At 73.1% G+C, this 922,746-nt stretch carries 776 protein-coding genes, 11 tRNA genes, 6 rRNA genes, 1 other RNA gene, 16 pseudogenes and 4 riboswitches (2 of these 814 cut by a window edge); of the genes and pseudogenes, 335 read left to right on the top strand and 475 right to left on the bottom strand.

The window, feature by feature from the left end; translation table 11 throughout:
* The 3 genes and pseudogenes from OG689_RS30675 to OG689_RS30665 form a co-directional block, all read right to left on the bottom strand.
* Window positions 1–346, bottom strand: a pseudogene (locus tag OG689_RS30675) (4-hydroxybenzoate 3-monooxygenase) (its annotated part extends 20 nt beyond the left edge of the window); the annotation flags it as partial.
* Between the two features lie 114 nt (window positions 347–460).
* Window positions 461–1,051 carry a dephospho-CoA kinase gene (gene coaE, locus OG689_RS30670; protein WP_266324097.1) on the bottom strand — a complete coding sequence of 197 codons (591 nt, stop codon included), beginning with the start codon at window positions 1,049–1,051 and terminating at the stop codon, window positions 461–463.
* 132 nt (window positions 1,052–1,183) lie between these two features.
* Window positions 1,184–1,825, bottom strand: a complete 642-nt coding sequence (locus OG689_RS30665) for an MBL fold metallo-hydrolase (protein ID WP_266324096.1) — start codon at window positions 1,823–1,825, stop codon at window positions 1,184–1,186.
* 62 nt (window positions 1,826–1,887) lie between these two features.
* Here OG689_RS30665 and OG689_RS30660 point away from each other — a divergent pair, with 62 nt between their 5' ends.
* Entirely contained in the window at window positions 1,888–2,316 is a 429-nt protein-coding gene (locus OG689_RS30660) for a MarR family transcriptional regulator (protein ID WP_266324095.1), read from the top strand.
* Between the two features lie 66 nt (window positions 2,317–2,382).
* Here OG689_RS30660 and OG689_RS30655 read toward each other — a convergent pair whose 3' ends face one another.
* Together OG689_RS30655 and rpsA are read right to left on the bottom strand one after the other, a co-directional pair.
* Window positions 2,383–4,770, bottom strand: coding sequence for an MMPL family transporter (locus OG689_RS30655; protein ID WP_266324094.1), 2,388 nt, complete (start codon window positions 4,768–4,770; stop codon window positions 2,383–2,385).
* A gap of 318 nt (window positions 4,771–5,088) precedes the next feature.
* Window positions 5,089–6,579: a 30S ribosomal protein S1 gene (gene rpsA, locus OG689_RS30650; protein ID WP_266324093.1), complete on the bottom strand. Its 1,491-nt coding sequence runs from the start codon at window positions 6,577–6,579 to the stop codon at window positions 5,089–5,091.
* 501 nt (window positions 6,580–7,080) lie between these two features.
* Here rpsA and OG689_RS30645 point away from each other — a divergent pair.
* Complete coding sequence (locus tag OG689_RS30645) at window positions 7,081–7,899, top strand: class I SAM-dependent methyltransferase (RefSeq protein ID WP_266327540.1); 819 nt, start codon at window positions 7,081–7,083, stop codon at window positions 7,897–7,899.
* Between the two features lie 76 nt (window positions 7,900–7,975).
* Entirely contained in the window at window positions 7,976–10,522 is a 2,547-nt protein-coding gene (hrpB, locus tag OG689_RS30640; RefSeq protein ID WP_266327538.1) for an ATP-dependent helicase HrpB, read from the top strand.
* A gap of 33 nt (window positions 10,523–10,555) precedes the next feature.
* On the opposite strand, the gene OG689_RS30635 is transcribed toward hrpB, so the two are convergent.
* The 3 genes from OG689_RS30635 to polA form a co-directional block, all read right to left on the bottom strand.
* Window positions 10,556–11,170 (bottom strand): hypothetical protein, encoded by a 615-nt coding sequence (locus OG689_RS30635; RefSeq protein ID WP_266324092.1) that lies wholly within the window; start codon window positions 11,168–11,170, stop codon window positions 10,556–10,558.
* A gap of 175 nt (window positions 11,171–11,345) precedes the next feature.
* The gene (locus OG689_RS30630) at window positions 11,346–11,951 is read right to left on the bottom strand and encodes a DinB family protein (protein WP_266324091.1); all 606 of its coding nucleotides are present in this window, start codon (window positions 11,949–11,951) and stop codon (window positions 11,346–11,348) included.
* Between the two features lie 305 nt (window positions 11,952–12,256).
* On the bottom strand, window positions 12,257–14,944 hold the full coding sequence (polA, locus tag OG689_RS30625) for a DNA polymerase I (protein WP_266327536.1): 2,688 nt from the start codon (window positions 14,942–14,944) through the stop codon (window positions 12,257–12,259).
* Between the two features lie 254 nt (window positions 14,945–15,198).
* Here polA and OG689_RS30620 point away from each other — a divergent pair, with 254 nt between their 5' ends.
* The 6 genes from OG689_RS30620 to OG689_RS30595 all read left to right on the top strand — a co-directional run bounded on the left by OG689_RS30620 (window position 15,199) and on the right by OG689_RS30595 (window position 22,335).
* Window positions 15,199–15,666 carry a hotdog fold thioesterase gene (locus tag OG689_RS30620; protein ID WP_266324090.1) on the top strand — a complete coding sequence of 156 codons (468 nt, stop codon included), beginning with the start codon at window positions 15,199–15,201 and terminating at the stop codon, window positions 15,664–15,666.
* 1,022 nt (window positions 15,667–16,688) lie between these two features.
* Window positions 16,689–17,918, top strand: a complete 1,230-nt coding sequence (locus tag OG689_RS30615; protein ID WP_266324089.1) for a branched-chain amino acid ABC transporter substrate-binding protein — start codon at window positions 16,689–16,691, stop codon at window positions 17,916–17,918.
* A 112-nt stretch (window positions 17,919–18,030) separates the two neighbouring features.
* Window positions 18,031–18,960 carry a branched-chain amino acid ABC transporter permease gene (locus OG689_RS30610; protein ID WP_266324088.1) on the top strand — a complete coding sequence of 310 codons (930 nt, stop codon included), beginning with the start codon at window positions 18,031–18,033 and terminating at the stop codon, window positions 18,958–18,960.
* A 5-nt stretch (window positions 18,961–18,965) separates the two neighbouring features.
* Window positions 18,966–20,783, top strand: a complete 1,818-nt coding sequence (locus OG689_RS30605; RefSeq protein WP_266324087.1) for a branched-chain amino acid ABC transporter permease — start codon at window positions 18,966–18,968, stop codon at window positions 20,781–20,783.
* An 8-nt stretch (window positions 20,784–20,791) separates the two neighbouring features.
* A complete protein-coding gene (locus OG689_RS30600) occupies window positions 20,792–21,622 on the top strand; it encodes an ABC transporter ATP-binding protein (RefSeq protein ID WP_266327534.1) in 831 nt (276 codons plus the stop codon).
* Window positions 21,619–22,335, top strand: coding sequence for an ABC transporter ATP-binding protein (locus OG689_RS30595; protein ID WP_266324086.1), 717 nt, complete (start codon window positions 21,619–21,621; stop codon window positions 22,333–22,335). Before OG689_RS30600 ends, OG689_RS30595 begins: the two co-directional genes overlap by 4 nt.
* A 65-nt stretch (window positions 22,336–22,400) precedes the next feature.
* Here the strand turns inward: OG689_RS30595 and OG689_RS30590 are convergent, their stop codons facing one another.
* Complete coding sequence (locus OG689_RS30590; RefSeq protein ID WP_073921958.1) at window positions 22,401–23,060, bottom strand: ANTAR domain-containing response regulator; 660 nt, start codon at window positions 23,058–23,060, stop codon at window positions 22,401–22,403.
* Between the two features lie 92 nt (window positions 23,061–23,152).
* Here OG689_RS30590 and OG689_RS30585 point away from each other — a divergent pair.
* Window positions 23,153–23,235: transfer RNA gene (locus OG689_RS30585), tRNA-Leu, on the top strand.
* 114 nt (window positions 23,236–23,349) lie between these two features.
* A complete protein-coding gene (locus OG689_RS30580) occupies window positions 23,350–24,135 on the top strand; it encodes a helix-turn-helix domain-containing protein (protein ID WP_266324085.1) in 786 nt (261 codons plus the stop codon).
* A 59-nt stretch (window positions 24,136–24,194) separates the two neighbouring features.
* Here OG689_RS30580 and pyk read toward each other — a convergent pair whose 3' ends face one another.
* Entirely contained in the window at window positions 24,195–25,622 is a 1,428-nt protein-coding gene (pyk, locus tag OG689_RS30575; protein ID WP_266324084.1) for a pyruvate kinase, read from the bottom strand.
* A gap of 293 nt (window positions 25,623–25,915) precedes the next feature.
* On the opposite strand from pyk, the gene OG689_RS30570 reads away from it, so the two are divergent.
* From OG689_RS30570 to OG689_RS30480, 19 genes are all read left to right on the top strand, one after another.
* Window positions 25,916–26,980, top strand: a complete 1,065-nt coding sequence (locus tag OG689_RS30570) for a hypothetical protein (protein WP_266324083.1) — start codon at window positions 25,916–25,918, stop codon at window positions 26,978–26,980.
* 11 nt (window positions 26,981–26,991) lie between these two features.
* The gene (locus tag OG689_RS30565; protein ID WP_266324082.1) at window positions 26,992–28,623 is read left to right on the top strand and encodes an extracellular solute-binding protein; all 1,632 of its coding nucleotides are present in this window, start codon (window positions 26,992–26,994) and stop codon (window positions 28,621–28,623) included.
* Window positions 28,610–29,299, top strand: coding sequence for a hypothetical protein (locus tag OG689_RS30560; RefSeq protein ID WP_266324081.1), 690 nt, complete (start codon window positions 28,610–28,612; stop codon window positions 29,297–29,299). The genes OG689_RS30565 and OG689_RS30560 overlap by 14 nt, the downstream gene beginning before the upstream one ends.
* Window positions 29,300–29,569: 270 nt before the next feature.
* Complete coding sequence (locus tag OG689_RS30555) at window positions 29,570–30,292, top strand: GntR family transcriptional regulator (RefSeq protein WP_266324080.1); 723 nt, start codon at window positions 29,570–29,572, stop codon at window positions 30,290–30,292.
* A 382-nt stretch (window positions 30,293–30,674) separates the two neighbouring features.
* Complete coding sequence (locus OG689_RS30550; RefSeq protein WP_266324079.1) at window positions 30,675–31,961, top strand: zinc ribbon domain-containing protein; 1,287 nt, start codon at window positions 30,675–30,677, stop codon at window positions 31,959–31,961.
* Entirely contained in the window at window positions 31,958–32,677 is a 720-nt protein-coding gene (locus OG689_RS30545) for a DUF4255 domain-containing protein (RefSeq protein WP_266324078.1), read from the top strand. Before OG689_RS30550 ends, OG689_RS30545 begins: the two co-directional genes overlap by 4 nt.
* A complete protein-coding gene (locus OG689_RS30540; protein WP_266324077.1) occupies window positions 32,674–34,854 on the top strand; it encodes an ATP-binding protein in 2,181 nt (726 codons plus the stop codon). The genes OG689_RS30545 and OG689_RS30540 overlap by 4 nt, the downstream gene beginning before the upstream one ends.
* 302 nt (window positions 34,855–35,156) lie before the next feature.
* Window positions 35,157–36,734 (top strand): phage tail sheath subtilisin-like domain-containing protein, encoded by a 1,578-nt coding sequence (locus tag OG689_RS30535; RefSeq protein WP_266324076.1) that lies wholly within the window; start codon window positions 35,157–35,159, stop codon window positions 36,732–36,734.
* 92 nt (window positions 36,735–36,826) lie between these two features.
* Complete coding sequence (locus OG689_RS30530) at window positions 36,827–37,273, top strand: phage tail protein (protein ID WP_266324075.1); 447 nt, start codon at window positions 36,827–36,829, stop codon at window positions 37,271–37,273.
* Window positions 37,274–37,284: 11 nt separating this feature from the next.
* Window positions 37,285–37,764, top strand: coding sequence for a hypothetical protein (locus OG689_RS30525; RefSeq protein ID WP_266324074.1), 480 nt, complete (start codon window positions 37,285–37,287; stop codon window positions 37,762–37,764).
* The gene (locus OG689_RS30520; protein WP_266324073.1) at window positions 37,761–37,916 is read left to right on the top strand and encodes a DUF6760 family protein; all 156 of its coding nucleotides are present in this window, start codon (window positions 37,761–37,763) and stop codon (window positions 37,914–37,916) included. The genes OG689_RS30525 and OG689_RS30520 overlap by 4 nt, the downstream gene beginning before the upstream one ends.
* A 3,018-nt stretch (window positions 37,917–40,934) precedes the next feature.
* A complete protein-coding gene (locus OG689_RS30515; protein WP_266324072.1) occupies window positions 40,935–41,510 on the top strand; it encodes a hypothetical protein in 576 nt (191 codons plus the stop codon).
* A gap of 149 nt (window positions 41,511–41,659) precedes the next feature.
* A complete protein-coding gene (locus OG689_RS30510) occupies window positions 41,660–42,088 on the top strand; it encodes a phage tail protein (RefSeq protein ID WP_266324071.1) in 429 nt (142 codons plus the stop codon).
* 87 nt (window positions 42,089–42,175) lie between these two features.
* A complete protein-coding gene (locus OG689_RS30505; protein WP_266324070.1) occupies window positions 42,176–42,880 on the top strand; it encodes a LysM peptidoglycan-binding domain-containing protein in 705 nt (234 codons plus the stop codon).
* Window positions 42,881–42,886: 6 nt separating this feature from the next.
* Window positions 42,887–44,662, top strand: coding sequence for a VgrG-related protein (locus OG689_RS30500; RefSeq protein ID WP_266324069.1), 1,776 nt, complete (start codon window positions 42,887–42,889; stop codon window positions 44,660–44,662).
* A gap of 12 nt (window positions 44,663–44,674) precedes the next feature.
* Entirely contained in the window at window positions 44,675–45,094 is a 420-nt protein-coding gene (locus tag OG689_RS30495; RefSeq protein WP_266324068.1) for a PAAR domain-containing protein, read from the top strand.
* A 1-nt stretch (window position 45,095) separates the two neighbouring features.
* Window positions 45,096–45,539, top strand: a complete 444-nt coding sequence (locus OG689_RS30490; RefSeq protein WP_266324067.1) for a GPW/gp25 family protein — start codon at window positions 45,096–45,098, stop codon at window positions 45,537–45,539.
* Window positions 45,539–47,488, top strand: a complete 1,950-nt coding sequence (locus tag OG689_RS30485) for a putative baseplate assembly protein (RefSeq protein WP_266324066.1) — start codon at window positions 45,539–45,541, stop codon at window positions 47,486–47,488. The genes OG689_RS30490 and OG689_RS30485 overlap by 1 nt, the downstream gene beginning before the upstream one ends.
* Before the next feature lie 14 nt (window positions 47,489–47,502).
* Window positions 47,503–48,105, top strand: coding sequence for a phage tail protein (locus tag OG689_RS30480; RefSeq protein WP_266324065.1), 603 nt, complete (start codon window positions 47,503–47,505; stop codon window positions 48,103–48,105).
* 142 nt (window positions 48,106–48,247) lie between these two features.
* Here OG689_RS30480 and OG689_RS30475 read toward each other — a convergent pair whose 3' ends face one another.
* Both OG689_RS30475 and OG689_RS30470 read right to left on the bottom strand, forming a co-directional pair.
* Window positions 48,248–49,888: a peptidoglycan-binding protein gene (locus tag OG689_RS30475; protein WP_266324064.1), complete on the bottom strand. Its 1,641-nt coding sequence runs from the start codon at window positions 49,886–49,888 to the stop codon at window positions 48,248–48,250.
* A 167-nt stretch (window positions 49,889–50,055) separates the two neighbouring features.
* A complete protein-coding gene (locus tag OG689_RS30470) occupies window positions 50,056–53,388 on the bottom strand; it encodes a LuxR family transcriptional regulator (RefSeq protein ID WP_266324063.1) in 3,333 nt (1,110 codons plus the stop codon).
* 332 nt (window positions 53,389–53,720) lie between these two features.
* Between OG689_RS30470 and OG689_RS30465 the strand changes: the two genes are divergently transcribed.
* The 6 genes from OG689_RS30465 (at window position 53,721) to OG689_RS30440 (ending at window position 60,389) form a co-directional block, all read left to right on the top strand.
* Window positions 53,721–54,404 (top strand): LuxR C-terminal-related transcriptional regulator, encoded by a 684-nt coding sequence (locus tag OG689_RS30465; protein WP_266324062.1) that lies wholly within the window; start codon window positions 53,721–53,723, stop codon window positions 54,402–54,404.
* Between the two features lie 295 nt (window positions 54,405–54,699).
* Entirely contained in the window at window positions 54,700–56,523 is a 1,824-nt protein-coding gene (locus OG689_RS30460; protein ID WP_266324061.1) for a 5'-nucleotidase C-terminal domain-containing protein, read from the top strand.
* A gap of 158 nt (window positions 56,524–56,681) precedes the next feature.
* On the top strand, window positions 56,682–56,966 hold the full coding sequence (locus tag OG689_RS30455) for a hypothetical protein (RefSeq protein WP_266324060.1): 285 nt from the start codon (window positions 56,682–56,684) through the stop codon (window positions 56,964–56,966).
* Entirely contained in the window at window positions 56,963–57,808 is an 846-nt protein-coding gene (locus tag OG689_RS30450; protein ID WP_266324059.1) for a PIG-L family deacetylase, read from the top strand. Before OG689_RS30455 ends, OG689_RS30450 begins: the two co-directional genes overlap by 4 nt.
* Complete coding sequence (locus OG689_RS30445) at window positions 57,805–59,157, top strand: MFS transporter (RefSeq protein WP_266324058.1); 1,353 nt, start codon at window positions 57,805–57,807, stop codon at window positions 59,155–59,157. The genes OG689_RS30450 and OG689_RS30445 overlap by 4 nt, the downstream gene beginning before the upstream one ends.
* Window positions 59,158–59,393: 236 nt before the next feature.
* Window positions 59,394–60,389 carry a phosphotransferase gene (locus OG689_RS30440; protein WP_266324057.1) on the top strand — a complete coding sequence of 332 codons (996 nt, stop codon included), beginning with the start codon at window positions 59,394–59,396 and terminating at the stop codon, window positions 60,387–60,389.
* Here OG689_RS30440 and OG689_RS30435 read toward each other — a convergent pair.
* Entirely contained in the window at window positions 60,346–61,623 is a 1,278-nt protein-coding gene (locus OG689_RS30435; RefSeq protein ID WP_266324056.1) for an MFS transporter, read from the bottom strand. The two genes, OG689_RS30440 and OG689_RS30435, sit on opposite strands and share 44 nt — an antisense overlap.
* Before the next feature lie 72 nt (window positions 61,624–61,695).
* Between OG689_RS30435 and OG689_RS30430 the strand changes: the two genes are divergently transcribed.
* Window positions 61,696–62,676: a helix-turn-helix domain-containing protein gene (locus tag OG689_RS30430; RefSeq protein WP_266324055.1), complete on the top strand. Its 981-nt coding sequence runs from the start codon at window positions 61,696–61,698 to the stop codon at window positions 62,674–62,676.
* Between the two features lie 54 nt (window positions 62,677–62,730).
* On the opposite strand, the gene OG689_RS30425 is transcribed toward OG689_RS30430, so the two are convergent.
* From OG689_RS30425 to OG689_RS30330, 20 genes are all read right to left on the bottom strand, one after another.
* Window positions 62,731–64,188: an aldehyde dehydrogenase family protein gene (locus OG689_RS30425; RefSeq protein ID WP_266324054.1), complete on the bottom strand. Its 1,458-nt coding sequence runs from the start codon at window positions 64,186–64,188 to the stop codon at window positions 62,731–62,733.
* 67 nt (window positions 64,189–64,255) lie between these two features.
* The gene (locus OG689_RS30420) at window positions 64,256–65,122 is read right to left on the bottom strand and encodes a helix-turn-helix transcriptional regulator (protein ID WP_266324053.1); all 867 of its coding nucleotides are present in this window, start codon (window positions 65,120–65,122) and stop codon (window positions 64,256–64,258) included.
* Between the two features lie 628 nt (window positions 65,123–65,750).
* Window positions 65,751–67,211, bottom strand: a complete 1,461-nt coding sequence (locus OG689_RS30415; RefSeq protein WP_266324052.1) for a glutamate synthase subunit beta — start codon at window positions 67,209–67,211, stop codon at window positions 65,751–65,753.
* Window positions 67,204–71,832 (bottom strand): glutamate synthase large subunit, encoded by a 4,629-nt coding sequence (gene gltB, locus OG689_RS30410; protein ID WP_266324051.1) that lies wholly within the window; start codon window positions 71,830–71,832, stop codon window positions 67,204–67,206. Before gltB ends, OG689_RS30415 begins: the two co-directional genes overlap by 8 nt.
* 708 nt (window positions 71,833–72,540) lie before the next feature.
* Window positions 72,541–73,287, bottom strand: a complete 747-nt coding sequence (locus OG689_RS30405; RefSeq protein WP_266324050.1) for a VIT1/CCC1 transporter family protein — start codon at window positions 73,285–73,287, stop codon at window positions 72,541–72,543.
* A 205-nt stretch (window positions 73,288–73,492) separates the two neighbouring features.
* Window positions 73,493–74,542 carry a prolipoprotein diacylglyceryl transferase gene (lgt, locus tag OG689_RS30400; protein ID WP_266324049.1) on the bottom strand — a complete coding sequence of 350 codons (1,050 nt, stop codon included), beginning with the start codon at window positions 74,540–74,542 and terminating at the stop codon, window positions 73,493–73,495.
* Between the two features lie 191 nt (window positions 74,543–74,733).
* The gene (locus OG689_RS30395; protein WP_266324048.1) at window positions 74,734–75,600 is read right to left on the bottom strand and encodes a thioredoxin domain-containing protein; all 867 of its coding nucleotides are present in this window, start codon (window positions 75,598–75,600) and stop codon (window positions 74,734–74,736) included.
* Window positions 75,601–75,694: 94 nt separating this feature from the next.
* Window positions 75,695–76,306, bottom strand: a complete 612-nt coding sequence (locus OG689_RS30390) for a MauE/DoxX family redox-associated membrane protein (protein WP_266324047.1) — start codon at window positions 76,304–76,306, stop codon at window positions 75,695–75,697.
* A gap of 96 nt (window positions 76,307–76,402) precedes the next feature.
* Window positions 76,403–76,660 carry a hypothetical protein gene (locus tag OG689_RS30385; protein WP_266324046.1) on the bottom strand — a complete coding sequence of 86 codons (258 nt, stop codon included), beginning with the start codon at window positions 76,658–76,660 and terminating at the stop codon, window positions 76,403–76,405.
* 490 nt (window positions 76,661–77,150) lie between these two features.
* Window positions 77,151–77,963, bottom strand: a complete 813-nt coding sequence (gene trpA, locus OG689_RS30380) for a tryptophan synthase subunit alpha (protein ID WP_266324045.1) — start codon at window positions 77,961–77,963, stop codon at window positions 77,151–77,153.
* Entirely contained in the window at window positions 77,960–79,192 is a 1,233-nt protein-coding gene (gene trpB / locus OG689_RS30375) for a tryptophan synthase subunit beta (protein ID WP_266324044.1), read from the bottom strand. The genes trpA and trpB overlap by 4 nt, the downstream gene beginning before the upstream one ends.
* A 49-nt stretch (window positions 79,193–79,241) precedes the next feature.
* Window positions 79,242–79,421 (bottom strand): tryptophan biosynthesis modulator TrpM, encoded by a 180-nt coding sequence (gene trpM, locus OG689_RS30370; protein ID WP_266324043.1) that lies wholly within the window; start codon window positions 79,419–79,421, stop codon window positions 79,242–79,244.
* A gap of 87 nt (window positions 79,422–79,508) precedes the next feature.
* Complete coding sequence (trpC, locus tag OG689_RS30365) at window positions 79,509–80,321, bottom strand: indole-3-glycerol phosphate synthase TrpC (protein ID WP_266324042.1); 813 nt, start codon at window positions 80,319–80,321, stop codon at window positions 79,509–79,511.
* 255 nt (window positions 80,322–80,576) lie between these two features.
* Window positions 80,577–81,020 (bottom strand): DUF2752 domain-containing protein, encoded by a 444-nt coding sequence (locus OG689_RS30360; RefSeq protein ID WP_266324041.1) that lies wholly within the window; start codon window positions 81,018–81,020, stop codon window positions 80,577–80,579.
* 93 nt (window positions 81,021–81,113) lie between these two features.
* On the bottom strand, window positions 81,114–81,371 hold the full coding sequence (locus OG689_RS30355; RefSeq protein WP_266324040.1) for an HGxxPAAW family protein: 258 nt from the start codon (window positions 81,369–81,371) through the stop codon (window positions 81,114–81,116).
* 197 nt (window positions 81,372–81,568) lie between these two features.
* Window positions 81,569–82,297, bottom strand: coding sequence for a TIGR02234 family membrane protein (locus tag OG689_RS30350; RefSeq protein ID WP_266324039.1), 729 nt, complete (start codon window positions 82,295–82,297; stop codon window positions 81,569–81,571).
* A gap of 29 nt (window positions 82,298–82,326) precedes the next feature.
* On the bottom strand, window positions 82,327–82,842 hold the full coding sequence (locus OG689_RS30345) for a Uma2 family endonuclease (RefSeq protein WP_266324038.1): 516 nt from the start codon (window positions 82,840–82,842) through the stop codon (window positions 82,327–82,329).
* A gap of 109 nt (window positions 82,843–82,951) precedes the next feature.
* A complete protein-coding gene (locus tag OG689_RS30340; RefSeq protein WP_266327532.1) occupies window positions 82,952–84,463 on the bottom strand; it encodes an anthranilate synthase component I in 1,512 nt (503 codons plus the stop codon).
* A 141-nt stretch (window positions 84,464–84,604) separates the two neighbouring features.
* Window positions 84,605–84,979: a phosphoribosyl-AMP cyclohydrolase gene (gene hisI, locus OG689_RS30335; RefSeq protein ID WP_266324037.1), complete on the bottom strand. Its 375-nt coding sequence runs from the start codon at window positions 84,977–84,979 to the stop codon at window positions 84,605–84,607.
* A gap of 71 nt (window positions 84,980–85,050) precedes the next feature.
* Complete coding sequence (locus OG689_RS30330) at window positions 85,051–85,521, bottom strand: hypothetical protein (RefSeq protein ID WP_266324036.1); 471 nt, start codon at window positions 85,519–85,521, stop codon at window positions 85,051–85,053.
* Between the two features lie 155 nt (window positions 85,522–85,676).
* Between OG689_RS30330 and OG689_RS30325 the strand changes: the two genes are divergently transcribed.
* The 3 genes from OG689_RS30325 (at window position 85,677) to OG689_RS30315 (ending at window position 87,584) form a co-directional block, all read left to right on the top strand.
* Complete coding sequence (locus tag OG689_RS30325) at window positions 85,677–86,243, top strand: hypothetical protein (protein WP_266324035.1); 567 nt, start codon at window positions 85,677–85,679, stop codon at window positions 86,241–86,243.
* 85 nt (window positions 86,244–86,328) lie between these two features.
* Window positions 86,329–86,988 (top strand): TIGR03085 family metal-binding protein, encoded by a 660-nt coding sequence (locus tag OG689_RS30320; protein WP_266324034.1) that lies wholly within the window; start codon window positions 86,329–86,331, stop codon window positions 86,986–86,988.
* A gap of 122 nt (window positions 86,989–87,110) precedes the next feature.
* On the top strand, window positions 87,111–87,584 hold the full coding sequence (locus OG689_RS30315; RefSeq protein ID WP_266324033.1) for a YfbM family protein: 474 nt from the start codon (window positions 87,111–87,113) through the stop codon (window positions 87,582–87,584).
* A gap of 135 nt (window positions 87,585–87,719) precedes the next feature.
* Here OG689_RS30315 and OG689_RS30310 read toward each other — a convergent pair whose 3' ends face one another.
* From OG689_RS30310 to hisD, 10 genes are all read right to left on the bottom strand, one after another.
* The gene (locus tag OG689_RS30310) at window positions 87,720–88,637 is read right to left on the bottom strand and encodes an RNA polymerase sigma-70 factor (protein ID WP_266324032.1); all 918 of its coding nucleotides are present in this window, start codon (window positions 88,635–88,637) and stop codon (window positions 87,720–87,722) included.
* Window positions 88,634–89,824 carry an FAD-dependent oxidoreductase gene (locus OG689_RS30305; RefSeq protein ID WP_266324031.1) on the bottom strand — a complete coding sequence of 397 codons (1,191 nt, stop codon included), beginning with the start codon at window positions 89,822–89,824 and terminating at the stop codon, window positions 88,634–88,636. The genes OG689_RS30310 and OG689_RS30305 overlap by 4 nt, the downstream gene beginning before the upstream one ends.
* Before the next feature lie 404 nt (window positions 89,825–90,228).
* Window positions 90,229–91,008: an imidazole glycerol phosphate synthase subunit HisF gene (gene hisF, locus OG689_RS30300; protein ID WP_266324030.1), complete on the bottom strand. Its 780-nt coding sequence runs from the start codon at window positions 91,006–91,008 to the stop codon at window positions 90,229–90,231.
* Entirely contained in the window at window positions 91,005–91,436 is a 432-nt protein-coding gene (locus OG689_RS30295) for a RidA family protein (protein WP_266324029.1), read from the bottom strand. Before OG689_RS30295 ends, hisF begins: the two co-directional genes overlap by 4 nt.
* Entirely contained in the window at window positions 91,433–92,158 is a 726-nt protein-coding gene (gene priA, locus OG689_RS30290) for a bifunctional 1-(5-phosphoribosyl)-5-((5-phosphoribosylamino)methylideneamino)imidazole-4-carboxamide isomerase/phosphoribosylanthranilate isomerase PriA (RefSeq protein WP_266324028.1), read from the bottom strand. The genes OG689_RS30295 and priA overlap by 4 nt, the downstream gene beginning before the upstream one ends.
* 21 nt (window positions 92,159–92,179) lie before the next feature.
* On the bottom strand, window positions 92,180–92,815 hold the full coding sequence (hisH, locus tag OG689_RS30285; protein ID WP_266324027.1) for an imidazole glycerol phosphate synthase subunit HisH: 636 nt from the start codon (window positions 92,813–92,815) through the stop codon (window positions 92,180–92,182).
* Between the two features lie 21 nt (window positions 92,816–92,836).
* Window positions 92,837–92,989, bottom strand: a complete 153-nt coding sequence (locus OG689_RS30280) for a hypothetical protein (protein WP_190209161.1) — start codon at window positions 92,987–92,989, stop codon at window positions 92,837–92,839.
* Entirely contained in the window at window positions 92,986–93,597 is a 612-nt protein-coding gene (hisB, locus tag OG689_RS30275) for an imidazoleglycerol-phosphate dehydratase HisB (RefSeq protein WP_266324026.1), read from the bottom strand. The genes OG689_RS30280 and hisB overlap by 4 nt, the downstream gene beginning before the upstream one ends.
* Window positions 93,598–93,601: 4 nt before the next feature.
* Window positions 93,602–94,699 (bottom strand): histidinol-phosphate transaminase, encoded by a 1,098-nt coding sequence (locus OG689_RS30270; protein WP_266324025.1) that lies wholly within the window; start codon window positions 94,697–94,699, stop codon window positions 93,602–93,604.
* Window positions 94,696–96,003, bottom strand: coding sequence for a histidinol dehydrogenase (gene hisD / locus OG689_RS30265; RefSeq protein WP_266324024.1), 1,308 nt, complete (start codon window positions 96,001–96,003; stop codon window positions 94,696–94,698). The genes OG689_RS30270 and hisD overlap by 4 nt, the downstream gene beginning before the upstream one ends.
* A gap of 95 nt (window positions 96,004–96,098) precedes the next feature.
* Between hisD and OG689_RS30260 the strand changes: the two genes are divergently transcribed.
* The 3 genes from OG689_RS30260 to ybaK all read left to right on the top strand — a co-directional run bounded on the left by OG689_RS30260 (window position 96,099) and on the right by ybaK (window position 99,149).
* Window positions 96,099–97,721, top strand: a complete 1,623-nt coding sequence (locus OG689_RS30260; RefSeq protein WP_266324023.1) for an oxidoreductase — start codon at window positions 96,099–96,101, stop codon at window positions 97,719–97,721.
* 72 nt (window positions 97,722–97,793) lie between these two features.
* Window positions 97,794–98,522, top strand: coding sequence for an LON peptidase substrate-binding domain-containing protein (locus tag OG689_RS30255; protein WP_266324022.1), 729 nt, complete (start codon window positions 97,794–97,796; stop codon window positions 98,520–98,522).
* Window positions 98,523–98,654: 132 nt separating this feature from the next.
* Window positions 98,655–99,149 (top strand): Cys-tRNA(Pro) deacylase, encoded by a 495-nt coding sequence (gene ybaK, locus OG689_RS30250; RefSeq protein ID WP_266324021.1) that lies wholly within the window; start codon window positions 98,655–98,657, stop codon window positions 99,147–99,149.
* 88 nt (window positions 99,150–99,237) lie between these two features.
* Here ybaK and OG689_RS30245 read toward each other — a convergent pair whose 3' ends face one another.
* The 10 genes from OG689_RS30245 to OG689_RS30200 all read right to left on the bottom strand — a co-directional run bounded on the left by OG689_RS30245 (window position 99,238) and on the right by OG689_RS30200 (window position 109,477).
* The gene (locus OG689_RS30245) at window positions 99,238–100,182 is read right to left on the bottom strand and encodes an AAA family ATPase (RefSeq protein ID WP_266324020.1); all 945 of its coding nucleotides are present in this window, start codon (window positions 100,180–100,182) and stop codon (window positions 99,238–99,240) included.
* A gap of 100 nt (window positions 100,183–100,282) precedes the next feature.
* Entirely contained in the window at window positions 100,283–101,347 is a 1,065-nt protein-coding gene (locus tag OG689_RS30240) for a Gfo/Idh/MocA family protein (protein WP_266324019.1), read from the bottom strand.
* 413 nt (window positions 101,348–101,760) lie between these two features.
* Window positions 101,761–102,756: a LacI family DNA-binding transcriptional regulator gene (locus OG689_RS30235; protein ID WP_266324018.1), complete on the bottom strand. Its 996-nt coding sequence runs from the start codon at window positions 102,754–102,756 to the stop codon at window positions 101,761–101,763.
* A gap of 67 nt (window positions 102,757–102,823) precedes the next feature.
* Entirely contained in the window at window positions 102,824–103,711 is an 888-nt protein-coding gene (locus OG689_RS30230; RefSeq protein WP_266324017.1) for an alpha/beta fold hydrolase, read from the bottom strand.
* A gap of 159 nt (window positions 103,712–103,870) precedes the next feature.
* Window positions 103,871–104,677 carry an ABC transporter permease gene (locus tag OG689_RS30225; RefSeq protein ID WP_266327530.1) on the bottom strand — a complete coding sequence of 269 codons (807 nt, stop codon included), beginning with the start codon at window positions 104,675–104,677 and terminating at the stop codon, window positions 103,871–103,873.
* Window positions 104,678–104,682: 5 nt separating this feature from the next.
* Window positions 104,683–105,630 (bottom strand): ABC transporter ATP-binding protein, encoded by a 948-nt coding sequence (locus tag OG689_RS30220; RefSeq protein ID WP_266327528.1) that lies wholly within the window; start codon window positions 105,628–105,630, stop codon window positions 104,683–104,685.
* A gap of 273 nt (window positions 105,631–105,903) precedes the next feature.
* A complete protein-coding gene (locus OG689_RS30215) occupies window positions 105,904–107,172 on the bottom strand; it encodes an NYN domain-containing protein (RefSeq protein ID WP_266324016.1) in 1,269 nt (422 codons plus the stop codon).
* Window positions 107,173–107,482: 310 nt separating this feature from the next.
* Complete coding sequence (locus tag OG689_RS30210) at window positions 107,483–107,884, bottom strand: hypothetical protein (protein ID WP_266324015.1); 402 nt, start codon at window positions 107,882–107,884, stop codon at window positions 107,483–107,485.
* Between the two features lie 55 nt (window positions 107,885–107,939).
* A complete protein-coding gene (locus OG689_RS30205; protein WP_266324014.1) occupies window positions 107,940–108,488 on the bottom strand; it encodes a GNAT family N-acetyltransferase in 549 nt (182 codons plus the stop codon).
* Window positions 108,485–109,477, bottom strand: coding sequence for a hypothetical protein (locus tag OG689_RS30200; RefSeq protein ID WP_266324013.1), 993 nt, complete (start codon window positions 109,475–109,477; stop codon window positions 108,485–108,487). Before OG689_RS30200 ends, OG689_RS30205 begins: the two co-directional genes overlap by 4 nt.
* 541 nt (window positions 109,478–110,018) lie before the next feature.
* Between OG689_RS30200 and OG689_RS30195 the strand changes: the two genes are divergently transcribed.
* Together OG689_RS30195 and OG689_RS30190 are read left to right on the top strand one after the other, a co-directional pair.
* Window positions 110,019–110,393 (top strand): hypothetical protein, encoded by a 375-nt coding sequence (locus tag OG689_RS30195; protein WP_266324012.1) that lies wholly within the window; start codon window positions 110,019–110,021, stop codon window positions 110,391–110,393.
* The gene (locus OG689_RS30190; protein ID WP_266324011.1) at window positions 110,390–110,866 is read left to right on the top strand and encodes an ATP-binding protein; all 477 of its coding nucleotides are present in this window, start codon (window positions 110,390–110,392) and stop codon (window positions 110,864–110,866) included. Before OG689_RS30195 ends, OG689_RS30190 begins: the two co-directional genes overlap by 4 nt.
* A gap of 88 nt (window positions 110,867–110,954) precedes the next feature.
* Here OG689_RS30190 and OG689_RS30185 read toward each other — a convergent pair whose 3' ends face one another.
* Together OG689_RS30185 and OG689_RS30180 are read right to left on the bottom strand one after the other, a co-directional pair.
* Complete coding sequence (locus tag OG689_RS30185; protein ID WP_266324010.1) at window positions 110,955–111,980, bottom strand: aspartate-semialdehyde dehydrogenase; 1,026 nt, start codon at window positions 111,978–111,980, stop codon at window positions 110,955–110,957.
* A 116-nt stretch (window positions 111,981–112,096) separates the two neighbouring features.
* Window positions 112,097–112,999, bottom strand: a complete 903-nt coding sequence (locus OG689_RS30180; RefSeq protein ID WP_266324009.1) for a dihydrodipicolinate synthase family protein — start codon at window positions 112,997–112,999, stop codon at window positions 112,097–112,099.
* 72 nt (window positions 113,000–113,071) lie between these two features.
* On the opposite strand from OG689_RS30180, the gene OG689_RS30175 reads away from it, so the two are divergent.
* From OG689_RS30175 to dnaE, 4 genes are all read left to right on the top strand, one after another.
* Window positions 113,072–114,007, top strand: a complete 936-nt coding sequence (locus OG689_RS30175; RefSeq protein WP_266324008.1) for a LysR family transcriptional regulator — start codon at window positions 113,072–113,074, stop codon at window positions 114,005–114,007.
* An 88-nt stretch (window positions 114,008–114,095) separates the two neighbouring features.
* Entirely contained in the window at window positions 114,096–114,548 is a 453-nt protein-coding gene (locus OG689_RS30170) for a type II toxin-antitoxin system PemK/MazF family toxin (protein ID WP_266324007.1), read from the top strand.
* A 204-nt stretch (window positions 114,549–114,752) separates the two neighbouring features.
* On the top strand, window positions 114,753–115,589 hold the full coding sequence (locus OG689_RS30165) for an RDD family protein (protein WP_266324006.1): 837 nt from the start codon (window positions 114,753–114,755) through the stop codon (window positions 115,587–115,589).
* Between the two features lie 278 nt (window positions 115,590–115,867).
* On the top strand, window positions 115,868–119,422 hold the full coding sequence (gene dnaE, locus OG689_RS30160) for a DNA polymerase III subunit alpha (protein WP_266324005.1): 3,555 nt from the start codon (window positions 115,868–115,870) through the stop codon (window positions 119,420–119,422).
* Between the two features lie 135 nt (window positions 119,423–119,557).
* On the opposite strand, the gene OG689_RS30155 is transcribed toward dnaE, so the two are convergent.
* Window positions 119,558–120,709, bottom strand: coding sequence for a S1 family peptidase (locus OG689_RS30155; protein WP_266327526.1), 1,152 nt, complete (start codon window positions 120,707–120,709; stop codon window positions 119,558–119,560).
* Between the two features lie 377 nt (window positions 120,710–121,086).
* Between OG689_RS30155 and OG689_RS30150 the strand changes: the two genes are divergently transcribed.
* The gene (locus OG689_RS30150; protein ID WP_266324004.1) at window positions 121,087–122,424 is read left to right on the top strand and encodes a DUF2252 domain-containing protein; all 1,338 of its coding nucleotides are present in this window, start codon (window positions 121,087–121,089) and stop codon (window positions 122,422–122,424) included.
* A 17-nt stretch (window positions 122,425–122,441) separates the two neighbouring features.
* Here the strand turns inward: OG689_RS30150 and OG689_RS30145 are convergent, their stop codons facing one another.
* A complete protein-coding gene (locus tag OG689_RS30145; protein WP_266324003.1) occupies window positions 122,442–123,704 on the bottom strand; it encodes a hypothetical protein in 1,263 nt (420 codons plus the stop codon).
* A 3-nt stretch (window positions 123,705–123,707) separates the two neighbouring features.
* Window positions 123,708–124,379: an N-acetyltransferase gene (locus OG689_RS30140; protein ID WP_323189336.1), complete on the bottom strand. Its 672-nt coding sequence runs from the start codon at window positions 124,377–124,379 to the stop codon at window positions 123,708–123,710.
* A 171-nt stretch (window positions 124,380–124,550) separates the two neighbouring features.
* Here OG689_RS30140 and OG689_RS30135 point away from each other — a divergent pair, with 171 nt between their 5' ends.
* Window positions 124,551–125,312 carry a hypothetical protein gene (locus OG689_RS30135; RefSeq protein WP_266324002.1) on the top strand — a complete coding sequence of 254 codons (762 nt, stop codon included), beginning with the start codon at window positions 124,551–124,553 and terminating at the stop codon, window positions 125,310–125,312.
* Window positions 125,313–125,364: 52 nt separating this feature from the next.
* Here the strand turns inward: OG689_RS30135 and OG689_RS30130 are convergent, their stop codons facing one another.
* The 3 genes from OG689_RS30130 to OG689_RS30120 all read right to left on the bottom strand — a co-directional run bounded on the left by OG689_RS30130 (window position 125,365) and on the right by OG689_RS30120 (window position 126,984).
* On the bottom strand, window positions 125,365–125,775 hold the full coding sequence (locus OG689_RS30130) for a VOC family protein (RefSeq protein WP_266324001.1): 411 nt from the start codon (window positions 125,773–125,775) through the stop codon (window positions 125,365–125,367).
* A 102-nt stretch (window positions 125,776–125,877) separates the two neighbouring features.
* Entirely contained in the window at window positions 125,878–126,270 is a 393-nt protein-coding gene (locus tag OG689_RS30125; RefSeq protein ID WP_266324000.1) for an AraC family transcriptional regulator, read from the bottom strand.
* Window positions 126,271–126,381: 111 nt separating this feature from the next.
* Window positions 126,382–126,984, bottom strand: a complete 603-nt coding sequence (locus OG689_RS30120; RefSeq protein WP_266323999.1) for a dienelactone hydrolase family protein — start codon at window positions 126,982–126,984, stop codon at window positions 126,382–126,384.
* 308 nt (window positions 126,985–127,292) lie between these two features.
* Here OG689_RS30120 and OG689_RS30115 point away from each other — a divergent pair, with 308 nt between their 5' ends.
* Complete coding sequence (locus OG689_RS30115; protein ID WP_266323998.1) at window positions 127,293–128,972, top strand: alkaline phosphatase D family protein; 1,680 nt, start codon at window positions 127,293–127,295, stop codon at window positions 128,970–128,972.
* 100 nt (window positions 128,973–129,072) lie between these two features.
* On the opposite strand, the gene OG689_RS30110 is transcribed toward OG689_RS30115, so the two are convergent.
* Both OG689_RS30110 and OG689_RS30105 read right to left on the bottom strand, forming a co-directional pair.
* Window positions 129,073–129,810, bottom strand: coding sequence for a hypothetical protein (locus OG689_RS30110; protein WP_266323997.1), 738 nt, complete (start codon window positions 129,808–129,810; stop codon window positions 129,073–129,075).
* Window positions 129,807–130,118, bottom strand: a complete 312-nt coding sequence (locus OG689_RS30105) for a hypothetical protein (protein WP_266323996.1) — start codon at window positions 130,116–130,118, stop codon at window positions 129,807–129,809. The genes OG689_RS30110 and OG689_RS30105 overlap by 4 nt, the downstream gene beginning before the upstream one ends.
* 1,006 nt (window positions 130,119–131,124) lie before the next feature.
* On the opposite strand from OG689_RS30105, the gene OG689_RS30100 reads away from it, so the two are divergent.
* The 5 genes from OG689_RS30100 to OG689_RS30080 all read left to right on the top strand — a co-directional run bounded on the left by OG689_RS30100 (window position 131,125) and on the right by OG689_RS30080 (window position 136,917).
* Window positions 131,125–132,327: a type III PLP-dependent enzyme gene (locus OG689_RS30100; protein ID WP_266323995.1), complete on the top strand. Its 1,203-nt coding sequence runs from the start codon at window positions 131,125–131,127 to the stop codon at window positions 132,325–132,327.
* Window positions 132,328–132,741: 414 nt separating this feature from the next.
* Window positions 132,742–133,773 carry a phytanoyl-CoA dioxygenase family protein gene (locus tag OG689_RS30095; protein ID WP_266323994.1) on the top strand — a complete coding sequence of 344 codons (1,032 nt, stop codon included), beginning with the start codon at window positions 132,742–132,744 and terminating at the stop codon, window positions 133,771–133,773.
* A complete protein-coding gene (locus tag OG689_RS30090; protein ID WP_266323993.1) occupies window positions 133,770–135,122 on the top strand; it encodes a DUF6271 family protein in 1,353 nt (450 codons plus the stop codon). Before OG689_RS30095 ends, OG689_RS30090 begins: the two co-directional genes overlap by 4 nt.
* Window positions 135,112–135,609, top strand: a complete 498-nt coding sequence (locus OG689_RS30085; RefSeq protein WP_266323992.1) for a GNAT family N-acetyltransferase — start codon at window positions 135,112–135,114, stop codon at window positions 135,607–135,609. The genes OG689_RS30090 and OG689_RS30085 overlap by 11 nt, the downstream gene beginning before the upstream one ends.
* Before the next feature lie 81 nt (window positions 135,610–135,690).
* A complete protein-coding gene (locus OG689_RS30080) occupies window positions 135,691–136,917 on the top strand; it encodes an MFS transporter (RefSeq protein ID WP_266323991.1) in 1,227 nt (408 codons plus the stop codon).
* 31 nt (window positions 136,918–136,948) lie between these two features.
* Here OG689_RS30080 and OG689_RS30075 read toward each other — a convergent pair whose 3' ends face one another.
* Window positions 136,949–138,037: a Scr1 family TA system antitoxin-like transcriptional regulator gene (locus tag OG689_RS30075; protein ID WP_266323990.1), complete on the bottom strand. Its 1,089-nt coding sequence runs from the start codon at window positions 138,035–138,037 to the stop codon at window positions 136,949–136,951.
* Between the two features lie 103 nt (window positions 138,038–138,140).
* The gene (locus tag OG689_RS30070) at window positions 138,141–139,451 is read right to left on the bottom strand and encodes an MFS transporter (protein WP_266323989.1); all 1,311 of its coding nucleotides are present in this window, start codon (window positions 139,449–139,451) and stop codon (window positions 138,141–138,143) included.
* Between the two features lie 71 nt (window positions 139,452–139,522).
* On the opposite strand from OG689_RS30070, the gene OG689_RS30065 reads away from it, so the two are divergent.
* On the top strand, window positions 139,523–140,512 hold the full coding sequence (locus OG689_RS30065; RefSeq protein WP_266323988.1) for a helix-turn-helix domain-containing protein: 990 nt from the start codon (window positions 139,523–139,525) through the stop codon (window positions 140,510–140,512).
* 83 nt (window positions 140,513–140,595) lie between these two features.
* Window positions 140,596–140,790 (top strand): annotated as a pseudogene (locus OG689_RS30060) (EamA family transporter); the annotation flags it as partial.
* 82 nt (window positions 140,791–140,872) lie between these two features.
* Here OG689_RS30060 and OG689_RS30055 read toward each other — a convergent pair.
* Window positions 140,873–141,325 carry an Lrp/AsnC family transcriptional regulator gene (locus tag OG689_RS30055; protein WP_266323987.1) on the bottom strand — a complete coding sequence of 151 codons (453 nt, stop codon included), beginning with the start codon at window positions 141,323–141,325 and terminating at the stop codon, window positions 140,873–140,875.
* A gap of 155 nt (window positions 141,326–141,480) precedes the next feature.
* Between OG689_RS30055 and OG689_RS30050 the strand changes: the two genes are divergently transcribed.
* On the top strand, window positions 141,481–142,419 hold the full coding sequence (locus OG689_RS30050; protein WP_266323986.1) for a DMT family transporter: 939 nt from the start codon (window positions 141,481–141,483) through the stop codon (window positions 142,417–142,419).
* A 277-nt stretch (window positions 142,420–142,696) separates the two neighbouring features.
* Here OG689_RS30050 and OG689_RS30045 read toward each other — a convergent pair whose 3' ends face one another.
* The 3 genes from OG689_RS30045 to OG689_RS30035 form a co-directional block, all read right to left on the bottom strand.
* Window positions 142,697–143,125 (bottom strand): nuclear transport factor 2 family protein, encoded by a 429-nt coding sequence (locus tag OG689_RS30045; protein ID WP_266323985.1) that lies wholly within the window; start codon window positions 143,123–143,125, stop codon window positions 142,697–142,699.
* 78 nt (window positions 143,126–143,203) lie between these two features.
* Complete coding sequence (locus OG689_RS30040; protein ID WP_266323984.1) at window positions 143,204–144,073, bottom strand: ABC transporter permease; 870 nt, start codon at window positions 144,071–144,073, stop codon at window positions 143,204–143,206.
* A complete protein-coding gene (locus OG689_RS30035; RefSeq protein WP_266323983.1) occupies window positions 144,070–146,871 on the bottom strand; it encodes an alpha/beta fold hydrolase in 2,802 nt (933 codons plus the stop codon). The genes OG689_RS30040 and OG689_RS30035 overlap by 4 nt, the downstream gene beginning before the upstream one ends.
* A 286-nt stretch (window positions 146,872–147,157) precedes the next feature.
* Between OG689_RS30035 and OG689_RS30030 the strand changes: the two genes are divergently transcribed.
* Window positions 147,158–148,180, top strand: a complete 1,023-nt coding sequence (locus tag OG689_RS30030) for a mechanosensitive ion channel domain-containing protein (RefSeq protein ID WP_266323982.1) — start codon at window positions 147,158–147,160, stop codon at window positions 148,178–148,180.
* Between the two features lie 78 nt (window positions 148,181–148,258).
* On the opposite strand, the gene OG689_RS30025 is transcribed toward OG689_RS30030, so the two are convergent.
* The 8 genes and pseudogenes from OG689_RS30025 to OG689_RS29990 all read right to left on the bottom strand — a co-directional run bounded on the left by OG689_RS30025 (window position 148,259) and on the right by OG689_RS29990 (window position 158,816).
* Complete coding sequence (locus tag OG689_RS30025; protein ID WP_266323981.1) at window positions 148,259–152,179, bottom strand: hypothetical protein; 3,921 nt, start codon at window positions 152,177–152,179, stop codon at window positions 148,259–148,261.
* A gap of 1 nt (window position 152,180) precedes the next feature.
* Window positions 152,181–152,909: a hypothetical protein gene (locus OG689_RS30020; RefSeq protein ID WP_266323980.1), complete on the bottom strand. Its 729-nt coding sequence runs from the start codon at window positions 152,907–152,909 to the stop codon at window positions 152,181–152,183.
* Between the two features lie 115 nt (window positions 152,910–153,024).
* Complete coding sequence (locus OG689_RS30015; RefSeq protein ID WP_266323979.1) at window positions 153,025–154,935, bottom strand: hypothetical protein; 1,911 nt, start codon at window positions 154,933–154,935, stop codon at window positions 153,025–153,027.
* A gap of 139 nt (window positions 154,936–155,074) precedes the next feature.
* Window positions 155,075–155,449 (bottom strand): hypothetical protein, encoded by a 375-nt coding sequence (locus tag OG689_RS30010; RefSeq protein ID WP_266323978.1) that lies wholly within the window; start codon window positions 155,447–155,449, stop codon window positions 155,075–155,077.
* A 381-nt stretch (window positions 155,450–155,830) separates the two neighbouring features.
* Complete coding sequence (locus OG689_RS30005; protein WP_266323977.1) at window positions 155,831–156,289, bottom strand: GNAT family N-acetyltransferase; 459 nt, start codon at window positions 156,287–156,289, stop codon at window positions 155,831–155,833.
* 31 nt (window positions 156,290–156,320) lie between these two features.
* A complete protein-coding gene (locus OG689_RS30000; RefSeq protein WP_266323976.1) occupies window positions 156,321–157,259 on the bottom strand; it encodes an RluA family pseudouridine synthase in 939 nt (312 codons plus the stop codon).
* Window positions 157,260–157,523: 264 nt separating this feature from the next.
* Window positions 157,524–158,075, bottom strand: a pseudogene (gene lspA, locus OG689_RS29995) (signal peptidase II); the annotation flags it as partial.
* 225 nt (window positions 158,076–158,300) lie between these two features.
* A complete protein-coding gene (locus OG689_RS29990; RefSeq protein ID WP_266323975.1) occupies window positions 158,301–158,816 on the bottom strand; it encodes a TraR/DksA family transcriptional regulator in 516 nt (171 codons plus the stop codon).
* A 697-nt stretch (window positions 158,817–159,513) separates the two neighbouring features.
* On the opposite strand from OG689_RS29990, the gene ileS reads away from it, so the two are divergent.
* Window positions 159,514–162,642, top strand: a complete 3,129-nt coding sequence (gene ileS, locus OG689_RS29985; protein WP_266323974.1) for an isoleucine--tRNA ligase — start codon at window positions 159,514–159,516, stop codon at window positions 162,640–162,642.
* A gap of 598 nt (window positions 162,643–163,240) precedes the next feature.
* Here the strand turns inward: ileS and OG689_RS29980 are convergent.
* The 16 genes from OG689_RS29980 to rsmH form a co-directional block, all read right to left on the bottom strand.
* Window positions 163,241–164,593: a DivIVA domain-containing protein gene (locus OG689_RS29980; protein ID WP_266323973.1), complete on the bottom strand. Its 1,353-nt coding sequence runs from the start codon at window positions 164,591–164,593 to the stop codon at window positions 163,241–163,243.
* A gap of 53 nt (window positions 164,594–164,646) precedes the next feature.
* Entirely contained in the window at window positions 164,647–164,934 is a 288-nt protein-coding gene (locus OG689_RS29975) for a YggT family protein (protein WP_073923337.1), read from the bottom strand.
* 117 nt (window positions 164,935–165,051) lie between these two features.
* Window positions 165,052–165,654 (bottom strand): cell division protein SepF, encoded by a 603-nt coding sequence (locus OG689_RS29970; RefSeq protein WP_073923336.1) that lies wholly within the window; start codon window positions 165,652–165,654, stop codon window positions 165,052–165,054.
* Between the two features lie 211 nt (window positions 165,655–165,865).
* A complete protein-coding gene (locus OG689_RS29965) occupies window positions 165,866–166,699 on the bottom strand; it encodes a YggS family pyridoxal phosphate-dependent enzyme (protein WP_266323972.1) in 834 nt (277 codons plus the stop codon).
* On the bottom strand, window positions 166,696–167,430 hold the full coding sequence (gene pgeF, locus OG689_RS29960; RefSeq protein ID WP_266323971.1) for a peptidoglycan editing factor PgeF: 735 nt from the start codon (window positions 167,428–167,430) through the stop codon (window positions 166,696–166,698). Before pgeF ends, OG689_RS29965 begins: the two co-directional genes overlap by 4 nt.
* 11 nt (window positions 167,431–167,441) lie before the next feature.
* Window positions 167,442–168,650, bottom strand: coding sequence for a cell division protein FtsZ (gene ftsZ / locus OG689_RS29955; protein ID WP_266323970.1), 1,209 nt, complete (start codon window positions 168,648–168,650; stop codon window positions 167,442–167,444).
* Window positions 168,651–168,984: 334 nt separating this feature from the next.
* Entirely contained in the window at window positions 168,985–169,764 is a 780-nt protein-coding gene (locus OG689_RS29950; protein ID WP_266323969.1) for an FtsQ-type POTRA domain-containing protein, read from the bottom strand.
* Window positions 169,757–170,863, bottom strand: a complete 1,107-nt coding sequence (murG, locus tag OG689_RS29945) for an undecaprenyldiphospho-muramoylpentapeptide beta-N-acetylglucosaminyltransferase (protein ID WP_266323968.1) — start codon at window positions 170,861–170,863, stop codon at window positions 169,757–169,759. Before murG ends, OG689_RS29950 begins: the two co-directional genes overlap by 8 nt.
* A 6-nt stretch (window positions 170,864–170,869) precedes the next feature.
* Window positions 170,870–172,243 (bottom strand): putative lipid II flippase FtsW, encoded by a 1,374-nt coding sequence (ftsW, locus tag OG689_RS29940; protein ID WP_266323967.1) that lies wholly within the window; start codon window positions 172,241–172,243, stop codon window positions 170,870–170,872.
* 284 nt (window positions 172,244–172,527) lie between these two features.
* Window positions 172,528–173,964, bottom strand: coding sequence for a UDP-N-acetylmuramoyl-L-alanine--D-glutamate ligase (gene murD / locus OG689_RS29935; RefSeq protein ID WP_266323966.1), 1,437 nt, complete (start codon window positions 173,962–173,964; stop codon window positions 172,528–172,530).
* The gene (gene mraY / locus OG689_RS29930) at window positions 173,961–175,022 is read right to left on the bottom strand and encodes a phospho-N-acetylmuramoyl-pentapeptide-transferase (RefSeq protein WP_266323965.1); all 1,062 of its coding nucleotides are present in this window, start codon (window positions 175,020–175,022) and stop codon (window positions 173,961–173,963) included. The genes murD and mraY overlap by 4 nt, the downstream gene beginning before the upstream one ends.
* Complete coding sequence (gene murF / locus OG689_RS29925) at window positions 175,022–176,446, bottom strand: UDP-N-acetylmuramoyl-tripeptide--D-alanyl-D-alanine ligase (RefSeq protein WP_266323964.1); 1,425 nt, start codon at window positions 176,444–176,446, stop codon at window positions 175,022–175,024. The genes mraY and murF overlap by 1 nt, the downstream gene beginning before the upstream one ends.
* Window positions 176,443–177,990 carry a UDP-N-acetylmuramoyl-L-alanyl-D-glutamate--2,6-diaminopimelate ligase gene (locus OG689_RS29920; protein ID WP_266327522.1) on the bottom strand — a complete coding sequence of 516 codons (1,548 nt, stop codon included), beginning with the start codon at window positions 177,988–177,990 and terminating at the stop codon, window positions 176,443–176,445. Before OG689_RS29920 ends, murF begins: the two co-directional genes overlap by 4 nt.
* A 177-nt stretch (window positions 177,991–178,167) precedes the next feature.
* Window positions 178,168–180,435 (bottom strand): penicillin-binding protein 2, encoded by a 2,268-nt coding sequence (locus OG689_RS29915; RefSeq protein WP_266323963.1) that lies wholly within the window; start codon window positions 180,433–180,435, stop codon window positions 178,168–178,170.
* Complete coding sequence (locus OG689_RS29910; RefSeq protein WP_266323962.1) at window positions 180,432–181,028, bottom strand: cell division protein FtsL; 597 nt, start codon at window positions 181,026–181,028, stop codon at window positions 180,432–180,434. The genes OG689_RS29915 and OG689_RS29910 overlap by 4 nt, the downstream gene beginning before the upstream one ends.
* A gap of 116 nt (window positions 181,029–181,144) precedes the next feature.
* Entirely contained in the window at window positions 181,145–182,119 is a 975-nt protein-coding gene (gene rsmH, locus OG689_RS29905; protein WP_266323961.1) for a 16S rRNA (cytosine(1402)-N(4))-methyltransferase RsmH, read from the bottom strand.
* Window positions 182,120–182,782: 663 nt separating this feature from the next.
* On the opposite strand from rsmH, the gene OG689_RS29900 reads away from it, so the two are divergent.
* From OG689_RS29900 to OG689_RS29885, 4 genes are all read left to right on the top strand, one after another.
* Window positions 182,783–183,364, top strand: a complete 582-nt coding sequence (locus OG689_RS29900; protein ID WP_266327520.1) for a carbonic anhydrase — start codon at window positions 182,783–182,785, stop codon at window positions 183,362–183,364.
* Between the two features lie 483 nt (window positions 183,365–183,847).
* Window positions 183,848–184,810, top strand: coding sequence for a MoxR family ATPase (locus tag OG689_RS29895; protein WP_073923363.1), 963 nt, complete (start codon window positions 183,848–183,850; stop codon window positions 184,808–184,810).
* A 1-nt stretch (window position 184,811) separates the two neighbouring features.
* Entirely contained in the window at window positions 184,812–186,134 is a 1,323-nt protein-coding gene (locus tag OG689_RS29890; protein WP_266323960.1) for a DUF58 domain-containing protein, read from the top strand.
* On the top strand, window positions 186,131–188,584 hold the full coding sequence (locus OG689_RS29885; protein ID WP_266323959.1) for a DUF3488 and transglutaminase-like domain-containing protein: 2,454 nt from the start codon (window positions 186,131–186,133) through the stop codon (window positions 188,582–188,584). Before OG689_RS29890 ends, OG689_RS29885 begins: the two co-directional genes overlap by 4 nt.
* Window positions 188,585–188,773: 189 nt before the next feature.
* Here OG689_RS29885 and OG689_RS29880 read toward each other — a convergent pair whose 3' ends face one another.
* The 3 genes from OG689_RS29880 to OG689_RS29870 form a co-directional block, all read right to left on the bottom strand.
* Window positions 188,774–189,157, bottom strand: coding sequence for a DUF3040 domain-containing protein (locus OG689_RS29880; protein ID WP_073923322.1), 384 nt, complete (start codon window positions 189,155–189,157; stop codon window positions 188,774–188,776).
* Window positions 189,158–189,577: 420 nt separating this feature from the next.
* On the bottom strand, window positions 189,578–190,330 hold the full coding sequence (locus OG689_RS29875; protein ID WP_266323958.1) for a methyltransferase domain-containing protein: 753 nt from the start codon (window positions 190,328–190,330) through the stop codon (window positions 189,578–189,580).
* Window positions 190,331–190,552: 222 nt separating this feature from the next.
* The gene (locus OG689_RS29870; protein WP_266327518.1) at window positions 190,553–191,068 is read right to left on the bottom strand and encodes an SAV_6107 family HEPN domain-containing protein; all 516 of its coding nucleotides are present in this window, start codon (window positions 191,066–191,068) and stop codon (window positions 190,553–190,555) included.
* 960 nt (window positions 191,069–192,028) lie between these two features.
* On the opposite strand from OG689_RS29870, the gene OG689_RS29865 reads away from it, so the two are divergent.
* The 3 genes from OG689_RS29865 to OG689_RS29855 all read left to right on the top strand — a co-directional run bounded on the left by OG689_RS29865 (window position 192,029) and on the right by OG689_RS29855 (window position 195,785).
* On the top strand, window positions 192,029–192,679 hold the full coding sequence (locus OG689_RS29865; RefSeq protein WP_266323957.1) for a DUF4126 domain-containing protein: 651 nt from the start codon (window positions 192,029–192,031) through the stop codon (window positions 192,677–192,679).
* A 31-nt stretch (window positions 192,680–192,710) separates the two neighbouring features.
* Entirely contained in the window at window positions 192,711–194,228 is a 1,518-nt protein-coding gene (locus OG689_RS29860; RefSeq protein ID WP_266323956.1) for an FAD-dependent oxidoreductase, read from the top strand.
* 198 nt (window positions 194,229–194,426) lie between these two features.
* Window positions 194,427–195,785 carry a glycosyltransferase 87 family protein gene (locus OG689_RS29855; protein ID WP_266323955.1) on the top strand — a complete coding sequence of 453 codons (1,359 nt, stop codon included), beginning with the start codon at window positions 194,427–194,429 and terminating at the stop codon, window positions 195,783–195,785.
* Window positions 195,786–195,847: 62 nt separating this feature from the next.
* Here OG689_RS29855 and OG689_RS29850 read toward each other — a convergent pair whose 3' ends face one another.
* Together OG689_RS29850 and metF are read right to left on the bottom strand one after the other, a co-directional pair.
* A complete protein-coding gene (locus tag OG689_RS29850; RefSeq protein ID WP_266323954.1) occupies window positions 195,848–196,780 on the bottom strand; it encodes a hypothetical protein in 933 nt (310 codons plus the stop codon).
* Between the two features lie 106 nt (window positions 196,781–196,886).
* The gene (gene metF / locus OG689_RS29845) at window positions 196,887–197,801 is read right to left on the bottom strand and encodes a methylenetetrahydrofolate reductase [NAD(P)H] (RefSeq protein ID WP_266323953.1); all 915 of its coding nucleotides are present in this window, start codon (window positions 197,799–197,801) and stop codon (window positions 196,887–196,889) included.
* Between the two features lie 161 nt (window positions 197,802–197,962).
* Here metF and OG689_RS29840 point away from each other — a divergent pair, with 161 nt between their 5' ends.
* Window positions 197,963–199,069 (top strand): polyprenyl synthetase family protein, encoded by a 1,107-nt coding sequence (locus OG689_RS29840; RefSeq protein WP_266323952.1) that lies wholly within the window; start codon window positions 197,963–197,965, stop codon window positions 199,067–199,069.
* Window positions 199,070–199,138: 69 nt separating this feature from the next.
* On the opposite strand, the gene thiE is transcribed toward OG689_RS29840, so the two are convergent.
* The 3 genes from thiE to OG689_RS29825 all read right to left on the bottom strand — a co-directional run bounded on the left by thiE (window position 199,139) and on the right by OG689_RS29825 (window position 201,462).
* On the bottom strand, window positions 199,139–199,804 hold the full coding sequence (gene thiE, locus OG689_RS29835; protein ID WP_266323951.1) for a thiamine phosphate synthase: 666 nt from the start codon (window positions 199,802–199,804) through the stop codon (window positions 199,139–199,141).
* Window positions 199,804–200,169 carry an Rv2175c family DNA-binding protein gene (locus OG689_RS29830; RefSeq protein WP_266323950.1) on the bottom strand — a complete coding sequence of 122 codons (366 nt, stop codon included), beginning with the start codon at window positions 200,167–200,169 and terminating at the stop codon, window positions 199,804–199,806. Before OG689_RS29830 ends, thiE begins: the two co-directional genes overlap by 1 nt.
* Before the next feature lie 90 nt (window positions 200,170–200,259).
* Complete coding sequence (locus tag OG689_RS29825) at window positions 200,260–201,462, bottom strand: FAD-dependent oxidoreductase (protein WP_266323949.1); 1,203 nt, start codon at window positions 201,460–201,462, stop codon at window positions 200,260–200,262.
* A gap of 108 nt (window positions 201,463–201,570) precedes the next feature.
* Window positions 201,571–201,684: riboswitch (TPP riboswitch) on the top strand.
* Here OG689_RS29825 and thiO point away from each other — a divergent pair.
* The 5 genes from thiO to OG689_RS29800 all read left to right on the top strand — a co-directional run bounded on the left by thiO (window position 201,678) and on the right by OG689_RS29800 (window position 207,348).
* Entirely contained in the window at window positions 201,678–202,904 is a 1,227-nt protein-coding gene (thiO, locus tag OG689_RS29820; RefSeq protein ID WP_266323948.1) for a glycine oxidase ThiO, read from the top strand. It overlaps the preceding riboswitch by 7 nt.
* Complete coding sequence (gene thiS / locus OG689_RS29815; protein WP_266323947.1) at window positions 202,901–203,110, top strand: sulfur carrier protein ThiS; 210 nt, start codon at window positions 202,901–202,903, stop codon at window positions 203,108–203,110. The genes thiO and thiS overlap by 4 nt, the downstream gene beginning before the upstream one ends.
* A 92-nt stretch (window positions 203,111–203,202) precedes the next feature.
* Window positions 203,203–203,946: a thiazole synthase gene (locus OG689_RS29810; RefSeq protein ID WP_229912977.1), complete on the top strand. Its 744-nt coding sequence runs from the start codon at window positions 203,203–203,205 to the stop codon at window positions 203,944–203,946.
* A gap of 103 nt (window positions 203,947–204,049) precedes the next feature.
* A complete protein-coding gene (gene pknB, locus OG689_RS29805; RefSeq protein ID WP_266327515.1) occupies window positions 204,050–205,801 on the top strand; it encodes a Stk1 family PASTA domain-containing Ser/Thr kinase in 1,752 nt (583 codons plus the stop codon).
* A gap of 167 nt (window positions 205,802–205,968) precedes the next feature.
* On the top strand, window positions 205,969–207,348 hold the full coding sequence (locus OG689_RS29800; protein ID WP_266323946.1) for an FAD-binding oxidoreductase: 1,380 nt from the start codon (window positions 205,969–205,971) through the stop codon (window positions 207,346–207,348).
* 101 nt (window positions 207,349–207,449) lie between these two features.
* Here the strand turns inward: OG689_RS29800 and OG689_RS29795 are convergent, their stop codons facing one another.
* Complete coding sequence (locus tag OG689_RS29795) at window positions 207,450–208,079, bottom strand: sulfite oxidase-like oxidoreductase (RefSeq protein ID WP_266323945.1); 630 nt, start codon at window positions 208,077–208,079, stop codon at window positions 207,450–207,452.
* 204 nt (window positions 208,080–208,283) lie between these two features.
* Between OG689_RS29795 and bfr the strand changes: the two genes are divergently transcribed.
* A complete protein-coding gene (bfr, locus tag OG689_RS29790) occupies window positions 208,284–208,763 on the top strand; it encodes a bacterioferritin (protein WP_266323944.1) in 480 nt (159 codons plus the stop codon).
* A 143-nt stretch (window positions 208,764–208,906) separates the two neighbouring features.
* On the opposite strand, the gene OG689_RS29785 is transcribed toward bfr, so the two are convergent.
* On the bottom strand, window positions 208,907–209,221 hold the full coding sequence (locus OG689_RS29785) for a (2Fe-2S)-binding protein (protein WP_266323943.1): 315 nt from the start codon (window positions 209,219–209,221) through the stop codon (window positions 208,907–208,909).
* 237 nt (window positions 209,222–209,458) lie between these two features.
* Window positions 209,459–210,796: a class II 3-deoxy-7-phosphoheptulonate synthase gene (locus OG689_RS29780; protein ID WP_266323942.1), complete on the bottom strand. Its 1,338-nt coding sequence runs from the start codon at window positions 210,794–210,796 to the stop codon at window positions 209,459–209,461.
* 304 nt (window positions 210,797–211,100) lie between these two features.
* Between OG689_RS29780 and OG689_RS29775 the strand changes: the two genes are divergently transcribed.
* Entirely contained in the window at window positions 211,101–213,059 is a 1,959-nt protein-coding gene (locus OG689_RS29775; protein ID WP_266323941.1) for an anthranilate synthase family protein, read from the top strand.
* A gap of 169 nt (window positions 213,060–213,228) precedes the next feature.
* Here OG689_RS29775 and OG689_RS29770 read toward each other — a convergent pair whose 3' ends face one another.
* The 3 genes from OG689_RS29770 to OG689_RS29760 all read right to left on the bottom strand — a co-directional run bounded on the left by OG689_RS29770 (window position 213,229) and on the right by OG689_RS29760 (window position 216,071).
* Window positions 213,229–213,900 (bottom strand): response regulator transcription factor, encoded by a 672-nt coding sequence (locus OG689_RS29770; RefSeq protein WP_073923301.1) that lies wholly within the window; start codon window positions 213,898–213,900, stop codon window positions 213,229–213,231.
* Entirely contained in the window at window positions 213,897–215,024 is a 1,128-nt protein-coding gene (locus OG689_RS29765; RefSeq protein ID WP_266327513.1) for a MacS family sensor histidine kinase, read from the bottom strand. Before OG689_RS29765 ends, OG689_RS29770 begins: the two co-directional genes overlap by 4 nt.
* Window positions 215,025–215,198: 174 nt before the next feature.
* Window positions 215,199–216,071: a lysophospholipid acyltransferase family protein gene (locus OG689_RS29760; RefSeq protein ID WP_266327511.1), complete on the bottom strand. Its 873-nt coding sequence runs from the start codon at window positions 216,069–216,071 to the stop codon at window positions 215,199–215,201.
* Window positions 216,072–216,293: 222 nt separating this feature from the next.
* On the opposite strand from OG689_RS29760, the gene OG689_RS29755 reads away from it, so the two are divergent.
* The 3 genes from OG689_RS29755 to OG689_RS29745 all read left to right on the top strand — a co-directional run bounded on the left by OG689_RS29755 (window position 216,294) and on the right by OG689_RS29745 (window position 219,046).
* Window positions 216,294–217,088, top strand: a complete 795-nt coding sequence (locus OG689_RS29755; protein ID WP_266323940.1) for an alpha/beta fold hydrolase — start codon at window positions 216,294–216,296, stop codon at window positions 217,086–217,088.
* A gap of 10 nt (window positions 217,089–217,098) precedes the next feature.
* Window positions 217,099–217,863, top strand: coding sequence for a hypothetical protein (locus OG689_RS29750; protein ID WP_266323939.1), 765 nt, complete (start codon window positions 217,099–217,101; stop codon window positions 217,861–217,863).
* A 160-nt stretch (window positions 217,864–218,023) separates the two neighbouring features.
* Window positions 218,024–219,046: a DUF4352 domain-containing protein gene (locus OG689_RS29745; RefSeq protein ID WP_266323938.1), complete on the top strand. Its 1,023-nt coding sequence runs from the start codon at window positions 218,024–218,026 to the stop codon at window positions 219,044–219,046.
* Between the two features lie 52 nt (window positions 219,047–219,098).
* Here OG689_RS29745 and OG689_RS29740 read toward each other — a convergent pair whose 3' ends face one another.
* The 5 genes from OG689_RS29740 to OG689_RS29720 form a co-directional block, all read right to left on the bottom strand.
* Entirely contained in the window at window positions 219,099–219,848 is a 750-nt protein-coding gene (locus OG689_RS29740; RefSeq protein ID WP_266327509.1) for an endonuclease/exonuclease/phosphatase family protein, read from the bottom strand.
* A 364-nt stretch (window positions 219,849–220,212) separates the two neighbouring features.
* Window positions 220,213–221,157: an ROK family glucokinase gene (locus OG689_RS29735; protein WP_266323937.1), complete on the bottom strand. Its 945-nt coding sequence runs from the start codon at window positions 221,155–221,157 to the stop codon at window positions 220,213–220,215.
* Window positions 221,158–221,350: 193 nt separating this feature from the next.
* On the bottom strand, window positions 221,351–221,836 hold the full coding sequence (locus tag OG689_RS29730) for a DUF5304 family protein (RefSeq protein WP_266323936.1): 486 nt from the start codon (window positions 221,834–221,836) through the stop codon (window positions 221,351–221,353).
* Window positions 221,837–221,903: 67 nt separating this feature from the next.
* The gene (locus OG689_RS29725; protein WP_266323935.1) at window positions 221,904–223,121 is read right to left on the bottom strand and encodes an ArsA-related P-loop ATPase; all 1,218 of its coding nucleotides are present in this window, start codon (window positions 223,119–223,121) and stop codon (window positions 221,904–221,906) included.
* 16 nt (window positions 223,122–223,137) lie between these two features.
* A complete protein-coding gene (locus tag OG689_RS29720; RefSeq protein ID WP_191291657.1) occupies window positions 223,138–223,572 on the bottom strand; it encodes an SRPBCC family protein in 435 nt (144 codons plus the stop codon).
* A gap of 287 nt (window positions 223,573–223,859) precedes the next feature.
* Here OG689_RS29720 and OG689_RS29715 point away from each other — a divergent pair, with 287 nt between their 5' ends.
* Window positions 223,860–225,653, top strand: a complete 1,794-nt coding sequence (locus OG689_RS29715) for a long-chain fatty acid--CoA ligase (protein ID WP_266323934.1) — start codon at window positions 223,860–223,862, stop codon at window positions 225,651–225,653.
* A 164-nt stretch (window positions 225,654–225,817) separates the two neighbouring features.
* Here OG689_RS29715 and OG689_RS29710 read toward each other — a convergent pair whose 3' ends face one another.
* A complete protein-coding gene (locus tag OG689_RS29710; protein WP_266323933.1) occupies window positions 225,818–226,954 on the bottom strand; it encodes a glycosyltransferase family 4 protein in 1,137 nt (378 codons plus the stop codon).
* A gap of 241 nt (window positions 226,955–227,195) precedes the next feature.
* Here OG689_RS29710 and OG689_RS29705 point away from each other — a divergent pair, with 241 nt between their 5' ends.
* The gene (locus OG689_RS29705; RefSeq protein ID WP_266323932.1) at window positions 227,196–228,605 is read left to right on the top strand and encodes a glycosyltransferase 87 family protein; all 1,410 of its coding nucleotides are present in this window, start codon (window positions 227,196–227,198) and stop codon (window positions 228,603–228,605) included.
* A gap of 67 nt (window positions 228,606–228,672) precedes the next feature.
* Here OG689_RS29705 and OG689_RS29700 read toward each other — a convergent pair whose 3' ends face one another.
* The 6 genes from OG689_RS29700 to OG689_RS29675 all read right to left on the bottom strand — a co-directional run bounded on the left by OG689_RS29700 (window position 228,673) and on the right by OG689_RS29675 (window position 236,499).
* Entirely contained in the window at window positions 228,673–229,899 is a 1,227-nt protein-coding gene (locus tag OG689_RS29700; protein ID WP_266323931.1) for a hypothetical protein, read from the bottom strand.
* 83 nt (window positions 229,900–229,982) lie between these two features.
* Window positions 229,983–231,047 (bottom strand): NlpC/P60 family protein, encoded by a 1,065-nt coding sequence (locus OG689_RS29695; RefSeq protein ID WP_266323930.1) that lies wholly within the window; start codon window positions 231,045–231,047, stop codon window positions 229,983–229,985.
* A 243-nt stretch (window positions 231,048–231,290) separates the two neighbouring features.
* Window positions 231,291–232,364: an NlpC/P60 family protein gene (locus OG689_RS29690; protein ID WP_323189335.1), complete on the bottom strand. Its 1,074-nt coding sequence runs from the start codon at window positions 232,362–232,364 to the stop codon at window positions 231,291–231,293.
* 61 nt (window positions 232,365–232,425) lie between these two features.
* Window positions 232,426–232,602, bottom strand: a riboswitch (cyclic di-AMP (ydaO/yuaA leader).
* A gap of 517 nt (window positions 232,603–233,119) precedes the next feature.
* Window positions 233,120–234,154 carry an NlpC/P60 family protein gene (locus OG689_RS29685; RefSeq protein ID WP_266323928.1) on the bottom strand — a complete coding sequence of 345 codons (1,035 nt, stop codon included), beginning with the start codon at window positions 234,152–234,154 and terminating at the stop codon, window positions 233,120–233,122.
* A gap of 294 nt (window positions 234,155–234,448) precedes the next feature.
* On the bottom strand, window positions 234,449–235,810 hold the full coding sequence (locus OG689_RS29680; RefSeq protein WP_266327507.1) for an NYN domain-containing protein: 1,362 nt from the start codon (window positions 235,808–235,810) through the stop codon (window positions 234,449–234,451).
* Window positions 235,811–236,241: 431 nt separating this feature from the next.
* Window positions 236,242–236,499, bottom strand: a complete 258-nt coding sequence (locus tag OG689_RS29675; RefSeq protein ID WP_266323927.1) for a hypothetical protein — start codon at window positions 236,497–236,499, stop codon at window positions 236,242–236,244.
* 203 nt (window positions 236,500–236,702) lie between these two features.
* On the opposite strand from OG689_RS29675, the gene OG689_RS29670 reads away from it, so the two are divergent.
* Window positions 236,703–237,521 carry a rhomboid family intramembrane serine protease gene (locus OG689_RS29670; protein WP_266323926.1) on the top strand — a complete coding sequence of 273 codons (819 nt, stop codon included), beginning with the start codon at window positions 236,703–236,705 and terminating at the stop codon, window positions 237,519–237,521.
* Window positions 237,522–237,640: 119 nt separating this feature from the next.
* Window positions 237,641–237,922: an Lrp/AsnC ligand binding domain-containing protein gene (locus OG689_RS29665; RefSeq protein ID WP_266323925.1), complete on the top strand. Its 282-nt coding sequence runs from the start codon at window positions 237,641–237,643 to the stop codon at window positions 237,920–237,922.
* A gap of 111 nt (window positions 237,923–238,033) precedes the next feature.
* Here the strand turns inward: OG689_RS29665 and OG689_RS29660 are convergent, their stop codons facing one another.
* The 3 genes from OG689_RS29660 to OG689_RS29650 form a co-directional block, all read right to left on the bottom strand.
* A complete protein-coding gene (locus OG689_RS29660; protein ID WP_266323924.1) occupies window positions 238,034–239,398 on the bottom strand; it encodes an aminotransferase class V-fold PLP-dependent enzyme in 1,365 nt (454 codons plus the stop codon).
* Between the two features lie 52 nt (window positions 239,399–239,450).
* Window positions 239,451–239,568: riboswitch (SAM riboswitch) on the bottom strand.
* A gap of 257 nt (window positions 239,569–239,825) precedes the next feature.
* Window positions 239,826–240,902 (bottom strand): anthranilate phosphoribosyltransferase, encoded by a 1,077-nt coding sequence (gene trpD, locus OG689_RS29655; protein WP_266323923.1) that lies wholly within the window; start codon window positions 240,900–240,902, stop codon window positions 239,826–239,828.
* 308 nt (window positions 240,903–241,210) lie between these two features.
* Complete coding sequence (locus OG689_RS29650; protein WP_266323922.1) at window positions 241,211–241,636, bottom strand: hypothetical protein; 426 nt, start codon at window positions 241,634–241,636, stop codon at window positions 241,211–241,213.
* Window positions 241,637–242,072: 436 nt separating this feature from the next.
* Between OG689_RS29650 and OG689_RS29645 the strand changes: the two genes are divergently transcribed.
* The 5 genes from OG689_RS29645 (at window position 242,073) to OG689_RS29625 (ending at window position 246,898) form a co-directional block, all read left to right on the top strand.
* Complete coding sequence (locus OG689_RS29645) at window positions 242,073–242,693, top strand: heme-copper oxidase subunit III (RefSeq protein ID WP_266323921.1); 621 nt, start codon at window positions 242,073–242,075, stop codon at window positions 242,691–242,693.
* Window positions 242,694–242,879: 186 nt separating this feature from the next.
* On the top strand, window positions 242,880–243,686 hold the full coding sequence (locus OG689_RS29640; protein ID WP_266323920.1) for a c-type cytochrome: 807 nt from the start codon (window positions 242,880–242,882) through the stop codon (window positions 243,684–243,686).
* An 8-nt stretch (window positions 243,687–243,694) separates the two neighbouring features.
* The gene (locus OG689_RS29635; RefSeq protein ID WP_266323919.1) at window positions 243,695–244,750 is read left to right on the top strand and encodes a Rieske 2Fe-2S domain-containing protein; all 1,056 of its coding nucleotides are present in this window, start codon (window positions 243,695–243,697) and stop codon (window positions 244,748–244,750) included.
* On the top strand, window positions 244,747–246,405 hold the full coding sequence (locus OG689_RS29630) for a ubiquinol-cytochrome c reductase cytochrome b subunit (RefSeq protein WP_266323918.1): 1,659 nt from the start codon (window positions 244,747–244,749) through the stop codon (window positions 246,403–246,405). Before OG689_RS29635 ends, OG689_RS29630 begins: the two co-directional genes overlap by 4 nt.
* Window positions 246,406–246,526: 121 nt before the next feature.
* A complete protein-coding gene (locus tag OG689_RS29625; protein WP_266323917.1) occupies window positions 246,527–246,898 on the top strand; it encodes a GntR family transcriptional regulator in 372 nt (123 codons plus the stop codon).
* A 418-nt stretch (window positions 246,899–247,316) separates the two neighbouring features.
* On the opposite strand, the gene OG689_RS29620 is transcribed toward OG689_RS29625, so the two are convergent.
* The 4 genes from OG689_RS29620 to coxB all read right to left on the bottom strand — a co-directional run bounded on the left by OG689_RS29620 (window position 247,317) and on the right by coxB (window position 251,798).
* Complete coding sequence (locus OG689_RS29620) at window positions 247,317–248,582, bottom strand: Ig-like domain-containing protein (protein ID WP_266323916.1); 1,266 nt, start codon at window positions 248,580–248,582, stop codon at window positions 247,317–247,319.
* Between the two features lie 170 nt (window positions 248,583–248,752).
* Window positions 248,753–249,169: a cytochrome c oxidase subunit 4 gene (locus OG689_RS29615; protein WP_266323915.1), complete on the bottom strand. Its 417-nt coding sequence runs from the start codon at window positions 249,167–249,169 to the stop codon at window positions 248,753–248,755.
* Entirely contained in the window at window positions 249,169–250,854 is a 1,686-nt protein-coding gene (ctaD, locus tag OG689_RS29610) for a cytochrome c oxidase subunit I (protein ID WP_266327505.1), read from the bottom strand. Before ctaD ends, OG689_RS29615 begins: the two co-directional genes overlap by 1 nt.
* A gap of 92 nt (window positions 250,855–250,946) precedes the next feature.
* Window positions 250,947–251,798, bottom strand: coding sequence for a cytochrome c oxidase subunit II (coxB, locus tag OG689_RS29605; RefSeq protein WP_266323914.1), 852 nt, complete (start codon window positions 251,796–251,798; stop codon window positions 250,947–250,949).
* Window positions 251,799–252,156: 358 nt separating this feature from the next.
* Between coxB and OG689_RS29600 the strand changes: the two genes are divergently transcribed.
* A complete protein-coding gene (locus OG689_RS29600; protein WP_266323913.1) occupies window positions 252,157–253,692 on the top strand; it encodes a cysteine desulfurase/sulfurtransferase TusA family protein in 1,536 nt (511 codons plus the stop codon).
* A 55-nt stretch (window positions 253,693–253,747) separates the two neighbouring features.
* On the opposite strand, the gene OG689_RS29595 is transcribed toward OG689_RS29600, so the two are convergent.
* Window positions 253,748–254,725, bottom strand: coding sequence for a carbohydrate kinase family protein (locus OG689_RS29595; protein WP_266323912.1), 978 nt, complete (start codon window positions 254,723–254,725; stop codon window positions 253,748–253,750).
* A 237-nt stretch (window positions 254,726–254,962) separates the two neighbouring features.
* Between OG689_RS29595 and OG689_RS29590 the strand changes: the two genes are divergently transcribed.
* Both OG689_RS29590 and OG689_RS29585 read left to right on the top strand, forming a co-directional pair.
* A complete protein-coding gene (locus OG689_RS29590; protein WP_266323911.1) occupies window positions 254,963–255,181 on the top strand; it encodes a hypothetical protein in 219 nt (72 codons plus the stop codon).
* A 128-nt stretch (window positions 255,182–255,309) separates the two neighbouring features.
* Entirely contained in the window at window positions 255,310–255,999 is a 690-nt protein-coding gene (locus OG689_RS29585) for a hypothetical protein (protein WP_266323910.1), read from the top strand.
* Between the two features lie 84 nt (window positions 256,000–256,083).
* Here the strand turns inward: OG689_RS29585 and erpA are convergent, their stop codons facing one another.
* The gene (gene erpA, locus OG689_RS29580; protein WP_266323909.1) at window positions 256,084–256,437 is read right to left on the bottom strand and encodes an iron-sulfur cluster insertion protein ErpA; all 354 of its coding nucleotides are present in this window, start codon (window positions 256,435–256,437) and stop codon (window positions 256,084–256,086) included.
* Window positions 256,438–256,648: 211 nt separating this feature from the next.
* Between erpA and OG689_RS29575 the strand changes: the two genes are divergently transcribed.
* Window positions 256,649–257,536, top strand: coding sequence for a GNAT family N-acetyltransferase (locus OG689_RS29575; RefSeq protein WP_266323908.1), 888 nt, complete (start codon window positions 256,649–256,651; stop codon window positions 257,534–257,536).
* Between the two features lie 80 nt (window positions 257,537–257,616).
* On the opposite strand, the gene OG689_RS29570 is transcribed toward OG689_RS29575, so the two are convergent.
* From OG689_RS29570 to OG689_RS29560, 3 genes are all read right to left on the bottom strand, one after another.
* A complete protein-coding gene (locus tag OG689_RS29570; protein WP_266323907.1) occupies window positions 257,617–258,984 on the bottom strand; it encodes a pyridoxal-dependent decarboxylase in 1,368 nt (455 codons plus the stop codon).
* A gap of 275 nt (window positions 258,985–259,259) precedes the next feature.
* Complete coding sequence (locus tag OG689_RS29565) at window positions 259,260–259,724, bottom strand: Lrp/AsnC family transcriptional regulator (protein ID WP_073923264.1); 465 nt, start codon at window positions 259,722–259,724, stop codon at window positions 259,260–259,262.
* Between the two features lie 83 nt (window positions 259,725–259,807).
* The gene (locus OG689_RS29560) at window positions 259,808–260,734 is read right to left on the bottom strand and encodes an NADP-dependent oxidoreductase (protein ID WP_266323906.1); all 927 of its coding nucleotides are present in this window, start codon (window positions 260,732–260,734) and stop codon (window positions 259,808–259,810) included.
* Between the two features lie 196 nt (window positions 260,735–260,930).
* Here OG689_RS29560 and nadA point away from each other — a divergent pair, with 196 nt between their 5' ends.
* On the top strand, window positions 260,931–262,112 hold the full coding sequence (gene nadA / locus OG689_RS29555; RefSeq protein ID WP_266323905.1) for a quinolinate synthase NadA: 1,182 nt from the start codon (window positions 260,931–260,933) through the stop codon (window positions 262,110–262,112).
* Window positions 262,113–262,238: 126 nt separating this feature from the next.
* On the opposite strand, the gene OG689_RS29550 is transcribed toward nadA, so the two are convergent.
* Together OG689_RS29550 and OG689_RS29545 are read right to left on the bottom strand one after the other, a co-directional pair.
* A complete protein-coding gene (locus tag OG689_RS29550) occupies window positions 262,239–262,538 on the bottom strand; it encodes a hypothetical protein (RefSeq protein ID WP_266323904.1) in 300 nt (99 codons plus the stop codon).
* Between the two features lie 46 nt (window positions 262,539–262,584).
* On the bottom strand, window positions 262,585–263,385 hold the full coding sequence (locus OG689_RS29545; RefSeq protein ID WP_190214897.1) for a PspA/IM30 family protein: 801 nt from the start codon (window positions 263,383–263,385) through the stop codon (window positions 262,585–262,587).
* A 311-nt stretch (window positions 263,386–263,696) separates the two neighbouring features.
* Here OG689_RS29545 and OG689_RS29540 point away from each other — a divergent pair, with 311 nt between their 5' ends.
* Window positions 263,697–264,296: a DUF3043 domain-containing protein gene (locus OG689_RS29540; protein ID WP_266323903.1), complete on the top strand. Its 600-nt coding sequence runs from the start codon at window positions 263,697–263,699 to the stop codon at window positions 264,294–264,296.
* A 179-nt stretch (window positions 264,297–264,475) separates the two neighbouring features.
* Window positions 264,476–265,174 carry a methyltransferase domain-containing protein gene (locus OG689_RS29535; protein ID WP_266327503.1) on the top strand — a complete coding sequence of 233 codons (699 nt, stop codon included), beginning with the start codon at window positions 264,476–264,478 and terminating at the stop codon, window positions 265,172–265,174.
* 174 nt (window positions 265,175–265,348) lie between these two features.
* Here the strand turns inward: OG689_RS29535 and OG689_RS29530 are convergent, their stop codons facing one another.
* On the bottom strand, window positions 265,349–265,549 hold the full coding sequence (locus OG689_RS29530; RefSeq protein WP_266323901.1) for a hypothetical protein: 201 nt from the start codon (window positions 265,547–265,549) through the stop codon (window positions 265,349–265,351).
* 144 nt (window positions 265,550–265,693) lie between these two features.
* Here OG689_RS29530 and cobU point away from each other — a divergent pair.
* From cobU to OG689_RS29490, 8 genes and pseudogenes are all read left to right on the top strand, one after another.
* Window positions 265,694–266,245 (top strand): annotated as a pseudogene (gene cobU / locus OG689_RS29525) (bifunctional adenosylcobinamide kinase/adenosylcobinamide-phosphate guanylyltransferase); the annotation flags it as partial.
* Between the two features lie 47 nt (window positions 266,246–266,292).
* Entirely contained in the window at window positions 266,293–267,417 is a 1,125-nt protein-coding gene (locus OG689_RS29520; protein WP_266323900.1) for a nicotinate-nucleotide--dimethylbenzimidazole phosphoribosyltransferase, read from the top strand.
* A 166-nt stretch (window positions 267,418–267,583) separates the two neighbouring features.
* Window positions 267,584–268,351 carry an adenosylcobinamide-GDP ribazoletransferase gene (locus OG689_RS29515; protein WP_266327501.1) on the top strand — a complete coding sequence of 256 codons (768 nt, stop codon included), beginning with the start codon at window positions 267,584–267,586 and terminating at the stop codon, window positions 268,349–268,351.
* Between the two features lie 64 nt (window positions 268,352–268,415).
* The gene (locus OG689_RS29510; protein ID WP_266323899.1) at window positions 268,416–268,814 is read left to right on the top strand and encodes a hypothetical protein; all 399 of its coding nucleotides are present in this window, start codon (window positions 268,416–268,418) and stop codon (window positions 268,812–268,814) included.
* 809 nt (window positions 268,815–269,623) lie between these two features.
* Window positions 269,624–271,126 (top strand): leucyl aminopeptidase, encoded by a 1,503-nt coding sequence (locus tag OG689_RS29505; RefSeq protein WP_266323898.1) that lies wholly within the window; start codon window positions 269,624–269,626, stop codon window positions 271,124–271,126.
* A 438-nt stretch (window positions 271,127–271,564) separates the two neighbouring features.
* Window positions 271,565–272,953 carry a dihydrolipoyl dehydrogenase gene (gene lpdA, locus OG689_RS29500; protein ID WP_191293676.1) on the top strand — a complete coding sequence of 463 codons (1,389 nt, stop codon included), beginning with the start codon at window positions 271,565–271,567 and terminating at the stop codon, window positions 272,951–272,953.
* A 61-nt stretch (window positions 272,954–273,014) separates the two neighbouring features.
* Window positions 273,015–274,793, top strand: coding sequence for a 2-oxoglutarate dehydrogenase, E2 component, dihydrolipoamide succinyltransferase (gene sucB / locus OG689_RS29495; RefSeq protein WP_266323897.1), 1,779 nt, complete (start codon window positions 273,015–273,017; stop codon window positions 274,791–274,793).
* 124 nt (window positions 274,794–274,917) lie between these two features.
* Window positions 274,918–275,433 carry a DUF4240 domain-containing protein gene (locus OG689_RS29490; protein WP_266327499.1) on the top strand — a complete coding sequence of 172 codons (516 nt, stop codon included), beginning with the start codon at window positions 274,918–274,920 and terminating at the stop codon, window positions 275,431–275,433.
* Between the two features lie 50 nt (window positions 275,434–275,483).
* On the opposite strand, the gene OG689_RS29485 is transcribed toward OG689_RS29490, so the two are convergent.
* Both OG689_RS29485 and OG689_RS29480 read right to left on the bottom strand, forming a co-directional pair.
* On the bottom strand, window positions 275,484–276,596 hold the full coding sequence (locus OG689_RS29485) for a DUF2510 domain-containing protein (RefSeq protein ID WP_266323896.1): 1,113 nt from the start codon (window positions 276,594–276,596) through the stop codon (window positions 275,484–275,486).
* Window positions 276,597–276,881: 285 nt separating this feature from the next.
* Window positions 276,882–277,394, bottom strand: a complete 513-nt coding sequence (locus OG689_RS29480; RefSeq protein WP_266323895.1) for a GNAT family N-acetyltransferase — start codon at window positions 277,392–277,394, stop codon at window positions 276,882–276,884.
* A 53-nt stretch (window positions 277,395–277,447) separates the two neighbouring features.
* Between OG689_RS29480 and OG689_RS29475 the strand changes: the two genes are divergently transcribed.
* A complete protein-coding gene (locus tag OG689_RS29475; RefSeq protein WP_266323894.1) occupies window positions 277,448–278,353 on the top strand; it encodes a TIGR01777 family oxidoreductase in 906 nt (301 codons plus the stop codon).
* A gap of 504 nt (window positions 278,354–278,857) precedes the next feature.
* The gene (locus OG689_RS29470) at window positions 278,858–280,189 is read left to right on the top strand and encodes an FAD-dependent oxidoreductase (protein WP_266323893.1); all 1,332 of its coding nucleotides are present in this window, start codon (window positions 278,858–278,860) and stop codon (window positions 280,187–280,189) included.
* Between the two features lie 119 nt (window positions 280,190–280,308).
* Here OG689_RS29470 and OG689_RS29465 read toward each other — a convergent pair whose 3' ends face one another.
* The gene (locus OG689_RS29465) at window positions 280,309–282,177 is read right to left on the bottom strand and encodes a regulator (protein ID WP_266323892.1); all 1,869 of its coding nucleotides are present in this window, start codon (window positions 282,175–282,177) and stop codon (window positions 280,309–280,311) included.
* A 332-nt stretch (window positions 282,178–282,509) separates the two neighbouring features.
* Here OG689_RS29465 and OG689_RS29460 point away from each other — a divergent pair, with 332 nt between their 5' ends.
* The 7 genes from OG689_RS29460 (at window position 282,510) to OG689_RS29430 (ending at window position 290,157) form a co-directional block, all read left to right on the top strand.
* A complete protein-coding gene (locus OG689_RS29460) occupies window positions 282,510–283,283 on the top strand; it encodes a 3-hydroxybutyrate dehydrogenase (protein ID WP_266323891.1) in 774 nt (257 codons plus the stop codon).
* A gap of 111 nt (window positions 283,284–283,394) precedes the next feature.
* Window positions 283,395–284,774: an MFS transporter gene (locus OG689_RS29455; protein ID WP_266323890.1), complete on the top strand. Its 1,380-nt coding sequence runs from the start codon at window positions 283,395–283,397 to the stop codon at window positions 284,772–284,774.
* 116 nt (window positions 284,775–284,890) lie between these two features.
* Window positions 284,891–286,789 (top strand): GAF domain-containing protein, encoded by a 1,899-nt coding sequence (locus OG689_RS29450; protein ID WP_266323889.1) that lies wholly within the window; start codon window positions 284,891–284,893, stop codon window positions 286,787–286,789.
* Between the two features lie 154 nt (window positions 286,790–286,943).
* Window positions 286,944–287,741 (top strand): lipoyl(octanoyl) transferase LipB, encoded by a 798-nt coding sequence (lipB, locus tag OG689_RS29445; protein ID WP_266323888.1) that lies wholly within the window; start codon window positions 286,944–286,946, stop codon window positions 287,739–287,741.
* A gap of 146 nt (window positions 287,742–287,887) precedes the next feature.
* Window positions 287,888–288,841 carry a lipoyl synthase gene (lipA, locus tag OG689_RS29440; RefSeq protein ID WP_266323887.1) on the top strand — a complete coding sequence of 318 codons (954 nt, stop codon included), beginning with the start codon at window positions 287,888–287,890 and terminating at the stop codon, window positions 288,839–288,841.
* A gap of 332 nt (window positions 288,842–289,173) precedes the next feature.
* A complete protein-coding gene (locus tag OG689_RS29435; RefSeq protein WP_266323886.1) occupies window positions 289,174–289,362 on the top strand; it encodes a hypothetical protein in 189 nt (62 codons plus the stop codon).
* A gap of 105 nt (window positions 289,363–289,467) precedes the next feature.
* Entirely contained in the window at window positions 289,468–290,157 is a 690-nt protein-coding gene (locus OG689_RS29430; protein ID WP_266323885.1) for a DUF4191 domain-containing protein, read from the top strand.
* Window positions 290,158–290,500: 343 nt separating this feature from the next.
* Here OG689_RS29430 and OG689_RS29425 read toward each other — a convergent pair whose 3' ends face one another.
* The gene (locus OG689_RS29425) at window positions 290,501–290,968 is read right to left on the bottom strand and encodes an RDD family protein (RefSeq protein WP_266323884.1); all 468 of its coding nucleotides are present in this window, start codon (window positions 290,966–290,968) and stop codon (window positions 290,501–290,503) included.
* Between the two features lie 413 nt (window positions 290,969–291,381).
* Here OG689_RS29425 and glnA (OG689_RS29420) point away from each other — a divergent pair, with 413 nt between their 5' ends.
* Window positions 291,382–292,794 carry a type I glutamate--ammonia ligase gene (glnA, locus tag OG689_RS29420; protein ID WP_266323883.1) on the top strand — a complete coding sequence of 471 codons (1,413 nt, stop codon included), beginning with the start codon at window positions 291,382–291,384 and terminating at the stop codon, window positions 292,792–292,794.
* A gap of 112 nt (window positions 292,795–292,906) precedes the next feature.
* Here the strand turns inward: glnA (OG689_RS29420) and OG689_RS29415 are convergent, their stop codons facing one another.
* The 5 genes from OG689_RS29415 to OG689_RS29395 all read right to left on the bottom strand — a co-directional run bounded on the left by OG689_RS29415 (window position 292,907) and on the right by OG689_RS29395 (window position 299,597).
* Window positions 292,907–294,499, bottom strand: coding sequence for a discoidin domain-containing protein (locus OG689_RS29415; RefSeq protein WP_266323882.1), 1,593 nt, complete (start codon window positions 294,497–294,499; stop codon window positions 292,907–292,909).
* An 80-nt stretch (window positions 294,500–294,579) separates the two neighbouring features.
* Window positions 294,580–296,880 carry a beta-N-acetylglucosaminidase domain-containing protein gene (locus tag OG689_RS29410; protein WP_266323881.1) on the bottom strand — a complete coding sequence of 767 codons (2,301 nt, stop codon included), beginning with the start codon at window positions 296,878–296,880 and terminating at the stop codon, window positions 294,580–294,582.
* Window positions 296,881–296,890: 10 nt separating this feature from the next.
* Window positions 296,891–297,709 carry an ABC transporter ATP-binding protein gene (locus OG689_RS29405; RefSeq protein ID WP_266323880.1) on the bottom strand — a complete coding sequence of 273 codons (819 nt, stop codon included), beginning with the start codon at window positions 297,707–297,709 and terminating at the stop codon, window positions 296,891–296,893.
* On the bottom strand, window positions 297,688–298,536 hold the full coding sequence (locus tag OG689_RS29400; protein WP_266317762.1) for an ABC transporter permease: 849 nt from the start codon (window positions 298,534–298,536) through the stop codon (window positions 297,688–297,690). The genes OG689_RS29405 and OG689_RS29400 overlap by 22 nt, the downstream gene beginning before the upstream one ends.
* A gap of 5 nt (window positions 298,537–298,541) precedes the next feature.
* The gene (locus OG689_RS29395; protein ID WP_266317763.1) at window positions 298,542–299,597 is read right to left on the bottom strand and encodes an ABC transporter substrate-binding protein; all 1,056 of its coding nucleotides are present in this window, start codon (window positions 299,595–299,597) and stop codon (window positions 298,542–298,544) included.
* A gap of 365 nt (window positions 299,598–299,962) precedes the next feature.
* On the opposite strand from OG689_RS29395, the gene OG689_RS29390 reads away from it, so the two are divergent.
* From OG689_RS29390 to OG689_RS29380, 3 genes are read left to right on the top strand one after another with little or no spacing between them, the layout of a single operon-like run.
* Entirely contained in the window at window positions 299,963–300,841 is an 879-nt protein-coding gene (locus OG689_RS29390) for a MurR/RpiR family transcriptional regulator (RefSeq protein WP_266317764.1), read from the top strand.
* 27 nt (window positions 300,842–300,868) lie between these two features.
* Window positions 300,869–301,804 carry an N-acetylmuramic acid 6-phosphate etherase gene (locus OG689_RS29385; RefSeq protein ID WP_266323879.1) on the top strand — a complete coding sequence of 312 codons (936 nt, stop codon included), beginning with the start codon at window positions 300,869–300,871 and terminating at the stop codon, window positions 301,802–301,804.
* The gene (locus tag OG689_RS29380) at window positions 301,801–302,751 is read left to right on the top strand and encodes a BadF/BadG/BcrA/BcrD ATPase family protein (RefSeq protein WP_266323878.1); all 951 of its coding nucleotides are present in this window, start codon (window positions 301,801–301,803) and stop codon (window positions 302,749–302,751) included. Before OG689_RS29385 ends, OG689_RS29380 begins: the two co-directional genes overlap by 4 nt.
* A 349-nt stretch (window positions 302,752–303,100) precedes the next feature.
* Here OG689_RS29380 and OG689_RS29375 read toward each other — a convergent pair whose 3' ends face one another.
* From OG689_RS29375 to OG689_RS29365, 3 genes are all read right to left on the bottom strand, one after another.
* Complete coding sequence (locus OG689_RS29375) at window positions 303,101–304,261, bottom strand: hypothetical protein (protein WP_266323877.1); 1,161 nt, start codon at window positions 304,259–304,261, stop codon at window positions 303,101–303,103.
* A gap of 89 nt (window positions 304,262–304,350) precedes the next feature.
* Window positions 304,351–304,776, bottom strand: coding sequence for a hypothetical protein (locus tag OG689_RS29370; protein WP_266323876.1), 426 nt, complete (start codon window positions 304,774–304,776; stop codon window positions 304,351–304,353).
* Window positions 304,777–305,286: 510 nt separating this feature from the next.
* Window positions 305,287–306,750 (bottom strand): MFS transporter, encoded by a 1,464-nt coding sequence (locus OG689_RS29365; protein ID WP_266323875.1) that lies wholly within the window; start codon window positions 306,748–306,750, stop codon window positions 305,287–305,289.
* Window positions 306,751–307,146: 396 nt separating this feature from the next.
* Here OG689_RS29365 and OG689_RS29360 point away from each other — a divergent pair, with 396 nt between their 5' ends.
* A complete protein-coding gene (locus OG689_RS29360) occupies window positions 307,147–307,353 on the top strand; it encodes a hypothetical protein (protein ID WP_266323874.1) in 207 nt (68 codons plus the stop codon).
* Window positions 307,354–307,479: 126 nt separating this feature from the next.
* On the opposite strand, the gene OG689_RS29355 is transcribed toward OG689_RS29360, so the two are convergent.
* The 7 genes from OG689_RS29355 to OG689_RS29325 all read right to left on the bottom strand — a co-directional run bounded on the left by OG689_RS29355 (window position 307,480) and on the right by OG689_RS29325 (window position 313,809).
* Complete coding sequence (locus OG689_RS29355; protein WP_266323873.1) at window positions 307,480–308,709, bottom strand: 3-deoxy-7-phosphoheptulonate synthase; 1,230 nt, start codon at window positions 308,707–308,709, stop codon at window positions 307,480–307,482.
* 158 nt (window positions 308,710–308,867) lie between these two features.
* Window positions 308,868–309,524, bottom strand: coding sequence for an NAD(P)H-dependent oxidoreductase (locus OG689_RS29350; protein ID WP_266323872.1), 657 nt, complete (start codon window positions 309,522–309,524; stop codon window positions 308,868–308,870).
* A 147-nt stretch (window positions 309,525–309,671) separates the two neighbouring features.
* Window positions 309,672–310,718 carry a hypothetical protein gene (locus OG689_RS29345; protein ID WP_266323871.1) on the bottom strand — a complete coding sequence of 349 codons (1,047 nt, stop codon included), beginning with the start codon at window positions 310,716–310,718 and terminating at the stop codon, window positions 309,672–309,674.
* A 170-nt stretch (window positions 310,719–310,888) separates the two neighbouring features.
* Window positions 310,889–311,413, bottom strand: coding sequence for a hypothetical protein (locus tag OG689_RS29340; protein ID WP_266323870.1), 525 nt, complete (start codon window positions 311,411–311,413; stop codon window positions 310,889–310,891).
* The gene (locus tag OG689_RS29335; protein WP_266323869.1) at window positions 311,403–311,795 is read right to left on the bottom strand and encodes a carboxymuconolactone decarboxylase family protein; all 393 of its coding nucleotides are present in this window, start codon (window positions 311,793–311,795) and stop codon (window positions 311,403–311,405) included. Before OG689_RS29335 ends, OG689_RS29340 begins: the two co-directional genes overlap by 11 nt.
* A gap of 185 nt (window positions 311,796–311,980) precedes the next feature.
* Window positions 311,981–312,493 (bottom strand): aromatic-ring-hydroxylating dioxygenase subunit beta, encoded by a 513-nt coding sequence (locus OG689_RS29330; RefSeq protein WP_266323868.1) that lies wholly within the window; start codon window positions 312,491–312,493, stop codon window positions 311,981–311,983.
* Window positions 312,490–313,809, bottom strand: coding sequence for an aromatic ring-hydroxylating dioxygenase subunit alpha (locus OG689_RS29325; RefSeq protein WP_266323867.1), 1,320 nt, complete (start codon window positions 313,807–313,809; stop codon window positions 312,490–312,492). The genes OG689_RS29330 and OG689_RS29325 overlap by 4 nt, the downstream gene beginning before the upstream one ends.
* A 1,103-nt stretch (window positions 313,810–314,912) precedes the next feature.
* Here OG689_RS29325 and OG689_RS29320 point away from each other — a divergent pair.
* Window positions 314,913–315,293 carry a response regulator transcription factor gene (locus tag OG689_RS29320; protein WP_266323866.1) on the top strand — a complete coding sequence of 127 codons (381 nt, stop codon included), beginning with the start codon at window positions 314,913–314,915 and terminating at the stop codon, window positions 315,291–315,293.
* Complete coding sequence (locus OG689_RS29315; RefSeq protein WP_266323865.1) at window positions 315,290–315,529, top strand: hypothetical protein; 240 nt, start codon at window positions 315,290–315,292, stop codon at window positions 315,527–315,529. Before OG689_RS29320 ends, OG689_RS29315 begins: the two co-directional genes overlap by 4 nt.
* A 677-nt stretch (window positions 315,530–316,206) precedes the next feature.
* On the opposite strand, the gene OG689_RS29310 is transcribed toward OG689_RS29315, so the two are convergent.
* A complete protein-coding gene (locus OG689_RS29310) occupies window positions 316,207–316,518 on the bottom strand; it encodes an EthD family reductase (protein ID WP_266323864.1) in 312 nt (103 codons plus the stop codon).
* 618 nt (window positions 316,519–317,136) lie between these two features.
* Here OG689_RS29310 and OG689_RS29305 point away from each other — a divergent pair.
* Window positions 317,137–317,583 (top strand): nuclear transport factor 2 family protein, encoded by a 447-nt coding sequence (locus tag OG689_RS29305; protein WP_266323863.1) that lies wholly within the window; start codon window positions 317,137–317,139, stop codon window positions 317,581–317,583.
* 295 nt (window positions 317,584–317,878) lie between these two features.
* Here the strand turns inward: OG689_RS29305 and OG689_RS29300 are convergent, their stop codons facing one another.
* Window positions 317,879–319,318, bottom strand: coding sequence for an MFS transporter (locus OG689_RS29300; RefSeq protein ID WP_266323862.1), 1,440 nt, complete (start codon window positions 319,316–319,318; stop codon window positions 317,879–317,881).
* Between the two features lie 246 nt (window positions 319,319–319,564).
* Here OG689_RS29300 and OG689_RS29295 point away from each other — a divergent pair, with 246 nt between their 5' ends.
* Window positions 319,565–320,023 carry a MarR family transcriptional regulator gene (locus tag OG689_RS29295; RefSeq protein ID WP_266323861.1) on the top strand — a complete coding sequence of 153 codons (459 nt, stop codon included), beginning with the start codon at window positions 319,565–319,567 and terminating at the stop codon, window positions 320,021–320,023.
* A gap of 154 nt (window positions 320,024–320,177) precedes the next feature.
* A complete protein-coding gene (locus OG689_RS29290; protein ID WP_266323860.1) occupies window positions 320,178–321,623 on the top strand; it encodes an MFS transporter in 1,446 nt (481 codons plus the stop codon).
* A 47-nt stretch (window positions 321,624–321,670) separates the two neighbouring features.
* On the opposite strand, the gene OG689_RS29285 is transcribed toward OG689_RS29290, so the two are convergent.
* From OG689_RS29285 to OG689_RS29275, 3 genes are all read right to left on the bottom strand, one after another.
* Window positions 321,671–322,633 (bottom strand): hypothetical protein, encoded by a 963-nt coding sequence (locus OG689_RS29285; protein ID WP_266323859.1) that lies wholly within the window; start codon window positions 322,631–322,633, stop codon window positions 321,671–321,673.
* A 209-nt stretch (window positions 322,634–322,842) separates the two neighbouring features.
* Complete coding sequence (locus OG689_RS29280; protein ID WP_266323858.1) at window positions 322,843–330,375, bottom strand: type I polyketide synthase; 7,533 nt, start codon at window positions 330,373–330,375, stop codon at window positions 322,843–322,845.
* 434 nt (window positions 330,376–330,809) lie between these two features.
* Window positions 330,810–332,216, bottom strand: a complete 1,407-nt coding sequence (locus OG689_RS29275; RefSeq protein WP_266323857.1) for a cytochrome P450 — start codon at window positions 332,214–332,216, stop codon at window positions 330,810–330,812.
* 518 nt (window positions 332,217–332,734) lie between these two features.
* On the opposite strand from OG689_RS29275, the gene OG689_RS29270 reads away from it, so the two are divergent.
* Window positions 332,735–334,552, top strand: a complete 1,818-nt coding sequence (locus OG689_RS29270) for a BTAD domain-containing putative transcriptional regulator (RefSeq protein ID WP_266323856.1) — start codon at window positions 332,735–332,737, stop codon at window positions 334,550–334,552.
* Between the two features lie 22 nt (window positions 334,553–334,574).
* Window positions 334,575–335,645 (top strand): Rieske 2Fe-2S domain-containing protein, encoded by a 1,071-nt coding sequence (locus OG689_RS29265; protein ID WP_266323855.1) that lies wholly within the window; start codon window positions 334,575–334,577, stop codon window positions 335,643–335,645.
* A gap of 176 nt (window positions 335,646–335,821) precedes the next feature.
* Here the strand turns inward: OG689_RS29265 and OG689_RS29260 are convergent, their stop codons facing one another.
* From OG689_RS29260 to OG689_RS29240, 5 genes are all read right to left on the bottom strand, one after another.
* The gene (locus OG689_RS29260; RefSeq protein ID WP_266323854.1) at window positions 335,822–336,007 is read right to left on the bottom strand and encodes a 2-hydroxymuconate tautomerase; all 186 of its coding nucleotides are present in this window, start codon (window positions 336,005–336,007) and stop codon (window positions 335,822–335,824) included.
* 34 nt (window positions 336,008–336,041) lie between these two features.
* Window positions 336,042–336,545 (bottom strand): hypothetical protein, encoded by a 504-nt coding sequence (locus tag OG689_RS29255; RefSeq protein WP_266323853.1) that lies wholly within the window; start codon window positions 336,543–336,545, stop codon window positions 336,042–336,044.
* Window positions 336,542–337,693, bottom strand: a complete 1,152-nt coding sequence (solA, locus tag OG689_RS29250) for an N-methyl-L-tryptophan oxidase (RefSeq protein ID WP_266323852.1) — start codon at window positions 337,691–337,693, stop codon at window positions 336,542–336,544. Before solA ends, OG689_RS29255 begins: the two co-directional genes overlap by 4 nt.
* A gap of 8 nt (window positions 337,694–337,701) precedes the next feature.
* The gene (locus tag OG689_RS29245; RefSeq protein WP_266323851.1) at window positions 337,702–338,358 is read right to left on the bottom strand and encodes an FMN-binding negative transcriptional regulator; all 657 of its coding nucleotides are present in this window, start codon (window positions 338,356–338,358) and stop codon (window positions 337,702–337,704) included.
* Between the two features lie 61 nt (window positions 338,359–338,419).
* Window positions 338,420–339,718: a SidA/IucD/PvdA family monooxygenase gene (locus OG689_RS29240; protein ID WP_266323849.1), complete on the bottom strand. Its 1,299-nt coding sequence runs from the start codon at window positions 339,716–339,718 to the stop codon at window positions 338,420–338,422.
* 587 nt (window positions 339,719–340,305) lie between these two features.
* Here OG689_RS29240 and OG689_RS29235 point away from each other — a divergent pair.
* The gene (locus tag OG689_RS29235) at window positions 340,306–341,025 is read left to right on the top strand and encodes an alpha/beta fold hydrolase (protein ID WP_266323848.1); all 720 of its coding nucleotides are present in this window, start codon (window positions 340,306–340,308) and stop codon (window positions 341,023–341,025) included.
* A gap of 291 nt (window positions 341,026–341,316) precedes the next feature.
* Window positions 341,317–343,044: a hypothetical protein gene (locus tag OG689_RS29230; protein WP_266323847.1), complete on the top strand. Its 1,728-nt coding sequence runs from the start codon at window positions 341,317–341,319 to the stop codon at window positions 343,042–343,044.
* A 30-nt stretch (window positions 343,045–343,074) separates the two neighbouring features.
* On the opposite strand, the gene OG689_RS29225 is transcribed toward OG689_RS29230, so the two are convergent.
* Together OG689_RS29225 and OG689_RS29220 are read right to left on the bottom strand one after the other, a co-directional pair.
* Window positions 343,075–344,184, bottom strand: coding sequence for a PP2C family protein-serine/threonine phosphatase (locus tag OG689_RS29225; RefSeq protein WP_266323846.1), 1,110 nt, complete (start codon window positions 344,182–344,184; stop codon window positions 343,075–343,077).
* Between the two features lie 153 nt (window positions 344,185–344,337).
* Entirely contained in the window at window positions 344,338–345,555 is a 1,218-nt protein-coding gene (locus OG689_RS29220; protein ID WP_266323845.1) for a cytochrome P450, read from the bottom strand.
* A 117-nt stretch (window positions 345,556–345,672) separates the two neighbouring features.
* Between OG689_RS29220 and OG689_RS29215 the strand changes: the two genes are divergently transcribed.
* Window positions 345,673–346,038 (top strand): ArsC/Spx/MgsR family protein, encoded by a 366-nt coding sequence (locus tag OG689_RS29215; protein WP_266323844.1) that lies wholly within the window; start codon window positions 345,673–345,675, stop codon window positions 346,036–346,038.
* 57 nt (window positions 346,039–346,095) lie between these two features.
* On the opposite strand, the gene OG689_RS29210 is transcribed toward OG689_RS29215, so the two are convergent.
* Window positions 346,096–346,566 carry a pyridoxamine 5'-phosphate oxidase family protein gene (locus OG689_RS29210; protein ID WP_266323843.1) on the bottom strand — a complete coding sequence of 157 codons (471 nt, stop codon included), beginning with the start codon at window positions 346,564–346,566 and terminating at the stop codon, window positions 346,096–346,098.
* Window positions 346,567–346,632: 66 nt separating this feature from the next.
* Between OG689_RS29210 and OG689_RS29205 the strand changes: the two genes are divergently transcribed.
* Together OG689_RS29205 and OG689_RS29200 are read left to right on the top strand one after the other, a co-directional pair.
* Complete coding sequence (locus OG689_RS29205; RefSeq protein ID WP_266323842.1) at window positions 346,633–347,184, top strand: DUF1697 domain-containing protein; 552 nt, start codon at window positions 346,633–346,635, stop codon at window positions 347,182–347,184.
* Window positions 347,185–347,284: 100 nt separating this feature from the next.
* Window positions 347,285–347,830 carry a DUF1707 and FHA domain-containing protein gene (locus OG689_RS29200; RefSeq protein ID WP_266323841.1) on the top strand — a complete coding sequence of 182 codons (546 nt, stop codon included), beginning with the start codon at window positions 347,285–347,287 and terminating at the stop codon, window positions 347,828–347,830.
* Between the two features lie 77 nt (window positions 347,831–347,907).
* Here the strand turns inward: OG689_RS29200 and OG689_RS29195 are convergent.
* Window positions 347,908–348,899 (bottom strand): annotated as a pseudogene (locus tag OG689_RS29195) (DUF1152 domain-containing protein).
* A gap of 71 nt (window positions 348,900–348,970) precedes the next feature.
* On the opposite strand from OG689_RS29195, the gene OG689_RS29190 reads away from it, so the two are divergent.
* Both OG689_RS29190 and OG689_RS29185 read left to right on the top strand, forming a co-directional pair.
* A complete protein-coding gene (locus OG689_RS29190) occupies window positions 348,971–349,543 on the top strand; it encodes a hypothetical protein (RefSeq protein ID WP_266323840.1) in 573 nt (190 codons plus the stop codon).
* 109 nt (window positions 349,544–349,652) lie between these two features.
* On the top strand, window positions 349,653–350,141 hold the full coding sequence (locus tag OG689_RS29185; protein ID WP_266323839.1) for a GNAT family N-acetyltransferase: 489 nt from the start codon (window positions 349,653–349,655) through the stop codon (window positions 350,139–350,141).
* 142 nt (window positions 350,142–350,283) lie between these two features.
* Here OG689_RS29185 and OG689_RS29180 read toward each other — a convergent pair whose 3' ends face one another.
* Window positions 350,284–350,934 (bottom strand): TetR/AcrR family transcriptional regulator C-terminal domain-containing protein, encoded by a 651-nt coding sequence (locus OG689_RS29180; RefSeq protein WP_266323837.1) that lies wholly within the window; start codon window positions 350,932–350,934, stop codon window positions 350,284–350,286.
* A gap of 101 nt (window positions 350,935–351,035) precedes the next feature.
* Between OG689_RS29180 and OG689_RS29175 the strand changes: the two genes are divergently transcribed.
* A complete protein-coding gene (locus OG689_RS29175; protein WP_266323836.1) occupies window positions 351,036–352,556 on the top strand; it encodes an FAD-dependent monooxygenase in 1,521 nt (506 codons plus the stop codon).
* A gap of 117 nt (window positions 352,557–352,673) precedes the next feature.
* Here OG689_RS29175 and OG689_RS29170 read toward each other — a convergent pair whose 3' ends face one another.
* Both OG689_RS29170 and OG689_RS29165 read right to left on the bottom strand, forming a co-directional pair.
* Window positions 352,674–353,411 (bottom strand): hemerythrin domain-containing protein, encoded by a 738-nt coding sequence (locus OG689_RS29170; RefSeq protein WP_266323835.1) that lies wholly within the window; start codon window positions 353,409–353,411, stop codon window positions 352,674–352,676.
* A 191-nt stretch (window positions 353,412–353,602) separates the two neighbouring features.
* Entirely contained in the window at window positions 353,603–354,646 is a 1,044-nt protein-coding gene (locus OG689_RS29165) for an alpha/beta hydrolase-fold protein (RefSeq protein ID WP_266323834.1), read from the bottom strand.
* Window positions 354,647–355,338: 692 nt separating this feature from the next.
* Here OG689_RS29165 and OG689_RS29160 point away from each other — a divergent pair.
* Window positions 355,339–356,085: an SDR family oxidoreductase gene (locus OG689_RS29160; RefSeq protein ID WP_266323833.1), complete on the top strand. Its 747-nt coding sequence runs from the start codon at window positions 355,339–355,341 to the stop codon at window positions 356,083–356,085.
* A 64-nt stretch (window positions 356,086–356,149) separates the two neighbouring features.
* Here OG689_RS29160 and OG689_RS29155 read toward each other — a convergent pair whose 3' ends face one another.
* Window positions 356,150–356,401 carry a hypothetical protein gene (locus tag OG689_RS29155; protein WP_266323832.1) on the bottom strand — a complete coding sequence of 84 codons (252 nt, stop codon included), beginning with the start codon at window positions 356,399–356,401 and terminating at the stop codon, window positions 356,150–356,152.
* A gap of 322 nt (window positions 356,402–356,723) precedes the next feature.
* Complete coding sequence (locus OG689_RS29150) at window positions 356,724–358,847, bottom strand: carbohydrate-binding module family 20 domain-containing protein (RefSeq protein WP_266323831.1); 2,124 nt, start codon at window positions 358,845–358,847, stop codon at window positions 356,724–356,726.
* Window positions 358,848–359,198: 351 nt separating this feature from the next.
* Here OG689_RS29150 and OG689_RS29145 point away from each other — a divergent pair, with 351 nt between their 5' ends.
* Together OG689_RS29145 and OG689_RS29140 are read left to right on the top strand one after the other, a co-directional pair.
* Entirely contained in the window at window positions 359,199–359,720 is a 522-nt protein-coding gene (locus OG689_RS29145; protein ID WP_266323830.1) for a SigE family RNA polymerase sigma factor, read from the top strand.
* A gap of 172 nt (window positions 359,721–359,892) precedes the next feature.
* Window positions 359,893–360,738, top strand: coding sequence for a hypothetical protein (locus tag OG689_RS29140; RefSeq protein ID WP_266323829.1), 846 nt, complete (start codon window positions 359,893–359,895; stop codon window positions 360,736–360,738).
* Between the two features lie 113 nt (window positions 360,739–360,851).
* Here the strand turns inward: OG689_RS29140 and OG689_RS29135 are convergent, their stop codons facing one another.
* From OG689_RS29135 to pulA, 4 genes are all read right to left on the bottom strand, one after another.
* Window positions 360,852–361,190: a P-II family nitrogen regulator gene (locus OG689_RS29135; RefSeq protein ID WP_266323828.1), complete on the bottom strand. Its 339-nt coding sequence runs from the start codon at window positions 361,188–361,190 to the stop codon at window positions 360,852–360,854.
* A 6-nt stretch (window positions 361,191–361,196) separates the two neighbouring features.
* Window positions 361,197–362,507: an ammonium transporter gene (locus tag OG689_RS29130; protein WP_266323827.1), complete on the bottom strand. Its 1,311-nt coding sequence runs from the start codon at window positions 362,505–362,507 to the stop codon at window positions 361,197–361,199.
* A 329-nt stretch (window positions 362,508–362,836) separates the two neighbouring features.
* Window positions 362,837–365,164 carry a M4 family metallopeptidase gene (locus OG689_RS29125; protein WP_266323826.1) on the bottom strand — a complete coding sequence of 776 codons (2,328 nt, stop codon included), beginning with the start codon at window positions 365,162–365,164 and terminating at the stop codon, window positions 362,837–362,839.
* A 677-nt stretch (window positions 365,165–365,841) separates the two neighbouring features.
* On the bottom strand, window positions 365,842–371,352 hold the full coding sequence (pulA, locus tag OG689_RS29120; RefSeq protein WP_266323825.1) for a pullulanase-type alpha-1,6-glucosidase: 5,511 nt from the start codon (window positions 371,350–371,352) through the stop codon (window positions 365,842–365,844).
* Between the two features lie 658 nt (window positions 371,353–372,010).
* Here pulA and OG689_RS29115 point away from each other — a divergent pair.
* Entirely contained in the window at window positions 372,011–372,976 is a 966-nt protein-coding gene (locus tag OG689_RS29115) for a phosphatase PAP2 family protein (RefSeq protein ID WP_266323824.1), read from the top strand.
* Between the two features lie 52 nt (window positions 372,977–373,028).
* Here the strand turns inward: OG689_RS29115 and OG689_RS29110 are convergent, their stop codons facing one another.
* From OG689_RS29110 to wecB, 4 genes are all read right to left on the bottom strand, one after another.
* On the bottom strand, window positions 373,029–376,073 hold the full coding sequence (locus tag OG689_RS29110) for a bifunctional [glutamine synthetase] adenylyltransferase/[glutamine synthetase]-adenylyl-L-tyrosine phosphorylase (protein ID WP_266323823.1): 3,045 nt from the start codon (window positions 376,071–376,073) through the stop codon (window positions 373,029–373,031).
* Window positions 376,074–376,289: 216 nt separating this feature from the next.
* A complete protein-coding gene (locus OG689_RS29105; protein ID WP_266323822.1) occupies window positions 376,290–377,654 on the bottom strand; it encodes a glycosyltransferase in 1,365 nt (454 codons plus the stop codon).
* A gap of 92 nt (window positions 377,655–377,746) precedes the next feature.
* A complete protein-coding gene (locus OG689_RS29100) occupies window positions 377,747–377,902 on the bottom strand; it encodes a hypothetical protein (RefSeq protein ID WP_191293368.1) in 156 nt (51 codons plus the stop codon).
* Between the two features lie 13 nt (window positions 377,903–377,915).
* Window positions 377,916–379,130, bottom strand: a complete 1,215-nt coding sequence (gene wecB / locus OG689_RS29095) for a non-hydrolyzing UDP-N-acetylglucosamine 2-epimerase (protein WP_266323821.1) — start codon at window positions 379,128–379,130, stop codon at window positions 377,916–377,918.
* A gap of 401 nt (window positions 379,131–379,531) precedes the next feature.
* On the opposite strand from wecB, the gene OG689_RS29090 reads away from it, so the two are divergent.
* Entirely contained in the window at window positions 379,532–380,320 is a 789-nt protein-coding gene (locus tag OG689_RS29090; protein ID WP_266323820.1) for a beta-glucanase, read from the top strand.
* 490 nt (window positions 380,321–380,810) lie between these two features.
* Window positions 380,811–381,104, top strand: a complete 294-nt coding sequence (locus tag OG689_RS29085; RefSeq protein ID WP_266323819.1) for a hypothetical protein — start codon at window positions 380,811–380,813, stop codon at window positions 381,102–381,104.
* Window positions 381,105–381,273: 169 nt separating this feature from the next.
* Here OG689_RS29085 and glnA (OG689_RS29080) read toward each other — a convergent pair whose 3' ends face one another.
* Window positions 381,274–382,635 (bottom strand): type I glutamate--ammonia ligase, encoded by a 1,362-nt coding sequence (glnA, locus tag OG689_RS29080; protein ID WP_266323817.1) that lies wholly within the window; start codon window positions 382,633–382,635, stop codon window positions 381,274–381,276.
* A 198-nt stretch (window positions 382,636–382,833) separates the two neighbouring features.
* Here glnA (OG689_RS29080) and OG689_RS29075 point away from each other — a divergent pair, with 198 nt between their 5' ends.
* Window positions 382,834–384,585, top strand: coding sequence for an NAD+ synthase (locus OG689_RS29075; protein ID WP_266323816.1), 1,752 nt, complete (start codon window positions 382,834–382,836; stop codon window positions 384,583–384,585).
* Window positions 384,586–384,648: 63 nt separating this feature from the next.
* On the opposite strand, the gene OG689_RS29070 is transcribed toward OG689_RS29075, so the two are convergent.
* From OG689_RS29070 to OG689_RS29060, 3 genes are all read right to left on the bottom strand, one after another.
* The gene (locus tag OG689_RS29070; protein ID WP_266323815.1) at window positions 384,649–385,704 is read right to left on the bottom strand and encodes an endonuclease/exonuclease/phosphatase family protein; all 1,056 of its coding nucleotides are present in this window, start codon (window positions 385,702–385,704) and stop codon (window positions 384,649–384,651) included.
* 169 nt (window positions 385,705–385,873) lie between these two features.
* Complete coding sequence (locus OG689_RS29065) at window positions 385,874–386,542, bottom strand: TetR/AcrR family transcriptional regulator (protein ID WP_266323814.1); 669 nt, start codon at window positions 386,540–386,542, stop codon at window positions 385,874–385,876.
* Between the two features lie 283 nt (window positions 386,543–386,825).
* Entirely contained in the window at window positions 386,826–388,424 is a 1,599-nt protein-coding gene (locus OG689_RS29060; RefSeq protein ID WP_266323813.1) for an MFS transporter, read from the bottom strand.
* Window positions 388,425–388,780: 356 nt separating this feature from the next.
* On the opposite strand from OG689_RS29060, the gene panB reads away from it, so the two are divergent.
* The 3 genes from panB to OG689_RS29045 all read left to right on the top strand — a co-directional run bounded on the left by panB (window position 388,781) and on the right by OG689_RS29045 (window position 391,700).
* Window positions 388,781–389,650, top strand: a complete 870-nt coding sequence (panB, locus tag OG689_RS29055) for a 3-methyl-2-oxobutanoate hydroxymethyltransferase (RefSeq protein ID WP_266323812.1) — start codon at window positions 388,781–388,783, stop codon at window positions 389,648–389,650.
* A gap of 203 nt (window positions 389,651–389,853) precedes the next feature.
* Window positions 389,854–390,876 (top strand): ATP-binding cassette domain-containing protein, encoded by a 1,023-nt coding sequence (locus OG689_RS29050; RefSeq protein WP_266323811.1) that lies wholly within the window; start codon window positions 389,854–389,856, stop codon window positions 390,874–390,876.
* Window positions 390,873–391,700 carry an ABC transporter permease gene (locus OG689_RS29045; protein ID WP_266323810.1) on the top strand — a complete coding sequence of 276 codons (828 nt, stop codon included), beginning with the start codon at window positions 390,873–390,875 and terminating at the stop codon, window positions 391,698–391,700. Before OG689_RS29050 ends, OG689_RS29045 begins: the two co-directional genes overlap by 4 nt.
* Window positions 391,701–391,736: 36 nt before the next feature.
* Here the strand turns inward: OG689_RS29045 and OG689_RS29040 are convergent, their stop codons facing one another.
* Window positions 391,737–395,267, bottom strand: coding sequence for a BTAD domain-containing putative transcriptional regulator (locus OG689_RS29040; RefSeq protein ID WP_266323809.1), 3,531 nt, complete (start codon window positions 395,265–395,267; stop codon window positions 391,737–391,739).
* 340 nt (window positions 395,268–395,607) lie between these two features.
* Here OG689_RS29040 and OG689_RS29035 point away from each other — a divergent pair, with 340 nt between their 5' ends.
* A complete protein-coding gene (locus tag OG689_RS29035; RefSeq protein ID WP_266323808.1) occupies window positions 395,608–396,423 on the top strand; it encodes a site-2 protease family protein in 816 nt (271 codons plus the stop codon).
* Window positions 396,424–396,472: 49 nt separating this feature from the next.
* On the opposite strand, the gene OG689_RS29030 is transcribed toward OG689_RS29035, so the two are convergent.
* Complete coding sequence (locus OG689_RS29030) at window positions 396,473–396,658, bottom strand: hypothetical protein (protein WP_266323807.1); 186 nt, start codon at window positions 396,656–396,658, stop codon at window positions 396,473–396,475.
* Window positions 396,659–396,935: 277 nt separating this feature from the next.
* Entirely contained in the window at window positions 396,936–397,628 is a 693-nt protein-coding gene (npdG, locus tag OG689_RS29025) for an NADPH-dependent F420 reductase (RefSeq protein ID WP_266323806.1), read from the bottom strand.
* A gap of 47 nt (window positions 397,629–397,675) precedes the next feature.
* Between npdG and OG689_RS29020 the strand changes: the two genes are divergently transcribed.
* Together OG689_RS29020 and OG689_RS29015 are read left to right on the top strand one after the other, a co-directional pair.
* Window positions 397,676–398,260 (top strand): hypothetical protein, encoded by a 585-nt coding sequence (locus OG689_RS29020; RefSeq protein WP_266323805.1) that lies wholly within the window; start codon window positions 397,676–397,678, stop codon window positions 398,258–398,260.
* 105 nt (window positions 398,261–398,365) lie between these two features.
* Window positions 398,366–399,682 carry an MFS transporter gene (locus OG689_RS29015; RefSeq protein ID WP_266323804.1) on the top strand — a complete coding sequence of 439 codons (1,317 nt, stop codon included), beginning with the start codon at window positions 398,366–398,368 and terminating at the stop codon, window positions 399,680–399,682.
* 33 nt (window positions 399,683–399,715) lie between these two features.
* Here OG689_RS29015 and OG689_RS29010 read toward each other — a convergent pair whose 3' ends face one another.
* Window positions 399,716–400,681, bottom strand: coding sequence for an AraC family transcriptional regulator (locus OG689_RS29010; protein ID WP_266323803.1), 966 nt, complete (start codon window positions 400,679–400,681; stop codon window positions 399,716–399,718).
* 151 nt (window positions 400,682–400,832) lie between these two features.
* Between OG689_RS29010 and OG689_RS29005 the strand changes: the two genes are divergently transcribed.
* The gene (locus OG689_RS29005; protein ID WP_266323802.1) at window positions 400,833–401,330 is read left to right on the top strand and encodes an anthrone oxygenase family protein; all 498 of its coding nucleotides are present in this window, start codon (window positions 400,833–400,835) and stop codon (window positions 401,328–401,330) included.
* A gap of 107 nt (window positions 401,331–401,437) precedes the next feature.
* On the opposite strand, the gene OG689_RS29000 is transcribed toward OG689_RS29005, so the two are convergent.
* Window positions 401,438–401,671 (bottom strand): hypothetical protein, encoded by a 234-nt coding sequence (locus OG689_RS29000; RefSeq protein WP_266323801.1) that lies wholly within the window; start codon window positions 401,669–401,671, stop codon window positions 401,438–401,440.
* A gap of 117 nt (window positions 401,672–401,788) precedes the next feature.
* On the opposite strand from OG689_RS29000, the gene map reads away from it, so the two are divergent.
* Window positions 401,789–402,634 (top strand): type I methionyl aminopeptidase, encoded by an 846-nt coding sequence (map, locus tag OG689_RS28995; RefSeq protein ID WP_266323800.1) that lies wholly within the window; start codon window positions 401,789–401,791, stop codon window positions 402,632–402,634.
* Window positions 402,635–402,716: 82 nt separating this feature from the next.
* Here the strand turns inward: map and OG689_RS28990 are convergent, their stop codons facing one another.
* The gene (locus tag OG689_RS28990; RefSeq protein ID WP_266323799.1) at window positions 402,717–403,418 is read right to left on the bottom strand and encodes a bifunctional DNA primase/polymerase; all 702 of its coding nucleotides are present in this window, start codon (window positions 403,416–403,418) and stop codon (window positions 402,717–402,719) included.
* Window positions 403,419–404,029: 611 nt separating this feature from the next.
* Here OG689_RS28990 and OG689_RS28985 point away from each other — a divergent pair.
* A complete protein-coding gene (locus OG689_RS28985) occupies window positions 404,030–404,302 on the top strand; it encodes a hypothetical protein (RefSeq protein WP_266323798.1) in 273 nt (90 codons plus the stop codon).
* A gap of 64 nt (window positions 404,303–404,366) precedes the next feature.
* Window positions 404,367–404,570: a hypothetical protein gene (locus OG689_RS28980; RefSeq protein ID WP_266327791.1), complete on the top strand. Its 204-nt coding sequence runs from the start codon at window positions 404,367–404,369 to the stop codon at window positions 404,568–404,570.
* Between the two features lie 52 nt (window positions 404,571–404,622).
* Here the strand turns inward: OG689_RS28980 and OG689_RS28975 are convergent, their stop codons facing one another.
* Together OG689_RS28975 and OG689_RS28970 are read right to left on the bottom strand one after the other, a co-directional pair.
* On the bottom strand, window positions 404,623–405,402 hold the full coding sequence (locus OG689_RS28975; RefSeq protein ID WP_266323797.1) for a PadR family transcriptional regulator: 780 nt from the start codon (window positions 405,400–405,402) through the stop codon (window positions 404,623–404,625).
* Window positions 405,403–405,576: 174 nt separating this feature from the next.
* Window positions 405,577–406,011, bottom strand: coding sequence for a beta-ketoacyl synthase N-terminal-like domain-containing protein (locus OG689_RS28970; RefSeq protein ID WP_266323796.1), 435 nt, complete (start codon window positions 406,009–406,011; stop codon window positions 405,577–405,579).
* Window positions 406,012–406,306: 295 nt separating this feature from the next.
* On the opposite strand from OG689_RS28970, the gene OG689_RS28965 reads away from it, so the two are divergent.
* The 3 genes from OG689_RS28965 to OG689_RS28955 all read left to right on the top strand — a co-directional run bounded on the left by OG689_RS28965 (window position 406,307) and on the right by OG689_RS28955 (window position 410,757).
* A complete protein-coding gene (locus tag OG689_RS28965; RefSeq protein ID WP_266323795.1) occupies window positions 406,307–407,884 on the top strand; it encodes an AMP-binding protein in 1,578 nt (525 codons plus the stop codon).
* A 16-nt stretch (window positions 407,885–407,900) separates the two neighbouring features.
* Window positions 407,901–409,115 (top strand): 5-aminolevulinate synthase, encoded by a 1,215-nt coding sequence (gene hemA / locus OG689_RS28960; protein WP_266323794.1) that lies wholly within the window; start codon window positions 407,901–407,903, stop codon window positions 409,113–409,115.
* 85 nt (window positions 409,116–409,200) lie between these two features.
* Entirely contained in the window at window positions 409,201–410,757 is a 1,557-nt protein-coding gene (locus OG689_RS28955; RefSeq protein WP_266323793.1) for a long-chain fatty acid--CoA ligase, read from the top strand.
* 28 nt (window positions 410,758–410,785) lie between these two features.
* On the opposite strand, the gene OG689_RS28950 is transcribed toward OG689_RS28955, so the two are convergent.
* Window positions 410,786–411,454 carry a response regulator transcription factor gene (locus OG689_RS28950; RefSeq protein ID WP_266323792.1) on the bottom strand — a complete coding sequence of 223 codons (669 nt, stop codon included), beginning with the start codon at window positions 411,452–411,454 and terminating at the stop codon, window positions 410,786–410,788.
* Between the two features lie 474 nt (window positions 411,455–411,928).
* Between OG689_RS28950 and OG689_RS28945 the strand changes: the two genes are divergently transcribed.
* The 3 genes from OG689_RS28945 to OG689_RS28935 all read left to right on the top strand — a co-directional run bounded on the left by OG689_RS28945 (window position 411,929) and on the right by OG689_RS28935 (window position 414,220).
* The gene (locus tag OG689_RS28945) at window positions 411,929–413,239 is read left to right on the top strand and encodes a hypothetical protein (protein WP_266323790.1); all 1,311 of its coding nucleotides are present in this window, start codon (window positions 411,929–411,931) and stop codon (window positions 413,237–413,239) included.
* A gap of 143 nt (window positions 413,240–413,382) precedes the next feature.
* A complete protein-coding gene (locus tag OG689_RS28940) occupies window positions 413,383–413,781 on the top strand; it encodes an ACT domain-containing protein (RefSeq protein ID WP_266323789.1) in 399 nt (132 codons plus the stop codon).
* A gap of 181 nt (window positions 413,782–413,962) precedes the next feature.
* Complete coding sequence (locus OG689_RS28935; RefSeq protein ID WP_073923170.1) at window positions 413,963–414,220, top strand: Prokaryotic metallothionein; 258 nt, start codon at window positions 413,963–413,965, stop codon at window positions 414,218–414,220.
* A 121-nt stretch (window positions 414,221–414,341) separates the two neighbouring features.
* On the opposite strand, the gene OG689_RS28930 is transcribed toward OG689_RS28935, so the two are convergent.
* Window positions 414,342–414,854, bottom strand: a complete 513-nt coding sequence (locus OG689_RS28930; RefSeq protein WP_266323788.1) for a DUF3761 domain-containing protein — start codon at window positions 414,852–414,854, stop codon at window positions 414,342–414,344.
* 613 nt (window positions 414,855–415,467) lie between these two features.
* Between OG689_RS28930 and OG689_RS28925 the strand changes: the two genes are divergently transcribed.
* From OG689_RS28925 to OG689_RS28915, 3 genes are all read left to right on the top strand, one after another.
* Window positions 415,468–416,742, top strand: coding sequence for an extracellular solute-binding protein (locus OG689_RS28925; protein WP_266323786.1), 1,275 nt, complete (start codon window positions 415,468–415,470; stop codon window positions 416,740–416,742).
* A gap of 104 nt (window positions 416,743–416,846) precedes the next feature.
* Window positions 416,847–417,773: a carbohydrate ABC transporter permease gene (locus tag OG689_RS28920; RefSeq protein ID WP_266323785.1), complete on the top strand. Its 927-nt coding sequence runs from the start codon at window positions 416,847–416,849 to the stop codon at window positions 417,771–417,773.
* The gene (locus OG689_RS28915; protein WP_266323784.1) at window positions 417,773–418,618 is read left to right on the top strand and encodes a carbohydrate ABC transporter permease; all 846 of its coding nucleotides are present in this window, start codon (window positions 417,773–417,775) and stop codon (window positions 418,616–418,618) included. Before OG689_RS28920 ends, OG689_RS28915 begins: the two co-directional genes overlap by 1 nt.
* Before the next feature lie 112 nt (window positions 418,619–418,730).
* Here OG689_RS28915 and OG689_RS28910 read toward each other — a convergent pair whose 3' ends face one another.
* Window positions 418,731–419,582, bottom strand: a complete 852-nt coding sequence (locus OG689_RS28910; protein WP_266323783.1) for a class II fructose-bisphosphate aldolase — start codon at window positions 419,580–419,582, stop codon at window positions 418,731–418,733.
* Entirely contained in the window at window positions 419,563–420,495 is a 933-nt protein-coding gene (locus OG689_RS28905) for a hexose kinase (RefSeq protein WP_266323782.1), read from the bottom strand. Before OG689_RS28905 ends, OG689_RS28910 begins: the two co-directional genes overlap by 20 nt.
* A 355-nt stretch (window positions 420,496–420,850) precedes the next feature.
* Between OG689_RS28905 and OG689_RS28900 the strand changes: the two genes are divergently transcribed.
* Both OG689_RS28900 and OG689_RS28895 read left to right on the top strand, forming a co-directional pair.
* Window positions 420,851–423,457: an NPCBM/NEW2 domain-containing protein gene (locus OG689_RS28900; protein WP_266323781.1), complete on the top strand. Its 2,607-nt coding sequence runs from the start codon at window positions 420,851–420,853 to the stop codon at window positions 423,455–423,457.
* A gap of 128 nt (window positions 423,458–423,585) precedes the next feature.
* A tRNA-Met gene (locus OG689_RS28895) sits at window positions 423,586–423,659 on the top strand.
* Between the two features lie 211 nt (window positions 423,660–423,870).
* Here OG689_RS28895 and OG689_RS28890 read toward each other — a convergent pair.
* Window positions 423,871–424,092, bottom strand: a complete 222-nt coding sequence (locus OG689_RS28890; protein ID WP_266323780.1) for a hypothetical protein — start codon at window positions 424,090–424,092, stop codon at window positions 423,871–423,873.
* Between the two features lie 343 nt (window positions 424,093–424,435).
* A complete protein-coding gene (locus tag OG689_RS28885; RefSeq protein WP_266323779.1) occupies window positions 424,436–425,149 on the bottom strand; it encodes an RraA family protein in 714 nt (237 codons plus the stop codon).
* Window positions 425,150–425,339: 190 nt separating this feature from the next.
* Between OG689_RS28885 and OG689_RS28880 the strand changes: the two genes are divergently transcribed.
* Window positions 425,340–427,073, top strand: coding sequence for a hypothetical protein (locus OG689_RS28880; protein ID WP_266323778.1), 1,734 nt, complete (start codon window positions 425,340–425,342; stop codon window positions 427,071–427,073).
* A gap of 472 nt (window positions 427,074–427,545) precedes the next feature.
* Here the strand turns inward: OG689_RS28880 and rnpB are convergent.
* The 3 genes from rnpB to OG689_RS28865 form a co-directional block, all read right to left on the bottom strand.
* Window positions 427,546–427,948, bottom strand: an RNA gene (rnpB, locus tag OG689_RS28875) — RNase P RNA component class A.
* Window positions 427,949–427,961: 13 nt separating this feature from the next.
* On the bottom strand, window positions 427,962–429,455 hold the full coding sequence (locus tag OG689_RS28870; protein ID WP_266323777.1) for an MFS transporter: 1,494 nt from the start codon (window positions 429,453–429,455) through the stop codon (window positions 427,962–427,964).
* Window positions 429,456–429,482: 27 nt separating this feature from the next.
* A complete protein-coding gene (locus OG689_RS28865) occupies window positions 429,483–430,934 on the bottom strand; it encodes an RNB domain-containing ribonuclease (RefSeq protein ID WP_266323776.1) in 1,452 nt (483 codons plus the stop codon).
* A 220-nt stretch (window positions 430,935–431,154) separates the two neighbouring features.
* Here OG689_RS28865 and OG689_RS28860 point away from each other — a divergent pair, with 220 nt between their 5' ends.
* Window positions 431,155–431,595, top strand: coding sequence for a DUF3995 domain-containing protein (locus tag OG689_RS28860; RefSeq protein WP_266323775.1), 441 nt, complete (start codon window positions 431,155–431,157; stop codon window positions 431,593–431,595).
* A gap of 254 nt (window positions 431,596–431,849) precedes the next feature.
* Window positions 431,850–432,647 carry a peroxide stress protein YaaA gene (gene yaaA / locus OG689_RS28855; protein WP_266323774.1) on the top strand — a complete coding sequence of 266 codons (798 nt, stop codon included), beginning with the start codon at window positions 431,850–431,852 and terminating at the stop codon, window positions 432,645–432,647.
* A 101-nt stretch (window positions 432,648–432,748) separates the two neighbouring features.
* On the opposite strand, the pseudogene OG689_RS28850 reads toward yaaA, so the two are convergent.
* The 6 genes and pseudogenes from OG689_RS28850 to OG689_RS28825 form a co-directional block, all read right to left on the bottom strand.
* Window positions 432,749–433,189 (bottom strand): annotated as a pseudogene (locus tag OG689_RS28850) (IS30 family transposase); the annotation flags it as partial.
* A gap of 73 nt (window positions 433,190–433,262) precedes the next feature.
* Window positions 433,263–435,074, bottom strand: a complete 1,812-nt coding sequence (gene ltrA / locus OG689_RS28845) for a group II intron reverse transcriptase/maturase (RefSeq protein WP_323189265.1) — start codon at window positions 435,072–435,074, stop codon at window positions 433,263–433,265.
* A gap of 671 nt (window positions 435,075–435,745) precedes the next feature.
* Window positions 435,746–436,522 (bottom strand): annotated as a pseudogene (locus OG689_RS28840) (IS30 family transposase); the annotation flags it as partial.
* A 144-nt stretch (window positions 436,523–436,666) separates the two neighbouring features.
* Window positions 436,667–437,818 (bottom strand): bifunctional RNase H/acid phosphatase, encoded by a 1,152-nt coding sequence (locus OG689_RS28835; protein WP_266323773.1) that lies wholly within the window; start codon window positions 437,816–437,818, stop codon window positions 436,667–436,669.
* Window positions 437,819–437,822: 4 nt separating this feature from the next.
* The gene (locus OG689_RS28830) at window positions 437,823–438,566 is read right to left on the bottom strand and encodes a C4-type zinc ribbon domain-containing protein (protein WP_266323772.1); all 744 of its coding nucleotides are present in this window, start codon (window positions 438,564–438,566) and stop codon (window positions 437,823–437,825) included.
* 23 nt (window positions 438,567–438,589) lie between these two features.
* Window positions 438,590–439,426, bottom strand: a complete 837-nt coding sequence (locus OG689_RS28825; protein ID WP_266323771.1) for a Nif3-like dinuclear metal center hexameric protein — start codon at window positions 439,424–439,426, stop codon at window positions 438,590–438,592.
* Between the two features lie 811 nt (window positions 439,427–440,237).
* Between OG689_RS28825 and OG689_RS28820 the strand changes: the two genes are divergently transcribed.
* The 6 genes from OG689_RS28820 to OG689_RS28795 all read left to right on the top strand — a co-directional run bounded on the left by OG689_RS28820 (window position 440,238) and on the right by OG689_RS28795 (window position 447,761).
* The gene (locus OG689_RS28820) at window positions 440,238–442,553 is read left to right on the top strand and encodes an alpha/beta fold hydrolase (RefSeq protein ID WP_266327497.1); all 2,316 of its coding nucleotides are present in this window, start codon (window positions 440,238–440,240) and stop codon (window positions 442,551–442,553) included.
* Window positions 442,554–442,842: 289 nt separating this feature from the next.
* The gene (locus tag OG689_RS28815; protein WP_266323770.1) at window positions 442,843–443,013 is read left to right on the top strand and encodes a hypothetical protein; all 171 of its coding nucleotides are present in this window, start codon (window positions 442,843–442,845) and stop codon (window positions 443,011–443,013) included.
* Window positions 443,014–443,247: 234 nt separating this feature from the next.
* Entirely contained in the window at window positions 443,248–443,910 is a 663-nt protein-coding gene (locus tag OG689_RS28810; RefSeq protein ID WP_191289080.1) for a class I SAM-dependent methyltransferase, read from the top strand.
* A gap of 345 nt (window positions 443,911–444,255) precedes the next feature.
* Window positions 444,256–445,614: a hypothetical protein gene (locus OG689_RS28805; protein WP_266323768.1), complete on the top strand. Its 1,359-nt coding sequence runs from the start codon at window positions 444,256–444,258 to the stop codon at window positions 445,612–445,614.
* A 145-nt stretch (window positions 445,615–445,759) separates the two neighbouring features.
* Window positions 445,760–446,656, top strand: coding sequence for an N-acetylmuramoyl-L-alanine amidase (locus tag OG689_RS28800; RefSeq protein WP_266327495.1), 897 nt, complete (start codon window positions 445,760–445,762; stop codon window positions 446,654–446,656).
* 172 nt (window positions 446,657–446,828) lie between these two features.
* Entirely contained in the window at window positions 446,829–447,761 is a 933-nt protein-coding gene (locus tag OG689_RS28795) for a hypothetical protein (protein WP_266323767.1), read from the top strand.
* A gap of 76 nt (window positions 447,762–447,837) precedes the next feature.
* On the opposite strand, the gene OG689_RS28790 is transcribed toward OG689_RS28795, so the two are convergent.
* From OG689_RS28790 to OG689_RS28780, 3 genes are all read right to left on the bottom strand, one after another.
* Entirely contained in the window at window positions 447,838–448,896 is a 1,059-nt protein-coding gene (locus OG689_RS28790) for a prenyltransferase (protein WP_266323766.1), read from the bottom strand.
* Window positions 448,893–449,660, bottom strand: coding sequence for a class I SAM-dependent methyltransferase (locus OG689_RS28785; protein ID WP_266323765.1), 768 nt, complete (start codon window positions 449,658–449,660; stop codon window positions 448,893–448,895). Before OG689_RS28785 ends, OG689_RS28790 begins: the two co-directional genes overlap by 4 nt.
* Window positions 449,661–449,754: 94 nt before the next feature.
* Entirely contained in the window at window positions 449,755–451,062 is a 1,308-nt protein-coding gene (locus tag OG689_RS28780; protein ID WP_266323764.1) for a glycosyltransferase family 4 protein, read from the bottom strand.
* A gap of 264 nt (window positions 451,063–451,326) precedes the next feature.
* Between OG689_RS28780 and OG689_RS28775 the strand changes: the two genes are divergently transcribed.
* From OG689_RS28775 to OG689_RS28750, 6 genes are all read left to right on the top strand, one after another.
* A complete protein-coding gene (locus OG689_RS28775; RefSeq protein WP_266323763.1) occupies window positions 451,327–451,941 on the top strand; it encodes a TetR family transcriptional regulator in 615 nt (204 codons plus the stop codon).
* 160 nt (window positions 451,942–452,101) lie between these two features.
* Window positions 452,102–452,173, top strand: a riboswitch (cobalamin riboswitch).
* Window positions 452,174–452,281: 108 nt separating this feature from the next.
* Complete coding sequence (locus tag OG689_RS28770; protein ID WP_266323762.1) at window positions 452,282–453,571, top strand: prenyltransferase/squalene oxidase repeat-containing protein; 1,290 nt, start codon at window positions 452,282–452,284, stop codon at window positions 453,569–453,571.
* Window positions 453,568–454,233, top strand: a complete 666-nt coding sequence (locus OG689_RS28765; protein ID WP_266323761.1) for an SCO2322 family protein — start codon at window positions 453,568–453,570, stop codon at window positions 454,231–454,233. Before OG689_RS28770 ends, OG689_RS28765 begins: the two co-directional genes overlap by 4 nt.
* 97 nt (window positions 454,234–454,330) lie before the next feature.
* Window positions 454,331–455,434 carry a CbiQ family ECF transporter T component gene (locus OG689_RS28760; RefSeq protein ID WP_266323760.1) on the top strand — a complete coding sequence of 368 codons (1,104 nt, stop codon included), beginning with the start codon at window positions 454,331–454,333 and terminating at the stop codon, window positions 455,432–455,434.
* Window positions 455,431–457,077 carry an ABC transporter ATP-binding protein gene (locus tag OG689_RS28755; protein ID WP_266323759.1) on the top strand — a complete coding sequence of 549 codons (1,647 nt, stop codon included), beginning with the start codon at window positions 455,431–455,433 and terminating at the stop codon, window positions 457,075–457,077. The genes OG689_RS28760 and OG689_RS28755 overlap by 4 nt, the downstream gene beginning before the upstream one ends.
* Window positions 457,074–458,030, top strand: a complete 957-nt coding sequence (locus OG689_RS28750; RefSeq protein WP_266323758.1) for an ECF transporter S component — start codon at window positions 457,074–457,076, stop codon at window positions 458,028–458,030. The genes OG689_RS28755 and OG689_RS28750 overlap by 4 nt, the downstream gene beginning before the upstream one ends.
* A 12-nt stretch (window positions 458,031–458,042) precedes the next feature.
* Here OG689_RS28750 and OG689_RS28745 read toward each other — a convergent pair whose 3' ends face one another.
* The 3 genes from OG689_RS28745 to OG689_RS28735 all read right to left on the bottom strand — a co-directional run bounded on the left by OG689_RS28745 (window position 458,043) and on the right by OG689_RS28735 (window position 461,287).
* Entirely contained in the window at window positions 458,043–458,384 is a 342-nt protein-coding gene (locus OG689_RS28745; protein WP_266327493.1) for a hypothetical protein, read from the bottom strand.
* Between the two features lie 259 nt (window positions 458,385–458,643).
* Window positions 458,644–458,979: an antibiotic biosynthesis monooxygenase gene (locus OG689_RS28740; protein ID WP_073927494.1), complete on the bottom strand. Its 336-nt coding sequence runs from the start codon at window positions 458,977–458,979 to the stop codon at window positions 458,644–458,646.
* 229 nt (window positions 458,980–459,208) lie between these two features.
* Entirely contained in the window at window positions 459,209–461,287 is a 2,079-nt protein-coding gene (locus tag OG689_RS28735; RefSeq protein WP_266323757.1) for an MFS transporter, read from the bottom strand.
* A 309-nt stretch (window positions 461,288–461,596) separates the two neighbouring features.
* Between OG689_RS28735 and OG689_RS28730 the strand changes: the two genes are divergently transcribed.
* Complete coding sequence (locus OG689_RS28730) at window positions 461,597–462,634, top strand: hypothetical protein (protein WP_266323756.1); 1,038 nt, start codon at window positions 461,597–461,599, stop codon at window positions 462,632–462,634.
* 158 nt (window positions 462,635–462,792) lie between these two features.
* On the opposite strand, the gene OG689_RS28725 is transcribed toward OG689_RS28730, so the two are convergent.
* The 4 genes from OG689_RS28725 to OG689_RS28710 form a co-directional block, all read right to left on the bottom strand.
* Complete coding sequence (locus OG689_RS28725) at window positions 462,793–463,377, bottom strand: TMEM165/GDT1 family protein (RefSeq protein ID WP_266323755.1); 585 nt, start codon at window positions 463,375–463,377, stop codon at window positions 462,793–462,795.
* A 210-nt stretch (window positions 463,378–463,587) separates the two neighbouring features.
* Entirely contained in the window at window positions 463,588–464,376 is a 789-nt protein-coding gene (locus tag OG689_RS28720) for an ABC transporter permease (protein WP_266323754.1), read from the bottom strand.
* Window positions 464,377–464,382: 6 nt separating this feature from the next.
* Window positions 464,383–465,996, bottom strand: coding sequence for a phospholipid carrier-dependent glycosyltransferase (locus tag OG689_RS28715; RefSeq protein ID WP_266323753.1), 1,614 nt, complete (start codon window positions 465,994–465,996; stop codon window positions 464,383–464,385).
* A gap of 195 nt (window positions 465,997–466,191) precedes the next feature.
* Complete coding sequence (locus OG689_RS28710) at window positions 466,192–467,481, bottom strand: MFS transporter (RefSeq protein WP_266323752.1); 1,290 nt, start codon at window positions 467,479–467,481, stop codon at window positions 466,192–466,194.
* Window positions 467,482–467,654: 173 nt separating this feature from the next.
* On the opposite strand from OG689_RS28710, the gene OG689_RS28705 reads away from it, so the two are divergent.
* Window positions 467,655–468,215 (top strand): MarR family transcriptional regulator, encoded by a 561-nt coding sequence (locus OG689_RS28705; protein WP_266323751.1) that lies wholly within the window; start codon window positions 467,655–467,657, stop codon window positions 468,213–468,215.
* A 787-nt stretch (window positions 468,216–469,002) separates the two neighbouring features.
* Here the strand turns inward: OG689_RS28705 and OG689_RS28700 are convergent.
* From OG689_RS28700 to OG689_RS28685, 4 genes and pseudogenes are all read right to left on the bottom strand, one after another.
* Entirely contained in the window at window positions 469,003–470,814 is a 1,812-nt protein-coding gene (locus tag OG689_RS28700; protein WP_266323750.1) for a glycosyl hydrolase family 18 protein, read from the bottom strand.
* A gap of 314 nt (window positions 470,815–471,128) precedes the next feature.
* Window positions 471,129–471,693 (bottom strand): annotated as a pseudogene (locus OG689_RS28695) (Uma2 family endonuclease); the annotation flags it as partial.
* A gap of 130 nt (window positions 471,694–471,823) precedes the next feature.
* Entirely contained in the window at window positions 471,824–472,456 is a 633-nt protein-coding gene (locus OG689_RS28690) for a hypothetical protein (protein WP_266323749.1), read from the bottom strand.
* A gap of 139 nt (window positions 472,457–472,595) precedes the next feature.
* Window positions 472,596–473,156: a DoxX family protein gene (locus tag OG689_RS28685; RefSeq protein WP_266323748.1), complete on the bottom strand. Its 561-nt coding sequence runs from the start codon at window positions 473,154–473,156 to the stop codon at window positions 472,596–472,598.
* A 141-nt stretch (window positions 473,157–473,297) separates the two neighbouring features.
* Between OG689_RS28685 and OG689_RS28680 the strand changes: the two genes are divergently transcribed.
* Complete coding sequence (locus OG689_RS28680; protein ID WP_266323747.1) at window positions 473,298–473,606, top strand: barstar family protein; 309 nt, start codon at window positions 473,298–473,300, stop codon at window positions 473,604–473,606.
* 42 nt (window positions 473,607–473,648) lie between these two features.
* Window positions 473,649–474,281, top strand: coding sequence for a MarC family protein (locus OG689_RS28675; protein WP_266323746.1), 633 nt, complete (start codon window positions 473,649–473,651; stop codon window positions 474,279–474,281).
* Between the two features lie 116 nt (window positions 474,282–474,397).
* Here the strand turns inward: OG689_RS28675 and OG689_RS28670 are convergent, their stop codons facing one another.
* On the bottom strand, window positions 474,398–474,931 hold the full coding sequence (locus tag OG689_RS28670; protein WP_266323745.1) for an NAD(P)H-dependent oxidoreductase: 534 nt from the start codon (window positions 474,929–474,931) through the stop codon (window positions 474,398–474,400).
* 24 nt (window positions 474,932–474,955) lie between these two features.
* Entirely contained in the window at window positions 474,956–475,390 is a 435-nt protein-coding gene (locus OG689_RS28665; protein WP_266323744.1) for an Lrp/AsnC family transcriptional regulator, read from the bottom strand.
* A 248-nt stretch (window positions 475,391–475,638) separates the two neighbouring features.
* Between OG689_RS28665 and OG689_RS28660 the strand changes: the two genes are divergently transcribed.
* The 3 genes from OG689_RS28660 to OG689_RS28650 all read left to right on the top strand — a co-directional run bounded on the left by OG689_RS28660 (window position 475,639) and on the right by OG689_RS28650 (window position 478,307).
* Window positions 475,639–476,469 (top strand): tryptophan 2,3-dioxygenase family protein, encoded by an 831-nt coding sequence (locus tag OG689_RS28660; protein WP_266323743.1) that lies wholly within the window; start codon window positions 475,639–475,641, stop codon window positions 476,467–476,469.
* Entirely contained in the window at window positions 476,466–477,743 is a 1,278-nt protein-coding gene (gene kynU, locus OG689_RS28655) for a kynureninase (protein WP_266323742.1), read from the top strand. Before OG689_RS28660 ends, kynU begins: the two co-directional genes overlap by 4 nt.
* A 78-nt stretch (window positions 477,744–477,821) precedes the next feature.
* Window positions 477,822–478,307 carry a hypothetical protein gene (locus OG689_RS28650; protein ID WP_266323741.1) on the top strand — a complete coding sequence of 162 codons (486 nt, stop codon included), beginning with the start codon at window positions 477,822–477,824 and terminating at the stop codon, window positions 478,305–478,307.
* A gap of 152 nt (window positions 478,308–478,459) precedes the next feature.
* Here OG689_RS28650 and OG689_RS28645 read toward each other — a convergent pair whose 3' ends face one another.
* Window positions 478,460–480,226, bottom strand: coding sequence for a choice-of-anchor A family protein (locus tag OG689_RS28645; RefSeq protein ID WP_266323740.1), 1,767 nt, complete (start codon window positions 480,224–480,226; stop codon window positions 478,460–478,462).
* A gap of 212 nt (window positions 480,227–480,438) precedes the next feature.
* Here OG689_RS28645 and OG689_RS28640 point away from each other — a divergent pair, with 212 nt between their 5' ends.
* The gene (locus OG689_RS28640; protein WP_266323739.1) at window positions 480,439–481,170 is read left to right on the top strand and encodes a 4'-phosphopantetheinyl transferase superfamily protein; all 732 of its coding nucleotides are present in this window, start codon (window positions 480,439–480,441) and stop codon (window positions 481,168–481,170) included.
* Window positions 481,171–481,278: 108 nt separating this feature from the next.
* Here OG689_RS28640 and OG689_RS28635 read toward each other — a convergent pair whose 3' ends face one another.
* Window positions 481,279–482,637, bottom strand: coding sequence for a hypothetical protein (locus tag OG689_RS28635; RefSeq protein ID WP_266323738.1), 1,359 nt, complete (start codon window positions 482,635–482,637; stop codon window positions 481,279–481,281).
* Between the two features lie 387 nt (window positions 482,638–483,024).
* Here OG689_RS28635 and OG689_RS28630 point away from each other — a divergent pair, with 387 nt between their 5' ends.
* From OG689_RS28630 to OG689_RS28620, 3 genes are all read left to right on the top strand, one after another.
* A complete protein-coding gene (locus tag OG689_RS28630; protein ID WP_266323737.1) occupies window positions 483,025–483,510 on the top strand; it encodes a DUF2269 family protein in 486 nt (161 codons plus the stop codon).
* Between the two features lie 343 nt (window positions 483,511–483,853).
* Window positions 483,854–486,835 carry an AfsR/SARP family transcriptional regulator gene (locus tag OG689_RS28625; RefSeq protein ID WP_266323736.1) on the top strand — a complete coding sequence of 994 codons (2,982 nt, stop codon included), beginning with the start codon at window positions 483,854–483,856 and terminating at the stop codon, window positions 486,833–486,835.
* Window positions 486,836–486,990: 155 nt separating this feature from the next.
* On the top strand, window positions 486,991–487,212 hold the full coding sequence (locus OG689_RS28620) for a hypothetical protein (RefSeq protein ID WP_266323735.1): 222 nt from the start codon (window positions 486,991–486,993) through the stop codon (window positions 487,210–487,212).
* Window positions 487,213–487,257: 45 nt separating this feature from the next.
* On the opposite strand, the gene OG689_RS28615 is transcribed toward OG689_RS28620, so the two are convergent.
* The 6 genes from OG689_RS28615 to OG689_RS28590 all read right to left on the bottom strand — a co-directional run bounded on the left by OG689_RS28615 (window position 487,258) and on the right by OG689_RS28590 (window position 493,905).
* Entirely contained in the window at window positions 487,258–488,145 is an 888-nt protein-coding gene (locus OG689_RS28615) for an amidohydrolase family protein (protein WP_266323734.1), read from the bottom strand.
* Complete coding sequence (locus tag OG689_RS28610) at window positions 488,142–489,779, bottom strand: acyl-CoA dehydrogenase family protein (RefSeq protein ID WP_266323733.1); 1,638 nt, start codon at window positions 489,777–489,779, stop codon at window positions 488,142–488,144. The genes OG689_RS28615 and OG689_RS28610 overlap by 4 nt, the downstream gene beginning before the upstream one ends.
* Window positions 489,763–490,374, bottom strand: coding sequence for a TetR/AcrR family transcriptional regulator (locus OG689_RS28605; protein WP_266323732.1), 612 nt, complete (start codon window positions 490,372–490,374; stop codon window positions 489,763–489,765). The genes OG689_RS28610 and OG689_RS28605 overlap by 17 nt, the downstream gene beginning before the upstream one ends.
* A 328-nt stretch (window positions 490,375–490,702) precedes the next feature.
* A complete protein-coding gene (locus tag OG689_RS28600) occupies window positions 490,703–492,145 on the bottom strand; it encodes a S28 family serine protease (RefSeq protein ID WP_266323731.1) in 1,443 nt (480 codons plus the stop codon).
* 139 nt (window positions 492,146–492,284) lie between these two features.
* Window positions 492,285–493,166, bottom strand: a complete 882-nt coding sequence (locus tag OG689_RS28595) for a serine protease (protein WP_266323730.1) — start codon at window positions 493,164–493,166, stop codon at window positions 492,285–492,287.
* A gap of 109 nt (window positions 493,167–493,275) precedes the next feature.
* On the bottom strand, window positions 493,276–493,905 hold the full coding sequence (locus OG689_RS28590) for a TetR family transcriptional regulator (RefSeq protein WP_266323729.1): 630 nt from the start codon (window positions 493,903–493,905) through the stop codon (window positions 493,276–493,278).
* Window positions 493,906–493,968: 63 nt separating this feature from the next.
* Here OG689_RS28590 and OG689_RS28585 point away from each other — a divergent pair, with 63 nt between their 5' ends.
* The 3 genes from OG689_RS28585 (at window position 493,969) to OG689_RS28575 (ending at window position 496,562) form a co-directional block, all read left to right on the top strand.
* Window positions 493,969–494,187, top strand: a complete 219-nt coding sequence (locus OG689_RS28585) for a hypothetical protein (RefSeq protein WP_266323728.1) — start codon at window positions 493,969–493,971, stop codon at window positions 494,185–494,187.
* Between the two features lie 161 nt (window positions 494,188–494,348).
* The gene (locus OG689_RS28580) at window positions 494,349–494,672 is read left to right on the top strand and encodes a hypothetical protein (RefSeq protein WP_266323727.1); all 324 of its coding nucleotides are present in this window, start codon (window positions 494,349–494,351) and stop codon (window positions 494,670–494,672) included.
* Window positions 494,673–494,798: 126 nt separating this feature from the next.
* Complete coding sequence (locus OG689_RS28575; protein WP_266323726.1) at window positions 494,799–496,562, top strand: hypothetical protein; 1,764 nt, start codon at window positions 494,799–494,801, stop codon at window positions 496,560–496,562.
* Window positions 496,563–496,666: 104 nt separating this feature from the next.
* On the opposite strand, the gene OG689_RS28570 is transcribed toward OG689_RS28575, so the two are convergent.
* The 6 genes from OG689_RS28570 to OG689_RS28545 form a co-directional block, all read right to left on the bottom strand.
* Window positions 496,667–499,246, bottom strand: a complete 2,580-nt coding sequence (locus tag OG689_RS28570; RefSeq protein ID WP_266323725.1) for an ABC transporter permease — start codon at window positions 499,244–499,246, stop codon at window positions 496,667–496,669.
* Entirely contained in the window at window positions 499,243–500,019 is a 777-nt protein-coding gene (locus OG689_RS28565) for an ABC transporter ATP-binding protein (protein ID WP_266323724.1), read from the bottom strand. Before OG689_RS28565 ends, OG689_RS28570 begins: the two co-directional genes overlap by 4 nt.
* On the bottom strand, window positions 500,016–500,312 hold the full coding sequence (locus OG689_RS28560) for an SHOCT domain-containing protein (RefSeq protein WP_266323723.1): 297 nt from the start codon (window positions 500,310–500,312) through the stop codon (window positions 500,016–500,018). Before OG689_RS28560 ends, OG689_RS28565 begins: the two co-directional genes overlap by 4 nt.
* Window positions 500,313–500,813: 501 nt before the next feature.
* Window positions 500,814–501,482, bottom strand: coding sequence for a response regulator transcription factor (locus OG689_RS28555; RefSeq protein WP_266323722.1), 669 nt, complete (start codon window positions 501,480–501,482; stop codon window positions 500,814–500,816).
* Window positions 501,479–502,684 carry a sensor histidine kinase gene (locus OG689_RS28550; protein ID WP_266323721.1) on the bottom strand — a complete coding sequence of 402 codons (1,206 nt, stop codon included), beginning with the start codon at window positions 502,682–502,684 and terminating at the stop codon, window positions 501,479–501,481. Before OG689_RS28550 ends, OG689_RS28555 begins: the two co-directional genes overlap by 4 nt.
* A 122-nt stretch (window positions 502,685–502,806) precedes the next feature.
* Window positions 502,807–503,571 carry a ScbR family autoregulator-binding transcription factor gene (locus tag OG689_RS28545; protein ID WP_266323720.1) on the bottom strand — a complete coding sequence of 255 codons (765 nt, stop codon included), beginning with the start codon at window positions 503,569–503,571 and terminating at the stop codon, window positions 502,807–502,809.
* Between the two features lie 360 nt (window positions 503,572–503,931).
* Here OG689_RS28545 and OG689_RS28540 point away from each other — a divergent pair, with 360 nt between their 5' ends.
* The gene (locus tag OG689_RS28540; protein WP_266323719.1) at window positions 503,932–505,023 is read left to right on the top strand and encodes a substrate-binding domain-containing protein; all 1,092 of its coding nucleotides are present in this window, start codon (window positions 503,932–503,934) and stop codon (window positions 505,021–505,023) included.
* 123 nt (window positions 505,024–505,146) lie between these two features.
* On the opposite strand, the gene OG689_RS28535 is transcribed toward OG689_RS28540, so the two are convergent.
* A complete protein-coding gene (locus OG689_RS28535; RefSeq protein ID WP_266327491.1) occupies window positions 505,147–506,295 on the bottom strand; it encodes an ROK family transcriptional regulator in 1,149 nt (382 codons plus the stop codon).
* A 701-nt stretch (window positions 506,296–506,996) separates the two neighbouring features.
* On the opposite strand from OG689_RS28535, the gene OG689_RS28530 reads away from it, so the two are divergent.
* Window positions 506,997–507,782 carry a DUF2470 domain-containing protein gene (locus OG689_RS28530; RefSeq protein ID WP_266323718.1) on the top strand — a complete coding sequence of 262 codons (786 nt, stop codon included), beginning with the start codon at window positions 506,997–506,999 and terminating at the stop codon, window positions 507,780–507,782.
* Window positions 507,783–507,880: 98 nt separating this feature from the next.
* On the top strand, window positions 507,881–508,318 hold the full coding sequence (locus OG689_RS28525) for a VOC family protein (RefSeq protein ID WP_266323717.1): 438 nt from the start codon (window positions 507,881–507,883) through the stop codon (window positions 508,316–508,318).
* A 108-nt stretch (window positions 508,319–508,426) separates the two neighbouring features.
* On the opposite strand, the gene OG689_RS28520 is transcribed toward OG689_RS28525, so the two are convergent.
* The 3 genes from OG689_RS28520 to OG689_RS28510 all read right to left on the bottom strand — a co-directional run bounded on the left by OG689_RS28520 (window position 508,427) and on the right by OG689_RS28510 (window position 511,372).
* On the bottom strand, window positions 508,427–509,050 hold the full coding sequence (locus OG689_RS28520; RefSeq protein ID WP_266323716.1) for a hypothetical protein: 624 nt from the start codon (window positions 509,048–509,050) through the stop codon (window positions 508,427–508,429).
* 115 nt (window positions 509,051–509,165) lie between these two features.
* Window positions 509,166–510,764: a PH domain-containing protein gene (locus OG689_RS28515; protein ID WP_266323715.1), complete on the bottom strand. Its 1,599-nt coding sequence runs from the start codon at window positions 510,762–510,764 to the stop codon at window positions 509,166–509,168.
* On the bottom strand, window positions 510,761–511,372 hold the full coding sequence (locus OG689_RS28510) for a PH domain-containing protein (RefSeq protein ID WP_266323714.1): 612 nt from the start codon (window positions 511,370–511,372) through the stop codon (window positions 510,761–510,763). The genes OG689_RS28515 and OG689_RS28510 overlap by 4 nt, the downstream gene beginning before the upstream one ends.
* Before the next feature lie 85 nt (window positions 511,373–511,457).
* On the opposite strand from OG689_RS28510, the gene OG689_RS28505 reads away from it, so the two are divergent.
* The 3 genes and pseudogenes from OG689_RS28505 to OG689_RS28495 form a co-directional block, all read left to right on the top strand.
* Window positions 511,458–512,075 carry a TetR/AcrR family transcriptional regulator gene (locus tag OG689_RS28505; RefSeq protein WP_266323713.1) on the top strand — a complete coding sequence of 206 codons (618 nt, stop codon included), beginning with the start codon at window positions 511,458–511,460 and terminating at the stop codon, window positions 512,073–512,075.
* 92 nt (window positions 512,076–512,167) lie between these two features.
* A pseudogene (locus OG689_RS28500) lies at window positions 512,168–512,554 on the top strand (ABC transporter ATP-binding protein); the annotation flags it as partial.
* Window positions 512,487–513,683, top strand: a pseudogene (locus OG689_RS28495) (ABC transporter permease); the annotation flags it as partial. The pseudogenes OG689_RS28500 and OG689_RS28495, both read left to right, overlap by 68 nt.
* Window positions 513,684–513,967: 284 nt before the next feature.
* Here OG689_RS28495 and OG689_RS28490 read toward each other — a convergent pair.
* The 3 genes from OG689_RS28490 to OG689_RS28480 form a co-directional block, all read right to left on the bottom strand.
* Entirely contained in the window at window positions 513,968–514,417 is a 450-nt protein-coding gene (locus OG689_RS28490; RefSeq protein WP_266323712.1) for a DUF2871 domain-containing protein, read from the bottom strand.
* Window positions 514,418–514,620: 203 nt separating this feature from the next.
* Window positions 514,621–515,421, bottom strand: coding sequence for an SDR family oxidoreductase (locus OG689_RS28485; RefSeq protein ID WP_266323711.1), 801 nt, complete (start codon window positions 515,419–515,421; stop codon window positions 514,621–514,623).
* A 571-nt stretch (window positions 515,422–515,992) separates the two neighbouring features.
* Complete coding sequence (locus OG689_RS28480) at window positions 515,993–516,976, bottom strand: GNAT family N-acetyltransferase (RefSeq protein ID WP_266323710.1); 984 nt, start codon at window positions 516,974–516,976, stop codon at window positions 515,993–515,995.
* Between the two features lie 383 nt (window positions 516,977–517,359).
* On the opposite strand from OG689_RS28480, the gene OG689_RS28475 reads away from it, so the two are divergent.
* Window positions 517,360–518,004, top strand: a complete 645-nt coding sequence (locus OG689_RS28475) for a hypothetical protein (RefSeq protein WP_266323709.1) — start codon at window positions 517,360–517,362, stop codon at window positions 518,002–518,004.
* Window positions 518,005–518,094: 90 nt separating this feature from the next.
* Here the strand turns inward: OG689_RS28475 and OG689_RS28470 are convergent, their stop codons facing one another.
* From OG689_RS28470 to OG689_RS28460, 3 genes are all read right to left on the bottom strand, one after another.
* Complete coding sequence (locus tag OG689_RS28470) at window positions 518,095–518,841, bottom strand: hypothetical protein (RefSeq protein WP_266323708.1); 747 nt, start codon at window positions 518,839–518,841, stop codon at window positions 518,095–518,097.
* Window positions 518,838–519,326, bottom strand: coding sequence for a GNAT family N-acetyltransferase (locus tag OG689_RS28465; protein ID WP_266323707.1), 489 nt, complete (start codon window positions 519,324–519,326; stop codon window positions 518,838–518,840). Before OG689_RS28465 ends, OG689_RS28470 begins: the two co-directional genes overlap by 4 nt.
* A 585-nt stretch (window positions 519,327–519,911) precedes the next feature.
* Entirely contained in the window at window positions 519,912–521,195 is a 1,284-nt protein-coding gene (locus tag OG689_RS28460; protein WP_266323706.1) for a restriction endonuclease, read from the bottom strand.
* A 608-nt stretch (window positions 521,196–521,803) separates the two neighbouring features.
* Here OG689_RS28460 and OG689_RS28455 point away from each other — a divergent pair.
* Both OG689_RS28455 and OG689_RS28450 read left to right on the top strand, forming a co-directional pair.
* Window positions 521,804–522,664: a nucleotidyltransferase gene (locus OG689_RS28455; RefSeq protein ID WP_266323705.1), complete on the top strand. Its 861-nt coding sequence runs from the start codon at window positions 521,804–521,806 to the stop codon at window positions 522,662–522,664.
* Between the two features lie 26 nt (window positions 522,665–522,690).
* Window positions 522,691–523,587, top strand: a complete 897-nt coding sequence (locus tag OG689_RS28450; RefSeq protein WP_266323704.1) for an S-4TM family putative pore-forming effector — start codon at window positions 522,691–522,693, stop codon at window positions 523,585–523,587.
* Between the two features lie 181 nt (window positions 523,588–523,768).
* On the opposite strand, the gene OG689_RS28445 is transcribed toward OG689_RS28450, so the two are convergent.
* Complete coding sequence (locus OG689_RS28445; RefSeq protein WP_266323703.1) at window positions 523,769–524,455, bottom strand: HAD-IA family hydrolase; 687 nt, start codon at window positions 524,453–524,455, stop codon at window positions 523,769–523,771.
* Window positions 524,452–525,300 (bottom strand): GntR family transcriptional regulator, encoded by an 849-nt coding sequence (locus OG689_RS28440; RefSeq protein ID WP_266323702.1) that lies wholly within the window; start codon window positions 525,298–525,300, stop codon window positions 524,452–524,454. The genes OG689_RS28445 and OG689_RS28440 overlap by 4 nt, the downstream gene beginning before the upstream one ends.
* A gap of 462 nt (window positions 525,301–525,762) precedes the next feature.
* Between OG689_RS28440 and OG689_RS28435 the strand changes: the two genes are divergently transcribed.
* The 15 genes from OG689_RS28435 to xerC all read left to right on the top strand — a co-directional run bounded on the left by OG689_RS28435 (window position 525,763) and on the right by xerC (window position 536,460).
* Entirely contained in the window at window positions 525,763–526,041 is a 279-nt protein-coding gene (locus OG689_RS28435) for a hypothetical protein (RefSeq protein WP_266323701.1), read from the top strand.
* The gene (locus tag OG689_RS28430) at window positions 526,041–526,316 is read left to right on the top strand and encodes a hypothetical protein (RefSeq protein WP_266323700.1); all 276 of its coding nucleotides are present in this window, start codon (window positions 526,041–526,043) and stop codon (window positions 526,314–526,316) included. Before OG689_RS28435 ends, OG689_RS28430 begins: the two co-directional genes overlap by 1 nt.
* Window positions 526,313–527,200 carry a DUF2637 domain-containing protein gene (locus OG689_RS28425; RefSeq protein WP_266323699.1) on the top strand — a complete coding sequence of 296 codons (888 nt, stop codon included), beginning with the start codon at window positions 526,313–526,315 and terminating at the stop codon, window positions 527,198–527,200. The genes OG689_RS28430 and OG689_RS28425 overlap by 4 nt, the downstream gene beginning before the upstream one ends.
* Window positions 527,197–527,568: an RRQRL motif-containing zinc-binding protein gene (locus tag OG689_RS28420; protein ID WP_323189334.1), complete on the top strand. Its 372-nt coding sequence runs from the start codon at window positions 527,197–527,199 to the stop codon at window positions 527,566–527,568. The genes OG689_RS28425 and OG689_RS28420 overlap by 4 nt, the downstream gene beginning before the upstream one ends.
* Before the next feature lie 22 nt (window positions 527,569–527,590).
* The gene (locus OG689_RS28415; RefSeq protein ID WP_266323698.1) at window positions 527,591–527,839 is read left to right on the top strand and encodes a hypothetical protein; all 249 of its coding nucleotides are present in this window, start codon (window positions 527,591–527,593) and stop codon (window positions 527,837–527,839) included.
* Window positions 527,840–527,871: 32 nt separating this feature from the next.
* Window positions 527,872–528,060, top strand: coding sequence for a hypothetical protein (locus OG689_RS28410; protein ID WP_266323697.1), 189 nt, complete (start codon window positions 527,872–527,874; stop codon window positions 528,058–528,060).
* A gap of 239 nt (window positions 528,061–528,299) precedes the next feature.
* Window positions 528,300–530,408 (top strand): FtsK/SpoIIIE domain-containing protein, encoded by a 2,109-nt coding sequence (locus OG689_RS28405; RefSeq protein ID WP_266327487.1) that lies wholly within the window; start codon window positions 528,300–528,302, stop codon window positions 530,406–530,408.
* A 197-nt stretch (window positions 530,409–530,605) separates the two neighbouring features.
* Entirely contained in the window at window positions 530,606–530,815 is a 210-nt protein-coding gene (locus OG689_RS28400; RefSeq protein WP_266323696.1) for a hypothetical protein, read from the top strand.
* Entirely contained in the window at window positions 530,812–531,078 is a 267-nt protein-coding gene (locus OG689_RS28395) for a hypothetical protein (protein ID WP_266323695.1), read from the top strand. Before OG689_RS28400 ends, OG689_RS28395 begins: the two co-directional genes overlap by 4 nt.
* Before the next feature lie 21 nt (window positions 531,079–531,099).
* A complete protein-coding gene (locus tag OG689_RS28390) occupies window positions 531,100–531,315 on the top strand; it encodes a hypothetical protein (protein WP_266323694.1) in 216 nt (71 codons plus the stop codon).
* A 90-nt stretch (window positions 531,316–531,405) separates the two neighbouring features.
* Entirely contained in the window at window positions 531,406–532,098 is a 693-nt protein-coding gene (locus OG689_RS28385; protein WP_266323693.1) for a DNA methylase, read from the top strand.
* Between the two features lie 229 nt (window positions 532,099–532,327).
* Complete coding sequence (locus OG689_RS28380; protein ID WP_266323692.1) at window positions 532,328–533,194, top strand: bifunctional DNA primase/polymerase; 867 nt, start codon at window positions 532,328–532,330, stop codon at window positions 533,192–533,194.
* A 2-nt stretch (window positions 533,195–533,196) separates the two neighbouring features.
* Complete coding sequence (locus tag OG689_RS28375; protein WP_266323691.1) at window positions 533,197–534,669, top strand: ATP-binding protein; 1,473 nt, start codon at window positions 533,197–533,199, stop codon at window positions 534,667–534,669.
* A 469-nt stretch (window positions 534,670–535,138) separates the two neighbouring features.
* Window positions 535,139–535,327, top strand: coding sequence for a helix-turn-helix domain-containing protein (locus tag OG689_RS28370; RefSeq protein WP_266323690.1), 189 nt, complete (start codon window positions 535,139–535,141; stop codon window positions 535,325–535,327).
* Window positions 535,327–536,460 (top strand): site-specific integrase, encoded by a 1,134-nt coding sequence (xerC, locus tag OG689_RS28365; protein ID WP_266323689.1) that lies wholly within the window; start codon window positions 535,327–535,329, stop codon window positions 536,458–536,460. The genes OG689_RS28370 and xerC overlap by 1 nt, the downstream gene beginning before the upstream one ends.
* A gap of 55 nt (window positions 536,461–536,515) precedes the next feature.
* Here xerC and OG689_RS28360 read toward each other — a convergent pair.
* Window positions 536,516–536,590: transfer RNA gene (locus OG689_RS28360), tRNA-Val, on the bottom strand.
* Between the two features lie 359 nt (window positions 536,591–536,949).
* On the opposite strand from OG689_RS28360, the gene OG689_RS28355 reads away from it, so the two are divergent.
* The 3 genes from OG689_RS28355 to OG689_RS28345 all read left to right on the top strand — a co-directional run bounded on the left by OG689_RS28355 (window position 536,950) and on the right by OG689_RS28345 (window position 539,149).
* Window positions 536,950–538,242 carry a hypothetical protein gene (locus OG689_RS28355; protein WP_266327486.1) on the top strand — a complete coding sequence of 431 codons (1,293 nt, stop codon included), beginning with the start codon at window positions 536,950–536,952 and terminating at the stop codon, window positions 538,240–538,242.
* Window positions 538,243–538,420: 178 nt separating this feature from the next.
* Window positions 538,421–538,903, top strand: a complete 483-nt coding sequence (locus tag OG689_RS28350; RefSeq protein ID WP_266323688.1) for a DUF4442 domain-containing protein — start codon at window positions 538,421–538,423, stop codon at window positions 538,901–538,903.
* Window positions 538,904–538,924: 21 nt separating this feature from the next.
* Window positions 538,925–539,149, top strand: coding sequence for a zinc ribbon domain-containing protein (locus OG689_RS28345; protein ID WP_266323687.1), 225 nt, complete (start codon window positions 538,925–538,927; stop codon window positions 539,147–539,149).
* A gap of 82 nt (window positions 539,150–539,231) precedes the next feature.
* Here OG689_RS28345 and OG689_RS28340 read toward each other — a convergent pair whose 3' ends face one another.
* The 3 genes and pseudogenes from OG689_RS28340 to OG689_RS28330 all read right to left on the bottom strand — a co-directional run bounded on the left by OG689_RS28340 (window position 539,232) and on the right by OG689_RS28330 (window position 544,322).
* Entirely contained in the window at window positions 539,232–540,101 is an 870-nt protein-coding gene (locus OG689_RS28340; RefSeq protein WP_266323686.1) for an HAD family hydrolase, read from the bottom strand.
* Window positions 540,102–540,107: 6 nt separating this feature from the next.
* Window positions 540,108–542,836, bottom strand: a pseudogene (locus OG689_RS28335) (phosphoribosyltransferase).
* A gap of 319 nt (window positions 542,837–543,155) precedes the next feature.
* Window positions 543,156–544,322, bottom strand: coding sequence for an HpcH/HpaI aldolase/citrate lyase family protein (locus OG689_RS28330; protein ID WP_266323685.1), 1,167 nt, complete (start codon window positions 544,320–544,322; stop codon window positions 543,156–543,158).
* A 434-nt stretch (window positions 544,323–544,756) separates the two neighbouring features.
* Here OG689_RS28330 and OG689_RS28325 point away from each other — a divergent pair, with 434 nt between their 5' ends.
* Entirely contained in the window at window positions 544,757–545,737 is a 981-nt protein-coding gene (locus tag OG689_RS28325; RefSeq protein ID WP_266323684.1) for a TerD family protein, read from the top strand.
* Between the two features lie 76 nt (window positions 545,738–545,813).
* On the opposite strand, the gene OG689_RS28320 is transcribed toward OG689_RS28325, so the two are convergent.
* The gene (locus OG689_RS28320) at window positions 545,814–546,557 is read right to left on the bottom strand and encodes a Tellurium resistance (RefSeq protein ID WP_266323683.1); all 744 of its coding nucleotides are present in this window, start codon (window positions 546,555–546,557) and stop codon (window positions 545,814–545,816) included.
* 345 nt (window positions 546,558–546,902) lie between these two features.
* On the opposite strand from OG689_RS28320, the gene OG689_RS28315 reads away from it, so the two are divergent.
* Window positions 546,903–548,042: a DUF2637 domain-containing protein gene (locus OG689_RS28315; protein ID WP_266323682.1), complete on the top strand. Its 1,140-nt coding sequence runs from the start codon at window positions 546,903–546,905 to the stop codon at window positions 548,040–548,042.
* Window positions 548,043–548,183: 141 nt separating this feature from the next.
* Here OG689_RS28315 and OG689_RS28310 read toward each other — a convergent pair whose 3' ends face one another.
* The 5 genes from OG689_RS28310 to OG689_RS28290 form a co-directional block, all read right to left on the bottom strand.
* The gene (locus OG689_RS28310; RefSeq protein ID WP_266323681.1) at window positions 548,184–549,290 is read right to left on the bottom strand and encodes a DUF475 domain-containing protein; all 1,107 of its coding nucleotides are present in this window, start codon (window positions 549,288–549,290) and stop codon (window positions 548,184–548,186) included.
* Between the two features lie 140 nt (window positions 549,291–549,430).
* Entirely contained in the window at window positions 549,431–550,006 is a 576-nt protein-coding gene (locus tag OG689_RS28305) for a TerD family protein (protein ID WP_073927551.1), read from the bottom strand.
* A 272-nt stretch (window positions 550,007–550,278) separates the two neighbouring features.
* Window positions 550,279–550,854: a TerD family protein gene (locus OG689_RS28300; protein ID WP_266323680.1), complete on the bottom strand. Its 576-nt coding sequence runs from the start codon at window positions 550,852–550,854 to the stop codon at window positions 550,279–550,281.
* 199 nt (window positions 550,855–551,053) lie between these two features.
* Window positions 551,054–551,512 carry a peroxiredoxin gene (locus tag OG689_RS28295; RefSeq protein WP_266323679.1) on the bottom strand — a complete coding sequence of 153 codons (459 nt, stop codon included), beginning with the start codon at window positions 551,510–551,512 and terminating at the stop codon, window positions 551,054–551,056.
* Between the two features lie 230 nt (window positions 551,513–551,742).
* Window positions 551,743–552,180 carry a DUF3052 domain-containing protein gene (locus OG689_RS28290; protein WP_073927554.1) on the bottom strand — a complete coding sequence of 146 codons (438 nt, stop codon included), beginning with the start codon at window positions 552,178–552,180 and terminating at the stop codon, window positions 551,743–551,745.
* Between the two features lie 615 nt (window positions 552,181–552,795).
* On the opposite strand from OG689_RS28290, the gene aceE reads away from it, so the two are divergent.
* Together aceE and OG689_RS28280 are read left to right on the top strand one after the other, a co-directional pair.
* Window positions 552,796–555,546, top strand: coding sequence for a pyruvate dehydrogenase (acetyl-transferring), homodimeric type (gene aceE / locus OG689_RS28285; protein WP_266323678.1), 2,751 nt, complete (start codon window positions 552,796–552,798; stop codon window positions 555,544–555,546).
* Window positions 555,547–555,715: 169 nt separating this feature from the next.
* A complete protein-coding gene (locus OG689_RS28280) occupies window positions 555,716–557,032 on the top strand; it encodes a deoxyribodipyrimidine photo-lyase (protein ID WP_266323677.1) in 1,317 nt (438 codons plus the stop codon).
* Window positions 557,033–557,202: 170 nt separating this feature from the next.
* Here OG689_RS28280 and OG689_RS28275 read toward each other — a convergent pair whose 3' ends face one another.
* Complete coding sequence (locus tag OG689_RS28275) at window positions 557,203–558,753, bottom strand: hypothetical protein (protein WP_266323676.1); 1,551 nt, start codon at window positions 558,751–558,753, stop codon at window positions 557,203–557,205.
* 157 nt (window positions 558,754–558,910) lie between these two features.
* Complete coding sequence (locus OG689_RS28270) at window positions 558,911–560,518, bottom strand: MFS transporter (protein WP_266323675.1); 1,608 nt, start codon at window positions 560,516–560,518, stop codon at window positions 558,911–558,913.
* A 220-nt stretch (window positions 560,519–560,738) separates the two neighbouring features.
* Between OG689_RS28270 and OG689_RS28265 the strand changes: the two genes are divergently transcribed.
* The 8 genes from OG689_RS28265 to OG689_RS28230 all read left to right on the top strand — a co-directional run bounded on the left by OG689_RS28265 (window position 560,739) and on the right by OG689_RS28230 (window position 572,440).
* Window positions 560,739–561,413: a TetR family transcriptional regulator gene (locus OG689_RS28265; protein ID WP_266323674.1), complete on the top strand. Its 675-nt coding sequence runs from the start codon at window positions 560,739–560,741 to the stop codon at window positions 561,411–561,413.
* Between the two features lie 143 nt (window positions 561,414–561,556).
* The gene (locus OG689_RS28260) at window positions 561,557–562,858 is read left to right on the top strand and encodes a sensor histidine kinase (protein WP_266323673.1); all 1,302 of its coding nucleotides are present in this window, start codon (window positions 561,557–561,559) and stop codon (window positions 562,856–562,858) included.
* A complete protein-coding gene (locus OG689_RS28255) occupies window positions 562,855–563,526 on the top strand; it encodes a response regulator transcription factor (RefSeq protein ID WP_266323672.1) in 672 nt (223 codons plus the stop codon). The genes OG689_RS28260 and OG689_RS28255 overlap by 4 nt, the downstream gene beginning before the upstream one ends.
* Window positions 563,527–563,645: 119 nt before the next feature.
* The gene (locus OG689_RS28250; protein ID WP_266323671.1) at window positions 563,646–564,776 is read left to right on the top strand and encodes an alpha/beta hydrolase; all 1,131 of its coding nucleotides are present in this window, start codon (window positions 563,646–563,648) and stop codon (window positions 564,774–564,776) included.
* A gap of 73 nt (window positions 564,777–564,849) precedes the next feature.
* Window positions 564,850–566,076 carry an acyltransferase gene (locus OG689_RS28245; RefSeq protein ID WP_266323670.1) on the top strand — a complete coding sequence of 409 codons (1,227 nt, stop codon included), beginning with the start codon at window positions 564,850–564,852 and terminating at the stop codon, window positions 566,074–566,076.
* Window positions 566,077–566,287: 211 nt separating this feature from the next.
* Window positions 566,288–568,180 (top strand): galactose oxidase early set domain-containing protein, encoded by a 1,893-nt coding sequence (locus OG689_RS28240; protein ID WP_266323669.1) that lies wholly within the window; start codon window positions 566,288–566,290, stop codon window positions 568,178–568,180.
* Window positions 568,181–568,415: 235 nt separating this feature from the next.
* Entirely contained in the window at window positions 568,416–570,827 is a 2,412-nt protein-coding gene (locus OG689_RS28235) for a Dyp-type peroxidase (protein WP_266323668.1), read from the top strand.
* 398 nt (window positions 570,828–571,225) lie between these two features.
* On the top strand, window positions 571,226–572,440 hold the full coding sequence (locus OG689_RS28230; protein WP_266323667.1) for an alpha/beta hydrolase: 1,215 nt from the start codon (window positions 571,226–571,228) through the stop codon (window positions 572,438–572,440).
* A 48-nt stretch (window positions 572,441–572,488) separates the two neighbouring features.
* Here the strand turns inward: OG689_RS28230 and OG689_RS28225 are convergent, their stop codons facing one another.
* Window positions 572,489–573,517 (bottom strand): WYL domain-containing protein, encoded by a 1,029-nt coding sequence (locus OG689_RS28225; protein WP_266323666.1) that lies wholly within the window; start codon window positions 573,515–573,517, stop codon window positions 572,489–572,491.
* A gap of 96 nt (window positions 573,518–573,613) precedes the next feature.
* Between OG689_RS28225 and OG689_RS28220 the strand changes: the two genes are divergently transcribed.
* Window positions 573,614–574,189 carry a TIGR03086 family metal-binding protein gene (locus tag OG689_RS28220; RefSeq protein WP_266323665.1) on the top strand — a complete coding sequence of 192 codons (576 nt, stop codon included), beginning with the start codon at window positions 573,614–573,616 and terminating at the stop codon, window positions 574,187–574,189.
* A 72-nt stretch (window positions 574,190–574,261) separates the two neighbouring features.
* Here the strand turns inward: OG689_RS28220 and OG689_RS28215 are convergent, their stop codons facing one another.
* The gene (locus tag OG689_RS28215; protein WP_266323664.1) at window positions 574,262–575,266 is read right to left on the bottom strand and encodes an aldo/keto reductase; all 1,005 of its coding nucleotides are present in this window, start codon (window positions 575,264–575,266) and stop codon (window positions 574,262–574,264) included.
* A 197-nt stretch (window positions 575,267–575,463) separates the two neighbouring features.
* Window positions 575,464–575,970: pseudogene (locus OG689_RS28210) on the bottom strand (MerR family transcriptional regulator); the annotation flags it as partial.
* A 106-nt stretch (window positions 575,971–576,076) separates the two neighbouring features.
* On the opposite strand from OG689_RS28210, the gene OG689_RS28205 reads away from it, so the two are divergent.
* The gene (locus OG689_RS28205; RefSeq protein ID WP_266323663.1) at window positions 576,077–576,910 is read left to right on the top strand and encodes a serine hydrolase domain-containing protein; all 834 of its coding nucleotides are present in this window, start codon (window positions 576,077–576,079) and stop codon (window positions 576,908–576,910) included.
* A 70-nt stretch (window positions 576,911–576,980) separates the two neighbouring features.
* Here OG689_RS28205 and OG689_RS28200 read toward each other — a convergent pair whose 3' ends face one another.
* Complete coding sequence (locus OG689_RS28200; protein ID WP_266323662.1) at window positions 576,981–577,757, bottom strand: pirin family protein; 777 nt, start codon at window positions 577,755–577,757, stop codon at window positions 576,981–576,983.
* A 304-nt stretch (window positions 577,758–578,061) separates the two neighbouring features.
* On the opposite strand from OG689_RS28200, the gene OG689_RS28195 reads away from it, so the two are divergent.
* From OG689_RS28195 to fabF, 5 genes are all read left to right on the top strand, one after another.
* Entirely contained in the window at window positions 578,062–579,237 is a 1,176-nt protein-coding gene (locus tag OG689_RS28195; RefSeq protein WP_323189389.1) for a helix-turn-helix domain-containing protein, read from the top strand.
* A gap of 90 nt (window positions 579,238–579,327) precedes the next feature.
* Window positions 579,328–580,287 (top strand): ACP S-malonyltransferase, encoded by a 960-nt coding sequence (locus OG689_RS28190; RefSeq protein ID WP_266323661.1) that lies wholly within the window; start codon window positions 579,328–579,330, stop codon window positions 580,285–580,287.
* Window positions 580,284–581,315, top strand: coding sequence for a beta-ketoacyl-ACP synthase III (locus OG689_RS28185; protein ID WP_266323660.1), 1,032 nt, complete (start codon window positions 580,284–580,286; stop codon window positions 581,313–581,315). Before OG689_RS28190 ends, OG689_RS28185 begins: the two co-directional genes overlap by 4 nt.
* Before the next feature lie 92 nt (window positions 581,316–581,407).
* Window positions 581,408–581,653 (top strand): acyl carrier protein, encoded by a 246-nt coding sequence (locus tag OG689_RS28180; protein ID WP_073927573.1) that lies wholly within the window; start codon window positions 581,408–581,410, stop codon window positions 581,651–581,653.
* 156 nt (window positions 581,654–581,809) lie between these two features.
* A complete protein-coding gene (gene fabF / locus OG689_RS28175) occupies window positions 581,810–583,075 on the top strand; it encodes a beta-ketoacyl-ACP synthase II (RefSeq protein ID WP_266323659.1) in 1,266 nt (421 codons plus the stop codon).
* A gap of 205 nt (window positions 583,076–583,280) precedes the next feature.
* Here the strand turns inward: fabF and OG689_RS28170 are convergent, their stop codons facing one another.
* Both OG689_RS28170 and OG689_RS28165 read right to left on the bottom strand, forming a co-directional pair.
* Window positions 583,281–583,775 carry a DUF3145 domain-containing protein gene (locus OG689_RS28170; RefSeq protein ID WP_266323658.1) on the bottom strand — a complete coding sequence of 165 codons (495 nt, stop codon included), beginning with the start codon at window positions 583,773–583,775 and terminating at the stop codon, window positions 583,281–583,283.
* A gap of 388 nt (window positions 583,776–584,163) precedes the next feature.
* A complete protein-coding gene (locus tag OG689_RS28165; RefSeq protein ID WP_266323657.1) occupies window positions 584,164–585,189 on the bottom strand; it encodes an NADP-dependent oxidoreductase in 1,026 nt (341 codons plus the stop codon).
* Window positions 585,190–585,340: 151 nt separating this feature from the next.
* Here OG689_RS28165 and OG689_RS28160 point away from each other — a divergent pair, with 151 nt between their 5' ends.
* Together OG689_RS28160 and OG689_RS28155 are read left to right on the top strand one after the other, a co-directional pair.
* Window positions 585,341–585,856, top strand: a complete 516-nt coding sequence (locus OG689_RS28160; RefSeq protein WP_266323656.1) for a MarR family transcriptional regulator — start codon at window positions 585,341–585,343, stop codon at window positions 585,854–585,856.
* A gap of 222 nt (window positions 585,857–586,078) precedes the next feature.
* On the top strand, window positions 586,079–587,719 hold the full coding sequence (locus tag OG689_RS28155; RefSeq protein ID WP_266323655.1) for an LCP family protein: 1,641 nt from the start codon (window positions 586,079–586,081) through the stop codon (window positions 587,717–587,719).
* A gap of 116 nt (window positions 587,720–587,835) precedes the next feature.
* Here OG689_RS28155 and OG689_RS28150 read toward each other — a convergent pair whose 3' ends face one another.
* The gene (locus OG689_RS28150) at window positions 587,836–588,828 is read right to left on the bottom strand and encodes an NADP-dependent oxidoreductase (protein ID WP_266323654.1); all 993 of its coding nucleotides are present in this window, start codon (window positions 588,826–588,828) and stop codon (window positions 587,836–587,838) included.
* Between the two features lie 113 nt (window positions 588,829–588,941).
* Between OG689_RS28150 and OG689_RS28145 the strand changes: the two genes are divergently transcribed.
* Entirely contained in the window at window positions 588,942–589,592 is a 651-nt protein-coding gene (locus OG689_RS28145; protein ID WP_266323653.1) for a TetR/AcrR family transcriptional regulator, read from the top strand.
* On the opposite strand, the gene OG689_RS28140 is transcribed toward OG689_RS28145, so the two are convergent.
* From OG689_RS28140 to OG689_RS28125, 4 genes are all read right to left on the bottom strand, one after another.
* Window positions 589,564–590,478 carry a pyridoxal-phosphate dependent enzyme gene (locus tag OG689_RS28140; protein ID WP_266323652.1) on the bottom strand — a complete coding sequence of 305 codons (915 nt, stop codon included), beginning with the start codon at window positions 590,476–590,478 and terminating at the stop codon, window positions 589,564–589,566. The two genes, OG689_RS28145 and OG689_RS28140, sit on opposite strands and share 29 nt — an antisense overlap.
* A 189-nt stretch (window positions 590,479–590,667) precedes the next feature.
* A complete protein-coding gene (locus OG689_RS28135; RefSeq protein ID WP_266323651.1) occupies window positions 590,668–591,189 on the bottom strand; it encodes an isochorismatase family protein in 522 nt (173 codons plus the stop codon).
* A 78-nt stretch (window positions 591,190–591,267) separates the two neighbouring features.
* Window positions 591,268–592,356 (bottom strand): hypothetical protein, encoded by a 1,089-nt coding sequence (locus OG689_RS28130; protein ID WP_266323649.1) that lies wholly within the window; start codon window positions 592,354–592,356, stop codon window positions 591,268–591,270.
* Window positions 592,357–592,764: 408 nt separating this feature from the next.
* Window positions 592,765–592,838, bottom strand: a tRNA-Ile gene (locus OG689_RS28125).
* Window positions 592,839–593,075: 237 nt separating this feature from the next.
* Between OG689_RS28125 and OG689_RS28120 the strand changes: the two genes are divergently transcribed.
* Together OG689_RS28120 and OG689_RS28115 are read left to right on the top strand one after the other, a co-directional pair.
* Complete coding sequence (locus OG689_RS28120) at window positions 593,076–593,963, top strand: trypsin-like serine protease (protein ID WP_266323648.1); 888 nt, start codon at window positions 593,076–593,078, stop codon at window positions 593,961–593,963.
* Between the two features lie 137 nt (window positions 593,964–594,100).
* Window positions 594,101–594,850, top strand: coding sequence for a trypsin-like peptidase domain-containing protein (locus tag OG689_RS28115; RefSeq protein ID WP_266323647.1), 750 nt, complete (start codon window positions 594,101–594,103; stop codon window positions 594,848–594,850).
* A gap of 136 nt (window positions 594,851–594,986) precedes the next feature.
* Here the strand turns inward: OG689_RS28115 and OG689_RS28110 are convergent.
* Both OG689_RS28110 and OG689_RS28105 read right to left on the bottom strand, forming a co-directional pair.
* A tRNA-Asn gene (locus OG689_RS28110) sits at window positions 594,987–595,059 on the bottom strand.
* 58 nt (window positions 595,060–595,117) lie between these two features.
* Window positions 595,118–595,193 (bottom strand) — tRNA-Asn (locus tag OG689_RS28105).
* A gap of 243 nt (window positions 595,194–595,436) precedes the next feature.
* Between OG689_RS28105 and OG689_RS28100 the strand changes: the two genes are divergently transcribed.
* The 5 genes from OG689_RS28100 (at window position 595,437) to OG689_RS28080 (ending at window position 600,481) form a co-directional block, all read left to right on the top strand.
* Window positions 595,437–595,733 carry a hypothetical protein gene (locus tag OG689_RS28100; RefSeq protein ID WP_073927582.1) on the top strand — a complete coding sequence of 99 codons (297 nt, stop codon included), beginning with the start codon at window positions 595,437–595,439 and terminating at the stop codon, window positions 595,731–595,733.
* 202 nt (window positions 595,734–595,935) lie between these two features.
* A complete protein-coding gene (locus OG689_RS28095) occupies window positions 595,936–597,369 on the top strand; it encodes an FGGY family carbohydrate kinase (protein WP_266323646.1) in 1,434 nt (477 codons plus the stop codon).
* Window positions 597,370–597,472: 103 nt separating this feature from the next.
* Window positions 597,473–598,876, top strand: a complete 1,404-nt coding sequence (locus tag OG689_RS28090) for a glutamate decarboxylase (RefSeq protein WP_266323645.1) — start codon at window positions 597,473–597,475, stop codon at window positions 598,874–598,876.
* A gap of 186 nt (window positions 598,877–599,062) precedes the next feature.
* Window positions 599,063–600,073: a DUF2690 domain-containing protein gene (locus OG689_RS28085; protein WP_266323644.1), complete on the top strand. Its 1,011-nt coding sequence runs from the start codon at window positions 599,063–599,065 to the stop codon at window positions 600,071–600,073.
* A 234-nt stretch (window positions 600,074–600,307) separates the two neighbouring features.
* Entirely contained in the window at window positions 600,308–600,481 is a 174-nt protein-coding gene (locus tag OG689_RS28080; protein ID WP_266323643.1) for a hypothetical protein, read from the top strand.
* Window positions 600,482–600,491: 10 nt separating this feature from the next.
* On the opposite strand, the gene OG689_RS28075 is transcribed toward OG689_RS28080, so the two are convergent.
* The 4 genes from OG689_RS28075 to OG689_RS28060 all read right to left on the bottom strand — a co-directional run bounded on the left by OG689_RS28075 (window position 600,492) and on the right by OG689_RS28060 (window position 606,326).
* Entirely contained in the window at window positions 600,492–601,850 is a 1,359-nt protein-coding gene (locus OG689_RS28075) for a sigma-70 family RNA polymerase sigma factor (protein WP_266323642.1), read from the bottom strand.
* A gap of 178 nt (window positions 601,851–602,028) precedes the next feature.
* Window positions 602,029–603,948 carry a DNA primase gene (gene dnaG / locus OG689_RS28070; protein WP_266323641.1) on the bottom strand — a complete coding sequence of 640 codons (1,920 nt, stop codon included), beginning with the start codon at window positions 603,946–603,948 and terminating at the stop codon, window positions 602,029–602,031.
* A 41-nt stretch (window positions 603,949–603,989) separates the two neighbouring features.
* Entirely contained in the window at window positions 603,990–605,324 is a 1,335-nt protein-coding gene (locus OG689_RS28065; protein ID WP_266323640.1) for a deoxyguanosinetriphosphate triphosphohydrolase, read from the bottom strand.
* Between the two features lie 147 nt (window positions 605,325–605,471).
* Window positions 605,472–606,326, bottom strand: coding sequence for a sirohydrochlorin chelatase (locus OG689_RS28060; protein WP_266323639.1), 855 nt, complete (start codon window positions 606,324–606,326; stop codon window positions 605,472–605,474).
* A gap of 158 nt (window positions 606,327–606,484) precedes the next feature.
* Between OG689_RS28060 and OG689_RS28055 the strand changes: the two genes are divergently transcribed.
* On the top strand, window positions 606,485–608,569 hold the full coding sequence (locus OG689_RS28055; RefSeq protein ID WP_266323638.1) for a molybdopterin oxidoreductase family protein: 2,085 nt from the start codon (window positions 606,485–606,487) through the stop codon (window positions 608,567–608,569).
* 16 nt (window positions 608,570–608,585) lie between these two features.
* Here OG689_RS28055 and OG689_RS28050 read toward each other — a convergent pair whose 3' ends face one another.
* The gene (locus OG689_RS28050) at window positions 608,586–608,768 is read right to left on the bottom strand and encodes a hypothetical protein (protein WP_266323637.1); all 183 of its coding nucleotides are present in this window, start codon (window positions 608,766–608,768) and stop codon (window positions 608,586–608,588) included.
* Between the two features lie 43 nt (window positions 608,769–608,811).
* Window positions 608,812–609,300 (bottom strand): nuclear transport factor 2 family protein, encoded by a 489-nt coding sequence (locus tag OG689_RS28045; protein ID WP_266323636.1) that lies wholly within the window; start codon window positions 609,298–609,300, stop codon window positions 608,812–608,814.
* 237 nt (window positions 609,301–609,537) lie between these two features.
* Between OG689_RS28045 and OG689_RS28040 the strand changes: the two genes are divergently transcribed.
* From OG689_RS28040 to nirD, 3 genes are read left to right on the top strand one after another with little or no spacing between them, the layout of a single operon-like run.
* Window positions 609,538–610,842, top strand: a complete 1,305-nt coding sequence (locus OG689_RS28040; RefSeq protein ID WP_266323634.1) for an FAD-dependent oxidoreductase — start codon at window positions 609,538–609,540, stop codon at window positions 610,840–610,842.
* The gene (nirB, locus tag OG689_RS28035; RefSeq protein ID WP_266323633.1) at window positions 610,839–613,448 is read left to right on the top strand and encodes a nitrite reductase large subunit NirB; all 2,610 of its coding nucleotides are present in this window, start codon (window positions 610,839–610,841) and stop codon (window positions 613,446–613,448) included. The genes OG689_RS28040 and nirB overlap by 4 nt, the downstream gene beginning before the upstream one ends.
* The gene (gene nirD, locus OG689_RS28030; RefSeq protein ID WP_266323632.1) at window positions 613,445–613,834 is read left to right on the top strand and encodes a nitrite reductase small subunit NirD; all 390 of its coding nucleotides are present in this window, start codon (window positions 613,445–613,447) and stop codon (window positions 613,832–613,834) included. Before nirB ends, nirD begins: the two co-directional genes overlap by 4 nt.
* Window positions 613,835–613,989: 155 nt before the next feature.
* On the opposite strand, the gene OG689_RS28025 is transcribed toward nirD, so the two are convergent.
* Window positions 613,990–614,976 carry an SGNH/GDSL hydrolase family protein gene (locus OG689_RS28025; RefSeq protein ID WP_266323631.1) on the bottom strand — a complete coding sequence of 329 codons (987 nt, stop codon included), beginning with the start codon at window positions 614,974–614,976 and terminating at the stop codon, window positions 613,990–613,992.
* Window positions 614,977–615,192: 216 nt separating this feature from the next.
* Complete coding sequence (locus OG689_RS28020; RefSeq protein WP_266323630.1) at window positions 615,193–616,137, bottom strand: PAC2 family protein; 945 nt, start codon at window positions 616,135–616,137, stop codon at window positions 615,193–615,195.
* Between the two features lie 811 nt (window positions 616,138–616,948).
* Here OG689_RS28020 and OG689_RS28015 point away from each other — a divergent pair.
* Window positions 616,949–617,677 (top strand): GNAT family N-acetyltransferase, encoded by a 729-nt coding sequence (locus OG689_RS28015; RefSeq protein WP_266323628.1) that lies wholly within the window; start codon window positions 616,949–616,951, stop codon window positions 617,675–617,677.
* Window positions 617,678–617,738: 61 nt separating this feature from the next.
* On the opposite strand, the gene OG689_RS28010 is transcribed toward OG689_RS28015, so the two are convergent.
* The 7 genes from OG689_RS28010 to OG689_RS27980 form a co-directional block, all read right to left on the bottom strand.
* The gene (locus OG689_RS28010) at window positions 617,739–619,007 is read right to left on the bottom strand and encodes an ADP-ribosylglycohydrolase family protein (protein ID WP_323189333.1); all 1,269 of its coding nucleotides are present in this window, start codon (window positions 619,005–619,007) and stop codon (window positions 617,739–617,741) included.
* A gap of 67 nt (window positions 619,008–619,074) precedes the next feature.
* Window positions 619,075–619,593, bottom strand: a complete 519-nt coding sequence (locus OG689_RS28005) for a ribonuclease domain-containing protein (RefSeq protein ID WP_266323627.1) — start codon at window positions 619,591–619,593, stop codon at window positions 619,075–619,077.
* A 258-nt stretch (window positions 619,594–619,851) separates the two neighbouring features.
* Entirely contained in the window at window positions 619,852–622,560 is a 2,709-nt protein-coding gene (gene ppdK, locus OG689_RS28000; protein ID WP_266323626.1) for a pyruvate, phosphate dikinase, read from the bottom strand.
* A gap of 563 nt (window positions 622,561–623,123) precedes the next feature.
* Window positions 623,124–624,308, bottom strand: a complete 1,185-nt coding sequence (dusB, locus tag OG689_RS27995) for a tRNA dihydrouridine synthase DusB (protein WP_266323624.1) — start codon at window positions 624,306–624,308, stop codon at window positions 623,124–623,126.
* 151 nt (window positions 624,309–624,459) lie between these two features.
* Complete coding sequence (locus OG689_RS27990) at window positions 624,460–625,329, bottom strand: DUF4097 family beta strand repeat-containing protein (protein WP_266323623.1); 870 nt, start codon at window positions 625,327–625,329, stop codon at window positions 624,460–624,462.
* Window positions 625,330–625,331: 2 nt separating this feature from the next.
* The gene (locus OG689_RS27985) at window positions 625,332–625,976 is read right to left on the bottom strand and encodes a response regulator transcription factor (protein WP_266323622.1); all 645 of its coding nucleotides are present in this window, start codon (window positions 625,974–625,976) and stop codon (window positions 625,332–625,334) included.
* Window positions 625,964–627,181 (bottom strand): sensor histidine kinase, encoded by a 1,218-nt coding sequence (locus OG689_RS27980; RefSeq protein WP_266323621.1) that lies wholly within the window; start codon window positions 627,179–627,181, stop codon window positions 625,964–625,966. Before OG689_RS27980 ends, OG689_RS27985 begins: the two co-directional genes overlap by 13 nt.
* A 135-nt stretch (window positions 627,182–627,316) precedes the next feature.
* On the opposite strand from OG689_RS27980, the gene OG689_RS27975 reads away from it, so the two are divergent.
* The 3 genes from OG689_RS27975 to OG689_RS27965 are packed head-to-tail and all read left to right on the top strand — an operon-like array spanning window position 627,317 to window position 628,992.
* Entirely contained in the window at window positions 627,317–627,970 is a 654-nt protein-coding gene (locus OG689_RS27975; RefSeq protein WP_266323620.1) for a hypothetical protein, read from the top strand.
* Window positions 627,967–628,734: a Scr1 family TA system antitoxin-like transcriptional regulator gene (locus OG689_RS27970; RefSeq protein WP_266323619.1), complete on the top strand. Its 768-nt coding sequence runs from the start codon at window positions 627,967–627,969 to the stop codon at window positions 628,732–628,734. The genes OG689_RS27975 and OG689_RS27970 overlap by 4 nt, the downstream gene beginning before the upstream one ends.
* Window positions 628,735–628,785: 51 nt before the next feature.
* Entirely contained in the window at window positions 628,786–628,992 is a 207-nt protein-coding gene (locus OG689_RS27965; RefSeq protein ID WP_266323617.1) for a DUF397 domain-containing protein, read from the top strand.
* Window positions 628,993–629,022: 30 nt separating this feature from the next.
* On the opposite strand, the pseudogene OG689_RS27960 reads toward OG689_RS27965, so the two are convergent.
* Window positions 629,023–629,124 (bottom strand): annotated as a pseudogene (locus OG689_RS27960) (RNA polymerase subunit sigma-24); the annotation flags it as partial.
* Window positions 629,125–629,424: 300 nt separating this feature from the next.
* Between OG689_RS27960 and OG689_RS27955 the strand changes: the two are divergent.
* The 3 genes from OG689_RS27955 to OG689_RS27945 all read left to right on the top strand — a co-directional run bounded on the left by OG689_RS27955 (window position 629,425) and on the right by OG689_RS27945 (window position 631,999).
* Complete coding sequence (locus OG689_RS27955; protein ID WP_266323616.1) at window positions 629,425–629,730, top strand: hypothetical protein; 306 nt, start codon at window positions 629,425–629,427, stop codon at window positions 629,728–629,730.
* Entirely contained in the window at window positions 629,727–631,379 is a 1,653-nt protein-coding gene (locus OG689_RS27950) for an alpha/beta hydrolase (protein ID WP_266323615.1), read from the top strand. The genes OG689_RS27955 and OG689_RS27950 overlap by 4 nt, the downstream gene beginning before the upstream one ends.
* Before the next feature lie 158 nt (window positions 631,380–631,537).
* Complete coding sequence (locus OG689_RS27945) at window positions 631,538–631,999, top strand: hypothetical protein (protein ID WP_266323614.1); 462 nt, start codon at window positions 631,538–631,540, stop codon at window positions 631,997–631,999.
* 233 nt (window positions 632,000–632,232) lie between these two features.
* On the opposite strand, the gene OG689_RS27940 is transcribed toward OG689_RS27945, so the two are convergent.
* Entirely contained in the window at window positions 632,233–632,751 is a 519-nt protein-coding gene (locus tag OG689_RS27940; protein WP_266323613.1) for a hypothetical protein, read from the bottom strand.
* Between the two features lie 23 nt (window positions 632,752–632,774).
* Complete coding sequence (locus OG689_RS27935; protein ID WP_266323611.1) at window positions 632,775–632,954, bottom strand: hypothetical protein; 180 nt, start codon at window positions 632,952–632,954, stop codon at window positions 632,775–632,777.
* Window positions 632,955–633,031: 77 nt separating this feature from the next.
* Between OG689_RS27935 and OG689_RS27930 the strand changes: the two genes are divergently transcribed.
* Window positions 633,032–633,568, top strand: coding sequence for a DUF5753 domain-containing protein (locus tag OG689_RS27930; protein ID WP_266323610.1), 537 nt, complete (start codon window positions 633,032–633,034; stop codon window positions 633,566–633,568).
* Entirely contained in the window at window positions 633,558–633,764 is a 207-nt protein-coding gene (locus tag OG689_RS27925; RefSeq protein WP_266323609.1) for a DUF397 domain-containing protein, read from the top strand. Before OG689_RS27930 ends, OG689_RS27925 begins: the two co-directional genes overlap by 11 nt.
* Window positions 633,765–633,888: 124 nt before the next feature.
* Here OG689_RS27925 and OG689_RS27920 read toward each other — a convergent pair whose 3' ends face one another.
* The 3 genes from OG689_RS27920 to OG689_RS27910 all read right to left on the bottom strand — a co-directional run bounded on the left by OG689_RS27920 (window position 633,889) and on the right by OG689_RS27910 (window position 636,599).
* Window positions 633,889–634,524, bottom strand: coding sequence for a DedA family protein (locus OG689_RS27920; protein WP_266323608.1), 636 nt, complete (start codon window positions 634,522–634,524; stop codon window positions 633,889–633,891).
* A gap of 312 nt (window positions 634,525–634,836) precedes the next feature.
* Window positions 634,837–635,499, bottom strand: coding sequence for a response regulator transcription factor (locus OG689_RS27915; protein ID WP_266323607.1), 663 nt, complete (start codon window positions 635,497–635,499; stop codon window positions 634,837–634,839).
* The gene (locus OG689_RS27910; RefSeq protein ID WP_266323606.1) at window positions 635,496–636,599 is read right to left on the bottom strand and encodes a histidine kinase; all 1,104 of its coding nucleotides are present in this window, start codon (window positions 636,597–636,599) and stop codon (window positions 635,496–635,498) included. The genes OG689_RS27915 and OG689_RS27910 overlap by 4 nt, the downstream gene beginning before the upstream one ends.
* Window positions 636,600–637,109: 510 nt before the next feature.
* Between OG689_RS27910 and OG689_RS27905 the strand changes: the two genes are divergently transcribed.
* Window positions 637,110–638,612, top strand: coding sequence for a dienelactone hydrolase family protein (locus tag OG689_RS27905; RefSeq protein WP_266323604.1), 1,503 nt, complete (start codon window positions 637,110–637,112; stop codon window positions 638,610–638,612).
* Between the two features lie 95 nt (window positions 638,613–638,707).
* Window positions 638,708–639,499: an alpha/beta fold hydrolase gene (locus tag OG689_RS27900; RefSeq protein WP_266323603.1), complete on the top strand. Its 792-nt coding sequence runs from the start codon at window positions 638,708–638,710 to the stop codon at window positions 639,497–639,499.
* 21 nt (window positions 639,500–639,520) lie between these two features.
* On the opposite strand, the gene OG689_RS27895 is transcribed toward OG689_RS27900, so the two are convergent.
* Window positions 639,521–640,477, bottom strand: a complete 957-nt coding sequence (locus OG689_RS27895) for a helix-turn-helix transcriptional regulator (protein WP_266323602.1) — start codon at window positions 640,475–640,477, stop codon at window positions 639,521–639,523.
* A 260-nt stretch (window positions 640,478–640,737) separates the two neighbouring features.
* Here OG689_RS27895 and OG689_RS27890 point away from each other — a divergent pair, with 260 nt between their 5' ends.
* Window positions 640,738–642,084, top strand: a complete 1,347-nt coding sequence (locus OG689_RS27890; RefSeq protein ID WP_266327483.1) for an MFS transporter — start codon at window positions 640,738–640,740, stop codon at window positions 642,082–642,084.
* Window positions 642,085–642,315: 231 nt separating this feature from the next.
* Here the strand turns inward: OG689_RS27890 and OG689_RS27885 are convergent, their stop codons facing one another.
* Both OG689_RS27885 and OG689_RS27880 read right to left on the bottom strand, forming a co-directional pair.
* Window positions 642,316–642,936 carry a serine hydrolase domain-containing protein gene (locus OG689_RS27885; RefSeq protein ID WP_266327481.1) on the bottom strand — a complete coding sequence of 207 codons (621 nt, stop codon included), beginning with the start codon at window positions 642,934–642,936 and terminating at the stop codon, window positions 642,316–642,318.
* On the bottom strand, window positions 642,936–644,126 hold the full coding sequence (locus OG689_RS27880) for a serine hydrolase (protein ID WP_266323601.1): 1,191 nt from the start codon (window positions 644,124–644,126) through the stop codon (window positions 642,936–642,938). Before OG689_RS27880 ends, OG689_RS27885 begins: the two co-directional genes overlap by 1 nt.
* Window positions 644,127–644,297: 171 nt before the next feature.
* Between OG689_RS27880 and OG689_RS27875 the strand changes: the two genes are divergently transcribed.
* The 3 genes from OG689_RS27875 to OG689_RS27865 all read left to right on the top strand — a co-directional run bounded on the left by OG689_RS27875 (window position 644,298) and on the right by OG689_RS27865 (window position 647,620).
* Window positions 644,298–644,876 (top strand): NADAR family protein, encoded by a 579-nt coding sequence (locus OG689_RS27875; protein ID WP_266323600.1) that lies wholly within the window; start codon window positions 644,298–644,300, stop codon window positions 644,874–644,876.
* A 7-nt stretch (window positions 644,877–644,883) separates the two neighbouring features.
* A complete protein-coding gene (locus tag OG689_RS27870; RefSeq protein WP_266323599.1) occupies window positions 644,884–646,164 on the top strand; it encodes a hypothetical protein in 1,281 nt (426 codons plus the stop codon).
* A gap of 73 nt (window positions 646,165–646,237) precedes the next feature.
* Window positions 646,238–647,620, top strand: a complete 1,383-nt coding sequence (locus tag OG689_RS27865) for a hypothetical protein (RefSeq protein WP_266323598.1) — start codon at window positions 646,238–646,240, stop codon at window positions 647,618–647,620.
* Between the two features lie 121 nt (window positions 647,621–647,741).
* Here OG689_RS27865 and OG689_RS27860 read toward each other — a convergent pair whose 3' ends face one another.
* Complete coding sequence (locus tag OG689_RS27860) at window positions 647,742–649,124, bottom strand: glycine--tRNA ligase (protein ID WP_266323597.1); 1,383 nt, start codon at window positions 649,122–649,124, stop codon at window positions 647,742–647,744.
* Between the two features lie 237 nt (window positions 649,125–649,361).
* Between OG689_RS27860 and OG689_RS27855 the strand changes: the two genes are divergently transcribed.
* Genes OG689_RS27855 through OG689_RS27840 form a run of 4 tightly spaced genes read left to right on the top strand, consistent with a single transcriptional unit; the run spans window position 649,362 to window position 652,591 of the window.
* On the top strand, window positions 649,362–650,321 hold the full coding sequence (locus OG689_RS27855; protein WP_266327479.1) for a metal ABC transporter solute-binding protein, Zn/Mn family: 960 nt from the start codon (window positions 649,362–649,364) through the stop codon (window positions 650,319–650,321).
* Window positions 650,322–650,337: 16 nt separating this feature from the next.
* Complete coding sequence (locus OG689_RS27850; RefSeq protein ID WP_266323596.1) at window positions 650,338–651,213, top strand: metal ABC transporter ATP-binding protein; 876 nt, start codon at window positions 650,338–650,340, stop codon at window positions 651,211–651,213.
* Window positions 651,214–651,218: 5 nt separating this feature from the next.
* Window positions 651,219–652,145, top strand: a complete 927-nt coding sequence (locus OG689_RS27845; RefSeq protein ID WP_266327477.1) for a metal ABC transporter permease — start codon at window positions 651,219–651,221, stop codon at window positions 652,143–652,145.
* A gap of 35 nt (window positions 652,146–652,180) precedes the next feature.
* The gene (locus OG689_RS27840; RefSeq protein ID WP_073927616.1) at window positions 652,181–652,591 is read left to right on the top strand and encodes a Fur family transcriptional regulator; all 411 of its coding nucleotides are present in this window, start codon (window positions 652,181–652,183) and stop codon (window positions 652,589–652,591) included.
* A gap of 107 nt (window positions 652,592–652,698) precedes the next feature.
* Here OG689_RS27840 and OG689_RS27835 read toward each other — a convergent pair whose 3' ends face one another.
* The 5 genes from OG689_RS27835 to leuA all read right to left on the bottom strand — a co-directional run bounded on the left by OG689_RS27835 (window position 652,699) and on the right by leuA (window position 657,512).
* Window positions 652,699–653,547, bottom strand: coding sequence for an isoprenyl transferase (locus tag OG689_RS27835; protein ID WP_266323594.1), 849 nt, complete (start codon window positions 653,545–653,547; stop codon window positions 652,699–652,701).
* 2 nt (window positions 653,548–653,549) lie between these two features.
* A complete protein-coding gene (gene recO, locus OG689_RS27830; RefSeq protein ID WP_266323593.1) occupies window positions 653,550–654,296 on the bottom strand; it encodes a DNA repair protein RecO in 747 nt (248 codons plus the stop codon).
* Window positions 654,293–654,433: a hypothetical protein gene (locus tag OG689_RS27825; RefSeq protein ID WP_266323592.1), complete on the bottom strand. Its 141-nt coding sequence runs from the start codon at window positions 654,431–654,433 to the stop codon at window positions 654,293–654,295. Before OG689_RS27825 ends, recO begins: the two co-directional genes overlap by 4 nt.
* A 194-nt stretch (window positions 654,434–654,627) precedes the next feature.
* The gene (locus tag OG689_RS27820) at window positions 654,628–655,155 is read right to left on the bottom strand and encodes a TerB family tellurite resistance protein (protein WP_323189332.1); all 528 of its coding nucleotides are present in this window, start codon (window positions 655,153–655,155) and stop codon (window positions 654,628–654,630) included.
* Between the two features lie 560 nt (window positions 655,156–655,715).
* The gene (gene leuA / locus OG689_RS27815; RefSeq protein ID WP_266323590.1) at window positions 655,716–657,512 is read right to left on the bottom strand and encodes a 2-isopropylmalate synthase; all 1,797 of its coding nucleotides are present in this window, start codon (window positions 657,510–657,512) and stop codon (window positions 655,716–655,718) included.
* Between the two features lie 312 nt (window positions 657,513–657,824).
* Between leuA and OG689_RS27810 the strand changes: the two genes are divergently transcribed.
* Both OG689_RS27810 and OG689_RS27805 read left to right on the top strand, forming a co-directional pair.
* On the top strand, window positions 657,825–658,844 hold the full coding sequence (locus OG689_RS27810) for a M4 family metallopeptidase (RefSeq protein WP_266323589.1): 1,020 nt from the start codon (window positions 657,825–657,827) through the stop codon (window positions 658,842–658,844).
* A gap of 88 nt (window positions 658,845–658,932) precedes the next feature.
* Window positions 658,933–659,199, top strand: a complete 267-nt coding sequence (locus tag OG689_RS27805) for a protealysin inhibitor emfourin (RefSeq protein WP_073927915.1) — start codon at window positions 658,933–658,935, stop codon at window positions 659,197–659,199.
* A 120-nt stretch (window positions 659,200–659,319) separates the two neighbouring features.
* Here OG689_RS27805 and era read toward each other — a convergent pair whose 3' ends face one another.
* The 15 genes from era to hrcA form a co-directional block, all read right to left on the bottom strand.
* Entirely contained in the window at window positions 659,320–660,261 is a 942-nt protein-coding gene (era, locus tag OG689_RS27800) for a GTPase Era (protein ID WP_266323588.1), read from the bottom strand.
* A gap of 62 nt (window positions 660,262–660,323) precedes the next feature.
* On the bottom strand, window positions 660,324–660,485 hold the full coding sequence (locus OG689_RS27795; RefSeq protein WP_266323587.1) for a hypothetical protein: 162 nt from the start codon (window positions 660,483–660,485) through the stop codon (window positions 660,324–660,326).
* A 117-nt stretch (window positions 660,486–660,602) separates the two neighbouring features.
* On the bottom strand, window positions 660,603–660,956 hold the full coding sequence (locus OG689_RS27790) for a cytidine deaminase (protein WP_073927916.1): 354 nt from the start codon (window positions 660,954–660,956) through the stop codon (window positions 660,603–660,605).
* A gap of 77 nt (window positions 660,957–661,033) precedes the next feature.
* On the bottom strand, window positions 661,034–661,573 hold the full coding sequence (locus OG689_RS27785; RefSeq protein WP_266323586.1) for a DUF4383 domain-containing protein: 540 nt from the start codon (window positions 661,571–661,573) through the stop codon (window positions 661,034–661,036).
* 144 nt (window positions 661,574–661,717) lie between these two features.
* Window positions 661,718–661,954 carry a hypothetical protein gene (locus tag OG689_RS27780; RefSeq protein WP_266323585.1) on the bottom strand — a complete coding sequence of 79 codons (237 nt, stop codon included), beginning with the start codon at window positions 661,952–661,954 and terminating at the stop codon, window positions 661,718–661,720.
* A gap of 98 nt (window positions 661,955–662,052) precedes the next feature.
* Window positions 662,053–663,393: a hemolysin family protein gene (locus OG689_RS27775; RefSeq protein WP_266323584.1), complete on the bottom strand. Its 1,341-nt coding sequence runs from the start codon at window positions 663,391–663,393 to the stop codon at window positions 662,053–662,055.
* Between the two features lie 19 nt (window positions 663,394–663,412).
* Window positions 663,413–663,907 (bottom strand): rRNA maturation RNase YbeY, encoded by a 495-nt coding sequence (gene ybeY, locus OG689_RS27770; protein WP_266323583.1) that lies wholly within the window; start codon window positions 663,905–663,907, stop codon window positions 663,413–663,415.
* 14 nt (window positions 663,908–663,921) lie between these two features.
* A complete protein-coding gene (locus tag OG689_RS27765; protein ID WP_266327475.1) occupies window positions 663,922–664,959 on the bottom strand; it encodes a PhoH family protein in 1,038 nt (345 codons plus the stop codon).
* Between the two features lie 370 nt (window positions 664,960–665,329).
* Window positions 665,330–666,247 carry a ribonuclease Z gene (locus tag OG689_RS27760; protein ID WP_266323582.1) on the bottom strand — a complete coding sequence of 306 codons (918 nt, stop codon included), beginning with the start codon at window positions 666,245–666,247 and terminating at the stop codon, window positions 665,330–665,332.
* A 4-nt stretch (window positions 666,248–666,251) separates the two neighbouring features.
* On the bottom strand, window positions 666,252–666,611 hold the full coding sequence (locus tag OG689_RS27755) for a histidine triad nucleotide-binding protein (protein ID WP_266323581.1): 360 nt from the start codon (window positions 666,609–666,611) through the stop codon (window positions 666,252–666,254).
* A 42-nt stretch (window positions 666,612–666,653) separates the two neighbouring features.
* Entirely contained in the window at window positions 666,654–667,322 is a 669-nt protein-coding gene (locus tag OG689_RS27750; protein ID WP_266323580.1) for an RDD family protein, read from the bottom strand.
* A 100-nt stretch (window positions 667,323–667,422) separates the two neighbouring features.
* Entirely contained in the window at window positions 667,423–670,653 is a 3,231-nt protein-coding gene (locus OG689_RS27745) for a S41 family peptidase (RefSeq protein WP_266323579.1), read from the bottom strand.
* A gap of 304 nt (window positions 670,654–670,957) precedes the next feature.
* Window positions 670,958–671,707 (bottom strand): 16S rRNA (uracil(1498)-N(3))-methyltransferase, encoded by a 750-nt coding sequence (locus OG689_RS27740; protein WP_266323578.1) that lies wholly within the window; start codon window positions 671,705–671,707, stop codon window positions 670,958–670,960.
* Window positions 671,708–672,066: 359 nt separating this feature from the next.
* Window positions 672,067–673,206, bottom strand: a complete 1,140-nt coding sequence (gene dnaJ, locus OG689_RS27735) for a molecular chaperone DnaJ (protein ID WP_073927634.1) — start codon at window positions 673,204–673,206, stop codon at window positions 672,067–672,069.
* 73 nt (window positions 673,207–673,279) lie between these two features.
* Window positions 673,280–674,302, bottom strand: coding sequence for a heat-inducible transcriptional repressor HrcA (gene hrcA, locus OG689_RS27730; protein WP_266327473.1), 1,023 nt, complete (start codon window positions 674,300–674,302; stop codon window positions 673,280–673,282).
* A 322-nt stretch (window positions 674,303–674,624) separates the two neighbouring features.
* Between hrcA and htpX the strand changes: the two genes are divergently transcribed.
* The 4 genes from htpX to OG689_RS27710 are packed head-to-tail and all read left to right on the top strand — an operon-like array spanning window position 674,625 to window position 677,926.
* Window positions 674,625–675,545 (top strand): zinc metalloprotease HtpX, encoded by a 921-nt coding sequence (gene htpX, locus OG689_RS27725; RefSeq protein ID WP_266323577.1) that lies wholly within the window; start codon window positions 674,625–674,627, stop codon window positions 675,543–675,545.
* A 52-nt stretch (window positions 675,546–675,597) separates the two neighbouring features.
* Window positions 675,598–676,182, top strand: a complete 585-nt coding sequence (locus OG689_RS27720; protein ID WP_266323576.1) for a hypothetical protein — start codon at window positions 675,598–675,600, stop codon at window positions 676,180–676,182.
* 54 nt (window positions 676,183–676,236) lie between these two features.
* A complete protein-coding gene (locus OG689_RS27715; protein WP_266323575.1) occupies window positions 676,237–677,031 on the top strand; it encodes a DUF2785 domain-containing protein in 795 nt (264 codons plus the stop codon).
* Window positions 677,032–677,089: 58 nt separating this feature from the next.
* Window positions 677,090–677,926 (top strand): DUF3097 domain-containing protein, encoded by an 837-nt coding sequence (locus OG689_RS27710; RefSeq protein WP_266323574.1) that lies wholly within the window; start codon window positions 677,090–677,092, stop codon window positions 677,924–677,926.
* Window positions 677,927–677,932: 6 nt separating this feature from the next.
* Here OG689_RS27710 and OG689_RS27705 read toward each other — a convergent pair whose 3' ends face one another.
* The 3 genes from OG689_RS27705 to OG689_RS27695 all read right to left on the bottom strand — a co-directional run bounded on the left by OG689_RS27705 (window position 677,933) and on the right by OG689_RS27695 (window position 681,569).
* Window positions 677,933–678,256 carry a hypothetical protein gene (locus OG689_RS27705; RefSeq protein ID WP_266323573.1) on the bottom strand — a complete coding sequence of 108 codons (324 nt, stop codon included), beginning with the start codon at window positions 678,254–678,256 and terminating at the stop codon, window positions 677,933–677,935.
* Window positions 678,257–678,294: 38 nt separating this feature from the next.
* Complete coding sequence (hemW, locus tag OG689_RS27700; RefSeq protein ID WP_266323572.1) at window positions 678,295–679,524, bottom strand: radical SAM family heme chaperone HemW; 1,230 nt, start codon at window positions 679,522–679,524, stop codon at window positions 678,295–678,297.
* 122 nt (window positions 679,525–679,646) lie between these two features.
* Window positions 679,647–681,569, bottom strand: coding sequence for a long-chain fatty acid--CoA ligase (locus OG689_RS27695; RefSeq protein ID WP_266323571.1), 1,923 nt, complete (start codon window positions 681,567–681,569; stop codon window positions 679,647–679,649).
* Between the two features lie 276 nt (window positions 681,570–681,845).
* Here OG689_RS27695 and OG689_RS27690 point away from each other — a divergent pair, with 276 nt between their 5' ends.
* From OG689_RS27690 to OG689_RS27680, 3 genes are all read left to right on the top strand, one after another.
* Window positions 681,846–683,579 carry an ABC transporter ATP-binding protein gene (locus OG689_RS27690; protein ID WP_266327471.1) on the top strand — a complete coding sequence of 578 codons (1,734 nt, stop codon included), beginning with the start codon at window positions 681,846–681,848 and terminating at the stop codon, window positions 683,577–683,579.
* A 191-nt stretch (window positions 683,580–683,770) separates the two neighbouring features.
* Window positions 683,771–685,672 carry an ABC transporter ATP-binding protein gene (locus OG689_RS27685; RefSeq protein ID WP_266327469.1) on the top strand — a complete coding sequence of 634 codons (1,902 nt, stop codon included), beginning with the start codon at window positions 683,771–683,773 and terminating at the stop codon, window positions 685,670–685,672.
* Window positions 685,673–685,860: 188 nt separating this feature from the next.
* Window positions 685,861–686,454 carry a hypothetical protein gene (locus OG689_RS27680; RefSeq protein WP_266323570.1) on the top strand — a complete coding sequence of 198 codons (594 nt, stop codon included), beginning with the start codon at window positions 685,861–685,863 and terminating at the stop codon, window positions 686,452–686,454.
* A gap of 125 nt (window positions 686,455–686,579) precedes the next feature.
* Here OG689_RS27680 and lepA read toward each other — a convergent pair whose 3' ends face one another.
* The gene (gene lepA, locus OG689_RS27675; protein ID WP_266323569.1) at window positions 686,580–688,448 is read right to left on the bottom strand and encodes a translation elongation factor 4; all 1,869 of its coding nucleotides are present in this window, start codon (window positions 688,446–688,448) and stop codon (window positions 686,580–686,582) included.
* Window positions 688,449–688,649: 201 nt separating this feature from the next.
* Here lepA and OG689_RS27670 point away from each other — a divergent pair, with 201 nt between their 5' ends.
* Both OG689_RS27670 and rpsT read left to right on the top strand, forming a co-directional pair.
* Window positions 688,650–688,955, top strand: coding sequence for an antibiotic biosynthesis monooxygenase (locus OG689_RS27670; RefSeq protein ID WP_266323568.1), 306 nt, complete (start codon window positions 688,650–688,652; stop codon window positions 688,953–688,955).
* 292 nt (window positions 688,956–689,247) lie between these two features.
* Entirely contained in the window at window positions 689,248–689,517 is a 270-nt protein-coding gene (gene rpsT, locus OG689_RS27665; protein ID WP_266323567.1) for a 30S ribosomal protein S20, read from the top strand.
* Between the two features lie 223 nt (window positions 689,518–689,740).
* Here rpsT and OG689_RS27660 read toward each other — a convergent pair whose 3' ends face one another.
* Both OG689_RS27660 and OG689_RS27655 read right to left on the bottom strand, forming a co-directional pair.
* On the bottom strand, window positions 689,741–690,937 hold the full coding sequence (locus tag OG689_RS27660; RefSeq protein WP_266323566.1) for a site-specific integrase: 1,197 nt from the start codon (window positions 690,935–690,937) through the stop codon (window positions 689,741–689,743).
* The gene (locus tag OG689_RS27655) at window positions 690,937–691,386 is read right to left on the bottom strand and encodes a helix-turn-helix transcriptional regulator (RefSeq protein WP_266323565.1); all 450 of its coding nucleotides are present in this window, start codon (window positions 691,384–691,386) and stop codon (window positions 690,937–690,939) included. The genes OG689_RS27660 and OG689_RS27655 overlap by 1 nt, the downstream gene beginning before the upstream one ends.
* A 127-nt stretch (window positions 691,387–691,513) precedes the next feature.
* Between OG689_RS27655 and OG689_RS27650 the strand changes: the two genes are divergently transcribed.
* The 12 genes from OG689_RS27650 (at window position 691,514) to OG689_RS27595 (ending at window position 697,754) form a co-directional block, all read left to right on the top strand.
* The gene (locus OG689_RS27650; RefSeq protein WP_266323564.1) at window positions 691,514–691,726 is read left to right on the top strand and encodes a helix-turn-helix domain-containing protein; all 213 of its coding nucleotides are present in this window, start codon (window positions 691,514–691,516) and stop codon (window positions 691,724–691,726) included.
* Window positions 691,727–691,853: 127 nt separating this feature from the next.
* Complete coding sequence (locus OG689_RS27645; protein ID WP_266323563.1) at window positions 691,854–692,534, top strand: hypothetical protein; 681 nt, start codon at window positions 691,854–691,856, stop codon at window positions 692,532–692,534.
* On the top strand, window positions 692,531–692,716 hold the full coding sequence (locus OG689_RS27640; protein ID WP_266323561.1) for a hypothetical protein: 186 nt from the start codon (window positions 692,531–692,533) through the stop codon (window positions 692,714–692,716). Before OG689_RS27645 ends, OG689_RS27640 begins: the two co-directional genes overlap by 4 nt.
* On the top strand, window positions 692,707–692,985 hold the full coding sequence (locus OG689_RS27635) for a hypothetical protein (protein WP_266323560.1): 279 nt from the start codon (window positions 692,707–692,709) through the stop codon (window positions 692,983–692,985). The genes OG689_RS27640 and OG689_RS27635 overlap by 10 nt, the downstream gene beginning before the upstream one ends.
* Window positions 692,986–693,194: 209 nt before the next feature.
* On the top strand, window positions 693,195–694,676 hold the full coding sequence (locus OG689_RS27630; RefSeq protein ID WP_266323559.1) for a YfjI family protein: 1,482 nt from the start codon (window positions 693,195–693,197) through the stop codon (window positions 694,674–694,676).
* A gap of 12 nt (window positions 694,677–694,688) precedes the next feature.
* Window positions 694,689–694,967, top strand: coding sequence for a hypothetical protein (locus OG689_RS27625; RefSeq protein WP_266323558.1), 279 nt, complete (start codon window positions 694,689–694,691; stop codon window positions 694,965–694,967).
* Complete coding sequence (locus OG689_RS27620; protein ID WP_266323557.1) at window positions 694,964–695,221, top strand: hypothetical protein; 258 nt, start codon at window positions 694,964–694,966, stop codon at window positions 695,219–695,221. The genes OG689_RS27625 and OG689_RS27620 overlap by 4 nt, the downstream gene beginning before the upstream one ends.
* Window positions 695,218–695,397, top strand: coding sequence for a hypothetical protein (locus OG689_RS27615; RefSeq protein ID WP_266323556.1), 180 nt, complete (start codon window positions 695,218–695,220; stop codon window positions 695,395–695,397). The genes OG689_RS27620 and OG689_RS27615 overlap by 4 nt, the downstream gene beginning before the upstream one ends.
* A gap of 8 nt (window positions 695,398–695,405) precedes the next feature.
* Complete coding sequence (locus OG689_RS27610; protein WP_266323555.1) at window positions 695,406–695,792, top strand: helix-turn-helix domain-containing protein; 387 nt, start codon at window positions 695,406–695,408, stop codon at window positions 695,790–695,792.
* A gap of 11 nt (window positions 695,793–695,803) precedes the next feature.
* The gene (locus OG689_RS27605; RefSeq protein ID WP_266323554.1) at window positions 695,804–696,427 is read left to right on the top strand and encodes a hypothetical protein; all 624 of its coding nucleotides are present in this window, start codon (window positions 695,804–695,806) and stop codon (window positions 696,425–696,427) included.
* A complete protein-coding gene (locus OG689_RS27600) occupies window positions 696,424–697,245 on the top strand; it encodes a hypothetical protein (protein ID WP_266323553.1) in 822 nt (273 codons plus the stop codon). The genes OG689_RS27605 and OG689_RS27600 overlap by 4 nt, the downstream gene beginning before the upstream one ends.
* A gap of 140 nt (window positions 697,246–697,385) precedes the next feature.
* Window positions 697,386–697,754, top strand: coding sequence for a hypothetical protein (locus OG689_RS27595; RefSeq protein ID WP_266323552.1), 369 nt, complete (start codon window positions 697,386–697,388; stop codon window positions 697,752–697,754).
* 740 nt (window positions 697,755–698,494) lie between these two features.
* Here the strand turns inward: OG689_RS27595 and OG689_RS27590 are convergent.
* Window positions 698,495–699,250: a GntR family transcriptional regulator gene (locus OG689_RS27590; RefSeq protein WP_266323551.1), complete on the bottom strand. Its 756-nt coding sequence runs from the start codon at window positions 699,248–699,250 to the stop codon at window positions 698,495–698,497.
* A 114-nt stretch (window positions 699,251–699,364) separates the two neighbouring features.
* Here OG689_RS27590 and OG689_RS27585 point away from each other — a divergent pair, with 114 nt between their 5' ends.
* Window positions 699,365–699,589, top strand: a complete 225-nt coding sequence (locus tag OG689_RS27585) for a hypothetical protein (protein ID WP_266323550.1) — start codon at window positions 699,365–699,367, stop codon at window positions 699,587–699,589.
* A complete protein-coding gene (locus OG689_RS27580) occupies window positions 699,586–699,813 on the top strand; it encodes a hypothetical protein (protein WP_266323549.1) in 228 nt (75 codons plus the stop codon). The genes OG689_RS27585 and OG689_RS27580 overlap by 4 nt, the downstream gene beginning before the upstream one ends.
* Before the next feature lie 212 nt (window positions 699,814–700,025).
* On the opposite strand, the gene OG689_RS27575 is transcribed toward OG689_RS27580, so the two are convergent.
* The 10 genes and pseudogenes from OG689_RS27575 to OG689_RS27530 all read right to left on the bottom strand — a co-directional run bounded on the left by OG689_RS27575 (window position 700,026) and on the right by OG689_RS27530 (window position 706,706).
* Window positions 700,026–701,039, bottom strand: a complete 1,014-nt coding sequence (locus OG689_RS27575; protein WP_266323548.1) for a hypothetical protein — start codon at window positions 701,037–701,039, stop codon at window positions 700,026–700,028.
* Window positions 701,039–701,563, bottom strand: a complete 525-nt coding sequence (locus tag OG689_RS27570) for a hypothetical protein (protein WP_266323547.1) — start codon at window positions 701,561–701,563, stop codon at window positions 701,039–701,041. The genes OG689_RS27575 and OG689_RS27570 overlap by 1 nt, the downstream gene beginning before the upstream one ends.
* Window position 701,564: 1 nt before the next feature.
* On the bottom strand, window positions 701,565–702,017 hold the full coding sequence (locus OG689_RS27565; RefSeq protein ID WP_266323545.1) for a hypothetical protein: 453 nt from the start codon (window positions 702,015–702,017) through the stop codon (window positions 701,565–701,567).
* Window positions 702,010–702,159 carry a hypothetical protein gene (locus OG689_RS27560; protein ID WP_266323544.1) on the bottom strand — a complete coding sequence of 50 codons (150 nt, stop codon included), beginning with the start codon at window positions 702,157–702,159 and terminating at the stop codon, window positions 702,010–702,012. Before OG689_RS27560 ends, OG689_RS27565 begins: the two co-directional genes overlap by 8 nt.
* Window positions 702,160–702,167: 8 nt before the next feature.
* On the bottom strand, window positions 702,168–702,320 hold the full coding sequence (locus OG689_RS27555) for a hypothetical protein (protein WP_266323543.1): 153 nt from the start codon (window positions 702,318–702,320) through the stop codon (window positions 702,168–702,170).
* Between the two features lie 1,007 nt (window positions 702,321–703,327).
* Window positions 703,328–703,729, bottom strand: a pseudogene (locus OG689_RS27550) (DUF2637 domain-containing protein); the annotation flags it as partial.
* A complete protein-coding gene (locus tag OG689_RS27545; RefSeq protein ID WP_266323542.1) occupies window positions 703,729–704,244 on the bottom strand; it encodes a hypothetical protein in 516 nt (171 codons plus the stop codon). The gene OG689_RS27545 and the pseudogene OG689_RS27550, both read right to left, overlap by 1 nt.
* Window positions 704,241–704,543 carry a hypothetical protein gene (locus OG689_RS27540; RefSeq protein ID WP_266323541.1) on the bottom strand — a complete coding sequence of 101 codons (303 nt, stop codon included), beginning with the start codon at window positions 704,541–704,543 and terminating at the stop codon, window positions 704,241–704,243. Before OG689_RS27540 ends, OG689_RS27545 begins: the two co-directional genes overlap by 4 nt.
* A 541-nt stretch (window positions 704,544–705,084) precedes the next feature.
* Window positions 705,085–706,290: a DUF6596 domain-containing protein gene (locus OG689_RS27535; protein ID WP_266327467.1), complete on the bottom strand. Its 1,206-nt coding sequence runs from the start codon at window positions 706,288–706,290 to the stop codon at window positions 705,085–705,087.
* 8 nt (window positions 706,291–706,298) lie between these two features.
* On the bottom strand, window positions 706,299–706,706 hold the full coding sequence (locus tag OG689_RS27530) for a YciI family protein (protein ID WP_073927716.1): 408 nt from the start codon (window positions 706,704–706,706) through the stop codon (window positions 706,299–706,301).
* A gap of 767 nt (window positions 706,707–707,473) precedes the next feature.
* Between OG689_RS27530 and OG689_RS27525 the strand changes: the two genes are divergently transcribed.
* Window positions 707,474–708,538, top strand: a complete 1,065-nt coding sequence (locus OG689_RS27525; RefSeq protein WP_266323540.1) for a cobalamin-independent methionine synthase II family protein — start codon at window positions 707,474–707,476, stop codon at window positions 708,536–708,538.
* A 405-nt stretch (window positions 708,539–708,943) separates the two neighbouring features.
* Window positions 708,944–709,714, top strand: a complete 771-nt coding sequence (locus OG689_RS27520; protein WP_266323538.1) for a hypothetical protein — start codon at window positions 708,944–708,946, stop codon at window positions 709,712–709,714.
* Between the two features lie 109 nt (window positions 709,715–709,823).
* On the opposite strand, the gene holA is transcribed toward OG689_RS27520, so the two are convergent.
* On the bottom strand, window positions 709,824–710,819 hold the full coding sequence (gene holA, locus OG689_RS27515) for a DNA polymerase III subunit delta (protein ID WP_266323537.1): 996 nt from the start codon (window positions 710,817–710,819) through the stop codon (window positions 709,824–709,826).
* Between the two features lie 235 nt (window positions 710,820–711,054).
* Between holA and OG689_RS27510 the strand changes: the two genes are divergently transcribed.
* Complete coding sequence (locus OG689_RS27510; RefSeq protein WP_266323535.1) at window positions 711,055–711,327, top strand: hypothetical protein; 273 nt, start codon at window positions 711,055–711,057, stop codon at window positions 711,325–711,327.
* Window positions 711,328–711,460: 133 nt separating this feature from the next.
* Here the strand turns inward: OG689_RS27510 and OG689_RS27505 are convergent, their stop codons facing one another.
* From OG689_RS27505 to OG689_RS27470, 8 genes are all read right to left on the bottom strand, one after another.
* On the bottom strand, window positions 711,461–714,073 hold the full coding sequence (locus OG689_RS27505) for a ComEC/Rec2 family competence protein (RefSeq protein ID WP_266323534.1): 2,613 nt from the start codon (window positions 714,071–714,073) through the stop codon (window positions 711,461–711,463).
* A 321-nt stretch (window positions 714,074–714,394) separates the two neighbouring features.
* The gene (locus tag OG689_RS27500; protein WP_266323533.1) at window positions 714,395–715,027 is read right to left on the bottom strand and encodes a ComEA family DNA-binding protein; all 633 of its coding nucleotides are present in this window, start codon (window positions 715,025–715,027) and stop codon (window positions 714,395–714,397) included.
* A 756-nt stretch (window positions 715,028–715,783) separates the two neighbouring features.
* A complete protein-coding gene (locus tag OG689_RS27495; protein WP_266323532.1) occupies window positions 715,784–716,629 on the bottom strand; it encodes a DegV family protein in 846 nt (281 codons plus the stop codon).
* Between the two features lie 159 nt (window positions 716,630–716,788).
* On the bottom strand, window positions 716,789–717,574 hold the full coding sequence (locus OG689_RS27490; protein ID WP_266323531.1) for a hypothetical protein: 786 nt from the start codon (window positions 717,572–717,574) through the stop codon (window positions 716,789–716,791).
* Window positions 717,575–718,031: 457 nt separating this feature from the next.
* Window positions 718,032–720,968 carry a leucine--tRNA ligase gene (gene leuS, locus OG689_RS27485; protein WP_266323530.1) on the bottom strand — a complete coding sequence of 979 codons (2,937 nt, stop codon included), beginning with the start codon at window positions 720,966–720,968 and terminating at the stop codon, window positions 718,032–718,034.
* Window positions 720,969–721,212: 244 nt separating this feature from the next.
* Complete coding sequence (locus OG689_RS27480) at window positions 721,213–722,502, bottom strand: hypothetical protein (RefSeq protein WP_266323529.1); 1,290 nt, start codon at window positions 722,500–722,502, stop codon at window positions 721,213–721,215.
* A gap of 191 nt (window positions 722,503–722,693) precedes the next feature.
* Window positions 722,694–722,766 (bottom strand) — tRNA-Ala (locus OG689_RS27475).
* Between the two features lie 210 nt (window positions 722,767–722,976).
* Window positions 722,977–724,428 carry an MFS transporter gene (locus OG689_RS27470; protein ID WP_266323528.1) on the bottom strand — a complete coding sequence of 484 codons (1,452 nt, stop codon included), beginning with the start codon at window positions 724,426–724,428 and terminating at the stop codon, window positions 722,977–722,979.
* A 101-nt stretch (window positions 724,429–724,529) separates the two neighbouring features.
* Between OG689_RS27470 and OG689_RS27465 the strand changes: the two genes are divergently transcribed.
* A complete protein-coding gene (locus OG689_RS27465; RefSeq protein ID WP_266323527.1) occupies window positions 724,530–725,444 on the top strand; it encodes a helix-turn-helix transcriptional regulator in 915 nt (304 codons plus the stop codon).
* A gap of 84 nt (window positions 725,445–725,528) precedes the next feature.
* Here the strand turns inward: OG689_RS27465 and OG689_RS27460 are convergent.
* The 8 genes from OG689_RS27460 to OG689_RS27425 form a co-directional block, all read right to left on the bottom strand.
* Window positions 725,529–725,601: transfer RNA gene (locus tag OG689_RS27460), tRNA-Ala, on the bottom strand.
* Between the two features lie 37 nt (window positions 725,602–725,638).
* Window positions 725,639–725,711, bottom strand: a tRNA-Ala gene (locus tag OG689_RS27455).
* A 116-nt stretch (window positions 725,712–725,827) separates the two neighbouring features.
* Window positions 725,828–726,475: a histidine phosphatase family protein gene (locus OG689_RS27450; RefSeq protein ID WP_266327465.1), complete on the bottom strand. Its 648-nt coding sequence runs from the start codon at window positions 726,473–726,475 to the stop codon at window positions 725,828–725,830.
* Window positions 726,472–726,948, bottom strand: a complete 477-nt coding sequence (rsfS, locus tag OG689_RS27445) for a ribosome silencing factor (protein WP_266323526.1) — start codon at window positions 726,946–726,948, stop codon at window positions 726,472–726,474. The genes OG689_RS27450 and rsfS overlap by 4 nt, the downstream gene beginning before the upstream one ends.
* Before the next feature lie 194 nt (window positions 726,949–727,142).
* Entirely contained in the window at window positions 727,143–729,071 is a 1,929-nt protein-coding gene (locus OG689_RS27440) for a LytR C-terminal domain-containing protein (RefSeq protein ID WP_266323525.1), read from the bottom strand.
* Window positions 729,072–729,087: 16 nt separating this feature from the next.
* On the bottom strand, window positions 729,088–729,720 hold the full coding sequence (gene nadD, locus OG689_RS27435; RefSeq protein WP_073927799.1) for a nicotinate-nucleotide adenylyltransferase: 633 nt from the start codon (window positions 729,718–729,720) through the stop codon (window positions 729,088–729,090).
* A 148-nt stretch (window positions 729,721–729,868) separates the two neighbouring features.
* Window positions 729,869–730,024 carry a hypothetical protein gene (locus tag OG689_RS27430; RefSeq protein WP_190210007.1) on the bottom strand — a complete coding sequence of 52 codons (156 nt, stop codon included), beginning with the start codon at window positions 730,022–730,024 and terminating at the stop codon, window positions 729,869–729,871.
* Window positions 730,025–730,174: 150 nt separating this feature from the next.
* On the bottom strand, window positions 730,175–730,321 hold the full coding sequence (locus OG689_RS27425) for a hypothetical protein (protein WP_191289263.1): 147 nt from the start codon (window positions 730,319–730,321) through the stop codon (window positions 730,175–730,177).
* A 288-nt stretch (window positions 730,322–730,609) separates the two neighbouring features.
* Between OG689_RS27425 and OG689_RS27420 the strand changes: the two genes are divergently transcribed.
* Together OG689_RS27420 and OG689_RS27415 are read left to right on the top strand one after the other, a co-directional pair.
* Window positions 730,610–731,692 carry a M48 family metallopeptidase gene (locus OG689_RS27420; protein WP_266323524.1) on the top strand — a complete coding sequence of 361 codons (1,083 nt, stop codon included), beginning with the start codon at window positions 730,610–730,612 and terminating at the stop codon, window positions 731,690–731,692.
* A gap of 61 nt (window positions 731,693–731,753) precedes the next feature.
* A pseudogene (locus OG689_RS27415) lies at window positions 731,754–732,152 on the top strand (ATP-binding protein); the annotation flags it as partial.
* Between the two features lie 98 nt (window positions 732,153–732,250).
* On the opposite strand, the gene OG689_RS27410 reads toward OG689_RS27415, so the two are convergent.
* The 20 genes from OG689_RS27410 to OG689_RS27315 form a co-directional block, all read right to left on the bottom strand.
* Complete coding sequence (locus tag OG689_RS27410; protein WP_266323523.1) at window positions 732,251–733,312, bottom strand: hypothetical protein; 1,062 nt, start codon at window positions 733,310–733,312, stop codon at window positions 732,251–732,253.
* Window positions 733,313–733,396: 84 nt separating this feature from the next.
* Complete coding sequence (locus tag OG689_RS27405) at window positions 733,397–734,008, bottom strand: hypothetical protein (protein ID WP_266323522.1); 612 nt, start codon at window positions 734,006–734,008, stop codon at window positions 733,397–733,399.
* A 78-nt stretch (window positions 734,009–734,086) separates the two neighbouring features.
* Complete coding sequence (locus tag OG689_RS27400) at window positions 734,087–735,409, bottom strand: glutamate-5-semialdehyde dehydrogenase (RefSeq protein ID WP_266323521.1); 1,323 nt, start codon at window positions 735,407–735,409, stop codon at window positions 734,087–734,089.
* 69 nt (window positions 735,410–735,478) lie between these two features.
* The gene (locus OG689_RS27395) at window positions 735,479–736,021 is read right to left on the bottom strand and encodes a hypothetical protein (protein ID WP_266323520.1); all 543 of its coding nucleotides are present in this window, start codon (window positions 736,019–736,021) and stop codon (window positions 735,479–735,481) included.
* Window positions 736,022–736,149: 128 nt separating this feature from the next.
* Window positions 736,150–737,286: a glutamate 5-kinase gene (gene proB, locus OG689_RS27390; RefSeq protein WP_266323518.1), complete on the bottom strand. Its 1,137-nt coding sequence runs from the start codon at window positions 737,284–737,286 to the stop codon at window positions 736,150–736,152.
* Window positions 737,287–737,508: 222 nt separating this feature from the next.
* Entirely contained in the window at window positions 737,509–738,990 is a 1,482-nt protein-coding gene (gene obgE / locus OG689_RS27385; RefSeq protein WP_266323517.1) for a GTPase ObgE, read from the bottom strand.
* A 143-nt stretch (window positions 738,991–739,133) separates the two neighbouring features.
* Window positions 739,134–739,391: a 50S ribosomal protein L27 gene (gene rpmA, locus OG689_RS27380; RefSeq protein WP_057238555.1), complete on the bottom strand. Its 258-nt coding sequence runs from the start codon at window positions 739,389–739,391 to the stop codon at window positions 739,134–739,136.
* Window positions 739,392–739,407: 16 nt separating this feature from the next.
* Complete coding sequence (gene rplU, locus OG689_RS27375; RefSeq protein WP_266323516.1) at window positions 739,408–739,722, bottom strand: 50S ribosomal protein L21; 315 nt, start codon at window positions 739,720–739,722, stop codon at window positions 739,408–739,410.
* Window positions 739,723–739,981: 259 nt separating this feature from the next.
* Entirely contained in the window at window positions 739,982–743,596 is a 3,615-nt protein-coding gene (locus OG689_RS27370) for an Rne/Rng family ribonuclease (RefSeq protein ID WP_266323515.1), read from the bottom strand.
* Window positions 743,597–743,990: 394 nt separating this feature from the next.
* Window positions 743,991–744,791 (bottom strand): TIGR03936 family radical SAM-associated protein, encoded by an 801-nt coding sequence (locus OG689_RS27365; RefSeq protein WP_266323514.1) that lies wholly within the window; start codon window positions 744,789–744,791, stop codon window positions 743,991–743,993.
* Window positions 744,792–744,983: 192 nt separating this feature from the next.
* A complete protein-coding gene (locus tag OG689_RS27360; RefSeq protein WP_266323513.1) occupies window positions 744,984–746,219 on the bottom strand; it encodes a hypothetical protein in 1,236 nt (411 codons plus the stop codon).
* Window positions 746,220–746,426: 207 nt separating this feature from the next.
* Window positions 746,427–748,355 (bottom strand): TIGR03960 family B12-binding radical SAM protein, encoded by a 1,929-nt coding sequence (locus OG689_RS27355; RefSeq protein WP_266323512.1) that lies wholly within the window; start codon window positions 748,353–748,355, stop codon window positions 746,427–746,429.
* A gap of 299 nt (window positions 748,356–748,654) precedes the next feature.
* Window positions 748,655–749,854, bottom strand: a complete 1,200-nt coding sequence (gene rodA, locus OG689_RS27350; RefSeq protein ID WP_266323511.1) for a rod shape-determining protein RodA — start codon at window positions 749,852–749,854, stop codon at window positions 748,655–748,657.
* Entirely contained in the window at window positions 749,854–752,094 is a 2,241-nt protein-coding gene (mrdA, locus tag OG689_RS27345; protein WP_266323510.1) for a penicillin-binding protein 2, read from the bottom strand. Before mrdA ends, rodA begins: the two co-directional genes overlap by 1 nt.
* Window positions 752,095–752,166: 72 nt before the next feature.
* Window positions 752,167–752,814 (bottom strand): rod shape-determining protein MreD, encoded by a 648-nt coding sequence (gene mreD, locus OG689_RS27340; RefSeq protein ID WP_266323509.1) that lies wholly within the window; start codon window positions 752,812–752,814, stop codon window positions 752,167–752,169.
* Window positions 752,815–752,817: 3 nt separating this feature from the next.
* Complete coding sequence (mreC, locus tag OG689_RS27335; RefSeq protein ID WP_266323508.1) at window positions 752,818–753,759, bottom strand: rod shape-determining protein MreC; 942 nt, start codon at window positions 753,757–753,759, stop codon at window positions 752,818–752,820.
* Window positions 753,760–753,884: 125 nt separating this feature from the next.
* The gene (locus OG689_RS27330) at window positions 753,885–754,910 is read right to left on the bottom strand and encodes a rod shape-determining protein (protein ID WP_073927935.1); all 1,026 of its coding nucleotides are present in this window, start codon (window positions 754,908–754,910) and stop codon (window positions 753,885–753,887) included.
* A 293-nt stretch (window positions 754,911–755,203) separates the two neighbouring features.
* Entirely contained in the window at window positions 755,204–755,617 is a 414-nt protein-coding gene (gene ndk / locus OG689_RS27325) for a nucleoside-diphosphate kinase (RefSeq protein ID WP_266323507.1), read from the bottom strand.
* A gap of 172 nt (window positions 755,618–755,789) precedes the next feature.
* Window positions 755,790–756,143 (bottom strand): DUF4233 domain-containing protein, encoded by a 354-nt coding sequence (locus tag OG689_RS27320; RefSeq protein ID WP_266323506.1) that lies wholly within the window; start codon window positions 756,141–756,143, stop codon window positions 755,790–755,792.
* 1 nt (window position 756,144) lies between these two features.
* The gene (locus OG689_RS27315) at window positions 756,145–757,503 is read right to left on the bottom strand and encodes a folylpolyglutamate synthase/dihydrofolate synthase family protein (protein ID WP_266327463.1); all 1,359 of its coding nucleotides are present in this window, start codon (window positions 757,501–757,503) and stop codon (window positions 756,145–756,147) included.
* 259 nt (window positions 757,504–757,762) lie between these two features.
* On the opposite strand from OG689_RS27315, the gene OG689_RS27310 reads away from it, so the two are divergent.
* Both OG689_RS27310 and OG689_RS27305 read left to right on the top strand, forming a co-directional pair.
* Window positions 757,763–758,026 carry a hypothetical protein gene (locus OG689_RS27310; protein WP_266323505.1) on the top strand — a complete coding sequence of 88 codons (264 nt, stop codon included), beginning with the start codon at window positions 757,763–757,765 and terminating at the stop codon, window positions 758,024–758,026.
* A gap of 120 nt (window positions 758,027–758,146) precedes the next feature.
* Window positions 758,147–759,694 (top strand): glycosyl hydrolase family 18 protein, encoded by a 1,548-nt coding sequence (locus tag OG689_RS27305; protein ID WP_266323504.1) that lies wholly within the window; start codon window positions 758,147–758,149, stop codon window positions 759,692–759,694.
* Between the two features lie 159 nt (window positions 759,695–759,853).
* Here OG689_RS27305 and OG689_RS27300 read toward each other — a convergent pair whose 3' ends face one another.
* A complete protein-coding gene (locus tag OG689_RS27300) occupies window positions 759,854–760,390 on the bottom strand; it encodes a hypothetical protein (RefSeq protein ID WP_266323503.1) in 537 nt (178 codons plus the stop codon).
* Window positions 760,391–760,879: 489 nt separating this feature from the next.
* On the opposite strand from OG689_RS27300, the pseudogene OG689_RS27295 reads away from it, so the two are divergent.
* A pseudogene (locus OG689_RS27295) lies at window positions 760,880–761,170 on the top strand (IS30 family transposase); the annotation flags it as partial.
* A gap of 121 nt (window positions 761,171–761,291) precedes the next feature.
* On the opposite strand, the gene OG689_RS27290 reads toward OG689_RS27295, so the two are convergent.
* The gene (locus OG689_RS27290) at window positions 761,292–763,952 is read right to left on the bottom strand and encodes a valine--tRNA ligase (RefSeq protein WP_266323502.1); all 2,661 of its coding nucleotides are present in this window, start codon (window positions 763,950–763,952) and stop codon (window positions 761,292–761,294) included.
* Window positions 763,953–764,163: 211 nt separating this feature from the next.
* Between OG689_RS27290 and OG689_RS27285 the strand changes: the two genes are divergently transcribed.
* The gene (locus tag OG689_RS27285) at window positions 764,164–764,904 is read left to right on the top strand and encodes a hypothetical protein (protein WP_266323501.1); all 741 of its coding nucleotides are present in this window, start codon (window positions 764,164–764,166) and stop codon (window positions 764,902–764,904) included.
* Between the two features lie 78 nt (window positions 764,905–764,982).
* Here OG689_RS27285 and clpX read toward each other — a convergent pair whose 3' ends face one another.
* The 6 genes from clpX to OG689_RS27255 all read right to left on the bottom strand — a co-directional run bounded on the left by clpX (window position 764,983) and on the right by OG689_RS27255 (window position 771,690).
* Window positions 764,983–766,272 (bottom strand): ATP-dependent Clp protease ATP-binding subunit ClpX, encoded by a 1,290-nt coding sequence (gene clpX / locus OG689_RS27280; RefSeq protein ID WP_073927834.1) that lies wholly within the window; start codon window positions 766,270–766,272, stop codon window positions 764,983–764,985.
* A gap of 294 nt (window positions 766,273–766,566) precedes the next feature.
* Window positions 766,567–767,259 (bottom strand): ATP-dependent Clp protease proteolytic subunit, encoded by a 693-nt coding sequence (locus tag OG689_RS27275; RefSeq protein ID WP_073927835.1) that lies wholly within the window; start codon window positions 767,257–767,259, stop codon window positions 766,567–766,569.
* A gap of 59 nt (window positions 767,260–767,318) precedes the next feature.
* Window positions 767,319–767,936: an ATP-dependent Clp protease proteolytic subunit gene (locus OG689_RS27270; protein WP_286158465.1), complete on the bottom strand. Its 618-nt coding sequence runs from the start codon at window positions 767,934–767,936 to the stop codon at window positions 767,319–767,321.
* A gap of 303 nt (window positions 767,937–768,239) precedes the next feature.
* The gene (gene tig / locus OG689_RS27265) at window positions 768,240–769,646 is read right to left on the bottom strand and encodes a trigger factor (protein WP_266323500.1); all 1,407 of its coding nucleotides are present in this window, start codon (window positions 769,644–769,646) and stop codon (window positions 768,240–768,242) included.
* Between the two features lie 249 nt (window positions 769,647–769,895).
* Window positions 769,896–771,386 (bottom strand): MDR family MFS transporter, encoded by a 1,491-nt coding sequence (locus OG689_RS27260; protein WP_266323499.1) that lies wholly within the window; start codon window positions 771,384–771,386, stop codon window positions 769,896–769,898.
* 230 nt (window positions 771,387–771,616) lie between these two features.
* Window positions 771,617–771,690: transfer RNA gene (locus OG689_RS27255), tRNA-Pro, on the bottom strand.
* A gap of 162 nt (window positions 771,691–771,852) precedes the next feature.
* Between OG689_RS27255 and OG689_RS27250 the strand changes: the two genes are divergently transcribed.
* A tRNA-Gly gene (locus tag OG689_RS27250) sits at window positions 771,853–771,923 on the top strand.
* 150 nt (window positions 771,924–772,073) lie between these two features.
* Here OG689_RS27250 and OG689_RS27245 read toward each other — a convergent pair.
* Entirely contained in the window at window positions 772,074–772,619 is a 546-nt protein-coding gene (locus tag OG689_RS27245) for a hypothetical protein (RefSeq protein ID WP_266323498.1), read from the bottom strand.
* A 204-nt stretch (window positions 772,620–772,823) separates the two neighbouring features.
* On the opposite strand from OG689_RS27245, the gene OG689_RS27240 reads away from it, so the two are divergent.
* A complete protein-coding gene (locus tag OG689_RS27240) occupies window positions 772,824–773,225 on the top strand; it encodes a VOC family protein (RefSeq protein WP_266323497.1) in 402 nt (133 codons plus the stop codon).
* Window positions 773,226–773,346: 121 nt separating this feature from the next.
* On the top strand, window positions 773,347–774,132 hold the full coding sequence (locus OG689_RS27235; protein WP_266323496.1) for a DUF6348 family protein: 786 nt from the start codon (window positions 773,347–773,349) through the stop codon (window positions 774,130–774,132).
* A gap of 42 nt (window positions 774,133–774,174) precedes the next feature.
* On the opposite strand, the gene OG689_RS27230 is transcribed toward OG689_RS27235, so the two are convergent.
* The 4 genes from OG689_RS27230 to OG689_RS27215 form a co-directional block, all read right to left on the bottom strand.
* Window positions 774,175–774,369, bottom strand: a complete 195-nt coding sequence (locus OG689_RS27230) for a hypothetical protein (protein WP_073927841.1) — start codon at window positions 774,367–774,369, stop codon at window positions 774,175–774,177.
* 696 nt (window positions 774,370–775,065) lie between these two features.
* Window positions 775,066–776,235 (bottom strand): PP2C family protein-serine/threonine phosphatase, encoded by a 1,170-nt coding sequence (locus OG689_RS27225; RefSeq protein ID WP_266323495.1) that lies wholly within the window; start codon window positions 776,233–776,235, stop codon window positions 775,066–775,068.
* A gap of 476 nt (window positions 776,236–776,711) precedes the next feature.
* The gene (locus tag OG689_RS27220; RefSeq protein WP_266323494.1) at window positions 776,712–777,197 is read right to left on the bottom strand and encodes a ribose-5-phosphate isomerase; all 486 of its coding nucleotides are present in this window, start codon (window positions 777,195–777,197) and stop codon (window positions 776,712–776,714) included.
* 140 nt (window positions 777,198–777,337) lie between these two features.
* Window positions 777,338–777,949 (bottom strand): biotin transporter BioY, encoded by a 612-nt coding sequence (locus OG689_RS27215; protein ID WP_266323493.1) that lies wholly within the window; start codon window positions 777,947–777,949, stop codon window positions 777,338–777,340.
* 392 nt (window positions 777,950–778,341) lie between these two features.
* On the opposite strand from OG689_RS27215, the gene OG689_RS27210 reads away from it, so the two are divergent.
* Window positions 778,342–779,661 carry an amino acid permease gene (locus OG689_RS27210; protein ID WP_266327461.1) on the top strand — a complete coding sequence of 440 codons (1,320 nt, stop codon included), beginning with the start codon at window positions 778,342–778,344 and terminating at the stop codon, window positions 779,659–779,661.
* A gap of 87 nt (window positions 779,662–779,748) precedes the next feature.
* On the opposite strand, the gene OG689_RS27205 is transcribed toward OG689_RS27210, so the two are convergent.
* A complete protein-coding gene (locus tag OG689_RS27205) occupies window positions 779,749–780,381 on the bottom strand; it encodes a DsbA family protein (protein ID WP_266323492.1) in 633 nt (210 codons plus the stop codon).
* 220 nt (window positions 780,382–780,601) lie between these two features.
* Between OG689_RS27205 and pepN the strand changes: the two genes are divergently transcribed.
* Window positions 780,602–783,166, top strand: a complete 2,565-nt coding sequence (gene pepN / locus OG689_RS27200) for an aminopeptidase N (protein WP_266323491.1) — start codon at window positions 780,602–780,604, stop codon at window positions 783,164–783,166.
* A gap of 63 nt (window positions 783,167–783,229) precedes the next feature.
* Here pepN and OG689_RS27195 read toward each other — a convergent pair whose 3' ends face one another.
* The 4 genes from OG689_RS27195 to OG689_RS27180 form a co-directional block, all read right to left on the bottom strand.
* The gene (locus OG689_RS27195; protein WP_266323490.1) at window positions 783,230–784,549 is read right to left on the bottom strand and encodes a glycoside hydrolase family 18 protein; all 1,320 of its coding nucleotides are present in this window, start codon (window positions 784,547–784,549) and stop codon (window positions 783,230–783,232) included.
* A gap of 226 nt (window positions 784,550–784,775) precedes the next feature.
* The gene (acnA, locus tag OG689_RS27190) at window positions 784,776–787,421 is read right to left on the bottom strand and encodes an aconitate hydratase AcnA (RefSeq protein ID WP_266323489.1); all 2,646 of its coding nucleotides are present in this window, start codon (window positions 787,419–787,421) and stop codon (window positions 784,776–784,778) included.
* 560 nt (window positions 787,422–787,981) lie between these two features.
* A complete protein-coding gene (locus tag OG689_RS27185; RefSeq protein ID WP_266323488.1) occupies window positions 787,982–788,116 on the bottom strand; it encodes a hypothetical protein in 135 nt (44 codons plus the stop codon).
* Window positions 788,103–789,080: a hypothetical protein gene (locus OG689_RS27180; protein ID WP_266323487.1), complete on the bottom strand. Its 978-nt coding sequence runs from the start codon at window positions 789,078–789,080 to the stop codon at window positions 788,103–788,105. Before OG689_RS27180 ends, OG689_RS27185 begins: the two co-directional genes overlap by 14 nt.
* Window positions 789,081–789,133: 53 nt before the next feature.
* On the opposite strand from OG689_RS27180, the gene OG689_RS27175 reads away from it, so the two are divergent.
* Window positions 789,134–789,487 carry a hypothetical protein gene (locus OG689_RS27175; RefSeq protein WP_266323486.1) on the top strand — a complete coding sequence of 118 codons (354 nt, stop codon included), beginning with the start codon at window positions 789,134–789,136 and terminating at the stop codon, window positions 789,485–789,487.
* A gap of 150 nt (window positions 789,488–789,637) precedes the next feature.
* Entirely contained in the window at window positions 789,638–790,045 is a 408-nt protein-coding gene (locus tag OG689_RS27170; protein ID WP_266323485.1) for a type II toxin-antitoxin system VapC family toxin, read from the top strand.
* A gap of 175 nt (window positions 790,046–790,220) precedes the next feature.
* Here OG689_RS27170 and argF read toward each other — a convergent pair whose 3' ends face one another.
* The 3 genes from argF to OG689_RS27155 all read right to left on the bottom strand — a co-directional run bounded on the left by argF (window position 790,221) and on the right by OG689_RS27155 (window position 795,794).
* The gene (argF, locus tag OG689_RS27165; RefSeq protein WP_266323484.1) at window positions 790,221–791,222 is read right to left on the bottom strand and encodes an ornithine carbamoyltransferase; all 1,002 of its coding nucleotides are present in this window, start codon (window positions 791,220–791,222) and stop codon (window positions 790,221–790,223) included.
* A gap of 247 nt (window positions 791,223–791,469) precedes the next feature.
* Entirely contained in the window at window positions 791,470–794,127 is a 2,658-nt protein-coding gene (locus OG689_RS27160) for a polynucleotide kinase-phosphatase (RefSeq protein ID WP_266323483.1), read from the bottom strand.
* On the bottom strand, window positions 794,124–795,794 hold the full coding sequence (locus OG689_RS27155; protein WP_266323482.1) for a 3' terminal RNA ribose 2'-O-methyltransferase Hen1: 1,671 nt from the start codon (window positions 795,792–795,794) through the stop codon (window positions 794,124–794,126). The genes OG689_RS27160 and OG689_RS27155 overlap by 4 nt, the downstream gene beginning before the upstream one ends.
* A 109-nt stretch (window positions 795,795–795,903) precedes the next feature.
* Between OG689_RS27155 and dapD the strand changes: the two genes are divergently transcribed.
* Window positions 795,904–796,893 carry a 2,3,4,5-tetrahydropyridine-2,6-dicarboxylate N-succinyltransferase gene (gene dapD / locus OG689_RS27150; RefSeq protein ID WP_266323481.1) on the top strand — a complete coding sequence of 330 codons (990 nt, stop codon included), beginning with the start codon at window positions 795,904–795,906 and terminating at the stop codon, window positions 796,891–796,893.
* A 495-nt stretch (window positions 796,894–797,388) separates the two neighbouring features.
* Here dapD and OG689_RS44885 read toward each other — a convergent pair whose 3' ends face one another.
* From OG689_RS44885 to OG689_RS27115, 6 genes are all read right to left on the bottom strand, one after another.
* The gene (locus OG689_RS44885) at window positions 797,389–798,546 is read right to left on the bottom strand and encodes a DUF6099 family protein (RefSeq protein ID WP_323189331.1); all 1,158 of its coding nucleotides are present in this window, start codon (window positions 798,544–798,546) and stop codon (window positions 797,389–797,391) included.
* A 164-nt stretch (window positions 798,547–798,710) separates the two neighbouring features.
* A complete protein-coding gene (locus tag OG689_RS27135; RefSeq protein WP_266323480.1) occupies window positions 798,711–799,085 on the bottom strand; it encodes a nucleotide pyrophosphohydrolase in 375 nt (124 codons plus the stop codon).
* Window positions 799,082–800,614 carry an ATP-binding protein gene (locus tag OG689_RS27130; RefSeq protein ID WP_266323479.1) on the bottom strand — a complete coding sequence of 511 codons (1,533 nt, stop codon included), beginning with the start codon at window positions 800,612–800,614 and terminating at the stop codon, window positions 799,082–799,084. The genes OG689_RS27135 and OG689_RS27130 overlap by 4 nt, the downstream gene beginning before the upstream one ends.
* An 84-nt stretch (window positions 800,615–800,698) precedes the next feature.
* Window positions 800,699–801,526, bottom strand: a complete 828-nt coding sequence (locus OG689_RS27125) for a putative RNA methyltransferase (protein ID WP_266323477.1) — start codon at window positions 801,524–801,526, stop codon at window positions 800,699–800,701.
* 97 nt (window positions 801,527–801,623) lie between these two features.
* Window positions 801,624–802,505 (bottom strand): alpha-L-glutamate ligase, encoded by an 882-nt coding sequence (locus OG689_RS27120; RefSeq protein ID WP_266323476.1) that lies wholly within the window; start codon window positions 802,503–802,505, stop codon window positions 801,624–801,626.
* Window positions 802,502–803,503, bottom strand: coding sequence for a hypothetical protein (locus OG689_RS27115; RefSeq protein WP_266323475.1), 1,002 nt, complete (start codon window positions 803,501–803,503; stop codon window positions 802,502–802,504). Before OG689_RS27115 ends, OG689_RS27120 begins: the two co-directional genes overlap by 4 nt.
* A gap of 220 nt (window positions 803,504–803,723) precedes the next feature.
* Between OG689_RS27115 and OG689_RS27110 the strand changes: the two genes are divergently transcribed.
* A complete protein-coding gene (locus OG689_RS27110) occupies window positions 803,724–804,599 on the top strand; it encodes a GNAT family N-acetyltransferase (protein ID WP_266323474.1) in 876 nt (291 codons plus the stop codon).
* A 104-nt stretch (window positions 804,600–804,703) separates the two neighbouring features.
* Here the strand turns inward: OG689_RS27110 and OG689_RS27105 are convergent, their stop codons facing one another.
* The 3 genes from OG689_RS27105 to OG689_RS27095 form a co-directional block, all read right to left on the bottom strand.
* On the bottom strand, window positions 804,704–805,126 hold the full coding sequence (locus OG689_RS27105; RefSeq protein WP_073927858.1) for a fic family toxin-antitoxin system, toxin component: 423 nt from the start codon (window positions 805,124–805,126) through the stop codon (window positions 804,704–804,706).
* Window positions 805,123–805,365: a toxin-antitoxin system HicB family antitoxin gene (locus OG689_RS27100; RefSeq protein ID WP_190210064.1), complete on the bottom strand. Its 243-nt coding sequence runs from the start codon at window positions 805,363–805,365 to the stop codon at window positions 805,123–805,125. The genes OG689_RS27105 and OG689_RS27100 overlap by 4 nt, the downstream gene beginning before the upstream one ends.
* Window positions 805,366–805,906: 541 nt before the next feature.
* Window positions 805,907–807,424: a PKD domain-containing protein gene (locus OG689_RS27095; protein ID WP_266323473.1), complete on the bottom strand. Its 1,518-nt coding sequence runs from the start codon at window positions 807,422–807,424 to the stop codon at window positions 805,907–805,909.
* A 246-nt stretch (window positions 807,425–807,670) separates the two neighbouring features.
* Between OG689_RS27095 and OG689_RS27090 the strand changes: the two genes are divergently transcribed.
* Genes OG689_RS27090 through OG689_RS27080 form a run of 3 tightly spaced genes read left to right on the top strand, consistent with a single transcriptional unit; the run spans window position 807,671 to window position 808,466 of the window.
* On the top strand, window positions 807,671–807,865 hold the full coding sequence (locus OG689_RS27090; RefSeq protein ID WP_266323472.1) for a hypothetical protein: 195 nt from the start codon (window positions 807,671–807,673) through the stop codon (window positions 807,863–807,865).
* A gap of 2 nt (window positions 807,866–807,867) precedes the next feature.
* Window positions 807,868–808,257, top strand: coding sequence for a metalloregulator ArsR/SmtB family transcription factor (locus OG689_RS27085; RefSeq protein ID WP_266323471.1), 390 nt, complete (start codon window positions 807,868–807,870; stop codon window positions 808,255–808,257).
* Complete coding sequence (locus OG689_RS27080) at window positions 808,254–808,466, top strand: DUF6126 family protein (RefSeq protein ID WP_266323470.1); 213 nt, start codon at window positions 808,254–808,256, stop codon at window positions 808,464–808,466. The genes OG689_RS27085 and OG689_RS27080 overlap by 4 nt, the downstream gene beginning before the upstream one ends.
* A 121-nt stretch (window positions 808,467–808,587) precedes the next feature.
* Here OG689_RS27080 and OG689_RS27075 read toward each other — a convergent pair whose 3' ends face one another.
* Window positions 808,588–812,220, bottom strand: a complete 3,633-nt coding sequence (locus tag OG689_RS27075; RefSeq protein ID WP_266323469.1) for an ATP-binding domain-containing protein — start codon at window positions 812,218–812,220, stop codon at window positions 808,588–808,590.
* A gap of 506 nt (window positions 812,221–812,726) precedes the next feature.
* Here OG689_RS27075 and OG689_RS27070 point away from each other — a divergent pair.
* Window positions 812,727–813,677: a hypothetical protein gene (locus tag OG689_RS27070; RefSeq protein ID WP_266323468.1), complete on the top strand. Its 951-nt coding sequence runs from the start codon at window positions 812,727–812,729 to the stop codon at window positions 813,675–813,677.
* A gap of 5 nt (window positions 813,678–813,682) precedes the next feature.
* Here OG689_RS27070 and OG689_RS27065 read toward each other — a convergent pair whose 3' ends face one another.
* From OG689_RS27065 to OG689_RS27055, 3 genes are all read right to left on the bottom strand, one after another.
* Window positions 813,683–814,225, bottom strand: coding sequence for a hypothetical protein (locus OG689_RS27065; protein WP_266323467.1), 543 nt, complete (start codon window positions 814,223–814,225; stop codon window positions 813,683–813,685).
* Complete coding sequence (locus OG689_RS27060; protein ID WP_266323466.1) at window positions 814,222–814,344, bottom strand: hypothetical protein; 123 nt, start codon at window positions 814,342–814,344, stop codon at window positions 814,222–814,224. Before OG689_RS27060 ends, OG689_RS27065 begins: the two co-directional genes overlap by 4 nt.
* Before the next feature lie 73 nt (window positions 814,345–814,417).
* Window positions 814,418–814,642, bottom strand: coding sequence for a hypothetical protein (locus OG689_RS27055; protein WP_266323465.1), 225 nt, complete (start codon window positions 814,640–814,642; stop codon window positions 814,418–814,420).
* A 148-nt stretch (window positions 814,643–814,790) separates the two neighbouring features.
* On the opposite strand from OG689_RS27055, the gene OG689_RS27050 reads away from it, so the two are divergent.
* Window positions 814,791–815,609, top strand: a complete 819-nt coding sequence (locus OG689_RS27050) for a helix-turn-helix transcriptional regulator (RefSeq protein ID WP_266323464.1) — start codon at window positions 814,791–814,793, stop codon at window positions 815,607–815,609.
* Window positions 815,606–815,821 (top strand): DUF397 domain-containing protein, encoded by a 216-nt coding sequence (locus OG689_RS27045; protein WP_266323463.1) that lies wholly within the window; start codon window positions 815,606–815,608, stop codon window positions 815,819–815,821. The genes OG689_RS27050 and OG689_RS27045 overlap by 4 nt, the downstream gene beginning before the upstream one ends.
* 65 nt (window positions 815,822–815,886) lie before the next feature.
* Here OG689_RS27045 and OG689_RS27040 read toward each other — a convergent pair whose 3' ends face one another.
* From OG689_RS27040 to OG689_RS27025, 4 genes are all read right to left on the bottom strand, one after another.
* Window positions 815,887–816,561 carry a hypothetical protein gene (locus tag OG689_RS27040; RefSeq protein ID WP_266323462.1) on the bottom strand — a complete coding sequence of 225 codons (675 nt, stop codon included), beginning with the start codon at window positions 816,559–816,561 and terminating at the stop codon, window positions 815,887–815,889.
* Window positions 816,558–817,151 (bottom strand): SigE family RNA polymerase sigma factor, encoded by a 594-nt coding sequence (locus OG689_RS27035; protein ID WP_266323461.1) that lies wholly within the window; start codon window positions 817,149–817,151, stop codon window positions 816,558–816,560. The genes OG689_RS27040 and OG689_RS27035 overlap by 4 nt, the downstream gene beginning before the upstream one ends.
* Before the next feature lie 73 nt (window positions 817,152–817,224).
* A complete protein-coding gene (locus OG689_RS27030) occupies window positions 817,225–817,836 on the bottom strand; it encodes a hypothetical protein (protein WP_266323460.1) in 612 nt (203 codons plus the stop codon).
* A gap of 250 nt (window positions 817,837–818,086) precedes the next feature.
* Window positions 818,087–818,413, bottom strand: a complete 327-nt coding sequence (locus OG689_RS27025) for a rhodanese-like domain-containing protein (RefSeq protein ID WP_266323459.1) — start codon at window positions 818,411–818,413, stop codon at window positions 818,087–818,089.
* Between the two features lie 37 nt (window positions 818,414–818,450).
* Between OG689_RS27025 and OG689_RS27020 the strand changes: the two genes are divergently transcribed.
* Complete coding sequence (locus OG689_RS27020) at window positions 818,451–819,065, top strand: TetR/AcrR family transcriptional regulator (RefSeq protein WP_266323458.1); 615 nt, start codon at window positions 818,451–818,453, stop codon at window positions 819,063–819,065.
* A 146-nt stretch (window positions 819,066–819,211) separates the two neighbouring features.
* Here the strand turns inward: OG689_RS27020 and OG689_RS27015 are convergent, their stop codons facing one another.
* On the bottom strand, window positions 819,212–820,516 hold the full coding sequence (locus OG689_RS27015; protein WP_266327457.1) for a class I SAM-dependent RNA methyltransferase: 1,305 nt from the start codon (window positions 820,514–820,516) through the stop codon (window positions 819,212–819,214).
* A 404-nt stretch (window positions 820,517–820,920) separates the two neighbouring features.
* On the bottom strand, window positions 820,921–823,026 hold the full coding sequence (locus tag OG689_RS27010) for an APC family permease (protein WP_266323457.1): 2,106 nt from the start codon (window positions 823,024–823,026) through the stop codon (window positions 820,921–820,923).
* A 230-nt stretch (window positions 823,027–823,256) separates the two neighbouring features.
* Here OG689_RS27010 and OG689_RS27005 point away from each other — a divergent pair, with 230 nt between their 5' ends.
* Window positions 823,257–823,925, top strand: coding sequence for a TrkA family potassium uptake protein (locus OG689_RS27005; RefSeq protein ID WP_073927867.1), 669 nt, complete (start codon window positions 823,257–823,259; stop codon window positions 823,923–823,925).
* Window positions 823,925–824,593: a TrkA family potassium uptake protein gene (locus OG689_RS27000; RefSeq protein WP_266323456.1), complete on the top strand. Its 669-nt coding sequence runs from the start codon at window positions 823,925–823,927 to the stop codon at window positions 824,591–824,593. The genes OG689_RS27005 and OG689_RS27000 overlap by 1 nt, the downstream gene beginning before the upstream one ends.
* Window positions 824,594–824,698: 105 nt before the next feature.
* Here the strand turns inward: OG689_RS27000 and OG689_RS26995 are convergent, their stop codons facing one another.
* The 18 genes from OG689_RS26995 to eccD all read right to left on the bottom strand — a co-directional run bounded on the left by OG689_RS26995 (window position 824,699) and on the right by eccD (window position 848,466).
* Entirely contained in the window at window positions 824,699–825,502 is an 804-nt protein-coding gene (locus OG689_RS26995; RefSeq protein ID WP_266323455.1) for a DUF3159 domain-containing protein, read from the bottom strand.
* On the bottom strand, window positions 825,499–825,906 hold the full coding sequence (locus OG689_RS26990) for an OB-fold nucleic acid binding domain-containing protein (RefSeq protein ID WP_266323454.1): 408 nt from the start codon (window positions 825,904–825,906) through the stop codon (window positions 825,499–825,501). Before OG689_RS26990 ends, OG689_RS26995 begins: the two co-directional genes overlap by 4 nt.
* Before the next feature lie 66 nt (window positions 825,907–825,972).
* Complete coding sequence (locus tag OG689_RS26985; protein ID WP_266323453.1) at window positions 825,973–826,653, bottom strand: response regulator; 681 nt, start codon at window positions 826,651–826,653, stop codon at window positions 825,973–825,975.
* A 139-nt stretch (window positions 826,654–826,792) separates the two neighbouring features.
* Complete coding sequence (locus OG689_RS26980) at window positions 826,793–829,417, bottom strand: sensor histidine kinase KdpD (RefSeq protein ID WP_266323452.1); 2,625 nt, start codon at window positions 829,415–829,417, stop codon at window positions 826,793–826,795.
* A gap of 299 nt (window positions 829,418–829,716) precedes the next feature.
* Window positions 829,717–830,826: a hypothetical protein gene (locus tag OG689_RS26975; RefSeq protein ID WP_266323451.1), complete on the bottom strand. Its 1,110-nt coding sequence runs from the start codon at window positions 830,824–830,826 to the stop codon at window positions 829,717–829,719.
* A 16-nt stretch (window positions 830,827–830,842) separates the two neighbouring features.
* Window positions 830,843–831,565 carry a SigE family RNA polymerase sigma factor gene (locus OG689_RS26970; RefSeq protein ID WP_323189330.1) on the bottom strand — a complete coding sequence of 241 codons (723 nt, stop codon included), beginning with the start codon at window positions 831,563–831,565 and terminating at the stop codon, window positions 830,843–830,845.
* A 176-nt stretch (window positions 831,566–831,741) separates the two neighbouring features.
* Window positions 831,742–831,858, bottom strand: a 5S ribosomal RNA gene (rrf, locus tag OG689_RS26965).
* Window positions 831,859–831,946: 88 nt separating this feature from the next.
* Window positions 831,947–835,068: ribosomal RNA gene (locus OG689_RS26960) — 23S ribosomal RNA — on the bottom strand.
* Between the two features lie 286 nt (window positions 835,069–835,354).
* A 16S ribosomal RNA gene (locus OG689_RS26955) occupies window positions 835,355–836,878 on the bottom strand.
* Together the 16S, 23S and 5S rRNA genes form the textbook arrangement of a ribosomal RNA operon.
* Before the next feature lie 480 nt (window positions 836,879–837,358).
* Window positions 837,359–839,044 carry a ribonuclease J gene (locus tag OG689_RS26950; RefSeq protein ID WP_266323450.1) on the bottom strand — a complete coding sequence of 562 codons (1,686 nt, stop codon included), beginning with the start codon at window positions 839,042–839,044 and terminating at the stop codon, window positions 837,359–837,361.
* Window positions 839,045–839,215: 171 nt separating this feature from the next.
* On the bottom strand, window positions 839,216–840,115 hold the full coding sequence (dapA, locus tag OG689_RS26945; RefSeq protein WP_266323449.1) for a 4-hydroxy-tetrahydrodipicolinate synthase: 900 nt from the start codon (window positions 840,113–840,115) through the stop codon (window positions 839,216–839,218).
* 239 nt (window positions 840,116–840,354) lie between these two features.
* A complete protein-coding gene (gene thyX / locus OG689_RS26940; protein WP_266323448.1) occupies window positions 840,355–841,089 on the bottom strand; it encodes an FAD-dependent thymidylate synthase in 735 nt (244 codons plus the stop codon).
* A 44-nt stretch (window positions 841,090–841,133) separates the two neighbouring features.
* A complete protein-coding gene (locus tag OG689_RS26935; protein WP_266323447.1) occupies window positions 841,134–841,595 on the bottom strand; it encodes a tetratricopeptide repeat protein in 462 nt (153 codons plus the stop codon).
* A 7-nt stretch (window positions 841,596–841,602) separates the two neighbouring features.
* Complete coding sequence (dapB, locus tag OG689_RS26930) at window positions 841,603–842,349, bottom strand: 4-hydroxy-tetrahydrodipicolinate reductase (protein WP_266323446.1); 747 nt, start codon at window positions 842,347–842,349, stop codon at window positions 841,603–841,605.
* A 64-nt stretch (window positions 842,350–842,413) separates the two neighbouring features.
* The gene (locus tag OG689_RS26925) at window positions 842,414–843,766 is read right to left on the bottom strand and encodes a pitrilysin family protein (RefSeq protein ID WP_266323445.1); all 1,353 of its coding nucleotides are present in this window, start codon (window positions 843,764–843,766) and stop codon (window positions 842,414–842,416) included.
* Window positions 843,767–843,856: 90 nt separating this feature from the next.
* Window positions 843,857–846,064: a polyribonucleotide nucleotidyltransferase gene (locus tag OG689_RS26920; protein ID WP_266323444.1), complete on the bottom strand. Its 2,208-nt coding sequence runs from the start codon at window positions 846,062–846,064 to the stop codon at window positions 843,857–843,859.
* A gap of 440 nt (window positions 846,065–846,504) precedes the next feature.
* A complete protein-coding gene (gene rpsO / locus OG689_RS26915) occupies window positions 846,505–846,795 on the bottom strand; it encodes a 30S ribosomal protein S15 (RefSeq protein ID WP_073926540.1) in 291 nt (96 codons plus the stop codon).
* A 210-nt stretch (window positions 846,796–847,005) separates the two neighbouring features.
* Window positions 847,006–848,466, bottom strand: a complete 1,461-nt coding sequence (gene eccD, locus OG689_RS26910) for a type VII secretion integral membrane protein EccD (RefSeq protein WP_266323442.1) — start codon at window positions 848,464–848,466, stop codon at window positions 847,006–847,008.
* Window positions 848,467–848,974: 508 nt separating this feature from the next.
* On the opposite strand from eccD, the gene eccCa reads away from it, so the two are divergent.
* Together eccCa and OG689_RS26900 are read left to right on the top strand one after the other, a co-directional pair.
* Window positions 848,975–852,922: a type VII secretion protein EccCa gene (gene eccCa, locus OG689_RS26905; RefSeq protein ID WP_266323441.1), complete on the top strand. Its 3,948-nt coding sequence runs from the start codon at window positions 848,975–848,977 to the stop codon at window positions 852,920–852,922.
* A gap of 485 nt (window positions 852,923–853,407) precedes the next feature.
* Window positions 853,408–854,820 carry an APC family permease gene (locus tag OG689_RS26900; protein ID WP_266323440.1) on the top strand — a complete coding sequence of 471 codons (1,413 nt, stop codon included), beginning with the start codon at window positions 853,408–853,410 and terminating at the stop codon, window positions 854,818–854,820.
* Window positions 854,821–854,969: 149 nt separating this feature from the next.
* Here OG689_RS26900 and OG689_RS26895 read toward each other — a convergent pair whose 3' ends face one another.
* From OG689_RS26895 to OG689_RS26870, 6 genes are all read right to left on the bottom strand, one after another.
* Window positions 854,970–856,292 carry a hypothetical protein gene (locus tag OG689_RS26895; protein WP_266323439.1) on the bottom strand — a complete coding sequence of 441 codons (1,323 nt, stop codon included), beginning with the start codon at window positions 856,290–856,292 and terminating at the stop codon, window positions 854,970–854,972.
* A 67-nt stretch (window positions 856,293–856,359) separates the two neighbouring features.
* On the bottom strand, window positions 856,360–856,905 hold the full coding sequence (locus tag OG689_RS26890; protein WP_266323438.1) for a SigE family RNA polymerase sigma factor: 546 nt from the start codon (window positions 856,903–856,905) through the stop codon (window positions 856,360–856,362).
* Window positions 856,906–857,021: 116 nt separating this feature from the next.
* Complete coding sequence (gene mycP / locus OG689_RS26885; RefSeq protein ID WP_266323437.1) at window positions 857,022–858,242, bottom strand: type VII secretion-associated serine protease mycosin; 1,221 nt, start codon at window positions 858,240–858,242, stop codon at window positions 857,022–857,024.
* 187 nt (window positions 858,243–858,429) lie between these two features.
* Window positions 858,430–858,720 carry a WXG100 family type VII secretion target gene (locus OG689_RS26880; RefSeq protein ID WP_266323436.1) on the bottom strand — a complete coding sequence of 97 codons (291 nt, stop codon included), beginning with the start codon at window positions 858,718–858,720 and terminating at the stop codon, window positions 858,430–858,432.
* A 79-nt stretch (window positions 858,721–858,799) separates the two neighbouring features.
* Window positions 858,800–859,108 (bottom strand): WXG100 family type VII secretion target, encoded by a 309-nt coding sequence (locus OG689_RS26875; RefSeq protein ID WP_190213632.1) that lies wholly within the window; start codon window positions 859,106–859,108, stop codon window positions 858,800–858,802.
* A 180-nt stretch (window positions 859,109–859,288) separates the two neighbouring features.
* Entirely contained in the window at window positions 859,289–860,947 is a 1,659-nt protein-coding gene (locus tag OG689_RS26870) for a type VII secretion protein EccB (protein WP_266323435.1), read from the bottom strand.
* Window positions 860,948–861,164: 217 nt separating this feature from the next.
* Between OG689_RS26870 and eccE the strand changes: the two genes are divergently transcribed.
* The 3 genes from eccE (at window position 861,165) to OG689_RS26855 (ending at window position 865,879) form a co-directional block, all read left to right on the top strand.
* Window positions 861,165–862,544, top strand: a complete 1,380-nt coding sequence (gene eccE / locus OG689_RS26865; RefSeq protein WP_266323434.1) for a type VII secretion protein EccE — start codon at window positions 861,165–861,167, stop codon at window positions 862,542–862,544.
* Window positions 862,544–863,314, top strand: coding sequence for a hypothetical protein (locus tag OG689_RS26860; RefSeq protein WP_266323433.1), 771 nt, complete (start codon window positions 862,544–862,546; stop codon window positions 863,312–863,314). Before eccE ends, OG689_RS26860 begins: the two co-directional genes overlap by 1 nt.
* A gap of 162 nt (window positions 863,315–863,476) precedes the next feature.
* Complete coding sequence (locus OG689_RS26855) at window positions 863,477–865,879, top strand: MinD/ParA family protein (RefSeq protein ID WP_266323432.1); 2,403 nt, start codon at window positions 863,477–863,479, stop codon at window positions 865,877–865,879.
* A gap of 106 nt (window positions 865,880–865,985) precedes the next feature.
* Here OG689_RS26855 and OG689_RS26850 read toward each other — a convergent pair whose 3' ends face one another.
* From OG689_RS26850 to rimP, 10 genes are all read right to left on the bottom strand, one after another.
* Window positions 865,986–866,975, bottom strand: coding sequence for a bifunctional riboflavin kinase/FAD synthetase (locus tag OG689_RS26850; RefSeq protein ID WP_266323431.1), 990 nt, complete (start codon window positions 866,973–866,975; stop codon window positions 865,986–865,988).
* A 65-nt stretch (window positions 866,976–867,040) separates the two neighbouring features.
* Window positions 867,041–871,141: a S1C family serine protease gene (locus OG689_RS26845; protein ID WP_266323430.1), complete on the bottom strand. Its 4,101-nt coding sequence runs from the start codon at window positions 871,139–871,141 to the stop codon at window positions 867,041–867,043.
* Between the two features lie 295 nt (window positions 871,142–871,436).
* Window positions 871,437–872,366 carry a tRNA pseudouridine(55) synthase TruB gene (gene truB, locus OG689_RS26840; RefSeq protein WP_190213639.1) on the bottom strand — a complete coding sequence of 310 codons (930 nt, stop codon included), beginning with the start codon at window positions 872,364–872,366 and terminating at the stop codon, window positions 871,437–871,439.
* A 93-nt stretch (window positions 872,367–872,459) separates the two neighbouring features.
* Window positions 872,460–873,596 carry a bifunctional oligoribonuclease/PAP phosphatase NrnA gene (locus OG689_RS26835; protein WP_266323429.1) on the bottom strand — a complete coding sequence of 379 codons (1,137 nt, stop codon included), beginning with the start codon at window positions 873,594–873,596 and terminating at the stop codon, window positions 872,460–872,462.
* Between the two features lie 2 nt (window positions 873,597–873,598).
* On the bottom strand, window positions 873,599–874,042 hold the full coding sequence (gene rbfA / locus OG689_RS26830; RefSeq protein ID WP_073926555.1) for a 30S ribosome-binding factor RbfA: 444 nt from the start codon (window positions 874,040–874,042) through the stop codon (window positions 873,599–873,601).
* Window positions 874,043–874,196: 154 nt separating this feature from the next.
* Window positions 874,197–874,493 carry a DUF503 domain-containing protein gene (locus OG689_RS26825; protein WP_073926556.1) on the bottom strand — a complete coding sequence of 99 codons (297 nt, stop codon included), beginning with the start codon at window positions 874,491–874,493 and terminating at the stop codon, window positions 874,197–874,199.
* 136 nt (window positions 874,494–874,629) lie between these two features.
* Window positions 874,630–877,848, bottom strand: coding sequence for a translation initiation factor IF-2 (gene infB / locus OG689_RS26820; RefSeq protein ID WP_266323428.1), 3,219 nt, complete (start codon window positions 877,846–877,848; stop codon window positions 874,630–874,632).
* A 253-nt stretch (window positions 877,849–878,101) separates the two neighbouring features.
* Window positions 878,102–878,350: a YlxR family protein gene (locus OG689_RS26815; protein ID WP_266323427.1), complete on the bottom strand. Its 249-nt coding sequence runs from the start codon at window positions 878,348–878,350 to the stop codon at window positions 878,102–878,104.
* 129 nt (window positions 878,351–878,479) lie between these two features.
* Complete coding sequence (gene nusA, locus OG689_RS26810; RefSeq protein ID WP_073926559.1) at window positions 878,480–879,505, bottom strand: transcription termination factor NusA; 1,026 nt, start codon at window positions 879,503–879,505, stop codon at window positions 878,480–878,482.
* 86 nt (window positions 879,506–879,591) lie between these two features.
* Window positions 879,592–880,173: a ribosome maturation factor RimP gene (rimP, locus tag OG689_RS26805; RefSeq protein WP_266323426.1), complete on the bottom strand. Its 582-nt coding sequence runs from the start codon at window positions 880,171–880,173 to the stop codon at window positions 879,592–879,594.
* A gap of 285 nt (window positions 880,174–880,458) precedes the next feature.
* Between rimP and OG689_RS26800 the strand changes: the two genes are divergently transcribed.
* Window positions 880,459–881,634: a DUF4439 domain-containing protein gene (locus tag OG689_RS26800; RefSeq protein WP_266323425.1), complete on the top strand. Its 1,176-nt coding sequence runs from the start codon at window positions 880,459–880,461 to the stop codon at window positions 881,632–881,634.
* Window positions 881,635–881,728: 94 nt separating this feature from the next.
* Complete coding sequence (locus tag OG689_RS26795) at window positions 881,729–882,652, top strand: aminoglycoside phosphotransferase family protein (RefSeq protein ID WP_266323424.1); 924 nt, start codon at window positions 881,729–881,731, stop codon at window positions 882,650–882,652.
* Here OG689_RS26795 and OG689_RS26790 read toward each other — a convergent pair.
* From OG689_RS26790 to OG689_RS26755, 8 genes are all read right to left on the bottom strand, one after another.
* Window positions 882,625–883,200 carry a GNAT family N-acetyltransferase gene (locus OG689_RS26790; RefSeq protein ID WP_266323423.1) on the bottom strand — a complete coding sequence of 192 codons (576 nt, stop codon included), beginning with the start codon at window positions 883,198–883,200 and terminating at the stop codon, window positions 882,625–882,627. The genes OG689_RS26795 and OG689_RS26790 overlap by 28 nt on opposite strands.
* A gap of 71 nt (window positions 883,201–883,271) precedes the next feature.
* Window positions 883,272–884,147: a GNAT family N-acetyltransferase gene (locus tag OG689_RS26785; protein WP_266327455.1), complete on the bottom strand. Its 876-nt coding sequence runs from the start codon at window positions 884,145–884,147 to the stop codon at window positions 883,272–883,274.
* A 130-nt stretch (window positions 884,148–884,277) separates the two neighbouring features.
* Complete coding sequence (ispG, locus tag OG689_RS26780) at window positions 884,278–885,438, bottom strand: flavodoxin-dependent (E)-4-hydroxy-3-methylbut-2-enyl-diphosphate synthase (protein WP_266323422.1); 1,161 nt, start codon at window positions 885,436–885,438, stop codon at window positions 884,278–884,280.
* 139 nt (window positions 885,439–885,577) lie between these two features.
* Window positions 885,578–886,882, bottom strand: a complete 1,305-nt coding sequence (locus tag OG689_RS26775; RefSeq protein ID WP_266323421.1) for a site-2 protease family protein — start codon at window positions 886,880–886,882, stop codon at window positions 885,578–885,580.
* A gap of 70 nt (window positions 886,883–886,952) precedes the next feature.
* Window positions 886,953–888,182, bottom strand: coding sequence for a 1-deoxy-D-xylulose-5-phosphate reductoisomerase (gene dxr / locus OG689_RS26770; RefSeq protein ID WP_266323420.1), 1,230 nt, complete (start codon window positions 888,180–888,182; stop codon window positions 886,953–886,955).
* 205 nt (window positions 888,183–888,387) lie between these two features.
* A complete protein-coding gene (locus tag OG689_RS26765; protein WP_266323419.1) occupies window positions 888,388–889,698 on the bottom strand; it encodes an aldehyde dehydrogenase family protein in 1,311 nt (436 codons plus the stop codon).
* Between the two features lie 25 nt (window positions 889,699–889,723).
* Window positions 889,724–890,011 carry an antibiotic biosynthesis monooxygenase family protein gene (locus OG689_RS26760; protein WP_266323418.1) on the bottom strand — a complete coding sequence of 96 codons (288 nt, stop codon included), beginning with the start codon at window positions 890,009–890,011 and terminating at the stop codon, window positions 889,724–889,726.
* Window positions 890,012–890,155: 144 nt separating this feature from the next.
* Entirely contained in the window at window positions 890,156–891,082 is a 927-nt protein-coding gene (locus OG689_RS26755) for an NADP-dependent oxidoreductase (RefSeq protein ID WP_266323417.1), read from the bottom strand.
* Window positions 891,083–891,199: 117 nt separating this feature from the next.
* Between OG689_RS26755 and OG689_RS26750 the strand changes: the two genes are divergently transcribed.
* Both OG689_RS26750 and OG689_RS26745 read left to right on the top strand, forming a co-directional pair.
* Window positions 891,200–891,655 (top strand): MarR family transcriptional regulator, encoded by a 456-nt coding sequence (locus OG689_RS26750; RefSeq protein WP_266323416.1) that lies wholly within the window; start codon window positions 891,200–891,202, stop codon window positions 891,653–891,655.
* 42 nt (window positions 891,656–891,697) lie between these two features.
* Entirely contained in the window at window positions 891,698–892,354 is a 657-nt protein-coding gene (locus OG689_RS26745; protein ID WP_266323415.1) for an NAD(P)H-binding protein, read from the top strand.
* Between the two features lie 98 nt (window positions 892,355–892,452).
* Here OG689_RS26745 and OG689_RS26740 read toward each other — a convergent pair whose 3' ends face one another.
* The 3 genes from OG689_RS26740 to OG689_RS26730 form a co-directional block, all read right to left on the bottom strand.
* Window positions 892,453–893,895, bottom strand: a complete 1,443-nt coding sequence (locus OG689_RS26740; RefSeq protein ID WP_266323414.1) for an aldehyde dehydrogenase family protein — start codon at window positions 893,893–893,895, stop codon at window positions 892,453–892,455.
* 179 nt (window positions 893,896–894,074) lie between these two features.
* Window positions 894,075–895,640, bottom strand: coding sequence for a PucR family transcriptional regulator (locus OG689_RS26735; RefSeq protein ID WP_266323413.1), 1,566 nt, complete (start codon window positions 895,638–895,640; stop codon window positions 894,075–894,077).
* 172 nt (window positions 895,641–895,812) lie between these two features.
* Complete coding sequence (locus OG689_RS26730) at window positions 895,813–897,849, bottom strand: ATP-binding protein (protein WP_266323412.1); 2,037 nt, start codon at window positions 897,847–897,849, stop codon at window positions 895,813–895,815.
* A gap of 296 nt (window positions 897,850–898,145) precedes the next feature.
* On the opposite strand from OG689_RS26730, the gene gabT reads away from it, so the two are divergent.
* Both gabT and OG689_RS26720 read left to right on the top strand, forming a co-directional pair.
* Complete coding sequence (gabT, locus tag OG689_RS26725) at window positions 898,146–899,501, top strand: 4-aminobutyrate--2-oxoglutarate transaminase (RefSeq protein WP_266323411.1); 1,356 nt, start codon at window positions 898,146–898,148, stop codon at window positions 899,499–899,501.
* A 452-nt stretch (window positions 899,502–899,953) separates the two neighbouring features.
* Window positions 899,954–900,640, top strand: a complete 687-nt coding sequence (locus OG689_RS26720; protein ID WP_266323410.1) for a phosphatase PAP2 family protein — start codon at window positions 899,954–899,956, stop codon at window positions 900,638–900,640.
* A gap of 72 nt (window positions 900,641–900,712) precedes the next feature.
* On the opposite strand, the gene OG689_RS26715 is transcribed toward OG689_RS26720, so the two are convergent.
* On the bottom strand, window positions 900,713–901,060 hold the full coding sequence (locus OG689_RS26715; protein WP_266323409.1) for a DUF2218 domain-containing protein: 348 nt from the start codon (window positions 901,058–901,060) through the stop codon (window positions 900,713–900,715).
* Window positions 901,061–901,209: 149 nt separating this feature from the next.
* On the opposite strand from OG689_RS26715, the gene OG689_RS26710 reads away from it, so the two are divergent.
* On the top strand, window positions 901,210–901,707 hold the full coding sequence (locus tag OG689_RS26710; RefSeq protein WP_266323408.1) for a MarR family transcriptional regulator: 498 nt from the start codon (window positions 901,210–901,212) through the stop codon (window positions 901,705–901,707).
* Here the strand turns inward: OG689_RS26710 and OG689_RS26705 are convergent.
* Entirely contained in the window at window positions 901,601–902,539 is a 939-nt protein-coding gene (locus tag OG689_RS26705; protein WP_266327453.1) for an EamA family transporter, read from the bottom strand. The two genes, OG689_RS26710 and OG689_RS26705, sit on opposite strands and share 107 nt — an antisense overlap.
* Before the next feature lie 94 nt (window positions 902,540–902,633).
* Between OG689_RS26705 and OG689_RS26700 the strand changes: the two genes are divergently transcribed.
* Window positions 902,634–903,557 (top strand): LysR family transcriptional regulator, encoded by a 924-nt coding sequence (locus OG689_RS26700; RefSeq protein ID WP_266323407.1) that lies wholly within the window; start codon window positions 902,634–902,636, stop codon window positions 903,555–903,557.
* A gap of 35 nt (window positions 903,558–903,592) precedes the next feature.
* On the opposite strand, the gene OG689_RS26695 is transcribed toward OG689_RS26700, so the two are convergent.
* From OG689_RS26695 to OG689_RS26625, 15 genes are all read right to left on the bottom strand, one after another.
* Window positions 903,593–904,354, bottom strand: a complete 762-nt coding sequence (locus tag OG689_RS26695; RefSeq protein WP_190213660.1) for a ZIP family metal transporter — start codon at window positions 904,352–904,354, stop codon at window positions 903,593–903,595.
* A 144-nt stretch (window positions 904,355–904,498) separates the two neighbouring features.
* Window positions 904,499–904,930: a DUF6278 family protein gene (locus tag OG689_RS26690; protein ID WP_266323406.1), complete on the bottom strand. Its 432-nt coding sequence runs from the start codon at window positions 904,928–904,930 to the stop codon at window positions 904,499–904,501.
* Between the two features lie 76 nt (window positions 904,931–905,006).
* Complete coding sequence (locus OG689_RS26685; RefSeq protein ID WP_266323405.1) at window positions 905,007–906,683, bottom strand: restriction endonuclease; 1,677 nt, start codon at window positions 906,681–906,683, stop codon at window positions 905,007–905,009.
* Window positions 906,684–906,797: 114 nt separating this feature from the next.
* Window positions 906,798–908,627, bottom strand: coding sequence for a hypothetical protein (locus OG689_RS26680; protein ID WP_266323404.1), 1,830 nt, complete (start codon window positions 908,625–908,627; stop codon window positions 906,798–906,800).
* Window positions 908,628–908,895: 268 nt separating this feature from the next.
* Window positions 908,896–909,234: a cupin domain-containing protein gene (locus OG689_RS26675; protein ID WP_266323402.1), complete on the bottom strand. Its 339-nt coding sequence runs from the start codon at window positions 909,232–909,234 to the stop codon at window positions 908,896–908,898.
* A gap of 245 nt (window positions 909,235–909,479) precedes the next feature.
* Entirely contained in the window at window positions 909,480–910,127 is a 648-nt protein-coding gene (locus OG689_RS26670) for a YigZ family protein (protein ID WP_266323401.1), read from the bottom strand.
* 120 nt (window positions 910,128–910,247) lie between these two features.
* Window positions 910,248–911,537, bottom strand: coding sequence for an aldolase/citrate lyase family protein (locus OG689_RS26665; RefSeq protein ID WP_266323400.1), 1,290 nt, complete (start codon window positions 911,535–911,537; stop codon window positions 910,248–910,250).
* Window positions 911,538–911,641: 104 nt separating this feature from the next.
* Complete coding sequence (locus OG689_RS26660) at window positions 911,642–913,234, bottom strand: DUF2637 domain-containing protein (RefSeq protein ID WP_266323399.1); 1,593 nt, start codon at window positions 913,232–913,234, stop codon at window positions 911,642–911,644.
* Between the two features lie 156 nt (window positions 913,235–913,390).
* The gene (locus tag OG689_RS26655; protein ID WP_266323397.1) at window positions 913,391–914,053 is read right to left on the bottom strand and encodes a response regulator transcription factor; all 663 of its coding nucleotides are present in this window, start codon (window positions 914,051–914,053) and stop codon (window positions 913,391–913,393) included.
* Window positions 914,005–915,429 carry a histidine kinase gene (locus OG689_RS26650; RefSeq protein WP_266323396.1) on the bottom strand — a complete coding sequence of 475 codons (1,425 nt, stop codon included), beginning with the start codon at window positions 915,427–915,429 and terminating at the stop codon, window positions 914,005–914,007. Before OG689_RS26650 ends, OG689_RS26655 begins: the two co-directional genes overlap by 49 nt.
* 224 nt (window positions 915,430–915,653) lie before the next feature.
* Window positions 915,654–915,770, bottom strand: a 5S ribosomal RNA gene (gene rrf, locus OG689_RS26645).
* Between the two features lie 88 nt (window positions 915,771–915,858).
* A 23S ribosomal RNA gene (locus tag OG689_RS26640) occupies window positions 915,859–918,980 on the bottom strand.
* Window positions 918,981–919,268: 288 nt separating this feature from the next.
* Window positions 919,269–920,792 (bottom strand): 16S ribosomal RNA (locus OG689_RS26635).
* A 601-nt stretch (window positions 920,793–921,393) separates the two neighbouring features.
* Complete coding sequence (locus OG689_RS26630) at window positions 921,394–922,146, bottom strand: nucleoside/nucleotide kinase family protein (RefSeq protein WP_266323395.1); 753 nt, start codon at window positions 922,144–922,146, stop codon at window positions 921,394–921,396.
* 90 nt (window positions 922,147–922,236) lie between these two features.
* On the bottom strand, window positions 922,237–922,746 hold the final stretch of the coding sequence (locus OG689_RS26625) for an LD-carboxypeptidase (protein ID WP_266323394.1). It continues 513 nt past the right edge of the window; only the last 510 of its 1,023 coding nucleotides appear in the window; its start codon lies beyond the right edge, outside the window; its stop codon occupies window positions 922,237–922,239.

The raw sequence follows: 922,746 nt of genomic DNA, 5'->3' as shown, positions 1-922,746 counted from the left end.
CCACGCTGCGCAGGGCCACGATCTGCTCGGAGAGGATCTCGCCGCGCGAGGGCGGGGTGCCGAAGCGGGCTTCCAGCTCGCTCCGGATGCGCTCGTCGGGCCACTGTTCGGGGGTGTCGTCGACGGCGCACCGGAGGTAGATGCGGCTGGCCCGGGGGCCTCGGGGGATCATCCCGGCCAGACCCAGTCGGTGTACGGCCGTGCCGGACGGATCGGCCGGAGCAGCGGCCAGGACGCTGAGCCACGAGTAGCCGTACTCGTGGGAGTACCCGGTCAGCGCCGAGGCGGGGATGCTGCGGCGTGAGATGCCGTGGAAACCCCGATGCGCCCTGGACAGTAGGGCCATGACCCCCGACCTTCAGCACACGCTCGCAGGGTGGTGAGCTGTGGCCCCGCGAATCCAGCGCCCGAGCCGGCGGCGGATGCTGTCGCTGACCGTTGAAGCCGGGCCGACCGGCCGTCAGCGGGCCGTCAGCTCGTCCCAGACCTCACGGACCCGGGGGGCCAGTGCCTCCAGCGGGCCGCTGTTGTCGATCACCAGGTCGGCGACCGCGAGCCGGGCCTCCCGGGTGGCCTGGGCGGCCATCCGGGCCGTCGCCTCAGCCTCGGCCATGCCGCGCAGCCGGACCAGCCGGTCGAGCCGCACGTCGTCGGCGGCGTCCACCACCACGACCAGGTCGTAGAGCGGGGCGAGGCCGTTCTCGGCGAGCAGGGGCACGTCGTGCACCACGACGGCGTCCGGCGCGGCGGCCTCCTCCAGTTCGGCGGAGCGGGCTCGGACCAGCGGGTGGACGATGGCGTTCAGTGCCTGGAGCCGGGCCGGGTCGGCGAAGACCAGGGCCCCCAGTGCGGGCCGGTCCAGCTCGCCGTCCGCGCGGAGCACCCCGGGGCCGAACTCGGCCAGGACGGCGGCCAGCCCGTCGGTCCCGGGGGCGACCACCTCACGGGCGATCAGGTCGGCGTCCACCACCACGGCCCCGTACGAGGCGAACAGTCGGGACACCTCGCTCTTGCCCGCGCCGATCCCGCCGGTCAGTCCGATCTTCAGCATGGCGTCAGGCTACCGGCAGCGACCCCGCCGGTGGGCGGCGCCCGCCCGTCCGCCCGTCCGGCCCGTCCGGCTCCGATCGGGCGGGACGGGCGGGACGGGCGGACGGGACGGGCGGGCGGCGCCGGTGGCGCCTCAGCCGAGGTCGATCTGCTCCCCCGGGGCGAGCTGGCGCAGCGGCGCACCCGTCCCCGGGCCGCCCTCGCCGAGCAACCGGCCGAAGATCTGCTGGCCGGCCTCGCTCAGCACCGCCTCGTGGATCCCGACAGCATGGGCGGGCTTGACCGCGCGGACGTAGTCGATCATCTCGGAGACCGTGCTCCACGGCCCTCCGGCCGGCACCAGCAGGGTCTCGACCGGGTGCGGCGGCACGGTCAGCGCGTCGCCGGGGTGGAACAGCCGCCCGTCGACCGTGAACCCGATGTTGGTGATCCGGGGGATGTCCGGGTGGATCACCGCGTGCCATTCGCCGTGCACGGTGACCCCCAGACCGCCCACCTCGAAGGCGTCGCCCTCGCCGACCACGGTGACCCGCTGCCGGACGCCGTCCAACTGCGCGGCCACCGAGCTGTTGGTCCAGACCCGCAGCGCGGGGTCGGCCTCCAGGGCGGCGCGCAGCTGCCCCTCCACGAAGTGGTCGAAGTGTTCATGCGTGATCAGTACGGCGTCGGCGCCGGCGAGCGCGTCGGGCTCGGTGAACATGCCCGGGTCGATGACGATCGTGGTGTCGCCCTGCTGCAGGCGGACGCAGGCGTGGCCCAGCTTGGTCAGCTTCATGACCGAAACTCTACAGCAAGACTGCGCAGTTTTGCTGAACATTTGAACGGTAGACTTGCCCCATGAGCACACCCGCCATTCCCGTGGACCCGCTGGAACTCGCCGCCGACCTGCGCCACGCCCTCGGCAACCTGGTCCGCGCCCTGCGGGTGGGCGACGAACTGCCGCAGAACCAGGCCGGCGTCCTCGGCCTGCTGGTCCGCGAGGGGCCCCACACCACCAGCGAACTGGCCGACCGCCAACGCGTGCGCCACCAGTCGATGGCCCGCACGGTGACCCTGCTCACCGAGGCCGGCCTGGTGCGCCAGGAACGCCACGCCACCGACGGCCGCAAGCTGCTGCTCGCCGCCACCGAGACCGGCACCGCCGCCCTGCACGCCCAGCGCGCCCGCCGCGAGGGCGAGATCGCGGCGGCGATCACCGAGCGGCTCTCCCCCCAGGAGCAGCTGGTCCTGCGGCAGAGCGTCGAACTGCTGCGACGCCTGAGCTGAACCGTCGACCCGGGGCCGGGCCCACGAGGTCAGGAAAGCCGGGCGGACACCGCCCGGCGGCGGCGCTCAGCGCTCGGTCACCGCTCCGACCAGGCCTTCGGCGCCCACCGGCCCGGCCGGCTCGACCCTCAGCAACGCAGCCGCGGCCGGCTCGACCCGCTCGACCGGCTGCGTCGCAGCCCCGACCGGCTCGGGCTTCGCCATCACGGTCGCGGTCGGCCCGTCCGTCGACGCGGCGGGCTCGTGCTCGGCCGGCTCCTGCGCCGGACCGCGCTGCGCGGGCAGGACGGCGGCGGCGATCGGCGGCAGCTCGGTGTGCTCGCTGAGGCCGAAGCGACGGTGCAGGCGGCGCAGCGGGGCCGGCGCCCACCAGTTGAACTCGCCGAACAGGGACATCGCGGCGGGCACCAGCAGACAGCGGACCAGGGTGGCGTCCACCGCCACCGCCACCGCGAGGGCGATGCCCATCTGCTTGACCATCAGCATGTCGCCGGCGGCGAAGCCCGCGAAGACGATCACCATCAGCAGGGCCGCCGAGGTGATGATCTTCCCGCTGCGTTGCAGCCCGAGCTCCACCGAGCGGGTGGAGCTGTACCCACGGTCCCGGAGTTCCTTGATCCGGGCGAGCAGGAAGACCTCGTAGTCCATCGAGAGACCGAAGGCGAAGGCGAAGACCAGGACGGGTATGAAGGTCTCCAGACCGCCGACCGGGCTGAAGCCGAGGAACCCGCTGAACCAGCCGTCCTGGAAGACCAGGGTCAGCGCGCCGAGCGAGGCGCCCAGCGACAGCAGGTTCATCAGCAGGGCCTTGACCGGCATCACCACCGAGCCGGTCATCAGGAAGAGCAGGATCAGCGTGCCGATCGCGACCAGGCCGAGCGCCCACGGGCCGCGGGTCAGCAGTTCGTGCTGGAAGTCGACCACCGAGGCGGCGCCGCCGGTGACGTAGGTGGTGAGGCCGCCGCGCTCGGCGCGCAGTTCCTTGACCACGTCCTTGGCGGCGGAGCCCTGCGGGTCGCCGTGCACCAGGACGTCGACGGTACTGAGCTGCTCGCCCACCGGGGTGACCGCGCGGACCCCGGCGACGCCGGGCAGCTTGGCCACCACGTCGTCGGCGTAGGCCTGGGCGACCGCCGCGCCGCCGCGCACCACCACGGTGACGGGCGCGGGCGCGACCTGCGGGAAGCGCTGGTCGACGGTCTCGGAGACCTGCCGGCCGGCGGAGGAGGCGGGCAGCACCGCGGCCCCGGAGTTGCGCATCTCGGCGCCGGCGAACGGCGCTCCGGCGGCGACCAGCAGGGCGGTGCAGGCCAGGGCGACGGGTACCGCCTTCTTGCGTACCCGGCGCACGGTGCGGCTGAAGAAGCCCTCGTCGGGGACGGGCGCCGTCGGGGTCTTGATCCGGTGGCCGGCGAAGCCGAGCAGGGCGGGCACCAGGGTCAGGGCGGCCGCGACGGCGATCACCACCACGCTCACCCCCGCCGCGGCCACGGCGGCCAGCACGGGGCTGGTGAAGATGAAGAGGCCGGAGAGCGCGACGGCCACGGTGAGCCCGGAGAAGGCGACGGTGCGGCCGGCCGTCGCGGCGGTGCGCTCCACGGCGGCGGCGATGCCCGCGCCGTGGCCGCGTTCCTCGCGGAAGCGGTTGACCATCAGCAGCGCGTAGTCGATGGAGAGCCCGAGGCCGAGCACGGTGGCGATCGGCAGCACGCTGGTGTCGATGTCCATGATCTTGCTGAAGCCGAACATGGCCAGCAGGGCGCCGCCGACCGAGGCGACCGCGCCGATCACCGGCAGGCTGGCCGCGGCCAGGCCGCCGAAGACCAGCACCATCACCACCAGGGTCAGCGGCAGGGTGACGATCTCGCCGAACCGGGTGTCCCGCTCGGTCTGCTTCTTGACCTCCTGCTGGAGCACCAGGTCGCCGCCGACGGTGACCTTGGCGCCGTCGGCGGCGATGCCGGAGAGGCGCTCGGTGACGGCGGAGAGCTGGGCGTTGCTGCTGCCGTCGGTCATCCGGACGGTCACCAGGCTCGCGTTGCCGTCGGCGGAACGCTGGGCGGGGCCGGATCCGGCCGCCGAGCCGTAGGTGTCGGTGACGGAGGCGACACCGGGCAGGGCGGTGATCTCGGCGGTGGCCCGGGTGACGGCGGTCCGTACGGCCTGGTCCTCCACGGGTACGCCGTCCACGACGGCGGTGACCGAGCCCTTGGCCGGATCGGCGGCGGTGACCACGGCTGTCCCGCGGTCGGCTTCCGAGCTGCCCGCGGCGCCGGCGACGGTACCCTCGAACACCCGCCCGCCGATCAGCACGCCGACCACCAGGACCACGGCCCACAGGCCCAGCACCCAGCGCCGGTGCCGGAAGCAGAACCGCCCGAGGGCCGCGAGCCGGCCGCCTACCTCGGGATCGCCTGACGCCGGAACGTCGGACGCAGGAACGTCGGTGGTCACTGCGGAGCTACGGCGCATATGCGGGGGGTGCCTTGCTTCAGGGGCCGGGTGAGGGCCCGATCGGGCAACTCAACCCAAGGTAGGCGCTAAGGCATAAAAGACCCATAGAGGTGCGATGAGCCCCTCATCACAAAATTCCCTCACATAATGAACCCATAAGTGAACGGCCCCACGGCCCCGGCCGGCCTCGGGAATCCCACCGGAAGGCCGCGCCCCGCACCAACGCATGAACCCCCGCCCGGTTCCCCGGGCGGGGGTTCATGTCAGCTGACGCTCAGCTCAGCGCGGGGCCGAGCCGGGACCAGTGGGGGCGAGAGCTCAGCTCTGGCCGCCCGCCAGCTTCTCACGCAGTGCGGCGAGCGCCTCGTCCGAAGCGAGAGCGCCGGAGCCCTCGTCGCTGCTGGAGGAGTACGAGCCACCGGCGGCGGCGGCAACAGCGTCGCCACCCTCGGCAGCGGCCTCGGCGTCGGCCTCACGGCTCTTGATGACCTGGGCCTGGTGCTGCTCGAAGCGGGTCTGCGCCTCGGCGTACTGGGCCTCCCACGCCTCGCGCTGCTTCTCGAAGCCGTCAAGCCAGTCGTTCGCCTCGGGGTCGAAGCCCTCCGGGTAGATGTAGTTGCCCTGGTCGTCGTACGAGGCAGCCATGCCGTACAGGGTCGGGTCGAACTCGACCGACGCCGGGTCGGCACCGAGCGACTCGTTGGCCTGCTTCAGCGAGAGGCTGATGCGACGACGCTCGAGGTCGATGTCGATGACCTTGACGAAGATCTCGTCGCCGACCTGGACGACCTGCTCCGGGATCTCCACGTGGCGCTCGGCCAGCTCGGAGATGTGGACCAGACCCTCGATGCCCTCGTCCACGCGGACGAACGCACCGAACGGAACCAGCTTGGTGACCTTACCCGGGACGACCTGGCCGATCTGGTGGGTCCGGGCGAACTGCTGCCACGGGTCCTCCTGGGTCGCCTTCAGCGACAGGGAGACGCGCTCGCGGTCCATGTCCACGTCGAGAACCTCGACGGTGACTTCCTGGCCGACCTCGACAACCTCGGACGGGTGGTCGATGTGCTTCCAGGACAGCTCGGAGACGTGGACGAGACCGTCGACGCCACCCAGGTCCACGAAGGCACCGAAGTTGACGATCGAGGAGACGACGCCGGAGCGCACCTGGCCCTTCTGCAGGGTGGTGAGGAAGGTCTGGCGGACCTCGCTCTGGGTCTGCTCCAGCCAGGCACGGCGGGACAGGACCACGTTGTTGCGGTTCTTGTCCAGCTCGATGATCTTGGCCTCGAGCTCCTTGCCCACGTAGGGCTGGAGGTCGCGGACGCGGCGCATCTCGACGAGCGAGGCCGGCAGGAAGCCACGGAGGCCGATGTCGAGGATGAGACCACCCTTGACGACCTCGATGACGGTACCGGTGACGATGCCGTCCTCTTCCTTGATCTTCTCGATCGTGCCCCAGGCGCGCTCGTACTGTGCGCGCTTCTTGGACAGGATCAGACGACCCTCCTTGTCCTCCTTCTGGAGAACCAGGGCCTCGATCTCGTCGCCGACCTTGACGACCTCGTGCGGGTCAACGTCGTGCTTGATCGAGAGCTCGCGGGACGGGATGACGCCCTCGGTCTTGTAACCGATGTCGAGGAGAACCTCGTCACGGTCGACCTTCACGATGATGCCCTCGACGATGTCGCCATCGTTGAAGTACTTGATGGTCTCGTCGATCGCCGCGAGGAAGGCCTCTGCGTCGCCGATGTCGTTGACCGCAACCTGCGGGGTGGTGCTGAGGGAGGAGTCGGTGGGGCTCGTCATTAGGAAAAGGGCTCCGGTACGGACATGAAGTCGTAGGTAATGCCACGCGGAGGGCCCGTATCGCTCCCACCGAAAGCCGGACAGCCAAAGGCACGGCGCACCGGTGTTTCCCAGAAATCCGAGAACCGGTGTCCGTCTTGCGACCGTGGGGTCTTCGACAGATGCGAGCGCGACCTGCTCCGTCCGAGGCGCGCAGGCCCGCAGCGCAACTTGTAGCATACGGGGACAGCCAGGCACGGTCAACGCCAACGAAGGCGAGACGGTGGAGGCCGGTGTGGATCAGGCCATATCCTCGCAACCGCGCCCCGAACACGCCGGCCTGAAACCGGTGTGCAGGGTGGCAGCCGCAGGGGCCCGCTCCCCGGATGCCACCACTCCCGAGCCGACCTGTTCGGAACAGTTCTGGAGAAGCGGCGCTTTCCGCAGACGACACCCTACGCGACGGGCACTACCACCTTGGCCACCACCCCTGATCCTCTGCTCGAACCGGCACCCGGAACGCTGCCGGACGAGGACGACGACGACGCCCTCCGACGGTCCGCCGAGGCCGGCGAGAGCAGCCGGGCCAGCCGCCACTGGTGGGACCGCAACGCGGACGAATACCAGGACGAGCACGGCGAGTTCCTCGGGGACGACCGGTTCACCTGGTGCCCCGAGGGTCTCGACGAGGGCGAGGCCCGGCTGCTCGGCGACCCCGTCTCCTGGCGGGGCGCCGACATCCTGGAAATCGGCGCCGGCGCGGCCCAGTGCTCGCGCTGGCTCGCCGCCCGCGGCGGCCGGCCGGTCGCCCTGGACATCTCCTACCGCCAGCTCCAGCACTCCCGGCGGATCGACCTCGGGCGCGGCGGCCCGCTCGTCCCCGTCGTGCAGGCGGACGCCGCCGTGCTGCCCTTCGCGGACGGCTCCTTCGACCTGGCCTGCTCGGCGTACGGCGCGGTGCCCTTCAGCGCCGACACCGAGGAGCTGATGCGCGAGGTGCACCGGGTGCTGCGGCCCGGCGGGCGCTGGGTCTTCTCGGTCACCCACCCGATCCGCTGGGCCTTCCCCGACGAGCCCGGCGTCGAGGGGCTGACCGCCACCGCCTCGTACTTCGACCGCACCCCGTACGTCGAGCAGGACGGCCAGGGGCGCGCCACCTACGTCGAGCACCACCGCACCCTCGGCGACCGGGTCCGGGAGCTGACCGCCGCCGGGTTCCGGCTGCTCGACCTGGTCGAGCCGGAGTGGCCCGAGGGCCTCGACCAGGAGTGGGGCGGCTGGAGCCCGCTGCGCGGCAGGCTCTTCCCCGGCACCGCGATCTTCGTCTCGCAGCGGGACTGACCCGGCCGTGAAGGACGCCCCCGCTCCCCCGGACACCGCCGGCCCGCAGCCCTCGGGCGCCGGCTCCCCGGCCCCGCTGAACCCCGCCTGGCTCGACCTGCCGGTCCGCGAGGCCGTCCCCGCACTGCAGCGCGCGCTGGCCGCCGGCGGCGCCGCCGTGCTCGCCGCGCCGCCCGGCACCGGCAAGACCACCCTGGTGCCGCTCGCGCTGGCCGGGCTGGTGGCCGGGCTGCCCGGGCCGGCCCACCGGGTGCTGGTGGCCGAGCCGCGCCGGCTGGCCGTCCGCGCCGCGGCCCGCCGGATGGCCTGGCTGCTCGGCGAGCAGCCGGGCGGCCGGGTCGGGTACACGATCCGCGGCGAGCGGCGGGCCGGTCAGGACACCGTGGTCGAGGTGGTCACCACCGGCGTGCTGCTGCAGCGGCTCCAGCGCGACCCCGAACTGGCCGGGGTGGACACGGTCGTCCTGGACGAGTGCCACGAACGGCACCTGGACGCGGACACCGCACTGGCCTTCCTGCTGGACGTCCGGGCCGCCCTGCGGCCCGAGCTGCGGGTGGTCTGCGCCTCCGCGACCTCCGACACCGACGCCTGGGCGCGGCTGCTGGGCGACGAGCGCGGGGCCGCTCCGGTGGTCGAGGCGCACGGCACCTCGCACGCCGTGCAGATCCTCCAGGCGCCCCCGCCACGCGCCGTGCGCCCCCCGCAGGGCACCCGTACGGACCCCCTGCTGCTCGAACACGTGGCCGCCACCGTCCGCCGCGCCCTCGGGGAGCGGGAGGGGGACCTGCTCTGCTTCCTGCCCGGCGTGGGCGAGATCGCCCGGGTCGCCGGACTGCTCGCCGGCGTCCCGGCCGAGGTGCTCCAGCTGCACGGGCGCGCCCCGCAGGCCGTCCAGGACGCCGCGCTCGGCGCCGGCGCCGGCCGCCGGGTCGTGCTGGCCACCTCGGTCGCCGAATCCTCGCTGACCGTCCCGGGCGTACGGATCGTGGTCGACTCCGGGCTCGCCCGCGAACCGCGCACCGACCACGCCCGCGGCCTCTCCGCGCTGGTGACCGTCCGAGCCTCGCTGGCCGCCGCCCGCCAACGGGCCGGCCGCGCCGGCCGCGAGGCCCCCGGCGTCGTCCACCGCTGCTGGCACCAGGCCGAGGACGCCCTCGCCGCGCCCTTCCCCACCCCCGAGATCGCCCTCGCCGACCTCACCACCTTCGCCCTGCAGGCCGCCTGCTGGGGCGACCCGGACGCCCACGGCCTCGCCCTGCCCGACCCGCCCCCCGCCGGGGCGATGGCCGCCGCCCGGCAGACCCTGCAGGCCCTCGGCGCCGTCGACGAACAGGGCCGGGCCACCCCCCGCGGCACCCGGATCGCCGGCACCGGCCTGCACCCGCGGCTGGCCCGGGCCCTGCTCGACGGCGCCCCGCTGGTCGGCTCCCGGCGGGCCGCCGAACTCGTCGCCCTGCTCTCCGAGGAGCCGCCGCGCGCGCTGGGGGACGACCTCGGCGCCGTCTGGCGCACCGTCCGCGGCGGCCACGACCCCTACGCCGGCCGGTGGCGCGAGGAGTCCCGCCGGCTGCGCCGGAGCCTGGACGAGACACCCGCGACCCGCCTGCCCGACGCCACCGCCGCCGGTCTGGTGGTCGCGCTGGCCTTCCCCGAACGGATCGCCCGGGCCCGGGTCGAGAAGCCCGAACCCGGCACCCGCAGCCCGTACCTGATGGCCTCGGGCACCGCCGCCGAAACCGCCCCCGGCACCGCGCTGACCGGCCTGCCCTGGCTGGCCGTCGCCGTCGCCGACCGCCCCGCCGGCGCACCCTCGGCCCGGATCCTGCACGCCGCCGCGCTGGACGAGGAGACCGCCCGGCTGGCCGGCGCGCCGCTGCTCACCGGGCGGGCCGAGGTCCGCTGGGCGACGCCGCCCGGCGGCCGGCGCGGCGATCTGACGGCCCGTCGGGTCGAGTCGCTCGGCGCCCTGGAACTCGCCTCCTCGCCGCTGTCCGCCCCGGACCCGGCGCTGGTCCGGGCCGCCCTGCTGGACGGGCTCGCCCGCGAAGGCGTCGGCGAGCTGCTCAGCTGGCCGCCCGCGGCCGTGGCGCTGCGCCAGCGGCTCGGGTTCCTGCACCGCGTCCTGGGGGCACCCTGGCCCGACGTCGGCGACCAGGCCCTGCTGGCCGCGGCCGAGGAGTGGCTGGAACCCGAACTCTCCCGGGCCCGCCGCCGCTCCGCGCTGGAGCGGATCGACACCGCCGCCGCCCTGCAGCGCCTGCTGCCCTGGGCCACCGGTGAGGCCGGGCGGCTCGACGAACTGGCCCCGGAGCGGATCACGGTGCCCTCCGGCTCCCGGATCCGGGTCGACTACACCGGGGACCGGCCCGTCCTGGCCGTCAAACTGCAGGAGCTGTTCGGCTGGGTCGCCGCCCCCGCGCTGGCCGGCGGGCGGGCCCCGCTCACCGTCCACCTGCTCTCACCGGCCGGCCGGCCGGCCGCCGTCACCGGCGACCTCGCCTCCTTCTGGCGAGAGGGGTACCGGGCCGTCCGCGCCGAGCTGCGCGGCCGCTACCCGCGCCACCCCTGGCCGGAGGACCCGACCGCCGCCGAGCCGACCCGGCGGCTCAACCCGCGCGGCTGACGCGCGGGCCGAGGCGGCCGGGCCGGCCGGTCGTCACCCGGGCACGTTGCCGGGGGTGAACGCCGGGGCCGGCGGGCGGGGCAGCGGGGTGCCGGTCTGCACCTTGTCGCAGGTCAGGATCTGGCCGGTCTCCGGGCTCCGGACGCAGTTCGGGTTGTCGACCGCGTGGCCGGTGCCGCAGGTGGTCCCGCAAGGCAGCGGGGAGACCGTGCTCGGGTCCGGCCGGCGGGTCGCGGCGTTCTTCGGGGACGGGCTCCTGGTGACGCTCGGGGCGGCTGCCGGACGGGCGGCGGCCGGGGCCGCGGCCGGGCTCGGCGACGACGGCTCGGCGGGGGGCGCCACCGCGGGAGCCGCCGCCGGGTCGGACGGTGCCGCCGACGGCGTTTCCGTCGGCGTGCCGGACGGAGTCGCCGGGAGCGAGGCCGTCGAGGCGGACGGCCGGGCGACCGCCGGCGCGGCCGGAGTCGCCGATCCCCGGCCCGCCAGGGCCCAGGCCGATCCGCCGGCCAGCAGGAGCGCCGCCACGGCGCCCGCCGCCACCCACCGGGCCCGCCGACCGAACAGCCCGGGGCTCTTCCGCCCGTCCTGCCCCGGCCCGGCCTCGCCCGGCTCGCCCGCGTCCAGCCCGTCCTCGCCCAGCCCGGCCATACCGTCCCGCCTCCGACCACGACCGCCCGCCGCACCCGGTGCGCGGACGGAACCGGCCGGAGCCTACTGCCCGCCCGCCGCCGGGTGATCACCGCCCCGGCGCGGAACCGGGCCCTTCAGGGGGTGACCGCGCTCCACCCGGCGGGGTGGCAGGGCTTCTGACGGTCCGCCGGACTCAGCCGGCGGACGCGACGGACACGGCGGACACGGCGGGCTCCCACGGCTCGAACCACGGGTCGGGCCACCGCTCGGCCGCCGCCATCAGCGGGAACAGGGTGGCGCCGTCCAGGGTCTCGCGGATGATGTCGGCGTGACCGCCGTGCCGCGCGGTCTCCTCGATCAGGTGCAGCAGCACCCACCGCACCGACCACTCCTCCGCGTCGGCGGGGAACCACGGCACGCCCCGGGGGACGGGGACGCCCCGGCCCAGGTCCGCGATGCCGGCGATGCCCTCGTCGGTCTCGGCGGTCGCCAGCTCGTAGTCGGCCAGCAGGCCGGCCAGCGTCTCGCCGGGCGCGGGCAGGAACTCGGGGGCGTCCGACTCGTCGGCCGACCGCTGCGGGGCGGTGGAGTGCCCCAGGACGAGCTTCATCCAGCCGCGCTCGCAGCGCGCGGCGTGCTTGATCAGGCCGGCGATGCTCAGCTCGCTGGCGGACGGGGTGGCCCAGCCCTGCTCCTCGGTGAGGCCGTGCGCGGTGGCGCGGAGCTGCCGGCGCTGCTGGGCGAGGAAGGCGAGCAGTGCTTCGCGCTCGTCGGCGACCGGCGGGGCGAGTCCATGCATGCGATGGCACCTTTCCGTACGTGGTGGGTGGGGGTGCCTCCGGTCTCGTACGGCCCCGGCCCGGCAGGTGCGGCGAGGGGTGCGTCGACGGTGCGGAGTGCCCGTGACGACCCTTCCGCCTGGGCCCGTCGGCGTCAACGGCGTGGTGGAATCTATTTCAGAAACTTTCTGCAAGACTTTGCAGAGATCGGACCCCGGACAGCCCGCCGCCCCGCCCCCGGCGAACCGGGGACGGGGCGGCGGCGCACAGCTGCGCGGTCATCGGTGCGCTACCGGCCGAAGCCGGAGCGGGCCGGTGGGGGCGGTCAGTGCGCGGCGCTCTCCCAGTTCGGGCCGACACCGACCGACACGTCCAGCGGGGCCCGCAGCGGGTAGGCCCCGGCCATCTGCTCGCGGACGATCGCCTCCACCCGCTCGCGCTCGCCGGGAGCCAGCTCCAGCACGATTTCGTCGTGCACCTGGAGCAGCATCCGGGAGGCCAGCCCGGCCTCCCGGAGCGCGTCGTCCACCTTCAGCATCGCGATCTTGACGATGTCGGCGGCCGAGCCCTGGATCGGGGCGTTCAGGGCCATCCGCTCCGCCATCTCGCGGCGCTGGCGGTTGTCGCTGTTCAGGTCGGGCAGGTGGCGGCGGCGGCCCAGCAGCGTCTCGGTGTAACCGGTGGCGCGCGCCTCCTCGACCACCCGGTGCAGGTAGTCCCGGACCCCGCCGAAGCGCTCGAAGTAGGTGTCCATCAGGCCCTGCGCCTCGCCGGGCTTGATCCCGAGCTGCTGGGACAGCCCGTACGCGGAGAGCCCGTACGCCAGGCCGTAGGACATCGCCTTGATCTTGCGGCGCATCTCGGCGTCCACCGCGCCCGGCTCGACGGAGAAGACCTGGGAGGCGACCGTGGTGTGCAGGTCCTCGCCGCCGGCGAAGGCCTCCAGCAGGGCCTCGTCCTCGGAGAGGTGCGCCATGATGCGCAGCTCGATCTGCGAGTAGTCGGCCGTCAGCAGCGACTCGTAGCCCTCGCCGACGACGAAGGCCCGGCGGATCGCGCGGCCCTCCTCGGTGCGGACGGGGATGTTCTGCAGGTTCGGGTCCTGCGAGGAGAGCCGGCCGGTGGCGGCCACCATCTGGTTGAAGGTGGTGTGGATCCGGCCCTGCGGGGAGACCGTCTTGAGCAGGCCCTCGACGGTGGTGCGCAGCTTGGCCTGGTCGCGGTGGCGCAGCAGGATCACCGGCAGCTCGTTGTCCGTCTGGGTGGCCAGCCAGGTGAGGGCGTCCGCGTCGGTGGTGTACCCGGTCTTGATCTTCTTGGTCTTGGGCAGCGCCAGCTCGCCGAAGAGGATCTCCTGCAGCTGCTTGGGCGACCCGAGGTTGAACTCGTGGCCGGCGGCGGCGTGCGCCTCCTCCACCACCCGCTGGATCTCGGTGGCGAACTGCGACTCCAGACCGGTCAGCCAGGCCCGGTCGGCGGCGATGCCGGTGCGCTCCATCCGGGCCAGCAGGGCGGCGATCGGCAGCTCCATGTCGCGGAGCAGCTCGGTGGCGCCGGCCGCGGCGAGGCGGGGCTCGAAGAGCGCGGCGAGATCGAGAACCGTCCGGGCCTGGACCATCAGCGCGCGGGCGCCGGCGGTGCTGTCCTCCTCCGGCGCGTCGAAGCTGAGCTGGCCGCTCTCGGCGGCGGCCGCGGGGGTCAACGAGCGGGAGAGGTACTCCTCGGCGAGCACCTCCAGGGTGAAGGTGCGCCGGCCGGGCTTCTCCAGGTAGGCGGCGAGGGCGGTGTCGGCGACCACGCCCTCGACCTGCCAGCCCTGCTCGGCGAAGGCCCGCATCACGTGCTTGGCGATGTGCAGGGCCTTGGGGCGCCGCGGGTCGGCGAGCCAGGCGGTGAAGGCGGTGTCGTCCTGCTCGTCGAGCTTGGCGGGGTCGAACCAGGCGGCGGTCTCGCCGGCGGCCAGCGCGACCTCCTGGACGCTGCCCTCGCCCTGGCCCCAGCGGTAGACGGCGGCCAGCGCGACCGGGTCGGTGGCGCCGACGGCGTGCTCGGCGAGCCAGCCGGCCAGCGCGCCGGGCTCGGTCAGCAGGTCGCCGTCGACCTCGATGCCGGGGGCGACCTCCGCCTCGACGGCCTCCTGCGCGGCGCCGGGGTCGATGCCGAAGATGCGGTCGCGGAAGTTGCTGTTGCGGAACTCCAGCGACTCCATCAGCTGGCCGACGGCCTCCCGGTCGAAGGCGGTGCGCTGCAGGTCGGCGACGGTGAGCGGGAGCTCGACGTCGCGGACCAGCTCGGTGAGGACGCGGTTGCGCTTGACCGAGTCGAGGTGCTCGCGGAGCTTCTCGCCGATCTTGCCCTTGACCTGGTCGGCGTTGGCGATCAGCTCGTCGAAGGAGCCGAACTGGTTGACCCACTTCGCGGCGGTCTTCTCACCGACGCCGGGGATGCCGGGCAGGTTGTCGGACGGGTCGCCGCGCAGGGCCGCCAGGTCGGGGTACTGGGTGGGGGTGACGCCGTACTTCTCGGCGACCTTCTCCGGGGTGTAGCGGGTCAGCTCGGAGACGCCCTTGGTGGGGTAGAGCACGGTGACCCGCTCGCTCACCAGCTGGAGGGAGTCGCGGTCGCCGGTGACGATGTCGACGTCGAAGCCCTCGGCCGCGGCGGCGGTGGCGAGGGTGGCGATGATGTCGTCGGCCTCGAAGTTCTCGACCGTCATCCGGGGGACGTTCATCGCGTCGAGCAGTTCGCCGATCAGGCCGACCTGGCCCTTGAACTCGTCCGGCGTCTTGGCGCGGTTGGCCTTGTAGTCGGGGAACTCCGCCGAGCGGAAGGTCTGCCGGGAGAGGTCGAAGGCCACCGCGAGGTGGGTCGGCTGCTCGTCGCGCACGGTGTTGGCGAGCATCGAGGCGAAGCCGTACACCGCGTTGGTGGGCTGGCCGGTGGAGGTGTTGAAGTTCTCCACGGGCAGTGCGTAGAAGGCCCGGTAGGCCATCGAATGCCCGTCGAGCAGCATCAGCCGGGGCCGCGGGCCGGCCCCGTCGCCACCCGTCGCGCCCTTACCCGTACTCTGCGTAGCCACGTCAACGTCCCGTTCCTGCCGATTCCACTGCCGGTCACCGATCCTATGGCCCGCCGCCGACAACGGACGCGAGGACGAGGGCGGGGGCGGGGCGCCGCGACACCGCCGGGCGCGGCCGCTACCGCCGGGTAGCGCGGTCGTACGATCACAGCAGCACGACGACGTGACCCCGACCGGCAGGAGCTCCCATGACCGACGCCGCCCCCACCGACCCGGCCCCCCTCCTGAACGTCCCGCAGGACGTCCTCGACCACTTCGCCAAGCTCGGCGTCGACCCCTCCACCTTCTCCGGCGGCCACCTCGGCGACCGGCTCGGCATCAAGGTCGTCGAGGCCTCCGGGGACCGCGTGGTGGGCACCATGCCGGTCGAGGGCAACCAGCAGCCGTACGGGCTGCTGCACGGCGGCGCCTCGGCCGCACTGGCCGAGACCCTGGGCTCGATCGGCGCGATGCTGCACGCCGGCCCGGGGCGCTACGCGGTCGGCGTGGACCTGAACGCCACCCACCACCGCTCGGCCACCACCGGCCTGGTCACCGGCGTGGCGACGGCGGTCTTCAAGGGGCGGACGGCGGCCACCTACGAGATCGCCATCACCGACGACACCGGCCGGCGGATCACCAGCTGCCGGCTGACCTGCATGCTGCGCGACCTGTAGCACCGCCCGGCCCCTCCAGTCGCCCTCTTGTTCGACCATGGCGTTTGACAACTGCCCCACCCGGGCAGGCCCTTGGTCCAGACAAGGGGGCGGCGGCATGTCCGGAACAGGACACGGGCAGGGTGGGCGGCCGCGCCGTGCCCCGGCGGGCCCCGCGACGACCCGGGAGCCGGGTCGGGCGACCCGCCGCCGATTCCCGATCAGGCGTCAGATCTCTTTCCCCAAAGGCCTTCCGGTCGTCGCAAGGGCGTGCGCGCCGCCCCGGGCCACGGCCGGCCGGCCGGTGCCGGCACCGACCGCGAACGACCCGCCGCCCACCGCGGCGGCCCCGTCCGCGTACGTCGGAACGGCCTCCGCCCCGGGCGCCGGTCCCGCGCCGCGGCCGCCGGCCACCACCGGCCCCCGTTCCCGTACGGGACCGCCGCCGCCGGCCGGCCCCACCCTGGACTCGTGGCCGCCACGGCCACCGGCCTGCCGCTGCGGGTGACGCCCGGTCAGGCCGTGGAGGTGGATGTCCGGCATGTGGTCACCGACTGCCTCGCGGTACCCGCGGAGGCCTGGCTTCCGTTCCTGGATGTAACGCTGCGTAACACGGGGGCAATGCGGGCCGCCCGCCGGGGCCCAGGGCCCCACCGCGCCCTCCACCTCGCCGAAAACCAGCGCGCCACCTGCCCCATGTCCGATATCCGGACATCAATGCCCGGGGCCAGCGCGCCGGACGGTGACGTCCGGTAAGCGGACACACCAGCAGTCACCTGCACTTCTGAGCCTTACATCCGATCACCACACGAGATACCCCCCGGTACCACCGGCTCAGGCGGGCGAAAACCGCCACATCCTGAGACACCGGGACGGAATGCGCATAACAAGAGAATCACAGCCTGCCCACACCCCTCCACGAGGCGCCCACGGGCATCTAGAGTCACGGCCAGTCACCGCGCCACCGATTGGGCCTGAGCCCCAGCGCGCGACCCGGCACCCGCCACCTCAGGCGCCGTGCTTCCTGACCGAAGGGGACCCTCGTGCGTCATCGTTCAGCGCTTGTCGTGAGCATCGCCGTCATCGGAGCGCTCAGCCTCTCCGCCTGCGGCTCCCGCGACGAGAAGAAGGCCGGCGACACCGCCGGCGGCGCCTCCACCACCGTGACCATCGGCGTGGACGCTCCGCTCACCGGCGACCTCTCCGCCCTCGGCCTCGGGATCAAGAACTCCGTCGACCTCGCGATCAAGCAGGCCAACGAGAAGAACGAGGTCCCCGGCGTCAAGTTCCAGATCAAGGCCCTGGACGACACCGCCAAGCCGGCCCCCGGCCAGCAGAACGCCACCCAGCTCGTCGCCGACAACTCCGTGATCGGCGTCGTCGGCCCGCTGAACTCCAGCGTCGCCCAGTCGATGCAGCAGATCTTCAACGACGCGAACCTGGTCGAGATCTCCCCCGCCAACACCGGCGTCGCCCTCACCCAGGGCGAGAAGTGGGCCACCGGCACCAAGGCCCGCCCCTTCAAGTCCTACTTCCGCACGGCCACCACCGACGCCGTGCAGGGCCCGTTCGCCGCCCAGTACCTCTTCAAGGACGCGAAGAAGGCCAAGGTCTTCCTCATCGACGACCAGAAGACCTACGGCGCCGGCCTCGCCGCCACCTTCAAGGGCGAGTACACCAAGCTCGGCGGCACCATCGTCGGCGAGGAGCACGTCAACCCCGACGACCGCGACTTCAGCGCCATCGCCACCAAGGTCAAGGCCTCCGGCGCCGAGGCCGTCTACTACGGCGGCGAGTACCCCGCCGCCGGCCCGCTCTCGCTCCAGCTGAAGGACGCCGGCGCCAACATCCCGCTGATGGGCGGCGACGGCATCCAGAGCGGCGACTTCATCAAGCTCAACCCGAAGAGCCAGGGCGACCTCGCCACCGCCGTCGGCCTGCCCGTCGAGGCGCTCCCGACCGCCGCGAAGTTCATCGCCGACTACAAGGCGGCCGGCTACAAGGACGCCTACGAGACCTACGGCGGCTACTCCTACGACAGCGCCTGGGCCATCATCCAGGGCGTCAAGGCCGTCGTCGCGGCCAACGGCGGCAAGCTCCCCGAGAAGCCCCGCGAGAAGGTCGTCGAGGCCGTCCAGAAGATCTCCTTCGACGGCGTGACCGGCAAGGTCTCCTTCGACGAGTTCGGTGACACCACCAACAAGCAGCTCACCGTCTACGCCGTCAAGGACGGCAAGTGGGCCGTGGAGAAGTCCGGCACCTTCGCCGGCTGACCCGTACCAGCCTGACGGACACACCGAACCAACCGCGCGGGGGCGCCACGAGTGCCCCCGCGCGCGCCCACATCCCCCACCCACGCGGACAACGCACAACGGAGGCCCAGCGGTGCACGATCTACCGCAACAGCTGGCCAACGGCCTGATCCTCGGCGCCCTCTACGGCCTCGTCGCGATCGGCTACACGATGGTCTACGGCATCGTCCAGCTCATCAACTTCGCCCACGGCGAGATCTTCATGGTCGGCGGCTTCGGCGCCCTCACCGCCTACCTCGCCCTGCCCGGCGGCACCACCCTCTGGCTTGCCCTGCCCCTCATGCTGATCGCCGGCATCCTGGTGTCCACCCTGGTCGCCGTCGGCGCCGAGCGCTTCGCCTACCGGCCGCTGCGCACCGCGCCCCGCCTCGCGCCGCTGATCACCGCGATCGGCCTCTCGATCGTCCTCCAGCAGCTCGTCTTCTCGTTCTACCCCGACGCCAAGAAGGCCCGGGTCTTCCCGAAGATCCCCGGCGACCCCTTCCACCTCGCGTCGATCACGATCCAGCGCAGCGACATCTTCCTGATCATCGCCGCCCCGATCTGCATGCTCATCCTCGGCTGGTTCGTCGCCCGCACCCGCTCCGGGCGCGCGATGCAGGCCACCAGCCAGGACCCCGACACCGCCAAGCTCATGGGCATCGACACCGACCGCGTGATCGTGATGGCCTTCGCCATCGGCGCCGCGTTCGCCGCCGTCGCCGCCGTCGCCTACGGCCTGCGCACCGGCCAGATCGACTTCCGGATGGGCTTCATCCTCGGCCTCAAGGCGTTCACCGCGGCCGTCCTCGGCGGCATCGGCAACATCTACGGCGCCATGCTCGGCGGCCTCGCCCTCGGCCTCGCCGAAGGCCTCGCCACCGCCTACATCCAGCACATCCCCGGCATGCACCTCTTCGGTGGCGGCGCCTGGAAGGACGTCTGGGCCTTCGTACTCCTCATCGTCGTCCTCCTCGTCAGGCCCCAAGGGCTGCTCGGCGAGCGCGTCGCGGACAGGGCGTGACCACCATGACCACAGAGATCACCCCGGTCATCCCGGTACCGGAACGCGCCGCCCGGGTCTTCACCGCCCTCGCTGCCGTCGCCACCGCCGGCACCGCCCTCACCGCCTGGACCTGGACCGCCGAATTCCCCGGCGACCTCACGTACTACGGCTCCCCCGCCGGCCTCCAGTGGCTCACCCTCGTCGGCGGCCTGATCACCGCCGTCCTCACCCTGGCCCGCTACGGCATCCCCGGCCTGCGCTGGACCAGCCCCGCCGGCGGCAACAACGGCATCCTGCTGGCCGCCCTCGGCACCGCCGCCGTCAGCTGGTTCTCCATCCTCGCCATCGCCGTCGACCTCGGCGGCCTCGCCAACCTCGAACCCGGCGGCTGGCTGGCCGGCCTCACCTCGCTGCTCGCCGTCACCGGCGCCCTCGGCCTGCCGCTCGACCGCAGGACCGCGGACAGCCTCGACAAGCCGAACTACTGGTGGCTGCTGGCCGGCGGCGTCGGCTACCCGGTGCACCACCTGGTCACCCGGACCCTGCGGCTCGCCAAGATCGAGCGCAAGCTCCCCCCGGCCCGGGAACTGCCCTCCTGGGTCGAGGTCCTGCTGATCATCGCCGCCTTCGCGATCGGCCTGTTCGCCATCACCTTCGGCATCGACACCGAGTACGGCGAGCTCTTCACCGGCTACCTCGTCCTGGCCGGCTTCACCGTCGCCGCCCTCGCCAAGACCGGCCTGCTGCAGCGCCTGCGCGCCCTCACCGTCAAGCACCGCCCGGTCGCCACCGGCGCCGCCTTCTCCGCCGCGGCCGCCTTCCCGTTCACCCAGACCAGCGACCAGTACACCTCCGTCGCGGCGAACATCCTGATCTTCGCCACCGTCGCCCTGGGCCTGAACATCGTCGTCGGCCTGGCCGGCCTGCTCGACCTCGGCTACGTCGCCTTCCTCGGCGTCGGCGCCTACGCCGCGGCCCTGGTCTCCGGCTCCCCCGCCTCGCCCATCCACGTCGCCTTCCCCTTCTGGGCGGCGGCGCTCACCGGCGCGGCAGCGGCAATGATCTTCGGCGTCCTGATCGGCGCCCCCACCCTGCGGCTGCGCGGCGACTACCTCGCCATCGTCACCCTCGGGTTCGGCGAGATCTTCCGCATCACCATGAACAACCTCAACGGGACCACCGGCCCCAACGTCACCAACGGGTCCAACGGCATCCCGCGCATCCCCGACCTGCAGATCCTCGGCTTCGACCTCGGCAAGAAGCACCTGGTCGGCGGCATCGAACTCGGCCGGTTCTCCAACTACTACCTGCTGATGCTGATCATCACCGCCGTCGTCGTGCTGGTCTTCGCCCGCGTCGGCAACTCCCGGATCGGCCGCGCCTGGGTCGCCATCCGCGAGGACGAGACCGCCGCCGAAGCCATGGGCATCAACGGCTTCCGGCTCAAGCTCCTCGCCTTCGCCCTCGGCGCCTGCCTCGCCGGCCTCGCCGGCACCGTCCAGGCCCACGTCAGCTACACCGTCACCCCCGACCAGTACACCTTCGCCGAGGCCCTGCCCCCCAACTCGGCCTTCCTGCTCGCCGCCGTCATCCTCGGCGGCATGGGCACCATCAGCGGCCCCCTGGTCGGCGCCACCCTGCTCTTCCTGATCCCGAAGAAGCTCGAGTTCCTCTCCAACTACCAGCTGCTCGCCTTCGGCGTCGCCCTCATCATCCTGATGCGCATCCGTCCCGAGGGCCTGATCGCCAACCGGCGCAACCAGCTGGAGTTCCACGAGCCGGTGATCCCCGCACAATCCGCACCCGAGGACGCCGTACCTCTCACCAAGGCAGGGGCGTGAACACCGAGATGACCACCACCACCGCCCCGGCCCCGGCCGGGAACACCCTCCTCGACGTCCGCGGCGTCACCATGCGCTTCGGCGGCCTCACCGCCGTCAACAACGTCGACCTCACCGTCTCCGAAGGCGAGATCATCGGTCTGATCGGCCCCAACGGCGCCGGCAAGACCACCTTCTTCAACTGCCTCACCGGCCTGTACGTCCCCACCGAGGGCTCCGTCAGCTACAAGGGCACCCTGCTGCCGCCCAAGCCCCACAAGGTCACCCAGGCCGGCATCGCCCGCACCTTCCAGAACATCCGGCTCTTCGCCAACATGACCGTCCTGGAGAACGTGCTCGTCGGCCGCCACAGCCGCACCAAGGAAGGCCTCTTCTCGGCGATCCTGCGCGGCCCCGGCTACCGCCGCGCCGAGTCCGAGAGCCGCGACCGGGCCATGGAACTCCTGGAGTTCACCGGCCTCGCCGCCAAGGCCGACCACCTCGCCCGCAACCTCCCCTACGGCGAGCAGCGCAAGCTGGAGATCGCCCGCGCCCTCGCCAGCGACCCCGGCCTGCTCCTCCTGGACGAGCCCACCGCCGGCATGAACCCCCAGGAGACCCGCGCCGCCGAAGAACTCGTCTTCGCCATCCGCGACCGCGGCATCGCCATCCTGGTCATCGAGCACGACATGCGGTTCATCTTCAACCTCTGCGACCGCACCGCCGTCCTCGTCCAGGGCCAGAAGATCGTCGAAGGCGACCGCGAAACCGTCCAGAACGACGAACGCGTCATCACCGCCTACCTCGGTGCCCCGCTCGAAGGCACCGGCGCAGCAGCCAGCACGGAGGCCGACCAGTGACCGCGCTCCTCGAGGTCGAGAACCTCCGCGTCTCCTACGGCAAGATCGAAGCCGTCAAGGGCATCAGCTTCACCGTCAACCAGGGTGAGGTCACCACCCTCATCGGCACCAACGGCGCCGGCAAGACCACCACGCTGCGCACCCTGTCGGGCCTGCTCCGGCCGACCGCGGGGAAGATCACCTTCGACGGGCAGCCGTTGAACACCGTCCCCGCGCACAAGATCGTGTCGCTGGGCCTGGCCCACTCCCCCGAGGGCCGGCACATCTTCCCCCGGATGACCATCGAGGAGAACCTCCTCCTCGGCGCCTTCCTCCGCAAGGACCAGGCGGGCATCACCGCCGACGTCGAGCGGGCCTACGGCCTCTTCCCGATCCTGGGCGAGCGCCGCAAGCAGGCCGCCGGCACCCTCTCCGGCGGCGAGCAGCAGATGCTCGCCATGGGGCGGGCGCTGATGTCCCAGCCGAAGCTGCTGATGCTCGACGAGCCCTCGATGGGCCTCTCCCCGCTGATGATGCAGAAGATCATGGCGACCATCGTCGAGCTCAAGGCCTCCGGCACCACCATCCTGCTCGTCGAGCAGAACGCCCAGGCGGCGCTCTCGCTCTCCGACCAGGGCTACGTGATGCAGACCGGCCACATCGTGCTCACCGGCACCGGCGCCGACCTGCTGAACGACGAATCCGTCCGCAAGTCCTACCTCGGCGAGGACTAGCACCCCGGCGGCACGCGAAGAGGCCCGGTCCACCTGGACCGGGCCTCTTCGCGTGCCGCCCTCGGTCACGCCTCGGGCGCGGCCTCCTCGGCCTTCTTCTTGTCCTGCGCGACGCCTTCCTCGATCACGGCCTCCGCGACGGCGGCCATGGTCATCCGGCGGTCCATCGAGGTCTTCTGGATCCAGCGGAACGCGGCCGGCTCGGTCAGCCCGAACTTCGTCTGCAGCACGCTCTTCGCCCGGTCCACCAGCTTCCGGGTCTCCAGGCGCTGGGTGAGGTCGGCGATCTCCTCTTCCAGCGTCCGCATCTCGGTGTAGCGGGAGACCGCCATCTCGATCGCGGGCACCAGGTCGCTCTTGCTGAACGGCTTCACGATGTACGCCATCGCGCCGGCGTCACGGGCCCGGTCGACCAGCTCGCGCTGCGAGAACGCGGTCAGCATCAGGACGGGCGCAAGGTGCGCGGCGTGGATCTGCTCGGCGGCCGACAGGCCGTCCAGGACGGGCATCTTGACGTCCAGGATCGCCAGGTCGGGCCGGAGCTCCTCGACCAGCTTCAGCGCCGTCGCACCGTCGCCGGCCTCGCCGACGACGACATAACCCTCTTCTTCGAGCATCTCCTTCAGGTCGAGGCGGATCAGGGCCTCGTCCTCGGCGATGACAATCCGGGTGATCTGGGACGAATAGGTCTCAAGCGGCTCAGGCTGCTCGTCGGCGGTGCTCACGGGGCTCCTCGTTCCGGCGGGGTACTGCATGCATGAGCCTACCTAGCTGCGCCCTCGGGCGCGCACAGGGTATCCTGCTCGGGCGCGGACCGGCCGGGTTGGTGGAATGGCATACACGGATGTCTCAAACACATCTGCCCGAAAGGGCTTGTGGGTTCGAATCCCACACTCGGCACCCAGATTGACCTTGGATTCAAAGCCGTTACAGGAATCCCGTGTGATTCGCTGGTACGAGTGACGCTTCACGAACAGGTCCACCATCCGGACCCCGGCGTCCCACCCTGGCCGCATGACAGCCAATTCTCTCCGTGATCAAGCCGTCGCCCTTCTCCGCGACGGCACATCGAACGCCGAGGTTGCCCGGCACCTCCGCGTCCCCCTGGGCACCGTCAGCTGGTGGAAGCACCGGGATCTGGAAAAGCGCGGCGAACTTCCCGGGCGAAAGCGCTCCACCTGTCCCCACTGCTACGGCGACCAGCTCGACACGGCCGCGTACAGCTACCTCCTGGGGCTCTACCTGGGAGACGGCCACATCATGTGGCCCAAGCAGCACCGGGTGCCGAATCTGGTGGTCACCTGCGACGACAAGTGGCCCGGGGTCATGGACGCGGCCGAGCAGGCCATGCGGGAGGTCTTCCCGAACAATTCCCCCTGCCGGGTCCGCCGCACCGGTTGCCACGATGTGAAGGTGTACTCCATGCACCTCCCCTGCCTCTTCCCCCAGTGCGGCCCCGGGAAGAAGCACGAACGCCTGATAGCCCTGGCGCCCTGGCAGCAGCGGATCGTCGACGAGCATCCGTGGGGGCTGATCCGGGGCCTGATCCACTCCGACGGCTGCCGCGTCACCAACTGGGCGACCCGTACCGTCAACGGCGTCGTACGGCGGCACGAATACCCCCGCTACTTCTTCACCCAGACCTCCGCCGACATCAGGGGCATCTTCACCGCCGCCCTGGACTCGGTGGGCGTCGAGTGGAAGGCCTCGATCCCTCGCCCGGAGGGTCAGGTCAACGTCTCCGTCGCCCGCAAAGCCTCCGTCGCCCTGATGGACGCGCACATCGGACCGAAGCACTGAACGGCGGCGCGACCCCCGGACATCTGGGGGCCGCGCCGCGTTCACGGCCGGTCCGGCGATCAGTTGTCGAGTTCCCCGACGTGGTGGACCCGGACGAGGTTGGTGGAGCCGGCCAGGCCGGGCGGGGAGCCGGCGGTGATGACGACGATGTCGCCCTTCTGGCAGCGGCCCAGGCCGATCAGGGCGGCGTCGACCTGCTCGACCATCTCGTCCGTGGTGGGGGCGAAGGGGCCGAGGAAGGTCTCGATGCCCCAGGTGAGGGCGAGTTGGCTGCGGACGGCCGGCTCGTAGGTGAAGGCGAGCACGGGGATCGGCGAGCGGTAGCGGGAGAGCCGGCGGGCGGTGTCGCCGCTCTGGGTGAAGGCCACCAGGTACTTGGCGTCGAGGAAGTCGCCGATCTCGGCCGCGGCGCGCGCGACGGCGCCGCCCTGGGTGCGCGGCTTGTTGCTCGCGGTCAGCGGCGGGAGGCCGGCGGCGATGCCTTCCTCCTCGGAGGCCTCGATGATGCGGGCCATCGTGCGGACGGTCTCGACGGGGTACTTGCCGACCGAGGTCTCGCCGGAGAGCATCACGGCGTCGGTGCCGTCGAGGACGGCGTTGGCGACGTCGGAGGCCTCGGCGCGGGTGGGGCGGGAGGCGTTGATCATCGAGTCGAGCATCTGGGTGGCGACGATGACCGGCTTGGCGTTGCGCTTGGCGAGCTTGACGGCGCGCTTCTGGACCAGCGGGACCTGTTCGAGGGGCATCTCCACGCCCAGGTCGCCGCGGGCCACCATGATGCCGTCGAAGGCGTCGACGATGTCGACGAGGTTCTCGACGGCCTGCGGCTTCTCGATCTTGGCGATGACGGGGAGGAAGCGGCCCTCCTCCTCCATCACGCGGTGGACCTCTTCGATGTCGCGGCCGCTGCGGACGAAGGAGAGGGCGATCAGGTCGGCACCGGTCCGCAGGGCCCAGCGCAGGTCGGCGACGTCCTTGTCGCTGAGCGCGGGCACCGAGACGGCGACGCCGGGCAGGTTGAGGCCCTTGTGGTCGGAGACCAGGCCCCCTTCGATCACGGTGCAGTGCACGCGGGGGCCGTCGACCCGGGTGACCTCCAGGCAGACCCGGCCGTCGTCGACCAGGATGCGCTCGCCGCGCGAGACGTCGGCGGCGAGGCCCTTGTAGGTGGTGCCGCAGATGTCGCGGCCGCCGGTCACGTCCTCGGTGGTGATGGTGAACTCGTCGCCGCGTTCGAGAAGTACGGGCCCCTCGGCGAAGGTGTCGAGTCGGATCTTCGGGCCTTGAAGGTCGGCGAGCACGCCGACGCTGCGGCCGGTCTCGTCGGCGGCCTTGCGGACCCGGCGGTAACGCTCCTCGTGCTCGATCTGGGAGCCGTGGCTCAGGTTGAATCGGGCGATGTCCATGCCAGCGTCGACCAGGGCTTTGATCTGGTCGTACGAGTCGGTGGCGGGCCCGAGGGTACAGACGATTTTTGCTCGGCGCATACTGCTGAGCGTAGGCATTACCGGCGCGTAACAACGACGTTCCACCGGTCGGCCTCATGACCGTTGTCGAAAGGTTCGTTGAACAATCTGACACATCGTGATCTCTGCTCCTGTGAGGGTGAGTTGTCCGCCCCGGCGGAGCGCTTCTGGTGCCGTTCCGTGAAGGCTTGTTCACCCCTGGTTCACCCCCCATTCCGCCCGCGCTTCCGGCCCGGCGGGACGCTTCGGATCCGACGGGGATCCCGTGGGACGAGGTCGAGGGGGAATCGTTCGCGATGAGACGTGTGGGCGGTGTGCTCGCCGCGCTGGTGCTGCTGGGCGGAGTGCTGTTCGCGGTGCTGCACCGGGCGCCGGCCGACGACGGGGGGATCACCGTGGTCAAGGGCGTGATCGGCTCCGAGAAGCGGGAGTTCTTCGCCGACCCCGAGGTGGTCGCGGAGCTGAAGGCGCAGCACCTGAGGGTGGACGCGATCACCACGGGGTCCTGGCAGATGGCGGACGCGGATCTGAGCGGCAACGACTTCGCGTTCCCGGCGAGCCTGTCGCCGGCGGAGGAGATCCGGGCCGCCCACAAGGTGTCGGGTGAGCCGGTGCGGCCGTTCTACTCGCCGCTGGTGGTGATCGCGCACGCGCCGGTGGCCGAGGTGCTGCGGAGCAACGGGCTGGCGGCGCGGGCCGAGTCGGGTGTCTGGACGTTCAAGATGGATCAGTATCTGGACGTCGTGCGGCGGGACCGGAACTGGTCGGACCTGAAGGATGTCGCGGGGCATGCGGAGTTGGCCGGTGCGGTGTATGTGACGACGACGGATCCGGCGACGTCGTCGTCGGGGGCGCTGCACCTGGCGGAGGTGTCGTACCTGGCGAACGAGCGCCGGGTGGTGTCGGACGACGCGGGGGTGGGCCGGGTGCGGGACCTGGTCCGCAAGGTGACCGCGATGCAGGGGGACCAGAAGACCAGCAGTGACGGTCCGTTCAAGGATTTCCTGTCGAACGTGGGGAGTCCGCTGGTGCTGGTGTACGAGTCGCAGGTGGCGGCGCTGACGGCGCAGGGGAAGCCGACCGGGGATCTGGTGGTGCTGTACCCGGACACCACCGTTTCGAGTGATCACACGATGGTCGGGTTGACGGACAACGGCAAGAAGCTGGCCGATCTTTTGCGTGACGACGCCAAGCTGCGGGCGCTGGCGGTGCGGTACGGGTTCCGTCCGCAGGGCGATCCGGGCGCGTTCGGGGCGGCGTTGAACGCGAAGGCCGGGCCGGTCTTCGCGTCGGACCTGTCGGCGGCGGGGATCCAGCAGGCGCCGGTTCCCGCGGTCAAGGTACTGAACCAGCTGGTAGCGGCGGCGAAGGGGAAGTGAGGGGGGTGACGGTGTCGAAGCGAACCGTGGCGGGGCGGGTGCTGCTGGCGGGGCTGGCGGTCCTGGTGGCGGGCTGCACCTCGGCGGGGCCCGGGCCGGTGCAGAAGTCCGGCGACCCGGTGGCGCCGACCGCCCAGGCGGGGGTGCTGCGGGTGCTGGCCGGCAGCGAGCTGCAGGACATGGCTCCGGTGCTGGAGGAGGCGAGGAAGGCCACCGGGGTGAGCGTGCAGTTCGCCTGGACGGGGTCGCTGGACGGCGCGGACGCGGTGTCCTCGGGCCGGGCGGACGGCAAGTACGACGCGGTCTGGTTCCCGTCCGACCACTACCTGCGGCTGGACGACGGCGGGAAGGCCAAACTGGCCACCGAGAGCCCGGTGATGGTCTCGCCGGTCGCGGTGGGCGTGCGTACCTCGGTGCTGGGCGAGTTGGGCTGGGGCGACGGGTCCAAGGTGACCTGGGCGCAGGTCGCCGACGCGGCTTCGGCAGGGAAGCTCTCGTACGGCATGTCGGACCCGACGCGTTCCAACTCGGGTTTCTCGGCGCTGGTGGCGGTCGCCTCCGCGTTCTCGGGTGCCAATTCGGCGCTGACCGACGCGGACGTGCAGAAGGCCACCCCCTCGCTGAAGCAGTTCTTCGCCGGGCAGAAGCTGACCTCGGGGTCGTCCGGCTGGCTGGCGCAGGCGTACGGCCGGGCCGAGCCGGGCCGGATCGGGGCACTGGTCAACTACGAGTCGGTGCTGCTGTCGATGAACCGGACGCTGCCGGCGGACGCGCAGCTCACGGTGGTGCGCCCGACGGACGGGGTGGTGTCGGCGGACTATCCGCTGGCGCTGCTGGCCTCGGCCGGGCAGCGGGAGCGGGAGTCGTTCCAGCGGCTGACCGCCTACCTGCTGAAGGAGGACGTGCAGCGGAAGATCTCCGAGACGACGCTGCGGCGGCCGGTCACGCCCGGGGTGGCGCCGGCGGCGGGGCTGCCGGCCGACCGGCGGCGCGAGCTGCCGTTCCCCGGCAGCAAGGCGGTCGCGGACGGGCTGCTGGCCTCGTACCAGAACGAGCTGCGGCGGCCGTCGCGGACGGTGTACGTGCTGGACACCTCGGGGTCGATGTCGGGCGGCCGGCTGGCCTCGCTGAAGTCGGCGATGGCGCGGCTCACCGGCTCGGACGACTCCCGGGGGACGACGCGGTTCCGGGACCGTGAGGAGGTCACGCTGATCTCCTTCGCGTCCAAGGTGAAGTCGACGAAGACGCATTCGGTGCCGGCGCAGGACTCGAAGGCGGAGCTGGCCTCCATCGACCGGGACGTGCAGGCGCTGGGTGCGGACGGCGGTACGGCGGTCTACAGCTCGCTGGAGGAGGCGTACCGGGTGATCGACCGCCAGCAGTCGACGGCGAAGGACGACCGGTTCACCTCGATCGTGCTGATGACGGACGGGGAGAGCAACGAGGGGGCGTCGGCGGACGACTTCAAGTCGTTCTACCAGGGCCTGCCGTCCTCGGGGCGGGCGGTGCCGGTGTTCCCGATCCTGTTCGGGGACGCCGCGAAGGGGCAGTTGCAGGGGATCGCGGACGTGACCGGCGGCAAGTTGTTCGACGGGACGGGGTCGCTGGAGGGCGCGTTCGAGGAGATCCGTGGCTACCAGTAACCGGGTGCTGGCCTACCTGGAGTCGGCGCGCAACCTGGCCGGGTGCGCGGGGGGCGCGCTGGGCCTGGTGCTGCACTTCACGGGGGTGGCGGGGCCGTGGTGGCCGGGGGCGGTCGCGGGGCTGTACGGCCTGGGGGCGCTGCTGGCCCCGGGTCGCCGGCCCCGTGCCGGGGCGAGTGGCGGGGCTGCGGGCGGCGCGGCGGGCGGGTCCGTCGCCGGGCGGGTCGCGGCGCCGGGCTCGGTGTTGTCGCCGGAGGTGGCGGCCGAGCCGGCGGCCGTCCTGGGCGAGGCCCCGGTGCTCGCCGGGCCGGGTACGGGCGGCGGACCGGTCGTCGTCACGCCGGTCGCGCCGGTCGTACCGGCGGCCCCGGCGGCCGCTCCCGGTACGGCGCTGCGGGCCACCCTGACGGAGCTGGAGGCGTACCTCGCCGATGCCGACCTGCCCTGGTCGGCCGGGGTCGGCGAGCTGCTGGCCGAGCTCGGCCGACGGGCCCGGACCGGCCGGGCGGCCGCCTCGCTGCGGGCCGCCGAGCGGGTGGCGGCCGAGGAACTGCCACTGGCGGTGGACGGATACCTGCGGGCGCGGGCCTGGGAACGCTGGGGCCCGGCGGGCGGGGTCGACCCGGCGCTGGCACTGGGCCGTGCGGTGGCCCGGCTGACGGCGGCGCTGGGATAGGCCCGCGCGGGTGACGGCGCCGGATCCACTACGGCCGGGGGCTGCCCGGTCGGGCGCGTCCGCCGGACGCCCGGGGCCTCGCCGGGCGTGCCGGCCCGGGCGGCCCCGAGGGTCTCCCGGCGCGCCTCGGACTCTTCGACGAGCAGGCGATCGCCTGCCGGATCGTCCGTCCGACCGACCCTCGGCGGGACGGACCGGCCGCCGATCCCCTGCTGCGCGGCGGCACTGCGACATGATTGCTGCCCGACACCTCGACAACGGGAGACCACCGTGACCAGCGGCACGACCACCGCCCCGGGCACCGACGGGGCGAGCGCCCGTCCCCTCGACCAGGTCGTGCTGGAGCGCACCAGCATCCCCGAGCGGGTGGCCGCCGTCCTCCGCTCCTGGATCGCCGAGGCCCGGCTGCCTCCGGGTGTCCGGCTGTCGGAGGAGAGGATCTGCGCGGAGCTGGCGATCTCCCGCAACACCCTGCGCGAGGCGTTCCGCCTGCTCACCCACGAGCGCCTGCTGCTGCACCGGCTCAATCGCGGGGTCTTCGTCCGGGTCCTCGGCGTCGAGGACGTCGAGGACCTGTACCGGGTGCGCAAGCTGGTGGAGCCGGCCGCCGTCCGCGAGCTGCGGGGCCGCCCGGCGGGCCTGGACCGGGTGGCCGCCGCGCTGGCCGAGGCGGACGCGGCCGGCGCCCGGCAGGACTGGTTCGGGCTGGGCACCGCCGACCTGCACTTCCACCGGGCCCTCACCGCCCTGGCGGGCAGCCCCCGGGTGGACGAGCTGATGGACCGGGTGCTCGCCGAACTGCGTCTGGTCTTCCACGTGGTGCCCGACCTGCGGAGCTTCCACCAGCGCTGCCGGGAGGAGAACCGGCGGATCCTGGCGCTGCTGGAGGCGGGCGACGGCGCGGGAGCCGCCGAGGCCCTGACCGGATGCCTGGACAGCGCCGAGCGGGAGCTGGTCACCGCGTACCGGGAGCGGCCCCGGGCCTCGCTCTGAACCCTCCGCCCCGGGGCCCGGCCGGCCTCCGGCCCGATCGGACGTCGGCCGGGTACCCGTAATGAGGTCCGGGCCTTCCTGGCGCGAAGGGGTCCGGGCCTTCCTGGCGCGAAGGGGTCCGGGCCTTCCTGGCGCGAAGGGGTCCGGGCCTTCCTGGCGCGAAGGGGTCCGGGCCGTCCTGGCGCGGCCCCTCGGATGCCGCCGCCACCGTCGCCGGGCCCCGGGACGTGCCTCCGCACCCCCGCGGAGCACGGCGGACCTGCCCGAAGGGGCAGTGCGGGCCGCCCCCGATGACGGCCGAACGTCCCTGGTGGGCGCCGGCCGGGGCGGGGATGCTGTGGCCCGGCAGCGGCTCCAGCCGCGCCGGAGAGGATCCACCCCGGTGAGTGCAAGCGAGACCCCCGCCCGTCCGGCCCGAGGCACCTGCGCGGATTGCGGCGCCGAGGCCTCGTCCGACCGCACGTTCTGCGAGGACTGCGGGGCGTTCCTGAGCTGGACGGCGCAGCCCGCACCCGCGGGCGGGCGGCCGGCGAACGCCCCGGCCGCCCCGTCGGCGGAGGCCGAGGCCCCGGCCGCCTCCCTGGTGACCGCCACCGCTCCCGCCGCAGCGGGCACGACCGGCGCGACCACCTCCCCCGCACCGGCCGCCGCCGCACCGTCCGCGACGGCGACGGGAGGCCCCGCGGTCGGCGCGCCGGAACGGGAGGCGGAGACCACCGAGTTGCCGCCGGTCCCCGTCGACGCCGCGGCCCGGGTACCCGCGCCGGCGCCGGCGACCGAGCGGGCCCGTGCGCTGCTCGTCCCGGTCGCCGAGGCGCCGGCCGCGCCGCCCGCCGACCCGGCGGTGGCCCCGGTGCTGCCCGGCCGGCCCGAGGAGGCCCGGCCGAGGGTCCGCGGCACCGCCGAGGAGCCCGAGTTCGACGGCGCCACCTGCCCGTGGTGCGCCACCTCCAACCCGCCGGAACGGCACTTCTGCCGCCGCTGCGGCGCCCAGTTCGCCACCCGTGACGAGGCCGGCGCGGCGCCGCTCCCCTGGTGGCGGCGACTGTTCGGCGGCGACGGCGGCGAGGCCCCGTGGGCGGGCCAACGGCCGCGACTGCGGCGGGGGTTCGGGCGGACGGCCCGGCTCGCCCTGCTGGCCGGCCTGGTGGTGCTGGTGCTGGTGGCCGGGCTGATCTGGGCCGGGCCGGCGGTGGACGCGGTGAACGATCATTTCGCGAAGCGGGTGCCGATCGATCCTGTGGCGGTGACCGCGTCAAGGTCGTACGAGGGACACGGACCCGAACTCACCATCGACAAGATCTCCAACTCCTGGTGGGGCACCGGCATCGAGGGCGACAGTGCCGGTGAGTGGCTGGAGGCCGGCTTCGGCCGGCCGGTGCGGCTGCTCGACCTGGTGATCACCCCGGGCGCGTCCGCCGACGCCGCGCAGCAGCTGGCGCAGGCCCGGCCGCGCCAGCTGGAGCTGCTGATCACCGATGTGGACGGCCGGACGGTGACCCGGCAGGTCGAGCTGACCGGCGACGGCGCGCAGCGGGTGAAGCTGCGGGCGGGCCGGGTGACCAAGGTGCGGCTGGTGCTGCGCAGCGCGTTCGGGGTGGCGGCGGGCAAGCAGGTGGCGGTCGCGGAGGTCGAGTTCTTCGGCCGCAAGACGTCCGGTTCGTCGTGATCCACGAGGTGGACGAGGCGCTGTCGGCCCTGCTGGGGGCGGAGATCCTGGGGACGACGGGTGTGGAGGTGCTGTTCGACGCGCCGACCCGGGAGTGGGCGGCGCGGCGCAACGGTCCGACGGTGAACGTCTTCCTGTACGACATCAAGGAGGACCCGTCCCGGCGGGAGCACGGCCGCAGACGTGAACTCGGCGCTTCGCGCGGCGAGTTGTTGGCGGAGCACGAGCCACCCCGGTGGTTCGCGCTGTCGTACCTGGTGACGGCCTGGACGAAGCGGCCGCAGGACGAGCACCGGCTGTTGTCGGTGCTGCTGTCGGGCCTGATCGGGCGGCCGGCGCTGGAGCCGGAGCGGCTGTCCGGGGCGCTCGCGCAGCTGGGGCTCCCGCTGCCGTACACGGTGGCGGCGCCGCCGGCCGGCAGCCGGGGGTTGGCGGATGTGTGGTCGGCCCTGGGCGGGGAGTTGAAGCCCTCGCTGGACCTGGTGGTGACGGCCCCGATCGCCGGTGCCCGCAGGCTGCCGGCGGCTCTGGTGACGGACGCCCTGCTGCTGGGCATCACCGACGCCGGCGGCGGGGAGGGGGCGGCGCGGGAGGTACGTCGGCCGCGTTTCGAGGACGAGCCGTCGGCGCCGGCGCGGTCGGCGGAGCCGATGGGCGCCCGCCGCGCCCGGGGGGCGGGCGCGCGGGCGGCGAAGCCCGGGGGGATCGCGCGGTGAGCGGCCCCGGGACTACGTACCTGGTCCGCAGGCTGGCGCTGGTGGAGCGGCGGGTGCGGCGGGCGGTGGCGGCCCGGCGGGACGGTGATCCGCAGCCGGACGACTCCTTCCGGGGGATGTACCTCTCGCCGGAGGCGGCGGAGCGGCTGCTGGCTCGCAGGCACCCGGACGGGGGTGCGGCGGAGCCCGCCGAGCGGGGGCCGGAGCAGCGGGGGTCGGAGGAGCTGGCTCCGGAGGAGCGGCCGGAGGAGTCGTCGGCGTGGGCCCCTGCGGAGGGGGAGTCCGCGGGGGCCGAGGCCGAGGCCTGGGCGGACGAGGCGGAGGCCTGCGGCGCCGTCCTGCCCCTGCGCGCCCTGGTGCGGAGTTTCGGCCTGTCGGCGATGGACGTGGAGTTGCTGCTGATCACGCTGTTGCCGGACGCCGATGCCCGGTTCGAGCAGCTCTACGGCTACCTGAACGACGACGTGACCCGGCGGCGGGCGTGCGCCGCGCTGGCTTTCGAACTGCTGGGGGTCCCGCCGCTGGACGCCGCCGCGCGGGCCCGGCTGGCTCCCGGCTCGCCGCTGCTGGCCGGCGGCCTGCTGCTGGTGGAGGAGGGCGAACGGCCCTTCCTCGGAAGGTCGTTGCGGGTGCCGGACCGGGTGACCGCGCATCTGCTGGGGGACGGCGCCGCCGATCCGGCGCTGCGGGGGCTGCTCAGGCCGGTCCACGTCGCGGAGGTGGCGGGTGCCGGGCGGCTCGCCGCGGCGCTGGCCGCCGGTGTGCGGCTGGCCTACCTGCGGGAGCGGCCGGGCGGTTCGGCGTCCGCGCTGGCGGTGGCGGCGCTGGCCGGGGCCGGCCGGGCCGCGCTCTGCCTCGATCTGACCGCGCTGGCCGCCGAGCCGCACCCGGAGGCGGTGCTCCCGGCGCTGTCCCGTGAAGTCCGGCTGCTGGACGGCGGGTTGGTGGCGGGGCCGGTGGAGGCCCTGGAGGGCGACGGCCGCCCTGAGCAGGCACGGCTGCTGCGGGAGCTGGCCCGACTGCCGGTACCGGTCCTGCTGACCGGCACCGGCGCCTGGGATCCGCTCCGGGCCGACGACAGCCCGCTGCTGATGACGGCCGGACAGTTCACCCCCGCGGAGCGCGCGGAGCTGTTCGAGGCGGCCCTGGACGGCGCCCCCGTCGACCCGGAGCTGGACCTCGCCCATGCCCTGGCGCCCTACCTGCTCACCCCGGACCAGGTGCGGCGGGCGGCCGCCGCCGCCCGCCGGCAGGCCCTGCTGGGCGACGGCGACGCGGACGGCCCCGGCCAGGACTCCCCCGGCGGCGCGCCGGTCGCCCTGCGGCACCTGCGGGCGGGGGTCCGGAGCCAGAACGCGGCGGGCCTGGAGCGCCTCGCCCGCCGGGTGGAGCCGGCGGTGGGCTGGGCGGACCTGGTGCTGCCGGAGGCCACCGGCCGGGAGCTGGGCGAGCTGGCGCTCCGGGCCCGGCACCGCGACCAGGTGCTGGGCCGGTGGCGGATGCGGCCGGGCGGCGGGCGCGGGCGCGGGGTGATGGCCCTGTTCGCGGGCGACTCGGGGACGGGCAAGACCATGTCGGCGGAGGTGGTCGCGGCCGATCTCGGCCTGGACCTCTACGTGGTGGACCTCTCCACGGTGGTGGACAAGTTCGTCGGCGAGACCGAGAAGAACCTGGAGCGGATCTTCACCGAGGCGGCCGGTGTCAACGGGATCCTGCTGTTCGACGAGGCCGACGCGATCTTCGGCAAGCGCTCGGAGGTGAAGGACGCCCACGACCGCTACGCCAACATGGAGAGCGCCTACCTGCTGCAGCGGATGGAGTCCTTCGACGGCATCGCCGTCCTCACCACCAACCTGCGGGCCAACCTGGACGAGGCGTTCACCCGCCGCCTGGACGTCATCGTCGACTTCCCCGTCCCCGACACGGAGCAGCGCCGGGCCTTGTGGGACCGCTGCCTGGGCCCGGACATCCCGCGCGCCGACGACATCGACCTGGCCTTCTGCGCCCGGTTCGAGCTGGCCGGGGGTTCGATCCGGGCCTGCGCGGTGACGGCCGCCTACCTGGCGGCGGAGGCGGGGCGGCCGGTGGCGATGACGGACCTGGTGGCGGCCGTCCGGCGGGAGTACCGCAAGCTCGGCCGGCTGGTCCTGCCGCACGAGTTCGGGAGGTGGGCGTGACGGCGGGCGGCCGGGCGGCCGGCTCGTGCGTGACGGCGGCGGGCGGACGTCCCGGCCCGGGACGGGATCCGGCCGGCCCGTGCGGAGCGGGCGTGACGGTGGGCGGCAGGCCCGTTCCCGTGCCTTGCCCGGGGCCCCGGGGCGCCGGCCGGCCCCGCGCCGACCTTGCCGTAGGCGCCGGCCAGCTGCCCGATCGGGCAGCTCACGCTGCCCCCGACGGGTGACGGACAGCCGTTCACCCGGGGCCCGGGACAGGACAGGCTTCGTGGTGGACCAGAGCCACCGTCGAAGGAGTACCGAGCATGCCGCAGTACCTGTCGCCCGGGGTGTACGTGGAGGAGGTCCACAGCGGGCCCCGTCCGATCGAGGGGGTCGGGACCTCCGTGGCCGCCTTCGTCGGGTTCGCCGAGAAGGGCCCGTTCCACACCCCGAGCCTGGTGACGACCTGGAGCCAGTACGTCCAGCTGTTCGGCGGCTTCGTCGAGGGTTCGTACCTGGCGCACTCGGTGTACGGGTACTTCGCGAACGGCGGCGGCATCGCGTACGTGGTGCGGGTCGGGGCCGAGGGCGCGGCCGAGGGCGGCGCGGCCCGGGCTTCGCTGGCCAAGGGCGGGCGGGGCGCCGCGAAGGAGCTGCCGACCGGGGAGCCGGTGGCCTTGGGCTCGTTCAGGATCGCCGCCCGGGCCGGTGTCGAGGGTGAGATCACCGTCGAGGTCACCGACGCGGACGGCGAGGCGCCGGCCGAGGACCGCTTCAAGCTGGTGGTGGCGCAGGCCGGCAAGCCGGTCGAGACCTTCGACGTGTCGGCGAAGAAGAGCGCCCGCAACTACGTGGTGACACAGGTGCGGGAGCGTTCCGCGCTGGTCATGGTGGAGGAGGCGGCGAGCGCGAGCGGCGCGCTGACCCGCCCGCAGAAGCAGACGCTGACCCTCGCGGTGCCGGCCGGCCCGGCCGAGGTCGTCCCGGCGGGGATCTCGGTCGCCGAGTACGTGGGCGACGCGGAGGCCCGGACGGGCTTCGCGGGCCTGGAGGCGATCGACGAGATCACCATGCTGGCGGTGCCGGACCTGATGGCCGCGCACCAGCAGGGCCAGATCGACGCCGAGGGCGTCAAGGCCGTCCAGCTGGCGATGATCACGCACTGCGAACTGATGGGCGACCGGGTCGCCGTGCTGGACCCGCTGCCCGACCTGACCCCGCGCCAGGTCCGCGAGTGGCGGCAGGAGGGCGCCGGCTACGACTCCAAGTACGCGGCGCTGTACTACCCGTGGATCAAGGTCTTCGACCCGGCGAGCGGCCAGAACCGGTACGTGCCGCCGAGCGGCCACATGCTGGGCGTCTGGGCCCGCAACGACGCCGAGCGCGGCGTGCACAAGGCGCCGGCCAACGAGGTGGTGCGCGGGGCGATCGACCTGCAGACCAACGTCACCAAGGGTGAGCAGGACCTGCTCAACCCGATCGGCGTGAACTGCATCCGGGCCTTCCCCGGGCGCGGCATCCGGGTCTGGGGCGCCCGTACCCTCGCCTCGGACCCGGCCTGGCGCTACATCAACGTGCGGCGGCTCTTCAACTACCTGGAGGAGTCGATCCTGCTGGGCACCCAGTGGACCGTCTTCGAGCCGAACGACGAGCTGCTGTGGATCAGCATCCGGCGCGACATCTCGGCCTTCCTGCTGGAGGAGTGGCGGCGCGGGGCGCTGTTCGGGGCGACCGCCGCGCAGGCGTTCTACGTGAAGTGCGACGCCGAGACCAACCCGCCGGAGTCGGTGGACCTCGGGCAGGTCGTCTGCGAGATCGGCATCTGCCCGGTGAAGCCCGCCGAGTTCGTGGTCTTCCGGCTGGCGCAGTTCTCCGACAGCACCAGCCTCGTCAACGAGTAGTACCCCCCTCCCCCGGGGCCGCGTCGCCCGAGCACGGCGCCGCGGCCCGGGGAACGATCCGAACCGAATGAGCAGAGAGGCGGTATCCGCACATGGCCGACACAGCCGGCATGGCGATCGCGACCCACATCTTCACCGTGCAGCTGGGCGCGTACGAGGTCGAGACGGTCCAGGAGGTCAGCGGGCTCTCCTTCGAGCTGGACGCCATCGACCACTTCGAGGTGACCAAGACCGGCCAGCTGGTGGTCCGCAAGCTCGCCGGTGCCCGCAAGGGCGGCGAGGTGACGATCAGCCGCGGTCTCGGCGCGAGCGACGAGTTCACCAAGTGGCTGGACGAGTCCTTCATCAAGGGCAACGTCAACGCGGCGCGGCAGTCCCTGTCGATCATCGTCAAGGACACCGAGAACAAGCCGGTGCGCACCATCAACCTGAAGAACGCCTGGGTGAAGAAGTGGGAGGGGCCGAACCTCAAGGCCGGTGAGTCCCAGGCCGCCGTGGAGAAGGTCACCGTCGTCTTCGAAGACGTCGTACTCCTGTGAGGCGCCGGTCCGTGGCCGGGGCCCCGGTCCGCCCGGACGAGGACGAGTTCTCCGAGCCCGAGCAGGAGGGGTTCGGCGCTCCGGCGCCGGCCCGCCCGGCTCCGGCGGCGCCGCCGGAGCGGTTCCGGACGGAGTTCGAGTTCGAGCTGCCGCGGGGGTACCTGGACCGCAACGGCGTGCTGCACCGCACCGGGGCGATGCGCCTGGCCACCGCCCGGGACGAACTGATGCCGCTGATCGACCTGCGGGTGAAGAACAACCCGGCGTACCTCACGGTCGTCCTGCTCGGCTCGGTGATCACCCGGATCGGCAGCCTCGTCACCCCGGGCGGCCAGGTGGTGGAGGAGCTGTTCGCCTCCGACCTGGCCTTCCTGCAGGACTTCTACCGGCGGATCAACGCGGAGGGGCACACCCGCGCGGCGGTCACCTGCCCGTCCTGCGAGTCCCCCTTCGAGGTCGACCTCGCCGGGGGGCGCCTGGGGGAATCGTGACGTACGCGACCGACCGCCTGTACGAGGAGATCGCGTACATCGCCTACCACTTCCACTGGGAGCAGGACCGGCTGCTCGACCTGACCCATCCGGACCGGATCCGCTGGGTGCAGGAGATCGCCCGGATCAACGCACTTATCAACGAAGGGTAGTGAGGGATCGTGGCACTGCGGGACCGGCTGGGGCGACGTCGCCCGACGGGCGAGCCGGCGGCTGCCACGCCCTCACCGGCGTCGTCCGGCCCGGAGAGTACGGCGGTTGCGGGCCCCGGGGGTACGGGCTCCGCGGGCTCCGGCCCGGCCGGTACGGACTCCGCGGGTCCGGGCCCCGCGGACGGGGTCGGCGGCGGGCAGCGGGCCCACGGCGCCTGGCGCCGGCTCCCCGCCGTGCAGCGGGCATCGGCGGCACCCGCCCTGATCAGCGACCCGACCGCCTTCGAGGGACGGCTCGCCACCCGCCAGAATCCCCTGTTCCACGGCCGCCTGGGCCATCTGGTCAGCCCGCAGGCACCTTCCGGCGTGCTGCACGGCCTGCTGCGACCCGTCCCCGGCCGGGCCGTCCAGCGGGCCACGGACGCCGCGCTGCCGCTGGTCCACCCGGAGGAGCCGGACCCGGCCGAGCACCCGACGGACGGCCCGCCCGGGACCGGTACGGAGTCGTGGGCCCCGACAGCCCCGACGGCCCCGACGGCCCCGACCGTGTCGGCGGGACGGGGGCCGGCGGGCGGTACCGGTGCGGGTGGTCGCGGTACGGGCAGTCCCGGTGCCGGCGGTCCCGGTGCGCAGCGGGCGGCCGACGTGCCGACGGCGGGCGCCGGGCCGCTGGTGCAGCGGTCGAGTCGGGCGGGATCGTCCGGGCCTTCGGGTCCGTCCGCATCGTCCGTACCGTCCGCGCCGGCCCACGCTGCGGCCTCCGCCCCGGCGGGGGCGACAGGGAGCGACCGGGCGGCCGGCAGGCCCGTCCCGCAGCCTGGCCGGCAGCTCGTCCAGCCGGTAGTCCCGAAGGTCGCACCGGCAGGGCCGTCGCCGGCGCAGCCGCGTCCGGCGATGCCGCTGCCCCGGCTCGCGGTGCAGCGGGCGGCCGTCAGTGCGGCCGGGCAGGCCGGTGCCGGTATGCCGCATGCCGGTGGACCCGCCACCGGTGGCCCCGGTGTGGGCCGGGCCGCGGCGGGCCGGCCTGCGGCGGCCGGCCGCTCGCTGTCCGTGGCGCACCAGGTGCCGGTCCAGCCGCGCCGGCTCAGGGCCCTGCCGAAGGCGGCGGCCGGGCCTGCCCTCCCGAACTCCGCGGGCCCCATCCCCCGGGGGCCCGCGGACCCCGTCCGCAGCACGCTCGGCGGGCCCGGTTCGGAGTCCTCGCCGGGGCCGGCGCCGACAGCCGGTCCCGGCGACACCGCTGCGACCTCCGACCCGGTCCGGTCCGGCGGGCCGGTCATCCCCGGCACTCCGGTCGGGCCCGTCGCCCCGATCGGGCCGGTCCGTCGCAGTGCCGGCCGACGGGCCGGGCTCGGCGAACCGCTCACCACACTGCCGCCCACCGCGCTGCCGGCGGCGGACGCCCCGGCGGGTGCGTCCGCCGCTCCGGCGGGCACCTCCGTCCTGCCCATCGGTCCGGACCGGGCCGGCGGCGACCAGGGGGTGCCGCCCGTACAGCGTTCGGTCCGACCGGCGGCACCGAGCCCCGACCCGCAACCTGCCCGGATCCTCCCGCCGGCGCAGGCGACCGCCGCCGATCGGCCGAACGCCGGTGCCGCCGGAGCCATCGGTGCGGCGCGCCCGGCGGCCGGCGCGGACGGCTCCCACGGCGGCCCCGACCGCCCGCTGGTCCAGCGGAAGGCCGAGGGTGCCCGGACGCCGGACGCGAGCGGCCACGCCACCGCGCCCGCGGCTCGCGGCGCGGCACCGGTGTCCGCCTCCACCCCCGCCTCCACGTCCACGTCCGCACCCCGCTCCGCCTCGGCCGGGCTCCCCGGGGCACCCGGGGGGACGACCACGGCTGCCGGCGCCGGTGGGGCTCCGGGCGGGGCCGCTCGGGCCGCGGCGCCGGCCCCGGTGGTGCAGTTGCTGGCGGACCGTCCGCTGACCTCGCTGCTCACCGGTGAGCCGGTGTCCGGCGCGAGCATCGCGCCGACCGGCCCCGCCGTCGTACCGCTCCGGTGGGTCCGGCCGACGGGCGGGTCCGGTGAGTCGGGCGGGTCCGGCGAGTCGGGTGGGTCCGGCGAGTCGGGTGGATGGGCTGGACCGGGCGCTTCGCCTGCCGGGCCTGCGGACGGGAGTCCCGCCCCGGCCGGCATCACCGGAGCAGGTGCCGCTGCCGCCGTCCCTCCCGTCCAGCGCTCGCGGTCCGGCGGCAACCCGCCGCCCGGCAGCGCGCCCGGCGGCCCCGGCGCCTGCGCATCGCGCCCGGACCGGTCCACCGCCGTCACTCCCCCGGCCGGGCCGGCGCAGGGCGGTCGACCCGGCGGCACCCGCGGGATCTCGCGCCTCGTCCAGCGTCGGGCGACCGCCGCGGAGCGGCCGTCCGGGCCGACGGGCCCGTCCGGCACCCCGGTCGGCGCAGGCACCCCGGTCGGCACCGGGGGCACGGGCAGCCCGGCCGACGCGGCTCAGCCGCCGGGCCGTTCCGCGACATCCACCGCGGCGGGCCGGCCGGCCCCCGGTTCCACCACGGGTGGGCGCACCGGCACCGGCGCCCGCACCGACACGGCCCCGGCCTCCGCCGGAGGCGGCGGACGACGCCTGGTCCAGCGGCTGCGCCGTGGAGCTGAGGCTCGCCCCGAACGCGGGGCGCAGTCGGCCGGCACGCCTCTCGTCCCCCCGTCCGCCCACGGCACGCCGCCGGTCCAACGGGCCGATCGGCGTGCTCCGGGCACCGGTGAGCCGGCGCCCGCCGCGGCGCCGCTCCGGCCCGCCGCGCCCGCCACCCTGGCGGCGGCCCCGTACGCCGCCGACCCGACGGTCCAGCGCTCGGCGGGCCCTGCGGCGCCCACCGCCCCCGGCGCGCTCCCCGTGCCGGTTCAGCCGGCTCCGCCGAAGTCGGCGGCGGGCACCGGGCACCCCGTCCTGCCGGCAGCGGCTCCGCAGCGGGGCGGCTGGTCCGGCGGGCCGCCGGTCCCGCGTTCGGCGACCCCCACCGGCGCGGTGGGAGGCCCCGGCCTCAGCACGCCCCTCGTCGTGCCGACCGGGATCGGCCCGGCACCGGCGACGGCCCTGACCCCGCTCCTCGCCGCACCCGCCACACCCGCCACACCCGCCGCACCCGCCGCACCCGCCTCGCCCGTCGCGCCCGTCGCGGCGACAACAGCACCGGCGGGCCCGGCCGTGCAGCGCCGGGCGGCCGGAGCACCACCGGCCGCCGTCGGTCCGGTGGTCGTGCAGCGGCGCCCGGACCCGGTGCCCGCAGCCGCGCCGGAACCGCCCCGGGCCACCGGGGGCCGGCCGGCAGGGGGTTCGACCACGGTGGGTCTCTTCGGCGCGCCGGTCGCCCCCACGGACGCACTCGCCGGCGGCGAGGTGGGCCCGCCCGGCCCCGGGCCGGCCACCCAGGTGGCGGCCGGCCAGGCCCTGTCCACGGCGCCGCTGCCGGACCGGACACCGCTGCCGGACCCGGCGCTGCTGCTGGAGTCGCTGGAGCGCCGCCACCTGGACGACCTGGCGCGCCGGCTCGCCGAACCGCTGGGGCGGTTGTTCCGGTCGGAGCTGCGGCTGGGCCGCGAGCGTGGCGGCCGGCTGCTGGACGGCGGACGGTGACCGGTCCGCCCGCTCGGCCGGGGGCTCCGCCGTCGTCCGACGCCCTCCCGCCCCGACCCCACCCCCGACCACCCCCGACCGCCTCCGCCCGCCCCGGCCCGCCCCGGGCGCACCCGTACGTCGTCACCGCTGACAGGAAGATCCCGACCGTGACCCTCCCCTACCCCGGTACCAGCGTCCATTTCCAGCTGCAGATCAGCGGGATCGACCTGGGCGACTTCTCGACGTGCAGCGGGCTCGGCGCCCAGGTGGAGGTCGAGCAGCGTGCCGAGGGCGGCAACAACTCCTTCGTCTGGCAGCTGCCGACCAGGATCACGTACCCGAATGTGACGCTCTCCCGGGGGCTCACCCCCGACACGGCGAAGGTCTCCCGGTTCCTGGCCACACTGCCGACCCAGGTGACCCGGGGCAGTGCGCAGATCACCGCGTTGACACCGCAGTTGACGGCCGGGCCGGTGCTGGCCAGCTGGGCCCTGCGGGAGGTGATCGTGGTCCGCTGGACGGGCCCGAGCTTCGATCCGTCCCGGTCCGAGGTCGCCACCGAGAGCATCGAACTGGCCCATCACGGCTTCCTCTGACCGGCCCGCCGGCCCCGGCCCCCACCGGGTGACGAGCCACCAGAGACCAGCAGCGACCACCAGCAGCGGACCCAGGAGAAGCAGCCGATGCAGACCACCCCTTCGAAGGCGACGCTCACCGCGTACGAGCCGCCGCCCAAGCCGGGGGCCCCGCCGGGGGGCCGGCTCGGTCCGGAGATCAGGTTCCAGTTCAATCCGAACACCCTGTCGCTGAGCAAGGGCGCGCAGTGGCGGCAGAACCTGATCCGGGGCGGCGAGGAGACCGGCGTGCCGGAGTTCATGGGAGCCCAGCCACGGCAGTTGACGGTGGAGCTGTTCCTGGACGCGACCGCGACCCGGGACGACAGTGTGGCCAAGTCGGTGGAGACGCTGCTGGGTTGGTGCGCCCCGACACCGGCGAGCATCGCCGCGAAGGCGCCGAGCGCGCCCCGGGTGATGTTCGCCTGGGGGTCCTTCGAGAGCGTGAAGTTCTTCGGGTACCTGGGGAATGTGAGCGCGACGTACTCGCTGTTCGACCCGAGCGGGCGGCCGCTGCGGGCCACCTGCCAGGTGCAGGTGACGGAGTCCGGGGAGCCGACGCCGGGGCAGAACCCGACCTCGGGGGCGCTGAACGCGCGGCGGGTGCACCGCCTGGTGGCGGGCGACAGCCTGGAGCTGCTGGCGTACCAGGAGTACGGCGACGCGACGGCGTGGCGGCGGATCGCGGAGGCCAACGGCATCGACGACCCGATGCGGCTGCGGCCGGGCGCGGAGCTGCTGGTGCCGGCGGCCGCCGAGTCGAGGGCGGGGTAGCGGGCGATGTCGCTGGGTGCGAACACCAACGCGTTCGTGATCGGCTGCCCCGGGCCGCTGCCGGCGCCGTGGCCGGGGATGCCGACGGAGGTGCAGGTCCAGGAGAGCGGGGGGCTGCCGGCGGTCGCCGTGGTGCGGTTCCTCGATCCCGGCCGCGACCTGCTGGCGCAGACCGGCATCACGGTCGGCGGGAAGTTCACCGTGCAGGTGAAGCCCGGGGACGAGACCGCGCTGCTGCCGCTGTTCACCGGTGAAGTGGTCTCGCTGGAGGCGGAGTTCGACGGGGCGGGCAGCTTCACCACGGTGCGGGCGCTGGACGTGTCGCACCGGCTGCAGCGGGGCCGGCGGATCGCCGGCTACCGCAACAGCACCGCGTCCGAGGTGGCCGCCCAGCTGGCCTCGGCGGCGGGCGTGCCGCTCGGCACGGTGGACGCGACCCGGACGGTGTACGAGTACCTGACCCAGCCGAACGTCTCGGACTGGGAGTTCCTGCGCACACTGGCGGTGGAGAACGGCCGCGAACTGGTGGTCGCGGACGGCCTGCTGCACTTCCGCGACCCGGTGCCGGCCACCTCGGCGCCGGGGCTCGCCACCCGGCCGGAGCAGAGCCCGTACGTGCTGGAGCTCGGCCGTAACGTGCTGGCCGTCCGGGCGGCGGTGTCCTCGGTCGGGCAGGTGTCCACGGTGGAGGTGCGCGGCTGGGACGTCGCCCGCAAGGTGGCGGTGGTCGCGGACACGCCCGTGACCCCCAGCACGGAACTGCAGCTGGGCCTGACCCCGCAGCAGGCGGTGGCCGCCTTCCCGCCGGCCCGGCTGCTGGTGGCGGACGTCCCGTACCGGACGGCGGCCGAGGCGACGGCGGTGTCCACCGCGCTGGCGGCCGACACCGCGGCCGCGCTCGGCGAGCTGGAGATCACCGTGCGCGGCAATCCGCACCTGCGGGTGGGCGTGCCGGTCACACTGAGCTCGGCGGGCGCGCCCTTCGACGGCAAGTACACGATCACGGCGGCCCTGCACGCGGACCTGCGCGGCCTCGGCTACGAGACCCGGCTGACGGTCAGCGGCCGCCAGGACCGCAGCTGGTACGGGCTCACCTCGGGCGCCTCGGCGGCGGCCCGCCCGGCCCGGATCCCGTCGGTGGCCACCGGCGTGGTGGTCGACATCATGAAGCCCGGCGAGACCCCGCTCTCCGGCTACCGGGGCCAGGAGAAGCAGGCCTGGGTGAAGCTGAAGTTCCCATGGCTGTCGGACAGTTCGGGCGGCGGCGAGGCGTACGTCAGCGACTGGGCCCGGACGGTGCAGCTGGGCGGGGTGCGCGGCGGCGGGCTGGTCTGCCCGGAGATCGGCGACGAGGTGCTGGTCGCCTTCGAGCAGGGGCTGCTGGACCGCCCCTACGTGCTCGGCGGCCTGTACAACGGCGCCGACCTGCCCTCCCCCGACGCCACCCCGCTGACCGACGGCCTCGGGCGGGTCAACCGGCGTTCGCTGGCCTCGCGCAGCGGGGACCGCCTGGAGCTGCTGGACAGCGCGTACGCCGAGCAGGGCGTACGGCTGCGCAGCGGCGACGACCGGCTGACCGTCCACCTGGACCGGCAGCGGACCGAGATCACCGTGCACAGCGACGGGACGGTGACGGTGACGGCCGGCAAGCAGGTCACCGTGCGGGGCGAGGGGATCACCCTGGACGCCGGCGCCGGGGAGCTGAAGCTCACCGGGCGCAGCGTCTCGGTGCGGGGCACCACCGACGTCACGGTCAAGGCCGCGACGATCCATCTGAACTGAGGACAGGCCGTTGTGACGGCCGGTCAGAGCGAGAGAACCGAGGACCGGATGCCGCAGGCGGCGAGGCTGGGAGACACCACCAGCCACACGTACACCCCCGTGGTGCCCGGGGTCCCGACCGGCACCGTGGGGCCGCCCGGCGGGCAGGCCCTGCCCGCGCTGCCGGTGGACCCGGGGCCGCTGCTGGGCATCACCTCGGTGCGGATCGGCGGGCAGCCGGCGGCCGTGGTGGGGACGGTGCACACCTGCACCCTGCACATGCCGATGACGCTGACCCTGACCAACCTGGCGCTGCCGGCCGTGCCCCCGCCGCCGCCGACGGCCGGCCGGGTGCTGATCGGCGGGTTCCCGGCGGCCCGCAAGGGTGACCGGCTGAGCTGCCAGGCGTCGGTGAGCAGCGGCGCGCCGACCGTGTTCGTCGGGGGGCGCTGAGATGCCCGAGCAGTTCGTCGGGTCGGGCTGGGCCTTCCCGCTGCGGACCGACGCCACCGGGTCGATCGCGCTGGTCGACCGGGACAAGGAGATCAGCGAGTCGATCCGGCTGGTGCTGGGGACGGCGCCGGGCGAGCGGCCGATGCGGCCGGAGTTCGGCTGCGGCATCCACGCCTACGTCTTCGCGACGGCGGACGCCGACACCGCCGGGCGGATCTCCTACGAGGTGCGCCGGGCGCTGGACCGCTGGGAGCCGCGGATCCTGGTGGACCAGGTGGAGGTGGCGCTGGACTCCTCCGACCGCGGCACCCTCTGGATCGAGATCCGCTACACCGTGCGGGGCACCAACAACCCGCGCAGCCTGGTCTTCCCGTTCTACGTGATTCCCGCGCACGAGCCGTCGCCCGCCGGCGGCGCGCAGTCTGTTCAGGAGAGTTCCCGCTGATGGCCCTGCCCTCCCCCAATCTCGACGACCGCCGGTTCCAGCAGCTGGTGGACGAGGCGAAACGGTTCATCCAGCAGCGCTGCCCGGAGTGGTCGGACCACAACGTCTCCGATCCCGGGGTGACGCTGGTCGAGGCCTTCGCCCACATGACCGACCAGCTGCTGTACCGGCTCAACCGGGTGCCGGAGAAGAGCTACCTGGCCTTCCTGGACCTGGTCGGGGTGCAGCTGTTCCCGGCGGCGGCCGCCCGGGCCGAGGTGACTTTCTGGCTGTCCGCGCCGCAACCGGTCCAGCTGCGACTGCGGGCCGGCACCGAGGTGTCCACCCTCAGCAGCGGCCACGAGGACCGGATCGTCTTCGCCACCACGGACGAGCTCGCGATCAACCCGTGCGAGTTCGGCTTCCTGCTGACCCGGCCGGCGGACGGCCGCCCGATCGACCGGACGGAGGAGCTGCAGGCCGGTCAGGACGTCGGCTGCTTCGCCGAAGTCCCGCAGGTCGGTGACCAGTTGCTGGTGGGTCTGTCGGCGGCGGTGCCGCACTGCGCGGTGCTGCTGCGGCTGGACAGTCGGGTCGAGGGCGTGGGCGTGGACCCGCGCCAGCCCCCGCTGGTCTGGGAGGCCTACGACGGGGACGGCTGGCTGCCGTGCGAGGTGGACAGCGACGGGACGGGCGGGCTGAACCGGCCCGGCGAGGTGGTGCTGCACGTGCCGGGCGGGCACGCGCTGGCCACGGTGGCCGGCCAGCGGGCCGGCTGGCTGCGCTGCCGCACGGTGCCGGCCAGGCCCGGGCAGCCGTTCTACGCCGCCTCGCCGACCGTCCGGGCGGTCACCGCCGCCACCGTCGGCGGCACCGTGCGGGCGGTCAACGCGCAGAGTGTGGACGGGGAGTTCGTCGGCGACTCGGAGGGCACACCGGGTCAGCGCTTCACCGTGGCGCACCCGCCGATGCTGGGCGGCGACGGGCCGCTGACCGTCGAGGTGTCCGCCGAGGACGGCTGGCGCGACTGGCGGGAGGTGGAGACCTTCGCCGACCGCGGACCGCGGGACCGCTGCTTCACCGTCGACCGCACGAGCGGCGAGGTGGCCTTCGGCCCGGCCGTGCGGGAGCCCGACGGCTCGCTGCGCCAGTACGGCGCGGTGCCGCCCAAGGGGGCCAGGATCCGGGTGGCGCGCTACCGCACCGGCGGCGGCCGGCAGGGCAACGTGGCACGCGGGGCGCTGTCGGTGGTGCGCAGCTCGGTGCCGTACGTGGCCCGGGTGGAGAACCGGGAGGCGGCGTCCGGCGGGGTGGACGGCGAGACGGTGCAGGGTGCGATGGAGCGCGGGCCGCTCCACCTGCGGACCCAGGACCGTGCGGTGACCGCGGCCGACTACGAACTGCTGGCCCGGCGGGCGGCGCCCTCGGCGGCCAGGATCCTGGCGCTGCCGGCGGGCCGCGGCGCGGAGGAGGGCGGGGTGCGGGTGCTGGTGGTGCCGGCGGCCGTCGCGGACAGCGGCGACCGGCTGCGCTTCGAGCAGATGGTGCCGCCGGACGACATGCTGGCGGGCATCGCCCGGTACCTGGACGAACGCCGTCCGATCGGCGCCCGGCTGGTGGTCGAGCCGCCGTTCTACCAGGGCGTCACGGTGGTCGCCCGGTTGATGGCCCGACGCGGCACCGCGACCGGCCAGGTCCGCGAACGGGCCCTGGACGCGCTCCACCGCTACCTCAACCCGCTGACCGGCGGCGCCGACGGCACGGGCTGGCCGTTCGGCCGCCCGGTCCAGGCCGGCGAGGCGTACGCGGTGCTCCAGCGCCTGCCGGGGGTGGAACTCGTGGACGACGTGAAGCTGTTCCCGGCGAACCCGTTGACGGGCGAGCGGGGCGCACCGGGCGACCGGGTCGACCTGGACCGCAACGCGCTGGTGTTCTCGTACCAGCACCAGGTCCGGGTGGAGGAGCTGTGAGCGGGATCGGAGCCGTGAGCGGAAACGGTGCGGTGAGGGGGAACACCGGGCCGCAGCGGCCCGGCGGGGACGGCGCGCGGTACGCCGTGGACGGCCTGGCCTCGCCCCGGCCGTTCGCCGCCCGGCTGCCGGAGGTGTACGCGGACGGGGAGTTCGGCGGGCGCTTCGTGGCGGCCTTCGACGACGTGCTGGCACCGGTCTTCGCCGTGCTGGACTGCCTGGACGCCTACTGGGACCCGCGCTTGGCGCCGCCGGACTTCCTGGCCTGGCTGGCCGGCTGGGTCGCCGCCGACACCGCGGCCGGGCAGCCGGTCGAGCGGCTGCGGCTCACGGTGGGCGAGGCGGTCCGGGTGCATCGGCTGCGCGGCACCCTGGCCGGGCTGACCGCGCACCTGCGGTTGTCGGACGTCGACGCGAAGGTCACGGACAACGGCGGGGCGCACTGGTCGGCGACCCCGAACGGGCCGTTGCCGGGCTCGCCGCGGCAGTCGCTGCTGGTGCGGGTGGCCGTCCCGGCGGACGAGGGCGACCCGACCGCGCTGGTGCGCCGGGTCGGGGCACTGGTGGAGGAGCACCGCCCGGCCCATGTGGGGTACCGGGTGGAGGCGGTGCAGTAGGCCCGGCACGACAGCGGCGGCCGGGGGCTCCTCCGCCCCCGGCCGCCGCTGTCGTGCTGCCGCTCCGCGCTGCGTCCTGGCTGCCGTTCCGCGCTGCCCGGTGGGGCGCCGGCGACGGACCCGCCGCCGGCACCCCCGGCCGTTACGGCTTCGGCCAGCTGGTCGGCTGCACCACACCGGGCGCGGCCTGGTCCTTCACCCAGCCGGAGATCAGCGCGAGCAGGGCGGTGCTCGCGCTGCCCGCCGCCGCCGGCTGGTCGCTCTGGTACTTCGGGATCGCGGTCGCCAGCTTGGCATCGTCGTACGAGGCCGTCGGCAGGGCCGTCTTGCTGTTCCAACTGGTCAGCAGCTTGCGGACGTTGTCCTCGTCGGCGGCCAGGTCGGCGGCGCTCAGCTCACTCTGGTCGGCCCAGCGCAGGGCGGCCCTGGTGGCGAAGACCTCCCAGGTGGTCTTGCCCGGGCCGACCTTGGAGCCGTCGCCGATGACGTCCCACATCCACAGCGCGGACATGGTCGCGCGGCCGAGGTTGCCGGACTTGTCGGTCGCGAGCAGGGTGCCCGGCGGGGTCCGCTTGTGGTCGTCGGTGGCCTTCTGGAAGCAGGCGATCTTCTCCACCGTCGCCGCGTCCATCTGACCCGCCGTGACGGGCTTGGTCAGCCGGCAGTCGTTGGTGGCGTCCAGGCGCTTCAGCCGCTCCTGGGCGAAGAACACGAAGAGGTTGGGCGTCTTGTCGCCCGCCTTGATCGGCAGCGCGGCCCGGGCCGGGGCAGGCGGCACGGCCGGCGCCGGCGCGGCCCCGCCGCCACCACCGGAGGCCGTACCGCCACCGCCGCCACCGGAGCCGGAGCCCCCGGCGCCGCCACCGGAGGAGCTGCCCGTACCGCCGCCGCCAGCGGGCTGGCCCGGGAGCGGGTCCGGCGCACCGGGCACCGCCGGGGCCGGCGCGCTGGGCTCGGGCGCGAGCGGGACGGGCTCGGGGGCGATCGGTGCGGCGGCCCCGGCCGGCTGGGCCGCCGGCGAGGCGGCGGGCTTCGCGCGGCTCGCCACCGAGGGGCTGGCGGTCAGCCAGAGCGCCAGGCAGCCGAGCAGCGCCGCCGCGAGAACGCCGAGCAGCCCGGCCGCCCAGCCGGGCAGCACGGCCCGGCCGAGGTAGCTGCCGTCCAGGGTCAGCGGCTCGGCGCCGACCCGCTGGACGGCCAGGGTGACCGGCAGGGTCTCGCTGCCGCCGCTCCAGCGGATCCGCCGCGGTTTCACCGTGACCTTGCTGAACACGGCCCGCCCGGGGGCGATCTGCACCGAGGACGGGTGCAGGTCGAAGTCGAGCTGGTCGCCGGTGTCCCGGCCGGCCAGCACGGCGGTGACCGGGGTGTTCCCCAGGTTGTCCACGGCCAGTTGGAGCCGGCCCCGGAACCGGCCCCGGCAGACCGGAGGCACCAGTTCGGCGTGCAGTTCGGTGAACGGGGCGACCGAGACGACACCTTCGACCACCGTGGTGGCCGAGCGCTGCTCGGCCGGGGTGACCTGCAGGGCGTACGGGTGCGGCCCGGCGGCGGCCTCCGGGGAGCGCGGCGGGGCGAAGACCAGCTCCACCGTGCCGGTGGTGCCCGGGTAGAGCGTCAGCGCGGCCGGTTCGATCCGCAGCCACAGCGCCGGGCCGCCCAGCGGGGCGACGCGGTACTCCTCGACGACGTCACCGGTGTTGCGGACCCGCAGGGTGACGGTGGTGGTGCCGCCCGCGTCCACGGTGGCCGATGCGGGTTCTAGGGAAGTCCAGATGCTCACCGCCGGACTCTAGGCAGCGCCCGGACGGTCTGTCAGCGGTCACCGGGGCCGTCCCGGGGGCAGCGCCGGCTGCCCTTGCGGGCAACGGGCGGGGGCGCCCGGGCGGACGACGCGGGGGGAGCCGGACCGGTCCCGGCAGCGGTCCGGCTCCCCCGCCCGGGCGCCGGCTACTCCTGGTCCGGGTCGGCCGGTTCGAACCCGGCCGCCAGCTCGGCCCGGCGCCGGATGCCCAACTTGCGGAAGCTGTTGGTCAGATGGGTCTCCACCGTGCGGATCGCCAGGTGCAGCAGGCCGGCGATCTCGGCGTTGGAGTGGCCGGCCGCGGCGAGCCGGCAGATCCGCTGCTCGCTGCTGGTCAGCGCGGGCGCGCCGGTGTGCCGCTCGGTGGTCAGCCGGGCCCCGGACTCCTGCAGCAGGCCCACGGCGACCGTCCGCAGCCGGACCGCGCCCAGGCGCTCCGCCCGGGCCGCCGCCTCCCGCAGGGTACGCCGGGCGGCGGCCCGCCGGCCGGCGCCGCCGAGCAGCTGCCCGAAGGTGATCAGGGCCGGGATCAGCTCGGTCGCCACCTCCGCCTCCGTCAGCAGTTCCACCGCCTCCCCGGCCATCGCGAGCCCCTGCCGTCCACCAGTGGCGGCGGCCAGTGCCCGCATCGCCCGCCCGACGGTCCGGGGAGTGCCCCAGACCCGGGCCAGCCGCAGCTCCTCCGCGGCCAGCTCCACGGCCTGGCCGGGCAGCCCGAGCAGCACCTGGCAGTCGGCGGCGGCCGAGCGCCACGGGGTCACGATCGGACTCTCCACCTGCCGTTCGCGCTGGCGGCGGCCGCACTCCAGCAGGTCCGCCAGGGCGGTCGCGGGCCGACCGGAGGCGAGCTGCAGCAGGCCCCGGGCGTACAGGTACTCGTTCCACTCCCAGGAGCCGTGCGCCCCGCCCGCCTCGGCCGACCGGGCCAGCTCGTGGGCCTCGTCCAGCCGGCCGGTCTCGGTCAGCGCGATGACGGCCTGCGCCACCAGGTGGGCGTTGCCCAGGGAGAGCAGGCCCTGGTGACCGACGTCGCCGTCCGGCCCGGCCGTCCCCGCCTCCCGGGCCGGCGCCCGGCACTCGTCCAGCAACTGCCGGTACTCCCCGCGCATCACCCGGCTCTCCGCGCGGACGCTGAGCAGGCACTGGTACCCGGGGTGCAGCAGCGGGCCGCGGTAGGCGGCCATGCTCTGCTCCACCAGCCGGTCGGCCACCGGGAGCAGGTCGGCCCACTGGGCCAGGGTGGCGGCCGAGGCGGTGACGTACGACTGCGAGAACGGGTCCTGCGGGGCCTCGGTCAGCTCGCGGACGCGCTCGGCCACCTCGGCGGCGGACAGCAGCCCGCTGGTCGAGTCGAACTCGGTGAGCAGCGCCCGGGCGGCCGGCGCGATCCGCCGGGGGGTCCGGGCCGCGATCCGGCGCAGGCCCTCGACCACCTGCAGCCAGCTGTGGCCGTCGTGCGAGGAGATCAGCGCGGCGGCGGCCTGGACGGCGCGGGCCAGGTCCTCCCGGTCGGCGAAGCGGTCGGCGAGCTCCTCCAGCACCTCCAGTGCGGCGGCGGTCTCGCCCCGGGCGGCGAGCGCCGCGCCGAGGGCGTTGGCGGCCGCGAAGACGCCTTCGTCGGACTGCTGCAGGTGGACGGCCTCGGCGAGGTGCCGGATCCCGGCGGCGTGCCCGGTGGCGCCCAGGGAGACTTCCAGGCAGCCGAGTTCGGTGAGGGTGGCGCCGCGGCGACGGGTGGACAGCGGCTCCGCGAGGGCGCGGCGCAGCAGGGCGGCGGCCAGCGACTGCCGCCCGCCGCGCCGGGCGGCCCCGGCGGCCCGGTGCAGCACGTCGGACGCCCACCGCTCGCCGGGGCCGGGGACGAGCAGCAGGTGCTGGGCGATCTGCTCGTCGGGGTCGCCGCGCCGGTGCAGCAGGGCGGCGGCGGCCCGGTGCACCTCGGCCCGGCGGGCGGCGTCCCAGCCGGCCAGGACGGCCTGGCGCAGCAGCGGGTGCGCGAAGCCTGGCCGGCCGCCGTCCGGTGCCGGGCGGAGCAGTCCCTGCGCCGTGAGCCCGGCCAGCCAGCCGGCCAGCCGGAGCGGGTCGGCGCCGGTGAGTTCGGCGAGTTCGGCGGCGACGGCGGCCTGGTGGTCGGGCTCGACCGGCTGCGGGCCGGCCGGGGCCGGGAGGGGCGGGACCTCCGGGAGGTCCGTACGGTCCGCGAGGTCGGGAGGCGCGGCCGGGCCGGCCGCCGGCGCGGGCCGGCCGCCGTCCAGCTGGGCCAGCGTGCGGGCGGCGGTGGCGACCTCGGGGCCGGAGCTGTGCAGCCAGTGGTCGACCGCGTCGGCGAAGGCGGCGGGCACCGGCCCCAGGCCGGCCGCGGTCTGCCGGGCCCGGTCGCGGGGCAGCGCGGCGAGGTCCGTGAGCAGGGCGTCCAGCAGCAGCGGGTTGCCGCCGGTCGCCCCCACGCAGTCGTCCACCAGGGTGTCGTCCGCCGGTGCCTCGTCCGGCGAGGCCCCGTCCACCGTCGTCCGACCCGCGACCTGGGTGCCGGCGGTGGCGCCGGGCGGGCCGCCGGGGGTGGCGCCGCGCGGCCGGGCGACGCCCAGCCGGCGGCCGGCCAGGTCGGCGACCGCGGCGCGGCCGAGCGGCGCCAGCAGGCAGGTCTGCGCCAGCGGGGCGGTCAGGGTGCGGCCGAAGCCGGCCGCCGGGGCGCCGAGCTCGGGCCGGCGCCGCTCGGTGACGACCAGCAGGACGGGCAGCCGGTCGATCCGGCGGCAGAGCTGGTGCAGCCACTGCCGCGAGGGGGCGTCGGCCAGGTGGACGTCGTCCACCGCGAGCAGCAGCGGGCGGTGCGAGGCGTGCAGGAGCAGCAGGTCCCAGAGGTCGGCCTCCGGATCGCCCGGTGGTGGCGGCCCGGCCCGTCCGGTGGCGCCCGGGGTCCGGGTGGCCAGGCCGCGGGAACGGGCGCCCGGGTTGAAGAGCTGCCGGGCGGCGGCGTACGCGCTGTGCGACTCCTCGGCCGAGCAGCGGGCCCGCAGGACGCCGAGGCCGGTCGCCGCCGGGCCGGCCGCGACCGCCGCGAGCAGGGCGGTGCGGCCGGTGCCGGCGGCGCCGGTGAGCAGCAGGACCCCGCCGGAGCCGTGCCGGGCCCGCTCCGCCATCTCGCCGGCGCGGGCGAGCGCCTCCGTGCGCTCGGCCAGCCACGGGCGGACGAGGTCCGGCCGCGGCCCGCCCGACCGGGGGGCCGGGATCCGGTCCGCCCCGGGCCGGATCCCGGCCCGGGCGGCGCCGGCGGGGTACCCGACGCCGGTGGCCGGACGGCTGGTGCCCGTGCCGCCCGTGGTCCCCGCGCCCGCCCTCGTGGTCGGGTCGCTGTTCGTCCTCGTGGTCCCCGCGCCCGTCCTCGTGGTCGGGTCGCTGTTCGTCCTCGTGGTGTTCGCACCCGTTCTCGTGGTCGCGGCGTCCGTGCCCGTACTCGTGGTGCTGCTGCTGGTCATCGTGGTCCTCTCGGCCGAGGACCCGGACGCGCCGGGCCGAACGGGTTGCTACTCCGTTCACGCAGCCGGAGGCCCTGACGCTGCATCAGCGGGACCTCGCGGGGCTGTGAGCTTCGTCGCACGACCCGCGGGCCGGCGGCCCGATCTCGTGGTGCACCACGATGGCCGGGCCGGCCCACCTGCGGGGAGCATGGGTGTACGGGGGTCGAGGCCATGCCGATCGACCCCCTTTCCACATCGTGGGCCCTCCCCGCTGTCAGGCACATGCGGACCATGCTCTCAGCGTTCACAGCGCCGGGCAGTGGCGGGCCCGGCATCCAGGAGGGGGAGCCATGACTGTCCTGCAGGCCGACGGAGCCGTTCGGTCCGGCGTACGACCGGGGGTACGGGCCGGGGTGCGGATCCCCGTGGTGGTCCACGCGGCGGACCCGATCTCACGGGCCGGCGCGCTCAGCCAGCTCAAGCAGTGCGCCGCGCTGGAGCTCGTCGAGGAGCAGCAGGCGACCACCGGGGCGGTCGCCGTGATGCTGGCCGAGACCGTGGACGCGACCGTGACGGCGGCCCTGCGCCGGATGGTGCGCGGTGGGGAGGTGCGGGTCGTCCTGGTGGTCGAGCGGATGCGCGAGGCCGAGCTGCTGGAGGCCGTCGAGTGCGGGGTGGCGGCGATCCTGTGGCGCCGGGAGGCGACCGCGCCGAGGCTGGGACAGGCGGTGCTGGCGGCCGCCCGGGGCGACGGGGACCTGCCGGCCGACCTGCTGGGCCGGCTGATCGTGCAGATGGGGCGGCTGCAGCGGAGCGTGCAGGGACTGCCCGGGTTCACCCCGCCGGGGATCTCGGAGCGTGAGTCGGACATCCTGCGGCTGGTCGCGGAGGGCTGGGACACCGCCGAGATCGCCGCCAAGCTGTCGTACTCGGAGCGGACGGTGAAGAACGTCCTGCACGGGCTGACCACGCGTCTGCACCTGCGCAACCGGGCGCACGCGGTGGCGTACGCGCTGCGCGAGGGATACATCTGACCGGGCCGGGGCGGGCCACGAACGGCCGGCCCGGGCGACCGACGGTGCAGCCGGCGGGGCAGCCGGCGGGGCAGCGGGTGTACGGGCAAGGAACGGGGCCGACGGGCGGCGGACGGGCGCGCCGGCGGGGCGCCGGACCCGGCCGCCGTCATTCCGGAGTCGCCAAGATCTCACCTGTTGGAAACGTCGGGGGGCTATCGGCGCGGGGCCGTGGCGAGGCAGACTTCTACGCGCGTTCCTCTACGCGCGTCACCACCCTTTGACGGTCCGTCCACAGCCCCACCTGGAGTCGTTGATGCCCCTGAACCGCCGTGACTTCGTCGCCCGCTCCGCCGCGACCGCCGCCGGCGCGGCCCTGGCCGGCGGCGTCTCGGTCGCCGCCGCAGCCCCCGCCGCGGCCAAGGGCGCCGAGCCGCAGGACAAGAAGGCTGCCAAGAAGCAGGCCTTCACCGTCATGGGCACCACCGACCTGCACGGCCGGGTGCTCAACTGGGACTACTTCACCGACGCGGTCTACGCCGACAAGGCGCACAACGAGGTCGGCCTCGCCAAGATCTCCACGCTGGCCAAGCAGGTCCGCGAGGAGAAGGGCTGGGACCGCACCCTGCTGATCGACGCCGGCGACACCATCCAGGGCACCCAGCTGACGTACTACTACGCCCGGGTCGACCCGATCGCCACCGACGCCGACACCGCGCCCGAGCACCCGATGGCGCTCGCCATGAACACCATGGAGTACACCGCCGCCGCGCTCGGCAACCACGAGTTCAACTACGGCATCGACACCCTGCGGGCCTACGAGGAGCAGCTGGACTTCCCGCTGCTGGGCGCCAACGCGCTGCACGCGAAGAACGACAAGCCGGCCTTCCCGCCCTACGTGATCCGCAAGATCAAGCTGCCCGGCGGTCCGACGCTCAAGGTCGGCATCCTCGGCCTGACCAACCCCGGCATCGCCATCTGGGACAAGGCGAACGTCGCCGGCAAGATGACCTTCCCCGGCATCGTGGAGACCGCGAAGATCTGGCTCCCGAAGCTGAAGGCGGCCGGCGCCGACGTCGTCGTGGTGGCCTGCCACTCCGGCATGGACGAGGCGACCTCCTACGGCGACCAGCTGCCCTGGGGGGAGAACGTCTCGGTCGCCCTGGCCGAACAGGTCGCGGGCATCGACGCCGTCCTGGTGGGCCACGCGCACAAGGAGATCCCGCAGCGGCTGGTCGTCAACAAGGAGACCGGCAGGACCGTCGTGCTCTCCGAGCCGCTCTGCTGGGGCCAGCGGCTGACCTGCTTCGACTTCGAGGTCGAGCTGGACAAGGGCGCCTGGAAGGTCACCTCGCTCTCCTCCCGTGTCCTGAACTCCAACACGGTGCCGGAGGACCCGGAGATCGTGAACCTGATGACCGCCCAGCACAAGAAGGTCGTCGAGTACGTCAACCAGGTCATCGGCACCGCGAAGATCGCCCTGTCGATCACCGAGGCGCCGTTCCAGGACACCCCGATCATCGACCTGATCGGCAAGGTGCAGGCGGACGTCGTCAAGGCGGCACTGGCCTCCACCTCGTACGCCAACCTGCCGGTGCTGGCCCAGGCCGCGCCGTTCAACCGCACCGCGGTGATCCCGGCCGGGCAGGTCAAGCTGCGCGACGCCGCCGGGTTGTACATCTACGAGAACACCCTGGAGGCGCGGATCCTGACCGGCGCCCAGATCAAGGACTACCTGGAGTTCTCCGCGAAGTACTACAACCAGCTCGCCCCGGGCGCGGCGGTCGACAAGGCGACCCTGACCAACGCGCAGAACATCCCGGACTACAACTACGACTCGGTGTACGGCGTCAGCTACGACATCGACATCGCCCAGCCGGCCGGCTCGCGGATCGTCAACCTCTCCTTCGACGGCAAGCCGATCGATCCCGCCGCCCAGTTCGTGCTGGCGGTCAACAACTACCGCGCCAACGGCGGCGGCAACTTCCCGCACGTCGCCGCCGCCCCCAAGGTGTGGGCGAACTCGGACGAGATCCGCAACGCGATGATCGGCTGGGTGAAGGAGAAGGGCGTCATCGACCCGGCCGACTTCGCCTCGGTCTCCTGGCGCCTCGTCCGGGCCGGCGTCCCGGTCTTCTAGGCCCGGACCCGCACCGGCGCACCCGCGCACCTGGGGCCCCGGCCCGGAGCGACCGCTCCGGGCCGACCGAGGCCCACCGGGAACGCACCGGCGGGCTGCCCGGACAGCCCGCCGAGTACCCCGGGCTGCGCGCTGAACTCTGGTACGCGGGCTATCTGTTGGGGATCACCGCACCCCCGGACGGTCCCGCGCCGGGCGACCCCGTGGTCCGCGCCGCCCTGCGCACCCTGGCCCTGGGCGGCACCAACAGCCTGGGCCCGGTGCGCCGCTGGGCCGACCGGCACGCCGACCGGCTGGCCGAGCTGGTCGCGGACGGCGTGGCGGCCGGCCGTACCCACCGCCGCCGGAGCGGCCCGCCGACCGCCCTCACCCCGTCCCGGACGGCCGCCCTGGCCCCGGCCGAGGAGATCTGGCAGCGCACGCCCGTCCCGGAGGCGACGTGACGGCCCGCCGACTGGTGTTCTCACCGCACGCCGACGACGCCGTGCTGTCCTGCTACGGCGCTCTCGGACCGGGGACCGAGGTGGTCACGGTGTTCGCCGGGGCCCCCGCGGACCCGGCGCTGCTCACCGACTGGGACCGCTCGCTCGGCGCCACCAGCTCACGCGAACTCGCCCTGGAGCGACGCGCGGAGGACCTCCGGTCCTTCGCCCCGTTGGGCCTGGTCCCCGAGCAGTGGGCCCACCTGGACGGGCAGTACCGGCCCGGCGAGGCTCCGCAGCGGCTCGGGGCCGACATGACGGGCCGCGTCCGGGCCGCCGCCGAAGCAGTGGCGGCGGCCGGCGGCGGCGAGTGGGAGGTCTGGCTGCCGGCCGGGCTGCTCACCCACCCGGACCACGTCATGGTCCGGGACACCGGCCTCACGGCGTGCGCGGAACTCGCGGACGAGGGGGTGCGACCCGCCCTGGTGCTGTACGGCGAGTACCCGTACCAGCTGTTCCAGATCAGCAACCACCTCCGGGCGGCCGGCACCCGGTCCGGCTTCGCCTGGACCAACGACCACCCGGAGCCGTTCGCCGCCTGGGCCGCCGAGCAGTTCCCGCTGGCCACCGCCGGGCGGCACCGCGCCCGGCAGAGCCGGCTGTCGGCGGCGGACGGTGCCGCCAAGGAGGCCGCGATCAGGGCGCACGCCAGCCAGCTCGACGTGATGGACCGCCAGGTGCACGGGCAGCTGCTGAACCGGCGGAACCTGCGGCTGGAGCACTGGTGGCCGCTGCACGGCGCACCGGCGGCGGCATCCGACCTGAGCGCGGCCGGGACGGCCGGGACCGGGGGCGAGCGGTGAGCCCGCCGTCCACCGGGGTGCGGCCCGCCGAGGCGGCGGCCGGCGCTCCGGCCACCGCGGCCGCCCGCTGGCGGGTGCGCCTCGGCCTGCCCGAACTGGCCGGTCAGGGCCGGGTGGTCGCCGCCACCGTGCTGGACGCCTTCGGCGTCGGGATGTTCGTCCCGCTGTCGTTCCTGTTCTTCGTCCTGACCACCGATCTGACGGTGGCCCAGGTGGGGCTGGGGTCCGCCGTCGCCACCGCGCTCTCGCTGCCGGTCGCCCCGGTGGCCGGCAGTATCGTCGACCGCTGGGGTCCGCGGACCTCGCTGATCGCCAACAACCTTCTGGTGGCGGCCGGTTACCTCTGCTACCTGCTGGTGGACTCGCTGCCGGCGCTGATCGGCAGCATGCTGCTGGTGCTCTGCGCCGAGCGCCTGTACTTCGCGGCCTGGCCCGCGTTCGTCGCCGATCTGGCCGAGGGCGCCGAACTGGACCGCTGGTACGCCTTCACCACGGCGGGCACCAACGCCAGCGTGGGGATCGGCGGTGCGGCGGGTGGTCTGCTGCTGGGCAGCGGCTGGTCGAGTGCGGCGGTGTCCATCGTCGTGGTGAACGCCGCGACCAGCCTGGTCGCGGCGGTCCTGCTGATGACGCCCGTCCGGGTCCGCCCGGCCGGCCCACGCCCCCTGACCCCACCGCCTCCGCAGCCTCGGTCCGCCGCGGCTCGGGAACCGACCGGGCCCGTCGACAGCGCGACCCCGGCGGGCACCTGGGCGGGATGGCGGACGCTGTTCCGGGACCGGGTCCTGCTGATCCTGATGGCGGCCCAGGCCGCGTTCGCGTTCGGCTGGCTGATCCCGACCGTGGTGCTGCCGGTCTACCTGGTCGAGGTCGACCGGATGCCCGCCTGGCTGCCGTCGACGGCCCTGACGGTGAACGCGGTCACCATCGTCCTGAGCCAGTCCCTGGTGACGGCCCGGGTGGTGGCGTACCCGCGGACCAGGGTGGTGTCCTGGGCGGCGGTCCTGATGCTGGGTTCGATCGGGCTGCTCGCGGTCGGCGCGGCCGGACGCGGCATCGGGACGGTGGTGGTGGTCTACGCGGCGGTCCTGCTGTTCACCGCCGGGCAGATCCTGGCGGGTCCGGCGACCACCGCCATCTCGGCGACCGCCGCACCGGCCGAGGCGCGCGGCCGCTACCTGTCGGTGTTCAACCTGACCTGGGCGCTGTCCGCGATCGTCGGCCCGTTGCTCGTCGGCGCGCTGATCGAGCGGCACGCCGGCGTGTTCTGGGCGATTCTGGCCGTCCTGGTGGCGCTCGGCGGTCTCGGCTACCGGCTGGCCGACCGCTGGGCGGCGGCCGACCGGTGAGCCACTTCCAGGCCGACGGTGCAGATCGGGGGCAGGTCGCGGGGCAGGCGGGGGGCCAGGTCGCGGGGGCAGGCGGGGGGCAGGTCGGGGACCGGATCCGGGACGTACGCACCGGCTGCGCACCGCCCGCGACGGCGGGCCCCCGGCGCGCCGGCGGACCACCCGGGCCGGACGCCGGGGCAGACACCCGCGAACGCCGGTGGCCGGTCACGGCGGCGGCCGGGCAGCATGGGCGGATGACCGAGACGATCACGCCCCGCCCGCCGTACGCCAGCACCGCCGTCCGCCCGCAGTGGACGGACCTGCCGCCGTGGGTGCGGGAGCTGATCGGGCACCGGCTCGGCGGGCCGGTGGCGGCGGGGCCCAGCGCGGGCGGCGGGTTCACCCCGGGCTTCGCGGCCCTGGTCCGAGGGCCGGCGGGGGCGGAGTTCGTCAAGGCGGTCGATGCCGTGGCCCACCCGTACATCGCGGACTGCTACCGCCGGGAGGCCGCGATCAACCGGGCGCTGCCGGCCGCCGTACCCGCGCCGGCGCTGCGCTGGGCCGAGGAGAGCGCCGGCTGGGTGGTGCTCGGCTTCGACCCGGTGCCGGGGGCCCGGATGCCCGCCGACCCGTGGCGGCCGGCGGAGCTGGCGGCGGCCCTGGACGCCTGCGCCGCCCTGGCCCAGGCGCTGGCGAGCCCCTCGCCGCAGCTGCTCGCGCTCGGCCTGAAGCCGCTGCGGCCCGAGCCGGGAGAGGACGACTTCGACGACTGGCGCAAGCTGGCCGGCGGCGCTCCCGGCGCCGACCTGCTGCCCGGCTGGTTCCCGCCCGCGCTGATCGAACCGCTGGCCGCCCTGGAGGCCGACTGGGTCGCGGCGACCGCCGGCGACGCCGTCCTGCACGAGGACCTGCGCCGGGACAACATCGTCCTGGACTCCGGCGGGCGGGCCTGGATCTGCGACTGGAACTGGCCCCGGCTCGGGGCGAGCTGGTTCGACCTGACGCTGCTGCTGGCCACCGCCCGCGCCGACGGCCACGACGCCGACCGGCTGTTCGCCGCGCACCCGGCCGCCCGGGGCGCGGCGCCCGAACAACTGGACTGCGCCCTCGCCGCCGTCACCGGCTACTTCCTGCGGGCCGGCGCCCAGCCAGACCCGCCGGCCGGCTCCCGGATGCTGCGCCGGCACCAGACCTGGAGCGGTGAGGTCACCCTGCGGTGGCTGGCCGGGCGGCGCGGCTGGCGGGTGTGATCAGGCGCTCCAGCAGCAGCAGGGCCGGCACCGCGGCCACCGCCAGCGCCGCGAGGAAGGCCCACGGCCAGAGCGCGCCCTGGACGAGCAGCAGGGTGAGCAGCCCGGGGGCGAGCGCCTGGCCGGTGTTCCAGGAGAGCTGGTAGACCGCGAGGTAGCGGCCGCGCAGGCCGGGGTCGGCCAGACCGACGCTGAGGTCCTCGGCGAACGGGGTGGCCATCGTCTCGGCCGCGTTGAAGAGGAACATCGCGGCGTACAGGCCGGCCAGGACGGCCCGGCCGGGCGCGGCGGCCATCAGCGCGAACAGGGTGAAGGCCACCGCGTTGACGAGTGAGGCGGCCGCCAGCACCCGGGTGGGCCGGAACCGCTCCAGGCGGCGGGCGACCACGCTCTGGGTGAGCACCACCTGGACGCCGTTCATCACCAGCAGCGAGCCGGCCACCCAGGCCTGCTGGTGCAGGCCTTCGGTGAGGTAGACGGCCAGCAGCATGCTGATGATCATCGAGCCGAAGACCGAGCAGAGGTTGATGCCGACCAGCAGGACGTAGCGGCGGTCCCGCAGCACCTGGCGGTAGCCGCCGGCAGCCGCCGGAGCACCGGGCGCCCCGGGCGCCGACGGTCGCCCGGCTGCCGCGGCCGGGCGCCAGCGGGCCAGCAGGACGGTGGCGCCCGCGTAGCTGAGGGCGTTCAGCAGCACCAGCAGCCGCAGCCCACCCGTACCGCTGCCGGCCACCACCAGGGAGCCGAGCGCCCCGCCGATCCCGAGCCCGGCGTTGCGCAGGGTCTGCACCAGCGCGAACCAGCGGGTGCGCTCACCGCCGGCGGCGGCCAGCACGACCAGGCCGGTGCTGGCCGTCCAGTAGGCGACCGCCCCGGCCTGGGCGAGCAGGCTGACCAGGACGATCTGCCAGGCCTGGTGGGCCAGCAGGAAGCCGCCGTACGCGACGGCCGACAGCGCGTTGCCGCAGGCCGCGACCTGGCGGGCGCCGTAGCGGTCGATCAGCGGGCCGGTGAGGATCGCGGTGGGCAGGGCGAGCAGTCGGGCGAGGGTGATGGCGGCCCCGACGGCGGCCACCCCGAGGCCGGTCGTGCGGGTGAAGTAGAGGACGGTGAAGGCGAGCAGGAGTCCGGTGCCGAGGCTGTCGACGAGGTGGGCGCCGACGAGCCGGCGCCGGCCGGTGGTGTCCGGGAGGCCCAGGCGGTCCTGGAAGGATACGGGGACGGTGCTGGTCATGGACCGAGCCTTGCGGCGATGATCGGTGGCGCCCAGAGATTTCGTCCTGGTCGAATCCTCGAAGGGGAAGACGTGCTCACGCTGCGGTTCTCGGCCCAGGACGTGGCGGCCACCCGGTTCGCCTGCTCGCGCCTGCTGGAGGTGGTGACGAGCGTTCAGGTGCTCAAGGACCCGGGCTCGCGGGCGGTGCACCTGCCCTGGGTCCGGCGGGCCCGGGCCGATCTCGCCCGGGCCGGGGAGGCGTACGAGTTGCTGTCCCAGCTGGTGCCGATGCCGGCCTGGCACCTGCCGGACTTCCTGACCCCGGTGCCGGCCGCCACCGCGCCCGGGATGGACGAGGAGCTGGCTGAGCTCGCCGCCACCGCACCCGACACCGTCCGGGCCGACCTCGCGCCGATCGGCCGGCCGCTGCCGCCGCTGGTGGCCGCCCTGCACGCGGACCCGGAGGCCGGGCTGGCCCGGCTGACCGAGGAGGTCCGGGCCTACTGGACGGTGGCCGTCGAGCCGTACTGGCCCCGGATCGCCCGGCTCGCCGAGGGGGAGATCCTGCACCGGGCCCGGCAGATGGCGGCCGGCGGCCCTGCCGCACTGTTCGAGGGCCTGCACCCGAAGGTCAGCTGGCAGGACGGGCGGATGACGGTGGCCCAGCGCCGGTACGACATCGAGGAGTCGCTGGACGGCGGGCGCGGGCTGGTGCTGGTGCCGTCGGTCTTCGTCTGGCCGGGGTGCGTCCTGCAGACCGGCCCGCAGGCACAGCCGGGCGTGGTGTACCCCCCGCGCGGGGTGGCCACCCTCTGGGAGGGCGGCGCGTCGACACCGGACGCGCTGGCGGGGGTGCTGGGCCGGGCCCGGGCCGGGCTGCTCGCCGAGCTGGAGTCACCGGGCTCCACCACCGTCCTGGCGCAGCGGACCGGACTGTCCGCGCCCAACGTCTCGCACCACCTGACCGCGCTGCACGCGGCCGGCCTGGTGGCGCGCCACCGGACCGGCCGCGAGGTGCTCTACCTGCTGACGGCACTCGGCCAGGCCCTGCTGGACGGCGGCGCGCCCTGAGACACCGGGGCCCCGGGAGTGGACACCCCGGGGGTCGGCGGGCAGCGGGGCGGATCAGAACGGGAAGCGGCTGCGCCCGTGCTGGATCGAGATCCACTTCACGGTGGTGAAGGCCTCGACCGTGGCCTCGCCGTTGAGGCGCCCCACGCCCGAGTTCTTCTCCCCGCCGAACGGGACGACGGGCTCGTCGTGGATGGTGCCGTCATTGATGTGGATCATGCCGGTCTCGATCCGCTGCGCCAGCCGGACCCCGCGCTCCACGTCGCCGGTGTGCACGGCGCCGCTGAGGCCGAAGGGCGTGTCGTTGGCGATCCGGACGGCCTCGTCCTCCCCGTCGAAGGGCACCACCAGGACGACCGGGCCGAAGAGTTCGCGCTGCAGGATCGGCGCGTCCGCGGGAATCCCGCCCAGCACGACCGGGTCCATCAGCGTCCCGACGGTCTGCCCGCGCAGCAGGGCGGTGGCGCCGGACTCGATCGCCCGGTCGACCTCGGCGGTCAACGACTCGGCCTGGTTGGCGTTGATCAGCGGGCCGATCTGGGTGGCCGGGTCCTTGGGGTCACCGACCTTCAACGAGGCGATCTTGGCGACGAAGCGCCGGGTGAACTCCTCGGCGACACCGCGGTCCACCAGCACCCGGTTGGCCGCCATGCAGACCTGGCCCTGGTGGGCGAAGCGACTGAACACGGCGGCGTCCACCGCGTAGTCGAGGTCGGCGTCGTCCAGCACGATCAGCGCGCTGTTGCCGCCGAGCTCCAGCACCGTCCGCTTGAAGTGGCTCGCGGCCACGGTGGCGACGTGCCGGCCGACCGTGTCGGAGCCGGTGAAGGAGATCACCTTGGGCACCGGGTGCTCGATGAAGGCGTCGCCGATCTCGGCGATGTCGGTGACCAGCACGTTGAGCAGGCCGCCGGGGAGCCCGGCCTCCTCGAAGATCCTGGCGATCAGGGTGCCGCCGACGATCGGGGTGTTCTGGTGCGGCTTGAGGACGACGCCGTTGCCCAGCGCCAGCGCCGGGGCGACCGCCTTCAGTGACAGGAACAGCGGGAAGTTGAACGGGCTGATCACCCCGACCACGCCGACCGGCAGGCGGTAGAGGCGGTTCTCCTTGCCGTCGACCGGCGAGGGCAGGATCCGGCCCTCGGCACGCAACGAGAGCTGCATCGCCTCGCGCAGCACGTCCTTGGAGAGCGAGAGCTCGAAGGCCGCCTTCAGCGCGGTGCCACCGAGTTCGGCGACGATCGCCTCGGTGATCTCCTGCTCGCGCTCCTCGAGCACCCGCAGGGCCCGCTCGAAGACCAGCCGCCGCGCGTACGGGTTGACCTGGTTCCAGGCCCGCTGGGCGCGCTCGGCGGCGCGGTAGGCGTCGTCGACCTCGGCGGCCGTGGCGACGGTGATCGCGGCGAGCTTGTCCCCGCTGTACGGGTCGATGTCGACGATGTCCCAGGAGCCGGAGCCCGTACGCCATTCACCGTCGATGTACTGACGCGACAGTTCCGAAAACCAGGACATCTGATCCCTCTCACCCACGAAGCCGGAGTCAGCAGATTATCTGACTCCCCATCATCGTGGGTGCACGTCACAGTTCCTGACGGACCGCCGCCAGCAGCTTCAGCGTCTCCTCCCGGTCCAGGCTGTCGGCCGTCAGCCGGTCCATCGCCCGGCCGTACTCGGCGACCTGGTCCGGCTTGTCCAGGTACAGCGCGCTGGTGAACTGCTCCAGGTACACCACGTCCGCCAGGTCCGGCTCGGGGAAGCCCAGCAGCGAGAAGGCCCCCGCCTCCGCCCGGACCCCGCCCACCCCCAGCGGCATCACCCGCAGGTCGACCCTCGGCAGCTCGGCGAACTCGGCCAGCCGGTCGATCTGATCCCGCATCACCTCCGGACCGCCCCAGGACCGGCGCAGCGCGGCCTCGTCGATGACCGCCAGCAGACTCGGCCCCCGCTCGGCCGTGAGCAGCCGCCGGCGCCGCGTCCGCACCTCCACCCGGCGCTCGATCTCCTCCGGCTCCGCCGCCGGGTTGCCGCGCGCGAAGACGGCCCGCGCGTAGCCGGCGGTCTGCAGCAGGCCGGGGATGAACTGCACCTCGTAGCTGCGGATCTCGGAGGCGGCCTCCTCCAGCCCCAGATAGGTCTGGAACCAGACCGGCAGCACATCGCCGTACCCGTGCCACCAGGACGGCGCGTTGGCCTCCCCCACCAGCCCGAGCACCGCCGTCCGGTCGCCGTCCGCGCGGATGCCGTACAGGGTGAGCAGGTCGGCGACGTCCCGCTCCTTGAAGCTCACCCGCCCCAGTTCCATCCGGCTGATCTTCGACTCGGACGCCCGGATCGAGTACCCCGCCTGCTCGCGCGAGACACCGCTGGCCTCCCGCAGCCGGCGCAGCTGGGACCCCAGCATCAGGCGCCGTACCGTCGTCCCGCCACCGGTCTGCGTTGTGCCCATCCCGCGAACCTCCGCCTCTCACGCGCCCGCCCAGGCCTACCGCCGCAGTCTGCCACCTAGCACCGACATTCGGCGCCCAAACCAACGGACGATACACAACTGTGGTACGCAGAAAGGCCCGTGAGACCAACCGACACCAATGCGACGCCCCGGCCCGGCCTGAACTGCACGCATCCCACACCCCGGAGAGCACACGGGTGGTCCAGGGCCGCCCCGAGCGACGACCGCCGGCGCTCCGGAGGCGACCGGGACCCCTCAAACGACGGTTGGGGCGGGAACGAGGACCCCACACCGGCCCCCACCCCACCTGCCTTGACCCCGGCCCGCACCGGCCGCGCCCCGAGCCGAAGGAGCGCGCCGGCGCCGAAAGGGTGGGCCCCTCCTGCCCGTCGACGGGCAAGGAGGGCGAGCGCGGGACGACGAAGGACCGACGAAGCGACGACCGTCGGCACCGGATCAAAGCGCCCCGGAGGCGAGCGGGCGCCCCAAAAAAGGGAACAGCACCTGCCCCCAACTTGGTCGGGGAGGGAGCAGGTGCTGTCATGACCGCATTGGCCCGGCGGCTCTGGCGGGTCGGCGGTTGGTGCAGCCCGGCGATGCGGCACCGGGCGGTATCGGGTCGATCCGGTCAGACCACCAGGGGGCGGTCGGTCGGGCGGATCGGGGCGGGCAGCGCGGTCTTGCCGCCCAGGTACTTGTCCACGGCGGCGGCGGCGGAGCGCCCCTCGGCGATGGCCCAGACGATCAGCGACTGGCCGCGGCCGGCGTCGCCGCAGACGTACACGCCGTCCACGTTGGTGGAGAAGGCGCCGTCCCGGTTGATGTTGCCGCGGGCGTCGAGGTCGACGCCCAGCTGCTCCACCAGGCCGTTGGCGGTGTCGGTGCCGGTGAAGCCCATGGCGAGGGTGACGAGCTGGGCCGGGATGGCGCGCTCGGTGCCCTCGATCGGCTGGAACCGGCCGTCCTTGAACTCGACCTCGACGAGGTGGAGCTGCTGGACGTTGCCGTCCTCGTCGCCGGTGAAGTGGGTGGTGTTCACGCTGTACACGCGCTCACCGCCCTCCTCGTGCGCGGAGGTGACCTTGTAGAGCATCGGCATGGTCGGCCACGGCTGGCCGGTGGGCCGGTCGTCGCCGGGGCGCGGCATGATCTCCAGCTGGGTGACCGAGGCCGCCCCCTGGCGCAGCGCGGTGCCGAGGCAGTCGGCGCCGGTGTCGCCGCCGCCGATGACGACGACGTGCTTGCCCTTGGCGCTGATGGGCGTCTCGACGAAGTCGCCCTCCTGCACCTTGTTGGCGAGCGGCAGGTACTCCATCGCCTGGTGGATGCCCTTGAGCTCCCGGCCGGGGACGGGCAGGTCGCGGGCGGTGGTGGCACCGGCGGCGACGACGACGGCGTCGAAGCGCTCGCGCAGCTGCTGGCCGGTGATGTCCTCGCCGACGCTGACGCCGGTACGGAAGCGGGTGCCTTCCGCGCGCATCTGCTCGACGCGGCGGTTGATGTGGCGCTTCTCCATCTTGAACTCGGGGATGCCGTAGCGCAGCAGGCCGCCGATGCGGTCGGCGCGCTCGTACACCACCACCGTGTGCCCGGCCCGGGTGAGCTGCTGGGCGACGGCGAGGCCGGCCGGGCCGGAGCCGACGACGGCCACGGTCTTGCCGGACAGGCGCTCCGGGACCTGCGGCGTGACGCCGCCGTTGTCCCAGGCCTTGTCGATGATGGTGACCTCGACGTTCTTGATGGTCACCGCGTCCTGGTTGATCCCGAGCACGCACGCCGACTCGCAGGGAGCCGGGCAGAGGCGGCCGGTGAACTCCGGGAAGTTGTTGGTCGCGTGCAGGCGCTCGATCGCGCCGGACCAGTCGTCCCGGTAGGCCAGGTCGTTCCACTCGGGGATGAGGTTCCCGAGCGGGCAGCCGTTGTGGCAGAACGGGATGCCGCAGTCCATGCAGCGGCCGGCCTGCTTGGTGATGATCGGAAGGAGGCTGCGCTCGACGTAGACCTCGTTCCAGTCCCGGATCCGGACGTCGACCGGCCGGCGCTCGGCGAGCTGCTTGGGCGTGGTCAGGAAGCCCTTGGGGTCAGCCATTTGCCGCCTCCATCATCTTGCGAGTGGTCTCGGACTCGGAGAGCCCGTCGCGCTCAGCGGCGTCCTTGGCGGCGAGCACAGCCTTGTAGTCGGTCGGCATGATCTTGGAGAAGCGGGAGACCCCGCTCGCCCAGTCGGCCAGGAGCTCGGCGGCCACGGTGGAGCCGGTCTCCTCGTAGTGCTGCTGCACGGTCTCGCGCAGCCATTCGCGGTCGGCGGCGGTCGGGGCCTCGATGCCCACCATGCCGTCGTTCACGTTGGCCGGGCGCAGGTCCAGGACGTAGGCGATACCGCCGGACATGCCCGCTGCCAGGTTGCGGCCGGTCTCGCCGAGGACGACGACCCGTCCGCCGGTCATGTACTCCAGGCCGTGGTCGCCCACGCCCTCGACGACCAGGGTGGCACCGGAGTTACGGACGGCGAAGCGCTCGCCGGCCTTGCCGCGCAGGTGGATGCGGCCGCTGGTGGCACCGTACCCGATGGTGTTGCCGGCGATCACGTGGTTCTGGGCGTCGGCGCCGATGGCGGCGGCGTCCCGGGCCGGGCGGACGATCAGCACACCGCCGGAGAGGCCCTTGCCGACGTAGTCGTTGGCGTCGCCCTCCAGGCGCAGCGTGACGCCGCGCGGCACGAAGGCGCCGAAGGACTGGCCGGCGCTACCCGTGAAGGTGACGTCGATGGTGCCCTCGGGCAGGCCCTCGCCGCGGTACCGCTTGGTCACCTCGTGGCCGAGCATGGTGCCGACCGTCCGGTTGACGTTGCGGATCGGCAGCTGGATGCGGACGGCGTCGCCGCGCTCCAGGGCGTCCTCGGCCAGCGTGATCAGCTGGTTGTCCAGGGCCTTGTCGAGCGAGTGGTCCTGGGTGGTGGTGTTGTGCAGGGCCGCGCCCTCGGGCAGCTCGGGCACGTGGAGCAGCGGCGCCAGGTCGAGGCCGGCGGCCTTCCAGTGCGTGATCGCCTCGGCCGCGTCGATGTGCTCGGCGTGGCCGACGGCTTCCTCGATGGTGCGGAAGCCCAGCTCGGCGAGGATCTCGCGGACCTCCTCCGCGATGAACTCGAAGAAGTTCACCACGAACTCGGGCTTGCCGGTGAAGCGCTCGCGCAGCACCGGGTTCTGGGTGGCGACGCCGACCGGGCAGGTGTCCAGGTGGCAGACGCGCATCATGATGCACCCGGAGACGACGAGCGGCGCGGTCGCGAAACCGAACTCCTCGGCGCCGAGCAGCGCGGCGATGACGACGTCGCGGCCGGTCTTGAGCTGGCCGTCGGTCTGCACCACGATGCGGTCGCGCAGGCCGTTGAGCAGCAGGGTCTGCTGGGTCTCGGCGAGGCCGAGCTCCCAGGGGCCGCCCGCGTGCTTGAGCGAGGTGAGCGGGGAGGCGCCGGTGCCGCCGTCGTGGCCGGAGACCAGCACGACGTCCGCGTGCGCCTTGGAGACGCCGGCCGCGACCGTGCCCACGCCGACCTCGGAGACCAGCTTCACGTGGATGCGGGCCGCCGGGTTGGCGTTCTTGAGGTCGTGGATCAGCTGAGCCAGGTCCTCGATGGAGTAGATGTCGTGGTGCGGCGGCGGGGAGATCAGGCCGACACCCGGGGTGGAGTGCCGGGTCCTGGCGACCCACGGGTAGACCTTGTGGCCGGGCAGCTGGCCGCCTTCGCCGGGCTTGGCGCCCTGGGCCATCTTGATCTGGATGTCGTCCGCGTTGACCAGGTACTCGCTGGTGACACCGAAGCGGCCGGAGGCGACCTGCTTGATGGACGAGCGGCGCGCCGGGTCGTACAGGCGCTCCGGGTCCTCGCCGCCCTCACCGGTGTTGGACTTGCCGCCCAGCTGGTTCATCGCGATGGCGAGCGTCTCGTGCGCCTCCATCGAGATGGAGCCGTAGGACATGGCGCCGGTGGAGAACCGCTTGACGATCTCGGAGACCGGCTCGACCTCGTCGATCGAGATCGGGGCGCGGCCCTTGCCGTCGAGCTTGAACAGGCCGCGCAGCGTCATCAGGCGCTCGGACTGCTCGTTCACCCGCTCGGTGTACTGCTTGAAGATGTCGTAGCGGCGCGAGCGGGTGGAGTGCTGCAGGCGGAACACCGTGTCCGGGTCGAACAGGTGCGGCTCGCCCTCGCGGCGCCACTGGTACTCGCCGCCGATGTCCAGCGCGCGGTGCGCGGCGGTGATGCCGGAGGCGGGGTAGGCCTTGGCGTGGCGCGCGGCCACCTCCTTGGCGACCTGCTCCAGGCCGATGCCGCCGAGCTTGGTGGTGGTGCCGGCGAAGTAGGTGTCCACGGTCTGCTGGTCGAGGCCGATGACCTCGAAGACCTGGGCGCCGCGGTAGGAGGCGACGGTGGAGATGCCCATCTTCGACATGACCTTCAGGACGCCCTTGCCGAGCGCCTTGATCAGGTTCTTGATGGCCTTCTCGGGCTCGATGCCCTCGATGAACACGCCCTGCGCGACGAGGTCCTCGACGGACTCCATCGCCAGGTACGGGTTGACCGCGCCGGCGCCGTAGCCGACCAGCAGGGCCACGTGGTGGACCTCGCGGACGTCACCGGCCTCCACGATCAGCGACACCTGGGTGCGCTGCTTGGTGCGGATCAGGTGGTGGTGCACGGCGGAGGTGAGCAGCAGCGACGGGATCGGCGCGTGCTCGGCGTCCGAGTGGCGGTCCGAGAGCACGATGATCCGGGCACCGTCGGCGATCGCCGCGTCGGCCTCGGCCGCGACGGCCTTCAGGCGGGCGGCGAGCGCGTCGCCACCGCCGGAGACCTTGTACAGGCCGGACAGCGTGACGGCCTTCAGGCCGGACTGGTCGCCGTCGGCGTTGATGTGGACCAGCTTGGCCAGCTCGTCGTTGTCGATCACCGGGAAGGTGATGCCGACCGAACGGCAGGCGGCGGCCTCGGCGGCCAGCAGGTTGCCCTCGGGGCCGAGGTTGCTCAGCAGCGAGGTGACGAGCTCCTCGCGGATGGCGTCCAGCGGCGGGTTGGTGACCTGCGCGAAGAGCTGGATGAAGTAGTCGAACAGCAGGCGCGGCTTCTCGGAGAGCGCCGCGATCGGGCTGTCGGTGCCCATCGAGCCCAGCGCCTCGCCGCCGGTGCGGGCCATCGGGGCGAGGATGACGCGCAGCTCTTCCTCGGTGTAGCCGAAGGTCTGCTGGCGGCGGGTGACCGAGGCGTGGGTGTGCGCGATGTGCTCGCGCTCGGGGAGCTTGGCGAGCTGGATCTGGCCGGCCGCGATCCACTCCTCGTACGGGTGCTCCGCGGCGAGGGCGGACTTGATCTCCTCGTCCTCGACGATGCGGTGCTCCGCGGTGTCGATGAGGAACATCTTGCCGGGCTGCAGACGGCCCTTCCTGACCACCGTCTCCTGCTCCAGGTCGAGCACGCCGACCTCGGAGGAGAGGACGACGAGGCCGTCCTCGGTGATCCAGTAGCGGGCGGGACGCAGGCCGTTGCGGTCGAGGACCGCGCCGATCTGGGTGCCGTCGGTGAAGGTGACGCAGGCCGGGCCGTCCCAGGGCTCCATCAGGTTGGAGTGGTACTGGTAGAAGGCGCGGCGGGCCGGCTCCATGGTGGCGTGGTTCTCCCACGCCTCCGGGATCATCATCAGCACGGAGTGCGGGAGCGAGCGGCCGCCGAGGTGGAGCAGCTCCAGGACCTCGTCGAAGGACGCGGAGTCGGAGTGGTCCGGCGTACAGATCGGGAAGATCCGCTCCAGGCCCCGGCCGTCCTTGTTGGCCGGGATCAGGTCGGTGGCGAGCTGGGACTCGCGCGCGGTCATCCAGTTCCGGTTGCCCTTGACCGTGTTGATCTCACCGTTGTGCGCGACGAAGCGGTACGGGTGGGCCAGCGGCCAGCTGGGGAACGTGTTGGTGGAGAAGCGCGAGTGGATCAGGCCGATCGCGGAGGCGTAGAGCCGGTCCGACAGGTCGGGGAAGAAGGGCTCCAGCTGACCGGTGGTCAGCATGCCCTTGTAGACGATGGTGCGGGCGGAGAGCGACGGGAAGTACACGCCGGCCTCGCGCTCGGCGCGCTTGCGCACGACGAAGGCCGCCCGGTCCAGCTCCAGGCTGGTAAGGTCACCCTTACCGGCGCCGGCGGCGAGGAAGAGCTGCCGGAAGCGCGGCATGACCGAACGGGCGGTGGCGCCCAGCAGGTCGGGGGTGACCGGGACGTCGCGCCAGCCGAGGACGACCAGGTCCTCGTCGGCGGCGATGGCCTCGATCTGCGCGACCGCGGCGGCGTCGGCGGCGTCCTCGACGGGGAGGAAGGCGATGCCGACCGCGTAGGAGCCGGCGGCGGGGAGCTCGAAGGCGACCTTGGAGCGCAGGAACGCGTCGGGGACCTGGGTCAGGATGCCCGCGCCGTCACCGGAGTCCGGCTCGGCGCCCGTGGCACCGCGGTGCTCCAGGTTGCGCAGGACGGTGAGCGCCTGCTCGACGATCTTGTGGTCGGCGATGCCGGTCAGCGTGGCGACGAAGCCGACACCACAGGCGTCGTGCTCGTTCCGCGGGTCGTACAGGCCCTGAGCAGCAGGTCGCGCATCCGGAACGAGCGCGTACGGCGAGCGCGATGCGCCGCCCCGGGGCTCGTTGTCGGAGTGCATGGATGCAGACAGCATCGGCTCTCCCGTCGTCGTCTTGGTCTTGGGGGCCCGCGTCCGGCCGAGGGCCTGGAGCGGACTCTGTGCAACAGGGACGACGTTGGCCCTCTGCGATTTCGTGCAGGTTACATGATGCCCGACATCCCGGGAAGTGGACATTGGCGTCCACATGGCGGACGCAAACCCCAGGTCAGGGCCTATTACCCACGAGTAACACCAGTCGGGGAAGGCGAACACTCGTCCGCACGCTCCCACCAGTGTGCCCGCATGCCGCAAGCCTGAAACAGAGGAGAAATGCCCCTGAACCAAGATCGCTCCGGGGTGGCCTGCGATTCTCACCCCGAGGTCGGTCCGAGGTTTGGATTCCTCGGGTGGACGGGCTCGAAGGCGATGCTAGGACAACCGAGCACCTCGGTCCCATGTGCGGAACGTCACGCAACCCGTGGCATAACCATGCATCAGTCTGTGCCATCGCACGACGGCGCGGGCGAGGTACGGGCCGACCTGCCCCGCCACCTCGCCCGCGCCGTCCGACCAGCTCGTTCGTCCGGCCTCCGGGCCCCGGTCCTTCGCCCCGACCGGGCGCCCGGCCACCTTCCCGCCCGCGCCCGGCCATGTGCACGACCGCATGCCCGGCCGCATGCCCCGGGTGCTCGGCCCGGCCGCATGCCCCGGGCGCTCGGCCCGGGCGCTCGGCCCGGGCGCTCGGCCCGGGCGCCGCCGCGATCAGCCGACCGCGCCGCCAATCAGCCGGCCCAGCAGGAACGTCACACCGGCCGCCGCCCCGCCCAGCACCAGCTGGCGCATCCCGCTGAACCACCAGCTGCGGGCGGTGACCCGGGCGACCACCGCACCGCAGGCGAACAGGCCGGCCAGCGAGAGCAGCAGGGCCGGCAGCAGCGAGGTCGCACCCAGCAGGTACGGCAGCAGCGGGAGCAGCGCGCCCACCGCGAAGCAGACGAACGAGGAGGCCGCCGCGACCACCGGCGAGGGCAGGTCGTTCGGGTCGATGCCGAGCTCCTCCCGGGCGTGGATCTCCAGCGTCCGGTCCGGGTCCACCGAGAGCTGGCGGGCCACCGCCAGCGCGAGGTCCGGATCGACCCCGCGCGAGGCGTACAGCTCGGCCAGCTCGGCCAGCTCGCCGTGCGGGTTGCGGCTCAGCTCCAGCCGCTCGGCCTCGATCTCGGCCTGCACCAGCTCACGCTGCGAGGCGACCGAGGTGTACTCCCCCGCCGCCATCGAGCAGGCGCCGGCGGCCAGGCCGGCCAGGCCGGTGAGGACGACCGTGCCGCTGGAGACCGCGCCGCCGACCACGCCGGTCATCAGCGCGAAGTTGGAGACCAGTCCGTCCATCGCGCCGAACACCGCGGGCCGCAGCCAGCCGCCGTTCACGTCGCGGTGATGGCCCTCGGCGGGGATCCGCGGCTTGGGGTGCTGGTCGTCGGTCAGGCGCTCGGTGATGGTCGCGGTCATGGCGTCGGTCCTCCGTCTGTGCACTCCCCCAGCCCGGGTGCGGGCACGGCGAAACGCCGTGAGAAAGGCTGCCCGCGGGGCTCTCACAGCACTGAACGTAGTCCGATGATCAGGTGTTTTCCAGCAAAGTAAGGCTGTCCGAACAGCACTCCGGCCGCCCGCCACCTGAGCGGTGGGAGCGGCCGGAGCAGCGGGCAATGCCAGGTCAGGGTGTTTTCTTCGGCTCCGCACGGTGCGGCTCGGCGGCCGCGTCGGCGGCCCGGGAGCCGTCCTCGGCACGGCCCGCCCCGTCCGCTTCGTCGGTCACGTCGGCCACCTCGGACGCCTCCGCCCGGGGTGTCCCGTCCGTCCCGTCCGTCCCGTCCGTCCCGTCGGTCCCGTCCGCCGAACCGGCCGCGGCAGCGGCGGCGGCAGCGCGCTCGTCCCGGGAGACCGGGTCGATCGAGTCCGGGTCCTCCCGGCCGGGCCGCTTCTTCCCCACGATCACCAGGTAGGCGACGGCGCCCAGGAAGACGACGATCGCCGTCCAGTCGTTGAGGCGCAGGCCGAAGAACCGGTGCGCCTCGTCGATCCGCAGCGCCTCGATCCAGAACCGGCCCACCGTGTAGGCGGCGACGTACAGCGCGAAGGCCCGGCCGTGGCCGAGGGTGAAGCGGCGGTCGGCCCAGATCACCAGCAGCGCCACACCGACGCACCAGAGCGACTCGTACAGGAAGGTCGGGTGGTAGATCCCCTGGACGATCTCGCCGTCCGGCAGGGTCTTGTCGATCTTCAGACCCCAGGGGAGGGTGGTCTCCTTGCCGTAGAGCTCCTGGTTGAACCAGTTGCCCCAGCGGCCGCAGGCCTGGGCGAGCGCGATGCCCGGCGCCAGGGCGTCGGCCCACGGCGGCAGCGGCACACCGCGCCGGCGGGCGCCGATCCAGGCACCGACCGCGCCGAGCGCGATCGCGCCCCAGATACCCAGGCCGCCCTCCCAGACCTTGAAGGCGTTCCAGGGGTTCCTGCCGTCCCCGAAGTACAGCTGGTGGTCGGTGATCACGTGGTAGAGGCGGCCGCCGACCAGCCCGAACGGGACGGCCCAGACGGCGATGTCACCCACCGTGTGCTTGGCGCCGCCGCGGGCGACCCAGCGCTTGCTGCCGAGCCAGACGGCCACGACGACACCGATGATGATGCAGAAGGCGTACGCGCGCAGCGGGATCGGTCCCAGTTCCAGGACGCCCCGCGACGGGCTCGGAATGTAAGCGATATTCATGGCAGGGTCGACGCTACCGTGTCGGCGGGCCCGATCGGCCACCGGTGCGGGTCACAGATCGCACTCGGTCCGCGCGGCCGGCCCGGACGAAGGCCCAGGCCCGGCCCGGACGGGCGCGGCAGGGCCGTGGCCCGGACCCGGGACGCTCCGGACCCGGGCCCTGCCGGCCGCCGGCCGTCGCGGCCGCGGTCTCAGCCGCCGGCGCCGGGGGACGGGTTGTTGCTCTCGGAGGCAGTGCTGGTCGGGGCCGCGCTCTGGCCGTTGGTGCCGGGGGTGCCGAGCGGCTTGCCCTGGTTGGCCGTGTCGACCCACTTCACCAAGTTCGCCGGGGTGATCTCGTCGGTGCCCATCTTCGGGTACACCGGCTCGCCGTTGAGCAGCACGGTCGGCGTGGACTTGAAGTTGGACTTGTCGAAGTCCTGCTGCACGGCCGACACCCAGCCGCCGAACTTGTTGTCGTTCACGCAGGCCTGGAAGGCCGGTGTGTCCAGGCCCGGGATCGGCTTGGCCAGCGCGATCAGGGTGGCCTTGTTGCCGAAGGCGTCGTTGGTCTCGTCCGGCTGGTTGCGGTACAGCACGTCGTGGTAGTCGCGGAAGTGGCCGGCGTCCTGGGCGCAGCCCAGGGCGTTGGCGCCGTACCGGGAGCCCTTGCCGGGCACGGCCCGGTCGATGAACGAGACGATGTGGTAGTTGACGAAGAGCTTGCCCTGGTCCTCCAGCTGGTCGATGGTCGGGCCGAACTCGCGCTCGAAGGCGCCGCAGGCCGGGCAGCGCGGGTCCTCGTACACGGTGAGGGTGGAGGGGGCGTTCGCCGAGCCGACCGGGATCACCAGGTTCTTGTCGCCGATGGTGCCGGCCGGGGCGGCCACCGGGGTCTCCGGCTTGGAGCGGTTGTTCTGCACCACCACGCCGACCACCGCCGCGACCGCGATCACCGCCAGCACCGCGCCGCCGACGGCGAGCTTCTTGTTGCGCCTGGCCTTGGCCTCCTGCGCGGCCCGCTCCTCCTGCATCCGCTCGCGGGCGGTGCGCTTGCCATCTCGGTTCTTCTCGCTCATGTGACTGGACATCCAGGGTCGGGGCCGGGCCGGGGCCGGCCGGTGGAGGTGGGGCCGGCCCGGACCGGGCTGACCGGGCCGGGGCGGGTGTGGCTCAGGCCGCCAGCCAGGCGTCGGCGGAGAGCTTGGTGCGGGGCCGGTAGATCAGCCAGGCGGCCAGCAGCAGGAACCCGGTGTCGCGCAGGATCTCCTGCAGGTACTCGGTCTGCGAGGCGTCGACGGTGCCGCCGCCGCCGAAGCAGCCGCAGTCGATCGAGATGCCGCGGGCCCAGGCCGAGGTGATGCCGGCGATGAAGGTGAGCAGCAGCAGGGCGGAGACCACGGCGACGATCCGCACGCCGAGCCCGATCACCAACAGGACTGCGAGCGCCAGCTCCAGGAAGGGCAGCGCGTAGCCGACCGGTTTGACCAGCGACTCGGGGAGGATCTCGTACGCCCGGACGGCCTGCGCGGCCTCCGCCGGGTCGGAGATCTTGGCCAGGCCGGCCCAGCCCCAGACCACGGCCAGGGCGAGCCGGACGACCGTGCCGATCCACTCCCCCGCCGGTCCGTCGACCACCCGTCGCAGTGCGCCGCCGACCGGCCGGACGGCGGTGTGCGGGTGCGGCGGGGCACCCTGCTGACCGGCCATCGGAACCCCCTCGGGAATCGCCTGCCGGCCCTCGGCGGGCGCGGCCTCACGCGGATCTGCCGTGGTGTCACCCACGCTTTCCTGGTGAACCGTAGGGGATGGGTGATGGTTCCTCCATATTCGGCCGTTAAGCCGAAAGAGTGAGTTTTGTACCGTTCAGCCCGGCCCGTGCTAACGTCCCGCGCCCCCGCAGCCGACCGGGCGGACGGGCCCGCCGAAGGCCGGGCGGCCCTGCGCCCCGGACCGCGCGGCCCGGGCCGACCCGCCCAGCCGGGCCGCCTCGGCGCACTCCCAGGCCTGCCGCTCGGCGCGCTCCACACCCCGCCTGGCCAGCGCGTGTCCGACCGCGGTGTCCGCCCCGACCGCGAGGCCGAGCGCCAGCGCGGCGGCGGCCGCCCGGAGCAGGACGGCTCGTTGGAGACCCGGCACCGGCAGACCCCTTCGTTCACCCGGACGGCTGAGCTGTGCACGAACGACGGACGCCGGACGGCACCGTCGAGTCGTCCCTCCACTCAACGCCGGTCAACCGCGGCTGATGCGCGGCGCCCGAACTCTTCACTCGTTCGGGTGCATGACGGCGGCCGGCCCGACCCGGGCCCAGCAGCTCACACCCAACGCCTCCCAGGAGACGGTTTGACCCGGCGCCCCGAGGGCCCGTGGTGCCGGCGTCCGCGCACCCGGCCCCGCCCGTGCGCACCGGCGGCCCGCGCGCGCCCCGGACGGCGCCCGCCCGCCCCTGCGGCCCCTCCGCCGGGGCGCGTCCACCGCGGCCACGCATCGGGCGGCGGTGGATCAGGCGGCGGTGGATCAGGCAGCGGTCGTCGCGGCAGGCCCGGGCGCGACCGGCTCGGCAGCACAGACGGCCCGTCAGCTCCCCTGCGGGAGGCCGACGGGCCGTCAATTCCTTGCGGGGTGGCGCCTACCGGCGGCGGACGCCCGCCGCGAGCTCGCCGGCCAGGGTGCGGACGGCGGCCAGGGCCACCTCTTCGTCCCCGGCGGCGTCCAGGATCCGCTGGACGAACGCGGAGCCGACGATCACGCCGTCCGCGAAGCCCGCCACCTGGGCGGCCTGGTCGGCGGTCGAGACGCCGAGGCCGACGCAGACCGGCAGGTCGGTGGTGGCCCGGGTGCGGGCGACCAGGTCCTCGGCAAGGCTGCCGACCTGGGCCCGGGAGCCGGTCACGCCCATCACCGCGGCGGCGTAGACGAAGCCGGTGCCGGCCGCGGTGACCTCGGCCAGCCGCGGGTCCTTGCTGCTCGGGGCGACCACGAAGACGGTGTCCAGGCCGTGCTCCCCGGCGGCCTTGCGCCACTCCTCGGACTCCTCGACCGGCAGGTCGGGCAGGATGCAGCCCGCGCCCCCGGCGGCCGCCAGGTCGGCGGCGAACCGGGCGGTGCCGTAGCGGTCGACCGGGTTCCAGTACGTCATCACCAGCACGGGGGCGTCGGTGGCCGTGGCCACCTCCCGCACGGTGCGCAGCACGTCCTTGATCTTCACGCCGCCGCGCAGCGCGATGTCGTCGGCGGTCTGGATGGTCGGGCCGTCCAGCACCGGGTCGGAGTGCGGCAGGCCGACCTCGACGATGTCGCAGCCGCCGTCGATCAGCGCCCGGACGGCCTTGATGCCGCCCTCGACGCTGGGGAAGCCGGCCGGGAGGTAGCCGATCAGGGCCGCCCGGCCCTCGGCCTTGGCGGCGGCCAGGGTCTCACTGAGCTTGGAAGCCACGGTCACTTACCGCCCTTGTCGTCGTAGAGGCCGAAGTACTGGGCGGCCGTGTGCATGTCCTTGTCGCCGCGCCCGGAGAGGCTGACCAGGATGGTGGCCTCCGGGCCGAGTTCGCGGCCCAGCTCCAGGGCGCCGGCCAGCGCGTGGGCGCTCTCGATGGCCGGGATGATGCCCTCGGTGCGGGACAGCAGGCGCAGCGCCTGCATGGCCTGGTCGTCGGTCACCGGGCGGTACTCGGCCCGGCCGGTGTCCTTCAGCCAGGCGTGCTCCGGGCCGATGCCGGGGTAGTCCAGGCCGGCCGAGATCGAGTGGCTCTCGATGGTCTGGCCGTCCTCGTCCTGCAGGACGTAGCTGCGGGCGCCGTGCAGCACGCCGGGCTCGCCCTTGGTGAGGGTGGCGGCGTGCCGCGGGGTCTCGACGCCCTCGCCGGCCGCCTCGCAGCCGATCAGCCGGACGCCGGCGTCCGGGATGAACTCGTGGAAGATGCCCATCGCGTTGGAGCCGCCGCCGACGCAGGCCACGACCGCGTCGGGCAGCTTGCCGGTGCGCTCGATCACCTGCTCGCGGGCCTCGACGCCGATCACCCGGTGGAAGTCGCGGACCATCATCGGGAACGGGTGCGGGCCCGCCACCGTGCCGAACAGGTAGTGGGTGTTGTCGACGTTGGCGACCCAGTCCCGGAACGCCTCGTTGATGGCGTCCTTGAGGGTGCGGCTGCCGGAGGTCACGGCGACGACCTCGGCGCCGAGCATCCGCATCCGGGCGACGTTGAGCGCCTGGCGCTCGGTGTCGACCTCGCCCATGTAGATGGTGCAGTCGAAGCCGAACAGCGCGCAGGCGGTGGCGGTGGCCACGCCGTGCTGGCCGGCGCCGGTCTCGGCGATGATCCGGGTCTTGCCCATCCGGCGGGTCAGCAGCGCCTGGCCCAGGACATTGTTGATCTTGTGCGAGCCGGTGTGGTTGAGGTCCTCGCGCTTGAGCAGGATGCGCGCCCCGCCCGCCTCGGCGGAGAAGCGGTGGACGTCGGTGAGCGGGCTGGGGCGGCCGGTGTAGTCCTTCAGCAGCGCGTCCAGCTCGGCGGTGAACGCCGGGTCGGCCTTGGCCTTCTCGTACTCCTCGGCGACCTGCTCGACGGCGGCGACCAGCGCCTCCGGGATGAAGCGGCCGCCGTACGCGCCGAAGTAGCCGCGGGCGTCGGGCACCTGGGCGCCCGGCAGGTAGTCCTTCTCGGACATGGTGGAAGTCCTTCTCGGTGATGACTGCAGTGACGTGGAAGGGCTGTGCTCAGCCGTACGTCCTGCGCCATCGGCGCCCCTGCACCTGCCCGGGCTCGCAGCCGATCACGTAGCGCACCCGCCGCCCCAGCACCCGGCGCGCGGGCGCACGGCAGCCGCGCGGGCGGCAGCCACTGCGGAGCGCGCCGCCGAGCCGCAGCGGGGGGTGCGGGTCACGACCGAGGAGCAAGGTCGTGGCACCCGGCCGCGGCGGGATCGGGGCGCTGCCCGGCCCCCGGGCGGGGGCGGGGCGGGTGGCGGGTGGCATGGCTGCGGGTCAGCCCCGGCCGGTGTTGCGCAGGGCGGGGTGGGCGCCGGCCGCGACCAGGTCGGCGACGGCCGCCTTCGGGTCCTTGCCGGTCACCAGGGACTCGCCGACCAGCACCGCGTCGGCGCCGAGGTTGGCGTACGCGATCAGGTCGTGCGGGCCGCGGACACCGGACTCGGCCACCTTGACGACGTGCGCGGGGATGCTGTCCACGACGTTGCCGAAGGTGTTGCGGTCCACCTCGAGGGTCTTGAGGTTGCGGGCGTTGACGCCGATGATCTTCGCACCGGCGTCGACCGCGCGGGCGATCTCCTCCTCGTCGTGCACCTCGACCAGCGGGGTCAGGCCGATCGACTCGGCGCGCTCGATCAGCGACACCAGGGCCGGCTGGTCGAGGGCGGCGACGATCAGCAGGGCGAGGTCGGCGCCGTGGGCGCGGGCCTCCCAGAGCTGGTACGCGGTGACGATGAAGTCCTTGCGCAGCAGCGGGGTGTCGACCGCCGCCCGGACGCTGTCCAGGTCGGCGAGCGAACCGCCGAAGCGGCGCTGCTCGGTCAGCACGCTGATCGCGGCGGCACCGCCGGCCGCGTAGTCGAGCGCCAGGGCCGCCGGGTCCGCGATCGCGGCCAGAGCGCCCTTGGAGGGGCTGGAGCGCTTGACCTCGCAGATCACCCGCACCCCGTCGCCGCGCAGGGCGGCCACGCCGTCCTTGGCGACGGGAGCCTTCGCGGCGAGCTCCTTGAGCTCGTCCAGGGAAACCCGGGCCTGCCGCTCCGCGAGGTCCGCACGGACCCCGTCGATGATCTCGTCGAGCACACTCACGCGGGCGCCCCCATCATTCTGCTAGTTCTGCGAGCTAGGAGCCGGGTGACCCGCGGGTCCTCCCGGCCTGGCAGTCCAGTCGAGCCGACGACAGCGATTCACACAGATCGGTGAGGATTCCGTGCTCGTGTGCCACCGTTGGCACTTCGATGGTATCGGCACCGGGGAGCGCGGGGGGCATCCGCCCGGTGTACGTCTCGCGGAGCGGACCCCCCGCCCGCATCGCGGGCGCCGCCGCCGGCGCCCGACGCCAGCTCAGACCCCCGGGGGCGCCAGTCCGGCCCCCACCGGGAGGTTCCGCAGGGCCATGAAAACCACCAGCAACAGCCCCAGCAGCACCGCGCGCCGTCCCCCGATCACCACTGCCGGGGCCCGGCCGCCGGTCAGCGCGGCCCACACCCAGCGGCACCAGAGCACGGCCAGCAGCGCGGCCAGCGCGACCAGCAGGATGTTGTCGTGCGCGGCGGTCAGCAGGTCGCCGTGGCTGAGCGCGTGCACGCTGCGCAGCCCGCCGCAGCCCGGGCACCACCAGCCGGTGGCCTGGAGCAGCGGGCAGGTGGGGTAGTGACCCGGGGCGTTCGGGTCCACCGAGGCCACGTACAGGGTGGGGGCGGCCAGCGCGGCCAGGGCGCCCAGCGGGCGGCCGAGGCGGCGCAGCACGGAGGGCCCCGGCGCGGGGGTGGCGGGAGCGGCGTTCACCCGGACGATTCTGCCCCCGCCGGACGTCCGACGGGGGCAAAGCGGCAGCGGGCGTGGCGCGCACGCCCCCCGCTCATGTCTGCGGTTACCGCGTCAGGCCGCGACGGCGGTGTTCTTCTTGGTGGTGACGGCCGCCGGGGCGTCCTCGTAGTGCGGGCTGGGCTGACGGCCCATGCCGGCGATCGACATCGCCTTGCCGACCACGCCGGCGAGCACGACGACCACGAGGCCGGCCCACACCAGGAGCACGTTCGGGATGATCATCGCGACGCCGCTGATCGTGAAGCCCACGAAGGCGATGGTGACGCCGGTCCAGGCGGCGGGGGTGTGGCCGTGTGCTGCTGCCGACATCTGATGCTGCTCCTTGGTTCTCCGGGGTCCGGCCGGGACTGCGGTGTCGTGGCAGGTCCGGGGGCTCCTGGCGGGTTGTCGTAGTCCATTGTGCCGGGCGGCCGCGCCCCGCCCCAAAGGGGGGCCGCTGTCTATCGGCTCACAGTCCCCGCGGGTCCGGACCGGGCGGCGCCGGAGGTCGTACGGGCGGGCTGGGCTCAGCCCGCCGTCGGGTCCTCGCCGCGGTCCAGCGCCTTCCACAGGTCGGCGGGGGTGTCCCCGGCCTTCGCGGGCGCCTTGCGGGTGGGGGCGTCGTAGCGGGTGCCCATGCCGGGCCAGTCCCGGCCGAAGCGGACGGTCAGCAGCCCGGCCAGCGCGATCAGCAGGCCGCCGGCCAGCGCGAGCCAGGGCCAGACGCTGTGGCCGACCTGCTCGGCCTGCGCGCCGGCCAGTGCCAGCTTGCGGGCCGCCTCGGTGTGCAGCGCGGAGGCGTCGCCGGCGTTCACGGCGGCGCCGGCAGCCACGCCGAGCCCGGCCAGCGTCATCAGTACGCCCACCGCGATCCGCCCGGCACCGCGTACCGCGAAGACCGCGACGGCGGCGGCCAGCGCGGCCAGCGCCAGGCCGGTCGGCAGACCCGAGACGGTGCTGCCGGTCACCGAGACGTCCAGGGTGCCGCCGGTCACGCCGGCGACCTTGCCGGTCGCCCAGACCCGGCTGACGGCGGTCAGCACCAGGACGGCGCCGAGCACGGTCAGCAGCAGCATCGGCCCGAGGGTGCGCCGGCCGCGCGCCGCCGGGCGCCCGGCGGCGGCCCCGGCCGGCTCGCCGGTGCGGGGTGCGTCGGTCCGGGGTGCGTCGGTGCTGGGCTCGGCCGTCCTGGGTTCGGCCGTCCTGGGTTCGGCCGTCCCGGTTTCAGCCGTCCTGGGTTCAGGGAGTGCGCTCACCCGTCCAGTGTCTCCCGGGCGCGAACCCGTCAGGCCTCCGGGGTCGGACCGGGCGGGCCGCCCTCGACCGGAAACCCGTCGGTCTCGATCACCAGGGTGCGGTCCGCCAGCGGCAGGTACAGGTCGTTCCCGAACGGCACCCGCTCGGCCTCCCGGTACGCCCCGGTTCGCTGCGGGTCGCTGTGCACCGTGCAAAGCGCCTCGACCGGGTCGACGACGACGTACAGCGGGATGCCGCACTCCGCATGCACCCGGAGCGTCCTGGCGAAGTCGTCGCCCTGGTCCGCCTTGGGCAGCACGTCGAGGACGGCCTCCAGGTCGCGCCCCTCGTAGCGGCCGCGCCCGTTGGGTTCGGCCCCCGGGGCCACCACGGCCAGCGCGGGGGCGAGGCCGTCGGGAGCGGACGGGAGGTCCACCGCGACGTCCGAGAGGATCTCCCCCCGGCCGGCCAGCTGCGCCTCGATCTGCGGCGCCGCCCTGAGGACCACCTTCCAGCGGCTGATGCCCTGAGGCGCCATGATGATCTTCCCGTCCGTGGTCTGCACCTGATGGCCGCACCGGAGCCGGCGCCCGCCGGCGCCTCCCGGGCACGACCCGCGGGTCAGCGCGGCCGGGCCCGACCGCTCCCGGTGCGGGGCGACGTCCCCGCGACTCTCACGATAGCGGCGCGCGCAGCGTGTTGGCGGTGGCCACGGCGCGCAGCACGGCGGCGGCCTTGTTCCGGCACTCGGTGTCCTCGCTGTGCGGGTCGGAGTCGGCGACCACGCCCGCTCCGGCCTGCACGTACGCGGTGCCGTCGCGGAGCACCGCGGTGCGGATGGCGATCGCGGTGTCGGAGTCCCCGGCGAAGTCCAGGTAACCGACGCAGCCGCCGTACAGCCCGCGGCGGGTGGGCTCCAGCTCCTCGATGATCCGCATCGCGCGGGGCTTGGGCGCGCCCGACAGGGTGCCGGCCGGGAAGCACGCGGTGAGCACGTCGAAGGCCGTCCGACCGGCGGCGACCTGCCCGGTCACGGTGGACACGATGTGCATCACGTGGCTGTAGCGCTCGACCGACATGAAGTCGACCACCTCGACGCTGCCCGGCGTGCAGACCCGGCCGAGGTCGTTGCGGCCGAGGTCGACCAGCATCAGGTGCTCGGCCCGCTCCTTGGGGTCGGCGAGCAGCTCGGCGGCCAGGTCGGCGTCCTCCTGCGGAGTGACGCCGCGGTGCCGGGTCCCGGCGATCGGGTGCACCATCGCCCGGCCCTCGGTGACCTTGACCAGCGCCTCCGGGCTGGAGCCGACCACGTCGAAGCCGCCCTCGGCGCCGCCGTCCGGGCCGGGGAACCGGAACAGGTACATGTACGGGCTGGGGTTGGTGGTGCGCAGCACCCGGTAGACGTCCAGGGCGGAGGCCGGGCAGGGCGCCTCGAAGCGCTGGGAGGGCACCACCTGGAAGGCCTCACCGGCCCGGATCCGCTCCTTGATCTCCTCCACCGCGGCCCGGTAGGGCGCCCCGCCGAACGGCGAGACGGCCTCGGCGGCGGTCGGGGTGAAGGTCGCCAGGCCCGGGTCGACCGGCTTCAGCAGCTCGGCCTCCATCGCGTCCAGGCGGGCCAGCGCGTCCGCGTAGGCCTCGTCGACGCCGCTGGCCAGGTCGTTGTGGTTGACCGCGTTGGCGATCAGCAGCACCGTGCCGTCGGAGTGGTCGAGCACCGCGAGGTCGGTGGCGAGCAGCATGGTGAGCTCGGGCAGCCCGAGGTCGTCCGGGGTGAGCTCGGGCAGCTTCTCCAGCCGGCGCACCACGTCGTAGCCGAGGTAGCCGACCAGGCCGCCGGTGAGCGGCGGCAGGCCGTCGGTGTGCCGGGGGGTGTGCAGGGCCTCGACGGCGGCGCGCAGCACCTGGAGCGGGTCGCCGGTGGTCGGGATGCCGACCGGCACCTCGCCGTGCCAGCGGGCGTTGCCGTCCGGGTCGGCGGTGAGGGTGGCGGCGCTGCGCACGCCGACGAACGAGTACCGGGACCAGCTGCCCTGCTCCGCGGACTCCAGCAGGAAGGTGCCGGGGCGCTCGCCCGCCAGGCTGCGGTAGAGCCCGATCGGGGTGAGGCCGTCCGCGAGGAGCCGGCGGGTGACCGGGATGACCCGGGTGTCTACGGCGAGCTTGCGGAAGGCGTCGAGGTCCATGGGCGGCGGCACCGGTTCCTGTGTGGCGTCCTGCGGGCGCGGACGGGGCGAGGCGGAGGTGGGGCGGGGCATGGCGGGGGCTTGCGGGCCGCCGGGTACCGGCGACCGACTGCGGACTGCGGACTGCGGACTGCGGAAAGGTTAGCGAGTGACCGGCAGCACGTCGGCGTCGAAGCAGGTCCGCTCGCCGGTGTGGCAGGCCGCGCCGACCTGGTCGACCTTGACCAGCAGGGTGTCGCCGTCGCAGTCGAGGGCGACCGACCGGACGTGCTGGACGTGTCCGGAGGTGTCGCCCTTGACCCAGTACTCGCTCCGGCTGCGGCTCCAGTAGGTGCAGCGGCCGGTGGTGAGGGTGCGGTGCAGCGCCTCGTCGTCCATCCACCCGAGCATCAGCACCTCGCCGGTGTCGTACTGCTGCGCGACGGCCGGCAGCAGGCCGTCGGCGGTGCGCTTGAGGCGGGCGGCGATGTCGGTGGCCAGGGCGGTGCTGCCGGGGGCGGCGGGTGTGGTGGACATGGGTCCCATTCTGTCAGCCCGCCTGCCGGAGCCCTCGGCAGCACCGCTCGGACGGCCGCCCGGACGGTGGGTCAGGCGGGCGGCTCGCAGCCCGCGGGCCAGATCTCGTGGACGTAGAGGCCGGCCCGCCGGGCCAGCGCCGCGACCCGCGCGGGCCCGGTCCCGGGCGCGCCGTCCCAGACCGCGATCACCTCGTCGACCATGCCGACCAGGGCGGTGGCGGTGTCGTCCCCGAGCCCGCCGTGCGCGACCGGGGCCAGCCGGTGGACGGCGTTGGCCTCGTTCATCAGCCGCAGCCGGGTGCTGCGGTGGCTGTCGCCGACCGTCGCGAAGACCGAGCCCCCGCCGGGGACGATCACCTCCAGCTTGCCGCCGTGGTCCAGCACGCACTGCGCGAACCAGCTCTCCGGCCCTTCTCCCGCACAGCTGACACCGACCAGTTCGTACGGGCCGAAGGTGGTGACCAGCTTCCAGAGGTCGCCGCGTACGAGCATTTCGGTGATGCCCGAAAGCCCTTGGTACCCGGTGATTCCGACGCGCATCCACAACTCCTGGGAACGTGCCGTGCCGCGGCCAGCCTATGCCACCGCCCGGGGCCGCCGGTACGGGCGAATCATGCTCCCGCGGCGGGCCGCCGGAACGGACGATTTGTGCGAACCGCCTGCCGGGAGGTGGTCCGGTGGGCCATTCTCGGGGCATGAGCACCGAGCCGCCGCCCGCCGCCGCCTCCCGACCGCCCCGGGGCCTGGTCCTCGCCGTCGCCGCCGTCCTGGTGCTGCTGCTCGGGGTGGTCGCCACCGTGCTGCTGTGGCCCGAGCACCGGCCGGTGGCGCTGCCGCCGCCGGCCCCCTCCCCCACGGTCGCCACGCCCACCCCGACGCCGACCCCCACTCCCACCCCGGCCAAGGTGCTGCCGTACCCGTTCTTCCCGGTCGGCACCTGCCTGGACCACCCGCAGCTGAGCAAGGTGATCACCAAGTCCGAGGCGCGGCCCTGCGAGGGATCGCACGACGCCGAGTCGATCGCCACGATCCTGCTGCCGGAGGGCCTGACCAGCGACAGCCAGATCGGCCGGGCGCTTCGGGAGGCCTGCGCGGCGGCGGTGGACGCGGCGGAGCAGCGCCAGGGCGGCGGCGGGCCGTACTACGGGTTCCCGCTGGGGCCGTACCTGGCCTACTACCAGCAGGGCATGCGGGACGGCACCTGCACGCTGGCCGCCAGCAGCAAGCAGGGCGGCACCAAACTGACGGGGCACCTGCGGTGACGGGCCGCCGGCCCTGACGGCGTCGCCGCGGGCGGACCTGGCACGGCCCCTCCGGCGCCGGCCACCCCGGCGTAGGGTGAGCGCCATGTCGAACCACGCCCGTACCGAACGCCTGCGCCTGGCCGAGCTGCTGACGTCGGCCGGCCCGGACGCGCCGACGCTGTGCGCCGGCTGGACCACCCGGGACCTCGCTGCCCACCTGGTGCTGCGCGAGCGGCGGATGGACGCGGTGGCGGGCATCCGGCTGCGGGTCCTGGCCGGCTGGACGGCCCGGGTCCAGGCGGGCCTGGCGCGGCGGCCGTACGAGGAGCTGGTGGGGGCCTTCCGGGCCGGGCCGCCGCGGCTGTCACCGTTCGCGCTGCCGGGGGCCGACGAGGCGGCCAACACCGTCGAGTACTTCGTGCACGCGGAGGACGTCCGCCGGGCCGGGTCGTGGGAGCCGCGCGAGGTCTCCCCCGCGATGTCCGCGGCGCTATGGCGCCGGCTGCCGATGGTGGCCCGGCTGGAGGCGGCCCCGCGGTCGCCGGTGCGGTTGGGGCTGCGCTCGGTCGGCCAGGGCCGGATCGAGGTCGGCCCGACCGGCGGCGACTACGTCGAAGTGATCGGCGAGCCGGGCGAGCTGGTGCTTTTCGCGGGCGGCCGCGGGGCCCGCGCCGAGGTCGAGGTGGAGGGTTCGGAGGAGGCGGTGGAGGCCCTGGCGAAGACACTTCCGCTGCCGCCCGGCGCGGTCGGCGGCTGCCGCTGACCACCTCATGCCGCCCCGCCCCGGCCCGTGAGGCACTGTCGGAGCACCGTGCCACACTCGTCCGCCGGTGCACCTCCCGGTGCGCCGGTCTCGATCGCGGGGGGCTTTCCATGGGCACGGTCATGTCGTTCACACCCTTGACGCCGGAGGAGCTGGCCCGGGCCACCGAGGACCCGGCCTGGGCCGAGGAGTTCCTCGACGCCTACTACGACCACGACGGGGACGAGGACATCGAGCCGGAGGCCTTCGACGGGTACCTGGACAAGGCCTGGGCCGGCATCCAGTTCCTGCTGGACGCGGCGGACGCGACCGTCGAGCTGGACATGGGCGGCTACCCCATCGACGACGAGAGCCTCAGCGGCTGGACCGTCGAGGACGTGCGGCGGACCGCCGAGAGGTTGCGGGAGCTGCCGTGGGAGCGCCTCGCCGAGCACTACGACCCGGCGCGGATGGCGGAGCGGGAGGTGTATCCCGACGTCTGGCAGGTCGACCCGGAGGGCGAGCTGGAGTATCTGCGGGTGCACTACGCGACGCTGGTCGCGTTCTTCGACGGCGCGGCCCGCGCGGGTTCGGCGGCGATCCTGCAGTTCGGCTGAGCGATCGACCCCGGCATTCCCCACCGGACGGCCACGGCCTGCCGCACCCCTGCCGCCCGGGCCCGGGCCGAGCTGCTGGGGCAGCGGGCCCGGGCGCTGCCGCGGATCGCGGACGGCGTCCGCAACGATCGGGGCTCAGGAGAGTTCGATCCGGGTGCCGCCGTCGACGGCGTGCAGCTTGTCCGGGTTGGCCACGTTGTGGATGGTCGAGATCCGGCCTTCCGGATCGAAGTCGAAGGTCAGCGTGGCGACCACGCGGTCCGGGCCGCGGAAGACCACGCCCGGGCCGCCGTTGATCCAGGTGAGCTCGGCCCGCATCTGCCCGGGCTCGATGCCCTGGTAGGTCACGGTGCCGAGCGCGGCGAACCAGCGGGCCACGGTCTCCAGGCCGACGACCGGCTTGAGGGCCTGGCGGACCTTGCCGCCGCCGTCGGTCCACAGCGTCACGTCCGGGGAGAGCAGCTCCATCAGGGTGTTGATGTCGCCGCCCGTCGCCGCGGCGAAGAAGCGCTCGGTGACGTCCCGCTGGCGGGTACGGTCCGCGGTGAAACGGGGCCGGCGGGCCTGGACGTGCTCGCGGGCGCGGTGCGCGGCCTGCCGGACGGCCGGCTCGGAGCGTTCCACCGCCTCCGCGATCTCCCCGTAGCTGAAGGCGAAGACCTCCTTCAGCACGAAGACCGCCCGCTCCAGGGGGCTCAGCATCTCCAGGACCACCAGCAGGGCCGTCGAGACCGAGTCCGCCGCGGCGACGCCGTCGGCGGTGTCCGGGCCGGTGAGGATCGGCTCGGGCAGCCACGGCCCGACGTACGTCTCGCGCTGGTGGCGGGTGGAGCGCAGCCGCTCCATCGCCAGGTTGGAGATGATCCGGGTCAGGTAGGCCTTCGGGTCGGCGACCTGGGCCCGGTCGGCCGACGACCACTTGAGCCAGGCGTCCTGGACCACGTCCTCGGCGTCGGCGGCGCTGCCGAGGATGCGGTAGGCGACCGAGAAGAGCAGGGTGCGGTACTGCTGGAAGGCGAGCTGGTCGGGGCCGTCCTGCTGCGGCTGGGTCACTTGGCGCTCCTGATCCGGGTGTAGCGGCCGCCGTGCGGCCAGAGGGCGCCCGAGGCGGGCATCTTCTTCATACGGGCGAAGGTCGCCCACGGCGCGGCGGAGACCGTCTCCTTGTACTTCGCGGCCCGCTTGCCGGTCAGCACGATCCGGCGCGGGCTGTCGTCGGGGCGGGTGAACTGCACGACGGCGTCGCCCCGGCCCAGGCTGACGGGCGTGTGGTAGTAGCCGAAGCGGAAGGGCCTGGGCTCCTTGCCGGCCAGGATCCGCAGGATCGACAGGGCCGCGTGCACGCCGGTGGGCATGCCGCTCTGGCAGGTCCCGTGCATCACGCCGTAGCCCTGACGGATCGCCGCCGCGTCGCCCACGGCGTGGACGTCCGGGTGGGAGACCGAGCGCAGTGTGCTGTCGGTGACCACCCGGCCGCGCTCGTCGACGGTCAGGCCGGCGGCGGCGGCCAGCGGCGAGACGCGGGTACCGCTGGTCCACAGCACCGCGGCCGCCGGGATGCCGGTGCCGTCCGCGAGCTCGACGCCGTCCGGCAGCACCTTGACCACCTCGACGCCGCTGCACACCCGCACACCGAGCCGGGCGAGCGCCGCATCCAGGTGTGCCTTGGCCTTGGGGTGCATGGTCGCGCCCGGCTCCTGCCGGCCCAGCAGCACCACCTGGAGCCGCGGGTGCCGCTCGGCGATCTCCGCGGCGGCCTCGACGCCGGTCAGTCCGCTGCCGCCGACCACGACCGTCCCGCCGTCGAGCCGGGTCAGCCGTTCGGCGAGGAGGGCGGCGTCCTCCGGGCTGTCGAGGGTGTAGGCGTGGTCCTCCACGCCGGGGACGGCGGCGGTGTCGGCGACGCTGCCCAGGCCGTAGACCAGGGTGTCGTAGCGCAGGACCTGGTCGTCGTCGATCCGGACGGTCTTCGCGTCGGCGTCCACGGCGGTGACCCAGCCGCGGACGAAGCCGGCGCCGGTGCCGTCCAGCAGCTCCGGGATGTTCATCTCGGCCGTCTCCTGGCCGGTGGCGGTCATGTGCAGGCGGAGCCGCTCGGTGAAGGTGTCGTAGGGGTTGACCAGGGTCACCCGCAGGTCTCCCCGCTTCCGGCTGCGGGCCGCGAGCTGGATCGCGGCGGAGAGCCCGGCGTACCCCGCGCCCAGGACCAGGACCTCGTGCTGCTGTGCTGTCGCGTTCATCGCTCTGCCGTCTCCTCGTACCGGTCGTTCCCGTTGTGCGGACGACCACCAGACGCAAGCTGCCCTCCCGTTCGTGACATGGAGCCGATGTGACCCGCGTCACATCATCAGGAGAGGGCGGCCGCGCGCGGCGTCGACCCCCGGGCGGCGCGACGCACAGCATTCAAACCATGATCGGCCGACTCCGCAAGGAAACTGACGGAACACCAGGAAGGCGCAGGCCAGGGGCAGGGCCTGGCGCCTGCGCACCGCCCGCGGGCACGAACGCCTCCGCAGCACCCCGGCCGGCGCCGGGCATCGCGGCGGAACACGAAGGCCTCCGGTGCGGTGCGGCGTCGAGACGCCGCACCGCACCGGAGGCCTTCGCCGTGATCAAGCCTGACGGCTGCCCACGGCGCTCGTGGTCAGTTCGCCTGGCGGACGGGGTGCCCGGCTTCCCGCAGCGCGTCCTTGACCTGGCCGATCCGCAGGTCGCCGAAGTGGAAGACGCTGGCGGCGAGCACCGCGTCGGCGCCGGCCTCCACGGCGGGGGCGAAGTCGGCGAGCTTCCCGGCGCCGCCGGAGGCGATCACCGGGATGGAGACGGTCTTGCGGACGGCCCGGATCATCTCCAGGTCGTAGCCGTCCTTGGTGCCGTCGGCGTCCATCGAGTTGAGCAGGATCTCGCCGGCGCCCAGCTCGGCGGCCCGGCCGGCCCACTCGACGGCGTCCAGGCCGGTGCCGCGGCGGCCGCCGTGGGTGGTGACCTCGTAGCCGGAGGCGGTCTCGGTGCCCTCGGGGCAGCGGCGGGCGTCCACCGACAGCACCAGCACCTGGCGGCCGAAGCGCTGCGCGATCTCGCGGATCAGCTCGGGACGGGCGATCGCGGCGGTGTTGACACCGATCTTGTCGGCGCCGGCCCGCAGCAGCTTGTCGACGTCCTCGACGGCGCGGATGCCGCCGCCGACGGTCAGCGGGATGAAGACCTGCTCGGCGGTGCGGCGCACCACGTCGTAGGTGGTCTCCCGGGAGCCGGAGGAGGCGGTGATGTCGAGGAAGGTCAGCTCGTCGGCGCCCTCGGCGTCGTAGAGCTTGGCCATCTCGACCGGGTCACCGGCGTCGCGCAGGTTCTGGAAGTTGACGCCCTTGACCACCCGGCCCGCGTCGACGTCCAGGCAGGGGATCACACGTACTGCGAGGGTCACGGCTGTTTGCCTTCCAAAGTGCTTGCGAGCCCGGCGCGGTAGGCCTCCAGCTCGATCTCGACCATCATCCGGGAGTCGATCAGGCCCTCGACCACGACCATGGTGGCGACCGGGCGGGCGGCGTCGAAGAGCTTCTTGTGGGCCCGGCCCACCTCGTCGGCGTCGCGTACGTGCGTGATGTACATCCGGGTGCGGACGACGTCGTCCGCCGTCAGACCGTACGCGGCGAGGGCGTCGAGGCCCACGCCGAAAGCGGCGAGCGTCTGGTTGTACGGGTCGCCCTCGTGCTCGATCTTCCCGTTCACCCAGGCGGTGGTGCCGGCCACCAGCACCTGGTCGCCCGCCGCCACCGCCCGCGAGTAGCCGAAGTCGTCCTCCCAGGGGGAGGCTCCGGCCAGCTTGCCGCGTACGATCTGACGATCTGTCATGACACGGCCTCCAGGGCCTCTTCGAGGGTGAACTTCTGCTCGTAGAGTGCCTTGCCCACGATCGCGCCCTCGACACCTTCGGGGACGAGGGTGGCGATGGCCCGAAGGTCGTCCAGCGAGGAGACCCCGCCGGAGGCGACCACCGGGCGGTCGGTGGCGGCGCAGACGTCGCGCAGCAGCTGGAGGTTGGGGCCGGTGAGGGTACCGTCGCGGTTGACGTCGGTGACCACGTAGCGGGCGCAGCCCTCGGCGTCCAGGCGGGCGAGCACCTCGTAGAGGTCGCCGCCGTCCTTGGTCCAGCCGCGGCCCTTGAGGGTGGTGCCGACCACGTCCAGGCCGACGGCGATCTTGTCGCCGTGCTCGGCGATCACCTTGGCGACCCACTCCGGGGTCTCCAGCGCGGCGGTGCCGAGGTTGACCCGGCGGCAACCGGTGGCCAGCGCGGCGGCGAGGGTGGCGTCGTCACGGATGCCGCCGGAGAGCTCGACCTTGATGTCGAGGCGCTCGGTGACCTCACGGACCAGGGCGCGGTTGTCGCCGGTGCCGAAGGCGGCGTCCAGGTCGACCAGGTGCAGCCACTCGGCGCCGGCGCTCTGCCAGGCCAGCGCGGCGGCGAGCGGCTCGCCGAAGGAGGTCTCGCTGCCGGAGGCGCCCTTGACCAGGCGGACGGCCTGGCCGTCGCGGACGTCGACGGCGGGGAGGAGTTCGAGGCGGTTGCTCATGGAGTTGCAACTCTCCGGATGTCAGAGGGTGTTGACCCAGTTGGTCAGCAGGGCGGCGCCGGCGTCGCCGGACTTCTCGGGGTGGAACTGGGTGGCCCAGAGCGGGCCGTTCTCGACGGCCGCGACGAACGGCTGCCCGTGGGTGGCCCAGGTGACCAGCGGGGCGGCGATGTTGTCGTTGGTGACCTGGAGCTCCCAGTTGCGCACGCCGTAGGAGTGCACGAAGTAGAAGCGGGTGTCGGCGTCCAGGCCGGCGAACAGCCGGCTGCCCTCCGGGGCGTCCACGGTGTTCCAGCCCATGTGCGGGACGATCGGCGCGTCCAGCGGCTCGACGGTGCCGGGCCACTCGTCGCAGCCGGCGCTCTCCACGCCGTGCTCGACGCCGCGCTCGAACAGGATCTGCATGCCGACGCAGATGCCGAGCACCGGGCGGCCGCCGGCCAGCCGGCGGCCGATGATCACGTCGCCGCGCACCGCCTTCAGCCCGCGCATGCAGGCCTCGAAGGCGCCGACGCCGGGGACGAGCAGGCCGTCGGCGTCCAGGGCGGTCTGAAAGTCCGAGGTCACGGTGACGTTCGCACCGGTGCGCTCGACGGCCCGCTGGGCGGAGCGCAGGTTGCCCGACCCGTAGTCGAGGACCACCACGTTCTTGGCCATGAAGGTTGTCGTCCAGTCTCTCTAGAGGCGCATGACGCCGGAAACGAGGCACAGCGCCGCACCGATCGCGAGGACCGCGACCAGGCTCTTGGACTGCTTCTGCTTCCAGAACGAGTACACGCCGCCGGACAGGAACAGCCCGGCGATGATCAGGAGGGTTGCGGCCTTGCTCACAGTGCGCCCTTGGTCGAGGGGAGGATGCCGGCCGCGCGCGGGTCGCGCTCGGAGGCGTAGCGCAGGGCACGCGCGAGGGCCTTGAACTGGCACTCGACGATGTGGTGCGCGTTGCGACCGTACGGGACGTGGATGTGCAGGGCCACCTGCGCCTGGGCCACGAAGGACTCGAAGATGTGCCGGGTCATCGTGGTGTCGTAGCTGCCGATCATCGGCGCCATCGACTCCGGCTCGGTGTGCACCAGGTACGGGCGGCCGGAGAGGTCGACGGTGACCTGGGCCAGCGACTCGTCCAGCGGGACGGTGCAGTTGCCGAAGCGGTAGATGCCGACCTTGTCGCCGAGCGCCTGCTTGAAGGCGGCGCCGAGCGCGAGGGCGGTGTCCTCGATGGTGTGGTGGGTGTCGATGTGCAGGTCGCCGGTGGTCTTCACGGTGAGGTCGAAGAGGCCGTGGCGGCCGAGCTGGTCGAGCATGTGGTCGTAGAACCCGACGCCCGTGGAGATGTCGGTCCTCCCGGTGCCGTCGAGGTTGATCTCGACCAGGACCGAGGTCTCCTTGGTGGTGCGCTCGACCCGGCCGGTGCGGACACCGTCGTTCTTCGCGGACATAGGGCTAGAGCTCCTTGGTGACGGTGCGGACGGCGTCCAGGAAGGCGTCGTTCTCGGCGGGGGTGCCCGCGGTGACGCGCAGTTGCCCGGGAACGCCGTTGTCGCGGATCAGCACGCCGAGGTCGAGGAGCGCCCGCCAGACGGCGTGCTGGTCCTCGAAGGTGCCGAACTGGATGAAGTTGGCGTCGGAGTCGGTGACGTCCAGGCCGAGGCCGCGCAGCGCGTCGACGAGGCGGTCCCGCTCGGCCTTGAGCCGCTCGACGTACCCGAGCAGGGTGTCGGTGTGCTCCAGGCAGGCCAGCGCGGTGGCCTGGGTGACGGCCGACAGGTGGTACGGCAGCCGGACCAGCTGGACGGCGTCCACCACGGCCTTGTCCGCGGCCAGGTAGCCCAGCCGCAGGCCGGCCGCGCCGAAGGCCTTGGACATGGTGCGGGTGACCACCATCAGCGGGCGGCCGGCCAGCAGCGGCAGCAGCGAGTCGCGGTGCGAGAACTCGACGTACGCCTCGTCCACGACCACCATGGTCGGCTTGACGGCCTGCGCGGCGTCGTACAGCGCGAGCACGGTGGCGGCGGCGACGGCGGTGCCGGTCGGGTTGTTCGGCGAGCAGATGAACAGCACGTCCGGGCGGTGCTCGGCGAGGGCGGCGACGGCCGCCTCCACGTCGATGGTGAAGTCGGCGCGGCGCGGGCCGGCGATCCACCGGGTGCCGGTGCCACGCGAGATCAGCTCGTGCATCTGGTACGAGGGCTCGAAGCCGAGCGCGCTGCGGCCGGGCCCGCCGAAGGTCTGCAGCAGCTGCTGGATGATCTCGTTGGAGCCGTTCGCCGCCCAGACCTGCTCCAGGGACCGCTCGAACCCGGTGGTGCGGGTCAGGTAGCGGGCCAGCTCGGTGCGCAGCTCGACGGCGTCGCGGTCCGGGTAGCGGTTGAGGTTCCGGGCCGCCTCGGCGACCCGCTCGGCGATCCGGGCCACCAGCGGCTCGGGCAGCTGGTACGGGTTCTCGTTGGTGTTCAGCTGGACGGGGACGTCGAGCTGCGGCGCGCCGTACGGGGACTGGCCGCGTAGTTCGTCCCGTACGGGCAGGTCGTCGATCTTCACGTTCCGGGAACCGTCCAGTCGAAGCGGGCGCGGATGGCGTCGCCGTGACCCGGGAGGTCCTCGGCGTTTGCGAGGTTCACCACGTGCGCGGCGACATCCGCCAGCGCCTCGCGGGAGTAGTCCACGACGTGGATGCCGCGCAGGAAGGACTGCACGGACAGGCCCGAGGAGTGGCAGGCGCAGCCGCCGGTGGGCAGCACGTGGTTGGAGCCGGCCGCGTAGTCGCCCAGCGAGACGGGCGCGTACGGGCCGATGAAGATCGCCCCGGCGTTGCGGACCCGGGCGGCGACCGCGCGGGCGTCACGGGTCTGGATCTCCAGGTGCTCGGCCGCGTAGGCGTTGACCACCGCGAGACCCTGCTCGACGTCGTCGACCAGCACGATGCCGGACTGCCGGCCGCCGAGCGCCTCGGTGACCCGCTCGCGGTGCTTGGTGGCCGCGACCTGGGCCTTCAGCTCGGTCTCGACCGCGTCGGCGAGCGCCAGGGAGTCGGTGACCAGCACCGAGGCGGCCATCGGGTCGTGCTCGGCCTGGCTGATCAGGTCCGCGGCGACGTCGCGCGGGGAGGCGCTGTCGTCGGCGAGGACGGCGATCTCGGTCGGGCCGGCCTCGGCGTCGATGCCGATCCGTCCCTTGAGCAGGCGCTTCGCGGCGGCGACGTAGATGTTGCCGGGGCCGGTCACCAGGTTCACCGGGCGGCACTCCTCGGTGCCGTACGCGAACATCGCGACCGCCTGTGCGCCGCCGACGGAGTACACCTCGGTGACGCCGAGCAGCGCGCAGGCCGCCAGGATCGTCGGGTGCACGGCGCCCCCGAAGTCCTTCTGCGGCGGGGAGGTGACGGCGATGCCCGGCACCCCCGCCTCCTGCGCGGGGACGACGTTCATCACCACGGAGGACGGGTAGACGGCCAGGCCGCCCGGCACGTACAGGCCGACCCGGTCGACCGGCACCCAGCGCTCGGAGACGGTGCCGCCGGGGACCACCTGGACGGTGTGGTCGGTGCGGCGCTGCTCGCGGTGCACCAGGCGGGCGCGGCGGATCGACTCCTCCAGCGCGGCGCGGACCTTCGGGTCCAGCGTCTCCAGCGCGGCGGTGATGTCCGCCTCGGGGACCCGGGTGGAGGCCAGCCTCACCCCGTCGAAGCGCTCGGTGATCTCGACCAGCGCCGCGACCCCGCGATGGCGTACGTCCTCGCAGATCGGCCGCACCTTCTCCAGGGCGGCCTCCACGTCGAACTCGGCACGGGGCAGCAGGTCACGCGGGTCCTCAAGGGAGCCGCGGAGGTCGATTCGAGAGATCACGCCACCCAGTGTAAGGAGTGGCCGGAACAGGCGGCCGCGCATTTCAGTCCGTGATACGAAAGCCGAGACGGCCGGGGATCTTGGGGGGACGCATCGTGGAGCAGGCGCCGGAGGACTGGACACCGGTGGAGCAGGGACTGTGGGAGGCGTTCCGGCAGGGCGTGGTCTACAACCTCGCGACCCGGACCGGGGAGCGCCTCGGCGCGCCGGGATCGAACCAGGAGCTGGACGGCCCCGCCGAACGGGACGACGTCTTCGGCGACGCTCCCTGGGGGCCGGAGCGGACGGTCCGCGCCGAGGTGATCGCCCGGCTGCTGCTGGACGGCCCGGCCCCGATACCCGGCCGGGTGGCCGCCCTGAAGCTGACCGGCGCCCAGGTCACCGGGCCGTTGGTGCTGGCCGGCGGCACCATCACCCACTACGTCGAGATGCACGACTGCCGGTTCGCGAACAAGCTGCTGATGTCCGAGGCCCGGGCCGGCACGCTGCGCTTCGTCACCTGCCTGATCCCGCGGATCGAGGCCTCCCGGCTGGCCACCGAGGGCGACCTGCACCTGGCCCGCTGCCGGATACCCGACGGCATCCGGCTCACCGACGCCCGGATCGGCACCGACCTGCTGCTGAACCAGGCCGTCGTCGGCGCCGACCGGTTCGGCCGCTCACTCTCCGCCGACGGCATGAGCATCCACCAGGACTTCGAGGCCGACCGGCTGGAGTCCACCGGCGAGCTGAGCCTGCGCACCGCCCGGATCGGCGGCCGGCTCTCGCTGCGCGGCGCCCAGCTGCGCAGCACCCCGCAGAGCTCCACCTGCCTCAACGCGGTGCGGCTGTCCGTCGGCCACACCCTCTACCTGACCAGCTCGGCGGACGGCGGCTGGAACGGCTCCCGCACCTACTACGGCTCCGGCTACGGCGAGAGCCCGCCGCCCGGGTCGCCGAGCACGCCGTTCCGGGCGTACGGCAAGGTCCGGCTCTCCGACTCCAGGTTCGAGAGCGCCTGTCTGATCTCCGGCGAGTTCCATCTGGGCCCGGGCCAGGAGCTCTCGCTGAGCCGGATCCACACGCCCGAGCTGCGCTTCGCCTGCCGGATGCCGCCGACCGGCAAGGTCTCGCTCTCCCGCGCCCGGGTCGGCAACCTGGTCGACGCCCCGGCCAGCTGGCCGGCGGGCAAGCACCTGGGCCTGACCGGCTTCACCTACGAGGTGCTGCGCCCGCTGGCGCCGTTCAGCGTCCAGCAGCGGATCGCCTGGCTGGAGAGCGCCTCCGTCGACTTCCAGCCGGAGTCGTACGAACAGCTGGCCGCCGCCCTGCGCCGGGACGGCGCCGACGACGACGCCCGCGAGGTGCTGTACGCCAAGCAGCGCCGCCGGCACGCCACCCTGCCGCTGCCCAGCCGGGTCTGGGGCCGCGTCCAGGAGGCCACCGTCGGCTACGGCTACCGGCCCGGGCGGGCCGCGCTGTGGCTGCTGCTGGCCTGGCTGCTCGGCACCCTGTTCTTCCAGCAGCACCCGCCGGAGCCGCTCAAGGCCGACGAGCGGCCGCACTGGAACGCGGCGCTCTACACCCTCGGGCAGCTGCTGCCGGTGGTCGACCTCGGGCAGAGCGGCTGGAACCCGGCCGGGGCCGGCCAGTGGGTCACCGCCGGCCTGGTGACGGTGGGCTGGGTGCTGGCGACCACGGTGGTGGCGGGTGCCACGCGGCTGCTGCAACGCGGCTGAACGGCGGTCCCGGGGGCGCGCGGCCCTTAACCTGGGCGCGCGTGGCGCCCTCGGGCAACTACGCTGAGCGCCGTGACAGAACGGCTGCCGCTCTTCCCGCTCAACTCGGTGCTCTACCCGGGCCTGGTGCTGCCCCTCAACGTCTTCGAGGAGCGCTACCGCCGTCTCGTCGCCGACCTGCTGGCGCTGCCCGAGGACCAGCCCCGCCGGTTCGGGGTGCTCGCGATCAAGGACGGCCGGGAGGTCTCCCCCGTCCGCGAGAACGACGGCCCGGCCGGTCCGCTGGACGGCCTGGGCACCGTCACCGGCGACCCGCTGGAGGCCCTGCACCACATCGGCTGCGTCGCGGACGTGGCCTCCGTCCAGCCGCAGCCCGACGGCCGGTACGAGCTGCTGGTCACCGGCACCACCCGGTTCTGGCTGCGCAGCGTCGACACCGGCGGGCCGTACCTGACCGGTGAGATCGAGACGATCGAGGAGGACCAGGGTGAGGGCGCCGGGGCCCTCGCCGCGGGTGTGGAGCGGGCCTTCCGCACGTACCAGAAGCGGCTGGCGGGCGCCCGGGAGGCCAGCATCGCCGGCGAGCAGGAGCTGCCGGCCGACCCGCAGGTGCTCTCGTACCTGGTGGCGGCGGCCTCCGTCTTCGACACCCCGGTCAAGCAGCGGCTGCTCGCCTGCCCGGACACCGCCCAGCGGCTGACCGCCGAGCTGGAGCTGCTGCGCCGCGAGGCCGCGGTACTGGCGTGGCTGCCCTCGCTGCCGGCCGTCGACCTGACCCGGCAGTCCTTCAGCCCGAACTGACCGGGCGGCCCGGGCGGCCCTGGCCGGTACCCGGGCGGCCGGGACGGTACCGCGGCCGAGCTGCCCGCTGCCCGCTGCCCGCTGCCCGCTGCCCGTAGAACGACCCGGAACGACCGCAAGGGAAGGGCCGCGATGGCCAAGAAGGCGAAGAAGGGCGGGCAGGGCACGCCCGCGACGGTGGCCCTGGAGAACGCCGGTGTGCCGTTCACCGTGCACGCCTACGAGCACGACCCGGCGGCCGCCACCTACGGCGGCGAGGCGGCCGAGCTGCTGGGCGTCCCGGCGGACCAGGTCTTCAAGACACTGGTCGCCGACGTCGACGGGACCCTCACCGTCGGTGTCGTGCCGGTCTCCGGGAAGCTCGACCTGAAGGCGCTGGCCGCCGCCGTCGGCGGCAAGCGCGCCGCGATGGCCGAGCCGGCCGCCGCCGAGCGCAGCAGCGGCTACGTGCTGGGCGGCATCTCCCCGCTGGGCCAGCGCCGCCCGCTGCGCACCGTGCTGGACGACACCGTCCTGGCCCACCCGACGGTGTACGTCTCGGCGGGCCGGCGCGGGCTGGAGGTCGAACTCGCCCCGGCCGACCTGGTGGCACTGACGAAGGCGCTGACGGCCCCGATCGGCCGTTAGGGCGGCCGGCCCCGGCCGCCGGACCGGAACCCGGACACGCCGACGGCCCCCGGCCGCCGGAGGGCGGGCAGGGGCCGTCGGGGGTGGATCAGGCCGGCGGGGCCGGACGCTCGCGCCGCTCGGTCGGCGCACGGTCGGCGACCGGCTGCCCGACGGGCTTGTCGAACGACGGGGGGGCCGGTGCGGGTGCGGGCGCCTCGAAGGGCCGGTCCGCGGGCGGCGGTGCGTCGGTCGCTGCGGGCGCGTCGAGGGGCGTGGGCCCGGGGACCGGGGTGACACCGTCCGCCGGGGGCGCGTGATCGGGCTCGGACGCGGGCCAGTAAGCCCCCTCCCAGTACGGCGGCGGGTCCTGCTCGCGCTTCCCGAAGGCCGCCGACAGCGCCAGCAGCAGCACCATCGCCGTCATCGGCCAGACCAGCAGTGCGCCCTTGGCCCCCAGCCGGAGAGCGTCGGTGAACTGGTGACCGTCACCCACCTGGCGGGCGTGCGCGATCACGTCGGCGGTCGGGCCGAGCCGGATGCCGAGCCGCCAGGCGATCAGCGAACCGGCCAGCCCGCCGACGGTCAGCCCGATCGCCACCGCGATCCCGCCGCCCCGGCGCCGGGTCAGCAGGAAGGCCCCCAGCGCGGTGACCACACCCGCACCCAGGCCGATCAGGGCGAAGACGGCGTCCGCACCGGCGCGCTGCTCGCCCTCGGGGTCGGCGTACAGGATCCGGTTGCCCTTGACGAGCAGCGGCACCTGCGGGGCCAGCCAGACCCAGAGCCCGGCCATCACGAAGCCGAGCAGGAGGCAGACGAGCACCGTCAGCCCCCCGATCCGCAGCTCCGGCAGCAGCGGTCGCCGGGGCGCCCGCTCGGCCTTCTCCAGGACCGGCAGCGCCCCGTAGGGGTACGCGGCCGGGGCGGGGGGCTGGCCGGAGGTGCCCTGGAGCGCGGGCGTCGCGGCGCTCCCGGCGGCGTCCGCGGCGGGGCTCGCGAGCTCCCCGGCGGGGACCTTGCCGGGATCCGGAGGTGTGTTCGGTACGGTCACCCGGCCATCGTTTCACGATCGGCCGCGCGGAGGGGGTGCGGCCCACGCCCCGGGCGGGCCGCCGGCGCGCGGTAGGGCCCCCGCACGCCCCCGGGGCGGGTCACTCCCCGGGGAAGGCAACGCCCAGGTCATGACGAACGCCGTCCAGGACCTGCATGATGCGCAGGGTCTCGGCGAGCGGCATCAGGTCGGACTCCAGGCGCCCGGCGCTGATGCACCGAGCCGCTTCGGCGGCCTGGTAGCACAGGCCCCCGGCACGCTGCGGGGGGACGAACGCGTCGATCAGCTCGTTGTCCCGGCCGATGAGACGGACCCCGGCCGGTCCGTAGAAGGGGCCCTCGATCTCCAGACGGGCGTGCGTCCCCGAGATCGACGCCGTGGTCGGGGTGCGGGCGAAGAGAGTCGTGTTCAGCACCCCGTGGGCCCGGGACCCGGTGGTGACCACGATCGACGCCTGGCCGTCGACACCGGTGAAGGCCTTGGTGCCGACCGCCGTGACCGAGGCGAACGGCCCCAGCACCATCGAGGCGAAGGAGACCGGGTAGATGCCGAGATCCAGGAGGGCCCCGCCCGCCAGCTCGGGTGCGAAGAGACGGGGTGTCACGTCGGGATCCATCTGCTGTCCGTGGTCGGCCGTCACGGTGTGCACCTCGCCGAGCAGGCCGGAGTCGAGCACCTGGCGGACCACGTCGATGTGCGGCAGGAACCGCGTCCACATCGCCTCCATCAGGAACACCCCCCGCTTCCGGGCGGCTTCGATCAACTGCTCGGCCTCGCGGGCGTTGCGGGTGAACGCCTTCTCCACGAGGACGTGCCGGCCCGCCTCGATCGCCTGCATGGCCTGCTCGAAGTGGCCCGAGTGCGGCGACGCGACGTAGACGATGTCCACGTCGTCGTCCTCGACGAGTTCGGCGTAGCTCCCGTAGGCCTTCGGGACGGCGAACCGGTCGGCGAAGGCGCGGGCCCGGCCGGCGTCACGCGAGCCGACCGCCACGACATTCTGCGCGGTGTGCTTCTGCAGGGCCTCCACGAACTGGGCCGCGATCCAGCCCGGTGCCACCACCCCCCAGTTCAGCGCGGGCGCCTCACGGGGGGAGGGGGTCCGCGGCGCGGGCAGCACCGTGCCCGCCGCCTCGTCTGCGATGACCGGCCAGTCCTGCGTCATGGGATTCCTCTCGGTCGACCTGGGAAGGCGATGCGCGCGGGAACAGCGGCGGAGCTCCGGGCCCGCCGCGGGGGGCCTTCGCCCCGGTCCGCGGGGCGAACACCCGGCGCCCGTTCCGTTGAAGGCTCCGCGTGAGCCTGGGCGGAAGCCGGGCCCGCCTCCCCCCAGCGGACGGCAGTCCGAGGAGGAGGCGGGTCGCCGTCGTTCCCATCGCGCAATCGATTGCGCTACGGTACGCCGAGAGCGCCGCAGCCTGTCAAGCCGTCTCCCGTCGCGGCTCGCCGCACCACCCCGTCGGATCAAGCCGAGGAGCCCGCCTTGTCGCCCTTCCTCACCCAGCCCGCCCGGCGGCGTCATGGCTGTTGACCGACGCCCACCGGTGACCTACCGACAGCGCGGACCGTCCCCGCAGGTCAGGTGGTCTCGCGCAGGACGAGCTGGGTGCGCAGGGCCACCTGCGACGTGCTGCTCCGGCCCCCGATCCGCTCCAGCAGCAGGCGCCCGCAGGTCGCTCCCACCTCGTAGGCGGGATAGCGGATCGTGGAGAGCCTGGGGCGCACCAGGGAGGCGATCTCGATGTCGTCATGACCGATCAGCGCCAGGTCGGACGGGATCGTGAGGCCCATCTGCTCCGCGGCCTCCAGTGCGCCGACGGCGGTGCGGTCGTTGACGCAGGCGATCGCCGTGGGCGGCGTCCTGCGGCTCATCAGCCTGCGCAGTCCTTCGGCGCCGGCTTCGCGGGTGTGCTTCCCGCGGACGATCCGGCCGGCCGGCAGGTCCAGCCCGTGCCGTGCGGCGGCGGCGCGGTACAGCTCAAGACGGGGGTCGCCGGCGGGTGTGCCCGCCGGCCCGGCCAGCATGCCGAGCCGCTCGTGCCCCTGCTGGGCGAGGTGGGCGACCGCCTGGTCGATGGCCTCGTGGGAGTCGGCGCGCACCAGGTCCAGACTGCCCGGGCCGACGTCGGAACTGACCACGACCGGGACACCCGCCGCCCGGACGGCGTCGAAGTCCTCCGGGACCAGCCACTGCGGCGTGATCACCACTCCGTCGAGCCGGCGCTGGACCACGTCGTCGAGGTGGAGCAGCTCCTCGGCCCGGTCCGCGTTCGTGTTGCAGACGACGACGTGGTACCGCCCCGGGCGCATCGTGTCCTGCAGGCCGCGGGCCAGCTGCGCGTAGAACGGGTTCGCGATGTCCGGAACGATCAGCGCCACGGTGCTCGACCGCTTGGTGCGCAGGCTCTGTGCCACGGTGTTCAGCCGGAACCCCAGCTCCACGACGGCCTGCTGCACCGCCTCCCGCTTGTCGGGGGCCACCGCCCGCTTGCCGCTCAGCACGTAGGAGACGGTGGTGACCGAAACCCCTGCGGCGCGAGCAACATCGCTCATCGTCACCGACTGCTGATCCATTCGGGGCCCTCCTCCCGCGACCGGGCGCTGCCGGCGCTGCCGGCCCTGCCGAAGGCATCGGCAGGCGTCACAGGTTACGACCTGGTGCAATCGATTGCACATTCTCGGCGGCCGACGTCCCGGCCCGACTCCCCTCGTGTCGACTCCCATCGTGTCGACTCCCCTCGTGTCGGCTCCCCTCGTGTCGGCTCCCCTCCTGCCGGATCACCGGCGCCGGGGCGATCCCCGCCGCCTCGGCCAGCAGGGCGGCGGCCCGGCGCCCGGCCCGCACGGCGTGGTCGGCCGTGCTGGGCAGGCAGCGGTCGCGCTCCGGGACGTACGCGGTCATCACCACGCCGGCGTGGTCGCTGTCGACCTCGTCGAGCGTCACCGGCCGGCCACGACCGGCCAGGACGGCGTGCAGTTCGCGTGAGCGCCGGACGTCCACCACCTGGTCGGCGGTGCCGTGCAGCAGCCGGATCGGTACCCACGGCACCGAGTCGGCGCGGCCGCTGTCGAGGACCTCGGTCGGAGCGGTGCCGGTGATCGGCGCGGGGGTGCCGTACGCGCCGGCGATGCCCACCACCGACCGCGGCTGCCAGCCGTCGAGCGCGGCGGGGTCGAGGGCGGCGGCCACGGCGGCCTTGGCGCCCAGCGACCATCCGGCCAGCACGATGTTCCGGTCGTCCCCGCCGAAGTCCGCGGCGCGCCGGCGGGCGAAGGCCACCGAATCCCGCAGGTGCGCACTGCCGCCGTCCGGGGCGTCGGAGCGCCAGTCAGGCACCAGGACGACCAGGCCCAGCGCGGCGGCGGCCCGGGCGAGCGGCGCGAGGACTTCCCGCTCGTCGGGTCCCCGGCCGTGCCAGAGCAGCACCACCGGCGCGGGCCCCGGCGCGACGGCCGGGCGGTACACGTCCAGCTGCTGACCGCTCCCGCCGTAGCCCAGCCCGGTCGTCACATCGATGTCCGCGGTCACGGCACCGCCCCCGTCTTCCTGGTACCGGCGCCATGCGCGCCCGGGCGCACCCCACGCCCCGGGACAGCACGCTACCCGCCGGCACCGCCGCCCCGGTCGGGGCCTCCGGGTACGGGTCCGGCTCGTACGGGGCGGACCCGGGCGGAAGCCGGCGCGGGACTAGCGGGTGGTGGCCCGGCGGTAGGCCAGGGTCGCGGCGGCCAGCGAGACCAGGCCGACGCCCGCGCAGACCGCGAGGTCCCCGGCCACCGCCGCCCAGTCCGGGCTCGCGCTGAAGGTCCGGGCGAAGGCCTCGACCCCGTACGTCGAGGGCAGCAGGTCGCGCAGCCACAGCACCGGCTGCGGCAGGCGCTCCACCGGCAGCACGCCGAGCAGCAGCGCCGCCGACATGCCGAGCTGGCCGAGCAAAGTGGCGATCTCCTGGCGCGGCGCGAGCAGCCCGCAGACCGCGCCCAGGCCGGACAGGGCCGCCCCGGCCAGCGGGACCACCAGCAGCAGCACCCACAGGTGGGCGGCCGGCAGGGCGAACATCCAGGCCCCCACGCCGGCGGTGACCAGCGCGCCCGGCAGCGTGAACGAGGCGTACGCGGCGGCGGCGCCGAGCACCACCGAGGCCGCCGGCACCGGCAGCGTCGCGTAGTGGTCCAGCCCGCCGGTGGCCCGCAGCCGTCCGAAGTACTGGGAGAGCAGGTTGAGCGCGACGAAGGCCACCACCAGCACGCTGGAGCCGGCCACCACGGTGTGCGCGGCGGCGTTGTCCCCGGGGTCGACGACGCCGCGCATCATCACCAGGATGCCGAGCGACTGGAAGGTCGCCACGAAGAGCAGCGGGATCCGCGCCACCTTGGCCCGGGCCAGCTGGGCCCGGTAGACGGCGGCCAGCGCGGGCAGCAGCCGGGCGGCCGGCGCCAGCGGGGCGGGGGCGGCGGGCGGCGGGCCCGCGGTGGTGTGCGGCGGGGCGGACAGCAGGGTCACTTGGCCAGGCCTCCGTGACGGCCGCCCAGCTTGAGGTACGCGTCCTCAAGGCTCGGGGTGGCCAGGGTGAAGTCGTCCAGGGCGGCGAAGGCCGGGCCGGTGGTGACGGCGGCGACCAGTTCGCGGGCCTGCTCGGGGCTGGTGCGGACGGTCCAGCGGCGGCCGGTGCGCTCGGCGCGCTCGGCGAGCCGGGCGACGGCCGGCACCTCCATGGGTGCCTCGGTGCGCCAGACCAGATCGAGCCGGACGTCGCCGTCGACCAGGGCCTTGAGGCCGCCGGGCGTGTCGCAGGCGATCACCCGGCCCTCGTCCACCACCGCGACGCGGTCGAGCACGGTCTCCGCCTCGATCACGTTGTGGGTGACCAGCAGGACGGTCACCCCGTGCTCGGCCCGGCGCCGGTCGACGGCGGACCAGACGGACCGCCGGGCGACCGGGTCCATGCCGGTGGTCGGCTCGTCCAGGACGAGCAGCGGCCGCTCCCCGACCAGCGCCGCCGCGAAGCAGGCCAGCCGGCGCTGGCCGCCGGAGAGCTTGGCGAGCGGCCGGCCGGCGATGCCCTCCAGGCCCAGCTCGGTGAGCACGTCGGCGGCCTGCGAGCGGGCCTGCGCGCGGCCGAGGCCGCGCAGCCGGCCGGTGGTCTCGGCGGCCAGGGAGACGGTCAGCTCGTCGAGCGCGCTGGACTCCTGGCCGAGGTAGGCGAGCAGCCGCGCGGCCCGTTCGGGATGGCGCACCACGTCGTGGCCGAGGATGTCGACGCTGCCGCTGTCCGGGCGCAGCAGCCCGGTGAGCTGGCGGACCAGGGTGGACTTGCCGGCCCCGTTGGGACCGAGCAGCCCGAACACCTCGCCCTGGCGGATGTCCAGGCTGATGCCGTCGTTGGCGCGGATCGTGCCGGCGCCGGCGCCCCGGCCCGCGGGGTACGTCTTCACCAGGTCGCGCACGGCGCAGCACTGCCCGGCACGCCGGCCCGGCGTACCGGCGGCCTCGCCCTGGGGCGCGGCGCGTGGTGCCCGCCGGTCGGTCTCGCTCACGAGCGAAGACTCTACGCGCTGGGGGGCCAGAACCGGACAAGGGGGCCCGATCCGGCTACGACCGGGCGGGCGCGGCGGGGCGGCGGCGGCCGGCGGTGGGCTCCGGCCCGACCGGCCGGGCCGGACCAGTGCCCGCCGGGCCGGATCAGTCGTCGCCGGGCCGGAGCCCATCGCCGGGCCGGATCAGTCGTCGACGACGATCAGGTCGCCGCCGGGAACGCGGGTGGCGAGCTCCTTCCAGAAGCCGGCCCGGATCGCGTACCGGTCGTGCTCGTCGATCTGGTCGTCCTTGTGGGCGAGCAGGCCGAAGCGGGCCGCGTAGCGGAGCAGTTCGCCGTCCACCCGGTGCGGGATGCGCGGGTAGTCGGGCCAGAGCACGGTGAGCCGCTCGACGTCGCCGAGGCGTTCCGTCCAGCGCCGGGCGAAGACCTGACCGACCTCGTGGGCGTCGCCGCCGATGGTGGTGATGTCCTCCTCGCGGTCGGCCCAGCGCTGCTCGGCGGTGGTCAGCTGGGCGAGGGTGGGCAGGGCGTCGCCGGGGGTGGCGCTGTCCCCGCCGGGCCGGTCGACCCAGCCCCGGTCGGAGGACCAGCGCAGCACCGGGCCGGTGTGCGGCTGGGCGGAGGGCGCCGCGGCGGCCGGCGCGCGGCCGGCCAGGTCCTTGGGGGTGGGGACGACCTTCAGCCCGTTCACGGCCATCGCCGGCCCGGCGACGGCCGGCCCGGGAACGCCGGCGCCGGCCATCCGCTGGCCCACCATCGCCGAGCCGGCCATCGCGGCGGCCGGGCGCGGGCGGGCCGGGGCGGGCGGCGCGGTGGTGGGCGGGCGGACGGCCGCGGGCGGCGCGGCGAGGATCTTGGCGATCTCCGGACGGGGCCCGGGGGCGGGGAAGGCGGGGACGTTCTCCCGGGGGCCGACCCAGCGCTCGATCCACTCGCGGTCCAGCACCCGCCGCTCGTCGGCCTCGCCGACCAGGTCCTCGGACTGGTTGAAGTCCCCGTCGGCGGCCTGCAGCGCCCACAGGTGCACCACCACGCCGTGCTCCTTGGCGGACATCATGCCCGGCAGCAGATCGCCGTCGCCGGTGATCAGCACGACGTCGGCGCAGGCCCGGTTGCGGGCCAGCTCGGAGAGCTCGGCGTGCATCGCGGCGTCCACGCCCTTCTGCACCCAGCGGCCCTCCGCCCGGGTCAGCGCCCCCAGCCGGACGGTGACCCTGGGCAGCACCCGCAGCCGGCGGTGCTCGGGCATCGGCCGGCGGTCGGGGGCGGCGTCGAACCAGTAGATGCGCAGCAGGGGCAGCCCGGTCTCCTCCTCGGCGCGTTCGCGCAGCGCGGCGATCAGGGCGGTGTGGTCCACCGTCACCCGCGAGCGGGACGGGTCCCCGGCGAGCAGGCTGGCGGCGGCGCCCAGCAGGTATCCGGCATCCACCAGGACGACACAGCGGTCCACGTCCGCACCTCTTTCCGGTCGGCCCCGGGTACGGCGCCGCCGGGCCGGCAGCACCTGGCGGGCGCGGTCCGCCCAGCGCTCGGGCAGCGGGCCCGGCGCGCGGCGTAGGGAGCAGTCTGCCCGACCGGCCCGGCCCGGGTACCCCGAACCACGCCGATCGCCCCGACCGGCCGCGCCCCTGCCCGCCCGATCGTTGGGGACTCCTTTACCCAGGCTTCGGACGGTGAACCTCCGCCGTCCACGCCCCGCCCCGCCCGCCCGCGCCCCGCGTACCGGCACGGCGCACAGCTCCGGCGCACGCCGGAGTGCCTCAGCGTCCCCACAGGTAGCCGCCCCCGGCGCCGTCCACGTGCACGATGTGCACCCCGACGCGTACGACCTGGCAGTCGCCCGCCCGCCAGGAGCCCGCCGGCCCCGCGCTGTCCGGCAGCGGGGTCCACACCTCGCGGAAGGTGCCGCCGTCCGGGTTGGTCCCGGTCTCCACCAGGTTCTCGCCGTCCCGCCGGAGCACCCCTTGGTCGTGTCCGGGCTCCCCCACCTGGTGGTGGAAGGTGACCAGCCCGCCGTCGTACGAGGTGACCCCGGCGAACCCCCGGCTGTCCGCGTAGTACTCCCCCGCCTGCAGCCAGACGACGTGCTCCCGTTCCACCAGCGGCCCGCCGTCGCGGCTGATGCCCCGGCGAAGCCAGGCGCCGTGCTCGGGGGGTCTCATCGGGTCTCCGATTCCGGCCTGGAACGGCGGGGCCGCCGGGTAGGTGCGGCCGGCCTCATCGCTGCCCTTCCTCCCGGATACGGCGGATCATCGCGGTAAGGCGTGGCGCCTCCGGTGAGGGCTGTTGGGCGTTGAAGTCCCGGTAGCCCCAGGAGCCGTACAGGGCCTGCACCTTGCCGTCCCCGGCGGACGGGTTGACCAGCAGGGTCACTCGTTCCTCCCCTCGACGGGCAAGGAGTTCGTCGTGGATGCGCCGCGCAAGTCCGGTGCCGCGCCAGGGCCCGCGGACGCCGATCTCCTTGAGCGCGGCGGTCGGGATGTCCGTGAATCCGTCAGGGAGCGGTTCCGCCATCCGCGTCCACCATCGGTCGGCCACGGCCAGGGTGTTCGCGTAGGCGTAGCCCACCGGCTCGCCGTCCGCATAGCCGATGACGACACCCCAGCCGGGCTCGCCCGCATGCCGGTCCAGTCGCTCGGCGAAGGTCGGCACGGCGTAGTTCGGCAGGTGCAGCAGCGGCGCCCGGACGTCCGCGTAGGTGTCGATCAGTGCCTGTCGGGCTGGGGCGATCTGCTGGAAGTGGCGTAGTTCGAGGCTGCCGGTCACGCGGTGGACCTCCCCTTGTCGTGGCTGTAGTCGGTCCAGATCCGGGCGGCCCGACTGTCACTACCGACAGTACGCAGACTCGCACCGAACCGGTCGAGCATCCCGGCGACCCTGGGATGGACCGAGAGGTCCGGTGGGATCTCCATCGCGGTGGCGACAGCCGGTTCGAGGTCGCCCTGACCCAGTTGGGCGCGGGCCAGCCGAGCGCTGGTGATCGCCCGGCTCCGCTGCATGTGGGGGCGGAGCAGGGCGAGACTGCGGTGGGCATGGGCCTCGGCGTCCTCGTACCGTCCCAGGGACAGACTCGCGGCGAGTGCGAGCGAGTCGAGTTCAGCCTGGTCGTAGTGGGCGGTGATCCAGAAGGGGCGGGTGACCTCCAAGTCCGCCCGGTCGAGCGCGTCCTGGGCCCGGCCCACCGAGCGCCGGACGGCGTTCGCATCGCCGGTGAGCCCGTGGATGGCGGCGTGGCGGGCATGACCGAGTGATGCGAACAGCGGGTCTCGACGGGCGATCGGAAGGTTTCGCGCCACGTCGTTGGCCGCGAGCGCGTCGGCCGGCCGGCCCAGGTGCCGGTAAAGGCTCCCGGCATGGGACCAGATGCGGAACTGGATCGCCGCGTCCCCGGACATCGCGGCGAGCCCGGCGGCGCGTTCGAGGTGCTGCTGGGCGGCGGCGAACCGGCGGCCGTCGATCGCGGCCCACATCGCGCTCGACATGAAGGACGCAGCACAGGCGTAGAGACCGGACCGGACGCGCTGGCTCGCGGTGCCGTGCCGTTGGAGCTCCATGGCCTCGTCGGCCAGAGCGGCGGCACGACTCTCGATGCTGCGGCGGCCCCCGTACTGGTGGTCACTCGCGATCACCTTGGCGAAGCGGGCGTTCAGTTGCCCGATGTCGCCCGAGCCGATCCGACGGGGCAGCCCTGCGGACGGCGCGGCCATGGCCAGAGTGGTGCCGCCCACGGCGGCGATGAATTGTCGTCGTCTCACGGCGCCCTCCGATGTTGCGGTGCCGGCCGTGCCGGGCCGGATGAATCCGAGGTCCGGACCAGTACACCCGAAGACGGCACCAAGCGCTGAGCGGATCTTGGCCGGAGGCCAACGAGTCCGGCCGGTGAGCCAGTTGTAGACCGTCCGCTCTGACACCGTGCCGGGACTCCCGGTGAGGGCGCCGATCTCGACGTTGACCAGGTGGGCCAGTTCAGACTGTGTCAGCCGCCGATCATCCATCTGACGGCGCAGAGCGAGGTTGCACCCCATGCGCCCAACGTAGCCCGGCGCTCACCGCGGATGCCTGGGGTCGCGCAATCGGAGAGTCAAGTTTTCCGGTCGGCCGTACCTGCCGAGTCGGGAGTTTTCCTGACCGGCCGACGCCGCAAGGTCGTTGACTGGATGAAGCCGACCGGGGCCGCGCACCGCACGAGCGGACCAGCGCGCAGGGCCGGGTGGCGCTGTCGTCGGCTGCCCGGGCGCCCCCTCGGCGCATGTCCCGACAGGCACCCCGATCGTGCGTACCCCAGGAGTTCCCGCCATGCCCGCAATGCCCAGCACCTCAGCGGCCCTCTACATCTGCTCCGGCGACGGTCCCGCGTCGAGAGACCTCTACACCGCCTGGTGCGAACGCCGGGTGCATTCCGACGGTTGGACTGTGGCCGCCGTGGTCACCGACCCCGATATCTCCACCCCGCTGGACCGGCGTTCCGGCTGGCGGGAGATCACCGGGCTGATCGGCGACCGCCGGATCGGCGGTGTGGTCACGTCGAGCCGGCTCATGCTGACCGATACGCCTCGGGCCTGGGCGCGGCTGACGGCCCTGCTCGCCGACCGGGGTGTGGCACTCGGCACCATCAACCAGCCGCTTCCCCGGCCGGCCGGGTCGGGCCCGGCCGTCGGAGTCGGACGGTGACCGGGCCGCGGGCGGTCCGCGCCTGGCGACTGGCGGCGGACAGCCCCACGACGGCGTGCGTCGGCGCCGCCAGGACCGCGGTCGCCGCAGCCGCGACGTCCTGGGGAGTCGGCGGCGAGGGGCTGGACGACCTGCTGTGCGTGGTGTCCGAACTGGTCGCCAACGCGGTCCGGCACGCCCCTGGCCCGCTGTCCGCCAGGGTGCGCTTCGCCCCGGACGGGACCCGGGTCCTGATCGAGGTCTCCGACACCGGCTCGTCGCTGCCCCGGCTGGTCGCGGGAGCCTCCGAGCTGTTCGCCGAGTCCGGTCGCGGGATGCTCATGGTCGCCGCCCTGGCGGAGCGTTGGGGCGCGCGACCGGACGACGGCGGCAAGACCGTCTGGTGCGAGCTGCTGCTTCCGGCCGCGCCGGCGGTACCCGGGCCGGGCCGGACGGTCCGGGCAGCCCGGGCAGCGGGCGTGGGCCGCCCGTGACAGCACGATGCCGGCCCCGGAACGGATCCCGGGGCCGGCGTCGGCCGGCGTCGGTCGGCCGCCGTACGGCGGGCGCCCGCCGGCGGACTCAGCCCAGCTCGGCCGCGACCAGCTCGGCGATCTGCACGGCGTTGAGGGCCGCGCCCTTGCGCAGGTTGTCGTTGGAGAGGAAGAGGGCGAGGCCGTTGTCGACGGTCTCGTCCACCCGGATCCGGCCCACGTAGGAGGCGTCCTTGCCGGCGGCCTGCAGCGGGGTGGGGATCTCGGAGAGCTCCACGCCGGGGGCGTCCTTCAGCAGCTCGTAGGCGCGCTCGACGCTGATCGGGCCGGCGAAGCGGGCGTTGATCTGCAGGGAGTGGCCGGAGAAGACCGGGACCCGGACGCAGGTGCCGGAGACCTTGAGCTCGGGGATGCCGAGGATCTTGCGGGACTCGTTGCGGAGCTTCTGCTCCTCGTCGGTCTCGAAGGAGCCGTCGTCCACCAGGTTGCCGGCCAGCGGCACCACGTTGAAGGCGATCGGACGCTGGTAGACGTTCGGCTCGGGGAACTCGACGGCCTCGCCGTCGTGGGTGAGGCGGTCGGCCTCGCCGACGACCTTGCTCGCCTGGGTGTGCAGCTCGGCGACGCCGGCCAGGCCGGAGCCGGAGACGGCCTGGTAGGTGGTGGCGACCAGGGCGGTCAGCCCCGCCTCCTCGTGCAGCGGGCGCAGCACGGGCATGGCGGCCATGGTGGTGCAGTTCGGGTTGGCGATGATGCCCTTGGGGCGGTTGGCGATCGCCTCCGGGTTGACCTCGGAGACCACCAGCGGGACCTCGGGGTCGCGGCGCCAGGCCGAGGAGTTGTCGATGACGACGGCGCCGGCCGCCGCCACCTTGGGGGCCAGCTCCTTGGAGGTGGAGCCGCCGGCCGAGAAGATCACGATGTCCAGGCCGCTGTAGTCGGCCGTGGCCGCGTCCTCGACGGTGATCTCGGTGTCCTGCCAGGGCAGCGTGCGCCCGGCCGAACGGGCCGATGCGAACAGCCGCAGCTGCTCCACCGGGAACGAGCGCTCTGCCAGGATGCCGCGCACCACGGCGCCTACCTGGCCGGTGGCCCCAACAATGCCGATCCTCATCCGACTACTCCTCCATCTGGATGTTCCTGCTGATCACAGCCGCACTCTGCCCATCATGCCCTGTACCCCGGCCGGGGCCGCCAGGCATTCCAAGGTGTGAACGGCGGGCGGCGTCGTCACCGGGTCAGGCGGTCCGCTCCGGCCAGGGCGACGGCGGTCTCGACCGGGCCGGCGGGCAGCAGCGGAAGCCGGACGTCCGGGGTGGGGATCCGGCCCTGGGCGTGCAGCGCGGCCTTGATCACCGTCGGGTTGGGGCCGGCGAAGGCGGCCTTGGCGAGGGCCGCGAGCTGGTGGCCGAGGACGCGGGCGCGGGCTGCTTCGCCGGCCTGCCAGGCGGCGGCGAGTTCGACGAAGCGGGTGGTGGCGAGGTGCGCCGAGGCCAGGATCCCGCCGGCGGCGCCGAGCGCGAGCAGCGGGGAGAGGAAGGCGTCGTCCCCGGCCAGGACGGCGAAGCCGGCGGGGGCGGAGCCGAGCAGTTCGACGGTGTCCTGGTCGATGCCGCCGACGGCGTACTTCACCCCGGCGATGCCGGGTACGGCGGCCAGCTCCAGCAGGGCGGCGGCGCTCAGCTGCTGCCCGGTGCGGTACGGGATGTGGTAGACGACCAGCGGGACGGGGCTGGCCTCGGCGAGGCGGCGGAAGTGCGCGATCACGCCGGCCTCGCCGGGGCGGGAGAACGCCGGGACGGTCACCATCGCGGCCGCCGCCTGCGGAGTGTCCTTGCCGAGGGCAAGCAGGGCCTCGGCGGCGCCCCGGGTGCCGGCGCCGCCGGTGCCGACGAGCAGGGTGGCGCCGCGTTCGCGGCAGACCGCGGCGACCACCTCGACGACGGTGCGCCGCTCGGTCTCGTCCAGGGCGCCCGCCTCGGCGGTGGTGCCGAGGGCGGCCAGGCCGGCGACGCCCTCGTCCAGGAGGCTGTGCGCCAGGGCCTCCAGGGCCGGCCGGGCGACCGTGCCGTCGGCGGCGAAGGGCGTGACGAGGGGGACGAAGATCCCCGTCAGCGGGATGTGCTGGTTCATGGTGATCAGCCTCGCCCGCACCTGACCGCCAGGTCCAGTTCATATTGCCGCCGACAACCGTAAGCTGAACCGATGCTCGATGTCCGGCGCCTGCGCCTGCTCAGGGAACTCGCCCACCGGGGCACCATCGCCGCGGTGGCGGAGGCGCTCGCCTTCAGTCCGTCCGCGGTCTCGCAGCAGTTGTCGGTCCTGGAGCGGGAGGCCGGGGTGCCGCTGCTGGAGCGCACCGGGCGGCGGGTCGCGCTGACGCCGGCGGGTCGGAACCTGGTCCGCCACGCCGAGGCGGTGCTGGAACGACTGGAACTGGCCGGCGCCGAACTGGCCGACGCCCGGCGGGGGTTGGCCGGATCGCTGCGGATCGGCACCTTCCCGTCGGCCGCCCGGGCGATCATCCCCGGCGCGCTGGTCGCGCTGGCCCGTGAACACCCGGGGCTGGAGCCGATGGTCGCCGAGATGGACCCGGCCCGGGTCGGCGACGCGCTGCGGGCCGGCGAGCTGGACGTGGCCCTGGTGCACGACTACGACTTCGTACCCGCGCCCCAGGAGCCGGGGCTGGCCACCGAGCCGCTGTTCAGCGAGGCGATGTACCTGGCGTCCCCGGCGGACGCCCGGCCGGCCGGGCCGGATCCGGTCGGCCGCTGGCGGGACTCGCCGTGGATCATGGGCACTCCCGGCACGCTCTGCCGGACGATGGCCGCCAGGGCCTGCGAGGCGGCCGGCTTCACGCCCCGGGTGCGCCACCAGGTCGACGAGTTCGCCACCGTGCTGGCCCTGGTGGCGGCCGGCCAGGGGGTCGCCCTGGTGCCCCGGCTGGGCGCCCCGGAGCAGCTCGCCGGCGTCACGCTCACCAGGCTGGGGATGTGCCGCCGTACCCGTACGGCGTTCCGCAGCGGCGCCGCCGCCCATCCCGCGGTGGCGGCCTTCACCGCCGCCCTGCGCACGGCGCTGCCGCCGGACCTGGACGAGGGCCCGCCGGCGCGGGCTCTCGCGCCCCTGAGCGCGCCCTGAGCGCGCCCGGCGCCCCCCCGGACCGCCCTGCACCGATCGGGCCGCCACCGCTCTTGATCACCTCGCCGCCGGTCACTAGCCTGCGCGCATGGCCGAATTGACGCAGCGATCCGAGCAGGCCCCGGGCTCCCACGGCCCCTTCGCGACCAGCGAGGTCGACCCTTCGCGGATCGGCCCGGTCCGCACCGAGTACGCGCCCGACCACGACGGCGATCCGGACCCGGGCGAAATCGTCTGGACCTGGGTCCCGTACGAGGAGAACGACGGCCGGGGCAAGGACCGCCCGGTGCTGGTGGTCGCCCGCGAGCCGGGCGGGACGCTGCTCACCGTGATGCTCTCCAGCAAGGCGCACACCGCGGACAGCGACTGGGTACCGATCGGCGCCGGGCCCTGGGACCGCACCGGACGCGACTCCTGGGTCTCGCTGGAGCGGGTGCTGCGGGTGCACGACGAGGGCATGCGCCGCGAGGCCTGCGCGCTCGACCGGGCCAGGTTCGACCTCGTCACCCACCGTCTGAAGCTCCGTTACCGCTGGAGCTGAGCCCACCCGCCCGACCGCCCGCGCGGCCCGGACCGGCCCTGGATCGGCTCGGGATCGGCTCGGGACCCCGGCCCGCCCGGGGCCGGTCCGAGCGGATCGGGACCGACCCGGACTGTTCACGCGCCGATGGACGTGATCTGCTCCGGAGGAGGCCCGACAGGACTGGAACGGGCCGGACAGTCAACGACGAACTGAGCCGGGAGCATGAGCACTCACAACCCGCCGGGATACGGCTACCCGTCCGACCCGAACAACCCCTACGGCCAGACCCCGTACGGGCCGCAACCGCCTGCCCAGGACCCGTACGGAAAGCCCGGACAGCCCGGACAGCCCTACGGCTACCCGCAGCAGCCCGCCCCGCCCGCCGGCGGGCCCGGGTACGGCGCCCCGCAGCCGCCCTACGGCGCCGAGCAGCCGCCGTACGGGGCGGACCAGCCGGCGTACGGGCAGCCGCCCTACGGCGCGGAGCAGCAGCCCTACGGCGGCCAGCCCGGGTACGGGCAGCAACCGTACGGCCAGCAGCCCTACGCCCAGCCCGGGTACGGGCAGCCGCCCGGCGCGCAGCAGGGCTGGCCGCACTGGCTCGCGCCGCCGGCCTCGTACGGCGGCCCGCCCACGCCGGGCACCCGCACGCTGGCCTCGGCCGGCGACCGCTTCCTGGCGCGGCTGATCGACTTCGCCGTCCTGCTGGTCCCCTACGTGGTGCTGGCCCTGCTGCTGGGCGGCGCCAACTCCTTCGTGATGTACCTGGTGCTGGGGGTGGCCGGTTTCGGGTACGAGATCGTCATGCTGCTCACGCAGCAGGGGCAGACCGTGGGCAAGAAGGCGATGCGGATCCGGGTGGTGGCCCTGCAGCACGGCGGGCGGCCGACCGACAACGCCCTGTGGACCCGCGCCGCGCTCTACGGGCTGCCGTCGGCCGTCTACTGCCTGGGCAGCGTGTTCGCCCTGGTGAACGTGCTGTGGCAGCTCTGGGACAAGCCGTTCCAGCAGTGCCTGCACGACAAGCCCGCCGGCACCGTGGTGGTCAAGGAGCACTGAGCCCGGCCGGTCCGGGACACGCCGGGCGGCCGGGGGCGCGACGCTCCCGGCCGTCCGGCGTGACACGTCTCACAGCCCTTGGGCCCGCCCGTGCCCACCCGCCGGAACCGGTCACCGGGCGGGCGTGAACCGCCTCGGTCGCCGCCCGGCGACGGGCAGTGACGGTCACTGTCGCACCCGTCCCGGACACCTCGTCAGGCTCAGGGTTTCGATCTTCGGACCGCGCTAGGGTGGGGGTTTCCCCGCCGGAGATCTATGTCCGAGGAGTCATTTCCACCGTGGCCGACAGCTTCGTTCACCTGCATGTCCACACCGAGTACTCGATGCTGGACGGGGCCGCGAAGAACGGCAAGCTGTTCGCGGAGGCCCAGCGGCAGAACATGCCCGCCATCGCGATGAGCGACCACGGCAACATGTTCGGCGCGTACGAGTTCTTCCAGAGCGCGAAGAAGCTCGACGGCGCCGTGAAGCCGATCATCGGCATCGAGGCGTACGTGGCGCCCGGCTCGCGCTTCCACAAGAAGCCGACCTTCTGGGCACCCGGCGGGCAGCGGCAGGTGAGCGCCGACGGCGAGGGCGGCAAGGACGTCTCCGGCGGCGGCCGCTACACCCACATGACCATGTGGGCACAGAACGTCACCGGCCTGCGGAACCTGTTCAAGCTCTCCTCGCTCGCGTCGATGGAGGGCTACTACATGAAGCCCCGGATGGACCGCGAGCTGATCGCCGCGAACGCCTCCGGGATCATCGCCACCACCGGCTGCCCCTCCGGCGAGGTGCAGACCCGGCTGCGGCTCGGGCAGTACGAGGAGGCGGTCAAGGCCGCCGGCGCCTACCAGGACATCTTCGGCAAGGAGAACTACTTCCTGGAGCTGATGGACCACGGCCTGTCCATCGAGCGGGACGTCCGCCAGGACCTGCTGCGGCTGGCCAAGGAACTGGACATCCCGCTGCTGGCCACCAACGACTCGCACTACGTGACCGCGGACCAGGCGGACGCCCACGACAGCCTGCTCTGCGTCGGCGTGGGCAAGAACAAGGACGACCCGAATCGCTTCAAGTTCAACGGCGACGGCTACTACGTGAAGACCGCCGAGGAGATGCAGGCGCTCTTCAGCGAGCTGCCGGAGGCCTGCGCCAACACGCTGGCGATCGCCGAGCGGATCGAGCCGTACGACGAGGTCTTCAACTACGTCGACCGGATGCCGCAGTTCGACGTGCCCGAGGGCGAGACCCAGGCGTCGTTCCTGCGCCAGAAGATCAAGGCCGGCCTGCAGGTCCGCTACGGCGACAACCCGAGCCAGGAGGTGCTGGACCGGGTCGAGCTGGAGATGGGCGTCATCTCCCCGATGGGCTTCGACGCGTACTTCCTCGTGGTCGCCGACATCTGCCAGTACGCCCGCGACAACGGCATCCCGGTCGGCCCGGGCCGAGGCTCCGCGGCCGGCTCGATGGTCTCCTACCTCACCCGGATCACCGAGCTGGACCCGCTGGAGCACGACCTCCTCTTCGAGCGGTTCCTGAACCCCGAGCGCATCAACCCCCCGGACGTCGACATCGACTTCGACGACCGCCAGCGCGACCAGATGGTGCGCTACGTCACCGACAAGTACGGCGCCGAGTACACCGCCCAGGTGAACACCTTCGGCACCATCAAGGCCAAGGCCGCCGTCAAGGACGCCAACCGCATCCTCGGCTACCCCTTCGCGATGGGCGACCGCATCACCAAGGCGATGCCGCCGGACGTGATGGGCAAGGGCGTGCCGCTCGCGGACCTCTTCAACGAGAAGCACCCCCGGTACAACGAGGGCACCGAGATCCGGGCGCTGTACCAGAACGAGCCCGACGTCAAGAAGATCATCGACACCGGACTGGGCATCGAGGGCCTGATCCGCGGCACCGGCGTGCACGCGGCCGCGGTCATCCTCTCCTCGACGCCGTTGCTGGAACTCGTCCCGCTGCACATGCGGGACAAGGACGGCGTGATCATCACCGGCTTCGACTACCCGTCGTGCGAAGCCATGGGCCTGATCAAGATGGACTTCCTGGGTCTGCGCAACCTGGGCATCATCGACCACTGCATCAAGATCGTGAAGGCCAACCGCGGTGTCGAGGTCGACATCGAGAAGATCGCCCTCGACGACCCCACCACGTACGAACTGCTCGCCCGCGGCGACACCCTGGGCGTCTTCCAGCTCGACGGCGGCCCCATGCGGGCCCTGCTGAAGCTGATGAAGCCCACCGAGTTCGCCGACATCTCCGCCGTCTCGGCGCTGTACCGGCCCGGCCCGATGGGCATGAACTCGCACACCAACTACGCGCTGCGCAAGAACGCCCAGCAGGAGATCATCCCGATCCACCCGGAGCTGGAGGAACCCCTCAGCGAGGTCCTCGGCCCCACCTACGGCCTGATCGTCTACCAGGAGCAGGTGCAGCGAGCCGCCCAGGTGCTGGCCGGCTACAGCCTCGGCCAGGCCGACCTGCTCCGCCGCGCGATGGGCAAGAAGAAGAAAGAGGTCCTGGAGAAGGAGTTCGTCCCCTTCCACGCGGGCTGCAAGGAGCGCGGCTACTCGGACGAGGCGATCCAGGCGGTCTGGGACGTGCTGGTCCCGTTCGCCGGCTACGCGTTCAACAAATCGCACTCCGCCGCGTACGGCCTGGTCTCGTACCAGACCGCGTACCTCAAGGCCAACTACCCGGCCGAGTACATGGCCGCCCTGCTGACCTCGGTGGCGGACGACAAGGACAAGATGGCCGTCTACCTGGCGGAGTGCCGCCAGATGGGCATCAAGATCCTCTCCCCGGACGTCAACGAGTCCGTGGTCGACTTCACCGCCGTCGGCAACGACGTCCGCTTCGGCCTCAAAGCCGTCCGCAACGTCGGCGTGCCGGTCATCGAGTCGCTGGTCAAGACCCGTGGCGAGAAGGGCAAGTACACCTCCTTCGCCGACTTCCTCGACAAGGTCGAACTGGTGGTGTGCAACAAGCGCACCGTCGACTCCCTGATCAAGGCCGGCGCCTTCGACTCGCTCGGGCACACCCGCCTCTCGCTGACCACCGTCCACGAGAACGCCATCGACGCGGTCACCGGCGTCAAGAAGCAGCAGGCCATCGGCCAGGACGACCTCTTCGGCGCGATGGACACCGGCGAGGACATCCCCACCATCGGCCTGGACTTCGAACTCACCGACCGCGAATGGCCGCGCAAGCAACTGCTCAGCCTGGAGCGGGAGATGCTCGGCCTGTACGTCTCCAGCCACCCGCTGGACGGCGCCGAGCACATCCTCTCCCGCAACCGCGACATCTCGATCGCCGAACTCCTCGGCTCCGGCCGCACCGAGGGCGAGGTCAAGCTCGCCGGCCTGATCACCTCGGTCGACCGCCGGATCAACAAGGCCGGCAACGCCTGGGCGATCATCACCCTCGCCGACCGCGACGGCTCGGTCGAGGTGCTGTTCTTCCCCGCCACCTACAACCTGATGGCCGACCAGATGGTCGAGGACAACGTCATCTCGGCCCGCGGGCGGCTCAACGAGCGCGACGGGTCCCTGAGCATCTTCGGGCAGGAGATCACCCAGCTGGACATCTCCTCCGCCGAGCACGGCGGCAAGCCGCCGATCCAGATCACCGTGCCCGAGACCAAGGTCAACCCGCACATGGTCCGCGAGCTCAAGCGCTCCCTGCGGGCGCACCCCGGTGACGTGCCGGTGCGGCTGCTGACCACCAGCCGGCAGAAGAACGTCCTGTACGAGCTGGGCTTCCTGGTCAACACCGACAACGCCTTCGCGAGCGAGGTCAAGACGCTGCTCGGGCCCTCGGCCTGGAGCATCTGACACCGGCCGCGTGCCGGCCGTACGCCGGGTGGCCCGCCGAACCGAACGGTCGGCGGGCCACCCGGCGTACGGCTCCCCCGGGCCGTGCGTCCCGGCCCCGAAGCCCCCGGGGCCGGGACGCACGGCCTCAGCGGGTCAGGCGGTGACCAGGGACAGGCCGTAGACCGAGAGGATCTCGTTCACCGGCTGGAACCAGGTCTGCCCGCCGCTGCTGCAGTTGCCCCAGCCGCCGGAGGTCACGCCCTGTGCCTGGTCCCCGGTGATGAAGGAGCCGCCGGAGTCGCCCGGTTCGGCGCAGACGCTGGTGCGGGTCACCTGGTAGACCGCGCCCTGGCTGTAGTTCACCGTCTCGTTGAGGCCCTGCACGGTGCCGCAGTGCCAATGGGTGGTGGAGCCGGAACGGCAGACCGAGGAGCCGACCGGCGCCTGCCACGACCCGCGGACCAGCACGTCACTGACGGTGCCCCAGCCGAGGACCACGGGGACGGTCCACCAGCCGTTGCCGATCCGGATGAACGAGTAGTCGTTGCCCGGGAACGACGAGCCGGCGAACGAGCCCATCGCGGACCCGTCCCAGCCGACCACGCTGCTGCCGGCACCGCCGCAGTGCCCGGCGCTGACGAAGCCGCCCTGCACCGCGAACCCGATCGAGCAGCGGGTGTTGCCGTTGATGTAGTACGGGTCCCCGCCGACCACGCCCGCCGACAGGGTGCGCGGCGTGCGGTCGGCGCTCTGCTCCTCGACCGTCACCGGGCCGGCCTGCTCGGCGGCGGCGACGAAGGCGGCCACCCGGGCGTCCTGGCGGGCGCCGGGGGCCAGTTCGACCACCACGCTGTTGCGCCGCGGATCGACCCGCCAACTGCTCACTCCCGCCGGGGCCGCGGCGGCCCGGGAGCGGGTGTCGATGGCGGCCTTGGCGGTGTCGAGCTCCTGCTGCGAGTGCCGGACGACGACCGTCTCGGCCCCCGCCGCCCGGAGCGCGCCGCTCCGCGCGGCGTCGGTGACGGCGACCACCAGGGTCTCCCGGTCGGCGTCGTACCAGGAGCCGCCGAAGGCCGGGCCGGCGAGCTGCTCGGCCCGGGGTGCCAGCCGGGCCGCGAGATCCTCCCGGGCCAGCCGGCGGGCGGCCTGACCCTCGGTGAGGCCGAGGTCGCGCCGGAGCGCGTCGGTGAGTCCCGGCGACAGCGGCCGGGCCGTGCCGGTGGCGGGGGTGCCTCCCGTACGGTCGGCGGCCACGGCGGCCGAGGCGCCGAGGCCGAGCGTGGACAGCGTCATGAGGGTGGCCATGGCCACCCGGGCAAGGGTGTTTCGCACCGCTGATCTCCTCTGATCCGGGGCGGGGTGGGGCCTGCCTTACGGGGAGAGAGCGCTCTCTGAAACTACGGGTCTAGACCGCGCTGGGTAGCTTTACATCGTTGAATGTCCGCGTCAACCACGCCAACCGAACTCCCCCGCACAGAATCTGACGCCGAATCGGCCCGATCGGGGCCGGACGCGCGGCTGTCACCGTGGCCGGGAAGCGCTCCCAGACCGCCGGTGCGAGGGCCCGCGGCGGCTCGTCCGATGCGTCCCCCGCGAGGCCGGACCGGTAGTCTCCGGATTGGCCACGGCCGCCCGCCTCGTCCCCGCGCGGGGACTGCCACGCGTCACAGAAGGACACCTCCATGCCCGACCAGCTCACCGCCGCCCACCGCGAACCCGAGCGCGCCGAGACCATCCTGCGGGTCTTCGAAGCCGCCTTCGGCGAGCTGCTCGCCCAGGACCCGGCCGCCTTCCGGGTCAAGTTCCGCAAGATGGCCGCCTCCGCCTTCGCCTTCTACCGCGGCACCGCCGGCCTCTACTACGCCGACCTCACCACCGCGCCCTACGACGGCTACGGCGCCGCCTTCCTCGACGAGCGCACCAGCCGGGTCTGGATCCACGGCGACCTGCACGCCGAGAACTTCGGCAGCTACCTCAACTCCGAGGGCCGGCTGGTGTTCAACGTCAACGACTTCGACGAGGCCTACGTCGGCGCCTTCACCTGGGACGTCCAGCGCCTGGCCGCCAGCCTCGCGCTGATCGGCTACGCCAAGGCGCTCTCCGACAGCACCATCACCGAACTCGTCCGCACCTTCGCCGCCGCCTACCGCGCGCAGATCACCGCCCTGGTCCGCGACGGCGAGAGCACCTCCGTCACCCTGGACACCGCCACCGGCCCGATCCTGGAGACGCTGCGCCGGGCCCGCCTGCAGACCCGGGTCGCCCTGCTGGACTCCGAGACCGTCGTCGACGGGTACGACCGCCGGTTCCGCAAGGGCGGCGGCGCGTTCGAACTGGACGAGGCCACCAAGGCCGAGGTGCTCGCCGCCTTCGAGGCCTACCTCACCACCCTGCCGCCGGCCACCCGCACCCGCCCGGACGCCCTGCGGGTCAAGGACGTCGTCGGCCGCCGCGGCATCGGCATCGGCAGCGCCGGCCTGCCCTCGTACAACCTGCTGCTGGAGGGGCACACCGACGCCCTGGAGAACGACGTCATCATCTACATGAAGCAGGGCCAGACCCCGGCCGTCTCCCGGCACATCACCGACCCCGAGATCCGCGGTTACTTCGAGCACGAGGGCCACCGCACGGTCATCTCCCAGCGCGCCCTGCAGGCGCACAGCGACCCGTGGCTCGGCTACGCCTCGCTGCGCGGCCAGGGCCAGCTGGTCGCCGAGGTCTCCCCGTACGCCACCGACCTCGACTGGACCGACCTCAACGAGCAGGCCGACCTCCACTCGGTGATCGACTACCTCGGCCGGGCCACCGCCACCATGCACGCCGCCGCCGACGAGTCCTCCAGCGGCCACACCCTGGTGCCGTTCTCCACCGAGCACGCCATCGACGCGGCCATCGGCAAGGACGAGGAGGGCTTCACCACCATGCTGGTCGACTTCGCCCACGCCTACGGCGCCCGGGCCCGGCAGGACCACCAGATCTTCGTCGACCTGTTCCGCAACGGCCGCATCCCCGGCCTGTAACACCCCTCACCGGTAAGTCAGTTCAGGGCCGCCACCCGCTCCGCGGCGGCGGCCCTGACCACCGGGTCCTCGATCGGGTCGGCCGCCAGCCGGGCCAGCCGCTCGCGGACCCGCGGGCCGTCCGGCGCCGAGGCGATCCCCAGCAGGCGGACGTCCGACTCGCGGTCCCAGAGCGCCCGCACGTACACCGGGTCGAGCCCGGACGGGTCGATCGCCGCCAGCGCCGTCAGGTACGAGGCCCGTTCGTAGCTGTGGGGGTTGCGCTGCAGGAGCAGGCGCAGCAGCGGCACGGCCTCGGCCGCCGCCGGGCCGAACCTGGCCAGGGCGAGCGCCAGGCTCTTGTAGCCGCACCACTCGCGGCGGGCCCGCAGCGCCTGCATCTCGGCGAGCAGCACGGGCAGGTCCTGGAGCTCGCCGTGGGCGGCCAGCACGTCCAGCGCCAGTGAGGCGAGCCAGGGCTCCGCCGAGTCGGCCCACCCGCGGGCGGCGGGCACGGCCGTGGCGCCGAGCAGTTCGAGCGCCCTGCGCAGCCCCGGGACCGGCCGCCCGTTCCCGGTCCCGAGCGAGGGGACCAGCCCGAGCAGTGGCGCGAGGACGTCGGAGGACGGCTTCGGCGAACGGCGGGCGAGGCTCCACAGAGCCTCGCTCCTGGCCCCCACGGACGCCCGGGGGTCGGCGATCAGCGTGAGCAGCCGCTCGACGTCCAGGCCGGTGAGGGCGTCGGGCCGGCGTCCGACGATGGGCGGTTCGACCAGGCCGAGCCGGCTCCCCCACCGCAGCCAGGGCTCCTGCCCCCAAAGATCCGGCTCCTCACCCGCGAGTCGGGCCCGAACCGGCTCCAGCAGGTCGTCCCAGTCCGCCACCGGCCAGCTCCCGGCGACGGACTCCAGGACGGACATCCAGCGCTCCCCGTCACGGATGTACGCCCGCAGCGCCTCCCGGGCCTCGGCCGAACCGGCCAGGGCGAGCAGCCTGAGCACCTCGGACACGCTCCCGTGCCCGACCTCGCCGCCCTCCAGCAGGGCCACGACCGGCGCCAGCGGCAGCTCCAAGTCCCGTACCAGCCGGGCCAGGTAGCGATGACGCTCGTCGCTGTTGGTGTCCCGGCGGCAGTCCCGCCGGATGCACTCGTAGACCAGCCGGGGCGCCTGCGGATCACCGGCCGCCAGGAGCGCGCCGAGGCCATGACCGCGCTGCAGCAGCCCCTCCAGGGTGCCGGCCGGCGCGTACCTCCACGCCTCCTCCCTCCCGTCGCCCTCCCCTCCGTCGCCGTCGCCCACCGGTCAGGCCTCCGGGTCGCGCAGGCCGACGCAGTCCAGCGCCCAGAAGGCCTCCGAGTACACGAAGGTGCCCGTCATCCACGGCTCATGGGCGGACAACCGGGCCACCTGGAAGGCCGGTTCGGGGATGCGCAGCGACGGGGAGCGGAAGCCGGCCGGGACGGCCGGCTCGAATCCGCGGGTGCGGTAGTAGCCGGGGTCGCCCTCCAGGAAGACCAGCGGCGCGCCCGTCTCCTCGGCCGCCGCGAGGGCGTGCCGGACCAGCCGCGTCCCGACGCCCCGGCCCTGGTGCTCCGGGAGCACGCCGAGCGGCGAGAGGCTGAGCACGTCCACGATCCGGCGCGGGGCGTCCAGCCGGCATCCGCTCAGCAGGACGTGGCCGACCACGGTGCCGTCCAGCACCGCGACGAACGACAGCGGCGCCGGCCCGGCGCCCGCCCCGCGGAGCGCCGCCACCAGCCGGGCCACCCGGCCGTCGTCGCCGAAGGCGCGGGTGTGCAGGGCGTGCACAGCGAGGTGGTCGTCGGCGCTCTCCGGCCGGATGCCGAGCCGGCCGGGGTCGGGCTGCCCGGCGGCGGTGGTCGGGGCGGTCACAGCGGTCGCGGCGGTCGGCGTGGTCACGGCGGTCGGGGCGGGGGTGGTTCCGGGGTGCCCTGGCGAGGGATCGGGGGTCATGCGCGTGAGGCTATGCCCTGACCGGCCGGCGGGGCGCGGGGATTTCCGCCCGCCGGGCGCGCCTGCGAGACCGGCGGCCCGACCCGGGTGGCCCCAGTCGTATTCCCCCGGACATCCGGGCACGCTAGCCTCGACCGACAACGTGAAAATGGGTACTTCAAGGGGGACTTCGTGACGTTCGACCCTTATCGGACACCGCCGGCCGACGGACGCCCGGTGGCACCCGTGCGGCGGGGCCCCGACGGAGCCCTGATCACCATCGGCCTCCTGTCGGTCGTGATGCTGCTGAGCGAACTGGGCATCCTCGCCTACGACATCAGCCAGCAGGGCCCGGGCTACCTGCCGACCGCGCTGGGCCTCAGCTTCGACCACTACGTCCAGGAGGCTCCGGTCGGCTTCTTCGGCTACGACTCCGCGCTGACGGTGGCGCTGGTCGTGCTGGCCGTCGCCGCGTTCACCGGCCGGCGCTGGGTGCGTCCGGCGGCCGTCGCGCTGTTCGCCGTGGACGGGTACTCGGCCGGGGCCTTCCTGATCTACGAGCTGACCAACGAGTTCACCGCCGGGCGGTTCGCCGAGCCCTTCTCCTCCCTGATGCTGAACCTGACCCGGGTGCTTGCCGTGGTGCTGGCGCTCGTCGTCGCCGTCGTGGTGCTGGCCACCCGCCCCCGCGGTCCGGTGCCCGGCGCTGCCGGGCCGCAGCAGAACCCGTACCTCGGGTACCCGCAGCCGGCGCCGTTCCCGGCCCAACCCGGTGGCCCCGGCCAGCCGTTCGGCTCCGCGCCGCCGTACACGCCGGCCCCGTCGTTCGCGGCTCCCCCGCAGTACACCGGGGCGCCGCCCTTCCCGCCCGCGCAGCCGTACACGCCCGCTCCGCCCGGTGCTCCGCCCGCCACGCCGCCGGCCGACCGGCCGGAGGACCGGCACCAGGGCTGACCGGGCGACGGGTCACGGCCGGGCGGGCCGGGCGTGACCCCTCGGGCCGCCCTCAGCCCTTCAGCTGGGTGAAGCGGATGCGGTTGCCGAACGGGTCGCGCAGGCCGCAGTCGATGCCGTACGGGCGCTCGGTGGGCTCCTCGGTGAACTCGACGCCCCGGCCCAGCAGCGTCTCGTACGTCTTGTGGCAGTCCTCCGTGGTGAAGATCAGCCAGCCGCCGGTGGCGCCCTTGGTGACCAGCTCCCGGACCTGCTGCGCCGTCTCCTCGGACATCGCCGGGGCGCCCGGCCGCTCCAGCAGGATCTGGCGCTCCGGGTGGCCCGGGACGCTGACCGCGAGCCAGCGCATGAAGCCCATGTCGACGTCGGCGGCGACCTCCAGGCCGAGCTTGCCGACGTAGAAGTCGAGGGCCTCGTCCTGGTCGAGAACGAAAATCTGCGAGTGCGTGATGGCGTTGAACATGGGCTCGACCCTAGTGGGCGGGCCCGGCGAAAACTTATCCGAAACCGCTCGACCGGCCACCGCTCGTGCTGCGGGGGCGGCCCCGGGCCCGGCGGCGCCCGGTCACGCGCTCGGGCGGGTCCAGGCCATCGTGAAGCAGGTCGGCACGAAGGTGGCCGCCGCCTCCTTCCGGTACGCCCGTGGCGAGCGCCCGACGATGTCGTGGAACGTCCGGCTGAAGGTGCCCGGGCTGCCGAAGCCGACCTCGAAGCAGATGTCCGTCACGCTGCGCCCGCTCTCCCGCAGCAGGAACATCGCCCGCTCGACCCGGCGGCGCTGCAGGTAGCGGTGCGGCGTCTCGCCGAAGGTGGCCCGGAAGGTCCGCGAGAAGTGCGCCTCGGACACATGGGCGATCCGGGCCAGCGCCGGGACGTCCAGCGGCTGCGCGTAGGCACGGTCCATCGCGTCCCGGGCCCGCAGCATCAGGCGGTTGGTCTCTTCGGCGGCTCGGCTCACGACGCCATCAGACCACGTTCCGCGCTGTCCGGGCCAAGTTCGGCGGCCTCCCGCCGGGGGGATCGCCCGCCCCCGTACGGTGCCCGCCGGGAGCCGTCCGTCGGACGTCCCTCAGGCGTCCAGTTCCGCCAGGAAGTCCAGTGCGGCCGCCCAGGTCTGCTCGGCGGCCTCGGCGTCCCAGTCGGGCAGGTCCGGGTCGGTGAAGACGTGGCCGGCGCCCCGGTAGCGGTGGACCTCGACGTCGGCGCCGGCCTTGCGCATCCGCAGGTACCAGGCGTTGAGCCAGTCCTCGGACTCGAACGGGTCGGGCTCCGCGACGTGCAACTGGACGGGGATCGAGGTCGCCGCGTCGTCCCGGATGTCGGAGGTGCCGTGCAGCAGCAACAGGCCCTTGGCCTGCTCGTCCGCGAGGGCGAGGTTCTGGGCGAGGGCGCCGCCGAGCGAGAAGCCGGCGTAGACCAGGCCCTCCGGCGGCGGGGTGGTGCCGTTCACGGGGGTGAGCAGCGGGACGACGGCGGTGATCGCCCGGCGCAGCAGTTCGTCGCTGGTGATCTCCTCCTTGTACGCCATGCCTTCCTCGACGCTGTCGAAGGTCCGGCCGTCGTAGAGGTCGGGGGTGTGCACCTGGTGGCCGGCGGCGCGCAGCCGGTCGGCGGCCGCGTGGACGGCCGGGCGCAGGCCGTAGGCGGAGTGGAGGAGGACGATCTGGGCCACGGGTGCGTTCCTTCGCGATCTCGGTCGGGTCGCCTCCCATGATCCCGCATCTTCCGGCGCGATCCTGCGGCCCGCGCCGTGCTGTGCTCCCGGGCACCCGGCGCGCACCTCGCACGCTCGCCGGCGTCCGGCCGTCCGCGCGCGCCCGGGCGGCGGGTGGCCGCGTGGCCGCGTGGCCGCGTGGCCGCGTGGCCGCCGGGTGGCGTGGCGGACGCGGGCCGGTGCCGGTGTGCACGGGTCGGTGAAGAGTCGACGAACAGTCAGTCCCACCTATGGGCGGCGGCATTACCGGGCGGTAGCCTGAGCGCGTGATTGATCCCATACATGACAAGCCCCTGGCCGATGCCGCCACCCGCCCGCGCCGCCGCCAGGTGCTCAAGGCCACCGCGATCGCCGCCGGGGCAGCGACCCTGCCGCTGGCCCTCGGCGAGCGCGCCGTCGCCGACACCGCGCCGGCCCAGGCCCCGGCCTTCGTCCACGGCGTCGCCTCCGGCGACCCGCTCCCCGACGGTGTCGTGGTGTGGACCCGGGTCACCCCGACCCCGGCCGCCGTACCCGGCTCGGGCCTCGGGCCGGACACCGAGGTCCGCTGGGAGCTGGCCACCGACCGCAGCTTCGCGACCCTCGCCGTGAGCGGCTCGGTGGCCACCTCCGCCGGCACCGACCACACCGTGAAGGTCGACGCCCGCGGCCTGCGGCCCGACACCACGTACTGGTACCGCTTCACGGCCGGCGGCGTCACCTCGCCGGTCGGCCGCACCCGGACCGCCCCCGCGAGCGACGCCGCCGTGCAGCGGCTGCGGCTGGGCGTCGCTTCCTGCGCCAACTGGGAGGCGGGCTACTTCTCCGCGTACCGGCACCTGGCCGCGCGCGGCGACCTCGACGTCTTCCTCTTCCTCGGCGACTACATCTACGAGTACAAGACGGGCGAGTTCTGCGCCGCCGGCAAGGTGGTGCGCCCGCACCAGCCGGCCCACGAGATCCTGGACCTCACCGACTACCGGACCAGGCACGGCGCCTACAAGACCGACCCGGACCTGCAGGCCCTGCACGCGACCATCCCGACCATCGCGATCTGGGACGACCACGAGTTCGCCAACGACGCCTCCTCGGTCGGCGCCGAGAACCACACGCCGGGCACCGAGGGCGACTGGGCGGCCCGGGTCGCCGCGGCGAAGCAGGCGTACTTCGAGTGGATGCCCGTCCGCCCGTCGATCGCCGGCACCACCTACCGGCGCCTGCGCTACGGAAAGCTGGCCGACCTCTCGCTGCTCGACCTGCGCTCGTTCCGCTCCGCGCAGGTGAAGGTCGGCAACGGGGACGTCGACTCGGCCGACCGTACGATCACCGGCCGGGCGCAGCTGGACTGGCTGAAGGCCGGGCTCTCCTCCTCCGACACCACCTGGCGGCTGGTCGGCAACTCGGTGATGATCTCGCCGGTCGCCTTCCTGTCCCTGCCGGACTACCTGCTGCGCCCGCTCGCCAAGCTGCTCGGCCTGCCCGGCGAGGGCCTGGCGATCAACCCGGACCAGTGGGACGGCTACACCCACGACCGCCGCGAACTGCTCGGCCACCTCAAGGCGCAGGGCATCCGCAACACGGTGTTCCTGACCGGTGACATCCACTCGGCGTGGGCGGCCGACGTGCCGAACGAGGCCGCCACCTACCCGGCCTCGGGCAGCGTCGCCACCGAGTTCGTGGTCACCTCGGTGACCTCGGACAACGTCGACGACTTCCTGAAGGTCGCCCCGCAGACCATTTCCCTGGTCGCCGCGGGGGCCCTCAAGGCCGCCAACCGCCACCTGAAGTGGATCGACCTGGACTCGCACGGCTACGGCGTCCTGGACGTCACCCCGGACCAGGTCCAGATGGACTACTACATCCTGTCCGACCGCACCAGGCGCGACGCCACCAGCACCTGGACCCGCTCCTACCGCAGCCGCTCCGGCAGCCAGGCCCTGGAGCGCGTCTGGGCGCCGGTGAAGTGACACCCGCCGGGCCGCCCGCACCCCTGCCGGGTGCGGGCGGCCCGGCCGTTCGGGCGGCCCGGCCGTTCGGGCGGCACCCGCGGCCGGCGCGGACGGGCCGTCAGCTCCGGCCGAAGATCTCCGACCAGACGATCACGTCGGCCGTGCCCCCGTTGACGAAGTCGTTGCCCACCGTCGTGATGGTCAGCAGGGCCACCCGCCCGGCCTTGGTCCCCACACACACCACGCTGCCCTCCGCCACCTGGAGGTAGGAGGCGCCGCCCTGGGCGATGCTCTCGGCGCACTGCCGGCCGGTGGGCGTGCCCCGTCCGGTCCACAGTGTGAGGTTGCCGAGGCCGGCCTGGCCGTCGGTCCCCATGATCGTGCCGTCCAGCGGGTTCAGCCGGACGTCGGACGCGTCACCGCTGCCGGCGCTCGGCGGGGTCGCGTCGAGACGCAGGCCGAAGTAGGACACCCGCGCCTTTCCCTGCCACCGGACTCCCTGGGCGGCCGCGGAGGGCGCCGCGGCGGACGGCGGCGCTCCCGCCGACCCGGAGGAGCCGTCCGGTGCGGGCGCGGCCCCGGTGGGGCCGGCGCCGGGGTTCGCACCGAAGGTCTGCGGGCCGCTCGGTGCCGCTCCGTTCGAAACCCCCGCGACCTTGCTCACGAACAGGATTCCGCCGGTGAGCATGACCAGTGAGGCGAGCACCAGCATGGCGATCACCCCGCGCCCGAGGCCGGCCGGCGCGGGAACGTTCACCTGGACGCCGTTGGGACCGTACTGCAGGCCCGCCGGGCCGTTGATCGTGTGCGGAGGCGCGTAACCCGGATTCGTCGGCCGGAATCTGGGATCCGTCATCTCGTGCGTCCGAAGTTGTTGACCTGGTAGCCGTCGGGCCCCACCTGTACCGCGACGGGGCCGTGGAAGACGTTGCCCGACACCGAGTACCCGGGGGGCGCGGCCTGCCGGGCCTCCTCCTGGACGTCCGCCAGCGCGCTCCGCAGGGCCGCGGCGAACACCGGGTCACGGCCGGCGGCGTCCCGCAGGACCAGCTCCAGCCACCTGCGTGTGTCCTGCGACGCGGCAGGTCGGCCGGCCTCGGCCTCCTCCCGCAGGCGGAGCAGCGCCGTCTCGTTCCCCAGCCTGCCGCTCACGATCTCGTGCACACGGCCCATGGCACCGCCCGGACCGCGATCACCCCCCGGGCGTGCCCCGCCCGCCGCCCAGGCGAACAGCCACCCGACCGCGGCCTCCTCGTCGGTCACCCTGCCTCCCCAGCTGTATGACGTTGCGTCAGACCGTACTACCGATCCGGGTCGGCGGGAGGCGGGAGAGCCGAATCCTCCCCTCGACGGCGCAGGCCCGCCACGGAGGGCGCGCCGGGCCCCGAGCGTCGTCACCCCGCTGCGGCCGCACCGCTCCTCGGCACGGCTTCCGCCCGCGGCCGCGGCGCACCCGGGGCCGGTGACGAATCGTCAGCACAGCACGGTTTCAGCACATCCGGAGCGTGCTGATCCGACGGCCCCCGCGCCGCCGGGGCGGGCGCAATGGCGGCACCGCCTTCAGTCGGGCGCCGTTCTTTGTTTTCGTATTACACATAATGCGCGCCGTCACGAGTTGCCATTGATTGCCCTTCCGGGCGCTCTGCGAATGACCTTCAGGGCGTCAATTCACTGTTTTGCCACACCTGGAGGCGAGTTACCGACCCGAAAGGCTTGACGCCGAAAGTTGGTCTAGTCCAATGTAGGGTCAGGACTCGTGAGGGCGACTATTCCCCGGGGGCGGAATCCAGGCGCCTCACCCTCCGACGACCACCAGCTCCGCGACGGGAATTCCCGACGCCTCCGCGGCGAGCTGCCCGCCGTCAGCCGAACCCGGCCCCACCGTGCTTGCTCCTGTTCCGCCCTGTCACCGAAGACCAGAAGCCTGGAGTGACCGCATGACCCGACCCGACCGACATCACCGCCGCTTCACCTCGAATCGGCCGCACGTCCGCACCTACCGCGAGACCCCTCCCGCCCAGGATCCCCTGGGGCCGATCCCCCCGCGGGAGTCGCCCTCCTGCGACCGTCCGGCCCGGCAGGCGCCGCCGCGCGGCCGCGCCCGCTGCGCCGACCGGAGCGACCGTAGTGACCGCACCGGCCGTGACGGCCGACCCGGACGGGTTCGCCGGTGAGCGGCCCGGGCACGGCCACCATCAGCAGGGGCCTGCACGCCGCCCTGGCCGCCGAGTCCGAGGACCGGATCATCTACGACCTCGCCGGGATCGGCGAGCGGTACGCCACCCTGGTCGAGGAACTGCCCGGCGTCGCCGTGCGGTTCGCCATGAAGGCCTGCCCGGTGGACGAGGTGCTGGCCCACCTGGTCGCGATGGGCGCCGGCTTCGACGCGGCCAGCCCCAACGAGATCACCCAGGCCGTCCGGACGGGCGTGCCCATCGGCCGGATCCACTACGGCAACACCGTGAAGTCCGACCGGAGCATCGCCGAGGCGTACCGGCTCGGCGTCAGGGACTTCGCCACCGACAGCCTGGAGGACGTCGAGGCGATCGCCGCGCACGCCCCCGGCGCCCGGGTGTTCTGCCGGCTGGCCACCAGCGGGGAGGGCGCGCTCTGGGGCCTCAGCCAGAAGTTCGGCTGCTCCGGCGCCGACGCGGTGCTCGTCCTGGAGGCCGCCCGGGCGGCGGGGCTGACCCCGGCCGGCCTGTCCGTGCACGTCGGCTCGCAGCAGATGACGACGGAGGCCTGGCAGGACGCCTTCGAGCGGATCGGCGACGTACTGGTGGACCTCCGGCGGCGCGGGATCCTGCTCGACCACGTCAACCTGGGCGGCGGCCTGCCCGCCCTCGGCTACCTCGACCGGCGGGGCAATCCGCTCGACCCGCCGCTGGACAAGATGTTCGCCGTGATCCGCGAGGGCGTCGAACGGCTGCGCGAGGTCGCCGGCTCCGAGCTGGCCTTCGTCATGGAGCCGGGCCGCTACCTGGTCGCCGACCAGGGTGCGATCAAGGCCCACGTGGCCCGGCTGTCCTCCCGCGAGCAGCTCGACGGCGAGCGCCGGCACTGGCTCTACCTCAGCTGCGGGAAGTTCAACGGGCTGTACGAGATGGACGAGTTGCAGTACCGGCTGGTCTTCCCCTCCCACCCGGACGCGGAGTACGTCCCGGCGGTGGTGGCGGGCCCGAGCTGCGACAGCGACGACGCGTACGCCCATGAGCACTGCCGGGTCCAGGTGCCCAGCACGGTCGCCTCCGGGGACCCGGTCTGGATCCTCTCCGCCGGTGCCTATGCCGGGAGTTACATGACCCAGGGATTCAACGGATTCGATCCGCTGCCGTACGGCTGGGTCCCCGGCGAGCCGGCGGCCGCCCGGTGACCCGAAAGACACGGCCGGTTACGGCGCGTCCCCGAAAACGCCCGGGGATACGGCTGCGGCGGTTTTCGTATTGACCCGGAACAATTCCCCGGAGCGTTCTCGGGAGGCCGCCGGAGAACCGCGGGGGCCCCGGTCCCGATAACCCCGGCCGAACCGTCCCTGGACGACCGGCCCGGCCGGACGGGAGAGTTCCCGACCCGCCGCCGCAGGCTCGGCGCCAAATGCGTCGGCCGGAATTCACGACCGTCCTGAGGCCCGGGCCGCACCGTTCCCCAACCACCGTCCAGCGCCGCCGGGCCGCCATCGCCGATCCACCACCCGCCGATCCACCACCCGCCCGGCAGCGCGGTCCCGCGAGCCGGCCGGCGCCCCCTCGACCCCACCGACCACCCATCTGGGCCTGGAGCTACCCGCATGCCGACCACCGACCCCTACCTCCACCGCGCCGCGACCGGCCGCCCGTACTTCAGTACGGACGGCGAGTCGTACCTCGCGCAGACACCGCTGAGGGAGATCCGCAAGACGCAGCCCCTGCGGGTGCTCTCCGAGGAGGACCTCGCCTTCTGGCAGACCTACGGCTACGTCGTGGTCAAGGAGGCGATCCCCGCCGAGGCCGCGAAGCGACTGCTCGACTTCACCTGGGAGTTCCAGGGCATCGACCCGGACCGCCCGGACACCTGGTACGAGGAGCGGCCCTACCGCGACGAGCTGGACCGGCACCTGCACGTCTACGGCTTCGTCGAGGCGTACCACCACCAGCTGCTCTGGGACAGCCGCCAGAGCCGCCGTGTCTACGACGCCTTCGTCGACGTCTGGGACTGCGAGGAGCTCTGGGTCACCCTCGACCGGCTCAACCTCAACCCGCCGAACATCAGGAACCGCGACCGCGCGCTGATCGAACCCACCGACACCGGGTTCGACATCGAACTGCACTGGGACATCGACAGCACCCTCGGCGTGGTCCCGCAGCGCGTCCAGGGCATCATCGCGCTCAACGACACGGCGCCCGACCGGGGCGGGTTCCAGTGCAACCCCGAACTGTTCCGCCGCTTCGACGAGTGGAAGCTCGGCCAGCCGGCCGACCGCGACCCGATCCGCCCGGCCGTCGACCGGGACGAATACCCGGTGGTACGGCCGGAGTTGTCCGCCGGCGACCTGCTGATCTGGAACGGCGCGCTGGCCCACGGCGTGGCCCGCAACATCTCCGACGGCGGCGTCCGGGCGGTCCAGTACCTCTCGATGATGCCCGCGCTGGAGGAGCACGAGGAGATGCGCCGCTCGCGGATCAACTCCTGGTACACCTTGAGCACCCCGGACTGGAACCGCACCCTGGTCGGCGACGCCGTCCAGCACGAGTCCCTCCGCTACGGCACCGCCGAACTCGACGACCTCGGCAAGAAGCTGCTGGGCCTCAACCCCTGGCACGGGACGGAGTCCGCCCGATGAGCCCCCACGGCGCCCCGCGCAGGATCTGCCTGACGCTGCCCACCAACCGGGCCTGCACCGGCACCATCGCCGACATCGGCGAGGAAGCCGCCTACGCCGCACGGGAGTTCGGCGTCGAGGTCCGACTGCTGATCCTCGACTCCGCCGACCCGTCGAGCTTCGCCGAGCACACCAAGGCCGTCCGCGAACTCCCCGCCGTGCCCAACGTGATCGTGCACCACCTGGACGAGGCGGCGCAGCGCGAGTTCCTCCGGGCGGCGATCGGACGCGCCGGCCTCCCCGACCCCGGGCGACTGCTCGACCTGATGCTCCCGGGCGCCGTCTCCTACGGCGCCTGCACCAACCGGGCGTTCCTGCTGGCCGCCGCCCTCGGCTGCGACTCGATCCACCGCCGGGACTCCGACAGCGGCTACCAGACGCTGGACGGCGAACCGGTCTTCCCGATCCACCACGAGCTGCTCTCGCTCGGCCGGACCGGCGCCGAGGCGGCCGCCGGCGTCACCGAGAACGCCCTGGACCAGGCGCATGGCGGCAAGCCGGTGTCCATGGTCGGCGGCTCCTTCGTGGGTGAACTGTCGGTGGACGTCAGCGAGATCAAGGAGCTGGACCCCGCCGTCTACCACGACGTGGTCAGCTTGTGGGCCCCGCCCGAGTGGTCCGCGGAGGAGATCGGGGAGCTGGTCCAGGAGTCGTTCGTCGGCGCCGGCACCGAGCCCTTCACGGCTGACCGCTCGGTGCTGGACGTCCCCGACATCTGGCGCCTCGACATGTGCAACATCGGCTTCGACCGCGAGCTGTACGAGCGGGTCCCGCTGCCGCCCGCGACCGACACCATCGGCAGCGACTACTTCCTGCTGCACGTGGTCCGGCACGCCCCGCTGCCCGCGGTGGTGCACAACCGGCACATCGTCAACTACTACACCGCGGAGCGGCGGACCGGCGCCGGCTTCGTCGCCTACCAGCTGCGGTTCGTGAAGTTCCTGCTGTCGATGCTCTACTTCCACCCCGTCTACGTCGACCTGGAGGCGGCCGGGCCGGATCTGCTGGACGAGCAGCACCACGTCCGGGCCGGCGAGATCGCCGGGTTCGCCCGGAACGTCGCCGGGGCCGACCGCGCGCAGAACGTCCGCCGGCTGGCCGTCGTCGACCAGCGGTACCGGCAACTCGGTGGAAAGTACGCGGAGTTCGCGGATCACCTGTTGCCCTTGCGGGAACGGCTGCTGGACGAGGCGCAGGCGGACATCGAGTCCTTCGCCGCGCTGATCGAGGCCTGGGCACCGCTGGTCGCCGCGAGCCGGGCCGTCGGCCCGGCCGCGTTCGAGGGGACGGGTGCCGGCCATGGCCGATGACAGCATCCGGCTGCGCCCGCTGGTGGAGGACGACTGGGACGAGGTGGTGGCGCTGGAGGAGCGCGCCTACGCCACGAGCGGCCTCTCCGAGGGGCGGGAGGTGCTGCGGTCCCGGGGCAGCGTCTCACCGTCCACCTGCTTCGTGCTGGAGCACGAGGGACGGTTCGGCGGCTACCTGCTGGCCCTGCCCTACCCGCGCGGCGAATGCCCGGAGTTGACCCTGACGGAGGCCTCCCGCTTCGAGTCGGAGAACCTGCACGCGCACGACTTCGTGATCACCGAGGAGCTGCGGGCGCGGGGGCTGTCGCCGCACTTCGTCCGGCAGATCGAGCAGGAGGCGCGGTCGCAGGGGTTCGACCGGATCTCCATGGTGGCCGTCCAGCGCAGCCACATCCTCTGGCGCCGGCTCGGGTTCGACACCCATGCCGAGGTCGCCCTCCCCGAGAGCTACGGCACGGACGCGGTCTACATGTCCAAGGCCCTGTAGACCGCCCCGGCCGGGGCACGGCAGTACCAGCGATCCGCTGCACGGGTCACCAGCGAAAGACCGAGTAGGGCTGAATCACACATGTCCAGCATCCAAGTTCCCTTCCGCAGAGCCCAGGTGGCCATCGCCGCCCTGTTCCTCTTCCTCGGCTTCCAGTACGCCACCTGGGTGTCGCGGCTGCCCGCGCTGAAGGCCCACCTGGACCTCAACGAGGCACAGGTCGGCCTGCTGCTGATGGCGGGCGGCGCAGGCGCGGTGGCGTCCTTCCCGCTGGTGCCGACCGTGATGAAGCGCCTGGGCTCCCGGCTGCTGTCGCTGGTCTCGGCAGCGGCGCTGGTCGTGGTCCTGCTGCTGCTGGCGGTGGCCCCGAACTACCCCGTCACCCTGCTGCTCATCTGCCTGGACGGCGTGGCGGTGGGCTTCCTCAACGTCGCCATGAACGCGCAGGGCGCCGCCCTGGAGGTCGCGTACGAGCGCACCGTGATGGCGAGGTTCCACGCCACCTTCAGCGCCGGCTCGCTGACCGCCGCGCTGCTCGCCTCGGGCGTCAACGCGTTCAGTTCCTCGCTGGCCCTGCACTTCGGGGTGGCCGCCGTGCTGCTGGTGCTCGCGGTCGGGCTGACCCAGGGCGGCCTGCTCACCGAGGACCGGGCGGCCGGGGCGGCGCCCGCGCAGGACGAGCCGCAGGCGGACGCTGCGCCCATCGACGACCAGCCGGCCGGCGAGCAGCCGGCGAAGGGCGGGCGCCGGCTCTCGCTGCCGTCCCGGGCCGTCCTCTGGATGGGCCTCGCCATGGTGTTCGGCACCGTGACCGAGGGCGCCATGAACGACTGGTCCACCCTCTACATGAAGGACGTCGCCGAGGCCTCGCCCGGGGTCGCACCGCTGGGCATCGCCATGGTGTCCGGGATGATGGTGCTCGCCCGGATCTTCGCCGACGGCTGGCGCGCCCGCTTCGGCGACGGCCGGATCGTGGTCGCCGGCGCCGCCCTCGCCGGGGCCGGCCTGGCCGCCGCCCTGCTGGTCGGCGGCGTGGTCCCCGCGCTGATCGGCTTCGCCTGCGTGGGCCTGGGTGTCGCGGCCGTCACGCCCTGCGTCTACGTGGCCGCCGCCCGGCAGGGCCCGGAGGCGCTCTCCCTGGTCGCCGCGATGGGGACGGTCGGCCTGCTGGCCGGCCCCGCCCTGATCGGCTTCATCGCCGGCGGCAGCAGCCTGGTCTGGGGCATGGGGGCCGTCGCCGTCTCGGCCGGGCTGGTCTCCCTGTGCGGCACCCGGATCCGCTGGACCACCCTGGTCAAGGCCGCCTGACCCCCCCCCGGGGGCGGGTGGCTTCCCGGGCTCAAGCAGCCGGGAAGCCACCCGCTTTCACGGCGTCGACGAACGACGACCAGGCCTCCGCGCGGAACACCAACGCAGGACCGTCCGGGTCCTTGGAGTCCCGGACGGGCACCAGGCCGGGGAAGTTGTCGGCGACCTCGACACAAGAGCCGCCGTTCCCGCCACTGTAGGAAGCCTTCCGCCAGGATGCGACGGACAGGTCGGTCTCCGTGGTAGCCACGTTTCGAAGTCCTCTCATTACGGACTGGATCAGGATCGCCGACTCGGGTGCCGACAGGGCATCGGCCCGCAGTTGATCGAAGGACCTCTGAAAGCGCTGGACCTCGTGCGGGTTCTCGATGAAGTGGCCGCGGTCGGCACTCTCAGAGTAGAACCGGCGCTTGCCGTCGGGGAATACGACAACGGCGGCGAAGCCGTCGAACGGGACCCGGGCGCCGAGACCGAAGGGTGCGATCTGGATCACGACGTTGGGACGCCGCCCAAGGTCAAGCAGGTGCTGCAGTTGTTCGTACATCACCTCCGGCCCGCCCACCACCTGACGTACGGTCGCCTCGGCCAGCACCATCAGGAACAGTGGCGGGTCAGCCTCGTCGAGCCGTCGCTGACGGTCCAGTCGTGCCGCCACGCGCTGTTCCACAAGTTCCGCCCCGCCGTCCGACTGACGAAACGAGAAGAGCGCACGCATGTAGCGTTCGGTCTGCAGCAGACCGGAGATCCACGCACAGTTGTATTCCTGGATCACGGTCGCCTGGGCCTCGGCCCGGACGAATCGCTGATACCAGTCCGGATGCTCCACCGGCACGTACCAGTCGATCTCCTCCCAGATCTCCAGCAGTTCGCTGCCCGTGCCGAAGATCCGGTCGCAGGCGGTCACGAAGTTGCGCTGGGGCACCCGGGTGCCGGACTCGACCCGGGTGAGGTGGGGGCGGCTGCACGGGATCAGCTTCGCCACGTCACCCTGCGACATCCCCCTCGCCTCCCGGGTGCGGCGGACCAGGCCGCCGAAGACCGATCCGGCGCTGGCCCGCAGCGGCGGCGACGGGGGCGCGGGCGGGGTGGCGGGCGGGGTGGCGGGCTTGCGACCGGTCATGGCTCACTCCGGTGGTGGCGGCAGACGCCGTGCGGTGATCGGCTGACAGATCGTCAGCGTACTGTTCGCCGAAGGTCTTCAGCAGCGGAATGTGACAACTTCATCACCTTCGGTGACTCACCGGCCCGCCGTCCTCCGCGGGAGCGGCCCGCCGCAGTCCGCGGATGGCCGGGGTCGCGAACAGTGCCACGCAGCCCGCCAGGCAGGCGCCCGCCGAGACCAGCAGCAGCCGCGCCGGGGAGGCCAGTGCGGTGGCCGGCCCGGCCAGGATCTGGCCGAGGGCGATCCCGGAGACCGAGCCGGCCAGCTCGTACGCGGTGACGCGGTTGAGCACCGCCGGCGGGGTGTGGGTCTGCACGCTGGTCGCCCACATCACCGACCAGAACGCCCAGGCGCCGCCGCCGAGGACGTGGCAGGCGAGCAGCACCGGCAGGTTCGCACCCAGCGCCACGCAGAGTGGCAGCACGGTGTACAGCGCCATCGCCGCCGTGCCGGCAGCCAGCGGCCGGGCCGGGCGCACCCGGAGGGCCAGCAGGCCGCCGAGGACCGTCCCGACGCCGAGGAAGGAGACCGCGAGGCCGTAGGCGTTCGGGCCGAGCCGGGCGCCGACCAGTGCCGAGCTGAGGGGTACCAGCGGGCCGAAGAGCAGCACGCCGTAGCCCATCCAGATCAGGATCACCGCCCACATCCAGGTGCGGGCACGGAACTCCTGCCAGCCCTGGCGCAGATCCCGGCGGAGGGAACCACCGCTGTGGGCAGCGGGGTCGGCGTCGGTCGGGGCGTCCGCGGGCGTGTCGGCGGGGGCGAACCGGATGAGCGACAGGCACAGGGCGCTGAGCAGGAAGGTGCCGCCGTCGATCGCGTACACCGTCCCGGCGCCGGTCAGCGCGATCAGCAGGCCCGCCAGGGCCGGGCCGAGCAGTTGGGCGAGGGCGTCGGCCACCTTGAGCGTGGCGTTGGCCCGGTGCGGTTCACGGGCCACCAGCGGGACCATTCCGTTCACGCCGGGCTGGAACATCGCGGTGGCGGCGCCGGCCAGTGCCGCCATGGTCACCAGCAGCCAGAACGGCGGCGCCCCGGCGAAGAACGCGGCGGCCAGGACACCTTGGGTGAGCACCCGCGCGAGGTCCGCGCCGACCATCATCCGGCGGGCCCCGATCCGGTCGGCGAGCACCCCGCCGAACAGGACCAAAACGACGACCGTCCCGGTCCAGACGCCGAGGACGGCGCCGACCCCGGAGATCCCGTAGAGCGCGCCGACGGCGAGCGCGGCGGCCACCGGCATCATCGCGTCGCCGACCAGCGAGACGGCGCGGGCGGTGAAGTAGAGGGTGAAGCGCCGGTCCCACAGTGGGGGCCGGGCGGACGGGATTCGGGCCCGGGCCTGCCGGGTCTGGCTCTGCGCGGTGGTCACGGTATCGATGGTGGTCTGGACCAATCGATCACCCCAGTGTCCGGAACGACATGATGGGGTACTTTCACGCCATGACGCCTCGTCCGCTGCCGAAGCCCCTGGCGCCGCACCGGGTCGTGGCCCTGCTGCAGCCCCCGCAGTCGACCTTCCCGCTGGCCTGCGCGACCGAGGTGTTCGGCGACCACGGCCCGGCGATCCCCGCCCGCTACGCCTTCGAGGTCTGCACCGAGCACCCCGGCCCGGTGCGCACCCGGGTCGGCTACGACCTGCTGGTCGCGGCGGGACTGGACGCGCTGGAGCGTGCGGACACCATGCTGGTGCCCGGCTGGGAGCAGCCGGCCGACGCGGAGGTGCCGCCGGCGGTGGTCGCGGCGGTCCGCCGGGCGCACCTGCGCGGCGCGCGGATCGTCGGCATCTGCTCGGGTGCCTTCGTGCTCGCCGCCGCCGGCCTGCTGGACGGCCGGCGGGCCGCGACCCACTGGGCCAGGGCCGCCGAGCTCACCGCCCGGTTCCCGCGGGTCCGGGTCGACCCCGCGGTGCTCTACGTGGACCACGGCGACGTCGCCACCAGCGCCGGATCGGCGGCCGGCGTGGACCTCTGCCTGCACCTGGTGCGCACCGACCAGGGCGCCGCGTACGCGATGCGGATCGCCCGGCAGATGGTGATGCCGCCGCACCGCGAGGGCTGCCAGCTGCAGTACGCCGAACTGCCCACCTCCGGACCGGTCGCCGATTCGCTGGCCCCGCTGCTGGACTGGCTGGGCGGGCGGCTGGACCAGCCGGTCAGCGTCGCCGAGATGGCGGTCCGCTCCCAGGTCTCGGCCCGCACGCTGACCCGGCGCTTCACCGAGCAGTTGGGCATCAGTCCCGGACGCTGGCTGCTGGACCGGCGGCTCGCCGCCACCCGGGCCCTGCTGGAGGAGACCGACCTGCCCGTGGAGACCATCGCGCGCCGGGTCGGCCTCTCCTCGGCCGTCAACCTGCGGCGGCGATTCCACGAGGCCCTGCGCACCACACCCGCCGCGTACCGGCGCGCCTTCCGCGCGGGCGAGGCCGGGTAGCGGGGGACTGCCCGATGCCCGTGCCAGGCCGTGCCCCGCGCCGCCGGCCGGGTCATCGACCCGGGTGATCTTCGGTCTCCGCCTTCGCCGGGGCGGGCGCCGTCCGAGCGGCCACGGCGTCGCTGGTGATGCTCGTCGAGCCGGTCAGCGCGGCGGTGCTCGCCGTGCTGTTCCTCGGCGGGCGGCTCACCGCGGCCACGGTCGCCGGCACGGTGCTGATGCTCGCGGCCGTCGCAGGCCTCGCGGTCGCCGAGTCACGCCTGGACGCGTCGGGCTGATCACCCACCGGTGACGCGGGACGAGTGGTGCGCCGCGGGTGACGGCGCACCACACCCGCGCCTCCGGAAGCCCGGCCCCGCCTCACAGCGGTCCGACGACCTTCTTCCGCATGTGCCCGTAGATGACCGAGGTACGGACGTCCGCCAGTTCCTTGCGCTCGGTCAGCTTGTCGAGCACCACGGCATGCAGGTGGTCGGTGTCGCGGACGGCGACGTGCAGCAGGAAGTCGTCGGTACCGGTCAGCACGAAGACGGCGATGACCTCCGGCATCCGGGCCACGAAGTCCTGGAACTGCTCGATCACCGCTCGCGAGGGCGGGCGCACCCGGACGGCAATCATGGCCTGGAGCCCCCGGCCCAGTGCCGGGAGGTCGGCCTCCGCGTGGAATCCGCGCAGCACCCCCCGCTCCCGCAACGAGCGGACCCGCTCCAGGCAGGTGGACGGCGCGATGCCGAGTTCCTGCGCCAGGTCCCGGTTGGTCCGCCGACCGTCTTCCTGGAGAAGCCGCACCAGCGCCGAATCAAGTTCGTCCACGTTCACCCCTGTCGCCCGCAGGCCGAATTTCGTTCGGAGTATAGAAGAGATCTCTGTTCTTCTTGCTACCTTCTCGGCAGATCCCTCGTTCAATATTCGCCGCATGCCGTCCTGGCCCGGCGCTCCGGGCGGGACGGCGAAGAGGAGTGGCGACGGTGCGGGACGGACGGAACGGCGAAGTCCGGGCGATCTGCGCGGTGGTGGCGGCGGCCCTCTTCTGGAGCAGCTCGTACGCGGTGACCAAACGGGTGCTGGACGAGGTGGGACCGCTGACCATCGGCGCCGTCCGCTTCACCCTGGCCGCCGGACTGCTCGGCGTGATGGCCCGGCTGCGGCGCAACCCCGGCGTACGCCCCGACGCCCGGCAGCGGCGCCTGGCCCACCTCAGCGGACTGCTCGGCATCACCGCGTACTTCGTGCTGGAGAACGTCGGTGTCGAGCTGTCGACCGCCTCCGACGCCTCGCTGATCGTCGCCACCTACCCGCTGATGACCATGCTGCTGGAGCTGCTGGCCTTCCGCTCCCGCCTGCCGGCGACCCGGGTCGCCGGGGTGCTGCTGGCGACCGCCGGAGCGGCCATGGTGGTCGGCAACGGGGCTCAGGTCGGCGGGAGTTCGCGCTGGCTCGGGGACGTCCTGCTGCTGCTCGGCGGCCTGGTCTGGGCCGGGTACAACGTGCTGGGCAAGTACGCGGGCAAGGGCCAGGACGCCGTGAGCCTCACCTACCACCAGACGGCGGCCGGGGCCGGCGGGTTCCTGCTCGCCTCACTGCTGGAGGTGCGGGACTTCCGGCTGCCGGGCCCGGGCGCCTCGGTGCTGCTCGCCTACCTGGCGGTGGCCTGCTCGGTGGGCGGCTTCCTGCTCTACAACTACGGTCTGCGCCGGATGACTTCCAGTGTCGCGGTGAACATCCTCAACCTGGTGCCGGCCTTCGGCGTACTGGGGGCGGTGCTGGTCAACGGGGAGTCCGTCCGGCCGGCCCAGCTCGCCGGCGGCGCGATCATCGTCGCCGGGGTGGCCCTGGGCATGGTCGAACGCACCCGGAGCACCGGACAGGCGGTGGCTCAGGAGCCCGCACTGTCCGGCCGGGTCTGAGGCCTGGCCCCCGGGGTGTGCGGTCCGGCGGCACCCCGGTCGCCGCCGGTCCTCACACCCCCGGGGGAGCGGTCACCAGTCCGCGGCCGTGAGCCGTTCCACCCTCGGTGGCCTCATCCACCGCGCCTGGACCACTCACCGCCGCGACACCCGCCCCTTCCACCGACCGCAGTCACATCCCTTCTCCGTGCGGGCCCTGATGCACGGCTCCGCCCGTCCTGAACCTGCACTTCCCGCGACCCGGCCGACGGCACCCCCGCCGGCTGCGCGCCTCGCCTCAGCGGTAGAAGGTCCGGCCGGCGGCGCCGGAGGAGACCGACCAGACCTCCACGATCAGGCCGTCGGCGACCCTCAGGATGTCGACGCCGCTCCTGGCGACCTTCTCCCCGTCCGCCGTGACGAAGCTGGCCAGGTAGGGCCGGGCGACGAGACCGGCCGGCGCGCCGTCGACGGTGGCGAGATCGACGACGGCAGTCCCCTCCGCCGCGAAGACCAGCCCGGTGCGGGACGTGTGCCAGGCGGCGACGATCCCGGCGAGCTGCTGCGGCGTGCGGATCTCGTCGAAGGCCTCGGTACCGGCCTGGGCGTAACGCAGCGCGAAGTCGGGCGCCATGATCTCGCCGGCGAGACCGAGGCCGCCGTTCCACAGCGCCGTCCACCGGTCGAACAGCTCGGTACCGAACGCGCGCATGTCCTGGTCGCTCACAAGACCCCCCTTGAGTACCTCACCGTCGTGACGCCACGACGGTAACAAGCACCTACGACAAGTGACCGGCCGCCGTTGCTACGACACCACGTCCTTGCGGGCGAAGCCCCGGAAGGCCAGGGCCAGCAGCACGATCGCGTACGACACGGAGAGCGAGACGCCCTGCAGCATGCCACCCCACTCCGGTTGCGGCTGCAGGGCGTCCGCCCAGGCGTACTGCCAGTGCGCGGGCAGCCACTCCCGCAGGCCGCCGAGGGCGGTGACGGCGTCCAGCACGCCGGTGATGATGGACGCGAAGACGGCGCCGCCGACCGCGCCGAGTGGCGCGTCGGTGGCCGTGGAGAGCCAGAACGCCAGGGCCGCGATGACGAGTTCGGCAAGGAAGACGAAGGCGACGGCGATCGCCAGCCGAGGCAGTGCGACGGAGGCGGGCAGGCTGATGCCGGCCGGCAGCCGGAGGTCCCCCCAGCCGTAGGCGGCGGTGCCGACGGCCAGGCCGATCAGCGGCAGCAGCACGATGGCGGCGGCCGAGAAGGCCAGTCCGACCGCGAACTTGCGGGCCAGCAGCCGGGCCCGGGGGACGGGCGCGGCCAGCAGGTAGCGCAGCGAGGACCAGCTGGCCTCGGAGGCGACGGTGTCGCCGCAGAACAGCGCGACCGGGATCACCAGCAGGAATCCGGTGCCCATGAACAGCATGGTGGTGGCGAAGTTGAGGCCGGAGGAGGTGGCCAGTTCGATGAAGGTGGTCCGGTCGGCCCGGCCGGGGGTGCCGCCGATCTGGAACGCCAGCAGGATGATGAACGGCATCGCCGCCAGCACCCCGCCGACGACCATCGTCCGGCGCCGGCGCAACTGGCGCATGGCCTCGACCCGCAGCGGCAGGGTCCGCCCGGCCCGGTAGCCGGCGGCGTGGTCGGGCGCAGGCCCGACGGCGGTGGGCGTGCTCACGCGGAGCCTCCGATCAGGGAGAGGAAGGCGTCCTCGAGGCGGCGGTGCGGTCCGGCGCGCTCGACCGGGACGCCGAGGCGGACGAGTTCGGCGATCAGCTGGCCGGCCGTCATGCCGTCCAGGTGTACCAGCAGGCCGCCCTCGGTGACCTCCGCCGAGCCGACGCCCGCCAGCGCGGCCGTCTTGTCGGCGGCGACGGCCAGCTCGTCCGGCCCGTACCCGCCGGGAGTGCCGATCAGCAGCATCTCGCCCGCGCCGACGATGTCGGCGACGGCGCCCGCGCTGACCAGCCGGCCGCGGTCCATCACCACCAGGTGGCTGCAGGACTGCTCGACCTCGGAGAGCAGGTGGCTGGAGACGATGACGGTGCGCCCGGCGGTCGCGTAGCGGATCATCACCTCGCGCATCTCGCGGATCTGCGGCGGGTCGAGCCCGTTGGTGGGCTCGTCCAGGATCAGCAGGTCGGGCAGGCCCAGCATCGCCTGGGCGATCGCCAGGCGCTGGCGCATGCCCTGGGAGTAGGTGCGCACCGCGCGGTCCAGGGCCTCGCCGAGGTCGGCGATGACCAGGGCTTCCTCCAGGTGGGCGTCCTCGGCCGGGCGGCCGGTGGCCTGCCAGTACAGCTGGAGGTTGGCGCGGCCGGTGAGGTGCGGCAGGAACCCGGCGCCCTCGACGAAGGAGCCGACCCGGGAGAGCACGGGGGCGCCGGCCCGGACGGCGTGGCCGAAGATCCGGATCTCGCCCTCGTCGGGGCGGATCAGGCCCATCAGCATCCGCAGGGTGGTGGTCTTGCCGGCGCCGTTGGGGCCGAGCAGGCCCAGCACCTGGCCCTGCTCGACCCGGAAGCCCAGGTCGCGGACGGCGTACCGGTCGGCAGCGCCCTTGTAGCGCTTGCTCAGGCCGCTGATCTGCAGCGGTACGCCGGCCAGCGCCGGGTCGGGGGCCCGCCGCTGCCCGCGCCGCCGCAGGCCGCGCCGGCCGAGCAGCAGCAGGGCGGCGACCCCGAGGGCGACCAGCGGCAGCGCCCAGGTGCGGGCCGGCAGCGGCGCCGCCTCGGTCTTCAGCGCATCGACGGTCGGCAGGATGACCGGGCCTGCGACCGCGGCCCGGTAGGTGGCGGGTTCGGCCGGCGAGGCGTACGCCAGGTCGGTGCTGGCGAGCACCAGCCGCAGCCGGTGCCCGGTGGGGAAGTCGTGGTCGACGGCGGGCAGCGCCACCTGCACGGTCCGGCCGCCGGGTACGTCCGCGCCGGTGACCCGAAGCGGGGCGACCAGCTGCTGCGGCAGGCTCTGCTTCCCGTCCGGTCCGAGGTCGTAGAGCTTGGCGAACAGCACGGCCTCGGGCCGGTCCGCGCTCACCCGGACGGGCACGGTCGGCTGCCCGGTCAGGTGCAGGGCGGTGCCCAGCGGCGCGGAGTCGAAGGTCGCGTTCTGCCCGGGGAAGTCCAGTGAGAGCCCGCCGCCGAGCGAGGCGGCCTGCGCCAGCGCGCCGATCCCTGGCAGGGTGGAGATGCTCGGCGGCGCGCCGCCCGGCGGGTTGGCGAAGGCCTGTTCCGCGCCGGCGAGTTCGACGCTGCGGGAGCCGGTGCCGGCCAGGCCGGGGTAGGCGTCGGCGGTGGCGCCGCGCAGCACGGCCTGGAACCCGGTGGAGTCGACGCCGCCGGTCCGGGTGACCCGGAAGGCGGGCGCGATGTCGTTCCCGGCGCCCTTCAGCCAGTGGTCGAACCAGCCGGTCACCCGGGCGTCGACCCGCTCGCTGCTCTCGGTGCCGCCGTCGTGGCCGCCGGCGAACCAGTCCACCGCCACCGGGGCGCCGTTCGCGGCGACCGCCTTGGCGATGGCGTCGCCCTGGTCGAGCGGGAAGAGCGAGTCCTGCTGGCCCTGGACGACCAGGGTCGGCGCCTTGAGCCGGCCCGCCACCGAGGACGGGCTGGAGCGGTCGAGCAGCGCGACGGCCTCCGGGTCGGCGTGCCCGGTGGTGGCCACCCGGTCGTACATCGCGCAGAGCTCGTCCAGGAAGCGGCCGCAGCCGACCGGCCCGGCCGGCGCCGGCTCGGGGCCGCTCTTCGTGCCCTGCGGGTCGGCGAGGTCGCCGGCCGAGCCGGTGGTGAAGAAGATCCCGGCCCAGAGCTTCTTGAAGACGCCGTCCACGGCCGCCCCGCCGGGGACGGCCTGCGGGCCCTGCTGGACGCCCTGCGGGAAGAGCGCGTCAGCCAGGTTCCACCAGGTGATCTGGCTGCCCACGGCGTCGATCCGCGGATCGGCCGCGGACCCGAGCAGGGCGACCGCCCCGCCGTAGGAGGCGCCGGTGATGCCGACCCTGGGGTCGCCCGGGCCGTCCAGCCGTACCTCGGGACGCCCGCCGAGCCAGTCGACCAGGTGCTTGACGTCCTCGACCTCCCGGTCGGGGGCGTTCAGGCCGATCCGGCCGCCGGAGCGGCCGAAGCCGCGGGCCGACCAGGTGAGGACGGCGTAGCCGGAGCGGGCGAGCTGCTCGGCGCGCGCCCGCTCGCCCTCCTTGCTGCCGCCGAAGCCGTGGGCCAGCAGGACGGCGGGGCGCGGGCTCGTCCCGGTGGTGAAGTACGAGGTGTCCAGACCCACGGTCTGCGCGCTGCCCGGGGTCTCGGGCATCTGCAGGACGTGGTCCTCCTGGTGGACGGCCGCCCCGCCGTCCGCCGCGACCGCCGTCCAGGTACCCACACCGACCACCGCCGCCACCGCCAGCGAGGCGGCCACCAGCCTTCGGGTCGTGAACGTCCCGCGCCCGCGCCAACGGCGCCATGCCCCACCGAACTCCATGAACAGCGATCCTATGGGCGTCTCGGGTAGGGAAGCCGTAAAGGCGGCCGGGACACCCGTCCGCCCGGGCACGCCCCCTCACCTGCCCCGCTGCACCGGGCCACCGGGCCTCCGGGCCACGGGCGGCGGGCGGCCGGCATGGCCGGGCACGGCCGGGCATCGGCCCGCACACCGGACCCACGGACATCCGACCCGGACATCCGACCGGGACATCGAGCGCCGGCACTCCTAGCGGGCCGGATTGTCACGATATGGTGCGAATCATCCCGGAGTCGATCCCGCCGAGGTGCCCGTGCTCTGGCCGCTCACCGTCCTGCTCGTCATCCTCGTCGTGACCCTCGCCGTCGGCCGGCTCGTGGACCAGGTACTGCAACGGGTGGCCGCCCGGCGCCCCGAGGCACCGGTCTGGCCGCTGCTCCGGCGCTGCCGGATCCCGCTTCAACTGGTGGTCCTCGCCTCGCTGCTGATGGCGACCCGGCCGCTGGAGCGGGCCTTCGGCATCGAGGGCGACGGACCGCGCCACGCCGAACTGCTCCTGCTGCTCGCCGCACTCGGCTGGCTCACCGTCCGGGTCGTCGCGGCCGGGCTGGAGGCCTTCCTCAGCCGGTACGGCACCCGCACCGGGGACCTCGCCCGGCTGCGCCGGGTGCGCACCCAGATCGGGATGCTCCGCCGGGTGGTCGGCGCGGTGATCGTGGTGGTCACCATCGCCGTGATGCTGCTGACCTTCTCGGCGATGCGCGCCGTCGGCGCCGGGCTGCTCGCCTCGGCCGGCATCCTCGGCATCGTCGTCGGCATCGCCGCCCAGTCGGCGCTCGGCAACTTCTTCGCCGGCCTGCAGATCGCCTTCGGCGACACCGTACGGATCGGCGACACCGTGGTGGTCGACGCCCAGCAGGGCGTCGTCGAGGAGATCACCCTCTCCTACCTGGTGATCCTCCTCTGGGACCAGCGCCGGCTGATCGTGCCCGTCTCGTACTTCGTCGACCGACCCTTCGAGAACTGGACCCGCGAGGACCCGGGCATGCTCGCCTCCGTCGTCCTGCACCTCGACCACACGACCCCGGTGGACGCGCTGCGCGAAGCCCTGCACCGGTGCCTGGGCGCCTCCCCGCTGTGGGACGGCACCGCCTGGGCGGTCCAGGTCATCGACAGCACCCCCAGCACGCTGGTCGTCCGGGCCACCATGACCGCCCGCACCCCCGACGACGCGGCCCTGCTCCGCTTCACCGTCCGGGAGCAGCTGATCGCCTACCTGCGGGACGAGCACCCGGGCGCGCTGCCCCGGTTGCGCACCGGCGAGGGCTGACGGGCGCCGGGGCGCACGCGGGGTCGACAGCTCCACCCCGCGCGGCCGGTCCGGCCGACGAGCGGACCGGCCACCCCGCTACCCCTGCTCCGACGGCAGCCGGGTCAGTGACAGGCCCTCCCCGGGCGTGCCCTCCGGCGCGGCCACCAGCTTGAGACCGGGCACGTCCAGCAGCTGGGCGAGCCCCGGCGCAGGCAGCCCGGAACGCATCCCGCCCTCGGGCGTCGCCCCCGGCGGCGCCTCGTGCCGGTGGACGTGCTTCTCCCCCACCACCAGGAGGAACTTCCCCTGCTCCCGGCCGACCCGGTCCCCCGCGACGGCGTCGGCGACATAGGTGTTCATCCGCGCCGCCCGCTCGTACAGGGCCCACGGTCCGGCGCCGCGACGGGCCGGGTACCCGTCGACGACCTGCACCCGCACGTTCTCCGCCTTGGCCGCCTCCAGCATCTGCCGCAGGCCGTTGTCCGGCCGCGACCCCTGCGTCCGGTCGTAGAGGCCGACCATCGTGTCCAGTTCCGGCGGCATCGGCGCCGTCCGCGGGGCCGCCAGGTAGGCGTCCAGGAACCGCTGGTAGCTGTCCCCGCGCAGGGCCTCCAGATACACGGTGTCGACGCCCTGCTCCCGTAGGGCGGCCATGTTCTGCTTCAGGAAGGGCCAGCTGTCGGAGGCCGAGTGCTTCTCGCCGAGGACGAAGCCCGGGTGCTCGGCGAGGACGCCGGCGGCGCCGGTGATCGCGTCCGGCGCCCCGTGCAGCACCGCGTCGACCCGGCCGAGCACGGCCGGTGACAGCCCGGCGGGCGCCCGCAGGGTGTCGGCCACCACCATGGCGTCCAGATCCTCGCGGCGGCGGTCCTGCCCGGCCCAGTAGTCGGCCGTCCGGTGGTCCAGGCGGCCCGCCGTCTCGATCCGCTCCTGCCCGGTCCCCGCCCACTTGTCCGGACGCAGCCGCAGGATGGTGTCCTCGGTCAGGTTCCTGATCCGGCTTGCGAGCGCCGAGGAGCGCTCGTTGAGCGTGGTCGGGTCCAACTCGGTCCGCAGAGTGTTGGTGCGCTTGTTCAGGTGGATCCCCGCGAGGGGCGCCCCGGACCCGGACGGCATCGTCCGGTACTTGCTCCAGGGGCGGTCCTGCCGGGTGAGGATCTCCTTCAGCCCGTTCACGCCCGCCGGGGTCCGCAGCAGGGCCCCCGCCTTGTCGAAGGCCTTGTGGAACACCGACTGCCGGCCCGGTTCGGCCGTCCGGATCGGGAAGAACAGCGCCGGACCGGTCGGGTGCTCGTGCAGGGTGCGCCCCCGCCGCGCCGCGCCGGGCCGCTCGGCCCGCACCGGCAGATCGGCCCCGGTGGAGGGCTCCGCCCGTCCACCGGCCGGCGACACCCGGCCGGTGGTGAACTCCCCGCCGGGCCGCACCGGCACCGGCCGGTGCGACGGACCGGCGCCCGGATCCGACCCCGGCCGGCCGAGCCGCTCCGGAACGGCCGCCCCGGCACCCTCGTGCACCTCCGGCCGCACCGGCCCCGTGATGAACGACGACCCGGCGGTGGCCACCGGTCCTGCGGCGTGCGCCGAGCCTGCGGCATGCGCCGGCACCGGACCGGCGTGCCCGCCGGCGAACCCGGCGGCCGCTCCGGGCAGGCCCGGCAGCGCGGCACCCGCCGAGGCGGACGACTGCGCCACCGGATGCCCCTCCGGGGCGGGCGCGACCGGCGCACCGGCCTCGGCCACCGCCGGCCCGGCGGCCAGCCGGGGCCCCTGCGGCAACTCCGCGCCGGGGTGCCCGGCCATGGGCCCGGACTCCGCCGGACGCCCCGTCACCGGACTCTCCGCGGAGGGCAGCCGGAGCTGCGGAACCTCCGGCGCCCGCCCGGCGCCACCCTCCGACAGCCGTCCGGGCTGACCGGGCTCGCCCGGCCGACCCGCCGCCACCGGCCCTTCGCCGGAGGGCAGGTGCAGCGCCGGCACCTCGGCCGCATGCCCCGGCCGACCGGCCGCCTGCACCGGCTCGTGCACCCCGGCCGGGCCTTCACCGCCCGCCGGATGCACCGGAGTCGGATGCGCCCCTGCCGGATCCGGCAGCAGCGGGTGGGAGATTGGTCCCTCCGGACCTCCGTGCGCCGCGCCGACCGGCCCGGCCTCGTGCGGCGACGGCGCCCCGGGAGCCACCGCACCGTCGTGCGCCGACGGCGCGAACGCGTGCACCGCCGGGCCCCCAGCCTGCTGCCCGGACGGTACGAACTCGTGCACCGGCCCCGCCCCGCCCGGCCGACCCGCGGCCCCCGCCTCGGGCCCTGCCTCGGACACCGGCAGGTGCGCGGCCTCGGACACCGGTACATGGCCCGGTACGTGGCCCGGTGGCTGCCCGGCCACGTGGCCCGATCCGGGCGCGGCCTCCCCGGGAACGGCGCCCGTGGGCCCCGCGTCGGGGTGCGGCCGCCCGGCTGCACCGCCGGTCAGGGCGTCCCCGGAGACCCGGGCGTCACCCGGGTACGCCGGGGCCGCGCCCTCGCCCGCCGCATGCGGCGAAGGCCGGCCGTCGCCCGGAGCCACCGAGCCGTGTGCCCCGCTTCCGGGCGCGGCCTCGCCGTGCCCCGGAACAGTCCCGCCGTGCCCCGGGGCAGTCCCGCCGGGCCCGGACACGGCGTCGGGGTGCCCGAAGGCCGCGCCCCCGGCAGGAGCCGCGAAGGCATGCGCCGGCGCCTGGGCCCCGCCCTCCGGTGCCGTCAGGTGCGCCGCACCCGTAGCCGCCCCCGCGCCCGCAGGCCCCGGACCGGCCTGGGCGGCAGCACCGTCGGCAGCCGTCGCGGGCCGGTGACTCCCGCCGGACGCGCCCTCCTGCCCGCTGCCGCCGGGAGCGGCGTTCGTAGCCGTGGAAGGTGCGTCGGCCGGGACGGACCGGGCCGTGGTGACCGGATCACCCGCCGGAACCCCGTCCCGGGGCGCGCCACCGGACGGCACCGGGCCACGGGACCCGTCCTCCGGCACCCCACCACGGGAACCCTCCTCCGGCACCGGACCACGGGACCCGTCCCCCGCCGGGACGTGCGTACCGGCGCCGGGCTCCGCCGCCGGGCCACCGCCCATCGGCACGCCGCCGTGCGGCGCCTCCGCGGGCGCCCGAAAGTGCGCGCCCAGCGCGGCGCCACCGGCGTGCAGGCCGGCGCCCGCGGCTCCGCTGAGCCCGGAGCCGAGCAGGCTGTGACTGTCCACCTCGCCGGTGGTCACGACCTGGGCGGCGACGTCCGCACCGACGCCGACCGCCGCGCCGGTGACCATCCGGCCGGGCACGGTGCCCATCGCCCGGCCCAGCCCGATCTTCGAACCGGCCGAGCCGAGGCCCTTGCCGAGCAGGTTCCCGGCGGCACCGGCCACCGCGCCGGCCGCGGCGCTCTGGCCGACCTCCTTCAGGTCGATGCCGCTGCGGTGGCCCTCGGCGACCTGGATGGACTGGGCGAGCAGGTTGATGGCGGCCATCTGGACCGCCTGCTTGGCGGCGAACTCCAGGGCCTCGACCACCAGCTTCTTCAGGATCTGCTGGACGACCGTACGGCTGATGCCGACGAACACCGGGATCTCGGCCAGCGAGAGGCCCGCGGTGAACGGCGCCTCGAACTCGGCGGTGGCGATCTCGAAGGCCAGGATGCCGAGTTGGGCGATGATCTGGATCTTCGCCGTCTCGGCGGAGTTGGCCATCGCCTCCAGCATCTCGCCCATGCCCTCGCAGGCGGTGACCAGCCCGGGGAAGGCTCCGGGCTCCTCCTCGCCCTTGCCGACGGTGAACTTGGCCCAGTACTCGGTCAACCGCGTGGCCGCCACACCCTGCTGGCCCTCCAGCGCGCGCCTGATGCCGGCGTCCGCGCCCTCGCCGACGTCCTTGAGGACGCTCGCCGTGCTGCGCCAGTGCTCGGCCATGCCGCGCAGGCCGTCCTCGTCCGCCTCGGGCCACCGGGTGCCCGCGAGCAACAGCAGGACCCACTGCAGGGGTTCGGGGAGTTCGACAGCCATCTCAGTGCCTCCCACCGGTGCGGCCACGACCGATGTCACGGATCACCGCGCCGGGCACCGCCGGCACCGGCGGGCCCGGCACCGCGGCGCCTGCCGAAACGGTGGAGACGGCGGAGACGTTCGGGGCGGTCGGCAGCGGCGCGGCCGCCACCAGGTCCTGGCCACGGCCGCGCAGGCGGGCGACCACGCCGGACTCGGCGTTCTCGTAGTTCTGCGCCATCGCCTTCAGGCCCTCCGCGATCCGGTGCAGGGCCGGGGCGAGCGTCTTCAGCCCCTTGAGGGTGGCCGCGCTGTACGCGAGGTAGCCCTTCTCCCCCTGGGCGAACTGCTCGCCGGCGTGGTCGCCGCCCCAGGGCTCGGTGGCATTCATGCTGGTCAGGTACTCGTCGAGGCCGAGGTACAGGCGGGAGAGCCGGTCCGAGGCGGCGAGCACCGGCGAGGCGGCCGCCCGGTACTGCTCCGGGGCCACGGTGAAGCCCGTCCCCGCGGACTTCGCCGCGGCCGGGCCGGTACTCGCGGCCGCCGCGGCGGTATCCGCACCGGCGGCCGGTGCCGCCGGTGCCGGCACGACCGCGCGTTCCACCAGCATGGTCGCCGTGCCGGCGCCCGAAGGCCCGGCGTCCGACGGGCGGGCCGCCGGGGTCGCCGTCTCCAGCCCGCTCGCAGGGACCGGCACGGGTGGGCGGGCCCCGCCGGGCTCGTGCACCTTCGTACGGAACAGATCTTCCATGACGCTTCCTCACCGACGTGTGCCGCCCGCCGGTCGGCCGACCGGTGCGCGGAATGGCTGCGGGCCTCGGCCGTCGGCCGGCAGCCCGCGCGTGACTGGTTGTTCGTGGGGCCGGTTACGGCCGGGAACCCGGCCCGGACGCCTGGTCCGTGGCCTGCTCGACGGCCTGCTCGACGGCCGGCTCGGGGATCTGCGCCGGGCCGGGGGCCGCTGCCGGCGCCGTGGGCCGGCCGGCCGAAGCCGAGGCCGGAGCCGGCTTGTCGAACTCCCCGGCGGCCGCGAGCTTCGCCAGCGCGGCACGCAGTTTCGGGCTCGGCACCCGGTAGCCGCCCTCCTCGCGAAGCCGGACGGGCTGCGCGGCGGCATCCGGCCCGGCCGGGGCTCCGCCGGGCGGGCCCCCGTCGGCCCGGCCCGCCTCGGACCGGAGGACCGGGCCGACTCCGGCACCGGCACCAGCACCAGCCCCCGCCGCCGCCGCACCCGCACCCGCACCCAGCCCGCCGCTGCCCTCGGCCCCGCCGGCCGCACCCGCCCGGGGGCCCAGCACCACCCCGGCCAGCTTCGTCACCAGGTCGTCGGCCGGCTCGGGCGCCTCCGCGTCCCGCTGCCCGCGGGCCGGCGGGGCTCCGGCCCGATCGGGCGGGCCCGCGTCGGTACGGGCCTGGTCCAGCCACCGGCGGTGCGCCCGCCGCGCCCGACGGTCGTCGGCCACCACCTCGGCGGGCCGGCCGAGCACACCGGAGTCGGCGACCGCTGCTTCGTCCTCGGGGAGGTCCTGACCGACCAGGCCTGCCCGGCGCCCGGCCCGCGATCGCTTCTTCCCGGCTCCGCGGCCGCCGCCAGGCAGCCCCGCCCCGGGCTTGGCCCCGCCCGCACCGGCGCCCCCGGCCGACGCCGGACCGGCTCCGCGCCCAGCACCGGCTCCCGCCGCCGGGACCGTCCCCGAGGCCGACAACTGCCGCCGCGTCCCCGGTGCACTCTGCCCGACCGTGCCCGTCCGGCCGGACGCCGTACCCGCCCCCGCACCGAGAGTCGCTCCAGGACCGGCACCCCGAAAGCCGGTCGGGCCCACGCCCCGGGCCCGACCCGCCATCCCACTGGACCCACTCGACGCACCCACCCCACGAACCTCAGGAGCAGCATCGACACCAGCCACACCGCCCGCCCCGACCGGACCACCGACACCACCGACGCCGCCAGCACCTCCGACTTCCCCGACAGCACCGGCGAAGCCGGCCAGGTCCAGGCCCGGCGTCGTCACGGCGCCAGGCCGACAGGGCACGCCGCCCGCCGGGCCGGGGACCTCGGCGGAGGCGAACCCCGTACGCGGTTCCCCGAGCGTGCCCGCACCGGCGAGCGCTGGCCGTACCGCACCAGCCGTACCAGCCGTACCGGCCGCCGGTCCCGCGACCGGGGCGCCGTCCGCCGCACCCGTGGCCGGGCCGCCCCGGCCGCCGGCACCGGCGAGCTCGCAGACCTGGCCGGCGTCGTCCATCCGCTCGACCACGCCGGCACTGCCCCGGAGCATCGAGGCGATGTCCGCGGACGCCTGCCGGACGTCGCGGCGGCAGGCGTCCGCCACCGGCCCGACCACCTGGGAGCGCCCGGCCGCGTCGGGCACGGCTCCGAGCGCGCCCCCGTCCAGGTGCTCCTTGACGGTCCGGAGCCGGAGCACCATCGCGCTCTTGGCCCGGGCGACGGTGTCGGACGCACCGCGCAGGCAGCGGGCCATGGCGAGCCCGATCTCCAGCGTGGTGACCGCGTGCGCGTCCTCGCGGCCCGCGTACTTCTCCAGGTACTGCTGGAAGCTGTCGGCGGCCTCCCCGGACATGTGGGCGGCGGCCTGCCGGGCGCTCGCCACGATGGCGCGCACCTGCGGGTCGGCCGCGCGGTTCCAGGCGTCCCAGGCTTCGGCGAGCTCCAGGAGCTGGTCCTCGTCGCCGTCGGGGAAGGCCGCCGTCGCGCCGGCGTCCTCGCTGCGGACGGTCTTGAGCACCTCGGCCAGGTCGGCGGGCAGCTCGATCATCGGTGATCACTCTCTCGGACGGACCGGACCGGCCGTACTCGGCGGGTCTGCTGAAACGTGGAGGGACCGGGCACCCCGGCCGCACCGGCCGGCCTCCCGAACCGGGGCCGGCCCGGGGGACCGGGGACGCACCGGACCGTCAGCCGATCGGCGCGGGCGGGGCCGGAGCGGCCCCGCGGAGGATCCCCTCCAGCTCGGCGGCGTGGCCGGCGTCGGCCTCGCGGTACTCGCGGCACATCAGCAGCAGGTTCTCGGCCATCGCGGCGGAGTTGCGGAGGTAGCGGCGGATTCCGTCGAGGGCCCGCTCCTGGTGCCCGACCAGCCCGTCGGCGCCTCGGCCGTCGCCGAGCAGCGCGACGCCGAGCGGGTCGGTGCCGTAGGCGGCCCGGGACACCCGCCCGACCGCGGTCCCGACCGTGCCGGCCGGCGGCTCCAGCTCCCGCACGGCCGCCTGGATCCTCCTGGCGGCCGCCTCGACCTCCTGGATCTCGATCCGGAACGATCCGCTGCTCATCCGATCCACCCCCGCCGTCCCACCCGTACCCACCGTCCCGCCGTACCCGGCATCAACACCGGACCCGACGATCCCGCACGCGCGTAACTGATCCGTAAGCCCGGACCGGGCCGCCCCCAGCCACCCCGGAAAACGCCGAAGGCGGTGCACCCCGCACCGGGGATGCACCGCCGTCCGACCGCCCTCACACCGTCCCACCGCACCCGACCGGACCCCGGGACCCACCGGCCCCACCGGCCCCACCGGTGACCCCGCCACGCCGACGACCCCGCCACGCAGACACGCAGGCCCCTCCCCTCCTCCCCCGGCACGCAAAAGGCGGTGCACCCCGCACCGGGGCGCACCGCCGTCACACCATCAGCCCCCGAGCGGGGGCAACCGCTACAGCACCCGGGTCATCGTCCGGTGCGGGATGCCCGCGTCCAGGTACTCGGGGCCCTCGGCGGTGTAGCCGAGGCGCTCGTAGAAGCCGAGGGCCTGGACCTGCGCGTGCAGCTCCAGCTCGGTCGCACCGCGGGCCCGGCCGGCCGCCTCGACGGCCCGGACCAGCACGGCGCCGAGGCCGGTGCCGCGGGCCGCCTTGAGTACCGCGAGCCGGCCGAGCAGGACGCGTCCCGGCAGGCCGCCGGTGATCTTCAGGGCCTGCTCGCCGTGGATCAGCCGGGCGGTGCCCAGCGCGGTGCCGTCGGCGCCGATCGCGAGCAGGTGCTCGGAGGTGGCGTCGAGCTCGTCCCACTCCTCGTCCTCGGGGATCTGCTGCTCGACGATGAAGACCTCGCGGCGCACACCGTGCACCAGCGCCAGGTCCGCCTCGCCCTCGGCCACCCGGATCACAGGCATCACAGGCGTCACAGGGGTCACAGGGGTCATCTCAGCTCTCCGAGGAGATCACGTCGAGGGCCTTCTGCAGGTCCGCCGGGTACTCGCTGCTGAACTGCACCCACTCGCCGTCGGACGGGTGCTCGAAGCCGAGCGAGACGGCGTGCAGCCACTGCCTGGTCAGGCCGAGGCGCTTGGCGAGCGTCGGGTCGGCGCCGTAGGTGAGGTCGCCGACGCAGGGGTGGCGCAGCGCGGACATGTGCACCCGGATCTGGTGGGTGCGGCCGGTCTCCAGCTTGATGTCGAGCAGCGAGGCGGCGCGGTAGGCCTCGATCAGGTCGTAGTGCGTGACGGACGGCTTGCCGGCCTGGGTGACGGCCCACTTCCAGTCCGAGCTGGGGTGGCGGCCGATCGGGGCGTCGACGGTGCCGCTCATCGGGTCGGGGTGGCCCTGGACCAGCGCGTTGTACTTCTTCTCCACCACGCGGTCGTGGAACTGCCGCTTGAGGTCGGTGTACGCGCGCTCGGACTTGGCGACCACCATCAGCCCGGAGGTGCCGACGTCGAGGCGGTGCACGACGCCCTGGCGCTCGGCGGCGCCGGAGGTGGAGATGCGGTAGCCGGCGGCGGCGAGGCCGCCGATGACCGTGGTGCCGGTCCAGCCGGGGCTGGGGTGGGCGGCGACGCCGACCGGCTTGTCGACGAGCACGATGTCGTCGTCGTCGTGGACGATCCGCATGCCCTCGACGTGCTCGGCGACGATCCGCACGGGCGCGGCGGGGGCGGGGATCTCGACCTCCAGCCAGGAGCCGGCCATCACCCGGTCGGACTTGCCGGCCGTCGCCCCGTCGATGGTCACCTTGCCGTCGGCGGCCAGCTCGGCGGCCTTCGTCCGGGAGAAACCGAACATCCGGGCGAGGGCGGCGTCGAGTCGCTCGCCCTCCAGGCCGTCGGGAACGGGGAGGCTGCGGGTCTGCGCTGCGGTACTCACCCGTACGAGTATGCCGGACCGCGGGGCCGGTCCTTACGCACCGGCCGCCGCGACCACGGAGGCAGCCGCTGCCGCGAGGCCCTGGGCAGTGCCCGGCGCGGTGCCCCCGCGCTACTCGCCGTCCTTCTGCACCGGCCCCCGGTCGCCCCGCTCCGCGGCGTCCCGGGCTCCGGACCCCGCCTCGGTGTCCGCCTCGGCGTCCGCCTCCGGGCCGGCCTTCGGCTCGGCCCGGCCGTCCTGCTCCGGGTCGGCCTTGGCGGCGGCCTGGTGGGTGCTCCCGTCCGGGTTGCTGCCGCGGAAGGAGAGCAGGACCACCAGGATGCCGCCGCAGACGATGGCGGAGTCGGCGAGGTTGAAGACGGCGAAGTGCTGGACCGAGATGAAGTCCACGACGTGGCCGCGGAACACCTCGGGCGAGCGGAACAGCCGGTCGGTGAGGTTGCCGAGCGCGCCGCCGAGCAGCATCCCGAGGGCGATCGCCCACGGCAGGCTGTAGAGGCGGCGGGCGATCCGCCAGATCACCACGATCACGGCCGTCGCGATCATGGTGAAGACGATCGTCATCGCCTGGCCCATCCCGAAGGCGGCCCCGCCGTTGCGGATCACCTGGAGGGTGACCACGTCACCGAGCACCGCGATCGGCGAGTGGCCCTCCAGGCGGGCGACCACCAGCAGCTTGCTGCCCAGGTCGACCAGGTAGGCGAGCAGCGCGACGACCAGCAGGACGCCGATCCGCCGGCGCCGGGCGATGCCGGTGGCGCCGGCGGCCGGGGCCGGATCGGGTTCGGCCGCCGACGCGGGACGCGCGCCGTGCACCGTCTGCGCGCTCTCCGCCACCCGCGCGGGATCCTGCTCCGCGCCGGTGGGGGTCTGCGCCGGAGCGGCAGTGGTCGGGACGGAATCGTCCCGTGTCTTGGGGGAACCTGGCGTACTGATGATCCGCTCCGCTGCCGCAATGAGGTCCCCCCGGCCGGAGGCTGGGGGAGGGCCGACGTTACGGGGTCGAGCGTACGGCAAGCCCGGCCCCGTCCGACGCCCTGGCTACCGCCGTTCCTGCTTCGCCTTGCACTGCACGCAGAGCGTGGCCCGCGGGAAGGCCTGCATCCGGGCCTTGCCGATGGCCTGGCCGCAGGACTCGCAGACGCCGAAGCCGACGTTCTCCAGTCGGGCCAGTGCCCGCTCGGTCTGGGCGAGGCTGTCCCTGGCGTTGTTGGCGAGGGCCAGCTCGCTCTCGCGCGAGATGTTCTTGGTGCCCGCGTCCACCTGGTCGTCGCCGGCGCCGTCGTTGGAGTCCCGCATCAGGCCGGTGATCGCGGCCTCGGAGGCGTCGATCTCGGTCTGCAGGCGCTCCAGCTCGGTGATCAGCTCGGCGTGCAGCTCGGCGACCTCCGCGGAGGTCCAGGGGTCCTCACCGGCGCGTACGGGCAGCTCGGCCGGGTCCACCGACTCGGCTCCGCCACCGGCCGCTCTGGCCCCGGTTCCGACGGGCGTGCGGGTACGGCCGGGCGCTGCCACGCGCCCGGCGCCGGTGCTGGTCTTGTGCCGTGCAGTGGTCACGGTCCCCTCCCCTGGTTCGCCTGCCACGGCCTTGCGGGCCCGCTTGGTTGCGGTGCTCGCGACGGTTGTCTTCTCAGCCATGGCTTTCGACCCCATCTACGAATGAATCGAGCCGCCGGTTCCCGGCGGCCTCCAGTGCCGGAACGATAATCCCCATCAAATCCGGTCACAACGTGACATACCGATACGCCCTGCCGATCCCACCCGGCCAGCCGCGCCCAACCGCACCTGCCCGCGCGCTGACCAAGTTGTGCCCAGATCGTCATCCGCTAATCACCCCCGCCGTCTCCGACCTGCACCGCAGACCGGGGCGCCGGTGACCGCCGGGGCGGCCGTCCGGCGCCCGCGCCGGGAGGCGGAGATCGGGCGGGGCCCGCCGAGGCCGGGCGATTCGCGGTGCCAAACCGACTTGCCGGGGCCGATACACTGGGCCTGCAAGGCGCAGATGGGACGAGTACCGACGTACGCAGCCACCAGCGACCCGGGGACGGTGCGAGCCCGGGGGTGTGCACGGCGGGAAGATCACCCCGGAGCCGCCGGAAGAACGGCCCCACCGGCCCAGTAGACCCGGCAGCAAGCCCAAACAAGAGGGCCGCAGTCACCATCGCGGCCAAGGAGGGTGGTACCGCGGGGCGGCATGCCGTCTCGTCCCTCCGTCGGATCAGGCCCACGTATCCGCCGGAGGTAGAAAACCGCGATGAGCACCTACAACCCCGTCCCCGCCCAGGTGGACCTCCCCGCCCTCGAACACCAGATCCTGAGCTTCTGGCAGGACAACAAGGTCTTCCAGCAGAGCCTGGAGCAGTCCGAGGGCCGCCCGGAGTGGGTGTTCTACGAGGGCCCGCCGACCGCCAACGGCATGCCCGGCGCCCACCACATCGAGGCCCGCGTCTTCAAGGACGTCTTCCCCCGGTACCGGACGATGAAGGGCTACCACGTCGCCCGCAAGGCCGGCTGGGACTGCCACGGCCTCCCGGTCGAGCTGGCCGTCGAGAAGGAGCTGGGCTTCTCCGGCAAGCAGGACATCGAGACGTACGGCATCGCCGAGTTCAACGCCAAGTGCCGCGACTCCGTCACCCGCCACACCGACGCCTTCGCCGAGCTGACCACCCGGATGGGCTACTGGGTCGACCTGGACGAGGCGTACCGGACGATGGACCCGTCCTACGTGCAGTCCGTCTGGTGGTCGCTGAAGCAGATCTTCGACAAGGGCCTGCTGGTCCAGGACCACCGGGTCGCGCCGTGGTGCCCGCGCTGCGGCACCGGCCTGTCCGACCACGAGCTGGCCCAGGGCTACGAGACCGTCGTCGACCCGTCCGTCTTCGTGCGCTTCCCGCTGACCTCCGGCCCGCTGGCCGGCCGGGCGGCCCTGCTGGTCTGGACGACCACGCCCTGGACCCTGGTCTCCAACACCGCCGCCGCCGTCCACCCGGACGTCACCTACGTCGTCGCGACCGACGGCACCGAGAAGCTCGTCGTCGCCGAGCCGCTGCTCGCCAAGTCGCTCGGCGAAGGCTGGGAGGCCACCGGCGAGCGCTTCACCGGCGCCGAGATGGAGCGCTGGGCCTACCGCCGCCCCTTCGACCTGGTCGAGATCGAGAACGCGCACTACGTCCTCAACGCCGACTACGTCACCACCGAGGACGGCACGGGTATCGTCCACCAGTCCCCGGCCTTCGGCGCGGACGACCTCGCGACCTGCCGCAAGTACGGCCTGCCCGTGGTCAACCCGGTCCTCGCGGACGGCACCTTCTCGCCCGAGGTCCCGCTGGTCGGCGGCATCTTCTTCAAGAAGGCCGACGAGGCCCTGGTCAAGGACCTCCAGGAGCGCGGCCTGCTGTTCCGTCACCTCCCGTACGAGCACAGCTACCCGCACTGCTGGCGCTGCCACACCGCGCTGCTGTACTACGCGCAGCCGTCCTGGTACATCCGGACCACCGCCGTCAAGGACGCGCTGATCCGCGAGAACGAGGCGACCAACTGGTTCCCCGAGAACGTCAAGCACGGCCGCTTCGGCGACTGGCTGAACAACAACATCGACTGGGCGCTCTCCCGCAACCGCTACTGGGGCACCCCGCTGCCGATCTGGCGCTGCGAGGAGAACCACCTCACCTGCGTCGGCTCGCTGGCCGAGCTGTCCGAGCTGACCGGCACCGATCAGAGTGGACTCGACCCGCACCGCCCGTACATCGACGACGTCACCTTCGACTGCCGTGAGTGCGGCGGCACCTCCACCCGGGTGCCCGAGGTGATCGACGCCTGGTACGACTCGGGCTCGATGCCCTTCGCCCAGTACGGCTACCCGTACCAGAACAAGGAGCTCTTCGAGAAGCGCTACCCGGCGCAGTTCATCTCCGAGGCGATCGACCAGACCCGTGGCTGGTTCTACACGCTGATGGCGGTCGGCACCCTGGTGTTCGACAAGAACAGCTACGAGAACGTCGTCTGCCTGGGCCACATCCTGGCCGAGGACGGCCGCAAGATGTCCAAGCACCTCGGCAACATCCTGCAGCCCATCCCGCTGATGGACCAGCACGGCGCCGACGCCGTCCGCTGGTTCATGGCAGCCGGCGGCTCCCCCTGGTCGGCCCGCCGGGTCGGCCACGGCACCATCCAGGAAGTGGTCCGCAAGACCCTCCTCACCTACTGGAACACCGTCGCCTTCCAGGCCCTGTACGCCCGGACCACCGGCTGGGCGCCGTCCGCCGCCGACCCCGCCCCCGAGATGCGCCCGCAGCTCGACCGCTGGGTGCTCTCCGAGCTGCACACCCTCGTCCGCGAGGTGGACGCCGCCCTGGAGGCCTACGACACCCAGCGGGCCGGCAAGCTGCTCTCCGGCTTCGTCGACGACCTCTCCAACTGGTACGTCCGCCGCGGCCGCCGCCGCTTCTGGCAGGGCGACAAGGCGGCCCTCGCCACCCTGCACGAGGCCCTGGAGACCGTCACCCGCCTGATGGCCCCGCTCACCCCCTTCATCACCGAGCGGGTCTGGCAGGACCTGGTCGTCCCGGTCGTCCCCGGCGCCCCGGCCTCCGTCCACCTGGCCACCTGGCCGGTCGCGGACGAGTCCCTGATCGACACCGACCTCTCGCGCCACATGGCCCTGGTCCGCCGCCTGGTCGAGCTCGGCCGCGCCACCCGCGCGGAATCCGGCGTCAAGACCCGCCAGCCCCTCTCCCGCGCCCTGATCGCGGCCCAGGGCTGGGACGAACTGCCCGCCGACCTGCGCGCGCAGATCGCCGAGGAGCTCAACGTCACCGCCCTCGAGTCGCTCGCGGCCGTCGGCGGCTCCCTCGTCGACACCACCGCCAAGGCCAACTTCCGCGCCCTCGGCAAGCGCTTCGGCAAGGGCGTCCAGGACGTCGCCAAGGCCGTCGCCGCCGCCGACGCGGCCACCCTCGCCGCCGACCTGCGCACCACCGGCACCGCCACCGTCGACCTGAACGGCGAGCCCGTCGCCCTCTCCCCCGACGAGGTCGTCATCACCGAGACCCCGCGCGAGGGCTGGGCGGTCGCCAACGAGTCCGGCGCCACCGTCGCCCTCGACCTCCACATCACCCCGGAGCTCAAGCGCCTCGGCATCGCCCGCGACGCCATCCGCCAGATCCAGGAGGCCCGCAAGAACTCCGGCCTCGACGTCGCCGACCGCATCGTCCTGCGCTGGACCGCCGCGAACGACGAGACCACCGAGGCGATCACCGAACACGGCGCCCTGGTCGCCGAAGAGGTCCTCGCCCTCGACTTCACCGCCGGCACCGCCGACTGGGAGTCCGCCCCCTTCACCGACGAATCCCTCGGCCTGACCTTCCAACTCCGCAAGGCCTGACCCACCCCCGAAGCGGCCGCCCCCTCACCCGAGCAGGCGGCCGCTTCGCCGTTCCCGTCCCCGACTCCCGTCCCCCGCTCCCGCTCTCTGCTTCTACTCCCGATCTCTGCTCCGTGCCCCCGCCCACCACCTCCCCAGCGCACCCCCCAGCACCCACCCCCCTCCCCACCTCCCCCTCCCCACCTTCCCCCACCTCCCCACCTCCCCCCACCTCCCCCCACCTCCCCACCTCCCCCTCCCCCTCCCCCTCCCCCACCCCCACCCCCACCGAGGGACGCGCTGCGGGAGGGGGTGGCGGACGGGGTGGGCGCGGAGGGGGGCGTGGTGCGCGATTATCCGACTGCCAACGGCGAGCACCCGGCACACGAGAGTCGGCAGTCGGATAATCGTGCAGCCCCCCGGAGTGCCCACCCCGGGAGCCACCCCCGCACCCACCCTCCCGAGAGCACCCCCACCCCGCGCGCCCCCGCGCCCCCGCGCCCCCGCGCCCCCGCGCCCCGCGCCCCCCGCCCCCCGCCCCCAAGCACAAAAAGGCGCCCCCTCCGCAGCCAAAGCCACAGAGGGAGCGCCCTCAAGTACTACCGCCTAGCAGGACAACCTAGTTGTCCCCGTCCTCGTCGATCAGGAAGCCCCGCATCGGCGCCGGAGCCTGCTGCATCGGCTGCGGAGGCTGCGGGCGGACCGCCGCCATCGGCTGGGTCATCCCGGCCGGGGCCATCTGCGGTGCACCCGATCCGCCGGAGGCCTGGCCGCCGAAGGAGGGCTGGCCGCTGCCGCCGCCGAAGGAGCTCTGCCCGCCGAAGGACTGGCCGCCGAAGGACTGCTGCCCACCCCCGAAGGAGGGCTGGCCGCTGCTCATCGATGAGGCGCCGGCCGAGGCCATCGACGACGCGGCCGGCGGCAGCGAAGCGGTGGCCGGGATGCGCGGCGGGGCGAGCGAGTCGTCCGCCTGCGACTCCAGCTGGCGCAGCTGGGTCTCCAGGTAGGACTTCAGGCGCGTACGGTACTCACGCTCGAAGGCACGAAGGTCCTCGACCTTGCGCTCCAGCGTGGCCCGCGCGGACTCCAGGGAGCCCATCGCGACGCGGTGCTTCTCCTGCGCGTCCCGCTCCAGGGCGTCGGCCTTGGCACGGGCGTCGCGCTCCAGGCCCTCGGCGCGGCTGCGGGCCTCGCCGACGATCTTGTTGGCCTCGGAACGGGCCTCGGAGATCGCCTGGTCGGCGGTCTGCTGGGCGAGCGCGAGCACGCGGGCCGCGCTGTCGCCGCCGGGGGCCTGCTGCTGCTGCATGGGGCCGCCCATCGGGCCGCCCATCTGCTGCGGCTGGCCCATGGGACCGCCCATCGGGCCGCCCATCGGCTGGAGCTGGCCCATCTGCTGCTGGTGCTGCTGCTGGCCCATCTGCTGGCCGGGGACCTGCTGGCCCATCGGCTGCAGCATCTGACCGCCCATCGGCTGGACCAGCTGCTGCTGGCCGCCCATGGTCTGGCCCATCTGCTGCTGGCCCATCTGCTGCTGCATCGGGCCGCCCTGGCCGGCGGGCAGCTGCGGGGCACCGGAGGGCAGGCCCAGCGGCTGGTTGCCCATCTGCTGCTGCTGGCCCATCTGCTGCTGCTGCTGCGGGCCACCCATCTGCTGCTGGCCCATCGGGCCGCCCATGGACTGGCCGGGGCCCTGCTGCCCGGGCACCGGCGGGCCGGATATGGCTGCCGGGACAGGGGCGCCGGGCCGCGAGTCCTGCTGCGGCTCCTTGCGCATGTTGGCCTGGTTCTGCGCGGCAGCACGAGTCGCGGCGGCCAGCTTGGCGCGCAGGTCCTCGTTCTCGCGGAGCAGTTTGGTCAGCTCGGCTTCGACCTCGTCGAGGAAGGCATCGACCTCGTCCTCGTCATAGCCTTCGCGCAGGCGAACGGTCGTGAACTGCTTGTTCCGAACGTCCTCGGGGGTCAATGGCATCTCTTCACCTCAACGTGATCGTCGGCACACCGGCATCCTGTCGCATCGCTCACCTACGACAGGCGCTGCACGAGCGAGATCAGGACATACACAATGATCATCAGTACGAAGAAGGACAGGTCGAGCGCCACGCCCCCGAGACGCAACGGCGGGATGAACCGCCGAAGGAGCTTGAGCGGCGGATCCGTGACAGTGTACGTGGCCTCCAGGACCAGGACCATGGCCTTGCCGGGCTGCCACGAACGTGCGAACTGGAAGACCCAGTCCATGACCAGCCGGAAGAGCAGGAACACCAGGAAGACGGTCAGTGCATAACCGAGCACTGCCCCCACGATCCCCATCGAGAATCCCTCTCCCTGGCCATTCGGCTTGTTGCTTGCTCTGCGGTCCGGCTTGTCGCTCGCTGAACTGTCGCTAACTCACTGTCGATCAGAACCACACATACAGTCGTGGCCGGGTCAGCTCTGGTTGAAGAACCCACCCTCGGCGATACGGGCCTTGTCCTCCGCCGTGACATCGACGTTAGCAGGCGACAGCAGGAACACCTTCTGTGTCACGCGCTCGATACTGCCGTGCAGACCGAAGACGAGTCCAGCGGCGAAGTCTACGAGGCGCTTCGCGTCGGTGTCGTCCATCTCGGTCAAATTCATGATCACAGGAGTCCCGCCACGGAACTGTTCCCCGATGGTACGGGCCTCGTTGTAGGTCCTGGGGTGCAACGTCGTGATGCGGTAGGGCTCTCGTTCGTTCACGACCTTGGGCATGATCACCGGGGCGCTCTTCTCCAGGTTGTGGCGGCGTTCGGGTGTGATGGACGACACTGGGGCCATCCTCGGGGTCTCCTGACGGATCGGGACCGCGGCGGGAACGGGCTGCGGTGCGATCTGGGCGACGGGGGCGGGCTGTGCGGCCGCGGGGCGGGGGATGTCCTCCGTCCGCCCGGTGCGGATCGGCTCGGGGTCCGCGTCGTAGTCGTCGTCGGGGTCGTACCCCTGGCCGTCGTACGTCTCGTCCTCCACGAGGCCGAGGTAGACCGCCATCTTGCGCATTGCGCCGGCCATTCTCCTGTCTCCTCCGCTCTGTGGTGGATCGGCTCCGTCACCGGCGGCCTTCGCCTGCGGATTCCGCGACCCCGGGGCGGGCTCGCCGGACTACAGGTCCGGGCGGGCTCGTGAGAGTCGTGAAGTTGCGATCCACGGTTCGCTAGCGCTCTGCAAAGCTGCTAGGTTCTGTCCTGTTTTGTCCTGCAGTCTGATCTACTACCCGGTGACGTTACCCGAGGGGTGACCGCACTCCGAGTACCGCCGTTCCGACGCGCACATGTGTCGCTCCGGCGGCCACGGCCTGCTCAAGGTCGCCGCTCATTCCCGCGGAAACCATGGTGGCAGCAGGATGGCTCGCCCGTACGGCGGTTGAGATTTCCGCCAGCCGCTCGAAAGCCCTGGCGGGGTCGCCGGCCAGCGGTCCGGCCAGCGGAGCCACCGTCATCACGCCGTCGAGCCGCAGCCCGGGTGCGGCGGCGATCGCGTCGGCCAGCGCGGCCACGTCGGCCGGGGCCACCCCTGCCCGGCCCTCCCCCGAGCCCGGCGAGCCGGGAACCGCCCCCACCTCGCCGGCCTCCTTGTCCAGGGCGACCTGGACCAGGCAACCCAGCTCGGGGCGCTCCGACTTGAGCACGGCCGCCGAGAGCGAGCCGACCAGCCGCAGCCGGTCCACCGAGTGCACCCGGTTCGCGTACCGGACGACCGAGCGGACCTTGTTGGTCTGCAGCTGGCCGACGAAGTGCCACTCCAGCGGAAGGTTCGCACACAACTCGGCCTTGGGGGCCGCGTCCTGGTCCCGGTTCTCCGCCACGTCCGTGACACCGAGTCCGGCCAGGAGTGCGCTGTCCTCGGCGGGGTAGGTCTTGGTGACGACGATCAGGGTGACCTCGTCGCGGGAGCGCCCGGCGGCCCGGCAGGCGGCCTCGATCCGGCGCTCGACCACGTCGAGGTTGGCCCCGAGTTCCTCGTACCGGGCCCGCTGGCCGTCCGTCAGGGCGTCCAGCAAAGTCTGGCCGAAAGCGCGCGGGCCGCCCGGGAACGGACCGTAGATGTCATTCGTCATGAGAGTTCAGAGCCCAACCAGACGTAGCTCGCGAGCCGGCCGGTGCGCTGCTCGCGGCGATAGGAGAAGTGATCGGCGGATTCGAGGGTGCAGTCAGATGATCGCACCAACTCGGTGACTCCCGCACCGGCCAGTTGGGCCGCGACTCCCGCCGGCACGTCCAGGGCCGGGGTGCCCCAGGAGGTCCGCGCGTACGCGGCCGGCACCAGGGCGCTCACCTCCGCCCGCAGTTCCTCGGGCACCTCGTAGCACCGCCCGCAGACCGCGGGGCCGGTGGCGGCCACGATCCGCTCCGGCCGGGCGCCGAGTTCCACCATCGCCCGCACCACCGCCGGCACCACCCCGGCCGCCAGGCCCGGCCGGCCGGCGTGCGCCGCACCGGCCACCCCCGCCACCGGGTCCGCCAGCAGGACGGGCGTGCAGTCCGCGGTCAGCACCGCGAGGGCGAGCGGGCGGTCGGTGACCACCGCGTCCACCGTCGGGGCCGATCCCTGCGGCTGCCGCTCCGTCACGACGGCGACGTCCGCGCCGTGCACCTGGTTCATCCAGACCACGTCCGCCGGGTCCAGGCCCAGCGAGCGGGCCGCCAGCCGCCGGTTCTCCAGCACGGCGACCGGATCGTCGCCCACCGCGCCGCCGAGGTTCAGTTCCCCGTACGGCGAAATGCTCACCCCGCCCCACCGGTCGGTGAAGGCGAAGTGAGCACCGTTTCGCGTATCGAACCGCTTCACTCGGGCTGTGCCTACTTCAGGAAGTCGGGCACATCGAGCTCCTCGGCGGGGCTCTCCACGTAGGGCTGCCGGACCGGCTGCACCTGCGGGGGCACCGGCGAGGCGGTCGTGGTGGCCGGGGAGTCGGAGTGCCGGGAGCCGGACTCGCCGTCCGAGCGCGCCGTCACCGAGCCGATGCTCCCGTACGACGGCCGGGTGGCCGGGCGCTCGGGGGCGGCTGGCGCGGGGGCCGGGGAGGCCTTGACCACCGGGTCGCGGACGATCGCCGGAGGCTGGCCGCCGTCGAAGCCGGCCGCGATCACGGTGACCCGCACCTCGTCGCCGAGCGCGTCGTCGATGACCGCACCGAAGATGATGTTGGCCTCGGGGTGCGCGGCCTCGCTGACCAGCTGGGCCGACTCGTTGATCTCGAACAGGCCGAGGTCGGAGCCGCCGGAGATGGAGAGCAGCACGCCGCGGGCGCCGTCGATGGAGGCCTCCAGCAGCGGCGAGGAGATCGCCATGATGGCGGCCGCCTTGGCACGGTCCTCGCCCCGGGCGGAGCCGATGCCCATCAGTGCCGAGCCGGCCTCGGACATGACCGACTTGACGTCGGCGAAGTCGAGGTTGATCAGGCCGGGGGTGGTGATCAGGTCGGTGATGCCCTGGACGCCGGAGAGCAGCACCTGGTCGGCGGAGCGGAACGCGTCCAGCACGCTGACCTGGCGGTCCGAGATGGACAGCAGCCGGTCGTTGGGGATCACGATGAGGGTGTCGACCTCTTCGCGCAGGCCGGCGATGCCGTCCTCGGCCTGGTTGGCGCGACGGCGGCCCTCGAAGGTGAAGGGGCGGGTGACGACGCCGATGGTGAGGGCGCCGAGCGAGCGGGCGATGTTGGCCACGACGGGCGCGCCGCCGGTGCCGGTGCCGCCGCCCTCGCCGGCGGTCACGAAGACCATGTCGGCCCCCTTGAGGACCTCCTCGATCTCCTCGCGGTGGTCCTCGGCCGCCTTGCGGCCGACCTCCGGGTTCGCGCCGGCGCCGAGGCCCCGGGTGAGTTCACGGCCCACATCGAGCTTGACGTCGGCGTCGCTCATCAGGAGGGCCTGCGCATCGGTGTTGATCGCGATGAACTCGACGCCCTTGAGACCGACCTCGATCATCCGGTTGATGGCGTTGACACCGCCGCCGCCGATGCCGACGACCTTGATGACTGCGAGGTAGTTCTGCGGTGCTGCCACGTCGAAGGCCTCTCGCCTCGAATTTCCGGGTCGGTGCGGCGCCCGGGTGCGCGCCGTACCGACGGATGTCGATGGGTGGGGAGCCTGGTTCCTGACTGAATGTCCGAAATGCCGACCGCCGACCCGAACCCTAAACTTGACCTTTAGGGTTGTTGCTGCGCCTCTGTCACATCACCGTGGGACACAGCCTGGTGACACAGGACACTAGGTCGCGGCGAGCCCGTGTTCAACGAACACGCCGAGCTTCCCTTTTTTCTTTTGAGCCTATGTGATCATCAACCGGCCTGGGAAACCGGGGTGACCGCCAAACTCATCCAGGCAGAAACCTACCGGATCATCCGGACAACGCCGGCGCCTCCGGCACACTCACGTCGTAATTCGCCGCTTTCTGGCGCATCAACGCGGTCAGCACCCTGGCTTTGCGCTCGGTCCGGTCCGGACTCCCCCAGCGCACCGTTCCACCACCGCTGAGCTGCAGTTGAATGTCGTCGTAACTGTGCACCAGCACCGCACCGGCCCGCTTCGCGACGTCCTCGGGCAGGCCCGCGGCGACCGCCACGGCGCCCTGCACGAGCTGTTGGCGCGTGATCACCTCGAGCGCATCGTTCGCCTGCTGACTCAGCTGCAGCTCCACCACCGGCACACCCGCGGGTGCGGTCGGCTCGGTGGCGAAGCTCACCCCGCCGGCGTCCACCTGGGTGAACTGCCCGTCCTCGCCCTTGACGGCGGCGACCGGCTTGCGCTGCTCCACCTTGACCCGCAGGGTGTGCGGCCAGCCGCGCCAGACCTCGGCGTCGGCCACCCGCGGGACGGCCTTCACCCGGCGCTCGACGTCCGCCAGGTCCACCTGTGCCAGCGGCCCTTCGGCGAGCCCGCCCAGCGCCTGGCGGACCTGGTCGGCCGTCAGCCGGTCGTCCCGCATGCCCTGCACCGAGACGCTTCGTACATCGAGCACCGAGGAGAAGAAAACCAGCCAGGACAGCGTGCCCAGCACGGCGGCGGTCAGCACGCCCAGCACCGTGAAGCCGCGCCGGGAGAGGCGGAGCCGGGGAGCGTACTCCTCGGCCTCCTCCTCGTCCTGATACGCACCGGCGCCGGGCGGGCCGTCAGCCACGGCGGCGACCACCCCGCGCCGCCTCGATCGCCTCGTACACCATGCCGACCAGCAGGTCGTCGGCGTCCCGGCGGCCGAACTCGGCGGCCGCCCGGCTCATGTCCCAGAGCCGCTGCGGGTCGGTGAGCACCGGCAGCACGTTGTTCAGCACCCAGTCCGGGGACAGCTCGGCGTCGTCCACCAGCAGCCCGCCGCCCGCCTTGACCATCGGCTGGGCGTTCAGCCGCTGCTCGCCGTTGCCGATCGGCAGCGGGACGAACGCGGCCGGCAGCCCGACCGCCGCGAGCTCGGCGACGGTCATCGCGCCGGCCCGGCAGAGCATCAGGTCGGCGGCGGCGTACGCGAGGTCCATCCGGTCCACGTACGGCAGCACCCGGTACGGCGGCATCCCGGGGATGTCGTCGACCACCGGCAGCTCGTTCTTGGGGCCCACCGCGTGCAGGATCTGCACGCCGTACTGCTGCAGGCGCGGCGCGATGGTCTGGATGGTCTCGTTCAGGCGCCGGGCGCCCTGCGAGCCGCCGGACACCAGCAGGGTGGGCAGCCGCTGGTCGAGGCCGAAGTACTGCCGGGCCTCGGGCCGGGCCGCGTTGCGGTCCAGGGTGGCGATGGTGCGGCGGAGCGGGATCCCGATGTAGCGGGAGTCGCGCAGCTTGCTGTCCGGCGTGGAGACCGCGACGAAGTCGCTGTACCGCGCACCGATCTTGTTGGCCAGTCCCGGGCGGGCGTTCGCCTCGTGCACCACGATCGGCACCCCGGCGCGCTTGGCGGCCAGGTAGGCGGGCATCGCGACGTAGCCGCCGAAGCCGACCACGGCGTCCGCCTTGACCCGCTCGATGATCTCCTGGGCGGCCCGTACGGTGCCGCGCAGCCGGCCCGGGACGGTGATCAGCTCGGGGGTGGGCTTGCGGGGCAGCGGCACGGCCGGGATCAGCTCCAGCTGGTAGCCGCGCTCCGGCACCAGCCGGGTCTCCAGTCCGCGTTCGGTGCCCAGGGCGGTGATCCCGATGGACGGGTCATGCCTGCGGAGGGCGTCCGCGAGGGCGAGGGCCGGCTCGATGTGACCGGCGGTCCCCCCGCCGGCGAGTACGACATGCACCGAAATTCACCGCTCCCTGCGCGCCGGCCGGGAGGCCGGGCGTGCTGTGGTTCGTCGTCGTGGCAGCACCCGGGCCAGTCGTGTCCTGAACCGGGAGTTGGTGGTCCGCGCGGCCAGGGCCGCCCGAGCCCCCGGCGTGCTGCGTGCGAAGCAGAGCAGCACACCGACGGCGCACATGGCCGACAGCATGGCGGAACCACCGTAGGAGAACAGCGGGAGCGGGACGCCCGCGATGGGCAGCAGTCCCAGTGCCGACCCCAGGTTGACCATGGCCTGCGCCATGATCCAGGTGGTGGCGGCTCCCGCGGCGTACCTGACGAAGGGGTCCTTCGCACCGATGGCCACACGGATACCCGCGTAGCCTAGTGCCGCGAAGAGTCCGATGACCGACAGCGTCCCCACCAGTCCGAGTTCCTCGCCGGTCGCGGCGAAGATGAAGTCGGTGTGGGCCTCCGGCAGCTGGCCCCATTTCTCGACGCCGGCGCCGAGTCCGGAGCCGAACGGGCCGCCCAGGGCGAACGAGTACACGCCGTGCAGGGCCTGGAAACAGGCCCCGTTCGGGTCCAGTTTGGTGACCCCGATGCAGGACAGCCGCTCGGCCCGGTGCGGCACCGTGACGACCAGCGCGGTGCAGGCCACCACCGCCACTCCCAGGGTGGCCACGAACAGCCGCATCGGGGCGCCGACCATCCAGAGCAGGCCGAACAGCATCGCGACCAGGATCATCGCGGTGCCCATGTCACCGCCGAGCATGATCAGCATCAGCAGCAGCAGCGCGCCCGGCACCAGCGGGATCAGCAGGTGCTTCCACTGGTCGAGCATGCCGGTCTTCTGCTTGCGGGCCAACAGGTCGGCGCCCCACAGGACGAGCGCGAGTTTCGCGAACTCGGAGGGCTGGACCTGGAAGAAGCCGAAGTCCAGCCAGTTCCGGTTGCCGCCGACCTCGACCCCGATGCCCGGGACGGCCACCAGCGCCAGGGCGCCGATCACCCCGAACATCAGCGGGTAGACGATCACCCGCAGCACCGCGAGCGGCACCCAGGCGAGGGTCACCAGCAGCGCGGTGCCGAGCAGGACGGCGACCAGCTGCTTGAGGAAGTAGAACAGCGCCGACCGGTGCTGGCCCAGGGCGAGGATCTGGGACGAGGAGAAGACCATCACCAGCCCCAGCACCACCAGCAGCAGGGCCGCGCCGAGGATCAGGTAGTACGGCGTCAGGGGGCGGTCCAGGGTGTACCGCAGCCGGGCCCGGAAGGCTCGCAGCCGGGCGAGGGGCCCCGCCGACTTGAAGGTCGTGGTGGTGGCCGAGATCAGCTTCAGCGGGGACTCCCCCCGCTCACCCGGCGGGGCGGTGGCCCCTGCCCTGCCCTGACCCGCCACCTCGCACGCACCCCTCTGCCCTGTTTGTGGCTCTCTCGCCTCCGGGGCGCTTCTCGTCCGGTGCCGACGGTCGGCGGGCACGGCGATCCCTCCTACGTCGGGACCTTGGCCCTTCTCCCTTTCGGCACCGGCGCGCCCCTTCGGCTCGTTCGCCGGTGCCTTCCTGCCGAACGCCCGCTGGTCCCTGCCGGGCGGAAACCGGTTCGCCGGACGTCACCGGCGCCGGTCGCCCACCGCCCCCGTGCGGCCCGCCGGCTGCCACGAGCGGCCGGCGGGCGGTGCCGTCAGCGGTCCGCGCGGGCCCGTACGGCCGCCGCGAACAGGTCGCCGCGTTCGTTGTAGTTGGTGAACATGTCCATCGAGGCGCAGGCCGGGGCCAGCAGGACGGTGTCACCCGGTTGGGCGAGCCCGGCGGCCGCGGCGACCACCTCGGCCATCGCCACCGCGCCAGTCTGGCCCTCCGCGGCCTCGATCACCGGCACATCCGGCGCGTGTCGCGCCAGCGCCTCCCGGATCAGCGCACGGTCCTGGCCGATCAGGACGGCGGCCCGCAGCCGGCCCTCGGCGCCCTGGACGAGGTCGTCGAAGGTGGCGCCCTTGGCGAGGCCGCCGGCGATCCAGACGACCGGCCGGAAGGCCGCCAGCGAGGCGGCCGCCGCGTGGGTGTTGGTGGCCTTGGAGTCGTCGATCCAGGTGACCTCGTCGACGACCGCGACCTCGGCGATCCGGTGGGCGTCCGGGTGGAAGGCCCGCAGGCCCTCCCGGACGGCCTTCGGGTCGACGCCGTAGGCCCGGGCCAGCGCCGCGGCCGCCAGGGCGTTGGCGATGTTGTGCGGGGCGGGCGGGTTGACGTCCTCGACCGAGCCGAGTTCGGCGGCGCTGGACTGCCGGTCGGGGACGAACGCGCGGTCCACCAGCAGGCCGTCCACCACGCCGAACTCGGAGAGGCCGGGGGCGCCGAGGGTGAAACCGACGGCCCGGCAGCCCTCCTCGACGTCGGCCTCGCGGACCAGCGCCTCGGTGGCCGGGTCGGCCGTGTTGTAGACGCAGGCGACGAGGTTGCCCTCGTAGATCCGGCCCTTGTCGGCGGCGTAGGCCTCCATCGAGCCGTGCCAGTCCAGGTGGTCGGGCGCCAGGTTGAGGACGGCCGCCGAGTGCGGGCGCAGCGAGGGCGCCCAGTGCAGCTGGTAGCTGGAGAGCTCGACGGCGAGCACGTCGTACGGGTCGTCGGCGAGCACGGCGTCCAGCACCGAGACGCCGACGTTGCCGACGGCGGCGGTGCGCAGGCCGGCCGCGGCGAGGATCGAGGCCAGCATCTGGACGGTGGTGGTCTTGCCGTTGGTGCCGGTGATGGCGAGCCAGGGCGCGGGCTCGCCGGTGGCGGCCAGCGGGCGGCGCAGGCGCCAGGCGAGTTCGACGTCGCCCCAGACCGGCACGCCGGCGGGGTCGGCGGCGGCGAACAGCGGGCTGCTCGGCGGCCAGCCGGGCGAGGTGACGATCAGGCGGGTGCCCTCGGGGAGGGTGTCGCCGTCGCCGAGGCGGACGGCGATGCCCTGGGCCGAGAGTTCGGCGGCGCGGGCCCGCAGGCCCTCGCTGTCGCCCCCGTCGACCACGGTGACCTCGGCGCCGAGTCCGCGCAGGACGCGGGCGGCGCTGATGCCGGACAGGCCGAGTCCGGCCACCACGACCGGCAGCCCGGTCCAGTCGGGGTTGCTGGTCATCCGGTTACCCATCCCGCGTAGAAGAGCCCGAGGCCGACGGCGACGCAGAGGCCCTGGATGATCCAGAACCGGACGACGATCAGCACCTCGCTCCAGCCCTTGAGTTCGAAGTGGTGCTGCAGCGGGGCCATCTTGAAGACGCGCTTGCCGGTCATCCGGAACGAGCCGACCTGGATGATCACCGACAGGGTGATGATCACGAAGAGGCCGCCGAGCAGGGCCAGCAGGATCTCGGTGCGCGAGCAGATCGCCAGGCCGGCCAGGGCGCCGCCGAGGGCGAGCGAGCCGGTGTCACCCATGAAGATCTTGGCGGGCGAGGTGTTCCACCACAGGAAGCCGAAGCAGGAGCCCATCAGGGCGGAGGCGACCACCGCGAGGTCCAGCGGGTCGCGTACGTCGTAGCAGTTGGCCGTCGCGGAGAGCGCGTAGGCGCAGCTCTGGCCGTACTCCCAGACGCCGATGAAGACGTAGGCGCCGAAGACCATCACCGAGGCGCCGGTGGCCAGGCCGTCCAGACCGTCCGTCAGGTTCACGCCGTTCGACATCGCGGCGATCATGAAATAGGCCCAGATGACGAACAGCACCGGACCGACGGACCAGCCGAAGTCGCGTACGAACGACAGGTGCTGGGACGCGGGAGTGAGGCCCCGGCTGTCGCTGAACTGCAGCGACAGGATGGCGAAGGCCAGGCCGACGAAGGACTGCCCGAGCAGCTTCGCCTTGGCACGCAGACCCAGCGAGCGGCGCTTGACGACCTTGATGTAGTCGTCCAGGAAGCCGACCAGGCCCAGACCCGCCGTCAGGAACAGCACCAGCAGCCCGGAGGCCGTGGGGCTCTCCCCGGCTATCACCTTGGTCGCGGCGTAGGCGATCAGCGTGGCCAGGATGAAGGCGATGCCGCCCATGGTGGGCGTACCGCGCTTGCTGTGGTGCGCCTTGGGGCCGTCGTCGCGGATGTACTGGCCGTAGCCGCGCTTCGCCAGCACCTTGATCAGCGCCGGCGTGCCGAGCAACGACAGCACCAGGCCGATCATGCCGGCGATGAGAATCTGCTTCATCACAGCGCAGCACCGTCCGTCAGCCGTGTGCCGTCCGAGAGCAGCGCCTCGGCGACCTTCTCCAGACCCACCGAACGGGAGGCCTTCACCAGGACCACGTCCCCTGGCCGCAGCTGACTGCGCAGCAGTTCGACCGCCGCGTCCGCGTCGGACACCAGCACCGACTCCTCACCCCACGAACCTTCGTTCCTCGCGCCCAGTTCCATGCAGGCCGCGTCGCGTCCGCCGACCGCCACCAACTTGGTGATGTCCAGCCGGACCACGAGCCGCCCGATGGCGTCGTGCTCGGCGAAGCTCTCCTCGCCCAGCTCCCGCATCTCGCCGAGCACCGCCCAGGTACGGCGGCGCTCCGGACCCCGGCCCCCCATCGACACGAGTGCCCGCAGCGCGGCCCGCATCGAGTCCGGGTTCGCGTTGTAGGCGTCGTTCACGACCGTGACACCGTCGGCCCGGTCGACGACCTCCATGCGCCAGCGGGACAGCGCACCCGCCTCGCCCAGGGCGGCGGCGGTGTCGTCGACGGACAGTCCGAGCTCCATCGCCACCGCAGCGGCGGCGAGGGCGTTCGAGACGTGGTGCTCACCGTACAGGCGCAGCTGTACGGGCGCGGAACCGGCCGGGGTGGTCAGCGTGAACGATGGCCGTCCGGTGGAGTCCAGGCGAACATCCTGTGCGCGTACCGCCGCGTCCCTGGCCTCGCCGAACAGCACCACCCGGGCCCTGGTCCGGGCGGACATCGCCCGCACCAGCGGGTCGTCGGCGTTCAGGATCGCGACGCCCTCGGCCGGCAGCGACTCGACCAGCTCGCCCTTGGCCTCGGCGATCGCCTCCTTGGAGCCGAACTCGCCCACGTGCGCGGTGCCGACGTTCAGCACCAGGCCGATCACCGGCGGGGTGATGGTCGTCAGGTACTCGATGTCGCCCTTGTGCCGGGCACCCATCTCCAGCACCAGGTGGCGGGTGGTCGGCTCGACCTTGAGCGCCGTCATCGGGTGCCCGATCTCGTTGTTCAGCGAGCCCGGGGTGAAGACCGTCTCGCCCTTGTGCCGCAGCAGCTGGGCGATCAGGTCCTTGGTGCTGGTCTTGCCGGCCGAGCCGGTCAGCGCGACCACGGAGGTGCCGGCGGCCCGGCCGACGACGGTCCGGGCCAGTTTGCCGAGGGCGTCCAGGACGTCCGGCACCAGCACGGCGGGCACGCCGACCGGACGGGAGGCGAGCACCGCGACGGCTCCGGAGTCGGCCGCGCGGACGGCGAAGTCGTGGCCGTCCACCCGATCACCGGCGAAGGCCACGAACAGGCCGCCGGGGCGGACCAGTCGGGAGTCGTACTCGACCGGGCCGGTCACCCGGGCGGCCGGATCGGCGCCGTCCACCAGGGTTCCTCCGACGGCGGCGGCGACCTCGGCGAGAGTCAGTGCGATCACGGCTGTTCCACTCCTCGGGTGCCCCGGGCGACCGAGGAGCGGGAGATGACGTCCCGCAGGACCTCCCGGTCGTCGAAGGGGCGGATCTCGTCTCGTACGTACTGGCCCAGCTCGTGGCCCTTGCCGGCCACCAGGACGGTGTCGCCGGCGTGCGCGCGGGCGACCGCACCGGCGATCGCCTCCGCCCGGTCGGGGACGACCAGCACGGCGCCCCGCTCCTCCTCGGGCACGCCGGCGGCGCCGCCGAGCATGGTGGCGAGGATCGCCAGCGGGTCCTCGCTGCGCGGGTTGTCGCTGGTCAGCACGGTGGTGTCGGCCAGCCGGGCGGCGATGGCGCCCATCGGGGCGCGCTTGTGAGGGTCCCGGTCCCCGCCGCAGCCGACCACCACGTGCAGCCGGCCCTTGGTGACCTCGCGCAGCGACTCCAGGACGGCCTGCAGGGCGTCCGGCTTGTGCGCGTAGTCGACCACCGCGACGAACGGCTGCCCGGCGTCGACCCGCTCCAGCCGTCCGGGCACCCCGGCGACGGCGGCCACGCCGGCCACCGCCTGCTCCAGCGGCAGCCCGGCGGTCACCAGCACGGTGATCGCGGCGAGCGCGTTGGCCACGTTGAACGGGCCGGGCAGCGGCACCGAGGCGTCGGCGGCGGCGCCGCCCGGCCCCAGCACCCGGAAGGTCGAGCCGACCGGGCCCAGCTGGACGTCCACCGCGCGCCAGTCGGCCTCGGCGGCGCCCTTGGCGGAGAAGCCGGTCACCGGGATCTGCGCCTCGGCGGCCAGCCGGCGGCCGTACGCGTCGTCCAGGTTGACCACGCCGGCCCGCGACTTGCCGGGCGCGAAGAGCCTGGCCTTGGCCTGGTAGTAGTCCTCCATGTCGGGGTGGAAGTCCAGGTGCTCCGGCGTCAGGTTGTTGAACAGTGCGACGTCGTAGGTCACCCCGTCCACCCGGCCGAAGACCAGCGCGTGGCTGGAGACCTCCATGGTCACCGCGTCGGCGCCGCGCTCGCGCATCACCGCGAGGATCGCGTGCAGGTCGGTGGCCTCGGGGGTGGTGCGCTCGCTCTTGATCCGCTCGGTGCCGACCCGCATCTCCACCGTGCCGATCACCCCGGGGGCCCGGCCGGCGCCCAGCAGGCCGCCCTCGACCAGGTACGAGGTGGTGGTCTTGCCGTTGGTTCCGGTCAGGCCGATGGTCAGCAGCTGCTCGGCCGGGTGGCCGTAGACGGCGGCGGCCAGCTCGCCCATCCGCGCCCGGGGCCGGTCGACGACCAGCAGCGGGACGCCGGCGGCGGCCGCCAGCTCGGCCCCGGCCGGGTCGGTCAGCACGGCGACGGCGCCGGCCGCGGCGGCCTGGGCGGCGAAGGCCGCACCGTGGTGGTTCGCACCGGGGAAGGCCACGTAGACGTCACCGGCGCGGACCGCGCGGGAGTCGTGGGTGACGCCGGTGACCGCACCGCCTTCGAGGGGGTCCAGGCCGAGCAGGCGGGCCACCTCGGGCAGCGGCAGCGCCGCCACCCGCTCGGGGCGGGGAGGGCTCACGGTGATTTGATCGGGTTTCGGCACGGCGGGCAGGCTATCGGCCGAAGGGCGTCCAGGGCCAAACCGCCCGCTCCCGGACACCGCCGCGGCCGGCGCGGGAGTGGGCGGGTCCGACGGAGTCCCGACGCGGGCCGGCGGGTCGGACGGGGTCCCGGCGTGGGCGGGCTCGGTGGTCATCGTTGATCACGGCTTCCAGTCGACTGGCAGGTTGGGCGCCTCGCTGCCGCTCGGCGGCACCTGGAGGGTCTTCAGGCTGAACTCCATCACCTGCTTGAACACCGGCCCGCAGAGCTGGCCGCCGAAGTGCCCGTTCACCGGGTCCTGGATGACGCAGGAGACGGTGACCCGGGGCTGGTCGGCAGGGGCGAAGCCGATGAACGAGGCGGTGTAGCCGGAGTAGCGGCCGGTCTTCGGGTCCACCCGGTTGGCCGTGCCGGTCTTGCCGGCCACCCGGTAGCCGGGCACCGCGGCCTTGCCGCCGGTGCCCTGCTCGTCGGTGACCACGGACTCCAGCATCTCGGTCAGCGTCTTCGCGGTCTGCTCGCTGACCACCCGGCTCTCCGCGCCGGGCGGGGCCGGGGTGTACCGCCCGTCCGGCGAGGTGGTGCCCTGGACGACGCCGGGTGCGACCCGCACGCCGCCGTTGGCGATGGTGGAGAACACCGAGGTGGCCTGCAGCGCGTTCACCGACAGGCCCTGGCCGAACGGGATGGTGTACTGCTGCGAGCCCTTCCAGTCCTCCGGCTTGGCCAGGATGCCCCTGGTCTCACCGGGGAAGTCCAGGCCGCTGGGCCGCCCGATGCCGAACTTCTGCAGGTAGCCGCCGAGCACCTGGTTGGCCTCGGCCTGGGTCGGGCCGAGCTGCTCGGCGGCCTCGATGGTGCCGATGTTGGAGGACTTGGCGAGCACCCCGGCCAGGGTCAGGTACCAGGTCTCGTGGTCCACGTCGTCGTGGAAGACCCGGTCCGCGCGCTGCAGGGTGTTGGGGACGGTCACATGGGTGTCCCAGGTCGCCTTGCCGGTGTCGAGCACGGCGGCCATCGTCATCAGCTTGGCGGTGCTGCCCGGCTCGTACGCGTCCTGCACGGCCGCGTTGCCGAGCTGGCCGGCCTTGGCGGAGGCCAGGTCGTTGGGGTTGAAGCCCGGCGAGGTGGCCATCGCCAGCACCTGCCCGGTCTTCACGTCCTGGACGACCACGTAGCCCTTCTCCGCCCCGGCGTTGGACACCTGGTCGGTGATGGCCCGCTGGGCGGCCCACTGGATGTCCCGGTTGACGGTCAGTCGCAGGTCGGTGCCGGGCACCGCGGCGTCCATCGAGCCGCCGGCGGTGGGCACCAGCCGCCCGCCCGCCTGGGCGTAGCTGCTGCGGCCGTCCTTGCCGGCCAGCTGCGCCTGGTACTGCTGCTCCAGGCCGCCCGCGCCGACGCCCTCGGCGTTGACGAAGCCGACCAGGTTGGCGGCCAGCCCGTCCGAGGGGTAGACCCGGCGCTGGGTCTCCCGGTTGAAGACGCCGGCCAGCGGGTTGGCGCACTCGTTGTCGACCCGGGTGCGGCCGCCCTTGTCCGCGGGGAGCTTCAGCTGCGCCTTCTGGGCCGTGCACGCCTTGCTGCCGGCCTTCTTGTCGAGGGCCGACTTGAGGTCGCTGATCTGGTTCTTGGCGTCGGGCGTCTGCTGGGTGGCGAGGCGCTTGTAGCGGGTCTTGGGGGTGTGCAGGTCGGCGGCCAGCTGCTCCTTGGGCACGCCGAGGATCGGCGCCAGCAGGGCGGCCGCCTGCTCGGGGGCGTCCGGGACGCCGGTCGACTGGGAGGTGAACATCTGCGGGTCGGCGGTGATGTCGTACGCGTCCACGGTGGTGGCCAGGGCGACGCCGTCGGAGGACGTTATCGAGCCGCGCTCCGCGGTGAGCGGGATCACCTGGTACCGGTTGGTGTTCGCGTCGGCGGCCAGCGCGTCGGAGTCGATCAGCTGGAGCTGGACGAGCCGGCCGGCGAAGACCGAGAAGACCAGGGACAGTACGACGGTGACGAAGCGCAGCCGCTTGCGCGGGTCGGCCAGCCGGATCGTCCTGGGCTGCGGCCGGGCGGCCGGGCGCGGACGGGGACGGGGAGCCGGACCGGCGGGGCCCGAGCGCAGCCTGGACTGTGCCCTGGCCGGCGGCTCGGCCACGGCCCGGGCGGCCCTGGGCCGGGCCGGCTTGGCCGCAGCGGGCTTGGCGGCGGCAGGCTTCGCGGCGGCGGGCTTCGCGGCAGGTTTCGCGGCGGGCTTCGACCCGGCCGGCTTCGGCTGGGCGGACCTGGGCTGGGCCGGCCCCGGCTGCCCGTCGGCCCGTCGGGGCCCGGGCGGCTGCGAGGTCCGGGGCGGGCGCGGCGACCGGGCCTGCGGGCGCCCCTGGGAGCCGCGGGCGGGCTTGCCGTCGCCCGATCCACGGGGTGGCTGACGGGGCGTGCTCATCGGGCCGGCCCTCCGCTCGGGCTCGGCGTCGGCTGGGTGGCCGGGCCTGCCGGGTTGATCTGGACGGTGGTGTCGCCGGTCGGGCTGCCCGAGGGAGCCGGGGCGGCGGGCGCCGCGGCGGACGGCGGCGGGGCCGGCGACAGCGCCGGTGCCGGGGCGGGGGCCGAGGCAGGGGCGGGCGCCGGGGCGCCGGGCTGGAGCTGCCAGGGCTCGGCCCCCGAGCGCTTCACCGGAGGACTGTCCTGGGCCGGCCCGGGCTTGCCGAGCACTTTGCCGTCGTCCTGCAGGAAGGCCAGGCCGCCGGCCGGCACCATGCCCAGCTCGCGGGCCCGCCGCTCCAGCGCGTCCGGGGCGGAGCCCTGGTCGATCTGGTGCTGCAGGGTCTGCTGCTGGTCGGTCAGCGTGGTGGTCTGCTTCTGCAGCCGGGACAGCTCGAAGGAGCCCTCGTTGAGCGCCGTGTTGAGCGCCAGCAGGCCCAGCAGGCCACCGGTGAGCAGCACCACCACCAGGACCGCGAAGGGCGTGCGGCCGCGGGCCGGCCGCCGGCCCGGCCGTACGGTGATCCGGGCTCCGGCCCCCTGCCCGGGGAGCACCCTGGCGCCGCTCCCCCGGACCTGCCCCGTCGGTGGGCGGGTCCCGCCGCCGGCCACTGGCACCACGCTCTCCTCGCCCCCGCGTCCGTCGCTCTGGTCTGCTCGTCCCGCGCCGGTCAGCGCCGGTTGCCCCGGTCCCTGATCCTCTCCGCCACCCGCAGTCGCACGGGCGCGGCACGCCGGTTCTCCTCGATCTCCTCCTCGGTGGCCTGCTCGGCCCCGCGGGTGATCAGCTTCAGCCAGGGCTGGTGCTCCTCCGGGATCACCGGCAGCCCGGGCGGGGCGGTGTTGGTCGCACCGGCCGCGAAGTACTGCTTGACCAGACGGTCCTCCAGCGACTGGTACGACATCACCACGATCCGCCCGCCCACCGCGAGCGCGTCGAGCGCCCCCGGCACGGCCCGGTCCAGGACCTCCAGCTCGCCGTTGACCTCGATCCGCAGGGCCTGGAAGGTCCGCTTGGCGGGGTTGCCGCCGGTGCGCCGGGTGGCGGCCGGGATGGCGTTCCTCACCAGTTCCACCAGACGCGCGCTGTTGGTGAACGGTTCCTTCTCGCGTTCGCGCAGGATCACCGAGGCGATCTTGCCGGCGAATCGCTCCTCCCCGTAGACCTTGAGGATCCGGGCGAGCTGCCCGTGGGTGTAGGTGTTCAGCACCTCGGCGGCGCTCAGGCCCCGGGTCTGGTCCATCCGCATGTCGAGCGGGGCGTCCTGGGCGTACGCGAAGCCGCGCTCCGCCTCGTCCAGCTGCATGGAGGAGACCCCGAGGTCGAACAGGACGCCCTCGACCCGAGGGATGCCCAGGCGCTCCAGCACCTCGGGGATCTCGTCGTAGACGGCGTGCACCAGGGTGGCGCGGTCCCCGAAGGGGGCGAGGCGCTCGGCGGACAGCTTGAGCGCGGCCGGGTCGCGGTCGACGGCGACCAGCCGGACCTCCGGGAACTGGGTGAGCAGCGCCTCGCTGTGCCCGCCGAGGCCGAGGGTGGCGTCCACCACGACCGCGCCGGGGGCCGAGATCGCCGGGGCCAGCGCGTCCATGCACCGCTGGAGCATGACCGGGACGTGCTTGGGTGCCGGATCGTTGGTGCTCATGTGCGCTGTGGCGCCCTTCCTCGGTGCGAAGCCCCCCTCCTTGCCCGCCCTCCCTGCCCGCTGATCGGACAGGAGGGACCCACCGGGAAAGGATGGAGCCCGGGGCGCGGGGAGACTGGGACCATTTTGGCCCACTCCGCGCCCGGCCCACCGCAGGGGGCCCGCACGCCGCCCGTGGTCCCCGCCCGCTCACTGGGGAAGACTGTGACCGCCCGGCACCGGGGAAGGTGCGCCAGGTGGCACGGAGCGGGAGGAGGCCGCGGGCTGCGTACGCCGTGCCGGCGCCGCCCGGGAAGGCCCGGTTGACGGTGCTCGGCGGTTGTGCTGCGCTGCGCCGCAACTCTATCGCGGACACCTTGGCCGTCAATGGCCCGCGACGGCGCGCCACCCGGGCGGCGGAACGCGAACCCGCAGGCCTCCGGGCCCGGACGGGCCCGGCCCGGGAGGCGGCGACGGCGGAGCGCGCGGGAGCCCGCAGCGCCTCGCGGCGGCGGTCCGCGCCGGTGGACGCGCCCGGCAGCACCCCGGACATTCCACCCAGAGCACCGCACTTCCCCACCAGTCGCCCGCCCCGGCGGTATGCCCTCGATCACAGCCGGGTGCTCGGAGGGCCGGCCCCCTCACCATCGGCGGGGGAATCGCACTAACGTCGGGGCTATGACAGTGACCCCCGACCGGCACACGCCGACCGCCGCTGCCTCCGCGCCCTCCACGGCCTCCGCCCCCGCCGACGGCGCTCCGCCGGCCGCGGACGCCCCCAACATCATCGACCGCTTCGTCACGTCCAACCGTGCGTACGCCGTCGACTTCCGCGACGGCGGCATGGACGCCCGTCCCGTCCAGAAGGTCACCGTGGTGGCCTGCATGGACGCCCGGCTCGACCTGTTCGCGGCGCTCGGCCTCGAACTCGGCGACGCCCATGTGATCCGCAACGCCGGCGGCGTCGTCACCGACGACACCATCCGCTCGCTCACCATCAGCCAGCGCGCCCTGGGCACCAGCTCGATCGCGCTGATCCACCACACCGGCTGCGGCCTGCTCGGCCTCACCGAGGACTTCCGGCACGAGCTGGAGCTCGAGGTCGGCCAGCGCCCGCAGTGGGCCGTGGAGTCCTTCGTCGACCTGGACGGCGACGTCCGCCAGTCCATGCAGCGGGTGCGCACCTCGCCGTTCCTCCTGCACACCGACGACGTCCGCGGCTTCGTCTTCGACGTCCACACCGGGCTGCTCCGCGAGATCCACTAGTACCGCCCGTCCGCCAGGGCCCGGCCAGCGCCGTCCGGGCCCTTTCCCGTGCCCGCCCGCGGGCCGCCGGCGCCGCGCCGGGTGCCTCGGCACCCGCCGCCGCCCGGCCGATCGGGCGAGGTCACGGGGGACGGACGGGCGATGTTGCGGGGACGAACCGGGACACTGCGCGCTTGTCGCCCGCCCTGTCCCTCCCGTACGGCACCGCCCGGGGGGAGAGGGTGACTTCTGGCCATCCGACAGGGAAGAATGCGACGGCAGGCCTGTTCCCGCACCACCTGGGGCGGCCTGGCCGCGGCCGCGCCCGGTGCCGCTCCGACCGGAACGCACCCGGGGCACGCCGCGTCAGTCACGGGGTGGGGGCCGTTCTCGGGGTGAGGCGGCGCAATGCCAGGGAGCGTACGGGTGACCAGCACATACGATCAGGACGGTCAGAGCGGTCGTGGGGGCGACCGGCAGCCCGAAGGCTTCCAGCGCGGCGGACTGCACGAGCTGGGCGCCGTCGTGGACCGGGTCCGTGCCTCCGTCGAGAGCGTCATCGAGGGCAAGCCGGAGGCGGTCCGGATCGCGCTGACCGTGATGCTGGCCGAGGGCCACCTGCTGCTGGAGGACGTGCCCGGGGTCGGCAAGACCATGCTGGCCAAGGCGCTCGCCAAGTCGGTGGACTGCACCGTGCGCCGGATCCAGTTCACCCCCGACCTGCTGCCCTCGGACGTCACCGGCACCAACATCTTCGACCAGCACCAGCGCGACTTCGAGTTCCGGCCCGGCGCGATCTTCGCGCAGATCGTGGTCGGCGACGAGATCAACCGCGCCTCGCCGAAGACCCAGTCCGCGCTGCTGGAGTCGATGGAGGAGCGCCAGGTCACCATCGACGGCACCAGCTACGAGCTGCCCTCGCCGTTCATGGTGATCGCCACCCAGAACCCGGTCGAGATGGAGGGCACCTACCCCCTCCCCGAGGCCCAGCGCGACCGCTTCATGGCCCGCATCTCGATCGGCTACCCGAGCCCCGAGGCCGAGTTCGCGATGCTGGACGTGCACGGCGGCGCCAACCCGCTGGACGACCTGGCCCCGGTCGCGCACGCCGCCGACATCCTCAAGCTGGTCGAGCTGGTGCGCACCGTGCACATCGCCGACCCGGTCCGCCGCTACGCCGTCGACCTGGTCGGCGCCACCCGCACCAGCCCCGAGCTGCGCCTGGGCGCCTCGCCGCGCGCCACCCTGCACCTGGTGCGGGCCGCCCGCGCCGCCGCCGCGCTGGACGGTCGCGACTACGTCACCCCCGACGACATCCAGTCGCTCGCCGTCCCGGTGCTGGCCCACCGCCTGATGCCGACCGCCGAGACCCAGCTGAGCCGGCGCACCTCCGAGCAGATCGTGCTCGACCTGGTCGCCCGGCTGCCGCTGCCGCGCCCGCAGGGCCCGGCCGTCCGGAGGGGCTGAGGTGGCCCCGACCGGCTCCCCGTCGGGTCTGCGCACCGGCCTGGCGGGCCTCACCACCCGGGGCCGTTCGTTCCTCGCGGCCGGCGTGACCGCCATCCTCTGCGCGCTGCTGCTCGGCCAGGACGCCCTGCTCCGGGTCGGCGTGCTGCTGATGGCGCTGCCGCTGGCCGCCGCCCTGCTCCTGCTGCGCACCCGCTACCGGGTGGCCAGCGGCCGCCGGCTCAGCCCGCACCGGGCGACGGCCGGCCAGGAGGCCCGGGTGCACCTGCGGGTCGACAACGTCTCCCGGGTCCCCACCGGGCTGCTCCAGCTGGAGGACAAGGTCCCGTACGTGCTCGGGCCGCGCCCGCGCTTCGTGCTGGACCGGATCGAGCCGCACGGCCACCGCGAGGTGTCCTACCGGGTCCGCTCGGACCTGCGCGGGCAGTACCCGCTGGGCCCGCTGCAGCTGCGGCTCTCCGACCCGTTCGGGATGTGCGAGCTCACCCGGGCCTTCGCGGCCTCCGACACCCTCACCGTCGTCCCCCGGGTGCAGGCCCTGCCGGAGGTCCGGCTGCGCGGCGAGTGGGCCGGGCAGGGCGAGAGCCACACCCGGACCCTCGCGCTCGCCGGGGACGACGACGTCATCCTGCGCGAGTACCGGCACGGCGACGACCTGCGCCGGGTGCACTGGAAGTCCACCGCCCGCTACGGCGAGCTGATGGTCCGCCGCGAGGAGCAGCCGCAGAAGGCCCGCGCGACCGTCCTGCTGGACACCCGCGAGATCGGCCACCGGGGCACCGGCCCGGCCTCCTCGTTCGAATGGGCGGTCAGCTGCGCCGCCTCCGTCGGCGTGCACCTGATGGAGCGCGGCTACGAGGTCCGGCTGCTGACCGACACCGGGCAGAGCGTCCCGGGCCCGGACGGCGGCGTCAACAGCGTCGCCGAGGCCTCCGGGATGCTGCTGGACGCGCTCGCCCTGGTCGACCTCTCCGAGGGCGGCTCGCTGTCCCGCGGGGAGGAGGCGCTGCGGGTCGGCGGCGAGGGGCTGCTGGTCGCCGTCCTCGGCACGTTGGACGAGGGGCAGACCGCCCGGCTCGCCCGGCTGCGGCGCCGCACCGGCACCGCCGTGGCCTTCCTGATCGACACCGAGACCTGGGCCGGCCTGCGGATGCTCGCCCCCGAGACCGGCGGCGCCGAGATCCGCGCCCGGATCCGGCAGCTGCGCGAGGCGGGCTGGACGGTGCTGCCCGCCCGGGCCGGCGACTCCGTGCCCGACCTCTGGCGGGCCGCCGACCGCGCCGGCTCGGCCTCCACCGCCTACCGAGAAGAGGCCGACGCGTGACCACCCGGGCCAAACTCACGGTCTACTCCGCGCTGGCCACCGCGCTGGCCACGCTCTGCCTGCTCCCGCTGGTCACCGCCGGCGGCTGGTACCTGCACGCCTGCCTGCTGATCGCGCTGTCCGCCGCCGCCGGCGCGGGCCTGCGCCGGCTCCCGCTGCCGCGCTGGCTGGTGCCCGCCGGGCAGCTGCTGGTGCTGGTGTGGGCGCTGATGCTGGGCTTCACGGGCTCCGCGATGACCGCCGGCGTCCTGCCCGGCCCCCGGGCGCTGGACGCCGTCGGCACCCTGCTGGACCGGGGCCTGCAGGACATCCAGGAGTACGCCATCCCGGCCCCCGCCACGCCGGGCCTGCGGCTGATCCTGGTCGGCTCGGTGGCGCTGGTCGCCGTCGTGGTGGACGCCGTCGCGGTGACCTTCCGCAAGGCGGCACTGGCCGGCCTGCCGCTGCTCGCGCTGTACTCCGTCGGCACCGGCCTGGCGGACAAGGACGGCCGGGCCTGGCTCTGGTTCCTGCTGGCCGCCTTCGGCTACCTGCTGCTGCTCCTCGCCGAGGGGCAGGACCGGCTCTCCCGCTGGGGCCGGGTCTTCCACGGCGGTGCCCGCGGCGACGGCGGCGGCCGGCTCTCGCACAGCGGCCACCGGATCGGCTTCCTGGCGCTGGCCACCGCCCTGGTGCTGCCGCTGTTCCTCGGGCAGTGGGAGTTCCACCTGTTCGGGGACCGGGCCGGCAACGGCATCGGGTCCGGCGGTAACGGCTCCGGAGTCACCACCCTGGACCCGCTGGTCACGCTGGCCGCGAAGCTGAGCCGCCCGAGCGGCGAGGAGATGCTGACCTACACCATGTCGGGCGACAACGCCGGCAGCACCTACCTGCGCACCGGCGCGCTCGACGAGTTCAACGGCACCGAGTGGAAGCTCAGCCCGAAGGACGTCGCCGGCAACCCGAGGACCCTGCCCAACCCCGAGGGGCTCGCCCCCACCGTCACGGCCGACCCGGTCGCCACCGCCTTCACCGTCACCGACCGGATGGACTCGGCCTGGCTGCCGATGCCCTACCCGGCCACCGAGGCCGACCCGCCCGGCAACTGGCGCTACGAGGCCTCCACCCGGACCCTCATCGGCGACGGCAAGCAGACCACCCGGGGCCTTCGGTACGAGGTGACCAGCCTGGACGTGCGGCCCACCGCCGCCCAGCTGCGCACGGCCGGCCCGGCGCCGGAGGCGATCGCCAAGCGCTACCTGACGCTGCCCGGTGACTTCCCGCAGGCCGTCGCGACCATCGCCACGGACGTCACCCGGGGCAGGAGCACCGGGTACGACAAGGCGGTGGCCCTGCAGACCTGGTTCACCCGTACCGGCGGCTTCACCTACAGCACCGACGTGGGCAGCGGCACCGGGAACGACGCGATCCTCACCTTCCTGGAGAACAAGAAGGGCTTCTGCGTCCACTACGCCTCCACCATGGCGGCGATGGCCCGCGCGCTGGGCATCCCCGCCCGGGTGGCGCTCGGCTTCACCCCGGGCCAGGGCCTGGGCGGCAAGAGCTTCAAGGTGACGGACCGGGAGTACCACGCCTGGCCCGAGCTGTACTTCCAGGGCACCGGCTGGCTGCGCTTCGAGCCCACCCCGACCCGGGGCAGCGCCCCGGACTACTCGGACCCGGTGACCGCGCCCAGCACCGCCCCGACCCAGCAGCCGACCAGTGCCGCGCCGAGCGCCGGTGCGGTGCCCTCGGCGAGCGCCAGCAGCAGCTGCGACAGCCGGCAGCGGCAGCTCGGCGACTGCGCCGACCAGGACAAGGGTGCCCTCAAGGCCCCCGTCCAGCGGTCCTGGTGGCTGTCCTGGCAGGCCCTGGCGACGGTGGTGGGCGGCCTCGCCCTGATCGCCCTGCTGACCGCGCCGATGCTCTGGCGGGCCTGGGTGCGGCGCCGGCGGCTCGGCGCGGCCGGCCGCCGCCGTCCGGGGGCCGACCACCGGACGGACCTCACCGACCAGCAGGTGCTGGCCGCCTGGGAGGAGCTGGTCGACTCGGCCTGGGACCTCGGCATCCCGCCGGACGACTCGCGCACCCCGCGGTCGGCGGCGCGGCGGATCGCCGAGGCGGGTGAACTGGACGCGGACGCCACGGCCGCCGCCGGACGGGTCGCGCTGGCCACCGAACGGGTGCTGTACGCCCGGGCCGGCCAGAGCGCGCCCGCGCTGGCCCCGGACGTCCGGACCGCCCGGGCCGGCCTGCAGGCCTCCGCCCGGCGCACCGGACGGGCCCGGGCGCTGCTGCTGCCGCCGTCCTCGGCGCGGCTCTGGTGGCGGGCGACCGAGCGGGTGGACGACGCCCGGGACGCCGTACGCGGGCGCCTCTCCCGGGTCGGGGCCGCGCTCACCGGTCCCTTCCGCCGGGCCCGGGCCCGGCTGCGGGGCGGCAAGGCCGGCCCGACGGGCCGCCCGGAGTAGCCGGGGGTGGGCCCGGCCCCGCGCGGGGCCGGGCCCACCCGTCGGAGCCTCGTGCCCGGGCGCCCACGGGAGCCCGGGCACGTTCCGGGCGCGGGGGAACACGACGGGTGAGGGCGGGCAGTCTGTCGACTGCCCGCCCTCACCCGTCGTTCGACACCGGGCCCGGTTCCCCGGAGCCCTCCTCTGCTGTCAGAGGCCGCTCTGCTCGTCCCTGCGGCGCTGCCAACGCTGCTCCATCCGGTCCATCACCCCGGCCTTGCGGCGCGACGCCGGGGCCGGCTTCGGCCCCGCCCCGTGCCCGCCGGGGCCGCGCCTCCAGCCTGTGACGGCGAGGACCGCGCAACCCAGCATGACCAGGAACCCGACGACGCTCACCCAGATCAGTTGGGCGACCATGCCCCCCATCAGCAGGGCGATGCCCACCACGAACCCCGCGGCGGCCTGGTAGACCCGCCGACGGGTGTAGGCGCGCAGCCCGGTTCCCTCAAGCGCTGACGCGAATTTGGGATCTTCGGCGTACAGCGCTCGCTCCATCTGCTCGAGCAGACGCTGCTCGTGCTCCGAGAGCGGCACGGAGTCCTCCTACTCGTCGGTCGCGGGGCGACCGGTCCGCCACCCCAGGCGGGGTGGCAAGTCCATTCAGCTTTCAAGACACCAGTCAGACGCTTGTGTGGAACCCACCCCGGCGCAAAACCGCCACCGCCCGGTCAGGACGGTCGTGGTGGGTTCCCCGAAGGGTCCACCGTCCCGGCCTTGTGTCGTCCATATGCCCCATGCGTCCGGCTGTCATGCTTTCCGGCTTTACCCAGATCATACGGTCCACCGGTGCATTCCGGGGTGGTCGACCGCACGTGGGTCGGCCCCGGTCGGCACGCTGGATCCGCACGGTTCCCAACGCGGGGGGGCGCGTACAAGTGCCCGAGTCGGCGGAATCACCCCGGACGTGGGCGAATGCCTGGCCGAACGGGAGGCGTACCGCGTACGAAGGACAGGTCAGGAGCGTGTGGCCAGGAGGTGAAGCTGGGTGGCGACGGCGTGGAAGGCCGGCTGCTCGGCGGCCGCCTGCTCCAACTTGAGCAGCGCCTCCATCGCCCCCGGCTCGGTGTCCACCAGAACGCCGGGCACCAGGTCGGCGAAGACCCGGACGCCGTGCACCGACTCCACCCGCAGGCCTGCGGTGGTCGCCAGCAGGCTCAGCTCCTCACCCGTGAAGCGGCGGGGCATCGGGTCGCCGGCGCCCCAGCGGCCCTCGGGGGCGCCGAGCACCGTACGGGCCTCGTTGAAGTGGCCCGCCAGGGCCCGGGCGAGCACGGCGCCGTTGCGGTTGGCAGCCAGCAGGCTGACCAGTCCGCCGGCCCGCAGGGTGCCCGCCAGGCTGCCGAGCGCCTCGGCCGGGTCGTCCACGACCTCCAGCACCCCGTGGCAGAGCACCGCGTCCACGCTCTCGGGGGTGATCAGCTCGGGCAAGGTCTGGGTGTCGCCCTGGACGGCGCGGACCAGGTCGGTGACACCGGCCTCGGCGGCCCGCCGCTCGAGCGCGAACAGCGCGTCCGGGCTCGGGTCGACCACCGTCACGCGGTGGCCGAGCCGGGCCACCGGCACGGCGAAGTTGCCCGTCCCGCCGCCGGTGTCGACGACGTCGAGGACCGGCTGGTCCAGCTCGGCGGCCCGCTTCTCCAGGGCCGCCCGCACCACCTCCCACACCACGGCGGTACGCAGGGCACTGCGGGGACGCGTCGGGTACAAGGTGAGGACTCCTTGGCACGGGAGAGGTACGGAGATACGGAGCGCTACGTCGGACGGCTCCACCTTAGGCCGTCCGGCGGCCCGCCCGCGCAAAGCCCCGCGGGGCGCCCCGATGGCGCCCGCCCCGGCGCCCCACGACGGCATACGTCGGCCGACGGCACCCTCGGTCCGCCGGCGGCGCCGCCGTTCCACCCCGGCCCGGAGGCCGTCCTCAGGCCGCTCTCAGGCCGCACCGTCCAGGGGCAGGCGCGGCGCGGGAGGGGTCGGGTGCAGGCCCAGCAGCCGCTGGACGATCCGCAGGAACAGCGCGGTGTTGCGGATCAGGTCGTCCGCGTCCCGCGCGCTGGCCGCGCCCCGGATCCCGGCCTCGGCGGCCGCCCGGCGGCGGGCGCCGGCGGCGAAGTAGACCGCCCACTCGGCGAGTTCCGGGGCGACCTCGGGCAGCACCTCCCAGGCGCTGCGGATGGCCTTGCGCCGCCTCGGGTTCTTCTCCGGACGGCCGCGCACCGCGAGCACGGCGGCCACCGTGCGCAGCGCGGCGAGGTGGGCGGAGGCGTAGCGCTGGAGCGGGTCCTCCGTCCGGCCGGCCTGGACGAGGGTGCGCTGGGCCTGCCGGAGCAGGTCGAGCGCGGCCGGCGGGGCGGCGGCCCGGCGCAGCACCGGATGCACGTCCGCCGACCGGCCGGACGCCGCCGGCGGGGAGGCCGGGGCGGGCGGGCCGGCCGGCGGGAAGGGGATCGCGGGCTGGTGCGGCGCGGGCGGGTCGGGGACCGGCTGGTCCGGCACGGGCCGCCGCGGCAGGGTCTGCGACGGCAGTGGCTGCGGCGAGGGTTGCGGCGGTGACGGTTGCTGGTGCGGCAGCGACTGCTGCGGGAACGGCTGGGGCCGGCCGGGCCGGGGCCCACCGGGTCGCGCATGGTCGTCGTCGGGGTGGCGGTGGCTGGCGGTGACGGGCTCAGGGTGGCTGATGGTCATGGTCTCCCCCGGTCCGAGGCGACTGGCCCGGGCCGGTCGACCCGTGCGCTCCCATCGTGACGGGCACCACTGACAATCGGCCGTGCGCGGACGGCGCCGCTCCCGCCCGGCCCCGGGAACGCGTGCGGGCGACACCCCGACGGCCGGCCCGACGTGTCCCCCGTCCGGGCCGGCCGCGCGGTGTCGCCCCGCACGTCCTCCGGGGCGCCGATGCGCCCCGGATCCCCCACCGCCGGTGTCCCCCGTGATCTCGCTCCGCCGCCCCGTGTCGGCGGTGCGCGGTCCCGAACCGGCTCGTGTGCACGGCACGACCTCGTCCGCCGGCACCCCCGTGACCGGCGGACCAGATCTGGTCCGCTCCCGGGGCCCCCGTGCCTCGCGGCCCGTTCTCCCGGTGCCCCAACTCTCTCGTCTTTGCAGGTGGGAGGGCTATCCGTTGCGCTACTCAACCGGTGATCTGAGTACCTGTACTCAGTTTCGGCCAGGCCCGGCCGGGGCGGAACCGCCGGGCGGCGGCGCGCGTCCTGAGAGCGCCGGGTGCGGACCGGCCGAGAACGGTAGGGCCCGGCCGAGAACGGCCCGGCTCGGCCGGTACGGTGTGGCGCGGCCGGGTCCGACGGCCCCGGCGGCGCCGACGGGGCAGGACCGGGCGGGACGCGGCCCGGCCGGGCCGCGGCAGAACGGGGACGGACCGATGCGGGGACGGACCGGAGAGGGAGCAGGATGTCGATCATTCCGTTGATCTTCACCAGCAGCTGGGCCAGCGGGATCAACGCCTACGCGGTGGTGCTGCTGCTCGGGCTGTTCGGACGCTTCGGCCCGGCCGACAGCGTGCCCGCGGTGCTGGAGCGCCCGGACGTGCTGATCGCCGCCGGCGTGCTCTTCCTGGTGGAGGCGGTGGCCGACAAGGTCCCGTACCTGGACTCGGCCTGGGACGTCGTGCACACGGTGATCCGCCCGGTCGCCGGCGCCACCGTCGCCGCGCTGCTGGCCAGCCACGACCCGGGCTCGCTGGGCACCGTGGCGGCCGGGGCGATGGGCGGCACCACCGCGCTGCTCAGCCACACCGTCAAGGCGTCCCTGCGGATGGCCGTCAACACCTCGCCCGAACCCGCCAGCAACATCGGCGTCAGCCTGGCCGAGGACCTCTCGGTGGCCGGACTGGTGACGCTGGCGATCTTCCACCCGTGGATCGCCGCGTCGATCGCCTCGGTGCTGCTGGTGGCCGGCGCCGTCCTGGTCTGGTTCGCCTTCACCCGGATCCGGCGGTTCCTGGCCCGGCGCCGTGACCGCAAGGCCGCCCGGGCCGCCCGGCGCGGACCGCTGCCGGCCCCCGCCACCGCGCCGCCCGGCCGGGGCGGGAGCGGGTACTGAGGGCCGCCGGGCGCACTTTAGGATCGGTGCCATGGCACGGATCGTCATCATCGGCGCAGGAATGAGCGGGCTCGCGGCAGCCTCCCGGCTGGCCACCCTCGGGCACCGGGTGACGGTCTGCGAGGCCTCCGGCACCTACGGCGGCATGGTCGGCCGGTACCGGCGGGACGGCTTCGCCTTCGACACCGGCCCCGGTCTGCTCACCCTGCCCGCCGTCTACCGCGATCTCGCGCTGAAGACCGGCCGGGAGCCGCTGGAGGAGCTGGTCGGGCTCGCCCCGGTGGACCCGGAGAGCCGGCACCTGCTGCCCGACGGCACCACCCTGCTGCTGCCCAACGCCTCCCGGGGCGGCGTGGCGCAGGCCCTGGACGCCGCCTTCGGGGCGGGCTCCGGCGAGCGCTGGAGCGAGGTGATGAACCACGGCCGGACGGTCTGGGAGGCCACCCGCCGCCCGCTGCTGGAGGAGCCGCTCCCCGCCGACCCGGGACGGCTGCGCACCGACCCGTACCCGGCCCCGCCGCGCCGGGGCCTCGGCCGGCTGCGGCGCGCGCCGTGGACCCTGGCCGACGTCGCCGGGCGCGAGCTCGACGGCCGTCCCGGCCTGACCGCGCTGCTGCACGAGTACGCCCTGCGATTCGGCTTCGACCCGTGGACGGCGCCCGCCGGCGCCACCGTGCTGCCGTACATGGAGCAGTCCTTCGGCGTCTGGTACGTCCGGGGCGGCATCCGGGCGCTGGCCGACGCGGTGCACCGCCGCTGCCTGGACCGCAAGGTCGAGTTCCGCTTCGACTCCGCCGTCGAGAAGGTCCTGTTCGACCCGGCGGACGGCCGGGCGACCGGCGTACGGCTGGCCGGCGGCGACCGGCTGGAGGCGGACACCGTGATCTCCTCGACGGACACCCGCGCCTTCCACCGGGACTCCGTCGGCGCCCCCGGCCAGGACGGCCCGCAGCCGGGCGCCGGACCGTCCGCCGCGGAGCCCGCCCGGCTGCCCGGCCGGTTCACCGTGCTGCTCGCCCTGCGCGGCCCGCGCCCGGCCGGCACCGCGCACCGCACCGTGGTGCACGCGGCCGACGGGGCAACCGAGCGGGAGGCACTGTTCGGCCGCGCGCCGAAGCCGTACGAGCGCCCCACCGTCCAGGTGCTGCGCCCCGACGACCCGACACTCCACCCGGAGGGCCACGAGAGCGTGTCGCTCACCGTCACCGTGCCGGCCGCGGACGCGCTGGACTGGAGCGCCCCCGGAGCGGCCGAGCGGTACGCCGACCAGGTGCTCGACCACGTGGACGCGGCCGGGCTCGGCCTGCGTGGGCGACTGCTCTGGCGGGTGGTCCGCACCCCGCTCGACACCGCGGCGGAGACCGGCGCCATTTTCGGTTCCGTCCCCCGGCCCGCGCTGGCCGGGGCCGACGGCGCTCTGCTCCAGGCGCCCAACCAGCAGCCCCGGCCCGGCCTGTTCGTGATCGGCGGCGCCGCGCACCCCGGCGGCGGCCTGGCCCGGGTGGGCATGTCCGCCTGCATCACCGCCGGTCTGATCGGCCCGGCCTGATCCCGCCCCGCCCGAACCGCACGCCCCGAACCGTCCCGGCCCGACCCGAGGCAACGACCCGTACCGTCCCGGCCCGGCCGCTGCCGCCACCCCGGTGGACGCGGCCGCGGGGCGGCGCGCGATGAATGACAGTCAGTTCCCGCACGGGCTAGCATCCAGGCGTCGCCCGGCCGTGCACGCCGTTACCGGAGGTCCGTCATGTCGAGCAATCCCGCTGCCGAGCGGCGGCCGGGCCTCCGCGACCGGGCGAGCGGTCAGATCGTCGCCGCGGTCGCGATCGTGGCGGCGGCCATGACGGTACGCAAGCTGATGTTCCCGTGGGAGTCGGACGACTACCGCTACTTCCTGCACCCCTGGTACACCCACATCGCCGACCACGGCGGCTTCCAGGCGCTCAGCGACATCGGCTTCTCCGACTACAACGTGCCGTACCTCTACGTGCTGGCCGCGCTCAGCCACCTGCCGGTGCAGGACCTGGCCGGCATCAAGGCCGTCTCGACCCTGTTCGACCTGCTGACGGCGTACTTCGCCTACCGGATCGTGGCGCTGCGCCACCCGGAGGGCTCCTGGCGGCCGCACGCCGCCGGGGCGGTGGTGCTGCTCCTGCCGACCGTGATGGCCAACAGCGGCTGGTGGGGGCAGGCCGACTCGGTCTACTCCTCGTTCGTGGTCGGCGCGCTCTGGTTCGTCCTGCGCCGCCGGCCCTGGTGGGCCTGCACCTTCCTCGGCATCGCGCTGGCCTTCAAGCTGCAGACGGTGTTCGTGTTCCCGTTCCTGCTGGTGCTGCTGCTCACCCGGCGGATCCCCTGGCGGTCGCTGCTGGCCGTCCCGGCGGTGTACCTGCTGCTGGACGTGCCCGCCCTGCTGGTCGGCGCCGACCTCGGGCAGCTGCTCACGGTCTACTCCCGGCAGACCGGCACCTATCAGAGCCTCTCGATGAACGCGCCGAGCGTCTACCTGCTGTTCCAGGCGGGGGACCACGCCGACGCCGTCCGCCGGGCGGGCATCCTGCTCACCGGCGCGGTGGTGCTGACCCTGGTCGCCCTGGTGGTGCTGCGCCCGACCGGACGCGGGCCGCTACGGCCCGGCGGGTGGGAGCGGGAGCTGACCGACACCCAGATCGTGCTGCTGGCCACCACGTCGGTGGTGCTGGTGCCGTTCCTGCTGCCGTCGATGCACGAGCGCTACTTCTTCCTGGCGGACGTGCTGAGCGTGGTCGCGGCCTTCTACCTGCCGGGCCGGCTCTGGTACCTGCCGGTGCTGGTCCAGCTCGCCTCGGCCGGCACCTACCTGCAGTACCTGGCGCACGACGCGGCCCGCTACACCAAGGTCGAGCTGTTCGGCGCGCTGATGGCCCTGGCCGCGCTGGCCGTGGTGCGGGCCACCGTCCAGGAGTTCCGGCGCACGCCGGACCGGAGCGGCGCGGGAGGTCCGGACGGCGCGGCGGGCCAGGAAGGCGCGGCGGCGGCGGACGGTACGACCGGTGCGGACGGCACGGCGGGCGGGCCGGGTCGCGGCGCCGCCGAGGGCCGGGCACTGGCCGTCGGACGGAGCTGACCGGCTCCCGAGCCAGCCAGAGCCCGGGGAGCACCCGCGCGGGGCCCTGCGGCCCGGACGGCTCAGCCCTGCTGCTGCCAGGTGCCCTGCTGCTGCCAGACCCCGTGCTGGTCGTAACCGGGCTGCTGCTGCGGCTGCGGGGGCACCCCGTCGACGGGCTGCTGCCACTGCTGCTGGCCGTCCCAGCCCGGCTGCGCCTGCTGCTGGTAGCCCTGCTGCTCGTAGCCGGGGGTCTGCTGCTGCCACTGCTGCTGACCGGTCTGCGCGGCGTACGGGTCCTGCTGGTAGCCGTAGCCCTGGTCGTAGCCGAACGCGGGCTGCTGCCGCCACTGCTGCTGGCCGTCCCAGCCCGGCTGCGCCTGCTGCTGGTAGCCCTGCTGCTCGTAGCCGGGGGTCTGCTGCTCGTACCCGGCGCCCTGCTGGTAGCCGGACTGCTGGCCGTAGTAGGCGGAGGTGTCGGCGTACACGCCGTCGACGGCCTGCGGCTCGAAACCGGCGGGCTGCGGGTCGGCCTGCGGTCGCTGTCGGACCCCGGAACCGACGCCGTCGTAGGAGTCGGAGTCGGCGTCGAACGGGACGGCCTGGTAGGCGGCCGTCTCGAAGTCCGAGATGTCGGCCTCGACCGCGCCGATCTCCCCCACCTGCTGGACGACGACCGGCTCGGCGACGTCCTCACCCCCGGTGGCCGCGCTCAGCAGCGGCACCTTGGCCAGCGGGCCGGGCAGCTCGCCGTCGGACCTGCGCAGCGACCAGCCCCCGCGGAACCCGCGCTTGACGGACAGGGTCACGAAGACCTGGCCGACCGCGAAGAGCATCGCGCCGGCCCCGATCACCGGCACCGACCGCACGGCCATCCCGGCGACCACGCCGAGGAAACCGCCCAGTGCCACGACGCGCCAGTGCAGCGGTGCGCGGTTCTGCAGCAGCAGCTCGGCGACCAGCCAGAGCGCCACCACCGCCAACGCGGCGTACAGCAGCAGGTACCCGATGCCCATCCGCCCGCTACCTCCAGTCGCGTGCCGCGCGCCCCGCGCGTGTGCCGAGACTGTACCGGGTCATCGCGCCGCGACCCACATCGTGCGTCGCGGCGCGGGCCCCGGATCAGTGCTGGTGCAGGCCGAGGTTCTGGTAGATCTCCAGCGTGGAGGTGGAGTGGTTGAGGGTGATGAAGTGCAGGCCGGGGGCGCCCTCGGCGAGCAGCCGCTCGGACATCGCGGTGGCGTGGTCGATGCCGACCGCCCGGACGGCCTGCGGGTCGTCCTCGACGGCGCGGAAGCGGCTGACCAGGTCGGCCGGGAAGTCCGAGCCGCTGAGCTGCGGGAACCGCTCCAGCTGCTTGATGTTGGTGACCGGCATGATCTCCGGGATGATCGGCACCTCGCAGCCGGCCGCCGCGACCCGGTCGCGCAGCCGCAGGTAGTCGTCGACCTCGAAGAACATCTGGGTGATCGCGTAGTCCGCGCCGGCCCGGCACTTGGCGACGAAGTGGCGGATGTCGTCGTCCCAGTTCGCCGAGCGCGGGTGCATCTGCGGGAAGGCGGCGACGCCCACGCAGAAGTCCCCGATGCCCTTGATCAGCTCGACCAGCTCGGCCGCGTAGCTGACCCCCTCGGGGTGGCGCACCCACTCGCCCATCGGGTCGCCGGGCGGGTCGCCGCGCACCGCGAGGACGTTGCGCACGCCCTGGTCCGCGTACTGGCCGATGATGTTGCGCAGCTCGGCGATCGAGTGGTCGACCGCGGTCAGGTGGGCCACCGGGGTCAGCGTGGTCTCGGTGGCGATCCGGCCGACCAGGTTCACGGTCCGCCCGCGCGAGGAGCCGCCCGCGCCGTACGTCATGCAGACGAAGTTCGGGTCGAGGGCCTCGACCCGCCGGATCGCGTCCCAGAGCCGCTTCTCGGCGGCCTCCGAGCGCGGCGGCATGAATTCGAAGGAGTAGGACCGCTTGCCCGCCGCCAGCAGTTCGCGAACGGTCAGTGCGCGGTCGGTTCTGGTGGAAGCGATGCCGAGTGCCATGCTGGCAGGTTAGCCGCCGCCCGGAGAGGCGGGACAACTGACGTCCACCGAGTGAGACACCTTTCGGTCACCCGCGACAGGGCCGTCCGGGTGCTCGTACGCCCGCCCGCGACCGCCCGGTTAGGCTGACCGGTACCCCCAGCGACTCCCGGAGCCTCATCGTGACCTCGTCCAGCAGCCGGCCGGCCAACCCGATCGACGTGGAGGCCGTGCGGATGCGCGTCAACGCCGCCCTCGGCGAATTCATGGACGGCCAGGCGGTCCTGCTCGGCAAGATCTCTCCGCAGCTCGGGCCCGCCGCCGACGCCCTGCGGGACTTCCTGCTGGACGGCGGCAAGCGGCTGCGCCCGGCCTTCTGCTACTGGGGCTGGCGCGGCGCCGGCGGCAGCGCCGCCGACCCGGGCATCGAGCACGCGGCGGCCGCCCTGGAGCTGCTGCAGGCGAGCGCGCTGGTGCACGACGACCTGATGGACCGCAGCGACACCCGGCGCGGGGTGCCCTCCGTGCACCGCCGCTTCGAGGCCCTGCACCGGGCCAGCGGCTGGCGCGGCGACCGCGAGCAGTTCGGGGCCTCCGCCGCCGTGCTGCTCGGCGACCTGCTGCTGATCTGGTGCGACGAGCTGTTCCTGCGCTCGGGGCTGCCGGCCGAGGCGGTGCTGCGGGCCAAGCCGGCCTTCGACCTGATGCGGACCGAGGTGATGGTCGGCCAGTACCTCGACGTGCTGGAGCCGGTCGCCGGCGACTCCACCGACGAGGGGGCGCTGGAGCGGGCGCAGACCGTCCTGCACTACAAGTCGGCGAAATACACCATCGAGCGGCCGCTGCAGGTGGGGGCGCTGCTCGCCGGGGCCTCCCCGGAGCTGGTCGCGGCGTACTCGTCCTTCGGCCTGCCGCTGGGCGAGGCCTTCCAGCTGCGGGACGACCTGCTGGGGGTCTTCGGCGACCCCGCGGTCACCGGCAAGCCGGCCGGCGACGACCTGCGGGAGGGCAAGCGCACCCTGCTGGTCGCGCACGCCATGCGCGCACTGCCGGCCGCCGACGCCCGGCACCTGGACGAGCGGCTCGGCGCGCCGGACCTGGCGCCCGAGGAGGTCGTCGTGCTGCGGGACCTGGTGGCGCGCAGCGGTGCGCCCGAGCGGGTGGAGAGCCGGATCGAGGAGCTGATGCGGCAGTCGCTGGCGGCGCTGGAGGCGGCCCCGCTGGTGGACCCGCGGGCCCGGGAGGTCCTGCTGTCGCTGGCCGAGGCGGCGACCGTCCGCCGCTACTGAGCGGCGGGCCGGGGGCCGGCCGGTCGTCCCGGGCCGCGAGGGACACCCCTGCGGCCCGGGACGGCGGTCTCAGACCGCGCGCACCCGGTGGGCCAGCTCGGCCGCCGCGGCGGCCGGGTCGTCGGCGGCGGTGATCGCGCGGACCACCACGACCCGGCGGGCGCCGGCGGCCAGCACCTCGTCCAGGTTGCCCAGGTCGATGCCCCCGATGGCGAACCAGGGGCGGTCCGTCACCTGCTTCGCCGCGTAGGAGACCAGGCCGAGGCCCGGCGCGTGCCAGCCGGGCTTGGTCGGCGTGGGCCAGACCGGGCCGGTGCAGAAGTAGTCCACGCCCGGCTCGGCGACGGCGGCGTCGACCTCGGCCTCCGCGTGGCAGGAGCGGCCGATGAGCACGTCCTCGCCGAGGATCGCGCGGGCGGCCCGCACCGGCAGGTCGTCCTGGCCGAGGTGCAGCACGTCCGGGCCGGCCGCGTGCGCGACGTCGGCCCGGTCGTTCACCGAGAGCAGCTTGCCGTGCCGCCGGCAGGCGTCGGCGAAGACCTCCAGGTACTCCAGCTCCTGCTTGGCCTCCAGGCCCTTGTCGCGGAGTTGGACGATGTCGACGCCGCCGCCGAGCGCGGCGTCCAGGAACTGCTCCAGGTCGCCCTGCTCGCGGCGGGCGTCGGTGCACAGGTAGAGCCGCGCGTCGGCCAGCTGCGCGCGCAGCCGGCCGCCCGCCGTCAGGTCCGCCGCCATCAGATCAGCATCGCCTGGGCGCGGCGCTTCACCTCGGTGCCGCGGTTCTCCTGCAGGGCCTGGATCGGGCTGCCCGGCAGCGACGGGTCCTCGGTGAAGAGCCACTCCAGGATCTCCGCGTCGTTGTACCCGCAGTCGCGGAGCACGGTCAGCGTGCCGGACAGGTGCTTGACCAGTCCGGGGCCGTCGATGAAGGCGGCCGGCACCTGCAGCGACTTGTTCGGGCCGCGGCGGACGGCGATCAGGCCGCCGCTCTTGACCAGGTCGCGCACCTCGGTGACGCGGACACCCCACTGCTCGGAGATGTCGGGCAGGTACATCCACTCGGGGACAAGGTCTTCAATCTTCGCTTCGATCTCGCTCACGTCACCAGACTGCCACCTCGCCGGGGCGCCGCGCACCAACCGCGCCCCCGGCGGCCGCTCCGGTGTCCGAACGTGACCGGTCCGTCGCGGCTACGGCTGTCCGGCGAGGGCGGCCTTCAGCTGCACGGCCGGGTCGGCGGCCGGCACCGGGTCGAGGACGGCGCCGCGCTCCAGCAGCCGGCGCCCCTGGGCGAGGTCGCGCGGGCGGTCGACGGTCAGCAGGGCGCGCAGCTGCCCGCCGCGCGTCCAGAGCACCGTCCAGGACGGGTCGCCGGGCGCCCCCCGCCACAGCACCTCGTCGCCGTCGCCGTGCCGGCCCGCGTACTGCACCATCCGCCCGAACTGCTCGGACCAGAAGTACGGCACCGGGTCGTACGGGGTGTCCAGGCCGAGCAGCGAGGCCGCTGCCGCCGCCCCGGACTGCAGCGCGTGGTCCCAGTGCTGGACGGACAGCCGGCCGCCCCAGCGGGTCGAGGGGTAGGAGACGCAGTCGCCGGCCGCGAGGACCCCGGGCAGCGAGGTGCGCAGCCGCTCGTCCACCAGGACGGCGCCGGCCGCGTCCAGCTCGACCCCGGAGCCGGCCAGCCAGCCGGTCGCCGGGCGCACCCCGACGCCGACCACCACCTCGTCGGCGGCCAGCCGGGTGCCGTCGGCGAGCAGCACCTCGTGCGGGCCGACCGAGGCCACCCTGGCGCCGCAGCGCAGGTCGACGCCGGCCGCCCGGTACCAGGCGGTCATCGCGCCGCCGACCGCCGGGGGCAGCGCGCCGGGCACCGGTGCCGGACCGGCCTCCACCACGGTGACCTCGCAGCCCAGCGCGCGGGCGACACCGGCGGTCTCGGCCCCGATCCAGCCGGCCCCGACCAGTACGATCCGCGCTCCCGGCCGCAGCAGCGCGCGCAGCGCGAGGGCGTCGTCGACGGTCCGCAGCAGGTGGGCGCGGTCCGCGCCGGGCAGCGCGACGGGTGCGGCGCCGGTGGCGATCACCAGGCTCCCGTACGGCAGCTCGCCGGCGTCGGTGTGCAGCACCCCGGGCTCCAGCCCGGTGGCCCGGCGGCCGGTGACGAGGTCGACGCCGAGGCCGTCGTAGTCGATGTCCAGGGTGGTGGCGTCGGCCTTGCCGAGCAGCACGTCCTTGGAGAGCGGGGGCCGGTCGTAGGGGGCGTGCGGTTCGTCCCCGAGCAGGACGATCCGACCCTGCCGGCCGCCCCCGCGCAGCGCGCGCACGCACTGGGCCCCGGCCAGCCCCGCCCCGACAACGACCACCTGGTCCGTGTTCCGCCGCTCTCCCACGGCGCCACCCTATCGGCGCCGTCCGCCCCTTGTACGCGCCTTCGGCCCGGACGGCACCCGGAGTTATGGTGGGTGCACCTCGACCGGACGGCGCCCCAGGTGCCGGGCGGTCCGTACCACGGGGGCCCGGCGCACCGGGCTGAGAGGCGGGCTGGCACGGCCTGCGACCGTCCGAACCTGATCCGGGTCATTCCGGCGAAGGGAGAGCAGGGACTTTGACACGCTTCACGAGCGGCGCGACGACGGACGTCCTCGTCGTCGGCGGCGGGATCATCGGCCTCGCGGTGGCCTGGCGGGCCCGGCAGCGCGGCCTCGGCGTGGTCGTGGTCGACCCGGCGCCCGGCGGCGGGGCCGCCCAGGTCGCGGCCGGGATGCTGGCCCCGGTCACCGAGCTGCAGTACGGCGAGGAGCCGCTGCTGAAGCTCGGGATGGCCTCCAACGAGCGGTACCCGGCCTTCGCTACCGAGCTGGAGGAGGCCTCCGGCCTTTCGACCGGCTACCGCGCCTGCGGCACCCTCGCCGTCGCGCTGGACTCCGACGACCGCGAGGAACTGCGCGAGCTGCACGCCTTCCACGGGCGCCTGGGCCTGGACTCGGCCTGGCTCACCGGACGCGAGTGCCGCAAGCTCGAACCGATGCTGGCCCCGGGCGTCCGCGGCGGGCTGCACGTCACCGACGACCACCAGGTGGACGGCCGCCGGCTGGCCGCCGCGCTGGTGGCCGCCTGCGAGCGCGCCGGGGTGCTGCTGCACCGCGCCGAGGTCGCCGAGCTGCTGGTCACCGGCGGCCGCGCGACCGGGGCCCGGCTGAGCACCGGCGGGCTGCTGGGCGCCGGCCAGGTGGTGCTGGCGGCCGGGCCGCGCAGCCACCTGCTGCCCGGCCTGCCCGAGGGGGTGCTGCCGGCCGTCCGCCCGGTCAAGGGCCAGATCCTGCGGCTGCGGGTGCCCGAGGCGTACCGGCCGTTCCTGTCCCGCAACGTCCGCGCGGTGGTGCGCGGGCAGCACCTGTACCTGGTGCCGCGCGAGGACGGCGAGCTGGTGATCGGCGCGACCAGCGAGGAGCAGGGCTACGACACCACCGTCACCGCCGGCGGGGTGTACGAGCTGCTCCGCGACGCCCACGACCTGGTCCCCGGGATCACCGAGCTGCCGCTGGTCGAGACCTCCGCCGGGCTGCGCCCCGGCTCCCCCGACAACGCCCCGCTGCTCGGCCCGACCGCGTTGCCCGGCCTGGTCGCGGCGACCGGCCACTACCGCAACGGCGTGCTGCTCACCCCGGTGACCGGCGACCTGCTCGCCGAGTACCTGGCCACCGGCGTGACGCCCGAGTTGGCGGCGCCGTTCTCCCCCGGCCGGTTCGCCGCCGGCCCCTCCGCCGCCGGGGCCGTCCCCTCCGGCACGGCCCCGTCCGACCTCTCCACTCCCGCAAAGGCACTGGCATGACCGATATCTCACTCTCCGTCAACGGCGAGCCCCGGCAGGTGCCCGCCCGGAGCACGCTCGCCGAGGTGGTGGCCGGCGTGAGCGCCGCGCCGTCCGGGGTCGCCGCGGCGGTCAACGAGACCGTGGTGCCGCGCGGTGCCTGGGCCGGGACCGGCCTCGCCGCGGGCGACCGGATCGAGATCCTCACCGCCGTGCAGGGAGGCTGAGCGCCGTGGCCGACACCGCGACCACGACCGCGACCGCCGACGACAAGGACCTCCTGACGATCGCCGGGACCACCTTCGGCTCCCGCCTGATCATGGGCACCGGCGGGGCGCCGAGCCTGGACGTCCTGGAGCAGGCGCTCCGGGTCTCCGGCACCGAGCTGACCACGGTCGCGATGCGCCGGGTGAGCACCTCCACCCAGGGTTCGGTACTGGACGTGCTGACCCGCAACGGCATCCGGGTGCTGCCCAACACGGCGGGCTGCTTCACCGCCGGCGAAGCGGTGCTGACGGCCCGGCTGGCCCGTGAGGCGCTCGGCACCGACTGGGTCAAGCTGGAGGTCATCGCGGACGAGCGGACCCTGCTGCCCGACCCGATCGAACTGCTGGACGCCGCCGAGACCCTGGTCGACGACGGCTTCACCGTGCTGCCGTACACCAACGACGACCCGGTGCTGGCCCGCAAGCTGGAGGACGTCGGCTGCGCGGCGATCATGCCGCTGGGCTCGCCGATCGGCTCCGGCCTCGGCATCCGCAACCCGCACAACTTCCAGCTGATCGTGGAGAGCGCCACGGTGCCGGTGATCCTGGACGCCGGCGCCGGCACCGCCTCCGACGTGGCCCTGGCGATGGAGCTCGGCTGCGCCGCCGTGATGCTGGCCTCCGCCGTCACCCGTGCCCAGGACCCGGTCCTGATGGCCGAGGCGATGCGGCACGCCGCCGAGGCCGGCCGGCTCGCCCACCGGGCCGGGCGCATCCCGCGCCGCTTCCACGCCGAGGCCTCCTCGGCGATGGCCGGCCGGGCCGACCTCGACCACCGGGAGCGGCCGGCGTTCTGAGCCCCCTCGCCGGGGACGTGTCACAAGCACGGCACAAGCGGCCCGGGGCGCGCCGTCCGCCCGGGGCCGCCCGCCTCGGCGCGCCTACACTTCCCTGGTGGACATGGCACTGCACGACCCGTTGATCGGTACCCTGCTGGACGGCCGGTACCGGGTCGAGCAACGGATCGCGACCGGCGGCATGGCCACGGTCTACCGGGGCACCGACACCCGGCTGGACCGGGTGCTGGCGCTCAAGGTGATGCACCCCTCGCTCGCCGGGGACGCCGACTTCACCGACCGGTTCATCCGCGAGGCCAAGGCCGTGGCCCGGCTCTCGCACCCCAACGTGGTGAACGTCTTCGACCAGGGGGCCGACGGGGGGACGGTCTTCCTGGCCATGGAGTACGTCCCGGGCCGGACCCTGCGGGACGTGCTGCGGGACCGCGGCGCGCTGTCCGTCCGGGCCGCCCTGGACATCCTGGAGCCGGTGCTGGCGGCGCTCGGCTCCGCGCACCGCGCCGGGCTCGTCCACCGGGACGTCAAGCCGGAGAACGTGCTGATCACCGACGGCGGGCTGGTGAAGGTCGCCGATTTCGGCCTGGTCCGGCTGCTGAACGGCGCCGACGGCGCGGTCACCACCAGCACGGCCGGCGCGGTGCTCGGCACCGTCTCCTACCTGGCACCCGAGCAGATCCGGCCGGGTGCGGTCACCGACCAGCGGGTGGACGTCTACGCGGCGGGCATCGTGCTGTACGAGATGCTCACCGGCGACCGGCCGCACACCGGCGAGAACCCGGTCCAGGTGATCTACCGCCATCTGCACGAGGACGTGCCCGCGCCGTCCCTGGCCGTCCCCGGCATCACGCCCGGCCTGGACGCCATAGTCGCCTCGGCCACCGCCCGCGACCCCGGGGCCCGCCCGTACGACGCGGTCGAGCTGCTCGCGGCCCTGCAGCGGGTGCGGCGCACCCTGACGCCGGCCCAGTTGGACGCCGAGCCGCCCGCCTCCACCCGGCCCAGCCCGGCGTTCCCGACCACCGAGCCGACCTCGGTGATCCAGCCCGCGGTGGAGCACACCAGCGTGCTGGACGTCCCGCCGGAGCTGATGGACGCGCTGCTCACCGGGCCCCGCCCCTACGACGAGCCGCCGGCCGCCCGGGGGAAGCGGTCCGGGCGGCCGGCGCGGCCGAGGCGCTCGCGCGCCCCGCTGATCTGGGGCGCGGTGCTGGCCGTCGTGCTGCTGCTGGTGGGCGGGGCGACGTACGCGCTGTCCGGCGCGGTCTACACGACGGTGCCCGGCGTGCTCGGCAAGAGCCGGGCGGAGGCGGTCTCGGTGCTGGCGAAGGCCGGGCTGCAGGGCAACTACACCGAGGAGTACAGCGAGACGGTCCCGGCCGGCGCGGTGATCGGCACCGATCCGGACGTCGGCCGGCGGGTCCGCAGGAGCGACCCGGTGGCGGTGACCGTCTCCCGCGGGGCGAGGCGGATCGCGGTGCCCGACCTCACCGGGAAGACCCTCGACCAGGCCCGGCAGGCGCTGGCCGCCGCGGAGCTGACGCCGGGGACCAGCAGCGAGCAGTTCGACGACATCGTGCCGCAGGGCTCGGTGATCAGCAGCTCCCCGGCCGCCGGCGAGCGGCTGCCGGCGAACGCGCCGGTGTCGCTGCTGGTCAGCAAGGGCATGGTGCCCGTCCCCGACGTGGGCGGGATGACCAAGGACGACGCGACGAAGGCACTCACCGACGCCGGGTTCAAGGTGCAGAGCAACGGCCTGAACCTGTTCGGCACCGGCAAGGTCTCGGGCCAGAACCCCGCCCCGGGGCAGCGCCGCCCGCAGGGCACCACGGTGGTCATCAGCTTCCCGCTGATCTGAGCCCGCACCGACCCGGCGACCGAGCGGACCGGGCCGGCCCGGTCCGGACCGGGTGGAGGGGCCGGGCTCGCGCGGCCCCCGCTTGAGGCCTCACCCGATCGGCGTAGCGTGAAAGGAAGGCCCCTGTCGGGGCTTCCCGCGAGCCGGTACCCCGAGGAGTGGTCCCCATGGCCGGGCACACCGTCGACGACTTAAGAGAACGTACCCGGGGCGCCGTGGTGACCCCGCAGGACAGGGGCTACGACGAGGCCCGCAAGGTCTACAACGCCACCGCGGACCGCAGACCCGCGGCCGTCGTGCGGTGCGCCAACGCCGGCGACGTGATGGCCACCGTCAACTACGCCCGCGAGATGGGCCTTGACCTCGCCGTGCGCGGCGGCGGGCACAGCGCGCCCGGCTACGGAACCTGCGACGACGGCGTGGTGGCCGACCTGTCCGGCCTGCGCGGGGTGCGCGTCGACCCGGTGGCCCGGACCGCCCGCGCCGAACCGGGCGCGACCTGGGGCGACCTGAACGCCGCCACCCACGCCTTCGGCCTCGCCACCACCGGCGGGATCGTCTCCACCACCGGCATCGCCGGCCTGACGCTCGGCGGCGGCTTCGGATACCTCTGCCGGACGATGGGGCTGACCTGCGACAACCTGCTCTCCGCCGATGTGGTGACGGCCGACGGCCGGTTCCTGACCGCCGACGCCGACCGGAACGCCGACCTGTTCTGGGCGCTGCGCGGGGGCGGCGGCAACTTCGGCGTGGTGACCTCGTTCGAGTACCGGCTGAGCCCGGTCGACCAGGTCGTCGCCGGGCCGATGCTGTTCGAACTGGAGCACATGGAGAGCATCCTGAAGTTCTACCGGGAGTTCATCCAGGACGCTCCCGAGCAGCTCTTCCTCTTCCCCGGCTTCCAGACCGCGCCGCCGCTGCCGTTCATCCCCGAGGACCGGCACGGCGACATCCTGGGCATCGTGGTGGTCTGCTGGTCCGGACCGGTCGAGGACGCCGACCGGGTGCTCCGGCCGCTGCGCGACCTGGCGCCCCGGGTCGCCGAGGCGGTCGGGCCGATGCCCTACCCGGCGATCAACAGCGCCTTCGACCCGCTGCTGCCGCCCGGCCTGCGGGAGTACTGGAAGGGCAGCTTCGCGACCGAGCTGACGGACGCGGCGATCGCGGCCCACCTGGAGCACGGGCCGAAGGTGCCGACACTCAGCTCGACCATGCACATCTACCCCGTGAACGGCGCACCGCAGCGGGTCGCGCCGGAGGCCACCGCCTACTCCTACCGGGAGGCGACGTTCTCCACCGTGATCCTGGCGGTCGGGGACGACCCGGCCGGCGACGAGGCGCAGACCGCATGGGTACGGGACTACTACGCGGCGGTGGCGCCGCACTCCGAGCCCGGCGGGTACATCAACTTCATGGGCGAGGACGACCAGGACCGGGTCGAGGACAACTACCGGGGGAACTACGCCCGGCTGGCCGCGGTGAAACGGCAGTACGACCCGGACAACCTCTTCCACCTCAACCAGAACATCAAGCCGGCCGCGGCCTGACCTCCCGGCTCCCGTCCGGACGGCTCCGGCCGCCCGGACGGGCGGTGCCCCGGGGCGGCTCACGGGAGCTCGGAGCAGGCCCAGGGCTTGTCCGACAAGCCCTAGCGGAGCGGCCCGTCGCCGGGCTCCTCCTGGTACGAGAAGCGCTTCTCGGCCCACGGGTCGGCCCGGTTGTGGTAGCCGCGCTCCTCCCAGAAGCCGCGGCGGTCGGCGCGCATGTACTCCACCGCGCGCACCCACTTGGGGCCCTTCCAGGCGTACAGGTGGGGCACCACCAGCCGGACCGGGAAGCCGTGCTCGACGGTGAGCGGCTCGCCGTCGTGGTGGGTGGCGAAGACCGTACGGGGGTCGGCGAAGTCCTCCAGCCGGAGGTTGGCGCTGTACCCGTACTCGGCCCACACCATCACATGGGTGACGCCGGGGGCCGGGGGCACCTGTTCGAGGACGGCCGACGCCGGTACACCGGTCCAGTCGTTGCCGAGCATCGAGAACCGGGTCACGCAGTGGAAGTCGCCCTGCACGGTGATCCGGGGCAGGGCATGGAAGCCGGCGAAGTCCCAGCTGTGCTTCTCGGCCGAGGCGGTCGCCCCGAACACCTGGAAGTCCCAGGTCAGCGGCTTGAAGCGGGGAACGGGCCCGTAGTGCAGGACGGGCCAGCCGCGTTGCAGGCGCTGGCCCGGTGGGAGCCTCGGGTCAGACGGCGGAAGTGGTTCTTGTTCGGACTGACCCATGTCTCCATGGTGACAGACCGCGCGTAGTGCTACGTGCGCGCCCCTTCTCCGCGCCCTGCGCCCGCCCACACAGCGCAATGGTTGGCAAATCAGATAATCCGGCACATCTCCGTGTGAGTGTGAACTTACTGGAAATACCACCCATCACGGTGCCAGGATGCGGGCAGCCGTGGATCCCGGAAGTACAGCAGGAAGGCAGACGCCATGAAGGGTGACCCCGAGGTCATCGAGTTCCTCAACGAGCAGCTCACCGCCGAGCTGACCGCCATCAACCAGTACTTCCTGCACGCCAAGATGCAGGAGAACTTCGGCTGGACGAAGCTCGCCAAGTACACCCGGCACGAGTCCTTCGACGAGATGAAGCACGCCGAGATCCTCACCGACCGGATCCTCTTCCTGGACGGGCTCCCGAACTACCAGCGGCTGTTCCACGTCCGGGTCGGCCAGAACGTCAAGGAGATGTTCGACGCGGACCGCCAGGTCGAGGTCGAGGCGATCGACCGCCTGCGGCGCGGGATCGTGGTGATGCGGGCCAAGAACGACGTCACCTCGGCCAACATCTTCGAGTCGATCCTCGCGGACGAGGAGCACCACATCGACTACCTCGACACGCAGCTCGAACTGCTGGAGCGACTCGGCGAGCCGCTCTACCTGTCCCAGCTGATCGAGCAGCCGGAGTCCTAGACCCCGGGAGAGCCGCGGCGGCAACGACGACCGCAGGCGCGGCGCCTCGGTACCCGACGGAGCGCCCCGTACCCGCCCCGCACCCGACGGACCCGCCCGGGCGGGCGGCCGCACGACGGGGTGACCACCGGACGACAGGGTGACTACGCGGCGCGCAGCGGGGCCCGCTCCAGCGGTCGGACGGCCGGCAGCGGGGCCTGCCCGGCAGGAGCCGGCGCGCCCGACGGCTGCCCCGCCTCACCGTCCCGGTCCGCGAGGCCGAGCTTGGCGGCCAGCCGGGCGGTCGGACACGGCCGCGCGCCGTGCTCGCCCAGCAGGGCCTGGATGCGTCGGACGCAGGAGCCGCAGTCCGTGCCCGCCTTGCAGCCCTTGGCGATCTGACGGGGGCTGTTCGCGCCGGCGTCGATGGCCTTCTTCACCTGGTCCTCGGTGACCGCATGACACATGCACACGTACATCGCGGGTCTCTCCCAGGTGGTTCGGGGGCGATCTCGGGGCGGGTCCCGGTGGGATCCGGAAATGATCTAGGAAGGCTTGCCTTAGCTCACTAAGCCTTACCTTACCCGCCGATCCGGGTACGAAAAAGCCCCTCCGGGCTCGGGAATCCCGAAACCGGAGGGGCCTTCGTCACATCACGGGTGTTTCCGCCGGGCCGGGCCCGGCCGTGGTGGGCGCCGGGGCGCCCACCACCGCGGTCAGTGACCGCCCCGGTACATCTCGGCCACCAGGAACGCGAGGTCCAGCGACTGGCTGCGGTTGAGCCGCGGGTCGCAGGCCGTCTCGTAGCGCTGGTGCAGGTCGTCGACCAGCACCTCGTCGCCGCCGCCGACGCACTCGGTGACGTCGTCGCCGGTCAGCTCCACGTGGATGCCGCCCGGGTGGGTGCCGAGCGCGCGGTGCACCTCGAAGAAGCCCTTGACCTCGTCGAGCACGTCGTCGAAGCGGCGGGTCTTGTGGCCGCTGGAGGCCTCGAAGGTGTTGCCGTGCATCGGGTCGCAGATCCACACCGGCTGGGCGCCGGAGGCGGTGACCTTCTCCACCAGGGTGGGCAGGTGATCGCGGACCTTGCCCGCACCCATCCGGGTGATGAAGGTGAGCCGGCCGGGCTCGCGCTCGGGGTCGAGCCGCTCGATCAGGGTGAGCGCGTCCTCGACCGTGGTGGTCGGGCCGAGCTTGACGCCGATCGGGTTGCGGATCTTCGACGCGAACTCGATGTGCGCCCCGTCCAGCTGGCGGGTGCGCTCACCGATCCAGACCATGTGGCCCGACACGTCGTACAGGTCGCCGGTGCGCGAGTCCACGCGGGTCAGCGCGGTCTCGTAGTCGAGCACCAGCGCCTCGTGCGAGGAGAAGAACTCGACGGTCTTGAACTCCTCGGGAGCGACCCCGCAGGCCTGCATGAAGGCCAGCGCGTTGTCGATCTCCTTGGCCAGCTTCTCGTACCGCTGGCCGGACGGGGAGTTGCGCACGAAGTCCTGGTTCCAGGCGTGCACCTGGCGCAGGTCCGCGTAGCCACCGGTGGTGAAGGCGCGGACCAGGTTGAGGGTGGCAGCGGACGCGTTGTACATCCGCTTGAGGCGCTCGGGGTCGGGGATACGGGATTCGGGGGTGAACTCGAAGCCGTTCACCGAGTCGCCCCGGTAGACGGGCAGAGTCACGCCGTCGCGGGTCTCGGTCGACTTGGAGCGCGGCTTGGAGTACTGGCCCGCGATCCGGCCTACCTTGACCACCGGCACGGAGGCGGCGTACGTCAGCACGGCGGCCATCTGCAGCAGGGTCTTGAGCTTGTTGCGGATCTGCTCGGCCGACACGCCGTCGAAGGCCTCGGCGCAGTCGCCGCCCTGCAGCAGGAACGCCTCACCACGCGCCACGGCACCGAGCCGGGCGCGCAGCTGGTCGCACTCGCCTGCGAAGACGAGCGGCGGATACGAGGCGAGGTCCGCAAGAGACTTGCGCAGCGCCTCAGGATCCGGCCATTCAGGCTGCTGCGCCGCGGGCAGGGACTGCCAGGAGTGGAGATTTGTCACGGTCACGTTGCCAAGGCTACGGGGTGTGACAACAGAATTGTGTCCCTTGCCCGATGGATGAGACGCGTCTTGGACATATCCGGGACCGGCTTCACTTCCGTGCCGGATCCGCTACGCTCTGCACCATGAACGCGCCGCACCCCTTCTCGTGGTGGTGGACCATCCCCGAGGTGGCCCACCGATAGCGCGTCCCTGACGACACGACGGCCGCCCCTCGGGGCGGCCTTTCTGCGTACTTCGAGCAGTTCGGCCCTCCCGGAACAGCGGATCCACTAGCGCATCCCGAGCCTTCCCGGAAGGAAGCCGCACCGTGACCAGTCCCACAGAACTGCTCGCCCGCCTGACCGCCCCGGGCGCCCCCGCCTTCGCCCTGCTGCACCGCCGGGCGCCCCGGCTCGCGCCGGACACCGTCGAGGTACTGCTCGGCACGACCGGCTCCTACGAGCTGCTCGCCGACCTGCCGGTACGGCACGGTGTCCCGGCGGACGGCCCGCGGCACGACCTGCTCGCCCTGGTCCCGTACCGCCAGATCCGCGAGCGCGGGTTCGACGCGCACGACGACGGGACCCCGCTGCAGGCGATCTCGGTGGACGAGGAGTACGCCTTCCCGCTGGCCGAGCTCCTGCCGGCGCTGCCGCAGCTGCCGGTCTCGCTGTCCGGCGGCGGCTTCGACATCGACGACGAGCAGTACGCGGAGATCGTCCGCCGGGTGATCGAGGACGAGATCGGACGCGGCGAGGGCGCCAACTTCGTCGTCCGGCGGGACTTCACCGCCACCCTCGACGGCTTCGGCCCGGCCCTCGCGCTGTCGCTGTTCCGCCGGCTGCTGGAGCAGGAACGCGGCGCGTACTGGACCTTCCTGGTGCACACCGGGGAGAGGATCCTGGTCGGCGCCTCCCCCGAGGTGCACGTGCGGCAGTCCGGCGGCACGGTGGTGATGAACCCGATCTCCGGCACCTACCGCTATCCGGCGGGCGGCCCCGGCATCGACTCGCTGCTCGAATTCCTCCAGGACCCCAAGGAGCTGGAGGAGCTCACCATGGTGGTCGACGAGGAACTCAAGATGATGTGCACCGTCGGCGACCTCGGCGGCCAGGTGCTCGGCCCGCGCCTCAAGGAGATGGCCCACCTCGCGCACACCGAGTACGAGCTGCGCGGCCGCACCTCGCTGGACGTCCGCGAGGTGCTCAAGGAGACCATGTTCGCCGCCACCGTGACCGGCAGCCCCGTGCAGAACGCCACCCGCGTGATCAAGCGGTACGAGGCCACCGGGCGCGGCTACTACTCCGGCGCGCTGGCCCTGATCGGCCGCTCCGCCAGCGGCGGCCAGCTGCTGGACTCCCCCATCTGCATCCGCGCCGCCGACATCGACCCGGCCACCGGCGGGCTGGTGGTGCGGGTCGGCGCGACCCTCGTGCGGCACTCCGACCCGCACGGCGAGGTCGCCGAGACGCACGCCAAGGCCGCCGGCGTGCTCACCGCGATCGGTGCCCGCCCCGCCCCCGGGCACCGGCTGCCCCGACCCGGCGGCCCCCGGTTCTCCGACGACCACCGGGTGCAGACCGCGCTGGACGCCCGGCGGGCCGACCTGGCGCCGTTCTGGCTGCGGATGCAGGAGCCGGCCACCGTCACCGAGGCCCTGCCCACCCTGGTCGTGGACGGCGAGGACACCTTCACCTCGATGCTCGCCCACCTGCTGGCCTCGCTCGGCCACCAGGTCTCCGTGCTCCGCTACGACACCCCCGGCCTGCGCGAACGCGTCGCCGCCCACCCCGGCGCCCTGGTGCTCGGCCCCGGTCCCGGCGACCCGGCCGACGCCGCCGACCCCAAGATGGCGGCGCTGCGGCCGATCGTGGCCGACGCCCTGGCCGCCGCCCGGACCGGCACCCGCACCGCGCCGCTGCTCGCCGTCTGCCTCAGCCACCAGCTGCTCTCGGACGCCCTCGGGCTGCCGCTGGCCCGCAAGGCCGTCCCGTACCAGGGCGCCCAGGAGGCGGTGGACCTGTTCGGCGAGCGCCGGACCGTCGGCTTCTACAACACCTTCACCGCCCGCTGCTCGGACGCCGACGCCGCCCGGCTCGCCGCCGAGGGCGTCGAGGTGGCCCGCGACCCGGCCACCGGCGACGTGCACGCCCTGCGCGGTCCCGGCTTCGCCGGCCTGCAGTTCCACCCCGAGTCGGTGCTCACCCGGGACGGCGTCGCCATCGTCGCCGATCTGCTGGCCCGGCCGGGCGTGCGGGGCGCGGCCGGCGTCGCCCTGCTCGGCTGAGCACCCGCCGTGCCCCCGTCCGTCCCGTACCGGCCTTCGCGCACGGTACGGGACGGACGGGTACGGGACGAGGGGGAACCGGGCGCAGCCCCACGGGACGGACGGGTACGGGACGGACGGGTGCGGGACGGACGGGTGCGGGACGGACGGGTGCGGGACGGACGGGCCGTCAGGCCTCGTCGTCGAGGCCCTGCTCGATCGCGTACCGGACCAGCTCGACCCGGTTGTGCAGCTGGAGCTTGCCCAGGGTGTTCTGCACGTGGTTCTGCACGGTCCGGTGCGAGAGCACCAGCCGGTCGGCGATCTGGCGGTACGACAGCCCCTTGGCGACCAGCCGCAGCACCTCGGTCTCCCGCGCGGTGAGCTGCGGGGCGGCGGGCGCGGACGCCTGCGCCGGCTCGGCCGCGAGCCGGCGGAACTCGCCCAGCACCAGCCCGGCCAGGCCGGGGGTGAAGACGGCGTCGCCGACCGCCGTACGGCGCACCGCGTCCAGCAGCTCGTCCCGCCCGGCGGACTTCACCAGGTACCCGGTGGCACCCGACTTCACGGCCTCCAGCACGTCCGCGTGCTCGCCGCTGGCGGACAGCACCAGCACCCGCACCGACGGGTCCTGCCCCACCACCTGACGGCACACCTCGACCCCCGGCAGGCCGGGCAGGTTGAGGTCTAGCACCACCACCTGCGGGCTGCAGGCCCGGGCCCGGCGCACCGCCTCCTCGCCGTCCCCGGCGGTGGCGACCACGTCCAGGCCCGCCTCGGCGAGGTCCCTGGAGACCGCCTCCCGCCACATCGGGTGGTCGTCCACCACCATCACCCGCAGGGCGTCCTGTTCCACCGTCATGCTCCCTCCCTGGGGACCCGCAGTTCGACCTCGACGCCCTCGCCCGGCACCGAGTACAGCTCGGCGGCGCCGCCGAGGTCCAGCAGTCGGCCCCGGATCGACTGCGAGACACCGAGGCGCCCGCTGCGCTCGGCCTCGCCGAGCCGGCCCGCCGCGAAGCCGGGCCCGTCGTCGCGGATGCTGACCGTGACCGCCTCCGGCTCGTCCTCGACCAGGATCCAGGCCCGGGCGCCGGGGCCGGCGTGCCGGTGCACGTTGTCCACGGCCGCGCCGACGGCGGCGGCCAGTTCGGCGGCCACCGGGCCCGGCAGCAGCACCGGGGTGCCCGGGGCGGAGACGGTGACCCGCTCGCCGGCGTACGGGGCGACCAGCGCGCGCAGGTCCTCCTGCTCGGCCGGGCCCTGGTGCGGCAGCGGCCCGCCGGTCATCAGGGCGCGCAGCGCGCGCTCCTGCTCCCCGGCCAGCCGCCCGAGTTCGGCCAGCCCCGGCCCGTTCCCGGCGACCTGCTCGCTGCCCCGGCGCTGGACCAGCGCCAGCACCTGCAGCACGCCGTCGTGGATGTCCCGGGAGAGCCGCTCGCGCTCCCGGGTGGCCGACTCGACCTGCAGGGCCCGGGTGAGCGCGGCCTCACTGGCGCGGGCCAGCTCGATCACGTACCCGATGGCGCAGCCCGCCACCATCAGCAGCACGATGTTGTGGACGTTGTCGCCGGTGAAGCCGCCGTGGCCGAAGATGTTCGCGACGCCGATCAGGGTGCCCGCGAAGGCCGCCGGGCGCCAGCCGCCCTTGGCGGCGAAGCCGAGGACGGTACCGGCCGCCCAGATGGTGGGCAGGGTCGGCGCGCCGGCCTGGATCCGGGCCGGGGCGTCCACCAGGCCGCTCATCACCACGCCGGTCATGGTGAGGGTCAGATCGGTGCCCAGCACGTACCAGGTGCACCGCTGGGGGCCGGCGAAGGCGCGGATCGTCGCAAGCGTCCACAGGGTCAGGGCGCCCAGGTAGATCCAGCCGGCGACCGGGTGCAGGAAGTCGCCGTAGGAGTTGAGGTACCGCAGCAGCGCGTAGCCCAGCGCCAGCACCCGGAAGTACGAGATGGCCCGCCAGAGCGGCAGCTCGACGGACATCCCGCCGGCCGCCAGCGTGCCACCGACACCGGTGAGGCCGGCGAGGCCGCCGGCGACCGGGCCGGCGGCGGGTCGTGCGAGTGCGGTCCCGGTACCCGTACCGCTGCCGCCACCGGCTCCGCCGCCGGGGGTACCGCTGCCGTCCGTCATGAGCCCCTCCCCTGGCGGTGGCGGCTAGGCCTGACCGCTGTCCTTCTCGTCGTCGGCCTTCTGCTCCCGGCCGGTCCCGGCCTCCTGCCCGGCCTGCTCGGCCTGCTCGGCCGCCGCCTGTTCGGCTGCGGCCTTCTCGGCCTTCTCCGCCTCGGCCCGCTCCGCCTTCAGGGCGGCCTGCTCGGCCTTCTGGGCGGCCTTGCGGTCGGCGTCGGTGCGCTTCTTCTCGTCGGCGATCTGCCGCTTCGCGGCGGTCGCGTAGATGTCCACGTACTCCTGGCCGGACAGGCGCATGATCTCGTACATCACCTCGTCCGTCACCGAACGCAGGATGAACCGGTCGTTCTCCATCCCCTGGTAGCGGGAGAAGTCGAGCGGGCGGCCGATCCGGATGCCGGGACGGATGCCGAAGTTGGGGACCACCTGGCCGGGCGGCTGCACCTTCTCGGTGTCGATCATGGCCACCGGGATCACCGGCGCGCCGGTCGCCAGCGCGACCCGGGCCAGGCCGCCGACCTTGCCCCGGTACAGCTTGCCGTCGGGCGAGCGGGTGCCCTCGGGGTAGACGCCGAACAGCTCACCGCGCTCGATCACCGCGACCGCGCTGCGGATCGCCGCCTCGCCGGCGCCGCGGACACCCGAGCGGTCGACCGGGAGCTGGCCGACGCCCTTGAAGAAGGCCGCGGTCAACTTGCCCTTCACCCCGGGGGTGTTGAAGTACTCCGCCTTGGCGATGAAGGTCACCCGGCGCTTCATGAGCGCGGGCAGGAAGAAGGAGTCCGAGAAGGAGAGGTGGTTGCTCGCGATGATCGCGGCACCCTCTTCGGGGATGTTCTCCGCCCCCTCCATCCACGGCCGGAAGAAGATCCGTAGCAATGGCGCGACGATCATCTTCATCAGTCGGTAGAACAACGCCGGGCCTCCTGTTTAGCGGACCGGTCGATCCTAATGCCCAGCGGCCCTCCCCGGTGCCGCCGCCCCGCCCCGGCGGGGTGCGCAGGGCCTCCCGGCGGGGTGTACGAGCCGACCCGGCGCGTGGGACGATGCGGCTCCAGCGCTCCCGCCCGGGCCACCCGCGCGCGGTCGCCGACCCCCGCGAACGCGAAGGAGCCCCCACTCATGCCGCTGCTGCCCGGTGCCGAGCCCTTCCACCACCGGGGCGGCCCGGTCGGCGTCCTGCTCTGCCACGGCTTCACCGGCTCCCCGCAGTCGCTGCGCCCCTGGGCGGACCACCTGGTCGAGGCCGGCCTCACCGTCTCGCTGCCGCTGCTGCCCGGGCACGGCACCCGCTGGCAGGACATGCAGGTCACCCGCTGGGAGGACTGGTACGCCGAGGTCGAACGAGAGTTCCTGGCCCTGAGCGAGAGCTGCGAGCAGGTCTTCGTCCTCGCCCTGTCGATGGGCGGCTCGCTGGCCCTGCGACTGGCGGCCGTGCACGGCCCGGCGGTCGCCGGCGTGGTGCTGGTCAACCCGTCGGTGCGCTCCGACAACCCCGCGAGCGTGCTGCTCCCGGTGCTGCGGCACGTGGTGCCGAGCCTGCCCGGGGTGGCCGACGACATCGCGCTGGAGGGCTCCCACGAGGTCGGCTACGACCGCACCCCGCTGCACGCCGCCTGGTCGCTGTCCCTGCTGTGGAAGGACGTCCAGGCGAAGCTCCCGCAGGTGCGTCAGCCCGTGCTGCTCTTCCACAGCCCGCAGGACCACGTGGTCTCGCCGGCCAACTCGGAACTGGTCCTCGCCCGGATATCCTCGACCGACGTGACGGAGCGACTGTGCGAGCGCAGTTTCCACGTCGCGACGCTGGACCACGACGCGGCGGAAATATTCGGGGCGAGTCTGGACTTCATCCGACGGCTGGCCCCTTCGCTCGCGACGGGTGCCACCCGGGTCGAATCCGACGATCACCAAGGCTGAAGGGCCGGAAGTGCACGAGAGCAGCACGGCGGGCAGCGAGGACGAACCGCCCCGCGAGGACGGTCTGAAGAAGGCTGCCGAGGAGCCGGCGGACGAGCGCCCGGACGCCGGTGACGGCGCCGGGGGGCCTGCCGCCGAGCCCGTCGGCGGCACGGCCGCCGGGGGCGGGGCCGGAGCCGCGGGCGGTACCGGACCCACGGCCGCCGGGGGTGCCGCGGGCACTGCCGCGGGCGCGGCCGAGCCGGGCGCGGCGCCGCCGGCCCGGCGGGTGCCCGAACGCAGCCAGGCCGAGCAGGACGAGATCTTCGCCGCCCTGGTCGCGCAGTTCGACGAACCCGTCGGCCTGAACGCCCCGGACTGGCCCGAGAGCGAGAACCTGCGGGGCAAGGGCGAGTTCAGGAGCGGCCCGGGGAGCGCCGCGACCGACCTCTCCGACCTGGCCCCGCAGCCCCGCCCGCGCCCCTCGCAGCCGGTCGTCCCGGCCGCGGGCCCGCGCGACTACGAGGCCGCCGAGGACCCGGACGAGGGCCACTTCGTGCCGCCGGAGCCCCCGCCGCTCCCCGAGGCCGACGTCACCTCCAAGTTCGCCTGGCTCGCCGTGCTCGGCGGCCCGGCGCTGCTGCTCTTCGACGCCGTGTTCTGGCAGGAGGTGGCCGGCTGGCCGGCCTGGGTCGGCGTCACCGCCTTCCTCGGCGGCTTCGTCACCCTGGTCGTCCGGATGAAGGACCGCGACGAGGACGAGGACGAGGACCCGCACGGCGGCGCGGTCGTCTGACTCCCGCGCGGTCGTCCGTCCGCACGGCGGCGCCCGCCGCGGACGGCCCCCGCGCGGCACCGCCGCCCCACCCGTCCGGGCGCGCGGGCGGGTGGGCCGCCGCCTACGGTGGTAGGGCCGGGTGTCCGCCCGGTTCCGGCTCCTCCGGGAGGCGACGGCCATGCGTGCCACCCCTGTCGTCCGTGCGGTCTCGCTGCTGGCCGGCCTGACACTGGCCACGCTGGCCGGCTGCTCCGCACACTCGATCGAGACCGAGCCCGCGTCGAAGGCCTCCACCGCAGCGGGCTCCACCGCACCGGCCGGATCGACGGCGGCGTCCGGGTCCGCCGGGTTACCGTCCGGACCCTCCGGCGGGAACGGCGGAAACGGCGGGACGGCCGCGCGGGCACAGGTCGGGGACACCCTGGAGCTGCCCGGCAGCGCGTCCGGGTCCCGGATGGCGGTGACCGTGACGCAGGTGGTCGACCCGGCCGCGCCGAACGACCAGTTCTCCACCCCGAGGGCCGGCAACCGGCTGGTGTCCGTGCAGTTCCGCCTGCACAACATCGGGACCGCCGTCTACTCCGACGCCCCCTCCAACGGTGCCCAGGTGATCGACGGCCAGGGCCAGGGGTTCAACGCCGACATCTTCGTCACCACACAGGCCGGGCCGCCCTTCCCCGCCACCGTGAACGTCGCGCCCGGGGACACCGCTCTGGGGTTCATCTCCTTCCAGCTGCCGGCCGGCTCCACCCTCGCAAAGGTCCAGTTCACGCTGGACTCCGGCTTGGCCGACGCCACCGGGCAGTGGCGGGTCGACCCGGCGGCGACGAGCTCGCAGGCGACCACGGCCCCGCAGGCCACCGGCGCCCCGTCGGGTGCCTCCCCGCCCGCCGCCTCGGCCGGCGGCGCAGGCGCACCGGCCGCGGACGCCCGGGCGACCGTCGAGGCGTACTACGCCGCCGTCAACGCCAAGGACTACCCGACCGCCTGGGCGCTGGGCGGCAAGAACCTCAACTCCTCGTACCAGGACTTCAAGGCGGGCTTCGCCTCCACCGCCCGGGACAACCTGACCGTCACGTCGGTGAACGGCCCGGTGGTGGGTGTCGTCCTGGACGCCGTGCAGAACGACGGCGGCCACCGGGTGTTCGCCGGCACCTACACCGTGCGCGGCGGCGTGATCGTGGGCGCGGACATCCACTGAACCGCCCCGCCGCCCCTCCCCCGGACGTGGGCCGGCACCCCGACGGGACCGCTCACGGCCACCCGGTCGGCGCCGGGATCTCCAGCACGGCGAGCACCGGCAGGTGGTCGGTGGCGGCCCGCAGGTCGGCCTCGTCGACCCCGGGCAGGCCGTGCGGGACGCCGCAGGCCAGCACCTGGACGCCGGGCGTCGCGAAGACCGCGTCGATGCGCTGGTAGGGGTTGTCGGGGACGGACGTGAAGGTGCCGCCCCAGGGCGCGGTCGGATGGCCGTCCTGGAGCCGTCCGGCGAGAAGCTGCCAGCCCGGGCCGTCGGGATGCTCGTTGAAGTCGCCGGCGATCACCCCGTGCTCCCCCGGCGCGATCTGCTCCGGCAGCAGCTCGAACTGGGTGTACCGCTCCGAAGGGTCCAGGCTGAGGTGACAGCTGGTGACCGAGAAGGCGGCGCTGTCGCCGGCCCGGAGCAGGGCGGTGGCGAACCCGCGGGCGTGCAGGCCGCGGGTCTTGGGCAGGAGCCGGTCCCGGACGGCGAGGACTTCGAGGCCAGGGCGGCCGAGCAGCAGCGGGCCGGCCGCGATCCGCCCGCCCCCGGCCAGGATCTCGGTACCGGTCCGCCGGGCCAGCCAGGCGGCCTGACCGCCGGGGCGCCAGTAGCGCGGGGACTCCTGGACGCAGACCACGTCGGGCTCGCAGGCCCGGACGACCCGGGCCAGGGCGCGCCGGTCGTCGCGCAGGGAGCGGATGTTGTAGCTGAGCAGGCGTACCCGGTGGCCGCCGTCCGGCCCCGGCCCCGAGGCCGGCAGGGCGGGCGGGGCCGGGCGGGCCCGGGGCGTCCGAAGCGGCGGCGGCCCGGGGCTCCGGGGCTGGTCGGTCACGGTGTCGTCCCCTCCTGCGCCTCGGGCGGTCCACCGGCCACCATAGGCCCGGCACCGGCCGGTGCGGGCCAGGAACGCCGCGACGGGACGGGGACGCGTGTCGGGAACACCGCGCCGGCCGGCAGGAGGCACGCCGGGACGACGGCGGCGGGGCCGTCACGGGCAGCCGGACCGGCAGCGGCGGCCGGCCGGAGAACGCCGCGACGGCGGGGCGGGGGGTGAGGGCCTCCCCGCCCCGCCGTCGGCGAAGCAGTGACCGGGTCGTACGGGCCGACCGGTCGGGTTTTGCGGATCAGACGGTGCGGGCCAGGTCGCCCGCGCCGGCGATGCCGGCGGCCGAACCCATCGACGCCAGCACGACCTCGGCACGCGGGCGGTGGACGCCGCCGGTCAGGTAGCGCTGGAAGGACTTGGCGACCGGGTCGAGCAGCAGCCGGCCGGAGTCGGAGACGCCGCCGCCGAGCACGAAGACGCCCGGGTCGAAGAGGGCGGCCAGGTCGGCCATGCCGCGGCCGAGCCAGTCGGCCAGCTCGTCGTAGCACTCCAGGGCCAGCGGGTCGCCGTCCTCGGCGGCCTCGGTGATGTGGATGCCCCGGATGGTCTCGGCGACGCCGTCGTTGAGCTCCAGCATCCGCTTGCCGCGCACCGGGTCGGCGGCGGACTTCTCGCGGCCGTAGCGGCGCAGCGCGCGGCCGGAGCCGTACTGCTCCCAGCAGCCCTTGCCGCCGCAGCCGCAGAGCAGGCCGTCGGGGACCATGTTGAGGTGGCCGATCTCGCCGGCCACGCCGAACCGGCCGCGGTGCAGGCGGCCGTCCAGGACGATGCCGCCGCCGATGCCGGTACCGACGGTGATCAGCACCATGTCGGAGTGGGCCGCCGCCGCGCCGAACCGGAACTCGGCCCAGGCCGCGCAGTTGGCGTCGTTCTCGACGACCGTCTCCAGGCCGGTGAGCTCCTCGATCCGGGCCTTGAGCGGTTCGTTCTCCCAGTCGATGTTGGGCGCGAAGATCACCGTGGAGCGGTCCCGGTCGACGAAGCCGGGGGCCCCTACGCCCACCGCCGTCACGTCCGGGTGCAGTTCCTTGAGCTCGCGTACTGCCTGTGCGATGGCATCGACCGCCCACTGGGGGTCGGCCGGGGTGGGTACCCGGGTCCGGGCCAGGATCTCGCCTGCCTCGTCGACCACGCCGGCCGCAATCTTGGTACCGCCGACATCGACGCCGATGGTCAGAGCCATGTGTCCCTCAGCTATTCATCTCGTTCCCGCTGGACGGAAAGGTACCGTCCAAACCTGCTCCCGTACACACCGGCGCCTACATTATCCGAAAGCAATCCCGTGGGAACATGGCTGTCCGCTTTCAAAAGTCGTACGTTTCGAATCGCTGCGTCAGCTCCCGTCCGCCCTGAGTAACCATGCCTGACCTGGTGATTCACTCCTTGTCGGACGGTCCGTCAGGCGTGTCGAGGTCAATGTGCTCACTGCGGGCACTGTCCCCGGCCGCCCACCGGCGTTCATGCCCGGAGACAGCGGCCCGATAGGCGGCGAGCAGTTCACCGCCGGCCGCGGAGAGGTGTCCGTAGACCTCGGGGTGCTTCGCACGCAGCGCGCCCGGCAGCTCGGAGAGCGATCCCAGGGAGCCCGGCGAACCGCCCGAGGCGAGCGAACCCAGCGAACCGAGGGCCGCCGCCGCGAACTGCGGCACACCGGCCTCCTCCGCCTTCTCCCCGACGGCCCTGGCGAGCCGCCGGACCTCGTCCACCAGCAGGCCGAGCTCCGGACCGAACGGATGCTCCGGGCCGGCGTCCCGCCGCCCGCCCAGGCCGGGTCCGGCCTCGGGGCCGTCGCTGTCGCCGGGGCGCCCCCGGTCGGCGCTCTCCTCGGCGGGCCGGCCGGTCCGGTCGTCGGCAGTGGTCATCGCGGGCGCCTCCTCAGCTGCGGCCGCACCCGCGGCCGCCTCCCTCGACGCTACCGGAATCCGCCGGTCAGCCCCGGGGCCAGAGCGCCGGGTCAGGGGCGAAGCGCACGGCGAGCACGCCGTCGGCCAGGGCCGCACCCGTGACGGTGCAGCGGCGCAGCGCGGACGGCAGCGCCAGGATCCGACGGTACGCACCGATGCCGACCACCAGCTCGTCGCCGCGCCGGACGAGGTCCAGATCGGCCCGGTCGGCGCCCGGCAGGCCGATCCGCCAGACCAGTAGGCCCTCCTCGGCCAGCCGGTCCTCGACCGTCCACGGCGCGGGGGCGGCGGGGGCCGGGCCCTCGCCGTCGCCGTACAGCTGGTCGGCCAGCTCCTCCAGGGCCACCTCGGGGAGGGCGCCGACCAGCAGCGGCACGTCCAGTTCGGCGGCCAGGGCCTCCAGCAGCTCGCGCTGGCGGCCGGCCAGCGCGGCGAGCCACGGGTCGGGCGAGGAGGTGGCGGCGGCCGGCAGCGCGCGGTGCACGACCACGGCGTCGGGCCGCAGGCCGTGCAGGGCGAGGCCGGCCCTGATCCGGCGCAGCTCGTCCACCGGGTACGCCTCGGCCTCGACCACCAGGCGCACCGAGGTACCGGGCGCGGTGATCGCGGCCCGGGCGTCGGCCAGCGCGGCGACGGCCTTGGTCCGGGCCTCGTAGAGCCACTCGGCGGGCATCGGGACCCCGGCCACCGCGGCCAGCAGCGGGCGCAGCGCCCGAGCGGCCTGGCGCTGCTCCGGGAGCAGCCGGGCGAGGTAGCGCTCCAGCTGCTCGGGCAGGGCGAGCGCGGCGGTGAGTTCGGCGGGCCGCGGGGCGAGGACGACCAGCACCTCGGCGTCGGCGGTGTGCAGGGCCCGCAGCATGGCCAGCCGGGAGGTGCCGGGGAGGGCGGTCAGCTCCTCGGGGTCCAGCGGGTCGGCGCCGAGCAGGTCCAGGGCGGGCTTCAGCCGGTCGCCGACCGCGCCGAGGGCCTGCCGGAAGACGGCCTGCTCGTCGATCCGCGCGACCCGAAGCCCGGGGGCGTACTCGACGGGCTGCGCGCTCAGGCGGGTGCCGAGCAGGGAGTCCAGGGTGCGGTGCGGGTCGTCGGCGGCGAGCAGCAGGGTGCGGTGCCCCCGCCGGGCCGCGTGCAGGGCGGTGGCGGCGGCGACGGTGGCCGTCCCGCCGTCGCCGCTGACCAGGACGGTGCGGGCCGGGGCCGGGCGGCCGGCGCCGGCGGGGGTCGCGTCGGAGCTGTTCGCCGTCATCGCCGGTGGTCCGCCGTCAGCCCTCGACGCGCTTCTTCAGACCGGCGAGCGCACGGTCGATGATGACCTTCTCGGCCTTGCGCTTGATCATGCCGAGCATCGGGATCTTGACGTCGACGGCGAGCTGGTAGGTCACCTCGGTGCCGCCGCTCTTCAGCGGGGCCAGGGTGTAGGAGCCGTCCAGGGTGCGGAGCATCTGGCTCTTGACCAGGGTCCAGCCGACCTCGCGGTCGCCGTCCCAGGTGTAGGCGAGCACGTGCTCGTCGCGGATGGCGCCGGCGTCGAGCAGCAGGCGGACCTGGGCGCCCCGGCCGGTGCCGTCGGTCTCCAGCACCTCGATCTCCTTGACCTCGCCCGTCCAGGCCGGGTAGGCGGCGAAGTCGGCGATCACGGCCATGACCTCGGCCGGGGTTGCCTCGATGGTGATGCTCGCCCTGGTGTGCTCCGCCATTGGAATGGCCCTCCGCGTGATCCCGTGCGTGCCGGTCGGCTGTGCGCCGAGGGCAGGCTATCGCGATCGGCATGGCGCTCGGCCCACGGCCCGTCAGGTGGGTCCGGGGGCTACCGGCAGGTCACCCCGGCGCTGCCGTAGGGTGCCATTCGAACGATCCCGTCCCGGCCGGGCCGGGCGAGGCCCAGGTGTGACGCTTCGAACACCGGAGCCGACCCCCCTGGCCGAACCCACCTACTGGGCAGTAACGTCCTGGCGTCCCGCAGCGTCGCGAACGAGGAGCAGTCTTGCTCGACTTCAGCCTTCCGGCCCTCTACCAGGTACCGAGCGGCGGTAACCTCTCCGACCTGGTGCACCAGAACGCCGAGCGGCACCCCGATGTCGCGGTGCTCAGCCGAAAGGCCGACGGGCAGTGGAGCGACGTGACCGCCGCACAGTTCCTGGCCGAGGTGCACTCCGCCGCCAAGGGCCTCATCGCGGCCGGCATCGTCCCCGGTGACCGGGTGGGCGTCATGTCGCGGACCCGCTACGAGTGGACGCTGCTGGACTTCGCGATCTGGTCGGCCGGCGCGATCACCGTCCCGGTGTACGAGACCTCCTCCGCCGAGCAGGTCGAGTGGATCCTCGGCGACTCCGGGGCCGTCGCGGTGGTGACCGAGACCGACTCCCACGCCGCCGTGGTCGAGCAGGTCCGGGAGCGGCTGCCGGAGCTGCGGCAGACCTGGCAGATCGAGCGGGGCGCGCTGGCCGCGCTCGCCGTGGCCGGGGCCAAGGTCACCGACGCGACGGTGACCGAGCGCCGGTCGGTGCCGACCGCCGACACGATCGCCACCATCGTCTACACCTCGGGCACCACCGGGCGCCCGAAGGGCTGTCAGCTCACCCACGGCAACTTCCTGTCCGAGCTGGGCAACGTGACGGCCCGCCTGGAGCCGCTGTTCCGGACCGGCGAGAGCTCGGTGCTGCTGTTCCTGCCGCTCGCCCACGTGCTGGGCCGGATCGCCGAGATCGCCGCCGCGATCGCCCCGATCAAGCTCGGCCACGTCTCGGACATCAAGGACGTCACCGCCGAGCTGGCCTCGTTCCGGCCGACGCTGATCCTCGGCGTGCCCCGGGTCTTCGAGAAGGTCTACAACACCGCCCGGGCCAAGGCCCAGGCGGACGGCAAGGGCAAGATCTTCGACCGGGCCGCCGACACGGCCATCGCGTACAGCCGGGCGCTGGACCAGGGCGGCGCGGGCCTGGGCCTGAGACTGAAGCACAAGCTCTTCGACAAGCTGGTGTACAGCAAGCTGCGCGCGGCGCTCGGCGGCCGGGCCACCCACGCGATCTCCGGCGGGGCCCCGCTGGGCGAGCGCCTGGGCCACTTCTACCGGGGCATCGGCTTCACCGTGCTGGAAGGCTACGGCCTCACCGAGACCTGCGCGGCCACCGCCTTCAACCCGCACGACAAGCCGAAGATCGGCACCGTCGGCCAGCCGCTGCCGGGCTCCGCCGTGCGGATCGCCGAGGACGGCGAGGTGCTGCTCAAGGGCCCGCAGGTCTTCACCGGGTACTGGAACAACCCGCAGGCCACCGCCGAGGCGCTGCGGGACGGCTGGTTCGCCACCGGTGACCTGGGCACCCTCGACGACGAGGGCTACCTGTCGATCACCGGGCGCAAGAAGGAGATCATCGTCACCGCCGGCGGCAAGAACGTCGCCCCCGCGGTGATCGAGGACCGGATCCGCGCCCACGCGCTGGTCGGCGAGGTCATGGTGGTCGGCGACCGCCGGGCGTTCATCGCCTGCCTGATCACCGTGGACGAGGACTTCTTCCCCCGCTGGAAGGAGGTCAACGGCAAGCCGGCCACCGCCACCGTCGCCGAACTGCGCGAGGACGCGGACCTGCTGGCCGCCCTGCAGTCCGCGGTGGACGACGGCAACGCCGCCGTCTCGCACGCCGAGGCGGTGAAGAAGTTCCGGGTGCTGGACACCGTCTTCTCCGAGGCCGGCGGCCACCTCACCCCCTCGCTCAAGCTCAAGCGCAACCTGGTGCTGAAGGACTTCGCGGCGGACGTGGAGGCGCTCTACCAGCGCTGAGCACCCCGCCGCCGCACGCGTACGGCCCGCCAGGTCCAGGTGACCCGGCGGGCCGTACGCGTGCGGCGGCGGCGTCCCCTCCCCCGGCCGGGCCGCGGCCGTCCCCCGGCCGGCCGACCCGCCGCCGGGAGGCCGCGGGGAGGCCGCCGCCGGGCCCCCGCCGCTCAGGAGGCCAGCAACGAGGTCAACCGTCCGGCCAGCAGGTCCCAGCGCCAGGAGCGGTCGACCCAGCGGCGGCCGGCCTCGCCCAGGCTGCGGCGCAGCTCCTCGTCGTTCAGCAGCCGCACGATCCGCTCCGCCACGTCCGGCGCCGAGCGGCCGGGAACCACGTACCCCGTCTCGCCCTCCAGGACGGCGTCCGGGGCGCCGCCGGAGTCGCCGGCCACCACCGGCAGGCCGGTCGCCGAGGCCTCCAGGTAGACGATGCCGAGGCCCTCGACGTCCAGCCCGCCGCGCCGGGTGCGGCAGGGCATCGCGAAGACGTCCCCGGCGCCGTAGTGCGCGGGCAGCTGTGACCAGGGCACGGCGCCGGTGAACCGCACCGAGGCGCGTACGCCCCGGGCGTCGACCAGCCGCTCCAGGTCCTTCCGGTAGGGGCCGTCGCCGACGATCAGCAGCACGGCGTCCGGCACGTCCGCGAGGATCTGCGGCATCGCCTCGATCAGGGTGTCCTGCCCCTTGCGCGGCACCAGCCGCGAGACGCAGACCACCACCGGGCGGTCGGCCAGGCCCAGTTCGCGGCGCAGCTCGGCGCCGCCGGAGTCCGGGTGGAAGGTCTGCTCGTCCACGCCCGGCGGCAGCTGCACCATCCGGGCGGCGGCCTCCGGGCCGACCGCGGCGGCGATCCGGGAGCGGGTGTACTCGCCGAGGTAGGTCAGGGTGTCGGTGCCGGCGCCGATCCGGCGCAGCAGCTGCCGGGAGCCGGGCAGCTGGGCCCAGGCCGCCTCGTGCCCATGGGTCATCCCGAGCAGGCGTCCGGCGCCGGCGCGGCGCAGCGCGGGCGCCATCAGGCCGAGCGGGGCGGCCGCGCCGAACCAGACCGAGTCGCAGTTCTCCGCCTTGAGGATCTCGGCGGCCCGGCGGGTGACCCGGGGTGTGGGAACCATCACCTTCGTCCGGTCGCGGATCACCTCGAAGGGCTGCTCGGCGTCGAACCGGGCGCACTCCTCGCCGTCCCGCCAGGTGGAGGCGTAGACCACCACGCTCCCGGCGGGCTGACGCACCGCCATGTTGTGGACGAACGCCTGGATACCGCCGGGCCTCGGCGGGAAGTCGTTGGTGACGATCAAGGTCTTGTGCATCGGGCCACGGCTCGCTCGGTCGGGGGGTGCTCGGTGTACCGCTCGGTGATCCGTACGATAGGTCACCACCACGACCCGCCGGGAACGGAACCGCGTACGGCAACCGTTTCCCCCCCGGGTCCGTCCTAGGTACAGGTGGGCCCCGGTCGGCTGGTTCCAGCGCCGGCCGCAGGTGCCCCGGCGTCGGCGCGGCGCCTGCGGCGGGACCTGGAGACGAACGCGAGACGAACGAGGGAGCGCAGTGGAGTTGGCCCCGGCCGGTACGCCCGGCAGATCCGGCAGCGCCGACGGCGCCGAGGCCGCGCCCGCCGCGACCCCCCAGGCCCCCGGGCGGCCGCGACCGGCCGGCGGGGCACTGTGGGCACTGGGGGCGGGCTGGCTGGCCTCCCGGGCTCTGCTGCTGCTGATGGTCACCGGCGTGCTCAGGCTGGGCGGGGACATCACCGCGGACGTCTCGGTGATCTACCACGGCTGGTACGGCGTGCTGCAGACCGGGACCTTCCCGCTGGACGACGTGACCTGGCAGTACCCGCCCGGCGCCGCCCTGGTGATCATGCTCCCGGGCCTGCTGCCCTGGTCCTACCTGGTCTCCTTCTGGGTGATCTGCGGTGTGGTGGACGCCCTCTCGATGGGCCTGCTGATGCGCGCGGGCGTGCGGCCCGGCCGCAGCTACAGCGGCGCCTGGGTCTGGGTGGCCGGCGTGCCGCTGCTCGGCCCGATGATCTACAACCGGTACGACCTGCTGGTCACCGCGCTGGCGGTGGCCGGGCTGCTGGCCCTGCTGCGGCGCCCGGCGATCGGCGGGCTGCTGCTGGGCCTGGGCGGCATCATCAAGGTCTGGCCGCTGCTGGCCCTGATCGGCACCCCGGCCGGCCGGCGCACCCGGCGCTCCTGGACCTCGGCGGCGGCCACCGCGGGCAGCCTCGGCTTCCTGCTGGCGGCCGGCATGAACGGCGCCTTCGAGTTCCTGAAGTTCCAGAAGGACCGCGGTATCGAGGTGGAGTCGCTGGGCGCGATGCCGCTGCACTTCGCGCGGATGGCCGGGACCTGGGACGGCCAGGTGAAGATGAACTACGGCTCCACCGAGATGCTCGGGCCCTGGGTCGACGTCATCTCCAAGGTGATGGTGGCCGGCACCCTGGCCGGCTTCGCCTGGCTGCTGTTCTGGCGGCTCACCGCGAAGCGCCGCACCGCGGCCACCACGTACGACGCGGCGCTCGCCGCGCTGCTGGTGTTCACCGTGACCAGCCGGGTGATCAGCCCGCAGTACATGGTCTGGCTGGTGGGTGTGGCCGCGGTCTGTCTGAGCGTCCGCGCGACCAGCCAGCGCCCGGTGGCGGTGCTGGTGCTGCTCGCCACCCCGCTGACCATGCTGGAGTTCCCGCTGCTGTTCGGCCAGGTCACCGCCAGCCACACCTGGGGCGTCGTCGTCCTGGGGCTGCGCAACCTGCTGCTGCTGGTGGCCGCCGTGCTGTCCTGCGTGCGCCTGTGGCGCTCCAGCCGGACCCCGGCCACCCTGGCCCCCACCGTGGTGCTGCCGGCCCCGCTGGAGCTGACCGCCAACCCGGCCTACCCCGTACGCCCGGGCATCGCCTACGAGCAGGACCTGCTGGACGGCATCGACCGTCCGCACGCCGGCGCCGAGCGCTGACCGGCCGGCCCTCGGGCGCTCCCGCGGCTCCGGGCCCGGTGTGCCCGGCCGACGGCTCCACGCCGCCTCAGCCGGTGCCGGAGAGCCGGGTGCGTATCTCGTCCCTCCAGCGCGCCGTGAAGTCGTCCAGCCCGGTGCCCAGCTCCGTCCGCAGCACCTGGTCGAGCCGTGCCTCGCGGTCCGGGCCGGGGCCCGCCGCGGCCACCGCCCGGTAGAAGGCGACCAGCCGCTGCGGCCCGTACCGGGCGGCGATCAGGTCGCAGGCCAGCCAGGACAGCTCGTACGCCTGGGCGATGCCCGCCGCCCCGGCGGTGAAGTCCGCGTCGGCGGGCAGTGCGGCGGGCACCCGCCCGGCGGCGACGTCGCGGGCGAGTTCGGGGGCGATCTGCCGGGCGGTGCGGCCGGTGCCCAGGTAGCCGGTCCAGTCCGCGGCGCCCTCGGAGAGCCAGAGCGGGGTCCAGGGCCGGGTGTCGGCCCGGGTGGCGACGTGGGTGGCCTCGTGGGTGGTGACGACCTGCCGGCCGAGCTCGCTCAGCCTGGTGTACGCCTCGGGGTTGACCAGGACGCGGTCGGCCGGGGTGTGCGAGGGGGCGCCGGCCGCGGCGGTGGTGACGGCCGCCATGTCCGCCCAGTCGGCCGGCGGGACGTCCAGCAGCCGGGCGAACTGCTCCTGCCCGGCCGGCAGCTCCAGCAGCAGCCGGCCGGCCCAGTCCCCGCCCCAGACCGCGCCGACCGCCGAAACCGCCCGGTCGGCGACCTCCACCAGTGCGGCCGGCCGGACGGCGCCGCCGGACGTGGCCAGCACCAGGCAGTGCGCGCCGGCGGCGGCCTCGACGGCGCCCAGGTCCCAGAGCGGCACGGCGCCGCCGTCCGGCTCCTCCCGCCCGACCCGCCAGGCGCCGGCCTCCCCGGCCAGCTCCAGCCGCCGGGAGAACAACGCGGGGTACTCGTCGTAGCCGGCGATCCGGACCGCCAGCTCGGCCCGTGCGGTCACCCGGCCGGCGGCGTCCGGCGGGCCGGTGGAGGTGACCCGGTAGGCCAGTGCGGCCAGCGGTACGGCGGCGGTCCTGGCCAGCAGCTCAGCGGCGGCCGGGCGGCCGGCCGTGGTGCTGCCCGCGGCGGCGGCCGCCGGGTCGTGGGTACGCACCGCGTCGGCACGGGCGGCGAGCAGCGCCGACAGCTCGGCGGCGCCGGGACCCCGCGCCGCGGCGGGGCGGGCGGCGGTGGCGGGCGGCAGCGAGAGCTGGGCCAGGCCGCCGGCGGCCAGCAGCAGCGCACCGCGCCGGGACAGCACACGGCGACCCGCCCCGCCGGCTGCACGGGGCAGGTCGCGCGGCAGGTCGCGGGTGAGGTCCGCCTGGAGCGGCCGGGGAGGGCTCAGAGCCGGACCACCTCGGTGACCGGCATCGCGTTGACGCTCTCGTAGCGGACCCGCGCGCCGGGGTAGGGGGCGTGCACGACGACGCCGCCGCCGGCGTACATGCCGACGTGGTGCCTGTCCCCGTAGAAGATCACCAGGTCTCCCGGTCGTGCATCGGCCAGGGCGACCCGCTGTCCCGCGCGCGCCTGGCCCTGCGAGGTCCGCGGCAGGCTCACGCCGGCCTGCCGCCAGCTCCAGTACATCAGACCCGAGCAGTCGAACGCGCCGGGCCCGCTCGCCCCGTACACGTACGGGGAGCCGATCCTGGTGACGGCGGCGGCCAGCGCGGCGGCGGCACGGTCCGAGGCCGGCGGGGCGGTGCCGAGGTCCAGCCGGTCGGTGCCCCGGGTGGCCCGCTGCTCGGCGTCCCGGGCGTCCTGGGCGGCCAGCCGGGTCCGGCCGGCCACGCCGAGGCTGTTCAGCAGCCGCTGGGCCTCGGTCAGGCGCTGCTGGATCTGCTCCTTGTTGTCGGCCAGCGCCCGGCGGGCCTCCTCCAGCTCGGCGAGCTTGGCGGTGGCCTCGCTGCGGCGCTGGTCCAGCCGGCGTTGCCGCTCGGCCACCTCGCGCAGGGTCTCGCTCTGCCGCTCGGCGACCTGGTCCAGGCTGCGGGCCCGGGACAGGTAGCCCTCCGGGTCGGAGGCGAGCATCAGCTGCGCGGTCGGGCCGATCCCGCCGGCCCGGTACTGGGCCGCGGCGACGGTGGCGAGTTCGCCGTGCAGCCGGTTGAGCTCCTCCTGGCCGGCCGCCACCTGCTGCTGGAGGGCGCCGCTCTCACCGAGCAGCCGGCGCTGGTACTCCAGTGCGGCGTTGTACTTCTCCGAGGCCTGCTCGGCCTCGTCGTAGATCTGGTCGACCTGGGCCTTGACGTCCTTGCGGTCCGGCGGTCCGTCAGGCACGCCGGGGGCGGCGAAGGCGCTGCCGCCGGCCGCAACACCCAGCGCGGTGCCGGCGGCGGCGGTGAGCACCAGCGCGCGGACCAGCGTGTGCACACCTGGCAGTGGGTGACGGCGGTGCATCGCCATGCGGCGCGGCTCCATTCCTGCGGCCGGGCCACCGCCGCCGCCCGGAGTGGGCGACCGTCCGAGCGGAGGTCCGGGGGCAGACGTTAGCGAGTCCTCGCGACCGAGTCCAAACCCCTCCCAACCCGAATATTTGACCCCCAATCGGACATCAGCTCGGGCAGCCGGAACGCCGCAGGCCCGGCCCCCGGACGAACCGGGGCCGGGCCTGCGGAAGGAGCCGGCGAAGCTGCGGCGCGGGCCGCGTCAGATCCGGACGATGGCCGAGATCGGCATCACGGTCGCGGACTCGTAGCGGACGTTCGCACCCGTGTGCGGGGCGTGGATGATCTGGCCGCCACCCACGTAGAGGCCCACGTGGGTCATGCCGCCGTAGTAGATGATGAGGTCGCCGGGCTGCGCGTCGGCGATGTTGGTGCCGATCCGCTTGCCGGCCGAGGCCTGCGCCTGCGAGGTGCGCGGCAGCGACACGTTGGCCTGGGCGTAGGCCCAGCCGGTGAAGCCCGAGCAGTCGAAGGAGTTCGGGCCGGTGGCGCCGTACACGTACGGGGCACCGAGCTTGGTCTCGGCGGCGGCGATGGCGGCGGCGGCCCGGCCGCTGGCCGGGACGCTCGAGGGCGCCGGGGTGGAGGCGGCCGCGGTCGAACCACCGCTGCTGAGCGGGCTGCGGGTGGTGTCGCGGGAGGCGCGGTCGGTCTGCGCCTTGGCGGCGTCGGCCTTCGCCTTGGCGTCCGCGGCGGCCTTGGCCTCGGCGGCCTTCAGCGCCTCGCGCTCCTGCTCGGTCAGCGTGTTGAGCAGCTGCTGCGCCTTGGCGAGCTTGCCCTGGACCTCGTCCTTGCTGGCCTTGAGCTGCTGGGTGGTGGTGTCCAGCTCGGCGAGCTTGCCCTGCGCCTCGGACTTGTCCTGGTCCAGCTTGCGCTGCTGGGCCTGGAGCTCCTTCAGCGCGTTGCTCTGCGAGTCACCGGCCTGGTTGATCGAACCGGCCTGGTTGAGGAAGTTGTCCGGGCTGGTGGAGAGCATCAGCTGGACGGTCGGCGAGATGCCGCCGTTGCGGTACTGCTCCGCCGCGATCTCGGCGAGGCCGCCCTGGAGATCGGTCACCTGGGCCTGCTGGCGCGCCACCCGGTCCTGGATCTCGCCGACCTGCTTCTGCAGGTCCTGCTGCTTGGCCTGCGCACCGTTGTAGGCCTCGGTGGCGACCTCGGCCTGCTCGTTGAGCTGGTCGACCTGCTCCTTGACCTGGTCCTTGGTCTGCACCGGGTCGGCGTGGGCGCCGGCCTGGGCGGACAGGGCCACGGCGGCGGCAGCGGCAGCAGTCATGATCGAAACTCGGGCACGACCGGCGGGCTTGGGACGACGATGGGACGCCACGAAGGCGGACTCCTTCTTCCTACGGCCGCCTACCGGGTGAGCTGACGGGTTCGGGCTGGAAGAGATGCCCTACGACGCCTCACCGGCCCGACGTCTCACGACGACCGGCCGACCTGGCGCCGATTCACCCCGAGGAACGTGGTTCCCCGGCTCCGTTCCACAGCTCCCCCGGAGGGGCTTCCCCGTCGGGCAGTTGACTGCCCGTGCTGCTTCTCGGACTCGGCGGTAACCCCCGCCGCCACCCAGGCTGGGTGATCGACTGCGCGGTGGTTCGAGGCATGACCCTAGTAACGAAACCGTGATCCGTTCAAATCGTTGTAGGAAAAAAGTTGGAACTCCACCCAAGTTCGATTGTGATTATGACCGGATGTGACCATCCGTCCACCCTGGGCTGATGGTTTTTCATCATGTGGTCGCCAGGGACCCCGGGGGCACGTGTTCCAGATCACAGCGGGATGTCGGGGCGCCCGGGCATGTCGAAGGTGGCAAACAATCAACAAATGTCCGAAATGGGCCCGTTGTCGCCCGTTCGGCAGGACCTCACCCGCTCCCGGGAGTCCCTACGGCACCGCCCGCCCCGGCGGTCCGACGCTCGCCGCGCCCGGACGCATCAGGTGACCCCCCGCACCCGGGGCCCGGCCCGCTCGGCCCGGACGGCGAGGGGGCCGGGCGCTAACCGCGCCCGGCCCGCGCCTCCCGGTGCGTCAGACCCGGCGGATGGTGTTGATCGGCATCGCGTCGGCCTTCATCACCTTGACCACGTCGCCGGTGTGCGGCGCGTGCACCACCAGCCCGTTGCCGATGTACATCCCGACGTGGTGGCGGTCGGAGCCGTAGACGACCAGGTCGCCCGGCTGGGCCTCGGCGAGCGAGGGCACGCGCACGCCGACGTTGCCCTGGGACTGCGAGGTGCGCGGCAGCGAGACGCCGGCCTGGCCGTACGCCCACACCATCAGGCCCGAGCAGTCGAAGGTGCTCGGCCCGGTGGCGCCCCAGACGTACCTGGCACCCTGCTTGCTCATCGCGTTGGCCACGGCGACACCGGCGTAACCGGCGGCCTGCGGCAGCGAGCCGAGGTCCACCCGGACGGAGTCGCGGGAGGCGCGGCCGTCGCCCTGGACCACCGAGGCGCGGTCCGCGGCGCTGAGCGAGTTCAGCAGCGCGTTCGCCTCCTGGAGCTTCTTGTTGACGTCCGCCTTGGCCTGGTTCAGGTCCCGGGTGGTCTCGTCCAGCGAGGAGAGGATTGCCGCGGCCTCGATCTTCTGCTGGTCGAGCCGGCGCTGCTGGTCCTGCAGACCCTTCAGCGCCTCCGCCTGGCTGGAGGTGGCCTGCTGGACGCTGGTCGCCTGCTGGAGGTAGCCGGACGGGTCCGAGGCGAGCATCAGCTGGACGGACGGGTCGATGCCGCCGGTGCGGTACTGCTCGCCCGCCACCTCGGCCAGGCCCGCCTGAAGGTGGGTCATCTGGTCCTGGCCCCGGGCCACCTGGTCCTGGATCTGGTCCGCCTGCTTGCGAAGCTGGTCGGCCCGCTCCTTGGCGCCGTTGTAGCGCTCGGCGGCCTGCTCCTGCTCCTCGTTGAGCTTGTCGACCTGCGCCTTCACGTCCTCCTTCTTGGAGGGCGTGGTGGGCGCGGCGTGCGCGCTCATCTGGGCGGACAGGGCGACCGCGGTCGCGGCGGCAGCGGTGAGCACGGTCACCCGCGCGCGGCTCGGCTGCTTCGGACGGCGGTGGGAGGCCAAGGACCGGCTCCTTCTTCCTGCGGGCTCACCCGAACGAGTGAGTATCCGGAAAATAGGTTTGACGCCAGACCCTAGTGAAGATCAGCGCATTCCGCCACTCCCGCAGGGCCACCAACTTGAGGCCTCGGCCGGGAATTCACCTGACCCACACACTCCCGCCGTCCAGGCCCTGACCAGCTGTCAAGGCCGGCCGCCCGGCATCCGGGCCCCGGGCCGCCCGACGCGCCGGCCCGCACCCCCCACGGGGCCCGGGACCGCCGCCCAGGCGTTCGGCCGGCAGCGGACCGGCCCGGCTCAGGCCCGGGCCAGCCGGTTGAGCAGCAGGACGGAGGCCACCGGGCGCGCGCCGGCGTTGCGCACGCCGTCCGCGACCTCCCGGTCGGTGGAGACCACCACCACCGGCCGCCCCTGCGGCTCGGCCCGCACCAGCCGGCGGATCAGCTCGTCCGCCGTCTCCCCCGTCCGGCTGAACCGCACCCTGACCCCGCGGGGCGGCGCCATGATCACCGGGACGTCGAGGTCCTGGCCGTCGAAGACGCAGGTGACCTCCGCCTGGGTGCGCTGCGCCAGCATCGCCAGCCCGCCGAGCAGCCGGATCCGCTGCTGTTCCAGCGGCAGCGAGGGGTAGCCGGTCTTGGTGACGTTGTAGCCGTCCACCACCAGATGGACCTGCGGGATCGCCAGCAGCTGGTCCAGCAGCGCCGGATCGTCCTCGGCGAGCGCCCGGCGGGCCACGTCGTGCGGCGAGGCCGAGGCCGGCTCCACCGCCTCCACCAGGTCGGCCGGGTGGATCCGGGCGACCGGCAGCGCCAGCTCCCGCTGCAGCCCCTGCGCCGACTGCAGGACGGTGTCGAGCAGCAGCCGCAGCCGCATGTCCTCCACGCTGCGCCCCTCGCGGGCCGAGCGCCGGCCGTGCTCGACCGCCGTCTCCAGTTCGGAGATCCGGTGCTTGAGCCGCCGGGCCTCGCTGTCGGCGGCGCTGCGCTCGGCGGTCGACGAGCCGCGCAGCGCCTCCAGTTCGGCGGCCAGCTTGCGGGTCTCGGCCTGCGCCCGCCGGGTGTCGCTCTCCAGCGAGCGCACCTTCTTACGCAGCGACTCCGCCTCCTTGCGCACGCTCTCCGACTCGGCGCGCTGGCGCTCGAGGTCGGTCCGCGCGGCGGCTCGCAGCTCGGCCAGTTCCGCCTGCAGCTTCTCGGCCAGCCGGGCCGACTCGGCGGCCGCGCCCTCGGCGCCGGCCCGCTCGGCGAGCTCCCCCGCCTGCTCGACCAGCCGGGCCCAGCCGTGCGGGCGCAGCAGGTAGGCGGCGGTGGCGACGTCCATCGGGTCGGCGGCGCCGGGCACGGTGCCGGCCTCCAGCGCCTTCACCAGGTCGGGCTGGCCCAGCCTCAGCCGGTCCGCTATCCGCACCCGGAACGCGGGCTCGGACTCCAGCGCGGCGGCCAGCGCCGTGGCCGCGTACTTGGCCCGCCGGGCCGGCGTGAACTTGGCGTACTGGCGGAGCGAGAGCGGCAGTTCGGCGACCGGCAGGCCGCCCAGCGCGTCGGCGGCGATACCGACCACCCGGCGGCGGACGCCCTCGGGCAGCGGGCGGTCGAGCTGCTCGACCGTCCGTGCCTCCGCGTCGTCCTCGCCCGGGGGCGCCCCGCCCTCGGCCAGGTCGGCGCCGGTGTCCGCGCCGGCCGCGGGCACGGCCGGGTCGGCGTCCGGGGCGATGTCCCCGTCCGTGGTCTCAGCACCGGCCGGGACGGCCTCGACCGCGTCCGGGGGCCGGGCGTCCACAGCGGGCGGCCGCCCCTGCGGTCCGGCGGGCTCCCTCGCTGCGTCCACCACGTCCTCGGCTCCGATCCTGTTCTGCGGAGTGCTCACGGCCGGCTGCCGCTGCCCTGAAACTCACCGCTCTCTGCAATTGTCCCTGTACGGTGCCCCACCCCGCGCCACGCCACACTCCCGCGGCTGAGGGGCGCCCGGCCCGCGAGGGGCGCCCGGGCCGCCGGGGCCCCGGGCGGTGTCCCCGGGGCCGGCCCGGCCGACCGACCCCCGGGCCGGGATGATCGGCCCCGGCCGGTGGGTCGGTCCTGCTCGGCGGGTCAGGCCTGCTCGGCGGCCTCGGCCTCGGCACCCGGGCGGTCCACCAGCTCGACCTGGTCCACCGCGTTGCACCAGCGGCAGCGCACCGACTCGACGGTCTCGGCCAGCACCTCGGTCTCCTCGACCTTGGAGTCGCCCGCCAGGTCGAAGTGCAGGTACTCGACGACCTTCGCGGTGCGGGTCACGTCGAAGCGGGTCAGATTGCCGCACAGCGTGCAGCGCCAACGGGTCTCGGCGGTCAGGGCGGGGACGGTCATCGGGGGTCCTCTCGGCAGTTCCCTGGTCTGGGCGGGAGGCGCTCCCCCCGGAGCCCGGCGTCGGCGGCGGGAGGCGGGGAATGCCCGGGCCAAGCCTATTGCCTGGGCCGTCCTCGCTCGTCACCGGTCCGGATCGCCTCCCGGTCACCCACACGCAGTACAGCGCGGTGTCGCCGCCGCGCGCCCGAGGAATGCTCCCCGGCATGGCGATCCCGGTCCTCGACCACACCGGTGCGCGGGACGGGCGTCCGGCCGTCCCCGCACCGGTCGTCACGTACGCCCTGATCGCCCTCAACACGCTGGTGTTCCTGCTCGGCCCGGCGGCCGGCCTCAACCCGCTGTTCGGCACCGGCCAGGCCCGGATCTGCGCCGAGCAGCGCTTCGAACAGCGCTGGGGGGCGGTGCCGGCAGAACTGCTGGAGCACCGTCCGCTGACGGCCGGGCGGATCGTCCAGCCGCCGGGCTGCGTGCTGGCCCCCACGCCGGGCAAGTCCCCGGCGCTCTCGGTGCTCAGCTCGCTGTTCCTGCACGCCGGCTGGCTTCACCTGCTCGGCAACATGCTGTTCCTCTACGTCTTCGGCACCGGCGTGGAGGAGCGCCTCGGGCGGGTCCGCTTCCTGCTCTTCTACCTGGCGGCCGGCGCCCTCGCCACCTACGGCTACGCGCTGGCGCAGGCGCACTCGGTTGGATCGGACCGGGTGCTGATCGGCGCCTCGGGGGCGATCGCGGCCGTGCTCGGCGGCTACCTGCGGCTGTACCCGAGGGCCCGGGTGACCACGCTGGTGCCGCTGTTCCTGTTCCTGCCGCTGCGCTTCCCCGCCTGGCTGGTGCTGGGCCTCTGGTTCGCCCTGCAGTGGTGGTCGGTGCGCTCCACCGGCCTGGACGGCGGCGGGCAGCCGCCGGGCCCGGGCAGCGTGGCGTACCTGGTGCACGTGATCGGCTTCACGGCGGGCTTCCTCTTCACCTGGGCCGCCTACCCGCGCTCGCCGTGGCGCCGCCCCCGCCTGCGCCGGACCGGCTGAGCCGGCGGCCCCGGACCGGCCCGGGGCCGCCGGGTCGCCCGATCGCCGGGCCGCGCGGGCGCACTGACGGCGGGCGGGGCGGCGGCTACGCTGGCCGCACCCCACAAAGGAGCAGCAGAGTGATCACCGCCATCGTCCTGATCAAGACCACCGTCGACCGCATCCCGGAGATCGCCGAGGCGATCACGGCCATCGAGGGTGTCAGCGAGGTCTACTCGGTGACCGGTGGGTACGACCTGGTGGCGATGGTCCGGGTGCGCCGGCACGACGACCTGGCGGACGTGATCCCCGGTCAGCTCAACAAGGTGCCGGGCGTGGAGCACACCGAGACCCAGATCGCCTTCCGTACGTACTCCCAGCACGACCTGGAGGCCGCCTTCGCCCTCGGCCTGGGCGAGTAGCCGGCGACCCACGCGGCTCAGGCGGCCGGGAGAGCCGGCCGGGCGGGTGGCCGGGCTCCCAGGCCGCCCCCGGCACCCGGCCGGACCGCTCCGGCCGGGTGGCTCCCGCGGTCAGCCGGCCCGGCGGGTGTCGGCGACGCAGCGGCCGCCCTCGCTGCGGTAGTTCCAGGCCGCGCCGTCGGTGACCAGCTCGCGGACGGCGGTCAGGAACCGGTCCAGGTGCTCGTCCGGGGTGCCGGCGCCGAAGCTGACCCGGATCGCGTTCAGACTGCGCTCGCCGGGCAGCGAGGCCTCCGGCGCGCCGCACTCGGACGGCGTGGCCTCCTCGCCACCGAGCAGGGTGCGCACCAGCGGGTGGGCACAGAACAGCCCGTCGCGCACGCCGATGCCGTACTCGGCGGAGAGCGCCGCCGAGAAGTGCGAGCTGTTCCAGCCCTGGACGACGAAGGAGAGCACGCCCACCCGGGCGGAGTCCTCACCGAACAGGCTGAGCACCTTGACCTCGGGGATCTCGGCCAGGCCGGCCTTGAGGCGGGCGATCAGCTGCTGCTCACGGGCCTCCAGCGCGTCGAAGCCGGCCTCGGTCAGCGCCCGGCAGGCCGCGGCGACGGCGTAGGCGCCGATCACGTTCGGGGAGCCGGCCTCGTGCCGGGCCGGGCCGGAGTTCCACTCGACGGCGACCGAGCCGTCCACCTCACGGGCCACGGTGCGGGTGGCGCCGCCGCCGGCCAGGTACGGCTCCGCGGCGTCCAGCCAGTCGCTGCGGCCGGCCAGCACGCCCGAGCCGAACGGCGCGTACAGCTTGTGGCCGGAGAAGGCGACCCAGTCCACGTCCAGCTCGCGGACCGAGACCCGGTGGTGCGGCGCGAGCTGGGCGGCGTCCAGGACGATCCGGGCGCCGTACCGGTGGGCGGTGCGGGCGAGCTCGGCGACCGGCCACAGCTCGCCGGTGACGTTGGAGGCGCCGGTGACGCAGAACAGCTTCGGGCCCTCGCCCGCGCCGGCCAGCGCCTCGTCCAGCGCGGCGACCGCCTCGGCGTGCGAGCGGGGGGCGCGCAGGTAGTCGACGGTCAGGCCCTCGCGGCGCCAGGGCAGCAGCGAGGCGTGGTGCTCGGTCTCGAAGACGAAGACCCGGGTGCCGGCCGGCAGCGCGCCCGCCAGCAGGTTCAGCGAGTCGGTGGTGGCGCGGGTGAAGACCACCTGGTCGCCCTCGCGCAGGTCGAGGAACTCCTCGACGGTGCGGCGGCTCTGCTCGAACAGGTCGGTGGAGAGCTGCGAGAGGTAGCCGGCGCCGCGGTGCACGCTGCCGTAGTAGGGGGCGTAGGCGGCGACGTCGTCCCAGACCCGCTGGAGCGCCGGGGAGCTGGCGGCGTAGTCGAGGGCGGCGTAGGCCACCTTCTCGCCGTTGACCAGCGGGACCTGGACGTCGTGGCCGAGGACGGCGAGCGGGGCGCAGAGATCGGTGGTCACAGACATGGGGATGCACTCCTCTGAGGTCAGGACCCCGGGAGTGCCGAAATACACCGGTGGTCCGCGCTTGCCACGCGGACGGACTGCCGCGTGACCCGGTCCTCACCCAGGGCACCCCGCCACGGACGGAGGGTTGCCGGACAGCAAGCTGGGGCTTGTCGCTGTCACTCATGACCTGGCGAAGACTCTAGGCGGCGCCCGCCTGGTGGTCAAACAGCAGTCCGGTATGTGGACGCGGACGGGCGCCGGGGCAGGGCGAAGGCCCGCGCAGCAATGCTCCGCGGGCCTCGAACGCCTGGGCGCCGGCCCGGCTGTGGCCACCTGAGCGGTCCGGCTCCCGGACGCGCGCCGACGGCTGGCCTCGGCCGGGCGAGGTGTCACTGATCGGTGGCCGGTCGCCGCCCGGGTGGTCGCCGTCCGGTCGGCGGGCCGGTCAGGGCCGGCTGCTGGCCTCGGCCCAGTGCTTCAGCAGCGACTGCGCCGCACCCGAGTCGACCGCCTCGGCGGCCCGCTCCATCCCGGCCGCGAGCTGCTCGGCCAGCGGCGCCTCGGTGAGGTCCAGCGCCACCAGCGCGGCCGCGGTGTTCAGCAGGACGGCGTCCCGGACGGGTCCGGGCTCCCCGGCCAGCAGCCGGCGCGCGACGTCCGCGTTGTAGGCGGCGTCCGCCCCGCGCAGCGCTTCGAGGCCGACCAGCTCGATGCCGACCTCGCGCGGGTCGAAGGAGGTCTCGGTGACCACGCCGCCCTGCACGATCCAGACCCGCGAGGTGGTGGAGATGGTCAGCTCGTCCAGGCCGTCGTCGCCGCGGAAGACGAGGGCGGTGGAGCCGCGCCGGGCCAGCACGCCGGCGATCAGCCCGGCCAGCCGGGTGTCGAAGCAGCCGACCGCGTGGGCGGTCACCCGGGCCGGGTTGGTGAGCGGGCCGAGGATGTTGAAGGCCGTCGGTACGCCGAGCTCGGCCCGGGCGGTGGCGGCGTGCCGCATGGCCGGGTGGAACTTCGCCGCGAAGCAGAAGGTCAGGCCGACCTCGTCGGCGATCTCGGCGACCCGCGCGGCCCGCAGGTCGAGTCTGATGCCGAGCTTCTCCAGCACGTCCGAGGAGCCGCTCGCCGAGGAGGCGGCGCGGTTGCCGTGCTTGACCACCTTGGCGCCCGCGGCGGCCGCGACGATCGCCGACATGGTGGAGATGTTGACGGTCTTGGCACGGTCACCGCCGGTGCCCACGATGTCGACGGCCGGGCCGGGGATGTGCAGCGGCTCGGCGTGCGCGTACATCGCGTCGACCAGGCCGGTGATCTCGTCGACCGTCTCGCCCTTGGCCCGCAGCGCCACCATGAAGCCGGCCACCTGCGCGGGGCTCGCCGCACCGGTCATGATCTGGTCCATCGCCCAGGCCGTGTCGTCCTGGGTGAGGTCCTCACCCCTCAGCAGCGCGGACAGGAGATCCGGCCAGACGCGGACCACCTGCACGGGGTCGTTGCCGCCGTTCGCAGGGTGCGCGTTCACCATGGCTGACTCCAGCTCTCGTCGGTGTTGCCGGAAGGGCTCCGGGGACCAGGAGGCCAGCCTATCCAGCGGCGAGGCACGGCCGCCCATGCCTTCACACCTCTTCTCTAGTACTGAGACAGCCGTACTGGAGAAGAGGTTCCAAGGAGAGCGGCACCCGAGCCGAGGCATGCTCCGGACCGCCGGCCGGGGCGGCCGCGCCGCAGCGCACGGGGAGGGACGGACACCGACGGCAACCGGCGCCCGCCCCCGGACGGCGGCGGGCGCCGGGCCGTTCGGGGGCGGGCGCCGGGACGCACCCGGCCCGACCGTCAGTGGGTGGCCGGGGTCCGGCCCGCGATCCGGTTGCGGAGCAGGGTGGCGGCGGCCTCGGCCAGCGCCACCGGATCCACCGGGTGGGAGATGGCGGCGTCGGCCCGGCTCCAGGCGGCCAGCCAGGAGTCCTGCGGCCGGCCGATCAGCACCAGCACGGGCGGGCAGCCGTAGATCTCGTCCTTGAGCTGGCGGCCCAGGCCCAGGCCGCCGGCCGGGACGGCCTCGCCGTCCAGGACGCAGAGGTCCACCCCGCCCTTCTCCAGTGCGCGGAGCACCGCGGGCGTGGTCGCGCACTCCAGGTACTCGAGCTCGGGAAGATCCGCGGCCGGGCGCCGGCCGAGGGCCGTCCGCACCTGCTCGCGGGTGTTGCGGTCATCGCTGTAGACGAGGACGGTGAGCGTCTCGTCGGTCGTGTGCGCCATGGGGCCCTGCTCCCTCAAATGTGATCCGGACCACGTCCACCTCTTCCGGATGCTACTCCCGATCACCCGCCGTGGAGCCCCTCCCGCGCGATCCCGCCGAGGAGATCGGCGGGCGGACCGGACGGCGCCGGTTCCAAGGCGCCGCGCTGAACCGTCACCCGCCCGGGGGCACCGCGTCACCCTGACGCGCACAGACCACCCGTACGGCGGACCGCTAGCCGACCCGGTGGACGGCGGAGCCCCCGACACGCAGGGCAAAGGAGTGCTCGGGGTCATCCGGCGAGCCCCCGGAGGCCCGAACAACCGTCAGAAAACGGACATAGCCGCGCCGACCGGCCCGCCGGACCCGCTCACGGCCCCCAACGGGGCATATCGCACGCACCGGACACTCCGAGGGAGACCCCCCGGCGTGAAGACGGAATAAGGGACCGACATAATGTCCGTCGTGGCGACAGCAACAGCAGTAGAAACCGGGCACGCGCACGGATCGGTCAACCGGCCGAACATGGTCAGCGTCGGAACGATCGTCTGGCTGAGTTCCGAGTTGATGTTCTTCGCGGCCCTCTTCGCGATGTACTTCACTCTCCGCTCCGTGAAGGGGCCGGAGTTCTGGAGCGAGAAGGCGCACGCGCTCAACGTGCCCTTCTCCTCCGTCAACACCACGATCCTGGTGCTCTCCTCGCTGACCTGCCAGCTCGGCGTCTTCGCCGCCGAGCGCGGTGACGTGAAGAAGCTCCGCTCGTGGTTCGTCATCACCTTCGTGATGGGCGCGATCTTCATCGGCGGCCAGATCTTCGAGTACACCGAGCTGGTCAAGAAGGACGGCCTGTCGCTGTCCTCCGACCCGTACGGCACGGTGTTCTACCTGACCACCGGCTTCCACGGTATGCACGTGACGGGCGGTCTGATCGCCTTCCTGCTGGTCCTGGGGCGCACGTACGCTGCCAAGCGCTTCACGCACGAGCAGGCCACGGCCGCCATCGTGGTGTCGTACTACTGGCACTTCGTCGACGTCGTGTGGATCGGCCTGTTCGCGACCATCTACCTGATCAAGTAACCAGCTGATCAGGTCGCTGGCCGCCGGCCGCGGGGCGCCCTCACCGAAGACGACCCTGCTGCCGGTGAACGACGCACCCACCGACCGACCGCGCGCGCAGCCCTAGACAGGCAGCCTGCCGTTCCGGCCAGACCGGCCGCCGGGCGCACCCACCAGTCGACCAGATCCTGACACCGGGGTTATTCCGTGAAAAAGCTCTCCGCACGACGGCGCCACCCACTGGCGGCGCTGGTCGTTCTACTTCTCGCCCTGGCGGCCACCGGGGGGCTGTACGCCGCGTTCGCGCCCGCCGAGAAGGCGCAGGCCGACACTGCCGCGCAGTCGCTCGCGATCGACGAGGGCAAGAAGCTCTTCGCGGTCGGCTGCTCCTCCTGCCACGGCCTCAACGGCGAGGGCAGCAGTGACGGTCCGAGCCTGGTCGGCGTCGGCTCCGCCGCGGTCGACTTCCAGGTCGCCACGGGCCGCATGCCGGCCCAGCAGCCCGGCGCCCAGGTGCCGAAGAAGAAGAACATCTACTCCCAGCACGAGATCGACCAGCTCGCGGCGTTCGTCGCGTCGCTCGGCCCGGGCCCGGTGGCGCCGACCGAGAAGCAGTACACCTCGACCAACCCGGATGACGTGGCTGCGGGCGGCGAGCTGTTCCGCACCAACTGCGCCCAGTGCCACAACTTCGCCGGCCAGGGTGGTGCCCTCACCCAGGGCAAGTACGCCCCCTCGCTGGAGGGTGTGGACGCCAAGCACATCTACGAGGCCATGCAGACCGGCCCGCAGAACATGCCCTCCTTCCCGGACACGACCATGCCCGAGGAGCAGAAGCGCCAGATCGTGGCCTTCGTCCGCCACCTCGACGAGGAGCCCAACCCCGGTGGTCTGACCCTGGGCAGCCTCGGTCCGGTGACCGAGGGTCTGTTCGGTTGGATCTTCGGTCTCGGCGTGCTCATCGCGGTCGCGATCTGGGTCGCCGCCCACACCACCAAGGCCCGGAAGTCATGAGCCACGACATGTCAGAAGACAAGCTCCCGGAGTCGCACGGCTCCGCAGGGCAGCACGAGGTCGCCACGCACGGTGACCCGTTCGCCGACCCGGGCCTGCCGGCCCACGAACCGCGTCGCACCGACATCGACGAGCGGGCGGCCAAGCGCGCCGAGCGCCAGGTCTCGCTGATGTTCGTCGTGTCGATGCTCGCCACCGTGGGCTTCATCGCCTCCTACGTGGCGATCGACGCAGACAAGATCGTCTACATCTTCCCGCTGGGCCACGTCAGCGCGCTGAACTTCGCGCTCGGCCTGACCCTCGGGGTGGCGCTGTTCTGCATCGGCGCGGGCGCGGTCCACTGGGCCCGCACGCTGATGTCGGACCACGAGCTCCCGGCGGAGCGGCACCCGATCGAGGCTGACGACGAGGTCCGCGCGGACGTCATCGAGCAGTTCAAGACCGGCGCCGCCGAGTCCGGCTTCGGCCGCCGCAAGATGATCCGCAACACCCTGATCGGCTCGATGGCGCTCGTCCCGCTGTCGGGTGTGGTGCTGCTGCGCGACCTGGGCCCGCTGCCCGAGGACAAGCTGCAGCACACCGGCTGGGACCTGGCCACGCCGGAGCACCCGCTGCCGCTGGTCAACATGAACACCAACAAGCCGATGAAGGCCGAGGACATCGTCGTCGGCTCGCTGACCTTCGCCAAGCCCGAGGGCCTGGAGGAGGACGACGAGTTCTTCCAGCAGCAGATCGCCAAGGACGCGCTGATGCTCGTCCGGATCGCCCCGGAGAACATCAAGGACAAGGACTCCGCGGAGCTCGGCTTCGAGGGCATCCTGGCCTACTCCAAGATCTGCACGCACGTCGGCTGCCCGATCAGCCTCTACGAGCAGCAGACGCACCACGCGCTGTGCCCCTGCCACCAGTCGACCTTCGACCTGGCCGACGGCGCCCGCGTGATCTTCGGCCCGGCCGGCCACCCGCTGCCGCAGCTCAAGATCACCACCAACGAAGAGGGCTTCCTGGTCGCCACCGGCGACTTCGCGGAGCCCGTCGGCCCGAGTTTCTGGGAGCGCTCATGAGTGCCGCGAACAGCGCCACCCGTGGCGCGTCCAAGCCGGCCAGCACCCGCGAAAAGCCCGCCAACAAGGCCGAGGCGGTAGCGGACTGGGCGGACGGCCGGCTGGGGATCTACTCCCTCGCCAAGGCCAACCTGCGCAAGATCTTCCCGGACCACTGGTCCTTCATGCTCGGTGAGATCTGCCTCTACACCTTCATCATCATCATCCTGACGGGCGTCTACCTGACGCTCTTCTTCAACCCGAGCATGGGCGAGGTCGTCTACCACGGCTCCTACGCCCCGCTGAACGGCATCAGGATGTCGGAGGCCTACGCCTCCACGATGGACATCAGCTTCGATGTCCGCGGCGGTCTGCTGATCCGCCAGATCCACCACTGGGCCGCGATCGTGTTCGTCGCCGCGATGCTCGTGCACATGATGCGCGTGTTCTTCACCGGCGCGTTCCGCAAGCCCCGTGAGGTCAACTGGATCTTCGGGTTCCTGCTGCTCTTCCTGGGCATGTTCGACGGCTTCATGGGCTACTCGCTGCCGGACGACCTGCTCTCCGGTACGGGCGTCCGCTTCATGGAGGGCGCGGTCCTGGCCGTCCCGCTGGTGGGCACCTACCTCCAGTTCTTCCTGTTCGGCGGGCAGTTCCCGGGCACGGAAATCATTCCGCGCTTCTTCACCATCCACATCCTGCTCATCCCGGGTGTGATGGTGGGTCTGCTGGTGGCGCACCTGATCCTGGTCTTCTACCACAAGCACACCCAGTGGGCCGGACCGGGCAAGACCGAGAAGAACGTCGTCGGCATGCCGCTGATGCCGGTCTACATGGCGAAGGCCGGTGGCTTCTTCTTCCTGGTCTTCGGCATCATCTCGGCGATGGCCGCGATCGCGACCGTCAACCCGATCTGGGCGTACGGCCCGTACCGCCCCGACCAGGTGTCGACCGACGCCCAGCCGGACTGGTACATGGGCTTCTCCGAGGGCCTGATCCGCATCATGCCGGGCTGGGAGATCCGCGCCTGGGGCCACACCCTGAACATGGGTGTGTTCGTGCCGCTGATGGTCTTCCCGCTGGTGCTGGCCGTCATCGCGGTCTACCCGTTCATCGAGTCCTGGGTCAGCGGTGACAAGCGCGAGCACCACATCCTGGACCGCCCGCGCAACGCCCCGGTCCGCACCGGCCTCGGCGCGGCCTGGATCAGCCTGTACCTGGTGCTGCTGATCGGTGGTGGCAACGACCTGATCGCGACCCACCTGCACCTGTCGATCAACGACATCACGTACTTCGTCCGGGTGGCCTTCTTCGTCCTCCCGGTGATCACCTTCGTGATCACCAAGCGCTGGTGCCTCGGCCTCCAGCGCCGTGACCGGGAGAAGGTGCTGCACGGCCGCGAGACCGGCGTCATCAAGCGCCTGCCGCACGGCGAGTTCGTCGAGATCCACGCGCAGCTCCCGCAGGACAAGCTGCACAAGCTCACCGCGCACGAGCAGCCCCTCCCGATGGAGCTGCCCGCCGAGGTGGACGAGAACGGTGTCGCCGCCAAGACCGGCGTCCTCACCAAGACCCGTGCCAAGCTCTCCCGCGGCTTCTACGGCGAAGGCAGCCAGATCGCCAAGCCGACCGCCGAGGAGCACCACGAGATCACCAGCGGCCACGGCCACCACTGATCCCGTACGCACCCCGCGTCACCCCCGAGGGCCGCTGACCAGACTTCCCTGGTCGGCGGCCCTCGGGCTTTTCCGGACCGTCCCACCTTCCGTACCGTCCCACCGCCCGTCAGGAGCCCTCGTGCAGTTGTCCGTCGACCCCGATGCCGCCACTCCCCCGTACGAGCAGATCCGGTCCCAGATCGCCGAGCAGGCCCGCAGCGGCGAGCTGCCCACCGGCCTGAAGCTGCCCACCGTACGGGCGCTGGCCGAGCGGCTCGGGCTGGCCGCGAACACCGTCGCCCGGGCCTACCGGGAGCTGGAGGCGGAGGGCGTGGTCGAGACGCACGGCCGACGCGGCACCCTGATCGCCGCCACCGGGGACACCGCCCACCGCCTCACGGCCGCCGCCGCCACCGAGTATGCGGAGCGGGCCCGCCGCCTCGGCGTCCCCCGGGCGGACGCCGAGGCGGCGGTCGCGACGGCACTGCGGATGGCCTACGAGGCCTCGTAGAGCTTTGCCGGTCGGTGCGCGGAGGCGGGCCGAGGGGGCCCCGCTGGCCCGGCTGCGGGCATGGCCCTCGATCGAGAGTGTCCTGCGTGACGATGGGGAGGCGTCGCAGCGGAGATCTTCACCCCGCTGCGACGCTCGGACCCGCAGGACGAGGGCCTCACCTGTCTGCTGCTTCAGCCCCGCCGCTCCCTCGTCCGCAGACGCCGGGACCACGGTCCCCGCTCCGCCCATCACCGCCCGATTCCTCGAGTCGGCGCAGACGTCCCGGCCGCATACCGCCGGCGCCACTGCTGACTGTGAGCCGGCCGCACATCTGATGCACGCACCAATCAAAGGCGAGGACGGCAACTCCGTACCACCCGGAGGTCCCTACAAGATCGAGTAGCTGCGCGCTGTCACCGTGGGGCCGGCCGTACTTCTACAGCTGCGGCAGGATCACCGCGGCGGTCTGACCCTGGCTGACCGGGCCGTCGGTGCTGACCGGCTTCCCGGTGGCGCTGTGCTTCACCCAGTCGTCCCAGGTGAGGTTCCAGTCGCCGAAGCCGTTGCCGAAGGGCTCCATGCCGGCGCCCTTGCTGTTGACCACCTGGACGAGGTCGCCGACCCGGGTCTGCTCGTAGAACCACTTGGCGTTCTCGGTGCTCATGCCGGTACAGCCGTGGCTGACGTTGTCGACGCCCTGGGAGGCCACCGACCAGGGCGCGGCGTGGACGTACTCGCCGCTCCAGGTGACCCGGGTGGCCCACTCGACCTGCAGGTCGTAGGACTCCGAGCTGCCGGCCGCGATCCCGATCGACTCCCCGCTCATCCGCACCGAGCGCTCCTGGCCGAGCACCACCTTGATGCCGTTGCGGGTGGAGAAGCCGGGCTTGCCGGTGGTGACCGGGATGGTGCGCACCGGCTGGCCGTTGCGGGTGAGGGTGAGCTCGTGGGTGGCGGCGTCCACCACGCTCTCGACCCGGTCGCCGGTCTTCAGCGCCAGGCTGGCCGGCGGGCCGCCGTACAGGCCGTCGGAGATCCGGACGCCTTCGCCGTCGAAGCTCAGGGCGACCGTGGCGTTGGCCGGCCAGTAGTCCTTCGGCCGGAAGTGCAGGTTCTGGTCGTCGACCCAGTACCAGGCACCGATCACGGCGGGCTGGGAGACGACCCGCAGCGCGCTCTCGACCTCCTGACGGGCGGCCGGGTCCTTGACCGCCTCGGAGAGCTTCACGGTGAGCGGCTGGCCGACGCCGTAGACGCCGCTGCCCGAGGAGTCGGGTCCGAGTTCGGCGGTGAGCAGCCGCTGCGCCGCGACGGTGCTGAAGGTGGAGCTGGTCTCGCCCCGGCCGCCCTTGCCGTCGTCGGCGGCGATCTTCACGGTGTAGCTGGTGGCGGCCTTCAGATGGCCGGTGCTCTGCCAGCTGCGCTGGTCCTCGGAGAGCTTTCCGGCGACCAGGTGCCCGTCCGGACCGCTGAGGGTGACGTCGGTGAGCCGGGTGCCGGGCTCGGCGGTCACGGTGAGGGGCTGGGAGGGGTCGAGGCCGCCGGTGGCCGAGGTGTGCACCAGCGGGGCCGCGTCCACCGTCCGGGAGGGCTCGGTGGCCTGCTCCGATCCGCCCGAGGAGCAGGCGGCCAGCGGGGTTATGCAGATGAGTGCGAGGGAGATGCTGCTGCGTATGCCTGAGGTTCCGCGCCTGCCGGTCATGCCCGCCTCCGAGGGGTCGCACGATTGTTCAGATCGTAGGAACACCGCACGGATAGCGACATCCGGAGGACCTCCCGCTGAGCCGGAGGGGTGAGCCCGCCACCCGGCGGACGCAGCAGGGCCGGGCGCCCCTTGCGGGAAGCCCGGCCCTGTGGTTGAGCGGGAGGAACCTACTGGTTCTGGTCCTCGCCCCGGTAGAACTCGAAGACCCAGCCGTACAGGCCGATCAGGATGATCGGGATCGACCAGTACAGCAGCCACCACCCGAAGATCACGCCGCAGAACGCGAGCGCGCCGCCGATCGCCAGCGAGAGCGGCTGCCAGCTGTGCGGGGCGAAGAAGCCCATCTCGCCGGCGTCGTCCGCGACCTCGGCCTCGGGGTTGTCACCCGCGCCGCTGTCCACCCGGCGGGCGGTGAAGGCGAGGTAGTACCCGATCATGGCGCAGAGGCCGGTCGCCAGGACCAGCGCGGTGGTACCGGCCGCCTCGAACCCGAGGTCGCTCTTCGAGGTCCAGATGCCGTATGTGATGGCCATCGCGAGGATGAAGACCGCGAAGCCCAGGAAGATCTTGCCCTGTTCCTTCATCAGGCGTCGCCGTCCTTCTTGCCCTTGCCCAGCTGCGGGTTGTCGTACTTGGCCGGGGTCACGCCGGCGAAGTGCTTGGCCGGCTCACCGTGCGCCTCCAGGTAGTCCAGCGCGGCGATCTCCGGGTGGTGCAGGTCGAACGCCGGGGATTCCGAGCGGATGCGCGGGAGGGTGAGGAAGTTGTGCCGCGGCGGCGGGCAGGAGGTCGCCCACTCCAGCGAGCGGCCGTAGCCCCACGGGTCGTCGACCTCGATCTTCTCACCGTACTTGGCGGTCTTCCAGACGTTGTAGAGGAACGGCAGGATCGACAGGCCGAGCAGGAAGGAGCCGATGGTGGAGACGGTGTTCAGGGTGGTGAAGCCGTCCGAGACCAGGTAGTCGGCGTAGCGGCGGGGCATGCCCTCGGCGCCGAGCCAGTGCTGGACCAGGAAGGTCGCGTGGAAGCCGATGAACAGCGTCCAGAAGGTGATCTTCCCGAGGCGCTCGTCGAGCATCTTGCCCGTCATCTTCGGCCACCAGAAGTGGAAGCCGGCGAACATCGCGAAGACGACGGTGCCGAAGACCACGTAGTGGAAGTGGGCGACGACGAAGTACGAGTCCGAGACGTGGAAGTCGATCGGCGGGGAGGCCAGCAGGACACCGGTCAGACCACCGAAGAGGAAGGTGACCAGGAAGCCGATCGTCCAGAGCATCGGGGTCTCGAAGCTCAGCGAGCCCTTCCACATGGTGCCGACCCAGTTGAAGAACTTCACACCGGTCGGGACCGCGATCAGGAAAGTCATGAAGGAGAAGAACGGCAGCAGCACCTGCCCGGTGACGTACATGTGGTGCGCCCACACCGTCACGGACAGACCGGCGATCGCGATGGTGGCCGCGATCAGGCCGGAGTAGCCGAACATCGGCTTGCGGCTGAAGACCGGGATGATCTCCGACACGATGCCGAAGAACGGCAGCGCGATGATGTAGACCTCGGGGTGACCGAAGAACCAGAACAGGTGCTGCCAGAGCAGCGCCCCGCCGTTCGCCGGGTCGAAGACGTGAGCCCCGAACTTTCGATCCGCCTCCAGCGCGAAGAGCGCGGCGGCGAGGACCGGGAAGGCCAGCAGGACGAGCACCGCGGTCAGCAGGACGTTCCAGACGAAGATCGACATCCGGAACATCGTCATGCCGGGCGCGCGCATGCAGATGATCGTGGTGATGAAGTTGACCGCGCCGAGGATGGTGCCGAAACCGGAGAAGGCCAGACCCATGATCCACATGTCGGCGCCGATGCCCGGCGAGCGGACGGCGTCGGACAGCGGCGAGTAGGCGAACCAGCCGAAGTCGGCCGCGCCCTGCGGGGTGACGAAGCCGGCCACCGCGATCGTCGAGCCGAACAGGTACAGCCAGTAGGCGAACATGTTCAGCCGCGGGAACGCCACGTCGGGCGCGCCGATCTGCAGCGGCATGATCCAGTTCGCGAAGCCCGCGAACAGCGGCGTCGCGAACATCAGCAGCATGATCGTGCCGTGCATCGTGAACGCCTGGTTGAACTGCTCGTTCGACAGGATCTGGGTCCCGGGACGAGCCAGCTCGGCGCGCATGACCAGGGCGAGGATGCCACCGATCAGGAAGAAGGCGAACGACGTCCCCAGGTACAGGGTGCCGATCGTCTTGTGGTCGGTGGTGGTCAGCCACTTGATGATGGTGGAACCCGGCTTGCGGGTGCGCTGGCCCCCGCCGACCGTGACGGCCCCGGCGCCCCCGCCGGCCGCGGCGGGCTCGTTGAGGATGGTCACTATTCTTCACTTCCCATGGTCGTGATGCCGGAGGGCACCGCGCCGGTCTGGCCCTTGGCCCGCAGGTCCGCCAGGTGCTTGTCGTAGTCCGCGCGGGACACGACCTTCACGTTGAAGAGCATCCGCGAGTGGTCGACGCCGCAGAGCTCGGCGCACTTGCCCTTGTACTCGCCGATCTGGGTCGGCGTGACCTCGAACTTGTTGACCACGCCCGGCACGACGTCCATCTTCATCAGGAAGTTGACGGGCCAGAAGTCGTGGATGACGTCGCGCGAGGTGAGGATGAACTTCACCGACTCGTTGACCGGCAGGTACAGCGTCGGCGGCTCGGCGGGCGTGCCCACCTCGTACGCCGCCGTGATGCTGGTCGGGTCGGGCTTCTCGGTGTTCTCGTAGTTGAACGCCCAGCTCCACTGGAAGCCCACCACGTTGACCGTGTGGTCGGGCTTGGCGGAGGTGGAGGTCAGCTCCGTCTCGTCGCGCGCGACGAAGTAGAAGAGCACCGACACGATGACGATGGGGACCGCGGTGTAGAGCGCCTCGATGGGCACGTTGTACCGGGTCTGCGGAGGGATCTGGATACCGGTGCGACTGCGCCGGTGGAAGATCACGCTCCAGATGATCAGACCCCACATCAGTGCGCCCACTGCCAGCGCCGCGATCCAGGAGCCCTGCCACATGTGAAGGACCAGGGGCCCTTGCTCCGTGACGGGACTCGGGAGGCCAAGCCTGGGGAGGTCGTTGGCCGAGCAGCCGGTAGCGGTCGCGATGACGAGGCCCAGTGCCAGCGCCTGAGGCAGCTTCCGCCGCATCGTGCGCCGCGGCGAGCGGTCGGAGCCGTTGGGACTCACGTAGCGCCTTCCCGAAGTCTCGCCCGCCTTCGCGTCGCTCCGAAGAGGGTGGTGACCCTCCCCGGCGACCCGTCCACGGGCACGGTTTGAATGCTTATGCGGGCCAAACCCTACTCCAGCCTTATGCGCTGCTGACGGGCAGGTCCCGGTAACGCGCCGCCCGGTCGCCCGATCAGGCCCGGCCGGGGTGGATTCCCAGGTCACGGCAGACTTTCGAGGGTCGTACGCCCGATCGGGGGACACGCCCACAGGAGGTGGGTGACGACCCGTCGGGTACGGACGAATCGGACAAAACGGGTGATCGACTGACGGGCGGTGAGACGACGGGGCGACACCGGGTCTGTAGTTGAATGACACCGTGTACTTCGACGTGGCCTCCACCGCACCGCTTCACCCGGTCGCCCGCCAGGCGTTGACCGCCGCACTGGACGAGGGCTGGGCCGACCCCGCCCGGCTCTACCGCTCGGGCCGGCAGGCCCGGATGCTGCTGGACGCCGCGCGCGGGACGGTCGCCGAGGTGCTGGGCGCCCGGGCCGACGAGGTGTCGTTCACGGCCAGCGGCACCCAGGCCCTGCAGCTGGGGATGCTCGGGGCACTGGCCGGCAACCGCCGCCGCGGCGCCCACCTGGTGCACTCCGCCGTGGAGCACTCCGCGGTGCTGCACACCGCCGAGCGGTGGGAGCGGACGCCGGCCGGGAGCGGGACGGGCGAGGTCACCGTCGTCCCGGTGGACCGGCTCGGCCGGGCCGCCCCGGCGGACTTCGCCGCCGCCCTGCGGCCCGACACCGCGCTGGCCGTCCTGCAGTCCGCCAACCACGAGGTGGGGACCGTCCAGCCGGTCGGCGAGGTCGCCGGGATCTGCGGCGACGTACCGCTGCTGGTGGACGCCGCGCAGAGCGCCGGGCGCAGCGCCGTCCCCACCGGGTGGTCCCTGCTGACCGCCAGTGCCCACAAGTGGGGCGGCCCGGCCGGCGTCGGGGTGCTCGTCGTCCGCAAGGGCGTCAGGTACGCCTCTCCGCTGCCGGCCGACGAGCGCGAGGCGGGCCGGGTGCCCGGCTTCGTGAACGTGCCGGCGATCGTGGCGGCGGCCGCCTCGCTGCGCGCCGTCCGGGCCGAGGCCGAGCGGGAGAACGCCCGGCTGCACGGGCTGGTCGAACGGATCAGGTCGCGGGTCCCGCAGGTGGTACCCGAGGTGGAGGTGGTCGGCGACCCGGTCGGGCGGCTGCCGCACCTGGTCACCTTCTCCTGCCTGTACGTGGACGGCGAGGTGCTGCTGGCCGAGCTGGACCGGGCCGGCTTCGCGGTCTCCTCCGGCTCCTCCTGCACCTCCTCCACCCTGACCCCGAGCCACGTGCTGGCCGCGATGGGGGTGCTGACCGAGGGCAACGTCCGGATCTCGCTGCCCTTCGACGCCACCGAGGCGGAGGTCGAGCGGTTCCTCGCCGTGCTGCCGGGGATCGTCGCGGGGGTACGGGCGCCGCTCGGGCTGGACCTGCCCGCCCCGGCGGGGGCCGCCCCCGTGACTCTGCGGGGCACGGCGCCGGACGCCGGCGGGACGGCCGTCCTGGTACCGGACGGCGAGGCGCCGGACGGCGAGGCCGCGAACGAGGAGGCGGCGGACGCCGGCACACCGGGGGACGCTGCCCTGGTCCTGGACGCGCTGGTCCTCGACGCGCTGGGCAAGCGGTGCCCGCTGCCGGTGATCGAGCTGGCCAAGCGGATCGGCGACGTGCCGGCCGGCGGGACGATCGCGGTGCTGGCCGACGACGAGGCGGCGCGGCTGGACATCCCGGCCTGGTGCGGGATGCGCGGCCAGGAGTACCTGGGCGAGGCCCCGGCCGCCGGCTACGGCGGCGACCGGGGTGTGGCCTACCTGGTCCGCCGCACCGCCTGACCCGCCGCACCGCCGGACCGACGGCGGGCGGGCCGGACCGGCGGCCCGGGTGGGACTACTTGACCAGGTGCGCCCGGATGTCGGCCGCCGCCTCCGCGCCGTACGCGCCCTCGAAGCGCTGCAGGAAGGCGGAGGGGCGCAGCTCGTACTCCTGGGTGCCGACGGTCTCGATCACCAGGGTGGCGAGCATGCAGCCGAGCTGGGCCGAGCGCTCCAGGTCGAGCTGCCAGGACAGGCCCGCCAGGAAGCCGGCCCGGAACGCGTCGCCCACGCCGGTCGGGTCGGTCTTGCGCTCCTCGGGGGCGCAGCCGACGGTGATGGGCGCCTCGCCCTTGCGGTCGATCCGCACGCCCTTGCTGCCCAGGGTGGTCACCCGGGTGCCGACCCGGGTGAGGATCTCCTCCGCGTCCCAGCCGGTCTTGCTCTCGATGAGCGCGGCCTCGTACTCGTTGGTGAAGAGGTACGCGGCGCCGTCCACGATCTCGCGGATGTCGTCGCCCTCCAGGCGGGCCAGCTGCTGGGAGGGGTCGGCGGCGAAGGCGTAGCCGCGGGTGCGGCACTCCTGCGTGTGGCGGACCATCGCCTGCGGGTCGTCGGCGCCGATCAGGACGAGGTCCAGGGCGCCGACCCGGTCGGCGATCGGCTTGAGCTCGATGTAACGGGCCTCGGCCATCGCGCCGGTGTAGAACGAGGCGATCTGGTTGTGGTCCTCGTCCGTGGTGCACATGAAGCGGGCGGTGTGCCGGGTCTCGGAGATGTGCACCGACTCGGTGTCCACGTTGTGGCGCTGCAGCCAGCTGCGGTACTCGGCGAAGTCCGCCCCGGTGGCGCCGACCAGGATCGGGCGCAGGCCCAGCAGACCCATGCCGAAGGAGATGTTCGCGGCGACCCCGCCCCGCCGGATGTCGAGGGTGTCGATCAGGAAGGACAGCGACACCGTGTGCAGTTGCTCGGCGACCAGTTGGTCGGCGAACCGGCCGGGGAAGGTCATCAGGTGGTCGGTGGCGATCGAGCCGGCGACGGCGATACGCACGGGGTCTCCTCAGAGTGGCGGCAGGGCCATGGGCAGCGGACGAACCTCCCCACGGTACCCGCCCGGGGCACCGCGGGTCGTCGGGATGACTGCCCTTGGCGTGAACGGGTACTACCTCCGGGTAGCTCTGGTCCCCGCCCGGCGGGCGTCCTAGGGTCGCAACAGAGGGGCCCGTCAGCGGCCCCGTCCACGTCTGCGGCACCGTCGCCGCGGCACCGTGATCGGAGCGATGACCCGATGAATTCCAGTCAGCACCCTTTGCGCGTCTCCCCCGTCCTGCGGGGCGACACCGACCCGGACACCCTGGACGAGCTGGTGAGTTCGTCCCGTCGGCTGGGCCGCTTCTGGCCGCCGTCCGCGGTCGGGGAGCAGCCGGTGGCGACCGCCGGGCCGGGCTTCGCGGTGTCGTCCGGGGCGCAGCAGCTGGTCGCCGGAATGGCCGAGTACGGGGCGTAGGACGCCCCGGTGCCGCCGGGTGCCGCCGCCGGTCGGCGCACCCGGTGGAACCGGACTCCTCCGGGGCACGTCAAACCGGCGCGGTGTCGCCGAGGAGGCGGCGCCGCCCAGCCCTCGGGAGGAAGTCAGTGAACGTTCTGCAGACGAAGGCCCGGCCGGAGCGGAGCCCGGGCACCACCCGCCTCGGCGGGCGAGGGGCGGCGGCCCTGGCCGGCGTGGCCCTGGCGTTCGCGGCGGTGGCCGGCTGCGGCGGTGGCGGCCCGGCCGCCTCCGACACCGCGGCGACGGCCTCGCCCTCCGTCACGGCGCCCTCGGACCCTTCGGCCGCCGGATCGGGGCCGGGGATCGCGCCCGGGGAGCCCGCGCCCACCCCTTCGGCACCGGATCCGCGGCCGACCGGCCCGTCCGCGGCACCGACCCCGGGCACCGGCCCGACGCCCGGCGTCGGCCCGGACGGCCCGCAGCCCACCGGCCCGGGGATCGCCCCCGGGGAGCCCGCGCCCGTCCCGGGCGGCCGGCAGACCATCGGGTACCAGCTGAGCGGGAACCGGCTGACGGTGCTCTTCTACGGCGGCATCTGCGAGAAGTACGGGCTGAAGGCGGACGAGTCCCAGCCCGGCCGGGTGACCGTCCGGATCGTGGTGGCCGCCCCGATGCCCTCGGGCACGGCCTGCGCGGCGGTGGCCAAGCGCCAGGCGGTGACGACCGACCTCAAGGGCCCGCTGATGGGCCGCGCCGTGGTGGACGCCGCCACCGGCGCCGAGGTGCCGCTGGAGGCAGAGGTCGCGGGCGGGCCGCCGGTACCGGCCGACAGGTAGCGGACACCTGCCCGCCGCCGGAACGGCGGCGGGCATGACGAAGGCGGCCCCGGGAGAACTCCCGGGGCCGCCTTCGTGGTGCTGCTAGCTGAACGAGTCGCCGCAGGCGCAGGAGCCGGTGGCGTTCGGGTTGTCGATCGTGAAGCCCTGCTTCTCGATGGTGTCCACGAAGTCCACGGTGGCGCCGCCGAGGTACGGGGCGCTCATCCGGTCAGTGACGACCTTGACGCCGTCGAAGTCCTTGAGAACGTCGCCGTCGAGCGAGCGCTCGTCGAAGAAGAGCTGGTAACGGAGGCCGGAGCAGCCACCGGGCTGGACGGCGACGCGAAGCGCCAGGTCCTCGCGGCCTTCCTGCTCCAGCAGGCCCTTGACCTTGGCCGCGGCGGCATCGGTAAGGAGCAGACCACTCTCGACGGTGGTCTCGTCCTGGACGGTCATCTGCTTACTCCCGGTCGTTGACGACGATCTGCCGCCAGTACCAACCAGCGGCCACCCGGATTCATTTCCCCGGGCGGTGGTTCTTTCGGGGAACGGGATTCGCGGCCCGTTCCTTCACATTCCCCATGCTCGCACACCACGCGGGTGTGGTCATCGCCCGATCCGCGCGAAGCACCCACCCGGGGCGCCCCCGATTGCCAGGATGGGTGCCATGATCCTGCGCCAGGTGCAAGACAGTGCCGCCGACGCCGAGGCCGTGCGGCAGATCGCCCACGCGGCCTTCCAGGACCTGGCCGTCCGTACGGGCGGCGGTGAGCGGTCGCAGGGCCCCGAGGCCCAGGCGCGCACCGTCCAGCAGCTCGCCCGGACCAGACATCTGGCCCGGACCGACCCGCAGGGGTGCTGGATCGCCGAGCACGGCGGCGAGGCGGTGGGCGCGGCCCTGTCGATGCGCCGTGAGGGGGTGTGGATCCTGGCCCTGTTCGCGGTGCTGCCGGCCGCCCAGGGGCAGGGTGTGGGGCAGCTGCTGCTGGAGCGGGCGGCGGCGCACGGCCGGGGCTGCCTGCGCGGGCTGCTCTGCGCCTCGCCGTCCCCCGCCGCGGCCCGGCGCTACCGGCGGGCGGGGTTCACCCTGCACCCGGCGATGACGCTGACCGGCCGGGTGGACCGGGACGGCCTGCTGGACCCGGGCGACATCCCGGTGCACCCGGGCGGGCCCGTGCACCGGCATCTGCTGGACTCGGTGGACCGCGGCGCCCGGGGGGCGGCGCACGGCCCGGACCACGACTTCATGCTCGCCCACTACGACGAGCTGCTGGTCGCGGACACCCTGGCGGGCAGCGGCTACTGCTACCGGGACGGCGGCGCGGTCAAGCTGCTGGCCGCGACGTCCAAGCGGATCGCCACCCGTCTGCTGCGCGAGGCGCTGGCCCGGGTGCCGGAGGGTACGGAGGCCGGTGTGGAGTTCCTCACCGCCGAGCAGGAGTGGGCCGTGGACGTGGGGCTGGAGGTCGGCCTCTCGCTGGGGACGCGGGGCTACCTGGCGGTCCGGGGCATGCGCCCGCCCGCGCCGTACATCCCCAGCGGCGGCTTTCTCTGACTCCGGCCGGACGCCGGCGCCCGTGAGCCCGTGGGCCCGGAGGTTCACGGGCTCACGGGCTCACGGGCTCAGCCACCGGCTCACGCCATGGTGTCGAGGATCTCCTGGACCATCTCCATGGTGGTGCCCGGGTGCAGGAAGGCGAACCGGGCCACCGTCTCGCCGTCCCAGCCGGTGGGGGTGACGAAGCCGATCTGGTCCGCGAGCAGCTGCTGCGACCAGCGGTAGTAGTCGTCGTTGGTCCAGCCCTTGCGGCGGAAGCAGACGGCGGACAGCTGCGGGTCGTGCAGCAGCTCCAGGTGCTCGGTGTCGCGGATCACCCGGGCGCTCTCCCGGGCGAGGCGCAGGCCCTCCTCGATCGCGTCGGTGTACGCGTCGGTGCCGTGCACGGCGAGCGAGAACCAGAGCGGCAGGCCGCGGGCGCGCCGGGTGAGGTGGTAGGCGTAGTCGGTGGGGTTCCACTCGTCGCCCTCGGTGTGCAGGACGTCCAGGTAGGAGGCGTCCTGCGTGTGCACGGCGCGGGCGAGCTGCGGGTTGCGGTAGATCAGCGCGGCGCAGTCGAACGGAGCGAACAGCCACTTGTGCGGGTCGACCACGAAGGAGTCGGCGTGCTCGATGCCGTTGTAGCGCTCGCGGACGGAGGGGGCGAACAGCCCGGCCCCGCCGTACGCGCCGTCGACGTGGAACCAGAGGCCGCGCTCGCGGGTGACCTCGGACAGGCCCTGGAGGTCGTCGACGATGCCCTCGTTGGTGGTGCCGGCCGTACCGACCACCGCGATCACCGTTTCCGGGTTCGGGTCGGCGGCCAGCGCGGCGCGCAGCGCCTCGCCGGTGAAGCGGCGGTCCACGGTCGGGACGACGAACGCCTCGACACCGATGATGTTGAAGGTGTTCTTGACCGAGGAGTGCACCTGGTCGGCGACGGCGATCCGCAGGGTGGCCTCCCGGCCCACACCGAGCTTGCGGCGGGCGGTGTCGCGGGCGACGACCAACGCGGAGAGGTTGCCGGCCGAGCCGCCGGAGACGAAGGTGCCGCCGGCCGACTCGGGCAGGCCGGCCCGGTCCGCGATCAGGCGCAGCACCTGGTTCTCGGCGGCGATCGCGCCGGCCGCCTCCAGCCAGGAGATGCCCTGCAGGGAGGCGCAGGAGACGACCATGTCGAAGAGCAGCGCGGCCTTGGTGGGGGCGCACGGGATGAACGAGAGGTAGCGCGGGCTGTCGGCGGAGATCACCGCGCGGGAGAGCTCGTGGTCGTACAGCTTGAGCACGTCGGCGGGGTTGTTGCCGGTGGCGTTGAGGACGCCGGCCAGCCGGGCCCGCAGGTGGTCGCCGTCGCCGGGGTGGTCGAGCGGCACCGGGTCGTACTGCAGCCGCTCGCGCATGTAGTCGAATACCAGGTCGACCAGCTCACTGTCGGGCCGGTGCATGCGGTGGGGGGCTGCGGACACGGGTGTCCCTCTCGGCTCTGGGGGGGTCGGGGAGGCGGGCCGCGCGGCCGGTGAGGGCGGGGCGGACCGGCATGATCAGCCTAGGCAGCGAGGCGGTCCGCACGCGCGTCGGAACCCGGCTGCTGGGGCAGCTTTCGGGCGTGTTCGGGCGGCCCCGCGCAGGTTTCCTGCGTGGGGCCGGTGAGGCGGGCGGTGCGGTGGGTGAACGGCCCGGCGGGCGGTGGGTCACCGGCCCGGCGGGCGGCGGCCCGGTGAGAGGGGCGCGGGCCCGGCGTTCAGCCGATCAGGCGGGACAGGACCACCGAGCTGCGGCTGCGCTGCACACCCGGCTCCTTGCGGATCCGCTCGATCACGGCCTCCAGGTGCCCGGTGTCGGAGGCCCGCAGGTGGACCAGCGCGTCGGGGTCGCCGGTGACCGTCCAGGCGGCGACCACCTCGGGGAACTGGCGCAGGCTGGCGAGGATCTCCTCGGGCGCGGTCCGCTCCCGGCAGTACACCTCGACGAAGGCCTCGGTCTGCCAGCCGAGCAACGCCGGGTCCAGCACGACGGTGAAGCCGCGGACCACGCCGCGCGCCCGCAGCCGGTCGATCCGGCGGCGCACGGCGGTCGCGGAGAGGTTCACCAGCAGCCCGATCTCGGCGTACGAGGCGCGGCCGTCGCGGCCCAGCTGGGCGAGCACGAGCCGGTCGGTCTCGTCCAGGGAGGCTCCGCCCGGCTCCGGCGGTCGGCTCGTGCTCATCGGTGCGGGGCTCCCGGTCGTGCGGCGTACTGGGCGGTGATCCGCGGAAACGGTTCACCGCCCATTCTGGGGGATCGGGCCGGTCAGTCCACCAGGAGCACGATCTTGCCCCTGGTCCGGCCCTCCGCGTTCAGCGCCTGGGCCGAGGCGGCCTGGGCGAGCGGGAAGGTCGAGGCGACGGTGACGGTGAGCCGGCCCTCGTCGGCGAGCCGGGCGAGCGCGGTGAGGTCGGCGGTGTCAGGGCGGCCCCAGACGTAGTGGCCGCCGCGGGCGGCCACGCCGTAGTCGGCGACGGAGGCGATCCGGGCCGGGTCGGCGACCAGGGCGGCGGAGATCGCGACGGCGTCGCCGCCGACCAGGTCCAGGGCGGCGTCGACCCCGTCGGGGGCCAGGGCCCGGACCCGGTCGGCCAGGCCGTCGCCGTGCGCCACCGGTTCGGCGCCGAGTTCCCGCAGGTAGTCGTGGTTGCGTGGGCCGGCGGTGCCGATCACCCGGGCGCCGTGCGCCGTGGCGATCTGGACGGCGAGGTGGCCGACCCCGCCGGCCGCCGCGTGCACCAGCACGGTCTCGCCGGCCTTGACCCGTAGCGCCTTGACCAGGCTCTGGTAGGCGGTGAGGCCGGCCAGCGGGAGGCCGCCGGCCTGCGCCCAGTCGAGCGCGGCGGGCTTGCGGGCCAGGGTGCGGACGGGGGCGGCGACCAGTTCGGCGTAGGTACCGTGCTCGACGGCGTCCTTGCGGACGTAGCCGATCACCTCGTCACCGGGCGCGAACTCGGTGACCGCCCCGCCGACGGCCCGGACCACCCCGGCCACGTCCCAGCCCGGGATCAGCGGGAAGTGCACGTCGAAGGCGCCGTCGAGAAGCCCCTCGCGGATCTTCCGGTCGACCGGGTTCACCCCGGCCGCCCGCACCTGGACGAGCACCGAGTCCGGCCCCACCTTGGGATCGGGGAGGTCGGTGTACTCGACGACCTCGGGGCCGCCGTACTGCCTGATCGCGATTGCCTTCATCCCGCCAGCCAACCTCAGGAGCCCCATGAACACCTTCCGACACACGCCGGGAAGACTCCGCCTGGTCGAGCGGTTCTGATCACATCGACAGGGCGGCCATCGTCAATCTGACGCTAACCGGGTTATGATAGATAACGTCAGATAGACGAAAAGGCCGCTTCGACAAAACCCGGCCGGCACAGGAGGGCACCCGCCCGTGACCACCACCACTGAGACCTACGGCGTCGACCCCACCCCGACGCCGCTCGCCCTGCTGTTGCTCGGCCGCGAGGCCGACCCCAACAGCGAGCGCGGCGTCGAGTGCCCCGGGGACCTGCCCGCCGCCTCCGACCCCGACCTCGTCGAGCGGGCCCGCGCCGCCAAGGCCGCCCTCGGCGACCGCGTCTTCATCCTCGGCCACCACTACCAGCGTGACGAGGTCATCGAGTTCGCGGACGTCACCGGCGACTCGTTCAAGCTGGCCAGGGACGCCGCCGCCCGCCCGGAGGCCGAGTACATCGTGTTCTGCGGCGTGCACTTCATGGCGGAGTCCGCGGACATCCTGACCGGCCCGGCGCAGCAGGTCATCCTCCCGGACCTCGCGGCCGGCTGTTCGATGGCCGACATGGCCACCGCCGAGCAGGTCGCCGAGTGCTGGGACGTGCTCACCGACGCCGGCGTGGCGGACGTCACCGTGCCCGTCTCGTACATGAACTCCTCGGCCGACATCAAGGCCTTCACCGGCAAGCACGGCGGCACCATCTGCACCTCCTCCAACGCCGAGCGCGCGCTGGAGTGGGCCTTCGAGCAGGGCCAGAAGGTGCTCTTCCTGCCGGACCAGCACCTGGGCCGCAACACCGCCGTCCGCGAGATGGGCCTGTCGCTGGACGACTGCGTGCTCTACAACCCGCACAAGCCGAACGGCGGGCTGACCGACCAGCAGCTGCGCGACGCCAAGATGATCCTCTGGCGCGGCCACTGCTCGGTGCACGGCCGGTTCTCGCTGGACTCGGTGAACGACGTCCGCGCCCGGATCCCCGGCGTGACCGTGCTGGTGCACCCCGAGTGCAAGCACGAGGTGGTCTCGGCCGCCGACATGGTCGGCTCGACCGAGTACATCATCAAGGCGCTGGACGCCGCCGAGCCGGGCTCCAAGTGGGCCATCGGCACCGAGCTGAACCTCGTCCGCCGGCTCGCCAAGGCGCACCCGGACAAGGAGGTCGTCTTCCTGGACCGGGCGGTCTGCTTCTGCTCGACCATGAACCGGATCGACCTGCCGCACCTGGTGTGGGCCCTGGAGTCGCTGGTCGAGGGCCGGGTGCCGAACGTGATCACCGTCGACCCGGAGACCGAGAAGTACGCCAAGGCCGCGCTCGACCGGATGCTGGCCCTGCCGTAGCCGGCGGCGGGCCCCGCGGTCGCGGACATGTGTGAGGGCGGGCACCCCCCGGGGGGTGCCCGCCCTCACACATGTCCGTCCGCCTCCGGCCGCCCGCTCAGCACGGGCCCCCGGACCGGGCCGGACCTAGCCGTACTCGGGAATGCCCGGGATCAGCCCGTCGCCCTCGGCCCGCAGCAGCTGCCGGACCTCCTCGATGGTCGCCTCGGCGTCGGGGAGGATCAGGTCGGAGGGCTCCAGCGAATCGTCCGGCAGCGGGCTGCCGAACTGCTTCACCGCCGCCAGCAGACCGTCCAGCGCGGACCTGAAGTGCTCCTCGTCCCCCGACTCCAGCGCACGCAGCAGATCGTCGTCCAGCTCGTTGAGCCGGTTCAGGTGGTCGTCGGCCACCTGGAACTGCCCTTCCCCCATGACCCTCATGATCATGCCGCTGCGTCTCCCTGCTGTCGTGGCCGAAGCCGTAGGAGTGGGATCACTTGTTGTAGTTGATCGTCCCCGGGGTGTCCTGCTTGTCCTGCGTACCGGGCTTGCCCTGCTCGATGGCCGGTTGCGCGGCCGCGGGGCCGCCGGTGAGCTCGGCCTTCATCCGGGCCAGCTCCAGCTCGACGTCGGAGCCGCCGGCCACCCGCTCCAGCTCGGCCTCGATGTCGTCCTTGCGGCCGAGGCCGCTGGCGTCGTCGAGCGCACCGGAGGCCAGCAGCTCGTCGATCGCACCCGCGCGGGCCTGCATCTGGGCCGTCTTGTCCTCGGCCCGCTGGATCGCCAGGCCCACGTCGCCCATCTCCTCCGAGATCCCGGAGAAGGACTCCGCGATCCGGGTCTGCGCCTGGGCGGCGGTGTAGGTGGCCTTGATGGTCTCCTTCTTCGTCCGGAAGGCGTCCACCTTGGCCTGCAGCCGCTGGGAGGCGAGCGTGAGCTTCTCCTCCTCGGCCTGGAGCTGCTGGTACTGCGTCTCCAGGTCGGTGATCTGCGACTGCATGTTGGCCTTGCGGGTCAGGGCCTCGCGCGCGAGGTCCTCCCGGCCGAGCGAGAGCGCCTTGCGCCCCTGGTCCTCGTACTTCGCGGACTGCTGCTGCAGCTGGGTCAGCTGAAGCTCCAGACGCTTGCGCGAGGTGGCCACGTCGGCCACGCCCCTGCGCACCTTCTGCAGCAGTTCGAGCTGCTTCTGGTACGAGTAGTCGAGCGTTTCACGCGGATCTTCTGCACGGTCCAGGGCCTTGTTGGCCTTGGACTTGAAGATCAGCCCCATACGCTTCATGATTCCGTCGCTCATGGGCCTCGGGTGCCCCCTTCTCCGGCCTGCGGTCTCAGTCTCGTTACCAGACACGACGAGTGTATGTGCAGCGAGGCGATCGCCGCAGTGCACCTGCCTGCAACAAGACTGCTACAGCCACGGGTGCCGATGCCTCATCCCGGGGGTGGAAACCGACCCCGATTTCATGATCCGGCAGGGGGAGGGAACCCCGTACTGGGCGCGCCGGGCCGGGGCCCGAAAACCTCGGAACCTGGTCGGATTCTTGATCGATATCTGTTTGGGTCCGACGGCACGGGAAGAAGCGTCCGAGCACCACGTACGCTGGGGGTGTGTTCCGACGCCGTTCAGACGATGCCACTGCCTCCGCCGCCGTGCTGGAGAAGCAGAGCGATACGAGCCAGGCCCGCGACCCGCAGGCGAAGAAGGGCCGGCCCACGCCCAAGCGCAGTGACGCCGAGGCCAACCGGCGCACCCGGGTGACCGTCCCCAAGGACCGTAAGGAGGCCGCCCGGCAGTCCCGCGAGCGGATGCGCTCCGAGCGGGAGAAGCAGCGCACCGCGCTGCTGGAGGGTGACGAGCGCTACCTGCCCGCCCGTGACAAGGGCGCGGTGCGCAAGTTCGTCCGCGACTACGTGGACGCCCGCTGGTCGCTCGCCGAGTTCTTCCTGCCCGCCGCCGTGGTCATCCTGATCCTCAGCGTGGTGCGGGTGCCGGCCCTGCAGCTCCTGTCCACCCTGCTCTTCCTCGCCTTCTTCGTCCTGGTCATCCTGGACTTCGCCCGCCTGGGCCTCGGCCTGCGCAAGCAGCTCGGCGAGCGCTTCGCCGGGCAGAACACCCGGGGCGCGGTCGCGTACGGCCTGATGCGCATCCTGCAGATGCGCCGGCTGCGACTGCCCAAGCCCCAGGTCAAGCGCGGGGCCAGGCCCTGACCGCCGAGCCGGTGAACTCGGGCTGGGCCCCTCCCACCTGGGAGGGGCCCGGCCTGTACGCGTTGCCGGGCCAGGGCGGCGGGGGCCACGACCGGCTCCCCTCGCGCAGCGGCTCGTTCGCCGGCGCCGGCCCGTCGGCCGAGCGCCAGGGCGGACTGCGCAACCTGGTCCGCCAGGAGATGGTGGCCAGGCAGCTGGCCGAGCAGCTCGCCGGACGCACCGGCCAGCGCGTCCTGGACGTCGGCTGCGGCCAGGGCGTCCAGGCGCTGCGGCTCGCCAGGGCCGGCCACTTCGTCACCGGCATCGACTCGGACCAGGCCGCCCTCGGCCTCGCCCAGGCGGCACTCGCCGAGGAGCCCGCGGAGGTCCGCGGCCGGGTCCAGCTGCTCAGCGGGGACGGCCACCAGTGCGGCCGCTGGTTCGGCGCCCGCAGCTTCGACGTGGTGCTCTGCCACGGCGTCCTGATGTACCTGCCCGACCCGGACCCGATGATCGCCTCGCTGGCCCGGCTGCTGGCCCCCGGCGGCGTGCTCTCGCTGCTGGCCCGCAACCGCGACGCGCTGGCCATGCGCCCCGGCGCGGCCGGTGACTGGCGCGCCGCCCTGCACGCCTTCGAGAGCGACCGCTACTACAACCGGCTCGGGCTCACCGCCCGCGCCGACCGGCTCGCCGACCTGGCCGTCACCCTCGCCGAGGTCTCGGTGCCGCTGAAGCACTGGTACGGCGTGCGGGTCTTCACCGACAACACCGCCGACGACTCCGCGCCGCCGGTGGACGGCCGCCGCCTCGCCCAGCTGCTGGAGGCCGAGGAACGCGCCGGCAAGACCGACCCCTACCGGCAGATAGCCGGACTGCTGCACGTGGTGGGCGCGAAGTAGCGAGCCGGGCCGGCCCTGCGCCGCACGCCGGCCCGCTCGTCAGCCTGTACGCCGTCCCGGCGCTCTCCCCGGGCGGACAGGTCCGGCAGGTCCGGGCGGGTGCCCGGACCTGCCGGACCGGGCAGTCCCTCGTGCAGGCTCAGCCCCTCTTGCAGGCTCAGCCCTCTCGCAGGCTCAGGCCTCGTGCAGGCTCATCGAGTAGATGACACGGTCGTCGTCGAGCAGCACGGCCTTGTCGACGCCGTCCTCGACCAGCTGCTTCCAGCTCTCGCCGATCCAGGACTCCGCGTCGCCCTGACCCGGGAACTCCTCCTGGCCACCCGCGGGGGTCACCAGGGTTCCGTCCGCCTTCTCGTACCGCCACGTCCAGACCATGCCCGGCTCCTCCCGCTGACGACTGGTTGGTCGTACCGCTCTGTCCTGCCGCACTGTCGTGCCGCCGCTGTGTTGTGCTGCGCACATTAGCCTGCCCGCCGCGATCATCCCTACGCCTCGTCCGGCAGGATGGACGCCATGGCACTCCCCCGCACCCTGATCCTCGGCGGCGCCCGTTCGGGCAAGTCCACCCGGGCCGAGCAGCTGCTCGCCGGGTTCGACGACGTCCTCTACGTGGCGACCGGCGGCACCCGGGACGGCGACCCGGAGTGGGCCCGGCGGGTCGACCTGCACCGCGAGCGGCGCCCGGCGAGCTGGCGGACGGCGGAGACCTGCGACCTCGATGATGTGCTGCGGGACGCCGCCGACCCCGCGCCGGTACTGATCGACTGCCTGGCGCTCTGGCTGACCACCGTGATGGACGAGTGCGACGCCTGGGACGACGCGGCCTGGGACGACGGCGGCGAACGGGCGGTCGGACTGCGCTGCGCGGCACTGGCGGAAGCCTGGGGCACGACGGACCGTCAGGTGATCGCGGTGAGCAACGAGGTCGGAATGGGCGTCGTCCCCGCGACGGCCGCCGGGCGACGCTTCCGGGACACCCTCGGCCGGCTGAACATGGCCGTGGCCGACGCCTCGGAGCGGGTGCTGCTGGTGGTGGCGGGACAGGTGGTGACGGTGAAGCCCGCCGCCTGACAGGCCAGCCACCTCATCGCGCCCCACGCCGTGTAGCCTTCCCAGCGATGGACACGACCGTGGATCTGGATACGTTCTCCTCGCTCGTCGAGCGCCCCGACGAGAGCGCCCGCCGGGCCGCCGACGAGCGCTGGCAGGCGCTCGACCGGCCGCGCGGCGGCCTCGGCCAGCTGGAGGAGCTGGGCAGCTGGCTGGCCTCCGTACAGGGGCACTCCCCCGTGCGGCCGCTGTCGGCGCCCAAGGTGCTGCTGTTCGCCGGCGACCACGGGGTCGCCTCGCTGGGCGTCTCCGAGCTGCCCGCCGACGGCGGGACGGCCCAGCGGGTACGCGCCGTCCTCGACGGCACGGCGCCGGTCGCGGTGCTCGCGCGGCGCTTCGGCGCCCGGGTACGCGTGGTCGACGTGGCGGTGGACGCCGACCCGGACGACTTCCCCGAAGAGGTGACCCGCCACCGGGTGCGGCGCGGCTCCGGCCGGATCGACGTCGAGGACGCGCTCACCGCCGAGGAGGCCGCCCGGGCCTTCCGCGCCGGCATGGCGGTCGCCGACGAGGAGGCCGACGCCGGGACGGACCTGGTGGTGCTCGGCGACCTCGGGGTCGGCTCGACCACCGTCGCCGCCGTACTGGTCGGCGCCCTCTGCGGGACGGACGCCGCGGCGGTCACCGGGCGCGGCTCCGGCATCGACGACCGGGTCTGGATGGTCAAGTGCGCCACCGTCCGCGACTCGCTGCGGCGGGCCCGGCCGGTCCTGGGCGACCAGCTGGCCCTGCTGGCGGCCACCGGCGGCGCCGACTTCGCCGCCATCACCGGCTTCCTGCTGCAGGCCGCGGTACGCCGGCTGCCGGTGGTGCTGGACGGTGTGGTCTCCGCCTCCTGCGCGCTGGTGGCGCAGCGGATCGCGTTCCGGGCTCCCGAGTGGTGGCGGGCCGGGCAGTCGACCGGCGAGCCCGCCCAGGCGAAGGCCTACGACCGGCTGACGCTGATCCCGCTGCAGGAACAGAAGATCACCATGGGCGAGGGCGTCGGCGCGCTGATGTCGCTGCCGCTGCTGCAGGCGGCGGCGGACACGCTGGCCGAGGAGACCGTGCTCCCCGGCCTGCCCGAGGCGCCCGTGGTGCCGCGGGTGCAGCCCAAGCTGCCCTCGGCGGCGGATCTGCTCGGCCGGGTCTGAGGCCGTGCCGCAGGAGCCGGGGACCGGCGTGCCCGCGGCCGGTGCGGCCGACTCCGGCGCTTCCGGCCCTGACCCTGCCGGCCCGGACGATTCCCGCCCGGGCATTTCCGGCCCGGACGCTTCCGGCTCCGGTGCGCCCGGGGCCGGTGCTCCGCCCGCGAGCCGGCTGCGGTTCGAGGGGCTGAGGTTCGCCTTCGGCACGCTGTCCGTGCTGCGGGTGCGGGTCGAACGCTGGGACCGGCCGACCGCGGGGCGCGCGATGCTCTGCGCCCCGGTGGTCGGGATCGTGCTCGGGATTCTCGCCGCCGTACCGGCCGCCCTGGTGGCCTGGCGGGCGGGCGGACTGCTCGGCGCGGTCGCGGCGGTCGCGGCGCTCGCCGCCCTGACCCGGGGCCTGCACCTGGACGGCCTCGCCGACGTCGCGGACGGCCTCGGCAGCGGCAAGCCGGCCGAGGACGCGCTGCGGATCATGAAGCAGTCCGACATCGGACCCTTCGGCGTGCTCACCCTGCTGCTCGCCCTGCTCGCCCAGATCGCCGCCCTTGCCGGCCAGTTCGAGCACTCCCCGCTGCGCGGCGCGCTCTCCGTGCTCGCCTGCGCCGTCACCGCGCGCTGCGCGCTCGCCTGGGGCTGCCTGCGCTCGGTGCCGGCCGCCCGGCCGGGCGGCCTCGGCGCGATGGTCGCGAGCACCGTGGCGCCCGCCGCGGCGCTCGCCGTCTCGGCCGCCGCCGCCCTGCTGCTCGCCCTGGCCGGCCTCACCGACGGCTGGTCCGCCCTGCGGCTCCCGCTCGCCCTCGTCGCCGGTCTGCTCGGCGCCCGGCTCCTGCTCCGCCGCTGCGTCCGCCGCTTCGACGGCATCACCGGCGACGTCCTGGGCGCGACGGCGGAGACCGCCGCCACCTGCTGCCTGCTCACGCTGGCCCTGGCGGGCTGACGAGAGACCCGTGCCCCGGCCGGATCGCGGTGATCGCGCCGGCAGGGCCGCCCCCCTCAAGATCGTGGCCCGGCCCCAGGACACCGCCGAGACGGAGACCGCCCCCATGTCCCGGCTCCCGCCGCTGCCGACCAAGGAGCAGTACGACGACCTGCGCGCGTTCCTGACTCCCCGTCAGCGCAGCCTCTGGAACCGCGCTCCGGTGGCGGATCCGGACATCGAGAGCATGATCTGGACCTGGGACCGGTTCGCCAGGCGCTACTCGAACCTGGTGTTCACCGCCCTCCGGGCCGGTGATCTCCAGGCGGCGGCCCAGGCCTGGGCCGTGATCGGCGACCTGCTCTGCGCCTGGCCGGCGGAAGAACTGCCGCCTTCGCTCAGGGAGTTCGTCGCCCAGGCGGGCCGGGCCTCGGACGACCCCTGGAAGTCCGAGCCCGGCGGTCCCGCACTGTGGGGCAAGTGACTGCCCTGTAGGCCTCCAAGCCCCCTGCGGCGGGCCGAGACTGTCCAACGGAAGGGTCACCGACACCCGGCTGCCGGGATTGAGCCGCAGATCGAGGCCCACGGTCGCGGCGACCAGCTGACGTCCGGTCAATTTCACGACACCGGGCCAGTGCTGCGGCAGGTACCGAGGAGACGTGCAGGCCTCCAGCACGTCTCGGCCTTCGGTTCCCGGGAGCACGTACAACGGCGCTCCGCCCGGTTGGGCGAACAGCAGCAGCTCGGCATCGAGCAGGGCGACCACGAGATACGGCACCAGAAGGATGCTCCGCCGGAACTCGGCCAGCAGGACGGCCGGGTGGCCGGCCTGCGCGTGGAGCATCCTCAGGTGGTGCGTCAGTCCCGCGTTGCTCATCTCTCCCCGTCGAGCCACGTCGCGGGCGAACCCGCGCGCCCGAGCGACGTCGGAACGGAGGCCCCCGTTCCCTGCGGGCCGGGGACGGGCGGCGGACCGGGGAGCGCCGGGGCCGCGGGCCGGTGGGAGCCCTGCCGTGCGGTGACCGGTCAGGGCCGGTACCGGGGGCGGCGTGATCCCAGCATGCGGACTACCATGCGGGGAGCACCGTAGCCCTGCAACGTCGCGGGAACTGCCCGGCCGCTCTTCACCGAGGAGCCGGGACCTCTGGTGTGTGCGGTCGCCGGAGGCGGCGCACGCGCCAGGGGTCCCGGAGCCGGAGCCGGCCGGGCAGGTCCTCCCGCGACCCGGGGGTACGCCGGTGCGGCATCACCGCCGCACCCGGCCGTGGACGCGAAAGAACAGGACGCAAATACGTGACTGCATTGTCTGTGAGCACCTCCTCCGCCGCATCGCTGCGTGCGGACGCCCTGGTGGTCGGTGTGGCGAAGGGCGCGAAGGGCATCGTGGTGGCACCCGGTGCCGAGGCCGTGATCGAGGCGTTCGAGGGCAAGCTGGCCGAGGTCCTCACCACCCTGGGCGCCACCGGTGGCGAGGGCGAGGCCGTGAAGGTCCCCTCCCCCGCCGGCCTGAAGGCCCCGCTCGTGCTCGCGGTCGGCCTCGGCGACGCCGAGCAGGGCTTCTCCGAGGAGGCGCTGCGCCGCGCGGCCGGTGTCGCGGCGCGGACCCTCGCCGGTACCAAGAAGGTCGCGCTGGCGCTGCCGGCCGAGTCGGCCGAGGACGCGGGCGCGATCGCGCTGGGCGCCCTGCTCGGGTCCTACTCGTACGGCACCTACAAGAGCAACGGCGCCGGCAAGGAGCCGGTCGGCGAGCTGGTCGTGCTGACCAGCCGCAAGGGCAGCAAGGACGCCAAGGCGGCGGTCGAGCGCGCCACCGCGGTCGGCGAGGAGATGAACCGCGCCCGCGACCTGATCAACATGGCGCCGAACGACCTCAACCCGAAGGCCTTCGCGACGATCGCGCAGGCCGCCGGCAAGGAGCACGGCCTCAAGGTCGAGGTGCTGGACGAGAAGGCGCTCGCCAAGGGCGGCTTCGGCGGCATCCTCGGCGTGGGCGTCGGTTCGACGAACCCGCCGCGGCTGGTGAAGGTGGCCTACACCCACCCGAAGGCCAAGGCGACGCTCGCCTTCATCGGCAAGGGCATCACCTACGACTCGGGCGGCATCTCGCTGAAGCCGGCCGGCCACAACGAGACCATGAAGTGCGACATGTCGGGCGCGGCGGCGGTCTTCGCGGCCGTGGTCGCGGCCAAGCGCCTGGGTCTGGCCGTCAACATCACCGGCTGGCTGGCGCTGGCGGAGAACATGCCGTCCGGTTCGGCCACCCGCCCCGGCGACGTGCTGCGGATGTACGGCGGCAAGACCGTCGAGGTGCTGAACACCGACGCCGAGGGCCGGCTGGTGCTGGCGGACGCGATCGTGCGGGCCGGCGAGGAGAACCCGGACGTGATCGTCGACGTGGCGACGCTGACCGGTGCGATGGTGCTGGCCCTGGGCACCCGCATCTTCGGCGTGATGTCCAACAGCGACGAGCTGCGCGAGACCCTGCACGCGACGGCGCAGGAGGCCGGCGAGCAGTCCTGGCCGATGCCGCTGCCGGTCGAGCTGCGCAAGGGCATGACCGAGTCGACCATCGCCGACCTGGCCAACATGGGCGAGCGGATGGGCGGCGGCCTGGTGGCCGGTCTCTTCCTGAAGGAGTTCGTCGCCGAGGGCATCGACTGGGCGCACCTGGACATCGCGGGCCCGGCCTTCCACGAGGGCGCGCCGTACGGCTACACCCCCAAGGGCGGCACGGCGAGCGCGGTGCGCACGCTGCTCCGCTTCGCCGAGCGGACGGCCGCGGGCGACAAGGCCTGACGTTCCGCCCCGAACGGTTCCAGCCGCTCCCGGTCGCCGGGGGCGGGCCGGCCCGGCGCCCTTCAACGGGCGCCGGGCCTTTTTCATTCCATTTTCCGGTTACCTGGCGGTAATAAGACCTGGCGCCCCCCGCACCCCTGTTCGCTGCGGGCGAAACTTTGTTCCACAAGGTGGAACTCCCCGCGCCCACGGCCCCGGACAGGCCGGCTCACCGCCCTGGCACGACCCCTGTGAGCTGCGGCGATACCCTGACGTACGGGACGTTCGACCCCCCGCTACGGGGTGCCCGGATACCCTCGGGGCAGGCCGGGACATCAGCTGCCACGAACAAGTGCGAAGATGTATTTTCGGCACGACTGGGCGCCTTACAAAGGCTTCCCGACCCACCGGACCGCGACCGGCCCGGCGATCCGCACCCCTTTGCATGGAGGACGTGACGTGGCGAACGACGCCAGCACCGTTTTCGACGTTGTCATTCTCGGAGGCGGAAGCGGCGGTTACGCCGCGGCGCTCCGCGCCGCTCAGCTGGGCCTGAGTGTGGCCCTGATCGAGAAGGGCGAGCTGGGCGGCACCTGCCTGCACCGTGGTTGCATCCCGACCAAGGCTCTCCTGCACGCGGCCGAGGTCGCGGACGAGACCCGCGAGGCGGCGGACTTCGGTGTCCTCGCCACCTTCCAGGGCATCGACATCAAGGGCGTCCACAAGTACAAGGACGACGTCGTCTCCGGCCTGTACAAGGGCCTGCAGGGCCTGGTCGCCTCCCGCAAGGTCCACTACATCACCGGTGAGGGCAAGCTCTCCTCGCAGACCTCGGTGGACGTGAACGGCCAGCGCGTCGAGGGCCGCCACATCGTCCTCGCCACCGGCTCCGTGCCGAAGTCGCTGCCGGGCCTGACCATCGACGGCGACCGGGTGATCTCCTCGGACCACGCCCTCAAGCTCGACCGCATCCCGAAGTCGGCCGTGATCCTGGGCGGCGGCGTCATCGGCGTCGAGTTCGCGTCCGTCTGGAAGTCCTTCGGCGTCGACGTCACCATCGTCGAGGCCCTGCCGCACCTGGCCCCGCTGGAGGACGAGAACTCCTCCAAGCTGCTGGAGCGCGCCTTCCGCAAGCGCGGCATCAAGTTCGAGCTCAAGGCCCGCTTCTCGGGTGTCGAGTACACCGCCGACGGTGTGCGCGTCTCCACCGAGAACGGCAAGCAGATCGACGCCGACCTGCTGCTCGTCGCCATCGGCCGCGGCCCGGTCTCGGCCGGCCTCGGCTACGAGGAGAACGGCGTCGCCACCGACCGCGGCTACGTCCTGGTCGACGAGTACATGCGTACCAACGTGCCCACCATCTCGGCCGTCGGCGACCTCGTCCCGACCCTGCAGCTGGCCCACGTCGGCTTCGCCGAGGGCATTCTCGTCGCCGAGCGCCTGGCCGGCCTCAAGGCCGTGCCGATCGACTACGACGGTGTGCCGCGTGTGACGTACTGCAACCCCGAGGTCGCGTCGGTGGGCATCACCGAGGCCAAGGCCGTGGAGCTGTACGGCAAGGACAAGGTCGTCACGCTCAAGTACAACCTGGCCGGCAACGGCAAGAGCAAGATCCTCAAGACCGCCGGCGAGATCAAGCTCGTCCAGGTCAAGGACGGCGCCGTGGTCGGCGTCCACATGGTCGGCGCCCGCATGGGCGAGCAGGTCGGCGAAGCCCAGCTCATCTACAACTGGGAGGCGCTGCCGGCCGAGGTCGCGCAGCTCATCCACGCGCACCCGTCGCAGTCCGAGGCCCTCGGCGAGGCGCACCTGGCGCTGGCCGGCAAGCCGCTGCACGCGCACGACTGATCGCGCGCCCCGCTTACTTCCCCCATCCCGTACGCAAGACTTGATAGGAGTCGCTGAAACCATGGCGGTCTCAGTAACACTGCCCGCGCTGGGCGAGAGCGTTTCCGAGGGCACTGTCACCCGCTGGCTGAAGGCCGAGGGTGAGCGCGTCGAGGTCGACGAGCCGCTGCTCGAGGTCTCGACCGACAAGGTCGACACCGAGATCCCGTCGCCGGTCTCCGGCATCCTCGCCGCCATCAAGGTCGCCGAGGACGAGACGGTCGAGGTCGGCACCGAGCTGGCCGTCATCGACGACGGCTCGGGCGCCCCGGTCGCCGCTGCCGCGCCGGTCGCCGAGGCGGCCCCGGCCGCACCGGCCCCCGTCGCCGAGGCTCCGGCCGCCGCTCCCGCCCCGGTGGCCGAGGCCCCGGCTGCCGCGCCGGCCGCCGCCGCCCCGGCCGGCGACGCCACCCCGGTGCTGCTCCCCGCCCTGGGCGAGAGCGTCTCCGAGGGCACCGTCACCCGCTGGCTGAAGGCCGAGGGCGACACCGTCGAGGTCGACGAGCCGCTGCTCGAGGTCTCCACGGACAAGGTCGACACCGAGATCCCCTCGCCGGTCGCCGGCGTGCTGGTGAAGATCCTGGTGGGCGAGGACGAGAGCGCCGAGGTCGGCGCCCAGCTCGCGCTGATCGGTGTCGCGGGCGCGGTCGCCGCCGCCCCGGCGCCCGTCGCCGCCCCGGCCCCCGTCGCCGCCCCCGCCCCGGTCGCCGCCCCGGCCGCCCCGGCCCCGGTCGCCGCCCCGGCGCCCGCTCCGGTCGCCGCCGCCCCGGCCCCGGTTGCCGCTCCGGCCCCGGTCGCCGCTCCCGCTCCGGTGGCTCCGGCCGCTCCGGCTCCGGTGGCCGCCCCGGCCCCCGTCGCCGCCCCGGCCGCGCCCGCCGCCGACAGCTCCGACGCCTACGTCACCCCGCTGGTGCGCAAGCTCGCCGCCGAGCAGGGTGTCGCGTTGGGCTCCGTCACCGGTACCGGTGTCGGCGGCCGGATCCGCAAGCAGGACGTCATCGCCGCCGCCGAGGCCGCGAAGGTGGTGGCCGCTCCGGCGCCCGTCGCCGCCGCGCCGAAGGCCGCCGCCGCGCCGTCCCCGCTGCGCGGCCAGACCGTGCCGATGACCCGGGTGCGCAAGGCCATCGCCAAGCACATGGTCGACTCGCTCAAGGTGTCGGCCCAGCTGACCACCGTGGTCGAGGTGGACGTCACCCGCATCATGCAGCTGCGCAACAAGGCGAAGAACGGCTTCCTGCAGCGCGAGGGCGTCAAGCTCTCCCCGCTGCCGTTCTTCATCAAGGCCGCCACCGAGGCGCTCAAGGTCCACCCGGTCCTGAACGCCAAGGTCAACGCGGACGACACCATCACGTACCACGACGTCGAGAACATCGGCGTGGCGGTGGACACCGACAAGGGCCTGTTCGTCCCGGTGATCCACGGCGCGGGTGACTTCAACATCGCCGGCATCGCGAAGAAGGTGGCCGACCTGGCGACCCGCACCCGCGACGGCGGCCTGAAGCCGGACGAGCTGGCGGGCGGCACCTTCACGGTGACCAACACCGGTTCGCGCGGCGCGCTGTTCGACACCCCGATCCTCAACCAGCCGCAGGTCGGCATGCTGGGCATCGGCGCCACCGTGCGCCGCCCGGTCGTGATCAACCACCCGGACCTGGGCGAGACGATCGCCGTCCGCGACATGGTCTACCTGGCCCTGTCGTACGACCACCGGATCGTGGACGGCGCCGACGCCGCCCGCTACCTGGGCACCGTCAAGGCCCGTCTGGAAGAGGGCGCCTTCGAGGGCGACCTCGGCCTGTAGGGCCGTCAGCGGGCCGCGCCCGCTGCCGGGACCCCCGCTCCGTCCGAGGACGGAGCGGGGGTTTCCGCGTTTCACGGCGACTTCGCATGCGTTTGCACGAGTGACCAGGGATGCTGGAGCGGTGATGTACGAGACGGACTTCTGGCAGATCATCGACGAGACCCGGGACGCCGCCGAAGGCGACCCGGACGAGCAGGCCGACCGGCTGGTGGAGCGGCTCGCACAGCTGACGCCGGACGATGTCATCGACTTCGCCCGGCTCTTCGAGGCGCGCTTCCAGCGCGCCTACCGGACCGACCTGTGGGGCGCCGCCCACCTGCTGCTGGAGGGCGCCTCGGAGGACGCCTTCGACTACTTCCGCTGCTGGCTGATCGGCCAGGGCCGGGAGGTCTTCGAGGGCGCTCTGCAGGAGCCCGACGACCTGGCGGAGCTGGTGCCGGACTTCGACGAGGAGGAGGACGGCGACGCCGAGGACATCGGCTACGCCGCCGACGAGGCGTACGAGCAGCTGACCGGGCTGCCGCTGCCCGACCTCGGGCTGGACCAGCCGGCCGGGCCGCAGGGCGCGCCGCTGGACTTCACCGACACCGAGGCGATGGCGAAACGCTTCCCCCAGCTCTGGGAGCGCTTCGGGGAGTAGGCCGGGCCCGGGGCATACCCCGTTCCCGGCCGCTCCGTGGGGCCGGCCGGTCAGACGCCGCTGCCGGTGCCGTCCTGCTTGATGCCCTTGAGGATCTGGTCGAGGGCGGAGGGGTCCGGCGCCTTCGGGTCCTCGTCCACCCCGCCGTTGAGGACGACGAAGCCGCCGCCCTCGGCCGGGACGGCCGCCAGCAGCACGTAGCCGGTCGTCCCGTCGCTCGTGCGGACGTGCCAGCGGACCGCGTAGCCGGCGACGCCCGCCACCGTGGTCGCCGCGGAACCGGCGTCGGTGTGCGAGGACAGGCCGGAGAAGATCGCCTGGGCGTAGGCGGGGATCGCCGCCTCGGCCGCCGCCCGGGCGGTGGAGCCCTCGACGGGATCGGTCTTGATCGAGAACTGGCCCCGGACGCAGTCCCCGCCGCCCGGGCAGGTGTACGGGCCGCTGGTCAGCGAGACGGTGGCGGTGCTGCCGGGGGTGCCGGCCACCCACCCCGTCAGCACCGGGACGGTGATGGCGTGCTGGGCGTCGGGCACGGTACCGGTCACCGCCACCGGTGCGGTGCTGCGCGGCGAGGCCGAGGGGCTGGGGCGCCGGCTGGGCGAGCTGGTGGCGCTCTCGGAGGGGCCGTCGGGGAGGGTCGGCAGCGCGAAGGTCGGGGTGGGCCTGGGCTTCGGGTCGTCGCCGCTGTTCAGGGCCACGCCCGCGGCGATGCCGCCGGCCACCAGGACGGCCACCACGACACCGATGACCAGACCGTTGCCGCTCCTGCGCGGGGTGGCCGGGCCGGGGTACCCGGTACCGGGCGGGTAGCCGGGCAGGCCGGGTCCGCCCGGCTGGGCGCCGCCGGCCGGGTAGCCGGCCTGGTAGCCCGGGCCGGGTTGCGGCGGGTACCCGTAGCCCTGGCCGGGCTGCGCGGCGGGCCCGTAACCGGGCGGCGCGGCGGGCGCACCCCACCCCGGGGCGGGCTGCGGCGCGTCCGGTGCCGCGCTCTGCCAGGCCTGGGTCGGAGCATCGGCGATCTGCCCGCCGGCGGGCGGGCCGCCGGCGGCCGGGCGGACGTCGCTGCTCCAGGCGGTGCCGTCCCACCAGCGCTCGTGGGTGGCCGCGCCGTCCGGCCCTGTGCCCGGTACGGGGTACCAACCGGGAGGCGTCGAGTTGCTCACCGCCGTACCGTACCCGTCGCGGACCGCTCCCAGACAGGTCCTGCCGGTGACAGTCCGGTCCGGGTTGTCACGGTTCGGCCACTGCGCCCGGCGGGGCCGCCGCAGGGCTCGGCCCGGGGCCGTCCGGCCAACGACCCGACTGCCCGTCCGGCCAACCACCCGACCGCCCGACCGGCCAACCACCCGACCACCCGACCGGCCAACCACCCGACCACCCGACCACCCGACCGCCCGACCGCCCGACCGCCGAGCTGGCCGGGCCCACCGGCGCGGGGTCACCCCCCGTCAGTCCTGGCCGTCGAGCCGCCGGGCCATCCAGATGTCGTCCACGTACCGGCCGTCCAGCAGGAACTCCTCGCTGAGCGAGCCCTCGACCCGGAAGCCGCAGCGTTCGTAGAGCCGGCGGGCGGGCTCGTTGTGGCCGAGGACCCGGAGGGTGATCCGGCGGGCGCCCTCGGCCCGGGCGGCGGCGCAGGCGGCCTCGACCAGGGCCCGGCCGACGCCGCGGCCGCGGACCGAGCCGTCGACGGCGAGGCCCTGGATCTGCCGGACGTGCCGGTTGCTGGCCAGCGGGGTGGGGGGCACCTGGCGGACGTAGCCCACCAGCCGGCCGCCGAGCAGGGCCAGCAGGTACTGCTCCGGCGGGTGCCGCTCGTCGAAGACGCCGCTGTCCTCGGCGGGTCTGGGGGCGACGTCGCTCAGCCACGACCAGGCGGCGCGGTTGAGGTCGGCCAGGTCCCGTTCGTCCTCCGGGCGGGCCGATCGGATGATCAGATCGTCGTCTCGCATGGGCGCCATGCTAGCCAGCCTCGCTCCCCGGATCGGACGAACCGAGCTGCGAGGATGGGCCCATGCGCATCGCTGTCACCGGTTCGACCGGCTTCCTCGGGTCCGCACTCGTCCGCTCGCTGCTGGCCGACGGCCACCAGGTGGTCCGGCTGGTCCGGCACCGCAGCCGGACCGGACCGCAGGCCGACGGCACCACCGCGATCGGCTGGAACCCGCTGCGGATGGAGATCGACCGGGCCGGGCTGGCCGGGGTCGAGGCCGTGGTGCACCTGGCCGGCGCCGGGGTCGGCGACCACCGCTGGACCGACTCCTACAAGCGGGAGATCAGGGAGAGCCGGGTGCTCGGCACCGAGACCCTGGCCGCCGCGCTCGCCGCCGCCGACACCCCGCCCCGGGTGCTGGTCAGCGCCTCGGCGGTCGGCTACTACGGCCAGACCGGCGACCGGGTGATCGACGAGCTCTCACCGGCCGGGGAGGACTTCCTGGCCGAGGTCTGCGTGGAGTGGGAGGCCGCGGCCCGGCCCGCCGCCGACGCCGGGATCCGGGTCGTGCACCCGCGGACCGGGCTGGTGCTGGCCACCGGCGGCGGCGCCGGCGCCCGGCTGTTCCCGCTGTTCAAACTGGGGCTCGGCGGCCGGCTCGGGTCCGGCGACCAGTACTGGAGCTTCATCTCGCTGGCCGACGAGATCGCCGCACTGCGCTTCCTGATCGACCGCAAGGACATCGACGGGCCGGTCAACCTGACCGCGCCCCGGCCGGTGACCAACCGTGAGCTGACGGCGGCGGTCGGGCGGGTGCTCGGCCGGCCGACGCCGTTCCCCGTCCCGGAGGCGGTGCTGAAGACCGTCCTCGGCGAGCTCGCGGTCGAGGTGGCCGGGAGCCACCGGGTGCTCCCCACCCGGCTGACCGAGGCCGGCTTCCGGTTCCGGCACCCGGACGTCGAATCGGCGGTGCGGGCCGCCCTGTAGGGGCCTCCGAGGCCGTACGGGACACCGCAGGGCCGCCGCGGCCGGGTCCCCGTGGGCGGCTCCGGGGCGCCCCCGCCCGGCGCGCAGCGGGGCTCGACGGGCGATGCGGCCGGTACGGCCTCGCGGGGGCCGTGGAGGCCGCCTGAGGGGCCTGTGGCGCCGTCAGTGCGGTTGGGTGGCCCGGGGAGCCCGCGACGGGGCGGGCGGGCGCCCTCGGGGGCGAGGACGGCGGAAACCGGAGCAGGGGGCGCACGGGAGCACGCGAGAGGCGCGCCGTCCACGACAGGTCACCGTGCGCGCCCGCAGGCCCGCCAACCGGGCAGCCCGGCGCACACTCCGTGACCATGCCCCGGCCCGTGCCACCGAATCCCGCCGCGGCCACGGATCCGGCCCGGCCCCGCTGTCTGACTCCCGCATTGACGGGGCATCACTTGGGCGGACCGTGTCCCGGCACCCCGCTGCCTGTGTCGGCCGAAGCTCCGGGACCAGGGAGGGAGCACGCCAGTGCCCGCATACGACTTCACCCGCCGTACCCGTCGCCAGTCCGACCCCGACGTCGTGGTGGTGGGCGCCGGGCTGGCGGGCCTCGCCGCCGCCCGCGCGCTGACCGGCCACGGACTGACCGTCCAGGTGCTGGAGACCACCGGCCGGATCGGCGGCCGGACGGCCACCCGCGAGGTGGACGGGTTCCGGCTCGACCACGGCAGTCACCTGCTCAACACCGCCTTCCCCGAGCTGCGGCGCCGGCTGGACCTGGACCGGCTGGACCTGCGCCCGCTCGCCCCCGGCGTCCTGGTGCACAGCGGCGGCCGGCGCTACCGGGCCGGCGACCCGCAACTCACCACCGCCCGACAGGCCGCCACCCGGACGCCCTTCGGCAGCCCGCTGGACAAGGCCAGGCTCGGCAGCTGGCTGAGCCGGCTCGCCGCCACCCCGGCCTCCCGGCTGCTGGCCCGCCCCGAGACCACCGCGGCCCGCGCGCTGGCCGAGCGGGGGCTGCCCGCCCGGACCGTCGACGGCGTCCTGCGGCCCCTGCTCGGCGCCCTGCTCAGCGACCCCACCCTCGGGACCAGCAGCCGGGTCGCCGACCTGGTGCTGCGCTCGTACGCGCGCGGGCGGCTCTGCCTGCCGGCCGGCGGGATCGCCGCCGTGCCCGCCCAGCTGGCCGCGTCCCTGCCCCCCGACACCGTCCGGCTCGGGGTGCGGGTCACCTCGATCGCGGCCGACGGGGTCGAGACGGCGAACCACGGCCGGATCGGCGCCCAGGCCGTGGTGATCGCCACCGACGCGCCCTCCGCCGCCGAGCTGATGCCCGGCCTGCGGCTGCCCGCCTTCCACCCGGTGACCACGTACTACCACGCCGCCGACCGAACACCCCTGAACGAACCCGTGCTGCTGCTGGAGGGCGACCGGAACGGCAGCGGCCCGCCGCTGGTCTCCCACTCGCTGGTGCTGAGCGAGCTGCACCCCTCGTACGCACCGGCGGGCCAGGCCCTGATCGCCACCACCGTGCTGGGGCGGCGGGGCTTCGACAGCGGCGGGGCCGCCGGGCTCGAACCGGCCGTCCGCGCACGGCTCGCGGAGCTCTACGGGACGGCCACCGCCGGGTGGGAGTTCCTGAGCGTGCGCCATGTGCCGGACGCCGTGCCCGCGATGCCGCCGCCGCACAACTTCCGGCGACCGGTCCGGGTGCTCGCCGGGCTGTACGTCTGCGGCGACCACCGGGACACCAGCAGCGTGCAGGGCGCCCTGGTCTCGGGCCGCCGGGCGGCGGACGCCGTCCTGCGCGACCTGGGGCTGCCGGCGGCCGGCCGGGAGGCGGAGGTGGCCGCGTAGCGGCGGGGGCGGCCGGTGCGGCCCGGGAGTACCGGTACTCCCGGGCCGCACCGGCCGGGCCGGGGGCACCGGCGGGCGTCCGCCCCGCCCCCTCGGCGGGGCGGCGGCCCGACGCGCCCTCAGATCACCCCGGCCTGGCGGGCGGCCTCCTCGAAGGCCCGGGCCACCGGGCTGCCGCGGTAGGGCGTGAGCCTGCGGTGGAACTCCCGCACGTACTCCAGGGTGCGGGCGGAGCGCATCTCGCCGGCCGCCCGCAGCGCGTCGGTGGCCATCGTGCAGGCCTCGTCCAGGTCACCCATGCCGAGCCGGGCGGTGGCCAGCACCAGCCGGCAGAAGATCCGGCTCCGGGCGTACGCGGGCGAGCGCAGCCGCAGCGACTTCTCGGCGTGCTGGGCGGCCGGCCGCCACTGCTGGAGGTCGCGGTAGCAGTGCGCGAACTCGTCGGCGAGCTGCGCCTCGTCGAAGAACCGGGCCCACGGGGGCAGGTCGTCGCCGGGCCGGGCGGCGGCCAGCGACCGCTCGGAGCGGACCAGCGCCGTGGTGCAGGCCCGTACGTCGCCGAGCAGCCCGTGGCCGCGCGCCTCGGCGGCGTGCAGCAGCGACTGGACGGCGGCCGGCACCGCGGTGCCCACGCCCTGCTGGGCGACCCGGGCCAGCTGGACCGCCTCCCGGCCGTGCCCCAGGTGCACCGCCTGCTGGCTCATGGTGACCAGCACGTAGCCGCCGAGCGCGCGGTCGCCCGCCGCCTGGGAGAGCCGCAGTGCCTGGACGAAGTAGCGCTGCGCCAGGCCGTGGGCGGCGATGTCGAAGGACGTCCAGCCGGCCAGCCGGGTGAGGTCGGCGACCGCGCCGAACAGCGCCCGGCCGATCTGCTCGCCGTAGCGGCCGCGCAGCATCGGCTCGGCCTCGCTCTCCAGGTACCGCACCAGGGCCTGCCGGGCGTGCCCGCCGCCGTAGGCCTGGTCCAGCGCCCGGAAGAGGTCGCCGACCGCGCGGACGGCGGCGATGTCGCCGCGCCCGACCCGCAGCGCCGGGCGCGGTTCGCCCGACGGGTCGCCGGACGGCGGCTCGACCGCGACGGGCGGGCGCCGGTTCTGCAGCGGGACCCGGCCGAGGGCGCCCTGGCCGGCACCGGCCGCGCCCGGCCTGCGCTCGGCCGACCGCTCGGTGCCCCGCTCGCCGGGGCGGACCGGGGCCGCGGGGCCGGCCTGACCGGCCGGACCGCCTTGACCGGGCGGGCCCGCCGCGGCGCCGGCCGGCCCGGACGGCGGGTCGAGCAGGCCGGGCACCGAGCCGTCCCTGGCCACCCGCTCGTCGGTCCGGCCGATCAGCCAGTCCCGGCTGGGGACGACCAGGCCGGCCGGGGTGAAGGCGATCCGGCGCAGCTCGGACTGCGGGCCGCTGTCCTTGCGCCACATGCTGGCGACGATCTCCACCGCCTCCTGCGGTGTCTCGGCGAACTCCAGCCCGGCGTAGACCGGTGCGCAGGCGTCCAGGCCGAGGTCCTGAGCGGTGAGCCGACGGCCGAGCCGGCGGGTGAACACCTCCGCGATCAGGGCCGGGGTGGCCCCGCGCGGCTGCTGGCCGCGCAGCCAGCGGGTCACCGAGGTCTTGTCGTAGCGCAGGTCCAGGCCGTGCTCCAGGCCGAGCTGGTCGACCCGGCGGGCCAGGCCGGCGTGCGAGAAGCCGGCCTCGTCGATCAGCACCGCCAGCCGGCCGTTCTGCGGGGCGCCGGCGGCCGGCGGGTCGCCCTGGCCGGCGGCGGGCGCGCGCAGTCCGGCGCTGTCGTGGTGCCCCGGCTCGTCGGGGTGCCGGGCGCCGTCGGGCGGTCCGCCGCCGTCGGGCCGCCGCGCGTCCTGGGGCAGCCCGGGGTCGTCGTGCAGGGAGTCGGAGGCGTCCGTGAGGGCCGGCCCGTCCGGCCCAACGCGGGGGTCGAGCGGGTCGAGCGGTCCGTACGCCGGGCTGTCTGTTGCGGGCCGTTGGGGCATAGTCAGTCAACACCTCTCGAAGCGTCGGTCCGGCACAATCCAGTCCCCCGGTGCCCGGGCGGCGCCCCCTGTCGGGAATCGGCGTGAATGTAGCGAGCATTCGGGCGCTATGTGCGGTTCTGGCCGGGCAATCCTCCGAACGGGTGAAGCAAGGGCGTCCATTGTGTTGAAGCGGGGGCAGCTGTGGTTTGCGTCCGCCCGGGCGCCCGGCCCGTCGCCCGGGACGCACCGGGCGCAGCGGGCCCCATGGCGGGGGCCGCCATAGCCGTGACGGACACTGTGGCGACGGGGACCATAGGAGAGCGGCCCGCGAATTCCTACCGTTCTGGCCCATGGACACCACTTCGGACCGGCCCCCCGCAGGCGGCCTCAGCGGCCGGACCGCCCTGGTCACGGGCGCGGCCTCAGGAATCGGCCTGGCCTGTGCCGAGGCCCTCGCCGAGGCGGGCGCCAAGGTCTACGTCGTCGACCTGGCGGCCGGCCCGGCCGGCGAGCTCGCCGAGCGGATCAACGGCGTGGCGCACGTCGTCGACCTCTCCGACCCGGACGCGGTGGACTCCCTGCCCACCGACGCCGACATCGTGGTCAACAACGCCGGCCTGCAGCACGTCGCCCCCGTGCACGAGTTCCCGCCGGACCGCTTCGCCCTGATCCAGCGGGTCATGGTGGAGGCGCCGTTCCGGATCCTGCGCCGCACCCTGCCGCACATGTACGCGCAGCGCTGGGGTCGGGTCGTCAACATCTCCTCCGTGCACGGGCTGCGGGCCAGTGCCTTCAAGTCCGCGTACGTCACCGCCAAGCACGGCCTGGAGGGTCTCAGCAAGACGGTGGCGCTGGAGGGCGCCCCGCACGGGGTCACCAGCAACTGCGTCAATCCCGGCTACGTCCGCACCCCGCTGGTGGAGCGGCAGATCGCCGCCCAGTCGCTCGCCCACGGCATCCCCGAGGAGGAGGTGGTGGAGCGGATCATGCTGGACCGCACCGCCGTGAAGCGCCTCATCGAGCCCGGCGAGGTGGCCCAGCTCGCCCTCTGGCTCTGCTCCCCGCACGCCTCCTACCTGACCGGCGCCAGCCTGCCGCTGGACGGCGGCTGGACGGCGCACTGACCGGCCCCGCCTCACGCCCCACGTCGCCCCCGCTCCCCGTCCCCGCGTCCCGCCCCGGGCCCCCGCCCGGTCCCTGACCCGCCCTCACCGCAGAGAAGACAGGTGGACCCCATGGCCAGTTCTCCCGACGTAGCGAGAACCAGCTCCCCCCTCTGGAAGGTCGTCGGCGCGAGCCTGATCGGCACCACCATCGAGTGGTACGACTACTTCCTCTACGGCACCGCCGCCGCGCTGGTCTTCGGCAAGGTGTTCTTCCCCAACAGCGACCCGCTGACCGGCACCCTGCTGTCCTTCCTCACCTACGCCATCGGCTTCGCCGCCCGCCCGCTCGGCGCGCTGGTCTTCGGCCACTTCGGCGACCGGATCGGCCGCAAGAAGCTGCTGGTGGTGAGCCTGCTGCTGATGGGCGGCTCGACCACCCTGATCGGCTGTCTGCCGACGTACCACCAGGTCGGGGTGGCGGCCCCGGTCATGCTGACCGCGCTGCGCCTGGTCCAGGGCTTCGCGCTGGGCGGCGAGTGGGGCGGCGCGGTGCTGCTGGTCTCCGAGCACGGGGACGCCCGGCGGCGCGGCTTCTGGGCCTCCTGGCCGCAGGGCGGGGCGCCGGCCGGGAACCTGCTGGCCGCGGGCGTGCTGTCGCTGCTGACGGCCGTCCAGTCGGAGTCGACCTTCCTCTCCTGGGGCTGGCGGGTGCCGTTCCTGCTCTCGGCGCTGCTGGTGCTGGTCGGGATGTGGATCCGGCTCTCGGTGGACGAGTCGCCGCTGTTCCGGCAGGCGCTGGCGAAGGCCGAGGCCCGCAAGGCCGCGCAGCAGACCGAGCAGCCGCCGCTGGTGGCCGTGCTGCGCCACCACTGGCGGGAGGTGCTGGTGGCGATGGGCGCCCGGATGGCGGAGAACATCTCGTACTACGTGATGACCACCTTCGTGCTGGCCTACGCCGTCACCCACGTCCACCTGCCCAAGCAGACCGCGCTGAACGCCGTCCTGGTGGCCTCGGCGATCCAGTTCGCCCTGATCCCGCTGTTCGGCGCGCTCTCCGACCGGGTCGGGCGCAAGCCGGTGTACCTGGTGGGCACCGTCGGCGTCGGGGTCTGGGCGTTCGTCTTCTTCACCCTGGTCGACGCGAAGTCCTTCGGGTCGCTGCTGCTGGCGGTGACGATCGGCCTGGTCTTCCACAGCATGATGTACGCCCCGCAGGCGGCCTTCTTCTCCGAGCTGTTCGCGACCCGGATGCGCTACTCCGGCGCGTCCATCGGCGCCCAGTTCGCCTCCGTCGCGGCCGGCGCCCCGGCGCCGCTGATCGCCACCGCGCTGCTCAAGGACTACGGCAGCTCGACGCCGATCTCGGTGTACGTGGCGATCGCGGCGGTGATCACGGTGCTCGCGGTGCTCTGCGCCAAGGAGACCCGCGGCCGCGACCTGGCCGAGGTCGACGCCGCCCAGGAGGCGGCCGCCCCCGCCGCCGTCCCCGCGAAGACCCTCACCGTCTGAGCGGCCCAGCCGTCCGGACGGCCCGCCCCGGCGGCCACCAGGCGTACCATCGCGCTTCCGTCCCCGTGACCGACCGACGTTCCCGAGGCCTGACTCTGCCGATTGGCGGCTGCACCATGACCGACCCGACCCCGGGGGCGGCGCCCGCCCTGCGCCGGCTGCTCGACCTGCTCGCCTCCGGCGCGGCCACCGAGGACTTCGCCGGGGTGCTCGCCGACGCCCGGCAGCGGGGCGAGCCGGCCGGCGTCCTCGCCGAGATCGACGACGCGACCTGGCTGGCCCTGCGGGTGCACCGGACGCTGCGCCAGCACCGGCGCCGGGAGGCCGAACTGACGGCGCTCTTCGACACCGCCGGCGACCTCGCCGCCTCCCGCGACCTGGACGACGTGCTGCAGGCCATCGTGCGCCGGGCCCGGATGCTGCTCGGCACCGACACCGCCTACCTGACGCTGCCGGACGAGGCGGCCGGCGACACGTACATGCGGGTCACCGACGGCTCCGTCTCCGCGCTCTTCCAGAACCTGCGGCTCAGCCTCGGCGACGGCCTCGGCGGCCTGGTCGCGCAGAGCGCCCGCCCGTACGCCACCCCGGACTACCGGACCGACGGGCGCTTCCACCACACCGGGCAGATCGACGCCGGGGTGCTGGACGAGGGCCTGGTCGCGATCATCGGGGTGCCGCTGCTGCTCGGCGGGCGGGTGATCGGGGTGCTGTTCGCGGCCGACCGCTCGCCGCGCGCCTTCTCCCCCGACGAGGTCGCGCTGCTCTGCTCGCTGGCCGCGCACGCCGCCATCGCCCTGGACACCGCCAAGTCGCTGGCCGACACCCGGGCCGCGCTGGAGGGCCTGAACAGCGCCAACGCGGTGATCCAGGCCCACTCGGCCGCCGTCCAGCGCGCCGAGCAGGCCCACGACCGGCTGACCGACCTGGTGCTGCGGGGTGCCGAGGTCGCGGACGTGGCCGCCGAGGTCGCCGCGCTGCTGGACGGCGGCATAGCGGTGCACGACGCGGACGGGAACGCCCTGGCCGGCCCGGCGGGCGGCGTCGAAGGGCTGGCGGAGGCCGTCGCCGTCTCCCGGGCCGAGGGGCGGGCGGTGCGCCGCGGGGACGCCTGGGTCTGCGTGGTGCTGGCGGGCCAGGAGCCGCTGGGCAGCCTGGTGCTGTCCGGCCGGCCCGGGCTGGACGACGCCGACCGGCGGCTTTTCGAGCGGGCCGGGGTGGTGACGGCGCTGCTCCTGCTGCTGCGCCGCTCGGTCGCCGAGACCGAGAACCGGGTCCGCGGCGAACTGCTGGCCGACCTGCTCACCGCCCCCGACCGGGACCCGGTCGGCCTGGTCGCCCGCGGCCGGCGGCTCGGCGTGGACCTCGGCCGCCCGCACCTGGTGCTGGTCGCCGAGGCCGCCGGACCGGCCGCCCGGGGCCGGCTGGCGGGCGCGGCCGGACGCTACCTGTTCGGCTCCCGGGGTGTCAGCGCCGAGCACGGCGAGAACGTGGTGCTGCTGCTGCCCGACGACGGGGCGGCGAGCCCCGGCGAGGCCGCCGAGCAGGCCGCCGAGCGGCTGGCCCGGCTGACCGGGGTCCCGGTGACGGTGGGCGCCGGGCGCTCCGCCGCCGGGCCGCTCGCCCTGGCCGCCGCCCACGCCGAGGGGGTGCGCTGCGTCCGGGCGCTGCGGGTGCTCGGACGCGACGGCGACGGCGCCTCGGCGCAGGCGCTGGGCTTCCTCGGCGTGCTGCTCGGCGACGGCCACGACGTGGACGGGTTCGTCGGCGCGGCCCTCGGCCCGCTGCTGGACTACGACGCCCGGCGCGGCACCGAGCTGGTCCGGACCCTGCGGGCGTACTTCGACAGCGGCAGCAGCCTGACCCGGGCCAAGGACGAACTGCACGTCCACGTGAACACCGTCGTTCAGCGGCTGGACCGGATCGAGGCCCTGCTCGGCCGGGACTGGAACCACCCCGAGCGCTCGCTGGAGCTCCAGCTGGCCCTGCGGCTGCAGCTGCTGGCCGACGGCTGACCCCGCCCGCCGACCCCCGCCGCAGGTCCGCGGCCTGCCCGGGAGCGGCCGGCCGGCCGGAACCGGGGACTGCCGGCCGGACGGCCGGGACGGCCTTCACCCGGTCGGGCGTACAGTGGCGAGGTTGGTCTCGAACGCCTGGCAAGGAGCAGCGGTGAGCGAGAACGTACGGTTCGTACGCATGGGCATCGGCGATCGGTCGGTGCCGTACCAGGAGGCCTGGGAGGAGCAGCAGCGGCTGCACGCCCTCCGGGTCGCCGACGAGATCCCCGACACCGTGCTGCTCCTGGAGCACCCGCCGGTCTACACGGCCGGCCGCCGCACCAACCCCGAGGACCGGCCGCTGGACGGCACCCCGGTGGTCGAGGTCAACCGCGGCGGGGAGATCACCTGGCACGGCCCCGGTCAGCTGATCGGCTACCCGATCGTGAAGCTGCCCGAGCCGATGGACGTCGTCGCGTACGTCCGCCGGCTGGAGGAGGCGCTGATCCGGGCCTGCGGCGAGTTCGGCGTGGAGACCACCCGGATCGAGGGCCGCAGCGGGGTCTGGGTGCTCGGCGAGAGCCTCCCGGGCGCGGTGGTCGACCCCGCCCAGGTGGTCGACATCGGCAGCCTGACCCTGCGGATGGGCCTGCCGCTGGGCATCGACCCCCGGCTGGCCGGGCCGGAGTACGCGGCGTCCAACGCCGGCCAGCGCGGCGACGACCGCAAGCTGGCGGCGATCGGCGTGCGGGTCGCGCGGGGCGTGACCATGCACGGCTTCGCGCTCAACTGCAATCCCGACATGAGCTGGTTCGACCGGATCGTGCCCTGCGGCATCCGGGACGCCGGCGTCGGCTCGGTCAGCACCGAACTGGGCCGGGTCTTCCCGGTCGGCGAGGCGCTGCCGGCGGTCGAGAAGCACCTCGCCGAGGTGTTCGCCGAACTCGCCGAACCCGCCCTGGCCCGGTAGGGAATCCCGGCCGGGCGGCGGATGTTGCCCGGACGGCACAGCCCGCGAGCCCGGGAATCCTGCGATTCCCGGGGCCGGGCCCGTGGATGGCCGTACAAGCACAGGCGTACCCTGGGGGTACCCCGTCTAGTTCTTAGGAGTCGCACGTGTCCGCTGTCGCACCCGACGGCAGGAAGCTGCTGCGCCTGGAGGTCCGCAACAGCGAGACCCCCATCGAGCGGAAGCCTGAGTGGATCAAGACCCGGGCGAAGATGGGCCCGGAGTACACCGCGCTCCAGTCGCTCGTGAAGAAGGAGGGACTGCACACGGTCTGCCAGGAGGCCGGCTGTCCCAACATCTTCGAATGCTGGGAGGACCGCGAGGCGACCTTCCTCATCGGCGGTGACCAGTGCACCCGCCGCTGCGACTTCTGCCAGATCGACACCGGCAAGCCCGCCGACTTCGACCGCGACGAGCCGCGCCGGGTCGCCGAGTCCATCGTCACGATGGACCTGAACTACGCCACCATCACCGGTGTCGCCCGCGACGACCTGCCCGACGGCGGGGCCTGGCTGTACGCCGAGACGGTGCGCCAGGTGCACGCGCAGACGGCCGGCCGCGAGGGCGGGCGGACGGGCGTCGAGCTGCTGATCCCCGACTTCAACGCGGTGCCCGAGCAGCTGGCCGAGGTCTTCTCCTCGCGGCCCCAGGTGCTGGCGCACAACGTCGAGACGGTGCCCCGGATCTTCAAGCGGATCCGCCCGGCGTTCCGCTACGAGCGCTCGCTGGACGTCATCACCCAGGCGCGCGCCGCCGGGCTGGTGACCAAGTCCAACCTGATCCTCGGCATGGGCGAGACCCGCGAGGAGGTCAGCCAGGCGCTGGCCGACCTGGTGAACGCCGGCTGCGAGCTGATCACCATCACCCAGTACCTGCGCCCGTCGGTGCGCCACCACCCCGTCGAGCGCTGGGTGAAGCCGCACGAGTTCGTGGAGCTGCAGCAGGAGGCCGAGGAGCTCGGCTTCGCGGGCGTGCTGTCCGGACCACTGGTGCGTTCCTCGTACCGGGCCGGCCGGCTGTACCGGCAGGCGCTGGAGCACCGCGAGAAGACGGCGGTCTGAGGCCTGCCCCGGGCGGCCGCGCGGGAGTGGAATGAACCGCGCCGCGCGAGGCCGGGCGTGAGGTTCGCCTCACCGGCCGCCGCGGCGGCGGACGGCGATCCGTGTCGGAGGGAGGGGCGGGGCTTCGGCCCCGCCCCTCCCTCCGTCGTTTTGGCCTGCCCGTTGTCGTTCCGGGCCCGTTCGCCCACCCGGCTCCGTTCGGAGGCGTTCGGTTCCGCCAAAGGGGCGTCCGGCTTTCATCAGGCTTTGACGACCTGGTCACCGACTGGTAACACCAAGTGGTGACCATGTGAAGGTCAGGACCTTCTCGACACCGAGGGGAGCTGTTCGGAATGCAGGTAAGGATCCGATCGGTCGGCGGCAGCGCGCTGCGGCTGGCCGAGAGCGTGCTGCTGGCGAGCGGCCAGCGGCAGGCACGGCAGAACGCCTGGGCGGCGGTCTGCGAGAACCGCCGACACGCCGAGGACCGGGCGCTGGGCGCGGCCGTGACCGGCCCCGCGACGGAGGCCGTCCGGCGCTGAGACCGGACCGCCGGGCCGCCCGGGCCGGGCCGCCCGGATCACGGTTCGGTGCGATCCGGCACCGTGCTTGGATATCCCGCGCTCCCGGCACGTACCATGAGCGTTATGGCGAGGGAAACATCCGAGAACCCCGGGCGACTCAAGCAGATCCGTCTGGCATACCAAATGACCAAGAAGGTCGACACCAAGATCGGCCTGATCATCGCCGGCGTCGGCCTGCTGACCTTCGGCGTGTTTCTCGCCATCGGCTTTGCGATCGATCACCCGATCTACCTGGGCATCCTGGGCTTCATCGTGGCCTTCCTGGCCATGGCGATCGTCTTCGGGCGCCGGGCCGAGCGTGCCGCCTTCGGGCAGATGGAGGGACAGCCGGGCGCCGTGGCGGCCGTGCTGAACAACATCAAGCGCGGCTGGAGCGCCAACCCGACCCCGGTCGCGGTCACCCGCAACCAGGACGCGGTCTACCGGGCGGTCGGCCGGCCGGGCATCGCGCTGATCGGCGAGGGCAACCCGAACCGGGTCCGCCAGCTGCTGGCCTCCGAGAAGAAGAAGATGGCCCGCGTCGTCGGCGACATCCCGGTCCACGACATCGTGGTGGGCACCGGGGAGGGTGAGATCCCGCTGAAGAAGTTGCAGGTCCACCTGATGCGCCTGCCCCGCGCGATCACCCCCGGCAAGGTCACCGAGACCAACGACCGGCTGCGCGCCCTGGGAGACCTGCTCTCCAAGGCGCCGATCCCCAAGGGCCCGATGCCCAAGGGCGCCCGGATGCCCAAGGGCGGCCAGTCCCGCTGACCGCTCCTCGCTCGAACACGACACGGCCCCGCCGCGAACACTTCGCGGCGGGGCCGTTTGACATCCGTTTCGGTCCGGGGCCGTTCGACGTTCGGTGCGATCCGGCACCGTTCGACGTCCATCTCGGCGCGCGGCCGGACCGGTCCTGATCGGGCCGGGCCCGGCGGAGGCGCTCCCGGGCCGGACCGTTCCTGCTCGCTCCTGCCCGCCCCGCGACCGGTTCCGACCGGGTCGCCGCCCGGCGCCCCGGGGGCGCGGAGCGACCCCGGCCGGGACCCCCTGAGGCGTCCGGCAGGGCCGTCCGTGAGAGGTCAGGGCGAACGGTGAAGCCGGCGGCCGCAGGTCAGATCCGGACCTCGACCGTACCGACGGCCTTGTCGTGCAGACCGCGGGTGTCGCGGTCCCAGACCAGCGCCGGCACCACCAGGCAGAGCAGCAGGGTACGCAGCATCACCTGCGGGATGCCGGCCCGCCGCCCGTCCAGGCGGATCACCCGCAGACCGAACAGCCGCTTGCCCATCGTGCTGCCGGTGGTGGCGAGCAGCAGGACGGCCACCAGGAAGAAGATCGGGGTGGTCCAGAGGTTGGCCTTGCCCGGCACGCCGCCCGAGACGAGGCCGTAGGCGATCAGCGCCACCAGCCAGCCGTCGACGAAGAGCGCGCCGATCCGGCGGCCGGGGCCGGCGAGCGAGCCGGAACCCTCCCTGGGCAGGCCGAGGCGCTCGCCGCGGTACCCGAAGTCGGCGCCCATCTTCTCGGCGGCCGCCTTCGGGCCGTCGATCCACGATCCCAACGCTTCTCTGGTGTCCACGAATCCACACTAACCGGGCCGCCGCGGCGCCCCGCCACCGCCTCCCCCGGCGGGTCGCAAGGGGCTTCCACGGCCCTCCGACAGCCCTCCCAAGTGGTCCAGACCACTGCGGTCGGATCCCGATTCGAGGCACGACGATTTGCCCGGAACCGTACGACTTTGCGGCCCGTCCCACCGGGGTGGTTAACATTTAGGAAACATAGAAGTCACCAACGGGAAACGGGCCATTCCTAGGGTGAGGCGCAGTCGGCACGGAGGAGGGCACTCGAACATCGCCCCGGGAAACGGCTCCGCCGACGGCCCGGCGCGCCATCGACGCGGCGCAGCGATCTCCGGTCCTGCGCCCTTACGATCCAAGGACGAAACTCCCCACCAGCTGAAGCCGGTGGTCCCCTTTCGGAAAGGCCAGATGGATGTTCAACAACGCCGCCGAGGTCAAGCAGTACATCGCGGACAACGATGTGAAGTTCATCGACGTCCGGTTCTGCGACCTGCCAGGCGTCATGCAGCACTTCGCGGTGCCTGCGGCGACGTTCGACCCGGCCGAGACCCTGATGTTCGACGGCTCGTCGATCCGCGGGTTCCAGGCCATTCACGAGTCGGACATGGCTCTCGTCCCCGACCTTGCCACGGCCCGCCTGGACCCGTTCCGCAAGGAGAAGCACCTCAACATCAACTTCTTCATCCAGGACCCGATCACGGGTGAGGCGTACAGCCGCGACCCGCGCAACGTCGCCAAGAAGGCCGAGGCCTACCTGGCCTCCTCCGGCATCGCCGACACCGCGTTCTTCGGTCCCGAGGCCGAGTTCTACGTCTTCGACTCGGTGCGCTTCGAGACCAGCGCGAACGCCTCGTACTACCACATCGACTCCGAGGCCGGCGCCTGGAACAGCGGCTCCGCCGAGGGTGACGCGCGCGGCTACAAGGTCAAGTACAAGGGCGGGTACTTCCCCATCCCCCCGGTCGACCACTTCGCCGACCTGCGCGCCGAGATGTCGCTGGAGCTCGCGGCCGCCGGCCTCGAGGTCGAGCGCCAGCACCACGAGGTCGGCACCGCCGGACAGGCCGAGATCAACTACAAGTTCAACACCCTGCTGCACGCCGCCGACGACCTGATGCTGTTCAAGTACATCATCAAGAACGTCGCGTGGCGCAACGGCAAGACCGCCACCTTCATGCCGAAGCCGATCTTCGGCGACAACGGCTCGGGCATGCACGTCCACCAGTCGCTGTGGACCCAGGGCTCCCCGTTGTTCTACGACGAGCAGGGCTACGCCGGTCTCTCCGACACCGCGCGCTACTACATCGGCGGCCTGCTCAAGCACGCCCCGTCGCTGCTCGCCTTCACCAACCCCTCGGTGAACTCGTACCACCGCCTGGTCCCCGGCTTCGAGGCCCCGGTCAACCTGGTGTACTCGCAGCGCAACCGATCGGCCGCGATCCGCATCCCGATCACCGGCTCGAACGCCAAGGCCAAGCGCATCGAGTTCCGCGCGCCCGACCCATCCTCCAACCCGTACCTCGCCTTCGCCGCGATGCTGATGGCGGGCCTGGACGGCATCAAGAACAAGATCGAGCCGCTGGAGCCGGTCGACAAGGACCTGTACGAGCTCGCCCCCGACGAGCACGCGTCCGTCCCCCAGGTCCCGGCCTCGCTGCCGGCCGTGCTGGAGGCCCTGGAGGCCGACCACGAGTACCTGCTCGCCGGCGGCGTGTTCACGCCCGACCTGATCGAGACCTGGATCGACTTCAAGCGCACCAACGAGATCGCCCCGATCGCGCTGCGTCCGCACCCGCACGAGTTCGAGCTGTACTACGACCTCTGAATCGGCCTCCAAGGGCCACCTGACCAGGAGGCCCTCCTAGGGACCCTGACACAGCCGGCCTGCGGCGCGACAACGGTTTCCGTCGTCGCGCCGCAGGCTCACCGTTTTGCCCTCAGGGGGTGAGGTCCGCCGAGCCGTAGACGCTCAACCGCCAGAGCGAGTAGCCGTAGCCGGTGCCGCGTTTCTCTCCGAGCATTCGGATGTAACGTCCGACGCCGCTGAGGCCGGTCAGCGTCTCCAGGCCGCCTTGCCCGGTCGTCGTGGTGTAGACATCGGTCCAGGTGGTGGCATTGCTCGATACCTGGATGCGGTACTGCCTGCCGTAGGCGGCTTCCCAGTGCAGGTCGACCCGGGTGACCCGCCACACGGCTCCGAGGTCGACCTGAATCCACTGCGGGTCGGCGTACTTGCTGGCCCAGCGGGTCGTCGTGGAGCCGTCCACCGCGAGAGAAGGTTCGCGGCCGGTCGTGAGCGCCGTGCTCGACGCCGTCGCCGCCTTCCCGAGGGCGAGGTCCACGGGGGCGAAGGCGAGCGGTACCGACACGTTCTTGCTGACGCCGGAGGAGCCGACGCGCATGGCGCAGAACAGGGCGATCGGCGTGTCGGTGTCGCGGTCGAAGAGCAGTTGGGGTCGTTCGAGGTTGGCGAGTGCGAGAGTCGATCCGTCCGTCAGCTTCAACTGTTTGAGCGATACCAGTGGGTGGTCCGACCGGTCCCACACGATGCCGTCCCGCGAGGTGACCAGGGCGAGGGCACCGTACTGCGGGGTCAGGGCGTTGGTGCGGTCGGCGCCACTGTAGAAGTCCTTGACGACGGCGTAGTGACGCGCGCGCTGGTGGTCGTACCAGAGGTACGGGTCCTCGGCTTGAGTCGTCGTGGTGGCCAGTGCCTTCGCGGCGTAGGTGAACGGTCCTTCCGGCGAGTCGGATGTGCCGACGACCGTGATGTAACGGCTCTGGCTGTCCCAGCACTTGTAGGTCATCAGGAAGGTGCCTGCGGGTGTCCGGTCGACCGACGGGTTGACCGCCATCTGGAAGGTGCTGACGTAGTCGGGTCCGGCGATCGGGTTGGCGCTTCGACGTCCTCGTCCGTTGGCGAGGTCGTCGAAGGTGTCGGCGACGACCACGCCGATCCGTTGTCCCTTGTGGTAGTTCAGCCACATGGTGCTCCGGCCGGTGGTCGGCCTGGTGGCGATGTAGTAGAGGTACCACTTGCCGTCGAACTCGCGGACGTGCGGGTTGTGCGCGTTGTACTGGTCCCACCGGTTGGGGTCGTCGGTGCTGGAGAGGATCGTTCTGACGTGGGTGTAGGGCCCATGCGGGTGGTCGGCCACGGCCAGGGCTATCTCGGAGTACTTCATCCAGCCGCTGAAGCCGTAGAAGATGCTCTCCGAGGGGTCGCTGCCGCGTCCGGTGGAGCCGGTGGGCCAGCGGGAGTAGAACTTGTAGTAGCGGCCCTGGTGGTAGGCGGGCGTGCCGCACCACACGTACCAGTTGTCGATGCCGAAGGCGTCGACGCTCAGGTCGACCGGCTGGACGGCGGCCGGGAAGTCCGGATCGCTCGGCGGCGGTGGGGTGGCAGCCGCGGCCGGTGGCGCGAGTTCGAGCGCGGAGTAGCCGCTCAGTGCGACGGCGGCGAGTGCCACCCCTCCGGTCAGGACGCTCCGCCGGGTCGGCGTGCTGGGATGGTGTCGGGGGTGTTCCATCGCGGGTCACCTCTCGTGACGTGCGGTAGCGGGAAGCTCCTGAGCTCGGACGCGTGATGTCGTCCTGGGTCGGTGGCGGTTCAGCGGCCGTAGACGTTGACGTCCCAGAGCGAGTACCCCCAGGCGTTGTTGACCCGCTTGGTGAAGGAGAGCCGGACGTAGCGTCCGCTCCCGTTGAGCCCGGTCAGGTCGACCACCCCGCCGGTGCCGGCCGTGGTGGACCACAGAGTGGTCCAGGTGGTGCCGTCGGTGGACACCTGGACCTGGTAGGCCGTGGCGTAGGCCGCCTCCCAGTTCAACCGCACGCCGGTGACCTGGCGGACCGTGCCGAGGTCGATCCGCAACCACTGCGGGTCGGCGTAGGCGCTGGTCCAGCGGGTGCTGGAATCGCCGTCCACCGCGTAGGCGAGGGCGCGGGCGCTGTTGAGGGTGCTGGAGGCGGTGATCGGCGCCCGCAGCGCCAGGTCGGGGACGGCAACCGCGGACGCCTTGGCCAGGAAGGTGTCGGCCACCCCGGTGGCGACCCTCTGGCGGATCGCCGCGATGTCGGTGCGCTGGGTACGGAGGATGGACTGCAGGCTCGCGGCCTTGCTGCCGTCACCGCTCGCCGCCGCCTGCACCAGCCGGACGGCCGTCTGCCCGGCCAGCCCGTAGCGGGTGTGCTTGTTCAGCCAGGGCTCTGCCTGGCTGAGGAACTCGGCGTTGCCGAGCCTGGCCGTGAGCACCGACTGCGCCGATGCCATCTGCCCGAACCAGTCGTACAGCGCCTGCCCGGAGTTGGTGAGGCTCCTGCCCGCGGAGTAGTCCGACCAGAAGGTCGCCGCGAGGGCGGTCAGGGTCGGCGACTCGGTGGTGGTGAGGATGGAGGAGTAGTTGTTCTCGGCGAACACCCGCAGCGCCCCGTAAGCCTGGGTGTCACCGTGCGCGAACTCCAGCAGCGAGTTGTTCCAGGAGGCGCCGGCACTGTAGGCGGCGGGATTCCAGGTGTAGTCGGCGATGGTGTACAGCGGGATCAACGAGGCCTGGTACTGGATGGCCTGATTGGCCGTCAAGCCGACGGTGGCGGTGTCGAGGTCCTTGCTGCGGCCCTGCAGCGGGCCGAGCAGCAGCCGGTCGGTGACGTAGTCGTTGACCGGGTAGTTGTCGAAGATCAGCAGCGGACGTCCGCCGAACTGGGCCTTCACGGTGGTCGCCTGCGCGGTGGTGATGGTGCCGGAGTCCACGTCGGTGCCGGTCCAGTAGACGGTGGTCCCGGACGGGATCAGGGCGCTCAGGCGGGTGCGGTAGGTGCTGGCGGCGGTGCCCCAGTAGCCGGTGGGGATGGTGATCAGGTCGGCACCGCTGTGGGTGGCGATGAAGTTCTTCTGGACGTAGTTGAGGACGTGGGCCTGCGCGGCGGCGAGCGGACTGGCGTCGGAGCCGAAGGCATCGTTGTCGGATGAGCAGGTGAATGTCTGGCTGACGTCGTCCCAGCCGATGATGAAGGTGCGTACGCCCTGGTCGTAGACCTGCTGGAGCCGGTCGGTGAGCGCGTCCAGATCGGACTGCAGGCCGTGGCAGATTCCGGCGGAGGGGGTCAGCGGGGCCTCGGGGTTGATCCGGTACATCACGTCCACGTGCTGTCGCCGGCCCCGGGCCACGACTTCCGCGATGTGGGGCAGCTCGGCGGTCGGGTAGAGGACGCGCCAGGTCGAGCCGGAGATCCTCGGGTCGTTGGCGGGCATGAAGGAGAAGGCGTTCATCTTGTGGGCGGCGAGGAAGTCCACCTCGGCGTCCTCGTCCGCGGCGGACCAGGGGGTGCCGTGGAAGATCTCCTTGCCACCGCGGTGGGCGAACCCGGGCCAGTCGCGGACGGTCACTCCGGGCAGGGTGTGCGTGGTGGCGGCCCCGGTCAGTAGTTGGCGCAGGGTCTGCGCGGCGTAGAAGGTCCCGGCCTCGTCCACGCCGGACAGTACGGCGACCTGGCCGATGCCGGCGGTGCCGGTCGCCAGCCGGTAGCCGCCGGACGCCAGTCCGGACGGACCGGAGGCCCCGATCTCGGTGAGGAGTCCGGCGCTGTAGGAGTTCTCGGCCGGTCCGCCGACGGAGACGGTCAGGGCGGCGCTGCTCGGGGTGGCTTCGGTGGTCACCTTCGCCCCGGCGGAGCGCAGGGCAGCGGTGACCACGTCCACCGCCGCCGGGTCGGCCCCGCTCGGGGCGAGCAGTTTGACCTCGGCCGGAATCGCCAGATCGGAGCCGGTGGCCTGGATGGACTGCGGGGTCGGTGAGACCACCGGCAGAACGGTGGCCGCCTCGGCACGGGGCGGTGGCCCGGCGAAGGCCAGGCCGACGGCAAGACTTGCGGCCAGCGCGACTGCGCTCAACGGACGGGCGATGGACATGGCGGAATCCTCACTTCCCACTGTTCTGAAGAGGTGACCGTTCATCAAGGGAGGCGTGGCACGCCTCGGCGAGCGTGCCCTGCTCACGCACACCGAGTTCGGACAGCAGGCGGCGGCGCAGCCCGGCGAAGGCCGGGGTGCCACGGGTGCGGTCGGGATCCAGGCCCTCCTGGTGCAGGTCCAGGTCCAACGAGATCCGGCCGGCCGTCAGCACCAGTACCCGGTCGGCGAGGACCAGTGCCTCGTCCACGTCATGGGTGACCAGGAGGACGGCGGGGCGGTGTCGCGCGCACAGCCGGACCAGCAGGGCGTGCATCCGGATCCGGGTCAGCGCGTCCAGGGCCCCGAAGGGCTCGTCCAGCAGCAGCAGGCCCGGCTCGCGGATCAACGCCCGTGCCAAGGCGGCGCGTTGGGCCTCGCCGCCGGACAGGGTGCCGGGCCAGGCCCGTTCCTTGTCTGCCAGGCCAACCTCGCCGAGCAGGGTGCGCCCGGCGGCCCGGGCTTCGCGTCCGGGCAGGCCCAGCAGCACGTTGTCGAGCACCCGGGCCCAAGGCAGCAGCCGGGCGTCCTGGAACACCACCGCGTGCTGCCCGGGCACGTCGATGCTGCCGGAACCGACCACCCCGTGGTCGAGTCGGCCCACCGCGCGCAGCAGCGTGGACTTGCCGGAGCCGCTGTGCCCGAGCAGGGCGGTGAACTGCCCGGCCGGGAGGTCGAAGTCGATGCCGTCGAGGACGGTCCGACCGGCGAAGGACCGGGTCAGCCCGCGCAGTCGGACCGCGGGGCCGTCGGTCGCGGGGCCGTCCGTCAGGCCAGGGTGGTCCGCCATCGCAGTGCCTTTCGTTCCAGGAGTCTGACCAGGGTGTCGGAGACCAGGCCGAGCAGTCCGTAGACCACCAGGCCGACGACGATCACGTCCGTCTGGCCGAAGGTCCTGGCCTCGGTCATGAGGTAGCCGATGCCGCTGGAGGCGTTGATCTGCTCGCTGACCACCAGCACGAGCCAGGAGACCGTGACCGAGAGTCGCAGTCCGGTGAAGAACCCGGGCGCGGCCCCGGGAAGGGCGATCCGCAGCAGGAACTGACGGCGGTTCAGCCGGACGGCCTGCGCCAGTTCGACCCACTTGAGGTCGAGCCCGGCCAGGACCGCCTGGGTGTTGACGTAGACGGGGAAGAAGACGCCCAGCGCCACCAGGATGATCTTCACCTCCTCGCCGATGCCGAACCACAGGATGGCCAGCGGTACCAGGGCCAGGATCGGGAGGGCCCGCAGCAGTTGGGCGGTGCCGTCGATCACGGCCTCGCCGATCCGGGTCAGTCCGGCGGCCAGGGCCAGCAGCACCGCCGCCGCCACCCCGAAGACGAGGCCGATGCCGGCCCGTTGCAGGGAGACCCACAGGTGGTGCTCCAGTTGCCCGCTGCGGGCCAGGTCCCATCCTGTTGCGGCGACCGTGCCGGGCGGAGCCAGGGTCTCCGGGGCCAGCCAGCCGACGGCGGAGGCGGTCTGCCACACCGCCAGCAGCAGCAGCGGCCCCACGGCGCGGGCGAAGGGAACCCGCCGGGCGCGCGGGCCCAGCGGCCGGGGCGGCCGCCGGCCTGCGGCGGCGGGTACGGGGGTGGCGGCGAGGGGTTCGGTGCCCCGCACGGCGGCAGTCACGGCCCTCAGCCCGCCGACTTCGCGGCGGCCTGCTGCACGGCGTCGAAGCGCTGGTCGAAGGCGGCGGCGGCATCGACCTTGGCGGGCAGCGCCTGGTAGTCAGCCAGCAGGTCGGCGACCTTCTGCAGCGCGGCCGTGGCGGCGGCGTAGGTGGGAATGGTGGCGGTGCCGCTGTCGGCGACCACGGCGTCCCCGATGGCCTTGGGGAGCTTCTGGGTCTCCACGTAGTACTTCTGCACCCAGACGTCCTTGTGCGCGGTCAGCCACAGCTCGGCCCTGGTGAAGCGGGCGGACAGGTCGGCCACTGCGGCACTCCTGGCCGGGTCCGCGGTGACCGCGTCGGGGGCGATCAGGAACTGCAGTCCGCTGGTGAGGTTCTTGTCGTCGTCGAGCTCGTGCGCGCCCTTGCCGCTGTAGGCGGCGTCGTACTTGGAGACCAGGGGCTCGGTCAGGGCGCCGACGTCCACCTGGTTCGCGCCGAGTGCCGGCGGAGTGTCCACCGGCGAGAGCTTGGCCAGGGTGACGTCCGAGGACTTGAGGCCCGCGTTCTTCAGGGCCTGCAGAACGGCCACCTGGAGGGTGGTGCCCTCGGTGACGGCGACCTTCGCTCCCTTGAGGTCGGCCAGGGTCCTGGCCTTGCTGGTGGGCGAGGTCCACAGGTGGGTGGAGCTGGTGCTGCCCTGCACCGCTCCGACGATCCTCACCTTCTGGCCGGCGGCCCGGGCCACCAGTACCGGGGCGTCGGCGACGAAACCGACGTCGACGGCCTTGGCCCGGAAGGCCTCCAGGATCGCCGGGCCGCCCTGGAAGGCGGACCAGCTGATGTCGTAGGGAAGGTTGCTGTCCTGACCCGAGGCCGACAGCAGGGTCTGCAGCAGCAGGTTCTGGTCGGCCACCCGGAGCGTGGTACCGCCGGGGACGGTGCTGGGCAGCGCGACTGCCGCCGCATCGACCGCGGAGGTCTTGGCGCCGGCGCTGGAGGCGCAGCCGGTGAGGGTGACAGCGGTCAGAGTGAGCAGCGCGCCGAGAGCGGGTACGGCGGACCCGGGCGAACGGGGCATGGCGGTCTCCTTGGAACTGCCCGCAACGGTCCGGGCAGGGATGGCACGGCAGGGCGACGTGGCGTCAACGAGAGATGAGCGGGGAAGCGGCGGGGTAATCAGCCGCAACAGCGGACGCCCGGGAGGAGCGGACGGCGGACGACGATACGCACCGTGCTCTCCTTCCCGCAGTGGTTTCCGACTGGGCCCATCGTGCTGGCGAGCCCGCGATCCAGTCAATAATTTCCGCAAATATCTTTCATACTGAGAAGTAATATTGCGTCATATTGCCGCAAGTGAACTGAAAACCCAGGCCAGGCGGGCGGATTGACAGGCAGTCCCGCTCTCTGAAGAAAATAAGTTTCACACTGAAGGGATCGCCACCCGTGCCAGTCGATCTGCTCAACCACATCCGCTCCCTCCACGACAGCCTCCCCAGGGCCGAGCGCGGCATCGCCGATCTGGTCCTCCAGGACCCGGGCACCGCCGCCGAGCGCACCATCTCCGAGCTCGCCCGAGCCTGCGGCACCTCGGAGGCGACCGTCCACCGGTTCTGCCGGAGCCTGGACCTGCGCGGCTACGCCCAACTGCGGATCGGCCTGGCCGCCGAGGCCGAACGGTTGCGGGCCGACGGCCGGGCCGTGCTGGACCTCGGAACCGACATCGGCCCCGACGAGCCGCTGGACCAGGTGGTCCGCAAGATCGGCTTCGCCAACGCCCGCGCGGCCGAGGAGACCGCCGCCCAGCTCGACCTGACCGCCCTCGCCGCCGTCGCCGACGCCGCGCAGGCAGCCCGCAGGATCGACTTCTTCGGCGTCGGCTCCAGCGCGCTGGCCGCCGAGGACGGCGCCCGCAAACTGCTCAGGCTCGGCCACGCCGCCGCATGGTGGAGCGATGTGCACGCCGCGCTGATGAGCGCCGCCGTGCTGCGCCCGGGCGACCTGGTGATCGCCGTCAGCCACTCGGGACGGTCCAGGGAGGTGGTGGACGTGCTCACCGAGGCTCGCCGCTCGGGGGCGGTCACGGCCGTGATCACCAGCAGCCCCCGCTCCCCCGCCGCCGAGAAGGCCGACCTGATGCTGACCACCTCCGCCAGGGAGACCACTTTCCGCAGCGGCGGCACCGCCGCCCGCAGCGCCCAACTCACCGCCCTCGACTGCCTGTACGTGACCCTCGCGCAGCGCTCGCACCCGCGCGCCGTGGACGATCTGGAGCGGGCCCACGACGCGGTTCGCAGCCGCACCCTGGGTCGCACCCGAAGCTGAAGGCTCTCCTACCCGACAGGACCTCCCATGCCCGCAGAAGCACACCTGGACCACCTGCCGCCCACCGAGCTGCGCAACGGCGCCAGCATGGGCCTGGACCGCCTCAACACCATGGAGATCCTCACCCTGATCAACGAGGCCGACGCCACCGTGCCGGCCGCGGTGGCCGCCGCCCTGCCCGGTCTCGGCGACCTGGTCGAGGCCGGGCTCGCGGCGCTGGAGAGGGGTGGCCGCATCCACTACTTCGGCGCGGGAGCCGGCGGGCGGATCGCCCTGGGGGACGCGCTGGAGCTGGAACCCACCTACGGGGTCGGCCCCGAAACCCTCTGCCCGCACCTGGCCGGAGGGCCCGACGCCGCGTACCGGGCCAGAGAGGACGCCGAGGACCACGGTGCCGACACCGACCTCGCCGCCTCCCACCTGGCCTCGGCGGACCTGGTCATCGGCGTCACCGCCAGCGGCCGCACTCCCTACGTGGCCGGCGCGCTGACCGCCGCCCGCACGGTCGGCACCAGCACCGCCCTGATCAGCTGCGACCCCTCGGCCCCGCTCGCCGGCCTCGCCGACCTGCACGTCGTGCTGGCGACCGGACCGGAGGTGGTCACCGGATCGACCCGAATGAAGGCCGGCACCGCCCAGAAGCTCGCCCTCAACGCCTTCTCCACCACCCTGATGGTCCGCAGCGGCCACACCTGGTCCAACCTGATGGTGTCCGCCTCGGCCGGCAACGCCAAGCTGCGCGAACGGGCGGCCCGCACCCTTGCCACCGCATGCCAGGCGACCCCCGCGGAGGCGCTGGCCGCACTCGACTCCTGCGACGGTGAGACCCCGACCGCGCTGGTGGTCCTGGCCGCCGGGGCCACCCCAATGACGGCGCGTCAGGCACTGGCCACGTGCGGCGGCCGCCCGTGGGCCGCCGTCCGGGCTCTGGCCGGACCGGGGCCCGCCGCGGAGTACCGGTGAGCGCCCTCACCCGCCCCGGCATCGGCCTCGGCCTCGACGTGGGCGGAACCACCACCAGGGCCGTCGCACTGGACGAGCACGGTCAGGTGCTCGGACGGGGCACGGCCCCCGGCGGCAACCCCGCTTCCCATGGCGTCGCCACCGCACTGGCCCGGCTGGCCGACGCCGTCCGGCAGGCCCTGGACGGAGCGGACCCCGGACGGGTGACGCACTGCCTGATCGGCCTCTCCGGCTACCGCGCCCTCGGCGACCCCGCCGCCGTGGACGCCTTCGCCGCCGACGCCCGAAGGGCCTTCGCCCTGCAGCCCGGGACCCCTCTCCAGCTGACCTCGGACGCGGTCATCGCCTTCGCCGCCGGGACCAGCGACCCCGACGGCACGGTGCTGATCGCCGGCACCGGCTCGATCGCCTGCAGGGTCGAACACGGGGTGGTGACCCGGACCAGCGGCGGCCTCGGCTGGCTGCTCGGCGACGAGGGCGGTGGCCAGTGGCTCGGCCGCGAGGCCGTGCGCCGGGCCCTGGCCGGACTGCGGGACAACGCCTCCACCGGCCCGCTGGTCGGCGCCGTCCTCGCCCGCACCGGCTGCCACGACCACGGCAGCCTGCTCCGCTGGTCCTACCGGGGCACACCACAACACCTGTCCACACTGGCGCCATTGCTCGGTCCGGCGGCCCAACAGGGCGACCCGGAAGCAGTCGCGGCAATCGACCTGGCGGCACATCACCTGTGCCGGATCGCCCGCGACGTGAATGACGACCACCTGCACGGACCCGTCGTCCTCGCCGGCTCCGTGGCGACCGGCCCCGGGCCACTGCAACACCGGCTGAGGCAGTTGCTCGACCGCGCTGGGGCCACCGCCGTCCTGCTCGCCGACGACCCCGCACTCGCCGCCGCCGGCAGCGCCCATGACGCGGCATCAGGTCGTCGTACCGGCAGGCTCGGGTAGCCCGTACTCTCCGGTGGTCCACCGCACTCACACCGATGCCGGCCTTCCGGTGGTGCGAGGTTTCCGGACCGGACCGTCACGGATGCGGTGAAGCTCCGGTTGAACGGGGCGACCTTCTCAGGTCGCCCCCAACCACCGGAGCTTCGATGTGCCATTTCCGCAGGTCAGAGGCAGGACACTGGCGTGCGCCCCGGACCGGGAACTGCCGGTCGCCAGGGGGACGCCGACGACGCGGCGGACGGACTCGGCCCGGCGCTCCCGCATGCTCTGGCCACCTGCTGGGGTACCCTCCCGACCACGGTCGGGAAGACGGCGGGAGATCGCGGCGGTGGGCGTGCTGCGGTCCGACCTACCGGTGCGTGGACCGGCTGAGCTTATTGCGGCGCCGGACCGCCCACAGCGCGGCGCCCCCGACGACGAGCGCACCGGCGCCCGCGCCCACGCTTTCCGGCAGGACGGAGTTCGACCCGGTGGCGGCCACGGCTTGGTGCTCAGCCGAGTCCTCCTCTCCCGGGGCACTCGTCGGGTCCGATCCGGTGGCGGCCACGGCTTGGTGCTCAGCCGAGTCCTCCCCTGCGGGGGCACTCGTCGGGTCCGATCCGGCCGAGCCGGTGGGGGTGGCCGCCTCGGATGCGGGGTCGCCGGCCCGTGCCGACGCGGCAGGGACGGTGGCGCCGGACGCGGCGGGGGCCTGTGCCGGTGTGGTGGGCGCAGCGGCCGGCGCGGCGGCGGGCTTCGTCGTCGCACGGGTTTGCTGGGAACCTCGCACGACGTGTGTGCCGTTGCCGACCTGCGTCGCCTGGTAGCCGGCCTGGCCGATGCAGTCGGCGTACTCCTTGCCCGCCTTGCTCGTGCCGGTCGGTCCGCCTGCGTTGGTGCTGGTCGGGGCGCCGAACACCACGTCGGAGCGCAGGAGTTGCGAGCAACTGGGTACACCGAGGTAGTACTCGACGAAGCCGACGTACCAACCCATCAGGTTGCCGCTGTCCGCGGGCACAGTGTAGGTACCGATGTGGTGGGAGGCGTTGGTGACCGTGTCGGTCGCGGTCCCGGTCCAGGTGTCCGTACCGGTGCGGGCCACCTTGAGAGCGTATGTGTGACCGTAGACCCCGTCGAAGTCCACCGCGCAGCTCACTCCGTCACCTCCGTCGGCACCCGTCGAGCAGTTCGAGTCGCTGCTTGAGACGCCGGCGCCGAAGTAGGAGAAGACTCCGTGCAGCCGCTCGTGTCCGCCGCTGTCGGGGCGCGGCTGCAGGCCCGTGTACCCGATCTTCTTGGTGTTCTTGAAGCCGAACTCCTGCGCGAAGTACAGGCCCGTTTGATGGGCCGTATCCGGGTTGACGGTCAACGGGAAGGTGATGTCGGTCAGTCCCGACGCGGGCGTATCCGGAATCGACCAATCGATCGCCACGTTGCCGCCCGCCGCGAATGCCGGCTGCGAGATCGCGAACGTCGATGCCAGCGCGGTGACCGTGATGGCGCAGCGCTGAACCGTCTTGGAGATGGACATCTGTTTCCTCTACAGGGGGTGGTGTCGGTGACGAGCACAGTTGTCCGGGCCCGCACGGGGCGGCCTGGACATCGTGCTCCCGGAGAAGGTCAGGGCACCCTCAGCCGACCGTCGTGAAGGGGTAAATCCGCGTCGCCGCACGGGAGCAGGGCCACCCGGCAAGGGCCGCCCCGCTGCTCGCACCCGCCTCGGTGACGACCGGGCCGCTGTGGGCAGGGACCAGGCTGTAGTTGCCGCTTCGGGAGGGGACCTTCCAGCGCCGGTTCGCCGCCCCGGTTCGCGTAGCCGATCAGCAGGCGGGAGTTGCCGCCACCGCCCGATGCCGCCCCTGCGCCGTCGAACGTCAGGTCCGACTTGGCGCCGTCGAACGTGGTCGATGTCGATGTCGATGTCGATGTCGACGCGACGTGCGCGCTGGTCGGCAGGTGGATGCCGACCAGCGTGGCGGGCAACGCGAGGACCGCGCCCACAGCCGTTGCGAGGAGGACGCCGAGACACCACGGGTGCGCGGACATGCCAACTCCTTGTGCCGACGGGCATCTGATCGGGTCAACGCGATCCAGGAGTCCGAATTGCGTGGGCGGCAAAACGGTAGGCAGCGGGGTTCCGACGGGTCAATGGCCGCCGCCCGTATGACCCGGCAGATGAATTCCTGGGTGATCATCGGGCTGCAGCACGGTTGACGCCCGAACGGCCGCTGCAATTCATGGGGCGAACCAAGAGCGCGCCTGCTCGGCGGCTGCCGATCAGTACCCCGCGGGGAGCTGGTGGCCGTGGACGGATCCGCCGAGCTCACGCTCCTGGAGATCGCCGGCGCACCTGTCGTTGCCGGTCAGCGCAGACGGATCAAGGGCCCGTCCACTGCTGAAGTTGCAGGTCGCTGGGCCGGCATGGGCGCGTCCTTCCCGGTAACGTCGTCCAGCTCGGCGAAGACCTCGTAGGCAAGGCGCAACAGGTGAAGGCCCGCAACTCCTGCGGGAGTTGCGGGCCTTCACCCTGTCCGCCCGTCTGCGGGCCCGGCGCTCTCAGACCGCCTTGCGCGGCAGTCGCAGGCTCAGCAGCACCGTCAGCACGACCGTACCCAGCTGGACGAGCAGCGTGATCAGCAGGGCGTCCCGCATCCCGGAGCCGGGCAGCAGCGCGAGGAAGAGCGAGCCGAGCGTCGCCACCCCGAGCGCCAAGGCCGACTGCTGGGTGGTAATCATGACGCCGCTGCCCACACCGGCCCGGTGCGCGGGCACGTCCGAGAGCACGATGCGGAAGAGCGTCGGCTGTTGCAATGACGTGCCGAGGCCGGCGAGCGCGACCCCGGGGGCCAGCTCCGCGATGCCGAGCCCCGGCCAGTTCCGCCAGACCGCCCCGGCGACCAGCGCGACGCCCACCGCCTGGATCAGCCCGCCGGCGGTCACGACCCGGCTGCCGAACCGTGCGGTCAGCCGCGGTCCCGCGAGGGAGCCGAGGAAGAACACCACCGCCATCGGCGTCAGGGCGAGCCCCGCCTCGACGGGCCCCATCCGCAGCCCCTGCTGCAGCGCCACGGCGAACACGAACATAAAGCCGCTGAACCCGAGCATGAGCGGCAGGAGCAGCGCAAGTCCCCTGCGCAGCGGTACTGATCGGAACAGGCTCGGCGGTACCAGCGGAGTCCGGCCCGCCCGGTCGGCGCGCAGCTCGATCCAGCAGAAGGCGGCCACGGAGACCGGGAACAGTGCCAGCATGACCCAGGTCCACACCGGCCAGCCCGCCGCCCGGCCCTCGGTCAGCGGCAGCAGCAGGGTGATCAGGGAGGCGGCGAGCAGCAGCGTGCCCGGTACGTCCACCGACGCGGGCTGTGCGCTGCGGGTCTCAGGGACGGAGCGCGCCGCGAGGATCAGACCGAGCAGGGCGACCGGCACGTTCACCAGGAACACTGCACGCCAGCTCGTGCCCGCGATGTCGGCCGCGACGAGTACACCGCCGAGGATCTGCCCGGCCACCATGGAGAGCCCGATCGTGGCACCGTAGAGGCCCATCGCCCGTGCCTTGCGCGGACCTTGGGTGGTGGACTGGATGGTGGCGAGCACCTGCGGCATCATCAGCGCGGCCGCGGCGCCCTGGGCGACCCGGGCCACGACCAGCGTCCAGGCGTCGGGGGCCAGCCCGCAGGCGAGCGAGGTGAGGCCGAAGGCGGCCATGCCGGCCAGGAAGAGCCGGCGGCGTCCGACCGTGTCGCCGAGGCGGCCGCCCAGGACGAGGAGTACGGCGTACGCGACGCCGTAGCCCGCGACGACGAGTTCGAGCAGGGCGGGGCCCGCCTGCAGATCCTGGTCGATGGTGGGCAGGGCGACGTTGACGATGAAGAAGTCGATGAGCGGCAGCGCGGCCCCGAGCAGCAGGGTGAACAGCCCGAGCGGGCTTAACTCGGGCGCTGCGGAGGTGCGTTCGTCCGGACGGACAGGGGTGGCGGGAGGGGGGACGGAAGAATGGGGCGACACAGTCGATTCACTCACGGTGTCTACGATCCTCGCCTCGTCAGCCTGGTACCAGCGCGTTCTGAAGTGTTTTCATCCTGGTAATAAGAAGTACTGGCAACGGGCTGAGGCATGCGGCACGCGGGGAGTACGACGACGATGACACACAGTCCGGTGAGCGCGTCCCAGACCGCTGCGTGCAGCCTTCGGACCAGCGGAAACGGGCCGGGCACCGAGGCCGCAGGGCCTGAACCCGCTTTTCACACGCACGAGTTGGCATCCTTCGACGATGCTGCGCCAGTTCAGGCCCGGTCCGGCCGCGGTGATCAACACGCGGCGATGGTCGGGCAGATGACCGACCACGCTGTGGAAGGGCCTGGTGGCGCGGCTGCAGCGGGAGTCGCCGGAGTTCTGCGAGGTGTGGGACCGGCACGGGTGCTGCAGCCGGACCGGCCCACCACCGAGTTCCCCGCCGCCGTCCTGGGCCTGACCGGTGGTGAAGGTGACCGCCGGGGCACGGTACGGGTGTCGATCGCCGGGCCGTGCTGCTGCCGGCCCGGCGACCGCTCCCGGCTGATCTCCCGCCCCTGCTCCACCGTGGCCGTGCAGGCGAACCGAAAGGGTTCCGCCGGCCGGAGCTGATCCGGTACCCGTCCGATCGACGGCTACCTCACCGGAACAGGTCTGTCTCCACCGTGACCGACCAGACGTGGATCGCCAAAGGCGCCAGGCGGCCGGTCGTCGTGCTGTGGTCGGTGGTCGGGTCGCTCAAGGACGCCAGGCCGACACGACTGCCACGGCCTGGTCGATGTTGAGGCGCGGGTCGCAGAGGGTGGTGTAGCCCGCTGGGTCGAGGAGGTCGTCGAGGTACGACTCGTCCGCCACACATTCACGGACGTTCTCCGGCGTGGCTTCCAGGTGCAGCCCCCCTGCCACCACGTTCTCCACGGTGGCCGCCTCCTGGAAGAGCTCCACCTCACGCGTGACGCTGGTCAGCAGGCGGGTCTTGCGGCCCAAGGGGCCGCTCCGGGTGTTGCCGTGCATCGGATCGGACAGCCAGATGACCGGATGCCCCGCGTCGCGGACAGCGGCCATCAACGGTGGCAGCCACTCCGCGACCCGATCCGCGCCCATCCGGGAGATGAGCGTCAGTCGGCCGGGCGTACGGGCCGGGTCCAGGACCGAACAGAGTTGGGTCAGCTCGGCGGGTGTCATCGTCGGGCCGACCTTGCAGGCCACCGGATTCTCGACCCGGGCCAGCAGCTGCACGTGCGCACCGTCCAGCTGGCGGGTGCGGTCCCCGATCCACGGCCAGTGTGTCGAGGACAGCAGCAAGCCTCGCTGGCCACGACGCAGCAGCGGCAGCTCGTAGTCCAGCACGAGGGCCTCGTGGCTCGTCCACACAGGTACCGCGGCCGGCAGGCCCCAGGCGCCGCCGAGTCGGCGCAGGAATTCCGTTCCGGCGTGAGCGGCCCGGTAGCCGGTGAGCAGGCGCGCCGGATCCGGCTGGCGCAGCTGCGGATCGGGCTGCGGGTCGTTGATCAAGTGGCCGCGGAATGTCGGTAGTTCGAGCTCGCCGTGCCGCTCCAGGTCGGCGGAGCGGGGCTTGGCGAACTGACCCGCGATCCGACCTACCCGCACCACGGACAGGCCGGTTCGGGCTTGCATCGCCCCGGCCAGCGCGTCGAGCATGCCGGCCTTGCGTCTGAGCACCTCGGGAACGCAGTCCGCGGGATCCTCGGCGCAGTCGCCCGCCTGCAGGATCTGCAGTCCGCCGGCCGCGACCTCGGCGAGGAGCAGCCGCAGATGGCGTACCTCGTCCCAGGTCACCAGGCCGGGCAGGTCACCGAGTGCGCCGCTGAGCCGTTCAGCCAGACGGTGGTCCTTCCACCGCGGTTGCTGCTGGGCCGGCAGAGTGCGAAGCCATTGACCCTCGCGCTCCGGGTCCGAAGTGAAGTCGGTTTCAGCTAACGGTGTGAGAGTAAGAGGCGTGGTCACGAGTTTGATCCCCCGGATCGGAAGCTCGTCGCTCCAAAGTTGCAGACATTTCGCCGATGGCCAACCGGAATTCAGCCTCTTCCGGAAGGCGAAGGCGGACAACTACTCAGGTGGGCAGGTCGCGCACCGGATCGATCAGAACGGTCGTACCGTCCTGATCACGCTCCAGCAATCGACGCGGCCTGGTCGCCGCACCGCGGACGAGGCGGCGACTGAACCAACGGCAGTAGCGTGCGTTGTTCGGCCGGCGACCGGCTGAGGTCGAGGGTCATGCCGAGTTGGCGGCCCACGGCCGCAGACAGGTCGATAGCCGCGGTGCGGGTCAGGTCCTCATGGTCGTTCTGGCTGACGCACGCCGAAGCCACGTTCCTGTTCTTCAGGCGCAGGTACCACGGGAACAACGCTCCCAGTGCGGGCTCGGTCAGCATCGTGCGCGAATGCACGATCGTCCCCACCTGCAGGTTGCCGAAAGGACGGTGCGTGGCGTTCATGAAGCTCTTCAAACGCTCCTGGAATATCTTCAACACCGAGGGCACGTTCCCCCCGTACACCGGCATGGCGAGCAGCATCGCCTGCGCACCCTCGGCCATGTCGACGACACGCTCGAAATCGTCGTCGAGCGTGCATCGGCCCACCGCGGGATCGAGGCAGGTGTCCTCGGCCTCGCACATCGCGATGCGATGGTCGATCAACCGGATCCGCTGGATCTCCGCGTCACCGACCTCTTTGACGAGGCCGGAAATCGCCGCCTCGAGCAACGCGTCCGTCACCGAAGGGAGCCGCTTCTGCGTACAGGACAATGCAATGATCTTCATCTGGAGGAACCTCCCTTTTCCGCTCAACGCCGTTCAGGACCACGTCACCCAAGTGCGGCCACCTGACGAAGCGCCCGTGGCCGCACTCCGAGGCAGCCTCAACCGCTCAAGAAGTGAATGCTTACCCGTCGGACGCCGTTCGGTTCCCTACCGCCGTTCTGTCAGGAAATGGAAGGCCTTACCGTTGATGGTAATGGTCATGTGCATTCCCGAGCCTTCCTCGGCCGCTCCGCGCGAGACGACGTACGGCATGTGCCACTGGTACTGCACGAGGGTCCCCTTGGCCGGAAGGAAGTCCGACCCGTCGTACCGCGAGACGTCGCCGTAGTTGTTGACGCCGAATCGACGGGGGTGCGTGCCTATCCACGGGAGTACAGCCGCGCCGGCTCGTGCGAAGTCCTCCGGCGTCTCCAACTGCGCGACGGTCTTCTCCGATTCGACCGCCAACTCCTTGTAGTAGTCGCGAATCTGACCACCACTGCTCCGGTCGACCACCTCGCGCGGCACGAACAGGAACATGAGATGGTTTCCGAAGGGAAGACTTGCTCCGTACGAGGCGTTCTTCATCACGAGAATGTTCTCGCTGGACCTCTTGTGGAACTCCGCCTTGACCTTGTCGAGAAATGAACCGATCTTCACGGCCGGCTCGACGGTCTCCCGGACCGTCCAGGGCATGACGCGCACCGTTTCGTTCTCGTCGACGGACGGCTTCCGCACGGGGAGGTACTGGTCCAGGTCAGCGGTCTGCAGCTGGAGCTCCGCTATCGCCTCCGCGATACGGAACCGGTCCTCGCCCGCCTTCATGGTGCTCATCAGCGCCTGGTGGAACCGGAAGCACCGGTAGCCGTCCTGCACCGACATGGGGAAGGCCGTGAAGATCCCCTGGATGTTGGGGTTCGACCTGTAGGTGACGGACATCAACAGGAATCCGTCGTAGTAATTGGGGTACTCGTCGAGCACGATCCCCTGAAAGGATTCGACCGGGAATTCTTCCGGGCTTTCGAACTCCCGCTCGATCACATGACACTTCGAGAAGAGCGGGTTCTTGTCGAAGAAGTGACCGACTGCGTCCCGAAAATCTTCGAGCGAAAAAGGCTGCTCGACGCTGTACGTCGAAAGCGCCGGGTAGAACTGCGCCACATTGAGGGGGCGCGGGAACGACATCAGGTTTAGACGGATCATTTTGTCGGCCATCGACAAAGGCATGCCTGATCACTCCGATAGACGGGTGCGAGAAGTGCTGGAAGACGCTTCGGTCGGGGGTCCGGCGAAGTCGCGAAAAGATGTCCGAGTCGGTGGCACCGCCGAACGCCGATCTCGGCCGACCGGCGGGAAACGGCACTGCCGTCGGTTCAATCAGCAGCTCATCCGCGCTGCGGTGAGTCGGCCGCGTCCTCCTCCGGAGCGTGCAGACGCTCCGCGCGCCAGGTGCACCCGTCGCCCGCCTGGTCGGACGACACCGTGACGTCCGGTTCCACGTAGCGGGTGGCGATGGCGGTGTTGAGATTCTGGCAGTACCCGCACGGTGACTTGAACGTCAGGACGACGCCGTCGCGGGCAGCCTCCTTGCGGTACCGAAGGATCCCGCAGTCCGCGTTGCGCAGGACGCTGCCCGAGGGCTGCGGCTCGATGGACACCGCCGAGTCGTACAGCATGAGCTGACGTTGCAGTCGGGTCATGAAGTGATCGGCAGCCGATACCCCGTCGGGCCGTTGCGCCCGCAGCAGTTCCGCGGTGATGCGGGAGTTCGCATCGATCCATCCGGCCAGGCCTTCTTCGCCGTGCTCTCCCAGGACGAACTCCTCCGCGGCCGCCTGGGCCTCGAAGTACCGCTGGCGCCAGAGGTCGACCTTCTCCGCCGGCTCGAGAGAATACGTTTCACTGGTCATCGTCCGCGTCCTTCCCGGCAGCCTCGTCCAGCTCGGCGAAGACCTCCTGGGCGACGCGCAGTCCGTTGTTGGCGACCGGCCAGCCGCCGTAGTAGGCGAGTTGGATGATGACCTCGACGATCTTCTCTCGCGACATCCCGAGGTTCAGGGAGGCGCCGATGTGGCCCCGCAACTCCCAATCGGTCCGCGCCAGCGCGACCGCGGTCAGTGCGACCAGTTCGCGCTCCTCGATGCTCAGGTGCGGGCGGGCCCAGATCTCACCGAACAAGTGGTCGACGGTGATCTGCAGGAACTCCGGGTAGGAACCCGGGCGCGGTTCGCGGCCGAAGAGCTCCTTGAAGACGGCTTCACCCCGCTCGCGCCGGTTAGACGGCTGATCCATCGATCGACTCCTCCATATGGGACGAATGGTTGTCAACGTCACGGCGTCATGAAGACGAGGACCAGCCCGGCCCCGACATGACACAGCCGCCGACGACACTGAGGACGCAGACCTCGCGAGGGAGACCCGGCTCGGCGGCGGCGACGGTCGGGAAGCCGCCGGGGCCGGCCGCCGTCATCGCCCTGTCACAGAACGATGCTGAGCTTGCCGTGCTCGTACAACGTCTCGTGGTCGAGCACCACGACCCGGTTCCGGATCCGGAACGACTCGCCCTCGGGGACGAGTTCGAACCGGTACTTTCCGACGTAAGCGTCGGAGCGGCCGTGCCCGAAGCGGTAGGCGACGACATTTGCCGCCACCTCGAGGTAGCTGCCCTGATCAGCCAGGATTTCCACGTTGCTGATCACGCGATTCGTCCGCGACCGAGGGTCCTCGCACCACACCTCACCATTGAGGAGTTGCTCGATCCGCTGGCGAAGCCGGGCAGGATTGTCGTCGATGAGCCCGAGCGCGTCGGCCGACTCGCCGCGGACGTCGGTGGCCGGCACCACGTAGCGGATGTCGTCGGTCAGCATCTCGTCGTACCACTCGATCAGACGCCACTCGTCGAGCATCCGAGCCTCCCGGAAAAGGAACTGGCTAACCCGGTGCCACAGCCTCAACTGGGCGGTGTCGTCGATCATCACTTCGCTGGTCACTGGATTTCCGCCCCCTGCAGCTCGACCTGGTGAGCGACCTCGAAGTGACCGTCGTCGCCGTGCATCAGCCGGTCCCACTGCCGCCAGAATTCGCGGGCAGGAAGCTCGTCGGTCGTCTCGGGGATCTCCTTGTTCATACCGCGCGACAGATCCGAGTAGCGCACCGTGCGGTTGGCGTAACCTCGCTGGCACGACTCGACGATCTCGATGTCGTCGGGAGTGGCGAAGCCCGCGGGACCGAGGAACGTCAGGTAGTGACTCTTGCGGAGTTCCCGGATCGCCGGATCCTCGTCCTTGGGGGCCAGCGCGACCGAGGTGATGGCCATCCGATCGGCGCCGATCGGATCGATCTTGCGAATCGTGATCGCAATCGCGTCGATGATCAGCAGGTTGGGGAAGATCAGCAACGCGCGGTTGGTGCCGGTGATCCGTTCGGCGCGTTCGGCGCCGAACCGTTCGACGAAACGTGCGGCGGTCGCCTCGATTTGCGGCCGGACCTCGGGACCGAACATCGGCGTCCAGTGGGCTAGCGGGCGGGCCGCGGCCGGCGGCAGCTCGTTGGCCCCATGACCCAGGCCGAGGCCGACGCCGAAGCCACCTCGTCGTCGCGGCGGCACCGACCCGAGCGACTGCATGTAACTGACGTAACGCTTGTGCAGTGCTCGGAAGTGGTAGATGTCGACGCTGTTCTCCATCATGAGCTTCCAGTTGGCCTGAGCCCCGTGGAGTTGCGCGCCTTGGATCACCTCCATTCCGACCTCGGACTGGTCGTCGATCAGATCGAGGTAGTCCGTGGCTCCCGCCAGGTACTCGGTCAAGGTGCGCGGCTGCTGCGGATCGAAGGTGACGAAGACAAAACCGCGGTAGCTGTCACTACGGTGCTGCGCCAGGCCGAAGTCAGCCTTCCGAAAGTTCGGCCCGTACCCGTCCGGAATCGGAACCCCGACCAGATCGCCCTGGTTGGAGAACGTCCAGTCGTGGTAAGGGCACCGGAACGACTTGGCCTGCCCGGCCGGCTGCGAGCAGATCAGGGCCCCGCGGTGAGTGCAGCTGTTGGCAAACACCCGGATCACCCCGTCGGACCCGCGCGACATGACCACCGGGCGCCCGCCGACGTCGCGTGACACGTAGGAGCCCGGCTCGGGCACCTCTGATTCGTGTCCGAGGTACAACCAGCAGCGATCGAAGATCCTGGCCATCTCCTGCGCGGCCACGTCGTCGTCCGTGTAGGCACGGCGATCCACCCGGAACGAGAGGTGCTCTAAATCATCGACGACGATCGGGTCGTCCACCATCCGCTGCAGTTCGATCGTCACTGCTTCCTCTTTCGCTGTAGTTTCTGGGCGGTTCTGACGACCACCTCGGCCGTGCGTGCGGCCGCATCGCCGCACTCCGGCTGCATGGTGCACACCCGACCCCCGACGTGTGTCTGATCAAATGCACCAGTGCGTGGGCGTAAACCCCACCACAGGGGATCGTTCACGACTCCGCAGCCCTCCTGGGTCGTGGACTGCCCACCACGGGAAGATTGTCAGATCGTCAAGTAGGGCGTACATAGGACTTAAGACCCATCGCTGGCTGTCGCTGTGCTTTCGACACCCGCCGACAACCCGATAAGAACGATCTTTGCCCTCGACGGCCGGCGGCCGAGCCCCGGGGCGGACTCCGGGATCAGCGCGACGGGGAGGCAGCAGCGGACGCAGGGGCACGGCGTTCCCGGAGGGCGATTCGTCGACCTGCGATTTCGCGGGGCGGGCGCCCGCCGCGGAGGCTGCGGAACCGGGTGAGCCGGATCAGTGATCATGGAGTTGCGAAGCTTCACGACGCGGGGGAAGACCCGCCCTGCCAAAGATCGTGCAAGGCAGGATCCACTCCTCGGATGTCGAGTCGAGGGCGAGCAAGGAGACCCGGCCCGGTGAGTTCCGGCGCGGCAGGCGGACAGCTGGAGGCCAGCCACCACCGCCGGCACCGCCGAGCCCCGCTGCCGGTACGCACCCCGTGCGGACCCGAACCGCGGCCGCGGGCGTCCGCACCGGCCGAACGCACCACCCCGCGGTCGCCGTTGAACCGTCCGTACCGCGTAGACACGGCCCGGCGACCGTCTACGCCGACCTCGGCGTCACGAAAGGCCGCTCACGACCGCGGACCCCCCGAACGCTTCGTCCGCCCGTACCCCGGCGGCACCGCCCGAAGCCCGCCACCCTGCCCACCGCCGCCTGGATCAACCCACCCGGTCGCGACCAGCAAAGACGCCGACTCAAAGATTCTCGGACCAACTTCGTCTAAAATCTTGACAGGTACCGCCATCTTCCGACTTCGCTTCGATACAGTCGGCGCGGTTACTACCGGGCCCGGGGCCTCCCACCGGAGCCGACCGGGCGCGGGACTGTCCATTCGACCACGGGGCAAGGAGACACGGATGGCTGCGCAGATCACCGAAGGCACAACGCTTCTGACCGACCAACAGACAGATGTACCCGTCGCTCAGGACGCGACCGCGACGCGCCCGCGTCCGCGACGAGCAGAGGCTCGGAGCACCCGCGCTCCTCAGGGACGAGTGGCGACCGATCGCGGCGGTGAACCGGCCGGCGGGAAGTCTCCCTCCAGCGCCCTGACGCCGCGCCAGTTGGAGGTTCTCGCGTTACTGACCGACGGTATGACGAACCGTCACATAGCTCGAGCACTCGGCATCACTGAGAAGACCGTCAAGAACCACATGCACGCGATCTTCGCCCGGCTCAACGTGTCCGACCGGACCCAGGCCGCGGTCTACGCGGTTCGGCACAACCGAGCGGCATGACCGTCGATCGCTCCCGGCGCCGCCGGTGGCCGCCGGCGGCCCGGACGGCCGACCCGCTCCCCGGCCCGGGCCACAAGGCCCTCCAGGCCACTCCCACCTCCCCCTCCGTCACCGGCGGCACCACGATGGTCGCCACCCGCACCGGCTCCCACCTCGCCGCCGTCCACGACGGCTCGCAGAACACCTCGGGCAGCGCCGCCGCCACCGTCGCCAAGGCCCTCCCGCCGACCCCCTGACCCCGATCCCGCGCTATGCAGGACCGCAGTTGACGCTGCGTCACGTCGAATGGGCCGCCGCCCCGGGATCCCGCCCGGGCCGGCGGCCTTCCCCTTGGGCTCCGACGTCCGCCCCCGCCCCCGCATGAACCCCGGAGCGCGCGCGTACCCGATCCGGATCGGCGCCGCGGCAATCCCGTCGGGCCGAGTGTGCAGCGGGGGGCGCTGGACCCACGGCCGGCCCGGGCCGCGGTCGGCGGCACCAGGACCGCCGGCTCCTCCCGGAGCTTGGGCACGAGCATGAAGCGGGCGGCGTGGTACCCGAGGCGGTCCTGCCGCCCCGAGGGCGGCACGGGCTGCCTGCCGGGGCCCCGCACTTCGGGCAGGCGTTGCGTCCGACCACGCCCGCGACCTGAGCAGGTGTCAGATCCATGGCGAAGGTCTCGCGGAGTGTCTCGCAGAACGCCGGCGTTCTGCGAGACACTCCGCGAACGGAGACCCGGGATGAACCGGACGCGATCCGGGGGTCTCACAGAGCCCCGACGACTGGGCATTTCTGCGAGCGGCCACTCGGACGCCGGCGTGGTGGAGCCTTACGTTCGGCGCTCAACGAACCGCCAACCGCGAACGGCCTCCGCCGACAGCCGGACCTGGCCGCAACGGCCGACCGAACGCGTCCCGGAGCGTACCGGCCTACCTCAGCCGGTACCGTCCTGCGCCGGATAGTTGATGACGATCGCACCGCCGGTGGCGTAGTTGGCGGCATCGGCGGCCATCCGCCGGCCTTGCGGCGACGCCCGCGCCGCGGCCATGGCGGCGGCGTCGGCGAAGTCGCCTTCGAAGATCGCGAAATACAGCGCTTCTCCCATGGTCGTCGTCACATCGAAGCTGTAGCGCCATGCGAGCAGGCCGGGCAGATCCCTGACCAGCGGAAGGTGGTTGGTCACGTAGTAGTCGCGGAAGTGGTCAGGGTCGACGGGCTCGGGATACAGGACCACCAACTTATGCATGACGATCTCCGTCCGGAACAGGGTCGACGGTCTTGCCGAGAAGCGCCCGCACACAGCGGCCGCTCTCGTTGTTGACGATGGTGAAGTTGCCCTCAGGGAAACTTGGCATGGTCACATTGTGGAGTCGGTCGCGGCCCGGCGGGCGGCTTTTCGTGATCTTCACCCGACAAGAAGCGACGTCTGGTAGATGTGCTCCCCGCGTGGGCGCCAACTGTCGCGAGTTGGCGGCCGCCGGACCCCGCGTCTCCTCCCTGGCCGGCGCCGGCCGCCGCGGGCTTCTCTGCGGGGCGGGGAACAGTGGTGTCACCAGGTCGGGCGGTGAGCCCGGCCTGTTCCTGGTCCTGGTCGTCGTCCACCGCGGCCGGGTCTCGCAGCGGACGAAGGGCTCCCTCGGGCTGACAGCCAATCAACTCGCCGTCAGGGAGCGCGGGCGAGCTCCGCGTGCCGCAAGGCCGTGGCTCCGCCCTTCTCTTCCCGCTCCTCGGCTCTTCAACTTTTCGGCTCTTCCCTTTTGGCGTTCCGGCCCCTCATCATGGTCATGAATCCGACTGGTCACCTCCATAACTATGAATCTCAAGCTATGAGTTGTGAGCCACGAGCTATGAACAAGGAGCTGCCATGACCGCGAGCACCACCGTCGACCGCTTCCGCACCGCCATGGAGAAGGGCGACCTCGCCGGCCTGGAGGAGCTGCTCACGCCGGACATCCGCTTCTACAGCTCCATGAAGCTCCAGCCCACCGAGGGCCGGGACACGGTCATGGGCCTGTTCGGCGTGTTCGTGCGGACGCTCGAGGACTTCCGATACGTCGGGTCGTACACCGGATCCTGCGAGACCAGCGCGGACGGGAGCGAGGCCGAGTCCGTCGTTCTGGTCTTCCGGACCGCCGTCGGCGGCGATGAGCTCCACGGCATCGACCTGCTGCACTTCGACGAGGAGGGCCTGATCAAGGAGTTCACCGCGATGGTGCGCCCGCAGGCTGCGGCGGAGGCGCTCGGGCGGGCCGTGCTCGAGGGGCTCATCGCGGACGGGCTCGTCCCGCCGCCGGCGCCGGCCGCTGAGTGACGGGGGATCAGCTTCCCCTCGTACGAAGGATCAGTGCCCCCTCATAGGGCGGCATCGGTCACCTCTCGGCCGGCCGTGACCGCCTCGGGAACGTGGCGACCGTCAGTACCCCGGCGTGCCCCAACGGGGGCAAGGCCTCGCTGGTGAGCGGCGGCCCGGCCGACTTCGCCCAGGGCCGGCAGACGGATCCGGCTGGTGGCACAGCTTCCTGGCGGAGCGTCAGCATCGGCACCGTTGCGGCGGCGGTGGTCTGCCCGGGACGGCTCTTCGGCGGGTTCGAAGACCGGCGGGCGGGTCACCGGCTCGACCGGCTCGGGTTCCGGGTCGGGGCGGCGGCCGGCTCGGCCTGCGGCGAGCGCTTGCGGGCCAGGACCAGGCTGGCGACCGTGGTGATCGCCATCGCGACGATGCCGACCAGGGCCGCCGTGGTGTAGGCGCTGTCGTTCGGGAAGAGCCGGCCGGTGTCGGTGCCGGCGGACAGGACCAGGCCGCCGACGGCACTGCCGAGCGAGTACCCGACGCTGCGCGTGATGTAGTTGAAGCTCATCGCACTGGACGTCTCGCTCTTGGGCGTGACGGCCAGGATGACGCCGGGCATGGCGGCCGAGAAGCTGCCGACGCCGAGGCCCAGCACGCTCATCGCCAGCAGCAGGTCGACCAGGTTCGACCGGGCCGTGGCGAAGAGGGCGAACCCCCCGACGATGATCCCGGCGCTGCCCGCCAGCAGCAACGGGGCGTCGATCCGCTTGAGCATCGGGGGCGTGAGCCTGCCGCCGACGAACCCCAGCACGGAGAACGGGATCAGGACCAGCCCGGCGACGAAGGTGGTGAGCCCGAAGCCGTAGCCGGCGCTGTGCGGCGTCTGCGCGTACCGGGTGATCAGCGTGAGCAGGATGTACATGCCGATCGCGCCGACGAACATGGCGAGGTTCGCCCCGGCGACCGCCGGGTGCCGCAGCGCCTTGAGATCGATCAGCGGCGCCCTGCCGCGCAGCCCGGTGAGGGTCCAGACGGCGAGCAGGACCGCGGCGACGACGGCCAGCACCACCGCCATGCCGAGGTTGTGGCTCCACAGGCTCCGCTCGCCGGCCAGGTACAGGGCGAGGAACAGTCCACCCGCCAGGAGGAGCGCGCCCTTCGTGTCCACGTGGGCGGAGCGGCCCGCGGGGGCTTCGGGCAGGAAGCGCCAGGCGGCCAGGAAGGCGATGGTGGAAACGAGCAGGCCCAGGCCGTAGGCGGCGCGCACCCCGCCCACCTGGGTGAGCAGGCCGGCGAGGGGGTACCCGACACCGACCCCCATGATGGAGACCACCGAGACCAGGGAGATGGTGGCCGCGCTGCGCTCCTCCGGGAGGTGGTCGCGGGCCACGCCCATCATCAGCGCCGTCAGACCGAGCCCGATGCCGTGCCCGGCCCGGCCGACCAGCAGCCAGGCGAACGGCAGCGGCAGCACGGTGAGCGCACTGCCCACGACGACGACCGCCAGCGTGCCGAGGATCGTGGCACGCCGGTGCGGGCCGGCGCCGAGCCGGCCGAGGATCGGCGTGGCGACCGCGCCGGCCAGCAGTGCGATCGTCAGTGTCCACTGCGCGCTGTTGAGAGAGACGTGGAACGTGGTGGCCACGGTGGTGATGAGCGGTGCCCCGAGGCTGGCGACCGCCGCCACGACCAGGGCGACGACGATCAGGGAGGGCACCAGCAGCCGTGTCCCGGGGTGCTCCCGTGCCGAGCTCATCGACTAGTCCCGACCGGAGGCTTACGCGGCAAGGCAGTTGAGGCGAGTTGAGAAGCCATGTACAGGACCGTATGCCCCGGAACGAGTTGCCGTCCAGAGGCCGCCGGCACGGCTGTGACAGTCCCTCACTACGGGCCGGTCCGTCAGGTGGGCCCCCGGGCCCTCACCCGCACCGGCCCGCAACCGGCTGCTACCCAGGCCAGGAAGATACATAAAGCATTAATATAAAAGTGGTATGCTCCCAGCATGAGCCGCAAAGGCGCCACCCGTCGCGCCTCCACTGAAATCGGTGCTTCCCTCTACGAGTTGGCCACCGGAGCGGTGAGACGCCTGCCGCGCGACATGAGCCTCACATCCGCTGCCACCCTTGCCGCCCTGGAGAGCACCGGCCCACGGCGGATCACCGATCTGGCCTTGATCGCAGGTGTCACCCAGCCCGCGATGACCGTCCTGGTCCGGGTGATGGAGGAGTCCGGGCTGGTCGATCGGACAGGCGACGCGGCCGACAAGCGGGTCACGCTGGTGCGCCTGACCGAGGCCGGCGCGTCCTACGTCCAGAGGCGGCGCCAGTCGGGCGTCCACGAGCTCGTGCGGTTGATCGACGAGCTCACCGACGACGAGGTCAAGGCCTTGGCGGCGGCTCTTCCGGCGCTGCGGCACCTGGAGGCGCTCGACCGCCAGGATCGAGAAGGGCCGCAGCAGTGACAGGGCAGTTACTCGACGGGGTCGCCGTACACTCCGAAGGAGGCTTCAGGTGGATGTGGAAGATGGTCGCCGAGCTGGACGAGCCGAGGGCGGAGGAGGTCAGGACGCTTCTGCGCCCCGGTCGCTTCGAGCACCTCACGGCCGGGACCAGCCGATGAGTACGGCCCCGGAGCACTCCGGGACGCGGTTCCTGGTCCCCTCCCTGATGTTCATCGCCCTGGTCGTGGCGACGGTCGGCAGCCTCGGGGCGCCGCTCATCACCAGCGTGGCGACCACGTTCCACGTTTCGCTCAACAGCGCGCAGTGGACGCTGACGATCGCACTTCTGAGCGGCGCGGTCGCCACGCCCGTCCTCGGCCGGCTCGGCGCCGGCCCGCACCGACGGACCACGATCCTCGGCACGCTGGCGGTCGTCGTCGTGGGCAGTGCGCTCACCGTGCTGCCGCTGCCGTTCGCCTGGCTGCTCGTCGGCAGGGCCGCACAGGGCGTCGGATTCGGTCTCACGGCACTCATGATGAGCGTGGCCCGCGACCACCTCCCGGAGGAGCGCAGCGCGCCCACCATCGCCCAGATCTCGGTGGTCTCCATCATGGGGGTCGGTGTCGGTTACCCCGTCGCCGGCCTGCTCACCGAGTTCGGCGGGGTGCGCGCCGCCTACGGCCTCGGCCTGCTCGTCACCGCCATCGCCCTCCTGGCCGCCTGGCGGTCCGTTCCCATGGCCCCCGAGGGCCGCTCCGCCGGGGTGGACACGAAGGGCGCGCTCCTCCTGGCGGGCGGACTCTTCCTCGTCCTGTTCCTCACCGGCGAGAAGAACCTGTGGAGCCAGCACCTCAGCGTGGCGGTGGTCCTGGCCGTCGTCGCCGTGCTCCTGCTCTGCGGCTGGACCGTCTCCGGGCTGCGCAGTGAGGCGCCCCTGATCGATCTCCGGGCGGTACGGCACCCGGCGGTCGCCGGGGCCAACATCGCCATGTTCGTCGGCGCGATCGGCATCTACCTCCTGCTCACGCTCATCACCCGGTACGCCCAGACGCCGCACAGCGCCGGCTACGGCTTCGGGCTCACCACCTTCGTCGCCGGGCTGGTCCTCATCCCGTTCTCCGTGCTGGGGTTCGTCGCCGGCAAGATCACGCCTCGGGTGCTGCAACGGATCGACGCCCCTTGGCTCTTGGCCGGCAGTGCGGTCGTCATCGGTGGCGGATTCGTCCTCTTCGCCGCGGCCCGGTCGAACCTGACCGAGCTGTTCGTGTCCATGAGCGTGCTGGGCTTCGGTGTCGGCAGCTTCTCGGCCGCCATGCCCGGCGTCATCCTGGCCGTCACGCCCAAGAGCGAGACGTCCAGTGCGATGAGCTTCAACTACATCGTGCGCAGCGTCGGGTACTCGCTCGGCAGTGCCGTCGGCGGCCTGGTCCTGTCCGCCGGCACCGACACCGGCCGGCTCTTCCCGAACGACAGCGCCTACACCACGACGGCGCTGGTCGGCATCGGCGCGATGGCGATCACGACACTGACCAGCCTTGCCCTGGCCCGCCAACGCAAGCCCAAGGCCGAGCCGGCCGCAGCCCCGACCGCCGCGCCGAGCCCGAGCCGCTCCGGTCGATGACCGGTTCGTAGGACGGCCGGCCGGCGGCCCGTCCTACGAACCGGAGGTCAGTAGGCGCCGTTGAGGAACGGGAGCACGTCGACGGCATCCGTGATACCGGGCGGCGGGCCGTCGACCCGGGTACCCGGGAGCGCATTCTGGACGATCATCGGTGCGAGCGTCGGGGTGGTGTTGATTTCGATGAAGTGGTTGACGCCGAAGTTCTCCTGGAGGTCCTGGACCGATTCGATGAGGTTCGCGGGTTTGGTCCAGATGGCGAGCGACGCATTCCTGACCGTGTCGGTCTCGATGATGGGTCGGCATTCGGTGGTGAAGTACAGCGGGGGGAGTACGGGCTCCACGGTCCGTTCCTCCGACCGTTGGATCGCCCGGAGGGCCGCCGGCCGGAACAGCGGCGTGTGGATGGGGAGGATGGCGGCGAGACGCCTGCAGGGGATTCCCAGGCGTCCCGCATGACTCTCCAGCAGGTCCAGGTCGTCGTACCGGCCGCACACGACCGTCTGGGTCGGGGTGTTGATCATGCCGACGTGGAGGCCGCCCTCCGAGAGCTCTCGGCACAGGGCTCCGGCGGTCCGCTGGTTGACCGCGAGGGCGAGCATTCCCCCCTGCAGCGAGATGCTCCTGGCCTCCGCGTAACCCCCGAGGAGGACATCGATCGTCTCCTCCATGGTCATCAGGTCGGTGATGACACTTCCGACGTTGAAGCCCGCACCGTGCCCGAGAAGGATGGACGGCTGGACCTTCAGATCCAGCGCCGCGTACACGGAGTACGGGACGAGTGTCGCCGCGACCAGATTGTGGACGTACTCCGACTCCGAGCCGGGGGCCGACTCGTAGGCTCCGCCGGTGAGTCTGGGCGTCACGGGTGGGTGGCCGAGTTCCGCAAGTTTCTGGTCCGTCATCTCAAGGGCGTCGGCCACGCTCGCGGTCGTGTGCGCGAGCGTACGCAGGATCCCCGACGGGTACGGGTTGCTGAACGGCGGAAATGCGAGGGCTGTCGTGAGCGGCATCTGTTCTCTCCCGGGATGTCTGCCTGTTCGTAGCCACCAGGAACAGAGGCTGCGCCCACCAGGCTGACTCACTGCCGAATCCGGTTCCGGACCACGGGCATGCGGTTTGACTGTCGAATGTTGGGACCTGCCGGGTCGCGGCCGTTGTGCAACGGCCGCGACCCGGCAGGTCGTCCGCACCCCTGCGCGGGGCGCGGGGTCTGCCAGGACTAGCTCTCGGGGCGGAGCTGGACGAGGAGGGAGGCCGCGATGCCGGTGAGGGATGCGGTGATGACCTCGGAGGCCGGGATCGCGCAGCCGGTGCGGCGACGGATGTGGCCGATGAGTTCGGTGGCGGTCAGGGAGTCGGCGCCGAGTTGGTCGATGCGGCGGTTGACGTCGACGCGGTTCGGCGTGGTGTGCAGACCGGAGGCCAGCCAGGACGTCAGGGCCTCCAGCAGGATCGGGCGGGCTTCCTCCGTGGAGGCGGCGGCCCGCAGACGCGGCAGGAGACTGTCGTCGTCGCTGGCGTCCGGCGTCCGGACCAGCAGAGCGGTCCGGGGTGCCGTGACGGCGGGAAGGAAGGCCATGAGTGCCTGCTCGCGACCCCGGGACTCCGCGACCACCGCGGTGACCGTGGTGTCGGGGTGGTTGAGCAACATGTCGAACCGGTCCAGCGCCTGGGCCCCGGTCATCGGCAGGATGCCGTAGTCGCTCATCACCGAGGTGATCCCGGTGCGGAGCACGTAGCCGACGTCCGAGATGGCGCCCAGCTGGAGGACGGTGGCGGGCAGGCCGTCGTGCCGGCGCCGGCGCGCGATGTTCTCCAAGGTCAGGCTGGCGCCGCTGTACGAGGCCTGCCTCCGGTTGCCCAGCAGCGCGGCGAAGGAGGAGTACATCGCGAAGAAGTCGACGTTGAGCCGCCGGGTGTGGGAATCGAGCAGGAGCGCCCCGGTGAGCTTGGGGTTGAGGACGGTGAGGTAGCGGTCGACCGTCAGGTCGGTGACCTCGTCGTCGTCCAGGACCATGGCCGCGTGGACCACCCCGCCGAGCCGGCGTCCGCTCGCGTCGATGTCGCGGAAGAGCTGGTCGACGCTGTCCGCGTCGGAGATGTCCACGGCGCGCGCGTCCACCCCGACCCCCTGGTCGTTCAGGCTGCTGACCAGGGCGACGGCGGCCTCGTTGCGTGCGGTGCCCCGTCGGCTGACGAGCGTGAGGTGACGGGCTCCCCGGCGGACCAGGTGCCGGGCGGTCTCGGCTCCGAAGCCGTCGAGGCCGCCGGAAACCAGGTAGGTCGCCGTGGGGTCCAGAACCGGCGGCTCCGGGGCCCGGTCCAGGAAGACCCCGTCCTCCAGCACGATGACGGTCTTCCCGGCCCCCTGGCCGGCCAGGACGATGTCCAGGGCCTCGTAGGTCCTGTCGGAGGCGTGGACCGTGTGGGGCACCGGGCGGCATTCGCCGCTGTCGATCATCTTCTGCAGGTCGTCCAGGCAGCGGTCCACGGTCTGCGAGGACTGCCCGAACCAGCCGACCACGTCGATGGCGTGCATGGTGACGTCACGGTCCGGGGACGGCAGCTGCAGCGACGTCGGGGAGGCCGTGACGAGCGGTTCGACGTCGAAGAAGTGCCCCCCGGGCGCCAGGAGGTCCAGCGCACGCCGGCGCAGGTCCGCGGAGAGGGCGCTGAGGTTGAGTACGACATCGACACCGCCCGGGCTGACCCGCCGGACCTCCTCGGCGAAGCCGGCAGCACCCGAGTCCACCACCAGGTCGACCGCCGGGAGGGTCAGCAGGGCGCGCAGGGCCGGCGTGGAGGCGCCGACGATGACGCGGCTACCGGCCCGCCGGGCGAAGTCCAAGGCCGCCAGGCCTGTCCCGTCGGTTCCGCCCAGGATGAGAAGGCTGTCGTCCGGGCCCAGACCGGCCAGGTGTTCCAGGACGTGGTGCGTGGTCAGCTCGGCGATGAGCAGCGTGGCCGCCTCGGTGGCGGTGACGTGCTCGGGGAGTTTCACCACCCGGTCGGCGCGCAGGTTGATGTGCGAGGCCAGCCAGCCGCCCTGCGTGATGCCGGCGACCCGGTCGCCCGGGCGGATGCCGGTAACCTCCTCGCCGACGGCGGTCACGACGCCCGCGCCCTCGCAGCCGAGGTGGATGTCGCCCGGACGGGCGCCGCGCGGCGGGAGCAGGCGACCCGTGGCGAAGAGCGCGTCACGGCTGTTGAAGGCCGCGGCCTGCACCCGGACGGTGATCTCACCGGCTCCTGGGGCGGGGATGCTGGTGTCCTGCCAGACGAGCCGGGGCTGGGTGCCCGCCTCGCCGTGGACGGAGAGCGCGAACTGCGCGGTGGCGCCGTGGGCGTGGGTCCGCCGTGTCTCCGGCAGCGCCTGCACCCGCACGACGAAGCGCCCGTGTGCGGTGATCACGCACTCGTCCTCGGCATCGGGGTGGGTGATCTCGTACGCGACGTGGCCGGCCGTCTGCTGCCGCGACCCCGCCGTCCCGCCTGCGACCCGGATCTTCCGGACGGTCAGCAGCGGCTGCTCGTTGGCCAGCGTGCGGCTGGCGCCCCACAGGGCCGCACCGGTCTGGGTCATCGGGGCGTCCAGACCGTCCGCGGTCATCGGCGTCACCACCCACAGGGTGGGCTGGAGGTCGGCGCCGACCTGCGCACAGGCGGCAGCAAGCGCGCTCAGCCGGCCGCAGGCCTGGGCGGCCCGCGCGGTGACCTGCTCGATCGTCGCCGACTCGGTGTCGTCGACGACCAGGACGATGTCGACCGGCCCCGCGGCCGGCAGCAGAGCCGCCCAGTCCGTCCCCGGCTGCAGGGCGGCGAGCGCCACCTCGCGTGCTCCGGTGGCGGTCACGGCGGCTGCCACGAGCCCGCCGAGGCTCTCCGCGGAGAGGTCCCCGCTCTCGGCGAACAGCAGGCACGGGGCGGTCACGCCGTCCGCGTCCTGCGGCGTGGTGCTCGGCCGGGTGGCCGTGCCACGGACCGCCGCGATGACCGACGCGGGGATGCCCTCCTCGTCCGGCTGCGCGCTCAGGTACGAGCTCGACGCGAACCCGGCCTCCTCCAGCACCAACGGCCACTGGTCACGCGTCAGCACCGCACCGGCCGGTCGCAGTTCGGTGTCGGTGGAGTCCCAGAAGGAGTCCAGGATGCCGAACAGGGTCGCGACGTAGGCGTTGCTGTGCATCTCCAGCACGACGAGCTGACCGTTCTGGTCCAGGAGCGTGGCGGCGTGGCGGGTGCCCTCGGTGATGTCGAGCGTGGTGTGCAGGGCGTTGCTCGCGACGACGAGGTCGAAGGACCCCGGCACGAAGCCCTGCTCGACCGGATCGATGCTCAGGTCCAGGGCCTGGAACTCAAGGAAGTTGAAGGCCGCGAAGCGGGCCTGCGCCTTGGGGAAGAACGCCGAGGAGATGTCGGTGTACACGTAGTGCGTGCGCTCGGCCGGCAAGTGGGGCAGCAGGCGGGCGGTGAAACCGCCGGTGCCGGCACCGATCTCCAGGATCCGCAGCGGCCGGTCGGCCGGCCACTCGGCCAGCAGGCGGGTCAGGTACGCCACCGCGGCGTCGGACAGGTAGGTGAGCCCGGGGTCGTTGTTGTAGACCTGTGCGGCGATCGGACCGGACTCGCCGAACAGCACCTCCAGGCCCTCGGCCTCACCGGTGAGGACGCCGGGCAGGCTGCGCCCGACCCAGGCAGCGGCCTGCCACATCACGACGAGCTCGGGGAACTCCTTCAGCCAGCCCTGCAGCAGCGCCTCGGGGGTCGGCGTGCCGGTCTGGCACCAGCCGCCCTCCGCACGAGCGGTCAGCAACCCGTACTTGACGCCGATCGCCAGCATCACCTCCACCAGGGAGCGCAGGCTCTCCCGGAGACCGAGGCTCCGCAAGTCGCCGAGGGTGAACTCCCGTCGGCCGGCCTCGCCGGTGAGCTCGATCGCACCGCGTTCCACCGCGGACTCCAGGATGCTGCCCACGGCGGCCGCCATGTACTGCGCGCTCAGCAGCCGGGACTTCTCCATGTGCTCGCTGTAGCCGGAGTCCCGGAACGCCTCGTCGAGGCGGGCGATGTCCGGGGCGCAGGCCTCGATGACGCCCTCGGGCGCGGGGAGCGGGCAGGGGGTGCCGGCCAGCCCGGTCGTCCGCGGGCGGGCCCGGAGCACCTCGTTGTAGACCCGGGGCGCGGGCGAGGCGCTGTTCTCGATGCGCCGCGCGTACACGTCCCCAAGGGCCAGCAGGACCGTTCCGTCGGTGCGGCAGACGGTGATGTCGGCCATCAGCCCGGTCTCGGTGACGGTCGTCAGGCGCATGTACGCGATGACTGTGGCGGGCAGGGGCCCCCAGACGCGGACGCTGCCCACTGCCACCGGGAGGTGGGGGACGTACTGCTGCGCGGACCCGTTCACCACGTGGGCGGAGAGCGGCAGCATCGCTTGGAGGCAGCCGTCGAGCAGGACGACCAGCGCCTGGTGCTCGGCGTCGGGGAAGTGCTCGGTGTGCAGGCCCGCCAGCCCCTCGCTGTCCTTGACGGTCAGCGTCTTCAGGGTCCGGAAGGCCGGCCCGTAGTGGAGCGACACCGCGTCGCAGGCCTGGTAGTGCCCGGACATGTCCAGGGGCTCGGTGATCCGGCCGGCGAGAGCGGCCAGGTCCAGCGGAGCGGGCCTGGCGTCGGCCAGCCCGCGCCACCGTCCGGTCACCTGCTGGACGGCCTCGATGTCCGCACCGGTGTGCCCGGCGACGACAAAGGTCCCGTCGGGACGGACGGTGGTGGTGGTACGCACCGGAGCCGCTCCGGGCTCAGTGGGCAGGACCAGCGACCTGTGCAAGGAGATGTCGAGCAGTTCCACCGCGCCGGCCTGCACCTCGCGGGCTGCCGACAGCGCCATGTCGAGGAAGCCCGTGCCGGGCAGGAAGACGGCGTCACCGACCTTGTGGTCCGCGAGCCAGGCCGCGCTCTGCTCCCGCCCCCACGTCGGGTCGGCCCCCAACAGGCGCCGGCCCAGCAGCGGGTTGGACGGGACGGGCTGCGGCGCCGGCGCGATCTCGTGGTCGGACCACCACGAGGGGTCGCCCAGCTGGTAGCGCTGACGCTGCCACGCGTAGGCGGGGACATCGACGACGCGACCGCCCTGGGGGAAGAACCGGTCCCAGTCCAGCTGCGCCCCGGCCGCGACCGCGCGCAGCACGGTGCCGCCCAGGGTCTGCGGACCGGCGCTGATCCGGGTCAGCGTCGACGCGACCTCCACCGACGCGCCCTCGTCGACGGCGATGCGGCGCAGGTAGCTGCTGAGCGCCGGGTGCGGGCCGACCTCGACCAGGACGTCGCAGCCGTGCTCCGCGCCGACCATCGCCGCGACCGCACCGGCGAACTGGACCGGCTCGCGCACGTTGCGCCACCAGTAGTCGGCGTCCATCTCCTGGTCCGCGACCGCGCGGCCGGTCACGGTGGAGATCAGCGGGATCTCGCCCGGACCGGCGACGAGCTCGCCCAGGCCCTCCTTCAGCGGGCCGCGGACCGCGTCCATGGCCGGGCTGTGGAAGGGATAGTCCAGGCGCAGGAACCGGAAGGTCACACTGTCGGCGACGCAGCTACCCTCGAGGGCCTCCAGCGTCTCGCTGTCGCCTGCCAGGGTGACGTCGTTGCGGGAGTTCACGGCCGCGACGACCACGCGGTCGGCCGAGCCCGTTCCGTCGAGCAGGCGCTGGGCCTGCTCGGGCGACAGTGCCACGGCCGCCATCCGCCCGGTCCCGAAGGTGGGCGCCTGCGAGAGGCTGCGGTGCGCGATCACCCGGCACGCCTGGGAGCGGTCCAGCACGCCGGCGCAGTAGGCGGCCGCGACCTCGCCGACGCTGTGGCCGCAGACCGCCTGCGGGAGCACGCCGCGCTCGCGCAGCGACGCGACCAGGCCGGCCTGCAGGGCGAACAGCATCGGCTGCGCGACCTCGGTCAGCGCCCACCGGGCGTTGTCGGGCGTGGCCATCTCGGCCTCGACCGACCAGCCCAGCAGCGGTTCCAGTTCGCGGCTGACGGCCTGGACCTCGGAGGTGAAGGCGCAGTCGTGCCCGAGCAGCTCCGCGCCCATCCGCGGCCACTGGGTGCCGTTGCCGCTGAAGACGAACCCGACGCGGCCGCGGGAGGTGCTGCCGGCCGAGGCCGCCTCGTCGGACGCGCCCTTCTCGGCCAGCTCCCGCAGCGCCTGCGCGGCCGCCGCGCCACTGGTGGCCAGCACGGCCGCGCTCAGCTCACGGCGCTCTCGGCGCCGCACGGTGGTGTACCCGACGTCCGCCAGAGCGGAGTCGTCGATGCCCTCAAGGTGGTCGGCCATCGCCAGCGCCGCCTCGCGCAGCGCCGCCTCGGTGCGGCCGGTGACCACCACCGGCACGGCCGCGCCGGACGGCGCGGACGCGTCCGCGTCGGCGCCGGGGGCCGGCTGCGGGTCCGGCAGCTCCAGCACCACGTGCGCGTTCGCGCCGCCGATGCCGAACGAGTTCACGCCGGCGATGCGCCGCACGCCTGGGCCGCTGTCCAGCGGCTGCATCGCCGTCACCGGGTCGAGCCCCAGCCCGCCGAAGTCGATCGACCGGTTCAGCGGCTGCGCGTGCAAGGTCGCGGGCACCCGCTGCTCGCGCAGCACCAGCATGGCCTTGAACAGGCCCGCCATGCCGGCGGCGGCTTCGAGGTGCCCGAGGTTCGACTTCACCGACCCGATCGGCAGCGGCTTCCCGCTGCGGCGCTGCCCCAGGACCCGTCCCAGAGCCGAGCACTCCGCCGGGTCGCCGGCGTTCGTGCCCGTCCCGTGGGCCTCCACGTAGGACACCTGATCGGCGGTCACACCGGCCTCGGCGTAGGCACGCTCCAGCATCGCCGCCTGCGCGTCCGCGCCCGGCATGGACATTCCCAGGGTCCGCCCGTCGGCGTTGACCACCGAGGACCTGATCACCGCGTGGATCCGGTCACCGTCGGCCAGGGCACGGCTCAGCGTCTTCAGGAGCACCACGCCGGCGCCCTCGGACCGGACGAAGCCGTCGCCGTCCTCCGAGAAGGAGTGGCAGCGGCCCGTCGGGGAGAGCATCGACGCCTGGCTGGATATGACGTGCCCACCCGGGCCGAGCACCAGGTTGACGCCACCGGCCAGCGCGACCTCGCAACGGCCCGAACGGACCGTCTCGGCCGCCAGGTGAAGGGCCGTCAGGGAGGAGGAGCAGGCCGTGTCGACCGTGTGGGACGGCCCGTGGAAGTCGAACAGGTAGGACAGACGGTTCGCCGCACTGAACGCCCCGGTACCGGTGGGGGCGAACGAGTTCATCACCCCGGGACGGCGCAGCAGCAGGCCCCAGTAGTCCTGGACGGTCAGGCCCATCACGACCGCCACGTCCGCACCCGCCAGCAGCCGCGGGTCGACGCCGCCGTCGTCGAAGGCCTCCACCGCGCACTCCAGCAGCAACCGCTGCTGCGGGTCGATCTGGGCGGCCTCCTTCGGCGAGATGCCGAAGTACTCCGGGTCGAAGCCCCAGACGTCACCGAAGATGCCGGCCGCGCCGGTGTAGGCCTTCCCCGGCCGCGCCCCGCCGCCGTCGATCACGAAATCGTCGGTGCTGAACCGGTCACCTGGTACCGACGTGACGAGGTCCTCGCCGCCGGCCAGGGCCGTCCACAGCCCGCCCAGGGTGGTGATCCCCCCCGGGAGGCGCAGACCCACCCCGATCACGGCGACAGGCTCCCTCGTCCCCTCGGCAGTCCTGGCACCGTTCATGCCGACTCGTTCCTGACTTACCATCACTGCGCCTGCCTTTCACATATTTTTCCCCACGCGTGACCGCTTGCGTTTTTCGTATGCGTGACCGCTCGCGCTTCCGGACAGGGGTCCTGTAGCCGTCCGCGCGGCTGCTCGTGGTTCTCGGAACTCGCACCGGTCCCCGTTCGGGGACCGGTGTCCGGTAGGGGGTGGAGACGACCGGGTTCGGCGGGGCACGCTCCACCGCACGGTGCCGTGCGGGCCTGCGCCGCGTCACACCGTGGGAACGCCACCGCGTTGCCGGAGGTCGACGGGTGCGCGCCGGAGCCCTGGAGGCTTCCCCACTCCAGGGCACGGGCGACACCCGCGCGAGCGGCCTACCGGCCCCCGGGACGGCGGGAACCTCCTCGCCCACCCGGGTCGGTGCGTGCGCTCGCGCCGTTTATCTGTGCTTACGCGGCCGCCCTGGCGGTCAGGCGCATCTTCAGGTCACGCGGCCCCATCGACGGGGTGATGGCCGGGTGCCCCTGGCCGGGCATGGGCTCCAGCCTCCAGCGGGAGGCGATGTCCGCCAGCGCCAGCACGGCCTCGGTGACGGCGAACTGGTCGCCGATGCACTTGCGCGCGCCGCCGCCGAAGGTGAGGAAGGCGTTGTTGCGCGGGGTCGAGTGCCGCTTCTCGGCGTCCCAGCGGTCGGGGTCGAAGGCGTCGGGGTTCGGGTAGTAGTGCGGCAGGCGGTGCATCGCGTAGGGGCTGTACGCGATGGTCGTGCCGGCCGGGATGTCGTAGTCGCCCAGGCGGGTGTCCGCCGTGACGATCCGGGTCCAGATCATTCCGGCCGGCGGGTACAGCCGCAGTGTCTCGGTGATGATCTGGTCGGCGAGCTTCAGGTCGGGCAGGTGGTCCAGGGACACCGGCTTGCCCTCCAGCACGCGGTCGACCTCGGCCCACAACCGCTGCTGGACGTCCGGGTGACGGGCGATCATGTACAGCGCCCAGGACAGGGCGATCGCCGTCGTCTCCGAACCCGCCACCAGGAAGGTCAACACCTCGTTGCGGAGCTCGGCGCTGCTCAGGCGCTCGCTCTGGGCGCCGCCGACCGGGCACTCGGAGGCGCCGGTGTCGCGGGACGCCAGGAGCGCCGAGAGCAGGTCCCCGTGGTCCTCCGGGTTGGCCTGGGCCTTGGCGATGATGTCGGTCACGGTGTTGTGGAGCCCGGCCAGGGCCCGCTGGTAGCGCCGGTTGCCCGGGGTGGGTATCCGGTTCAGCACGGCCGGTGTGAACGTCTGCCGGTAGGTCGCGTGCTGCACCTCGATGGCATCGCTGACCAGTTGGCGCAGGTCCTGCGGGGGCAGCGTCCCGCCGAGCATCGCCTGGAGCATGTTGTGCATCGTCAGGCTGAGCATCTCGGCCGGCATGTCCAGAACCTGGCCGTGCCGCCACTTGCCGATCATCAGACTCGTGCCCTCGGTCATCACCTGGGCGTAGCCGGAGAGCCGGTTACGGTGGAAGGCGGGCTGGACCAGCCGGCGCTCCCGCCGATGCATGGAGTGCGGGCAGGTCACCAGACCGTCGCCGAACACCTCCTTGGCCCGGTCGAACAGCAGGCCACCCTTGTCGTAGGTGCGGTCGTTGAGGAGTATCTGCGAGGTCAACTCCGGATCGCAGACCATCACCGCCTTGAGCGGGCCGACGCTGATGCTCATGACGTCGCCGTGCGCGGGCAGCGAGCGCAGGAATCCCCGCGGGTCGCGCAGGGCCTTCACCGCGTGGCCCACGACGGGGAGGCCACCGGGCGCTACGGGAATGTCCTCACCGGGATCTGCGGTGGTCCTCTTGCCTGCAAGCGAGTTGCGCATGCGACCCTCCCAGGTGCACCAAGTGCCATTCGAGCCCGTTTGAGAATCGGGCCGATAATGAATGATCGAGTGTTTTACTGATTCGACACAATTGAGCGCCTTTCGCGACAGCTCACACTATCAGCGTGATCGCGACGGGGGCGTGACTCGAACGTGATCGAAGCGTGATCCCGCTGGTGGTCTCTGCTTCCGACGGCCGAACTCGGCCAATCCCCCACACCGAAAGGCGCCCGGGGATCGCCGGTGGAACGGCTGAGCCGACCCCCCACCGGTGACGATTGCTGACCAAATGCCACAAACAGAACTCCAAACATGGTCGGGCCACTCCTGGCAGAAACCGCCGATGGGCCTTGACGGCCACCGTCGAAATAATGATTCAATAGCATCGTACGTATGGAACCTGGATGCTTCACGGGTTCAGGTCGACGAGAACTGCTACTCGAACGGGGGCTTAAATGCAGTTCGCAATCCTGGGGTCGACCGCGGTCCGTTCTGCGAACGGCGACCCCCTGGCAATTATGAGACCCCGCCAGCGGAGCACGCTGTGCATCCTCTTACTGAATAGCGAACGCCGGGTCAGCAAGGAATATCTCGCAGACGCGTTATGGGGGGCCGACCTGCCCAGCGATCCGGGCGGCGCGCTCCGGAGCAACCTCTACGGCCTGCGCAAGGCGACGCCGATCAAGGGCCGGCTGCAGACCGGCCGCGACGGCTACGGCCTCGCCCTGCACGAGGGCGACGTGCTGGACCTGCACCGATTCCGGGGCCTGGCCCAGCAGGGCCGGACGGCCCAGCTACTGGGCGACGTCGACGCCGCGGCCCGGCTGTTCCAGCGTGCCCTGGACACCTGGGGCGACCCGCCGCTGGCCGACATCCCGGCCACGCCGATCATGCAGCCGGTCATCTCGGAGCTGCTCGAACACCGCCACGCCGTCCAGGAGTCGCTGGTGGACGCCCGGCTGGCCCTCGGTCAGCACCACGAACTGCTGCCGTTCCTGATGTCGCTCACCACCGCGCAGCCGCTGCAGGAGCGCCGGTGGGAGCAGCTCATCCTGGCGCTGTACCGGTGCGGCAGGCGGGCGGAGGCGCTGGACACCTTCACCCGGGCGCGCCGGCTCCTCGTCGAGGACTACGGCATCGATCCCGGGGGCCCGCTGCAACACCTGCAGCAGCTGATCCTGGCGGACGACCCGCTGCAGGCCCTGACGCTGCCCGTCCCGCCCCAGCGGATCCACGCCGGCACCGCGCGCGAGCCGCGCCCACAGCGGCCCGAGGCCCCCCGGCCGCTGGCCGGCGTACCCCACCAACTACCGGCCGAGCCGAGGAACTTCATCGGGCGCGAGGCCGAGCTCAGGATGCTCACCGAGATGGCGGACGGGATGTCGCCGGTCGGCTCCTCCCCGGTGGTCTCCGTGCTGTGCGGCCCTCCGGGGATCGGCAAGACGGCCTTCGCGCTCCACCTCGCCCACCGGATCGCGGACCGCTACCCCGACGGGCAGCTGTACATCGACCTGGGGGCCTTCGGCCCGGCCACCGACCCGGTGAGTGTCCAGCAGGCGATCCGGTCGGTCCTCGCCCCACTGATCCGACTGCCGGAGCCGGACACGATGTGCCCGGCCGCCTACGCCAACCTGTACCGGACCACCCTCGCGCAGCGGCGGATGCTCATCCTGATCGACAACGCATACGACAGCGCACAGGTGCAGCCCCTGATCCCGGCCGCCCCGCAGTGCATGGTCGTCATCACCAGCCGCCGCAAGCTCACCGGCCTGGTGACCTCGCACGGTGCCCGGTTGACCACCCTCGACCTGCCCTCCCGCGCCGAGGCGACGGCCCTGCTCGCGAGCCGGCTGGCCGCCAGCGGCCTCGCCGTCGACGGCGCCGCCCTCGCCGAGGTGACCGAGGCGTGCGCACGGCTGCCCCTGGCACTGGTGATCGCGGCCACCCGGGCGGTCGGTAGACCCATGGTCCCGCTGCACCACCTGGCCGACGAGCTGCGCAGCGCGCAGAACCGGCTGGACGCGCTGCGCGGCGGCCGGGCCTCGGGCGACATCCGGGCAGCCTTCTCGTGGTCCTACCGGCGCCTGACCTGCACCGAAGCACGTATGTTCCGCGTCCTCGGCGCGCACCGGGTGCGCGAGATCACCGCCGCCGAGGCGGGCCGGCTGGCCGAGGTTCCGACCCTGGCGGCGATGCAGGCCCTCACCGGGCTCGCCTACGCGCACCTGATCAGGGAGTACGCCCCCAGGCGGTACCGCTTCGACGACCTGGTGGGCGCCTACGCGGCCGAGAAAGCTCAGGAGGAAGCGGACCGGCCGCCCGGGTGGCGGCCGTGAGCAGAGGAACGAGGAGGAAGACTTGAACAGGCAATCGCTGGCCGGGCTCCGGGCTCTCCTGCGGCCGGGGGCCGGTCCGTCGCGGGCCGACCCTGCCGTGGGAGCGGAGGACCGGGCGCCGCTGCCGTACCCGTCGGGCTGGTTCTGCCTGGCGCTGTCCCGCGAGGTGCCGGCCGGCGCGGTGGTGAACCGGCGCTTCATGGGGCGCGACGTCGTCCTCTACCGCACCGGGGGCGGCGTCCTGCGGGTCGTGGACGCCCACTGCCCCCACCTGGGCGCCCACCTCGGCGCCGGCGGGGCGGTGGACGGCGAGCACCTGGTGTGCCCGTTCCACCGGTTCGCCTTCGACGTCGAGGGGTCCTGCGTCAGGGCGCCGGGCGGAACCCCGCCCAGGGCTGCGCTGGGACAGTACCCCGTGCGCGAGCGGGGCCGGGTCGTCTACGTCTGGCACGGCCACGACGCCGCGCCGCCCGCCTGGGAGCCCTCGGAGCCGCCCGACGACCGGTTCGCGCCCGCCGCCACCTGGAGCACGGTCCTGACCTCGCACCCGCAGGAGGTCATGGAGAGCTTCGTCGACTACGAGCACCAGGCGGTCGTGCACAACGTCGCGCTCCGTGAGGTGAAGCCGCCGCTGGAGGACGGGCCGCTGCTGCGCATCGCCTTCGGCGCTGCCATCAGGCTCTCCGTGGGCCTGGGGACCATCCGGGTGGAGCAGGGCCTGGCGCTGTCCGGACTCGGCCTCGCGTCGGGTGAAGTGACGCTGCATCAGATAGGCATGACCCTGGGGGTGGTGGTGACGGCGAGCCCGGTCGGGCCGTGGCGGACGCAGCTGCGGGTGGTCATCATGACGGACGCCGCCTCGCGTCCGGACTCCCCCCTGCTCCGGAAGGCCGCCGCCATGTCGCTGTCCGCGGTGGCGGGGCAGGCGCTGATGCGGACCGTGGTCCACCACATGGTCCAGGACGCCCGGATCTGGAACCGGAAGCGGTACCTGCCGGATCCTGCGCTCACCGCCGAGGAGGGTGCGATCGGCCAGTACCGTGGCTGGGCAAGGCAGTTCTACCCACCGGGCGCTCCGCCCGACCGGCCCTGACCGGAGGCCGGCCAGGGCCGGTCGGACGTCAATGAACTCCCCGCCGACGGCGGGGAGTTCATTGACGTCCGGACACCGACGGTGATCGCCGACCGTGATCGCCGGCCGGCCTACGCACTGCCGCCCGAGGCAACTCTACGAACCCTGGCGACAACTGACGGTTGGTCAGATGCAGTCTAGCGGCGGGAGTACATGGTCCCGCCGAGCGCCCAGTTCTCACGGTCGACCTCTTCGATGATCACCCAGACGTCCTCCTGCTTGGCGTCGCAGGTGCGCACGATCGCCTCGGTGACCTCCTTGACGAGGGCTTCCTTCTGGTCGGAGGTGCGACCGGGGAACATCTGCACGCGGATCATGGGCATGTGGTTCTCCTCAAGGGGGTTGGGGATCGGTGGGTCAACTGAGCGGAGCGACGAGGTAGGGCCTGCCGAGTCCGGCCGCGTACGCGAGCGTCTCCCAGGTGCCCGACCCGTCATCGGTGCCGGTCAGCGGGAAGCCGATGACGAGGTCGCTGTGGTCGACGAGCCAGCGGTTGCGCAGGGTGAAGGCGGCCGGGCCGATGCCCTCGGGGTGGTCGAGCTCCACGATCCGTTCGACGCGGCCCGCGGCGTGCGCCTGCTCGATCGCCTCCCGCGCGTCCGCCGGCTGGTCGGCGCACCGCACGGGGACGGCCACGACCAGCCGGCCGGCGTCGCGACCGACCAGGAAGCGCAGCGCCGAGGTGTCGACGCCCGCGGCGCCGCCGAGCAGCCAGCCGCGCTCCGCGGCGGGCCCGACGGCGAACGGCGCGAGCACACGCTCGAACAGCTCTGCCAGGACGCCTCGTCGCGACTCGACCTGACGCGTGCCGGTGATGGCGATGGTCAGGCCCCGCCGCACGGTGCCGCCCGCGCCGGTCACGCGCTCGCGTCGGTCAGGCGGCGCGGGTCGAACAGCGAGATGTCGTGGGTGCTGGCGCCCTCGGTGGCCAGCTGCGCGATCACCTCGCCGAGCGCGGGGGCGAACTTGAAGGCGTGGCCCGAGGTGCCGGCGGCGACGGTGATCCGGTCGCTCCGGGCCGACGGGCCGATGATGAAGCCAAGGTCGGGCGAGTTGTCGTACATGCAGACGCGGCTGCGCAGGTAGCGACCGGGCAGCGCCGGGATCCGCTTGGCCAGGAACTCCCGCACGGCCTCGACGTCCTGCGTGCTGACGTGGCGGTCGAGGGAGTCCGGGTCCGCGAGCTCGCCGCCGCTGTGGATGCCGGCCTTGACGCCGCCGGAGGGACCGTCGACGGCCGGGTGGCCGTAGCCGACCGTGCCGTTCTCTCCCTCCCAGATCCAGTACGGCTGACGGCCCGTGGAGAAGTCCTCGGCCCGCGAGATCGGGTCGAACCAGAGCATCACCTTCCGCAGGACCTTGATGTGCGGCCGGAGCTCGGGGAGCAGCTGCGGGGCCCAGGCGCCGGCCGCGACCACCATGCGGTCGGCCTCGTACACGCCGGACTCCGTGCGTACCCGCACACCGCTGCCGGTGTCCGAGAAGTCCAGCACCTTCTCGTCGAACCGGAGGTCGGCGCCGTGCTTGCGGGCGAGGTCGAGGTGCGCGGTGACGACCTGCTCGGGACGCACGTACCCCGAGGACGGGTCCCACACGGCGACGTCGCCCGGCCCGGGGTTGAACTCCGGGAAGCGCGAGCGGATCTCGTCGCTCTCCAGGTGCTCGAACTCCAGGCCCGCCTCCCGGGCCGAGGCGAGCGCGGCGGGCACGAGCGCGCCGCCGGCCGGGCCGATGCAGATCCCGCCGGTGCGGTGGAACAGCGTCTCGCCGCGGATCTCGCCGAGCTCGTCCCAGAGGTCGTAGGCGCGGTCGAGCAGTGGAACGTACCCGGCGCCCATGAAGTACGCCTTCCAGACCCCGCGGCTCTCGCCGTGGCTCGCGCCGCGCGCGTGCGCGGGCCCGAACCGGTCGATGCCGATCACCCGGCTGCCGCGCGCGGCCAGGTGGTAGGCCGCGGCGCTGCCGAGCCCACCCAGGCCGACTATGAGGACATCAGCGGTTTCGGTCACGTTCTCTCTCACTCTCCGGTGGTGGCGGTAGGGGCGGCGGTCCTCATCAGGTGGCTGACCTCCTGGCGCAGCCCGACCGGGCTGGCGGCGAAGTGCGCGACCACCTTGTCCCTGGTGCGGTCGGCCTGTTCCTGGCTGAGCTTGAGCATCGTGTCGACCGACTCGACGGTGAAGCGGAAGGCGCCCACACCGTCGACGATCTTGTCGAAGTAGTCGAGCGACGGGCCGGGGTCCCAGCCGAGGCCGTGCTCGGCCTCGAAGGCCGCCACCGTCCAGCGCACCACGTCGAGCGCGTCCTCCCGGGCGGGCATCGGGTGGATGCGGCCCTGGACGTGGGTGGTGGCGAAGTTCCAGGTGGGGGCGGCCGGGGTCTGCTCGTAGACGGCGGCGGAGACGTAGGCGTTCGCACCCTGGAAGACCAGGGTCGCGTGTTGCCCCTCGTACAGCGTCTCCCAGTGCGGGTTGGCCCGGTTGAGGTGGCCGTAGAGCGTGACGCCGCTCAGCGACTCGATCCCCTCGGGCTCGGCGGCCGGCGGGAAGATCACGGGCAGGTGGGTGGCGAACGGCGCCGCGGGTCCGTTGCTCAGCAGCAGCGCCAGCGGGTACTCGCGGATCAACCGGACGGCTTCGGTGTCCGGGGACTGGTAGATCTTCGGAACGTACATATCGTGCGTCTCCATTCTCCTGGGAGCCCGCCCGACCTCCCGGAAGCCTCCGGGACCCCGGTCATCGGGCGGACGCGGTGAGGACCTGGGCGGGAACCGCGGCCGTGACGGCCGCGAGGATCTCGCCGGCGCGCACCGCGGTGACCGAGAGCAGCGTCGAGGCCAGGCCGTGGGTGTGCTCCGTCGGGCCCTGCAGGTAGATCCCGGCGCGGACCCGGTCGGTGGTGACGAGCCGGTAGTCGCGGTCGAGGTGCGGGCGGGACTGGTCGTCCAGCTTGAGCTGGTCGACCAACGAGCCGAGCAGGGCGAGCGGATCGGCCGGGCGGTACCCGGTGCCGAACACGACCGCGTCCGTCTCGAACTCGGTCAGCTCCCCGGTGGGCAGGTGCTCCACCACCAGCCGTACCGCGTCGGCCTCCTGCGACAGGGAGGCGAGCCGGCTGACGTTCATCATGACCAGCCGCGGCCGGGTGCCCTGCACCTGCTCCCGGTAGGACCGCGCGTACAGGTCCTGGATCAGTTCGAGGTCCACGACCGCGTAGTTGGTGTTGCGGTGGTAGTCGACCAGCCGGCGGCGGACGTGCTCGGGCGCCACGTAGTACTCGTCGACGGCGTCGGGGTCGAAGATCTGGTTGGCGAACGGGGAGTCGTCCGCCGGGCTGTACCCGTAGCGCCCGAACACGGCCCGCACCTCGGCCTCCGGGAACCTCCCGTGCAGGTGCGCCACCGCCTCGGCGGCGCTCTGCCCGGCCCCGACGACGGTGAGGCTGCGCGGCGCGACGGACTCGAACTCCGGCAGCCGGTGCAGCAGTTCCGAGGTGTGCCAGACCCGGTCCGACCGCTCGACGCCGTCCGGCAGCCAGGGCTGCAGACCGGCGGCGATCACCACGTTCCGGGTGCGGTGCACCTCCTCGGCCCCGTCGCGGTGCACCACGACGTCGAGCAGGTCGACGGCCCCGTCGGGGCCGGACACCGGACGGATGTCCACCACCTGCGTGCCGTAGCGCACCAGGTGCGCGACCCGCTCGGCGCACCACGCGAGGTAGTCGTGGAACTCGATGCGCAGCGGGAACAGCGACTTCTGGTTGATGAACGCGGCGAGCCGGCCCCGGTCCCGCAGGTAACACAGGTAGCTGTGCGGGCTGGCCGGATTCCGCATGGTGACCAGGTCCTTGAGGAACGAGACCTGCATCGTCGCCTCGTCCAGCAGCATTCCGGTGTGCCAGCCGAAGGCCGACTGCCGCTCCAGGAACAACGCGTCGCACCCGGCCGTCGCACCCGCTTCGTCCAGCGCGAGCGCGACCGCCAGGTTCGACGGTCCGAATCCGACACCGACCAGGTCGAGCACCGCTTCCGGCATGGTGGGGCTCCTCCGACGAGTGGAGAACGGGTTGCGTCCCGGCGTGTGCGATGCCCCCGTGGGCCATGGTGCAGCCGGGGCGGGACCGGATTCATCCTTGATCGGGCCCCCGGCTCAAACAAGCAGCGCAGTCGGCGATGGCCCGATCGCGATCCGCTTTGGCCGGTTCGAACCCGACTCCGATTGGCTTGTCACTCTTCAGATCACTTGCCCACAAAGGAGACTGACGATCCGTCGCCTGAGCTCCGGGGGCCGACGCGGCGGCTGGCCCATACGCTCCCCTTCCAATCCCCGTAACAGCCAAGCCGGTAGACCCACCCCGACCCCCGCCGCCACCCCGGCCGGCCGTCAGGCCATGCCTGATCCGGGCACGGTCGCCGACTTGTCTCCCCGGTCGACGACCGGGCCGCAGTACGTGCGGCGAGCCGGCCGCCCCGAACGTGCGATCCGGCCGGCGATGGTGCAGGGGTCGCAGTATCGTCGGGAGTCCTGAGTGCGATCACTCGGCCCGAGACCCATGGGCAGGGTGGCCCACTTCGTGCCACAGTCTCGCGCCGTCCGCAGCTCGGACAACGGAGGAACCGCACATGAACGCTGACGCCGGCCGGCCGACCTTCCTGCTCGTCCACGGAGGCTGGCACGGGGCCTGGTGCTGGGACGCCGTACGCGCTGCGCTCGACGCCGACGGTTGGCGGTCCCACGCCCTCGACCTGCCCAGCGCCAATCCTCCGGCCGACCGGCCCGACGGCGCCCGGCCGGTGGGCATGCTGGACGACGCGGATGTCATTCGGGACAGCCTCCGGCGCATCGACGGCCCGGTGGTGGTGGTCGCCCACTCCTACGGCGGCGTCCCCACCACGGAGGCCATCGCCGATGCCGCGAACGTGGTGGCGGCGGTGTACCTCGCCAGTTTCCAACTGGACGCGGGCGAGAGCGTCTTCACGTTCCTCGGCAAAGCCGCGCCGGACGGCGGGACGGACCTCGCCCCGCCGTCCGAGGCCGCCCGGCGGATACTCTTCGACGACGTGCCCGAGGCCGATGCCGCCCGTGCCGTGGCGCGGCTGCGCCCGCAGAGCATACGGTCCTTCACGGAGAAGGTGACCACGGCAGGATGGCGCACCGTGCGCTCCAGCTACGTCGTCTGCGACCGCGACCAGGCACTCGATCCGTCCCGGCAACGCGAGCTGGCCACACGCGCCGCTTCCGTCCACCGGCTGCCGAGCAGCCACTCGCCGTTCCTCTCCATGCCCCGGCAACTTGCGGCTCTCCTGGCCCGGATCGCCACCTCCGACCTCCCCGCCGCGTGACGCTGATTCACCTCGTCCCGGCCACTGACCTGATCGGGTGATGTCGGAGCCGTTCGCCTGACAGCGGTGGACGGGCTCCGGCAGCCCCGGAGGAGAACAGGCGGATCGCTGTCGCGCTCCGGCTGGGCGAGTGGTCGGTGGGGCGCCGGCGTCGTGCCCGGCGCGAGCGCGGAGAGCGGCGGGGCCTTCGGTCCGTCCGGCGCCGGGGACCGGCCGGGGGAAGTGACCCGTCCGGGGGACATTCGGCTGACCTGGTGTCAGGCCGTGACGGGCGGGCCGATGATGGTGCGCGTGTTGACGAAGGAGATCGGCGCCGGGCTGGTGCACCGGGCGCGGCGGATGGAGGACGCGCGGGGGCGGGTCCGGTCCGGGCAGAGTCCCGATCGGGTCCGGTACGCGGCGCAGTGCCGGCGTGAGGCGTTCAAGTACCTGGTGATGGCGTGCGGGGCGTTGAAGGGATGGCCGGTGACGGCCCAGGTCGGGCCGGAGGCCGTCCGGGGGGCGCACCGGATCCTGCTGGCCTCCGACGGCCCGGAGATCCGCCGGATCCTCCCGCTGGTGACCGCGGCCGCCCAGCAGTACCGGATCCCGTCCCTGCACCTGGCGGAGGCCGTGGACGCGCTCTGCGTTGCCGAGGGGCGCCCGCAGGTCTACGGCACCGTCGAGGGCCATCCGGTCGCCGACGAGGCCCGGCTGCGGGCCAAGCGGGCGGCGCTCGGCCTGCCGCTGCCCGCGCCCCGGGCCGGCGGCGCCGGGGGCGGCCGTGCCCGGGCGACCCGCCCCGCGGACCCGGCCGCTCCGCAGGCGGCGCTCGGGCTGGACGTGCTGGACGGGCTGCTCGCCGACCTCCCGCCGGTGCCGGCACTGCCCCGGACCGTCCGGCGTACCGTCGACGCGGACGCGGACTGGGCGTGTGCGTACTGCGGCGGCCCGGCTCCGGCCGGCTCCCGGGAGATCGAGGTCAGGACGCGGGTCTGGCGGATCTGCCGGCCCTGCGCCGACTGCCCGGACACCCCCGAGCAGCGACTGCTGGACATGCTGCGCACCAAGGGCGGCGTCCCGGAGGCGACCGCCCTGGCCACCGCCTGGCTGGCCCGGCACGAGGGCTGGAAGCTCCCGCTGCGGTACGAGGAGCCGCGGACCCGGCCGAATCGCCGGCCGCAGCCCCGGTGGGCGCACATCCCGGGGGCGGCCGTCAGCACGCTCGTCCTGCTGGCCGAGCGCCACCCCGCGAGGCCCACGGCCGGGCAGCCCGGGCGGCCGGGGAAGCCCGGGCGGCTCGGGCGACCAGGACCGGCGAGGCGCGAGGCTGCGCCGGTCCTTCCGGCCCCCACCGCCGCCGTGGTCGCCCGGCATCCCGGGCTGCTGGTCTCCGTGAAGGCCGTGGCCCTGCTCGCGCTCGCGCCCACGCAGCCGCTGACCGCCAAGGAGGTCGGCAAGGCCCTGCAGCTCGCGCCGGACACGCTGGCCGCGCACGGACTCGCCGTGGGCAGCGCGGGCGAGCTCCGGGGCGTCTTCCTCGACCCGCCGCCGTGGCTGCTGGAGTTCCACCAACGGCTGGCGGCCCAGCGGGCGGCGAACCGGGCCCGCCAGTGCGGCGCCGCCGTGCCTGAGCAGCGGGCGGGCGGGGACGAGGACGGGGTCGCAGGCAAGGACGGGGTCGCAGGCGAGGACGGGCAGCGGGCACGGGAACAGGAACAGGACGGCCGGCAGCCGCCGGCTCCCGAGCAGGCGGGCGAGGCGGGCGGCGTGCCCGGGCCGCCGCATCCGGAGATGCTGGTCTCCGGCCGGGCCGAGCAGGTGCTGGCCCGGCCGCACGACGCCGTGCTGCAGCCGAACGTGGTCGCCAAGTCGCTGCAGACCGCGCACGCCACCATCGTCAAGCAGCGCCTGCGGGTGCGCACGGTCGGGGAACTGGCCGGCGTCTTCCACCGGCCGCCCGGCTGGCTGCTCGACTTCCACCGCAAGCTGGCCGCTGAGCGGGCGGCCAATCTGCTCAAGCAGTCCGGCGGGGTCTGAGGCCGTCCCGTACCGGCCCCGGCCCCGCGCTCAGGGTCCGGAGGGCGACGGGCTCAGGGCCAGCACCGCGAGGTCGTCGGCGAGCCGGCCGGCGTACGCGACGACGTCCCGGTCGAGGAAGGCGACCACCAGGTCGGGCGAGGACGTCCCCAGCGAGCCGAGGCGGCCGGTCAGCGGGTAGAAGGCGCCGGAGGCGTCCCTCGCCTCGCTGACCCCGTCGGTGTGCACCAGCAGGGTGTGGCCCGGCGGCAGCAGGACCTCGGTGGTCGCGGCCGGCCCGGCGGATGCGGCCAGGTGGCCGAGGCCGAGCGGGAGGTCGTCGGGGCAGGGGACGGTCACGACGGTCGTGCCGGAGAGCAGCAGCGGGGCGAGGTGCCCCCGGTTGATCACGTCCACCCGGCCGGACCCGCCGGCGTACTGGAGCAGCACCGCCGTCACGAACAGTTCCTCGTCGCCCCGGTCGATGGCCTCGCGCAGCACGGTACGGTCCAGCTGCTCGGCCAGCTCGGCCAGGCCGGCGGTGTCGTGGGCGGCCGCGCGGAAGGCGCCCAGCACCTCGGCCACCGTCCGGACGGCCTCCAGCCCCTTGCCCCGGACGTCCCCGAGCAGGACCCGTACGCCGAACCGGGTGTCGCAGAGCGCGTACAGGTCCCCGCCGACCCCGGCGTCGGCGTGGGCCGCGCGGTACAGGGCCGCCACCCGCAGGTCACCGGCCCGCTCGGGCACCGGGCGCAGCACGGCGCGCTGCAGGGTCTCGGCGACGGTCCTGGCCCGGACCAGGCTCCGTTCCTGCCGGATCCGCTGCCAGGACAGCGCGGTGCCCATCACCCCGGAGAGCAGTGTGGCGACGTAGACCCAGACGTGGTGCTGCTCGTCCAGATGGCCGACCCGTGCCGCCAGGGCGACCTGGAGGCCGATGACACCCGCCGTGGACAGCAGCGCCGTGCCGGGGCCGTAGCTGAAGGCGACCACCACCGGGATCGGGGTGAGCAGGAAGCCCGCCGCGACCGCGTCGGAGAACAGCGCCTCGGCGCCGAGGTCGATCAGGAGCAGCAGCACCGGCAGCCAGGGCACCCAGCGCGGCGCCCGCGGGCCCGTCGGGGCGGCCGGACGCGGCTCCGGGCGGTTCGCGACGGGCACGGCTCGAGCCTCCTCCGGTGCGGGAGCGGTCGGCGGCCGGCGTACCGGCCGCCGCTCCCATCGTCGCGCATGTCCCCCGTCGCCGGGTCCCACGGCGCCCGCACCCGTGCCTGCCGCAGGCGGACCAGCGTGACCGGGAGAGCCTCGAAGACGTCAGCCCAGCGTGACCGGGAGGGTCTCGAAGCCGCGCAGGACGAGGCGGTCCCGCCGGGTCGGCGCACCGGCGGGGGCCAGCCGGGGGAAGCGGTGCAGCAGCGCGGGCATCGCCACGGCCGACTCCAGCTTCGCCAGCTGCGCACCGAGGCAGTAGTGCGCGCCGCCGCCGAAGCTGAGCGGCTGACTGTCACCGCGGGTGGGGTCGAAGACCTCGGCCCGCTCGTACCGGGCCGGGTCGCGGTTGGCGGCCCCGATCAGCACGAACACCGCGCTGCCGGCCGGGATGTCCAGTCCTTCGACGGTGAGGCCGGGGGCGAGGGCGATCCGGGAGGTGAGCTGCACCGGGGAGTCGAAGCGGAGCACCTCGTCGGTGAGGCCGGCCGGGGTGACGGTACCTGCCCGCAGGCCCGCGGCGGCCTCCGGGTGCTCGAAGAGCAGGGCGAGGCCGTTGCCCAGGAGGTTGGTGGTGGTCTCGAAGCCCGCCACCAGCAGGAGTACCAGGTTGGCCAGCAGCTCCTGCCCCGAGAGCCGGCTGTCGTCGGCCGCCGCCACCTCGACCAGTGCGCTGACCAGGTCGTCCTTGGGGCGGGCCCGGCGCTGCGCCGCGAGCTCGGTGAAGTAGCCGGCCAACTCGTCGGCCGCCTCGTCGGCGGCCGTCAACTCGGAGGGGTCGGCGATGAACTCCAGGGCGGTGGTCAGGTCGGCGGCGAGACCGCGGAACCGGTACCGGTCGGCCTCCGGGACGCCGAGCAGTTCACAGATCACGCCGACCGGCAGCCGGAAGGCGAAGCTGTCCATGAAGTCGACGGATCTGCCGTCGGAGCCCTGGTCGGCCATCTCGTCCAGCAGGGCGTCGACGCCGGCGACCACGGCCGGCTCCAGCGCCGCCACCCGGCGGGCGGTGAAGACGGAGGCGATCAGCGACCGGACCCGGGCGTGGTGCGGGGCGTTGCTCTCCAGGACGGAGCGGCTGAGCAGCACCGTGGAGGAGTGCTTCAGGAACTCCGGGTCGAAGTCGGCCCGCATCCCGTGGTCGGCGACGCCGAAGGCGGGGTTGCGCAGGACCTGGTTGGCCGCCCGGTGGCCGACCGCCATGGCCATCCCGGGACCGCAGGGCGCGACCGGCCCGAGGTCGTGCGCCCGCCGGTAGAGCGGGTACGGGTCGCCCCGGCCCTCCGTGCCCATCAGCTGCCCGATGATCGCTTCGCCGTCCATCCGCTTCCCCCTCCGTCGGATCCTCCGGTCACCCGGTAGAACCGCGGCCGCCCGGCGCGGAGTTCCCGCGCGCCGGCGCTGCGTCGGCGGGGCGCGCGCGGTGGGTACCCTGACGGCATGGAGATCTGGATCAACCCACGCTGCGGCAAATGCCGGTCCGCGCTCACCGAGCTGGAGGCCGTCGGGGCCGAGTACACCGTGCGGCGCTATCTGGAGGACCCGCCCTCGGCCGCCGAACTGGAGCAGGTGCTGGAGCGGCTCTCGCTCGAACCGTGGGACATCACCCGGCTGGACGAGCAGGCCGCCAAGGACGCCGGGATGAAGGAGTGGACGCGCGAGCCCGGCGACCGGGCCCGCTGGATCGCGGCCCTGGCCGAGCACCCGATCCTGATCCAGCGCCCGATCATCACGGCGGACGACGGTCATGCGATCGTCGCGCGGACGCCGGAGGCCGTGAAGTCCGTCCTGCCCGCCAAGCGCTGAGTCCGGGGCCGACGGGACCGACCGCGCGGGGCCGTCCGAACGGCCGGCCCCGCGCGGTCAGTCCCGTCGGACGGTCGTGATCGGCTCGCCGGGCCGCCAGGAGCGGATCACCAGGACGCCGTCCTCGACCGTGGTGAGCACCGCCTGGTCGAGCTCCAGCCGAAAGGCGTGGAACGGGCCGGGCGGCGCCGTGGGCAGCTCCGACTCGTACGCCGTCAGCTCGACCTCGTCGGTGATCTCCACGGCGCGGCCGGCCAGCTTGGCGTCACCGTCTGCCATCGTGGCGTCCCCCGGGTTGCTGTGCAGCGCGAAGCGCCCGTCCCGCCGCAGGTCGCGGGCCTTCACCGCGCCGTCCATCGAACCGAGCGTCAGATCCGCGCCGATGAAGCGGACCTCCGTACCGCTCACCCTCGGCGCGCCGTCCAGCCGGAGCGTCGCCAGCACGTGATGCCTGGCGGCCTCGAAACGGGCCCGCACGGCGGGGGCCAGGTCCGGCGCCTGCTGCTCGAAATCCTGCCAGGTTGCCATGCCGCCAGTGTCGCACCGGGCCCTGGCAACCGGCCTGCTCGGCAGGGCCGGTGCCACACTGGCCGGATGAGCGACACGACGTACATCGCGTTCCTGCGGGCCGTGAACGTGGGCGGGCGCACCGTGAAGATGGAGCGGCTGCGCGACCTGTTCACCGAGCTGGGGCTGGGCGAGGTCCGCAGCTACATCCAGAGCGGGAACGTCTTCTTCCGCACCGACGCGAGTGACCGGGCGGAGCTGACCCGGCGGATCGAGCAGCACCTGGAGGCCTCCCTCGGATACGCCGTGCCGGCCATGCTGCGCACGGTGGAGGAGGTCGCGGCCCTGCTCGACGCCGAGCCGTTCGCCGGCCACGAGGCCGACCAGGACACCCGGCTGGTGGTGGTGTTCCTCTCCGAGCCGCTGCCCGACGGCTACGAGCTGCCGCAGCGGTCCGCCAAGGGCGACTACGAGATCGTCGGCGCCGACCCGGGCGCCGCGTACGTGGTGATGCACCTGCAGGGCGGCCGGATGAGCAGCAACCCGGGGGCCGTCTTCGGCAAGTCGTACCCGGGTCAGGGCACCGGGCGGTTCCTGCACACCCTGCACAAGATCCTGGCCGCGGCCCGGAAGGCCTGACGGCCGGACCGCGACGGGACCGGTGGGGCACGACGGAAGGGCGGGTGGGGTGCCCACCGGCTTCTGGACAGTGCGGTCCGGGCGGCCCGACAATCAGCGCATGAGCACTCCTGATTTCCGGACCCGGGTGGAACGCCCGTCCGAGGCCGAGCGGGAGCTGGCGCTCGATCTGCTGCGTGAGGGCGCCGGGAGCGGCCGGCTGTCGCACCACACCTTCATGACCCGGATGGAGATCGTCCTCCAGGCCCGCAGCCGGGCCGAGCTGGACGCCGTACTGGCCGACCTGCCGAACGGCCGGCCGGTGTCCCGGCTGCTGCTGCGGACGGTGGGCCGGTTCTCGGCCTTCGGGGTCGGCCTGCGGGACGCCTGGCGGCTGGAGCGGCTGCCGGGGCTGCAGCTGCCGGAGGCGGGCAGCGGGCTGCTGACCATCGGCCGGCTCCCCGGGTCGGGCCTGCGACTGAGCGACTCCTCGGTCTCGCGCGCCCACGCCGAACTGCGGCGCGAGGGTGGCGGCTGGGTGCTGTACGACCTGGGTTCGACGAACGGGACGCATGTGAACGGTCGGCGGGTGGCCGGCGCCGTCCGGGTCCGGCCGGGTGACCAGGTGCGGTTCGGTGACCTGGAGTTCCGGCTGGCCGCCGGCTGAGCGGTGGCAGCGGCGCACAGCGGCCGGCCGACCGATCGGGGCCGGCGGGTCGGGGCGGGTCGGGGCCGGTCGGCGGCTCAGTGCGGGAACTGGCGCGGCGGGCGCTGCCCCGGCAGCGCGTCCCGGAACTCCTCGATCACCGTGCTGATCTGGCGGGTCAGCACGGTGCGTTCGAGCCGGTCCAGGTAGAGGTTCCCGGCGGCCAGCGCCTCCACGGTGACACCGAAGTAGAGGGTCATCAGCGGGTTGACGAAGAGCGCGCCGTGCCGGGTCCGCTCGGTGAAGCGGACGTCTCCGAACTCTCCGCGCAGGGCGGCGGCGACCGAGCCCTGGACGATGCTCGGATGCTCGGGGAAGGCCGCCCGGGCGTGCTCGACGGCGTCCAGGTAGAGGACCCCGGCCCGGCTCCCCCGGGGCAGGGAGAACGCGCCGAGATAGCCGCCCGCCCGGTCCAGGGCGGCCAGGTTCTCCAGCACCAGCGAGTGGTTGACGCCGTGGTAGGCGTCGATCCCGAAGCCCAGGCAGGCGACCAGGCGCTCGGGGACCTCGGACAGGCCGGCCACCGCACCGAGGCTCGCCATGTCCTCCTCGGGGGTGCCGAGGCTGGGGGTACCTCCCGGCCGAAGGCTGGGGGCGCCTCGTCGCCGCGCATCAGGATGTCGGTACCGCCGTCCACCAGCAGGATCGCGTCGATCCCCAGCTCCGCGACCAGGGCGCGGTAGGCCGCCCGCAACGGCTGGACGCCGACCGAGGAGAACGCCCAGACGGTGTCCGGCATGCCGTGCAGGCGCAGCCAGCGGGCCAGCGTCCGCTCGGGGAAGTACCCTTCGGCCGAGCGGGTATCCGGCCCGATCCGGGCGACGTCGGGGGCGAGCCAGATGTCGGAGTCCAGGCCGTACAGATGGCTGAAGGACAGGTTGGCGAGGTGCACCTCCTTGCCGGCTCCGCGGAGCGCGAGGGCCAGGGGCAGGCCCGCGTAGACGTCGAACCCGCCGCCGGCGCCGGCGATCAGGATCCGGTCGGCGGCCAGGAGGCGGGTGAGCAGCTGGGGCTCGAAGAGGGAGGTCACCGGCCGGACGATAGCAACGCAGCTGCCACCCGGGCGGCGGGTTTGTCCTAGGCGGGTGCGAGGATTCGCGCATGACCCAGGAATCCGCCCTCGCCCCCGACGTACTGCACGATGCCCAGGAGCGCGCCCGGGAGCTGATCCGCGGAGGGTTCCAGGAGCCGGACGAGATAGTCGAGTCCCTGGTGGACTTCCTGGACGACCAGGGGCTGACGGAGGAACAGGCCGAGCAGATCGTCGTCCCGCTGTGGGAGGAGCGGCTGGCCGAGCAGGCCGGCTGGCCCCGGGTGACGGACGTCGACCGGCTGGTGGAGGCCTTCGACTCGCTGGAGGCGGACGGCATCGTCGCCGCGATGGACTTCACCTGCTGCAGCAGCTGCGGGTACACCGAGATCGGCGGGGAGGCGGACGAGGACTCCCGGGGCTTCGTCTTCTTCCACGAGCAGGACACCGAACGGGCCGTCTCCGGTGGCGGTCTGACGTTGCGCTACGGTGGCTTCCGGCACTCCGAGGAGGAGACCAAGGAGGTCGGCCGCGAGGTGGTCGCCGCGCTGGCCGAGGCGGGGCTGAACGCCCGCTGGACCGGCTCGCCGGACGAGACGATCACCGTCACCCCGCTGAACTGGCTGCACCGGCTGCCCGAGTAGGCCCGGCGCCCGGGTACGTACGGGTGCGGTGCGTACGGGTGCGGTGCGTACGGAGGCCGGTGCGAGCGGGGCCGGGGGCGGTGGACATCGGGGGAGGGGGACGGTCGGGGTGGGCCTGGAGCGACTGAGAGCTGATCACGCACAGGCCCTGCTGGCCTTCGAGCGGGAGAACCGGGAGTACTTCGCGCGGACCGTGCCCGACCGCACCGACGCGTACTTCAGCGACTTCGCCGCCCGCCACCGGGCCCTGCTCGCCGAGCAGGAGGCCGGGGTGTGCCACTTCCACGTCGTCCTGGACGACCTGCGAGGCCTGGTCGGCCGGGTCAACCTGGTGGACGTCGAGGACGGGACGGCCGACCTCGGGTACCGGATCGGCGAGAGCTCCGCCGGGCGGGGCCTGGCCACGGCCGTGGTCGGGGAGGTCTGCCGGCTGGCCGCCGCGGCATACGGGCTCCGCGCTCTCACGGCGGCCACCACGCTGGACAACCCGGCGTCCCGGGCAGTGCTCGAACGCAACGGGTTCACCGTGGTGGGGGACGTCGACCTCGGCGGACGGCCGGGCCTCCGGTTCCGGCGCGGGCTCCCCACCGCGGGCTGACCGGACGCGACCGGCGGGGCCGCCCTGGCCCGCTCGGTTCCGCCGCCCGGCACTCCGCCGACCGGCGCCGCGCACCGGACCCGCCCGGAGATCGGGCGAGCGGAGCGGGTCGACGGTCATGCCCACCGACCAGGGCCACCGGTCAGAGCGGCGGGGCGGGCCGCAGGACGGCCTCGATGCCGGCCAGCAGGATCGCCAGTCCCCGTTCGAAGCGCTGCTCGTAGTCGGTGAACAGCCCTTCGCTCGCGGCCGCCGCGAGCGGCCGGTCGGCGCCGATCCGCCCGGCCCGCCGGACCGGGTCGTACTCGGGCGCGGGCTGCTCCCCGGGCAGCGGGCGGACGGCCTGCTCCTCGATCACGAATCCGATCGTGTACGCGTACGCGGTGAAGAAGGCCTGGACAGCGTCGGGGAGTGCGAATCCCTCCTCGGTGAAGGCCGCCAGCAGCGCGTTCTGGCCCTCGCTGTGGCCCAGGTCGGTCAGCCGGGTGCCACTGAAGACCTTGGCTCCGTCCCGGTAGCCGAGCAGGCTCGTCCGCAGGGTGCGGCAGGTCGTGGTGAGCACCGACCGCCAGCCGTCCGGGAGGCTCCCGCCGCCGGCGCCCATCCGGCGCAGCATCTCGGTGGCCATCTCGTCGAGCAGCGCCTGCTTGTTGGCGAAGTGCCAGTACAGGGCCGGAGCCTTGACGTCGAGTTCGGTGGCGATCCGGCGCAGGGTGAGGCCGTCGAGGCCGGTCTCGTTGAGCAGCCGCAGGGCGGTGTCGACCACCTGTGCCCGGTCCAGTTTCTGTGCCACGCCCGTCCTTCGCCTTGCCTCGTCGCCCCTCCTTGACAATTTAACACCGTTAAGTCCATCCTCGGAAGCGCCAGCAACTTAACAGCGTTAAGGAGAATCTCGTGGCCAGTACTCCCCCGAACGACACTCCCCCGCACAGCACCGCGGGCACCCCGCAGCCGGCCGGCACCACCGAGGTCCTGATCGTCGGCGCCGGACCGACCGGCCTCACCCTGGCCTGCGACCTGGCCCGGCACGGCGTCCGGACCCTGCTGGTCGAGCGGGCCGAAACCCTCTTCCCCGGCTCGCGCGGCAAGGGCCTCCAGCCCCGCACCCAGGAGGTCTTCGACGACCTCGGCGTGATCGACCGGATCCACGCGGGCGGCGCCCCCTACCCGCTGATGATGACCTGGGAGAACGGCGAGCGGCTCGGCACCTGGGACCTCGTCGAGCGCGGCACCCCCGGCCCGGCCACCCCGTACGCCGACGTCTGGATGATCCCGCAGTGGCGCACCCAGGAGATCCTTTACGCGCGGCTGCTGGAGCTGGGCGGCCAGGTCGCCTTCGGCACCGCGCTGACCGGCCTGGAGCAGCACGCCGACCGGGTCGAGGCCGTACTGACCACGGCCGACAGCGGCACCCGGACGGTCACCGCGACCTACCTGGTCGGCGCCGACGGCGGGCGCGGCGCCGTCCGCAGGGCGCTCGGCATCACCATGCGCGGCGAGGAGGTCGACCCCCGGCCGATGCTGGTCGCCGACCTCGAGGTCGAGGGGCTGGACCGCGACAACTGGCACATCTGGCCGAAGGCACCCGGAGGCGCGATGCTGCTCTGCCCGATGCCGGGCACCGAGGAGTTCCAGCTGTTCGCCCAGCTGGAGGACGGGACGCCGGACACCTCGCCCGAAGGGGTGCGCGCACTCGTCGCGGCCCGCAGCCACCTGCCGGCGAGCGCCGTCACCGAGGTGCGCCGGGCCTCGGACTTCCGCCCCCGGGCGGCCGTCGCCGAGCGCTTCCACGAGGGCCGGGTCTTCCTGGCGGGCGACGCCGCGCACATCCACTCCCCCGCCGGCGGACAGGGCCTGAACACCAGCGTGCAGGACGCCTACAACCTGGGCTGGAAGTTCGGCCGGGTGCTGCGCGCGGGGGCCCCCGAGTCGCTGCTCGACAGCTACCAGGAGGAGCGGTACCCGGTCGCCGCCGCGGTGATCGACCTCAGCACCGGGCTGCACCGGGCGGAGCGCGACGGCTCCGACGACCGGCAGGCGCGCCGGGGCAAGGACACCGACCAGCTGGCGGTCGGCTACCGGGGCGGGCCGCTCACCGCGGAGGAGCGGCCGGGCCTGGACGAGGAGGCCCTGCAGGCGGGCGACCGCGCGCCCGACTCGCCGTACCGGGAGGCCGACGGTACGGCGCGGCGGCTGTTCGACCTGTACCGGGGGACGCATCTGACGGTGCTCGCCGTCGACTGCGAACTGCCCGCCCTCCCCGCCCGGGTTCGGGGCCTGCGACTCGACGGCGGGCACGCCGCGGACACGTACGGGCGGGGGCTGTTCGTGATCCGCCCGGACGGGTACGTCGGGCTGGCCACCCACGACGCGGCGGCCCTGCCCGGCTACCTGGCGGCGCTCGGCGCCCGCTGAGACCGGACGGTGCGGCGTCCGGCCGGAAACGGGGGCCACGGTGCGGGGCGCGGTACGGGCCCGCGGGATCGGCCCGGGCCGAGGGCGTCCGAAAGAGCCGGGCCGGCCGGCCGGCGGTCAGTCGGCGGCCGGGCCCCAGAGCGGGTTGGTGCAGCGCTCGTAGGTGGCGCGCCAGTGCGGCCAGTGGCGGGCGGTGGTGTCGTCGCAGTCCGCCAGCAGACGCTGGACGGTCCACTCGTCGACGCCGTCCAGCAGCCAGGTCATGGCGTCGGCGGTGCCCGGGCCGTTCGCGGCGCGCAGCAGGTCCAGCAGCTCGGGCAGGGTGCCGACCCGGGAGGTCTCCGCGAAGACCTTCGCCATCCGGGGCAGCAACTGCCGCTCCTCGATCCGCAGATGGGTCTCCAGCCGGGCGGCCAGGTCCTCGATCGCGTAGGCGACCGGCCAGGTGCTGCCCGCGTCCCGGGTGGCGATCCGCACCAGGGTGGTGACCCGGGTGAAGGAGTGGTCCAGGTTGTGGTGGTCGTCCTCCAGCCAGTTGAGCAGCAGGCGCAGCTCGGGGGCGAACCGGCGCAGGAGCGGCCAGAGCCGGGTGTCCTGCTGCTCGTGGTGGCAGGTGAGCATCGCGGTGAGGAAGTCCCAGTGCCGCTGCAGGGCCTGGCCCTGGGTCTCGTCGCCGGGCTGCAGCAGGCGCAGCGCGTCGGGCAGCCGCCGCAGGTCGCGGCGCAGGGCGGCGTGCATCAGGGTCAGGCCGGCGAAGCGCAGGCGGGTGTCCGTGTCGTCGGTGTCCTGCTCGTGCCGGGGGTCCGTCTGAGCGGGGACGTGCGGGGGCTTGACGGGCAACAGGTGGCTGGGCATGACGCTCTCTTCGCAGGCCGGGTCTGGGATCACCAGGGTGATGACAGTCGATCAGGAGCGAATGAATGTCCGATTGACGCGCAGGTCAGCGGCCTGCGGCCCGGATCCGGCCGGGTCACCCGCCGGTCGCGGCCGCCCCGCGGGGCGGCCGGGGACGACCCGCCGCACCCACGGGCTCCGGTACCGCCCGGTCAGTCCGCCTCCGGCCCGGCCAGGTTCTTGCTGAGCCACTGCAGGGTGTCCGGGATCATCTTCTTGAAGTCCGTGGTCAGGTGCTTGCCCCCGGCCTGCTCGAAGTACTCCACCTTGAGCGGGGCGGCCGCCTTCGCCACCCACTCCTTCACCAGCTTCATCTCGTACCCGTTGGCGCCGCCGGCGGTGGCGAGCATCCGGACGTCCGCCTTGCCCTGGGCGACCAGCGCATCGGGGCTGTTGGCCAGCCGGTCCGCGTCGTGGCCCTTCCAGAGCGGGGAGTCCGGGTTGAAATAGCCGTCGATCGGGACGGCCGCCTTGAACGTCTCGGGGTGCTGGAGCGCGAGCTTGGCGCTGCAGAACGCGCCGGTGGAGGCGCCCATCAGGCCCCAGCCGTCCCGGCCCTTGAGGGTACGGAAGTTGGCCCGTACGAAGTCGGGGATGTCCTCGGCCATCCAGGTGCCGATCTTGGGCTGGCCGGGGATGTCGCTGCACTCCAGGGCCTTGGCCTCGTTGGAGTCCAGGTTCTGCACCGGCATGATCATGATGAAGGGGTGCGCCTTGCCCTGCTTGGACAGTTCGGCGTCGGCCTCCTGGATCGGCAGCTGGTTGTCCGTCCAGGTGTTGTAGCCGGCGCTCTGGCCGCCCGCGTAGAGGGTCAGCACCGGGAACCCGGCCTTCGCGAACTTCGGGTCGTTGTACTCCGGCGGCAGCCAGACCCACACCTTGCCCGACACCCCCGACTTGGGACCGGCCAGCGTGGTCATCATGATCTGCCCGGCGGCGGTGTCGCGGGCCTTGCCGAAGGCGGCGGCCGGCCCGGTCGGCATCAGCACCTTGGTGGGCTTGGGCGGCGCGGTGGTGGCGGGCGGGGTGCTCGGGGTGCCGGCCGCGCCCGCGGAGCCGCCGGCCGGCGGGCTGCCCTTGGCCGTGTGGTCCGCCCCGGTGCTGCTCGTACTCCCGCAGGCGGCCAGGGCGACGGCCAGCGCGAGGGTGGCGGTGCCGGTCAGGAGGGCACGGGAACGGATGGACTGCGGCTGCACGGTGAGAACTCTCCGACCGGTGTCACGCCCGCTCCGTCGGGAGCCGGCGGTGGCCCCCGGGTGGGGCCGTGGCGGGGCCGGGGGCGGCGGGTGGCGCGGACCCCGGTACTGCGCGCCGTCCCGCAAGGGGCGGCGCGCCTCCCCGCGATCTTATGACGTGCCCCCCGGCGGCCCGGTTGCGCCCGCCGACGTGGCGTCCCGTGGAATTCACCGGATCCGGCGGGCCGGCGGGCCGTCCCCCTGCCGTTCGGCGGGGGTGCGGCCGCGCGACCCCCGCCGAACGGAGGGGTGCCCGGCGCGGAGGCCGGACGGGCTCCCGGGGCGGGCCCGTCGGGGCCGGACACGGGGGGACGGACGGTGGGCCGGACTGTGGGGGCAGGACGACAGGGCGGGACGACGAGGCGGGGGGGTGCGAGGTCCGGGGGTGCGAGGTCCGGGGGTGCGAGGCAGGGGGGTGCGAGGTCCGGGGGTGCGAGGCAGGGGGTGCGAGGTCCGGGGTGCGAGGTCCGGGGTGCGAGGTCCGGGCTTCGGGACGTCCCGCCAGCCGGACCCGGGCCCGCCGCGCCGATCTTCGGCACCTCCCACCAGTGACGCGGTGGCCGCCGATCGCCGATCATCAGGAGTACCGCCCCCGGTGACCGGCACCGGGAGCCCGCCGTGACCGGACCAGCACGCCCGACGAGGAGCCCGCCATGCCCCAGCAGATCGCCGTCATCACGGGAGCCGGCACCGGCGTCGGGCGGGCCGTGGCCCGCGAGCTCGCGGCGACCGGATGGCAGCTGGTGCTCGCCGGGCGGCGGGCCGAGCCGCTGCGCGGGACGGCCGGCCTCTGCGAGCGGGGCGACGCCGTGGTCGTCCCCACCGACGTCACCGACCCCGTGGCGGTCGACGCCCTGTTCTCGGAGACCGCCGAGCGCTTCGGCCGGCTCGACCTGCTCTTCAACAACGCCGGGACCTTCGGCGCCCCCACCCCTGTCGAGGACCTGGAGCACGCGCAGTGGCGCGCGGTGGTCGACCTCAACCTCACGGGCGCGTTCCTCTGCGCCCAGGCCGCCTTCCGCCTGATGAAGGGCCAGGACCCGCAGGGCGGCCGCATCATCAACAACGGTTCGATCTCCGCGCACGTCCCGCGCCCGCACTCGGTCGCCTACACCGCGACCAAGCACGCGGTCACCGGCCTCACCAAGTCGCTCTCGCTGGAGGGCCGCCCGTACCGGATCGCCTGCGGGCAGATCGACATCGGCAACGCGGCGACCGACATGACGGCCGCGATGAGCAGCGGCGTCCGCCAGGCCGACGGGCGGATCGCCCCGGAGCCGACCATGGACGTCGCGGACGTCGCCCGTACCGTGCGGCACATGGCGGAGCTGCCGCTGGAGGCCAACGTCCAGTTCGCGACGGTGATGGCGTCGGCGATGCCTTACATCGGGCGGGGCTGACCGGGCGCACGGGCCCACCGCCGGCCGGTACGGCGGACGGCCGGCGTTCCGCGCCGGCCGGTCCTCACTCGTCGTGGGAGTGCCGGTAGTGCCAGGCGCGGCCGTCCTGGTCGAGGCGGTAGACGCTGGTCGTGGGCCAGTACTCGCCCCGCTCGGTGGCGGGCAGTTCGGCGCGCAGCACCATCCGCAGGGAGGGCGGCGGGGCGAGGGCGTTCACCCGCTTGCGGTGGCCGTCCCAGCGTCCGCCGCAGAGTTCGACGTCGAGGATGGCAGAACTGCTGGGAGTGGCGGGACTGCTGGGGGTGGTGGGGGCCATTCACCCAATCTGCCAGCCTCCGACCCGTGCGGGTGGTTTGACGGCGCGAAGCCACTCGTCCGAGGCAATCCCCGAGGCGCGAAGCTGACGAACCACCGCCGGCCCCGGGCCGGGGCCGACCCCGACGGCGCCCCACGACCGACGGCCGCCCCGCCTCACCGGTGACCGGGAGGCGGGACGGCCGTACAGGGTCGCGCCCGGTGTCAGAGCCGGGCGGGCCGGGGTCGGGCCGGAGTCGGATCCGGCCCGGTACCGGCGCCGGGGGTGGCCGGCGCCGGCGGTCGGGGCCGCCGCGCTCGCGGCGGTGGCGGGTACGACGGGGTCAGGCGCGCCAGGTGTCGCTCAGCGTCACCTTGCCGGAGGCCGGCACGGTCGCGGTGCGGTTCGCCCCGGACTCCCAGGTCACGTTGCCGGCCGCGTCCTTGCGGACGTACTTGTACTCGAACGCGGTACCGGCCGCCAGCGCGACGTCCAGCTTCCAGACCGGGTAGGCGGCCGAGGAGAGCGGCAGCGCCTGGCTCGGGTCCCAGCTGCCGAGGGCCGCGTTGCTGCCGACCACGTAGATGTTCTGGCCGGTCACGGTGGTGGCGTTCACCGCGAAGGAGGCACCGCTGGTGGCGGCGGTGGCCGTCGCGGACGGGCTGGCGGTGGCGGTGGGCGTCGTGGTGGCGGTGCCGCACGGGTCGCCGCTGCCGACCACGCCGTCCTTGACGGTCACGTTGCCGGTGCCCAGCGCGTAGTTGGCGCTGTTGTTGTTGTCCCAGGTGCCGGAGCCGTTGTTGAAGGTGGCGGCCAGGCCGGTCGCGCTGCCCAGGCTGACGGTCTTCTTCACCCAGCCGGTGCAGGCCGCGTCCATCGCGACGCCGGGCGCGGTGGTCCAGGTGCCGCCGGTGGGGGCGTAGTGGAGGTTGTAGGCGGACCAGTTCTTGTCGGTGCTGTAGAAGATCGTCGCGCTGTTGGCGCCGGCGGTCGGCGAGGCACTGGCCGACGGGCTCGCGCTCGGGCTCGCCGTGCCGCCGCTCGCGCCGACGTACAGCGCCACCGCCTCCCCGGCGGCCACGGTGGCGGTGAACTTCCCGTCGCCGCCCACGGTGTAGGTGGGGCCGCTGCAGCCGCCGCCGCTGGTCGGGTCGCCGTGTTGGACGTCGCAGTAGGTGCCGGCCGGCAGCGAGGTCTGGAAGGTCTGGGTCACGGCGCCGGACTCGCGGTTGATCGCCACGTAGCCCTTGCCGCCGCGGCCGAAGCCGATGGCGTTGTTGCCGTTGGACCACCAGTTGGTGATGCCGGTGCCGGAGACCGCGTTGCGGAAGCCGACCATGTTGGCGACCTGGCGCCAGGCGTGGGTGCAGTTCCAGCCGTCGCTGTAGCAGGCGTTCACTGTGCCGCCGTTCGGCGGGCCGTCGTCGTTGCCGGCGAAGGCGTACCCGGAGTACACGTTCGGCGCGCCGTACGGGTTGGCCAACAGGAAGACGTTGGCCAGCGTGTAGGCGCTGCCGTACTTGTAGTTGAGGGTGGAGCCGTTGCGCTCGGTGTCCCAGTTGTCGACGAAGGTCCGGGCCTGCGAGCTGCCGAGCAGGCCGCTGCCCCAGGTGGACAGGTCGGAGATCCTGCCGCCGTTGAAGGCGCTCTTCAGCCAGGTCGCGGAGCGGAACTCGTCGACGTCGCCGGTGCCGGTGTACTCGGAGGGCTGGATCGGCTCGCCGGCGCCGTAGATGACCTCCTGCACCCAGTAGGCGGAGGGGTTGGTCATCTTGGCCTTGATGGCGGCGAGCTCGTTGGCCGCGATGTGCTTGGCGGCGTCGATCCGGAACCCGTCGACGCCCATCCCGGCCATGTCGCTCAGGTAGTTGGCGATGGTCTGCTGGACGTACGCGCTGCCGGTGTTGAGGTCCGACAGGTTGACCAGCTCGCAGTTCTGGACGTTCGAGCGGTCGCTGTAGTTGCTGATCGCGCTGCGGCAGGAGTGGAAGTCCTGGTCCTGGAAGTACCCGGGGTAGTTGTACTTGGTGTAGTTCGTGCCGCCGGTGCCGGTGCCCGAGCCGGCCGACATGTGGTTGACCACCGAGTCGGCGATCACCTTGACGCCCGCCGCGTGGCAGGTGTTGATCATGTTCTGGAAGGACGTCCGGTCGCCGAGACGCCCGGCTATCTTGTAGCTGACCGGCTGGTAGGAGGTCCACCACTGGGAGCCCTGGATGTGCTCCTGGGGCGGCGAGACCTCGACGAAGCCGTAGCCCTTGGGGCCGAGGGTGTCGGTGCAGGCCTTGGCGACCGAGTCGAAGCGCCACTCGAAGAGGGTGGCGGTGACGTCTCTGCTGCCCGGCGGGGTGGCCTGGGCTGCGGGGGCGGCGCTGAGCGCGGCGGTGACCGAGAGCGCGAGCGCCGCCGAAGCGGTGAGCGCTCCGGCCACGCGGGCACGCCGGCGGACAGGGGTAGCGGTGACCACGGTGTCTCCTGGGGGCTGAGGTGGCAGCCTGGGCCGTCCCTGCTTGCGGGGAGCACGGACGGGTGGGGGCAGGAAATCGTCTTGCGCAAGTTTCTTGAAAGTTTCAGCAAACTTGCAGCGCCGAACCTACGACCGCTGCGACAGGGCGTCAAGACTCCTGTACGCAACGATTCGGACTTCCGGCGGAAGTCCCGTGAGACCTTTTGCCGCACCGACGCGTGAGGTACCTGTAAGGGACGCAGGCACGACACGGGGACGAGAGCACGGCACGGGCACGAGAGCACGGCACGGGCACGAGCCGGCCACGGGGGTGGACGGGCATGGGGGGACGGGCATGAGGGGCGGACGGGCATGGACGAGGTGATCGGCTTCGAGGAGTTCGCTGCCGCCAGGGCCGGCCGGCTCTTCCAGGTCGCGTACCTGATGTGCGGCGACTGGCACCAGGCGCAGGACCTCGTGCAGACCACCCTGGCCAAGATGTACGCCGTCTGGGACCGGCTCCACCACGACGAGGACCACCCCTCGCCGGACGCCTACGCCCGCAAGGTGCTGCTCCGCTGCTACCTCTCGCACCGACGGCTGCGGCGCTCCGGCGAGATCGCGGTCGCCGACGTCCCCGACTCCCCCGCCGGCCTGGACGACCTCACCGGGCCCGGTACCGAGCTGCGACTCACCCTGGTCTCCGCCCTGCGCCAACTACCGCCGCGAAACCGGGCCGTGGTCGTCCTGCGCTACCTGGAGGACCACAGCATCGAGGCCGTCGCCGAGATGCTGGGCACCAGCCAGAGCGCCGTCAAGGGCCTCAGCACCCGATCGCTCTCCCGGCTTCGCGAGATCCTCGCCGAGGACCGCGAGCTGCTGCTGCAGCCCTGAGCCTGCACCCGTACGGCCCGGCCGCCCAGCCCGTACCACCGGACACCGGGGCGCCCGCCGCCGGCACCGCCGCGGCACCCACCTCCCGGGCACCCGCCACCCGGGCACCCGCCACCCGGCACCGACCCGCGACAGACCACCGACCCCACCGAACCGACCCCGAGGACCGGCCTTGGACGACCTTGAGCACGAGCTCGCCAGGCTGCTGGCCGAGAGCGTCGAAGACCTGCGCCCCCCGGTCGCCGTCATGGTGGCGGAGGCCAACCTGCGCGGCCGCCGGCTGCTGCTGCGCCGCCGGCTGCGGATCGCCGGCTCGGTGGTCGCGGTGGGTGCCCTCGCCCTGACCGGCGCCGTCCTCGGCCTGCCCGAGCGCCCGGCCGGCCCGGCCGCCGCGGCCGACCGGGTCCCGGCGCCGACCAGCGCGGCACCGACCACCCCGCCGTCCGCGACGGCCGGTACGCCGAGCACGACCGCGCTGGAGAGCGCGATGCAGAAGGCGCTGGCCGAACTGATCGGTCCCCGGGCGGCCGTCACGTCCGACCCCCTCGGGGACGAGATCCGGCCGGATCCCCGGCGGGACGCGGCCCTGTGGGTCCGCTACGACGACGGCGACGGCGCCGTGACGGTGGCCGTCGAACTGCACGGCCCGGCCTCCACCGCGCCCGGCCCCTCCTGCGGGGCCCGGGCGAGCGCCGCACCGGACGCGGGCTACACCTGCCGTACCGAGGCGGCCGGTCCCGGCACCCTGGTGACCGAGGTGCTCAACCCGTCCGCCACCGGCTGGATCACCTACCGGATCTGGTACGCCGGCCCGGACGGCACCCGGGTGGCCGTCTCGGTGCACAACGGCACCCTGCACGAGCCCACCGACCCGACCCTGTCCGGCCGCCGGACCAGGACGAACCCGCCGCTGGACCTGGGCACCTGGCAGTGGATCGCCCAGAACTACCGCTGGCAGAGCCTGGCCGAGGACCGGATGGACCGCGGCCCGGCCGCCGCCGACCGGGACGGCCCCTGACCGGACGGCCGGAGAGGACCGGGAACGGCCGGCGGGACCGGAACGGCCGGAAGCCCGCCCGGGACGCCCCGGGCGGGCGGGAGCGCCGGGCCGCGGCCCGGCAGCGGGCGGCCTCAGACCGCGTCGGGGCCGCGCTCGCCGGTGCGGACCCGCACGATGCCGTCCACCGGCACCATCCAGACCTTGCCGTCGCCGATCTTGCCGGTCCGGGCGGCCGCCACCACGGTCTCCATCACCCGGTCGGCGTCCTCGTCCTCGACCACGACCTCGATCCGGGCCTTGGGGACGAGGTCGATGCGGTACTCCGCCCCCCGGTACACCTCGGTGTGGCCGTGCTGGCGCCCGTACCCGCTGGCCTCGGTGACGGTCAGTCCGTGCACCCCGATGGCCTGCAGCGCGTTCTTGACCTCGTCCAGCTTGAACGGCTTGATGATCGCGGTGATCAGCTTCATACGTCTCTAGGCCTTGTCGGACGAGTGCGTGAGCACGACGGCGTGGGCCGTCGTTCCATGACCCAGGACGCCGTGATCGTACGCGGTCTCGGCGTGCACGGCGAGGTCCAGGCCGGTGAGTTCGTGCTCCTCCGGGGCACGGAAGCCCATCACCCGGTCGATCGCCCGCCCGATCCCGTACGTCATCGCGAAGGCGTACGCGCCGACCGCGACCACCGCGACCAGCTGCTTGCCGGTCTGGGCCAGGCCGCCGCCGTGCAGCAGGCCCTCCGGGCCGCCGGTCATCGTGGCGGTGGCGAACAGGCCGATCAGCACGGTGCCGATGACGCCGGCCACGAAGTGCACGCCGACCACGTCGAGCGAGTCGTCGAAGCCGAAGCGGAACTTCCAGCTGACCGCGTACGAGCAGACCACGCCCGCCGCCAGCCCGATCACCAGCGCGCCGAGCAGGTCGACGCTGCCGCAGGACGGGGTGATCGCGACCAGGCCGGCCACCGCGCCGGAGGCCGCGCCGAGGGTGGTGGCGTGCCCGTCCCGGCGCTTCTCCACCAGCAGCCAGCCGAGCAGGCCGGTGCAGCCGGCCGCCTGGGTGTTGAGCACCGCGGAGGCCGCCAGGCCGTTGGCGCCGAGCGCGGAGCCGCCGTTGAAGCCGAACCAGCCGAACCAGAGCAGGCCCGCGCCGAGCAGGACCAGCGGCAGGTTGTGCGGGCGCATGGCCTCCTTCCGGAAGCCCAGGCGCGGTCCGAGCAGCAGGGCCAGGGCGAGGCCGCTGGCGCCGCAGTTGACCTCGACGACGGTGCCGCCGGCGAAGTCGAGGGCGCCGAGCTTCGACAGGATCCAGCCACCCGGCGAGAAGACCCAGTGCGCGACCGGGACGTAGACCAGCAGCGTCCAGACGGCGGTGAAGGCCACCCAGGAGCCGAACTTGGCCCGGTCGGCGATGGCACCGCTGATCAGGGCGGCGGTGATGATCGCGAAGGTCAGCTGGAAGGTCGCGAACAGCACGGTCGGGACGTGGCCGGTGAGCGAGGCGGGGGTGATTCCGGCCATCCCGAGGTGTTCGAGGCCGCCGATCAGGCCCCAGCCGCCGGCGTCGGCGCCGAAGGCCAGCGAGTAGCCGGCCAGCAGCCAGACCACCGTGACCACCGCGATCGACACGAAGCTCATCATGATCATGTTGAGCACGCTCTTGGTACGCACCATGCCGCCGTAGAACAGCGCCAGGCCGGGCGTCATCAGCAGGACGAGGGCGGTGCTGGCGAGCAGCCAGGCGGTGTCACCGGTGTCGAGTCCGGTGTTGGTTTCAGCCAGGAGCATGCGGATCGGTGCCTTCCCAAGCGGCGGCCCGCGCAGACGGAGGTGCCGTACCCGGTGCCGCCGGAGGGTGGGGAGGGGCGACCGGTGGACGGGGTTTGCGCGCGAGTCGGATGGGAGAGTGTTGCCCGGCCAAATTTCTTGTTGCAGACACCGGTGTTTCCGACGTGTTTCGTGTTGCCGCCGCATTTCCGTCCGCTCACCGGAAGCGGGCGGCCGCCGAAGGCCCGGGGAACGACGGAAAGCCGACGGGCAGGGCCCGGCAGCGGTTGCTGCCGGGCCCTGCCGTCATGCTGTGCTCACCTGTCTCCTGGCCGTCACCGGCCCGGGTTTCAGCTGGTGGCGATGGAGGTGTCGTCGATCACGAAGCTGGTCTGCAGCGAGGAGTCCTCGGTGCCGTTGAACTTCAGGGTGACGCTCTGGCCCGCGTAGGCGGAGAGGTCGAAGGTGCGCAGCTGGTAGCCGGCCGCGGCGTTCACGTTGGAGTAGGTGGTGAGGGCCGTGCCGTTGACGGTCACCGCGAGCTTGTCGTACACGGTGCTGCCGGTCTCGGCGGTGTCGATGTGCAGGTAGAAGCTCAGCGTCGCCTTGCAGCCGGCCGGGATGGTGACCGTCTGGGTGGCGCTGTCGGTGTGGGTGGAGCCGTAGCCGTTCAGCCACGCCTTCCAGGAGCCGCCGTGGGCGGCCTGGCCGGAGCTGTTGTCGACGACGCCGCTGGTGGTGGTCCAGGGGGCGGCGGTGCCGGTCTCGAAGCCGGCGTTGCCGAGCAGCTGGGCCGGGGTGCAGCTGCCGCCGCCGGTGCTCACCGTCCAGGTGAAGGAGGTGGTGCCGGTCTTGTTGGCGGCGTCCTTGGCGGTCACCGTGACGTTGTAGGTGCCGGCCGTGGTGGCGGTACCGGTGATCTTGCCGGTCGAGCTGATCGACAGGCCGGTCGGCAGGCCGGTCGCGGTGAAGGTCAGCGGCGCGGTGCCGCCGGAGGCCGCGATCTGCAGGTTGGCGGTGCCGTTCACCGCGGTGCTCTGGTTGCCCGGGTTGGTGACGGTCACGGTGCCGGACGGCAGGCCGCCGACGTTGACGCCGGCCCAGGCGGTGGCGACCGCGTTGTACTCGGCGCTGCTCGCGCCGTACAGCGCGGTGGCCGCGTTGAGGGTGGCGGTGCGGGCGGCCGCGTAGTTGGTGGTGGAGGTCATGTACGCGGTGAGCGCCTTGTACCAGATCGCGGCGGCCTTGTCCCGGCCGATGCCGGTGACCGCGATGTTGTTCACCGTCGGGCTGTTGTAGCTGACGCCGTTGATGACCTTCGCGCCGCTGCCCTCGGCCAGCAGGTAGAAGAAGTGGTTGGCGACACCGGACGAGTAGTGCACGTCCAGGTTGCCGACGCCCGAGTACCAGGAGTCGGCCGAGCTGCCGTCCTTGGAGGGCTTGTCCATGTAGCGCAGCGGGGTGCCGTTGCCGTTGAGGTCGATGACCTCGCCGATCAGGTAGTCCGGGACGTCGGTGGGCAGGTTGGCGTAGAACTCCACCATCGTGCCGAAGATGTCGGAGGTGGCCTCGTTGAGGCCGCCGGACTCGCCCGAGTAGTTCAGGTTGGCGGTGGCCGCGGTGACGCCGTGGCTCATCTCGTGGCCGGCCACGTCGATCTCGGTGAGCGGGTGGGTGTTGCCCGACCCGTCGCCGTAGGTCATGCAGAAGCAGCCGTCGTCCCAGAACGCGTTGGTGTAGTTGTTGTCGTAGTGCACGCGGCTGAAGGCGCCGACACCGTCGTTGCGGATGCCGTTGCGGCCGAAGGTGTTCTTGTAGTAGTCCCAGGTCGCGCCGACGCCGTACTGGGCGTCGACGGCGGCCGACTCCGAGTTGCTGGCCTGGCCGTTGCCCCAGGTGTCGGTCGACTTGGTGTAGAGCGTGCCGTTGCCGGACGTGCCGTGGTTCATGTTGGTGGTGTACATCCCACCGCGCGAGGCGTCCTTGAGCTGGTACGTGGAGCCGCTCAGCGTGGTGGTCAGCGGCACGTTGCCGACGAAGACGCCGGTGCCGGTGCCGGTCTTGATGCTCTCGGCCTTGCCGAGCACGGCGCCGGTCGCGGCGTCGGTGATGACGTGCAGGCGGCTCGGGGTGCCGTCGCTCTCCTTGCCGGAGACGATCGTCTCCCAGGCGAGCTTCGGGGCGCCGTCGGCGGCCCAGACGACCAGCCGCGGGGCGGTGTCGAGGGCGGAGCCGGCCTCGGCGGCGAGCGCGGCGGCCTGGGCCTTCGGGGCGGCCAGCGCCGGCGTGGTGCTGACGCCGGTGAGCACGGCCTCGCTGGCCTTGGTGACGCCCTGGGTGGCGCCGGCCGCGTTCTGGTGCACGATCAGGTCGCCACCGAGTACGGGGAGTCCGCCGTAGGTCCGCTCGTAGCGCAGGTGCCGGGTGCCGTCGGTGTCCTGGACGACGTCCTTGGTGACCAGCTTCTCCTGGCTGCCCAGACCCAGCTGCTGGGCGAGCGAGGCGGTCTGCTGGTTGGCGGAGGCGATCAGCGCGTCCCGGCCGGCCACCGTCTGGGCGGCGGCTGCGGAAGGCGTGGGGCTGGCCGCCTGCGCGATGACCGGCATGCCGGTCACGAGCAGCGCGGTGGATGCGGCCATGACAACCGCGGCCTTCCGGGCATGGGTGTAGCGGGGCATACGGACTCCTTTTCCGACCGGCCGCGGGTTGGCGGACGGTGGAGAGAACCTGGCCGCGGGGTTGCGGCACAGTGGGGGCGCCCCCGCCGCCGGTGCGCGGCGCGGGTGCGGTGATCCGGGAGTGGTGCAGGAAGTGCGATGCGCCTTGCCTGACCTGATGCGACCGCATCGGAGGGTGGGGGACCCCCGCGTCTGCAGCCGGAGGAATCGTGGCAGCAAACGAGTCGTGAATGACAGATGCATGCCAGTGATTGGCCGATTCGTGCCACCCCCGGTGGTCATCGGCAGATGCCAACCGTGTTACAGGCAGGGGCACTTCTGGAGATGAGTTTCATTACTGCCGGGCGGCCCGGCCACGCCGGGAAAGCACTGACCAGCGCCAGGCCCGTGAGCCCCGCCCCGCCCCTCTCCCCCAGCGCCGACCGCCCCCGGCACGTCACAGCGAACGGCGTGCCACCGACGATTTTCAGCCATCCGAAGCGCCATCCGGACACCCGGAAGGCGGGCCCGGAAGCCCCCCGCGACCCCCGCCGGGCACCGGATCGCCCCGGCAGGGGGTCGGTGCACGGGTCACGACCGCCCTCCCCCACCGCTCCCGCCCCATCGGCGGAGCACGACGAACGGCCCCGCGTCACACCCGGGGGTGTGACGCGGGGCCGCTCCCGACAACCGGTCCGTCAGCGCTGCACGAACACCGCGACAGTGCGTGCGGGGACGGTGAACGTGCCCGTACCGGCGTCGAATCCGGAGGCCTTGACCACCTGGTCCGACCCGCCCACCTGGACGGCGTGCAGGGCCTGCTGAGTGCCCTTCAGCGCCGCCACGCTCTGCTTCTGGACATCGGGCGTGGCGTTGAAGACCACCGTGATGCCCTTCTCCGCGCCCTTCAGGCCGGTGCCGTCCAGGTGCAGGGTGATCACGCCCGGCGTCTCACCGGCCGTGCCGGAGAGCGGGTACGACAGGCGCTGCTGCACCTCGGCCGCGGTCGGCAGCGCGAACAGCGGGGAGGACTGCTTGATCTTCAGCAGCTGCTGGTAGATCGCGGTGGCCGAGGCGATGTCGGCGCTGCCCACCTTGAGGTTCGGGTTGGCCAGCAGCGACTTGGAGACCGGCCACATCGACTTGTTGTCGGCGGCCATCGGCACCCCGCGGCCCCAGCCGTTGCCCTGCGCCGGGTCCCACCGGATCGAGTTGAACCAGTCGCCGGAGTCGAAGGAGTTGGCGTCCAGCGACTTGGAGCGCAGCAGGTCGCTGCCCGCCTGGGCGAAGCCCACCCCCTGGTTGAGGGTGGTCAGCGACAGTGCCAGCGCCTGCATCCGGGCCCGGTCGGCCGGCGAGGTGGTGGCCGGCAGCTTGAACGCGAGGGCGTCGAACAGGTCGGCGTTGTCGTGCGCGTCCACGTACTCGACCGACTCGCCGGGCTTCGCCGCGTACCCGGTCGGGGAGCCGTTGTAATCGACCCCGGCTCCCGTGACGGTCTTCCCGGCGCTGTCGGTGAAGGAGTAGCCGGCCAGGTTGCCGGTCAGCGCCACCTTGATCTGGTCCATCTGGTGGAGCAGCCGGGCCTTCTGCTGCTCGGGCGTGCCGTTGTCGGCCGAGCCGTTGGGGTCGGTGAACAGGCCCGAGGCGAAACCCTGCTGGGGGGCGGAGGAGAGCTGGTAGTTGCCGCCGCGCGCCGCGTCCCGGACCCGGTCGTCGAAGGTGGCGATGCCCGTCCCGCCCATGTTCAGCTGGCTGGCCTGCACGAAGCGGGCGTTGTCGGCGACCACGCCGAAGTTCCAGCCCTCGCCGTAGAGGAAGATGTTCTTCCCGTCGACGCCGTCCGAGGCCGGCGTCATCCTCCGCAGCGCGGCCTGCACGTCCAGCATGGTGGACTTCGGGTCCAGGCCCATCAGGTCGAAGCGGAACCCGTCCACCTTGTACTCGCGGGCCCAGGTGGTGACCGAGTCCACGACCAGGCGGTTCATCATGGCGTGCTCCGGCGCGGTGTCCGCGCAGCAGCTGTCCGTGGTGACCTTGCCGGCGGCGTCGAGCCGCTGGTAGTAGCCGGGCACGATCTTGTCGAGCACAGAGTGCTCGGCCTGGCCGGCGGCGGCGGTGTGGTTGTAGACCACGTCCAGGACCACCCGCAGGCCGGCCTCGTGCATCGCCTGCACCATCTGCCGGAACTGCACCGTCCGGGCCGTCCCGTTCGGGTCCGTCGCGTACGAGCCCTCGGGCACGTTGTAGTGCAGCGGGTCGTAGCCCCAGTTGTACGCGTCGTCGGCCTGCACGGCCGCCACGCACTCCTGCTGCTGCTCGCTGTCGGCGGCCAGCGAGGCGAGGTCGCAGGCGGGCAGCTTCTGGTCGGCGCGGTTCTCCCGGATGGTCGCGATGTCGAAGGTCGGCAGCAGGTGGATGGTGGTCACGCCCGCCTTGGCGAGGTCGCGCAGGTGCTGCATGCCGGCCGACTGCGACTCGGTGAACGCCAGGTAGGTGCCGCGCTCGGCGGCCGGCACGGTGGTGTCCGCCGTCGAGAAGTCCCGGACGTGCAGCTCCTGGATCTGCTGCTGGCCGGCCGGGATCGCCTTCGGCAGGGCGTGGTTGTCCCAGCCCTTGGGCTTGAGGTCCTTGGCGTCCAGGTCGGCGACCAGGCTGCGCTTGGAGTCGGTGGACAGCGCCACCGAGTACGGGTCGGTGACCAGGTTGGTGACGTTCTGCTGGACGCTCGGCGCCCAGACCTTCACCTGGTACAGGTAGTACTTGCCGTTCAGCTCGCCCGCGTCGCGGACCAGCTCCCAGACGCCGGTCTCGTCGTCCAGCTTCAGCGGGACGGTCTTCGGGGTGCCGCCGGTGGGCCCGTCGAAGATCTGGACGGAGACCTCGGTGGCGGTCGGCGCCCAGAGCGACAGCGCGACCTTGCCGTTGTAGTACTGCGGGCCGAAGTCGGCCTTGGCGGCCTTGGCCGCGTACAGGTCGTCCAGCACGCCGGGGACCTGCACGCCGGTGGCGGCCAGGGTGGCGCCGGACGGCAGGTGCTCGGTGAAGACCAGCTGGCTGCGCAGCGCGGCGGTGACCCGGCCGGCGTCGCGGGCGTCGACGGTGAAGGCGCGGTAGCCGGCCAGGTGCGGGAACTTGGCCTTCTGGGCGGCGGTCAGGCCGCCCTTGGCCTGCTCCAGCCGCAGCCAGCGGCCGTCCTTGTTCAGCACACCCTTGTCGACCTTGAGGCCGCCCTCGGGGTCGTAGACCAGCTGGGCGCTGGTGCCGCCGGCCAGGGCGCCGTCGGCGGCGCCGAAGTTGGCCGGGACGACGACGGTGGTGGCGTCGATCCACTGCGCCTTGGCGGAACCGAGGTCGAGCTGGGCGCCGGTGGTGGCGCTCTGCGGCAGCAGGTGCCCCTCCTGGCCGCCGATCAGCCAGACCTCGTGGCCGCTGACCGAGAAGTCCAGCGACTGGTCGGAGGGCAGGTCCTTGTCGCCGCCGTTGTGGATGATGTAGCTCAGGCTGGTGGCCCCGGCGGCGAGCGGCACCTCGAAGACCGCGCCGTACGCGTCCTTGCGGACGGGCATCAGCGGGTTGCCCCAGTCGGTGGGGGTGGCCGCGCCGGTCCAGTCGTGCAGGCCCCAACCGTCGTAGTTGCCGTCCGCCCGGTGGTAGTGGATCACCGCGGTGTCGGCGGGCTGGGTGTCGGCCGGCCCCGGGTTGGTGGTCCGGACGGTCGGGTCGCCCTCCTTGATCCAGACCTCGCCGGTGGCGCCGACGTCGATGTGCCGGTCGCCGTCGACGTCCTTGGTGCCGTTGTTCTCCACCACGAACCCGACGTCCGAGGCGCCGCTGTTCAGCTTCACGTAGGCGAAGGCGCCGTACGCGTCGCGGCCGGTGAAGGCGTGCCCGGCGGGCCAGGTGGTGCTCTCGCCCTCGGCTATGTCGCCCCAGGCGTAGAGGTTCCAGCCGTCGTAGTTCTTGTCGCCGCGCTGGTAGTGGACGATCGCGTACGGCCGGGCGGTGGCGCTCGGGGCGGGGGTGGGCGCCGGGGTGCCGGTGGTGAAGCCGCCGGTGGCCGAGCGGAGGTGGCCGCTGGAGTCCTGGACGACGGCCTTGTAGCGCACCACGGTGCCGGGCGCGACGGCGCCGAGGTCCTGGGTGACCTTGTTGCTGCCGTTGTCGGAGGTGCCGAGCACCTGCCAGGGGCCGTTGCCGACCTGGGCGGCGAAGGAGACCCGGTTGAAGCCGCCGCCGTCGAGGTCGGCGCCGACCGTGACGGTGCCGGTGGAGCCGTCGGCCGGGGCCCGCAGGGTGATCTGCGGCGCGGCGGCGACCGGGGCGAGCTTGCCGGCGGCCTTCCAGACCACCGAGGAGAGCGCCGGGACGACGACGGAGATCTTCTTGTCGGCGCCGCTGACGGTCTGGCCGCCGGCCGCCGGGTAGAGCCGGTCGAAGGTCTGGCCGGCCGAGAAGGTGTCCAGCGTGACGGTCTTCGGCTCGGTGGAGTTGTTGACCGCGACCACGTACTCGACCTGCTGGCCGGCGTCGATCCGGGAGAAGGCGTAGACGCCGGCGCCGTCCGCCGCGTACCGCTCGATCTGGGCGCCGTCGGCGAGCGCCGGGTGCGCCTTGCGGAGCGCGGCGAGGTCGGCGATGCCGGTGAAGAGGGCGCCGTCCTTGCCGTAGCGGTCGGCGGCGCCGGCGGCGCCGCCGATCACCGGGTCGCTGTTGTAGGACGGGGTCTTCGAGGCGAACATGTCCTGCCGGGCGTCCTTGTCGCCGCCCGCGCCGGTGAAGCCCTGCTCGTCGCCGTAGTAGACGACCGGCTGGCCGCGGGTGAGGAACTGGAGTTCGCTCGCGAGCCGGTCGCGCTGCAGCAGCGTGGCGGCGTCGGCGTTCGGGTTGTCGCTGCGCAGGAAACTGCCGAACCGGCCCATGTCGTGGTTGCCGAGGAAGGTCGGCAGTTCGTAGGCGTCGGTGTCCGCGGTGGTGTAGCGGTAGTCCTGGCCGTAGACGTCGGAAAGCGCCTTTGCGGAGCCGCCCTGCGAGACGTAGGTGCGCGCGGCGTTCTGGAACGGGAAGTCCAGGGTGGCCTGCAGCTTGCCCTTGGTGACGTACGGGGAGGTGATCGCCGGGTCGCCGGAGTAGACCTCGCCGAACATGAAGAACTTCTTGTTGCCCTGCTTGGCGGCGAATTCCTTCAGCGAGGGCGCCCACTGCTGCCAGAAGGCCATGTTGACGTGCTTGACGGTGTCGATCCGGAATCCGTCGACGCCGGTGTCCTTGACCCAGGTCTGGTAGACCTTCTCGAATCCCTTGACCACCTGCGGGTTCTGGGTGTCGAGGTCGTCCAGGCCGGAGAAGTCGCCCTCGGTGGCGGATTCGCCGACGAAGGTGGAGTCACCGCGGTTGTGGTAGAGCGAGGGGTCGTTCAGCCAGGCCGGCGTCTTGGCGTTCTCGTCGGCCGCGCTGTTGAAGGTCGGCGAGTACGGGAACGAGTTCTTGGTGAGCTTGGGGAAGGCCGTGCCGGCGTCGGCGGCGGCGGTCTCGTCGACCGGCGCGCCGTCCTTGTCGAGCGTCGGGTAGGCGCCCTCGGAGCGGTAGGTGTACTGCTTCTGCGCGTAGTCGATGACGTCGGCGGTGTGGTTGGTGATGACGTCGAAGAAGACCTTGATGCCCTTGGCGTGCGCCTTCGCGATCAGCTCCTTGAGCTGCTCGTTGGTGCCGAAGTGCGGGTCGACCTGGGTGAAGTCGGTGATCCAGTAGCCGTGGTAGCCGGCCGAGGCGTTGTCGCCGGTGCCCTGGACGGGCTTGTTCTTGAAGATCGGCGCCATCCAGATCGCGGTGGTGCCGAGGTTCTGGATGTAGTCGAGCTGCTTGATCAGGCCTTCGAGGTCGCCGCCGTGGTAGAAGCCCTTGTCGGCGGGGTCGAGGCCGTTGTCCAGCCGGGTGCCGGTGATGCCGCCGGTGTCGTTGCCGGTGTTCCCGTTCGCGAACCGGTCCGGCAGGACGAAGTAGAACTGCTCGCGGGTGAGGTCGTGCCGTGCGGCCGATGCGGCGAGCGAGGCGTCCGACGGCGGGGCCGGCGGGGTGGCGGCGGCCGCGAGCGGCGCGGCACTGCCGAGGGTGGCCGCGATCAGCGAGGCGGCGAGCAGGACGGCCGCGCGGCCGGGTCTGCGGTAGGTGGTCGTGCTCCGTTGCGGGCGGGGCTGGACGTCGGCCACGAAGGGGCTCCCTTGGGGCGGGCAGGCGGGATGGGGCACCTCACGGCCGACAGGCCGTCCGAGCGCCATCAAGTGGCGTGGACGCTAGTGGTTGAAAGATGTTTCAGCAAGATGCAGAAATTGTTTCCACCGACCCCTTGACCCGCCCCGCCGGGACCCTCCAGAGTCATTACCGCGCGCCCCGCCGTACACACCACCACCGCCGGTTCTCCCGGAGTGCCCCGACCCGTCGCACAAGGACGGGCGGCCGCCGGTGGAGCGGGGCCCGCACCGCACGGATTCCCGGTGAGGGTCGGGACGTCCGTGGGCGGGATTCGCCGCCCGCCGGGGCCCTGCGGGTCTCCGGCGGGCCGCCGGACCGCCGGCCGGCCCCGGGTCGCAGCCGGGGCGAGCACCCGCATCCGGCGCCTCCCCCGGAACGGGCGCCCCCCTCCCCCGGGCCGCTCCCGTTCACCGCCCACCCCCCGCTTAGACTCCTAGATCGCGATCGCGTAACAATGGGACGTATGTCCGTCCCTCCGGTCTTCACAGACACCACCAGCACCACCCCCTACCCCGGTGGGACCCACCCCCTCACCCCTTGGGGGGACATCCGGTGAAGAATCCACGACCACAGGATGAGCAGACGGCTACGGCTCGTCTGGCAGACTTCTCGTCCATGGGGGAACCGACCGAGAACCACGCAGCAGGCGCCCGGCGCCCCGGCGCGGCGCAGCAGAGCGGTTCCGTCGCAGGCCAGGCCCGAACGGGCCGGGTGCCGGACGGAGCCACCCGCGCCGCCCAGAGCCGCTCGGCGGCCATCCGCAGCAGGGTCCGCGAGCAGCGCCGCTCGCCCGCGAGGCCCCGGCTCTGGTTCGAGCTCGCACTGATCGGTGTCAGCTACTGGCTGTACTCGCTGGTACGCAACGCCGTCCCCGAGCACGCGACCACCGCGCAGCTGCACTCCTCGTGGATCTGGCACTTCGAGCGGGCCCTCGGGGCCGGCGTCGAGCGTGCCGTGAACCACGGGGTCAACTCCGTCACGTGGTTGATCGTCGGGATGAACTACTACTACGCGACGCTGCACTTCATCGTCACCATAGGTGTGCTCGTCTGGGTCTACCGACGGCATCCGGGCCGCTACGCGGCGGCACGCACGGTGCTGTTCGTGACCACGGGCATCGCCCTGGTCGGCTTCTACTTCTTCCCCCTGGCGCCACCCCGGCTGATGACGGACGGCGGGTTCATCGACACCGTCAAGATCCACGACACCTGGGGCTCAATGGCCTCCGGCCCCGCCGCGCACGTGTCCAACCAGTACGCCGCGATGCCCTCGATGCACATCGGCTGGTCGCTCTGGTGCGGACTGGCGATCTTCTTCCTGGCACGCCGGGCCTGGGTACGGGCCCTCGGCGTGCTCTACCCGCTGGCCACCCTGGTGGTCATCGTCTCGACCGCCAACCACTTCTGGATGGACGCCGTCGGCGGCGTCGTCTGCCTGTCGGTCGGCTTCCTGGTGGCGCGCCTGGTCTACCACGTGTGGGCCTACCAGCTGCCCCGGACACCCGCCCGCGAGGGCGACGAGCGTCCGGTCACGGTGCCCGAGCAGTGGACGGCGCCCACCGCCGTCGCCGGCCGCCGCTGAGCGGCGCTCCGCGGGCGGGCGCCGAGGCGTCGGCGCCCGCGCTCCCCGGCGCTCAGCCGTAGAAGACCTGCTCCACCACCGCCCGGGCCCGCCGGGTGACCCGCCGGTAGTCGTCCACCAGCTCCCCGCTGTGGCCGGCGCCGTAGCCGAGGTAGCGGGCCACCCCCGCCAGCTCCCGGGCGTCCCCGGGGAAGCTGTCGCCCGGCCGGCCGCGGACCAGCATCACGGCGGCCCGCACCCGCGAGGCGAGCACCCAGGCCGCGTCCAGCACGGCGGCGTCGCCCTCGTCCACCAGGCCCGCCCGGGCGGCCGCCGCCAGCGCGGCCCTGGTCCGGGTGGTGCGCAGCTCGGGCAGCCGGTGGCCGTGCTGGAGCTGGAGCAGCTGGACGGTCCACTCGACGTCGGCCAGCCCGCCCCGACCGATCTTGGTGTGCGTGGTGGGGTCGGCCCCGCGCGGCAGCCGCTCGGACTCGATCCGGGCCTTGATCCGGCGGATCTCCACCAGGTCACGCTCGGGCACGCCGGTCCCCGGGTAGCGCATCGGGTCGATCAGCTGCCGGAACCGCTCGCCGAGGCCGGCGTCCCCCGCGACCGGTTCGGCCCGCAGCAGCGCCTGGCTCTCCCAGACGTGCGACCACCGCTTGTAGTACGCCGTGTACGAGGCGAGGGTGCGCACCAGCGGGCCCTGCCGGCCCTCCGGGCGCAGGTCCGCGTCCACCAGCAGCGGCGGTTCGGTGGACGGGGCGCCGAGCAGCGTACGCAGTTCGTTGCAGACGGCGTGGGCGGCCCGGGCGGCGTCCTCCTCCAGCGAGCCGAGCACCGGCTCGTGGACGAAGAGCACGTCGGCGTCGGAGCCGTAGCCCAGCTCGCGGCCGCCGAACCGGCCCATCGCGATCACCGCGATCCGGGTCGGCAGAGCGCCGTTCTGCGCCTCCCAGCCGGCCACGCAGGCCCGCAGCGCGCCCTGCAGGGTGGCCGTGTTCAGCGCGGTGAGCGCCTCGCCGGCCACGTCCAGCGCCTCGGCCGGGTCCTCCGCGAGCCGGCCGAGGACATCGGCGGCCGCCGTCCGGAACAGCTCGCGGCGGCGCACCGAGCGGGCCGCCGCGACGGCCGCGGCCGAGGTCGAGGCCCGCCCGACGGCGGCCAGGATCTCCTGTTCCAGGGCGGCCCGCCCGCGTGGCACCAGGCCCTGCGGGTCGCCCAGCATGGCGACCGCCTCGGGGGCGCGCAGCAGCAGGTCGGGGGCGAGGCGGCCGGCCGACAGCACCCGGGCCAGCTGCTCGGCGGCGGCGCTCTCGTCCCGCAGCAGGCGCAGGTACCAGGGGGTGCGGCCGAGCGCGTCGGACACCTGGCGGAAGTTGAGCAGCCCGGCGTCCGGGTCGGCGGACTCGGCGAACCAGCCCAGCATCACCGGCAGCAGGGTCCGCTGGATGGCGGCCTTGCGGCTGACCCCGGAGGCGAGCGCGGACAGGTGGCGCAGCGCGGCGGCCGGGTCGGCGTAGCCGAGCGCCTCCAGGCGCTCCCGGGCGGCCTGCGGGCTGAGCCCGGCGGCGCCGGCCGGCAGTTCGGCGACGGCGTCCAGCAGCGGCCGGTAGAACAGCTTCTCGTGCAGCCGGCGGACCTCGACGGCGTGCCGCTTCCACTCCCGCTGGAGGGCGGCCACCGGGTCGGCCCGGGTGTCGTCGTTGATCAGCGGGGCGAGCGAGCGGGCCAGCCGGCGCTGGTCCGCCTCGTCCTTGGGCATCAGGTGGGTGCGGCGCAGCCGGTGCAGCTGGATCCGGTGCTCCAGGCTGCGCAGGAAGCGGTAGGCGGTGTCCAGCGAGGCGGCGTCGGCCCGGCCGACGTAGCCGCCGGCCGACAGTGCGGCGAGGGCCTCCAGGGTGTTGCCGCTGCGCAGGGTGCGGTCGGCGCGGCCGTGCACCAGCTGGAGCAGCTGGACGGAGAACTCGACGTCCCGCAGGCCGCCGGGGCCCAGCTTGAGCTGGCGGTCGATCTCGGTGGCGGGGATGGAGTCGATCACCCGGCGGCGCATCTGCTGCACGTCGGCGACGAAGTTCTCCCGGGCGGCGGCCTGCCAGACCATCGGGGCCAGCGCCTCGGTGTAGGCGGCGCCGAGTTCGGCGTCCCCGGCGACCGGGCGGGCCTTGAGCAGCGCCTGGAACTCCCAGGTCTTGGCCCAGCGCTGGTAGTACGCCAGGTGGCTGGCCAGGGTGCGCACCAGCGGCCCGTTGCGGCCCTCCGGGCGGAGGTTGGCGTCCACCGGCCAGATGGTGCCCTCGCCGGTGGTGTCGGAGCAGAGCCGCATGGCCCGGGCGGCGAGCCGGGTCGCGGACTGCACGGCGGTGTGCTCCTCGACGCCCTCGCGGGGCTCGGCCACGAAGATCACGTCCACGTCGGAGACGTAGTTGAGTTCGCGCCCGCCGCACTTGCCCATGCCGATCACGGCGAGCCGGCAGGCCCGGGCGGCCTGCGGGTCCTCCCCGGCGGCGATGTCGAGGGCGGTCTGCAGGGTGGAGCCGGCCAGGTCGGCGAGTTCGGCGGCGGTCTGCGCGAGATCGGTGGTGCCGGTGAGGTCGCGGGCGGCGATGGCGAGCAGGCAGCGCCGGTAGGCGACCCGCAGCAGGTCGCCGCGGTCCCCGCGGGGCTGCGGCGCGCCCTCGCGCGGGCCGCAGCCCCAGACGCCGTCGTACAGCGCCCGCAGGAAGTCCTCGCTGCCGGGGTGCATGTCCTGCTGCTCGAAGGTGACCAGCGCGTGCCAGTCCCGGGGGTGCCGGGCCAGGTGCTCGGCGAGCGCGGCGGAGGCGCCCAGCACGCCGAGCAGGCGGTCGCGCAGCGGTTTGGAGGTGGTGAGGGTGTCGCGCAGGGTGTGCTGTTCGGACGCGTCCAGGGTCTCCAGCAGCCGGGCGAGGCCGAGCAGCGCGAGGTCGGGGTCGGCGGTGGCGCCGAGCGCGTCCAGCAGCACCGGATCGTCGGCGAGGGCGCCGAGGCCGGGCCCGGCCAGCAGTCGCAGGGCCGCGCCGGGGTCGGTGAACCCTCGGCGGACCAGCCTTATCTCCGGCCGGCTGACCCGGCTGCCGGTGCGTTCCTCCACTGCCATCGCCCCTCCGGTACGCGGGTACCCGTGAACATCCGTACGACCTGTCAGCCTACGGCGCCGGTGCGGGGTCTGCTGCTCCGCGCGGGTCCGCCCGGCCCGGGCGGGCCGGGCGGACATCCGGACGGGCGAGCGGGCCGGCGGACGCGCGGGTGGGCCGGCGAATCCTGCGCGGCCGGCCCGTTGCCGTCGGTGCGCGGCGGCCGGCCCGGGCGGGGGTCAGAACTCGATGGCGGTCGGCCCCTCCACCCGCAGCTCGGCGTTGCGCCGGGTCTTGGCCCACTGGCCGCGCCCGGTGACGATCCGGGCCAGCGCCCGCCAGGCGGTGACGTAGAAGATGTAGATGTAGAAGGCGTAGGCCAGCCCCCAGCCGAGGCTGCTCCAGAACCCGACCCCGCGCTCGCACCGCCAGCGGTAGATCGGCCCCCACATGGCGAACTGGGTGATCCCGAGGGCCGCGCCGATGAACAGGCCCCAGCCGCCGCCCCCGAGGAAGCCGCCGTCGCTCTGCACCATGCCCCGGGCGAACCAGAACAGCAGCACCGGGAAGAGCAGCGAGGCGGACACCTGGAACCACGGCAGCAGCAGGTAGTACGAGATCTCCATGACCCCGGAGTGGCTGAGCTTGGGCGAGCGCCAGACCCGGGCCAGGTAGCGGGTGCACTGCATGTTGCCCTGCCCCCAGCGGGTGCGCTGGGTGATCAGCCGCCGCAGGCTCCACAGGCCTTCCTGGTCGACCGAGGTGTCGGTGGTGTACGCGGTGCGCCAGCCGTCGAGCATCAGGTCGAGACCGAGCTCGAAGTCCTCCAGCAGGGCGCCGCGCCAGGGCCCGCTGCCGCCCTCGGTGATCGCGCGCATCGCGGAGAGCCGGGTGAACTGCCCGTTGCCTCCCATGCCGACCGTCCGGGTGTGCCGGCGGGCCATCTGGACGGCGGCGGTGGTGGTCCGGAACTCCAGGTCCTGCAGGCGGACCAGCGTGCGGGCGGCCAGGTTCCGCAGCCGGCCGCCGTCCGGGACGGGCCGGCGCTCGTCCCGGTTGCGCATCCGGACCTCGCACTGCACGGCCCCGACCACCGGGTCGCCGAACAGGTGGCCCGCCGCCATCACGTCGAGTCCGCCGGGCTCGGGGTGGCCGTCCGCGTCGAAGACGCCGACCACGATCTGCTCGAAGGCGGCGTCGGCGGGCAGCCAGCCGACCAGGGCGCGGTAGGCCGCGTTCAGCGCCTCGCTCTTGCCGGTCCGGGCGTCCGGCCGGCGCCGCTGCACCAGGTGCACGTACGGGTCGGCGGCCTGCCGGGCGGCGGTGATCCCACCGGTGGCGTCGTCCGAGTCGTCGTCGACGACCCACAGGTGGGTGGACGGGAAGTGCCGGCGCAGGTAGGCCAAGGTGTCGCCGATGACGGCCTCCTCGTCCCGGCAGGGGATGAAGAAGTGCCACCGGAAGTCGTCCGCGTCGCCGGACGGGCGGGGCTTGTGCCGGACGAAGGGCACCACCAGGCACACGACGTAGCAGACGAACATGAGGGAGAAGAGCAGCGACAGCGCCATCGCCAGGTCGATCAGCGCGTACTTGCCGTCAGTCACGGTGGGTCCTTGATGTCAGCAGAGATGCCGCAGCACCGGCCCGCGTCGAGCGGTCCGGTGCTGCGGCACAGGGCAGGGCCGAGGAACCGGGGTCAGTCGTTCCTGCGCAGGTGGGACACGCGCAGCAGCAGGACACCACCGACGAACAGCAGCAGCGCGACCAGCAGGATCTGGAAGGTCTGGTTGCCGGTCGCGGCGCCGGTGGCGGCGAGGGCCCCGCCGGCGTGGTGGTGGTGGGGTCGGTACATGGATTGCCTCCGTTTACAGGGATGGGACGGGGGAAGCCACCGGGGGGACGGCGTCCGCCGCCACTGCCCCTCGGGGGGCGGCGGAAGGGCCGTGGTGGGCCGGCGACGTGTGCGGGGTGGGCGTGCGGGCCGGCCGTCCGGCCAGGGCCAGCGCCAGCTCCACGATGCGCTCGCTGGCGCGCCCGTCCCCGTAGGGCGAGGGACGCACGGCCAGCCGCGCCGCCAAGGTGGCGTCGGCGATGTACTCGCGCGCCACCCGGCCGAGGTCCGGTCCGGGGCGGAGCAGGGTCGCGAACCCCGCCTCGATCGCCTCCGGCCGTTCGGTGCTGTTGCGCAGGACGATCAGCGGCTTCTTCAGCACCGTGCACTCCTCCTGCACGCCGCCGGAGTCGGAGACCAGCAGCCGGGCGTGCCGGGCGAGGCCGAGGAAGGCCCGGTGGTCGACCGGGTCGACCGCGCCGAGGCCGGCCAGCGTGCGGCTCAGGCCGAAGCCCTCGGCCCGCCGCAGGGTGCGCGGGTGGACGGGGAAGAGCACCGGCAGGCCGAGCTTCTCCAGTTCGGCCAGGATCAGCCGCAGCCGGTGCGGGTCGTCGGTGTTCTCCGGCCGGTGCAGCGTGACCAGGACGAAGCCGTCGTCGGGGACGCCGTACCGGCGCAGCATCGCCCGGGACTCCTCGGGGCCGGGCAGCGAGTCGGTGACGGCCTCGACGATGGTGTTGCCGGTGACGCGGATCCGGGACGGCGGTACGCCCTCGGCCCGCAGGTTGGCCGCGGCGACCTCGGTGGGCGCGCAGTGCAGTTCGGCGAGCACGCCGACCACCTGCCGGTTGATCTCCTCCGGCATCGCCCGGTCGCGTGAACGCAGTCCGGCCTCGACATGGATCACCGGGATGTCGCAGTATTGCGCGGCCTGTGCGCCGGCCGAGGTCGAGTTGGTGTCGCCCTGAACGACGACCGCACGCGGAGGGTCGAGGGTGAACGCGTCGCAGAGTGCGGAAATCATCGCGCCGATCTGCTTGCCGCGCGGCATTCCGCCGATTCCGCCGAGCCGCAGTTGCGGAGCGGGCAGGTTCATACCGCGGAAGATGCTCCCGGAGAGCGTGTCGTCGTAGTGCTGCCCGGTGTAGACCAGTCGGCCGTGTTCCCCGAGGCCCCGTACCACGCGGGCCAGTTTGACGATCTCGGGCCGCGTGCCGAGCACGACGGCCACCGAACCACCGCGATTCATTGGAGACTCGACCTCCTGGTTGACGGGCCGATCCCCGCAAAAGAAGAGTCGCAAATCCCGGAACGACTATCCATTTCCGGCGCGGATTTCCACCCCAACGGTTCGCATTATCACTCCGCCGGCCGAGCAGCCCAGCCATGAATACAATATTCACGGCCGCGGGCCGAACAAAGGAACGCCCGTCCGAATTTCCGGAACCGCGCCACCGCTTTGCTTACTGATAGCGTGACGCCCGGAAACCGCCGAAGGAACGGACACGGCAGCGGCCCTCCGGATCCGGTTCGTCCTGTCGGAGCAGCGCGCGGGCGCACCGCCGTGCCGTCATGGATCGTGAGTGGACGGACACCGGCCGCCACCGAGCCGGACCGACCATGCCGAGCCTCCCCAGGAGGACGACGATCATGAAGCCCACCCGCCAACTGCTGGCCCTCGCCCTGATCGGCGCGACCGCGGCCACCCAGGCAGGAACCCTCGCGCACGCCGACCAGCGCGCCCGCAGCGACATCGTCTTCAGCGACACCTTCGAGGACCTGTCCGTCGGCCGCGGCCACGACTGGGGCTGGCAGACCGCCGCCTACGCGCAGTGCGTCAGCAACTCCAACGACGCCAAGCTCGACCACCTCACCACCTCGGCGCTCAGCACCGACAACGGCTACCTCACCATCACCGCCACCCGCCGGCCGGACGGGCTCTGGAACACCGGCCTGATCACCACCGGCGACTCCTGCGACTCCGGCGGCAACCTCGCCGAAGTACGCACCGGCGACACCATCCTCGCCCACGTCCGACTGCCCGACACCGGCTCCGGCGCCTGGCCCGCCCTGTGGACCTGGCGTGAGGGAGGCAACGAGCTCGACATCTTCGAATGGCACAGCGACCGCACCGACAGCCTCGAATTCGCCAACCACACCGGCCACAGCAACGTCCTCTACACCGCCCCCGAGATAGGCCCCGGCCAGTGGGTCTACGTCGGCGCGGAGCTCGGCGCCGACAACGTCACCTGGCTGGTCGGCACCGACCCCGACAACCTCACCGCCGCGTACGAGGACCATGTGGGCGTCGGCCCCGACTTCGTCTCCTACCCCGTCCTCAGCCTGTCCATCAACAACGGCAACTTCCATGCCGCGCCCGCCACCGACGAACCCGTCACCCTCGCCATCGACTCGCTGTCGATCATCAGGCCGAGGTGACCGGACCGTCACCGGCACCCGCCGCGGCCCTTCGTCCGGCGAGCGTCGGACGGCTGACGGCCTGACGACCGACGGCCGACGGCCGACGGCCGGGCGGTGAACGACCCGGCGGCGACCGTCCGACAGGGGACGGCCCGTCGGCGGACGGCCTGACGGTGAACGACCCGGCGACGGAGGACAACCGATCGCCGGCGCCGAGCCGCTCCGGTCTGCGGGACATGGTCCCGGAGGCCGGAGCCTCGCGTCGTTCCGCCGAGAAAGCGCCGCGGGCGGCAATCCGACGGCGGCGCGGCTACGAATGGTCACGGTGGCCGGGCCGCGATGGCCGCCGCGAGGGTTCGTCAGCCGGCCGACGGCGCGGGCGATCCCGGCAGCGGGCGGCCCGGCCCGGCCACCGGTGGCACCGGAGCAGGCCGGGCAGGGTCGCGAAGGCGGCCCGCCGCGGTCACGAGACGGGAGGGGCGATCCGATGACCGGCAGGAGCACGGCGATGAGCAGCACCGACGGCGGACCCGTGGTGGTCGAGATCGAGGACGTGAGCGGCCCGGCGACCTTCGTCGAGCTGTCCGAGGCGCTCGCCGCACTCTGGGAGTCCCTCCGGCCGCTGCCGCTGGGCCCGGTGCAGACCGACGCCTTCCGGCACTTCCTCACCCGGCCCGACGCGCTCCGACTGGTCACCGAGTCCATCCGGCGCGACGGACGGCTGATCCTGTCCTTCCGGATGAACGACCGGCTGCACGCCGTCTGGGTCAGCCCGGCCGGCGCGGCGCCACCACCGCGCTGAACCCGCCGGGCGACCGGCGGACCGAGGCGGATACCGGCCGTCGGCCCGCTCCGGAGGCGCGAAGACGGCCCACGGACGGCCCAGGGCGGGTGAACAGACCCCCGGGCCGACGGTGGGGACCCGCCGGCCCGGGGAGTTCACTCGCCCTGGTAAGGGTGCTGACCTGCGGTTACAGCACCTGGAGGTTCTTGCGCAGCTCGAACGGCGTGACCTCGGAGCGGTACTCCTCCCACTCCTGGCGCTTGTTGCGCAGGAAGAAGTCGAAGACGTGCTCGCCGAGGGTCTCCGCCACCAGCTCGCTGCGCTGCATCAGGTCGATGGCCTCGCCGAGGTTCTGCGGCATCGGCTGGATGCCCATGGCGCGGCGCTCGGAGTCGGAGAGCGCCCACACGTCGTCGTCGGCGCCGGCCGGGAGCTCGTAGCCCTCCTCGATGCCCTTCAGGCCGGCCGCCAGGGTGACGGCGTAGGCGAGGTAAGGGTTGCAGCCGGTGTCCAGCGAGCGGACCTCGACCCGGGTGGAGCCCTGCTTGCCGGGCTTGTACATCGGGACGCGGATCAGCGCGGAGCGGTTGTTGTGGCCCCAGCAGATGTACGAGGGGGCCTCGCCGCCGGCGCCGGCCGTGCGCTGCGAGCCGCCCCAGATCCGCTTGTAGGAGTTGACCCACTGGTTGGTGACGGCGGCCGTCTCGGCGGCGTGCCGCAGCAGGCCGGCGATGAACGAGCGGCCGGTCTTGGAGAGCTGGTACTCGGCGCCGGACTCGTGGAAGGCGTTGCGGTCGCCCTCGAAGAGCGAGAGGTGGGTGTGCATGCCGGAGCCGGGGTGCTCGGAGAACGGCTTCGGCATGAAGCTGGCGTGCACGCCCTGCTCCAGCGCGACCTCCTTCATGACCAGACGGAAGGTCATGATGTTGTCGGCGGTGGAGAGCGCGTCGGCGTAGCGCAGGTCGATCTCCTGCTGGCCGGGGGCGCCCTCGTGGTGGGAGAACTCCACCGAGATGCCCATCGACTCCAGCATGGTGATGGCCTGGCGGCGGAAGTCGTGGCCGACGCCGCGCGGGGTGTGGTCGAAGTAGCCGGACTGGTCGGCCGGGATCGGCGCGGTGCCGTCGCCCGGGAGGTTCTTCAGCAGGAAGAACTCGATCTCGGGGTGGGTGTAGAAGGTGAAACCGAGGCTGGAGGCCTTCTCCAGGGTGCGCTTCAGCACGAACCGCGGGTCCGCGTAGGAGGGCGAGCCGTCCGGCATCATGATGTCGCAGAACATCCGCGCGGTGCCCGGGGTCTCGGAGCGCCAGGGCAGGATCTGGAAGGTGGTCGGGTCCGGCTTGGCGATCATGTCGGACTCGTAGACCCGGGCGAAGCCCTCGATCGCCGAGCCGTCGAAACCGATGCCCTCCTCGAAGGCCTGTTCCAGCTCCGCCGGAGCCACGGCGACCGACTTCAGGAACCCGAGCACGTCGGTGAACCACAGCCGGACAAAACGGATGTCACGCTCTTCGAGCGTACGAAGCACGAACTCCTGCTGCTTGCCCATGGGGACAGTCTCACCTCTGCTCTTTACGTTCGTGTTACGCCGGACGCGGCTCGAAAGCGGCTGCCCCCATCATGGCGGATCACCACCGGAAATCCGACACCTGGTCGGGTGCTGCCATCATCGGGGCGCGTCGTGCGGAACCCGTCGGGGCAGCACCCGCCCGAGACATAGCGTCAGATAGACGATTACACTCGGGCCATGCCGAATCTCCGTCTCGCCCTGTGCCAGACCGACCCCTCCGTCGGTGACCTCGCGCGCAACGCGGAGGCGGTGGTGCACTGGACCAGGCAGGCCGCCGAGGCCGGCGCCCAGCTGGTCGCCCTCCCCGAGATGGCCCTCACCGGGTACCCGGTCGAGGACCTCGCGCTGCGCGGGTCCTTCGTGGAGGCCTCCCGGGCCGCGCTGGTGGACCTGGCCGCCCGGCTGGAGCGCGAGGGGCTCGGCGGGGTACCCGTGGTGGTCGGGTACCTGGGGCGCTCCGAGGCCGCGTACCACGCGACCGACCGCCCGGCCGGGTCGCCGCAGAACTGCGCCGCGGTGCTGCACGGCGGCAAGGTGGTCAGCCGCTTCGCCAAGCACTTCCTGCCCAACCACGGTGTCTTCGACGAGTACCGCTGGTTCTCCCCCGGCAACCAGCTGCCGGTGGTCAACCTGCACGGCGTGGACGTGGCGCTGGCGATCTGCCAGGACATCTGGCAGGACGGCGGCCGGGTCGCCGCGACCGCCGAGGTGGGCGCCGGGCTGCTCGTGGTGATCAACGGTTCGCCGTACGAGCGCGGCCGCGGCGAGGTCCGGCTGGACCTGGTGCGGCGCCGGGCCGCCGAGGCGGGCTGCCCGCTGGCGTACGTCAACCTGGTCGGCGGGCAGGACGAACTGGTCTTCGACGGGCAGTCGATCGTGGTCTCGGCCGAGGGCGAGGTGCTGGCCAGGGCGCCGCAGTTCGAGGAGGCGCTGCTGCTGGTCGACCTGGACCTGCCGGAGGCCTCGGACCACACGGACGGCCTGGTGCTCGGCGACGGACTGCAGCTGGTCCGCACCGAACTGGGCGGCGCGATCACCGGCCGCCCCGCCGGGCCGCTCGCGCCGCAGATCGCGCAGCCGCTGGCGGACGAGGCCGAGATCTACGCCGCGCTGGTCGAGGGGACCCGCGCCTACGTGCGCAAGAACGGCTTCCGCTCGGTGCTGGTCGGCCTGTCCGGCGGCATCGACTCGGCGCTGGTCGCCGCGATCGCGGTGGACGCGCTCGGCGCCGGGAACGTCCACTGCGTCTCGATGCCCAGCCGGTACTCCTCACAGCACTCCCGCGACGACGCCGCCGAGCTGGCCCGCCGCACCGGGCTGCACTTCCGTACGGTGTCGATCGCCCCGATGTTCGACGCCTACCTGGACGCGGTCGGGCTGACCGGGCTCGCCGAGGAGAACCTGCAGTCCCGGCTGCGCGGCACCCTGCTGATGGCGATCTCCAACCAGGAGGGGCACCTCGTGCTCGCCCCGGGCAACAAGAGCGAGCTGGCGGTCGGCTACTCCACCCTCTACGGCGACTCGGTGGGTGCGTACGGGCCCATCAAGGACGTCTACAAGTCGCTGGTGTTCCGCCTCGCCCGCTGGCGCAACGAGGTGGCCGAGGAGCGCGGCGAGGTGCCGCCGATCCCGGAGAACACCATCGACAAGCCGCCGTCCGCCGAGCTGCGCCCCGATCAGGTCGACGCCGACTCGCTGCCGGACTACGACCTGCTGGACACCGTGCTGGACGCCTACGTCGAGGGCGACCAGGGCCGGGACGCCATCGTGGCGGCCGGCTTCGACCCGGCCGTGGTGGACCGGGTGGTGCGGCTGGTCGACACCGCCGAGTACAAGCGCCGGCAGTACCCGCCGGGCCCGAAGATCTCCCCCAAGGGCTTCGGCCGCGACCGCCGGCTGCCGATCACCAACGGCTGGCGCCGGGGCTGAGCCACCGGTCCGGCGCCGCGCGGCGCCGGACCCACCGGCAGCGGGGCCGGCCGGCAGCCGGGCCTACTGGTAGCGGTAGGCGGCCGCGACCGCGCGGTGGTCGCTGCCGTCCGAGGCCAGCACCCAGGAGTCGGTGGGCTTCAGGCCGCCCTTGCTCAGGATCTGGTCGATCCGGGCCATCGGCAGCGAGGCCGGCCAGCTGAACCCGAAGCCGTCACCGGCCGCGCCCTGCGCGGAACGCATCTGCGAGGTGACCGGAGCCAGGCTCCGGTCGTTCATGGTGCCGTTGAGGTCGCCGAGCAGCAGGACCTTCTTCAGCGGCTCGGCCTGCACCGCGTCGCCCAGCGCCTGCGCGCTGACGTCCCGGCGCTCGGCCGTGAAGCCGCCCTCGGATTTCACCCGTACGGAGGGCAGGTGCGCCACGTACACCGCGACCGGGCCCTGCGGGGTGGTCACCTGGGCGCGGAAGGCCCTGGTCCAGCCCATCTTGATGTCCACCACGGCCACGCCGCCGATCGGGAACTTCGACCAGAGCCCGACGGTGTTCTGCACCACGTGGAACGGGTACGCCTCGGCCAGCCCGCTCTCGTAGCTGCGCAGCGGCTTGCCGGCCAGCTCCTGCAGCGCGACGATCTGCGCGCCGGAGTCGTTCAGCAGCTTCACCGTGCCCGGCACGTCGCTGTTGGCGGCCGCCACGTTGTGGGTGAGGACGGTGAAGTCGCCCTTGCCGCTGCCCTTGTCGGTGAGCAGGCCGCCGAACAGGTTCAGCCAGACCAGGGTCGGCACCAGCAGCGCGACCAGGGCCGACACCGAGCGCCGCCACAGGGCGAGCGGCAGCAGCACCAGGACGGCCAGGCCCACCCACGGCAGGAAGGTCTCCAGCAGGCTGCCGAGGTTGCCGACGCTGTTGGGCACCTGGGAGTGGAAGGCCAGCAGGGCCGCGGTGAGCACGGCGAGCAGCGCGAGGATCCAGCCGCGCCGCCAGCCGGAGCGGCCCCGGTCGTCCCGGCCGAGGCTCCAGCCGCGGCCGCGCCGGACGCCCGATCCCCCGCCCGACGTGTCGGCGCCCCGCTCCACGGCGTCGTCCGCCGGTGCCGCTGCCCTGTCCGCCTGCGCCATGCCTGGCCCCTCGTTCGTTCGTCGCCGTACCGGCCTTGCTGCCGGTGGCCGTGCGGGCCGATGCCGTTTTTGTCGGATTCTCGGCTCAGCCTATGACGGCTCAGACGCGACGGTGCCGCGCCGGGGTTCCGGCGCGGCACGGTTTCGTGAGACTGGCCACGGCCGCAGGCTACGGGGCGGCCGGCCCGGGGGCCGCCACCCCGGCCAGCAGCACGTCGACCATGGTCTCGGCCAGCCGCGGGTCGCTGAGGTCGGAGTCGTCCCAGAGCACGGTGCGCACCAGGATCGGACCGAGCAGGATCTCGGCGAGCAGGTCCTCGTCCAGGTCGGCGCGCAGCTCGCCCTGCGCCATCCCCCGGCGGATGATCGACCGCAGCAGCTCGCGGCGGGGCTGCAGCACCCGCTTCTTGTACGCGGCGTGCAGCTCCGGCCAGCTGCTCATCTGGCCCAGGGCGGCCTTGAGCACCCAGCGCGAGCGCTTGGCCAGCCCGCGCCGGCGCATGTAGTCGATCACCTCGACCAGGTCGGCGCGGACGCCGCCGCCGGTCAGCTGCGGTTCGGGCGCCTCCAGTCGGGCGACCACGTCGACCAGCAGGGCCTCCTTGTTCGGCCAGCGCCGGTAGATGGTGGCCTTGCCGACCCCGGCGGCCGCGGCGATGCCCTCGACGGACAGCTGGGACAGGCTCGCCCCGCCCTCCATCAGCTGCTCGACCGCGGCGAAGATGGCCTGCTCGGCGGCCTCGCTGCGCGGGCGCCCCCGGCGCGGCGCGTCGCAGGACTCCCCCGGGGAGTAGGCGCATTCGTGCTCCGCCGTGGCCGCCCTGCTGTCCGTCTCCATCCCCGCTCTTCCTTCTTCCTCGGTACGCGGCGGCCCCCGGTGCGCCGGCCGCCCGGTACGCCACCGTGCCGGTACGCCACCGTGCCGGTACGCCACGGTGCCGGTGCGGCGGAACCGTCCCGGCGCCCCGGCGCGACCCGGGGGCCCCGCCGGTGGCCGCGGCCCGCACGGGGTGCGGGCCCTGTCCCCCGCCGGGGGGACAGGGCCCATTCTCCACCTACCGGCTAAAGCTCCGGCAGGCCGCCGGCCGCGGTGCGGCCGGCCGGGCGGCCGGCGGGGCGGATCAGGCGTCGGCCGACTCGGGGGCGAGCGGGCGGACCGGCTGCGGGGCGGCGGCCGGGCCGCCGGGCACCTTGGCCGGCAGCAGGAACCAGGCCAGCAGGACGCCGGCCGCGGTGACACCGGCCGACAGTCCGGCGACCACGTGCATGGCGTGGATGAAGGAGTCCTTGGCGGGCTCGATCAGTCCGGCGCCGTCGGGGCCGAGCTTGCCGGCCACCGCGAAGGTGGCCTCCAGCGACTCCCCGGCCTTGTCCCGCAGGCCGGCCGGCAGCTGGTCGAGCCGGTCCGAGATGCCGGTCCGGTAGACGGTGGAGAGCACCGCGCCGAGCACCGCGACCCCGAGCGAGCCGCCGACCTGGCGGAAGGTGTTGTTGAGCGCCGAACCGGCGCCGGCCTTCTCCCGGGGCAGCGAGGACATGATCGCCACGGTCACCGGCGGCATCACGTGCGCCATGCCCGTGCCCATCACGAAGCCGATGGCCACCAGCACCCAGATCGGCGTGTCGGCGTCGAGCGCCAGGTAGCCGACGAAGGCGGCGGTGATCAGCGCCATGCCGGCCGCGCAGGTGGCCCGGACGCCGAAGCGGTCCACCACCAGGCGGGCCCGGGGGGCGAACAGCAGCTGGGCGACGGCCAGCGGCAGCATCAGCACGCCGGCCATCAGGGCGCTGTAGCCGCGCACGCTCTGGATGTAGAAGACGCCGAAGAAGGAGACGCCCATCAGCGCGAAGAAGACCAGCCCGATGACCGTGACGGAGGCGCTGAACACCTTGTTGCGGAACCAGCCGACGTCCAGCGCGGGGTGGTCGGTGCGCTTCTCGTGCAGGACGAAGGCGGCCAGCGCGAGCAGGCCGACGAGCAGCGGCACCCAGGCCCCGGGGGCGGTGAAGTCCGCCAGCTCGCCGCCCTTGATGATGCCGTAGATCAGCGCGACCAGGCCGACGATGGACAGCAGCACACCCACCGGGTCGAGCCGGCCGGGCCGCGGGTCCTTGGAGTCGGGGACGAGCAGCGTCATGGCCACCAGCGCGACCAGCACGATCGGGACGTTGATCAGGAAGACCGAGCCCCACCAGAAGTGCTCGATCAGCAGGCCGCCGGTGATCGGGCCGACCGCGATGGCCAGGCCGACCGCGCCCGCCCAGATGCCGATCGCCTTGGGCTGCTCGGAGCGCTCGAAGACGTTCATGATGATGGCCAGCGTGGCCGGCATCACGAAGGCGCCGCCGAGGCCCATCACGGCGCGGTAGGAGATGAGTTCACCGGGCGAGGAGGCCAGCGCGGAGAGCAGCGAGCCGATGCCGAACACCACCATGCCGGCGAGCAGCGACTTCTTGCGGCCGAAGCGGTCGCCGAGCAGTCCGGCGGTGAACAGCAGGCCCGCGAAGACCAGGGTGTAGGAGTTGATCGACCACTCCAGGTCGCTCTGGCTGGCGCCGAGGCCGGTCGGAGCGGGGGTGGCGATGGTCTTCATCGCCACGTTGAGGATGGAGTTGTCGAGCACGACGACGAGCAGGGCGAGCACGAGGGTGCCCAGGATCGCCCAGCGGCGGCGGTGGATGGCTTCCGGCACTCGGGGTGGCGCGGCTGCGGTGGTCATCGGTGTTCCCGTCCCTACGTGTTCGACACTGGCGGGAATTTACGAGACGAAGACGTCTCGCAACCCCCTCGGACAGCGTAGCGCCGGTTTCGATACGAGACGAGCCCGTATCGTAAACTCATGGCAAACATCCGGTCGGCACAGCCCGCCCCGCCGGGCCCGGGACACCCCCGTCCGGCCGGCCCGCGACAGACCCGGGGGCGGTATGCCCGCACCCGCCCCGGCCCGGTGTGCCGGAGATCGCACACCACGGGACGCACGCCTCTTTGCGCTCGCGTCGAGCCGTGCAAGCATGGAGGGGATCCGGGGACGCCGTACGGCGCCACGAGACGACAACCCTTTCAGGAGCCTGTTCGATGAACGCTTCTTCGCCCGCGCCTGCCCCGACCCAGGCGTCCACCGCCACCCTCTACGGGGGCGTCACCAACCGCCGCGTGACCGTCCGCGACCTCGCCGCCGCCAAGCAGCGCGGCGAGAAGTGGTCCATGCTCACCGCGTACGACGCGCTGACCGGCGGTGTCTTCGACGAGGCCGGCATCCCGGTGCTGCTGGTCGGCGACTCCGCCGGCAACTGCCACCTCGGCTACGAGACCACCGTGCCGGTGACCATGGATCAGATGGTGATGCTCTCCGCCGCCGTCGTCCGGGGCACCAAGCGCGCCATGGTCGTCGCCGACATGCCGTTCGGCTCGTACCAGGAGTCCCCCGCGCAGGCCATGCACAACGCCGCCCGGCTGATGAAGGAGGCCGGCGTCGGCGCCGTCAAGCTGGAGGGCGGCGAGCGCAGCGCCCGCTCGATCGAGCTGCTGGTCGAGGCCGGCATCCCGGTGATGGCGCACATCGGCCTGACCCCGCAGTCGGTGCACGCCTTCGGCGGCTACCCCGTGCAGGGGCGCGGCGACGAGGCGGCGCACCAACTGCTGCGTGACGCCAAGGCCGTGCAGCAGGCCGGCGCCTTCTCCGTCGTCCTGGAGGCCGTGCCGGCCGAACTCGCCAAGCAGGTCACCGAGGAGCTGGCGATCGCCACCGTCGGCATCGGCGCGGGCGTCGACACCGACGCCCAGGTGCTGGTCTGGACGGACATGGCCGGCATGACGGCGGGCCGGGTGCCCAAGTTCGTCAAGCAGTACGCCAACCTGCGGGCCGTGCTCGGCGACGCCGCCCGCGAGTTCGCCGCCGAGGTCTCGGCCGGCAGCTTCCCCGCACCGGAGCACACCTTCAAGTAGCGCAGGCCGGGTGACGGCGCTCCCGGAGGGAGGTGGCGGGTCCGGACCGGACCCGCCACCTCCCTCCGTGCGTCCCGGCCGCCCCGGCCCCCGACAGCGATCTGTGAGCGGGACGGCGGCGGGCGGCGGCGGATGACAGCGAGCTGTCGGTGACGACGGCAGGCTGTCAGCGGCGTGACAGTGGGACCGGGCAGTCTCAAGGCATGACACGAATCGCCACCCCCCGGAACGACCGGGCTCCCGCCGACACGGGCAACGCCGTCGAGGTCCGCGGCATCGTCAAGCACTACGGGCAGACCAAGGCCCTGGACGGCGTCGACCTCACCGTCCGCCGGGGCACCGTGCTGGGTGTCCTCGGCCCCAACGGCGCCGGCAAGACCACCCTGGTCCGCGTCCTGTCCACGCTGATCAAGCCGGACGCCGGCACCGCCTTCGTCGGCGGGTACGACGTCCTGCGCCAGCCCAAGCAGCTGCGCCGCACCATCGGCCTCACCGGCCAGTACGCCTCCGTGGACGAGATGCTCTCCGGCTACGAGAACCTCTACCTGATCGGCCGGCTGCTCGACCTCTCCCGCAAGGACGCCAAGGCCCGGGCCACCGAGCTGCTGGAGCGCTTCTCGCTGACCGAGGCCGCCAGGCGCACCGCCAGGACCTACTCCGGGGGCATGCGCCGCCGGCTCGACCTCGCCGCCAGCATGATGGGCCGGCCCAAGGTCCTCTACCTGGACGAGCCCACCACCGGCCTCGACCCGCGCACCCGCAACGAGGTCTGGGACGAGGTGCAGCGGATGGTCTCCGAAGGCGCGACCGTCCTGCTCACCACCCAGTACATGGAGGAGGCCGAGCAGCTCGCCAGCGAGCTGACGGTCATCGACCGCGGCAAGGTGATCGCCTCCGGCGGCGTCGCCGAGCTCAAGGCCCAGGTCGGCGGCCGGACCCTGCAGGTCCGCCCCGTCGACGTGGCCGAGCTGCCCGAGATGGCCCGCTGCCTGCGTGAGAGCGGCATCGCCGCCGCCACCTTCTCCACCGACACCGGGCTGCTCTCGGTGCCGATCGCCGGCGAGGCCGAACTGACCGCCGTGGTCGGCGTGCTGGGCACCCGGGGCTTCGGCATCGCCGGGATCGACACCAAGGTGCCGAGCCTGGACGAGGTCTTCCTGACCATCACCGGCAAGCCCGCCCCGGCCGACGCCGTCCCCACCCTCGTGAAGGAGCCCGTCGCATGAGCACCGCGACCCTCACCCCGGCCCCGGTCCGCCCGCCGGCCGCCGGCCCCGAACAGCGGATCGGCCTGCGCTCGACCGTCCGCCACATCGGCGCGCTGACCCGCCGCAACCTGATGCGGATCAAGGCCGACCCGGAGTCGATGTTCGACGCCGTGCTGATGCCGATCATCTTCACCGTGCTGTTCGTCTACGTCTTCGGCGGCGCGATCTCCGGCGACCAGGACTCGTACAAGCAGTACATGATCCCCGGTCTGCTCGGCCAGACCGGCATCACCCTGGCGATGGCCGTCGGCACCGGCCTCAACAGCGACTTCCAGACCGGGGTGATGGACCGGTTCCGGACCTTGCCGATCGGCCGCTCGGCCGTCCTGGTCTCCAAGATCGTCGCGGAGACCTGCCGGGCGCTGCTCTCCTTCACCATCCTGATCGTCTTCGCGCTGATCCTCGGCTTCGAGGTGAAGACCGGCCCGCTGGAGCTGCTGGCGGCCATCGGCCTGTCGCTGCTGTTCGGCATGTCGATGGTGTGGATCTCGATGCTGCTGGGCATGGCGCTGCGCAGCGTGCAGGCCGTCCAGGGAGTCGCGATGCTGGTGATCATGCCGCTGCAGTTCGGCAGCTCGATCTTCGCGCCGACCGACTCGATGCCCGGCTGGCTGCAGGCCTTCACCGACTACAACCCGCTGTCGGCGCTCGCCGACGCCTGCCGCAACCTGCTCAACGGCGGCCCGCTGACGCACTCCGTGCTGATCGTGGTCGGCTGGTCGGTCGGCGTCACCGCAGTCTTCGCGCCGCTGGCCGTGGCCCGGTTCCGCAAGCGGACCTGACCCGGACCGGCCCGGGCGGGCGGGCGGGTCGGGACCTCAGAGCTCCAGCCCCCGCTCCCGCGCCCAGTCACCGAGCGAGTCCAGAACGGCGGTGGTCCCTCCCAGGGAGAGGCCACCGCCTTGGGCGATCGCGGCCTCGTAGCCGTCGTCGCCCAGCAGCCGCCGCAGGCTGCGGTCGGCCGTCCGTGCCTCCACCTGGTCCAGGAAGCCGCCCTTGGGACCGTTGAGTCCGGCGTGCGAGCCGAGCAGCCGGGCGGCCTGGCGGGCGCAGTCGAGGTCCTGGTCACGCTCGGCGAAGACCCGCAGCACGCCCGCGGCGGCGGGCACCAGCAGCACCGTCATCTGCTCGGCGAAGGCCCCCACCTCACTCTTCATCCCGCGCAGCAGTGACCAGCCGCCGATCAGCAGCAGCAGGCCACGTTCGGGCTCCCCGGACCGGGCGGTCACCCAGCCCCGGATGCAGGACAGCAGCGAGGGCACCAGGCCGGGCACCAACGGGCCGTACTCGCCCTGGGCCTGCTCCAGGACGTCCAGCTCCTGCAGGGCCTCGGTGAACTCCTCACGCAGGGTGTGCAGGCCGGTGAGGACCAGTCGCCCGAAGAGCACCGCGCCGTTGCTGCCGTGGGTCCCGTCCCCGACCTGCTCCAGGGCCTCCCGGACGATCCGCTCCCCCTCCGCCGGATCGCTGCCCATCAAGGCGTTGCCGAGCTGCACCATCAGCATCGGCACCTCCTGCGGGGCCCCCACCTCCTGGGTCAGCTCGATGGCCTGCCGGTACGCGACGACGGCCTGCTCCGTCTCCCCCGCCGTGGTCAGCGACTCGGCCCGGGCCGCCAGCGCCTGCGACATCCCCCAGCGGTCACCGGCCCGGGTGAACAGGGCCAGCGACTCGTCGCCGTCCCGGATGCCGGCCTCCAGGCCGCCCGGCCAGTCGTTCATCATCTTCGCCCGGATCTGCAGGATGAAGGCCAGGTCGCTGTCGCTGCCGTGCACCCGGCAGCCCGCCACCGCGTCGTCGAGCATCTCCCGCATCTGGTCCAGCTTCCCCGCGAGGAAGGCCGCGAAGACCCGCATCAGGGCCGGGAACTTGTACGACTGGGGCAGGTCGGGGGTGTACGTCCGGATGATCCGGCGGGCCAGGTCGGCGGCCTCGACGTTGTCCAGCACCTCCATGTCGCCCTCGAACTGGCTCACCAGGCGCGACAGCCGGAGCTGGCGGCGGGCCTCGGCCAGGACGTCCGGCGTCATCGGCAGCGGGCAGTGCAGGATGTCGGCGGCGAGCGGTTCGGCCGGGGGCGCGCCGTCGGCGAACGGATCGGGGCCGAGCTGCGCGACCGCGTCGTACCAGGAGTGCGCCTCGGCACTGTACCCGCGCAGGGTCCAGAACCAGCTCATGCCCAGCGCGATGACCAGCGCGTCCTGCTCCTCGCCCCGGTCGACGGCCCGGCGCAGCGCCACCCGGACGTTGTCCTTCTCCCGCTCCAGCAGGCTGATCAGGCCCAGCTGGCGCGGGCCGTACCGGTCGGGCTCGGTGGCGCGCAGCACGTCCCGGAAGTGCCGCAGATGGCGCAGCTGGACGTCGTCCTCGGGAGTCTGCGCCAGCCGCTCGGCCGCGTACTCGTGGATGGTCTCCAGCATCCAGTAGCGGGGCGGGCCCTCGGCGTCCAGGCCGGCCACCACCAGGGACTTGTCGACCAGCGAGAGCAGCAGGTCGGCGACATCCTCGCGGGGCACCCCGGCCGCGTCCGAGCAGACCGCCTCGGCGTCCTCCAGTGTCCAGCCGCCGGCGAAGGCCGACAGCCGGCGCAGTACCGCCCGTTCGCGCTTGCCGAGCAGGTCCCAGCTCCAGTCGACCACGGCGCGCAGGGTCTGCTGGCGGGGCAGCAGGGTGCGGCTGCCGGCGGTGAGCAGGGCGAAGCGGCCGTCCAGCCGGTCGGCGATCTGGCGCGGCGTCATCACCCGCAGCCGGGCCGCCGCGAGTTCGATGGCGAGCGGCAGGCCGTCCAGCCGGCGGCAGATCTCCGCGCAGGCCTCGGGGTCGGCGTCGGGGTCGAAGCCGGGCCGGCCGGCGGCGGCGCGCTCGGCGAGCAGTCGCAGCGCGACCGGGTCGGGCAGCGGTTCGACCGGCAGCACCGCCTCGCCGGGGACGCCGAGCGGCTCCCGGCTGGTGGCCAGCACGGTCAGGCCGGGGCATTCCGCCAGCAGCCGGTCCGCGAGGTCGGCGGCGGCCTGGATCAGGTGCTCGCAGTTGTCCAGGACGATCAGCATCCGGCGCCGGCCGCAGTGTTCGACGATCCGGCGCACCGGGTCGTCGGTGCGGTTCTCGATCACCTCGACGACCTTGTTGCCGGTGTGCAGCACGGTCTCGCGCAGGCCGAGCGCCGAGAACACCGCGCCGGGGACGGCCTCGGGGCTCTCCAGCGGGGCGAGTTCGGCCAGCCACACGCCGTCCGGCCAGTTCCCGGCGGCCAGTTCGGCGCGGCCGGCCTCGACCGAGAGGCGGGTCTTGCCGGAGCCGCCGGGGCCGGTGAGGGTGGTGAGCCGGCCTGCCGTCAGGGCGGCTCTGACGGCGGCCAGATCGCTCTCCCGGCCGACGAAGCTGGTGAGCCTGGCCCGCAGGTTGCCGGCGGTGCGCGCGGCCGGGGCCGGCGGCTGGGCGGCCGGCCCGGGCGTCGGCCGGGCGGTCAGGGCCTGGGGTGCGGGGGCGGCGTGCGACGCGGGGGGTGTCGGGGCGGGGGGTGTCGGGGCGGGGGCCGCGGAGGGGGCCCACAGGTCGCCGTTCATCGGCGGGTGGGCCCCGTCCAGGCCCCGGCCCGGCCGGCCAGGGCCCCCGGCCGGCTCCGGCGAGGGATCCGCCGGGCGGAGCAACTCGCCGTGCAGTGCGCGCAGTTGACGGCCCGGGTCGGTGCCCAGCTCGTCGGCCAGCACGCGCCGCACCCGCTCGTACTGGCGCAGCGCCTCGGAGCTGCGGCCACTGTCGTGCAGCGCCCGGATCAGCAGGTACTGGACCTGCTCGTCCAGCGGGTGCTGCTCGGCCAGCCCGGCCAGTTCGGCGGTCAGCTCGGCGGCCCGGCCCAGGGCCAGGTCGGCGCTGATCCGGTGCCGGCGGGTCTCCTCCCGCTGGGCCTCCAGCCGGATGGCCGGACCACCCAGGTCCGGCAGGTCGGCGAGGGCCGCGCCGCGCCAGAGGGCCAGCGCCTCGCGCAGCCGCTCGGCGGCGACGGCGTGGTCGGCCGCCTCCATGGCCCGGCGGCCCTCGGCGGAGAGTCGTTGGAACTCGGCGAGGTCGGTGTCCGGGCGGGTCAGCCAGTACCCGGCCGGGCCGGAGCCGATCTCGCCGCGGCCGACGGTCCGCCGCAGCCGTCCGACCAGGGTCTGCAGCGCCGCGGCGGCGTCCTGCGGCGGCTCGGCGCCCCAGACCTCCTCGGCCAGCAGGTCGGCCGGGACCGGCCGGCCCTGCCGCAGGGCCAGCGCGGCGAGGAGCGCGCGCAGCCGGGCCCCGCCGAGCGGGATCGCCGTACCGTCGTCGTGGTGGGCCGTGGTGGTGCCGAGGATGCCGTAGTGCACCCGCCCATTCTGGTCGACACCTGGAGCCGCGGACGCACAAATATCCGGTGGTGACGGTTCCGGTCCGCCGCCACCGGCCGGCTCCGTACTCCCGGGCTCGCCGCCCGGACCTCCGCCCTGACCCCCGCCCTGACCCCCGCCCGGGCCCCCGCCCGGGCCCGCCGCCGGGCCCTCGCCACGCCCGGAACCAGCGAGGCCGTCCCGTACGTTCACCCGGAGCGGCTTGTCCGGGCCGGGGCCGCCCGGCATGATCGGACCCCTGCCCGCCCCGGGCACCCGACCCCGACGGACGTCCGCCCCCGTGTCGTCCGCACCCTCGACCCTCCGGAGCCTGACCACCATGACCTTTGCCGAAGCACGGCGCTCGCGCAGCGAGGAACGCCGGATCAGCCCGGTGTTCTGGGTGCTGCTGGCGGTACTCGGCACCTCCGGCTGGGCCGTCTGGTCCGGCTGGGGGAACTCCGGTTTCGGGGTGTTCCTGTTCGTGGTGGCGGGCTGGATGGTCTCGCTGTGCCTGCACGAGTACGGGCACGCGCGGACCGCGCTGCACGGCGGGGACATCAGCATCGGCGCCAAGGGCTACCTGACGCTCAACCCGCTGAAGTACACCAACGTGCTGTTCAGCTTCGTGCTGCCGGTGGTCTTCGTGATCCTGGGCGGCATCGGCCTGCCCGGCGGCGCGGTCTACATCGAGCGGCACCGGATCAGCGGGCGGCTGAAGCACAGCCTGATCTCCGCCGCCGGGCCGCTGGTGAACGTGCTGTTCGCGGGCGTCCTGCTGACGGCGGTGGGCGCCGGCTGGTTCGACGACCCCGACCGGCTGATCGAGATCGGCGGCCGCACCCTGGACCTCTCGCCGCTGCCGGCCGCGCTGGCGTACCTGGCGATGTTCCAGGTCAGCGCCGCCCTGCTGAACCTGCTGCCGGTCCCGGGTCTGGACGGCTACGGGATCGTCGAGCCGTGGCTGTCGCCGAAGGTCCGCCGCGCGGTCGAGCCGTTCGCGATGTACGGGATGCTGGCCGTGTTCGCGCTGCTGTGGCAGCCCCAGGTGAACCGGTTCTTCTTCGACGTGGTCTACGGGATCACCGAGCTGTTCGGTGTGGACCGCGGGGTCATCTGGGTCGGCGACTACCTGTTCCGGTTCTGGAACCACTGAGCCGGGCGGGCGCCGGCCGCGCCAGGACCTGCCGGCCCGGCGGGCCCGGTCAGTGGCCGGGGTCGGCGGCCTTCGCCAGCCGCTCCTTGCGGACGTGGAACCAGGCGATGTTGCTCGACACACCCGCCAGCAGCACCCAGACCACACCCAGCCAGTTGCCCTGCACGAAGGACACCACCGCGGCGGCCACCGCGAGGATGAGGACGATCGAGGCGTAGAGGGCGGTGCGGGGCATGGCGGGGGGCTCCTAAAGCCGGGTACGGTCGGCTCCCATTGTCACCGAAGGCCCCCTCGACGCGGTCGAGGGGGCCTTCGGCACGGCGCGGCCGGGTACCGGGCGGAGGGGCGGACGGACCCCGAGGCACCCCGCCGAGCGCCGGCCGACCGGACGCAGGCCGCTTCGGACGTCGGCCAGGTCAGACGGAGGCCCGGTCGGACGCAGGCCGCTTCGGACGTCGGCCAGGTCAGACGGAGGCCCGACCGGACGCAGGCCGCTTCGGACGTCGGCCAGGTCAGACGTCGGTGATCCGCAGCCCCGCGTGGGCCTTGTACCGGCGGTTGACCGAGATCAGGTTGGCCACCAGCGACTCCACCTGGTGGGCGTTGCGCAGCCGGCCGGCGAAGACGCCCCGCATCCCGGGGATCCGCCCGGCCAGCGCCTGCACGATGTCGGTCGCCGCCCGCTCCTCCCCGAGCACCATCACGTCGGTGTCGATCTCCTCGATCGACTCGTCCTGCAGCAGCACCGCCGAGAGGTGGTGGAAGGCCGCGGTGACCCGGGAGTCCGGCAGCAGGGCGGCGGCCTGCTGCGCGGCGCTGCCCTCCTCCGGCTTCAGGGCGTACGCGCCCTGCTTGTCGAAGCCCAGCGGGTTGACGCAGTCGACCACGATCTTGCCGGCCAGCTCCTCGCGCAGGGCCGACAGGGTGGGGGCGTGGCCGTCCCAGGGCACCGCGACGATCACGATGTCGCTCTCCCGCGCGGTGGTCGCGTTGTCGGCGCCCCGCACCCCGAGACCCAGGTCGGCCGCCGAGGCCTCGGCCCGCTCCGCCGTCCGGGAGCCGATGATCACCTGCTGGCCGGCCTTGGCCAGCCGGTACGCCAGGCCCCGGCCCTGGTCGCCGGTGCCGCCCAGGACGCCGACGACGAGCTGCGAGACGTCGGGCAGGTCGTGGGCCGGGTTGGTCGCTGAATCGAGGGATGTCATGCCGATGATCCTGCCAAAGCCCCGGGCCCCACGACATGCTTGACCGCATGGACGCGGTGAGAGTTTCGGCACTCCGGGAGAGCCTGGCCGGGACGGGCTGGATCGAGTCGACGCGGGCCTTCGCGGGCGCCCTGCGGCACTCGGTCACCCGGCGCTCGGCCGCCGGCCTGCTGCTGGTCGGCGACGCCGGCTACGAGCCCTGGCACCTGGCAGCCCACCTGGCCGACGAGGCCGACCGGTCGGGCGTCCCACGGCTGGCCCCCACCCTGCTGCGGCACGCGGTGCCGCCCGGCGCGCCGGCCCACCTCGCGCACGGCCTGCCCAGGCTGGCGGCGGCCGGGCGCGGCGCGACCGTCCTGGTGACGGCCCCCGCCGGGGCCGGCCCCGCGCTGCTGGAGCGGGTGCTGGACGCCCGCCGGGCCGGTGCGACCGTACTGGCCGTGGAGACCGGGGACCGTGAGCTGGCCGCGCTGGCGCACGAGTCGCTGACCGTGGCGGGGGCCGGCGGGGAGCCCTTCGAGCTGGTCCAGCACCTGGTCAGCGCGGCGGCCGGCGAGCGCGCCGCGCGCGCCGGCCGCCGGCTGGCCGAGCTGGCCCGGCGGCTGACCGCACCCCCGGTGGCCCGCTGGTGAACCCGGCCGCGGCCGGCCGGCCGCCCGCGCGTGCGGGCCGGGGCCCGGCGGGTCGCCGGAAATCCCGTTGCGCGCGGCCGCCGGCACGGCGGAGGATTTCCCCTCGTGAACGACGAACCACCGCATACAAACCGGCTGCGCACCCTGCTGCGCGGCCTCCTCCCGGACCTGGCGCCCTGGCGCTCGTCGCGGGACTTCCGGCTGCTCTGGAGCGCCGGCTGCGTCACCACCTTCGGCAGCTTTCTCACGTACATCGCCGTCCCGCTCCAGATCAAGGAAATGACCGGCTCCTACCTGGCGGTGGGCCTGGTGGGCGCGGTCGAACTGATCCCGCTGATCGTCTTCGGGCTCTGGGGCGGCGCGCTCGCCGACGCGCTCGACCGCCGCAAGCTGGTCCTGGCGTCGGAGGCCGGCCTGGGCCTGCTGTCCGGGCTGCTGCTGCTCAACGCACTGCTGCCGACCCCGCTGCTCTGGCCGGTCTACCTGGTGGTCGGCCTGGTCGCGGCCCTGGACGGCCTGCAGCGCCCGGCGCTGGACACCCTCACCCCGCGGATCGTCGCGCACGACCAGATGACCGCCGCGTACGCCCTCACCTCGCTGTACCGCAGCGCCGGTTCGATCCTCGGCCCGGCGCTGGCCGGCCTGATCGTGGCCTTCGCCGGGGTGCAGACCGCGTACGCCCTGGACGTGCTGACCTTCGCGGTCTCACTGCTGCTGCTCGCCCGGATGCGGGCGGTGCCGCCGCCCACCGGCGCGGCGAAGCCCTCGCTGGCCGGGATCGCGGCGGGCCTGCGGTACGCCCGCGGCCGCCCCGAGCTGCTCGGGACCTACGTGGTGGACATCTGCGCGATGCTGTTCGCCTTCCCCAACGCCGTCTTCCCCTTCCTCGCCGACGAGTTGGACGCACACTGGGCCCTCGGCCTGATGTACGGCGCCTCGGCGGTCGGGTCGCTGGTGGTCTCGGCGACCAGCGGCTGGGCGTCCCGGGTGCACCGGCACGGGCGGATGGTGGTGCTCGCCGCGCTCGGCTGGGGCGCCGCGATGGCGGGCGCGGGACTGGCCGGCAACATCTGGCTGGTGCTGCTCCTGCTGGCGGTGGCGGGCGGCGCGGACAACGTCAGCGGCCTTGGCCGGGCCACCATGTGGAACCAGTCCATCCCGGACGAGCTGCGCGGCCGGCTGGCCGGCGTGGAGCTGCTGAGCTACTCGGTGGGACCGCAGCTGGGTCAGGTCCGGGTCGGCGCGATGGCGGGGGCGATCGGCGTCCGCGGCTCGATCTGGGCGGGCGGGCTCGCCTGCGTGGTCGGCGTGGTGGCGCTGGCGGCGGCGCTGCCCAAACTGCTCGCGTACGACGCCCGGACGGACCCGCACGTCGCGGCGGTGAAGGCCGAACGGGAGAAGCAGCCGCTGCCGGTGGGCTGAGCGGCCGTCATCTTCCGTGCGACGGCGGGCCGCTCAACCGCGGCCGGCCGTCGCGGGGGCGCCGGCCCGCGCGCCCTCGCGGTGCGCCTGAGGGCTGACGCCGCGTTCGCGCTTGAAGGCGGTGCTCAGCGCGAAGGCGCTGCCGTAGCCGACCCGGCGGGCCACCGAGCCGACCGTGGCCTCCGGTTCGCACAGCAGGTCGGCGGCGAGCGAGAGCCGCCGGCCGGTCAGGTACGCCATCGACGGCTCACCGACCAGTTCGGTGAAGCGGCGGGCCAGCGCGGCCCGCGAGACGCCGGCCTCCGCGGCGAGCAGGGCGACCGTCCAGGGCCGGGCCGGGTCCCCGTCCAGCAGTTTCAGCGCCCGGCCGACCACCGGGTCGCCCTGGGCCCGGTACCAGGCCGGGGCGTCGGCCTCCGGGCGGGAGAACCAGGCCCGCAGGACCGCGATCAGCAGCAGGTCGAGCAGCCGGTCGAGCATCACCTCCTGGCCCGGCTCGTCCCGGCCGATCTCCTCCGCCAGCAGCGCCGGCAGCGGACTGCTCCAGGCCTCGGCGGGCACCACCAGCACCTGCGGCAGGGCGGCCAGCAGCCGCCGGCTCACCTCGCCGTCCAGCTGGTAGGTGCCGCTGATCAGCACGGCCGAGCCGTCCGGGTTGTCGCCCCAGGTACGCACCCCGAGGTTCATGTCGTCGCAGAGCTCCCGGCCGTCCGGGGTGGTGGACAGCTCACCGGGATGGATCACGATCTGCGGCTCGGTGGCCGGGTCGTCGGCGATCGTGTACGGGTCGGGGCCGCGGAGCACCGCGATGTCGCCCGGCCGCAGTCGTCGCGGCTCGCCCTCGTCGGGGACGATCCACGCCTCACTGCGCTCCACCTGGACCAGGGTGAGCGGCGCGCGGTCCTGGATCCGCAGCGACCACGGCGGGTCGAGCACCGACCTGAGCAGGAAGGCGCCCCGGGCCCTCGGCCCGTCCAGCAGACCCGCGAGTGCGTCCATACCGCCGAGTCTAGGACAGCGCCTGGACGCCCGCGTATGCCCGTGAGCCTCTCGACCATGGCCCCGCCGGGGCCGCCACGGTTGACTGACAGAGCGACAGAAACCGTCCGCACCCGGCCCCGGCCGCCGCCCCGGCCTCCAGGAGATCCCGATGCCCGTGCTCAGAACCGCCTCACTGCTCGCGGCGACCGTCACCATGGGTCTCACCGCCGGCCTCTTCTACGCCTACGCCTGCTCCGTGATGATCGCGCTGCGCGGGGTGGACGACCGCACCTTCGTCGACGTGATGCAGCGGATCAACACGTCGATACTCAACGGCTGGTTCGGGATCGGCTTCGGCGGCGCGATCCTGCTCACCGGGATCACCGCGGCGCTGCACCGGCAGGGCGGGGCGCGCTCGGTGCTGCCCTGGATCGTGGCCGCGATCGTGCTGTACGGGGTGATGTTCGTGGTCACCTCGGCGGTCAACGTGCCGCTCAACAACCAACTCGCCGCCGCCGGCGCGCCGGACGGGATCGCCGACCTCGCCGGGCTGCGCGCGCACTTCGAGGGCACCTGGGTGCGCTGGAACATCGTCCGCGCGATCGCCTCGACCGGCGCCCTGGGCTGCCTGGCCTGGGCACTGGTCCTGGAGGGGCGGATCCGCTGAACCCCGGGCCCGGCCGGCGAGGCACGGTGACCGGCCCCGGCGACCGGCCCCGAGGGGCGGCCGAACCGTACCGCCGGCCGCCGCCGGGCCCGGTCCGGCCCCCGGGGTCAGTCCTCCTTGGCCCCGCCGGCCGCCTCGTCCTGCCAGCGGGGGTCGTCGCGCCACTCCCGGTTGCGCTCGTCCGCGATCGCCAGCGCCTGGCCGGCCTCCTCCCGGGAGGCGTACGGGCCGAGACGGTCCTTGGCCGGGCACTCCGGGCCCTCCTCGACCTTGGCGTGCTTGATGCAGTAGAACCACTCGCCGGGCTTCCCGGTCGGCTTGCGGTTGAATCCCAGAGCCATCTCGGGCTTCTCCTGTCGGTCGGACGTCTGTTGCTCGGACCTCGTGTCGATCATGCCCGGTGACGCCCCCGGACAACCCGCCGGGGCGGCCGGGGCCCGGCGGATAGACTCGCCGTCATGGCTCTCGTACCCGGCATCCAGTCCCCCACCCGCAAGGTTCCGGCGCACATCGCCCGCCCCGAGTACGTGGGCCGGCCCGCGCCCACCCCGTACACCGGGCCCGAGGTGCAGAGCGCCGAGACGATCGAGAAGATGCGGATCGCGAGCCGGATCGCCGCCCGGGCGATGGAGGAGGCCGCGAAGCTGATCGCGCCGGGGGTCACCACCGACGAGCTGGACGCCGTCGCCCACGAGTACATGTGCGACCACGACGCGTACCCGTCCGACCTGGGCTACCGCGGCTTCCCCAAGTCGATCTGCACCTCGATCAACGAGGTGATCTGCCACGGCATCCCGGACTCGACCGTCCTGCAGGACGGCGACATCGTCAACATCGACGCCACCGCGTTCATCCACGGGGTGCACGGCGACCTCAACGCGACGTACCTCTGCGGCGACGTGGACGAGGAGTCCCGGCTGCTGGTCGAGCGCACCCGGGAGTCGCTGAACCGGGCGATCAAGGCCGTGAAGCCGGGCCGGCAGGTCAATGTGATCGGGCGGGTGATCGAGTCCTACGCCAAGCGCTTCGACTACGGCGTGGTGCGGGACTTCACCGGGCACGGGATCAACACGTCGTTCCACTCCGGCCTGATCATCCCGCACTACGACAGCGAGCGGGCCACCGAGGTGATCAAGCCGGGGATGACCTTCACGATCGAGCCGATGCTCACCCTGGGCACCTACGACTACGAGATCTGGGAGGACGGCTGGACGGTCGTCACCAAGGACCGCCGGCGGACCGCCCAGTTCGAGCACACGCTGGTGGTGACGGCGGACGGCGCCGAGGTCCTCACCCTGCCGTGACGTGCCGGCCGGGCCCGCCGCCGTGACCTCCCCGGCCGGGCCCGGACCGCCGCCCGCGCGGCCGAGCGGTGCAAGCGGCCGGTCAGCCGATCAGCCACTGCTCCTCGGCCACCGCGCCGACCTCCGTGCAGGCGTCGGTCAGCACGTCGAGGACCCGCAGCGGGTCCGGCAGCGGCTGCTCGGGGCCGCGCAGCCAGCGCACCTCGGAGCCGTCCGGCAGCGCGGCCGGCGGGAGCAGCGTGTACGAGCCCCGGCAGTGCCAGCGCAGCCCGGGGTGCTCGGACATGGTGTCGGGGGTGGAGTCCAGCGCGCTGGGCCACCACTCGTCCTCGTCGATGGGGGTGCCGCGGGTGGCGGTGAAGAACAGGTAGCGGTCCTCGCCGACGGCGGCGACCGGGCCGCCGACCCCCAGCTCGGAGAGTCTGGCGAGGGCCAGCACACCGGCCTCGGCGGGGACGTCCAGGACGTCGTGGGCGCGGCCGGTGGCGGTGATGAAGTTCGCCTGCGGGTCGCGCGAGAGCCAGCGGGCGAGCTGCTCGGGATCGGTGGTCGCCTGCGTCTGCCAGGCGAAGGACACCGGGTGCTGGGCGGGGGCCGGACAGCCGACCCGGTCGCACGAACACCGATAGCCCGCCGGGTGCGCGGCCGGTGCGAGCGGGAAGCCGGCGCGGACGGCGCCGAGCAGCTGATCCAGACGGGCGGCGGGGCTGTCCGACGCCACCGGGCGGACCCGCTGACGATCGCGCTTCTGCCACCAGGTAGTCCACCTGCTGCTGGCTTCCATCGGGCCCCTTCCGTACACCTGCCGTGCCTGGTGCGGCACAGCATCGGACGCAACTCATGCGAGGCAACACCGGACGGGCCCCGCTGCTTCCCGGGGGGCTCGGTCTGCCGTCTCCGCCGCCCGGCCGGAGCCGGGGTCACCGGACGGTCGACGCTCGGGGTCACGGTACGGAGTACGAGAGTTGCGGCTCGGCGGACGGACGCGCGGACGCGCGTCTCACCCGGCCCGTACGGGCCCGCTGACCCGGGCGATGACCCGAGGGCGTACAGAGCAGGATAAGGGTGTGAGGGACCTGTGGATGACCGGGGGCGGTGCATCCCCGGTCACACCACGACCGATCCCGGACCGCAGCCACCCACCCGGTCACAGCCGGTCACGCCCGCGCGCCGGTCGCACGGTCGCCGGCGGGGCCCTCCCGACCGGCGAAGGCCCTCACCGGGAGGCGCGCCTGCGAGGGGAAACCGCTGGTGGCGGGGGACGCGCCCGCGGTGCGGCCGAGCCGGCCGGCGGGGCCGCCAGGATTCACGGCTCCGCCGTAGCGCCCCGTCCGGCCGCGCGCCCCGGGCCGCCCCGTCGCCGCGCCTCAGGCGCCGAGGTGAGACGCTGGTGGGGTGAGAAGCGCGGACACCGAATTCATCGGCGGACCACTGGACGGCCGGATCCTGCCGATCCCGCTCGGTCCGTTCAACGGCGTGCCCAAGACCTACCGGGTCCCGGTGCCCGCCCACGGGGACGTACCGGCCGAGACGCTGGTCTACGTCCGCGCCAAGCAGCACCGGGGCGCCCGCTGGCACTGGCGCTACGAGTTCGACGGACCGGCGTCGGGGCACGCGCCCGACCCGTCCGTGGTCACACCCGAGCAGTCCGGGCACACGCCCGAGTGACGGCGGCGCCGCGTCCGACGGTGCGGACGGCCCCGGCGGCCGCCGCGGCAGCAGGAGGACGGACATGGCGCACGTCAAGCGGCACCCGAGAACCGGCGGCAGTGGTCACGGCGGCGTCCGGCGCGGCCGGCAGGCGGTCTTCCTGGCCGCCGGGCTGCTGGTGCTGATCAGCCTCTACAGCGTGACGATCGGCTCCAACGGCTGGCTGTGGTTCGGCTGGGCGGTGCTGCTGATGGTCTGCGTGGCCCTGTTCGCCGTACGCGACTAGGGCGTTGCGACCGGTCGGCAGCACCGCCCGACCACTCTCCCCCCCGCGTCGGTCAGTCATCCTCGGCGAGGATCAGGTAGAGCTTCTTCCGGGCCTCGGTGAGGACGGCGAGCCCCTTGGCGCGCTGCGCCTCGGTGCCCGTGGCCATCACCTGCCGGATCGCGGCGTCCACCGCACCGAGTGCCTGACCGACCTCCTGGACGGCCTCCCAGTCGACCTCGCGGCCGGCCTCCGCCCACGGCTCGTTGGCGCCGGCCTCGGCCTCGGCCCGGCCCGCCTCGGTGAGCTGGACCAGGCGCTTGCCGGAGACCTCCTGGGCGGTGATCAGCCCCTCCTCCTCCAGCAGTTGGAGGGTCGGGTAGATCGAACCCGGGCTCGGCCGCCAGGCCCCGCCGGTGCGCTCGGCGATCTCGGCGATCATCTCGTAGCCGTGCATCGGCCGCTCCTTGAGCAGCGCCAGCAGCGAGGCCCGGACATCACCGCGCCTGGCCCGGCCGCCACGGCGGCCCCGCGGCCCGCCGTGCCCGCGGCCGTGACCGCCGAAGCCGTGCCCGAACGGCCCGCCGGGCGGCCGGCCGGGGAACCCCGGCCCGCCCGGTCCGCCGCCGAACGGCGGCCCGAACGGCCCGAAGGCCCGCCGCCCCTCGAACCCCTCGCCGGGGATCTCCCCGAACTCCGGGCCCCGGCCGCGACGACGTCCGCCGCGCCCGCCTCCCTCTTGCTCCCTGTACCGGTTCCCTGGGCGCATGACGCCCACCACCTCTCGTTGCGGACAGTCTCGAAGTAACTGTCTCGATAACTCGACGATATATCGGTAACTGTCGCTCGTCAACGGATTCCGACTGTCGGCCACCGACCTGCCTCAGTGGAGGTCGGACGTGTCTCATCGAACTTGGATGGATGCCGATCCGTCTCGGCGAAGGTCGATCAGAGGCTGGTCCGTCTCGACGAAGCTTGATCACCCGGCTCGGCCCCTGATGCTGGGCGCCGGGCGCTGGGGCAAGACTCAGTCCCGACACTGCCGTGATCGAGAACGTCCCGTTCCGGCAGGACGGTGCGGCCGAGGGGGACGTCGCGCAGTTCCAGGAAGCCGCCCTCGTTGACGTACGAGGTGCCCGGGATGCTCGGGGTCCGGGTGGTGGATCGCGTCCAGGCCGCAGCCTCGATCGGCGGGGAAGGCGTCGACGGCGTCGCGGCCCTCGCCGACCAGCTGCCGCAGCTCCTCGGGGGTGCTGACGTCGCCGGGGAAGCGGCAGGCCGTGCCGATGATCGCGATCGGCTCGTGGCCGGCCTCCTCCACCACTTGGCGGCGTGCGCGGATCTCCACCAGGTCGGCGGTCACCCACTTGAGGTGGCCACGGAGCGTCTCTTCATTCGCCAGGTGACTGCCCACCTCTTCGACGAACGCCCGGAGTTCGCCCACGTCGCCGATGTCACCCATCGCCTTTCGCCGTCCCGGTTGACGGTCAGGGCCCCAGCGCCCCTCAACCCCTGTCCGGCCCCTGGCTCGGCCGCGGCCGACCAGGTCGGGTGCCCTGCTGGGAGGGCCGAAGGGGCAGGGGCCGCACCGGACGGCAGGTAGCCGATCGGGTACTGACCGATGGTCGATGCGAGGTGCCCGGGTCGAGGGACCCGTTGGCCCCTTGGCGCTCGGCCGGGCCGCCGGGAGGCTGACGACTGTCCGTGCAAGACAGGGATCCCCGTCGGGGGCTTCCGCGCATCGAATCGAGGTCACCATGGCCGATCCGGCCGAGTCGCAGACGGGCGGCTACGCCGCCGAGATCCTGGCGGTCCTGACTGCCGATCCGGACCGCACCGTGCTGCACTTTCACGGCGAGCCCGTGTCGGCCGGCGAGTTCGCGGATTCGGTGGCGGGCGCGGTCCAGGTGCTGCGCGGCCTCGGGGTCGGCCCCGGCACGATGATGGGCATCGTGGTGGCGCCCAACAGCCCCGACATGCTCGGCGCGCGCTACGCCGCCCACCTGCTCGGCGCGGGGGTCTGCTACCTGGGCACCACCAACCCGGGCTCGACCGAGCGGCTGCTGCCGATCGAGGGCCAGCTGGGGATCCTGCGGGACACCGGCGCCACCGTACTCTTCACCGACGCCGAGAACGCCTCCCGCGCAAAGGAGTTGGCCGAGCTGCTGAGCGGCTCGCTGGTGCTCACGGGCTTCGGGGTGGACCTGGCGGAGGCCGTCCCGGTGACCCCGGTGCCGGCAGCGGAGCTCGGCGACCCGGCCGAGGCAGCGGTAGCGGGGGACGAGCAGGACGTCGCGGTGGTCGCGTTCACCAGCGGCAGCACCGGCCGGCCCAAGGGCATCCGGCTGTCGAACCGGATCTGGGACAGCTTCGTCCGGATGAACCTGAGCTCGATGATCGAGGCCGAGCGTCCCCGGATACTGGTCACCACCCCGCTGAGCCACACCGTCGGGCCGATGGCCGACGCGGTGCTGCTGTCGCGCGGCGTGGTCGTGCTGCACGAGGAGTTCGAGCCCGGCGCGGTGCTGCGCGAGGTCGCGGAGCAGCGGATCACCCGGACCTTCATGGCCACCGAGCACCTGTACCGGCTGCTCGACCACCCGGACGCCCGCACCACCGACCTGACCACCCTCTGGCTGCTGATCTACGCCGGCAGTGCCGCGGCCCCGGCCCGACTGGCCGCCGCCGTCGAGACGTTCGGGACCCGCCTGTTCCAGGCCTACGGCACCAGCGAGGGCGGCCCGATCACCAACCTCAAGCCGTTCGAGCACCTGGACCCGCGGCTGCGCTCCTCGGTGGGGCGCCCGTTCCCCGACGTCGAGGTCAAGGTCTGCGACCCGGAGACCGGCGCGGAGACCAAGATCGGCGACACCGGCGAGATCTGGTTCCGCTGCCCGCGCGTGATGGACTGCTACTGGGGCGAGCCCGAGCTGACCGCGAAGGTGCTGAGCGACGGCTGGTTCCGCACCGGCGACATCGGCCGGCTCGACGAGGAGGGCTACCTCTACCTGGTCGACCGGTTGGCCGACGTGGTGAAGACCAAGGGCGTCAAGGTCCACCCGGCGGTGGTCGAGCGGCAGATCCTCACCCTGCCCGGCGTGGCGCACGCCGCGGTCTTCGGCGTCCGGGACGCGGACAACATCGAGCACCTGCACGCCGCCGTGGTGCTGCGGCCGGGCGCGCCGACCACCGTCGAGCAGATCCGCGCCCACGTGACCGAGGCGCTGTCCGCGGTGCACGCACCCGAGCAGATCGCGTTGCTCGACGAGCTCCCGCTGAACTCCGCCGGCAAGCCGGACAAGCTGCGGCTGCGCGCCCTGCGCACCGCCCTCTAGAGAGCGAGTGATCACCATGACCGCACACCTGGACTTCTTCACCCAGGAGATGCAGGAGTTCGCCGAGCAGAGCCGGCAGTTCCTGGAGATCGGCCGGCACGCCGGCCGGTTCCCGAGCGCCAGCGCACGCGAGGGCCGGTCGGGCGCCGAGCTGGAGATCAGCGTCTGGTGCAGCAACGACTACCTCGGCATGGGCCAGAACCCCGCCGTGCTGACCGCCATGAAGGAGGCCGTCGACGCGTTCGGCGCCGGCTCCGGCGGCTCCCGCAACATCGGCGGCACCAACTACTACCACGTCTTGCTGGAGCAGGAGTTGGCCGCGCTGCACGGCATGGAGTCGGCACTGATCTTCAGCTCCGGTTACACCGCCAACGACGCCGCGCTGACCGTGCTGGCGGGTCGGATGCCCGGCACCGTGGTCTACTCGGACCAGCTGAACCACGCCTCGATCATCGACGGCCTGCGGCACGCCGGCGTCGAGAAGCGGGTCTTCCGCCACAACGACGTCGCGCACCTCGAGGAACTGCTGCAGGCCGATGGCGACCGGCCGAAGCTGATCGTGCTGGAGTCGGTCTACTCGATGTCCGGCGACATCGCGCCGCTGGCCGAGATCGCCGCGCTCGCCGAGAAGTACGGCGCCACCACCTACATCGACGAGGTGCACGCGGTCGGCATGTACGGTCCGCGCGGTGCGGGCATCGCCGCCCGCGAGGGCATCGCCGACAAGTTCACCGTGGTGATGGGCACCCTGGCCAAGGGCTTCGGCACCTCCGGCGGCTACATCGCGGGCCCCGCCGCGATGGTGGACGCGGTGCGCAGCTTCGCCCGCGGCTTCATCTTCACCACCTCGCTGCCGCCGGCGGTCGCGGCCGCCGCGCTCGCCGCGGTGCGCCACCTCTCCGGCTCGGACCAGGAGCGCGAACGGCTGGCCGCCAACGCCCAGCTGCTGCACCGGCGGCTGACGGAGCATCGGATCCCGTTCGTGTCGCCGATGTCGCACATCGTCTCGGCCTTCGTCGGCGACGACGCCCGCTGCCGCCGGGCCTCCGAGCTGCTGCTGGAGCGCTACCGCATCTACGTGCAGTCGATCAACGCCCCCAGCGTCAAGGAGGGCGAGGAGATCCTGCGGATCGCGCCGTCCGCCACCCACACCACCGCCGACGTGGAGAAGTTCGCCGAGGCGCTGGACACCGTGTGGCAGGAGCTGGACATCCCGCGCACCCGGGCCTGAGCCCCCGCGCCGGCGGTCGGAGCGTTCGCGCCGCCGACCGCCGGCGCCCTTCCTTTCCCGACCACCCATCATGAGCGGAGGACCGGTGACCCTTTCACTCGCAGCCGTGCTCGCCGAGTCGGCGGCGCGACGCCCGGACCACCCGGCGATCGACTTCGCCGGTGAGCGCCTGACGTACCGTGAACTCTGGTTCCGTGCGCGGCAGTACGCGACGGCGCTGGGCGAGCAGGGGATCGGCCCCGGCGACCGGGTGGCGCTGCTTCTGCCGAACGGCCTGGAGTTCCCCCCGGTCTACTTCGCGGTGCTCTCGCTCGGCGCGGTCGTGGTGCCGATGCACGCGCTGCTCAAGGCCGGTGAGATCGAGTACGTGCTGCGCGACAGCGGCGCCAGGGCGCTGGTCTGCGCAGGCCCGCTGCTGGCCGAGGGCCGTAAGGGCGCGGAGACCGCCGACGTGCTGCTGCTCACGGTGCGGGCCGAGCAGGAGTGCGAGGCGCCGAGCCTCGACCTGCTGGCCGAGCGGGCCGAGCCGATCGCCGCCCACCTGCCGTGCGCGCCGGACGACCTGGCGGTGATCCTGTACACCTCCGGCACCACCGGCCGACCGAAGGGCGCGATGCTGACCCAGCTGAGCGTCACCATGAACGTCACCGTCGGGATGCTCTCCCCCTTCGACTTCCGGCCGGACGACGTGCTGTTCGGCTGCCTGCCGCTGTTCCACACCTTCGGCCAGATCTGCGGGATGCTCACCTGCTTCCGGGCCGGCGCCACGATGGTGCTGACGGACCGCTTCGAGGCCGCGAGCGCGCTGGAGCTGATGACGGAGCACGGCTGCACGGTGTTCATGGGCGTGCCGACGATGTACCTGGCGCTGCTCGACGCGGCCACTCGCACTCCCCTGCGCCCGCCGCTGGACCGGGCGTTCTCCGGCGGCTCGGCGCTGCCGGTCAAGGTGCTGGAGGAGTTCCAGGCCGTCTTCGGCTGCACCATCTACGAGGGCTACGGGCTGACCGAGACCTCGCCCGTGGTCGCCTACAACCAGCGGGCCTGGCCCTGCAAGCCGGGCACGGTGGGCCGACCGATCTGGGGCGTCGAGGTGGAGATCGCCCGGGCCGAGCTGGAGGGCCGGATCGAGCTGCTGCCGGCCGGCACGGTCGGCGAGATCGTGGTGCGCGGCCACAACGTGATGGCCGGCTACCTGGGGCGGCCGGAGGCGACCGCCGAGGTGGTGGTGGACGGCTGGTTCCGCTCGGGCGACCTCGGGATCAAGGACGAGGACGGCTACCTGTCGATCGTCGACCGGAAGAAGGACCTGGTGCTGCGCGGCGGGTACAACGTGTACCCGAGGGAGATCGAGGAGGTGCTGGTGCACCACCCGGCCGTCGCGCAGGTGGCGGTGATCGGCGTCCCGGACCAGCGGCTCGGCCAGGAGGTGTGCGCGGTGGTGATCCCGCGCGCGGGGTTCGCGGCGGACGCGGCACTGGGCGGGCAGATCGTCGCCTGGGGCAAGGAGCGGCTGGCTGCGTACAAGTACCCGCGCGTGGTGGAGTTCGCCGACGCGTTCCCGCTGGGGCCGAGCGGCAAGGTGCTCAAGCGGGAGTTGGTCGCGCGGATCGGCAACGCCGCTACCGGGGCGGTGCGCTGAGGCCGTGGTGCGCGCGCCGGAGGCCGGGTCAGACCGCGAGCAGCCCGTCCTCCAGCGCGCGCACCACGGCCAGCGTGCGGTTGGGGCAGTTCAGCTTGGTCAGCACATTGCCGACGTGCCGCTTCACACCGTGCTCGGAGATCTGCAGCTGGCGCGAGACCTGCTTGTTGCTCAGCCCCTGCGCCACCAGCTCCAGCACCGCCAGCTCACGGGCCGACAGCGCGGCCCCCTCGGCGCCGGCCGGCTGCGGGCTCGGCGCCGGCGGCGGCATGCTGGCCCGCACCAGGAGCTTGCGGGCCAGCATGCCGGAGACGTAGAACTTGCCGGCCAGCGCGTCGGACATCGCCTCGCGCAGGGTCTCCGGCTCCACCTCGGACCAGGCCAGGAACCCTTGCGCCTCGCACCGCGCCAGCGCCTGCGGGTCGATCGGCTCGGGCCCGTCGACCAGCAGCAGCAGCAGCCGGGCGCCGTCGGCGCAGAGCGCCTGGACCAGCTCCGGGGTGCCGTCGTTGCCCAGCTCGGCGGCGGCGGTCAGCACGAGGTCGAAGCGCTGCCCGTCGGCCGGGCGGGAGTTCAGTGACTGGATGGTGCTGGCACGGTCGAACACCCGGATCATGCCTTCCAGTGCGAATCGGTGTAACGCGTTCTCCAGCACCAGGGCGATGCTGAGTCCGGACTCGTCCAGCTCAATTCCCACTGTTGCGTTCCTTCGACCGAGGGGATCGGGGGTGTGCGGAGCACCGGCCCAGGCTAACCGTGGATCCACCGACCGCCCACCCCTTTTCGATGTGTACTGACTTGCCGTCAAGAGACGGCGCCCCAGCGGCGGGCCGGTTCGGCGACCCGGCCGGTGGGGGCCGGCTGAGGATCTCGCCGAGCAGGTTCATGAGGGCCTCCTCCCGGGCCGGCTCCGGCAGCAGACCCCGGCGAGCACGGCGAGCAGCGAGACCGAGCCCCGGGCGGACCCTGGCACCTCGTGGACCTTCGACCGACCCCGGACGGTGCCCGCCCCGGCCGCACGCATTCCGACGCCCCGGGCGGTGCCTCGCACTCCGGGTCGCGCGCGGGCGCGGGCGACACATCGGCGTTCACCATCACACCCCTTGACGACTCGTCAGCAGATCGGGCGAAGGGCTGTCACTCGCGTCGGGGCCGGGCTAGCGTCACAGAGATGTTGAAGTTCAGCGGGCAGCCCGCAGTACCGAAGAACGTCCAGATCTCGCTGCAGTCCCTGGTGGACAACGCACACCTCCTGAGCCCGCAGCTCAGGGACGTCCTCTCGTTCGTCCGGGCCCACGAGTCGGTGCATCTCTTCGTCGAGGTGCTCGACTCCGGGACCGGCGCCCACGGCAACACCGGCACCTACGTCAGCCTTCCCAAGGCCCCGACCGGGACCTTGGTCCAAGAGGCCTTCCTGAGCGGGCCGGCCCTGCTCCTCGGGCGGCACGAAGCCTTCGTCAAGGTCACCGTGGAGGCCGGACCGGGTTCGTCGCCGGTGGAGGCGTCGACCACGCTGCTGCACGAGCTGGAGCTGCACGCGGTACCGGCCGGCCTGCTGCTCCAGCGCCTCGCCCTGACACCCGAGGGCGACGACGCCCGGCTCGGGCTGGTGCTCGACCGGATGCGCCGGGCGGACGAGCACACCGACCTGGACCGCCAGGAGCAGTACGTGCGGTCCGCCGCGCGCATCCGCGCGGCCGCCCCCGACAGCACCACGGCCGGTTGGGCCGCCGAGCTGCTGAACCGGGCCGGCCAGGACGCCACCGAGCAGTTCGCGGCCTACGAGGCCAAGAACCCGGACATGGACGAGGCCTCACCCGCCCGGGTCCAGTGGCTGATCGCACTGATCGCCGGGGTCGGCCGGGCCGGCCCCGACGCGGTGGCCGACCGCCCCAAGCCCGGCCCCCGCAAGGCCCGCGCCCGGGCAGCGGCGCCGGGCCCGGACGTGGCGGGACTGATCGCCAGGCGGCTGACCGAGCGCGTCGGCATGCTCGAGGTCGTCGACGAGGCGCGGGCGGTGTTCGGCCTGCCGGTCGGAAAGGTGCTGGACCTGTACTGCCGGCAGCTGGTTCCCGCACTGCTCGCACAGGCACCCGGCCACGGGCTGACCGACGTGGTGCAGCAGGTGGTGTTCCTGAACCACCACGGAGTCCCGAACCTGGTCGCCCTGGACGCCGTGGACGCCGTGGACGCCGCGGGCAGCACGTCCCCGCCGGCGGTACCGGTCGTGAGTTCCTGGCCGCCCGCCGACCTGCCGGTGTTCTGGCTCACCAAGGGCGAACGCGACTCGTGGACCCAGCTCACCGGCCTGCCCGAGTCGGTGCAGCGGGCCGGGGCCGTCGCGCACGGCAGCCTGCTCTACCTCGACGGCCAGGTGTACAAGGCCGCGGTCAGTGACACCAAGCCCGCCCGTGAACCCCTGACCACGCGATTCTTCCCACACACCGCCACCGGCACGTTCGTGGCCCTGCTCAGGCAGTGACCGGCCGGCCGGGTCCGGTCCCGCACCGGACCCGGCCGCGTCCGACGAAGGACGTCCGGCCCGGTCCTCGGTGCGGCGCCGGCCGCGCGCCACACCAGGCGAGGGGCGGGACAGCCGGGCACCCAGCGGCTACGGTGGCCGCCATGGCCGGTGAAATGGATCTCGCGAAGCTGCTCGGCGGAATGCGTCCCCACCTCAACCCGGGGCGGTACGTGTACTGCACCCTGCCCGCCAAGGTGCCGGCCGGAATGCGGCCGGTGGTCACGGTCGCCGAACCGGAAGGCGTGACCGTGGTGGTCAGCCAGCAGGAGGCCGACGAACTGGGGCTCCGCTACGAGTACGTGGCCGCCTGGATCACCCTGCAGATCCACTCGGCGCTGGCCGCCGTCGGCCTGACCGCCGCCGTGGCCGGACGGCTCGCCGAGGTGGGGATCAGCTGCAACGTGGTCGCGGGCTTCCACCACGACCACCTGTTCGTCGCCGCCGACGACGCCGAGGCCGCCGTACGGGCGCTGGAGGAGCTGGCGGCGAGTCAGGCCTGAGCGCCCGGGGCCCCTCGCCCGTCCGGCCTCGGTCGATGTCTCCCGTCCCCGTCCCACTCCGCCCCGCCCCGTCCCCCGGACGGCCGAACGCCGATGGCCGTGCCCGGGAGGCGCCCCGACACTGGGACTCGCTGAGCGCCGTCCCGGCCGGTCAGCGCCGACAGGAAGGGAGACGGACCCCATGGCGGTCTGCGACGTCTGCAGGAACGACTACTGGCTGGCCTTCGAGGTGAAGACGATCACCGGCGACACCTACACCTTCGACAGCTTCGAGTGCGCGATGGAGAAGCTCGCGCCGCGCTGCGAGCAGTGCCAGGTGCGGATCGTCGGCCATGGCGTGGAGGTCTCCGGGCGCTTCTTCTGCTGCGCCAACTGCGCCCGGGTCAACGGCGGCCTGGGTGAGCAGATCCGCGACGCCGTGGGCGCCCACCCCTCCTGAACCGCTCCGCCGAACCGCTCCGCGCACCCACGAAGGCGGCTCCCGTCCAGGACGGGGGCCGCCTTCGGCCTGTGACGTGCCGAGTGCCGTGCGTTCCACGGGCCCGGCCACCCTGGCCGGCTCACTTGAACCAGTACCGCACCCCCTGGTGACCGGAGCAGGTGCCGCTGAAGTTCGCGGAGTCCGAGGGTGTGCCGTCCTTGCACTGGGCCGTCTCGCCCGCGTGCGCGGGGGTGACGCCGACGTCCCAGCCGCATTCGCCGACGGTGTGGTGGGCACAGCTGCCGGCCGGCGCGGGCGCCTTGGTCGGGGCGGGTGCGGGCGCGGGCGCCTTGGTCGGGGCCGGGGCCTTGGTGGGCGCGACGGTCCGGGCGGGCGCGGGGGCCGGCGGCGGGGTGACGGGCGCGGGCGGCGGGGCCGCCTCCGTGGTCACGACCGGCTCGGGCACCGGCGCGGCGGGCGGGGCCGCGGCGGGCGGCGGGGTGGACGGCGCGGTCGCGGACGGGGCCGCCGCCGGGGGGCTGGCGACCGCGGCCGCCTTGGTCACGGCGGGCGTCGGGGTGTTCGGGTCGCATGCGGCGAGGGCCAGGACGGCGACGGCCACGGGAAGCAGGCGGGAGAGAGTTCTGATCACGAACGGTGAAGCTACTCCGCCCCCGGGCCGGCGGTGCCGGCGTCGGGCCGGCTGACCGCACAATCGTTACCGCGGACGGGACGCGGCACGGCCCGGGCCGGCGGCCGGGGACTTCGAGGGCTACGACCGGGGCCGTGTGACGAGGGGTCGACCGCACTGTCGCGGCAACCGGTCGGGGCACCCCCGGCGGATTGCCGGACACCGCCGGGGCGAAGGACGGGGGCGGGCCGACCTCTCCCTGCCGGCCAGGTACGGATCGAGACCACTGCTTGATTATGCGTGGTTCCCATCAGTATCACGCAGAAGAACGCAGATTGCCTCAATGCTTCGTGGCCGGTCTGTATCTTTCTGCACATTTATGACCCATTCTGCGCATGAGCACGCAGCAACGATTCGATAACCTGCACCCTTGTGCCCTAGCTCCGGCCCGTGACAGCGGAGTAAGACTGGCCACACCCAGGAAGCCGCAGGCCTTCCACAATCCCCGATCCGACACCCGTACTTCGGCACCGCACCGCACCGGCCGCACCCTCCCCGGCTCCCCGGAGCCGGTCCGCCGCACCGGCGCCCCGCCACGGGTGGCTTCAGGTCAACTCATAAGGCGGTAACTCCCTTGAACCGATCTGTACTTCTCCTTTCGGCCGCGTGTGTGACCGGTGCGCTGGTGCTGACGGGTTGTGGCAGCAGTGGTGGTGGTTCGGATGCTTCGTCGGGTGGTACGACGACGATCAAGTTGGTGGCGGCGGACTACGGTGACTCGGCGGCGAACGGGTCGAAGGCGTACTGGGACGGTGTGGTGAAGGGGTTCGAGGCGGCGAACCCGAAGATCAAGGTCGATGTCCAGGTGGTCAACTGGAACGACATCGACAAGCAGGTCAAGACGATGATCCAGTCGGGGAACTACCCGGATGTGCTGCAGACGGGTGGGTACGCGGACAAGGTGGCGGACGATCTGCTGTACAAGGCGGCGGACGTGCTGTCGCCGGCGACGCAGTCGAACTTCATCGAGACGTTCTCCAAGGCGGGTCAGGTGAAGGGGACGCAGTACGGGATCCCGTTCGTGTCCTCGGCCCGGGCGTTCTTCTACAACAAGGCGATTTTCGCGCAGGCGGGGATCACCGAGGCGCCGAAGACGTGGGACGAGGTGAAGAAGGACGCGGAGCTGATCAAGGCGAAGGTTCCGGGTGTGACCCCGTACGCGCTGCCGCTGGGCCCGGAGGAGGCGCAGGGCGAGAGCATGATGTGGGAGCTGGGCAACGGCGGCGGGGTGACGGACGCGTCGGGGAAGTACGCGTTGAACTCGGCGGCGAACGTGGAGACGTTCTCGTGGCTGAAGGCGAACCTGGTGGACCCGGGTCTGACGTACCCGAACCCGGCGACGACGGATCGTAAGACGGCGTTCGCGGACTTCGGTGCGGGGAAGGCGGCGATGCTGAACGGGCACCCGTCGCTGATCCAGAAGTCGAAGGACGGGAAGGTGGACTACGCGGTGGCGCCGATCCCGGGCAAGGCGGGGCCGCTGAAGTCGACGCTGGGTGTGGCGGACTGGGTGATGGCGTTCAAGAAGAACGGTCACCAGGCGCAGGTGAAGGCGTTCCTGGACTTCGCGTACAACAAGGAGAACACCCTCAAGTTCGACGAGCTGTACAACCTGATGCCGGTGACGCAGGACACGCTGAAGGAGATGACGGCGAGCGGGAAGCACGCGGACCTGGAGCCGTTCTTCGCGCTGCTGCCGTCGGCGGCGTTCTACCCGCTGGGTGACACCAGCTGGGACGCGGTGTCCGCGGAGATCAAGAAGAGTGGTGGCACCGCCGTCGCCGGCGACCCGGCCGCCGTCCTCGGCGACCTCCAGAAGAAGGCCGAAGCCGCGGCCGCCGACAAGTAGCAGGCGGCAGCCAGTACTTGACTCCAGCGGCCGGGAGCCGGCGCCGGCGGACCCATACGCCGGCGCCGGCTCCCGGCCGCTCCCCGCACCCACGGAAGGCCCCCGTGTCGCACACCCCTGCCCGCCCCGGCGCCTCCGTCGCCCCGCCCGCCCGCCGGCGCGGGCCGCTGGCCAGGCTCGGCCCGCTGCCCTGGATAGCACCGGCCGTGCTGCTGATCGCCGTCGTGGTGCTCTGGCCCGTCTACCAGATGGCCCGCACCTCCTTCCTGCGGATCAGCACCACCGGCTTCGTCCGCGGACCGGCCGGCTTCGACAAGTACCGCAAGCTCCTCGACGAACCCGACCTGCCGGGCGTCCTGGTCTGGAGCGTGGTCTGGACGGTCGTGGTGGTCGCGCTGACCATGCTGCTGTCGCTGGCCCTGGCCCAGTTGTTCAACCAGCAGTTCCCCGGCCGCCGGCTCACCCGCTGGGCGCTGATCGCCCCCTGGGCCGCGTCCGTGCTGATGACCGCCATCGGCTTCAAGTGGATGCTCGACCGCACCGCCGGCGTCCTCAACACCGCCCTCACCGACCTCGGGATCATCGACGGCCCGCAGGACTGGCTCGGCGACCCCGGCTCCGCCAAACCCTGGATGGTCCTGGTCGCGGTGTTCGTGTCACTGCCGTTCACCACCTACACCATCCTCGCCGGCCTGCAGACCGTCCCCGCCGAGGTCTACGAGGCCGCCAAGGTCGACGGCACCGGCCCCTGGCAGACCTACCGCCTGATCACCCTCCCGCTGCTGCGCCCCGCGCTGCTGGTCGGCCTGGTGATCAACCTGATCAACGTCTTCAACTCCTTCCCCGTCATCTGGGGCATGACCCAGGGCGGCCCGAACAGCGCGACGGCGACCAGCACCGTGTTCGCCTTCCAGTTGATGAACACCGACATCGGCGAGTCCGCGGCCATGTCGGTGCTCAACTTCGGCCTGGTCGTGGTCATGGTGCTGCTCTTCCTCAAGGTCAGCCGCTGGAACCAGGAGGAGAACTGATGAGCACCCAGGCCATGCCGCGCAGGCGGACGATCCGGCCGCGTACGGTGGTCGTCGCGGCGGTCGCGTGGCTGCTGGCGGCGCTGTTCCTCATCCCCTACCTGGAGATGATCGTCACCGCCCTGCGGCCCGCCGACGAACTGCGCGACGCCACCTACCTGCCCTCGCACTTCGAATGGTCCAACCTGATCAAGGTCTGGACCGACTCCACCCTCGGCGGCAACCTGCGCGTCACCCTGCTCGTCGCCGCCGGCTCCACCCTGCTCGTCCTGCTCGTCGCCCTGCCCGCCGCCTACTACACCGCCCGCATCAAGTACCGCGGCCGCAAACTCTTCCTGCTGCTCGTCCTGGTCACCCAGATGTTCCAGCCCACCTCCCTGCTGGTCGGCCTCTACCGCGAGTTCTACCAGTTCGGGATGCTCAACTCCGTCTGGACCCTGATCATCTGCAACGCCGCCTTCAACCTCGCGTTCGCCATCTGGATCCTCACCGCCTACATCTCCTCCATCCCCGTCGAACTCGAGGAAGCCGCCCAGATCGACGGCCTCGGCCGACTCGGCGCCCTGCGCCGCGTCACCGTCCCCCTCGCCATGCCCGGCATCGTCACCGCCCTCATCTTCACCTTCATCTCCGCCTGGAACGAATTCGTCATGGGCCTGCGCCTCACCACCGTCCCCGAGAGCCAGCCCCTCACCGTCGGCATCAACAACTTCATCGGCAACTACACCGTCCAGTGGAACTACCTCTTCGCCGGATCCGTCGTCGCCATCCTCCCCGTCGTCGTCCTCTTCGCCTTCATCGAACGCCAGGTCGTCTCCGGCCTCACCGCCGGATCCGTCAAATAGCACCACGCACAACGGCGAAGGCCGCGTCGGCCGGGTCTCCCCCGGGCCGCCGCGGCCTTCGCCGTCCCGCTCAAGCCGTCCTGCTCACGCTCTCCCGCTCACGCCGCCCCGCTCACGCCCCGGTGCGGCTGCCGCCGGCCAGCACCCGCAGCAGCCGGGCGACCTCCTCGGTGACCGCCTCCCGGGCTGGGGTGAAGTACTTGCGCGGGTCGACCAGCTCGGGGCCGGCGTCGAGCCGGGCCCGCAGTTCGCGGGTGAACACCCGGTTCAGGTGGGTGCCGATGTTCACCTTGCTGATCCCGGCCGCGACCGCCCGGACGAGGTCCTCGTCCGCGACGCCCGAGGAGCCGTGCAGCACCAGCGGCACCGGAACGGCCGCGCGCAGCTCGGCGATCAGGCCGAAGTCGAGCTTGGCGTCCCGGGTGCTCATGGCGTGCGAGCTGCCGACCGCGACGGCCAGCGCGTCCACCCCGGTCGCCGTGGCGAAGGCGTGCGCCTCGGCGGGGTCGGTACGCACGCCCGGCGCGTGGGCGCCGTCCTTGCCGCCGATCTCGCCCAACTCGGCCTCCACGGACACTCCGTGGCTCCGGCAGAGGGTGACGGCCGCCGCCGTGGCGGCGACGTTCTCCTGGTACGGCAGCCGGGCGCCGTCGAACATCACCGAGGTGAGGCCCAGTTCGACCGCCTCGGCCACCAGCTCGGCGGACTCGGCGTGGTCCAGGTGCACGGCGACCGGCACGCTCGCGGCCCGGGCGGCGGCCAGCGCGGCCAGGCCGGTCGGGCCCAGGGCGCCGTGGTAGCGCACGGCGTTCTCGCTGATCTGCAGGATCACCGGCCGGCCGGCCCGTTCGGCGCCGGTGACCACGGCCTCGATGTGTTCGAGCTGGATGACGTTGAACGCGCCGACCCCCGTGCCCTCCCGGACGGCCGCGGCGACGATCTCGTTACTGGTGGCGAGGGACATGGATCTCCTGCACGGGTACGGCGGTGCGCAACCGCCGGTAGGTGGGTGGGTCGAAGCCGCCCGCGACCGGGCAGAGCACGGCCGCCGCGGACAGGGCCACGGCCTCCCGTACGGTTTCGGGCCAGGGAGTGCCGGCGGCGAGGCCGGCCGCGAGGGCGGCCACGCAGGCGTCACCGGCGCCGGTCGGGTTGCCGGGCAGCTGCTCGGGCGGGGCCGCGCGCCAGGTGCCGTCGGGCGTGACGGCGCAGAGGCCGTCCGGGCCCAGCGAGGCGACCACGGCCCGGGCTCCCCGGGCGCGCAGCAGGCCGGCGGCCACCAGGGTGTCCGGGCAGCCGGTGGCTGTCCGGAGCTCGGCGGCGTTGGGCTTGACGACGTCCGGGCCGGCGGCGGCGCCGGCCAGCAGCGCCTCCCCGGTGGTGTCGAGCACGGTGCGGCAGCCCGCTGCTGCGGCGGCCCGGACCAGCCCGGCGTAGGCGTCGACGGGCAGGCCGGGCGGCAGGCTGCCGGCGAGGACGACGACGGAGGTGGAGGTGAGCAGGCCGGCGTAGTGCTGCTGGAAGGCGGCCCACTCCGGGGCGGTGATCGGCGGTCCGGGCTCGTTGAAGACCGTGGCGTCGCCGTCCTCGGCGCCGGCCACGGTGAGGGTTCGCCGGGAATCCCCCGCGACGGCGAACAGTGCGTCGGGCAGGCCGGCCTCGGCCAGCTCCGCGCGGATCTGCCGCCCGGTGGCACCGCCGGCCAGACCGGTGACGAGGGCCGGCATTCCGAGGGCCGACAGCACCCGGGCGACGTTGACGCCCTTGCCGCCGGCCCGGGCGTGGACGGCGGTGGCCACGTGGGAGCTGTACGGGACGAGGCGCGGCACCTGGTGGGTGATGTCGAGGGCGGTGTTGAGGGTGACGGTGAGGATCACCGGTGGCTCCAGGGTCGATGGTGGAGCAGCATGCTTCTTCTTGCATGATTGATAGCCTGTTCAAGCACTAATGCGCAAGCTTCGATCGCCGATCGCCATCAGCCCAAGGCTTCGGCGGCATTGTCAGGAGCATTGTCAGGGCCAGGTCGACTGCGCTATATCTGCAGCATCACTGCTTAGTTCTGCCGACAAAGAGGTCCCAGTGCGCAAAACTTTGCAACACCCTCGCCATCCTCACCACTCTCGTCGACTCCGACGCCGGGGTACCGTCCTCGCCGTCGCCGCTGCCCTCGCCCTCGGGGGTGTCACGACCGCCCCGGCCCTCAGCCCGCCCGCGGCCGCCGCCACCACCTCGGTGGGAGCGGTCACGGCCTTCCGCGCCGACGGCGCCGTCTACACCCTCACCGCCGGAGCGGCCAAGGCTCGGGTCAGCTTCGTCACCGACCAGGTCTTCCGGATCGAACTCGCCCCCATCGGGACCTTCACCGACCCCACCGGCAGCGACATCGTGCTGCCGCAGGGCCCCGCCCCCACCACCAGCTGGCGCGACGCCGGCGACCGCTACGAGCTCTCGACCGGCGCGCTCACCCTGCGGGCCTACAAGTCCGCCCTGCGCTTCGCCCTCTACCGCGCGGACGGCAGCAAGGTCTGGGAGGAGAGCGCCCCGCTCTCCTGGGACGGCAAGGCCACCACCCAGACCCTGGCCCGCGGCGCGGCCGAACAGTTCTTCGGCACCGGCGAGCAGAACGGCTCCTTCACCTACCGGGACAAGACCGTCCAGGTCGGCGTCGACGGCAACTGGAACGAGGGCGGCCACCCCAACTCGGTCCCGTTCTACCTCTCCTCGGCCGGCTACGGCGTCTACCGCAACACCTGGGCGCCCGGCACGTACGCCTTCACCAGCCCGGTGAAGGCCACCGAGCAGGAGATGCGCTTCGACGCGTACTACTTCGCCGGGCCCGGCCCCAAGGACGTCATCGGCCAGTACACCGCGCTGACCGGCAAACCCTTCCTCCCGCCCGTCTACGGGCTGGAGATGGGCGACTCGGACTGCTACCTGCACAACGCCAACCGGGGCGAGCGGCACACCCTCGACGCCGTCAAGGTCGCCGACGACTACGTGGCCAACGACATGCCCAACGGCTGGATGCTGGTCAACGACGGCTACGGCTGCGGCTACGAGAACCTCGCCCAGGCCGCCCAGGGCCTGCAGCAACGCAAGATGCAGCTCGGCCTGTGGACCGAGAACGGGCTCTCCCAGCTGGCCGACCAGGTCAGGGCCGGCCAGCGGGTGGCCAAGCTGGACGTCGCCTGGGTCGGCAGCGGCTACAAGTTCGCCCTGGACGGCTGCAAGGCCGCCTACCAGGGCATCGAGGACAACAGCAACGCCCGCGGCTTCACCTGGGCACCGGAGAGCTGGTCCGGCGCGCAGCGCTGCGGTGTGCAGTGGAGCGGCGACCAGTCCGGCAGCTGGGACTACATCCGCTGGCAGATCCCGACCTACGCGGGCGCCACCATGTCCGGCATGGCGTACAACACCGGTGACGTGGACGGCATCTTCGGCGGCAGCGCCAAGACCTACACCCGCGACCTGCAGTGGAAGTCCTTCCTGCCGGCCGTCATGTCGATGGACGGCTGGGCGCCCAGCGACAAGCAGCCGTACAAGTACGGCGAGCCGTACACCTCGATCAACCGCAAGTACCTCAAGCTCAAGGAGTCGCTGCTGCCGTACATGTACAGCTACGCGGCCGAGGCCACCCGGACGGGCGTCGGCCCGGTCCGCCCGCTGGCGCTGGAGTACCCCGACGACCCGGCGACCGCCACCGACGCGGTGAAGTACGAGTTCCTCAGCGGCGAGGACTTCCTGGTGGCGCCGGTGTACGCGGACACCTCGGTGCGCGACGGGATCTACCTGCCCAAGGGCACCTGGGTGGACTACTGGACCGGCCGCAGCTACCAGGGCCCGACCACCGTCAACGGCTACAGCGCGCCGCTCGACACCCTGCCGCTCTTCGTGAAGGCCGGTGCGGCGGTGCCGATGTGGCCCGGGATCAGCTCCTACCAGGACCGCACCGCCGGCTCACCGCTCGCCTGGGACGTCTACCCGCAGGGCCGTAGCTCCTTCTCGCTCTACGAGGACGACGGGGTGACCCGCGAGCACCGCGACGGAAAGTCCGCCCGGCAGACGGCCGTGGTCGACGCGCCCACCACGGGGACCGGCCAGGTCCGGATCGACGTCTCCGCCAGCGTCGGCGACTTCACCGGCAAGCAGACCGCCCGCCCGTACCTGTTCAGCGTGCACAGCACCACCGCGCCGACCGCGGTCGCCCTGGGCGGCCGCCAACTGCCGCGCCAGGCCAGCAGGTCGGCGTTCGACGCGGCCACCGAGGGCTGGTGGTACGACAGTTCCGACCGGTCCGGTGTGATCCAGGTGAAGACCGCGGCGCTGAGCACCGCCACCGCCTTCCAGCTCACCGTCGACGGTGCCACCGCCGTCGGCAGCGGCACCACCACCCCGGGCCCCACCACCGACAGCTGGGCCAGCGACCTGCCCTGGACCTCCGCCGTGAACGGCTGGGGCCCGGCCGAGCGCGACCGCAGCAACGGCGAGCAGGGCGCCACCGACGGACACCCGCTCACCCTGAACGGCACCACCTACGCCAAGGGCATCGGCGCGCACGCGGACTCCGACATCACCGTGGAGACCGGCGGCCACTGCTCCTCGTTCACGGCCACCGTCGGCATCGACGACGAGATCAACGGCTACGGCGACGTGGTCTTCTCCCTGGTCGCCGACGGCGTCACCCTGTGGACCTCGCCCACCGTCACCTGGCAGACCCCGCCGCTCCCGGTGGACGTCCCGCTCGGTGGCGCCCGGAGCGTCCGACTGAAGGCCACCGTGGCCGGCAGCAAGACCGGCGACCACGCCGACTGGGGGGCCGCCCGCTTCCACTGCGCCTGACGCGGGACAGGGCCCCGGTGGGCCGTTGCGGTGGGCCGCTCCGGCGCCCCCGCGGCGGCCCGCCGGGGCCGCCCGACGGCAAACTGGTCGGCCCCGGCGGTTTCATGCCGTAGGGTTGTCCTTACCGACGCGGGGTGGAGCAGCTCGGTAGCTCGCTGGGCTCATAACCCAGAGGTCGCAGGTTCAAATCCTGTCCCCGCTACTGCGAAGTAGTACGAGAAGGGCCCGGTGCAGACGCACCGGGCCCTTCTCGGTGTTCGTTGCTGTTCACGATGGGTGTGTCCGCGACGGGAACGTTCAGGGCGGCCGCGCCACCAAGGCGGGGCGGCCGGGGCCGGGGCCGGGGCCGGGGCCGGGGCATGCCGGGCCGAGGGCGCGTGGGCCCGGGCCACGCGAACCTAGGCCGCGCGAACCTAGGCGGCGCGGTGCTGCGGGCAGGCACAGGGCGGCCAGTAGCCGCTCGCCAGCGGAGCCGGGTTCACCGGCGAGAACTCGGCCGGCGAGTCCTGGTTGCCCTTCGGCTGCCCGTTGGCGTCCACCCGGTACGTCCGGATCCACATCCTGCCGGTCGCACGGTCGGTCGTCTCCACCGTCATGCTGCTGCCGGACACGTCAGCACCAATGCTGGTGACCATGGGCTCTCCTTAGGCCTGCCGATGCATTCCTTCAACAAACGCACGGTCGAGTCGTCCTGTCGCACATCGACTCCCCCGAAGGTAAGCGAAGACCCCAAGATTTTGGAAGCGAACGGACAGCAATCCTTCGACTTCTGAACAGAAACTGGGGACGATCTCACCGCATGGCTACACATGACAGCCGCAGGCTACTGCCCGACTACTCCCGGTACGTCCGGATCGCCGGCCCACCCGCCCGGCGCCGAAGCCTTGAACGGCGGGGCTCCGGCCGGCACCCCGCCCGCCGTCCGGGCCACAGCCCTGCAGTCCCGCCCGGCCGGCGGGCCAAGGCCGGCAAGGCAGGTCAGCCGGTGAAACCCCGCTCGGCCAACGCCGTCTCGATCCGGGCGCGGTGCTGCGCCGCCCAGTCGTCCAGGGACTCCTCCGCCTCCTCGGCGAGCTTGGCCCGCGCAGCGCCCAGCACCTCCGCCTGCCGGGCGGCCGGCGTGACCACGATCCCCTCCTCGTCCGCGACCACGATGTCGCCGGGGTGCACCAGCACGCCGCCGACCCGCACCGGTGCACCGAGCGCGCCCAGCTTCCGCTTGGTCCCCGGGATCGGGATCACCCCGCGGGAGAACACCGGGAAGCCCGCCTCCCGCACCTCCCCGAGGTCGCGGACGACCCCGTCGACCACGAACGCGGCGATGCCCCGGCGCCGGGCGACGGCACACACCCCGTTGCCGCCGGCCAGCGCGTAGTCCACGTCCCCCGACTCGACCGCGACGACCGAGCCGGGCTCCGCGCGGTGGATGGCGGCGTGCAGCATCAGGTTGTCGCCGGCCGGGCACTGCACCGTGTACGCCGGCCCGGCGACCCGCGGCGACGCCCACAGCGGGCTGCACCCGCGCGCGACATGTTCCTCGATGTCGTTGAACGAGGACCTGTCGGCGTCGATCCTCGACAGGGTCGCCAGCGCGTACCTGTTCGTCGGTCGCAGGCCGTGCCTGTCCAGGGCCAAGGAGAGCAGCGGTCCGTCCTTCCCCTGGTCTGCTCGGACGGAACTGGTGCGGGTCACAGTGTTGTTGATGCGGCGGATGTGGGCATCGAGGTTCGGCGGCGATCGCCGCACATGCTTGGCAGCCCTGGCGTGGTCGGGCGAGTTCGCCGGCATCGAACGCCCTGAACCGCAGAGTGTCGAGCCGTAGACTTCGGCAGTCACGCCGCCGACGAATGGCCGTTGCGTGCTCCAGCGGGAAGGAAAACGCATGCAGGACCCTTCGGACTCGATGGAGATCGCCGAGCCTGAGGAGAACGGCCGGAACAGTACCGGCGGTTCACTCGCTGTGGAAGATCCGACACCCGATTCGGACATCGACTCGACGACGGCATCGGCGGTCCTCGCGGAGGTGCTCCCCGGGATCGCCGTGGTCCTCGGTGACCTCCCGGAGGTGCTCAAGCCCGGCCTGATCGACTTCGGGCTCGTATCAGCCGCCGACCGCAAGCAGATGTCCACAGTGCTTGCCTCGATCGGCAACGCGGCGACCGTGGCCGGCACTGTGGGACAGGCGTTCGCCGGCGCGCAGGGGCTCTACCGGATCACCAGCGCGACGCAGGGCCTGCTGAAGGCCGGGGGAACGCTCGCCATCAAGGATGGTGCGAATCTCGGAGCGGTGTTCGTCAACGGCAAGATCGTCGCTCAGGCCCGTTTCATCCCCGTGTCCGAGCTGAGTATGGCGCAGACCGCGGCCACGATCGGGCCGGCGCTCGCCATGGTCGCCCTTCAGATGCAACTGAGTGAGATCACGGGCCTCGTCAGGACCAACATCGCACTGACAAGCCAGGTACTCACCTCCGTCCGCAACGAACAGTGGGCCGAACTGACCGGGCTGGTCACCATCGTCGATCGCGCAGTCGACCAGGCGCGCGAGCTCGAATCGGTCCCGACCTCCTTGTGGGACGAGGTCGCGGGTAGTGGAGCCGCGCTGGAGAAGCAGCTCGACCTGTACCGGCGCAACGTCCGCGGCCACGTCGGACAGATCGATCGGCCCGACACATCTCACCGCCGTGAGTACCTCCAGTCGAACGTCGAGGCAATCGTCTTCGACGCTCATGCCCTCCTGTCCTCCGTCAAGGCATGGACCGGGTATCAGGCGCTCCGCGCCGGCAGGGCAAGTGAAGCCGGACGTGAGGACGCCGTGGAGGCACGGTACGTCGACGTCATCGCGCGCGACACTCGCGCGGAGCTCGACTCCGCTCTCGCCGAAACGAAGAGTCTGGTCCACTCGTTGACGCGCGAACTTCGAACCATCGCCGAGCTCCCCGGACGGGACACACTGTCACAGTCCCTGATGGGGAAGCGTAAGGACTCGAAGGCAGCCCGAGAAGTCTCCGCCCGCCTGTTGGAGGCGATCGTGCCTCTTGCCGATGCCCTCCGTCCGCCGGCTCCTCCGCTGGAGGCCCCGGGCGTCGTCTGCGCACCGGAATCGCTGGATCTTGAGCCGTACCTTCGCATCCTGCGTTGGTTCCTCGATGGCGGTGAGACCCTGACGGTCCTCGCCTTCCCCGACCAGCTCGACACCCTCGGTCCGATCTCGGCGATCCTCGGTGGAGCGAAGGAGAAGTTGGCGGCCGCGATGGACAAGACCGCGGCAACGGCCCTGGTCGCTGTCACGGATCGCCGCATCATCACCGCCAAGGCGAACGCATTCCTCGGGCAGGGCGAGATCCGTCAGGACATCCCGATCGACCGAGTGCGATACGTCCGCGCAGCGACCGCACGGGACGGTGGCGGCCGCTCGGCGATCGACCTCATCACGCGCGACGAGAACATCCGTTGGCTCTTCCACGCCGACATCGACACCACTCACGTGGACGCACTCGCCGCCGTGCTCGCCGAGTCGATGACGATCCCCGACATTGAACGCGATGAGCTTCGACGGCGGCACCATGCCCCCATAGCGGCAGGCAAGAAGGGCGAGGCCGCGGTGTCACCGGTATAGCGGGCGGCGCACTGACGATCCGTGCGGACTCCGCCGGCCCGCTTCGACGGCCCGCCGCGCCACCTCGGTCCCCGTGGCGAAACAGCGCGCACGGCCGGGTGCCCGTTCGGTGGGGTGCGGTGCCGCGGTGGGACAGTGGTGGGCGGACAGCCGGTCGGGTGGAGACGGCCGAGGTCGGTCGACTCCCCCACCGGGGCGTCCGCGCCTGCGCGACCTGCGTCCTGCTGATGGAGCGGGAGCAGGCTGCCGTCCGGTACGGCTGGCCCTACCTGCCCGGGACCCCTGCGGCAGGCTGCCGGTAGGCGCCGAAAGTGCCGCTCCGCCGTAGGGTGCTCATGGGGTGGCAGCCGCCGTAGGGCGCCCGTAGAGATCCATCCATCTCAAGGCGGAGACAGTACTTCTCAATCTGTCTCACTGGATCTTGCCAGGTCACAGGCATGAAGAAGCCCCCTCGGTGCGAACACCGAGAGGGCGGACGAGTCGGCCTGTACGCCGGGTTTTGTCTCCCGGGGTGCTTGCGCGGCCCGGGGAGGCGGTCATCCATCTAGGGCTGCCGTTGCCGACAGCCTCGTGCGGTCTACCCGCGAGCTCGGGCGAGCAGCCCTCGAACACTCGCGCACGGTGCCCGGAGGCACCGATCTTGACCTTGCTCCGAGTGGGGTTTACCTAGCCGGCCGAGTCACCTCGGTCGCTGGTGGTCTCTTACACCACCGTTTCACCCTTACCGGTGGCCGAGGCCGCCGGCGGTCTGTTTTCTGTGGCACTGTCCCGCGGGTCACCCCGGGTGGGCGTTACCCACCACCCTGCTCTGTGGAGCCCGGACGTTCCTCGGCGGGCCCCCAGAAGGGACCCGACGCGACCGCCCGGCCGGCTCGTCCGCCGTAGTGGTCATCGTAGCCGCTCGGGCGGCGCGTCCCCTACTCCGGCCGGGTCGGGGATGCGTCCGGGGAGGCGTTCGGGGCCGAAGCCGGCGGCGACCTCGGCGGCGGTGCGGCCGGCCCAGGCAGTGGTGGTGACGAGGCCGAGCAGCAGGATGGCGACGCCGAGGCCGATGACGATCCACCAGCCGGCGTGGCTGGCGGCGGCGAAGCCGGTGGCCACCGGGCCGACGACGGCCGAGGTGACGACGGTGCCGATGACGGCGACCCCGAGGGACTGGCCGACCTGACGGCTGGTGGAGGCGACCGCGGCGGCGACGCCCGCCTGGGCGCGCGGCATGCCGGAGACGGCGGCGTTGGTGATCGGCGCGTTGACCATGCCGAAGCCGAAGCCGAACAGCGCGTAGGCGGCGAGCAGCAGTGCGGCGGGGGCGTCGGCGGTGAGCCGGGTCAGCAGGAGGCCGCTGGCGGCGAGGCCGAGCCCGGCGGCGACCAGCGGACCGCGCGGGCCTCGGTTGCCGACGATCCGCCCGGAGAGCGGGGCGCAGACCAGCATCATGCCGGCCATCGGCAGCGTCCAGAGGCCGGCCTCGACCGGGCTGTAGTGCCGGACGTCCTGCAGGTAGAGGGTGTTGAGGAAGAGGAATCCGCCGAGTGCGGCGAAGGCGCAGACGGCGGTGACGGTGGCGCCGGTGAACGGCACGCTGCGGAAGAAGCGCAGGTCGACCAGCGGCTCCGGGACCTGCCGCTCCCAGAGCGGGAAGGCAACCAGGGCGACCAGGGCGACGGCCGCGAGGGTCAGGATGAGCGGCGACGTCCAGCCGTGCTCGGGGCCCTCGATGATGGCGGCGGTGCCCGAGCCGAGCAGGACGATCATCAGCAGCTGTCCGACCGGGTCCAGCCGGCGCGGCTTGGGGGCGCGCGACTCGGGGACGTAGCGGGCGGTCAGCAGGCAGGCGATCAGCCCGACCGGGACGTTGATCAGGAAGATCGAGGGCCAGCCGGCGCTGGCGACCAGGAAGCCGCCGAGCAGCGGGCCGAGCGCCATGCTGATGCCGACCACGCCGCCCCAGATGCCGATGGCCCGGGCCCGCTCACGGGGGTCGGTGAAGGTGTTGGTGATGATCGACATGGCCACCGGGTTGAGCATCGCCCCGCCGACGGCCTGCAGAGCCCGGAACCCGATCAGCCATTCCAGGCTCGGCGCGAGGCTGCAGAACAGCGAGCCGAGCACGAAGAGCACCAGGCCGGTCTGGAAGACCCGGCGGCGGCCGAAGCGGTCGGCGACCGAGCCGAACAGCATCAGCAGGGCGGCGAGCACCAGGGTGTACGCGTCGATGATCCATTGCAGCCCGGAGGCAGGAGCGTCCAGGTCCTTCTGGATCACCGGGAGCGCGATGTTCACCACGGTGTTGTCCAGACCGACGATGAACAGGCTGAGGCAGCAGATCCCGAGGATCAGCTGCCTGCGGCGGCGGCCCGGCGGGGCGGTGAGTTCGACCACCCGCCGATCATCGCACCCGCCGCGGCGCTACGCGGGGGCGAAGCGGACCGTACGGGTGGCGGGGTCCGCCACGGTCAGCCGGACCCGGATCAGCTCGCCCAGCGGCAGCCGCTCCCGGCCGTCCCCGTCGCACCTGGCCCGGACGGCCGGCTCGCGCAGCTGGACGGTGCCGGTGCCCGGCCTGCGCTCGTCGACGTCGACGACCACCGCGTCGAAGTCCTCGCCCTCGCGGCCGTGCAGGAGTTCGGCCTCCACCAGGTCCACGCAGGCCCGCTCCACCTCGGCGCCCCGGCGGTCCCCGCCGGCCATCAGGGCGGGCAGCGCGGGCAGCGCCTCGCGCACCCAGGACGGCACGTCCGCTCCCCCTGCGACGGCCACGCAGATCTCCAGCGCGAAGCGGTCGGCCAGCCGGCGCAGCGGGGCGGTGCAGTGCGCGTACGGCGCGGCGAGCGCGGCGTGGCCCGGGTCGGCGGGGACCGGCAGGCCCTGCGACGCGTCGAAGGCCTGGTAGCCGGCGCCGCGCAGCAGCCCGGTGCATTCGTTGAGGAAGGCGGCGTTCAGCGGCACCTGCGGGTCCAGCGAGCGGATCAGCTGGGGGTAGCGCACGGTGTCCGGCCAGCGCACCCGCAGGGCCTCGGCGGTCCGGCGCAGCCGGGCGTAGGCGGACTCGGGCGCGGCCGGCAGGGTGCGGAGCAGGCCGACGCCCGCGTCGAGCATCAGGTCGGCCGCCGCCATGCCGGTGAGCAGGGAGATCTGGGCGTTCCAGCCCTCCACCGGCAACTGGGCCCGGTAGACGGGCCGGTAGCCGTGGGGGCTCTCCTCGACCTCCTGTTCGGGGACGGGCAGGCTGATCCCGCCGCGGGCCTGCTCCTGCTGCTCGCGCAGCCGGCCGACGGTGGCGAGCAGGGTCAGCTGCTCGTCGGCGGCGTCGGAGTCGAGGGCCTGCTGGACGCCCGCGTAGTCGAGGCGGCGGCGGGAGCGGACCTGGGCGCGGCGCAGGTCCGCCAGCACCACGGCGCCGTCGGCGTCCAGGTCGATCTGCCAGAGCAGGGCCGGCCGGATCTCACCGGGCAGCAGGCTGGCGGCGTCCTCGGAGAGGCGGGCCGGATGCAGCGGAACGCGGCGGTCGGGGAAGTAGAGGGTCTGGACGCGGCGCCGGGCCTCGGCGTCGACCGCGCCGCCGGGGCGGACGAAGGCGGCCACGTCGGCGATCGCGTAGTGCACCCGGTAGCCGCCGGCGCGGTGGGCCAGGTGCATGGCCTGGTCGAGGTCTCGGGAACCGGGAGGATCGACGGTGAACAGCGGCAGGTCGGTGGCGTCCTCGGCGGGCACCCGGGGGGACCCGGCCGCCTCCTCGGCCTCGGCGAGCACCTCGCCGGGCCATTCGGCGCGGATGTCCAGGCGGGTGCGCAGTTCGGCCAGCTCCGCGTTGATCCGGGCGGAGTCTGCGGCTACGACGCTCAGTTTTCGACGGGGCATGCGCGCAGAATAGGACGTTCCGGGCGATTCACGGTGGACCTGGGCGGGCCGACCCGGCGGCGCCGCGGGACGGCGGCCGCCCGGGGTGGCGGATCCGACGGGTCGTAGGGGGTCGGGGTCGCAGGGGGTGGGGGTCGCAGGGGGTCGGGGTCGCAGGGCGGGGGCGGCCCGGGCACCGGATCTGACGGGTCGTAGGGTGGCGGTGTCGAAAGGGGCGGGGATGAACGCGGTACGGAACACGGGTACGGCGGTGGCGGGGGCACTCGCCGCGACGGGCGCGCTGCACGCGGTGTGGGCGGCGACGCCCTGGCCCTTGCGGACGCGGGAGGAGTTCGCGGACGCGGTGGTCGGGGTCGACGTGAAGGACCTGCCGTCCCCGGCGGCCTGCTTGGCCGTGGCGGGTGCGCTGGGCGCGGCCGCGTACCTGGTGGGCGCCCGGGCGGGCGCGCTGCCGGCGGCCGGGCCGCGGTGGGTGCGCAAGGCGGGCTCGGGGACGGTCGCGGCCGCCCTGCTGGCACGGGGTGCGGGCGGGCTGCTGCTGTTCGGCAGCGGGCGGGTCGAGCGGACGGAGCGCTTCCTGCGGCTGGACCGCCGCTACTACTCGCCGCTCTGCCTTGCACTGGGCGCGGGCGCCGCCGTGGTGGCGGGCGCCGGGGACTGAGTCCCCGCGCCGGTGCGCGGGCGCGGGCCGGTGCGCGGGCGCGGCCGGTACGCGGGGGCGGGGGCGGTACGCGGGGGCGGGGGCGGGCACAGCCGGCGCTCGGGCGCGGAGCCGTACGTGGGCGCCGGCGGCGGCCCCCGGCGTACGCGGCGGGGCGGGGCGGCGGGCCAGGGAGTGGATGCGGTTCCGCACGCCAGGCCCCGGTTGCGTAGGGTGTCGGGGTCAGCTGCCACAAATTGTTGAGGAGTGCCGCCGTGCTGGTCCTGTTGCCGCCCTCGGAGGGCAAGGCCGCGTCCGGGCCCGGCGTGCCGCTGGCACTCGACGGGCTGTCGCTGCCGGGGCTGACCACGGCGCGCGAGAACGTGCTGGCCGCGCTGGTGAAGCTGTGCTCGGGCGACACCGACCGGGCCGCCGAGGTACTGGGGCTGAGCCCGGGCCTGCGCGGCGAGGTGGCGCGCAACACCGGGCTGCTGACCGCGGGCGCCCGCCCGGCCGGGGAGGTGTACACCGGTGTGCTGTTCGACGCGCTGGGTCTGGCGACACTGGACGAGGCAGCGTACGGGCGGGCCGAGCGTGCGCTGCTGGTGTTCTCGGGGCTCTGGGGCGCGGTCCGGATCACCGACCGGATCCCGTCGTACCGCTGCTCGATGGGGGTGAAACTCCCGCCGTTGGGGGCGCTCGGGGCGTACTGGCGGAGTGCGACGGCCACGGTGCTGCCGGAGGTCGCCGACGGGCTGGTGCTGGACCTGCGCAGTTCGGCCTACGCGGCGGCCTGGAAGCCGGCCGGCGAGCTGCTCGGACGGACCGCGACGGTACGGGTGCTCCAGGAGCGCGAGGTCGACGGCGTGCCGAAGCGCTCGGTGGTGAGCCACTTCAACAAGGCCACCAAGGGGCGGCTGGTGCGTGACCTGCTGGTCGCGGGCGCCGAGCCGAAGACCCCCGACGAGCTGGTGGACGCGCTGCTGGCACTCGGCTACCGGGTCGAGGTGGCGGCCCGGGGCACCGCCCGCAAGGCCTGGCAGCTGGACGTCGTGGTCACCGAGATCCACTAGCCCGGACGGCGCCGGGCACCCGGCCCCGGGAAACGGGACGAGAGGGGCGCTCGGTACGCGGGGCGGTTTCTAGGGGTCGTTGCAACACGTGGTCGTTTTGATCAGGCCGCGAGCAGTTTATGCAGGCGCTCGGCTGGGGTTTCCCAGCCGAGCGTTTTGCGTGGGCGGCCGTTGAGCTCGGCGGCGACGGCGACCAGGTGCTCAGGGCTGTGGGCGGACAGGTCGGTGCCCTTGGGGAAGTACTGCCGCAGAAGCCCGTTCGTGTTCTCGTTCGAGCCGCGTTGCCAAGGGCTGGCCGGGTCACAGAAGTAGACCGGGACGCCGGTGGCGACGGTGAACGAGCCGTGGGCGGCCATCTCCGAGCCTTGGTCCCAGGTCAGTGACCTGACCAGGTGGCCGGGCAGGGTTCGGACGGTGTCCACGAGCGCGTCGCGGACGTGTTCGGCGGTGCGGCCGTTCGGCAGGTGCAGGAGCACCACATAGCGGGTGGCCCGTTCAACGAGAGTGCCGATCGCGGATCCGCTGTCCTTGCCGATGATCAGTCGGGTAGCCGGGGCCCATTACTGGGACCCCGGCCCCCTCAGAACCGTGCAAGCAGCTTTCACCGCACACGGCTCAAGCAAGCCCCGTGGGCTCGCGGGCAGGCGAAGGTGCGGGACGTGTCGGCTCGGCGGCTCCGTTCCGCCGTTGACACTGGGTGTGGAGGAGACGGATTCGTTGATCGCCCGGCGTGCTCCCGCCCAGGAACGCGACGTACTGCTTGGAGATCGCCTTCCTGATGACGGCCCGCCACGTCTCCCACTCCTGGGGGCTTCGCGGCGGGTGGTCGGCGTGCAGCAGGAGCCCTCCGCAGGCTGGGCAGCGACCGTGCTGGGCCTGAAGCAGGCGCATGGTCATACCGTCCACCGGCAGAGGTGGTCCCTTGCGGCGCCGCTCGGCCCAGTACGGCTCCAGGGCAGGGTCATCCGGAGACGCCCTGCCCTTGACCAACTGGTGCCGGACGATCTTCGTCCAGGAGAACTTGAGTAGGTAGGCGCCGCTGTCGCGGTCGCCGAACACCCACCGGTCCTTCCTGGACTTGTTGAACCGGCCGAAGTACTTGCTGGAGACCCAGTGCTTCGGCTTGTTCGGGTGGCTGTGCTTGGCCCACTTGTAGGCGAGCGTCCACATGTAGTTGTCCAGCGCCGTGAAGACCTCGCTGGACACCACCGTCCGGTAGTAGGCCGACCAGCCCCGCACGATGGGGTTGATCTTCTTGAGCACGGCCGCAGCGTTGGCCCCTCGCAGGGCCAACATCTCGGCGTGCAGCTGTTCCCGGATCCGTCGTTGCGCCGCTGTGCTCGGCTTGATCAGCAGTTTGCCGTGATACCGGCGGACGTTGAACCCCAGGAAGTCGAACCCGCTCTCCGCGTGGACGATGCGTGTCTTGTCCTCGTGGAAGGCGAGTCCTCTGGGCGTCAGCCATGCGGCCAGCCGTTCCTTGACCAGTTCGGCCTGCTCACGGCTGGTGCATATCGCGACAAAGTCGTCTGCGTACCGCACCAGCACGGGGCTTCCGCTCTGCGCACTGCCGGCGTCTCGGCCGGCGGTGAAGTAGCGGACCCCTGCGGCTTCCTCCATCCCGTGCAGGGCCACGTTGAAGAGCAACGGGCTGATCACCCCGCCCTGCGGAGTTCCCTCCTCGGTCGGGGCGAACCGACCTTTGTCCACGACCCCGGCCTTCAGCCACTGCCGGACCAGTCCCCGGGCGGGGAAGGTGCCGAGCGCGGCCATCAGCCGGGCGTGGTCGATACGGTCGAACGCCGCCGTCAGGTCCGCGTCGAGCACCCACACACGCTGCGGGTTCTTCCCGTTGAGCGTGGAGTAGATGGCCCCGATCGCGTCGTGACAGCCGCGGCCGGGCCGGAAGCCGTACGACTTCGGCTCGAACCGCGCTTCCCACTCGGGTTCCAGTGCGCCCAGTGCCACAGCTTGAAGGCACCGGTCGACGATCACGGGAATCCCGAGGCCGCGCTTCTTCGTGGTCCCTGGTTTCGGGATGAACACCCGCTTGACGGGCTGGGGAGTCCAGGGTCGGGCCCGGTGCTGGACCCAGTGGGCCAGCGCGGCCTTCGACTGGGGAAGCAGTACCACCTTCCCGTCGACTCCCGCCGTCGCGCGTCCTGCGTTGATCTCCGTGACCCGCCGCACACTCAAGAGCGTGTTCGAACGGGACCGGAGCATCAGCTTCTGCAAGTTGCGGACCTTCTTCAGGTCCCCTGCCTGCGATGCCGTGAAGATTCTCTGCCGCAGACGCCGTACGTCCTCCTCGGCGCGGCGCCAGTTGACCGACGCCCAGTCCAGGCCTTCGCCCTCAGGTCCGTTCACCGTCGCGGCAGCAGCCGGGACGGTCTGGACCGCTCCGTCCGCATCCGTGTTGGTGTCCAACTTGTCCCTCGGTTCCGTCGTCTTCGTCCAGTGAGTCCGCACAGGCTCACCCGGCCCACGTCAGCACCCTTTCGGGTCCAGGCAGCAGCCTGTATCCGGACGGTTATGCGAGGCGATCGACGGAGAGGCCGATCATGCTGCCCCGGGTTCCCGTTTCCTTTCGGCTTCCGGCATTGGCTTCTTGGGCCATCCTGTTCCCGCTGGGGAGTTGAGCCTTCCTCACGGTCGGCCGACCGAGCCACGCAGGCTCGGACCCCAACGGGGTTTCCACGTTCCACACGAGTGAGATACGACCGGGGTGGGTGCTCTCTTTACCCCGAGGCGGCGGTGTCCACCTGGCCGGAGTGACCTCTACCGGCCAGCGCCTGCCGCTTCTCAGCGGCCAGCCATGCACCCCGCTGGTGCTTTCCATCGGCGGGGCTTGGGATCACGAGGCATCAACGAGAGTTCACTTGCGTTCACCCGTCCGGTCTTCCCCTTGCCGGTAACTTCCGGATGGAACGGAAGTCCTTGGGCTTTCCCCTGAGCTTCGCACCACGCCGTTACCGGCATCGCACGTCAAGGGTGGGGACGGGTCATACGGACACGGACCCGTGACTGCAATTACGGCCTCATCAGCCGCCCCTCCAATCGGTCAGTCCACTCAAACTCGTGCAGCTTCGTGTCGCACGGTCGCCTTCCCAGTGGCCGGGCACGGCCCGGTCCTCGGCCTCGGCGGGACGCTCGCTGATCATGACCATGGGGGTGGCGAACCTGGGCTGGCGGCAGGTGGCCTGGCGGTGCGGCTTGCGCCAGGTGCGTCCCGATCGCAGGGCTTTGGCCAGCTCCCGGCGCAACTCGCCCCGGCCCTGGACGTAGAGGGCCTGGTAGACCGTTTCGTGGACCACGTGCATCTCCGGCCGCTCGGGAAAGGTGTCCCGCAGAGCCTGGCAGATCTGCTCCGGACTCCACTTCCGGTCCAGATGGTCCTGGATGAAGTTCCGCAGCTCGGTGTTCTCGGCGATCTTCCCCGGTTTGGGGCGGGGCCGGCGGCCGTCCGCCCGGGCCTGGGCGGCGTACGGCCGGTATGCCCCGCTCTCCTGGTGGCGGTTGCGGCGGATCTCCCGGCTGACGGTTGACGGGCTGCGGCCCAGCTCGACCGCGATCTCGCGGATCGTAGCCCGCTCCCTGAGCCGGTCGGCGATATGGATGCGGTCACTCTCGCGCAGGTACCGCGAAGCGCCGGGAGGCGCTGCTGCCGCGCGAAGCGGCAGCAGCGCCGTTCTCTGCTTCCCTGTGGGCTTTCGCCCGTTACGCCACTTCTGGCCGGTCCGTTCGTCGATCCCGACGATCCGGCAGGCCTCCCTGTTGCTGTAGCCCTGCTGCATGAGCCGGGAGTATGCCTCTCGCTCCCGACTCAGCTTTCGAGGACCCTGAGGCGTCCTGTCCGCGCGGATCTCGAAGTCCATCGCACCCCTGCACTGGGATGTTGCAACGACTCCTAGAACCCAAGCGGGTACCGGCCGCCCCTCGTCCGGTTCTCCGCGCCGCCGGACGTACCGCCGGCCGTACCTACCCGCCGGCCGGGCCCCGGTCGGCCCGTCCGCGGGCCGTCAGCGCAGGTGGCCGGTGTCGTTCAGCAACCGCACCGAGGCGTTGCCGTCGGTGTAGTACTGGACCGCGGACAGCGCCGCGGCCGACAGCTCCATCCGGTACAGCGCGTCCGGCGGGGCGCCCAGCGCCAGCCGCACCAGCGTCTTGATCGGGCTGACGTGCGAGACGACCAGGACGGTCCGCCCCGCGTACCGGGCCAGGATCTTGTCGCGGGCGACGCCGACCCGGTGGGTCAGGGTGGTGAAGCTCTCGCTGCCGCCGGTCGGCCTGGCCTTCGCCGAGGCCAGCCAGGCGTCGAGGTCCGCCGGGTGGCGCTGCTGCACCTCGGCGAAGGTCAGGCCCTCCCAGTCGCCGAAGTCCAGCTCGCGCAGGCCCTCCTCGACCCGGACGTCCAGGCCCAGACGGCCGGCGACGGCCTCCGCGGTCTGCCGGGTGCGCCGCATCGGGGAGCTGACCACGGCCTGGATCGTGCCGCGCGCGGCCATCGCCTCGGCGGCCCGCTCGGCCTGCCAACGGCCCTTCTCGGACAGCCCCGGGTCGCTGCCGCCGCTGCCGGAGAAGCGCTTCTCCGGGGTGAGCGGGGTCTCGCCGTGCCGCAGCAGGACGAAGGTGGTGGGGGTGCCGAGGTCGGCGGGGGCGGCCCAGCCGGCCTTCGGAGCGGCGGTCTCCAGCGGGGCCGCGGGCTCCGCCGCGGCGGGGACGACGGCCTTGGGCGCCCTGGGCTCCCACTGCCGGCCGGCCTTGCCCGCGTCCATCGCCTCGTTGGCCAGCCGGTCGGCGTCCTTGTTCCGCTCACGCGGGATCCAGGTGTACGTGACCTGCCCGCGCGGCAGCACGGTCTTCGCCTCGGCGGCCAGCGGCTGCATGTCGGGGTGCTTGATCTTCCAGCGCCCCGACATCTGCTCGACGACCAGCTTGGAGTCCATCCGGACGTCCACCGCGGCGCCCGGGTCGATCTCGCGGGCGGCCCGCAGTCCGGCGATCAGGCCCTTGTACTCGGCCACGTTGTTGGTCGCGTGCCCGATGAACTCGGCGGCCTCGGCGATGACCAGGCCGGTGTCACCGTCCCGCACCACCGCGCCGTAGCCGGCCGGCCCCGGGTTGCCCCGGGAACCGCCGTCGGCCTCGACGATGAACCTGCGACCCGCCATGGGCTCAGACGCCCGACTCGGCGGTACGGACCAGGATCCGGCCGCAGTTGTCGCAGCGGACGACGGCGTCCTTCGGCTCGGCCTTGATGGCGTTCAGGTCGGAGACGGCGAACTCGACCCGGCAGCCCTCGCAGCGGCGCTGGTACAGGCGGGCCGCACCGACGCCGCCCTGCTGCTCGCGCAGCCGGGTGTAGAGCTTGATCAGGTCGGCCGGGATCACCACGGCGACGGCCTCGCGGTCGCGGCGGACCTTCTCGGCGTCGGCGTCGATCTCCGCGAAGGCGGCGTCGCGGCGGGCCTCGGCCTCGGTCAGGGTGACGGTGGAGTGCTCCAGGCGGGCACCCAGCTCGGTGACCCGGGTCTGGGCGGACTCCATCCGCTCCATGATCTCCAGGACCACGTCCTCCAGGTCGGACTGGCGCTTGGCCAGCGAGCCGACCTCGTGCTGGAGGTTCTCCAGGTCCTTCGGCGAGGTGATCGCGCCGGATTCCAGGCGCTGCTGGTTGCGGGCCGAGCGGCTGCGGACCTGCTCGACGTCCTGCTCGGCCTTGGTCAGCTCACGGGTGGTGTCGCCGAGCTGGGCCTCGGCGGCCACGACCAGCGACTTCAGCGCGCCGTGGTCGGCGGCGGCCTTGTCGATCTCGGCGTGCTCGGGCAGGCTGCGGCGCCGGTGGGCCAGCTGGTCGAGGCGGGAGTCGATGGCCTGCAGGTCGAGCAGGCGGATCTGGTCGGCGGGCGCGGCGTTCAAGCGGAGGGCTCCTGTGAATCGGGTCAGGCGGTGTAGGGCATGGGGGCGTGCGCGGTCCAGGGGTCGGTGACCCGGTGGGAGACCTTGGTCTCCAGCTGCCAGTCGTGCTTGTCCGAGGCGGCGGCCAGCGACCGTGCGGCGAGGTTCAGCCACGGCCACTCGGTGGCCCAGTGCGCGGCGTCGACCAGCGCGACCGGCGCGGACTGGGCGGCCTCGGACGCGGGGTGGTGGCGCAGGTCCGAGGTGAGGTACGCGTCGACGCCGGCGGCCCGGGCGTCGGCGAGGAAGCTGTCGCCGGCGCCGCCGCAGACCGCCACCCGGCTGATCAGCCGGTCGGGGTCGCCGGACACCCGGACGCCGGTGGCGGTGGCCGGCAGGCCCTGGGCGACCTGCGCGGCGAAGGCGGAGAGCGTGAGCGGCGGCTCCAGCAGGCCGATCCGACCGCTGCCGCGGAGGCCGGCCGGGTCGGTCGGGTCCGGGACCAGCGGGCCGGTGACGCGCAGGCCGACGGCCTCGGCCAGGGCGTCGGAGACCCCCGGGGCGGCGTGGTCGGCGTTGGTGTGCGCGACGTGCAGGGCGATCCCGGAGGAGATCAGGGTGTGCACCACGCGGCCCTTGAAGCCGGTCGCGGCGACGCTGGTGGTGCCCCGCAGGTACAGGGGGTGGTGGGTGACCACCAGATCGGCCCCCCACTCGACGGCCTCGTCGACGACGGCCTGGACGGGGTCGACGGCGAACAGGACGCGGCCGACCCGGGCCTCGGGGTCGCCGCAGACCAGGCCGACGGCGTCCCAGGACTCCGCCCACCGCGGCGGGTAGAGCTCTTCCAACGCGCTGATGACCTCGGACAGATTCGGCACCTGTCGAGACTACCGTGCGCACGGGGCCGTCCGGGCGCACGGCCGCCCGGCCCGGGGCTCGCACCCGGCCGTCCGACGGCCCGTCCGACGGCCGGGCGGGGACGGACGGCGGCCGTCAACGCCGTACGAAGGGGCGCCGGACGACCTCCGGCCGGCTGTCCGGGGTGGTGGGGGCCGACGGGCGGCCCGGGTGACGGGCCGAGGCGCGCCCGGCGGGCGGCACTCCCGGCCCGGCCGGGGAGCGGCCCGGGCGCCCCGGCGGGACTGGAGAGACCCGGCGCGCGGGCACCGGCAGGACCACCCGCCCGCCCCGGCGGTGACCGTGGCCGCCGCGACGGCGGGCCGCGCACACCGAGGGCCTGGCCCAGCGGCGAAAGCGGAGCCGGATCACCCTTATGAGTGAAGTGACCCGCTTCTCGTTGAACCCGCCGATCCCCGTCAGTAACTTCACTTCAGCGAACGGGAGTTGCCTCGGCCAGGGTTCGGGAAAGGGTACTCCGCCGTCAGCTCGGCCCACGTGGTCGGGCTCCGGAGGCCGCCGCCTCCGGAGCCGGGCCGAGCAGCCTGCGAGGGCCGGCGGAGGCGGCCGGGGCTCTCCCGTTCCCACCGTTCCATCGTCCCCACCGCTGCACCGTTCACCGAGGAGCGACCCCGCCCGGCGGGGTCCGCCCGCCACCGGGGGCCCTCCCGACGGCCGCCGGCCCTCCCGGAGCCGGAACAGCGGTCGCCCGGCCCGGCCGGGAGCCGAGGACGACCACCGCCCCCGGGAGGGGGCCGAGCTGGGAGAGGTACCGGTGAGCACTCGTTGAACGTGGCCACCCGCCGCTCGACCCTGGCCCTGCGCCGGTTGGGCTTCACCTTCGCCTCCGACGGCTCGCACGCCGCCTGCCTGGCCTCCGGCGCCGACGGCGGCTGGTACGTGGAGAGCTGGCGGCTCCCCGCCGACGGCCCCGCCCGACCGACCGCCCTGCCGCTGCCCGGCGACCGGTCGGAGAGCCTGCACTCCCAGCTGGTGTCGCTGGCCGACGGGACGGTGCTGGTCTGCCGGCACGACGGCGACCGGCACGAACTGGTCCTGCTGTCGGCCGACGTCGACCGGCCCCCGGCGCCGAGCCTCGACCCGGCGGCCGCCCCGGCCCTCGGCGGGGCACCGTACGGCGGGGCACCGTATACCGGGCCTCCGTACGGCGGGCCTCCGTACGGCGGGCCCCCCTTCGACGGGCCGTCCTTCGAGAGGGCACCTGCGCCCTTCGGCGGGACGTCCATCTTCGACCCGGCATCCCCCGGCGGCCCGGCCGGCCCGGCGGCCCGGGAGCGGCGCCTCGCCGCGCTGCGGACGGCCGGCCTGCGGCTGCTGCCGCTGCCAGCCGCCTCGACCTCCCCCTTCTCCCCCTCCCACCCCGACGCCCTCAGCACCCGCACCACTCCCACCGCGCCCTTCCGCCCCGCCGACGCGCCGGTGGCGATCGCCCTGGGCACCGACGCCCGGCCGGTCACCACGGTCTGGCTGGTCCGCACCGACGGGAGCGCCCCCGAACAGGTCGCCGAACTCCCCGGCCTGCACGGCGGCGGAGTCTGGCTGGACCGCGCCGGACGGCTGCTCGGCCTGGACCGGGTGCACGAGGGGGTGGTCCGCAGCGTGGTGCTGGACCTGGGACTCGGCGAGGTCACCCCGCTGCTGGAGATCGGCGAGCGGAGCAACGACCGGCTGGTCCTGTTCGACCCGGACTCCCGCTTCATCATGGTGCGCAGCGACGCCCCGGGCGCCGACCGACTGGGCTGGGGCGTGCTCGGCGGCCCGGCGCCGCTGCGCTTCCCGGACTGCCTGCACGTCCCCGGCGTGTTCCTGCGACCGGTCGCCCTGCGGCACGGGCGGTCCGGCCAGGACGGACCGGACGGACGGGACGACACCGGCGCGGGCACCGGCACCGGCCTGCCCGAGGACGTCCGGGTCGCCGTCCAGATCGACCACGGCGCGACCTCCGCGCTGGCGCTCTGGCAGCCGGCCGGCCACCGGCTGGACCCGCTGCCGGTGCCGGCGGGGCGGCTGGGCGCCGTCGCCCACTGGTCGGCGGGCGGACTGCGGATGCCGTACTCCGCGCCCGACCACCCCGCCGCGCTGGCCACCCTGGACGTGGACACGCTGCTCGGCGCCGGCCCGGCGGGCGCGACCGGCGCCGTACCGCTGCCGCTGCAGCTGGCGCCGCTGAGCGGCACCCTGCCGCAGCTGTGGCGGGATGCCGCCCCACCCGCGCAGCCCGGCGGCGGGCCCAGGCTCTCGCGTACCTCGCCGCCCGGCTGGCGGCTGGACGGCAGCGTGCGGCCCGCCGACGGCAGCCGCTGGCACCCTGCCCAGAGTCTCGAACTGGCTGGTCCGGCAGGTCCGTTGGAGGCCGTGGTGTACGGCGGGGACGCGTGGCTGAGCAGCCCGCAGCTGGTCCTGGCACTGCACGGCGGCCCGGCGGACGCCTGGCTGCTGGAGTTCGACCCGGCCCTGCAGCGGATGGCCGCCGAGGGGCTGGCGGTGGTCGCCCCCAACCAGCGCGGCAGCACCGGCTACGGCACCGGGCACGCGATGGCGGTGCGCGGCGCCTGGGGCGGGCCCGACCTGGAGGACGTCCTCGGGCTGTTGGAGGGCATCGCGGGCCAGCGGTCGGCCCTCGGGCTCGAACCGCCCGCCCTGTTCGGCGTCAGTTACGGCGCCTTCCTGGCCCTGCTGGCCGCCGCCCACGCCCCGCCCGAACAGGTGGCGCGCTGCGCGGTGGTGGCGCCCTTCCTGTCCGGCGCCCGGCTGCTGGCGGAGGCGTCGGCGCCGGTCCGGGCGCTCACCACCCGACTGGGCGGCCACGAACCGGTCACCGACGAGCGGGGCCCGCGCGACGTGCTCCAGCTGGCGCACCGGATCGGCGCACCGCTGCTGATCCTGCACGGCGACCGCGACGAGGTCGTCCCGGTGAGCCAGTCGCGTTCGCTGCGCCACGAGTTGATCCGGCTCGGCCGGGTCGAGGGGGTGGACTTCCGGTACGTCGAGGCGGCCGGCTCCGGGCACGAGCTGCTCGCCGAGGAGGGCGCGGCGGTGCTGCACGAGCTGCTGGCGGGATTCCTGCGCGCCGGCCGGGCGGGCTGACCGGCCCGGCGGCGCGGGCCCGCGAGGACCGCTCGGGGCCGGCTCGGGGCCGGCTCGGGCGGCTGCCGAACGTTACCGGGTGGTCGGCACCGGACGTCGGCGGGACCGGGGCCGATCGATAGGATCTGGCTCGTTCCGGCCGTTAGGGTGGCCGGGGCAGAGGCCGTGATCATCCGCCTCCGACGCTCCTTCGGGCGTCCTGCCCGGGGCTTTTCGCCCGGGCGCCTCGCCCTCACCGGTGCCGTGCGGCGGCACCGATCACCCGCACCCTCGCACGGAAGACGATTCGATGTCCGACACCCTCTCCGACACCACCAGCCCCGACAGCACCGGCCTGGGCGCCGGCGCGAGCAGCACCGAGGACGCCACGCACGGCCGGCACCGCGGCCTGACCGCCCCGGACGACAGCCCGCAGGCGGACGCCCACGGCCGGCACCGTCTGGCCGCCGAGCAGCGCTGAGCGACGGCCCCACCGGCCGGCCGCGAACGGCCAGGAACCATCCCGCGAGGGCCCGGCGCACCGCCGGGCCCTCGCGGCGTTCCAGGGGGCGGCCGGTCGCTCGCCCCGATCGGCGGCCCGCGGGGCGGGGGCGGCCCTCCGGTGCCCTGCCGAACCGGCCCTACCGTCGAGTAGGGTCCAACCGCCGGGCACCGTCCCGGCCCACCACCCGCACCGTCTGCAAGGAGCACCGCGATGTCCGACCTCCGGGAGAGCACCCGCCCCGCACCCGAGGTGCTGGCCGCGTTCGAGGCCGCGACCGGCTTCATGCCGGTGGACGAGGGCCTCGCGCTGTACGCGGTGGCGCTCGACGCCGCCCGGCGCACCGGCCGGCCGCTGCTGGAGATCGGCACGTACTGCGGCCGCTCGGCGATCCTGCTGGCCGCCGCCGCCCGCGAGGCCGGCACCGTCGCCCTGACCGTGGACCACCACCGGGGCTCCGAGGAGCAGCAGCCGGGCTGGGAGTACCACGACCCGACGCTGGTCGACCCGGAGGTCGGCCGGATGGACACCCTGCCGCGGTTCCGCCGGACCCTGCACGCCGCCGGCCTGGAGGAGCACGTGGTGGCGCTGGTCGGCCGCTCGCCGCAGATCGCGGCGCTCTGGGGCGGCCGGCTGGGCCTGGTCTTCATCGACGGCGGGCACACCGACGAGCACGCCACCGGCGACTACGAGGGCTGGGCGCCGCACCTGGCCCCGGAGGGCGTCCTGGTGGTGCACGACGTCTTCCCCGACCCGGCGGACGGCGGCCAGGCGCCGTACCGGGTGTACCTGCGGGCGCTCGCCGAGGGGTTCGAGGAGGTCTCGGTGACCGGGTCGCTGCGGGTGCTGCGCCGCCCGGCCCCGGCTGCCGGCTGACCCGGCCGGTGGCGTCCGCCCGCCCGGTCCGGGGTGCCGAGGGTGCGGGCACGGGACGGACGGCGGACGGACGCGGCACCGGCGGGACCGGAGGCGGCGCGGCCGGCGGACGGCTCCCCGCGCGGCGCCCGCCCGGCGGGCCCGCCGACCGGGCCCGCGTCCCGCGGAACGGCCAACCGCCCCCGCGCCGAACACGGATGCTCTAACGTCGTGCCACGTCGCATGGTTGTCCGGGTGCCGGGGCACCCCGGCCGGGACACTCCGGGTACGGTGGCCGCGCGGAACTCCGGCACCGCAGGGACGACACGGCAACGCACGGCGAGGCAGGACGGCGGGGGCGAACGCATGACGGACCAGAACAACACCGCTCCGGCGGTCTGGGACCCCACGGCCCGGGGGGGCGCAGGCGGCTGGGTACGAGGCGGCAGTCAGGTCGGTGGGCAGGGCGCCGGCCAGACCGGCAGTCAGGGCGGCGCGCCCGCGCCGGCCGCGGGCGGACGGCCGGTGCACGAGCAGGCGACCCAGCTGCGGCCCGCACAGGCACAGCCCGGACAGCCCGGACAGCCGACCGGGCCGGGGCAGCCCGGTCCGCCCGCGCAACCACCGGCCCCGCCAGGAGACCGGCCGCACCAGCCCCAGTCCCAGGGGCCCGGGCAGCACGACGCACCGACCCGGCTAGCGCCCGCCGCCCCGTCGGCCGCGCCCGCCGGCTACGGCTTCCCGCCGCACCAGCAGCCGCCGCAGGCCCCGCCGTACCCGCAGTCCGGGCCCGGCCCAGGCTTCCCCGCCCATGCCGCCCCCGGGGCGCCGGCAGGCCCGCCGCCGGGCGGGTACCAGCAGGACCAGTACTCCCCGGACCAGTACCCGCAGGGCCTGTTCCGCCAGGACGCGTACCCGCCGGACCAGTACCAGCAGGGCGCCTACCCGCCCGGTGGCGGGCAGCCCGACCACGGCGGCTACCAGGCGATCGACCTGGACGACGAGGAGCGGCCGCCGCGCAACCGCACCCCGCTGCTGGTGGCGGTCGGCCTGCTGCTGGTGCTCGGTCTGGGCGGCGGCGTGGTCTGGGCGGTGCAGAACTCCAGCGACGGCCCGGACCGGAAGGCCGCGGCCCCGGCCGCCACCGGTGCGGGCGGCGGCCAGCAGCCCGCGCCGCTGCTCAGCGGGGACGCCTCGGCGCCCGCGGCCGCGCCGGACCCGACCACCGCCGGCCCCTCGGCGAGCCCCAGCTCCGACCAGGTGAAGGCGCAGACCGAGGCCAAGGCGCTGGACGAGCTGCTCGCCCGCGCCGAGGGAGCCAAGGCGCCGATCGGCAGCGCGGTGGCCAAGGTCTCCAGCTGCCCGGCCAAGGCGGACATCGAGAGCGCCGCACAGGTTTTCGACACCGGTGCCCAGCAGCGCGAGCAGCTGCTCGGCGAGCTCGCCAAACTCGACTTCGCGGATGTGGCCGGCGGCGCGGATGCCGTCCAGTCGCTGCGGACGGCCTGGCAGCAGTCGGCCGAGATCGACCGGGCCTACGCGGCCTGGGCCCGGGCGGTCTCCGCCCAGGGCTGCCCGGCCGGCACCGCGCCGACCACGGCCGAGAAGAAGCGGGCGGACGAACTCAATCCGCAGGCCACCCTCGCCAAGAAGGACTTCGTCGCGAAATGGAAACCGGCCGTCGACACCTACGGGCTGACGCCGCGCACCTGGGACAGGATCTGAACGACTCGTGACCGGCACCACCCCTCAGCACCCCGACCCCTCCCGCTCCCCCGACGGCCCGGCGGCCGAGGCCCGGCCCCGGCGTACCCGGCTGCACGTGGTGGCCGTCGTCGGCGCCGTACTGCCGCTCTGCTTCGCGGGCTGGCTGGGCTGGCAGGCGGTGACCGGAAAGTCCTCGGGCACCGCGTCGGCCGCCGCCTCGGACCCGGCGCCGGACCCGGGGCTGTCGACGCCCCGGCCGGCCGCCGCGACCCCGGCGGGCGCGGGTGCGGTGTCCGCGCCGGCCGTCGCCCCGGTGGAGGGCAGCGCGTCCGCGGCGCCCTCGACGGCGCCCGCCACCACGGCCCCGGCGGAGCCGGTCGGCCGGGTGCTGGTGGGTCGGACCGTGCTGATCGACCCCGGGCACAACACCAACAACTCGGCGCACACCGCCGAGATCAACCGACAGGTCGACATAGGCAACGCCCGCAAGGAGTGCGACACCACCGGCACCTCCACCAACGCCGGCTACTCCGAGGCCGAGTACACCCTGGACGTCTCCCGGCGGGCCCGGACGATCCTGGAGGCCCGCGGCGCGACGGTGGTGTTCACCCAGGACGGTGACAAGCCGTGGGGACCCTGCATCGACGAGCGGGCCAAGGCGGGCACCACCGCGCACGCGGACGCCGCGGTGTCCGTGCACGCGGACGGCGGCCCCGCCGGCGGCAGCGGCTTCCACGTGATCATGCCGGCGAAGGTCGCCGCCGGGCGGGCCGCGAACGGCGCGATCGTCGCGCCCTCGCACCGCCTGGGCCTGCTGCTGCGGGACAGCTTCAAGGCCGCCACCGGCGAGCCGTTCGCCGACTACATCGCCGCGCAGGGCCTGGACACCCGTTCCGATCTGGGCGGGCTGAACCTCTCCGCCGTCCCCAAGGTCTTCATCGAGTGCGGCAACATGCGCAACGCGGGCGACGCGCAGCGGATGACGGACCCTCAATGGCGCCAGCTGGCCGCGCAGGGCATCGCCGACGCGCTGACGACGTATCTGACCACACCGGGCTGACCAGCGGGGCTGCTTTTGCAACGACTTCGCCCCATTCCGGAGCCCGCCGTGCACACGCTCGGGCGTTGGCCCTAGGCTCTTGGTCCGTTCGGGAGTTTTCCCGTCCGGTGACCGGTCCGGCAATCCGGACACGCAAACTGCCGTCCACGACACACCAACGAGGGGAACGTTAGTGAATCTGCGCGCTCTCACCAGGGGAGACGCCGCCGTCGCAGGTGCGGCCGTCCTGCTGTTCATCGCCTCCTTCCTGCCGTACACCACCTTCGACGCCTGCTCCGGCGTCAAGAGCTCGACCTGCTACTCGGCCTCCCAGAACGCCTGGAACACCGGGCTGTTCCCGATCCTGCCGTCGGTGTTCCTGCTCGGCCTGGCCGCCGCCGCCCTGATCCTGGTGCAGCGCTTCCAGGGCACGGCCGCCACCACCCGCCAGGTGCTCGGCCTGCGGCTCGACCAGTGGGGCATCGCCTTCGCGGTCGCCGCGCTGTGGACGGGCGTCTGGGCGCTCGGCGGCGGCGGTGACAGCTCGGCGTACGGTCACGGCTTCGGCGCCTGGCTGGCGGTCCTCGCGCTGATCGTGCTGGCCGGCGCGGCCGCCGCCGGTCCGCTGGTGCCCGCCCTGCAGGCCCCGCTGGTCACCGACAAGCCGGCCGTCCAGCCCGGCTACCCCGGCGCGGCCGGCTACCCGGCGCCCGGCGTGGCCCAGGGCCAGCCGCAGCCGGGCCAGTACGGCTACCCCGTCCCCGGCCAGGAGGCCGCGCAGCCGCCGGCCTACGGCCAGCCGCAGCAGGGCGGGTACGGCTACCCGGCGCCCGGCCAGCCGCAGGACGCCTCGCTCGGCGGCCAGCCGGCCCAGCCGCAGCCCGTCCAGGCCCAGGCGGCGCCCGCACCGGCCGCACCGGCCGCGGACTTCGCACCGTTCTGGTTCGCCGTCCCGGAGCAGCGCCAGCTGGCCCCGAAGGACAACCCGCACGGCGGCCCGGTGGGCGAGCTCGTCCCCGGCACCTGGTACCTCGCGGTCGAGCAGCGTGGCGCGGCCCTGGTCGCCCAGCTGCAGGACGGCAGCCAGGGCGTGCTGAACGACACCTCGGGCATCCAGCGCGGCTGACGCCCGGCGAGCAGTGCGAAGGGGGCGGGACCGGAGATCCGGTCCCGCCCCCTTCGCGTCGGCCGCGGCCGGCGGATCAGCAGCAGTCCTGCACCAGCAGCCCGGCCGGCAGCTGGTCGCCGCCGAAGACCGCGACGGTGGCCGGGTCGCCGCCCAGCGCGGCCACCGCGAGCAGCAGCGCCCCGGCCGTCCAGGTGGTGCGCTCCTCCGGCCAGACGGCGTCGTCCTCGAAGACGTACCCCGTCCAGTACGAGCCGTCGGTGTGCCGCAGCCGCTGGATCCAGCGCAGGATCTCCACCGCGCGGTCGGACTCGCCGACCGCCCACAGGGCGAGCGCCAGTTCGGCGCTCTCCCCGCCGGTCACCCAGGGGCGGTCGCTGACGCAGCGCACGCCGAGGCCGGGCACCACGAAGCGGTCCCAGTCCCGCGCTATCCGCTCCACCGCGGCCGGGCCGCGCAGGGCGGTGCCGAGCACCGGGTAGTACCAGTCCATCGAGAAGCGGTCCTTGTCGAGGAACCGCTCGGGGTGGCGGGCCACCGCGTGCCGCAGCCGCCCGGCCGCCAGCTCCCAGTCGGGCTGGGGCTCCTCCAGGTAGTCGGCGACGGCCAGCCCGCAGCGCAGCGCGTGCAGGATGCTGGACGAGCCGGTGAGCAGCGCCTCGTCGGGCGCGGTGCCGTCCTCGTCGAGCCGCCAGGCGATCGGGCCGCCGGGCAGCCGCAGGCCGACGGTGAAGTCCAGGGCGCGCCTGACCGCGGGCCAGATCCACTCCAGGAAGGCGTCGTCCCCGGTGCTGAGGTGGTGGTGCCAGACCCCGACCGCGATGTACGCGCAGAAGTTGGTCTCCTTGGACGCGTTGGACACCTCGCCGTCGGTGTAGCCGGCGTACCAGGAGCCGTCGGCGTTCTGCCGGTCGACCAGCCAGCGGTAGGCGGCCTCGGCGGCGGCGTGCTCGCCGGCCGTGTCGAGGGCCATCGCGGCCTCGGTGTGGTCCCAGGGGTCCAGGTGGTGCCCGGTGAACCAGGGGATGGCCCCGTCCGGCCGCTGCTCGGCGAGGATGCTGCGGACGGTCGCGGCGGCCTGTTCGGCGTCCAGCACCCCGTCCAGCAGCAGCGCCTCCGGGACTGCGGCGGTCACGCGCCGGCCTCGTCGGCGGGCCGGGCCGAGGGGGCCGCGGGCCGCTGCGGCTTGCTGGCGTAGGCGACGAAGCTCTTGCCGATGACCGGGTTGAGGGCCTTCTCGGCGGCCTTGGTGAGGGTGCTGATCACCGGCGTGCCGACGATGTCCCAGACCAGCAGCTGGTGGTAGGCCTTGACCGGCAGGGCCTTGTCGTTGTCGACGCCGACCGCGCACTTGATCCACCAGTACGGCGAGTGCAGGGCGTGCGCGTGGTGGGTGCCGTACGGCGTGAGCCCGGCGTCGGTCAGCTTCTCCAGCAGCTCGTCGCCGCGGTAGATCCGGATGTGGCCGCCCTCGTTGGCGTGGTACTCGTCGGAGAGCGCCCAGCAGATCTTCTCCGGCAGCCAGCGCGGCACCGTGACGGCGAGCAGCCCGCCGGGCTTGAGCACCCGGAACATCTCCTGCAGCACCCCCTTGTCGTCGGGGATGTGCTCCATCACCTCGGAGATGATGATCTTGTCGAAGGACTCGTCCTCGAACGGCAGCGCCAGCGCATTGCCCTCCACCGCCACCGCGGACGCGCCGGCCGGGGCCTCGCCCGCCTCCGCCATCGCCGCGAACCACTTCCGGACCTCGGCGATCTCCTCGGCGTTCTGGTCGAGGGCGACCACCTGGGCGCCGCGCCGGTAGCACTCGAAGGCGTGCCGGCCCCCGCCGCAGCCCAGGTCGAGCACCCGGTCGCCGGGGGCGAGCGGGAAGCGCGAGAAATCGACGGTCAGCACTGCGGGGCTCCCATTCCTTGGTACCAAACGTTTTTGACGTCACGTCACTCGGGTGACGCACGCGGCCCGGCGGTCGCCGCACGCGACCAGGCCGTCAGGCGACGTAGCGCCAGCCCGCGCCGGCCCTGGCCCGCTGCCCGGCGCCGGTGGCGATCGCCGCCCGGTAGCGGTCCGCGGTCAGCTCGGCCGCCCGCTCCCAGGTGAACCGGGCCAGCACCCGTTCACGGCCGGCCGCGCCGAGCGCCGCCCGCAGCTCCGGATCGTCCAGCAGTCGGCCGAGGGCCGCCGCCAGCGCGCCGGCGTCGCCCGGCGGCACCGCCAGACAGGTCTCCCCGTCCGGGCCCGCGACCTCGGGGATCGCCCCACCGGTGGTGGCCACCAGCGGCGTGCCGGTGGCCATCGCCTCGGCGGCCGGCAGCGAGAAGCCCTCGTACAGCGACGGCACGCAGGCCACCTCGGCGGAGCGGTAGAGGTCCACCAGCTCCTGGTCGGTCAGCCCGCTGCGGAACTCGATGTACGGCTCCAGGCCGAAGCGCCGGACGGCCTCCGCCACCGGGCCTTCGCCGCGCTGCTTGCAGACCACCACCAGGTGCGCGTCCCGCTCGGTCCGGACCTTGGCCAGCGCCTCCACGAGGTGCACCAGGCCCTTCAGCGGCACGTCCGCGCTGGAGGTGGTGACGATCCGGCCCGGGACCGCGGCGACCTCCGGGGAGGGCGACCAGAGCCGGGTGTCGGCGCCGATCGGCACCACCGAGATCGCGCCGGGAGCGGCGCCCAGGTGCTCGGCGATCTCGGTCTTCGAGGTGCCGGAGACGGTGATGATGTGGTCGAGCCGGGCGGCGACCCGGCGCTGCATCCGGGTGAAGGAGTACCAGCGGCGCAGCGACAGCCGGCGCAGCCGGTTCGGCGCCGCGTCCAGCTCCAGCTGCCGGTCCACGGTGATCGGGTGGTGGATCGTGGTGACCAGCGGGAACCCGTGCCGCTCCAGGCCGAGCAGGCCGTAGCCGAGGGTCTGGTTGTCGTGCACGACGTCGTAGCGGCCCTTGTGCGCGGCCAGGTACTGCCGGGCGCGCAGCGAGAAGGTCAGCGGCTCGGGGAATCCGCCGGTGCGCATGGTGGCGACCTCCAGCACGTCCACCGGCCCGCGGTACTCCGCGAGCGCCGGGGTGCGGAACGGGTCGTCGGCGCGGTAGAGGTCCAGGCTCGGCAGCTCCACCAGGCGTACCGAACCGGGGCCGGGCACCTCGTCCAGCACCGGGTAGGGCTGCGAGCCGATCACGTCCACGTGGTGGCCCAGGCGCGCCAGTTCGCGGGACAGGTGCCGGACGTACACGCCCTGGCCGCCGCAGAACGGGTCGCCGCGGTAGGACAGCAGGGCAATCCGCAGCGGCTGCGCGGTCATCCTCGGCCCCTCAATCTCTGCTGCTCGGGTCTGATTCACTGCTCGGGACCGAAGGTGGCCCACGGCGCTAAAGTAGATCAGGTTTCACTGTGGCGTGGAGCTCGTCATTGAGCATGTGAACAATGAGAGACCTTGAAGATACCGGCCCGTAGCTTCTGGTCAGGAGCCGGGGAAGGTGATTCACGCCACGCCCGCGAGCCGCCTCGCGAACCACCCTGCGACCGATCCCGCGACCCACCGTGACCTCGCGCCCTGGGGGCCCCCTTGCCGACCACCACGCCCGACCCGGCCACCACCCCGCCGGCCGGCCTGCCGCTCACCGCGCGGCAGGCCGAACGCCGGCTGCGGATCCTGCGCGCCGCCACCGCGCTGGCCGGCCGGGGCGGGTACGACGCGGTGCAGATGCGCGAGGTCGCGGACGGCGCGCAGGTCGCGCTCGGCACGCTGTACCGCTACTTCCCCTCGAAGGTGCATCTGCTGGTCGCGGTGATGCAGGAGCAGCTCCAGCAGCTGCTGGAGCAGGTCAGGCGCCACCCGCCGGCCGGTGACGACCCGGCGCTGCGGGTCGCCGAGACGCTCACCCGGGCCTTCCACGCCCTGCAGCGCGAGCCGCTGCTCGCGGAGGCGATGGTCCGTGCCCTGTCCTTCGCCGACCGCTCGGTCAGCGCCGAGGTCGACCGGGTCAGCGGACTGACCGCGCAGATCATCCTGGACGCGATCGGACAGGCCGGCCCGCCCAGCGAGCGGCAGCGGGCGGCGGTCCGCGTGATCGAGCACACCTGGCACTCGGCACTGGTCTCCTGGCTGTCCGGCCGGGCCTCGATCGCGGAGGTCCGGGCCGACCTGCGCACCGCCGCCCGGCTGCTCACCCTGCCCTGACCGGGCGGCGCCGGACCCGCCCCGGGCGATAACCGGTTCTTGTTCGATCCGGCCCGGCGCCGCCGGTTGCGACCGAGCCCACACCGCGCCGGCACATCGGCGCCGGAGGCTGCGGCTAGAGTCGACGGGCACCACCACAACTGCATCCGCCGCCCTCCGGGGAAAGCCGGTGCGACACCGGCGCTGACCCCGCAACCGTGAGCCCGCGCCCAGGCGCCGGGCGAGCCGGACCGCCCGGGGAGCGGCGAGCGGCCCGGCCGGGCCTCCGCCCGGCACCGTCGAGGTCTACGGACGGCCCCTCCCGGGGCCACCCACCGCTCATCGAAAGGCACCACCCGCCATGCTGACCGCCGCCCGTTCGGGCGCCGCCGTGCTGTCCGCCCTGCTGCTGGCCGGCGCCGCCGCCGCGCCGGCCCTCGCCGACAGCCCCTCGCCCAGCGCCACCGTCGCCGTCCCCACCGGGCTGTACGGGCAGGGCGACCCGACGTACGACGGCGTCTGGCGCCAGTCGCTGGCCCTGGCCGCGCTGGCCGCGGTCAAGGCCGTCCCCGCCGACAGCGCCGTCGGATGGCTGACCGGCCAGCAGTGCGCGGACGGCGGCTGGCCGTCCTTCCGCGCCGACACCGCCGCCGCCTGCGACGCTGCGACCGAGGACAGCAACGCCACCTCCGTCGCCGTGCAGGCGCTGGCCGCGCTCGGCGGCCACCAGGACGCCGTGGACAAGGGCGTCCAGTGGCTGAAGTCCAACCAGAACGCGGACGGCAGCTGGGCCTACAACCCCGGCAACCCCGGCGACGCCAACTCCACCGGGCTGGCCGTCACCGCGCTGATCGCCGCCAAGTCCGACCCGGCCACGGTCGCCAAGGCCGGCCGGAGCGGCTACGACGGCCTGGCGCTCTTCCAGCTCGGCTGCGCCGCGCCCGCCGACCAGCGCGGCGGCTTCGCCTACCAGCCCGACCCGGCCGGCGCTGCGGCCGCCAACGCGCTGGCCTCCGCCCAGGCCGCGCTGGGCGCCGCCGGCGGCCGGCTGCCGGTGACCAACACCAACACGGTGGACGCCACGCCGAAGGCCCTGGCCTGCCCGGCCGGCGCCGCCGCGCAGCCCGTGCCGCGCGCCGACTCGGCCGAGGCCGCCGCCGCGTACCTGACCGACCGGTTGGCCGCCACCGAGCAGCACCTGATGCTCACCCTGCCGGGCGCGACCCCCACCCCCGACTGGACGGCGACCGCCTGGGCGGTGCTGAGCCTGGTCCAGTCCGGCCACGCCGAGCAGGCCGCCGGCGCCGTCGACTGGCTGGCCGCGCAGGGCAGCACCTGGACGAAGGGCGGCACCGACGCCTCCGCCACCGCCTCCCTGGTGCTGGTCGCGAAGGCCGCCCGGCGCGACCCCTCGAAGTTCGGCGGCACCGACCTCGTCCAGCAGTTGACCGCGGCCGGCCCGGCGCTCAAGTCGGGTCCTGCGTCCGCGACGGCGGCCGCCACCGCCCCCGCGAAGAAGGACGGCAAGGGCGGCGTCTCCACCCTCTGGGTGATCGGCGTCGGCCTGCTGATCGGCGTCGGCGGCGGCCTGCTGCTGAGCCTGCAGCGCCGGCGCGGCGCCCAGGGCCCCGCCGGGAAGCCCGGCAGGTGACCCGCCAGGTACGCCCGCGGGCGGTGGCGGCCGCACTGGCCGCCACCGCCCTGCTGGGCCTTCTCGGCGTCCTCGCCGCCGCCCCCGCGCACGCCACCGGCTACCGCTACTGGTCGTTCTGGAAGTGGTCCGGCGGCGCCTGGGCGTACCAGCAGCAGGGCCCGGCCGTGTACGTGCCGCCGGACGGCTCGGTGGACGGCTGGCGCTTCGCGGTCAGCCCGGACGGCGGCCGGGACGCCGCCCGCCCGGGCGCGCCCGGCGACTTCGAGGCCTCCTGCGCCGCCACCCCGGCGCAGGCCGGCCGCAAGCGGATCGCCGTCGTGCTCGACTTCGGCACCGCCGCCGACGCCCCGCCCGGTGCCCTGGCGGCCGGTTCCGCGCCGCCCGCGGCGCGCACCGGCTGTGCCTCGGTGCCCACCGGCGCCAGCTCCGCCGAGGTGCTGGCCGCCCTGGCACCGCCGTTGCGCTACGACGGCGCCGGCATCCTGTGCGCCATCGCCGGCTACCCGGCGGCGGGCTGCGGCGAGGCCCTGGCCGGGACGCCGTCGACCTCCGGCGACGCGGGCGACCCGGGCGGCCCGGCCCTCGGCCTGATCGCGGGCGGCGCCGCCGTGGCGGTACTGGCCGCCGGGGCCGTCTGGCAGGCCCGTCGGCGCCGCTGACCACCGACCGTCCGCCCCCAGCGCCGGGTCCCGACCCGTCCGCACCACCCGACCCGTCCGCACCACCCGCCCCGCGCCCGCCGACCAGGAACCCGCCGTGACCACACCCCGCCGCACCCGCCCGGCCGCCGGACCACGCCACCTGCACCCCGGGGCGTGGTGGCTGTGGGCCCTGGGGCTGGCCGCGGCCGCCTCCCGCACCACCAACCCGCTGCTGCTCCTGCTGATCGTCGCCGTCGCCGGGTACGTGGTCGCGGCCCGGCGCAGCGACGCCCCCTGGTCGCGCTCGTACGGCACCTTCCTGCGGCTGGGGCTGCTGGTGCTGGGCATCCGGCTGCTGTTCGCCGTACTGCTGGGCTCACCCGTACCCGGCACCCATGTCCTGTTCACCCTGCCCCAACTGCCGCTGCCCGCCTGGGCCCAAGGCGTCCGGGTGGGCGGGAGGGTCACCGTCGAGGGCCTGCTGTTCGCGCTGTACGACGGGCTGAAGCTGGCCACCCTGCTGATCTGCGTCGGCGCCGCCAACGCCCTGGCCAACCCGGCCCGGCTGCTGCGCGCCCTGCCCGGCGCGCTCTACGAGGCCGGCGTCGCCGTGGTGGTGGCGATGACCTTCGCGCCGAACCTGGTCGCGGACGTGCAGCGGCTGCGGGCCGCCCGGCGGCTGCGCGGCCGCTCCGACCGGGGCCTGAAGGCCCTGCTCAGCGTCGGACTCCCGGTGCTGGAAGGCGCGTTGGAGCGTTCCGTCGCGCTGGCCGCGGCGATGGACACCCGGGGGTTCGGCCGCACCGCCGACGTCCCGCGCCGGATCGCCCGCACCACCGCCGCCCTGACCCTGGCCGGCCTGCTCGGGATCTGCGCCGCCGCGTACGGGCTGCTCGGCTCGGCCGGCACCGCCTGGGCACTGCCGGTGCTGGCGATCGGCCTGGCCGCCGCCGGCGCCGGACTGCTGCTCGGCAGCCGGCGCGCCGCCAGGACCCGCTACCGGCCCGACCCGTGGGCCTGGCGCGAGTGGGCGGTGGCCGGCTCGGGGGTGCTGGTCGCCGTCCTGGTGATCAGGCTGGCGGCGCTGTACCCGGCCGCCTTCACGCCCTCGTTCGTCCCGCTGACCGCGCCGACCCTGCCGCTGGCCGCCGCGCTGGCGGTGCTGGTCGGCCTGGTGCCCGCCGTCGCCGCCCCGATCCCGCCCCGGAGTGCCTCGTGATCACCTTCGAGCAGGTCTCGGTCAGCTACCCGGGCGGCGCCGCGCCCGCTTTGCACGGCCTGGACCTGACCGTTCCCGAAGGCGAACTCTGCCTGCTGGTCGGCCCGTCGGGCTCCGGCAAGTCGACCCTGCTGGGCACCGTCAGCGGCCTCGTCCCGCACTTCACCGGCGGCGTCCTGCACGGCCGGGTCACCGTCGGCGGCCGGGACACCCGCACCCACCGCCCGCGCGAACTCGCCGACCTGGTCGGCACCGTGGGCCAGGACCCGCTCGCGCACTTCGTCACCGACACGGTCGAGGACGAACTCGCCTACGGCATGGAGTCGCTGGGCCTGGCGCCGGAGGTGATGCGCCGCCGGGTCGAGGAGACCCTGGATCTGCTCGGGCTCGCCGAACTGCGCGGCCGCGCGCTCACCTCGCTCTCCGGCGGGCAGCAGCAGCGGGTGGCGATCGGCTCGGTGCTGACCGTCCACCCCAAGGTCCTGGTGCTGGACGAGCCGACCTCCGCCCTCGACCCCGGCGCCGCCGAGGAGGTGCTGGCCGTCCTGCAGCGGCTGGTCCACGACCTCGGCACCACCGTCCTGATGGCCGAGCACCGCCTGGAGCGGGTCGTCCAGTACGCCGACCAGGTGCTGCTGCTCCCCGGCGCCGGGCAGGCCCCCGTCCTGGGCGAGCCGGCCGAGGTGATGGCGCACTCCCCCGTCCGCCCGCCGGTGGTGGCCCTCGGCCGGCTGGCCGGCTGGTCCCCGCTGCCGCTGTCGGTCCGGGACGCCCGGCGCCGGGCCGCCCCGCTGCGGGCCCGGCTGGACGGCCTGCGGCCGCCCGAGGTCTCCGCCGACACCCGGCCGGCCGGCGCCCACCCGGCCGGCGAGCCGGTCGCCACCGTGCGGCGCCTGGTCGTCCGGCGCGGACCGGTGCCCGCCCTGCGCGGCGTCGACCTGACCCTGCACGCCGGCGGGATCACCGCCCTGATGGGCCGCAACGGCGCCGGCAAGTCCACCCTGCTGGGCAGCCTGGTCGGCCTGCACACCCCCACCTCCGGCACCGTACGGGTCGGCGGGCTGACCCCGCACCAGGCCCGCCCGAAGGACCTGGTCCGCCGGGCCGGCCTCGTCCCGCAGGACCCGCGGGACCTGCTGTACGGCGAGAGCGTCCGCGCCGAGTGCGCCGCCGCCGACCAGGACGCCGGTGCCGAACCGGGCAGCTGCCGGACGCTGGTCGAACGGCTGCTGCCCGGCATCGCCGACGAGACCCACCCCCGGGACCTCTCCGAGGGCCAGCGGCTCAGCCTCGCCCTGGCCGTGGTGCTGACCTCCCGGCCGCCCCTGCTGCTGCTGGACGAGCCCACCCGCGGCCTGGACTACGCGGCCAAGGCCCGGCTGGTGGAGATCCTGCGGGCGCTGGCCGCCGACTCGCACGCCGTGCTGCTCGCCACCCACGACGTCGAACTCGCCGCCGCGCTCGCCCACCGCACGGTGATCCTGGCCGACGGCGAGATCGTCGCGGACGGCCCGACCCCGGAGATCGTGCTCTCCTCCCCCGCCTTCGCCCCCCAGGTCGCCAAGATCCTCAGCCCGTCGCCCTGGCTGACCGTCCAGCAGGTCGAGCAGGCCCTGGCCGGCGCCGAAGGCGGCCCGGCATGAGCGGCGGGACGACGCCCGGCGGCGGTACCGCCGGCCACCGGAGCACCGACCCGGACACGGACGCGCTCCCTACCGCCGCCACCGACCACGCCAGGCTGGCCCGGCCCGTCCCGCTCGGCCGCCGCTCCGTCGGCACCCTGCTGCTGATCTCCGCGATCGGCGCGGTCGCCTTCGGCTGGCCGCTGCTCGCCGCCACCGACTCCGCCCTGGTCGGGCACTCCGCCGATGCCCCCTGGCTGTTCGCCCTGCTGCTGCCGCTGCTGCTCGCCGTGGTGGTGGCCCAGATCTCCGAGGGCCGCTCCGCCGACGGCGAGCCGGGCATGGACGCCAAGTCGGTCGCCCTGCTGGGCATGCTGGCGGCCGCCGGCGCGGCCCTGCGGCCGCTCGGCGCCGGGACGGCCGGCCTGGAGCCGATGTTCTTCCTGATGGTGCTCTCCGGCCGGGTGCTCGGGCCGGGTTTCGGCTTCGTCCTCGGCTCGGTCTCGATGTTCGCCTCCGCGCTGCTGACCGGCGGCGTCGGCCCGTGGCTGCCGTTCCAGATGCTCTCGATGGGCTGGGTCTGCCTCGGCGCGGGCCTGCTGCCCGGCCCCGCCACCCTGCGCGGCCGCCGCGAACTCGCCCTGCTGGCGGCCTACGGCGCGTGCTCCGCCGTCGCGTACGGGACGGTCATGAACCTCCAGGGCTGGCCGTACATCGGCGGGCTCTCCAGTTCGGTCTCGTTCGTCGCCGGTGCGCCACTGGGCGAGAACCTCCCCCGCTTCGTGGCCTACTGCCTCACCACCTCGCTCGGCTGGGACCTCCCCCGCGCCGCCCTCACCGTGGTGCTCTGCCTGACCCTCGGCGGGCCCGTGCTGCGCACCCTGCGCCGGGCCTCCCGGCGCGCCGCCTTCGGTGCCCCGGTCGTCTTCACCGGGGCACCGAAGAACGGGGACGACGGCCCGACGGCGGGCTGAACCCGCCCGGGCTCAGCGCGCCGCGGTGAACACCAGCGAGGCGTTGTGGCCGCCGAAGCCGAAGGAGTTGACCAGCGCCGCCCCGGCCGTGCCCCGGCGGGGTGCGCCGGCGACCACGTCCGGTTCCAGCCGCGGGTCCGGTTCCGTCAGGTTCGCGGTGGCGGGGAGGATCCCGTCGCGCAGGGCCAGGACGGCCGCGACCGCCCCGAGCGCGCCCGCCGCGCCGAAGAGATGACCGGTCATCGACTTGGTGGCGGTGACGGCCGGGTGGGCGCCGATCGCCTCCTTGATCGACCCGGCCTCGGTGAGGTCCCCCAGCTGCGTGGACGTGGCGTGCGCGTGGACCTGCCCGATCCCGGCCGGGCCGAGGCCGGCGGCACGACCGGCGGCAGCGCCAGGAGGCCCGCCAGGGCCAGCCGGACGCCCGGACCTGCCCGTCCTGGTGCGCGGCGGTGATGTGGTGCGCGTCGGACGTCACCCCGGCCCCGGCCAGCACGGCGTGCACCCGGGCCGCCCGGACGGCGGCGAACCCGGCCCGCTCCAGCACCACCAGGGCGGACCCCTCGCCGACCCCGGCCCCCGAGGGCCGGCGAGGTGCCTGCCCGGCCGGTTCTCAGGCCTTCGGACCGGCCGACTGGACGACCTCGAAGGACCACAGCGTGGAGCCGGAGGCCGCCGGACGCTGGGCGGCCCCGCCCTCGGCGGCCGGCGGGCCCTGACGGTGGGCCGCCTGCATCGGGCCCTCCATCCACGCCTTGAAGTGCTCCTCGGAGGCCCACCGGGTGTAGACCAGGTACTGGTCGGTCCCCTCCACCGGACGCAGCAGCTCGAACCACTCGAAGCCGTCCGAGCTCTCCACCGCCCCGGCCCGCGACGCGAACCGCTTCTCCAGCACCTCGCGCTGCTCCGCCGGAACCGTCAGGACGTTGATCTTCACGACACTGGCCATACGACACCTCGTACTCGGCGCGGTCGGCCGCGACGGCGGCCCGACCTCGTTGGCGCGCGTCCGCTCCCGTACGGACGGGAGCGGACGTCACGGGGCGACCGGGACGCCGCCCGAGGCCCAGCCTACGAAGCCGGCGGCGCCGGCGCGGGCAAGGGGCCGGGCCGGTGACGGCCCGTCGCGTTCCCCGACGGGCGCCGCCGGCCGGCCGGGTCACTCGGCAGGAGCGCCCTCAGAGCGTCCGCCCCTCGTTGTGCGGGACGCGTTCGGTCGGGGTCCGGTCGGGCCGGTCGCGGGTGTCGGCGCAGAGGCCGGAGCTGAGGCGGGTGAGGAGCCCGGCGAGGTCGGCGTACTGCTTCTCGTCCCAGTCGCCGAGCAGTTCGGCGAGCTGGCTGCGGCGGGCGGCGACCAGGCGCAGCGCGGCCTCGTCGCCGCTCTCGGTCAGCCGCAGCCCCCGGCCGCCGCCCGGCCGGGTGGCCAGCTTGCGGCTCTCGACCTGGCGGGCGGCCGCCTCCACGATCTCGATCGGGACGATCCGGCGTTCCGCCAGTTCGGCGGGCTCGACGGTGTCGTGGTGGTGCATCTGCAGGATCAGCCAGCTGGCCGCGGGCTGGAGGTCCAGGCCCGCGGTGGCGGTGATCCGGCGGAAGAGGTCCCGGCGGGCCTCGCGGGTACCGAGCGAGGAGAGCGCGCGGGCGATCTCGTCGAGCGAGCTGCGCTCCACCGGGTTGACGCCGATCGACTCGCCGAGGTCGGGGGTGGTCACCGTGGACCGCAGGGGCTGTTCGCGCAGCAGCAGCGAGAGCACGAAGGCGACCAGGACGACGGGGACGGCGAAGAGGAAGACCCGGGTGATCGATTCGGCGTACGCGTGGTGGATGTCGTTCTGGACGGCGGTCGGCAGCTCGGTGATCGCCTGCGGGTCGGAGCTGATCGAGGCTGCGCTGAAGCCGGGCGGCAGCGGCACCCCGGCCAGCGCTTCGGCCAGTCTGCGGTTGAGGCCGCTGGCGAAGACGGCGCCGAAGACGGAGACGCCGAAGGAGGCTCCGATGGAGCGGAAGAAGGTCGCGCCGGCGGTGGCGACGCCCAGGTCCTGGTAGCCGACGGCGTTCTGCACGGCGAGCACCAGGACCTGCATGACCAGGCCGATCCCGAGGCCGAAGACCAGGAAGCAGAGGCTCATCTCGGTGGTGGAGCTGTTCTCGGTGAGCAGCGAGAGCAGCAGCAGGCCGACGGCGGTGAGCGCGGTGCCGATGATCGGGAAGATCCGGTAGTGCCCGGTGCGGGAGACGATCTGGCCGGAGCCGATGGAGGTGAGCAGCATCCCGAGCACCATCGGCAGCATGTGGATGCCGGACATGGTGGGCGAGACCCCCTGGACGACCTGGAGGAAGGTCGGCAGGTAGGTGAGCGCGCCGAACATGGCGAAGCCGACCACGAAGGAGATGACGGCGACCAGGCTGAAGGTGCGGATGCGGAACAGCCGCAGTGGCAGGACGGGCTCCTCGGCCCGGCGTTCGACGACGATGAAGAGGCCGAGCAGGAGGACCCCGAGCACGCCCAGGCCGATGATCCGCCAGGAGCCCCACGGCCAGGTGGTGCCGCCGAGCGAGGTCATCAGGACCAGGCAGGTGGCGACGGCGGCGATCAGGAAGGTGCCGGGGTAGTCGATCCGGTGGCGGCGCTTCACCTCGGTGCTGTGCAGGACGGCGGCGATCACCACCAGGGCGACGGCGCCGATCGGGACGTTGATGTAGAAGACCCAGCGCCAGCTGAGGTTGTCGACGAAGACGCCGCCGAGCAGCGGCCCGAGCACGCTGGTGACGCCGAAGACGGCGCCGAACAGGCCCTGGTACTTGCCGCGGTCCCGGGGCGGGACGAGGTCGCCGACGATGGCCTGGGTGAGCACCATCAGGCCGCCGCCGCCCAGTCCCTGGAGGGCCCGGAAGCCGATCAGCTGGCCCATGTTCTGGGCGAGGCCGCAGAGGACCGAGCCGATCAGGAAGATCACGATGGACGACTGGAAGAAGCGCTTCCGGCCGTACATGTCGCCGAGTTTGCCCCAGAGCGGGGTGGCGGCGGTGGAGGCGAGCAGGTAGGCGGTGACGACCCAGGAGAGGTGTTCGAGGCCGCCGAGGTCGCTGACGATGGTGGGGAGCGCGGTGGAGACGATGGTCTGGTCGAGGGCGGCGATCAGCAGGGCCAGCAGCAGGGCGCCGATCGGGAGCCAGAGGTTCTTCGCGGCCGTCTCCGGGGGCGCGGGCGCCGGGGCGGCCGGGGTCCGGCCGGGCTCGGCTTCCGGGTCGGCCATGGCGCGACTCCTCGTGGCTGGGGGCCCGGCCGGCCGGGCACCGCTGATTGGTCGTTCCAACTGACCACATTGTCAGATTTGCCTGGGTATGCGGCATCTGATTGCGCCATCCGTACCGGGTCCGGCCACCGACCACCGGGCCGTCGCACTGATTGTTCATCGGGTCCAATCGGCATCAACCGTCACAAGAGTCTCGTTGACGGCCGATCGCCCCTGTCCCCCCTTCGGGAACGTCATGCATAATCGGGCGCGTTCGCCTCCTGAACCGATCGGGCGCGCTCACCATCCCAGACCGAGGAGGACCGGCCGATGCCGGACCAGCACTGCCCCGCGTGCGGCGCCGTACGGACCGCCGGCAGCTGCGGATGCTCCTCGGACCTCTCCGACACCGCGGTGCTGCCGCACATCGAGGGCCCGCCGCTGGTCCGCCCGTACGTGCCGCGAGCGGCCGGCCAGGTCGGCACGGAGGGCGGGACGGCCGCCGGGTACGACCCGTTCGGCTCCGTCGGCCCCTCCCCGGCGGGCGACTACGACGACTTCGGCGGCCGGTCCGGCGCCGGCTACCGGACGACCCTGATGCCCCCGGCGCCGGCCTCGCCCCCGCCGCACGGGCCGGCGTCCCCGCACCCCGGGCCGCCGCCGGGCGAGTTGGGCCTGTTCGCGTTCGACAACGCCCCCGCGGCCCCGCAGGACGCGCCCGCCGGCGGCCGGGCCGGCCGGCGGCGCGAGCAGCAGAGCCCGCTCGCCCGGCGCCGGGGCGCGATCCTGGCGGCGGGCGCCGGCGTGGTCGTCCTCGGGGTGGGTGCCGCGTTCCTGGCGGCGCCCTCGGGGAGCCCGGACACGAAGGCGCTGCCCTCCCCGACGGCCGTCCTCACGCCGACCCTGACCGCGCCCTCGGACCCGACCGGTACGGGGCTCCCGAGCCCCAGCGCCGCACCCGCCGAGTCCACCGCGGCGGCCCCCTCCCCCAGCCGTACCGCGAGGCCCACCAGCAAGGCGCCCACCGCCGCCCCGACCACCGCGGCGGTCTCCGCGCCGCCGGCGCCCGCCGCGCCGGCCCCGACCACGCCCGCCGCCCCGACCGGCCCGTCCCCGAGCCCGTCGGCGACCGTCCGGATCCTGGAGCGGGACATGAAGGGCGACGACGTCAAGGTGATGCAGCAGCTGCTGGTCACCGAGAGCTGCGGGACGGTCGACAAGTCGCTGATATCCGGCACCTTCGACTGGTGGACGGAGTTCGTGCTGAAGTCGTTCCAGGACAGCGTCAAACCCTCCCTCAAGAGCGAGCAGGGCAAGTACGGCCCACGGACCCGGGCCGCCCTGGAGACCGCGCCGCCCGACTGCTGATCCGGCCGGGCCTCCCCCGGCCTGCGGGTCTCCCCCTGCGGGTCTCCCCCTGCGGGTCTCCCCCTGCGGACGTCCCGACCGGCGACCGTCCCGGCCGGGGTGTCCGGCCGGCCGGGACGGCCCCGGCACCCCGGCCGGGGCCGCCGACAGCTCCCCGGTCAGCCGGCGACGGCCTTGAACAGGCTGAACCCGCCCATCAGCAGCATCACACCGGCCGCCACCCGGACGATCACCTTCATCGGTACGTACTGCAGCAGCTTCTGCCCGCCCGCGATGGCGATCCCGGCGACGGCGCAGAGCGCCAGCCAGGCACCGAGGCCCACCGCCAGCGGGTCGTCGTACTTGGCGGCCAGGTTGGCGGTCATGATCTGGGTGAGGTCACCGAACTCGGCCACCGCGACCACCGCGAAACTCGCCCCCGCGACCTTCCAGAAGCTGTTCGAGGACGGTTCCTTGGCGGCGTGGCCCTCCTCGTCCCCGCCGTGGTGGAGGAGCAGCATCGCGGCGCCGGCCAGGAACAGCAGGCCGGTGACCCCCTCCACCCAGCGCTGCGGCAGCAGGGCGAGCAGTTGGCCGGCGACCAGCGCCAGGCCGACCATGACGGCCATCGCGGCCGCGACGCCGGCGAAGACGTAGCTCGCGCGGTAGCGGGTGCCGAGCACAAGGCTGGCCAGGGCGGTCTTGTCGGGCAGTTCGGCGAGGAAGACGATGCCGAAGGTGATGGCGAGAACGGTCGAACTCACGAGGTCAGGATCCCCTGGATCGGGCTGCCCGGCCTCAGCAGCTCCGTCAGGGGACGCCTCGGCCCGACAGCACTGGTTGGTAGGCACAGCACTGCGGCCGAAGGTCTCGCCGGCACCCGGACCTGCCAGGTGCCCCGGGCGCCGGGCCCCGTGAGGAGCCAGTATGTCGACGGTCCGGTGGAGGGCTACTCCCCTTCAACAGCGGCAAGTCTACCCGACGGCTCCCGGGCCCCCCGTGGCCACCAGTCCCCGGCCGACCAGCTCCAGCACCGCCACGATCGCCACCGCCTCCACCAGCAGCAGGGCGACCAGCACGAACAGCTGCACCGCGCCGGCCTGGACGGGCGAGGCGCCGCCGAGCAGCATCCCGACGAACGCGCCGGGCAGGGTGACCAGCCCGACCGTCCGGGTCTGGTCCAGCGCCGGGACGAGCGAGGTCGCGGCGGCGGTCCGGCAGATCTCCAGCCGGGCGTCGCGCTCCTCCAGCCCCAGCGCGAGCGCCGCCTCCACCTCGCCGTGCCGCTGGCGCAGCTCGTCCAGGGCGCGGCGGCCGGCCAGCGAGGTGGCGGTCAGCGCGCCGCCGATCAGGATGCCCGCCACCGGGATGATCGACAGGCCCCGGGCCGGGAGCAGCCCGGCGGCCAGCAGCAGCGCCAGCAGGGGCACCACCGCGCCGCCGACCGGCACGGCGGCCCAGACCCAGCCGGGCCCGTCGGTGATCCGCCGGCCGGCCGTCCGGACGGCGACGGCCAGCATCAGCAGCACGAACAGGGCGGACGTCCAGAGCGAGCCGACCACCCAGGTGATGACGAGCGCGACGACCGCGAGCTGCACCACCGCCCGCCCGCCGGCCCGCAGCACGGCGTGCCCGTACCCGAGCAGGCCCCGGCCGGCCACCGCGACGGCGGCGGCGAGCAGCAGGGCGATCGCCACCCCGAGCGCCGGGGTGACGGGCAGCAGCTGGCCGGTGGCGGCGAGGGCCCGGCTGGCCGGGGGCACCGCCGGTCAGATCCAGCTGGTGAACCACATCCGGTCCTGCCAGTCCGTCATCGGGAACACCTCCGCCGTGTACAGGGGGTAGAAGAACGCGAAGCAGGCCATCACGGCGAGCACGATCAGAGCGGCCCCGGCGGCGCCGAGCCGGCGGCGTTCGGGCGAGCAGCCGGCCGGGCCGAGCATCGCGCCGAGCATCTGGGCGACCGCCAGGCACAGGAACGGCACCAGCACCACCATGTAGAACGAGAAGACGGTCCGCTCCTGGTACTGGAACCACGGCAGGTAGATGCCGGCGACGGCGCAGAGCACCGCGCCCGAGCGCCAGTCCCGGCGGAAGAACCAGCGCCAGAGCAGGTGGACCAGCGCGAAGCAGGCCGCCCACCACAGCACGGGGGTGCCGAGGCCGAGGATCTGGCTGGCGCAGCCGCCGGGCGCCGTGCAGCCCTTCTGGCCCTGCGGCAGCTGCTCCCAGTACATCGACACCGGACGGCCCTGGACCAGCCAGCTCCACGGGTTGGACTGGTAGGTGTGCGGGGTGCTCAGGCCGGTGTTGAAGTCCCACATCTGCGAGTGGTAGTGCCACCAGCCGCGCAGCGCGGCCGGCACCCAGGTCATGTCCACCTGCGGCAGCGGCACCCCGAACAGCTTCTCGGTGGAGAGCCCGGCCCGGCCGTCCGCCCAGTGCCGGTTGTAGCCGCCGTCGGTGGCGAACCAGCCGCTCCAGGAGGCCAGGTACACCGCGGCGGCGGAGCCGACGGTGGCGAGCAGGGCCGGGCCGGCGTCGCGGCGCAGCATCGAGCGGTACGGGTGGCGGGCGCCGGCCCAGCGGCGGCGGGAGGCGTCCCACAGCACGGTCAGCAGCCCGAAGGCGGCCAGGATCGTCAGGCCGTTCCACTTGGTGGCGCAGGCGGCGCCGAGCAGCACCCCGGCGGCGATCCGCCAGGGCCGCAGGCCGAGCCTGGCGCGGTCGCCGTCCGGCCGGGTGCCGTCCGGAGCGGGGGCGAGGCGGGCCCGGGCGTGGTCGCGGTCGACCAGCAGACAGCCGAAGGCGCCGAGGACGAAGGCCATCTGGACACCGTCCAGCAGGCTGACCCGGCTCATCACGAACTGCAGGCCGTCGACGGACATGAGCAGGGCCGCGGTGCAGCCGATCAGGGTGGAGCCGAACAGCCGGCGCCCGATCCGGGCCAGCATCAGCACGGTGAGGGTGCCGAGCAGGGCGGTCATGAAACGCCAGCCGAACGGGTGCAGGCCGAATGCCTGCTCGCCGAGCCCGATCACCCACTTGCCGAGCGGCGGGTGGGCGATGAACTCGGGCGCGGGGGTCAGCGGGATGCGCTGCGGGACGCCCAGGATGTCGGCGTTGGCGCTGTCCGGCCAGACGCCCTCGTAGCCCTGCCGGAGCAGGGACCAGGCGTCCTTCGGGTAGTACGTCTCGTCGAAGACGAAGGCGTTGGGGTAGCCCAGCCGCCAGAACCGGAGCAGTCCGGCGAACAGCGCCACGGCGATCGGTCCCAGCCAGCCGGACCGGGCGACGGCCCAGGGCACCGGCCCCCGCCGGGCCGGTGCCGGGTCCGCGGGGGCCGCCGCTGCCGGGGTGTGCGTGACTACCGCTTGTGTCATTGCCTCGCCGATTCGCTCACTCGCCTGCTCGGCCCAGGGCACTCCCCGCCCCGTGCCAACAGCGACTGACACTATGTGGCTCCCGGCGCGAAACCAAGCGTGTCGGGCCTTCGGCGGGCTGTCGTCCGCGAACCCCGTGAACGTCCGGCGGCGCCCCGGGACGAGGCCCGGGGCGCCGCCGGCCCGCCCCGGCGATCAGGCCGCGGTCTGCAGCTCCCGTACGTCGGCGAACTGCGGTGCCGGCCGGCGGGCGTTGTCCTGGGCCGGAGTCAGGTGGCCCCGCAGCCGCAGGGCCATGACGACGATCAGCAGGGTGCAGAGCGCCATCGCGGCCAGGTACAGCGGCCAGGTGCCGGAGCCGACCAGCAGGACGCCGACGGCCGGGCCGACCGCGACGGCGATCTGCTTCACCAGGGCGTAGCCGGCGTTGTAGGTGCCGAGCAGCCGGGCGGGCGCCAGGTCGGCGACGATCGGGCCCAGGGTCGGTGCGAGCAGCGACTCGCCGACGCCGAACAGCGCGTAGATCGAGACGATCGAGACCGTCGCGGCCAGGGCCTCGGCCCGGACCAGTCCGGCCACCAGGGCCATCGTCCAGGCGCCGAGCCAGACCAGGCCGGCGGCGGCCATCGCGGTGGTCCGCCGGCGGCGGGCGGTGATCCGTACGACGAACATCTGCAGCACCACGATGGTCAGCGCGTTGGCGCCGATCGCGAGGCCCAGGGTGGACGGCGCGACGCCGACGGTGTCGGTGGCGAAGGCCGCGACGCCGGACTCGAACTGGCCGTAGCAGGTGAAGAAGATCAGCGCGGCGAGCACGCAGAGCCGCAGCATCGCCTTGTCGGCGACCAGCGCGCGCAGCCCGCTCGGGCCGGACCGCTCCCCCACCGGTACGGGCTCGGCGGCCGGGATCCGGGCGCTGCCCGCGACCAGCCCCATGGCCAGCAGGGCGGCCGCCTCGATGGTGAAGAGGGTGGTCAGGCTGCCCGGGTCGGCGACGTCGACGATCTGCCCGCCGATCAGCGCGCCGATGCCCATGCCCAGGTTGACCAGGGTGAACTGGAGCGCGAAGGCGTGCGAGCGGGTGGCCCTGGTGGAGCTGCGCACGATCATCGTGGCGAGCGCGGGCTGGCAGGTGGTGAAGCCGGCCCCGAACAGGAAGGAGAAGAGGATCAGCTCGGGGGTGCCGGTGGCCCGTCCGAAGGCGAAGGCGCCGACGGCCGCGACGGTGGCTCCGACCAGCAGCACCGGGCGCGGGCCGTAGCGGTCGATGCCCCGCCCGGTCAGCGGCAGCACGGCGAGCGCGGCCAGCGCGAAGACGGTGAACACCATCCCGGCGGCGAGCGATCCGAGGCCGCGCACCTGGTCCACGTAGACGAACATGTACGGCATCGTGAACCCGCTGCCGAACGCGCTGAGCGCGTTGCCGATCTGGACGCGGCGCAGCGGGCCGCCCGCCCCCTGACGCCGCTGCCTCTGCTGCTTCACCGTGCCGGTCACCGTGCACACCCTTTCCCTGGAGCCCGCCCCGGACCATCGCCGACCGGACTTTCGCTGGATACGCTTAACTGCGCAAGATTTCAGAGCTAAACTCTAAGGATCGGAAGTCTCTCGTGTCAAAGGCTTAAACGGTGCACCCCTCACGTGCGACACTGGTCCCCATGAGCGCACGCAAGCCCGAGCCGCCCGCCACCGGCGAGCTGGGGATCTCCGAGCAGGTGGCCGTCTACCAGCGGGAGTTCCCGCTCGTGGACCCTCAGGTCGAGACCATCGTGCAGACCCTCTCCCGGGTCACCCGACGGATGAACGTGGCCTACACCCGCCAGCTGACTGTGCTCGGAATCACCTCCGCCGACTGGGAGGTGCTCAAGGCCCTGGTGATCGCCGGCAGCCCGTACCGGCTCGGCCCCGGCGACCTCGCCAAGCGGCTCGGCCTCACCCCGGCCGCGATGACCCACCGGATCGACCGGATGGTCGCCGAGGACCTGGTCACCCGCGAGCGGGACGAGAACAACCGGGTCCGCGTGATCATCGAGCTGACCGAGAACGGCCGCGACAAGTGGCTGGAGTCGATGCGGATGGCCGCCGTCTTCGAGGAGGAACTCCTCCAGGACGTGGTCGGCGAGGAGCGCGCGGTGCTCTCCGGCATGCTCGGACGGATGCTGCGCCGGATCGAGGAGAGCCAGCCGGACGCCCTGGGCCGCACGGACGACCTGGACTGACCCGGCACGCACGACAACGAGAACGGCCCGCCCCCGACCGGGCGGGCCGTTCCCCTGCGTCGGGCGGCCGGATCAGGAACGCCGGGCCCGGTCCGCCGCGATCGCCGTCAGCTGCTCGACCGTCAGCGCCGGCGTACCGGGCAGGAACTCGTACCCGTTCCCGCCGTTCCACTCGCCGACCCGGATCCGCCGCCCGTCCGGCCGGAAGACCTCGACCGACCAGTTCGTGGCCGGGCCGTCGCCGCCCTTGGACCCTCACCTGGACATCGGCGACACTGCCGTCGGGCAGCCGGGTCCCGTTCGGCCAGGTCAGCAGTACCTGCTTGCCCCGGGCGTCGCATGGACGGCCCGCCACTCCTCGGGCAGGTCCGCGCTGCGCCCGTTCATCTTGTCGATCACGACGACCGAGCCGTCGGGCCGCACCGTCCGGTCGCAGGACTCGGTCGGTGTGTCGAAGGAGTCCAGGCAGCGGGCCGCCCGCCGGTCGGCAGGAACGCCGTCCTGAGCCGGTGCCGCCCCCGCGCCGCGACGAAGTCGGGGAACTCCAGTGGCTCCCGCGGCGCCGTGCCCTTGCCCGTTGTCCGGTCCATGCCCCTACAACGCGACGGACGGCCTGTCATGTGGCAGGCCGTCGCGGGCAATCGCCGCCGGCCGGGGCCGGACAGCCCTCCGGCCCGCCGGGAGAAGTCCCAGCGGGCCGGATTCGCGGACGTCCGGGGTGGCCCGTCCGAAGGGGATTCATCGTGGTGCGGGCTCCGTCAAGTGCCCTTCACTCAGCTACGGGGTGTCAGCAGGCGCCGTTGTCGGTCCAGACGCCCCACTGGCCGCTGAGGCTCGGGTCCTCGTTCGTGGTCCACCACTTGTTGGTGTAGTAGTGGCCCTTCCAGGAGACCTTGGTCGGGGTCGCGTAGACGGCCGAGGCGCTCCAGCTCGGGGCGGTGCAGGCACCCGAGGTGGCGGTGGCGGTCGGGGAGACCGTCGCCGTCGGGGAGGAGGTCGCGGTGGCGGTCGGCGACGCGGTGGTCGACGGGGTCACGGTCGGGGTGGCCGTGGCGGTCGGCGAGGCCGAGGTGGTCGGGCCGGCCGGGCAGTTGGCGGCGGAGCCGTCGGTGGCCGACGCCATCTTGTCGAACAGCGCGGTCTGGGTGCCCATGTCGTACAGCGAGAAGGCGAAGGAACCGCCGAGGCCGTTGCAGTGTGCGTAGTCGACCTTCGCCTGGACGGACTGGGCGTTCTCGCCGGACCAGAAGGTGGTGCCGTCGTAGAAGTACGCGGCCTTGGCCGTGTCGTCCCAGTAGGTCTTCGACGGGTTGTCGACGAAGCCCGCGAGCTCCTTGTACATCTGGATACCGGGGACGCTGCCGGACATCGCCGCGCCGGCCGCCGGGCCGGTGGCGGTCTGGAACAGGCCGTTCTTGCCGTTGTTCGGCACGCCGGTCCAGCCGCGGTAGTAGAACGGCACGCCCATGTTGATCTTCTTGGCGGGGAAGCCGCCGGGGATGCCGTACTGCGCGTCACCGACCGTGAAGGCCTTGATGGCGTTGTCGATCGAGTACTTGCCGGTGCCCGGGGTGACCGGGGTCATCGGGTCGTTCGGACCGGAATAGATCGGGGCCTGGTGGTTCGTCGGGCCCTTCGCCTCCCAACCGCCGTGCATGTCGTACGTCATGACGTCGAGGAAGGTGAGGTACTGACCGATCTTGTCGGTCTCCAGGTTCTTGATCTTGTCCTGGCCGGCGCCGACCGCCGCCGCGGTGGCGTAGGTCTTGCCGTCGGCCGCACCCTGCGCGTCGAGCTGGGTGCGCAGCTCCTTCAGCAGCAGGGTGAAGTTCTGCTTGTCGTTCGGGCTCTCGTGGTTGCCGAGGTGGCCGCCGCCGCCCGGGTACTCCCAGTCGATGTCGATGCCGTCGAAGATGCCGGCTGCCGAGCCCGCGCCGCCGTAGCCGGCGTCGACGGGCAGGTTGCCCTTGATGAACATGTCGATGCAGGACGAGACCAGCTTCTTGCGCGAGGCGTCCGTGGCAGCCGCGTCGGAGAAGTACTTGGAGTACGTCCACCCACCGAGCGAGATAAGGATCTTGAGCTTGGGGTTCTTCGCCTTCAGCTTCTTCAGCTGGTTGAAGTTGCCCGCGATCGGCTGGCCCCAGGCGTCGCCGACGCCGTCGACCGAGATGTCCGGACCGAAGGACTTCTGGTAGTCCGCGAACGCGTCCGCCGCACCGTCACCCGCGCTGGGGTTGTTCTCGTCCTGCGAGGCCGCCTTGGTGGCCTGGAAACAGGAGAGCGTGGTGGGGTTGATGTTGGCGAAGTCGTAGATCAGGTAGTCCAGCTTGCCGGCCACGCCGGTGTCCTGGATCGTCTTCGGGTAGTACGCGTTGCCGTAGATCGACCACTGGTCGAAGTAGGCGACCTTGATGCCGCCGGAGGTCGCCGGGGCGCCGGTGGAGTTGGTGGCGGCCGCGCTGGCGGTGCCGCCGGAGGTGAGCGCGAGGCCCGCGCCGAGCAGCAGGGAGGCGGCGGTGCCGGCCGCGACTGCGACCAGGCTCTTCGGCCGCCGCCTGCGAACCGGCTCCTGGGCCGGGGGAACAGAGCGAAGCATGGGTGCGTGACTCCAGGGTTGTGGGGGCTCCGCCACAGCCCTGGCACGGTTCGCACGGGGTGGGGCCGCGCGACCAGGGACATGACAGAAGGGAATCGAGCTGGGGCATGCCTTGACGGACGCCGGGGTGCGCCGAACCGGCGCCGAAGGTCTGGACCTCCGACGCCGGCTCAGGGGCTCCCTGCACCTGGGGATTAAAATGGACTAGACCAACTCACCCGTCAAGAGCCCCGGTTGACCCTTGAGCCGCCCTTAAGGTTGCCCTTCCCGGCGGATCCCCTCTGACCTGCGGGTAAACCTCGGGAGTCTGACAAACGATCGATCTCCGTCAGGTCGATGTCGACCGGGAACGGCACTCCCACCTGCAACCGGTCGTGGTGGATCCCGTTGACGGCGTACGTGTTCGTGGCCGGGTCAAGTTCGTGGACGTAGACCACCGGCCGCCGCCCCTCGGCCTTCTCCACCCGCCAGAAGTACGGGATGCCGGCCTGCGCGTACTTGCGCGGCTTGGTGTCGCGGTCCCCGCTCGACGAAGTCCGGCGACACCACCTCGACGGCGAGCACCACGGCGGACGCGGGGAATGCCGTCTCCTCCGCCTCCTCGGTGACCACGTCGGACCGCACGACCGAGAGGCCCGGGTCCGGCCTGTCCCGGCGGCCCAGCACCAGGCTCATCTCCCGGACCACCCGCAGCTCGGGCGGCGCCGTCGCTCTGAGGCCCTGCAGCAGCAGATCGACGGCCAGTGCGTGGAAGTACTGCTGCGGGCTCCTGAGGACGAGGCTCCCGTCGATCAACTCCGTGTGCGGCGGGAGGCCGGGCATCCAGTCGAGGTCGTCGGCGGTGAACCCGCCCTCCGGCGGGACGGGCCGGTCAGGCACGGCAGTTCATCGTTGCTCCCACACACGGGATCCTCGCCGACACAGCCGGCCTGCCCACGCCGATCGGTGCGGCATCCACCTCTTCGGGCGTTCCGGGATCCGGATGTTGGCGGCCGGGCCGGCGGCGGGCTCAGTACCGCACCGCGCGGACGACCACGGCCTTGACGTCGCCCGAGAGTTCCCGGTTGCTGACGGCGGTGGCCTGCGCGGTCTGGTTGGCGGCCACCTCGGGGACGCTGACGACCGTGGCGTCGAGCACGTTCCCGGACTGGTCGGTGAAGTTGACCTGGACGCTGTAGCGGTAGGACTGCGACTGCCCGTTCTTCACCGTGAGCTGCACCTGGGCCCGCCCCTGGGAGTCGGTGGTGACGTCGCCGGCGGTCACGTCGCCCTGGGCCTCCAGGCCGCCCTTCACCCCGGCGAGCGCCGAGGAGGCGGCGGCTTGGGCCGAAGCCGCCGCCGAGGCCGCCTCCGAGGCGAACTCGGAGGCCCCCGACGCCAGCGCGGACTGCGCAGCCGAGGCGCCCGAGGCCAGCGCGGACTGGGCGGCCGAGGCGACCGCGGAGAGCGCCGACTGCGCCGCCGAGGCCACCGCCGACGCCGCCCCGCTCGGCGTGCTGTCCGAGGAGCAGCCGGCGAGGGCGGCCGTGCCGAGCGCCATCGCGGCCAAGGCGGCCGCCGCGCCGGCCAGCGCGGCGCGGGGGCGGCGGACGGTGGGCGCGAAGGTGTCCTGACGGGTCGGGCGGGGCTGCTGACGCTCCATGATGTCCTCTTCTCTCCCGGGTCCTCCGGGCCTGGTCCCCCGTGGCCCGGGGCTCCCGGGCCGGTCGTTCGCGGTGTCCGCGGGTGTCCGCGGGTGTCCGCGGCGGTTCGCGGGCCGCCCCCGCCGGCCGCGGCCGGGCTCAGGAGAGCCCGGCGCCCTCCTCGCCCGCGTCCATCACGGCCCGCTCCTCGCGCAGCCGCATCACGTGCCGGCGGCGGGACACCACCGAGCAGGCCCCGAGGGCGCTGGCCACGAAGGCGAGCACCCCGATCCAGGGCCGGTCCACCCGGTGCCCGAGCGCGTGGTCCAGCGAGTACCGACCCGCCCCCGACAGCCCCAGCGACAGGCCGGCGGCGCCGAGCAGGGCGGGGTACTCGTAGCCACCGGCCGTGCTGAAGAACCCGGCCGGGGCATGCACCGAGATCGCGCCGGCCATGGTGCCGGCCACGATCGCCCCTGCCGCCGGGGTGGCCAGCCCGACCACCAGCAGGGCCCCGCCGCCCGCCTCCCCCAGGCCCGCGGCGACGGCGCTCTGCCGCCCGGGATGGAAGCCCATGTGCTCCATGGCCTGCGTGGTGCCCTCCAGCCCGCCGCCGCCGAACCAGCCGAACAGCTTCTGCGTGCCGTGGGCGATGAGCACCCCGCCCACCGCACCGCGCAGGGCGAGCAGGCCGAGATCCTTGCGATTGAGACAGGTCATGTCGGGCCTCTGTTCATGCGACTGATGATCCTGCTGCCCATCCCAGCCCAAAGGGCGGCCCGGCTCGACCCGGCGCCGCCATCCGGGCGAAGATCGTGGTGCACCCGGGCCTGCCGGGAGCAGCCGAGGACGGGGACCGAGATGGCGCAGCCACAGCCGGAGCACCACCTGGACGGCTCCGGGATCACCGACCGGGCGGCCTGCTACGCCGCCATCGGCGAGGCCGTCAACGGCCCCGGCGGCTACTACGGCAGCAACCTGGACGCCCTCGCCGACTGCCTGCGCGGCGGCTTCGGCGCGGAGCCCCCGTTCACCCTGGTCTGGCACGACGCGGCCGTCGCCCGGCGGCGGCTGACCGGCCCGGCGGTGATCGGCGGGCGCGAACTGAGCTACTTCGAGGCGGTGCTCGACACCCTGCGCGCGGGCGGCGTCACCGTGCTGCTGCGCTGAGCCTCTGCTGCGCGCGGGCCCGGCTGCGGTAAGGCTTGGGCCATGTACGTCTTCGATCTCAGCAGTGCGTTCATCGCGTTCTTCGCGGTGGTCGGTCCGCCCAAGGTCCTGCTGTCCTTCGCCCAGCTGGGCGCCGGCCGCAGCACCGGCGACCTGCGCCGGCTCGCCCTGTGGAGCGCGCTGGTCGCCGCCGTGGTCGGCGGGGTGATGGCGTACACCGCGGACTTCGTCACCACGCTGTTCCACGTCAGCGACCAGTCGCTGCAGCTGGCCGGCGGGACGATCTTCTTCATCTACGCGGTGGCGCTGGTCCTCGGCATCCACCTGGGCGGCGGCGACTCGGACGACGCGCACCTGGCGAACCCGATGGTGGACGGCATCCGCGCGTTGCTGCTGCCCTACATCGCCAGCCCGCTGGCCATGACGGGCGTGCTGATCGGGTCGCTGAGCAAGGACACCTGGGGCTGGCACACCACGGTGGCCGTGGCGTACCTCGCGGTGGTGGCGATCAACTGCGTCTGCGTGCTGCTGCTGGCCCCGCTGCTGCAGCGCAGCCGGCGGACCTCGCTGGAACTGCTCTCCCGGCTGCTCGGGCTGCTGCTCGCCGCGGTCGGCGTGGAGCTGTTCCTGAACGGGCTGGCCGAGCTGGGTGTGCACATCGCGGTCGGACACTGAGCGGTCGGACACCGACAGGGCGGCCGTGCCCGGGCCCGGTCCGCCGGGGCCCGGGCACCCGGACGGCCACCGTCGGGTGGCCCGCCGCTCCGGCGGCCGCCCGGCCCGGGGCAGGGTCAGCCGGCCGACAGCAGCGCCAGCACCCGGGCGATCTCGGCGCGGGCCGCCGGGTCGGTGATCACGCCGTCCGGGCCGACCACCGAGCGGTCCACCGGGACGGCGGCGCAGGCCTCCTCCAGCACGGCCGCGCCGGTGTAGTTCAGCACCAGGCGCAGGGTGGCCTCGGCGCCGAGGCCGCGCCCGGGGTTGGCCGCGTTGATCCAGGCCGTCGGCTTGTCGGAGATCTCGACACCGCCGACCGTCCAGTCCAGCAGGTTCTTGAAGGAGCCCGGCAGGGTGCCCGCGTACTCGGGGGTGCAGACCAGCAGGGCGTCGGCGGCCGCGACGGCCGCGCGCAGCTCGGCGACCGGGGCGGGCAGCGGGTCGGTGTCGTCGTCCGGGTTGAAGTGCGGCAGGCCGCCCAGCCCCTCGTACAGCGTGGTGGTGACCCCCTCGGGGGCCAGCTCGGCTGCGGTGCGCAGCACGATCTCGTTGGAGGAGCCGGAGCGCAGGCTCCCCGACAGCAGCAGGACATGACGGTTCGTCGGCATGCCGGCCAACCTACCCGGCGGCCCTCAGGGGGCGACCACGGGCCGCCAGGGGACGGGGCTGGAGAGGACCATCGAGCTGGCGGGCTGCCCGTACCCCGCCAGCCGGTCGATCAGCGCCTCGAACTGCGCCATCGCGGGCACCGCGACCAGCAGGGCGCAGCAGGCGCCGCCGGTCACCCGGTGCAGTTGCAGCACCTCGGGCCAGTCGGCCACCTCGGGGTCGCGCAGCAGGCAGCGCGGGCCGTAGCACTGGATCTGGACCAGCGCGGTGATCGGCAGGCCGGCCTTCGCGAGGTCGACGTGGGCGTGGTAGCCGCTGATCACGCCGTCGGCCTCCAGCCGGCGGACGCGTTCGGCGACGGCCGGCGGGGAGAGGCTGACCCGGCGGGACAGCTCGTTGTAGGAGAGCCGGGCGTCGGCCTGCAGCTCGGCGAGCAGACGGCGGTCGACGGTGTCCATGATGGCTCCCTGCTGGTCGTGGCGGCCTGGGACGGCCACCGGTGTGACGGACGGTACGGGAGAGGTGGTTTGCGTTCCTGAAGCCGAATGGTCGAAAGACCATGCGTTCACAACGTCGAACCGCCGATCCGGTGCCCGAGGCCCATTCAAGACCGGGCAAGGCCAGCCGCACAATAGGTCCGCCCGACCGGGACGGACCGGACGCGCGGAAGACCCGGCGCAGGGCGGGCTGTCAGGAAGGACCGGAAATGGTGCACGACGCGGTGAGCACACCCAACCTGTCGTTCGGCAGGAAGGAGGAGCCCGGCAGCGGGACGCCGTACTCCCGCTACGTCCGGCTGGAGGAGTTGCACAACCTGCAGCACCCGCGCAGCAAGGTGCCGGCCGAGCTCTCCTTCATCATCACCACCCAGGTGATGGAACTGCTCTTCGACCTGCTCCGGCACGAGTGGACGCTGGCCCAGCAGGCCCTGCGCGAGGACGAGGTGCCGGCCGCCCTGGCGGCGCTGCGGCGCGGCACCCACGTGCAGGACGTGCTGGTGAACTCCTGGGACCTGCTCGCCACCATGACCCCGCAGGAGTTCGGCTCCTTCCGCGAGGTCCTCGGCGAGGCCTCGGGCTTCCAGTCCTCGGCCTTCCTGCGGCTGGAGTTCCTGCTGGGCAACAAGAGCGAGCACCTGCTGCGGATGTACGAGGAGGTGCCCGGCACGCACCAGGAGCTGGCCGGCGCGCTGCGGGCGCCGAGCCTGTACGACGACGTGCTGGCGCTGCTGGCGCGACGCGGCCTGGCCGTGCCGTACGAGCCCTCGTCCCAGCGGTACCAGCCGCTGCCGCAGGTGCAGGAGGCCTGGCACCGGGTGTACACCGAGCCGGCGCACACCGACCTGGCCGGCCTGGGCGAGGCGCTGCTCGACACGGCGGAGCGGGTCACCCGCTGGCGCCAGAAGCACTACTCGGCGGTCAAGCGCTCGATGGGCGACAAGCCCGGCACCGGCGGATCCAGCGGCCTGACCTGGCTGAAGCGCTCCGCCGAACAGGACGTCTTCCCCGAACTCTGGACCGTGAGGAACGAACTGTGAGCATCGGACCCGACGGCACCCGGCCCTTCGACGGCCGGCCCGGCACCACCCGGGCGCAGTGCGAGGCCCTGGACGCGGCGGACCCGCTGGCGGGGTTCCGCGCCGAGTTCACCCTGCCCGAGAAGGGCGTCTACCTGGACGGCAACTCGCTGGGCGCGCTGCCGGTGCGGACCCCGGAGCGGGTCCGCGAGGTCGTCGAGGAGGAGTGGGGCCGCGAGCTCATCCGCAGCTGGAACGACGCCGGGTGGTTCGAGCAGCCCTACCGCCTGGGCGGCCGGATCGCGCCACTGGTCGGGGCGGCGGCCGGCGAGGTGGTGGTCTGCGACACCACCTCGGTGAACCTCTTCAAGGTGCTCGCGGCGGCCCTGCGGCTGCGGCCGGGCCGGCGTACGGTGCTCGGTGACGGCGCGGCCTTCCCCACCGACCTCTACATCGCCGAGGGCGTGACCGGCCTGGTCGAGGGTGCCCGCAGCGTCCTGCTGCCGTCGGCCGGCGCCGACGAGCTGGAGCGGCACCTCGACGACGACGTGGCAGCTGTCGTCCTCTCCCATGTCGACTACCGCACGGGCGAGTTGCTGGACATGGCGACCATCACCGCGCAGGTCCGGGCGGCGGGCGCCCTGATGATCTGGGACGTCTGCCACTCGGTAGGCGCCCTGCCCGTCGAACTGGGCTCCTGCGAGGCCGACTTCGCGGTGGGCTGCACCTACAAGTACCTGAACGGCGGCCCGGGCTCCCCCGCCTTCCTGTACGTCGCCGAGCGCCACCAGGGCGCCGCCGAGCAGCCGTTGAGCGGCTGGTTCGGGCACGCCCGCCCGTTCGCCTTCGAGCCGGCGTACGCGCCGACCGGCGGCATCGGACGGTTCCTCACCAGCTCGCCCTCCCTGCTGGGACAGGCGGCACTGGGCGCGAGTCTGGACGTCTGGGAGCGGGCCGACCTGCGGGCGGTCCGGGCGAAGAGCCTGGCGCTGACCGACCTGTTCATCTCGCTGGTCGAGCCGCTCGACGGCGTCGAGGTGGTGACGCCGCGTGAGCACCATCGCCGGGGCAGCCAGGTCGCGCTGCGGCACCGGGACGGGTACCCGGTGGTGCAGGCACTGATCGAGCGCGGGGTGATCGGCGACTTCCGCGCCCCCGACCTGATGCGCTTCGGGTTCACCCCGCTGTACGTCTCGTACGCGCAGGTCTGGGATGCGGCGCAGCAGTTGGCCGAGGTGCTGGAGTCCGGCGAGTGGCGCGACGAGCGCTTCGGCCGGCGCGGGGCGGTGACCTGAGGCGAGGGGCCGGGGTCGGTACCCCGGGGCCGCGCCGGCCCCTTATATGACGGATCATCATTTCGTACGATGGTCCACATGGGACCTCTGGAGCCTGACCCCGCGGAAATCCTTGTCGGCCTGTTCTGCTTCTTCCTGATCTTCGGCATACTCGGCCGAATCGTGCTGCCCCGCCTCGAACGCACCCTCACCGAACGCCGGAACGCCATCGAAGGCGGGGCCGAACGGGCCGAGAGCGACCGCTCCGAAGCCCTGCGCACGCTCGCCGCCTACCGGCGGGAACTCGCCGAGGCCCACCACGAGGCGGCCCGGATCCGTCAGGCCGCGGCCGAGGAGGGCGCCGCCCTGGTCGCGGCCGCCCGCGAGCAGGGCCAGCGCGAACGGGACGAACTCGTCAGCGCGGCCCGCGCCCGGATCGCCGTGGACCAGGCGCTCGCCGCCGTCTCGCTCCGGGAGAACGTCGGCACCCTCGCCACCGACCTCGCCGGCCGGATCGTCGGCGAGCCGCTCGCCTCCTTCACCGCCGTGCGCGGCTCGGTCGAGCGGTTCTTCGCCGAACGCTGATCCCGGGGCCGGGGCGGACTGCTCCCCCGATCGCCTCGCGCCGGCACGCATGTAGGCATGTACGCATGTAGGCATGTAGGCAACGACGGTGCCCCGGTGTCTCACGACACCGGGGCACCGGGCGTTTCAGCGAAGGGCCTGCCGGGAGCAGGTCAGCTGTGGCGTCCGCGACGACGGACCACCAGCACGACCAGACCACCACCCGCCAGCAGCACCGCGCTCGCGAACCCCATCAGAACGGGGCTGACGCTGCTACCGGTGGACGGCAGCGACGGACCGCTCGGGGATCCGCCACCGTGTCCGTGGGTCGGCGAGCCGCCGGAACTGCTCGGCGAAGGCAGGACGCTCGGGCTGTGCGTCGGACTCGCGCTCTGCGAGGGCGAAGGCTTGGGGCTGGTGGTGTGGGTGGGGCTGGGCTTCGGGCTGTACGAGTGTGTCGGGCTCGGGCTCGGGCTCGGGCTCACGGACGGACTCGGGGTGGGTGAAGGCTTCGGGCTGTGGGAGTGGGTCGGGCTGGGCTTCGGACTGTACGAGTGCGTGTGCGTCGGGCTCGGCGACGGCTTCGGGCTGTGCGAGTGGGTGGGGCTCGGCCTCGGGCTGAACGAGCGGGTCGGGCTCGGTGACGGGCTCGGGCTCGGCGACGGGCTCGGGCTCGGCGACGGGCTCGGGCTCGGGCTCGGCGACGGCGAAGGGCTAGGACTTGGCGAAGGAGAGGGAGAGGGGCTCGGCGACGGGCTCGGCGAAGGACTCGGGCTCGGCGAAGGACTCGGGCTCGGCGACGGGCTCGGGCTCGGCGACGGCGACGTGCACTCCGGGAGGTCCCCGTCGAAGGGGTAGGCGTGCAGCTCGTACCCGCCCGAGCCCTGCTGCTCCAGGTTGCCGGCCAGGTAGATCCGGCCGTTGATGCCCGGCATCTCGACGGTGGTGGTACCGGCCGGGTTGCCCGCCATGATCGTGCCCTGGAACATGGCCCCACCGCTGAGCAGCACGGTGGAGGCGGTCGGGAAGTTGTACAGCAGCTTGGGCCGCAACGCGGTGGTCTCGTCCCCGTCCAGGCCGGTCCCGGTGTAGGTGTTGATCACCGGGTGGTCGGACAGCATGTTGACGATCACGGTGGCGCCCGCCGGGATTCCGGTGAAGTACAGACCGATCTGGCCACCCGACGGCCCGGCCAGGTTCCCGGTGAGGTTGAAGACCTGTCGGGCGCTGGTGCCGTTGCCGTGGAAGGTGGCGCTGTAGCTGGTGAGAGCGACCGTACCGGTGGCGGCCGCCTGCCCCGTGCAGGCCGAGGCGTTCTCGATCCGGGTCAGGACGGACTGGTACTGGTCGGTGGCATGGGTGTCATGGACGGCCTGGCCGGGCGCGGTGATGCTGGTGCTCCCGGTGAGGGCGCCGGCGTACCTGAGATTGCCGTAGGCGGCGGGGCCGCCGACCTGGGTCCCGCCGAGGAAGAGGGTGTTGTTGGCCTTGATGTCGACGTTGCCGCCGACCGTGACGTGGTCGGTGCCGTCCGGCGGAGGGACGCGCGAGCCGACGCCCACGACACCGGCGTTGAAGCTGCCGCCGCCGTTCTTGTCGACGGTGAAGTCGCCGAGCGTGACGATCTTGCCCTCGGCCTCGGCCGCCCGCTCGGAGGCACGGAAGTAGCCGCCGGTGAAGATGTTGATGGTGGCGTCCCGCCCCAGGAAGGCCCCGTTGTTGGGCGGAAGGTACCCGGAAGGGCAGTCCGGTCCGCTGCAGGGACCGAGCGGCGGAGCCAGGGGCGCGGCGCTGCCGATGCTCAGCAGCGCGGTCAGCGGAGCCAGCGTCAGCCCGGCGATCAGGGCCGCCCTGGCCACCCGGCGGCTGCGGGCGGGCGGCGGACCGGTCGCCGGAGGGGGCGGTTCGACCGGCCCCGTGGTGCCGACACCAAGATTCATTGACTGCCCCTTACGCGCTTCGGAGCGGGTTCCCCCCATCACCCGTCACTCATCTGATGATGTGTCCCATCCAAGCCCGCAGGTCATCCGCTTCCTGGTCACCACGCCGCCCCTTTTGCCCCGGGATCATACGGTTGGTCTCCCGCCGGCGGGTTGTCCGATCAGGCCTGCGGCTCATAGGTTGGGCGTGCCGATCGGAGAGGGCGACAACGATGGACAACGCTTCGTACGAAGCGGCCGGCCCACTGGTGGCGGTCGCGGCGAGCACCGAGGTCATGCGGCACCCCGAGGCGGACGAGCACCTGCTCGGCCCCGCCGAGCAGCAGCGCGCCGCCCGGTTCCATCAGGCGTCCGGACGGCTCGACTACGTCGCCGCGCACCTCCTGGTCCGGATCTGCGCCGCGCGGGTGCTGGGCGTGGACGCGAGCACGCTGACGCTGGCCCAGCAGTGCCCCGACTGCGGCGATCCCACCCACGGGAAGCCGTACCTGCCCGGCCGTCCGGACCTCCACGTCAGCCTCTCGCACACCCGCGGTGTGGTGGCCGCGGCCGCCGGGTACCACCCCGTCGGCGTCGACGTGGAGCTGCCGACCAGGACGGGGACGCCGGTCGAGGTCTTCGAACGGGTACTCACCGAGGCTGAGATGCGGCTCGTCCAGGCGCACCCCGAACCGGGCCGGGCGTTCCTGCGGCAGTGGGTCCGCAAGGAGGCCATGGTCAAGATCGGCCGGACCACGCTGGACACCCTGGGCGGGCTCGACCTCTCCACCCTGCCGCTGGACACCCCCGGCGAGCTCCCCCTGCACAGCCGGTTCACCGACCTGTACCTCCTGGACTGGCAGGACGGCGGGCAGGCGGGGGACGCTCGCGGCACCGGCGCGACGGCCTGCGCCGTGAGCACCCGCCCGCCCCACCTGGCGACCCCGGCCACCCTCGCCCCCTGAGCCGGCGCCGCCGGGGCGATCCCGGCCGGTACGTCGACGGCCGCGCCCGCCCGGGTGGGCGGGCGCGGCCGTCGTGGCCGGGGTGTCAGGACACCCCGTCACCGCCCGTCAGGACACCTTGGCGTCGGCGAGCCTGCCGCTCTTGGTCAGGCAGTCACGGAACTCGTACCAGGGTGCGGTGCCCGGCCAGCGGAGGAACCCGGTGGCGCCGGTCCCCGCCGTCACGCTGCTGAAGCGGCAGCCGTCGTAGAGCAGCTTGCCGGCCGTGGTGGCGGTGGCGGCCGTCACCTGGTGGGAGCCCATGAGCGCGCAGTCCTGGTAGCGCACCATCGGACCGCGGGAGGGGTTGACGGCGTCGAAGCGGTACTGGTGGGTGACGGCGTTCGCCCCCCAGGCCTGGAAGGAGAGCGCCGTGTCGTCGCAGGACACGAAGGTGATCGACCCCTTGTACCAGCCCGAGTCGATGACCTTGTGGCCCGCGCCGCGCAGTTCGAAGCGAATGCCCTGCGCGTACAGGCGCATGGTCGAGTCGGCGCGGCCGGTCGCGGCCGAACCGAGCTGGAAGAAGGTCCCGGTGGAGGCCGCGTCGGTGAGGATGTACGAGCCGCCGACGAAGTTCATCGAGCCGCCGCGCTCGTTGCGCACGAAGGAGCCGGACTTGAACTCCACCTTGCAGTCCCGGAACCAGTAGTTCAGGAACTGGTCCTGCTGCGGCTCCGCCGGCGTCACGCCGATCACCAGGAACGCGTCGGTGTAGGAGCCGCCGATCTGGCAGTGGTCCCAGCCCATCTCGCTGTTGAGGTCCGAGGTGGAGGCGGGCCCGTCGAGGCCGATGCCGACCTTCCAGGAGCCGCGCCACTCGACGTCCGTGTACCAGGTGTCCTGCACGCCGCCGGCGTCCGAGGAGTACGCGTAGTTGAAGGTCGAGGTGGCGTCCTGGCTGTCGAAGGTCAGGCCGCTGATCCGGATGTTCTTGTACCGCTGACGGTTGGTCCACAGCGTGGTGTCCCGGGCCGTCGGCGCGTACGTGATGCGGGACAGCCGCTTGCCGTAGCCGGTGATCGAGATGCCGTCGACGATGCCGCCGTGACCGACACCGTCCTCGCCCGGCAGCAGCGAGTCCGGCTGCGTGAGCAGGTAGTTGCCCGGCGGGACGAGCAGCACCTTCTTCGGGATCGCGCCCGAGATCGGGCCCTGCTGGAAGGAGCCGAGCAGCTCCGCCGCCGCGGCCCGGAACGCGGTGTCGCTGGGCGTCCGGCCCGTCGGGTCGGCCCCCTTGGCGACGACGTCGACCACATAGGCGTCCACGCCCGTGGTCGCCGCCGAGGCGCTGCCGCCGCCGAGGACGGCGCTGCCCGCGAGGGCGCCCGCCCCGGTGAGCCCCGCGAGCAGGGCGCGGCGGCCGGGCCTGCGCCCGGCGCCGCCGTCCGCCCGCTCGTCGCCCGGTCGCTGTGCGTGTATGGACATCTGTTACCCCCGTGGTGTGCATGTGCCGGTGGAACCGGATCAGGATCGATCATGACGGTGGACCGACACGATCTTCATACACGGCCCCGCCCCGCCACAAGGCTCGGCCGCCCACCGACCCGCGGCGTCCTGCCGAAGTCCCGTCACTTCGATTGCCCGGCCGGCAGATCGAGGAGTGACGTCCCGTCGGATGCCTCCCACCACACCGGGGCAAGGCCGCCGCCCGGACGCCGGCGCGCTGCCGCGTGCCGTTCCGGGCCCGGTCGCGGCGGCCGGCCCGGCGACCCGGCCGGGGGCGCCCCGCCCGCCCGGTGTTAGCGTGCTCGGGGCTTCGCCGCGGTGGACGCCCCGTACCGTCCCGCTCGAACGCGAAAGGGCCGCCCCGCCATGGCCAAGTTCCTCCTCAGCCTGCACGTCCTGGTGTCGGTGCTGTTCATCGGCCCGGTCGCGGTGGCGGTCAGCATGTTCCCGGCCCGGGCCCGCGCCGCGCTCGCCGGCGGCCCCGACCTGGCCCCGGAGGCCGGCTCCGTCCGGCTGCTGCACCGGATCACCCAGGTCTACGCGGGGCTGGGCCTCGCGGTGCCCGTGCTCGGTATCGGCACCGCCCAGGTGATGGATGTGCTGGGCCAGTCCTGGCTGATCGTCTCGATGGTGCTGACCGCGCTGGCCGCACTCTCGCTGCTGCTCTTCGTGCTGCCGGCCCAGCAGGCCGCCGTGGACGCGCTGGAACTCGCCGACCCGCAGGCCCCCGAGCACGCGAAGGCCGTCCAGGGCCTGCGGTTGCTGCCGATGACGGCCGGTGTCTTCAACCTGCTCTGGGCCGTGGTGGTGGTCCTGATGGTGATCCGCCCCGGCTCCACCACCGGCGCCTGACGGCGCGGCCTCCCGCTCTCTCGCCCCGGCCGGCTGCGGCCGCCGATCGCTGCGGTGGTCCGTCCGACCGGTTGCCACGGCCCGTCGCCCGTCGCCCGTCGCCGCGGCCGAATCGCCGCGAGCACCCGCGGCGCCGGCCCGCCGACGGCCGCGCCACCGCGATCCCGCCCCCGACCGCCGGCGGAGCCGTCCGACACCCCCGTGGCCGGACCGCCCCGCGCCGCACGGGTCAACTGCCACCGATCCTGCGGGGTCCCGCCAACAGACCACTAACATGTCACCAACAGGACCGTCGGCGCAGAGTTGATGGGGGCGACCAGGTCCATCACAGGAGACTTGTGACATGCGTTTTGGTCTGCTCGGTCCGCTGACCGTGCACAGCGATGCCGGCACCGGGCGCCCGGTCGGCGCCCTCAAGAGCAGGACCCTGCTGACCGCCCTGCTGCTGCGCCCCGGCCGCCAGGTCCCGCTCGACACCCTCAAGGAAGCCCTCTGGGGCGAGCACCCGCCCGCCACCGCGACCGCCTCCCTGCACAACCACGTGGCGCGGCTGCGGCGCGTGCTCGCCACCGACGGCGACTCGCGCCTGCGGGCCGTCCCCCAGGGCTTCCTGCTGCACGTCGAGGCGGGCGAGCTGGACACCGAGCTGTTCGCCGCCCGGCTGGCCGCCGCCCGCACCGCCCACCAGCGCCAGGACTGGACCGGCGTGGAGCGGGAGAGCGCCGCCGCCCTCGAACTCTGGCGCGGGCGCCCGCTCGCTGACGTGCCGGCCTTCGCCCGGCACCCGCTGGTCGACCAGCTGACGGATCAGCATCTGCAGGTGCTGGAGTGGCGCTACGACGCGGCCCTGCAGCTCGGACAGCACGAGTTCCTGACCGCCGAACTCGGCTCACTGACCCGCGAGCACCCCTACCGGGAGGCGTTCCACCGGCAGTTGATGCTCGCGCTGCACCGGACGAACCGGCAGGCCGACGCGATCGCCGCCTTCCATGCGCTGCGCCGCGCCCTGGTCGACGAGCTGGGGGTCGAACCGGGCCGCGCCGTCCGCGAGGCCTACCAGGAGATCCTCACCACCCAGCCGGGCCCGGCCGAGCAGCCCGCGCCCGCCGCAAGCCGCCCCAGGCCCGCCCAACTCCCGGTACCGCCGGCTCATTTCGTCGGGCGCTCCGAGCAGATCCGGGCCGTCCACGCGGCGCTCGCCGCCGACGAAGGGCAGCCCGCCGTGGCGGTCGTCAGCGGCATGGCCGGGGTCGGCAAGACCGGGCTGGCCCTGCAGGTCTCCCGGGCCCTGCGCGAACACTTCCCCGACGGGCAGCTGTTCCTCAACCTGCACGGCGCCACCCAGGGCGTGGCGCCGCTCGAACCGCTGCAGGCCCTCGGCGTGCTGCTGCGCGGGCTGGGTGTCGAACCGCGGCTGATCCCCGGCGACGCCGACACCGCGAGCGCCCTGCTGCGCTCCACCCTGGACGCCACCCGCACCCTGATCGTGCTCGACGACGCGGCCTCGGCGGCCCAGGTCCGCCCGCTGCTGCCGGCCGGCCCGGGCTGCGCCGTCCTGGTCACCAGCCGGCCCCCGCTGGCTGCCCTGGACGGCGCCACCCACATCCCGCTCGCCCCGCTGACCGCCGACGAGAGCACCGCCCTGATCACCAGTGCCTCCGGGCGCGAGCCGGCGGACGACTGTCCGGCCGTCCGGCGGCTGGTGGAGCTCTGCGGCCAGCTGCCGCTCGCCCTGCGGGTGGTCGCGGCCCGCCTCGCCGTCCGGCGGGCGCTCACCGCCGAGGCCCTGGTGGAGCTGCTCACCGACGAGGAACGCCGGCTCGACCAGCTGGAGTACGACGACCTCAGCGTGCGCCGCTCACTCGCCGTGGCCCACGACGCGCTGCTCACCTCGGAGCGCGAGGACGACCGCGACGCCGCCCTCGCCCTGCGCCGGATCGGCGCCCTGGACCTCGCCGAGTACGGCGCGCCGCTGCTCGCCCGGCTGATGGACGACGAGGAGCCCCGGGCGGCCGCCGCGCTGGAACGGCTGGTGGACGTCGCCCTGCTGGAGGAGACCGACTTCGGCAGCTACGCACCGCACGACCTGGTCCGGGACTTCGCCCGCGAGCTCGCCGGCCGGCTCGACCCGCTGCCCGCCCGGGAGCAGGCCGCCGCCCGGGCGCTGCGCTGGTACGCGGCCGCCGCCCGGGAGTCCGTGCTGGCGATCCTGCCGGCCGGCGGGGAGCGCGACCGCCGGCTGCCCGAACCGGTCGGCGCGGCGCAGCCGTTCGCCGACTCCGCCGCGGCCTTCGCCTGGTGCGACCGGGAGCTGACCAACATGGCCGCGCTGGCGGTGAAGTTCGCCGACGTACCGGCCCACCGGGAGGTGGTGCTGGCGCTGACCCGCTCGCTCTCGCCGTACCTGCAGCGCCGCGGCCGGGTCGAGGCCCTGCGGGTCCTCAGCGAGGTCGCGCTGGCCGCCGCGCGGACCGCCGCCGACCCGGCGGCGCAGGGGCAGGCGTTCAGCGACCTCGCCGCCGCGCACTACATGGCCGGGCAGTTCGAGGCCGCGCTGGCCCTGAACGACCAGGCGATCGAGGTCTGGCGGGCGCTCGGTGACGACGACCGGACGCAGCCGGCGCTCGGCAACCGGGGGCTGCTGCTCCGGGACCTCGGCCGGACCGCCGAGGCCACCGTCGTCCTGGAGGAGTGCCTGCTGATCGCCCGCCGCCGCGGCGTGGAGCGGGACGAGGCGATCGCGCTGAGCACCCTGGGCAATCTCCGGGAGAAGGACGACCCCCGGCAGGCGATCCACTTCCACCGGCTGAGCCTGGAGTCCGGCGAGCGGATCGGCGACTCCATCATCCGGCAGGCGGCGCGCACCAACATCGGCTACGCCCATCTGACCCTCGGCGAACCCGACCAGGCCCTGCCGTACTTCGAGACCTGCATCCGGCTGCTGACCGGCAACGACGACTGGCACCACGAGGCGCAGGCCCGGCTCGGCCTGGTCCGCTCGCTGCACGGCCTGCGCCGGGACGAGGAGGCCGAGCGGGAGTGCCGGGCGCTGCTCGGCAAGGCCGTCGAACGCGGCGACACCTACTCGCAGGGCCTCGCGCAGCACGTCCGGGGGTCGATCCTGGACGCCCAAGGGCGCCGGGCCGAGGCCGTGGCGCACTGGCAGGAGGCGCTGCGGGCGCTGGCCGGCACCGACTCCCCGCTGGTGGCGGAGCTGGAGGAGCTGATCGCGCCGGCCGTGGTGGCCGCGCCCGCCGGGGTGCTGCCCCTGGGCGCGGTGCCCTCCCCGCGCTCAGGCGGGTCGGGGGCGACCGCCCGGCGCTGACAGCAGCACGCCGGCACGCTTGACGGCCCGCCCGACGATCACGGTCTCGGCGCGGGTGACGCCGAGCGGGCCGGTGGCGAAGCGGTAGAGGCCGCCGTGGTCCGGGCAGAAGACGGCGGCTGGCCGTACGCAACCTCGGCCCGACCGCCCTGCAGGTGGCCCAGGTCGGCTCCGGCCACCTCGGACTGTTCTGGGTGTACGGGCCGGACGCCGGCAACCTGCTGCCCGGCGCGCTGATCGCGGCCGAGGCCGGCGCGGTGGTGACGGACGCCCTCGGCGCGCCCTGGACCCCGGCCGCCGACAGCTTCCTCGCGGCCGCGCCGAGCCTGCACGCGGACCCCCTGAGGGCGCTGGCCCTGGTCGACCGACAGTGCTGATCGACGTGCTGACGCTGCCGGTGGGTCCGGCCCACCGACCGGCAGTCAGTCGCCGTTCGTACCACCGAGGCCGAAGAGGTCCGCCGCGTTGTCGTGGCAGACCGCCCGCAGCCAGTCCTCCCCGAGCCCGAGCCCGGCCAGCGCGTGCAGCGCCTCGGCGTACGGGTACGGGATGTTGGGGAAGTCCGTGCCGAGCAGGATCCGGTCCTGGAGCGTCCGCAGGCGCGGCAGTTCGGCCGGCGGGAAGGGGCTGTCCCGCTCGGTGAACGCGGTGAACGCCATGGTGGTGTCCAGCCGGACCCGCGGGTACCGCTCGGCCAGGTCGAGGAAGTCCCCGTACTCGGGCAGGCCCATGTGCGCGACCACCAGCGGCAGTCGGGGGTGCCGGGCGAGCACCGAGGCGATCGGCCCGGGCCCGGTGTGCTTGCCGGGCGCCGGGCCCGAACCGCAGTGCGTGACCACGGGGGTGCCGCTCTCGGCGAGCAGTCCCCAGACCTCGTCCAGCAGCGGGTCGGCGGGGTCGTACCCGCCGACCTGCAGGTGCGCCTTGAAGACCCGGGCGCCGTCGTCGAGCGCCCGCGCCACGTACCCGGCCGCGCCGGGCTCCGGGTAGAAGGTGGCGGTGTGCAGGCAGTCCGGGGTGCGCGCGGCGAAGTCGACCGCCCAGGCGTTCAGCCAGGCCGCCATGTCGGGCTTGTGCGGGTAGAGCATCGCGGTGAAGGCCCGGACGCCGAACTCCCGCAGCAGCTCGACCCGCCGGGCCTCCTCCTCGCGGTAGGTGATCGGCCAGGGCCGGCCCAGCAGCGGGCCGGCCGCGTCGAAGTACGCCCACACCTTGTCCAGGACGTTCTTCGGCATGAAGTGGGTGTGCACGTCGACCAGCCCGGGCAGGCCGAGGCCCTGCCGGAAGGCCTGGACCTCGGCGGCGCTCACGGGAGCACCGGGGTGGCCGCCCGGGCCAGGATCGCGGCGGTGTCCAGGCCGGCCGGCAGGGTGCCGTAGGCGCCGCCGTGGTCGCCGCCGAGCCGGGAGGCGCAGAACGCGTCGGCGACCGCCGGGCTGCCGTACCGGACCAGCAGCGAGCCCTGGAAGGCCAGCGCCATCGACTCGACCAGCCGGCGGGTGCGGTACTCCAGGTCGGTCGGGTCGCTGAGCTGCTTGCGCAGGTCGGCCGCCGCGGTGTCCAGGCGGCGGTCCGCCCCGGCGGCCAGGTCGAGTTCGCCGAGGAAGGCCTCGACGCTCTCCGGCCGCTTGGCCATGGCGCGCAGCGCGTCCAGCGCCGCCACGTTGCCCGAGCCCTCCCAGATCGACACCAGCGGCGCCTCCCGGTAGAGCCGGGGCATCCCGGACTCCTCCACGTAGCCGTTGCCGCCCAGGCATTCGAGCGCCTCGGCGGCGTGCCCCGGGCCGCGCTTGCAGACCCAGTACTTGGCGACGGCCAGGCCCAGCCGCCGGACCAGCACCTCGTTCTCGTTGCCGGCCAGCGCGGCGTCCGTCGCGGCGGCCAGCCGCATGGCGACGGCGGTGGCCGCCTCGGACTCCACCACCAGGTCCGCGAGCACGTTGCGCATCAGCGGCTGGTCGACCAGCGCGGCGCCGAACGCCCGCCGGTGGGTGGCGTGCTGCAGGGCGCGGGTCGCGCCCAGGCGGATGCCGGCGGCGGCGCCGAGGGTGCAGTCCAGCCGGGTCATGTTGACCATCTCGATGATGGTCGGCACCCCCCGCCCTTCCTCGCCGACCAACCATCCCACCGCGCCGTCGTACTCGATCTCGGCGGAGGCGTTGGACTTGTTGCCCAGCTTGTCCTTGAGCCGCTGCAGCTGGATCCGGTTGCGCCCGCCGTCGGGCAGCACCCTGGGCAGCATGAAGCAGCTGAGCCCGCCGGGGGCCTGGGCGAGGGTCAGGAACAGGTCGGACATCGGCGCCGAGGTGAACCACTTGTGCCCGGTCAGCCGGTAGCTGCCGTCGGGGTGCGGGACGGCCGTGGTGGTGTTGGCGCGGACGTCGGAGCCGCCCTGCTTCTCGGTCATCGACATGCCGGCGATCAGGCCGCGTTTGGTGTGCGGCTCGCGCAGCCCGAAGTCGTACTCGGGTGCCGCGAGCAGGGGTTCGAGCCGCTCGGCGAGCGCGGGGGTGGCGCGCAGGGCCGGCACGGCGGCGTACGTCATGGAGATCGGGCAGGTGTGGCCCGCCTCGACCTGGCTCCAGACGTAGAACTTGGCGGCGCGGGCGGCGTGCGCGCCGGGGCGGTTGTCCCGCCAGGGCGCGGCGTGCAGGCCGTGCCCGACGGCGGTCCGCATCAGGTCGTGCCAGTGCGGGTGGAACTCGACCTCGTCGATCCGGTGGCCGAAGCGGTCGTGGGTGCGCAGCACCGGCGGGTGCTCGTTGGCCAGCCGGCCCCACTCCCCGGCCTGTTCGGAGCCGGCCAGCACGCCGAGCCGGTGCAGTTCGGGTTCGGCCCAGCCGGCGCCGGCCCGGTGCAGGGCCTCGATCAGGCCCGGGTCGTCGGCGGTGTCGTGGCCGTAGGGCAGCGGTACCTGGTTGGTGACCTCATGCGTCGGTGGCATCGTGTCCTCCCAGGGCACGCAGGGTGAAGGAGACCAGGCCGGGGATGACCTCGGCCGGGGCGGAGCCGGCGGCGAGCGGCCCGGCCAGCGCCTCGCCGACCGCGCCGACCAGCGCGGCGGCGGTCAGGTCCGGGTCCTGGGCGGGCAGCCGGCCGGCGGCGACGGCCGCCGCGATCTGCGCGGCTATCACGTCGCGGAAGGCCCGCCGGAACACCAGCCGCTCGGTGTCGACGACGGCGTCGGCGGGCTCGACCAGCAGGGCGTACGCGAGGCGCGGGGCCTTCAGCGCGCGGGCGGCGAAGGTCTCGACGACGGCGGCGACCTTGGCCTGCGGGGTGTCGTGGTGGTCGACGGCCTCGGTGACGGCGGCGATCTCCCGGCTGACCACCCGCCGGAACAGCTCCACCGACAGCTCGGCCTTGTTGGCGAAGTGCTGGTAGAGGCTGCCGGTGGCGATGCCGGCCCGGTCGGCGACGGCGGCCATCGAACAGCCGCCGTAGCCCCGCTCGGCGAGCAGGCCGACGGCGGCCTGCAGGACCGCCTCGCGCTGGGCGTCCAGGCGGGCCTGTACGGCGGGCGTGCGTCGGTAGGCCATGAAAGTATTGAACCACCGATTCAGTACTTCGACCAGGGGGCGCGCGGAGCCGCCTCGGAGCACCGGAAGCCACTCTCCCGGCCTCGGCTCCCGTCCCTCGACCGACCGGAACAGCCAGCCGCAGGCACTCCTCCGACCCGTCGTCGAGGTCGTCGGCGAAGGCCGGCAGCGGCGCCCGCCCGCTCCCGCCGCCACCACGCCCGGCCAGCGCCGCCCGGATCCGGCGGCGCGCCCGGTCGCCCTCGGCCCACCGACTCCCGGACGGCGTCCGCGGTCCGGTGACCTGGCCACCCGCGCCGGAGCGCGGGTGGCCGGGGCGCCAGGGCGACTACAGCCGGTGGTGCTCCTCCAGCAGCCCGGCCCGGTCGAGCTCGCCGAAGGGCGGGATCTGCGCGAGGACGCCCGGGCGGGCGGCCTCGGTGGTGGCCAGGCCCGCCCAGGCGAGCAGCTTGGCGGTGGCGGCGGCCGATTCGGCGGGCGCCAGCGCGGCGATCCTGGCGCCGTGGTTGGCACCGGGGGCCGTGTAGACGTAGCTGTCCTCACTGCCGCGGCCGAGGGTGAAGCGCTCGGCGCCCCACGGGTCGTTCTGGCCGTAGACGAAGATGATCCGCTCGGCGTCGTGCCGCACCCAGCGGTCGATGTCCCGCATCGCGGAGGGGTCGAAGCGCATCGGGATCGAGCGCGGCACGTAGCTGCGGGGCGAGTAGAGCTCCTTGGTGTCGTAGTGCAGCAGGCCCTTGAGGTGCGACACGTCGAAGTTCGGGGAGCCCAGCTCGGTGCCGGCCTGGTAGTAGTACGCGGTGTACCCGGCGAGCGACTGGTCGCTGTTGGCGGTGACGCCGGAGTGGGTGTCGAGCCAGGCGTACAGCTGGTCGTCGGTGGCGTCGGTGGCCGGTACGTTCGCGCAGTCCGCCTCGGTGCTGTACTGCCAGAACGCCCAGACCACGTCGAGGACGCCGACCTCGTAGGCCCGGTCGGCGTTGCCGATGGTGCTGAAGGTGTTGCCCACCGCCGCGTTGTCGGCGGCGTAGCGGGGCTCCAGGGTGGCCCGGCGGACGAGGAGTTCGCGCTGGGCCGCGTCCAGTGCGGCCCGGCAGGCGGGGGTGCCGACCTGGTCGAAGAAGGCGCTGTAGGCGGAGTCCTCGCGGTCGTCGACGTCGTTCGGGGCGACGTAGGCCACGGTGCCGTCCACGTCGTCCGGGTAGAACCGGCGGTGGTAGACGGAGGACATGCCGCCCTTGCTGCCGCCGGTGGAGATCCACTCGTGGTCGTAGATCCGCTTGAGGGCGGTGATCAGCCGGTGGGCGTCGCCGGCGGCCTGCTGGATGCCGGCCTTGGACCAGTCGGCGGGCTGCGGCCGGGAGGGCGTGAAGTAGCGGTACTCGACGGAGACCTGGTTGCCGTCGAGCAGCCGGGTCGGCTCGGTGCGCGAGGGGGTGGTGCCCAGGGTGTAGCCGTTGGTGTAGAAGACGGTCGGGCGGTCCTCACCCCGGTGGAGCACGCTGAACCGCTGCTGGAAGGTGCCCAGCCAGGGCCGGCGGTGGTCGACCGGCTGGGTGTACGTGAGCAGGAAGTACCGGTGCCCGGTGGTGGTGGGCTTCTCCTCGGTGACGGTCGTCCCGGGGATCGCCGCCAGGCGGTCCTTGATGTCCGCGGCGGCCGCGGCGGGGCCGGCGCCTTCGCCGCGGGCCAGTGCCGGCGCGGCCGACCCGAGGGCGAGCAGGGGGACCAGTACGGCGGCTACCAGCAGCCTCTTGAGCGTGGTGCGCATCGACTCTCCGTGGTGTCGGCGGGTGGCGGTGCGGTGCGGTGCCGGCCGGACGGGGCCTGGTGGGCCGTCCGGCCGGTGGTGCTCACGGCCGAGTGGGCCGCCCGCTGGATGCGGGCGGCCCACCGGCTGTCGGTCGGTCTCAGGGGCGCGGCAGGGTGCAGCCGGCGCGGGTCAGGTCGAGGCGGTTCCCGGCGGCGAAGCAGGCCGGGATCCCGTACGTCTGCTGGGCGTAGTTGATGCCCTGACGAACCGTCACCTTACCGTCCTGGTCGACCTCGCAGGGGTTGTCGACGGTGCACGACTCGCCGTCCTCGTTGCCGGTGTTGTTCACGGCGACGACCTCACCGGTGGTGGCGCTGACCACCGGCGAGCCGGAGGTGCCGCCGATGGTGTTGCAGCTGGAGGTGTAGCGGACGGAGTCCTTGAAGGTCCACTGCCCCTCCTTGAGGCGGTAGGCGAAGCCGTCGACCGAGCAGGAGTAGATCTTCTTCCAGTACCCGGAGACGACCTTGATCGCGGCGCCCTGGGCGGGGTGGGTCGCGGCGATGGTCAGCGGCGCGATGCCGTACCGCGACCGGATCGCGGAGTAGGTGGTGTCGAGCTGGTAGAGCGACACGTCGGTGTCGGTCATGGTGCCGTAGACGACCTTGCCGGCGCGCAGCGTGCCGAGCTTGCCGCCGGTGGAGCTGAGCAGTGAGAAGGTGCGGCTGGAGGCCTGGTTGACGACGACCTCGCCGGGGCCGGGCATGCCGTTCTCCAGGCAGTGCCCGTTGGAGAGGATCAGCGCCGGGTCGGAGGCGGCGGAGTTCGGCATCCGGACCAGGGAGCCGGAGCAGTCGCTGAGGGCGACCGTCCCGGCGAGGGTGACGGCGACGGCGGGCTGCGCCCGGGCGGTCAGGTCGGCGGAGGCGACCTGGCTCTGCGCGCCGGAGGGGGCGGCGGCAGCGGCGGCGGGGGCGGCGAGGGCGGTGGCCCCGGCCAGCAGGAGCGCGGTGAGCACGCCTATGAGCGGCTTCTTCATGGGAGGGCCTCTCGCATGTGGGGGTGCACCAAAATTGGCGCGTGCATGACGAGATGTCAAGACACCCTCACATCCGAGGAAGTGGCACCACGAACCTGCCGAAAGACCGTCAGGCGTCCTTCCAGTGCCGACGCCCGAGACTGACCAGGCGCAACTGCATCCGGGCGGTGGCGGCCACCCGCCGGGCCGCTCCGGGATCGCCGGCCGGCGCCTCCAGGAAGGCCGCCGCGGTCGACACCACATGGCCGACGTAGAGCTCGGCGAGCATCCTCAGCTCGACCTCGCCCCAGCCCGCGGAGACCGACTGCAGCGCGAGGGCGGCGCCGACCTCCTCGGCGAAGCGGTCCAGCTCGGCCGCGATCGCCTCCCGCACCTGCCGCGCACCGCCGTGCCGCTCGCGCGCCAGGAAGCGGACGTGGGCGGGGTGCTCCCGGACGTGCAGCTCGATGATCTCGACCGTACGGTCGATCAGCTCCTCGGCGCCGCCGCGCCCCTCCAGCACCGAGCGGACCAGCAGGTGCAGGCTGGCGAGCGACTCCTCGACCAGGGCCACGCCCAGGTCGGCCATGTCCCGGAAGTGCCGGTAGAAGCCGGCGGGTGACATGCCGGCGGCCCGGGTGACCTCGCGGACGCCGAGGCTGGTGAGGTTCTGGTCCTCCAGCAGGCGCAGGCCCGCGTCCATCAGTGCGCGGCGGCTCTGCTGCTTCTGGGCCTGTCTGACCCCCACGGTGTGACTCACATCATTCAGTAAACAACTGTTTGCCGAGATTCGCCAGCGTAGAGTGATGATGTCAGCGAACAGTTGTCATCCCAAGTGTTCGCCGACTTCTCCCGCCCGCCGACCGACCCGAGAAAGGCCCACATCATGTTCCTCCTCGCCCTCCTGGTCGCCATGGGACTCCTCGCCGGCGCCGCCGTGCACACCTCGATGTCCGTCTTCCTCACCGCGTCGGCCGCCATCGCCCTGTGGCTGCTGGCCTTCGGCGCCCGCGAGGGCCTGGCCCGCCGCAGGGCCCGCTGACCCGCCGTTCGCCCCGCCCGCCGGCCCGCCCCGCACCTGGCCCGCCGGCCACCGGCCCGGCAGCCGTCGGGCCGCACCAGCCGTCGGCCCGCCGAACGCCGGGCCCACCACCGGACCCAGGCCCCGGCGACCCCGCCGGGCCCGACCATCGGAGGAACCCCGTGGACAGCACCCTGACCGCCCGTCGCACCGCCACCGTCCGCAGCGCCACCGACCGCAGCGCCGGGGCCGCCAAGGCCACCGACCGCAAGGCCGCCGACGCCGACAACCTGGCCGTCGCCTCCTTCCTGCTCGGCCTGCCGGGCCTGCTGCTCTTCAACATCGCGCTCGGCCCGCTCGCGATCGTGCTGGCCGTCCTCGCCCTGGTCCGCGGCACCACCCGGCGCGGCCGCGCCCTGCTCGGCCTCACCCTCGGCGTCGCCGACCTCGCGGTGCTCGCCGCCACCACGCTGGCCGGCCACGGTCAGCTCTGGCACCTGGGCTGACCGGCACGGCGACCGGCGGGCCGCGCCGGGCCGACAGGCCTCCCGTACGGCCCCCGAACACCCCCGGACACATGCCGACCCGACGGCCACTGCCCGCCCGGCACGGGCGGCGACTACGCTCCCCGCATGGAGCCAACCTTCGCCGACTTTGCTTCAACTCCCTTCATTTCCAACAACATCGGCATCCGATCCGGGCCCGGGCCGGCATCGGCCGAGGGCTACCACGCGGTCCCGCCCGGCGGCCGACTGGAGCTCAGCTTCCAACTGCCCGAGCAGGCCCTGCCCGAGCTGACCGTCACCCTGGCGGCCGACGGCGCCCCCGTCCTCTCCGTCAACGGCGAGCCGGTGGGCACCCGGCCCGACCGCGCGGAGCCCGCCGGCCCGGAGCCGTCGGGCAGTGCCCCGACGAGCCACCAGCACCTCGGCCGGCCCGCCCTCGGCGAACGGACGGCCACCGCCGCGATACCCGCCGCCCTGCTCCGGCCCGGCCGGAACCTGCTCGCCGTCGGCCCCGCCCGGACCGCCACCCGGGCCCTGCGGATCAGCCGGATCCTGATCGACCCCGCCGCCCGACCCGGCCGCTCCGAACGGGCCCGGCTCGCCGACCCGGACCGGGACAGGTTCGTCCCCGTCCGCACCCGCCTGCGGGTCTTCAGCACCCTGCGCACCCCGCTGGACGACACCGGTGAACCACGGCCGGGCGCCCTGTGGCTCGCCCTGGACGACGGCACCGCACCGCAGTTGCGCACCCTGTCCTGGCGGGACGCCGAGGGCCGCCGCGCAGCCGTCGGCTTCGGCGCCCGGATGCACCGCTTCCAGGGCCACTGGGTGACGGCGGACGGCCGGCGGTTCAGCTACGAGGGCGCCGCCGCCTCCCCCGCGAGCCTGCCCACCGGACCGACCCCCGGCTGCCACGCCGTCTTCCACCGCCTCGCGGACGGCCGGCCGGGACTCGACCTCCGGCTGGACGCGGGCGTCCCGCCGCTGCCGGTCGAGCTGGCCTGGACCGACACCGAGGGGCGGACGACCGCCGTCCTGTTCGACGCCGGGTGGGACACCTTCGTCGGACACACCCACCGCGACGGGGCGCCGCTCGGCCCGTACCGGGGGCGCCGGGCCCCCGTCCTCCCCGGCGCCGACGCGGGCGGCTCAGGGGCCGGTCGGCCGGAGACCGACGGCGACACCCACCTGCCGGGCGCGGGCGCCGCCTTCGGCCGGGTGCGGGCCGAACAGGTGGACTTCCCCGCCCTGTTCGCCTCCTGGTCGTCGAACCTCGGCCCGGGCCCACGCCCCGGCACCCCCCACCAGATCCAGGAGGTCGGCGACCTCGTGCTGCCCACCGGCGTCCTGGCCGTCACCGACCCGGGACCGGACGGGTGGACGGCGGACGGCGCCCTGCCGCCCGGCCGCTACCCGGTCGCGGTCGCCGTCGAACCGCTGGCCGACGCCCCGCAGGCCGGGCAGCACGCACGGGTCCGGATGCTGGCGGTGGCCCTGTCGACCGCCCCGCCGGTCAGCTGGGACAAGGAGACCAGGACCGGCGTGAACGGCAGCGGACTGCTCTGCTTCGGCGGCCGCCCCGCCACCCCGTCGGCCGGGGCGGCGCAGGCGGTCGGGCGGCTGCTGGAGCACGCCCGGCCGGTGCTGGCGGCCCGTCGGGCGGCGGCGGACGGCACCGGCCCCGACGGGCCCGAGCGAAGCCCCTCCGGGCGCGACCCGGGCGCCTTCGCCCACGGCTGGCACGCGGTGGCGCAGCCGGACGCCGGCGGCGTGGCCGTCGGCGTCCTGGTGGAGCGGGCCGGCCCCGTGGCCGACCCCGGGACCGGGCGGGTCGGCCGCGACGCCGGGGGCCACCCGGTGGCGTACGTGCACCACTTCCCGCAGGGCTGACCGCGGCACCGGGCCGCCCCCGGCGAGGGCCACCAGGTCCGCGGACCTGGTGGCCCTCGCCGGGGGCGGTGCCCTGCGCCGCCGGGCGGGGCTGCCCTGCGCGGTCAGTCGGCGGCGACGGCCCGCAGCACGTCGAGCCGGGCGGCCCGCCCGGCCGGGCGCAGGCCGGCGACCGCGCCCGCCGCAAGTCCGGCGACCAGCACCACGGCCAGCTGGAGCGGCGGGATCGCGAAGGAGCCCGTCCCGGCGCTGTCCGACGCCTTCACCAGTGCCCAGCCCAGGAAGGCGCCGAGCCCGAGCCCGCCGACCGTGCCGAACGCGGCGACCAGCACCGACTCCCAGCGGACCATGCCGCGCAGCTGACCGCGGGTCTGGCCGACCGCGCGCAGCAGGCCGAGCTCCCTGGTCCGCTCGTGGATAGCCAGGGTCAGCGTGTTGGCGATGCCCAGCAGGGCGATCAGCACCGCGAGCGCCAGCAGCGCGTAGACGACCGAGAGCATCATGTCGACGCCGGAGGCCGCGCCCGCCGCGTACTGGTCGCGGTCCTGCACCTGCGGGTTGCCGAACGGCGCGGCGGCCCGCTCCACGGCGGCCCGGCCCTGCGCGAGCGGCACGCCCGGGCGAAGGGCGACGGCGACCATGGTGTCGCTGTCCTGCCCCCGGTGCGGCGCCCAGGCCTCGCGGGTGACCAGGTAGTCGCCGGCGAGCCCGGCGGAGTCGTACAGGGCCCGGACGGTGAACGGGCCGCTCGTCCCGTCGGTGAAGCCGACCGTGACCCTCCCGCCGAGCCGCCAGCCCTGCCGGTCCGCCTCGGTCCGGGAGACCGCGAGGCCGTCGGCGCCGAGCGCGCCCAGCGAGCCCTCGACCCGGCCGAGGTCGACGATGCCGGCCAGCCGCGCCGGGTCGGTGACGTCCAGCGTGCGGCCGTGGCCGTCGACCCGGGCGACACCCCGGCCGAGGCCGACGCTCTGCCGGACTTCGGGCAGGCCGGCCAGCGCGTCCGCCAGCCGGGGGCTCAGGCCGCTGCCGCCGGCGCCGAAGGAGGGCGCGGTGACGGCGAGGTCCCCGGCGAAGGAGTCGGCGACCGTCCGGTCGAGGGTGGCCCGGATCGAGGCCCCGAAGACGGTGAAGAGGGTCACCACCGCGACGCCGATCATCAGCGCGGTCGCGGTCGCGGCGGTCCGCCGGGGGTTGCGGGCCGCGTTGCGCCTGGCCAGCGTGCCCGGGACGCCGCGCAGCCGGGTCAGCGGGGCGCCCAGCGTCCGGACGGCGAAGGTGGCCGCGACCGGGCCCAGCACCACCACCCCGGCCAGCACCGCCAGCGCCCCGGCGGTGGTCAGCAGGACGGACGGGCCGCCGGTGGCGCCGGTCACGGCCAGCGGGGCGCCGGCGACCAGGAGCAGTCCGCCGAGCGCCGTGCGGGCCCGGCCGGCCCGGCCGTCGGCCGCCCGGTCCACCGCGGTCTCCCGCAGGGCGGCGAGCGGCGCCGTCCGCCCGGCCCGGACGGCGGGCAGCAGTGCGGAGCCGACCGCCACCACCGTCCCCACCAGCAGCGGCAGCAGGACGGCGGCGGCGCTGATCACCATGCCGCCGGTCGGCAGCGAGAACCCGAGGGCGGCGAACAGCGCCTTCAGGCCCGTCGCCACGCCGATGCCGCCGAGCAGCCCGGCGAGCGAGGCCAGCAGGCCGACCGTCAGCGCCTCGGCCAGGGTCGCGCCCAGCACCTGGCCACGGGCCGCGCCCAGTGCCCTGAGCAGGGCGTTCTCCCTGGTCCGCTGGGCGACCACGATGGCGAAGGTGTTGTGGATGGTGAAGGTGGCGACCAGCAGGGCGATCCCGGCGAAGACCAGCAGCAGGGTGGTGAACATGGTCAGGAACCGGCCGGAGACCTGCGCGGTGCTCTCCGCGGTGGCGGCCGCGCCGGTCACCGCCTGCACGCCCGCGGGCAGGTACGGGGTGATCGCCCGGACCAGCTCCGCCTGCGAGGTGCCGGCCGTGGCCCGGACCTGCACGGCCGAGGCCTGGCCGGCGCCCTTCGGGGTGAGCCGGGCGGTGGCCTCCTCCGTGGTCAGGGCGGTGAAGGTGCTGGGGCCCATCCCGTCGGCGCTGTCACCGAAGGTCGCGATGCCGACGACGGTGATCCGCAGCGGGTCGGGGGTGCGCAGCACCGTGGTGTCGCCCAGGTGCAGGCCGCCGCTCCTCGCGGCCCCCCGGTTGACCACCGCCTCGCCGGGCGCGGCCGGTGCCCGGCCCTCGGCGAGCCGGTACGGGTTGAGCTTCGGGTCGGCCAGCCAGTTGCCGGCCAGCGTGGGCGGGCCCTGGCCGCCGACGGGCTTGCCGTCGCTGCCGACGAGTTGCCCGGCGCCCTGGACGGACGCCTCGGCGGCGGCCACCCCCGGGACGGCGCGCAGCCGGGCCGCCAGGGCGGCCTCGACCGGGGCCCTGACCCCGCCGGGGGTGCCCGGGGAGTCCAGCACGTCGGCGCTGCGCACCACGGCGTCGGTCCCGGCATTGGCGTCGGCGAACAGGGTGTCGAAGTTGGACCGCAGGGTGTCGCCGAGCACCATCGTCCCGGCCAGGAAGCTGACGCCGAGCAGGATCGACAGGAAGGTCCCGGCGAGGCGCCGGCGGTGGGCGCGCAGCGAGCGCAGGCTGATCCGCAGGGCGGTGGCGGCCGGGCTCATGACTGTCCCTTCTCGAAGGCCTTCATCCGGTCCAGCACCCGGTCGGCGGTGGGCGCGTCCATCCGGTCGACCAGGCGGCCGTCGGCGAGGAACAGCGCCTGGTCGGCGTGGCCGGCGGCGGTCGGGTCGTGGGTGACCATGACGACGCACTGGCCCATCTCGTCGACGGCGCGCCGGAGCAGGCCGAGGACCTCGCCGCCGGTGCGGGAGTCGAGGTTTCCGGTGGGCTCGTCCGCGAACACCACCTGGGGCCGCCCGGCGAGCGCCCGGGCGACCGCGACCCGCTGCTGCTGGCCGCCGGAAAGCTCGCTCGGGCGGTGGTGCAGCCGGTCGCCGAGCCCGATCACGTCGATCAGGGAGTCCAGCCAGGCCTGGTCGGGGGCGGCGCCGGCCAGGTCCAGCGGGAGGGTGATGTTCTCCCGGACGGTCAGGGTGGGGACGAGGTTGAAGGCCTGGAAGACGAAGCCGATCCGCTCGCGGCGCAGCAGGGTCAGCCGGCGGTCGTTCAGGGTGCCGAGTTCGGTGCCGCCGATCCAGGCGCTGCCGGCGCTGAGGGTGTCCAGGCCGGCGGCGCAGTGCATCAGGGTGGACTTGCCGGAGCCGGACGGGCCCATGATCGCGGTGAACCGGGCGGCGGGGAAGTCGACGCTGACGTGGTCCAGCGCGCGGACCTCGGTGGCGCCGACGCCGTAGACCTTCACGGCGTCGGCGACCCGGGCCGCGACGTCCGGGACGAGGTCGAGGGTGGTCGCCCGGGGCTCGGCGGTGCTCATTCGGCACCGCCCGGGCGCTCGCGCGGGTCCTCGGTGAGGACGGCGCGGCGGGCCCGGTACTCCTCGGCGTCGATGGCGCCCTCGGCGTAGCGGCGGCCCAGCACGGCCAGCGGGCTGTCGGGCCGGCCCGCCCAGCCCCGGGCCCGGAAGGTGCGGCGCAGGACGAGGACCACCAGGAGCACCACCGCGATCCAGAACAGCGGGAACAGCAGGATCCAGGGGCCCGGCCCGTTCCATCCGTGGTCGGCGAGTACGGTGGCGGCCGGCGTCGCGCCGGCCAGCAGGGTGTCCATGACGGTTCATCTCCTCGGCGGTGGCTCGTCCCGGGAGTGCTCCCGGGGCTCTTCGAGCATTCCGCCGAGGGGGGTCGCGGCGCGTCGTACGGGCAGCGGCTTCGCGGCTACTGCGTGCGGAGTACCCGGCGCGCGGGGGCGTACGGCGCGGATGGCCCGGGTGGCGGGGGCGTACGGCGCGCCGGTGGCGGGTCGCGGGGGCGTACGGCGCGCCGGTGGCGGGTCGCGGGGGCGTACGGCGCGGATGGCCCGGGTGGCGGGGGCGTACGGCGCGCCGGTGGCGGGTCGCGGGGGCGTACGGCGCGGATGGCCCGGGTGGCGGGGGCGTACGGCGCGCCGGTGGCGGGTCGCGGGGGCGTACGGCGCGGGTGGCCCGGGTGGCGGGGCGCGGGTGGCCCGGGTGGCGGGGCGCGGGTGACCGGGCGTCCACGCCCCGGGTGGCCCGGCAGCCCGAGGGCGCGGGTGGCCCGGCCCGTGACGGCCTGCGGCCGCCGTCCCCCGTCAGCCCAGCCAGCCGGGCCGGACCAGCCCGGACTCGTACGCCAGGACGACGAGTTGGGCCCGGTCCCGGGCGGCCAGCTTCACCATCGCCCGGCTGACATGGGTCTTCGCGGTGAGCGGGCTGACCACCAGGCGCCGCGCGATGTCCTCGTTGGACAGGCCGAGGCCGACCAGGGCCAGCACCTCGCGCTCCCGGTCGGTGAGCACCGAGAGGTCCGGGCCGGAGCCGTCGGGCGCCTTGGAACGGGCGGCGAACTCGCCGATCAGGCGGCGGGTCACCCCGGGCGAGAGCAGCGCGTCACCGGCCGCCGCGACCCGGACGGCGCGCAGCAGGTCGGCCGGCTCGGTGTCCTTGACCAGGAACCCGGCGGCGCCGGAGCGGAGCGCCTCGAAGACGTACTCGTCCAGTTCGAAGGTGGTCAGGACGACCACCCGGACGGCGGCCAGGTCCGGCTCCCCGGCGATCCGGCGGGTGGCCTGCAGGCCGTCCAGCCGCGGCATCCGGACGTCCATCAGGACGACGTCGGGGACGAGTTCGCGGGCGAGCCGGACGGCCTCCTCGCCGTCGCCGGCCTCCCCCACCACCTCCAGGTCGGCCTGGGCCTCCAGCAGGGCACGGAAACCCGCCCTGACCAGCACCTGGTCGTCGGCCAGCAGGACCCGGATCACGTCGCCCCCTTCGTCGTCGTCACCAGTGTGGCCCGGACCCGGAAACCGCCGCCCGGCCGCGGGCCCGCCTCCAGCGTCCCGCCGAACGCGGCCACCCGCTCCCGCATCCCGACCAGGCCGCTGCCGGAGCCGCCCGCGTAGGCGTGGCCGGCCGGGCCCGGGTCCTCCACCTGGACGGTGAGGGCGTCGGCACCCGCCCAGTCCAGCAGCACGTCGGCGGCGCGCGCCGCCGAATGCCGGATCACGTTGGTCAGCGACTCCTGGACGATCCGGAAGGCCGCCAGGTCGGCCCCGGCGGCCAGCGGCCGCGGCTTGCCGGCGACCCGCAGGGTCACCGTCAGCCCGGCCCGGCCCGCCTGCTCGACCAGCTCGTCCAGCCGGGCCAGACCCGGGGCCGGGCCCCGCGGCGCGGCGGCGTCCGGCGAGCGGAGCGTGCCGAGCACCTGGCGCACCTCGCCGAGCGCCTCCTTGCTGGCGCTCTTGATCGTGGTCAGCGCCGTCCGGGCCTGCTCGGGGCGGGTGTCCAGCAGCTCCAGGGCGACCCCGGCCTGCAGGTGGATCAGCGAGATGCTGTGCGCCAGGATGTCGTGCAGCTCGCGGGCCATCCGCAGCCGCTCCTCGTCCGCCCGGCGGCGCTCGGTCTGCGCCTCGAAGGCCCGCCGCGCCTCCATCCGCTCCCCCCGGAAGCGCAGGATCTCGGCGACCGCGACCACCAGCAGCACCCAGGCCAGCGCGCCCGCCTCCTGCCACCACAGGATCCGCGGTGCCGGCGCGCGCGACCAGTCGGCGGGCAGCACGAAGGTGACCAGGGCGTGCGCCAGGTAGCAGACGCCCAGGCCGGTCCAGGCCGCCCGGCGGTGGCCGCTGCGCACGGCGACGCAGACGGCGACGACCAGGCTGATGAACACCGGCCCGTACGGGTACCCGGCGACCAGGTAGGCGACGGTGACCGCCGAGACGCCGGCCACCACCGCGACCGGCCGGCGGCGGCGCAGCACCAGAAGCGCCGGGCCGAGCAGGAGCAGCAGATGGCCGAAGGCGTCCAGGTCGGCCCGGCCGCCGGCCTGGTGGCGGGCGGCCGCCGTGGTGCCGGCCACCTGGATCACTGCGATCACCAGCGCCGAGGCCACCGGCCAGCCCGCCTTGGCGGCGCGCACCCACGGGGGGCGCCAGGGCCCGCCGTCCTGAGGATCTGATGCCATGCCCGGAAGGCTAGACCGGCCGGGCCGCGGTCCGCGTCACCCCGCCGGGGCGGTCCGGCGTACTCCCTGTGCAGTACGGCGCCGGTACGACCGGCGCCGCGGTGGACGGGGGTGGGACGTGCTCAGGTCCAGGCCGGGCCGCCGCCGACCGCGGTGGCGGCGACGGCCGTGGTGGCGGCGACGGTGGCGGTGGCGGGCGAGGGGACGGGCGCCGTGGCGGGCGCCGGGCCCGCGACGGCGGCGCTCCGCGCCAGCCGGTCGGCCAGCCGGGCGGCCAGATCCCGGTAGTGGGCGCAGCGCCGGGGGTGCACCAGGCCGGGGATCAGCACCTCCCACATCTCCTGGAGCCGCGCGGGGAGGTGCCCGGGCGACGCCGGCACCTGGGCCACCAGCTGCACCCCGGTGAAGGAGCTGAGGACGAAGCGCGCGCAGGCGTCCGGGTCGGCGGGCGGGCGCACGTCCAGCTCCCGCACGCCCCGCCGAAGCTGCTCCGCGAGGACGCCGGTCCACTCCTCGTACGGGCCGGCGACCGGCTTGCGCAGGGTTCCGCCGTCCAGGGTCAGCCGGACCCCGGCGCGGGCCACCGGGTCGGTGAGCACCTGCTCGGCCAGGACGAAGGGCGTCCGGAGCACCGTTTCGAAGCCGGGGAGATTGCGCGAGAGGAGGCGTTCCGCGGCATTCACCGAAAGCTGGTGCTGGAGGGCGATCACGGCCCGGGCCAGTTCCTCCTTGGAGGCGAAGTGGAAGTACAGGGCGCCCTTGGTGATGCCGCCCCGGGCGACGATGTCGCTGAGGCTGGTGGAGCCGAACCCCTGGCGGTCGAACATCTGCGCCGCGGCCTCGATGATCGTGGCGCGGGTCTGCTCAGCACGCGGCTGCTTCGCCATGGCTGGCTCCTCCGGGGGCTCAACGGGGGCTGAACGACGGGCGCGCCCGGAAAACGGGTTGACCGGTATGGTCTGTGGGCCGAGACAAAATGTTAACGCATCATCCCTATCCGTGATCACGGCACTCCGGCGCATTCGACCGGCCCCGGCAATGTCATGTGCCCTACAGAATCGGGCCACTGAGCCCTTGTCAGTGCGGCCCGGCCGGTGCTTGACCGCCCGGCTTCAACATTTTAAGAAGATAACGAATTAAGCACTTGTCCAGCGGCAACGGTTTAGTTATTGACGACAAGCACCGAGGGGCGTTTGACTCCGTGCTCGGCCGCAACGATGCGGCGCAGTCAGGAGGCACCACCCAGCATGAATGTTGTGACGCGACGCACCATCAGTGGCACAGCCGCGCTCTCACTCGCACTCCTGGGCCTGACCGCCTGCGGTCAGGACGACGCGGGCAAGAGTTCCTCCGGCGTCGGCGCCACCACCGTCGGCCTGCTGCTGCCCGAGAAGTCCTCCTCCACCCGGTACGAGGCCTTCGACAAGCCACTGATCGAGGCCTCCGTCGCGTCCCTCTGCACCAAATGCACCATCGACTACGCCAACGCGGACGGCAACGAGGACACCCAGAAGCAGCAGTTCGACGCGCTCCTCGCCAAGGGCATCAAGGTCATCCTGCTGGACCCGGTGAACGCCAAGAACACCGCGCCCTGGGTCCAGGCGGCCGCCGCCAAGGGCGCCAAGGTGATCGCGTACGACCGTCTGGCCTCCGGAAACGTCGCCGCGTACGTCTCCTTCGACAACGCCCGCACCGGCGAGCTCCAGGGCAACGCCCTGCTGGAGGCGCTCGGCCCCAAGGCCTCCGAGGCCGAGGTCGTCATGATCAACGGCGCCGAGTCCGACCCCAACGCCGCCAGCTTCAAGACCGGCGCGCACAAGTCGCTGGACGGCAAGGTCAAGCGGATCTCCTACGAGCAGTCCGGCGAGTGGAAGCCCGATGTCGCCGCCCAGAAGATGACCGAGGCGATCCGCCAGGTCGGCAAGGACAACGTCGACGCGGTCTACGTCGCCAACGACGGCATGGCCGCCGCCGTCATCGACACCCTCAAGGGCGCCGGCCTCAAGAACGTCCCGGTCGGCGGCCAGGACGCCTCGCTCGACGCCGTCCGCCGGGTGCTCTCCGGCGAGCAGGCCTACACGATCTACAAGCCGTACAAGCCGGAGACCGACGCGGCCGCGACCATCGCCGTCCACCTCTTGAAGGGTCTGGACGTCACCTCGATCGCCAGCGCGATCACCGAGAGCGGCGGCTCCCACGTGCCGTCGATGCTCCTCACCCCGATCGTCGTGACCAAGCCGAAGGTCGCCGTGACGGTCATCGCCGGCGGGCTCTACACCGCCGCGGAGGTCTGCGCCGCACCGTACGCCGACGCCTGCGCGGCCGCCGGCATCAAGTAGCACCGACCGGCGGCCCGGCTCGACCCCGGCCGCCGTCACCGGGCCGCCGTGCTGGCCCGTCCGCAGTCGCGACCGGTGCAGGGACGCACCGGCCGCGGCCGCCGGCGGGCCACCACCCGGCGGTTACGCCCGCGCCACCGCCGCCGACCGGCGGTCGAAGACCTCCGGCCGGGCCGTGCGCAGCGCCGTGGACAGCGCGCCGATCAGCACCGCCTCGTCCCCCAGCAGGCTCGGCGCCAGCCGCGGACGCAGCGGGGTGAGCGCGTGCAGCGCCTCCTCGACCCGGTCGAGCAGCAGATCGGAGCTCTGCCCCATGCCTCCGCCGAGCACCACCAGGTCCGGATCGATCACCGAGGACACCACGGCCACGGCGTAGGCGAGTTGCTCCGCCTGCCGCTGCACCGCGGCGAGCGCGGCCGGGTCGCCGGCCCGGGCCGCGTCGAAGACCTGCTTGGCGGTGATCGCCCCGCGCACGCCGAGCTCCTTCGCTCCGCGGACCACGGCCTCCGCCGAGGCCGAGGACTCCAGCATCCCGCGCCGCTGGTCGTGCTCCCCGCCCGCCCCGGCGCCCGGGACGCCCGGCAGCGGCAGGAACCCGATCTCGCCGGCCGCCCCGTGCGCGCCGTGCTGCAGCTTGCCCCCGGAGACCACACCCATCCCGATGCCGGTGCCGAGCAGCAGGTAGACGAAGTGCCGGCTCCCCGCCCCCGCGCCGCGCGCGTACTCCCCCAGCGCCGCCAGATTGGCGTCGTTGTGCACGCTGATGGTGGTGTCCAGACCCGCCCTGATCCGGTCGAACAGGCCCCGGCGCCCCCAACCGGGTAGCTGCGCCGCGTACCGGACCCGCTGCTCCGTCTCGTCCCAGACGCCCGGCGTGCCGATGGCGGCGTGCACCACGGCGCCCGGCCCGATCCCGGCCTCCTCGATCGCGGCCCGGGACTCGGCGATCACCGCGTCGGCCACGGCGCCGGCGCTGCGGCCCCGGTTCGGGACGTCCCGGCGAGCGGCGATCTCCCCGGCCAGGTCGGCCACCGCGACCCGCAGCCGGCCCCGGCCGATGTCCACGCCGAGCACGTACCCCGCGGTCGGGTCCGGCTCGTACAGGACGGCGACCCGGCCCCGGCCCGGCGCCAGCAGCCCGGCCTCGCGGGCCAGTCCGGCCTGCTCCAGGGTGGCCAGGGCCGCCGAGACGGTCGGCTTGGAAAGGCCGGTATCCCGGGCCAGTTGGGCCCGGGAGGCGGCGCCGGTGGTCCGCAGCCGCTCCAGCAGCATCCACTCGTTGTTGCTGCGCAGCCGCTGCCTGTTCCAGGGCTGCTCCGCGCCGGAGCCGCGCGCCGGGTCGGGCCCGCCGAGGTCGCGACCGCTCTGCCCCGGGCCACCCGGGTCGCGACCGCCGCGCTCGGAGCCCCCGTGGTCGTCACCGCTCTGCTCAGGGTCGTCCCGCCCGGGGCCGCCGTACCCGTCCTCCTCCGGCTCGGACCCGAGGACCGGCCCCGCGTCCGGGCGCCGGCCGGGTCCCCTCCCGGGGGCGCGGTCTGACGCCTCGTCGGCCGCGGGCCGCCCGCCCGGGCCGGGGGCCCGGTCGGAACGCTGGTCGGAGCCCGGGCCGGGTCTCGCGGCCGGGTGGGAGCTCATGGGTCGCCTCCGCGCCTGAAATGGTGTCGGTGATCTTCTGACTTCCTCCGTAACTGTATGCGCCGACATGGTTGCGCCGACCGGTGGTCGGCCAGGTCGATGTGATGCCGGAGTGACGGCGGCGTGACGCCGGTGTGGGGGTGCGCACCCGGACGGGGCGCGCACGGGCGCGGAGGGGCACGGGCATCCGCGGACGGGACGGACGCGCGGGCGAACAGGGGCCAGTGCACCAGAACGGGCGCCGGTGCGCGGGCCTGGATCCGGATCCGGTACGGGCCTGGCCACCCGCTCCGCCCATGAGTTAAGTTAGCCTTACCTAAGTCAAGCGGAAGGCAGCCATGCGCCCCACGGACGTCAGCATCCCGACCCCCACCGACGCCGAGCGGGTTCGGAGCGCGCTCCGGGCCGCCTCCTCCCTGACTGCGACCACCCGGTCCGGCCGCCACGACCTGCTCGGCCCGTACCTGCTCGGCTTCGGCGGCGCCGGCGGCTTCGGCCCCGCCCCGGAGCCGGCCTTCGCCGCCCAGGGCGCCGTCCCCCACCTCCAGGCCCCCAGGGACTGCCGCCTCACCCACGAGGCGGCCGAGGCCGACGAGGACGGCGTGCCCGTCCTCCTCGAATGGACCGACGTCGCACCGGTCGCCGTCCGCGACCGGATCCGCTGCCAGGTACGGATCGCCGGCCGGCTCGGCCGCCCCCGCGAGGCGCAGGACGGCACCGTCCGCCTGCCGCTCGACCCGACCCAGGCCCTGCTCGGCACCGCCGGGACGCACACCCCGGTCGACCTGGACGGCCTCGCCCGGACCGCACCCGACCCGCTCGCCCCGTACGAGGCGGCGCTGCTCACCCACATGACCGACGACCACCACGACCAGGTGGCCGCCCTCTCCGGCCTGGTCGACCCGCGCCTGCTGATCGGCGTCACCCGGGTGTGGCCGCTCGCCCTCGACCAGTACGGCATCGTGCTGCGCCTGGAGACCCTCCGGACCCACCACGACGTCCGCCTCCCGTTCGAGCGCCCGCTGCTCGACCCCGACGAGGTCGGTCACCGCATCCACGCCCTGCTGCACTCGGCGAACCGGGTCCGCACCCGCCGCCTGCGGCTGCACACCGAGCGCCGCTGACCCGGCCTGTGCCCGCGTTCAGGCCCGCCCCCGCTCGGCCCGGCCCCGCCGTACGGAGAGGGCTGACAACCCCCTTCCGGTCGCGGCATAGTGACGTCATGATCGGACGCCTGTTCTCCCTCGTCGTCGACTGCCCCGCCCCCACCGAACTGGCCGGCTTCTACGAGAAGCTGCTGGCCCTCACCCGCGTGGAGGACAGCGGCGACTACGTGGTGATCGAAAGCCCCGACGGCCTGGAGCGGGTGACCTTCCAACGGGTCGGCGACTACCGGCCGCCGCGCTGGACGGACCCGGGTCACCCGCCGCAGATGCACGTCGACGTCCTGGTGGGCGACCTGGACGTGGCCGAGGAGGCCGTACTGGCTCTGGGCGCCACCCTGTTGGAGGGTTCCGACAAGCCGATCGGCTACCGGGTGTACGCGGACCCGGTCGGCCACCCGTTCTGCCTGGTCACCCGGGAAGGCGTCACGCCGCCCGGGCAGCCGTCCCCCGACGAGGGCCCCGAGCGGCGGCCGGACACGGGCGACGACCGCTGACCGGCGCCGCCCGGGGCACCCGGCGCGGCCGTCGGGGCTGTCGGGGCTGTCGGGGCCGGAGGACGGTTGCCCTCCGGCCCCGGGCCGGGTCCGGCCGGGTCCGGCCGGTCAGGAGTGGAAGACCTCCCACACCGAGGTGATCTTGCCTGCGGAGTCGAGCGCGATCTCGTAGGTGAAGTACGAGAAGCACGGACGGTTCTCGAAGTCCTCGGTCTTGTTCAGGCACTTGGTGGTGTGCGAGGACAGCTCCGCGAGCGTGACCGCCTTCTCCGAACCGGTCAGGCCGACCTCGAAGGCCTTGGCGCCCGCCGCGAACCCGTACGCCTTCTCAGGTCCCGCGTCCGCCCAGTGGCCGTCGTTGGGGTCACACGCAAACTTGGTGCTCTTCGCGTAGAACATCGTCGCCGTGGACCCCTTGGACACGTTCACCATCGCGTGCCCGGCATGGAGTTCGGGTGCCGGACCGCAGTCCTCGGCGGGCTCGCCCCCCGGCGCCCCGGCGGTGGAGGAGGCGGTCGGCTTGGCCGACCCGGCCGAGGAGGCCGAGGGCTTCGAGCCGGGCGAGGGCGTCGAAGAGGCGGCCGCACCGGCGGCGGGCGCGGAGACCGAGGGCGCGGCGCCGGTCGGCCCGGCCACGGCGGCGCCGTCCGAGCCCTCCGGCCCGCAGGCGGTCAGGGCGAATGCGGCGGCGGCGACGGTTGCTACGGTCCAGACAGTTCTGTGCGAAGGCAAGGCTGTTGATCCCCCATGATGATGCGTGACCGGCCAGCCGGTGATCACGCGCGAGCTGACGATCGGACAGGGTATCGAATCCTTCCGACCGCCTCCGCCGGGCGCCTTTCCCCCATCACGGCCCGGTCCCGCTCGGCTCCTGCCCGTGGTCCAGGAACTCCTCCAGGAATCCGGGGGTCGCGGCGGCGGCGAAGGCCGGCGCCTCGGCGGCGGCCAGGTCCGGTATCCGGTAGCCGTGTTCGCCCGCCGCCACCGCCGCGGTGAGGGTGACCAGCCCGGCCCGGCGACCGAAGGGGGAGCTGGTGAACGTCCAGGCCTCCACGGCCGTCCGGTCGAGCGTGAGGGTGTCACGGCTGAACGTTCCGGAGCGCACCAGCAGATGGGGGCCCCGCAGCCCATGGCCGAGACCGCGGTAGGCATCGCGCGCCAGCAGGCCGACCACCGGCACCGCGACCAGCGCGAACACCCAGGCACAGTGCAGCAGGACGGTGGACAGCAAGACCCCGAGCAGCGCCAGGACGACGGTGACGGGCAGCACCACCAGCAGCAGCCCCCGGGACACCCGGCGCCGCAGTGCCACTCGCGGATGACTCGTCAGTTGCGCTTCCACAGAAGCCCGTTGGCAGGATTCCAGCACGTCGGCAGCCACTCGAAGCGCCACCGCCCGGGGCGCCGGCGGCAGCAGCAGGCTTCGCCGGCGCGTCTCGTCGCGGTCACCGAGGCCGCCGGCCACCGCCCGCAGAGACGCACCGCCGGCGGCCCGCAGCAGCAGCGGCTCCCGCAGCACCACCCCGTGCAGGCGCCCCTGCTCGACGGTGACCGAGCGTCTGGTCAGCAGTCCGCGCGTGACCCGTAGCCCGCCGGGGGCGACCCGCTCGACCTGGAACCGCCAGTGGTTCTCCGCATGGAGCGCGACGGCCCCGGCCGACCCGAGCAGCAGGACGGCCAGCAACGCCGCCGGCACGGTCAACCACAGGGCCGAGGCCCCGAACCCGGTGAACGCCCTTTGTACGAAGCCCAATCGCCAGGCCTCGATGCCCGCCGCGTCCAGGATCCGGTAGGCGGTGCCCGCCGCGACGAGGACGCCACCGAAGGTCCAGAAAGTGAGCGGGGCGTAGCGCACCCACCGCGGGTCCAGCCGGACCAGCAGCGGATCCTGGCCCTGGGCGCCACTCTCGCGCTCCCCTTCGCGCTCGCCCTCGTTCGAGGGACGGGCCCCGGACCGAACGAGGAGGGCCGTCCGCAAGCGGTGCGCCTCGGCGGTACCCATGCCGTCCAACCGCAGTTCGGCACCCGTCCCTCGGGAGGCGGCGGTGCCGGCTCGCAAGGCGGTGATCCGCAGCAGCCGGTGCAGCGCGGTGGCGGTGAGGTCGACGGTACGGATCCGGTTCAGCGGCACCGTCCGCACCTGGCGGATCAGGACTCCCGTCCGCAGCTCGAAGGTGTCGCCGTTCACCCGGTACCGCGTGCGGGCCCAGCCGATCGCGCCCAGGGCGGTGACGGCGGCAAAGCAGGCGGCGGCGACGGCGAGGGTGATCCAGGCCCGCGGGCCGATCCGACCCCCGGTAGCGAGCGCGGTGAGTGCGAGCGTCCCCAACGGCGGTGCCAGCCAGCCGAAATGGAGCAGCAGTCCGCGCGGGTGGGGGCGTCGCCACGGCGTCGGCGGGGTGTCCGTCGTCGGCGGGGGGCCGGCCGTCGGGGGTTCCCCGGTCACGGCATGCCTCCCGTCCCGGCCGGGGACGCCGTCCCGACCAGGGCTGCCGGGGCGCCCTGCGCCCTTCGATCCCCGGCTGCCGCACCGCTCCCGCTCCACCGCTCCTGGTCCGTGCGGGCGGCGTCGGTGATGCGCCGGGCGAGCTCCTTTGCGTCGGCGTCGGCCAACCCGGCGATCTTGATGCTGCCGGCGGTGGAGGCGGTGGTGACGATCACGGTCGCGAGGCCGAACCGCCGCTGCACCGGACCGCGCACGGTGTCCACCGTCTGCACCCTGGTCAGTGGCGCGATCCTGGCCCGCTGCCAGAGCCAGCCGTGCGCGGTGTGGACGGCGTGCGCACCCAACTCCCAGGCGTGTACGGCATATCGACCCCGGGGCATGGCCACGGTGTAGACCAGGGCGGGCACCACCAGGGCGCCCAGCAGGAGCGGCCCGAGCCAGGGGAGGGCGCCGGGGAAGAAGAGCAGGGTGAGCACACCGAGGACCAGGGCGGTGAGCAGCATCGGCCCGCTCACCGTCAGGAGCGCCTGCGCGGTCCACCATCGGCGCGCTCGGCGGTCGACCCGGTGGCGGGGCGGCCGCAGGGTCGGGGTTGGCTCGGCGGGCATCGCCACTCCTTTACAAGTCAAGCGTATTGGATACGAATACGCTACAACGGTACAGCTGACTTGTAAAAGAGAGGAGGCCGGAGCCGTGCCGAAGAAGGTCGACCACGAGTCCAGGCGCCAGGAGATCTCCGAGGCCCTCTGGCGGATCGCCAGCACCCGCGGCCTGGACGCCACGAGCCTGCGCGACGTCGCCGCCGAGGCCGGCATCTCCCTCGGCCGGCTCCAGCACTACTTCCGCACCAAGGACGAGATGCTGCTCTTCACCCTCCGGCACATCAACCGGCTGGCGGAGGAACGCATCCGGCACCGCATCGAGACCCTGGCCGAAGGCCTCGAGGGGCCCCCGCCGCCCCGCCTGGTGCTCCGCGAATGCCTGGCCGGAATGCTGCCCCTGGACGAGCAGAGCCGGATCGGCAACCTGGTCGGCGCCGCCTACTTCGCCCGCGCCGTCCACGACGACGGGCTGCGCGCCGAGTCCCGCGAGGGCATCCCGCTGCTGCGCGCCTTCCTCGCCGACATGCTGCGGCAGGCGGCCGAACGGGGCGAGGTCGCACCGGACCGCGATCCGACCGACGAGGCGATGCTGCTGATCAGCCTGGTCGACGGGCTCACCGCCTACACCCTGCTGGACGTCCAGCGTCCGGAGGAGGCGCTGCGGCTGCTCGACCAGCACCTCGACCGCCTGTTCTCCGGCAAGCGGTAGCCGGGCGAGGCGCCGGCAAGCGGGAGCCGGACCGGACCGGGCCGCCCCCTGCCGGAGAAGAGCAGTCCGGCTGCTCAGCGGGCCCGGGCTTCCTCTCCCCGAACCTCAGCGCACTGGACAACGTCGCCACCGGGCTGCTCCACCAAGGCGTACGGCACACCCGGCGCCGCCGGCAGGCCACCGAGGCGCTGGACCGGGTCGGCCTCGCCGACCGGCTCGACCACCGCCCGCACGAGCTGTCCGGCGGCGAACGCCAGCGCACCGCGATCGCCCGCGCCCTGGTCGCCCGTCCGCAGATCGTCCTCGCAGACGTACCGACCGGCGCCCTGGACTCCGCCTCCGGCGCCTCCGTCGTCCAACTCCTGCGCGAACTCAACGCCGAGGGAACCACCATCGCCGTCATCACCCACGATCCCCAGCTCGCCGCCACCCTCCCCCGCCGGGTGCGGATCCTGGACGGCCGGATCCGCGAGGACACCAGGACGAAGGCGGTCGCATGGGTCGCCCGACCACCGCCCCCGGCACCAGCACTCCCCCACAGCCACTCCCGTACGCGGCGACCACACCGTCCGTACGGTCCACCCGCTGCCGAGGCCGGCCCGGCTCCGGCCCCGCGACGCCCTGGCGGTCGGCGTCTCCGGCCTGCGGGGCCGCAAACTGCGGGCCGCCCTCTCCGCCCTCGGCATCGCCATCGGCGTGGCGGCGATGGTCGCCGTGATCGGCATCGGCACCTCCAGCCAGGCGCAACTCGCGTCCCAGATAGCCAGACTGGGCACCAACCTGCTCACCGTCGGGCCGGGCCAGAGCTTCACCGGCAAGGACAGCCCGCTCCCCACCGACGCCGACGCCATGGTCGAGCGGATCGACCCGGTCACCTCGGCCACCGCGACCGGCAGGACCCGGGCGAGCGTACGACGCAACGACCACGTCGACGCCGGCATCACCGGTGGCATCGCCGTCCTGGCCGCCCGCGAGGACCTGCTCGACACCGTCGGTGGCCACCTCCGCAGCGGCCGCTTCCTGACCGCCGCCACCAGCAAGTACCCGACCGTCGTGCTGGGTTCGAAGGCAGCGGCCCGGCTGGCCGTCGAGCAGCCGGGTGGCCTGGTTCGGCTCGGCCAGCAATGGTTCACGGTCACCGGCATCCTCGACCCGGTACCGCTCGCCCCCGAACTCGACACCGCCGCCCTGGTCGGCTGGCAGGCCGCGACCGGCTACCTGGACTTCGACGGCCACCCCACCACCGTCTACACCCGCACCGCCGAGTCCGCCGTCGAACAGGTCCGCGACGTCCTCGCCCCGACCGTCAACCCCGCCGGCCCCAACGAGGTCAAGGTCAGCCGTCCGTCCGACGCGCTGGCCGCCCAGCTCGCCGCCAAGAACACCTTCAACGCCCTGCTGCTGGGCCTGGGCGCGGTCGCCCTGCTGGTCGGCGGCGTCGGCGTGGCCAACACCATGGTCATCGCCGTCCTGGAACGCCGCCAGGAGATCGGCCTCCGGCGCTCCCTCGGGGCCAACCGGTCACAGATCCTCACCCAGTTCCTCACCGAGGCGATCACCCTGGCCGGCCTCGGCGGCCTGGCCGGCGCGGCCCTCGGCGGACTCGCCACCTACGGCTACACCGCTCTACTCGGACTCGCGCTTCCCGTTCTCCACCTCCGCGATGCCAGCCGCCCGGCCGGCCTCGTACACCTCGCGGACGAACTGGACGGCCGCGTTCGGATCGATGTCCTCGGCGAGGTGGATCAGCTGCTCGGAGTACCTCGCCAGCCAGCGTTGCGTAGTAGCCATGCCCCTATCCGATCGCTGGTTCCGCCCGCCCGCACCCGGGTGGGTCCGATCAGGCGGTGCACCCGTCCCCCATCCGTGCTCCCCCCGCCCCCAGGCGCACCTCAGGCCGACGTCTCCGCGGAAGCCGACTCCTTCACCTCGGACGCCGCCGGCTCCTTGAGGCGCTTGCCCAGCAGCACGAACAACAGGATCAACCCGACCGTGAGCAGGATGTGCCCCAGCCCGGCCGTCATCGACACGGCCTCCGGCACCTTGCTGCCCAGCACGGTCTCGGTGCCGTGGACGAACATCATCGAGACGGTGATGCCGATCCCGGCGTTGTAGAACCAGAAGAAGGAGGTGAACAGCCGCGTCCCGGACAGCTGGAACTGCTTGTCCAGGGCCAGCACGATGAGGAACCCCAGCATTCCCAACGCCAGCAAATGCGTGTGGATGAGCGCCAGTTGGGTGTCACCCTCGAAGTCGTTGGCCTTGGTGAACTCCCGGTAGTACAGCCCCGAGATCACGCCCAGGATCATGTAGACGTGCGCCGCGTAGTAGGACTTCCGCATCCTCGTACCACTCCCCCGTCGATCAAGTACCGCTCCGTCGGGGGCCATTGAAGCACTCAGCACGCGCCAGGTCACCGCTTCGGACAAACGGGGACGAGGCCGGAGTACGCCACACCCTCCCCCTCAGTGCCGCCGACGGATGACGCGCCGGAGCCCGGCATGGCTCGCGGAGTTCCAGCCGGCGCAGGCAGCGGAGGACCGATTCAGTCGAGAACGGACCCGCAGCTGAGGTTGACCACCGTCCCCGTGACGGCGCCGGCCCGGTCGGACGCCATGAATGCCGCAGTGTCCGCGACTTCGGCCAACTTGGGCAGCCGACGCAGCGCCGTGCCGCGCTCCATGTACGCCTTGACCGTCGAGCTGCCTTCCGGATCGGGCGCGGCATCCTCGATCATGCCCCAGGCCACCCAGGCATCCGGGATCCCGTCCGGCCGAAGACAGACCACCCGCACCCCCGACGGCCCCACCTCGCCGGCCAGATGCCGCGACAGCAGCTCCACCGCGCCACAGGCGACACCAAAGCCACCGGTCGCGTGAAAACCCTGGTCACGCCCGGAGAGACGGGACGCGGCGGTCGAGAAGGTCACGATCACCCCCGATCCCCTCTCAGCCATATGCCGAGCGGCCGTCGTCGCCGTAAGGAAATTCGCCGTCGCAGCCGCATTCACCGGGGCAAGGAAATCCTCCAACGACAAGTCCACGAGCGCTGTCCCCTGCAAGTCTCCACGGATGCTGACCGCGTTGACCGAGATGTCAATTCCACCGGCCGTCCCGACCACCTCGGCAGCATGCCGCTCGACCTCGTCCCGGCTGAGCGCATCGACCAGGCCGACCTCCGCCCGACCCCCGCCGGCCCTGATCTCCGCCGCCAACTCCTCAAGCCCCGCGACCCTGCGACCAGTGAGAAAAACCCGCGCCCCCTCCCGGGCGAAGGCCCGGGACACCGCTCGACCGACCGCACCGCCGGCGCCGTAGACGATGGCGATCTTGTTCTCCAGCAGCACGTCCCAGCCTCCAGGATCAAGGTCCGCCCGATCACGCTCGCGAGCGCACCTTACGGTCGGGGACTGACAGAGAGGCCTCCGAGGACGAGCCGTACGGCAGCCCACCTTCTCCGCACGTGGCCCGGCGGCGACCGACACTCACCACCCGACTCTCCGCCACGGAGACACCGAGCCAAGAGCGGGGCGCGGACAGGAGCCAGGGCGAGCGGCGGGCCAGCCCCGCGAACGAAGCAACCCTGGAGCCGGGGAGAAAAACGTTGCTCACCACCTCCCCTTGCGGCGTCCGACGCGGCCTCGCCAGCGCTGCCGTCGCGTCTGCAGAGCGAGCCCGGCCCCGACCGACCCGGCCGCACGGCGTCGGGGAGACCCGGCTCCTAGGAGATGCGGGACAGCCCAGCGGGAGGCGCACCCGGCCCGCTCCCGGCACAGTCGCCGGTCCCCAGGGCATCGGCGATGCCGTAAGCAGTGATGAGGTCAGCACTGGCGCGGAGTGACGGAGTTGCCCGGGCGGCGCCGGGCCGAGGCATTGTCAAATCCTGTGGACCGACCGGACAGCCGCATGGCCGGCCGATCAAGCAAGCGGCTTGCGGTAACGGACGTACTCGTTCTGCCGCCGGAACCCCACACTCTCGTAAAGGTCGTAGGACCGGTACGGGTTTGCCGTGCCCGTGAACAGCCGGGCGGTCGTTGCACCCTGCTCGCGAAGGCTCCGCAGCCCGTCCAGCAGCAGGACCCGGCCGATTCCGAGGCGTCGCTGGTCCGTCCGGACACTCAGCTCTTCCACCTCGCCCACGGTGCGGTCCTGACCGCGGACGGAGCAGAGGGCGACGCCGACCATGTCCTGCCCGTTCCAGGCAGCCCTCCAGCATGCCGGGTCGGCGGTGTCGACGAAGTCCTGGAAAGGCCATCTCCGAGTGAAGCCGGTGTCCGCATACGAATTGACGACCGTCCTCCAGGCTGCCCGGTAGTGGCTTGTCCCGATCGGCCCTGTCCGTATCCCGGCCGGCGGTTCGCCGCCCGGCTCGGGCAGCTGCCGCAGATCGCCCAGCTCCAGCTCGACCAGACTGAAGACACGTCGGTAGCCGGCTGCGCGCAGAAGTGCCGTGGCGTCCAGTTCGGAGGCCATGGCGTTCGCGCCGATCACTGCCGTCCGCGCCGTTCCATGCTGTTTGACGAGCTGCCGGATCCGCTCTTCGGCCCAGCTCAGCATGGCTGAGCCGATGCCCTGGCCGCGATGCTCGGGCAAGAGGTGGCCGCGGTGCAGGTACAGCCAGGTGTCGTCGCGTTCTTCCCACCACTGGATCGTCGAGTAGCCGACGACGCTCCCGTCGAGCACCACCAGGATCTGGTTCTTGGACGGCTCCTCCGCTTTGACAGCAGCTTCGGCGATCTCGGCCGCTGTCGGGAGCCCTTCCACAACCGAATGGACATCGACCCGGTCCCGTTCAACACACCCCAGCCGCACCGCGGCCATGGCGCCGTGGTCCTCGTCGCCGCGATACGGGCGGAACCCGAAGCCGACCGGAAGGTCCTGTCCTGCCGTGCCATCCAACATGACCGGATGTTCTCGAACTTCGAGGCCGGTCCGCCACTCTGTTCACGCCGCGGTTCGTCTGCGGCCGTTCACGAGCCGGCCGCGTTCAAAGCGGGCCCCGGTGCGGACAAGGGCAACGAGGAGGGGTTCATCCACGGCTCCCTGGTCGGCCAACTCAGCGCTGGAGGAGTTGACTTCAGCCTCCAGAGCGACGGCCGGCATCCGCCTCGCGGACGATGTCGTCGATCCTGGAGCCGGTCTCGGCCGTTCCATCAGCATTCACTACCCTCAGCACGGGCGCGCCTTCCCGACCGACGGCGCGACATCGGCCTACTCGATGACCAGAAGTCGATCACTCGGGAAGGTACGCCCTGCGCGTCCGACCCGAGGCCGATCCACAGGTCATGAACATTGCTCTGCCGGGCAACTCCGTCACTCCTATGCTGACCGTCGTGCGGGTACTGGGTATGAGCAGTGAGGACGAGATGGTCGCCTGCTTCCTGAGCGGCGAGCTGTCCAGCCGGAGGTTCGGTCAGAACCTCCGGTCCCACCTGGCGGCAGCCGGGCAGGTCGAGCGATTGCTGACGCATCCGGACCTCTCCGACGCTGGAGCGAACGTCGCACGTCGCGCACTGCTCGCTGCGACGCGCGGGTACGGCGAGAACCGCGACCTGTTCGAGAACTTCCCCGGTCACGTCACGTGGGTCAGGGCACTCCTGTCCGCCGACGAGGCGGTCGGCGTGCGCTACCTCGACTATTCCTACTGGGTCGAACTGTCGGGTGGCAGCCGCCGGCCGATCGATGCGGCCGCACGCATCATGGCGGGGCTACGGGCGTTCGACGTGCGTAACGAACCGTTCGTCGACGCAGCCCGGGCGCTCATCGGAGGCGAGCGGTTTCCTCCGCTCATCCTCGTCGGCGGAAGGCAGGACAACCTGGTCTGCCTTGAGGGCCATCTGCGCCTGACCGCCCACGCCCTCGTTGGCTTCCAGAGCGACATCGAGTGCCTGATCGGCACCGCGCCGACCATGGGACGCTGGGCGCAGTAGTCCAGTCGTACGTACCAGGCTCTCGGCGCCCCGAATAGACCTTGGATGACGCTCTGGGCCGCTTTTGCCCGATTCGACTGTCGACCCGGGTCAGGAGGGCTGGCGGGTCGGGGAGTCCGGGTGGGGCCGCATCAGTCGCAGATCATCGCCCCAGGCGTCCAGCACCGCCGCGTGGCCGGCGGCCCGGGCATCCGCCTCGACCCGGGCGAAGAGCCGTTGCTGCGGCGCCACTTCGCCGGTCGCGGTGATCCGGGCGACGGTGTCCAGCAGCGCGGCGCTCTCCCAGCCGGGCAGCGGGAACCGGTCCAGCTCCCAGGCGAGGTACTTGTTGTACGGGCGCGGTCGGCGGTCCAGGGCGAAGAGCAGGTCGAGCAGGAATCCGACACTGGCGGCCGCGTCGAGGTGGCCCGCGAGCCGGTTGCCATCGCGGTGGTTCTTGACCGAGCGGTAGAGCGAGTTGGCGTAGGCGTCCAGCAGGGCGGCACCGGACCGGAAGGCCTCGTCGGCGCCGAGCCGTCCCATCTCGGCGACGATCCGGGTGACCTCCCCGTCGCAGCGGTCGACCAGTACACGGGCGCGGGCGATGGCGTACCGCTCCCAGTCGGCGGGCCGGCGGAACCGTCCGAGGGTGGTGACGACCAGGTCGAGCCGCGCGGAGCGGTAGCCGTCGAGCGCGGCCAGCTCGCTCGCCGCGTCGTCGGCGAGGATGACGTAGAGGTCGTGGTCGGAGTGAGGGGTGGTCATGCCGTCGTGGGCCCGGGAGCCCTTGAGAACGAGCCCGACGACGGCGGGGTCGGCCGTCGCCTCGGCGATGAACGCCGCGAAATCCAGCTTCACGTCAGGTCCTTGCGCATCAGCGTGCACATCGTCTCGTACCGCTGGAGCGAGCCGTCCTCGGCTTCCACGTCCCAGGAGTCGAGCTCACGGCTGAAGGCCCGGTAGCCCAGGCGTTCGTAGAGGGCGCGAGCGCGCGGGTTGCTCTCCTCGACGCCGAGTTCGGCGCGGGACAGGCCCCGGGCGCCGATCCGCTGCTCGGCGGAGCGGATCAGCAGCGTGCCGATCCCGCAGGACTGCAGGGCCGGGTGGACGCCGAGTTGCCAGAGCGTGCCGGCGCCGGGCTTGACCGTGTAGTCGATGCCGCCGACCGCCACCGGGAGCCCGACCGGCGTGCACACCGCCAGGTAGTCGATCTCGCCCGCATCGGCGCGGCGGATCTGGTGGACGAGCTCACGCACGTGCTTGGGGGAGCCGGCCCAGCTGCAGGACGGCAGGTCCGCGGCGGTGAGGCCGCGCACCGACAAGTGCAGCCTGATCTCGGTCATCGCCGCATCCCTTCGACTCCAACAGCGGCCGTCTCCCATTTGAGCAAGCCGGTCCCCCCGCCGTCCAAGAGGTTTCGGACCGGCCCCGACATCAGCCGAAAGGACGCTCCGGGCAGTCGGCGGCATCCGGCACGGGGATGGCACAGCCCGGCTGAGCACTCCCCCGCCCCCGGGAACGACAGAGGGCCAGTTCCTGAGGATCATGCCTCCGAACTGGCCCTTCGTGCTGGCGACCATGGGTCGCCGGATGTGGGCGCGGACGGTTTCGAACCGCCGACATCTGCTTTGTAAGTTCGATCAGATGCCTGCGCGACGTGCCCAGCTCCGGCGCCACAGTCCGACGGTGCGGCGTGGACAGCTACTGCGGTTCGTCATCGACTGCCGACGTTGATGTCACCGACTGATGTCAGGTCAAGTGAGGACACCTGCCTTGAAAGGCTTGGCGTGCGACCCGGGCGCTGACATGTGGCCCGCCCGACCCGGGCGCTGACATGTGGCCCGCCCGACCCGGCCCGACCACAATGCACCGCCACATATCGCCCGATCGTGCACGCCTGTGGCACGGGGGATGCCAACGACGCCGGCTCAATCGAGAAGGATCTCCTCGGGCCGCCGGTTGAGGACTTCCAGTGATCGACTGCTCAGCAGATCCTCGACGCAGGCCATGAGATCGCCGCCGTGATCCTTGCCCGCGATCTCGTACAACTCCTTGATCAGATCCTGCCCGTTGATCAACACAACCGGGTACTGATCCTCCACCATCTCCAACTGCGCCGGCTCCGAGTACGACCCCGTGGTGACATACACGCCGATCCACCCGCGCCTGAGTCGAGCGACCACCCGTGCAATCTGCTCGGCCGCCACCAGGGTCCCCGGCTTGATGCATTTCGCCTGCCCCAGAACGACCAGCTTCGTGCCGGCCAGACCGCTGCCCAGGTCCAACCGACCGACGAAGTCGGCGCCACCGTCCCCCGAGCGACGGGTGAGCCAGCCCTCGTCATAGCTGTGTCCGGATGCCCGCATCACCTTCGCCGCCACGATCGCGGCCAGCACCTCGAACGCGTGCTTGTCGTCGTCGAACCGCTTGTAGACCGCCTGCAGATCGGCTTCGACCTTGCTCCCGGTCGCCGGCTTCTGGTCGCGCACCTTGACCACCTGTGCGCGTGCTACCCGGCGACGCACTTTCGGCAGTACCGAGTGCCCGTGCTTGACCCACTCGCGCCATGCCGCGGGGGCCAGCTTCAACACCTCGGCATCCGACCGGCCGGGGTCGCGCCGAGCGGTTACCCAGTCCCAGTCCAACTTGTCGTCCTCCGCGGCGAGGTCGACCACCACGAGGTCGAAGACATAGTTGGTGAACGTCGTCCGGTCCGGCCCTCCCCACTGAAGTACCCGCTCCGCGCGCTCGATCAGACCAACCCCGCAGAACTCGACGTGCCCCTTGACCTTGCCGTTCTTCGACACGGAGCGGAACAGCAGCAGAGGCGCCGCAGCAGCCCGCCCGACGGCCGTGGGTGCCTGGTGACTGTCGAACGCCTCCAGCAGTGCGGCGTTACCCGTGGTGCTACCGACTGGCTTCGTCGTGTCGGGCTTGTGGTCGCCGAAGTAGCGGACGTGCCCGTTGGTCACGTCGAAGACGTCGTGCCACGGAGTCTGCTCGGACCCTGCCTTCCACGGGCTCGACCGGATCATCACTGCCGGCCGCCGCATACCCTCACTCGTCTTGACCTTGGCCATGGCATTGATGCCGGCTTCGAGCAGTGCGCGCTTCTGACCAGGACTGTCGGTGACGAAGTAGAAGTTGCCGAAGCCGTCGATGGCCGCTGGCGCGGTGTCCTTCGCAGCCGTGTACCGGAGCACATCACCCACACGCAACGAACGCCCCACAACGCCCCCTTCAACAAGCAGACTGGTCCCCACGATCCTGGCACGCTGGCAAGCACTATGAACCACCCACTCTGATAAAGGCCAACAGATCTGAAGTCCGATGCTTGCTTCACGGCCAGCATCGCTAGCCCGTAGCCATTCGCAGGGGGACGACACATCAGAGACCCCGATGGGCTCGATCCGATGGGGCCTCTGCGCGACTAGGGGCGGGCCCTAACCGCACAGCCTCTTCGTCCTGAAGCCCGTCCGACATGAGGAAGGAGTGCCGCTGACCTGCATCAGTCTCCGAGCGTTCGTGGTTGTCCGCCGATGTACGGGCCTGTCTTAGCGCAGTAGGACGCTCAGCCCTGCATCAGCTCCATTGGTCCGGGTCTCGCCGGCCCAGCAACTTGACTATCCGAGATCGGCCTTGCCAGGCGGCCGCCGCTCGCTCGAAGCGTGTCAGGAACCCGCGGAGCGCAGGTACAGCCACTGGCGTCGTTCACGGCACATCCACGGCGACCGCATTCAACGTGCCCATGCCATCACATCAGGAACAAAGTTACGCAGAGGGTGGCACACATCACACCGATGACGGATAGGATGCCCGAATGGTCTATACGGTCGCTGTCGCCTTCGATGCCTTCTTTGCCGCAATCAACCTGCCTGGCGACCATAGGGGAATCGCCAACACCAGAAAAGATTGGATTGTCGGCCGCCTCGGCGCGAGTCTCAATATTCTGGATTCGTTCACCATGGGCTCAATTCCCCGATTTACGGCCCTAAAAGAACATGCTGATCTTGATGTGATGGTCATCCTTCATTTTGGCCAGCATATCGATGGAAGGAGACCATCCAGTCTTCTCTCCTTGGTGAAGTCTGCACTAGGGTATGGCGCCGGCAGCATCCGAAGAAATGGCCAAGCCGTAACAATGAGGTTTTCTTCCTGGCCTGATGTCGACGTAGTACCAGCCTCCAGGGTGACAAACAATGATGGGAGCGTTGCTTACTACAAAATCCCCGACATGAATAGAGAGGAGTGGATTAAGACTAAGCCAGCAACGCACTCTCAGCAGATAGCTGCCGCCTCATCCGCATATGGAGAGAATTTCAGGAGAGTCATCAAAATGATCAAAGACTGGAATAGGAGGCAGGAAGTAAGCCTTCAGAGCTACCACCTGGAGGTAATTGCACTCAAGGTAGGGAACATCGACTGGAATGACACTGGCTATGCCATATACAAGTGGCTTGAAAAGGCCGAGTCATCCATGAAATTTCTCTGGCACCAGGACTCAGATGTGACTGCGTACCTCCCATATGATCGAGCCGCCCGCGCAATTGAGCAGGTTCGAAAAACGAAAGGTCAGGCACTGGATGCCTGGTACAGCACTTATGGAGACAGAAATGACCATCGGAAGGCGATTACGATCTGGAAGTCTATTTTTGGAGCGAAGTTCCCAAGCTACGGCTGACCCTAGGCATCACATGAAGGAATACAGTGACCAGCAATTCACCCTCGATCGGGCAAGCGCAGAATTCGGACCGGTCCATCCGTCTTCTTGCCGCCCAGCGACGTCTATATGCCGATGCAAAGCTAATACATAACGTTAGAATTTCTACCGTGCTGGCAGGTGGGATCACGGGAGTCGTCTCAGCCATGGTATTTCCTGGCCAGCGATCCCAGATTGGCCTTATATTCGCCGTAATCCTCTTTTCCATCAGCATCCTAGGCGGAGCAAGGGAAAAAAGGAAGATCAAGGAGGCCTCTAGCGTTCAGGAAGAGTTTGACACGTCAATTTTCAATCTTCCTTGGAATTCGGCTATCGGTGATCGGCCTGCAAATAATCTGATCATGGAAGCCGCGGCACGCCATAAGGGAGGCGGGCTATCTGACTGGTACGGCGACACTGGAACCCTCGTACATCCACTGGATGTAGTCGTCTGCCAGCGCAGTAATCTTGCATGGGGAATTTCCATCCATCGAATGTGGGCATCGGTCGCAATGTGGCTGGGCGTTGCGCTAATTGCCGCAGGGGTCGGGATCTCCATCGCACAAGGGCTGTCACTCATTGAATTCTTGCTAGCGACAGCTGCCCCACTAGTCCCCATCCTGAAAGAGCTTTCCGAAATATGGCGCACCGGAATGGAAAGTGCCCGCGGGAAAGAGAAGGCCGATTCCAAGGCGGCCGGAATTTGGGAATCATCACTGGCAAGCGGAAATCTTCCAAAGATTGAGGATTGCAGGGGGCTGCAGGATAGGATCTATATTATTCGTCAATCGAATTCTTTTATCCCTGATTGGTTCTACTGGATGCTCCGAAATCGCTCGGAAACTGCGATGCACGCGAGCGTTTCCGACTATGTTGCCGAAGCGGAGCAGGCTGGGCTCGCCTAGAGTCGCGGCCGGCGGAGGAGTTCTGGCCGCTGCCCCGGCGGCGGACACTGGCGGAGCGGGGCGAAGACAGGAGCATCTGCCAGCGGCCAAGGTCACACGCTGGCGCGCCTTGAACACGCAGGGGAGACCTTCACACAAATGGCGCTGCCTCGCCTGCTGGCCGTACCGCTGGCCTCGCCGTTCAGAGCAAAGCGTCTGCGATCGCCTGCATTGAGCTCACAACCACGACGGCACCGGCGGCAGTCAGCCTAGCCTCTTTCCCGGGCTTATTGGCATAGCCGATGGTGAGAACGCCCGCCGCGTCTCCGGCCTCCACATCCCGGGTGGCATCACCAATAAAAACGCAATCCTCCGGTCGGGATTTTGCGGCTTCCATGGCGCCTAGAAGGAGGCGCGGGTTAGGTTTCATGGAGGACGGATCGCCTAGAGTCCGACCGAAGACGCCACTCACGTAGTCGCTCAGACCGTGATCAGTCAGGTATGTCTCGATGGCCACACGCGCGTTGTTACTGACCACCGATACCGTACGACGTGAGCGGGCGCAGGCCCGAAGGACCGATTCTCCACCCGCATTCGGCCGGCCGACCAACACCGCTTCGGTCTCCATTTCCGCCAACGCTCCGTCAGTAACCTTGGCGAGATCAGGTCGGGCGTCTGCGATCAGGCGGAGCAGTGCAAGCGGATCCGTCTCGTCCTCGGCTCCAGGTGGGGTGTGCTCGCCAACGGCGAGCAGGCCCTCACGGAGTCGTCGTGCGACCTCGGAGGCAGGAAATCCCGCGAAGACGGAGCAGACCGGGCCGTCGAAGTCCAGGAGGACGTGTTTTACCGGCCGAAGCACGTCCGCGAGCGACCCTCGCGCGGTGCTCATGGCTGTCGCTCGTAGGCGATGGTGGTCCACACGCTGTCGAACCACATCTGGGCCTGCTGAACGTACTGGGACCCGAGCGACGCATCGTCCGGGCCGGCGGCGTGGTGGAAGAGAGTGGTGTCCTTGCCCGTCACGTCGAAGAAGGTGTGGTCCGCACCGTCGACTGCGATGGTCCGCTCGCGTAGGGGATAGAAGCCGAAGAAGGCTTCTGCTCGGTTGAGGATGTACAGCTTGAACAGGCTCGATGCTCGGTGCACCTTGACCTGGACGCTCGCAGTCTGCACCAGTCCCAGCTCCGCCAGGACCTCCACCGAGTGCGCGATTCCGCCCGCGTTGGTCAGCGCGATGTTTCGCGCTCGCTCGCGAAGCGCGACCTCATCCTTGAGCCCCTCCACCAGCACCGGGACAGCCATTGGTTCCGTGGTGTCGGGCAGCAGCAAGCGCACGGTGATGGACTCCGGGGCCAGCCGGCCGGAGCGAACCTTGTCGAGGGGCTCCTGCAGCGCGTTGTGCAGGGTCTCACTGGAGAAGCCTGCGAAGTCGAGCGTGACTTGCTGCTGCTCGAAGGCCGCTTCCAGGTGCGGCCGAAGGCCGACCGGGCGAGAGGTCCGCTCTCGCACGAACGAGCCGCTTCCCTGGCGGGTCACGATCAGTCCCTCGGTCCGGAGCAGGTCGAGAGCCTTGTCTACCGTCCCGCGTGCCACGCCGAAGCTCTTGGCCAGCTCAGGGCCGGACGGAAGTTTGTCGCCGGTCTCGAACCCGGGCTTCTTCATCAGGATCGAGGCCCGCAGAGAGCTGCTGACCTGCTGATACGGGGGGCGAGAGTCATCCGGGTCTAGGGCCATGCGCCAATGCTAAGCCAGGTGCCCAACAGGCGCGAGAAACCCAACTCTCTTGACCTGCCTAGGCAGGTTGTCTATGTTGAGAGTGTCGAAGCCGAGAGAAGCGGAAGCGACCAAGAGGGGCCTTCTTTGGGCTGCTCTGACCTGCACGGATGCGCCTGGAGGGGTGGGGTGACAGCCCCCCAAAAGAAGTGCTCGTTCCTTGAGAACTGAATAGGTCCCGCCGAGAGCCCCGCGAAGGGAGGTGTCTGGGGAGAGGCGGAGGCAGACCGATAGGCGGACGGCCCGGAGCGGGCCCCTGCGGGGGTGAGGGTGCGATTCCCTCCCCGTCCACGCACAGCCCGGCAAGCGCTCAAGCGCTGCATGGCTGGCTTCATCGGGCCTGTGAGGTGGGCTGCCGCGCGTTCCTTGGCCGGAGCGCGGCAGCCCTCACGGGCCCACACCCATAGAGGAAGAGGTAGACCCGTGAGGTCAATTGTTGCAGGACGGTACGCCGCGAACCCGATGGAGTTCGCCGAACTGGCATTGGGCGTGGACGTGGAGTTGTTCGCCGGCGTGGCCGGTGAGTCGGCGTCCGAGCGTGAGGCTCGGCTGGACGCGGCCGAAGGGATGTTGGCGGACCTGTACCGGGAGGACCCGGAGTTGGCCGCCTACGCCGAGCGGCTGCTGAAGTCGGCGCCGGTCCCGCTGCGGCCGGTCCGGACCGCGGCCGCACGTGTGGTGCCGGTGGGAGTGGCTGCCTGATGGGGCGCTTCCGTGATTCCGCAGACCGCCTGATCGGGGCGGTCCTGGTCGGCGGGCAGGGTGAGCCGGCCGGCGCCCGCCGCGTGACCCAGGTCGCCTCGGTGGCGGCCCGTGCGGCCGCCGACGGCGGACACACCGCTCTCGCCGTCACCGTCGCCGTGATCGGCTCCGCCGTGGTCGCGACCGAAGCAGTCCTGACCGGTGGTGCGGTCCCGCCCGAGGGCGGCTACGCCGGATTCACCGCCGAAGCCCCGAAGCGGGGGTCGCGACGGTGAGCCGGGCAGCGAAGTTCTGGATCGTGGCCGCGCTGCTGGCCGTAGTCGGCATGGCGTTCCGGGTCTCATGGAACGCGCTCAAGGACGTGGCCGGCGCGATCGGGGCCGACCCGACCGCCGCGACCGTCTACCCGCTGGTCGTGGATGGCCTGATGGCCCTGGCGCTGGTCGCCGTTCTGGTCCTCACCGGGGCCGACCGGCGGTTCGCGCTGCGGGTCCTGGTCGGCTACACGGTCGCCTCGCTGGTCCTCAACTACGTGCACGGGCTGGTGCCGACTCTGCACGGGCCGGGTCGGATGCGGTTGGCCGACTGGGCGCCCGCCCACTGGGCGCTGGTCCTGCTCGCCAGCAGCCTGCCGGTCGGCTCGATCTACTTCGGGTCGGACCTGGTCGCCAAGGTGCTGCACCACAAGCCCGAACCGGCAGAAAAAGACCAAAGCACTGTAAATCGGTCGGTGTCTGACCTGCCCGAACACACCGACCCGGCCGAGGTCGAGTCGGTCTACGAGTCGCCCGCCCCGGTCCCTGCTCCCGCGCCGACCGCCCCTGCGGTCGCGGTGGAGCCGGTCCGAACGGTCAAGTCCGTTGCAGCGCCCGTGAGTCGGGCGCGTCGGGCGACCGGGTCGGTTCCGAAGTCGGCCCGGAGCGTGAAGCCGAGTCGGACGCCGGTGGAGCTTCTCGCCGAGGCCCGGTCGGCCACCGCCGGGTGGTCGGATCGGGAGCTGACGGCCGACCGGATCCGGGAGGCGGTCCGTACGTCGTCGGTCAACGCCCGGACCCTGCGGGACGCCCTGAAGGCCGAGCGGGCCGAGCGGCCGGCGCTGCACGCCGTCCCCGACGCCGCTCCGGCCGAGGGTGAGGCGCCGGCGGAGCAGGCATCGTGAGCCGCCCGCGCTTCTGGGACCCCGAGGGGTCCCGGTTCGGGGGCATCCCCACCTTCCCGTGGCGGATGGCCCCCGACGACTACGCCACCCGCCGACAGCTCCGCGCCCAGGGCCTGCGGCCGGGCGGTCAGCCGGTCGCGGCACAGATCCTCTGGAACACCCGCAGGGGCATCCGGGCCGCCTACCTCTACCGCGCCGCCCTGGCCGTCCCGGTCAGGCCGATGACCCCGGCCAAGTGGGCCGCCCTGACGGCCGCCAACCGGGCCCGGCGCATCTGCCCCGACTGCGGCAGGGACGCCGGATACGTCCTCCCCGCGCACCTGGGCACCTGCCTGCCCTGCGCCGACACCGTCCCGCTCGCTGCCTGACCTCAGAGACGAGGAAGCCCGCATGAACCGCGAGTTCGCCAAGGATGCCACCGGGGTGCCGGTCGGCACCGTCGCCCTGTTCCTGAACCTGGGCTCCGCCCTGGTCGCCCTGCTCCACAACACCGGCGGCACCCCCACCGACTACGAGTGGCTGTGCCTGGGCTGCGGCGCCCACAGCTTCAGCCCCACCCACCGGCCCACCGCCCGCAACAGCGCCAACGAGCACGCCGCCACCTGCCGCGCCCTGCCCTGGCCGCCCCACCAGCACTGACCCGCATCGCTGCTACCCGAGGAGAAACGGCCATGGCCGAGAACACCCAGCCCACGTACGTCGTCACCGCCACCAACGCCGACGGCAGTGCCTATCAGGACCGCTTGAGCAGCGCCCTCGGCACCACCGCGTCCGCCACCGTCCACGGCAGCCAGGACCTGGCCGACCGTCAAGCCGCCGCCGACCAGGCGGGCGTCACCCTCAACATCCACCAGGCCTGATGTCACCCCGGGGCGACCGCTCAGCTTGCCGGCGTGTCCGGCCGCCCCGGGGCCCTTTCCGCACCACTTGATCTGTGAGGAAGGAACCACCAGTGAACCAGCCACACAGCACCACCCACGACACCCCGGGCGGGGTCGTGGTGGACCTCGGCAAGGCCCGCGCCGCCCGCAGCACCACCGCCACCGCCCCGGCCGACCTCGACCCGGACTCGGTGTACGTCGCCCCGCCGCTCGAAGGGGTGGTGCTGCCGGGCCCGGCCACCCCGCGCCCGTCCGTCGTCCCGAAGGCTCCGGCGTGGGTGCGCGAGCGGCGGGCGGTGCGGGTGTTCCTGACCGACGAGCGGACCCGGACCACGGCCCGTCTGGTCGTGCGGCACGGGTCCTACGTGGTGCGGGGCGGGGGCATCCTCGCCAAGCGCGGGTGGGACGGCCGGAGTACCGCCCGCTACGAGCGGATGATGCGCACCGCCGAAGCCGCCGGCCAGCACGAGCAGGCTTTGGAGTGGGAGGTTCGGGCGGCCGCGTTCCGGGCCGCCCGTCATCAGCGCCGGATGGACCTGCTGACCTCCCCGATCCGAGTCGCGAAGAACGCGGCTGTCGGGGTCGGGGCAACGGCCGGCGGGCTGCTCGGACTCGGTGTGGTGCTGGCCATCGCCGAGAAGGACATCACGGACGTGGTCACCCCGATCATGACGGTCATAGAGCTGATCCGGTGGTCGGTCGTGTTCGTCAGCATCGTGTGGGGGCCGCTGGTCGCCGTCGCGCCGTGGGCGGCCCTGCTCGCGATGTGGTCGGTCGGGCGCCGTCGGCAGGCCGCCCCGGCCTGGACCCTGCCCACCACCCAGAGCAGCACGGTGGGTGAGCCGATCACGCCGTCCATCGTGGTCAAGGCCCTGCGTGACCTGGGCATCGCACCGCTCCGCAACGCCATCAAGGACATGGGCGACGCCGGCGCCGGGATGCTCGGCCCGATCCGCATCGCAGGCTGCGGCGTGGAAGTGGACGTGACACTGCCCTCGGGGGTGTCGACCAACGAGGTCCAGGGGCGCCGCCGCAAGCTCGCGGAGAACCTGGCCCGTCACGAGCACGAAGTGTTCGTCACCATCCCGACCGCCGCCCGCACCGTGCGGCTGTGGATCGCCGACAGTGGTGCTCTGGACGAGCCGATCGGGCCGTCGCCGCTGGTCACCGACCAGGACATGACCGCCGATCTCTACACCGGCCGCGCCCCGTGGGGGCAGGACCTGCGCGGGGATGCCGCGCTGCTGAGCGTTCATCAGCGGCACCTGCTGATCACGGGCCTGTCCAACCAGGGCAAGACCGCCGCACTGCGGGCGCTGGCCCTGTGGCTCGCCTTCGACACGTCGGTCGAGTTCCGGGTGGCGGACCTCAAAGGCGTAGGTGACTGGCGGATGTTCAACGGCCTCGCCACCGTCCTGGTCCAGGGTCCCAGCGATGACCACGTGATCGAGGCGACGCACATGCTCGAAGAGGGCGTGCGGGAGATGGAACGGCGTCTGGTCCTGCTGGAGCAGTCCGGCTCCACCGACGGCGTGACCCGGGACATGGCCCGCACCGACCCCCGGTTCCACCCGCTCCTGCTGCTGGTCGACGAGGCGCAGATGGCGTTCATGTGCCCGGCCGTCGGCGACGACAAGCGCCCCTACGGCGGCACGAAGGCCACGTCCCGGTACTTCATGGCGGCCCGCAAGCTCCACAACCAGGGCCGGGCGGTGAACGTGACCCTGTGGCAGGGCACCCAGGACCCGACGAACGAGAACCTGCCGAAGCTGGTCCGTGAGGGGGCCCACATCCGGGCCTCTCTCGCGCTCGGCTCCGAGGAGCAGGCCCGGATGGCGCTGGGGGACAAGGCCATCGACGGCGGCGCCGCCCCGCACAAGCTCCGCCAAGGAGCCGACAGGGGAACCGTCGTGGTCGCCGGTGACGGCGTCAAGCTCGCCCCCGGGCAGGCCGCCACCACCATCCGCACCCACTACATCACCGGCGAGCAGGCCGCCGAGATCGCGGAGCGGGCCAAGGCCCGGCGGGCCGGGGTCACCACCCTGACCGCCGTCGCGCCGGCCGAGGGCGGACCCGATCCGCTGGCGGACATCGCAGCCGCCCTCGGGGACGCGGTCCGGCTGCGGACCCAGGAGGTTCTGCAGCGGCTCGCCGCCGCGAACCCGGGCGAGTACCGGGAGTGGAACTTCGGGGACCTCAAGGCCGTGCTTGAGGGCGCCGGCGCCGCCCCGTACAAGTCCGACGGACAGATGGTCGTCGCCCGCGCCAAGGTGCTCTCCGCTCTCGCGGATCGGGACGCGGACGCCCCGGATGACGACGGAGAGTAAAGGGAGCCGCCAGGGAGGCAGGGAGATCTCCCTGTGAGCCTCCCTGAACCCTCATCCCTGCCCTGATCAGGACACCTGTTCTCCCAGGGAGGCAGGGAAGCGCCCCAGGTCAGCCCCCCAGGGACCCCGGAAACGGGCCTCCCGGGCCGCCCCCTGCCTCCCTCCCGCTACACACAGCGACGAAAGGATGCCCTGCCATGACCACCCCGACGCTCCGGCCGCTGGCCGCCGTCCACCTGCGCGAAGCCCTGACCGCCGCCGCCGACGGCCACGCGCCGGCCGCTCTCGCGGCCCTCATGCACATCGACCCCGAGTCCTGGCAGGCCATCGAGACCCGGCTCTCGGCCCTCGGGACGACCGTGCTGGACGCGCTGGCGCTGGCGGCCCGGAGCGGGGGCGCCGAGTGAGCACCGTCGACATCGTGGCGGCCGCCGTCCTGTTCGGCCCCGCCGCCCTCGGTGGCGCCGCGTTCGCCTGGACCCTGCGCGGCGCGGCGTCCGACTCCGCCGCCGTCCGGCAGGTCCTCGCCGAGTACGACGGCACCCGCCCCACCGACACCGAGGGCGGTGGCACCCCGCCGCCCGAGCGTGAGCCTGCCCCCGACATCGCCCCCGCGCCGGTCGCCCGCCTGGCGACCGTGATCCCGTTCCCCGACCGCCGCGCCGCCTGAAGACCCGGGAGACACCCCGTCATGGCCAAGAAGGAACCCCGCTCCTACCTCGACCCCCGCGAGATGGGCGCCGACAACCTCGGCGACGCCGCCCGCCTGTTCATGCTCTGCGCCCGCGCCGCCCGCGCCGAGTCGCGCGGGAAGTCCACCAAGCGCCTTGAGGCCCGGATGGACCGCATCCAGAAGGAAGCCAACGCCCGCTGGGACGCCAAGCACGGCGACGGCGACCAGGACTGAATGCCCGGAGCGGCCGGCCCTCCCGGCCAGGAACGTCCGGCCGCTCCGGTTCCCCCAGCTCGCACCAACGAGACGAGGAGAACCACCAGCATGGACCGCACCACCACCGTCCTGAAAGTCCTGGACGCGTTCTGCTGCGCGGGAGGGGCCGGAACCGGCTACCACCGCGCCGGGTTCGACGTCACCGGCATCGACATCGCCGACCAGCCCAACTACCCCCACCGGTTCGTGCGGGGCGACGCGGTCGAGTTCATCCGCGAGCACGGCGCCGAGTTCGACCTGATCCACGCCTCCCCGCCGTGCCAGGCCGGATGCACCCTCACCGCCGGCACCAACAAGGGCCGCACCTACCCCCAGCTGATCCCCGCCACCCGCGCCGCGCTGGAGTCCACCGGCCGCCCCTGGGTCATGGAGAACGTCCTCGGCGCCCCGCTCCGCCGGGACATCACGCTGTGCGGGGAGATGTTCGGACTGGCCGTCATCCGGCACCGCGGCTTCGAGGCGGGCGGCGGACTCGTCCTCGACCAGCCCGCCCACCGCAAGCACCGGGGCCGGGTCGCCGGGATGCGCCACGGCCAGTGGTTCACCGGCCCGTACTTCGCCGTCTACGGCAACGGCGGCGGCAAAGGCACCGTGAGCCAGTGGCAGAGCGCCATGGGCATCCACTGGACCGGCGACCGGCGGGAGTTGGCCGAAGCCATCCCCCCGGCCTACACCGAACTCATCGGCCACCAGGCCGCCGCCCACCTCGGCGCCGCACCCGCCGCCCGCGCCGCCGCCTAGGACACCGGGCCGTGGGCCTGGACTGGCGCGACGCCCGCCACTTCGACCGCACCCGCGACAAGCCCTGCCACTGGTGCCGACGCCCCACGCCACTGCGTGACGACCGGCGCAGGCCATCGCACAAGGTCTGCGCCGAGAACGCCATGAACGACGGCGGCGGCCCCCTCCCGCCAGGAACCGGGGCCGCCGCCTATCCAGCAACCTTCACAGAGAACTGGAGACACCCAGCATGACCCAACCGACCCACATCCGGGGAGAGCACCTGCCCGCCGCTCTCTCCCTGGCAGCCACGGGCCGCGTGCCCGTGCTGCCGTTGCGCGCCGGGAAGGTGCCGTTCGGCAACTGCCGGCAGTGCGCCGGCAACGCGTGCGGCGGCCGGCCGAACATGAAGACCCCCGGCCCCTGCACCTGCCCGGCGCCCTGCCACGGATGGGCCGCCGCCACCACCGACCACGCCGTCCTGACCAGCCCGGCGTGGGCGCGGGCGTGGCGGGAGGCGGCGGCGGTGGCCTACCACCCCGGCGGCGCGGGCCTGACCGTCGTGGACCTCGACAACGCGGACGCCATCACGTGGGCGCGCGAGAACCTGCCCGCCACCCGGACCGTCTCCACCACCCGGGGCGAGCACTGGATCTACCGGGGCGCCATGCCGTCCGCCAACGCGGTGCGGCCCGGCGTGGACATCAAGTCCACGATGGCCTACGCCCGGTGGCTCGGCCCCGGCACCGGCACCACCACCGCCCTGCCGGACATCGTCCGTGCCTTGGTGGTGAGGGAGCCCGCGCCGGTCCGGCCGGCGCCCGTCACCGTGCCCGACCCGACCGGGGGCGGGGGCGGGGGGAGGTGCCCGCACCGCACACCGGCCTATCTGGCGCGGGGCATCGCCATGGCCGAGCAGCGCATCACCGACGCGGCCGGGGCGGTCCACGCCACCGTGTTCGGTGCGTTCCTCGCGGTGCTCGCGACGCACGGCCGGTGCGGCTGCCTCACCACGGCGCACACGGAGCGGCTGTTCGCGGCCGCCCGTGCCAAGGGCGAATCGCCCCGGCACTGCGCCGACGCGTGGACCAACGCCCTCCACAGGCTGGGGATGTAGCCATGGCCGAGGACGAGAAGAACCCCGCACGCGAGATCATCGCCGACTACGCGCAGACGCACTTCCGGTACTTCCGCACCGCCGACGGGACCGTGTACGCGCAGAAGAACGGGCACCCCGTGGCCCGTCCGATCCGCTCCCAGGGCACCACCGGCAGCCACCGCCAGGAACTCATGGTCGGCATGTACCGGGACGGCATCGGCGTGTTCAACGGCACGGCGCTCAAGGAGGCGTTGGACCTCATCGAGGCGCTCGCCCTGGTCGAGGAGGTGCAGCCCGTCCACATCCGGGTGGCCCCCGGGTTCGACGGGGCGACGTGGCTGGACCTGGGCCGGGCCGACGGGCAGTCGGTGCGCATCCACCCCACGGGCTGGGACATCCTCACGCCGGACCCGCAAGAGGTCTGCTGGCGCCGTACCCAGCTCACCGGCGAACTGCCGCTGCCCGTCAAGGACACCGACGGCAAGGGCATCGACCTGCTGTTCGGGCTGACGAACTTCGTCAACGCGGCGACCGAGTGCCTGGCCATCGCCTGGCTGATCGGCTGCCTGGGGCCGTCCGTGCCGGTCCCCGCCCCGTTCCTCACCGGCCCGCAGGGCGCCGGCAAGTCCACCGCCGGCCGGATGCTGGTGCGGATCGTCGAAGGCATGAGCGGCGACCTGCGCCGGGCCCCCAAGGATGAGGAGAACCTGATCGCCGCCGTCGCGGCCGGATGGGTCACCGCCCTGGACAACCTCTCCCACATGACCCCCGACCTCTCCGACGCGATGTGCTGCATCGTCACCGGGGCCGAGTCGGTCAAGCGCGCTCTGTTCACCGACGGGGACGTGCACCGCGCCGCCTACCGCCGGCCCCTGCTTCTCACCGGCATCGACGTGGGGGTCATCCGCCCCGACCTCGCCGAACGGCTCCTGCCGCTGCGGTTGGAGCGGCCCCGCGTCCGACGCACCGAAGCAGAACTGTGGGCGGACTACGAACAGGCCCTGCCCGTCGTCCTCGGGTCCCTGCTCGACCTCACGGTCAAGGTCCGCGCCGCCGACGCGGAAACCCCCACCGATCTGCGGATGGCCGACTTCGCCCACCTCTGCGCGCAGCTCGACGCCGCGACCGGCCTGGGGGCGCTGGCCGCCTACCGGGCCGGCCTGGACGACCTGAACGACGACGTGATCGAGGGCGATCTCCTCGCACAGACCGTCCTGCGGCACGCCGAGACCATCGCCCCGGGGGAGGCGCAGCGGATGACCTCAACCGAGTGGCTGCACTGCCTCAGCCGCGTCCACAGCGGCGACGAACCGCGTTCCCTGCCCAAGGGGTGGCCGACGACCGGCAAGGTGCTCTCCGACCGGCTCAAGCGACTTCAGCCGACGCTTGCGGCTCGCGGCGTCCTCATCGACACCGGTCGAACCATGAGGGGCCGCTACCTCGAAATGACCCGCCCGGTCACCGTGCCGCCGCACGAACAGCTGACGCTCTGACCCGTGCTGCGTTCACCCGAACAGCAAGAGGAGCACCGCCCCCGCGAAACGGGTGCTCCTCTTGCTGTTCGGCGAAGCCGCACGAAGGACGTGCCGCGCAGCGGCTCCCCTTCTCGCCCTGAGGGGACCTGAACTGCAAGAGCTACCCCCCTCTTTTTTCCTAAGTAGGAAGACGCTGCGTCATGTGCGTCATGGCGGCCGAAAAACGGGCCCTGACCTGCGGCTTCAGGCATGACGCAGACGACGGCCGCCGCGTCATCCTGCGTCATCTGCGTCATGGGTGCGTCATGCGATGACGCAGCCCATGACGCACCCATGACGCACCCCGGGGCCGCTGCGTCATACAAAGCCGCAGGTCAGAAGCCCGAATGACGCTGATGACGCAATGACGCAGAAATCCCCACCTAGGACACACGCGCCACGGCAAATCCCCTCCGACCGCCCGCACCCCGCCGCAGGAGGACTGACCATGACGACCGCCACGCCTGAAGCCCTGACCGTGCCCGAGGTCATGGCCGCGCTCCGGGTCGGCCGGAGCACCGTCTACGACCTCATCCGACGCAAGACCCTCGCCAGCTTCACCATCGGTCGCTGCCGCCGAATCTCCGTCGACAGCCTCGCCGCCTACATCCGCAACCAGACCGAGGACAACGCCTGATGGCCAAGCGCAACCCCAACGGGGCCGGCACCGTCACCCGCCGCAAGGACGGCCGGTACCAGGCCGCGGTCTACGTCCCGCAGCCCGACGGCACTCGGGCCCGCAAGTTCGTCTATGGCGCGACCTGGGACGAGTGCGACCGCGCGCGTCAGGAGCTGGTCGACCGCGACCGGCAGGGCATCGCGACGCCCACCCGGTCGGCGAGGCTCTCCGAGTGGCTGCCCTACTGGTTGGAGCACTTCATCCAGCCCCAGCGCAAGCGCACGACGCAGGCCAAGTACGAGACGCACGTGCGGCTCTACCTGGTCCCGCTGCTCGGCTCGAAGGGGCTGGAGTCGCTGAGCCCGCGCGATGTGCGGACGTTCCTGGCGAAGGTCACCACGCAGGCCAGCGCCGCCACGGCCAAGGAGGCGCACCGGGTTCTGCGGTCCGCGCTCACCGCGGCCTGCCGGGACGAGCTGATCGTGCGCAACGTGGCGATGCTGGTCCCGCCGCCCCGGGTGACCAGCCGGGAGGTCACGCCGTGGTCCCTCGACCAGACGCTGACCTTCCTCTCGGCCGGTCGGCAGGACCCGCTGTACGCCGCGTTCGTGCTGGCGGTCGCGCTCGGCATGCGGCGCGGTGAGATCGTGGGGCTGAAGTGGTCCGAAGTAGACCTGGAAAACCGGGTGTTGGTGATCCGGGAGCAGGTGCAGCGGGTCCGCGGGGAGCTGTACGCGGACACCACCAAGAGCGGCAAGCGCCGGCCGGTGCCGCTCCCCCGGATCTGCGTGGCGGCGCTGCGCTGGCACCGGATGCGGCAGGCCGAGATCCGGCGGACGGCCGGCGAGAAGTGGGAGGAGTCCGGGTACATCTTCACCACCCGGACCGGACGGCCGATCGAGCCGACCAACCTCTACCGCTCGTTCGTCCGGGTCTCGGAGTCGGCCGGCGTGCCGGTGATCCGGCTGCACGATGCTCGGCACGGGTGCGCGACGCTGCTCGTCGCCTGCGGGGTCCCGCCGCGGGTGGTGATGGAGATCCTGGGGCACAGCCAGATCGGGCTGACGATGAACGTCTACACCCACGTGGCTCAGGACACCCAGCGTCTGGCGCTCGACAACATGGACCGGCTGCTCAAGCGCCGCCACTGATGTCAGGTTCTGATGTCAAAGGCCCCGGACCGCTCGCGGTCCGGGGCCTTTTGGCTGGTGGGCGCGGACGGTTTCGAACCGCCGACATCTGCTTTGTAAGAGCAGCGCTCTACCACTGAGCTACGCGCCCCCCGTCGCGGCCCGTGGGGCACGACGAAAGGCAAGAGTACCTGGTCCGGGGGACCGTCCGGTGCACATGGCCGAGGAGTGGGACGGGCGGGGGACGGGCCGGGGAACGGGGGCGGCGGGGCGCTGGTGCGGGGCTGGACGGGCACGGGGTGCGGCTGCGGTGCAAGGGGTGCCGGTCGGTGGGGGTGATCGGGAAGAATGGGGGTGGTGGATCAGCTGCCGGGCCGGCCTTCGGGGTGGTCGGGCGGGACGGGACGGCTAGGCAGGGAGCTCGGAGTGGGAGTGGCCGGCGGGAGCGGGCGGGGGCGGCTCGGGGGCGCGGCGGTCGAGGCGCTGGTGTTGCCGCTGGTGGTGGCGGGGATGGTGGGGGCCGCCGGGGCGGCGGCGTTCGGTGGTGCGGCGGGTGGCCGGGGCGGCTGGTGGCGGCGCAACGACACCTTGCGGGCCGATGCCCGGGCGGCCCGGGATGCCGCGCAGCAGGCGTTCTACGAGCTGGACTCGGCGCAGCGGGACGTGCAGCTGGCGGTGGAGACGGTGCGGGCCGCCGAGGACAGTGCGGCCGCGCGGCAGGTGCTCGCCGACTTCCAGCAGGTCTCGGGGCGGGTGGACCAGGTCAGTGTGAACTACCTGGCGGCGCTCGACGCGTACGACCTGGACGCCGAGGAACTGGAGTCGGGTGCGGCCACGCAGGCACGGCGCCGGCTGGAGGACGTGAAGGGGCAGCTCGGGTCGGCGCAGGCTGAGCTGGACGGGTTCCTGCAACGGCTGCAGCCGCTGCTGCAGCAGGCGGAGTCGCAGCTGATGCGGGTGACGCCGGCCGTCGAGAAGGCGAAGCGTTCGCTGCTGACGGCGACCACCGCGCTGGAGGCGGTCCGGGCGGCCGGGCTGAAGGCGGACGATCTCGCGGCGCAGCTGGCCGAGCTGGCACCGGAGCTGACCCGGTTGAACGAAGGGGCCTCCAAGCACGGGGTGGCGCCGACGCTGAAACGGGCCGACGACGTGGCGCGCCGGGCGGAGGCGGTCGCGGAGCAGGCGCAGCGGCTGCCGGAGCGGGCCCAGGAGATCGACCGCCGGGTGGCGAGTCTGCGGACCCGGATCCAGGCGTTGGAGACCAAGGCGGGGACGGTGGAGCCGGCACTCAGCGAGCTGCGCCGCCGGTTCAGCAGTGCGTGCTGGCAGGACCTGCAGCGGGTGCCGGTCCAGGTGGCCGAGGCGGTGCGCGCGGCGCGGGAGAAGCTGGCCGAGGCGGCGCGGGCCCGGGACGAGCAGCGCTGGCCGGACGCGACGGGCGCGATCGGTACCGTGCGGGCGCTGCTGACCACGGCGGACGACTCGGTGGCGGCGGTCAACGACCGGCTGCGGCAGCTGAACGAGGTGGAGCACGACCCGCACCGCGAGATCGAGCGGACGCGGTTCGCGTTGCGGGACGCCCAGCGGCTGGCGATGTCCGGCCGGCAGGCGCCGGACCCCCGGCACGCGGGCCCGCTGGACGCGGCGGTGGCGCGCCTGGACCGGGCGGTCGCCGAGCTGGAGGCGGCGGGCCGGCACCCGGACTACTGGCACTTCCTGGGTGAGCTGGCGGCGGTCCGGGGGACGGCGGCCAAGGTGGTGGAGCTGATCCGGGGCGACCTGGGCGCGGGCGGCCACCACTGACCGCGGCCCGGGACGCGGCGGCCGGGAACCGGCGGCCGGTGCACGGCGGGCGGTGCACGGAGCCGTCGGCCGCTGGAGCGGAACCACCAGCATCAGGGACACCGGACCCCACCCGGCGCACAGCGCACAGCGCACAGCGCCATTACTCACCAGTAACTTAACCGGCTAGAGTCCTCCCATGGCACGTAAGCGCACCATGACCGCCGCGACCTTCCGGCGTGGGATCAACCTCTGGCCGCCCTTCCTCTGCGCAGGCATCCGGGTGCTGTCGGTCGCTGACGACTTCCGCTTCGCGAAAGTCCGGCTCCGGCTCGGCCGGCTGAACCGCAACTACGTCGGTACCCATTTCGGCGGCTCGATCTTCGCGATGACCGATCCGTTCTGGATGCTGCTGGTCATGCAGAACCTCGGCCGGGACTACGTGGTGTGGGACGCCGCCGCCGAGATCAGCTTCGTCTCGCCGGGACGCGGCGACATCTTCGCCGAGTTCACGCTGACCGACGACCGGCTCGCCGAGATCCGCGAGCTGACCCAGGACGGCAAGAAGGCCCTGATCTGGTTCGACACCGAGGTGGTGGCGGCGGACGGCTCGGTCGTCGCGCGGGTACGCAAGCAGGTGTACGTCCGGCAGAAGCGCGACCGGGGCGTGCCCACGGGCTGATCGGCTGGGTACCCTGCGGGTATGCCTCGTTATGACTTCCGCTGCCGCTCCTGCGGCGCCACGTTCGAGCTCCGCCGCGCGATGGCCCAGGCCAACGATCCGGCCGTGTGCCCGCAGGGGCACCCCGACACCGTCAAGCTGCTCTCCACCGTCGCCGTGACGGGCGTGGGCGGCGGCTCGGCCGCACCGCAGCAGGCCCCCTCCGGTGGAGGCGGCGGCTGCTGCGGTGGCGGCTGCTGCGGCTGACCCGGACGCGTTGCGTCCCAGGCCCGGGCACGTAGCTTCCCAGGCCCGCGCCTGCGGGCCCTACCGCGCCGGCTCCGCTCCCCTACCGCGCCGGCGCGGTCCGGGCCGCCCCGGGGCGGGCGCCGGCCCGGACGCGGTCCAGGATCTGACGGACGATCTCCTCGCCCGCCGCGACGCCGACCTGGGTGAGGGCGGTGACGCCGGGTGCCGTCCAGTCGGAGTCGGCGAGTTCGCCGTGGCCGGGGCGCCAGCCGGCGTCGGCGGCCAGCAGGAGTTCGGCGTCGAGCAGGGAGTCGCCGGCCGAGAACACGGTGGCGCCGCCCAGGCGGCGTTCGACCTCGGCGAGGGCCTCGCTCTTGCTGAGCGGGGCCGGCACGGCGTAGACCTTGCGGCCCTGGAGGGAGACCGTCCAGCCGCGCTCGGCGCACCAGGCGGTGAGTTCGTCGAGCCAGCCGGCCGGCAGTTCGGCGCGCTCGACGACCAGGTAGGCGAAGAGGTCCTCGGCGACCCGGCGCTTGTGGGTCCACTCCGGGTCGGCCGCCAGGGCCAGGTGCTCGACGACCTCGCGGAGCGGGGCGGAGGCGGCCTCCAGCCGGGTGCGGACCTCGGCCTGCCAGTCCTGGTCCGGGACGCCGTTGACCAGGATCTGGCCGCCGTTGGTGCAGATCGCGTACTGCGGGACCCAGCCGGGCGTCGGGCCGGGCAGGTTGACCCGCTCGTACTGGGTTCGGGTGCGGGTGGTGGCCGGCACGAAGACGGCCGCGCCGACGAGCTCGACCAGCAGCTCGGCGGCCTGCTCGGTCATGAAGGAGAGCGCCTTGCCGTCGTGCACCTCGACCGAGAGCAGGCGGGGTGCCAGCCGGTCGGGGACGTCCAGTGCGAGGGCGCGGTTGGAGTAGATCAGGGTGCGGTCGAGGTCGCTCGCCACCAGGAACTGTCGGTCGGTACTCATCAGGCGTCAGGCCTCCTTCGTCAGGACGGCGGTGCCGGCTTCGCCGACGGCGCCTCGGCTGTAGCGGGGGTGGATCAGGCCGACGCAGGAGTAGGGGAGGTCGTCGACCTCCTCCACGGGTACCCCGCGCTGGGCCGCCAGCAGTCGTACGTGGTCGAGGTCGGCGCCGGCGCCGCGCCGGGCGAGCACGCGCCAGGGCACCCGGCGCAGCATCACCCGGGTGGTCTCGCCGACACCGGGCTTGACCAGGTTGACGTTGTCGATGCCGTATTCGGCGCTGATCCGCTCCACGGCGGCCCAGCCCTCCCAGGCGGGGGTGCGGTCCACCTCCGCCAGCTGCGCGGCGGCGGCGAGGGCCTCCTCGCGAACGGCCTCGAAGTGATCGGCGACGGTCTCCAGGAAGGAGTTGGAGACGTCGGCGCCGGCCAGGTCGGCGTAGTGCTTGGCGCCGTGGAAGTCGTCCGGGCCGATCAGGTCGGCGCGCAGCACGGTACGTGAGATCAGGCCGGAGACGGTGGAGTTGAGGCAGGCGGACGGGATCAGGAAGTCGTCCCGGGTGCCGTAGGTGCGCACGCAGCCGCCCGGGTCGGCGAGGACGGCGAGCTCGGGGTTGAAGTCGGTGCCGACGAGCGCCTCGGCGAGTTCGCGGGTGATCGCGCCCTTGCCCGTCCAGCCGTCCACGAAGACCACGTCGGCGGCGTTGTGGTGGGCGGCGAGGTAGCGCAGGGCGACCGGGTCGATGCCCCGGCCGCGGACGATCGACACCGCGTAGTGCGGGGTGTCGAGGTCGTGGGCGAAGGCCAGCCAGCGGCGGATCAGGATGCCGACCGGGGTGCCGGCCCGGGCGAGGGAGGCGAGTACGAGGCCGCGGCCGCGCTCGCGCAGCAGGGTCTCGGCGACGGTGCCGACGGCCAGTGCGATCCGCCGGGCGGAGGTGCGCAGGGCCTGGTGGAACAGCTCCTGGTACTCGGGGCTGGGCTGGTACTCGACGGGCAGGGACTCCGCGTAGTGCGCGCCGCCGCTCTGCACGGCCTCCTCGCGCTCCTCGGTGGGGGCCTCCAGCGGGACGTCGGAGAGGTCGGTGAGCAGCCAGGTGACATCGGCGGCGGCGTAGGAGGAGAACTCCGGGCCGTACAGCGGGCGCGGTGTGGTCGCGGTGCTGGGGGGCAGCGTGGTCATGTTCGCCTTCGGTCTGGTGCGCGGCTGATTGTCGGACGCGGGCCGGTGGTCGGTCCCGGGCCGGCGGTCGTTCTCGGGCTGATGGTCGCTCGCGGGCCCGTGGTCGGTCGCGTGCGTACGAGGGTCCCGGCCCATCAGGCGGCCGGGGGCGGTACGGGGACGGACGGGGCGGCGGCGCCCGGTCCGTCGGACGGCAGGACGGACGGGGCGGCGGCGCCCGGCCGGTAGGAGGGCAGGACGGCGAGCACGACGTGGTCGGTGACCTGCCGCAGCTGGCGCAGCAGGGCCCGCTCGCCCTGGTGCAGCGCGGGGGTGTCGCCGTGGTCGTCGACGACGAGGACGATCGCCTCGAAGCGGCGGCGAGGGTCGCTGCCGGGGGCCACGTTGTAGGCGTAGCGCTCGCCGGAGCCCTCGTCCGCCGGGTCGTCGTGGGCGGGGAAGGCGAGCCGGGTGCGGATCGCGTAGCCGGGGTCGTCGACGGCGAGGACCGGGGAGCGGGTGGTGGTGGAGAACCGGACGCTCTCCTCACCGAGCACGCCGGCCAGGCCGCCGGCCAGCCGCAGCGGGGCGTACATCAGCTCCTCGAAGCCGAGGACGAGGACCCGGGGGACGGCGGCGAGGCCGGGCTCCGATGTGGCGGGGCCGGCGACCAGGCCCCGGAGCAGCTGCTTGGTCAGCTCGGGCAGCGCGGTGTCCAGGGCGGCCCGGTGCTCGGGGGTGAAGCCGTGCCGGCCGCCGTCGGGCAGGCCGGCGGGCCAGCCGAGCTCGACCCGGGTGACGGGGGCGGGCGGGCCGTCGGGCAGCGCGGCGGGGGGCCCGGCGCCGTCGATCAGCGCCTGGGCGCGCGGCATGACGTCCGCGGGCAGCAGGACGCCGCCGCTGACGGTGGCGACCAGGTCGAGGCGGGCACCGAGGTCGGCGGCCGCCTCGGCCAGCCGGGAGCGGTCGGCCTCGCCGCGCAGATCGACCAGCGAGACCACCACGTAGTGGGCGCGCGGGTGGCCGGCGTGCAGGGCGCGGATGGTGTTGAGGACGGTGTTGCCGGTGGAGAACTCGTCGTCGACCAGGACGAGCGGCCCGTCGCCGGCCAGCAGGGCGGGGTCGGCGGGGAGCAGCAGGTGCGAGGTGGCGTGCGAGTGCTCCTCCTCGAAACCGCCGACCGGGGTGACGCCCTCGACCGGCCGCCGGGTGGAGTGCAGGTAGGGCGCGCCGAGAGCGTCGGCGACGCTGTGGCCGAGGCCGGTGGCGGTCTCGGCGTAGCCGAGCACGACGGCCTGCCGGGAGGCGTCCTCGCCGAGGAGTTCGCGGACCCGGCGGCCGAGGTCGAGGCCGGCGCCGTGGACGACGCCGGGGCTCTGCGGGACGTGCTTGCCGAGCACGTTGGAGACCAGCAGGTGGGCGCGCTTCTTGTTCTCGCGCAGGGCGAGTCCGACGAACTCGGGCAGCCGGTCCGATCCGGTCAGGCCGATGCCGAGCCGGTCGGTGACCCAGCGGCCCGTCCACGGCGCCGTCGCGGCGGTGGCGGTGGGGCCGGTGGGGGCGTCCTGTGCTGTCACTGCTCCTGCTTTCGTGCTTGTTCACATGCGTGTGCGGCGTACGTGCGGGTCCGGCTCGCCCGTGGGCCTGCTCGCGGGCCGGCTCATGTGCGTGTCAGGCGTGCATATCAGGCCGAGGTGTCAGGCGGGCGTACAGCGGTGTACGCCCGCCTGGCGTGCACGCCGGGCGGGCGGGTGCCGTCGCCCCGCGCCCGGTCACGGCCGGCGGGCCTCGGCGCCCGGGTCGGCGGTCGGACCGGGACCGAAGGGCCGACGGCCAGCGTACGGGTGTACGGGTGTGCGGGGATGCGGCCGCCCGGGTGGCGGGCCGCCGTGCGGGTCAGAGGCAGGCGGCCAGCAGTTCGGCGAAGCTGACGTCCTCCCGGGCCACCCCGAACACCTCGGCGCGCAGCAGCACCCGCTCCGCCCAGGCGCGGTGCGGCTTCGCCTCGTTCATCTTGTTGGTGTACGCCGAGCGCAGCACCCCGCCGCCGCCGCGCTCCTGGTCCAGGATGTCGCGGGCGTCGGAGAACTCCTCGTGGGTGACCACCGAGAGGGCGTGCACGGCGGGAACGTGGCTGGGGTGGATGCAGGTCTTGCCGAGCAGGCCGTTGGCGCGGTCGAGCTCGATCTCGCGGATCAGGCCGTCCAGGTCGTGCTCGATGATCCGCTGCCGGACGGCCTCGCCCGGGGGGTCGGTGGCGGCGAACGGGGTGCGGCGCAGCTGGGGCTTGAACATCCGCTCCTGGACGGGGAAGTACTCCCACACCGGCCCGGTGACGGTGTAGCCGCTGCCGTCGGCGCGGCCGAGCACGTTGACCACGTCGCCGATGACGGCGGCGACCAGGGCGACGTCGTAGGCGGTCAGGTCGGGCGAGCGGCGCAGGCCGTACGCGGAGCAGAGGTCGGTGACACCGAGGCGGACGGCGAGGATCCGCTCGCGGTGCTTGGCGAGCAGCCGGGAGATGCCGAAGAGCTGCTCGCGGCGGGTCTCCAGGTGGGCGAGTTCGGGGGATTCGAGCACCGGCATGGCGAACAGCCGGTGGCCGCTGCTCTCCTCGGCGGCGGCCAGGGCCTCCAGGAAGTCGCTGCCGCTCTCCTCGGTGAACTTGGGCAGGACGAAGCCGGAGAGCAGGCCGACGGCGGGGCCGAGCCGGCGGGTGAGATCGGTGATCTGACCGGCGGCGCGAACCCTGATGAAGAGAAGGGGTAGATCCTGTGTGCGAGATGTGTGCAATTCGCCGAGTCGGGCCACCAGATTGGCCTCGGCGGCCGACACCTCGTGGTCGGCTATCGCGTCCTCCAGGCAGAGCACCATGGAGACGACACCCCGCGCGGCCTGCTTGCGGACGTCCGCCCCGAGCGTCTCCCGGGTGGCCGGGCAGTACAGCGTGGCACCCAGCGCGGTGGACAGCACGCCCGCCTCGCTGTCCCGGTCGAAGCCCCCCGGCTGTTCCAGGAAGAGGCGTTCGCGTACGTCGTCGGCGAGGTGGCCGAAGTGGCGCAAGGGGCTCTCCTCAGGAGGGTGCGGCTCGCCGGGCGGCGGGGCCGGGGGTGGATCGGGCGTGGTCACGGCGGTGGTGGCGCTGGGTGGGTCCTGCTCGGCGGTGGGGCGCCGACACGTCGACAACCGGTCGGCCGGGTGCCGTGGTTCCCGGTGCGGGGTCACGTCCGCGCGCGGACGGTACGGGAGGGCGCCCGCGTGCCGCGCGCCGTTGCGCGTACGAGGGGCCGGCGGCGCCGCTGAGCTGCTGAAACCCCCCGAAGCCCCAGGCCGCCCATGGTACGGACCGTTCCGGCCGAATGTTCCGTCGAAACATTGAATTCTCGGAAGGTTACCGTCCACTTCACAAAGCGCAAGCAGTCGGCAAAGGCCTGCACGCTTCGGCCACCTTCGGCCACGTTGTCCGAATGGGTGGCGAACGGGCAGGATGGTCCGCTATGACGCACGTGATGGCAAAGGGCGCCAACGTCGCGCTGCCGGTGGCCGCGGTCCGCGCCGTGCTGCGCTGGAACGCCGTACCCGGATCGCCGGACGTGGACGCCTCGGCGCTGCTGCTCGGCGCCGACGGCAGGGTCCGGTCGGACGCGGACTTCGTCTTCTACAACCAGCCCCGGCACCCCTCCGGCCTGGTGCGCCACCTGCCCAAGCACCGCACGGGCCAGGACGGCGAGGTCGCGGACACCATCGAGGTGGAGCTCGGCAAGCTGCCGGCGGACGTCGACCGGGTGGTGCTGGCCGGCTCCGCCGAGGGCGGCTCGTTCCGCGCGGTGGTCCGCCTGCGGGTGCTGCTGTTCGACGCCGCGGCGGGCGAGGGCGCCCCGGCGCTGGCCGAATTCTCGGTGACGGACGCCGAGGAGGTCACCGCGCTGCTGGCCGCCGAGATCTACCGCCGCGACGGCGGCTGGAAGCTCCGCGCGGTCGGGCAGGGGTACGCCTCCGGCCTGATCGGCCTGGCCACCGACTTCGGCATCACCGTCGAGGACGAGCCGGAGAGCGCCGAGCCGGCCCCGCGGCAGCCCGCCCAGGACCCGCGCAACACCCCGCGCCCCGATCCCCGCTCCGAGCCGGGTACGTACACCCTGGCGCCCGCCACGCCCCCGACCGCGCCGCCGCCCCTCGCACCGCCCACCGCACCGCCGGTGGCGCCGCCGGCCCCCCAGCAGCACCCGCAGCCGGCCTACGGCTACCCGCAGCAGCCGCCCCGGCAGCCCGGCTACGGCTACCCGCAGGCCCCGCAGCAGCCGTACCCGCAGCCGGCCTGGGGGGCTCCCCAGCAGCCGGCCGCCGCCCAGCAGTCGGGCTACGGCTACCCGCAGGCTCCGGCGATCCCCCCGCCGCCCCCGCCGGCCGCCCAGCAGCCCGCGCCGCAGGAGGCCTTCGCCCTGCCCCCGCAGGGCCCGCAGTTCCAGCCGCGCTGACCGGCGGCCCGGGCGCGATCCACGGGCCGGGCCGCGCCAGGACGGCGCCGGCCGGGGCCGGGAGCGGGCCAGGTCGTCACTCCGCCGTCCCCGAGGGCGTCTTGTAGCCCCGCTGCCACTGCATGCCGAAGCCGTACAGCCGGTCGATGTCCGACTGGAACCCGTTCACGTACCGGACCTCGCGGCGCACCGTCAGCTGCCCGTCGCCGGTGTTCTCGATCAGCACGACCGCGCAGGAGCGCGCGGCGGGGGCCCGCTCCTCCAGTTTGATCTCGATCCGCGGGCCGGTCTGCGGCACGATGGTCACCACCGCGTCGGTCTGCCCGAAGGCCGGGGTGCCGTCGTAGATGTACACGAAGATCAGCAGCCGTTTGAACTGGTCCTTCTTCTCCAGGTTGATGTACATCGTCTCGCCGGAGGGCGCTCCGTACACGTCGTCGCCGCTGAGCTTGACGTAGGGCGGCCTCTGGAGGTCCCCGAAGAGCTTGCCCAGCGGCTGAACCACACCCCGTTTGCCGTCGCTGAGTTCGTACATGCAGGCCAGGTCGAGGTCGACGTTGACGTCCGGCCGCTGGTAGGAGTCGGGCTCCATCGGGCTGAGGATCCGCGGGCTGAACCAGCGCCGTAAGGTCTCGCCGGCCGAGGCGCCGGGAGCGGACGCCCTGGTCCTCCAGTGCAGGTTGACGTACAGGTTGCCGGTGGTGGCCGCGGCGCCGGTCAGGGCGTGCTGCGGCTTCGACTTGGTGAGGGTCACCTTGTGCTGTCCACCGGGGTCGAGGGTGTTGCGCTCGCCCCTCAGGTACTCCCAAACCGAGGCCATCCAGTCCTCCCCCAGGTCCGCCAGTCGATCTGACGGTTCATGATCCGGCATCCGTCGACCGGGCGGCCACCGTGCGTACCGACACCCCTACCCAAGTCGGCGCCCGAGGCACCGTCAAGCGCCCCCCGCGTGCCGGATGGCGAGCAGAAGACGGCTCCCGTACGATGCCGCCCCTTCGGACGCGATATCGTCTAGCCGCACAGGTGTCCCGTCCGCATCACAGGGGCACCGCAGGTGCGCCCGCGGCCGGCAACGACGCACCGTCAGGCCCACCGTTCATCGCGGTACCTGATGTCCTGTGCCGCACACAGCCCATTCCTGCGGAAAGCCGAGGCCCGACCCGCAATGAACCTCTCGTCCATACAACTGGTGTGGGCCGTCGTCGGCGGCGCAGCACTGGTGTTCACCGCCGTCCTGGTGGCGACACTCCGCTTCAGGAACAACAAGCCCGAGGAGTCCGGTGACTCCTGGGAGCGCACCGAGGAACGCCGTCGCCGCAAGGAGATGATCTACGGGATCGCCTCCTACGTCCTGCTGTTCTGCTGCGCCGGTGTCGCCGCCGCGCTGTCGTTCCACGGCCTGGTCGGCTTCGGTACGGAGAACCTGGGCCTGTCCGGCGGCTGGGAGTACCTCGTCCCGTTCGGCCTGGACGGCGCGGCGATGTTCTGCTCCGTGCTGGCCGTCCGCGAGGCCAGCCACGGCGACGCCGCCCTCGGCTCGCGCCTGCTGGTCTGGGTGTTCGCCGTGGCGTCCGCCTGGTTCAACTGGGTGCACGCCCCGCGCGGCGGTGCCCACGACGGCGCCCCGCAGTTCTTCTCCGGCATGTCCATCTCGGCCGCGATCCTCTTCGACCGCGCGCTGAAGCAGACCCGCAAGGCCGCGCTGCGCGAGCAGGGCCTGGTGCCCCGCCCGCTGCCGCAGATCCGCATCGTCCGCTGGATCCGCGCCCCGCGCGAGACCTACGCGGCCTGGTCGCTGATGCTGCTGGAGAACGTCCGCAGCCTGGACGAGGCGGTGGACGAGGTCCGCGAGGAACGCCAGTCGAAGATGGACGCCAAGCTGCGCGCCCGCAGCGCCGACCGGCGCGAACGGGCCGAGCTGAAGGCGATCTCCCGCCAGGGCGGGATGCTCGGCCGGTCCCGCGGCGGCCGCCAGGTACCCGCGCTGACCGCTGCCGGGGACGGCCAGAGCGCTTCGGAGCCTGCGCTAGCCGGTGAAACGGACGCCCTGAGCAGCACCTCCACGGCCCTGGAGCCCGCCCCCAGGAGCGCGCTCGAGCCGGGCCGGCGTCCGCGTGCGGCGGTCGAGTCCTCGTACTCGTCCTCGTCGTCCCCGTACTCCTCCTCCTCGTCGTCCCCGTACTCCTCGTCGTCCTCGTACTCGTCCTCCTCGGTGGACCTGACGTCGGACGACGACACCCTGTCGATGCCCAAGCTCGACTCGCTGGAGCGCAAGCTGCGCGCCATCGAGCAGCAGCTCGGCTGACGACCGGCGCACGTACGACGAAACGGCCGCCCCCGCACGTGCGGGGGCGGCCGTTTCGCTGTGGTGCCGCAGGCTGTCCTGCGCTTCGGGCCCGGTGTCGCACCCGGGCCGGGAGGGCGCCGGGTGCGAGCGGGTGACCGGTCAGTTGGAGTTGCTGCCGACCAGTTCGGAGTCCCCGCCGCCGGCGGCCGCCGCCGCACGGCGGTTGCGCAGCACCGAGGAGCCGAGGGCCAGGCCGATGAAGGCCACCCCGATCAGGCCGGTGACGATCTCCGGGATGTGGTACTCGATGCCGACCAGCAGGATGATCGCCAGCGCGCCGATCGCGTAGTGCGCGCCGTGCTCCAGGTAGACGTAGTCGTCCAGGGTGCCCTTGCGGACCAGGAAGACCGTCAGCGAGCGGATGTACATCGCGCCGATGCCCAGACCCAGGGTGATCATGAAGATGTCCTGGGTGATGGCGAACGCGCCGACCACGCCGTCGAAGGAGAACGAGGCGTCCAGCACCTCCAGGTACATGAAGAGGAAGAACGCGGCCTTGCCGCCCACCTGCACGATGGACTTGCCGGACTTCTCGGCCTCCTCCTCGGCCTCCTCTTCCTCCTCCAGGCCGGCCTCGAAGACGCTCGACAGGCCGTTGACCGCCAGGTAGGTGACCAGGCCCATGATGCCGGCGAGCAGCACCGTCTCGGCGTTCTCGGCGGCGAAGAAGTTGGCCGCCAGGGCGAGCGTGACCAGGGCGATGACCGAGGAGAACGCCTCCAGCTTGCCGACCTTCTCCAGCGGCTTCTCGATCCAGCTCAGCCAGTTGAAGTCCTTCTCCTCGAAGATGAAGTCGAGGAAGATCATCAGCAGGAAGATGCCGCCGAAGGCCGCGATGGCCGGGTTGGCGGCCTCCAGGTACTGGGCGTACGTCGACCCGTTGTACGTCTGGTCGGAGTGCAGCGCGAGGTCGATCACGGTCGCCGGGTTGAGGTGCGCGGTGAGACCGACGACCAGCAGCGGGAAGATCAGGCGCATGCCGAAGACGGCGATCAGCACGCCGACGGTGAGGAAGATCTTCTGCCAGTACGGGTTCATCCGCTTCAGCACCGTGGCGTTGACCACCGCGTTGTCGAACGACAGGGAGATCTCCAGGATGGAGAGGATCAGCACGATGCCGAAGCCCTCGGCGCCCCAGAACAGGCCGGCGGCGATCAGACCGACGACAGTGATCGCGAACGACCAGCCGAATGTGCGGAGGAACACGGGATTTGGTTACCTTTCGGGTTTCAGGGCGCATGCCACGGGTGCGGCGTCGTCCTGAGACGCCCTGACCGGGACCGGATCCCGGTCAGGTCACCCCCCGCGGTGCCCCTTGTTGCTCGTTTCGAGTGATGATGGGGCCTTTACTGTACGTTTACGCCAAAATCCAGAGCAATGCCGCGCAGGCCGGAGGCATAACCCTGGCCCACCGCGCGGAACTTCCACTCCCCCTGGTAGCGGTACAGCTCACCGAAAATCATGGCGGTCTCGTTGGACGCGTCCTCGGTCAGGTCGTAGCGGGCGATCTCCTGCCCGTCCACCACGTTCACCACGCGGATGTACGCGTTGCGGACCTGGCCGAAGTTCTCCATCCGGGCCTCGGCGTCGTAGATCGACACCGCGAAGACCACCTTGTCCACGTGGGCCGGCACGAGATCCAGGTTGACCACGACGACCTCGTCGTCGCCCTCGCCGTCACCGGTGAGGTTGTCGCCCTGGTGCTCCACCGAACCCTCGGGGCTCTTCAGGTTGTTGTAGAACACGAAGTACTCGTCACCGAGCACCCGCCCGGCCTGGCAGAGCAGTGCGCTGGCGTCGAGGTCGAACGGCGCACCCGTGGTGGAGCGCGCGTCCCAGCCGAGCCCGATCTGCACCTGCGTCAGATTCGGTGCGGCCTTCGTCAGCGAGACGTTCCCGCCCTTGGCGAGCGTGACACTCATGACTGTTCTTCCTCCCACTCCCTGGCGGCTCCGGCCGAACGGCGGCACGGCGAGGCGCATCCCAGATCTATGCCCTCGGACCCCCGAACGACCACCGGCCGCCCACTGAACTTCCTGAACTAGCAGAACCTATCAGCGCCCGGCCCGGCGCCCGGCGGAGCGGGCGCCCCCCCGCCGGAGCGGGCGCGGGCGCACGCCGGCCGGCGCCGGGCAAAGACACCGCGGCCCCGCGTTCCGGGGAACGCGGGGCCGCGACGGGAAGGCGGTGCGGGTCAGACGTTCACACCGAAGTCCTGCGCGATGCCGCGCAGGCCCGAGGCGTAGCCCTGGCCGATGGCGCGGAACTTCCACTCGGCCCCGTTGCGGTACAGCTCGCCGAAGACCATGGCGGTCTCGGTCGAGGCGTCCTCGGAGAGGTCGTAGCGGGCCAGCTCCTTGTTGTCGGCCTGGTTCACGACGCGGATGAACGCGTTGCGGACCTGGCCGAAGTTCTGGGTCCGGTTCTCGGCGTCGTAGATCGACACCGGGAAGACGATCTTGGCCACGTCGGCCGGCACGGTGGCCAGGCTGACCTTGATCTGCTCGTCGTCGCCCTCGCCCTCACCGGTGAGGTTGTCGCCGGTGTGCTCGACGGAGCCGTCCGGGCTCTTCAGGTTGTTGAAGAAGACGAAGTTGCCGTCCCCGTCGACCCGGCCGCCCTCGTTGCAGAGCAGCGCGCTGGCGTCCAGGTCGAAGTCCGTGCCCGTGGTGGTGCGAACGTCCCAGCCAAGGCCGACGATCACGGCGGTCAGGCCGGGGGCCTCCTTGGTGAGGGAGACATTGCCGCCCTTGCTCAGGCTGACACCCACTGGTCCTCCAAGATTCGGGAGGCACGTCGTGGTGCCCCCGCGGTGCGGTCCGAAGCGGCCGGCCTCGGCCGGTGCGCCTCTGACCTGCCAACGGCCCGATCGTAGTGCCGGGTTCCCGTCCTGCGCAGTGACCGGGCCCAATCCTTCCGGATCGGCTTGGTCCCGGGCGCGCCGCGGACCCCGCCGGCGGCCGCGGGTCTCAGAGCGCGCCGAGGACCTTCAGGTACTCCTGCTCGTCGCGGGCGTCCGGCAGGCCGTTCACGATCGACCAGCGCACCACGCCGGCCTTGTCGATCACGAAGGTGCCGCGCACCGCGCAGCCCTTCTCCTCCTCGAACACGCCGTAGGCGCGGGAGACCGCGCCGTGCGGCCAGAAGTCCGAGAGCAGCGGGTACTCCAGGCCCTCCTGGTCGCCGAAGACGCGCAGGGTGAACGGCGAGTCGCACGAGACGGCCAGGACCTGCACGTCGTCGTTCTGCAGGCGCGGCAGCTCCTTCTGGATCGCGCACACCTCGCCGGTGCAGACGCCGGTGAAGGCGAACGGGTAGAAGACCAGGACGACGTTCTTCTCGCCCTGGAAGTCGGAGAGCTTGACCAGCTCGCCGTGCTGGTTCTTGAGCTCGAAATCCGGAGCCTGGGTGCCGACCTCGATGGCCATGATGCGGACCTTTCTGAACGCGACGTGGCCGCTCTGCGGGCGCGGCCGAGCCACATCCTTGCATCCGTCCGAGGCAATTAGGCCGAACGAGTGAGCGGGCTGACGCCCGGGCCCACCGCTTTCGCCCTCGGCGAACAACTCGCCCGGCGACACCTACAGGCCCGCGCCGGGAACGACCGGGCCCCGCTGGAGGAAGCTCCAGCGGGGCCCGTTCCAGGCTTCTCCGGCGCTCAGCGCTTGCCCGACTTCGCCGCCTTCGGGGTCGCGAGGCGGGTGCCGGCCCAGTCCTTGGCGACGGCCACCGAGCTCGTCTGGGAGAGACCGGCGGTCTTGGCGGCGTCCGCGATCTCATGGGCCTCGACGTGCCCGTCACGGCCCGTCTTGGGGGTCAACAGCCACACCAGCCCGCCGTCGGCCAGGTATTCCTGGGCGTCGACGAGGGCATCGGTGAGATCCCCGTCCTCCTCGCGGTGCCACAGCAGAACGGCGTCGGCGACGTCGTCGTAGTCCTCGTCGACGAGATCCGTACCGGTGATCTCCTCAATGCCTTCGCGGAGATCCTGGTCAGTGTCATCGTCGTACCCGAGCTCCTGGACGATCTGGCCTTCTTCGAAGCCGAGACGGTGCGCCGGGTTGGACTTGTCCGCGGGGTCCGCGGTCGCGCTCACGGGAATAACCTCCAGTATTCGGCTCGGCATCCATGCCGAGGCTTGGCCGTAGTCCACACGGGCGCGGCGGTTCGCGCAAGTACCCGGCCCCCGATCCCACCCAAAGGTTGACGACTTGTGGCAAGACACGCCGCTGGACGTGTCGGTAATCACACCCATTTGCCCCTGTCTGCCCCGGTCGGCCGCGCCGCGCGAGGCGCTCGCCGGGGTGGCGCCCGCAGGCACCCGACCGGCGTACACGGGGCGTACGCCTGCCCGAGATGCGAACGGCATTCGGAACCGGTGTACCCGCGGGCGTAGAGTCTCCTGTTGGCCCTCAGCCCGACCGTCCGCCCATCGGACGGAAGGGTGCCTGAAGGCCTGGAGAGCCTGGGGACCTGGACCGAATTCCAGGGCCGCAGGCACAGCAGGCACAGCAGGTAAAGGTCGGACCACCTCTTCGTAACGACCCGGGGGTGCGCGAGCCAGGCAACGGAGCCTGCCGCACACCTCATGACCGGCCCGCCCACCAGGCGGAACGGTTACCCATCGGTAGAGATGACGGCTCTCCGAGTTTCGGTACACGATGGAGGCGGCGCGACACACCTCAGTTTCGACCGACAGTGAAGGAACAGCGTGGCTTCCGGATCCGATCGCAACCCGATCATCATTGGCGGCCTTCCGAGTCAGGTCCCGGACTTCGATCCCGAGGAGACCGCGGAATGGCTGGAGTCGCTTGACGCGGCCATCGACGAGCGGGGACGTGAGCGTGCCCGTTACTTGATGCTCCGCCTGATCGAGCGCGCCCGCGAGAAGCGTGTCGCCGTGCCCGAGATGCGCAGCACGGACTACGTCAACACCATCGCGACCAAGGACGAGCCCTTCTTCCCCGGCAACGAGGAGATCGAGCGCAAGGTCCTCAACGCGACCCGCTGGAACGCGGCCGTGATGGTCTCCCGGGCCCAGCGCCCGGGTATCGGTGTCGGTGGCCACATCGCCACCTTCGCCTCGTCCGCGTCGCTGTACGACGTGGGCTTCAACTACTTCTTCCGGGGCAAGGACGCGGACGGCGAGTCCGGCGACCAGATCTTCTTCCAGGGCCACGCCTCCCCCGGCATCTACGCCCGCGCCTTCCTGCTGGACCGGCTCACCGAGCAGCAGCTCGACGCCTTCCGTCAGGAGAAGTCCAAGGCGCCGTACGGTCTGTCCAGCTACCCGCACCCGCGGCTGATGCCGGACTTCTGGGAGTTCCCGACCGTCTCGATGGGCCTCGGCCCGCTCGGTGCGATCTACCAGGCGCGGATGAACCGCTACCTGGAGCACCGCGGCATCAAGGACACCTCCGACTCGCACGTGTACGCCTTCCTCGGCGACGGCGAGATGGACGAGCCGGAGTCGCTCGGCCAGCTGTCGCTGGCGGCGCGCGAGGGCCTGGACAACCTGACCTTCGTCGTCAACTGCAACCTGCAGCGCCTCGACGGCCCGGTCCGCGGCAACGGCAAGATCATCCAGGAGCTGGAGTCGCAGTTCCGCGGCGCCGGCTGGAACGTGATCAAGCTCATCTGGGACCGCAGCTGGGACCCGCTGCTCGCCCAGGACCGCGACGGTGTGCTGGTCAACAAGCTGAACACCACGGTGGACGGCCAGTTCCAGACCTACGCCACCGAGACCGGCGGCTACATCCGCGACCACTTCTTCGGCGGTGACCTGCGGCTGCGCAAGATGGTCGAGGACATGACCGACCAGCAGATCCAGCACCTGGGTCGCGGCGGCCACGACCACGCCAAGGTGTACGCGGCGTTCAAGGCGGCCCGCGAGCACACCGGCCAGCCGACGGTCATCCTCGCCCAGACCGTCAAGGGCTGGACGCTCGGTCCGAACTTCGAGGGCCGCAACGCGACCCACCAGATGAAGAAGCTCACGACCGAGGACCTCAAGCGCTTCCGCGACCGGCTGCACCTGCCGATCACGGACAAGCAGCTCGACGAGGGCTACCCGCCCTACTACCACCCGGGCAAGGACTCCGAAGAGATCCAGTACATGCACGACCGCCGCAAGGAGCTGGGCGGCTACATGCCGACCCGCAAGGTGCGGCCGCGCAAGCTGGAGCTCCCGGGCGACGAGGCCTACAAGGCGGTCAAGAAGGGGTCCGGCAACCAGACCATCGCCACCACCATGGCGTTCGTCCGGGTGCTCAAGGACCTCATGCGGGACAAGGGCATCGGCAACCGGTTCGTGCCGATCGCTCCCGACGAGTACCGCACCTTCGGCATGGACTCGCTCTTCCCGTCGGCGAAGATCTACAACCCGCTCGGCCAGACCTACGAGTCGGTCGACCGTGATCTGCTGCTCGCCTACAAGGAGTCCCCGACCGGCCAGATGCTGCACGACGGCATCTCCGAGGCGGGTTGCACCGCCTCGCTGATCGCCGCCGGTTCGTCGTACGCGACGCACGGCGAGCCGCTGATCCCGGTGTACGTCTTCTACTCGATGTTCGGGTTCCAGCGCACCGGCGACCAGTTCTGGCAGATGGCCGACCAGCTGGCCCGCGGTTTCGTGATGGGCGCCACGGCGGGCCGCACCACGCTGACCGGTGAGGGCCTGCAGCACGCGGACGGCCACTCGCACCTGCTCGCCTCGACCAACCCGGGCGTCGTCGCGTACGACCCCGCGTACGGCTTCGAGATCGCGCACATCATGCAGGACGGCATCCGGCGGATGTACGGCTCGTCGGCGGAGTTCCCGCACGGCGAGGACGTCTTCTACTACATCACGCTCTACAACGAGCCGTACAAGATGCCGGCCGAGCCGGAGAACGTCGACGTCGAGGGCATCCTCAAGGGTCTGCACCGGTACGCCCCGGCGACCGCGGGCCAGATCCCGGCCCAGATCCTCGCCTCGGGCGTGGCGGTGCCGTGGGCCCTGGAGGCCCAGCGCATCCTCGCCGAGGAGTGGAACGTCAAGGCCGACGTCTGGTCGGCGACCTCCTGGAACGAGCTGCGCCGCGACGCGGTGGAGGCCGAGGAGTTCAACCTCCTGCACCCGGAGGAGCCGCAGCGCGTCCCGTACGTGACGCAGAAGCTCACCGGCTCCGAGGGCCCGTTCGTCGCTGTGTCCGACTGGATGCGCGCGGTGCCGGACCAGATCTCGCGCTGGGTCCCGGGCCAGTGGCAGTCGCTGGGTGCGGACGGCTTCGGCTTCGCCGACACCCGTGGCGCCGCCCGCCGGTTCTTCCACATCGACGCCCAGTCGGTGGTCCTGAGCGTGCTCACCGAGCTCGCCAAGCAGGGCAAGGTCGACCGCAGCGCGCTGAAGGAGGCGATCGACCGCTACCAGCTGCTCGACGTCGCCTCCGCCGACCCGGGCTCCGCCGGCGGCGAAGCCTGATCGGGCAGCCCCTGATCCGGTAGGCACGTGAGGGCCGGACTCCCCCCCGGGGAGTCCGGCCCTTCGGCTTTCCCGCTCGCCCCTCGATCCCCTGCCGGACTGGTGTTCGCCGGGCGAAGACCGGGCGTGTCGGCCCCGCCGGCCGGCCCCGCGGCGGTAGCCATGAGGGGTGTCCGTCTCCATCGCGCTCTTCACCCAGGACCTGCGGCTGCACGACAACCCCGTGCTCCGGGCCGCCCTCGCCGACGCCGACGAGGTGGTGCCGCTGTTCGTCCTGGACGACGGCGTGGCCGCCACGGGCTTCGCCGTCCCCAACCGGTCCGCCTTCCTCGCCGGCTGCCTGGCCGACCTCGACGCCGGGCTGCGGTCCAGGGGCGGGCGGCTGGTCCTGCGGCGCGGCCCGGTGGCCGCCAAGACCGCCCGCCTGGCGGCCGCCACCGACGCGGTCTCGGTGCACGTGGCCGCCGGGGTGAGCGGCTTCGCCCAGCGCCGGGAGAGCGCCCTGCGGGAGGCCCTCGGCGACCGGCTGCGGGTGCACGACGCGGTGCTGACCGCCCTCGCCCCCGGCGCCGTGACCCCCGCCGGCAAGGACCACTACGCGGTCTTCACCCCGTACCTGCGGGCCTGGCGCTCCGCCCAGCGGCGGCACCCGGTGGCCGCCCCGCGCACCGTACGAGTCCCGGACGGCGTCCCGGACGGCCCGCTGCCGCAGGCCCGGCCGGACTCCCCCGGGCTGCCCGAGGGCGGTGAGACGGCCGGCCGCGCACGCTGGACGGCCTGGCAGGTCGGCGAGTACGAGGAGGTGCACGACGACCTGGCCGGCGACGGGACGTCCCGGCTCTCCCCCTACCTGCACTTCGGCTGCCTCTCCGCCACCGAGCTGGTCGCGCTCGCCGAGCGGCGCGGCGGCGCGGGCGCGGAGGCCTTCGTCCGGCAGCTGGTCTGGCGCGACTTCCACCACCAGGTGCTCGCCGCCCGCCCGGACGCCGCCCACCGCGACTACCGGCCGCGCGGCGACCACTGGCGCCAGGACGAGACCGAGCTGGCCGCCTGGAAGGCCGGCCGGACCGGCTACCCGATCGTGGACGCCGGGATGCGCCAGCTCGCCCACGAGGGCTGGATGCACAACCGGGCCCGGCTGCTGACCGCGAGCTTCCTCGCCAAGACCCTCTACCTGGACTGGCGGGCCGGCGCCGCGCACTTCCTCTCCCTGCTGGTCGACGGCGACGTGGCCAACAACCAGCTGAACTGGCAGTGGGTGGCCGGCACCGGCACCGACACCCGCCCCAACCGGGTGCTCAACCCGCTCACCCAGGCCAAGCGCTTCGACCCGGACGGGGCGTACGTCCGCCGCTGGGTCCCGGAGCTGGCGCACATCCCCGGGGCGGCCGTGCACCGGCCCTGGCTGCTCGCCGAGCGGCCGGACTACCCGGCGCCGCTGGTCGACCTCGACACCGGCCGGTTCCTGCGGGGCCGCAGCCGGTAGTGCACCGGCCCACCGAAGAGCGGCGAAGGGCCGTGCAGAGCGGCGGTGGGCGACGCAAAGGGCGGTGGGCGACGCAAAGGGCGGTGGGCGACCGGCCACCGCCGACCGCCCACCGCCTGCCTGCCGTCCGCCGTCCGCCGCCCGCCGCCCGCCGTCCGCCTGCCCGACCGCTAGCCGACCGACTCCGGCACGCGGGCCGGCTCCTGCCGCGGCGGCGGCAGCGCTCCCCCGCCGAACGCGTCCGGCGAGGGAGCGCACAGCGCCGCGGCCGCGGTCATCACCAGGGCGATCCCGGCCGCGTAGATCGAGAACACCTGGTGCTTGACCCCCTCGATCGCCTCGCCGTACGCGGCGGTCAGGAACTGGACGCCCGCGAGGCCGGCCAGGCAGAGCAGCGCCGCGACCAGGGCCCGGCGGCGCGGCTGGTGCCGCAGGGCGCGCAGCCGGCAGGCCGCGACCGTGCCCAGCGCCAGAACGATCAGCAGCACCGTGCCCCCGCCCAGGAAGCGCAGCAGCGCTCCGAACACCGCCAGCCGCGATTCCTGGGCCCCGGGCTGCTCCCCCGCGTCCACCGGGTAGGACCCGAGGTAGGTGGGCCGGGCGGCGTCGAAGTCCTCGACGGCGCCCACGGCGATGTCGGCGGCGATGCCCGGGTTGCGGAGCAGGAACCCGGCGATGGTGCCGTAGGTCATCCGGTCCCGGACCTCGGGCCAGCGCGGGTCGCTCTGCGGCGGCTCCGGCGTCCACCAGCTCCGCCCGGCGTACTGCGCGAAGTCCTCGGGCAGGCCCAGCTCGACCGCCGAGGCGGCCGGGTCGGGGCTGTTGCCGAGCAGCCCCACGAACACCACCTCGGTGGGGTTGATCACCTTGAACGGCTCGGTCTGCCACTGCAGGGTGACCACACCGGTCACCGCGATCAGGGCCGCCGCGAGCAGCGGCAGCGCCCGGCCCGCGAGCCGGCCGGCGGCACGGCCCACCGGGACGGGGCTGAGCAGCAGCAGGACGGCGAACGGCAGCACCATCGAGACCGACTGGGTCTTCGAGGCGACCGCGAGCACCGCACCGGCGGTGAGGACCAGCAGCCCACCGAGCCGGGCCCGCGCGGAGCCGCCCAGGTGGGCCGCCCCGGCGGTCGCCGCGAGGATGCCGAGCAGGCCCGCCGTCTCGCTGTACGGCGAGGCGGCGTACCCCGCGAAAATGCTGTCGCCGACCACCGCGAACAGGGCCAGGCAGACCAGCGAGCGCGCCGCCAGGCCGCCGCGCAGCGCGGCCGCGAACACGCCGAGGGCGAGGCCCGCGAGGAGGCAGAAGAGCACCGCGAGCGCCCGGAGGTCCAGCTCGCCCGGCAGGCCGAGCCAGTGCCCGAGCGGCCGGGCCAGGCGCAGCAGCAGGTTCCCGCTGCTGCGGTACGTGGCGGCCGGGTCGCACATGCCGGGCTCGGCGCGGACGTAACCGAAGTTGACGAACGCCCACCAGGGGGCGGAGCCGGGGTCCACCTGGGCGACGGTCCCCAGGGCGCACATCCGTCGCGGGCCGTCGCCGTTGTCGGCCATCCCGACCGCGCCCGGCAGGAAGATTCGGGCGGCCATGAGCAGGGTCGTGGCCGCGCCGGCGGCGGCGCCGAACACCCCCGGCCGGGCGAGCAGGGCGGCGGCCCGCGCCGCCCTCCGCCGGCCGGGGCCCGGCGGCCGCTCCGTACCGATGGCATCGTGGCTGGTCATGCGCCCACCCCACCGTGCGCCCGGTCCGCGTGCAAGGCGCCACACCTTCGGCGGCCGGGTGAAACGGACGGTCCGTCGGATGGCGGCGGACCGGCCGCCCCGGCGCCGACGCCCCCGGCGCCGCACGCGGCGGCGCCAGGGGCGGGAGCCCGAACGGTCAGATGTGCACGGCCGGGCCGGTGTCGGTGGTGCCGCGCCGGGTCAGCAGGCCGAGCAGGGCCGCCACGAACGCCACCACGGCGGCGACCGCGAAGGCCAGCGACATGCCGCTGACGAAGGAGTCGTGGACGGCCGTGGCCATCGCGTCCACCACCTGCTGCGGGGTGCCCGGCGCGGGGGGCGGCGCGATGCCCAGCTGGGCGGCCTGCTCCAGGCCCTGCGCCTGGGCGCCCTCGACCGGCGGCAGCCCGGCCGCGGCCCAGTTGGCCGGCAGCACGTCGGTGACCTTGGCGGCCATCAGCGCGCCCAGCACCGCGGTGCCGAGGCTGCCGCCGACCTGCATCGCGGCCTGCTGGAGGCCGCCCGCCACGCCGGACAGCTCCAGCGGGGCGTTGCCGACGATGACCTCGGTGGCGCCGACCAGGACGGGGCTGATGCCCAGGCCCATCAGCACGAACCAGAGCGACATCACGCCGCTGCCGGAGCCGGCGTCCAGGGTGGACATGCCGTACATCGCGACGGAGGTGAGCACCATGCCGACCACGATCGGGATCCGCGGGCCGACCTTGCCGATCGCGACGCCGGCGGCGGGGGCGCCGACGATCATCATGCCGGTCATCGGGAGCAGGTGGACACCGGCGTCGACCGGCGACATGCCGTGCACGTTCTGCAGGTAGAAGGTCACGAAGAAGATCGCGCCGAAGAACGAGAACGCCATCAGGATCATCAGCAGGGTGCCCGCCGACAGCGGCACCGAGCGGAACAGGCTGAGCGGGATCAGCGGGTCGCGGGCGACCCGCTGCCAGAGCGCGAAGGCCACCAGGGAGAGCGCCGCGCCGCCCAGGAAGAGCAGCGTGCTGGTGTCGCCCCAGCCCCGGCTGGGGGCCTTGATGATGCCCCAGACCAGCATGAACATCGCCGCCGAGAGCAGCGCGATGCCGGGCAGGTCGAAGGACTTCGAGGCGTTCTCGGCCCGGACGTCCTTCAGGACCCGGATGCCGAGCGCCAGCGCGGCCAGGCCGACCGGGATGTTGATGAAGAACACCGACTGCCAGGAGACGTGCTCGACCAGCAGGCCTCCGACGATCGGGCCCGCGGCGGTGGAGGCGCCGATCACGCCGGCCCAGATGCCGATCGCCATGTTGAGCTTCTCGACCGGGAAGGCCCCGCGCAGCAGGCCGAGCGCGGCGGGCTGCAGCAGCGCGCCGAACAGCCCCTGCAGGACCCGGAAGGCGATCACCGTCTGGATGTTGCCGGCGAAGCCGATCGCGGCCGAGGTGGCGGCGAAGCCCACCGCGCCGACCAGGAAGGTCGACTTGTGGCCGAAGCGGTCGCCGATCTTGCCGGCGGTGATCAGGAAGACCGCGAGGGCCAGCAGGTAGCCGCTGGTCACCCACTGGATGTCGGCCGGCGAGGCCTTGAGGTCGGTCTGGATCACCGGGTTGGCGATCGCGACGATGGTGCCGTCCAGGGCCACCATCATGACGCCGACGGCGACGGTCAGCAGGGTCAGCCAGGGGTGGCCCTGCAGGCGCCTGGCCGCCGGGGCGGTCCTGCCCGGCGGCGGGACGTCCGCCTTCGTGTTCTTGACGACGGACTGGCTCATCTGACGGCCCTCCGGGGGGCGTTGACGACATGGCACGTTGGCGTGGCGCCGCGGGCCCACCCGTCCCCACGAGTACTGCGGCCCGGCGGACGCCACTCCCGGGAGATTATGTCAGCTACTGACATTCGGCAAACCATGCCTTCTGCCTATGGCTGACATTTGTCAGAGCGCTATCGTTGGGCCTGACCCCCTGCCCACCCGCAGTCGGAAGGCCCCCGCCATGGCCGCGCAGCTCACGACCCCCGCCACCGACCCGGCCGACCGGGTCGTCGGCCTGCGCGAACGCAAGAAGCAACGCACCAGGGACGCCCTGGTCGAGGCCGCCCACCGGCTCTTCCTCAGGCAGGGATTCGGACACACCACGGTCGACGAGATCGCCGCCGCCGTGGACGTCTCGCAGCGCACCTTCTTCCGCTACTTCGCCAACAAGGACGAGGTCGCCCTCGCCGTGATGGCCGACGCCGAGGACTACTTCATCGAGTGCCTGCGCGGCCGCCCGGGCGGCGAGAGCCCGCTGCAGGCCCTGCGCGCCTCGATCGTCCAGTGCTGGCGGGATCTGGCCAGCAGCCGGCACGACGGCCCGAGCGGCGTCACCGCCGCGCTGGAACTCATGCAGCTGATCGAGGACACCCCGACCCTGCTCGCCGCCCACCTGCGCCGGATCACCGAGCAGGAGCAGGTGGTGGCCGGCCTGCTCGCCGCCCGGGAGGGCCTGGACCCGGCGGTCGACCTGCGCCCCAAGGTGATGGCGGCGGTCTTCGGCGGGGTCCTGCGCTCGGCGCACCTGGCGTGGTCCGCCCAGCCCGAGGACACCGGGCCCGAGGGCATGATCGAGCTGATCGAACGCCACTTCGACCAGCTCGGCCCGGCCCTCGCCGGGGACTGGCGGTCCTGACCGCAAGTCCCCGGCAGCCCGGCGCCGGACGAGGCCGCCACCCGGGTCGACCCGGCCGACCAGGGGTCATACCCCGGTAGCACCCGCAGGACAGGCCCCTGGTCGGACGCCCGCCGGCCGCCGCCCTCCTAGGCTTGGGCGGCATGGACTCCCCGCCCACCGGACGTACCGGCCCCTCCTCCCTGGCCGCGCTGGCGGCCGCCCTGGCCCGGCCGTCCCGCGACCACACCCCGCTGTTCGCCCACGTCTCCCCCCGGTGGGTGCGGTATCTGCCGTACGTCCTCGCCCTCGGCGCGGTGACGGCGCTGCTGCCCAGCTCCATCAACGTGCTGGCCGACGACTACGGCATGAACGCCGGCCTCGCCGCCGGGCTGGCCGTGGCGCAGAGCGTCCCGCTGCTGCTCGCCGTCAGCCGCCCGCTGCCGGCCTGGTGGATCATCGGATCGGCCCATCTGCTGACCGCCCTGCTGCTGCTCGCCGCCGGGGAGCCGACCGGCTCCGTCTGGCCCTGGCCGGCCACCTCCCTGGTCGGCTACTGCCTGCTGATGGTGCCGCTCGCCCTGCGCGAGCCCCGGCGGACCTTGTTCGCCGTCTGGCTGGCCACCACCGCCGCCACCCTGACGATGGCCCTGATCGCCCCCGACGACCAGTTCGGCGGTGACAACAGCCTGCTGGGGATCACCCTGTCGGGCGCCGTGCTGGTGCTCGGCGGCGCGCTGCGCGAGCGCGCCGAGGCCCGCCGGCTGCTCGTCGAGCAGGAGCACATCAGCGAGGCCGAGCGCGGACGCCGCACCCTGCTCGAGGAGCGCGCCCGGATCGCCCGCGAACTGCACGACGTGGTCGCCCACCACATGTCGGTGATCGCCGTGCAGGCCGCCAGCGCGCCCTACCGGCTCACCGACGTACCGGCCGACGCCGCCGAGGAGTTCGCGGCCATCGCCGGCACCGCGCGCGCCTCGCTGACCGAGATGCGCCGCCTGCTGGGCGTGCTGCGCAGCGAGGACTCCGGCACCGAGAAGGCCCCCCAGCCCGGCGTCGGCGACCTCGCCCGGCTGGTCGGGACGGTCGGCCGGGCCGGGGTGGCCGCCGAGCTGACCGTCAGCGACGAGGCCGCCGGGCCGCTACCACCCGCGGTGGACCTCTCGGCGTACCGGATCGTCCAGGAGGCGCTGGCCAACGTGGTGCGGCACGCGCCCGGCGCCGAGGCCTGGGTCTCGCTGACGGTCGAGGACGGCCGGCTGCTGGTGACGGTGGCCAACGCGGCCCCGCCGGCCAGGACCGAGCCGCTGGAGCACGCGGCGGAGGGCACCGGCCACGGCCTGGTCGGCATGCGGGAACGCGTCCGGCTGCTGGATGGCAGGCTGGACACCGGCCCGCTGCCGGACGGCGGCTTCAAGGTCGCCGCCGCACTGCCGATCGACAGCCTCCAGGAGAGCCCCGAGTGACCATCCGAGTGATCATCGCCGACGACCAGGCCATGGTGCGGGCCGGCTTCGCCGCCCTGCTGAACGCACAGGACGACATCGACGTGGTCGGCGACGCGGCGGACGGACAGCAGGCCCTGGAGGTCAGCGGCCGCACCCACCCCGACGTCGTCCTGATGGACGTCCGGATGCCCGTCATGGACGGCCTGGAGGCCACCCGGCAACTGCTCGGCCGCACCGACGGCGGGCACCGCCCCCGGGTGCTGATGCTGACCACCTTCGACGTGGACGACTACGTGTACGAGGCGCTGCGCGCCGGAGCCAGCGGGTTCCTGCTCAAGGACGCCCCGCCGGCCGACCTGATCGCCGCCGTCCGGGTGGTCGCGGCCGGCGAGGCCCTGCTCGCGCCCTCCGTCACCCGCCGGCTGATCGAGGACTTCGCCCGCACCCGGCCCGCCCCGCGCCGGGACCCGAAACTGCGGCTCAACGGCCTGACACCGCGTGAGACCGAGGTGCTGGAGCTGATCGCCCGGGGCCTGTCCAACCAGGAGATCGCGGCCGGGCTGGTGCTCGCCGAGCAGACCGTGAAGACCCACATCGGCCGCATCCTCGCCAAGCTCGACCTGCGCGACCGCGCCCAGGCGGTGGTGCTGGCCTACGAGTCCGGCCTGGTGACGCCGGGTCAGTAGTGGCCCCTGGAGTACCCCGGTACCACCCGGTGGTTGGCCCCGCGGTGTGACGCCCGCGGGGCCTTCGCCTTTCTACCTTCTCCCTCGTCGCACCGGACGCACGAGGGAGAACCAAGACGATGCTGCTGCGCTTCAGGCGGACACTGGCCGCCGCCGCGATCACCGCCGCCACCCTGCTCGGGGCAGGCGGCTGGGCCGCCGCCGACTCGCAGACACCGCTCACCGGGCCGCCGCCGGGCAGCGCCGCCTGGGTCGCCGACACCACGCTCGGCGTCCGGCTGCCGGACCCGGCCACCGCGACGCCCGCCGAGGTGGCGGACTTCTTCGCCGGCCTGCCGACGGCCCAGCGGGACGCCCTCGCCGTCCGCCACCCCCTGGTGATGGGCAACCTGGACGGCGCGCCGGTACCGCTGCGCTACCGGGCCAACGCGCTGGCCCTCGGCGAGGAGTTCGACAAGGAGCGGGCCAGGGCCGGCGACCCGGCGCTGACCGGCCAGGACCACGCCGCCGCCCGGGCCCGGGCCGAGCGCTACCGGAGCCTGCTGGCCGAAGGGCGGCAGATCCTCGCCTTCGACCCGCGTGGCCGGGGCCAGGTCGCGGAGGTCTTCGGCGACCTGGCCGGCGCCCGGCACACCGCGGTCGTGGTGCCCGGCTCCGACATCGACCTGCTGAGCTTCGACCGCGCCAGGGACCCCTACGGCACGCCCGCCGGGATGGCCCGCGCCCTGTACGAGGCCACCGGCCGGGCCACCGCCGTGGTCGCCTGGGCGGGCTACACCACCCCCGTCGGGGTCGGCCTGGACGCCGCCGCCGAGGACCTCGCCGAGGCCGGCGCGCAGCGGCTCGGGCGGTTCCTCACCGGCCTGGCGCGGACCACCTCACCGGCCGCACCCGCCACCGTCTTCTGCCACAGCTACGGCTCGGTGGTCTGCGGGCTGACGGCCCCCGGCCCCGCGCAGGCGTCCGGCGTGGTGGTGCTGGCCTCCCCCGGCATGGGCGTGCCGGACGCCGCCGCCCTCGACCCCCGGGTGCCGCTGTGGGCCACCGACCGCAACGGCTCGGACTGGATCGGCGACGTCCCCAACGTCTCGCTGCTGGGCCTCGGACACGGGGCCGACCCGACCGGCGCCGGATTCGGCGCCCGGCACCTGCCCTCGACCGGATCCCACGGCCACACCGGCTACTTCGCGCCCGGCACCACCTCACTGGCCCGCTTCGCCGAGATCGCCCTCGGCGGCGCGGCCACCTGAACCGGCCCCCGACCGCACCGGACCGCACCGACCCACACCGACCAGCACCGACCAGCACCGAAGGAGCCGCACCATGGCCGGACCCCTGACCGCCCTGCGCCGGGCCGCCGCGAAGGTCGACGCGCAGACCCCCGCCACCCGCGACCGCGCCCTCGACGGGCTCCGCGCGCTCGCCCTGCTCGCCGTACCGGTCGGGCACTGGATGCTCGGCGGCCTCACCCTCTCCCCCGACGGCGCGCTGCACAACGCCAGCCCGCTCAGCTCGCTCGGCTTCTTCGCGCCGGCCAGCTGGCTGCTGCAGATGCTCGGCGTGTTCTTCCTGGTCGGCGGCCACTCCTCGGTCCGCTCGCTGGAGCGCGCCCGGGAGCGCGGCGCGGGCACCCTGGCCTGGCTGCGCGGCCGGGCGGTACGGCTGCTGCGGCCGGTGCTCGGCGTCGCCGCCGTCTGGGCACTGCTGATCCCCGTGCTGCACCGGCTCGGCGTGCCCGACGGCACCGTCCGGACCGGCTCGGTGCTGGTCGTCCAGCCGCTCTGGTACATCGCGGTGTATCTCGGGCTGACGGCGCTCACGCCGAGCTGCGTGGCACTGGGCCGGCGCCTCGGCGGCCGGTCGGCGGCCGTGATGCTCGCCGTGGTCGCCGTGGTGGACCTGCTGCGGTACGGGCCGTGGGCCGAGGCGGTGCCGTCCTGGCTGGCCCTGGTCAACATCCTCCCGGGCTGGATGTTCGCCTACCAGCTGGGCGTGCTCTGGGCGCAGGGCCGGCTCGGCCGCCCCGCCGCGCGGCTGCTGCTGCTGGGCGGCGGCGCGCTGTTCGCCGCGCTGCTGCTGTTCTTCCACTACCCGGCCAGCATGGTCGGCGTCCCGGGCGCGGCGCGCACCAACTCGCACCCGCCGTCGCTGCTGGTGCTCGCGCTGGCGGCGGTGCAGTGCGGGGCGGCCGTCCTGCTGCGGGAGCGGATCGGGCGGCTGCTGCGCCGGCCGCTGCTCTGGCTGCCGGTGGTGCTGGTCAACCTGTCGGCGATGACGGTCTTCTGCTGGCACCAGAGCGCGATGCTGGCGGTGGCGGTGCCGGGCGCGGCGGCGTTCGGCGCGGTGCCGGGGCTGACCACCGCGCCGGACTCGCCGGCCTGGGTGGCGGGCCGGCTGGTGCTGCTGCCGCTGTTCGCCGGGGCGCTGGTCGGGATCGGCTGGTTCGCGCGCCGGTTCGACGGCCCGTGGACGTCGTTCTCCCGTACCTGGAAGGCGGTGGCGGGGGCCGGGGCGGCCGCCTTCGCGGTGTACGCGCTCGGCGTGGTGTGACGGTGCCGCGGCCGACGGTTCGTCACTCTGCGGATTCGTCGAGGTGAGCCCGAACGGCTCATCCTGGGGCATCCACCGGTCGAGTCGCATGCGAACCACCACGGGGCGTGATGATGTGGCGGCGTCGGCCCCGGCCCTCGCGCGCCCCCTCCCACGGTCTCCCGCACGGGCTTCCGCGCCGGCCCCCCACGTCCCCGCCCCGAGGAGCCCCATGTCCCGCAGGAAACTCTCCGCCGCCCTCTCGGCGTGCGCCGTCGTCTCCGCCCTGACCGGCGCCACCCTGATGACCACCGCCGCCCCCGCACTGGCCCGCGCCGCGCAGGTGCACGGGCACGACGACCACCCGGCGGGCCAGGAGGCCGGCCCGCACATCACCTCGCCCCGGGTGATGGCCGAGATGCGCCCCGACGAGGTCGCCTCGCTGGGCCAGGAGCACGCCGAGGCGCATGCCAGTGCCCGGGCGGCGATCCGCGGCGTCGGCGACTACCCGCAGCCCACCCGGACCAACCGGCTGAACGCGCTGACGGACTCCCAGGCGAAGATCAACGCGGGCTTCGACCCGGCCACCTCCGGCGCTTTCAAGCAGTACTTCCCCTCCCCGGAGTTCGCCGCCCACATCGCCATGCTGCCGACCGGCAAGGTGCTGCTCTTCTCCTTCGAGCGGATCGAGACCAACCCGGAGAAGGAGCCCGCGCCGACCCAGACCACCGGCAAGGAGAACGCCGGCCGGGCCTTCCTCTGGGACCCGGCCAAGGGCACCGGCCCGGACGCGTTCACCAAGGTCACCCCGCCCGTGATCGACATGCCGGACGGGCTCGGCGAGCCTCGCCCGGCGCCGTTCTTCTGCGCCGGGCACTCGTTCCTGCCGAACGGCATGCTCGGGGTCTTCGGCGGCAACCTGGGCGGCAACGGCGGTTCCGGTGCGAAGCTGTCGCTGATCTTCGACCCGTGGACGGAGACCTGGACCCGCAACCCGGACATGTCGGTGGGCCGCTGGTACCCGTCGGTGGTCACCGGCGCCGACGGCCGGCAGCTGATCATGTCCGGCCAGTCCGAGCTGGGCTGGGGCACCCCGACCCCGGTGGTCGAGCGCTTCCCGGCGAAGGACTTCCCGGTGCCGCAGACCAAGTCGGACCTGCCGCGCGACACCCCGGTGGACACCTTCCGGGCGAGCGCCCCGTTCACCCTCGACTACCCGCACCTGTTCTCGATGCGCGACGGCAACATCTACGGCTTCGGCCGGCACCCCGGCGAGCAGTGGCTGTTCGACCCGAACAACGAGACCCGCTCCGACCTGCCGGCCAGGCCGGACGGCAAGAAGCGCAACTACGGTTCGGCGGTGCCGCTGCCCGGCGGCACCGAGGGCCCGGACGCGACGCTGCTGCTGGGCGGCGACCGGGACAACCCGAACACCCTCAAGTTCGCGAACGGCGCCTGGACGGCGGAGAAGTCCCGGGCCTTCGGCCGCACCCAGGACGACACCCTGCTGCTGCCGGACGGCACCCTGATGACCGTCAACGGCGCCTACGACATCCGCGACTACGGCAACGGCCCGTACAACCCCAACGCGGACCTGAAGTACCGCCAGACCGAGCTGCGCGACGCGCAGGGCAACTGGCGTCTCGGCCCCGTCCAGCGCCTGCCGCGCGGCTACCACTCGAACGCGGTGGTGCTCCCCGACGGCCGGGTGATGGTGACCGGGGACGAGCTCCAGCAGCTCGCCAACGACCCGGACATCACGGACGACATGAACGGCACCATCGAGATCTACGAGCCCGCCTACCTGGCCCAGGGCGCCCGGCCGGCGCTCGACCGGGTGCCGCAGAGCATGATCGGCTTCGGCAGCCGCTTCCTGGTGAACACCTCGACGCCGACCCGAGCGGCCCGGGCCGTCCTGCTCTCGCCGACCACCGCGACCCACTCGGTGAACACCAGCCAGCGCCACGTCGAGCTGCGGATCACCAGCCGGGCCGGCACCAAGCTGGAGCTGCAGGCGCCGCCGTCGGCGGCCGCGGCCCCGCCCGGGTACTACATGCTCTTCCTCCTCGACGACAAGGGCGTCCCGAGCACGGCGCAGTGGGTCCAGGTGGGCACGCCGTCCTGACGGTCCACCCTCGGACCCCCGCCGGCCGACGCTCCGCCCGGCCGACGACCCTGCACACCCCAGTACGCCCCAGTACGCCCCAGTACCCCTTGCCCCAGCGTCGGACGACTCCCCGGACGGGGGCGCGCGCAGCGGATCCCGCGCGTCCCCGTCCGGGTGACATTTCAGTTCGTCCACGATGAATCCCACTACCGTACGTGGTCAGCCGACCACCCCGCCCCTTGGGAGGGCACGCATGCCGACCGATCTGAGACTGCGCGAGAGCGACGAGATCCAGGGCGACATCATCGCCGGATTCAAGAAGGACCATGTCACCCTGCTGTTCCTGAAGTTCGAGGACGCCCCCAGGGCCCGGGCCTGGCTCCGGACCCTCATCCCCAAGATCGCCACCACCCGTCAGGTGGCCACCTTCAACGAGGCGTTCAGCGCCGCCCGCAGGGCCGGCGGCGGCGACGACCCCAAGTCGCTCAAGGCCGTCTGGACGGGCGTCACCTTCACCTTCCCGGGCCTCGCCGTGCTGATCGGCCGCGACCCGTACGAGAACCCGCCGCTCGGCGGGACCTTGCAGGCCTTCCAGGAAGGCTCCCGCCTGCGGGCCGGCGCGCTCGGCGACACCGGCGACAGCTCCCCCGACAACTGGCTGTTCGGCAACGGCCGGACCCAGCCGGTGCACGCGGTGCTCACCGTGGCCGCCGACACCCCGGCGGACCTGCAGGCCGCCGTGACCGCCCAGCGGGACGCGGCCGCCGAGGCCCGGATCGTGATCGTCTTCCAGCAGAACGCCGCCACCCTGACGGGCACCCGGCGCGGCAAGGAGCACTTCGGCTTCAAGGACGGGGTCAGCGAGCCCGGTGTGCTCGGCTTCGACCCGCCCTCCGAGACGAACCCGGAGGAGGTCAAGGGCCACCCCGGCACCCGGCTGGTCCCGGCCGGCCACTTCGTGATCGGCGAGCCGGTGGCCGGCGGCGGCACCGGAGACCTCCCCGACTGGGCGAAGAACGGCTCCTTCCAGGTGGTCCGCCGGCTGGCCCAGGACGTCCCGGGCTGGTGGGCCCAGGTCGCCGTCCAGCTCAAGATCCTCAAGGAGGCCAAGGCCGTCCCGGCGGACGTCGGCACCGAGTGGTTCGCCGCCCGGCTGGTCGGCCGCTGGCGCTCCGGCGCCCCCGTCTGCAAACACCCGGACGCCGACGTGCCGTTCGACCCCACGGCCTCCAACGACAACGACTTCGGCTTCGCGGACGACCCGGACGGCCTGCTCACCCCGCTGTTCTCGCACCTGCGCAAGACCAGCCCGCGCGACGGCCTGGTCGTGCAGCCCGGCACCGCGCCGATCCCCGCCGAGAACCTGGACAGCAAGCGCATCATGCGCCGCGGCGCCCCGTACGGGCAGCCCTTCGACCCGGCCTCGGAGGGGCCGGGCGGGCCGGACGACCCGCGCGGCCTGCTCTTCGTCAGCTACCAGTCCGACATCGCCGAGCAGTTCGAGTTCATCCAGACCGCCTGGATCGACGACGTGGACTTCCCGCCCGGACGGGACCCGCTGCCCGGCGGCGACCCGATGGTCGGGCTGGACTGCCCGGTCAGCTACGAGAGCCGGGCCGCCGGCGGCGAGCGGCGGACCACGGCACTGAGCTTCAAGCAGTTCGTCCGGACGGAGGGTTCGGTCTACGCCTTCGCCCCGTCCCTCGGCCTGCTGCGCGGTCTCGCCGACGGCAGCCTCACCCAGCAGGCCGCCCCCGCGACCCAGCTGCCGGGCACCGGCGGCGCCCAGACGGGTACCGGCGGGACGCAGCAGCCCGGCACCGGCGGCACCCCGACAGGCAGCGGCGGGACACAGCAGCCGGACACCGGCGCCCAGCAGCCCGGCACCGCCCAGCCGGGCGGCCAGCAGCAGCCCAAGCCCCCGGCGCTGGTCGTCGACGAGTTCCTGGCGGTGCCCGACCGGCAGCGCCAGGGCGGCGTCAGCGAGCACTGGGTGTTCCGGCAGGGCCGGTACCGCAAGGTGTCGGTGGCCGACGGCAGCCACCAGGACGCCCTGCTGAAGGGCGACGGGGCGATCGGCGGCTGGGACGGGCTGCAGGGCGTGAGCCGGGTCGACGCCGTCCTGCCGATCCCCGGCAAGCAGCGGGTCGGTGGCCGGAGCAAGTACTGGTTCTTCCACACCGTCGGCGGCAAGCAGGTCTACCGGGGCGTCTCGATCACCGACGGCGACGCGCACACCGACACCCTGGACCACTCCGACCGCAGCCTGGCCCGGTGGGGCTCGCTGGCGGGCGTCGGCCAGGTCGACGCCTTCCTCCCGGTGCCGGACCTGCAGGGCATCGGCGGCAAGAGCTGGTACTGGGTGTTCCACAGCACCGGCGGCAGGCAGGCCTACCGGCTGATCTCGGTCTTCGACAGCGGCCTGCACATGGACGCGCTGGAGCGCTCGGACCGGGAGCTGAGCGCCTGGGTGTCACTCGAAGGCGTCACCCGGGTCGACAGCTTCCTGGCCGTGCCGGACCGTCAGCGCACCGGCGGCAAGAGCGAGTTCTGGGTTTTCCACCAGGACAGGTACCGCAGGATCTCGGTCGCCGACGGCAGCGGGCACCCGGACCGACTCGAACAGGCGGACCGCAGCGCCGGCAGCTGGACCTCGCTGGCCTGACCCGGACCGGCCGGGGCCTCGGGCACCCCGGCCGGGCCGGCCACCTGGACACCGGCGCCGAGGCCCACCCCCGCCGAGGGCCTGCCGAAATCCCCGATCGGGGCGCTGACCTGCGCCGGCGCACCCGGCGGCCGCGCCGGGCGGATGCCGCGACCGCCGGGCGCCCGGACGGCGACGCGCGCGGGTGGATCACCGGACAACCGGCGCGGCGCCCCGCCGAAACTCCGGGTTCAGCCCGGCGATACGGGGAGGTCGGGTCGGCATGTGACCCATCCCACAGTTTGGGGCTCGCCCATCGCTCCTCCCGACCACCTACGCTTGCCGGAGCAGTAGGCAGTCGTACCACCTCCGGGCCCCGCCCGCAGTGACGGTCACGGGTCCCCGAGGGAGTTGACGCCATGCGCCGAAGGCGTTGGAAGCGTGTACTGATCGGTGCCTTCGCGGGCTGCGCGGTCCTCGTGGACGCCGGAGCGGCCGCCGCCCAGGCCGCCGCCTCCACCGAACAGGTCGCCATCGCGACACCCCCGGCCGGCAGCGCCGCCTGGGTGCAGGACCACTCCCTCGGGCGCGCCCTCCCCGACCCGGCCACCACCTCGGCCGGCACCGTCGCCACCTTCTTCGCCTCGCTGAAGCCCGCCGAGCTGGACCGGCTGCTCACCGAATACCCGCTGGTGGTCGGCAACTTCGACGGCGCCCCGCTGGACGTCCGCTACCGCGCCAACCGGCTGGCCGTCGCCGCCGAGCGCGAACGCGCCCGGGCCCGGGCCGCCGACCACTCGCTGGACTCCGCCGACCGCGCGCTGGCCCTCTCGCGCGCCAACGACTGCGACCACCTGCTGCAGGCCGGCCGGCAGATCCTGGCCTTCGACCCGCGCGGCCGCGGCCTGGTCAGCGAGGTGTTCGGCGACCTCGCCCACGCCCGGCGGATCTCCGTCCTGGTCCCCGGCTCGGACGCCGACCTCGGCCACCACGACCAGGCTTCCGAGCCGCTGCGCTCCCCCGCCGGGATGGCCCGCGCGCTGCTCGCCGAGGAGCAGCGCCAAGCTCCCGACACGGTGAGCGCGGTGGTGGCCTGGACGGGCTATGTCACCCCCTCCGGCCTCGGCCCGGACGCCGTCACCTCGCGGCTCGCCGACGTCGCGGCCCCCCGCCTGGAGCGACTGCTCGGCGGCCTCAAGGAGACCACCTCCCCGGCCGCCCCGCCGGCCCTGTTCTGCCACTCGTACGGCTCGGTGGTCTGCGGGATCGCCGCACCGGACATCCCGCCCGCCACCGGCGCGGACGGCGAACCGGCCGGGATCACCGACGTGGTGGTGTTCGGCAGCCCGGGCATGGGCGTGGAGAGCGCGGCCGAGCTGGGCGGCGGTGTCCAGGTCTGGGCGACCCGCAATCCCACCGACTGGATCGGCAACGTGCCGTACCTGGAGTTCGGCGGGCTCGGCCACGGCGCCGACCCGACCGGCGCCGGCTTCGGCGCCGAGGAGATCTCCTCGGCCGGGGCGGCCGGCCACAACGGGTACCTGACGACGGGCACCCACAGCCTGCAGAACTTCGCCTCGATCGCGCTCGGCCACTACCGGGCGGTCAGCCACACCCTGGCAACGGAGAGCTGAGCGGCCGGGGCTCCGACCCCGCCCACGCCACCGGTCACCGGTCACCGGTCACCGACCGGCGTCCTCCCGCTGCGCCCCGAGGGCCGCGTCCGTCCCCGCCGGACCGGGCGCCGCCGCGTCCCGCCCGTAGAGCCGCACCGCCTCGGCGGCCGCCAGGGCCAGCTCCCGGCGGGCCTCGGGCGGGGAGTGCACCTCGACGTCCGCGCCGAAGGCCAGCAGCGCACGGACGGCCGGCACCGCCCGGAATCCCATCACCAGCTCGGTCCACTCGCCCGCCGGGGCTGGCGGCGGCGCCGCCAGCAGGGCGCCGTGGATCCGGACGAACATGTCCAACCGCTCCCGGCGGACCCTCAGCCGTACCGTCACCTCGACCGGCAGCCGCTCCACCCGCTCCCGCAACCCGGCCCAGGCCTCGCCCAGGGTGATTCCCGGCCGGTGGCGCACCGGCTCCTCCAAGGTCTCGGCCGCCAGCGCGCGGTCGGCCCGGAAGAGCCGCGGCTCGCCGGCCAGATCGGCCACCAGGTACCAGACGCCGGCCTTGCTCACCAGGCCGTACGGATCGACGGTGTACTCGGCCGGCCCGGCGGCGCCGCTGTGCCGGTAGAGCAGCCGCAGCCTGCGGTCGGCGAACACGGCCCGCTGGAGCTCGCCCAGGTCGGTGGCGGTGTCCGGGCCGGTCCGCATCCAGCGCGCGGGGTCGACCAGGACGCGTTCGCTGGTCCGCTCGGCGGCCGGGCGGTGCGGGGCGGGCAGCGCGGCCATCACCTTGCGCAGGGCGGAGCCGAGCGCGCCGTCCAGCCCGAGCGCTCGGTGCGCGCCCTCGGCGGCCAGCACGAACAGCGCCCGGGCCTCGTCGCCGGTCAGGCCGGTCACATCGGTGCGGTAGCCGGGCAGCAGGGTGACGCCGCCGTGCCGCCCGCGCTCGGTGTAGACCGGCACGCCGGCCGCGGAGAGCGCCTCGACGTCCCGGTAGACGGTCCGGACGGACACCTCCAGCCGGTCGGCCAGCTCGCCGGCGGTCACCCGTCCGCGGGTCTGGAGCAGCAGCAGGATCGACAACAGCCGGTCGGCTTTCATGGCGTCGAGAATGCCAGGAAAACCTGACGGCGGGTGTCAGGTTTTCCCGGGAGGGTGGGTCCCGAAGCAGAGACCCGCTCATCGCATGGAGATCAGATGGACCTGTCCCAGGACCCCCGCCCGCTGTACCGGCTCGCGCTCGGCCAGTTGGAGAAGCTGCTCGCCGAGGTGACCCCCGAGGCCCTCGGCAACGCCACCCCGTGCACCGAGTTCGACCTCCGGGAGCTGCTGAGCCACACCGTCGGCGGCGTGCACCGGATCGCCTACATCGGGGAGGGCGGCCGGGCCCAGGACGTGGCGGCCGCCTGCGGCGACATCGAGGACGACGAGTGGCCCGCCGCCTTCGGGCGGGCCCGCGCCCGGGTGACGGCCGCCTGGGCCGAGGACGCCAAGCTGGACCGGCCGAGTGTGGCCCCCTGGGGCGAGGTGCCGGGCCGGGGCGCCCTGGGCGGCTACGTGATGGAGGCGGTCACGCACTCCTGGGACATCGCCCGGGCGCTCGACAGCACCCTCCCGCTGGACGACGGCCTGGCCCTGGCCGCGCTGGGGATCGCCGAGGCCGTGCTGCCCGCCGACATCCGCGGCTTCGTCCCGTTCGGCGAGGTCCGGCCCGTCCCGGCGGACGCGGCGCCCTACGCCCGGCTGGCCGGCTGGCTCGGCCGGGAGGCCTGAGCGCGGCGCCGGCGAGCGACGGGCCGGGCCCGGGTGGAACGGCAGGCGGCCGTTCCACCCGGCCCGGACGGGCTACTCGCGCCCGGCCGAGGTGAACGACATGTCGGCGTACCGGCTGCCGGCGACCCGGGCCGCGATCGGCTCCAGCTCGGCGAGCTCCTCGGCGGTCAGCCGCAGGGTGGCGGCGGCGGTGTTCTCCGCCAGCCGGCTCCGTCGGCGGGTGCCCGGGATCGGCACCACCGGCAGGCCGTGCACCTCGACACGCTGGTGCACCCAGGCCAGGGCGACCTGCGCGGCGCCGACCTCGCGGGCGGCGGCGATCTTCAGGATCGGCTCCACCAGCAGGGCGTTGCCCTCGGCGTTCGGGCCGCTGAACTGCGGGTGCCGGCGCCGGTAGTCCCCCTGCGAGAGCTCCTCGGCGGCGGTGAACGCGCCGGTCAGGAAGCCCCGGCCGAGCGGCGAGTACGGCACGAAGGCGACCCCGAGCTCGGCGGCGGCGGGGACGGCCGTGCGCTCGACGTCCCGGGAGAAGATCGACCACTCGGACTGCAGGGCGGCGATCGGGTGCACGGCGTGCGCCTCCCGCAGCTCGGCGCCGGTGACCTCGGAGAGACCGAGGTGGCGCACCTTGCCGGCCTGCACCAGCTCGGCCATCGCGCCGACCGACTCGGCGAACGGGACGGCCGGGTCGCGGCGGTGCATGTAGTAGAGGTCGATGACGTCCACGCCGAGCCGGCGCAGCGAGGCGTCGACGGCGAGCCGGATGTAGGCCGGGTCGTTGCGCACACCGCGCCAGGCCGGGTCGTCCTCGCGCCGCTCGATGGCGAACTTGGTGGCCAGCACCACGCGATCGCGGTTGGCGCGGACGAACGGGCCGATCAGCTCCTCGTTGTGCCCGGCGCCGTAGATGTCGGCGGTGTCGAACAGGGTGACGCCGAGGTCGAGGGCGGCGTCCAGGGTGGCGAGCGCCTCGGGGGTGTCGGTCGGACCGTAGAACTCGCTCATGCCCATGCAGCCGAGGCCTTGGACGCCGACGACGGGGCCGGTACTGCCGAGCTTGGTGGTGGGGATGGTCATGCGCTCTGTTTCCTCTGCTTGCTCGGGGCCCGGGTGCGGGAGGCCTGCGCCCTGACGGGGGCCGGCTCCGGGTCGGGGGCCTGTGCTGGAACGGGGGCCTGTGCTGGAACGGGGTGCCGGGTCCGGGACGCCGGGCGCCGTGCTCCCGCCGGGTCCGGCCCGGCCGGGGGCTCGCGCAGCACCGCGGGGTCCTGGGTGCCGGAGTAGAGATCGATCTTGTGGTCGAGGACGGCCAGCGTCGCGTGCAGGTCGGCGAGCCGCTGCCGCACCTCCTCCCGGTGGGTGACCAGCAGGTCGCGCCGCTCGGCGAAGGTGTCTTCGCCGAGTCGGGCCAGTTCGACGTACCGGAGCATGTCGGCGACCGACATGCCGGTGAGCCGCAGCCTGCTGAGGAAGCCCAGCCGGGCGAGGTCGCCGTCGTTGTAGCGGCGCTGGCCGGCATAGGTGCGGTCGACCGGGTCCAGCAGGCCGATCCGCTCGTACCAGCGCAGGGTGTGGGCGGTGAGGCCGGTGGCCGCCGCCACCTCGCTGATGGTGTGCCGTGGGGTCCGGTCCGGGGTGCTGTCCGGTGCGGCGTACGCCTCGGCGCAGCTGCGCGGCCGGCTGCCGGCCGGGTCGGCGGCGGGGCCGGCGGCCTGGGTCTGCAGGCAGGCCGCCGCCGCGCGGGCGGGCGGTGCGTCGGCGGCCGGAGTGAGTGTGGTCATGGGCTGGACCCCCTGGTGTGCGGTAACTACGACGCTAGTGAGTTGGAGCGCACTCCAAGCAAGCCTCGCACGCGGGCTCCCGGGGGAACTGGCTAGAGTCGGGCCCATGCAGAGCTTGCGGATGATCGAGGACTGGCCGGTTACCAACGCGGCGACGGCCGTGGTGCGCGGCGCGGACGGCGCGCTGCTGGGCGAGAACGGGCCGCAGGAGCACCCGTTCCCGCTGGCGTCGGTGACCAAGCTGCTCAGCGCGTACGCGGTGCTGGTCGCGGTCGAGGAGGGCGTCTTCGAGCTGGACGACCCGGCGGGCCCGGACGGGTCCACGGTGCGTCATCTGCTGGCCCACACCTCCGGCCTGGCCTTCGACGAGCAGCGGACCATGGCGGCGCCGGGCACCCGGCGGCTGTACTCCAACGCCGGCTTCGACGTGCTCGCCGATACCCTGGCGAAGGCGTCCGGCATCCCGTTCGCGCAGTACGTGGCGGAGGCGGTGTTCCAGCCGCTCGGCATGGCGGCCTCGTACCTGGACACCGGGCACCGTTCGCCGGCCGGCGCCGGCGGCGTCTCCACGGTGGCCGACCTGGTCCGGTTCACCACCGAGCTGCAGGCGCCGCGCCTGCTGGACCGCTCGACCGTCGAGACCGCCACCCGTTTCGTCGCCTTCCCCGGGCTGAGCGGCGTACTGCCGGGCTTCGGGCACCGCAAGCCCAACGACTGGGGCCTGGGCTTCGAGATCCGCGGCGAGAAGGCCCCGCACTGGACGGGCAGCACCAGCTCGCCGGCGACGTTCGGTCATTTCGGGCAGTCCGGGACCTTCCTGTGGGTCGACCCGACCGCGGGGGTGGCGTGCGTCGCCCTCACCGACCGCGACTTCGGCCCGTGGGCGGCCGAGGCCTGGCCGGCCTTCACCGACGCCGTGCTGGACGAGCTGGACGGCTGAGCCCGCCCGGGCCCCGACGGGCGACGGGCTCCGGGCGACGGGCTCCGGGCGACGGACGCCGGCCCGGCGGTCAGCCGTACGAGAGGGGCGAGTGCATCTCCCAGAGCAGCAGCTCGGCGCCGTGCTCGCCGGCCGTCGGGTCGGCGAAGGCGTCGCCGCTGATCCGGGCACTGTCGCCGGGCTCCATCGAACGCCCGCCGCCCTGCGGGCCCCGGACGGTACGGAAGCCCAGCGAGCCCGCCGTCAGGTGCGCGTAGCGGTACTCCGCGGCGGGCAGCTCGGGCAGCGGCAGCCAGGGGCCGGCCGTGACCAGCCAGAGCGCGGCGTCCGAACGGCGCAACCGCAGGGCCGGCGAGCCGGCGTCGCGGGCGAGGCCGGAGGCCAGCAGCGTCAACCCGCCGACGTCCGGTTCCACCCTGCGCAGCCCGTACACGGGCGGCGCGTCGAAGACGTCCGGCTGGAGCCACATCTGGACGAAGCGGACGGGCACCTCGGCGCCGCCCACGTTGCGCTCGGTGTGGGTGACGCCGGAGCCGGCGCCGAGGTGCTGCACCATGCCGGGGCGCACCACTCCGCTGTGGCCGTCGCTGTCGCGGTGGGCGAGCGCGCCCTCCAGCACCACGGTGACGATCTCGGTGTCGCGGTGGCGGTGCTCGTCGAAGCCGGCGCCGGGCGCGAGCCGTTCCTCGTTGCAGGCCAGCAGGGCGCCGAAGTGGGTGTTCCTCGGGTCGTAGTGCCCGGAGAAGGAGAACGCGTGCCTGGTCTCGATGCCGGTCGCCGGGGTCGAGAGGTACCGCTCGGCGGTGCGGCGCAGGTCGGTTCGGGGGCGGATGGCTGCGTCGGTCACGGGCCCCACGGTAGCCGGTGAGATCGCTCCCACCGGGCCGGATCGGAGGGGCTGTGCACGAGCGGCCACCCGGGTGAGGCAGTCTTGTCCTGTGCCAGCCGCCTCCGCGAACGCCAAGAACGACCAGTCCGACACGCCCGACGACGCCGACGACGCGGCGCAGCCCGCCGCGCCGGGCGCCGCCGGGACCGGAGCAACCAGATCCGCAGCGGCCCGGTCCGGCGCGGCCGCGAAGGGCGGCCGGGCCGCCGCCGCGCCGCGTGCGGGTCGGGCCGGACCTCGGTTGACCGCGCAGGAGCGCAAACTGGCGGCCGACCGCGCCGAGCGGCGGACCGCGACCCTGAAACGGCTGGAGAAGTCCTCGGGCAAGCTGGCCTCGGCCGCGATCGCCCGGATGGACGACCAGCTCGGCTGGTACCGGCGGATGCCGCCGGAGCACCGGTCCTGGATCGGCCTGGTCGCGCAGGCGGGCATCGCCGCCTTCACCGAGTGGTACCGGCACCCGGACGCGCCGCAGGCGATCTCCACCGACGTCTTCGGCACCGCGCCGCGCGAGCTGACCAGGGCCATCACGCTGCGTCAGACCGTCGAGCTGATCCGCACCACCATCGAGGTGATGGAGGAGGCCATCGAGGAGGTGGCCGCCCCCGGCGACGAGGCCGACATGCGCGAGTCGGTGCTCGTGTACGCCCGGGAGATCGCCTTCGCCACCGCGCAGGTCTACGCCCAGGCGGCGGAGGCGCGCGGGGCCTGGGACGCCCGGCTGGAGGCGCTGGTCGTCAACTCGCTGCTCTCCGGTGACGCGGACGAGGGTGTGCTGTCCCGGGCGGCCGCGCTCGGCTGGGGCCAGCCGAGCCAGGTCCGGGTGGTGATGGGCAGCGCGCCGGACGGGGACAGCGAGCTGGTGGTGGAGGCGATCCGACGGGCCGCCAGGTACGCCAAGCTGCACGTCCTGACGGGTGTGCTGGGCAAGCGCCTGGTGGTGGTGGTCGGCGGCGACAAGGAGCCGGTCCACGCGGCCCGGGCGCTGATCGGCCAGTTCGCGCCCGGCCCGGTGGTGGTCGGCCCGACCGTCGGCGACCTGCTGTCGGCGACCAGGTCGGCGCACGCGGCGGCGGCCGGTCTGCGGGCCTGCGCGGCCTGGCCGGACGCCCCGCGCCCGGTCCTGGCGGACGACCTGCTGCCGGAGCGCGCGCTCGCCGGGGACAAGGCCGCCCGCCGCCAGCTGGTGGAGGAGATCTACACACCGCTGGACGAGGCGGGATCGGCGCTGCTGGAAACGCTGAGTGTGTACCTGGAGCAGGCGTCCTCGCTGGAGGGCGCCGCCCGGATGCTCTTCGTCCACCCCAACACGGTGCGCTACCGGCTCCGACGTGTGACTGACGTCACGGGCTATGCTCCCTCCGACGTACGGTCGGCCTTCACGCTGCGCATCGCACTCGCACTGGGCCGGCTCGGCACGGTCGGGGAGCAGAACTGACAGCGCTGTAGGGACTCCACAATCCCGCGTGCTTTTCTTCGTTACCGTCGCCTACCCGCCCCCGGGCTCCTGGCAAGAGAGGCTTGAACCGTGCTCGTAATCGTCGCCCCTGGACAGGGTGCCCAGACTCCCGGATTCCTCAGCCCCTGGCTGGAGGTGGACGGCGTCGCCGACCGCCTGCGCGGCTGGTCCGACGTCGCCGGGCTCGACCTGGTGCGCTTCGGAACCGAGGCCTCCGAGGAGGAGATCAAGGACACCGCGGTGGCCCAGCCGCTGCTGGTCGCCGCCGGCCTGGTGACCGCCCGCGCGCTCTTCCCGGACGAGGACCTCGCCCGTGAGGTCGTCGGCGCGGTGGCCGGCCACAGCGTCGGTGAGATCACCGCCGCCGCCGGCGCCGGTGTGCTCAGCGCACACGACGCGCTGACCTTTGTCCGTGAGCGGAGCCTGGGGATGGCCGAGGCCGCCGCGGCCACCGCGACCGGCATGGCCGCCCTGCTCGGCGGGGACCCGGAGGCGGTCGCCGCCAAGCTCGCCGAGCACGGCCTGACCGCGGCCAACAACAACGGCGGCGGGCAGATCGTCGCGGCCGGCACGCTGGCCCAGCTGGAGGCCCTCAAGGCCGACCCGCCGGCCGGCACCCGGCTGATCCCGCTGAAGGTGGCGGGGGCCTTCCACACCGAGCACATGGCCCCGGGCGTGCGGCGCCTCGCCGAGTTGGCGCCGACCCTGAAGGTCTCCGACCCGGCCGTGGCGTACGTCTCCAACCGGGACGGCGAGGTCGTGCAGTCCGGCGCCGAGGTGCTGGACCGGCTGGTGTCGCAGGTCTCGAACCCGGTCCGCTGGGACCTCTGCATGGAGACCCTCCAGCAGCTGGGCGCCACCGCCGTGATCGAGCTCTCGCCGGCCGGCACCCTCACCAACCTGGTCAAGCGCAACGTCAAGGGTGTCGCGACGCTGGCCCTGAAGACCCCTGCCGATCTCGACAAGGCTCGTGCGCTGGTGGCCGAGCACGGTGCCCACGCGTCCGGCGGTCAGGAGCAGAACGCATGACCACCCCACAGATCCGGCCCGCCACCGGCGCGGCGTTCTCGCGCATCCTCGGTGTCGGCGGATACCGCCCGGTCCGGGTGATCCCGAACTCCGAGGTGCTGAACTGGATCGACTCCTCCGACGAGTGGATCCGCAGCCGCAGCGGGATCGCCGAGCGCCGCTGGGCCGGCCCGGAGGAGAGCGTCGCCGAGATGTCGGTGCAGGCCGCCGGCAAGGCGATCGCGCAGTCCGGGATCTCGGCGGAGCAGATCGGCGGCGTGATCGTCGCGACCGTCTCGCACCTCAAGCAGACCCCGGCCATCGCCACCGAGATCGCCCAGCGGCTCGGCTGCGGGACGGCCCCGGCCTTCGACATCTCCGCGGCCTGCGCCGGCTTCGGCTACGGCCTGGGCCTGGCGGACGGCATGATCCGCGGCGGCAGCGCCGAGTACGTGCTGGTGATCGGTGTCGAGCGGCTCAGCGACCTGACCGACACCTCGGACCGCTCGACCGCCTTCATCTTCGGTGACGGCGCGGGCGCGGTCATCGTCGGCCCGTCCGACACGCCGGGGATCGGCAAGGTCATCTGGGGCTCGGACGGCTCCCAGCGGGACGTCATCTCGCAGACCCAGGCCTGGGACACCGCCTTCGCCAAGCAGGACGCCGTCAACGGCGTCGGCGAGGAGCAGAAGTGGCCGGCCCTGCGGATGGACGGCCAGCCGGTCTTCCGCTGGGCGGTCTGGGAGATGGCCAAGGTGGCCCAGCAGGCGCTGGACGCCGCCGGGATCACCGCCGACCAGCTCGGTGCGTTCATCCCGCACCAGGCCAACATGCGGATCACCGATGCCATGATCAAGGCGCTCAAGCTCCCCGCGTCGGTACCGGTGGCCCGCGACATCGCCGAGACCGGCAACACCTCGGCGGCCTCCATCCCGCTGGCGATGGAACGCATGCTGGAGAGCGGTGAAGCCCGGAGCGGCGACCTTGCCCTGATCATCGGGTTCGGGGCGGGTCTGGTCTACGCGGCGGCAGTCGTTACGCTCCCCTAGGCACACCGCTGAACCCGCTGTACCCGCTGTACCCAATGAACCTGCGGCCGCCCGCCGGGCCGTCGCATCTACACCGAAGAGGAGCAGCCACCATGGCTACCACCAAGGACGAGGTCCTGGAAGGTCTCGCTGAGATCGTCAACGAGATCGCCGGTATCCCGGCCGAGGACGTCGAGCTGGACAAGTCCTTCACGGACGACCTGGACGTCGACTCGCTGTCCATGGTCGAGGTCGTCGTGGCCGCCGAGGAGCGGTTCGACGTCAAGATCCCGGACGACGAGGTCAAGAACCTGAAGACCGTCGGCGACGCCGTGGACTACATCCTCGCCAACGCCTGAGCACTGGTCACCACCTCCGGCCCGGTCGACCCGACCGGATCGCCCGGTGCGACCGCCTGAAAGACCGGCCGGGGCCCTGCGCCTCCGCGTAGCGCCCCGGCCGGGCTCCACCCCCGGCGCCGCCGAACCCCCGCCACACGTGAGAGAGAAAAACCAGTGACCGCTGAAAACCGCACCGTGGTCGTCACGGGTATCGGCGCCTTCACGCCGCTGGGCCGCGACGCCGCCTCCACCTGGGAGGGCCTGCTCGCCGGCCGTTCCGGCGTCGGCGTCCTGACCGAGGAGTGGGCGGCCGACCTCCCCGTACGGATCGCCGCCCGCACCGCCGTCGAGCCGGGCGAGATCCTGCCCCGTCCGCTGGCCCGCAAGCTGGACCGCTCGGCGCAGTTCGCACTGATCGCGGCCCGCGAGGCCTGGGCCGACGCCGGCTACGAGACCCCCGCCACCGATGACTCCTCCAAGCTCGCCCCGGAGCGCCTGGGCGCCGTGATCGCCTCCGGCATCGGCGGCGTGACCACCCTTCTCGACCAGTACGACGTGCTGAAGGAGAAGGGCGTCCGCAAGGTCTCCCCGCACACCGTCCCGATGCTGATGCCCAACTCCCCGGCGGCCAACGTCGGCCTGGAGGTCGGCGCTCGCGCGGGCGTGCACACCCCTGTCTCCGCCTGTGCCTCCGGCGCCGAGGCGATCGGCTACGCGATCGAGATGATCCGCAGCGGCCGCGCCGACGTGGTGGTGGCCGGCGGCACCGAGGCGGCGATCCACCCGCTGCCGATCGTGGCCTTCGCCAACATGATGGCCATGTCCAAGAACAACGACGAGCCGCAGCGCGCCTCGCGCCCGTACGACAAGGGCCGGGACGGCTTCGTGCTGGGCGAGGGCGCGGGCGTGGTCGTGCTGGAGTCCGCCGAGCACGCCGCCGCGCGCGGTGCCCGGGTCTACGCCGAGGCGATCGGCCAGGGCCTGTCCTCGGACGCCCACCACATCGCGCAGCCGGAGCCGACCGGCGCCGGTGTGGCCCGCGCGCTGGCCGACCTGTTCGACCGCAACCAGCTGGACAAGGCCGAGATCGTGCACGTCAACGCGCACGCCACCTCGACCCCGCAGGGTGACGTCGCGGAGCTGAAGGCCCTGCGCAAGGAGCTCGGCGAGCACCTGGACCACATCGCCGTCTCGGCCACCAAGTCGATGACCGGCCACCTGCTGGGCGGCGCCGGCGGCATCGAGACCGTCGCGACCGTGCTGGCGCTGTACCACCGGCTGGCCCCGCCGACCATCAACCTGGACGACAAGGACGACGAGGTCGACGCGGACGTGGTGACCGGCGAGCCGCGCAAGCTCCCCGAGGGCCCGATCGCGGCGCTGAACAACTCGTTCGGCTTCGGCGGCCACAACGTGGTGCTGGCCTTCCGCAGCGTCTGAACCACGGGGCGTCCCTGACGCCGCCGACATGCGAGTGGGGCCGGTGCCCGGGTGGGCACCGGCCCCACTGGCGTGTCGGGTGGCGGGGCGTGTCCAGCTCCACTGGCGTGTCCGGTGGCGGGGCGGCTCCGCGGCCGGGCGCCCAGGTGCCCGGACCGGCTCGACTCCGCCCGGCCCGCGGCGCCCCGACCCGGACGGGCCGGACTCAGACCACCTGGTGCAACCAGCGCACCGGCGCGCCCTCGCCCGCGTAGCGGAACGGCTCCAGTTCGTCGTCCCAGGGCTTGCCGAGCAGCTGGGAGATCTCCGCCTCCAGGTCGCTGCCCTCGTTGCGGGCCCGCAGCAGGACGGCGCGCAGTCTGTCCTCCGGGATCAGGATGTCGCCGTGGATGCCGGTCACGGCGTGGAAGATGCCGAGGCCGGGCGTACTGCTGTAGCGCTCGCCCTCGGCGGTCGCGCAGGGCTCGCTGGTCACTTCGTACCGCATCAGCTGCCAGCCGCGCAGGGCGGAGGCGAGCTTCGACGCGGTGCCGGGCTCCCCCTGCCAGGAGAACTCGGCACGCCAGTGGCCGGGTGCGGCCGGCTGGCGGATCCAGTCGAGGCTCACCCGCACACCGAGCACGCCCGCCACCGCCCACTCGACGTGCGGGCACAGCGCGCGGGGCGCTGAGTGGATGTACAGGACTCCACGTGTCGTCACCGGGACCTCCAGGCTGTGGACGAGGGTCGCCTTCCCCAGCTGCCTCGTGCCTGCAGGTGATCCACAGTTACCCAAGTTAGGCGACATTAAGCCACTAAATTGAGCAAAACGGACAGGCTTTCACTCAATGTTAGTCGGATCCTCAACGAGGTCCACCCCTCGATCGGATCTCTCCCCCGAACGGCCCCATGAGAGGGCGGGACCACCGTACCGCGCTGCCCCCCACCTCGGGTGACGCTCTTTCGGATCCGGCCGGGATGCGGTAGTGCGCCGCCTCGGCCAGCGCCCGTACGCAAACTGCCCCGCCGACCCGGAGGGGTCGGCGGGGCAGTTGACGCGGCACCAGACCGGCTCAGGACGAGCGCCGGAACCGGGGGGACGGGCCGGGTCAGGGGGCGAGCCGGACCACCATCTTGCCGGTGTTGCCGCCGCGCAGCAGGCCGATGAAGGCGTCGGCGGCGTGCTCCACGCCGTCCACCACCGTCTCGTCGTAGTGGAGGCTGCCGTCGCGCAGCCAGCCCGCCACCTCGGCGGTGAACCGGGGCTGCAGTGCGGCGTGGTCGCGCACCAGCAGGCCCTCCAGGCGCAGCCGCTTGCCGATGGCGAGCGCCAGGTTGCGCGGGCCGGTCGGGGCGGAGGTGTCGTTGTACTGGGCGATCGCACCGCAGAGCACGGCCCGGCCGTGCACGTTCAGCGCCCAGATCGCCGCCTCCAGGTGCTCGCCGCCGACGTTGTCGAAGTAGACGTCGATGCCCTCGGGCGCGGCCTTCTCCAGCTGCTCGCGGACCGGGCCGTCCTTGTAGTTGAAGGCGGCGTCGAAGCCGTAGTCGTCGACCAGCGTGGCGACCTTCTCCGCCGAGCCGGCCGAGCCGACCACCCGGGAGGCGCCCTTCAGCCTGGCGATCTGGCCGACCAGCGAGCCGACCGCACCGGCCGCGCCGGAGACGAAGACCCGGTCGCCCTCCTTGAGTTCCGCCACCGCGAGCAGGCCGGCATAGGCGGTCAGGCCGGGCATGCCGAGCACGCCCAGGTAGTAGGAGAGCGGCGCCGCCTCGGCGTCCACCTTGACGGCGTGCCCGGCGTCCAGGGTGGCGTACTCGCGCCAGCCGAGCCCGTGCAGCACGGCGTCGCCGACGGCGAAGCCCTCGGCCTGCGAGGCGACCACCCGGCCGACCGCGCCGCCGTCCATCACCTCGCCGAGCCCGAACGGCGGTACGTAGGACTTGACGTCGTTCATCCGGCCCCGCATGTAGGGGTCGACCGAGAGGTACTCGTTGCGGACCAGGATCTGGCCCGGCCCGGGCTGCCGGACCGGCGCCTCGACCAGCGCGAAGTCCGCCGGGGTCGGCCAGCCCTGGGGGCGGGCGGCGAGGTGCCACTCACGGGCGACGGTGGGCGCTGCCTGCTCTGCCATCGATCTCTCCTTGCGATTGCGGTGGGTCCGCCCGGGGGCGGCGTTGAGGGTCCCTCCCCCGGTTTGTCGACCCACCTGAAAGGTTGAGCCGGTAAAGCAATCGTGGACATGAAAGGTTCATGTTGTCAAATGTTCAGGTAGACTGGTCGGCATGGACACCCAGCCGACCGAGGTCATCGCCCCGCAGCCGACCGATGCGATCACCCGCGAGGTCGTCGACCTCATGGCGAACCTGGTCGCGCTCTTCCACCGCGAGTACGAGGAGGCCGCCGCCGCCCGCTCGCTCACCGGCGCCCAGGCCAAGGTGCTCGCCCTGCTCCGCCGCGGCCCGATGCCGATGCGGCACATCGCCCAGACGCTCAGCTGCGAACCGTCCAACATCACCGGCATCGTCGACCGGCTGGAGTCCCGCGGCTTCGTCACCCGGGAGGCCGACCAGCACGACCGCCGGGTCAAGCTGGTCGCCGCCACCGAGGCCGGCTCCGACGCGTCCGAGGAGCTGCGCGAGTCGCTGAACTTCGCCCGCGAGCCACTGGCCGCCCTGGGCGCCGACGAGCGGGCGACGCTCCGCGACCTGCTGCGCCGGATGCTCGACGGCGTCGGCCCGCACGCGCCGGCCGACGCCGCGGCGACCGCGCCCACCACCCCCGCCGCCCCGACCGCCTGACCGCCCGTCGGGCCGCCCGTCGGGCCGCCCCGGCACGGTACGGGCACGCCCGGCCCACCGCCCCCGGGGCGAACCGGGGCGAAACCGACCGCCGGGCGTGAGACGTGTCACACCGCCCGATCGGATCGCCTGCGGGTGTAACCGAACGTTCTCCCGAAGCGTCTTACCCATGAGACCAGACCACCGGCCCCGGCCGGCGGCCACAGAGAGAGCACAGGGGCGATGACCGATCCCACGAACGGCCGTACCGACGGCCGGCGCAGCGGCACGCCCCGGCGCCGGCGGCTCGCCCGTACGGCCATCGGGCTCACCGCCGTCCTGGTGCTCTCCGTCGCCGGCGCGGGCGCCTGGTTCTACCACCGGCTCGACACCAACATCAGCACCTTCGACCCGGGCGGCGTCGCCACCAGCCGCCCGCCGGCCCCGGTGCCCGTGTCGCCGGGGGCCAGGCTGCCGGTGAACGTGCTGGTCCTCGGGTCCGACACCCGCGAGGGCGGCAACGACGAACTCGGCGGCGGCGACGTCGGCGTGGGCCACTCCGACACCGCGATCCTGCTGCACGTCTACGCGGACCACAAGCACGCCGTCGGGGTCTCGATACCCCGCGACACCCTGGTCACCATCCCGTCCTGCAAGCTGTCGAACGGCCGGTGGACGACCCCGCGCACCAACCAGATGTTCAACGAGGCCTTCACCGTCGGTCAGTTCCCCGACGGCAACCCGGCCTGCACCCAGAACACCGTGGAGGCGCTGACGGGCCTTCGGATCGACCACACCATCGTGGTGGACTTCCGGGGCGTGGCCGCGATGACCGAGGCCATCAACGGGGTCGACATATGCGTCCCCAACGATGTGAACTCCCACGACATCCACCTGAAGAAGGGCCCGCAGAAGATATCCGGGCAGCCGGCCGTCGACTTCCTCCGGGCCCGCTACGGGTTCGGCGACAACTCGGACATCGGCCGGATGAAGCGTCAGCAGGCCTTCCTCTCCTCGATGATCAAGAAGGTCCAGGGCCAGGGCTTCTCACTGCCGACCCTGCTGCCGCTCGCCGACGCCGCCACCCGGTCGCTGACCGTGGACGAGGGCCTGGGCACCGCGATGAAGCTGGTCGACTTCACCCAGTCGCTGCAGAACATCAAGCTCGCCGACATCACCTTCGTCACCACCCCCTGGCGCTTCGCCGGCGACCGGGTCGCCCTGGTCCACCCCGACGTGGACACCCTCTGGGCCCTGCTGCGCCAGGACCGCACGCTCGACGGCCGGCCGACCGGCCAGGGCGACCCGGCCACCTCGCCCACCGCCGCCCCGACCGTCCCCGGAGCCCCGGCCGACAGCAGCGCGGCGGCCACCGCTGCGGCCGCGTCGCCCGCTGCCGCCGGTGCCCCGAGCGCCCCGGCGGCTCCCGCGACGACCGCCCCGGCCGCCACGACCGCCACGACCGCCACGACCGCCACGACCGCCGTCACCGTGCCGATCGTGGTCGTCAACGGGACGAAGACGGCCGGACTGGCGGGCCGCGCCGCCGACACCCTCCGGGCCAAGGGCTACCAGGACGTCACCCTCGACGCCGGCGGCGGTGGCCGGCTCACCACCGAGATCGCCTACCCGGCGGCCCAGCAGGCCGCCGCCGAGCAGCTGGCCGCGCTCTTCCCGGGCGCCCGGCTGGTCGCCGAGAGCGGCGCCGACAGCGTGGTGATCACCCTCGGCCGGAACTACGAGCCGGGCGCTGTGAGCCCGACCGGCGGCGCCACCGGCGGCCCGAGCGCGTCGAGCACCATCCCGTCGACCATCCCGACCGGTATCGCCGACAACGCGCGGACGGCCGACACCGACCCCTGCGCCAACCTCACCTTCGGCTGACCCGGCCCCGCGCCGACGCCGCCTTCCGCAGACCCGGCCTTCCGCAGACCCGGCCTTCCGCAGACCCGGTCGCGGCCGGCCCGCACCCCCGTGACGGGCCGGCCGCGGCCGGTGGCTCACCAGTCCTCGGCCACCCGCAGGACGATCTTGCCCTGGAGGTGGCCGCGCTCGGCCCGCTGGTGGGCCTCGGCCGCCCGGGCCAGCGGGAAGACGCTGTCCACCCCCACCTGGACCAGCCCCTGGTCGATCAGCCCCACCAGCTCGGCCAGTTGGGCCCCGTCCGAGTGCACCTGGCCGGACCGGAAGTCGATGCCGAGCCGCTGCGCGCGCTCCCGGTGGTACTCGCCCAGGAAGACCGGGCTGATCGTGCCGCCCCGGCGGACCACCGGCAGGAGGCGATGGGCGTCCGGGCCGCCGACGGTGTCGACGAGGTGGTCGACGTCCCGCACCACGTCCTCGACGGGCGTGGCGGTGTAGTCGACGAACCGGTCGGCGCCGAGGCCGGCCAGGAACTCCCGGTGCCGGGTCGAGGCGACCCCGACCACCTCCGCGCCGAGGACCTTGGCCAACTGGACGGTGAAGTGGCCGACCCCGCCCGCCGCGCCGTTGACCAGCACCGTCCGCCCCTTGCCGTCCCCCGGCCCGAGGCCGAGGTGGTCGTACAGGAACTGGTACGCGGTGAGCCCGGCCATCGGCACCCCCGCCGCCCGGACGTGGTCGAGCCCGGCCGGCTTGCGCGCCAGGTCGGTCACCGGCGCGGTCGCGTACTGCGCGTACCCCTCGCCGCGGCCGCCCCGCGAAGGGAACCGGACCAGACCGAGGACGGCCTCGCCCACCGACCAGCCGGTGACGTCCGGGCCGAGCGCCACGATCTCGCCGGAGATGTCGGACCCCGGGGTGAAGGGCAGCGACAGCGCCACCCGGATCGCCTCGGGGATGTTCGCGAAGCCCGTCCGCCCGTACCAGTCCGGCGGGTTGACGCCCGCCGCGTGGACCCGGACGAGCACCTCGCCCGGCCCCGGCCGGGGGACGGGCACCTTCTCGTACCGCAGTTCCTCCGGGCCGCCGAAGGCATGCACCCGGACAGCCATCATCGTTGCTCCGGCCATTTCTCCCCCTTGGTCACAGCCACCCCGTAGGATACGGAGCAGTGCTCCGGATCATATTCGGAGCAGTGTTCCGCTTGTCAAGGGCCGAGGCCCACCAGCACGGGAGAACCCCAATGACCGCAGCCGCCGGACCGCCCACGGAGCCCGGACCAGCTACGGAGCCCGGACCGGCCGCCCGCGGGCAGCGGGCCGACGCCGTGCGCAACCGCGAGCGGATCCTCGAAGCGGCCACCGCCGTGGTCGCGGAGCAGGGCACCCAGGCCTCACTGCGCGACATCGCCCGCCGCGCGGACATCGGCCTCGGCACCCTCTACCGGCACTTCCCCACCCGCGACGCGCTGCTGGAGACACTGCTGCGGGAGCGCTTCGACCGCCTCGCCGCCCGGGCGGACGCGCTCGGCGACAGCCCGGCACCCGAACGGGCACTGGCCGAGTGGCTGCGCGGCTTCGCCGTCAGCACCGGCGGCTACCGCGGCCTGGCCGCCTCGCTGATGGCCACCCTGAACGACCCGGACTCACCGCTGCACGCCTCCTGCCTGGCCATGCGCGAGGCCGCCGGGCGGGTGCTCGAACGGGCCCAGGCCGCCGGCCGGATCCGCCCCGACGTCGACGGCACCGACCTGTTCGCCATGGTCAACGCGCTGGGCTGGATCACCGACCAGGCACCGTCCGCGGCAGGCCGCAGCGAGCACCTCTTCGAGGTGTTCATGGACGGCCTCGCGGTCCGGCCCGGAGCTACGCCACCGGATCCGGCAGGCCCGTGACCACGACCGTCACCCGGGTGCCCGGCGCCAGCGCGCCGGCCCCGGCCAGGTCGTGGACGGCCAGCAGCGTCTTGGCGACGTAGCGGCGCTCCAGCGCGATCCCGTGCCGGTCCTCGAACCCGGCCGCGAACGCCTCCAGCTCCGCCGGGACCTTCCCGTAGCCACCGCCGTGGTACCCGTGGTCGATCCGCCAGTTCGCGAACTCCCGCCCGTACGCCTCCCGGTGGAGCCGGGCCAGCTCGCCCTCCAGGTACCCCTCGCCACCGCGCAGCACCGCCACCCCGAGGGCCCGCGCGCCCGGCGGGAGCCCGGCCGCGACGCCCGCCAGGGTGGCGCCGGTGCCGACCGGGCAGCAGAGCAGGTCGCGCGGGCCGAGATCCGGGATCTCGGCGGGGATCGCCGCCGCGCCGAGCACCGCCGGCGCGTTGGAGCCGCCCTCGGGCAGGATCAGGCAGCGCCCCCAACGGGCGGCCAGCTCCGCCGTGACGGCCCGGTCCGCCAGGCCGGCCACCGTCCGCCGGTACTCGCCGCGGGTGAGGAACCCGAGCTCCATCCCGGACGCCTCGGCCGCGCGCAGCGACCAGTTCCGCGGCGCGCCGGCCAGTTCCTCGCCCCGGACCAGCCCGACGCTGGACAGGCCGAGCGCCGACGCGGCGGCGGCGGTCGCCCGCAGATGGGTCGAGTAGGCCCCGCCGAAGGTGAGCAGCCGGGTATGCCCCCGCTCCGCCGCCAGGGCCAGGTTGGGTGTCAGCTTGCGCCACTTGTTCCCGGGCACGGCCGGGTGCAGCAGGTCGTCCCGCTTGAGCCGCAGCTCCAGGCCGGCCCGCTCCAGCACCGGGTCGGTCAGTCGGTGCAGCGGGGTAGGCAGGGCGGCGGGTGCGAGCATCGCCCCAGCTTACGGACCGGGCGGCGGCGGTACGGCGCCCACGGCGGACCACCCGGCGACGGCCGGGCCGGGCGGACGCGGGGGCGGCCGGGCGGACCGGACGCACGGACGCGTGGACCGGCCGGCGCGTGGACCGGCCGGCGCGGGTGCCGGCCGGCGCGGGTGCCGGGCGGGCGTGCGGCCCGGCGTTCAGCCGAGCCGGATGCCGGCCGCCGGCAGCACCGTGCCGAACCGGGGCAGGCTCAGCGTGACCGCCGCCCGGTGTTCCTCACCGGTCAGTCCGGTCATCGCGTCCTCGGCGAACACCAGCTCGTAACCGTGGTCGGCGGCCGCCCGCGCGGTCGACTCCACCCCCATGTTGGTCGCGATGCCCGCGAACACCAGGGTGTCCACCCCGCGCTCCCGCAGCCGCGGGTCCAGGTCGGTGCTGTGGAACCCGCCGACGGTCCGCTTGACCACCACCAGGTCGGCCGCCTCGGCGACACCCGCCGCCAGCCCGCTGCCCGGCGGCTGCTCGGCGACGCCCGGGCGCTCCACCCGGATCGCGGCCACCGTCGCCCCGGCCGTCCGGAACCGCCCGGCGAGGGCGAGCGAGGTCGCCAGCACCTCGTCGCCGCTCCTCGGCCGCAGCGGCAGCGCGACGATCCGGTCCATCAGATCGACCAGCACCAAGGCGGTACGCGCCGCCTCCAGCTCCACCGACGTCTCCACGAACTGCCCCCGTCTCCGCGCGGTCGGGTGATCCACCTTCTCGGGCCGCACTCTCTCACAGGCCGGCGACGGCCGTCGTCAGTCGGTGAAACCGGCGTGGACGTGGTCGTGGTGGGTGTCGTCGGAGAAGAACTGGTCGGCCGTCACGCCGCCGCTCAGCTGCCGCGGCCCGCCGACGTTGTACGAGCCCGCCGCGGCGGCCGCCCGCATGAAGCCGTCGACCAGGGCGTGGTCGGTCGCCGGGTCGGCGACGGTGTGGCCGTCGATCTGCCAGACGTCCACCCCGCGCCCCTGCGGGTGGTCGCTGGGCCGGTCCGTGCCGAAGACGTCCAGCGGGTGGCCTGAGCGCAGCACCGTGACCTGGAAGGTGTATGCCTGCGCCAGTGTGAGCATCGCCCGCAGCACGCTGTCGTGGACGGCGCCGCTGGTGACGTCGGCCAGCGCGGCGGGCGGCAGCAGGATCCGGGTGTCGGTCAGCACGGCCCGGGCGGCGGCGGAGAGGGTGGCCGAGGGCGCGCCGGGGTCGGCGGGGTGCAGTTCGGTCACCGTCCAGCGCGGCTGCGCCCGGCCGAGCCGGACGTCGACGGTGGTGCCGCCCTCGGCGACCGTGCCGTCGGCCCCGGCCGTCCACTGGCGGCACACCACCATGACGCTGGCGCTGTCGGCCAGCAGTCCGCCGTACTGGGCGTACACCACCTGCAGGACGGCCCGGTCGGCCGCCGGGAGCAGCGGGCCGGCCTGGGCGGCGAGGCCCGGGTTCAGTCCGAGCGCGGCGGCCCGGGCGCCGGCGGCGGCGACGCCCTGCCCGCCGGCCGGCCAGTTGCCCAGCGCCTCGACGAGTTGCACGGCCCGCAGCTTCACGTCGGGGTCCACCTCGCCGGGGCCGGGCACCCAGGGTGTGACCGCCGGGAGCCCGGCGGGGGCGCCGCCGGTGGCCGCCGCGGACGGGGAACCGGCGGCCGGTGAGGCGGTGGACGGAGCGGCGGTGGACGACGAGCCGGTCGGCGCCGCCGCGGTGGGGCCGGCGCTTCCTCCCCCGGCGCAGCCGGCCGCGCCCAGGAGCACCCCCGCGCCCCCGAGCAGCACCGCCCGCCGGGCCGGTTCGGAGCGGAGCGGCGCGGGTGCGGCCGGCGGCTGTCCGACCGCCTCGGCGAAGCTGGAGTCCATGTCTCAACTATGCGCGGCACAGGAGCCACCGGGGCGGGCGAGCGGTACGGGCGGAGTACCGGCGGTCGGGGCGGCCGCACCTTCGGGTGACGCGGGGGCCGGCGGCTGCCGACAGCCCGGGCGGTAGCGGTCAGGGCCCGGGCGGTGGTGGTCGGCCGCATCGGGCGACGGGTCGTGGGCACCGGGGCCGGCGGGCGGGCGGGGCTTGGCGACGGCCCCCGGGGTCGGCGCTCCGCGCGGCGCCGGACGGTTCGTCAATACGACGGCGCCGGCGGGTTCCCGGATGGGTGAACCTCGGCATGTCCGCGATCGGAACGAGGCGGCCCTGCCCTAGAGTTCCTCCAGGACAGTCGACCGTTTCCGCAGGTCAGCGCGGCGAATTCGCGGCGGGCCGACACAGTGCGACGGTGGGGCGGGTGGGACTCGAACCCACGACCAAGGGATTATGAGTCCCCTGCTCTAACCGGCTGAGCTACCGCCCCGGTTCGCCGTGCGCGTCCGGTGAGCCGGTCGCGGCAGCAGCAGACGGCCCCGGAAGGCCGTCCCGGGCAGCATAGCCGGTCGATCACCTGTGATGCGCGCCGGGGGCGCACATGGGTACGCGGGCCCGGCGCACTCCCCGTCCGGGCGAATTCCGCTGGCCGGGCGGGCCCCACGGCTCGAACCTGGGAGCCGACGAGCCGGCCCGGTCCGCGGTCCGGCACGGCGGAGGGCGGCGGATGACGATACGTGAGCTGGCCGTGGGCGTCTGCGCCCTGGCACTCGCGCTGGCCTGCGCGGGGTGCACCTCCTCGGCCGGCCCGACGAACCCCGGTACGCCTCCGTCGGACCGATCGGCACCGGGCAGTCCGGCGCCGGGGGGTCCGACGCCGGGAGGCGGCGGCACCGACGCGATGCACGGCTGGACCAAGGACCGGATCCGGGCCGCCGTCGCCGAGCACCCCGGGACGACCCGCACGGCCGCACCCACCGCGCTGAACAGCCTGGTCGGGGCGGTCTTCACGCACTCGGCCGTCGGCGACCACTTCTGCACCGCGAGCGTCGTCGACAGTGCCGGTCTCAACCTGATCGTCACCGCCGCGCACTGCGTGGACGACCCGCGGCTCGGCCCGCGCAGCGATCTGGTGTTCGTCCCCGGCTACCGCGCCGGCGAGACCCCGAACGGCGTCTGGCCGCTGCTGTCGGTGACCGTCGACCCGCGCTGGGAGGAGTCCGGCGACCCCGACATCGACGTCGCCTTCGCGGTCGTCGCCCCGCAGAACGGTCAGCAGGTGCAGCAGGTGCTCGGCGCCAACCTGCTGGGCATCGACCGGGGCTACCGGCTGCCGGTGAAGGTGACCGGCTATCCGAGCAGCGGCAACCTGCCCATCACCTGCAGCAACACCTCCGACGAGCAGAGCCCGACCCAGCTGCGGATCGACTGCCCGGACTACACCGGCGGCACCAGCGGGAGCCCCTGGGTGACCGACTTCGACCCGGCCACCATGACCGGCACGGTGGTCGGGGTGATCGGCGGCTACCAGCAGGGCGGCAACACCCCCGACACCTCGTACAGCAGTTACTTCGGCGACGACGTGCAGGCCCTGTACGACCGGGCCACCGGGTGAGCGGGCCCAAGGTGGCGCCGCCCCCGCCCGGACTGGTAGATCTTCCGGGTACGGGGAGCCGCACAGCGGCGGCCCGGTGCAGCGCCCGTACACCCGACACGCGTCCACCGGACGCGAGGACGAGAGGCGGAGTCCTGATGGCACTCGGCCCGGCCCGGCCCGTGCGCGCTCGGCTGCTGCCCCCCGCGGCGGCCCTGCTGATCGCCGCCACCGCCTGCAGCTCCGCCGTCGAGGCGCCCCCGGCCGCCCGCACCGCCCCTCGGGACGCCGCCGGGGACCGCGTCGGCACGCTCTCGCTCGGCACCGCCCGGGGCCCCCGCGCCTGCACGGCCAGCGTGGTGCGCAGCCCCCGGCACAACCTGCTGGTCACCGCCGCCCACTGCGTGGTGCCGGACGACTACGGCCCGCAGGAGGGTCTGGTCTTCACCCCCGGCTACCGCAACGGAACGTCCCCCTACGGGAGCTGGGCGCTGGACGCGGTGACCGTCGATCCGCGCTGGAGCGAGGAGGCCGACCCCGAGTACGACGTGGCCTTCGTCACGGTGAAGCCGTCGGGGGGCCGCCAGATCGAGGACGTGGTCGGCGGCAACAGCCTCGGCGGTGAGAGCGGTTTCGGGCTGGCCGTCTCGGTGACCGGCTACCCGAACGGCGGCGAGGAGCCGATCACCTGCTCCACCCGGACGGCCTCGCAGAGCCCCACCCAGGAGCGCTTCGACTGCGACGGCTACACGGACGGCACCAGCGGCAGCCCCTGGATCACCGGCGCCGGTGCGGTGGTGGGCGTGATCGGCGGCTACCAGGAGGGCGGCGACACCCCCCGGATCTCGTACAGCGTCACCTTCGACGAGCGGGTCACCGAGCTCTACCGCCGGGCGGCGGCCGACTGAGCGGCCGACCGAGGAGGGCCGGACGGGCGGGCGACCGGCCCGGACGGGCCCCCGTCCGGGCCGGGAAACACGAAGGCCCCCCGGTCGATCGGGGGGCCTTCGCTCTGAGCACTCACCGGGGACGAACCCGATGAAGCTCCCGCAATTGGACTCGAACCAATAACCTGCCGATTAACAGTCGGCTGCTCTGCCAATTGAGCTATGCGGGATCGCGCGTACCGAGGTACTGCACAACAGGTGGGCCGGGCCCGTGGGCCCGGCTTCCTGTGGCTCCCCCAATTGGACTCGAACCAATAACCTGCCGATTAACAGTCGGCTGCTCTGCCAATTGAGCTATGGGGGATCGGCTTCCGCTCCGGGCTCCCGGTCTCCCGGGCCCTCGGCGCTCGCTGCGGGACATACATTAGCGCACTCAGGGGGGTGGTCCGCCAATCGCTTTCCCGCCACCGCTCCGCGACCCCCTCCCGGCGCGCCCGGCGAGCGGCCGGCGTACCACCCGGGGATGCTGGGGGCACGGACGGTTCGCCGCCGCGAACGGCGGGTAGGGCAATGCGGCACAGTCCGCGAGGAAGGGTGGAGACCGAGTATGTGGAAGCTGAGTTTCATCGTGGGGGCCGCGGCCGGGTACGTCCTCGGGTCGCGGGCGGGACGGCAGCGGTACGAGCAGATCGCCAAGGTCACCCGCAAGGTCGCGCAGAACCCCCGGGTGCAGAGCGCCGCCGGCAAGGCCAAGCAGCAGGCGGGCGCGGCGGCCGGCAAGGCGGCCGGCGCGGTGGCCGACAAGGTCGGCGACAAGCTGCCGAACTCGCTGACCGAGCGGGTGCCGTACTTCAACCGCGAGCCGGTGCCGGCGGACGACAGCTGGGGAACCTTCCGCCCGTGAACGGGCCGCTCCCGCACGCCCCCGCGGACGCCGGGCCGGTGAGCGGCGGCGCCACCGCGCCGGCCGCCGGCACCGGACCGGTGTGCGAGGGCGGACCGGCCGCCGAACCGCCGTACGAGCGGAGAGCTACCGGCCGGTACCGACTGGGCAACACTTGCTCCGCCCGGCCGCGTCCGGCCGCCCGCTGAGGCATGATCTCGACATGGCCATCGTCGCGGGGATAGACAGTTCGACCAACCGCACCAAGATCGTGGCGTGCGACGCCGAGACCGGCACCGTGCTGCGCTCGGGCAAGGCCCCGCACCCGGCCCCCGAGGGCGACGACCCCCGGGCCGGGACGGACCCGCAGTCCTGGCTGCACTCGCTGGGGGAGGCCGCCGCGGGCGGCCTGCTGGAGAGCGTCCGGGCCATCGGCGTCTGCGCCCAGCAGCACGGCATGATCGGCCTGGACGCGGGCGGCGTGCTGGTCCGCCCCGCCATCCTGTGGAACGACCCGCGCTCGGCCGGCGCCGCGGCGGCCCTGGTGGACGCCCTCGGCGGCCCCGCCGCCTGGACCCAGGCCATCGGCGCCGTCCCGACCGCCAGCTACACCATCGCCAAGCTGCGCTGGCTGGCCGAGTTCGAGCCCGCCTCGGCCCGGCGGATCGCCGAGGTGCTGCTGCCGCACGACTGGCTGGTCTGGCAGCTCCTCGGCCACCCGCAGCGCCGCACCACCGACCGCGGCGACGCCTCCGGCACCGGCTACTGGTCGCCGATCACCGGCGAGTACCGGCAGGACCTGGTGAAGCTGGCCCTCGGCCACGAACTGCGGCTGCCGGAGGTCCTCGCCCCCGCCGAGCCCGCCGGCCACACCCCCGAGGGCCTGCTGATCTCGGCCGGCACCGGCGACAACATGGCGGCCGCCCTGGGCCTGGGCCTCGGCCCCGGCGACGCGGTGGTCTCGATCGGCGGCAACGGCACCATCTTCGCGGTGCACGACCGGGCCGTGGTGGACGCCTCCGGCGTCATCTCCTCCTTCGCCGACGCGACCGGCCGGCACCTGCCGATGGCCGCCACCCTCAACGCCGCCCAGGTGCTGCGCGCCACCGCCGGAATGCTCGGCACCGACCTGGAGGGCCTCAGCGAGCTGGCCCTGCAGTCCTCCCCCGGCTCGTACGGGCTGGTGCTGCTGCCCTACCTGGACGGCGAGCGCACGCCGAGCCTGCCGCACGCGGCGGGCACCCTGACCGGGCTGCGTGCCGAGTCGATGGCGGCCCACCACCTGGCCAGGGCCTCCGTCGAGGGCATGCTCTGCAACATCGCGGACGCGCTGGACGTGCTGCGCGCCAAGGGCGTGGAGGTCCGCCGGGTGTTCCTGCTCGGCACCGCCGGACGGCTGCCCGCCGTGCGGCAGATCGCACCCCAGGTGTTCGGCGTCCCCGTCCTCGTCCCGGCGCCCGGCGACCACGCGGCGCGCGGCGCCGCCCGGCAGGCCGCCTGGGCACTGGCCGGCGGCGCCGAGCCGCCGCACTGGGAGCTGCCGGAGGGGGCCGTCACCACCGTCCCCGACCAGGAGCGGGACCTGCCGGTCGGGTCGGCGGTTCGCCGGCAGTACGCGGCGGCCCGGGAGCAGATCCACCCGGAGACCGCCTCCTGACACCGTCCGGGGGCGGGCCGCGGTGGCGCCGAGGATGCGTCACCCGGCCACCGGTGGCAGCGTGGAGCGGGACACGGCCGTCGGAGCGAAGGACCGATCCCCCATGGCGCTGCACGAAGGAGCCGACGACGACCGGAGGCTGACGGTCAGCCCGTTCATCGGCGCGGCCGACCCGCTGGGGTCGATGGAGCTGGCCCCGCCGGTGCACCGGCTGGCCCAGGGCCCCGTCCCGGCGGACAGCGCCTACCAGCTGATCCACGACGAGCTGATGCTGGACGGCAACGCCAGGCTCAACCTGGCCACCTTCGTGACCACCTCGATGGAGGTCCAGGCGACCCGGCTGATGACCGAGTGCCTCGACAAGAACATGATCGACAAGGACGAGTACCCGCAGACCGCCGAGCTGGAGCGGCGCTGCGTGGCGATCCTCGCCGACCTGTGGCACACCCCCGACCCGAGCAGCTCCGTCGGCTGCTCCACCACCGGCTCCAGCGAGGCCTGCATGCTGGCCGGGCTGGCCCTGAAACGCCGCTGGATGCAGCGCAACGCCGAGCGGTACGCCGCCGGGGCCCGGCCCAACCTGGTGATGGGCGTCAACGTCCAGGTCTGCTGGGAGAAGTTCTGCACCTTCTGGGAGGTGGAGGCCCGCACCGCCCCGATGGAGGGCGAGCGCTACCACCTCGGCGCCGAGCAGGCCGTGGCGCTCTGCGACGAGGACACCATCGGCGTGGTCGCCATCCTCGGCTCCACCTTCGACGGCAGCTACGAACCGGTGGCGGAGATCTGCGCGGCCCTCGACGAACTCCAGGGCCGCACCGGGATCGACGTGCCGGTGCACGTGGACGGCGCCTCCGGCGCCATGGTGGCGCCCTTCCTCGACCCCGACCTGCAGTGGGACTTCCGACTCCCCCGGGTCTCCTCCATCAACACCTCCGGCCACAAGTACGGGCTGGTGTACCCGGGCGTGGGCTGGGCGCTCTGGCGCGACAAGGAGGCCCTGCCCGAGGAGTTGGTGTTCCGGGTGAACTACCTGGGCGGGGAGATGCCCACCTTCGCCCTGAACTTCTCCCGGCCCGGGGCCGAGGTGATCGCCCAGTACTACACCTTCCTGCGGCTCGGCCACGACGGCTACCGGGCCGTCCAGCAGGCCTCCCGGGACGTCGCGCTGTACCTGTCGGGCGCCGTCGAGGCACTCGGCTGCTTCCGCCTGCTCACCCGGGGCGACGACCTGCCGGTCTTCGCCTTCACCACCACCGACGACGTGCCGTTCGACGTCTTCGACGTCTCGCGCCGGCTGCGCGAGCGGGGCTGGCAGGTCCCCGCGTACAGCTTCCCGGAGAACCGGACCGACCTCGCGGTGCTGCGGGTGGTCTGCCGCAACGGCTTCTCCCGCGACCTGGCCGACCTGCTGCTCGCCGACCTGACCCGGCTGCTGCCGGAACTCAAGAGCCAGCCGGGGCCGTTGAAGGATCTCGGGGTCCCGGCCCGGACGGCCTTCCACCACTGACCCGTCGTCGGGCGGCGGTCCGGGCGCCTGCCGGGCCGCCGCCCGTCCTGGGTGTGGGCGGCGCGCGCTATGCTGCCCGACGGACTCTCAGGACCACCAAACCGCCGGGCCTTGAGGAGGGGGCCGTCCATGGCGCGTGGCACCGTCCCGTACTCAGCCGGACCCGGTCACCCCCAGGCGAACGGCATGACGATGACCACCGAGGACGCAACCCCCACGCCCCCGCACAGCGCCCCCGGCGCCGGACCTGACACCGGACCTGACACCGGATCCGAGGGCGGACCTGACACCGGGCCGGACGCCGCCGAGCGGCTGCGGCTGGAGCTGCTGGCCTTCAAGGACGCCTCGGGGCTCAGCTACGCCAAGATCGGCGCGCGTACGCACTACGCGAAGTCCTCCTGGGAGCGCTGGGTCAACGGCAAGCAGTTCCCGCCCCGGGGAGCCGTGGAGAGCCTGGGCACCGCTTTCGAGCACGAGGTGGCCCCGCTGCTCGAACTCTGGGACCTCGCCGACCGGGACCGGAGCGAGCGGGAGCGGGCGGCGGCCGGCGCGACCGATGCCGGCGCGGCCACCGCGGCCGGCACCGACGGCGACGACGGCACGGCCGCCGCGACCGTCGGACGCACCGCCTGGTGGTCGACCCGGCGCGCGGTCGCCGCCGGGGTGCTCGCGGCCGTCCTGGTCGTTGCCCTGGTTCTCGGACTGACCAGGGACGGCGACCACTCGGACAAGGCCGCCGGCGGCGCGCCCGGCGCCACCGTCACCGCCACCGGCACCCCGGCGGCCGCACCCGCTCCCGCCGGGTCCGCCTCCGCCACTGCCACCGCCCCCGCGACGCCGCGGCCGATCGGCTGCAGCGCGGCCGGCTGCAGCGGCAAGGACCCGGGCGCGATGGGCTGCAGCCAGGACGGCCAGACCCTCGTCCTGGGCAAGAACCAGGACATCGTCATGGAGCTGCGCTACAGCAAGGCCTGCTCCGCGGCGTGGGGCCGGATCACCTACGCGGCGCCCAACGCCATCGTCTCGGCGGAGAACTCGGACGGGACCACCACCCCGTACGCCGTGAAGTGGGGCAACGACGCCTACTCGCCGATGGTGGAGCTGTCCGGCGACAAGTCCGCCTGGGTCTGCGCCACCCTGCCCGACGGCACCACCCGCGCCTGCACCGACCACGTGAAGGCGCCGGCCGCACCCTGAGGCCCGCCACCGCTCCGGCCCCAAGACCCGCCGGCCGCCCGCGCCGTCCCCACTGCGCGACGTCCCTGCAGGTCAGAGCCTTGGGGATGCCGAGGTCCGGACGGGGACGGCGTAGCGGTGGACCGGGCGGCGGGCCGGACCGGAGCATGGTGACCACCGCAGGGAAGGCGACCTCGCCTTCCGTCGGGCCCACCCGGCCCGTCGTCCGTGCGGCCGATCTCCACGGAGTCCCTCATGTCCGTCGGCTCGCTGCTCCACCGCAGCTGCCTCCCGTCCGCCCCGTTCCGCCCGGCCGCCGCCGGCCCCGCCGGAGCGCGCGGCCCCGCCGTGGCCGGCGCCACCGCCGCCCCGGGCACCGGCCTCGCCGCGGCTGCCCGGCCGCTGGCCAACAACAGCATCTGGGGCTGAGCCCCGGACGTCAGTCCAGGTACCCGCGGAGCTGCTCGGCGAAGGTGTGGTCGCGCAGCTTGCCGAGGGTCTTCGACTCGATCTGGCGGATCCGCTCCCGGGTGACCCCGAAGAGGTGCCCGATCTCCTCCAGGGTCCGCGGGCGGCCGTCGTCCAGGCCGTAGCGCAGCTGCACGACCTGCCGTTCGCGTTCGCCGAGGGTGGCCAGCACGGCCTCCAGGTGCCGGCGCAGCAGCAGGAACGAGGCCGACTCGACGGGTGAGGCCGCGTCGGCGTCCTCGATCAGGTCGCCGAGGGCCACGTCGTCCTCCTCACCGACCGGGGTGTGCAGCGAGATCGGCTCCTGGGCGAGGCGCAGGACCTCCCGGATCCGGGTCTCCGGCAACTCCAGGACGGCGGCGATGTCGGCCGGGGTCGGCTCGACACCGCGCTCCTGGAGCAGCCCCCGCTGGATCCGCACCACCCGGTTGATCAGCTCGACCACGTGCACCGGGACGCGGATGGTTCGGGCCTGGTCCGCGAGGGCCCGGCTCATCGCCTGCCGGATCCACCAGGTCGCGTAGGTGGAGAACTTGTAGCCCCGGGTGTAGTCGAACTTCTCCACCGCCCGGATCAGGCCGACGTTGCCCTCCTGGACCAGGTCGAGCATGGTCAGGCCGCGCCCGATGTAGCGCTTGGCCACCGAGACCACCAGGCGCAGGTTGGCCTCGATCAGCCGGCGTTTGGCGATCCGGCCGAGCACCACCAGGCGGTCGAGTTCGTCGGCGAGGCGGTCGTCCGGGGCCGGGGTGCGGGCGAGGTGCTCCTCGGCGAACAGGCCGGCCTCGACCTGGCGGGCGAGTTCGACCTCCTCCGCCGCGGTCAGCAGCCGGACCCGCCCGATCTCGCGCAGGTACTGGCGGAACAGGTCGGCGGCGGGGCCGGCGGCGGCGTCCAGCGACGCCGTGGGCGCCGGCCGGGCCGGCCGGGGGCCGGGGTCGTCGGTCAGCTCGCCGCCGGGCTCCTCGGTCGGTTCCTGGATCAGCTCGTCGGGCAGTTCGCCGGTGGGCTCCTCCGCCGGATCGTCCGTGAACTCGTCGGCGGGCTGCTCGGCCGGCTGATCCCCGAGCTCCCCGGCGGGTGCCGCCGGGACCCGGCCGCCGGCGGTGCCGGGCCGGGCACCGGGCAGCTCCGGGCCGGGTAAGCGCCGGCCCGGGGCCGGGGGGCGGGGGCCGCCTCGGCCTGGGCTGTCCTGGCCGGAGCGGCCCTGGCCGGAGGCGACCTGGCCCGAGCCGTCCCGCTCGGGGCCGGGCGGGCCGGGGAGGTCTGCGGCGTCGGTGGTGTCGGGGGTCCGGTTCGGCGTAGGGCGGACTGTCGCGGCGGGCTCCACGGGCATCCCCTCGGGGCCGTGCGCGACTCTGGCGGACCCGCGCTGAACGGAGTTGGGACGTCCTCCAGTGTGGGGTACGCCACATGCTCCGGCCGAGACTCGTGCGCGGACTTTCTGCCGCCGGCCCGGCGACCGCCGAGCGCCGCCCGCCTGGAGGACGGCGGCCGGAGAGCGGCGGCTAGAGGGCGGCGGCGCCCCGGCTGCGCAGCTGCTGGCCGTACTGCTGGAGCTGCCACAGCTCGGTCTGCACCGCGTGCAGCTCCTCGGGGGCGGCCCGGTTGCCGAGCCGCTGCAGCTGGGCCCGGACCTCGGCCACCCGCCGCTCCACCGCCTGCAGCCGCAGCTTGACCAGGAACTCGCCCGCGTAGATCTCGTCGGGCTTGCGCCGGGTGCGCACCGGCTCGACGGTCAGCTCGGTGACCAGCGAGCGCACCTGGTCGTCCGGCGCGGTCTCCCGGACGGTCTTGGTGAAGTCGGGCAGGGCGGCCCCGTACGCGGCGCCGCCGGCCTGGCCGATCGCGCGGCGCACGGCGGTGTACGGCGGGGTGGGGAACTCGTCCTCGCCGTAGTTGTCGAAGGCCGGGCTGACCAGCGCCGGGTACTGCAGGGCCAGCTTGAGCAGCTCGCGCTCGACGAACTGGGCCGGGTCGCGCGGGTTGAGCCGGAAGACCGGGCGGGCCGGCTGCACCGGCTGGGCCTGGGCCTCCGGCCGGCGGGCCTGCTGCTGGTTGCCGCCGCGCTGGTTCTGCTGCTTGTTGTCGCGGTCCCAGCGGGCGAGCTGGCCGACCCGGCGGACCACGAACTGCTCGTCGAGGATGCCCAGCATGCCGGCCAGCTGGACGGCGTACTCGTGCTGGATCGAGCGGTCCTTGATCTTGGCGACGATCGGGGCCGCCTCCAGCATCGCGGCGGACCGGCCCTCGGCGGTCTCCACCCGGTGCCGGGCGACGGCGGAGCGCAGGGCGAACTCGAAGAGCGGGACGGGGTTGTCGATCAGCGTCCGGACCGCCTCGTCGCCCTGGGCGAGGCGCAGGTCGCAGGGGTCCATGCCGCCCGGGCTGACCGCGATGGAGGTGCGGGCGGCGAACTTCTGGTCGTCCTCGAAGGCGCGCAGGGCGGCCTTCTGGCCGGCCGCGTCGCCGTCGAAGGTGAAGACCGTCTCGCCCCGGTACTGGGAGGTGTCCATCAGCAGCCGGCGGATGATCTTGATGTGGTCCTCGGCGAAGGCCGTGCCGCAGGTCGCCACCGCCGTGGTCACCCCGGCCAGGTGACAGGCCATCACGTCGGTGTAGCCCTCGACCACCACCGCCCGGCCCGACTTGGCGATCTCCTTCTTCGCCAGGTCGATGCCGTACAGCACGTTGGACTTCTTGTAGATCGGCGTCTCGGGGGTGTTGAGGTACTTCGGGCCGGTGTCGTCCTCGCGCAGCCGGCGGGCGCCGAAGCCGATCACCTCGCCGCCCATGTCCCGGATCGGCCACACCAGCCGGCCGCGGAAGCGGTCGATCAGCCCGCCGCGCTGGCCCTGCGAGGCCAGACCGCCGAGCAGGACCTCCTTGTCGCTGAAGCCCTTGCCGCGTAGGTGGCGCACCAGGTGCTCCCAGCCGGCCGGCGCGTAGCCGACACCGAAGTGCTGGGCCGCCTCCTCGTCGAAACCGCGCTCGGCCAGGAACCGCCGGCCGATCTCGGCCTCCGGCGACTGCAGCTGCTCCCGGAAGTACGCCGCGGCCACCTTGTGCGCCTCGACGAGTCTGGTCCGCTCGCCCTGCTGGTGGCGGGGGTTGTAGCCGCCCTCCTCGTAACGCAGGGTGATGTTGGCCTGGGCGGCCATCCGCTCGACGGCCTCGGCGAAGGTGAAGTGCTCGATCTTCATCAGGAAGGCGATGGTGTCGCCGTTCTCCTGGCAGCCGAAGCAGTGGAAGACGCCCTTGGACGGGTTGACGTAGAACGACGCCGACTTCTCGTCGTGGAACGGGCAGACGCCCTTGTACTCGCCCCCGCCGCCGTTGGTCAGCTGGACGTACTCGCCGACCACCACGTCGATGGGCAGCGCGCTGCGCACCGCCTGTACATCTTCATCCCTGATCCGCCCGGCCACTGTGGAAGTCTACGTCCCCGCCGACCCGTCCCCCGGTGCCGTCAGGTCCGGGCCGCCGGGCCGAGCAGCCGGGCGTGCAGGGCCAGCGCGGAGGCGTCGGTCAGGGTGGCGATCTGGTCGATCACCGCGCGCAGGGCGGCGCAGTCGTCCTCGGCCTCCTCGTAGCGGGCGGCGAAGACCACGTCCAGGCCCTCCGGGGCCCGCCGGGTCAGCACCTCGGCCAGCTCGGCGATCACGATCCGCTGGCGCGAGCGGAGCTGCTCCTGCTCGTCGCGCTGCATCACGTACCGGACGGCGACGGCTTTCAGCACCGCGCACTCCAGCCGCACCTCGCGCGGCACCACCAGCTCGGCCGCGTACCTGGTCAGCCGGCCGGGGCCGTAGCGGGCCCGGGTGGCCTGCTCGGCGGCCAGGCAGAACCGGCCGATCAGCTGGCTGGTGAGGTCCTTCAGGCCGGCCCGGGCGCGGGCCGAGCCGTCGTAGGCGGCGGGCCACCAGGGCTGGGCGTGCAGGCGGTCCAGCGCCTCCGAGAGCTCCTCGGGCGGGGCGTCCGGGGCGTAGCGCTCCGCGACCTTGAACAGCTCCGCGCGCTCGACCGGGGAGCGCAGGGCCTCCGGGTCGATGTGGCCGGCCTGCAGGCCGTCCTCGACGTCGTGGGTGGAGTAGGCGACGTCGTCCGACCAGTCCATGACGGTGGCCTCGAAGCACTTGCGGTCCGGCGGGGAGCCGGCCCGCAGCCAGCGAAACACCGGCAGGTCGTCCGCGTAGACGCCGTACTTGGTGGAGCCCGGGTCGGTGGGGTGGGCGCCGCGCGTCCACGGGTACTTGGTGGCGGCGTCCAGCGCGGCGCGGCTGAGGTTGAGGCCGACGCTGCGGCCCGGCCAGGGCGCGAGCCGGGCGGGCTCCTCGTCGAGCGGGGCGAAGCGCTTGGGCTCCAGACGGGTCAGGATCCGCAGCGACTGGGCGTTGCCCTCGAAGCCGCCGCAGGCCTCGGCGGCCTGGTCGAGCGCCTCCTCGCCGGTGTGGCCGAACGGCGGGTGGCCGATGTCGTGCGCCAGGCAGCCGGCCTCCACCAGGTCCGGGTCGCAGCCGAGGGCCGCGCCCAGCTCGCGCCCGACCTGGGCGCACTCCAGCGAGTGGGTCAGCCGGGTGCGGGGGAAGTCGCTGCGCATCGGGGCGACCACCTGGGTCGTCCCCGCCAGCCGGCGCAGGGCGGCGGAGTGCAGGACGCGGGCGCGGTCGCGCTGGAACGCCGTACGGCCGGGGCGTTTGTCCGGCTCGGGCACCCAGCGGGCCTCGGCGGCTCCGTCGTACGGGCCGGGCTGGTTCGACGGGGTCAGGTCCGGGGTGGCGGTGCGGTGCGCGGTGTCGTCCATATGCCAGTCACGGTACGCCGCCCGTCCGACAGCCGGGGGGTGCCGCGCGTTGCCGGGCGCACAACAGGGCGCGAATCCCGCGCGGCGGCGCGGCGGGGCGCCTGCCCGCCGGGGGCGGCGGTGGCCCGCGGCGGTGGCCGCCGTGGCTCAGGCCGCGATCCGCAGCCGGGAGTGCTCGTAGCGGGCCAGCACCAGACGGGCCATCAGCTCGTGCGCGCCCAGCGGGGCGCTGGTCAGCCAGTCCCCCGCCGCCGCGGCCAGCCGGGAGAAGTCACCGGGCGCGGTGAAGTACCCCGCCACCGCGATCCGGCGGTAGCCGCGCGCCGACAGCCGGGCCACCGCCTCGGCCACGCTCGGCGAGCCGGCCGCGACGTAGCCGGGCATCACCGGCACGTGCAGCCGCCTCGCGAGCAGCCGCGCCTGGGCCTCGGTGTCGGCCGCCGCGTCCGGGTCGCGCGAGCCCGAGGCGGCCAGCACGACGGCGTCCCGGCCGTGCCGGTGCCGCTCGCGGACGGTCGCGGGATCGGTCCAACCGGCCTCCACCAGTCGCTCGTACAGGACTTCGGTGAGCAGCCCGTCCGGCCCGAGCGGGGCCGTGATCGTGCCGCTGACCTGCGGCGCCGCAGCCAGCAGGGCCGGCAGGTCGACCTTCACGTGGTAGCCCCGGCCGAGCAGCAGCGGCACCAGGACCACCGGGCCGGCCAGCTCCGCCAGCACGTCCGGCAGCAGCGGCGCGTTCAGCCCGAGGTGGGCCAGCCGGACGTCGAGTTCGGGGCGGGCGCCGCGCAGCAGGGCGAGCAGCCGGCGGATCTCGGCGAGCGCCGCCGGATCGCGTGAACCATGCGCGACCAGCACCAGGGCCGGGCGGCGGGCGGAGTGCAGGACCAGCGGCGGCCGGCCGGCCGGGCGGCCGGTCGACGTCGCGGCCGACCTGGCGGTGAACTGCTGCGAGATCTCGGCGAGGAGGTCGGAGGAGCTTGAGGTCCAGGTGGGCGGCGTCATGCCTCCAGCGTGGCCGCTCGCTGTTTCCCCGCCGTTGCCCGGCGGTCACGACTGGTTTCCCCGCCCTCACAGCCGGGGCCCGCCGGGGTGAGTCCGGTGTGCGGAAGCCGTAACGCGCGGGTCGTGGCCGCGAAACAGCGCCGTAGCAGGGTGACGGCATGAGCAACGCCGTCGCCACCACCGACACGCACTGCCCGTACTGCGCCCTCCAGTGCGGCATGGGACTGCGCCGTACCGCGGGCGCCGTCCCGGTCGCGGTGGTCGAGCGGCCCGGCTTCCCGGTGAACCGGGGCGCGCTCTGCGGCAAGGGCTCCAGCGCCGCCGCCGTGCTGGCGCCCGGGGCCCGCCTCACCACCCCGCTGGTCCGCCGCGACGGCGTGCTGCGGCCGGCCCGCTGGGACGAGGCCCTGGACCTGGTCGCCGACCGGCTGGCCGCCACCGCCGGGGAGTACGGGCGGGACACCGTCGGGGTGTTCGGCGGCGGCGGGCTGACCAACGAGAAGGCCTACCTGCTCGGCAAGTTCGCCCGGGTGGTGCTGCGCACCTCGGCGATCGACTACAACGGCCGGTTCTGCATGTCCTCGGCCGCCGCCGCCGGCACCCGGGCCTTCGGCCTGGACCGCGGCCTGCCGTTCCCGGTCGCCGACATCCCGCGGACCGGCTGCGTCATCCTGGTCGGCAGCAACCCGGCGGAGACCATGCCGCCGTTCGTCCGCTACCTGCGCGAGCTGCGGGAGAACGGCGGCACCCTGGTCGTCGTCGACCCGCGCCGCACCCGCACCGCCGAACTCGCCGACCTGCACCTCGCCCCGCGCCCCGGCACCGACCTGGCCCTCGCGCTCGGCCTGCTGCACCTGGTGGTCGCCGACGGCCGCACCGACGAGGCCTTCATCGCGGAACGCACCAGCGGCTGGGCCCGGACCAGAGCCGCCGCGATGGCGCACTGGCCCGAGCACGTCGAGGCGGTGACCGGCGTACCGCTGCCGCAGCTGCGCGAGGCCGCCCGGCTGTTCTGCGACGCCGACGGCGCGATGGTGCTGACCGCGCGCGGCCCGGAGCAGCAGGCCAAGGGCACCGACACGGTCAGCGCCTGGATCAACCTGTGCCTGGCCACCGGCAACGCGGGCCGCCCGCACGCCGGCTACGGCTGCCTCACCGGGCAGGGCAACGGCCAGGGCGGGCGCGAGCACGGCCAGAAGGCGGACCAGCTGCCCGGCTACCGCAAGCTGGACGACCCGGCCGCCCGCGCCCACGTCGCCGCCGTCTGGGGCGTCGACCCCGACTCGCTGCCCGGCCCCGGGCGCAGCGCGTACGAGCTGCTGGACTCGCTCGGCGGGGAGGTCAGGGCGCTGATGCTGACCGGCTCCAACCCGGTCGTCTCCGCCCCGCATGCCGGGCACGTCACCGAGCGGCTGCGCTCGCTGGACTTCCTGGTGGTCAGCGACGTCGTGCTGTCCGAGACCGCCGAGCTCGCCGACGTCGTCCTGCCCGTCGCCCAGTGGGCCGAGGAGACCGGGACGATGACCAACCTGGAGGGTCGGGTGGTCCTGCGCCGCAAGGCCGTCGACGCCCCGCCGGGCGTGCGCACCGACCTGGAGGTGCTGCACGCACTGGCGGCCCGGCTCGGCCACGGCGAGGGGTTCCCGACAGACCCGGAGAAGGCCTTCGACGAGCTGCGCCGGGCCTCGGCGGGCGGCGCGGCCGACTACGCGGGCATCAGCTACGAGCGGATCGCGGCCGAGGACGGCGTGTTCTGGCCCTGCTCGTCGCCCGAGCACCCCGGCACCCCCCGGCTGTTCCTGGAGCGCTTCGCCCATCCGGACGGGCGGGCCCGCTTCATCCCCGTCCAGCACCGGCCCGCCGCCGAGGAGCCGGACGCCCAGTACCCGGTCCGGCTCACCACCGGCCGGGTGCTGGCCCAGTACCAGTCCGGCGCGCAGACCCGCCGGGTCGACGCCCTGAACGCCGCCGCCCCGGGCCCGTACGTCGAGCTGCACCCGCTGCTCGCCGACCGGCTGGGCGTGCGGGACGGGGACCAGGTCGCGGTGGTGAGCCGGCGCGGACGGACCGTCACCCCCGCCCGGCTGACCACCGCGATCAGGCCCGACACCGTCTTCATGCCCTTCCACTGGGCGGGCGAGGGCAGCGCCAACATCCACACCAACCCGGCGCTGGACCCCATCTCCCGGATGCCGGAGTTCAAGGCCTGCGCGGTACGGCTGGAGCCGGTCGCCGCCGCCTGAGCCGTCGGGGACCGGCTCAGATCGCCCGCCGCACCTTGGCGGCGAAGCGCGGCGCGCTCGCCGAGAGGCGTTCGAGCAACCCCTGGAGCTCCCGAGACGCGCGGCGGTGCGCGGCCACCTGCTGGTGGAGCACCCGCAGGACTCCCCGCAGTTCGAGGTCGAGGGCGTCCAGGAGGAAGTCGTCCCCGGGGGTGCGCACCGCGCGCCCCCGGGCATTCAGGGTCGTCCGAGCCGGTTGTCCGTCAGACGATCGCGCGCCCGCTCGCGGTGCTCTCCGGGACGCCCTCGTCGAGATCCCAGTGCTCGGCGATCAGGCCGTCGGCGATCCGGAAGACGTCCACCACGGCGCGACCCGGGTCGCCGGGGGCGGCGGTGAAGTGGGAGTGGGCGAAGACCAGGTCGCCCTCGGCGGCGAGGCGGCGCAGCTCGAAGCGGAGCTCCGGGAGCTGTCCGCGCAGGCCGGCGACGAACTCGGCGAGCGGGGCGGCCGGCGCGCGGTTGAGGGTGCCGTTGACGCCCTGCTGGCCCGCGAAGGTCGCGGTGTGCAGGTCGCGGCCGATCGGGCCGCCGAGTCCGACGACGGCGAGCGAGGCGGTGCCGAGGGTGAAGTAGCCGAGCGAGAGGGCCGCGAGCCCGGGCCGGGCGGCGCGGACGGCCCGAGCAGCGGGTGCGGCGGGTGCGGATGTGGCGGGGAGAGCCGGGCGGGCCGGTGGGGCCCGGGTGGTACGCATCGGAGACCCCCATTCCCATACGAACTCGCCCGCAGCGTCGCCCTGGTGGCCGCCGGCCCGGCGCGCTGACGACGGGTGCGCGCCGCCCTCGCGACGCGCACCGGACAGGGCCCCGGACAGGGCACGGGAAGGGTTGCGGGGGCTCACACCCGGCCCCGGAGCTCGCTGAGGTCAACGTTCCGCCTCCGAAACAGACCGGCCCCGGACGGGAAACACCCGCGCCACATGCTCAAAGGCATGACAACGACCGGTACTCCCCCAGCGGACGGCATCGTGGTCGTCGGCGCGGGGATGGCCGGCCACCGGCTCGCCCAGCAGCTCGTGCGGCACAGCACCGACCGCCCGGTCGTGCTGCTCGCCGAGGAGGAGCACCCCGCGTACAACCGGGTACTGCTCGCCGAGGTGCTGGCCGGCCGCTACGCCCCCGACCTCGCGGCGCTGGCCGCGCTGCCGCCGCAGGTCGAGCGCCGGCAGGCCCGGGTGGTGCGGATCGACCGGGAACAGCGCCAGGTGCTCTGCGACGACGGCTCCGCGATCGGCTACGGCGATCTGGTGCTCGCCACCGGGAGCAACCCCGTCCTGCCGCCGCTGCGCGGCCTGTTCGACGACTCCGGGGCCGGCCGGGAGCGGCACGCCCTGCCCAGCGGCGTCTTCGCCTTCCGGACCATGGCCGACTGCGCCGACATCGAGGCCTACCTGCCCGGTGTGGCGCAGGCCGTGGTGGTCGGCGGCGGGCTGCTCGGGGTGAGCGCCGCCCGGGCACTGGCGGCGCGCGGCGTCCAGGTGGTGCTGGCCCACCAGGGCGAGCACCTGATGGAGCGCCACCTCGACGCCGAGGCCGGCGCGCTGCTGCGCAAGCACCTCACCGACCTCGGCATCGAGGTGCACACCGAGTGCCGGGTCCGCTCCGTACTGACCGAGGACCGCACCGTCACCGGCGTCGAACTCGCCGACGGCTTCCGCCTGGAGGCCGGTCTGCTGGTGGTCGCCGTCGGGGTGCGGCCGCGGACGGGGCTCGCCGAGGCGGCGGGCCTGGAGACCCGCCGCGGCATCGTGGTCGACGACCGGCTGCGGACCAGCGACCCGCACATCCACGCGGTGGGCGACTGCGCCGAGCACCGCGGCGTGCTCTACGGCCTGGCCGGCCCCGCCCAGGAGCAGGCCGACATCCTGGCCCGCCTGCTGGCCGCCGGGCCGGCCGGCCCCTCGTACACCGGCAGCCGGCTGCTCACCCGGCTCACCCTGACCGGCCCCGACCGCGCGCCGCTCGACCTCGCCGCCTTCGGCGAGACGGAGCCGGCCGCCCCCGAGGACCGGGTGATCCGGCTCGCCGACGCCGTCGGCGGCACCTACCGCAAGGTGATCGTCCGCCGTGACGAGCGGGGCGAGGACCGGCTCGTCGGCGGTGTCCTGCTCGGCGACCTCAGCACCGTCGGCACCCTGGCCCACACCTGGGAGGGCGACGAGGCCCTGTCAGCCCACCCGCTCCACCTGCTCACCGCCACCACGCAGAGCAGCACGACCCCCGGAGGGACCCGATGACCACCACCACCAGGCCGACCGTACTGCTGGTCGGATACGGCATGGTCGGCCACCGCTTCCTGGAAGCCCTGGCCGACGCCGGAGCCGCCGACCGCTACCGGGTCGTCGTCCTCGCCGAGGAGCCCCGGCACGCCTACGACCGGGTCGCGCTGACCTCGTACTTCTCCGGCCGGACCCCCGAGGACCTGCTGCTCGCGGAGGACGGCTTCGCCGCGAAGCACGGCTACGAGATCCACCTCTCCGACCCGGCCACCGCGATCGACCGCGAGGCCCGGACGGTCACCACCGCGAGCGGCCGCAGCATCGGCTACGACACCCTGGTGCTCGCCACCGGCTCGTACCCGTTCGTCCCGCCGGTGGACGGCAAGGACGCCGAGGGCTGCTTCGTCTACCGCACCATCGAGGACCTGCACGCCATCGAGGCGTACGCGGCCGGCTCCCGGGTCGGCGCGGTGGTCGGCGGCGGTCTGCTCGGGCTGGAGGCGGCCGGCGCGCTCAAGGGCCTGGGCCTGCAGACCCACGTGGTCGAGTTCGCCCCCCGGCTGATGCCGGTCCAGGTGGACGAGGGCGGCGGCGACGCGCTGCGCCGCACCATCGAGGAGATGGGGGTGGTCGTCCACACCGGTATCGGCACCACCGCCGTGACGGTCTCGCCCGAGGGCGCGGCCAACGGGATGACCTTCACCGACGGCAGCAGCCTCGACACCGACCTGGTGGTCTTCTCGGCCGGTGTGCGCCCCCGCGACCAGCTGGCCCGCGACTGCGGCCTGACGGTCGGCGAGCGCGGCGGCATCGCCGTCGACGAGCACTGCCGGACCTCCGACGAGAACGTCTTCGCGATCGGCGAGTGCGCGCTGGCCGTGGACGGCCGGGTGTACGGCCTGGTCGCCCCCGGGTACGAGATGGCGGGCGCGGTCGCCCACCAGCTCGCCGACCAGGCCGCCAAGCCGTTCACCGGCGCCGACCTCTCCACCAAGCTCAAGCTGCTCGGTGTGGACGTGGCCAGCTTCGGCGACGCCTTCGGCACCACCCCCGGCGCGCTGGACGTCGTCTACTCCGACTCCCGCTCCGGCATCTACAAGAAGCTGGTGGTCACCCCCGAGGGCGCGCTGCTCGGCGGCATCCTGGTCGGCGACGCCGAGGCGTACTCCTCGCTGCGGCCGCTGACCGGCACCGGCGTCCCGCTGCCCGTCCCCGCCGAGTCGCTGGTGCTGCCCGCCGGGATGGGCGCGCCGGTCTCGCTGGGCAGCTCCGCGCTGCCGGACGAGGCGGTGGTCTGCAACTGCCACAACGTCACCAAGGGCGAGGTCCGCGCGGCGGTCACCGAGCACAGCTGCGGCACCGTCCCCGAGGTCAAGAAGTGCACCAAGGCCGGTACCGGCTGCGGTTCCTGCATCAAGCTGCTCTCCACGATCGTCAGTGACGAGCTGGAGGCCTCCGGCATCGAGGTCGACAAGGGCCTCTGCCCCTGCTTCGGGCAGACCCGCGCGGAGCTGTACGAGATCGTCCGGGTGAAGCGGATCTCCACCCACCGGCGGCTGCTGGCCGAGCACGGGCGCCTGGGCGGGGAGGGCTGCGAGGTCTGCAAGCCGACCGTCGGCTCGATCATCGCCTCGCTGGCGCCCGAGCTGGAGGCCTCCGGCCACGTGCTGGACGGCGAGCAGGCGGCGCTGCAGGACACCAACGACCACTTCCTGGCGAACCTCCAGAAGAACGGCTCGTACTCGGTGGTGCCGCGTATCCCCGGCGGTGAGATCACCCCGGAGGGGCTGATCGTGATCGGTGAGGTGGCCCGCGACTTCGGCCTCTACACCAAGATCACCGGCGGTCAGCGGATCGACCTCTTCGGCGCCACGGTGGACCAGCTGCCGCTGATCTGGACCAGGCTGGTCGAGGCCGGCTTCGAGTCCGGCCACGCGTACGGGAAGTCGCTGCGGACGGTCAAGTCCTGCGTCGGCTCCACCTGGTGCCGCTACGGCGTCCAGGACTCGGTGGCCATGGCCATCCACCTGGAACTGCGCTACCGCGGCCTGCGCAGCCCGCACAAGCTCAAGTCGGCGGTCTCCGGCTGCGCCCGCGAGTGCGCGGAGGCCCGCGGCAAGGACTTCGGCATCATCGCCACCTCCAACGGCTGGAACCTGTACGTCGGCGGCAACGGCGGTGCCACCCCGCGGCACGCCGACCTGCTCGCCCAGGACCTCGACGACGACCAGCTGATCAAGCTGATCGACCGGTTCCTGATGTTCTACATCCGGACCGCCGACCGGCTGGAGCGCACCTCCGCCTGGCTGGAGCGGATCGAGGGCGGCCTCGACCACGTCCGTGACGTGGTGGTGCACGACAGCCTCGGGATCGCCGAGGAGCTGGAGGCCCTGATGGCCAACCACGTCTCCGACTACCAGGACGAGTGGGCCGCCACGCTGGCCGACCCGGACCGGATGCGCCGCTTCGTGTCCTTCGTCAACGCCCCCGGCGTCGAGGACCCGAGCATCCGGTTCACCCCCGAGCGCGGGCAGGTCAAGCCCGACCTCACCCTGCTCGCCACCGAGGCCGATCTGCTGGCCGCCCTCGACCCCGACAACTCGCTCCTGCTGGAGGTCCGATGACCGTCGTCGCCACTGAGACCGCCTTCACCGTCGCCACCGAGGCCGTCGCCACCGACCGGATCGAGGTGCTCGCCGAAGGCACCTGGGCACCCGTCTGCGACCTGGACCGGCTCGCCCCGGGACGCGGTGTGGCCGCCCTGCTGCCGGACGGCCGGCAGGCCGCGGTGTTCCGCGACCACCTGGACCGCGTCCACGCGATCGCCAACCGGGACCCGTTCACCGGCGCGTACGTGCTGTCCCGCGGGCTGCTCGGCTCCACCCCCGACGGCCGGGTCTACGTCGCCTCGCCGCTGCTCAAGCAGCGGTTCGACCTGGTCACCGGCGAGTGCCTGGACGACGAGTCGGTGCGGATCGTCGTCCACCCGACCCGGCTGAGCCCGGCCTGACCGGCCCAGCCCTGATCGGTACCTGAGCACACCTCGCAGCACCGGATCCCCGGACCACCGGCGGCCGTCCGTGGTCATCGCCCTGACCGCGCGGACGGCCGCCGGCCCGTTTCCCGGGCCCGGCACCGCCGCCCGGCCGCCGAAGGCCTGCCGGGCTACCCCCGGACGGCCTGCAGTACAGCGGCCGCGACCCCCTGCTGACCCAAGGCGTTCGGGTGGACGGCGGCCAGGCCGGGCGCCGGGAAGGGCGGCTCGATCCAGCGGGCCGCGGCGGCGCACAGGTCGTGGCCGGCGGAGGGCGTCGCGGTGTCCACGAACCGGGCGCCGGCCGCCTCCGCCCGCCGGGCGAGCATGGTGTTGAGCTCCTGCTCCTTCTCGGCCAGGAAACCCAGGTCGGCCGGGGTCACCGCGCCCTCCAGCACCGACGCGCAGGGCGCCGGGTCCGTCGGCAGCAACATCGGGTATCCGACCACGAACACCCGGGCCTGCGGAGCCCGTCGCCCGATCTCGCGCAGCACCTCGGCGAGCTTCTCCCCCGCCGCATCCACCTTGCGCCGGACCTGGTCACCACCCTGGGCCGAGGCGTAGTGGTCCCGGCAGGGCGCCTCGGCGGCCGCCGTCCGGCCCAGGCTCTGGGACAGCGAGTTCGTCAGGCTCCGCCGGGCGCACTCGCCCACCACGTCCATGAAGCCGGCGTCGTTGCCGCCGATCCCGACGGTCACCAGCCGGGTGGCCGCCGACAGAGCGTCCAGCTGGGCCGGGTTGGAGCCGTCCGAGGTCTGCTGCGGGCCCGTCAGGTCGGGCGTCCGGGCGCCGCTGCAGCTGACGTCCCGGAAGTCGGCGCCGGTGAGACCGAGCGTCCTGGCCACCAGGGAGGGGTAGTTGACCGCCGAGCGGGCGCAGCCCCGGGGCTCGCCGACCTGCGGTTCGATCTTCAGGCCGGCGGTGTACGAGTCCCCCAGCGCGACGTACGGGCCGGCGGGCGGGGCGGACGACGCAGTGGGGCTCGCACTCGCGCCGGGCCCGGACGCCGCGGCGCCCGGGCCGGCCGTCCCGCCGGTGCAGCCCGCGGTCAGCAGTACTACGGCGAGCAGCAGCGCGCCGATGACGGCCGCCGGGCCGCCGGGTGATCGCCTGTGCACAGCAGAGCCCCCCCTGGGGATAGGAATCCGCACGCCCTCGGTACGTGCGCGGACGGCGACCCGTCCCCCGGGCAGCTCGGCACACCAACGAACGGGCCCGGCCCGATGATTCCCGCCCGCCCCCGGAACTTTTCAACCCGACGACGGCGGGGCGCCGGCAGCAACCGGCGGTCGCCGAGTTCCGGAAGTGCCGGATCGGCCGGCCAGCTCCTGGACCTAGTCGGCGTCCCGCTCGTGCTCCGCCAGGAACTGCTCGAAGCGCCGGCCCAGCTCGTCCGCCGAGGGCAGGTCGACGGCCTCGGCGAGCAGGCTGTCCCGGCTGTCGGCGCCGGCCACCGCGTCGTACTGGCCCTCCATGCCCCGGATGGCCGAGCGCAGTTCGCCGTCGCCCTGGGCCAGCTGCTCCTCGATGTCGGCGTACACCTCGCCGACCCGGTCGCGCAGCGAGTGGCCGGGCAGCACCAGGCCGGTGGCCGACTGGACGGCCTCCAGGATCAGCACGGCGGCGGCCGGGTAGGCCGACCGGGCCACGTAGTGCGGCACGTGCACGGCGAAGCCCAGGACGTCCTGGCCGGCCTCCGCCAGCCGGTACTCCAGCAGGGCCTGGGCGCTGCCGGGCACCTGGGCCTGCTCGAACCACTGCGGGTAGCCGGACGCCAGGTCGAGGCGGTTCCCGTGCGGGGTCAGGCCGACCGGGCGGGTGTGCGGCACCCCCATCGGGATGCCGTGGAAGTCGATGGAGAGCCGGACCTCGAACCGCTCCGCCAGCTCGCGCACGGCGGCGGCGAAGCGCTCCCACTCGACGTCCGGCTCGGGGCCGGTGAGCAGCAGGAACGGCGAGCCGGCCGCGTCCTCGACCAGCTGGAGGAGGATCTCCGGCGGGTCGTAGGAGGCCCAGTGCTCGCGGTCGAAGACCATGGCGGGCCGCCGGGCGCGGTAGTCCACCAGGCGGTCGTGGTCGAAGCGGGCGACGACCTGCGGGGAGCCCTCCTCCAGCAGGTGCGCCACCACCTGGCCGCCGGCCTCGCCGGCGTCCATGAAGCCCTCGAAGTGGTACAGCAGCACCAGGCCCGCGCCGGTGTCGCCCAAGGCCGCGTTCGCGGCGGCCACGGCGGCCACACCCTGCGGTTCCAGCTCGTACAGCGCCTGGTGATCTCGCACCGCGTACCCAACCCCGTTCGTTCTCGTCGTCGGTCTGTCTCGGTCTGTCTCGGTCTGACGTGGTCCGTCCGGGCCGGGCGCCGCCGGGCGGGCCCCTGCGGGTCGTCCCGACCGGATTCCGGCCTGCCGGAGGCCCGGCGCGGGCTCTCCCCCGCCGCGGGTCTCTCGCTCAGTCCAGCGTGCCGGAGGCCGCTTGCATTCCCGTTGCGGCCGCGCTTCGTGCCGGGAACGACACCAGGCCCTCACCCGATCGGAGAATCATCGCACCCCGCCGGAAACCCGCTGGTCACACCCCCTCCGCCGGTCCGGCGCGGCACGCGCCGGGCAGATTCCGGGGCCCGCGCCCGGGCGGCGCAGCGTACGGCGGGGATTCACACGCCCCCTTTCGCGTGCCGCGAAGTGACGCACCGCCCTTTGACGGGTATCGTCCTCTCGCTGCCTCGCATCGTCGCGTCGTCGTCTCGTCGTCGGTAACGCCGTTGACCACGTCCCGGACCGCTGCTGGGCCAGCCCACACGACGCACCTTGCCTTCATCTGGCCGCCTGCTTCCCTTCGCGTACTCGTTTCCCCCTCGGCCATATCGCGGACGCACACTGTCCCCTCGCTCATCCCGCCGGACCGGTCCGTGGACCCGTGTCCGTTCCGGCACCGCGCTGCCCGCCTCCGGGCCGCCTCCCCCGTCGTACGAACCGGGCACTCCGGCGTACGCCGGAACGGGCGGAGCTCCCTGGAGCGGGGCGAAATCCAGTCGCCCTCCGCGCCGTATCCCGGCGCGAGGTCACCCTCCGACGCCGAAGGACCGAAGGTTCCGTGCCCGTACCCGTCATCCTCGCCGGCCGCACCGTCCGGCTGGAGCCCCTCGCCGAGTACCACGCCGAGGCGCTGGCCCAGGCCGGCGCCGAGGACCGTACGACCTACGCCTTCACCCCCGTCCCGCACGGCCTGGAAGCGGCCCGCGACTACGTCGCCCGCGCCCTGGCCGACCAGGCGGCCGGGCGCTCGCTGCCGTTCGCGACGGTGAGCACCGCCGACGGGAGGGTGGTGGGCTCGACCCGCTTCCTCGAACTCGACTACTGGCAGGGCCCGCTGGTCTGGCCGCCGGCGCCGGGCATCCCGTTCGGTGATCCGGCCACCGCGGTGCCCGACGCCGCGGAGATCGGCAACACCTGGCTGTCCCCGCGGGCCCAGGGCACCGGCATCAACACCGAGGCGAAGCTGCTGATGCTGCGCCATGCCTTCGAGGCGTGGGGCGTGCAGCGGATCTCGATGCGCGCCGACGCCCGCAACCAGCGCTCGCGGACCGCCATCGAGCGGCTCGGCGCCACCTGCGAGGGCGTCCGCCGGGCCCACTCGCGGGGCCTGGACGGCGTGGTCCGCAGTACCGCCTTCTACTCCATCCTGGACGAGGAGTGGCCGGCCGTGCGGGACATCATCGAGCTGCGGATCGCCGCCGCCACCTCGCCCAGCGCCCCGGACCGGGCGATCAACCAGGAGTGCCTTAGACACGGCGGCGGCGCTGGGCAGCTGATCCCCGCCTGACCGACCGGACACCTCGCCGGCGGGGCCCGCCGGACGGGCCCCGCCGGCGTTCCGGCGCGGGTCAGTAGCCGCGGGCGGCGAGCCGCAGGATCACGGCGAAGAACTCGTCGGCGTCCATGGCAGCGACCCGCAGGCCCGCCCAGCGCTCCTCGACCAGCGCCGAGACCGGCCGCCACCCACCGCCCCGGACGGGCGCCACCCGGACCTCCCAGACCGCGAAGCCCGTCCAGCTGCGGTGCAGGTGGAGGGTGCCCTCGGCCGTCCAGGAGAACCACTTGTCGTCCATCGAACGCGGGCGCAGGCCGTACCGGATCCGCTGCCACTCCTGCTCGCTCCACACCACGTCCGGCACCGCCTGCGGGTGCGGCACGAGCAGTGGACGAGCGGCCAGCGGGTCGGTCCTGGCGGTCGCGACGCTGCCCGGCTCCGGCGTCGCCCAGTCGGGCAGCGGCTCGCGGGCGGCCAGCCAGCCGGCGGGGATGCCCGCCGTACCGGTGTACGCGGCGACGATGCCGCCGGTGATCGCCGCCGTGGTGTCGACGTCCCCGCCGGCGGCGATCGCGTCCCGGACCGCGCCCGGGTAGTCGCCGAGCCGGCGGGCCGCGCACCAGAGCGCGTACGGCACGGTGTCGGCGGCGCTGACCCGGCTGCCGTTGCCGAGCACCCGGGCGGCCGCCCGCAGGTCCGGCTCGGCGAGCAGGGCCAGCGCCTCGGCGATGCCCTCCCGGACGGCGCCGGGCGGGGTGAGGTCCCGTACCGCCGTCAGGAAGGCGGTGGGGGTGGTGGGTTCGTGCCGGGCCCGGGCGGCGTGCGCGGCCGCCACCGCGACGGCGATCGCGCCGGCCACCGCCTGCGGGTGGGTGTGGGTGATCACGGCACTGTCGGCGGCGGGCCGGACGGCGGCGGCCGGGTCATGGGCGAAGGCGGCGCCGAGCGGGGCGACCCGCATGGCGGCGCCGTTGCCGTACGAGCCCTGGCCGTCGAAGAGTTCGGCCGCCAGGCGTTTCGGGTCGCCGCCCTCGCGGATCAGGCGCAGCAGGCGGTTGGCGGCGGGGCCGTAGCCGCGGTCGAAGTCGTGCCGGCGGGCGAGGGCGTGGGTCAGGTCGAAGGTGTCGATGCTGCCGCGCTCACGCTGCGCGGCGTGGACGGAACAGGCCGTCTCGGTGTCGTCCGTCCACGGCCAGGGGCCGGGCGGGGTGGCCCGGGCGGCCAGCAGGGCGCCGGTGCCGGGAACGAAGAACTGGGCGCCGAGGGCGTCCCCGACGGCGAGGCCGTGCAGGGAGTCGAGGGCGGGGTCGGTGGTCGCGTCGCTTTCGGTGGGAAGGGTCATCGGGCGCCATGTTCTCAGACTGAGAACATGGCGCCAACGGTTTTTCGCCGCCGGCGGCCCGCCGGGTTCAGCAGCGGGGGTCGATCTCCTGGAAGCTGGCGTAGTGGTCGGCCGTCCAGTACTGCTCGCCGACCGCGCCGGTGACGACGCGTCGGGTACCGCGGTCCTGGGAGCCGGGGGTGACCACGGTGTACTCGTGGTAGTAGCCGGTGCGCTGCCGGGGCAGCCGGCTCTCGCGGTTCTCGAAGACGATGCCGTCGGAGCGGTACGGGTAGGGGCCGCCCGCGGCGATCAGGGCGAGGGTGCTGCGGGCCGGGGTGGGGAGCTTGCTCCGGCAGACGTCGGCGATCCGGGGGTCGGCGGGCACCCAGGCGGCGGCGGTGGGGCCGGCCGCGGTGGGGCCGGCCGCGGCCGCACCGGAGGTGGCGGCGGGCGCGGTGGAGGCGGCCTGCGGGGAGGGGGTCGCCCCGGCGTCCGCCGGGTCGCGGTGCGCGCTGAGGGCGTAGGCGCCCGCGGCGGCGATCGCGCAGACCAGGAGCACGGCGACGGCGATCAGGCGGTTGCGGCTGGTCATGGGACTGGTCATGACATCCAGCTTGCCGGGCGGGTCGCGCCGGCCGTCCGAACGGGGTGTGTCATCACCCGATCGGCGCAGGGAATGCGGTCGGGGCGGGAGCGGACGCCATTGTCCGCTCCCGCCCCAACTGCTGTACGTACGCCGGTTCTCCTGCGCCGAGCTCCGGTGTACGCCCCTCCCGGCGGGAGGGGATGCGGTCAGCGACCTTCGCCGAGGCGGGTCGGGCCCCGGGCGGCCGATGCCTGGCCGCCCGGGTGCCCGCCACCGTCAGCGCGAGTCGCTGCCCGCCGTCCGAAGGGCGGCGCGGCCCGCTTCCAGGCGCGCCACCGGGATCCGGAAGGGGGAGCAGGACACGTAGTCCAGTCCCACCTCGTGGAAGAAGTGCACCGACTCCGGGTCGCCGCCGTGCTCGCCGCAGACGCCGAGCTTGAGGTCGGGACGGGTGGCCCGGCCGGCCTCGACGGCGTGCTTGACCAGCGCGCCGACACCGTCCCGGTCGATGGTCTCGAACGGGGAGACCCCGAAGATGCCCTTCTCCAGGTACGCGGTGAAGAACGAGGCCTCCACGTCGTCGCGGGAGAAGCCCCAGACCGTCTGGGTGAGGTCGTTGGTGCCGAAGGAGAAGAACTCGGCGGCCTCGGCGATCTGGCCGGCGGTCAGCGCGGCCCGGGGCAGCTCGATCATCGTGCCGAGCTTGATGTCCAGCTGGACGCCGGTGGAGGAGGCGACCTCGGCGAGTACCCGCTCGCACTCGTCGCGGACGATCTCCAGCTCCTGGACGGTGCCGACGAGCGGGATCATCACCTCCGGGCGCGGGTCCCCGCCGGCCAGCCGCCGCTCGGCGGCCGCCTCGGCGATCGCCCGGACCTGCATCCCGAACAGGCCGGGGATGACCAGGCCGAGGCGCACCCCGCGCAGACCCAGCATCGGGTTCTGCTCGTGCAGCTTGTGCACGGCCTGGAGCAGGCGCAGGTCGTTCTCGTTCGGGTCCTTGCGGGCCTCGGCGAGGGCGACGCGCACCGACAGCTCGGTGATGTCGGGCAGGAACTCGTGCAGCGGCGGGTCGAGCAGCCGGACGGTGACGGGCAGTCCGTCCATCGCCTGGAAGAGCTCCAGGAAGTCGCCCTTCTGCAGCGGCAGCAGGGTGCCGAGCGCGGACTCCCGGTCCTTGTCGTTGTCCGCCAGGATCAGGTGCTCGACCTCCTTGCGGCGCTCCTCACCGAGGAACATGTGCTCGGTGCGACACAGGCCGATGCCCTGGGCGCCGTAGCGGCGGGCGCGCCCGCCGTCCTCGGCGTTGTCGGCGTTGGCGCGGACCGCGAGGCGGCGGCGCACGTCGGCGTGGGCCATCAGCCGGTGGACGGCCTGGACGAGGCCGCCCTGGACGTCGGCGCCGGCGTGCAGGGTGCCCTCGAAGTACTCGACCACCGGGGACGGCAGCACGGGTACCTCGCCGAGGTACACCTTGCCGGTCGCGCCGTCGATGGAGACGACGTCGCCCTCCTCCACGACCTGCCCGTCGGCGGTGGTGAAGCGGCGGCGCTTGGTGTCGACCTCGAGCTCCTCCGCGCCGCAGACACAGGTCTTGCCCATGCCGCGGGCCACGACGGCCGCGTGCGAGGTCTTGCCGCCGCGCGAGGTGAGGATGCCCTCGGCGGCGATCATGCCGTCCAGGTCGTCCGGGTTGGTCTCCCGGCGGACCAGGATGACCTTCTCGCCGGAGCGCGACCACTTCACGGCGGTGTAGGAGTCGAAGACCACCTTGCCGACCGCCGCGCCGGGCGAGGCCGCCAGGCCCCAGGCGACCCGCTTGGAGCTGGCGTCGGGGGCGAAGCGCGGGAACATCAGCTGGGCGAGCTGGCCGCCGGTGACCCGGTGCAGCGCCTCGTCCAGGTCGATCAGGCCCTGGTCGACCAGCTGGACGGCGATCCGGAAGGCGGCGGCGGCGGTGCGCTTGCCGATCCGGGTCTGGAGCATCCAGAGCTTGCCGCGCTCGATGGTGAACTCGATGTCGCACAGGTCGTGGTAGTGCAGTTCGAGCTTGTGCATGATCGCCATGAGCTCGTCGTACGACTTCTTGTCCAGCTTCTCCAGCTCGCTGAGCTGCAGGGTGTTGCGGATGCCGGCGACCACGTCCTCGCCCTGGGCGTTGGAGAGGTAGTCGCCGTAGACGCCGACCGCGCCCGTGGAGGGGTCACGGGTGAAGGCGACGCCGGTACCGGAGTCCTCGCCGAGGTTGCCGAACACCATGCTGCAGACGTTGACCGCGGTGCCCAGGTCGTTGGGGATGCGCTCCTGGCGGCGGTACAGCCGGGCCCGGTCGCCGTTCCAGGAGTGGAAGACGGCGTGGATCGCGAGGTCCATCTGGTCGCGCGGGTCCTGCGGGAAGTCGCGGCCGGTCTCGCGCAGGACGATCGCCTTGAAGGTGTCGACCAGTACCTGGAGGTCGGAAGCGTCCAGGTCCAGGTCGTCGGCGGTGCCCTTGGCGGCCTTGGCCTCGTCGAGGGCCTCCTCGAAGAGCTCGCCGTCGACGCCCAGCACGGTCTTGCCGAACATCTGGACGAGGCGACGGTAGGAGTCCCAGGCGAAGCGCTCGTTGCCGGACTGCGCGGCGAGGCCGAGCACCGAGACGTCGGAGAGCCCGATGTTGAGGACGGTGTCCATCATGCCGGGCATGGAGAACTTGGCGCCGGAACGTACGGACACCAGCAAGGGGTCGTCGGCCTGGCCGAGCTTCTTGCCCATCTCCCGCTCCAGGGCGTCGAGGTGCGCACTCACCTCTTGGTGGAGCGAGGCCGGCTCACTGCCGGTCTCCAGGAACACCTTGCAGGCCTCGGTGGTGAGGGTGAACCCCGGAGGGACGGGGAGGCCCAGGTTGGTCATCTCGGCGAGGTTGGCGCCCTTGCCGCCAAGAAGATCCTTGAGGTCCTTGTTTCCTTCAGTGAAGGAGTAAACAAACTTCTGCTGGGACGGCACGGGTCGGTCTCCTCGCACACGGTTGCCCTGACGCCGGAGAACATACCCATTTCAAAGGCGTTCTTGCGCTGCCAATAGGCCGTACGAGGCCGGTACCGATCGGTAACCCAGCAGATCGAATGCCTGTCAGGGCGTTCACCTCTGGTGCTGAAATCGTCCGGCTGACGCTAGCGTGCGTTCAGTTCTTGAACACGTCGAAACGCGAAGATCACATGAAGCGGACAGAGCGTGATGGTGAGCGCCCGGCCGTGTTGCCCCGGCTTGATTTCCTGCACCCCGACTCTCCGATACTCCGCCGACCCCTTCGGAAGCCGATTTGCGCCTTCCGGGCCAAGACCGACACCTGACCGTATGTCAGTCGCCACGGTATGTGGCAAGCGTCACGAGCGCATCTCACCAGTCGTGCGTAGCGACACTGCGCCATTCGTCGCACTGCGTCCAGAAACGTGTTCGTTCCGTGACTGGATCAAGCCCGAATGGAGCCCTCTTGGCCAGGTTGTCCAAGAGGGCTGGGCCGTCCCGGCAGTCGCCCCTCCGGGGTCAACTTGGCCGGACCGTCCACATCATCCGCCAGAGATGTCCGATTCGGCGTCAACGCCCGGCAGGGCGCAGTCATACGGATCGTCCAACCAGCCTTCGGGGAGGACCACCCGGTTGTTGCCACTGGTCCGGCCCCGGGGGCCGTCCGCGCCGGCCGGCCACAGCTGCGACTGCTCCACCTCGTCCAGCGTCCCGCCCAGCTCGGCCAGCGAGCTGGAGTTGGCCAGCCGCACCCGCAGCTCGGAGCCGACCGAGAAGCCCTTGGTGTACCAGGCGACGTGCTTGCGGAAGTCCACCACCCCGCGCTGCTCGTCCCCCATCCACTCGCCCAGCAGCTGCGCGTGGCGCACCATCGCCCGGGACACGTCCGCGAAGGACGGGCGCGCCGGATCGGCGTCCCCCTCGAACACCGCGACCAGGTCCTTGAACAGCCACGGCCGGCCCAGGCAGCCACGGCCGACCACCACGCCGTCGCAGCCCGTCTCCCGCATCATCCGCAGCGCGTCGCCCGCCGACCAGATGTCCCCGTTGCCCAGCACCGGGATGTGCGCGGGGACGGACTCCCGCAGCCGGGCGATCGCCGACCAGTCCGCCGTACCGCCGTAGTGCTGGGCGGCCGTCCGCCCGTGCAGCGCGATCGCCGAGACACCCTCCTCGGCGCCGATCCGGCCGGCGTCCAGGTAGGTGAGGTGGTCGTCGTCGATGCCCTTGCGCATCTTCATGGTCACCGGCAGGCCGCCCGCGCCCGCGACGGCCTCGCGCAGCAGCTCCCGCAGCAGGTTCCGCTTGTACGGCAGCGCCGAGCCGCCGCCCTTACGGGTCACCTTGGGGACGGGGCAGCCGAAGTTGAGGTCGATGTGGTCGGCCAGGCCGTCGTCCGCGATCATGCGGGCGGCCTTGCCGACGGTCACCGGGTCCACCCCGTACAGCTGGATCGAGCGCGGCTTCTCGCTCGGGTCGAAGCGGATCAGCTGCATGGTCTTGGCGTTGCGCTCGACCAGCGCCCGGGTGGTGATCATCTCGCTGACGAACAGGCCCTTGCCGTCGCTCTGCTCCCGGCAGAGGGTGCGGAACGGCGCGTTGGTGATGCCCGCCATCGGGGCCAGCACGACGGGCGGCCACACCCGCATCGGGCCGATGTCCAGCGGCCTGAACTCGGAGTCGGCCGGGGCGGGTCCGGGCGTGGCGGTCTCGGGCGTGGCGGTCATGCGCGGCGCATCCTCAGCAGCTAGGCGGTCCCGCCGGGCGCGGTCCGGGACTCTTCATTGTCCCCCACCCGGCCCGGTGGCCGGTCGGCGGGGCCGGGCCGGCCACCGGGCCGGGCCGGGCAGGGCGTCGCGCGGGCCGCGACCCGGCCGGTCAGGGCCGCGCGGCCTGCACCGTCATCGACCCGGACGTGGTGGACCCCTCGATCGTGCGCGGCGAGGCGCTGTCGGCCAGGACCGGGTCGATGGAGCGCCCGCCGGAGCCCGCCCGGCCGGTGAACCGGTACCGCGACCCGGCCGGCACGGTGAGCGACAGCGAACCGGAGGTGGACGAGGCCACCACCGACGCCGGCGCCGCGGCGAAGGACAGGTCCACCGTGCCGGAGGCGGTGTCCGCCTCCACCGCCGGCGAGGTCAGCCCCTCGCCCCGGACGACGCCCGAGGTCGAGCCCAGGGTCAGGCGTCCGGAGAGGCCGGCCAGCCGGACCGACCCCGAGGCGGTCCGCAGCTGGACGTCCCCGGTCAGGCCCCGGACCTCGGTGTGGCCCGACGAGTTCCGCCCGGTCACCCTGGTGTCGGCGGGCACCTCCACAACCAGCCGGGTGCCGCAGTCGAACCGGCCCGCGTCCAGGAAGCGGTTGCAGCTGACCGAGACCCGCAGCACATCGTCGTCCCAGAGCATCGACACCTGGGGTTGCCGCAGCGTCCAGTCGAGGGCCGCCCGCACCACCACCCGGTCGGACCGGCCCGGCTCGATCCGCACCGTCGCCCGGCCGGTGTCCAGCGCCAGCACCCGGGCCGCCCGCTGGTACTCCTTCACCGAGCTGGTGTGCTGCTGCACCAGCGCCGCCCACGCCTGCGAGGCCCCGAGCATCAGCACCACCGCCATCACGAGCCCGCCGGCCAGCCGCCAGACCCGACGCTCGCCGGCCGTCCCGGCACCCGCCGGTGCCCCCGGGCCCGCGTCCGGCCCTGCGCCGGGCCGCACCGCCGTCCGCTCCTCCCCCGCCGTCCGGCCCGTCATGGTCAGCCGACCTCCAGGAAGCGCAGCACCGCGAGCACCCGGCGGTGGGTGGCGTCGGCGGGCGGCAGGTCGAGCTTGGTGAAGATGGAGTTGATGTGCTTGGCCACAGCGCTGTCACCGACCACCAGGGCCGCCGCGATGGCGGTGTTGGAGTGGCCCTCCGCCATCAGCCCGAGGACGTCCCGCTCGCGCGGGGTCAGCTTCTCCAGCGGGTCGCGGTGCCGACGCACCAGCAGCTGCGCGACCACCTCCGGGTCCAGTGCGGTGCCGCCCTCGGCCACCCGCTGCAGGGCGTCCACGAAGTCGTCCACGTTGGCGACCCGCTGCTTGAGCAGGTAGCCGACCCCGCTGGTGTTGGTGGCCAGCAGGTCGGCGGCGTAACGCTCCTCGACGAACTGGGAGAGCAGCAGCACCGCGACCTCGGGCCACTGCCGGCGGATCATCAGCGCCGCCCGCACCCCCTCGTCGGTGAAGCCGGGCGGCATCCGGACGTCCGTCACCACCACCCCCGGCCGGTGCTCCTCGACGGCGGCGAGCAGCTCCTCGGCGTCGCCGACGGCGGCGACCACCTCGTAGCCGACCGCCTCCAGGACCTTGACCAGGCCGACCCTCAACAGGACCGAGTCCTCGGCGATCACAGCTCGCACGGCAACTCCACGGTGATGGTGGTGGGGCCCCCGAGGGGGCTGTGGACGGCCAGCGTGCCGTCCACCGAGGCGGCGCGTTTGCGCAGCCCCGTCAGTCCGGTGCCGCCCGCCGGATCGGCGCCGCCGACCCCGTCGTCGGTGATGACGATCCGCAGCCGACCGCCCTGCTCGCGCACCGAGAGCACCACCTTGGAGGCCCGGGCGTGCTTGGCGACGTTGGTCAGCGCCTCGGAGACGGTGAAGTAGGCGACCGCCTCGACGGTCGGCGAGACCCGGCCCGGCAGGTCGACGTCCAGCCGGACCGGCAGCGGGGCGCGGGCCGCGATGCCGGACAGCGCCGCGTCCAGGCCGCGGTCCTCCAGGACGACCGGGTGCAGCCCGCGGATCAGGTCGCGCAGCTCCGCGATGGCGGCCTGCGCCTCCTCGTGGGCGTCGATGATCACCTGCATCGCCTCGGGCGGGACGTCCTTGAGGGTCCGCCGGGCCAGCCCCAGGTTCATCGCCAGCGAGGTCAGCCGCTGCTGCGCGCCGTCGTGCAGATCGCGTTCGATCCGGCGGCGCTCGGTGTCGGCGGCGTCCACCACGCCGGCCCGGCTCTCGGCGAGGTCCTCCACCCGGCGTTCCAGCAGCTCGGCCCGGTCGGGGCCGAGCATCGCCAGCGTCACCCGCTGGTCCAGCGCGGCCAGCGGGCCGGCCACCCGGGGGACGGCGGCCAGCAGCGCGGCGCCGCCGAGGGTGGCCGCCAGCGGGACCCAGCCGCTGCCGCCGACCCGGCTCGTGGCCGGCATCAGCCAGCTCCAGCCGTACACGGTGGCCAGCACCAGGCCGATCGCCCATCCGTAGAGGAGGAGCACGGCGGCCAGCGCCAGCAGCGGCCCGACCACCAGGTGGTAGCCGGTCTGCCGCCAGGCCGCCGCGGTGCGCAGCCGGCGGAGCGGGTTGCGACCGGCGCCGGTGCCGCGCGGGATCTCCACCCCGCGCAACGCGCGCAGCCGGCTGCGCTGGGCGGCCGTCAGCCTTCCGAGCAGCAGGAGCAGCACGGTGGTCATCGGGAAGAGCAGCTTCGGGACCAGCATCGCCACCCAGAAGGGCCCGCTCAGCAGCGCCCCCGCCGCGAGGAAGAGCGTGTCGTGCCAGGGCCCCGCCGACCACGGGGTCCGCCCGGCGCTCCCGGCGAGCAGGCGGCGCGGCAGGGTGGAGGACATGCCCGACAGCCTAGGCCGCGGCGATCATGGCCCGCCATGAAGGGGGCTGCAGTCCCGATGGTGTAGCTGGGTACACCCCCGGTCCGGACGATCACGCTACCGACATCTCCCGTCCGGGCCGGAAGGCTTGACGGTATGACGACGACAACGGGGACAGCTTCGGACGCGGCTCGGGAGAGGGCCGGGAACGCGGCCGGGGGCGCGGCCGAGGGCGGCGCCTCCGGTGCCGGCGGGGACACGGCGTGGGAGGTGGCGACCGGCCTCGGCGGGGGTGCCCCGGTTCCGGCCGCCCCCGCCGGCCCGTGGTCGGTGCGCGGCGCCGGCGGCGGGCGCCGCGAGGGGCGGCGGGCGGCCCTGGAGGTCTACGAGCACGGCGAGTTGCTGGATGTGGTGGTCGTCTCCCGGCTCTCCCCGCAGGTGCTGCGGGGTGCCCGGCGCAGTACCTGCGGCGGGCGTGACCTCGCCCTTGCCTGGGGCCGGCGGCCGGCCGAGGGGCCGCTGCCGGTGGTGGAGTTCGCCGGGCCCCGACGGACGCTGCGCCGGGTGTGGGTGCCGGCCCCAGCCGTGGCGGTGTCCGGCGAGTTCTGGCTGGCCTGGGCCGAGGGGCCGTTCAGGACGGTACGGGTGCAGGACGCCCCCGGCGGCTGCCCGGCCGAGCGGCTGCGGCTGGTCCGCGCGCGGGGTGTCGGCAGTACGGCCGGCGCCGGCGACGGGGGCGACCCGGAGTGCTCGGCGTGCTCGGCGCGCTCGGACGAGGCCTCGGTGGTCGCGGACGGCGGTACGGCATGAGCCTCGCCGTCGCGCTCGCCCCGGGGCGTCCGGTGGCCCCGATGGGATCCCCTCGCGTACGGTTCGAGCGACTGTCCCCCCGACTGCCGGGCCTGGCGGCCCTGGTACTGCTGCCCTGGCTCGCGCTCCTGGTCGCCTGCGGTGAGACCTGGTGGGTGGTACTGGACGCCCTGGAGTTCTCGACGCTCTCCGCCACCCACATCCTGCTGAAGCGCCGTACTCCGGCGGCCCGGTGGACGGCCTGCGCGGCCGCCCTGCTGCTGGGCGCCGACGCCCTGGCCGACGTAGGGACGGCGGCCCCGGGCATCGCCCTCGCCTCCGCGCTGATCATGGCCCTGTGCGTCGAACTGCCGCTGGCCGCCGTGTGCCTGACCCTGGCCCGTGGCGCCGCCCCGACGCCCCGGCCGTCTGTTCAGGCGTCGACCTCGCACCAGAGCCCGCTGCGACTCCCTGGCCTGTTGCAGACCCAGGCCTACGCCACCGCCTGGGAGGCCGGCATCCTGCGGCGAGGAAGCGCCACCCAGGCGCAGGCGGACGAGGGCGTGGCATTCCCGCTGACCAGGCAACAGTGCCTCGACCGCTCCCAGCCGCCGGCAATCCACGCAGTCCTGGATGAGAGCTGCCTACTCCGACCCATCGGAGGAAGTGACGTGATGATCGCGCAGTTGCATCATCTGGAGAGCGTTGCCACAAGTTGGACAGGGATACCGACTCCGTTTCAACGCTCAGCAAGCACTGCGATCGCCTTCAGGTCGAGGCCCTGAACCGAGCCGCAACCGTTGCAACGATCCGCCGCGTACGGGAGGACCTTGAGAATGCACGTTGACCTGACCGAGGCTCCCTGGCGCAGGAGCACCTACAGCGGCGGGCAGAACGGCTGCGTCGAGGTCGCCGACGGCTTCCCCGGCATCACGCCCGTCCGCGACTCCAAGGACCCCCAAGGCCCGGCCCTCGTCTTCCCCGCCGGCGCCTGGCAGTCCGTCGTCACCGCCACCGCCACCGGCGAGTTCGGCACGCTCTGACCGGTCCGGGCGGAGCCGCTCGTTCCACGGTCAGAGCTTCTCCGGGCCGCGCGCTGCCCAGATGTGCGTGGTCCCGTCTCCTGCGAGGCTGAACGCCGCCGGCGTCACGGTGACACCACCGCGCTGAGCCACCTGCCGCTACCAGGCTGACCTAGACGTACCTACAACACCTACGCACCGCATCGCCTTCACCGTCGATTGCCTCGGCCGGCGGCCTCCGGGCGAGAATACGCACGCACGACGACCAACTGCCCTCCGGAATCACCTCGATCAGCAAGCCTGCCGACGCCAAGCGTACTGACGCACCATCAGTTGACCCCACGTCGACCAAGCGCCCCAACCGGGTCGATCTGAGTACTTGTACGGATACTCGGGTGCCGTCGGGTGCCGCTACTCTCATGCGCGTACGAGAGCTGTCCAGGGGGGACAACGTTGACTGACATCAAGGTCGATCCGGCCGCGCTCCGGGCTTCAGCCGGCCTGGCCCGGGCTATCGGGGAAGAACTGGCCATGCCGTTCGAGTCGGTGATCAGGACCGGCTCCGCCGCTGCTGCACTACTCGCGGGCTGGTCGGTGGCAGACGAACTAGGGGAAATGTCCAAAGGCTGGGCACCAACCTTCACCAAGATCCGGGAGCGCATCAAAAATACCGCTACCAATCTGGATGCCACCGCCGATGGGCATGAGTGGAACGACCAGGCGATCGCCCAGCTCTGGACCCCGCGAGGTGCCGGATGAGCAACATCTACGAACTGCTGCTCAAGTTCGACCCGAACGCCATCCATGACGCAGCAAAGGGATGGCGCACCATGTCCCGGGCCGTCGAAGACGCGTACTCGCGTCATCGACACACGGTCAACGGGCCACTTCGGCATGCTCAGTGGACGGGGAAAGACGCAGACAGCGCCTTCTACGCCATGGAGTTCAACGAGAGCGTTCTCGAAACGCTCCGCGTCGAGGCCGAAGCAGCTGCCCTGGCCCTCGACACCACTGCCGACCGTATGTATCAGGCGCAGACCAATCTGACGAACGCCATGCACCGGGCGACCGAGTGGCAGCTGACGATCTCAGGTGACGGCACGGTCAATCTGCCGCCACCGAGCCCCGGCGAACAGCACGACCCGGACGCCCAGGACGCGCGACGGAACCTGGCCGGACTCAGGACGGAGGCCCAAGAACGTATCAATGCAGCTCTCAAGGCTGCCCAGGAGGCCAGCGATCAGGGCAAGCGAGCACTCGGGCGCCTCAGCCCTCTGATCTTCACGACGATCAGGACCGGTGGTGAGGTGGCCGAGTCCGCCAGAGACGCCGCCGATGTCATCAAGGAACTGGGGCTGGTCGATCCGTCGCTGCCCGATGGCAAGGACCCGGCAAAGTCGGCCGAGTGGTGGAAGTCACTGACAGCAGATCAGCAGAAGAGCTACCTCGCACTTCATCCCGAAGAGATCGGCCGCCTCGACGGCCTGCCGTCCGCCGTCCGGGACGAGGCGAATCGGCTGTTTTTGGAGCAGCAGAACGACGCGCTGCATGTGGGCAAGGCGCAGGATTTCGGGATCACCCAGAACGAGTTCAACGCGCGCGGCAACGCCGTGAGGGAGTTGAAGGAAAGGCTGGACGCCGCTGACGGAGACGCCGACGGTCGTGAACTCCTGCTACTGGGGATCGATCCGAAGGGCGATGGCCGGGCCATCGTCGCCATGGGAAACCCTGACACAGCCGACCACACCGCTGTTCTGGTTCCGGGGACAGCGACCACTCTTGCCAGTGTTCCCGGTCAGATCGAACGCATCGGCGCACTTCAACAGGCAGCCTCATCGGAGGCCCCGGGGCAACGGGTGTCGACGATCTTCTGGCTGGGATACGACGCCCCCGAGGTGCCGCCTTCAAATCTCAGCGTCGTCGGGACGGGCCGGGCCGAAGAGGCAGCCGAATCCATGCGCCGCTTCACGGAGGGCACCCGAGTCGCTCAGGGCGATCACCGGACCCACCTCACAGTCATCGGCCACAGCTACGGCACCACCGCCGTCGGAGCCGCGGCGAGCACAGGGGGCGGGTTGCAGGCTGACGACATCGTGGCCATCGCCAGCCCCGGAATGACGACGGGAAGCGCCGCGAACCTCAACATTGATCCGGCCCACGTCTGGGTGGGCGCGGCCGACGACGATGCCATCCGTGACGTGGCCGGGTTCTCACTGGGCTTCGACCCGATGTTCAGCGAATTCGGCGGGAACAACATCAAGATCGATACTCACGGGCACAGCGGCTACTGGGACCAGGCCAGCGCCAGCCTGTTGAACCAAGGGAAGATCATCGCAGGAAGGCCTCCGGCCACGGTCGACAAGGAAGCCCAGGTCGATCCCGAAACCGTCTATCCCGGCGGTCTCTGACGGAGCCGGCCGAACAGGAGAGCACTCGGATGACCAATCCCGGCGATTCGGCTCGACGAACCCGGCGTCCCGTGCGCACAGGGCTCAGGAACAGTCGCGGGCTGAAATCGGCAATGGTGGCCGTGACCGTCTGCGTCACGGCTCTTCTAGGAGGATGCGTGTCCCAGGACGGCAAGGACGCCAAACAGCCCACGATGGAAAAGAAGGACTCCCAGGACTGGGCTCGGCAGATGACCGAGTACATGGCTCAGGCCGCCGGCGTGCAGCTCAACCTGGCGTCGATCAACCCCTACTTCAGTCGCTGCGTCGGAAAGAACGACGAGCTGGCCGACGACGACAGGTACACGCTCACCTACTACGTCGACACCACTGTTCCGGTTGCTCAGCATCCCGATGCGGTCAGGAAGATCCGGGAGATGCTGGAAGGACGCGGTCTCGACGTGGAGAGCTACCGCGAATACGTGGACGGGAAGCCGGAGGCCCTTCTCTACGCAAGGCAGCCGACCAGCCGGTACTTGGTTTCTGCCTCGACGTCAGGAGGATCGGACCGGATGCTGTTCACAGTCGGAACCCCGTGCCTCATGCCGGGTACGCCGAGCCCGTCGGCTGCGCCTTCGTAGCAGTTCGTTCCGGTTCCGCCACGGACGCAGTCCCTTCGGAGCCTCTCGCAAACCCGCCCCGGCCGGCCGGCTGGTCGGCCGGCCGCCGGCCGGGGCGGGTTCCGCGGTGCCGACGGGCCTGGCCACCCGTCCGGTGACCGGTTCGCACCGGCGCGCGGGGCTGCCGTTGACCATGTCGACGGACAGATCCTCGTACGACGGCCTGCCCGACCGGGTGGCCGGCCACGCGGCGGTCAGCGGAGTTCCTGCCACCGCGGAGCGGAGTCGTCCGGCACTTCGGGGCTGCCGAAGTGGAACGGCACGCCGAAGCGCTCGGCCAGGGCCGCCCCGAGGTCCGCCCCGATCACGGCGAGCTGTGCCGCGTGCCAGGCCTCCAGGTGTTCCAGACAGGACGAACACACGTACAGCGGCACTTCGACGCCGCCCCGGGCCAGCACCCCGGCCTCCGCCACCTCCGCCACCTGGACGCAGCCGAGGCAACGGCCCCGGTCCCGCCACTCCGGTTCGTCCGGCGTCGCCGGACCCTGCTGCCGGACGACGGTCGGCGCCTCCTCCTCCCGGGCCGGGCTCCGCGTCACCCGCTCCCCCACCGGCCCGGAGGCCGCGATCCCGGCCATCAACGCCAGCGCGAAGGCCAGCAGCGCCACCAGGCCCGTGGTCCCGGGCGGCCCGCCCCACACCGGCACCACGGCGGCGATCGCGACACCCGCGCTGACCGGGACGATCACGGCGGCCGCCGTCACCGCGTCCACCGGCCCGCCCTCCTCCGGGCCCCTCACACCGCACCACCCTCGGCGGCGCCGGAACCGGCCACCGGCCCGATGTGCTCGGGACGCACCGTCCACTCGACCCCGCCGCCCTCGGGCCGCAAGTAGACCTGCCCGCCCAAGGTCGCCATGTAGACCCCGATCAGCCGACGCCCGGTGTCCCGGACGATCGCGCCTTCGCTGGGCACCTACCCCTCCGACCGACCGCTCATCGCGCATCCTCCCGCTGCTCGCCCTGCCCCGCACCCACCCACGGCGCCACCTGGTGCAGCCGAAGCAACCGCAGCCGCCCGAACACCCTCAGTGTCGCCAAGTCGTCGACTATGCCGCCGCCTACGAGTACGCCACCGTCCGGCGTGGCAGCGCAACGCAGGAGCAGGCGAACGAGCGCCTTGACTTCCTGGCTGTTCGTCAGCGCCTGCTGGCAAGGACGCCATCCATTCACGCTGTACTGGACGAGAGTTGCCTCCGTCGTCCTGTCGGAGGCAAAAGCGTCATGTTGGGGCAGCTCCAGCACCTCGAGGATCTGGCCCAGCAACCTAATCTGATGCTTCAGATCAGCCCGTACGAGCTCGGCGAGGGGCGGCCGCTGTCCCATCCGGTGAACCTCTTGACGCTACCCAACCGAACGATGCTGGGGTATACCGAAACCCTGCAACGCGGCTACTTGGAGCGCGACGCGGAGACGGTGGCCACATGGGCCGGCAACTACGATCGGCTCCAGGTCGAAGCGCTGCCTCAAGCCGCGTCCCTTGCACTCGTCCGGGCCGTACGGAAGGACTGCGAGAACCATGCAACGTGACCTGACCGACGCGCCATGGCGCAAGAGCTCGTACAGCAACGGACAGGGCGGCTGCGTCGAGGTCGCCGACGGCTACCCCGGCATCACGCCCGTCCACGACTCCAAGGACCCCCAAGGCCCGGCACTCGTCTTCCCCACCGGCGCCTGGCAGGCCTTCGTCACCGCCACCGCCGGCGGCGAGTTGGGCAAGGCCTGACGGCGTCGATCCGCGCCACCAACCCGGCGCGGCACGGCGCTCGGCGACCAGGTCGAGGCACTCGTGAAGGCCGGGAAGCGGCTCCGGCCGACTCGTCGTGCGCCGGGTGCGGTGGCGGGTCGGGTCAGCGGGAGCGGGAGTCGCGACACGGGTGGATCAGCAGGGGCAGGATCGAGAGCACCACGATCCCGCCGACCAGCAGCCACAGGTAGTGGTCGATGCCCGGGACGGCGGCGCCCAGCCAGTAGCCGGCCAGCACCAGGCTCTGCGACCAGAGCAGCCCGGCGACGATCTGCCACACGGTGAAGGTGCGGGTGGGAACGTCCAGGATGCCCGCGAGCGGGCTGAGCACCGTGCGGACCAGCGGGACGAACCGGCCGATGACGATCGCCTTGCGGTAGCCGTAGCGGCGCAGCAGTTCCTCCCCTCGGGCCGCGGCCGATCTCAGGCGTTTGCTGCGGGTGCGGGCGAGGGCCGGGCGGCCGCCGTGGCGCCCGATCAGGAAGCCGACCTGGGCGCCGACCACGGCCCCCACGGCGGCGCAGAGCATCACCTGCCAGAGCGAGAGGCGTGGTCCGGAGCCGTTGCCGGCCGCGCAGAGGACCCCGGCGGGCAGCAGCAGGGTGTCGCCGGGGAGGAAGAAGCCGACGACCAGCAGGCCCGACTCGGCGAAGGTCACGACCAGGACGGCGAGCGCGCCGAACCCGGCGAGCAGGGCGGACCCACTCGTCGGGTCGACGGCCAGCGGCAGCAGGGTCATCGCGGCCCCGTCCCGGCGGTCCGACGGTCCGGGCGCCGTCGCGCCGGAGGATTGGACACGTGTCGAACGCTACTCGGGTGGCCGCTCCCGTACCGGTCGGGCCGTCGGCGGCTGCGCTCGCCGACGCCGCCACCGCGGCCCGCGGGCGGGTGGGGATGTGCTCCTGACCTGCGCGGACGGTCTCCGGACGGAGGCTCCGGAGGCCCGCCCGGACGAGAGCAAGGGAACGGGTGTTCGATGATCGGCGTCGTGGGCATCACCCCCGGGCCGACGCCCCGGCCGAGGACTTCACCGGCGGCCCCGGCGGTGGCGTCACGCCGGGCGGACGAGGCGGCTCTCGTAGGCGAAGATCACGGCCTGTACCCGGTCGCGGAGTTCCAGCTTGTGCAGGATCCGCCCCAGATGGGACTTCACGGTCGCCTCCGCGAGGTACAGGGTGGCGGCGATCTCGGTGTTGGACAGGCCGCGGCCCACCTGGACGAGCACCTCGCGCTCACGGGCGCTGAGCCGGCTCAGCCGCTCGTCGTGGCCGGCGCCGCCGCCGCCGGGGATGTGCGGACGGAAGTTCTCCAGCAGGCGGCGGGTGATCCGCGGGGAGACCACCGCGTCGCCCGCGGCGACGCTGCGTATCGCGGTGAGCAGTTCCTCGGGCCTGGTGTTCTTCAGCAGGAAGCCCGAGGCTCCGGCGTTCAGCCCGGCGAAGGCGTATTCGTCCAGGTCGAAGGTGGTGAGGATCAGCACTCGGCTCCGCGGGGAGATCTCGACGAGCTGCCGGGTCGCCTCGATCCCGTCCGTCCCGGGCATCCGGACGTCCATCAGGACGACGTCGGGGCGCAGCTCCCGGGCGAGGCGTACGGCCTCGCCGCCGTCCGCGGCCTCGCCGACCGGTGCCATGTCGGGCTGGGCCTCCAGGACGGTGCTGAAGGCCATCCGGAGCAGCGCCTCGTCGTCGGCGATCAGGATGCGGATCGTCATGCGGACGCCGCTCCGCCGCTGCCGAGGAGGAGCCGGGTGCGGACTCCCCAGCCGCCGCCCGGCAGCGGTCCGGCCTGCAGCGTCCCCCCGTAGGCGGCCGAGCGCTCGCGCATGCCGGGGATGCCGTGGCCGGACGGTGCGGCGGCGGGGAGCGGCGGGCAGGGGCCGCTGTCGGTGACGTCCACGGTGACGGAGTCGGCCGAGCACCGGATCCGGACCGTCGCGTGGGTGCCGCCGGGTGTGTGCTTGAGGGTGTTGGTCAAGGCTTCCTGCACCAGGCGGTGGACGGTGAGTTGTGCGGTGGCGGGGATGTGGCCGTGGCCGCCGTGGACCTCCAGGCGGGTCGGCAGCCCGGCGGCGCACATCTGGTCGGCGAGGGCCTCCAGCTGGGCGATGCCGGGCAACGGGTGGCGCTCCGCGTCCGGTTCGTCGGTCCGCAGGACGCCGAGCGAGCGCCGCATGTCGGTCAGCGCCTGCCGGCCCGTCTCGGAGATCTGGAGCATCGCGGCGGTGGCCCGGTCGGGCGACCGGTGCTGCGCGTAGACGGCGGCGTCGGTGAGCGCGACCATGACGGACAGGTTGTGGGTGACGATGTCGTGCATCTCCCGGGCGATGCGTGCCCTCTCCTCGGCGACGGCCAGGCGCGCCTGCTGTTCCTGCTGCTGCTCCAGGCGGGCCGCCCGTTCCTTCAGGGCCGCGAGGTAGGCGCGTGTGGTCCGCACGTTCACACCGAGGACGGCGGCGGCGACGACCGTCGCGGTGAGCGCGACGAAGGGGGTCAGGAACGCGCCGTCCGTCGCCCAGCGCAGGCAGGCCAGCAGGGCTCCGGCCTCCACGACGGCACCGGCGACGAGCGTGCCGCGCCGGCCCGAGTTCGCGGCCGCCGTGTAGAGCGCCACCAGCAGGGCGACGTCCGCCGGCAACGGGCCGTCCGTCAGCCACTGGACGCAGGCCGCGGCGGCCACGGCGCCGAACACCGTGAGCGGGGCCCGGCGCCGCCACACCAGGGGCAGTGCGAGGGCGGCGGTGAGGGCGACGGCCCGTGGGAGTTCGTCCGGTGCCCGCGTGGTCACGACGTCGAGCAGCAGAAGCGCCGGCAACAGCGAGTCCCGCACCACGGGCGGCAGCCGGGATCCCGGGCGCCCGGCTGCCCTCACCGGTCGGGCCGCCCGCGCGGAGGCCGGGGAGGCGTACCGCGACAGCCGTCCGGCCGTCCTCGCCCACCGCGCCCCCTCCCGGTGGCGCGCCGGGTGGGCGTTGCGGGGTTCCGCGGCCGCCTCGGTCATCACACGTCCCTGTCGATTCGGCGCCGGCGTGGCCCCGGCCGGGGCCGCCCTCGCGTGCCGCCGCAGCCGGGGCGCGTCCGGGGAACGCGGGCCGCACGCCGCCCGGCACGTACCGGGGCCCTGTCACGGTAGGCCACCGGCCCCGCGGAGCACATGCGTCCACGGTCTGACGGCGCCGGGCCGGGGTCCGCCCGCAGGAGGAGGCCCACCACCTCCCGTGGTCGCAGGGCGGCCGCCCGCCCGGCGGGCCCGATTGCCACCGTGGTCGCACCGGGCCGGCCGCGGATTGCGACCCCGGGCGCACGCGACGGCGACCAGGGACCGATGTGGCGGCGCATGCCCCGCGCCGAGGATGGGCGGGTGACCGAGATCATCACGGGGCCGGCCATGTCCCCCCTGGAAATACTTGTCCTGCTGGGCGCCGTCGCGACGGTGGTGGCGCGCTGGCTTCCCCCCGCCGCCCGCCCACGCGTCACGATCGCGGCGGGGGCGGTGGTGGTGCTGTCCGCGATCGTGCTGGGTGTGACGGGCATCCGCTGGCAGCTGCTCCCGGTACTGGCAGGCGCCGCTCTCGCGTTGCCGTTCGCCGTGCTCCCCCTGCTGCCACGCCGGACCGGCCGGCCGGCGAGGCGGGCCCGCTGGTGGCTGGCCCTGCCCGGATCGATGGCCTGCGTCGGCCTGATCGCCACCGGCCCGGCGGCCGCCTGGGCCTTTCCCGTACCCGTGTTCCCCGAGCCGACGGGCGACTTCGCGGTCGGCACCCGTGTGGTGCAGTGGACGGACCCGCTCCGCCCCGAGACCTTCACCGCCGATCCGGACGACCGGCGCACGGTCGTGGTCCAGCTCTGGTACCCCGCGCGGCAGAGCCCTGCGGGCACGCAGCGGGCCCAGTACCTCGGACGCACGGAGCAGGAGGCGCGTACCGTCTCCGCCGCCCTCGCCCGCGGGGTCGGCCTGCCGGGCTTCCTGGTCGACGGTGTTCCGCGGGCCCGCAGCCGCTCGGTCTTCGACGCCCCGGTGGACGACGGCGGGGGGCGGTTCCCCGTCGTGCTGTTCTCTCCCGGGTCGGGCGGAGTGCGCACCCAGAACACCGCCTGGGCGGAGGAACTGGCCAGCCACGGCTACCTGGTCGCCGCCCTCGATCACCCGTACGACTCCGCCGCCGTCGTCCTCGCGGACGGCCGGACGATCACCACCGAGACCGCCTCCAGCGGCGACCCGGACGAGGACGAGCAGCTGGCGGCCGGCTGGACCGCGGTTCGGGCCGCCGACCTCAGCTTCGTCCTCACCCGGCTGGACGCTCTGGACGGCGGTGAGAGCGCCGATCCGCTCAGCGGTCGCCTGGACACCGGCCGGGTCGCGGTGACCGGTCACTCCATGGGTGGCGCCGCCGCGCTGCAGGCGGCCCGGCAGGATCGCCGGTTCGGCGCCGTCGTCGACCTGGACGGCTACCCCCACGGCCCCACCTCGCCCGCCCTCGACCGGCCGACGCTCGCGCTCACCCAGGCCGTCACCCCGGGAACCGACCCGCGCTACCTGCCCCGCCTCACCGAGGCGCTCAACGCCGGCACCGCGACGAGCTACCGGCTCACCGTCCCCGGCGCCGCACACCTCACCTTCATGGACGGCCCCCTGTACCTGCCGCCCGTGCCCTCGATCGTCGGCACCCTGGGCCGCACCGGGAGCCCGCGCGTGGTCGCCGCGGCCACCCTCGCCTTCCTGGACGCCGTCCTACGGGACGCACCCGGCGACCTGGCCGGCGTCCTGCCGGCCTACGGCAGCCTCAGCGTCCACCACCCGGGCGACCACCCGGACACCAGCGGTTGATCAGCCGCTCCGGCGCCCGGTCCGTGGTCACGGCAGGGCCGGCCGGGCGCCGCAACCGGGTGGCATGTACGCCTCCGGTCTGCCACCATGCGCGGATGATCACGTTCATCGACGAACTCGGCCACCTCTCCTACTCGGTCACCGGCGACGGCCCGCCCCTGGTCCTCGTGCACGCCGGCGTGGCCGACCAGCACATGTGGGACGCCGTCGTGCCCGACCTCGCCCAGCGCCACCAGGTCATCCGGTACGACCTGCGCGGCTTCGGCAAATCCCCGGTACCGGCCGGCGAGTTCAGCGAGACGGACGACCTGCTCCGGCTGCTGGACCACCTGGGCCACGAGCGGGTGCACCTGGTCGGCGCCTCCTGGGGCGGCCGGGTCTGCGTCGGCTTCACCCTCGCCCACCCCGAGCGGGTGCGGTCCCTCGCACTGCTGGCCGCGCCGTGGCCCGGCTACGACTGGTCGGCGGAGATGATCGCGTACGACGAGGCCGAGACGGCGGCCCTGGCCGCCGGAGACCTGGACACCGCCGTCGCGGTGAACCTGGACATGTGGCTGCGCGGGTCGACCCGGAGCTGGGCGGAGGTCGACCCGGAGCTGGCCGAGCGGCTCCGCAAGCCGATGCGGACGGCCCTGGCGAACCAGGACGCGGTGGGCGAGCTGTCCCAGGGCGTCACGGGCAACGAGGTCGCCACCATCACCGCGCCCACCCTGATCGGCATCGGCCTGCGCGACAACGCCGACTTCCAGGCCATCGCGCACCGGTACGCCCGCGAGATCCCGGGCGCCGGCCTGGTCGAATTCCCGGACGCAGCCCACCTGATCGCACTGGAGTCGCCGGCCGAACTCACCGCCGCCCTGCGGCCGTTCCTGGACGAGCAGGGCTGACGGCGTCCCGTCCGTCGCCGGCTACATCGCGGCCAGCGCCGCCAGCCGCTCCCGGGTCTCCTCGCAGCGCGGGGTGTACACCACCATCCGGGAGCCGGCCCGGGGCCCGAGCCAGAGGCCGGTGTAGTCGAAGCTGAGCAGCCCCGCCCCGGGGACCAGGAAGCGCTTGACGCCGTTGCCGGGCCGCTGCACCTCGTGGCGTTCCCAGGCGGCCTCGAAGTCCGGGGAGGCCTGCCGGAGCCTGGCCAGCAGGGTCTTCCAGGCGGGCTCGGCGCCGTGGTCGGCCATCGCCGAACGGAACCGCGCCACCATGCCCTCGCGCTCCACCTCGATGTCCACCAGCACGTCACGGAACCGCGAGTCGGTGAAGGCCATCCAGATCAGGTTGCGGTCCTCGAACGGCATCGCCTCCAGGTCCCCGACGATCCGGGTGTACGCGTGGTTGTACGCGAGGACGTCGTACCGGCTGTTCACCACGGCCGCGGGCATCGGCCCGAACTGGTCCAGCATCAGCCGGACGGCCGGGGTCACGGTGGCGCACTCCTGCACCGGTGACGGGTCGTCCGCGGCGGCGAGGGCGAACAGGTGGGCTCGCTCGCTGCGGTCCAGCAGCAGCGCCCGGGCGACCGCGTCCAGGACCTGCGCGGACACCTGGATGTCCCGGCCCTGCTCCAGCCAGGTGTACCAGGTGACCCCGACGGCGGCGAGCTGCGCGACCTCCTCGCGGCGCAGGCCCGGGGTACGACGACGGCCGGTCACGGGCAGGCCGACCTGGTCCGGCGCGATCCGCTCCCGGCGGCTGCGCAGGAAGGCCGCCAGATCGGCCCGGCGCAGGTCGGCGGGCGCGGCGGCCTGGGCACGGGCGGCGGCGTGAGCGGGCGCGGCGGCGCGGGCGGCGGCCGCGGTACCGGCGACACGTCCGAAGGGGGCGGTACGTCCGGGGCGGGCGGCGCCGACAGGTGCGGTGGGCAGGCTCATGCACCCAGCATGCTCCACCCCGCAGCCGGTTGCCAGGTACTTGTTATACCTGGATAACGAGACTCTGGTACCAGGGTGAGGCACGGCCGATCGTAGTACTCGTGACCCAGCCACCCGTAGCCCTGAAGACCCCCGCCGTCCACCGTCCAGGCCGAACCGCCGGCACCGGCCCCACCACGACCGGTACCGGCACCACCGCACCCGCCGCCGCCACCACCCCGGGCGCCGGCACCCTCGGCACCGCCGGACTCGTCACCGTCCTGCTGGGCGCCTTCCTGCCGATGCTCGACTTCTTCATCGTCAACGTCGCCCTGCCCACCATCGACCACGACCTCGCCGCCGGCCCCGCCGTGCTGGAGCTGGTCGCCGCCGGGTACGGCATCGCGTTCGCCGTCCTGCTCGTCCTCGGCGGGCGGCTCGGCGACATCTTCGGCCGCCGCCGGCTGTTCGTCGTCGGCGCCGCCGCGTTCGCCCTCACCTCGCTCGCCTGCGGACTGGCCCCCGGCGCCTGGACCCTGGTCGCCGCCCGCGCGGCCCAGGGCGCCTCGGCGGCGCTGCTGCTCCCCCAGGTCCTCGCCACCATCACCTCGGCCACCGGCGGCGCCCGCCGGGCCCGGGCGCTGAGCGTGTACGGCGCGGTCGGCGGCCTCTCCGTGGTGATCGGCCAGGTGCTCGGCGGAATGCTGGTCGCCGCCGACCTCTTCGGCACCGGCTGGCGCTCGGTCTTCCTGCTGAACGTCCCGTTCGCGCTGCTCACCCTGGTGCTCGCGCTCCGGTACGTCCCGGAGAGCCGCTCCCCGCAGGCCGCCCGGGTGGACGTGCCCGGCACCGCCCTGCTGACGGCCTCGCTGCTGGCCCTGCTGGTGCCGCTGATGGAGGGCCGGGCGGTCGGCTGGCCGCTCTGGACCTGGCTGCTGCTGGCCCTGTTCCCCTTCCTGGTCGCCGCCTTCGTCCAGGTCGAGCGCCGCTCGGAGCGGGCCGGCGGCATGCCGCTCGTCCCGCCGTCGCTGCTGCGGATCCCCGAGATGCGGCGGGGCCTCGGCATCGCGGTGCCGTACTTCGCCGGCTTCGGCGGCTTCATGTTCGTCGTCGCCGTCGCCCTGCAGCAGGGCCTGCGGCTGGGCCCGATCGCGGCCGGCTGGGCCCTCGTACCGATGGCCGTCGGGTACTTCGTCGCCTCGCTGTCCGGGCCGCGCCTGGTCGGACGCTTCGGCAGCCGGGTACTGGCCGCCGGCGCGGTGGTCCAGGCCCTCGGCCTGGCCACCCTCGCCGCCACCGTCCTCGTCGACTGGGCGCACTTCTCCCCGCTGCGGATGGCCCCGGGCGTCGCCCTGGCGGGCATCGGGCAGGGCCTGATCGGGACCCCGCTGTTCCGGATCGTCCTCTCCAAGGTCCCGGCGAGCCGGGCGGGGGTCGGCAGCGGCGTCCTGGCGACCGGTCAGCAGTCCAGCCTGGCCCTCGGGGTGGCCACCCTCGGCACCCTCTACCTCGCGCTCTCGCCCTCGCTCGGCATGAGCCACGCGCTGGCGCTCGTCCTGGGCATCCAGCTGCTGGGCTCGTTCACCATCCTCGCCCTCAGCCTGCGGCTGCCGAAGGCGGTCGGCTGACCGTACGGGCTTGCTCCCGCCCCCGGTGACGGTGGGCGGGAGCGGTGTCGCGTCCCCGGAACGCGATGCCCTGGCGGTGGACGGCTCCGACCGGGACGCCGTCATCGACACGCCCGGTGGCGCGGGCGCGGCGGAGCCGACGGGGAAGCCGCGCGTCAGGCCGGGCCGAGGACGCAGAACTCGTCGCCCTCGGGGTCGGTCACGCCTTCCACGGGACGTCGCGCCAGCGGGTCACACCACCTGCTGCACCTGCCACATCAGGGCGTCGAAGTCCTCGGCCAGCGCGGTGCCCGGCCGCCCCGCGTTGCAGACCGCGCTCCAGGCGCGGCCGTCCGCGGGTCGGACCAGGATCGCCTGGGTGCCCGGCAGCGTGCCGTCGTGCCAGATCGTCCCGGCGCTGTCGACCGACCAGCCCCGGGCGTAGCCCGGCGTCCCGGGTGAGGCCGGCCGGACGGCGGACGCGGTGGTCATCGCCGTCCGGGTGGCCGGCTGCAGCAGGTCCGGCGGCGCCGACAGGCCGTCGACCGAGAACAGGAAGCGGAGCAGGTCGGCCGGTGTCGCGACCCAACCCCCGTGGGAGTCCATCCGGTCGACCCGGATCCCGTACGGCGCGGCAAGGTCCAGGCCGGTGTACACCGCCTCCCCGTCCTGGCGGTCGGGCGCGGTGGCACCGGCCGGGGTGGCCCGCAGGGCGCCGCTGGGGTCCAGCACGAAGCGGTGGACGAACTGCCCGTACGGCATCCCGGTGACCCGCTCGACGATCCGGCCGAGCAGGCAGTAGCCGAAGTTCGAGTAGCCGTAGGCGGTGCCGGGATCGGCGTCCAGCGGCCGGGTGTCGAGCGTCCAGGAGATCAGCGCGCCTGGTCGAGTGCGGGCTGCTGGAACATCGGGTCGTGGTCGTCGTTGGTCCAGCCGCCCGACGAGTGCTCCAGCAGATGACGCAGCCGCAGCGCCAGCAGCCGGGGGCCGTAGGGCAAGGTTCCGTAGCCGGTGCCAAGCAGCGCTCCTGCCCCGAACACCGGATCGGTCAGGGCCAGCCGGCCCTGTTCCACGAGCAGGTGGACGGCGGTGGAGGTGATCGGCTTACTGACGCTGGCGACCCTGAACCGATGGTCCGGGGTGGCCGTCTCGCGGGTGATCCGGTTCGCGTACCCGTAGGCGCGGGCCGCCCTGATCGAGCCGTTCAGGCCGAGGGCGAAGGAGAGGCCGGGCACCGCCCACTTCTGCATGAACGGCACCACCAGGGCCGCGGCGGGGTCCGCGCCGAAGTCGGCCTCCGGCGTCCGCTCCCAGATCATGGTGCAGCCCGCGGTGATGCCGCTGCGGTAGCCGCTCAGGTCGACCAGCCGCAGGCCGGCCGCCACACCGGCGTCGAAGTGCGCCTGGTAGTCGTCGTGCGGGACGCCGTGCTCGGCCTTCCCCGGGTGGCCGGGCGAGTGCTCCCAGATCCCCGCGTAGCGGTCCTGGCCGGCGTCCGGGTAGCCGACCACCCGCACCAGCCGCAAGCCGCGCTCCTGCTGGGCGTCGAAGACCCGCTGGTACTCCTCGGCGCTCAGGCCGTGCCGGGCCTCCCAGGCCGGGCCCGCGTAGCGGTCCCAGACGCAGGCGTAGCGCTCGCCGTCCTGGTAGGGGGCGAGGCAGCGCAGCCGGAACCCCCGGGCCGACAGGTCGTCGAACAGGGCCTGGTAGCCGGCCCGGGTCAGGTCGTGGCGGGCGATCCACTCCAGGCCCTCCTCCCGCTCCCAGACGGCGCTGAACCGCGCGCCGCCCCCGGACCCGAACACCGACAGGTCGACCGGCCGGTACCCGTCGCGGCCCAGCGCCTCGACCGCGGCCTGGTAGTCGCCGGCCGGGATGCCGTGGCGGGCCTGCCAGGCGCTGCCGCCCTGCACGGCCCAGATGCTCGCGAACCGCGGGATGCCGGCCAGCTCGTAGCCGCAGACCCGGAGCGGCCGCAAGCCTCGCGCGGTCAGCCGGTCGAACTCGGCCTGGTGCTCCGCGGCCGTGAGTCCGTGGTGGCCCTGCCATTCCGTCACGATCACCGGTCGACTCCAAGGTGCTCGCCGCAGTGGGACATCACCCAGGGTAGTGGGTCGGACACGATCCGCCCTTGGCGGGGGGCTCGCCCGGACCGGACCGCGGCGCGCGGTGACCGCCCGCGCCGCTCGGAAAAGCGCGCGCCCCGCCGCGGCCGGCGGTGCGAGGATGCCCCCATGACGAACAACCGCCCCACCACCCCCGCCGAAACCCGCAGCCGCGAGGAGCTCACCGACCTGGTGGCGGCCGGGGTCCGACCCAAGTACCTGCTCTTCTGGGGGCACCGGCCGCAGCCCGGCGGGGGAACCGGCCCGGGGGCGCTGAGCCAGTGGTGGCCGTCGCCGTTCGTCGTGGACGGGGTGAGCTACCCGACGGCCGAGCACTGGATGATGGCGGGCAAGGCGCGGATGTTCGGCGACGAGCAGATCGTGCCGCGCATCCTCGAGGCCCGCACGCCCGCCGAGGCCAAGGCGCTCGGGCGACAGGTGGCGGGCTTCGACGAGGAGCGCTGGACGGCGGAGCGGTTCGCCCTGGTGGTGGAGGGCAGCGTCGCCAAGTTCGGGCAGGACGGGGCCCTGCTGTCGTACCTGCTGGGCACCTCGCAGCGAGTCCTGGTGGAAGCCAGCCCGGTGGACCGGATCTGGGGCGTCGGGCTGGCCGCCGACCACGAGGACGTGACCAGGCCGGCCCGCTGGCGGGGGCTGAACCTGCTCGGCTTCGCCCTGATGGCGGCCCGCGCGCGGCTCTCCTCCTGAGCGCCCGGTGACCGCTGCCGTCCCGCTGCTGATCGACGCCACCGTGGTGGCCTCGGTCCTGGCCGGGCTGCTCCTCGCGCCCGAGGTCCTGCGCGCCGACGCGGGCCCCTGCGGCCCGCCCGGCCCGCCGGCCACGCCGCGCCGCGGAGCCCCCGGCCCGGGCGCGGCCCTGGCCGTGGTGATCGCCCTGCTCGTCCTGAACCAGGTGCTGGTCACCGTGTACGTGCTGCGCGAGCACGGCGGGGACACCTCCTTCATCGCCCGCCACCTGCCCCCCGGATGGTTCTCGCTCGCCGACGGGAACGCGCCGGTACGGTGGCTCGCCGACCACTGGCCGGCGCCGCGGCTGCTCGCGCCGTCGGTGCTGCGGATCCCGGCCCTCCTCGAACTCCCCTTCGTCCTGCTGGCGTTCGCCACCGTGCTCCGGACACTCGACGCCGGGCTGTACCGGCGGGCGGCCCGCTCGCCGCTGCTCCCGCTCGCCGCCGCCTCGTACACGGTGGCCTTCTGCGCCGTCGAGTGGCAGCTGCACAACCCGTACACCGTCGACGACATCCTCCTGCGGGTGCTCTCCGCCGTACTGACGCCGCTGCTGATCCGCCGGCTGGCGGCCCGCGACGACGCCCGGACGCCCCCGGCCGGCACGGCCGGACTGCTGCTGTTCGCCGTCGGCCTGTGGGCGGTCGGCCGCCTGGTGCTCGCCCTCTACGACACCGTGCTGCTCTACAACCTGAGCCGGATCGGCGCCGAACTCCCCACCGCGGCCGGGGCGGTGGCCGTACTCGCCGCCGTACAACGGGCCCGGGCCGCCCTTCCCGCCGCCGGGCCGCCGGCCGGCCGCACGGTCCCGGTGATCGCGACGGTGCTGCGCCGGAGCCTGCTGCTCTTCCTGGTGCCCGCGCTGGCCGTACGGTACGGGACGGCGTTCGGCACCCCGGCGGTGGCGGTCGGCGGCGGGGTGCTGGTCCTGCTCGCGGCCGCGCCGCCCGCGCTGCTGCCCGTCCTGCGGGCGGGCGCGGCCGGCCGGCTCGCCCTCGCCGGAGCGGCCGGCCTCGCCGCGGCCTACCCCGCGGCCCGCTGGGTGCCCGACGCGTACTACGAGGCCGGCCTGCTGCGCGCCGCCACCGCCTTCCTGCTGACCGCCGTCGCGGCGGGCGCGCTGGCCGACCGTCTCCTGGACGGACCCGCCGCGGGCTCCCGGCCCCGGACGCCCCCGCCCGCCGACCCTGTTCGTACACCGGACGGGCCTTCCTCGCCGGACCGAAAACAAGCGGACTCACTGCCGTAACACGCCCGCCGTATCGCCCCGCCAGGATGGCCCGCAACCAGGGTCGGGGCACGATGGAGAGGTCGGGCGGGCGATGACGGTGGACCAGGAGAGCAGGACCCGCCCATCGGTGGCGCAGGACGCCCGGGCGCTGCGGGCCGAACTCGACGAACTGCTGCGCGCCCGTCAGTACGCCACCCAGCGCGAACGCCGGCTCGGCGAAGCCGTCCGCGCCGTCGGCCTGCCGGACCGCGACCACGGCTACGCCCAGCCGCAGCAGCAGCCCGACCCCGAACTGCTGCGCCAGCTCGACCACGCCCGGCAGCTGCGCGAGAGCCTCGGCGCCCGCTGCCTGGAGCTCAGCGAGCACCTGCTCGCCGTCGAGGACCGGCTCCGGCGCCAGAACGAGACGCCCGCACCGGCGCAGGCCGCCGCACCCGCACCGGCACCCGCACCCACACCCCGGCGCAAGCGCCCGACCGGGGCGCGCTTCGGCGGCGTGTACGAGGAGGAGCCCGCCGCACCGCCTCCGCCGGCGCCCCCGGCCGACACCCCGCCGGCCGACACCGCACCCCGCGCCACGGGCGCCCGCTTCGGCGGCGCACGGACCGCCCGGCCCGACGCCGCCGACGCCGCAGGCGGCCCGCCGCCGGCCGGCCCCCGAACGGACGGTGCCGGGCCCGCCGCCCCCGTCAGCACCCCGCCGGCCCCGGCACCCGCCCCGCAGCCCCGCACCCCCGCCGAACTGGCCGGCCTCGCCGAGCGGATCGCCGGCCTGCACCGGCGCGGCTCCGCCCAGGAATCGGCCGCCCTGGTGGCCCAGGCCGCCGTCACCCTCGCCCCCGCCGACGTCGCCCGGCTCACCGCGCTGCTCCGCTCCGGCGGCCCGGCCGGCGCCGCCGCCTACCTCGCCCGGGCCGTCGCGCACGGGGCGCCCGGCCACGCCGCCGAGACCCTCGCCGAGCTGCGCCGGGCGACCCTGGTCACCGAGGCGGCGGAACTGTTCCACGCCCTGTGGGGCTACCCGGCCGCCGTCCTGCCCGAGCTGCTGGCCGCGCTGGAGCGCTCCGGCCAGGGCGCCGACGGGCAGACCCTGCTCTGGGAGTGGGGCTCCGCGCCGCCCGCCGACCTGGCCGCACTGGCCGGCCGGCTGGACGCGGCCGGCCGCGCCGGCGACACCCGGACCCTGCTCCGCCAGGCCGCCGCCCGACCCGGCCCGGAGATCTCCGTCCTCGCCGCCGCCCTGGCGGAGCCGCTGGCCGGCGCCCTGCTCCGGGAGCTGGTGACCTTGCGCCAGCCCGCCGAACTGGCCCAGGTCGGCACGGCGCTGGCCGGCGACCCCGCCCGGTACGGCACCCTGCTGGCGGCCGTCGCCGAGGGCGACCCGGGCCGCCGACGGGCGGCCGAGGCGGCCCTGCGCGCCGCCGGCCTGCCGACCGAACCGCCGGCGCCCCGCTCCCGCCGCTCCCGCCGCTGACCTGCGCCCGCAGACCGCATGCCCGAGGCTCACCGCTCACCGGCTGCTCACCGCTCACCGGGCCCGGGACACGCTTCGGCCCCCGTACGCCGCAGTGGCGTACGGGGGCCGAAGCGTGTTGTCAGCAGCCGATCAGACGGCTCGCCAGGTAGGTCTTGACCTGGTCGAGCGAGACCCGCTCCTGCGCCATGGTGTCGCGGTCGCGGATGGTGACCGCGTTGTCCTCGAGGGTGTCGAAGTCGACCGTGACACAGAACGGCGTACCGATCTCGTCCTGGCGGCGGTAGCGCTTGCCGATCGCGCCGGCGTCGTCGAACTCGACGTTCCACGCGGTGCGCAGGTCGGCGGCGAGGCCGCGGGCCTTGGGCGAGAGGTCGGCGTTGCGCGACAGCGGCAGCACGGCGACCTTGACCGGCGCCAGGCGCGGGTCCAGGCGCATGCCGACGCGCTTCTCCATGACGCCCTTGGCGTTGGGCGCCTCGTCCTCGAAGTAGGCGTCGAGCAGGAAGGCCAGCATGGCGCGGTTGAGGCCCGCCGCCGGCTCGATGACGAACGGGAAGTACCGCTCGCCGGACTCCTGGTCGAAGTACTTGAGGTCCTGGCCGGAGTGCTCGCTGTGCACCGTGAGGTCGTAGTCGGTGCGGTTGGCCACGCCCTCCAGCTCGGAGAACTCGGTGCCGCCGAAGTTGAAGCGGTACTCGATGTCCACCGTGCGCTTGGCGTAGTGCGAGAGCTTCTCCTTCGGGTGCTCGAAGAAGCGCATGTTCTCGGTCTTCATGCCGAGGCCGACGTACCAGTCCCAGCGCTGCTGGAGCCAGTACTCGTGCCACTCCTCGTCCTCGCCCGGCTTGACGAAGAACTCCATCTCCATCTGCTCGAACTCGCGGGTGCGGAAGATGAAGTTGCCGGGCGTGATCTCGTTGCGGAAGCTCTTGCCGGTCTGGGCGATGCCGAACGGCGGCTTCTTGCGCGAGGTCTGCTGGACGGCCTTGAAGTTGGTGAAGATGCCCTGCGCGGTCTCCGGACGCAGGTAGGCGAGGCCGGAGGCCTCCTCGGTGACACCGAGGTGGGTCTTCAGCATGCCCGAGAACTCCTTGGGCTCGGTGAAGGAGCCCTTGTTCCCGCAGTTGGGGCAGTTGAGGTCGGCGAGGCCGTTGGCCGGCAGCTTGCCGTGCTTGGCCTCGTACGCCTCCTCCAGGTGGTCCGCGCGGAACCGCTTGTGGCAGGAGAGGCACTCGGTCAGCGGGTCGTTGAACGTGGCGACGTGGCCGGAGGCCTCCCAGACCTCGCGGGCCAGGATCACCGACGAGTCGAGCCCGACGACGTCCTCCCGCGCGGTGACCATCGAACGCCACCACTGGCGCTTGATGTTCTCCTTGAGCTCGACACCCAGCGGTCCGTAGTCCCAGGCGGCGCGCTGGCCACCGTAGATCTCGCTGCAGGGGTAGACGAAGCCACGGCGCTTGCTCAGGCTGACGATCGTGTCGATCTTGTCGGCGGCCACAGTGCTCTCTTCAGTACGACGGCACGGTCAGGGCACGGCTGGTTGCTCGTACCCGAATACCTCAGGTTACCGGCCATACGGGTACCGGGTTCAAATCGGTATCGGCGGCGAGGCACCGGCGCGGTGACGACCCGGCGCCGGAGCCGCCCGAACAGGTGTCCGCCGGACGGTCGGATCCATTGACCCGAACGGGTGAGTTGACAATCATTTCCACATAAGATGAGAATGGTTGTCATGATGATCCTCCGACGCGCCCCCCGCTCCATAGCCCTGGCCACCACGGCCGTGATCGGCGCACTCGCCCTGTCCGCCTGCGGCGGGACCAGCAGCGCCAAGGGCTCGGACGGCAAGCTGGACGTCATCGCCTCCTTCTACCCGATGGAGTTCCTCGCCGCGCAGATCGGCGGCGAGCACGTGCGGATCACCGACCTGACCGCCGCCGGCGTCGAGCCGCACGAGCTGGAGCTCACCGCCAAGCAGGTCGGCGCGGTCCAGAAGGCCGACGCCGTCCTCTACCTCAAGGGCCTGCAGCCCACCGTCGACCAGGCCGTCGGCCAGTCCCGGAGCAAGCACCTGGTGGACGCCGCCGCCGCCAGCCCGCTGGTCGACCACCACCTCGACGAAGGCACCGAGGAGGGCACGGACCACCACCACGAGGGCCCCGCCGGCGACCCGCACATCTGGCTCGACCCGACCCGCTACGCGGCGGTCGCCAGGAGCGTCGGCGCCGAGTTCGCCAAGGCCGACCCCGAGCACGCCGCCGAGTACGCCCGGAACACCGACGACCTGGTGAACAGGCTCGGCGCGCTGGACCAGCAGTTCCAGGACGGTCTGCGCGGCGCGACGAGCAGGACCTTCGTCACCAGCCACGCCGCCTTCGGCTACCTCGCCGAGCACTACGGCCTGACCCAGGTGGCCATCAACGGCGTCGACCCCGAGGCCGAGCCCACCCCCGCCCGGCTCGCCGCGGTCCAGAAGGCCGCCAGGGAGAACGGCGCCACCACCATCTTCTTCGAGACCCTGGTCAGCCCCAAGCTCGCCGACACCGTCGCCAAGGACCTCGGTCTGAAGACCGCCGTCCTCGACCCGCTCGAAGGGATCAAGCCCCCCACCGGCGGCGCGGCGGCCGACGACTACCTGACGATCATGAAGCAGAACCTCACCAACCTGCAGGCCGCGCTCGGCGCCACCAGCTGACGGGACACCACAGCCCATGCTCCAGAACACCGCGAAGGACGTCACACCCCCGACGGACCCCGACCCGGCGCGGCTCCCCGGCACCCCGGTGGCGGCCGCCCCCGCGGTCGTCCGGCTCACCGGCGCCGTCGCCTCGCTCGGCGGCCGGCCCGTGCTGCGCGGCGTGGACCTCGCCGTCCGGCCCGGCGAGGTGGTCGCCCTGCTCGGCGCCAACGGCTCGGGCAAGTCCACCACCGTGAAGAGCGTGATCGGCGCCGTCCCGCTGGAGCGCGGCACCCTGGAGCTGTTCGGCACCCCGTACGCCAAGTTCCGGCAGTGGCACCGGATCGGCTACGTCCCGCAGCGCACCACCGCCGCCGGCGGGGTGCCCGCCACCGTCCGCGAGGTGGTCTCCACCGGCCGGCTCCCCCAGCACCGGCTGCTGCCCTTCCGCCGCAAGGACCGCGAGGCGGTCGACCGCGCGCTGCACGCCGTCGGCATGCTCGACCGCGCCCGCGACGGCGTCGCCGACCTCTCCGGCGGGCAGCAGCAGCGGGTGCTGATCGCCCGCGCCCTGGTCGGCTCCCCCGACCTGCTGATCATGGACGAGCCGATGGCCGGCGTGGACGCCGCCAGCCAGCAGGTGCTCGCCGACACCCTGCGCAGCGAGGTCGCCCGCGGCACCGCCGTCCTGCTCGTGCTGCACGAACTGGGGCCGCTGGAGCCGCTCATCGACCGGGTCGTGCTGCTCCGGGACGGCTGCGTCGCCCACGACGGCCCGCCGGTGCCGAACACCGGCCTGCACGCGCTGCCCGGCCACGACCACGTCCACCCGCACGCGGACGACCACCACCTGACGACCACCGGCCTGACCAGTACCGGCCTGACGACCACCCCGAGGCTGCCGGCATGACCGAGATGCTCTCCTACGACTTCATGCAGCGGGCCCTGCTCGCCGCCGTCCTGGTCGGCGTGACCGCGCCCGCCGTCGGGATCTACCTGGTACAGCGGCGCCAGGCCCTGCTGGGCGACGGCATGGGACACGTCGCGATGACCGGCGTCGGGCTCGGCTTCATCTTCCGGACCAGCCCGGTCTGGATGGCCGTCCTGGTCTGCGTGCTCGGCGCGGTCGTCATGGAGCTGGTCCGCTCGCGCGGCAACCAGCGCGGCGACATCGCCCTGGCGATGCTCTTCTACGGCGGCATGGCCTGCGGAAAGCTGCTCGTCTCGCTCTCCGCCCAGGCCGGCTCCGGCAGCCTGGAGAGCTACCTCTGGGGCTCCATCCTCACCGTCGCCCCCGCCGACCTGCTCACCATCGCGATCCTCGGCGCGGTCGTCATCGCCGTCACCGTCGGCCTGCGCCGCCAGCTCTTCGCCATCTGCCAGGACGAGGAGTTCGCCCGGGTCACCGGCCTGCCGGTCCGCCTGCTGAACCTGCTGCTCGCGGTGATGGCCGCGGTCACGGTCACCGTGGCGATGCGGGTGGTCGGCCTGCTCCTGGTCAGCGCCCTGATGGTGGTCCCGGTGGTCGCCGCCCAGCAGCTCACCCGCTCCTTCGCCGCCACCCAGGCCGCCGCCATCGCCCTCGGCGTGGTGGTCTCGCTGGCCGGCGTGACCGGCTCCTACCAGGCCGACGTCCCCTCCGGCCCGGCCATCGTGCTACTCGCGATCGTGGTCTTCGCCCTGTTCAGCGCCCTGTCCGGGCCGCTCGCCCGGCGCCGCCACCGGGCCCCGGCCGACCGCGGCCCCGAGGTCTGCGACGTACGGCTGCCGGGCCAGGGCGCGGCCGACGCGAACGCCTGCGCGCAGAGCGGCCCGACGAGCGGAGCGGGGCTGGCACAATGAGGTGCGAGATGCCCCCACTCCCAGGAGGACCCACGGTGACCACCGCAGGCCCGACGCCGCGCGCCCGATCGACCCGGCAGCGAGCCGCCGTCTCGGCGGCCCTGGACGAGATCGAGGACTTCCGCAGCGCGCAGGAACTGCACGACATGCTCAAGCACCGGGGTGACTCGGTCGGCCTGACCACCGTGTACCGCACCCTGCAGTCGCTCGCCGACGCCGGCGAGGTCGACGTGCTGCGCACCGCCGACGGCGAGGCCGTCTACCGGCGCTGCAGCAGCGGGCACCACCACCACCTGGTGTGCCGTCACTGCGGAGCCACCGTCGAGGTCGAGGGCCCGGCGGTCGAGCGCTGGGCCAACGCGGTCGCCGCCGAGCACGGCTTCAGCGACATCGCGCACACGCTGGAGATCTTCGGCACCTGCGCGGACTGCGCCGCCAAGGCCTGACCGGCCGGCCGCCCCGAACGGGCCGACCTCGCCGAGCAGGCGGAGAACGCCGGAAACACCGAAGGGCCCGTGGGAATCCCACGGGCCCTTCCGCACGACCGGCAGGCTCAGCGCTGCGGCGGCACCTCGGCGGAGACCGCCTCCGCCTGGACCTCGTTGGGCAGCGCGCCGCCGAACCGGCGGTCGCGCATCGCGTACTGCTCGCAGGCCCGCCACAGGTCGCGGCGGTCGAAGTCCGGCCAGAGCACGTCCTGGAACACGAACTCGGCGTAGGCGGACTGCCAGAGCAGGAAGTTGGAGGTGCGCTGCTCGCCGCTGGGGCGCAGGAAGAGGTCCACGTCCGGCATGTCCGGGTGGTACATGTACTTGGCGACGGTCTTCTCGTTGACCTTCTTCGGGTCCAGCCGGCCGGCCGCGACGTCGGCCGCGATGGCCGCCGCCGCGTCCGCGACCTCGGCCCGGCCGCCGTAGTTGACGCACATGTAGAGCGTCACGGCGTCGTTGTCCTTGGTCTGCTCCTCGGCGACCTGCAGCTCCTGCACCACGCTCTTCCAGAGCTTGGGCATCCGACCGGCCCAGCGGACCCGCACGCCCATCGCGTCCATCTCGTCGCGGCGGCGGTGGATGACGTCCCGGTTGAAGTTCATCAGGAACTTCACCTCCTCCGGGGACCGCTTCCAGTTCTCGGTGGAGAAGGCATAGAGCGAGATGTTCTTCACGCCCAGCTCGATGGCGCCCTTGAGCACGTCGAGCACGACGCTCTCGCCGACCTTGTGGCCCTCGGTGCGGGGCAGCCCGCGCTCCTTGGCCCAGCGGCCGTTCCCGTCCATCACGATGGCGACGTGGCCCGGCACCAGCTCACCCGGGATCTTCGGCGGCCGGGCGCCGCTCGGGTGCGGGGTCGGGGGGAGGTACTCCCGCTGCTTGCTGCCGCCGAAGAGTCGTCGCGCTGCCATGCTTACTTCTCCACGTATCTCATCGAGCGGATTCCCCGCTCCAGGTGCCACTGCAGATAGGCCGCGACCAGACCGCTGCCCTCCCGCCAGTACCGCGGCTCGCAGGCGTCGGCCGTCTGCCAGTCCCCTGACAGCAGTGAGCCGAGCAGTACCAGTGTCTCAGGGGAGGGTACGGCACAGCCAGGCACCCGGCAGTCCCCGCAGAGCACTCCGCCGGCCTGGAGCGAGAAGAACCGGTTGGGCCCTTCGAGTCCGCACTTCGCGCAGTTGGTGAAGCTCGCGCCGTACCCGTTGACGGCGAGCGAGCGCAGCAGGAACGCGTCCAGCACCAGGTGCGACTCGTGCTGCCCGGCGGCGAGCGTCCGCAGTCCGCCCACCAGCAGCAGGTACTGCTGGACGGCCGGCTCGCCCTCGTTCTCGGCGAAACGTTCCGCCGTCTCCAGCATCGCCGTCCCCGAGGTGTAGCGGCCGTAGTCGGCGACGATCGGGCCGCCGTACGGCGCGATCGTCTCCACCTGGGTGCAGAGCGGCAGGCCACGGCCGATCAGGTCGCTGCCGCGGCTGAAGAACTGCACGTCCACGTGCGAGAACGGCTCCAGCCGGGCACCGAACTTGGACTTGGTCTTGCGCACCCCGCGCGCGACGGCGCGGACCTTGCCGTGCCGCCGGGTGAGCAGGGTGATGATCCGGTCGGCCTCGCCGAGCTTCTGCGCCCGGAGCACGACACCGTCGTCGCGGAACAGGCTCATGCCGCGCCCCCGCCGGTCCGCCCCGGCCCGCCGGGGAGCACGGCGCCACCGAGCGGCACGACGCCGGCACAGGACGCGGAACGCTGCGGGGGCAGGGGGCCGTCGAGGGACGCGCGGCCGTCGAACAGAGTGGGCATCCCCCCATTCTCGCGTACCGGCCGCGCACTCCGGGCGGAGCTCCGGCCGACCCGGGCGGCCACGGTCACCGGCCGCCGGACGGCAGCCGTGATCCCGCACCGGGGTCCGTGGGGGGACCCGCCGGTACGGGTCGCGACGGGCCCGAGGGGGGAGGTCGGGCCCTGCTCCGGGGCAGGGGGGAGGCCCCGGAGGCTCAGTGCGCGGCGCGGGTCGCCGCCTCCAGCAGGGTGCCGACCTGCTCCTCGCCGAGGCCCAGGCACCGGCCCACCTCGGCCAGCGCCTCGCGCTCCTGCGGCAGGTACCGGCCGTCGGCCAGCGCGATCCAGGCGCCCTGCAGCAGCAGTCGCTCGCGGCCCTGCTGGGCGAGGTGCGGGGTGAGCGGTTCGAGCGCCGCGTGAAGTTCGATGGCGAGGCCGTCGGCCAGGCCGTGCGCGTGGTGGAGTTCGCCGCCGAGGCCGGACAGCGCCGCCAGTGCCGCGAGCACCTGGGCCTCGCCGCAGTCCTCGAAGCCGGCGTCCTTGACGACCGCGCAGGCCGCCTCGCGGGCGCTGCGGCCGCCGGTGCCGCCGGCCGCCAGGAGGGCCAGGGCGACGGTGTACTGGGCGTCGCGGAGCATCGCCGAGAGGCGGACGCCGGTGAGCTGTTCCAGGCTCTCGACGCCGTACCGGCCGTGGCAGGTGGTGCACTGGACGCTGCCGATCACCGGTCCCAGCGGGAGCACCGGTGTGCCGAGGAGACGCAGCCACCGCCGGCCGTGCTGCCGACGGTAGTTGCGGTCCCCGCCGCAGCCTGGGCAGAAGAAGTCACCGAGAACGTCAGTCCGCCAACGAGGACGGACACCCCACAACCCTGTCACGGCGCCACTCCCCAGACATGGCAGGCGGCCTGCACAACAATGGGCAGGTCACGCGACCGGACGCCGTGGCCGTCCCACCGACCCCGGATTTCCGGTGGGTCGATGTTGCCATGGTTACCGGCATGTGTCAGTACCCCGAACGGCTTACGACGCAGAAAAATGTGGCGCAGAACACAGCCTGATGGGGCTCGGCTCGCCTCCGGGGCGCTTCGGTCCGGCACCGACGGTCGTCGCTCCGTCGCTCTCCCCCGGCCTCCGGCCGGGAGGTGCCCCCATTTCGGCACCGGCGCGCCCCTTCGGCTCGCTCGCGGTTGTTCCCTCCCGCCGGTCACTGCGCTGCGCGGCCGGGGCGGGGCGGGGCGGGAACGCGAACGGGCCGCCCCGGAGGGCGGCCCGCTGGGTCCTGCGAAGTTCAGCCCTACGGGTTACCCGCGCCGCGCGCGGTTGACCGCGCTGATCATCGCCTTCAGGGAGGCCAGCACGGTGTTGCCGTCGATCCCGACGCCCCACAGCACCTTGCCGTCCACCGCGCACTCGACGTAAGCCGCGGCCTGGGCGTCGCCGCCCTCGCTCAGGGCGTGCTCGGCGTAGTCCAGGACCCGGACGTCCACACCGATGCCGGCCAGCGCGTCGCCGAAGGCGGAGACCGGGCCGTTGCCGGTACCGGTCAGCGTGGTCTCCACACCGTCCACCAGGGCCTGCGTGGTCAGTGCGTCGCGGCCGTCCTCGGTGGTCAGGCTGCGCGAGCCGGACAGCGAGATCCGGCCCCAGGCGTTGTCCGGGGTGGGCAGGTACTCGTCCTGGAAGACCGCCCAGATGTCGGCCGGGGTGACCTCGCCGCCCTCGGTGTCGGTCTTGGTCTGGATGATCTTGGAGAACTCGATCTGCATCCGGCGCGGCAGGTCCAGCTTGTGGTCGTTCTTCAGGACGTACGCGATGCCGCCCTTGCCGGACTGGCTGTTGACCCGGATGACCGCCTCGTAGCTGCGGCCGACGTCCTTCGGGTCGATCGGCAGGTACGGGACGCCCCAGGTGTACTCGCCGACCGGTACGCCGGCCGCCTTGGCGTCGGCCTCCAGGGCGTCGAAGCCCTTCTTGATGGCGTCCTGGTGCGAACCGGAGAACGAGGTGTAGACCAGGTCGCCGGCATAGGGGTGGCGCTCGGGGACGCCCATCTGGTTGCAGTACTCGGCGGTGCGGCGGATCTCGTCGATGTCGGAGAAGTCGATCATCGGGTCGACACCCTGCGAGAACAGGTTCATCCCGACGTTGACCAGGTCCAGGTTGCCGGTCCGCTCACCCTGGCCGAACAGGCAGCCCTCGACCCGGTCGGCGCCGGCCATGATGGCCAGCTCGGCGGAGGCGACACCGGTGCCGCGGTCGTTGTGGGGGTGGGTGGACAGCGCCACGAACTCACGGCGCGTCAGGTTCCGCGACATCCACTCGATCTTGTCGGCGTAGACGTTCGGCGTGGAACGCTCCACCGTGGTCGGCAGGTTCAGGATGATCTCGCGGCCCTCGCCGGGCTGCCAGACGTCCATCACCGCCTCGCAGACCTCCAGTGCGAAGTCCAGCTCGGTGTCGATGAAGATCTCCGGCGAGTACTCGTAGCCGAAGACGGTGTCGTCGCCCAGGATCTTCTCGGCGTACTCCATCACCAGCCGGGTGCCGTCGACGGCGATGCCCTTGATGTCGTCCTTGCTGCCCTTGAAGACCACCCGGCGGAACAGCGGGGAGGTCGCGTTGTACAGGTGGACGGTGGCACGCGGCGCACCCTTCAGGGACTCCACCGTGCGCTCGATCAGGTCCTCGCGGGCCTGGGTCAGCACCGAGATGGTGACGTCCTCGGGGATCGCACCCTCGTTGATCAGCGAGCGGACGAACTCGAAGTCGGTGGCACCGGAGGACGGGAAGCCGACCTCGATCTCCTTGTAGCCCAGCTTCACCAGCAGGTCGAACATCTTGCGCTTGCGGGCCGGCGACATCGGGTCGATCAGCGCCTGGTTGCCGTCCCGCAGGTCGGTGGAGAGCCAGCGCGGCGCCTGCGTGATCACCTTGCTCGGCCAGGTGCGGTCCGGCAGGTCGATGGTGCCGAACGGTACGTAGCGGCCGAACGGCATACCCGAGGGCTTCTGCTGGACGCTGCTCGCGGTGATCGGGGTGGGGCGGTCGATGAAGGCGCGCCCGGCGGGAATCGACGTGGCGGAGCTCTGCTCGGTCATGGAGTGACTCTCGGCTTCCGTGTGTGATGCGGGCTGGTCGGGGGTGGTGGACACCCGACGGGCCGGCTGCTGCCGCGATTGGCGTTCATACGCGCACAGCACAGTCCCCCGCGGCAAGGGAGCCGGCCTCAGTGGACTACAGGCCCTCGCCGCGGCGGCTAAGAAGAAGCAGCCCGATACGCATGATGTGAACCAGCGTAACCCAGGCCCTCCCGAGGCCGAAGCGCGTCCACGGACTTTTTCACCCTTTGAGACGAACGGCTGCGTGACGGCCTGGTGACAAATTGTCACGGCTGCGTCACCCTTGGCGCCATGACTCCCCTCCCTCCGCGCTGCTCGATCGTCCCGCCCTACGTCCTGGACCGGCTCGCCGAACAGGGCCACGCGGCCGCCGTCCGCTCGCTCGCCCTCGACGCCACGCACCGCGAGGCCCGGCTGGTGGCACCGGCGCCCGCGCCCGGCCCGAACCATCCCCGGCGCGTCGTCCGCGACGCGCGGCACACCGAACGGCTGCCCGGTCTCACGGTGCGCCCGGAGGGCGCGCCGCCGGTCGCCGACCCCTGCGTCAACCAGGCCTACGACGGCCTGGGCGCGACCTACGCGCTGTTCTCCGACGTCTACGGCCGCCCCTCGATCGACGGCGCGGGGATGCGGCTGGACGCGACCGTCCACTACGGAGAGCACTACGACAACGCCTTCTGGGACGGCCAGCGGATGGTCTTCGGCGACGGGGACGGCGTCGTGTTCGGCGACTTCACCGCCTGCGTGGACGTCATAGGCCACGAACTCTCCCACGGCGTGACCCAGTTCACCGCCGGGCTGGCCTACCACGACCAGTCCGGCGCGCTCAACGAGTCGCTGTCCGACGTCTTCGGCTCGCTGGTCAAGCAGTACGCCCTGCGGCAGAGCGCCGACGAGGCCGACTGGCTGATCGGGGCCGGCCTGCTCGCCCCCGGCGTACAGGGCGTGGCCCTGCGCTCCATGAAGGCGCCCGGCACCGCGTACGACGACCCCCGGCTCGGCAAGGACCCGCAGCCGGCCCACCTGCGCGACTACGTCGAGACGGCGCAGGACGAGGGCGGCGTGCACATCAACTCCGGCATCCCCAACCACGCCTTCTACCTGCTCGCCACCGCCCTCGGCGGACCGGCCTGGGAGCGGGCCGGCCGGATCTGGTACGACACCCTGACCACCCACCGGCTGACGCCGGACGCCGGGTTCACCGCCTTCGCCCGGGCCACCGTGGCCGCCGCCACGGCCCGCTACCAGGACGAGGCGGTCGCCAACACGGTGACGGCGGCCTGGGCCAGGGTCGGCATCAGTGTCGGATGAGGCCGTTCCCCATCCGCCCGCCCGGTCTTTATGTGAAGCTCTGGGAAAGCGACCGCAAATCCCAGCCCTGGGTAGCACCATGGACACCATGCGTATCCATGTGACCCGGACCGGCGGCCTCGCGGGCCGCACACGCCAAGCGGAGCTGGACACCGCCGAGCGCACGGACGCCCCGCACGTCCACGCCCTCGCCCGCGAGGCCGTGGTCGGCGGGCTGCGCGCGCCCTCGTACGGGGTGCCGGACGGCTTCCACTACGCCATCACCGTCGACGGGCGCACCGTGCACTGCGCCGATCCCAAACTGACCGACTCCCAGCGCGAACTGGTCTCGCTGGTGCTCCGCGAGGGCGCCTGAGCCCCCGGCCGCCCCCGGGTCGCCGTCCGCCGGAGGTGGCCGGGCGCACGGCCCCGGGCACGGCGAAGGGCCCGTCCGGGCGGACGGGCCCTTCGCCGGTGTCCTCGGACCACCGGTGCGTCAGAAACCGAGCTTGCGCAGCTGCTTGGGGTCGCGCTGCCAGTCCTTGGCGACCTTGACATGCAGGTCGAGGTAGACCGGCGTGCCGAGCAGCGCCTCGATGTGCTTGCGGGCGGTGGTGCCGACATGCTTCAGGCGGGCACCCTTGGCGCCGATCACGATGGCCTTCTGGCTCTGCCGCTCGATGTACACGTTGGCGTGGATGTCCAGCAGGGGGCGGTCCGCCGGGCGGCCCTCGCGCGGGATCATCTCCTCGACCACCACGGCGAGCGAGTGCGGCAGCTCGTCGCGGACACCCTCCAGGGCCGCCTCGCGGATCAGCTCGGCGACCATGACCAGCTCGGGCTCGTCGGTGAGGTCGCCGTCCGGGTAGAGCGGCGGGCCGGCCGGGAGCAGCGGGGTGAGCAGGTCGGCCAGCAGACCGACCTGGGTGTCGGCGACGGCGGAGACGGGAACGATCTCGGCCCACTCGATGCCGAGTTCCAGGCCGAGCTGGTGGATGGCGATCAGCTGGGCGGCCAGCGCCTTGGAGTCGACCAGGTCGGTCTTGGTGACGATGGCGACCTTGGGCGTCTTCTTGACCTCGGCGAGCTCCTTGGCGATGAACTTGTCGCCGGGGCCGAGCTTCTGGTCGGCCGGGAGGCAGAAGCCGATCACGTCGACCTCCGCCCAGGTGCTGCGGACCAGGTCGTTGAGGCGCTCGCCGAGCAGGGTGCGGGGCTTGTGCAGGCCGGGGGTGTCGACCAGCACGAGCTGGGCGTCCGGGCGGTGCACGATGCCGCGAACGGTGTGCCGGGTGGTCTGGGGGCGGTCGGAGGTGATCGCGACCTTCGTCCCCACCAGGGCGTTGGTCAGGGTCGACTTGCCCGCGTTGGGGCGGCCGACGAAGCACGCGAAGCCGGATCGGTAGGTGCCGGCCTGGGAGGGGGAAGTAACGCTCATGCGCCCCATTGTCCCTGATCACCAAGGTCTGGACGGACAGGCCGCCGGAGCCCGGCCCCGGCCTACGGCTTCTTGCCGCCGCCGAGCGAGGCCAGGCCGCTGACCAGGACGATCACGAACAGGGCGATCGAGCCGCCCAGCCACCACGGCGAGCCGGTCTCCTGCCACTTGCCCATGCCCATCACGCTGAGCAGCAGCCCAGCGAAGAACGCCCACGGCCCCATCGTCCGGCTCCCCCGGTCAGGAGCTCCCCCCGGAGCTCTCCCGGTGAGATTATCCGTCGGATCGACGGGGGTGGGCGTCCGTCCGCCTGCCGGCCCGGCGCTCCGGGCGAGCCTGCTTCAGCGGGCCTCGGCGGCCACCCGCAGGGCGCCGTCCGGGCCCGCCAGCAGCACCGGGGTGCCGGCGCCGCCGAGGTCGCGCACGGCGGCCAGGTCGGCCTCGGCGGGCTGCCCGGCCTCGGTGACCACGGCGGCCGCCTCCAGGCTGCGTGCCCCGCTGGCCACCGCCATCGCCACGGCCGTCTGCAGCGCGCTGAGCTTCAGCGACTCCAGGGCGACCGTGCCGGCGACGTAGGTGCGGCCGTTCTCGTCGCGCACCGCGGCCCCCTCCGCCACGCCGTTGCGGGCGCGGGCGGAACGGGCCAGGGTGATGATCTTCTTGTCCTCAGGGTCCAGCTCGGTGACATCACTCATGCCGCAGAGCATAGGCGGCCGTGATCGTCACGCGTCGGCGCGTCCGCCGCCGGGACCGGGCGCGGCCCGTCGCGCGCTCAGTGCCCGAACGGGTTCGGCGGCCCGGGCTTGAGGATCTTGACGAAGGCCGGCGGGCCGGAGGGCAGCGGCTGCTCCTCGCGGTGGCGCTTCTGCCAGTACGGGTTGTCCAGCGGCAGGTGGCTGCTGACTCGGCCGTACATCCCGAAGGTCAGCACCACGAAACCGAAGATGAAAGCGAACAGGATGTTGGACATCCGGAAGTTGAGGATGTTCGCATCGGGCCGGCCGAGCACCGTCAGACCGTAGAAGCCGGACAGCACGAACAGCACGCCGACGATCATGTTGACATTCGAGGCGACGTTGCCGCCCACCACCGCGCCGCCGATCAGCACCACGCCCATCACCACCGAGAGCACGCTGAGCGCGCCGTTGGTCGACAGTCCGACCACCTGGTCGCCGTCGGTGGACAGGAAGCCCGGATGGCCGGTCAGCCCGAGGATCCCGAAGACCACCAGGAACGCCCCGCCCAGCCCCGCGCCGATCCGGTAGACCGTGGCCAGCCGGTGGTCGACGGGCAGTTCGTCTTGCAGTTTCATGGAGACCTCCACGATGCGGAAGAAGCCGTGGACCGCGCGCCGGGCGAGCGACGCGGCCCGCGTTCCACGCTACGCCCGATCCCGGGGACCGCATGGCGGCGGGCGCGGCGCCGCCCGGCGGTGCCGGACGAGCCCCGGCCGGCCCTAGCGGTGCGGGTCGCCCGACCCGTGCGGCACCTCGTGCAGGTAGAGCGAGCCGCACTGCTGGCAGGCCGGCCGCTCGGTCCTGCCCCAGTCGTCCTCCGGCCGGGTCTCCGCGTCCGGGTCGATCGTGCGGCCGCACATGGCCTCGGTGGCCCCGACGGTCCGCATGATGTGCCAGGTCCTGACGCCGCCGGACCGGCCCTGCGGGCCGTACTCAGCGCGCAACTGATGAGTCATGACCACATGGTGGTGACGTGCCCGGCGGCCGGGCAACTCGTGCTGCGCCTTCCGGGGCGGTCGCAGCCCGCCCCGGTCGTCGGCGTCCGTCGTGCCGGTCAGCGCCCGTCGGGCCGGTCGCCGTCCTCGCCGTGGCCGTCGTCCGCCGGGCGGACCGGGGCGGCGACCACGGTGCCGATCCGGTTGCGCCGGCCGGCCGAGCTCTCGGCGGTCAGCAGGATGGCGGTGAGGTCGGTGCCGGCGTCCTCCGGCAGCGGTATCTCGCAGGCGGAGCCGGGGATCGGCACCCGGCCGAGGTGCTTGGCGAGCAGGCCGCCGACGGTCTCGACGTCCTCGTCCTCCAGCTCGATGCCGAACAGGTCGCCGAGGTCCTCGACGAGCAGCCGGGCGGTGATCCGGTACGAGCCGTCGCCGAGGTCCTCGACGGGTGCGATCTCCCGGTCGTACTCGTCGGTGATCTCACCGACGATCTCCTCCAGGATGTCCTCGATGGTGACCAGGCCGGCCGTGCCGCCGTACTCGTCGATCACGATCGCGACGTGCGAGCGCATCTGCTGCATCTCGCGCAGCAGGTCGCCGGCCGGCTTGCTGTCGGGGATGAAGACGGCCGGGCGCATCATGCCGCCGACCGGCTCGGACTCCGCGTCACGGTTGATGTGGGTGAGGCGTACGAGGTCCTTGAGGTAGACCATGCCGACCACGTCGTCCTCGTTGTCGCCGACCACCGGGATCCGCGAGAAGCCGGAGCGCAGCGCCAGCGTGAGAGCCTGCCGGACGGTCTTGTGCCGCTCGATCATCACCAGGTCGGTGCGCGGCACCATCACCTCGCGCACGATGGTGTCACCCAGCTCGAAGACCGAGTGCACCATCCGGCGCTCGTCGTCCTCGATCAGGTCGTCCTTCTCGGCCAGGTCGACCAGCGCCCGCAGCTCCGCCTCGGAGGCGAACGGCCCCTCCCGGTACCCCTTGCCGGGGGTGAGCGCGTTGCCGGTCAGGATCAGCAGCCGCGGGATCGGGCCGAGGATCCGGGCCAGCGGCAGCAGCACGAAGGCCGCCGCCGTGACGGTGCTCAGCGGGTGCTGGCGGCCGATCGTGCGCGGCGAGACGCCGACCGCGACGAAGGACACCAGCACCATCACCCCGAACGCCAGCAGCACGGCCTGCCAGGTCGGCTCCACGTTACGGACGCAGACCACGGTGACCATGACCGCCGCCGCCATCTCGCTGGCCACCCGGATCAGGGTCGCCAGGTTGAGGTAGCGGATCGGGTCGGAGGCCAGCGTCAGCATCCGGTCGGAGCCGCGCCGCCCGGCCCGGACGGCCTCCTCGGCACGGAACCGGGAGACCCGGGAGATGCCCGCCTCGGCGCAGGCGGCCAGCCAGCCGACGCCGGTGAGCAGGACGGCACCCAGGATGAAGCTCGTACTTTCGCCACTCACAGCGGATCGGACCCCGCGCTCAGTGGGTGGTGGGGGCCGGCGAGATGCCGCCGAGGCCCCGACCGGCACGCCAGTCGTCCAGGATCCGCTTCTGGAGCGCGAACATCGCCCGCTCCTCGTCCGGCTCCTCGTGGTCGTAGCCGAGCACGTGCAGCACCCCGTGGACGGTGAGCAGCTGCAGCTCCTCGTCCATGGAGTGCTTCGACGGGGCCGCCTCGCCCTGCTGCTTGGCGACCTCCGGGCAGAGCACGATGTCACCGAGCAGGCCCTGCGGCAGCTCGTCGCCCTCCTTGCCCGGACGCAGCTCGTCCATCGGGAAGGACATCACGTCGGTGGGGCCCGGCAGGTCCATCCACTGGATGTGGAGCTCCTCCATCGCCGCGCTGTCCACCAGGATCACGGACAGTTCGGACTGCGGGTGGATCCGCATCTTGTCGAGGGCGTAGCGGGCGATGTCGAGGATGGAGTCCTCGTCGGCGTCCCAACCGGACTCGTTGGCGATGTCGATCGACATGGAGGGGCTGTTACTCAGCTTTCGGTGCGATGGGACTGGCGGGGTGCCCGGGCCGACGGCGCCTTCACGGTGCGCCGCTGGGCCGGCTTGCGGGCGGGGGCGGGCGGGGTGTTCTCCGCGGCCTCCTGGACGGCGTCCCAGCGCTCGTACGCGTCCACGATCCGGCCGACCAGCTTGTGGCGGACCACATCGGTGCTGGTGAGGACGGAGAAGTGGATGTCGGGTACGTCCGCCAGGATCTCCTGGACGACCTTGAGGCCGCTTCGGGTACCGCCCGGGAGGTCGACCTGGCTGGTGTCACCGGTGACCACCACCCGGGAGTTGAAGCCGAGGCGGGTGAGGAACATCTTCATCTGCGCGGGCGAGGTGTTCTGGGCCTCGTCCAGGATGATGAAGGCGTCGTTGAGGGTACGGCCGCGCATGTACGCCAGCGGGGCGACCTCGATGGTGCCGGCGGCCATCAGCCGGGGGATCGAGTCCGGGTCCATCATGTCGTGCAGCGCGTCGTAGAGCGGGCGCAGGTACGGGTCGATCTTCTCGTAGAGGGTGCCGGGCAGGAAGCCCAGGCGCTCCCCCGCCTCGACGGCGGGCCGGGTCAGGATGATCCGGTTGACCTCTTTGGCCTGCAGCGCCTGCACGGCCTTGGCCATCGCGAGGTAGGTCTTGCCGGTACCGGCCGGGCCGAGGCCGAAGACGATCGTGTGCTTGTCGATCGCGTCGACGTAGCGCTGCTGGTTGAGGGTCTTGGGGCGGATGGTCCGGCCGCGGTTGGAGAGGATGTTCGCGGTGAACACCTGGGACGGCGACGGGTCGTCCGGGTTGTCCCCGGCACTGCGCAGCATCGCGATCGAACGCTCCACGGCGTCCTCCGTCAGGGGCTGGCCGGTGCGCAGCACCAGCATCATCTCGGAGAACAGCTGCTGCACGAGGGCGACCTCGGCACGCTCGCCGGTCGCGGTGACCTCGTTGCCCCGGACGTGGATGTCCGCGGCCGGGAACGACCGCTCGATCACGCGCAGCAGCGAGTCGGTGGCACCGAGCAGGGTGACCATCGGGTGCTTCTCGGGAATGACGATCCTGGCGCTGGCGACCCGCTCGGAGCCGGCCGCCTGGGCAGGCCGCGACTGTCCGTTCGTACGGGTATGTGATGTGTCACTCATAGGTCGGCGCTGAGGCCTGCCTCATCCCATCCGTGGTCTCGTGGTGCCGCTCGGTCGGTCCGGGGTCACCAGGGTACGCCGCGCGCGTGATCGCCGGGGCGGTGCGGCGCCACCTCTCGGCGGACGAATCGCGCACGCGGTCGATGCTCCGGCAGTTCCGGGGCCGATGCGACTGGTTTTCCGTGCGGCCACCGGCCGCCACCGCCCGCCGGCCCGCCGCCGGTGGCTCGCGCCGGCTCCCGGCGCGGGTCGACGGCGCCGGTCAACGGCGCGGTGGGACGGGCACCCGGGCGAGGTCCTCGGCGACCACGATCTCGCCGTCGAAGTACCGGCGGGCCTCGGCCAGGTGACCGCCGAGGTCCGGGTAGCGCTGGGAGAAGTGGGTGAGCACGAGGGTCCGGGCGCCCGCCCCGGCGGCGACCTGGGCGGCCTGGCCGGCGGTGAGGTGGCCGTGCTCGCGGGCCAGGTGCGCGTCGGCGTCCAGGAAGGTCGCCTCCATCACCAGCAGGTCGGCGCCCTCGGCGAGCTCGCCCACGCCGTCGCAGAGCCGGGTGTCCATCACGAAGGCGAACCGCTGGCCGGGACGCGGCTCGCTGACCTCCTCCAGGGTGACGGTCCGGCCGTCCACCTCGATGGCGCCCTGGTGCTGGAGCCGGCCCACCGCCGGGCCGAAGACGCCCAGCTCGGCCAGGCGCTCCGGCACCAGCCGGCGGCCGTCCGGCTCGGCCAGCCGGTAGCCGAAGGACTCGACGGGGTGCGACAGGCGGACGGCGTCCAGCGTGAAGCGGGCCCCGGGGACGGGCAGCGGGCCCGCCTCCTCCACCGGGTGCGGGCGCAGCACGGCCGTCTCGTGGAAGGCCGTGGCGTGCCGCAGCCGGTGGAAGAAGACCTCGCCGGAGGCCGGGAAGTACACGTCCACCGGGTGCGGCACCCGGTCCAGGTTGATCCGCTGGATCACTCCGGCCAGACCGAGGCAGTGGTCGCCGTGGAAGTGCGTGACGCCGATCCGGGTGATCTGGGTGGCGGAGACCCCGGCGTGCAGCATCTGCCGCTGGGTGCCCTCCCCCGGGTCGAACAGGAGCCCCTCGCCGTCCCAGCGGAGCAGGTAGCCGTTGTGGTTGCGGTGCCGGGTGGGCACCTGGCTGGCGGTGCCCAGGACGACGAGTTCGCGTTGCGACACGGTGTCAGACCAGGCCCTCACGAAGCGGCGTGCCGCCGAGCACGTGGACGTGCGCGTGGAAGACGGTCTGGCCGGCGCCGGCACCGGTGTTGAAGATCAGCCGGTAGCCCGCCGCGTCGATCTTCTCGTCGGCCGCCACCTCGCCCGCCTCGACCAGCAGTTCGGCGGCCAGCGCGGGTTCGGCGGCGGCGAGCGCGGCCGCGTTCGGGTAGTGCGCCTTGGGGATCACCAGGATGTGGGTCGGGGCCTGCGGGTTGATGTCCCGGAACGCGACGGTGCGCTCGTTCTGCCGGACCACCGTCGCCGGGATCTCCCCCGCCACGATCTTGCAGAACGGGCAGTCGGACTGCGGCTCGCCGGACATCGGTGTCTCCTCGCGGAATCGGGTCGGGGCTACCGCCGCATGCTAGCCGAGCCGCCCGGCCCGCCGCTTCCACCCGTCCAGGTGCTTGCGGCGCACGACCCTTACCCCGCAGGCCTCCTCCGGCTCCAGCTCTTCGAGCATCAGGCCGATCGGGAGCATCACGAAGCCGAGCAGCCAACGCCTGGCCAGCCGCCAGGTGCCCGGCCGGCTGACGTCCTTGTACCGGATCACCCGTGCGGCCAGCAGGCCCTTGCCCAGGCTGAATCCGAGCAACCGGGCGAGCACCACGTGGTTGACGAAGGAGAAGCCGACGGACACCGCCAGCAGCAGCCCGAAGTAGGCGCCCGCCGAACCGCCGTGCTGCGAGGAGCTCTTGGCCGCCGCGAACCCGGCCACCAGGGCGAAGACCCCGTCGAGGACGGCCGCCAGGATCCGGCGGCCGTCCCCCGCCTCCTCCGGCGCCGGCGGGAGCTGCGGGCCATGGCCGGGGTGGGGAGACTGGGGGTAGTGGGACTGCTGGGGCTGGGGGTGCTGAGGGTACGGCTGCTGCTCGGCGTACGGCTGCGACGGGTACGGCGGCCGGGGGTACGCCTGCTGCGCGTACGGGTACGGCTGCGGCGGGTACGGCGGCGCCTGCTGCCCGTACGGGCCGGCCGCCGGCTGCTGGTACGGGCCCCGGCCGTACGAACCCTGCGGGTGTGCCTGTGCCATCTCGCTGCCCCCGTTACGCGGTGATCATGAATCAGCCACGCATCCTAACCGGCGTCCGCCGGGCGGGAGGCCTGCTCCCGCCCGGCGGACGCCGGCCCGGCTACAGCCCGGGAACCGGCGGCGGGGTCTTCGCCGGGGTCTCCGCCAGGGCGGCCAGCGCCAGCCGCACGCCCTCGGCCAGCTGCGGGTCCTCGCCGGCCGCGTACTGGTGCGGGGCGATCGGCACCTCGACGTCCGGATCCACCCCGTGGTTCTCCACGCCCCAGCCGTAACCCTCCAGCCAGAAGGCGTACTTGGGCTGGGTAACCCCGGTGCCGTCGACCAGGCTGTACTTGCTGTCGATCCCGATCACACCGCCCCAGGTGCGGGTCCCGACCACCGGGCCGATCTTCAGCGCCTGGATCGCGGCGTTGACGATGTCGCCGTCCGAGCCGGAGAACTCGTTGGCCAGCGCCACCACCGGACCGCGCGGGGCGTCACCCGGGTACGGGTCGGCGCCCGCGACGTCCCGGGCCCGGTCCCAGCCGATGATCTTCCGGTTGAGCTTCTCGATCACCAGCTGGGAGGTGTGGCCCCCGCGGTTCTCCCGCAGGTCGACCACCACGCCCTCCTTGGCCATCTCGACCCGCAGGTCGCGGTGCAGCTGCGCCCAGCCGGCGCTGACCATGTCCGGGACGTGCAGGTAGCCGAGCCGGCCGCCGGAGAGCTCCCGGACGGCGGCCCGGCGCCCGGCCACCCAGTCGTGGTAGCGCAGCGCCTCCTCGTCCGCCAGCGGCACCACCACCGGGTACCGCTGGTCGGTGCCGCCCTTGCCCGCGACGGTCAGCTCGACCGGCTGGCCGGCCGTGCCCGCCAGCAGCGGCGCCGGGCCGGTGACCGGGTCCACCGGGCGGCCGTTGACGGCCAGCACGGCGTCCCCCGGGCGGACGGCGGCGCCGGGCGCGGCCAGCGGCGAACGGGCCCGCGGGTCGGAGGACTCGCCGGGCAGGATCCGCTCGATCCGCCAGACCTCGCCGTCCTTCACGAGGTCCGCGCCGAGCAGGCCCTGCCGGCGGGCGGCCTCGGTGCCGGTGCCGTACGGGGTCACGTACGCGTGCGAGGTGCCCAGCTCGCCCTGGACCTCCCAGAGCAGGTCGACCAGGTCGTCGTGCGAGCCGAGCCGATCCACCAGCGGCCGGTAGCGGGCCAGCGCGCCCGCCCAGTCGAAGCCGCCCATGTCCGCGCGCCAGAAGTTGTCGCGCATGATGCGGCCGTTCTCGTCGAACATCTGCCGCCACTCGGCCGCCGGGTCGACGGTGACCCGCAGCCGGGAGAGGTCCACATCGGTCTCGTCGTCCTCCCCCGCCGCCTTGTGGTCGGCCGGGACGATCCGCAACTGTCCCTCGTCCAGCACCGCCAGCCGGCCGCCGTCCCCGGTGACGGAGAACGAGTCCAGTCCGGCGACCAGCTCCTCGGCGCGCAGCTTCTTGAAGTCGAACCGCTCCAGCACCGGACGCGGCCGCTCGTCCTCCAGCGAGGCCGCCTCGTCGCCGAGTTCGCCGAGCAGCGGCAGCCTGGTCCAGAGCACGCCGTCCTTGGCCGCGCGCAGGCTGCCGAAGCGGCCGCCCTCGACCGGGAAGGGGATGATCCGGTCCGCGATGCCGTCCAGGTCGACGCGGGTGACGGGGGTCGTGTCCGAGCCGTCCTCGGCGTCCGCCTTCTTGCCCTTGGCGTCGTCGTCCTCGCCGCCGAACGGCCGGCCGGCGCGCTGCGGGCCGAACGGGGACGGCGTGTCGGCGGCCAGTGTGATCAGGTACGGGCGGCAGCCGTTGGGGAAGGACAGGTCGAAGACGTGCGCGTCGTACACCGGGTCGAAGTTGCGCACCGACAGGAACGCGAGGTGCTTGCCGTCCGCGGTGAAGGCCGGCGAGGTGTCGACGAACCGCTGCGGAGTGGCCTCGCCGACCGACCGGGTGGCCAGGTTCGCGAGCACGATCTGGCGCAGCGACCACGGCCCGAGCGCCGGCTGCGACCAGGCCAGCCAGGCCGAGTCGGGGCTGAACACCAGCCCGTTGACCTCGCCGTCGGTGCTGCGGGCCAGCTCGTGCACGGCGCCGTCGGCGAGCGTCACCAGCAGCACCCGGCCGTCGTGCGAGGCGACCGCCAGCTGCTTGCCGTCCGGCGAGACGACCAGGCCGAGCACCCGGCCGAGCTGCCCGGCGGCCAGCCGGCGCCGCTCCGCGCCGAGCACCGCCGGGGCGTACTCGAGGGCGTCGTCACCCTCGGCGTCGGTCACCCAGAGCACGCCCTGGGCGCCGTCCTCGCCCGGCACCACCCGGGCCAGCCGGGCCCGGACGCCCGGCGTCTCGTCCAGCACCCGGGCCGGGCCCTCACGGTGCGTCAGCCAGTGCACGCTGCCGCGCACCACCACGGCGCTGGCCCGGCCGGTGCGGTCCGGGGCCGCGCTCGACAGCCAGTGCGCGGCGCTGACCGGGCGCGGCCGGCGGCCGGTCGCGGGGCCGGCCAGCCGGATGTCCAGGCGGCGCGGCGCGGCGCCGTCCAGGTCGTCCAGGATCCAGAGGTCGCCCGCGCTGTGCCAGACCACCCGGGCGCCGTCGGTGGTGGCGTTGCGGGCGTAGAAGCCGTCCTCGGCGGTGGTGTGGGCCCGCAGGTCGCTGCCGTCCGGGAGGCTGGAGTAGAGCCGGCCCGCGCCCTCGTGGTCGGAGAGGAAGGCGATCCGGTCACCGACCCAGAGCGGGGACTCGATGTTGCCGCCCAGCCCGGCGTGCACCCGGGTGAACTCCTCGGTGCCGATCCACAGCTTGCCGGCCGTGCCGCCGCGGTAGCGCTTCCAGTGCGCGGGCTCGCGGCTCCAAGCGGACAGCAGCAGCACCCTGCCCCCGGCTTCGGGCTCCTGCGCCAGGCCGCCGACCGGCCCGTACGGCAGCCGGGCGGGCTCGCCGCCGTCCAGCGGGACGGCGAACGCCCAGCTGCGCCGCAGGGTCTCCTGGCCGGCCGTGGTGGTGGCGATCGGGCGGCCGTCCGCCGTCCAGCCGCGCATCCTGGTCTGGCCGCTGCCCCAGTACGTCAGCCGGCGGGCCGGGCCGCCCTCGACCGGTGCCAGGTGGATCTCGGGGGCGCCGTCCCGGGTCGACGTCCAGGCGATGTGCCGGCCGTCCGGGGAGAATCTGGGGTGCGAGACCGGGACCTGATCGGCGGTCAGCCGCCAGGCCCGGCCACCGTCGAGCGGGGCCAGCCAGATGTCGTTCTCGGCGACGAAGGTGATCAGGTCGCCGTGCAGGTGGGGGTGGCGCAGGTACGCGCCCACGAGGGTGCTGTGGGGTTCGGTCACGGCGTCACTTTATGCATGTGCACGCACAGTACGAAGCGTTTTCTTCGACAGCGAACCTGGGTGGGCGACCCCCGCCGCGGGGACCGGCCGAGCCCCGGAGCGTGCCCGGCCGCAGGTCGGCGGCGGGCCGGTCGCGAGCCGGTCGCGCGTCGGCGGCGGGTCGGTCATGGGCCGACCGGGGGACGGTCGCGCCGCCCGGCGGGCGGCCGTTCGCGTCCGGCCCGGCCCCGACGGGCCCGGGGCGCCCGCCCGTTCAGCCGCGGCGCAGGGCCAGGCGCGGCGCAGGGCCAGGCGCGGCGCAGGGTCAGGACCAGCGCCCGGTCCGCCCGAGCAGCAGGGCGCCGGCCGCCACCCCCGCCGTCGAGGTGCGCAGGACGGAAGGGCCGAGCCGGTAGGGCCCCGCGCCGGCCTCGGCGAAGGCGGCCAGCTCCTCCGGGGAGACCCCGCCCTCGGGGCCGACGATCAGCACCAGGTCGCCGGCCGGGGGCAGCGTGGCGGCCGCGAGCGGCTCGGCGCCGTCCTCGTGCAGGACGGCGGCGAACGCGGACCCGGCCAGCAACGGCGCCAGCTGGCGGGTCGTCATCGGGTCGCGGACCTCGGGGAACCGCAGCCGGCGGGACTGCTTGCCCGCCTCCCGGGCGGTGGCCCGCCACTTGGCGAGCGCCTTGGCGCCCCGGTCGCCCTTCCACTGGGTGATGCAGCGGGAGGCCGGCCACGGGATCACCACGTCGACGCCGACCTCGGTCATGGTCTCGACCGCGAGCTCGCCCCGGTCGCCCTTGGGCAGGGCCTGGACGACCACGATCCGCGGGGACGGCTCGGGCGCGCGGCGCACCTCGACGACCGTGACGTCGATCGCGTCCTTGCCGTGCACGGCCGCGACGATGCCGTCCACGCCGAGGCCGAGGCCGTCCGCGAGGGTGACCGCCTCGCCGGGCTCCAGCCGCTTCACGGCGGCGGCGTGCCGGCCCTCGGGGCCGTCCAGGCGGACCACCGTGCCGGCGGCGGCGCCGTCGAGCCGCGCGGAGTCGGTGACGAACACGGGTGCGGTCATCGGGGTCTGCCTCCGGGGGCTGGCGCCGCGGTGCTGGTGCGGGCGCTGCGGTACTGGTGCTCGGGTGTGGGGGGGTGGGGCGCGGGCGTGGGGGGGGTGGGGCGCGGGCGTGGGGGGTGGGGCGCGGGCGTGGGGGGGTGGGGCGCGGGCGTGGTGGGGTGGGGCGCGGGCGTGGGGCGCGAGGTGCTGCCCCGAGCCGGAGCGGTGACGCACGCCGGGGAGCGCGCAAGACCGTCCCGGCTCGCGGAGCACCCAGGGGGCGCGCCCTCACCGGCCCGCGCGGGGGTGACAGCGGCCCGCGCCCCCGTCGTAGGGGACACGGGCCGCTGCCGCGCTCTGCGCCCGGCCGGCTCGACGGCTCAGCGGCCGTTGAAGGCGTCCTTCAGCCGGGAGAACAGGCCCTGCTGGCCGGGGGCGAAGGTCCCCGAGGGGCGCTCCTCGCCGCGCAGCAGCGCCAGGCGGCGCAGCAGCTCCTCCTGCTCGGGGTCGAGCTTGGTGGGCGTCTGCACCTCGACATGCACTATCAAGTCGCCCCGGCCGCCGCCGCGGAGGTGGGTGATGCCCCGCCCGTGCAACGGGATCGACTGGCCGGACTGGGTGCCGGGCCGGATGTCGACCTCCTCCAGCCCGTCCAGGGTCTGCAGCGGCACCTGGGTGCCGAGCGAGGCCGCCGTCATCGGGATGGTGACCGTGCAGTGCAGATCGTCGCCGCGCCGCTGGAAGGTCGGGTGCGCGGTCTCGGCGATCTCCACGTACAGGTCGCCGGCGGGGCCGCCACCGGGGCCGACCTCGCCCTCGCCGGCCAGCTGGATCCGGGTGCCGTTGTCGACCCCGGCCGGGATCTTGACGGTGAGCGTCCGGCGGGCGCGGACCCGGCCGTCGCCCGCGCACTCCGGGCAGGGAGTGGGCACGACGGTGCCGAAGCCCTGGCACTGCGGGCACGGGCGGGAGGTCATGACCTGGCCCAGGAAGGACCGGGTGACCTGGGAGACCTCGCCCTTGCCGCGACACATGTCACAGGTCTGCGCGGAGGTGCCGGGGGCCGCCCCCTCGCCGGAACAGGTGGTGCAGGTGACGGCGGTGTCGACCTGGAGTTCCTTGGTGGTGCCGAAAGCGGCCTCCTCCAGGGTGATCTCCAGCCGGATCATCGCGTCCTGGCCGCGCCGGGTGCGCGAGCGGGGCCCGCGCTGGCCGGATGCGGCGCCGAAGAACGCGTCCATGATGTCGGAGAAGCCGAATCCGGCCGCGCCCGCGCCGAACCCGCCCGCGCCGCCGCCGTTCGGGGAGAGGGGGTCGCCGCCGAGGTCGTAGACCTGGCGCTTGGCCGGGTCCGAGAGCACCTCGTAGGCGGCGTTGATCTCCTTGAACCGCTCCTGCGTCTTCGGGTCCGGGTTGACGTCCGGGTGCAGTTCACGGGCAAGGCGCCGGAACGCCTTCTTGATCTCGTCCTGCCCCGCATCCCGTCGGACGCCGAGTACCGCGTAGTAGTCCGTGGCCACCAAATGCTCCGCTTGTTCCGCCTCTAGAAGTGCTGCGACTGGTTGTCACCGTTGGAGGTCCAACGGCGCTGTTCTACGACTCGGCCAGGATCTGGCCCACGTACCGTGCCACCGCTCGCACCGCCCCCATTGTGCCCGGGTAGTCCATCCGAGTCGGACCGATCACGCCCAGCTTCGCCACACTCTCGTCGCCCGAACCGTAACCGACCGAGACGACCGAGGTGGAATTGAGCCCTTCGTACGCGTTCTCCCGGCCGATCCGGACCATCATCCCGGCGTCGCCGGTCTCACCCAGCAGGCGGAGCAGGACGACCTGCTCCTCCAGGGCCTCCAGCACCGGCTGGATGGTGAGCGGGAAGTCGTGCCCGAAGCGGGTCAGGTTGGCCGTGCCGGCCAGCATGATCCGCTCCTCGTTCTGCTCGGCGAGCGCCTCGAAGAGGGTCGCCAGCACGGTGGTGACGGTCGGGCGGTCGGGCGCTTCGAAGGCCGCCGGCAGGGCCTCCAGCAGCTCGGGGACGTCCGGCAGCCGCTGCCCGACGGCCCGGGCGTTGATCCGGGCCCGCAGGTCCGCCAGGACGGTCTCGCCGACCGTGCCCGGGCAGTCGACCATCCGCTGCTCGACCCGGCCGGTGTTGGTGATCAGGACGAGCATCACCTTCGCCGGCGCCAGGGCGACCAGCTCGATGTGCCGCACGGTCGAACGTGAGAGCGAGGGGTACTGCACGACGGCGACCTGCCGGGTCAGCTGCGCGAGCAGCCGGACCGTACGGGCGACCACGTCGTCCAGGTCCACCGCGCCGTCCAGGAAGTGCCGGATCGCACGCCGCTCGGGCGCGGTCATCGGCTTCACCTCGGCGAGGCGGTCGACGAAGAGCCGGTAGCCCTTGTCGGTGGGGATCCGTCCGGCACTGGTGTGCGGCTGCTGGATGTAGCCGTCCTCCTCCAGGGCCGCCATGTCGTTGCGCACGGTCGCCGGGGAGACCCCGAGACTGTGCCGCTCGACCAGGGCCTTGGAGCCGACCGGCTCCTCGGTGCCGACGTAGTCCTGGACGATCGCGCGCAGCACCGCGAGCTTGCGGTCGTCCAGCGGACGCACGTCGAGCTGCCTGCCGTCGAGGTGCCTGGTGTCGGACTTGCGATCGTCCGCCCTGCGCTCGTTGGCCATGGGCACGCACCTCCGTCTTCGCACGTTGTCCGTTATGACTCGGTCTGGGTCACCCGGTGGATCACCCGCTGTGGGCCGCCTGGCACTCAGGACAGTCGAGTGCCAGAACCGTACCTGCCAGTGTAAGGCCCGGGCTCGACGGCAGGAACGGCCCGTCGGTGGTGATCCTGCACGCACCGCCCCGCGCGGGGTGATGCCGCTCGCCCCGCCAGGTGGCAGCATCGAAGGCAACCGGCGAATGCGAGGAGCAGCGATGTCGACCTCAGGCCAGCACACCCGTTTCGCGCCCGACCGTGGACTGACCGGCCGGATGGTCGCCACCATGTTCGTGATCGGCCTCCTGTACGTGGGCTTCACCGGTCTGCTCATCGTGCTGCTGCGCGGGGCCTGGCCGATCATCGTGCTGATCTCGGGCGGCCTGTTCGTCGCCCAGTTCTGGTTCAGCGACAAGATCACCGAACGGGCGATGGGCGCCCACGAGGTCACCCCCGAGCAGTACCCCCAGCTGCACGGCACCATTGACCGGCTCTGCGCGCTCGCCGACATGCCCAAACCCAGGGTCGCGGTCTCGCAGAACGACATGCCGAACGCCTTCGCCACCGGCCGCAAACCCGAGAAGTCCGTGGTCTGCGTCACCACCGGCCTGCTGCGCCGGCTGGAGCCGGAGGAGCTGGAGGGCGTCCTCGCCCACGAACTCTCGCACGTCGCCCACCGGGACGTCGCGGTCATGACGGTCGCCGGATTCCTCGGCGTGCTGGCCGGCGCGATGACCCGGATGGCCATGTACAGCGGGCTGATGGGCGGCAACCGCAACAGCAACGACCAGAACGCCGCCATCGCGATGCTGATCATCCCGCTGGTCTCGATGGTCGTGTACGCGATCAGCTTCCTGCTGACCCGGCTGCTGTCCCGCTACCGCGAACTGGCCGCCGACCGGGCCGCCGCCCAGCTGACCGGCCGCCCCAGCGCGCTGGCCTCCGCCCTGACCAAGGTGACCGGCCAGATCGCCGCCATCCCCACCAGGGACCTGCGCCAGGCGCAGCCGTACAACGCCTTCTACTTCGCCCCCGCGCTGAGCGCCCGGGAGGCCGCCACCCAGCTGTTCTCCACCCACCCGTCGCTGGAGAAGCGGCTGGAACAGCTCGCGCGGATCTCGACCGACCTCAACCGGTGACCGGCCCCGGGACGACGCCTCCCAGCCCGCCCATCGACCGTGGAGCAGCCCCATGGGATTCCTGGACACCCTGTTCGGCCGCAGCAAGCCGGTCCGGCCCGACCTCGACCAGCTCTTCGGCGTACCGTCGGCCGCGCTGACCCTGGAGGCCGCCACCGACTTCCGGCCCACCGGCCTCGGCTCGGTCTGCTTCGCGGCGGTCGAGGGCGGCGCCTTCGGCGAGGTGGAGCGCCAGGTCCGCGCACTGCTGGACGCCGACACCGACCGCGGCGGCGTCCCCGTGGAGGCGAGCCAGGACGGCTACGGCTACTCCTGGCTGCTGGCCCGGCACTCACCCGAGGAACTGCCGGAGCTGGTCAACGACCTGCACGCGGTCAACAGCGAGCTGGAGGCGAACGGCTTCGGCCCGCAACTGCTCTGCTCCCTGGTGGCCTTCCGCGACACCGCCGGGCAGTCCCTGGCTCTGGTGTACCTGTACAAGCGCGGCACCTTCTACCCCTTCGCGCCGATGCCCGGCGGGGGCGAGCGGCGCAACAGCCCGCTGGAGCTGCAGATCAAGGCGATGCTCGGCAACGACCTACGGGTCGAGTCGGACCTCTCCCGCTGGTTCCCGGTCTGGGGTGCGCCGGGGCTCTGAGCCGTCCCGGAATCCCCTGGTACCGGCGCCGTCCGGGCCCTACCGTTGCCGGTCATGACCGACTGGCAGCAGATCATGGACCACGGCACGGCCCGGCCCGCCGACGGCTCCCCGGCCGCGCTGGTCGCCGGACTCGTCGAGGCCCTGCGCTCGCCCGACCCGGCGCTCCGCGACGAGCAGGCGTACACCCTGCTGGCCCGCCGGACCCCCGGACTGGACCCGGAGCTGCGACGCGGCCTGGGCGACACGATGGCCGCGCGGCTGACCGACCCGGAGATCCAGGCCCGGAGCTTCGCCGCGCTGGTCCTCGCCGACCTCGTCAGGAACGGCGACCACGAGGCCCGTTGGGTCACGGCGTTCGCCGACTGGTACCCCGCCGAGGCGGACCTGCGCGGCTACGACCCGGCGCTCGGCTGGCTGCACGCGGTGGCCCACGGCGCCGACCTGCTGGGCGCCCTCGGACGCCACCCGCAGGTCGCGCCGGCGCCGCTGCTCGACCTCGGCGCGGCCCGTCTGCTGACCCCCGCCACCCACGTGTGGGACGCACAGGAGGACGACCGGCTCGCCCGGGCGCTGGCCCTGACCCTGACCCGTCCCGAACTGACCGGGGAACAGTCGGTCGGCTGGCTCGACGCGGTCGCCGCCGACTTCGCGGCCGGCACGCCCGGGCCCGTCCCCGCGTACGCCTCCAACACCATGCGCACCCTGCGGATGCTCTACCTGCTGGCCGACCGCGGCGTGCGCCCGGGGCCGCACGGGACGGGCGACGCGGTGGCGCTGACGCATCGTGCGGCGCTGCTGGCGCGGCTCGCCGAGGTGCTCTCGACGGTGACGCCGTATCTCGGGTGAGCCGCCCGGTGCGCGTGCCCCGTGGGTGGGTTGACGGCGGGTTTCGTATAGTCCGAGGATGCGCAGCAGGAGTTACGGCCCGGACCTGACCCCGCCGTGGAAGCGGCAGCAGCCCGCACCCGAGGTGCCCGCCGAGCGGGACCTCGTGGTGGAGGAGGCGGCCACCGGTTTCTGCGGGGCGGTGGTGCGGTGCGAGAAGACGGCGGAGGGCCTGACCGTCACGCTGGAGGACCGCTTCGGCAAGCAGCGGGTGTTCCCGATGGGCCCGCGCGGCTTCCTGCTGGAGGGGCGGGTGGTCACCCTGGTCCGCCCGGCCGGCGCGACGCCCGCGCCCGCGAAGGGGCCGGGCCGGACGGCGTCCGGCTCGGTGGCGGTGCCCGGCGCCCGGGCCCGGGTCGCCCGTGAGTCGCGGATCTACGTGGAGGGCCGGCACGACGCCGAGCTGGTCGAACGGGTCTGGGGCGACGACCTGCGGATCGAGGGCGTGGTGGTGGAGTACCTGGAGGGCATCGACGACCTGCCCGCGATCGTCAACGAGTTCGCCCCCGGCCCGGGCCGGCGCCTCGGCGTGCTGGTCGACCACCTGCTGCCGGGCACCAAGGAGCACCGGATCGCCGGCCAGGTCACCGGCTCCTCGGTGCTCGTCGTCGGCCACCCGTACATCGACGTCTGGGAGGCCGTGAAGCCGGCCAGCGTCGGCATCCCCGGCTGGCCGCAGGTGCCGCGCGGGGAGTCCTGGAAGGAGGGCGTCTGCCGCCGGCTCGGCTGGCCGGTGGACACCCCGGCCGCCTGGAAGCGGATCCTCGCCTCGGTGAACTCCTACCGCGACCTCGACCCGGCCCTGCTGGGCCGGGTCGAGGAACTGATCGACTTCGTGACGCTCACCGAGGACTGAGCGGCCTCAGGCGTACGTCTGGAACTCGGAGGTGTCGAGCGTCACCCCGAGCAGCCCCACCGGAACGGGTTCGCCGAACTTGGTCGTCCGCTCGGAGAGGTGGTCCGGCAGGCCCGAGGCCGTCGCCCGACCGGGCTCGGTGAGGAGCACGCAGACACCCCTGATCGGGTCGACGATCAGATGGACGGGGCTGGTGCCTCCGGCGTACATCTCGCGCTTGATCCGATCGTCACGATGGGCGCTCGTCCTTGAGACAAGCTCGGCCTTGAATCCCTCGGGAACCTCAAGATCCTCGAAGATCCCCCGCACGCGGGCCTCCACGGCGGTCATCCAACTCCTTCGGAAGGCTGCTCCCACGTCAACGGGATTCAGTCCACCAGGTCACGCACGACGCCGTCCGCCAGCAGCCGCCCCCGCAGGGTCAGGACGGCCCGGCCCCCCTCGAAGGCGCCGGCGTCGAGCAGGCCGTCGGCCAGCGCCCGCTCGGCGGCCTCCAGGCCGGCCGGGGCGAGCAGGGAGAGCGGGCAGCCCTCGACCAGCCGCAGCTCCAGCAGGATGCGCTCGACCCGACGGTCCGCCGCCGGGAGCACCTCGCGGCCCTGGCCCGGCGTGCGGCCCTCGGCCAGGGCCTGGGCGTACGCGGCCGGGTGCTTGGCGTTCCACCAGCGGACGCCGCCGACGTGGCTGTGCGCGCCGGGGCCGGCGCCCCACCAGTCGGCGCCGGTCCAGTACAGCTCGTTGTGGCGGCAGCGAGCGGCCTCGTCGGTGGCCCAGTTGGAGACCTCGTACCAGCCGAACCCGGCCTTGCCGAGCGCCTCGTCGGCGATCAGGTAGCGGTCGGCGTGCACGTCGTCGTCGATCATCGGCAGCTCGCCGCGCTTGACCCGGGCGGCGAGCTTGGTGCCGTCCTCGACGATCAGCGAGTACGCGGAGACGTGGTCGGGGCCCGCGCCGATGGCGGCGTCCAGCGAGGCCCGCCAGTCGTCATCCGACTCGCCGGGGGTGCCGTAGATCAGGTCCAGGTTGACGTGCTCGAAGCCGGCCGCCCTGGCCTCGGCCACGCAGGCCTCGGGCCGGCCGGGGGTGTGGTGGCGGTCGAGCAGCTGCAGGACGTGCGGGCGGGCGCTCTGCATGCCGAAGGAGATCCGGTTGAAGCCGCCCTCGCGCAGTTCGGCGAGGTAGGCGGGGTCGACCGACTCCGGGTTCGCCTCGGTGGTGACCTCCGCGCCGGGCGCGAGCCCGAACTCCTCGCGGATCGCCGCGAGCATCCGCACCAGGTCGCGGGCGGGCAGCAGGGTGGGGGTGCCGCCGCCGAGGAAGACCGTCCGCACCGGGACGTCCGCGTCGCCGAGCACCGTGCGGGCGAGCCGGATCTCCGCGACCAGGTTGTCGGCGTAGGTCTCCTGCGAGGCGACCGTGCCCGAGGAGCGCAGCTCGGTGGCGGTGTAGGTGTTGAAGTCGCAGTAGCCGCAGCGGGTGGCGCAGTACGGCACGTGCACGTAGAACCCGAAGGGCCGCTCGCCCAGTCCGTCGAGGGCGTGGGCGGGCAGGGAACCGTCGGACGGCACGGGTTCGCCGTCGGGGAGTGCGGAGGGCATTGGTCCATTGTCCCGTACGGCACGGGTGTGCCGGACGGGCCGCCTGGGCGGGCGCGACCGGACACGCGGCGGCGCGCCGGCGCGGGGGCTGCCCCCGCGCCGGCGCGCCGCCGGTCGGACCGCTACGCCTCGACGGCGCCCGCGTACATCTCGGTGACCGCGTCGGCGTACGTCTTCTCGACCACCGGGCGCTTGATCTTGAGGCTCGGGGTCAGCTCGCCGTGCTCGATGTCCAGGTCGCGCGGGAGCAGGGTGAACTTCTTCACCGTCTGCCAGCGCTGGAGATCGGCGTTGAGCCGCTGCACGAAGCCCTCGATCAGCTCGCGCACCTGCGGCGAGGAGACCACCTCGGCGTAGGAGCGGCCGGCCAGCTCGTGCTCGGCGGCCCACGGCATGATCACCGCTTCGTCCAGGGCGATCAGCGCGGTGCAGTAGTTGCGGCCGTTGCCGAGCACCAGGATGTTGCTGACGAACGGGCAGATCGCCTTGAACTTGCCCTCCACCTCGCTCGGCGCGACGTACTTGCCGCCGGAGGTCTTGAACAGGTCCTTCTTGCGGTCGGTGATCCGCAGGAAGCCGTCCTCGGTCAGCTCGCCGATGTCCTCGGTGTGGAACCAGCCGTCCGGCTCCAGCACCTCCGCGGTCTTCTCCGGCAGGTTGTGGTAGCCGCGCATGACGCCCGGGCCGCGCAGCAGGATCTCGCCGTCCTCGGCGATCCGGACCTCGGTGCCCGGCAGCGGCAGGCCGACGGTGCCGATCCGGAAGTCCTCCGCGCGGTTGACGCAGGACCCGGCGCTGGTCTCGGTGAGGCCGTAGCCCTCCAGGATCGGGACGCCGGCGCCGGCGAAGAAGTAGCCGATCTCGGGCGCCAGCGCGGCGCTGCCGGAGACCGAGCCGCGCATCCGGCCGCCGAAGGCCGCGCGGATCTTGGCGTAGACGAGCTTGTCGGCCAGCGTGTGCTGCAGGTCCAGCGCGAACGGCACCGACTCCCGGCCGGTGGCGATCCGGCTGGCCTGGGAGATCCGGGCGTGCTCGCGGGCGACCTTCGCCGCCCACTGGAAGATCTTGTACTTGGCGCCGCCCTCGGCCCGGGCCTTGCCGGCGATGCCGTTGTAGACCTTCTCGAAGATCCGCGGTGCGGAGGCCATCAGGGTCGGACGGATGACCGGCAGGTTGTGGATGATCCGGTCGACCCGGCCGTCCAGGGCCATCACGTGCCCGGTGGCGATCTGCCCGGAGATCAGCGTCTTGCCGAACACGTGCGACAGCGGCAGCCACATGAACTGGATGTCCTCGGCCCGCAGCAGCCCGCTGGCCTCCTGGGCCCGGCCCTCGTACGCCCAGCAGTCGTGCACCAGGCGCACGCCCTTGGGCCGGCCGGTGGTGCCGGAGGTGTAGATGAGGGTGGCGAGCTGCTCCTTGTCGATCGCCGCGACGGTCTTGTCGACCGCGTCGGCGTGCTCCGCCAGGTACTCGGCGCCGAGCCGCTCCAGCTCCGCCAGGGTGAGCACGGCCAGGCCGGCGGGCTCGGGGATCTCGGCGGGGGCGTCGAACAGGATGACGGTCCTCAGCTCCGGCAGATGCTCCTGCTGGCTGACGGCCTTCTCCAGCTGGGCCGCGTTCTCCGCGAACAGGGCCTTCGAGCCGGAGTTCGACAGGATGAACGCCGTCTCGTCGGCGTTGGTGCTCGGGTAGACGGTGGTGGTGGCGGCGCCGGCGCACATGTTCCCGAGGTCGGCGATGATCCACTCGACCCGGGTGGAGGAGGAGAGTGCGACCCGGTCCTCCGGCTCGATGCCGAGCGACATCAGACCGGCGGCCACCGCCTTGACCCGGGTGGCGGTCTGCGCCCAGGTCAGCGAGCGCCACTGCTCGGCGCCGGGGGCGCCGTCCGCGGCGTGCTCGTCCACCGGCACGGGGTAGCGGTAGGCCTCACCGTCGGGTGTCGCCGCCACCCGGTCGAGGAACAGGTGTGCGACGGAGGCGGGGCGCCCGGCGACGATGTCGACACTGCCGGAGCCGATCAGGGACTGCGCGGAACTCAACGAGACCTCCGGGGGCGGGTGGCCGAGGGTGAACGGTGACCGTGGGGGCGGCCGCCGGGCCGTCTTGTTAACCGACAAGTAACAAGGGGATGGCAGCAGCCTAGGGGGAAACCAGCCGTTCCGTAAGAGGGTGACTCCAGCTGGCACACCGGCGCGCCGCAAGTGCAATGTGCGCCACTAGTCTCAGGGTCGGACCGAGGCAATGCCGTTGTACGAGTCCCCCGAGGACCGAAAATTGGGATGCGAATCCCACTGCCGAGCATGAGAGTGTTGCCAGTGCTGATCAGACTGCTCAGGGCCCATCTGACGCCCTACTCCCGACCGATCTCCCTGCTGGTGCTGCTCCAGCTGGTCTCCACCATCGCAGCCCTCTACCTGCCGACCCTGAACGCCGACATCATCGACGACGGCGTGGTGAAGGGCGACACCGGCTACATCCTGCAGATCGGCGCGGTGATGATCGCCGTCACCCTGGCCCAGGCGGCCTGCTCGATCGGCGCGGTGTACTACGGCGCGCGCACCGCCATGGCGGTCGGCCGCGACATCCGCGCCTCGGTCTTCGACCGGGTGCAGAGCTTCTCGGCCCGCGAACTCGGACAGTTCGGCGCGCCCTCCCTGATCACCCGCACCACCAACGACGTCCAGCAGGTCCAGATGCTGGTGCTGATGGGCTTCAACCTGATGGTCGCCGCGCCGATCATGTGCTTCGGCGGCGTGCTGATGGCCCTCAACCAGGACGTCCCGCTGTCCGCGCTGCTGCTGGTCGTGGTGCCGGTGCTGGGCACCGTGGTCGTCCTGCTGGTGCGCCGGCTGCGGCCGCAGTTCCGCAGCATGCAGACGAAGATCGACACGGTCAACCGGGTGCTGCGCGAGCAGATCACCGGTATCCGGGTGATCCGCGCCTTCGTGAAGGACGGGCACGAGCAGGAACGCTTCGCCGGCGCCAACCAGGAGCTGACCGACGTCTCGCTGCGGGTCGGCAAGCTGATGGCCTTCATGTTCCCCAGCGTGATGTTCGTGGTGAACGTCTCCAGCATCGCCGTGATGTGGTTCGGCGCGCACCGGATCGACAGCGGCGAGATGCAGATCGGCGCGCTGACGGCCTTCCTCTCCTACCTGATGCAGATCCTGATGAGCGTCATGATGGCCACCTTCATGTTCATGATGGTGCCGCGCGCCGAGGTCTGCGCCGAGCGCATCGAGGAGGTGCTGGGCACCGAGTCCAGCGTCGTCCCGCCCACCGACCCGGTCACCGAGCTGCTGCGCCGCGGCAACCTGGAGCTGCGCAACGTCGAGTTCCGCTACCCGGGCGCCGAGGCCCCGGTGCTGCGCGGCATCGACATCCTGGCCCGGCCCGGCGAGACCACCGCCGTGATCGGCTCCACCGGCAGTGGCAAGTCCACCCTGCTCGGCCTCGTCCCGCGGCTGTTCGACGCCACCGGCGGCGAGGTGCTGCTGGACGGCGTCGACGTCCGCCGGCTGGCGCCCGAGCTGATCGCCGAGACCGTCGGACTGGTCCCGCAGAAGCCGTACCTGTTCTCCGGCACGGTGGCCGGAAATCTCCGCTACGGCCGGCCGGACGCGACCGACGAGGAGCTCTGGCACGCGCTGGAGGTCGCCCAGGCGAAAGAGTTCGTGGAGAAGTTCCCCGAGGGCCTGGACGCCCCGATCGCCCAGGGCGGCGGCAACGTCTCCGGCGGCCAGCGCCAGCGCCTGGCGATCGCCCGCGCCCTGGTCCGCAAGCCCGGCGTGTACCTCTTCGACGACTCGTTCTCGGCGCTCGACTACGCCACCGACGCGAAGCTGCGCAAGGCCCTCGCGCAGGAGACCGCCGAGGCGACCGTGCTGATCGTCGCCCAGCGGGTCAGCACCATCCGCGACGCCGACCGGATCATCGTCCTGGACGAGGGCGCCGTGGTCGGCGTCGGCACGCACCACGAGCTGATGGCCGACAACCCGACATACCGGGAGATCGTGCTCTCCCAGCTCACCGAGCAGGAGGCGGCGTGACCACCCCGACGAACAAGGGCCCCGCGAACCCGGGCCCCGGCGGCCCGGAGAACCCGGGGCCGGGAAGCACCGGCCCCGGGAGCGCGGTCCCGGCCGGGAACAGCCCGGCGGGCGGCGGCGCGCCCAAGGTCGCCGTCAGCGACTCGCAGACCGCCGCCGCCCGGCGCGGCCCGGCCGGCCCCGGCCGCTTCATGGGCGGCCAGGGCGCCGAGAAGTCGATGGACTTCAAGGGCTCCGGCAAGCGCCTGCTGAACCTGCTGCGCCCCGAGCGCGCGGCCATCGGCGGGGTGCTCGCACTCGGCGTGCTCAGCATCGGCTGCGCCGTCGTCGGCCCGAAGGTGCTCGGCAACGCGACCGACCTGATCTTCGCCGGCGTGGTCGGCCGGCAGAGCCCGCCCGGGGAGAGCAAGGCCCAGGTCGTCGAGGGCCTGCGGGCGAGCGGCCAGGGCGGCGTCGCCGACCTGCTCAACTCGGTCGACTTCACCCCCGGCCAGGGCATGGACTTCGGCGCCATCGGCACCGTGCTGCTCTGGGTGCTGGCGATCTACGTCTCCTCCGCCCTCTTCGGCATCGTGCAGGGCCGGATCGCGGCCAACGCGATCCAGCGCACGATCTTCCGGCTGCGCGAATCGGTGGACGCCAAGCTGTCCCGGCTGCCGCTCAGCTACTTCGACAAGCAGCCGCGCGGCGAGGTGCTCAGCCGCGTCACCAACGACATCGACAACATCGGCCAGTCGATGCAGCAGACCACCGGCCAGGTGGTGAACTCCACACTCACCGTGGTCGGCGTGCTCGCCATGATGTTCTGGATCTCCCCGATCCTGGCGCTGATCGCGCTGATCTCCGTCCCGGTCTCGGTCGTCGTGGCGACCAAGGTCGGCAAGCGGGCGCAGCCGCAGTTCGTCTCCCAGTGGAAGACCACCGGCCAGCTGAACGGCCACATCGAGGAGATGTACACCGGCCACGCGCTGGTGAAGGTCTTCGGCCGGCAGAAGGAGTCCGCCGCGACCTTCCGCGAGCACAACGAGGCGCTGTACGCGTCGAGCTTCCGGGCCCAGTTCATCTCCGGGATCATCCAGCCGGCGATGATGCTGATCGGCAACCTCAACTACGTGCTGGTCGCCGTGGTCGGCGGCCTGCGGGTGGCGAGCGGCGCCCTGTCCATCGGCGACGTGCAGGCGTTCATCCAGTACTCCCGGCAGTTCAGCCAGCCGCTCACCCAGGTCGCCAGCATGGCCAACCTGGTGCAGTCCGGGGTCGCCTCCGCGGAGCGGGTCTTCGAGCTGCTGGACGCCCCCGAGCAGTCCTCCGAGCCCGAGCGGCCGGAGCGCCCGGCCGAGCTGCGCGGGCGGGTCGCCTTCGAGGACGTGGCGTTCCGCTACGACCCGGAGAAGCCGCTCATCGAGGACCTCTCGCTGAAGGTCGAGCCCGGCCACACGGTGGCCATCGTCGGCCCGACCGGTGCCGGCAAGACCACCCTGGTGAACCTGCTGATGCGGTTCTACGAGGTCAGCGGCGGCACGATCACCCTGGACGGGGTGGACATCGCCGCGATGTCCCGCGAGGAACTGCGGGCCGGCATCGGCATGGTGCTCCAGGACACCTGGCTGTTCGGCGGCACCATCGCCGAGAACATCGCGTACGGCGCCGAGCGCGGCGCCACCCGCGAGCAGATCGTCGAGGCCGCGAAGGCCGCCCACGTCGACCGCTTCGTCCGCACCCTGCCGGACGGCTACGACACCGTCATCGACGACGAGGGCACCGGCGTCAGCGCGGGCGAGAAGCAGCTGATCACCATCGCCCGGGCCTTCCTCGCGGAGCCGAGCATCCTCGTCCTGGACGAGGCGACCAGCTCCGTCGACACCCGGACCGAGGTGCTGATCCAGCGGGCCATGGCCCGCCTGCGCAGCGGCCGGACCAGCTTCGTGATCGCCCACCGGCTCTCCACCATCCGGGACGCCGACGTGATCCTGGTGATGGAGAACGGCTCGATCGTCGAGCAGGGCTCGCACGACGACCTGATCGCCGTCGGCGGGGCCTACGCCCGCCTGTACAAGGCGCAGTTCGCCGAGGCGGTGGCCGAGGTCGACTGACCGCGGCGCGGGCGCGGGTCGCGTCCCGCGGCCGGACGTGACGAGGGGGAGGCCGGTACGACCGGCCTCCCCCTCGTCGTGCACCGCCCGTCCCGGCCGCCTCCCCAGCCCCACCGGGCGCGGACCGGCTGCTTCACCGCCTGAAAAAGATCTTCCGTGCCGCCCCCGGCGCTGCCACACTCGCACCCGTGCCAACACCCCAGGACGTCTACGAGACCCACTTCGGCTGGACCGGAAGGAGCACCCGCAAGGCCGTCACCAACGCCGTCGGCGCGCTGACCGGCCTGGTCGCGCTCGCGATCGGCGCGGTCGCGAGAGGCACGGCCGGGCTGGTGCTGGTCACCCTCGGTCTCCTCGCCCTGCTCACCGCGGGCGCCTCGCTCGCCCTCACGGCGGCCGCCGTCCGCGGCGGCCGGACCGCCCTGCGGGTGGACCGCGACGGCATCCTGCTCGGCGGCCACCCCCTGCGGTACGAGGGCACCAGCGCCTTGGTCCCCTGGGGCGACATCGTCGGGGTGGAGCTCTGGGTCCAGCGGGCCGGCGCCATGGCGTACGTCGGCCTGCACCGGATCGAGGGCGCCCCGGACCTCCCCGCCGCCACGACCAACCCCAAGACGCTCCAGGCCACCGAGCGGGCCGCCGGGAGGCCCATCGCGCTGGTGACCGCCAGCCGCCCGATCCACCTCTGGGAGCTCGACGTCCGGCAGCTGCTGACCACCATCGCGCGGTACGCGCCGCAGGTGGTGATCACCGTCGACCCGGCCTTCCCCGGCGGGGCCTGAGCGCGGGGCTCCGGGGCCCTGGCGCCCCGCGCCGCTCCGGAAACACCGAGGGCGCCGCCACCCTGACCGGGGTGGTGGCGCCCTCGTGCGCTACCGGACTCCGCCGACGGAGACCGGCCGGCGGACTACTTCTTTTCCTTCGGGGCATCCGCGTCGGTGGACAGCGCGGCGATGAAGGCCTCCTGCGGGACCTCCACACGGCCGACCATCTTCATCCGCTTCTTGCCCTCCTTCTGCTTCTCCAGCAGCTTGCGCTTACGCGAGATGTCACCGCCGTAGCACTTGGCGAGGACGTCCTTGCGGATCGCGCGGACGGTCTCACGGGCGATCACCCGCGAGCCGATGGCGGCCTGGATCGGCACCTCGAACTGCTGGCGCGGGATCAGCTTCTGCAGCTTGCCGGCCATCATGATGCCGTAGTTGTACGCCTTGTCCTTGTGCACGATCGCGGAGAACGCGTCGACCGCGTCGCCGTGCAGCAGGATGTCGACCTTCACCAGGTCGGCCGTCTGCTCGCCGATCGGCTCGTAGTCGAAGGAGCCGTAACCGCGGGTCTTGGACTTCAGGATGTCGAAGAAGTCGAAGACGATCTCGGCGAGCGGGAGGGTGTAGCGCAGCTCCACCCGGTCCTCGGACAGGTAGTCCATGCCCTGCATGTTGCCGCGACGGCTCTGGCAGAGCTCCATGACGGCGCCGACGAACTCGTTCGGCACCAGGATGGACCCGCGGACGACCGGCTCGTGCACCTCGGAGATCTTGCCGGTCGGGAACTCGCTCGGGTTGGTGACGGTGTGCTCGGTGCCGTCCTCCATCACCACCCGGTAGACCACGTTGGGGGCGGTGGAGATCAGGTCGAGGTTGAACTCGCGCTCCAGCCGCTCCCGGACGATCTCCAGGTGCAGCAGGCCCAGGAAGCCACAGCGGTAGCCGAAGCCCAGCGCGACCGACGTCTCCGGCTCGTACACCAGGGCGGCGTCGTTGAGCTGGAGCTTGTCGAGGGCGTCGCGCAGCAGCGGGTAGTCGCTGCCGTCCAGCGGGTAGAGACCGGAGAACACCATCGGGCGCGGCTCCTTGTAGCCGCCCAGCGGCTCCGTCGCGCCCTTGTGCATCGAGGTGATGGTGTCGCCGACCTTGGACTGCCGGACGTCCTTCACCCCGGTGATGATGTAGCCCACCTCGCCGACACCGAGGCCGTCCGCGACCTTGGGCTCCGGCGAGATGACGCCGATCTCCAGCAGCTCGTGGGTCGCGCCGGTGGACATCATCTCGATCCGCTCACGCTTGGTGAGCTCGCCGTCGACCACTCGGACGTAGGTGACCACGCCGCGGTAGGTGTCGTAGACGGAGTCGAAGATCATCGCGCGGGCCGGGGCGTTCTTCACGCCGACCGGGGCCGGGATCCTCGCGACCACGTGGTCGAGCAGCTCCGGCACGCCGAGGCCGCTCTTGGCGCTGACCTTGAGGACGTCCTCCGGCTCGCACCCGATGATGTGCGCGATCTCGGCGGCGTACTTCTCCGGCTGGGCGGCCGGCAGGTCGATCTTGTTCAGGACCGGGATGATCGTGAGGTTGTTCTCCAGCGCCAGGTACAGGTTGGCGAGGGTCTGCGCCTCGATGCCCTGGGCGGCGTCCACCACGAGGATGGTGCCCTCGCAGGCGGCGAGCGAGCGGGACACCTCGTACGTGAAGTCGACGTGGCCCGGGGTGTCGATCATGTTGAGGATGTGGGTCTTCCCCACGCCCTCGCCGACCGTCGGCGCCCACGGGAGGCGGACCGCCTGCGACTTGATGGTGATACCGCGCTCGCGCTCGATGTCCATACGGTCGAGGTACTGGGCACGCATCTGCCGGGGGTCGACGACGCCGGTGATCTGCAGCATCCGGTCGGCGAGGGTCGACTTGCCGTGGTCGATGTGGGCGATGATGCAGAAGTTGCGGATCAGCGCCGGGTCGGTACGGCTGGGCTGTGGCACATTGCTGGGGGTCGCGGGCACCTTGGTCCGATTCTCCGTTGGTCCGGGGGCCGGGCGCTCGCCCCCCTCGCCGTCGCACTCGACGTCGAGTTAAGGAGCCGCTTCCCGGGGACCGGACGGTCTCGTCCGATCGATATGGCTCCGACCATCTTCCCACGAGCGCGCATCGGCTCACCGTCCAGCCGGGCACCCGCCGCCGGAACGGCTCCTAAACTGCCTCCCATGATCTTGGAAAGCGCACTGCTCGACGTCCTGCCCGGCCGCGAGGAGGACTTCCTCACGGCGTTCACCGAGGCCAAGCCGCTGATCGCGGTCCAGCCGGGCTTCCGCTCCCTCCAGCTGCGCCGCTGCCTGGACGAGGGCCGCGCCTCCCGCTTCCTGCTCCAGGTGGAGTGGGAGGCCCTGGCCGACCACACCGAGGGCTTCCGCCGCTCCGCCGAGTACGAGCGCTGGCGCGCCCTGCTGCACCCCTACTACTCGCCGTTCCCCGAGGTCGAGCACTACGGGGAGCCCGTGCTCAGCGCCTAGCGGGGCAGCTACGGCCCAGGGCCCGCGCTGCCGCGGGGCCGGCCCTACGGCGCACCGGCTCGACGGCCCGGCACGCCTCGCTCCACGCGCCCGCACGTCCCGCTCCGCGGCGCCGCACGTCCCGCTCCGCGGCCCGGCCGGTTTGGGGCGAGCCCCCCGCCCCTGGTAGCGTTGGCCGCTGCACCTGGCCCTGGCATGCCCTCTCAGCAGACCGGACCGTGCGGTGCTGCCTCCCCCGGTCTCGGCCGGGAGGTACCTCCAGAACCATTACGAACAAGACTGAGGCTCCTTCGTGGCGAACATCAAGTCCCAGATCAAGCGCAACAAGACCAACGAGAAGGCGCGCCTGCGCAACAAGGCCGTCAAGTCCTCGCTCAAGACCGCCCTGCGCAAGGCCCGCGAGGCCGCTGCCGCCGGCGAGACCGAGAAGGCCACCGTGCTGGCCCGCGAGGCCTCCAAGGCCCTCGACAAGGCCGTCAGCAAGGGCGTCATCCACGCCAACCAGGCCGCCAACAAGAAGTCGGCCATCACCAAGCGCGTCAACACGGCCGCCCAGGCCTGACGCCCCGGGGCCGTCACGGCCCCACCCCCTCAGGTCGAACCGGCCCTCTACCCGGGACCCTGAGGCGCACAGACTCGTACCGCACGCGGCCTGCGTTCGCCACGCGGGTGCGGTGCACATGGATCGACCTGAAGTGCCAGCTCATAGGCACTTTCGCTACTGCCCGTCAGGGGATGCCCTGGCGGGCAGTACGCATTTTGTACACATGGATTCTGGACCTCTCCTAGGCGGCGAGCGCAGTACGGGCCGCGAGTGCGGCCGACCGGCCGATGTCGAGAGCGTCCGCGACCTCGTCCAGCCGCTCCGGGAACAGGTGCCCGTAGACGTCCAGGGTCATGGCCGCCGACTTGTGGCCGAGCATCTGCTGCACAACCTTCACGTCCGCGCCAGCCGCGATGGCGAGCGAGGCCGCCGTGTGCCGCAGCTTGTGCGGGGTGATGCCGAGCCCGTCGAGGCCGGCCGCCTTCACCGCGGGGTCGAAGATGCCGGACCGGAACTCCCAGTACGTCATCGCCTCGCCGTCCTGCCCGCGGAACACCAGCTGATCGGCCGGGCGCCGGTCGACCACGGACTTGAGGTCCGCGACCAGTGACGCCAGGAGCGGGACGGACCGCTTCTCGTGGTTCTTCACGTCCTTGAGCAGCAGCCCCCCGCCGCGCTGGCGGGTGTACGCCTGCACGATGCGCAGTCGGCGGGCGCCGAGCTGCACCCGGCCGACCTTCAGCGCCGACGCCTCGCCCCACCGGATCCCGCAGTAGGCCAGGACCAGGAGAAGCAGGCCGTTCGGGCCGGCCGCGTCGACCAGGTCGGCGACCTGCTCGTGCGTGAGGTAGACGTGATCGTCGTCGTCCTCGTCCGGCGGAAGCTCGTGATCAGCTGCGGGGCTCGCCGAGATCTTGCCGGTCTTCACGGCGTACTTCATCACCATGCTGAGCACCAGGTGCGTCTTGCCGATCCGGGCCGGCGACAGGATCTTCCCGCGCTTGCCGGGGGTCTCGCACAGGACGGTCAGCCAGGCGGACACATCCTCCCACCGGATCGAGGCGACCGGCCACGTCCCCCACTTCGGCAGGACGTACAAGTCCAGCAGCTCCCGGTAGTCTGCTTTCGTGCGCTCCCCGGGCCGGCGGAGCGCTCCATACCACTGCTCGGCGACCTCGGAGAAGAGCACCTTGCCCTGCTTCGGGTCCCGGTAGGTGCCCTTGTCGAGGCGCTGGATGAGCGCCTGCTGCTCCTTCTCGGCCTGCGGCAGCTTCGCGCACGTCAGTGCCTTCGGCTTGCCGTCCGGCCCGTACCAGCGGACCCGCCACCGGCCGGGCTCGGTGCGCTTGCTGCCGGCCTTCTTCGCCGCGCGCCACTTCTCCATGGCGAGGACGTAGTCCTTCTGCGTCGCACGGTCCTCAATCCAGACCCTGGCCATCAGTCCCCCTCGCCTGCCGGTCCGAACTGCATGCGGCGCCCAGCGGGCCGGGCGTAGTACTCCCAACGCAACAGGCGACCTTGGGGGTCTCCTGGCTCGATCCGTTCTGCGGGCGCTGCACCGTCCAACCAGTCCCAGGCTCGATCGGCTTCCATCCAGCCGATTGCTGTGATCTCGACCTCTTCGTCCGCTTCGTCTGTGAACGGCAGCAAGAGGGTCGACGGATTCACTCCGAGTGCTACCGATAGCGCGATCAGGTCATCGGCATCGACCCGGCGCGTTCCCGCCTCAAGCCTTGTAATCCCAAGAGGCGGAATCGGCCGGCCAAGTTCGCCCACTCGATCGGAGAGGTCCTTCTTACTCATCCCGAGCGCGGTTCGCAGTCGGGTCACGTTGGCCCGCAACCGATGTCCGGTCGGGCCGAGCGAAGTCTTCTTGTCCTCGGTCACGCCCTCAGCTTCGCATCAAAATGATGCGTTGGCAATCCCACTTGTTCACATCCCTTCCCAGCGCTACATTGTGATCAGGAGACCGAACAGATTGATCGGTCTACCAAACAAGGGGAGAGGAGTGCTCATGCGCACTGTGCGCAACTCGCACCCGGATGAGTGGCTGACGCCGCGTGAGGCTGCCGAGCTGACGCGGCTCTCGGTCGGAACGCTGGCGAACCTGCGCTGGCGGGGCACGGGGCCTGAGTTCCGGAAGCTCGGCGACGGACGATCGTCGGCTGTTCGCTACCGCCGCAGCATCGTCGAGAAGTGGATCGACTCGCAGACCATCGCGGCCTAACAACGCGAACGGCCTCCACCTGGACGGCAATCCGGGCAGAGGCCTGACGCACTCCGACACGACGAAGCCCCCGGGTCCGCTTAGCCGGCTGGTTCCCGAGGGCGACGACCTCACGAAGGAGAACGCTGTGTTCAACAGTAAGGGCACCACCACCAAGACCACCAGCCCGACCGAGCTGGTCGCCCCGTTCGGCAGTGACCACCTCTGGCACGACGCCGACCGCCGCACCAAGTACCCCCACCTCGACCAGATCGCCGCGCTCACCCTCGCGCTCCCCGCCGCCCCGGTCGGCGACTACAACGGCCTGCAGCTCGACGGCGGCGAGTGCGCCGTCCACGCCGTCGACCCCGGCGACGACGTCCCCCTGCTGCCGTGGGCCATCACCCCCGACGGCCACGTCCTCCACGCCTGCGGCGACACCCAGTGCCCACCGGCCGCCGAGGTCCTGCCCGCCGGAGTGCGCCTCGCCGAGAACGCCATCCGGGCGGCACTCACCGCCGCCGACCGCCCCCACGACGTCGTACGCAGACTCCTCCTCGCCGTCGTCGAGATCGCCGAGGACGTCAGCCCGTTCTGCGACCAGTCCGACTGGAGCAACGCCGACCGGGCGTCCAACCCGTTCTACCGGGCGGCGGACACGCTGATCAACGAGGTCGTCCGGCGTCACGCCGAAGGCGCCCAGGCCGACGGGCTCACCGCGGCGGCCGGCGCACTCGACACCCGCGACGGGCTGTGCGCCTCCGTCGAGCTGGCCATCGCGCGGTGCGCCCGCCCCGAGCTGTACGCCACCTCGGGCGAGGACGAGTGACCAGCCGCACCACCCCGGAGGTCCCCGCCGTCACGGCGGGGGCCCCCGGGCCCGCACCCTACGGGCTCACCCGCCGCGAGACCCGCGCGGAACTCCGCCGCCTGGCCGCCGCCGGCTGGCAGCTGTGGGAACTCCACCGCCGCTTCGGCAGCCCCCGCACCTGGGGGCCGCCATGGAGATGAGCCCGATCCTGGTCGACGCGTTCGTCCTGCACCTCGAAGCCCACCTGTTCCGGAAGTGGACCGCCGCCATGGACGCCGCCGAAGCCGCAGCCTGGGCCCCCGTCCGCCAGCGTCTCGCCGAGATCCGCGAGACGCCCACCTGGGCCGAGCAGCAGCAGCTGCGCAAGCTCCCCCCGCCCCGACAGCTCCGCGCGACACCCGGTTGGCCGCCCATCGCCATCCCCGGCCAGCCGGGCAAGTACCTCACCGTTCAGGAGATCGCCGCGTGACGACCTACGACACCCCCGAGGACGATCCGTTCCGCGGCGAGATCTGGGATCGGTACGGCCCGCCGCCCGAGTTCGACGACGGCGTCCCGGCCGAACCCTCCCGCCCGCATGGCAGTGACAGAAATGACAGAAACACTTCGGCGTCTCACTGGATGGACAGTCAGGGTGATTCTGTCAATTCTGTCACTGCCTGGGAGGACCCCATCCCGGTGGACAGGCCGCCCCTGCCGACCTTCCCCGTGGACAAGCTCGGACCGCAGCTCGGCGCGAAGGTCAACGCCGTCGCCGACGAACTGCAGGTTGCCCCGGACCTCCCCGCGATGCTCTCGCTGGCGACCATCGCCAGCGCCATCGGCGGACGCCGCGACTACGTCGTGAGGCCCGGCTGGCGCGAGGCCTCGCCACTGTGGACCGCGACCCTTGCTGGCCCGGGCGAGCGCAAGAGCGCGGTCGAGGCTTCGCTCACGGCGCCGCTCCGCGAGGCCGAGAGGCAGTTGCGGGAGAAGGCCCAGCCTGAGATCGAGGACGCCGAGCAGGCGGTGCGGATCGCCAAGGGCCGGCTGGAGGAAGCCGAGCGCGCCGCCATCAGGGCGAAGGCCGACACGGCCGAGATGGCGGCCAGCGACGCCGCCGTCGCCCGGCGGGCCATGGCCGACCTGGGCCCCGTTCCCGCTCCGCCGCGCCTGCTGTTCGGGGACATCACGCCGGCGGCCATGACCATCAAGGCGGCTGAGAACGCGGGGCGCATGGCCGTCGTCCACGCCGAGGGCACCGTCATCAAGCAGTTCGCCGGAATCTACAACAGCGGCCAGTCGGAGACCGGCTTCGCACTCGACGCGTACGACGGCAAGGCCGTACCGGTCGACCGGGTACAGCGGGGCACCACCGAGATGGCGAGCGCGCACCTGACGATCGGCCTGCTGGTCCAGCCGATCATCTTCGAGCAGCTCGGCCGCAAGCGCGACGACGAGATGCTGCACAACGGGTTCGTGCAGCGCTTCCTCTACTCCAACCCGCCCTCGAACCTCGGGCTGCAGGACCCCCGGCGGTCCAGGCCCGTCCCGGCCGACGTCGCCGCGGAGTACGCGCGCCGGATCCACACCCTGATCACCAACATCTGGACCGCGCACGAAAGCGAATCGCTGCGCCTCGACGCGGACGCCGACGAGTTGATGTACCAGTTCCAGGAGCAGATGCAGCCCCGTCTGCGCAACGGCGGGGACCTGCACTCGATCGCGTCCTGGGCCAGCAAGCTGGCGGGCAAGCTGGTCCGCATCGCCGGCGCCCTCACCCTCTACGACAACGCGCACGCCCGGACCATCACCGCCGACTACGTGGGCCGAGCCCTCGACCTCGCCCCGTACTTCGTTGCGCACGCCCGCATCTGCCTCGACCTCATGGGCGCCAATCGGGACGCCAAGCTCATCCCGGCTCGTGACGTCCTCGACTGGCTGCGTCGGGAGAAGCGCAAGGAGCCGTGCAGCGTCCGCAACGCACACCGGGCACTGCACGGTCGCAGCTGGGTCGACGAAGGCGGCGCCGACGCCGTGCACGCCGCTATGGAGCGCCTCGAAGAGTTCGGCTGGCTCGCCCTGATTCCCCCGCCCGAGCGTCCTCCCGGCACTCGCGGCCGCAAGCCCTCGCCCGAGTACGACGTGCACCCCTGGGTGCACACCCCGCCCACCAACTGACAGGAGATCACCATGGGCCACCCCAACCCCCTAAACCCCGGGCTGCGGCTCGCCACCCGCAGCCTGTACGGACGGATCACCGAGCTGGAGCAGGCCGTCATCGATGCCCGCGAGGCCGACGACCAGCGGCAGGCCCTGCACGCCGCCTACACCGCCGGCTACCTCCGGGCCTTCCTCGCCGAGCTGATCGGCCCCACCTGGATGCAGTGGACGGTGCCTGACTGGCCCGCGGCGAAGAGCATGGCCGGCGCCATGGTGCCGCAGCCCCGACCGAAGGAGACCCCCGCATGATCGAGCGTCACTACATCCCCGGTGGCAACTGGCAGGTCGCCTGCCTCGACGACGAAGGCGGGGTCTGGTCCGAGCCTGTCATCGCCTGGGAGTTCCGAGGGGGCGTCGGCTGCCCGGTCCTCGCCACCATCGGCACCGTCCTGGTCGGCGACCCCGACCTCGACAGCAACTCGGGCTACTGGCTGGTCCCGCCCGGCGAGAAGCCCGAGACCAGCCGCTACCGGCCCACCGCCGAGAACGGGGCGGCCCGGTGACCACCAACGACCGCGTGGCCGACCTCATCGCCGAGGCCGCCCGACGGCGCGACGCACAAGCCGCACGGCGCGCCCGCTACGCCGCCGCCCGGGCGTACGGACTGCAGGCCCGCGTGCGGGCCAAGCTCGCCCGGCTCGGCCAGCAGGACGACGACACCCCCGACGACGCCGCGTAGGCCACACCGTGACCCCCACCCACCTGTACGGGGACGGCGGCCCCATCGTCGTCGTCCCCGCCCGCATCGCCGCCTGGCTGGAACGGCACGCCGGCCTCGACCAACTCCGCGTCGCCCAACGCGCCGGCGACCCCGAGGTCTACGACACCCTCCTGTCCCTCCACCTCGCCGCCCTCGCCTGGCGCGCTACCGCCACCGGCACACCGGTACGGCAAGAACCGGCACCCGCCCCACTCTGGTTGGGCACCACCGCAGCAGCCGGCCAGCTCGGCCTCGCACCCCGAACCGTCCGCCTCGCCTGCGAAACCGGCACCCTGCCCGCCCGCCGCATCGACGGGCGGTGGCGCATCGCCCTCGAAGACCTGCAGCACTACCGAGCCACCCGAGCAGCCTGAAGGAGAACACCATGCCCAACCAGTACGACACCGACCCGACCCTCGTCACCACCGCCGACGACGTCGCCCGCATCCACCACACCATGGCCACCCAGGTCGAGCGGATCAACGCCAACAAGACGCTCAACGACCACGCCCGGCGCGTGTACATCGCCCGCGCCTACGCCACCGCCCGCGACCAGGCCACCGCGCTCCGAGAGAAGGCCGAGCAGCAGGTGCGCGACCGGCAGGCCCGCCTGGAGAAGCAGTTGTACGGCGCCGCCGGCAGCAACGACCCCGGCGCCGTCCTCGCCCGGCGCGACGCCCACGAACGTGCCGCCCAGCTCGACGACCCCCGCGAAGCCTCCGCCGCCCTCAAGCGCGCCGAACGCGACGGCGACACCAGCATGGCCCAGGCCATCGCCGCCCGCGCCGTCGAATGGGGCTGGGGCGACCTCATCAACGAGTACGCCGCCACCCGCCCCGCCTGGGCCGGTGACATGCGGGCCCTGCAGGAACTCCCCGACATCGACAGCGGCCCCGCCAAGCTCCGCGCCGCCATCGCCTACGGCGTGCCGCAGCCCAGCGAACTGAACGGCCTGCCCGACTACTCCGTCAACTCCCTCGCCGCCGCCGACCTCGGAGACCAGCAGTGATCATCGGAGCAGGCGTCCACGACGCTGAGCAGGCCACCGCCGCCGCCCGCCGCCGCAAGCTCAAGACCCCGGCCGCCGTCACCGACGCCGCCGCCGTCCTCGCCGCCGTACAGGCCGCCGCCACCGGCGCCGACCCCGAACAGCCGCCCCTGCCCGCCAAGGCCGACGACGTCGCGCAGACCATCGCCGAGCACGCCGCGGCCCTGCGCCTCGCCGACCACACCCGGCGCACCGCCGACCGCTACCAGGACCAGGCCGCAGACCGGTACATCCTCGCCGTCCGAGCCGCCGCACCCGGCTGGATCACCGCCCTCGGCAAGGAGTTCACCACGCTCGTCACCACCCTGCGCCAGGCCGCGCCCAAGCTGCCCGCCGACACCGACACCACCCGAATCGACTGGACCGACTCCAAGGTCAGCGCAGCCTGGCAGCAGGCCGAAGGCGCCGCCGTCCAACTCGACCAGCTCGTCTCCGACCGCGACGTGATCTCCCGGGTGTGCGGCCGCGACGCCGCCCGGGACAACCAGCTGTACGCCATCGCCGCCGTCCCGCAGCCCACCGTCGACCACGTCGCCGCCGACCAGTGGCGCCGGCACATCGCACCCGCCATCGCACAGTGGCGCGAACTGCGGCAGCAGCCCGTCAGCCGATGGGTTCACCTCGCCCGACAGGACGCGCTCACCCTCGACCTGGCCACCACACCCGCAGAGGTCCACCAGCGGGCAGCGACCGCCGAGACGTGGCGCGAGGCGACCATCGCCCAGATCAGCGGCGGCGACCCCAGCAGGCCCATCACCCGGCTGCAGGCCGGACGCTGAGCCGGCCGACCAACGGCCGAGGGGTGGGGGGTGACCCCCCTCCCCCCACCTCCGCTGATCGGACCCGTATAGCACCGGACCATGAGCGTGCTGATTGCGCTGTGTTTTTCAGGCCCTACCAGGGTCGGATTGGAGGCCCTATGGGCACGTTGGAGCCGCCGGCGAACCTCGGCGAGCAGGGCGGCCGGCTGTGGTCGGACGTCAATGACGAGAACCATCTGCGGGTGGACGAGCTGCGGATCCTGGAGGATGCCTGCCGGGAGGTCGACTTGGTCGAACGCCTTGAGGACGCACTACGGGGGCAGCCGCTGCTGGTGAAGGGCAGCATGGGGCAGGTGGTTGCCTCACCCCTGGTGCAGGAACTTCGGCAGCATCGCGCCCTGGTGGCGCGGCTGCTGGGCGCTCTCCGCCTGCCGGACGACGAGGAAGCCGGCGGCGAGAGGGACGCGCGGGCGAGGTCGTCACAGGCCCGGCAGGCGGCCCTCGCGCGGTGGGGCAGGACCGGATGAGCCGGCGGCGGGCGACCAACCGCGAGTCCGACCTGCCTGAGGAGTTGCGACAGTTCGAGGTCGGGCAATGGCTTCGCCCGGAGTGGAAGGATGATCCGCATCACGGTCCGTTCGGGTGGGTCAGCGCCTTCTACGCCTGGTCCGACGCCCGGGAGGAGTGGGCCGCGGGCCGGCTCCCGAATCCCCCAGACCCGTAGGAATCCAGCCCTTCAACACGGCACCGGTCAGCGTGAGGGCCCTTGGGGTCCCCTCCCCACCCCTCTGACGTGCTGTGATGCGCCCGGTTGCCTCGGCGGCCGGGCGCATCGTCGCGTCGGGGATTGTTAGAACCCGGCGGTCCTTGCCTTCCTGTGCATTCCCTCGCGCAGCTGGTCCAGCACCGCTTGCGACTTCCCTAGCGGTGCCCGGTCCTCCGGGATGTCGACGTCGCCTACTCCAGCCGTGTAGATGACGTGCTGAGCGCAGAGCGCCGATCCCCTGCAGAGGGTTGCTGCCCGCATCCACACACCTTCGCGGATGCATTCGGCGCACCAGCCGAGCGGGGGAAGCGGCCGCGGGTCATCTCCTGATCCAGTCATGGGCGAGACAGTAGGCGCCAGGCAGCGGGAGCGGTAGGGCCTCGGGATCTACAGATCAAGTTGGTGGTGCCGCCAGAGTAATCAAGACCGGGCGCATTGCCATGTCCGTCAGCTCGACTCTCCGAGACCTGCAGGTGTCCGGAATCCAGACACCTTCCGAGATCACCGACGCGGTCGGGCGCCGTACTCCGCCACCCACCGGCTGCCGAGCATCACGACGTCGGCGGTCTCGACCGGCCGCCCCGTGCCCTGGTCGTAGTAGGTGCGCACGACTGCCAGCACCGGTACGGCGGGCGCGACACCGAGGGCGCCCGCTTCCGTGCGGCTCGCGGCCCGGGCGGTGACGCGCTCGACCGGCATGCCGACGTCGATCCCGATCAGCGCCATGCGGTCCGCCACGCCTATGCCCGCGTGCGGGCCGGCCTCGGGAAGGACGATGAGGCTGCCGCCCGTGACGGCCATCGGCTCCCAGGACTCGGCGAGCATGAGCGGCACCCCGTCGGCGAGGTAGACGTAGCTGGTGTGCATGACCGGGTCACCGGCCGGGATCTCCAGTCGGGCGGCGGTCTCTGCGGTCGCGCGCACCGGGGAGGACTCGCTCCGCCAGGTGCCGGCGATGCCCTGCTCGGCGAGGACGGCGGCGGTGGGTGACCCGTCGCCGGATGCGGCGCGCGGCCGGCGGACCATCACCTCGGGCGGCTCCTGGGAGCGGACGTAGTAGCCGGCTCCCGGCCGGGCGAGGACGAGGCCTTCCTCGACGAGGACGGCGTACGCGCGCTGCACCACCCCGGTCGAGACGCCGTGCTCCGCGCCGAGGGTGCTGATGGACGGCATGCGGGTGCCCGCGGCCGAGCGCTGTGCCGTTGCCCTGAGGTCGTCGGCAATGCGCAGGTAGGAGGGTGTGGCGTCGGCGGCCAAGGACTCCTCCTCCGTAATCGGATGGTGTGGTCTGAGTGACACCGTAGCGCGCATACCTCTACTCTATCGATACGATCAATCCGTGCCGATAGGGGAACTTCGGTGCAATCCAGCATGCGCGCAGACGAACTACGGGCTGCCCTGCAGCACGCGACCGGCCAGCACGTCACCAGCAGTCAGACCACCGCCGGCCTGCGGCTCACGGCCCCGGTGCCGACCCCGTGCGTGGCGGAGCGGTGGGCCGCGATCCTGCGGGTCGTTGAGAGTGCCGACCAGTGGGGCGCCACCGACGCCGCCGGCCGGCAGACCGTATGGGCCATCGTCCGGGAGGACTCATGAGCACCGACCTCGCACCGGCGGGCATCGGCTCCGCCGAGCACATCGTGATCGACTTCGACTGCCGCAAGTCCGGTACCTACGTCAGCGCGGAGTGCCAGCTCGACGCGCACCACGGCTGTCCGGGCGGCATCCGCGACGAGGGCCGCGCGCTGGTCCTGGTGTGCCGCTGCCCGACCCCGGGGTGCACCTGCAGCAGACGACGGCGACCATCCGACGAGACATGACGAAGGGGCCCCAGCCATCCGGCCGGGGCCCCTTCTGCGTGCCCTGCAGCTGCGGGGATCGAGTGATCAGAGCCGCCGTACCGTGAACGTGTGAGCCCCCGCCAGCAGGGTGCTGACGGGGGCTCCGATCGTGATCCACATCCCCTTACGGGGGGCGGTAAATCCGGGGGTAAAGGTAAACGGTAAAGGGCTGAGCTGGACGTTTACCCGGTTTACCCGGCGTGCCGAGTGGCGGGGGAGGGGTTGGGAGAGGGGTACTCCCCCGGGGTCGCCTCTTCGTTGGTGGTGATGTCGGGCACGAGGTGGGCGGGGATGCGGGGCTGGTGGCCGAGGGCCGGGCCGAGCTTGTCGTAGCGGACGCCGAGGCCGCTGCCGGACGACTTGAGGTTGATGACCTGGACGGGGATCCCGGCGTCTCGCAGGACGCCGGGGAAGGTCTTCGTGCTCTGGCCGAGGTGGAGCCCGGAGGACTGCAGTCCGGCGAGCAGGTCGGCCACGTGGACACCGGCGAGGCCGTCGAGGTCGGCCAGGGCGACGGAGTGCTCGACGTACAGCCGCAGCTCCTCCTTCCACGCTCCGGTGTCGACGGCGACCGGCTCGACCACCACGTCGGCCGTCACGGTCGGCAGCACCAGCGGTGTGGCCGCCAGCAGTTCGGCCGGGACCGGCCGCACGGTCAGTTCGAACGGGCGGTCGCCGCGGGCGAGGCAGGCCGCGAGGCCGCCGACGACGGAGAACAGGAACACCGAGCCGGAGACCATCCAGGATCCGGCGACGACGGCGCCGACCGGCAGGGTCAGCACCACGCACCGCACGGCGGCGATGCGGTGGCGCCGGTGGCGGATCTGCCCGGGGTCGAGCATCGGGACGGTGAACTCCCCCAGCGCGCTGATCGCTGCGTCGTGGCGCTGGGCCTCGTGCTCGGCGGCCGCCAGGGTCGTGATGTCGGCCGGGACCAGGCCGCCGTTCAGGCTGGCGCGGTTCTTCAGCCGGCGGACCTTCTTGCCGGCGGCCCGTCCGGCTCGGCCGTGCTCGGCGACGGCTGCGGCGTGGGCCTCCGCCCGTGCCTTGACGATGCGGCGGGTGATCTCCTCCGGGCCGATGGTGTGGCCACCGGCCCAGTGGGCGACGGCGACGGCGATGTGTCCGGCGCCGGCGCCGACGCGGGCGAGGGTCGGCGGGGTGCCCGGCTTGGGCGTCTTGGTGGTCTCGGTGGTGGTGGACATCAGCCGATCACGACCTTTCCGATCCAGGAGAGGAGCGGGACGCCGATCATGGCGGCCCAGCCGCCGAGGGCAGAGGTGATGCCCCAGGTGGCGCCGGTGAGGGCGCCGGAGACGGCGAGGGCCCTCTCCTTCCAGGACTTGGCGAACCAGATGAACAGGCCGACGGCGACGAGCAGGACCAGGACGATCCAGGAGCCGGAGTAGGACAGGACCCGGGCCGCGGAGACCTTGACGGCCCCGTCGGCGTCCTGGCCGAGGGCGGCGTGCCCGACCACGGCCCCGCCCTTGTTGCCGGTGCCGGTGAGGCTGCCGGAGAGGCTGCTGATGAAGCCGCCGGTGACTGCGCTGGCCAGGACCATGGTGACGGCGGTCAGGGACCAGGGCAGCCACACCGACTTGGACTTGAGGGCGGTGAAGCTGCGGCCGCGGCTGTAGTAGATCGCCATGCCGGTGATGGCCATGACGGCGAACCCGAAGGCGGCGCCGGCGCGGCTGACAGCGTGGGTGATTTCGATCGGGTTCACGTCAGTTCTCCATGAGGGCGGTGGTGATGGCGACGGGGACGAGCCAGAGGGTGCCCGCGCCGACAGCGACGAGGGTGACGGTGACGAGGGCGTTGGGGATGTAGCCCAGGCCCCGGGCGATGCCGGTCCAGACGGCGGTCATGAAGGCGAGGCCGACTACGGCCGGGAGGCCGTGGTCGAGGACGAGCGAGTATGTGGTGCGGGCCCAGGCCGGGGACAGGGCGAGGCCGGTGATGGTGGCCGGGGTGCAGCAGGCCCGCGCCGCGCGCCGTACCCGGGGCCAGTCGACGGCGTGGTGGTGGTCCGCGGGCAGTTCGCGGATGACGGCGGCCGGGTGGGCGAGGACCGTGACGGCCGGGGTGGCCGGGGCCGGCGCCCGGCCGGTGGTGTGCCAGGGGGTGACCAGGCCCGGGGTGGGCGCGTAGTCCGGCGGGGGCGGGACGGTGTCAGCCACGGCCGGGCTCCGGCTGCTGGGGCTGGGCGCCCCGACCGAGGCGGTCGAGGACGTGCTGGGGGTCCGGGGTGGGGCTGGGGAGCCGCTGCCCGTACTGGTCGGTCCTGGCAGGGTCGGGGTGGGGCTCGCGGTTCTCGAGCATGGGGTTCCTCACAGGGTGAACAGGCCGGCGACGCAGGCGCAGGCGAGGACGATCAGGGCGGTGGTCCGCAGGACCGCGGGGAGGGCGTGGGGCGCGACGACGGCCAGGCCGGTGAACCCGGCCGTCGTCAGCAGCAGCCACGCCGCGAGGGCGAGCAGCATGGGAAAGGGGCCCCTTAGGCGTTGGCGAGGATGCGCTGCAGCTGTTGCGCGCGGGGCTGGCCGATGCGCAGTTCGGCTTGCAGCCGGCGCAGGGATGCGGCGCGGCCGGTCTCGGCGCGGGCGGCCCGGTCGACGGCGCGGGCCGTGGCGATCAGGGCGGCTTCGGGTGCGTCCGCATCCGGGAGTGCATCCGGTGCGTCCGGTGCATCCGGCCCCGGGGTGGGGTCAGCTGCACTGACGTCACCGGTGATCACTTTGTCGGCGCCCACAAAGTGATCAAGGTCGTCCTGACCTGCGGCGGATGCGGCCGGATGCAGGGCGGGGTGCACGGATGCGCCGTCCAGTCCGGGCCACGGGATCGGGCCGAGCACGGGTACCGTCCGGCCGGCGGACGGAACCTCGGGCAGTCGTTGGTCAGCCGCCCACGGGTGCCCGGATGCAGCATCAGATGCAGCCGGATGCGGTGCATCTGGGGTGGCCTCGACGGCATCGAGGGCACTGGCGTCGGCCGGGCCGACGCCATCCGTTGCGGTACCGCCACGGTTGCCCCCGGGGGTGTCCGTGGCCGTGGACGCCCTTTCCGTTACGAATTCCGTCACGGCGGCTGACGGAACCTCGGGGGTGTGCACGGTCTGCACACCCTTCCGGGCGGCGCCGCCAACATGGTCGGGGGTACTCGCCGGGTGAGTACCCTCCCCGTTTGCAAGGTCCCCGGGGGACCCAACAGACAGGGGTCCCGCCGGGACCTCTGACGGGGTCAACTTGACCCTCTCGGCCGACAGGTGGACGGGCTGTCCCTCTGTGAGGGACTGGCTGTCCCTCACAGTCGTTGCGGTATCGCCACGACTGGCCGCGTCTTCGGGTCCGGTGAGCGGATGCCCGTGCCCGACTGCCGGGGCATTTTCCCGGACCCGGGAAAATGGCTGGTCAGAGGCCTTCCCCGTTTCGGTGATCGCCGGAAAAGCCTGGTCAGCGGGGGTCTCAGCAATGCTTAGGGCGGTCCGACCTGCACCGTCGCTCAGCGCGTCGTGGACCTGCCGCATCAGCGCGCCGAAGGCGAGCAGCGCGGCGGTCGGGGGCACCGCGGCGACCACGTAGTCCAGCGGGTCGGACCCGACGACGCCGGCGATGTTCAGGGCGATGGACCCGCCCGAGCCGACCACGGTCAGGGCGATCGCCCACCAGTCCGTACGGCGGGACAGCGAAGCGCGGAGCATCAGCAACTCGCCCGCCACGATGAACAGGTCCAGGCAGCCCGGCCACGCCCACGCCCGGGCGGTCGAGCCGCCGAGGCCGTGCTCGGCGGCCACGGTGTGCAGGTGCGCGTAGGACAGCCAGAACGCGGAGCCGGTCAGCAGACCGATCACGGCGGCCGCCGCGGCAGTCAGCCGGCTGGAGTGGTCGCGCATCACAGGGCGCCCTCCGCATCCTGAACCGCGGTCAGCTCGGCCGCGAGGTCACGCACCCGGCCGGCACGGACCACCAGCTCGGCGGCCAGCAGGCGCAGGGCACTCTCGTCCCGGAAGCGGTAGCACTCGCTGCCGATCTCCACCACCAGGCTGGTGCGCCGGTCCTCGGGCCGGCCGGAGTACGGGGACCGTGTGAGGAACAGGCGCATCAGCTCGACGTCGCCGCGCTCGGTGCCGACGGCGAGCAGGGTCTCGGGGCCGTCGTGGGAGAGGTCGACCAGGTGCAGACCGTCCTCGTGCCGGCCGGTGCACCAGGCGGGCTCGGCGACGGTCACGGGGCCGTGGTCGAGGGTGGTCACGGTGACGACGGGCTCCTGCCACGTCTCGCCGAGGGCGTCCCGGTGCTCCGGGCCGTGGCCGGCGGGCAGCACGCAGGGAAGGCGGTGGCGGCCGATGGCCGGGCCGTCCGTCCATCCGGGACGGCGGACACCGCACGCCGTGGTCGGGGCGCTCACCGGGGGCTGCTCTGCAGCTCGGTGTACCCGGCGACGCGGGCGGCCAGGTGGACGCTGCACGGGCCGGCCGTGAGCCGGTACGAGGTGTGCGCGTCGAGCAGGTCGAGGCCCTCGGCGTCCCACGGCGCGATGTGGCGCTCCAGTCGGGCGGCCAGCTGGTAGGCCGCGGCGAGCAGGACGTCCCGCGGGTCGTCGACGCTCAGCCCCATCTGCAGCATGAGCAGGTGCAGCGGGCCGGTCGCCGCGTAGTCGGGCAGCCTGCGCCGGCGGGCGGGCATGGCGGGGGTAGGGTCGTTCATCAGGTCGGACTCCCTGTTCTGGAGGGGCCCGGCTCAGGCGCCGTCAGGTGGTTGCACACCGGGCGGCGCCGTCCTGTCTCGCAGTACACATTCAGTACACATGAGGCAGTGATAGGCCGGGACTATGCGTGATAACGCGTGAATACGTTTTCGCTGGTCAACCGGCCTATGAGGCTGTTTCTGCAGGTCAGTCAGATGCTTCGAACACACGCGGCCTGCGTTCGCCACGCGGGTGCGGTGCACATGGACTGACTGAAGTGCCGGCTCATAGGCGCTATCGCTACTGCCCGCCAGGGATTCCCTGGCGGGCAGTACGCATGTGTGCGCAGATTCGCGCCGACCGACCAGGCCCGCCGGACGGACGGCGCCGACCCCTGCGAGGGGGCCCAGGCCGGTGGCCGGGCCCCTTTCGCCTCTCCTGGTCGTCGCCCGCCCTTGGTCGCCCGCCCTTGGCAGTCCGCCGCCCCGGAGACCCGGTCCGAGCTCCTGCTCGTGACGGCGCCCTGCCCGGCCGGGGAGCCGCAGGGCCGAGCGCGACCCGTCAGGGGCGCAGCCGGGTGTTGAGGCGGGCGGCCTGGCGCGTCAGGTGGTCGCGCTCGGCCAGGTTCGGCGCCTCCCGGGCCGCCTCGGCGTACAGCCGGGCCGCCGTGGCCGGATCACCGTCGCGCTCGTGGAGGTAGGCCGCCACCGCGAGGTAGCGGGGGACGGCGTGCCCCCCGCTCCGGGAGCCCGGGGAGGAGTCGTCCAGGGCCGCGAGCGCCGCCAGCCCGGCGCGCGGTCCGTCGGCCTCGCCGACGGCGACCGCGCGGTTCAGCCGGACGACCGGGCTGTCGGTCAGGCGCGCGAGCTCGTCGTACCACTCGACGATCTGCACCCAGTCGGTCTCCTCGGCGGTGGGCGCGTCGGCATGCAGGGCCGCGACGGCGGCCTGCGCCTGGAACTCGCCCAGCCGGTCGTGGGCCAGGGCCGCCTGCAGGATCTCGACGCCCTCGGCGATCGCCCCGGTGTCCCACCGGCTGCGGTCCTGCTCGGCGAGCGGCACCAGACTGCCGTCCCGCGCCGTCCGCGAGGGGCGCCGGGCGTGGTGGAGCAGCATGAGGGCGAGCAGCCCCGCCACCTCGGGGTGGTCGATCGCGGCCGCGAGCTGCCGGGTGAGGCGGATGGCTTCGGCAGCGAGGTCGACGTCGCCGGAGTAGCCCTCGTTGAACACCAGGTAGAGGACGCGCAGCACGGTGGCGACATCACCGGGCCGGTCGAACCTCACGCCGGAGACGGTGCGCTTGGCCCGGCTGATGCGCTGCGCCATGGTCGCCTCGGGCACCAGGTAGGCCTGGGCGATCTGGCGGGTGGTCAGCCCGCCGACCGCCCGCAACGTGAGCGCGACCGCGGACGACGGCGTCAACGACGGGTGGGCACACAGGAAGTAGAGCTGGAGCGTGTCGTCCAGCTCCGGCGCGGGCCCGGGCGCCGGCTCCTCGTCGACGAGGAGCTCGCGCCGACGGCGGGCGGCATCCGCCCGGGTCGCGTCGAGGAACCGGCGCCAGGCCACGGTGACCAACCAGCCCTTCGGGTCCCGCATGGGGTGTCCCCTGCTCGAAGAGCCTGGGGAGAGGTCGGCCGGCCAGACACGGGCCGCCTCGACCAGCGCGTCCTGCACGGCGTCCTCGGCCGCCGCGAAGTCAGCTCCGCGGCGGACGAGGATTCCGAGCACACCAGGGGTGAGGCTGCGCAGCAGTACCTCGTCCATGGGCAGGGTCACTCCGTGACGGTGGGCGGCTCGGTCAGGAACGGGCGCAGCTCCAGCCACTCGTGGATCGGCTCCCCGCCGGCGCCGGGGGCGGCCGACAGCTCCCCGGCCAGCTCGACGGCGCGCTCGTAACTGTCGACGTCGATCACCATCCAGCCGGCGATGAGGTCCTTGGTCTCGGCGAACGGACCGTCCGTCACCGGCGGGCGCCCCTCGCCGTCGTAGCGGACGAACGTGCCGCCGGGGGCCAGCGCCTGGCCGTCGACGAACTCGCCCGTCCCCTCCAGCCGGGTGGCGAAGTCACGCATGTACTGCACGTGGGCCGAGATCTCCTCCGGCGTCCACTTCTCCATCGGCACGTTGTTGACCGGGGCCGGAGCGCCGCGGTAGTGCTTGAGCAGCAGGTACTTGGCCATGGTGTTACTCCTCGGTGCTGGTGCGGCCCATTGTGGTCGCATTCACCCCTGGGACGGAGCAGGCCACGGGTTCTCGACATCACCGTCCAAGAATTTTTGACTTTTTCTCGGCGGCGCTCGACGAGGTGCGCCTGAACGAGGTGCGCCTACGGGTGGGTCGGCCGGCCGGGTGCCAAGGCCGGGCGAACTCCGTGTGACCGCGTCCCGCTCCCCCTCCCACAGTGCGGCACCCCGAAGGGGACGGGAGAACGGGATCCGGGCGGCGAGTTCGAAGAACCCGATCGACGGCATCCGCGGCTCCTTGCTCGTCACCAGGAGGGAGAGCATCGGGCGCCTACCGTCCTCGTTCTCCCGGAGCGCCTCCCGGAGCGAGGCGCCTCCAGGGGCGAGGCGTCCTCCAGGAGGTACGGCATGCAGCACTCCAGGGTCGCGGTCAACGCGGGGCACCCGCGCACGGCACAGACTTCCAGGCCCGCCGACGGGCCTGCCGGGGAGTTGCGGACCCGCTACCGGGAGGCACTGCGGATCCGTGCCGTGACCACCGCCCTCCCGCGCGATCGGGAACGGACTTCTCTGGCGGATCGTCAATTCGACTACTACGAACACGTGACCCGGTCAGCCCTCGCAGCACACACCCCCCATCCGCGCCGACCATGGCCCCTTCAACCCGCACCTCTCCCCCGGGCGGTCAACTGGTCGACGCGCAGCACGCCTTGAATGCTCTTGGTGATGGACCGGATGCTCTGCGTATCGCTAGTGTGCTGTTCATGACGCTTCCCACGGAACTCATCGGAAGTCTTCCCCGCTCCGCGCAGCTGCTGGCGGCGGTCGCACAGCACGCCGCCGGGCAGATCGACGACGCCTCGCTGGCGCAGCAGCGGCAGGACGCCGTACGGGACACCATCGCGCGCCTCGAAGCCCTCGGCTCACCCGTCGTGACCGACGGCGAGCAGGCCAAGTCCAGTTTTGCCACGTACCCGCTGGAGGGGCTCACCGGCCTCGCCCCGGAGGGCGCCGTCATCCCGTTCGCGGACGGGCACACGCGTCAACTGCCGCTGCTCACCGCCGGACCGTTCCGCTACGGGACGTACGCCGACAGCTACCTGCTCGCCGCCCGGCAGTACGCCACCGTGCCGGTGAAGCAGGCCGTCATCGCGCCGTCGGCGATCAGCCTGATCTACCCGGCGGACGGCATCGACGGGTACCCGCGGGAGCAGTTCGTCGCCGACCTGCAGGACCAGGCGGAACAGGACATCCGCCGCTGCCTGCGTGCGGGCGCCCAGCGCGTCCAGATCGACTTCACCGAGGGGCGCCTCGCGCTGAAGCTCGACCCCTCGGGCGGGCTCCTCGACTCCTTCGTCGCGCTCAACAACAGCGTGCTGGAGCGGTTCTCCGACAAGGACCGGGCCCGGATCGGCGTCCACACCTGCCCCGGAGGCGACCAGGACTCCACGCACAGCGCGGACGTCGACTACTCCTTGCTGCTGCCCCGCCTCTTCGCGCTCCGGGCAGGCGCGTTCTACCTGGAGCTGGCGGCGGAGGCGGACCCGCGGCGTGTGCTCGACCTGGTGGCCAAGCACTCGGGCGCGGACCAGCAGATCTTCGTCGGGGTGACCGACCCGATCGACCCGGTGGTCGAGACCGCCGAGCAGGTCCGCGACCGAGTGCTGACGGCGGCCGAGTACATCGACCCGGCACGCCTCGGCAGCTGCGACGACTGCGGCTTCGCGCCCTTCGCCGACGACCTCTCCACCTCCCGGGAGACTGCCTTCGCCAAGATCGCCGCGCGGATCGAGGGCACCGCTCTGGCCTCGGCCGCACTGGGGGTCTGAGCGCCGCTTCGATCGCCACCGCCCGCCGACGGGCGGGGACCGGGTCTGCGGAACCGGCCCTGCCTGTCGGATCGTGGGGTAGGGATGTCGTGGAGCAGGGATGTCGTGGAGCTCCGGTGTCGTGGAGCTCCGGTGTCGTGGAGCTCCGGTGTCGTGGAGCTCCGGTGTCGGCGGGCGGCGGCGGGCGCGGGTGTCGTGGGGCCTCGCGGATGCGCGGGGCCCCACTCGTGCGCCCAGCGGGGGCCACTGGGCAGAAGGCGGGGCCACCGGGCGGGAGGCGCGACGGTCGCGAGGGCCTTCGTCCGGTGCACCCACCCTTCCCCCGAGGACCGGCGGACACTGCCGCTATCGTCTTCGAACCGGCATCGACGATGCCGAGGACGCTGGACATCTCAGGGGGATTCCATGACGACGCCACCGCAAGCCGGCACCGGCTACGGAGGTTTGCCGGCGCAGCAGACCGCCGCGCCCGGATACGGCCACCCGGCGCCGCAGCCGGCGCCGCCGGCGTCCGACAACCGCCGGGGGAGCCTGCGACGGAACGCGGGCTGGGCCTTCGTGGGGGCCGTGCTGGTCTCCGTCGTGTGGACGGCCGTCGTCCTCACCGTGCCCGGGATGGTCACCACCCCGGGGTCGCCCCTCGGTCTGCGCGGCTACCACGCCGTCGACGACCTCTGCGCCAAGGCCAAGTTGGTCAAGTTCAACCAGATCTACCGCAAGCCGGACGACACCCCTAACCACCGCACCGACCGGGCGCCCGCGCTCGACTCGATGAACTGCGTGCTCTCCCTGCAGCAGGGATCGGTCGGCGGCAGCGCCGGTGACACCGAATACGCCTCGCTGTACGCGCAGGTCGGCCTGCACAAGGCGGTCAACGTGAGCCCCGAGTTCGACGCCGAGAAGGCCGGCCGCCGGCAGGACGGGTACCGGATCACCGACGTGCCCGGCTTCGGCGACTCGGCCTACACCGCCTACCGGGACGAACCCAGCGCCACGGACAAGAGCTGGCACAGCATCACGCACGAACTGCTGCTGCGCGAAGGCGGTATGACGTACTACCTGTCCTGGTCGGGAAGCTACCAGGAGGGCAAGACCAGCGTGCCCGAGCAGGAGACGATCCGCCAGGCGCTGCTCGCCGACAGCCGGGACCTGCTGAAGGCGATCGGCGGCCGCTGACCGCCCGGGAGACGTCGCCCGGCTTGGAGCTCCCGGCCCGGACCTACCGGCCGAGACGTACCGGTACGAAGACATCGGCCCCGGGCGGTGGTGCGCCGGGCCCGGTGGGTCAGTAGGAGCGGGCGCCGGAGCGGGCCGCCTTGGCGACCGCGACCACCGCGCGCTCCAGCGCGTACGCCGGGTCGTCCGATCCGCCCTTGACCGCCGCGTCGGCCTGGGCGATGGCGGTCAGAGCGGTGGCGACGGCGTCGCCCGTCCAGCCGCGCATCTGCTGGCGGACCCGGTCGACCTTCCACGGCGGCATGCCCAACTCACGGGCGAGGTCGGCCGGGCGCATGTTCCGGCCGGTGGTGGCGAGGCGGCCGATGCTGCGGACGCCGGAGGCCAGGGCGTAGGTGATACCGGTGGGCGGCTGCCCGACCGCCAAGGCCCAGCGCAGTCGCTCCAGTGCCTCGGCGGCCCGGCCGGTGACGGCGAGGTCGGCCACCTCGAAGCCGGTCGCCTCGGCCCGGCCGCTGTAGTAACGGGCCACCACCGTCTCGTCGATGGTGCCCTCGACATCGGCGGTCAGCTGGCTGCAGGCGGCAGCGAGCTCACGCAGATCGCTGCCGAGTGCGTCCAGCAGAGCCTGGCAGGCCTCCTGGCTCGCGGAGCGGCCGAGGGTGCGGAACTCACCGCGGACGAAAGCCAGCCGGTCGCCGGCCTTGGTCAGTTTCGGGCAGGTGACCTCGCGTCCGCCCGCCTTGCGCCCGGCGTCCAGCAGGCCCTTGCCCTTCACCCCGCCCGCGTGCACCAGGACAATGATCACTTCCTCGGCCGGGTTCTCGATGTACGCCTTGACCTCCTTCACGGAGTCGGCGGAGAGGTCCTGGGCCGCGCGGACCACGATGACCTTGCGCTCGGCGAACAGCGAGGGCGTGGTGAGCTCGGCCAGGCTGCCGGGCTGGAGGCTGCCCGGTGCCAGGTCGCGTACGTCGGTGTCGGGGTCGGCCGCCTTGGCCGCCGTCACCACCTGGGCGACCGCGCGGTCGAGCAGCAGCTCCTCCTGGCCGACCACGAGGGTGAGCGGGGCGAGCAGATCGTCGGGTGCACTCTTCCTGGCCATCGCGTACCAGCATCCCACGGGGCCCGGACAATCCCGGCGGGAGCGGTGGGTGGGGCGGGAGCGGTGGGTGGGGCGGGAGCAGTGAGAGGAAGCAGCGAGAGAGGTCAGCGAGCGGGGTCGGCCGGACCTGCGGGACAGGGCAGGCGTGACTGGACGGACGGGACAGGACGGACCGGAGCAGCAGAAGCGACGGCCGGGGTGCAGGGGCTCGGGTCGGGATCTGGAGAATGGGGGCGTGAACGACAACGACATCGACCTCCACACCCGCCAGCTGCTCGTGCTGCCCGACCGTGACGCCGCCGACGAGGCGGCGGAGAACCTGGCTGCCCGTCGGCCCCCGTTCGGGGACCTCGACGTCGTCCGGGACGCCCTGGCCGGTGAGGACGACGCCGAGGACGCGCAGTGGCTGGTCGTCGTGGAGCCGCCGGAGAGCGGGTGGACGACCGGCCTGCTGGCCGAGCTCGACGCCCTCGCGATCGAGTACGAGGGCTGGCGCGAGGAAGGCTGAGCGGACCGGCGGCGCTCGGGGGAGCGAAGGAACGCAAGGGCGGATCCGGAGGCGCGACGGCGGTCAGGGCGTTGCCAGGGGTGACGCCGGGGTACAGCCGCGGGGTGCGGCCAGGGGGCGGCGCGGTAGGTCCTCATCGGCGGGCGCCCTCCGCCCGGTCGTGGGGACGGGTGACCGCGCCGAGGGTGGCGGAGGTGTCACCGAGGACCGCGACGTCGCCGGACAGGTCGGTGCGCAGCACGGTCGCGCCGAGCCCCCGAAGCCGGTCGACGGTGCGGGCCGCGGGGTGGCCGTAGGGATTGTCCCGACCGCAGGAGATCAGTGCCAGCCGGGGCCGCAGGGCCGCGGCGAGGTTCCGGTCCTGATGCGCGGAGCCGTGGTGGGCCACCTTGAGGACGTCCACCCGGCCGATCCTGCGGCCGGCGAGCAGGGCCGCCTGCGCCGGTGGTTCCAGGTCACCCAGGAGGGCGACGCGCAGCTCCCCGGCCGACCCGTCGGCGTGCCCGAGGGTGGCCAGCAGCGCGACGCTGGCGTTGTTGGCCCCCGGCGCCTCGGGGCCGGACGGCCCGAACGGCCCGGACGGCCCGGACGGCCAGAGCACCTCCCAGGAAAGCCCGGGCCCGGCCGTACGGCGCTCCCCGGCCGCGGCCCGCAGCAGCGGCACGCCCGCCGCTGCAGCCCAGCCCCGCACCCTGGCGGCCTCGGCCGCCGGCTCGTCCAGGACGGTCGTCTCGACGGCACCCACCTGGCGTCCGCGCAGCACGCCGGGCATGCCCTCGACGTGGTCCGCGTGGAAGTGGGTCAGCAGCAGGAGCGCGACGCGGGTGATGCCGAGGCTCCGCAGACAGGCGTCGGCTGCGTGCGGGTCCGGTCCGGCGTCGACGACCACCGCGCTGTCGGGCACGGCCCCGTCAGGCACGGCGCCTGCTCGGTCGTCCGGGAGGACCGGCAGCACCAGCATGTCGCCCTGGCCGACGTCGCACATGGCGAGTCGCCAGCCGTCGGGCGGCCAGCCCGTGGCGATCCGGGTGAGAACCGGCGGGCGCAGCAGAACGAGCAGCAGGGTGACGGCGAGGACGGCGGCCGACAGCATCCGGAGGCGTCGTGAGCGGACGGCCCGTGGCCCGGCCGTGGCGTCCGGGGCGGTACGTGGTGGCAAGAGGAGCGGCGCCGCCCAGCACGCGGCCGCGGAGGCCACCACGAGGGCGCCCGCGCCGAACAGTCCGCCGGGCCAGGCGAGCTGGGCGCCGGGGAGGGACGCGCCCACCCGGGCGACCGTGGCCAGCCACCCGGCCGGGACCCCGGCCAGGCCGGCGAGCAGCCGTGCCACCGGGGGTGCGAGGGGTTCGAGCGCGAGGACGGCGAAGCCGAGCAGGGTGGCCGGCGCGACGGCCAGCTCGGCCAGAAGGTTGCAGGGCACCGCGACGAGGCTGACCCGTGGTGCCAGTAGCACCGTGACGGGGGCGCACAGGGCCTGCGCGGCCGTGGCGGCCGCGACGCCCGTAGCCAGCGGTCCCGGCCAGCCCCGGGCGCGCAGGGCCGCCGCCCACCGGGGGCCCAGTACCAGCAGGCCGGTGGTGGCGAGCACCGAGAGCAGGAAGCCGTAGGAGCGGGCGAGGTCGGGGTCGAGCAGGACGAGGACGAGCACCGCACCGGAGAGCGCCGGCAGCGCGTGCCGGGGGCGACCCGAGGCCAGGGCGAGCAGCCCGATCAGGCCGGTGGCAGCCGCTCGGAGAACGCTCGGGTCAGGGCGGCAGACGGTGACGAAGGCGAGTGTCACGGCGGTTCCCAGCAGCGCGGTCTTGCGCAGGGAGAGCCCGAGCAGCGCGGCGAGCCCGCGGCGTTCGGGCGTGCCCGCCCGGCCGGGCGCGCCGAGCAGCACCGCCAGCAGGATCGCGAGATTCGCCCCGCTGACCGCCGTCAGGTGGGTCAGGTCGGTGGCCCGGAAGTCCTCCTTGAGGTCGTCCGGGAGGCGGGAGGTGTCCCCCACCACAAGGCCGGGGAGCAGGCCACGGGCGTCGGCGGGAAGGCCGTCGCAGGCGGACCGGAGGCCGGCCCGGAGCCGGCCGGCGATGCGCTGGGCAAGGCTCGGCCCTTCGATCGGCCGGGGCGGGCCGTGGACCAGCAGGACGGCCGCACTGTCGCGGAACCCCTCGCCCGCCGGCAGGACCCGGACGTCGGCGGCCACCCGGGTCGACGGCAGCAGGACCTGCCAGGGGTCCGCGTCCTGGGCGCGCACCATGACGAGAACGGGGGTCCTGCCCCGGGTGACGGTGACCAGGCCCGCCGCGTCCGGGACAGCCACCTGATCGGCCACGGCCTCGACGGTCAGCAGGGACTGCCCCGGCGCCGTTCCCCGCGCCCGCGAAGTACGGGACTTGGGATCGCCCGCGATCGTGAGCTCGACTCTCAGTTCGGACGCACCTACGGGTGTCGCGGTGGCGGCTCCGGGAGTGGCGGCTCCGGGAGAGATGGTTCCGGGAGTGGCGGCTCCAGGAGTGGCGGGGGGCGGGGCTCCGGCAGCCTCGGGGCGGGCGAGTGCGGGGAGGGGACCCCGGTGGAGGTCGGCGGTGTGCAGCAGGGTGGTGGCGGTCGCCGCGGCGGCGGTGAGGAGGATGCCGGCCAGGGTCACGGTCGCCCGACCGTGACCGCTGCGGCGGACGAGCAGGAGGACGGTGGCGAGGACCGCGGCGAAGCATGCGGCGACGACAGCACCCGGGCGCTGGCCGGGGCCAAGCCGGAGCACCGCCGCCGCGGCGCCCCAGGCCGAGAGGGCCGGGAGCAGCAGCCGGAGGTCCGCCGCGGGGGCCAGGACGGACGATCCCTCGGGGACACCGTGCGGAAGGTCGGTACCGGGAGCGGAGGTGGCGCGAGCCGGAGTGGGAGCGGGAGCGGCGGGGCCGGTGCCGGAGCCGGGATCACCGAGGCCGGCCCCGAGGTGGGCGGTGCGGGCGCCGCCGGCACGGATGGCGGGATCGACGGGGGTTCACCTCCTCGTTGCCGGACCGGGTCGGGTGTGCCGGGAGCAAAGCCCCGGGCGGGGTGGGTCGGAGGGTGGGCAGGCTTGTCAGAGGACGAGTAGCGGTTTCAGTTCGGCGTACGTCCGGTCGCCGATGCCGCTCACCTGGCGGAGCTGGTCCAGCGAGCGGAATCCGCCGTGCGCCTCCCGGTAGGCGACGATGCGTTGGGCGAGCGTCGGGCCGACGCCTGGCAGTGCGTCGAGTTGCTCCGTCGTGGCACGGTTGAGGCTGACCGGGCTTCTGGTGGTGGGACCGGCACCCGGCGGCGGGGGTGGACCGCCGACCAGGATCTGCTCACCGTCCGTCAGGACCCGGGCCAGGTTGAGCGCGCTGGTGTCGGTGTCGGGCAGCGCGCCGCCGGCCGCGCGCAGGGCGTCGGCCACCCGGGAGCCGCCCGGCAGGGCCCGGACCCCCGGGGTCTGGACCTTCCCGGCGATGTCCACCACCACCACTACGCCGCCGCCGCCGGGCGACCCCGGCTGACCGGCCGTTCCGGCAGGCTGGCCGGACTGGGCGGGCTCTGCGGACTGCCCGGGCCGGGCCGGGCCGGCGGGCAGCTCGGGACCGGCTCTGACGGTCGGCGACGCCGCCGGGATCTGCACGGCCTCGGGTCGGCCGAACCAGAAGTGCTGCACCGCGTATGCGACGGCCAGCGCGAGCAGGACGGCCAGGCCGAGCACCGCCCGCCGGTCGAATCCGAAGGCCGGACGCAGTGTCAGGCGAAGCGGTGGGCGCGGAGCCCCGGCTGTCGCCGGGGCCGACGCAACCCCCGAGCCGGGCGCGTGCACCTGCGCTTGCCCGCCCGGCCCCGGCCCCGGCCCCGGCTCCGGCTCCGGCTCCGGCTCCGGCGGGAGGAAGGCTGGAAGGACCGGCGGAGGAACCCCTCCGGGAGGCACCCGGGAGAGCGGATCCAGGTGCGGCGCCGGGAACGCGGCAGCACCGGCTCCGCCGCGAGCGCCACGCCCGCGGGCGGCACCGACGGATGCACCGACGGACGCACCGGGCGGGGCGCCGGCGGGAGCACCCGCGGGAGCGCCGACCGGCGGGCCCGGATCACGCCCGGCCCCGGCGGGGTGCGGTCCGCCGCCCAGGCCGTAGGGGTCAGGTCGGCCCCCATCGGGAGCGGAGCCGCTCGAACTGTCATCGAGGGTGGGAGGGTCGGCCGGCGCCCCGACCGGCCCGGTGGAGGCGACGGCGCCGGGGGGCTCACCCGGCGGCCGCCCGGCGAGGAGCTGCGCCAGCCGGGCGCGGACGGTCTCGGCGGTCTCTCGGCGCCTGGCGGCGCCCGGTGTCAGGGTTCTCATGGCCCAGGACGGTACGCATCGCACCGGCGCCCGAGGGAAAACCGCCCGGATCCTGTGGACAACCCCGGCCTGTGGATATCCGGTGTCCCCCACAGGAGTGAATCAGGGCCCGAGGTGTCACGCGGAGACCGCTCAGCGGGGTGAGAGCACCACCGCGAGCAGGCCCGGGCCGACGTGTGCGCCGATCACCGCGCCCACCTCACCCACGTAGAGCTCGCGCAGCCCCGGAACGCGTTCGCGCAGCCGCTCGGCGAGCGGCTCGGCCCGGTCCGCGGAGGCGAGGTGGTGCACGGCGATGTCCACCTCGCGGTCGGCCGCCCGCTCGACGGCGATCTCCTCCAGCCGGGCGATCGCCCTGGACGCCGTGCGGACCTTCTCCAGGGGCTCGATCCGGCCGCCCGAGAGGTGCAGCAGCGGCTTGACCGCGAGCGCGGAGCCGAGCAGCGCCCGGGCGGCGCCGATCCGGCCGCCCCGGCGGAGGTGCTCCAGGGTGTCGACGTAGAAGAATCCGCTGGTCAGACCGGCTCGCCGGGTGGCGGAGGCGGCCACCTCGTCCAGGCTGAGTCCGGACTCGGCGCTCCGGGCGGCCGTCAGCACGCAGTACCCCAGGGCCATCCCGACCAGTCGGCTGTCCACCACCCGGACCGGGATCGGCGCCTCGGCGGCGGCCAGCCGGGCCGCCTCGCAGGTACCGGACAGCTCGGCCGACAGGTGCAGCGACACCACGCCGGTGGCGCCGGACTCGGCGGCCGCCCGGTACGCCGCCGCGAAAGTCTCCGGGTTGGGACGGGAGGTGGTCACCCGGCGCTTGCCGCGCAGCGCCTCGGCGACGTCCTTGGGCGAGATCTCCACGCCCTCGTCGAGCACCTCGTCACCGACCGCGACGCTCAGCGGCACCACGGTGATCCCGTGGCGGTCGACTGCGTCCTGCGGCAGGTAGGCCGTGGAGTCGGTGACGATGGCGAGGTCAGCGGGCATGAGCCGGAGGTTACTCCCCGTACGCCTCGGAGGACAGCGCCGTACCGGCCCTGGCCGTACTGTCCGACATTCGTGCTCGAACGAGCCGTATCGGCCTGTCCCCCTCAGGCCCGAGCGGCCACTCGGTCACGGCGGCAGACGTCGGTCACGGCGGGGGACTCAGCCGGCCGACGGCCCCGTCGACGGCTTGCGCAGGCGCTGCGCGAGGCGCGAGAGCGGGTCGCCCAGGCCGAGCAGTTCCTCCGCGCCCGGGCCGCCAGGGCCGGCGGTCAGCCCGGCCCGGCGCGGCTGCGTACCGGTACCCGAGCCGGCAGCCGCCCCGGGGCCGGAGGCCGCAGCCGAGCCCGCCCCGGAGCCGCCCGAGGAGTCGGCGGGAGCCGGCCCCTGCGGCGCCGCGTCCCAGTGCCGGAGAGCGCCGGCCTCGCTCTCGCACTCCTTGCTGAGCCTGGTCAGTTCATCCTCGGCGAAGCGGTGCATACGGTCCTGGGCCGCCCAGCGCATGGTCTCCGCGGAGTGGGTGATCCGCTCGGCGCGCTCACGCAGTTCGGGGAGCTTGGCGGAGATCCGGCCTGCGTCGGGCTCACGCTCCAGGATGCGCAACTCGCCGTCCAGTTCGGCGGCGTGCACGTCCAGCCGGGCCAGCAGCTGCAGCGACTCGACCAGCTGGCCGTCCTCGGCGACGCCGGCCTCCAGCACCAGGCGGGTGCCGTCGAGCGAGGTCCGCAGGGCGAGGCGGGTGGCGGAGATCTGCCCCTGCGCGCCCGGCTTGGTGTACTTCTTCGCCTTCAGCGCGACGTTCTCCACCGCGCGCCTGGCGTTCGCCTCGTGCCGTTCGACCTTGGCAGCCATCGCCTTGGCCGCCTTGACCGTGCCGACCACGGCAAGGCTCAGCAGGCCGACACCGATCAGCAGGATCAGGCCCAGCACCACTCCGACCGCGTCCATCACGAGCCACCTTCCACCGAAACCGAGCACGCCGACCCGGCCGCACCGGACCGCCCGCCGCCGGGCCACGGCCCGCAGCGGTCACCGAGGTTTCCAAGGTAACCGTCCCACCGGGCCTCGGGCGGGGCAAAGCGGGCACCGCGGCCGAGATCAGGGACAGATCGGGGTTCTCCCCCAGCCCTGACCGGGACTGTCAGGGGCGGATCGTCCCCGGCGAGAGCCCGGAATCGGGCTTGGGAACGAAAACGGGAACGGGAACGGGAACGGGCAGGCACCGGGAAGGGCAGGCACAGCCTCGGGGCAACGGATGCGGCAACCGCACCGAGCCCGCGCGGACCGTCTCCCGGCAGAACCGCCGGGCCCCACCCGCTCAACCGCACGACAAACCCCTGGAGCGGGCGCAAAAAAAGTCGGCCCCGCCGGACATCCGGCGGGGCCGACCACTGCTGACGATCCGTCAGCCGGTGACGATGTTCACCAGCTTCGGCGCCCGCACGATCACCTTGCGCACCGCGGCGTCGCCGACGGCCGCGACCACGGCCGGGTCGGCCAGCGCCAGCGTCTCCAGGTCCGCGTCGGTGATCTCCGGGGAGACCTCCAGCCGGGCCTTGACCTTGCCCTTGATCTGGACGACGCAGGTGACCGACTCGTCGACCACGTACGCCGGGTCGGCGACCGGGTAGTCGGCGTACGCCAGCGACTCGGCGTGGCCCAGCTTGCGCCACAGCTCCTCGGCGATGTGCGGGGCCAGCGGCGCGACCAGCAGGACGATCTGCTCGGCCACCTCGCGCGGCGTGGAACCGCGCTTGACCAGGAAGTTGTTCAGCTCGATGGCCTTGGCGACGGCCGTGTTGAAGCGCAGGCCCGCCATGTCGCCGCGGATGCCGTCGATGGCCTTGTGCAGGGCCCGCAGGGTCGCCTCGTCGGCGGGCTCGTCGGTGACGACCAGCTCGCCGGTGGACTCGGAGGCGATGTTGCGCCACAGCCGCTGCAGGAAGCGGTACGAGCCGACCACGGCACGGTCGTCCCAGGGGCGGGAGACGTCCAGCGGGCCCATCGACATCTCGTACAGGCGCAGGGTGTCGGCGCCGTACTGGTCGGCGATCTCGTCCGGCGCGACGGCGTTCTTCAGGGACTTGCCCATCTTGCCGGCCTCGCGCTTGACCACCTCGCCGTTCCAGACGTAGCCGCCGCCCTGCTCCTCGACCTCGGCGGCGGGCACCGGGAAGCCCCGCTCGTCGCGGTAGACGTCGGCGGTGATCATGCCCTGGTTGAACAGCTTGTGGAACGGCTCGACCGAGGAGACGTGGCCCAGGTCGTGCAGCACCTTGTGCCAGAACCGCGCGTACAGCAGGTGCAGCACGGCGTGCTCGGCCCCGCCGACGTACAGGTCGGCGCCGCCGGCCGGCTTCTCGGCGGTCGCGCCCAGCCAGTACCGCTCGTTGGCCGGGTCGACGACCTTCTCGCTGTTCGCGGGGTCGATGTAGCGCAGCTCGTACCAGCACGAACCCGCCCAGTTGGGCATGGTGTTGGTCTCGCGGCGGTACGTCCTGACGCCGTCGCCCAGGTCCAGCTCGACGTTGACCCAGTCCTCGTTGCGCGACAGCGGGGTCTTCGGCGAGGAGGTGGAGTCGTACGGGTCGTAGGTGTGCGGCGAGTAGTCCTCGACCTCGGGGACCTCGACCGGCAGCATCGAGTCGGGCAGCGCGTGCATCACGCCGTCCTCGTCGTAGACGATCGGGAAGGGCTCGCCCCAGTACCGCTGGCGACTGAACAGCCAGTCGCGCAGGCGGTAGTTGACGGTGCCCTCGCCGATGCCGTGGCCGGCCAGCCAGGCGGTGACGGCCTGCTTGGCCTCGACGACGCTCAGGCCGTCCAGCGAGATGCCGTTCTCGGCGGCCACGTCGTCGGTGGAATGCGCCGAGTTGACGATGACGGAGTCGTACGTGTCGAACGCGTCGTCCCAGGTGTGCGGGTCCAGGTCGCGGCCGTCGGTGGGCCTGACGACGCAGCGCATCGGCAGCGCGAAGGCGCGGGCGAAGGCGAAGTCGCGGTGGTCGTGGGCGGGGACGGCCATGATGGCACCGGTGCCGTAGCCCATCAGCACGTAGTCGGCGATGAACACCGGGACGGGCTCGCCGCTGACCGGGTTGGTGGCGTAGGCGCCGGTGAAGACACCGGTCTTGACCTTGGCGTCGACCTGGCGCTCGACGTCCGACTTGGCGGCGGCGGTCGCGCGGTAGGCGGCGACGGCCTCCGCCGGGGTGGCGGCGCCGCCCGTCCAGTCGTCGTGGGTGCCGGCCGGCCAGGCGGCCGGGACGATCGAGTCGACCAGGGCGTGCTCGGGGGCCAGCACCATGTAGGTGGCGCCGAACAGGGTGTCGGGACGGGTGGTGAAGACGGTGATCGCCGGGCCGCCGGCGCCCTGCCCGTCGACCGCGAACTCGACGCGGGCGCCCTCGGAGCGGCCGATCCAGTTGCGCTGCTGCTGCTTGATGGCCTCGGGCCAGTCCAGCAGGTCCAGGTCCGCGATCAGGCGGTCGGAGTAGGTGGTGATCCGCATCATCCACTGGCGCAGGTTGGACTTGAACACCGGGAAGTTGCCGCGCTCGGAGCGGCCGTCCGCGGTGACCTCCTCGTTGGCCAGCACGGTGCCCAGACCGGGGCACCAGTTGACCGGCACCTCCTTGGAGTACGCCAGCCGGTACTCGCCCAGCACCTCCTCGCGCTCGGCGCCGGACAGCTCGGCCCAGGGCCGGCCGTCGGGGGTCGGCCGCGAGCCGTCCTGGAACTGCGCGACCAGCTCGGCGATCGGGCGGGCCCGGCCGGCCCCGCCGTCGTACCAGGAGTTGAAGATCTGCAGGAAGATCCACTGCGTCCAGCGGTAGTAGTCCGGGTCGATGGTGGCGATCGAGCGGCGCGAGTCGTGGCCCAGGCCCAGTCGGCGCAGCTGACGGCGCATGTTGGCCATCGCCGCCTCGGTGGAGACCCGGGGGTGCTCACCGGTGGCGACCGCGTGCTGCTCCGCGGGCAGGCCGAAGGCGTCGTAGCCCAGGGTGTGCAGCACGTTGTGGCCGGTCATCCGCTGGTAGCGGGCGAACACGTCGGTGGCGATGTAGCCCAGCGGGTGGCCGACGTGCAGGCCGGAGCCCGACGGGTACGGGAACATGTCCATGATGAAGCTGTGCGGCTTCGCCGCGACGTCACCGGCGGCCGGGTCGGCCAGCGCGCCGACCGGGTTGGGGGCGTTGAACGTCCCCTCCTTCTCCCAGACGTCCTGCCAGCGGGACTCGATGTCGGCGGCCAGCGCGGCGGTGTACTTGAAAGCAGACTCCGCGCGGATGGGCTCGGTTGCGTCCTCGGCCGGGCCGGAGGCAGGTGTCGTCTCGCTCATGGTCCTTCAGGCTCCATCGATGTCGGTGCGCGAACCAGCGGCCGGACTCGGCTGCTGCGAACTCGGGCCGTGTCCGCCGGAAACGGCCCCGGAAAGCAAAAAGGCCCCTCGCAGGAGGGGACGCCACGCCGACTCCGGCACCCGCCCGGGGGCGTGGCCGGCTCTGGTCAGCGCGGCCGGCTAAGGAGCAGGCGCACGGTTCGCATGGGCTCAGGGTACCGCAAGCCCGTCGGCGGCCCGGCGGTCATCCCGCCCTGCTCGCCGCGTCGAAGTCGCGCAGGGCCCGGGCGACCCGTTCGGACTGCATGCCGGCGGCCAGCAGCCGTGCCCGGTCGGCCGTCCGGGCGGCGTCCTCGCCGTCGCCGGTCCGCCGGTACGAGTCGGCCAGCCGCACCATCAGCAGGGCGCGGGCCCGGGCCCGCGCCGGCTCCAGCACCGCCAGCGCGCCGGACAGCAGGGCGCGGGCCCGCTCGTGCTCGCCGAGGAAGAGGTGCCCCTCCCCCACCATGCCGTCCAGGTCGGCGCGTTCCTGCCCGTGGCCCGGGACGCCGTCGAGCGCCCGGAACGCCCGGGCGGCGGCGGTCTCGGCCTCCTGCCGCTCGCCCCGGCGGCCGTGGGCGCGGGCGATCCGGCCGAGCTGCAGCGCGAGTTCGGCGGGGGTGAGCCGGCCGTCCGCGGCCCGCAGGGCGGCGGTGAGCATCGCCACCGCGTCCAGACCGCGCCCGCCGGAGGTGTGGGTGGCCTGGACGACCAGGCAGCCGACGACGCTCACGCCCAGGCGAGGGTCCCCGCAGACGTGCGCGGCGCGCAGCGCGGCGACGAAGGCGCGTTGGGCGTCGGCCTCGTAGCCCATGTCGTGGGCGGCCCAGCCGACCTGGCGGGCGAGCCGGGCGGCCGCCGCGTACAGCTCGCGTCCGAGCGGCTCGCCGTACGAGCCGAGTTCGAGCAGTTTGCCGACCATCGCCAGCTCGGCCCGGGCCGGGTCGAGGATCAGCCCTCCGCCGCAGGCCCGCTCCAGCCGTTGCTTGCTGTCGTGGCCCAGCCGGAGGTCGACGAGTTGCTCGGGAGCGATCCGCAGGGCGCCCTCGCCGCCGGTGACGGGTGGTGGGGGCGAGGCCCAGTGCCGGGCGGCCTGTTCGAGTTCGTCGCCCCGGAACAGGTCGGTGAGGCGGACGGGTCCGCCGTGGGCGCCGGCCTCGCGCAGCGCGGTCTGCGCGGTGTCCGCCGTCCACGGGTCGGTGAGCAGGCCCGGGGAGAGGATCTTGGCGCCCCGGTTGCCGCCCATCCGGCCCCAGAGCTGCTCGTAGGTGACGGCGATGCCGAGGGTGCGGCTGAGCACCTCGCACACGGTCTGGTCGTGCGGGGCGCGCGGCACCATGCCCCGGTCGCGCCACTTGTAGGGCGCGGTGGAGCTGATCGCGAGCCCGGTCGGGAGGGTGAGGTTGACCTCGCGGGAGAGCCGTTCCGGGCTCCAGCCGAGCTGGTGGAGTATCCGGGCCAGCTCTTCGTTCCGCTTGCGCGCCAGGTCGGCCATGGGCACGACGGTAGCGGGCGGCGGGCGGCGCCCGGTAGGCCGGTTCGCCCCGAGGGGCGGCGGACGCGGGGGGCGGCCCGGCGGTTGCGGTCGCGGGGTGCCGGACGCGGCGGTGCCGGACGCGGCGGTGCGTCGTGGCCCGGGAAACGCCAAGGGCCGCCTCCCTGTGCGGGAGGCGGCCCTTGTTGCTGTGGAGCTACGGGGAATTGAACCCCGGACCTCTTGCATGCCATGCAAGCGCTCTACCAACTGAGCTACAGCCCCTTGACCTGCGATGTCACCGCTGGCCCCACGTTTCTGTGGTTTCCCTCGGCGACATCGCCCACTTTACACGGTCGAAGGGGTGCTCCACGAATCCATAAGCCGGGCCCGCCGGCGCCGGGCCGGCGACCGCCCCGATCCCGACCCCGGGAGCGGACCGGCGAGCCCGGGGCCGGCAGGCCGGACACACCCCGTCGGACGCGGGCCGGCCCGCTACCCGTCGTCCGCCACCCGCCGGGTACGCGCCGCCAGCGCACCCGCGCCGGCCACCGCGAGGGCGATCCCGACGGTGGTGAGCAGCAGCGCGTGCCCGGACTGCCGGGGCGGCCCCGGCAGATGCGCGGCGCCGAGGAAGATCGTGCCGAGCAGGGCGACCCCGACCACCTGGCCGAGCTGGATGACGGTGACCACGACCCCGCTGGCGTCGGCCGCGTCCTGCGGCGCCACCCGGCCGAGCGCCCGGGCGAAGAGCGGGGCGTACGCGCAGCCCGCCGCCAGTCCGAGGACGGTGGTCAGGGCCAGGTCGAGCACCCCGATCGGGTCACCGCCGCGCAGCAGGAGGCCGAGCAGCAGGTACCCGGGCGCGACCACGACGGTGGCGAGGAGCGGCAGCACGGGGTGCAGGCGGGCCGGCAGCCGCTGCCAGTGCAGGCTGGAGACCCCGAAGCCGACCGAGACCGGCACGGAGAGCAGTCCGGCCCGCAGGGCACTGTTCCCGAGCCCGGCCTGCTGGTGCAGGGCGAAGGCGAACATGAAGCCGGAGAAGGCCGCCATGATCATGAAGATCGCCCCGGCGGCCGGCAGCAGTCCGGGCGCCGCGAGCACCCGCCCGGAGATCAGCGGTTCACCCCCGCGCGCCGCGACCCGCCGCTCGACCGACCGGAACACGGCCAGCATCAGTGCGCTCCCGGCCAGCATCGCCCAGCCCCAGGCCGGCCACCCCAGTTCGTGCCCGAGCACCAGCGGCACCACCAGCAGGCCCAGGGCCACCGCCAGCACCACCAGACCGGGCAGGTCGAAGCCGCGGGTGCGGTCCCCGGGCAGCCGGGGCAGCAGCCGGGCCCCGGCGACCAGCAGGGCCAGCCCGATCGGCACGTTGACCAGGAACACCGGGCGCCAGCCCGTCCCGAACAGGTCCGCGCTGACCAGCAGCCCACCGGCCACCTGGCCGGCCGCCAGTCCGCCGGCCAGCACCGCCGAGTACAGGCCCAGCGCCCTGGTCCGGGCGGCGCCGGTGAAGGAGCGCTGGATCAGGCTCATCACCTGGGGCACCATCAGTGCGGCGCCGAACCCCTGGAGCACCCGGAACGCGATCAGCCAGCCGGTGCCGGGCGCCAGCCCGCAGGCCAGCGAGGCGGCGGTGAAGGCGGCCAGGCCGGACCGGAACAGCCGCCCGTACCCGTACCGGGCGCCCAGCCGGGCGCCGGTGATCAGCAGGACGGCGTACGCGATGGTGTAGCCGGCGATGACGAGTTGGAGGGAGGCGCCGGAGGCGTGCAGGTCGGTGCGGATGGTGGGCACGGCCACGTTGACGATGGAGATGTCGAGCACGGCCATGAACTGGCCGCTCAGCACCAGGGCGAGGAGCAGCCCGGGCCGGGCGGCCGGGCCCGCGGGCCGGGCGGGCCCGCCGGGGGCGGCGGGTCGGGTCTGAAGGTCCGTCATGGGCCCAGCGTGCGCGGGTGCGGGTACTGGTGGTTAGAGCCTGCTGATCCTGGTATTGGCAACACCTGGGACGGCGGCCCCGGTTGGGGCACCATGGCGGGATGACCGCCTTCGAGGAGAGCGCCCCGCCGGCCCGCGGCCCGCAGGCCCGGCCGCAGCAGCAGGACCGCCGCCGGACCGAACTCGCCGGGTTCCTGAAGGCCTGCCGGGCCAGGGTCACCCCGGAGGAGGTGGGCCTGCCGCCGGGCCTGCGTCGCCGCACCCCCGGCCTGCGGCGCGAGGAGGTGGCGCAGCTCGCCGGGGTCGGGGTCACCTGGTACACGTGGCTGGAGCAGGGCCGGCCGATCAACGCCAGCGAGCAGGTGCTGGCCGCGGTGGCCGGCTCGCTGCGGCTGGACGCCACCGAGCGGGACCACATGTTCCGGCTTGCCGGGGTGCGGGTCGAGCTGCGGCCGGCGTCGGCGCACTCCAACCTCGATCCTTCCGTCCAGGTCATCCTGGACGCGCTGGCGCCGCTGCCGGCCGCGGTCTGCAACAGCCGCTACGACGTCCTGCTGCACAACGCGCCGTACGAGTCGCTGTTCGGGGCGGACCGGCCGACCGCGCCGCACGGGACGTTCAACAGCCTGTGGTGCACCATCACCGCGCCGGCCTGCTGCAATCCCTTTCTGAACCGCGACGAGGAGCTGCCCCGGATGGTCGGGGTGCTGCGGGCCGCCTACGGCAAGCACGTGGGCGAGCCGGTCTGGGAGGGCTACATCCGGGAGCTGTTGCTGGCGAGCGAGGAGTTCCGGGCGCTGTGGGCCCGGCAGGAGGTGGCGCCGGCCAGGAGCGCGCTGAAGGTGTTCCGGCACCCCTCGGTGGGGGAGCTGCGGTTCACCGCGGCCTACCTGACCCTGCCGGCGGTCCCGGAGCACTACATGGTGGTCTACACGCCGCAGGGGCCGCAGGACCGCGAGCGGGTGGAGCGGATGGCGGCGCTCCCGCCGCGGCGGACGGCCCCCTGCCCGCACTGAGGCCCGACGGCCCGGGCCGTCGAAAGGGGGCCCCGGACGCACCGAAGGCCGTCACCCGGTGGGTGACGGCCTTCCGAACTGTTGTGGAGCTACGGGGAATTGAACCCCGGACCTCTTGCATGCCATGCAAGCGCTCTACCAACTGAGCTACAGCCCCGCGACACGTCCGGCCCTGACGGACCGGTGGTGCGGAGTGGAGCTACGGGGAATTGAACCCCGGACCTCTTGCATGCCATGCAAGCGCTCTACCAACTGAGCTACAGCCCCGCACTCGTGGGTTTTCCCGCTTCCCTTCCGGGCCGCGTTCTCACCTGCGAACGAGGAAGACTCTAGCTGGTCAGGCCCGGAACTGCGAAATCCCGCCTGCGGCAGACCCACCGACCTCAGGTGTCGTCGCCGATCACCGGCTGCGGCAGGGTGCCCGCGTTGTGCTCCAGCAGGCGCCAGCCGCGCGCGCCCTGGCCGAGGACCGACCAGCAGCAGTTGGACAGGCCCCCGAAGCACTCCCAGAGCTCCGGGTCCAGGCCCAGCAGCCGGCCCAGCATGGTGCGGATGGTGCCGCCGTGGCTGACCACCACCAGGGTGCCGTCCTCCGGCAGCTTCTGGACCGCCTCCAGCACCACCGGGACGGAACGGTCCGCGACCTCGGTGGACAGCTCGCCGCCGCCGCGCCGGACGGGCTCGCCCTGCGCCCAGGCCTGGTACTGCTCCGGGAACCGGGCCCGGATCTCGGCGTTGGTCAGGCCCTGCCACTCCCCCGCGTACGTCTCGCGCAGGCCCTCGTGGTGGTCCACCTCCAGGCCGGTGATCTGCGACAGCTCCGCGGCCGTCCGCGCGGCCCGCCGGAGGTCGGAGGAGATCAGCAGGTCCGGGTGGAGCCCGGCGAGCAGCCGGGCGGCGCGCTGTGCCTGCTGCACGCCCTGGCCGGTCAGCTCGATGTCCGTGGTGCCCTGGAAGCGCGATTCGAGGTTCCAGGAGGTCTGGCCGTGCCGCCAGAAGACGATGCGCGGTCCCCGCGCCTCCCGGCTCAGCTGTGGTCCTCGGCGACGTAGTTGCCGACGCCGAAGTCGTCCGCCGGCGGGGCGGTGACGTTGCCGGCCACGTCGGTCTCGGCACCCTCGGGGCGGTTGCGGGAGGCCAGCGCGTCGGCGGGCAGGGCCAGCTCGGGGCAGTCCTTCCAGAGCCGGTCGAGGGAGTAGAAGGAGCGCTCCTCGGAGTGCTGGACGTGCACCACGATGTCCAGGTAGTCGAGCAGGATCCAGCGGCCCTCGCGCTCGCCCTCGCGGCGCACCGGCTTGACGTCCAGCTGCTCGCGCAGCTGCTCCTCGATCTCCTCGGCGATCGACTTCACCTGGCGGTCGTTGTTCGCGGAGGCGATCAGGAAGGCGTCGGTGATCGACAGCACCTCGCTGACGTCGAACGCGATGATGTTGTGGGCCAGCTTGTCGGCCGCCGCCTGGGCGGCGACGTTGATGAGTTCCTGGCTGTGGTCGGTGACGGTCACTGTGTTCTTCCGGCTCGGCTGCAGAGATGGCGCCCCCGCCGCACCCGCCGGCGGGCTGTGCCGGCCGCAGGGCAGGAGGACCCCAGTCCAGGATCTCACGCCGCCGCCGCGGCCCCGGACCGATCGCCGGTGGGGCCGCGGCGGCGGGGGCCGCTGCCGGGGGCGGCGCGCCGGCCGGGCGCGCCGGGTCGCCGCTACTGCGGCTTGGGCACCTGGTAGTCCTTGCCGAGCACCACCAGCAGGTCGGCGTTCTGCGCCTCCGTGACCTTCTTCACGGCCGTCTCCGGCAGGTTCAGGCTGGTCGCCAGCGACTTGGCGGCCTCCAGCCGGCTGTCGTCGGTGTAGCGGATCTCGGTGGCCGCCTGCGGGGCGACCTTCGTCGTCCCCGGCACGAAGTTCAGGCCCGCGTTGAGCACCTGGACCTGGGCCGCGGCGGCCGCCTGGTCGTTGCCGGAGGCGTCCTGGATCGCGACCCGGGCGGCGGCCCCGACGCTGTCGGCGTTGCGCACGGTCCCGCCGAGGACCTCCTTGACCTGCTTGCCCGCGGTGGCGTCGTCCAGCGTGCCGTCGGGCTTGACCGGCAGCGCCGAGGTGGCGAGGTGGCCGTCCTTGGCCTGCTGGGAGAGCTGCACCAGCACCCCGGCCAGCGCGTCCTGCGGGAGCGAGGGGTCGAGCACCGCGCCCATCCGCTTCACCACGTCGGTGGCGTCCTTGAGGTCGGTCGGCATCGTCCGGACGATCGACTCCAGCACCTTGCCGAAGCGCGCCAGCTGCGCGTCCCGGCCCTCGCCGGCCCCCTGGTACGTGGCGAACAGCACCGCCGCCTGCCCGCTCAGCAGGACGTTCTTGCCGGCCGCGGCCAGCACCTTGCCGTCCGGCTTGCCGCCCTCGCGCAGCTCCACGTCGGTGTCCACCCGGACGCCGCCGAGCTGGGAGACCAGCAGCTGCAGGTACGGGGTGTCCAGCCGCCAGGTGCCGGCCACGCCGGCGCCGAGGACGGTGCCGAGGCCCTCGCGGGTGCTGGAGGTGCCGATGGTGTCCATCGCCTGGCCGAGGGCGACGGTCGCCGAGTCGCCCGCGCCGGGCAGCTTGAGCCCCTCGGGCAGCAGCAGCACCGAGCCCTTGTGGCCGGAGGCGTCGTTGACCAGCAGCGCGGTCGAGACCTTGCCCTGCAGGTCGCGCAGGTGCACCACGTTGACCTGGCGCGGCCCGGCCGCCGCGGCCGCCGTCCTGGCGCCGCCGAGCTTGCCGGTGTACCAGAGGTACCCGGTGCCGGCGCCGCCGAGCACGGCCAGCACGACGACCGCGCCGATCAGCCGGCCGCGCAGCTTGCGGCGGCGCTCGTCCCGGCGCTCGGTGCGCGACTCCGCGAACTTCAGCCAGTCGATGACGTCCTCGGACTCCTCCGCCTCCTCCTCGACGAAGGTGAACTCGCCGGTGGCGTAGGCGTCGGCGGGCGTCTTCGGGGCCTTGGCCGCGCGGGAGCCGCCGACCTGCTCGGAGGGCTGCTCCGGCTTGGCCGGCGCGGCCTGCGGCGCGGGGCGGGCCTGGCGCGGGCGCGGCGGCGCGGCGGGGGCCGCGGCCACCGGTGCGGCGGCGGCCTGCGGCGCGGCGCCGTACCGTTCCTGCCCGGGCTGCTGGTACACCGGCTGCTCGTAGCCGGACTGCTCGTAGCCCTGCTGCTCGTACCCGGACTGCTGGTCGCCGGGCCGGGTACCGGCCGGCTGCTGGTACGGCTGGTAGGGCTGCTGCCCGTAGCCGGGCTGCTGGTAGTCCTCGTAGGCCTGCGGCTGCTGGTAGGCCTGCGGCTGCCCGTACTGGTCGTACTGCGGCGCGTAGGCCTGCGGCTGCTCCGGCCGGCCGTACGGGTCCTGGCCGTAGCCGGACTGCGGCCGGGCCGGCTGCTGGCGCCGGGGCGGGTAGGGCTGACCGTACTGGTCGTACTGCGGCTCGTACCCGGGCTGCTCGTAACCCTGCTGCTCGTAACCCTGCTGCTCGTAGCCCGACTCGTAGCCGGGCTGCTCGTAGCCCTGCTGCTGGTACGGCTGGTAGGGCTGCTGCTGGTACTGCCCGGCCGGCCAGTCGTCGTCCTGCTGGCCCCTGCGGTCTGCCGTTCCGGTCACGCCGACCCTCCTGGGATCAAGGCTGGGCCGGCGCGTAGAGCGCCCGCTTGTCGATGTAACGGACCACGCCGTCCGGGACGAGGTACCAGACCGGCTCGCCCTTGGCGACCCGGTTGCGGCAGTCCGTGGACGAGATGGCCAGCGCCGGGACCTCCACCAGGGAGACCCCGCCCACCGGGAGCCCGGCGTCGGTCAGGGTGTGTCCCGGGCGGGTGCACCCGATGAAGTGGGCGAGCGAGAAGAGCTCCTCGGAGTCCCGCCAGGAAAGGATCTGGGCGAGCGCGTCGGCGCCGGTGATGAAGAACAGGTCGGAGTCCGGGTGCAGGCTCCGCAGGTCGCGCAGGGTGTCGACGGTGTACGTCGGGCCCTGGCGGTCGATGTCGATCCGGCTCACCGAGAACTGCGGGTTCTCGGCGGTGGCGATGACCGTCATCAGGTAGCGGTCCTCCGCCGGTGTCACCCGGCGGTCGTCCTTCTGCCACGGCTGCCCGGTCGGCACGAAGATCACCTCATCGAGGTGGAAGGCGCTCGCCACCTCGCTGGCGGCGACCAGGTGCCCGTGGTGGATCGGGTCGAAGGTGCCACCCATCACGCCGAGGCGCTTCTTCACCGGTTGGAGTCCGCCGGGGGTCTCGGCCTGCTGTCCCATGCCGCCACACCTTACGCGACGCCTGTCGGCCCGCGCGTCCCCCCGGTGCACGCGCGGGCGCGGACATGGCAAAGGGAGCGTCCGCCGCTCGGCGGTGCGCTCCCTGGGCCTGTCCGCCCGGCGCTACGGCGCCCGGCGCCGCCGACGCTCAGCGGTCGCGGTTGAACCGGGTGGTGATGAAGAGCAGCAGCAGCAGGATGAACAGCCCGGCGCCACCGGTGAGGTAGGGGCTGAGGCTGTCGTGGTTGCCACCCTCGCCCTCGGCGATCAGGTTGAGAACGGGGAGTGCAGCGGCAGTGCTCATGGTCGCAGGACCTTCTCGGCTCGGGTGACGGACCAGGGGTCTGGGCCGGTGAGGGCCCACCGGGCCATCGTACGGGTGGCCCGGGCGCAACCGCGCGGCGGCCCACCGCGTCTGAGCCCGCGTGAGCCCGCGCCGCGCGCGGAGCGCGGCTCAGCTCTTGCGACCGGCCCGCAGCAGGACCCAGGCCAGCAGGCCGACGCCGACGAAGGAGGCCACCACGACCACGCGCAGGAACAGTCCGGGGCCGGCCTCCGTGGAGATCGGGCCGGCCAGGGTGACAAGGGTGTCGGGGGACATCTGCGGGCTCCTCGGTCTGCTCTGCACCGCGGCCAGGTCCGGTCCCGGTTCTCCAGAACACCCAGCGTAAACCGGGGCGGTCCGTCGGCCCGCCACCACCCCCGGCCGGTCCCGGCGCGCTGCGGGTCCGGCCCCGCCGGACCTCTCGGAGCCGGGCTGGGCACCGCGTAGGGTGACCGCGGGGACGAGTACGCAACCGCACACGTTGCACAGACTGTCGTTGCAGGCGAAGAAGAGCGGGGGCCGGCCAGCGGCCGGGACCGGCGTCGACCAGGAGGTACTCAGACCATGACCGATACCAACCAGGCGAAGAGCCCGAGCCGGCGCCGCCAGCGCTTCCCGGAGATCTCCACCCGGGCCTGGGAGCACCCCGCCGACCGCTCCGCCCTGGTGGCGCTGCGCAAGCTCACCGGCTTCGACGACGTGCTGAAGAAGCTCGCCGGACTGGTCTCCGAGCGCTCGATCCGGCTGATGTTCCTGGCCACCGCCGTGAAGACCTCCGAGCGCCAGTTCCCCGAGCTGTACAACATGGTCCGCGACGCCGCGTACGTCCTGGACCTGGAGAAGGTCCCGGACCTCTACGTCACCCAGGACCCGACCGTCAACGCGATGTGCATCGGTATGGACACCCCGATCATCGTGCTGACCAGCGGCCTGGTCGAGCTGCTCGACGAGGAGGAGCTGCGCGCGGTCGTCGGCCACGAGGTCGGCCACGCGATGTCCGGCCACGCCGTCTACCGGACGATGCTGCTGATCCTCACCAACATCGCCACCCGGATCGCCTGGATCCCGCTCGGCAACCTCGCCATCATGGCGCTCATCACCGCGCTCAAGGAGTGGTTCCGCAAGGCCGAACTCTCCTGCGACCGCGCCGGGCTGCTCGCCGGGCAGGACCTCCAGGCGTCCATGCGCGGCCTGATGAAGCTCGCCGGCGGCCACAACCTCGGCGAGATGAACGTGGACGCGTTCCTGGAGCAGGCCGAGGAGTACGAGAAGGCCGGCGACCTGCGCGACGGCGTCCTGAAGCTGCTCCAGGTGCTGCCGCAGACCCACCCCTTCGCGGTGGTCCGGGTCGCCCAGCTGAAGAAGTGGGCGGAGAGCGACGAGTACCGCTCGATCCTGGCCGGTGCCTACCCGCGCCGCGACGGCGACGCCAACGCCTCCGTCAGCGACCAGTGGAAGGCCGCCGCCGACCACTACTCGACCTCCGTCAAGGAGAGCAAGGACCCGCTGATCGGCCTGCTGCGCGACGTGGCCGGCGGCGTCGGCACGGTCGGCGGCAAGCTCCGCGACACCTTCACCGGCGCCCGCAGCGCCCCGGCCGGCGGCAGCGACCCCGGCGCCCCCGCGGACGAAGCGCCGCGCGGCTGACACCCGCTCCACCGGCACCGGATCGACCGGCACCCGCCGGCGGCCCCGGACACCCTCGGCGGTGTCCGGGGCCGCCGGCATTCCCGGCGAAGCACCGGGCCGGGCGGGATGGGGCCGCGGGCCGGCGGAATTGCCCGACCCACCCCCGGCCGAGATCCTGCTCGGCCGGCTGGTGCGCAACCTGCTCGACAACGCGACCCCGCACGCCGCCGGCGCCGTCTCGGTCACCCGCACCGACGAACCGGTCGAACTGACGGTGACCGACGACGGACCGGGGATCGCGCCCGCGGACCGCGAACGGGTCTTCGACCGCTTCGTGCGGCTCGACGCCGCCCGGGACCGGGCCGACGGGGGCGGCGGCCTCGGCCTCTCGCTGGTCCGCTCGATCACCGGCAACCTGGGCAAGACGGTGGCCTTCACGGACCCGCCGGGCGGCACCGGGGCCAGGGTGGTGGTGCGCCCGCCGGCAGCCCGGGAGGAGGCGAGGGAGCCTCGGACGGCGCCCGGCAGGGCGCGGGACGGCTCGGCTGACCACGGCCGGCCCGGCCCCGCCGTCGCTCAGTGTGCGGCGAGCACGCCGCACTGCTGCCAGGCCGGGGCGGCGCGGTCGGCCGGGTCCACGGCGGGCGGGGCAGGCGGCGCGGTGCCGCCGGGGGTGGCCAGGATCGGCTGGAGGAACGTGGTCTGCGGCGTGCCGCAGGCCGCCGGACCGATCTGCGCGACCGCGTCGACCAGCCGCAGCTGCGCCACCGCGATGTCGCCGCGGTCGAACTCCATCCGCAGCTCGCGGCGGACGCTCAGCAGGGTGACCGGCCCGGTGGCCGGTCCGTCCGCCGCCCGCACCGCGTAGACGAAGGTGTGGTCCGTGGTGATCTGCAGCGCGCCGTCGTCCGCCTCGTCGATCCGCACGGTGCCGGCCACCTTCACCGTGTCGGCGGCGAGCGCGATCTTCGACGGGTCGAACCGGACCATCCAGCCGGTGGCAGCGTGGTGCTGGTCGTCACGGGGGGTCGACACGCTCTGGTCGAACTGGACCTGCTCACCGGTAGTGACGAAGCCCCGGACGTCCGTGGTCACCCCCTGCACCAGCGTCCTGGGGGCGAGCGCGGAAGCCACCAGGTACCGCTGTGCGGTGTCCAGGGCCCGGGTCACCTCGACCCGGGTGTAGTGCGCCGTGGCGGCCCCGGCCGGGACGCCCAGGCCGATGCTGCCGTCCTTGTACCCGGCGGGCAGACCGGCGAACGGCGCGGCCGGGTCGGCGACCGGCTGCACCGGCGACGTCGGACCGAGCGCCACCAGGCTGACGGTCAGTTGACTGCCGGCCGGCTCCGCGCCCGGCCGGCCCGGTGAACTGATGCCGAAGTAGACGGCGGCCGCGAAGGCCACCACGATCAGCAGCAGCAGGGCGACCGCCTGGCGCGGCACCGTGCCCAGCCCGCCGAAGCCGATCCGGGGCCGGGTGGCGCGGCCGAACCCGCCGCTGAGCCGCTCACGCGCCGAGAGCTCCTGGATCCGGGCAGCTCGGACGAACGACTCGTCGAAGACGACGGATCGATACTCGTCCTCGTTCCCTGAACCGCCCTCGGGTACACCCTCAGGAGGCTCTCGCGGGTCACCCATACAACCAGGGTAAGGCGCTGGGCCGCGCGCCACGAGGGCTCGCGGACAACTTCTGCGCGACGCTCGGTGACGGTGGCAACCGGGTCAGCCGGCCGGGGCGATCACCGCGGGCGAAGGCTCCACGGACGGTGGCACCGATGCGCTGCCCGGACTGCTGCTGCCGCTGTCCGGGCGCCGCTGCGAACCGCCGCCGGCCGCGTCGACCCCCTGGTAGACGGCGGCCACCGCCACCGCGACCAGGCTGACCCCCATGATCACGGCGAGCACCCAGGCCACCGGCCGGTGCCAGCGCTGCTGGGCCACCGAGCGGCCGCGTGCGGCCCGTACCGGGTCGTACCCGGCGTGCCGGCCCCAGCGCCCGGTTCGGCCCCATCTGCCCGCCCGCCGCCCGGTGGCCCGGCCGGGGCCCGACCACGGGTCCGGATAGAGCCGGTCGTCGTCCAGCGCGCCCGGGTAGGGGCGCAGCTCCAACGGCAGTCCGTCGGCGGCCGACAGGTCGTACCCCCAGCCCGGCCCGGCGGTCTCCGGCTCGAAGCGGGCCTCGGCCGCGGCCAGCTGCCGCTCCTTGGCGCTCGGCTCGTGCACGGCCGCGGAACGGACGAAGGCCTCGTCGAACACCACGGTGGCGAACTCGTCGTCCGCACCACCGTGGTCGGCGCCGTCGGGGTACGGAGAGCCCCCCACATCCTCAGCCACGGATTCAGCGTATTACCGGTCGGCCGTTTTGTCTGTGGCTCCTCGCAGTTGGTCCGTCACACGTGTGACGGACGGCGCTCAGCCGGCGGTGGCGGCGCCGCCGACGGTCTGCGTGGCCTCGCCCCGGACATGGCCGTCACCAGTGACGATGTACTTGGTGGAGGTCAGTTCGGGCAGGCCCATCGGGCCGCGGGAGTGCAGTTTCTGGGTGGAGATGCCGATCTCGGCGCCGAAGCCGAACTCACCCCCGTCGGTGAACCGGGTCGAGGCGTTGACCGCCACGGTGGCCGCGTCGACCAGCTGGGTGAAGCGGCGGGCGGCGCCCTGCGAGGCGGTGACGATGGCCTCGGTGTGGCCGGAGGACCAGCGGCGGATGTGCGCCACGGCGGCGTCCAGCGAGGGCACCACGGCGGCCGCGAGGTCGTAGGAGAGGTACTCGGCCTCCCAGTCGGCGTCGGTGGCGGGCACCACGGTCGCCCCCGTGCCCTCGGCGGCCTTCAGCACCGCGTCGTCCCCGTGCACGGTGACGCCGGCCCCGGCGAGCGCGGCCAGCGCGAGCGGCAGGAAGCTGTCGGCGATGTCCTGGTGGACCAGCAGCGTCTCGGCCGAGTTGCAGACGCTGACCCGCTGGGCCTTGGAGTTCAGCAGGATGCCGACGGCCATCGCCAGGTCCGCCTGCGCGTCGACGTAGACGTGGCAGTTGCCGGTACCGGTCTCGATCACGGGGACGGTCGAGCCCTCGACCACGGTGCGGATCAGCGAGGCGCCGCCGCGCGGGATCAGCACGTCCACCAGGCCGCGGGCGCGCATCAGCTCGGTCACCGACTCGCGGCTCTCGCCGGGCACCAGCTGGATCACGTCGGCCGGCAGGCCGGCCGCGACCACCGCGTCGCGCAGCACGGTGGTCAGCGCGGTGTTCGATCGGTACGCGGAGGCCGAGCCGCGCAGCAGGACGGCGTTGCCGGACTTCAGGCAGAGTGCGGCGGCGTCCACGGTGACGTTGGGGCGGGCCTCGTAGATGATGCCGACCACCCCGAGCGGCACCCGCACCTGGCGCACGTCCAGCCCGTTGGGCAGGGTGTAGCCGCGGACCACCTCGCCGACCGGGTCGGGCAGGCCGGCCACGTCCCGGACGTCGGAGGCGATGGCCGCGATCCGCGCGTCGTCGAGGGTGAGGCGGTCGACCACCGACTCGGCGGTGCCGGCCGCGCGGGCCCGGGCGACGTCCTCGGCGTTGGCGGCGGTGATCTCGGCGCTGCGGGCGACCAGGGCGTCCGCGATCGCCAGCAGGGCGGCGTCCTTCGCCCGGCGCGGCAGCGGGGCGAGGTCGGCCGCGGCCTCCCGGGCCCGGCGGGCGGCGGCGATGACGGGACTGTCTGCGGTGGCGAGGTCGCTGGTCATGGCGTAAAGCCTAACGACTGCGGGCGGCCCGCCGGGCGCCGTGTCGTCCGGTGAGACGGCGCCCCGCCCTCAGTACGGCTGCACGCCGCCCGGCCGCTGCGGCGGCTCGCCGAAGCCCTCGGCCACCCGCTTGTGGTAGGTCGGCCGGTCCACCACCTCCAGGCCGACGATCTCCCAGGGCGGCAGGTTCGCGGTCGCCTTGTGCTCGCCCCACAGCCGCAGCGCGATGGCCGCCGCGTCGTGCAGGTCGCGGGCCTGCTCCCAGTACCGGATCTCGGCGTGGTCGGCGGCGTAGCGGGCGGTGAGGAAGAACGAGTGGTCGTACGCGAGGCGCTCCAGCCCGGCCCGCAGCTCCGGCAGCCCGATGGCCTCGCCCGCCACGCTGAGCACCACGTGCCAGAGCCTGGCCTGGTCCGGCGCCCCGGACGGGCCGGGGCCGCTGCCCGTGTCGGGGCGCAACTCCCGCACGGTGTCCGCCGGTTCCGCCGGCGCCGGGCGGCCGCCGGGGCCCGGCCCTTCGACCGGCTCCGTGGAGCCGCGCCCGCCCGTGATGCTGCTGAGCCTGCGCTCGGCCGTTGCGCCGGGCAGCGCTCCCTCGCGCCTGCGTCCCACCGGCGGCCTCCTGTTCGGCGATGTCGTGTCGTCGTGCGGGCCGCGGCGCCGGCCCGGCGCGTACGGCTGCCCCTCCCTCGCCCGGAACCGGGCGCAGCGCGCCCGTCCACCCCGTGCGGAGCGGCCCGTCAGCCGCGCAGGACCACCAGGTCGTCGCGGTGGACGACCTCGCGCTCGTACGCGGCACCGAACTCCCGGGCCAGGTCACGCGTGGACCGGCCGAGCAGGCGGGGCAACTCCCTCGCATCAAAGTTGACCAGCCCGCGCGCGACGATGTGGCCGTTTTCGCCAAGAAGGTCCACCGGATCGCCGGCGGCGAAATCACCGTCGACCTTGGTGACGCCGGCCGGGAGCAGCGAGGCGCCGCCCGAGACCACGGCCTCGACCGCGCCCGCGTCCAGGTGCAGGGCGCCGCGGGGGCTGCTGGCGTGGGCGAGCCAGAGCAGCCGGTCGGCGGTGCGGCTGCCGGTACGCAGGAACAGCGTGCCGGTGGGCCGTCCGGCGAGGGCGTCGGCGGCCTGGCTGGCGGCGGTCAGCACCACCGGGATGCCGGCCCCGGTGGCGATCCGGGCGGCCTCGACCTTGGTGACCATGCCGCCGGTGCCGACCCCGGCCTTGCCGGCGCTGCCGATCTCGATGCCCTCCAGGTCCTGCCGGCCGCGCACCTCGGCGATCCGGCTGGTGCCGGGGCGGGCCGGGTCGCCGTCGTAGAGGCCGTCCACGTCGGAGAGCAGGATCAGCAGGTCGGCGCGGACCAGGTGGGCGACCAGGGCGGCCAGCCGGTCGTTGTCGCCGAACTTGATCTCGGCGGTGGCGACGGTGTCGTTCTCGTTGACGATCGGCATCGCGCCCATCGCCAGCAGTTGGTCCAGGGTGCGGTAGGCGTTGCGGTAGTGGGCCCGGCGGCTGGCGTCCTCGGCGGTCAGCAGCACCTGGCCGACCCGGATGCCGTAGCGGGCGAAGGAGGCGGTGTAGCGGGCCACCAGCAGGCCCTGGCCGACGCTGGCGGCGGCCTGCTGGCGGGCGAGATCCGGCGGGCGGCGCTCCAGGCCGAGCGGGGCGAGGCCGGCGGCGATGGCGCCGGAGGAGACCAGCACCACCTCGGGGGCGTCCGGCTGGCTGCGCACCTTGGCGATCGCGTCCACCAGGGCGTCGACCCGGTCGGCGTCCAGTCCGCCGGCGGCGGTGGTGAGTGAGGAGGAGCCGACCTTGACGACGATCCGCCGCGCGGTCAGGACCTCCTCACGGAGTGACTGCTCGCTCATCGCGCTGGTGCCCTTCGCCGTTGCCGGGCGGAAGGCGCCCGAGCCTGCCGCTCCCCCGCAATCTACGCGATCGGCGCGAGCCGCCCGAACGCCATTTCACCGGCTGGACGAGGCGCCCGGGCCGGGGCCCGGGCGGGGCGGGCGGCGTACCTGCGCCGAGGCGCCCGACCCCCTCAACGGGTGGCGGGCGCCTCGGTGTTGACCGGCCGTCGGCCGGGCCGGTCAGACGTCGTCGTCGTCGCCCTCGTCGATGGCGCCGGGGCGGCCGCTGGACAGCGCCTCGAAGGCCAGGTACTCGGACTCGGCGGCGTCCCGGCCCTTGGCCTTCTCGCGGCGGCGGTCGACGGCCGGGCGCGGGCTCTCGAAGCGGTGGTCCTCGCCGCGGCGGCCGAGCATCTCGGCACCGGCGGCCATGGTCGGCTCCCAGTCGAAGACGACCGCGTTCTCCTCGGCGCCGATGATGACGGTGTCGCCCTCCTGGGCGCCGACCTTCCAGAGCTTGTCCTCGACACCGAGGCGGGCGAGGCGGTCCGCGAGGTAGCCGACGGCCTCGTCGTTGGAGAAGTCGGTCTGGCGGACCCAGCGCTCGGGCTTGAGGCCGCGCACGCGGTAGGCGCCGTCCTCCTCGGTGACGGTGAAGCCGGCGTCGTCGACGGCCGTCGGCCGCAGCACGATCCGGGTGTTCTCCTCGATCGGCTTGGCGGCCCGGGCCTCGGCGACGATCTGCGCCATCGCGAAGTTCAGCTCGCGCAGGCCCTGGCGGGAGGCGGCGGACACCTCGAAGACGCGGTAGCCGGCCTCCTCCAGGGAGGCGCGGGTGATGTCGGCGAGGTCCTGCCCGTCCGGGACGTCCACCTTGTTGAGGGCGACCAGGCGCGGCCGGTCGTCCAGGCCGCCGTACTGGGACAGCTCGGCCTCGATGGTCTCCAGGTCGGTGAGCGGGTCGCGGCCCGGCTCCAGGGTCGCGCAGTCCAGCACGTGCACCAGGACGGTGCAGCGCTCGACGTGGCGCAGGAACTCCAGGCCCAGGCCCTTGCCCTGGCTCGCGCCGGGGATCAGCCCGGGGACGTCGGCGACGGTGTAGACGGTGTCGCCGGCGGTGACCACGCCGAGGTTGGGGATCAGGGTGGTGAAGGGGTAGTCCGCGATCTTCGGCTTGGCGGCGGAGATCACCGAGATCAGCGAGGACTTGCCGGCGCTCGGGTACCCGACCAGCGCCACGTCGGCGACGGACTTGAGCTCCATGACGATGTCGCGGGCCTCGCCGGGCTCGCCCAGCAGCGCGAAGCCGGGGGCCTTGCGGCGGGCCGAGGCGAGCGAGGAGTTGCCGAGGCCGCCGCGGCCGCCGGCGGCGGCGATGAAGCTGGTGCCGTGGCCGACCAGGTCGGCGAGCACGTTGCCCTCGCGGTCCATCACCACGGTGCCGTCCGGCACCGGCAGGACGAGGTCGCCGCCGGTGGAGCCGGTGCGGTGGCCGCCCGCGCCCGGCTTGCCGTTGACCGCCTTGCGCTTGGGCGAGTGGTGGTACTCGAGCAGGGTGGTGATGCTGGCGTCCACGGTGAGGATGACGCTGCCGCCCTCGCCGCCGTTGCCACCGTCGGGGCCGCCGAGCGGCTTGAACTTCTCCCGGTGCACGGAGGCGCAGCCGTGGCCTCCGTTACCCGCGGCGACGTGCAGTTCGACGCGGTCCACGAAGGTGGTCATCGGTGTGCCTTCCAGCTAGGAGAAAAATCGGGTCAGAACGGATGAACCGCCCTGGGGTCAAAACCCAGAGGGTGGACCGGAAATTTCCGGTCCACCCTCCAGAATGTCCTGCCTTGCACCACGGTGACGTGGCGTCAGGAAGATCAGGCCTCGACGGCCACGATGTTCACGACGCGACGGCCACGGTGGGTACCGAACTGGACCGCACCGGCGTTCAGCGCGAACAGGGTGTCGTCGCCACCGCGACCGACGCCCGCACCCGGGTGGAAGTGGGTGCCACGCTGGCGGACGAGGATCTCGCCGGCGCTGACGACCTGGCCGCCGAAGCGCTTGACGCCGAGGCGCTGGGCGTTCGAGTCACGGCCGTTGCGGGTAGAGCTTGCGCCCTTCTTGTGTGCCATCTCGCTATCCCCTTACTTACTTCGCGGAGTCGATGCTGGTGATGCGGACGGCGGTGTGGCGCTGGCGGTGACCCTGGCGCCGACGGTAGCCGGTCTTGTTCTTGTAGCGGAGAATGATGATCTTCTCGCCCTTGGTGTGGTCGACGACCTCGGCGTGAACCTTCACACCGGCGAGGACCCACGGGTCGGAGGTGACGGCCTCGCCGTCGACAAGCAGGATGGTCGAGAGCTCGACCGAGTCACCCGGCTTGACGTCGACGCGGTCAATCTCCAGCACGTCGCCGATGGCGACCTTGTGCTGGCGGCCGCCGGCGCGAACGATCGCGTACATGCGGTACCTGCTTTCTGTACTCGGTCGGAACTCTCGATGCCAGCCGCCTGGGTACGGACACAGGCGGCCTCCCCCGTCCCCCGAAGGGTCTGGGAGGTGATCTGCTCGGGAGCATGGCGTAGACACGCCGAATGTCAAGAATACGGATCAGCCGCCGCTGGAGCAAACCGGCCCCGCCGCCCCGAGGGGCGCACGCGCGACGGACCCGTACAACGCCCGGCGGGGTGGGCGACGAACGCCCACCCCGCCGGGCGGCGGACTACTCGGCTGCCGAATCACCCTCGGCGGCCGCGGCCTTCTTGGCCGCCGCGCTCGTCCGCTTGGTGGCGGTCTTGCGGGCGGTGGTCTTCTTGGCCGCTGCCGTGGTGGTCTTCTTGGCGGCGGTCTTCTTCGCGGCGGCCTTGCGGGGGGCCCGCTTCTTGGGCGCGGGCGCCTCCTCGGCCTCCTCGCCCTCGACGGCCTCCACCGGCTCGGCGGGGACCTCGGCGGCGGCCTCGGCCACCGGCTCGGCCTCCACCGGGGCCGCCGGCGCCTCGGGCTCCGGCTCCGGGGCGGTCGCGGCGGCGGCGAGCGCCGCCTCCATCGCCGCGTCGGCCCGGGCCTGCAGCACCACGATCTCGGCCTCGGCGGGCGCGCCGGCCGGGGCGGTGGCCTTGCGGACCGCCCGACGGCGGGTACGGCCGCCGGCCACCGGGGTGGCCGGGATCTCGACCAGGCTCGGACGCTCCTGCGCGACCGGCTCGGCCTCGGCGGGCGCGGCCTGCTCGACGACCTCGACGGTCGGCTCCTGCGGCACGTCGATCACGAGCTGCTCGCCGCCCGAGATGATCTCGAACTCCTCGTGCTCGTGGTCGTGGTCGGCGGCCTCGTCGGCCGTGTCCTCGTCCAGCAGGTGCGGCTGCGGCTCCTCGAGACCCGCGCCGCCCTTGCCCCGACGGCGGCGCTTGCCGCCGGCGGCGCCGGCCTCGCCCGAGGTGCCCACCGGGCCGCCGCCGCCACCGGGGGCGGTCGGCTGCTCCATGTGCACGATGACGCCGCGGCCGTTGCAGTGCACGCACGGCTCGGAGAAGGACTCCAGCAGGCCCTGGCCGACCCGCTTGCGGGTCATCTGGACCAGGCCCAGCGAGGTGACCTCGGCCACCTGGTGCTTGGTCCGGTCACGGCCCAGGCACTCCAGCAGACGGCGCAGCACCAGATCCCGGTTGGACTCCAGCACCATGTCGATGAAGTCGATCACGATGATGCCGCCGAGGTCGCGCAGCCGCAGCTGGCGGACGATCTCCTCGGCCGCCTCGATGTTGTTGCGGGTGACGGTCTCTTCCAGGTTGCCGCCCTGGCCGACGAACTTGCCGGTGTTGACGTCGACGACGATCATCGCCTCGGTCCGGTCGATCACCAGCGAACCGCCGCTGGGCAGCCAGACCTTGCGGTCCAGCGCCTTCATCAGCTGCTCGTCGATCCGGTACGTCGCGAAGACGTCCACGTCGGACGTCCAGCGCTGGAGCCGCTCGGCGAGGTCCGGGGCCACGTTGGTGACGTACTCGTGGATGGTGCTCCACGCCTCCGAGCCCGACACGATGACCTTGGTGAAGTCCTCGTTGAAGATGTCGCGGACGACCCGGACGGTCATGTCCGGCTCGCCGTACAGCAGCGCCGGGGCGTTGCCGGTGGCGGCCTTCTTCTGGATCTCCTCCCACTGCGCCTGCAGGCGCTGCACGTCACGCGTCAGCTCGTCCTCGCTCGCGCCCTCGGCGGCGGTGCGCACGATGACGCCCGCGTCGTCCGGGACGATCCGCTTGAGGATCTGCTTCAGGCGGGCCCGCTCGTTCTCGGGCAGCTTGCGGCTGATCCCGGTCATCGAGCCCTCGGGGACGTACACCAGGTAGCGGCCCGGGAGGGAGATCTGGCTGGTCAGGCGCGCCCCCTTGTGGCCGATCGGGTCCTTCGAGACCTGCACCAGCACGGACTGGCCGGACTTCAGCACCGACTCGATCCGGCGCGGGCCGCCGTGGCCGCCCAGCGAACCGAAGTTGACCTCACCGGCGTACAGCACCGCGTTGCGGCCCTTGCCGATGTCGACGAAGGCGGCCTCCATCGACGGCAGCACGTTCTGGACCTTGCCCAGGTAGACGTTGCCGACGTAGCTGGTGGCCTGCTCCTTGTTGACGTAGTGCTCGACCAGCACGCCGTCCTCCAGCACGCCGATCTGGGTGCGCTGGCCGTTCTGACGCACGACCATCACCCGCTCGACCGACTCGCGGCGGGCCAGGAACTCGGCCTCGGTGATGATCGGCACCCGGCGGCGGCCCAGCTCGCGGCCCTCGCGGCGGCGCTGCTTCTTCGCCTCCAGGCGGGTGGAGCCCTTGATGGACTGCACCTCGTCCGGGTCGAACGACGGCTCGGTGGAACGGCGGCGCGGCTCGCGGACCTTCACGACCGTGCGCACGCCGTCCTCGGCGGACTCGCTCTCGGCGGGCTCGGCACCGCTCTCGCCACTGCGGCGACGACGACGGCGACGACGGCGCGAGGAGGCCAGGCCCGAGGCCAGGTCGTCGTCCTCGTCCTCCTCCTCGGCGACGGCCGGCTCCTCGGCGGGCTGCTCGGCCGCCTCCTGCGTCTCCGGCTCGAACTCCTCGGCCTCGCCACGGCGGCGGCGACGGCCACCCCGGCGGCGGCGACGGGACGGACGGTCGTCCTCCCACTCGCCGTCCTGCTCGGGGCCGGCGGCGACGGGCTCGGGCTCGACGGCCTGCACCGGCGCGGGCGCCTCCACGGGCGCGGGGGCGGGCGCCACCGGGGCGGCCTGCTGGACGGGCTGCTGGGCCTGCCGCTCGGCGGCGGCGGGACGCTCGGCGGCGGGACGCTGGCGGGACGGCGTCTGCACCCGGACCTGGGTACGGGTCCGGCGACGACGGCCGACGCCGCTGTACTCGAACTCGTCCTCGTCCGCGGCGGCCGGCGCGGCGGCCGGGGCCTGCTTGGCGGCGGGCGCGGCGGTGGGGGCCTTCGCGGCCGGCGCGGCGGCCGGGGCAGCGGCGGCGGCGGGCGCGGCGGCCTGGGCCGACGCGACGAACGGGGCGGGCTCCTGGAAGACCGGAGCCTGGAAGATCGCGGTGGACGGGCGCACGGCCCGGCGGCGGGCCCGCGGCGCGGGCTGCTCGGCGACCTCGGCCGGCGGGGCGGCCACGGGCGCCGGCTCGGCGACCGGTGCGGCGGCGACCGGCTCCTCGACGACCTCTTCCTCGACCGGCTCCTCGACCGCGACCGGGGTCTCCTCGACCACCGGGGCGCTCTCCACCACGCGACGGCGGCGGGGCCGGCGGGCGGGGGCGGCCGGGGCCTCCTCCTGCGCGGCGGGCTGCTCGGCGGCCGGCTGCTCCACCACGGGCTCCGCGACCGGCTCCGCCACGGGGGCGGTCTCGGCGGCCTCCGGCGCCCCGGCGGGGGCCTCGGCACGCTTACGGGTCCGGCGGGCCCGGACCGGCTTCTCGGCGGGCGCGGCCTCGGCCGGCGCCTCGACGACCGGCTCGGCGGCCGGAGCGGCGGCCTCGGCCGCCGGTGTGACGATGGTCTCGGCGGCCTCCGGCGCCCCGGCGGGGGCCTCGGCACGCTTACGGGTCCGGCGGGCCCGGACCGGCTTCTCGGCGGGCGCGGCCTCGGCCGGCGCCTCGACGACCGGCTCGGCGGCCGGAGCGACGGCCTCGGCCGCCGGAACCACGGTCTCGGCGCTCTCGCCGGCCGCGCTCTGCGGTGTACCCGCCGGGCGGGACACGGCACGGCGACGGCGCCGCGGCGGCGCCGCGGACGTACCCTCGGTGCCGGCTTCGTTGTCTCCCGCGGCAGCGGACTGCTGCGGATCGGTGTTATCGAGCATGCGGGTGGATCTCCCGTCAGGCCCCCGGGCTCCGCATCGGGCACGGTGCGACACCGGTGGCCGGCCGGCATCCTCACGGATGCCCCTGCCGGACCTTCCTCGGTGCCACCGTGCGGACGCGAGGCCGCACAGGAGCTCGTAGTCTCGCTCGGCGCCCCGCACAGTTGCGGGGTGTCGAAAGTCTTCTGGTCTGCCCAGTCTTCTCAGGTGTTCCCAAGCTGCGCCGTCCCCCAACCCCGGGTGGCTCCCGGAAGGGGTCCTCGGGCCCGCCGACCATCGGGGTCGGCGGGCCGCAAGGGGCCGGCCTGTGCTTCGACGACGCTCGCTCCCCTGGGGAGCCGCGGGGGCCTGGAGCGCCAGACGGTCCAGATGTCCTGGACCCGGCCTCCGCCCGCTAGGCGGACGCGGTTGCGCGCGGCCCAGCAGCCTCTACAGGGCCGGCCGGGGCCGCGGCGCGGTCGAGCGCCAGCGGGTCGGTCACCGTGCCGGTCCCCTCGTCGAGCGGCCCCTGCGCCAGCCTGGTCACCTCAGCGGGGACCGGCGGCGCCAGGTCGGCCGTCACACGGAGACCGGACAAAACGTCGTCGGGTCGTACGGCGGGTGTGGCCTGTCGTACTACCAGGCGCAGTATCGCACAGGGACGGGCCGTCCGAACATCGGACTCCCCCTCCACGTGCTCGTCCGGACCATTTCCCACCTGCGGCGCGACGATTTCGAGCGCCGCCACCGGGCCGCGCGCGTCGAAGCGGCGGACACCGTTCTTGGTCAGGCGTTCGACCTCGACCTGCTCGGCGGCGAGGAACAGCGCGACCGCGCGGGCGGCCTCGTCCTGCTCCACCCCGTCCAGCCGGACCAGCCACTCGGAGGCCTCCAGGCGCTCCACGAAGTTCGGGGTGCGAACCTCGACGGCGTCGATGATGTCCAGCCCGGACGGCAGCGACGCGTCGAGCTGCGCGCGCAGCTCCTCCACGTCGCGAACGGCCGCCAGGCCGATCTCCAGGTACTCCGCCTCGCTGGCCACCCCGGTCGGGGCGGCGTTGGCGTACGAGACCTTGGGGTGCGGTGTGAAGCCGGCCGAGTAGGCCATCGGGACGGCCGAGCGGCGCAGCGCGCGCTCGAAGGCGCGTTGGAAGTCACGGTGGCTGGTGAATCGCAGCCGGCCGCGCTTGGTGTAGCGGAGACGGATGCGCTGCACCGTCGGCGCGGGCGGCGGACCGTCGGGCGTACGGCGTGCCAGGTCGCTCAGTCCTTAGTCAGTGTCCCCGTCCGGCCGCGCGCGCTGGCCCGGCCCGGACTCTGTCGTACCAAAGGGTACGCGCCCACCGGGCCCTCGCGCTCCGCCCCTGGTCAGAAGCCTGCCCGAGGCGAAGCCGCAGGCCGGGCGCGGTCACCCGGTCAGCGAGCGCCGGACTTCCCGGATCGTCTCGTGCACCGTCCGCCGGGCCCGGCGCAACTCCTCCCGGACCGGCCACCACACCTCGCGCCGGGCCCACCGGCACGGCCGCACCACCGCGAACCGCCAGATCCGCCCACCCAGCCGCCAGGCCCGGACCACGGCCCGGCCCAGCTCCCGGAGCAGCGGGAACAGCAGGACCCGCCAGAGCCACCCGAGCGGGATCAGCAGCAGGTGCTCGATCAGCCACCCCAGCCCGACGGCCGCCGGGCGCAGCACGTACCGGCCCAGTGCGGCCAGCGGCCGCAGCACCAGGTACTCGACCAGCCGGGCGACCGCCGTCAGCAGCAGCCGGGCGAGGAGCACCAGGGCCCGCCCCAGCGCGATGTCCGCCGTGATCAGCCACCGCCCGACCGGGGCCAGCACCGACCGGCCCAGCCGGACCGCGGGCCGGACCAGCAGCAGGACGACCAGCCGGGCCAGCAGCCGGGCCGCACCCACCACCAGCCGCGCCGCCAGCCGGCCGGCGGCGACGACCAGCCGCACCAGTGCGGCCCCGAGCCGGCGCAGGGCCACCCCGGCCGGGCGCAGCACGTACCGCCACAGCCACCGGAGGGTCCGGACCACCAGCAGCTCGAACGAGCTCCCCAGCAGCCGCCCCAGCGCGCGCCCGAACCGGCCGAGGGCCCTGCCGAACGGCATCAGCACCACCCGCACCAGCCATTTCGCGGGCAGTGCCACCAGCAGGTCGAAGAGGCGCAGCAGCAGCTTGAAGCCTCCGATCACCAGCCGGGCCAGGCCCAGCAGGAGCCACTCCACGGCCCGGGCCGGCGGGAGCAGCAGAAAGCGCCCGACGAACGCCAGCACCGGCAGCAGCGCCCGCCGCCACAGGCCCACGACAAGCCCGCGCAGCAGCTGCCCGGACCGTCGGACGGCGCGGACCAGCCCCCGGCCCAGCGGCGCCAGCAGGTGGCGGTGCAGCGCGAGGAACGGCCGTACCAGCAACCGGTGCAGGCCCCGTCCCGCCGTCCGCCCGGCCCACCCGAGCGCCGATCCGACCGGGCGGGCCGCCAGCACGAGCAGCTCCCAGAGGAACCGCAGCGGCAGGACCACCGCGAACGCGAACACCCGCACCGGTACCCGGACCACCGCCACCAGGCACCCGCCCTGCGCCGGCCGGTCGTCCTCCCCCGCGGCCGCGGGCCCGCCCGCGTCCTTCACCAGGTCCACCGCCGGTCCCGGTTTCTCCCGTCCAGTCATGCCTCGCCCGCCCCCGTAGCTCGAACCGCCCGTCGTCCGCCGACAGGTCATCAGCCCGGCGCGCGCCACGGTGGTTTCGAGAGGGCGATCGTAGTGCAGGGCCCGTCACGTGCGGCGTCCAGGAACGGCGGCAGGCCCCGTCGGGGCGACGGGGCCTGCCGGGGCGGGTCGGACTGCCTAGGTGTTGACCACGGTCAGCGGCAGCAGCTTCACGCCGGTCGGACCGATCTGGATCTCGGTCTGCATCTGCGGGCACACGCCGCAGTCGAAGCAGGGCGTCCAGCGGCAGTCCTCGACCTCGACCTCTTCGAGGGCGTCCTGCCAGTCCTCCCAGAGCCAGTCCTTGTCGAGGCCGCTGTCCAGGTGGTCCCAGGGCAGCACCTCCTCGTAGGCGCGCTCGCGGGTGGTGTACCACTCGACGTCGACGCCGGTGCCGGCCAGGCCCTTCTCGGCGGAGGCCATCCAGCGGTCGTAGCTGAAGTGCTCGCGCCAGCCGTCGAAGCGGCCGCCGTCCTCGTAGACGGCGCGGATCACGGCGCCGATGCGGCGGTCACCGCGCGAGAGCAGGCCCTCGACGATGCCGGGCTTGCCGTCGTGGTAGCGGAAGCCGATGTTCTTGCCGTACTTGCGGTCCTGACGGATCGCGTCCCGCAGCTTGCCGAGCCGGGCGTCGGTGGCCTCGGCGGAGAGCTGCGGGGCCCACTGGAAGGGGGTGTGCGGCTTGGGGACGAAACCGCCGATGGAGACCGTGCAGCGGATGTCGTTCTGGCCGGTGACCTCGCGGCCCTTCTGGATGACGTTCTTCGCCATCTCGGCGATCTGCAGCACGTCCTCGTCGGTCTCGGTCGGCAGGCCGACCATGAAGTACAGCTTCACCTGGCGCCAGCCGTTGCCGTAGGCGGCGGCGACGGTGCGGATCAGGTCCTCCTCCGACACCATCTTGTTGATCACCTTGCGGATCCGCTCGCTGCCGCCCTCGGGGGCGAAGGTGAGACCCGAGCGGCGGCCGTTGCGGGTCAGCTCGTTGGCGAGGTCGATGTTGAAGGCGTCGACCCGGGTGGACGGCAGCGACAGGCCGATCTTGTCGTCGGTGTAGCGGTCGGCCAGGCCCTTGGCGATGTCGCCGATCTCGGTGTGGTCGGCGCTCGACAGCGAGAGCAGGCCCACCTCCTCGAAGCCGGTCGCCTTCAGCCCGCGCTCGACCATCTCGCCGATGCCGGTGATGCTTCGCTCCCGTACGGGGCGCGTGATCATGCCGGCCTGGCAGAAGCGGCACCCTCGGGTACAGCCTCGGAAGATCTCGACGGACATCCGCTCGTGCACCGTCTCGGCGAGCGGGACGAGCGGCTGCTTGGGGTAGGGCCACTCGTCGAGGTCCATGACGGTGTGCTTGGAGACCCGCCACGGCACGCCTGCCCGGTTGGGCACGACCCGCCCGATCCGGCCGTCCGGCAGGTACTCGACGTCGTAGAAGCGCGGCACGTAGAAGCCGCCGGTCCGCGCGAGGCGCAGCAGCACCTCGTCCCGGCCGCCGGGGCGTCCCTCGGCCTTCCAGGCGCGGATGATCTCGGTCATGTCGAGCACGGCCTGCTCGCCGTCGCCGACCACCGCGCAGTCGATGAAGTCCGCGATCGGCTCGGGGTTGAAGGCCGCGTGGCCGCCGGCGAGGACGATCGGGTCGTCGAGGGTGCGGTCCTTGGCCTCCAGCGGGATGCCGGCGAGGTCGAGGGCGGTGAGCATGTTGGTGTAGCCGAGCTCGGTGGAGAAGGAGAGCCCGAACACGTCGAAGGCCTTGACCGGTCGGTGCGCGTCGACGGTGAACTGCGGCACCCGGTGCTCGCGCATCAGCGCTTCGAGGTCCGGCCAGACGCTGTAGGTCCGCTCGGCGAGCACGCCCTCGCGCTCGTTGAGCACCTCGTACAGGATCATGACGCCCTGGTTCGGCAGGCCGACCTCGTAGGCGTCGGGGTACATCAGTGCCCAGCGGACGTCGCAGGCGTCCCAGTCCTTGACGGTCGAGTTGAGCTCGCCGCCGACGTACTGGATCGGCTTCTGGACGTGCGGGAGGAGGGCCTCCAGGCGTGGGAAGACCGATTCGACAGTCATGTAACTAGGAACCCTTACGACAGGAACTGGGGTGACCCTCAAGGGTAGCCGAACCGCCGGGGCGTCCGGACGGGACGATCTTCCGCGCCCCTTACCCCGCGCGCGCCGCGGGTGTTGCGGGGAGGCCGGGGCTGCCCGGACCGGGAGCAAGGGTGACGGCGCCCCACCGGGAGGGTCCGGACGCCCGGTCCCCCGGTCTGCGTCGCGGCCTTCCTCGCTACCGCGACGCAGACCGGCCGGCGGCGCCCGCCGGACCGTTTCCGATCCGGTAGCGGCGCCGCCGGCCGGGTGGGGCCGGTTCAGACTCCTATCGGCCGCTGGCTGTGCACGGCCTGCATCAGCCCGATCGCGATCCACACCGCGAACATGGACGATCCGCCGTAGCTGACGAACGGCAGCGGGATGCCCGCGACCGGCATGATGCCCAGGCACATCCCGATGTTCTCGAAGGCCTGGAAGGCGAACCAGGCGACCACGCCGGCGACCACGACGGTGCCGTACAGGTCGGTGGCGTGCCGGGCGATCCGGCAGGCACGCCAGAGGACGACGCCGAGCAGCAGCAGTATCGCCGCGGCGCCGAGGAAGCCGAGTTCCTCGCCGGCCACCGTGAAGACGAAGTCGGTCTGCTGCTCGGGGACGAACTGGCCGGTGGTCTGGGTGCCGTGGAACAGTCCCTTGCCGGTCAGCCCGCCGGAGCCGATCGCGATCCGGGCCTGGGCGGTGTTGTAGCCCACGCCGGACGGGTCCAGCGCGGGGTTGGCGAAGGCCGCGAAGCGGTCGATCTGGTACTTGCTCAGCACGCCGAGCTTCCAGATCGCGACGCAGCCGCCGACGCCGGCCAGCAGCAGCCCGAAGGTCCAGCGGTTGGCGGCGCCGGAGGCCAGCAGGATGCCCAGCACGATGACGGCCATCACCATCACCGACCCGGCGTCCGGCATCAGCATCACGATCGCCATCGGGATGCTCGCCGCGACCAGGGCCTGGAAGACGCTGCGGTCCGGGGGGAACTCGCGGTCCCCGGTGTCCACCCGGGCGGACAGGATCACCGCCATCCCGAGCACGATGGCCAGCTTGGCGAACTCGGCCGGCTGCATCGAGAACCCGCCGCCGAACTGGATCCAGGAGTGCTGCCCGTTGATGGTGGAGCCCAGCGGGCTGAGCGTGGCCACCAGCATCAACATCACGGCGACGTAGACGAACGGCACCAGCGTGCGGAACCGCCGACTCCCTATCCCGATCACCACCGCGCAGAGGGCGAGCCCGATCACCAGGTTGGTGAGGTGGCGGTAGAGGAAGTACTGCGGGTCGCCGTGGGTCAGGTTGTCCCGGCCCCGGGTGGCCGACCAGACCAGCAGGGCGCTGCCGAGCGACAGCACCAGAGCGGCCAGTATCAGTATCCAGTCGAGCTTGCGCAGCGGGGAGTCCTTGGCGAGCGCCTTGGACACCGCCCCGCGCTGCGGGGAGAGCCGGACCTGACGGTACGAGCCGTAGGAGGTCATCACCGCCCCCTTCCGGAGCTGCCGTTCCAGGTACTGCGGGTGGGTTCGAGGGCCGGGCCCGCGGTCGTCCAGTAGGCCGGGCCGCCGGTGGGCTGCGCCGGGTCCAGGAAGGCCGGCCGGTCGTACTGGTAGGCGGCGGGCTTCACGATGGCGGTGCCGTCGGGGCCGAACTTGGGGAGCTCGGCCTGGGGCTTGGCCAACAGGGCCTTGCCGCTGTCGATGTTGCCCTTGTCGTCGACGCCGTACAGGGCCTGGTAGATCCGGCGGATCGCGTCGCCGGAGCCGCCGGAGCCCGTGCCGCCCTGGCTGATCGTCATGACGACCGCGTAGTCGGCGCTGTAGGTGGTCAGCCACGAGGTGGTCTGCTTGCCCTCGACCTCGGCGGTGCCGGTCTTGGCGTGCAGCTCGATCTTGTTCTGCGGCCAGCCGACGCTGGTGAACTTCCACGCGGCGGTACCGGTGGTGACGACGCCGGCCGTGGCCTGGTTGATGTAGCTCAGCAGCTTCTGGTCACCGGGGATCCTGCCGTCCTCGTGCGGGGCGATCTCACGGACGAGATCCCCGCCGGGGCTCATCACGGCCTTGCCGATGGTCGGACGGTAGAGCGTGCCGCCGTTGGCCAGCGCCGAGTAGATCCGGGCCATCTGGATCGGCGTGACCAGGGTGTCACCCTGGCCGATCGCGTAGTTGACGGAGTCACCGGCGCGCATCACGTAGCCGTCGACGCAGTTCTCCTTGGCGATCTGGTCGGAGTAGCTGTTGCCGCCCTTGGCCGCCTGCGCGCACCAGGCGTCCTTGTTGTTGTCGAAGAAGGACTGCTTCCACTGCCGGTCGGGCACCCGTCCGGGGACCTCGGCGGGCAGGTCGATCCCGGTCTTGGCGCCCAGGCCGAACTGGTGGGCGGTCTTGTAGAACCAGTCGCCCGGGTCCTTCTTCGGCTTGATGCCGCCGTCCTTCATCCACTGGTCGTAGGCCAGGCCGTAGAAGACCGTGTCGCAGGAGATCTCCAGCGCCTTCTCCAGCGAGATCGACCCGAAGCTCTCGGCCTCGAAGTTCTTGAACTCGCGGCCGCCGATGGTCAGGCTCGTCGGGCAGGGGTACGTCCCGTCGAGCGAGTAGCCGGCCTGCACGGCGGCGGTGGTGGAGATCACCTTGAAGGTGGAGCCGGGTGCGGACTGACCCTGTATGGCCCGGTTGAGCAGCGGGAAGTTGGACTCCTTGCTGGTCAGCGCCTGGTAGTCCTTGCCGGAGATGCCGCCCGCCCAGAGGTTGGGGTCGTAGCTCGGCGCGCTGGCCATCGCCACGATCCGGCCGGTGTGCACGTCCATCACGACGGCGGCCCCGGAGTCGGCCTCGTAGTTGCGGTTGGTGACCTTGTCGACGGTCTTGCGGGCGTCCGCCATGGCCTGCAGCAGGTTGTCCTCGGTGACCTTCTGGACCCGGGCGTCGATGCTGGTGACCAGGTTGTTCCCGGGCTGCGCCTCGACGGTGCCGGCGGTGCCGATCACCCGGCCGAGGTTGTCGACCTCCAGGCTGGTGACGCCGGCGGTGCCGCGCAGGTCGCTGTCGTACACCGACTCCAGCCCGGCCCGGCCGATCTGGTCGGCCGGCAGGTAGCGTTCCGCGCCGGTCTTCCCGGCGCTCTTGGTGACCTCGTCGTCGGTGACCGGGGAGAGGTAGCCGAGCACCTGGGCGGCGTTGGCGCCCTCGACACCGGTGTAGCGGCGTACGGCGGTGGGCTGGGCGGTCACCCCGGGGAAGTCCTCGCGGCGTTCCATTATCTGCATCGCCTGCTGGGTGGTGGCCTCCTTGGTGACCGGGATCGGCTGGTAGGGCGATCCGTTCCAGCAGGGCTGCGGCGTCTTGGCGTCGCACAGCCGGACCTTCTCCTGGAGGTCCTTGGCGGGCATCCCGAGCACCTCGGCGAGCCGGCCCAGCACGCCCTTGCCGCCGTCCTTCTGCTGGAGCAGCGAGGTGCGGCTGACCGAGACCACCAGGCGGGCCTCGTTGGCGGCCAGGATGCGGCCGGAGGCGTCCAGGATCTCGCCGCGGACGGCCGGTTCGACCACCTCGCGGATGTGGTTGCCGGTCGCCTTGGCGGTGTACTCGCTGGCGCTGCGGATCTGCAGGTACCAGAGCCGCCCGCCGAGCGTCGCCAGCAGGGACAACACCAGGATCTGCAGGACCACCAGACGGATCGTCACCCGCCGGGTTCGTCCGGTCTCGGGGATGTTGCTCACGTCGCGTGCGCTCCAGAGGGCGAGGGTTCGGGCGGTGGTTCGAGGAGCCCTGCGGGCTCCCGCGCGGGGGCGCTACGGGCGCTTGGCCAGGCCCAGGCCGCGCTTCTTCCGGCCGTACCCGGGGCCGGCCGAGGCCTCCCGGGTGGTGCGGTAGCGGGCCAGGGTGCCCAGGTTCCCGCCGCTGCCGGCGCTGTCGCCGTTCGCGGCGGCCACCGGGTCGTGCTCGAAGCGCCGGGCGACCAGCATCACCACCGGCACCACGAACGGCGCCAGCAGCAGGTCGTACAGCAGGGCGCTGATCACCAGGCCGGCCAGGCCGACGTGCCGGGCGGCGGTGTCGCCGACCAGGGCGCCGACCATCGCGTACAGCAGGGTGGAGACCGCCGCGGCGCCGGCGACCACGAGCAGCGCGCCACCCACCGAGCGCTGGCGGCCGTGCTCACCGCGGAGCAGTCCGGCGGCGTACCCCATCAGGCACAGGACGAGCGCGTAGCGGCCGATCGCGTGGTCGGACGGCGGGGCGAGGTCGGCCAGCAGGCCGGCCGCGAAGCCGACCAGGCAGCCGCCGGTCGGCCCGTAGACCATGGCGAGGCCGATCACGACGAGCAGCAGGACGTCGGGGGTGGCACCGGGCAGTTGGAGCCGGCCGAGGACGCTGACCTGGAGGACGAGGCCGAGCAGGATCAGGACGGCGGAGACCGGGATCCGGGTGAGACGCATGGGTCAGTTCCCCCCTGTGGGACTGGCGGGCGGAGCGGCGGCCGCCGGGGCCGCGGGCGCGGCGGGGGCCTGGGCGGCCGGGGCACCGGCCGGCGGCAGGACGGCGTCGCGGGGGTCGGTACGCGGCGGCACCACCACCACGCCGACCAGGTCGAGCCGGGTGAACTGCACGTACGGCTCGACCATGACGGTCTTGGTGAGCTGGCCGGGGGTCGCCTCGACCTCCACCACCTTGCCGATCGGCACGCCGGGCACGAAGGGGCGCCCGCTCTGCGACCCGAAGGTGACCATCCGGTCGCCCTCCTTGACCTGGGCCCGGCCGTTGAGCAGCGAGACCTTCATCGGCCCGGTGCCCTGGCCGGAGGCGAAGCCGATCTCGCCGCTGCCCTCCAGCCGGGCGCCGGCGCTGAAGCCGGGGTCGGAGGCGAGCAGCACGGTGGCGGTGGTCGGCGCGACCGTGGTGATCCGGCCGACCAGGCCCTGGCCGTTGATGACGGTCATGTCGCGGGTCAGTCCGTCGTCGCTGCCGGCGTCGACGGTGATGGTCCAGGAGAAGCCCTGGGCGGGGCCGATCGCGATCACCTGGGCGGCCTTGACGGTGTAGCCGCCGGCGCCGGCCGTCCTGAGCATGTCGTCGAGCTGCTTGGTGCGCCCGGCGGCGGCGTCGGAGGAGGCCAGCTTCTGCCGCAGCTCGGTGTTGTCCTGGTTGAGCTGGTCGATCCGGCCGTTGTGGGTGGCGGCCTCGCGGAACGCGCGGACGGTGTCCGCGACCGGGTCGACCGCCGAGGCGGCGCCCCGCTCGACCGGTCCGAGGAGACCCGCGGCGGCCCGCCGGGCACCGCCGAGCGGGGAGCTCTCGCCGCCCTTGATGTCCACGGTGATCAGGGCGAAGGCGACAGCCACCAGCAGGATGAGCAACAAGCGGCTCTCTCGTGTGTCCCTCACGGTGCTGGAGCTGCCCCTTCGTCCGAGTCCTGGTGCCGGCCCCCACCGGGCTGTGGGCGGGTGAGGGCCCTTCAGTTGGTCGGCCGTCCCTGTGCGGGGACCGCCGGAGTACGGTGTGCGGTTGCTCAGCGCCGCGGCTGGGCGTCCAGCACCTGCTGGAGCGCCTCGAACTCCTCGACGCACTTGCCGGAGCCGAGCGCGACCGAGTCGAGCGGGTTCTCGGCGATGTGGATCGGCATGCCGGTCTCCCGGCGCAGCCGCTCGTCCAGGCCGCGCAGCAGGGCGCCGCCGCCGGTCAGCACGATGCCACGGTCCATCACGTCGCCGGCGAGCTCCGGCGGGCACTGGTCCAGGGTGGTCTTGACGGCGTCGATGATGGAGTTCACCGGCTCGTCGATGGCCTCGCGCACCTCGGCCGCGGAGATCACCACGGTCTTGGGCAGGCCGCTGACCAGGTCCCGGCCGCGGATCTCGGCGTGCTCGTCCTTCTCGCCCTCCAGCGCGAAGGCGGAGCCGATGCTCATCTTGATCTGCTCGGCGCTGCGCTCACCGAGCAGGAGCGAGTACTCCTTCTTGATGTGCTGCACGATCGCGTTGTCGAGCTCGTCGCCGGCCACCCGGATCGACTGGGCCGTGACGATGCCGCCGAGCGAGATCACCGCGACCTCGGTGGTGCCGCCGCCGATGTCGACGACCATGTTGCCGGTGGCCTCGTGCACGGGCAGGCCCGCGCCGATCGCGGCCGCCATCGGCTCCTCGATGATGTGCACCTGGCGCGCGCCGGCCTGCGAGCTGGCCTCGATCACGGCGCGGCGCTCGACCCCCGTGATGCCGGAGGGCACGCAGACCACGACGCGGGGGCGGGCCAGGTAGCGGCGGCGGTGGATCTTCAGGATGAAGTAGCGGAGCATCCGCTCGGTGATCTCGAAGTCGGCGATCACGCCGTCCTTGAGCGGGCGGATGGCGACGATGTTGCCGGGGGTCCGGCCGATCATCTTCTTGGCCTCGGAGCCGACCGCGAGGATGCCGCCGGTGTTGGTGTTCACCGCGACCACGGACGGCTCGTTGAGGACGATCCCCTTGCCCCTGACGTACACCAGCGTGTTGGCAGTGCCGAGGTCGATCGCCATGTCACGGCCGATGAACGACAGGTTGTTGGCCATGGGGTTGGTGTGCCTTCCCGGGCTCGGAGTCAATGGCGGGGGTGGACCGATCGCGCACGCCCGTGACAGGGCGGACACCAGCTGAGCAGCCGTACCGGGCCCATGAGTTGTGTCCATCGTAGCCACGCCCGTCCGGGCGGGCGGAGGTGGACGGGACAGCACCCATTGTCCGGGGCGTGATCGCTTCTACGAGGATTGGGACGCCGTGTCGGAGCCCGGAGTTCCGTATTTACGATAAGAATGCCCCGGCCGGCCCAAGGGCGGCCGACCGGGGTGTCCGCTCACGCGTGCGAGGGGAAGAAGATCTTGATCTCGCGCTCCGCGGAGGTCTCCGAGTCGGAGGCGTGGATCAGGTTCTCGCGGGTGATGGTGGCGAAGTCACCGCGGATCGTGCCCGGCCCGGCCTGCAGCGGATCGGTCGCACCGGCCAGCGCGCGGATGCCCGGAACGACGTTCTCGCCCTCGACGATCAGCGCGATCGACGGGCCGGAGGTCATGAAGTCGAGCAGCGGCTCGTAGAACGGGCGGCCGACGTGCTCCGCGTAGTGCTGCTCCAGCGTCGCCCGGTCGAAGGTCCGCAGTTCGACCGCGGCGAGCTGCCAGCCGGCCTTGCGCTCGATACGGCTGATGATCTCGCCGGCCAGGCCGCGCTTGACGGCGTCGGGCTTGAGCAGGACGAGAGTGCGCTGGGACACGGTGCGGCTCCAGGGGAATCGGTTCGGCATGGTGTATGCGGCTGCTCCGAAGGTTACCTTGCGTGAGCGGCGCAGCTCATCGGCCCGCCCCCACGGACCTGCGGGGTCGGTCCGGCCCTGACCGGCGAGCGTCGAAGACCGTCGGGGCGCCCCGCGCGTGCGGGGCCCGGCGTCAGGCTACTACCGCCGGCTGGGCACTCTGCGCCTCCCGGGCGGCCTTGATCTCGTCGATCTTCCGGCCGTAGTGCACCGAGCACCACCACAGGCCGGCGAAGACCAGGCCGAGGCCGAACATCGTCGGCAGCAGGAAGCCGCTGGCGATCAGGCCGATCTGCAGCCCCCAGCCGACCGCCACCGCGCCGGGGCGGGTGATCATGCCGCAGAGCAGTACGCAGAGCACCATCGCGACGGCGCTGACCGTCCAGACGGTGGCGCCGGAGACGTCGGTGAGCCGGGTGGCCACCAGCCCGGCGAACATGATCAGCAGCACCTCGCCGATCAGGGTCGAGGAACAGAGCGTCCTCATGTCACTTCCTTCCGAGCAGCAGGCGCGCCTCGCCCACCGTGATGACCGAACCGGTGACCAGCACGCCGCAGCCGCCGAGGTCACCCTCCTCCTCCGCCAGGGTGACGGCGGCGTCGATGGCCTCGTCCAGCCGCGGCTCGACCTGCACCCGGTCCTCGCCGAAGATCTCGACCGCGACGGCGGCCAGCTCGTCGACCGGCATCCGGCGGTGGGTCGAGTTCTGGGTGACGACGACCTCGGAGAGCAGCGGCTCGAAGGCCGAGAGCAGACCCGAGACGTCCTTGTCCCCGCTGGTGCCGATCACGCCGACCAGTTTGGTGAAGCCGAAGGACTCGCTGATCGCGGCGACCGTCGCCTCGGCGCCGGCCGGGTTGTGCGCCGCGTCCAGCAGGATCGTGGGGCTGCGCCGGACGACCTCCAGGCGGCCGGGCGAGCTGACGCCGGAGAAGGCCTGGCGGACCTTGTCGACGTCGAGCTTGCCGCCGCGGGCGCCACCGACGCCGAAGAAGGCCTCCACGGCGGCCAGCGCCAGCGAGGCGTTCTGGGCCTGGTGCTCCCCGTGCAGCGGGATGAAGATGTCCTCGTAGTCCTCGCCGCCGAGCCCGCGCAGCGTGATCAGCTGACCGCCGATGGCCACCTCGCGGTGGCGCACGCCGAACTCCATGCCCTCGCGGGCCACCGTGGCGTCGACCTCGACGGCGCGCTCGAGGATCGTCCGGGCGGCGTCCAGCGGCTGCTGGGCGACCACCGCGATCGCCCCCGGCTTGACGATCCCGGACTTCTCGACGGCGATCTCGCCGGTGGTGGAGCCGAGCTTGTCGGTGTGGTCGAGCGAGATCGGGGTGATCACCGAGACGGCCGCGTCGATCACGTTGGTGGCGTCCCAGGAGCCGCCCATGCCGACCTCGACCACCGCGACGTCCACCGGGGTGTCGGCGAAGGCGGCGTACGCCATGCCGGTCAGCACCTCGAAGAAGGACATCGCCACCGGCTGGCCCTCGTCGACCATCCGCACGTACGGCTCGATGTCGCGGTAGGTCTCGACGAAGCGCTCGACGCTGATCGGGCTGCCGTCCAGGCTGATCCGCTCCGTGACGGACTCCACGTGCGGGCTGGTGTAGCGGCCGGTGCGCAGCTCGAAGGTGTTGAGCAGCTGCTCGACCATCCGGGCGGTGGAGGTCTTGCCGTTGGTGCCGGTGATGTGGATCGACGGGAAGGCCCGCTGGGGCTGGCCGAGGATGTCCATCAGCGCTTCGATCCGGTCGAGCGAGGGCTCCAGCTTGTTCTCCGGCCAGCGCTTGGCGAGTTCCTGCTCGACGTCCCGCAGGGCGTCCGCGGGCTCGGCGCCGTCGGGGCGGATGGTGTACGGGTTCTGCTCGGCCTTGTCGCTCACGGGGTCAGTCTACGGAGCCGCCGGGGGGCCGGCCGCCGCTGTGAGGGTGGGCACACCGGCCCGATTTCCGTTTTGCCCGCTTGAGGGTGGAAAGAGACATTTGCAGGGCCTTCCCGCATGCGACGGCGCAGCGGACCGCACCAGCCCGGCCCGGTCCGCCGACCACGGGAGCACGTCCCTTGTCAGCCCTGCGCACCTACGTCGAGGCCCATGAGGCCGCCGTCCTGTGGACGCGCAATTGCCCTCCCTCGCCCTGCTCGCCTACATGATCGTCGTCTTCGGCCGCTTCCTCCTCCACCCGAGCGGCTCGCGGCACGCCTTCCGGCACGACCGCCCGGCCGAGCCCGCCGACCCCGCCGCCTTCCGCGGGCACACGGGCTGGCAGGTCTGCTGGAGCTGCTGGGCGTCACCCGGCCGCCGGGCCCGCCCCCGCACGGACGGTAGCCGTGCGGCACTCTTGACAGCCGGATTGGTCTACTCCACCTTGTGAGGCAAGTACCCGGACCTACCGGTGACTTGAACTGTCGGACGCTCCCGCACGCGCACCATCGACACCCGGCGCGACCCGTCCCCACCGGGTCGGCCGGCCTCCCCCACTGGAGATGGAGTCATGCCACCTGCCCGACACCGCCGCGCCCGCGGCGTCCGGACCGCGACCGCCGGCACCGCGGCGATCGCCATCGGCCTGAGCTGCCTGGTCCTGTCGACCGCCGGCGCCCAGGCCGCCGACATCGAACTGATCACCAACGGCGGCTTCGAGAGCGGCAACCACCTGACCGGCTGGACCTGCCCGCCCGGCACCACGCCGGTCACCCCGGCCGACCACCCGTCGACCGCGCTGCGGGTCACCCCGACCGGCAGCGACGCCGGCGAGTGCACCCAGACCGTCACGGTGAAGCCGTCCTCGACCTACACCCTGCGCTCCGAGGTACAGGGCCCGTACGTCTACCTGGGCGCCCGGGGCACCGGCGGCTCGGACCCCAGCACCTGGTCCAGCAGCACGAGTTGGAACAACCTGAGCACCACCTTCACCACCGGGGCGAGCACCACCAGCGTCACCGTCTACGTCCACGGCTGGTACGGCCAGGGCGCCTACCAGGTCGACAACGTCTCGTTGATCGGCCCCGGCACCCCGACCCCCACCCCCTCGGGCAGCACGACCGCCACCGCCACCCCCACCCCGACGGCCAGCACCAGCCCGTCGCCGACCGCGACCACCCCGACCACCAGCCCCTCCCCGACCGCCACGTCCACCGGCCCGGGCCTGCCCAAGCACCTACTGACCGGCTACTGGCAGAACTTCGACAACGGCGCCACCGTCCAGCGGATCAGCGACGTCCCGGCCGCGTACGACATCATCGCGGTGTCCTTCGCCGACGCGACGGCGACGCCCGGCGCGATCAGCTTCACCCTGGACAGCACCCTCTCCAGCCGCCTCGGCGGTTACACCGACGCCCAGTTCAAGGCCGACATCGCGGCCAAGCACGCGGCGGGCAAGAAGGTGGTCCTGTCGATCGGCGGGCAGAACGGCACCATCTCGGTGAGCAGTTCGGCCTCCGCGACCAACTTCGCCAACAGCGCGTACACGCTGATCCAGCAGTACGGCTTCGACGGGGTCGACATCGACCTGGAGAACGGCGTCAGCGCGACGTACATGGGCCAGGCCCTGCACACCCTGGCGGGCAAGGTCGGCAGCGGCTTCGTGCTGACCATGGCGCCGCAGACCATCGACATGCAGTCGACCGGCATGGAGTACTTCAAGCTGGCGCTCAACGTCAAGGACGTCCTGACGATCGTCAACATGCAGTACTACAACTCGGGTTCGATGCTGGGCTGCGACGGCAACGTCTACTCCCAGGGCACCGTGAACTTCCTGACCGCGCTGGCCTGCATCCAGCTCAAGGGCGGCCTCAAGCCGAGCCAGGTCGGTCTCGGCGTGCCGGCCTCCACCAGTGCGGCGGGCGGCGGGTACGTCAACGCGAGCGTGGTCAACAACGCGCTGGACTGCCTGGCGGCCGGCACCAACTGCGGCACCTTCAAGCCCGACACCAAGTGGCCCGGGATCGGCGGGGCGATGACCTGGTCGACCAACCATGACGCCAAGGCGGGCGGCCCCATCGCCGGCACCGTCGGCAGCCACCTGCACGCGATGCCCTGACCCGCGGTCGACGGCGCCGGCGGTGACCGCACCGCCGGCGTCCGACCCACCCTCCCGTACCGGCCGGCCCGCACCCTTGGGCCGGCCGGTACGGCGGTCGCACGCGACGACCCGGCCCGGCCGGGCGGGTCGCTCCCGGCCCGCCGCGGGCGGCCGGCGCTACGCCTCGCCCCGGGCCTCCGGGATGTCCGGGATGTCCGGGACGGGGCCGCAGTGGCGGCGGCGCAGTTCGGCCACCACCTCGCCGGCCTCCCCCTCCGGGAGCAGCGGCAGCATCATCGCCACCGCCTGCAGCAGCCCGCCGAGCAGGAAGGTGGTGTCGGCGGTGGCGGCCACCAGGGCGCGCACCTCGCCCACCTCGCCGGCCCCGACGGCCTCCAGCAGCCTCGCCGCGTCCGCGGTCTCCTCGTCGATGGCGACCCGGGAGGTGTCGGCCGGCGCGCGCCGGGCCAGGCCGCGCAGCACCCGGTCGCCGACCTCCGGCGCGTAGGCCTTACGAACCGCCTCGGCCGCGATCCAGACCAGCAGGGTGGTCACCTCGCGTTCGGCGTGCTCGGCGAAGAGCTGGTCCAGGGCGTGGTCGTACGCCAGCTGGTTGCCGTGCCGGAAGGCGAGGAGCAGGGTGGCCGCGCGGGCTTTGGCCTCCTCCACCGCTTCCGCAGGCAGTTCGTCGGCCAACTCCTCGGTCACCACCACGCCATGCCCTCCCGTCAGCCAGCCGGCTCCGCAGAAACTCCTGCCCACCGTACACAGCCGACCTGCGAACTTCGCCGAACCCGCCCGTACAAGACCGGAAGGAAATCGACCGGGTTTTGACCAGAGTGCGGCACGGATTTCCCCACCTTCCCCCAGGAGCAGGCTGATTACCCGCGAATGGCCGCAGGAATCAGTCGTACGGGAAGCAGAATTCACCCGGGCCGGGGCGGCTCGCCCGCCCGGGGCCCGGCCTCCCGGGGTCTTGATCGACTGCTCCGGCGGATTGCCGGTGCCGCGGGAATACCGCCGAACGGAGTGTTCGGCGGCAGCCGTGATGAATATTCGCCGGAACAGCGCAAGGCCCGGCTGCGAACCGGGCCGTCCGGGTGAATTCCGGTCGGATTTTCCCGGGACGATGGCGCTGTCACCGGCAGGCGGGGCCACCGCGATATCCCCGGGAATGCGCCGGGAACGCCCGAGGGCCGCACCCCGGCCGACCTCAAGCAGTCGCTGACCTGGGACCAGGGCAGCGAGATGGCCCGGCACGGCGGGTTCACCCTCGCCACCGACATCCCGGTCTGCTTCCGCGACCCGGCCGGTCGCTGGCAGCGCGGCTCGAACGAGAACACGAACGGCCTGCCGCGGCAGTACTTCCCCCAGGGCACCGACCTGGCCGCCCACAGCCCGGAGCACCTGGCCGCCGTCGCCGACCAGCTCGACCGCCGCCCACGCAAAACGCTCGGCCGGGAAACCCCAGCCGAGCGCCTGCATAACCTGCTCGCGGCCTGGACGGCCGACCACGTGTGGCGACGACCGCCGGAAGCCGCCCTGACGGGGTGCGGCCCTCGGCGACCGTCCGGGATGCGCCCGCGCCTGCCGTGGCAGGCCCGGGCGCCGTGGATCAGGCCTGCGGCAGCGCCGCGAGCTGGGCGGTGATCCGGGTGATGTCGGCCTCGGCGGCCTCCTGGCGACCGCGGATCTTGGCCACCACGTCGTCCGGCGCCTTGGCGAGGAAGCCCTCGTTGCCGAGCTTGGCGGTGGTCTGCGCCTTGTCCTTCTCGGCCGCCGCGAGGTCCTTGGCGAGGCGCTTGCGCTCCGCCGCGACATCGATGGTGCCCGAGAGGTCCAGGGCCACCGTGGCACCGGCGACCGGCAGCGAGGCGGTGGCCGCGAAGCCCTCCTCGGGCGCGGTCAGGCGCAGCAGCGAACGGATCGCGTCCTCGTGCGGCGGCAGCACCGTCCCGGCCAGGTCGAGGGTGGCGGGCACCTTCTGGGCGGGCTGCAGACCCTGGTCCGAGCGGAACCGGCGGACCTCGGTGACGACCTGCTGCAGGGTGGCGACCTCGGCCTCGGCCTCGGCGTCCCGGCGGGCCGGGTCGGCGGTCGGCCACGCGGTGACGACCAGTGACTCGGCACCGGTGAGGGTGGTCCAGAGCGCCTCGGTGACGAACGGGACGACCGGGTGGAGCAGGCGCAGCGTCACGTCCAGGACCTCCCCGAGCACCCGGCGCGCGGCGTCGGCCTGCGGGCCGCCCTTGGCCAGGGTGGTCTTGGAGAGCTCGACGTACCAGTCGAAGACCTCGTCCCAGGCGAAGTGGAACAGGGTGTCGGCGACCTTGGCGAACTGGTAGTCGTCGTAGAGCCCGTCGACCTCCGCCACGGTGGCGTTGAGGCGGGACAGGATCCAGCGGTCGACCGCCGTCAGCTCCTCGGGGGCCGGCAGCGGGCCCTCGACGGTGGCGCCGTTCATCAGCGCGAAGCGGGTGGCGTTCCAGATCTTGTTGCAGAAGTTGCGCGAGCCCTTGACCCAGTCCTCGCCGATCGGCACGTCGGCGCCGGGGTTGGCGCCGCGGGCCAGGGTGAAGCGGACGGCGTCGGCGCCGTACTCGTCCATCCAGTCCAGCGGGTCCACCGCGGTGCCGGAGGACTTGGACATCTTCTTGCCGAACTGGTCGCGGACCAGGCCGGTCAGCGCGATGGTGTGGAACGGCGCCTGACCGTCCATCGCGTACAGGCCGAACATCATCATCCGGGCGACCCAGAAGAAGATGATGTCGTGGCCGGTGAGCAGGACGTCGGTGGCGTAGAACTTCTCCAGGTCCGGGGTCTGCTCGGGCCAGCCCAGGGTCGAGAACGGCCACAGGGCGCTGGAGAACCAGGTGTCCAGGACGTCCGGGTCCTGGTGCCAGCCCTCGCCGGCGGGCGGCTCCTCGTCCGGGCCGACGCAGACGACCTGGCCCTCGGGGCCGTACCAGACCGGGATCCGGTGGCCCCACCAGAGCTGGCGCGAGATGCACCAGTCGTGCATGTTGTCGACCCAGCTGAAGTAGCGGCCCTCCAGCTCCTTCGGGTGGATGCCGACCCGGCCGTCACGGACCGCGTCGCCGGCGGCGGCGGCCAGCGGCTCGACCTTGACCCACCACTGCAGCGACAGGCGCGGCTCGACGATGGTGTGGCAGCGCGAGCAGTGGCCCACGGCGTGCATGTAGGGGCGCTTCTCCGCGACGATGCGCCCCTGCTCGCGCAGGGCGCCGACGACGGCCGAGCGGGCCTCCAGCCGGTCCAGGCCGAGGAAGGGGCCGTGCACGGTGATCACGCCGTGCTCGTCCATCACGGTCAGGTTCGGCAGGTTGTGCCGCTGGCCGATGGCGAAGTCGTTCGGGTCGTGCGCCGGGGTCACCTTGACGGCGCCGGTGCCGAACTCCGGGTCGACGTGCTCGTCGGCGACGACCGGGATCCGGCGGTCCGTCAGCGGCAGCGCGATGGTGCGCCCGACCAGGTGGGCGTAGCGCTCGTCCTCGGGGTGGACGGCGATCGCGGTGTCGCCGAGCAGCGTCTCGGCCCGGGTGGTGGCGACGACGACGGAGTCCTCGCCCTCGCCGTACCGGATCGAGACCAGCTCGCCGGCGCTGTCCTCGTGCTCGACCTCGATGTCGGAGAGCGCGGTGAGGCAGCGCGGGCACCAGTTGATGATGCGCTCGGCGCGGTAGATCAGACCGTCGTCGAAGAGCTTCTTGAAGATGGTCTGGACGGCCTGCGAGAGGCCCTCGTCCATGGTGAAGCGCTCGCGCGACCAGTCGACGCCGTCGCCGAGGCGGCGCATCTGGCCGAGGATCTTGCCGCCGTACTGCTCCTTCCACTCCCAGACCTTCTCGACGAAGGTCTCGCGGCCCAGGTCGTGGCGGGAGAGGCCGGACTCGGCGAGCTGCTGCTCGACCTTGTTCTGGGTGGCGATGCCGGCGTGGTCCATGCCGGGCAGCCAGAGGGCCTCGAAGCCCTGCATGCGCTTGCGGCGGGTCAGGGCGTCCATCAGCGTGTGCTGGAAGGCGTGGCCCAGGTGCAGGGCACCGGTGACGTTCGGCGGCGGGATGACGATGGTGTAGGCGGGCTTGTCGCTCTTGGCGTCCGCGGTGAAGTAGCCGCGCTCCACCCAGCGCTCGTACAGCGCGCCCTCTACCTCCGCCGGGGCGTAGGTCGTGGGGATGCCGCCGCCGTTGGCGGTGGTCGCTGCTGCGTCGTCCCCATGGGAGTTCTCGGGGCGCTGGTTCGTGGTGTCGGTCACGACGCACAGTTTACGTAACAGCGGACGCGGGTTACGAACCGCTTTCCCCGCCGGCCGCGCGGGGCGGGTCGCCGGGGCCGGTATTCCGAGCGCGGCAGGAGCGCCGTGCGATAGCGTGCGCCGCACTCGCACGAGCTTTCGTACGGGTGAGGAACCCGCCCGGCCGGACCACCACCGATCGCCGTGCGAGCGCTCAGCAGAGAGGGCCCCCGTGTCCGACCAGAACCCGTTCGGCCCGCCGCCGGCCCAGCCGTACGGCGCCGCCCCGCAGCAGTACGGCGCGGTACCCCCGCAGGGCGGGCCGGTCCCGCCCGGCTACGCCTACGGCTACCCACAGCCCGTGCCGCCGAAAAAGTCCCGCCGGACGCTGTGGATCGTGCTCGGCTGCGTGGCCGGCGCGGTGCTGATCGGCGGCGGCGTTCTCGGCTACTTCCTCTGGGATCTCGCCTCGAAGACCGGCACGCACAAGGTGGTGCTGCCGCAGACCTTCCAGGGTGTCGCACTGGACGACGACAACCCGACCGCCCGGACCCTGCAGAGCGGCCTGGCCGAGGCCTACTCCAGCGGCAGCAACGCCTGGAAGCCCACCGCCGTGGCCGGCGTGTACGCCGACCAGGAGCACGGGACCGGGGTGATCGTGGCCGGCGGGTACGGCAAGGTCGTGATGCCGGAGACCGAGCTGCGGAAGTTCCTGGAGGGCTTCGAGTCGAGCGGCAAGGCCCAGGGGACGACCACCTTCGGTCCGCGCCGGACCTTCGACCCCGGTCCGCTCGGCGGCTACCTGACCTGCGAGACCATGAAGGCCCCCGAGGAGACGGACAGCGTCTGCGTCTGGGCCGACAACAGCTCCGTGGTGATGGTGCTGAGCGGTGGCCCGGACGTCGAGCCCGACCTGGACCGGGCCGCGGCCGCCGCCCGGGAGCTGCGCCAGGCCGCCGAGATCGCCAAGTGACCGGCTGACGACCGGCCCCGCCGGACGCGAAGGGGCCCCGCGCACCGGACGGTGTGCGGGGCCCCTTCGACTGCCGGGTCAGGCGCTCTTGTCGCGCCGCTCCCGCTTGATCATGTCGCGCGGCACCAGGGTCGGGATGGCGTGCTTGGAGACGACGTCCCCGGTCACCACCACGCGGGCGACGTCCTGACGCGAGGGCACCTCGTACATCACGGACATCAGCACCTCCTCCATGATGGCGCGCAGGCCACGTGCGCCGGTCCCGCGCAGGATCGCCTGGTCGGCGATCGCCTCCAGCGCGTCGCGGGAGAACTCCAGCTCGACGCCGTCCAGCTCGAAGAGCTTGCGGTACTGCTTGACCAGCGCGTTCTTCGGCTCGGTGAGGATCTGCAGCAGCGCCTCGCGGTCCAGGTTGTGCACGCTGGTGATGACGGGCAGACGGCCGATGAACTCGGGGATCATCCCGAACTTCACCAGGTCCTCCGGCATCACCTGGCGGAAGTGGTCGCTGGAGTCGCTCTCCCGCTTGGAGCGGATGTTGGCGCCGAAGCCGATGCCCTTGGCACCCGCCCGGCCCTCGATGATCCGCTCCAGGCCGGCGAAGGCACCGCCCACGATGAACAGCACGTTGGTGGTGTCGATCTGGATGAACTCCTGGTGCGGGTGCTTGCGCCCGCCCTGCGGCGGCACCGAGGCGGTGGTGCCCTCCAGGATCTTCAGCAGCGCCTGCTGGACGCCCTCGCCGGAGACATCGCGGGTGATCGACGGGTTCTCGCTCTTGCGGGCGACCTTGTCGATCTCGTCGATGTAGATGATCCCGGTCTCGGCCTTCTTGACGTCGTAGTCCGCCGCCTGGATCAGCTTGAGCAGGATGTTCTCGACGTCCTCGCCGACGTACCCGGCCTCGGTCAGCGCCGTGGCGTCCGCGATCGCGAACGGCACGTTCAGCATCCGGGCCAGGGTCTGGGCGAGCAGCGTCTTGCCGGAGCCGGTCGGGCCCAGCAGCAGGATGTTGGACTTCGCGAGCTCGATGGCGTCCTCGCGGCCGTTGCCGCCGCTGCGGCCGGCCTCACCGGCCTGGACGCGCTTGTAGTGGTTGTACACGGCCACCGACAGCGACTTCTTCGCCGTGTCCTGGCCGACCACGTACTGGTCGAGGAACTCGTAGATCTCGCGCGGCTTCGGGAGCTCCTCGAAACGCACCTCGGAGGTCTCGGCGAGCTCCTCCTCGATGATCTCGTTGCAGAGGTCGATGCACTCGTCGCAGATGTACACGCCAGGCCCGGCGATGAGCTTCTTCACCTGCTTCTGGGACTTGCCGCAGAACGAGCACTTGAGCAGGTCGCCACCGTCTCCGATGCGTGCCACGAGGTGCTTCCCCTTCGCCAGGGGCCCCGCGGGGGTTCCGGGGCCTGGTGCTGTGGACCGTCAACGCCGATGGCGCTCGGTCTCGCTATCCGACGGTACTCTGCCGGGCCGGTGATTCCGCTGTCTTCGGCAGGTCTGCCCTACGCCCTGGGCGAATTGATACCGAACAGATGCCGTCCGGCAGGCGTGGGCCGTGCTGGGGGCGGCCGGGCGGGCAGTGCCGCGACCGCCGGAGCGGGACGCACGGTGCTCGTACGAACACGGATGTGCGTCCCGCCCGGACCGCCGGTGACCTCAGTCGGTCAGCGAGGTCTTGCGGGTGGAGATGATCTGGTCGATCAGCCCGTACTCCAGGGCCTCCTCGGCCGTGAGGATCTTGTCGCGCTCGATGTCGTCGCGCACCTGCTCCACCGGCTTCTTGGAGTGCTTGGAGAGCATCTCCTCCAGCTGCTCGCGCATCCGGAAGATCTCCTTGGCCTGGATCTCCAGGTCCGAAACCTGACCGCGGCCGGTCTCGGTGTACGGCTGGTGGATCAGGATCCGGGCGTTCGGCAGCGCCATCCGCTTGCCGGGGGTGCCGGCCGCCAGCAGCACGGCCGCGGCGGAGGCCGCCTGGCCCATGCAGACGGTGGTGATGTCCGGCTTGACGTACTGCATGGTGTCGTAGATCGCGGTCAGCGCCGTGAAGGAGCCGCCGGGCGAGTTGATGTACATCTGGATCTCGCGGTCCGGGTCCATCGACTCCAGGCAGAGCAGCTGGGCCATGATGTCGTTCGCCGAGACGTCGTCCACCTGCGAGCCGAGGAAGATGATGCGCTCCTCGAACAGCTTGGCGTACGGGTCGTACTCGCGAACGCCCTGCGATGTGCGCTCGACGAAGCGCGGGACGATGTAACGGCCCTCTGCCCGCGGGGCAGTGGACTCGGAGCGGGCGCCGAAGTACTCGGCGCGCGGCGTGTTGGGGCCGAAGGGAGTGTTGCTGGCCATGGGAGTTCCGTCCTCCGAATGCGTGCGTGCCGTCGTGGGTGGGGTGCGGGAGGGGGCGCTCAGGCGCCGGTGCCGCCGCCGCCGGGGACATCTGCGGCACTGTGCATGATCGAGTCGATCAGGCCGTACTCCTTGGCCTGCTCCGGCGTGAACCAGCGGTCGCGGTCGGAGTCCGCGGTGACACGCTCGAAGGTCTGGCCGCTGTGGTGCGCGATCAGCTCGGACATCCGCTTCTTGGTGCGGAGCAGCTGCTCGGCCTGGATCCGGATGTCGGTGGCGGAGCCGCCGAGGCCGGCCGAGGGCTGGTGCATCAGGATGTTGGCGTTCGGCAGCGAGAAGCGCTTGCCCTTGGCGCCGGCCGTCAGCAGGAACTGGCCCATCGAGGCGGCCATGCCCATGGCGATGGTGACCACGTCGTTCTTGATGTACTGCATGGTGTCGTAGATCGCCATGCCGGCCGTGATCGAGCCGCCCGGGGAGTTGATGTAGAGGTAGATGTCCTTCTCGGGGTCAGCCGCCAGAAGCAGCAGCTGGGCGGTGATCTTGTTCGCGATGTCGTCGTCGACCGCCTGGCCGAGGAAGATGATCCGCTCGTTGAGCAGCCGGTTGTAGACCTGGTCCCCCAGGCCGCCGAGCACGTCACCACCGGCGGCGTGCGGCGCCATCAGGCCAGGCATCTGCATCTGCGGGAACGTCACTTAGCCACCTGCTCAGTCGATTTGGACGGTCGCTCAACGGCCGTCACTTTGTCGCACAGCTTGAGATATCACTGCGTGAATGTCGCTGTCCAAGGACCCTAACGCGCAGGCCGGGCCGCAGAATCCCCCACGCAGAACTGTTCGCTGTGAGCGCAGGGTCCGGCGGCCCCCGAAAGGCCCCGAAGTGCCGTCCGCACACGCCCCGCACACAGACGGCAGTGGGCCCGGGCGCCGCTGCACGGCGTCCGGGCCCACTGCTCGATCAGGCGTCTACCGGGGCGATCAGGCCTCGGTGGACTCGGCGGCGCTCTCGCCCGCCTCGACGGCCTCGACGGCCTCGACGGTCTCGACGGTCTCGGCCGACTCGTCGTCGTCGAAGTTGATCTCGTTGCCCTCGGTGTCGACCACCTTGGCGGCCTCGACGACCAGCGCCAGCGCCTTGCCACGGGCGACCTCGCCGACCAGCAGCGGCACCTGGCCACCCTGGACGACCTGCTGCGCGAACTGGTCCGGGGTCAGGCCCGAGCCGGCGGCACGGCGGATGAGGTGCTCGGTGAGCTCCTCCTGGTTGACACCCAGCTCCTCGTTGCCCACGATCTGGTCGAGGACGAACTGGGTCTTGATGCCCTTCTTGGCCTGCTCCTCGGTCTCCGCCTGGAAGTCCTCGAGGGACTTGTCCTGGGTGGCCAGGTAGGCCTCCAGGGTCAGGCCCATCGGCTCCAGCTGGTGGTGCTCGAGGTTGTGGCGACGGGTCTCGATCTCGTCCTTGAGGAGCTTCTCCGGGTAGTCCATCTCGACCTTGGAGAGCAGCTCGTCCAGGACCTTCTCCTGGGCCTGGGTGGCCTGGTCGAACTCCTTCATGCGCTCGAGGCGCTTGCGGGAGTCGGCACGCAGCTCGTCCAGGGTGTCGAACTCGCTCGCCAGCTGGGCGAACTCGTCGTCCAGCTCGGGGAGCTCCTTCTCCTGGACGGCGGTGACGGTGACGGTGACCTCGGAGGTCTTGCCCGCCTGGGTGCCACCCTTGAGCTCGGTGCTGAAGGTCGCGGTGCCACCGGCCGCCAGGCCGACGACGGCGTCGTCGATGCCGTCGATGAGCCGGCCGGAGCCGATCTCGTAGCTGACGCCCGACGCGATGCCGTCGTCCGGCACCTCACCGTCGACCTTGGCCTCCAGGTCGACGACGACGATGTCGCCGGCGGCCGCCTCGCGCTCGACGTCCTTGACCGAGGAGAAGCGCTCGCGCAGCTGCTCCAGGGACTTGTCGACGTCCTCGTCGGAGACGACGATCGGGTCGACGGTCACCGAGATCTCGGTGAAGTCGGGGAGGGTGACCTCGGGGCGGATGTCGACCTCGGCGGTGAACTTGAGGTCACCGCCGTCGGCGATCTTCTCGACACCCTCGATGTCGGTGATGTCGGGCTGGCCGAGGACCTCGATCTTGCCCTCGTCGACGGCCTGCGTGTAGAAGCGCGGCAGGGCGTCGTTGACGGCCTCTTCCAGCACGGCCGCACGGCCGAAGCGCTGGTCGATGACACGGTTCGGGATCTTGCCCTTGCGGAAGCCCGGGACCGAGACCTGCTGGTTGATCTTCTTGTACGCCGCGTCGAGGCTGGGCTTGAGCTCCTCGAAGGGCACCTCGACGGTGAGTCGAACCCGGGTCGGGTTCAGAGTCTCGACGGCGCTCTTCACGGTTGGGTCTCCTATTGGGCTTGCGGTCAGGGTTGTCTCCGCCGTTCCCGGCGGCCGGCATGGGCCGGTCAGGTCGGGCGAGACGGGCGATGGGCGGTTGGGGCTGCATCTCCCGTGGGGGTGGACGCTGAGAGTCACTCCTCGCCCTCGGGTGGCTGACCTGGGTATACACCACAGGCACTACCACCAGCGCCCCATCCTACCGGTACCACGAAAGGCGGACGCCAGGACGCCGCCGCCAAAGCGCTCTCAGACCCCCCGCGCGACCTCCCGGAGGGCCTCCCCGGCGGGCTCCTCGACGGGCCCGGGACCCTTGCGCATCGTCGCCGCCGCATCGGAATCCCGGACGGACAAAGCGATGACGGCCGCCACCAGGGCCAGTCCGGAGGCCACCAGGAAAGCCGCCCGGTACGCGGCCAGGTTCGCCACGGGCGTACCCGAGGTGTCCACGGTCACCGTCCCGACCGCGGTCAGGACCGTTCCGAGCACCGCCACCCCGAGCGCCGAGCCCAGCTGCCGCTGCGCGTTGTACAGGGTGGAGGCCGCCCCGGTCGCGCGGGCGGGGACGGTGGCGAAGGCGGCGGTCTGCGACGGCATGAAGACGTGCGACATCGCGAAACCGGTGACGAACATCAGCCCGCGCACCGCCCACAGGTTGCTGTCCGGCGTGATCGCCGTCATCGCCGCCAGGCAGAGCGCCACCACGGTGGCGCCCGCGACCAGGATCCGCCGCGGGCCGATCCTCGGGTAGAGCCGGCCGGCCACCTGTGAGGCGATCATCACCCCGATCGCCTCGGGGAACACCATCAGGCCGCTGTGCAGGGCGTCCATCCCGAGCGCGTCCTGCATCAGCAGCGGGAAGAGGTAGAGCATCCCCAGGAAGGCCGCGCCGGAGCAGAGGGAGAGCAGGTTCATCGTCCGGAATATCCGGTCGCGCAGCAGTCGCAGGTCGAGCATCGGCTCCGGGCGGCGCAGCTCCACCACGACCAGGGCGGCCAGGGCGAGCGCCCCGGTCGCGCCGGGCACCAGGATCCGGGTACTCCCCCAGCCCTGGGCGGCGCCCTCCGCGAGGGCGTACATCAGCAGGCCGAAGCCGGCCACGGAGAGCAGGAAGCCGGCCGCGTCGAAGCGCCCGGCCCGCTCGACCCGGTAGTCGGGCAGGAAGAGGAGGCCGAAGACCAGGGCCGCGACGCCGACCGGGATGTTCACGATGAACACCCAGTGCCAGGACCAGCCGTCCACCAGCCAGCCGCCCAGCACCGGCCCGAGCGCGGGAGCGACGGCGGTCGGCAGCATCAGCACCCGGGTGGCCCGCATCCGCTCCTCCTGCGGGAAGGCCCGGAAGAGCATGGTCATCCCGACCGGGGTGAGCATGCCGCCGGCCGCGCCCTGGAAGATCCGGAACAGCGTGAGCTGCGCCATCGAGTCGGCGGCGCCGCAGAGCAGCGAGGCGACCGTGAACAGGGTGAGGGAGACCAGGAAGACCCGCCGGGTGCCGTACCGGTCGCCCAGCCAGCCGGACAGCGGCACGAAGACCGCGAGGCTGACCAGGTACCCGACGTTGAGGATGCCGACGCCCGCCGGGTCCACGCCGAACTGCCGCCCGATCGAGGGCAGCGCCACGTTGACGATGGTGGTGTCCATGATCGACATGAACAGCGAGGCCACGAAGACGACGCCGACCGCGGTCTTCGGGTTGATCCCCCGGCGCGATGGGACAGTGTGGTCGGGGGCGGGCATCCGGTCTCCAGCTTTTGGTGAACAATCAACATTCCACCTTGCCCGACCGCGCCGCGAAACGCGAGTCCGCGTCGGTACCCACCGACGTGCACGACCGACCCGGCGCGGCACCGGCCGGAGGAGGGACGCGCGGACCCCTGCCGGCAACCGCGGAAACGCCCGGCCGAACGGCACCCGTGCCCGGGAACGACAACAGGGCCCCGCCTGTCCGACGAGACCCTGCCGCACTGTCGGGGTGACCGGATTCGAACCGACGGCCTTCCGCTCCCAAAGCGGACGCGCTACCAAACTGCGCCACACCCCGTGGTGCCGAGAGGAAGCGTACACGCCGGGCCCCCACGGCTCGCCGACATTCTCCGAGGCCGCCGCGGCGAAAGGAGTGTGCACACACCCGACCGGACCAGGTAGGCTGACCCCGTCCTCGCGACCGGCAACGGCCGCGGGGTGCGTGCTCCCGGGCACGCGTGCGGGCGTAGCTCAATGGTAGAGCCCTAGTCTTCCAAACTAGCCACGCGAGTTCGATTCTCGTCGCCCGCTCAGCTGACAGAGGCCCAGGTCAGGGGGATTACCCCCTGACCTGGGCCTCTCTCGTTCCCACGGTCTTTCAGGCCCGCGGGCCCGTTCCGCGCACGTCTCCCCGCCGCGGCCGCCCACGCTCCGTCGCGTCCACGGCCGGCGGCCGGCCGGTCAGAGGCCGAGCGACTGGGCGCGGGCAGCGGCCCGGTCGAGGAGTTGGTGGATGTCGGCCTGGCGGGTGGTGGAGCGGTCGTTGTACTCGTCGGGGGAGCTGACCGGGCGTCCGGTGGCGTGCAGGATCTCCATCACCTGGACACGGGCGGTCTGGACGGTCAGCGGGGTGCCGTAGCCGTGGGCGAGCACGGCGGCCTGGGCGCCGAGCAGGCAGACCCGGCCGGCCTCGTCCCACATCGCGCCCTGGAGCCAGCCGAAGGCGCCGATGTAGCGGGAGGTCAGCCGCAGGTGGCCGGCCGCGGTCAGCCGGACGGGGCGGGGCGGGCGGCGGGCGATCCGGTCGAGCAGGGTGGGCCTGGGCAGCGGGTGGGCGGCGTTCCAGGGCTGGACGACACTGCCGAGCGGGGCGATGTACGGGATCGCCGGGCGCCGGGCCGGGGCGGGGAGCGTGGCGAGGTAGGCCTCGATCTCCTCGGCGAGGCCGGAGCCGTCCGGGGTGAGCACGAACGGCGGGGGTGGGGGCCTCAGGGTGGTGCGGGTCATGGCGTCTGCTCCTGCGCGGGCCGGCGGGTATTGCTACCCAAAATGGTCCATATCGGGGCATTCCGCTAGCCGAGGCACCTTCCCCCGGGCCCCGGACCTCCGGGCCGCTCCCCCGGGGCAGCGGCCCCCGGCGTAGGCCCCCGGCGTAGGCTCCCGACCGGCGGCGGACCGCCGCCGGGACGCGGTGATTCGGGGAGGAACAGCATGGAACTCACACAAGTACGGCTGCTCGTGGACGATTTCGGCAGCTGCTTCCGCTTCTACCGGGACGTGCTGGGGCTGACCCCGCAGCAGGACGACGAGAGCGGCCCGTACGGGAAGCTCAGCCCGCCGGCCGGCGCGGCGGCCGTGACCCTGCAACAGCGGGAGCACTTCGCCCGGGCACTGCCGGCCGGGACCCTCGACACCGCGGCTCCCGGAGGCCCGCGGGCCCTGGTCGTGCTCAAGGTCGACAGTGTGGACGAGACGGCCGCCCTGGTCGTCGCCCGCGGCCACAGGCTGCTGGCGGAGCCCCAGGTGCAGTGGGGGCGCCTGCGGGTGGCCCACCTCACCGATCCCGAGGGGAACCTGGTGGAACTCCAGGAGTGGCTGACGCCGCCCGTGTGAGGACGGTTTCCCGGCCGGGGCCACGGCCGATAGCCTCGCTGGCGTCCGATGTCAGTTCGATGCCGGACCGTACGTTCGAGCCCCACCCGGGCGTTCGAGCTTCAAGGGTGAGGAGTGTCCCGTGCGTCCCCAGGAGCGACTGGACGTCATACAACGCAGCGTGGTCCAGGAGATGGCACGGTTCGGGCAGGAGTTCACGGTCGAGGGCAGTGTGGTCCGCGGCCCCGGGACGACGGCCGTCGCCGTCCGCGAGCACCCCGGCCAGGACGGCGCCGGGCACGTCGACCTCGGCTTCGTGCTGCAGCTCGGCCGGGCCGACGCCCCCGTGGTCTGGGACTGCGCGGCGGGGCTCGGGCAGACCGAGGAGGAAAAGCTCGCCAACGCCGTACGCATGTGGGCGACCACCACCGCCGCCACCCTGGTCGAGGTGCAGGAGAGACGCGGCGAGCACGGCGACCACTACGAGCCCCGGGAACTGCCCGGCTGGCAGGCCGTCCAGGGGCCGGCGGCGGTGTTCGGCTTCGGCAACGAGCGGCTGGCCCGGTGGCTGTCGGAGCACCAGGTACTGCCGGCGCTCGCCCCCGCGCTGCTGCCGGCGCTGACCGGTCCGCCCGTCCACGGCGTCAAGCTGTTCCTGGGTGGCAAGGCGGGCGACGACGTGGCCGAGGTCCGGGTCGACGGCGAGGTGTCCGAGGCGGCGTCGGCGGCCCTGCGCGCGCTGGACTGGCCGCGTGGCGAACGGCTGTGCTGGGCCCGGATGTTCGTCCTGCTGAGCACCGCGGAGGGCCTGTCCCCGGCCGCGCCCGGGCATGCCGAAGCGGCGCCGGTGGCCATGACGGGACCGGCGCGGGTGCGCCCGCGGGGACTGCTCAGCCGGTGGCGCCAGGCCCGGCGGGCCGGCCAGTAGCCCTGTCGGGCCCGGTCCCGGCCGCCGGGGCCTACGGACCGGTCAGCTGGCGACGCCGGAGATGGTCTTCGCCAACTGGCTGAGGAAGTCCTGGATCGGCTTGGCGGCCGTGCTCTGGTTGAGCATGAAGCCGAAGAGCGCGGCCAGGATCGCGTGACCGATCTTCAGCTGCTTGTTGCGGATGAAGATGATGCAGATGACGCCGAACAGGACCAGCGCGGAGACGGAGAGTGCCACCCGGACTCACTTCCTCGTTTCATTGGGAGCTTCGCCCAGAAGCTCCGTGCGAAGCCGGACCCCGGTCTGTCCGACGGTCCCGAGGCGGAAGTCGGTCGATCGCATCGCGGTCGGCGCGCCCGGCGGCCCTACGGTGCATACCGCGCCGCACCTGACGCCCCCAATCCCCCGAGTCCCCGAGTCACAACCAGTCCCGCCCGGACTCAGTGTGGTCGACCGTGCGGGTTGCGTAAAGGTGTTACCGGCAGCAGGAGCCCGAGATCCTGCGATGTGAGACGAATTTCCGCCGACCGAGACGATAGCGCGGCGGTGCTGACGGATCGTCGGCGGGGCCGGGATGAACGGTGCGGGGGCACCGGCCGGCGCCGGTCCGAGGGAGCGCGCGCGGGGCGCGGGCGCGCCCCTGACCGCCGGCCAGGAATGGCCGAAGATCAGCTGCCCCGCGGAACAGGGGTTGACAGCGGCACATGCACCGGGCGAACGCCCGGTGCGGGGCGGTCGGCGGCGCCCCGACCACGCCTGTTCTGCGAGGCCGGGGGCCGGCGAGGCGTCACGCCCGACGCGAAGGGCCGACGGGATCGGCCGAAGCGGGAAGCCGAGCGGGCAGACCGGCGCACGGGCCGGGCGGTCGGGGAACGGGCGGACGGGCGGACGGGCGGTCGGGTGGTCGGGTTCTGCGAGCAGGTCGCCGCCGGGTCAGTCGCGCCAGAGCAGCAGGACCGCGCGGTCGTCGTTGATGTCCTTGGCCACCGTCTCGATCAGCCGGGCCGCCGCGCCGTGCCGGCTGGTCGGGCCGGCGCCCGGCACCAGCCGGTCCGCCTCCCCCATCAGCCGGTCCATGCCCTCGGACAGATCCCGGCCGGGCGCCTCGACCATGCCGTCGGTGCAGAGCATCAGCACGTCACCGCGGTTCAGCCGGCCCCGGACACCCTCGAACTTGGCGCCGTCGTAGATCCCGAGCAGCGGACCCTCGGTGGTCTCCTTGACCTCCCAGCGCCCGGCGCCGGAGAGCCGCTGCATCCCCGGCAGGTGGCCCGCCGAGAGCAGCTCGTACTCGCCGGTGTCCAGGTCCAGCACCAGGTGGACGGCGGTGGCGAAGCCCTCCTCCCAGGACTGCCGCAGCAGATAGCCGTTGGCCGCGGGCAGGAACTCGTGCGCGGGCAGCGAGCCGAGCAGGCCGCCGAAGGCGCCCGAGAGCAGCAGGGCCCGGGAGCCGGCGTCCATGCCCTTGCCGGAGACGTCCGCGAGCACCACCTCCAGCACCCGCTGCGCGGGGCCGGTACGGGAGGCGACCACGAAGTCCCCCGAGAAGGACTGGCCGCCGGCCGGGCGCAGCGCCATGTCGGCGTGCCAGCCGGCCGGCAGTTCGGGGACCCTGCTCTGCACCCGCAGGCGCTCCCGGAGGTCGAAGAGCATCGTGGATCCGCCCCACCAGGGGACCCCGACCCGGCTGCGGAACTGCGCCAGCAGCAGGCCGGCCACCCCGGCCGCGCCGACCACCAGGGCGGCGCCGGGGGTGACGCCGTAGGTGTAGGCGTCGGGGTTCTCGCTGGCGACCCGCTCGCCGGTGTGGATGACCGACTCGGCGGAGAGGCCGACCGCGGCCAGCGCGTAGAGGACCACCAGACTGCCGGGGCGCAGCAGCAGCGCGGCGGCCAGGATCGGCAGGACGAGAGCGGTGGGAGGGGCCCAGGCGGGGGCCCAGATGTTGAGCACCACCAGTACCGGGACGAGCAGTGCGAGCGCACCGAGGACGGGCCAGTCGGCGGCGCCGCCGCGGAAGTAGTCGACGCCCGCCGTGCGGAGTTTGCGACGGACCTTGCGCTGCCATTTGCGCAGCCGGGCCGCGACGGGGTCCGTGGCCACCGGGGCGGCGTCGGGCCTCGTCGCAGTTGTCTGGGGCGGTGCGCCCGGAGGTCTGCCAGCCATGGGGTCCGACCATATCCACCGGCACTGGCCGCCGTCGACGGGGTGCGCGGGTGCCGTCCGGAGTTCCTGCCGGGCTCCAACGGGTTTCGGCCGAGTGCCGCACCGCCCAACCGTTCCGTCAACAGGCTTGGACGGGTGGGCCGGCGGAGGAGAAGCACGGTGTGCGCGGGACGCGCGCGGCGAAGCCCGCACGCCCCCTGATCCTGCGGGTGCTGTGGCGCACGACACAGCGGCGCCGCGCGACCGCGGCCCGGGACCTGCCCCGACCCTGGCAACCGCGGCCGGGAAGCGGCCGAAAGGCGGACCGGCAGTCGCGGGGCCCGGCCGGGCGACAACGGCCCGGGGCCGGGAACGGTGACGGCCGGCCGCTGCGGACGAGCGGCCGGCCGGACGTACGTGGTCGTGCGGCGGAATCAGCCCTGCGGGTGGTGCGCCGGGACCGGCGGCAGCTCGCCGGTGATCTCGTAGTCGCTGAGCATCTCGATCCGGCGGGTGTGCCGGTCGGCGCCGCTGTACGGGGTGTTGAGGAAGATCTCGACGAACTTGGTCGCCTCGTCCTCGGTGTGCATCCGGCCGCCGATGCTGATCACGTTGGCGTTGTTGTGCTCGCGGCCCAGCTCGGCGGTCTGCTCGCTCCAGGCCAGTGCGGCGCGGACGCCCTTGACCTTGTTCGCGGCGATCGCCTCACCGTTGCCCGAACCACCGATCACGATGCCCAGCGCCTCGGCGTCGGCGGCGGTGCGCTCGGCGGCGCGCAGGCAGAACGGCGGGTAGTCGTCCTCGGCGTCGTAGATGAGCGGTCCGCAGTCGACCGGCTCGTGGCCGGCCTCCTTCAGCCACTGGACGAGGTGGTTCTTGAGGTCGAATCCGGCATGGTCGGAACCCAGGTACACGCGCATGCGTATGAGTGTGGCATGCGCCCTCGGCCGACCGTGGCAGGGGCTCGGCCGTGCCTCGCGGGGCCGTCGCGACGCCTCGCCGCCGGCCGGGAACCCGCGTGCGCCGGCCCGCCAAGGGCGCACCGGCGCACCGGGGGCACTCAGTCGCGCTTGAGGAGCTTCCAGACCAGCGGGAGCGCCCCCATCGCCAGCAGGGACTTCAGTGCGTCGCCCACCAGGTACGGGTACAGGCCGAGTTCGGCCGCGCGGGCGAGGGAGACATGCAGCGCGACGGCCAGGTACGGGACGCCGACGGCATAGATGGCGAGGGTGCCGAGGACCATCGCGACGGCGGTCCGCAGCGGGCTGCGGTCGGCGCCGCGGCGGGCGAGGGTGCCGGTGAGGCCGGCCGCGAGGACGAAGCCGATCACATAGCCCAGCGAGGGCATCGCCCAGCCCGAGGTGCCCTGGGCGAACCAGGGCAGGCCGGCCATGCCGGCGAGCAGGTACAGGCCGAGCGAGGCGATGCCGCGGCGGGCGCCGAGGGCGGTGCCCACCAGCAGGGCGGCGAAGGTCTGGCCGGTGACCGGGACGGGCGAGCCGGGGACGTTCACCGAGAGCTGGGCCGCCAGGCCGGTGAGGGCGGCGCCGCCGACCGTCAGGGCGAGGTCGCGGGCCTGCGCACCGAGGCGGGTGGACGCCGAGGGCAGCAGGTCGGCGAGGACTGCGCCGGTGCGTATCGGGGTGCTGGCGGTGGTGCTGGCAGTGGCCATCGGGGATCTCCGCAGTCTGGAAGCCGGTCAACCCTTGTGAACCTACGCGTCCGGCAGCTGTGGCACCGTCAGGGAAACCGACAAAGGGCCACCCGGCGCCGTTGTCGGGATCGGCGTGACCGAGCGCACCCACCGTGACCGGACCGTACGGATCCGGTCACGTGTCGTCATGATCCGGTCCGCATGCTGAGCCCCGGCCCGGGTTTCTTGGCATGAGCAGAGGTGGCACCGGATATTGGACCGCTCCACCCGGTATCCGAACAGTCTGGACCACCCTCATGGCCCGTACCACCGCGCCACCGGCGATCGAAGAGACGTCCGCCCCGGCCGCCACCCCCGCTCCGGCCGACGGCCGGCAGCTCGCGCACGGACTCAAGCAACGGCACCTTTCGATGATCGCCCTCGGCGGCGTCATCGGGGCCGGTCTCTTCGTCGGCTCGGGCGCGGGCATCGCCGCCGCCGGCCCCGCCATCATCCTGGCGTTCACGCTCTCGGGCCTGCTGGTCATGCTGATCATGCGGATGCTCGGCGAGATGTCGGCGGCCCGGCCGGCCTCCGGTTCCTTCTCGGTGCACGCCGAGAAGGAGCTCGGCCCGTGGGCCGGGGTCACCAGCGGCTGGATGTACTGGGTGATGCTCTGCTGCGGTGTCGCCGCCGAGGCCACCGCGGCCGGCAAGATCATGAACGGCTGGGTGCCGGGCGTGTCGGCCTGGGTCTGGGTCGGCATCTTCATGGCCTTCTTCTGCGCCAGCAACCTGACCGCTGTGAAGAACTTCGGCGAGTTCGAGTTCTGGTTCGCCGCCGTCAAGGTGGCCGCGATCGTCGCCTTCCTCGTCCTCGGCACGCTCGGCGTGCTGGGTGTGCTCGGCGACGGCAACCCCGGCACCACCAACCTGACCGGCCAGGGCGGGTTCCTGCCCAACGGCACCAGCGGTCTGATCGTCGGCCTGCTGGCCTCGGTGTTCGCCTACGGCGGCCTGGAGACGGTCACCATCGCCGCCGCCGAGTCCGAGGACCCGCGGCGCAGCGTCGCCAACGCGGTGCGCACCGCGGTCTGGCGGATCGCGATCTTCTACATCGGCTCGATGGCCCTGGTCGTCACGCTGGTCTCCTGGAAGGACCCGTCGATCGTCGAGAACGGCCCGTACGTGACCGTCCTCCAGCACCTGGGCGTGCCCGGCGCGGGCACCATCATGGAGGCCGTGGTCCTGATCGCGCTGCTCTCCGCGATGAACGCCAACATCTACGGCTCCTCCCGGATGGCGTACTCGCTGGTCTCCCGCGGACAGGGTCCGAAGGCCCTGGCGAAGGTCAGCGGCGGGGTGCCCCGGCTGGCCGTGATCGCCTCCTGCGGCTTCGGCTTCGGCGCCGTGCTGGCCGGCAAGTTCTGGCCGGACACCGTGTTCACCTGGCTGATGAACACCACCGGCGTGGCCATCCTGGTGGTCTGGTTCTTCATCTGCGTCGTCCAGCTGCGGATGCGCCGCCGGCTGGAGCGCGAGGCCCCCGAGCTGCTCACCGTCCGGATGTGGGGCTTCCCGTACCTGACCTGGGCCGCGCTGCTGGCGGTCGTCGCCATCCTCGGCCTGATGACCACGACCGAGGGCAACCGCGAGCAGCTGTACGCGGCGGGCGTGCTGGTCGCGCTGCTCTCGCTGGGCGGCTACCTCAAGCAGCGCCGCGACGCCCGCACCCGCGCCGTGCGGTCCTGACGGCGCGCGGGCCGCGCAAGGCATGGCGAAGGGCCCCGGGCCCGTCCGGTCCGGACGGGCCCGGGGCCCTTCGCCGCGCTGCCGTGCCTACTCGAAGGACGGGCCCGCCGTACGGGTGCGCTTGATCTCGTAGAAGCCGGGGGTGGAGGCGACCAGCAGGGTGCCGTCCCACAGGCGGGCGGCGGCCTCGCCGCGCGGGGTCGGGGTGACGACCGGGCCGAAGAAGGCGACGCGCTCGCCGTCCGCGCCCTCGACCGCGATCACCGGGGTACCGACCTCCTCGCCGACCAGGCCGATGCCCTCGGCGTGCGAGGCGCGCAGGGCCTCGTCGTGGATGTCGGTGTCGGCGGCGTCCGCCAGCTCGGCCGGCAGGCCGGCGGCGACCAGCGCGGCCTCGATGGTGGCGCGCTCGCGCGGCAGGCCCTGGTTGTGGAAGCGGGTGCCGATCTCGGTGTAGAGCCGGCCCAGCACCTCCTCGCCGTGCTTCTCGGCGGCCGCGATACACACCCGGACCGCGCCCCAGGCGCCGGCGAGCATCTCGCGGTAGGCCGGCGGGATGTCCTTGTCCTCGTTGAGCACGGCCAGGCTCATCACGTGCCAGCGCACGTCCACCGGACGCAGTTGCTGCACCTCGATCAGCCAGCGGGAGGTCATCCAGGCCCAGGGGCACAGCGGGTCGAACCAGAAGTCGGCGGTCTTGCGGTCTTCGGCAGCAGTCACGGCCTTGTGATCCTTCGGTGAGTCGGGCTCCGGACACGGGTAGTACCCAACGGCCCAACGCCCCGCCCCGCCCGCTGATTCCGCCCGGCCCCCACCGGCCTGTGCAATGGTACCGACCGGCGGGCCCGTGAAAGGATGCCCGGGAAAGCGCCGGCCGCCCACCAGCGGCCCGCGGACCGCAGAACGCACCACCGTGCGAGCCGGACAAAGGAGTACCGCCGTGCCGGGCAAGAACCTGAGCCGTGAGGAAGCCCAGCAGCGGGCCGGCATCCTGGAGGTGGACGGCTACCGGGTGCACCTCGACGTGACCTCGGCCACCGACCCCGCGGCCGGTACCTTCCGCTCCAGCACCACCGTCCGCTTCCGCTGCTCGGAGCCGGGCGCCGCCACCTTCGTGGACCTGCTGGCGCCCGCCGTCCGCTCGGTGCGGCTCAACGGCCGCGAGCTGGCCCCGGCCGAGGTCTTCGACGGCGCCCGGATCGCACTGGACGGCCTCGCGGCGGAGAACGTCCTGGAGGTGGAGGCGGACTGCGCGTACAGCCGCACCGGCGAGGGCCTGCACCGGTTCACCGACCCGGCCGACGGCGAGACCTACCTGTACACCCACTACGAGCCGGCCGACGCCCGCCGGGTCTTCGCCGACTTCGAGCAGCCCGACCTGAAGGCGCCGTTCACCTTCTCGGTGACCGCGCCGGCCGCCTGGGACGTCTGGTCGAACGCCGTCCACGACAGCGTCAAGGACGAAGACACCTCCCGCACCTGGGAGTTCGCGCCGACCCGGCCGATCTCGACCTACCTCACCGCCGTGGTCGCCGGCCCTTACCACGTCGAACGCGACCACTACAGCCGCGAACTGCCCGACGGCAGCACCCTGGAGATCCCGCTCTCCGCGCTCTGCCGCAAGTCGCTGGCGCCCTACTTCGACGCGGACGAGATCCTCGGCGTCACCAAGCAGGGCCTGGAGTACTTCCACCAGGAGTTCGACTACCCGTACCCGTTCGGCAAGTACGACCAGGCCTTTGTCCCCGAGTACAACATCGGCGCGATGGAGAACCCCGGCTGCGTGACCTTCCGCGAGGAGTTCATCTTCCGCTCGAAGGTCACCGAGGCCGCCTACGAGGGCCGGGCCAACGTCATCCTGCACGAGATGGCCCACATGTGGTTCGGCGACCTGGTCACCATGCGCTGGTGGGACGACCTGTGGCTGAAGGAGTCGTTCGCCGACTTCATGGGCTCGTACGCGCTGCTCGCCGCCGGCACCAAGTACCGCACGGCCTGGACCACCTTCGCCAACCAGCGCAAGGCCTGGGCCTACCGGCAGGACCAGTTCCCGACCACCCACCCGATCACCGCGGACATCCGGGACCTGGAGGACGCCAAGCTCAACTTCGACGGCATCACCTACGCCAAGGGCGCCTCGGTGCTCAAGCAACTGGTGGCGTACGTCGGGCGGGACGCCTTCTTCGAGGGCGCCCGGCGCTACTTCAAGCGGCACGCGTACGGCAACACCGTCCTGGACGACCTGCTCGGCGCGCTGGAGGAGACCAGCGGGCGCGACCTCACCTCCTGGGCCCGCGCCTGGCTGCAGACCGCCGGCGTCAACGCGCTCACCCCGCAGCTCACCGTCGACGCGGAGGGCCGGATCACCGAACTCGCCGTCCTGCAGGACGGCGAGCCGCAGCGCCCGCACCGGGTCGCGGTCGGCTGCTACGACCGGGACGCGGACGGCGCCCTGGTGCGCACCGACCGGATCGAGCTGGACGTCACCGGCGCGCGCACGGTCGTCGCGGAACTCGTCGGACGGCCCAGGCCCGCCCTGGTGCTGCTCAACGACGACGACCTCACCTACTGCAAGATCCGCTTCGACTCGGAGTCGTTGGAGACCCTGCGCACCGGCCTCGGCGACATCACCGACGGTCTCGCCCGGGCGCTCACCTGGTCGGCCGTCTGGAACCTCACCCGGGACGGCCTGATGCCCGCCCGCGACTACGTCGCGCTGGTGCTGCGGTTCGCCGGGCAGGAGTCCAACATCGGCGTCCTGCAGTCCCTGCACCAGCAGGCCAAGGGCGCGGTCGACCTCTACGCCGATCCCGCCTGGCGTGCCGAGGGCGGCCGGCTGCTCGCCGAGGGCGCCCTGCGCGAGCTGCGCGCCGCCGCGCCCGGCGGCGACCACCAGCTGGCCTGGGCGCGGTTCCTGGCCCAGACCGCGAACGGCTCCGAGCACCTGCGCCTGGTCCGCGGCCTGCTGGCCGGCAGCGCCCGGATCGACGGCCTGGCCGTCGACCAGGAGCTGCGCTGGTCCCTCTGGCTGGCACTCGCCGTCGCCGGCGAGGCCACCGAGGAGGAGCTGGCCGGCGAATTCGCCGCCGACAACACCGCCGGCGGCCGCCGGCAGTACACCCAGTGCCTGGCCGCCCGGCCCACCGCCGAGGCCAAGGCCGCCGCCTGGTCAGCCGTGATCGACTCCGACGAACTGCCCAACGCCCTGGTGGAGGCGCAGATCGCGGGCTTCGCGCCGGCCGGGCAGCGCGAGCTCACCGCGCCGTACGCCGAGCGGTACTTCGGGCTGCTGGAGCAGGTCTGGGCCGAGCGCACCATCGAGATCGCGATGCGCATCGTCGGCGGCTTCTTCCCCCGGCTGCAGATCAGCACGCAGACGCTGGCGGCCGCCGACGCCTGGCTGACCGGCCACCCGGACGCGGCGCCCGCGCTGCGCCGGCTCGTGCTGGAGTGCCGGGACGACCTGGCCCGGGCGCTGCGGGCACAGGCCTGCGACCGCGTCTGACCCCGGCGCACCAAAGGGGCCGCACCGGGTGGGATTCCCACCCGGTGCGGCCCCTTCGCCGTCTCAGCGGCCCTGCAGGCCCTTGTCCAGCGCCTTCATCAGCGAGCCCTGGGCGTCGTCGTTGTCCAGCGCCCAGGCCATCACGCCGGCCAGGTCGTTCCAGCGCGAGTACTCGGCCTTGCGGGTGAGCAGCTCGGGGGTGTCGAAGGACCAGAACTCGGTGCCGTCGTACTTCCAGGTCGCCCCGTGCTGGCGGTCGTAACCGACCTTGCCGGGCAGGTCCTTGATCTGGTTGTAGGGCAGGGTGCCGCCCCGGGCCAGGCCGGTCGCCGGCTGGAAGAGGCCGCCCCGGGTACCGGCCGGCACACCCGTCCAGCCGTAGCCGTAGAACGGCACGCCGAGCACGGCCTTGTCGGCCGGCAGGCCGTTGTCCAGGTAGTGCTGGACCACCCGGTCGACGCTGTAGAACTTGTTGTCGGTGGCCGGGTCGGCCTTGTCCGCGTACAGGTTCGCGTTGTGGTTGGTCGGACCGAGGGTGTCCCAGCTGCCGTGCAGGTCGTAGGTCATCAGGTTGAGCCAGTCCACCGACTTGGCGACCTTGCGCAGCTCCAGCTGGTCGGCGCGGCCCTCGTTGGAGGCGACGGCGGCGGTCAGCAGGTAGTGCGGGCCCTTGCGCCCGCTCAGCGCGTCCAGCTGCTTGCGGAACTCCTGCATCAGCAGGGTGTAGTTGCGGCCGTCCTCCGGACGCACGATGTTGCCGGCGTCACCGCCGCCGCCCGGGTACTCCCAGTCGATGTCGATACCGTCGAAGGCGCCCGCGCCGGCGCCGGCGCCGCCCTCGGCCGAACCGAGCTGCGGGAGGTTGCCCTTGATGTAGAGGTCGATGCAGGAGGCGACGAACTTCTTGCGCGAGGCGTCGGTGAGCGCGGCGTCCGAGAAGTACTTCGACCAGCTCCAACCACCCAGCGAGATGACCGACTTGAGCTGGGGGTTCTTGGCCTTGAGCTTGCGCAGCTGGTTGAAGTTGCCCTTGAGCGGCTGCTCGGCGGTGTCGGCGACGCCGTCCACCGACTCCTCGGCGCCGACCGGGCGCTGGTAGTCGGCCCAGGCGTCACCGACGCCGGCCGCGTTCGCCTCGAAGCAGGTGCCGTCCGAAGAGACGTTGCCGAAGGCGTAGTTGATGACGGTGAGCTTCCCGGCCTGGCCGGAGTCCTGCACCTTCTTGGCGGAGAAGCCGCTGTAGATGCCCCACTGGGTGAAGTAGCCGACGCGCTGGCCCTTCAGCCGGGGAGCGTGGTGGTCGTCGTGGGCCTGGGCGGCGGGAGCCGCCGCCAGGGTCGCCACCGTGAGGGCGGCGAGGAGGGCGGCCGTGCGGCTGGGCATGCGCATACGAGAAGACCCCGTGGCTCTCTCTGAGTCAGCACTTAATGGTCTGGACCAAGCTGAAACAGAGGTTTAGTCCACTTGAGCCCCTCCGCACAAGGGGTAGCGGCCCACGGATTCGGCCGGGCTCACCTCCAACACCCCGGCCGGGCCCGACTCCTGATACGACGAAGGCCGGGCCGCACCCCCGTGGGGATGCGGCCCGGCCCGATGCCTACGGCGTCGGTCAGCCGATCAGGCTGCGCAGCACGTACTGCAGGATGCCGCCGTTGCGGTAGTAGTCCGCCTCGCCGGGGGTGTCGATGCGCACGACCGCGTCGAAGCTGACGTCACCCGCGGTGACCTTGACGGTCTTCGGGGTGCGGCCCTCGTTGAGCTCGGTCACGCCGGTGAAGGAGAAGGTCTCCTCGCCGGTCAGGCCCAGCGACTCGGCGGTCTGGCCGGCCGGGTACTGCAGCGGCAGGACGCCCATGCCGATCAGGTTCGAGCGGTGGATGCGCTCGTAGGACTCGGCGATGACGGCCTTGACGCCGAGCAGCGCGGTGCCCTTGGCGGCCCAGTCGCGGGACGAGCCGGAGCCGTACTCCTTGCCCGCCAGGACGACCAGCGGGATGCCGGCGGCCTGGTAGTTCTGCGAGGCGTCGTAGATGAACGACACCGGCGCGTCGGCCTGGGTGAAGTCGCGGGTGTAGCCGCCCTCGGTGCCCTCGGCGATCTGGTTGCGCAGGCGGATGTTCGCGAAGGTGCCGCGGATCATCACCTCGTGGTTGCCACGACGCGAGCCGTACGAGTTGAAGTCGCGCTTCTCCACGCCGTTCTCGGTCAGGTACTGCGCCGCCGGGGTGCCCGGCTTGATGTTGCCGGCCGGGGAGATGTGGTCGGTGGTGACCGAGTCGCCCAGCTTGGCCAGCACGCGGGCGCCGGCGATGTCGCTCACCGGGCTCGGGGTCTTGGCCATGCCCTCGAAGTAAGGGGGCTTGCGGACGTAGGTCGACTCGGCGTCCCACTCGAAGGTGTTGCCGGTCGGGACCGGGAGCGACTGCCAGCGGTGGTCGCCGGCGAAGACGTCCTGGTAGCCCTTGTCGAACATGGCCTCGTCGATCGAGCCGGCCACCGTGTCGGCGACCTCCTTCTCGGTCGGCCAGATGTCGGCGAGGAAGACGTCGTTGCCGTCGGCGTCCTGACCCAGGGCGTCCTTGGTGATGTCGACGTTCATGTTGCCGGCCAGGGCGTAGGCGACCACCAGCGGCGGCGAGGCCAGGTAGTTCATCTTGACGTCCGGGTTGATCCGGCCCTCGAAGTTGCGGTTGCCGGAGAGCACCGAGACGACCGCGAGGTCCGACTCGTTGACGGCGGCCGAGACCTCCTCGGGCAGCGGGCCCGAGTTGCCGATGCAGGTGACGCAGCCGTAGCCGACCAGGTTGAAGCCCAGCTTCTCCATGTACGGGAGCAGGCCGGCCTTCTCGTAGTAGTCCATGACGACCTTGGACCCGGGGGCCAGGGTGGTCTTGACCCACGGCTTGACGGTCAGGCCCTTCTCCACGGCCTTCTTCGCCAGCAGGGCCGCGCCCAGCATGACGGAGGGGTTGGAGGTGTTGGTGCAGGAGGTGATCGAGGCGATCACGACCGCGCCGTTGTCGATCTCGTACGACGTGCCGTCGGGGGAGGTGACGGTGGTCGGCTTCGAGGCCTCGGAGGAGTACGTCGGCAGCGCCTCGGCGAAGCGGTCGGCGGCCTCGGCCAGGATCACGCGGTCCTGCGGGCGCTTCGGACCGGAGATCGACGGGACGACGGTGGAGACGTCCAGCTCGAGGTACTCGGAGTAGACCGGCTCGACCGACGGGTCGTGCCAGAGGCCCTGCTCCTTGGCGTACGCCTCGACCAGGGCGAGCTGCTGCGCGTCGCGGCCGGTGAGCTTGAGGTAGCTGATGGTCTCGGCGTCGATCGGGAAGATCGCACAGGTCGAGCCGAACTCCGGCGACATGTTGCCGATGGTGGCGCGGTTCGCCAGCGGGATCGCGGTGACGCCCGCGCCGTAGAACTCGACGAACTTGCCGACCACACCGTGCTTGCGCAGCATCTCGGTGATGGTGAGCACCAGGTCGGTGGCGGTGGTGCCGGCCGGGAGCTGGCCGTTGAGCTTGAAGCCCACCACGCGCGGGATCAGCATGGAGACCGGCTGGCCGAGCATCGCGGCCTCGGCCTCGATGCCGCCGACGCCCCAGCCCAGCACGCCCAGGCCGTTGACCATGGTGGTGTGCGAGTCGGTGCCGACGCAGGTGTCGGGGTACGCCTGGCCACCCCGGACCATGACCGTACGGGCCAGGTGCTCGATGTTGACCTGGTGGACGATGCCGGTGCCCGGGGGGACGACCTTGAACTCGTCGAACGCGGTCTGGCCCCAGCGCAGGAACTGGTAGCGCTCCTTGTTGCGGCCGTACTCGATCTCGACGTTCTGGGTGAAGGCGTCCTTGGTGCCGAACTTGTCGGCGATGACGGAGTGGTCGATGACCAGCTCGGCCGGGGCCAGCGGGTTGATCTTCGCCGGGTCGCCGCCCAGCTCCTTGACGGCCTCACGCATGGTGGCGAGGTCGACGACACACGGCACGCCGGTGAAGTCCTGCATGATCACGCGGGCGGGCGTGAACTGGATCTCCTCGCTCGGCTCCGCCGTGGCGTCCCAGTTGCCCAGGGCGCGGATGTGGTCGGCGGTGATGTTCGCGCCGTCCTCGGTGCGGAGCAGGTTCTCCAGCAGCACCTTGAGGCTGTAGGGCAGCCGCTCGGAGCCCTCGACGGCGGAGAGCTTGAAGATCTCGTACGACTCGTCGCCCACCTGCAGCGAGCTGCGGGCGTCGAAGCTGTTCGCGGACACGACTGACTCCTTTTAGGTGCTTCGTGCGGTGCCCGGCGCCTCTCGATGGTAAGGTCTGCCTAACTTAGGCCTACCTAACCCGGATCGCCGGTGAGCGCCTCTCGGCAAGTATCTTGATGTCGAGATAAATAGTAGTGGGCAGTTATCTCGATGTCGAGATAAACCATAGTGCATGTCTCGCGCAAGCACGCGCCCGGCATGCCCGTGTAGCACCCTGCCCGAAATCGGCCCCGCCGGACGTGACGCGGGGCGCCCGCCACACCCGCCAAGGCTCCCGCGGGGACACGAACGGCGAGGAAGCGGCAGGTGACCGCACGAGGCGGACGCGCCGCGAACCAGGGCGGCGCAGGCGGCGGACCACACGGGTGAACGGCCCCGCACGGCCGAACCGGGGCGTCAGTGGTCGGGTCGGGGGCCCGGTGGCCGAGGCCGCGGGTGGTCAGGGTCGGGGTCGGGTCGGGGGCCCGGTGGCCGAGGCCGCGGGCGGTCGGGGTCGGGGTGGTCGGGATGGTCGGGCCTGAGCGCCCCCGGGGCCGCCGAACCGGGCCGAGTGCGGGCGGTCAGTCCTTGCGGCGGGATCGGGCGATCCGGACCAGGAACACCACGCCGACCAGCACGACGGCGGCCACCACGATCACGGCCACCAGCAGGCCCGCCGACTCTTCCGGCGCGGGGGCGATGTCAGCGAGACGCACGGGGGTTCCTCCCGATGGGGTCGATACCTAGGACGAGCACGAGCAGGACGGGGAATTCGAGGTACGCGTGATAGCTCGCCAACGCCGCGTACAGGGCCTTGCCCTGGGCGTAGTCACTGGCGAACAGGACGGCCAGGGCCGCGCCGGCCGCCACCCCGAGCACCCAGGCCCGGCGGCCGCGCAGGGCCGGCGCGCGGCGCTCGAAGGCGGCGCTCGCCTCGGGGGCGTAGCGCGGCAGGAACCACACCCAGACCACGTAGTGCATGGTCTGCAGGAAGGCGAAGACCGCGACGAAGCGGAGCCCGGCCGAGCCGTCCAGCCAGCCGGGCGGGGTGTACGAGGCGGCCAGCCGGTCCGCCGTGGCGGTGGCCGGCGCCGCCCAGCCGTCCAGCACCCCACCGAGCAGCAGCGCCGGAACGACCAGCACCCAGCCGCACTGCACCGCCATGAACGCGGCCCGCCCGCGCGGCAGACCGCGCGACCACTCCAGCAGGAACAGCAGCGGCACCAGGTTGTGCAGGTGGGTCAGCACCACGAAGTGGTAGCCGGGAAAACTCAGCGAGGCGGCCGCCGCGAGCAGCAGGAGCACCGCCGCCCCCGCCAGCAGCCACGGGCGCCGGCGCAACGCGTGCAGGCAGGCCGCCGCCAGCAGCCCGTACACCAGCAGGATCTCGGCAGCGCGGGAGGCATCGGAGACCGGCAGCAGCCGGCACAGCACGATGCCGGTGATCAGTGCCACCAGCAGCTTCAGGAACGGGCCGGCCAGCACCGTCCCGAAGCGACCGGTGACGTAGCGCAGTTCGAGGACGTTGTGCAGGATGCCGAACAACGCGAGACCGAGGACGGCCGTACCGGCCGGCGCGCGCAGCGCCGCGGCCAGTGCCAGGGCGGTGGCCGCGAGGAACCCCGCCAGGGGTGCGGCGCCGACGGCGCGCGCCGAGGGGGGAAGCACCGCAGTGGCCATCCTGATCCCTCCCCCGTTCCACGACCCGGCCCGTACCTGGCACGATCACGCCCGTGCCGTATCTGCTCGCGTTCGCGCTCACCCTGCTCGTCGAAGTGCCGCTGTACGTCGCGTCGCTCTCGCTCGGCCAGGTCCGGCCGGCGCGGGCCGCGGCGGCGGCCGTGGCGGTCAACTGTGCGACGCACCCGCCGCTCTGGTGGTTCCTCGGCCGCTTCACCGGCTCGACCGCCGCAGCCTACTGGACCGCCCTCACCCTCGCGGAGCTGGCCGTGCTCACCATGGAGGCGGCCCTGATCGGACGGCTGGCCGGCTGCCGAGGGCCGCTGCCGTACGCGGCCTCGTTCACCGCCAACGCGGCGTCGGTGCTGGCCGGGATACTGGTGGCCCGGGGGCTGTCGCCCGGCTGACGGGACCGGCGTGGGCGGGCGGCCCCGGGCGGGCTCCGAGGTGGGTCCGGAGGTAGGGACCCGACCGTGCCGGGCCGACGGGCCGACAGACAGACAGACAGATGGACAGATGGACAGACCGATGGACGACCGACAGGCCGGAGGCCGTGAATGATCGTGGTGGACGCTTCCGCACTGGTGCTGGCCCTGGCGGACGAGGGTGAGCGCGGCGACCGCGCGCGGGCGCTGCTCGCGGCCGGCGGCGAGTGGGTGGCCCCGGAGCATCTGCTGATCGAGGTGATGCAGTCCCTGCGGGGGCTCTACCTGGCCAAGGAACTGACGGCCGGACGGGTCGCCGAACTGGCGGCGGAGCTGCCCGGGCTCACCGTCCGCACGGTGGAGGTCGCGCCGTTGCTGGAGCGGATCTGGGAGCTGAAGGACAACCTGACGCCGGACGACGCCGCGTACGTGGCGGTCGCGGAGCGGTACGGCGTGCCGCTGGTGACGGCCGACCTGCGGCTGATGCGGGCCAGTGGCCCGCGCTGCGAGATCCAGGGGATCGTCCGCGGCCAGGCCTGAGGCCCGCCGGACCGCGCCGGGCCGGGGCCCCGGCGCCGCGCCGGGCCGGGACCCCGGCCCGGGCCGCCGCCGTCGTCCGCGGCGACGACCGCCTACGCGACGGCCCGGCGACAGGCAGCCCGGCGACGGGTAGCCCGACAAGGGGGGCGGCCTGGCGAGGGGCGCCAGGGTACGGTCAGGCGCCGAGGGTCGCGACCAGCACGGCCTTGATGGTGTGCAGCCGGTTCTCCGCCTGGTCGAAGACCACCGAGTGCGCCGACTCGAAGAGCTCGTCGGTGCACTCCAGCTCGGTCATGCCGGTGGCCTCGAACATCTGCCGGCCGAGGGCGGTGCCGAGGTCGTGGAAGGCCGGCAGGCAGTGCAGGAACTTCACGGCCGGGTTCCCGGTGGCCCGGACGGTGTCCATCGAGACCTGGTACGGCCTGAGCAGTTCGATCCGCTCGCCCCAGACCTCCTTGGGCTCGCCCATCGAGACCCAGACGTCGGTGTAGAGGAAGTCCACGCCGGCCACGCCCGCGGCGACATCCTCGGTCAGGGTGATCCGCGCGCCGGTGCCCTCGGCGAGCGCGAGTGCCGCCTTCTGGACGTCCTCGGCCGGCCAGAGCTCTCTGGGAGCGACGATCCGGATATCCATGCCGAGGAGGGCACCGGTGACGAGCAGCGAGTTGCCCATGTTGGAGCGGGCGTCGCCGAGGTAGGCGAGAGCGGTCTGGGCGAAGGGCTTCGACGAGTGCTCCTGGACGGTCAGGATGTCCGCCAGCATCTGGGTCGGGTGCCACTCGTCGGTGAGTCCGTTCCAGACCGGGACGTTCGCGTGGGCGGCGAGCTCCTCGACGATCTCCTGCCCGTGCCCCCGGTACTCGATGCCGTCGAACATCCGGCCGAGCACCCGGGCCGTGTCCTTGATCGACTCCTTGTGGCCGATCTGCGAGCCGGACGGATCGAGGTAGGTGGTGCTCGCGCCCTGGTCGTGGGCGGCGACCTCGAAGGCGCAGCGGGTCCGGGTGGACGTCTTCTCGAAGATCAGCGCGATGTTCTTGCCGCGCAGCCGGGGCTGCTCGGTGCCCGCGTACTTCGCGGCCTTGAGCTGGGCCGCGAGGTCCACCAGGAAGCGGAACTCCTGGGGAGTGAAGTCGAGCTCCTTGAGGAAGTGCCTGTTCCGGAGGTTGAACGCCATGCCGGGCTCCTGAGTGGGTGACGCGGACCGTGAAGCGGCAATTATATACGATACTTGGAATTTCTATGCAGAATGGGGATCGGGCCTTCCGGAAGGCGGCCGGACGGAACGTCCGAGCGACCGCCGTGGCTCGCGGAGCCTGGCCCGGCCCTCGCCCCGCCGGCCTGACCCGCCCCGGCTTCGGGACGACTCGGCGAGGTGCCCGCCGGCGCGTTCGCGCAGGCCGGCGGGCACCTCGCCCGCATTCCTAGAGCCGGGGGTCCACCGGCTCCGACTCCAGGGCCAGGACGGCGAACACCGGCTCGTGCACCCGCCAGAGCGGCTCGCCGGCCGCCAGGCGGTCCAGCGCCTCCAGGCCCAGGGCGTACTCGCGCAGGGCGAGGGAGCGCTTGTGGCCGAGGAACCGCTGCCGCAGCTGGTCCAGGTACTCGGTGTAGTCGGGGCCGTAGATGATCCGCAGGTACTCCCTGCCGCGCACCTTCACCCCGGGCTGGAGCAGGCCGCCCGGGCGTCCCTCCCCCGCCTTGCCGCGGGCCAGCGAGGAGAGCGGCTTGACCACCATGCCCTCGCCGCCCGCCCCGGTCAGCTCCTCCCACCAGGCGATGCCCGCCGCGACGGACTGCTCGTCCGAGGTGTCGACCAGCAGCCGGCCGGTGCCCCGCAGGAGCGGGACCTCGTGGTCGTCCGCCGCGACCAACCGGTCGATCCAGCCGAGGTGCTCGTCGTGCGGCCGCACCGCGAGGTTGGCCCCCTCCGCCGCCAGCACCTGGAAGGGCGCCAGCCGGACGCCCGCGAGGCCCTCGGTCGGCCAGCAGTAGCGCCGGTACGCCGCGACGAAGGCCTCGGCGTCGGCGGCCCGCCTGCGCTGGCGCTCGGTCAGCTCGCCGAGGTCGAGCCCCCGGCCGGCGGCCTGCTCCAGGGCCGCCAGCACCGTGGGCAGGGCCGCCCCGGCCGCCGCCCCGACGGCCGCGTACTGCCGGCGCAGCAGTTCCAGGGCCTTCAGCGACCACGGCATCAGCTCGGCGTCCAGCAGCAGCCAGCCGGTCTCGAGTTCGTCGAAGAGCCCGGCCTTCTCGGCGGCCGCGCGGACCCGCTCCAGGACGGCGCCGGTGACCGCGTCGTCGCTGAGGAAGGCCCGGCCGGTCCGGGTCCAGATCGCACCCGGGCCGGCGATGCCGAACCGCTTCTCCAGCGCGGTGTCTTCCCTGGCCACCAGGACGACCGCCCGGGAGCCCATGTGCTTCTCCTCGCAGATGACGTGCTGGACGCCGTCGGCGCGGTAGGAGGAGAAGGCCTCCTCGGGGTGTTCGAGGTAGCCGGGCCGGCGCGAGGTGGCGCTCGGTGCCATGGTCGGCGGCAGGTAGGCGAGCAGTCGCGGGTCGAGCGCGAAGCGGCTCATCACCTCCAGCGCGGCCGCGGCGTTCTCCTCCCGGACGGTGACCCGGCCGTGCAGCGACGTCTCCACGACACGGCGACCGGCCACGTCGGTGAGGTCGAGCGGCCGCCCTTCGTGGGGCGCCGGCGCGTCCGTGGTCATCGGGCGGACGGGTGCGTACCACTCCCGCTCCGCCTCGACGCTCACCAGCTCGCGCTCCGGGTGACGCAGCGCGGTGAGGCTGCCGCCGAAGACGCAGCCGGTGTCCAGGCAGATGGTGTTGTTGACGAAGCTGGGCACCTGGACGGGCGTGTGGCCGTAGACCACCAGCGCCTTGCCCCGGTACTCCTCCGCCCACGGGTACCGGACCGGCAGACCGTACTCGTCGGTCTCGCCGGTGGTGTCCCCGTACAGGGCGTGCGAGCGGACCCGGCCGGAGGTACGGCCGTGGTACTTCTCCGGCAGACCGGCGTGGCAGACCACCAGCCGGCCGCCGTCCAGCAGGTAGTGGCTGACCAGGTCGCGCATGAACGCGCGGACCTCCTGCCGGAACTCCTCCGGCTCGGCGGCGAGCTGGTCCAGCGACTCCTGCAGGCCGTGCGAGACGGTGACGTCGCGGCCGTCCATGGCGCGGCCGAGCTTGTTCTCGTGGTTCCCGGGCACGCAGACGGCGTGGCCGGCGCCGACCATGCCCATCACCAGGCGCAGCACGCCCGGCGTGTCCGGGCCCCGGTCGACCAGGTCGCCGACGAAGACGGCCGTCCGGCCCCCGGGGTGCGTGGCGTCGACCGGGCGGCCCTCGGCGTCGCGGGTGAGGGTGTAGCCGAGGCGGGTGAGCAGGGTCTCCAACTCGGATCGGCAGCCGTGGATGTCCCCCACGATGTCGAACGGGCCGGTGAGGTGGCGCAGGTCGTTGTAGCGCTTCTCGGTGACGATCTCGGCGGCGTCGACCTCGGCCTCGCCGCGCAGGATGTGCACCTTGCGGAAGCCTTCGCGCTCCAGGCCACGCAGCGAGCGACGCAGTTCGCGGTTCTGGCGCGGGACGACGTGCGGGGGCAGTTGGCGGTCCGGACGAGTCCGGTTCCGCTCGGCGCAGACGCCCGGCGGGATGTCCAGGACGATCGCGATCGGCAGCACGTCGTGGTCCCGCGCGATCTTGATCAGCTGCTTGCGGGCCTCGGGCTGGACGTTGGTGGCGTCCACGACGGTCAGTCGCCCACCGGCGAGACGCTTGCCGACGATGTGGTGGAGCAGCTCGAAGGCCTCGGCGGACGCCGACTGGTCGTTCTCGTCGTCGGCGATCAGGCCGCGGCAGAAGTCCGAGGAGACCACCTGGGTAGGCAGGAAGTGCTTGCGAGCGAAGCTGGACTTGCCGGCGCCGCTCGTCCCGATCAGGACGACGAGGGAGACATCCGTGACCGGGAGGACGCGCGGCGCGGCGGGCGTGGCCGGGGTGGCCGGGGTGGCCGGGGCGGCCGGGGCGGCCGGGGTGGCGGCGGTCGGCCCGGTGGGGCGGTCGGCGTCGGTCATCGGGTGTCGCCCCCTTCGGGGGTGGTCGCGGAATCGGTGGTGGCAGCGGTGGGAGAGGCGGGAGAGGTGGGAGCGGTCCCGGTGGCAGAAGCGGGAGCGTTCCCGGTGACGGCCCGGGTGCCGAGGCGGAACAGGGCCAGCTGGGTCGGTGCGCCGACCTCCGGGTCGTGAGGCCCGACGGGCCGGATGACGACCGTGTACCCGTAGGTCGCGGCGGCCCGCTCGGCCCAGGCCCGGAACTGCGCGCGGTCCCATTCGAAGCGGTGGTCGGCGTGCCGGACGTGCCCGGCCGGGAGGCTCTCCCAGCGGACGTTGTACTCGACGTTGGGTGTGGTGACGACGACGGCCGACGGACGGGCCACCCCCAGCACGGCCTGTTCGAGGGCCGGCAGCCGGGGCAGGTCCAGGTGCTCGATCACCTCCGAGAGGACGGCTGCGTCGTAGCCCTTGAGGCGCGCGTCGGTGTAGGTCAGGGCGCCCTGGACGAGGCTGACCCGGGCCGCCTGACGCTCCGACATCCGGTCCAGGCGGAGCTTTCGGGCGGCGGTGGACAGCGCCCGGGAGGACACGTCCACGCCGAGCACCTCGGTGATCCGGGCGTCCTTGAGCAGAGCGGCGATCAGCTCGCCCTGCCCGCAGCCGAGGTCGGCCACCCGGGCCGCCCCCACCTCGCGCAGGGCGTCCAGGATCGCCGCGCGGCGCTGCTCGGCCAGTGAAGGGGCCTTCGGCGCCGCGGGAGCGTCCGGCTCCGGGCCGGAACCGCTCGCGGCCCCGGCCTCGGCGGGCCGGCCGTCGGCCGGCCCGCCGAGGGCGGGCCCGGTGGCGTCGCCCGTCTCCCCCGAGTCGTCGACGGCGTTGTCGAACTCCTCGGCCTCCCGGTCGTCGGCCTCCGCCAGCCGGGCGAGCTCCAGCCGCTGCATGGCCGTGCGGGTCAGCGACCAGCGGCGGGCCAGGTAGCGGCCGGCGATCAGGGCTCGCTCGGGGTGGTCCGCGAGCCAGCCCTCGCCGGCGGCGAGCAGCTTGTCGACCTCGTCGGGCGCCACCCAGTAGTGCTTGGCGCCGTCGAGCACCGGCAGCAGGACGTAGAGCTGCTGGAGCGCGTCGGCGAGGCGCAGCGTCCCCGCCAGTCCGACCCGGAGGTAGCGCGACGGCCCCCACTCGGGGAAGGTCTCGTCGAGCGGGATCGGCGCCGCCTCGACCTGCCAGCCGAGCGGCTCGAAGAGCCGGGCCACCATGGCCGCACCGCCGCCCTCGCCAGGCCCGTTCGCGGGCACGGCGGGCAGCACGATCCGCAGCGGCCGGGTCTCGTCCGCGAGCCCGGGCCGGTTCTCGCAGACACCCTTCATGGCGGTGCGGAACACGGTGCGCAGCGCCACCGCGAGCAGGGACGAGGCCGCGTAGGGGCGGTCGTTGACGTACTGGGAGAGGGCGAAGTCGGGCGAGCCGCCGCGGCCCTTGCCCATCCCCCGCCGGACCAGCGCGACGGGGTCGATGTCCAGCAGCAGCGCCGCTGTACAGGCCTCGTCGGTCGCCTCCGGGTAGAAGACATGGGCCTCGCCGTGGGAGGTCGCGAAGCGCTGCACCTTGCCGGGGTGCTTGTGCAGCAGAAATCCCAGGTCGGTGGCGGGGCGCTCGGCCGTGCCGGTGGTGGAGATCGAGATGAACACCCGCCCGAGTATCGCGGAGGCCGGTCGGCGGGGGCATCGGGTTTTGTGGCGGTGTCCGTCCGGTGAGCGCGTTCGGCGCCCCGGGCCGGAATTGGTTAACGTGCACCGTGTGACTGCTGAATCCACCTCCCTCGCAAACGGCGCCGTCGCCGCCGGTCTGGCGACCATCGCCGCCGACGGCACCGTCCTCGACACCTGGTTCCCCGCCCCGGAGCTCACCGCCGAGCCCGGCCCCGCCGGCACCGTCCGACTGACCGCCGAGCAGGCCGAGGCCGAGCTCGGCCCGGGCGCCGTCGACGCACTGCGCAGTGACGCGCGCCGTGGCGTCGAGGTGATCGCGGTGCGCACCACGATCGCCTCGCTGGACGAGAAGCCGATCGACGCGCACGACGCCTACCTGCGGCTGCACCTGCTGAGCCACCGCCTGGTCAAGCCGCACGGCCAGAGCCTGGAGGGCGTCTTCGGGCTGCTCGCCAATGTCGCCTGGACCAGCATCGGCCCGGTGCCGGTGGACAACGTCGAGCAGGCCCGCCTCGCGGTCCGCGCCCAGGGCGGCCAGCTGGCCGTCTACGGGATCGACAAGTTCCCCCGGATGACCGACTATGTCGCCCCGTCCGGCGTCCGGATCGCGCACGCCGACCGTGTCCGTCTCGGCGCCCACCTCGCGGTCGGCACCACGGTGATGCACGAGGGCTTCGTCAACTTCAACGCCGGCACCCTGGGCACCTCCATGGTCGAGGGCCGGATCAGCGCGGGTGTCGTGGTCGGCGACCACAGCGACATCGGTGGCGGCGCCTCGATCATGGGGACGCTCTCGGGCGGCGGCAAGCAGACCGTCTCGGTCGGCGAGCGCTGCCTGCTGGGCGCGAACGCGGGTATCGGCATCTCGCTCGGCAACGACTGCGTGGTGGAGGCCGGCCTGTACGTCACGGCCGGCACCCGGGTGGCGCTGCCGGACGGCAAGGTCGCCAAGGCGGTCGAGGTGTCCGGGCAGGACAACCTGCTGTTCCGCCGCAACTCGCAGACCGGCGCGGTCGAGGTGATCGCCCGGTCCGGCTCCTGGGGCGGTCTGAACGCGGAGCTGCACGCTCACAACTGACCTCCTTCACTGGTTGTCCGCCGCCGGCACTGCCGGCGGCACCGGGCTCCTGGCGCTGTCCGCACGGACGGCGGCGGGAGCCCGTCGCCTTTTCGGTGATGGGCGTGGTGCCGCGGGGTGGCGGCGGGGCGGGGTGGCGCGGGGCGAGACCGGCGGCGGGGCGAGACCGGCTGCGGCGGGCACAAGGGCCCGGGCCGGCCGGGTCACCGGGCCCACGGACAGCCGGCCCAGCACAGGCAGTCGGGAGCGGGGCGGGTCGCGCGGCGCCGTACGGCGGTGCGGCGGGCGGCCGCCCTAGCCGAGCGGAGTGGCCGCCCGCAAGCCGGGCTCACCCGTGGGACGTACCCGGACGGGGTCTTGGACCGCATCGGGTGGTCCGAGGTGACCGGCCGCCGACGGCGGTCGTTGGGAACGGCGGGGCCCCCGCCCCGGTGGCGCCGGCCGGCGCTGCCCCTGCTGCGCGGCGTACGACGGGCAGCACCGACGTCCGCCGCATCACAGCACGCCACCGATCCGAAGAGGTCCCCTCATGTCCGAGCACTGGTCCGAGGCACCCGCCGCACCGCACGATCCGAGCGCCACGGGCCTGGCGGCCACGGCCGCCCCCGCCACCCCGAAGAGCCTGCTGGAGCAGATGCAGGAGCTGCTCGCGTCGGTGAACGCCGATCTGGCCGGGATGGGCGCCGCCCTGCAGTCCTCGGGGGCCCGGCCGGCCGGTGCCGCCGAGCCCGCCGACCCGGCGGCCTTGTCCGACCCCGCCGGGGGCCGGTAGTCCCGGGTTCCGGACGGCGGGGCCAGCGGGACGACGAGGACCGGCGTGCCTCCACCGGGTGCGACGCCGCCCGCCCGGTCGCCGCAGGCCCCGCCGCACCCCGGGGCCGGGGCCTGGGCCCCGGCCCGTGCGCGAAGCCGGTCGGGCCGACGGCCGCAGGCCCCGCTGCGGCCCGGGGCGGCCGAGCAGATCGCGTCGAGCGGATCCGTGACGCCGTCCCCGATCCCTGCACCCGTCCCCTCGCCCGTCCGTCCGCCCGTCCCTTCAGCGGACGGTTCGCCGGACCGCACCCCGGCCCGTGCGTCGGGCCGCTCCCCCCGCGCCGGCTCGTTCCGATCCCTCGGCGCCGGCTCGTTCCGATCCCTCGGCGCCGGCTCCCGCCCCCGCCGCGCTCGCGCTCCCGCGTCCCCCTCCCCGGCGGACTCCGCCGTGCGGACCGCCCGGTGGAGTTCGGCCACCAGGTCCTTGCACTCGGAGCCGGCGTCGACGCCGTCGATGCACGTCCAGTAGAGGCTCTCGGCGTCCGCGCCGCAGGCGAGGACGACCAGCGTCTCGGTGGCGTCGTGCAGAAGGCGGCCCAGCTCCTCCAGCAGCGGGTCGAGGTCCCCCAGGTCGGTCAGGCGCGAGGCTCGGCCGCTGCCGCCCCAGTCCACCGCGGCGGCGCTCTCCGGGGACGGTTCCAGGCAGCTCGCCACCTGGGCGCCCGCCTCGGACAGCAGCTGGCCGAGGGCCGCCACCTCGGCGTCCCCGCGCTCGGCCAGCCGGCTGCCGACGGCCTCCGTGAGCAGACCGGTCTGCCATGCCTCCAGCATCACGTCCGGCACGTCCCTGGCCTCGGCCATGGCGTGCCTGGCGGTCTTGATCAGTCGCAGCGCGTCCATGAGTGGCCGCTCCCCTCGCTCGCTCCATGCCGTCCGGGTCTCCCCGGACGGCGGGTCACGGCGAAAGCTTGCGGCGGCCGGCGGATCCGCGCAGCCACCCCCTCGAAAGCTGTGGACAACCCCGGGGTTGTGGACAAGCGGCCGGCCACCAATCAGCCGATCCGTCAATCGGACTTTCGAGGTCCGTCCGGTCGGCCGGGCGCCGGGAAGCGGAGTTCGTTGCGGTCGATCTTGGCCGCCAGCGCCGCCAGCGGGTCGACCCCGGTCGCCGTGCAGAACTGCAGGAGATAGGCCAGCACATCGGCGACCTCGTCCCGGACGCGGTGCGCGCTGCCCGGGTCGGACATGACCGCGGCCGCCTGTTCCGGTGTCAGCCACTGGAAGATCTCCAGCAGTTCCCCCGCCTCCACGCTCAGCGCGGCGGCCAGGTTCTTCGGGGTGTGGAAGGGCTCCCAGCTGCGGGCGGCCGCGAAACGCGACAGGCGCCGGCGCAGGCCGTCGAGGGAGTGGTCGTCGGGTACCGCGTTCGGATCGGTCACCTGCCCAGGTCTACCGCACCCGTGCCGGCCACCGTGACCGCGCCCGGCGCCGGCTCGTCCCCCTCCCCCGCCCCGGGGGCGAACTGGGCCGGGACCCGGGCCGATTCGGGCCGCAGCACGCTGTGGCCGGTGGCCGGGTCCCGGCGGCACTCGACCAGGTCCACGCCGGCCGTCCCGCCCGCCTCGCCGAGGGCCTCCCGGGCGGCCGCCGGGTCCTGCAGCGCGGCCAGCAACCGCACGTCGCGGCGCCCGCACACCTCCCGGGCCAGCCGCAGCAGCGAGGCGGTCTGCTCGCCGCCGAGCCCGGCACCGAGGTCCTCCGCGAGCACGGTCAGCTGCCGGCGGGCCCAGGGCACCTCGGCGGCCGGGTCGACGTCGAGCACGCCGGCGCCGGTGAGCAGGACGGCGGCGAAGGCGAGGTGGCGCAGCATGCCGTCCGAGGCCTGGTCGGCGCCGGTCCGGCCGAGCACTCCCTCGTCGAAGACGGCGAGCACCTGCTCCTCCGCCCCGGTGCCGCGCCGGGCGACGTCCAGGCCGAGCAGCGGGTGCGGGGCGGCGGACTGGACGACCTTGAGCAGGTGCCCGTACCGGCGGGCGCACTCGTTCTTGAGGCGGCCGAGCAGGGCCGAGATGTTGGCCGCCGTGCCGAGCAGCCGGGCCTGCGGGTCGGCCGGGGTCCAGTCGCGCATCAGGGCGGGGACGGGGTGCAGCGGGAACACCTCGCGCAGCGCGGTGAGCAGGTGCTCGCTCGCGGTCAGCACCTTGCGTTCGCCCGGCGAGGAGCCGGCCACCCGGAGCGGGAGCTGGCTGGTGATCAGGCTGCCGCTGGGGAAGGGCGCCCGGATGTCGCCCTGCCGGGTGTCGTTGTGCCAGGTCACGTTGATCCGGCGGTTGCGGACGTCCTGCTCGCCGGTCTCCACCAGGACCTGGCCGTCGAGGGTGAGCCGCTCCCTGGCGACCCGGACCGGGCCGTCGGTGCGGACCACCACCTCCAGCCGGACGGGGCCGGCGACGGAACGTACGGTGCAGCCCAGGATGACGGCGTCTCGGCCGTGCGGTACGCAGCCGAGCAGCCCGCCGCGTACCGGCGCCGCCAGCGGGCCGGACATCCCGGGCATGCCGTCCAGGGAGTCGGCGATGTCCTCGCCGAGGGCCAGCCGGGAGAGCACCGCGAGCGCGTCCAGGGCGTTCGACTTGCCGACCCCGGACGGCCCGTGCAGGACGGTGAGCGGGGACAGTCCGAGGACGGCCCGCCGGTAGGACTTGAACGAGGTGAGGCGCAGTTCCTCGACGGTGGGGCGTTCCGCGATGCCGTCGGCGGCCGGCGCTCCGGCGGGCCCGGCGGTGGCCCGGCCGAGGGGCGGCCGGGCCGTACGCGCCGGCGCGGCGGAAGGCGGTACGGCCGGAGGCAGTAGCAGCGCGGACGGTGCGGCGGGCGGGGCCACGGCGGGCGGGAATTCGGCCTGCGGCCGCCCGGCCGGGGGCTCGGTGGGCGCGACGGAAGTGGGCTGGACTGCTTCGCGGTTCACCCCGGGACCCTAGCCCCGGCCCCCTCGGCAGAAACGTGCCTGCTCCGGATATTCATCCCAAAGGGTCGGGCCCCGCGGGCCGGCTCAGCGGTACGCGGCGACGGTCACCGAGGCGGTCACCTCGACCGGGTCGGACAGCTCCGCCAGCCGGGCGTCGAGCTGCTCCCGGTCGGTGTGCCAGGCGCTCGGCCCCATCGCGACGACCGTCCGCACGTCGGCGGCGGAGAGCCGCATCGGGAACTCGACCTCCCGCCGCTCGGCGGGCGCCAGGTAGGGGCCGAGCTTCTCCTCGATCCGGCGCTGCTTGTCCTCGTCCACCGACAGCAGGCCCAGGGCCCCGACGAGTTCGCGCAGGTGACGGGAGGTCGGCGAGACCAGCAGCAGGGTGCCGCCGGGGCGCAGCGCGCGGCGGATCTCCGGGCCGTTGCGCGGCGCGAAGACGTTGAGGACCAGCCCGGCCGAGGCGTCCCGCAGCGGCAGCGGACGCCAGGCGTCGCAGACCACGGCGCCGATCCGGGGGTGGGCCCGGGCGGCGCGGCGGAGCGCGAACTTGGAGATGTCGAGGGCGGCGCCGGGGTTGCCGGGCAGCGCGTCCAGGACGTGGGCGAGGTAGTAGCCGGTGCCCGCGCCCAGGTCGGCGACCAGCCCTTCGGGGGCCGCGGCGACGGCGGCGTCGGCGAGCGCGTCGGCGATCGGCCGGTAGTGGGCGGCGGCGAGGAAGTCGGTTCGGGCGGACACCATGTCGGCGGTGTCACCGGTGCCGGTGTGGGCGTCGCCGGCCAGCAGGCTGACGTAGCCCTGCTTGGCGAGGTCGAAGCTGTGCCCGGCCGGGCAGCGCAGCGTGCGCCCGCCGAGGGCCAGCTCCTGTCCGCAGTGCGGGCAGGCCAGGTAGCGCTCGATGTCCTGCAGCAAGGTCCGTCTTCTCTCGCCCGTCGGCCGTCGGCCGAGGGTTCCGGCCGGCCGAGGGCTCAAGCCTAACGACTGCCTGCGGGCCGTCCGCTCCGCCGGGCTAGGCCTTCACCCGGGCCGGGCCCCCGGCGCGGGACTGTCCGGGCGGTCCGGCGCCGGCCGTGCGCCGGGTGGCCGCGCCCTCGGCGGCCCGCAGGGCGAGTGCCGCGAGCGCCTCGGGGGCGCCGGCCTGACCCCGGATGCCGGGGAAGGCGTTGACGTCCACGATCAGTGGTTCGCCGGCGCCGTCGAGCAGGTCCACCCCGTACACGTCCAGGCGGAAGACCTCCCCGACCCGGCGGACCAGGTCGAGCCGGTCGGCGGGCAGGTCCGCGGGGGCGAGGGGCAGGGCGGGGCCGCGGTCGTCGGCGGCCAGCTCGGAGCGGCGGCGGGCGGCGAAGACCTGTCCGGCGATCACCCAGAGCTTCTGGTCCCAGCCGCTGTTGGCGGTGAAGGGCTGGACGACGACGGGCTCGTCCGGCCGGTCCCGGGCGAGCGCTTCCAGCCGGGCGAGGTCCTCGGCCTTGGCGACCAGGTCGTGGCGGCGGCTGTGCCTGCTCTTCACCACCAGCGGGAAGTCGGCCGCCGTGAGGCCGCCGGGGCCGGTGAGTTCGCCGATCGAGCCGGCGGTGCGGGTCGCCGCGAAGGGCAGGCCGGCCGTCTTCGCCAGCTCGGCCATCCTGGTGCGGTCCTGGCAGAGTTCGGTGGCCGCCGCCGAGTTGATCACGGGGGCGCCGAGGGCTTCCAGCCGGCGGGCCAGCGCGAGCGCCCGGGGTGTCCGGGCCTTCAGCAGGTAGACGTCGGCGAGCCGGGCCGCGTCCGGCCAGGCCGGGTCGGCGGTGCCGGGGTCGAGCGCTTCGACCTGGTGCCGGGGGGTCAGCAGGGCGGTGGTGGCCGCCAGCAGCGGGTGTCCGGGCTCCGGTGTGAGCAGGCAGATCCTCATGCTCCGCCGACCGGCGCCGCGGCCTGCGCGGCCACCCCCGTGCGCGCGGAGGCGCCGGTGTGCGTGCCGGCGTGCGCCGATGCCCCGGCCACGGTCGCCGTGACGTCCTCGGGGTGCGCCGGCTGGTCGGCCTGCGCCGAGAGCTGGGCGGGCAGTCGGGCGGGCAGGCCGGTCGGCAGGTCGACGCCGTTCCCGCCGGCCAGCTGCAGGACGGCCCGGGCGACCCGGGACACCGCGTCCGGGACCTGCCGGAAGCTGGGGAAGTCGTTGATGTCGACCACCATCGGCCCGTCCGGCCCGAGCAGTACGTCGACGCCGTAGAGGTCGAGACCGAAGACGGTGCCGACCTCGGTGACTATCCGCTCCACCTCGCGACCGAGCGGCACCTGGCGCTCCCGGACGGGCCGGCCGGGGTGCAGCGGCGAGGACCGCTCGGTCGCGTACAGCTCACCGCCGACGCAGTAGACCTTGAGGTCGGTGCCGGAGTTCGGCACGTACGGCTGGGCGATCAGGAGGCCTTCGCCGGCCAGCTCCGGTCCGAGTTCGGCCAGGTGACCGGGGGTCGGGACGAAGCGCACCGCCCGGCCGGAGCTGCCGTCCGCGGGCTTGACCACCAGCGGGAACTCGGACTCCGGGATCTCCGCCAGGCGCTCCCAGCGGGCGGCCGCGTACGTGACCGGGACGGGCAGGCCGCTGTTGCGGGCGATCACCGAGGCGAGTGCCTTGTCCCGGACGCCACGGATCGAGCGGGCGTCGTTCACCGTGGTGAGGCCGACGGCCGCGGCGGCCTCCAGCAGGGTGAGTCCGGGGCCGCCGGAGACCGTCTTGAGCACCCAGGCGTCGTGACTGCCCGCCCGGACCGCCTCGGAGACCGCGAGCAGCGAGTTCCCGGGACGCAGCACATCCACCTGGTGACCCCAGGCGGTGAGCCGGCGGACGACGTCCAGCGGCATACCGTCGTGGCGGTAGTGCTCCTCCACCAGGAAGCAGAGTCTCATCGGTGTTCCCCGTTTTCCCCACCCGAACGTCCGCCGATCCGGTCCGGCGGAGTTGGTGACGCCCCAGGATGCCACGCGCCGTCAACGCAAGATCGCCCGGACTGTAAGCATTCGGCAACAGTAGGCCCGAAATGCCCGGGCTGAACAGAGCGGCCCGGGCCGCCGGTCCGGTCCCGAAATCGGTGGCAGGAGCAGAACAAGCGCTGCTTGGATGCTCGCTGTGACTTCACAGAACCCCGAACAGCAGCAGCTCGACCCGCACCGCCGCCACCAGCAGGCCCTGCTGGCCGAGCTGGACGAGTTCTACGACGCGGTGCCGCGCAAGGGCGCCCGCGCCGAGGACTTCGGCCCGCTCACCCTCTTCGTCCGTGAGGGCGAGGGCTGGCCCTTCTACGCCCGGCCCACCCTGGGCTGGACCGGCGCCCCCGCCACCGCGGACGACGTCCGCCGGGTGCTCGCCAGGCAGCGCGAACTCGGGCTGCCGGAGAGCTTCGAGTGGGTGGCCGAGCACACCCCGGGCCTGCGGACCGCGATCGAGCAGGCCGGACTGGCCGTCCACGAACACCCGTTGCTGGTCCTGCCCGAGGAGCAGGGCGACGGGCCGGCGGCCGACCGGCTGCCCGACGGCGTCCGGGCCCGCGTCCTCGACGCCGACGACCCCGCGCTCGCGAGCGCCGTCGCCGCACCCAACCTGGCCTTCGCCGAGCCCGGCACGGCGCTCGGCACGGCCGGGCCCGCCGAGCTGGCCGCAGCGGTCCTGCAGGCCGTCGCCGACGGCGCGGTCGAGCGGACGGCCGCCCGGATCGGGGCGGGCGTGGCCGCCGTCGCGGCGGTCGTCGAGGACGGCTCCGCGCTGTGCTCGGGCCAGTACCAGCGGGTGGGCCCGGTCTGCGAGATCGTCGGGGTGGGCACCTTGCCGTCGGCGCGCCGGCGCGGGCTCGGACTCGCCGTCACCTCGGCGCTGGTGGCGGACGCCCGGGCGCGCGGCGTGCGGACGGTCTTCCTCTCGGCGGCCGACGAGGACGTGGCGCGGATCTACCGCCGGGCCGGGTTCCGTAACACGGCGACCGCGTTGATCGCCGAGCCGAAGGCCTGAGCCCCGGGGCGGGCGGCCGGTCGAACCGGCCCGCCGTCCGCCGCGGGCACGTCGGGCGACCGCCCGGGCCGGGCGGCTCCCCCGGCGCGGACCGGCTCCGGTGTTCAGTCGGAGTCCTCGTCGTCCTCGCCGCTGACCTCTTCCTCCTCGGCCTCGTCCACCACCCAGGCGGCCAACCGCTCGGACACCCCGGAGACGCCGATCTTGCCCTCCCGGATGGCCCGCGCGAGGCTGCGTACCTCGCGCGCGGTGGTCGCCACGGTGCAGCCGCTGGCCACCAGGTAGGCGTAGGCGGCGGCGGTGGCGAAGAGTTCGTTCGTACGCTCCAGGGCCGGTACCCGGATGAGCTGGTGCATCAGGGCCGCGGCGCGGTCCTGCGGCTCGGGGTAGACGGCGATGTCGAAGATCTCGGCCTGGTGTCGGGCGACCGCGGCCAACAGCGATCCGTAGTCGGTGACCTGGGGGTCACCCGGGGTGTACTGCTCCGCGGTCATGAGCAGCCACGAGAGGTCGATCTCCAGGTTCAACGGCGCACCTCCTGGAGGTCGGCCGGGGAGCGGTCCCCGAACTCGGCCAGGAACGCCGTCTCGTACTCCTTCATGAACTGCGCCGCCGAGTCGACGAACAGCCGCCCGGCCTCGCCCATGTCCTGTTGCACGAGCCTTTCGATGTACTGGTTCATGCTGATCCCCTGCTGCTCCGCCCGCTCGCGGGCCATCTCCGCGGTGGTCGCGTCCACCCGTACGTTCAGCTGCTTCTTGGCCATACCTTCAAGCTAGCGCCGAACTGCTAGCACAACAAGAGCGCACGCGCACCGCCCCCGCGCCCTCCCGGCAACACCCGCGCCGTACCCCGCGCCGCACCTCTCCCGCGACTGCGCCGTCCCCTCCGTCATGCCCCGGAACGAGCCGGGCCACGCCGACCGGTGACCGAAAACCGCCCCGGGGCCCGCGCGGCGATCGGACGGCGACGGCGGGCCGGTCCGGCCGGGGTTCCGAATACGTCCGGGAATTCGGCGGCCCGGCACGGAATCTCGTCCGCAGGAGTGCTGCTTTCCGTGCCACATTCCCGTTGTCACGACCGAACAATTCGCGCTCGACGGCGCCCATCCGCACCGTGGCATCCTGTTCGGCCACGAAAGGACGAGTTCGGCATCACCCACCGGGTTCGGAATGGAACATTCCCCGGGAACGCCCGGCGTGGTCGCCGCCGGCATCTCCGCCCGGCCTGCCGTCAGCCGCCCCGAGGGTTGTCGCCGCCTCCGGGGCAGCCGCGCCGTACGTCGTCGGCCACCCCGGACGGCAGACTCAGTCCGTGGTGTACCCCTGCAGGTCGACGACCGCGTCGAGGCTGCCGCCGTAGGAGTTGTCCAGGAGGATGCAGCCGTCGGAGCCCACCGGGACCAGGGTGGCATTGGCCACCGTCTGCCCCTCCTGGTAGTTGAGGTTCGACGTGTCCCTGGTCATCATCCCCGGGTAGGACACCCGGACGTGGCCGCTGCCGACTGTGCCCGTCGCGGTCACGTTCACCAGGACAGCCCGGACGTCCGCCGGGATTGCGCCCACCCCCGCGACCTTCAAGGTCCGCCAGGCACCGGGGGTGAGCCGGGCCGGCTCTCCCCCGGTGCCGTTGCGGGTGTCGAGCAGCCGGGTCGGGGCCACCGGAGTGAAGTAGCCGGTGGACCCCCACGGGTAGCTGTTGGTCGCCACGAACCCCTGAAGATCGGCCACCAGGTCGGAGTCCCCTGCGCTGTTGAAGAGGTTCACCGTTCCGTCCGGGCCGAGCGGCACCGTCACCAGACTCGAACTGGTCCTGCCAGGAGTGAAGTTGAGCGTGGACGTGTCCGGGCGGGCGCTGCCGCCCGGATAGGCGGCCACGAAGCCCGTGCCGGTGGGGTCGGTCACCGTCAGGTTGAGCACCGCCGCACTGCGGCCGGCCGGCGGGGTGCTCGACAGCAGGTCCGTCGGCCTGATGGTGAGCACGCCGCCACCGTGGATCCGGGCCTGCGCGGCACCGGTTCCGTTACGGGTGTCCAGGACCCGCCTGGCGTCGCCGAGGGCGATCGTCGTCCCGGCGGCCGGATCGACGCTGGTCGGGGCGTAGTAGCCCTCCAGGTCGGCGATCAGGTCGACCGTCCCGACGTGGTTGTACAGGGAGATCCGGCCGTCGGGCCCGACCGGCACCGTGACCTGGTTGGGCACGGTCTGCCCGGGCGCGGTGTTCAGGTTGGACGCGGTCGGCCGGCCGGCACCGGAGGCGTAGGCCGTCACGAAGGTCGCGTCGGTGGGGTTGGTCGCCGTGAGGTTCAGGACGACGGCGGTGACGCCGCTCGCCGGTATCCCGCCCCGGCCCGCGACGGTCACCGTCACCACGCCGTCGGGCCCCACCTTCGCGCGGGCCGCGCCGGTGCCCGCGCGGGTGTCGAGCAGCCTGGCGGGCGCGGCCGGCACGAACACGCTGCCCACGGTGACGACCTGGCTGGCGCTGCCGGTGTTCCCGGCGGCGTCCCGGCTGGTCAGCGTGACAGTGTAGCGCCCCGGGGCGGCGTAGGTGTGCCGGGTGGAGTAGTAGGGCGAGTGCTCGGGGGCGGTGCCGTCGCCGAAGTCGAAGACGTTCTCGACGATGGTCGCCCCGCTCGTCGTCTGCTGCGAGGCGAGGATCGTGGGCGCGTTCGTCACCGGCCCCTGATAGCCGTCCCGCCAGATGTTCAGCTGTGTGGGCAGCGTGCCGCCCTGGTCGGCGGCGACGGCCGGCACGGGAAAGCCGACGGCCACGGCGGCCGTCGCGGCGAGTACGGCGACAGTGGCCGAATGAACCTTGCGCATGGATCCCCCCGGATTGATGACCTCCCGGACGGAGGCCACACGGAGGCCATCGTCGACCCTCCCTGCGACAGCCGGCACAGCCGGGGGCCGGTGCCGACAAGGGGGCAGGTCAACCGGGCACGGCGCTCCCGCGCCCCGGTCGCTCCGACCCCCGGAGTCACCCACGGTGAGACTTGAAGAATTCTTCATATTCATAGAACCTGTGAGCACCGGCAGCGAACCCCTCGGCCGGCGTGGAGGTCGGCGATGACGGCGATGTTCGACGAGGAGCTGCGCGAGCAGCTCGCCCGCGCCCGCGAGGAGCTGGCCGCCGCCCGGGCGGCCGGGGACGCCGACGGCGTCCAGGCGTACCTGGGGCGGATGGCCTCCCTGCTGAGGCTGGCCTCCCAGCACGGCATCAAGCTGCCGCACACCTCCGAAGAGGAACAGGGAGAGAGCTGACCATGCCGGTCCCGCTGTACCAGGCGAAGGCGGACTTCTTCCGCACCCTGGGCCACCCGGCCCGGATCCGGGTGCTGGAACTCCTCCAGGACGGCCCCCGTCCGGTGCGCGAACTCCTCGCCGAGATCGACATAGAGGCGTCCAGCCTCTCCCAGCAGCTCGCCGTCCTGCGCCGCACCCAGCTGGTCACCGCCACCCGCGACGGCAACACCGTGGTCTACGCCCTGAGCACCCCGGACGTGTCGGAGCTGCTCCGCACCGCCCGCAGCATCCTCACCGACATGATCACGGACCAGGGCCTGCTGCTGGACCAGCTCCGCGCCGACGACCTCGACCACGGCCACGCCACGGACACCGGCCGCCCCGGCACCGACAGGACGCTGCTCGCATGACCGACCCCGCGCCGGACGCCGTGACCGAGGCCATGGCAGGAGCCGGGGCCGGAGCCGTCACCGAGGCCCGGAACAACACCCCCGGCGACGCCCGGAACGACGAGAAGAGCCGTCGCCGGGCGATGACGATCCGCGCCGTGATCTACATCGCCGCGACCCACCTCTGGGCCGGATTCATGATCCTGATCTTCACCCTCGGCAAGCACTGACGGCGACGGCGCGAACGGAACGCGGCCTGCGGCGCGAGTGCGGCGCGAGTACGGCGCGAAGGAACGACCGCGTTCCCGCAGTCAGGGCGTCCGGCCCGCGGTCAGGTCGTTCGGCCCGCGGTCAGGTCGTTCGGCCCGCGGGACGCTTGCCCGCCCCGAGGGCGGTCTCGCTGTCCTGGCCGCCCCACCCGCCTGCGGCCCACCACAACAGGTGGACGCCGAACACCTCCCTGACGGTGTCCGCAACCCAGTCCTGGGCCGGCGGCTCCACGAGCACCAGGTAACGGCGGGCGGCGTTGGACGAGGAGACGTGGTCGACCTCCAGAAGACGGGCGGCCCCGGCCCGGATGTCGGGATAACCGACCTGGCCGGCGCCCAGCACCTCGTAGAGGAAGACGCCTCCCTCGCCGGCACGGCTGACATCGACGACGGGCGAGTCGGACGGGCGCAGCCCCGCCCACAGCAGGGCCGCCTTCAACTCGTGCCGCACCGCCTCGTGGGTGTTGCAGTTCCGGTCCGCCTCGGCGGCGGCCGTCAGCTCCTCCAGCAGGGTGGGGCTGGGAACGCCCCGCCTCTCCTGGGACGTCGGGCCGATTTCCTCGTACACGGGCTTGGCGTCCTTCGAGTCGGTCTCGCTGTGCTCGGGCTGGTGATGTTCTGGCGCTTCGTCGGCCTCTTCGTCGGCCTCTTCGTCGGCCTCTTGGTCCGGCAGGCTGTCGAGCACAGGCCCGACGCCCTGTCCCGGCCCGGACTCCGGACCGACGCCCGGTACGCTCCCGGAGTCGCGGACGAGCCCCCGGAGTTCCTCCAGCTGCTCGCGGGCCCGGGCCAGGGCTTCGGTCCAGCCGCTCCTCGGCAGTTCGGCGCGGAGCCGGTCGCCGAGGGCGGGGTCGGCCGCGGCGACCGCGTCGCGGGTCTGCTGGGCCAGATCCCGGAGGATCTCCAGGTGCGCCGCCTGCGGCGAGCCGAGCAACCGCCACACGGCGAGCCAGTCGGCCTTGTCCCGGCGCAGGCAGCGGGTCGCCATGCCCTTCAGCTCCGACAGCCGGGCCGCGGCGTCGGGCGGGAGGGTGTCGCCGTCGGCTGCGAGCTCGCCCAGGACGTCCAGCGCGGCCGCGTAGCGCGGTGCCATACCGACGGAAACGGGCCTGCGGCCGAACTCGCCGGCCACGACCAGGCTGGCCCGGCCTTCGTTGCGGAACACCCAGACGTCGAGTTCCGCCCCGACGGCCGGATCCGGGGAGCCGTGCCGGAGGTCGAGGACGAGGGTGCGCTCCAGCGCGGGCGCGAGCGCCCTGACCCGCCAGCGCGCGCCCGCGCCCCGGCCGAGGACCCGGACCCGGAGGGTGGTGCCGATCGCCGGTCCGGACCGGGTGTCGGCCTGGATCTCGGCCCGTTCCCGGGTGGGATCCACCTCGGCCGGGCTCTCGGCCGGGGCGTCGAACGCACTCTCCGCCGGGGCCCCGGCCCGCGGGGTCGAGTCCGGGGTGAGCACATCCGGGGTGAGCACATCCGGGGTGAGCGCATCCGGCAGTGGAGCGGTGTGGAGGACGGTCAGGGTCTGGGTGCTGCGGGTCAGCGCCACGTACAGACGGCGCAGGCCGGCGGGCCCCTCCCCGGCGACGGCCGTCGGGTCCAGGACCACGACATGGTCGAACTCCATGCCCTTGGCCTGTCCCGTGGCCAGGATCGCTACGGACCGCCGCCCCTCGGGGGTCAGGCCGTCCAGCCGGTCGAGCCGCTCACGCAGTTCGGCCGGCCAGGGAGAGTCGTCGGGCACGATGACGGCGATCGATCGTGGCGTCCGGCCGTCGGTGGTGGACACGAGCCGGGCGGTACGGGACACCGCCGCGTCCAGCAACTCCCCGGGCGTCGTCGGGACCAGCCGCACCGCCTCGTCCCCGGCCAGACGTACGGCACGCGGATACGGGAGCCCGGGCGCGACGGCGCGGGCCAGCGGGGCCACGAAGGCCATGATCTCGGCGGGTACGCGGTAACTGGTGTTGAGTTCCTCCACCTGCCACCCGCCCCGGTCCGCCAGGCGTCCGCCCAGCCGCTCCCAACTGGTGTACGCGTGCGGCCCGGTGGCCTGGGCCAGGTCGCCGAGCACGGTCATCGAGCCGGTCGGGCAACGCCTGCGCAGGGATCGTGCCTGCATCGGCGTCAGGTCCTGAGCCTCGTCGACGACGATGTGCCGATACCGCTGCGGGGTCTCACCGGCGAGCAGGAAGCGCAGTTCCTCCAGGCACACCAGGTCGTCGAGGGTCCACGGCTCCTCGGCCGCGCTGTCGGCCCGCGGCCTGCGCAGGGCGGCCTGCTCGGCGTCGTCCAACAGGCCGGAGGCGCATTCGCGAAGCCGGTCGGGCGAGTTGAGCAGGCTGCGCAGGGCTTCCTCGGGGCTCAGGGGCGGCCAGATCCTCTCGACGAGGAGGGTGACCTGCCGGTGCCGCTCCAGGTCCCGGCGGACCTTCGCGTCACCGCTGCGGCGGGCGGACCGGGCGAGTTCACCCAGCAGTCGGTCGACCACCAGGTCCCGGAACCGGTCCCGGCGGACGCGGTACGCACCGGGGCCGCCGCGGGCGTCACGAAGCAGGTCGAGCACCTCGGAGCGCGGCAGTCGGAGCGTCGTACTGCCGACGAGGACGGCGAGGGCCGCCTCGTCCCGCTCGTGGGAGGGCGCGACGGTGAGGGTGTCCACGGCGTCGGGCCGGCATTCGCCCTCCACCCGCCGACGCAGCACGTCCGCCATCCGCTCGTCCGACTTGACCAGCCGGGCCCGGGCGGAGTCGGTGCCGCGGGCGGTGCCCTCCCAGAGGCGGGAGAGCCGCACCGCGGTGATGTCGCGGGTGCCGAGGGTCGGGAGGACCCGCTCGACGTACTCCAGGAAGCTCTGGTGCGGCCCCACCACCAGGATGTCCTCCGGGCGGAAGTGCTTGTTGTCGACGAGCCAGGTCACGCGGTGCAGGCCGACCGCGGACTTACCGGTGCCCGGGCCGCCCTGGATCACGAGGACGTCCGCCGGCGAGCCGGTGACCAGGGCCATCTGGTCGCGCCGGATCGTCTCGACGATGTCCCGCATCCGCCCGCTGCGGGAGCGGCGGAGCTCGCGGAGCAGGAACTCGTCCACCTGCTGGGGCTTCCCCGCGCGCGGCCGGGAGCCGTCGCGCGGCGAGGGGACGGCCGTTGCTGCGGTGGGCCGGCCGACGACGTTGCCGCCGGTGGCAGTCCCGTGGTCGGTGAGCGCATCATCGGCGCTCCCGGTGACTGTCGCCTCGTCGAAGGCATCCTCGGCGCCGTCCTCGGACATCCCGGCCGGGAGGATCTCGTCCCGGTAGTCCTCGACCGTGCGCCCGGTGCAGCGCAGGCTCCGGCGCAGGCGGACGTCTCCGGGCGCGTCGGGCCGCGCGGTGCGCCAGCGCTCGGCCAGCGGGTTCGTCCACGAGACGACCACCTGGTCACTCGTCGCGACGTCGAAGACCGTCCGCCGCCCGACGTACCAGGTCTCCGGCTCGGCCTCGGCGGGCTGCTGCGAGTCGACCCTCATGATCACCAGCGCCTCGTCGCCCAGGCCGTCGTACTTCTCCGTCCTGGCCTCGGCCTCCGCCCGGGTCGCGATCGAGTCCTTGCCGCTCGCCGACGCCGTGGCGGGCGACCGGGCGGTCATCTCGGCGAGGCTGGCCTCATAACAGTCGTACGCGCGGTCGACGGCCTTTTGCTCGATGGCGACAACCGCCTGCCGTGATGTCGTGCCCACGTACTCCCTCTCCTGACAGTGCGCGATCACGCCGCAACGGATCGTGCTCGCTCCATGTCAAAGGAGTATGCAGACATCGACTGACAGTGAGCGGGTGAATTCTCGGCGCAGCCGGAACTGAGACGGCTTCGATACATCAGGCCCCGCCCCTCGCAGTGCAGTTGCCCCCGCGAGGCCCGTCGGCCGCGCCGGGCAGCGGCCGCTTCCGGGCACGACCGTTCTCCCGCGCCGCCCCGTGCACCGGCCGGCCGCACCGGGGCCCGGTCGGCCGGGAGCCGGTGCGGCTCGCACCCACCTGTAAGAACCTGGAAGAAAGAACCACCAACCCTCCCTCCCACCGCAGTTCACCCACAAGGGTGAACTGCTTGCGAGGACGGGAGACGGGCGGCTAGGTTCGCCCCGACAATCGGAGCACCGGACTCGAAAGCTCCGGAGAGACAGACGGCCCCCGCCGGGACGGCAATCCCGAACGAGGGCCTGACCAAGCAGGAAGTAGTAGCTTCCCCATGGCTGGACCGCATTCTAACGCGCTGTCGCGCGCCCGCAGCGGGGCGCCGACCTCCGGCGTGCTGCACATCCGCACCCGGCTCACCGCCAACTTCACCGTCGTCGCCAACGCGCTCGCCCAGCGGCGCGGCAGCGCGGTCACGGTCGGGGTCGCGGTGTACATCCTCTCCCTGCCGGACGGCGCCCCCGTCAGCATCGCCGCGCTGCGCGCGCACTTCACCGAGGGCGAGATCGTCATCTCGCGGGCACTGCGCGACCTGGAGACGGCGGGCTTCCTGGAGCGCCGCCGCGAGCGCCTGTCCGGCGGCCTGATCCGCACCAGAACGTACGCCTACGACCTCCCCGGCCGGGGACAACCGGCCCCGGCACCGGCCCGCGCAGCGGTCCCCGCCCCGGCCCCGGCACCACGGCCGACACCGCCGCCCGTACGCGATGCCTCACCCTTCCCCGTACGGTCACCCGCACCCGTCCCGGTGCCCCTACCCGTCCCGGTGCCCCTACCCGTCCCGGTGCCCGCACCCGTCCCGGTGCCGCTGTCCGCCGAGGCCGAGGCCGAGGCCGAGGCCGATCCGCAAGCCGTCTCCGTGCTCGCCTCACTGCGCACCCACGACCCCCGCCTGATCGTCTCCCAGCGGGACGTGGCCCGACTCGCCCCCGCCGTCACCCGGTGGATCACCCGGGGCATCGGACCTGCGGAGATCATCAGCCACCTCACCACCGGACTGCCGGAGCACTTCCGCGCCCGCCCGGCCGGCCTACTGGCCCACCGCCTCTCCGAAGTCCCGCTCCCCGTAGGCACGTTGCCACCCGGCAGAGCCGTCCTGCCCTGGCAGACCTGCGACGGCGGCTGCGAACGTGCCTTCCGCGGCGCCGATCCGGGCCGCTGCCGCGACTGCGCATCGACCGACCCCGCCGCAGTCCTGCGGGAGCTGCCGGGTGCGGCCTGCTGAAGGCGTCACGCCCGGGCCCCGGCGACCTGGGCGATGTGCCAGGCCTCCAGGTGAGCCAGGCAGTCGTCGCACACCCGGACCGGAACATGCACGCCCTCACGGGCCAACACCCCGACCTCGGTCACCTCCTGAAGCCGGACGCAGCCGAAGCAGCGCCCCGGCTCCCCCCGCCCCACGTCCGCCGGCGCCTCACCCGTACGCCCGGCGCGCACCGGCCCGCCGCACCCCGTCGTACCCCCGGCCTCGCACCCGCCGCACCATCGCCGAAGGCCGGCAACGGCCCGGGTATGCCGGTCCCGTTCCTCCCGGTCCACCGCCCCGGCCTCCCCGTCCGTCACCGCGTCGCTCCACCCGTACACCGGCTCGCAGACCGAAACCCCGGCCGTCATCGCCATGGCGAAGGTCAACAGCGCGACCAGCAGCGTCGTACCGGGCGGCCCGTCCCGCAGCGTCTTCACGGCTGCCAGTGACAGCCCCGCAGCGACCGGCACGACCACGGCGGCCATCATCACGCCCACCCGCCCCCGGGCCCCGCGCGCGACCCTCATGCCGTCCCGTCCTCGACCGCGCCGGAACCGGCCACCGGCCCGATGTGCTCGGGTCGTACCGTCCACTCGACCCCGCCGCCCGCCGGCCGCAAGTAGACCTGGCCGCCCTGGGTCGCCATGTAGACACCGTCCAGCCGGCGCCTGTGATCGCGTACCGTCTCGCCCTCGCGGGGCTGGTACGGCGTCCTCGCGTCAGCACCCACCGCGCACCGCCCTGTCGTCCTCGTCCGTCCAAGGCGCAACCTGGCGCAACCGGCGCAGTCGCAGGTGTCCGAGCACCCGGACGGTGACCAAGTCGTCCACCACGTCGACCACTTCCGCTCGGCAGCGCGGCGCCGCCGGATCGGTGATCTCCCAGTCCGGGGGGACGACCGCAACACTTCGGCCGGGCTCGGGGAGCCAACCGGTAGCGCACATGCCTGATATGTCCTTCCATCAAGAATTCAGGAAAATATCCGAGCGGATACCTCTCCTGCCTGCCTGTGGCTATCGTTGCCGTACAGACCTTTGGTCGACAGGGGGATGACGTTGACTTCCCTGAATGTCAATGGATTTGGAGCCATCCATGGCATATGCCGAAACACTTGATCCCGCGTCCTCCGTACTGGCGTTCTACGCAACGGATCTGCGCAGGCGTCGTGAGTCCTCAGGCCTGACGCAGCGCGCCCTGGCCGGGAAGGCCCTCATGGCGCCGTCGCTGCTCAACAAGATCGAGGCCGGGCGCAGGCTGCCGACCAAGGACCTGTCGGAGGTCGCCGACACGGTGTTCGGAACGGTGGACCACTTCCAGCGACTCTGGCCGCTGGTCATCAAGTACGCCTATCCGGCGTGGTTCAGGCCGTATGTCGACCTGGAGGAGGCGGCCACGGTCATCCGGTCGTTCCAAGTGCAGGTCGTGCCCGGACTTCTCCAGACCGAGGACTACGCACGGGCGATTCTGGCCGCCCGGCGGTTGGACGAAGAGGCCGTAGCCGAGCAGGTGGCAGCCCGACTTCAGCGCCAGAACATCCTGGACGGGACGAACCCGCCCGAGCTATGGGTCGTCCTGGACGAGAACGTGCTGCGTCGCCGTCCCGCCGGCGCGGAAATGATGAGAGCGCAACTGGAAAGTCTGATCACTGCTGCAGACAGGCCGCGAACCGTAATTCAGGTGATCCCACTCAGCGCAGGCATTCACGCCGGAGTCGGAGGCCCGTTCGCCACCCTTACTCTCGATGAAGGACCGAGTGTCGTCTACGTGGACGGTTTCCTTCAGGGGCAGATCCTGGCCGATCCGACGCAAGTGAAGGCGGCGGCGCGCGCATATGATCTGCTCACGGCCGTTGCCCTGCCGCCTGACGCGTCGATCGAGCTGATCGCCGCCGCCGCCAAGGAGTTGAGATGACCAGCAACGCGAACACTCTCCCCGTCACCTGGCACAAGAGCACCCGCAGCAGCGACAACGGCGGTGACTGCGTCGAGGTCGGCACCGGCATCCCCGCCATGACGCCCGTCCGGGACTCCAAGGACCCCGCCGGACCGGCCCTGCTCTTCCCCGCCCACGCCTGGCAGGCCTTCGTCACCGCCACCACCGCCGACAGCCTCGACGCCGTCTGATCCACCGGGCCCCGGAGCCGACCTGGCCGGTGGGCGTCCCGGCGGACACCCACCGGCAGGCGGATTCAGGGCTGCTTGACCAGACGGGCGAGCACGCCGCCGTCCGCCGTGAAGACCGTGACCGTCGGCGTCATGCCGTTCCCTGCGCCGCCGGCGACGAAGGCACACCAGCCCGGCTCGCCCGCCAGTACGACCACCTGGGCGTCGACGCTCCGGCCGCCGAGGGTCACCGTCACCCGGGCTGCCGGTCCGGCTCCCCGGTAGAGGCCCACGGCCAGCGCGGACGGGCCGTCGCCGAGGACGGCCACCGTGATCTCCCCCGGCGGCACCTGGTCCGCCCGGATGCTCCACGGGGTGCCGCCGCCCGTTACCGGTGCGGAGATCTCCGCGCCCTGCGCCGTCAAGGTCAACTCCCGCCCGCCGCCGATGTCGTACGGCTGACCGACGGCCCGGACGGCAACGGCGGGGCCCAAGGCCGAGGCGGCCGAGGCGGCCGGGAGGGCCGGGGCGGACGACACCGGGGCGGCCTGACCGGCGTCCCGGGCGGTCGGCCCCAACAGCAGGCCTGCGGCCCCGCAGAGCGGCACCAGGACGGCCACCGACAGAACCGTACGGACGGTCCGGCGGCGGCGTCGCATCACCCGGCCGCTCCGCAGCACCGCGTCCACGGGGGCGGTGCCCACCGGCATCGTGTCGGCGGCCTGGCGCAGCGCCGAGGCAAGCCCCTCGCTCCGGTTCATCGGGTGGTCTCCGTCCTGGATTCGGGGTGGGGGTGCCGGCCGACGGCGTCGGCCAGGGCGCCGTTCTCGCGCAGTCGGGCCAGCGCGCGGGAGATCTGGCCGCGCACGGTACCCACCCTGGTCCCGAGGACCGCCGCGACCTGGGCGTGGGTCATGTCCTCGAAGTAGCAGAGGACCACGGCGGCGCGCTGCCGCGCCGGGAGTCCGGCCAGCGCGGCCACCAGCACGCCGTGCTCCGCCACCCGGGCGGTCTGGTCGGCCACCGGGGAGTGCGGCAGCCGGTCGGTGAGCCACTCGCGCGCGGTCCGGCGCCGGAAGCGGTCGATGTGCTGATGGACCATGATCTGGCGGACGTACGCGGCCACGTCGTCACTGCGCCGCACCCGGCTCCACTTGGAGTAGGCCGTCGCGAGGGCGCCCTGGGCGAGGTCCTCGGCGTCGTGGTGGCTGCCGGAGAGCAGGTACGCGGTGCGCAGCAGGCTCGGCCAGCGGTTGCCCATGAAGGCCCGGAACTCCTCGTCGGCGCTGTCACCGCCGGGGGACGTCCGGGATGTCGGCGGGCCGGGGTCGCGGCCGGGGTCACTGGGCAAGGTTCCTCACGGCGGGCTGCGGGTGGTGCCGCCGGGCGGGCCCGGCGGCACCACGGTCGGGTTCGTCGGCGGGCTACTTCTTGGCGAAGCCGGCGAGCACGGCGCCGTCCGCGCCGTAGGCGGTGACGGTGGGGGTGGACACACTGGGAGCGGCGGCACCCGGGATCTCGACGTGGAAGGCGGCCCAGCCGGGGTTCCCCGGCAGGCTCACCACGTGCGCCTCCACCGGCGTGCCGCCGAGGGCCACCGTGACGCGGTCCACCGCCCCGACACCGCGGTACATACCGACGACCAGGGCGGAGGTCGCGTCCCCCGAGACGGTCAGCGAGATCCGGCCCTCCGGCAGGTCCGCGACCTTGGCACTCCACGAGCCGCCGGGCGCGCCGGCCTCCTTGGCCACCACGTTCTCCGAGCCGTGGTCCAGCCAGAGGCTCAGGCCCCGGCCGATCTCCACGCCCTGGTGGGGCTGCAGCACCTGCACGTGGCCGCCGGCAGCAGGGGCCGCCACCGGGGGAACCGTCGCGGAGGGCGAGGGGGCGGCGGAGGGCGAGGCTGCGGCGGACGGGCCGCCCGAACCGGTCGAGGCGAAGGCCGCCCCACCACCGGCCGCCAGCACGAGGGCCGCGGCAAGGCCGAGGACGGCACGGACGGGCGGGCGCAGGGCGCGGGCACCGATGTTCGGCATCTGGAACTCCTGGAAGCAGAAAGGCGGATGGGGTCCCATCCACCCTCCAGACGGCAGCCGCGACCGGAAACGCTGCCCGTGCTGCGAAGAAATCTCACCGGCCCCCGCCCGTGCCGTCCGGGCCGACCCTGCGGTGGAATCTGCCGGCGGAACGACCTGCCGTGTGCGGGACGTGCGCGGATGTGCGACGGCACGGAGGGGCGAAGACCCCGTGCGGGGCCTTCGCCCCTCGTCTTCGCCCCTCAGGGGGTCAGGCGGCTTCGGTGGGGAGGCCGGCCTCGACCCAGTCCTGGATGCCCTCGCGGTACTTGCGGACGTCGGTGTAGCCGAGGGCGGTGAGCCGGTCGGCGACCTGTCCGCTGTTGGGGCACGCCGGGTTGGAGCAGTAGGTGACGATCGCAGCGTCGCGGTCGGGGAGCAGGGCGGGCGCCTGGGCGTCGACGTCGGCCGGGATCAGTGCCAGCGCGCCGGGCAGGTGCTGCTGGGCGTAGTACTCGCCGCCGAGCGCGTCGACGACGGTGACTCCGTGCGCCTTGATCGCCGCTGCCAGCTCGTCGCGGGTGATGAGTGCGGTCATGCCACTGCCTCCAAAGGAATCGGACTACAGTCCTGTTATGACTCACGACAGTAACGGACCGCAGTCCGTTTCGGCAATGCCGTTGGAACTGCTGCGTACACCGCCGCCCAAGGAGCGCGCGGACGCGACCCGCAACCGGGCCGCGGTACTGGAAGCGGCCGCCAGACTGTTCGCCGAGCAGGGCGTCGAGGCGGTCTCCATGGATCAGGTGGCCGCGGCCGCCGGCGTCGGCAAAGGCACCCTGTTCCGCCGCTTCGGCGACAAGTCGGGGCTGGCCGCCGCGCTGCTGGACGCCCGCGAGCGTGTGCTGCAGGAGGCGATCCTGCACGGGCCGCCCCCACTCGGCCCCGGAGCCCCGGCCGACGAGCGCCTGACCGCCTTCGTCGACGCCTACTTCGACTACCTGCTGGAGCATCTGGCGCTGGTCCGGATGTCCGAGACCGCCACCCCCGGCGCCCGGTACCGGATCGGGGCCTACCGGTTCTGGCACCGCCATGTGGCGCTCCTGCTCACCGCCGCACCCGACCCCGACCACACCGCACACGCCCTGCTCGCCGCCCTGGCAGCCGACCACGTCGCCGCCCTCCTGCCGGAACTCGGCGAACAGCGGATGCGCAGCGGCCTGCTCCGCCTCGCCCGCGCGGCCATGTGACATCCCGTCCCGCCGACCGGGGCCGGCCGACCCACGGCCCCCGCCCGCCCGCCCGCGTTCCCAGCCGCCGCGGCCCCGCAACGACAGCGGGCGGTGGGCGAAACCTCCGCCCACCGCCCGCCCGTCGTACTGCGCCCTACCCCGCGTTACGCGACCGGCTCGCCGATCGGCTCCAGGATGGCCACGCACTCGAAGTGGTGGGTCATCGGGAACAGGTCGAAGGCCCGCAGCGAGACCGGCCGGTAGCCGCCCTCGCGGAAGAACGCGAGGTCGCGGGCGAGCGCGGCCGGGTCGCAGGCCACGTACGCGATCCGGCGGGCCTGCAGGCCGACCAGGTGGGCGACCGTCTCACGGCCGGCGCCGGCCCGCGGCGGGTCCAGGACGACCAGGTCGGTGGCGGTGATCCCGGTCCGCGGGAGCAGGCTCTCGACCTTGTCGCACTCGATCCGGACGTTCTCCAGCGCCGCCAGGTTGTGCCGGGCGTCGACCACGGCCTGCTTGCCGGACTCGATGCCGAGCACCGCGCCCTCCTCGCCGACCCGGTCGGCCAGCGCACCCGCGAACAGGCCCACGCCGCAGTACAGGTCCAGCGCGTTCTCGCCGTACTGCGGGTCGAGACCGTCCAGGACGGCGTTCACCAGCGTGTCGGGGGCCTCCGGGTGGATCTGCCAGAAGCCGCCGTTGCTGACCCGCCAGGTGCGGCCCACCGCGACCTCACGGACGAAGGTGCGGCCGTGCACGCGGTGGAAACCCTCGTGCTCGTCGATCCGGGAGATCGAGACCGGCTTGTCCAGCTCCACGATCGGCAGCTGGGCGCCGGGGCGCGGGACGAGCACCACCTGGCGGTCCGAGGAGCCGGTGGCGGCGATCGCGTCGACCGAGGCCACCCCCGGCCACTCGCGGGACTCGATGCCGAGCTCGGTGACCCCGGGCGCGGCGATCAGGCAGCGGTCGATCGGCTGCAGGTCGTGCGAGCGGTGCTTGCGCAGGCCGACCTTGCCGGTGGCCGGGTCGACCGCGTACTGGACGCGGCTGCGCCAGGCGGGCACCTCGCCGGCCGGGAGCTTGCCGCCCACCGGCTCGACGCTGCCGTCCCAGCCGGCCTCGACCGGAGTGAGGCCGGCCAGCTTGGCCAGCTGCTCGGTGAGGACCTGCACCTTGAGCTTGCGCTGGCCGCCCGGGGTGACGTGCTGCCAGTCGCAGCCGCCGCACTTGCCGGGGCCGGAGAACGGGCAGGGCGGGGTGATCCGGTCCTTGGCGGGCTCCAGGATCTCCACCGCGTCGGCCCGCAGGAAGCGCGACTTGGTGGTGCCCTCGGTGACCTGGGCGATCACCTTCTCGCCGGGGAGCGCGTGGCGGACGAACAGCACCCGCCCCTCGTACCGGGCCACGCAGTGGCCGCCGCCGTGCGCGACGGCGCCGACCTCGACCTCGTACCGCTCGCCGACCAGCGGGTCGCCGCCCGGGCCGCGGGGGGCCGGCTCGGCCTTGGGTGCCTTCGGGGTGCGGAGCAGCTTCGGCGCCTTGACCGTCTGCTTGCGCGGGCCTGCGGGCCGGCCGCCGCGCGACTGGTCACCGGCGGGCTTGGCACCGGTCGGCTTGGCACCTCGGGGCTTGTCACCCTTCGGCGCGCCGGCTCCGGCCTTGCCGGCAGCACCCTTGGCGGGCCGGGGCTCGTCCACCCGGGGCGGCTCGCCCGGCGCCAGCGGCGCGGTCTGAGCGGTGAAACCGTCACGGTCGGTGGCGGCCGGGCGCTCGATCCTGGAGGACCAGCGCGGCCGGGCGACCTGACCGGGCTTGGCGCCCTTGCGGGGCTGGCCCGACTTGCCGTTGGAGCGGGGCGGGGTGTTGCGGGTCACTTGGTGGTGTCCTTGCCGGTGTCAGCGGGGCCGTCGGAGGTGCCCGGGGTGGAGGAGCCGGAGGAGCCGGCCGAGGTGCCCGAGACATTCGACTTTACGGCCTGCGGCCGCCTCGGCTCACCGCGTCGGACCGCGCCCGGCGCCGACCAGGCCTTCTGCGGCTTGCGCCGCTCCGAGGACTCCAACTGCCACGGCACCGAGGTCACCATCACGCCCGGCTTGAACAGCAGCCGGCCCTTGAGGCGCAGCGCGCTCTGGTTGTGCAGCAGGTGCTCGTACCAGTGGCCGACCACGTACTCGGGGATGTAGACCGAGACCACGTCGCGCGGGCTGCTGCGGCGCAGGTTCTTGACGTAGTCCAGCACCGGGCCGGTGATCTCGCGGAACGGCGAGTCCAGCACCTTGAGCGGTACCTCGATGCCGCGCTCGTCCCATTCCCGGCGCAGCGCCTCGGTGTCCGCCGGGTCGACGTTGACCGAGACCGCCTCCAGGGTGTGGGCGCGGGCCAGCCGGGCGTACGCGAGGGCGCGCAGGGCCGGCTTGTGGAGCTTGGAGACCAGCACGATGGCGTGCACCCGGGTGGGCAGCACGACGTCGTCGGGCTCCTCGGCGGCGACCAGCTCCCGGGAGACCCGGTCGTAGTGGCGGCGGATCGCCTTCATCAGCACGAACAGCGCGACCATGGTGGCGATGGCGATCCAGGCGTGGCTGATCTTGGTGGCCAGCACCACGATCAGCACGGCCGAGGTCATCACCAGGCCGAAGGCGTTGATCGCCCGGCTGCGCTGCATGTGGGCGCGCTTGGCCGGGTCGGTCTCGGTGCGCAGCAGCCGGGTCCAGTGCCGGATCATCCCGGACTGGCTCATGTTGAACGAGACGAAGACGCCGACGATGTACAGCTGGATCAGCCTGGTCGGGTCGGCGTCGAAGGCGACGATGAAGAGGATCGCGGCCAGCGCCAGCAGGATGATGCCGTTGGAGAAGGCCAGCCGGTCACCGCGGGTGTGCAGCTGGCGCGGCAGGTAGCGGTCCTGGGCGAGGATCGAGCCGAGCACCGGGAACCCGTTGAAGGCGGTGTTGGCGGCCAGCACCAGGATCAGGCCGGTGACGGCGGCGATGAAGTAGAAGCCGGGCGTGAAGTTCGAGAAGACGGCCTCGCTGATCTGGGCCAGCGCGGTCTTCTGGTGGTAGTCGGCGGGCGCGCCGACGAGCTGCTCGGCCGGGTTCTCGGCCATCTGCGTACCGGTGAGGTGGGCCAGGTAGATGATGCCCATGAACATCACCACGGCGAAGCCCGCCATCATCAGCAGGGTGGTCGCGGCGTTCTTGCTCTTCGGCTTGCGGAAGGCCGGCACGCCGTTGCTGATCGCCTCGACGCCGGTCAGCGCCGCACAGCCCGAGGAGAAGGCCTTGAGCAGCAGGAACACCAGGGCGAACCCGGCCAGCGACTCGTTGCCGGGCGTGGCCTCCAGGTGGAATCCGGCGCTCTCGGCCGGCATGTCGGCGCCGAAGACCAGGTGTCGGACCAGGCCGTAGCCGACCATGCCCATCACGCCGACCATGAAGGCGTAGGTGGGGATGGCGAAGGCGCTGCCCGACTCGCGGACGCCGCGCAGGTTCATGCCCATCAGCACGATCACCAGCGTGACCGACAGGCCCAGCTCGTGCCCGCGCAGCGAGGGGACGGCGGAGACGACGTTCGCCACGCCCGAGGTGGTCGAGACGGCGACGGTGAGGATGTAGTCGACGAGCAGCGCGCTCGCGACCACCAGGCCCGACTTCGGGCCGTGGTTCACCGTGGCGACCTCGTAGTCGCCACCGCCGCTCGGGTAGGCGTGCACGTTCTGCCGGTACGAGGCGACCACCGCGAGCATCACGATGGCGACGACTACGCCGATCTGCCACGAGAAGTGGATCGCCGAGGCACCTGCCAGGGAGAGGGTGAGCAGGATCTCCTCGGGCGCGTACGCCACCGAGGAGAGCGCGTCCGAGGCGAACACGGGCAGCGCGATGCGCTTCGGGAGCAGAGTTTCCCCGAGCTTGTCGCTCCGCAGGGCACGCCCGATCAGGATGCGTTTCGGAAGGTCAGTCGGCATAGGCACGGTAAGGAATCGTAGGGGGTACTCACGGGCGAGTCCGACGTACGTCCCCCCCTTCGTCGGGACTGTGTTCGGGAGACCGGCTAGCGTGTCGCATGAAGGGCCGGCGGGCAACACTCCAGTTGTCACGCGAAAGCCGCCGACAAGTGTCACCCCCACCCCGGGGTGCGGAAGGACGATGAACGGTGTTTGCGCAGGTCAAGACCCCAACGGACCGGGTGAGGTAGCGCTCAGTGCACATCGTCATCATGGGCTGCGGCCGCGTGGGCTCCGCCCTCGCGAGAGCGCTGGAGAAACAGGGCCACTCGGTGGCAGTGGTCGACCAGGACCCGACGGCGTTCCGCCGCCTGGGCGCCGGGTTCAACGGCCGGCGGGTGACCGGGGTCGGGTTCGACCAGGACACCCTCCGCGAGGCCGGCATCGAGGAGGCGGGCGCGTTCGCGGCGGTCAGCAGCGGCGACAACTCCAACATCATCGCCGCGAGGGTGGCCCGGGAGAACTTCGGCGTGGAGAACGTCGCGGCCCGGATCTACGACCCGCGGCGCGCCGAGGTCTACCAGCGCCTGGGCATCCCCACCGTGGCCACCGTCCGCTGGACGGCCGACCAGATGCTGCGCCGGCTGCTGCCCAGCGGCGCCGAGACGCTCTGGCAGGACCCGACCGGCAGCGTGCAGATGGCCGAGGTGGCGTACGCGCCGTCCTGGGTCGGGCACCGGCTGAGCGCGCTGGAGGAGGCCTCCGGGGCGCGCGTGGCGTTCGTCACGCGGCTCGGTGAGAGCGTGCTCCCCACGCCGCAGATGGTGGTTCAGGAGGGCGATCTGGTCCACGTGACGCTGCGCCGCGAGGACCTGGCGGCGGTCGAGGCCGCGTTCGCCCAGGGCCCGAACGAGGAGGGTCACTGATGCGGGTCGCAATTGCCGGGGCCGGTGCCGTCGGCCGCTCGATCGCGGGCGAGCTGCTGGAGAACGGCCACGAGGTCCTGCTGATCGACAAGAACCCGAACTCCATCTCGGTGGAGCGGGTGCCGATGGCCGAGTGGCTGCTGGCGGACGCCTGCGAGATCACCTCGCTGGACGAGGCCGCCCTGCAGCGCTGCCACGTGGTGATCGCCGCGACCGGCGACGACAAGGTCAACATGGTCGTCTCGCTGCTGGCGAAGACCGAGTACGGCGTTCCCCGGGTGGTCGCCCGGGTGAACAACCCGAAGAACGAGTGGCTCTTCAACGAGTCCTGGGGCGTGGACGTCGCGGTGTCGACGCCGCGCCTGATGTCGGCCCTGGTCGAGGAGGCCGTCAGCGTCGGTGACCTGGTCCGGCTGATGCGCTTCAGCCAGGGCAACGCCAACCTGGTCGAACTGACCCTGGCCGCGGACACCGAGCTGGTCGGCACCCGGGTCGGCGACGTCGAGTGGCCGCAGGACACCGCGCTGGTGACCATCATCCGCGAGGGCCGGGTCCTGGTGCCCAGCGGCGACGACACCCTGGAGGGCGGCGACGAGCTGCTCTTCGTCGCCGCCCAGGAGCGCGAGGAGGAGCTGGAGAACCTGCTGCTCACCGGCGGCACCGGCTGACGGCCCACCCGCACGTACGAGGAGGGGCCCACCCGCGCGGTGGGCCCCTCCTCGTACGTCGTACCGTCGTGCCAGCCCCTACACCCGGGCGTCCGGGCCCAGCGGCTACTCGTCCTCGACGACCGCCTTGATCGGCGGCGGCGCCTTCAGCAGGATCTGCCAGGTGATGTACATCGCCAGCAGCATCGGGGGGATGCCGAGCGCCACCTTCAGCCACCCGAGCAGGTTCACGTTGCCGGTGAAGTACAGCGGGAAGAGGATCACCGGCTTGATGCCCATGATCACCACCCAGGCCCAGGTTGCCTTGATGTACGCGGCCAGCCGGCCCGGGTTCTGGGTCCGCCAGGTGAACATCTCGCCGGTGACCGGGCCGAGCATCACCCCGATCAGCGGCCAGCGGACCAGCGCCGACACCGCCAGGCCCAGACAGTAGCCGACGCTCCAGAGCAGGCCCGGAAGGTAGAAGTTCTCGGCCTTGCCCGTCTTCATCGAGATCCAGGCACCGATGGCGACGCCGAAGACGCCGCTGAAGGCGTGCTGGATGGTCTCGCGCTTGAACAGCCGCACCACCACGAAGAGCGCGCTCAGGCCCAGCGCCGCCCAGGCGGCGGTGGAGACCTGGTGGGTGATGTTGAACGTGATGATGAAGACCAGGCCGGGCAGCGTCATGTCGATCATGCCGCGGACGCCGCCGAAGGCCTGCATCACCGTGTCCGCGGCCTCCCGGGAGGCGGCCGCCTCACGGGCCGCGGTCTCCTCCGCGGTCTCCGGGGCGGACTGCGCCACGGCGGGACCGTCGAAGCCGGACCCCTCGAAGGGCTGCTCGTACGGGTGGCCGCCCGCCTCGGCGGGTTTGGCCAGGTCGAGCTGGGCGGCGGGTTCGCCGCCGGGCAGGTTGCTCACGCTCATTCGCTCCCGTGTCCTACCGGACGCAGCTCGTAGCGGGGGTTGAACAGCACGCGGCGCCCGCGTGCATGGCTGATCCGGCCGCTGGCGACAAGCCTGCGGCCCGGTTCTATGCCCGCGATCGAGCGCCGGCCGAGCCAGACCACGTCGAGGGCCTCGGTGCCGTCGAAGAGTTCCGCCTCCAGCGCGGGCACGCCGGCCCGGGGGCGGAGCGTCACGGTGCGCAGGGTGCCCGCCACGGTGACCAGTGCACGGTCACCGCAGCTGGCGATCGGAGTGCAGCCCGATTCCGCCGCGCTCTCCTGCCGCAGTTCCTCGGCCTCGAGCTCCTCGGTGGAGGAGGTCAACCGGCTGAGCATACGGCGGAAGCGACCCTGCGGCTGGTCGCTGCTGATGTCACCACTCATGCCCGAAGGGTACCGGTTCAAGGGGGTCCGACGGCAGGGCCGGAGGTCCGCACGCCCCGACCGGCGTCAGGCCTCGAAGCGGTACCCCATGCCCGGCTCGGTGATGAAGTGGCGCGGGTGCGAGGGATCGGCCTCCAGCTTGCGGCGCAGCTGGGCGAGGTAGACCCGCAGGTAGTTGGTCTCGGTGCGGTAGGCCGGGCCCCACACCTCCTGCAGCAGCTGGGTCTGGCTGACCAGCCGGCCCGCGTTGCGGACGAGCACCTCCAGCAGGTGCCACTCGGTCGGGGTGAGGCGGACGTCGGTGCCGCCCCGGTTGACCTTCTTGGCCGCCAGGTCGACGGTGAAGCCGTCGGTGACCACCATCGAGTCGTCCTCACCGGTGACGGGCTCGGCCCGGCGGACGGCCGCCCGCATCCGGGCGAGCAGCTCGTCCATGCCGAAGGGCTTGGTGACGTAGTCGTCGGCGCCGGCGTCCAGCGCCTCGACCTTCTCGTCGGAGGCGTGCCGGGCGGAGAGCACGATGATCGGGACGCGGGTCCAGCCGCGCAGGCCCCTGATCACCTCGACGCCGTCCATGTCCGGCAGGCCCAGGTCCAGCACCACCACGTCCGGGTGCCGGGCGGCGGCGAGTTCCAGGGCGCTCGCGCCGTCGTGGGCCGCGTCGACCTCGTACTTGCGGGCCTTGAGGTTGATCACCAGCGCGCGGACGATCTGAGGTTCGTCGTCCACGACGAGGACCCGGGTCATACGGGCTCCGCCTTTCGGAAGGGGTGTACGGGGTCAGCGGTGGTGCTGCGGGGGCGCCGGGCCGGGTCCGGCGGCCGGCGCCCGGCCCCCGCACCGCCCGGGCGTCGTGGACCGGTGCGGGACTGCACGGCCGGGGGCTTCACGGCCGGGAGCCGTGCGGAGCGCCGTCCGGATCACCGGCCGCCGGGGCGGCCCGGACGGCGGGGTCGGGACCGGACCGGGAGGCCGGCTCGGGCGGGCGCTCCACGGCCGGCAGGGTGACCACCATGGTGAGCCCGCCGCCCGGCGTGTCCTCGGCGGTCAGGGTGCCTTCCATCGCCTCCACGAAGCCCCGGGCGACCGCGAGGCCGAGCCCGACACCCGCACCGCGCGGGGCGTCGCCGTAGCGCTGGAAGGGCGCGAAGATCCGCTCCTTCGCCTCCTCGGGGACGCCCGGGCCGCGGTCGACGATCCGCAGCTCCATCCGGGCGGCGCCGCCCGACGGGTGCAGCGCGTCCGCCCGGACGAACACCCGCACCCCCGCCGGGCTGTACTTGACGGCGTTCTCGATCAGGTTCGCCAGCGAGCGCTCCAGCAGGCCGGCGTCCGCGAAGATCATCGGCAGCGACTCGGGGACGTCCAGCCGCACCGAGTCCGGCGGCACCCCGGCCAGAGCGAACGGCACCACCTCGTCGAGGTCGGTCTCCTGGATCAACGGGGTGACGGTGCCGGTCTGCAGCCGGCTCATGTCGAGCAGGTTGTTGATCAGGTGGTCCAGGCGGTCCGCCCCCTCCTCGATGCCGGCCAGCAGCTCCGCCTCGTCCGCCGCGTCCCACTCCACGTCCTCGGAGCGCAGCGAACTGACCGCCGCCTTGATACCGGCCAGCGGGGTGCGCAGATCGTGCGAGACGGCCGCCAGCAGGGCGGTACGGATCCGGTTGCCCTCCGCCTCCCGGCGGGCGGCGGCCGCCTCACCGGCGAGCCGGCGGCGCTCCAGCAGGACGGCGGCCTGGGCGGCGAAGGCCCCGAGCAGCCTGCGGTCCTCGGCGGGCAGCACCCGGCCGGCCAGGACGAGCGCCAGGTGCTCGCCGACCGGCACGTCCACGTCGGCCTGCTCCGGTCGGTCCGGCGGATTGGGGCCGCTGGCGGCGGTGCGGCGCCACGGACTGTGCTCGTCCGCCCGCTCCAGCAGCGCGGCGGAATCCTGCTGGAAGGTCTCCCGCACCTGGTCCAGCAGGGCGGTGAGCACCCCCTCGCCGGTGGGCGCGCCGCGCAGCACGGTACCGGCCAGGGCGCTGAGGGTCTGCGCCTCGGTCTGGCTGCGGGCCGCCTGGTGGGTGCGGCGGGCCGCCAGGTCCACCACCGAGGCGACGGCGATGCCCACCGCCGTGAAGATCGCCACCGCCAGGATGTTCTGCGGCTCGCTGATCGAGAAGGTGTGGGTAGGGGGCGTGAACCAGTAGTTCAGGGCCGAGGAGCCGACCAGCGCGGAGGCGATCGCCGGGAACAGCCCGCCGACCAGCGCGGCGCAGACCGTGACGGTCAGGAACAGCAGCATGTCCGTGGAGAGGCCGAGCCCGTTCAGATGGGTCAGCAGCGCCGCCAGCAGCAGCGGGCCGGCCACCCCGATCAGCCAGCCCGCCACCGCGCGCCGGCGCCCGAGGTCGGTGACCCGGCGGATCGGCACGCGTCCGCGCCCCTTCGCGGCGTGCTCATGGGTCACGATGTGGACGTCGATGTCACCGCTGTCACGGGTGACGGTGGCACCCACCCCGGGGCCGTAGATGTACTGCCAGGCCCGGCGCCGGCTGGAGCCGAGCACCACCTGGGTGGCGTTGACGCCCCGCGCGAAGTCCAGCAGCCCGGCCGCCGGGTCCTCACCGAGCACGGTGTGGAAGGTGCCGCCGAGACTCTCCAGCAGAGCCCGCTGTTCGATCAGCGCCTGCGGGGACCCGCTGCCGGACAGACCGTCCGACCGGGTGATGTGGACGGCGAGCAGCTCACCACCGGAGCCGCGCGCGGCGATCCTGGCGGCACGCCGGATCAGCGTCGCGCCCTCCGGGCCGCCGGTCAGGCCGACCACGATCCGCTCCCGGGTCTGCCAGGTCCCCTGTATCCCCTGCTCGGCCCGGTAGGTCTGCAGGTACTCGTCGACCCGGTCCGCCGTCCAGAGCAGGGCGAGCTCACGCAGCGCGGTGAGGTTGCCGGGCCGGAAGTAGTTGGACAGCGCGGCGTCGATCTTCTCCGGCGCGTACACGTTGCCGTGCGCCAGCCGGCGGCGAAGCGCCTGCGGCGACATGTCCACCAGCTCGATCTGGTCGGCCCGCCGGACCACGTCGTCCGGGACGGTCTCGCGCTGGCGCACCCCGGTGATGCCCTCGACCACGTCGCCGAGCGACTCCAGGTGCTGGATGTTGACCGTCGAGACGACGTCCACCCCGGCCGCCAGCAGCTCCTCCACGTCCTGCCAGCGCTTGGCGTTGCGGCTGCCGGGGACGTTGCTGTGCGCCAGCTCGTCGACCAGTGCGACCTGCGGACGGCGGGCCAGTACGGCGTCCAGGTCCATCTCCGTGAACACGGCGTCGCGGTGCACCAGCTCCCGGCGCGGGACCAACTCCAGGCCCTCCGCGCGGGCCAGCGTCTGCTCCCGGCCGTGGTGCTCCACGAAGCCGGCCACCACGTCGGTGCCGCGCCCGGCCCGGCGGTGCGCCTCGGCGAGCATGGCGTAGGTCTTCCCCACCCCGGGGGCGGCCCCGAGGTAGATCCGCAGCCTGCCGCGTCCCATGTGCACCATTCTTGATCCGGTCCCGTCGGGGAGCCAGCCCCGGACACCTGTTCGGCTCCTTCGAGACTACGGCGCGCCCGCCGCTCCACCGCTGATCAGGGCGTCGGACGGCCAGTTTTAGCGCGATATTGACGGCGCCCGCCGCCATGGGTGCGATCGGCCGGCCGGACACCGTCCCCCGGAGCCGTGCGGCGGGGAGCCGCCATCGAGCCACCGGCCACCGGTCACCGGCGCACCCGACAGCGTCCCCGGCGGCGACCCCGACCGGACCGTAGGGCCGCGCTCGTCCGGGTGACCGCTCAGCCGGGAGGTGCGGACTGCGCCGCCGTGGGGCAGTCGAGCCGGGCGTGCACATCCGTCGAGCCCGACGAGCCCGACGGCTCGCGCGGTGAGCCCGACGCGGCCGGGGAGGCGGACGGAGTGGCAAGACCGGACGGCGCGACGGAGCGACCACCCGCCTGACCCGCCGCGGCGGCCGTGGCGGGCACCGACGCCGGCACGGGTGCGGGCCCGGACAGCCCGTCGACTCTCGACGTGTAGGGATCGACCCGGGCGTCCAGGGCCACGGCGGCGGCCTCGAACTCCGGGCGGACCAAGGCCGGCCCGGGGTCCTCACCCGCGTCCTGACGCACCGCCAACGCCAGCAGCCGCGCGCCGACCCGCTGGACGGTGATCTCCTCCAAGCCGCCGGCGTCCCGCACCGCCACCGCCTCGAACGAGCACGAGGCAGTCCAACCCCGCTCCCCGGATCCGCAGTTCAGAGGATCCAGCAGCAGGGCACCGGCCCGCTCCGCGCTCTGGGCCGACGTGAACACCAGCAGGTACTGCGCCGCGGTCGCCGACCGTCCGGCCCGATCCGTGAAGGAACGCTCCTCCACCCGGACCGCCCCCGCCGACCCGACGCCCCGGGTCAGGCACATCGCCGACCGCCCGGCACCGGCGCCGGACCCATCCGCCTCCGGGTCCTCCGGCACCATGTCCCAGGGGCCGTAGGCACCGGCCACCTTCGGCAACTCCGCCTCAGGCAGGAATAGTTGACTCTCGGCGAAGCCGGTCCAGGTGGGCGAGGACTGCGTCACGGGCAGGCCCGGGGCCGACGGCTCCGCCCCGGGCCCCACCGACCCCGGCAGCGGCAGCTCGGCCCGCAGCGTGCGGTCCGCCTCGGGCGCGCCCGCCGGTCCGGTGCCCCCGACCGGCGCGAGTCTCGGAACCGCCAGCAGGGCCGCGGCCATCAGCGCACAGCCCACGCCCAGGGCGGTGCCTCTGCGCCGGCGTCGCCGGCCGGCCGCGCTGCGGACCACCTGCGCGGCGAGGGGTGGCTGCACCGTCGTCGTCACCTCGCTGCGCAGGGTGTCGAAGAGCTGCTCCAGTCGGGCCGCGCCGATCCCGGACGGTTCGGAACGGCCCATCCTTCTCAGCGTTCTGTCACGCATGGGTGGTCAGTCCCGCCGCTTCCGCCACCCGCTCCACGTCGGCGAGCGCGCCCTCCGAAGCCGCCACCTCGGGGGCCCGGCCCTCCGTACGGACGACCTGGGCCGGCACTCGCCTCGCCTCCACCGCCCCCGCATCCGCCGGTCCCCGGCGCTCCGGCCGCTCCCGGTTCTCCGACACCGGGCGGAGTCCGGTACGCGCCGCCTCCCGCGCGGGGTGCCCTGCCTCGGCCGGCTCCTCCCCGAGCAGCACGGCAAGCGCCTGCCGCCCCCGGTGCAGACGCGCCTTCACCGTGCCCACCGGCACGCCGGCCTCGGCAGCGATCTCGGCCACCGACCGACCACCCATGTGATGCAGGACCAGAGCCGAACGCTGGGCCTCCGGCAACTGCCGCAGCGCCTCCACCAGGGCCACCGTGTCCGGCCCCGGGCCCGCGATCGGCCCCGCGGGCCCGTGCCGGATCCAGCTCCGCACCGCGGTCCGGGCCCGCCGCCAACGGCTGATAGCCACCCGCTGCCCGGTCAGCCGGACCCAGGCCACGGGATTGTCATGGGTACTGACCTGGTGCCAGCGGTCCCAGGCCCGGACGAAGGCCTCCTGCGCCGCGTCCTGGGCCTCCCCCAGATCACCGGTCAGAGCGTAGAGGTGCGCGACGAGCTGACCGTACGAGGCCTCGTAGAAGGAATTGAAATCCTCCGAACCGCCGGATCCGCCCATGTCCCCCACCTTCCTGCCCACCCCCACGAAGCGGCCCGTACGAACTGGACTGGACCAACCGGTGATCCGTCCATCCTGCCTGCCCGGTCCGCCCCCGGCAACCATGCGGAATCCCGTCGGTCCGGAAACGCAGAGAAGCCCCGCCGGTTACCCGGCAGGGCTTCTCCACAATGATTGTTCGGCGGCGTCCTACTCTCCCACAGGGTCCCCCCTGCAGTACCATCGGCGCAATGAGGCTTAGCTTCCGGGTTCGGAATGTAACCGGGCGTTTCCCTCATGCTATGACCACCGAAACACTATGAAACTGTCACCGCACCACCCACCCGTGACCAGGGCAAGTGGGGTCGTTGTTTCAGAACAACACAGTGGACGCGAGCAACTGAGGACAAGCCCTCGGCCTATTAGTACCGGTCAGCTCCACCCCTTACAGGGCTTCCACATCCGGCCTATCAACCCAGTCGTCTACTGGGAGCCTTACCCTCTCAAGGAGGTGGGAATACTCATCTCGAAGCAGGCTTCCCGCTTAGATGCTTTCAGCGGTTATCCCTCCCGAACGTAGCCAACCAGCCATGCCCTTGGCAGGACAACTGGCACACCAGAGGTTCGTCCGTCCCGGTCCTCTCGTACTAGGGACAGCCCTTCTCAATATTCCTACGCGCACAGCGGATAGGGACCGAACTGTCTCACGACGTTCTAAACCCAGCTCGCGTACCGCTTTAATGGGCGAACAGCCCAACCCTTGGGACCTACTCCAGCCCCAGGATGCGACGAGCCGACATCGAGGTGCCAAACCATCCCGTCGATATGGACTCTTGGGGAAGATCAGCCTGTTATCCCCGGGGTACCTTTTATCCGTTGAGCGACGGCGCTTCCACAAGCCACCGCCGGATCACTAGTCCCTGCTTTCGCACCTGCTCGACCCGTCGGTCTCACAGTCAAGCTCCCTTGTGCACTTACACTCAACACCTGATTGCCAACCAGGCTGAGGGAACCTTTGGGCGCCTCCGTTACTCTTTAGGAGGCAACCGCCCCAGTTAAACTACCCACCAGACACTGTCCCTGATCCGGATCACGGACCCAGGTTAGACATCCAGCACGACCAGAGTGGTATTTCAACGTCGACTCCACAACCACTGGCGTGGCTGCTTCAAAGTCTCCCACCTATCCTACACAAGCCGAACCGAACACCAATATCAAGCTATAGTAAAGGTCCCGGGGTCTTTCCGTCCTGCTGCGCGAAACGAGCATCTTTACTCGTAATGCAATTTCACCGGGCCTATGGTTGAGACAGTCGAGAAGTCGTTACGCCATTCGTGCAGGTCGGAACTTACCCGACAAGGAATTTCGCTACCTTAGGATGGTTATAGTTACCACCGCCGTTTACTGGCGCTTAAGTTCTCAGCTTCGCCGAGACGAATCTCGACTAACCGGTCCCCTTAACGTTCCAGCACCGGGCAGGCGTCAGTCCGTATACATCGCCTTACGGCTTCGCACGGACCTGTGTTTTTAGTAAACAGTCGCTTCTCGCTGGTCTCTGCGGCCGGCCCCAGCTCAGAGTGCAAGACTCATCACCAGTTCCGGCCCCCTTCTCCCGAAGTTACGGGGGCATTTTGCCGAGTTCCTTAACCATAGTTCACCCGAACGCCTCGGTATTCTCTACCTGACCACCTGAGTCGGTTTGGGGTACGGGCCGCCATGAAACTCGCTAGAGGCTTTTCTCGACAGCATAGGATCATCCACTTCACCACAATCGGCTCGGCATCAGGTCTCAGCCTTAATGAGTGACGGATTTGCCTATCACTCGGCCTACACCCTTACCCCGGGACAACCACCGCCCGGGCTGGACTACCTTCCTGCGTCACCCCATCGCTCACCTACTACCCTGTTGGGTCAGCGGCTCCACCACGTCCCTTCGTCCGAAGACTCCAGGCCGGCTTCGCGGCTTTAGCATTCAGAGGTTCGACGTTGGCGCTTCAAAGCGGGTACGGGAATATCAACCCGTTGTCCATCGACTACGCCTGTCGGCCTCGCCTTAGGTCCCGACTTACCCTGGGCAGATCAGCTTGACCCAGGAACCCTTGGTCAATCGGCGCAAGAGTTTCTCACTCTTGTATCGCTACTCATGCCTGCATTCTCACTCGTGTCCCGTCCACAACTGGATTCCTCCGCTGCTTCACCCGGAACACGACGCTCCCCTACCCATCACAGCAGGCGTTGGCCCTGTTGCTGCAATGACACGACTTCGGTGGTGTGCTTGAGCCCCGCTACATTGTCGGCGCGGAATCACTTGACCAGTGAGCTATTACGCACTCTTTCAAGGGTGGCTGCTTCTAAGCCAACCTCCTGGTTGTCTCTGCGACTCCACATCCTTTCCCACTTAGCACACGCTTAGGGACCTTAGTCGGTGTTCTGGGCTGTTTCCCTCTCGACCATGGAGCTTATCCCCCACAGTCTCACTGCCACGCTCTCACTTACCGGCATTCGGAGTTTGGCTAAGGTCAGTAACCCGGTGAGGCCCATCGCCTATCCAGTGCTCTACCTCCGGCAAGAAACACGTGACGCTGCACCTAAATGCATTTCGGGGAGAACCAGCTATCACGGAGTTTGATTGGCCTTTCACCCCTAACCACAGGTCATCCCCCAGGTTTTCAACCCTGGTGGGTTCGGTCCTCCACGAAGTCTTACCTCCGCTTCAACCTGCCCATGGCTAGATCACTCCGCTTCGGGTCTTGGGCATGCAACTCGATCGCCCTATTCGGACTCGCTTTCGCTACGGCTACCCCACACGGGTTAACCTCGCTACACACCGCAAACTCGCAGGCTCATTCTTCAAAAGGCACGCAGTCACGAGACAGATAGGCAAGCCCACTGTCCGACGCTCCCACGGCTTGTAGGCACACGGTTTCAGGTACTATTTCACTCCGCTCCCGCGGTACTTTTCACCATTCCCTCACGGTACTATCCGCTATCGGTCACCAGGGAATATTTAGGCTTAGCGGGTGGTCCCGCCAGATTCACACGGAATTTCTCGGGCTCCGTGCTACTTGGGAGAAGCTCAAGTGAGCCGCTGATGTTTCGTCTACGGGGGTCTTACCCTCTACGCCGGACCTTTCGCATGTCCTTCGACTACACCAACGGTTTCTGACTCACCCAGCCGCCGGCAGACGACTGAAGAACTTTCCCACGACCCCTCATACGCAACCCCTGCCGGGTATCACACGTATCAGGTTTAGCCTCATCCGGTTTCGCTCGCCACTACTCCCGGAATCACGGTTGTTTTCTCTTCCTGCGGGTACTGAGATGTTTCACTTCCCCGCGTTCCCTCCACATACCCTATGTGTTCAGGTATGGGTGACAGCCCATGACGACTGCCGGGTTTCCCCATTCGGAAACCCCCGGATCAAAGCCTGGTTGACGGCTCCCCGGGGACTATCGTGGCCTCCCACGTCCTTCATCGGTTCCTGGTGCCAAGGCATCCACCGTGCGCCCTTAAAAACTTGGCCACAGATGCTCGCGTCCACTGTGCAGTTCTCAAACAACGACCAGTCACCCACCATCGGACACCACCAGGGCGACCTCAAGCAGGACCGGCACTGAAGCAACGACCATACGGCCGTTCCCTCAGGACCCAACAACGTGCCCGACCCACCAGACCCGCCAGAAACCCGTTCCACGCACCGAAGTGCAGTACTTGGGAGGCCTGACAGACCTCGTGTGCCGAATAGTCAACGTTCCACCCATGAGCTAGCACTTCAGGACATTCGCCCGAAGCTGCCATGTGCTCCTTAGAAAGGAGGTGATCCAGCCGCACCTTCCGGTACGGCTACCTTGTTACGACTTCGTCCCAATCGCTGGTCCCACCTTCGACGGCTCCTCCCCTTACGGGTTAGGCCACCGGCTTCGGGTGTTACCGACTTTCGTGACGTGACGGGCGGTGTGTACAAGGCCCGGGAACGTATTCACCGCAGCATGCTGATCTGCGATTACTAGCAACTCCAACTTCATGGGGTCGAGTTGCAGACCCCAATCCGAACTGAGGCCGGCTTTTTGGGATTCGCTCCGCCTCGCGGCATCGCAGCCCTTTGTACCGACCATTGTAGCACGTGTGCAGCCCAAGACATAAGGGGCATGATGATTTGACGTCGTCCCCACCTTCCTCCGAGTTGACCCCGGCAGTCTCCTGTGAGTCCCCATCACCCCGAAAGGCATGCTGGCAACACAGAACAAGGGTTGCGCTCGTTGCGGGACTTAACCCAACATCTCACGACACGAGCTGACGACAACCATGCACCACCTGTATACCGACCACAAGGGGGCGACCATCTCTGGCCGTTTCCGGTATATGTCAAGCCTTGGTAAGGTTCTTCGCGTTGCGTCGAATTAAGCCACATGCTCCGCTGCTTGTGCGGGCCCCCGTCAATTCCTTTGAGTTTTAGCCTTGCGGCCGTACTCCCCAGGCGGGGAACTTAATGCGTTAGCTGCGGCACCGACGACGTGGAATGTCGCCAACACCTAGTTCCCAACGTTTACGGCGTGGACTACCAGGGTATCTAATCCTGTTCGCTCCCCACGCTTTCGCTCCTCAGCGTCAGTAATGGCCCAGAGATCCGCCTTCGCCACCGGTGTTCCTCCTGATATCTGCGCATTTCACCGCTACACCAGGAATTCCGATCTCCCCTACCACACTCTAGCCTGCCCGTATCGAATGCAGACCCGGGGTTAAGCCCCGGGCTTTCACATCCGACGCGACAGGCCGCCTACGAGCTCTTTACGCCCAATAATTCCGGACAACGCTCGCACCCTACGTATTACCGCGGCTGCTGGCACGTAGTTAGCCGGTGCTTCTTCTGCAGGTACCGTCACTTGCGCTTCTTCCCTGCTGAAAGAGGTTTACAACCCGAAGGCCGTCATCCCTCACGCGGCGTCGCTGCATCAGGCTTTCGCCCATTGTGCAATATTCCCCACTGCTGCCTCCCGTAGGAGTCTGGGCCGTGTCTCAGTCCCAGTGTGGCCGGTCGCCCTCTCAGGCCGGCTACCCGTCGTCGCCTTGGTAGGCCATTACCCCACCAACAAGCTGATAGGCCGCGGGCTCATCCTGCACCGCCGGAGCTTTACACCAACCCCCATGCGGAGGAAGGTCATATCCGGTATTAGACCCCGTTTCCAGGGCTTGTCCCAGAGTGCAGGGCAGATTGCCCACGTGTTACTCACCCGTTCGCCACTGATCCACCCCGAAGGGCTTCACCGTTCGACTTGCATGTGTTAAGCACGCCGCCAGCGTTCGTCCTGAGCCAGGATCAAACTCTCCGTGAATGTCTGCCGGTAATCCGGCGAGCCACTCGCGTTGAGCGGCACGGCAACCAACCGGAATAGGGCGGTCCCGCGCACTGCGTCCTCGCTAGTGTTTTGTTACTAAAGGAATCTCCAACCCGGATCGAACGACCCAGGCCGGGGATGTCAACATATCTGGCGTTGACTTTTGGCACGCTGTTGAGTTCTCAAGGAACGGACACTTCCTTCGAGTCACTCTCGTGAACTCTCCGGGCGCTTCATTCTTTCGTGTTTCCAGCTTATCAGATGTTTTCCGCTCCGTTTTCCGGGGCTTCGTTCATCCGATTTGCTTTTGGCCTTTCGGCGCTCCCGAACTCTACCAGAGTTTCTCGGGCTGCTTTTCCCTCTCGAATCCGAACCTGAATCCGAATCCGACATGTACCGGGGAGAAGACTGCTGCCACTGGGGCAACCCGGAGAACACTACGCTCCGGGCTGCCCCAGGTCAAACCAGGTCAGAGGCTCAGACCTCGACGACGACCGGCACGATCATCGGCCGGCGGCGGTAGTTGTCCGCCACCCACTTGCCGATGACGCGGCGCACCAGCTGCTGGATCTGGCGCACCTCCAGAACACCGTCGTTGGCGGAGCGCGACAGGGCCTCCTGCAGCTTGGCGACGACCGGCACGAAGGCGTTGTCGTCGATGCCGGAGCCGCGGGCCTGGATGGTCGGGCCGCTCACGATCTTGCCGCTGCTGGAGTCCACCACGACGAAGACCGAGATGAAGCCCTCCTCGCCGAGGATCCGACGGTCCTTGAGCGAGGCCTCGGTGATGTCGCCGACCGAGGAGCCGTCCACGTAGACGTAGCCCGCCTGGACCTTGCCGACGATCTTCGCGATGCCGTTCTCCAGGTCGACGACCACGCCGTCCTCGGCGATGACCGTGCGCTCCTTCGGAACGCCGGTCTTGATCCCCAGGTCGGCGCAGGCACGCAGGTGGCGCCACTCGCCGTGGACCGGCATCAGGTTCTTCGGCTTGCAGATGTTGAAGAAGTACAGCAGCTCGCCGGCCGAGGCGTGGCCCGAGACGTGCACCTTGGCGTTGCCCTTGTGGACGACGTTGGCGCCCCAGCGGGTCAGACCGTTGATGACCCGGTAGATCGCGGTCTCGTTGCCCGGGATGAGCGAGGAGGCCATGATCACGGTGTCGCCCTCGACGATCCGGATCTGGTGGTCACGGTTGGCCATCCGGGACAGCGCCGCCATGGGCTCGCCCTGGGAGCCGGTGCAGACCAGCACGACGTCCTTGTCCGGGAGGTCGTCCAGCGTCTTCACGTCGACGATCAGGTTGCCCGGGACCTTCAGGTAGCCGAGGTCGCGCGCGATGCCCATGTTCCGGACCATCGAGCGGCCGACGAAGGCGACCTTGCGCTTGTACTCGTGCGCGGCGTCCAGCACCTGCTGGATGCGGTGCACGTGGCTCGCGAACGAAGCCACGATGATGCGCTTCTCCGCGCTGGCGAAAACGTTTCGCAGGGCGGCCGAGATGTCCCGCTCGTGCGGGATGAAGCCGGGGACCTCGGCGTTGGTGGAGTCCACCAGCAGCAGGTCCATGCCCTCCTCCGCCAGCTTGGCGAAGGCCGGCAGGTCGGTCAGGCGGCCGTCCAGCGGCAGCTGGTCCATCTTGAAGTCACCGGTGGCGACGACCATGCCCGCAGGGGTGCGGACGGCGACGGCCAGGGCGTCCGGGATGGAGTGGTTGACGGCGATGAACTCGCAGTCGAAGGGGCCGATGCGCTCGCGCTCGCCCTCCTTCACCTCCAGCACGTACGGACGGATCCGGTGCTCGGCGAGCTTCGCCTCGATCAGCGCGAGGGTCAGCTTGGAGCCGATCAGCGGGATGTCCGGGTTCTCCCGGAGCAGGAACGGGACGGCGCCGATGTGGTCCTCGTGCCCGTGGGTGAGGACGATGCCGTCGATCTTGTCGAGGCGGTCCCGGATGGAGCTGAAGTCCGGCAGGATCAGGTCCACGCCCGGCTGCTCGTCCTCGGGGAAGAGAACGCCGCAGTCGATGATGAGAAGGCGGCCGCCGAATTCGAGGACCGTCATGTTGCGGCCGATCTCGCCGAGGCCGCCGAGCGGGGTGACGCGCAGGGCGCCCTCCTTCAGTGCGGGGGGCGCGCCGAGTTCAGGGTGCGGGTGGCTCAAAAGACTCTCCTTGCACCGCACGCCATATGCCCGGGGTCCTCCCCCTGGAGACATATGGCGTGCGTACTCAGTGTCGGTTTCCTACTAGGCCTTGGTGCTCTCGCGCCGTCATCCGGTTCAGCGGCGGGTCCACGGGGACCCGGCGAGCCGGGGCGCGCACGTCTGCGTCTGCTACAGGTGTACCCCGCCGGCGGCGAGATCCTCCTTCAATTGCGCAATCTCCTCGGGAGTCGCCCCGACCAGCGGAAGCCTCAGCGGGCCGCCCGGCAGCTTCTGGAGCTCCAGCGCGGCCTTGGTGAGAATGACTCCCTGGGTGCGGAACATACCGCTGAACACCGGCAGCAGGCCCTGGTGGACGGCGACCGCCTTGGCGGTGTCGCCCGCCACGAAGGCGTCGATCATGGTCCGCAGCTCGGGGGCGACCAGGTGACCGACCACGCTGACGACGCCGACCGCGCCGACCGAGAGCAGCGGCAGGGTCAGGATGTCGTCGCCCGAGTACCAGGCCAGGCCGGAGCGCGCGATCGCCCAGGCGGCGGCGCCCAGGTCGCCCTTGGCGTCCTTGTTGGCGACGATCCGCGGGTGCTCGCCGAGCCGGACCAGCGTCTCGTGGCTGAACGGGACGCCGCTGCGGCCGGGGATGTCGTACAGCATCACGGGCAGCCCGGTGGAGTCCGCGATGTGCACGGTGTGCCGGTAGAGCCCCTCCTGCGGGGGCTTGCTGTAGTACGGCGTGACGACCAGCAGGCCGTGCGCGCCGGCGGCCTCGGCCTGGCGGGCCAGCTCGGCGCTGTGGCGGGTGTCGTTGGTGCCGACGCCGGCGACCACGTGGGCCCGGTCCCCTACCGCCTCCACCACGGCTCGGACCAGCTGGGCCTTGTCGGAGTCACTGGTCGTCGGCGATTCGCCGGTGGTGCCGTTGACGACGAGGCCGTCGTTGCCGGAGTCGACGAGGTGCGCGGCGAGGCGCTGCGCGCCGTCGAGGTCGAGACCGCCGTCGGCGGTGAACGGGGTCACCATCGCGGTCAGGACCCGGCCGAAGGGTGTCTGGGGGGTGGAGGTCGGAGCCATGCGTCCAAAACTACTCGTAGGCGGCGGGGGGGTACCCATGCCGGTCCAGGGTTCGGACAGGTGAGAAGCCGGTACGACGGTCGCCGGCGGGCCTCTCGACCCGGCGGACATGGGATTCCGGTGCTGCGTGCTCGGGGGTTCAAGCAGCACCGGAATCCTTGGCACGAGCCTATGGAGCGGCTAGAAAAGCCGCAATCCAGACATGTGCCGCAAACCGTCCATATGCCTATCGCCCCAGGTCAGGGAGCGACCCGGCCGTGGGCGTTGAAGGCCGCATGGGTGAGCGGCATGAGCTCGGCCCACTGCGCCTCCATCTGCTCGGCGACCATCTCGATCTCGCGCTGCGGGAAGGACGGCACGGTGGCCCGGTCGTCCTTGGTCCGCAGCGACAGGAAGTGCATCAGCGAGCGCGCGTTGCAGGTCGCGTACATCGAGGAGAACAGTCCGACCGGCAGGACCGCCCGGGCCACCTCGCGGGCGACGCCGGCCGCCAGCATCTCCTGGTAGGCCCCGTACGAGGCCTGGTAGGAGGCGGCCATCTGCTCGGCCACCACGGTGTGCTGCTTCTCGGTCCCGTCCACGAACTCGTACCGTCCGGGGCGGCCCTCCTGGACGAGCTTGCGCTCGGCCCCGGGCACGTAGAAGACCGGCTGCAGCTCGCGGTAGCGGCCGGACTCCTCGTTGTACGACCATCCGCTGCGGTGCCGGTGGAACTCACGGAAGACGAAGATCGGCGCGCTGATGAAGAAGGTCATCGAGTTGTGCTCGAAGGGCGTGCCGTGCCGGTCCCGCATCAGGTAGTTGATCAGACCCTTGGACTTCTCCGGGTCCTGCCGGAGCGCCTCCAGGGACTGCTCGCCCGCGGTCGAGACCCGGGCCGCCCAGATGACGTCCGAGTCGGCGGCGGCGCTGCGGACCAGCTCCACCGTGACATCGCTGCGGAACCGCGGGTCGGTACCCACTTCGTCGCTCACGCGAAGATCTCCTCCAGAGGTAAGGCTTTGTGACGGCCGACAGCCTAGCCCGCGACCGGCGCGGGCTCGGACGCGGCATGCAGGCGGATGGCGTGCTGCATGGTCTTCCGGGCCCGGGGGGTGTCACCGGCGTCCGCGTAGGCCACGGCGAGACGGAACCACACCCGCCAGTCCCCCGGGGTGGTCTCGGCCTCCTCCTGGCGGCGGGCGAACACCTCGTCCGCCGAGGCGCGGTCGATCCGGCCGCCGGGGGTGCGCCGCAGCTCGTCGACCGGCAGGCCGCCCTCGGCCTCCAGCTCCCGGGCCATCCGCTCGCTGGCCCGGCCGAAGCGGACGGTCTGGCGTAGGAACCAGACGCCGATCCCGGGGATGACGAAGGCGCAGAGGCCCAGGCCGATCCCCAGCGGCTTGCCGGTGGCGATGAGCTGGACACCCTCGCCGACGCAGATCACCGCGACCAGCAGCAGGACGGCGGACAGGGCGAAGAAACCGGTGCGGGAAGTCATGCGGCGCTCACAGGTCCAGGAAGTTCTCGAGGCCGAAGGTCAGCCCCGGGGTCTGCACCACCCGGCGCACGCCGAGCAGGATGCCCGGCATGAAGCAGCTGTGGTGCAGCGAGTCGTGACGGATCGTCAGGCTCTCGCCGGTGTCGCCGAACAGCACCTCCTGGTGCGCCAGCAGACCGCGCAGCCGGACGGCGTGCACGGGCACCCCGTCCACGTCGGCGCCGCGCGCGCCGGGCAGGCCGTGCGTGGTCGGGTCCGACTGGCGCGGCAGGCCGGCGGCGTCCCGGGCGGCGGCGATCAGCTGGGCGGTCCGGGTGGCGGTACCGGAGGGCGCGTCGGCCTTCCGGTTGTGGTGCAGCTCGACGACCTCGACGGACTCGAAGTACTTGGCCGCCTGCTGGGCGAACTGCATGGTGAGGACGGCGCCGATGGAGAAGTTCGGCGCGATCAGCGTGCCGGTGCCCGGGGCGGCGGCCAGCCAGCCCTCCAGCAGCTCGATCCGCTCCGGGGTCCAGCCGGTGGTGCCGACCACGGAGTGGATGCCGTTTGCGGTGCAGAACTCCAGGTTGCGCATCACCGAGTCGGGGTGGGTCAGCTCGACGACGACCTCGGCACCCGCCTCGGTCAGCTCGCCCAGCTCGGAGTCCCGGCCGAGGGCGGCGACCAGTTCGAGGTCGGGGGCCGCCTCGACGGCCCTGACCGCCTCCGAGCCGATCCGGCCCTTGGCCCCGATGACGGCGACGCGCAGCGTCATGAGTTCGTCCTTTCCGACGAGCAACGAGCGAGCCGGGCGAAGCGCCCGGTACGAGCGGGCGGGTTCAGGCGAGCAGTTCGGCGAGCCGGTCGGCCCGCTTGGCGGTGATCGGGCCGATCACCGCGAGCGAGGGCCGGTGGGCGCCCAGCACGTCCCGCGCGACCGCCTGGACGTCGTCCAGGGTGACGGCGGCGATCTTGGCCAGCATGTCGTCGACCGACAGGTGGTGGCCGTAGCTGAGCTCCGCCTTGCCGATCCGGTTCATCAGCGAGCCGGTGTCCTCCATGCCGAGCACGGTGGAGCCCGAGATCTGGCCGATCGCGCGGCGCAGCTCCTCCTCGGTGATGCCCTCCTCGATCACCTTGGCGAGCTCGACGCGGCAGATCTCCAGCACCTGCTCCACCCGCTTGGGCTGGCAGCCCGCGTAGATGCCGAACAGGCCGCTGTCGGAGTACGAGGAGGAGTAGGAGTACACGGAGTAGGCCAGCCCGCGCTTCTCCCGGACCTCCTGGAAGAGCCGCGAGCTCATCCCGCCGCCGAGGACGGCGTTCAGCACGCCCAGCGCCCAGCGGCGCTCGTCGTGGCGCGGCACACCGGGCACGCCGAGCACCAGGTGGGCCTGCTCGGTCGGCCGGTTGAGGGTCTCCACCCGGCCGGCCGTGCGCAGGGCCTTGACCCCGCGGCGGGCCTCCGCCGGGGCGGCGTCGGACTTGGCCAGGACGGCGGCGAAGGCCTGCTCGACCTGCTTGACGACCTTGCGGTGGTCCAGGTTGCCGGCCGCCGCGACGACCAGGTTCTCGGGCCGGTAGCGGCGCTGGAAGAAGCCGGCGATCTGGTCGCGGGAGAGGTTCTTCACCGTCTCCTGGGTGCCGAGGATCGGGCGGCCGAGCGGGCCGGTGCCGTAGATCACCTTGGCGAAGAGGTCGTGCACCACGTCGCCCGGGTCGTCCTCGGCCATCGCCATCTCCTCGAGGATGACGCCGCGCTCGGCCTCCACGTCCTCGGGGCGGATCAGCGAGCCGGTGAGCATGTCGCAGACCACGTCTATGGCCAGCGGCAGGTCGGTGTCGAGCACCCGCGCGTAGTAGCAGGTGTTCTCCTTCGCGGTGAAGGCGTTCATCTCGCCGCCGACCGCGTCCAGGGCGGCCGAGATGTCCAGGGCGTTGCGCCGCTCGGTGCCCTTGAAGAGCAGGTGCTCCAGGTAGTGGGTGGCGCCGTTCAGCACCGGGGTCTCGTCCCGGGAGCCGACGCCGACCCAGATGCCGAAGGTCGCGGAGCGCACCGTCGGCAGGGTCTCGGTGACGACCCGCAGGCCGCCGGGGAGGACGGTACGGCGGACGGTGCCGGCTCCGTCGGTGCCCTTCAGCAGGGTGCGGGTGGTGCCGGGGCGCTGCTTCGCAGCCGAGGCCTGGGCCACGAGTGTTCCTCTCAAGCAATGCAATGACAACAGGGTGCGGCCCGCACGCTCCGGGTGGGAGTGTGCGGGCCGCGGTGAGCTAGGGGCGCGTCACTCCGACGCTGCCTCGCCGCCCTCTTCGCCCTCGACGACCGGGATCAGCGACAGCTTGCCGCGCGGGTCGATCTCGGCGATCTCGACCTGGACCTTGGCGCCGACGGCCAGCACGTCCTCGACGTTCTCCACGCGCTTGCCACCGGCGAGCTTGCGGATCTGCGAGATGTGCAGCAGGCCGTCCTTGCCCGGCATGAGCGAAACGAACGCGCCGAACGTCGTGGTCTTCACCACGGTGCCCAGGTAGCGCTCGCCGACCTCCGGCATGGTCGGGTTGGCGATCTGGTTGATCGTCGTACGGGCAGCCTCCGCCGAGGGACCGTCGATGGCACCGATGTAGATGGTGCCGTCGTCCTCGATGGTGATGTCCGCGCCGGTGTCCTCCTGGATCTGGTTGATCATCTTGCCCTTCGGGCCGATGACCTCACCGATCTTGTCCACCGGGATCTTGATGGTGATGATGCGCGGCGCGTTCGGCGACATCTCGTCGGGCGCGTCGATGGCCTCGTTCATCACATCGAGGATGTGCAGACGGGCGTCCTTGGCCTGCTTGAGCGCAGCCGCGAGGACGGAGGCCGGGATGCCGTTCAGCTTGGTGTCCAGCTGGAGGGCGGTGATGAAGTTGCGGGTACCGGCGACCTTGAAGTCCATGTCGCCGTACGCGTCCTCGGCACCCAGGATGTCGGTCAGCGCGACGTAGTGCGTCTCACCGTCGATCTCCTGCGAGATGAGGCCCATGGCGATACCGGCGACGGCGGCCTTCAGCGGCACACCGGCGTTCAGCAGCGACATGGTGGAGGCGCAGACCGAGCCCATCGAGGTGGAGCCGTTGGAGCTCAGCGCCTCGGAGACCTGGCGGATCGCGTAGGGGAACTCCTCGCGGGTCGGCAGCACGGGGATGATCGCCCGCTCCGCCAGCGCGCCGTGGCCGATCTCGCGGCGCTTGGGCGAGCCCACGCGGCCGGTCTCGCCGACCGAGTACGGCGGGAAGTTGTAGTTGTGCATGTAGCGGCGACGCGTCTCCGGGGAGAGCGTGTCGAGCTGCTGCTCCATGCGGAGCATGTTGAGGGTGGTGACGCCCAGGATCTGGGTCTCGCCACGCTCGAACAGGGCCGAGCCGTGCACGCGGGGGATGGCCTCGACCTCGGCGGCCAGCGTACGGATGTCCGTGACGCCGCGGCCGTCGATGCGGACCTTGTCCTTGATGACGCGCTCGCGCACGACCTTCTTGGTCAGCGCGTTGTACGCGGCGCTGATCTCCTTCTCGCGGCCCTCGAACTCCGGCAGGAGCTTCTCGGCGGCGATCGCCTTGACGCGGTCCAGCTCGTTGTTGCGCTCCTGCTTGCCGGCGATGGTCAGCGCCTGGGCCAGCTCGTCCTTGACCGCGTTGGTCAGGGCCGCGAACACGTCGTCCTGGTAGTCCAGGAAGACCGGGAACTCGCCGGTGGGCTTGGCGGCCTGGGCGGCCAGCTGGGACTGCGCGGCGCAGAGGATCTTGATGAACGGCTTCGCGGCGTCCAGACCGGCGGCGACCACGTCCTCGGTCGGCGCGTCGGCGCCGCCCTCGACGAGCTTGATCGTCTTGTCGGTGGCCTCGGCCTCGACCATCATGATCGCGACGTCGCCGTCCGGCAGCGTGCGGCCGGCCACGACCATGTCGAAGACGGCGTCCTCGAGCTCGCTGTGGGTCGGGAAGGCCACCCACTGGCCCTTGATCAGCGCGACGCGGACGCCACCGATCGGGCCGGAGAACGGCAGGCCCGCCAGCTGGGTGGACGCCGAGGCGGCGTTGATGGCCACCACGTCGTACAGGTGGTCCGGGTTGAGCGCCATCACGGTGACGACGACCTGGATCTCGTTGCGCAGGCCCTTGACGAAGGACGGGCGCAGCGGGCGGTCGATCAGACGGCAGGTGAGGATGGCGTCCTCGGACGGCCGGCCCTCACGACGGAAGAACGAACCGGGGATCCGGCCCGCGGCGTACATCCGCTCCTCGACGTCCACGGTCAGCGGGAAGAAGTCGAAGTGCTCCTTCGGCTGCTTGGACGCGCTGGTGGCCGACAGCACCATGGTGTCGTCGTCGAGGTAGGCCACGGCGGAGCCGGCGGCCTGACGGGCCAGACGGCCGGTCTCGAAGCGGATGGTACGGGTGCCGAAGGAACCGTTGTCGATAACGGCCTCGGCGTAGAACACGTTCTCTTCCACCTGGAAGATCTCCTCTTTCGTACGTCTCCCGGAGAGCGTCCCTGCGCTTGCCTGCCGGTGGCCCTGGGCCCTTCTGGAAGGGCTGGCGGTCGGGCCGGTCTTCGATCGAAGCCTCCGGGGCGCCCCGCTCGATCTGCGGGGCTTCCGGCGGCCACTACCGAGGACCGGCGACTCTCGGCTGCCAGGCCTGGTCGGCGGTCGCGGCTGGACGCTCTCCTGGATGCGGGCGGCTTCCGTTTGAAGCCTTCGTCCCGCGTGGGGTTCGGGCTGGTGCCCGGGCGGCGCTCCGTTTGCGCCATCACCCGGCATGCCCACAACCCTACGGTGCAATCCTCGGCCACCCGGGGAGGTGGACGCGAGTTGTTATGTGCCGCCCACCGCGGGCGGCATACGCGCGAGGGGCGGCTCCCCGGTGTGGGGAGCCGCCCCGAGCGGCGGTCTTAGCGGGCGCCGCCGGCGGCACCGCGACGGATGCCCAGACGGTCGACGAGCGTACGGAAGCGCTCGATGTCCTTCTTGGCCAGGTACTGCAGCAGGCGACGGCGCTGACCGACGAGGATCAGCAGGCCACGACGCGAGTGGTGGTCGTGCTTGTGCAGCTTGAGGTGCTCGGTCAGGTCCGAGATACGGCGCGAGAGCATGGCGACCTGGACCTCGGGGGAGCCGGTGTCGCCCTCCTTCTGGCCGAACTCGGCGAAGATCTGCTTCTTGACAGCGGCGTCGAGAGCCACAGCAACTCCTTCAAGGTGATCCGAGCGATCCTGGTCTACGGCACAGGATCTGGAAAGGACTCGGTGTCGTACTTCGGGCGCCGCCGCGGTCCGCCCGGCCTCGGGCCGGGGCGCACGGCTGCGCTCAATGGCCAAGCGTACCAGTGCCCGCCACCGGTCCCCGGACGGGGTCGGCGGCGGGCACCGGACGGGCCTGCGGGGCGGCGGCGGTCAGCCGGTGGCGCCGCGCACCAGGTTGTAGATGTCGAGCACGGCCAGCGTCAGCGGGACGAGCGCCATCAGGGTCAGGCTGTCGACCAGGTCGAGGATGCGGCCCCAGAACGGCGAGACCCCCAGCCGCGGGACGACCAGCGCGATCGCGGTCAGCACGGCCGCGCCGAACGCGATCGAGGCGCCCAGCCAGATGGTCCGCAGGTCCGCCGAGGTGCTGCCGGGGTGGACCTTCAGCAGGAACAGCGGGGTGTGCAGCGACAGGCCCAGGATCAGCAGCGACAGGCCCAGCAGGCCGGCGATGGTGAGGCTGAAGACCTGCGCGGTGTAGCGGAACAGCCGCGCCCGCAGCATGGTCGAGATGCCGATGGTCAGGGCGAGCAGCTGCGGGAAGAGCGCATCGGTGAAGCCCAGCACGGTGCAGGCACCGACGATCACCGCGGCGCAGCCGCCGACCAGGCCGACCAGCACCTCGTGGCCGCGGCGGGCCTGCTGCGCGATCCGCTCGTACTGGACGCTCTCGGCGCGCGAGCTCTCCTCGTCGTAGTCGCGGCTGCGGGTCCGGGCCTGGCCGGGGGCGCTGAAGCCGACGGGCAGCCGGGCGAAGCGGGCCGACAGGCCGGGCAGGAAGCCGATCACCGCGACCGCGGCGACGCCGGTGACGGCCGCGATGTGGCTGGCCGGGGTGTCCGGCAGCAGCACGGCGGCGAAGGTGGCGAAGGTGCCGGCGGCCGCCAGGAAGGCGGAGGCGACGAAGATCGAGTCCTTCTCCGGCAGCAGGCCGACCAGCAGGACGGACACCACCAGCACGGCCACGCAGCCGGTCAGGAACTGCAGCCGGCCCGGTCCGTCGCCGAGGGTGGCGACGGCGATGATGCCGCTGCCGCCGATCAGGGCGTGCGGCAGCGCGCCGAGGCCGAGCGCCAGGGCCGCGTCGTGGTCCTGGTAGACCCGGGCGCGGACGGCGGCGAAGGAGGTCAGCACCACGGCGGTCACGCCGGAGAGGATCCCGGCCAGGCCGTGCATGTCGTGCCGCAGGTCGGAGAACCAGAGCGCGAAGCCGAGCAGGGCGAGCAGCACGCCGGCGCCGATCAGGCCGAAGGCCCGCATCAGCTCGGGGCTCCAGAACCGGCGGTCGGCCTCGACGGCGGTGGCGATCGCGTCGGCCACGTCGTCGTAGACGGCCGGCGGCAGCGACTCGGCGAACGGACGCAGGCTCAGCAGGTCGCCGTCGCGGACCTGCTGGGCGGCCAGCGGCAGGCCGCTGTCGAGCACGGTGCCGTCGCGGCGTACCAGGTGGAACCCGGTCGGGGCGCCGTCCGGCTGGGTCTGCCCGGACAGCCTCAGCACCTCGGGATAGACGTCCGCGAGCGGGACGTCCTCCGGCAGTGCGACGTCGATCCGGCTGTCCGGTGCCACAACGGTGACCCGGCAGAACCCGGTCGTTGCGTTGGCGCTCACCAGCGCTCCCCCTCGTTGACTGTGCCTCGTTGACTGCCGCCCGTGCGGGCTTCGGTCAGCTTCCCGTGTCGCGCCGGCCTCGGACCGGCGGAACTGACACGATCCGGCCGAGAGTTGGCGCGGCGTTACCCTACCGCCCGCCCCGCGCCCGTCGTCCGGGGGCCCTGCCCGCTCCGGGCGGCCCGCTCCGGCGGGCCCCGGGCGCCGGGCGGCCGTGGCGGGCCGCCGCCGTTGCGGGGGACGGGCGTTCACGCCGAACCGGCGCGGTTCGTCCCACCGGGGCACACGAATCCTTCGCGGTTCGCGCGCATGCCGCGGCCGCTCCGGCGCCCGGGGCCCGCCCGGCGGCGGGGTGTCCGTGGGCGACCAGTAGGATCGGCCCCTGCGCAAGGCGACGGGGGTGGGAAGCGCCCCTCCGTGCTGCCTGCGGTCGGCGGAGCGGGGGCGGCGTCATCACACGGGGCGTCCTCACCCGTACGTATCCATTTGCGTGAGGGCTGATGCTGTTGTGAGCGTTGTGACCGTCAAACGTCCGGCGAGGGCGTATCCGCCCGCGGTGCCGGACGCGCCGGTGGAGCTGGTTACTCCGCCCGAGCTGCCCAGGATGGGCGGCGAGGACTGGATGATGAACATGCTGCCGCTGCTCGGCATGGGCGGTTCGGCGGCCTTCTTCTTCTCGCCCGGCGCACAGGGCCCGATGAAGATCATGGGCGGGCTGATGATCGCCTCGACCGTCGGAATGGCGGTCGCGCAGATCATCCGCTCCCGCAAGGGCGGCAACTCCGGCACCGCGGACGAGCGCCGGGACTACCTGAAGTACCTGCAGCAGATGCGCCGTCAGGTCCGCCGGACGGCCGACCGGCAGCGCGGCGCGCAGCTGTTCCTGCACCCGGAGCCCGACCAGCTGTGGTCGATCGTGGCCGAGGGCCGGCGGCTGTGGGAGCGCCGGCCGAGCGATCCCGACTTCGCGCAGATCCGGCTGGGCCGCGGGCCGCAGCAGCTGTCGACGCCGCTGGTCGCGCCGCAGACCGCTCCGATGGAGGAGCTGGAGCCGCTCGCGGCCGCCGCGATGCACACCTTCCTGAAGTCCCACGGGACCCTGCAGGACCTGCCGTTGGCCGTCTCGCTGCGGGCGTTCTACCACATCACGGTGTGCGGCGACCCGGACACCGTGTACGGCAACGTCCGGGCGATGATCGCCCAGCTGACCACCCTGCATTCGCCGGAGGACCTGATGGTGGCGGTCGCCGCCGCCCCGGGCGCGGTCGACGAGTGGGAGTGGACCAAGTGGCTGCCGCACACCCAGCACCGCAAGGAGAACGACGGGGCCGGCTCGCGCCGCCTGATCGCCGGCGGTCTCGGCGAGCTGGAGCAGCTGCTGGAGAACGAACTGTCGGGCCGCCAGCGGTTCACCCGGGACGCCGCCCCCAGCCCGGACCAGCCGCACATCATCGTGGTCATGGACGGTGCCGCCGTGCCGCACGACTCGCTGCTGGCGAGCGCCGAGGGCGTGCACGGCGTCACCATCATCGAGGTCGTCCCCGGTGACCTGGACGAGCCCACCGGCCACCTGGTCGTCACCGTCACGCCGGACGAGCTGCTGCTGCAGTCCGCCTCCGGTGCCTCGTACACCGGCCAGCCGGACGTGCTCTCCTCCTGGCAGTCCGAGGCACTGGCCCGCCAGCTGGCGCCGTACCGGATCTCGGCCGGCGGCGACGACGAGCCGCTGCTGTCCAACCTGGACTTCACCGACCTGATGGGCTCCGGCGACCCGGGCTCCTTCGACGTGTCCCGCACCTGGCGTCCGCGCCCCAGCCACGAGCGGCTGCGGGTGCCGATCGGCGTCGGCGCCAACGGCGAGCTGGTCCACCTGGACATCAAGGAGGCCGCGCTGGAGGGCATGGGCCCGCACGGCCTGTGCGTCGGCGCGACCGGTTCCGGCAAGTCCGAGCTGCTGCGCACCCTGGTGCTGGCGCTGGCGATGACGCACTCCTCGGAGATCCTCAACTTCGTCCTCGCCGACTTCAAGGGTGGTGCGACCTTCGCCGGCATGGCGGACATGCCGCACACCTCGGCCGTGATCACCAACCTGGAGGGCGAGCTCACCCTCGTCGACCGTATGCGTGACGCGATCGAGGGCGAGATGAACCGCCGGCAGGAGCTGCTGCGGTCGGCCGGCAACTACGCCAACCTCAACGAGTACGAGCGGGCCCGGGCCGCCGGCGCCGCGCTCGACCCGCTGCCCTCGCTCGTCCTGATCATCGACGAGTTCTCCGAACTCCTCACCGCCAAGCCGGACTTCATCGAGATGTTCATCCAGATCGGCCGAATCGGCCGATCCCTGGGTGTGCACCTGCTGCTCGCCTCGCAGCGTCTGGAGGAGGGCAAGCTCCGCGGTCTGGACACCTACCTCTCGTACCGGATCGGTCTGCGGACCTTCTCGGCCGCCGAGTCGCGCGCCGCGATCGGCGTCCCCGACGCGTACCACCTGCCGCCGGTGCCCGGTGTCGGCTACCTGAAGTTCGGCACCGACGTGATGGACCGGTTCAAGGCCGCGTACGTCTCCGGCCCGTACCGCGCCCCCGGGCAGCAGCGGGTCAGCGGCCGGGTGGTCACCGCGCGGCCGGTGCTGTTCACCGCCGCCGAGGTGCCGGTGGTCGAGCCGGTCGTGCAGGAGATCGAGCCGGAGGTCGAGGAGATCGACGACGCTCTGGTCGACACCGTGCTCGACGTGTTCGTGCAGCGGATGCAGGGCCAGGGCCCGGCCGCGCACCAGGTGTGGCTGCCGCCGCTGGACGAGTCGCCCAGCACGGACCAGCTCGTCCCGCCGCTCCAGGCGACGCCCGAACGCGGCCTCACCTCGCCCGAGTTCGGCGCGCTGGGCCGCCTGGTGGTGCCGGTCGGCATCGTCGACAAGCCGCGCGACCAGCGCCGCGACGTGCTCTACCAGGACTACTCCGGCGCGGCCGGTCACGGTCTGATCGTCGGCGGTCCGCTGTCCGGCAAGTCCACCCTGGTCCGCACCATGGTGGCCGGCTTCGCCGTCACCCACACACCGGTCGAGACGCAGTTCTACCTGCTGGACTTCGGCGGCGGCGGCTTCCAGGGCCTGCAGGACCTGCCGCACGTCGGCGGGGTCGCCGGCCGGCTGGACGCCGAGAAGGTCCGGCGCATGGTCAGCGAGGTGCACGGGGTCCTCAACCGGCGCGAGGAGCTGTTCCGCGCGACCGGTATCGACTCGATCGGCACCTACCGCACCCGGCGGGCGGCCGGCCAGCTGCCGGACGAGCAGTTCGGCGACGTCTTCCTGGTCATCGACGGCTGGCTCACCTTCAAGCAGGAGTTCGAGCTGCTGGAGCCGATCGTCGGCGACATCGCGCAGCGCGGTCTCGGCTACGGCGTCCACCTGGTGGTCACCGCCGCCCGCTACGCCGAGGTCCGCCCGGCCCTGAAGGACCTGCTGCAGAACCGCACCGAGCTCCGCCTCGGTGACGCGATGGAGTCCGAGGTGGACCGCAAGGTCGCCCAGAACGTCCCCGCCGGTCAGCCCGGTCGCGGTATCACCGCGGGCAAGCTGCACTTCCTGGCCGGCCTGCCGCGACTGGACGGCTCGTCCTCCGCGGCGGACCTGCTGGACGGTGTGAACGGCCTGGTGCGGGCCGTCGCCGCCGCCTGGACCGGCCCACGCGCGCCGCAGGTCCGGATGCTGCCGACGGTGCTGGACGGGAACGCGCTGCCCAAGGGCTTCGAGCACCCGGAGCGCGGCGTCGCCTTCGGCGTCGACGAGCTGGAACTCGCTCCGGCCTTCGTCAACTTCGAGACCGACCCGCTGTTCATGGTGTTCGGCGACACCGAGTCGGGCAAGTCCGCGCTGCTGCGGATGCTGATCAAGCAGATCACCGAGCGGTACACCTCGGACCAGGCCGGCATCGTGGTCGGCGACTTCCGCCGCGCGCTGCTGGGCACCGTCCCGCCGGAGTACCTGGTGGAGTACGCGGCGGCGGCGCCCGCGATGACCAGCATCGTCGAGATGCTGCGCGGCGCCTGCTCGCGGCGCCTGCCCGGCCCGGACGTGACCGCCGAGCAGCTGCGCAACCGCAGCTGGTACAGCGGCAAGGACATGTTCGTGATCGTGGACGACTACGAGCTGGTGGCGACCCAGTCGGGCAACCCGATGGCGCCGCTGGCCGAGTTCCTGCCGTTCGCCCGGGACATCGGCCTGCGCGTGATCATCGCCCGCAGCGCGGGTGGCGCCAGCCGCTCGATGTACGAGCCGGTGATGCAGCGGATGAAGGAGCTGGGCGGCCAGGGCATCATCCTGTCCGGCAACAAGGACGAGGGCGCGCTGCTCGGCACCGTCAAGCCGCAGCAGCTGCCGCCGGGCCGCGGCATGTTCGTCTCGCGCCGGATCGCCAGCGGGCAGATGGTCCAGACGGGGTGGCTGCCGTCGGTGTGATCCATCGGTTCGGGCCCACCGTTCGGTGACCCGTAGTGACCACCAGGGCCGGACTCCTCGGGGAGTCCGGCCCTGCGGTGTCCACGGGCCGAAACGTTATGGAGTTTCTTCCGGGCCCGCGCTGCGGTTCCCGCACTCCTGCGGGCCCGGCCCGGGGCCCCGAAGCCTGCCTGGGTGTCCAACCTTCAACAGGCCAAGCAGCCTTCGATCCGAGTGAGTAGCGCTCCGTTCACCTTTGATTCATCTCGGATTCGAGGAAACTGATAAGTCGGACATAGTTGACAATTACGGAAGGTGATCATGAGATCAGGGGTTTGAGCGGCTTTTGGCAACGGATTCCGAAGCTGATCGGCCGTTGACGCAATCAATACGCACAAGGTTCCATTGCGCCTCGGGAGCGACAGGACCAACACCCCACGAGACCCAGTCAGCGGAGGCGATACCGCTCCCCTCCCCAGGACCGCACAGAGCCGATCGGAAGCCCCATGACCGACACGCTTCGCCCGCCACTCCCCGTAGCACCCGACACGGCCTCCGACGACGCCGCCGGTGCCCCGAGGAAGCTCAGCCGCTCGATCGGCGTGGTGGGCGGCACTCTGCTGACGCTCTCCTGCGTCACGCCGGCCTCCTCGCTCTTCGTCCTGGTGCCGGACCTCTTCAACGGCCTCGGCACGGCCACCGCGCTGACCATCGCGATCGTCGCGGTCATCTGCGTGGCGGTCGCCTTCTGCTACTCCGAGCTGGGCACGCTCGTCCCCAGCGCCGGCGGCGAGTACGCCATCGTCGGCACCCTGGCGGGCCGCTTCGCCGGCTGGCTGGTGTTCATCCAGTCGCTCATCGTGGTGATGGTCGTCCCCTCGATCATCGCGCTCGGAACGGCCGACTACCTGGCGCCGATCGTCCACGTCGACCCGGCGCTGGCCGGCGTCGGCGTGATGCTCGCCGCGACCGTGGCCGGCCTGCTGGACCTCCGGGCCAACGCCTGGATCACCGGTATCTTCCTGGTGCTGGAGGTCATCGCGGCCGCCGTGGTGGCGTTCCTCGGCTTCAGCAACAGCCAGCGCGGCGTGGGCAGCCTCTTCCACGGTGTGGTGGCGACCGACGGTGGCGGCAGCAGCACCGTCGGCCTGACCGCCATCCTCACCGCGATGGGCATCGGCCTCTTCGTCACCCAGGGCTTCAGCACCGCGATCTACCTCTCCGAGGAGCTGGAGAACCCGCGCCGCAACGTCGCCCGCACCGTGTTCTGGACACTCGGCATCTCGGTCGCGGTGATCCTCGTCCCGGTCGTCGCCCTCACCCTCGGCGCCCCCGACCTCGCCACCCTGACCGGCGGCGACGTCTCCGGCATGGTCGCGGGCTGGAGCAACTCCGCGGTCGGCACCTTCATCAGCCTCTGCATCGCGCTGGCCATCATCAACGCCGGCATCGTGATGGTGATCCAGAACTCCCGGGTGCTGTTCGCCTCGGCCCGCGACAAGGCCTGGCCCGAGCCGGTCAACCGGGCCTTCTCCACCCTGAACCGCTTCAACGCCCCCTGGATCGCCACCCTGGCGGTCGGCCTGCCCGGCGCGGCCCTGTGCTTCGTGACCAGCGGCCTGCTCAGCGAGATCACCGGCGTCGCCGTCACCGCGATGTACCTGCTGGTCGCCGTCGGCGCCCTGCTCTCGCGCGGCGCCAAGCACAAGGACGTCCCCGCCTGGCGCCAGCCGCTGTGGCCGGTGCTCCCCGTGCTGCTGATCGTCTTCCTGGCCTACGTGCTGTACCTGCAGTCCGTACCCGCGCTGGTCTGGACCGGCGGCATCACCGCCGTCGCCACCCTCTACTGGCTGTTCTACCTGCGCCCCCGGCAGGACACCCGCTGGGTGATCACCCTGCCCGAGGACGAGCAGGTCTGACCCTCGCGGCCCCCGTACGTCGGTGCCCCGGACTTCCGCCGAGTCCGGGGCACCGACACGTCCGGCCCCGGTGCGCGATGCACCGGGGCCGGACGGCCGTCACGGGTCACGCGGCCGGGCCACCCCCGGGCCGGCCACGACGGGGACGGCTACTTCTTGACCACCCACAGCGGGCTGGTGGCGATCGCCTCCAGCTGGGCCTCGGTCAGCACCGGCGCGCTGCGGACCGAGGGCTGCTGAGGGCCACCGCTCGTGTACGCGCCGATCACCACCCGCATGCCGTCGGGGCGCAGGCTGTTGACCGTCCACACGGCGGCCTTGTCGGCCCCCTTCGCCAGGACGACCTTGGTGCCGTCCGGTAGTGTCGTCGCCTTGGCGAAGACCTGCTCGACCACGTCGCCGTTCTTCGCCGTCCCCTGCTGGTGCTCCTTGAGCTCCCGGCTCCAGTCCTGGACGTTGAGCTCCACCATGCTCTTGCCCTTGCCGTCGTTCAGCACGAAGTTGGCGTAGCCCGGCTGGCCACCGGTCTCGGACTCGGTGAGCCCGGCGGGCAACAGCCCGGCGGTGATCGCCAGGATCTCCTCGGCGGAGTACTCCTTGCCGGTGTTCCTCGGCTGCGGCTTGGGCGTCGGCAGGGCCTCCACCACCCTGTCCCAGGACTTGTCCGTGACCAGCGCGCCGAGCTGCTCCGGGGTCAGCGGCGGGGTCGGGCGGGTGACCGGCGAATCCTTCTCCTGCGCCGCGTTCCACTCCTGCAGCTGGACCAGCCGGCCGTCCTTGCCGGCCAGCGTGGCGGACCAGGCCAAGGTGTCGACCCGGCGGTCCGGGTACTCGTACCCCTGCAGCACCATCAGCGTGGAGCCGTCCGCACGCTGCGTGCTGCTGCAGACGGCACCGGTCGGCCGGAACTTCGGGTCCGGGCAGGTGACCTGGTCCAGAAGCGACTCGTCACCCGGCGCCAGCCGCCGGACGCCGATCTCGATCGCGGCACTGCCGTGGCCGTCGTCGAAGATCACGCTCGCGGAAGGCGCGGCGGGCGGCCGGTTCCCGGTGCCCCCGCTGTCTTGGCCGGCGGCCACCCGCACCGAGCCCGGCGGCAGCAGGGCCTTCAGCAGGTCGATCATCTGCCTGCCGGTCACCGCGGACGTTCCGGCGGCGGCCGCGGAGACGGTCGCGTCCGGCGAGGCGGCACCGGACGACGCGGCCCCGGAGGCGTCCGCCGCCGCCACGGTCACCGCCCGCCCGCCGTCGCCGCGCGGGCCGCCGGCCCCGGCCAGGTACACCCCGCCGGTGGCGATGATCGCCAGCGCCGTGGCGCCGCCGGCGATCGCGGCCGCCGAGCGGCGGCGCCAGCGGCGGCGCCCGCGTTGCAGGCCCCCCGCCAGCAGCGGGGTCCGGTCGGCCTCGAAGGCGTCACCCGTGCGGGAGATGGCAAAGACTAGGTCGTCCTCGAACTTGTCGTCTGCGGACATGCTTGATCACCGTTTCCGTGGTCGCAGAAGGTGGGGTCGTCGAGCGGGCGGCCGGCGGGCGGCCTGGTCAGCGGGCGGCCAGCTCCGCGAGCGAATCGCCGAGCAGCGTCCGCAGCCGGGCCAGTGCCCGGCTGCTACGGGTGCGGACCGCTCCGGCGCTGGAGCGCATCACCTCGGCCGTCTCCTCGACGCTGCGGTCCTCCCAGTAGCGGAGCACCAGCACCGCCCGGTCCCGGGCCGGCATCCGGCCCAGCGCGTCGAGCAGGGTCAGGCGCAGGGTGCTGTCGGACTCGTGGCCCGCGGGCTCGGGAACGTCCCCGGTGGGGCGCTCGGTGCTGGAGCGGCGGCGCTGCTGGGCGAGGAAGGTGCGCACCATGACCGTGTGCGCGTACGCCCCCGGGTTCTCGATCCCGGCGGACCGGCCGGACCGCCAGGCGGACCGGCGCCAGAGGACGTACATCCGGCCCAGGGTCTCCTGGACGAGATCCTCGGCGAGGTGGGTGTCACCGCTGGTGAGCAGACAGGCCGATCGGTAGAGGTGCCCCGCCCGGCCGGAGACGAGCTCCAGGAACTCCCCGTCCTTGGTGTCCCTCGCTGTACTGGCCCGGCCCATCCGCCAACCCCCGTTGCCGCCCGCTCGTTCTCCCTGACTACTGGTTAGATGCGGTGGGCGGGCCCGGACGTTACACCGGCCGGCCCTTCGGAGCCCGACACGTCGGGCCCGGCGGATCAGGCCCGCGCGCGCCTGCGGTGGTCCCGCACCACGACCGCGCCGCCCCCGAGCAGGGCGACCAGCAGGGCGCCGATGCCCAGGACGTAGGTGGCGGTCCGGGCGTCCCGGTCCGCCTGGGTCTCGGCGAGGCCGACCGGCATCGGGACGACTCCCCCGGCCGACAGCGCGCGGGGCTTGTCGGGCACCGCCGCGTCGGCGGCCGGCGCGGTGCTCGTGACCGCCTTCACCGGGTCGACCACGCCCCAGCCGATGAACCGGTTCTGCGCGTGCTCGGTGCGCTGGGCGGTCTGCTCGATCCGGGCCCGGACCTGCGCGGGCGTCCAGTCGGGGTGCGCGCCCACCAGCAGGGCCGCCACGCCCGCCACGTAGGGGGCGGCGAAGCTGGTGCCGTTGTCCACGCACTGGCCCTGCTTGGGGACGGTGGAGAGCATGTCGACGCCCGGGGCCGCGACGTCCACGAAATCCCCGTACTGGGAGAAGGACGCGCGCTCGTTGTTGCGGTCGGAGGCGCCGACCGCCAGCACGGTCGGGTAGGCCGCCGGGTAGGTCGGGCCCTCGCGGCCGTCGTTGCCGGAGGAGGCCACCACCACGACCTTCTTGGACTCCGCGTACTCGACGGCGGCCTTCAGCGCGTCGTAGCCCGGGAACCGGCCGCTGTCGTCGCTGCTGCGGACGTCCTGGGAGATGTTGATGACGCGGGCGTTCTGGTCGACCGCCGACCGGATCGATTCGACCAGGGTGCCGACGTCGCCGTTGCCCTCGTTGTCGTTCTGCCGGAAGGACAGGATGTTGGCACCCTTGGCGAGCCCGACGAATCCGGTGGCGTCCCGCTTGGCGGCGGCGATGATGCCGGCCACCTTGGTGCCGTGCCCGACCAGGTCGGTCTTGCCGTCGCCGGGCACCGGGTTCTTGTCCTTGTCCCTCAGCGGCGAACCGCCGCTGGTGACCTTGCCCGCCAGCTGCGGGTTGACGTCGTCCACCCCGGTGTCGATCACGGCGACGAGCACCCCGGCGCCGGTCACCTTGTCGTCCTGCCAGAGCTGGTCGAGCAGCACCCGCTGCAGGGACCACGGGGTGACCGGGACGTCCTTCGCGGGGCTGGGGCAGTCACCGGCGGCGGAGATCCCGATGGGCGACCAGGTCGTGCCCGGGTCACCCGGCGCGGCGTACGCGGGGGTCGCGGCGAGACTGCCGGCCACCACGAGCGAAGCCGCCAACGCGGCTGCCTTCCGGTACGTACCCACCGACACCGTGCCACCCCTCATATGTCCACCCGTGGTCGTGATCGGGAGCGGTCCGGCCGGGCCGGACGGCGCGGCTCCCGTGCGCGCGAGGGGCGGGCGCCCTCTCGGACGCCCGCCCCGTACAGCGGAGTTGAGCTCACCCCTCACGGAGTGAGTCTGATCAGCTCCAGATCTGCTGGTTCTTCTTCTCGGTGTCCTGGTAGCTGGACGCCGCCTGGTCGAGAGAGGAGCCGATCTGGCTGAGGACCTGCTGCAGGTCGGCGGCCTTGTCGTCCCACTTCTTCTGGTGGGCCTGGTAGCCCTGCTGGGCCGCGCCCTCCCAGGAAGCGGCGATCTTGGTGACACCGGCCTTCAGCTCGTCGAGCTGGGACTGGATACGGGCCGCGGTGGCCCGGACCTCGGCGCCGGCGCCCGAGATGGTGGCGAAATTGACGAGAATCTGCCCGGACATGCTGTCTCCCTGTCGAGATCGATTTCGGTCCCCGTGAGGACCGAGGAACGAGTGACGCGGTTGCCTCGCGGCGACCGGATCAGATCTGGCCGGCGACCTGGCCGAGCGCGGACTGCTGCGCGGCCTCGGTGGCGGCGTAGGCCTTGGTGGTGAGCTCGATCGCGTTCTGGATCGCGCGCAGCGCCTCGTTCAGCCCCTTCGCGTCCTCGTTGAAGCGGTTCTGAAGGTTCTGGTAGGCCGTCGCGGCCTGGCCCTGCCAGCCCGAGGCGATCTGCGACACGATGCCGTCGAGCTTCTTCAGCTCGCCCTGCACCTGGTCGCTGACCTCGCCCATGTGCTTGGCGAAAGCATCCATCTCTTCAGCGGTCGTCCTGAACTGACCAGCCATGATCTACCGTCCCCCATGAGACAGACATTGTGTCCGGGTGTCCTGACAAGGCCCACCCGCAGGCACCACCCGTGCGGTGCCTCCCAGCACTTTAGTAGGCGTCAGCGCGAGGCCCAACACCGGGATCCCGGAAGTTACCAGACCATGACAGTGGTGCCAGGCCTGTTACCTGAGCGAATGTCAGGAATCCTGCTCCTGGGACGCCGCCTCCTCGCTGAGCGCGGGGCCGCTGGGCACCAGGTCGGACCACTCCCGCGGCACCAGCGCGGGCTGGAGCTCGTTGTAGCCCAGCCTGGCCTGCGCGTTGCCGGCCTCCGGCTGGCCCTGCTGCGCGGGCTGCTGGTCGGCGGCCGCCGGCGGGGACGACTGCCCCGGCTGCGGGGTGGCCGCCTTCTTGCGGCCGCCGTCACCGTTGGCCTGCACCGCGTAGCGCAGCCCGGTCTCGGTGATCAGGTAGCTGCTGCCGGAGCCGCCCGCCTCGTTGTCCAGCGCCCGGTAGAACAGGCCGAACCCGGCCGTCACCCGGGCCGAGGCGGTGATGCCCGTGTACTTCCCGGGGTACTCCGTGCCGACCCAGACACTGCGCCTGGGCGTCTTGCCGTCCTCCGCGACACCCTCGAAGGTGCTGCAGACGACCTCCTTGCGGTCCTTGGCGGCGGTCCAGTTGTTCACCGGCTCGCCGGCCTTGGCCGGCCAGTCGTCGGGCAGCTTCAGCTTGTTGTCCGTCAACAGGCCCTGGCCGAAGTTCGACTGCTCCTCCGGGGTCAGCTCGTCGATCCTCGGGTGGGTGTCCTTGTCCTGGTTGTACAGGTACTGCAGGGCCGGGTTGCGCAGCAGCAGCATGCTCTGGAACTGCGTGATCGGGAACAGCTCGCTCTCGCCGACGACGTAGTACTTCTCGCCGTACTTGACCAGCCGGCCGATCTTCCGGTCCTCGACGTTGTGCAGCGCGACCTTGGAATTGGCCGTCTTCACCGCCGGGTTCATCCCGGGCACCTGCGGGAAGCTGATCGCCACCCCGCGCTGCAGCGTGGCCAGCCAGTCCTTCTTCACCCGCTGCGGGACGGCGCTCTCCCCGAAGATCGCGGTGACCAGCGCCTTCTTCTCCTGGTCGGAGGTCTGGGTGCCGCCGATCGCGTGCTTGCGACCCTGCGAGTCGACCAGGTAGAGCTCCAGCTCGCTCTGGGTGGTCGGGGCGCCCTGCTGGCCGTTGACCTGCGCCTCGTCCACCTCCTGGACGAGCAGCGACTGGTCGGTGTCCAGAACCTTGTTCTTGGCCTCCAGGTCCTTGGCGTCCGCGCCGCCCGCGACGAACACGGCCTGGTTGACCGTCTCGCGCTTGTCGTCGGGGCCGGGCTTGTTGCACACCGACCACTTCATCGGCTGGCCGGCCACCGCCTTGGTCGGCAGCTTGTCCGGCGCGTACGGGATGCCGATGGTCGCACCGTGGTTGGGGTAGGCGTCGAGCACCTTGTCCGCGACCACCACCACCTTGGCGTCCGCCGGCACCACCAGCCGGGCCGAGGACATGTTCAGCACCTGGTGCAGCCGCTTGGTCTTCTTGTCGTCGTCGAGCAGCACCACGTACCGGGTGTACGACGTCTTGCCCTGGATGATGTTCTTGGTGCTGTCCCAGTTCAGCGGCGCACTGGGCTTGAAGGCCCCCCAGAGGCCGAAACCGCCCACGATCAGCGTCCCGACGATGACGCTGGGCAGGACCGCCTTGACCGGCCGCGGGGCGTCCTCGTCGTTGCCGCCGCCACCCGGCAGCAGGAAGGCCCCGACCGTGCGCTTGCGGGCGAAGGTGTAGGCGTTCAGCTCGTCCCGGCGTGATGCCATTGCTCGTCGTCTCCCCTGTATGACCGACATCTGCTGTGTGACCTGCAGTCATGGCGCGGTGTCCGGCGGCCGGACCGTCCGCGAGTCTGCCACCCGCCGGGCGAGGGCCACAGCAAACCCTCTACGATGCGGCAGCAGACGGTGAGTACGGTACGGGTACGGTTCGCGAACCAGCCAACCGGGCCGCGATATCTGATCAGAGAGGGTCATTCGGGGGATGCCAAGCCAGACCGCTCCAGGGCGACGCAGTACATCGCAGAGCCGGGACGGGAGCCGCGCGAGCCGGCGCGGCCGCCCCGCGCAGGCCGCGCCGGGCACCCCGGCCTCGGCGGTTCCGGTCCGAGTCCACCCGCGGCCCGGACTGCTCGGCAGCCGACTGAGGCTGCAGCAACTCGTGCTGATCGAGGTCGCGGTGGCGCTGGTCGCCGTCGGCTGGACGATCGGCAAGGCCGCCGCCGGCGCGTTCGCGGTGGTCTCCGCCGCGCTCGTGGTGGTCGCCCTGACCCCGCTGCGCGGGCGCACCATCCCGGAGGCACTGCGGGTCCGTTCCGCGCTGAAGGCCCGTCGGAAGAAGGCCGCGGAGAACATCCCGCCGGCCGGCACCGACCCGGCGCTGGCGCCGGCCCTGGAACTCGAACCGGCCCTGCGCACCTGCACCCACGCCACCGAGGCCGACTTCGGCGGCCGGCCCGTACGCCGGGAGACCGGCATGGTGGGCGACGGCACCTTCCTCAGCTCGATCCTGCTCGTCCAGGCGAAGGACCAGCCGCTGCGCCCGGTGCGCACCGCGCTCCCGCTGCCGCTGGACGTCATCTGCTCGGCCCTCCAGGTGGACGACATCGCCCTGGAGTCGGTGCAGCTGGTCCAGCACACCCAGCCCGCGCCGGCCCCGCACCTGCCCGACCAGTCGCTCGCCGCCCGCGCCTACCAGCAGCTGCCGGACGGCATCGCCACCCCCGGCCTGCGGCTCACCTGGGTCGCCCTCAAGCTCAACCCGGAGCAGGCCTCCACGGCCGTCCTCGCCCGCGGCGGCGGCGAGGAGGGCGCCCGCAAGGCCCTGCAGCGCGTCACCGACCAGCTGGCCGGGCGGCTCAACGGCGCCGGCTTCACCGCGACCGCACTGGACGAGCGCGAGCTGATCGCCGCGCTGGCCATCTCCACCTGCGCCAACCCGATCGCCGTGGCGGGCCGTCAGGGCACCGGCGGCGGCGGCGCGAACGCCCGACGCACCCAGGAGAGCGCCAAGTTCTGGCGGATCGACGACCGCTGGCACAGCACCTACTGGATCTCGAAGTGGCCGCAGCTCAGCCGCCCGGGCGGGGCGCCCGGCCGGATCGCGGCCCCCGACCTGGTCAACCTGGTCACCGGGACGCCCGCGCTGGCCAGCACCTTCAGCCTGACGGCCGGCCGCGGCACCGGCGGCTCGGTGGCGATCAGCGGGCACGTCCGGGTGACCGGGCGCAGCGAGAGCGAGGTCGCCCAGGTCGGGCGGCTGGTGGAGGCCCGCGCCCAGAGCGCCGGCCTCGGCCTGAACCGGCTCGACCTGGAGCAGGCCCCCGGCCTGCTCGCCACGCTGCCCCTGGGAGGGACTTCCTGATGGCGTACCAGACCTACCCCACCGCTCCCGCCCCGGCGCCGGGCACCGAGCAGACCCGGGCCCGGCCCCGGATCCTGCCCGGCTTCGGCCTGCGCGGGCCCAAGCGGGAGAAGCACGTCCTCAACCCCGAGGACCTCGGCGCGATGGCCTTCCCGGTCGGCGACGACGGCGTGGTGATCGGCGTGGACCCGCAGCAGCAGCCCGCCGTACTCGGCCTGTTCCGGCCCACCGCCTACGACCTGGTGCTGGTCGGCGGGGTCTGGACGGCCCAGATCATCGCGCTGCGGGCGGCCGCCACCGGCGCCCGGATCGCCGTCGAGACCGCCCGACCGCAGCTGTGGGCCCCGATGGCGCAGGCCGCGGGCGGCGGCCAGCCGTGCGTGACCGTGCACCAGGTGGGCCGGCTCGGGCCGCAGGGCGCCTCGGTGGCCTCGCCGGTCCTGGTGGTCCGGGACCTCGGCGCCCGTCCGCCGCGCAGCCGGCTGTCGGCCGCGCCCTGGCAGACCACCCTGACCCTGCTGCCGTACCTCGGGCCGAACGCCGCCCGGGTGCTGAACGCCGCCGACCTGGTCGGCCTGCAGCGGATCTCCCCCCAGGAGGCCGAGCTGGTCGGCCGGGTGCTGTCGCTCGGTGACCAGGACGTGGCCTCGCTGCCCACGCTGGGCGAGGACATCACGCTCTGGGCGACCCGGATGCGGCGTCAGTACGTCCGGACCGTCGCCGGCCAGGCCGAGACCCAGGTGCTGGGCGCCCCGCGCCGGATGGACTGACCGGGGCGGGGAGGGCGACGCGGGCCGGAGCCCCGGGAGTCACCCGGTGGAGGGCGTTCCCCGGACAAGATGAGACACCGCCTTCAGCGCGGGCCGATTCACGTCCTAATCTTGATGCGCAACGGCACCGCGAACAGCGGCGGCGAACACGAGGGAGCCCAAGTGAGCAGCGATCGGGACGGCGTCTACGTCGGCGACAACGCGGCGGAGGACGACGACGACTGGTCCGACGCGCCCGACTACACTCCCCCGTCCTGGTACACCCAGAGCGAGCCGGCCGGGCCGGTGGGCGCCCAGGCTCCCGAGGCGCCGGCCGTTCCCGCCCAGGGCGCACCGGTCCAGGGCGCACCGGCCCAGGCCGCACCGGCCCAGGCCGCACCGGCCCAGGCCGGACCGGCCCCGGTCGCCGCGGTGCCGGTCGAGGTCGCCGCGCCCGCTCCGGTGCCGGCCCCGGTCGCTCCCGCGCCGGCCGCTCCCGTGGCGCCGGTGGTCGAAGCCGCGCCGGCGCCCGGCCCCGCTCCGGTGCCCGAGCCCGTCGTGACGGCGCCCGCGCCCGTACCGGCCCCCGTCCCCGTACAGCCGCAGGCCGCCGAGCAGCCGCCGGTCGCCGCGGTGCCGCCCGCGCCCGCCCCGGCGGAGGCCGCCGTCCAGGCCGCGCCGCCGGTGCCGGAGCAGCAGGTCGCCGCCCCTGCCCCCGCGCCGGAGCAGCAGCCGCCGTGGGCGGTGGGGCCCGAGGCCCAGCAGTACCAGGCCGCGCCGGCCCAGCAGCAGGCCCCGCAGCCGTACCCGCCGCAGGCGCAGCAGCAGCCGTACCCCCAGCAGGTCCAGCAGCAAGCCCCGCCGCAGCAGCAGCAGTACCCGCCGCAGGCCCAGCAGCCCTACCCGCCGCAGGCACCGCAGCAGCCGTACCCCCAGCAGGCCCCCCAGCAGGCCCAGCCGCCGCAGCAGCAGTACCCCGGCCAGGACCAGCAGGCCGCGCAGTGGGCCCAGCAGCAGGCGCAGCAGCAGGGCGGCTACGGCTACCCGCCGCAGGCGCCGCAGCAGCCGTACCCCCCGCAGGCCCCCCAGCAGGCCCAGCCGCCGCAGCAGCAGACCCCGCAGCAGCAGCCCGCGCCCGGCCCGCCGGTCGACCCGCGCCAGGGCGGCTGGCCGCAGCCGAACGCCTACCAGCCGCCGCAGCAGCCCCAGCAGGGCGGTCAGCCCGGCTGGCCGCAGCAGGGCGGTGTCCCGCAGGCGCCGGCCGCTTTCCAGCAGGCCGGACCCCCGCAGCAGACCGCGCACGGCGCGCCGCTCGGCTACACCGCCGCCGTCGAGCTGTCCTCGGACCGCCTGCTGCGCAGCCAGCCGAAGCAGCAGCGCCAGCAGTCGCGCTTCCAGTTCGGCGGCAAGGCGGCGGCGGCCGACCGGGCCCGCAAGCTGGAGGTCATCCGCACCCCGGTGATGAGCTGCTACCGGATCGCGGTGATCAGCCTCAAGGGCGGCGTCGGCAAGACCACGACCACCACCTCGCTCGGGGCCACCCTGGCCAGCGAGCGCCAGGACAAGGTGATCGCGATCGACGCCAACCCGGACGCCGGCACCCTCGGGCGCCGGGTCAAGCGGCAGACCGGTGCGACCATCCGCGACCTGGTGACGGCCATCCCGCACCTGCGCAGCTACATGGACATCCGCCAGTTCACCTCGCAGGACCTGCACTCGGGCCTGGAGATCCTGGCGAACGACGTCGACCCGGCCGTCTCGACCACGTTCAACGACTCGGACTACCGCCAGGTCATCGACGTGCTGGGCCGGCAGTACCCGATCATCCTGACCGACTCGGGCACCGGGCTGCTCTACAGCGCGATGCGCGGGGTGCTGGACCTCGCCGACCAGCTGATCATCGTCTCCACGCCCAGCGTGGACGGCGCCAGCAGCGCCTCCACCACGCTGGACTGGCTCTCCGCGCACGGGTACGCGGACCTGGTCCAGCGCTCCATCACGGTGGTCTCCGGGGTGCGCGAGACCAGCAAGATGATCAAGGTCGAGGACATCGTCGCGCACTTCCAGACCCGCTGCCGCGGTGTCGTGGTGGTGCCCTTCGACGAGAGTCTGGCCGCCGGCGCCGAGGTCAACCTCGACATGATGCGCCCCAAGGTCCGGGAGGCCTACTTCGAGCTGGCCACCCTGGTCGGCGAGGACATCATCCGGGCCCAGCAGGCCGCCGGTCAGCAGGCGGGCGGCTGGCAGCAGGCCGCCGCACAGCCGTACCCGGGACAGCCGTACCCGCAGCAGCAGGCCCAGCCCGGCGAGTGGGCCCAGCAGCAGTACCCGCCCGCCGGCGGGCCCGAGGGCGGCCAGGGCGGCCACCCGCAGCACCAGCCCGGCCAGCCCGCACCCGGCGCCCCCTGGGCCCCGCAGCCGGGACAGGCCCCGCCGCCGCCCCCCGGGTACGGCTACCCGCCGCAGCAGGCCGCCCCGGGCGGGCAGCAGCAGCAGCTGCCGCAGGAGTGGGCCCAGCAGCAGCAACAGCCCCCGCAGGGCGGCTACGGCTACCCGCCGCAGGGCCAGCCGCCGCAGCAGGGGTAGCGGCGCCCTCGCACCCGCCGCACCAACGCGAAGACCCGCCGGCCTCGGGCCGGCGGGTCTTTCACGTCCGCCGCCGCACAGGCGGCGGCGGACCGTCAGTCGGCCGTCAGCCGACCGCCGGGCCGGCCCCGGTGAGGACCCGGGCCCGCTCGACGTCGTCGGCCATCCGCACCAGCAGCGCGTCGATCGAGTCGAACTTCTCCATGCCGCGCAGGTACGCCAGGAAGTCGACGGCGACGTGCATCCCGTACAGGTCCAGGCCGACCCGGTCGATGGCGTACGCCTCCACCGTGCGGGTGGTGCCGTCGAAGGTCGGGTTGGTGCCGACCGAGATGGCGGCCGGCATCCGCTCGCCAGGACCGCCGCCGGGCAGCAACGGGCCGTCGGTCGGGGCGGTCAGCCAGCCCGCGTAGACGCCGTCGGCCGGGATCGCGCTGTGCGGCACGGTCTCCACGTTGGCGGTCGGGTAGCCCAGCTCGCGGCCGCGCTGCGCGCCGCGCACCACCACGCCCTCGACCCGGTGCGGCCGGCCGAGCACCTCGTTGGCCCCTGCCAGGTCCCCGGTGGCGACCAGCCGCCGGGTGAGGGTCGAGGAGAACGGCTCGCCGCCGCCGGCCTCGCCGCACACCTGGAGGTCCACCACCTCGACGTCGAAGTCCGCGCCCCGGCCGAGCTTGGCGAGCAGTTCGACGTTGCCCGCGGCCTTGTGCCCGAACCGGAAGTTGGGGCCCTCGATGACCGTCCGCGCGTGCAGCGCGTCCACCAGCACCTGCTGGACGAAGGTCTCCGGGGACTCCTGCGACAGCTCGAAGGTGAACGGCAGCACCAGCACCGCGTCCACCCCCAGCTCGGCGATCAGCTCCGCGCGGCGCGGCTGCGGGGCGAGCAGCGGCGGGTGGCTGCCGGGCCGGACGACCTCGCTGGGGTGCGGGTCGAAGGTCACCACGACCGCCTTGGCGCCCAGCTCACGGGCCCGCTCCACCGCCCGGTTGATGATCAGTTGATGCCCGCGGTGCACTCCGTCGAACGAGCCGATGGTGACGACGCTGCGTCCCCAGTCGCCGGGGATCTCCTCCAGGCCACGCCAGCGCTGCACCCTGACCGCTCCTTGTTCCGTACGACGCGTACCTTCTGTACGCTCAAACGCTCACATCCGAACCCCTATAGCGTGCCATGCGCCCGCCCCTGCTCCGGCACCGGAAGGCCGGTTCGCCGCCGCGGCGGCCGCACGCCGGCCGGCTGCCCGGCCGGTCCCGTCTCCCGCTCCGCCTCGGCGGCGGCGTACTGCGGGTCCCGCCCGGCCGCCACCAGGGCCCGCATCCGGGCCAGCCGCGGCCCGTCCGGCAGCGGTGGTGCGTGTTCGTCCGGCCACCGCGCGAGCAGCAGGGCGAAGGCCGCCGAGCGCCCGGCGCACCGCACCAGCACCTCGTCCGCCTCCAGCAGCGCGGCGCAGGCACCGGCGACCACCTCACGGGCCCGGCCCTCGTCGTGGCCGGCGCAGTGCTCGGCCAACCGCTCCAGCGCCGCGGTCAGCACCACCGGGTCGCTCTCGGCGGCCAGCAGGGCGGCCAGCAGCTCCGCCCGCGCGGGCCCGCCTGCGGCGGCCAGCACCTCGGCGAACACCCGCCGCACGGCCGGTCGGGCCGTCAGCACGCCGTCCAGCAGGGCCCGGAGGTCCGCGGGCGCCCCCGGCAGGCCGGGGAGCCCGCGCAGCCGGCCCTCCAGATACTCGCCGGCGACCAGGCCGGCCCGCTCCGGACGCTCCCTCAGCAGCGCCCCGGCCAGCTCGGCGCCGCGCCGGAGCACCTCCGGCGCGGCCGCCCCCGCCAGCACCCGCAGCCCCTCGGCCACCGCGGCGCCCGGCCGCGGGAGCCGCTCGGCGAAGGCGGCCAGCACCTCGCCCGGGTGGCTCTCCAGCGCCGGCCCCAGCACGTCCGCAGTGACGAAGGGATCGCCGCCGACGTACCCGGCCAAGGCCTGCGACAGGTAGGCGGCGCGGGTCGCCGGCGCGCGGACCAGCAGCGCCAGCGCGGCCCCGTGCAGCGTCGGTTCGTCCTCCCGGGCCAGCAGCGCCAGCGCGGTGTGGCGCAGCAGTTCGGCGCCGGCGCCCCGGGCGTGCGGGGCGGCCCGCAGGGCGTGCACGGCGGCCGCCACATGGCGTTCCGGGCGGGGATCGTGGCTCCAGCGGTCGACGGCCCGGCAGAGGGCGGAGGGCTCGTCCGCGGCGAGCACCAGCAGCAGGGCGTCGGCCCTGGGGTGGGCGACGTCCACGAGACGGTCCGTCAGGTCGTCCAGCGCGAGGCTGCGGTGGGTGTGCAGCAGGTCGTGGGCGAGGTCCGCGACGGTGCTCCCCGGCCGGGCCGGCAGGCCCCCGAGGTCGTCGAACCAGGCGCAGACCAGCGGGATCACCCCGGCCGGGTCGGCGCGCAGCCGCCGGGCGGCGGCCGCCAGGAAGCGCTGCCCGGGACCGTCGGCGCGCACCAGGCGGCGCAGCAGGTCCAGTTCGGTGCCGGGCGGCAGTCCGAGGCCGAGCCAGAAGTCCGGCCCGAACCGGCCGTACCCGGTGGCCGCCAGGTCCGGCACGCCGTCCGCGCAGGCCCGTTCGGCGATCCGGTCGGCCAGCCCGGCCAGCAGGGGGCCGTGGGCGGCGGGCTCCGGGCCGGCCAGAGCGGCGGCCAGCAGCCGCCCGGCCCACCAGGAGGCCTCGCCGCCGGGCGGCCCGAGCTCCAGCGCCCGGCAGAGCCGGTGGAGCCACGGGTCCAGCGCGGACGCTCCCCGGTCCTCGCCGAGGGTGCGCAGGGCGGCCGCCACCGGCCCGGCCCGGTGCCGGGCGACCAGCACCGGGCCCGGGCCTTCCGGCGGCCCCTCCACCGGCCCCTCGGCCCGTCCGTCGGCCCATCTGTCCGCCCGTTCGTCGGCCCGTCCGGGTGCGTCCGTCGGGCCCGAGCGGCCGGACGCCTCGGGCGGTCCCTCCGCCGGCCCGCGGTCGCCCGGACGGTACGCCGTGGGGCCCTGGTCCGCGGCGCCCGGGTCGGCCGCTGCTCGATGCTCCGCCCACCGGTCCGCCCGCTGTTCGGTCCGCTGCTCCGCCGGGCCGCCCCCGGGCCGGGGGCCACCCGGCCCGAACACCTCCCGGGCGGGCCCGCGCCCGTCCCGCCCGAAGGCGCCCAGGTCCTCGGTGCCGAACTCCCCGGCGCCCCGGTTCCCGGCGCCCCCGTCCCCGGCACCCAGGTCCCCGCTGCACCGGCCCTCGGCGCCCAGGTCCCCGAAGGCGCCCGGCTCGTCCCGTCCGAAGGCGCCAGGCCCGCCCATGGCGCCCGGCGGCGGCCCGGCCGGCTCGGCCAGCAGCAGCCGCAGGGCCGCGTCCAGGTCCAGGTGCAGCCCCTGCAGCCAGTCCGAGAACTCCTCATGGGCCGGCCGGTAGCCCTGGCCGGCCGGCACGAACAGCCGCTCGGCCAGCACCGCCGCCGCCCACCCGCCGGCCACCGGGAACAGCTCCTCGAACGCCTCCCGGTCGAGCCCGCCGTGCCCCGGGCCGAGCATCCGCCGGGCGGCCTCGTGCACCCGCCCCGCCACCGCCGAGGCGAGCCTGCGCAGTCGCCCGGTCTCCTCGCCGGCCGGCGGCGGCCCGCCCCGGCGGTGCGCGCCGCCCGGCCGGCGGGGCGCCGAGGCGTCCGCGATCCGGCGGGCCACGGCCAGGCAGCGCAGGTCGAGAAACCCGGCGAACAGGTCGCCGCGCGTGCCGGCCTCCCCCGCCAGGCCGGCCGCCCGGAGCTCCCCCGCCAGCCGCAGCGCCAGCGGGTGCCGGGCGTCGACGCCGGCCCGCCCGGCGGGCAGGCCGTAGCGGCGGCGGGCCCGGTCGGCCGCCTCGGCTGGCAGCGCGCCGAGGCGGTGCACCCGGGGCGGGTCGGCCGGCTCGCCGGCCCGGGCACCCGAAGAGGCCCGGGTGCCCGGAGCGGCCGGGTCGGCCGCCCCGGCGAGGACCTGCTCGGCGACGGGCGCCAGCTGCTCCCAGGCGTCCGCGCCGCAGGCCGTGAGCAGCCGGGCCCCGCAGGCCTCCAGCCAGTCGGTGGCGGCCCGCAGCCAGGCCGCGTCGAGCGGTACGGGGGCCTCCTCGGGGCCGTCCAGCACCACCAGCAGCGGCCGATGCGCCGCCGAACAGAGCCGGGCCACCTCGTCGGGGTCGGGGCCGTGCTCGACGCCGGGCAGTTCGGCGGCCAGCAGCCGGGTGGCGTGCTCCAGGGCCCGACCGACGGGTTCGGCGAGGGTGCGGTCGGCGGGCCGCAGATCGGCCCCGCGCAGCCAGAGCGTGGGCAGCGGGCGGGCCCCGCCGGCCCGCCGGAGGGCCAGCGCGGCAAGTTCGGTGGTGCGTCCGCTGCCCGGCACGCCGACCAGGACGGTGACGGTGGCCTGCGGTTCCTCCCCGACCAGCCCGTCCGGCCGGTCCACCCGGTCGGCGGCGAGGTCGGCGACCGCGCCCGGGCCGGCGCTCGCCACGGCCAGCTGGACGGCGGTCAGTCGGAGCACCCCGCCGAGGTTGAGCGCCCGCCCGAAGCCGGGCACCCCGGCCGCGTTCCGGGCGAGCAGTCCGGCCAGCTCGGGGTCGCTCGCGTCCGGTACGACGGCGAGGGCCGTGGCGGGGTGCTCCTCGGGCGGGTACGGGCCGCGCAGCCCGGGGGCGAGGACGCCGAGGACGGCGCCGCTCCCCGCGTCGAGCACGGGCGCGCCGGCCGTCGGTGGGCCGTCCGGCTGCGGCAGATCCAGTAGCAGGGCTCCCCCGATCACCTGGAACCCCCCGCTCCAGGCGTACATCGCGGCGGTGGTGCCCAGCACCCCGCCGGGGAGCGGTGCGGGCCTCTGCTGCCCGACGGGGAGGGACAGCACCGTGACCGGGCGGCCGGTCGGCGCGGGCGCGGGGCCGGGCCCGCCGGGCAGGCCCGGTACGGCGCCGGGCCGCCCGGCCTCGGGGGCGGCGATCGGGAGCGCGGGCAGCGGCAGCCCGCCGACGGCGGCGGTGCTCAGCAGCGCGAGCCCGGAGCCGGGCAGCGGCAGGACGCTGTCCGCACCGAGCACCCGGGTCTGGCCGCCGGGGAGGTGCAGGACCACCCGGTCGAGGCCGGCCACCACCTCGTGCGCGGTGAGGACGGTGCCCTGCGGGTCGGCGACGAAGCCGAGGCCGCGCAGGCCGCCGTTCAGGTCGTGGATCCGCAGCAGGGCCCGCCCCGGCTCCGCGGCCGCTCCGCCGCCCCGGCCACCCGTCATTCGCGCCGCCCTTCCCGCAGGGCCGGGCGGGCCCCGGAGAGGCCTGTCCCGGCCGTCGTGCCCGGCCGCCCGGAGCCTGCCCGCCCCTGTGCCCGCGCGACCCCGCACGCGCCGTTCACCACCCCGGTTCACCTCGCGCGCTCGCCTGTCCGGGTGAGTGCCGGGCCGCCGGCGGACGGGCGGGAGCAGACCTGCCCCGGAAACGCCGGAAGCCCGTACGCGGACAGGACACGCGTACGGGCTTCCTCGGGGGAACCGCAGTGGGCGCAGCGGCGGCGGGCCGGTGCGGCCCTCGTCAGCCGACGAAGACGGCGACCGGGCGGGCGTAGCCGCCCTTCTCCTCGACCAGCGCGAGGAAGCGCTCCTCCGGACCGAAGACCGCGACCGGGCCCTCCACCCCGAGCCCGGGCGCCTTCAGCTTCATGCCGTTGGCGAGCAGCTTGGCCTGGTCGGCGTCGATGTCCCAGCGGGGGAAGGCCGCCGCGGCGGCCTCGCCGATCGGCAGCACAGGCAGGCCGGTGGCGGCCTCGCCCTTGGCCGCGTCCTCCAGCTGCTCCAGCGTGCGCGCGGACTCGACCGAGTAAGGGCCGACCCGGGTGCGGCGCAGCGCGGTCAGGTGCCCGCCGACGCCGAGGTCCGCGCCGAGGTCGCGGGCCAGGGCCCGGATGTAGGTGCCGGAGGAGCACTCCACCGTGACGTCGAGGTCGACCACCGGCGTCCCGTCCTCGGCCACCGCCTCGCGCAGCCCGTGAACGGTGAAGGAGTGGATGGTGGTGGCGCGGGCGGGGATCTCGAAGTCCTCGCCCTCGCGCACCCGGGTGTACGAGCGCTTGCCGTCGATCTTGATGGCGCTGACCTTGGACGGCACCTGCATGATCTCGCCGGTCAGCTTGGCGACACCGGCGTCCACCGCCTCCCGGGTCACCCCGGTCGCGGGGGTCGAGGAGGTGACCTCGCCCTCGCGGTCGTCGGTGACGGTGTTCTGGCCGAGCCGCACCGTGGCCTCGTAGGTCTTGGCGGTGAGCATCAGGTGGCCGAGCAGCCGGGTGGCCCGCTCGACGCCGATGACCAGCACGCCGGTGGCCATCGGGTCCAGCGTCCCGGCGTGTCCGACCTTGCGGGTGCCGGCCAGCCACCGCATCTTGGCCACCACCCCGTGCGAGGTGATGCCCTCCGGCTTGTCGACGATGACCAGGCCGTCGGGGCCGGTTCCCTTGCGCTTCATCGGTTCATTTCTCCAGCGGACGTGCAACAGCGGACATGCGACGACAGGCGTTCGGCGCCGGGACTCCCGGCAGCGGGCGTACGGTCCGGCCGCTCACCCGCCGGCCGGGCGCAAAGCCGCCCGGAACCGGGCCACCACGCTCTCGACGTCCTCCCGGGTGGAGAAACCGGCCGCGAAGGTGTGTCCGCCGCCGCCGAGCTCGCCGCAGGCGCGGGCGACGTCCACCGCGCCCTTGGACCGCGAGGAGCCGCGCAGGGTGCCGTCCGGATCCTGCTTGAGGACGAGCGCGACCTCGGCCTCGGCCGGGCGGCGGAGGATGTCGATCAGGCCCTCGATCTCCTCGACGGTGACGCTGAACAGCGCCAGATCCTCGTAGGGGACCCAGGTCCACACCAGACCGAGGCCGCCGGCCGCGTCCGGCTCGTAGACCGCGCGCTGCAGCGCGCCGGCGAGGACCTTGAGGTAGCCGAAGGAGGAGGTGTCCCAGAGCTGCCGGGAGATCAGGTCGTGCCGGATGCCGGTGGCCAGCAGCCGGCCGGCGAGTTCGTGGGTGGCGGGGGTGGTGGCGGCGTACTTGAAGGAGCCGGTGTCGGTGGCCACGCCCGTGTACAGGCAGGTCGCCAGGTCCTGGTCCAGCGGGACGCCCAGGCGCCGCAGCAGCTCGTCCACCAGGACGGCCGTGGCGGGCGCCGTCGGGTCGATCAGCTGGTGGGTGCCGAAACCCGGGTTGGAGGCGTGGTGGTCGATGACGGCCAGCACGGGCGCGGCGAAGGCCTTGGCATGGAGCAGACCCAGCCGCCCCTCGGAGGCCACGTCGAAGCAGAGCACCAGGTCGGGGACGTCGGGGACGTCGGCGGCCGGGACGATCAGCTCCTGCCCGGGCAGGAAGGCCAGCGACTCGGGGACGACCTGCGGGTCGTCCCCGAAGGAGACCCGCACCTGGTGGCCCAGCGAGCGCAGCGCGAGGCCGGCCGCGAGGGCCGAGCCCAGCGCGTCACCGTCGGGGCAGATGTGGCAGATCAGGTCGATGGAGCGGGCGCGCCCGATCTCCGCCACGACCTGCTGCCAGACCAGCTCGAAGCCCGGTACCTCGGCGCGCGGGCCCGGAAGCACCGCGAGGGCACCCTCCACCGTACTGGTGGAGGACGCCCCCGAGGTCCCGCCGGCTTCCGCCGCGCTCACCGCTGCCGTGCTCACCACGGAGCCGGCCACCGCCGGCTCGCCGGCCATGACTACTCGTCCTCGTCGTCACGCTCGGAGGCGGGGACCTTGTACGGGTCCGCCTCTCCGGCGTACGTCTTCCCGGTCGCCGTGGTGCGCACCTCGGCGTCGATCTGCCGGGCCCGGTCGAGCAGGTCGTCGATGTTGCGGGCGTTGTCCGGCAGAGCGTCCGCGACGAAGGTCAGCGACGGGGTGTGGCGCACCCCGGTCTCCTTGCCGACGGTGCTGCGGAGGATGCCCTTGGCACTCTCCAGCCCGGCGGCCGCGGCCTGGCGCTCGGTCTCGTCGCCGTAGACCGTGTAGAAGATGGTGGCCTCACGCAGGTCACCGGTCACCCGGGTGTCGGTGATGGTCACGAAGCCCAGTCGCGGGTCCTTGACCCGCCGCTGCAGGGTCTCGGCGACCACCACCTGGATGCGGTCGGCGAGCTTGCGCGCCCTTGCCTTGTCGGTCACGTTGCCTCCTCGTGCAGTGGGCCCGGTACGCGGGGGTCGACAGCTCACCCTCAGGGGCCCACGCCCCAACGTACCGGCCCGCGCCCAGCCTTGTGGGCGCTCTCGGTCCTGATCTGTGTGAGAGTGGCGACTTCCGCCGGCCTCACTGCGGATCTCAGTCGTCGTCGTCACCGTGGTAGCGCCTCCTCGCGGAGAGCAGCTGCACCTCGGGACGGCCGGCGACCAACCGCTCGCAGCTGTCCAGGATCTCGGTGACGAACCCGGCTTCGCCGGACACCACCGCGACGCCGATCTCGGCCCTGCGGTGCAGATCCTGGTTCCCTACTTCCGCCGCGCACACGCTGTACTTGCGCTGCAGCTCGGCCACGATGGGCCGCACGACCGAGCGTTTCTCCTTCAGCGAGTGGACGTCGCCGAGCAGAAGGTCGAACGTGAGTGTTCCTACGAACATGTGTGACAGGTCAAGCCGACCTGAAGGCCTCGGGGAGCAGCCCGGCGACCGGGCTGATGTACGAGGACCCTACACAGTGGACCGGGGCCGGTCGACGGGAAATTTCCCGTCGACCGGCCCCGGACCGACCACTCGCTTACGCGCGCGGCTTCTCGCGCATCTCGTAGGTCTCGATGACGTCGTCGACCTTGATGTCGTTGAACGACCCGAGGGTCACACCGGCCTCGAAGCCCTCGCGGACCTCGGTCGCGTCGTCCTTGAAACGACGCAGGCCCTCGATGGTGAGGTTCTCCGTGATGAGCTTGCCGTCGCGGATGAGGCGAGCCTTGGCGTTGCGGCGCAGCAGGCCCTCGCGGACGATGACACCCGCGATGTTGCCGAACTTGGAGGAGCGGAACACCTCGCGGATCTCCGCGGAACCGAGGCGCACCTCCTCGTACTCCGGCTTGAGCAGACCCTTGAGGGCCGCCTCGATCTCCTCGATCGCCTGGTAGATGACCGAGTAGTACCGGACGTCCACGCCTTCCTTGTCGGCCGCGGTACGGGCACGGCCTTCGGCGCGCACGTTGAAGCCGATGATGATGGCGTCCGAGCCCATCGCCAGGTCCACGTCGGACTCGGTGATGGCACCCACACCGCGGTGCAGGATCCGGAGCTCGACCTCGTCGCCCACGTCGAGCTTGACGAGTGCGTCCTCAAGGGCCTCCACGGAACCGGAGACGTCGCCCTTGACGATGAGGTTGAGCTGCTGCACGCCGCCGGCCGCGATCGCCTGGTCCAGGTTCTCCAGGGAGACCCGCATCGGGCGCTTGGCGAACATGGCGTTGCGGTCACGCGTCGAGCGCTTCTCGGCGATCTGACGCGCGGTGCGGTCGTCGTCGACGACGATGAAGCTGTCGCCGGCGCGGGGCACCGAGGTGAGACCGAGGAGCAGCACCGGACGGGACGGACCCGCCTCGGCGACGTTCTTGCCGTTCTCGTCCAGCATGGCGCGGACGCGGCCGTGCGCGTCACCGACGGCGATGGAGTCGCCGACGCGCAGCGTTCCACGCTGCACGAGGACGGTCGCCATGGCGCCGCGGCCCTTGTCGAGGTGGGCCTCGATGGCGATACCCTGCGCGTCCTGCTCGGGGTTGGCCACCAGGTTGAGCGAGGCGTCGGCGGTGAGGACGACGGCCTCGAGCAGCTGGTCGATGTGCAGACCCTGACGCGCGGAGATGTCGACGAACATGGTGTCGCCGCCGTACTCCTCCGCCACCAGACCGAACTCGGTCAGCTGGCCGCGGACCTTGACCGGGTCCGCGCCCTCGACGTCGATCTTGTTGACCGCGACCACGATCGGCACACCGGCGGCCTTGGCGTGGTTCAACGCCTCGACCGTCTGCGGCATGACACCGTCGTTGGCCGCGACCACCAGGATCGCGATGTCGGTGGACTTGGCACCACGGGCACGCATGGCGGAGAACGCCTCGTGACCCGGGGTGTCGAGGAAGGTGATCGGACGCTCTTCGCCGTTCACCGTCGCCGACACCTGGTAGGCACCGATGTGCTGGGTGATGCCACCGGCCTCGCCGGCCACCACGTTGGTCTTGCGGATGGCGTCCAGCAGGCGGGTCTTACCGTGGTCGACGTGACCCATGACGGTGACGACCGGCGGGCGAGGCATGAGCTCGTCCTCGTCGCCCTCGTCGGCACCGAAGTCGATGTCGAACGACTCCAGCAGCTCACGGTCCTCGTCGTCACGGCTGACGATCTCGAGAACGAAGCCCATCTCCTGGGCCAGCATCTCCAGCGTCGCGTCGGAGACCGACTGCGTCGCCGTGACCATCTCACCGAGGTTGAACATCACCGAGACGAGCGCGGCCGGGTTGGCGTTGATCTTCTCCGCGAAGTCCATCAGCGAGGCGCCGCGCGACAGCCGGACGGTCGTCCCGTTGCCACGGGGCAGCATCACACCGCCGACGGACGGAGCCTGCATCGACTCGTATTCCTGGCGACGCGCACGCTTCGACTTACGGGCACGGGCCGGGCGACCGCCCGGGCCACGACCGAAGGCGCCCTGCGTGCCACCACGGGCACCCGGGCCACCGGGACGGCCGCCGAAGCCGCCGGGACGCGGGCCGAAGCCACCGCCACCGCCACCGCCGGGAGCGCCACCCGGACGCGGGCCGCCGAAGCCGCCACCGGCCGGACGCGAGCCCGGACCGGCCGCACGACCGGCGAAGCCGGGACGCGCGCCGCCACCGGCGCCGGCACCCGGACCACCCGGACGGCCGCCGGGGCCACCGGGACCACGGCCACCGGGGCCCGGACGCGGGCCCGGACCGGCCGGACGCTGCGGCATCATGCCCGGGTTCGGACGCGGCATGCCGGACGGGCTGGGCCCACCCGGACGCGGACCGGCCGGACGCGGCATGCCGTCGGGACGCGGGGCACCACCGGGACGCGGGGCGCCACGGTCGGCACCCGGGGCGCCGGCCGGACGCGGGCCACGGTCGCCACCGGGACGCGGAGCGCCACGGTCGGCACCGGGACGCGCACCGGCGAGGCCGTCGGGACGCGGGCCGCGGTCGCCACCGGGACGCGGGGCGCCACGGTCGGCACCCGGGGCGCCGGCCGGACGCGGGCCACGGTCGCCGCCCGGACGCGGAGCGCCACGGTCGGCACCAGGAGCACCGGCACCCGGACGGGCGGCACCCGGAGCTGCCGGACGACGGTCACCGGGACGGGCCATGCCGGTGGCACTGCCCGAGGTGAACGGGTTGTTGCCGGGGCGCGGGCCGGCCGGGCGCGGGCCCGGACGGGCGCCGGCACCGGTGGCGGCGGCGGGAGCCTGCGCGGCGGGACGCGCGGCCTGGGCGGCCGGACGCTCCGGAGCGGCGGGCGCCGCGTCACCGGCGGGAGCCGGCGAGGAGAACTCGGCCGCGGGAGCGGCCGGGGCCGCCGGGGCGGCGGGACGCGCCGCCGGGCGCGGGCCCGGAGCAGCGGCGGCCGGCTTCACCGGGGCGGGGGCGGCCGGGGCGGCGGGAGCCGCGGCGGCAGCCGGGGTGGGACGGGGACCCGGGGTCGCGGCAGGGCGCGGACCCGGCGTGGGGGCACCCGGGCGGGGTGCGGCCGAACCGGCGGCGGAGCCGCCGGCGGGCTGGGGCGCCGCGGGCTTGCGCGGGCCAGGCTTGGCAGCGGAACCACCCGTGGGGGCCACTCCAAGCGCGTCAGTCAACTTGCGTACGACCGGTGCCTCGATGGTCGAGGACGCCGAACGGACGAACTCGCCGAGCTCGGTGAGCTTGGCCATGACGGCCTTGCTCTCCAAGCCAAGCTCCTTGGCGAGTTCATAAACCCGGACCTTAGCCACTTCACTCCTGTCTATGAGTCCGGGGTGATCGTCCGCCGGACTGTCGCTACTTCATGGGCGTACCCATCGCGTACTCATCGCGTACTCATCGAGTGCTCATCGCAATCTCGACCTACTTCCACATCGCGAGGTACCTGACTGGATCGCACGGCGCGCGGATACACGCGCACTGTGCTTGTTGCGGTGGTTCTCCGCCGCATGAGCGGCGGCCGTAGCGGGCGGCGTTCCCCTCCAGGCGGCCCGGAGGGAAGCCTCAGGTCGCCGGGGTGCCGCCGGCCCGCTCCTCGACGTACTCGCGGAGCCGCTCCGTGTCGAGCGTGCCCTGGAGCCGGAAGGCCCTGGGGAACGCCCGGCGGCGGACCGCGAGGTCGAGGCAGGTCGGGTCGGGGTGCAGGTGCGCACCCCTACCCGGCAGTGCGCCGCGGGGATCGGGGACGCAGACGCCCTCGATCGCCGTGACACGCAACAGCTGGTGCTTGGCCGCTCGCTTGCGACAGCCCACGCAGGTGCGCTCCGGGCGTGCTCGGACATGCGTCCGGCCAGACGAAGGCAAGTCTACCCCTCCGAAGGGACATGGTGCCGCCCCGCCGATCCGGGCGGGACGGCACGGTGACTCGGACCGGTGCGGACCCTACTCGCCCGCGGGCTCCCGGCCGTCGTTCTCGGGCCGGCCCTCGGGCTGGCCCTCGGTGTCCGGCCGGATGTCGATCCGCCAGCCGGTGAGGCGGGCGGCGAGGCGGGCGTTCTGCCCCTCCTTGCCGATCGCCAGCGACAGCTGGTAGTCCGGCACGATCACCCGTGCGGAGCGCTGGTTGTAGTCGACGATCTCGACCTTCGTCACCCGCGCGGGGGACAGCGCCGCGGCGACCATCTCCGCCGGGTCCTCGGACCAGTCGACGATGTCGATCTTCTCGCCGTGCAGCTCGGCCATCACGTTGCGGACCCGGCTGCCGACCGGGCCGATGCAGGCGCCCTTGGCGTTCAGGCCCTGGCGGCGCGACCAGACGGCGATCTTGGTGCGGTGGCCGGCCTCACGGGCGATCGCGGCGATCTCGACACTGCCGTCGGCGATCTCCGGAACCTCCAGCGCGAACAGCTTGCGCACCAGGTTGGGGTGGGTGCGCGAGAGCGTCACCGACGCACCGCGGACACCGCGGCGCACGGCCACCACGTAGCACTTCAGCCGGGTGCCGTGCTTGTAGTCCTCGCCCGGCACCTGCTCCTGCGGAGGCAGGATGGCCTCCAGCTTGCCGATGTCGACCAGGATGTTCTTCGGGTCGTTGCCCTGCTGGACGACACCGGTGACGATGTCGCCCTCCTTGCCCGCGTACTCCCCGAAGGTCTGGTCGTCGGCGGCGTCCCGCAGCCGCTGCAGGATGACCTGCTTGGCGGTGCTCGCGGCGATCCGGCCGAAGCCGCTCGGGGTGTCGTCGAACTCCTTGGGCTCGACGCCCTCGTCCAGCTCGGTCGCGTCCTCCAGCGCCCACACCGTCACGTGGCCGCTCTTGCGGTCCAGCTCGACGCGCGCCCGGCGGCGCGAGCCCTCGGTGCGGTGGTACGCGATGAGGAGGGCCGACTCGATCGACTCGACCAGCAGGTCGAACGGAATGTTCTTCTCGGTAACCAGCCCACGCAGGGCGCTCATGTCGATGTCCACGGCTACGCCTCCTCGTCCTTCTTCACGTTCATGGTGCGGATGGTGCGGAGGTCGTCGCTCCGCGTCCCCGTCGCCGGGGCGTCGTACTACTCCTCGTCGGAGGCGTCCTCGGAGTCACTGCCGTCGTGGGTGTCGTCGTCGGCGTCCTCGGTGTCGTCGAAGTCCGGGGCCTCGTCGAGGAGCTTCTCGTCCTTGCGGTTGAACTCCACCTGGACGCGCGCCTTGGCCACCTCGGTGTACTCCAGACGGCGCTCCTTGGCCTTCCCGCGGCCCTTCACCGGCTGCACCTCGACCAGCGCGCCGTCCTCGTCGGACGACAGCACCCGGGCGACGATCTCGGTGCCGTCCGCGAGCTGCGCCTTGACCAGCCGGCCCTCGGCCCGGCGCCAGTGGCGGGGCTCGGTGAGGGTGCGCTCGGCACCCGGGGACCCGACCTCCAGCACGTACGCGCCGCTGCCCATCACGTCGGACTCGTCCAGCGCCTCGCCGACCAGGCGGCTGAAGTCGGCGATGGCGTCGAGGTCCACACCGCCGTCGGCGTCCACGTCGATCTGCACCTGGCGGCGGCTGCCGGCCTGGGTGACCTTGACCTCCTCCAGGTCCAGCCCGGATTCGGCAGCCAGCGGCTCCAGCAACGCACGCAGCCGGTCGATGTGGGTGGTGCTCATCCGGGTGACTCCTCGGCCGCGTCTGCTGTTGTCAGAAGGTCATACTGCATGGCCTCCGGGGGGTTCCCCCGCAGGGCGCATCGCAGCAACTCGGGCCAAAGCCTATCCGGTCAACCCCCGAACCACCGATTCCGGACGACCGGCCGCCCAGGCCCCCCAAGGCCACTGCGAGCAAGGTCACACCCGGCACCCGGACCGCGAAGCGTGTCCGGGCGGGTGTGGATTCTGTAATCATTCACGCCATCGGGAGTGGAGCCACTCCCCCACGACCCGGGAGAGACTCCGATGCAGCGCCGCCGCCGACGGACCACCCTGGCCCTCGGGCTGCTCGCCGCCGCCGCGGTGCTGACCGCCTGCACCGGCTCCCACCACGAGGACCGGGACGAGCAGCGGCAGACCGACCCCGACCTGCCGGTGCGCACCCGCGCGGTGGCGGCCACCGACGCCCTGCTCGCCGCCTACGACACCGTCATCGCCGGGCCGGGCGCCGGGCGGGCCGGAGAGCTCCGGCCGCTGCGCGCGGAGCTGCTGCGGCACCGGGCCGCGTTCGCCGAGGGGTTGCCGAGCGCGGCGCCCACCGGCGCCGGCGGCACCGGCTCGCCCGGTGCCCCGGGCACGGCCGCCGGCACTCCCGGCGGCACCACCACCCCGGCCGAACCGGCCGCCGCCGTCACCACCGTGGCCGAACTCGGCGCCGCCGAACGGCGCACCGCCCAGGCCAGGCTCGCGGACCTGCCCGCCGCCTCGCCCGACCTCGCCCGGCTGCTCGCCGCGGTCTCCGCCTCGGACGCACTGCACGCCGCGGCGCTCGGCGACACCACCCCGGTGACCGCCCCCGCGCCCGTCCCGACCGCCGAGGCCTCCCCGGCCGGGACGGCGGGGGCGAGCACCTCCCCCGCCGCCGGTCCGACCGGGTCCACCGCCCCGGCCGGAGCGACCGGTACGGCCACCGGCACCGGCACGGCCGCACCCGCCGCGAGCGCCGCACCGCTGCCCGACGGGACGGCCACCGCCCTGCAGAGCGCGCTGGCCGCCGAGCACGCCGCCGTGTACGGCTACGGGGTGGTAGGCGCCAGGCTCCCCGACGACCAGCAGCGCACCGACGCCCGGGCCGCCTTCGCCACCCACGAGGCCCGGCGCGACACCTGGCGCCGGCTGCTGGCCGGTGCGGGCGCCACCCCCGGCGCGGCCGCCGCCGGCTACCAGCTGCCCTTCGCGGTGGCCGACGCGGCCGGCGCCGCCCGGCTGGCCGCCCACATCGAGGCCCGGCTGACGGACGTCTACGGGGAGCTGGTGGCGGCCCTGCCGGCCGACCGGCGGGTCGCCGCCGCCGACGCCCTGCGCGGCACCGCCCTGCAGGCCCGCCGCTGGGGCTCCGCCGTCACCGCCTTCCCCGGCCTGCCCGAGCCGGCCGCCACCGGATCGCCGAGCGGATCCGCCGTCCCCACCCCGACCGGCTGAGTCACCCGGCCGCTTCGCTGACCTGCGGGTTCCCGTTCATGGCCGACAATGGACGGGTAGTACCACGGGGGCAGCGTTCGACCGGAAGGCCAGCATGTCGGCAGCACCAGCGGGAATCACCGTCCCGCAGCACTTGGCGCGGAGCGTCGGCGCCCGGCACGGCGAGAGCGGCCGGGCCTGGCTGGAGCACCTGCCGGAGCGCGTCGGCACGTACCTGGACCGCTGGGACCTCACGCTGGAGCGGGTCCTGGACCCGGGCGGCCGGCTCAGCCTGATCGGGTACGTCCACCGGGACGACCTCAGCCCGGCCGTGCTCAAGGCCGGCCTGATCACCCCCGAGACCGAGCAGGAGCACGCCGCCCTCACCCACTGGGCCGGCCGCGGCGCCGTCCTGCTGCTGGCGGCCGAACCCGCCGAGGGGATGCTGCTGCTGGAGCGGCTGCACGGCGAGATCCCGCTGCGGTCGCTGGCCGAGGCCAAGGCCATGCTGGAGGCCACCAGCCTGCTCCAGCGGCTGTGGGTGCCGCCGGCCGACGACCACCCGTTCACCGGCGTCGCCGACCGCGTGGCCGCGCTCGCCGAGGGCATCCGCCGCCACCGCGACCTGCCCGGCGCGGCCGACACCCGGCCGCTGGCCGACGAGGCCCTGAGCACCGCCGAGGACCTGCTCGCCTCCGCCACCGAGCGGTTCCTGCTGCACGGGGACTTCCACCACGGCAACGTGCTGGCCGCCGACCGCTCGCCCTGGCTGGTGATCGACCCCAGACCGCTGGTCGGCGAACGCGCCTACGACCTGGCCCGGCTCGCCGAGGACCGGCTGGACACCCTGGTCGGCTCCCCCGGCCCGCGCGGCGCGGCCCGGCGCCGGCTGCACCAGCTCGCCGAGGCGGTCGAGGTCGACCACGACCGGCTGCGCGGCTGGACCCTGTTCCGCAGCGTCGCCGCCGGACTGCACAGCCTGGACGCCGGCGACGCCGCCACCGCCCAGCTCTACCTGGAGTTCGCGGACTGGCTCTGAGCCGCCCGCCCCGGCAGCAGCGGCAGCGTCGCACCCATCACGGCGTACGGCCGGTCGGTGTTCGGGAAGCGCACCGCGCGCGCGAGGTCCCGGTAGCCCAGCGAGCGGTACAGCCGCCGGGCCGGGGTCTCCGCGTCGATCGCCGACAGGATGCTGCGGTGCAGGCCGGAGCCCTCGCACAGGCGCCTGATCAGCCCGCTCCCGACGCCCTGCCCCTGGAAGCCCGGCAGCACGTGCAGCTCGGTGACCGCGAAGACCTCGTCCAGCCAGTCCCCGTGGCCCTGCGCCTCCAGGTGCGGCTGGATCACCGTGCTCCACCAGTGCTCACGGTGGTTGGGCATCCCGTACCCGAAGCCGACCAGACGGCCGCCGCTCATCGCGCCGAGCGCGATCACACCGGGCTGCAGGGCGTGCCGCCCGACGATCTGCAGGCGGACCGCGACCTCCTCGGCCGTCAGCCCGAAGGCCTGCGCCTGGACCTCCAGCGCGTACGGCGCCCAGGCCGCCAGGTCGATGGGCTCGATCATCACCTCGGTGAGCTGCTCCATGCCCCGGGACGTTACTACCTGGCGTGCCCCGGCGGGCCTCGGAACAGCCCACTCACGGCCTCGGAACAGCCTCAGAACAGCACGCTCATGAAGGCGCCGACCTCGTGGAAGCCGACCCGCCGGTACGCGGCCCGGGCCCGCAGGTTGTAGTCGTTCACGTAGAGCGAGACCACCGGCGCCACCTCCCGCAGGGCGAGGTCCAGCACGGCCGCCATCCCGGTGACCGACAGGCCCTGGCCCCGGTGCTCGGGGGCGACCCAGACGCCCTGGATCTGGCAGGCGCCCTGGGTGACGGCGCCGATCTCGGCCTTGAACACCACCTGGCCGTCGGCGGTGAACCGGGCGAACGAGCGCCCGGCGCCGACCAGCTCGGCGACCCGCGCCTGGTAGAGCAGGCCGCCGTCGCCGGCCAGCGGGGAGACCCCGACCTCCTCGGTGAACATCGCCACGCAGGCCGGCATCACCGCCTCGACCTCGTTCTTGCGCACCCGGCGGACCAGCGGGTCCGGGGTCACCCCGACGGCCGGGGTGGTGGCGGCCATCAGCGGCTGGTGGGCGCGCACCTCGCGGGCCGGGCCCCAACTGCGCTCCAGCAGGGCCCAGAGGGCCGCGGTGGGCCCGGCCGGGCCCACGATCGAGGAGCAGCGGCGGCCCTGGCGGCGGGCCCGTTCGGCGAACGCCCGGACGGCCTCCGTCCCGGCGTTGACCAGCACCAGGTTGGCCCCGGCGTAGCAGAGCGACTCCAGGCTGCCGTTCTCGTCGTACCAGCCCCACATCTCGCCGCCCAGGCGCCACGGGTCGAGCCCGACGGACTCCACCCGGGTGGCGACGAAGGCGTTGGCGACCGGGTCCCGGTGGAGCACCCCGAGGGTCTCCGGGAGATCCGGGGCGTCGAGGACGCGGGTGGTCGCCAGGGCGCGTGCGGCCTGGAACGCGCTGGGGAGCATCACACCTCGATCGAGCATCGAGACAGCACCTCACTGAAAGACTCTTGCCGCACCCTACTCCGTGGCCCCACCCGGATACGGCCGCGGGGTCGTCCGTCGACGGACGACCCCGCAGCGGACACGTCGGGGGTCAGTCGGCGGCGACCACGGTGGGCGCGCCGGCCTCGACGCCCTCGGCCTGCATCAGCTCGGCGAGCTTCAGGGCCTCTTCGATCAGGGTCTCGACGATCTTCGACTCGGGGACGGTCTTGATGACCTCGCCCTTGACGAAGATCTGGCCCTTGCCGTTGCCGGAGGCGACACCGAGGTCGGCCTCGCGGGCCTCGCCCGGACCGTTCACGACGCAGCCCATGACCGCGACCCGCAGCGGCACCTCCATGCCCTCCAGGCCGGCGGTGACCTCCTCGGCGAGCTTGTAGACGTCGACCTGGGCGCGGCCGCAGGACGGGCAGGAGACGATCTCCAGGCCGCGCTGGCGCAGGTTGAGCGACTCCAGGATCTGGTTGCCCACCTTGACTTCCTCGGCCGGCGGGGCCGACAGGGAGACCCGGATGGTGTCGCCGATGCCCTCGGACAGCAGCGCGCCGAAGGCGACGGCGGACTTGATGGTGCCCTGGAAGGCGGGGCCGGCCTCGGTGACGCCCAGGTGCAGCGGGTAGTCGCAGGCGGCCGCGAGCTGGCGGTAGGCGTTGATCATCACGACCGGGTCGTTGTGCTTGACCGAGATCTTGATGTCGCGGAAGTCGTGCTCCTCGAACAGCGAGCACTCCCAGAGGGCGGACTCGACCAGCGCCTCCGGGGTGGCCCGGCCGTACTTCTCCAGCAGGCGCTTGTCCAGCGAGCCGGCGTTGACGCCGATCCGGATCGGGACGCCGGCGTCCTTGGCGGCCTTGGCGATCTCGCCGACCTTGTCGTCGAACTGCTTGATGTTGCCGGGGTTCACCCGGACCGCCGCGCAGCCGGCCTCGATCGCCGCGAAGACGTACTTCGGCTGGAAGTGGATGTCCGCGATCACCGGGATGCCCGACTTCTTGGCGATGATCGGCAGCGCGTCGGCGTCGTCCTGGGTGGGCACGGCCACCCGCACGATCTGGCAGCCGGAGGCCGTCAGCTCGGCGATCTGCTGAAGCGTGGCGTTGATGTCGGCGGTGACCGTGGTCGTCATCGACTGGACGGAGATCGGGGCGTCGCCACCCACCGGAACGTTGCCGACCATGATCTGCCGCGAGACGCGGCGGGTGGCCAGCGGCTTGAGCGGCAGGGACGGAATACCGAGCGAGATCGCGGTCATGTGCGCAGGGTTCCCCGGGGTTGAGGTGGGTGGTCCGGCCGGGTGCGGTGGCCGGGCCGGGTGCGCAGACGTACGCGCACCCGGCGTCCAACGGTACGGCACCTGCGGGCCGGGGAGCACACCCGCCCGCCGGGGCGCGTCAGGTGATCTTGACAGGGTTGACGAGGTCGGCTACCAGGACGAGCAGGGTGAAGCCGATGAAGATGCTCGCCACCACGTACGCGGCCGGCATCAGCTTCGCCACGTCGAACGGGCCCGGGTCGGCCCGCCGCAGCAGCCTGGCGATCCGGCGCCGGACCGACTCCCAGAGCGCGCCGGCGATGTGGCCGCCGTCCAGCGGGAGCAGCGGCAGCATGTTGAACAGGAACAGCGACAGGTTGATGCCCGCCAGCAGGTTCACCATGAAGGCGATCCGCTGGGAGGCCGGGATCTCCAGGGCGAAGACGTCGCCGCCGATCCGGGCCGCGCCGACCATGCCGATCGGCGAGTCGGCGTCCCGCGGGGTGCCGTCGACGATCGAGTGCCACAGGCCCGGGATCTTGCCCGGCAGGGCCACCAGCGACTTCACGCCGGTCTCGGCGGTGGTGTACATCCGGTCGATGCTGTCGGTGAAGCCCAGCTGGACCACCCCGCTGGCCGGGACGAAGCCGAGGAAGCCCGCCTCCACCGTCTGCCCCTTGAGCGGCAGGCCGCTGCCGTCGTACTTCTGGACCTGGTTGACGCCGATGGTCGGGGTCAGGGTGATCTGCTGCCCGTCCCGGACCACCACCAGCGGCACGGTCTTCCCGGCGGACCTGCGGATGTCCGCCTGCAGCTCGTCGTAGTCGTGGATCCGGTCCCCGTCGAAGGACACCACGGTGTCGCCGCCGCGCAGGCCGGCGGCGGCCGCCGGGGAGGCGGCCGCGTCGGCCGGGCAGGTGTCGGTCGGCTGGCTGGCCGGCACCACGCACTGGGACACCGACTTGACCGTCGGGACGGACATCTGGACGCCGAAGCCCATCATCACGGTCAGGAACAGCCCGAACGCCAGGATCAGGTTCATGAACGGGCCGGCGAACATCACGATGACGCGCTTCCACGGCGTGCGGGTGTAGAACAGCCGCTGCTCGTCGCCGTCCTGCAGCTCCTCGTAGGAGGCCTCCCGGGCGTCCTCGATCATGGAACGCCAGGGCGAGCTGCTGCGCTGGGTGATCCGGCCGTCCTTGCCGGGCGGGAACATCCCGATCATCCGGATGTACCCGCCGAGCGGGACCGCCTTGATGCCGTACTCGGTCTCGCCCTTCTTGCGGGACCAGACGGTCGGGCCGAAGCCCACCATGTACTGCGGCACCCGGATGCCGAAGATCTTGGCCCAGGAGAGGTGCCCGAGCTCGTGCCAGGCGATCGAGAACAGCAGCCCGACCGCGAAGACCACCAGGCCGATTCCCCACATCACTGCCGTCACCGCTGGTCCTCCGTCATGCCGCTCAGTCCACCCATCGGGTCCGTACCGTCCATGTCGTCCCTACGGCGCGTCAGCCGGCCGCCAGCTCGCGGGCCCGGGCGCGGGCCCAGTCCTCCGCGTGCAGGACGTCCTCGACGGTGAGAGAAGTTCCCGACGCCGGCGTCCCGTGCTCGGCGACCACCTTGGCAACAGTGTCCACGATCCCGGTGAAGGCGAGACGGCCCTTGAGGAAGGCCGCCACGCACTCCTCGTTCGCGGCGTTGAAGACGGCCGGGGAGGTGCCGCCGAGCCGGCCGACCTCGCGGGCCAGCTCCACCGCGGGGAAGGCCTCGTTGTCGAGTGGGAAGAACTCCCAGGTGGCGGCCTTCGTCCAGTCGCAGGCCGGGGCCGCGTCCGGTACCCGGTCGGGCCAGCCGAGGCCCAGCGCGATCGGCATCCGCATGTCCGGCGGACTGGCCTGGGCCAGCGTCGAGCCGTCCGTGAACTCCACCATCGAGTGGACGATCGACTGCGGATGGACCACGACCTCGATCCGGTCGAACGGCACGTCGTACAGCAGGTGCGCCTCGATGACCTCCAGGCCCTTGTTGACCAGGGTCGCCGAGTTGATCGTGATGACCGGGCCCATCGCCCAGGTCGGGTGCGCCAGCGCGTCGTCGGGGGTGACGGCGGCGAGCTGCTCGCGGCTGCGGCCGCGGAACGGGCCGCCGCTCGCGGTCACCACCAGCTTGCGGACCTCGGCCCGGGTGCCGCCCGCCAGCGCCTGGAAGATCGCGGTGTGCTCGGAGTCCACCGGCACGATCTGGCCCGGCTTCGCCAGCGCCTTCACCAGCGGGCCGCCGACGATCAGCGACTCCTTGTTGGCCAGCACCAGCACCCGACCGGCCCGCAGCGCCGCCAGCGTCGGGCGCAGGCCGATCGACCCGGTGATGCCGTTCAGGACGGAGTGGCACTCCAGCCCGGCCAGCTCGGTGGCCGCGTCCGGGCCGGTCAGGATCGCCGGCAGCGGCCGGCCGGCCGCCTTCGCGGCCAGCGCCTCGCGCAGCGCGGGCTCGGCGGCCGGATCGGCGACCGCCACGGTGTGCACCCCCAGCTGCAGCGCCTGCTCGGCCAGCAGCGCGACCCGGCCGCCGGCCGCCGAGAGGGCCACCACCCGGAAGCGGCCGGGGTTGCGCAGCACCACGTCGATCGCCTGGGTGCCGATCGAACCGGTGGAGCCGAGGATCACCAGCTCCCGGGGGGCGGAGGGGTCCTTCACCGTGGGGGTGAAGCGCAGCATCGGGTGGGCGAGCGAGTTCATGCGCCCATTGTGACCTGCCCGCCGCGCCGGGTGGCGCGGCGGGCGGGATCGGGTGCAGATCTTCACCGGCGCCGGGACTCTGCACCGGAGCCGATCCCGATGCCGGTGTGCCGGCGGGCCGGCGGGCCGGCGTGGTGGCGTGGTGGTGTGGTGGCGTGGTGGTGTGGTGGCGTGGTGGCGTGGTGGTGTGCCGGTCCGGCCGGGTTCAGTGCAGCGGCTTGTCCAGCACGGCCTTGGTGTGGCTGAAGGTGTCCACCGAGTACTCGCCGTGATAGCGGCCCATGCCGCTCTCGCCGACCCCGCCGAACGGCAGCTCGGGCACCGCCAGATGGGACACCGGCAGCCCGAACACCAGCGCGCCGGAGGAGGTCTCCGCGGCCAGCCGCTCCTTCGTCGCCGCCGACTCGGTGAAGGCGTACAGCGCCAGCGGCTTGTCGCGGTCGTTGACGAAGGCGATCGCCGCGTCCAGGTCGGGGACGGCCAGCACCGGCAGCACCGGGCCGAAGATCTCGGCCTGCATCACCGGCGCCTGCGGGGAGACGTCGGCCAGCACGGTCGGGGCCAGGTAGCGGCTCCCCCGGTCGTACCCGCCGCCGGTGACGGTACGGCCGTCGCCGAGCAGCGCGGTGAGCCGGTCGAAGTGCCGGGTGTTCACGATCCGCCCGTACTCGGGGTCGGCGGCGGCGTCCTCCCCGTAGGCCTCGCGGACGGCCTCGGCCAGCTCGGCCTCCAGTGCGGCGGCGGTGTCACCGACGGCGAGCACGTAGTCGGGGGCGACACAGGTCTGCCCCGCGTTCAGGAACTTGCCCCGGACGATCCGGCGGGCGGTCACGGCGAGATCGGTACCGCTGTCCACCACCACCGGGCTCTTGCCGCCCAGCTCCAGGGTGACGGGGGTGAGGTGCCGGGCGGCGGCCGTCATCACGATCCGGCCGACCGCGCCGTTGCCGGTGTAGAAGATGTGGTCGAAGCGCTGCTCCAGCAGGGCGGTGGTCTCCGGCACCGCGCCCTCGACCACGGCGACGGCCTGCGGGTCCAGGTAGTGCGGCAGCAGCCGGGCGATCGCCGCGGAGGTGGCGGGCGCCAGCTCGCTCGGCTTGACCAGCACGGTGTTGCCGGCCGCCAGCGCGCCCACCAGCGGGGCGAGCGCCAGCTGCAGCGGGTAGTTCCACGGCGCGATCACCAGCACCACGCCGAGCGGCTCGCGCACGGCCCGGGCCTCGGCCGGCAGGAAGGCCTCCGGGACGGCGGCGGGCCTGGGGCGCAGCCACTCGGCCAGGTGCCGCACGGTGTGGTCGAGCTCGTTCAGGGTGAAGCCGATCTCGGTGCGGTAGGCCTCCGCGGGCCCCTTGCCGAGGTCCTCGTGGAGGGCCTGCTGGAGCGCCTCCCGCTGCTCGGTGAGCAGGGTGCGCAGCGCTTCGAGCTGGCCGAGCCGCCAGTCCAGGGGACGGGTGCGGCCGGTGGCGAAGGTGGCGCGCAGGCCGGCCACCACGTCGGCGGGCGAGTTCGTGGTCATGGTGGGTGCTCCGTGGGTTCCGGGGTCAGAGCTCGGTGTGGAACTCGGTCTGACGGTCGATGAGCAATGGTGCGATGGTGTCCTGGACCAGCTCGCGGTAGCGGTCACCGGCGCGGTGCGCCTCGGCGGCCGCCCGGTCCGTGTACTCGGCGAGGACGACGAAGGCGGCCGGGTCGCGCAGCGACCTGAGCGAGCGGAAGGCGCTCACGCCGGGCTCGGCGAGGGCGGCGCGGGCCAGGGTGACCAGCAGGTCGGCGACCCGCTGCTCCTGGCCCGGGGCGGCGAGCCAGTCGGCGACGACGACGATGGGCATGGGTGCTCCAGGGATCTCCGTGCGGGGCCCGGGCGCTTCGGGGCGCCCGGGCGGATCCGGCGGGGGCGGTACGGCCGTCCGGGTGGCGGGCCGGGTGACCGGCCGGTAGCCGGTCGACCGGCCGGGTGACCGGGCCGCGGGGCGTCAGGCGACGGTGACGACGACCTTGCCACGGGTGTGGCCCCCGGCGTTCAGGCGCTGCGCGTCGGCGGCCCGCTCCAGCGGGAAGGTCGCGGCGACCTCGACGTTCAGCTGCCCGCGGTCGGCGAGCTCCGCCAGCGCCGTGAGGTCGGCGGTGTCGGGGCGGACGAAGACGTAGCTGCCGCCGAGGGCCAGCACGGCGCCGTCGGCGACCGAGGCGATCCGGCCGCCCTCGGCGAGCAGCCCGGGCGAGAGCTGCAGGGCCTCGCCGCCGATCAGGTCCAGCACGGCGTCGACACCCTCGGTGGCCAGCGCGCGGACCCGCTCGGCCAGGCCCTCGCCGTAGGTGACCGGCTCCGCGCCCAGTGCGCGCAGGTAGTCGTGGTTGTGCTCGCCGGCGGTGCCGATCACCCTGGCGCCGAGGGCGACGGCGATCTGGACGGCGAGCGAGCCGACGCCGCCGGCCGCGGCGTGCACCAGGACGGTCTCGCCGGGCTTGACCTCCAGGGCGCGGGTCAGGGCCTGGTAGGCGGTGAGGCCGGCCAGCGGGAGGCCGGCGGCCTGCTCGAAGCCGAGCGCGGCGGGCTTGCGGGCGAGGGTGCGCACCGGGGCGGCGACGTACTCGGCGAAGGTGCCGCGGCCGACCATGTCCTCGCGGACGTAGCCGATGACCTCGTCGCCGGGGGCGAACTCGGTGACGCCGACGCCCACCCGCTCGACCACGCCGGCCACGTCCCAGCCCGGGATGACCGGGAAGACGGCGTCCATCACGCTGTCGAGGTAGCCGGCCTGGATCTTCCAGTCGACCGGGTTCACCGAGGCGGCCCGCACCCTGACCAGCACGGAGTCGGCGCCGAGCTTCGGCTCCGGGACGTCGCCGTACTCCAGGACGTCGGGGCTGCCGTAGGTGCGGTAGGTGATGGCCTTCATGGTGGTGCTCCTGAACAGAAAGATTTGATGGGCTCGATGGTTGAGGTCATCAAGCAATAAATCGAAGGTAGATCTCGATGATTGAAGATGTCAAGTAATCGGGCCTAGACTTGACCCATGACCCGGACCACACCCCCACCAGCGCCCGCAGCCCCGTCCGCGCCCGGCACGGACCGGCTCATGGAACACCTCGCCCACGCCGCCGCCTGCTACTACCGCAGCTTCGCCGTCGTCGCCGCCGGCCAGGGCCTCACCCTCATCCAGGGCAAGATGCTCAGCCTGCTCGGACGGCCGCTGCCGATGCGCGCCCTCGCCGAACTGCTCGGCTGCGACGCCTCCAACGTCACCGGCATCGTCGACCGGCTCGAAGCCCGCGGCCTGGTACGCCGCGAGGCCGCCCCCGCCGACCGCCGGGTCAAGACCGTGGTGCTCACCCCCGAGGGCGAGGACGCCGTCCGCCGGATCCGCGCCGACATCGTCGCCGGACTGCCCGGTCTGGAACAGCTTGACGACCACGACCGCCGCACCCTGCAGGGCCTGCTCGACCGGGCCTTCCCGCACACCACCGGCTGAGCCCTGCGCGCCCCGCACGCCCGCACCGGCTACCGTCGCAGCATGCGTACCGTCATCGCAGGTGGCCACGGACAGATCGCGCTGCGCCTGGAGCGGCTGCTCGCCGAACGCGGCGACCGGCCCGCCGGGATCGTCCGCCGCCCCGAACACGCGCAGGACCTGCAGCGGATCGGCGCCGAAGCGCTGCTGCTCGACCTGGAGGCGACCACCCCCACCGAACTCGCCGCCCTGCTCGACGGCGCCGACGCGGTGGTCTTCGCCGCCGGCGCCGGCCCCGGCAGCGGCGCCGAACGCAAGCTCACCGTCGACCGCGACGCCGCCGTCCTGCTCGCGGACGCCGCCGAACTGGCCGGTGTACGCCGCTACCTGATGGTCTCCTCGATGGGCGCCGACGCCGCCGCCGCGTACCCCGCGGACCCGGTGTTCGAGACCTACCTGCGGGCCAAGGGCGCGGCCGACGACGCCGTCCGGGCCCAGGACGCGCTCGACTGGACGATCCTGCGGCCCGGCCGGCTCACCGACGGCCCCGGCACCGGCCGCGTCCGCCTGGCCGCCGCCACCGGCCGCGGCGACGTGGACCGCGCCGACGTGGCGGCCGTCCTCGCCGAGCTGCTCACCGCACCGGCCACGGCCGGCCTCACCCTGGAACTGACCGGCGGGGACACCCCGGTCGCCGAAGCCGTCGCCGCCCTCCACTGAGACCCGCAACGACGACGAAGGGGGCCCCTGGACGCCGTCGCGGCGGCGCCCAGGGGCCCCTTCGTCGTCAAGGAGCCGAGCTCCTCGCAGGTGCCGGGTCAGAGGTCCAGGCCGGTGAGCACCAGCACCTTCTCCTGGGTGTAGTCGTCCATCGCGTACCGGACGCCCTCACGGCCGACGCCGGAGTCCTTGACCCCGCCGTACGGCATCTGGTCGGCCCGGTACGAGGGGGCGTCGCCGATGATCACGCCGCCCACCTCCAGCTCGCGGTGCGCCCGGAAGGCGGTCTGCACGTCGTGCGTGAACACGCCCGCCTGCAGGCCGAAGAGCGAGTCGTTGACGGCCGCGAACGCCTCGTCGGTGCCGTCCACCTTCTGCAGCGACAGCACCGGGCCGAACACCTCGGCGGTGGCCAGGATCGCGTCCGAAGGCAGCTCGGCGAGCACCGTCGGAGCGTACGAGGCGCCCTCGCGGGTCCCGCCGGTGAGCAGCTTCGCGCCCTTGGCGACGGCGTCGTCCACCCAGGACTCCACCCGCCTGGCGGCGTTCTCGTCCACCAGCGGCCCCACCTCGGTGGCCTCGTCCTCCGGGTCGCCGGTGACCTGCGCCTGCACCTTGGCCACGACCTTCTCGACCAGCGCGTCGTAGACGGTCGCGTCCGCGATCACCCGCTGCACCGAGATGCAGGACTGGCCGCCCTGGTAGTTGGCGAAGGTCGCGATGCGCGAGGCCGCCCACTCCAGGTCGGCGTCCGAGGACCAGTCGGCCAGCACCACGGCGGCGGCGTTGCCGCCGAGCTCCAGGGTGACGTGCTTGCGCGGCACCGAGTCCATGATCTGGTAGCCGACCTTGTCCGAACCGGTGAACGAGATCACCGGCAGGCGCTTGTCCTGGACCAGCGCGGGCATCCGCTCGTTCGGCACCGGCAGCACGCTCCAGGCGCCGACGGGGAGGTCGGTCTCGGCCAGGATCTCACCGAGCACCAGGGCCGACAGCGGGGTCGCCGGGGCCGGCTTGAGGATGATCGGGGCGCCGACCGCGATCGCCGGGGCGACCTTGTGCGCGACCAGGTTCAGCGGGAAGTTGAACGGGGCGATACCCAGCACCACACCACGCGGGAAGCGACGCACCACCGCGAAGCGGCCGGTGCCGCCGGGGTCGGTGTCCAGTCGCATGGTCTCACCGTTGGTACGGCGGGCCTCCTCGGCCGCCCAGCGGAACACCGAGACGGCCCGGCCGACCTCGCCGCGGGCCCACTTGATCGGCTTGCCGTTCTCGGCGGTGATCAGCCGGGCGATCTCCTCGGAACGCTCGGCCAGCCGCTTGGCGACGTGGTCCAGGGCGGCGGTGCGCACGTGCGCGGGGGTCGCGGCGAACACCGGGAGCGCGGCCAGGGCGGCGGCCAGCGCCTCCTCGACCTGCGCCTCGGACGGCACCGCGACCTTGCCTACCAGGCGCCCGTCCCACGGGTTGCGCACCTCGAAGTCGCCGTCGCCGCTCGCCCGACGGCCGGCCAGCCAGAACTCATGGGTGGTGGTCACGGTGGTACCGGCCCTCTCCTCGTCGTCCACGCCCCACCGACGTGGAGCCTGAACCCCACGGTAGGCGGCCGCGCAACCGATCCGGATTGGCCACCGAGGAGCGCTCAGCGGCGCCCTTGCTCCATCCCGGACAGATGCCCGGGGGCGGCCGGCGGGGCGACCTTGTGCGCGACCACCCGTCACTCCTCGCCGGAGCGCAGCGCCAGCCACAGCTCCATCCGGACGTCGGTGTCGTCCAGCGAACGGCCCAGCAGTTCCTCCACCCGGCGCATCCGGTACCGCAGGGTGTGCCGGTGCACACCGAGGTCCGCCGCCGCCGCGTCCCACTGGCCGTGCCGCGACAGCCAGGCCCGGAGCGACCGCACCAGATCGCCACGCGCCGTACGGTCGTGCTCGCGCAGCGGCCGCAGCAGCCCCTCCGCGAAGGCCGTCACGGCCTCCTCGCCCAGCAGCGGCAGCAGCGACCCCGCGCCGACCTCCTCGTGGTCGACCGAGCGCCGCCCGCCGCGCAACGCCACCGCCAACGCCCGCTCGGCCTGCGCGAAGGCCGCCCCCGCCTCGTCCAGCGCGGCCGGCGCCGACACCCCCAGCGACACGCCCTCGTGCTCCTCGACCACCCCCAGGCACGCCCGGTGCACGGCCCCGTTGTCCAGCGCCAGCACCATCAGCCGCGAGCCCGAGTCGGCGTCCTCCCGCGCGACCAGCAGCCGCTCCCCCACCCGGCCGCCGGCCTGCTCCGCCCGCTCCGCCAGCTCGCCGAGCACCTCCGACGCGTCGGCCCCCTGGGCCGTCCCCGCCACCAGCACTCTTATCGTCCCCTCCGGCAGACCGCCGAACAGCCCGACCGCGACCTGCCGGGCGGTCGCCACCTCACCCGCCAGCACCATCCGCAGCAGGGCGGCGCCCATCCGCTCCTCCGCCTGACGCAGCTCGCGCGAACGCTCCAGGGTCAGCGTCAGCAGCGCAACCGCCGCGTTCAGCACATAGCGCTCGGTCGGCGTGATCCGGTCCTCGGTGCCCACCGCCAGGAAGCCCCGTGCCCGACGGTCCGCCCCCAGCGACTGGACCACCACGTAGTCCTCGTCCGCGGTGTCGATCCCCGGCGAGCGGCCCTGCAACGCGGCACTGGACGGCGCCGGGCGCCGGCGCAGCCGGTCCACCTCCGCGGCCAGCCGGCCGGCCCGGCGGGCCGCCCAGTCGGGAGCGACCACCGAGAGCGCGCCCGAACCGTCGTACAGCGCGGCCCAGCCGCCCAGCCGGGCCGCCAGCCGGCGCACCACGGCCGTCGTGCCGTCCTTGCCGAGCGCGGCCCGGGTCAGCTCCTCCTGGGCCTCGAAACTCGTGGTCACCGCCTCGTACTGCTCGGCGGCGATCGCCGCCGACACCACCTTGCTGATCGCGATGAACGGCGTCGGCTCCGGCACCCGCAGCAGCGGCAGACCCCGCTGCGCGGCCGCCTCCACCAGCGGCTTGGGCACCTCGGAGTGCGACAGCCCCACCCCGAGGCCGAGCCCGACCACCCCCGCGTCCGCCAGCCGGTGCACGTACGCCTGCAGCTGCGAGGCCGTCCGGCCGAGCTTGATACCGGTGGTGAGCAGCAGCTCACCGCCCTCCAGGAAGGGCGTGGGATCGTCCAGCTCACTGGTGTGCACCCAGCGGACCGGACGCTCCAGGTGATCCGCCCCGGCGATGACCGTCAGGTGGAGCGAGGTGTTGCGGACGACGGAGGCGAGTGTGGGAGGCATGGCACCTTCGGTGGGACGACCAGGCTGCGCCGTTGCGGCCGGGCGAGGAGGGAGTCGCTACCACTCATTATGGACGCCCCGGCCAACCCGCACTGCCGAATCCACCTCGACGGCGATACGGCCGGCCCCGACGCCCCCTGCCCCGGCGCGGTCGGAGGCCGGCCGGCGCGCCTCAGGCCCGGAGATCGATCAGCAGCGGGGGCACCTGCGCGCCGCTCACCGACGTCAGGGAGATCACCGCGTGCCCGGCGGGCAGCGCATGGGCGAGGTCCGAGGGCGACCAGCGCTGCCGCTCGACCTCGCGGGTCGTGACGCTCTCGGTCTGCGCCGTCGTCCCCGACAGCGCCTTGCGGCCGAGCCGCCCCGCGCGGCGCAGCATCCCGCCCGAGGTGTCCGGGGCGTGCGTGACCGCCGTCTCCCGCACCAGGTGGGTGCCCCAGGCCTCGGAGAACAACCGCCCGTCCCACGGCGCGATCCCGGGAAAGGCCATCCGGCAGCCGACCGCCCCGAACAGCGGGGCCCGCAACGCCTCCGGCAGATCGACCAGGGTCCGCAGCAGCAACACCGCACCGGCGTTCGTCCCGCGCATCCGCTGCAGCCCCCGGACCACGTTCGCGTCCAGCGCCGCCGACGCGTCGTCCACCACCAGGCCCGCGAACAGCGAACGGTCCTCCCGCGCCACCGCCGCCTGCACGAACTGGCCCACCACCAGGCGGTACAGCATCCGGGCGGCCTCCGGGTGGCTCAGCTCGGGCAGCTTCACCCGAACCCGCAACGGGTGGTCCAGCACCCGCATCGCGAACGGCGGCCGCCCCCCGCCGTCGGTGGCGAAACACCCCTCGAACGCCGGCCGGTCCAGCAGCCCGAGCCGGTCCGCGAGCAGCACCCCCGGGTCGTCCGCCCGGCCGCGCTGGCGGTCCCGGTGCTGCAACTCCCGCTCGTACCGCTCCAGCAGCCCGCCCGCCCGCAACTGCGCGGTCAGCGCGTCCACCGCCGCCGGCTCGCCCGCGAGCAGCTCACGCAGCTCACGCAGCCCCGGGTAGCGCCGGAACGCGGCATGGAACGGGCCGACCATCTGCTGCAACGCCGTCCGGGCGCTCTCCGCCCGCAGCACCAGCTCGTCCGGCAGCAGCGCGTCCGCGAGCCGGGCCGCCGCCTCGTCCGGGTCCTGCGCCGCGCCGTACAGGTCCAGCCCGTACACCGAGCCCGGATCGCCCGGCGCGATCACCACGTCGTACCAGGAGTCCGGACCGAGATCCGCGTCGGCGGCCCCGATCACCACCGCGCAGGCCGTCCCCGCCAGCGCCTGCAGACAGAGCGCCTCGGCCACCGGACGGGCCAGCCCCGACGTCTTCCCGGTGCCGGCCGGACCGACCGCCAGCAGCGAGGTGCCGAGCACCGCGGGATCCAGGGCGAAGCCCGAGCCGCGGTGCGCCGGCGGATTCTTCGGCACGTCCTGCGCCACCCCCAGCCGCACCTGACGGGTCAGCAGGTCGTGCCGCCCCGAACGCGCCGGCAGGTCCCGCAGCTCGGACGGATGCGCGCAGGCCGCCCCGCCCCGGGCCGCCACCTGCTCACCGAAGGCCGACAGGATCTCCGGGTCCTGCAGCACCACCTCCCAGGCCCGCCGGATCCGCACGTAGTCGACGTCCCCGACCATCTCCCGGTCCAGCCGCTGCGCGGCGGCGCCCGCCCCGGCGTGGCGCAGCTCCGCCCACGGGTCGACCGGGCCCGCCGGCTCGGCCCCGCCCTTGGCGGCGGCCGGCTCCTCCTGGGTCACCGTGCGGGAGAGAAGGGGTGTGGCGTACCGGCGCCAGACCTCGGGCCAGCGGCCCATCCGGCCGAAGAGTTTGATGGCTCCTGCCATGACTGCGGCGTTCGCCAGCAGGAGGACCAGTACCGCCTGCGAGGGTGACGGCTTGGCCAACGGTCCGATGCCGGTCTCGATACCGATCCGGACCAGCAGGTACACCAGGAGCTGGACGCCGTACACATAGGCGAACCACCCCACCACCGCGTTCAGCCCCGCCCGCAGCAGCAGCGGCCCCGCCGGCACCTTCGCCTGTTCGGCCCGCTCGGGGTCGATGGGGCGGTAGCCGTAGCGGTAGACGCCGGGGTCGGCCTCGGGGCGGGGTTCGGCGACCCAGGCGGCCAGGTCGAAGGACGGGGCGGGCGGTCGCGGCAGGCCGCGGGCCGCCTGCTGGGGCATGGGGGGCGTCACCGTGGTCCGCCGTCCGTGCCCGTGTGTGCCGTCCAGTCCCATTTACGGCCCCGCTCCCTCGCCCGCCCCGCAGGCCCGTTCAGGCCCATGCAGCCATACCCATGCCGCCGTACCGGTGACACGCCCGCGCTCAATGTAGTGGAGCGGGGCCTGCCGGTAGCGGCCGACGGCACGCTGGCCGCTCAGGACAAGTCGGACGGCCCAGTGGTACCGAGTGGCGCATGCCTGCGTGCGCGCGGCGGCCGTAGCCTGCGAAGACCGAGCCGATAAGTCTGGAGAACACCATGAGCGCCGCAACGCCGCTCCCGCAGGAGCGCCGCCTGGTCACCGCGATCCCCGGTCCGAAGTCGCAGGAGCTGCAGGCACGCAAGCTCGGCGCGGTGGCGGCCGGGGTCGGCACCACGCTGCCGGTGTACGTGTCCCGCGCCAACGGCGGCGTGCTGGAGGACGTGGACGGCAACTCGCTGATCGACTTCGGCTCCGGCATCGCCGTGACCAGCGTCGGCAACAGCGCCGAGGCCGTCGTGGCCAGGGCCACCGAGCAGCTCGCGGCCTTCACGCACACCTGTTTCATGGTGACCCCGTACGAGGGGTACGTGGAGGTGGCCGAGCAGCTCAACGAGCTGACCCCGGGTGACCACGAGAAGCGCACCGCGCTGTTCAACTCGGGCGCCGAGGCGGTGGAGAACGCGGTGAAGATCGCCCGCGTGTACACCAAGCGCACCGCCGTCGTGGTCTTCGACCACGGGTACCACGGCCGGACCAACCTCACCATGGGCCTGACGGCCAAGAACATGCCGTACAAGCAGGGCTTCGGGCCGTTCGCCCCGGAGATCTACCGCGTTCCGGTCGCCTACCCGTACCGCTGGCTGACCGGCTCGGAGAACTGCGCCGCCGAGGCCGCCGCGCAGGCGATCGACATGATCAACAAGCAGATCGGCGCGGAGAACGTCGCGGCGATCATCATCGAGCCGATCCAGGGCGAGGGCGGCTTCATCGAGCCGGCCAGGGGCTTCCTGCCGGCGATCGTCGAGTACGCGAAGGCGAACGGCATCGTCTTCGTCGCGGACGAGATCCAGACCGGCTTCTGCCGGACCGGCCAGTGGTTCGCCTGCGACGACGAGGGCATCGTCCCGGACCTCATCACCACCGCCAAGGGCATCGCCGGCGGCCTGCCGCTGGCCGCCGTGACCGGCCGCGCCGAGATCATGGACGCCACCCACGGCGGCGGCCTGGGCGGCACCTACGGCGGCAACCCGGTGGCCTGCGCCGGTGCGCTGGGTGCGATCGAGACCATGAAGTCGCAGGACCTCAACGGGAAGGCGCAGCGGATCGGCGAGATCATGCTGACCCGTCTGCGCGCCCTGCAGGAGAAGTTCGCGGGCTCGGACCGGGTGACCATCGGCGAGGTCCGCGGCCGCGGCGCGATGATCGCGGTCGAGCTGGTCAAGCCGGGCGGCAAGGAGCCGGCCGCCGAGATCACCGCGGCGATCGCGAAGGCCTGCCACGCCGAGGGCCTGGTCGTGCTGACCGCCGGCACCTACGGCAACGTGCTGCGCTTCCTGCCGCCGCTGGTGATGCCGGAGCACCTGCTCAACGAGGGCCTGGACATCATCGAGGGCGCCTTCTCGCGCGTCTGATCCCCGGCCGGGCCCTGCGCTCCGACCCACGCCGGCCCTGCCGCGTCCCGACGGCCCGGTCCCCCGCGGACCGGGCCGTCGCGCGTCCGCCGGGGGTGGTACTCCACCGGGTGAAGATGCTGTGGGGAATCGTGGGAGCCGCCCGCCCCGGCAAATCGGTTGACGTAGTGTCGTCACAGATGGACAGCGAGCCCCAGCCCTTGGCGGATCCGTCGACGAATCCTCCCCGCGGGGAGGTTGCGAGGACGGCCCGCGAAGGTGACCGGACCGCCCCGGTGAAGGCGGCGACAACCGAAGACCGATCGACCGACCGCCCGGCCCACACCCCCCGGGGCGTGCGGAGCGGCGATCAGCACGGCCGTCCCGGGGCTCTCCCCCCCGCTCCGGGGCGGCTTCTTCGTGCCCGGGCGGCCGATCCTCGCGTTCGCACCGCGCTGCTGGCCGGGCAGGCCGTGGTGCTGGGGCTGATCTCCTGGCAGGTGGCGGTGGACGGCCCGCTGCTGGGCCTGGACCGGTGGGCCCGGCAAGGCGTCCGGGAGCTGCGGCACGGTCTCTCCAGCCCCCTGATCGACCACCTCGGCGCCCTGCTGTCGGATCTCGGCGGTTCGGTCCCGGCGGTGCCGGTGCTGCTCGGCGGGGGTGCGCTGGCGGCCTGGCGGGCCCGGCGGGCGGGGGCCCGGCGCTGGTGGCTGCCGCTGCCGGCGGCGGTGCTGACGGCGGGTGCGATCCCGCTGCTGATCGTCCCGGCCAAGGCGTCGTTCGCCCGCCCGGGCCCGCTCGGGCTGCCGCTGACGCCGGAGCAGTGGGGCTGGTACCCGTCGGGGCACACGGCGACCGCGAGCGTGGCGTACGGGGCGGCGGCGCTGCTGCTGGGCCGTACGGTCGGGATCCGGCACCGCCGGCGGCTGTACGCCGGCGCCGGGTTGCTGTCGGCCGGGGTGGGGGTGGGGCTGGTCTGGAGCGACTACCACTGGCTGCTGGACGTGGTGGCCAGCTGGTGCCTGGCGGGGTTGGTGCTGCCGCTGGTGGCCCTGCTCTCGACGCGCCCGCGGCCCACGGCGCCGGGCGGGCAGGGGGGCGTGGGGCGCGGCGGACCCGTCGCACCCCGGGGCACTGACTCGCCGCACCTCGGGCACTGACCCGCCGCACCCCGGGCACTGACCCGCCGGCCGCCCCGGGCCCGCTCACGTCGGCGGTGGCCGGAGCCGGCGTCAGCCCTGCTCGTTCTCCGGGCCGGGCTCGTCGTTGCGGTGGACGAGGCCGGGCTCGCCGTTGTCGCGGTGCCACTCGACGACCAGTTCGTCGCGGGTGCCGAAGCGCACCAGGTGGCGGCCGACCACGTCCTCCAGCCCGGCCAGGTGGTCGGCCTCGCCCTCGACGGTGAGCAGCAGGGCGTCGGGCGCGGCCTCCAGGGTGCCGGTGCCGGCACCGAAGGTCAGGTCGCCTCGGCCGCTCTCCTCGGACCAGTGGGCCTCGATCCTGCGGCCGAGGTGGGCGGCGAGCTGCTTGGCGTAGCGGGCCGGGCGGTCGGTGGTGACGCGGGCAACGGATCGGGGCACGTTCACTCCAGGGATGACCGAGAGGGCACTTAGGGTACCCTCACTCATATGCAGAGTAGCGCACATAGTGAGCCTTACTCAACACCTTTGCGGCGGTGCTCCGACCGGCCGATACCCTGGGGCGAACCACTGCCGAGGAGACCCCGCCGATGACCACCACGCCGTCCGAGACCGCGGCCGAGCTCGCCGACGAGATGACCAGGGCGATCAAGCGGATCCGGCGGCAGACCATGGACCGGCTCGAACCCTTCGGCATCACCCCCGGCCAGGGCCGCGCCCTGCGCACCCTCGCCCACGCCCCCGGCTGCGAGAGCCCCGGCGAGACGATGCGGCTCGGCGACCTCGCCGACCGGCTGCACATCGCGCCCCGCTCGGCCACCACCGTGGTGGACGCCCTGGAGGAGGCCGGACTGGTCGAGCGGACCCCGGACCCGGCCGACCGGCGCGCCGTCCGGATCGTGCTGACGGCGGCCGGCTGGTCGGCGGTGGAGCGGATCGGGCAGGTCCGCCACGAGGTGGCCCAGGAGTACTTCGGCCCGGTCAGCCCGTCGGACCAGGACGCGCTGCTGCGGGCACTGCGGGTGGCCGACGCCGCCTACGGAGCGACCGCCAGGGAGCGGAGAACGACCCGGGACGCACCGCGGTGAGCCCGATGCCGGCGATCACCAGCAGGGCGGCGCAGCCCGCGGCCGCACTGACCGACTCGCCGAGCAGCAGCCAGGCCGAGGACATCCCGAAGACCGGGACCAGCAGCGAGTACGGCGCGACGGCGGTGGTGTCGTACCGGCGCAGAAGGTAGCTCCAGGCGACGAAGCCGAACAGGGTCGAGACCAGTCCGACGTACGCGATGGCCAGGATCCCGGCCGGCGTGATCCCGCGCAGCGCGCTCAGGTCGGCGGCCGGCCCCTCGACCAGCAGCGAGAGCCCGAGCAGCGGCAGCGGCGGGACGGCGCTGACCCAGACCATCCAGCGCAGGGCGTCCGGCGGGGCGGCCCGGCGGGTCAGCACGTTGGACAGTCCCCAGGCGACGGCCGCCGCGACCACCAGGACGAAGGCCCCGACCGGGCCGCCCGCCCCCTGGTCGACGGCGGCCACCCCGATGCCCGCCAGGGCGACGGCCAGGCCCACCAGCCGCTGCCGGGCCGGGCGCTCGCGCAGCAGCACGGCGGCGAAGAGCGCGGTGAAGACGGCCTGGCTCTGCAGCACCAGGGAGGAGAGGCCGGCCGGCATCCCGGCGTGCATGCCGAGGAAGAGCAGGCCGAACTTGACCACGCCGAGGACCAGGCCGACCGCGAGGATCCAGCGCCGGGCCACCCGCGGCGGGCCGACCAGGAAGATCGCCGGCACTGCGACGACGGCGAACCGCAGGGCGCAGAACAGCAGCGGCGGGAAGTTCTCCAGGCCGATGTGGATGAGGACGAAGTTGAGCCCCCAGACGGCCGCGACCAGGACGGCCAGGGCGATGTGACGTGGACTCATGGCGGTGCTCGATGCGGGCATGTCCCGAGCATGGCCGCCCGCCATCGTGTAGCACCAGCGATGATTTCTGAACCCCACGGTTTAGCATTGCTGCATGATGGATCTGGGACGCCTGCGGGCGCTGCACGCGGTGGCGGTGCACGGCTCGGTCGGCGGCGCGGCCGCCTCGCTCGGTTTCACGCCCTCGGCGGTATCGCAGCAGATCGCCAAGCTGGAGCGGGAGACCCGCACCGTCCTGCTGGAGCGTCAGGGACGGGGCGTGGTGCTGACCGACGCCGCGCGTGAGCTGGCCGCCACCGCCCAGCAGGTGCTGGCCCTGGTCGAGCGGGCCGAGGTGACCCTGGAGGAGCAGCGCGGCCGGGCGGTGGGCCGACTGCTGGTGGCCGCCTTCGCCACCGGCGCGCGCGGTCTGCTGCCGGGCGCGCTGGCCGACCTGCGCACCCGCTGCCCCGACCTGGACGTCCGGCTGCTGGAGACCGACCCGTACCCGGCGGCCGAGCTGGTGGCCCGGGGCGAGGTGGACCTGGCCCTGGTCCAGGACTGGCCGACCGTACCGCTGCCGGTGCAGGACGGGCTGTCCCGGCTGGACCTCGGCGAGGATCCGGTCGACCTGTTGCTGCAGGCGGAGCACCCGCTGGCGGAGCTGGCCGTGGTGCCGGTGGGCAGGCTCCCCGGGCAGCGCTGGATCAGCGTCCCGCCGGGCAACATCTGCCACGACTGGCTCGTCCGGACCCTGCGCGAGGCCGGCGAGGAGCCGGACGTGGTCTACCAGGTCGGCGAGTTCGAGACCCAGATCGCGCTGGTCGCGGCCGGACTCGGGGTGGGCCTGGTGCCGCGGCTCGGGCGCGGGGCGCTGCCGCCCGGGGTGGTCACCCGCCCGGTGGTCCCGGAGCCGAGCCGGCGGGTGTTCGCGCTCTGGCGCACCCAGGCCTCCCGCCGCCCGGCCATCACCGAGGCGCTGGCCGCGATGCAGGGGCGGTGGGCCGCCCTGGACTCCTGGCGTCCGCGCCCCGGGTGACTCCAGCTCCAGGGCGGACGGGTCTCGCGGCCGGCTCAGCTCGCCAGGCCGATCACCAGCCACATGAACGCCACCCCGGCCAGGGTGCAGAGCAGGGTGGTGCGCGAGGGGTGCGGACTGTGCGCCTCGGGGAGGATGTCCGAGGTCGCCAGGTAGAGCAGGAAGCCGGCGAAGAACCCCAGGTAGAGGCCGAGCAGCTGCTCGGGGATGGTGAACAGCAGCGTGATGGCGGCGCCCGTCACCGGCGCCAGCGCGTCGGCGCCCAGCAGGGTCAGCGCCCGGCGCCGGTTGTTCCCGTACAGGCGGGTGATCGTGTACGTGTTGAAGCCGTCGGCGAAGTCGTGGGCGACCACCGCGATCGCCACCACCGTGCCGACGGTGCTGCCCGCCTGGAACGCGGCGCCGATCGCGAAGCCGTCCATCAGGCTGTGCCCGACCAGGGCCCCGGCGGCGGTCAGTCCGATGCCCTGGGCCTGCGGGCCGTGGTGGGAGTGCCGGTGCCCGTGGGTGTGCTCGGCGTACTCGCCCTCGTGGCCGCGGTGGATGGCCACGGCGCGCTCGACGATGTGGATGACCAGGAATCCCACCGCGAACATCAGCAGGGCCTGCGGCACCCCGTGGATCTCGTCCGGGGCCGCCCGCATCGCCTCCGGCAGCAGGTCGAAGGCGACCACGCCGAGCATCAGCCCGGCGGCGAGGCCGAGGACGAGGTGACGGCGGTCCCCGGTGCGCTGCGCGACGTAGCCGCCGATCAGCGTCATCAAAAACGCGCCGGCGGCGACCAGGATCGCGGTCATCGAGGTGCCCTTCCCTCCCCCGGGCCCCGTCGGGCGCCGTCGCGCGGGCCGCTGCCCGGACCCGCCCCCAGCCTGCGTCCGGCGGCCCGGCCGCGCCCGCCGGACGGCCCGTCGGGGTGAGCCCGCCCCGACCCGGAGCGGTGGTCAGCCGTCGACCGCCTCCAGGTAGGCGGCCGTGAGCTGCGGGGAGCCCTGTGCGGCCCAGGAGCGGCCGAAGGCCGTGACGTCCATCTCCCGGCCGTCCGGCAGCACGATCACCGGGGTGCCGTCGGGCGCCAGTCGCCAGCGGGTCCCGGGGACGGTCCGGAAGACCACGGTGCCGAGGTAGAGGCCGGCGTCGTTGCCGAGCCACTCGGCGGCGTCGGGGGTGTCCCGCCAGGTGGGGAGCAACTGGTCGAGTGCGGTCAGGGAGGGCACGTCGTCCGCGAGCCGGAGCCCGGCGCCGTCGGCCAGCTCACGCAGCAGCTCACACTCGGACAGCAGTTCGGCCATCGAGTCCTGGTCCTGCTCGGGCGACGGTCCGGGGGCGGCCGCGCCGTGCCGGTCCCGCCACCTGTCGATGAATCCCATTCCCATCGGCCCAGCCTCCCGCTCGTGTCGTCCTCGCGCACCCCCGGCCGGGCGGCCGGCGGCCTCGCTCGCGCCCCGGTGGTCAGACCCCCGCGCCGAGCGGCAGCCCGAGGTGGGTGCGGGCCAGTTCACGGACCCCGTCGCCGTCGACCAGGTGGATGTGCTGGTGGCTCTCGTCCCCGGTCAGGTCCAGCGCGGCGTCGCTGAAGCGGCCGGTGGTGAGCCGCAGGCCCCGGTCGGCGGCCTCCTCGCGGACGGCGTCCGCGAGGGTCCGGATCTCCTCCTCGGCCACCGGGGCCGCGGCCCGGGAGGCCCACACCACCCAGCGGCCGGGCAACGCGCTGCCGGCCTCGCCCTCGCCGGTGGCGACCAGCCCGGCCGGGCCGCGCAGCCGGACGCTCCAGCCGTCCAGGCCACCCCGGGTGAGCAGCTCCCGGACCAGCTCGGCGAACTCGTTGGCGGACAGGTCGGCGGCGGACGGGACGGTCGCCCCGGCCGCCGCGGCCGGCTCGACGCCCGCGCGGGCGTACGGGTCGGGGGTCACGGCCGCGCCGAGCTGGCGCAGCCGCACCAGCGCCTCGTCCCGTTCGGCGTCCGCGTAGACGCCGTCCCCGTCCTGTTCCTCCTCGTAGGGGGCTCCGGCGGGGAGCAGCCGGGTACGGGCCAGGGCGTCGCGGTCCGCGTCCACGCTCACCAGGCAGACCGCCTCCGGTGAGCCCGGCTCGCGCAGCCAGCCGTTGAGCACCACGCCGGCGAGTATCTCGTCGGTGTCGACGGCGTCGGCCGCCTGCAGCGCCCGCAGGGCGAGGCGGGCGACCAGGCGCAGGTAGTCGGTGGCCCGGTCGGCCGCCGGGCGCGGCACCGGCTCGATCTCGCCGTCGGGGGTCAGCCGGTAGCCGGTGAGCGAGGGGACGAGGTCCAGCGGCGGGAGGTCGAGGTCGAGGACGGCGGTGGAGGTGAGCGGGCGGAAGACGGCCCGGCAGGGCGCCGGGAGGTCCTGGGTGGCGGTCTCGGAGGCGGCCAGGGCCCGCTCGATCAGCGACTCCACGGCGGCCGGCTCGGCCAGCCGGTAGGCCCGGCGGCACTCCTCAAGGCTGTCGTTGTACTCACGGACGGCCCGCGCCCGGGCCTGTTCGCCCTCCGCGTGGGCCCGCCGGGACTCCGCCTCGCCGGAGTTGGCCGCCTCGGCCTGCCGGGTCCGCCATTCGCGCAGGGCCCGCTGGTGGGTGAGCCGGGCCTGGGCCAGCTCCCGCTGGTAGCCGGAGTCCAGCAGGCGGCGGGACGGCCCCTCGTCGGGGTCGGCGTCGGCCGCCCGCGCCGGGACGTAGTCCTCCCAGCGCGGCTCGGCGCCCGTCCCTTCGGGCCCCGCCTCCCCGGCCGGGTAGGGGCGCGGCTCGTAGGTGCGCAGCTGGCTCTCGAAGTCCATCGGCGAGACCGGCAGCGCGGCCCGCCGCAGCAGGTCGGCGAGCCGGTCGTGCTCGGCCCGGACGGTGAGGGTGCGGTGGTGGGTCAGCGCGGCGGCGCGGCCGTGCGCGGCGACGGCCTCGTCCCCGTCCTCGTCCGGGCGGTCGGCCCGACGGCCGCCGGCGGCGGGCGGGCCGGACTCCCCCGGCCCGGGCGCGGCGCCCAGGTCGCGGAAGACCGAGGCCAGGAAACCGGGCTGGAGGGCCGTGGTGGTGGCGTCGGCACCGCCCGCCGGGAGGTCCTCGGCCACGGCGGGCCCGTCCGGTGAGTAACGGCCGTCAGGTGTGTACTGCATCGGCGGTCGTTCCCCCATGCTCGTCCGGCGTCTCCCCGGGGCGGACCGCGGCCCCGAGGCCGGCCCCTGCCGGACATTGTCCACCGTCCGGACGCCGCCGGTCAGCCAAGCCTCTCAGTTGGTACGGGTGTTGGTCAGGTGCAGCCCGATGTAGCCCACGTAGATCCGGCCACTGCCTGAGCAGTCGTCCAGGTAGTGCAGCCGGGGCGCCGTCCGGCCGCCGCCGATCCGCAGGTGCGCGCCCATGAACGCGCGCCGGGAGGTGTCGACGCACTCGGGTACCGGCAGCATCCGTTCGCGCTTCCACTTGGTGTGGCTGAACACCGTTTGGGACTCGCCGCGGACCGCCTTGCGCGGCGGGAAGTGGTGGCAGCCGTCCGGGGTGTGCTCGCACCACTGCTTGAAGTCGCCGCCGGCCTCGCCCCGGACCGCGGCCACCGCGTACTCCTGAAGTGCCGTCAGGCCCTCCCAGGTCAGCCGGGCCCAGCCGGCGCAGGTGCCGAGGCCGTCCAGGGCGAGGGCCGGCTTCTGGTCGCCGGTGAAGCTCAGCAGCGGGAACTCGGGCAGTCGGTCCATCAGTTCGGCGAAGCTGGCGGGGGTCTCGTCGGCCCGGCCCGGGTCGTCCCCGACCGGCTTGGCCTGGCCCGGCGCGGCGCCCGGGCAGATTCGACCGGCCAGCACCCTGACCTGCGCGCCGACGTGCCGCAGCGCCGTGTACTGCTCCTCGGCCTCGGTCCGCAGGTGGTGCTCGCGCCGCCGGGAGTGCCGCAGGCTGTGCCGCACCCGCTCCAGCTCGTCCGCCCTGGCCTGCTGCTCCTGGCTGTCCTGCTCGTGCTCGTGGGTCAGTTGCTCATGGGTCAGTTGCGCATGGGTCGGTTGCTCATGGGTCGGTTGCTCCCGGATCGGCCGATCATGGACCGGATGTCCGTAGGCCGCCTGCTCGTGGCCCGGCCGGGCCGCCGGGCCGGGCTCGGGACGCCGCGCGGCGGGCGGCACCCGCAGCACCGGGACGGCTGCCAGCGGGGCCGGGAGCGGGAGTTCGGCGGCCAGCCGGCGCGGCTCGCGGGCCAGCAGGCCGGCGGCCCGGCGCAGGTCCTCCTCTATCCGGTGGCGCGGCATGACCGGATGCCGCGCCCCGTCGTAGCGGGAGGCCGGATCGACCTCCGGCAGGTAGGTGCGGACCGCGCCGCCGTACACCGAGTGGTACTCCAGGGCGACGTTGAACCCGGTACGGGCGCCCGGGTCGAGGACGTAGAGCGTGGCGAGCCCGGGCAGCTGATGGCAGAGCGGGCGGACCGTCCCGGTGAGCCATTCGTCCAGCCCCAGGTTGGCCGGGACGCTGGCGACCACGGTGGGCAGCCGACGCTCGGGGTCGCAGAGTTCGTCGATCAGGGCGTCCACCTCGGCCGCCGTGACCACCCGGGGGTTGTGGTGCACCGTGGCGGGGCCGTCGCTGGCGTCCAGCAGCGGCAGGAGGGTGCGGGCGAGTTCCGGTACCGGGACCTTGCTGGGGGTCCGTACGCCGGGGCCGGCGGCCTGGTGCTCGGCCTCCAGCCGGACCCAGGTCGGGCCGCCGGGGTCGGTCGCGAGGGTGAGGGTGAGCTGGTGGGTGCCGTGCGGGGCCGGGGTGCGCAGCCGGCGGCGGGTGTAGCGGCCCGGGGTGCCGGTGGCGGCGCGCAGCGGGCCGTCGTCCCGGTCCAACAGGATCCGGTCGCCGAGGCGTAGTCGCTCGGCCGGGGCCTCGGGGCTGCCGGGCGCGGGGCCGGCCGGCGGGGGCTCGTCGCAGCCCTCCTGTTTCAGCCAGGCGCCGAGCCGCTGGTCGGCCAGGGCGACCGCGTCGGAGTGCGTCAGCGCGGTGGTGACGGTCATCCGGTAGGGCGTCGCGGGGCTCCGGGGGCCGGGCAGATCGGGCTGGGCCGGCGACGGGGAGCGGTCTGAGGTCATGCGCGGTACCTCCCGTGGTGCGGTGGTGGGGTGTGTCGTCCTCCATAGGGGTCCCCCCGCCCGAGAGACGGGGGAGGTCGGTCGTCCGGTTCGGCCGGATCCTTGTAGGTGAAAACGCGGTGACCCGGAGTGGAAGTTCCAGCGTCGGGCCACGTCAATCCGTTCGAGTGAAACTTCTACGTCCTGGCCCCGGCCGCGGCCCCGATGGCCCCGTCTTCGGGGGATCGGCGGTTCGGCGGCGGCAGCGGGCCCACGACGGGCCGGCGGCTCAGGCCTTTGCGGGGCCCACCGCGGGCCGGTGGCCGCGGGTGACCGGTCGGTGGCTCCACTCGGGGGCGGCCACGGCGACGGCGGTCGGGCACCCGTCCGGTATGTCGTAGGTCGCCACCAGCACCACCGGCTGCTCGCCGTGGTTGCGTCCGACGTGCACGTGCACCGGGCCGGGCAGCTCGACCAGCCGGTCGCCCGCCTCGCTGACCTCGACCCGGCCGTCGTGCAGAGTGCGGGTGAGGGTGCCCGAGAGGACCACCACGTCGACCCGGCCGGGGTGGTAGTGCCAGCCGGTGCTGGCCCCCGGCGCGAGGGTGATGGTCTGGACGACGGGCATCGCTGTTCGGCTCCACTCGCGGGTCGGCTACCGCCCCAGGCTAGGCAGCCCGTCCGGCACTCGAAACCGCCCGGACGTTCTCTGTCCGAAAGCTCGTCCGACTGTCGTCCTCTGTCCGAAAAGAGGCGTTCGGCGATCACCCCGGGCCGGACCGGCGCCCCCTTCCGACCACCGCTTCCGGCCACCGCGGGCCCGCGGCCGGCGGCGACGGCTCCCGGGGCGGGGACTCAGACCGGGGCGGGGACTCAGACCGGAACCTCGACAAAGGTCCGCCCGGCGTCGACCGCGACCGCCGTGCCCGCCGTCGCCTCGGCCAGCCAGGCGTGGAAGGCGGTCACCTCCGGCTCGGGCACCCCGACCTCGATCCGCACCCCGGCCGCCTGGTAGGCCAGGTCGCTGACTGCGTACCCCGCCGCCCGGAGGTCGTTCTCCACCCGACCGGCCCTGGTGTGGTCGGCGGTCACCGCGAGCAGCGCGACCGGCCGCCGCTCGACCAGGCCGATCTCGTCCACCGCCTCCGACACGGCGCCGCCGTACGCCCGCACCAGGCCGCCGGCGCCGAGCTTGATCCCGCCGAAGTACCTGGTCACCACAGCGACCGTGTCGGTCAGCCCGCGCCGGCGCAGCACCTCCAGCATCGGTACCCCGGCCGTCCCGCCGGGCTCGCCGTCGTCGCTGGAGCGCTCCCGGCGCTGCTCGTCGCCGACCACGAAGGCGGTGCAGTTGTGCCGGGCGTCCCAGTACTGCTTGCGGATGCCCGCGATGAAGGCCTGCGCCTCGTCCTCGTCGGCGACCCGGGCGAGGTGGCAGATGAACCGGGACTTCTTGATCTCGATCTCGTGGCTGCCGCCGCGCCGGATCGTCAGGTACGGCCTGCGGGTCGGCTCCGGCATGGTGCGGCGGGTCTCCAGGAAACGGGAAAGGCTGACGGGACGCCCGGTGCGGGCGGTCCTGTCAGCCTAACCGCGTGGCCGGGCCGGTCGGCCGGCCCGGGCGGGTGTCGTGCGCGCCGGTCAGCGACCGGCGAGGGCGTCGAGCTGCTTGCGGTCCAGGCCGGTCAGCCGGGTGACCTCGGCCGGGTCCACGGCGCCGCAGTCCAGGCCGCGCAGCAGGTAGCCGCTGAGCGCCTTGGCGGTGGCCGGCTCGTCCATCACGTCGCCGCCGGCCTTGGCCACGTAGGCCGTGAGCCGGGCCGCGGCGGCCGCCAGGCCCTCGCGGTAGAAGCTGTAGACGGCCACGTACCGGGTCGGCAGGTGGGCCGGGTGCATGTCCCACCCCTGGTAGTAGGCGCGGGCCAGCGAGCGGCGGACCAGGTCGTGGTGCAGCTTCCAGGCCGCGTGCACCTGCTCGGTCGGCCCGGTCGGGACGACGTTGGTGGAGCCGTCGGAGAGCCGGACGCCCGTCCCGGCGGCGGCCACCTGCATGACGGCCTTGGCGTGGTCCGCCACCGGGTGGTCCATGCTCTGGTACGCGGCGCTGACCCCGCAGGAGGCGCTGTAGTCGAAGGTGCCGTAGTGCAGGCCGGTGGCCCGCCCCTCGGCGGCCTCGATCATGCGGGCCACGGTCGCCCGGCCGTCGGCGCCGAGGATCGCCTGGGTGGTCTCGATCTGGATCTCGAAGCCGATCCGGCCGGCCGGCAGTCCGGCCCGCCGCTCGAAGTCCTCCAGCAGCCGGACCAGCGCGGTGACCTGCTCGGCGTAGGTCACCTTGGGCAGGGTCAGGACCAGGCCCTCGGGCAGGCCGCCGCCGGCGATCAGGGTGCCGAGGAAGAGCTCCAGGGTGCGGATGCCGCGGTCGCGGACGGCCGCCTCCATGCACTTGATCCGGATGCCGATGTACGGCGGCGCGCTGCCGTCGGCCACGGCCGCGGTGATCAGTTCGGCGGTGCGGACGGCGGCGGCGTCCTCCTCGGCGTCCGGGCGCGGCCCGTAGCCGTCCTCGAAGTCGATCCGGAGGTCCTCGACGGGCTCGCGCTCCAGCTTGGCCCGGACCCGGGCGTGCACGTCGGCCAGCAGCTCGTCGTCCGGCACGCCGAGCGCGCGGGCCAGTTCGGCGGGGCTGCCGGCGTGGGTGTCGAAGGCCTCCAGGGCCTGGCGGCCCCAGCTGCTCACGGTGTCGGCGGCGAAGACGTCGGCCGGCACGTAGACGGTGTGGACCGGCTGGCGGGTGCCGGAGTCGCCGGGGTAGCGGCGGGCCAGCTCGGCGTCGACCGGCGCGAGCAGCGCGTCCACGGCGGTCCGGGCGGCGCTGGAGAACGAGGCCCCGCTCCCCGGCTTGCTACCGTCCACCTCGACCTGCGACATCCGTACTCCTCCACGCCGAACCAGCACTTCAACAGTTTGTTGATGTGAAGGTAGCTCCGGCGGCGCCGGGCAGTCAATGGCCGCCCGAGCGGCGGACGCCCGGGTCAGTCGCGACCGACCGAGGCGTACCGCTCACGCAGTTCCGGCCACAGCTTGTCCAGCTGCCCGGCGCTCACGGAACCGTCGGGCCGGTTGCCCACCACCCCGTACACGCTGGTCAGGTAGTCGGCGAGCCGCTGCTGGTCGGGCTGGTCCGCGTACGTGTCGATGTACGAGACCAGCGCCTCGAAGCACAGCTCCGGGTCGAGCCGGTCCGGCTGCGGGACGGGCTCGCGCACGGCCTGCTCACGGACGACGTGGTCGCGCACCGGCTGCTCGCGCACGGCCGGCTCGTGCGGGACGGCCTCGCGCCGCCCCTGTTCGTGGCCGCTCTCCCCCTGGGGGTCGCGCTGCTCCGGCCGTCCGCCCACCGCCTGCTCCGGGGCCGCTTCGCGCCCGGCCGGGCCGGCCTGCCGGTACATGAAGGCGGGCACCGGGCCGCGTTCGGCGGCCGGCCCGGCCACCTGGACGTCGGGGCCCGGCTGGGCCGAGGGCCGCGGCGGCTTGAACCACGGCGAGGCCTGGCCCGGCACCCGGCCGGTCGCGTCCATGCCGCCCTGCGGCGCGTGGGTGCGGACGGCGCGCTCGGTCCACACGTTCAGCTCGTCCCGGGCCGGGGGCGGTGCCTGCTCCTCGGCCTGGGCCGGCTCCTGGGCGTCCCGCAGCCGGACGGCCGCCAGCTTGGCGAGCGTCGGCACCGCGAGCTCCGCGGACACCGCCGACGCGGGGGCCGCCGCCGGGCCCGCGGGCCCCGGCTCGGCCGCCGCCGGCACCTGCTGCGCCGGGACCTGGTGCACCGGCACCTGCTGCGCGGCTGCCCGCAGATGCTGCGCGGCGGCGGGCACGGGGGCGGGTATCGCCGCCTGCGGCACCGGCGCGGCCACGACCGTCCTGCCCTCGCGGGCATCCTCGAGCTGCTCGGCCTCCGCCAGGCGGTCCAGCACCTCCAGATCCAGCGGGACGCCGTACTTGGCGAGCTTCAGCGGCAGCAGCGCCTGGATCGGCGCCGCGCGCCGCCAGCCGCGGCCGTACCGGAAGCGCAGCTGCGCCCGGTACACCAGCCGGTTCTGCTCCAGCCGCACGACCTCGTCGTAGGAGCGCAGCTCCCACAGCTTCATCCGCCGCCAGAGGCGGAACGTCGGAATCGGCGAGAGCATCCAGCGCATCAGCCGGACGGACTCCATGTGCCGGTCCGCGGTGATCGCCGCGATCCGTCCGACCGCGTGCCGGGAGGCTTCGACCACCACCACGAACAGGACCGGGATGACGGCGTGCATGCCCATCCCGAGCGGATCGCCCCAGGAGGCCGCCGCGTTGAAGGCGATGGTGGCGACGGTCAGCAGCCAGGCGGTCTGCCGCAGCAGCGGGAAGGGGATCCGCAGCCAGGTCAGCACGAGGTCCAGGGCCAGCAGGACGACGATCCCGGCGTCCACACCGACGGGGAACGCGTACGCGAAGGCGCCGAACCCCTTCTCCATGGCCAGGTCGCGGACCGCGCTGTACGAGCCTGCGAAGCCGATGCCCGAGATCAAGCAGGCGCCGGCCGCGACCAGGCCGAGCAGGGCCCGGTGGGCACGGGTGAGGGATGGGCGTGCCATGCGTCTATCAACCCCTGGATGTCGGCTGCTGCCGTACGTGAGCGTCGGCCCGCCGGACTCCCCCCTGTCGGGTGGTCCGCGAACACCGACCACCGACGTCTCGGCCCACCGGATACTACTCGTACACCTGTTTCAGCGTGATTCCAGGCCGGGGTGTCACCCCGTCTGCTCGGCCGTCCCGTTGAGATGGGCCAGTACGGCCAGCACCCGGCGGTTGGCGTCGTCGGCCGGCGCGAGCCCGAGCTTGGTGAAGATGTTGGCGATGTGCTTGGCCACCGCGCCGTCGCTGACCACCAGGCGGGCGGCGATCGCCGAGTTGGAACAGCCCTCCGCCATCAGCTCCAGCACCTCCCGCTCACGGGGCGAGAGCCGCTGCAGCGGACCCGAACGCGCGTTGCTCTGCAGCAGCTTGGCGATCACGTCCGGGTCCATCGCGGTGCCGCCCGCCGCCACCCGGCGCACGGCGTCGATGAACTGGTCGGCGTTGAACACCCGGTCCTTGAGCAGGTACCCGATGCCGCCCGAGCCGTCCGCCAGCAACTCCCGCGCGTAGAGCTGCTGGACGTGCTGCGACAGCACCAGCACCGGCAGCCCGGGGATCTGCCGGCGCGCGCTCAACGCGGCCTGCAGCCCCTCGTCGGTCAGCGTCGGCGGCAGCCGGACGTCCACGACGGCGACGTCCGGACGGTGGGTCAGCAGCGCGTCCAGCAGCTCCGGGCCGGTCTCCACCGCTGCCGCGATGGTGAAGCCATGGGCCTCCAGCAGCCGGATCAGGCCTTCGCGAAGGAGGTAGAGGTCCTCGGCGAGGACAACTCGCACGGCAGCTCCAGGGTGATCGTGGTCGGGCCGCCCGACGTGCTGTCGATGGCGAGGACACCGTCGAAGGTACCCAACCGGCGCTCGATCCCGCGAAGCCCGCTCCCCCGCGTCGGGTCCGCCACCCCGTGGCCGTCGTCGGTGACGGTCACCCGCAGGGTCCCGGCCCGGTGCAGGATGTCCACCCAGACCTGGTCCGCGCCCGAGTGCTTGGCCGCGTTCGCCAACAGCTCGCAGACGCTGAAGTACACCGCCGCCTCCACCGGCGCCGCCGGCCGGTCCGGCAGGCTGACGCACACGTCGACGGGCAGGGCGCTGTCCATCGCCAACGCCCGAACGGCGTCCCCGAGTCCGCGTTCGGCCAGCACCGGCGGATGGATGCCCCGGACGAGGTCCCGCAGCTCCTGGAGCGCCTTCGCCGAGGACTGCCGGGCCTCCGACAGCAGAGCGCGCGCGGCCGTCGGATCGGTGTCCATCAGGTGCTCGATCGTGCCGAGGGTCATCCCGATCGCCACCAGCCGGGCCTGGGCGCCGTCGTGCAGGTCCCGCTCGATCCGGCGGAGCTCGGCGGCCTGGTCGCCCACCGCGTCGGCGCGGGTCTCGGTCAGCTGCTGCACCCGCTCGGTCAGCCGGGCCTTGCTCGGCGCGCCCGCCCGGTCGGGGTCCAGCGCGCGGCGGGTCCAGTCGGCGTGCAGCCGGACGGCGCGCGGCGCGAGGGCGAGACCCGCGACCACGGCGGCCAGGCAGAGGCCGAGCTGCAGGAACAGCTCCCTCAGGTCGCCGCCCAGGTCATAGCCGTAGCCGCTCTGGAACTGCTCCAGCAGTCCCACCGCGGCCCCGGCGCCGACCACGGTCAGCAACAGGCACGGGACGGCGAGCAGGCCGGCCGCGCCCGCGCCGCCGGCCAGCCACAGCAGGTCCCGCCAGCTCGCCGGGTCGCCCAGGACCGACCGGACGGTCAGCTCGGCACGGGCCGTCGAACGCCGCGAGTGGTACGAGTGGCCGGTCCACCAGTGCCCGCGCTCGTCCTGCTGCGGCGCCGCGGCGGGCCGGTACGCGACGGGGATCCGGACGCCGAACCAGGCCTCCACCAGATCGCGGGACCGTCGCGCGTACCGCCGGCCCAGCCAGAAACAGGCCGTCGGGAAGGCGATCACCCCGGCGACGACCACGAGCAGGCTCCCGGGGCCGTGCTGGCTGTTCACATTCAGCGCGAGGATGGGTACCAGCCCGATGAAGAAGAGTGCGGCCGGCCCCACCGCCGCCTGGAACACCAGCTGGAGACAGCGCAGTTGGGCCTTGAAGCCACCCCGTACGAACCGCCGGGCATCCTCGATCCGCTCCTGCGCGCCACCAGCTGTCGTGGTCGGACCACTCACGGCCATCTCTTCTCCCCGGCGTCCTCGAAGTCGGAGGGCACCAGTCCGTCCCTCGGTACCAGTCTGTCCCTCAGGGCCACGCCGGTGCACTGGCCCTTGAACTCCACCTGGGGTGGACCTAGCACCCCTGCCGGCCGGGCCCTTTCCGGCGCGGCGAAGCCCCGTCGGTCCGGAAACGCAGAAAAGCCCCGCCGGTTACCCGGCAGGGCTTCTCCACAATGATTGTTCGGCGGCGTCCTACTCTCCCACAGGGTCCCCCCTGCAGTACCATCGGCGCAACGAGGCTTAGCTTCCGGGTTCGGAATGTAACCGGGCGTTTCCCTCATGCTATGACCACCGAAACACTATGAAACTGTCACCGCACCACCCACCCGTGACCAGGGCAAGTGGGGTCGTTGTTTCAGAACAACACAGTGGACGCGAGCAACTGAGGACAAGCCCTCGGCCTATTAGTACCGGTCAGCTCCACCCCTTACAGGGCTTCCACATCCGGCCTATCAACCCAGTCGTCTACTGGGAGCCTTACCCTCTCAAGGAGGTGGGAATACTCATCTCGAAGCAGGCTTCCCGCTTAGATGCTTTCAGCGGTTATCCCTCCCGAACGTAGCCAACCAGCCATGCCCTTGGCAGGACAACTGGCACACCAGAGGTTCGTCCGTCCCGGTCCTCTCGTACTAGGGACAGCCCTTCTCAATATTCCTACGCGCACAGCGGATAGGGACCGAACTGTCTCACGACGTTCTAAACCCAGCTCGCGTACCGCTTTAATGGGCGAACAGCCCAACCCTTGGGACCTACTCCAGCCCCAGGATGCGACGAGCCGACATCGAGGTGCCAAACCATCCCGTCGATATGGACTCTTGGGGAAGATCAGCCTGTTATCCCCGGGGTACCTTTTATCCGTTGAGCGACGGCGCTTCCACAAGCCACCGCCGGATCACTAGTCCCTGCTTTCGCACCTGCTCGACCCGTCGGTCTCACAGTCAAGCTCCCTTGTGCACTTACACTCAACACCTGATTGCCAACCAGGCTGAGGGAACCTTTGGGCGCCTCCGTTACTCTTTAGGAGGCAACCGCCCCAGTTAAACTACCCACCAGACACTGTCCCTGATCCGGATCACGGACCCAGGTTAGACATCCAGCACGACCAGAGTGGTATTTCAACGTCGACTCCACAACCACTGGCGTGGCTGCTTCAAAGTCTCCCACCTATCCTACACAAGCCGAACCGAACACCAATATCAAGCTATAGTAAAGGTCCCGGGGTCTTTCCGTCCTGCTGCGCGAAACGAGCATCTTTACTCGTAATGCAATTTCACCGGGCCTATGGTTGAGACAGTCGAGAAGTCGTTACGCCATTCGTGCAGGTCGGAACTTACCCGACAAGGAATTTCGCTACCTTAGGATGGTTATAGTTACCACCGCCGTTTACTGGCGCTTAAGTTCTCAGCTTCGCCGAGACGAATCTCGACTAACCGGTCCCCTTAACGTTCCAGCACCGGGCAGGCGTCAGTCCGTATACATCGCCTTACGGCTTCGCACGGACCTGTGTTTTTAGTAAACAGTCGCTTCTCGCTGGTCTCTGCGGCCGGCCCCAGCTCAGAGTGCAAGACTCATCACCAGTTCCGGCCCCCTTCTCCCGAAGTTACGGGGGCATTTTGCCGAGTTCCTTAACCATAGTTCACCCGAACGCCTCGGTATTCTCTACCTGACCACCTGAGTCGGTTTGGGGTACGGGCCGCCATGAAACTCGCTAGAGGCTTTTCTCGACAGCATAGGATCATCCACTTCACCACAATCGGCTCGGCATCAGGTCTCAGCCTCAATGAGTGACGGATTTGCCTATCACTCGGCCTACACCCTTACCCCGGGACAACCACCGCCCGGGCTGGACTACCTTCCTGCGTCACCCCATCGCTCACCTACTACCCTGTTGGGTCAGCGGCTCCACCACGTCCCTTCGTCCGAAGACTCCAGGCCGGCTTCGCGGCTTTAGCATTCAGAGGTTCGACGTTGGCGCTTCAAAGCGGGTACGGGAATATCAACCCGTTGTCCATCGACTACGCCTGTCGGCCTCGCCTTAGGTCCCGACTTACCCTGGGCAGATCAGCTTGACCCAGGAACCCTTGGTCAATCGGCGCAAGAGTTTCTCACTCTTGTATCGCTACTCATGCCTGCATTCTCACTCGTGTCCCGTCCACAACTGGATTCCTCCGCTGCTTCACCCGGAACACGACGCTCCCCTACCCATCACAGCAGGCGTTGGCCCTGTTGCTGCAATGACACGACTTCGGTGGTGTGCTTGAGCCCCGCTACATTGTCGGCGCGGAATCACTTGACCAGTGAGCTATTACGCACTCTTTCAAGGGTGGCTGCTTCTAAGCCAACCTCCTGGTTGTCTCTGCGACTCCACATCCTTTCCCACTTAGCACACGCTTAGGGACCTTAGTCGGTGTTCTGGGCTGTTTCCCTCTCGACCATGGAGCTTATCCCCCACAGTCTCACTGCCACGCTCTCACTTACCGGCATTCGGAGTTTGGCTAAGGTCAGTAACCCGGTGAGGCCCATCGCCTATCCAGTGCTCTACCTCCGGCAAGAAACACGTGACGCTGCACCTAAATGCATTTCGGGGAGAACCAGCTATCACGGAGTTTGATTGGCCTTTCACCCCTAACCACAGGTCATCCCCCAGGTTTTCAACCCTGGTGGGTTCGGTCCTCCACGAAGTCTTACCTCCGCTTCAACCTGCCCATGGCTAGATCACTCCGCTTCGGGTCTTGGGCATGCAACTCAATCGCCCTATTCGGACTCGCTTTCGCTACGGCTACCCCACACGGGTTAACCTCGCTACACACCGCAAACTCGCAGGCTCATTCTTCAAAAGGCACGCAGTCACGAGACAGATAGGCAAGCCCACTGTCCGACGCTCCCACGGCTTGTAGGCACACGGTTTCAGGTACTATTTCACTCCGCTCCCGCGGTACTTTTCACCATTCCCTCACGGTACTATCCGCTATCGGTCACCAGGGAATATTTAGGCTTAGCGGGTGGTCCCGCCAGATTCACACGGAATTTCTCGGGCTCCGTGCTACTTGGGAGAAGCTCAAGTGAGCCGCTGATGTTTCGTCTACGGGGGTCTTACCCTCTACGCCGGACCTTTCGCATGTCCTTCGACTACACCAACGGTTTCTGACTCACCCAGCCGCCGGCAGACGACTGAAGAACTTTCCCACGACCCCTCATACGCAACCCCTGCCGGGTATCACACGTATCAGGTTTAGCCTCATCCGGTTTCGCTCGCCACTACTCCCGGAATCACGGTTGTTTTCTCTTCCTGCGGGTACTGAGATGTTTCACTTCCCCGCGTTCCCTCCACATACCCTATGTGTTCAGGTATGGGTGACAGCCCATGACGACTGCCGGGTTTCCCCATTCGGAAACCCCCGGATCAAAGCCTGGTTGACGGCTCCCCGGGGACTATCGTGGCCTCCCACGTCCTTCATCGGTTCCTGGTGCCAAGGCATCCACCGTGCGCCCTTAAAAACTTGGCCACAGATGCTCGCGTCCACTGTGCAGTTCTCAAACAACGACCAGTCACCCACCATCAAACCCCCGAAACGAGGATCATCAAGTAGGACCGGCACTGAAGCAACGACCATACGGCCGTTCCCTCAGGACCCAACAACGTGCCCGACCCACCAGACCCGCCAGAAACCCGTTCCACGCACCGAAGTGCAGTACTTGGGAGGCCTGACAGACCTCGTGTGCCGAATAGTCAACGTTCCACCCATGAGCTAGCACTTCAGGACATTCGCCCGAAGCTGCCATGTGCTCCTTAGAAAGGAGGTGATCCAGCCGCACCTTCCGGTACGGCTACCTTGTTACGACTTCGTCCCAATCGCTGGTCCCACCTTCGACGGCTCCTCCCCTTACGGGTTAGGCCACCGGCTTCGGGTGTTACCGACTTTCGTGACGTGACGGGCGGTGTGTACAAGGCCCGGGAACGTATTCACCGCAGCATGCTGATCTGCGATTACTAGCAACTCCAACTTCATGGGGTCGAGTTGCAGACCCCAATCCGAACTGAGGCCGGCTTTTTGGGATTCGCTCCGCCTCGCGGCATCGCAGCCCTTTGTACCGACCATTGTAGCACGTGTGCAGCCCAAGACATAAGGGGCATGATGATTTGACGTCGTCCCCACCTTCCTCCGAGTTGACCCCGGCAGTCTCCTGTGAGTCCCCATCACCCCGAAAGGCATGCTGGCAACACAGAACAAGGGTTGCGCTCGTTGCGGGACTTAACCCAACATCTCACGACACGAGCTGACGACAACCATGCACCACCTGTATACCGACCACAAGGGGGCGACCATCTCTGGCCGTTTCCGGTATATGTCAAGCCTTGGTAAGGTTCTTCGCGTTGCGTCGAATTAAGCCACATGCTCCGCTGCTTGTGCGGGCCCCCGTCAATTCCTTTGAGTTTTAGCCTTGCGGCCGTACTCCCCAGGCGGGGAACTTAATGCGTTAGCTGCGGCACCGACGACGTGGAATGTCGCCAACACCTAGTTCCCAACGTTTACGGCGTGGACTACCAGGGTATCTAATCCTGTTCGCTCCCCACGCTTTCGCTCCTCAGCGTCAGTAATGGCCCAGAGATCCGCCTTCGCCACCGGTGTTCCTCCTGATATCTGCGCATTTCACCGCTACACCAGGAATTCCGATCTCCCCTACCACACTCTAGCCTGCCCGTATCGAATGCAGACCCGGGGTTAAGCCCCGGGCTTTCACATCCGACGCGACAGGCCGCCTACGAGCTCTTTACGCCCAATAATTCCGGACAACGCTCGCACCCTACGTATTACCGCGGCTGCTGGCACGTAGTTAGCCGGTGCTTCTTCTGCAGGTACCGTCACTTGCGCTTCTTCCCTGCTGAAAGAGGTTTACAACCCGAAGGCCGTCATCCCTCACGCGGCGTCGCTGCATCAGGCTTTCGCCCATTGTGCAATATTCCCCACTGCTGCCTCCCGTAGGAGTCTGGGCCGTGTCTCAGTCCCAGTGTGGCCGGTCGCCCTCTCAGGCCGGCTACCCGTCGTCGCCTTGGTAGGCCATTACCCCACCAACAAGCTGATAGGCCGCGGGCTCATCCTGCACCGCCGGAGCTTTACACCAACCCCCATGCGGAGGAAGGTCATATCCGGTATTAGACCCCGTTTCCAGGGCTTGTCCCAGAGTGCAGGGCAGATTGCCCACGTGTTACTCACCCGTTCGCCACTGATCCACCCCGAAGGGCTTCACCGTTCGACTTGCATGTGTTAAGCACGCCGCCAGCGTTCGTCCTGAGCCAGGATCAAACTCTCCGTGAATGTCTGCCGGTAATCCGGCAAGCCACTCGCGTTGAGCGGCACGGCAACCACCGGAATTAGGTGATCCCGCGCACTGCGTCCTCGCTAGTGTTTTGTTACTAAAGGAATCTCCAACCCGGATCAAGTGATCCAGGCCGGGGATGTCAACATATCTGGCGTTGACTTTTGGCACGCTGTTGAGTTCTCAAGGAACGGACACTTCCTTCGAGCCACTCTCGTGAACTCTCCGGGCGCTTCGTTCTTTCGTGTTTCCAGCTTAGCAGATGTTTTCCGCTCCGTTTTCCGGAGTTTCGCTTCCCTGCCTTGCTTTCCTTCGGCCTTTCGGCACTCCCAGACTCTACCAGAGTCTTTCGTGCGTCCCGGCCTTCAGAAGGCTTTCGCCAGGCCGACCTGACGGTCCGTCCGACGGCTCAAACTCTAGCCCAGCCCCGCCCCGAAAGGCGAATCCAAGCCAATCCGCTAAACACACACATGCCAATTAACCGCACAGGAATACGCCGAAGCGAAACAACCCATGACGATGCGATGGAAGGTGGTTCGTGGAGTGGCCGCCCCGGGACCGTCCGCGCTGACTGCGTGTCCGGTGCTCCCTGCCGAGCGACTAGTCAACACTACGCGCGCCGGGCGCCTGAGGCAAACGGCCCGGCCGGACGGTCCTGCTGCAGGCCTCGCGCGCCGCCTTCACGTACTCGCCGTTGGGGTGGTCGTTCGAGCCGACCCGGTGTCGGGCCTCGCTCTCGGCCTGACCTCCTGCCATGTGCCGGCGCAGGAGTCGCTCCTCCCGAAGGGTGTCCTCGGCGTCGACGTACCAGAGTTCGCGGAGCAGGGCGCGAGCCTCGGGCCAGGGGGTCTCGGCCGAGGAGAGGTAGTTGCCCTCGGTGACGACGAGCCGGGTCCGCGGGGTGACGAGGTGGCGGGCGGCCACCGGCTCGTCCAGGTCCCGATCGAAGTCGGGGACGTAGATGTCGTGGAAGCGGTCCTCGGTGACCCGGCGGAGCAGGGCGACGTACCCGTGGGCGTCGAAGGTGTTCGGGGCGCCCTTGCGGGGACGCAGGCCGAGGCGGTCCAGCTGGACGTTGGAGAGGTGGAACCCGTCCAGCGGGAGGTACGCCGCGGCGGCGGGGCCCTCGGCGCGGCAGACCTCGGCGACCAGGTGCCGGGCGAGCGTGGACTTGCCCGCCGCGGGCGGACCGGTGAGGCCGAGGATCACGCGGCTGCCGCCGCCCCGCCCGCGCAGCAGGCCCACCGCCAGCTCAGTGAGATCGCGCGGATCGTCGAGGGCCAGGTGATGGCCGTCCGTCGCCGGACCGGTCGGCGGCGCTGCCGTTTCGGTGTTCAGCGTGTCGTCGTGCATGGGCGCACCCTACTCAGCCCGTCCGGCGGTCGCGCCCGGCGGTACGCCGTGGGGCACCGCCCGCGCCCGGAGTGCCGTCGTCCGGGCCGGTCAGTGCACGCGTTCCGCCAGTGCCGGCAGTTCCAGGGTGAGCGCGCCGGCGTCCGCGTCCAGCAGGGCGGGCACGCCGAGCGGGACGGTGAGGCTGGAGGGGCCGTGTCCGAAGCCGAGCTCCCAGAGGACCGGGACGCCGAGCGGCCCGAGACGGTCGAGCATGACCTCCCGCACGCGCTCGGGTCGTCCACAGCCCGCCCAGGAGCCGAGGGCCACGCCCGCCACGCCGTCCAGCGCTCCCGAGCGCAGGAGCTGGGTGAGGATGCGGTCGAGCTGGTAGGGCTGCTCGTTGACGTCCTCCAGGACGAGCACCGCACCCGCGAAGGACGGCCGGGCCCCCGTCGTGCCCCGCTCGGCGGCCAGGACGGAGGCGCAGCCGCCGGCCGTGATCCCCCGGGCCCGCCCGGGCACCAGGGTGCCGGCGGCGGCCGAGGTCAGGACGGTCGTGGCCGCCGGTTGGAAGAGCGTGCGGCGCAGGTGCTCGGCGGTCGGCCCGTCGGTCAGGAA

The organism is Kitasatospora sp. NBC_00240 (assembly GCF_026342405.1).
Classification (GTDB): Bacteria; Actinomycetota; Actinomycetes; order Streptomycetales; family Streptomycetaceae; genus Kitasatospora.
This window is presented reverse-complemented; position numbering and strand designations above follow the sequence as displayed.

Bases quoted from the DNA above. Each gene is read 5' to 3' on its own strand.
- coaE (WP_266324097.1), bottom strand. From the start codon at position 1,051: ATGCTGAAGATCGGACTGACCGGCGGGATCGGCGCGGGCAAGAGCGAG.
- OG689_RS30665 (WP_266324096.1), bottom strand. From the start codon at position 1,825: ATGAAGCTGACCAAGCTGGGCCACGCCTGCGTCCGCCTGCAGCAGGGC.
- OG689_RS30660 (WP_266324095.1), top strand. From the start codon at position 1,888: ATGAGCACACCCGCCATTCCCGTGGACCCGCTGGAACTCGCCGCCGAC.
- rpsA (WP_266324093.1), bottom strand. From the start codon at position 6,579: ATGACGAGCCCCACCGACTCCTCCCTCAGCACCACCCCGCAGGTTGCG.
- OG689_RS30635 (WP_266324092.1), bottom strand. From the start codon at position 11,170: ATGGCCGGGCTGGGCGAGGACGGGCTGGACGCGGGCGAGCCGGGCGAG.
- OG689_RS30630 (WP_266324091.1), bottom strand. From the start codon at position 11,951: ATGCATGGACTCGCCCCGCCGGTCGCCGACGAGCGCGAAGCACTGCTC.
- polA (WP_266327536.1), bottom strand. From the start codon at position 14,944: ATGCTGCTCGACGGGCATTCGATGGCCTACCGGGCCTTCTACGCACTG.
- OG689_RS30620 (WP_266324090.1), top strand. From the start codon at position 15,199: ATGACCGACGCCGCCCCCACCGACCCGGCCCCCCTCCTGAACGTCCCG.
- OG689_RS30605 (WP_266324087.1), top strand. From the start codon at position 18,966: ATGACCACAGAGATCACCCCGGTCATCCCGGTACCGGAACGCGCCGCC.
- OG689_RS30600 (WP_266327534.1), top strand. From the start codon at position 20,792: ATGACCACCACCACCGCCCCGGCCCCGGCCGGGAACACCCTCCTCGAC.
- OG689_RS30580 (WP_266324085.1), top strand. From the start codon at position 23,350: ATGACAGCCAATTCTCTCCGTGATCAAGCCGTCGCCCTTCTCCGCGAC.
- pyk (WP_266324084.1), bottom strand. From the start codon at position 25,622: ATGCGCCGAGCAAAAATCGTCTGTACCCTCGGGCCCGCCACCGACTCG.
- OG689_RS30535 (WP_266324076.1), top strand. From the start codon at position 35,157: ATGCCGCAGTACCTGTCGCCCGGGGTGTACGTGGAGGAGGTCCACAGC.
- OG689_RS30530 (WP_266324075.1), top strand. From the start codon at position 36,827: ATGGCCGACACAGCCGGCATGGCGATCGCGACCCACATCTTCACCGTG.
- OG689_RS30505 (WP_266324070.1), top strand. From the start codon at position 42,176: ATGCAGACCACCCCTTCGAAGGCGACGCTCACCGCGTACGAGCCGCCG.
- OG689_RS30500 (WP_266324069.1), top strand. From the start codon at position 42,887: ATGTCGCTGGGTGCGAACACCAACGCGTTCGTGATCGGCTGCCCCGGG.
- OG689_RS30490 (WP_266324067.1), top strand. From the start codon at position 45,096: ATGCCCGAGCAGTTCGTCGGGTCGGGCTGGGCCTTCCCGCTGCGGACC.
- OG689_RS30485 (WP_266324066.1), top strand. From the start codon at position 45,539: ATGGCCCTGCCCTCCCCCAATCTCGACGACCGCCGGTTCCAGCAGCTG.
- OG689_RS30470 (WP_266324063.1), bottom strand. From the start codon at position 53,388: ATGACCAGCAGCAGCACCACGAGTACGGGCACGGACGCCGCGACCACG.
- OG689_RS30465 (WP_266324062.1), top strand. From the start codon at position 53,721: ATGACTGTCCTGCAGGCCGACGGAGCCGTTCGGTCCGGCGTACGACCG.
- OG689_RS30460 (WP_266324061.1), top strand. From the start codon at position 54,700: ATGCCCCTGAACCGCCGTGACTTCGTCGCCCGCTCCGCCGCGACCGCC.
- OG689_RS30440 (WP_266324057.1), top strand. From the start codon at position 59,394: ATGACCGAGACGATCACGCCCCGCCCGCCGTACGCCAGCACCGCCGTC.
- OG689_RS30435 (WP_266324056.1), bottom strand. From the start codon at position 61,623: ATGACCAGCACCGTCCCCGTATCCTTCCAGGACCGCCTGGGCCTCCCG.
- OG689_RS30425 (WP_266324054.1), bottom strand. From the start codon at position 64,188: ATGTCCTGGTTTTCGGAACTGTCGCGTCAGTACATCGACGGTGAATGG.
- OG689_RS30420 (WP_266324053.1), bottom strand. From the start codon at position 65,122: ATGGGCACAACGCAGACCGGTGGCGGGACGACGGTACGGCGCCTGATG.
- OG689_RS30415 (WP_266324052.1), bottom strand. From the start codon at position 67,211: ATGGCTGACCCCAAGGGCTTCCTGACCACGCCCAAGCAGCTCGCCGAG.
- gltB (WP_266324051.1), bottom strand. From the start codon at position 71,832: ATGCTGTCTGCATCCATGCACTCCGACAACGAGCCCCGGGGCGGCGCA.
- OG689_RS30405 (WP_266324050.1), bottom strand. From the start codon at position 73,287: ATGACCGCGACCATCACCGAGCGCCTGACCGACGACCAGCACCCCAAG.
- lgt (WP_266324049.1), bottom strand. From the start codon at position 74,542: ATGAATATCGCTTACATTCCGAGCCCGTCGCGGGGCGTCCTGGAACTG.
- OG689_RS30395 (WP_266324048.1), bottom strand. From the start codon at position 75,600: ATGAGCGAGAAGAACCGAGATGGCAAGCGCACCGCCCGCGAGCGGATG.
- trpB (WP_266324044.1), bottom strand. From the start codon at position 79,192: ATGTCCGAGAAGGACTACCTGCCGGGCGCCCAGGTGCCCGACGCCCGC.
- OG689_RS30355 (WP_266324040.1), bottom strand. From the start codon at position 81,371: ATGTCGGCAGCAGCACACGGCCACACCCCCGCCGCCTGGACCGGCGTC.
- OG689_RS30340 (WP_266327532.1), bottom strand. From the start codon at position 84,463: ATGGACCTCGACGCCTTCCGCAAGCTCGCCGTAGACACCCGGGTCATC.
- hisI (WP_266324037.1), bottom strand. From the start codon at position 84,979: ATGTCCACCACACCCGCCGCCCCCGGCAGCACCGCCCTGGCCACCGAC.
- OG689_RS30330 (WP_266324036.1), bottom strand. From the start codon at position 85,521: ATGCGCGTCGGAATCACCGGGTACCAAGGGCTTTCGGGCATCACCGAA.
- OG689_RS30325 (WP_266324035.1), top strand. From the start codon at position 85,677: ATGAGCACCGAGCCGCCGCCCGCCGCCGCCTCCCGACCGCCCCGGGGC.
- OG689_RS30320 (WP_266324034.1), top strand. From the start codon at position 86,329: ATGTCGAACCACGCCCGTACCGAACGCCTGCGCCTGGCCGAGCTGCTG.
- OG689_RS30315 (WP_266324033.1), top strand. From the start codon at position 87,111: ATGTCGTTCACACCCTTGACGCCGGAGGAGCTGGCCCGGGCCACCGAG.
- OG689_RS30305 (WP_266324031.1), bottom strand. From the start codon at position 89,824: ATGAACGCGACAGCACAGCAGCACGAGGTCCTGGTCCTGGGCGCGGGG.
- OG689_RS30295 (WP_266324029.1), bottom strand. From the start codon at position 91,436: ATGACAGATCGTCAGATCGTACGCGGCAAGCTGGCCGGAGCCTCCCCC.
- priA (WP_266324028.1), bottom strand. From the start codon at position 92,158: ATGAGCAACCGCCTCGAACTCCTCCCCGCCGTCGACGTCCGCGACGGC.
- hisH (WP_266324027.1), bottom strand. From the start codon at position 92,815: ATGGCCAAGAACGTGGTGGTCCTCGACTACGGGTCGGGCAACCTGCGC.
- hisB (WP_266324026.1), bottom strand. From the start codon at position 93,597: ATGTCCGCGAAGAACGACGGTGTCCGCACCGGCCGGGTCGAGCGCACC.
- ybaK (WP_266324021.1), top strand. From the start codon at position 98,655: ATGGCCAAGAAGGCGAAGAAGGGCGGGCAGGGCACGCCCGCGACGGTG.
- OG689_RS30240 (WP_266324019.1), bottom strand. From the start codon at position 101,347: ATGACGCAGGACTGGCCGGTCATCGCAGACGAGGCGGCGGGCACGGTG.
- OG689_RS30235 (WP_266324018.1), bottom strand. From the start codon at position 102,756: ATGGATCAGCAGTCGGTGACGATGAGCGATGTTGCTCGCGCCGCAGGG.
- OG689_RS30210 (WP_266324015.1), bottom strand. From the start codon at position 107,884: ATGAGACCCCCCGAGCACGGCGCCTGGCTTCGCCGGGGCATCAGCCGC.
- OG689_RS30195 (WP_266324012.1), top strand. From the start codon at position 110,019: ATGCCCGCAATGCCCAGCACCTCAGCGGCCCTCTACATCTGCTCCGGC.
- OG689_RS30185 (WP_266324010.1), bottom strand. From the start codon at position 111,980: ATGAGGATCGGCATTGTTGGGGCCACCGGCCAGGTAGGCGCCGTGGTG.
- OG689_RS30180 (WP_266324009.1), bottom strand. From the start codon at position 112,999: ATGAACCAGCACATCCCGCTGACGGGGATCTTCGTCCCCCTCGTCACG.
- OG689_RS30175 (WP_266324008.1), top strand. From the start codon at position 113,072: ATGCTCGATGTCCGGCGCCTGCGCCTGCTCAGGGAACTCGCCCACCGG.
- OG689_RS30170 (WP_266324007.1), top strand. From the start codon at position 114,096: ATGGCCGAATTGACGCAGCGATCCGAGCAGGCCCCGGGCTCCCACGGC.
- OG689_RS30165 (WP_266324006.1), top strand. From the start codon at position 114,753: ATGAGCACTCACAACCCGCCGGGATACGGCTACCCGTCCGACCCGAAC.
- OG689_RS30155 (WP_266327526.1), bottom strand. From the start codon at position 120,709: ATGGCCACCCTCATGACGCTGTCCACGCTCGGCCTCGGCGCCTCGGCC.
- OG689_RS30150 (WP_266324004.1), top strand. From the start codon at position 121,087: ATGCCCGACCAGCTCACCGCCGCCCACCGCGAACCCGAGCGCGCCGAG.
- OG689_RS30140 (WP_323189336.1), bottom strand. From the start codon at position 124,379: ATGACCCCCGATCCCTCGCCAGGGCACCCCGGAACCACCCCCGCCCCG.
- OG689_RS30130 (WP_266324001.1), bottom strand. From the start codon at position 125,775: ATGTTCAACGCCATCACGCACTCGCAGATTTTCGTTCTCGACCAGGAC.
- OG689_RS30110 (WP_266323997.1), bottom strand. From the start codon at position 129,810: ATGACGGATCCCAGATTCCGGCCGACGAATCCGGGTTACGCGCCTCCG.
- OG689_RS30095 (WP_266323994.1), top strand. From the start codon at position 132,742: ATGCCGACCACCGACCCCTACCTCCACCGCGCCGCGACCGGCCGCCCG.
- OG689_RS30090 (WP_266323993.1), top strand. From the start codon at position 133,770: ATGAGCCCCCACGGCGCCCCGCGCAGGATCTGCCTGACGCTGCCCACC.
- OG689_RS30085 (WP_266323992.1), top strand. From the start codon at position 135,112: ATGGCCGATGACAGCATCCGGCTGCGCCCGCTGGTGGAGGACGACTGG.
- OG689_RS30080 (WP_266323991.1), top strand. From the start codon at position 135,691: ATGTCCAGCATCCAAGTTCCCTTCCGCAGAGCCCAGGTGGCCATCGCC.
- OG689_RS30075 (WP_266323990.1), bottom strand. From the start codon at position 138,037: ATGACCGGTCGCAAGCCCGCCACCCCGCCCGCCACCCCGCCCGCGCCC.
- OG689_RS30065 (WP_266323988.1), top strand. From the start codon at position 139,523: ATGACGCCTCGTCCGCTGCCGAAGCCCCTGGCGCCGCACCGGGTCGTG.
- OG689_RS30035 (WP_266323983.1), bottom strand. From the start codon at position 146,871: ATGGAGTTCGGTGGGGCATGGCGCCGTTGGCGCGGGCGCGGGACGTTC.
- OG689_RS30025 (WP_266323981.1), bottom strand. From the start codon at position 152,179: ATGGCTGTCGAACTCCCCGAACCCCTGCAGTGGGTCCTGCTGTTGCTC.
- OG689_RS30020 (WP_266323980.1), bottom strand. From the start codon at position 152,909: ATGGAAGATCTGTTCCGTACGAAGGTGCACGAGCCCGGCGGGGCCCGC.
- OG689_RS30015 (WP_266323979.1), bottom strand. From the start codon at position 154,935: ATGATCGAGCTGCCCGCCGACCTGGCCGAGGTGCTCAAGACCGTCCGC.
- OG689_RS30010 (WP_266323978.1), bottom strand. From the start codon at position 155,449: ATGAGCAGCGGATCGTTCCGGATCGAGATCCAGGAGGTCGAGGCGGCC.
- OG689_RS30005 (WP_266323977.1), bottom strand. From the start codon at position 156,289: ATGCCTGTGATCCGGGTGGCCGAGGGCGAGGCGGACCTGGCGCTGGTG.
- ileS (WP_266323974.1), top strand. From the start codon at position 159,514: ATGAGCACCTACAACCCCGTCCCCGCCCAGGTGGACCTCCCCGCCCTC.
- OG689_RS29980 (WP_266323973.1), bottom strand. From the start codon at position 164,593: ATGCCATTGACCCCCGAGGACGTTCGGAACAAGCAGTTCACGACCGTT.
- OG689_RS29975 (WP_073923337.1), bottom strand. From the start codon at position 164,934: ATGGGGATCGTGGGGGCAGTGCTCGGTTATGCACTGACCGTCTTCCTG.
- OG689_RS29970 (WP_073923336.1), bottom strand. From the start codon at position 165,654: ATGGCCGGCGCAATGCGCAAGATGGCGGTCTACCTCGGCCTCGTGGAG.
- OG689_RS29965 (WP_266323972.1), bottom strand. From the start codon at position 166,699: ATGACGAATGACATCTACGGTCCGTTCCCGGGCGGCCCGCGCGCTTTC.
- murD (WP_266323966.1), bottom strand. From the start codon at position 173,964: ATGACCAGCAACCCCGACTGGACCGGGCTGCCGGTCGTGGTGGCCGGA.
- mraY (WP_266323965.1), bottom strand. From the start codon at position 175,022: ATGAAGCAGATTCTCATCGCCGGCATGATCGGCCTGGTGCTGTCGTTG.
- OG689_RS29915 (WP_266323963.1), bottom strand. From the start codon at position 180,435: ATGAGCACGCCCCGTCAGCCACCCCGTGGATCGGGCGACGGCAAGCCC.
- rsmH (WP_266323961.1), bottom strand. From the start codon at position 182,119: ATGAGCACCAACGATCCGGCACCCAAGCACGTCCCGGTCATGCTCCAG.
- OG689_RS29865 (WP_266323957.1), top strand. From the start codon at position 192,029: ATGTCGATCATTCCGTTGATCTTCACCAGCAGCTGGGCCAGCGGGATC.
- OG689_RS29860 (WP_266323956.1), top strand. From the start codon at position 192,711: ATGGCACGGATCGTCATCATCGGCGCAGGAATGAGCGGGCTCGCGGCA.
- OG689_RS29855 (WP_266323955.1), top strand. From the start codon at position 194,427: ATGTCGAGCAATCCCGCTGCCGAGCGGCGGCCGGGCCTCCGCGACCGG.
- OG689_RS29850 (WP_266323954.1), bottom strand. From the start codon at position 196,780: ATGGGCATCGGGTACCTGCTGCTGTACGCCGCGTTGGCGGTGGTGGCG.
- metF (WP_266323953.1), bottom strand. From the start codon at position 197,801: ATGGCACTCGGCATCGCTTCCACCAGAACCGACCGCGCACTGACCGTT.
- thiE (WP_266323951.1), bottom strand. From the start codon at position 199,804: ATGGCGGCGGACCTGACGGCGGGCGGCCGGCTGCGCGCGCAGCTGGCC.
- thiS (WP_266323947.1), top strand. From the start codon at position 202,901: ATGACCGATATCTCACTCTCCGTCAACGGCGAGCCCCGGCAGGTGCCC.
- OG689_RS29810 (WP_229912977.1), top strand. From the start codon at position 203,203: ATGGGCACCGGCGGGGCGCCGAGCCTGGACGTCCTGGAGCAGGCGCTC.
- pknB (WP_266327515.1), top strand. From the start codon at position 204,050: ATGGCACTGCACGACCCGTTGATCGGTACCCTGCTGGACGGCCGGTAC.
- OG689_RS29800 (WP_266323946.1), top strand. From the start codon at position 205,969: ATGGCCGGGCACACCGTCGACGACTTAAGAGAACGTACCCGGGGCGCC.
- OG689_RS29795 (WP_266323945.1), bottom strand. From the start codon at position 208,079: ATGGGTCAGTCCGAACAAGAACCACTTCCGCCGTCTGACCCGAGGCTC.
- bfr (WP_266323944.1), top strand. From the start codon at position 208,284: ATGAAGGGTGACCCCGAGGTCATCGAGTTCCTCAACGAGCAGCTCACC.
- OG689_RS29785 (WP_266323943.1), bottom strand. From the start codon at position 209,221: ATGTACGTGTGCATGTGTCATGCGGTCACCGAGGACCAGGTGAAGAAG.
- OG689_RS29770 (WP_073923301.1), bottom strand. From the start codon at position 213,900: ATGACGGTGGAACAGGACGCCCTGCGGGTGATGGTGGTGGACGACCAC.
- OG689_RS29765 (WP_266327513.1), bottom strand. From the start codon at position 215,024: ATGTCCGTCGAGCTGCCGCTCTGGCGGGCCATCTCGTACTTCCGGGTG.
- OG689_RS29760 (WP_266327511.1), bottom strand. From the start codon at position 216,071: ATGAAGATGATCGTCGCGCCATTGCTACGGATCTTCTTCCGGCCGTGG.
- OG689_RS29755 (WP_266323940.1), top strand. From the start codon at position 216,294: ATGCCGCTGCTGCCCGGTGCCGAGCCCTTCCACCACCGGGGCGGCCCG.
- OG689_RS29745 (WP_266323938.1), top strand. From the start codon at position 218,024: ATGCGTGCCACCCCTGTCGTCCGTGCGGTCTCGCTGCTGGCCGGCCTG.
- OG689_RS29735 (WP_266323937.1), bottom strand. From the start codon at position 221,157: ATGGCTCTGACCATCGGCGTCGATGTCGGCGGTACCAAGATTGCGGCC.
- OG689_RS29730 (WP_266323936.1), bottom strand. From the start codon at position 221,836: ATGACCACTGCCGACGACCGGACCGGCCGGCCCGCCGAGGAGAGCGCC.
- OG689_RS29725 (WP_266323935.1), bottom strand. From the start codon at position 223,121: ATGACGGCGAACAGCTCCGACGCGACCCCCGCCGGCGCCGGCCGCCCG.
- OG689_RS29720 (WP_191291657.1), bottom strand. From the start codon at position 223,572: ATGGCGGAGCACACCAGGGCGAGCATCACCATCGAGGCAACCCCGGCC.
- OG689_RS29710 (WP_266323933.1), bottom strand. From the start codon at position 226,954: ATGCACAAGACCTTGATCGTCACCAACGACTTCCCGCCGAGGCCCGGC.
- OG689_RS29695 (WP_266323930.1), bottom strand. From the start codon at position 231,047: ATGGCGATGCACCGCCGTCACCCACTGCCAGGTGTGCACACGCTGGTC.
- OG689_RS29690 (WP_323189335.1), bottom strand. From the start codon at position 232,364: ATGACTGCTGCCGCTGCCGCCGCCGTGGCCCTGTCCGCCCAGGCCGGC.
- OG689_RS29675 (WP_266323927.1), bottom strand. From the start codon at position 236,499: ATGACCGTCCCCGCCCTGACCGCCGAGACCCGTTGGCGCTGCACGCTG.
- OG689_RS29670 (WP_266323926.1), top strand. From the start codon at position 236,703: ATGGCGATCCCGGTCCTCGACCACACCGGTGCGCGGGACGGGCGTCCG.
- OG689_RS29660 (WP_266323924.1), bottom strand. From the start codon at position 239,398: ATGTCTGTGACCACCGATCTCTGCGCCCCGCTCGCCGTCCTCGGCCAC.
- trpD (WP_266323923.1), bottom strand. From the start codon at position 240,902: ATGGTGAACGCGCACCCTGCGAACGGCGGCAACGACCCCGTGCAGGTG.
- OG689_RS29650 (WP_266323922.1), bottom strand. From the start codon at position 241,636: ATGGCGCACACGACCGACGAGACGCTCACCGTCCTCGTCTACAGCGAT.
- OG689_RS29645 (WP_266323921.1), top strand. From the start codon at position 242,073: ATGTCCGTCGTGGCGACAGCAACAGCAGTAGAAACCGGGCACGCGCAC.
- OG689_RS29635 (WP_266323919.1), top strand. From the start codon at position 243,695: ATGTCAGAAGACAAGCTCCCGGAGTCGCACGGCTCCGCAGGGCAGCAC.
- OG689_RS29630 (WP_266323918.1), top strand. From the start codon at position 244,747: ATGAGTGCCGCGAACAGCGCCACCCGTGGCGCGTCCAAGCCGGCCAGC.
- OG689_RS29620 (WP_266323916.1), bottom strand. From the start codon at position 248,582: ATGACCGGCAGGCGCGGAACCTCAGGCATACGCAGCAGCATCTCCCTC.
- OG689_RS29615 (WP_266323915.1), bottom strand. From the start codon at position 249,169: ATGAAGGAACAGGGCAAGATCTTCCTGGGCTTCGCGGTCTTCATCCTC.
- OG689_RS29590 (WP_266323911.1), top strand. From the start codon at position 254,963: ATGAATTCCAGTCAGCACCCTTTGCGCGTCTCCCCCGTCCTGCGGGGC.
- erpA (WP_266323909.1), bottom strand. From the start codon at position 256,437: ATGACCGTCCAGGACGAGACCACCGTCGAGAGTGGTCTGCTCCTTACC.
- OG689_RS29575 (WP_266323908.1), top strand. From the start codon at position 256,649: ATGATCCTGCGCCAGGTGCAAGACAGTGCCGCCGACGCCGAGGCCGTG.
- OG689_RS29565 (WP_073923264.1), bottom strand. From the start codon at position 259,724: ATGAGCACGAGCCGACCGCCGGAGCCGGGCGGAGCCTCCCTGGACGAG.
- OG689_RS29560 (WP_266323906.1), bottom strand. From the start codon at position 260,734: ATGAAGGCAATCGCGATCAGGCAGTACGGCGGCCCCGAGGTCGTCGAG.
- OG689_RS29550 (WP_266323904.1), bottom strand. From the start codon at position 262,538: ATGATCATGAGGGTCATGGGGGAAGGGCAGTTCCAGGTGGCCGACGAC.
- OG689_RS29545 (WP_190214897.1), bottom strand. From the start codon at position 263,385: ATGAGCGACGGAATCATGAAGCGTATGGGGCTGATCTTCAAGTCCAAG.
- OG689_RS29535 (WP_266327503.1), top strand. From the start codon at position 264,476: ATGGTGGCCAGGCAGCTGGCCGAGCAGCTCGCCGGACGCACCGGCCAG.
- OG689_RS29530 (WP_266323901.1), bottom strand. From the start codon at position 265,549: ATGGTCTGGACGTGGCGGTACGAGAAGGCGGACGGAACCCTGGTGACC.
- OG689_RS29520 (WP_266323900.1), top strand. From the start codon at position 266,293: ATGGACACGACCGTGGATCTGGATACGTTCTCCTCGCTCGTCGAGCGC.
- sucB (WP_266323897.1), top strand. From the start codon at position 273,015: ATGGCGGTCTCAGTAACACTGCCCGCGCTGGGCGAGAGCGTTTCCGAG.
- OG689_RS29490 (WP_266327499.1), top strand. From the start codon at position 274,918: ATGTACGAGACGGACTTCTGGCAGATCATCGACGAGACCCGGGACGCC.
- OG689_RS29480 (WP_266323895.1), bottom strand. From the start codon at position 277,394: ATGGCGCCCATGCGAGACGACGATCTGATCATCCGATCGGCCCGCCCG.
- OG689_RS29475 (WP_266323894.1), top strand. From the start codon at position 277,448: ATGCGCATCGCTGTCACCGGTTCGACCGGCTTCCTCGGGTCCGCACTC.
- OG689_RS29465 (WP_266323892.1), bottom strand. From the start codon at position 282,177: ATGCCCCAACGGCCCGCAACAGACAGCCCGGCGTACGGACCGCTCGAC.
- OG689_RS29460 (WP_266323891.1), top strand. From the start codon at position 282,510: ATGGACACCACTTCGGACCGGCCCCCCGCAGGCGGCCTCAGCGGCCGG.
- OG689_RS29455 (WP_266323890.1), top strand. From the start codon at position 283,395: ATGGCCAGTTCTCCCGACGTAGCGAGAACCAGCTCCCCCCTCTGGAAG.
- OG689_RS29450 (WP_266323889.1), top strand. From the start codon at position 284,891: ATGACCGACCCGACCCCGGGGGCGGCGCCCGCCCTGCGCCGGCTGCTC.
- OG689_RS29435 (WP_266323886.1), top strand. From the start codon at position 289,174: ATGCAGGTAAGGATCCGATCGGTCGGCGGCAGCGCGCTGCGGCTGGCC.
- OG689_RS29430 (WP_266323885.1), top strand. From the start codon at position 289,468: ATGGCGAGGGAAACATCCGAGAACCCCGGGCGACTCAAGCAGATCCGT.
- glnA (WP_266323883.1), top strand. From the start codon at position 291,382: ATGTTCAACAACGCCGCCGAGGTCAAGCAGTACATCGCGGACAACGAT.
- OG689_RS29415 (WP_266323882.1), bottom strand. From the start codon at position 294,499: ATGGAACACCCCCGACACCATCCCAGCACGCCGACCCGGCGGAGCGTC.
- OG689_RS29410 (WP_266323881.1), bottom strand. From the start codon at position 296,880: ATGTCCATCGCCCGTCCGTTGAGCGCAGTCGCGCTGGCCGCAAGTCTT.
- OG689_RS29405 (WP_266323880.1), bottom strand. From the start codon at position 297,709: ATGGCGGACCACCCTGGCCTGACGGACGGCCCCGCGACCGACGGCCCC.
- OG689_RS29395 (WP_266317763.1), bottom strand. From the start codon at position 299,597: ATGCCCCGTTCGCCCGGGTCCGCCGTACCCGCTCTCGGCGCGCTGCTC.
- OG689_RS29385 (WP_266323879.1), top strand. From the start codon at position 300,869: ATGCCCGCAGAAGCACACCTGGACCACCTGCCGCCCACCGAGCTGCGC.
- OG689_RS29375 (WP_266323877.1), bottom strand. From the start codon at position 304,261: ATGTCCATCTCCAAGACGGTTCAGCGCTGCGCCATCACGGTCACCGCG.
- OG689_RS29370 (WP_266323876.1), bottom strand. From the start codon at position 304,776: ATGTCCGCGCACCCGTGGTGTCTCGGCGTCCTCCTCGCAACGGCTGTG.
- OG689_RS29350 (WP_266323872.1), bottom strand. From the start codon at position 309,524: ATGAAGATCATTGCATTGTCCTGTACGCAGAAGCGGCTCCCTTCGGTG.
- OG689_RS29345 (WP_266323871.1), bottom strand. From the start codon at position 310,718: ATGGCCGACAAAATGATCCGTCTAAACCTGATGTCGTTCCCGCGCCCC.
- OG689_RS29340 (WP_266323870.1), bottom strand. From the start codon at position 311,413: ATGACCAGTGAAACGTATTCTCTCGAGCCGGCGGAGAAGGTCGACCTC.
- OG689_RS29335 (WP_266323869.1), bottom strand. From the start codon at position 311,795: ATGGATCAGCCGTCTAACCGGCGCGAGCGGGGTGAAGCCGTCTTCAAG.
- OG689_RS29320 (WP_266323866.1), top strand. From the start codon at position 314,913: ATGGCTGCGCAGATCACCGAAGGCACAACGCTTCTGACCGACCAACAG.
- OG689_RS29315 (WP_266323865.1), top strand. From the start codon at position 315,290: ATGACCGTCGATCGCTCCCGGCGCCGCCGGTGGCCGCCGGCGGCCCGG.
- OG689_RS29310 (WP_266323864.1), bottom strand. From the start codon at position 316,518: ATGCATAAGTTGGTGGTCCTGTATCCCGAGCCCGTCGACCCTGACCAC.
- OG689_RS29305 (WP_266323863.1), top strand. From the start codon at position 317,137: ATGACCGCGAGCACCACCGTCGACCGCTTCCGCACCGCCATGGAGAAG.
- OG689_RS29300 (WP_266323862.1), bottom strand. From the start codon at position 319,318: ATGAGCTCGGCACGGGAGCACCCCGGGACACGGCTGCTGGTGCCCTCC.
- OG689_RS29295 (WP_266323861.1), top strand. From the start codon at position 319,565: ATGAGCCGCAAAGGCGCCACCCGTCGCGCCTCCACTGAAATCGGTGCT.
- OG689_RS29290 (WP_266323860.1), top strand. From the start codon at position 320,178: ATGAGTACGGCCCCGGAGCACTCCGGGACGCGGTTCCTGGTCCCCTCC.
- OG689_RS29285 (WP_266323859.1), bottom strand. From the start codon at position 322,633: ATGCCGCTCACGACAGCCCTCGCATTTCCGCCGTTCAGCAACCCGTAC.
- OG689_RS29280 (WP_266323858.1), bottom strand. From the start codon at position 330,375: ATGAACGGTGCCAGGACTGCCGAGGGGACGAGGGAGCCTGTCGCCGTG.
- OG689_RS29275 (WP_266323857.1), bottom strand. From the start codon at position 332,216: ATGCGCAACTCGCTTGCAGGCAAGAGGACCACCGCAGATCCCGGTGAG.
- OG689_RS29270 (WP_266323856.1), top strand. From the start codon at position 332,735: ATGAGACCCCGCCAGCGGAGCACGCTGTGCATCCTCTTACTGAATAGC.
- OG689_RS29260 (WP_266323854.1), bottom strand. From the start codon at position 336,007: ATGCCCATGATCCGCGTGCAGATGTTCCCCGGTCGCACCTCCGACCAG.
- OG689_RS29245 (WP_266323851.1), bottom strand. From the start codon at position 338,358: ATGTACGTTCCGAAGATCTACCAGTCCCCGGACACCGAAGCCGTCCGG.
- OG689_RS29240 (WP_266323849.1), bottom strand. From the start codon at position 339,718: ATGCCGGAAGCGGTGCTCGACCTGGTCGGTGTCGGATTCGGACCGTCG.
- OG689_RS29235 (WP_266323848.1), top strand. From the start codon at position 340,306: ATGAACGCTGACGCCGGCCGGCCGACCTTCCTGCTCGTCCACGGAGGC.
- OG689_RS29220 (WP_266323845.1), bottom strand. From the start codon at position 345,555: ATGGACGGCGAAGCGATCATCGGGCAGCTGATGGGCACGGAGGGCCGG.
- OG689_RS29215 (WP_266323844.1), top strand. From the start codon at position 345,673: ATGGAGATCTGGATCAACCCACGCTGCGGCAAATGCCGGTCCGCGCTC.
- OG689_RS29210 (WP_266323843.1), bottom strand. From the start codon at position 346,566: ATGGCAACCTGGCAGGATTTCGAGCAGCAGGCGCCGGACCTGGCCCCC.
- OG689_RS29205 (WP_266323842.1), top strand. From the start codon at position 346,633: ATGAGCGACACGACGTACATCGCGTTCCTGCGGGCCGTGAACGTGGGC.
- OG689_RS29200 (WP_266323841.1), top strand. From the start codon at position 347,285: ATGAGCACTCCTGATTTCCGGACCCGGGTGGAACGCCCGTCCGAGGCC.
- OG689_RS29190 (WP_266323840.1), top strand. From the start codon at position 348,971: ATGACCCAGGAATCCGCCCTCGCCCCCGACGTACTGCACGATGCCCAG.
- OG689_RS29170 (WP_266323835.1), bottom strand. From the start codon at position 353,411: ATGCCCAGCCACCTGTTGCCCGTCAAGCCCCCGCACGTCCCCGCTCAG.
- OG689_RS29160 (WP_266323833.1), top strand. From the start codon at position 355,339: ATGCCCCAGCAGATCGCCGTCATCACGGGAGCCGGCACCGGCGTCGGG.
- OG689_RS29155 (WP_266323832.1), bottom strand. From the start codon at position 356,401: ATGGCCCCCACCACCCCCAGCAGTCCCGCCACTCCCAGCAGTTCTGCC.
- OG689_RS29145 (WP_266323830.1), top strand. From the start codon at position 359,199: ATGGACGAGGTGATCGGCTTCGAGGAGTTCGCTGCCGCCAGGGCCGGC.
- OG689_RS29135 (WP_266323828.1), bottom strand. From the start codon at position 361,190: ATGAAGCTGATCACCGCGATCATCAAGCCGTTCAAGCTGGACGAGGTC.
- OG689_RS29130 (WP_266323827.1), bottom strand. From the start codon at position 362,507: ATGCTCCTGGCTGAAACCAACACCGGACTCGACACCGGTGACACCGCC.
- OG689_RS29125 (WP_266323826.1), bottom strand. From the start codon at position 365,164: ATGCCCCGCTACACCCATGCCCGGAAGGCCGCGGTTGTCATGGCCGCA.
- OG689_RS29115 (WP_266323824.1), top strand. From the start codon at position 372,011: ATGGGGGAACCGACCGAGAACCACGCAGCAGGCGCCCGGCGCCCCGGC.
- OG689_RS29110 (WP_266323823.1), bottom strand. From the start codon at position 376,073: ATGGCAGTGGAGGAACGCACCGGCAGCCGGGTCAGCCGGCCGGAGATA.
- OG689_RS29100 (WP_191293368.1), bottom strand. From the start codon at position 377,902: ATGTACCGACCCCACCACCACCACGCCGGCGGGGCCCTCGCCGCCACC.
- wecB (WP_266323821.1), bottom strand. From the start codon at position 379,130: ATGAATCGCGGTGGTTCGGTGGCCGTCGTGCTCGGCACGCGGCCCGAG.
- OG689_RS29090 (WP_266323820.1), top strand. From the start codon at position 379,532: ATGAAGCCCACCCGCCAACTGCTGGCCCTCGCCCTGATCGGCGCGACC.
- OG689_RS29085 (WP_266323819.1), top strand. From the start codon at position 380,811: ATGAGCAGCACCGACGGCGGACCCGTGGTGGTCGAGATCGAGGACGTG.
- glnA (WP_266323817.1), bottom strand. From the start codon at position 382,635: ATGGGCAAGCAGCAGGAGTTCGTGCTTCGTACGCTCGAAGAGCGTGAC.
- OG689_RS29075 (WP_266323816.1), top strand. From the start codon at position 382,834: ATGCCGAATCTCCGTCTCGCCCTGTGCCAGACCGACCCCTCCGTCGGT.
- OG689_RS29070 (WP_266323815.1), bottom strand. From the start codon at position 385,704: ATGGCGCAGGCGGACAGGGCAGCGGCACCGGCGGACGACGCCGTGGAG.
- OG689_RS29065 (WP_266323814.1), bottom strand. From the start codon at position 386,542: ATGGAGACGGACAGCAGGGCGGCCACGGCGGAGCACGAATGCGCCTAC.
- OG689_RS29060 (WP_266323813.1), bottom strand. From the start codon at position 388,424: ATGACCACCGCAGCCGCGCCACCCCGAGTGCCGGAAGCCATCCACCGC.
- panB (WP_266323812.1), top strand. From the start codon at position 388,781: ATGAACGCTTCTTCGCCCGCGCCTGCCCCGACCCAGGCGTCCACCGCC.
- OG689_RS29050 (WP_266323811.1), top strand. From the start codon at position 389,854: ATGACACGAATCGCCACCCCCCGGAACGACCGGGCTCCCGCCGACACG.
- OG689_RS29045 (WP_266323810.1), top strand. From the start codon at position 390,873: ATGAGCACCGCGACCCTCACCCCGGCCCCGGTCCGCCCGCCGGCCGCC.
- OG689_RS29035 (WP_266323808.1), top strand. From the start codon at position 395,608: ATGACCTTTGCCGAAGCACGGCGCTCGCGCAGCGAGGAACGCCGGATC.
- OG689_RS29030 (WP_266323807.1), bottom strand. From the start codon at position 396,658: ATGCCCCGCACCGCCCTCTACGCCTCGATCGTCCTCATCCTCGCGGTG.
- npdG (WP_266323806.1), bottom strand. From the start codon at position 397,628: ATGACATCCCTCGATTCAGCGACCAACCCGGCCCACGACCTGCCCGAC.
- OG689_RS29020 (WP_266323805.1), top strand. From the start codon at position 397,676: ATGGACGCGGTGAGAGTTTCGGCACTCCGGGAGAGCCTGGCCGGGACG.
- OG689_RS29010 (WP_266323803.1), bottom strand. From the start codon at position 400,681: ATGGACGCACTCGCGGGTCTGCTGGACGGGCCGAGGGCCCGGGGCGCC.
- OG689_RS29005 (WP_266323802.1), top strand. From the start codon at position 400,833: ATGCCCGTGCTCAGAACCGCCTCACTGCTCGCGGCGACCGTCACCATG.
- OG689_RS29000 (WP_266323801.1), bottom strand. From the start codon at position 401,671: ATGGCTCTGGGATTCAACCGCAAGCCGACCGGGAAGCCCGGCGAGTGG.
- map (WP_266323800.1), top strand. From the start codon at position 401,789: ATGGCTCTCGTACCCGGCATCCAGTCCCCCACCCGCAAGGTTCCGGCG.
- OG689_RS28990 (WP_266323799.1), bottom strand. From the start codon at position 403,418: ATGGAAGCCAGCAGCAGGTGGACTACCTGGTGGCAGAAGCGCGATCGT.
- OG689_RS28980 (WP_266327791.1), top strand. From the start codon at position 404,367: ATGGCGCACGTCAAGCGGCACCCGAGAACCGGCGGCAGTGGTCACGGC.
- OG689_RS28970 (WP_266323796.1), bottom strand. From the start codon at position 406,011: ATGGGTGACATCGGCGACGTGGGCGAACTCCGGGCGTTCGTCGAAGAG.
- OG689_RS28965 (WP_266323795.1), top strand. From the start codon at position 406,307: ATGGCCGATCCGGCCGAGTCGCAGACGGGCGGCTACGCCGCCGAGATC.
- hemA (WP_266323794.1), top strand. From the start codon at position 407,901: ATGACCGCACACCTGGACTTCTTCACCCAGGAGATGCAGGAGTTCGCC.
- OG689_RS28945 (WP_266323790.1), top strand. From the start codon at position 411,929: ATGTTGAAGTTCAGCGGGCAGCCCGCAGTACCGAAGAACGTCCAGATC.
- OG689_RS28940 (WP_266323789.1), top strand. From the start codon at position 413,383: ATGGCCGGTGAAATGGATCTCGCGAAGCTGCTCGGCGGAATGCGTCCC.
- OG689_RS28935 (WP_073923170.1), top strand. From the start codon at position 413,963: ATGGCGGTCTGCGACGTCTGCAGGAACGACTACTGGCTGGCCTTCGAG.
- OG689_RS28915 (WP_266323784.1), top strand. From the start codon at position 417,773: ATGAGCACCCAGGCCATGCCGCGCAGGCGGACGATCCGGCCGCGTACG.
- OG689_RS28910 (WP_266323783.1), bottom strand. From the start codon at position 419,582: ATGTCCCTCGCCACCAGTAACGAGATCGTCGCCGCGGCCGTCCGGGAG.
- OG689_RS28890 (WP_266323780.1), bottom strand. From the start codon at position 424,092: ATGGTCACCAGCATTGGTGCTGACGTGTCCGGCAGCAGCATGACGGTG.
- OG689_RS28880 (WP_266323778.1), top strand. From the start codon at position 425,340: ATGCAGGACCCTTCGGACTCGATGGAGATCGCCGAGCCTGAGGAGAAC.
- OG689_RS28865 (WP_266323776.1), bottom strand. From the start codon at position 430,934: ATGCCCCGTCGAAAACTGAGCGTCGTAGCCGCAGACTCCGCCCGGATC.
- OG689_RS28860 (WP_266323775.1), top strand. From the start codon at position 431,155: ATGAACGCGGTACGGAACACGGGTACGGCGGTGGCGGGGGCACTCGCC.
- OG689_RS28835 (WP_266323773.1), bottom strand. From the start codon at position 437,818: ATGGCGGGTCGCAGGTTCATCGTCGAGGCCGACGGCGGTTCCCGGGGC.
- OG689_RS28815 (WP_266323770.1), top strand. From the start codon at position 442,843: ATGTCCGACACCCTCTCCGACACCACCAGCCCCGACAGCACCGGCCTG.
- OG689_RS28810 (WP_191289080.1), top strand. From the start codon at position 443,248: ATGTCCGACCTCCGGGAGAGCACCCGCCCCGCACCCGAGGTGCTGGCC.
- OG689_RS28805 (WP_266323768.1), top strand. From the start codon at position 444,256: ATGACGGACCAGAACAACACCGCTCCGGCGGTCTGGGACCCCACGGCC.
- OG689_RS28780 (WP_266323764.1), bottom strand. From the start codon at position 451,062: ATGACCGCGCAGCCGCTGCGGATTGCCCTGCTGTCCTACCGCGGCGAC.
- OG689_RS28770 (WP_266323762.1), top strand. From the start codon at position 452,282: ATGCTGACCGCCGCCCGTTCGGGCGCCGCCGTGCTGTCCGCCCTGCTG.
- OG689_RS28750 (WP_266323758.1), top strand. From the start codon at position 457,074: ATGAGCGGCGGGACGACGCCCGGCGGCGGTACCGCCGGCCACCGGAGC.
- OG689_RS28740 (WP_073927494.1), bottom strand. From the start codon at position 458,979: ATGGCCAGTGTCGTGAAGATCAACGTCCTGACGGTTCCGGCGGAGCAG.
- OG689_RS28735 (WP_266323757.1), bottom strand. From the start codon at position 461,287: ATGGCCGACCCGGAAGCCGAGCCCGGCCGGACCCCGGCCGCCCCGGCG.
- OG689_RS28730 (WP_266323756.1), top strand. From the start codon at position 461,597: ATGCCGGACCAGCACTGCCCCGCGTGCGGCGCCGTACGGACCGCCGGC.
- OG689_RS28715 (WP_266323753.1), bottom strand. From the start codon at position 465,996: ATGACACAAGCGGTAGTCACGCACACCCCGGCAGCGGCGGCCCCCGCG.
- OG689_RS28705 (WP_266323751.1), top strand. From the start codon at position 467,655: ATGAGCGCACGCAAGCCCGAGCCGCCCGCCACCGGCGAGCTGGGGATC.
- OG689_RS28700 (WP_266323750.1), bottom strand. From the start codon at position 470,814: ATGCTTCGCTCTGTTCCCCCGGCCCAGGAGCCGGTTCGCAGGCGGCGG.
- OG689_RS28690 (WP_266323749.1), bottom strand. From the start codon at position 472,456: ATGGAGCGTCAGCAGCCCCGCCCGACCCGTCAGGACACCTTCGCGCCC.
- OG689_RS28685 (WP_266323748.1), bottom strand. From the start codon at position 473,156: ATGACCTGTCTCAATCGCAAGGATCTCGGCCTGCTCGCCCTGCGCGGT.
- OG689_RS28680 (WP_266323747.1), top strand. From the start codon at position 473,298: ATGGCGCAGCCACAGCCGGAGCACCACCTGGACGGCTCCGGGATCACC.
- OG689_RS28675 (WP_266323746.1), top strand. From the start codon at position 473,649: ATGTACGTCTTCGATCTCAGCAGTGCGTTCATCGCGTTCTTCGCGGTG.
- OG689_RS28670 (WP_266323745.1), bottom strand. From the start codon at position 474,931: ATGCCGACGAACCGTCATGTCCTGCTGCTGTCGGGGAGCCTGCGCTCC.
- OG689_RS28665 (WP_266323744.1), bottom strand. From the start codon at position 475,390: ATGGACACCGTCGACCGCCGTCTGCTCGCCGAGCTGCAGGCCGACGCC.
- OG689_RS28660 (WP_266323743.1), top strand. From the start codon at position 475,639: ATGGTGCACGACGCGGTGAGCACACCCAACCTGTCGTTCGGCAGGAAG.
- OG689_RS28650 (WP_266323741.1), top strand. From the start codon at position 477,822: ATGGGACCTCTGGAGCCTGACCCCGCGGAAATCCTTGTCGGCCTGTTC.
- OG689_RS28645 (WP_266323740.1), bottom strand. From the start codon at position 480,226: ATGAATCTTGGTGTCGGCACCACGGGGCCGGTCGAACCGCCCCCTCCG.
- OG689_RS28640 (WP_266323739.1), top strand. From the start codon at position 480,439: ATGGACAACGCTTCGTACGAAGCGGCCGGCCCACTGGTGGCGGTCGCG.
- OG689_RS28635 (WP_266323738.1), bottom strand. From the start codon at position 482,637: ATGTCCATACACGCACAGCGACCGGGCGACGAGCGGGCGGACGGCGGC.
- OG689_RS28630 (WP_266323737.1), top strand. From the start codon at position 483,025: ATGGCCAAGTTCCTCCTCAGCCTGCACGTCCTGGTGTCGGTGCTGTTC.
- OG689_RS28625 (WP_266323736.1), top strand. From the start codon at position 483,854: ATGCGTTTTGGTCTGCTCGGTCCGCTGACCGTGCACAGCGATGCCGGC.
- OG689_RS28610 (WP_266323733.1), bottom strand. From the start codon at position 489,779: ATGCCACCGACGCATGAGGTCACCAACCAGGTACCGCTGCCCTACGGC.
- OG689_RS28605 (WP_266323732.1), bottom strand. From the start codon at position 490,374: ATGGCCTACCGACGCACGCCCGCCGTACAGGCCCGCCTGGACGCCCAG.
- OG689_RS28600 (WP_266323731.1), bottom strand. From the start codon at position 492,145: ATGCGCACCACGCTCAAGAGGCTGCTGGTAGCCGCCGTACTGGTCCCC.
- OG689_RS28595 (WP_266323730.1), bottom strand. From the start codon at position 493,166: ATGAAGAAGCCGCTCATAGGCGTGCTCACCGCGCTCCTGCTGGCCGGG.
- OG689_RS28575 (WP_266323726.1), top strand. From the start codon at position 494,799: ATGGAGCCAACCTTCGCCGACTTTGCTTCAACTCCCTTCATTTCCAAC.
- OG689_RS28570 (WP_266323725.1), bottom strand. From the start codon at position 499,246: ATGAGCCCGGCCGCCACCGCCCTGCGGATCAGCCTGCGCTCGCTGCGC.
- OG689_RS28565 (WP_266323724.1), bottom strand. From the start codon at position 500,019: ATGAGCACCGCCGAGCCCCGGGCGACCACCCTCGACCTCGTCCCGGAC.
- OG689_RS28560 (WP_266323723.1), bottom strand. From the start codon at position 500,312: ATGGACACCCTGCTGGCCGGCGCGACGCCGGCCGCCACCGTACTCGCC.
- OG689_RS28550 (WP_266323721.1), bottom strand. From the start codon at position 502,684: ATGGCATCAGATCCTCAGGACGGCGGGCCCTGGCGCCCCCCGTGGGTG.
- OG689_RS28545 (WP_266323720.1), bottom strand. From the start codon at position 503,571: ATGGCGAAGCAGCCGCGTGCTGAGCAGACCCGCGCCACGATCATCGAG.
- OG689_RS28540 (WP_266323719.1), top strand. From the start codon at position 503,932: ATGAATGTTGTGACGCGACGCACCATCAGTGGCACAGCCGCGCTCTCA.
- OG689_RS28535 (WP_266327491.1), bottom strand. From the start codon at position 506,295: ATGCTGCTGGAGCGGCTGCGGACCACCGGCGCCGCCTCCCGGGCCCAA.
- OG689_RS28530 (WP_266323718.1), top strand. From the start codon at position 506,997: ATGCGCCCCACGGACGTCAGCATCCCGACCCCCACCGACGCCGAGCGG.
- OG689_RS28525 (WP_266323717.1), top strand. From the start codon at position 507,881: ATGATCGGACGCCTGTTCTCCCTCGTCGTCGACTGCCCCGCCCCCACC.
- OG689_RS28510 (WP_266323714.1), bottom strand. From the start codon at position 511,372: ATGCCCGCCGAGCCAACCCCGACCCTGCGGCCGCCCCGCCACCGGGTC.
- OG689_RS28490 (WP_266323712.1), bottom strand. From the start codon at position 514,417: ATGCGGAAGTCCTACTACGCGGCGCACGTCTACATGATCCTGGGCGTG.
- OG689_RS28480 (WP_266323710.1), bottom strand. From the start codon at position 516,976: ATGTTGGATGGCACGGCAGGACAGGACCTTCCGGTCGGCTTCGGGTTC.
- OG689_RS28475 (WP_266323709.1), top strand. From the start codon at position 517,360: ATGAACATTGCTCTGCCGGGCAACTCCGTCACTCCTATGCTGACCGTC.
- OG689_RS28465 (WP_266323707.1), bottom strand. From the start codon at position 519,326: ATGACCGAGATCAGGCTGCACTTGTCGGTGCGCGGCCTCACCGCCGCG.
- OG689_RS28455 (WP_266323705.1), top strand. From the start codon at position 521,804: ATGGTCTATACGGTCGCTGTCGCCTTCGATGCCTTCTTTGCCGCAATC.
- OG689_RS28445 (WP_266323703.1), bottom strand. From the start codon at position 524,455: ATGAGCACCGCGCGAGGGTCGCTCGCGGACGTGCTTCGGCCGGTAAAA.
- OG689_RS28440 (WP_266323702.1), bottom strand. From the start codon at position 525,300: ATGGCCCTAGACCCGGATGACTCTCGCCCCCCGTATCAGCAGGTCAGC.
- OG689_RS28430 (WP_266323700.1), top strand. From the start codon at position 526,041: ATGGGGCGCTTCCGTGATTCCGCAGACCGCCTGATCGGGGCGGTCCTG.
- OG689_RS28415 (WP_266323698.1), top strand. From the start codon at position 527,591: ATGAACCGCGAGTTCGCCAAGGATGCCACCGGGGTGCCGGTCGGCACC.
- OG689_RS28410 (WP_266323697.1), top strand. From the start codon at position 527,872: ATGGCCGAGAACACCCAGCCCACGTACGTCGTCACCGCCACCAACGCC.
- OG689_RS28400 (WP_266323696.1), top strand. From the start codon at position 530,606: ATGACCACCCCGACGCTCCGGCCGCTGGCCGCCGTCCACCTGCGCGAA.
- OG689_RS28390 (WP_266323694.1), top strand. From the start codon at position 531,100: ATGGCCAAGAAGGAACCCCGCTCCTACCTCGACCCCCGCGAGATGGGC.
- OG689_RS28385 (WP_266323693.1), top strand. From the start codon at position 531,406: ATGGACCGCACCACCACCGTCCTGAAAGTCCTGGACGCGTTCTGCTGC.
- OG689_RS28380 (WP_266323692.1), top strand. From the start codon at position 532,328: ATGACCCAACCGACCCACATCCGGGGAGAGCACCTGCCCGCCGCTCTC.
- OG689_RS28375 (WP_266323691.1), top strand. From the start codon at position 533,197: ATGGCCGAGGACGAGAAGAACCCCGCACGCGAGATCATCGCCGACTAC.
- OG689_RS28370 (WP_266323690.1), top strand. From the start codon at position 535,139: ATGACGACCGCCACGCCTGAAGCCCTGACCGTGCCCGAGGTCATGGCC.
- xerC (WP_266323689.1), top strand. From the start codon at position 535,327: ATGGCCAAGCGCAACCCCAACGGGGCCGGCACCGTCACCCGCCGCAAG.
- OG689_RS28355 (WP_266327486.1), top strand. From the start codon at position 536,950: ATGGTGGGGGCCGCCGGGGCGGCGGCGTTCGGTGGTGCGGCGGGTGGC.
- OG689_RS28350 (WP_266323688.1), top strand. From the start codon at position 538,421: ATGGCACGTAAGCGCACCATGACCGCCGCGACCTTCCGGCGTGGGATC.
- OG689_RS28345 (WP_266323687.1), top strand. From the start codon at position 538,925: ATGCCTCGTTATGACTTCCGCTGCCGCTCCTGCGGCGCCACGTTCGAG.
- OG689_RS28340 (WP_266323686.1), bottom strand. From the start codon at position 540,101: ATGAGTACCGACCGACAGTTCCTGGTGGCGAGCGACCTCGACCGCACC.
- OG689_RS28325 (WP_266323684.1), top strand. From the start codon at position 544,757: ATGACGCACGTGATGGCAAAGGGCGCCAACGTCGCGCTGCCGGTGGCC.
- OG689_RS28320 (WP_266323683.1), bottom strand. From the start codon at position 546,557: ATGGCCTCGGTTTGGGAGTACCTGAGGGGCGAGCGCAACACCCTCGAC.
- OG689_RS28315 (WP_266323682.1), top strand. From the start codon at position 546,903: ATGAACCTCTCGTCCATACAACTGGTGTGGGCCGTCGTCGGCGGCGCA.
- OG689_RS28305 (WP_073927551.1), bottom strand. From the start codon at position 550,006: ATGAGTGTCACGCTCGCCAAGGGCGGGAACGTCTCGCTGACGAAGGCC.
- OG689_RS28295 (WP_266323679.1), bottom strand. From the start codon at position 551,512: ATGGCCATCGAGGTCGGCACCCAGGCTCCGGATTTCGAGCTCAAGAAC.
- OG689_RS28275 (WP_266323676.1), bottom strand. From the start codon at position 558,753: ATGACCAGCCACGATGCCATCGGTACGGAGCGGCCGCCGGGCCCCGGC.
- OG689_RS28270 (WP_266323675.1), bottom strand. From the start codon at position 560,518: ATGAGCCAGTCCGTCGTCAAGAACACGAAGGCGGACGTCCCGCCGCCG.
- OG689_RS28265 (WP_266323674.1), top strand. From the start codon at position 560,739: ATGGCCGCGCAGCTCACGACCCCCGCCACCGACCCGGCCGACCGGGTC.
- OG689_RS28260 (WP_266323673.1), top strand. From the start codon at position 561,557: ATGGACTCCCCGCCCACCGGACGTACCGGCCCCTCCTCCCTGGCCGCG.
- OG689_RS28250 (WP_266323671.1), top strand. From the start codon at position 563,646: ATGCTGCTGCGCTTCAGGCGGACACTGGCCGCCGCCGCGATCACCGCC.
- OG689_RS28245 (WP_266323670.1), top strand. From the start codon at position 564,850: ATGGCCGGACCCCTGACCGCCCTGCGCCGGGCCGCCGCGAAGGTCGAC.
- OG689_RS28240 (WP_266323669.1), top strand. From the start codon at position 566,288: ATGTCCCGCAGGAAACTCTCCGCCGCCCTCTCGGCGTGCGCCGTCGTC.
- OG689_RS28235 (WP_266323668.1), top strand. From the start codon at position 568,416: ATGCCGACCGATCTGAGACTGCGCGAGAGCGACGAGATCCAGGGCGAC.
- OG689_RS28230 (WP_266323667.1), top strand. From the start codon at position 571,226: ATGCGCCGAAGGCGTTGGAAGCGTGTACTGATCGGTGCCTTCGCGGGC.
- OG689_RS28225 (WP_266323666.1), bottom strand. From the start codon at position 573,517: ATGAAAGCCGACCGGCTGTTGTCGATCCTGCTGCTGCTCCAGACCCGC.
- OG689_RS28220 (WP_266323665.1), top strand. From the start codon at position 573,614: ATGGACCTGTCCCAGGACCCCCGCCCGCTGTACCGGCTCGCGCTCGGC.
- OG689_RS28215 (WP_266323664.1), bottom strand. From the start codon at position 575,266: ATGACCATCCCCACCACCAAGCTCGGCAGTACCGGCCCCGTCGTCGGC.
- OG689_RS28205 (WP_266323663.1), top strand. From the start codon at position 576,077: ATGCAGAGCTTGCGGATGATCGAGGACTGGCCGGTTACCAACGCGGCG.
- OG689_RS28185 (WP_266323660.1), top strand. From the start codon at position 580,284: ATGACCACCCCACAGATCCGGCCCGCCACCGGCGCGGCGTTCTCGCGC.
- OG689_RS28180 (WP_073927573.1), top strand. From the start codon at position 581,408: ATGGCTACCACCAAGGACGAGGTCCTGGAAGGTCTCGCTGAGATCGTC.
- OG689_RS28165 (WP_266323657.1), bottom strand. From the start codon at position 585,189: ATGGCAGAGCAGGCAGCGCCCACCGTCGCCCGTGAGTGGCACCTCGCC.
- OG689_RS28160 (WP_266323656.1), top strand. From the start codon at position 585,341: ATGGACACCCAGCCGACCGAGGTCATCGCCCCGCAGCCGACCGATGCG.
- OG689_RS28155 (WP_266323655.1), top strand. From the start codon at position 586,079: ATGACCGATCCCACGAACGGCCGTACCGACGGCCGGCGCAGCGGCACG.
- OG689_RS28150 (WP_266323654.1), bottom strand. From the start codon at position 588,828: ATGGCCGGAGCAACGATGATGGCTGTCCGGGTGCATGCCTTCGGCGGC.
- OG689_RS28145 (WP_266323653.1), top strand. From the start codon at position 588,942: ATGACCGCAGCCGCCGGACCGCCCACGGAGCCCGGACCAGCTACGGAG.
- OG689_RS28140 (WP_266323652.1), bottom strand. From the start codon at position 590,478: ATGCTCGCACCCGCCGCCCTGCCTACCCCGCTGCACCGACTGACCGAC.
- OG689_RS28130 (WP_266323649.1), bottom strand. From the start codon at position 592,356: ATGGACTCCAGCTTCGCCGAGGCGGTCGGACAGCCGCCGGCCGCACCC.
- OG689_RS28120 (WP_266323648.1), top strand. From the start codon at position 593,076: ATGACGATACGTGAGCTGGCCGTGGGCGTCTGCGCCCTGGCACTCGCG.
- OG689_RS28115 (WP_266323647.1), top strand. From the start codon at position 594,101: ATGGCACTCGGCCCGGCCCGGCCCGTGCGCGCTCGGCTGCTGCCCCCC.
- OG689_RS28100 (WP_073927582.1), top strand. From the start codon at position 595,437: ATGTGGAAGCTGAGTTTCATCGTGGGGGCCGCGGCCGGGTACGTCCTC.
- OG689_RS28095 (WP_266323646.1), top strand. From the start codon at position 595,936: ATGGCCATCGTCGCGGGGATAGACAGTTCGACCAACCGCACCAAGATC.
- OG689_RS28090 (WP_266323645.1), top strand. From the start codon at position 597,473: ATGGCGCTGCACGAAGGAGCCGACGACGACCGGAGGCTGACGGTCAGC.
- OG689_RS28085 (WP_266323644.1), top strand. From the start codon at position 599,063: ATGACGATGACCACCGAGGACGCAACCCCCACGCCCCCGCACAGCGCC.
- OG689_RS28080 (WP_266323643.1), top strand. From the start codon at position 600,308: ATGTCCGTCGGCTCGCTGCTCCACCGCAGCTGCCTCCCGTCCGCCCCG.
- OG689_RS28065 (WP_266323640.1), bottom strand. From the start codon at position 605,324: ATGGACGACACCGCGCACCGCACCGCCACCCCGGACCTGACCCCGTCG.
- OG689_RS28060 (WP_266323639.1), bottom strand. From the start codon at position 606,326: ATGACGCCGCCCACCTGGACCTCAAGCTCCTCCGACCTCCTCGCCGAG.
- OG689_RS28055 (WP_266323638.1), top strand. From the start codon at position 606,485: ATGAGCAACGCCGTCGCCACCACCGACACGCACTGCCCGTACTGCGCC.
- OG689_RS28045 (WP_266323636.1), bottom strand. From the start codon at position 609,300: ATGCGTACCACCCGGGCCCCACCGGCCCGCCCGGCTCTCCCCGCCACA.
- OG689_RS28040 (WP_266323634.1), top strand. From the start codon at position 609,538: ATGACAACGACCGGTACTCCCCCAGCGGACGGCATCGTGGTCGTCGGC.
- nirB (WP_266323633.1), top strand. From the start codon at position 610,839: ATGACCACCACCACCAGGCCGACCGTACTGCTGGTCGGATACGGCATG.
- nirD (WP_266323632.1), top strand. From the start codon at position 613,445: ATGACCGTCGTCGCCACTGAGACCGCCTTCACCGTCGCCACCGAGGCC.
- OG689_RS28010 (WP_323189333.1), bottom strand. From the start codon at position 619,007: ATGACCCTTCCCACCGAAAGCGACGCGACCACCGACCCCGCCCTCGAC.
- OG689_RS28005 (WP_266323627.1), bottom strand. From the start codon at position 619,593: ATGACCAGTCCCATGACCAGCCGCAACCGCCTGATCGCCGTCGCCGTG.
- dusB (WP_266323624.1), bottom strand. From the start codon at position 624,308: ATGACCGCCACGCCCGAGACCGCCACGCCCGGACCCGCCCCGGCCGAC.
- OG689_RS27990 (WP_266323623.1), bottom strand. From the start codon at position 625,329: ATGACGGGCCGGACGGCGGGGGAGGAGCGGACGGCGGTGCGGCCCGGC.
- OG689_RS27980 (WP_266323621.1), bottom strand. From the start codon at position 627,181: ATGTCCTCCACCCTGCCGCGCCGCCTGCTCGCCGGGAGCGCCGGGCGG.
- OG689_RS27975 (WP_266323620.1), top strand. From the start codon at position 627,317: ATGACGACGACAACGGGGACAGCTTCGGACGCGGCTCGGGAGAGGGCC.
- OG689_RS27970 (WP_266323619.1), top strand. From the start codon at position 627,967: ATGAGCCTCGCCGTCGCGCTCGCCCCGGGGCGTCCGGTGGCCCCGATG.
- OG689_RS27965 (WP_266323617.1), top strand. From the start codon at position 628,786: ATGCACGTTGACCTGACCGAGGCTCCCTGGCGCAGGAGCACCTACAGC.
- OG689_RS27950 (WP_266323615.1), top strand. From the start codon at position 629,727: ATGAGCAACATCTACGAACTGCTGCTCAAGTTCGACCCGAACGCCATC.
- OG689_RS27925 (WP_266323609.1), top strand. From the start codon at position 633,558: ATGCAACGTGACCTGACCGACGCGCCATGGCGCAAGAGCTCGTACAGC.
- OG689_RS27920 (WP_266323608.1), bottom strand. From the start codon at position 634,524: ATGACCCTGCTGCCGCTGGCCGTCGACCCGACGAGTGGGTCCGCCCTG.
- OG689_RS27915 (WP_266323607.1), bottom strand. From the start codon at position 635,499: ATGACGATCCGCATCCTGATCGCCGACGACGAGGCGCTGCTCCGGATG.
- OG689_RS27905 (WP_266323604.1), top strand. From the start codon at position 637,110: ATGTGGCGGCGCATGCCCCGCGCCGAGGATGGGCGGGTGACCGAGATC.
- OG689_RS27900 (WP_266323603.1), top strand. From the start codon at position 638,708: ATGATCACGTTCATCGACGAACTCGGCCACCTCTCCTACTCGGTCACC.
- OG689_RS27895 (WP_266323602.1), bottom strand. From the start codon at position 640,477: ATGAGCCTGCCCACCGCACCTGTCGGCGCCGCCCGCCCCGGACGTACC.
- OG689_RS27875 (WP_266323600.1), top strand. From the start codon at position 644,298: ATGACGAACAACCGCCCCACCACCCCCGCCGAAACCCGCAGCCGCGAG.
- OG689_RS27865 (WP_266323598.1), top strand. From the start codon at position 646,238: ATGACGGTGGACCAGGAGAGCAGGACCCGCCCATCGGTGGCGCAGGAC.
- OG689_RS27855 (WP_266327479.1), top strand. From the start codon at position 649,362: ATGATCCTCCGACGCGCCCCCCGCTCCATAGCCCTGGCCACCACGGCC.
- OG689_RS27850 (WP_266323596.1), top strand. From the start codon at position 650,338: ATGCTCCAGAACACCGCGAAGGACGTCACACCCCCGACGGACCCCGAC.
- OG689_RS27845 (WP_266327477.1), top strand. From the start codon at position 651,219: ATGCTCTCCTACGACTTCATGCAGCGGGCCCTGCTCGCCGCCGTCCTG.
- OG689_RS27835 (WP_266323594.1), bottom strand. From the start codon at position 653,547: ATGGCAGCGCGACGACTCTTCGGCGGCAGCAAGCAGCGGGAGTACCTC.
- recO (WP_266323593.1), bottom strand. From the start codon at position 654,296: ATGAGCCTGTTCCGCGACGACGGTGTCGTGCTCCGGGCGCAGAAGCTC.
- OG689_RS27825 (WP_266323592.1), bottom strand. From the start codon at position 654,433: ATGCCCACTCTGTTCGACGGCCGCGCGTCCCTCGACGGCCCCCTGCCC.
- leuA (WP_266323590.1), bottom strand. From the start codon at position 657,512: ATGACCGAGCAGAGCTCCGCCACGTCGATTCCCGCCGGGCGCGCCTTC.
- OG689_RS27810 (WP_266323589.1), top strand. From the start codon at position 657,825: ATGACTCCCCTCCCTCCGCGCTGCTCGATCGTCCCGCCCTACGTCCTG.
- OG689_RS27805 (WP_073927915.1), top strand. From the start codon at position 658,933: ATGCGTATCCATGTGACCCGGACCGGCGGCCTCGCGGGCCGCACACGC.
- era (WP_266323588.1), bottom strand. From the start codon at position 660,261: ATGAGCGTTACTTCCCCCTCCCAGGCCGGCACCTACCGATCCGGCTTC.
- OG689_RS27795 (WP_266323587.1), bottom strand. From the start codon at position 660,485: ATGGGGCCGTGGGCGTTCTTCGCTGGGCTGCTGCTCAGCGTGATGGGC.
- OG689_RS27790 (WP_073927916.1), bottom strand. From the start codon at position 660,956: ATGAGTGATGTCACCGAGCTGGACCCTGAGGACAAGAAGATCATCACC.
- OG689_RS27785 (WP_266323586.1), bottom strand. From the start codon at position 661,573: ATGAAACTGCAAGACGAACTGCCCGTCGACCACCGGCTGGCCACGGTC.
- OG689_RS27780 (WP_266323585.1), bottom strand. From the start codon at position 661,954: ATGACTCATCAGTTGCGCGCTGAGTACGGCCCGCAGGGCCGGTCCGGC.
- ybeY (WP_266323583.1), bottom strand. From the start codon at position 663,907: ATGTCGATCGACATCGCCAACGAGTCCGGTTGGGACGCCGACGAGGAC.
- OG689_RS27765 (WP_266327475.1), bottom strand. From the start codon at position 664,959: ATGGTCACCCTGCTCGGTGCCACCGACTCGCTGCTGCGCGTGATCGAG.
- OG689_RS27755 (WP_266323581.1), bottom strand. From the start codon at position 666,611: ATGTCCGGCGAGCCGCAGTCCGACTGCCCGTTCTGCAAGATCGTGGCG.
- OG689_RS27750 (WP_266323580.1), bottom strand. From the start codon at position 667,322: ATGGCACAGGCACACCCGCAGGGTTCGTACGGCCGGGGCCCGTACCAG.
- OG689_RS27740 (WP_266323578.1), bottom strand. From the start codon at position 671,707: ATGACCGCACCCGTGTTCGTCACCGACTCCGCGCGGCTCGACGGCGCC.
- htpX (WP_266323577.1), top strand. From the start codon at position 674,625: ATGTCGACCTCAGGCCAGCACACCCGTTTCGCGCCCGACCGTGGACTG.
- OG689_RS27720 (WP_266323576.1), top strand. From the start codon at position 675,598: ATGGGATTCCTGGACACCCTGTTCGGCCGCAGCAAGCCGGTCCGGCCC.
- OG689_RS27715 (WP_266323575.1), top strand. From the start codon at position 676,237: ATGACCGACTGGCAGCAGATCATGGACCACGGCACGGCCCGGCCCGCC.
- OG689_RS27710 (WP_266323574.1), top strand. From the start codon at position 677,090: ATGCGCAGCAGGAGTTACGGCCCGGACCTGACCCCGCCGTGGAAGCGG.
- OG689_RS27705 (WP_266323573.1), bottom strand. From the start codon at position 678,256: ATGACCGCCGTGGAGGCCCGCGTGCGGGGGATCTTCGAGGATCTTGAG.
- hemW (WP_266323572.1), bottom strand. From the start codon at position 679,524: ATGCCCTCCGCACTCCCCGACGGCGAACCCGTGCCGTCCGACGGTTCC.
- OG689_RS27685 (WP_266327469.1), top strand. From the start codon at position 683,771: ATGGGCGGCCAGGGCGCCGAGAAGTCGATGGACTTCAAGGGCTCCGGC.
- OG689_RS27670 (WP_266323568.1), top strand. From the start codon at position 688,650: ATGATCTTGGAAAGCGCACTGCTCGACGTCCTGCCCGGCCGCGAGGAG.
- OG689_RS27660 (WP_266323566.1), bottom strand. From the start codon at position 690,937: ATGGCCAGGGTCTGGATTGAGGACCGTGCGACGCAGAAGGACTACGTC.
- OG689_RS27650 (WP_266323564.1), top strand. From the start codon at position 691,514: ATGCGCACTGTGCGCAACTCGCACCCGGATGAGTGGCTGACGCCGCGT.
- OG689_RS27635 (WP_266323560.1), top strand. From the start codon at position 692,707: ATGGAGATGAGCCCGATCCTGGTCGACGCGTTCGTCCTGCACCTCGAA.
- OG689_RS27625 (WP_266323558.1), top strand. From the start codon at position 694,689: ATGGGCCACCCCAACCCCCTAAACCCCGGGCTGCGGCTCGCCACCCGC.
- OG689_RS27620 (WP_266323557.1), top strand. From the start codon at position 694,964: ATGATCGAGCGTCACTACATCCCCGGTGGCAACTGGCAGGTCGCCTGC.
- OG689_RS27605 (WP_266323554.1), top strand. From the start codon at position 695,804: ATGCCCAACCAGTACGACACCGACCCGACCCTCGTCACCACCGCCGAC.
- OG689_RS27595 (WP_266323552.1), top strand. From the start codon at position 697,386: ATGGGCACGTTGGAGCCGCCGGCGAACCTCGGCGAGCAGGGCGGCCGG.
- OG689_RS27585 (WP_266323550.1), top strand. From the start codon at position 699,365: ATGCGCGCAGACGAACTACGGGCTGCCCTGCAGCACGCGACCGGCCAG.
- OG689_RS27580 (WP_266323549.1), top strand. From the start codon at position 699,586: ATGAGCACCGACCTCGCACCGGCGGGCATCGGCTCCGCCGAGCACATC.
- OG689_RS27575 (WP_266323548.1), bottom strand. From the start codon at position 701,039: ATGTCCACCACCACCGAGACCACCAAGACGCCCAAGCCGGGCACCCCG.
- OG689_RS27560 (WP_266323544.1), bottom strand. From the start codon at position 702,159: ATGCTCGAGAACCGCGAGCCCCACCCCGACCCTGCCAGGACCGACCAG.
- OG689_RS27555 (WP_266323543.1), bottom strand. From the start codon at position 702,320: ATGCTGCTCGCCCTCGCGGCGTGGCTGCTGCTGACGACGGCCGGGTTC.
- OG689_RS27540 (WP_266323541.1), bottom strand. From the start codon at position 704,543: ATGAACGACCCTACCCCCGCCATGCCCGCCCGCCGGCGCAGGCTGCCC.
- OG689_RS27535 (WP_266327467.1), bottom strand. From the start codon at position 706,290: ATGGACGAGGTACTGCTGCGCAGCCTCACCCCTGGTGTGCTCGGAATC.
- OG689_RS27530 (WP_073927716.1), bottom strand. From the start codon at position 706,706: ATGGCCAAGTACCTGCTGCTCAAGCACTACCGCGGCGCTCCGGCCCCG.
- OG689_RS27525 (WP_266323540.1), top strand. From the start codon at position 707,474: ATGACGCTTCCCACGGAACTCATCGGAAGTCTTCCCCGCTCCGCGCAG.
- OG689_RS27520 (WP_266323538.1), top strand. From the start codon at position 708,944: ATGACGACGCCACCGCAAGCCGGCACCGGCTACGGAGGTTTGCCGGCG.
- holA (WP_266323537.1), bottom strand. From the start codon at position 710,819: ATGGCCAGGAAGAGTGCACCCGACGATCTGCTCGCCCCGCTCACCCTC.
- OG689_RS27495 (WP_266323532.1), bottom strand. From the start codon at position 716,629: ATGCCCGCTGACCTCGCCATCGTCACCGACTCCACGGCCTACCTGCCG.
- OG689_RS27490 (WP_266323531.1), bottom strand. From the start codon at position 717,574: ATGGACGCGGTCGGAGTGGTGCTGGGCCTGATCCTGCTGATCGGTGTC.
- leuS (WP_266323530.1), bottom strand. From the start codon at position 720,968: ATGAGCGAGACGACACCTGCCTCCGGCCCGGCCGAGGACGCAACCGAG.
- OG689_RS27480 (WP_266323529.1), bottom strand. From the start codon at position 722,502: ATGGCCGACCTGGCGCGCAAGCGGAACGAAGAGCTGGCCCGGATACTC.
- OG689_RS27470 (WP_266323528.1), bottom strand. From the start codon at position 724,428: ATGACGGACCTTCAGACCCGACCCGCCGCCCCCGGCGGGCCCGCCCGG.
- OG689_RS27465 (WP_266323527.1), top strand. From the start codon at position 724,530: ATGACCGCCTTCGAGGAGAGCGCCCCGCCGGCCCGCGGCCCGCAGGCC.
- nadD (WP_073927799.1), bottom strand. From the start codon at position 729,720: ATGGGACAGCAGGCCGAGACCCCCGGCGGACTCCAACCGGTGAAGAAG.
- OG689_RS27430 (WP_190210007.1), bottom strand. From the start codon at position 730,024: ATGAGCACTGCCGCTGCACTCCCCGTTCTCAACCTGATCGCCGAGGGC.
- OG689_RS27425 (WP_191289263.1), bottom strand. From the start codon at position 730,321: ATGTCCCCCGACACCCTTGTCACCCTGGCCGGCCCGATCTCCACGGAG.
- OG689_RS27420 (WP_266323524.1), top strand. From the start codon at position 730,610: ATGACCGATACCAACCAGGCGAAGAGCCCGAGCCGGCGCCGCCAGCGC.
- OG689_RS27410 (WP_266323523.1), bottom strand. From the start codon at position 733,312: ATGGGTGACCCGCGAGAGCCTCCTGAGGGTGTACCCGAGGGCGGTTCA.
- OG689_RS27400 (WP_266323521.1), bottom strand. From the start codon at position 735,409: ATGACCAGCGACCTCGCCACCGCAGACAGTCCCGTCATCGCCGCCGCC.
- proB (WP_266323518.1), bottom strand. From the start codon at position 737,286: ATGAGCGAGCAGTCACTCCGTGAGGAGGTCCTGACCGCGCGGCGGATC.
- obgE (WP_266323517.1), bottom strand. From the start codon at position 738,990: ATGACCACCTTCGTGGACCGCGTCGAACTGCACGTCGCCGCGGGTAAC.
- rpmA (WP_057238555.1), bottom strand. From the start codon at position 739,391: ATGGCACACAAGAAGGGCGCAAGCTCTACCCGCAACGGCCGTGACTCG.
- rplU (WP_266323516.1), bottom strand. From the start codon at position 739,722: ATGTACGCGATCGTTCGCGCCGGCGGCCGCCAGCACAAGGTCGCCATC.
- OG689_RS27370 (WP_266323515.1), bottom strand. From the start codon at position 743,596: ATGCTCGATAACACCGATCCGCAGCAGTCCGCTGCCGCGGGAGACAAC.
- OG689_RS27355 (WP_266323512.1), bottom strand. From the start codon at position 748,355: ATGACTGTCGAATCGGTCTTCCCACGCCTGGAGGCCCTCCTCCCGCAC.
- rodA (WP_266323511.1), bottom strand. From the start codon at position 749,854: ATGACCTCCTACGGCTCGTACCGTCAGGTCCGGCTCTCCCCGCAGCGC.
- mreD (WP_266323509.1), bottom strand. From the start codon at position 752,814: ATGCGTCTCACCCGGATCCCGGTCTCCGCCGTCCTGATCCTGCTCGGC.
- OG689_RS27320 (WP_266323506.1), bottom strand. From the start codon at position 756,143: ATGAGGACGCTCTGTTCCTCGACCCTGATCGGCGAGGTGCTGCTGATC.
- OG689_RS27305 (WP_266323504.1), top strand. From the start codon at position 758,147: ATGCCACCTGCCCGACACCGCCGCGCCCGCGGCGTCCGGACCGCGACC.
- OG689_RS27275 (WP_073927835.1), bottom strand. From the start codon at position 767,259: ATGGCCAGCAACACTCCCTTCGGCCCCAACACGCCGCGCGCCGAGTAC.
- OG689_RS27270 (WP_286158465.1), bottom strand. From the start codon at position 767,936: ATGCCTGGCCTGATGGCGCCGCACGCCGCCGGTGGTGACGTGCTCGGC.
- OG689_RS27260 (WP_266323499.1), bottom strand. From the start codon at position 771,386: ATGCCCGCCCCCGACCACACTGTCCCATCGCGCCGGGGGATCAACCCG.
- OG689_RS27245 (WP_266323498.1), bottom strand. From the start codon at position 772,619: ATGACCCGCACCACCCTGAGGCCCCCACCCCCGCCGTTCGTGCTCACC.
- OG689_RS27240 (WP_266323497.1), top strand. From the start codon at position 772,824: ATGGAACTCACACAAGTACGGCTGCTCGTGGACGATTTCGGCAGCTGC.
- OG689_RS27220 (WP_266323494.1), bottom strand. From the start codon at position 777,197: ATGCGCGTGTACCTGGGTTCCGACCATGCCGGATTCGACCTCAAGAAC.
- OG689_RS27215 (WP_266323493.1), bottom strand. From the start codon at position 777,949: ATGGCCACTGCCAGCACCACCGCCAGCACCCCGATACGCACCGGCGCA.
- OG689_RS27210 (WP_266327461.1), top strand. From the start codon at position 778,342: ATGATCGCCCTCGGCGGCGTCATCGGGGCCGGTCTCTTCGTCGGCTCG.
- OG689_RS27195 (WP_266323490.1), bottom strand. From the start codon at position 784,549: ATGCCCAGCCGCACGGCCGCCCTCCTCGCCGCCCTCACGGTGGCGACC.
- OG689_RS27180 (WP_266323487.1), bottom strand. From the start codon at position 789,080: ATGGCCACTGCGGTGCTTCCCCCCTCGGCGCGCGCCGTCGGCGCCGCA.
- OG689_RS27170 (WP_266323485.1), top strand. From the start codon at position 789,638: ATGATCGTGGTGGACGCTTCCGCACTGGTGCTGGCCCTGGCGGACGAG.
- argF (WP_266323484.1), bottom strand. From the start codon at position 791,222: ATGGCGTTCAACCTCCGGAACAGGCACTTCCTCAAGGAGCTCGACTTC.
- OG689_RS27160 (WP_266323483.1), bottom strand. From the start codon at position 794,127: ATGACCGACGCCGACCGCCCCACCGGGCCGACCGCCGCCACCCCGGCC.
- OG689_RS44885 (WP_323189331.1), bottom strand. From the start codon at position 798,546: ATGGACGCGCTGCGACTGATCAAGACCGCCAGGCACGCCATGGCCGAG.
- OG689_RS27120 (WP_266323476.1), bottom strand. From the start codon at position 802,505: ATGAGGATCTGCCTGCTCACACCGGAGCCCGGACACCCGCTGCTGGCG.
- OG689_RS27115 (WP_266323475.1), bottom strand. From the start codon at position 803,503: ATGAGACTCTGCTTCCTGGTGGAGGAGCACTACCGCCACGACGGTATG.
- OG689_RS27100 (WP_190210064.1), bottom strand. From the start codon at position 805,365: ATGGCCAAGAAGCAGCTGAACGTACGGGTGGACGCGACCACCGCGGAG.
- OG689_RS27095 (WP_266323473.1), bottom strand. From the start codon at position 807,424: ATGCGCAAGGTTCATTCGGCCACTGTCGCCGTACTCGCCGCGACGGCC.
- OG689_RS27090 (WP_266323472.1), top strand. From the start codon at position 807,671: ATGACGGCGATGTTCGACGAGGAGCTGCGCGAGCAGCTCGCCCGCGCC.
- OG689_RS27085 (WP_266323471.1), top strand. From the start codon at position 807,868: ATGCCGGTCCCGCTGTACCAGGCGAAGGCGGACTTCTTCCGCACCCTG.
- OG689_RS27080 (WP_266323470.1), top strand. From the start codon at position 808,254: ATGACCGACCCCGCGCCGGACGCCGTGACCGAGGCCATGGCAGGAGCC.
- OG689_RS27070 (WP_266323468.1), top strand. From the start codon at position 812,727: ATGGCTGGACCGCATTCTAACGCGCTGTCGCGCGCCCGCAGCGGGGCG.
- OG689_RS27065 (WP_266323467.1), bottom strand. From the start codon at position 814,225: ATGAGGGTCGCGCGCGGGGCCCGGGGGCGGGTGGGCGTGATGATGGCC.
- OG689_RS27060 (WP_266323466.1), bottom strand. From the start codon at position 814,344: ATGGCGACCCAGGGCGGCCAGGTCTACTTGCGGCCGGCGGGCGGCGGG.
- OG689_RS27055 (WP_266323465.1), bottom strand. From the start codon at position 814,642: ATGTGCGCTACCGGTTGGCTCCCCGAGCCCGGCCGAAGTGTTGCGGTC.
- OG689_RS27050 (WP_266323464.1), top strand. From the start codon at position 814,791: ATGGCATATGCCGAAACACTTGATCCCGCGTCCTCCGTACTGGCGTTC.
- OG689_RS27045 (WP_266323463.1), top strand. From the start codon at position 815,606: ATGACCAGCAACGCGAACACTCTCCCCGTCACCTGGCACAAGAGCACC.
- OG689_RS27040 (WP_266323462.1), bottom strand. From the start codon at position 816,561: ATGAACCGGAGCGAGGGGCTTGCCTCGGCGCTGCGCCAGGCCGCCGAC.
- OG689_RS27030 (WP_266323460.1), bottom strand. From the start codon at position 817,836: ATGCCGAACATCGGTGCCCGCGCCCTGCGCCCGCCCGTCCGTGCCGTC.
- OG689_RS27025 (WP_266323459.1), bottom strand. From the start codon at position 818,413: ATGACCGCACTCATCACCCGCGACGAGCTGGCAGCGGCGATCAAGGCG.
- OG689_RS27020 (WP_266323458.1), top strand. From the start codon at position 818,451: ATGACTCACGACAGTAACGGACCGCAGTCCGTTTCGGCAATGCCGTTG.
- OG689_RS27000 (WP_266323456.1), top strand. From the start codon at position 823,925: ATGCGGGTCGCAATTGCCGGGGCCGGTGCCGTCGGCCGCTCGATCGCG.
- OG689_RS26995 (WP_266323455.1), bottom strand. From the start codon at position 825,502: ATGAGCGTGAGCAACCTGCCCGGCGGCGAACCCGCCGCCCAGCTCGAC.
- OG689_RS26990 (WP_266323454.1), bottom strand. From the start codon at position 825,906: ATGAGTGGTGACATCAGCAGCGACCAGCCGCAGGGTCGCTTCCGCCGT.
- OG689_RS26985 (WP_266323453.1), bottom strand. From the start codon at position 826,653: ATGACCCGGGTCCTCGTCGTGGACGACGAACCTCAGATCGTCCGCGCG.
- OG689_RS26980 (WP_266323452.1), bottom strand. From the start codon at position 829,417: ATGGGACGCGGCAGGCTGCGGATCTACCTCGGGGCCGCCCCCGGGGTG.
- OG689_RS26975 (WP_266323451.1), bottom strand. From the start codon at position 830,826: ATGGGCCGTTCCGAACCGTCCGGGATCGGCGCGGCCCGACTGGAGCAG.
- OG689_RS26970 (WP_323189330.1), bottom strand. From the start codon at position 831,565: ATGGGCGGATCCGGCGGTTCGGAGGATTTCAATTCCTTCTACGAGGCC.
- dapA (WP_266323449.1), bottom strand. From the start codon at position 840,115: ATGGCTCCGACCTCCACCCCCCAGACACCCTTCGGCCGGGTCCTGACC.
- OG689_RS26935 (WP_266323447.1), bottom strand. From the start codon at position 841,595: ATGACTTCCCGCACCGGTTTCTTCGCCCTGTCCGCCGTCCTGCTGCTG.
- dapB (WP_266323446.1), bottom strand. From the start codon at position 842,349: ATGACGCTGCGCGTCGCCGTCATCGGGGCCAAGGGCCGGATCGGCTCG.
- OG689_RS26900 (WP_266323440.1), top strand. From the start codon at position 853,408: ATGACCGACACGCTTCGCCCGCCACTCCCCGTAGCACCCGACACGGCC.
- OG689_RS26895 (WP_266323439.1), bottom strand. From the start codon at position 856,292: ATGTCCGCAGACGACAAGTTCGAGGACGACCTAGTCTTTGCCATCTCC.
- OG689_RS26890 (WP_266323438.1), bottom strand. From the start codon at position 856,905: ATGGGCCGGGCCAGTACAGCGAGGGACACCAAGGACGGGGAGTTCCTG.
- OG689_RS26880 (WP_266323436.1), bottom strand. From the start codon at position 858,720: ATGTCCGGGCAGATTCTCGTCAATTTCGCCACCATCTCGGGCGCCGGC.
- OG689_RS26875 (WP_190213632.1), bottom strand. From the start codon at position 859,108: ATGGCTGGTCAGTTCAGGACGACCGCTGAAGAGATGGATGCTTTCGCC.
- OG689_RS26870 (WP_266323435.1), bottom strand. From the start codon at position 860,947: ATGGCATCACGCCGGGACGAGCTGAACGCCTACACCTTCGCCCGCAAG.
- eccE (WP_266323434.1), top strand. From the start codon at position 861,165: ATGCCAAGCCAGACCGCTCCAGGGCGACGCAGTACATCGCAGAGCCGG.
- OG689_RS26860 (WP_266323433.1), top strand. From the start codon at position 862,544: ATGGCGTACCAGACCTACCCCACCGCTCCCGCCCCGGCGCCGGGCACC.
- OG689_RS26845 (WP_266323430.1), bottom strand. From the start codon at position 871,141: ATGACGGGTGGCCGGGGCGGCGGAGCGGCCGCGGAGCCGGGGCGGGCC.
- truB (WP_190213639.1), bottom strand. From the start codon at position 872,366: ATGAAGCGCAAGGGAACCGGCCCCGACGGCCTGGTCATCGTCGACAAG.
- OG689_RS26835 (WP_266323429.1), bottom strand. From the start codon at position 873,596: ATGGCCGGCGAGCCGGCGGTGGCCGGCTCCGTGGTGAGCACGGCAGCG.
- OG689_RS26825 (WP_073926556.1), bottom strand. From the start codon at position 874,493: ATGTTCGTAGGAACACTCACGTTCGACCTTCTGCTCGGCGACGTCCAC.
- rimP (WP_266323426.1), bottom strand. From the start codon at position 880,173: ATGAGCACCACCCACATCGACCGGCTGCGTGCGTTGCTGGAGCCGCTG.
- OG689_RS26800 (WP_266323425.1), top strand. From the start codon at position 880,459: ATGCAGCGCCGCCGCCGACGGACCACCCTGGCCCTCGGGCTGCTCGCC.
- OG689_RS26795 (WP_266323424.1), top strand. From the start codon at position 881,729: ATGTCGGCAGCACCAGCGGGAATCACCGTCCCGCAGCACTTGGCGCGG.
- OG689_RS26790 (WP_266323423.1), bottom strand. From the start codon at position 883,200: ATGGAGCAGCTCACCGAGGTGATGATCGAGCCCATCGACCTGGCGGCC.
- OG689_RS26785 (WP_266327455.1), bottom strand. From the start codon at position 884,147: ATGCTCCCCAGCGCGTTCCAGGCCGCACGCGCCCTGGCGACCACCCGC.
- ispG (WP_266323422.1), bottom strand. From the start codon at position 885,438: ATGACCGCGATCTCGCTCGGTATTCCGTCCCTGCCGCTCAAGCCGCTG.
- dxr (WP_266323420.1), bottom strand. From the start codon at position 888,182: ATGAACTCGCTCGCCCACCCGATGCTGCGCTTCACCCCCACGGTGAAG.
- OG689_RS26765 (WP_266323419.1), bottom strand. From the start codon at position 889,698: ATGACCACGAACTCGCCCGCCGACGTGGTGGCCGGCCTGCGCGCCACC.
- OG689_RS26760 (WP_266323418.1), bottom strand. From the start codon at position 890,011: ATGCCCATCGTCGTCGTCGCCGACTGGCTCGCCGCCCCGGGCCAGGAG.
- OG689_RS26755 (WP_266323417.1), bottom strand. From the start codon at position 891,082: ATGAAGGCCATCACCTACCGCACCTACGGCAGCCCCGACGTCCTGGAG.
- OG689_RS26750 (WP_266323416.1), top strand. From the start codon at position 891,200: ATGACCCGGACCACACCCCCACCAGCGCCCGCAGCCCCGTCCGCGCCC.
- OG689_RS26745 (WP_266323415.1), top strand. From the start codon at position 891,698: ATGCGTACCGTCATCGCAGGTGGCCACGGACAGATCGCGCTGCGCCTG.
- OG689_RS26735 (WP_266323413.1), bottom strand. From the start codon at position 895,640: ATGCCTCCCACACTCGCCTCCGTCGTCCGCAACACCTCGCTCCACCTG.
- OG689_RS26730 (WP_266323412.1), bottom strand. From the start codon at position 897,849: ATGCCCCAGCAGGCGGCCCGCGGCCTGCCGCGACCGCCCGCCCCGTCC.
- gabT (WP_266323411.1), top strand. From the start codon at position 898,146: ATGAGCGCCGCAACGCCGCTCCCGCAGGAGCGCCGCCTGGTCACCGCG.
- OG689_RS26710 (WP_266323408.1), top strand. From the start codon at position 901,210: ATGACCACCACGCCGTCCGAGACCGCGGCCGAGCTCGCCGACGAGATG.
- OG689_RS26705 (WP_266327453.1), bottom strand. From the start codon at position 902,539: ATGAGTCCACGTCACATCGCCCTGGCCGTCCTGGTCGCGGCCGTCTGG.
- OG689_RS26700 (WP_266323407.1), top strand. From the start codon at position 902,634: ATGATGGATCTGGGACGCCTGCGGGCGCTGCACGCGGTGGCGGTGCAC.
- OG689_RS26695 (WP_190213660.1), bottom strand. From the start codon at position 904,354: ATGACCGCGATCCTGGTCGCCGCCGGCGCGTTTTTGATGACGCTGATC.
- OG689_RS26690 (WP_266323406.1), bottom strand. From the start codon at position 904,930: ATGGGAATGGGATTCATCGACAGGTGGCGGGACCGGCACGGCGCGGCC.
- OG689_RS26685 (WP_266323405.1), bottom strand. From the start codon at position 906,683: ATGCAGTACACACCTGACGGCCGTTACTCACCGGACGGGCCCGCCGTG.
- OG689_RS26680 (WP_266323404.1), bottom strand. From the start codon at position 908,627: ATGACCTCAGACCGCTCCCCGTCGCCGGCCCAGCCCGATCTGCCCGGC.
- OG689_RS26675 (WP_266323402.1), bottom strand. From the start codon at position 909,234: ATGCCCGTCGTCCAGACCATCACCCTCGCGCCGGGGGCCAGCACCGGC.
- OG689_RS26670 (WP_266323401.1), bottom strand. From the start codon at position 910,127: ATGCCGGAGCCGACCCGCAGGCCGTACCTGACGATCCGGCGCGGCGGC.
- OG689_RS26665 (WP_266323400.1), bottom strand. From the start codon at position 911,537: ATGTCGCAGGTCGAGGTGGACGGTAGCAAGCCGGGGAGCGGGGCCTCG.
- OG689_RS26660 (WP_266323399.1), bottom strand. From the start codon at position 913,234: ATGGCACGCCCATCCCTCACCCGTGCCCACCGGGCCCTGCTCGGCCTG.
- OG689_RS26630 (WP_266323395.1), bottom strand. From the start codon at position 922,146: ATGCACGACGACACGCTGAACACCGAAACGGCAGCGCCGCCGACCGGT.